General features: G+C 71.5%; 538 protein-coding genes, 6 tRNA genes, 9 pseudogenes and 1 riboswitch. Of the genes and pseudogenes, 332 read left to right on the top strand and 221 right to left on the bottom strand.

Going from position 1 to position 662,420, the window contains the following annotated elements; translation table 11 throughout:
• The first annotated feature begins 15 nt into the window (after positions 1 to 15).
• From H181DRAFT_RS02750 to H181DRAFT_RS02740, 3 genes are all read left to right on the top strand, one after another.
• Positions 16 to 4,650 carry a non-ribosomal peptide synthetase gene (locus tag H181DRAFT_RS02750; protein WP_074467675.1) on the top strand — a complete coding sequence of 1,545 codons (4,635 nt, stop codon included), beginning with the start codon at positions 16 to 18 and terminating at the stop codon, positions 4,648 to 4,650.
• Between the two features lie 109 nt (positions 4,651 to 4,759).
• Entirely contained in the window at positions 4,760 to 5,011 is a 252-nt protein-coding gene (locus H181DRAFT_RS02745) for an MbtH family protein (RefSeq protein ID WP_045862476.1), read from the top strand.
• Positions 5,008 to 6,324 (top strand): enoyl-CoA hydratase/isomerase family protein, encoded by a 1,317-nt coding sequence (locus H181DRAFT_RS02740; protein WP_045862475.1) that lies wholly within the window; start codon positions 5,008 to 5,010, stop codon positions 6,322 to 6,324. The genes H181DRAFT_RS02745 and H181DRAFT_RS02740 overlap by 4 nt, the downstream gene beginning before the upstream one ends.
• Before the next feature lie 75 nt (positions 6,325 to 6,399).
• On the opposite strand, the gene H181DRAFT_RS02735 is transcribed toward H181DRAFT_RS02740, so the two are convergent.
• The 3 genes from H181DRAFT_RS02735 to H181DRAFT_RS02725 are packed head-to-tail and all read right to left on the bottom strand — an operon-like array spanning position 6,400 to position 9,544.
• On the bottom strand, positions 6,400 to 6,585 hold the full coding sequence (locus tag H181DRAFT_RS02735; protein ID WP_045862474.1) for a tautomerase family protein: 186 nt from the start codon (positions 6,583 to 6,585) through the stop codon (positions 6,400 to 6,402).
• A gap of 46 nt (positions 6,586 to 6,631) precedes the next feature.
• Positions 6,632 to 7,918 (bottom strand): DegT/DnrJ/EryC1/StrS aminotransferase family protein, encoded by a 1,287-nt coding sequence (locus H181DRAFT_RS02730; RefSeq protein WP_368073246.1) that lies wholly within the window; start codon positions 7,916 to 7,918, stop codon positions 6,632 to 6,634.
• A 3-nt stretch (positions 7,919 to 7,921) separates the two neighbouring features.
• Entirely contained in the window at positions 7,922 to 9,544 is a 1,623-nt protein-coding gene (locus H181DRAFT_RS02725) for a (2,3-dihydroxybenzoyl)adenylate synthase (RefSeq protein WP_045862473.1), read from the bottom strand.
• Between the two features lie 305 nt (positions 9,545 to 9,849).
• Between H181DRAFT_RS02725 and H181DRAFT_RS02720 the strand changes: the two genes are divergently transcribed.
• Together H181DRAFT_RS02720 and H181DRAFT_RS02715 are read left to right on the top strand one after the other, a co-directional pair.
• A complete protein-coding gene (locus H181DRAFT_RS02720) occupies positions 9,850 to 10,092 on the top strand; it encodes an acyl carrier protein (RefSeq protein ID WP_045862594.1) in 243 nt (80 codons plus the stop codon).
• A 257-nt stretch (positions 10,093 to 10,349) separates the two neighbouring features.
• On the top strand, positions 10,350 to 11,405 hold the full coding sequence (locus tag H181DRAFT_RS02715) for an LLM class flavin-dependent oxidoreductase (protein ID WP_254666669.1): 1,056 nt from the start codon (positions 10,350 to 10,352) through the stop codon (positions 11,403 to 11,405).
• Between the two features lie 274 nt (positions 11,406 to 11,679).
• Here the strand turns inward: H181DRAFT_RS02715 and H181DRAFT_RS02710 are convergent, their stop codons facing one another.
• A complete protein-coding gene (locus H181DRAFT_RS02710) occupies positions 11,680 to 12,477 on the bottom strand; it encodes a thioesterase II family protein (protein ID WP_052708419.1) in 798 nt (265 codons plus the stop codon).
• A 292-nt stretch (positions 12,478 to 12,769) separates the two neighbouring features.
• Here H181DRAFT_RS02710 and H181DRAFT_RS02705 point away from each other — a divergent pair, with 292 nt between their 5' ends.
• The 4 genes from H181DRAFT_RS02705 to H181DRAFT_RS02690 all read left to right on the top strand — a co-directional run bounded on the left by H181DRAFT_RS02705 (position 12,770) and on the right by H181DRAFT_RS02690 (position 24,985).
• The gene (locus H181DRAFT_RS02705; protein ID WP_158715408.1) at positions 12,770 to 20,713 is read left to right on the top strand and encodes a non-ribosomal peptide synthetase; all 7,944 of its coding nucleotides are present in this window, start codon (positions 12,770 to 12,772) and stop codon (positions 20,711 to 20,713) included.
• A gap of 158 nt (positions 20,714 to 20,871) precedes the next feature.
• On the top strand, positions 20,872 to 21,891 hold the full coding sequence (locus H181DRAFT_RS02700) for a methyltransferase (protein WP_045862470.1): 1,020 nt from the start codon (positions 20,872 to 20,874) through the stop codon (positions 21,889 to 21,891).
• Positions 21,891 to 23,108: a branched-chain amino acid aminotransferase gene (locus tag H181DRAFT_RS02695; RefSeq protein ID WP_074467674.1), complete on the top strand. Its 1,218-nt coding sequence runs from the start codon at positions 21,891 to 21,893 to the stop codon at positions 23,106 to 23,108. The genes H181DRAFT_RS02700 and H181DRAFT_RS02695 overlap by 1 nt, the downstream gene beginning before the upstream one ends.
• Positions 23,109 to 23,425: 317 nt before the next feature.
• The gene (locus H181DRAFT_RS02690) at positions 23,426 to 24,985 is read left to right on the top strand and encodes an MFS transporter (protein ID WP_045862469.1); all 1,560 of its coding nucleotides are present in this window, start codon (positions 23,426 to 23,428) and stop codon (positions 24,983 to 24,985) included.
• A 120-nt stretch (positions 24,986 to 25,105) separates the two neighbouring features.
• On the opposite strand, the gene H181DRAFT_RS02685 is transcribed toward H181DRAFT_RS02690, so the two are convergent.
• The gene (locus tag H181DRAFT_RS02685; protein ID WP_052708418.1) at positions 25,106 to 26,275 is read right to left on the bottom strand and encodes an AfsR/SARP family transcriptional regulator; all 1,170 of its coding nucleotides are present in this window, start codon (positions 26,273 to 26,275) and stop codon (positions 25,106 to 25,108) included.
• A gap of 510 nt (positions 26,276 to 26,785) precedes the next feature.
• Between H181DRAFT_RS02685 and H181DRAFT_RS02680 the strand changes: the two genes are divergently transcribed.
• From H181DRAFT_RS02680 to H181DRAFT_RS02665, 4 genes are all read left to right on the top strand, one after another.
• Positions 26,786 to 27,607: an AfsR/SARP family transcriptional regulator gene (locus H181DRAFT_RS02680; RefSeq protein ID WP_045862468.1), complete on the top strand. Its 822-nt coding sequence runs from the start codon at positions 26,786 to 26,788 to the stop codon at positions 27,605 to 27,607.
• Between the two features lie 221 nt (positions 27,608 to 27,828).
• On the top strand, positions 27,829 to 29,217 hold the full coding sequence (gene hflX, locus H181DRAFT_RS02675) for a GTPase HflX (protein ID WP_045862467.1): 1,389 nt from the start codon (positions 27,829 to 27,831) through the stop codon (positions 29,215 to 29,217).
• 558 nt (positions 29,218 to 29,775) lie between these two features.
• Positions 29,776 to 30,579 (top strand): phytanoyl-CoA dioxygenase family protein, encoded by an 804-nt coding sequence (locus tag H181DRAFT_RS02670; protein ID WP_045862466.1) that lies wholly within the window; start codon positions 29,776 to 29,778, stop codon positions 30,577 to 30,579.
• A 528-nt stretch (positions 30,580 to 31,107) separates the two neighbouring features.
• A complete protein-coding gene (locus H181DRAFT_RS02665) occupies positions 31,108 to 31,362 on the top strand; it encodes a hypothetical protein (RefSeq protein ID WP_074467673.1) in 255 nt (84 codons plus the stop codon).
• Positions 31,363 to 31,610: 248 nt separating this feature from the next.
• On the opposite strand, the gene H181DRAFT_RS02660 is transcribed toward H181DRAFT_RS02665, so the two are convergent.
• Positions 31,611 to 32,636, bottom strand: a complete 1,026-nt coding sequence (locus H181DRAFT_RS02660) for an aminoglycoside phosphotransferase family protein (RefSeq protein ID WP_045862589.1) — start codon at positions 32,634 to 32,636, stop codon at positions 31,611 to 31,613.
• Positions 32,637 to 33,381: 745 nt separating this feature from the next.
• On the opposite strand from H181DRAFT_RS02660, the gene H181DRAFT_RS02655 reads away from it, so the two are divergent.
• Positions 33,382 to 34,788: a Glu/Leu/Phe/Val dehydrogenase dimerization domain-containing protein gene (locus H181DRAFT_RS02655; RefSeq protein WP_052708416.1), complete on the top strand. Its 1,407-nt coding sequence runs from the start codon at positions 33,382 to 33,384 to the stop codon at positions 34,786 to 34,788.
• Positions 34,789 to 35,011: 223 nt separating this feature from the next.
• Here H181DRAFT_RS02655 and H181DRAFT_RS29735 read toward each other — a convergent pair whose 3' ends face one another.
• Complete coding sequence (locus tag H181DRAFT_RS29735) at positions 35,012 to 35,797, bottom strand: lysophospholipid acyltransferase family protein (RefSeq protein WP_254666668.1); 786 nt, start codon at positions 35,795 to 35,797, stop codon at positions 35,012 to 35,014.
• A gap of 990 nt (positions 35,798 to 36,787) precedes the next feature.
• On the opposite strand from H181DRAFT_RS29735, the gene H181DRAFT_RS02645 reads away from it, so the two are divergent.
• From H181DRAFT_RS02645 to H181DRAFT_RS02635, 3 genes are all read left to right on the top strand, one after another.
• Complete coding sequence (locus H181DRAFT_RS02645; protein ID WP_139131658.1) at positions 36,788 to 37,582, top strand: hypothetical protein; 795 nt, start codon at positions 36,788 to 36,790, stop codon at positions 37,580 to 37,582.
• A 364-nt stretch (positions 37,583 to 37,946) separates the two neighbouring features.
• A complete protein-coding gene (locus tag H181DRAFT_RS02640) occupies positions 37,947 to 38,915 on the top strand; it encodes an AraC family transcriptional regulator (RefSeq protein WP_158715407.1) in 969 nt (322 codons plus the stop codon).
• Between the two features lie 20 nt (positions 38,916 to 38,935).
• On the top strand, positions 38,936 to 39,934 hold the full coding sequence (locus H181DRAFT_RS02635) for a helix-turn-helix transcriptional regulator (RefSeq protein ID WP_052708414.1): 999 nt from the start codon (positions 38,936 to 38,938) through the stop codon (positions 39,932 to 39,934).
• A 121-nt stretch (positions 39,935 to 40,055) separates the two neighbouring features.
• Here H181DRAFT_RS02635 and H181DRAFT_RS02630 read toward each other — a convergent pair whose 3' ends face one another.
• Entirely contained in the window at positions 40,056 to 40,352 is a 297-nt protein-coding gene (locus H181DRAFT_RS02630; RefSeq protein ID WP_045862464.1) for a hypothetical protein, read from the bottom strand.
• Between the two features lie 287 nt (positions 40,353 to 40,639).
• Here H181DRAFT_RS02630 and H181DRAFT_RS02625 point away from each other — a divergent pair, with 287 nt between their 5' ends.
• Entirely contained in the window at positions 40,640 to 41,146 is a 507-nt protein-coding gene (locus tag H181DRAFT_RS02625; protein WP_107068669.1) for a snapalysin family zinc-dependent metalloprotease, read from the top strand.
• A 292-nt stretch (positions 41,147 to 41,438) separates the two neighbouring features.
• On the top strand, positions 41,439 to 42,485 hold the full coding sequence (locus H181DRAFT_RS28660) for a hypothetical protein (RefSeq protein WP_045862462.1): 1,047 nt from the start codon (positions 41,439 to 41,441) through the stop codon (positions 42,483 to 42,485).
• Positions 42,486 to 42,499: 14 nt separating this feature from the next.
• Here the strand turns inward: H181DRAFT_RS28660 and H181DRAFT_RS02615 are convergent, their stop codons facing one another.
• Positions 42,500 to 43,195, bottom strand: a complete 696-nt coding sequence (locus tag H181DRAFT_RS02615) for a hypothetical protein (protein WP_045862461.1) — start codon at positions 43,193 to 43,195, stop codon at positions 42,500 to 42,502.
• A 224-nt stretch (positions 43,196 to 43,419) separates the two neighbouring features.
• Here H181DRAFT_RS02615 and H181DRAFT_RS02610 point away from each other — a divergent pair, with 224 nt between their 5' ends.
• The 6 genes from H181DRAFT_RS02610 to H181DRAFT_RS02585 all read left to right on the top strand — a co-directional run bounded on the left by H181DRAFT_RS02610 (position 43,420) and on the right by H181DRAFT_RS02585 (position 52,509).
• Entirely contained in the window at positions 43,420 to 45,807 is a 2,388-nt protein-coding gene (locus H181DRAFT_RS02610) for an ATP-binding SpoIIE family protein phosphatase (protein WP_052708413.1), read from the top strand.
• 401 nt (positions 45,808 to 46,208) lie between these two features.
• Complete coding sequence (locus H181DRAFT_RS02605) at positions 46,209 to 46,607, top strand: GntR family transcriptional regulator (RefSeq protein WP_045862460.1); 399 nt, start codon at positions 46,209 to 46,211, stop codon at positions 46,605 to 46,607.
• Positions 46,604 to 47,542 (top strand): ATP-binding cassette domain-containing protein, encoded by a 939-nt coding sequence (locus H181DRAFT_RS02600; RefSeq protein ID WP_045862459.1) that lies wholly within the window; start codon positions 46,604 to 46,606, stop codon positions 47,540 to 47,542. The genes H181DRAFT_RS02605 and H181DRAFT_RS02600 overlap by 4 nt, the downstream gene beginning before the upstream one ends.
• Positions 47,539 to 48,471, top strand: coding sequence for a hypothetical protein (locus H181DRAFT_RS02595; RefSeq protein WP_052708412.1), 933 nt, complete (start codon positions 47,539 to 47,541; stop codon positions 48,469 to 48,471). Before H181DRAFT_RS02600 ends, H181DRAFT_RS02595 begins: the two co-directional genes overlap by 4 nt.
• 179 nt (positions 48,472 to 48,650) lie before the next feature.
• Entirely contained in the window at positions 48,651 to 50,180 is a 1,530-nt protein-coding gene (locus tag H181DRAFT_RS02590) for a glycosyltransferase family 87 protein (RefSeq protein ID WP_074467671.1), read from the top strand.
• Between the two features lie 388 nt (positions 50,181 to 50,568).
• Positions 50,569 to 52,509 carry a LamG domain-containing protein gene (locus H181DRAFT_RS02585; RefSeq protein ID WP_139131657.1) on the top strand — a complete coding sequence of 647 codons (1,941 nt, stop codon included), beginning with the start codon at positions 50,569 to 50,571 and terminating at the stop codon, positions 52,507 to 52,509.
• Between the two features lie 184 nt (positions 52,510 to 52,693).
• Here H181DRAFT_RS02585 and H181DRAFT_RS02580 read toward each other — a convergent pair whose 3' ends face one another.
• From H181DRAFT_RS02580 to H181DRAFT_RS02570, 3 genes are all read right to left on the bottom strand, one after another.
• Complete coding sequence (locus H181DRAFT_RS02580; RefSeq protein ID WP_045862457.1) at positions 52,694 to 54,295, bottom strand: ABC transporter substrate-binding protein; 1,602 nt, start codon at positions 54,293 to 54,295, stop codon at positions 52,694 to 52,696.
• Between the two features lie 910 nt (positions 54,296 to 55,205).
• Positions 55,206 to 55,448, bottom strand: coding sequence for a hypothetical protein (locus H181DRAFT_RS02575; protein ID WP_045862456.1), 243 nt, complete (start codon positions 55,446 to 55,448; stop codon positions 55,206 to 55,208).
• A gap of 1 nt (position 55,449) precedes the next feature.
• Positions 55,450 to 55,896: a DUF1622 domain-containing protein gene (locus H181DRAFT_RS02570; protein WP_045862455.1), complete on the bottom strand. Its 447-nt coding sequence runs from the start codon at positions 55,894 to 55,896 to the stop codon at positions 55,450 to 55,452.
• 198 nt (positions 55,897 to 56,094) lie between these two features.
• Between H181DRAFT_RS02570 and H181DRAFT_RS02565 the strand changes: the two genes are divergently transcribed.
• The 12 genes from H181DRAFT_RS02565 to H181DRAFT_RS02510 all read left to right on the top strand — a co-directional run bounded on the left by H181DRAFT_RS02565 (position 56,095) and on the right by H181DRAFT_RS02510 (position 69,305).
• On the top strand, positions 56,095 to 56,442 hold the full coding sequence (locus H181DRAFT_RS02565) for a DUF1330 domain-containing protein (RefSeq protein WP_045862454.1): 348 nt from the start codon (positions 56,095 to 56,097) through the stop codon (positions 56,440 to 56,442).
• 112 nt (positions 56,443 to 56,554) lie between these two features.
• Entirely contained in the window at positions 56,555 to 57,262 is a 708-nt protein-coding gene (locus tag H181DRAFT_RS02560) for a maleylpyruvate isomerase N-terminal domain-containing protein (RefSeq protein WP_052708411.1), read from the top strand.
• 171 nt (positions 57,263 to 57,433) lie between these two features.
• Positions 57,434 to 57,976: a GNAT family N-acetyltransferase gene (locus H181DRAFT_RS02555; RefSeq protein ID WP_045862453.1), complete on the top strand. Its 543-nt coding sequence runs from the start codon at positions 57,434 to 57,436 to the stop codon at positions 57,974 to 57,976.
• A 176-nt stretch (positions 57,977 to 58,152) separates the two neighbouring features.
• Positions 58,153 to 59,466 (top strand): Trk system potassium transporter TrkA, encoded by a 1,314-nt coding sequence (trkA, locus tag H181DRAFT_RS02550; protein ID WP_045862452.1) that lies wholly within the window; start codon positions 58,153 to 58,155, stop codon positions 59,464 to 59,466.
• Positions 59,463 to 61,013: a TrkH family potassium uptake protein gene (locus H181DRAFT_RS02545; RefSeq protein WP_254666667.1), complete on the top strand. Its 1,551-nt coding sequence runs from the start codon at positions 59,463 to 59,465 to the stop codon at positions 61,011 to 61,013. The genes trkA and H181DRAFT_RS02545 overlap by 4 nt, the downstream gene beginning before the upstream one ends.
• A gap of 137 nt (positions 61,014 to 61,150) precedes the next feature.
• Entirely contained in the window at positions 61,151 to 62,494 is a 1,344-nt protein-coding gene (locus tag H181DRAFT_RS02540) for an MFS transporter (protein WP_045862451.1), read from the top strand.
• A gap of 59 nt (positions 62,495 to 62,553) precedes the next feature.
• Positions 62,554 to 63,477 carry a LysR family transcriptional regulator gene (locus H181DRAFT_RS02535; protein WP_045862450.1) on the top strand — a complete coding sequence of 308 codons (924 nt, stop codon included), beginning with the start codon at positions 62,554 to 62,556 and terminating at the stop codon, positions 63,475 to 63,477.
• A gap of 278 nt (positions 63,478 to 63,755) precedes the next feature.
• Entirely contained in the window at positions 63,756 to 65,021 is a 1,266-nt protein-coding gene (locus tag H181DRAFT_RS02530) for a flavin-containing monooxygenase (protein ID WP_045862449.1), read from the top strand.
• A gap of 55 nt (positions 65,022 to 65,076) precedes the next feature.
• On the top strand, positions 65,077 to 65,493 hold the full coding sequence (locus H181DRAFT_RS02525) for a RidA family protein (RefSeq protein WP_045862448.1): 417 nt from the start codon (positions 65,077 to 65,079) through the stop codon (positions 65,491 to 65,493).
• Positions 65,490 to 66,158 (top strand): DUF1028 domain-containing protein, encoded by a 669-nt coding sequence (locus H181DRAFT_RS02520; RefSeq protein WP_045862447.1) that lies wholly within the window; start codon positions 65,490 to 65,492, stop codon positions 66,156 to 66,158. The genes H181DRAFT_RS02525 and H181DRAFT_RS02520 overlap by 4 nt, the downstream gene beginning before the upstream one ends.
• Entirely contained in the window at positions 66,151 to 67,287 is a 1,137-nt protein-coding gene (locus tag H181DRAFT_RS02515; protein WP_045862446.1) for a M20 family metallopeptidase, read from the top strand. The genes H181DRAFT_RS02520 and H181DRAFT_RS02515 overlap by 8 nt, the downstream gene beginning before the upstream one ends.
• A gap of 713 nt (positions 67,288 to 68,000) precedes the next feature.
• Positions 68,001 to 69,305, top strand: a complete 1,305-nt coding sequence (locus H181DRAFT_RS02510) for a phospholipase D-like domain-containing protein (protein WP_045862445.1) — start codon at positions 68,001 to 68,003, stop codon at positions 69,303 to 69,305.
• 180 nt (positions 69,306 to 69,485) lie between these two features.
• On the opposite strand, the gene H181DRAFT_RS02505 is transcribed toward H181DRAFT_RS02510, so the two are convergent.
• From H181DRAFT_RS02505 to H181DRAFT_RS02485, 5 genes are read right to left on the bottom strand one after another with little or no spacing between them, the layout of a single operon-like run.
• Entirely contained in the window at positions 69,486 to 70,073 is a 588-nt protein-coding gene (locus H181DRAFT_RS02505; RefSeq protein WP_045862444.1) for an NUDIX domain-containing protein, read from the bottom strand.
• A complete protein-coding gene (locus tag H181DRAFT_RS02500; RefSeq protein WP_045862443.1) occupies positions 70,070 to 70,732 on the bottom strand; it encodes a response regulator in 663 nt (220 codons plus the stop codon). The genes H181DRAFT_RS02505 and H181DRAFT_RS02500 overlap by 4 nt, the downstream gene beginning before the upstream one ends.
• A complete protein-coding gene (locus H181DRAFT_RS02495; RefSeq protein ID WP_078895427.1) occupies positions 70,729 to 71,958 on the bottom strand; it encodes a sensor histidine kinase in 1,230 nt (409 codons plus the stop codon). Before H181DRAFT_RS02495 ends, H181DRAFT_RS02500 begins: the two co-directional genes overlap by 4 nt.
• A complete protein-coding gene (locus H181DRAFT_RS02490; RefSeq protein ID WP_045862442.1) occupies positions 71,958 to 72,782 on the bottom strand; it encodes an ABC transporter permease in 825 nt (274 codons plus the stop codon). The genes H181DRAFT_RS02495 and H181DRAFT_RS02490 overlap by 1 nt, the downstream gene beginning before the upstream one ends.
• The gene (locus H181DRAFT_RS02485) at positions 72,779 to 73,735 is read right to left on the bottom strand and encodes an ATP-binding cassette domain-containing protein (RefSeq protein ID WP_045862441.1); all 957 of its coding nucleotides are present in this window, start codon (positions 73,733 to 73,735) and stop codon (positions 72,779 to 72,781) included. Before H181DRAFT_RS02485 ends, H181DRAFT_RS02490 begins: the two co-directional genes overlap by 4 nt.
• A 388-nt stretch (positions 73,736 to 74,123) precedes the next feature.
• Between H181DRAFT_RS02485 and H181DRAFT_RS02480 the strand changes: the two genes are divergently transcribed.
• From H181DRAFT_RS02480 to H181DRAFT_RS02470, 3 genes are read left to right on the top strand one after another with little or no spacing between them, the layout of a single operon-like run.
• A complete protein-coding gene (locus H181DRAFT_RS02480) occupies positions 74,124 to 74,735 on the top strand; it encodes an RNA polymerase sigma factor (RefSeq protein WP_254666666.1) in 612 nt (203 codons plus the stop codon).
• A gap of 1 nt (position 74,736) precedes the next feature.
• On the top strand, positions 74,737 to 75,744 hold the full coding sequence (locus tag H181DRAFT_RS02475) for a CU044_5270 family protein (protein WP_052708410.1): 1,008 nt from the start codon (positions 74,737 to 74,739) through the stop codon (positions 75,742 to 75,744).
• 46 nt (positions 75,745 to 75,790) lie between these two features.
• Positions 75,791 to 76,786: a CU044_5270 family protein gene (locus tag H181DRAFT_RS02470; protein ID WP_302622619.1), complete on the top strand. Its 996-nt coding sequence runs from the start codon at positions 75,791 to 75,793 to the stop codon at positions 76,784 to 76,786.
• A gap of 129 nt (positions 76,787 to 76,915) precedes the next feature.
• Here H181DRAFT_RS02470 and H181DRAFT_RS02465 read toward each other — a convergent pair whose 3' ends face one another.
• The gene (locus H181DRAFT_RS02465; protein WP_045862440.1) at positions 76,916 to 77,965 is read right to left on the bottom strand and encodes a zinc-binding dehydrogenase; all 1,050 of its coding nucleotides are present in this window, start codon (positions 77,963 to 77,965) and stop codon (positions 76,916 to 76,918) included.
• Between the two features lie 88 nt (positions 77,966 to 78,053).
• On the opposite strand from H181DRAFT_RS02465, the gene H181DRAFT_RS02460 reads away from it, so the two are divergent.
• Complete coding sequence (locus tag H181DRAFT_RS02460; RefSeq protein WP_199810799.1) at positions 78,054 to 78,611, top strand: TetR/AcrR family transcriptional regulator; 558 nt, start codon at positions 78,054 to 78,056, stop codon at positions 78,609 to 78,611.
• A 157-nt stretch (positions 78,612 to 78,768) separates the two neighbouring features.
• Here the strand turns inward: H181DRAFT_RS02460 and rpsR are convergent, their stop codons facing one another.
• From rpsR to rpmG, 4 genes are read right to left on the bottom strand one after another with little or no spacing between them, the layout of a single operon-like run.
• Positions 78,769 to 79,005 (bottom strand): 30S ribosomal protein S18, encoded by a 237-nt coding sequence (gene rpsR / locus H181DRAFT_RS02455; RefSeq protein ID WP_045862438.1) that lies wholly within the window; start codon positions 79,003 to 79,005, stop codon positions 78,769 to 78,771.
• A gap of 46 nt (positions 79,006 to 79,051) precedes the next feature.
• Positions 79,052 to 80,203, bottom strand: a complete 1,152-nt coding sequence (locus H181DRAFT_RS02450; protein ID WP_045862437.1) for a CobW family GTP-binding protein — start codon at positions 80,201 to 80,203, stop codon at positions 79,052 to 79,054.
• Complete coding sequence (locus H181DRAFT_RS02445; RefSeq protein WP_045862436.1) at positions 80,203 to 80,457, bottom strand: type B 50S ribosomal protein L31; 255 nt, start codon at positions 80,455 to 80,457, stop codon at positions 80,203 to 80,205. The genes H181DRAFT_RS02450 and H181DRAFT_RS02445 overlap by 1 nt, the downstream gene beginning before the upstream one ends.
• A gap of 23 nt (positions 80,458 to 80,480) precedes the next feature.
• Positions 80,481 to 80,645, bottom strand: a complete 165-nt coding sequence (gene rpmG / locus H181DRAFT_RS02440) for a 50S ribosomal protein L33 (RefSeq protein WP_045862435.1) — start codon at positions 80,643 to 80,645, stop codon at positions 80,481 to 80,483.
• A gap of 68 nt (positions 80,646 to 80,713) precedes the next feature.
• On the opposite strand from rpmG, the gene rpmB reads away from it, so the two are divergent.
• Positions 80,714 to 80,950, top strand: coding sequence for a 50S ribosomal protein L28 (rpmB, locus tag H181DRAFT_RS02435; protein ID WP_045862434.1), 237 nt, complete (start codon positions 80,714 to 80,716; stop codon positions 80,948 to 80,950).
• Positions 80,950 to 81,255, top strand: a complete 306-nt coding sequence (gene rpsN, locus H181DRAFT_RS02430) for a 30S ribosomal protein S14 (RefSeq protein ID WP_045862433.1) — start codon at positions 80,950 to 80,952, stop codon at positions 81,253 to 81,255. Before rpmB ends, rpsN begins: the two co-directional genes overlap by 1 nt.
• 231 nt (positions 81,256 to 81,486) lie before the next feature.
• Here the strand turns inward: rpsN and H181DRAFT_RS02425 are convergent, their stop codons facing one another.
• The 8 genes from H181DRAFT_RS02425 to H181DRAFT_RS02390 all read right to left on the bottom strand — a co-directional run bounded on the left by H181DRAFT_RS02425 (position 81,487) and on the right by H181DRAFT_RS02390 (position 88,454).
• Positions 81,487 to 81,786, bottom strand: coding sequence for a hypothetical protein (locus H181DRAFT_RS02425; protein WP_045862432.1), 300 nt, complete (start codon positions 81,784 to 81,786; stop codon positions 81,487 to 81,489).
• A gap of 235 nt (positions 81,787 to 82,021) precedes the next feature.
• Positions 82,022 to 82,816, bottom strand: a complete 795-nt coding sequence (locus tag H181DRAFT_RS02420) for an ABC transporter ATP-binding protein (RefSeq protein ID WP_045862431.1) — start codon at positions 82,814 to 82,816, stop codon at positions 82,022 to 82,024.
• Complete coding sequence (locus H181DRAFT_RS02415; RefSeq protein WP_078895425.1) at positions 82,813 to 83,985, bottom strand: FecCD family ABC transporter permease; 1,173 nt, start codon at positions 83,983 to 83,985, stop codon at positions 82,813 to 82,815. The genes H181DRAFT_RS02420 and H181DRAFT_RS02415 overlap by 4 nt, the downstream gene beginning before the upstream one ends.
• Positions 83,975 to 84,976 carry an ABC transporter substrate-binding protein gene (locus tag H181DRAFT_RS02410; RefSeq protein ID WP_045862430.1) on the bottom strand — a complete coding sequence of 334 codons (1,002 nt, stop codon included), beginning with the start codon at positions 84,974 to 84,976 and terminating at the stop codon, positions 83,975 to 83,977. The genes H181DRAFT_RS02415 and H181DRAFT_RS02410 overlap by 11 nt, the downstream gene beginning before the upstream one ends.
• A 269-nt stretch (positions 84,977 to 85,245) precedes the next feature.
• Positions 85,246 to 86,073: a class I SAM-dependent methyltransferase gene (locus tag H181DRAFT_RS02405; protein ID WP_045862429.1), complete on the bottom strand. Its 828-nt coding sequence runs from the start codon at positions 86,071 to 86,073 to the stop codon at positions 85,246 to 85,248.
• A gap of 122 nt (positions 86,074 to 86,195) precedes the next feature.
• A complete protein-coding gene (locus H181DRAFT_RS02400; RefSeq protein ID WP_045862428.1) occupies positions 86,196 to 87,374 on the bottom strand; it encodes a GTP-binding protein in 1,179 nt (392 codons plus the stop codon).
• Between the two features lie 15 nt (positions 87,375 to 87,389).
• Complete coding sequence (gene rpmF / locus H181DRAFT_RS02395; RefSeq protein WP_045862427.1) at positions 87,390 to 87,560, bottom strand: 50S ribosomal protein L32; 171 nt, start codon at positions 87,558 to 87,560, stop codon at positions 87,390 to 87,392.
• Between the two features lie 120 nt (positions 87,561 to 87,680).
• A complete protein-coding gene (locus tag H181DRAFT_RS02390; protein WP_045862426.1) occupies positions 87,681 to 88,454 on the bottom strand; it encodes a TauD/TfdA family dioxygenase in 774 nt (257 codons plus the stop codon).
• Positions 88,455 to 88,626: 172 nt separating this feature from the next.
• On the opposite strand from H181DRAFT_RS02390, the gene H181DRAFT_RS02385 reads away from it, so the two are divergent.
• From H181DRAFT_RS02385 to H181DRAFT_RS02360, 6 genes are all read left to right on the top strand, one after another.
• On the top strand, positions 88,627 to 89,562 hold the full coding sequence (locus tag H181DRAFT_RS02385; RefSeq protein ID WP_078895424.1) for a class I SAM-dependent methyltransferase: 936 nt from the start codon (positions 88,627 to 88,629) through the stop codon (positions 89,560 to 89,562).
• Between the two features lie 138 nt (positions 89,563 to 89,700).
• Entirely contained in the window at positions 89,701 to 90,744 is a 1,044-nt protein-coding gene (gene mtnA / locus H181DRAFT_RS29730) for an S-methyl-5-thioribose-1-phosphate isomerase (RefSeq protein WP_045862424.1), read from the top strand.
• Positions 90,741 to 91,412: a methylthioribulose 1-phosphate dehydratase gene (gene mtnB / locus H181DRAFT_RS29725; RefSeq protein ID WP_045862423.1), complete on the top strand. Its 672-nt coding sequence runs from the start codon at positions 90,741 to 90,743 to the stop codon at positions 91,410 to 91,412. Before mtnA ends, mtnB begins: the two co-directional genes overlap by 4 nt.
• Positions 91,409 to 91,993 (top strand): 1,2-dihydroxy-3-keto-5-methylthiopentene dioxygenase, encoded by a 585-nt coding sequence (locus H181DRAFT_RS02370; RefSeq protein ID WP_045862422.1) that lies wholly within the window; start codon positions 91,409 to 91,411, stop codon positions 91,991 to 91,993. The genes mtnB and H181DRAFT_RS02370 overlap by 4 nt, the downstream gene beginning before the upstream one ends.
• Positions 91,990 to 92,775, top strand: a complete 786-nt coding sequence (mtnC, locus tag H181DRAFT_RS02365) for an acireductone synthase (protein WP_045862421.1) — start codon at positions 91,990 to 91,992, stop codon at positions 92,773 to 92,775. Before H181DRAFT_RS02370 ends, mtnC begins: the two co-directional genes overlap by 4 nt.
• A complete protein-coding gene (locus H181DRAFT_RS02360) occupies positions 92,772 to 93,593 on the top strand; it encodes an S-methyl-5'-thioadenosine phosphorylase (RefSeq protein ID WP_045862420.1) in 822 nt (273 codons plus the stop codon). The genes mtnC and H181DRAFT_RS02360 overlap by 4 nt, the downstream gene beginning before the upstream one ends.
• Positions 93,594 to 93,725: 132 nt before the next feature.
• On the opposite strand, the gene H181DRAFT_RS02355 is transcribed toward H181DRAFT_RS02360, so the two are convergent.
• From H181DRAFT_RS02355 to H181DRAFT_RS02345, 3 genes are all read right to left on the bottom strand, one after another.
• On the bottom strand, positions 93,726 to 94,016 hold the full coding sequence (locus H181DRAFT_RS02355; protein WP_045862419.1) for a hypothetical protein: 291 nt from the start codon (positions 94,014 to 94,016) through the stop codon (positions 93,726 to 93,728).
• Between the two features lie 58 nt (positions 94,017 to 94,074).
• Entirely contained in the window at positions 94,075 to 94,395 is a 321-nt protein-coding gene (locus H181DRAFT_RS02350; protein WP_199810798.1) for a hypothetical protein, read from the bottom strand.
• A 639-nt stretch (positions 94,396 to 95,034) separates the two neighbouring features.
• Entirely contained in the window at positions 95,035 to 95,724 is a 690-nt protein-coding gene (locus tag H181DRAFT_RS02345) for a type 1 glutamine amidotransferase domain-containing protein (protein WP_045862417.1), read from the bottom strand.
• A 180-nt stretch (positions 95,725 to 95,904) separates the two neighbouring features.
• Between H181DRAFT_RS02345 and H181DRAFT_RS02340 the strand changes: the two genes are divergently transcribed.
• The gene (locus tag H181DRAFT_RS02340; RefSeq protein ID WP_045862416.1) at positions 95,905 to 96,801 is read left to right on the top strand and encodes a LysR family transcriptional regulator; all 897 of its coding nucleotides are present in this window, start codon (positions 95,905 to 95,907) and stop codon (positions 96,799 to 96,801) included.
• Between the two features lie 421 nt (positions 96,802 to 97,222).
• Here the strand turns inward: H181DRAFT_RS02340 and H181DRAFT_RS02335 are convergent, their stop codons facing one another.
• From H181DRAFT_RS02335 to H181DRAFT_RS02325, 3 genes are all read right to left on the bottom strand, one after another.
• Complete coding sequence (locus tag H181DRAFT_RS02335; protein WP_052708407.1) at positions 97,223 to 97,435, bottom strand: hypothetical protein; 213 nt, start codon at positions 97,433 to 97,435, stop codon at positions 97,223 to 97,225.
• Positions 97,436 to 98,032: 597 nt separating this feature from the next.
• On the bottom strand, positions 98,033 to 98,965 hold the full coding sequence (locus tag H181DRAFT_RS02330) for a M56 family metallopeptidase (RefSeq protein ID WP_045862414.1): 933 nt from the start codon (positions 98,963 to 98,965) through the stop codon (positions 98,033 to 98,035).
• Between the two features lie 4 nt (positions 98,966 to 98,969).
• Positions 98,970 to 99,392, bottom strand: coding sequence for a BlaI/MecI/CopY family transcriptional regulator (locus H181DRAFT_RS02325; protein WP_045862413.1), 423 nt, complete (start codon positions 99,390 to 99,392; stop codon positions 98,970 to 98,972).
• A gap of 87 nt (positions 99,393 to 99,479) precedes the next feature.
• Between H181DRAFT_RS02325 and H181DRAFT_RS28650 the strand changes: the two are divergent.
• A pseudogene (locus H181DRAFT_RS28650) lies at positions 99,480 to 99,578 on the top strand (chemical-damaging agent resistance protein C); the annotation flags it as partial.
• Positions 99,579 to 99,916: 338 nt separating this feature from the next.
• Here the strand turns inward: H181DRAFT_RS28650 and H181DRAFT_RS02320 are convergent.
• The 7 genes from H181DRAFT_RS02320 to H181DRAFT_RS02295 form a co-directional block, all read right to left on the bottom strand.
• Complete coding sequence (locus H181DRAFT_RS02320; protein WP_045862412.1) at positions 99,917 to 100,954, bottom strand: hemolysin family protein; 1,038 nt, start codon at positions 100,952 to 100,954, stop codon at positions 99,917 to 99,919.
• A complete protein-coding gene (locus H181DRAFT_RS02315) occupies positions 100,951 to 102,279 on the bottom strand; it encodes a hemolysin family protein (RefSeq protein WP_045862411.1) in 1,329 nt (442 codons plus the stop codon). Before H181DRAFT_RS02315 ends, H181DRAFT_RS02320 begins: the two co-directional genes overlap by 4 nt.
• A 165-nt stretch (positions 102,280 to 102,444) precedes the next feature.
• A complete protein-coding gene (locus H181DRAFT_RS02310) occupies positions 102,445 to 102,711 on the bottom strand; it encodes a GlsB/YeaQ/YmgE family stress response membrane protein (protein ID WP_045862410.1) in 267 nt (88 codons plus the stop codon).
• Between the two features lie 83 nt (positions 102,712 to 102,794).
• Positions 102,795 to 103,046, bottom strand: coding sequence for a twin-arginine translocase TatA/TatE family subunit (locus H181DRAFT_RS02305; RefSeq protein WP_045862409.1), 252 nt, complete (start codon positions 103,044 to 103,046; stop codon positions 102,795 to 102,797).
• 172 nt (positions 103,047 to 103,218) lie between these two features.
• Positions 103,219 to 103,365 (bottom strand): hypothetical protein, encoded by a 147-nt coding sequence (locus H181DRAFT_RS29280; protein WP_158715405.1) that lies wholly within the window; start codon positions 103,363 to 103,365, stop codon positions 103,219 to 103,221.
• A gap of 68 nt (positions 103,366 to 103,433) precedes the next feature.
• Positions 103,434 to 103,889 (bottom strand): tellurite resistance TerB family protein, encoded by a 456-nt coding sequence (locus H181DRAFT_RS02300; protein ID WP_045862408.1) that lies wholly within the window; start codon positions 103,887 to 103,889, stop codon positions 103,434 to 103,436.
• Between the two features lie 103 nt (positions 103,890 to 103,992).
• Entirely contained in the window at positions 103,993 to 104,997 is a 1,005-nt protein-coding gene (locus tag H181DRAFT_RS02295) for a sporulation protein (protein ID WP_045862407.1), read from the bottom strand.
• A gap of 390 nt (positions 104,998 to 105,387) precedes the next feature.
• Between H181DRAFT_RS02295 and H181DRAFT_RS02290 the strand changes: the two genes are divergently transcribed.
• Together H181DRAFT_RS02290 and H181DRAFT_RS28220 are read left to right on the top strand one after the other, a co-directional pair.
• Positions 105,388 to 106,416 (top strand): sodium:calcium antiporter, encoded by a 1,029-nt coding sequence (locus H181DRAFT_RS02290; RefSeq protein WP_045862574.1) that lies wholly within the window; start codon positions 105,388 to 105,390, stop codon positions 106,414 to 106,416.
• Positions 106,417 to 106,452: 36 nt separating this feature from the next.
• Positions 106,453 to 107,083 (top strand): annotated as a pseudogene (locus H181DRAFT_RS28220) (helix-turn-helix domain-containing protein); the annotation flags it as partial.
• 560 nt (positions 107,084 to 107,643) lie between these two features.
• On the opposite strand, the gene H181DRAFT_RS02280 reads toward H181DRAFT_RS28220, so the two are convergent.
• A complete protein-coding gene (locus tag H181DRAFT_RS02280) occupies positions 107,644 to 108,153 on the bottom strand; it encodes a hypothetical protein (RefSeq protein ID WP_139131655.1) in 510 nt (169 codons plus the stop codon).
• Positions 108,154 to 108,389: 236 nt separating this feature from the next.
• Between H181DRAFT_RS02280 and H181DRAFT_RS02275 the strand changes: the two genes are divergently transcribed.
• Positions 108,390 to 109,382 (top strand): DUF4238 domain-containing protein, encoded by a 993-nt coding sequence (locus H181DRAFT_RS02275; RefSeq protein WP_045862405.1) that lies wholly within the window; start codon positions 108,390 to 108,392, stop codon positions 109,380 to 109,382.
• 102 nt (positions 109,383 to 109,484) lie between these two features.
• Here the strand turns inward: H181DRAFT_RS02275 and H181DRAFT_RS02270 are convergent, their stop codons facing one another.
• The 3 genes from H181DRAFT_RS02270 to H181DRAFT_RS02260 all read right to left on the bottom strand — a co-directional run bounded on the left by H181DRAFT_RS02270 (position 109,485) and on the right by H181DRAFT_RS02260 (position 111,948).
• Positions 109,485 to 110,030, bottom strand: coding sequence for a GNAT family N-acetyltransferase (locus tag H181DRAFT_RS02270; RefSeq protein ID WP_199810797.1), 546 nt, complete (start codon positions 110,028 to 110,030; stop codon positions 109,485 to 109,487).
• 11 nt (positions 110,031 to 110,041) lie between these two features.
• The gene (locus H181DRAFT_RS02265) at positions 110,042 to 111,376 is read right to left on the bottom strand and encodes an NsdA family TPR-like regulatory protein (RefSeq protein WP_217627982.1); all 1,335 of its coding nucleotides are present in this window, start codon (positions 111,374 to 111,376) and stop codon (positions 110,042 to 110,044) included.
• A gap of 215 nt (positions 111,377 to 111,591) precedes the next feature.
• The gene (locus tag H181DRAFT_RS02260; RefSeq protein ID WP_045862404.1) at positions 111,592 to 111,948 is read right to left on the bottom strand and encodes a GntR family transcriptional regulator; all 357 of its coding nucleotides are present in this window, start codon (positions 111,946 to 111,948) and stop codon (positions 111,592 to 111,594) included.
• Positions 111,949 to 112,163: 215 nt separating this feature from the next.
• Between H181DRAFT_RS02260 and H181DRAFT_RS02255 the strand changes: the two genes are divergently transcribed.
• The 14 genes and pseudogenes from H181DRAFT_RS02255 to H181DRAFT_RS02195 all read left to right on the top strand — a co-directional run bounded on the left by H181DRAFT_RS02255 (position 112,164) and on the right by H181DRAFT_RS02195 (position 121,372).
• Positions 112,164 to 112,451, top strand: a complete 288-nt coding sequence (locus H181DRAFT_RS02255; protein WP_074467682.1) for a hypothetical protein — start codon at positions 112,164 to 112,166, stop codon at positions 112,449 to 112,451.
• Positions 112,448 to 113,095: a GGDEF domain-containing protein gene (locus tag H181DRAFT_RS02250; RefSeq protein WP_045862403.1), complete on the top strand. Its 648-nt coding sequence runs from the start codon at positions 112,448 to 112,450 to the stop codon at positions 113,093 to 113,095. The genes H181DRAFT_RS02255 and H181DRAFT_RS02250 overlap by 4 nt, the downstream gene beginning before the upstream one ends.
• Entirely contained in the window at positions 113,095 to 114,096 is a 1,002-nt protein-coding gene (locus tag H181DRAFT_RS02245) for a DUF2637 domain-containing protein (protein WP_045862402.1), read from the top strand. Before H181DRAFT_RS02250 ends, H181DRAFT_RS02245 begins: the two co-directional genes overlap by 1 nt.
• The gene (locus H181DRAFT_RS02240) at positions 114,093 to 114,473 is read left to right on the top strand and encodes an RRQRL motif-containing zinc-binding protein (protein ID WP_045862401.1); all 381 of its coding nucleotides are present in this window, start codon (positions 114,093 to 114,095) and stop codon (positions 114,471 to 114,473) included. Before H181DRAFT_RS02245 ends, H181DRAFT_RS02240 begins: the two co-directional genes overlap by 4 nt.
• Positions 114,474 to 114,680: 207 nt before the next feature.
• Positions 114,681 to 116,849: pseudogene (locus tag H181DRAFT_RS02235) on the top strand (cell division protein FtsK).
• A gap of 140 nt (positions 116,850 to 116,989) precedes the next feature.
• Complete coding sequence (locus H181DRAFT_RS02230) at positions 116,990 to 117,271, top strand: hypothetical protein (protein WP_045862400.1); 282 nt, start codon at positions 116,990 to 116,992, stop codon at positions 117,269 to 117,271.
• Complete coding sequence (locus H181DRAFT_RS02225; protein WP_045862399.1) at positions 117,268 to 117,462, top strand: hypothetical protein; 195 nt, start codon at positions 117,268 to 117,270, stop codon at positions 117,460 to 117,462. Before H181DRAFT_RS02230 ends, H181DRAFT_RS02225 begins: the two co-directional genes overlap by 4 nt.
• Before the next feature lie 17 nt (positions 117,463 to 117,479).
• On the top strand, positions 117,480 to 117,701 hold the full coding sequence (locus H181DRAFT_RS02220; protein ID WP_045862398.1) for a hypothetical protein: 222 nt from the start codon (positions 117,480 to 117,482) through the stop codon (positions 117,699 to 117,701).
• On the top strand, positions 117,691 to 117,924 hold the full coding sequence (locus H181DRAFT_RS02215) for a hypothetical protein (protein WP_045862397.1): 234 nt from the start codon (positions 117,691 to 117,693) through the stop codon (positions 117,922 to 117,924). The genes H181DRAFT_RS02220 and H181DRAFT_RS02215 overlap by 11 nt, the downstream gene beginning before the upstream one ends.
• Before the next feature lie 88 nt (positions 117,925 to 118,012).
• Positions 118,013 to 118,735, top strand: a complete 723-nt coding sequence (locus H181DRAFT_RS02210; RefSeq protein WP_254666665.1) for a bifunctional DNA primase/polymerase — start codon at positions 118,013 to 118,015, stop codon at positions 118,733 to 118,735.
• A 127-nt stretch (positions 118,736 to 118,862) separates the two neighbouring features.
• A complete protein-coding gene (locus H181DRAFT_RS02205) occupies positions 118,863 to 119,936 on the top strand; it encodes an AAA family ATPase (protein WP_078895421.1) in 1,074 nt (357 codons plus the stop codon).
• A 78-nt stretch (positions 119,937 to 120,014) separates the two neighbouring features.
• A complete protein-coding gene (locus tag H181DRAFT_RS02200; RefSeq protein WP_254666664.1) occupies positions 120,015 to 120,209 on the top strand; it encodes a helix-turn-helix domain-containing protein in 195 nt (64 codons plus the stop codon).
• On the top strand, positions 120,206 to 120,367 hold the full coding sequence (locus H181DRAFT_RS29720; protein ID WP_254666663.1) for a hypothetical protein: 162 nt from the start codon (positions 120,206 to 120,208) through the stop codon (positions 120,365 to 120,367). The genes H181DRAFT_RS02200 and H181DRAFT_RS29720 overlap by 4 nt, the downstream gene beginning before the upstream one ends.
• Positions 120,368 to 121,372 (top strand): site-specific integrase, encoded by a 1,005-nt coding sequence (locus H181DRAFT_RS02195; RefSeq protein WP_045862396.1) that lies wholly within the window; start codon positions 120,368 to 120,370, stop codon positions 121,370 to 121,372.
• Positions 121,373 to 121,441: 69 nt separating this feature from the next.
• On the opposite strand, the gene H181DRAFT_RS29115 is transcribed toward H181DRAFT_RS02195, so the two are convergent.
• Both H181DRAFT_RS29115 and H181DRAFT_RS02190 read right to left on the bottom strand, forming a co-directional pair.
• Complete coding sequence (locus H181DRAFT_RS29115) at positions 121,442 to 122,020, bottom strand: hypothetical protein (RefSeq protein ID WP_139131654.1); 579 nt, start codon at positions 122,018 to 122,020, stop codon at positions 121,442 to 121,444.
• A gap of 212 nt (positions 122,021 to 122,232) precedes the next feature.
• Positions 122,233 to 122,306: transfer RNA gene (locus tag H181DRAFT_RS02190), tRNA-Pro, on the bottom strand.
• Positions 122,307 to 122,492: 186 nt separating this feature from the next.
• On the opposite strand from H181DRAFT_RS02190, the gene H181DRAFT_RS02185 reads away from it, so the two are divergent.
• Together H181DRAFT_RS02185 and H181DRAFT_RS02180 are read left to right on the top strand one after the other, a co-directional pair.
• The gene (locus H181DRAFT_RS02185) at positions 122,493 to 123,851 is read left to right on the top strand and encodes an NAD(P)/FAD-dependent oxidoreductase (RefSeq protein ID WP_045862395.1); all 1,359 of its coding nucleotides are present in this window, start codon (positions 122,493 to 122,495) and stop codon (positions 123,849 to 123,851) included.
• A 349-nt stretch (positions 123,852 to 124,200) separates the two neighbouring features.
• The gene (locus tag H181DRAFT_RS02180) at positions 124,201 to 125,301 is read left to right on the top strand and encodes a glycosyltransferase family 2 protein (RefSeq protein ID WP_045862394.1); all 1,101 of its coding nucleotides are present in this window, start codon (positions 124,201 to 124,203) and stop codon (positions 125,299 to 125,301) included.
• Here the strand turns inward: H181DRAFT_RS02180 and H181DRAFT_RS02175 are convergent.
• Positions 125,235 to 126,569 (bottom strand): 4-hydroxybenzoate 3-monooxygenase, encoded by a 1,335-nt coding sequence (locus H181DRAFT_RS02175; RefSeq protein WP_045862393.1) that lies wholly within the window; start codon positions 126,567 to 126,569, stop codon positions 125,235 to 125,237. The two genes, H181DRAFT_RS02180 and H181DRAFT_RS02175, sit on opposite strands and share 67 nt — an antisense overlap.
• Positions 126,570 to 126,733: 164 nt before the next feature.
• Between H181DRAFT_RS02175 and H181DRAFT_RS02170 the strand changes: the two genes are divergently transcribed.
• Positions 126,734 to 127,774, top strand: coding sequence for an NAD-dependent epimerase/dehydratase family protein (locus tag H181DRAFT_RS02170; RefSeq protein ID WP_045862392.1), 1,041 nt, complete (start codon positions 126,734 to 126,736; stop codon positions 127,772 to 127,774).
• A gap of 77 nt (positions 127,775 to 127,851) precedes the next feature.
• Here the strand turns inward: H181DRAFT_RS02170 and H181DRAFT_RS02165 are convergent, their stop codons facing one another.
• Positions 127,852 to 129,036, bottom strand: a complete 1,185-nt coding sequence (locus H181DRAFT_RS02165; RefSeq protein ID WP_045862569.1) for a sensor histidine kinase — start codon at positions 129,034 to 129,036, stop codon at positions 127,852 to 127,854.
• Positions 129,029 to 129,793, bottom strand: coding sequence for a response regulator transcription factor (locus tag H181DRAFT_RS02160; protein WP_045862391.1), 765 nt, complete (start codon positions 129,791 to 129,793; stop codon positions 129,029 to 129,031). Before H181DRAFT_RS02160 ends, H181DRAFT_RS02165 begins: the two co-directional genes overlap by 8 nt.
• Positions 129,794 to 129,918: 125 nt before the next feature.
• Between H181DRAFT_RS02160 and H181DRAFT_RS02155 the strand changes: the two genes are divergently transcribed.
• The 3 genes from H181DRAFT_RS02155 to H181DRAFT_RS02145 are packed head-to-tail and all read left to right on the top strand — an operon-like array spanning position 129,919 to position 132,067.
• Entirely contained in the window at positions 129,919 to 130,584 is a 666-nt protein-coding gene (locus tag H181DRAFT_RS02155) for a glycosyltransferase family 2 protein (protein WP_045862390.1), read from the top strand.
• 32 nt (positions 130,585 to 130,616) lie between these two features.
• On the top strand, positions 130,617 to 131,330 hold the full coding sequence (locus H181DRAFT_RS02150; RefSeq protein ID WP_254666662.1) for a TIGR04282 family arsenosugar biosynthesis glycosyltransferase: 714 nt from the start codon (positions 130,617 to 130,619) through the stop codon (positions 131,328 to 131,330).
• Positions 131,327 to 132,067, top strand: coding sequence for a methyltransferase domain-containing protein (locus tag H181DRAFT_RS02145; RefSeq protein ID WP_045862389.1), 741 nt, complete (start codon positions 131,327 to 131,329; stop codon positions 132,065 to 132,067). The genes H181DRAFT_RS02150 and H181DRAFT_RS02145 overlap by 4 nt, the downstream gene beginning before the upstream one ends.
• A 61-nt stretch (positions 132,068 to 132,128) precedes the next feature.
• Here H181DRAFT_RS02145 and H181DRAFT_RS02140 read toward each other — a convergent pair whose 3' ends face one another.
• Both H181DRAFT_RS02140 and H181DRAFT_RS02135 read right to left on the bottom strand, forming a co-directional pair.
• On the bottom strand, positions 132,129 to 133,445 hold the full coding sequence (locus tag H181DRAFT_RS02140) for a hypothetical protein (RefSeq protein ID WP_052708425.1): 1,317 nt from the start codon (positions 133,443 to 133,445) through the stop codon (positions 132,129 to 132,131).
• A 261-nt stretch (positions 133,446 to 133,706) separates the two neighbouring features.
• Positions 133,707 to 135,131 carry a lipase maturation factor family protein gene (locus H181DRAFT_RS02135; RefSeq protein WP_045862387.1) on the bottom strand — a complete coding sequence of 475 codons (1,425 nt, stop codon included), beginning with the start codon at positions 135,129 to 135,131 and terminating at the stop codon, positions 133,707 to 133,709.
• A gap of 115 nt (positions 135,132 to 135,246) precedes the next feature.
• On the opposite strand from H181DRAFT_RS02135, the gene H181DRAFT_RS02130 reads away from it, so the two are divergent.
• The gene (locus tag H181DRAFT_RS02130) at positions 135,247 to 136,257 is read left to right on the top strand and encodes an acetylxylan esterase (RefSeq protein WP_045862386.1); all 1,011 of its coding nucleotides are present in this window, start codon (positions 135,247 to 135,249) and stop codon (positions 136,255 to 136,257) included.
• A 26-nt stretch (positions 136,258 to 136,283) separates the two neighbouring features.
• On the opposite strand, the gene H181DRAFT_RS02125 is transcribed toward H181DRAFT_RS02130, so the two are convergent.
• The 6 genes from H181DRAFT_RS02125 to xylB form a co-directional block, all read right to left on the bottom strand.
• Positions 136,284 to 136,484 (bottom strand): hypothetical protein, encoded by a 201-nt coding sequence (locus H181DRAFT_RS02125; protein WP_045862385.1) that lies wholly within the window; start codon positions 136,482 to 136,484, stop codon positions 136,284 to 136,286.
• Positions 136,485 to 136,599: 115 nt separating this feature from the next.
• Positions 136,600 to 138,084, bottom strand: a complete 1,485-nt coding sequence (locus tag H181DRAFT_RS02120) for an acyl-CoA synthetase (RefSeq protein ID WP_254666661.1) — start codon at positions 138,082 to 138,084, stop codon at positions 136,600 to 136,602.
• Positions 138,085 to 138,181: 97 nt separating this feature from the next.
• A complete protein-coding gene (locus H181DRAFT_RS02115) occupies positions 138,182 to 138,946 on the bottom strand; it encodes a bestrophin-like domain (RefSeq protein WP_045862384.1) in 765 nt (254 codons plus the stop codon).
• Positions 138,947 to 139,041: 95 nt separating this feature from the next.
• Positions 139,042 to 139,221, bottom strand: coding sequence for a hypothetical protein (locus H181DRAFT_RS29275; protein ID WP_045862383.1), 180 nt, complete (start codon positions 139,219 to 139,221; stop codon positions 139,042 to 139,044).
• Positions 139,222 to 139,944: 723 nt separating this feature from the next.
• Positions 139,945 to 141,144, bottom strand: a complete 1,200-nt coding sequence (locus H181DRAFT_RS02105) for an ROK family transcriptional regulator (RefSeq protein ID WP_045862381.1) — start codon at positions 141,142 to 141,144, stop codon at positions 139,945 to 139,947.
• Positions 141,145 to 141,193: 49 nt separating this feature from the next.
• Positions 141,194 to 142,621, bottom strand: a complete 1,428-nt coding sequence (xylB, locus tag H181DRAFT_RS02100; RefSeq protein ID WP_045862380.1) for a xylulokinase — start codon at positions 142,619 to 142,621, stop codon at positions 141,194 to 141,196.
• Between the two features lie 134 nt (positions 142,622 to 142,755).
• Between xylB and xylA the strand changes: the two genes are divergently transcribed.
• Positions 142,756 to 143,922 (top strand): xylose isomerase, encoded by a 1,167-nt coding sequence (gene xylA, locus H181DRAFT_RS02095; protein WP_045862379.1) that lies wholly within the window; start codon positions 142,756 to 142,758, stop codon positions 143,920 to 143,922.
• 60 nt (positions 143,923 to 143,982) lie between these two features.
• On the opposite strand, the gene H181DRAFT_RS02090 is transcribed toward xylA, so the two are convergent.
• Complete coding sequence (locus H181DRAFT_RS02090; RefSeq protein ID WP_045862378.1) at positions 143,983 to 145,020, bottom strand: sigma-70 family RNA polymerase sigma factor; 1,038 nt, start codon at positions 145,018 to 145,020, stop codon at positions 143,983 to 143,985.
• 524 nt (positions 145,021 to 145,544) lie between these two features.
• Positions 145,545 to 145,805 (bottom strand): SGM_3592 family protein, encoded by a 261-nt coding sequence (locus H181DRAFT_RS02085; RefSeq protein WP_045862377.1) that lies wholly within the window; start codon positions 145,803 to 145,805, stop codon positions 145,545 to 145,547.
• 427 nt (positions 145,806 to 146,232) lie between these two features.
• Here H181DRAFT_RS02085 and H181DRAFT_RS02080 point away from each other — a divergent pair, with 427 nt between their 5' ends.
• Entirely contained in the window at positions 146,233 to 147,717 is a 1,485-nt protein-coding gene (locus H181DRAFT_RS02080; protein WP_045862376.1) for an amino acid permease, read from the top strand.
• A 142-nt stretch (positions 147,718 to 147,859) separates the two neighbouring features.
• Here the strand turns inward: H181DRAFT_RS02080 and H181DRAFT_RS02075 are convergent, their stop codons facing one another.
• The gene (locus H181DRAFT_RS02075; protein WP_229711422.1) at positions 147,860 to 148,300 is read right to left on the bottom strand and encodes an ATP-binding protein; all 441 of its coding nucleotides are present in this window, start codon (positions 148,298 to 148,300) and stop codon (positions 147,860 to 147,862) included.
• Positions 148,301 to 148,485: 185 nt separating this feature from the next.
• Between H181DRAFT_RS02075 and H181DRAFT_RS02070 the strand changes: the two genes are divergently transcribed.
• The 3 genes from H181DRAFT_RS02070 to H181DRAFT_RS02060 are packed head-to-tail and all read left to right on the top strand — an operon-like array spanning position 148,486 to position 150,440.
• On the top strand, positions 148,486 to 149,355 hold the full coding sequence (locus H181DRAFT_RS02070) for a helix-turn-helix domain-containing protein (RefSeq protein WP_045862375.1): 870 nt from the start codon (positions 148,486 to 148,488) through the stop codon (positions 149,353 to 149,355).
• 3 nt (positions 149,356 to 149,358) lie between these two features.
• Positions 149,359 to 149,595 carry a DUF397 domain-containing protein gene (locus H181DRAFT_RS02065; RefSeq protein WP_045862374.1) on the top strand — a complete coding sequence of 79 codons (237 nt, stop codon included), beginning with the start codon at positions 149,359 to 149,361 and terminating at the stop codon, positions 149,593 to 149,595.
• A gap of 29 nt (positions 149,596 to 149,624) precedes the next feature.
• Positions 149,625 to 150,440 (top strand): SAM-dependent methyltransferase, encoded by an 816-nt coding sequence (locus H181DRAFT_RS02060; RefSeq protein ID WP_045862373.1) that lies wholly within the window; start codon positions 149,625 to 149,627, stop codon positions 150,438 to 150,440.
• A gap of 100 nt (positions 150,441 to 150,540) precedes the next feature.
• Here H181DRAFT_RS02060 and H181DRAFT_RS02055 read toward each other — a convergent pair whose 3' ends face one another.
• On the bottom strand, positions 150,541 to 153,567 hold the full coding sequence (locus tag H181DRAFT_RS02055; RefSeq protein WP_045862372.1) for a glycoside hydrolase family 2 TIM barrel-domain containing protein: 3,027 nt from the start codon (positions 153,565 to 153,567) through the stop codon (positions 150,541 to 150,543).
• Positions 153,568 to 153,913: 346 nt separating this feature from the next.
• On the opposite strand from H181DRAFT_RS02055, the gene H181DRAFT_RS02050 reads away from it, so the two are divergent.
• Positions 153,914 to 154,711 carry an SGNH/GDSL hydrolase family protein gene (locus H181DRAFT_RS02050; protein WP_045862371.1) on the top strand — a complete coding sequence of 266 codons (798 nt, stop codon included), beginning with the start codon at positions 153,914 to 153,916 and terminating at the stop codon, positions 154,709 to 154,711.
• Between the two features lie 81 nt (positions 154,712 to 154,792).
• Here the strand turns inward: H181DRAFT_RS02050 and H181DRAFT_RS02045 are convergent, their stop codons facing one another.
• Positions 154,793 to 156,169: an SWF or SNF family helicase gene (locus H181DRAFT_RS02045; RefSeq protein WP_045862370.1), complete on the bottom strand. Its 1,377-nt coding sequence runs from the start codon at positions 156,167 to 156,169 to the stop codon at positions 154,793 to 154,795.
• On the bottom strand, positions 156,166 to 159,153 hold the full coding sequence (locus tag H181DRAFT_RS02040) for a DEAD/DEAH box helicase (protein WP_254666660.1): 2,988 nt from the start codon (positions 159,151 to 159,153) through the stop codon (positions 156,166 to 156,168). The genes H181DRAFT_RS02045 and H181DRAFT_RS02040 overlap by 4 nt, the downstream gene beginning before the upstream one ends.
• 158 nt (positions 159,154 to 159,311) lie before the next feature.
• On the opposite strand from H181DRAFT_RS02040, the gene H181DRAFT_RS02035 reads away from it, so the two are divergent.
• Both H181DRAFT_RS02035 and H181DRAFT_RS02030 read left to right on the top strand, forming a co-directional pair.
• Positions 159,312 to 159,494 (top strand): hypothetical protein, encoded by a 183-nt coding sequence (locus tag H181DRAFT_RS02035; protein ID WP_045862368.1) that lies wholly within the window; start codon positions 159,312 to 159,314, stop codon positions 159,492 to 159,494.
• A gap of 199 nt (positions 159,495 to 159,693) precedes the next feature.
• Positions 159,694 to 160,551: a hypothetical protein gene (locus tag H181DRAFT_RS02030; RefSeq protein WP_045862367.1), complete on the top strand. Its 858-nt coding sequence runs from the start codon at positions 159,694 to 159,696 to the stop codon at positions 160,549 to 160,551.
• 18 nt (positions 160,552 to 160,569) lie between these two features.
• On the opposite strand, the gene H181DRAFT_RS02025 is transcribed toward H181DRAFT_RS02030, so the two are convergent.
• Entirely contained in the window at positions 160,570 to 161,352 is a 783-nt protein-coding gene (locus H181DRAFT_RS02025; RefSeq protein WP_045862366.1) for a hypothetical protein, read from the bottom strand.
• Positions 161,353 to 161,439: 87 nt separating this feature from the next.
• On the opposite strand from H181DRAFT_RS02025, the gene H181DRAFT_RS02020 reads away from it, so the two are divergent.
• A complete protein-coding gene (locus H181DRAFT_RS02020; protein WP_045862365.1) occupies positions 161,440 to 162,351 on the top strand; it encodes an oxygenase MpaB family protein in 912 nt (303 codons plus the stop codon).
• Between the two features lie 29 nt (positions 162,352 to 162,380).
• Here H181DRAFT_RS02020 and H181DRAFT_RS02015 read toward each other — a convergent pair whose 3' ends face one another.
• Together H181DRAFT_RS02015 and H181DRAFT_RS02010 are read right to left on the bottom strand one after the other, a co-directional pair.
• Positions 162,381 to 162,992: a class I SAM-dependent methyltransferase gene (locus tag H181DRAFT_RS02015; protein WP_045862565.1), complete on the bottom strand. Its 612-nt coding sequence runs from the start codon at positions 162,990 to 162,992 to the stop codon at positions 162,381 to 162,383.
• Between the two features lie 63 nt (positions 162,993 to 163,055).
• Entirely contained in the window at positions 163,056 to 163,484 is a 429-nt protein-coding gene (locus H181DRAFT_RS02010) for a PPOX class F420-dependent oxidoreductase (protein WP_045862364.1), read from the bottom strand.
• A gap of 128 nt (positions 163,485 to 163,612) precedes the next feature.
• On the opposite strand from H181DRAFT_RS02010, the gene H181DRAFT_RS02005 reads away from it, so the two are divergent.
• A complete protein-coding gene (locus tag H181DRAFT_RS02005; protein ID WP_045862363.1) occupies positions 163,613 to 164,005 on the top strand; it encodes a roadblock/LC7 domain-containing protein in 393 nt (130 codons plus the stop codon).
• 113 nt (positions 164,006 to 164,118) lie between these two features.
• Entirely contained in the window at positions 164,119 to 165,237 is a 1,119-nt protein-coding gene (locus H181DRAFT_RS02000) for a DUF6397 family protein (protein WP_052708405.1), read from the top strand.
• A gap of 29 nt (positions 165,238 to 165,266) precedes the next feature.
• Here the strand turns inward: H181DRAFT_RS02000 and tesB are convergent, their stop codons facing one another.
• Together tesB and H181DRAFT_RS01990 are read right to left on the bottom strand one after the other, a co-directional pair.
• Entirely contained in the window at positions 165,267 to 166,127 is an 861-nt protein-coding gene (gene tesB, locus H181DRAFT_RS01995; RefSeq protein WP_045862362.1) for an acyl-CoA thioesterase II, read from the bottom strand.
• Between the two features lie 34 nt (positions 166,128 to 166,161).
• Positions 166,162 to 168,690: a DEAD/DEAH box helicase gene (locus tag H181DRAFT_RS01990; RefSeq protein ID WP_045862361.1), complete on the bottom strand. Its 2,529-nt coding sequence runs from the start codon at positions 168,688 to 168,690 to the stop codon at positions 166,162 to 166,164.
• A 184-nt stretch (positions 168,691 to 168,874) separates the two neighbouring features.
• On the opposite strand from H181DRAFT_RS01990, the gene H181DRAFT_RS01985 reads away from it, so the two are divergent.
• Both H181DRAFT_RS01985 and H181DRAFT_RS01980 read left to right on the top strand, forming a co-directional pair.
• Positions 168,875 to 169,669, top strand: a complete 795-nt coding sequence (locus tag H181DRAFT_RS01985; protein ID WP_045862360.1) for a metal-dependent hydrolase — start codon at positions 168,875 to 168,877, stop codon at positions 169,667 to 169,669.
• Between the two features lie 73 nt (positions 169,670 to 169,742).
• The gene (locus H181DRAFT_RS01980) at positions 169,743 to 170,354 is read left to right on the top strand and encodes a YdcF family protein (RefSeq protein ID WP_045862359.1); all 612 of its coding nucleotides are present in this window, start codon (positions 169,743 to 169,745) and stop codon (positions 170,352 to 170,354) included.
• Between the two features lie 319 nt (positions 170,355 to 170,673).
• On the opposite strand, the gene H181DRAFT_RS01975 is transcribed toward H181DRAFT_RS01980, so the two are convergent.
• Both H181DRAFT_RS01975 and H181DRAFT_RS01970 read right to left on the bottom strand, forming a co-directional pair.
• The gene (locus tag H181DRAFT_RS01975) at positions 170,674 to 172,464 is read right to left on the bottom strand and encodes an ABC transporter ATP-binding protein (protein ID WP_045862358.1); all 1,791 of its coding nucleotides are present in this window, start codon (positions 172,462 to 172,464) and stop codon (positions 170,674 to 170,676) included.
• The gene (locus H181DRAFT_RS01970) at positions 172,461 to 174,563 is read right to left on the bottom strand and encodes an ABC transporter transmembrane domain-containing protein (protein WP_074467666.1); all 2,103 of its coding nucleotides are present in this window, start codon (positions 174,561 to 174,563) and stop codon (positions 172,461 to 172,463) included. Before H181DRAFT_RS01970 ends, H181DRAFT_RS01975 begins: the two co-directional genes overlap by 4 nt.
• A 433-nt stretch (positions 174,564 to 174,996) precedes the next feature.
• Between H181DRAFT_RS01970 and H181DRAFT_RS01965 the strand changes: the two genes are divergently transcribed.
• Both H181DRAFT_RS01965 and H181DRAFT_RS01960 read left to right on the top strand, forming a co-directional pair.
• On the top strand, positions 174,997 to 175,794 hold the full coding sequence (locus H181DRAFT_RS01965) for a L,D-transpeptidase family protein (protein WP_107068660.1): 798 nt from the start codon (positions 174,997 to 174,999) through the stop codon (positions 175,792 to 175,794).
• A gap of 206 nt (positions 175,795 to 176,000) precedes the next feature.
• Positions 176,001 to 177,368: an alpha-amylase gene (locus tag H181DRAFT_RS01960; protein ID WP_045862357.1), complete on the top strand. Its 1,368-nt coding sequence runs from the start codon at positions 176,001 to 176,003 to the stop codon at positions 177,366 to 177,368.
• 150 nt (positions 177,369 to 177,518) lie between these two features.
• Here H181DRAFT_RS01960 and H181DRAFT_RS01955 read toward each other — a convergent pair whose 3' ends face one another.
• Positions 177,519 to 180,482, bottom strand: a complete 2,964-nt coding sequence (locus H181DRAFT_RS01955) for an FAD-binding and (Fe-S)-binding domain-containing protein (RefSeq protein ID WP_045862356.1) — start codon at positions 180,480 to 180,482, stop codon at positions 177,519 to 177,521.
• A 224-nt stretch (positions 180,483 to 180,706) separates the two neighbouring features.
• Here H181DRAFT_RS01955 and H181DRAFT_RS01950 point away from each other — a divergent pair, with 224 nt between their 5' ends.
• Complete coding sequence (locus H181DRAFT_RS01950; RefSeq protein ID WP_078895417.1) at positions 180,707 to 182,662, top strand: ABC transporter ATP-binding protein; 1,956 nt, start codon at positions 180,707 to 180,709, stop codon at positions 182,660 to 182,662.
• A gap of 128 nt (positions 182,663 to 182,790) precedes the next feature.
• Positions 182,791 to 184,095, top strand: coding sequence for an MFS transporter (locus H181DRAFT_RS01945; RefSeq protein ID WP_045862355.1), 1,305 nt, complete (start codon positions 182,791 to 182,793; stop codon positions 184,093 to 184,095).
• 69 nt (positions 184,096 to 184,164) lie between these two features.
• Here the strand turns inward: H181DRAFT_RS01945 and H181DRAFT_RS01940 are convergent, their stop codons facing one another.
• Positions 184,165 to 185,448: an exo-beta-N-acetylmuramidase NamZ family protein gene (locus H181DRAFT_RS01940; protein ID WP_045862354.1), complete on the bottom strand. Its 1,284-nt coding sequence runs from the start codon at positions 185,446 to 185,448 to the stop codon at positions 184,165 to 184,167.
• Positions 185,449 to 185,587: 139 nt separating this feature from the next.
• Here H181DRAFT_RS01940 and H181DRAFT_RS01935 point away from each other — a divergent pair, with 139 nt between their 5' ends.
• On the top strand, positions 185,588 to 186,100 hold the full coding sequence (locus tag H181DRAFT_RS01935; protein WP_045862353.1) for an O-acetyl-ADP-ribose deacetylase: 513 nt from the start codon (positions 185,588 to 185,590) through the stop codon (positions 186,098 to 186,100).
• An 18-nt stretch (positions 186,101 to 186,118) separates the two neighbouring features.
• Here the strand turns inward: H181DRAFT_RS01935 and H181DRAFT_RS01930 are convergent, their stop codons facing one another.
• On the bottom strand, positions 186,119 to 187,267 hold the full coding sequence (locus H181DRAFT_RS01930; protein ID WP_045862352.1) for a questin oxidase family protein: 1,149 nt from the start codon (positions 187,265 to 187,267) through the stop codon (positions 186,119 to 186,121).
• 226 nt (positions 187,268 to 187,493) lie between these two features.
• Between H181DRAFT_RS01930 and H181DRAFT_RS01925 the strand changes: the two genes are divergently transcribed.
• Entirely contained in the window at positions 187,494 to 188,534 is a 1,041-nt protein-coding gene (locus tag H181DRAFT_RS01925) for an AAA family ATPase (RefSeq protein ID WP_107068659.1), read from the top strand.
• A gap of 151 nt (positions 188,535 to 188,685) precedes the next feature.
• Here the strand turns inward: H181DRAFT_RS01925 and H181DRAFT_RS01920 are convergent, their stop codons facing one another.
• The 4 genes from H181DRAFT_RS01920 to H181DRAFT_RS01905 form a co-directional block, all read right to left on the bottom strand.
• The gene (locus H181DRAFT_RS01920) at positions 188,686 to 189,342 is read right to left on the bottom strand and encodes a LutC/YkgG family protein (protein WP_045862351.1); all 657 of its coding nucleotides are present in this window, start codon (positions 189,340 to 189,342) and stop codon (positions 188,686 to 188,688) included.
• Positions 189,339 to 190,853 carry a lactate utilization protein B gene (locus H181DRAFT_RS01915; protein WP_045862350.1) on the bottom strand — a complete coding sequence of 505 codons (1,515 nt, stop codon included), beginning with the start codon at positions 190,851 to 190,853 and terminating at the stop codon, positions 189,339 to 189,341. Before H181DRAFT_RS01915 ends, H181DRAFT_RS01920 begins: the two co-directional genes overlap by 4 nt.
• The gene (locus tag H181DRAFT_RS01910; RefSeq protein ID WP_045862349.1) at positions 190,850 to 191,566 is read right to left on the bottom strand and encodes a (Fe-S)-binding protein; all 717 of its coding nucleotides are present in this window, start codon (positions 191,564 to 191,566) and stop codon (positions 190,850 to 190,852) included. Before H181DRAFT_RS01910 ends, H181DRAFT_RS01915 begins: the two co-directional genes overlap by 4 nt.
• Before the next feature lie 494 nt (positions 191,567 to 192,060).
• A complete protein-coding gene (locus tag H181DRAFT_RS01905; RefSeq protein WP_078895446.1) occupies positions 192,061 to 193,242 on the bottom strand; it encodes an NAD(P)-binding domain-containing protein in 1,182 nt (393 codons plus the stop codon).
• 46 nt (positions 193,243 to 193,288) lie between these two features.
• Here H181DRAFT_RS01905 and H181DRAFT_RS01900 point away from each other — a divergent pair, with 46 nt between their 5' ends.
• A complete protein-coding gene (locus tag H181DRAFT_RS01900; protein ID WP_045862347.1) occupies positions 193,289 to 193,723 on the top strand; it encodes a YjbQ family protein in 435 nt (144 codons plus the stop codon).
• A 153-nt stretch (positions 193,724 to 193,876) separates the two neighbouring features.
• Here H181DRAFT_RS01900 and H181DRAFT_RS01895 read toward each other — a convergent pair whose 3' ends face one another.
• Positions 193,877 to 194,644, bottom strand: a complete 768-nt coding sequence (locus H181DRAFT_RS01895) for an IclR family transcriptional regulator (RefSeq protein WP_078895416.1) — start codon at positions 194,642 to 194,644, stop codon at positions 193,877 to 193,879.
• Positions 194,645 to 194,784: 140 nt separating this feature from the next.
• Between H181DRAFT_RS01895 and H181DRAFT_RS01890 the strand changes: the two genes are divergently transcribed.
• Genes H181DRAFT_RS01890 through H181DRAFT_RS01850 form a run of 9 tightly spaced genes read left to right on the top strand, consistent with a single transcriptional unit; the run spans position 194,785 to position 203,741 of the window.
• On the top strand, positions 194,785 to 195,723 hold the full coding sequence (locus H181DRAFT_RS01890; RefSeq protein WP_052708404.1) for an HpcH/HpaI aldolase/citrate lyase family protein: 939 nt from the start codon (positions 194,785 to 194,787) through the stop codon (positions 195,721 to 195,723).
• Positions 195,720 to 196,886, top strand: a complete 1,167-nt coding sequence (locus tag H181DRAFT_RS01885) for a CaiB/BaiF CoA transferase family protein (protein WP_045862344.1) — start codon at positions 195,720 to 195,722, stop codon at positions 196,884 to 196,886. Before H181DRAFT_RS01890 ends, H181DRAFT_RS01885 begins: the two co-directional genes overlap by 4 nt.
• On the top strand, positions 196,883 to 197,386 hold the full coding sequence (locus H181DRAFT_RS01880) for a MaoC family dehydratase (protein WP_045862343.1): 504 nt from the start codon (positions 196,883 to 196,885) through the stop codon (positions 197,384 to 197,386). The genes H181DRAFT_RS01885 and H181DRAFT_RS01880 overlap by 4 nt, the downstream gene beginning before the upstream one ends.
• Entirely contained in the window at positions 197,383 to 198,531 is a 1,149-nt protein-coding gene (locus H181DRAFT_RS01875) for an acyl-CoA dehydrogenase family protein (RefSeq protein WP_045862342.1), read from the top strand. The genes H181DRAFT_RS01880 and H181DRAFT_RS01875 overlap by 4 nt, the downstream gene beginning before the upstream one ends.
• 40 nt (positions 198,532 to 198,571) lie before the next feature.
• Positions 198,572 to 199,579 (top strand): LLM class flavin-dependent oxidoreductase, encoded by a 1,008-nt coding sequence (locus H181DRAFT_RS01870; protein WP_045862341.1) that lies wholly within the window; start codon positions 198,572 to 198,574, stop codon positions 199,577 to 199,579.
• Positions 199,576 to 200,622, top strand: a complete 1,047-nt coding sequence (locus H181DRAFT_RS01865) for a TRAP transporter substrate-binding protein (protein WP_045862340.1) — start codon at positions 199,576 to 199,578, stop codon at positions 200,620 to 200,622. Before H181DRAFT_RS01870 ends, H181DRAFT_RS01865 begins: the two co-directional genes overlap by 4 nt.
• Before the next feature lie 10 nt (positions 200,623 to 200,632).
• Entirely contained in the window at positions 200,633 to 201,247 is a 615-nt protein-coding gene (locus H181DRAFT_RS01860; protein ID WP_045862339.1) for a TRAP transporter small permease, read from the top strand.
• Complete coding sequence (locus tag H181DRAFT_RS01855; protein WP_199810795.1) at positions 201,244 to 202,551, top strand: TRAP transporter large permease; 1,308 nt, start codon at positions 201,244 to 201,246, stop codon at positions 202,549 to 202,551. The genes H181DRAFT_RS01860 and H181DRAFT_RS01855 overlap by 4 nt, the downstream gene beginning before the upstream one ends.
• Positions 202,527 to 203,741, top strand: coding sequence for an MmgE/PrpD family protein (locus tag H181DRAFT_RS01850; protein ID WP_045862338.1), 1,215 nt, complete (start codon positions 202,527 to 202,529; stop codon positions 203,739 to 203,741). Before H181DRAFT_RS01855 ends, H181DRAFT_RS01850 begins: the two co-directional genes overlap by 25 nt.
• Positions 203,742 to 203,749: 8 nt before the next feature.
• Here the strand turns inward: H181DRAFT_RS01850 and H181DRAFT_RS01845 are convergent, their stop codons facing one another.
• On the bottom strand, positions 203,750 to 204,472 hold the full coding sequence (locus H181DRAFT_RS01845) for an HAD family hydrolase (protein WP_045862337.1): 723 nt from the start codon (positions 204,470 to 204,472) through the stop codon (positions 203,750 to 203,752).
• 256 nt (positions 204,473 to 204,728) lie between these two features.
• On the opposite strand from H181DRAFT_RS01845, the gene H181DRAFT_RS01840 reads away from it, so the two are divergent.
• Positions 204,729 to 205,775: a lactonase family protein gene (locus tag H181DRAFT_RS01840; RefSeq protein ID WP_045862558.1), complete on the top strand. Its 1,047-nt coding sequence runs from the start codon at positions 204,729 to 204,731 to the stop codon at positions 205,773 to 205,775.
• Positions 205,776 to 206,014: 239 nt separating this feature from the next.
• On the opposite strand, the gene H181DRAFT_RS01835 is transcribed toward H181DRAFT_RS01840, so the two are convergent.
• The 7 genes from H181DRAFT_RS01835 to H181DRAFT_RS01805 form a co-directional block, all read right to left on the bottom strand.
• Positions 206,015 to 207,016 carry a sirohydrochlorin chelatase family protein gene (locus H181DRAFT_RS01835; protein WP_175439694.1) on the bottom strand — a complete coding sequence of 334 codons (1,002 nt, stop codon included), beginning with the start codon at positions 207,014 to 207,016 and terminating at the stop codon, positions 206,015 to 206,017.
• Between the two features lie 106 nt (positions 207,017 to 207,122).
• On the bottom strand, positions 207,123 to 208,169 hold the full coding sequence (locus H181DRAFT_RS01830) for an N-acetylglucosamine kinase (RefSeq protein ID WP_045862335.1): 1,047 nt from the start codon (positions 208,167 to 208,169) through the stop codon (positions 207,123 to 207,125).
• Positions 208,166 to 208,843, bottom strand: a complete 678-nt coding sequence (locus H181DRAFT_RS01825) for a uracil-DNA glycosylase (RefSeq protein WP_045862334.1) — start codon at positions 208,841 to 208,843, stop codon at positions 208,166 to 208,168. The genes H181DRAFT_RS01830 and H181DRAFT_RS01825 overlap by 4 nt, the downstream gene beginning before the upstream one ends.
• 51 nt (positions 208,844 to 208,894) lie before the next feature.
• Positions 208,895 to 210,004, bottom strand: coding sequence for a WD40/YVTN/BNR-like repeat-containing protein (locus tag H181DRAFT_RS01820; RefSeq protein ID WP_045862333.1), 1,110 nt, complete (start codon positions 210,002 to 210,004; stop codon positions 208,895 to 208,897).
• A 151-nt stretch (positions 210,005 to 210,155) separates the two neighbouring features.
• A complete protein-coding gene (locus H181DRAFT_RS01815; protein WP_078895413.1) occupies positions 210,156 to 210,923 on the bottom strand; it encodes a TetR/AcrR family transcriptional regulator in 768 nt (255 codons plus the stop codon).
• Positions 210,924 to 211,350: 427 nt separating this feature from the next.
• A complete protein-coding gene (locus H181DRAFT_RS01810) occupies positions 211,351 to 211,992 on the bottom strand; it encodes a hypothetical protein (protein ID WP_045862332.1) in 642 nt (213 codons plus the stop codon).
• A 285-nt stretch (positions 211,993 to 212,277) separates the two neighbouring features.
• A complete protein-coding gene (locus H181DRAFT_RS01805) occupies positions 212,278 to 212,583 on the bottom strand; it encodes a hypothetical protein (protein ID WP_045862331.1) in 306 nt (101 codons plus the stop codon).
• 532 nt (positions 212,584 to 213,115) lie between these two features.
• On the opposite strand from H181DRAFT_RS01805, the gene H181DRAFT_RS01800 reads away from it, so the two are divergent.
• Positions 213,116 to 213,934, top strand: a complete 819-nt coding sequence (locus H181DRAFT_RS01800; protein ID WP_045862330.1) for a Rossmann-fold NAD(P)-binding domain-containing protein — start codon at positions 213,116 to 213,118, stop codon at positions 213,932 to 213,934.
• Positions 213,935 to 214,200: 266 nt separating this feature from the next.
• Positions 214,201 to 214,707, top strand: a complete 507-nt coding sequence (locus tag H181DRAFT_RS01795; protein WP_045862329.1) for a hypothetical protein — start codon at positions 214,201 to 214,203, stop codon at positions 214,705 to 214,707.
• Positions 214,708 to 214,725: 18 nt separating this feature from the next.
• Here H181DRAFT_RS01795 and H181DRAFT_RS01790 read toward each other — a convergent pair whose 3' ends face one another.
• The 4 genes from H181DRAFT_RS01790 to H181DRAFT_RS01775 form a co-directional block, all read right to left on the bottom strand.
• Positions 214,726 to 215,484 carry a phosphatase PAP2 family protein gene (locus tag H181DRAFT_RS01790; protein WP_052708403.1) on the bottom strand — a complete coding sequence of 253 codons (759 nt, stop codon included), beginning with the start codon at positions 215,482 to 215,484 and terminating at the stop codon, positions 214,726 to 214,728.
• A gap of 33 nt (positions 215,485 to 215,517) precedes the next feature.
• The gene (locus H181DRAFT_RS01785) at positions 215,518 to 216,456 is read right to left on the bottom strand and encodes a M56 family metallopeptidase (RefSeq protein WP_045862328.1); all 939 of its coding nucleotides are present in this window, start codon (positions 216,454 to 216,456) and stop codon (positions 215,518 to 215,520) included.
• A gap of 86 nt (positions 216,457 to 216,542) precedes the next feature.
• Entirely contained in the window at positions 216,543 to 217,175 is a 633-nt protein-coding gene (locus H181DRAFT_RS01780) for a DUF5134 domain-containing protein (RefSeq protein ID WP_045862327.1), read from the bottom strand.
• Positions 217,176 to 217,350: 175 nt separating this feature from the next.
• A complete protein-coding gene (locus H181DRAFT_RS01775) occupies positions 217,351 to 217,743 on the bottom strand; it encodes a VOC family protein (RefSeq protein ID WP_045862326.1) in 393 nt (130 codons plus the stop codon).
• A gap of 46 nt (positions 217,744 to 217,789) precedes the next feature.
• On the opposite strand from H181DRAFT_RS01775, the gene H181DRAFT_RS01770 reads away from it, so the two are divergent.
• Positions 217,790 to 218,359, top strand: a complete 570-nt coding sequence (locus tag H181DRAFT_RS01770; RefSeq protein WP_045862325.1) for a GNAT family N-acetyltransferase — start codon at positions 217,790 to 217,792, stop codon at positions 218,357 to 218,359.
• Here H181DRAFT_RS01770 and H181DRAFT_RS01765 read toward each other — a convergent pair.
• Positions 218,331 to 219,014, bottom strand: coding sequence for a glycerophosphodiester phosphodiesterase (locus H181DRAFT_RS01765; protein ID WP_045862324.1), 684 nt, complete (start codon positions 219,012 to 219,014; stop codon positions 218,331 to 218,333). The genes H181DRAFT_RS01770 and H181DRAFT_RS01765 overlap by 29 nt on opposite strands.
• Positions 219,015 to 219,190: 176 nt before the next feature.
• Between H181DRAFT_RS01765 and H181DRAFT_RS01760 the strand changes: the two genes are divergently transcribed.
• From H181DRAFT_RS01760 to H181DRAFT_RS01745, 4 genes are all read left to right on the top strand, one after another.
• Positions 219,191 to 220,207 carry an alpha/beta hydrolase gene (locus H181DRAFT_RS01760; RefSeq protein ID WP_254666659.1) on the top strand — a complete coding sequence of 339 codons (1,017 nt, stop codon included), beginning with the start codon at positions 219,191 to 219,193 and terminating at the stop codon, positions 220,205 to 220,207.
• Positions 220,208 to 220,287: 80 nt separating this feature from the next.
• Positions 220,288 to 221,685 carry a DUF6421 family protein gene (locus tag H181DRAFT_RS01755; RefSeq protein ID WP_045862323.1) on the top strand — a complete coding sequence of 466 codons (1,398 nt, stop codon included), beginning with the start codon at positions 220,288 to 220,290 and terminating at the stop codon, positions 221,683 to 221,685.
• A 116-nt stretch (positions 221,686 to 221,801) separates the two neighbouring features.
• On the top strand, positions 221,802 to 222,581 hold the full coding sequence (locus H181DRAFT_RS01750) for an SDR family NAD(P)-dependent oxidoreductase (protein WP_045862322.1): 780 nt from the start codon (positions 221,802 to 221,804) through the stop codon (positions 222,579 to 222,581).
• A complete protein-coding gene (locus H181DRAFT_RS01745) occupies positions 222,578 to 223,639 on the top strand; it encodes a threonine aldolase family protein (RefSeq protein ID WP_045862554.1) in 1,062 nt (353 codons plus the stop codon). Before H181DRAFT_RS01750 ends, H181DRAFT_RS01745 begins: the two co-directional genes overlap by 4 nt.
• 70 nt (positions 223,640 to 223,709) lie before the next feature.
• On the opposite strand, the gene H181DRAFT_RS01740 is transcribed toward H181DRAFT_RS01745, so the two are convergent.
• Positions 223,710 to 224,429, bottom strand: coding sequence for a lysophospholipid acyltransferase family protein (locus tag H181DRAFT_RS01740; RefSeq protein WP_045862321.1), 720 nt, complete (start codon positions 224,427 to 224,429; stop codon positions 223,710 to 223,712).
• Between the two features lie 344 nt (positions 224,430 to 224,773).
• On the opposite strand from H181DRAFT_RS01740, the gene H181DRAFT_RS01735 reads away from it, so the two are divergent.
• The 6 genes from H181DRAFT_RS01735 to H181DRAFT_RS01710 all read left to right on the top strand — a co-directional run bounded on the left by H181DRAFT_RS01735 (position 224,774) and on the right by H181DRAFT_RS01710 (position 231,732).
• Positions 224,774 to 225,142 carry a thioredoxin family protein gene (locus H181DRAFT_RS01735; protein WP_074467665.1) on the top strand — a complete coding sequence of 123 codons (369 nt, stop codon included), beginning with the start codon at positions 224,774 to 224,776 and terminating at the stop codon, positions 225,140 to 225,142.
• Between the two features lie 308 nt (positions 225,143 to 225,450).
• Entirely contained in the window at positions 225,451 to 226,239 is a 789-nt protein-coding gene (locus tag H181DRAFT_RS01730) for an electron transfer flavoprotein subunit beta/FixA family protein (RefSeq protein ID WP_045862320.1), read from the top strand.
• Positions 226,240 to 226,303: 64 nt separating this feature from the next.
• Entirely contained in the window at positions 226,304 to 227,266 is a 963-nt protein-coding gene (locus tag H181DRAFT_RS01725) for an electron transfer flavoprotein subunit alpha/FixB family protein (protein WP_045862319.1), read from the top strand.
• 166 nt (positions 227,267 to 227,432) lie between these two features.
• Positions 227,433 to 228,443 carry an NAD-dependent epimerase/dehydratase family protein gene (locus H181DRAFT_RS01720; protein ID WP_074467664.1) on the top strand — a complete coding sequence of 337 codons (1,011 nt, stop codon included), beginning with the start codon at positions 227,433 to 227,435 and terminating at the stop codon, positions 228,441 to 228,443.
• 97 nt (positions 228,444 to 228,540) lie between these two features.
• Positions 228,541 to 229,845 carry a DUF6986 family protein gene (locus H181DRAFT_RS01715; RefSeq protein ID WP_045862317.1) on the top strand — a complete coding sequence of 435 codons (1,305 nt, stop codon included), beginning with the start codon at positions 228,541 to 228,543 and terminating at the stop codon, positions 229,843 to 229,845.
• A gap of 183 nt (positions 229,846 to 230,028) precedes the next feature.
• Positions 230,029 to 231,732: a serine/threonine-protein kinase gene (locus tag H181DRAFT_RS01710; RefSeq protein ID WP_045862552.1), complete on the top strand. Its 1,704-nt coding sequence runs from the start codon at positions 230,029 to 230,031 to the stop codon at positions 231,730 to 231,732.
• 37 nt (positions 231,733 to 231,769) lie between these two features.
• On the opposite strand, the gene H181DRAFT_RS01705 is transcribed toward H181DRAFT_RS01710, so the two are convergent.
• Positions 231,770 to 232,756, bottom strand: a complete 987-nt coding sequence (locus tag H181DRAFT_RS01705) for a LacI family DNA-binding transcriptional regulator (protein ID WP_254666658.1) — start codon at positions 232,754 to 232,756, stop codon at positions 231,770 to 231,772.
• A 228-nt stretch (positions 232,757 to 232,984) separates the two neighbouring features.
• On the opposite strand from H181DRAFT_RS01705, the gene H181DRAFT_RS01700 reads away from it, so the two are divergent.
• Positions 232,985 to 233,920 carry an ROK family protein gene (locus H181DRAFT_RS01700; RefSeq protein ID WP_045862315.1) on the top strand — a complete coding sequence of 312 codons (936 nt, stop codon included), beginning with the start codon at positions 232,985 to 232,987 and terminating at the stop codon, positions 233,918 to 233,920.
• A gap of 89 nt (positions 233,921 to 234,009) precedes the next feature.
• On the opposite strand, the gene H181DRAFT_RS01695 is transcribed toward H181DRAFT_RS01700, so the two are convergent.
• Positions 234,010 to 234,936, bottom strand: coding sequence for a helix-turn-helix domain-containing protein (locus H181DRAFT_RS01695; RefSeq protein WP_078895411.1), 927 nt, complete (start codon positions 234,934 to 234,936; stop codon positions 234,010 to 234,012).
• Between the two features lie 74 nt (positions 234,937 to 235,010).
• On the opposite strand from H181DRAFT_RS01695, the gene H181DRAFT_RS01690 reads away from it, so the two are divergent.
• Both H181DRAFT_RS01690 and H181DRAFT_RS01685 read left to right on the top strand, forming a co-directional pair.
• Entirely contained in the window at positions 235,011 to 235,598 is a 588-nt protein-coding gene (locus tag H181DRAFT_RS01690; protein ID WP_045862313.1) for a TIGR03086 family metal-binding protein, read from the top strand.
• A gap of 289 nt (positions 235,599 to 235,887) precedes the next feature.
• On the top strand, positions 235,888 to 236,931 hold the full coding sequence (locus H181DRAFT_RS01685) for an NUDIX hydrolase (protein ID WP_045862312.1): 1,044 nt from the start codon (positions 235,888 to 235,890) through the stop codon (positions 236,929 to 236,931).
• 120 nt (positions 236,932 to 237,051) lie between these two features.
• Here the strand turns inward: H181DRAFT_RS01685 and H181DRAFT_RS01680 are convergent, their stop codons facing one another.
• Complete coding sequence (locus H181DRAFT_RS01680) at positions 237,052 to 238,449, bottom strand: dipeptidase (protein ID WP_045862311.1); 1,398 nt, start codon at positions 238,447 to 238,449, stop codon at positions 237,052 to 237,054.
• Between the two features lie 120 nt (positions 238,450 to 238,569).
• Here H181DRAFT_RS01680 and H181DRAFT_RS01675 point away from each other — a divergent pair, with 120 nt between their 5' ends.
• A complete protein-coding gene (locus tag H181DRAFT_RS01675; protein ID WP_078895410.1) occupies positions 238,570 to 239,952 on the top strand; it encodes a geranylgeranyl reductase family protein in 1,383 nt (460 codons plus the stop codon).
• A gap of 504 nt (positions 239,953 to 240,456) precedes the next feature.
• Here the strand turns inward: H181DRAFT_RS01675 and H181DRAFT_RS01670 are convergent.
• Positions 240,457 to 240,906 carry a nitroreductase family deazaflavin-dependent oxidoreductase gene (locus tag H181DRAFT_RS01670; RefSeq protein ID WP_045862310.1) on the bottom strand — a complete coding sequence of 150 codons (450 nt, stop codon included), beginning with the start codon at positions 240,904 to 240,906 and terminating at the stop codon, positions 240,457 to 240,459.
• 204 nt (positions 240,907 to 241,110) lie between these two features.
• On the opposite strand from H181DRAFT_RS01670, the gene H181DRAFT_RS01665 reads away from it, so the two are divergent.
• The 3 genes and pseudogenes from H181DRAFT_RS01665 (at position 241,111) to H181DRAFT_RS01655 (ending at position 244,752) form a co-directional block, all read left to right on the top strand.
• A complete protein-coding gene (locus H181DRAFT_RS01665; protein WP_045862309.1) occupies positions 241,111 to 241,893 on the top strand; it encodes a TetR/AcrR family transcriptional regulator in 783 nt (260 codons plus the stop codon).
• A 149-nt stretch (positions 241,894 to 242,042) separates the two neighbouring features.
• Positions 242,043 to 242,183 (top strand): annotated as a pseudogene (locus H181DRAFT_RS01660) (DNA-binding response regulator); the annotation flags it as partial.
• A 445-nt stretch (positions 242,184 to 242,628) separates the two neighbouring features.
• Positions 242,629 to 244,752, top strand: a complete 2,124-nt coding sequence (locus H181DRAFT_RS01655; protein WP_254666673.1) for a glycoside hydrolase family 3 N-terminal domain-containing protein — start codon at positions 242,629 to 242,631, stop codon at positions 244,750 to 244,752.
• Between the two features lie 108 nt (positions 244,753 to 244,860).
• On the opposite strand, the gene H181DRAFT_RS01650 is transcribed toward H181DRAFT_RS01655, so the two are convergent.
• The gene (locus tag H181DRAFT_RS01650) at positions 244,861 to 245,334 is read right to left on the bottom strand and encodes a DUF4442 domain-containing protein (protein ID WP_045862308.1); all 474 of its coding nucleotides are present in this window, start codon (positions 245,332 to 245,334) and stop codon (positions 244,861 to 244,863) included.
• A 36-nt stretch (positions 245,335 to 245,370) separates the two neighbouring features.
• A complete protein-coding gene (locus tag H181DRAFT_RS01645; RefSeq protein WP_074467663.1) occupies positions 245,371 to 246,663 on the bottom strand; it encodes an MFS transporter in 1,293 nt (430 codons plus the stop codon).
• 17 nt (positions 246,664 to 246,680) lie between these two features.
• On the opposite strand from H181DRAFT_RS01645, the gene H181DRAFT_RS01640 reads away from it, so the two are divergent.
• The 4 genes from H181DRAFT_RS01640 to H181DRAFT_RS01625 all read left to right on the top strand — a co-directional run bounded on the left by H181DRAFT_RS01640 (position 246,681) and on the right by H181DRAFT_RS01625 (position 249,962).
• Complete coding sequence (locus H181DRAFT_RS01640) at positions 246,681 to 247,913, top strand: ROK family protein (protein WP_045862307.1); 1,233 nt, start codon at positions 246,681 to 246,683, stop codon at positions 247,911 to 247,913.
• Positions 247,910 to 248,440, top strand: coding sequence for a GNAT family N-acetyltransferase (locus H181DRAFT_RS01635; RefSeq protein WP_045862306.1), 531 nt, complete (start codon positions 247,910 to 247,912; stop codon positions 248,438 to 248,440). Before H181DRAFT_RS01640 ends, H181DRAFT_RS01635 begins: the two co-directional genes overlap by 4 nt.
• A gap of 133 nt (positions 248,441 to 248,573) precedes the next feature.
• Entirely contained in the window at positions 248,574 to 249,590 is a 1,017-nt protein-coding gene (locus H181DRAFT_RS01630; RefSeq protein WP_045862548.1) for a phosphotransferase, read from the top strand.
• A 54-nt stretch (positions 249,591 to 249,644) separates the two neighbouring features.
• Positions 249,645 to 249,962 carry a TFIIB-type zinc ribbon-containing protein gene (locus tag H181DRAFT_RS01625; protein ID WP_045862305.1) on the top strand — a complete coding sequence of 106 codons (318 nt, stop codon included), beginning with the start codon at positions 249,645 to 249,647 and terminating at the stop codon, positions 249,960 to 249,962.
• Between the two features lie 142 nt (positions 249,963 to 250,104).
• Here H181DRAFT_RS01625 and H181DRAFT_RS01620 read toward each other — a convergent pair.
• The 3 genes from H181DRAFT_RS01620 to H181DRAFT_RS01610 all read right to left on the bottom strand — a co-directional run bounded on the left by H181DRAFT_RS01620 (position 250,105) and on the right by H181DRAFT_RS01610 (position 250,353).
• A tRNA-Val gene (locus tag H181DRAFT_RS01620) sits at positions 250,105 to 250,176 on the bottom strand.
• 1 nt (position 250,177) lies between these two features.
• Positions 250,178 to 250,251: transfer RNA gene (locus H181DRAFT_RS01615), tRNA-Cys, on the bottom strand.
• Positions 250,252 to 250,280: 29 nt separating this feature from the next.
• Positions 250,281 to 250,353: transfer RNA gene (locus tag H181DRAFT_RS01610), tRNA-Gly, on the bottom strand.
• 361 nt (positions 250,354 to 250,714) lie between these two features.
• Between H181DRAFT_RS01610 and H181DRAFT_RS01605 the strand changes: the two genes are divergently transcribed.
• Entirely contained in the window at positions 250,715 to 251,533 is an 819-nt protein-coding gene (locus H181DRAFT_RS01605; RefSeq protein WP_045862304.1) for an aminotransferase class IV, read from the top strand.
• Between the two features lie 70 nt (positions 251,534 to 251,603).
• Entirely contained in the window at positions 251,604 to 252,440 is an 837-nt protein-coding gene (locus H181DRAFT_RS01600; RefSeq protein WP_045862303.1) for a GNAT family N-acetyltransferase, read from the top strand.
• Between the two features lie 4 nt (positions 252,441 to 252,444).
• Here the strand turns inward: H181DRAFT_RS01600 and H181DRAFT_RS01595 are convergent, their stop codons facing one another.
• On the bottom strand, positions 252,445 to 252,957 hold the full coding sequence (locus H181DRAFT_RS01595; RefSeq protein WP_045862302.1) for a DsbA family protein: 513 nt from the start codon (positions 252,955 to 252,957) through the stop codon (positions 252,445 to 252,447).
• 103 nt (positions 252,958 to 253,060) lie between these two features.
• Between H181DRAFT_RS01595 and H181DRAFT_RS01590 the strand changes: the two genes are divergently transcribed.
• Both H181DRAFT_RS01590 and H181DRAFT_RS01585 read left to right on the top strand, forming a co-directional pair.
• Complete coding sequence (locus tag H181DRAFT_RS01590) at positions 253,061 to 253,576, top strand: hypothetical protein (RefSeq protein WP_045862301.1); 516 nt, start codon at positions 253,061 to 253,063, stop codon at positions 253,574 to 253,576.
• A gap of 722 nt (positions 253,577 to 254,298) precedes the next feature.
• Positions 254,299 to 254,535 carry a hypothetical protein gene (locus H181DRAFT_RS01585; RefSeq protein WP_045862300.1) on the top strand — a complete coding sequence of 79 codons (237 nt, stop codon included), beginning with the start codon at positions 254,299 to 254,301 and terminating at the stop codon, positions 254,533 to 254,535.
• Positions 254,536 to 254,564: 29 nt separating this feature from the next.
• Here H181DRAFT_RS01585 and H181DRAFT_RS01580 read toward each other — a convergent pair whose 3' ends face one another.
• Entirely contained in the window at positions 254,565 to 255,134 is a 570-nt protein-coding gene (locus H181DRAFT_RS01580) for a CGNR zinc finger domain-containing protein (protein WP_045862299.1), read from the bottom strand.
• A gap of 198 nt (positions 255,135 to 255,332) precedes the next feature.
• A complete protein-coding gene (locus H181DRAFT_RS01575; protein ID WP_003959770.1) occupies positions 255,333 to 255,746 on the bottom strand; it encodes an SsgA family sporulation/cell division regulator in 414 nt (137 codons plus the stop codon).
• Positions 255,747 to 255,936: 190 nt separating this feature from the next.
• On the opposite strand from H181DRAFT_RS01575, the gene H181DRAFT_RS01570 reads away from it, so the two are divergent.
• The 4 genes from H181DRAFT_RS01570 to H181DRAFT_RS01555 all read left to right on the top strand — a co-directional run bounded on the left by H181DRAFT_RS01570 (position 255,937) and on the right by H181DRAFT_RS01555 (position 257,274).
• Positions 255,937 to 256,257: a TIGR02611 family protein gene (locus tag H181DRAFT_RS01570; protein WP_045862298.1), complete on the top strand. Its 321-nt coding sequence runs from the start codon at positions 255,937 to 255,939 to the stop codon at positions 256,255 to 256,257.
• Positions 256,258 to 256,321: 64 nt separating this feature from the next.
• Positions 256,322 to 256,393, top strand: a tRNA-Val gene (locus tag H181DRAFT_RS01565).
• A gap of 293 nt (positions 256,394 to 256,686) precedes the next feature.
• Positions 256,687 to 257,169, top strand: a complete 483-nt coding sequence (locus H181DRAFT_RS01560; RefSeq protein ID WP_045862297.1) for an SRPBCC family protein — start codon at positions 256,687 to 256,689, stop codon at positions 257,167 to 257,169.
• Between the two features lie 33 nt (positions 257,170 to 257,202).
• Positions 257,203 to 257,274 (top strand) — tRNA-Val (locus H181DRAFT_RS01555).
• An 85-nt stretch (positions 257,275 to 257,359) separates the two neighbouring features.
• Here H181DRAFT_RS01555 and H181DRAFT_RS01550 read toward each other — a convergent pair.
• Positions 257,360 to 258,064 (bottom strand): 3'-5' exonuclease family protein, encoded by a 705-nt coding sequence (locus tag H181DRAFT_RS01550; protein WP_074467661.1) that lies wholly within the window; start codon positions 258,062 to 258,064, stop codon positions 257,360 to 257,362.
• A 233-nt stretch (positions 258,065 to 258,297) separates the two neighbouring features.
• Between H181DRAFT_RS01550 and thrS the strand changes: the two genes are divergently transcribed.
• Both thrS and H181DRAFT_RS01540 read left to right on the top strand, forming a co-directional pair.
• A complete protein-coding gene (thrS, locus tag H181DRAFT_RS01545) occupies positions 258,298 to 260,274 on the top strand; it encodes a threonine--tRNA ligase (RefSeq protein WP_045862296.1) in 1,977 nt (658 codons plus the stop codon).
• 117 nt (positions 260,275 to 260,391) lie between these two features.
• A complete protein-coding gene (locus tag H181DRAFT_RS01540) occupies positions 260,392 to 260,955 on the top strand; it encodes an HIT family protein (RefSeq protein WP_045862295.1) in 564 nt (187 codons plus the stop codon).
• Positions 260,956 to 261,036: 81 nt separating this feature from the next.
• Here the strand turns inward: H181DRAFT_RS01540 and H181DRAFT_RS01535 are convergent, their stop codons facing one another.
• Both H181DRAFT_RS01535 and H181DRAFT_RS01530 read right to left on the bottom strand, forming a co-directional pair.
• A complete protein-coding gene (locus tag H181DRAFT_RS01535; RefSeq protein WP_045862294.1) occupies positions 261,037 to 262,707 on the bottom strand; it encodes a hypothetical protein in 1,671 nt (556 codons plus the stop codon).
• Between the two features lie 153 nt (positions 262,708 to 262,860).
• The gene (locus H181DRAFT_RS01530; RefSeq protein WP_045862546.1) at positions 262,861 to 265,068 is read right to left on the bottom strand and encodes an elongation factor G-like protein EF-G2; all 2,208 of its coding nucleotides are present in this window, start codon (positions 265,066 to 265,068) and stop codon (positions 262,861 to 262,863) included.
• 432 nt (positions 265,069 to 265,500) lie between these two features.
• On the opposite strand from H181DRAFT_RS01530, the gene pgsA reads away from it, so the two are divergent.
• The 15 genes from pgsA to H181DRAFT_RS01455 all read left to right on the top strand — a co-directional run bounded on the left by pgsA (position 265,501) and on the right by H181DRAFT_RS01455 (position 281,689).
• On the top strand, positions 265,501 to 266,154 hold the full coding sequence (gene pgsA, locus H181DRAFT_RS01525; protein ID WP_045862293.1) for a phosphatidylinositol phosphate synthase: 654 nt from the start codon (positions 265,501 to 265,503) through the stop codon (positions 266,152 to 266,154).
• On the top strand, positions 266,151 to 267,146 hold the full coding sequence (locus tag H181DRAFT_RS01520) for a phosphatidylinositol mannoside acyltransferase (RefSeq protein ID WP_045862292.1): 996 nt from the start codon (positions 266,151 to 266,153) through the stop codon (positions 267,144 to 267,146). Before pgsA ends, H181DRAFT_RS01520 begins: the two co-directional genes overlap by 4 nt.
• Positions 267,143 to 268,306 (top strand): glycosyltransferase family 4 protein, encoded by a 1,164-nt coding sequence (locus H181DRAFT_RS01515; protein ID WP_045862291.1) that lies wholly within the window; start codon positions 267,143 to 267,145, stop codon positions 268,304 to 268,306. Before H181DRAFT_RS01520 ends, H181DRAFT_RS01515 begins: the two co-directional genes overlap by 4 nt.
• Positions 268,307 to 268,618: 312 nt before the next feature.
• Positions 268,619 to 269,176 carry a membrane protein gene (locus H181DRAFT_RS01510; RefSeq protein WP_045862290.1) on the top strand — a complete coding sequence of 186 codons (558 nt, stop codon included), beginning with the start codon at positions 268,619 to 268,621 and terminating at the stop codon, positions 269,174 to 269,176.
• A 201-nt stretch (positions 269,177 to 269,377) separates the two neighbouring features.
• On the top strand, positions 269,378 to 270,304 hold the full coding sequence (pdxS, locus tag H181DRAFT_RS01505; protein ID WP_045862289.1) for a pyridoxal 5'-phosphate synthase lyase subunit PdxS: 927 nt from the start codon (positions 269,378 to 269,380) through the stop codon (positions 270,302 to 270,304).
• 117 nt (positions 270,305 to 270,421) lie between these two features.
• Positions 270,422 to 271,015, top strand: coding sequence for a pyridoxal 5'-phosphate synthase glutaminase subunit PdxT (pdxT, locus tag H181DRAFT_RS01500; RefSeq protein ID WP_045862288.1), 594 nt, complete (start codon positions 270,422 to 270,424; stop codon positions 271,013 to 271,015).
• A gap of 154 nt (positions 271,016 to 271,169) precedes the next feature.
• A complete protein-coding gene (locus tag H181DRAFT_RS01495; RefSeq protein WP_045862287.1) occupies positions 271,170 to 271,928 on the top strand; it encodes a YebC/PmpR family DNA-binding transcriptional regulator in 759 nt (252 codons plus the stop codon).
• 239 nt (positions 271,929 to 272,167) lie between these two features.
• Positions 272,168 to 272,806, top strand: a complete 639-nt coding sequence (ruvC, locus tag H181DRAFT_RS01490; RefSeq protein WP_078895406.1) for a crossover junction endodeoxyribonuclease RuvC — start codon at positions 272,168 to 272,170, stop codon at positions 272,804 to 272,806.
• On the top strand, positions 272,803 to 273,438 hold the full coding sequence (ruvA, locus tag H181DRAFT_RS01485) for a Holliday junction branch migration protein RuvA (protein WP_045862286.1): 636 nt from the start codon (positions 272,803 to 272,805) through the stop codon (positions 273,436 to 273,438). Before ruvC ends, ruvA begins: the two co-directional genes overlap by 4 nt.
• Before the next feature lie 70 nt (positions 273,439 to 273,508).
• Positions 273,509 to 274,618 carry a Holliday junction branch migration DNA helicase RuvB gene (gene ruvB / locus H181DRAFT_RS01480; RefSeq protein WP_045862285.1) on the top strand — a complete coding sequence of 370 codons (1,110 nt, stop codon included), beginning with the start codon at positions 273,509 to 273,511 and terminating at the stop codon, positions 274,616 to 274,618.
• Between the two features lie 165 nt (positions 274,619 to 274,783).
• Positions 274,784 to 275,284 carry a preprotein translocase subunit YajC gene (gene yajC, locus H181DRAFT_RS01475; protein ID WP_045862284.1) on the top strand — a complete coding sequence of 167 codons (501 nt, stop codon included), beginning with the start codon at positions 274,784 to 274,786 and terminating at the stop codon, positions 275,282 to 275,284.
• A gap of 128 nt (positions 275,285 to 275,412) precedes the next feature.
• Positions 275,413 to 277,137, top strand: a complete 1,725-nt coding sequence (secD, locus tag H181DRAFT_RS01470) for a protein translocase subunit SecD (protein WP_045862283.1) — start codon at positions 275,413 to 275,415, stop codon at positions 277,135 to 277,137.
• Between the two features lies 1 nt (position 277,138).
• Positions 277,139 to 278,323, top strand: coding sequence for a protein translocase subunit SecF (secF, locus tag H181DRAFT_RS01465; RefSeq protein WP_045862282.1), 1,185 nt, complete (start codon positions 277,139 to 277,141; stop codon positions 278,321 to 278,323).
• 14 nt (positions 278,324 to 278,337) lie between these two features.
• Complete coding sequence (locus tag H181DRAFT_RS01460; protein WP_045862544.1) at positions 278,338 to 278,901, top strand: adenine phosphoribosyltransferase; 564 nt, start codon at positions 278,338 to 278,340, stop codon at positions 278,899 to 278,901.
• Positions 278,902 to 279,055: 154 nt separating this feature from the next.
• Complete coding sequence (locus H181DRAFT_RS01455) at positions 279,056 to 281,689, top strand: RelA/SpoT family protein (protein WP_045862281.1); 2,634 nt, start codon at positions 279,056 to 279,058, stop codon at positions 281,687 to 281,689.
• Between the two features lie 147 nt (positions 281,690 to 281,836).
• On the opposite strand, the gene H181DRAFT_RS01450 is transcribed toward H181DRAFT_RS01455, so the two are convergent.
• Together H181DRAFT_RS01450 and H181DRAFT_RS01445 are read right to left on the bottom strand one after the other, a co-directional pair.
• Positions 281,837 to 283,069, bottom strand: coding sequence for a DUF349 domain-containing protein (locus H181DRAFT_RS01450; RefSeq protein ID WP_045862280.1), 1,233 nt, complete (start codon positions 283,067 to 283,069; stop codon positions 281,837 to 281,839).
• A gap of 198 nt (positions 283,070 to 283,267) precedes the next feature.
• Positions 283,268 to 284,107: a peptidylprolyl isomerase gene (locus H181DRAFT_RS01445; protein ID WP_045862279.1), complete on the bottom strand. Its 840-nt coding sequence runs from the start codon at positions 284,105 to 284,107 to the stop codon at positions 283,268 to 283,270.
• A gap of 169 nt (positions 284,108 to 284,276) precedes the next feature.
• Here H181DRAFT_RS01445 and H181DRAFT_RS01440 point away from each other — a divergent pair, with 169 nt between their 5' ends.
• From H181DRAFT_RS01440 to H181DRAFT_RS01425, 4 genes are all read left to right on the top strand, one after another.
• A complete protein-coding gene (locus H181DRAFT_RS01440) occupies positions 284,277 to 284,993 on the top strand; it encodes an MBL fold metallo-hydrolase (RefSeq protein WP_045862278.1) in 717 nt (238 codons plus the stop codon).
• Positions 284,994 to 285,004: 11 nt separating this feature from the next.
• Positions 285,005 to 286,267, top strand: a complete 1,263-nt coding sequence (gene hisS, locus H181DRAFT_RS01435; RefSeq protein WP_045862277.1) for a histidine--tRNA ligase — start codon at positions 285,005 to 285,007, stop codon at positions 286,265 to 286,267.
• A gap of 77 nt (positions 286,268 to 286,344) precedes the next feature.
• Positions 286,345 to 286,974: a vitamin K epoxide reductase family protein gene (locus H181DRAFT_RS01430; protein WP_254666671.1), complete on the top strand. Its 630-nt coding sequence runs from the start codon at positions 286,345 to 286,347 to the stop codon at positions 286,972 to 286,974.
• 81 nt (positions 286,975 to 287,055) lie between these two features.
• Positions 287,056 to 288,426, top strand: coding sequence for a replication-associated recombination protein A (locus H181DRAFT_RS01425; RefSeq protein ID WP_045862275.1), 1,371 nt, complete (start codon positions 287,056 to 287,058; stop codon positions 288,424 to 288,426).
• Between the two features lie 85 nt (positions 288,427 to 288,511).
• On the opposite strand, the gene H181DRAFT_RS01420 is transcribed toward H181DRAFT_RS01425, so the two are convergent.
• On the bottom strand, positions 288,512 to 289,378 hold the full coding sequence (locus tag H181DRAFT_RS01420) for a DUF2470 domain-containing protein (protein ID WP_074467660.1): 867 nt from the start codon (positions 289,376 to 289,378) through the stop codon (positions 288,512 to 288,514).
• Between the two features lie 53 nt (positions 289,379 to 289,431).
• Between H181DRAFT_RS01420 and rpsD the strand changes: the two genes are divergently transcribed.
• The 15 genes from rpsD (at position 289,432) to nusB (ending at position 304,076) form a co-directional block, all read left to right on the top strand.
• On the top strand, positions 289,432 to 290,043 hold the full coding sequence (gene rpsD / locus H181DRAFT_RS01415) for a 30S ribosomal protein S4 (RefSeq protein ID WP_368073245.1): 612 nt from the start codon (positions 289,432 to 289,434) through the stop codon (positions 290,041 to 290,043).
• A 415-nt stretch (positions 290,044 to 290,458) separates the two neighbouring features.
• The gene (locus tag H181DRAFT_RS01410) at positions 290,459 to 290,923 is read left to right on the top strand and encodes a DUF948 domain-containing protein (protein WP_074467659.1); all 465 of its coding nucleotides are present in this window, start codon (positions 290,459 to 290,461) and stop codon (positions 290,921 to 290,923) included.
• Between the two features lie 6 nt (positions 290,924 to 290,929).
• Positions 290,930 to 291,268, top strand: a complete 339-nt coding sequence (locus H181DRAFT_RS01405) for a DUF6167 family protein (RefSeq protein ID WP_045862272.1) — start codon at positions 290,930 to 290,932, stop codon at positions 291,266 to 291,268.
• Complete coding sequence (gene alaS, locus H181DRAFT_RS01400) at positions 291,268 to 293,940, top strand: alanine--tRNA ligase (protein WP_045862271.1); 2,673 nt, start codon at positions 291,268 to 291,270, stop codon at positions 293,938 to 293,940. The genes H181DRAFT_RS01405 and alaS overlap by 1 nt, the downstream gene beginning before the upstream one ends.
• Positions 293,940 to 294,404, top strand: a complete 465-nt coding sequence (gene ruvX / locus H181DRAFT_RS01395) for a Holliday junction resolvase RuvX (protein WP_045862270.1) — start codon at positions 293,940 to 293,942, stop codon at positions 294,402 to 294,404. Before alaS ends, ruvX begins: the two co-directional genes overlap by 1 nt.
• 123 nt (positions 294,405 to 294,527) lie before the next feature.
• Positions 294,528 to 296,231, top strand: coding sequence for an endolytic transglycosylase MltG (mltG, locus tag H181DRAFT_RS01385; RefSeq protein ID WP_045862269.1), 1,704 nt, complete (start codon positions 294,528 to 294,530; stop codon positions 296,229 to 296,231).
• On the top strand, positions 296,231 to 297,103 hold the full coding sequence (locus H181DRAFT_RS01380; protein WP_045862268.1) for a shikimate dehydrogenase: 873 nt from the start codon (positions 296,231 to 296,233) through the stop codon (positions 297,101 to 297,103). The genes mltG and H181DRAFT_RS01380 overlap by 1 nt, the downstream gene beginning before the upstream one ends.
• Before the next feature lie 199 nt (positions 297,104 to 297,302).
• Positions 297,303 to 298,487, top strand: coding sequence for a chorismate synthase (aroC, locus tag H181DRAFT_RS01375; protein WP_045862267.1), 1,185 nt, complete (start codon positions 297,303 to 297,305; stop codon positions 298,485 to 298,487).
• A complete protein-coding gene (locus H181DRAFT_RS01370; RefSeq protein WP_045862266.1) occupies positions 298,484 to 298,999 on the top strand; it encodes a shikimate kinase in 516 nt (171 codons plus the stop codon). Before aroC ends, H181DRAFT_RS01370 begins: the two co-directional genes overlap by 4 nt.
• Entirely contained in the window at positions 298,996 to 300,096 is a 1,101-nt protein-coding gene (aroB, locus tag H181DRAFT_RS01365) for a 3-dehydroquinate synthase (RefSeq protein ID WP_045862265.1), read from the top strand. Before H181DRAFT_RS01370 ends, aroB begins: the two co-directional genes overlap by 4 nt.
• Positions 300,093 to 300,527, top strand: a complete 435-nt coding sequence (gene aroQ / locus H181DRAFT_RS01360) for a type II 3-dehydroquinate dehydratase (protein ID WP_045862264.1) — start codon at positions 300,093 to 300,095, stop codon at positions 300,525 to 300,527. The genes aroB and aroQ overlap by 4 nt, the downstream gene beginning before the upstream one ends.
• 140 nt (positions 300,528 to 300,667) lie before the next feature.
• Positions 300,668 to 301,675, top strand: coding sequence for an AAA family ATPase (locus tag H181DRAFT_RS01355; RefSeq protein ID WP_078895405.1), 1,008 nt, complete (start codon positions 300,668 to 300,670; stop codon positions 301,673 to 301,675).
• A 207-nt stretch (positions 301,676 to 301,882) separates the two neighbouring features.
• Positions 301,883 to 303,010, top strand: coding sequence for an aminopeptidase P family protein (locus tag H181DRAFT_RS01350; protein ID WP_045862263.1), 1,128 nt, complete (start codon positions 301,883 to 301,885; stop codon positions 303,008 to 303,010).
• 71 nt (positions 303,011 to 303,081) lie between these two features.
• Positions 303,082 to 303,648, top strand: coding sequence for an elongation factor P (efp, locus tag H181DRAFT_RS01345; protein WP_045862262.1), 567 nt, complete (start codon positions 303,082 to 303,084; stop codon positions 303,646 to 303,648).
• Between the two features lie 2 nt (positions 303,649 to 303,650).
• Positions 303,651 to 304,076, top strand: a complete 426-nt coding sequence (gene nusB / locus H181DRAFT_RS01340; RefSeq protein WP_045862261.1) for a transcription antitermination factor NusB — start codon at positions 303,651 to 303,653, stop codon at positions 304,074 to 304,076.
• A 165-nt stretch (positions 304,077 to 304,241) separates the two neighbouring features.
• Here nusB and bldD read toward each other — a convergent pair whose 3' ends face one another.
• The gene (gene bldD, locus H181DRAFT_RS01335) at positions 304,242 to 304,742 is read right to left on the bottom strand and encodes a transcriptional regulator BldD (RefSeq protein ID WP_028431622.1); all 501 of its coding nucleotides are present in this window, start codon (positions 304,740 to 304,742) and stop codon (positions 304,242 to 304,244) included.
• A gap of 228 nt (positions 304,743 to 304,970) precedes the next feature.
• Here bldD and pyrR point away from each other — a divergent pair, with 228 nt between their 5' ends.
• From pyrR to H181DRAFT_RS01265, 14 genes and pseudogenes are all read left to right on the top strand, one after another.
• On the top strand, positions 304,971 to 305,609 hold the full coding sequence (pyrR, locus tag H181DRAFT_RS01330) for a bifunctional pyr operon transcriptional regulator/uracil phosphoribosyltransferase PyrR (protein ID WP_045862260.1): 639 nt from the start codon (positions 304,971 to 304,973) through the stop codon (positions 305,607 to 305,609).
• A gap of 189 nt (positions 305,610 to 305,798) precedes the next feature.
• A complete protein-coding gene (locus H181DRAFT_RS01325; protein WP_045862259.1) occupies positions 305,799 to 306,809 on the top strand; it encodes an aspartate carbamoyltransferase catalytic subunit in 1,011 nt (336 codons plus the stop codon).
• Positions 306,810 to 306,811: 2 nt separating this feature from the next.
• Positions 306,812 to 308,119 carry a dihydroorotase gene (locus tag H181DRAFT_RS01320; RefSeq protein WP_045862258.1) on the top strand — a complete coding sequence of 436 codons (1,308 nt, stop codon included), beginning with the start codon at positions 306,812 to 306,814 and terminating at the stop codon, positions 308,117 to 308,119.
• Positions 308,116 to 308,787, top strand: a complete 672-nt coding sequence (locus tag H181DRAFT_RS01315) for a PH-like domain-containing protein (RefSeq protein WP_254666657.1) — start codon at positions 308,116 to 308,118, stop codon at positions 308,785 to 308,787. The genes H181DRAFT_RS01320 and H181DRAFT_RS01315 overlap by 4 nt, the downstream gene beginning before the upstream one ends.
• Positions 308,787 to 309,944, top strand: a pseudogene (carA, locus tag H181DRAFT_RS01310) (glutamine-hydrolyzing carbamoyl-phosphate synthase small subunit); the annotation flags it as partial. The gene H181DRAFT_RS01315 and the pseudogene carA, both read left to right, overlap by 1 nt.
• Positions 309,945 to 310,017: 73 nt before the next feature.
• Entirely contained in the window at positions 310,018 to 313,332 is a 3,315-nt protein-coding gene (gene carB, locus H181DRAFT_RS01305) for a carbamoyl-phosphate synthase large subunit (RefSeq protein WP_045862257.1), read from the top strand.
• A 112-nt stretch (positions 313,333 to 313,444) separates the two neighbouring features.
• Complete coding sequence (locus H181DRAFT_RS01300) at positions 313,445 to 314,587, top strand: quinone-dependent dihydroorotate dehydrogenase (RefSeq protein ID WP_045862256.1); 1,143 nt, start codon at positions 313,445 to 313,447, stop codon at positions 314,585 to 314,587.
• Positions 314,584 to 315,444, top strand: a complete 861-nt coding sequence (gene pyrF, locus H181DRAFT_RS01295; RefSeq protein WP_045862255.1) for an orotidine-5'-phosphate decarboxylase — start codon at positions 314,584 to 314,586, stop codon at positions 315,442 to 315,444. The genes H181DRAFT_RS01300 and pyrF overlap by 4 nt, the downstream gene beginning before the upstream one ends.
• 341 nt (positions 315,445 to 315,785) lie before the next feature.
• A complete protein-coding gene (mihF, locus tag H181DRAFT_RS01290) occupies positions 315,786 to 316,109 on the top strand; it encodes an integration host factor, actinobacterial type (RefSeq protein WP_028431629.1) in 324 nt (107 codons plus the stop codon).
• Positions 316,110 to 316,192: 83 nt separating this feature from the next.
• Complete coding sequence (gmk, locus tag H181DRAFT_RS01285; RefSeq protein ID WP_045862254.1) at positions 316,193 to 316,789, top strand: guanylate kinase; 597 nt, start codon at positions 316,193 to 316,195, stop codon at positions 316,787 to 316,789.
• Between the two features lie 48 nt (positions 316,790 to 316,837).
• On the top strand, positions 316,838 to 317,113 hold the full coding sequence (rpoZ, locus tag H181DRAFT_RS01280; protein WP_028431631.1) for a DNA-directed RNA polymerase subunit omega: 276 nt from the start codon (positions 316,838 to 316,840) through the stop codon (positions 317,111 to 317,113).
• Positions 317,114 to 317,245: 132 nt separating this feature from the next.
• The gene (coaBC, locus tag H181DRAFT_RS01275; protein WP_045862253.1) at positions 317,246 to 318,484 is read left to right on the top strand and encodes a bifunctional phosphopantothenoylcysteine decarboxylase/phosphopantothenate--cysteine ligase CoaBC; all 1,239 of its coding nucleotides are present in this window, start codon (positions 317,246 to 317,248) and stop codon (positions 318,482 to 318,484) included.
• A 285-nt stretch (positions 318,485 to 318,769) separates the two neighbouring features.
• On the top strand, positions 318,770 to 319,978 hold the full coding sequence (gene metK, locus H181DRAFT_RS01270) for a methionine adenosyltransferase (RefSeq protein WP_045862252.1): 1,209 nt from the start codon (positions 318,770 to 318,772) through the stop codon (positions 319,976 to 319,978).
• A gap of 181 nt (positions 319,979 to 320,159) precedes the next feature.
• A complete protein-coding gene (locus H181DRAFT_RS01265) occupies positions 320,160 to 322,298 on the top strand; it encodes a primosomal protein N' (RefSeq protein WP_045862251.1) in 2,139 nt (712 codons plus the stop codon).
• A gap of 213 nt (positions 322,299 to 322,511) precedes the next feature.
• Here H181DRAFT_RS01265 and H181DRAFT_RS01260 read toward each other — a convergent pair whose 3' ends face one another.
• A complete protein-coding gene (locus H181DRAFT_RS01260) occupies positions 322,512 to 323,102 on the bottom strand; it encodes a hypothetical protein (RefSeq protein WP_045862250.1) in 591 nt (196 codons plus the stop codon).
• A gap of 264 nt (positions 323,103 to 323,366) precedes the next feature.
• On the opposite strand from H181DRAFT_RS01260, the gene fmt reads away from it, so the two are divergent.
• On the top strand, positions 323,367 to 324,311 hold the full coding sequence (fmt, locus tag H181DRAFT_RS01255) for a methionyl-tRNA formyltransferase (RefSeq protein ID WP_045862249.1): 945 nt from the start codon (positions 323,367 to 323,369) through the stop codon (positions 324,309 to 324,311).
• 155 nt (positions 324,312 to 324,466) lie between these two features.
• Complete coding sequence (locus H181DRAFT_RS01250; protein ID WP_045862248.1) at positions 324,467 to 325,924, top strand: RsmB/NOP family class I SAM-dependent RNA methyltransferase; 1,458 nt, start codon at positions 324,467 to 324,469, stop codon at positions 325,922 to 325,924.
• A 46-nt stretch (positions 325,925 to 325,970) separates the two neighbouring features.
• Here the strand turns inward: H181DRAFT_RS01250 and H181DRAFT_RS01245 are convergent, their stop codons facing one another.
• From H181DRAFT_RS01245 to H181DRAFT_RS01230, 4 genes are all read right to left on the bottom strand, one after another.
• Positions 325,971 to 326,780, bottom strand: coding sequence for an enoyl-CoA hydratase (locus tag H181DRAFT_RS01245; RefSeq protein ID WP_078895404.1), 810 nt, complete (start codon positions 326,778 to 326,780; stop codon positions 325,971 to 325,973).
• Positions 326,777 to 327,940, bottom strand: a complete 1,164-nt coding sequence (locus H181DRAFT_RS01240; RefSeq protein WP_045862247.1) for a CaiB/BaiF CoA transferase family protein — start codon at positions 327,938 to 327,940, stop codon at positions 326,777 to 326,779. The genes H181DRAFT_RS01245 and H181DRAFT_RS01240 overlap by 4 nt, the downstream gene beginning before the upstream one ends.
• A complete protein-coding gene (locus tag H181DRAFT_RS01235) occupies positions 327,937 to 330,963 on the bottom strand; it encodes an FAD-binding and (Fe-S)-binding domain-containing protein (RefSeq protein WP_045862246.1) in 3,027 nt (1,008 codons plus the stop codon). Before H181DRAFT_RS01235 ends, H181DRAFT_RS01240 begins: the two co-directional genes overlap by 4 nt.
• 73 nt (positions 330,964 to 331,036) lie before the next feature.
• The gene (locus tag H181DRAFT_RS01230) at positions 331,037 to 332,209 is read right to left on the bottom strand and encodes a pyridoxal-phosphate-dependent aminotransferase family protein (protein ID WP_045862245.1); all 1,173 of its coding nucleotides are present in this window, start codon (positions 332,207 to 332,209) and stop codon (positions 331,037 to 331,039) included.
• A 98-nt stretch (positions 332,210 to 332,307) separates the two neighbouring features.
• Between H181DRAFT_RS01230 and H181DRAFT_RS01225 the strand changes: the two genes are divergently transcribed.
• The 6 genes from H181DRAFT_RS01225 (at position 332,308) to H181DRAFT_RS01200 (ending at position 338,816) form a co-directional block, all read left to right on the top strand.
• The gene (locus tag H181DRAFT_RS01225; protein ID WP_045862244.1) at positions 332,308 to 333,072 is read left to right on the top strand and encodes an IclR family transcriptional regulator; all 765 of its coding nucleotides are present in this window, start codon (positions 332,308 to 332,310) and stop codon (positions 333,070 to 333,072) included.
• A 233-nt stretch (positions 333,073 to 333,305) separates the two neighbouring features.
• Entirely contained in the window at positions 333,306 to 334,751 is a 1,446-nt protein-coding gene (locus H181DRAFT_RS01220) for an SLC13 family permease (protein WP_045862243.1), read from the top strand.
• 123 nt (positions 334,752 to 334,874) lie between these two features.
• Positions 334,875 to 335,567, top strand: a complete 693-nt coding sequence (gene rpe, locus H181DRAFT_RS01215; protein ID WP_045862242.1) for a ribulose-phosphate 3-epimerase — start codon at positions 334,875 to 334,877, stop codon at positions 335,565 to 335,567.
• A 250-nt stretch (positions 335,568 to 335,817) separates the two neighbouring features.
• Positions 335,818 to 336,807: a sugar-binding transcriptional regulator gene (locus tag H181DRAFT_RS01210; protein WP_045862241.1), complete on the top strand. Its 990-nt coding sequence runs from the start codon at positions 335,818 to 335,820 to the stop codon at positions 336,805 to 336,807.
• A 233-nt stretch (positions 336,808 to 337,040) separates the two neighbouring features.
• Complete coding sequence (locus H181DRAFT_RS01205) at positions 337,041 to 337,517, top strand: cation:proton antiporter regulatory subunit (protein ID WP_045862240.1); 477 nt, start codon at positions 337,041 to 337,043, stop codon at positions 337,515 to 337,517.
• A 60-nt stretch (positions 337,518 to 337,577) separates the two neighbouring features.
• Positions 337,578 to 338,816 (top strand): cation:proton antiporter, encoded by a 1,239-nt coding sequence (locus H181DRAFT_RS01200; protein ID WP_045862239.1) that lies wholly within the window; start codon positions 337,578 to 337,580, stop codon positions 338,814 to 338,816.
• Between the two features lie 63 nt (positions 338,817 to 338,879).
• Here H181DRAFT_RS01200 and H181DRAFT_RS01195 read toward each other — a convergent pair whose 3' ends face one another.
• Positions 338,880 to 339,674 (bottom strand): S1 family peptidase, encoded by a 795-nt coding sequence (locus tag H181DRAFT_RS01195; RefSeq protein WP_052708401.1) that lies wholly within the window; start codon positions 339,672 to 339,674, stop codon positions 338,880 to 338,882.
• Positions 339,675 to 340,175: 501 nt separating this feature from the next.
• On the opposite strand from H181DRAFT_RS01195, the gene H181DRAFT_RS01190 reads away from it, so the two are divergent.
• The 10 genes from H181DRAFT_RS01190 to H181DRAFT_RS01145 all read left to right on the top strand — a co-directional run bounded on the left by H181DRAFT_RS01190 (position 340,176) and on the right by H181DRAFT_RS01145 (position 357,316).
• Positions 340,176 to 342,167, top strand: a complete 1,992-nt coding sequence (locus tag H181DRAFT_RS01190; protein ID WP_045862238.1) for an AfsR/SARP family transcriptional regulator — start codon at positions 340,176 to 340,178, stop codon at positions 342,165 to 342,167.
• Between the two features lie 75 nt (positions 342,168 to 342,242).
• Positions 342,243 to 344,579: a TOMM precursor leader peptide-binding protein gene (locus H181DRAFT_RS01185; RefSeq protein ID WP_045862237.1), complete on the top strand. Its 2,337-nt coding sequence runs from the start codon at positions 342,243 to 342,245 to the stop codon at positions 344,577 to 344,579.
• Positions 344,569 to 346,587 (top strand): TOMM precursor leader peptide-binding protein, encoded by a 2,019-nt coding sequence (locus H181DRAFT_RS01180; RefSeq protein ID WP_078895403.1) that lies wholly within the window; start codon positions 344,569 to 344,571, stop codon positions 346,585 to 346,587. Before H181DRAFT_RS01185 ends, H181DRAFT_RS01180 begins: the two co-directional genes overlap by 11 nt.
• Before the next feature lie 57 nt (positions 346,588 to 346,644).
• Positions 346,645 to 348,282 (top strand): nitroreductase family protein, encoded by a 1,638-nt coding sequence (locus H181DRAFT_RS01175; protein WP_045862236.1) that lies wholly within the window; start codon positions 346,645 to 346,647, stop codon positions 348,280 to 348,282.
• Between the two features lie 20 nt (positions 348,283 to 348,302).
• Positions 348,303 to 351,083: a lantibiotic dehydratase gene (locus tag H181DRAFT_RS01170; RefSeq protein ID WP_254666656.1), complete on the top strand. Its 2,781-nt coding sequence runs from the start codon at positions 348,303 to 348,305 to the stop codon at positions 351,081 to 351,083.
• Positions 351,083 to 352,255 (top strand): lantibiotic dehydratase C-terminal domain-containing protein, encoded by a 1,173-nt coding sequence (locus tag H181DRAFT_RS01165; RefSeq protein ID WP_045862234.1) that lies wholly within the window; start codon positions 351,083 to 351,085, stop codon positions 352,253 to 352,255. The genes H181DRAFT_RS01170 and H181DRAFT_RS01165 overlap by 1 nt, the downstream gene beginning before the upstream one ends.
• Positions 352,252 to 353,406, top strand: coding sequence for a M50 family metallopeptidase (locus H181DRAFT_RS01160; RefSeq protein WP_045862233.1), 1,155 nt, complete (start codon positions 352,252 to 352,254; stop codon positions 353,404 to 353,406). The genes H181DRAFT_RS01165 and H181DRAFT_RS01160 overlap by 4 nt, the downstream gene beginning before the upstream one ends.
• 171 nt (positions 353,407 to 353,577) lie before the next feature.
• Positions 353,578 to 354,561 (top strand): ABC transporter ATP-binding protein, encoded by a 984-nt coding sequence (locus tag H181DRAFT_RS01155; RefSeq protein ID WP_045862232.1) that lies wholly within the window; start codon positions 353,578 to 353,580, stop codon positions 354,559 to 354,561.
• Complete coding sequence (locus H181DRAFT_RS01150; protein WP_045862231.1) at positions 354,558 to 355,313, top strand: ABC transporter permease; 756 nt, start codon at positions 354,558 to 354,560, stop codon at positions 355,311 to 355,313. The genes H181DRAFT_RS01155 and H181DRAFT_RS01150 overlap by 4 nt, the downstream gene beginning before the upstream one ends.
• Positions 355,310 to 357,316 (top strand): TOMM precursor leader peptide-binding protein, encoded by a 2,007-nt coding sequence (locus H181DRAFT_RS01145; protein WP_107068656.1) that lies wholly within the window; start codon positions 355,310 to 355,312, stop codon positions 357,314 to 357,316. The genes H181DRAFT_RS01150 and H181DRAFT_RS01145 overlap by 4 nt, the downstream gene beginning before the upstream one ends.
• A 187-nt stretch (positions 357,317 to 357,503) precedes the next feature.
• On the opposite strand, the gene H181DRAFT_RS01140 is transcribed toward H181DRAFT_RS01145, so the two are convergent.
• A complete protein-coding gene (locus H181DRAFT_RS01140; RefSeq protein WP_045862230.1) occupies positions 357,504 to 357,680 on the bottom strand; it encodes a thiazolylpeptide-type bacteriocin in 177 nt (58 codons plus the stop codon).
• A 164-nt stretch (positions 357,681 to 357,844) separates the two neighbouring features.
• On the opposite strand from H181DRAFT_RS01140, the gene H181DRAFT_RS01135 reads away from it, so the two are divergent.
• Positions 357,845 to 359,155, top strand: coding sequence for an amidohydrolase (locus tag H181DRAFT_RS01135; RefSeq protein WP_199810794.1), 1,311 nt, complete (start codon positions 357,845 to 357,847; stop codon positions 359,153 to 359,155).
• Positions 359,156 to 359,486: 331 nt separating this feature from the next.
• On the opposite strand, the gene H181DRAFT_RS01130 is transcribed toward H181DRAFT_RS01135, so the two are convergent.
• From H181DRAFT_RS01130 to H181DRAFT_RS01120, 3 genes are all read right to left on the bottom strand, one after another.
• Positions 359,487 to 360,389, bottom strand: a complete 903-nt coding sequence (locus H181DRAFT_RS01130; RefSeq protein ID WP_045862229.1) for an SCO0930 family lipoprotein — start codon at positions 360,387 to 360,389, stop codon at positions 359,487 to 359,489.
• A 189-nt stretch (positions 360,390 to 360,578) separates the two neighbouring features.
• Positions 360,579 to 362,150, bottom strand: a complete 1,572-nt coding sequence (locus H181DRAFT_RS01125; RefSeq protein WP_045862228.1) for an NADH-quinone oxidoreductase subunit NuoF family protein — start codon at positions 362,148 to 362,150, stop codon at positions 360,579 to 360,581.
• Positions 362,147 to 362,752, bottom strand: a complete 606-nt coding sequence (locus H181DRAFT_RS01120; protein ID WP_045862227.1) for a hypothetical protein — start codon at positions 362,750 to 362,752, stop codon at positions 362,147 to 362,149. The genes H181DRAFT_RS01125 and H181DRAFT_RS01120 overlap by 4 nt, the downstream gene beginning before the upstream one ends.
• A gap of 894 nt (positions 362,753 to 363,646) precedes the next feature.
• On the opposite strand from H181DRAFT_RS01120, the gene H181DRAFT_RS01115 reads away from it, so the two are divergent.
• Entirely contained in the window at positions 363,647 to 364,429 is a 783-nt protein-coding gene (locus H181DRAFT_RS01115; RefSeq protein ID WP_254666655.1) for a PucR family transcriptional regulator, read from the top strand.
• A gap of 343 nt (positions 364,430 to 364,772) precedes the next feature.
• Here the strand turns inward: H181DRAFT_RS01115 and H181DRAFT_RS01110 are convergent, their stop codons facing one another.
• The 3 genes from H181DRAFT_RS01110 to H181DRAFT_RS01100 all read right to left on the bottom strand — a co-directional run bounded on the left by H181DRAFT_RS01110 (position 364,773) and on the right by H181DRAFT_RS01100 (position 369,230).
• Positions 364,773 to 366,452 (bottom strand): DUF1996 domain-containing protein, encoded by a 1,680-nt coding sequence (locus H181DRAFT_RS01110; protein ID WP_045862225.1) that lies wholly within the window; start codon positions 366,450 to 366,452, stop codon positions 364,773 to 364,775.
• Positions 366,453 to 366,471: 19 nt separating this feature from the next.
• Positions 366,472 to 367,107, bottom strand: coding sequence for a DUF4142 domain-containing protein (locus H181DRAFT_RS01105; RefSeq protein ID WP_045862224.1), 636 nt, complete (start codon positions 367,105 to 367,107; stop codon positions 366,472 to 366,474).
• A 173-nt stretch (positions 367,108 to 367,280) separates the two neighbouring features.
• Positions 367,281 to 369,230 carry an AMP-dependent synthetase/ligase gene (locus H181DRAFT_RS01100; protein ID WP_045862223.1) on the bottom strand — a complete coding sequence of 650 codons (1,950 nt, stop codon included), beginning with the start codon at positions 369,228 to 369,230 and terminating at the stop codon, positions 367,281 to 367,283.
• Between the two features lie 487 nt (positions 369,231 to 369,717).
• On the opposite strand from H181DRAFT_RS01100, the gene H181DRAFT_RS01095 reads away from it, so the two are divergent.
• Both H181DRAFT_RS01095 and H181DRAFT_RS30210 read left to right on the top strand, forming a co-directional pair.
• Positions 369,718 to 371,289 carry a GMC family oxidoreductase gene (locus tag H181DRAFT_RS01095; RefSeq protein WP_045862222.1) on the top strand — a complete coding sequence of 524 codons (1,572 nt, stop codon included), beginning with the start codon at positions 369,718 to 369,720 and terminating at the stop codon, positions 371,287 to 371,289.
• A gap of 86 nt (positions 371,290 to 371,375) precedes the next feature.
• Complete coding sequence (locus H181DRAFT_RS30210) at positions 371,376 to 371,525, top strand: hypothetical protein (protein WP_368073244.1); 150 nt, start codon at positions 371,376 to 371,378, stop codon at positions 371,523 to 371,525.
• Here H181DRAFT_RS30210 and H181DRAFT_RS29710 read toward each other — a convergent pair.
• The 3 genes from H181DRAFT_RS29710 to H181DRAFT_RS01075 form a co-directional block, all read right to left on the bottom strand.
• Positions 371,497 to 371,715: a DUF397 domain-containing protein gene (locus H181DRAFT_RS29710; RefSeq protein WP_074467658.1), complete on the bottom strand. Its 219-nt coding sequence runs from the start codon at positions 371,713 to 371,715 to the stop codon at positions 371,497 to 371,499. The two genes, H181DRAFT_RS30210 and H181DRAFT_RS29710, sit on opposite strands and share 29 nt — an antisense overlap.
• Positions 371,691 to 372,539 (bottom strand): helix-turn-helix domain-containing protein, encoded by an 849-nt coding sequence (locus H181DRAFT_RS01080; RefSeq protein ID WP_074467657.1) that lies wholly within the window; start codon positions 372,537 to 372,539, stop codon positions 371,691 to 371,693. Before H181DRAFT_RS01080 ends, H181DRAFT_RS29710 begins: the two co-directional genes overlap by 25 nt.
• A 122-nt stretch (positions 372,540 to 372,661) precedes the next feature.
• On the bottom strand, positions 372,662 to 373,573 hold the full coding sequence (locus H181DRAFT_RS01075; RefSeq protein ID WP_045862221.1) for an aminoglycoside phosphotransferase family protein: 912 nt from the start codon (positions 373,571 to 373,573) through the stop codon (positions 372,662 to 372,664).
• A gap of 267 nt (positions 373,574 to 373,840) precedes the next feature.
• Here H181DRAFT_RS01075 and H181DRAFT_RS01070 point away from each other — a divergent pair, with 267 nt between their 5' ends.
• From H181DRAFT_RS01070 to H181DRAFT_RS01055, 4 genes are all read left to right on the top strand, one after another.
• Positions 373,841 to 375,292, top strand: coding sequence for an FAD-linked oxidase C-terminal domain-containing protein (locus H181DRAFT_RS01070; RefSeq protein WP_045862220.1), 1,452 nt, complete (start codon positions 373,841 to 373,843; stop codon positions 375,290 to 375,292).
• Between the two features lie 6 nt (positions 375,293 to 375,298).
• On the top strand, positions 375,299 to 376,549 hold the full coding sequence (locus H181DRAFT_RS01065) for an FAD-binding oxidoreductase (protein WP_052708399.1): 1,251 nt from the start codon (positions 375,299 to 375,301) through the stop codon (positions 376,547 to 376,549).
• Between the two features lie 170 nt (positions 376,550 to 376,719).
• On the top strand, positions 376,720 to 378,078 hold the full coding sequence (locus H181DRAFT_RS01060) for a (Fe-S)-binding protein (protein ID WP_045862219.1): 1,359 nt from the start codon (positions 376,720 to 376,722) through the stop codon (positions 378,076 to 378,078).
• Positions 378,079 to 378,115: 37 nt separating this feature from the next.
• Entirely contained in the window at positions 378,116 to 379,843 is a 1,728-nt protein-coding gene (locus H181DRAFT_RS01055) for an L-lactate permease (RefSeq protein WP_045862218.1), read from the top strand.
• Here H181DRAFT_RS01055 and H181DRAFT_RS01050 read toward each other — a convergent pair.
• Positions 379,804 to 380,511 (bottom strand): GntR family transcriptional regulator, encoded by a 708-nt coding sequence (locus H181DRAFT_RS01050; protein WP_074467677.1) that lies wholly within the window; start codon positions 380,509 to 380,511, stop codon positions 379,804 to 379,806. The two genes, H181DRAFT_RS01055 and H181DRAFT_RS01050, sit on opposite strands and share 40 nt — an antisense overlap.
• Positions 380,512 to 380,849: 338 nt before the next feature.
• Between H181DRAFT_RS01050 and H181DRAFT_RS01045 the strand changes: the two genes are divergently transcribed.
• The 10 genes from H181DRAFT_RS01045 (at position 380,850) to H181DRAFT_RS01000 (ending at position 391,036) form a co-directional block, all read left to right on the top strand.
• Complete coding sequence (locus tag H181DRAFT_RS01045; RefSeq protein WP_045862216.1) at positions 380,850 to 382,286, top strand: GuaB1 family IMP dehydrogenase-related protein; 1,437 nt, start codon at positions 380,850 to 380,852, stop codon at positions 382,284 to 382,286.
• An 80-nt stretch (positions 382,287 to 382,366) separates the two neighbouring features.
• Positions 382,367 to 383,065, top strand: coding sequence for a class I SAM-dependent methyltransferase (locus H181DRAFT_RS01040; protein ID WP_045862215.1), 699 nt, complete (start codon positions 382,367 to 382,369; stop codon positions 383,063 to 383,065).
• An 87-nt stretch (positions 383,066 to 383,152) separates the two neighbouring features.
• Positions 383,153 to 383,563, top strand: a complete 411-nt coding sequence (locus H181DRAFT_RS01035; protein ID WP_045862533.1) for a VOC family protein — start codon at positions 383,153 to 383,155, stop codon at positions 383,561 to 383,563.
• A gap of 206 nt (positions 383,564 to 383,769) precedes the next feature.
• On the top strand, positions 383,770 to 386,181 hold the full coding sequence (locus H181DRAFT_RS01030) for an ATP-binding cassette domain-containing protein (protein WP_045862214.1): 2,412 nt from the start codon (positions 383,770 to 383,772) through the stop codon (positions 386,179 to 386,181).
• Positions 386,182 to 386,300: 119 nt separating this feature from the next.
• Positions 386,301 to 386,759 carry a helix-turn-helix transcriptional regulator gene (locus H181DRAFT_RS01025; RefSeq protein ID WP_045862213.1) on the top strand — a complete coding sequence of 153 codons (459 nt, stop codon included), beginning with the start codon at positions 386,301 to 386,303 and terminating at the stop codon, positions 386,757 to 386,759.
• Between the two features lie 18 nt (positions 386,760 to 386,777).
• Positions 386,778 to 387,023 (top strand): hypothetical protein, encoded by a 246-nt coding sequence (locus H181DRAFT_RS01020; protein ID WP_045862212.1) that lies wholly within the window; start codon positions 386,778 to 386,780, stop codon positions 387,021 to 387,023.
• 10 nt (positions 387,024 to 387,033) lie between these two features.
• Complete coding sequence (locus H181DRAFT_RS01015; RefSeq protein WP_045862211.1) at positions 387,034 to 387,489, top strand: Lrp/AsnC family transcriptional regulator; 456 nt, start codon at positions 387,034 to 387,036, stop codon at positions 387,487 to 387,489.
• Between the two features lie 258 nt (positions 387,490 to 387,747).
• Positions 387,748 to 388,542, top strand: a complete 795-nt coding sequence (locus H181DRAFT_RS01010; RefSeq protein ID WP_045862210.1) for a carbon-nitrogen hydrolase family protein — start codon at positions 387,748 to 387,750, stop codon at positions 388,540 to 388,542.
• Positions 388,543 to 388,678: 136 nt separating this feature from the next.
• On the top strand, positions 388,679 to 390,403 hold the full coding sequence (locus tag H181DRAFT_RS01005; protein WP_045862209.1) for a flavin monoamine oxidase family protein: 1,725 nt from the start codon (positions 388,679 to 388,681) through the stop codon (positions 390,401 to 390,403).
• A gap of 93 nt (positions 390,404 to 390,496) precedes the next feature.
• A complete protein-coding gene (locus H181DRAFT_RS01000) occupies positions 390,497 to 391,036 on the top strand; it encodes a DinB family protein (protein WP_045862208.1) in 540 nt (179 codons plus the stop codon).
• Between the two features lie 54 nt (positions 391,037 to 391,090).
• Here the strand turns inward: H181DRAFT_RS01000 and H181DRAFT_RS00995 are convergent, their stop codons facing one another.
• From H181DRAFT_RS00995 to H181DRAFT_RS00985, 3 genes are all read right to left on the bottom strand, one after another.
• On the bottom strand, positions 391,091 to 392,020 hold the full coding sequence (locus tag H181DRAFT_RS00995) for an LLM class F420-dependent oxidoreductase (RefSeq protein WP_045862207.1): 930 nt from the start codon (positions 392,018 to 392,020) through the stop codon (positions 391,091 to 391,093).
• A gap of 106 nt (positions 392,021 to 392,126) precedes the next feature.
• The gene (locus H181DRAFT_RS00990; protein WP_302622620.1) at positions 392,127 to 392,813 is read right to left on the bottom strand and encodes a DUF5995 family protein; all 687 of its coding nucleotides are present in this window, start codon (positions 392,811 to 392,813) and stop codon (positions 392,127 to 392,129) included.
• Between the two features lie 571 nt (positions 392,814 to 393,384).
• A complete protein-coding gene (locus H181DRAFT_RS00985; RefSeq protein WP_078895402.1) occupies positions 393,385 to 394,680 on the bottom strand; it encodes an MFS transporter in 1,296 nt (431 codons plus the stop codon).
• Between the two features lie 324 nt (positions 394,681 to 395,004).
• Positions 395,005 to 395,135, top strand: a riboswitch (FMN riboswitch).
• 212 nt (positions 395,136 to 395,347) lie between these two features.
• On the opposite strand from H181DRAFT_RS00985, the gene ribD reads away from it, so the two are divergent.
• The 10 genes from ribD (at position 395,348) to H181DRAFT_RS00935 (ending at position 404,475) form a co-directional block, all read left to right on the top strand.
• Positions 395,348 to 396,472 (top strand): bifunctional diaminohydroxyphosphoribosylaminopyrimidine deaminase/5-amino-6-(5-phosphoribosylamino)uracil reductase RibD, encoded by a 1,125-nt coding sequence (gene ribD / locus H181DRAFT_RS00980; protein WP_045862530.1) that lies wholly within the window; start codon positions 395,348 to 395,350, stop codon positions 396,470 to 396,472.
• A complete protein-coding gene (locus tag H181DRAFT_RS00975) occupies positions 396,473 to 397,138 on the top strand; it encodes a riboflavin synthase (protein WP_045862206.1) in 666 nt (221 codons plus the stop codon).
• Positions 397,135 to 397,824, top strand: a complete 690-nt coding sequence (locus H181DRAFT_RS00970) for a nicotinamide mononucleotide transporter family protein (protein ID WP_045862205.1) — start codon at positions 397,135 to 397,137, stop codon at positions 397,822 to 397,824. The genes H181DRAFT_RS00975 and H181DRAFT_RS00970 overlap by 4 nt, the downstream gene beginning before the upstream one ends.
• A 65-nt stretch (positions 397,825 to 397,889) precedes the next feature.
• A complete protein-coding gene (locus H181DRAFT_RS00965) occupies positions 397,890 to 399,212 on the top strand; it encodes a bifunctional 3,4-dihydroxy-2-butanone-4-phosphate synthase/GTP cyclohydrolase II (RefSeq protein WP_045862204.1) in 1,323 nt (440 codons plus the stop codon).
• 116 nt (positions 399,213 to 399,328) lie between these two features.
• Positions 399,329 to 399,814, top strand: a complete 486-nt coding sequence (gene ribH, locus H181DRAFT_RS00960) for a 6,7-dimethyl-8-ribityllumazine synthase (RefSeq protein WP_045862203.1) — start codon at positions 399,329 to 399,331, stop codon at positions 399,812 to 399,814.
• A gap of 35 nt (positions 399,815 to 399,849) precedes the next feature.
• The gene (locus H181DRAFT_RS00955) at positions 399,850 to 400,122 is read left to right on the top strand and encodes a phosphoribosyl-ATP diphosphatase (RefSeq protein WP_045862202.1); all 273 of its coding nucleotides are present in this window, start codon (positions 399,850 to 399,852) and stop codon (positions 400,120 to 400,122) included.
• A 151-nt stretch (positions 400,123 to 400,273) separates the two neighbouring features.
• Positions 400,274 to 401,122, top strand: a complete 849-nt coding sequence (gene hisG, locus H181DRAFT_RS00950; protein ID WP_045862201.1) for an ATP phosphoribosyltransferase — start codon at positions 400,274 to 400,276, stop codon at positions 401,120 to 401,122.
• 29 nt (positions 401,123 to 401,151) lie between these two features.
• Complete coding sequence (locus tag H181DRAFT_RS00945; RefSeq protein WP_045862200.1) at positions 401,152 to 401,604, top strand: PH domain-containing protein; 453 nt, start codon at positions 401,152 to 401,154, stop codon at positions 401,602 to 401,604.
• A gap of 307 nt (positions 401,605 to 401,911) precedes the next feature.
• Positions 401,912 to 403,327 carry a hemolysin family protein gene (locus H181DRAFT_RS00940; RefSeq protein ID WP_045862199.1) on the top strand — a complete coding sequence of 472 codons (1,416 nt, stop codon included), beginning with the start codon at positions 401,912 to 401,914 and terminating at the stop codon, positions 403,325 to 403,327.
• Positions 403,324 to 404,475: a hemolysin family protein gene (locus H181DRAFT_RS00935; RefSeq protein ID WP_045862198.1), complete on the top strand. Its 1,152-nt coding sequence runs from the start codon at positions 403,324 to 403,326 to the stop codon at positions 404,473 to 404,475. The genes H181DRAFT_RS00940 and H181DRAFT_RS00935 overlap by 4 nt, the downstream gene beginning before the upstream one ends.
• A gap of 23 nt (positions 404,476 to 404,498) precedes the next feature.
• On the opposite strand, the gene H181DRAFT_RS00930 is transcribed toward H181DRAFT_RS00935, so the two are convergent.
• Together H181DRAFT_RS00930 and H181DRAFT_RS00925 are read right to left on the bottom strand one after the other, a co-directional pair.
• Positions 404,499 to 406,517 (bottom strand): AAA family ATPase, encoded by a 2,019-nt coding sequence (locus tag H181DRAFT_RS00930; RefSeq protein ID WP_045862529.1) that lies wholly within the window; start codon positions 406,515 to 406,517, stop codon positions 404,499 to 404,501.
• A gap of 503 nt (positions 406,518 to 407,020) precedes the next feature.
• Positions 407,021 to 407,641 carry a uridine kinase family protein gene (locus H181DRAFT_RS00925; RefSeq protein WP_045862197.1) on the bottom strand — a complete coding sequence of 207 codons (621 nt, stop codon included), beginning with the start codon at positions 407,639 to 407,641 and terminating at the stop codon, positions 407,021 to 407,023.
• A 180-nt stretch (positions 407,642 to 407,821) separates the two neighbouring features.
• On the opposite strand from H181DRAFT_RS00925, the gene H181DRAFT_RS00920 reads away from it, so the two are divergent.
• Together H181DRAFT_RS00920 and H181DRAFT_RS00915 are read left to right on the top strand one after the other, a co-directional pair.
• A complete protein-coding gene (locus H181DRAFT_RS00920; RefSeq protein ID WP_045862528.1) occupies positions 407,822 to 409,204 on the top strand; it encodes a peptidase C39 family protein in 1,383 nt (460 codons plus the stop codon).
• Between the two features lie 393 nt (positions 409,205 to 409,597).
• Positions 409,598 to 409,936: a histone-like nucleoid-structuring protein Lsr2 gene (locus H181DRAFT_RS00915; protein WP_045862196.1), complete on the top strand. Its 339-nt coding sequence runs from the start codon at positions 409,598 to 409,600 to the stop codon at positions 409,934 to 409,936.
• 154 nt (positions 409,937 to 410,090) lie between these two features.
• Here H181DRAFT_RS00915 and H181DRAFT_RS00910 read toward each other — a convergent pair whose 3' ends face one another.
• Positions 410,091 to 411,152: a class I SAM-dependent methyltransferase gene (locus tag H181DRAFT_RS00910; protein ID WP_045862195.1), complete on the bottom strand. Its 1,062-nt coding sequence runs from the start codon at positions 411,150 to 411,152 to the stop codon at positions 410,091 to 410,093.
• Between the two features lie 387 nt (positions 411,153 to 411,539).
• Here H181DRAFT_RS00910 and H181DRAFT_RS00905 point away from each other — a divergent pair, with 387 nt between their 5' ends.
• Both H181DRAFT_RS00905 and H181DRAFT_RS00900 read left to right on the top strand, forming a co-directional pair.
• Positions 411,540 to 414,230: an alpha/beta fold hydrolase gene (locus tag H181DRAFT_RS00905; protein WP_045862194.1), complete on the top strand. Its 2,691-nt coding sequence runs from the start codon at positions 411,540 to 411,542 to the stop codon at positions 414,228 to 414,230.
• Positions 414,227 to 415,096: an ABC transporter permease gene (locus tag H181DRAFT_RS00900; RefSeq protein WP_045862193.1), complete on the top strand. Its 870-nt coding sequence runs from the start codon at positions 414,227 to 414,229 to the stop codon at positions 415,094 to 415,096. Before H181DRAFT_RS00905 ends, H181DRAFT_RS00900 begins: the two co-directional genes overlap by 4 nt.
• Before the next feature lie 70 nt (positions 415,097 to 415,166).
• Here H181DRAFT_RS00900 and H181DRAFT_RS00895 read toward each other — a convergent pair whose 3' ends face one another.
• The gene (locus H181DRAFT_RS00895; RefSeq protein ID WP_045862192.1) at positions 415,167 to 416,114 is read right to left on the bottom strand and encodes an alpha/beta hydrolase family protein; all 948 of its coding nucleotides are present in this window, start codon (positions 416,112 to 416,114) and stop codon (positions 415,167 to 415,169) included.
• Between the two features lie 163 nt (positions 416,115 to 416,277).
• Here H181DRAFT_RS00895 and H181DRAFT_RS00890 point away from each other — a divergent pair, with 163 nt between their 5' ends.
• Entirely contained in the window at positions 416,278 to 416,649 is a 372-nt protein-coding gene (locus H181DRAFT_RS00890; protein WP_045862191.1) for a MerR family transcriptional regulator, read from the top strand.
• A 68-nt stretch (positions 416,650 to 416,717) separates the two neighbouring features.
• On the opposite strand, the gene H181DRAFT_RS00885 is transcribed toward H181DRAFT_RS00890, so the two are convergent.
• Complete coding sequence (locus tag H181DRAFT_RS00885; protein ID WP_045862190.1) at positions 416,718 to 417,944, bottom strand: epoxide hydrolase family protein; 1,227 nt, start codon at positions 417,942 to 417,944, stop codon at positions 416,718 to 416,720.
• Positions 417,945 to 418,120: 176 nt separating this feature from the next.
• On the opposite strand from H181DRAFT_RS00885, the gene H181DRAFT_RS00880 reads away from it, so the two are divergent.
• Positions 418,121 to 418,555, top strand: a complete 435-nt coding sequence (locus tag H181DRAFT_RS00880; protein WP_045862189.1) for a VOC family protein — start codon at positions 418,121 to 418,123, stop codon at positions 418,553 to 418,555.
• Positions 418,556 to 418,588: 33 nt separating this feature from the next.
• Here the strand turns inward: H181DRAFT_RS00880 and H181DRAFT_RS00875 are convergent.
• The 4 genes and pseudogenes from H181DRAFT_RS00875 to H181DRAFT_RS00860 all read right to left on the bottom strand — a co-directional run.
• Positions 418,589 to 420,295 (bottom strand): annotated as a pseudogene (locus H181DRAFT_RS00875) (SpoIIE family protein phosphatase); the annotation flags it as partial.
• Between the two features lie 1,927 nt (positions 420,296 to 422,222).
• Positions 422,223 to 422,429, bottom strand: a complete 207-nt coding sequence (locus tag H181DRAFT_RS00870; protein WP_045862188.1) for a hypothetical protein — start codon at positions 422,427 to 422,429, stop codon at positions 422,223 to 422,225.
• A gap of 275 nt (positions 422,430 to 422,704) precedes the next feature.
• A complete protein-coding gene (locus tag H181DRAFT_RS00865; protein ID WP_045862187.1) occupies positions 422,705 to 423,121 on the bottom strand; it encodes an SLOG family protein in 417 nt (138 codons plus the stop codon).
• A 218-nt stretch (positions 423,122 to 423,339) separates the two neighbouring features.
• Positions 423,340 to 423,900, bottom strand: a complete 561-nt coding sequence (locus H181DRAFT_RS00860; protein ID WP_045862186.1) for a GNAT family N-acetyltransferase — start codon at positions 423,898 to 423,900, stop codon at positions 423,340 to 423,342.
• 141 nt (positions 423,901 to 424,041) lie between these two features.
• Between H181DRAFT_RS00860 and H181DRAFT_RS00855 the strand changes: the two genes are divergently transcribed.
• Entirely contained in the window at positions 424,042 to 424,911 is an 870-nt protein-coding gene (locus H181DRAFT_RS00855) for an alpha/beta fold hydrolase (RefSeq protein ID WP_045862185.1), read from the top strand.
• 6 nt (positions 424,912 to 424,917) lie between these two features.
• On the opposite strand, the gene H181DRAFT_RS00850 is transcribed toward H181DRAFT_RS00855, so the two are convergent.
• Together H181DRAFT_RS00850 and H181DRAFT_RS00845 are read right to left on the bottom strand one after the other, a co-directional pair.
• On the bottom strand, positions 424,918 to 425,466 hold the full coding sequence (locus H181DRAFT_RS00850) for a hypothetical protein (RefSeq protein WP_045862184.1): 549 nt from the start codon (positions 425,464 to 425,466) through the stop codon (positions 424,918 to 424,920).
• Positions 425,467 to 425,570: 104 nt separating this feature from the next.
• Complete coding sequence (locus tag H181DRAFT_RS00845) at positions 425,571 to 426,365, bottom strand: SDR family NAD(P)-dependent oxidoreductase (protein ID WP_045862183.1); 795 nt, start codon at positions 426,363 to 426,365, stop codon at positions 425,571 to 425,573.
• 284 nt (positions 426,366 to 426,649) lie between these two features.
• Between H181DRAFT_RS00845 and H181DRAFT_RS00840 the strand changes: the two genes are divergently transcribed.
• Positions 426,650 to 427,066: a nuclear transport factor 2 family protein gene (locus H181DRAFT_RS00840; protein WP_045862182.1), complete on the top strand. Its 417-nt coding sequence runs from the start codon at positions 426,650 to 426,652 to the stop codon at positions 427,064 to 427,066.
• Between the two features lie 99 nt (positions 427,067 to 427,165).
• Here the strand turns inward: H181DRAFT_RS00840 and H181DRAFT_RS00835 are convergent, their stop codons facing one another.
• Entirely contained in the window at positions 427,166 to 429,517 is a 2,352-nt protein-coding gene (locus H181DRAFT_RS00835; protein WP_078895439.1) for a transketolase-like TK C-terminal-containing protein, read from the bottom strand.
• Between the two features lie 137 nt (positions 429,518 to 429,654).
• Here H181DRAFT_RS00835 and H181DRAFT_RS00830 point away from each other — a divergent pair, with 137 nt between their 5' ends.
• Positions 429,655 to 430,149: an Lrp/AsnC family transcriptional regulator gene (locus tag H181DRAFT_RS00830; protein ID WP_045862181.1), complete on the top strand. Its 495-nt coding sequence runs from the start codon at positions 429,655 to 429,657 to the stop codon at positions 430,147 to 430,149.
• Positions 430,150 to 430,461: 312 nt separating this feature from the next.
• On the top strand, positions 430,462 to 431,082 hold the full coding sequence (locus tag H181DRAFT_RS00825; protein ID WP_045862180.1) for an L-threonylcarbamoyladenylate synthase: 621 nt from the start codon (positions 430,462 to 430,464) through the stop codon (positions 431,080 to 431,082).
• Between the two features lie 59 nt (positions 431,083 to 431,141).
• Here H181DRAFT_RS00825 and H181DRAFT_RS00820 read toward each other — a convergent pair whose 3' ends face one another.
• Positions 431,142 to 431,864 carry a GNAT family N-acetyltransferase gene (locus H181DRAFT_RS00820; RefSeq protein ID WP_078895398.1) on the bottom strand — a complete coding sequence of 241 codons (723 nt, stop codon included), beginning with the start codon at positions 431,862 to 431,864 and terminating at the stop codon, positions 431,142 to 431,144.
• 183 nt (positions 431,865 to 432,047) lie between these two features.
• Between H181DRAFT_RS00820 and H181DRAFT_RS00815 the strand changes: the two genes are divergently transcribed.
• The 3 genes from H181DRAFT_RS00815 (at position 432,048) to H181DRAFT_RS00805 (ending at position 435,354) form a co-directional block, all read left to right on the top strand.
• Positions 432,048 to 432,899: an endonuclease/exonuclease/phosphatase family protein gene (locus H181DRAFT_RS00815; protein WP_052708396.1), complete on the top strand. Its 852-nt coding sequence runs from the start codon at positions 432,048 to 432,050 to the stop codon at positions 432,897 to 432,899.
• Between the two features lie 142 nt (positions 432,900 to 433,041).
• Positions 433,042 to 433,545 (top strand): hypothetical protein, encoded by a 504-nt coding sequence (locus H181DRAFT_RS00810; protein WP_045862179.1) that lies wholly within the window; start codon positions 433,042 to 433,044, stop codon positions 433,543 to 433,545.
• A 288-nt stretch (positions 433,546 to 433,833) separates the two neighbouring features.
• Positions 433,834 to 435,354 (top strand): glycosyltransferase, encoded by a 1,521-nt coding sequence (locus tag H181DRAFT_RS00805; RefSeq protein WP_052708395.1) that lies wholly within the window; start codon positions 433,834 to 433,836, stop codon positions 435,352 to 435,354.
• Positions 435,355 to 435,414: 60 nt separating this feature from the next.
• On the opposite strand, the gene H181DRAFT_RS00800 is transcribed toward H181DRAFT_RS00805, so the two are convergent.
• Together H181DRAFT_RS00800 and H181DRAFT_RS00795 are read right to left on the bottom strand one after the other, a co-directional pair.
• Positions 435,415 to 437,304, bottom strand: a complete 1,890-nt coding sequence (locus H181DRAFT_RS00800) for a propionyl-CoA synthetase (protein ID WP_045862178.1) — start codon at positions 437,302 to 437,304, stop codon at positions 435,415 to 435,417.
• Positions 437,305 to 437,541: 237 nt separating this feature from the next.
• Positions 437,542 to 437,877, bottom strand: coding sequence for a hypothetical protein (locus H181DRAFT_RS00795; RefSeq protein WP_045862177.1), 336 nt, complete (start codon positions 437,875 to 437,877; stop codon positions 437,542 to 437,544).
• Between the two features lie 261 nt (positions 437,878 to 438,138).
• Here H181DRAFT_RS00795 and H181DRAFT_RS00790 point away from each other — a divergent pair.
• Positions 438,139 to 438,888 (top strand): annotated as a pseudogene (locus H181DRAFT_RS00790) (DUF817 domain-containing protein); the annotation flags it as partial.
• A gap of 110 nt (positions 438,889 to 438,998) precedes the next feature.
• Positions 438,999 to 439,901 (top strand): TIGR03619 family F420-dependent LLM class oxidoreductase, encoded by a 903-nt coding sequence (locus tag H181DRAFT_RS00785; protein ID WP_045862176.1) that lies wholly within the window; start codon positions 438,999 to 439,001, stop codon positions 439,899 to 439,901.
• A gap of 64 nt (positions 439,902 to 439,965) precedes the next feature.
• Here the strand turns inward: H181DRAFT_RS00785 and H181DRAFT_RS00780 are convergent, their stop codons facing one another.
• Positions 439,966 to 440,757: an SDR family NAD(P)-dependent oxidoreductase gene (locus H181DRAFT_RS00780; protein ID WP_045862175.1), complete on the bottom strand. Its 792-nt coding sequence runs from the start codon at positions 440,755 to 440,757 to the stop codon at positions 439,966 to 439,968.
• A 185-nt stretch (positions 440,758 to 440,942) separates the two neighbouring features.
• Between H181DRAFT_RS00780 and H181DRAFT_RS00775 the strand changes: the two genes are divergently transcribed.
• Positions 440,943 to 441,770 (top strand): aldo/keto reductase, encoded by an 828-nt coding sequence (locus H181DRAFT_RS00775; protein WP_045862174.1) that lies wholly within the window; start codon positions 440,943 to 440,945, stop codon positions 441,768 to 441,770.
• Positions 441,771 to 441,843: 73 nt separating this feature from the next.
• Here H181DRAFT_RS00775 and H181DRAFT_RS00770 read toward each other — a convergent pair whose 3' ends face one another.
• Together H181DRAFT_RS00770 and H181DRAFT_RS00765 are read right to left on the bottom strand one after the other, a co-directional pair.
• Positions 441,844 to 442,848 carry an aldo/keto reductase gene (locus tag H181DRAFT_RS00770; protein ID WP_045862173.1) on the bottom strand — a complete coding sequence of 335 codons (1,005 nt, stop codon included), beginning with the start codon at positions 442,846 to 442,848 and terminating at the stop codon, positions 441,844 to 441,846.
• A 91-nt stretch (positions 442,849 to 442,939) separates the two neighbouring features.
• Positions 442,940 to 443,914: an aldo/keto reductase gene (locus H181DRAFT_RS00765; RefSeq protein WP_045862172.1), complete on the bottom strand. Its 975-nt coding sequence runs from the start codon at positions 443,912 to 443,914 to the stop codon at positions 442,940 to 442,942.
• A 107-nt stretch (positions 443,915 to 444,021) separates the two neighbouring features.
• On the opposite strand from H181DRAFT_RS00765, the gene H181DRAFT_RS00760 reads away from it, so the two are divergent.
• The 3 genes from H181DRAFT_RS00760 (at position 444,022) to H181DRAFT_RS00750 (ending at position 449,060) form a co-directional block, all read left to right on the top strand.
• Entirely contained in the window at positions 444,022 to 444,927 is a 906-nt protein-coding gene (locus H181DRAFT_RS00760) for a LysR family transcriptional regulator (RefSeq protein WP_045862171.1), read from the top strand.
• Between the two features lie 221 nt (positions 444,928 to 445,148).
• Positions 445,149 to 448,484: an amidohydrolase family protein gene (locus H181DRAFT_RS00755; RefSeq protein ID WP_078895396.1), complete on the top strand. Its 3,336-nt coding sequence runs from the start codon at positions 445,149 to 445,151 to the stop codon at positions 448,482 to 448,484.
• Positions 448,485 to 448,646: 162 nt separating this feature from the next.
• On the top strand, positions 448,647 to 449,060 hold the full coding sequence (locus H181DRAFT_RS00750) for an HIT family protein (RefSeq protein ID WP_045862170.1): 414 nt from the start codon (positions 448,647 to 448,649) through the stop codon (positions 449,058 to 449,060).
• 78 nt (positions 449,061 to 449,138) lie between these two features.
• Here H181DRAFT_RS00750 and H181DRAFT_RS00745 read toward each other — a convergent pair whose 3' ends face one another.
• From H181DRAFT_RS00745 to H181DRAFT_RS00735, 3 genes are all read right to left on the bottom strand, one after another.
• Positions 449,139 to 449,612: a GNAT family N-acetyltransferase gene (locus tag H181DRAFT_RS00745; protein WP_045862169.1), complete on the bottom strand. Its 474-nt coding sequence runs from the start codon at positions 449,610 to 449,612 to the stop codon at positions 449,139 to 449,141.
• 112 nt (positions 449,613 to 449,724) lie between these two features.
• Complete coding sequence (locus H181DRAFT_RS00740) at positions 449,725 to 451,497, bottom strand: bifunctional 3'-5' exonuclease/DNA polymerase (RefSeq protein ID WP_074467655.1); 1,773 nt, start codon at positions 451,495 to 451,497, stop codon at positions 449,725 to 449,727.
• Positions 451,498 to 451,633: 136 nt separating this feature from the next.
• Positions 451,634 to 452,926 (bottom strand): glycoside hydrolase family 18 protein, encoded by a 1,293-nt coding sequence (locus tag H181DRAFT_RS00735; RefSeq protein ID WP_078895395.1) that lies wholly within the window; start codon positions 452,924 to 452,926, stop codon positions 451,634 to 451,636.
• A 436-nt stretch (positions 452,927 to 453,362) separates the two neighbouring features.
• On the opposite strand from H181DRAFT_RS00735, the gene H181DRAFT_RS00730 reads away from it, so the two are divergent.
• Positions 453,363 to 454,538 carry an acyl-CoA dehydrogenase family protein gene (locus H181DRAFT_RS00730; RefSeq protein WP_045862168.1) on the top strand — a complete coding sequence of 392 codons (1,176 nt, stop codon included), beginning with the start codon at positions 453,363 to 453,365 and terminating at the stop codon, positions 454,536 to 454,538.
• 67 nt (positions 454,539 to 454,605) lie between these two features.
• On the opposite strand, the gene H181DRAFT_RS00725 is transcribed toward H181DRAFT_RS00730, so the two are convergent.
• Together H181DRAFT_RS00725 and H181DRAFT_RS00720 are read right to left on the bottom strand one after the other, a co-directional pair.
• Positions 454,606 to 455,271 carry a hypothetical protein gene (locus H181DRAFT_RS00725; protein WP_045862167.1) on the bottom strand — a complete coding sequence of 222 codons (666 nt, stop codon included), beginning with the start codon at positions 455,269 to 455,271 and terminating at the stop codon, positions 454,606 to 454,608.
• 335 nt (positions 455,272 to 455,606) lie between these two features.
• Entirely contained in the window at positions 455,607 to 455,978 is a 372-nt protein-coding gene (locus tag H181DRAFT_RS00720; protein ID WP_052708394.1) for a hypothetical protein, read from the bottom strand.
• Positions 455,979 to 456,178: 200 nt separating this feature from the next.
• Between H181DRAFT_RS00720 and H181DRAFT_RS00715 the strand changes: the two genes are divergently transcribed.
• The 5 genes from H181DRAFT_RS00715 (at position 456,179) to fxsA (ending at position 462,307) form a co-directional block, all read left to right on the top strand.
• A complete protein-coding gene (locus H181DRAFT_RS00715) occupies positions 456,179 to 456,619 on the top strand; it encodes an Lrp/AsnC family transcriptional regulator (RefSeq protein WP_045862166.1) in 441 nt (146 codons plus the stop codon).
• 86 nt (positions 456,620 to 456,705) lie between these two features.
• Positions 456,706 to 458,349: an amidohydrolase gene (locus H181DRAFT_RS00710; RefSeq protein WP_045862165.1), complete on the top strand. Its 1,644-nt coding sequence runs from the start codon at positions 456,706 to 456,708 to the stop codon at positions 458,347 to 458,349.
• An 830-nt stretch (positions 458,350 to 459,179) separates the two neighbouring features.
• Positions 459,180 to 460,886 (top strand): apolipoprotein N-acyltransferase, encoded by a 1,707-nt coding sequence (gene lnt, locus H181DRAFT_RS00705; RefSeq protein WP_074467676.1) that lies wholly within the window; start codon positions 459,180 to 459,182, stop codon positions 460,884 to 460,886.
• Positions 460,883 to 461,653: a polyprenol monophosphomannose synthase gene (locus tag H181DRAFT_RS00700; RefSeq protein WP_045862163.1), complete on the top strand. Its 771-nt coding sequence runs from the start codon at positions 460,883 to 460,885 to the stop codon at positions 461,651 to 461,653. The genes lnt and H181DRAFT_RS00700 overlap by 4 nt, the downstream gene beginning before the upstream one ends.
• Positions 461,654 to 461,656: 3 nt before the next feature.
• Entirely contained in the window at positions 461,657 to 462,307 is a 651-nt protein-coding gene (gene fxsA, locus H181DRAFT_RS00695) for an FxsA family membrane protein (RefSeq protein ID WP_045862162.1), read from the top strand.
• 142 nt (positions 462,308 to 462,449) lie between these two features.
• On the opposite strand, the gene H181DRAFT_RS00690 is transcribed toward fxsA, so the two are convergent.
• The 4 genes from H181DRAFT_RS00690 to H181DRAFT_RS00675 form a co-directional block, all read right to left on the bottom strand.
• Positions 462,450 to 462,833 (bottom strand): RNA polymerase-binding protein RbpA, encoded by a 384-nt coding sequence (locus H181DRAFT_RS00690; RefSeq protein WP_028434437.1) that lies wholly within the window; start codon positions 462,831 to 462,833, stop codon positions 462,450 to 462,452.
• Between the two features lie 256 nt (positions 462,834 to 463,089).
• Positions 463,090 to 464,445 (bottom strand): MFS transporter, encoded by a 1,356-nt coding sequence (locus H181DRAFT_RS00685; protein ID WP_045862161.1) that lies wholly within the window; start codon positions 464,443 to 464,445, stop codon positions 463,090 to 463,092.
• 94 nt (positions 464,446 to 464,539) lie between these two features.
• Positions 464,540 to 465,382, bottom strand: a complete 843-nt coding sequence (locus H181DRAFT_RS00680; RefSeq protein WP_078895394.1) for a glycerophosphodiester phosphodiesterase family protein — start codon at positions 465,380 to 465,382, stop codon at positions 464,540 to 464,542.
• Between the two features lie 82 nt (positions 465,383 to 465,464).
• Positions 465,465 to 466,193: a membrane protein YczE gene (locus H181DRAFT_RS00675; RefSeq protein ID WP_045862160.1), complete on the bottom strand. Its 729-nt coding sequence runs from the start codon at positions 466,191 to 466,193 to the stop codon at positions 465,465 to 465,467.
• Between the two features lie 257 nt (positions 466,194 to 466,450).
• Between H181DRAFT_RS00675 and H181DRAFT_RS00670 the strand changes: the two genes are divergently transcribed.
• Positions 466,451 to 467,950 carry a MocR-like transcription factor YczR gene (locus H181DRAFT_RS00670; RefSeq protein WP_045862159.1) on the top strand — a complete coding sequence of 500 codons (1,500 nt, stop codon included), beginning with the start codon at positions 466,451 to 466,453 and terminating at the stop codon, positions 467,948 to 467,950.
• On the opposite strand, the gene H181DRAFT_RS00665 is transcribed toward H181DRAFT_RS00670, so the two are convergent.
• The 3 genes from H181DRAFT_RS00665 to H181DRAFT_RS00655 all read right to left on the bottom strand — a co-directional run bounded on the left by H181DRAFT_RS00665 (position 467,938) and on the right by H181DRAFT_RS00655 (position 470,647).
• Entirely contained in the window at positions 467,938 to 469,608 is a 1,671-nt protein-coding gene (locus H181DRAFT_RS00665) for a hypothetical protein (protein ID WP_074467654.1), read from the bottom strand. The two genes, H181DRAFT_RS00670 and H181DRAFT_RS00665, sit on opposite strands and share 13 nt — an antisense overlap.
• Positions 469,609 to 469,720: 112 nt before the next feature.
• Positions 469,721 to 469,915 carry a hypothetical protein gene (locus H181DRAFT_RS00660; RefSeq protein ID WP_045862158.1) on the bottom strand — a complete coding sequence of 65 codons (195 nt, stop codon included), beginning with the start codon at positions 469,913 to 469,915 and terminating at the stop codon, positions 469,721 to 469,723.
• A gap of 120 nt (positions 469,916 to 470,035) precedes the next feature.
• The gene (locus H181DRAFT_RS00655; protein ID WP_052708393.1) at positions 470,036 to 470,647 is read right to left on the bottom strand and encodes a hypothetical protein; all 612 of its coding nucleotides are present in this window, start codon (positions 470,645 to 470,647) and stop codon (positions 470,036 to 470,038) included.
• A gap of 279 nt (positions 470,648 to 470,926) precedes the next feature.
• On the opposite strand from H181DRAFT_RS00655, the gene H181DRAFT_RS00650 reads away from it, so the two are divergent.
• From H181DRAFT_RS00650 to H181DRAFT_RS00620, 7 genes are all read left to right on the top strand, one after another.
• Complete coding sequence (locus tag H181DRAFT_RS00650) at positions 470,927 to 474,016, top strand: Na+/H+ antiporter subunit A (protein ID WP_074467653.1); 3,090 nt, start codon at positions 470,927 to 470,929, stop codon at positions 474,014 to 474,016.
• Positions 474,013 to 474,627: a Na(+)/H(+) antiporter subunit C gene (locus tag H181DRAFT_RS00645; protein WP_045862157.1), complete on the top strand. Its 615-nt coding sequence runs from the start codon at positions 474,013 to 474,015 to the stop codon at positions 474,625 to 474,627. Before H181DRAFT_RS00650 ends, H181DRAFT_RS00645 begins: the two co-directional genes overlap by 4 nt.
• The gene (locus H181DRAFT_RS00640) at positions 474,624 to 476,354 is read left to right on the top strand and encodes a Na+/H+ antiporter subunit D (protein ID WP_045862156.1); all 1,731 of its coding nucleotides are present in this window, start codon (positions 474,624 to 474,626) and stop codon (positions 476,352 to 476,354) included. The genes H181DRAFT_RS00645 and H181DRAFT_RS00640 overlap by 4 nt, the downstream gene beginning before the upstream one ends.
• A complete protein-coding gene (locus H181DRAFT_RS00635) occupies positions 476,351 to 476,992 on the top strand; it encodes a Na+/H+ antiporter subunit E (RefSeq protein ID WP_074467652.1) in 642 nt (213 codons plus the stop codon). The genes H181DRAFT_RS00640 and H181DRAFT_RS00635 overlap by 4 nt, the downstream gene beginning before the upstream one ends.
• Positions 476,980 to 477,345 carry an MrpF/PhaF family protein gene (locus tag H181DRAFT_RS00630; RefSeq protein ID WP_254666654.1) on the top strand — a complete coding sequence of 122 codons (366 nt, stop codon included), beginning with the start codon at positions 476,980 to 476,982 and terminating at the stop codon, positions 477,343 to 477,345. Before H181DRAFT_RS00635 ends, H181DRAFT_RS00630 begins: the two co-directional genes overlap by 13 nt.
• Complete coding sequence (gene mnhG / locus H181DRAFT_RS00625; RefSeq protein WP_045862155.1) at positions 477,342 to 477,689, top strand: monovalent cation/H(+) antiporter subunit G; 348 nt, start codon at positions 477,342 to 477,344, stop codon at positions 477,687 to 477,689. Before H181DRAFT_RS00630 ends, mnhG begins: the two co-directional genes overlap by 4 nt.
• Positions 477,690 to 477,949: 260 nt before the next feature.
• The gene (locus H181DRAFT_RS00620) at positions 477,950 to 478,354 is read left to right on the top strand and encodes an ATP-binding protein (protein ID WP_045862154.1); all 405 of its coding nucleotides are present in this window, start codon (positions 477,950 to 477,952) and stop codon (positions 478,352 to 478,354) included.
• Between the two features lie 93 nt (positions 478,355 to 478,447).
• On the opposite strand, the gene H181DRAFT_RS00615 is transcribed toward H181DRAFT_RS00620, so the two are convergent.
• The gene (locus H181DRAFT_RS00615) at positions 478,448 to 478,933 is read right to left on the bottom strand and encodes a peroxiredoxin (RefSeq protein ID WP_045862153.1); all 486 of its coding nucleotides are present in this window, start codon (positions 478,931 to 478,933) and stop codon (positions 478,448 to 478,450) included.
• 148 nt (positions 478,934 to 479,081) lie between these two features.
• Positions 479,082 to 479,534: a hypothetical protein gene (locus tag H181DRAFT_RS00610; protein ID WP_139131652.1), complete on the bottom strand. Its 453-nt coding sequence runs from the start codon at positions 479,532 to 479,534 to the stop codon at positions 479,082 to 479,084.
• A 205-nt stretch (positions 479,535 to 479,739) separates the two neighbouring features.
• Between H181DRAFT_RS00610 and H181DRAFT_RS00605 the strand changes: the two are divergent.
• A pseudogene (locus H181DRAFT_RS00605) lies at positions 479,740 to 480,006 on the top strand (helix-turn-helix domain-containing protein); the annotation flags it as partial.
• A 117-nt stretch (positions 480,007 to 480,123) separates the two neighbouring features.
• Here H181DRAFT_RS00605 and H181DRAFT_RS00600 read toward each other — a convergent pair.
• From H181DRAFT_RS00600 to H181DRAFT_RS00580, 5 genes are all read right to left on the bottom strand, one after another.
• Positions 480,124 to 480,789, bottom strand: a complete 666-nt coding sequence (locus tag H181DRAFT_RS00600; RefSeq protein ID WP_052708391.1) for a 3'-5' exonuclease — start codon at positions 480,787 to 480,789, stop codon at positions 480,124 to 480,126.
• A gap of 215 nt (positions 480,790 to 481,004) precedes the next feature.
• The gene (locus H181DRAFT_RS00595) at positions 481,005 to 481,289 is read right to left on the bottom strand and encodes a hypothetical protein (protein ID WP_139131651.1); all 285 of its coding nucleotides are present in this window, start codon (positions 481,287 to 481,289) and stop codon (positions 481,005 to 481,007) included.
• 47 nt (positions 481,290 to 481,336) lie between these two features.
• On the bottom strand, positions 481,337 to 482,704 hold the full coding sequence (locus tag H181DRAFT_RS00590; protein ID WP_045862509.1) for a hypothetical protein: 1,368 nt from the start codon (positions 482,702 to 482,704) through the stop codon (positions 481,337 to 481,339).
• 5 nt (positions 482,705 to 482,709) lie between these two features.
• Positions 482,710 to 483,042: a hypothetical protein gene (locus tag H181DRAFT_RS00585; RefSeq protein ID WP_045862150.1), complete on the bottom strand. Its 333-nt coding sequence runs from the start codon at positions 483,040 to 483,042 to the stop codon at positions 482,710 to 482,712.
• A 301-nt stretch (positions 483,043 to 483,343) separates the two neighbouring features.
• Positions 483,344 to 483,706, bottom strand: a complete 363-nt coding sequence (locus tag H181DRAFT_RS00580; RefSeq protein WP_139131650.1) for a hypothetical protein — start codon at positions 483,704 to 483,706, stop codon at positions 483,344 to 483,346.
• 569 nt (positions 483,707 to 484,275) lie between these two features.
• On the opposite strand from H181DRAFT_RS00580, the gene katG reads away from it, so the two are divergent.
• The gene (gene katG, locus H181DRAFT_RS00575; RefSeq protein ID WP_045862149.1) at positions 484,276 to 486,507 is read left to right on the top strand and encodes a catalase/peroxidase HPI; all 2,232 of its coding nucleotides are present in this window, start codon (positions 484,276 to 484,278) and stop codon (positions 486,505 to 486,507) included.
• A 296-nt stretch (positions 486,508 to 486,803) separates the two neighbouring features.
• Positions 486,804 to 487,019: pseudogene (locus H181DRAFT_RS29705) on the top strand (MFS transporter); the annotation flags it as partial.
• 68 nt (positions 487,020 to 487,087) lie between these two features.
• Here the strand turns inward: H181DRAFT_RS29705 and H181DRAFT_RS00565 are convergent.
• A complete protein-coding gene (locus H181DRAFT_RS00565; protein WP_045862148.1) occupies positions 487,088 to 487,981 on the bottom strand; it encodes an oxygenase MpaB family protein in 894 nt (297 codons plus the stop codon).
• Positions 487,982 to 488,392: 411 nt separating this feature from the next.
• On the opposite strand from H181DRAFT_RS00565, the gene H181DRAFT_RS28210 reads away from it, so the two are divergent.
• The 3 genes from H181DRAFT_RS28210 to H181DRAFT_RS00545 all read left to right on the top strand — a co-directional run bounded on the left by H181DRAFT_RS28210 (position 488,393) and on the right by H181DRAFT_RS00545 (position 493,451).
• Positions 488,393 to 491,023 carry an SAM-dependent methyltransferase gene (locus H181DRAFT_RS28210; RefSeq protein WP_078895393.1) on the top strand — a complete coding sequence of 877 codons (2,631 nt, stop codon included), beginning with the start codon at positions 488,393 to 488,395 and terminating at the stop codon, positions 491,021 to 491,023.
• A 168-nt stretch (positions 491,024 to 491,191) separates the two neighbouring features.
• Positions 491,192 to 491,761: a hypothetical protein gene (locus H181DRAFT_RS00550; RefSeq protein ID WP_045862147.1), complete on the top strand. Its 570-nt coding sequence runs from the start codon at positions 491,192 to 491,194 to the stop codon at positions 491,759 to 491,761.
• Positions 491,762 to 491,954: 193 nt separating this feature from the next.
• Complete coding sequence (locus H181DRAFT_RS00545) at positions 491,955 to 493,451, top strand: purine-cytosine permease family protein (protein ID WP_078895437.1); 1,497 nt, start codon at positions 491,955 to 491,957, stop codon at positions 493,449 to 493,451.
• Positions 493,452 to 493,581: 130 nt separating this feature from the next.
• Here H181DRAFT_RS00545 and H181DRAFT_RS00540 read toward each other — a convergent pair whose 3' ends face one another.
• Positions 493,582 to 494,421 (bottom strand): putative protein N(5)-glutamine methyltransferase, encoded by an 840-nt coding sequence (locus H181DRAFT_RS00540; RefSeq protein WP_045862145.1) that lies wholly within the window; start codon positions 494,419 to 494,421, stop codon positions 493,582 to 493,584.
• 206 nt (positions 494,422 to 494,627) lie between these two features.
• Positions 494,628 to 495,611 (bottom strand): ScbA/BarX family gamma-butyrolactone biosynthesis protein, encoded by a 984-nt coding sequence (locus H181DRAFT_RS00535; protein ID WP_052708389.1) that lies wholly within the window; start codon positions 495,609 to 495,611, stop codon positions 494,628 to 494,630.
• A 102-nt stretch (positions 495,612 to 495,713) separates the two neighbouring features.
• Here H181DRAFT_RS00535 and H181DRAFT_RS00530 point away from each other — a divergent pair, with 102 nt between their 5' ends.
• From H181DRAFT_RS00530 to H181DRAFT_RS00500, 7 genes are all read left to right on the top strand, one after another.
• Positions 495,714 to 496,331, top strand: a complete 618-nt coding sequence (locus H181DRAFT_RS00530) for a ScbR family autoregulator-binding transcription factor (protein ID WP_045862144.1) — start codon at positions 495,714 to 495,716, stop codon at positions 496,329 to 496,331.
• 11 nt (positions 496,332 to 496,342) lie between these two features.
• Positions 496,343 to 497,305, top strand: coding sequence for an NAD-dependent epimerase/dehydratase family protein (locus tag H181DRAFT_RS00525; protein ID WP_254666653.1), 963 nt, complete (start codon positions 496,343 to 496,345; stop codon positions 497,303 to 497,305).
• A 231-nt stretch (positions 497,306 to 497,536) separates the two neighbouring features.
• Positions 497,537 to 498,154 (top strand): TetR/AcrR family transcriptional regulator, encoded by a 618-nt coding sequence (locus tag H181DRAFT_RS00520; protein ID WP_158715404.1) that lies wholly within the window; start codon positions 497,537 to 497,539, stop codon positions 498,152 to 498,154.
• A gap of 337 nt (positions 498,155 to 498,491) precedes the next feature.
• Positions 498,492 to 499,310 (top strand): MmyB family transcriptional regulator, encoded by an 819-nt coding sequence (locus tag H181DRAFT_RS00515; protein WP_052708387.1) that lies wholly within the window; start codon positions 498,492 to 498,494, stop codon positions 499,308 to 499,310.
• A 324-nt stretch (positions 499,311 to 499,634) separates the two neighbouring features.
• Complete coding sequence (locus tag H181DRAFT_RS00510) at positions 499,635 to 500,120, top strand: hypothetical protein (RefSeq protein WP_045862142.1); 486 nt, start codon at positions 499,635 to 499,637, stop codon at positions 500,118 to 500,120.
• A 344-nt stretch (positions 500,121 to 500,464) separates the two neighbouring features.
• The gene (locus tag H181DRAFT_RS00505) at positions 500,465 to 500,929 is read left to right on the top strand and encodes a DoxX family protein (RefSeq protein ID WP_052708386.1); all 465 of its coding nucleotides are present in this window, start codon (positions 500,465 to 500,467) and stop codon (positions 500,927 to 500,929) included.
• Between the two features lie 127 nt (positions 500,930 to 501,056).
• Complete coding sequence (locus tag H181DRAFT_RS00500) at positions 501,057 to 501,500, top strand: DoxX family protein (protein WP_045862141.1); 444 nt, start codon at positions 501,057 to 501,059, stop codon at positions 501,498 to 501,500.
• 4 nt (positions 501,501 to 501,504) lie between these two features.
• On the opposite strand, the gene H181DRAFT_RS00495 is transcribed toward H181DRAFT_RS00500, so the two are convergent.
• The gene (locus H181DRAFT_RS00495; protein WP_074467650.1) at positions 501,505 to 502,866 is read right to left on the bottom strand and encodes a helix-turn-helix domain-containing protein; all 1,362 of its coding nucleotides are present in this window, start codon (positions 502,864 to 502,866) and stop codon (positions 501,505 to 501,507) included.
• Between the two features lie 81 nt (positions 502,867 to 502,947).
• On the opposite strand from H181DRAFT_RS00495, the gene H181DRAFT_RS00490 reads away from it, so the two are divergent.
• A complete protein-coding gene (locus H181DRAFT_RS00490; protein WP_199810792.1) occupies positions 502,948 to 503,883 on the top strand; it encodes a hypothetical protein in 936 nt (311 codons plus the stop codon).
• A 41-nt stretch (positions 503,884 to 503,924) separates the two neighbouring features.
• Here the strand turns inward: H181DRAFT_RS00490 and H181DRAFT_RS00485 are convergent, their stop codons facing one another.
• A complete protein-coding gene (locus H181DRAFT_RS00485; RefSeq protein WP_254666652.1) occupies positions 503,925 to 504,929 on the bottom strand; it encodes a LacI family DNA-binding transcriptional regulator in 1,005 nt (334 codons plus the stop codon).
• Positions 504,930 to 505,142: 213 nt separating this feature from the next.
• Between H181DRAFT_RS00485 and H181DRAFT_RS00480 the strand changes: the two genes are divergently transcribed.
• From H181DRAFT_RS00480 to H181DRAFT_RS00460, 5 genes are read left to right on the top strand one after another with little or no spacing between them, the layout of a single operon-like run.
• Entirely contained in the window at positions 505,143 to 507,959 is a 2,817-nt protein-coding gene (locus H181DRAFT_RS00480; RefSeq protein ID WP_045862139.1) for an alpha-mannosidase, read from the top strand.
• Positions 507,960 to 507,963: 4 nt separating this feature from the next.
• On the top strand, positions 507,964 to 509,265 hold the full coding sequence (locus H181DRAFT_RS00475; RefSeq protein ID WP_045862138.1) for an extracellular solute-binding protein: 1,302 nt from the start codon (positions 507,964 to 507,966) through the stop codon (positions 509,263 to 509,265).
• A 23-nt stretch (positions 509,266 to 509,288) separates the two neighbouring features.
• Positions 509,289 to 510,254 carry a carbohydrate ABC transporter permease gene (locus H181DRAFT_RS00470; protein WP_078895391.1) on the top strand — a complete coding sequence of 322 codons (966 nt, stop codon included), beginning with the start codon at positions 509,289 to 509,291 and terminating at the stop codon, positions 510,252 to 510,254.
• Positions 510,251 to 511,153: a carbohydrate ABC transporter permease gene (locus H181DRAFT_RS00465; protein WP_078895390.1), complete on the top strand. Its 903-nt coding sequence runs from the start codon at positions 510,251 to 510,253 to the stop codon at positions 511,151 to 511,153. The genes H181DRAFT_RS00470 and H181DRAFT_RS00465 overlap by 4 nt, the downstream gene beginning before the upstream one ends.
• Positions 511,154 to 511,195: 42 nt before the next feature.
• Positions 511,196 to 511,627 (top strand): protein-tyrosine phosphatase family protein, encoded by a 432-nt coding sequence (locus tag H181DRAFT_RS00460; protein ID WP_045862137.1) that lies wholly within the window; start codon positions 511,196 to 511,198, stop codon positions 511,625 to 511,627.
• 57 nt (positions 511,628 to 511,684) lie between these two features.
• On the opposite strand, the gene H181DRAFT_RS00455 is transcribed toward H181DRAFT_RS00460, so the two are convergent.
• From H181DRAFT_RS00455 to H181DRAFT_RS00445, 3 genes are all read right to left on the bottom strand, one after another.
• Positions 511,685 to 512,455: an SDR family NAD(P)-dependent oxidoreductase gene (locus H181DRAFT_RS00455; protein ID WP_045862136.1), complete on the bottom strand. Its 771-nt coding sequence runs from the start codon at positions 512,453 to 512,455 to the stop codon at positions 511,685 to 511,687.
• Between the two features lie 175 nt (positions 512,456 to 512,630).
• The gene (locus H181DRAFT_RS00450; protein ID WP_052708385.1) at positions 512,631 to 513,635 is read right to left on the bottom strand and encodes a LacI family DNA-binding transcriptional regulator; all 1,005 of its coding nucleotides are present in this window, start codon (positions 513,633 to 513,635) and stop codon (positions 512,631 to 512,633) included.
• A 119-nt stretch (positions 513,636 to 513,754) separates the two neighbouring features.
• Positions 513,755 to 514,204 (bottom strand): VOC family protein, encoded by a 450-nt coding sequence (locus H181DRAFT_RS00445; protein ID WP_045862134.1) that lies wholly within the window; start codon positions 514,202 to 514,204, stop codon positions 513,755 to 513,757.
• Positions 514,205 to 514,328: 124 nt separating this feature from the next.
• Here H181DRAFT_RS00445 and H181DRAFT_RS29695 point away from each other — a divergent pair, with 124 nt between their 5' ends.
• On the top strand, positions 514,329 to 514,970 hold the full coding sequence (locus tag H181DRAFT_RS29695) for a CGNR zinc finger domain-containing protein (protein WP_045862133.1): 642 nt from the start codon (positions 514,329 to 514,331) through the stop codon (positions 514,968 to 514,970).
• Positions 514,967 to 515,380: an SRPBCC family protein gene (locus H181DRAFT_RS29690; protein WP_045862132.1), complete on the top strand. Its 414-nt coding sequence runs from the start codon at positions 514,967 to 514,969 to the stop codon at positions 515,378 to 515,380. The genes H181DRAFT_RS29695 and H181DRAFT_RS29690 overlap by 4 nt, the downstream gene beginning before the upstream one ends.
• A 56-nt stretch (positions 515,381 to 515,436) precedes the next feature.
• Here the strand turns inward: H181DRAFT_RS29690 and H181DRAFT_RS00430 are convergent, their stop codons facing one another.
• Both H181DRAFT_RS00430 and H181DRAFT_RS00425 read right to left on the bottom strand, forming a co-directional pair.
• A complete protein-coding gene (locus H181DRAFT_RS00430; RefSeq protein WP_045862131.1) occupies positions 515,437 to 516,099 on the bottom strand; it encodes a dienelactone hydrolase family protein in 663 nt (220 codons plus the stop codon).
• Positions 516,100 to 516,237: 138 nt separating this feature from the next.
• Positions 516,238 to 518,058, bottom strand: coding sequence for a glycoside hydrolase family 43 protein (locus tag H181DRAFT_RS00425; RefSeq protein WP_052708384.1), 1,821 nt, complete (start codon positions 518,056 to 518,058; stop codon positions 516,238 to 516,240).
• 640 nt (positions 518,059 to 518,698) lie between these two features.
• Here H181DRAFT_RS00425 and H181DRAFT_RS00420 point away from each other — a divergent pair.
• Positions 518,699 to 520,177, top strand: coding sequence for an MFS transporter (locus H181DRAFT_RS00420; protein ID WP_045862130.1), 1,479 nt, complete (start codon positions 518,699 to 518,701; stop codon positions 520,175 to 520,177).
• A gap of 23 nt (positions 520,178 to 520,200) precedes the next feature.
• Here H181DRAFT_RS00420 and H181DRAFT_RS00415 read toward each other — a convergent pair whose 3' ends face one another.
• Both H181DRAFT_RS00415 and H181DRAFT_RS00410 read right to left on the bottom strand, forming a co-directional pair.
• The gene (locus tag H181DRAFT_RS00415; RefSeq protein ID WP_045862129.1) at positions 520,201 to 521,811 is read right to left on the bottom strand and encodes an FAD-dependent oxidoreductase; all 1,611 of its coding nucleotides are present in this window, start codon (positions 521,809 to 521,811) and stop codon (positions 520,201 to 520,203) included.
• Positions 521,812 to 522,019: 208 nt separating this feature from the next.
• Positions 522,020 to 523,636: a phosphodiester glycosidase family protein gene (locus tag H181DRAFT_RS00410; RefSeq protein ID WP_107068652.1), complete on the bottom strand. Its 1,617-nt coding sequence runs from the start codon at positions 523,634 to 523,636 to the stop codon at positions 522,020 to 522,022.
• A gap of 179 nt (positions 523,637 to 523,815) precedes the next feature.
• Here H181DRAFT_RS00410 and H181DRAFT_RS00405 point away from each other — a divergent pair, with 179 nt between their 5' ends.
• Entirely contained in the window at positions 523,816 to 525,348 is a 1,533-nt protein-coding gene (locus tag H181DRAFT_RS00405) for an alpha-amylase family glycosyl hydrolase (RefSeq protein ID WP_052708383.1), read from the top strand.
• A 200-nt stretch (positions 525,349 to 525,548) separates the two neighbouring features.
• On the opposite strand, the gene H181DRAFT_RS00400 is transcribed toward H181DRAFT_RS00405, so the two are convergent.
• From H181DRAFT_RS00400 to H181DRAFT_RS00380, 5 genes are all read right to left on the bottom strand, one after another.
• A complete protein-coding gene (locus H181DRAFT_RS00400; protein ID WP_074467649.1) occupies positions 525,549 to 527,519 on the bottom strand; it encodes an ABC transporter ATP-binding protein in 1,971 nt (656 codons plus the stop codon).
• Position 527,520: 1 nt separating this feature from the next.
• Positions 527,521 to 528,462 carry an ABC transporter permease gene (locus H181DRAFT_RS00395; RefSeq protein WP_078895387.1) on the bottom strand — a complete coding sequence of 314 codons (942 nt, stop codon included), beginning with the start codon at positions 528,460 to 528,462 and terminating at the stop codon, positions 527,521 to 527,523.
• Positions 528,459 to 529,454 carry an ABC transporter permease gene (locus tag H181DRAFT_RS00390; protein WP_045862127.1) on the bottom strand — a complete coding sequence of 332 codons (996 nt, stop codon included), beginning with the start codon at positions 529,452 to 529,454 and terminating at the stop codon, positions 528,459 to 528,461. Before H181DRAFT_RS00390 ends, H181DRAFT_RS00395 begins: the two co-directional genes overlap by 4 nt.
• Positions 529,455 to 529,459: 5 nt before the next feature.
• Positions 529,460 to 531,130 carry an ABC transporter substrate-binding protein gene (locus H181DRAFT_RS00385; RefSeq protein ID WP_045862126.1) on the bottom strand — a complete coding sequence of 557 codons (1,671 nt, stop codon included), beginning with the start codon at positions 531,128 to 531,130 and terminating at the stop codon, positions 529,460 to 529,462.
• Between the two features lie 126 nt (positions 531,131 to 531,256).
• Positions 531,257 to 532,297 (bottom strand): LacI family DNA-binding transcriptional regulator, encoded by a 1,041-nt coding sequence (locus H181DRAFT_RS00380; protein ID WP_045862125.1) that lies wholly within the window; start codon positions 532,295 to 532,297, stop codon positions 531,257 to 531,259.
• A gap of 147 nt (positions 532,298 to 532,444) precedes the next feature.
• Between H181DRAFT_RS00380 and H181DRAFT_RS00375 the strand changes: the two genes are divergently transcribed.
• Positions 532,445 to 534,967: a beta-galactosidase gene (locus tag H181DRAFT_RS00375; RefSeq protein ID WP_199810790.1), complete on the top strand. Its 2,523-nt coding sequence runs from the start codon at positions 532,445 to 532,447 to the stop codon at positions 534,965 to 534,967.
• A gap of 13 nt (positions 534,968 to 534,980) precedes the next feature.
• On the opposite strand, the gene H181DRAFT_RS00370 is transcribed toward H181DRAFT_RS00375, so the two are convergent.
• Together H181DRAFT_RS00370 and H181DRAFT_RS00365 are read right to left on the bottom strand one after the other, a co-directional pair.
• Entirely contained in the window at positions 534,981 to 535,787 is an 807-nt protein-coding gene (locus H181DRAFT_RS00370) for a thioesterase family protein (protein WP_045862124.1), read from the bottom strand.
• 105 nt (positions 535,788 to 535,892) lie between these two features.
• Positions 535,893 to 538,430 (bottom strand): ATP-binding protein, encoded by a 2,538-nt coding sequence (locus H181DRAFT_RS00365; protein WP_045862123.1) that lies wholly within the window; start codon positions 538,428 to 538,430, stop codon positions 535,893 to 535,895.
• Positions 538,431 to 539,123: 693 nt separating this feature from the next.
• Here H181DRAFT_RS00365 and H181DRAFT_RS00360 point away from each other — a divergent pair.
• The gene (locus H181DRAFT_RS00360; RefSeq protein WP_045862122.1) at positions 539,124 to 539,345 is read left to right on the top strand and encodes a hypervirulence associated TUDOR domain-containing protein; all 222 of its coding nucleotides are present in this window, start codon (positions 539,124 to 539,126) and stop codon (positions 539,343 to 539,345) included.
• The gene (locus H181DRAFT_RS00355; RefSeq protein ID WP_045862121.1) at positions 539,342 to 539,686 is read left to right on the top strand and encodes a DUF3140 domain-containing protein; all 345 of its coding nucleotides are present in this window, start codon (positions 539,342 to 539,344) and stop codon (positions 539,684 to 539,686) included. Before H181DRAFT_RS00360 ends, H181DRAFT_RS00355 begins: the two co-directional genes overlap by 4 nt.
• A 43-nt stretch (positions 539,687 to 539,729) precedes the next feature.
• On the opposite strand, the gene H181DRAFT_RS00350 is transcribed toward H181DRAFT_RS00355, so the two are convergent.
• From H181DRAFT_RS00350 to H181DRAFT_RS00325, 6 genes are all read right to left on the bottom strand, one after another.
• Entirely contained in the window at positions 539,730 to 541,346 is a 1,617-nt protein-coding gene (locus tag H181DRAFT_RS00350) for an amidohydrolase (RefSeq protein ID WP_052708382.1), read from the bottom strand.
• On the bottom strand, positions 541,346 to 542,869 hold the full coding sequence (locus H181DRAFT_RS00345) for a sodium:solute symporter family protein (protein ID WP_045862120.1): 1,524 nt from the start codon (positions 542,867 to 542,869) through the stop codon (positions 541,346 to 541,348). The genes H181DRAFT_RS00350 and H181DRAFT_RS00345 overlap by 1 nt, the downstream gene beginning before the upstream one ends.
• Positions 542,866 to 543,240, bottom strand: a complete 375-nt coding sequence (locus H181DRAFT_RS00340; protein ID WP_078895386.1) for a DUF3311 domain-containing protein — start codon at positions 543,238 to 543,240, stop codon at positions 542,866 to 542,868. The genes H181DRAFT_RS00345 and H181DRAFT_RS00340 overlap by 4 nt, the downstream gene beginning before the upstream one ends.
• A gap of 155 nt (positions 543,241 to 543,395) precedes the next feature.
• Positions 543,396 to 544,220, bottom strand: a complete 825-nt coding sequence (locus tag H181DRAFT_RS00335) for an SDR family NAD(P)-dependent oxidoreductase (RefSeq protein WP_045862491.1) — start codon at positions 544,218 to 544,220, stop codon at positions 543,396 to 543,398.
• 14 nt (positions 544,221 to 544,234) lie between these two features.
• Positions 544,235 to 545,731 (bottom strand): aldehyde dehydrogenase family protein, encoded by a 1,497-nt coding sequence (locus H181DRAFT_RS00330; RefSeq protein WP_254666651.1) that lies wholly within the window; start codon positions 545,729 to 545,731, stop codon positions 544,235 to 544,237.
• Positions 545,728 to 546,948, bottom strand: a complete 1,221-nt coding sequence (locus H181DRAFT_RS00325) for a M20 family metallopeptidase (protein WP_045862119.1) — start codon at positions 546,946 to 546,948, stop codon at positions 545,728 to 545,730. Before H181DRAFT_RS00325 ends, H181DRAFT_RS00330 begins: the two co-directional genes overlap by 4 nt.
• 223 nt (positions 546,949 to 547,171) lie before the next feature.
• Between H181DRAFT_RS00325 and H181DRAFT_RS00320 the strand changes: the two genes are divergently transcribed.
• Positions 547,172 to 547,930, top strand: coding sequence for a FadR/GntR family transcriptional regulator (locus tag H181DRAFT_RS00320; RefSeq protein WP_254666650.1), 759 nt, complete (start codon positions 547,172 to 547,174; stop codon positions 547,928 to 547,930).
• Between the two features lie 255 nt (positions 547,931 to 548,185).
• Here the strand turns inward: H181DRAFT_RS00320 and H181DRAFT_RS30205 are convergent, their stop codons facing one another.
• The 4 genes from H181DRAFT_RS30205 to H181DRAFT_RS00305 all read right to left on the bottom strand — a co-directional run bounded on the left by H181DRAFT_RS30205 (position 548,186) and on the right by H181DRAFT_RS00305 (position 551,093).
• Entirely contained in the window at positions 548,186 to 548,389 is a 204-nt protein-coding gene (locus H181DRAFT_RS30205) for a hypothetical protein (protein ID WP_368073243.1), read from the bottom strand.
• Between the two features lie 5 nt (positions 548,390 to 548,394).
• A complete protein-coding gene (locus tag H181DRAFT_RS30200; RefSeq protein ID WP_368073242.1) occupies positions 548,395 to 548,691 on the bottom strand; it encodes a hypothetical protein in 297 nt (98 codons plus the stop codon).
• A 298-nt stretch (positions 548,692 to 548,989) separates the two neighbouring features.
• Positions 548,990 to 550,381 carry an FAD-binding oxidoreductase gene (locus H181DRAFT_RS00310; protein WP_045862117.1) on the bottom strand — a complete coding sequence of 464 codons (1,392 nt, stop codon included), beginning with the start codon at positions 550,379 to 550,381 and terminating at the stop codon, positions 548,990 to 548,992.
• Positions 550,382 to 550,577: 196 nt separating this feature from the next.
• A complete protein-coding gene (locus tag H181DRAFT_RS00305) occupies positions 550,578 to 551,093 on the bottom strand; it encodes a putative immunity protein (RefSeq protein ID WP_045862116.1) in 516 nt (171 codons plus the stop codon).
• A 181-nt stretch (positions 551,094 to 551,274) separates the two neighbouring features.
• Between H181DRAFT_RS00305 and H181DRAFT_RS00300 the strand changes: the two genes are divergently transcribed.
• A complete protein-coding gene (locus H181DRAFT_RS00300; protein ID WP_045862115.1) occupies positions 551,275 to 551,703 on the top strand; it encodes a VOC family protein in 429 nt (142 codons plus the stop codon).
• Positions 551,704 to 551,787: 84 nt separating this feature from the next.
• Here H181DRAFT_RS00300 and H181DRAFT_RS00295 read toward each other — a convergent pair whose 3' ends face one another.
• On the bottom strand, positions 551,788 to 551,982 hold the full coding sequence (locus H181DRAFT_RS00295) for a hypothetical protein (RefSeq protein ID WP_045862114.1): 195 nt from the start codon (positions 551,980 to 551,982) through the stop codon (positions 551,788 to 551,790).
• A gap of 100 nt (positions 551,983 to 552,082) precedes the next feature.
• Between H181DRAFT_RS00295 and H181DRAFT_RS00290 the strand changes: the two genes are divergently transcribed.
• Together H181DRAFT_RS00290 and H181DRAFT_RS00285 are read left to right on the top strand one after the other, a co-directional pair.
• The gene (locus tag H181DRAFT_RS00290) at positions 552,083 to 552,658 is read left to right on the top strand and encodes a dihydrofolate reductase family protein (RefSeq protein ID WP_045862113.1); all 576 of its coding nucleotides are present in this window, start codon (positions 552,083 to 552,085) and stop codon (positions 552,656 to 552,658) included.
• Between the two features lie 331 nt (positions 552,659 to 552,989).
• Positions 552,990 to 555,107, top strand: coding sequence for a BTAD domain-containing putative transcriptional regulator (locus H181DRAFT_RS00285; protein ID WP_052708381.1), 2,118 nt, complete (start codon positions 552,990 to 552,992; stop codon positions 555,105 to 555,107).
• Between the two features lie 22 nt (positions 555,108 to 555,129).
• Here H181DRAFT_RS00285 and H181DRAFT_RS00280 read toward each other — a convergent pair whose 3' ends face one another.
• The 3 genes from H181DRAFT_RS00280 to H181DRAFT_RS00270 all read right to left on the bottom strand — a co-directional run bounded on the left by H181DRAFT_RS00280 (position 555,130) and on the right by H181DRAFT_RS00270 (position 562,348).
• The gene (locus tag H181DRAFT_RS00280) at positions 555,130 to 556,716 is read right to left on the bottom strand and encodes an ABC transporter substrate-binding protein (RefSeq protein ID WP_052708380.1); all 1,587 of its coding nucleotides are present in this window, start codon (positions 556,714 to 556,716) and stop codon (positions 555,130 to 555,132) included.
• A 21-nt stretch (positions 556,717 to 556,737) separates the two neighbouring features.
• On the bottom strand, positions 556,738 to 558,921 hold the full coding sequence (locus H181DRAFT_RS00275) for an ATP-binding protein (protein ID WP_254666649.1): 2,184 nt from the start codon (positions 558,919 to 558,921) through the stop codon (positions 556,738 to 556,740).
• A gap of 196 nt (positions 558,922 to 559,117) precedes the next feature.
• The gene (locus tag H181DRAFT_RS00270) at positions 559,118 to 562,348 is read right to left on the bottom strand and encodes an NACHT domain-containing protein (protein ID WP_045862112.1); all 3,231 of its coding nucleotides are present in this window, start codon (positions 562,346 to 562,348) and stop codon (positions 559,118 to 559,120) included.
• Positions 562,349 to 562,772: 424 nt separating this feature from the next.
• Here H181DRAFT_RS00270 and H181DRAFT_RS00265 point away from each other — a divergent pair, with 424 nt between their 5' ends.
• Positions 562,773 to 563,072: a hypothetical protein gene (locus H181DRAFT_RS00265; RefSeq protein ID WP_045862111.1), complete on the top strand. Its 300-nt coding sequence runs from the start codon at positions 562,773 to 562,775 to the stop codon at positions 563,070 to 563,072.
• Positions 563,073 to 563,197: 125 nt separating this feature from the next.
• Here H181DRAFT_RS00265 and H181DRAFT_RS00260 read toward each other — a convergent pair whose 3' ends face one another.
• Positions 563,198 to 564,880 carry a protein kinase domain-containing protein gene (locus H181DRAFT_RS00260; RefSeq protein WP_045862486.1) on the bottom strand — a complete coding sequence of 561 codons (1,683 nt, stop codon included), beginning with the start codon at positions 564,878 to 564,880 and terminating at the stop codon, positions 563,198 to 563,200.
• Positions 564,881 to 565,018: 138 nt separating this feature from the next.
• Positions 565,019 to 566,059: an NAD(P)-dependent alcohol dehydrogenase gene (locus H181DRAFT_RS00255; RefSeq protein WP_045862110.1), complete on the bottom strand. Its 1,041-nt coding sequence runs from the start codon at positions 566,057 to 566,059 to the stop codon at positions 565,019 to 565,021.
• 82 nt (positions 566,060 to 566,141) lie between these two features.
• On the opposite strand from H181DRAFT_RS00255, the gene H181DRAFT_RS00250 reads away from it, so the two are divergent.
• Complete coding sequence (locus tag H181DRAFT_RS00250; protein ID WP_045862109.1) at positions 566,142 to 566,738, top strand: TetR/AcrR family transcriptional regulator; 597 nt, start codon at positions 566,142 to 566,144, stop codon at positions 566,736 to 566,738.
• A 187-nt stretch (positions 566,739 to 566,925) separates the two neighbouring features.
• On the opposite strand, the gene H181DRAFT_RS00245 is transcribed toward H181DRAFT_RS00250, so the two are convergent.
• Positions 566,926 to 567,990, bottom strand: a complete 1,065-nt coding sequence (locus H181DRAFT_RS00245) for a hypothetical protein (RefSeq protein WP_045862108.1) — start codon at positions 567,988 to 567,990, stop codon at positions 566,926 to 566,928.
• Positions 567,991 to 568,701: 711 nt separating this feature from the next.
• Here H181DRAFT_RS00245 and H181DRAFT_RS00240 point away from each other — a divergent pair.
• The 13 genes from H181DRAFT_RS00240 (at position 568,702) to H181DRAFT_RS00180 (ending at position 582,193) form a co-directional block, all read left to right on the top strand.
• Positions 568,702 to 569,994: an MFS transporter gene (locus H181DRAFT_RS00240; protein ID WP_052708378.1), complete on the top strand. Its 1,293-nt coding sequence runs from the start codon at positions 568,702 to 568,704 to the stop codon at positions 569,992 to 569,994.
• Positions 569,995 to 570,421: 427 nt separating this feature from the next.
• A complete protein-coding gene (locus H181DRAFT_RS00235) occupies positions 570,422 to 571,027 on the top strand; it encodes a response regulator transcription factor (RefSeq protein ID WP_045862107.1) in 606 nt (201 codons plus the stop codon).
• 927 nt (positions 571,028 to 571,954) lie between these two features.
• The gene (locus H181DRAFT_RS00230) at positions 571,955 to 572,776 is read left to right on the top strand and encodes a hypothetical protein (RefSeq protein WP_139131646.1); all 822 of its coding nucleotides are present in this window, start codon (positions 571,955 to 571,957) and stop codon (positions 572,774 to 572,776) included.
• 65 nt (positions 572,777 to 572,841) lie between these two features.
• On the top strand, positions 572,842 to 573,696 hold the full coding sequence (locus H181DRAFT_RS00225) for a diiron oxygenase (RefSeq protein WP_254666648.1): 855 nt from the start codon (positions 572,842 to 572,844) through the stop codon (positions 573,694 to 573,696).
• Positions 573,693 to 573,938: an acetylxylan esterase gene (locus H181DRAFT_RS00220; protein ID WP_045862104.1), complete on the top strand. Its 246-nt coding sequence runs from the start codon at positions 573,693 to 573,695 to the stop codon at positions 573,936 to 573,938. Before H181DRAFT_RS00225 ends, H181DRAFT_RS00220 begins: the two co-directional genes overlap by 4 nt.
• Positions 573,935 to 574,765 (top strand): aminoacyl--tRNA ligase-related protein, encoded by an 831-nt coding sequence (locus tag H181DRAFT_RS00215; protein WP_045862103.1) that lies wholly within the window; start codon positions 573,935 to 573,937, stop codon positions 574,763 to 574,765. The genes H181DRAFT_RS00220 and H181DRAFT_RS00215 overlap by 4 nt, the downstream gene beginning before the upstream one ends.
• A complete protein-coding gene (locus tag H181DRAFT_RS00210; protein ID WP_045862102.1) occupies positions 574,765 to 575,745 on the top strand; it encodes an NAD(P)H-dependent flavin oxidoreductase in 981 nt (326 codons plus the stop codon). The genes H181DRAFT_RS00215 and H181DRAFT_RS00210 overlap by 1 nt, the downstream gene beginning before the upstream one ends.
• A 14-nt stretch (positions 575,746 to 575,759) precedes the next feature.
• Positions 575,760 to 576,623: an alpha/beta fold hydrolase gene (locus tag H181DRAFT_RS00205; RefSeq protein WP_045862101.1), complete on the top strand. Its 864-nt coding sequence runs from the start codon at positions 575,760 to 575,762 to the stop codon at positions 576,621 to 576,623.
• Entirely contained in the window at positions 576,616 to 576,870 is a 255-nt protein-coding gene (locus H181DRAFT_RS00200; protein WP_045862100.1) for a phosphopantetheine-binding protein, read from the top strand. The genes H181DRAFT_RS00205 and H181DRAFT_RS00200 overlap by 8 nt, the downstream gene beginning before the upstream one ends.
• Positions 576,867 to 577,442, top strand: a complete 576-nt coding sequence (locus H181DRAFT_RS00195) for a 4'-phosphopantetheinyl transferase family protein (RefSeq protein ID WP_074467648.1) — start codon at positions 576,867 to 576,869, stop codon at positions 577,440 to 577,442. The genes H181DRAFT_RS00200 and H181DRAFT_RS00195 overlap by 4 nt, the downstream gene beginning before the upstream one ends.
• 73 nt (positions 577,443 to 577,515) lie before the next feature.
• A complete protein-coding gene (locus H181DRAFT_RS00190) occupies positions 577,516 to 577,776 on the top strand; it encodes an acyl carrier protein (RefSeq protein WP_045862099.1) in 261 nt (86 codons plus the stop codon).
• Positions 577,773 to 580,499, top strand: a complete 2,727-nt coding sequence (locus H181DRAFT_RS00185; RefSeq protein WP_045862098.1) for an aminotransferase class III-fold pyridoxal phosphate-dependent enzyme — start codon at positions 577,773 to 577,775, stop codon at positions 580,497 to 580,499. The genes H181DRAFT_RS00190 and H181DRAFT_RS00185 overlap by 4 nt, the downstream gene beginning before the upstream one ends.
• Positions 580,496 to 582,193, top strand: coding sequence for a fatty acyl-AMP ligase (locus tag H181DRAFT_RS00180; RefSeq protein ID WP_052708376.1), 1,698 nt, complete (start codon positions 580,496 to 580,498; stop codon positions 582,191 to 582,193). Before H181DRAFT_RS00185 ends, H181DRAFT_RS00180 begins: the two co-directional genes overlap by 4 nt.
• A 232-nt stretch (positions 582,194 to 582,425) precedes the next feature.
• Here the strand turns inward: H181DRAFT_RS00180 and H181DRAFT_RS00175 are convergent, their stop codons facing one another.
• Positions 582,426 to 583,448, bottom strand: coding sequence for an alpha/beta hydrolase (locus H181DRAFT_RS00175; RefSeq protein WP_078895381.1), 1,023 nt, complete (start codon positions 583,446 to 583,448; stop codon positions 582,426 to 582,428).
• Between the two features lie 560 nt (positions 583,449 to 584,008).
• Here H181DRAFT_RS00175 and H181DRAFT_RS00170 point away from each other — a divergent pair.
• From H181DRAFT_RS00170 to H181DRAFT_RS00125, 10 genes are all read left to right on the top strand, one after another.
• A complete protein-coding gene (locus H181DRAFT_RS00170; protein ID WP_045862097.1) occupies positions 584,009 to 585,805 on the top strand; it encodes a carbamoyltransferase family protein in 1,797 nt (598 codons plus the stop codon).
• Positions 585,806 to 585,875: 70 nt separating this feature from the next.
• Positions 585,876 to 586,226 (top strand): hypothetical protein, encoded by a 351-nt coding sequence (locus H181DRAFT_RS00165; RefSeq protein ID WP_045862096.1) that lies wholly within the window; start codon positions 585,876 to 585,878, stop codon positions 586,224 to 586,226.
• A 388-nt stretch (positions 586,227 to 586,614) separates the two neighbouring features.
• A complete protein-coding gene (locus H181DRAFT_RS00160; protein WP_368073241.1) occupies positions 586,615 to 587,703 on the top strand; it encodes a cytochrome P450 in 1,089 nt (362 codons plus the stop codon).
• An 817-nt stretch (positions 587,704 to 588,520) separates the two neighbouring features.
• A complete protein-coding gene (locus H181DRAFT_RS00155) occupies positions 588,521 to 590,107 on the top strand; it encodes a (2,3-dihydroxybenzoyl)adenylate synthase (protein WP_078895380.1) in 1,587 nt (528 codons plus the stop codon).
• Between the two features lie 396 nt (positions 590,108 to 590,503).
• Positions 590,504 to 595,048, top strand: a complete 4,545-nt coding sequence (locus H181DRAFT_RS00150) for a non-ribosomal peptide synthetase (RefSeq protein ID WP_045862093.1) — start codon at positions 590,504 to 590,506, stop codon at positions 595,046 to 595,048.
• Positions 595,045 to 600,558 (top strand): non-ribosomal peptide synthetase, encoded by a 5,514-nt coding sequence (locus tag H181DRAFT_RS00145; protein WP_045862092.1) that lies wholly within the window; start codon positions 595,045 to 595,047, stop codon positions 600,556 to 600,558. The genes H181DRAFT_RS00150 and H181DRAFT_RS00145 overlap by 4 nt, the downstream gene beginning before the upstream one ends.
• Positions 600,555 to 601,625 (top strand): Gfo/Idh/MocA family oxidoreductase, encoded by a 1,071-nt coding sequence (locus H181DRAFT_RS00140; protein ID WP_045862091.1) that lies wholly within the window; start codon positions 600,555 to 600,557, stop codon positions 601,623 to 601,625. The genes H181DRAFT_RS00145 and H181DRAFT_RS00140 overlap by 4 nt, the downstream gene beginning before the upstream one ends.
• Before the next feature lie 357 nt (positions 601,626 to 601,982).
• Positions 601,983 to 603,812 (top strand): ABC transporter ATP-binding protein, encoded by a 1,830-nt coding sequence (locus tag H181DRAFT_RS00135; protein ID WP_254666646.1) that lies wholly within the window; start codon positions 601,983 to 601,985, stop codon positions 603,810 to 603,812.
• A complete protein-coding gene (locus H181DRAFT_RS00130) occupies positions 603,809 to 605,530 on the top strand; it encodes an ABC transporter ATP-binding protein (protein ID WP_368073240.1) in 1,722 nt (573 codons plus the stop codon). The genes H181DRAFT_RS00135 and H181DRAFT_RS00130 overlap by 4 nt, the downstream gene beginning before the upstream one ends.
• Before the next feature lie 68 nt (positions 605,531 to 605,598).
• Entirely contained in the window at positions 605,599 to 606,345 is a 747-nt protein-coding gene (locus H181DRAFT_RS00125; protein ID WP_107068650.1) for a thioesterase II family protein, read from the top strand.
• An 83-nt stretch (positions 606,346 to 606,428) separates the two neighbouring features.
• Here H181DRAFT_RS00125 and H181DRAFT_RS00120 read toward each other — a convergent pair whose 3' ends face one another.
• A complete protein-coding gene (locus tag H181DRAFT_RS00120) occupies positions 606,429 to 607,094 on the bottom strand; it encodes a TetR/AcrR family transcriptional regulator (protein WP_045862088.1) in 666 nt (221 codons plus the stop codon).
• Positions 607,095 to 608,270: 1,176 nt separating this feature from the next.
• On the opposite strand from H181DRAFT_RS00120, the gene H181DRAFT_RS00115 reads away from it, so the two are divergent.
• Both H181DRAFT_RS00115 and H181DRAFT_RS00110 read left to right on the top strand, forming a co-directional pair.
• A complete protein-coding gene (locus tag H181DRAFT_RS00115; protein ID WP_045862087.1) occupies positions 608,271 to 609,665 on the top strand; it encodes a salicylate synthase in 1,395 nt (464 codons plus the stop codon).
• Between the two features lie 55 nt (positions 609,666 to 609,720).
• Positions 609,721 to 611,733, top strand: coding sequence for an AfsR/SARP family transcriptional regulator (locus H181DRAFT_RS00110; RefSeq protein ID WP_052708374.1), 2,013 nt, complete (start codon positions 609,721 to 609,723; stop codon positions 611,731 to 611,733).
• Between the two features lie 63 nt (positions 611,734 to 611,796).
• Here H181DRAFT_RS00110 and H181DRAFT_RS00105 read toward each other — a convergent pair whose 3' ends face one another.
• The 10 genes from H181DRAFT_RS00105 to ccrA all read right to left on the bottom strand — a co-directional run bounded on the left by H181DRAFT_RS00105 (position 611,797) and on the right by ccrA (position 639,058).
• Positions 611,797 to 612,786 carry a beta-ketoacyl-ACP synthase III gene (locus H181DRAFT_RS00105; RefSeq protein WP_254666645.1) on the bottom strand — a complete coding sequence of 330 codons (990 nt, stop codon included), beginning with the start codon at positions 612,784 to 612,786 and terminating at the stop codon, positions 611,797 to 611,799.
• 82 nt (positions 612,787 to 612,868) lie between these two features.
• Entirely contained in the window at positions 612,869 to 613,648 is a 780-nt protein-coding gene (locus tag H181DRAFT_RS00100; RefSeq protein ID WP_045862086.1) for a thioesterase II family protein, read from the bottom strand.
• A 119-nt stretch (positions 613,649 to 613,767) separates the two neighbouring features.
• Positions 613,768 to 613,965: a ferredoxin gene (locus H181DRAFT_RS00095; RefSeq protein WP_045862085.1), complete on the bottom strand. Its 198-nt coding sequence runs from the start codon at positions 613,963 to 613,965 to the stop codon at positions 613,768 to 613,770.
• 65 nt (positions 613,966 to 614,030) lie between these two features.
• Positions 614,031 to 615,239: a cytochrome P450 gene (locus H181DRAFT_RS00090; protein ID WP_045862084.1), complete on the bottom strand. Its 1,209-nt coding sequence runs from the start codon at positions 615,237 to 615,239 to the stop codon at positions 614,031 to 614,033.
• A gap of 64 nt (positions 615,240 to 615,303) precedes the next feature.
• Positions 615,304 to 616,047, bottom strand: a complete 744-nt coding sequence (fabG, locus tag H181DRAFT_RS00085; protein WP_045862083.1) for a 3-oxoacyl-ACP reductase FabG — start codon at positions 616,045 to 616,047, stop codon at positions 615,304 to 615,306.
• The gene (locus H181DRAFT_RS00080) at positions 616,044 to 621,809 is read right to left on the bottom strand and encodes a type I polyketide synthase (RefSeq protein ID WP_254666644.1); all 5,766 of its coding nucleotides are present in this window, start codon (positions 621,807 to 621,809) and stop codon (positions 616,044 to 616,046) included. The genes fabG and H181DRAFT_RS00080 overlap by 4 nt, the downstream gene beginning before the upstream one ends.
• 5 nt (positions 621,810 to 621,814) lie before the next feature.
• On the bottom strand, positions 621,815 to 625,138 hold the full coding sequence (locus tag H181DRAFT_RS00075; RefSeq protein ID WP_045862082.1) for a non-ribosomal peptide synthetase: 3,324 nt from the start codon (positions 625,136 to 625,138) through the stop codon (positions 621,815 to 621,817).
• The gene (locus H181DRAFT_RS00070; protein WP_045862081.1) at positions 625,135 to 628,449 is read right to left on the bottom strand and encodes a type I polyketide synthase; all 3,315 of its coding nucleotides are present in this window, start codon (positions 628,447 to 628,449) and stop codon (positions 625,135 to 625,137) included. Before H181DRAFT_RS00070 ends, H181DRAFT_RS00075 begins: the two co-directional genes overlap by 4 nt.
• Positions 628,446 to 637,130, bottom strand: a complete 8,685-nt coding sequence (locus H181DRAFT_RS00065) for a type I polyketide synthase (RefSeq protein ID WP_045862080.1) — start codon at positions 637,128 to 637,130, stop codon at positions 628,446 to 628,448. Before H181DRAFT_RS00065 ends, H181DRAFT_RS00070 begins: the two co-directional genes overlap by 4 nt.
• Before the next feature lie 584 nt (positions 637,131 to 637,714).
• Positions 637,715 to 639,058, bottom strand: a complete 1,344-nt coding sequence (gene ccrA / locus H181DRAFT_RS00060; protein ID WP_045862079.1) for a crotonyl-CoA carboxylase/reductase — start codon at positions 639,056 to 639,058, stop codon at positions 637,715 to 637,717.
• Positions 639,059 to 639,623: 565 nt separating this feature from the next.
• Here ccrA and H181DRAFT_RS00055 point away from each other — a divergent pair.
• The 6 genes from H181DRAFT_RS00055 to H181DRAFT_RS00030 all read left to right on the top strand — a co-directional run bounded on the left by H181DRAFT_RS00055 (position 639,624) and on the right by H181DRAFT_RS00030 (position 654,396).
• Entirely contained in the window at positions 639,624 to 640,346 is a 723-nt protein-coding gene (locus tag H181DRAFT_RS00055; RefSeq protein ID WP_045862078.1) for a hypothetical protein, read from the top strand.
• 818 nt (positions 640,347 to 641,164) lie between these two features.
• The gene (locus H181DRAFT_RS00050; RefSeq protein ID WP_045862077.1) at positions 641,165 to 650,491 is read left to right on the top strand and encodes a non-ribosomal peptide synthetase; all 9,327 of its coding nucleotides are present in this window, start codon (positions 641,165 to 641,167) and stop codon (positions 650,489 to 650,491) included.
• 158 nt (positions 650,492 to 650,649) lie between these two features.
• Positions 650,650 to 650,853 carry an MbtH family protein gene (locus H181DRAFT_RS00045; protein WP_045862076.1) on the top strand — a complete coding sequence of 68 codons (204 nt, stop codon included), beginning with the start codon at positions 650,650 to 650,652 and terminating at the stop codon, positions 650,851 to 650,853.
• Entirely contained in the window at positions 650,850 to 652,067 is a 1,218-nt protein-coding gene (locus tag H181DRAFT_RS00040; RefSeq protein WP_045862075.1) for an MFS transporter, read from the top strand. The genes H181DRAFT_RS00045 and H181DRAFT_RS00040 overlap by 4 nt, the downstream gene beginning before the upstream one ends.
• Before the next feature lie 543 nt (positions 652,068 to 652,610).
• Positions 652,611 to 653,723 carry a ParB/RepB/Spo0J family partition protein gene (locus H181DRAFT_RS00035; protein ID WP_078895378.1) on the top strand — a complete coding sequence of 371 codons (1,113 nt, stop codon included), beginning with the start codon at positions 652,611 to 652,613 and terminating at the stop codon, positions 653,721 to 653,723.
• 241 nt (positions 653,724 to 653,964) lie between these two features.
• A complete protein-coding gene (locus H181DRAFT_RS00030; protein ID WP_139131645.1) occupies positions 653,965 to 654,396 on the top strand; it encodes a hypothetical protein in 432 nt (143 codons plus the stop codon).
• A 289-nt stretch (positions 654,397 to 654,685) separates the two neighbouring features.
• On the opposite strand, the gene H181DRAFT_RS00025 is transcribed toward H181DRAFT_RS00030, so the two are convergent.
• Positions 654,686 to 657,406 (bottom strand): DEAD/DEAH box helicase, encoded by a 2,721-nt coding sequence (locus tag H181DRAFT_RS00025; RefSeq protein WP_045862477.1) that lies wholly within the window; start codon positions 657,404 to 657,406, stop codon positions 654,686 to 654,688.
• 695 nt (positions 657,407 to 658,101) lie between these two features.
• Here H181DRAFT_RS00025 and H181DRAFT_RS00020 point away from each other — a divergent pair.
• The 3 genes from H181DRAFT_RS00020 to H181DRAFT_RS00010 are packed head-to-tail and all read left to right on the top strand — an operon-like array spanning position 658,102 to position 660,585.
• Positions 658,102 to 658,407 carry a hypothetical protein gene (locus tag H181DRAFT_RS00020; RefSeq protein ID WP_139131644.1) on the top strand — a complete coding sequence of 102 codons (306 nt, stop codon included), beginning with the start codon at positions 658,102 to 658,104 and terminating at the stop codon, positions 658,405 to 658,407.
• Positions 658,407 to 659,750 carry a hypothetical protein gene (locus H181DRAFT_RS00015; protein WP_045862071.1) on the top strand — a complete coding sequence of 448 codons (1,344 nt, stop codon included), beginning with the start codon at positions 658,407 to 658,409 and terminating at the stop codon, positions 659,748 to 659,750. Before H181DRAFT_RS00020 ends, H181DRAFT_RS00015 begins: the two co-directional genes overlap by 1 nt.
• Before the next feature lie 16 nt (positions 659,751 to 659,766).
• The gene (locus tag H181DRAFT_RS00010; RefSeq protein ID WP_175439691.1) at positions 659,767 to 660,585 is read left to right on the top strand and encodes a hypothetical protein; all 819 of its coding nucleotides are present in this window, start codon (positions 659,767 to 659,769) and stop codon (positions 660,583 to 660,585) included.
• 795 nt (positions 660,586 to 661,380) lie between these two features.
• Here H181DRAFT_RS00010 and H181DRAFT_RS00005 read toward each other — a convergent pair.
• A complete protein-coding gene (locus H181DRAFT_RS00005) occupies positions 661,381 to 661,593 on the bottom strand; it encodes a hypothetical protein (RefSeq protein ID WP_045862069.1) in 213 nt (70 codons plus the stop codon).
• Between the last annotated feature and the right edge of the window lie 827 nt (positions 661,594 to 662,420).

Genomic DNA, 662,420 nt, shown 5'->3' with positions numbered 1-662,420 from the left:
GACGGCGGTAGTGAGATGGCGCGTCAGTTGGGTTTTTGGCGTGGGTGTCTTGCGGGGTTGCCGGATCAGTTGGAGATTCCGGCGGATCGTCCGCGTCCTGCGGTGTTCACGCATCGTGGGGGGAGTGTGGGTTTCCGGTTGGAGCCGGGGTTGCATCGTGGGTTGGTGGAGTTGGCGCGTGAGTCGTCGGCGACGTTGTTCATGGTGGTGCAGGCGGGTCTGGTCGCGTTGTTGTCGCGGTTGGGTGCGGGTTCGGATGTTGCTGTGGGTTCGCCTGTGGCGGGTCGTACTGATGAGGCGTTGGATGATCTTGTCGGTTTCTTTGTGAACACGTTGGTGTTGCGTACTGATGTGTCGGGTGATCCGTCGTTCCGTGAGTTGTTGGGGCGGGTGCGTGAGGGTGATCTGGCGGCGTATGCGCATCAGGATGTGCCGTTCGAGCGTTTGGTGGAGGTGCTGAATCCGCAGCGTTCGTTGTCGCGGAATCCGCTGGTGCAGGTGATGCTCGCTCTGCAGAACACCCCCGACGCCGACTTCCGGCTGCCCGACGTGCGCGCCGAGTACCTGCAGCAGACGGCGGGCGCCGCCCGCTTCGACCTGTCGCTGTTCTGCTTCGAGCGGCCGGGCGACGAAGCCCAGGGACTCGACATCCTGGCCGAGTTCAGCACCGACCTGTTCGACGAGGGGACCGTCGTCACCCTCCTCGAACGCCTGGCCAGGCTGCTTCAGTCGGCGGTCGACAGCCCCGGCACGCGGGTCTCCGCGCTGGAGATCCTCGACGCGGAGGAGCACCACCGGCTCGTCGCCGGCTGGAACGACACCGGCCTCCCGCGCGGCGCCGTCCCGGACAACCTCCAGGACGCCTTCCGCGCCCAGGCCGAGGCCACACCGGAGGCGATCGCCGTACGGGCGGACGGGCAGGGGCTCACCTACCGCGAACTCGACGAGCGCGCCAACCGCCTGGCGCACCGGCTGATCGCGCTCGGCGCGCACCGGCAGCACGCGGTCGCCGTACTGCAGGAGCGCTCGGCCGACCTGGTCGTGTCCCTGCTCGCGATCGTCAAGGCAGGCTGCGTCTACGTCCCGCTGCACACCGGCTATCCCGCGTCGTGGATGCGGATGGCGCTCGAACGCACCGGGGCGCGGATCCTGCTGACCGACCGCGCCATGCGGGAGCGCGACTTCCGGCACGAGGGGCCGACGGTCGTCGTCGACGACGACCCGGAGCTCGCCGCCCAGCCGGCCGGCGACCCAGGAGTCCCCGGCGACCCCGACGACCTGGCGTACACCATGTTCACCTCGGGCTCCACCGGCGAGCCCAAGGGCGTCGAGATCACTCACCAGGACGTCCTCGACCTCGCGCACGACCCAGTCTGGCACGGGCCGCGGGAGGAGTCGGCCCGCGCCTGCACCAACCCGGAGTGCGCGGCGGAGCGTGTCCTCATGCACGCCCCGTACGCCTTCGACCCGGCGACCTTCGAACTGTGGGCGCCCCTGCTGAACGGCCACAGGGTGGTCGTGGCGCCCGCGGGCGAGCTCGACCTCGGCGCTCTGGAGCGCGTCACGACCGAGGAGCAGGTCACCGGCGTGCTTTACACGGCTGGGCTGTTCCGTCTCATCGCCGAGGAGCGCCCGGAGAGCTTCGCAGGGGTGCGCGAGGTGTGGACCGGCGGCGACGTCGTCTCCCCGGCCGCTGTCCAGCGCGTCCTCGACACTTGTCCCGGGACCACGGTCACCGCCATCTACGGCCCGACCGAGATCACCCTGTGCACGACCAAGTACCCCATGCGGCACCCGCATCGCGTCGAGACCACCGTCCCCCTGGGCCGCCCCATGGCGAATACGCGGGTGTATGTGCTGGATGGTGGTCTGCGTCCGGTGCCGGTGGGTGTGCGGGGTGATCTGTATGTGGGGGGTGCGGGTCTGGCGCGTGGTTATGCGGGTCGTGCGGGTTTGACGGGTGAGCGTTTTGTGGCTGATCCGTTCGGTGGTCCGGGGGAGCGGATGTATCGGACGGGGGATGTGGCTGCGTGGCGTGGTGACGGGGTGCTGGAGTTCGCGGGGCGTACGGACGGGCAGGTGAAGATCCGTGGTTTCCGGGTGGAGACCGCCGAGATCGAAGCCGCCCTGGCCCGCCATCCGGAACTCGCGGAGGCGACCGTCACGGTGCGCGAGGAGCGCCCCGGCGACAGGGAGCTCGTCGCCTACGTCGTCCCCGCCGACGGATCGGGGCCCTCCGCCCGCGACCTGCCCACCGAGACGGAACAGGTCCAGGAATGGCACGGCATCTACGAGGACCTCTACCGGGAGCGTAGCGAGGACCCCTACGCCGGCTGGAACAGCAGCTTCGACGGTGTGGCGATTCCGTTCGGGGAGATGGAGGAGTGGCGGGCGGGCGCGGTGGAGCGGATCGCGGCGCTGGGTCCGGGGCGGGTGCTGGAGCTCGGTGTGGGTAACGGGTTGTTGCTGCGTGAGCTGGCGGGGCGTTCGGAGTGTTATTGGGGTACGGACTTGTCGGCGGCGGCTGTTGAGGGGCTGCGTGAGGCGGTCAAGGGTCAACCGTGGGCTGATCGTGTGGAGTTGAGGGTGGGTTCGGCTCTGGAGACGGAGTCGTTGCCGGAGGGGTATTTCGACACGGTTGTTCTGAACTCGGTGGTGCAGTACTTCCCCGGTGCCCGGTACGCGGTGGAGGTGCTGCGCAACGCCGCGCGGCTGCTCGCCCCCGGTGGGCGCATCTTCGTCGGCGACGTACGCGACCTGCGCCACCACCGCACGTTCGCCGCGGCAGTCGCCCTGCACGGCGCGGGCCCGGCGGCGAACCTGGCCGGGCTGCGCACCGCCGTGGAGCGCGAGGTCATGCTGGAGAACGAACTCCTGCTGTCCCCGGACTTCTTCGCGGCGCTGTCCGCCGAGATCCCCGGGCTGACCGGCGTCGACGTCGGCCTCAAGCGGGCCGTGCACCACAACGAGCTCAGCCGCTACCGCTACGACGTCGTCCTGCGCACCGACCCGCCGGCCGCGGAGGCGCAGCCCGAGCCGCGCACTCTGCGCTGGGGCCGCGACATCACCGGCCTGGACGTCCTCGAGGAGTACCTCGCCGCGGACGACGGGCCTCTGAGGCTGACGCGCGTACCCGACGCCCGCGTCGCGGCGCATCTGGCCGCCGCCACCGCGCTCGACAACGGCAGCGACCCCGAAGTGGTCCTCGCCCGCCTGCGGGGCCCCGTCCCCGAAGGCGTCCCCGACCCGGAGGACGTCCACCGTGCGGCGGAGCGGTACGGACGCACGGCCGCCCTGGTCCCCACCCCCGGCGAGCCGGGCGAGTACGACGCGCTGCTGCTGCCGGGCACGGCCGGCCAGGCCCCGCTGGGCCGCTACACCGCCTCCGCGGAGGCGGCCGCGCTGCCCCTCACGGCGCACGCCGGCGACCCGCGGAGGGCCGACGACCACGCCGCGCTGATCGCCCGGGTCCGCGCGGACCTGGGGGAGCGGCTGCCCGAGTACATGGTCCCCGGCTTCTTCGCCGTCCTGGACCGTCTGCCGCTCACCCCCAACGGCAAGGTCGACCACCGCTCCCTGCCCGACGTGGGCAGGCGGGTGACGGCCGCCGGCCGTCCGCCGCGGTCACCCCAGGAAGAGGTGCTGTGCTCGCTCTTCGCGGAAGTGCTCGGCGTGCCCTCCGTGGGCGTCGACGAGGACTTCTTCGACCTGGGCGGACACTCGCTGCTCGCCGCCCGGCTCATCAACCGCGTCGACGCCGCCCTGGGCACCGAACTGGCCGTCCGCGCCCTGTTCGAGACGCCGACGCCGGCGGGACTCGCCGAGAAGCTCGGCGTGTCCGACGGCACCGGCGCCTTCGAAGTGGTCCTCCCGCTGCGCCGCGGCGGGGACGGGGCGCCCCTGTTCTGCCTGCACCCCGCGGGAGGCATCAGCTGGGTGTACTCGGGGCTGCTGCGGTGGCTCCCCGACCGGCCCGTCTACGGCATCCAGGCCCGCGGTCTCAGCGACCCGGAAGCGGCGCCCGGGACGATCGCCGAACTGGCCGCCGACTACGTACGCGAGATCCGGGCGGTGCAGCCCTCCGGGCCCTACCACCTGCTGGGCTGGTCCCTGGGCGGGCTGATCGCGCACGCGGTCGCCGCCACCCTGGAGGCCCAGGGCGAGAAGGTCGGAACGCTCGCCCTGATGGACGCCTACCCGGACATCGAGGAGCCCGAGGGCGGGCAGACGCAGCCGGAACTCGTCCGCGGCATCCACCAGGTGCTGCTCGCCGAGGCGGGAGTCGACCCGTCCCGGGCCGAAGGGCGCGACCTGGACCGTGCCGAGGTCGTGGCGCTGCTGAAGGAGGGCGGCACCGCGCTCGCGGGGTTGATGGACGAGGAGAGGGTCGAGACGTTCACGGACGTCTTCGTGCGGTGCAGCCGCATGATGTTCGACGAACCCCTCGGAACCGTCGGCAGCGACGTGCTGTTCTTCGCCGCCACCCGTGGCTCCGTCGACGGCGCCCCCGGCGCGGACCGCTGGCGGCGGTACACCGCCGGCCGGCTCGCGGTGCACGAAGTGGCCTGCTCCCACGCCGAGATGGTCGAGCCCGACCACATCCGGGAGATCGGAAAGGTGCTCTCCGAGCACCTCGGCACGGCTCCCTGACCGACCCGTCAGTCCGCGGCGGCCTCCGGGGCGCCGCGGACCGGGTCCCCCCAGTTTTCCCACCCAGCCCACGCACGGCCTTCTGCCGACGTACCGGAGGAGAGTAATCATGAGCAACCCGTTCGAAGACCCCGAGGGGCGCTTCCTCGTCCTCGTCAACGACGAGGGCCAGCACTCCCTCTGGCCCGTGTTCGCCGACGTGCCCGACGGCTGGACCGTGGCCCACGGCGAGGACAGCCGGGAGGCCTGCCTCCAGTGGATCGAGGACTCGTGGACCGACATGCGGCCCAAGAGCCTCATCGCGCGCATGGCCGACCGGCAGAACGAGGCCGCCCCGACGGCGGGAACGACGGCGTCATGACCACGCCGCACACCGCGGTGCGGCCGTCCCTCGACCAGGACGCCCGCAGCCTCGCCGCCCACGCCGACGGCGTCCGCCGCCGGCTGGAGGCGCTGCCGCGCAAGGCGGGCCGCTCACCGGCCGAGGAGCAGGAGGCCCAGCGGCTCCTCGCGGACGGCCGTTCCGCCCGCGAGGAGTTCCTCGCCCAGCACGTGGGCGAGGTGTACGCGAACCTGACCGACGGACTGCGGCGCCCGCTGCGCGTCGCGGAGCTGCTCGCCGCCGCAGCCGTGCGCTACCCGGGCCTGGTGCCCGGCGAGGCCGAACTGGCCATGGACCGGGGGCTGGCACAGCGTGAGAAGGAGGGCTGGGAGCTGGACCAGGGGATCTTCGCCGCCCGGGTCCTCGACGATCCCGTCAGCGGACGCCATCTGGTGCACGCCATGACCAGGCCGCGGCGGAAGGCGCTGGACCTGCTGGAGGAGTTCCGCCAGCAGGACGCCGTCGACCTCGGCCCGATAGCCGTGCACCACAAGAACGGTGTGGGCCACGTCGTCTTCCAGAACCACCGCTACCTCAACGCCGAGGACGACGCGTCGAACCAGGCGCTGGAACTCGCCGTCGACCTCGTGCTCCTCGACGACCGCATCGACTGCGGCGTGCTGCGCGGCGGCACCGCCACCCACCCCAAGTGGGCGGGGCGCCGGGTGTTCGGCGCCGGGATCAACCTGACGCACCTCAGGCAGGGCCGCATCTCCCTGGTCGAGTTCTTCCTCGACCGGGAGCTGGGCGCGGTCAACAAGATGTACCGCGGCCACTCCGGCGCCTTCACCGGCGAGGTCGAACCGCACAGCCGGCGGGAGAAGCCGTGGATCGCGGCGGTGGACTCCTTCGCCATCGGCGGGGGCTGCCAGTTCCTGCTGGTCGTCGACCACGTCGTCGCGGAGGAGGGCTCCTACGTCAACCTCCCCGCCGGCCGTGAGGGGATCATTCCCGGCTGCGGCGTGATGCGCCTGTCCCGATTCGTGGGAGAGGGCATCGCCCGGCAGGCCGTGCTCTTCAGCCGGGACATCCCTGTCGGGAGCCCGGAGGGCCGGATGATCGTCTCGGAGGCGGTGCCCGCGGAGGAGATGGACGAGGCGGTGGACCGGGCCGTCGAGGGTCTGCGCGCCACCGGCGTCTCCAGCGTCCTGGCGAACCGGCGGGCCATGCGCATCGCGGGGGAGCCTTCCGAGACCTTCCGCACCTACATGGCCAACTACGCCCGGGCGCAGGCGTACTGCTCCTACAGCCAGGCCGTCTTCGACAACCTGGAACGCAACTGGGGCGGCTGACAGCGCGGCCCCCTCCGTTGCACGCGACGGCGGGCCGGTGCGACGCACCGGCCCGCCGTTTCCGCGTCCGCCCGGTCAGGCGCCGGGCTTTCCGGCGATGCCCCAGCGCGCCGGCGGCACCTCCTGAAGCACCACCCAGGTCTGCTCCCTGGCGGCGTCGCCGAGCACCCGGCCCACGGCGTCGGTGAGTTCGGCGATGAGCTTCTCCTCGTTCCCGTCCTTGAGGCGGCCCTCGTAGAGTTTGACGTCGATCAGCGGCATGGGTCTTCCTTTCCCGACTCGTCGGATTACAGCGGCCGGCCGGGGCTCACGAGGCCACGACCGACCCGAGCACGTCGTTCAGCGCCCACACGAGGTGGTCCACCTGCCCGTCGGTCAGCCCGGGGTGGCAGGGCAGGTTGACGTGCTCCCCGAACCACCTCCGCTCCGCGACCGGGCACTCGCCCGCGCGGTGGCCGCGGGCCTTCCACTCGGGCAGCAGATGCATGGGGAAGTAGCGCAGCGCGATCTGCACGCCGCGCTCGTCGAGACCGCGCACCACCTTCTCGCGCACACCCGGGTCGCCGGAGACGAAGAACGTGTACAGGTGGTACGCGTGCTCGACTCCGGTGCCCGGCCGCTGCACCGTGCACTGCGGGAAGCGCCGGAGGACCTCGTCCAGCCGCGCGGCGACGGCCCGCCTGCGGGCGACGAGTCCGTCCATGCGGTCCAGCTGGACGAGGCCCACTGCGCACGCGGCCTCCGACAGCGTCGCGTTGGTGCCGTGCCGCAGCACTCCGGAGCACGCGGTGCCGTACACCGACGACGAGTACTTCATCCAGGGCAGCAACTCGGGCGTCTCGGCGGCCTCCTGGGGTACGAAGCGGCCGTCGACCTCGTTGTTGCGCAGCCGGTCGAGGCGGGTGGCCCAGTCGTCCCGCTCCAGTGTGACGACGCCTCCCTCGCCGAGCGTCGTGATGTTCTTCGACGCGTGCAGGCTGAAGCAGCCGATGTCGGCGAGAGCGCCGGGCCGGCGTCCCCGGTAGCCGCTGCCGAGAGCGTGGGCGCAGTCCTCGACGACGGTGATGCCCCGCGGCCGGGCCAGCGCCATGACGCGGTCCATGTCGGCGGGCCAACCGCCGTAGTGGACCAGGACGATGGCCCGGGTCCGGTCGGTGACCAGCTCCTCCAGGCGGTCGGGATCGACGTTCAGCGACACCGGGTCGACGTCGCAGAACCGCACGTCGGCGGGCGTGCCGAGCAAGGGCTGCACGGTCGCCTGGAACGTCTGCGGCGTCGCGATGACCTCGTCGCCCTCCTTCAGGTCCAGCAGGTGCACGGCCAGTTCGAGCGCCACCGTCCCGCTGGTCACCGACAGGGCGTGCCTGGCGCCGACGTGCCGGGCGAAGCGCTTCTCGAACTCGGCGCGCCGGCTGCCGGACGACAACGGCTCGGCGGAGTTGACCAGTTCGGCCAGGGCGGCCGCCTCCGGACCGCCGAGGACGCTGCCCCGGTCCGCCGCCGGCACCGCGTAACCGCCCCGGGCGGGCGTCTTCGGCGCCAGCGGCCCCGGCTCGGCGGCCGGGCCGGCGGAGACGGATCCTTGAGGGGACACAGGTCACCCCTCCGACGTGCCGGTCAGGGTGCGCAACTGCTTCTTGTCGACCTTCCCCAGCCCCGTCAGCGGGAAGGAGTCGAGCAGTACGAGCCGCTCGGGGAGCTTGAAGGCGGCGACTCCGCGCGCGTTGAGGAAGGCCTTCAGCTCCGCCAGCGTCGGGGGTTCCCCGGCGGGGATGACGCAGACGCAGACCCGCTCCCCGAGCACGGGGTCGGGCACCGGCACGACAGCCGCCTGCTGGACCCGGTCGTGGGCGCTCACGTGCTGCTCCACCTCGGTGGCCGACACCTTGTCGCCGCCGCGGATGATGACGTCCTTGACCCGCCCTTCCACGACGACGTCGCCGCGGTCGGTGAGGCGGACGAGGTCGCCGGTGCGGTAGAAGCCGTCCTCGTCGAAGGCCGTCGCGTTGTGCTCCTCGGCACGGTAGTAGCCGCGCAGCGTGTAGGGGCCGCGCGTGAGCAGCTCGCCCGGCTGCCCCGGGGGCACCGGCAGGCCGTCCGTGCCGACCACTCGCAGCTCGTCCTCGGGGGAGATGGGGCGCCCCTGGACCGTCATGACGGTCTCGTGGTCGTCGTCGTCGCGCGTGAGGCACAGCAGCCCCTCCGCCATGCCGAAGACCTGCTGCAACCGGCAGCCGAGGGCCGGTTCGACGCGGCGCGCCACCTCGGGGTGGAGCTTCGCGCTGCCGATCTGCAGGGTGCGCAGCGACGACAGGTCCCGCTCGATCCACTCCGCGCCGTCCAGCCACAGGTGGGCGATCGTCGGCACGACCGAGGTGAGCGTGACACCCTCCCGCTCGATCAGTTCGAAGCACTCCTCCGGGCCGGTGCCGGAGGCCAGCACGACCGTCCCGCCGGCGGAGAGGACGCCGACGACGCCGGGACAGCCCCAGGTGAAGTTGAACGGAAGGGGCAGCACCGCGAGGTAGACGCACTCCTGGCCCAGGGAGCAGATCTCCGAGGTGGCACGGGCCTGGTACAGGTAGTCGTCGTGCGTCCTCGGTATGAGCTTCGGCAGCGCCGTCGTACCGCCGGACAGCAGGAAGAACGCCACGTCCCCGGCCCCGGGCGCGTCCGCCTCCGCGGGGGCGGACGTCTCGCCGGACCCCTCGGACAGCACCTCGAAGGGGGTGTACGGGCCGGCCTCGCCGACCACGAACACCTCGCGCAGCGACGGCACCTTCTCCTGGACCTCGGCGGCGAGCGGCAGGTAGTCGAAGCCGTGGAAGCGGTCCGGGACGAAGTAGGCGACGGCCTCCGCGTGCCCGCACAGATGGGAGATCTCGCTGCCCCGGTGCGCGGGCAGCGCGTGCACCGGCAGGGCACCCAGCCGGTACAGGGCGAAGCTGAGCGCCACGAACTCGGCCACGTTGGGCAGTTGGACGACGACGCGGTCGTCCCGGCCGATGCCGCGCGAGCGCAGGCCCAGCACGAGCCGGTCGACCCAGGCGTCGAGTTCCCGGTAGGTCAGCCGGCGCTCCCCGCAGACCAGTGCCACCCGGTCCGCGTAGGCGCCGGCCCACCGGCGCAGTTCGTCGCCCAGCGTCCTTCCCTGCCAGAAGCCGAGCTTCTGGTACTTCTTGGCCGTCTCCTGCGGCCAGTCGACGCATCCCTCAAGCACTTCGGCTCCTTCGACGACGGATCAGGTGGTGCTTTCGCTGTGCGGTTGCTCGCCCGCTCGACCCGGGTTCAGGGGTGCCGGCGGAGCGGGAGCAGGGGCTGGAAGAGAACGGACGGTGCGCGGACGGCGGACGGGAAATCACCGGACAGGCTCGGCAGAGAATGCACGCGGAAGTGTCCCGGAACGGCGGCGGAGTACGGCTGGAATTTCACTTGAGCATCGCTTGAGAGATCCGTCGAATAAGATCGCTGGACGCCCATGAATTCCGCCTCTCCGTGTTCCTGGAGTTCTGCTACGGTCTCGATATGGCAACTTCCGGTATTCCGCAGACAATTGACGAACTCCGCAGCACGCTCGCAGGGCGCATCGGTCTGAGCCCTGACGAAGTGGCGGAGGACAGCAGCCTGTTCGAGCTCGGCTTCGACTCGGTCACGGCGTTCGCCCTGATCGGCTCCTGGCGCAGGGCCGGACTGTCCTGCCCCGCTCAGGAGTTCGTCGACGCGCCGACGCTCGGCGACTGGTGGAGACTGATCCAGCGGGCGGCCTGAGCCGCCGCGTGACCGCTCCCGGAGCAGTGGCCGCCGAGAACGGTGGCTGACACTACCGGGCCGCTGAATGCTCTGGCAATTGTTCTGGTACCGCGCTGACGCACCGCTGACGCGCTGACGGCTGAATTCCCTTCGAGGAAAGGAGGGGGTGCCGTCCGATTGCGGTGCGTCCGCCGGGTCTTCTAGACCTGGGGGAGGTGCCGTATTGCGCGTGAGCGCTCGACTGAAAGGCTGGAGACGCGGCTATGGATTTCGGTGTGAACTTCTTTCCCGTGGTCGACCCCGAGCAGCGGAGCGCCACCGAGTGCTACGACATGATCGGTGAACTCTCGGAGCTCGCCGAGGAGCTCGGGTACGAGCACGTGCAGACCGTGGAGCACTACTTCTCGCCGTACGGGGGCTACTGCCCCGATCCGGTCACCCTTCTGACGGCGCTGGCGGCCCGTACCAGCCGCATCCGCATCGTCACCGGTGCGGTGATCCCGGCCTTCACCCACCCCGTGAAGCTCGCGGGCAAGCTGGCGATGCTCGACCACATCTCGCACGGCCGCCTCGACGTCGGCTTCGGACGAGGCTTCCTGCCCACGGAGTTCACCGCCTTCGACGTGCCGATGGAGGAGAGCCGGGCGCGCTTCGCCGAGGGCGTGGAGGCCTGCCGGCGGCTGTGGTCGGAGGAGGAGCTGGTCTGGGAGGGCGAGTTCCACAGCTTCGGCCCGGTCACCCTGCTGCCCCGCCCGTACCAGCGCCCGCACCCGCCGATCTTCATCGCCTCCGCAACGAGCCCCGAGTCCTGCGCCGCGGCGGGCCGTGCCGGCCACAACCTGCAGGTCGTGCCCTCGGTGACGAGCACCGAGCAGCTGCAGGGGATGCTCGCCGCCTACCGGGAGGCGTGGGCCGAGGCGGGGCACGCCCCGGGCGTGTACCGCATCCAGGTCAAGTACACGTGCTACGTGGCGGAGCGGCACAGCGAGGCGCTCGAGTCGGGCGAGCGATGGGAGCGCAACTACGTCGAGCACATGGCCCGGTCCGTGGCACCCCTCGCGAGCGGCGCCGGCGCCGACTACCCGGGCTACGAGAAGTTCGCGGAGAAGGCGGCCGCATACGACTTCCCGACCTCCCTGAAGGCGAACAAGGTCCTCGCCGGCGACTCCGCCGCCGTCACCGACCAGATCTCCGCGATCCGCGACGCCCTCGGTACCGACATCGACCTCAGCCTGCAGTTCAGCCCCGGTGCGCTCGAACAGGACCGCGCCGTGACCGCGATGCGGCTGTTCGCTCAGGACGTCATGCCGAAGTTCCGGCAGGACCGCTGACGCGCCCGGCGGCGCGGTCCGCTCCCGCTGGGGCGATCACCCGCCGGCGGTGAGACGGCCGGGCCATGGCGAGGATGAGCGCTCCGGGCCGCCGTCCTCGCGCCACAGGCCCCGCACGGCAGGGCGCCCGCCCGGTGCAGCACGAGGTCGGGCGCCAAGGAGGCCGCGAGCAGGCCGAACGCCGAACGGAGCCCTGCCGCACCACCCCCGGGGATCGGACATCGTGCTGCGGCACGGCCGGTGCTCTCCCGGCCCGCCCCGTTCCGGCCGGGGTTCACCCTCGGGCGCGTGCCGGCAGGCCCGCGAGCGCGGCCCGTACCTCCTGCGCCACCAGCGCCGGGATCTCCGGCCCCCGGGAGGCGAAGTAGAAGTGCTCGCCCTCGAAGAGGCGGCAGCCGCGGAAGTGCTCGCCGTACTCCGCCCAGCCCGCCAGTTCGGCCGGGGTGGCCCACGGGTCGCGGGTCGCACCGAGGACGGTGAACGGCACGGGCATGGCGAGATCGCGCCGCATCCCGGGCCGCCAGCGTTCCACCAGGCCGAAGTCCGCACGGATCACCGGTTCCAGCAGACCCCACAACTCCGGGTCGTCCAGGACGTGTTGGGGAGTACCGCCCATCCCGGCCAACTCGACGCGGAGCCGGTCCGCGGGCAACTGGTGCAGCGCGGTGGGCCGTTCCGTCACGGAGCGCGGGCAGCCTCGGGCCGAGAGCCCCACCCAGACCGGGACCGGAAGGCGCGCTTCGGCGAGTGCCAGCGTCAGCTCGTGTGCGACCAGCGCGCCCATGCTGTGCCCGAAGAAGGCGAACGGCCGGTCGAGCCAGAGCAGCAGCTCGTCCAGGAACCGCCGCACCAGGGTCTCCACGTCCTGCAACGGCTCGGAGTCCGCCAGCATGCCCCGCCCCGGCGCGTCCGTGAGACACACCTCCCACTCCGGCGGGAGGTAGCGCGCCCAGTCCCGGAAGACCTGGTGCGACCCGCCGGCGTGGTGGAACAGGAAGAGCCGGGCCTGGGGGCGCGGGACGGGCCGGGCCGGGAAGACAGCTCCGCTGCCTGCGTCCGCACGCGTCGACACTGCGTCATCTCCTCACCGGCCCTGACCGGCCGTCATCGGGGGCTGCGCGGTGCGGACGCCCGTCGGGGACGGTCCGCTCCGCGCCGTCCCGCCAGTGTGCGCGGCCCCCTCTGACGGCAGGCTGACGAAGCCCTGACGCGGGAGGGTGCACTTCCTCCGCTCCGCCCCGTGTCAGACCGCCGTCAACGCCCCGTCAGGACGGCCCGCGACGATACGTGCGGGCCGCCGCCCGGTTCCCCCGCGGCCGGTGCGGCGCCCGATCCTGTTGCCGGCGATCCAGGGGGCTTTCCCGGTGTCCGAAGAGTCAGTGCGCACCACCGGCCGGAGCCCGCTCGGAGCCGCCCAGCGCGGCATCTGGTACGCCCAGCGCCTCGACCCGGGGAACCCGCTGCACAGCGGCGCGGCCTACCTCGACATCCGCGGCCCGCTCGACACCGGCCTGCTGGCGGCCGCGGTGCGCAGGGCCGTCGAGGACACCGAGGCGCTGCGGCTCGCCTTCGCCGACGACGGCCCGGACGGCGACGCCGCCGAGGGCCCCGTGCAGTACGCCGACGCCGGCGCCCGCCCGGAACTCCTGACGCCCGCGGGCGCGGACGACGAGGAGGGGGCGCTGCGGTGGATGCGCGGCGACCTGGCGGCCGGGAGCGATCCGCTGCACGGTCCGCTGTCCGCGCAGGCCCTCTTCCGGGTCGGCCCGGAACGCCACCTCTGGTACTACCGGGCGCACCATCTGCTGCTGGACGGCATGGGCCTGTGGCTCTTCCAGCGCCGGGCCGGGGCCGTGCTCTCCTCCCTCCTGGAGGGGCGGCCCGTGCCGGAGGACACGGCGGCCCCGCTGGAGACGCTGTGGCAGGAGGAGGAGGCGTACCGCGCCTCGGAGCGGTTCGCGTCCGACCGTGCGTACTGGCGGGAGCTGATGCGGGACCGGCCGACACCGCCGCTGTCCCTGGCCGGGCCCGCCGCCGTCGCCTCCCACTCCTTCCTGCGGTCGGCCGGGACGCTGCCCGCCGCTCCGGCCGACGCCCTCGACGAGCTCGCCGCCCGGCACGGCAGCGGACGGCCCGCCGCGCTCGTCGCCGCCGTCGCGGCGCTCGTGCACCGGGTGACCGGCGCCCGCGACATCGTGCTCGGCCTCGCCGTCAGCGCCCGCCTGACCGCCGCGTCCCGGCGCACCCCCTCCATGCACGCGAACGTCGTGCCGCTGCGGCTTCCGGTCCACCCCGGCCTGACGGTGGACGAGCTCGTCGCGCGGGCCGCCGCCGCGCTGCGGGACGCCCTGCGCCACCAGCGGTACCCGCAGGAGGAGTTGCGCCGCGACCTGGGCGCCGTCGGCACCCGCCGCCCCCTGTTCGGGCCCACCGTCAACCTGATGCGCGCCCCCGGCCCGACGTTCGGCGGCCTCCCGGCCACACTGAACTTCCTGTCCAACGGCGCCGTCGACGACCTCAAGTTCACCTGCTACGACGCCGGTTCGGGCGCCCTGCCGGTCGACCTCGACGCCAACCCCGACCGCTACTCCCCGGACGAACTCGACGGCCACCGCACCCGGTTCCTGCAACTGCTCACCGAGTTCGCGGACGACCCCGGGCGGCGGCTGGCCCGTATCGACGTGCGCACGCCCGCCGAACGCCGCACCCGCCGCCCCGAACCGCCCGCCCGGACGGACGCCGCGCCCCCCGCGACGCTCACGGCCCTGTTCGAGCAGCAGGCGGCACGCACTCCCGACCGCACCGCCGTCACCGCCGACGGCGGGAGCCTGACGTACGGCGAACTCGACCAGCGGGCGAACCGGCTGGCCCGGCTGCTCGCCGCACGAGGGGCGCGCCCCGGCCGCCTCGTCGCCCTCGCCCTGCCCCGGGCCGCGGCGCTCCCCGTCGCCCTGCTGGCCGTACTCAAGACCGGCGCCGCATACCTGCCCCTCGACCCCGGCTACCCGGCGGAGCGCCTCGCCCTGATGGTGGACGACGCCGGGCCCGCGGTGCTCGTCACCGACGCCGCCACGGCGGACGGGCCGCTCCCCGGCGGACCGGAGCGGATCGTCCTCGACTCACCCGCCGTGCGCGACGCCCTGGCAGCCCTCCCCGGGAGCCCTCTCACCCCGTCCGACCGTACGGCTCCGCGGCCAGGGGACACGGCGTACGTCATCTACACCTCGGGTTCCACGGGCAGGCCGAAGGGCGTGCTGATCCCGCACGGCAACGTCGTACGGCTCTTCAGCGCCGCCCGTCCCCTCGTCGGCTTCGGAGCGGACGACGTCTGGACGCTGCTGCACTCCTACGCCTTCGACTTCTCCGTCTGGGAGATCTGGGGCCCGCTGCTGCACGGCGGGCGCCTCGTCGTCGTCCCGCAGGAGACGGTGCGCACCCCGGCGCTGCTGCTTCGGACGCTGGTCCGCGAGGGCGTGACGGTCCTCAGCCAGACGCCCAGCGCGTTGCAGCAGCTCATCCGCACGGACGCCGAACTCCCCGAAGAGGGGACCGGACTGGCGCTGCGCCGCATCGTCCTCGGCGGCGAGGCCCTGGACCCGGCCGTCCTCCGCGACTGGTACGAGCGCCATCGCGACGACAGCCCGGTCGTCGTGAACATGTACGGCATCACCGAGACCACCGTGCACGTCACCCACCGGCCGATGGACCGTGCGACGGCCCGCGACGCGACCGGCAGCCCCATCGGGCGGCCCCTGCCCGACCTCGGCCTGTACCTGCTGGACTCGGCCCTGCGTCCGTGCGTGCCGGGGGCCACCGGCGAGCTGTACGTCTCCGGGGCGGGGCTCGCACACGGATACCTGGGCAGGGCCGCGCTGACGGCCGAACGGTTCGTCGCCGACCCCTTCGGGCCGCCCGGCAGCCGCATGTACCGGACCGGCGACCTCGCGCGGTACAACGCCGAGGGCGAGCTGGAGCATCTGGGGCGCGCCGACGGCCAGGTCCAGCTGCGCGGCTTCCGCATCGAGACGGCGGAGATCGACGCCGAACTGACCAGGCTGCCCGAGGTGTCCGCGGCCGCCACAGTGCTGCGAGGGTCCGGCGACGACGGCGGGCGCCTCGTCGGCTACGTCGTGCCCGCCGCCGGGGCGCGGCCCGAACCGGCGGCGCTGCGCGCCCGCCTCGCCGACCGGCTGCCGCCGCAGTCCGTTCCGTCGGCCCTCGTCCTGGTGCCCGAACTCCCGCTCACACCCAACGGAAAGCTCGACCGCGACGCGCTGCCCGAACCGTCCCTGAGGGGAGCCGGACGCCGCTCCCGGGGGCCCGTGGAGGAGCGGTTGTGCGCGCTCTTCGAGGAGGTGCTCGGGTGCGGCGAGGTCGGGGCCGGCGACGACTTCTTCGAGCTGGGCGGCCACTCGCTGACCGCCACGCGCCTCGTGAGCCGCATCCGCGCCGCCTTCGGAGCCGAACTCGGCGTCGGCGCCGTCTTCGACGCACCGACCCCCGCGGACCTCGCCGTCCGGCTGGGGCGCGGTGAGCCCGGGCCGCCGGCCCCCTCGCCCGGTACGCCCGGAGCCGGAGACCTCCCGGAGGCCGGGGAGCGGCACCTCCCGGCGGGCGCCTCCGGAACGGACGGCGCGTCGCCGCAGCGCGGCCCGCTCTCGGCGGCGCAGCGCCGGATGTGGACGATGCACCGCTTCCAGGAGCCGTCCGCCACGTACAACCTGCCGTGCGCGGTACGCCTCACCGGGGAGCTGGACCACAGCGCTCTGCGGGAGGCGGTACGCGATCTGGCGCGGCGTCACGACGTCCTGCGCACCCGCTACCCCGAGGCCGGCGGCGAACCCGTCCAGGAGGTGCTGCCCCCCGGCGCGGCCGGCCAGATGGAGCTGCTCACCGGCGCGACCACCGACGACCGGCTCGCGTCCGACCTGACCCGCGCGGCCCGCCTCCCCTTCGCGATCGAGACCGAACTACCCCTCCGCGCCCACCTGTTCACGCTCCCGGACGAGCTCCCGGACGGAGAGGACGGCCGGGCCCGGCACGCCCTGCTGCTCGTCCTGCACCACATCGCCGGTGACGGGTGGTCCCTCGGCCCGCTGCTGCGCGACCTCGGCGAGGCGTACGCGGCCCGCACCGAGGGCCGGGCCCCGCGGTGGGCCGCCCCCGCGCCGCGCCACTTCGAGCACGCGGCGCGCGACCACGCCGCCGAACCCGGCCCCGCCCTGCTGGAGTTCTGGCGGCACACCCTGGAGGGCGCCCCCGAGCAGCTTCCGCTGCCCGCCGACAGGCCGCGCCCCGCCGTGGCCGGCACCCGGGGCGGCAGCGTCCCGCTGTCGATCGACGCCGAACTGCACGCCCGCATGCACGAGTTGGCCCGCCGCCGCCATGCCTCCGTCTTCATGGTGCTGCACGCGGCCCTGGCCGCCCTGCTCACCGCTTCCGGCGCCGGGACCGACGTCGTCGTGGGCACCCCGACCTCCGGCCGCGGCGACCGGGAACTCGACGACGCCGTCGGCTTCTTCGTCAACCCGGTCGCCCTGCGCGTGGACACCGGCGGCCGGCCCTCGTTCGACGAGCTCCTCGACCGCGTACGCCGGGCCGACCTCGACGCCTACGACCACCAGGACGTCCCCTTCGACCGGGTGGTCGACGCCGTCGGACAGCAGCGGTCGCTGGCACGCCACCCGATCTTCCAAGTGGTGCTCTCCTTCCAGGACTTCGAGCCCGTGCTCGCCCTGCCCGGCCTGGACTCCCGCACCGAACCCGTCCACCTCGGCGCCGCCAAGTTCGACCTGACCCTCAACCTGGTCGAGCGGCGCGACGGCGCCGGCGGGCCCGCCGGCATCGCGGGCGACGTCGAATACGCCGAGGACCTGTTCGACGAGGCGACGGCGGCGGCGCTGGCCGACCGGCTGCGGCGCGTGCTGCGGGCCGTGTGCGACGCCCCGGAGCGCCCCGTCGCCGACGTGGACCTCCTCTCCGGGCAGGAGCGGCGTGCCGCGCTCACCACCTGGAACCCGCCGTCCGAACCGCCGGCCCACCCCCATCTGCCGGCCCTGTTCGAGGCAGTGGCCCGCTCGCGTCCGGACGCCCCCGCGCTGGAAGCGGACGGCCAGGTCCTCGACTACGCCGCTCTCGACGCGCGCACCAGCCGGCTCGCCCGCCTCCTCCTCGCCCGCGGAGTCCGCCCCGGCACCGTCCTGCCGCTGGCGCTGCCCCGCTCGGGCGCCATGGCGACCGCATGGCTCGCGGTGCTCAAGGCCGGTGCCGCCGCCATGCCCGTGGACCCCGGATACCCGGCGGAACGCATCCGCCGGCTGCTGGAGACCGCCCCCGCGGACGCCCCGGTGCTGACCCTCGCCGCGCACACCGCGTCCCTCGCCCAGGAGGCGCCCCGCTGCCTGGTGCTCGACGCCCCGGACGTCGCCCGCGAACTGGCCGGGCTGGCCGCCACCCCCGTCACGGACGAGGAACGCGGCGGCCCCATCGATCCGGGCGACCCCGCGTACGTGATCCACACCTCCGGCTCCACGGGCCGCCCCAAGGGAGTGGCGGTGCCGCACGCCGGGCTGCCCGCCCTCGCCGCGGCCCAGGCCGAGCGCTTCGCCCTCGACGGGCACGCCCGGGTGCTGCAGTTCGCCTCACCCAGCTTCGACGCCTCGGTGATGGAGTACCTCATGGCGTACGGCACCGGTGCGGCGCTCGTCGTCCCGCCGCCCGGGCCGCTGGCGGGCGAGGAACTCGCCGAAGTCCTCGCCCGGGACAGGATCAGCCATGCGCTGATCCCGCCCACCGCGCTGACCGGCGTACCGCCGCAGTCGCTTCCCGGGCTGCGCACCCTCGTCGTCGGGGGAGAGGCGTGCCCGCCCGGCCTCGCCGCGCAGTGGTCGCCGGGCCGCCGCCTGGTCAACGCCTACGGGCCCACCGAGACCACCTGCTGCGCCACCACCAGCGCGCCCCTCCAGGCCGACGGGCTCGTGCCCATCGGAACACCCCTCGCCGGCCTGCGTGTTCACGTCCTCGACGACGCGCTGCGGCCGGCTCCCACCGGTGTGCCGGGCGAGCTGTACATCGCCGGCCCCGGCGTCGGACACGGCTACGCGGGCCGTCCCGCCGCCACGGCAGAACGGTTCGTCGCCGACCCGTACGGCCCGCCCGGCAGCCGCGCCTTCCGCACCGGCGACAGGGCACGCCGCCGCTTCGACGGCACCCTGGAGTACCTGGGGCGCGCGGACGACCAGGTGAAGATACGGGGCTTCCGCATCGAACCCGGAGAGATCGCCGCGGCGCTCGCCACCCACCCGGCCGTGCGGCGGTGCGCCGTCGTCGTCCGCGAGGACCGGCCCGGCGACCGGAGGCTGGTGGCGTACGTCGTACCCGAGGAAGCCGCGGGCGAGCCCGCACCGGCCGTGCTGCGCCGTCACCTCGCCGCGCTGCTCCCGGCGCACATGGTGCCGGCCGCGTTCGTCGCTCTCCGCGAACTGCCCACCACCCGGCAGGGGAAGCTGGACCGCGCGGCTCTTCCGGCGCCGGAACGGCCCGAGGCCGGCGGGTCCGCCGCCCGCGCACCCCGCTCCGGCACCGAGGAGACCGTCTGCGGCGTGTTCGCGGACGCTCTGGGGCTCGCGGCCGCCGGACCCGACGACGACTTCTTCGAGCTCGGCGGCGACAGCATCATCGCCATCCAGCTCGTCAGCAGGCTGCGCGGGCACGGCCTCGCCGTCACCACCCGCGACGTCTTCGAGTGCCGCACCGCCGCCGCCCTCGCCGAACGCGCCGCGGCCGCGGGGGAGTCCGCACCGCGGGCCGCCCGCCCCACCGCGGGCGGCGGCCCGTTCCCCGCACCGCCCATGGCGCACTGGCTGAGCGAACTCGGCCCGTCCGCCGACGCCTTCAGCCAGACCATGACCGTGCGGACACCCCCCGTACCGCGTCCCGGCGCGCTGCGGCAGGCGCTCCAGCACCTCGTCGACAGCCACGCCGCGCTGCGCACCACCCTGCTGCGGGGCGACCCCGACGCCCCCGCCGTCGAGCGGCTGCGGCTGAGCACGGCCCCGCCCGGAACCCCCGGCGCGGCGGAACTGCTCCACCGCGTCGACGTGGACGGCGCCCTGTCCGCCGAGACGTACGGCGCGGAACTCTCCCGCGCCCGTGCCTCACTCGCCCCGGAAGAGGGCCGGATGGTGCGCGCCGTCTGGTTCGACGCGGGGGAACGGGACGGCAGGCTCGCCCTCGTCGTCCACCACCTCGCCGTCGACGCCGTCTCATGGGGCGTGCTCCTGCCGGACCTTCGCGCCGCCTACGAAGCCGCCGCGGCCGGAACCCCGCTCGCGGCACCGGCTCCCGCGCACCCCTGCGCGGAATGGGCCACCGGCCTCGCGGAGGAGGCGACCCGGCCCGAGCGGGTACGCGAACTGCCCCTGTGGTCGGCGATGCTGGCCGACGAGCACGTGACCTTCGGTGACCGGCGGCCCGACCCGCTGAGGGACACGCACGGCTCCCTCAGCCATCTGACGACGGAGCTGTCCGCCGCCCACAGCCGCGCGCTGCTGACCGAGGTGCCCGCCGCGTTCCACTGCCGCGTCCTCGAACCCCTGCTGACCGCCTTCGGCCTCGCGCTCGCGCACTGGGGCGCGGAGCACGGACGAGGAGCGGGTGACGTCCTCCTCAACCTGGAAGGGCACGGCCGCGACGGCGCGGACCCGGAGCTCGGACTGGAGTCCGCGGTCGGCTGGTTCACCACCGTGCACCCCCTGCGCCTGCCCCTCGGAGGCATCGGCACCGCGGAGGCGCTCTCCGGCGGGCCCGCGCTGGGCCACGCGGTGAAGCAGGTGAAGGAGGCGCTCCGCGCCGTCCCGGGCCACGGCCGCGGATACGGGCTGCTGCGCTACCTCAACGACCGCACCGCGCCGGTGCTGGCGGACCTCGGCACCCCGCCCGTCGCCTTCAACTACCTCGGGCGCTTCCGCCGCGACGGCCAACTGTGGAGCGCCGCGCCCGACGACCGCGACCTGGCCGGTGCGGGCGCCGCTCGCGGCATGCCCGTCGGGCACGCCCTGGAGGTCAACGCCGTGATGCTGGACGGTGCGGACGGCCCGACGCTGCGCGCCGTGTGGAGCTGGCCGCGCGAACTCGCGGACACCGCTGCCGCCACCGCCCTCACGGAGCTGTGGACACGGGCGCTGACCGCGCTCGTCGACCACGTCCAGCACGCCGACGCCGGCGGCTGGACACCGTCCGACCTTCCCCTGGTCGACCTCGGCCAGGACGACATCGAGGCCCTGGAGGCCGCCTGGCGCGACCGCTGACGTTCCGGCGCGGCGGCGGCCGGGGCCCGCCGGGTCGTCAGATCACTGTCAGTCCGGCGTCAAGGGCCCCTCCTACAGTCCACACAGCCACACCAGCCCACGAGAAGCACGCGCCGCCGTCCGGCGGCGCGGCACCCGCAAGGGAATTGGAGACGCGCATGGCATCCCACGACATCGCGGAGAAGCACCTGGCAGCCGGTATCGCCGCCAGCGGCCCTGCCCCGGACCTCGCCGCGGCCGCCGCCCTTCTGGAGATGGGCGACAGACTCGGCGTGGTCGCCCACCTCGACTCCGACACCCCGCTCGAGACCGCCGCCGTCGCGTCGGAGCTCGAACTGCCGGAAGCGGCCCTGGTGCGCTACCTCGACGCTCTGGAGTCGGCCGGCATCGCGATCCGCGAGAGCGAGGGCCGCTACCGCGCCTGCGCGGACTTCGCGACCGTCTGCCACCAGGCCGGCTACATCTCCTGGACGATGAACGCCAACCGGCCCTTCATCGAGCACGCCCGCGAGTTCTTCACCGACTGGGAGAGGGCGTCCCGCACCTACCTGCGCGACTTCCGCGAAGTGGCCGTCAGCTCCGAGTGGATGGGCTCGCACGCCTTCTACCCCGCCGCTCTCGACACCATCATCGACGCCAAGCCCCGCAAGGTCGTCGACCTGGGCGCGGGCACCTGCCGCCTGCTGATCGAGGTGCTCGAAGCGGTGCCCGGCTCCACCGGTGTGGGGCTCGACTTCGCCGCCGACGCCTGCCGCGCCGCCGAACTGGCCGTGGCGCAGGCAGGGATGAGCGAGCGGCTCACCGTGCTGGAACGCCCCATCCAGTCCGTGGCCACCGACCCGGAGATGCTCAAGGACGCCGACGTCATCCACGCGGGCTTCGTCTTCCACGACATGCTTCCCGAGGAGGAGGACGTCTGCGACGAGGTGCTGGCCAAGTGCCGCGAGTCCCTCGCGCCCGGCGGCTTCCTCGCGATCACCGACGCCGTGCCGTACCTGCGCAACGAGCGTGAGCGGCGCTTCAGCGCGGCCGTGTCCTACTACCACGGCGAGTTCATGCGCCGCCGGCTGCAGTCCGAGGAGCAGTGGGTCGAGCGGCTGCGCTCGGCGGGATTCTCCGACGTACGCGCCGTCACGCTCGCCTTCCCCACCGGCCGCCTCTTCCTCGCGCACCGCTGATGGCGGGAGCGAACAGCCCCGAGACCGGGCGCACGGCCACCGTGGGCGGGGGCGCCCCCACGGTGGCCGTGCGCCCGCACCCGGGGCCCGTACCGGACGCCCGCCGCCGCGAACTGCTCGCCGCGCCGCCCTTCGGTGAGGTCTTCACCGACCACATGGTCACGGCGCGCTGGAACCCCGGGGAGGGCTGGCACGACACCGTTCTCGGCCCCTTCGGTCCCCTCGAACTCAGCCCCGCCGCCGTCGGGATGCACTACGGGCAGAGCGTCTTCGAGGGCTTCAAGGCCCACCGCAGGTCCGCGGAGCGAGCGGCTGTCTTCCGCCCCTGGGACCACGCGCGGCGGCTCAACGCGTCCGCGCGGAGGATGGCCGCGCCGCCGATGCCGCCGGAGCTGTTCGTCGCCGCCGTCGAAGCCCTCGTCCGCCAGGACATGGACTGGCTTCCCGAGGGCGACGACCGGAGCCTGTACCTGCGTCCCGTGGTGTTCGCCGACGAGCCCCACCTCGCTCTGCGCCGCGCGCGCTCCTACCTGTTCCTGCTGCTCGCCTTCCCGACGGGCAACTTCTTCGGCAGCGAGCCGCGGGCCGTCACCGTCGCCGTGAGCGAGGAGTACGTACGTGCCACCCCCGGCGGCACCGGCGCCGCCAAGTGCGGCGGAAACTACGCGGGCAGCTACCTCGCGCAGGAGGAGGCGGCCGGCCGGGGCGCCGACCAGGTCGTGTGGCTGGACGCCGTCGAACGCCGCTGGGTCGAGGAACTGGGCGGCATGAACCTGTTCTTCGTGCACGGCGAGGGGGAGCGGGCCGAGCTGGTCACCCCGCCGCTCACCGGCACCATCCTCCCCGGCGTCACCCGCGACACGCTCATCACGCTCGCCGGCGACCTGGGCATGCGCGTCACCGAGGCGCCCGTCTCGCTGGACGACTGGCGCGACGGCTGCGCGGGGGGACGGATCAGCGAGGTGTTCGCCTGCGGCACCGCGGCACGCGTCACCTCCGTCGGACGGGTCCTGGGCAGGGGAGGCGAGGAGTGGACCGTGGGCGACGGCGGGCCGGGCCCCGTCGCCGGGCGCCTCTCGGCGCTGCTCGCGTCCGTGCACCGCGGCGGGACGGCCGACCGGCACGGCTGGTGCCACCTCGTGGACCGGGATCCGCACGGTGTCGCGGCGCCGCTGAAGCCCGGACCGGAGAACTCCCTGACCGAAACGCCGAGTTGACGACCGGCCAGGACGGATGGAAGGCTTGATCGCATGATCTATTGAGTCTGCGGGCGCTGCCCTCACCACTCCACGGCCACGCCGCCGCGCCTGACAGGCTCGCACCTCCCGGTGCCGGGCCCGCCCAGTGACATCCGCCGGTGAGCCGCTTCCCCTCCGCCGCTCCGTTCCGGAGCCGCGCACTGCTGCCATGAGCGTCCCGGCATGAACGCGCCCGGACGCGCGGTCGCGCTGTGCGCCGCAGGAGACCCGAGGTGACGGGCAGTCAGGTCGTGAGCAGCAACGCAACGTCCCAGACCCCGCTCAGGAGATCATCCATGTCAGAACAGTCGTCAGCGGCAACCGCGCAGCAGCGGGATCCCCGCCGCTGGTGGATCCTCGCCGTACTGTGCTCGTCCCTGTTCGTGATCGTGCTCGACAACACGATCCTGAACGTCGCCATCCCCTCCATCACCGAGCAGCTCGGCGCGAGCACCGCCCAGATCCAGTGGACGCTCAACGCCTACACCCTCGTCCTGTCCGGTCTGCTCATCACCGCGGGCGGGCTCTCCGACCGGCTGGGACGCAAGCGTGCCCTGCTGCTGGGCCTGCTGGTCTTCGGCGGGGGCTCCCTGATGGGGGCTCTGGCGACGTCGCCCGAAGTGCTCATCGCCGCCCGCGTGCTGATGGGCGTCGGCGCCGCCTTCCTGATGCCCGGCACACTCGCGGTGCTCGTGCGCACCTTCGACGACGAGGAGCGTCCCCGCGCCATCGGTATCTGGGCGGCGGTCTCGTCGGTCGGCATGGCGCTCGGGCCCGTCGTCGGCGGATTCCTCCTCGACCACTTCTGGTGGGGGTCGACGTTCCTGATCAACGTGCCGGTCGCCGCCGTGGGCCTGGTCGCCATGGCCCTGCTGCTGCGCGAGTCCAAGGACCCCGGCCATTCCCGGCCGGACCTGCTCGGCGCCCTGCTGAGCACCGTGGCCGTGGTCTCCCTGGTGTGGGCGGTCATCACGATCCCGCGCGAGGGCTGGCTCTCCCCGAAGACGCTGACGGCGGGGCTGCTGGGCATCGCCGTCGGCGTGACGTTCGTCTGGTGGGAGCGCCGGGTCCAGGACCCGATGCTGGACATGGCGATGTTCAAGAACCCCAAGTTCCGCGGCGCCGTCTTCGGCGGAATCCTCACGGCGTTCGGCATGGCCGGATCGCTGTTCCTGCTCACGCAGGACCTGCAGTTCCTCCGCGGATACGACCCGCTGGAAGCGGGCGCGCAGCTCATCCCCATGGCCGTGGGCGTGCTGTTCAGCAGCGTCGTGGTCAGCCCCCGCGTGCTGAAGAAGCTCGGCATCGGCAAGGGCGTGGCGCTCGGCGTCAGCGCCTCGGCGGCCGGACTGACGGTCGTCGCCCTCGCACCCGACAGCAACGGCTACCTCGTCCTCGTGGCGGGACTGCTGCTGCTCGGAGGCGGTGCGGGCATCTCCGGGCCGCTCGTCGCCAACGCGCTGATGAGCTCCATCCCGCCGGAGCGCGCCAGCACGGGCTCGGGCGTCAACAACACCCTGCAGGAGCTGGGCAGCGGCCTCGGCGTCGGCGTGCTCGGTGCCGTCCTCGTGGCCGTCTTCTCCCAGACCGTGCCGGACCGGCTCGGGGCGGCCGCCGGCGAGTCCTACCCGCAGGCCGTGAAGGCGGCGGGCGACTCGCAGGCGCTGCTCGCCGACGTACGGGACGCCTTCACCAGCGCCCTGACCGCCAGCCAGCTCATCGGTGCGGCGGCGGTGCTGCTCGGCGGCTGGATCGCCGGGATGCTGCTGCTGCGGGCGGACCGCGCGGCGGCCGCCGCGGCCGCGGCAGCCGCCGAGGCGCCGGCGGAGAACGCCACCGAGAACAGCCCGGCATGACGATCGCCTCCGCCCGGCACGTGCCGGGCGGAGGCGACCGTCCGGGGCCGAGTCCGTCCCGCGGGCACAAGTGCCCGCGCAGGAGCGGGCGTTATGCAAGCGCCGGTACGGAAGCGCCTGTCACGGGAGCGCCTGGTGCCCGGGACGCACGGCGCGGATGTGGGCACGGCCCTGGGGCACCGCCGAGGCGTGCAGCGGAGTGCGCACCTCGTTCGGCTTGATGGCCTTCTCCAGCTGGCTGGAGAGGTGGCGCACCGTCGAGACGAGCGCCTGCTGCTGGGCCGTGAGCTTCTGGACCAGGGAGCGCAGCTGCCGCAGTTCGCCGTCCAGCGAAGCCGGCTCCGGACGCGCCTGGTTGGCGGCCGGCGCAGTGGCCGGCTGGGCCCGGGCGGGACGCTGCGGCGCCGGTACGGTCTTCCGCCGCACCTGCTGCGCCGCGGGCGGCGTGCCGGTCGTCTGCGTCCCGGAGCGCAGGGCGACCTGCTGCGGCCCCCGTTCCTCCCCCGCCGTGGCGGTGAGCGGGTCGAGCAACTCCGGTGCGTGCGCCAGTATCTGACGCATCCGCTTGCTCAGCGCCGGTACGGGGTTGATGCCGAGGGTGTCCGCGAGGTGCCGGCGGGCCCGCTCGTACACCCCGAGGGCCTGTGCCTGATGGCCGGAGCGGTACAGGGCCACCATGAGCTGCTCGTAGTAGCGCTCGCGCAGGGGGTGGCTGATGGTCAGCTCCTCCAGCTCAGCGATGACGTTCTGGTGCATCTGCGCCCGCAGCGACACGTCGTAGAGCAGTTCGAGCGCGCTGAACCGGGACTCCTCCAGCATGGCCGCCCCGGCCGAGCAGATGGGCCCCTGGCTGCCCTGCAGCGCGGGGCCGCGCCACAGGCGCAGCGCGCCGCGGATCGTCTTCTCGGCGAGGACGAGGTCCTTGTCCGCCATGCGGCGTGCACGGTCCACGGTCTGGATGAACAGCTCGCTGTCGATCTGGTCGGGCTCGGCGCGCAGCCCGTATCCGGACTCGCGGGTGATGAGGCGCTGCTGGCCGTGCCCGCCCTCCTGGTCGATCTGCTCCATCAGGCGGCGCAGCCGGTACACCTGCGCCTGCAGGGCGTTGGCCGATTTCCGCGGGCTGAGTTCGCCCCAGATCTCCTCGCCCAGTTTCTCGGTCGAGACGACGGAGCCGTACTTCACGACCAGCGCCCCGAGGAGCGTGCGCTGCTTCTGGCTGTTGAGGGGGACACGGCGTTGATTGACGGTGTCGTACAACTCGGTGGGACCCAGGACTCTGAACTTCACAGCCTTCTCCAGGCGAAACTCGATCGGCGTTCCAGTGAGACTCGTGAGGTGTGGTGACCGGGCCTCTCCGAGGGATTTCCAGGTGCGCGGCGGTAGGTGCGGCCCCACGGGCGGACGGTCGTCCCGCCCGGGGGCGGGCCCGGCGTACTCGCCCGGCGTTCGGCGGGACCGGCGAAATCCAACGTGGCTCCGTCCGGAAGGCGGGGGCCAGGTGTCCGGCGCCGTCCGGACGAATTCCTGGCATGGCGCCTCGAACGGTAGTCCGCGTCATCCGCAAGTACAGGGCCGTCAGCCCGGGCGCGAGTGTTCTTCTAGCATTCGTCAGCACGTCGTCAGGGGGCGGTTCTTCCGGCTTTCCGGCGGGGTCGAGAGTTGCTTCAGCTTTCCTCGAGCACATGGAGAATCCGCCGGGGCGTTCAGTAGCGTGCGAGGCGGCGACGGACCGGTCACCGGCGGCTGTCCGACCGGGTACGGACGAGCTTCGCAGCACGGACAGGTACGGAGGAGACCGTGAGGGTTCAGGTTCTGGGTCCGCTGAGTGCCGAGGTCGACGGGGAGTCGGTCGTTCCGACGGCGGGGAAGCCGCGGCAGGTCCTGTCGCTCCTCGCGCTCTACCCGGGCCGGGTGGTGCCCGTCCCCGTGCTCATGGAGGAACTCTGGGGCACCCGGCCGCCGCAGAGCGCGCTGACCACCCTTCAGACCTACATCCTCCAGCTGCGCAGGCGCCTCGGCGCCGCACTGGGCGGGGACGCCGCCCGCCGTCCCAAGGACGTGCTGGCCACACGGCACGGCGGCTACCTGCTCCAGACCGACGAGGCGTGCGTCGACGTGCACCAGTACGAGCGGACGGCAGCGCAGGGGCAGGCCGCCTACGCCGAGGGCGACAGCGGACTCGCGGCCCGCAGGTTCCGCGAGGCCCTCGACCTGTGGCGCGGCCCCGCCCTCGTGGACGTACGCGTGGGCCCCGTCCTGGAGATCGAGGTGATGCGCCTCGAGGAGAGCCGCCTCGTCACCGTGGAGCGGCGGATCGACGCGGACCTGCGCCTGGGCCGGCACAGCGAACTCATCGCGGAACTCACCGAGTTGACCGCCCGCCATCCTCAGCACGAGGGGGTGCACTCCCAGGCGATGGTGGCGCTGTACCGCTCCGGCCGGCAGGCGTCCGCGCTGGAGACGTACCGGAGACTGCGCACGCGCCTCATCGAGGAGCTGGGGGTGGAGCCCTCGCCTCAGCTGCAACGGCTCCACCAGGCCATGCTCGCCGTCGACCCGGCCCTCGACGTCTTCGCCGGACCCAAGCCCATCTCGACGTTCGACCTCTACGCTGCCTGAGGCGGCCGCCGCGCGATCGGCGCCCTGCGGGACCCTCCCGGCAGCCTGAACGGACCCGCGTCCCCGCCCCTCCGGCCCGGCCACCCCTGGACATGTGCCTCGCCCGACGGCTCAAGCCTCTTCCGAGGGCTTCTCGAGGAGGGGCTGTCAAGCTTGAAGGTCACGCCAGACCGCCTTGTGCCGCAGGCCCGGGGCACCCGCACTTTCACGGAAGGAAGCGCATGACATCGGCTCAGCGCCCGCTCGGTACCGCAGACGCGATCGACCCCACGCAGGAGACGGGCCTGCACCATGTCGCCGCGCTCTCCACCGAGTTGCAGGACGTCTCCGAGGTCGAGCAGCGCCAGGTCCGGCTCGAGCGCGTCGTCCTCGTCGGTGCGTGGACGTCCGGCACCCTCGAGGACGCGGAGAGCTCCATGGCGGAACTGGCCGCACTCGCGGAGTCGGCGGGGGCCCTCGTGCTCGACGGCGTCATCCAGCGCCGGGACAAGCCCGACCCGGCCACCTACATCGGCTCCGGCAAGGCGCAGGAGCTGCGGGACCTCGTCCTGGACCACGCGGCCGACACGGTCGTGTGCGACGGCGAGTTGAGCCCCTCGCAGCTCGTCCGCCTCGAAGAGGTCGTCAAGGTGAAGATCGTCGACCGGACGGCGCTGATCCTGGACATCTTCGCCCAGCGCGCCACGTCCAGGGAGGGCAAGGCCCAGGTCGAACTGGCGCAGATGCAGTACATGCTGCCGCGCCTGCGCGGCTGGGGCCAGTCACTGTCCCGGCAGTCCGGTGGCAGCGGTGGCGGCGGCGGGATGGCCACCCGCGGACCGGGCGAGACGAAGATCGAGACCGACCGCAGGCGCCTCCGCGAGAAGGTGTCCAAGCTGCGCCGCGAGCTGGACGGGATGAAGGCGGGACGCGACCTGAAGCGGCAGGAGCGCAAGCGGAACAAGGTGCCCGCCGTCGCGCTGGCCGGCTACACCAACGCCGGCAAGTCCTCCCTCCTGAACCGTCTCACCGGCTCCGAAGCCCTCGTCCAGAACGCCCTGTTCGCCACCCTCGACCCGACGGTGCGCCGCACGCAGACCCAGAGCGGCCGCTCCTACACGCTCGCCGACACGGTGGGCTTCGTACGCCACCTGCCCCACCAGCTCGTGGACGCCTTCCGCTCCACGCTGGAGGAGGTGGCCGAGGCCGACCTGATCCTCCACGTCGTGGACGGCACGCACCCCGACCCGGAGGCGCAGATCGAGGCGGTGCGCACGGTGATCGAAGAGATCGGAGGCGCGGGCGTCCCGGAACTGGTCGTGGTCAACAAGGCCGACTCCGCTCCGAGGGACGTGCTGGACCGTCTGGCGGAGTCCGAGCCGGCCGCCGTCGCCGTCTCCGCGCGCACCGGGGAGGGCGTCGAGGAACTGCTGGCCCGGGTGGAGGAGGCGCTGCCGCACCCCGACATCGACGTGGAGGCGCTGATCCCCTACACCCACGGCCATCTGGTGGCCCGGGTCCACGAGGAGGCCGAGCTGATCAGCGAGACCCACGAGGAGGCGGGCACGCGCATCCGGGCCAAGGTGGAGGAGGACCTGGCGGCGGAGCTGGCGCCGTACGCGGTGAACTGACGCCGCGGCAGACCCGATCGGGGGCCGTCCCGCGTTGCGGGGCGGCCCCCGGCCGTGCGTTCCGGCGCCGTGGTCCGCGACCGCCGCGCGGCGGTCTCCGATTTCCGCGCCGCAGCCGGGAATTCGCGGTTCCGTGGAAATTCGAGTCGGGGTCTAGCGCGTGTCGACCCGGCAGGTTGCGGCGGTTTCGCCGCGCCCTCTAGCGTGATCCCCGCAGATCCGTCGGTACGCAACTCCGGCTCGCCGGACGGAAATCCGGAGGGCGAACCGAAAGTCCGGGGAATTCCCTCCCAGCCGGTTTCCGGAGCCGTTGCCGCCGGCGCGGCACCGGAATCCTTCGTCCGCCGGCAGGGGAGCGTGCGATGCCCTATCCGCCCGCGATTCCAGCGGTTCCGGCCTCGTTCCCGCGGGCTGTGCCGGACAGGCGCGGCGGACCGCGCCACGGGCCTGTCCGCGGCAACTCGAGGAGAACCGGCGGGACGTGCGGCAGCGCGGTCGCGGAGCCCGCCTCGAAGGAACGGCCTGACCGTCCGATCACTCGCGAGGAATGAGCCCACCATGTCTGTTTCCGTACCCCCGCTCGGCACCAAAGTGCGTTACGGCAGGGACGGTTGGCTGCCGTTGCCGCACATCCTGAGCGACACCGACCTGAAGAAGCTGGTCGACCGCATCGACGGCATCAGCGCGCAGCGCCGCCCCGAAGTCGTGCACGAGGAGGGCTCGTCGGCGGTGCGGGCACTGCACGGCTGCCACGATTTCGACGAGGTGTGCGCCCGCCTCGTGCGCCTGCCCGCGCTGGTGGGTTTCGCCGAAGAGCTGCTGGGCGGCCCCGTCTACGTCTACCAGTTCAAGGTCAACATGAAGCAGGCGCACGAGGGAGCCGCTTGGCCCTGGCACCAGGACTTCGCGTTCTGGCACCACGAGGACGGCATGGCCGCCCCGGACGCCGTGAACATCGCGATCTTCCTCAACGACGTCACCGACGAGAACGGGCCGCTCGAAGTGATCCCCGGCAGCCAGCACGGCGGGATCTTCGAGGACGGGACGCGTGCCGGTCAGCACAGCCACGACTGGCACGACCATGTGTCGGCGAAGCTGGAGTACACGGTGCCGGACGACATCGCGGACGAACTGGCGGGCGCGCTCGGGGTGAAGCGACTGACGGGCAGCGCCGGCACGGCGGTCGCCTTCCACCCGAGCATCGTCCACTCCTCGTCCAACAACCTCTCCGCCGAGCGCCGCTGCCTGCTCCTCATCACCTACAACAGGATCGGGAACGCCCCCGCCAACCCCACCCGGCCGGCCTTCCTCGTCGGTCGGGACAGCACCCCGCTCGTCGCCGCGGACGGCAACTCCCTCTGACGGCGTACCAGTCGGCAAGCTCCCTCCTCGTGGGCCCCTCGCCTGCCGGGCCCGCGGTCCGCAGGCAGGCAGGGGCCGCGCCGGCCGGCCCCTGACCGCAGGCGCGGCTGCGCCTCTCCCGTACAGCGGTCCCACGGTCCCAGACCGATGAGGAGCACAGCCCCCGCGCCCAGGCCGCCTTCCGCCCTGCCGCACCCGCGCGGCCCCGGACCGGTGGGCGGGGGCGACCGCGCGGACCGTGATTCCGAACGCGTGTGAAACAGAACCATTTTGGCGCCCCCGCGAGGGAAAAGCCATTGCCACCAAGGGCAATCGATATGCGGTCCACGGCCCCGTGATTGCCCGGGACGGCAAACTTCCGTGCCCGCAACGGCGTTGCGCAGCGTAGAACTTGTGAAGGCCTCCGCGCTCTGCTCGGATTGCGTCGCGGGCGGCGAGGCCGCCCTGAAAAAAGGAGAGAGAATGCGCAAGCTTCGAAGATCGATATCCGCTGCCTCTTTGACGGCAGTTCTCGCGGGGGGTTTGACGATGCTGAGTGCGACGCCGGCCCAGGCGGCCTGGCAGTGCACCGTCCCGCCCGGAATGACCTACACCTGGGTCACCTACGATCCCGGATGCGGCGTGCCGAACGGCATGAGCTACGACGTCGTCGCACCAGCGGAGGGCCAGTGGGCGTGCATGGCCCCGGTGGGCTGGAACTGGACCGAGACCCGCAGCAGCACCCATTGCAGTGCCAACACGGGGTTCCCCACCACTGAGTACCGCCTCACCAAGGCGAGCTGACCGGAACGGGCCAGGCCCTCGTGATCCGCGGCGAGCCGGGGTGACTCCACGCCGGCACGGGGCGGGAGGCACCCGCGCTCGCAGAGCGGCCGGGGCCGTCGCCGGGGACGGGGGACCGACCCGGCGGGCCGGCTCGGGGGCGGTCCGGTCAGGGACCGCCCCCGGCGTCCCCGAGCGGGGCGGGCCGGGCGCCGGAGCGGCGCCACGGGCCGCGGGACCCGGAGAACCGTGCGTGCGCCTGAGGCCGCCTACAGAGGCGGCTCCGTGAGGAGTTCGAGCAGCCACCGGGTGCTCTCCGCGACTCCCGTCGCCGGGACGGCGGACGGTGCCGGGAACAGGCGCCCCCAGGAGCAGGCACGGCCGAGAGCGGCCAGCCGCCACGCGAGCCCCGCCGCCCTGCGCAGCTCCACCGCCGTTCTGCCCGCGCCCGTCCAGGGCTCCAGATAGGCGTCGCGGAGGCGTGGCAGCACCTGCGGGCCGTACCGGTCGCAGGCCCTGCCGACGGGGACCGGCAGGCTGCAGAAGGGGTGGGAGACGGAGGCGTCGCCCCAGTCGAAGAAGACGAACCGGCCGGCTCGCGGGCGGAAGACCTGCCGGTCGTGCAGATCGGCGTGGTCCAGGGAGTCGGCGATGCCCACCGCCGCGAGCTCCGCGCACCACTCCACGAGCCGGGGGCGGAGAGCGGTGAGCTTCCCTCGCTCCGTGGGCGGCAGCGCGGGGTTCTCCGCGAGGAGCCGGTCGAAGACGCCGGGCAGCGCCGCCGTCCGCGCGCCGGGAACCCCCAGCAGTTCCATGTCGCGGGCGTACGGGATCAAGTCCCGCTGAACGGCGGCGTACTGCCGGAGGAGCTCCTCCCACGCGCCGGGGCCTGCCGCGTCCCTGTCGAGCAGGTTCCTGAAGGGCTCCCCTCCGTGGGGCAGCAGGGACCAGCCCCGCTCCGCGTCGACGGCGATCGGCTCCAGCACGTGCCGCGGCACCCAGCGCGCCAGCGCCGCGCCGAGCGGAGCCTCGAACGCGCCGGCGGGCGGATTCGCCTTGAACCAGACGGTGCCGCCTCCGCCGACGGACACCCGGATCAGGACCGACCACGGCCGGAGCCTGACCGTCCGGATCCCTGCCGTCCTCAGACCGCGGCCGGCGAGCCGGTCCTCGATCCAGCCGAGGGCGGCGGTCCGCCAGGCGGCGTCCGCCCAGGGGGTCGACGCGTCCTCGTAGGCGCCCCGGTCGACCTCGAAAGAGCCTGGTCCGGCGGCCTCGGACGTCTCGTGCTGCATCGCGCCATCCCAGCAGCGCGCCGGATCGGTCTGCCACTGCTTTTCATGGCCGGTGGGCCCCTCGGTCACCAGCGACGACGACCGGAGCTTCCTCTTCTCGCTGGCGTACGCCTTGAGCCGCGCGGCGTGGGTGCCGTTCGTCGGCAAGCCGTGGGCGCCGGGGCGCTCGGGGGCGCGGGACCGGCGCACGTCTCCGCCGGGGAGGCCCGACGGGGCCGCGTCCTCGAACAGAGGATCTCCGGGGCCGCGGCCGGGGCGCCGTGGCGGTGACCTGCCCCGGGCTGACTGCCCGTCAGCTTCCGGGGAGGCCGTTCGGCCGACCCTTCTGAGCTGCGTTTTCCTTGTGTTCGAATTTGCAGGAAGGGGCCGCGAAAACCGGTGCGGGAACCGACCCAAGAGATGCCTTGACAAGGGATGAAGCGCGACCTCACAGTAGGCGCTACGCACAACGCAACCGGACGCGTTCTCTGCGTAATTTCCGAAAGACCTCTCCTCGTCGCCCTTCTCTGGGGCCCACCACAAGTGTGCCCAGGGGGCGAATTCGTCCTGCCCGTATTGCCGCCGGCCGCCCGCCTGCGCGCAGCCGACAGAAATCAGCGGCGAAAACCCGCCGGCAAACCTGGGATTCCGGCCTGCCATGGCCGGTACCCGGGCCTGGGCGCGTGCGTAAGCACGCGAGAGCAAGTGCCTATCAGTGAGTGGAAAGGGTGAGTGCCAAGTGACGCAAACTGCTGTCGAAACACCATTGCAGGTTCTTGAGCATGAACCTTTCCTGCAGGTCACGTGGCGCGACTCCGTCACGCCCGCCCGGGGCTTCGTCGTGATCGACCAGCTGGTGACGGGCATCGCCACGGGCGGCCTGCGTATGCGTCCTGGATGCACGATCGGTGAGGTCTCCGAACTCGCCCGCGAAATGACGCTGAAGATGGGCGCATTCGGAATTCACGTCGGAGGCGCCAAGGGCGGCATCGACTTCGACTCCGCGGACCCGCGGGCCGAAGAGGTGCGGGAGCGCTTCCTCGAAGCCGTCCGCCCCCTGCTGGAGCGGTTCTGGGTGACGGCGGGCGACCTCGGCACGCAGCAGGAGCAACTCGACCGCGCATTCGCCAAGGTGGGTATCGGCGAGACCTCCTTCCACGCCGCCGTCGTCCGCTCGCCGGACGAGGCCGAGGTCCGGGCGCGCATCCACCAGGCGTTCACGACACGGACGGACGGTCTGCTGCTGTCGGAGCTGATCGGCGGCTTCGGCGTCGCGGAGTCGGCGCTGGCGGCCTTGGAGCACGAGCGCATCCCCGCGGGCACCGCCCGCGCGGTCGTGCAGGGTTTCGGGGCCATGGGCGGCTCCACGGCGCTCTACCTGGCGCGTGCCGGAGTCACGATCGTCGGCGTCACGGACGCCCAGGGCCTGATCCTCAACACCTCGCGGGGCCTGGACGTCGAGAGCCTGCTGGCCGCGCGGAGCACGAGCGGCGTGATCGACCGCTCCGTACTGCGCGAGGACGACGTGGAACGCCCCGGCGACGCCTGGCTCGACCAGGAGGTGGACGTGCTGGTGCCCGCGGCCGTCTCCTACTCGATCACGGCGGACAACTGCGACCGGATCCGCGGCAGGCTCGTGGTGGAGGCCGCCAACGTCCCCACCACGCCCGAGGCGGAGCAGCGTCTCCTGGAGCGCGGGGTGACCGTGGTCCCGGACTTCATCGCCAACACCGGTGCCGCGGCCGGGGCATGGTGGGTCATCCTCGGCGAGGTCGTCAGCCCCGCCGGGGCGTGCACTCGGCTGTCGGCGCAGATGCGCCCGCTCGTCCGCGACCTGATGACCAGGGCGGCGGCGGCCGGGACGTCCATGCGGGAGGCGGGCGTGCAGTTCGCCAAGGAGAACTCGCAGCGGATGATCGGCGAGTACGGCGCGGCGGTCGCCTTCCGCGACCTCTTCCCCGCTGTCCCGCAGGGGCAGACGACCGTCGGGGAGGACGCGGGCGCGGAGATCGCGGCGCCGGGCCCGGCGGAGCTCGTCGCGGCACCGCCGAGCGGCACCTTCCCCGTCGCCGGAGACCTGGTCGACGCACCGATGGAGACGGGCCGTCAGCCCGCAGGGGCCTTCCCCGCCTACTGGCCCGGGACGGCCGACGAGAACGCCGGCCAGGCCTGAACGGCCCTTCCCGGAGGCACCATCGGCGCCCCGCCGGACCTGCTCAGGCAGGTCCGGCGGGGCGCCGGCCGTTCCGGGACCGCCCTCCGGAGCGGGCGCGTCGACGGCGGCCCGTTCCCGGGGTCCCTTGCGCCTGAAGCGGGGGTTCTCGCGTCACCGGGCAGGCACCCGCGCAGCCGCGGCGGCGGGTGCCCGGTACCGGACGTCACCGGACGTCTGTCGGCTACCGGCCCGCCGCGCGGACGGACGGACCGGACCCGGGGTCCCGGCCGGAGGGGCCCCGGCCGTGGGCGGGGTCCGCCGCACGCCCCACGGCCTCGCACACCGCGGCGTGCGCTGCGGCCGCCAGCGAGCGGCGGTCGTGGTCGCCGGGCCACAGTGGGGGACAGGGCCGCACGAGAGCGGTGAGTCCCTCGGCGGCGGCGACGCGCCGCAGCGAGCCGAGGAGGGTGTCGTCGCCGACGTACGAGGCGGCGGTGCTGCACTCGCCTCCGAGCGTGAAGTCGATGCCGAGGGGCCGGACCGGTGCCCCGGCGTCGAGGGCGGCCTGGAACGTGGCGCGCCGGAACGGCCCGCCCGGGGCGGTGCACCAGGTGGCGCCCTGCGGGAAGACCATCATCGACTCGCCGTCCCGCAGATGGGCGGCCAGGGCCGCCACGGTCTCCGGGAGCCGGCGCACGGCCCCGCGGTCGATGAACCGGCTGCCGGTCCTGCGGGTCAGCGTCCCGATGACGGGCCACGCGGCGACCTCGCGCTTGGCGATCAGAGGAACCGGCTCGACGGCCAGCGCCGCGACCACATCCAGCCAGGAGACGTGGTTCGCGACGATCAGCGTGCCGGTGGACGCTCCCGGCACGCGCAGCGGCCCCTCCGCCGCGTCGAGGCCGACACCGAGCGCGTCCAGTACGGACTGCGCGTGCCGCCGCAGGACAGGCGGATCCGCGAGCCCCTTCCCCGCGGCGAACGCACGGCTGACGGCGGCGCCGAGCCCGGCGTACCGGCGAAGCACCGCACCCGGAGACGGCCGGGTTCCGGCCTGGCCGCCGTGCGGCGCGGGCGTGACGCAGCGAGGCGTGCAGGGGGACAGCAGCCCCCAGGTGTCCGCTCCCGCCTCCGGGCGGGCGCCGGATCTCACCGCCGCGTGCCGGGGGAGCAACGCCGGCGGCAGCCGTCCCCGGGCAGGGGCGGACGCGGACGCATGCCCGCCCCGGCGGTGCGGGCACGGACGCGGAGTCGCTGGCTGGGAGGCATCCACCCCTTCGTAGCAGTGAAAGGGGCCGCGCACACCGCAGTTGTGGTGGACGCGACACCCCGGCCCGGGCGCTCCGTCCCCACGCAGGCGACCGGTGCGGAGGACCGGCTCGCCACCGGAGACGTCGCGAGGTTGCGGGGACGAGCCGTCCGGACTCGGACGGTGGCAGGGACTGATCCATTGCCGGAGCCGCCCGGATTTCCCTCTTCCTTTACGGGAAATCGAATTTGTCACGGCGCAATTCCGGCCAGTGCGGGACATCGGTGAGACGCGCCCGCTGGCCGGAATGCAGTCATGAAGATCGGGTAGCGCCGTCGGGAACGGACGTGACCGCTCCCCTTCCGCGGGTCCCGGGAGGGCGCGGAGAGGTGAGCGGGGGGACGGGGATCAACGATCTTTCCCTGGCCGACCGGCCGTCGGGGCCCCGGACGATGCCCGGCTGCGCCGACCGTGCCGGCTGTGCCGGCTTCGGATGATCGACTGGATCCCCTTCAGGCGTGAGCACCGGCCGAATTCTGCTAATGCAGCTGCACAATTTCGCCGAGAATCTCCTTCCGGCCGCTGAAATTGCCCTGCATACAATCGAAAACCGCTACGGTCGGGCCCGGACGACCGTGCGTCGACGGGGGCGTGCGGACGGCACTCGGGGGAATGCCGCGACGGCTGCGACAGCGTCCGCATGAGCCCGTCCTGACCAGATGGCTCTCGCCGAGCGGCGCGACGCCTCTCCACCGAGGAGGACGGCCCGTGGCTATTCAGGAGTGCTCCGGGTGCGGGGCGCAGGTACAGCCCGACGGAACGTCACCCTGCTCGTGCGTGCTCGCCGCGGCGGACGAGGTCGACGCGGCTTTCAAGGGACACCGGCCGCAGGGCAGGACCAGATCGTCCTGGCGGATCGTGGGCAGGCCGCCGCAGCCCGTACTGGTGCAGAGCGGCGAGGAGCGCGGACTCCGAGGGTCCGGCCGCGTCAGGGGAGCCGCGCTCGGCCTCGTGATGGCCACGATGGTGGGAACCCTGGCCTTCGTCGTCGGGGCGGCGAATTCGGGCCAGCCGCAGCACGGCGAGTCGCCCTTCCCCTCCTCGACCGGCGTCGGCGTCCTGCCGCGGCCGGTGGAGGGCAACGCCGCCTTCCCCGGCGGTGAGTTCGGCAAGGGCGCCTCACCCGGCCCCTCGCGGAGCGACGCGCAGGACGACCGGGCGGCAGCGGACGGGGACGCGGAGGAGCCGGCGGGGACGCCCCCGTCCTCCTCCGAGCCGTCCTCCGAGGTCCCCTCATCGCCCTCGGACGGCGCGGCGGGCGGCGGTTCGGACGGAGGGACGTCCGACGGCGGCACCTCGGACGGTGGCTCCTCCGACGGCGGCTCCTCCGACGGGGGTTCGTCCGAAGGCGGTTCGCAGTCCCCCTCTCCCAGCCCGAGCGGCGACGAGGGAGGCGCGTCCGACGGCGGAAGCACCGAGGGCGACGGCGGTGCGGACGGCGGCGGTGGCGAGGAGGACTCGGGCGGGCTGCTGGGCGGGCTGCTCGGCGGCATCCTCGGCTGACGGCTGACGGCTGACGGCTGACGGCTGACGGCTGACCCGGCTGCCGGCCGGTGCGCAGGCCACCGTGGCCCGCCGGGCACACGCCGACTCACCGGTAAGGCTCGGCCGGGCCCTGCGCGCGTCATGGCTGCGCACCGCGGCCCGGTGTCCTCCGCCCCGGCAGCGCACGGCGCCGGCGATCTTCCGGTACGCCCCACCCGGCCTCGGCCGTCGCCTGCCGCGGCCCCTGCCACACGCAGGCCCGGGCCGGACCGCGGTCTCCCCGGAGACGGCGATGACGGCGGGTCGGCCTCGCCCGGCCGAGGAGTTACGGTCGGAAAGGAGGACGGGGGGAGATCCGAGCCACCACTCGGTGGAGGCACTGATGACGGACGGCACCGAGCAGCCCCTCGAGGTGGAGCACTTCGAGTTCGGTACTTCGGATCCGGAGACCGCGGAATCCGTGACGAAGAGCGTGTACGGCGACTGCCGGCAGAGCGGCAGCGGCGCGGAGGACTTCACCTTCAGTTTCCGGCGTACGAGCGCCGGCGGGATAAGCCTCGACCATGTGGTCCACACGATGGACATGAGCGTCGACTACGCCGGCACCGACGGCCTGATGTTCATCTTCGTCACCGGCGGGACCTTCGGCGTCGCGTCGAGCGACCAGGAGGCCCGGCTGAGGATCGGTGACACGGCCCTCTATCCGACGGGCGTCCCCGTCCGTCTCGGCTGGGACCGCCTCCGCGCGGAGATCCTGTCCGTGCCCATGGAGGCGGTGGAGAGGGCGGCCGGCCCCGGCGGCGGAGCGGTGCGCTTCCTCGGCACCACACCCGTCTCACCGGCGATGGACAGGTACTGGCGGTCCACGGTCGGATTCGTCAGCCACCAGCTGGAGACGCCCCACAGCCCCCTCTCCTCGCCGCTGGTCCGCGCCCAGACGCTCGACCTGCTCGGTTCCGCGGCCGTCAGGGCGTTCCCCAACACGACGATGACGGCGGACTACCAGCCCGGCCCCGGCCATGCCTCCGCGGCCGCTGTCCGCAAGGCGGTCGAGTTCATCGACGCGAACGCCGACCGGCCCGTCAGGCTGTCCGACATCGCGGCAGCGGCGGCGACGTCCCCCGCGGCGCTCGAAGCCGCCTTCCCGCTGCATCACGGCACGTCGCCGCTCGGCTACCTGCGCCGCGTGCGTCTCGAACGTGCCCACCGCGACCTGGAGTCGACCGACCCCGCCAGCGGCGCGAGCGTCCCCCGCATCGCGACACGCTGGGGATTCCCGCAGTCCGGCGCGTTCGCCGCCCACTACCACGACGTGTACGGCCGGCCGCCCGGCAACACCCTGCACACCTGAACTCCCGCCGCGAGAAGCCGATGGACGACGCCATGGAAGAGGCCACGGCACGGGAGCGAGCGCCGGTGCGGCGCGTGTTCGAGACCACCGACCTCGACGTCGCGCGCGACTTCATGAACGCCGCCTACGGCACCAGCCTGCGGATGAAGGGCAGGGAACGCAGCCAGCTCGTCCGGCACGCGCGTTTCGACCACGGCTCGTTCTGCGTGGACGACGTCACGCTCTCCATGGAGACCGGCTACGACGCCGAGCCGCTGGGGTGCCTCGCGGTGGTCGAGCCGAGGACGGGCTGGGTGGAGCACCGGTGGCCGGACGGCGGCGAGCGTGTCGGGCCGGGGGAGATCGCCGCGATCTCGCCCCCGGACAGGCCCTTCACCGCGCTGGCGCACCAGCTGGAGTTCGACTCGGTCGTCCTCGGGCAGCCGGCTCTGGACCGCAACGCACCGCTCCCCGAGGGCAGGCGGTCCGAGCCCCTGCGCTTCACCGGCATGCGGCCGGCGTCGCCCGGTCTGGCGGACCGCTGGCGGGGCACCGTCGCCCACGTGCGGGACGTGCTGGCCGTGAATCCGCAGGCGATGAGCGAACCCCTCGTCATCGGGAACATGGCACGTGCCCTGGCTGAGAGTGCGCTCGCGGTGTTCCCCAACTCGGGGCCTGCGGAGGCCACTTCGAGAGACGGCAGCGACGCGGCACCGGGCGCCGTCCGCCGGGCCGTCGCGTTCATCGAGGAACGGGCGGACACCGACATCACGTTGCTCGACATCGCCCGCGCGGCCCGCGTGAGCCCCCACGCGCTGCGCATCGCCTTCGCCCGGCACCACAACTCCCGCAGCCCGTTCGGCTGCGTGACGCAAGTCCGGCTGGACCGCGCGCACTTCGACCTCCTGGCGGCCGACGGCGAGAACGGCGCCACCGTCCCGGCCGTGGCCGCGAGGTGGGGGTTCCCCAAGCCGTCACGGTTCGCCGCCCTCTACCGCGACGTGTACGGGGTCAGCCCGCACGACACCCTGTCGCTCTGAGCGGGGCGGCGGACCTGCGCACGCAAGCCCGCCGAAGGCACGGCACGCCACCGCACGACACTGCACGGCCCGCGAACCGCGTCCGCCCGCCGGCGGATCGGGCCCCGCGGTCTCCGTCGCGTCAGTCGGTCGCTGTGCCGTGGCCGTCCTGCTCGGGGAGCGTCGCCGCGTCACCGTGGAACTGCGCGTCGAGCGCGTTCGCCGCTCCGAGGGCGGTCAGGACCCAGGCGTCGTCCCGGGGCCGCCGCCGGGCGGCTTCACGGTGCGCGAGCGCCGCTTCCAGTTCGTCGAGGGCGGTCTCCAGCAGGGCGCCGTCGGTTCCGGCCGCTGCCTCGCGGACGCGCTGCCGGGCTTCCTGCACCCCCTGGTCCGCGTCCGCGTACAGGGCGTCGGGTTCTGACTTCTCCGGGTCAACCATGGCTCCGAGCCTACGGTTTCCGAGTGGCCGGCCGCCGCCGGGTTCCCGGGCCGAAGGCGGAGTGCTCGCGAGCACGGGGGAGCAGGGGGCTCGGGTGGCGCGAGAGGGCGGGGGGTACTGGGCGTCAACTGCCGTAAATACGCCGGAGATCGGGGTTCGAGGTATCCGCCGGGCGCGGCGGGGCATGAACACGCCAACACTAGAGCTCTGTCCCCCACCAGGAGGCTGATGTGTTGGTCCGCAACCTCGTAAGAACGGCCCTCGCCGGGTCGTTGACGGCCGTGGTCATGCTGAGCGGCCAGGCCGTCGCCGCCCCGGCAGCAGCACCGGACGAAGCCGCCGCGCCGGTGGTCCTCACCTACGACGCCAGCGGGTCGGAGGAGTTCGCCGACGCGGTGGCGAGCGGCGTGCAGGTGTGGAACGAAAGCGTCACCGGCGTCCGTCTCGAAGCGGCCGGCGCCGGCGAGCAGGCCAATGTGCGCATCGTCGCCGACGACGGCTGGCCCCGTGCCGTCACCACGAGCCTCGGCAACGGCACCGTCTACATGGGCCGCGAGGCGGTGCAGCAGGGGTACCACACGACGCGCATCGCCTCCCACGAGCTGGGGCACATCCTCGGCCTGCCCGACATGAAGCCGGGCCCGTGCTCCAGCCTGATGTCGGGCTCGTCCGCAGGGCCGGAGTGCACCAACCCCGACCCCGACGCCGCGGAGAAGGCGGAGGTCGAGGACAACTTCGCCGGCGGCCTCGCGGAGACGCGGGGCAGTGAGAGGGCGAAGGTCTTCGCGGACTGACCGTCCGGGCGGAGACGCGCAGTCGCCGCGGTGGCCCCGGGTGCGCCCGAGGTCACCGCGGCAAGCTGTGCGTACGTCAACACAGAATCTTCGTACATACGGCCGAGAACCAGTTACCTTCGTGGAACACTCTTGCGCCGGTGCCGGCGTACGGCACGTCACCACCGAGAACGGCACCGGCTGGGAGCGGCACCGCTGAGAGACGTCGCGACGACAGACGAGCGGATGCGGCGATCCTGCGGGCCACGGCCCCTGCAGGACGCGGCTCCGTGGCCATTGAGGAGGACCGCCCGTGGCAGCACAGAAGTGCTCCGGGTGCGGGGCACGCGTCCGGGAGGACGAGCCCTCGCGATGCTCGTGCGCGCGCACGGCCGTGGAGGAAGTCGACGCGATATTCGACTCCTACCGGCCGCATGAGAGCGGCGCCCAGTCCGACGACCCGGCAGACGCCGCCGCAGGCGGGACCGGGGAGGGCGGCGACGCCGGAGCGGCCGGGGACACAGGCCGGGACGGGGATGCCGGGGACGCCGGGGATTCCTCGGACCACGGGGATTCCGCGGACGACCGGGACGCCTCGTCGCGGCACTGCGGGGGAGAGGACGCGGCATCCGGGGACGGCGCTGAGCCCGCGTCGGAGAGCGGCGGCGAACCCGCCTCCGAGGCGGCAGGGGAGACTCCGGCCGGACGCGGCGGCGAGGCCGCGTCCCCGCACACCGACGCGGCCGCGGGGCCGGTCCCGGGCGATCCTGGGGGGCCCGCGGGAGACGAGGACGGGACGCGGGGCGCGCCGCGCGGCGGACGCCGCGGGAGGCGGGTCGCCCTCGGACTCGGTGCCGCGGCGACGCTGGGCACCGTCGTCTTCACGGTCGGCGCGATGAACTCGGGCCCGGTGCCGCAGGACGGCGACCCGTCGGTGCCGTCGTCGACCGACAGGGACCAGGGCCCGGAACCGATGGAGGGCTCCGACGTCGCCCCTCCCGGGAAACCGCCCCTGACGGGCACCCCCTCGAAGCCCGGCGAGGACCGCGGCACCGGAGGCGTCCGCGAGGGCGGAGGCGGCGCGGAGCACCCCGGCTCGCGTCCTCCCGCGCAGGGCGGTGCCACCTCACACCCCTCGGGCGGGGCGACCGGCGGCACCTCGCACGGCGGCGGGTCCTCCGAACCCGGTCCGTCCGGCGGTCAGTCCTCGGGGTCGCCCAGCGGCACGGCCGGGGGCGGGGACGGTTCGTCCTCGGACTCCGGCGGCTCCGGCGATTCCGAGGGGAGCGGCGGCTCGGACGGCGGCGGCGAGCACGACGGCGGGTTCCTGGGCGGTCTCCTCGGCGGCATCCTGGGCTAGGCGCTAGGGCGTCGCTACACCGGGTCCGCGTCCGGCTCGAACGCCGTCAGCAGCTCTGCCACGGCTTCGGCCGACCAGTGCCCGGCGGCTCCCGGGCGCGACGTCAGGTAGGCGGCGATGCGCCCGGGGGACCACGCGTGCGCCTCCGCCAGCCCGGAGGCGAGCTGCCACAGGTACGCGGCGGCCGGAGGGTTCCAGGCGACGTCGTCGCGGCCCCAGGGGGCCGTGAACGTCAGTACGGGAAGACCGTCGAGCATGCCCGCGCAGATCAGCGTCTCGTAGCGCCCCGGCCCCAGCTCGGCCCGGCCCGTGGCGAGCACCTCGCCGAGGTCCAGGTCGGTGCCGGGTTCCCTGCGCATCTCCTGGGCGGCGATGTCGGAGAACTGCCCCGCGGTGAGGAGGTACGCCCGCGCCGCCGTCTCACCGGCGCATTCGGGGTCGTAGAAGGCGAGACCTCCCGTCCACGTCGGCGACTCCAGCGCGAAGTACAGCTGGCCCGGCAGCATGACCGGCACCGTGCGCTCGGGCCGGCGGGTGTCGCGGCAGCCGGGGCAGGTGTGGCGCGCCCCGGGCGGCCTTCCTCCCGTCAGGTAGTAGCCGAGCCGCGCGAGATGCAGGTTGGATCCGAACGCCGCGTACCACACGCGGTCCACCTGCGCCGTGGCCTCGAACCGCTGCTCCGCGGGCGCGAGTTGCCGGGGGATCGTCATGCACACCGTTCCGCGGGGCTCGTGGGGGCGACTGCGGGGCCGGGCGGCACGGACACCGCCGGCGGGGCAACAGCATGCCAGCCGCTGCTCGCGGCGGTCGGGGCGGCTGCCGGCACGGGCCCGTCACCCGGCCCGGTGCGCGTGCCTCACCGTCCCCGGAACGGTGAGGCCGCCGGGTCTCGCGCGGCCCGAGGGACAATGGGTGTGTGGATGGGAGAAAAACCATGGGAAGCACCTCTCACCGACCCGGAAGAGGGCTGGGCTTCTGTCTCCCCTACACGGTCACCGTCGTGCTCGATCACACCGGCACTGTGACCGGCTGGTCGCAGGAAGCGAGCGAGCTGCTGGGGCACGGCGGCCCGGACGTGATCGGGAAGCCCTTCACCGACCTGGTGACCGACCCTCCGCCCAGGGGGGCGGTTCCCGAGGACGGCTTCACGCTGCTGCGGCACAGCGACGGCACCGGCCGCGAGGTGGCCCTGCGGGTCACCCCGCTCGACAGCGACGGCTACGGCAGCGGCGAGACCGGCTGGATGGTGCTCGCCACGCCAGCCGAGACCGCCGCGCAGTGCGAGCAGGGCGTCGCGATCCGCCGGGCTCTCGCCGCGCAGCCCGAGCAGCGGGGGATGGCCGTCCACGACACGGACCTGAACGTGCTGAGCACCAACGTCCCCCCTGGGGCGCCGGAGCTCGGCGGAGTGCTCTACGGGCCGGACGCCGAGGCATTCCGTGCCGTGCTGCGTGAGGCGACCGCCACCGGCCGCCCCGTCTTCGACCGGGAGGGGGCGCTGCTCAACGACGGGCGGCGCCGCACCGTCTCCCAGAGCGTGCTGCCGCTCGCCGACGTCCACGGCGACCGCAGCGGCGTGCTGTCCTTCTGGCGGGACACCACCGACCAGACGCGCATGCGCAAGCACCTCGAACTGCTGCGGGAGTCCGCGGTGCGTATCAGCGCCACCCTGGACGTCCGCCGTGTCGCCCAGGACCTCGCGGACATCCTCGTACCGGGCCTCGGCGACCTCGCCACGGTGGAACTCGCGGAGTCCGTCCTCATCGGCGACGACCCTCCCGACGCCGGCGGCTGGGACCGCCAGCGCCTCGTCCGCGTCGCCGGAGCCACCACGGGGCCGTGGCCGGAGGGCCTGCTCGCGCCCGGCACGCCGTGTCCCCCGTTCCCCGACGGCCAGGCCCTGCGGACCGTGCGGCACGGGGAGGCGGTCGTCACCGACCGCCGGGGCGCCGTCGCCGCCGTGGGCGAGGCGCAGCAGCGGCTGTTCGTGCCGCCCGGCGGCCACTCGCTCGCCGTCGCCCCCATCAGCGCCCGGGGCCTCGCCCTCGGCTTCGTCTCCGTGTGGCGCACCGACCAGGCCGACGCCATCACCGAGGACGAGCGGGTGCTCCTCACGGAGATCTGCTCCCGCGCGTCGATCTCCCTCGACAACGCCCGCCGCTACACCCGGGAGCACCGCTCGGCAGGCGCCCTGCAGCAGCGGCTCCTTCCGCGGCCCGCGACCAGCACCATGGCGGCCGAGACGGCCGGCAGCTACCGCCCGGCGGGCGGCGGCAACAGGGTCGGCGGCGACTGGTTCGACGCGATCCCCCTTCCCGGCCTGAGGACCGCCCTCGTGGTCGGGGACGTCACGGGTCACGGCCTGTACGCGGCGGCGGCCATGGGGCGGCTGAGGACGGCCATCCAGACGCTCGCCGCTCTCGAACTCGACCCCGACGACCTCCTGCACCACGTGGACGACCTCGTCCACGACCTGGCCGCCGAAGCGGACCCGGAGCAGGGGGACACGGGCGGAGCCACGTGCCTGGTCGCGGTCTGGGACCCCATCCACCAGCAGTGCACCATGGCCAGCGCCGGGCACCCTCCGCCCGTCCTCGTCACCCCCGACGGGAACGTGCGCCTGCTCGACCTTCCGCCGGGGCCGCCGCTCGGCGTGGGCGGCATGCCCTTCGAGAGCCACGTCGTGCGCCTGGAGCCCGGCAGCGTCCTCGCCCTCTACACGGACGGCCTCGTCTGCGACGACGGCGACCTGGAACGCGGCATGCGGCGGCTCTGCGACGCCCTCCAGGAGCGCTGCCGCAACGTCGAACCCCTGCAGGAGATCGGCCCCGCCCTCCTGCGCGACCTCCTCGAGGGCCACCAGCGCAACGACGACGTCGCGCTGCTGCTCGCCCGGACCCGCGCCATCTCCCCGTGGCACACCATGAGCTGGACGCTGCCCGCCGAAGCCGAGTCGGTCGGCGAGGCGCGTTCGGCGGCGGTGCGCCAGCTCGCCGCCTGGGGGCTGGGGGAGATCGCCTTCAGCGTCGAACTCGTCGTGAGCGAACTGGTCACGAACGCCGTCCGCTACGCCGGCGGCCCCGTCGGGCTGCGCCTCATCCGCTCTCCGGACGCCCTCATCGTCGAGGTCACCGACCCCAGCAGCACGGCGCCCCGCCTGCGCCGGGCGCGGGAGACCGATGAGGGCGGGCGCGGGCTGTGGCTCGTCGCGCAGATGACCACCCGGTGGGGGAGCCGGTACAGCCGGGAGGGCAACAAGACGATCTGGACGGAACAGCCCCTCACCCCCGAGCCACTGGTCGCGCCTCTCGGGACGGAGTGACCGCACGGGCCGGCCGGGTACCGCCCGGCGCGAGCCCGGCCCTCACGGGGTGTCCGATTCCGGCGCCGGCCCGGCGGCGGACGACGCCTCGTCGCGGGACGTCGCACCGTCCGTGATCCACCAGCGGGTCGCCCTTCCCGTACAGGCCGAACAGCCCGAAGTGCGCCCAGCCCAGGATCAGCTCGCCTTGCCGTCCGCGACCGTTGCCCATCCGCCGAACACCCGGCCGGGCGGGCTCCGTTCACCACCTTCGTGCCGCGTTCTCCGAGGCGCGGCGCCGGTGAGAGCGCGCGTGACCCGGAGCCGTGCCCGGCCCGAGCACGGGATCGACGATGCCGCTTGACATCCGCATCCACGCTCGTCCACCCTTTCACTACTCAATTAGTGAAAGGGTTGAGTGTGTGAGCACCGGGGGAACCGTCGAGTTCCGGATCGACCGCCGCAGCGGGGTCGCGACCTACTGGCAGATCGTCCAGCAGGCGAAGCAGGCGCTGCGGCTCGGACTGCTGCGGCCCGGTGACAAGCTGCCCACCGCCCGCGAGGTCGTCGAGGCCGCCGCGATCAACCCGAACACCGTCCTGAAGGCATACCGCGAACTCGAGCGCGAGGGCCTCGTCGAGGCCCGCCGTGGGCTGGGCACCTTCGTCCGGGCCTCGCTCGGTGCCGCCGGCGACTCGCGCTACAGGGCCGACCTGGAGCACTGGGTCGCCCGCGCCCACGAGGACGGTCTGGGCCGGGAGGACATCACGGCCCTCTTCGACTCCGTCCTCGACGGACATTTCCCGCAGGAGACCCCATGAGCAACGCCGTGGCCGCGCTGGAAGCGGCCGGAGTGGGCATGGCCTACTCGCGCCGGAAGGAAGCCGTCGTCGAAGACTGCTCCTTCCGGCTTCCCCAGGGCCGGATCTGTGCCCTCGTCGGGCCCAACGGCGCCGGGAAGTCCACGCTCCTCCGGCTCGCCGCCGGGCTGCTCCGGCCCACGTACGGCACCCTGTCGGTGCTCGGCCGAACCCCGGCCGGTGCACGCGAACGCGTCGCCTACGTCGCCCAGTCCAAACCGCTCCACCCCCACCTGTCCGTCGCCGACACGCTCCGCTTCGGCGCGGAGCTCAACCGGGACACGGGGCGATGGGACCAGCCGGCCGCCGAGCGGATCGCGTACGGGGACGAGACCCTCGACCCGTTCACGAAGATCCGCACCCTCTCCGGAGGGCAGCGCACGCGGGTGGCGCTCGCCCTGGCCATCGGCAAGCAGGCCGAGCTGATGCTGCTCGACGAGCCCATGGGCGACCTGGATCCGCTGGCCCGCGAGCAGCTGACCGGGGCCCTGATGGCCGCCGCCGAGAGCGGCACCACCATCGTGATGTCCTCGCACGTCATCGCCGAACTGGAGAGCTCGTGCGACTTCCTGCTCCTGGTGGCGGGCGGCCGGCTGCGTCTCGCCGGCGGGCTCGAAGAAGTGGTCTCCGCGCACACGCTGCTCACCGGCACGTCCGCTCTCGACACGTCCCGGCAGACAGTGATCGAGCAGCGCTCCGTGGGCCGCGGCCGCACCGCCCTGGTGAGGTCGGACGGCGCACCGGTCGGTGAGTGGCTGGCCGAGCGCCCCAGCGTCGAGGAAGTCGTACTGGCCCACCTCCGCAACACCCAGGCACCACCCCTCCTCGCCGAGGAGGCCGCACCCGAATCCGTCCGGCGCGCACAGCACGCCCGATCACAGGAGAACGCCGCATGACCGCCAGCACCGAGCGCGGCACCGACGCCCCCGACCGCATATCCAGCGACCGCCGCGGCCTCTGGACGGTGATCCGGCTCCACCGGCCCGCCATGTGGGTGTGGATCGCCTTCGTGGTGCTCACGACGGCGGCCATGCTCTGGCTGCGCTACGGCCCGTACGGAACGGGCGCCGTGGAGATCCAGGAAGGGTGCGGCACCGCCGGCGTGCGGGACTGCAGCACGATCCCGAACGACGCGGAGGCCCTCTTCCAGTTCTGGGGATTGCTCGACGAGATCGCCTCGGTGCTGCGGAACATCGCCCCCGTCGTCGCGGCCTGGGCCGGCGGGGCGGTCATCGCACGCGAACTGGAGAACGGGACGGCCGAGTTGGCGTGGACCCAGGCCGTCACTCCCACCAGCTGGCTGAAGGAGAAGCTCGCGGTTCCCGCGCTCTTCCTCACGGTCGGGGCCGGCGCGCTCGTGCTGCACTTCCGCACGCTGCTGCACTGGGCCGACGCCCACGACCTGCTCGGGGCGGGCTACGACATCCAGGACTTCTACTTCGCGTTCGGGCCGTCCACGGTCGCCCTCGTCCTGTTCGGCCTGGCGATCGGCGTCCTCACCGGCTTCCTGGCACGGGGCACCCTGCCGGCCCTCGCCGTCGCGGGTCTCGTCACCTGGGTCTCCACGTGGCTGATGAACCCGTGGCGCACCCAGATCTGGCCGGCCGTCACCCACCCCCGGAAGGGCGAGGGCCCCTTCGGGTTCGCGGCGATGCCCTGCCAGTGGAAGCAGTCCGACCACAAGTACTCCGTGGACGCCTGCCTCGGCGCGAAACCGGCCTCCCTGTACTGGCCCGTGCAGCTCGTGGAGACGGGTTTCCTCCTCCTGATCGCCGGGCTCGCCGTCGCTGCCTCCTTCTGGCTGCTGCGCCGCCGCACCCCCTGAACCGAACGCCGCGTCGCCGCCGTCGGCCCGCCGAGGGGACGGTGGCGCCGTCCGGCGTGCCCGAAAACAGTCGCACGCGCCCCGCCGGGCGCCGCAGCCCGGCCCTCGATGCGCGAGGCGGGTCCGCCCGCGCCCGAGTACCAGCCGGACCGCACACACCACGACCGAACGAGGGAACCATGACCGCGACCAAGCCGATGGAGCGAGCCGCGCCGGCACCCGGCGCACCCCGCCGGAAGCGGGACAGCCGACTGTGGGAGCCGGCGGGCCTGGCGCTGTGCGCGGCGCTCGCGCTCGCGCTCGCCGCATCGTCCCCGCCGTGGGTGCCGCAGCAGATCTGGGGCATGTGCGCGGCGCCCGCCTACGCGGCCGCCGCCGTGACTGCCGTGAGACGCCCCGGGCGGTGGGCGCCCCCCACCCGGGCGGTCGCCGTCGCCGGAGCCGTCGTGCTGCCGCTCGTGCTGCTGGCCGTGCTCGGCAAGGCGCAGATGGAGGTCGGCGTCGTCGAGCGGGCGGGGGAGCTCCTGCTGTCCACCGGCAACCCCTACGCGGACGATCCGCGCCAGGTCAGCGACTTCAACCCCTACCTTCCCGGCATGGCGCTGTTCGGCCTGCCCGCAGCGGTGTTCGGCGACGTCCCCGGCCTCGGCGTCCTCGCCGGGCCGCGCCTGTGGTTCGCCGTCTGCTTCCTCGCGGCGATGGCCGCCGCCGCGCGCGTGGCGGGGGCGGGCTCCCGGGCCCGGCCGGCGCTGACGCTGGTGGCCGCCTGCCCTGCTGTCGCGCTGCCGCTGGCGATCGGCGGCGTGGACCCGCCGGTCGTGGGGCTGATGTGCCTGGGACTCGCCTTCGCGGGCAGGGGGGACGGCGGCCGGGCCGGCGTCGCACTGGGGCTGGCCGCCGCACTGAAGTGGACGGCCTGGCCGGCCCTGCCGGTCGTCTTCGTCCTGCTGGCGGTGCGTCACCGCAAGGCCGTCCTGCGGTGCGCGGCGTCCGCGGCGGGCGTGCTCGCGCTGGTGTCCGCTCCGGTGCTCATGACCGGTCCGCGGGCGTGCGTGCAGCACGTCGTCCTCTACCCGCTGGGTCTCGCCGAGGTGCCGTCGTCCGCCGCGAGCCCGCTCCCGGGGCACCTGCTGGCGACCCATGTCCCGCACGGGAATGCCATCGCCGTCGGCGCGCTGGCCGTCTGCGCCGCCCTGATGGCCGCGTCGCTCCTCGTCCGCCCGCCGCGCAGCGGCTCCGCCGCGGCCGAGCGGATCGCGCTGGGCCTGGCGCTGGCGATGCTGCTCGCGCCGGCCACCAGGAGCGGCTACGTCATCTACCCGCTCGTCCTCTTCTGCTGGTTCCGCCTCACACGTCCCAGCGCCGAGGGTGCGAACTCCGCGCCCGTACGGACCGGAACGGCCTGCCGCTACGGCCGTCTGCTCGCCGCCCGGGCACCGCGGACGCCCGTCCGTCCGCACTGCAGCGGTGACTTGCACCGCGCGGGCCGTCACCCCCGTCGCGGAGGCACCGGAGACGCCGCCGGACGCCGGTGCGCCCTCCGCCGGCAGCCGGGGCGGCGCGAGGCCCGCGACACCGCCCGGCCCGAAGGGCGGCCGGGCCGCACGAGGTTCGCCGCGCTGGCGCGCTGGTCCAGTCTCCTGCCGGGATCGCGGTCGGGATCGCGGTCCGGGTCGCCGTCGGGGGCGCGGTCGCGGTCGCGGTCGTGACGAGCGGGGGCTGCCGCGGGGGCGGAACGACGGGTCCGCCACAGGGTGTGCGGCTTCGCCGGATTCGCCTCCGCAGCAGTCGGCAGGGGGCGTATCGCCCGGGCGGAGTCCGCGGTGGAGACGGGCCGGTGGGACGAACCGGCACCACTCGCCACCAACTCACTCACCGGCAGGAACAGCTTTGGCCCAAGGCTGCTAAGACTATGGCGCTCGGGGCCCGAGTGCGCTGGACTTGACGTCGACCACCCATGACATCGACGCGGATCCCGGCGTCGAATCCGCACGCGAAGCATCGCCTTGTGACCACGTCACCCCCGCGACCCCCATGCCTCGCGACGGAGACGCCGTGAACCGCCGGGAATCGACCCGGGGGAACCGGATGGACTGCGTGAACCTCTCAGATGCGGAGCTGCTCCGTCTCGTACGGGCGGGCGGGGAACGCTCCGCCTCCGCGCTCCAGGAGCTCGAGCAGCGCCACTTCCCCGCCGTGCGGACCTTCGCAGCCGTCAGCGCCGTCCACATGCAGGCCGCCGCCGAACTGGCCTACCAGGCCTGGCAGGGCGCGCTGCGGCAGCAGCTCGACGGCGGAGCGGACGGCGCCGTGCGCGCGTGCGTGCTCTCCTCCGTGCTGCGGACGGCGTCAGCGTGGGCGCAGGGCCACCAACGCTCCGTGCTGCACCCGCAGTTGGCGGCCTGGGTCGACGCGACCGGCGCGATGATGCTGAACGGCACGACCCCGGGGGACCCCTACTCGCTCGCCGCCCGCGCCTTCGCCGCCCTGCCGCCCCACAGCCAGACGGTCCTGTGGCACCGGACGGTCGAGGGCGACGACAGCGCGTTCACCGGCCGGCTGGCAGGCGCCGGACCGGGCGAGGTGCCGATGCTGCTGAGCCGGGCGACGGAGGAGCTCTACAACTCGTACGTCCACGCCCTGGGCGACGCCCCGCACGAGGAATGCGGCCGCTACCACCGGCTCGTACTGGCCTACGCGGACACGCGGGCCGCCAACATCGCCACCGAGGTCGCACCCCACCTCCAGCGGTGCGCCCGCTGCTCCGGGATCGTCACCGACCTCGGCAGCGTGCGCCACGACTGCGGTGCGCTGCTGGCGCGGGCGCTGCTGCCGTGGGGCGGCCTGGAGCACGCCACCCGTGGCACGCACGGGGACGCGATCTACAGCCTCATGCCCGGGGTGGGCGGGACGGGCACGGCGCCCACCGCCGCCCCGCCGGCGGACGACTGGACGTCCGAGGGCCCGGCGCCCGCCCCCGCCGGCGACGGGGGCACGCGGTCCGGAACCCAGCCGGCCGGCAGGGGGAGGCACGCGGCCCTCGCGCCCGCGCAGGGCAGGAGGCGGCACGCGGCCCCCGCGGCGGAGGGAAGGGGCCACGCGCGTCCGAGCGCCAGGCGCCGCGTCGACCTGGTGGTGCGGTGCACCGCTCTCGCCGGTGTCTGCACCGTCGGCGCCGTCTTCGCCTTCGGCCTCGTCGGGAACGACGGCGCGGGCAGCGGTCCGCAGGTCAAGGAGCCGGCGCTGTCGGCCAAGGAGGCGCCGGCCGCCATCGACACGCCCAGCCCCGCCCGTGCGACGGCCAAGGCGAAGTCCACCTCGCGGCCCTCCACGAAGCCGCCGAGGACCAGCGCTCCGGCACCCCGGCCGAGCGATCCGCGGCCTTCCGCGCCGTCCGTCGGCAGCGCCTCGGTGGCGTGGCTGTTCGAGAAGGCCGACGGCAGGAACGTGACGTCCGACAGCTCGGGCAACGGCAAGGACGGCTCGCTGTTCGGCGCGTCCCGTCCGATACCCGTCAACGGCGTTCTGCCTCTCGACGGCAGCCAGTTCGTGGCCGCGCCGGGCCCCGTCGTGGACACCAGCAGCAGCTTCTCCGTGTCGGTTCAGGTCAGGCTGGACCGCACGGACCTCTCGCAGACCGTCGTGAGCCAGGACTCCTCCGAGGCCAGCGCGTTCATGCTGCGGTACGACGCGGACGAGGCCCAGTGGGAGATGCGGATACCGAGGCAGGACTCGGGCGACGCCGAGGGTGCCGCGGACGTGGCCGTCTCACGGACCCCGGTCAGGCCCGGCGTGCCGACCCACCTGACCGGTGTCTACGACGACGCCGCCGACCAGGTCCGCTTGTACGTGGACGGCCGCCTGGCCCAGACCGTGGAGCGCACCGACGACTTCGCGTCGTCGGAGAGGTTCATCGTGGGCCGCGGACTGTCGGGCAACGAGTTCTTCCAGGGACTCGTCGGGGCAGTCGACGACGTCCAGGCGTTCGGGAGGGCCGTCTCCTCGGCCGAGGCGAAGGCGCTGGCGCAGAAGTCCTGACGGGTCCCGTCCCGCCCGCGCCTCCCCGCGGCGCGGGCGGCGTGCGTCATGTCCGGCTCCCCGGCTCGCACGCTCCGCGAGCCGGGGATTCCGCTGCCTCAGCGGCGGAAGGCCGCTGCACCGGCGCACGCCCGTGCAGCGACCACCGCTCGGCTGTCGTTCCGCGGCCGGACTCCGGCACGCCTCAGCTGCTCACCCCGCGGTCGAGCTCCCAGAGCTGCAGCAGCGACGAGGAGTTGAGCGCCCACTCCACACCGGTGATGTCGTCGTGCGCCGCGACGTACTGCTTGCCCTGCCACAGCGGCAGCACGGGGACGTCGTCGGCCACGATGTCCTGGGCGCGGGCGAAACTCTTCGAGGCGTCGGCGCGCTCCGGCTCCCGCCGGGTGTCCGGGATGAGCTCCTCGCGGATCTCCTTGCTGGAGTACGGGGAGTTGAGGACGTTGTCCTTCGCGAAGAAGGGCGCGATGAAGTTGTCCGCGTCGGGGAAGTCCGGCAGCCAGGCGAAGCCGTAGACCTGGTACTCCCCCCTGAGCGACGCGGTGCTGTACGACGTCGGGGGCTCGATCTCCACGCTCGCGTCGAAGAGCCCGGAGTCGTTCAGCTGCTTCTCCAGCAGCGCGAACTCCTTGGCGCCGGAGCCGCCCTTGCCGACCTGGGGGTAGTGGAGCGAGAGCCGCACCGGGGTCTTCACGTCGGCCTTGCGCAGGGTGCGCTTCGCGGCCTTCTCGTCCGGCTCCCCGTACTCGTTGAAGAAGGAGTTGGTGTGCCCCACCAGTCCGCCGGGCACGACGGAGAACAGGGGCTCGGCGGTACGCGGATACACCGTACTGACGAGCTGCTTGCGGTCGATGACCTGGGCGAACGCCTGACGGACGGCGCGCCGGCCCACCGTCTCGTCCTCCGTGTCGAAGACGAGGTAGCGGACGGCCTGCCCGGGCTGCTCGACGAGCTTGATCTGGTCGTCGCGGTCCGCCTCCAGCTGCTCGATGTAGCGCGACGAGACGCCGCCGTTCATCAGGTCGACGTCGCCCGAGTCGAGCGCCTTCTGAAGGCTCTTGGAGGAGTTGAAGAAGCGCAGCTCGATCTTTTCGCTCTTCGCCCGTGAGGCTCCCCGGTAGTCGGGGTTGCCGGAGAGGAGCACCTTGCGCCGCTTGGCGTCGAAGTCGTCGAGTACGTACGGTCCCGAGCCCGTTCCCTTGAAGCCCTTGGCGAGGCGGTCCGCGGGATAGGTCTGGCTGTCGACGATCGAGGCGGCGGGCGTGGCCAGCTTGTAGGGGAAGGTGGCGTCCGGCTTCTTCAGATGGAAGACGACCTTGTTGCCGGCCTCCGCCTCGACCTCGTCGACGTTGCTGAACAGCGAGGCCGGCCCGCCCTTGAAGTCGATGAGGAGCAGGCGCTCGAGCGAGAACTCCACGTCCTCGGCGTTCAGTTTGTTCCCGTTGGAGAAGGTCAGCCCTTCCCGCAGCGTGCAGCTGTACTGCTCGTTCCGCTTGTCGGTGAAGCCGCACTTCTCGGCGGCGTCGGTCACCGGTTCGGTGCCCGTACGGGGCGGCCGCAGCAGCGTCTGGAACGTGTTGCGCATGATGTTCCAGGAGCTGTCGTCGTACGAGGCAGCCGGGTCGAAGGGTGCCGGGGTGTCCTCGGTGACCGCGACTCTCGCGGTCGTCCCCACCACGATGGTCCCGCCACTGCCCTCTTTCCCGCTCATCCCGCCGCTGCAGGCGGCGAGAGTGGAGGCGAGCAGCCCGGCCAGGGCAAGTGGCGTAAGAGTCCTGCGGTTCATGAACGGCGCCCTCCTTGGTCTGTCCCACAGGCGAATGGCGCGGAGAGACGCCAATACTTTCCGCAGTGACAGTCCGGTGCAGGATGGCGCGGAACGCCACCCTGCACCGGACAAAAGATCACCGGGTCCGCAAGACGGATGCAGGAACGTATCGCACGTCAACGAACCAATGCGGGCACAGTGGTTCGTGGATCGCCCGTCTGACTCGATATCCACCACATGAGTACGGAATTTTCGATGCCTTGCTCGATTATAAGCGCGAGAGCAGCAACTCCGGTGGCGTGCGGGCGAGTTCGCTCATCATTGAGCGCCCGTCAAGAACTGGAAAACGCCAATGTCCCGTGCCCCTTGGGGAATTCGTTCCTGATTTCCGGATCGCAGCGTCATTGTCCGGGTATGGCAAGCCGGGCGGAAGGCGCCGGAGTGAACCACGGGCGATGAAATGTCTTCCGGTCCGGGGTGGCGCGAGAAGTCGCCTCGTGTATCCGGCCGGCGGTAAAGGCACCGGGCAGCCGGGCACGACCGTATTCAGGTCCACGCAGGCCGATGAGCACTTCCCGCCGATCCGCGAAGTGGCTGGAATGACAGGGGTCGAAACGCGGACTTTAGCACCGTCCGCGGTCCGTGAATGCCGGTCCGGACGGGTCCTCCGGGAATCGCCTCCCGGGGCCCGGTGCGCGTCGACGGCTGAGGGCGGGAAGGGGGCCGTACGCGATGCCCCCGGGGGCGCAGGGCCGGCGCTGCCCTTTCGCGGACGCATTCCGCTTCGGCCGGAGCGTACGTCTGTCCGGGCTGTCGTCGCCCTGCGAATGACGAGGACCAGCATGGCTGAAATGCGCGCCCCACGCCTGAAGAGGAGTGCTCCTCGTGCTCCTCGTCCGTCGCGACGGCCGGGTTCAGCCGCGTCCGGTCATGTGTTCTTCTCCTCGACGCCGTAGGCGGCGACCTTGCGGACGGCGATGATCGCCACCGTCAGCAGGATGCCGCCCCACGACAGGTCCCCGGCGAGGCGCATCAGCCCGGCCGCCATGAGGAAGTCCAGGAGCAGCGGCAGTGCCGTGCGGATCCGTCGCGTGGCCGCGTAGGCCGTCAGGAAGGACACCACGCCGGCCGCGGTGACGAGCAGCGCCGCCGCCTCGATCGCGGTGGCCACCTCACGGCGCCTTCCGCCGGCCGGTGCCGGTGCCCGTCCCCGCCTCTGTTCCCGCGGGCGGGCCCGGTTCCGCTTCCGTCTCGCGCTCGATCTCGGCACGTTCCTGGGCGATCTCGCGGCTCAGGAAGTAGTTGAGCGCGGTCCGGATGGCGGCGATCGCGGCGAGCTGCCCGATCTCGGTGAAGCTGGGCGCCACCGCGGTCCGCAGCACGTCGCCCGCGAGCTGGAACTCGAGGCCCAGCACGAGGAACCGGCCCAGCGTCAGCCGGATGCGGTTGAAGCCCTCCGCGCGCCCCCGGCCGCGTACGACGGCCGCGATGAAGCGCCCGAACGCCCAGCAGGCCCCCACGAAGATGATCAACGCGCCCGCGGTCTCCACCACCCGTACGAGGACGCCGATGGCCTCACGCAGGTCCGGTTCCGGCAGTAGCTCCCACGAAAGGATCATGCCTGGGCGTTACCCGTCGGCCTGAGCCCCTCTCACCGGCCGTGTCCCAGGCCCTTCCAATGGCAGACACGCCAGGCACCGCGGACTGGAACCCGGTCGGCTGCGGCCCTGGAGTCCGGTTACCCGTCAGGTAATCGACCCCTGTGCCCGCCGATGGGACGCTTCGGGCGACCGAGCCGGAACCGCCGGAAGGACGCCATGCCCGCCTACGTCATCGCGCATCTGCGAGAGGCACCCCCGCACCCGGACATCGCCGAGTACATCGAGCGACTGCCCGCCACCTTCGAGCGGTACGGCGGGAGTTACCTCGTGCACGCCGCACAGCACGAGGTGAAGGAAGGGAGCTGGCCCGGGCACGTCGTGATGATCGGCTTCCCGGGAGCGGCCGAGGCGCGGGCCTGGTGGGACTCGCCCGCGTACCGGGAGATCGCGCCGCTTCGCCGCCGGCACATCGAGGGCGACATCATCCTGGTCGACGGCGTTCCCGAGGGCTACGACCCGGCCGGGGCCGTGCGGGCGATGCGCGACGCCCTGCCTGCCGGATAGCGCCCGCCCCGGCGGGGCCCGCGACGGCCCGCCACGTGGGACGGCGTCGGTGTCCGTGTGCGCGGGCCGCCTTCGTTGCCGGCCTGTCGGCCGCCGCCGTACGGTTGCCGGCATGCCGCACGACCAGCAACCGCCGCGGCCGGCCGAAACGCTGCGCGCGGCCTACCTCGCCTTCGACGCCGTGGTCTCGACGGTCACGGACGAACAGTCGTGGCTGCCGAGCGGATGCGCGGGCTGGTCGGTGCGCGACCTCGTCTTCCACTGCCTGGGCGACGCGCGCCGCGGCCTGGTCGCGCTGCACACCCCCGCCGAAGGGCGACCGGACCGGGACGCCGTCACGTACTGGGAGGACTGGCGCCCCGGGACGGCCCGCGCGCACGCCGGCCGGAGGCAGGTGCGGGCCGTGGCCGGCCTGTTCCCGCACATGGACGAACTCCGCGAGGAGTATGCGGAGACGGTCGCCGCGGTCGTGCACGCAGCGGAGGCGACCGCGGCGGACAAGGGGGGAAGCGCGGCGGCCGAGAAGCCGGTGGCGACTCAGGGCCACGCCCTGACCGCCGGCGACCTGATGTGCACGCTCGCTGTCGAGGCGACGGTCCACCATCTCGACCTCGTCGTCTCGTTGCCCGACGCTCCCGGGCCCTCGGCGGAGGGCCTCCGGCTGGTGCGGCGCACGCTCGACGGGCTCCTCGGGTGGTCGGCCCCGGCCACGTGGGACGACGTGCGGTACGCGCGAGTGGGGACCGGGCGTGCGCCCCTGACCGGTGCCGAGCGGGAGGCTCTGGGGGCGGACGCCGACCGCTTCCCGCTGTTCGGATGAGCACCCCGGCCGGGCCCGGCCCCTGCGGTCCGCCCGGCAGCGGGGCCGGAAGCAGCCGCACCGGAACGCCCGCCCCAGTACGGGTGCCCGGGGCGAGCGCCATCCCCGATCCCCTTCGGTGCCCGGCTAATTGGTTTGCCGCTGTTCGGCCCGTTCGGATAGGAAGCCTCCATGCTGAGGGGCGAGAAGGTCGGGCTCAGGGCCCGGCACGACGAGGACATTCCGGTACTGCGGTCCGAGCTCCACGGCGACGTGGTCAACTCCTCGCGGGCCGAGGGCGGCCCCTGGCGGCCGATCACGCCCGGCTCGAAGGACGCGCCGTTCGTCGTGGACGACAAGGAGCAGAAGATCGTCCCGTTCTCCGTGGTGGAGCTGGAAGGCGGCTCGCTGATCGGCAGCGCGAACCTGTGGGGCATCGACACCCACAACCGGTTCGCGCACCTCGGGCTGGGGCTGCTGCCGTCCTCCCGCGGCAAGGGCTACGGCACCGACGTGGTCGAGGTGCTGTGTCACTACGGATTCGTCGTGCGCGGCATGCAGCGGCTGCAGATCGAGACGCTCTCCGACAACGCCGGGATGCTGCGGGCCGCCGAGCGCAACGGCTTCGTCCGGGAGGGCGTCATGCGCTCCTCGGCCTGGGTGCTGGGCGAGTTCATGGACGAGGTGGTGCTGGGGCTGCTCGCCCACGAGTGGAAGCCGGCGTCGAAGAGCTGATCCGTCCGCAACGGCGCGGGACATGACGCTCCGTGAGCGTCGCACCCCGTGCCCGGGCCCCGGCCTCCGGTCCACGCCCAGGCACACCGCCGCGTCGAACTGCCCGCCCGCCGTCCGGCGGCCGGCCGCGGGCGATGCGGCGGTCGTGCGGCATCCGTGCGTGCCACGATGCTGCCATGCAGGTCATCGTGGTGGGTGCGGGCCAGGTCGGCCACACCGTGGTCAAGTCGCTCGCCGAGACGCACGAGTGCACGGTGATCGACCTCGACGAGGAGCGCCTGCAGGCGCTCTCGCACGTCTACGACGTGCGGATCACGCACGGTAGCGGCGTGCGCCGCGAGACGCTGCTCGAAGCGGGCGTGGCCGACGCCGACCTCGTCCTGGCGTGCACATCGCGCGACGAGGTCAATCTGGTGATCGCCATGCTCGCCCGCAGGCTGTCGTCGGCGCGGACGGTGGTGCGTGCCACCGACATGGACTACCTGGCGGCCTGGCGTGCGGGCGACCTGGACGTGGACCTCCTCGTCTCGACGGCGTTCGAGACCGCGAGCGCGGTGGCGCGCGTCCTCGAGGTTCCGGGCGCCCGCCACGTCGACTTCTTCGCCGGCGGAGAGGTGGTCGTACTCGGGATCGACGTGCGCGAGGAGAAGCCTCCGGAGTTCACCGGCCGCCTCCGGGGGGAGGCGGAGCGGCCCGCGGCGTCGCGGCTCGTCGCCGTCGTACGGGACGGGAGCTGGGTCAAGCCCGGCTCCCACGCGGACGTCCGGCCCGGTGACTGGGTGATCGTGATGGCGTCACTGCCGGCCGCACGTGCGTGGAGCCGGCTGGTCGCGGGCGCCGCCCCCGTCGACGACGTGGCCCTCTTCGGCGGCGGGCGCGTCGGGACTGCCATCGCCCGGGTGCTGCTCGACAAGGGGATCTCCGTGCGGCTGATCGAACCGGACCCGGCGCGGGCGCACGCGGCCGCCGACTCGCTCGCCGGGGCACGCGTGTTCCAGGGGACGGGCCTCGACCCGGAGTTCATCCGCCGGGAGCGCATCGGCACGGCCAGGGCGGCCGTGTTCGCCGGCGGCGACGACTCCCGCAACCTCCACGCCGCGGTGCTGGCGAAGGTTCACGGGGTGGAGCTCACGATGTCGGTCCTCGAAGACCCCGCCGCGGCCGAGGTGTTCGAGGCCGCGGGTGTCGATGTCGCGATCGCCCCCGGTGACGAGACCGCGGAGAAGATGGCCCGCTTCACGTTCCACGAACGCACGCACCAGATGGCGATGCTGGAGGACGGCCGTTTCGAGGTCCTCGACATCACCGTCCGGCCGGAGAGCCGGTTCGCGCACCGCCCCGTCGACGCGCTCCGCGGGGCCGGTGTGGGCGCCCTCGTCCGCGACGGCACGGTGCTCTTCCCCGACGGGGACGACCTGCTGCGCCCGGGAGACCGCGCGATCGTCCTCACCGAGCCCGAAAGCGCTCCCGCGATCGAGCGCGACCTGTGACGCTCCCGCGCCTCACGCCGGTTCGCCGGTGGCGCCCGTACCGGCGGATCGGCGTCGACGTGCGGACGGCACTGGGCGTCGTCGGCGCCCTGCTGACGTGGTTCGCCGTCGCGTTCGCCGCCCCGGCTGCCGTTGCGCTCGCGTCGGGCGGACCGCCGTGGCCCTTCCTCGCCGCGGGACTCGGAGCGGCGGCGGCAGGCCTCGCGCTGAAGCGCCTGACGGGCAGGCGTCCCCCGCTGGGTGTCCGGGAGGGGTTCCTGGTGGTCGTCGCCGTCTGGCTGCTCGTGCCCGCTTTCGGTGCGCTGCCGTTCGTCCTGGGCCGCGTCCCCCAGCTCCGCCACCCCGTGGACGCGTACTTCGAGGCGATGTCGGGCTTCACCGCCACCGGCGCGACCGTCCTGACCGACGTGAGCGCACTCGAACCCGCCATGCTCTTCTGGCGACAGTCCACCCAGGTGCTGGGCGGCCTGGGGGTCATCGTCCTCGCGCTGGCGGTGCTGCCGCGACTGCGCATCGGCGGCCGTGAACTCCTCAGCTACGAACTGCCGGGAGGCTCCGTCGAGGTCGAGTCGCTCGGCACGACCATCCGCGACACCGCCCAGCGGCTCTGGAAGGTCTACGTCGCGGTGACGGTGCTCGGCGTCCTGGCCCTCGCCTGCCTCGGGTGGAGCGGGCTGGACCGGCGCATGGACCTCGCCGGCGCGTTCTCCTACGGGACGTCGGCCGTGGCCCTCGGCGGATTCGCCCCCGACGCCGGCTCGGCCCGGGGCCTCGCCCCCGTGACGCAGTGGGTGCTGTGCGGGCTGATGGCGGTCGCGGGAGTGAACCTGCTGCGGCTGTACCGGCTCGCCGCGCTGCGCCAGTACCGGGGCGTGGCCCGCGACGACGAGCTGCGCCTGTATCTCTGCCTGCTCGTCGTGGGCACGTCGGTCCTGGCTGCCGAACTGGTCCCGGGCGGCCCCGCGGAGGACGCGCCGGGGGACGTCCGGCACGCGGCCTTCCAGGCGGTCTCCACCATGACCACCACCGGTCTGGCGACGGTGGACTGGTCGACCTGGGGAACGCTCGCGACGGTCACCCTGCTGGGGCTGATGTTCGTCGGGGCCTGCGCCGGATCGGCGAGCGGCTCCATCAAGGTCGTCCGGCACCTCACCCTCTTCCGCTTCGCCCGCCGCGAGCTGGAACAGGCCGTCCACCCCGACGCCGTCATCCCGGTACGGGTCAGCGGGCGGGTCGTCGAGGCCCCTGCGCTCCGCTCCGTGCTGCTGTTCGTCGTCCTCTACGTGGTCACGCTCGCACTCGGGACCCTCTGCGTCGCCGTCGACGCCGCGACGGGCACGGGCGGCACGGACGCGTTCACGGCGCTGGGCGCCGCGGCGGCCTGCCTCGGGAACGTGGGCCCGGCGTTCGGCGAGGTGGGCCCGTTCGGTTCCTACGCGCCGCTCGGTCCGGTGTCGAAGACGGCCCTGACGGCCCTCATGCTGCTCGGCAGAATCGAGATCGTCCCCCTGGCGGTGCTGCTCCACCGGAACTACTGGCGCGCGTAACCGCCGCGGCCGGAAGCGGAGGGCATCGAAAAGACCGTGGGCACCATCGATTTTTTCCTCTGGTTGAGGACGGACAGCGCGACCTACGCTGCTGCGCACTCCCGGGTACCGGGGTCCCCACTCGTGTAGGAGCACCGATGGCAGCCACGCCTGCGGATGACCGGACCACGCAAAAAGGGCTACGACGCAGTGTCATCGCCGGGTCGATCGGCGTACTCGTCCACTGGTTCGACTGGGCCGTCTACGCCTATATGGCCACGACGATGGCGGACATCTTCTTCCCCGACCAGGACGGCACGGCCAGTCTCCTTTCCGTATTCGCCGTTTTCGCCGTCGCGTTCTTCGTGCGTCCTCTCGGGTCGGTCGTCTTCGGGCACCTCGGTGACCGCTTCGGCCGCAAGAAGACCCTTTCGATGGTCATCATCTCGATGGCTGCCGGGACCCTGCTGCTCGGTCTCATTCCGAGCTACGACACGATCGGTGTGGCGGCGCCGGTGCTCCTCGTCGTCGCCCGGATCATCCAGGGCCTCGCCGCCGGCGGCGAGTTCGGGTCGGCCGCCGCCTTCCTCGCGGAGTACTCGCCGGCGAAGCGCCGCGGCCTGGGGACCTCCTCCATCGAGGTCGGCTCCGTCCTCGGCTTCCTGCTGGCGTCCTTCGTGGTGTGGGCGCTGCACACGACGATGAGCGAGGAGACGATCCTCGCCAACGGCTGGCGCCTGCCCTTCCTGCTGACGGTGCCTCTCGCCCTCGTCGGCCTGTACATCCGCCTCAAGGTCGAGGACACCCCGGAGTACCGCGCGCTGGAGGAGCTCGACACCGTCCCGGCGTCGCCCGTCACCGAGGTCTTCAAGAGCAACCGCAGGCAGTTCCTGCAGACCATCGGCGTCGAGACCTTCATGAACTGCACGTTCTACGTGGTGCTCGTCTACCTCCTCACGTACCAGGAGGAGATAGTGGGGCTGCACCCGGATCAGGCGGCCCTGCTGTCGACGGTCGCTTCCCTGGTCGCCATCGCCCTCATCCCCCTCTCGGGCCTGGCCTCCGACCGGGTCGGGCGCAAGCCGGTCCTGCTGACCGCCGCCGGACTGCTCATCGCGGGCGCCGTGCCCCTGTTCGCCCTCATGCGGCAGGGCTCCGGGACGGCCGCCTTCGCGGCCACCGCCGGGCTCGCGGCCATCCTGGCGGTCATCCTCGGCACGCACTCCGCGACCGTCGCCGAGCTCTTCCCGACCCGCACCCGCCAGAGCGGGCTGTCCATGGCGTACGCCATCGCCGGCGCCTTCTTCGCCGGCACGCTGCCGTACCTCAACACGTGGCTCATCTCGGTCACGGACGACCCGATGGTCCCGGCCTACACCCTCGTCGCCGTCGGCGCCGTGGGGCTGCTGACGGTGCTGACGATCCCGGAGACCAAGGGCACCGACCTCCTCCACGAGGCGGACAAACCAGCAGGTGAACGAGTTTCCGCGCCCGTAGACTGAGCGGGCGGCGAAGGCATGGACGGTGTGCCTTCCGCGGCCCGTGACGGACGGGAGTGCCGATGCTCAACGTGACCCTGCGGCAGCTCGACTACCTGGTCGCGGTCGCCGAACACGGAACGGTCACCGCCGCGGCGCAGGCCCTGCACCTCTCCCAGTCGACGGTGTCGACGGCGATCGCCGACCTAGAGCACATCCTCAGGATCAGCCTGTTCGTGCGGCACGCCCGCGGGCTCTCGCTCACCCGCGACGGCGAGATGGTCCTCGCCGAGGCGAGGCACCTGCTGCGGGACGCCGCGAACCTCGAACGGCGTGCGGCCGGGCTCAGCGGCGAGCTGGCGGGGGAGCTGCACATCGGGTGCTACTCGACGATCGCGCCGCTGCTGCTGCCCGCCGTCGTCACCGAGTTCATGCACCGCTACCCGGCCGTCGACGTGAACTTCTCCGAGGGGTCGCAGAACGCGCTGCTGGAGGAGATGGACCAAGGGAAGAGCGACGTGGCCGTCATGTACGCGTACCGCTTCCGGGACCGCCTGACGGACCTGGGCCACACGGCCACCAAGCTCACCGCCGTGCCGCCGCACGTCCTGCTGCATCCGGAGCACCCTCTCGCGCAGTCCGACGCCGTCTCCCTGCGCGATCTGGCCGGGGAGCCCTACATTCTCTTCGACCTCGAACCGGGAGGGCAGTACTTCCTCTCCCTCTTCGACGCGGAGGGCGTCAGACCCGACATCCGCTTCCGCACGCCCAATTCGGAACTCGTGCGCTGCCTCGTCGCCCGGGGTGCGGGATATTCGCTGCTGAGTCAACGGCCGCGGACGACCGTCAGCTATGAGGGACTTCCGTATGTGACAAGAGAACTCACGGCGGGGCATGAAGGGCTCGACGTCGTCGCCGTCACGCCGGGCGACCGCATGCGCAGCCAGCGGGTCGTGACGTTCATCGAGATGGCGGTGGAGCTCCTCGGACCCGAGGTATTGAATTAACCGAACGGACCTACGGAAATCCGTTCTGGCTGGCGGCACTTCCTCTCCGTACGGTGATGAACGAAATCCCCGGGCAACGCCGCCGTGACGGATTGGCCGCGTGCCGCGCCGCCGCATGCGGAACCCGTCGCATTCCGGAACGGGGGCGCCTGCGCCGAAGCCGGACCGGGCCGGGGCGCCCGCCGATCCGTTCCGCCCGGGCGCCGTTCGCCGGAATGCGAAGCCACGCGGACGAATCCCGTTCGCGGGCACAGCAGACGAAGTCAGTGGAGGTACGGATGTCGAGCACAGCGACGGAGGTTCTCGTCGTCGGTGGCGGCCAGGCCGGGATCGCGATGAGTGAGCACCTCGGCGCCCACGGCGTCCCGCACATCGTCCTGGAGCGTGAACGCGTCGCGGAGCGGTGGCGTACGGCGCGGTGGGACTCCCTCGTGGCGAACGGCCCGGCGTGGCACGACCGTTTCCCGAACCTGGAGTTCCGGTGCGATCCCGACGACTTCCCCACGAAGGACGAGGTGGCCGCCTACCTGGCCGAGTACGCGGAGAGGATCGGCGCTCCGATCCGCAGCGGGGTCGAGGTCACCGCCGTCACCAAGAACATCGGCGAGCCCGGATTCCGCGCGACGACGTCGGAGGGCACCGTCGAAGCGCGCTACGTGGTGGCCGCGACGGGGCCCTTCCAGAAGCCGGTGATCCCGCCCGTCGTGCCGGGCTCGGCGGGTGTCCACCAGATCCACTCCCACGACTACCACCACCCGGGCCAACTCCCGGACGGCGGCGTCCTCGTGGTCGGATCGGGGTCCTCCGGGGTGCAGATAGCCGACGAGCTGCGGCGGGCGGGCCGGGAGGTCCACCTCGCCGTCAGTCCGCACGACAGGCCGCCGCGCCGCTACCGCGGCCGCGACTTCGTCTGGTGGCTCGGCGTCCTCAACAAGTGGGAGGCCGCGACCCCGCCCCAGGGCGCCCAGCACGTGACGATCGCGGTCAGCGGCGCACGCGGCGGTCACACCGTCGACTTCCGCGACCTCGCCGAAGAGGGCATCACGCTGGTCGGCAGCGCCGAGTCGTGGGAGGACGGGAAGATCCGCTTCGCCCCGGACCTCGAGCACAACATCGCCCAGGGCGACCTGAACCACCTGTCGCTGCTGCGGGAAGCCGACGCCTACGTCGAGCGCAACGGGCTCGGCCTGCCCGCCGAGCCGGAAGCCCACCGCCTCCGTCCCGCCCCGGAATGCGTGACGAACCCGCTGCGCGAACTCGACCTCGCGGAGGCGGACGTCACCTCGATCGTCTGGGCCACCGGCTACACGCAGGACTTCGGCTGGCTGAAGGTCGACGCGTTCGACGAGCAGGGGCGGCCCCAACACCGGCGGGGCATCTCCTCCGAGCCCGGTGTCTTCTTCCTCGGCCTGCCCTGGCAGTCACGACGGGGGTCGAGCTTCATCTGGGGCGTCTGGCACGACGCGAAGTTCCTCGCCGACCACATCATGATCCGCCGCTCCTACCGCGCCTACGGCTCGGTGGAGGAGCCCGCGTCCCTGTGAGCGGGGAAGCGGTTCCGCGTACCGTCCGGCAGCCCCGCGAGACTGGAGAACTCCCGTGAAGCACACCAGAATCCGCACCTTCAACACCAAGGACACCTACCCCGAGCAGAACCTCGACAACGACCTGTGCCAGGCCGTCGTCGCGGGCGGCGTCGTGTATCTGCGGGGCCAGATCGGGCAGGACCTCGAAACCGGGGAGAGCGTCGGCATCGGCGACGTCGAGGCCCAGGCGGAGAAGGCGATGTCGAACATCGCCACGCTGCTGGAGGAGGCGGGCGGCGAACTCGAGGACGTCGTCAAGGTCGTCGTCTACCTCACCGACATCCGCTACCGCGAGACCGTCTACCGCGTGATGGGGCGCTGGCTCAAGGGCGTGTTCCCCGTCTCGACCGGCATCGTGGTCGAGGCGCTCGCCCGCCCGGAATGGCTCGTGGAGATCGACGCGACAGCTGTCCCCGGGGGGCGCGCATGACCTTCTCGATCCTGGCCAGGGACGGCTCCGGCGCCTTCGGCATGGCCGTGACCTCCTCCTCCCCGTGTGTGGCGGCGCGATGCCTCCATCTGCGGTGCGGCGTGGGGGCGGTGGCCTCCCAGAACATCACCGACCCCCGCTTCGGTGACTGGCTCCTCGACAGGCTCGCCCAGGGTGACCCGGCCGGCGAAGCCCTGGCGAGGCTCCGCGAGCACGACGGCACGATGGACTACCGCCAGGTGGCCGTCGTCGCGGCGCAGGGCGCCCCGGCCGTGCACAGCGGCGGGCGGACCCTGGGCGTCCACTACGCGCGGACGTCGGACCACGCGGCGGCCGCCGGCAACCTGCTCGACAACACAGGAGTCGTCGACGCGGTCCTGGAGGGATTCGAGTCCGCCGGCGGGGAGTTCGAGCGGAAGCTGCTCGCAGCGCTGGACGCGGGTCTCGCGGCGGGCGGCGAAGCCGGCGGTCTCCACTCGGCCGGCCTGGCGGTCGTACGCGACGCCGGCTGGCGCGAGACGGACCTCCGCGTCGACTGGAGCGGGACGCCCCTCGCGGATCTGGGCGCCCTGCTGGACGTGTGGCTGCCGCAGCGGCAGGACTACGTGACGCGGGGCATCGACCCCAGCACGGCCCCGGCGTACGGGGTGCCCGGCGATGAGTGACGTCAAGAGGCACATCCAGGACGGCGTCGAAGCCGTCCACGACGAACTGACCGCACTGTCGGAGGACCTGCACCGCCACCCGGAGACGGCGTGGAAGGAGGTCGAGTCCGCCGGGAAGGTGGCCGAGGTCCTCGGCCGCAACGGCTTCGAGGTCACACGGAACTTCGTCGGTCTGCCCACTGCCTTCCACGCCCGCTTCGGAACGGGGAGGCGGCGCATCGGCTTCATGGCCGAGTACGACGCCCTGCCGGGCATCGGGCACGCCTGCGGCCACAACCTGATCTCGGCGATGTCGGCGGGCGCGGCCGTCGCCCTGGCCCGGCGAGCAGGCGAACTGGACCTCACCGTCGAAGTGTTCGGCACCCCTGCCGAGGAGGGCGGCGGCGGAAAGATCGAGATGCTCGACCGCGGCGCGTTCGAGGGGCTCGACTTCGCGATGATGGCCCACCCGGCCCCTGTGGACGTCGCCCGCGCCGTCCCCTTCGCGGTGTCGCACTCGGCCGTCCGCTACACGGGCAAGGCGGCGCACGCGGCGGCGTACCCCACCCATGGCCGGAACGCCGCGGACGCGTTCACGATCGCGCAGGTCGCCATCGGGCTGCTGCGCCAGCAACTGCCCCCGAGCGTCCGCGTGCACGGCATCGTCACCTCGGGCGGGGAGGCCCCGAACGCCATCCCGCAGACGACTCTGGGCCGTTGGTACGTAAGGGCGAAGGACATGGCCGAACTCGCCGAGACCGAGGAGAAGGTGCGTCGCTGCTTCGAGGCCGGTGCCCTCGCCACCGGGTGCGAGCTGGAGATCGAGCCGGAGTCCCAGCCGTACTCCGACTTCCGCACCCATGAGGCCGCGTTGGAGCTGTACGAGCGGAACGCCGAGCGGCTGGGGCGCCGACTCGTCACCGAGGGGGCCGAGACGGAGATGAGCCGCGCGTCGACCGACATGGGCAACGTCTCGCACGTCGTCCCCGCCATCCACCCCTACGTGGGGCTCGGCTGCTTCCCGGTCCTCAACCACCAGAAGGAGTTCGCCGACCACTGCGTCGGCGAGGCCGCCGAACGCGCCATCGCCGACGGCGCGACGGCGCTCGCCTGGACGGCGGCCGACCTGGCACAGCGGTGGATGCGCTGACCCCGACGGACCGGTGAGGACGGGGGACAGGGCCTGGGGCCGCCTGCGGGTCTGGAGGCTCGACTGCCGTGCCGCGCCGTCACGTTGGCGGCCGCTGTCCGGTCCCGGTGCGGTGAGCGTGGAGGAAGGTCCGCACCCCTCGACGACTGCCTGGAGCAGCGTCCGCTTGTCGCCGAAGTAGTCGCGGCGGCGCCCTCCGCGCAGGGACGCCCGGCCGCCCGTGGCCGGTGACCCCGGTGCGCAGACCGCGCAGACCGACAGCCCCGCCGGACCACACGGACCGGCTGAGCACCTGGGCCGCCGGTGCTCCTCCCACACACGGCGCGCTGCCCTGTCCGGCCGCCGGGAAGCCCCTCGGCACCCGGCTCCTCCCGACGCCGGTCGCCGCGTCCGCCGACCGACCGCCCCTCGACCTGGGTGGCGGTCCGGGCCGGCTGCGGAACCGGCCAAGTCGAAGTACGCGATAACGGGACTTTCCCACGCATGACGGGGCAACTGCTATGTCACGTTTCGGACTGCCCTGCAACCATTCCAAGTTCCCACATGTCGCAAGTCGGTACATGGGTCAACCAAACTGAAGTCGTGGGAGTTTCCTTGTCTTTCAGCACCAACAGCTCCAACCGGTCACCGTCCCGGTCCCAGCCACCGCAACCCGGCGGTCCTCTCGCGACGACCCGTCCGATCACCCTCGACAGCCCGGCGAAAGGCCGCCCATGAAGCGAACGATCACCTTGATCATCGCGTTGGTCGTCACCATGCTGCCGGTGACGACGGCGCACGCCGCCGTCAAGAAGGCCAGGCCGCCGCTCAGTTGCGAGTCGCGGACGTTCACCTCGAGCCCGGGGCCGCGCTTCAACGATCCGGAGGACCCCGGCGCCCAGATGAAGATCATGGGTCCGATCATCGAGTCCATCGACAGCGCCGGCTGCGGGCAGACGATCCGCGTCGCCATGTACTCGATCAGCAACGCACAGCCGGGCCCGGACTTCGCCAACGCCCTGATAGCCGCACATCAGCGCGGCGTCATCGTCAAAGCGCTGATGGACGTTCACAGCGACAACGCGATCTGGCAGTCGCTGGTCGACGAGCTGGGCAACGATCCGCGGGCCTCCAGCTTCGCCGCGATGTGCCCGGGCGGCTGCCTGACCCACTTCCGCGGCTCGTCCCTGCACGCGAAGTACTACATGCTCAGCGGCGGGAGCGACGCGAACAGGACCGTGACGGTCAGCAGCGCCAACCCCACCTCCGCGCAGGCCAGCACGGCGTGGAACAGCAGCGCCACCGTCAAGGGCAACGTCGCCCTGTACAACTCCTACGTCCGGCACTTCGCCGCCATGGCCAAGGGAGCCCTGAACGGCCCGGGCCCGCTGTCGCCCGACTACTACAACTCCAGCAGCGGCAAGGCCGCCAGGAAGCTGTCGCCGCCCTCCTACCAGTGGCCCAAGTTGCGTGCCAAGAGCGACACCTGGGTCGACTTCCTCGGCAACATCAAAGCGCCCGCCGCCGTCAACATCGCCATGTTCCAGTGGACTTCGCACGGAAAGCCGGGCGACCGCAACTACCTGGAGCTGCCGAAGAAGCTGGTGAGCCTGGCCCGTACCGGCGTGAAGATCCACATCCTGATCACCGCCGGCCAGGTCGACGACAGCGTGCAGGACCACCTGAAGAACCGGTCGAACATCTACGTCCACGACACCACACGCGGCACCGACGCGAACGGCTACGCCCGGCACTACACGCACGACAAGTACATGATGGTCAGCGGCACTTACGCGGGAACGCCCAACTCCAGGCTCGTGTTCGTGGGTTCCGCGAACTGGACGAGCAACGGCGTCTGGCACAACGACGAGTCGGACCTGAAGCTCGTCGGCAGGACCGACTACGACACGTTCATGACGGACTGGCAGAACCAGTACGAGCGCTGCTGCGGGACAGCGGGACGGCAGATGAAGGCCGAGGAGCGCGCTGAGAACGCGGCGCGGGAGATCCCCGTCGATCCGCGGCAGGCCCGGGAGTAGGCACCGCAGGCGCCCTCGGGGCCGAGTCGCGGCAGGACCGCCGTCTCGGCGCCGGGGGTCTCGAGCGGGTTCGGCCTGGCGGCGTTGCGGCACGTGACTCCCGGGAGCGCCCCGGGCCGGTCGAGTCGGGACGCCGTCCGCTCTCCGGGCGTGACCGGCTGTTCCGGTCCGACGGGCCGGTCACCGCGCGGACGTTCCGTCAGCACGGTCCGCGAAATACCGGGCCAGGATCTCCGGACTGTCAGGGGTGAAAGTCCGGTCCTGAAGAATCCGCGGCAGGTCGGACTCGTCCAGCCAGCCGTGCCAGGCGACCTCGTTCGAGTTCGGAGTGACGGCCCGCGGAACGACGGCATCGCACACCCCGAGCCAGTGAGGGCTCAGCCCGCCCCGGTTGAGGAACTTGAACCGGAAGCGAACCGCCGCCGACACCCCCAACTCCTCCTCCAGCTCACGGGCGGCCGCCTGCTCATAAGACTCCCCGACCGCCGCGGCTCCACCCACTCCGACCTCGAAGTGCCCCGGGAACCGGGGCACTTGCTCAGCGCGCCGATGGACGAGGATCCGGCCCCGCCGGTCGTGGCACACGACGACAGCGATCCGGTGCAGCCAGCCCTCACGGACGGCGTCCCTCCGACTCACCGGCCCCAGCACACGGTCCTGCGCGTCGACACGTTGCACGACTTCATCCACGACGCACACGATCGCAGAGCCCACCGACAGCCCGGGTTGCCGCGCGCCGGCAGGGACGGTGGCCGCCGCAGCCCTCATTCGGGCCGGATCAGCCGGGTCTCGTAGGCGAAGACCACGGCCTGCACGCGGTCGCGCAGCTCCAGCTTCGTGAGGACGCGGTTCAGATGGGTCTTGACGGTCGCCTCGGCGAGACTGAGCCGTCCGGCGATCTCGGCGTTCGACAGGCCGCGCGCCACCTCGACGAGCACCTCGCGCTCGCGTGCCGTCAGCCTCTCCAGCCGGCCGTCCTCCAAAGTGCCGCTCCCGTCCGGGAGTTGCTGGGCGAAGTTCTCCAGCAGGCGGCGGGTGATCCGCGGGGAGACCACCGCGTCGCCCGCGGCGACGCTGCGGATCGCCGAGAGCAGCTCCTCCGGCAGCGCGTTCTTCAGGAGGAATCCCGACGCCCCGGATCTGAGCCCCGCGAAAGCGTGTTCGTCGACGTCGAAGGTCGTGAGGATGAGCACGCGGGTCTGCGGGCAGTCACGCAAGATCTCGGCTGTCGCCTCGATCCCGTCGGTGCCGGGCATGCGCACGTCCATCAGCACGACGTCAGGCCGCAACTGCCGTGCCAGGCGTGCCGCTTCGGCGCCGTCACCGGCCTCGCCGACGGGTGCCATGTCCCGCTGCGCCTCCAGCACCATGGTGAAGGCCATGCGCAGCAGCGGCTCGTCGTCGGCGAGCAGGATGCGGATCGTCACGCGGCACCGTCTTCCGCCGTGCCGAGTTCGAGTCGGGCCGCCACCTGCCAGCCACGGCCGTGCGGGGAAGGGCCCGCCTCCAGCGTCGCCCCGTACACCGCCGCGCGCTCCCGCATGCCCGCGATGCCGTGTCCTGGCGGTGCGCCGCGAGCCCCATCGGTGCGGTCGGTGGATGCGCCGTCGTCGATGATCTCGACGGCTACCGCCTCGGTGGAGCACCGCACCCGGACTTCGGCGCGAGTGCCTGCGGGCGTGTGCTTGAGGGTGTTGGTCAGCGACTCCTGCACCAGGCGGTAGACGGTCAGTTGCGCGGCGGCCGGGACGGGCGACGGATCACCCGTCTGACGGAGGCGCGTCGGCAGTCCGGCCGCCCGCACCTGATCGACGAGGGGCTCCAACTGGTCGATGCCGGGCACCGGATGGCGCAGCGCGTCCGGTTCGTCGGCGCGCAGGACTCCGAGGAACCGGCGCATGTCCGTGAGCGCCTGCCGTCCCGTTCCGGAGATCTGCCGCACGGCGGCGGTCGTCGTGCCGGGGGAGCGGAACTGGGCGAAGACGGCGCCGTCGGCGAGCGCGACCATCACGGAGAGGTTGTGGCTGACGATGTCGTGCATCTCGCGGGCGATGCGGGCCCGTTCACCGGCGACCGCGAGCCGGTCCCGCTGATCGCGTTCACGCTCCAGACGGACGGCCCGGTCCTCCACGGACGCGAGGTGGGAACGCCTGGTCCGGACGTTCGTGCCGATGACAGCGGCGGCGACGGCCATGGCGCTGAGGCTGACGAAGTTTCCGGCGGCCCCTCCCTCGGGCGCCCAGCTCAGGGAGTCCAGAACGATGCCCGCTTCCAGGACGGCGCCGGCCAGCACGGTGCGGCGCGGGCCGGAGTACGCGGCCACCGTGTACAGCGCGACCAGCAGCGCCGCATCGGCCGAGAGCCGGACGCCGGCGAGCCACTGGACGAACGCCGTGGCGGCCACCGCCCCGAACACGGCCAGCGGCGCCCGCCGCCGCCACACCAGGGGAACGAGCAGCCCCGCCTGGAGGGCCAGGGACGAGGGGCGGCCGCTGGTGCCGTCGCTGACGAGGAGGACCACCGGGACGGAGACCACGGCGACCAGAAGTGCGTCCGCAGCCGTCGGGGACAGCCGGCCGCGCGCCGCCCGCAGCAGCCGCGGGTACCCGGCCGGCAGGCCCCGCGACCGGGCGGGCGGTGCCGCGGCCGTCATCACGCGTCCCGCTGCTTCAGCGTCAGGGCGGCAGCGCCGAGCGCCACGGCCGCGTACAGGCACAGGACCGCGAAGCCGGTCCAGGGCGCCGGCGCGGAGGGCCCCGGGTCGAGGACGGCGACGGAGCGTCCCGCGGTGTTCGGCAGGTACTTGCCGATGGTGTCGGCCCAGTTGGCCGGGAGGATCTTGACGATCTCCGGCACGACCAGCAGCACGCCGAAGATGATCGTCGTGCCGCCCGCAGTGTTGCGCACGAGCGCGCCGACGCCGACGCTCAGCAACCCCAGGACCGTCAGATACAGAGCGTTGCCGAGGACGACACGGGTCACACCGGCCTCGCCGAGCGATGTCGCGATGCCCGTGGGCTCCAGCAGGTTCTGGCTGATCAGGAAGGCCGTCACGGACGAGGCGGCCATCAGGGAGAAGACCACCGCTCCGTATACGGCGGCCTTGGCCCACAGCACCGGGAGGCGGCGCGGCACCGCGGAGAGCGTGGCACGGATCATGCCGGTCGAGTACTCGCCCGTGATCACGAGAACTCCCAGTACGCAGACCGCGAGTTGGGCCAGGTAGTAGCCGACCAGGCTCAGCGCGACCGGTTCGTGGGCCGCCCGCTCGGCCGCGGTCAGGTCCGGCCAGCGGTCGGCGGTGATCTCCGAGAAGAGGGGCCCCAGTCCGGTCATCGCGATCGCCGCCGCCACCAGCGTGAAGAACGTCGAGCGCACGGTGCGGAGTTTGACCCATTCCGAGACGAGGACCCGGACCTGGGTGACGTGCCCGTGTGCGGCGCGTGGACGCGAAACGTCAGCGGTGCCCGCACTCATGCCGCACGTCCTTCGGAGCCGGTCCGGCCTGCCGCGCCGGACGCCGCCGGCCGGGCAGTCGTGTACTCGACGGCATCGCGGGTGAGTTCCATGAACGCTTCCTCCAACGAAGCCTGCCGCGGGGCCAGTTCGCACAGCGCGATCCCGTTGTCTGCCGCGATCCGGCCGATCTGCCCGCCGTCCAGGCCGGTCACCTCCAGGGCACCGCGGACGTGCGAGGTCACGGTCACCCCCGGGCCCGACAGCAGCGTGCGCAGCCGGTCCGTCTCGGCGGTGCGCACGTGCACCGAGCTGTGGGCGGCGGCCCGTGTGAACTCCTCGACGGAGGTGTCCGCGATCAGCCGCCCGCGCCCGATCACGATGAGGTGCTCGGCGGTCAGCGCCATCTCGCTCATCAGATGCGAGGAGACCAGCACGGTACGGCCCTCGGCGGCCAGCTTCTTCAGGAGGTTGCGGATCCAGAGGATGCCTTCGGGATCGAGGCCGTTCACCGGCTCGTCCAGGACGAGGGTGGCCGGGTCCCCGAGCAGGGCGCTCGCGATGCCGAGCCGCTGGCCCATGCCCAGCGAGAAGCCGCCGGCCCGTCTGCGCGCCACGTCCCGCAGACCGACGATGCCGATCACTTCCTCCACCCGGCTGCGGGGTATGCCCGTCGTGGCCGCCAGGGAGAGCAGGTGGTGGTACGCGGAACGGCCGGTGTGCACCGAGCGTGCCTCCAGCGTCGCGCCCACCTCGTGCAGCGGTGCGCGGTGCGCGGCGTACCGCTTTCCGTTGACGGTGACGTGGCCGGAGGTCGGGGCGTCCAGACCGAGGATCATCCGCATCGTCGTGGACTTCCCGGCGCCGTTCGGCCCGAGGAATCCGGTGACGGCACCGGGCCGCACCGTGAAGCTGAGATCGGCGACGGCGGTCTTGTCTCCGTAACGTTTGGTCAGCACGTGAGCTTCGATCATCGGGCGTCCTCATCGGGGGGAGGGGCTGGATGACTTCCACGCTAGGTTTCGCTCCCGGCCGGCGCGTGAGCCTCCAGGCCGGACTCTTCACGCGCCGGCTGCATCCACAGGTGGAGCCCGCTACACCTCGAGGCGCATGCACGGACGCGGCCCGCCCGCCGCCGGCTGCCCGCCGGTCCTCGTCTGCCGACGCAGCCCCGCCGGTTGAGCTGCGGCCATTCCTCGCCGGCTCATGCCCCGGACGGCGCCGGGGGCCGTTCGCCGGACGCCGAGAGGGCTCCTCGGCGAAAGTGTCCGGCGAAAGCGTGAACTCGATCCGTGCCTCGTGCGGAGTGGGAGTGACCGGGCTCGGTATTCGCCCGGCGAGGCGAGACGAACGGAGCCCGATGTGACAGCGCCCTCCCAGGTGGAGCGCCGGCCGGATCCCACGGAGGACTCGGTCCTGGTGCAGGCGTCACAGACCGATCCGCAGCGGTTCGCCGAACTGTACGACCGGCACGCGCCGGACATTCACAGATACGTGGCACGGCGCCTCGGGGAGAGCGCCGCGGACGACGTCGTGGCGGAGACCTTCCTGGTGGCGTTCCGCCGCCGGGACCGTTTCGACCCGTCCCGCGGTGCGGCCCGGCCGTGGCTGTACGGGATAGCCAGCAACTTGATCGCCGGACACCGCCGTTCGGAGGTCATGCAGTACCGCCTGCTGGCGAAGACCGCGGTCGACCCGGTGGTCGAGGGCCACCACGACCGCGCGGACAGCCGGGTGGCCGCGGCCGCCGTGACCCGCCAGCTGGGTGCGGCGCTGGCCCGTCTCACCAAAGGCGACCGCGACGTACTGCTGCTGGTCGCGTGGGAGTCGCTGACCTACGACGAAGTGGCACAGGCGCTCCGCATTCCCATCGGGACAGTGCGCTCCCGACTGAACCGGGCTCGCAAGAAGGTCCGGAAAGCGCTCGGTGGAGTCGATCCCACCGCGGCAAGCGAGGAGTTCACACGTGGATGAGATGACACCGCTGCGGCGTATGCGGGCCGAGATCCCGCGCCCCGGCGCGGATCGGCTGGCCACGGGCCGGAAGCGGCTCCAGACCGCGATCGACGACGAAGCTGCCGCAGCCGGCACGGAGCTGCGACGGCCGATCATCACAGGGGGATTCATGACCGACACGAAGGACAGCTCTCGCAATCCCGTACGCAGACGGCGAGTGCTGAGCGTCGCGGTGGCCGCCGCGGCGGCGGTCGCCGTAGCCGCTACCGCGGTGGTCGCCGACAACATCGGCGACAAGCAGGACGGTTCGGCGGACGTGGCGCGTCCGAAGAGCTCGTACGCGCAGAAGGTGCTCCTCAGCGCCGCGGAAGAGGCGCGCAAGGGTCCGGAGCCCGACATCCCCCGGGACGACCAGTTCATCTACACCAAGGACGTCACCAAGGAGACCGAACGCAGGACCGGCAAGAGCAAGACCTACACGGACGAGAGCTGGAACTCGGTGGACGGCTCGAAGCACTCGTGGAACGTGCATCTCGGGGAGGGCAACTGGACCAACCCGAACGAGGACAGCAGCCGGCCGCCGATCTACGACTGGAGCGAACTGAGGAAACTCCCCACGGATCCGGTCAAGCTCGTCCTCGAACTGTGCAGCCCGGTCGACCCGCCGCTGAAGCCGAAGTCGCTGAAGGGCGTGAGCAAGGAGGAGTGGAGGGACCTCCACATGCAGCTGGAGGGCATCGTGCTGCGGGCGCCGGTGATCCCCAGGGAGCTGCGGGCCACCGCCTTCGAAGCGCTCGCCATGGTCCCCGGGATCAAGGCGAAGCCGATGAAGGACGCCGAGGGACGCCCCGCGGTCGGGATCTGGGCCGAGAACGCGCTCTTCGAGGACAGCCTGCTCGTCCTCGACAAGGACAGTCACAAGGTCGTCGGGCACACGGGCGTCCGTACTCCCCCCAAGAAGACCTACGACCAGTTCTCGCACATGGAGGAGTACGCGATCGTCGACAAGCTCAAGCAGCGGCCGTGAGGCCGGCAGCGGCCCGGTCAGCGGGCACCCACGGCGCACGGGGGCCGTGGGTGCCGGGAAGTCCTCGGCGCCCCGGGCCGATTCGGATCGATCAGCGACAGAGGGAATCATGGATGACATCAGGATCTCGGACGGCACCGCGCACGACTCCCGGAGTTCCCGCCACCGCAGTCCGCTGCTGACCGTCGTGCTCGCCGCCGCGGCGGCGGTCGCCGTCACTGCCACCGTCGCCGTCGCCGTCGACTACGGCGACAGGAAAGGCAGTTCGGCGCCGGCCCCCTCGAACGTCTCCGATGCGCGGGACGGCGGCGCGGGCAAGCGGGAGGTCGACGCGGCGAAGATACTTCGCGCCGCCGCGGACCGCCTCCGGGAGGAGGAGAAGGACGCCAAGACCGACGTTCCCCGCGACGACCAGTTCATCTACACCAGGAACATCGTCAAGGAGACCGACCGCAAGACCGGCGAGACCGATGTCCGGCCGGCCGAGAACTGGGAATCGGTGGACCGCCGTAAGCGCGGGTGGGTGAACGAGATCGGCGGCAAGGGCTGGTGGGTCCCGCCGCTGGGAAGGCAGGAGTCCACGTGGCCGCCTCCCGGCTGGGAGGCGAAGGAGAATCTCCCCCAGGATCCGGTGGAACTGATCCGCTACCTGGCGAAGGGCCACCCCGGGGCGGCGGAGAAGCCGAAGTCCCTCGCGGAGATCGAGAAGGCGGAGTGGATGCAACTCCAGTTCCTGCTGAAGGGATTGGCCACGAGTTCGGTGGAGCCCGAGGGGCTGCGGCCCGCCGCTTTCGACGCCCTCGCGAAGGTCCCCGGGATGAGGGCCACAGCAGGCGTGAAGGACGGAGAGGGAGATCCGGCGGTGGGGGTCTGGTTCGACCACAGGTTCCACAAGGACCAGATGCTCGTCATCGACGAGGACAGCCACGAATACCTCGGGGACAGGGCGGTTCGCACCACGCTGAACAAGAAGAAGAGCTACGACCAGTTCATCCACGTCGACGACTTCGGCGTCGTCGACAAGGTCAAGCAGAGGCCCTGAGCTCCACTGCCGGCCGGCACCGATGACGGAGGCGGCGCCACCGGGCCCACCGGCGGCGCCGCCGCACAGCTCTGCCACGTCCTCGACGATGAGGCCGAAGGACTGCCGGCGACCCTCTGAACCGCGGCCTCAGGGGTTCATGACGATCTTTCCCACGTGCCCCCTGCGGGCGAGCTCCTCCTGTGCTCGCGCCGCCTGCTCCAGCGGGAACGTCGCGGCGATGACGGGCTGGACCTCCGCCCGGCGGGCCAGGTCCATGAGGAGGCCGAAGTGGGTGGGCGTGTGCATCGCGGAGCCGATCACCTGCCCGTTGTGCAGGTAGAGGCGGCGCACGTCGAACGCCACCCGGTACCCGCCGAGTGCCCCGGCGACGACCCACCGGCCGCCTTCCCGCAGCAGCGGCAGCGCTTCGCCCACCAGGTCGCCGGCGACGACGTCGAGCGCTGCGTCGATGCCCTCAGGGGCGGCGTCGTGGATCTGCCCGGCGATGTCCCGTGCGCGGTCGAGGACTTCGTGTGCACCTGCCTCGCGCACCGAATCGATCTTCGATCCGCTGCTGATGGCGAGTACCTTCGCGCCGCGCGCGCGGGCGATCTGCACGAGGGCGATGCCCACACCGCCGGACGCTCCCGAGACCAGGACGGTCTCCCCTTCCGTCAGCCGGCCCCGCTCGATCATGCCGAGCGCCGTGCCGTAGGCGGTCGGCAGCGTCGCGAGCTGGTCGTCCGTGAGCGGGGACTCGGTGACGTCGTGCACGCGTTCGGCCGGTGCGGTCACGTACTCGGCGTAGCCGCCGTCGCGTTCGCTCCCCATCAGGCCCACCGGGTTCGCATGCGGTCCCTGACCGTCGTAGATCGCCGGGTCGACCACCACCCGGCGACCGACGAGGCCCTTGTGCGTGCCGGGGCCGACGGCCACGATCCGGCCGGCCACGTCGGCGCCCTGGATCCGCGGGAAATCGATGGGGCCTCGCCATCCCGACAGCGCCGCCGGGTCTCCCGGGCGGCCGTACGCGCCCTCGCGGGTCCACAGGTCGGTGTTGTTCAGCGCGACCGCGCTGACCCGGATCAGCACTTCACCCGCCTGCGGCGCGGGCACCGCCACCTCCGCCGGCTCGAGGACCTCCGGTCCGCCGTGCTCTGCGATCCGTACCGCTCGCATGGTCTTGGGCACGCGCATCGTCTGAACCTCCTCGTAGGTATACTGATCTGTGAATGCGACGGTACACCGATCTGTGAAGGGCGTTCGAATGCAGGATGCACCGCCCATGACACCGGCCGGTCGACGCATCGTGACGGCTGCCGAGGAGCTTTTCTACGACCGCGGAATCACGTCGGTCGGTGTGGACCTGATCGCTGAACACTCAGGGGTGACCAAGCGGACCCTCTACAACCAGTTCGGCTCGAAAGACCATCTCGTGGCGATCTACCTCGCGGAGCGCGACAAGCGATGGCGGTCGCGAGTCCGCGAGACCGTCGACGGCTGCGACGACCCCGTCGAGGCCGTCACCGCCCCCTTCGAAGCGCTGCGGACCTGGAGCGAGACCAGCACCCGCGGATGCGCGTTCATCAACGCGCTCGCCGAACTCCCGGACCCCTCGCACCCCGCGCACCGCATCGCCGCGGACCAGAAGCGCTGGCTGCTGAACCTGTTCAAGGAGCTCGCCACGGCTGCGGGATGCGCGGGCCCCGACGCCCTCGCCACCCAGCTCCTCGTACTGCACGAGGGCGCCCTCGCCACGCAGCCGCTCCCACTCGACACACTGCCGGTGAGCACCGGCCTGGCACGAGCCCTGGTCCGAGCGAGCGCGGCGCCCGGCCGGTAGGCCCGAGTCGGCGACCTGACGCTCAGGGGGCCGCACTTGTGACGCGGGCGCTGCGCCTCCGCACGGGCCGCCCCCGCTGGAACGGATCACTGGAAGCCGCATGACCGAGGTCCGGCGCATGCGGCGGGACCGATCTACGGGCGCGGTGACGTTTCGCTCACCGGGTGCTGTAGGGCAGGAGTGCCATCTCACGGGCGTTCTTGATCGCCCGTGCCAGCTGCCTCTGCTGCTGGGCGGATACTCGTGTGACGCGGCGGCTGCGGATCTTGCCCCTGTCGGAGATGAACTTCCGCAGGAGATCGGTGTCCTTGTAGTCGATGTAGGTGATGCCGGCCTGGTCCAGGGGGTTGCGGCGGGGCTTGGCGGGCTTGCGGGGAGCGTTGTGAGGTGGCACGGGATCTCCAGGCTGCGGTGTGCTGATGTCGGGTGGTTCCGGTGCGTCAGGTCGCGTGGTCGAGAAGCGGAGCGAACGCGGATGACAGGTGCCGCCATGCATCGGGGCCTTCGGCGTATTCGGCGTCGGTCAGCAGGCAGGACTCGAGGAGCTGCTTGATGCCGTCGCGGTCGAGGCCCGGTGAGGTGAACACCAGGTGCTGGCAGCGGTCGCCGTGCACCGGGTGCCATCCCATCGCGGCTGCGGCTCTGCGTTCCGGTGGGACCATCTCCCAGGCGGCGTCCGGGAGTGCGGCCATCCAGGGCCCGGCGCTCTCGACGCCGAGCGCTCCGCCGGCGGCGTCCCAGGCCAGCAGAGTGTCGGGGCGGTCGGCGAGCCAGAACCGCCCCCGGCTGCGGGCAGCCGCGCAGGCCAGGTCCTCCAGCGCTTGGTAGAGCCGTTCCGGGTGGAAGGGGCGGTCGCGGTGCCAGACGTAGGTGCTCACCCCGGAGTCCTCCGCGTCCTGCGGCAGCAGCGCACAGGCGGGATCCTGAGCCGCTGCGGCGGCCGCTGCGTCGAATCCGGCAAAGGCCGCTTGTGCCAGCTCGCCGGATGCCGCGTGTACGAAACGAGCTGTGGGGTGGAGCTGGTTCAGCAGGGCCGCGTCCTCCTCGTCCGCGTCATCGCTGTCGACGAGGGCCAGCACCGGGGCGTATTCCAGCTGCCGCGCGAAGGTGTCCGCGACGGTCCGCTGGTCGGTGGGGGCAGCGGCGAGTCCTGCGTCGGTCAGGTCGTCGCCGTTGCCGAGGCACGGCAGGACGAGCGCCGGGTCGATCGCCGTGAACACACCGGTGAGGACGACCTCCTCGCCGTGTACTGCGACGACTTCGGCCATCGCCTTGGGCTCGACCGAGTCCCACAGCTCCACGACGGCGAGCCGGGTCATGCCGTCCGAGGCCAGCCGATCCAACTCGGGGACGAGGTCTTCGCGCAGGGCGCAGCAGGCGCAGTCGTTGACCAACGGTACTTCTGCTGCGTCCAGTTCGCCGGATGCGCTGCGTATGGTCCGCCGCACTGTTCCTCGTGCGGCTGTGGAGTGGTCGTGGTGCAGTGCGACGCTGCCGGGCACGGCCCCCAGCAGGCGCTGTACAACCTCGGTGCGTGCCTCGGAGTGCAGCCCGCCGACGATGACGACGGAAAGCTTCGGCTGCTTCTCCATCAGCGGGCCTCACGGCGGCCGTAGCGGCGCTCGAAGCGCTCCACCCGCCCGGCTGTGTCCAGAACGCGAGCGGTGCCGGTGTAGAAGGGGTGGCTCTTGGAGGAGATCTCGACGTCGATGACGGGGTAGCTGTTGCCGTCCTCCCAGTCGATCGTCGTGTCGCTGGTGGTGGTCGAGCGGGTGAGGAAGGCGAAACCTGCGGCCTTGTCCCGGAAGACGACGGGACCGTAGACGGGGTGTATGCCCTGCTTCATGGTGGTTGTCCTTTGCGTGGGAGTCAGCGGGTTTCGCGGAAGTCGACGTGGCGGCGGGCGACGGGGTCGTACTTGCGCAGAGTCATGCGGTCGGGGTTGTTACGGCGGTTCTTGCGGGTCACGTAGGTGTAGCCGGTGCCGGCCGTGGACCGCAGCTTCACGATCGGGCGGAGGTCGTTGTGAGCCATGGCTGCTACTATATGGAAATGATTTCCATTAACAAAACGATCCCAGTGCTACGAGAGGTAGGTCACCCGTGTCCGCCCGCTGCCAACTGACCGGCGCCGAGCCCGGCTTCGGTAACGCCATCTCCCACTCCCACCGGCGTACGCGCCGGCGCTTCGACCCCAACGTCCAGCGCAAGCGCTACTGGCTGCCGAGTGAGGGCCGCCACGTACGGCTCACCCTCAGCGCCAAGGGGATCAAGACGGTGGACGCAATCGGCATCGAGAAGGCCGTGGCAAGGATCCGCGCCCGGGGAGGGAAGGTCTGATGGCGAAGAAGAGCAAGATCGCCAAGAACGACAAGCGGAAGGCCGTGGTCGAGCGGTACGCGGCCCGACGGGCCGAATTGAAGGAGATTCTCCGCCGTCCCTCCTCGACGGGGCCGGAAAGGGAGGCCGCCCGGCGCGAGTTGGCCCGTCAACCCCGCGATGCCAGTGCCACGCGGGTGCGTAACCGCGACGCCGTCGACGGGCGCCCGCGCGGTCATCTGCGAGCTTTCGGACTGTCGCGTGTGCGCATGCGCCAATTCGCGCACGAGGGTTACCTGCCGGGGGTGACCAAGTCCTCCTGGTGACCCGTGGCCGGGACTCACCTTCGCTGCGCCGGCGTATCACCACAGGCGCCACAGGCGGTGCAGCCCAGACGGACAGCGGGGCGCACGAGGTTCGAATGCCACAAGCCTCGTGCGCCCCGCTCCGAGGTTCTGGTCGTGTTCTGGGCGTGAGCGCGGTTGAGCGGATCAGTGGCTCTCAGCGGCTGCTTCGCAGGACGGGATCCCGGCAGCCCCGGGGCACGAACCCCCAGATCAGTGGTCGTCCCAGTGCCCCTGATGTGCGGCGTGCCGGTGGCCGTCGTGTACGTAGTCCACGTGGTCGCCGTGCGGTACGGCCACGTGTCCGCACCCTTCACCGTGCATGTGCTCGTGGCCTTGGTGCTCCTGGTGCCCCTGTGGGTCGCACTCGTCGGTGTGGTCTTCGTGAGGACGGTGCAAGTGGCCGTCGTGTGCGTAGTCCACGTGGTCGCCGTGCGGTACGGCCACGTGTCCGCATCCTTCGCCGTGCGTGTGGCTGTGACCGTCATGGGTGCGATGCTGCACTGTTGTCACGGTGCTCAACTCCAGTCAGTTTTCTCGCTGTTGCAAAGAGAGCCAGCTCTCACCAGCCAGGCAAAAAGGGCGAAGCCCTACAAGGTGGTACCGCGGAAGCGTGTCACGCGTATCACGCGGAAACAAGAATTGGCATTCGTGTCGGCTGTTCGACAGTGAGTGTCGGATTCGTTATTGCTGAGCAGTCCAGAGCCGACGTGGCCCTTTGTCGCGAATGAGGCCTGCGAGGCGGCCGTCAGTCGGAGGCGTAGGAAGCAGCGTGCCCGGGAGCGACGCGCAGGTGGCTGATGGTGAGTCTTCCTCGGTCGTCTCGGGTGACTTGCGTCTCGGTTCCGAAAACGTTCCTCAAATTCTCAGGGGTGAGTACCTCGTGCGGCATTCCCACCGCAGTGGCTCTGCCCTGGTCCAGCAGGACGAGCCGGTCACAGAACCGAGCGGCCACAGCCAGGTCGTGGACGGCGACCAGAACGGTCTGGTCGGTGGCGGCAAGCATCTCCATGAGTTCCAGCTGATATCGGATATCCAGGTGGTTGAGCGGTTCGTCCAGCAGAATTCCCCACGGCTGCTGGGCGAGCGCACGCGCCACATGGGTCCGTTGTTGTTCTCCGCCGGAGAGCGTCCGCCATGTACGGGCGGCGAGACCGGTCAGGCCCATGCGGGCGAGGGCGGCATCGATGATGAGGCGGTCCCTGGCGTTCAGACCGTGCCACCGGTCGCGGAAGGGTGTGCGCCCCAGAGCGACCACGTCGGCGACCCGCAGTTCGCCCGCGGTGTGGGAGGTCTGCCCGACGAAGGCGACGTTCTGGGCGATCCGGCGCGGGCTGAACGCCCGGATGTCTTGCCCGTCGTACCGGACGGCGCCGTACGTCGGCCTGAGGAGTCCGGCGACGCACCGCAGCAGCGAGGATTTTCCGGAGCCGTTGGGGCCGATGAGCCCGACCGTCTGACCGGACGCGACCGTGACGTCGATCCCCTCGATGACGGTCTTGCTGCCGACTGTCCAGCCGACCTGTGCGACGTCGATTCTCATAGTCCTCCCCGCTTCCGCAGGATGACGGCGAAGACCGGGGCGCCGATGAGTGCGGTGAAGACGCCGACCGGTACTTCCTGGGGGGCGAACGCGACCCTTGCCACCGCGTCCGTGCCCACCAGGAACACGGCCCCGCCGAGTGCCGAGAACGGCAGGAGAGAGCGGTGCAGGGGTCCGATCAGAAACCGGATGCAGTGCGGGACGATGAGCCCCACGAACCCGATCGCACCGACGAACGCCACGGCCACTGCGGTGAGCAGCGCGGTCACCACGAGCAGGACGTTCTGCACAGCCCGTACGTTGATCCCGAGTGACGCCGCAGTGTCCTGGCCGAAGGCGAAACCGTCCAGTGCGGTGGAGCATGACCATAGGACGAACAGCCCGGCCGTCGTGACGGCCGCGCTGATCGCCACGCCGTCCCACCGTGCGGAGGCCATCGAGCCGAGCAGCCAGTGGGCAACCGCCCGCGTCGTCTCCGCATCACCGGACGCCATGACGATCAGCGAGGTGAGCGCCATGAACAACTGCCCCACGGCGACACCCGTGAGCAGAATCCGCACGGAGTCCAGGCCGCTGCGGCGCAGCAGAATCATCAGCAGCCCGAAGGAGACGAGCGCGCCCCCGAAGGCCCCGCCCGTCACACCGAGCGAACCGGCGCCGATGCCCAGGACGACGACCGAAACCGCGCCGCTGGAGGCGCCCGAGGAGACCCCCAGCAGATAGGGGTCGGCCAGGGCGTTGCCGGTCACGGCTTGGAGGACCGCTCCGCAGGACGCCAGAGTCGCGCCGACGAACGCCGCCAGAAGGACTCGGGGTATGCGCAGATCCCAGATGAGGGAGTCGACGAGCCCGGGCAGCGGTTCGACAGACAGACCGAGGCGGCTGCCCAGCACCCGTCCGAGGTCGGTGTATCCGATGTCGCTGATGCCGATGCGTACGGAGACGGCCATCGAGATCACGAGGAGCGCGATGCCGCCGAGGAAGAGCGCCGGCCGGAGCAACCCGAGGCCCCGCTCCGCCCGTTGGGGCCGATGGCCGTGGTACGGCCCGTCCAGGACCGGGACGTCGCGGTGGGCCGGGTGGAGCAGCGATGCCGTGATGTGTGCGGTCTCCGGTGCGGCTGCGAGGCGGGGTGCGACTGCCTCCTGGTCGACACGGTCAGCGGGCATACCCACGGTCCTTCATCTCGTCCGCGAGCAGGCTGAGGGTGTGGGTGCTGCGCACCGACGGATCCATCTCGATGCCCGGCACGGTGAGAACCCGCTTGTTCCGCACTGCCGACAGCTTCGACGTCAAAGGGTCCTCGCGCAGCATGCGCAGCTTGTCGACGGCGCTGTCGCCCGCCTGCCCCAGTTCGGAGAGGTCGCCGAGCACGATCAGGTCGGGGTCGCGGTCGGCCACCGCTTCCCACGACACCTCGGGCCACTGCTCGTCGACGTCGTCGAAGGCGTTCTCGGCGCCCACGAGCCTGCTCATCTCGCTCGGCAGTCCCCCCTTGCCCGCGACGTACGGAGCGCCTTCGAACACCGAGTAGATCCATACGACAGTTGGCTTGCCCTTCACGTCCTCCCGGACGGACGCCGCCCGTCGAACTTGCTTCTTCTGCCTGTCGATCAGCTTCCGAGCGCGGTTCTCCGTCCGGAACATGCGCCCGAGGTTCTCGTAGTCCTTGAAGAGGAGATCGAAGGGAGTCATGCCCGGCTCGTTGTGCCGGGGACAGTCGACGGCACTGACGTACGAGGGCAGGCCCGCGTCCTTCAACTCCTTGCGCGTGCCGACCCGGTCCTTGCTGTAGAGCCCGGTGAAGGAAGCGACCGCCAGGTCGGGGTTGGCTGCTCGGAGCTGCTCACCGGTGAGGGCCTTGGGGCTGAGCACCGGCACCTTCTTGTAGTCGGCCCGGTAGCGGGGCGCGATGCTCGTCTTCAGGTACGAGGTCCCTGCCATGCGGTCGGCCAGGCCGAGCGCGAGCAACGTCTCGGTCGAGGACTGGTCGAGGGTGACGGCCCGACGGGGCGCCTGGGGCACGGCAAGGGACTGCCCGCAGCTGTGTACGACCGTACCCGCCTTCTGCTTGCCGCCTGAGGGGTGAGACGCGCCCGAACACCCCGTCACCCCCAGGGCAAGTGCGAGCACGATCGTGATGCCTATGCCCTTGGACATGGTCCTCCATCTATTGCACATCTGATGCAACTGAGTCGTGACCGCAACTGTATCTGGTAACGATTGTCGTTACACGTGGCGGAGTTCCTCTGGGCAACGGTCCGTTGCCGTGCGACTCAACGAGCTGGTCGAGGTGAGCGGCCAGTGTTCGACGACGTCCGTTTCGACGGCTTCGCTGCGTCCACATCGGCGGCAGATCACATAGCGCTGGTGCTCGTTGGCGGACCACTTCGATCGATCCCACCTGACCCGCACCCCCACGGGCTGGGCTACGGCAGCCGGACCAGGCTGAGCCGGTACTCCTCGACCTGGGGGAGGCGCTGTTCAGCGAGACGGTCGATCATGTCCTGGTAGGCGGCAGGCAATTGCTCGTACATCCGGCCCGGCAGGCTGCTGAGTGTGTGCGAGGCGCGCACGGTCGTCCCCGGCAGCCACGTCGCGAGCTCGGCGGGATCGCCGCAGGACCACTGCATGCGCGCCTCGACCTTGCTCAGAGCGTCGTGCGTAGCCTGCGTGGCGACGATCTCTGGGCCGGCGGTGTCCAGGGCCAGCAGGGAGCCCGGGAACCGCTCCGCGATCATGCCGAGGACGTGGTGGACCTCCGTTCCTTCCAGGAACGGCAGCACGGCTTCGGCGCAGAAGATGTAAGGACCGTCCGTGTCCTCTTCCACCGTGGCCGGCCAGGACGTGTCCGTCACGGATGCTGAGATTGTCGTCCGCTGCGCGGTGTCGGTGAAGAACTTCCGCCGCAGAGCGATCACATCGGGCAGGTCGAGGTCGAACCAGCGTGCCTGCGTGCTGTCGACACGTTCGTGACGCGTGTTGAGACCTGCGCCGAGTTCCACCACCGTGCCTGAGGGGTGATCGGCGAGGAAGTCGGCCACCCACCGGTCGAACAAGGCGGTGCGCAGTACCGTTCCAGCGAGGCTCGGCAAGCCGTCGAAGCGTGAGAAGTCGTATTCGATCGCCGCGACGATCTCCTCCGCTCGCGGATCCCGCAGGACCGCCTCCGCTTTGAGGTTCTCCACCGCCCGCCCGTACAGGGGAATCAGCAGCGTCTCCTGAATTGTCCCCAGCTCCACCGTGTGCTTTGTCATTGGATCCTCCTCCTGCGCCCGGATCGGCGTCGGGTGACGGAGATCCCGCCGGAACCCATTGGGAAGGACGGGGACCGGGCTGGACAGGAGGGCCCCCACGGCCACTGCCCAGCCCGGCGACTTCACCTGTGCGCGGCAGGCACTTGCTCCGGGTGTCGGTGTTCGCAGTCCTCAGCGATGCCGTACGTGTCCCACTCCGGGAAGGGGTCGGCGGGCGGGACGCTCTCGCCGCTCGCCATGAGGCAGTCGGACAAGGCCGCCTGCAGTGCCGCAGGGCGCAATCCGGTGCCGATGAACACCAGTTCCTGCCCCTGAGGGGCGTCGGGGTTGTGGGCACCGGAGGGTTCGAACCGGGCCACGGTGCCGGCCTGCGACCACAGGCCCGTCACGCGGGGGCGACTTGCCAGGCGGAAAAACCCCTTCGACCGCAGCACCTGTCCGAGGGAGCCGCTGTCGAGCTGCTCCGTCACGAACCTCCACAACCTGCCCGGGTGGAACAGAGCTTCGGAACGGAAGACGGTTGAGGAGATGCCGTACTCCTCGGTCTCGGGGACATGGTCGCCGTTGAGCTCCATGACCCAGCCGGGAGCTTGCTGGGCACGTTCCAGATCGAACAGACCCGTGCCGAGCACGTTGTCCAGTTTCACGCGCCCATGAGTGACGGGCACGATCCGGGCGGCAGGGTTGAGCCGCGCGAGGGTTGCCCGGAGACGGGCGGCCGAGCTGGCGTCCACCAAGTCAAGTTTGTTGAGCACGATGACGTCGGCGAACTCGACTTGGTCCATCAACAGGTCGGCGACGGTGCGCTCATCGTTCTCGTACTGGTCGAGCCCGCGCTCGGCCAGACCGTCACCGTCCGTCAGCTCCGGCAGGAAACTGGCGGCGTCGACGACGGTGACCATGGTGTCGAGTCGTGCGAGATCTGCGAGTACGGCACCGTCGTCGCGGGGGACGGCGAACGTGGCGGCCACCGGCATCGGTTCGGAGATTCCGCTGGACTCGATGAGGAGATGGTCGAACCGTCCCTCGCGAGCCAATCGGTCGACCTCTTCGAGGAGGTCGTCGCGCAGTGTGCAGCAGATGCAGCCGTTGGTCATCTCGACCAGACGCTCCTCGGTGCGCGACAAGGCGGCCTCACCGCCGCGTACGAGCGCGGCATCGATGTTGACCTCGCTCATGTCGTTGACGATGACCGCGACGCGCAGCCCTTCGCGGTTGCTGAGGACATGGTTGAGCAGCGTGGTCTTGCCGGCGCCGAGGAACCCGGAGAGCACGGTGACCGGCAGTCGGTCATGTGCCATGCCTGCCACGCCGGTTCAGTCCTTGGGCCGCAGCAGTCCGCGCTGGTACGCGCGCACCAGTCGCTGCGGCACCTGGTATGTGGTTCCGTCGAGCGTGACCGGCACGAGCTGCGGGGTGGTGGCCTTCCACTGGGCGCGGCGGTGACGGGTGTTGCTGCGGGACATCTTCCGCTTGGGAACGGCCATGGGGCACCTCCGTGACGTGTGGGTGTCCCCGCAGACTAGATGAAAATGGGTTCCATTAGCAATGTTCCTTCCCGGGGTGCCTACCGCAGCTCGTGGGGGAGGAGCGTGGGGTGTCGCGGATCAGCGTGCGTCGGCGCTGAGCAGGGTGAGGATGCGGGTCGTGCGCTCGCCGGTGTGTGCGTCCCTGCCGTGCCAGCAGCGGTAGTTGTCGAGGATCAGGATGTCCCCCTCGTCGAGTGAGAACCGGGGGAGGGTGCTTTCCAGCTCGCGGACCTTCTCCCCGAAACGGGCCAGCATGACCTTGACGTGCTCCTCCTCCGGGTCCCGGTGCAGGGGAGCGGCGCCGTCGGAGCGGCGCACGATCCGCCGGCCGGAGCGCGTGTACTCGACGTGCCTGCCCGCGCGAGGAGTCGACGGCAGACCTCGCAGGCCGGCCCAGGCACCGTAGAAGTCGACGTCGGCACACGTGAGGAACTCCCACAGCTTCGGATCCCCGGTCCGCAGGGTGTCCACGAAGCGGTACGCGTCGGCCACGAAGGACTGCCCACCCGATGTCGGCGGCCGGGTCAACTGCACAAGTGCATAGTCCTCATCGGGATGACGCCGCCTCGTGGGCACTCCGGCCACATCCACCACCACATCGAAGCTGTCCGCATGCAGGTGCACCGGCGACCCGTCGGACGAGGAGCGCTGACGCTGCGGGAACAGCTGCCGCAGCTGCTCGCCCAAGGCGAAGGCCGCGGCGACGGTCAGGGCCCGCGGTGAGGATTCCTGACCCGTGAGCACCACGGCGCCGTCTCGCGCGAGGCTGCGCGCGACGGTGTCGGCGCATCCCGTGTCGAGCCGTTGCGGGACCAGGCCGGCGCCTGCCGTTGCGGTGAGCGTCTCCTGCATTGCTGTTCATATCCCTTCGGGCGCTTCGGTCGTTCACGAGCGCGGTGTGCCATCCGTGAACGTCGAGGGTGCAGCCGCTCGCCGCATCCGTGACCTGGAGCGGGACGGCCCGTCACCGTCGCCAACCCTACTCAGAAAACCCACTAGGTTGGAGTGATTTTCATTTTCATATATGCTGCCGAGTCATCACGCGAATGGAGAACGGTGTATGGAGGCGCACGGACGGACGGCTGAGCATGTAGCTGGTGAGGCAGCAGGTGACGGGTTGCACGACATCCTCTGGACGCCGATTGGCACGGCCACCGTGGACGCAGCGCGACTGCGGATGGGAGCGCACGTACTCAACGCGTGCTGCGGCTCGGGAGCCACAGCGCTGGCCGCCGCGGAACGGACGAGCCCGGTGGGCACAGTCGACGCGGTAGGCCCCTCAGCCCCCCTCATCACCCGGGCACGCGGCGAAGCCGCCGCCCGCAGGCTGAGCAATGTGCACTTCGTGCAGGGCGATGTCCTCAAATGCCCCCCGCGCAGAGGCGGTTACGACTCCGTCCTGTGCTCGGGCGGCACCAACGCCTTCAGCGATCCCGCCTCCACGACGGAGTGGCTCCTCCAACTGCTGCGTCCGGGGGGCCGGTTGACGGTGAGCGTCTGGGCTGAGGCTTCGCTCGAGCCGCTCGCGGAAACGCTTCTGCAGGCCCTGGCCCTGGCGGAGGCAGTGCCGGAGTCGACCCTGTGGTCGGGCGCGGAGCACAACCCCACGGGAACACACGCCCTGTTGAGGGAGTGGCTCACCGCGCGTTCGCTCTCCTTCCCCGACATTCGCACTCATCGCCTGACCCTTCCCGCCGACCCGAAGCTGCTCTGGCCGCTGGTGCTCGGGACGCCCCTGAAGGGGCTGCTCGACGGGCTGACTCCCGCGGCGACAGCGTGCGTGCGGCGGCGGTTCGCTCAGGTGCTGCTCGCTGGACGGAGGGAAACCCTCGACGTCGCCACCCTCATCGGCACAGGCACGCTGTGCCGCGTCATGCCCGCCGTACGCGCTGGTGACGCCCGCCCGTGGCGCGACAAGACACACCCCGTTCGTGACGCCGGACCGCCGACTCCTCCCTGACACCTACCAGCCGACAGGAGATCCATGTTCCGCCTTCTTCCCGTCTGCGCCTACGCGGACGGCCCGTCCCGCCCCTTGACCACTGCCGCGGTCCCGGCGCTCCGGCCGGCCGTGGCGGCATGACGGGAGGTGGCTCTGGTGCAAGCACCCCGCCTTCAGCCCTCCCTCCGCTGGGAGGGTGGCAGTGTCGTCGCCGTCGACCAACGGGCGCTGCCGCGTGACCACCGCCTGCTCCGCCTGACGTCCGTCGACCAACTGCTGGAAGCCATCAGGACATTGGCGATCCGCGGTGCCCCGGCCATCGGGCTGGCGGCGGCGTTCGGCGTCGCGCTGTCCGCCCACCGGAACTCCACGGGCGGCAGGGTCGACGAAGCGGCGGTCCGTGCCGACGCCGCCCGCCTGATCGCGGTCCGCCCCACGGCGGTCAACCTGACCTGGGGGGTACGGAGGGCGGCCGCACGTCTCGACGGCGGACCGGATGCCGTGCTGGCCGAGGCCCTCGCCATGCTCGACGAGGACGCGGCGGTCAACGCGGCAACGGCTCAACGGGGAGCCGACCTTGTGGAGTCGCTGACTCCCGGCTCCTCTCTCCGTCTGCTCACGCACTGCAATACCGGTCGTCTGGCGACGGCCGCCGTTGGCACCGCTCTCGGAGTGATGGTGACCCTGCACGGACGGGGCCGGGTCGCTGAGGTGCTCGTGGGGGAGACCAGGCCGCTGCTGCAGGGCGCGCGTCTCACCGCTTGGGAGCTCGGTGAAGCCGGTGTTCCCTACCGGCTGTGTGTCGACTCCGCCGCCGCCGCGGCCATGGCGCGAGGAATGGTGGACTGCGTAGTTGTGGGTGCGGACCGCATCGCGGCCAACGGCGACGTCGCCAACAAGATCGGCACCTACTCCCTGGCCGTGTGCGCTGCGTACCACGGCATCCCGTTCGTGGTCGCCGCGCCGCGGTCCACGTGGGACGAGGAACTGGCCGACGGCTCGCGGATCGTGATCGAAGAACGTGACGCCACCGAGGTGGCGACTCTCGCGGGCAACCGCGTCGCGCCCGCCGGGGCAGAGGTCTACAACCCGGCCTTCGACGTCACCCCCGCCCGATTGGTCACGGCCGTCGTCTCCGAACACCGCGTCTTCCGGCCCCATCCCCGGGAAGCCGACCTGACGAGCCCGGTGACGCCGTGAACGGCGACTCCGGCTACGGGCGGCAGACTGACGCCGCAGACGAACTCGCCGCGTTCTCCCGTGAGTTGTACAAGCGCGGATGGATGCCGGGTACCGCCGGGAATCTCTCCGTACGCCTACCGGATGGTCATGCCATGATCACCGGCAGCGGCCGGGACAAGGGCACGCTCACACGGCAGGACATGGCCCTCGTGGACGCCGGTACCGGCGAGCAACTGAGCGGAAGCCCGCCGCGCGCCTCCGCGGAGACCACTATCCACGCGGCGGTCTACCGCACCACGGATGCACGCGCCGTCGTCCACGTCCACTCTCCCTACGCCACCGCCGTCGCATGCCGCGCGGGGGAGAGGACACGGACGCGGATGCTGCCCCTCGCCGGCTTCGAACTGCTCAAAGGCCTCGGCCTCAACAGCCCCGCCGCCACGGACCTCCCCGTCTTCCCCAACTGGAAGGACGTGCCCCGGATCGCGGCGGACGTCGCCGCACACCTCCACGGCACCGCCGACGCGCCGCCCGGCTTCCTCATCGCCGACCACGGCATCACCACATGGGGGGACGACCTCCGGCAGGCCCGGAACCGCCTCGAGTGCCTGGAGTCGATCTGCCAACTGCTGCTCCTCACCGGAACCGATCCCGCACACCAACGGAGGAAAGGGGAAGACTCATGACGCTGCTGCAGGTCATGCCCGAAGACGAACCCGGGAGCGTGCTGCTGCGCACCGAAGACCGCGAGACGATCACCGCAGCGCTGGACGAGTGCTCGGTGACGCTGCGCGGGTGGCCCCTGCGCGGCACCATCACCCCGGGCACCAGCCAGGAGGAAGTCCTCTCCCGCTACCGGGCCGAGGTGGGCGAGCTGTGCGCCAGGGAAGGGCTCGGCCTCGTCGACGTCGCGCAAATGCACCCCGAGGACAGCGAGGAGTGGAAGGCACAGGCCGCCAAGGCCCGCTCGGCCTTCCTGGAGGAGCACAGGCACGACGAGGACGAGGTGCGCTTCTTCGCGCACGGAACCGGCTGCTTCTACCTCCACATCGGCGCACGCGTCTACGCGACGGTGTGCACGGCGGGCGACCTGCTCTCCGTACCAGCCGGCACACGCCACTGGTTCGACATGGGCCCGCGCCCCGAGTTCACCGCGATCCGCTTCTTCGAGAAGGACGACGGATGGGTGGGCGACTTCACCGGCGATCCGATCGGACAGCGCTTCCCCCGCCTCGACGCCCTCCTCCAGACCCGGGCGGCACGGTGAAGGAGGAGACGACGCCGGTCCGGGCTGTGGTCCTCGACATCGAAGGGACCACCGGCTCGGCCTCCCACGTCCACGACGTGCTCTTCCCGTACGCCAGGGAACGCTTCGCCGGATGGCTCGCCGGACATCGCGGCGAGCGGGCCCATGCGGAACTCCTGCGGGAGATACGGGACTTCACCGGCGACCCCGCACTCAGCGAGGAGCACGCCGTGGCGGCATTGGAGCGCTGGTCCGACCAGGACATCAAAGCTCCGCCGCTGAAGCGGGCCCAGGGCCTGATCTGGGCAGACGGTTACGCACGCGGCGAACTGACGGGCCACGTCTACGACGACGTACCCGCCGCGCTCGCCTGCTGGCGACAGGCGGGCATCGACTGCTTCGTCTACTCCTCGGGCTCGCGCGCGGCCCAGCGCGACTGGTTCGCGCACAGCAGCCACGGCGACCTCAGCGGTCTCTTGTGCGGCCACTTCGACCTGCTCGACGCCGGAAGCAAGCACAGCGCCGAGTCCTACCGCACCATCGCCGAGGCCGTGCGCACCCCGCCGGCCGGGATCCTCTTCCTCAGCGACGAGCTCCGTGAGTTGGACGCCGCGGCGACGGCCGGCTGGCAGACCGTGGCCGTACGGCGCCCCGCCGACCCCCGCGGCGGCGCCCAGGTCGAGGGCCACCGGGTCATCGCCTCCCTGGACGAGCTCCGGCTGAGCCGACCCACCAGCACCACCACGGAAACCATCCGCCGGGCGGCGGACCTCCCGAACTCCCCTTCAGAGAGGCTGCGATGACTGACGACACCCGAGTCCCGGCGGCCGACATAGGAGTGATCGGCGGCAGCGGGTTCTACGAGCTGCTCTCCGAAGCCGAAGAGGTGCGGGTCGACACCCCGTTCGGCGAACCGAGCGACGCCCTCACCCTGGGGACTGCGGAAGGGCGTCGCGTGGCGTTCCTGCCCCGCCACGGCCGAGGCCACCGCTTCCCCGCCCACAAGATCAACTATCGGGCGAACATCTGGGCGCTGCGCTCCGTGGGCGTCCGCCAGATACTCGCCCCCTGCGCCGCCGGATCGCTCCGGCGCGACCTGCGGCCGGGCTCCGTCGTGGTACCGGACCAACTGGTGGACCGCACCGGCGGCCGTGTCCAGACGTTCTACAACGAGGGCGCCGTGCACGTCTCGTTCGCAGACCCCTATTACGAGCAGGGACGCTCCGCGCTGCTCAAGGCCTCTGCCGTCACGGGCAGCGAAGCCGTCGACGGTGGAACGATGGTCGTCGTCGAGGGCCCGAGGTTCTCAACCCGCGCCGAGTCCCGGTGGTTCGCCTCGCATGGCTGGTCGCTGGTGAACATGACCGGTCACCCGGAAGCTGTGCTCGCCCGTGAACTGGGCTTGTGCTACGCCTCCGTGGCCCTGGTGACCGACCTGGACGCCGGCATAGGCCCCGAGGACGGCGTCGCCCAGGAGGACGTCTTCGCGCTGTTCGCACAGAACGTGGAACGACTGCGCCGCATCGTCCTCCAAGCCGTACGGTTCCTGCCCGAAGGTGCCCAGGGACTCCCGTGCGCGGAGGCGGTGCAGGGGATGGCGCTGCCCTTCGAGTTGCCCTGACGCGACGTGATGCTCCTGCTCCGACGCCTCGCTCAGGCCGTGAGCAGGGGTTCGGGTCCGCCCGGTCGGGTCAGGCCCCGGCGCCGCCTGCGTCCGCAGGCGGCGCCATCTTGGTCTTGGGGAACCGTCGGATCAGCAGAACCAGCCGTTCTGGACCCAGCCGCGGCGGTTGATGTCGCCGTAGGCGAAGCCGTAGACCCAGTTGCCGCCCGCTTCCTCGACGAGGAAGGTCTGGCCCTTGGTCAGGTCGCCCATCCAGGCACCGTGCGGCGCGGTGACGCGGACGGCCAGCGTGTCGGCGCAGACGGTCTCCCGCTTGCCGGTGTGGCCGTCGGCGGCGGTGGCCGGGCCGGTGAGGGTGGCGCCGAGCGCGAGGGCGAGACTCAGGGCGCCGGTTGCTCTCAGTGCGGCTTTTCGCTTCATCGGGGACTCCTTGGGTGAAGTGGGGCCGGGATGGCGTGGGCGGAGGTGGTACGCCGGGTCACCAGGATCCGTAGCCGCCGAGGCATTCGGCACGTACATAGCCCCAGTCGTTGGGGCCGAAGTCGAACGTGGCGGCCCAGCCGTTGTAGACGGGGTGGGCGCCGCGGGTGTGACCGACCTTGTCGCCACGCTCCAGCGTCCGCTTGAGGTTCACGGGGCCCTTCGCGCTGTCGTAGTTGGCGTACAGGCTGGCGCTGTCGCACACGATGACGGCGTGGTCCGGCGTAGTGGGGTCCGCCTGCGCGCTGGGGGCGGCCAGTATCAGCGAGCCGGCGGTCAGCAGGCAGGCGGGGATGATGCGGTGCATTGTCATGGACATGAGTCCAGATCGTAGAAGCGCCCGGTCCCGGGCACAACGCTGGGTGCCGCAGTCGCAGCGTTCTTTGCCGTACCCGTAGTGGGGGCGAGGCCGCAGTGGGGCGATGCCGCGTCAACTTTCCGCTCACTGCAGTTGGTTGAACCTCCGACATGCGCCGTGGCGCAGGTGCTCGGCGTCGCACTGAGTTCGAAGTACCAGCTGGAAGTGGAAAGTTGCGGAGAGGAGGAGTCCCTGTGGCGGTACCTCGAAGCGCTGGACGCAGCTGCGACGGCGTCCGCCGCAAGCACCGCAGGTCCTGAAGCCCCGAGCAACGCAACGCCCCGTCGAAGCTGGCGCTGAGTGGTGGAACGAGATGGAGAAGGCTACCGGGAACGTTCCTCGTTCCGAGCGCTGTTCACCGACTTCTGCCGCCTGGCCGAGAGCTGCGGCCAGCACACGAAGGAGGAGCCGTGTGCGCCAAGTAGGGCCCGGGGGCGGGCTTTTCGGCTGGCCAGCGCGCCCCGTTCCGGAGTAGCAGTACGTGACTCTCGACGACCAGAACGAGAACGCGCCCCGCGGCGCGACTGGCACAGCTCCATGATCGCCCCGACGAACTCGCTGGGAGCCGACGGACAGAACACCCAGCGGTGACCGTACCACTCAGCTCCGTGAAGCTCTGAGGACCGTGACCAGCGCCTCTCCGACACCGGTGGCCGAGGCCGGATTCTGTCCGGTCACCAGGCGACCGTCGGTGACCACGTGCGCTTCGAAGTCCGGCGCGGAGGTGTGCTTGGCTCCCCTCTCCTCCAGCTTGCTCTGCAGCGCGAAGGGCACCTGGTCCGTCAGCCCTGCCGCCTCCTCCTCGGAGTTGGTGAACGCGGCGACGTTCCTGCCCGCCACCAGGTAAGTGCCGTCGGAGAGCGTCAAGTCGACCAGGGCTGCCGGGCCGTGGCAGACCGCAGCCACCACGCCGCCCGACTCGTAGATGTCCCTGGCGAGGCCGACCAGCCCGACATTGCGGGGGAAGTCCCACATCGTGCCGTGGCCGCCGACGAAGAGGATCGCCTCGTAGTCGCCCGGAGCGATCTCCTGCGGGCGCGGCGTGTCGTCCAACTGACCTGCCATGCGAGCGTCCAGGAGGAAAGCGTTCTGCACGGCGTCGGAGGTGTCGCCGCCGTCCATCGGGGGGCGCCCTCCCTTGACCGACACCAGGTCCACCTGGAAGCCCGCGTCGGTGAGCGCCTTCCACGGGTGTGCGGCCTCGGGAAGGTAGAAGCCGGTCTTTCGGCCAGTCTCCCCCAGCGTGTCATGACTGGTGAGAGCGAACAGGACCTTGCGAGTAGCAGACACGTGAGCTCCAAGTGGTAGATGAGAACTGGCTGTTCGGACATCAGCGAAAGGCCCGGACCAGGAGGGCCGTCTTCCGGTGTCGTCAACGTAGACTGCTGCACCCATCGGAAGCCAATAGGGAAGCGGCTACCCAGGCATAGGAAACCCGATGGGTCCAGATCGCTGCCGATTGGAGTGCGGATGGACCTTTCCCTGCTCAGGACCTTCCTGGCCGCGTACAGGTCCGGGTCCTTGACTGCGGCCGCCCGTCAGAGCGGCCTCTCCCAGCCCACCGTGACGGCTCAGATCAGGTCGCTGGAGAAGCAGCTGGACCAGCAGCTCTTCAGACGCATGGCCCGCGGTGTCGTGGCGACCGCTGTCGCCGACGAACTCGCAGCCCAGGTGGCACCCCACGTGGACGCGCTCACGCTCATCGCCGAGCGAGGCCTGGCACAAGGGGCCCCGTACACCAAACCCGTGCATCTGGGCGGCCCCGCGGAGCTGACCAGTGCCCGTGTCATTCCCGCGCTTTCGGACCTGATCGCCCGAGGGCTGAGACTCAGGGTGACTCTCGGACTGGCGGAGGACCTGCTGACCGGTCTGCGCGACGGACGCTTCGACCTGGTCGTCTCCACTGTGCGACCCCGGCGCAAGGGCCTCACCGTCACGACCCTTGCCGATGAGGAGTTCGTTCTGGTCGCTGCACCCCGCTGGGCTGCCGCCCTCGATCAGGAACGGCTCGCACGCGAGGGTGCGGCCGCTCTCGACGACATCCCCCTCGTCAGCTACGCGGAGGACCTGCCCATCATCCGCCGCTACTGGAAGACCGTGTTCGGAGCTCGCACCACGCGCAGCCCCGCGGTGGTCGTCCCCGACCTGAGAGCCGTACTCAATGCAGTCGCATCCGGAGCCGGTGTCAGTGTCCTTCCCCAGTACCTGTGCACCGAAGAACTCGCCGCCGGCGTCGTGGTCCCCCTGCACGCTCCGGAGGTCCCACCGATCAACACCTTCTACCTCGCGTGTCGTTCGGGCACCGAAGACACCCCCCATCTCGCCACGACCCGCACTCACCTGCTCCAACAGGCACGGACCTGGTGACCGGATGTCCAAGCAGCAACGTGGATTTGATCTGCAGTTTGAACATTTCCCAGGTTGCGTTGCCATGGCTGGCCCCCGAGGACGTGAGGTAGTCAGCCGCCGTGGTAATGGTCGGCAATCGCGGCTTGGGCCCCCAGGGCAGATTGGGGTGCACCGCAGCCAGGGCGCAACCCGGCCATGATCACGGAGAGATTGGCGGAGCCCCCCGTTCACCGTCAGGACTCCTCTGACAGAGGATCAGGCGAAGAGGGGGGGACGACCCCCTCCACTCCCGCTATTCAATTCGCACATTCTGGGACGACCGGACGGACACGCGATTCGACCGTGCGGACGTAGCTCTCCACTCCACCTCTTCGTGCAGCGGATCACGTGCCGCTTCAACGTCTCGCTGCCTGTAGAAGCCGCGCTCCGTCCCGGGCTCTCAGCGAGCAACTGCGAACATCAGCGCAACGACCATGATCGCCAAGGCTCCGAGCGTGGCGCCTACGAGGGACGGGCCGAAGTTCGTTGCCACGCCTTGTTCACTGCGCCTGACGCCTATCGCGCCGAGGACGAGAGCGAGCGGACCGGCCACTGCGGCCACCACGTCGCCGATGATCGGGACCAACGAGAACAGGCACGCGATGATGCCCATAGAAAGGGATATCTCCCCTGGGCGATTCGGCCCCGGCGTTTCTTCAGGCGACATGAGGTCCTCTGCCCAGTCTCCGGCATGTTCCTGCCAGGGAGCGTCGGGATGGCGAAGCAAGGGATCCGAGTGTAGGGGGCTACCCGCGATCTCGGGCATCGGCTGCGGATACGTGTACAGGTGACGCTTCCCTGCGAGTTAGCTGCACTCGAAGCTGCTGAACACGAGGTCAGGGTGGGTGTAGGTGCGCCAAGCCGCCTTCGGCAGATTCCGCAGTGCCTCGGCGAGGCCTGGGAACCGGTCAGCGATCGCCGGTTGCGGTGCCACGGAAACGGTCCACGTGACGCTTCCTGAGGGCGTCCCGAGCTGGTGATCAAAGCCCGTCGGCCGGCTTCGTAGACGCTGCGTCATGCCGAAAGCTCCTCGAGTTCCCTCCTCGGGGTGGAGGGCAGGCCAACGCTGCAGCCGGTCAGGATTTTCGTCCCGGTGCCAGCGGGAGTGGGCATTCGGCGCGGAGCCTCCACGTCTGTAGTAGTGGGGTCCCCCTTACGGCTGAGCTGGATCCGCATGACAACGGCCGAGGTGGGCTGTGCCTTCGTCAGCTCACAGAGGTGTGGCCGCATGGAGGACGGAGACAAGAGCGACGGTCGCGTTGGCCGAGGAGAGGGCGGAGGCGGCCGTACCGGCGGCGGCCATCCACAGAGCCAGGCCCACGGCCGTGTATGCGGGAGGCCATGTGCGCGTGTCCGGAGCTGGGTCCAGCAGAGCTTGAACTCGCCGTGGCACGGGGCCGGGTGCCGCGAAGCCGGCGAAGGATCGTGTGACGGCCGGCCGCGAGACCAGAGCGGCCTTACCGACCGTGCGGGCCATCAGTCGCCGGTCTCCGACCGTGTGCGCGGCGGCCTCGTCCGCCCAGCGTTCTGCGCTGAAGGCGATGGCGGTCTTGAGTGGACGGAGGAACGGGTTCGCCCTAGCGGCCAGTTGCGCCGCCAGCAGGAAACGGTGGTGGTGTGCCGTGAGGTGGGTGCGTTCATGGGCGAAGAGGGCTTCGCGCTCCTGGGAATCCAAACACGCCAGCATCCCCGTGGAGACGACGATGCGGCCCCGATCACGGCTTGGGAGTGCGTAGGCGTAGGGGGTCTCGTCGGGCAGTACGGCGATCTGCGAGGACGGCAGTCCGGTGAGTGCGCGCTCGGCCTGACGCCGTATCCGGGAATGGCGCCAGAGCGTCCGCGCCCACGCCACCGTCACCACGATGAGCGCGGGGATGGCGACCTTGCCGGCCACCTCGTCGTAGGGCACGGCCTCCCGTACCTCTGGATCGGACCAGCCGTCCGGGAGGGGGTTCCCGGGCAGCTGGGCGGTGCCGACCACCATGATCAGCGCGAGGCACAGTGTGCTGGACACTGCGAGCACGATGCCTACCGCGGTCAGCAGGCGGGTTGCGGTGCGCGGGTGGAGGCGCCGCTGGGCGAGCCGGGCGATGGGCCATGCCGACAGGGGCAGGACGAGTGGCAGAAAGACGAAGACGCCCATCTCTCTACTCCTCTGCCTCCGGCTCGGCTTCTGCGAGCAGCTCGCGCAGGAGCTGTTCGTCTCCGGGTGGGAGGGCCGTCACGAAACTGGTGAGCACCGCTTCGCGGTCCGACTCGCTGTCCAGGACCCGCTGCATCCGCAGTGCGGCCAGCCCGGCTGCGTCGACTGACGGCTGCCAGTCGAAGGAGCGGCCTGCCCGCTCGCGAGTGACGGCTCCTTTGGCAAGCAGCCGGGACAGGATTGTCACCACTGTGGTGTAGGCGAGCTCGCTGTCCAACCGTTCCTGGACCCAAGCAGCGCTGACGGGCCCGCGGGCGGTATGGAGCACGGTGAGAACCTGGGCTTCCAGTTCGCCCTGGCCGCGGCGAGGGGCAGGGGATCCACTGGCCGGCTTGCTGTTCCGCTTCGGCAAGGCCCCCCCGTACATCGACTCGGTTCAGACTGGGTGGTGGCCATCGTAGCGAAAGGTCGGTCCGCGATCATGGCTACTACAGTGTTGTAGATTTACGGCCCGGTGCGTCGATACAGGAGGCTCAGGGGCGTTTCGCTGTCCAACGGTGGCAACGTCTCACTCGGCAGGGAGGCTCCGGGCCTCACGGCGGTGCTGGTCGGGTCGGCGGTACCGGACTTGCCCGCCTGACCGGGGATGCCGCGACGGAGGCCGAATTCGCCATGCCGGCGCGGGTGCCGGAATTCACGTACGACGATTTCCCAGGCGTGCGACCGCTTACCCGCCTTCTCCTACAGTGCTGTTTGCCTCGGTGAGCGTGCTGCTGCGAGCTGGATGATTTCGTGGAGAGGAGCATCGTGGCTCACGACACGTCCACTCGTGCAACGTCGTTCCCTGCGGCGGCCGCGCCTCTCGCGTCCTCGAGTGAAGTGGCGTTCCACGCGATCGCGCGTCAGATCAGGCGGGCAGCGTCACGGAATCAGCCGCGGCACACTGAACATCTACGCTTCTGCAGAGATCGTGCCGTCGCTGCGATCCGGCCCGATCAGTTCCCCGAGGACGTCGTCCAGGGTGACGAAGCCCAGCACGGTGCCCTTCTCCCCGGTGATGGCGGTCATGTGACTTCCCGCCGCACGCATCAGGGTCAGTGCGTCGTCCAACGCGGTGTCGATCCTTACCGTGGGGACGGGGTGCAGCGCCGCGGGAGGGAAGGGCTCGTCGCGTTCAGTGACGCCAAGGACATCCTTGATGTGGAGGTATCCCGACGCGCCAGCTGGCCCCGTGACGGGAAACCGCGAGTACCCGGCGGATGAGGCTGCGTGCTCCAGCTGCCTCGGGGTTGTCCGTTCGCCGACGGTGACCATCTTCTTCAGAGGCACCATGATGCTTCCGACGGGACGTGTGCCCAGTGCCAGAGCGTCTCGCAGGCGTTCGATGTCGGAGGGCTCCAGCAGCCCCGCGGCACTGGAGGCCTTGATCAAGTGGACGAGGTCGTCGTCCGTGAAGACGGAGGCCACCTCGTCCTTGGGCTCGACCTTGATCAGGCGAAGCAGGGAGTTGGCGAAGGCGTTGATCCCGAAGGTGACCGGGCGAAGTGCCCGGGTGAGGCCGACCAGGGCCGGGCCGAGGGCGAGCGCGGTCGCGGCCGGCGCTGCAAGTGCGATGTTCTTCGGCACCATCTCGCCGATGAGCATGTGAAGATACGTCGCCAGCGTCAGCGCGATGACGAAGGCGATGGGATGAACCATGGCCCCGGACACTCCGAGCGCTTCGAACGGCGCCTCCAGCAGGTGCGCGATGGCGGGTTCGGCGACGGCTCCGAGTACCAGTGACGAGACGGTGATGCCCAGCTGCGCGGTGGCCATCGCGGCGGAGAGGTGCTTCAGGCCCCACAGCACGGTCTTCGCCCTGTTCTCGCCTCGCTGGGCGAGAGGTTCGATCTGGCTGCGTCGCACGGATATGAGCGCGAATTCCGCGCCGACGAAGAAGGCGTTGGTGAAGAGGGTGAGGACGCCGATGGTCAGCTGCAGGCCGGTCATATGGTTTCCTCGGCAGTCTTCGGGTCAGGCGCGGTGATGCGGATCCGCTCGGCGCGGTGATGTTCGACGTGGAGCACGGTCAGTTGCCAACCACGGAAATCGAGCTGATCGCCGATGGCGGGGATGCGTCCCAGGCGGGTGGCGATCAAGCCGGCCGATGTCTCGTAGGGGCCGTCCGGGGCGGTGAAGCCGATGTCCTGCAGCTGGTCGAGGCGGATACTGCCGTCCATGTCCCATGTCGGTCGCCCGTCCGGGGATGGGTCGACGACTGCGAGCTCGGGAGCATCTTCAGGGTCGTGTTCGTCGCGTACGTCGCCGACGACTTCTTCGACGATGTCCTCGACGGTGGCGATGCCGGCAGTGCCGCCGTACTCGTCGATGACGATCCCCATGGTCCCTGCTCGGCGGAGCGGGGCGAGCAGCCGGTCGACCGGGAGCGAGTCGGGTACGCGCAGCGGCTCTGTCGCCAGTTCGCTCACACGGACCTGAGGCCGGGCGTCTTCCGTGAGCGCCAGCACGTCCCGGATGTGGACGGTGCCGATGATCTCGTCCAAACTGCCGCGGTAGACGGGGAATCGGGACAGCCCTGTGGCGAGTGCGAGGTCGGCGGCGTCGGCAGCCGTGGCGTGCGTTTCGAGACCCTGGACGTCCACGCGCGGGGTCATCACGTTCTGGGCGGTCAGCTCGCTGAGGTGGAGAGTCCGTACGAACAGTTCGGCCGAGTCCTGCTCGATCGCTCCTTCGTGTGCTGAGTGGCGTACGAGAGCGACGAGTTCTTCGGGTGTACGCGCGGAGGCGAGTTCCTCGGCAGGTTCCAGGCCGAAGCGGCACACCATGCGGTTGGCCGTGTTGTTCAGGTGCCGGATCAGGGGAGCGAAGGCCGCGGTGAAGCCGAGCTGGGGCAGGGCGACGATGCGGGCCACGGCCATGGGACTGGAGATGGCCCAGTTCTTCGGCACGAGTTCACCGATCACCATCAGGAAGACGGTGGAGAGGGTGACGCCGAGTAGCGTCGCGACCGTGGCGACGACCCCGCTCGGCAGACCGAGAGCTGTGAGGGGCCCACGCAGCAGCGCGACCAGAGACGGTTCGGCGAGCATGCCGATGACCAGGGACGTCACCGTGATGCCCAGCTGAGCACCCGAAAGCTGGACGGTAAGTTGCCGGACGGCTTGCAGCGCGCTCGCTGCGCCGCGTTCACCGGCCTGCGCGGCACGCTCCAGTTCACTGCGCTCGACGGTGGTCAGGGCGAATTCGGCCGCGACGAACACGGCGCAGGCGAGCGTGAGCGCGACAGCGGCGAAGAGCAGAAGCACTTCCGTCACCGTGCCACCCCCGCCCCGCGAAACGTCAGAACGGGCATGGCACGGCTGGGACTGGGAGGCTCACCCATTACGGGACCGCGGCTCCTTCTCGGGTCAAGAGGTCAATGGCAGTCGGACGGACAGCAAGATTGCCTCACCCAGCTGTCCGTGACATGTGGGTTGTGCTCAGCGCCGGGAACTGCCGGCGATCACGCGATAGCCGATCAACAGAACCAGGGATCCGGCGATGGCGGCGATCCACGTGGCCAGGTCGAAGAACTGCTTGTCCACCGGCCGGTCAAGGACGGTGACCGAGAGCCAGCCGCCCAGGAAGGCGCCGACGATGCCTATGAGTGTGGTGACGATCAGCCCACCCGGGTCCCGCCCGGGAAGGAGCACCTTGGCTATCGCTCCCGCGATCAGTCCCAGGATGATCCAGCTGATGAAGCCCATGAGCCCCTCCGTGCTTGATGAGATCGTGCGTATGAGTCCCCTGCCGGCGAGGACGAGGCGGCAGCAGCGGTGGTTGCCTGGGGTCAGGACTGGCCTTGATCGCGTGGGCCTCTGTAGCCGTCCGCTCCCGCCGCTCCGTTGTCCCGCGTAGGTCGGGCGACGTAGGAGGCAGCGCCGGTCTCGGCAGCACCGTGATCCGCTTTCAATGCCTTGGCCTCACTCTTGAGGATGCGTGCGGACTTGCCCAGCGAGCGGGCCAGTTCTGGCAGCTTCCTGGCGCCGAAGATCACAACGGCGACGATGATGAGCAGGGCAACTTCGCTGATGCCGAACATCGCTTCCCTCCATGGCTGATCAAGGCAGTGGCACTACAGGTGGGCGACGACGGCCGGCATCAGCTCCTGGAAGGTGCCCCGCTGACGGGTGCTCAGATCGCAGCCGTCTGCCGGCTCGTGCCGGAGCGCTGGGCCCTGGCCAGGACCTGGGCCGTGGAGTCGCCTCCGCCGGTCAGGGTGTAGCGGGCCGGCTTTCTTGCTCGGTGGTCTCGTCGACCAGGCGGCAGAAGGCCTTCTGCCGCATCCGCACGGCGGTGAGCGAGCCGCCGTCGCCCTTGGTGTGGCCGACTTGCTGCCCCTTGGAGAGACTGGCACTCACTAAGGCGCCTTTCAGCGAAGTCGAGGCAACCGCAGACCATTGGCAGCCCGGCCCCCGCGTCGGTGTCATCAAAGATCGAACTCCGTGGGAGGCACGTCGAGGGAGAAGCAGGCCTCGCGGACGATGGCGCGCTCTGTCGCGTCGAAGTCTCCGTCGGCGCCTCCGATCACGATGCCGATCTGGATCACGGCGCGTGCTTCGGTGGGCTTCTTCTTCACCTTCGCGATCTCCTGAAGGACGGTGACCTTGCCGAAGTCGAAGTCCGAGGTGAGCTTGCCCAGGTACTCCTCGAAGCGCTGACGGAGATCATCGGCTGGGAAGTTCTGCAGGACGTCATTGCTGGTGATCAACTGAGCGACCCGCTGGCGTTCCGCGGGATCGATCGAACCGTCCGCCGCGGCGACGAGAGCACACATGGCCATGCTCGCGTCGCGGAAGGCTCCGCTCTTCAGATCGTTCTTCTTCGCCTCCAGCTGGGCCTGCATCGTCTGAGCGGACTCCTTGATGCGATCCCACAGGGCCATGACGTCTCCAGGTGAAACGGGGCCCGGGCCGCTCACGACGGCCCAGGCGCAACGAGTGTTTCTACAACAGTGTAGAAACTATCAGGTGTTGCATCGGTGCCTGTCAGTCTTCGGCGTCCTCCTCGTCCTCTTCCTCGAAGGCATCGCCGATCTCGTCGACGACCTCAGCTGCAACGAATCCGCCGGCCACGCCCACGGCCAAGCCGGCCGCGCCGGCGGCGATCGCGGTGCCCATGCCCGGGCCGGAGGAGCCGTGGTGGCCGCTGTGTCCGTGACCATCTCCGTAGTGGCTGCCACCGTGGTGCCGGCTTCCGTGCGCGTACGAACCGTGGGCGCCATGGTGTTCCATGAGCGGTCGTCCCCAGCCTTCAACAACGCTGATCCAGTCGTCGGCGGCGATGTGCGCTTCGCTCACGTGGTGCCGGTTGACCACATCGTGGCCGCCGGAGAAGGGGCCACCACGTTTGTCGGCCTCGAGGACGACCTCCACGCCTGACGGGGAAGCAAGAAAGGTCACTTCGACCTCGTTCACGGCATACGTGTATTCGCTGGGCGGAGTGAGTTCAATCTCCTGGTAGAAGGGCAACTGCTGTCCCGTTCCGTGGATGTGGCCAAGTTCCAGGTCGGCAGAGCGGAAGTCGTAGCCCAGCTGACCCAGGGCCTCCAGAACGGCCTCCTGTACGGGCAACGGGCGCACCCTCAGCGGGTCCAGATCGCCCTTGTCGCGGGCGCCTGCGACCTGCAGTTCTGTCCGCACGCCCAGCACGACGCCGAGGGGCTGGCCGTGCAGTTCGGTGATCGGTGTCTCCCAGGGCAACGTCAGGGAGAAGGGGATGGACTGACGCTCGCCTTCGGCCAAGCGGAAACCGCCGCCGACGGTCACGCGCTCGAAGACGACCGTCCCTTCGTGCTCCCCGTCCTGGCTCTCGGCTTCGACGCGGGCCACGAGTTCGAGAGCGATCTGCTCGATGTCCGCCTTTGATGAGCCGCCTTCCAGATGCACCTGGCCGGTTAGTGCGCCGCCGGGAAGAGCGGGGCCGTCGGACAGAACCGTGTCCACCGCGGGGCCACCGACTCCGATCGCCCCGAGTAACTTCTTGAACACCATCGTGGCGTTCTCTCCTTCAGTCATTCTGTGTGCTTCCGGGTCACCTACTGCATCCGCAGACGCCCAAGGCGACCTGGCGCCGGGGGATCCGGGTGTACGTGCCGAGGGCACAGCACGCCCGGGTCTTGAACGCGTAAACGCGCGGACGACTCCATGATCACCAGTTGTTTCTACAGCGGTGTAGGTTTCGGACCAATCATGCACTGTGCGCAGGGCGCAGAAACGCTCTGCTGGTGTCGCCGTCGGATCAGCGGCTCAGCGGCCCGAGCCCGCGGGGCGACTGATGACAGCGCGTCAAGAGGGCGCTGTGCGGGTGCACATGTTCTGCTGGCGTGTGAATCACAGGCGAACGCCGTGCCGCCACGACCAAGGAGCAATGTGCCCACGCTGCTGTTGAACGGCCAGTGGTCAGTGGCCTTGAGCGTGGTGGTGCTCCTGTCAGCCGGCTTGCTCACCGTCGTCTGCAGCATCCGCCTCGCCACGCTCGGGGACCTCTTGGCTGACCGGACCGGCTGGGGTGAGGCCGTATTCGGTGCCGTCCTGTTCGGACTGGTCACCTCTCTGTCCGGGATCGTCATGACGGGCGTCAGCGCGGCTGATGACCAGCCGCAACTCGCATACAGCAATGCCGTGGGAGGCATTGCAGCGCAGACGCTCGCTGTGGTGGTCGCGGACGCTTTTCACCGTCAGGCGAACCTGGAGCATGCGGCAGCCTCTCTGCAGAACATCCTTTTCGGCTGTCTGCTGACAGGGCTGCTGGGCATCGCCTTGATGGCCACGTTCAGCCCCCGCGTCACAGTGCTCGGCGTCCACCCTGCGTCGGTCGTACTCGTCCTCTTCTACGCGGGAGGTCTGCGGCTCATTCACAGCCGTGAAGTGCCCATGTGGAGAGCTGTGCCCACGCTGGAGACGGTGGCCGACACACCAGACCATCAAGGAAACGCTGTTGAGCGTGACGGCAGGCTCCTGTGGGCGGAGTTCCTCTGTATCGCCCTGATCGTCGTTGCCGGGGGCTGGGCCGTCACTCACGCAGCCGAAGAGATCCTGTCAGGCAGTGACTTGAAACCCGGCCTGGTCGGCGCCGGCATCATGGGCACCATCAACGCCCTCCCGGAAGCAGTGACCGCTATCGCCGCAGTACGCCGCGGCGCAGTCACCCTCGCCATCGCTGCGATCATCGGCGGAAACTGCCTCGACGTTCTGAACCTCGCCGTCGGCGATCTCGCATACACCAAAGGATCGCTGTTCCACTCGGCAAATCGGGACGAGCTCTTCCTCACCAGCAGTGCGATGGTGATGACCACGATCGTCCTGGGAGGGCTGCTCATGCGCCAGAGAAGGGGCTGGTTCAGACTCGGCTTCGACGGCACCCTCCTCATTGCCATCTACGCGATGACGCTGGTCACTCTTGCCTTCTGACCACCGATCCGTCGGCATGGTGGGTGCGCCTCCAGGCTGCCCCAGGACACCTCAACCGTCGGCCTCGGGACGGCTACGGTCGTGGACGGCTGGCCCCTGCGGCGAGCGGCTGAGCGGTTCCAGGTCTCCCCGGCAACGGCTCAACGGTGGGAGACCGATACCGGACCTTGGGCGAGGCCGGACTGGCCGACTGCTCCAGCCGCCCGCGCACCAGTCCGTGCCGGACCCCCGGCCCGCACGGAACGGCGGATCATCAAGGTGCGGCTGCTGCGTCGTTGGGGCCCGGCCCGCATCGCGGGTCTGCTGCGGCTGGTGCCTTCGACCGTGCACCGCGTGACAACCCGCTACGTCCTGGCGCAACTCGCGCACGTGGACCGCGCCACCGGTCGACCCGTCCGCCGCTACCGATGGACCCCTGCGCGACGCCATGACCGAGGCCGGCATCAACCACAAACGCACCCGCCCCTACTGGCCACAGACCAACGGCAAAGTCGAACGCCTCAACCGCGCCCTGCTGGAGGAATGGGCCTGCGCCCGCCCCCTACACCTCAGAATCTGAACGACGCCACGCCTTCCCGCCCGGCTGCACACCTGCAATCACCGCCGTGGCCACAACGCGCTGGAAGGCAAGCCACCGATCAGCCGCGTGAACAACCCACCAGGGCAATGCAGGGTGCAGGCGGCGTTCCACGAGCTCATATGGTCCGCCGGGCACGGTTCTCCGGGCACCACACGGCGCCATACGGCGGCACATGAGAAAGCCCGCTGACCTGGAGATTTTCTCTCCGTCAGCGGGCTTTACCGTGTTGTCGGGACGGCGGGATTTGAACCCACGACCCCTTGACCCCCAGGCACCCAAGATCACCCGTTGAGCTGCGCTGAGCACGCTCATGACCTGGGACTGGAGTCCCTGAGCGTCCGTGCTTGTCCGGGAGGGTGCGGAGCGGTTGTCACGCAGTTAGACACTCAGCGGAGAGCTGACAGATCAGCGGAAGTCGCCTTTGGCTCCTACGACCTTCGCGTGTCGGCTTCGCCGACGGGCTGCAACACCCCGGGTGTTGCAGCCGTACGTACCCAGACATCGGAGCGGGACACTAGGACACAGAGAGAGGGAAGAGACCCGCGGAATCGGACAGTCGGACAGTGGTTGTCTGGTGCTGTCCGGGTCGTTTTTGCTGGTTGGAAGCTCAACCGGACAGTCGGACACCTGGGACACCACTGCGTCAGTCAGTCGGCGAACGTCCTCAGTGCCTTCTGAGCTGTCTCCACGTAGCGCTCCAGCGCCTCCCTGATTCCACCCGTGAAATCACCGCTGAAGCCGACGGGGCGCCCGTCGTCATGCACGTCCCCGGCTGCTCTCGTTATGAAGGCATCCGCGAGCAGCTTGGTGAAGGCTAGTCTCGCCGCGCGAGCTGCGTCGCTCACTTCCTTCGGGCCTTCCAAGTCCACGGCTCCGAGGGCGCGCTGCATTGCGCATCGGTGCTGCTCAATCACGTCTGCAATGCGTGACGGATCGGCCTCTCGCGTGTCCTCGTCGACCAGATTCCCCAGGGTGTCCCTGGCCTCCCGGCACACCGTCAGGAAGTCGTTGTACGTGCGCTTCCGCGGCTCCCGGAGCTGAAGCTGAGCCTCGGACACAGTCTGGCGTTTGGTCTGCCTGTAGACGAAGTAGTTGCCGCCGAGGCCTGCCAACGCCGTGATGCCGCCGGCGAGTACAGCTGAGGTTCCCGCATCCATTCGACCAATGATGCCCAGCCACGGGCATGTTGTCGCATGACCGGGACGTGCCGCCCGTGGGGAGCGACCCCATCCTCGTCTGGGCTTGGGTCATAGAACGAGCTTGTCGCCGTCCCGGACGTCCTGTTTTGAGGAAGAACGATACGATTGTGATGCCAGCTCACAGCGGCTTGTCGTTGCTTCGCGCAACTGCCGTTGGGGGGTTGGCCCTAAGATCCAGAAACCCAGGGGGCTTGATGGCAGTGGCCAAGAGGCATCACACGGTGCCTCAGTTCTACTTGCGGGGTTTCGCTGACGATCAGCAGATCGCCACCGTGCGTCTTCCGGGAGATTCTCGCTTCCTTCAGTCGGTCCGCAAGGCCGCGAGCGAGACCAACTTCTATACCGTGGAAGGACACGAGGACGGGCCGGATGCCTTTGAAAAACTGCTGGCTTCATTCGAGGGGAACGCGGCGAGGGTCTTCGAGATCATTCTTGGTGGAGGATGGCCGTTGTCCCCTGAAGATAGACTCATCCTCGCCCACTTCATTGCTCTCCAAGCCGTCCGTGGTCCTGAACAGCGTCGCAACATGGAAAGCATGGCGGGCCAAATCGCTCGACTTGAAATCGGCTACGGGGGTCGGGCCGGAGTTAAGGGGTGGTTTGAAAGGAACCGAGGCGTCTCCGTCACAGACGAGCAAGCAGAACAGTTGTGGCAGGAGGCGACACAGCCCGGAGGTCCTCCAGTACGGATAGCTCCGATCGCTCATATTCGGCAGATGGCCGAACGCACCGAAACTTTGTTGCCGTATATTGCGGGTCGGCCGTGGAGCCTTGTGCGATTCGAGAAGCGGTCACTCATCACGTGCGACACTCCGGTTGGTCTAGTGCCTCGTGTGGATCACGAACCGTGGGAGGGCGTTGGCTTCATGACTGCATGGGGCATCACCTATCCCCTCACACGCAAGCTCGGGCTGCTGCTGAGCGATCCGATGGTGTTTGCCGACGCTATTCCCGTGGAGGCGGTCAGAGCAGGCAAGTGCGACCTCGTGAAGAGCGGTACTACCGCTCTGGAGAAGTTCTTCAACAGGATCACCGTGGCCTCAGCGAGTCAATGGCTCTACCACCATCCTGAGGACCGGGGCTTCATGCCCGAAGAGCTGCCGGCCCCGAAGCCTGTGACGCTGCACATGTCGGGAGGACCGGAAGAGTTCTCCGGGGAACCGATCTTCAATCCGACGGAGACTTGAGGCAGGGCCGTCGGAGCCACGGAACCGTGGACTGCGCTTCTATGTGGGACAAGACAGGCGCCGCCTCCTTTGGAGGCGCCGCCTTGGAGAAGCACGCAGGGCTTACCTTGCCTGCCATTCTTGTTCGAGTAGGGAGAACAGGACGCTGTCCCGCCATGCTCCATTGGTGAAGACGTGGTCGCGCAAGACGCCCTCGCGTGTGAAGCCGAGGGCTTCAACGAGCTTGATTGAGGGCGCGTTGTCGGGACCGATTGCAGCGCTGATGCGATGTAGACCGAGGTCCTGAAAGCCGAACTGGATCAGGGTCTTGGCCGCGTCTGTGGCATACCCCTTGCCCCACTCCGTTGGCGCGAGGGCGTATCCGAGCTTGCCCGCCTGGACGCCGCTGAGTCCGATCCGGCAGAAGCCGATCACGTTGTCACTCGGAGGAGCTGCGACCGCTAGGTAGTACTCATTGCGCGGGATCTCCTTGGCGCGGGTCGCTGCACCTTCCAGCATGGCACGTACTCCGTCACGGTCTCGACTGTCGTACGAGAGCCATCGTGTTACCCGGTCATCGCCCGCAATTTTCAGGACGTCGTCGGTGTCTTCGAGGGTGAAGTCTCGGAGAGTGACGCTCTCTCCTTCGAGGCAGATGGCGTTGTTCACGCTGAACTCCGTTATCGAGGAAGGGACTTGAGAGGAGTACGGGTGAACATCTCGATGCGCTCCTGGAGTTCGCCACCCGGGACAGCTAGTGGGGAGCTGCTGAGTGCCTTGTGCACGCGCATGGTGCTGTTCACGATGCCGTTGATTCGATTCTCCGGCTCAAGGTCGAGGATCGGGTTCACAGCCTCTTCTGCACCTTCCAGCTCGCCAAGGTGGATGCGCGCAATGGCTAGGCCCGTATGGCTTCCAGCCTGGTCCCCAAAGGCCCATTCGGAGTCTGACGTGTCAGCGTACGCGTCGACCGCGCGGGCAGCGTAGTCCTGCGCGTCTTGCGCTTCGGAAGGAAGCCAGGCCATTGCGTCCGCTGCGAAGTAGCTCTGACGCACCGGGCCGAATGTGCAGAGCCCTCCCAGCTCGTCGACTTCATCACTACGCACGCTGTCCCAGGCGTCATCAGCACGGCGGATGGCTGAGCGCGTCTTATCGGCGTTGCCGAGAGCCGCCCAAGCGCGAGCCTCACACATGGGCAGCCAAACGGCGGTCGTGTTTTGGGCGTGCGAGGCGAATTCGCCACCCGCCTGAGCGAACTTCACTGACTCGTGGAGGCGCCCGGCCCAATAGGCAATGAGTGACTGCTGTCCGCGAATCCAGGCGCGTAGTCCGTTGTGGTCTGCGTTCTCCGCGCACAGGTACGCGGTCCGGGCCTGGGCCATTGCTGCGTGTGGGTCCGCGAGATCGTGGCTTGCCTTGGCGAGCAGCCCGCTCGTGACTCCCGTCAGGAAGTAGAGCTGTCGGGCTTGTTCGGGACGCTGACGGCTTTCCAGGAGCTTGTACAGGAGTTCCTGCGCCTGCACTAAGTCTCCAAGGAGTTCGGGCAGTGGCCGCTGCGGATAGTCCGTCGCCAGGCGGCGGACGTCGTCGTGGACCTGTTCCATGGCCTCGTTGGTGATGTTGCCTTGATTCGCTGCGAGGGCGAATGCCTTTGCCCGCTGCGCTGCCAAAGCGATCAGCTCCCTGTCGATGTCAGGCTGGCCCTTCGCAACGACCAGTCCCGAGGACGAATGCTCTCCCGAGGGAGTAGCGGCTTCCCACGGTCGGAGAAGCTCGTTCAGCGGTTTGCCGAACATGGTCTGCAGGACGCGACGGGTCACAGGTGTGGTGTTGGAGCGCTCGCCGCTGGCAAGTCGCCGAAGATGCCGAGGACTTAACGTGGCGTCTTCGTTCAACTGAGCCGCGAGGCGGTCGAACTCGGCCGTGATCTCCTCGTAGGTTCGGTCTTGCTGCCAGAGAAGTTGCTCCAGCATCGTTCGTGGCTCTCGGCTCCCCTTGCTCGCGCTGCCGGCCACGGCGCCTCCCTGTGTCGCTTGCCCTACAGCCTCAGTGTCCGTCCGCGACGGGAACGTGTCCGCTGCTGGTCCGGTTGCGGTCCGCCACAGGTCCGTCGGCGGTCCGCTGTGGGACCTCGTGTGGTCATACTGACTGATCAGAGAGTCATCGTCAGGAGGAAACGACGATGACTCAGGCCCCAGTAGCCACAGCCAAGTTGGCCGCGCAGCACTGCTCAGGTCCGGTGGGGTCGCTCTTCGAGAGCGGCTACCCGCTCTTCGAGTTGTTCCACCCGACGATGAAGAGCGCTGACGCTATCCGGCTCAACTCCCTTGTCCGTGGTCGCTTGCTGATGCTTCGAAGTGTCAGCAACGAAGGTGCCCCTCTGGCCCGCGGATTCAATGAGCCCTTCATCGCGGAGGATGCGCAGTCCGTTCTGCACGGTCTGCGAGGCCACGCCGAACCGCTCCGCCAGCTTCGTATGCGCGGGCAGCTTCTGGCCTGGCTTGAGCACCTTGTTGTCGATCTCGGTGCGGAGCGCGTCAGCGATCTGAACGGACGGCAAGCGTGGGTCGTCAGCGTCGATGGTCATTCTCCTGAGCTTATACATCAGCACGAACTAGAGCGAGATGCCCCGTGGGGCTTGTCAGCTATAGCGAACTAGTTCAAACTAAGTGGAATGCCCGCCCTCCGCTCATTCCATCCGCATCCACTGATCGTCAGGGGCGGCAGCCAACCGACCAAGTATCTGCCTGCCGCCCCTGGCTCTCCCGTCCCGACCAAGATTCAGGAGCAGCCCATATGTCCATGAAAGCCTTCATCGGCTCCCACCAGGTCATCACCGATGGCGACGCCCTCGAACTCGCCCTGGGCACACCGCTGGAACTCTGGCTCGGCGTCGACGGCGAGAGCGAAGCCGAGCGAGCCGCCCGTCAGGACGCGGCCCGCGACATCCTCGCCGACGACCCGGAGCTGTTCGACCGCGCGGTACGCGTCGTCGCCGACGCCCTCCCGCCGCTGCGACGGCCCGCGACCGCCACGTTCATCCCGCTGACCCCCCGCTGCCTGTGCGGCGCTGAGGAGGTGGCGGCATGAACGAGATGCTTCCCCTCGCCTCCGCTGTTCTGCCGGCGGCCGGTTGGGGTCTGCACGCGCTGCGACTGCGGCGGCAGTTGGACCGCGCCCACCGCGACCCGCTGACCGGCCTGCTCGGTCGGGAAGTCTTCGAGGCCCGTGCGGCTCGGCTGCTGCGCGGGGGTCCCGCCGTCGTCGTCATGGCCGACCTGGATGGCTTCAAGGCCCTGAACGACACCCACGGGCACGCGGCCGGAGACGAGGCCATCCGCGCGGCCGGAGCAAGCTTCCACGACGTCGTGAGCGGCCCTGCCGGCGGGATCGCGGCGCGCCTGGGCGGGGACGAGTTCGCCGCCGTGGTGCCGACGCCCCACGCGGAGGCCATGTCGTGGCTGCTGCGCGGTCTGCACGACGAACTGACCGCGCCCACCTGGATCGGCGGCCGGGTGTTGACCGTCGGCGCGTCGGTGGGCGGCTGTTGGACCGGCGACCTGCCCGCCCCGGACCTGTCCACGGCGCTGCGGCGCGCGGACGAGGTCATGTACCTGGTCAAGCGCGGTGGGGGTGGCTGGCTGCCCGCCGCACCCGGAGCGCCTGCCCTGCCGAGCGTCCACGGACGCCGCATCGGCCGCGACGGCGCCCACCGCGAAGGGAGGGCCGCGTGATGAGCGTCGACCTCACCAAGAACATGGGCGGGACGGTGCCGCCGCTGAGCAAGAACGAACGCGCACTGCTCGGCACCGCCGCGCTCGGAGGCGTCGGAGTCGGAGGACTCGGACTCATCGCCTCCTTCAACTCCGTCTCCGACGCCGCTCAGCGCTGGGGATTCGGCGAGCCGTGGATGCTGCCCGTCGGGATCGACATCGCGATCCCGGTCTTCACCGTGGTCAACCTGCTACTCATCCGCATGGACATGCGTCTGGCGTGGGTGCGGTTCGTGCCCTGGGCGCTGACCCTGATCACCTGCTACCTGAACGTCTCGGCAGGCAAGGACGTGGCAGCCAAGGCCGCGCACGGCACCATGCCGCTGCTGTGGGTCGTCCTCTCCGAAGTCGCCGCGCACGTCTACGCCGTGCGTATCGGGGCAGTGACCGGCACCCGCATGGAGAAGATCCGCCGCTCCCGCTGGCTGCTGGCCTTCCCCTCCACCTTCGCGCTGTGGCGCCGGATGACGCTCTGGGAGATCACCAGCTACCGCGACGCGCTCCAGATGGAGAAGCAGCGGCAGTTGGCCCGTGCGGACCTGGAAGAGCGGCACGGGAAGGGCTGGCGCCGACAGGCTCCCCGCCGTACCCGCGTACTGCTCAAGCTCGGAGAGCTGGCCCCGCAGGACGCCATGCCGGCACCCGGCGACCAGGACAAGTCCGAACCGCCGGAGCAGGACAAGGCGCCGGGGTCGCCGCGCGCACCGCGTCAGCGCCGCGCCTCGAAGGCGAAGGGTAAGGCGGGGAAGTCCCTGCGGCTGCCGTTCGAGGAGCAGCTGGTCAAGGCCCGTGAGCTGACCGCAAGTTGGTCAGAGCAGGAGCTGAAAGCCGAGCCGATCCGGCAGACGCTCGGATGCGGAGAGGAGCGCTCCCGGCAGCTGCGCGACGCGCTGAAGAACGAGCGCGCGGAGGGCCGGAGCCTGCACTCGGTACCGGCTGAGCCGGAAGCTGCCGCGTCATGAGCGCCGCATTCGGCGAGTGCTACGACCCCGACGGGAAGCGCTGGGGCATCCCGACCTACCTGTGGCGCTGGGCACCCGAAGGACTCGCCACCAAGCGGCAGTTACGGGCACAGGGTCTGCGACCCGGCGGTCAGGAACCCGTCGGCCAAGTGATGCGGCAGCGTCGCCACCGGCCGCCGCTGATCGGCTACCTCTACCGCATCGACCGCGCGAAGCCCGTACGGCCCATGACGCCGGCCAAACGCGCCGCGCTCGCCAAGGCTATGGCTGCCCGGCGGACGTGCCCCGGATGCGGTGGGGTGCTGCCCTACTGCATCCCCCTCTCACTCGGGGTCTGCGTCGGGTGCGCGTACCCCGACGTTGCAAAAGCCGCATAACGGATGAGTAGACGTCACGTCAAAACTGCTACACGTTGTAGCACTTGTGCCCGCTTCGAGGGTGCAGAGTTCCACCTCAGGGCCCGACCGCCCACCTCCTACAGCGACGGCCGGGCCCCTACCTCCCAACCAAGGAAGGAAGTTTCAGTGAACCACTCCGATGACCACGACAAGAACCACGACCTGTTCGCCCGGCTCGAAGCCGAGATGGCCGACGGCCCCGATGGCAGCGTGCTCGACTTGAGCAAGGCTCGGTCGGCCCGCAGCAACCCGACCGACGCCCCCGACGCGTCGACCGACCCCGGAACCGACTCCGCGCCGACCGAGTCGGGCGATCCGTCGGCCCGTCGGTTGGTCGACTCTCCCGGCGGTCCGTCGGGCGCCGGATTCATGGACCGGGTGCGCGGAGCGAAGCGGCGGGATGTGCTGCCCGGTTGGGCGAAGTCCCAGCCGGAGTTCGTCAGCGCCGCCGGCTGGGTCGCCGGGCACACCGGCCACACTGTCGCCTACCACGGCGTGCGCGTGCCCTGGTACACCCTGCGCCTTGCAGTGCAGGCGCCGCGCGGTGCCGCGAAGTTCCTCGGTGGCTCGCTGCGTTGGGTGGCCGACGCGGAGGGCGAGCCGCTGCGTCAGGCGACCGCCAGTCTCGGCAACTCGGCTGTGGGGGAGTACCTGAAGCTTTCCCGGCAGCGGGACCGTCGTGTGCGTTGGCGCACCCTGGTGGCCGTCGTCGCCTCCATCGTCGGCTTCTCGACGGCGCTGGCGATGTACGTGCTGGCCCCGACGTGGATTCTTGCCCTGTCGGGTACGGCCGTCACGCTCGCCCTCGGGTGGCTTGGTCAGCCGGCCGACGCACCGGTCATTTACCGTGCGGTGGAGACCAGTTCGGCACCGAAGCTGACCAGTGACATCGTGCTCCGCGCGCTGGGGGCGCTGGGTATCCCGGCGATCAACCAGCAGCAGGCCAAGGCCGGTGAGGGCTTCAAGCTCACCGCCCCAATCGCCCGGGACGGGCGCGGCTGGCGAGCCGAGGGCGACCTGTCCTACGGGGTCACGGCCACCGAAGTGATCGACCGCCGGGACAAGCTCGCGTCCGGTCTGCGCCGCCCGCTGGGCTGTGTGTGGCCGGAGTCGGTTCCGGAGGAGCACACGGGGCATCTGGTGCTGTGGGTCGGCGACCAGGACATGTCCAAGGCCAAGCAGCCCACGTGGCCGCTGCTGAAGTCCGGGAGCGTGGACCTGTTCAAGCCCGTGCCGTTCGGCACCGACCCGCGCGGCCGGTGGGTGGAGATCACGCTCATGTACATCGCGGCCGTCATCGGCGCGATCCCGCGCATGGGCAAGACGTTCCTGCTCCGGCTCCTGCTGCTCATCGCCTCGCTCGATCCGCGCGCTGAGCTGCACACCTACGACCTGAAGGGCATCGGCGACCTTGACCCTGTCGGCAACGCCGTCGGGTACCGGCACCGCGCCGGCGACGAGGAAGAGGACATCGAGTAGGCCCTCGCGGACTTGCGGGAACTGCGCAGTGAGCTGCGCCGGCGTACGAAGGTGATTCGCTCCCTGCCGCGGGATGTGTGCCCGGAGTCGAAGGTGACCAGCGAACTGGCTTCCAAGCGGTCGCTGGGTCTGCACCCGATCGTGATCGGGGTGGATGAGTGCCAGGTCTGGTTCGAGCACGAGAAGCACGGCAAGGAGTTCGAAGAGATCTGCACTGACCTGGTCAAACGCGGCCCGGCAACCGGCATCGTGCTCGCCCTCGCGACACAGCGGCCGGACGCCAAGGCACTGCCGACGGGCATCTCCGCGAACGCCTCAGCGCGGTTCTGCCTGAAGGTCATGGGCCAACTGGAGAACGACATGGTGCTGGGCACCTCCGCCTACAAGCGCGGTGTGCGCGCGACCATGTTCAGCTGGGCCGACAAGGGCATCCACTACTTCGTCGGCGAAGGCGCGGACGCCCGGATCGTACGCAGCGTTTTCGCCGACGCGTTAGCCGCCGACGCGATCGCCTCACGTGCGCGGAAGCTGCGCGAGGACGCCGGCACCCTGGCCGGTCACGCCCTCGGCGAGCAGCCGGAGACGGAGGCGGCAGCATCGTTCGACCTGCTCAAGGATCTGCTCGCCGTCATCGGCGCCGACGAGGCGAAGGTGTGGAACGAGATCGCTGCCGCCCGGCTCGCCGAGCTGCGGCCGGAGGTCTACGGCGAGTGGACCGGTGAGCAGCTGACCGCCGCGCTCAAGCCCTACGGCGTCAAGACCGGCCAGGTCTGGGGCACCACCGACGACGGCAAGGGCGCCAACCGGCGTGGCATCAAGCGCGCCGACAATCTCACTGCTGTCGCGGAGCGTGACGGAAACAGCGACGCAGCCTGACCGCGAAGCGCCGCTAGACCTAGCGGGAGACCCTGCTAGGTCTAGCGACCCCGCTAGCGCCCCACATCCCACCTGATCAGGTCACTAGTTCCTAGTGGCCTTCCCCGAGTACGCCCTGAAACCCGCCCTGGGAGGGCTCCATGACCCCTGTCCTGACCGCTATACCCGGACTCCTGTTCATCACCCTCGGTTACGCCGCTGTGTGTGCGCTCTCGCCGTTCGGCGACTGCCGCAAGTGCCGCGGCTTCGGCTACAAGCTCACCACCAACCGGCACGGCAAGCTCAAGCGCGGCAAGCACTGCCGCCGCTGCGACGGCCACGGCAAGCGCCTCCGCGCCGGCCGCTGGATCTACAACCACGCCGCCCGACTCCACCGCGAGAGCAGCCCGCGCACCAACTCCAAGGAAGGCGCCGCCCGATGACCGTGACCCTGCCGCTCGTGCTCATCCTCGCCGCGATCGTGGCCGCGCTGCTGAAGTTCCGCGCCGTCGGCTTCGGCGCCGCCGTCCTCGTCATGCTCTTCGGTTTCTACCTCGCCGGCACCGACGCGGCACCGTCCATCACCCAGTTCGTGACAGCCGTCGGCGACGCCTTCGGTGACACCCACAACTAGCCCGGAAGGAGCCTCACATGGACCCGTACGCGTCCGGCAGCGAGCGCATCACGCTCATGGCTGTCGGTGAATTCCGCGCCGCTCTCGACGCGTTCGAGCGCGGCGAGATGGCCGCTGCGGTCTCCGGCCTGATGGCCATCGACACCGCTTCGTGGCAGGCGATCGAATCCCGGCTCGCCGCCCTGGGCGGCAGCATGCCCGAACTCCTCACGCTCGTCAGGAGCAGCCGTGAACGCTGAATTCACCGCCGTCGTTCTGCTCGCCGCACCCGGCACGGTCTGCCTCGCCGGGCACCTGTGGAGCCGCCGCCAGGACACCGCGATCGCAGCGGCCTTCCGTACGGCACCACCGAATCCGCCGACGGGCGACGGTGAGCCGCTGCCTACACCGGAAGCGCTGGCAGATGTCATCGCCTTCCCCGCTCGCCGGTGCGGCGAGCCGGAGCAGGAACAGAGCGCCTAGCTACGCCCGGAGGCGGCAGCCAACCGACCAAGGAATGCCTGCCGCCTCCGGTTCTCCCATCCCAACCAAGAAACAGGAGGACTCCAGGATGCCCTATCCGTCCCCTTCCCCGCTGCCCCATGCTGCCCTGGCAGCTGCCGAACGCGGCTGGCACGTCTTCCCGCTCGCACGCGGCGGCAAGCGCCCCGCGGTTCGAGCCTGGGAGCAGCGCGCCACCCTCGACACCGCCCGGATCGAACGGTGCTGGGCTGCCGGTGACTACAACCTCGGCATCGCCACTGGACCGTCGGACCTGGTCGTCATCGACTTGGACGTGCCCAAGGATGACAACACTGCACCGACTGAGACTCCTGCCGGCATCACGTGCGGTGAGGACGCGCTGGCCGCTCTCTCCGACGAGCACGGGCAGCCGTACCCGTCGGAGACCTACACCGTCCGCACGGGCACAACGCCGGGGGGAATCGAGCTTCGGAACACGGCGGGCACGCTCGCGTGGAAGGTCGACACCCGCGCCGGAGGCGGGTACGTCGTCGGTGCCCACAGCACCGTCAACGGCAGCACGTACAGGGTCGTCCATGACGCGCCCGTGGCGCCGTTGCCGGTCTGGCTCGCGGTGCTGCTGACTCCGGCTCCGCTGCCGCCGCAGAAACCCGTCACGGTCCCGCTCACGGCCACAGACCGCCGCAGCTCCTACCTAAATTCCGCCGTCAACGCGGAGCTGGAGCGCGTCACCAGCTCCGGCGAGAGCCAGCACAACAACGCGCTCTACCTCGCCTCGCGCTGGGGCAGCTGGTCGCCGGAGGAGAGCTGAACGAAGCCGAGATCACCGGCTACCTCGCTGCTGCTGCCGCACAGGTCGGACAGGGAGCGCGCGAGGCACAGCGCACCATCGCCTCCGGCTTCCGCGCCGCCCGGCAGCGTCCGAGGACGGTGGCCGCATGAGCGCCGCACCCCTGATCCCCAATCACCTCTCCTCGGTACCTCCAACACCCGTCGGCGGTAAGGGGGATGCCCAGCCGGTGCGGGAGCGCACCCGTACGGCGTGGACCGCCGACGAACTCATGGCAGCGGACTTCCCCGAGCCGAAGTGGGCGGTGCCCGGCGTCATCTCCGAGGGCGTGAACCTGCTTGCCGGACCGCCCAAGGTCGGCAAGTCCTGGCTCTCGCTGGGACTTGGCCTCTCCGTCGCGGCCGGCGGCAAGGCGATGGACACCGTCCCGGTCGAAGGCGGACCGGTGCTCTACCTCGCGCTGGAGGACACCCCGCGGCGTCTCCAGTCCCGCATGGGCAAGATCCTGGGAGGCCAACCGGCGCCCTCCGGGCTCACGTTGGCAACCACGTGCCCGCCGCTGCCGCAGGACGGCAACGAAGCCATCTGCCAATGGCTGGAGCGGCACCCGGTCGCGCGCATGGTTGTCATCGACGTGTTCGCCAAGATGCGCGGCAACTCTGCACCCGGAGCCTCCGCGTACGACGCTGACTATGCCGCTGTCGGCCACGCCAAGCGCATTGCCGACCACTACGGCATCGCTGTGGTGCTCGTACACCACGTGCGCAAGGCAGGTTCGGACGACTTCCTCACCGAAGTCTCCGGCACCAACGGCCTCGCTGGCGCGGCAGACGCCACGCTCGTACTAAAGCGCTCACGTGGACAGGCCGACGGCGTTCTGCACGTCACCGGCCGCGATGTGGACGAAGCCGAATACGCGCTCCAGTTCCACGCCGCCGCTGGCGCTTGGCAGATGCTCGAAGGTCCCGCCACGGACCACACTATCGGCGACACCCGCGCCGCGATCCTCCGGCACCTGCGCACCAACCCGGGCGCAAAGCCGAAGGACATTGCCGCCGCCCTGCCGGAGGTGAGTGAGGACACCGTCCGCCGGAACTGCTCCCGCATGGCCACAGACGGCCAGCTCAGCAAGGACAGCTCCGGCCGCTACTACCCGCCCGGCAACACCGGACAGCCGCAAGACACCTCGGAGGTGCCCCAGCTGTCCGACTACCCCACCTGACCAGCAAGAACTACCCGGACAGCTCCAGACCCCCACTGTCCGATTGTCCGATTCCGACGACCCGCACGGGAGGGACCAGTGAGTGCCGCGCCTGTTCTCTACCGGATACCGGATGCCATGCGCGTTCTGGGCATGAGCCGGACCGTCATCTACGAACTCATCCGCACCGGTCGCCTTCGCACCGTCAAGAAAGGACGCACCCGGCTCGTTCCGGCGTCCGCAATCAACGAATATGTCGTGCTTTTGGAGCGCGAGGCAGGAGAGGCAGCATGACCGCACGTCGCAGCAGGGGAGACGGCGGGCTCCATTGGGATGTCAAGCGTCAGCGGTGGATTGCTACGGCGAGCCTGGGATTCGACGGGCGCGGAAAGCGAATCATCAAACGCGGCAGTGGCCGCACCAAGACCGAAGCCAAGGTGAAACTCAAGTAGGTGCTGCGGGACTTCGAAGACGGCTTGGCGATTGCACCCACCAACTACACCGTGCGGGGCGCCGTGAACGACTGGCTGCAATATGGGCTCGCGGGGAAAGACTCTGGAACCGTCGACAACTACAAGTCCCTGTGCGAGAACCACGTCCTCTCCGAACTCGGTGAAACGAAGCTGAGGGACCTCAGCGCTGAGGACGTGGACAAATGGCTCGCCGCCAAAGCCGAAGTCCTGAGCACGCGGACTCTTCGACTTATCCGCTCATGCCTCAATCGATCGGTGAAAAGGGCCATGGCGCGCGACAAGGTGAAGCGCAACGTCGTAGAGCTGTGCTCCATCCTCGTGGGACAACCAGGGCGCCCGTCCAAGTCGTTGACCCTCGCCCAAGGCGAGGCAGTGCTTGCGGCGGCCGTCGACACTCCCATGTACGCCTACATCGTGGCCTCCCTGCTCACCGGTGGCCGTACGGAAGAGTTGCGGGAACTGACGTGGGACCATGTCGACTTGGAGGGCGACCCCTCGGCTACGCCGGCCGTGCCTCCGTACGTCGCTGTGTGGCGCTCTGTCCGCGCGACAGGAGACACCAAGACACGCAAGTCCCGCCGCACGCTCGCGCTTCCCGGACGCTGCGTAGAGGCCCTGCGCGTGCAGTGGGAACGTCAGGGGTGGCAGCGAGTCGCGGCGGGGGAGAGGTGGCAGGAACAGGGGCTCGTGTTCACGTCCGAAGTAGGCACTCCGCTGGACGCCGCGAACGTCCGCAGAGCCTTTCGTCAGGCGCTCTCGAAGGCCGAGGGCGTCGATCCTGCGGACTGGACGCCACGCGAGCTGCGGCACAGCTTCGTGTCGCTGCTCTCTGATAGCGGCGTGCCGCTGGAGGAGATATCACGGCTGGTGGGTCACTCCAGCACCGCCGTGACAGAGGAGGTCTACCGAAAGCAGATCCGCCCCGTGATCCAGTCTGGAGCAGTCGTGATGGACAGCATCTTCGGGACCGATCCGGAATCGTAGACGCACATTGAGTGGAGGAGGGTCCACTTTCGGAATGGGAAGTGGACCCTTGTGCGTTCGAGGGAGACCTTAACTGGTTTCGCCGTCAATTCCATCTTCACCTATTGCATCGGAGCTGCGATAGAGGAATTTGAGATACGCCCTATAAGCGGTGTCTCGTGCGGCCTTAATTTTCTCAGAAGTGTCGTCAACTTCTCCGGTTTGCAACTCGGGGTGGATGACGTCCAGTAGTCGGTGTTTGAAGTCCCCCAGTTTGCCAGACAAGTCAATTGCTGCATTGATCACCGAGCGTGGTCCTTCAATGTGTACCTGGGCTTGAAGGTGCTTGAGGCTTCCTTGTGCCGCCGTAGAGGCGTCGTATAGTGCGACAGCGGATTCGCGTCGCTCTGCTCGTTCGTCCTCGGAGTCTCTGGATTGCAGAATTTCCAAGTGCTGTCCAATCTTAGAGAGTCGGTCAAATTCAGTCTGGCAGGCCTCGGCGTACGCCACGTATGCCTGCTTGCGTGGTTCCCGTATGAGCCGCACGTGCTCGGCTCGGAGTTGTAGGCGCGCTTGAGCGCGGCTGGACAGCGCGGCGATCGCGCCGGCTGCAGCCGTGCCAGCTGCACCTACCGCCGCACCTACGATTCCTGCTAATGCTGCGTCCATGAGCACAGTGTGCCTCCCAGGCTGGGTAGCAGCGGCAGGCGGGGAACTGGCCGCCGGAGACCTCGGAGGCACATGTCAACGCGGTCTGGCTCAGGGTGAAGCTGGAAGGGCTGTCGGGAGTGAGCGATGACAGTCACGCACTTAGTCACGCAAGCGCGACTGAGGGGCTGTTCTCTATGACGAGAACAGCCCCTCACCTGCTACTTCACCTGTCGGGACGGCGGGATTTGAACCCACGACCCCTTGACCCCCAGTCAAGTGCGCTACCAAGCTGCGCCACGTCCCGGTGCTCGTCGGTTCGGGGCTTTGCCCCTCGCCGTTCGCGCACAAAGAACAATACATGACGTCCGAGGGTGCTCGCGCACCCCTTCCGTGGCCGGTGGGGGCGCCGCCCGGCGGCGGGTTTGGTGGTCGGGGCGGCGGGAACTGCGGGCAGGGTCCGCGTAGGTCCCCGAGGTCTGGAGTACCGACCGTGAGCCGGTCCCGCATAGTCATCGTCGGAGCTGGATTCGCCGGCTATCAGGCAGCACGGACGCTCTCCCGCAGGTATCGCGGAGTGGCAGAGGTCGTACTGGTGAATCCGAACGACTACTTTCTGTATCTGCCGCTGCTGCCCGAGGTCTCCGCCGGTGTGCTGGAGCCGCGCCGGGTGTCCGTGTCGCTGGCGGGGACGCTGCGGGGTGTGCGCCTGGTGCTGGGCGAGGTCGACGGTGTCGACCTCTCGTCGAGGAAGATCACCTACGTCGATCCGGAGGGCGAGGCGCGCGAGCTGGGCTACGACCGTCTCGTGCTGACCGTCGGCAGCGTCAACAAGCTGCTCCCCATTCCGGGTGTGGCCGAGCATGCGCACGGTTTCCGGGGCATGCCGGAGGCGCTGTACCTGCGTGACCACATCTCGCGGCAGATCGCGATGGCCGCGTCGGCCGACGACCCCGCCGAGCGTGACGCCCGCTGCACCTTCGTGGTGGTCGGTGCGGGGTACACGGGCACCGAAGTCGCGGCGCACGGCAAGCTGTTCACCGATTCGCTCGCGAGGCAGTATCGGCGGGCCGGTAACGGGCTGCCCGGAGACAAGCAGCCGCGGTGGATGCTGCTCGATATCGCGCCGCGCGTGCTCCCGGAGCTCGACGAGCGGCTGTCGAAGACCGCGCACCGGGTGCTGACGAAGCGCGGCGTCGACGTCCGTACGGGAATGTCGGTGAAGGAGGCCACGAGTGAGGGGGTGCTCCTGGACGACGGTGAGTTCGTCAGGACCGAGTCCCTGATCTGGTGTGTGGGTGTGCGGCCGGACCCGCTTGTCGAGGAGATGGGCCTGCCTTCCGAGAAGGGGCGGCTCTGCGTCGACGAGTATCTCCAGGTGCCGGACCACCCCGAGGTGTTCGCGTGCGGTGACGCCGCCGCGGTTCCGGACCTCACGAAGCCCGGTGAGTACACGCCGATGACGGCGCAGCATGCTGTGCGGCAGGGCAAGGTCGTGGCGCGCAACGTGGCCGCGTCGCTGGGTACGGGGGAGCGGCGCCCGTACAAGCACCACGACATGGGGTTCACGGTCGATCTCGGTGGCCTTCAGGCGGCGGCCAATCCCATGGGGGTGCCTTTGTCGGGGCCTCTGGCCAACGCGGTGATGCGCGGCTATCACCTGGCGTCGCTGCCGGGCAACAGGGTGCGGGTCGCGGCGGATTGGCTGCTGGATGCGGTACTGCCGAGGCAGGCGGTGCAGCTGGGGCTGGTGAGGTCCTGGTCCGTGCCTCTGGAGTCGGCGTCGCCTGAAGTGGCATCGCACCCCTACGAACCGCGGGCCGGGTCTGCGGGGACTGCCGGTTCCGCTTGAGGTCTCGGAGCATCTCGAAGCCAGGCCTGCGGCCCGCTTTCGCCGAATCGGGGGAGGCGGGCCGCGGCCTGAGGGTGAGGGCTGTGTCCACAGATGGCGCTCTGTCCACAGAAAGTAACTCGTCGCGACGGAAAGTGACGGGTGTCGGCTAGCTTCTCCGTACCGCTGGCGAACGTCGCCGGGAGGAACGGAGAAGGGGGATGCCCATGCACGGGGGACTGCCCGTCATCGGGGTCAGTGTGCTGGTGTACGGGGTCGTCGGCGCCCTGGTCATAGGGCGGGACGCCCTGAACCGGTGCTTCCGCGGGCAGGGGCGCCGGAGGCGCGGGGGAGGACGGGAGGTGACGCCATGCGCCGCAGCGTCACAGTGATCGTCCCCGCTCATGACGAGGAAGAGGGGCTGCCGGCCACCCTTGAATCGGTTCTCGGGCAGACAGTGCCTCCGGAGCAGGTGATCGTCGTCGACGACGCCTCCAGTGACGGCACGGGCGACGTGGCCCGCAGCTACGGCGTGCAGGTTCTGCGCCCGCCCCAGAACCTCGGCAGCAAGGCGCGAGCGCAGAACTACGCACTGCCGCACTGCACTTCGGAGCTCGTGCTCGCGGTGGACGCCGACACGGTCCTGGCCGAGGACTACATCGAGCGGATCGTCCCGGCATTTGACGATCCGGCCGTCGTGGTCGCTGCCGGAAACGTCCAGACGCGCTTCGCCAGGACGGTGTGGGAGCGGGGCCGCTCAGTGGAATACCTCTTCGGGTTCCACTGGCACCGCCCGATCCAGCAGCGGGCGAACAGCCCCATGGTGTGTTCGGGTTGCTGCTCGGTCTTCCGCAGGGAGGTGCTGGTCGGATTCGGCGGTTTCCCGGAGCGGACCATCGTGGAGGACATGGACTTCACCTGGTCACAGCAGATCGCGGGGCGGCGTGCGCGGTACGTCGGTGAGGCCGTCGCATGGGCGGCGGACCCGGAGACCCTGCTGTATCTGCGCAAGCAGGTATGGCGCTGGATGGCGGGGTTCTGCCAGAACGTGCGCCTGCACACAGGGCAGTTGATCAGGCGGAAACCGATACTCGCCGTCTGGGTGCTGCTGGCGATGCTGGAGATCCTGACCGCACCGCTGTGGTGGAGCGCGCCGGTCGTGCTGACGGTCTGGCTGGGGCACGGCGTGGTGCCCACTCTGCTGTGGTGGCTGAGTGCGGAGCTGGTATTCACGCTGCCACCACTGGTCTACGCGGCTCGAAAACGCAGGCTCAAGTTGCGAGAAGTGCTGCTCAACATCCCCTGCGTCTACCCCGCCAAGCTCGTGAACCTCTGGTACGCGTGGAAGGCCGTCGCCGTGGAGCTCGTCCTCGTACCGCTGCGCATCTCCAAGGGGTTGACCGTCTACGAGAAGGGACGCGGGCCGGCATCACCGTCGCCGGTGCTGTCGAGCAGAGCGAGCCCGGCGTAGTTCTCCGCCAGTTCGGCGGCCGCGGTGCGGGAGGAGGCGATGCGCTCCAGTTGTGCGAGCTGAAGGCGAGTGTCGAAGGGGGACTGGTCCGGCACGGTGTGGAGGGTCGTGGTCATGAAGTAGGAGAAGTGCTCAGCCCGCCAGACGCGCCGCAGCCTGCGGGCTGAGTAGGTTTCGAGAGCGGCGGTGTCGCCGGAGGCGTGGTGGCGTGCGAAGGCGTCGGCCAGCACGGCGACGTCGGCGACTGCGAGGTTGAGGCCCTTGGCGCCGGTGGGCGGCACGATGTGCGCCGCGTCCCCCGCGAGGAAGAGCCTTCCGTACTGCATGGGTTCGGTGACGCTGCTGCGCATGGGCAGCACCGCCTTGGAGGTGATGGCCCCGCGGTTGAGCCGCCAGTCCGGGTCGCTCGCGAGGGCGAACCGGGTGTCGAGCTCGTCCCAGATCCGCCCGTCCGGCCACTCGTCCGGATCCGTCCCGTTCGGCACCTGGAGGTAGAGGCGGCTGACGGTCGGGGACCGCATGCTGTGCAGCGCGAATCCGCGGGGCGAGTGCGCGTAGATCAGCTCATCGCAGGAAGGCGGTGCGTCGGCGAGGACGCCGAGCCAGGAATGGGGGTATTCGCGCTCGTAGGTACGGGCGACCGAGGCGGGCAGCGCCGAGCGCGAAACGCCGTGGAAGCCGTCGCAGCCGACGACGAAGTCGCAGTGCAGGACGCGCTCTTCGCCTCCGTAGGTGTATCGCACGGTGGGCCGCGTGCTGTTGCTGGAGAAGACCGTCCCGCGCTCGGGATCGGCGGAGTCCGCATCTGTGCCCGCGGTGATGCCGTCGACGGTGTGTACCTCTGCGTCGAAAAGCAGGGGCGAGGTGTTCTGCAGTTTGGCGAGATGGAGGGAGATGAGGTCTTTGACGATCTCGGTCTGCGCGTAAATGGTCACGCGGCGACCGTCGGCGAGTGAGGGGAAGTCGATGTGGTGTGCGCGGCCGGCGAAGCGCAGTTCGATGCCGTCGTGCACGAGCCCTTCCCGGTCCATTCGTTCGCCAGCTCCGCACCCGCGAAGAACGTCGACCGTGGTCTGCTCCAGCATTCCCGCCCGCTGCCGATGCTCCGCGTACGCGCGGTCGCGGCTCTCCAGTACGACGCTGTCGATGCCGGCCTGGTGCAGCAACCGGGCGAGCAGCAGACCGGCTGGTCCGGCGCCGATGATGGCGACGGTGGTCTCGTGCGGTACGTGCGCGGGCGCGGCCTGCGTTCGCCTTCCGTCCGTCATCAGCGAACGGCTCCGCCTGTCGTGCGCTTGTCTGTCCCGCTCAGGTGTTCGTGGTGCATGCGGTGATCGTCTCAACCGGGCGGCGGTCTGACCAGACCTTACGGAACGCTGACACACGGGGCGGAACGGGCGGTTGCACCAGGGCGCGACCGTAGCGTTGCCTCATGCGCGTATTGATCACAGGTGGAGCGGGGTTCATCGGTTCGCACGTCGTGTGCGCACTGGAGGCGGCGGGTCACGAATCGGTGGTACTCGACACGGCACCGTCAGACCGGGGGCTTGTCGGAGACGTGCGGGACCGGCACGCGGTGTTCCGGGCGCTGGAGGGCGTCGACGCGGTCTGCCACCAGGCCGCCATGGTCGGCCTGGGCAAGGGCTTCAGCGACGCCGCCGAGTACGTCAGCCGCAACGACTTCGGCACGGCCGTGCTCCTCGAGGAGATGGCCGAGGCCGGCGTTCGCGGACTCGTGCTGGCCGGTTCGATGGTGGTGTACGGGGAGGGGCGTTACAGCTGTCCGCTCCACGGGCCGGTGCGTCCCGGACCGCGATCCGTACGGGATCTGGACGGCGGCCGGTTCGAGCCGCCGTGCCCACGCTGCGGCGCGGCGCTCGAGCCCGGCCTCGTCGGTGAGGACGCACCCGTCGACCCGCGGAACGTCTACGCGACGACCAAGCTGGCGCAGGAGCACCTCGCGGCCGCATGGGCGCGCGCGACGGACGGCCGGGTGCTGAGCCTGAGGTACCACAACGTCTACGGCGACGGCATGCCCCGGGACACACCTTACGCGGGCGTGGCCTCCTTCTTCCGGTCGGCGCTGGAGCGTGGCGAAGCTCCGCGCGTGTTCGAAGACGGTGCGCAGCGGCGGGACTTCGTCCACGTCGACGACGTCGCCGCAGCCAATCTCAGGGCGCTGGAGGCGCTGGGCGAGCGGCCGGCGGGGCAGCTGCACGCGTACAACACGGGGAGCGGCACGCCGCATACCGTCGGGGAGATGGCCCACGCGCTGGCCAAGGCGTTCGGGGGGCCGGAGCCGGTGGTGACGGGCGAGTACCGCCTGGGGGACGTCCGCCACATCACTGCTTCCTCCGAGCGGTTCCTGAATGACCTGGGCTGGCGTGCTCAGGTGGATTTCACGGAGGGGATGACGCGCTTCGCCCACGCGCAACTCGCCCCCTCTGCGGCGGTGCCGGTCCTCGCTCGCTGAGCGGTCCCTGTCGTGCGCCGACCGCCTGGGCAAGGGGGACCGTCACCACCCCGGCGGTCGGCGCACGACAGGGGTGTTCACTGCGCTGCGGGGAGGGTGACCTCGAAGCAGCAGCCTCCCGGCACGTTGCGCACCGCCGCCCGCCCCCGGTGTGCTTCGACGATGCCGCGCACGATCGCCAACCCCAGTCCGGCGCCTTCGGTGGGGGTGCGGGCGTCGGTCCCGCGCCAGCCGGTGTCGAACACCCGGGGGAGGTCACCTGCCGGTATGCCGCCGCACTGATCGGTGACCGACAGCACCACGGTGCGGGCTTCCCGCCGCGCGGCGACAGCGACTGTGCCGTCAGCGGGTGTGCGGTGGATCGCGTTGACGAGGAGGTTGGCGAGGACCCGTGTCATCTCCCGGCCGTCCACTTCGACCGGGACCTGTTCGACGCCTTCCTCGGCCAGGCGCACCCCGCGTTCCACCGCGAGGGCGTCGGCTCCGGCGATGGCGTCACACACGAGGTCGTACACGGATACGCGGGTGGGGGAGAGGGTGAGGGAACCGGCCTGGATGCGCGAGAGTTCGAAGAGGTCGCCGACCATTCCCGTCATGCGTTCCACCTCTCCGCGGATCTGACGGTGGTAGCGGGCGGGGTCCTCCGCGATGCCGTCCTCGAGGGCTTCGGCCATGGCCCGCAGGCCTGCGAGCGGCGAACGCAGGTCGTGCGAGATCCAGGCGACCAGTTCGCGGCGTGAGGCCTCCAGGGCTCGTTCGCGTTTCCGGGACGCCGCAAGCCTCGTGCTGGTGTCTTCCAACTGTCTCGCGAGAGCTGTGAGTTCGGCTGGCATGGGGGTGGCGGGCGCCACGAAACCCCCGTCGCGGGGCCGTGGAAGCACGCTCGAAAAGCGGCTTCCGCTCCCGTCGCTGTCGCTGTCGCCGTTGCCGAAGCCGTCTTCGCCCAGCGTGCGCGCCGCCTGCTCCAGGGCCCGGTGACCGCTGATCACCCAGCGGCCGAGGAGCAGCGCCGTCACCGTGGCCGTCACGGCGGCGACGGCGCAGACCGTCGTCACCACACCGAGATCGTGCTTGTTGAGCAGCATCGCCCATGCCACGGACAGCGTGCCCGCCAGCATCGAGCCGACCGCCACGGCGGTCAGCACGGCGAGCGAGACAGCGACCGATCTGCGGCGCAGGGCCCGGAGCGCCAACAGGCCGGCGAGGCCCACGGCGGCCGCGCCGAGAGCCGCGTGCAGTGCGATGAGCAGAAGGTCACGCACCTGCGCCTCCGCGGTCCGCACCGGCCTCCGGGTCTTCCGCTGCACCTCTCGCGCCAGGATCGTCGAAGCGGTAACCGACGCCCCACACCGTGGTGATCAGACGCGGATGTGCGGGATCGGCTTCGACCTTGTGCCGCAGACGCCGCACGTGCACCGTTACCGTCGACAAGTCGCCGAAGTCCCAGCCCCACACATGGGTCATCAACTCCTCGCGGCTGAAGGCCCGTCCCGGATTCCGCAGGAAGTGCGCCAGAAGGTCGAACTCGCGCAGCGTCAGCGCCAGAGGGCCGCGCGCGTCGGAGACCGTACGGGCGGCAGGGTCGAGCGTGATGCCGCCTCCGCCCAGCAGCGGCCCCTGGACGGGCTGCGCGGCCGCGCGGCGCAGCACCGACTCGACGCGCAGCACCAGTTCGCGGGGGCTGAAGGGCTTGGTGACGTAGTCGTCGGCGCCTACCTCGAGACCGAGGATGCGGTCCTCCTCGTCGCCGCGCGCGGTCAGCATCACCACGGGGACAGGGCGTTCCTCGCGGAGCTTCCGGCACACTTTCAGACCGTCCAGGCCGGGCAGCATCAGGTCCAGCACGACGAGGTCGGGCGGAGCGGCCTGTGCGCGGTCGAGGGCCGCGGGCCCGTCGGCGGCGCGGTCGACCGTGAAGCCGGACCTGTCGAGGTAACCGGCCACCACTTCCGTCACGGTCGGGTCGTCGTCGACGACCAGTACCCGGCGGCGGGGCGGCGGCATGGGCATCGTTCGCATGCCGGCGAGTCTGGCACCGGCGACGGCTCCTGGGGATGTGCGGAACCCGCTCAGGGCGCTGACGTCAGGCTTCCGTAAGGTGCGTCGGTCCCTTATGTCCGTTCTGGGTTCGTAGGGTGAGGCAGATGACCAACTCCCAGCCATGGCAGGGCGACCTCGTCCTCCCCTGCCTCAACGAGGCCGAGGCGCTGCCCTGGGTCCTGAAGCGGATTCCGGCGGGATGGCGGGCTGTCGTCGTCGACAACGGCTCGACGGACGGGTCCGCCGCGATCGCCCGCGAGCACGGGGCGCACGTCGTGCACGAGACGCGCCGCGGCTTCGGAGCCGCCTGCCACGCCGGACTGCTCGCCACGCAGGCCGAGTTCATCGCCTTCTGCGACTGCGACGCCACCCTGGACCCCGGCGCGCTGCCACGTGTCTCCGCACCCGTCCGGGCGGGCGAGGCGGATCTCGTACTGGCGCGACGGCGTCCGGTACGGCGCAACGCCTGGCCGCTGCACGCGCGTGTCGGCAACCGGGTCCTGTCACGGATGGTGCGACGGCGCACCGGAGTACGCCTGAACGACCTCGGGCCGATGCGTGTGGCACGGCGCGAGGCGCTGCTGGATCTCGGACTGAGTGACAGGCGCAGCGGCTACCCCCTGCAGATGGTGGTGCGCGCAGCCGATTCGGGCTGGCGGATCACCGAGACCGAGGTCGACTACCTGCCGCGGGCGGGGAAGTCGAAGGTGACCGGGACCTGGAGGGGCACCTGGCACGCGGTCCGGGACATGCGGGCGGTGCTGCGATGACCGGAGTTCCCCGCGCCGGAAGGAACGCCGCCGTGCCCTGTCCGGACGGCACGGCTCAGGAACCGCTGCCCCGGACGGCCGTGGCCCCCTCGCAGCTACGCGCCTCCTCGCCCTCCGGGACGACGGTCCTCGTCATCGCGAAGGAACCCGTACCCGGCCGCGTGAAGACACGGCTGACCCCGCCGTACAGCCCGTCGGAAGCGGCCCGGCTGGCAGAGGCCGCACTCCACGACACGCTGTGCACGGTTGCCCGCACACCTGCGCGCAGGCGCGTGCTGGTACTGGACGGACGTCCCGGACCGTGGCTGCCTGACGGATTCGAGGTCGTACCGCAGAGCAAGGGAGGCCTCGACGAGAGGATCGCCTCCGCTTTCGGGCAGTGCGACGGTCCCGCTCTGCTGATCGGCATGGACACCCCGCAGATCACGCCGGGACTGCTGGCGCAGTCGACCGGCCCGCACGCGTGGGATGAACGCGACGCGTGCTTCGGACCTGCCGCGGACGGCGGTTTCTGGGCGCTCGGGTTCCGCCGTCCCCGGCCCGACCTCGTCCGTGGAGTGCCCATGTCCACCTCCCGTACCGGTGAGGTGCAGCGGCGCCGCCTCATCGAGGCGGGGTTGACTGTGCGGGAATTGCCCGTGCTGCGCGACGTGGACACCGCCGACGACGCAGAGCAGATCGCGGCGCACTGTGCCGGAAGCTTCGCTGCGGTGCACGCCGGCCTCAGCCGGGCGGTCGCCCCGTGAGCGCACCGGCACTTCCCTGGTGTGCGGACGCGGACCCGTACGCCGAGGCACTGCGTGCGGGCCGCGGCCCCCTGTTCCTCCGCCGCGCGGACGGTTGGCTGCTGCCGCTGGAGGTGGAGCGGTGGTGCCGGGGCGCCGACTCCGGTGACATGAGCGTTCTGCGGCTGTGCGCGGGCGCCGTTCTCGACATCGGCTGCGGGCCGGGGCGCCTGGTGGCGGCGCTGTCCCGCATGGGGCTGCCCGTCCTGGGTGTGGACACGTCCCCGGTCGCCGTCAGCCGCACGAGGCGGATGGGCGGCGCGGCGCTGAAGCGGTCCGTGTTCGCTCCGCTGCCCGGGGAGGGCCGGTGGCAGTGCGCGCTTCTGCTCGACGGCAACATCGGTATCGGCGGCGACCCGGTGGCGTTGCTGGACCGGGTCCGCGAACTCCTCGCACCTGAGGGACGGTTGTACGTCGAAGCGGCATCCGTCGAGGTGGAGGAGCGGATAGAGGTCCGCCTCGACGACGGCACCGGCGGCTACGGTTCCGCCTTCCCCTGGGCCCGTCTGGGACGCAGTGCGCTGCGCGAGGCGGCCGTCGGAGCCGGCTGGAGCGTCGTGTGTGAATGGCGGTACCAGGAGCGCCCGTTCCTCTGCCTACGGCCTGTCGCCGTGAAGCGCGCAGGGCTGGGAGAGCAGTCCGGTGGCAGGCGGATCACCGCCTCATCGGGACGAGCCGGTCTCCACACGGACGGCTGAAAGGGCGGTCCCGGCCGCGGTATCCGGCTGCCCTCCGGAGCGCTGCGGCGGCGTCCCGCGGTCACCACCCGGTGACGAGCAGATGGTTGACCGTCAGAGCCAGCCCCGCCTGCGCCCCGAGCCACCACCGCGTCGAAGGCGACGGCAGCAGCGCAGTCGCGGGCAGCAGCCACAGTGTGAACGGAAGCCAGATGCGTTCCGTCTCGCCCTTGCTCATCCCCGACAGGTCCGCGGCCAGCAGGCAGCACGCTCCCGCTGCCGTCAGCAGCCTGAGCGCGCCCAGCCGCCGCTCCGGCCCGGCTCCCGTGTCCGGCACGCACGCCCGCCGCAGCGCAGCCACCACAGCGGGACCGACGACCGCCACCTGGGCAGCGAGGTTGCCCCACACGAAGTAGCTGTACGGACGGACGCGTGCCGCGCCCTGGTAGTAGCGCTCGACGAGAGTGAAGTACCCCTCGAACCACCAGAATCCGGCAGCGGTGAAGACGGCGAACCAGGGGGCGATCCCCAGCAGGACGAAGGGCACCGGTCGCACCGTGCGTGCCGCGGCCAGCACACCCAGAGCGACGGCTGCCATCAGGACGAGGCCGTACGACAGGTAGCACGTAAGGCCGAACAGCAAGCCGGAGCAGAGCGCCGCAGTCCGCGGCGCACGCGTCTTCCGTGTCGCCGACAGCGCGAGCAGAGCCACCGCCCAGGCGCTGACCGCCGTGAAGTACCCATCGGCGGACACCCCCATCCACACCGCCGCGGGCGCGAGCACCACGAACGGTGCGCACCGGCGGGCGGCGTCCTCCGTGACCAGCGCGCGGACCGTCACCAGCACCGCCGCAGCAGCGGAGGCGCCCGCTGTGATGGCGAAGGCCGCTGCCCAGCCCCCGCCGCTCAGGCCCAGCCGGTCGAGGCCGACGAAGGTCAGCAGCGCGGCGGGGGGATGGCCGGCGACGTGGGGAGGCCAGTTGTCGGGTGCGTCCATGAGGATGCGGCCGGTGAACTCGCGCAGCGTCGCTCCGACGTCGTGCACCTCGTCGACCGACTGGAGGTACTCGTATCTGGCGGCGAGCCGGTGGGCGACGCCCCTGTGCCATCCGTCAACGAGAGCGAGCGACCAGCTCCACGCCATCGCTCCCGCCCAGCAGACGACGGGAAGAGCGCGCCAGGGCAGAGTCCGGGCAAGGGACGGACCGTAGGCGACGGCCAGTACGGCGACAGTGAGGGCGGCGAAGGTGCCCGGCCCCCAGTGCGGAAGCCAGTACGCCGACATCGGGGGCCAGCGCAGCCGGAGTGTCCCCGCGCTGTCCGGATACGAGCGGCCCACGACAGCGGCGGCGGTGAACAGCAGCGCGGCTGCGGCAACCGCACACAAGTCGAACGGCAGTCCGCGGGAGGGGCGGCGGCTGCCGCACGGGGCTCCGGTGCGACGGCCGTCGCACCGTGAGTCCTGCGGAGTCTGCGCGCCGTCGGCGGGGCCGCCGGCTCCGCGGGCCTTGCCGGTCTTCCCGTCAGCAGAGGGAGGGGGAGTGGTCACCGTTCCACCGTAGGGCGCTGACCAGCGCACTTCGCGTCTCAGGCGGCAGGCGTAAGGCACATGTCATATCCGGCACGTGACGCTGTGCCAGTCGATCCGCCGGCAGCGCGTTCAGTCCGGGTCAGCGGCCTGGAGGGCGGTCACCGGCGGAAGGAACTCGCGGACCAGCGTGCGGTGCCACCAGTCACCGGACTCCCCCCTCTCCTGCCAGGTCGTGAACCGGTAGCGGTAGAGCAGCGCCCGTACGTGGCGCGGCGGCGACTGCGGAAAGGGGTTGTGGCGCAGCAGGCGCAGCGTGTCCCGGTCGCCTTCGAGCAGGCGGGCGACGAAGGGCTCGAACCACCCGTGCGCGTAGCCCGGTGAGAGGGCGGCGAACCACATCTGCCAGTCCAGCCGCAGATGGTACGGAGCGAACTGGCGCGGTGCGCGGCTCACGTCCCCCGGCTTGCCCTTGAACTCGTACTCCCGCCAGCGGGTGTTCTCCGTCAGCCGCTCCTCGTCGGTGCCTTCGATCACGATCTCGTGGCGCAGCCTGGTGACGCTGCCGAACGCCCCGTAAGTGTTGGCCAGATGGAGCGTGTTGAACGAGGCGTTCATCTGCTGGCGGCGGCTGACCATGTTGCGCACGGGCCAGTAACTGAGCACCACCATCACCGCGGTGACGGCGCAGACCAGCACCGTGAACCACAGCGGCGTCTCTCCGAAAGAGGGCGGAGCCGCGAGGGAGGAGCTGTCCACGGCCGAGACGGCGAGGACGATCGTCAGCCAGTTCAGCCACGAGAAGTTCCCCGACAGCACCAGCCACAACTGCGTGACGATGACGGCGACCGCGGCGACAGTGGCAACGGGCTGCGGCAGCAGCAGCCCGAAGGGCACGACGAGTTGCGCCACATGGTTCGCCGCCACCTCCACACGGTGCAGCGGCTTCGGCAGCCGGTGGAAGAACCAGCTGAGCGGCCCCGGCATGGGCTGCGTCTCGTGGTGGTAGTCCAGGCACGTCAGCTCCCGCCAGCACCTGTCGCCGCGCCACTTGATGAGGCCGGCTCCGAACTCGACGCGGAAGAGCAGCCAGCGCAGCAGCCACAGGACCAGTACGGGCGGCGCTGTTCGCGCGTTGCCCAGGAAGATCGCCAGAAAGCCGGCCTCCAGCAGAAGCGACTCCCAGCCGAAGCCGTACCAGAGCTGCCCGACGTTGACGATCGAGAGGTACAGCAGCCACAGCGCCGCCCACATCAGCATCGACAGCCACAGCGGAACGGCGTCGGCGGCCCCCGCCGCGACCGCCGCGGCGAGACCCGCCCCCGCCCAGGAGCAGCCCGCGAACAACCGGTCCGAGTAGCGCCAGTGGAAGAGGCTGGGCGAAGCGCGGAACGGTACGCGCCGCACGAACACGGGTACGGGCGTGAGCCCCCGCGAACCGATGAGCGCGCGGAACTGCAGTGCAGTGGAGACGAACGCGACCAGATAGATCCCCGCCAGCGCACGCTGCAGTACGAGCCGGCTCAGCCAGTAGTCGGATGCCGCAAACCAGTCCATGGAGCACGGATACCACCCGCGGGCGTTCTCACGAGCGCCAAGTGGGGCGAGCCGCCGCTGCGCGGCCCCGTGCGATGCTGTGGCCTGCAAGTCGTGTACGCGTGAGGGGAATGCCGTGCCGTTGACCGACATGCCGCTGGAGGCGCTCCGCGCGTACCGGCCCTCAGTCCCGGAGCCGGAGGACTTCGACGACTTCTGGACGGGCACCCTCGCAGCCGCGCGCGAGGCCGCGACGGCGGCCGCCCCCGCGGAGTTCCGGCGCCTGACGGAGTCCCCGTTGCGCACGGTCGAGGTCTACGACGTGCGGTTCCCCGGCTGGGGCGGTCAACCGGTCGCAGCCTGGCTGCTGCTCCCGGCAGGTGCCGACCGTCCGCTGCCCGCGGTCGTCAGCTACATCGGCTACAGCGGCGGCAGGGGACTGCACACCGACCATCTGCTGTGGAGCGCGGCGGGCTACGCCCACCTGGTGGTCGACAGCCGTGGCCAAGGACACGACACTCCGGACCCGGATCCCCTGCCGGGCCCGCAGTACGTGGGCGGATTCATGACGCGCGGCATCGACGGCCCCGAGCACCACTACTACCGTCGTCTGATCACCGACGCCGTACGGGCTGTCGACGCCTTGCGGGCGCACCCGGCCGTCGACCCCGCCCGTATCGCCGTGACGGGCCACAGTCAGGGCGGGGGAATGGCGCTCGCGGTGGCCGGACTCCTCGGCGCGGAAGTGGCCGCCTGCCTGCCGGACGTGCCGTTCCTGTCCCACATCCGTCGCGGCGTCGAACTCGCGGCCGCGGGGCCGTATCCGGAGGTCGCCCACTACCTGGGCGTGCACATGCGCATCGCCCCGGAAAGGGTCTTCACCACGCTCAACTACTTCGACGGGCTGCACTTCGCGAGGCGGGCCACGGTCCCCGCGCTCTTCAGCGTGGCGCTGATGGACCCCGTCTGCCCTCCGTCGACAGTATTCGCCGCCTTCAACGCCTATGAGAGCGGCGACAAGGAGGTCGTCGTCTGGGAGTTCGGCGACCACGGGGGCGGCCGCGGCTCGCAGACGCCCGAGGCGCTGCGCTGGCTCCGCTCCCACGGCCTGTCGCCCGACCCCGTCGACGGTTCGGGCAGCCGCTGAGCCCATCAGCGCCCGCCGCCCGGCCGCTAGCCCACCTTGTCGGAGGCCGCGCCCACCGCCACACCGAGTACCACGAGGGCGCAGGCTGCGAAGATCTCGTAGCCCTCGAGGAATCCGACGCGGTGGATGAGACCCCAGCCGTCGAACCAGCCGGAGAAGTGGTGGACGGCACCGCCCACTCCCTGCACGATCAGGACGAAACTGATGAAGCCCAGAATCTTGTTCATGACGGCACGCTAGGAGGGGCCGCCTCCGGAGCGCTGTCCGCCGAAGGCAGCCGCCGCCGCGACTTAAGTCGCCGCCACGGCCTTTTACTGCGACCCCGCCCGCCGGGAGCGGGCCTCACTCCGTTCCGGCCTCGCCCGGCCCGGGCAGCACCAGGTCCCGCTTGAGGACCTTCCCCATGTCGTTGCGTGGCAGAGCCTTCAGACAGTGCACCGTGCGCGGCCGCTTGTACGGGGCGAGCTGCCCGGACACGAACTCCGTCAACTCTTCCGAGGACGGCGGCTGCGCGGGGTCGGTGGCCACGATCCACGCCACGACGTGCTCGCCGAGGTCCGGGTCGGGCGCGCCCGTCACCGCGACCTCGGCGACCTTCGGGTGCTCCAGCAGGACGTTCTCGATCTCCCCCGCCCCGATCTTGTAGCCGCCGCTCTTGATGAGGTCGGTGCCCTTGCGGCCCACTAGGCGCACGTTGCCCTCACCGTCCAGCGTCGCCATGTCCCCGGTGCGGAACCAGCCGCCGTCGAATGCGTCGGCTGTCGCGTCCGGACGGTTGAGGTACTCGGTGAAGAGGTTCGGCCCCCGCACCTGCACCTCCCCGACGACGTCCGCGCCGGTCCCGCCGCCGGAGCCGACGCGCTGCCCCGACTCGTCCACGAGACGCAGGTCGACGTCGGACAGCGGCACCCCCACCGTTGCCGGCCGGGGTTCGCCGCCGGCGCGCACGCTGGTGTTGATCAGCGTCTCGGACATGCCGTACCGCTCGATGACGTGACGTCCCGTCGCGGCGGTGATGCGCTCGTGGTCCGAGAGCGGCAGGGGAGCGGAACCGGAGACCAGCAGCCTCGCTCCGGACAGCGCCGTCACCAGCCCCGGTTCGCTCTCCAGCGCCTCCGCGAGCCGGTGGTACATCGTCGGCACACCGAAGAGCATCGTGCCCCCGGCCGAAAGGGCGGCCGCGACGCCCTCGGGTGAGAACCGGCCGAGGTGGTGCAGCGTCCCGGCGCGGCGCAGGGGTCCGAGCACTCCGAGGATCAGGCCGTGCACGTGGAAGAGGGGCAGGCCGTGGACCAGTACGTCGTCCTCGGTCCACTCCCACGCGTCGGCCAGTGCGTCCAGGTTGCTGGCGACGGCGCGCCGGGAGAGGACGACTCCCTTCGGCGGCCCCGTCGTGCCCGAGGTGTACACGATCAGACCGGCCGACTCCGGATCCGGATCGGGAGCCGAGGCCCAGTGCGCTGAGGCACCGTCGACGTGCGTCGCGACGTCCGCCCGGGGCAGCCCGGCCAGGGTCTCCGGCAGCGTGGTCTCCGCTGCGGCGAGCACCAGGGAAGGCGAACTGTCGGCGACGATGTGCGCGAGCTCCCGCTCCCCGCTGCGGGGATTGACCGGCACCGCGGGCACCCCCGCCAGCAACGCGGCCACGACCGCGACGCCCGTCTCCAGGGTCGGGGTGGCCCACACCAGGATTCGGTTCGCGTCCCCCAGGCGGACCGCCGTCTCCCCGGCTGCGGCGGCGAGTTGGCTGTAGCTGAGCGTGCGGTCGCCGAAACGCAGCGCCGTGCGGTCGGGCACGGCGTTCAGCGCGGGGAAGAGCGAGGACACCCGGCTTCCTCCTTCGTGATCCGGATCGGGAACCGTCAGCATCTCATCCGCCCGCACCGCGGTGACCAGGCGTGCGCCGGGAGTCCCGGCGCGGCGGTCATCCACCTGTCGCGTGCGGGAAGAGCGAGGTGAACGCGTCCATGGGATCCGTCAGGCCGCGCGAGAAGGGCGAGTCGAACCGCCAGACGAGGAAGAGCAGGAACGCAATGAGTGCAGTGAACAGTCCCGCCAGCAGCAGCTCCCTGGCGGACCGCTGGATCTGCAGGGCGAAGAGCATCCCGACCGACACCACCGCGCCCGCGAAGAGGCCGAGCCACACCACCCCCGGCAGGGTCGGTTCGGCGCTTCCCTCCCGCTCCGTGCGGGCGGCGTCGACGGCGGCGACCTTCTCCGCCATCGCCACGTACGCCTGCTCCTCGCGTGTCGTGCGAGGCGCGAACTCGAGGACGTCCTCGCGGAGTTCCGCGAGCAACTGTTCCCCACGCTGCGTCAGTTCGCCGTTCTCCTTCATGTGCGGCCATTCGGTCGCGACCGTGTGGCGCACGTACGCGCGGACGTCCGACCTGATGCGGTCGCGCTCAGCAGAGGGAAGGACCTGCGCGCGCTCGTACACCTCGTGCAGGGCCTGGGCCTCGTCCCCGACCACCTCGTCGGCGACGTTGCGGGCCTCCCAGACACCGGCGATCGCCAGCCCCAGCACGATCGCGTACACCACGCCGATCATCATCGTCATGTACTCGATCACGTCCGGTGTCTCGGACGGGTCGGTCTCCGTGGTGCGCCGCTGCCGCAGTACCACGACGCTCACCACGAGGGCGCAGGCCATGAGGATGCCGAGGACCAGGACGAGCCAATCGGGCATGGGTTTCTCCCGTGAGGTCGGATGCGGTGGTGTGCGCAAGCGCGCGGCCGGTTGAACGGCCGCCGGCAGTACGGCGGCCCTTCAGCGGGGCAGGGTCAGCCGGAGAACGGGGACGAGCCGGACGTGCCGGTGCGGGACGACGACGTGCCGCGGCTGCTGCGGGAGCGCAGAGCGGCCGCCGCCAGTACGGCCGGGGCCACGATCAGCAGGGTGCGGGTGACCAGTGGCAGCTCGCCCTCGGAGTCCCGTTCGACGGGGGTGAGCTGCGCGGGCACCGGCCGCCGGGACGCGGCCGGTGCGGGCGGGGAAGGGGCCTTCGCCACCGGCTCGCGGGCGGCAGGCGAGGACGGCGCCGGCGCCGGACGGGAGGGCGCCGCCGGCCGGTGCACGGCCGGAGACGGGGGCGTCGAGCTGCGGGAGGGCGTCGGCTCGGGCTCCGGCGGTGGGGGCTCCGCGGGCGGAGGAGGGGAGGGTTCGGGCGGCGGCGGGGGAGTGGGCCGCGGCGTTTCAGGCACGCACGCGCAACCGGCCTCCACCCGCACCCGTACGCCTCCGGCCACGACGACGAGCTCCGCGCCGGGGCAGCGCCCGTGCCGCGTCGTCAACTCGGCCCCCGCATCGCCCGCTTGGACCGAGAGATGTGAACCACCGGCCGTGGCGTGCCCGTTCACGTCCGCCGGGGGAGGAGGCTGACGCGTCTCCGGCGGACGGGCATCGCCGCCGCCGGTCTGCGCGGAGGGTATGCCGGTGCGGTGGGATCCGGGTGGCCCGGGCGGGGACCAGGCCGCTGCGGGAGCGACACAGCCCAGGGCAAGGGCCGTACCGCACAGGACTGTTGCCGCTGCGCCATGCCATCTCAGCAAGAGGTGCCGTCGGTTCACACGGTCGAGAATGTGCCGGGACGGGGATGCTTCGTGGTGGCATCCCGTCAGCTTTCCCCCGAAGTGCTGAATTCTCCGCTGATGCCGGTTGGCGGACGGTTGCGCCGGTCCACGCGCTCAGCGTGCGGCGGCGTACGGCAGCGGGTCGCTCAGCACCGTGCGCACCACCGAGTGCGCCGCCCCGAGCGACGGGCCGGCGCTTCCGATCGCGGAGACGGCCAGCTCCGGCACGGCGCCCGGCGCCGCGGTGCGCCGCCGCAGCTCCGCTTCGAGAGAGGGCAGCAGCCAGGGCGCCAGCCCGGCGAGCGTTCCGCCCAGCACCACCGCCCGCGGGTCGAGAAGGTTGACGGCCGCCGCGAGCGCGATGCCGAGCGCTCCGCCCGCCCGGCGCAAGGCCGCCAGCGCATCCGGGTCGCCGCGCTCGGCCCGGGCCTGCAGCTCGGCGAGCGCCGCGCTGCGGCCGCCCGCTCCCGACGCCTCGACGCCCGCGGCGCCGAGCATCGCGGCCTCTCCCGCGTACTGCTCCAGGCAGCCCGATCCTCCGCAGGCGCAATCGGGGCCGTCGGGCTCCACGGGTACGTGGCCCAGCTCGCCTGCGAATCCCCGCCTGCCGCGCAGGAGTTCCCCGTCCAGCACGACGGCCGCCCCGATGCCGACCTCGGCGGAGACGTGGACGAAGTCGGCCGGTGCGTCCTCCGGCTCCCGCTGCCACAGCTCGGCGAGCGCGCCGAAGTTGGCCTCGTTGTCGACGGTCAGCCGGAGGGGGCCGGGCAGGTGTTCGGCGATGTCGGTGTCGTGCCAGCCGAGGTTCGGGGCGTGCACCACGGTCGTGGAGGAGCGGGTGACCAGACCCGGTACGGCCACGGCCAGACCTGCGGGCCGCAGACCGGCCGCGCCGGCGTCGGCCGAGACGCGTTCGGTGAGCGACCCCAGCCGCCGCAGCACGGACGCCGGGCCCTCTCCGCGGTTCGGCGCCTCGTCCGTCCGGCGGGCCCGTACCTGACCGCGCAGGTCGACGGCGCACACGGTGAGGTGGTCCACTCCGATCTCGGCGCCGAGACCGCACGGCCCGAGGTCGGTCAGCGCGAGCGCGTTGCCCGGTCTGCCGACGCCTCCGGAGCGCCCGGGCCCCAGCTCCACGAGGAACCCCGCACGCAGCAGCTCCTCGACGAGAGTGGAGACCGACGCCCTCGTCAGTCCGATCCGCGCGGCGACGGCAGCGCGTGAGACCTGGTCCGCCTCGGCGACCGCGTACAGCACCCGGGACAGGTTGCGCCGCCGCATCTCCCGCTGCGAGCTGGGCGCGGGGATCGCCATCAAGGTCCCATCCTCCGGGGGTGTTTCGGGAAAGAGCGAGTGCCGCGGCTCAGGGCCGCCGCAGCAGCGTATCCGCACCTGAGAGGGCGTCCGCGATCCGGGTCAGGGCGGCATCGTCGCGGGAGACGGCTTCGTAGGCGGGCCCCTCGGCGGTGCCCCACCGGCGCGCCACCGCGGCCGGATCCTCCTCCAGCAGCAGCCCCGCCGCCTGCGCCGCCGCGCCGAGCGCCACCAGCTCCTCGGCGCGCGGCACCTGCACCGGCCTGCCCGACAGGCGCCGCACCGTCTCGCGCCACGCCGTGCCCTTCGCGCCGCCGCCGATCAGCAGCAGCGGTGCGTCCGGGCGGCCGCCGTCCCCGAGTACCTGGTCGAGGGCGCGCAGCAGGGAGAAGACGGCGCCGTCGTAGGCGGCCTGCAGGACCTGGCCCGCGGTCGTGCTGTGCCGCAGGCCGCTCAGCAGCCCTGAGGCGTAGGGCAAGTTGGGGGTGCGCTCACCGTCGAGGAAGGGCAGGAGCGCGAGATCTCCGCCGCTCTCCACCGCTTCCCTGTCGAGGGAGAGCAGCGTCGCGACGCGGTCCACGGCGAGCGTGCAGTTGAGGGTGCACGCCAGGGGCAGCCAGTCTCCGCGCGCGTCCGCGAAACCGGCGACGGTGCCCGTGGGGTCGGCGGGCCTGCGCTCGGAGACGGCGTAGACGGTGCCCGAGGTGCCCAGGCTCAGCACCGGCAGGCCGGGCGTCAGGCCGAGCCCGAGAGCGGCGGCCATGTTGTCGCCCGTACCGGCGGCGACGAGCGCGCCGGCGGGCAGCGGCAGCCCCGGCCGCACGGTGCCCGCGGCCTCACCCGGTTCGAGGACGCGCGGCAGCAACTCGCGGGAGAGTCCGACGAGTTCCAGCATCTCCTCGTCGTAGGACCCGTCGGCGCCCGCCCACCATCCGGTACCGGAGGCGTCGCCGCGGTCGGTGGTGCCCGCACCGGTGAGGCGTCCCGTCAGGTAGTCGTGCGGAAGCCGGACGGCAGCGGTCGCCGCCGCTGCGTCCGGTTCGTTCTCGCACAGCCACGCCCACTTGGTGACGGTGAAGGCGGGCGCGGGGACGCTCCCGATGCGGTCGGCCCACGCCTGCGGCCCGCCCAGTTGTTCGACGAGCCGGTCGCTCTGCGGCGCGGACCGTACGTCGTTCCACAGCAGGGCCGGCCGCACGGGCCGTCCCGCGGCGTCCAGGGTGACGAGTCCGTGCTGCTGGCCGCCCACCGAGACGGCCGACACCTCCCGGACGGCCGGACCGCACTGTTCGAGAGCCCCCTCCAGAGCGCTCCACCACTCCTCCGGGTCGCTCTCGTGACCCGGTCCCGGGGTGACGGTGTGCGGCGCCTGGCCCCGTGCGACGACCTGGCCCGTGGCGGCGTCGACGACGAGCGCCTTGGTCGACTGCGTCGAGCTGTCCACGCCGACGACGAGCGGTCCCTCTGGTGCGGACATGAACCCCTCAGCTCCCTCTTCGACGTCTTCCCACGGTGCGTCCCTGCGCGCATACTAATTTGTCAACAGTCATGACGAATAGGGGTCGCGCGCCGCGCCGCCCCGCTCGGACACATGGGGAGAGAGGCGGCAGGATGAACTATCGGCCGACACCCGACGACAAGTTCAGCTTCGGCCTGTGGACCGTGGGCTGGCTGGGGCGCGACCCCTTCGGCGAGGCGACCCGCACACCGCTCGACCCGGTGGAGGCCGTGGGACGGCTGTCCGAACTCGGGGCGTACGGGATCACGTTCCACGACGACGACCTCATCCCCTTCGGCACCTCGCCGTTCGAACGCCACGCCCACGTCAAGCGGTTCCGGCAGGCGCTGGAGTCCACCGGGATGACCGTCCCGATGGCGACGACGAACCTCTTCTCGCACCCCGTCTTCAAGGACGGCGCCTTCACGGCCAACGACCGCGACGTACGCCGCTACGCCCTGCGCAAGACGATGCGCAACATCGACCTCGCGGCCGAACTGGGCGCACGGACCTACGTGGCCTGGGGCGGCCGCGAGGGGGCGGAATCGGGTGCCGCGAAGGACGTGCGGGCGGCGCTGGACCGCATGAAGGAAGCCTTCGACTTCCTCGCCCAGTACGTCACCGAGCAGGGATACGGCCTGCGCTTCGCCATCGAGCCGAAGCCGAACGAACCGCGCGGCGACATCCTGCTCCCGACGGTCGGGCACGCCCTGGCGTTCATCGACCGCCTGGAGCGGCCCGAACTCTTCGGCGTCAACCCCGAAGTGGGCCACGAGCAGATGGCCGGTCTGAACTTCCCGCACGGCATCGCCCAGGCCATGTGGTCTGGCAAGCTCATCCACCTCGACCTCAACGGGCAGTCGGGCATCAAATACGACCAGGACCTGCGCTTCGGGGCGGGCGACCTGCGCTCCGCCTTCTGGACGGTCGACCTGCTGGAGAGCGGAGGGTACGAAGGCCCCCGGCACTTCGACTTCAAGCCCCCGCGCACCGAGGACTACGACGGCGTATGGGCGTCCGCCGCGGCCTGCATGCGCAACTACCTGATCCTCCGCGAACGGGCCGCCGCCTTCCGCGCCGATCCCGCCGTACAGGAGGCGCTGCGCGCCTCACGGCTCGACCAGCTCGCCCGGCCCACCCTGGGAGAGGGGGAGACGCCGGCCCAACTGCTCGCGGACACCGCGTCCTTCGAGGAGTTCGACGTGGAGGCCGCAGCCGAGCGGGGCATGGCCTTCGAACGCCTGGACCAGCTGGCGGTGGACCATCTCCTCGGCGTGTGAGACGCGGCCCCGTACTCCTTCGCGGTACTCCTTCGCGCCGGCCTCCGGAGCGGCTTCCGATCAGCGCCGGTCCGCGTCCCGGGGAACGGACTCGGGGAGGCCGAACTTGCGGAAGAGGTCGTCGCCGAAGAAGGCGGTCACCCGCTCGACGCTGTCCCGGCCCAGAGTGAGGACGTGCAGCTGGAACGGGAGGTAGTCCCCGCCCTCGTGCCGGCTGTACAGCGCGAAGGCGGGCTGCCCGTTCGCCGCGGTGGGCAGCATCAACCCTTCGCCGGGGCCTATAGGGCACTGTGCGCCGATCAGCCGCGCTATGGCGTCCCGGCCGCGGAACCACTCCGGGAACGGAGGCATCTCCCAGACGGCGTCCTCCTTGAACAGCTGCACGATCGCCGACACGTCGCTGTTCTCGAACGCCTTGGCGTAGCGGTCGAGCAGCTCGCGCTGCGCCGGGTCGGTGGGTTCGGAGAGATCCTCCTCGGTGAGCTCGGCCTCCTGCAGCTGCGCCCGCGCGCGCTGCAGGGCGCTGTTGACGCTCGCCGTGGTGGTGTCCAGCAGCTCCGCGACCTCGGCCGCACGCCACTTGAGCACCTCCCGCAGCAGCAGTACGGCCCGCTGGCGGGGCGGAAGGTGCTGAAGCGCGGCGACGAGGGCGAGCCGCATGCTGGAGCGCGTGACGACGACCGCGGCCGGGTCGGACGGCTGCTCGCCCCGGAACATCGCGTCGGGCACCGGCTCCAGCCACGGCACGTCCGGCGCCTCGACCACCGGGCGCTCGGGGTCGTCGCTCGGCGCGCCCAGACCTGAGGGCAGCGGACGCCGGCCCCGGCTCTCGATGGCGGTCAGGCAGGCGTTCGTGGCGATCCGGTACAGCCAGGTGCGCAGGGAGGAACGCCCTTCGAAGCGGTCGGCGGCGCGCCAGGCCCGCAGGTAGGTGTCCTGGACCAGGTCCTCCGCGTCGTGCACCGAACCCATCATCCGGTAGCAGTGCGCCAGCAGTTCCCGCCGGTACGGCTGTGCCCGGTCGAGCAGGTCGTCACGGCCCGGCGGGGCGTCGGTAGCAGGCGCAGTGAGGGAGTCGCCGCGGGTGCCGTCTGTCATCGTTTCGCCTTTCGCCTTGTCCGACGCTGCGGAGAGCCTGCCAGGTGCAGCACGAGTTTGTCGCAAGAATGTGCGAATAACTTGAGGAGGCTCCGCGTATAGAGCTACCGATATGGACATTCTCCGCCCATATGGTGCCCGATCGGAATGGGGCGGGAGGTAAAGAAGCGCGAGGACCTGTCTTCGGATCTCCGCGCATCCGCGACGGCAACCACAGCAGTTCTCCCGCTCCGCGGGAGGTGTCCCAGCGTTGCCGGAGTCATCCGAGCACGCCCGCTACGAGGACGGTCGTGCGCCTTGCGATGCGCTGCATCCGACGCCGCGGCCCGATCCACGGCGATCCGAACGGCAGACCCTGGTTGAGTCCTTCTCGGCGGACCCGGCGAGAGTGGCGGGCGGGAGAAGCGGTGCGAGGGGGTCGGGTGCGCGACCGCGACCCGGGGCGCCATTTTGGGCACAGTGCAACGGCGGTGCGACGTGGCCGGAGTGGGTTCGGCCGTCGCGCCGCCGGTGCGCGGCGGTTCTCAGCTGTTCTTGCCGCGGCGCCGCTTGCGCTCCCGGCGGCGGCTCTTGCTGAAGAACCAGCCCGCCGGGGGTTCGTCCGCGCGCCAGGGCTGCGGCTCCGGCGGCCGGTCCCGCCAGCGCTCCTGCAGCATCCTCGTCCTCGCGGCGGGCTCCTTCGACTCGGCGCCTCGTATGAACTCCTCGTCCAGTACGAGGTCCTCTTCCCAGTCGCCCTTCCCGGCGCCCTCGTCCGCGCTGCCGCCCCCCGGCCTGTCGTCCATCAAGCTGCCTCCGTCCGGTCTGCGGCCGGCCGGTCCGGCCCGCCGGGATCTCTTTGTGGAACGCCTTCCCCGTCGCACGCGTTCCGCGCGCATCACGGCGGCGGGAGAGGGCAAGCGGGGCGAGTGGTGAAAGCGGGTGCGGATGCGAACGCGGAGAAGGGGTGCGAAGAAGGGGTGGAGAGAAGGTGCGGGTGTCCGGGAAGGCCGACGGGTCCTATGCCTGCTTTCCTGCGCGGCGCCCGGGATGTCCGACCTCGCTGGGCAGGCGTCTGTTCACTGTCCGCTATGAGACTCAGGTCACCTTGACCGGCTGCTCGATGCGGGTTTCTAGTGGCCCATTGACTCTGACTGCGGAGTGATTTCTCGCAGAAGCCTTCGAATGGAGCGCAGAACGAGATTTCGCCCAGGGAACTGAAGGAACGTAGAGATGGGCGTGCGACAGTCGAATGTGACAGAGGGTGCTGAGGGCGAGCACTCAGGGCACCCGCCTTCCCCGGAAGGGCCCGCGGAGCAGGATTCCCTGAAGGCCGGACTGAAGAACCGGCACCTGTCGATGATCGCGATCGGCGGAGTCATCGGAGCCGGGCTCTTCGTCGGCTCGGGAGCGGGCATCGCCAAGGCCGGGCCGGGAATCCTCGTGTCCTATCTGCTGGCCGGGCTGCTGGTGGTGCTCGTCATGCGGATGCTCGGCGAGATGGCCGCGGCGAACCCCTCGTCGGGTTCCTTCTCCACCTACGCCGACCGCGCACTCGGGCGGTGGGCGGGCTTCACCATCGGCTGGCTCTACTGGTTCTTCTGGGTCGTCGTCCTCGCCGTCGAGGCGACGGCGGCCGCCACCATCCTCACCGGATGGCTCCCGTCCGTCCCCCAGTGGGCCTGGGCGCTGATCGTGATGGTGCTGCTGACCGCCACCAACCTCGCCTCCGTCGGCTCCTACGGCGAGTTCGAGTTCTGGTTCGCCGGGATCAAGGTCGTCGCGATCACCGCCTTCATCGTGATCGCGGGGCTCGCCGTCTTCGGGCTGCTGCCCGGCTCCGAGGCCACCGGCACCTCGAACCTGACCGACCACGGAGGATTCCTGCCGAACGGGCCGGGAGCGATCCTCTCCGGCATGCTGCTCGTCGTCTTCTCCTTCATGGGCAGCGAGATCGTCACCCTCGCCGCCGGCGAGTCCGCCCATCCGGAGAAGATGGTGCGCCGCGCCACGAACAGCGTGATCTGGCGCATCGGCAGCTTCTACCTGGGTTCGATCCTCCTTGTCGTCATGCTGCTCCCGTGGAACTCCAAGGCAGTGGTCGACGAGGGCCCGTACGTCGCCGCGCTGAACGAGATCGGCATCCCGCACGCGGGCACGATCATGGACGTGATCGTGGTGACCGCGGTCCTCTCCTGTCTCAACTCCGGCCTCTACACCGCTTCGCGCATGGCCTTCTCGCTGGGCAGGCGCGGCGACGCGCCCAAGTCCTTCTCGCAGGTGGACAAGCGGGGCGTGCCGGCGGTGGCGATCTGGTCCTCGGTGGCCTTCGGGTTCGTCGCGGTGATCTTCAACTACACCTCGCCGGACACCGTCTTCCAGTTCCTCCTCAACTCCTCCGGAGCCGTCGCGCTCTTCGTGTGGCTCGTCATCTGCCTCTCGCAGCTGCGGATGAGGCCGATGATCGAACGGGAGACCCCGGAGCGGCACACGGTGCGCATGTGGCTGTACCCCTACCTGACGTACGCCACCATCGGGCTGATCCTCTTCGTCATCGGCTACATGTTCTACGACAAGGAGGGCCGGGAGCAGATGGTGATGTCCGTCGCCGTCGGCGTGGTCGTCCTGGCACTCGGCGTCTGGCTGCAGCGCAAGCACGGGAACAGGGAGGCCGCGGAGAAGGCTTCGGCGGAGGCGTACCCCGCGGGGAAGGGCTGACCTTGCGGAGTGCGTAGACCCATGGCCGGGGTGGCGGCGGTGCCGCCCCGGCCGGGCGCCGAGGCCGTGACGTCGATGCCGGAGCGCTCGCCGCGGCGGCGTGCGTGTCCCGTGTTTCCAGAACGGGGGCGGGGTTCGGTGCTCAGTAGTGCGTGGTGCAGCGCGAGCAGGTCAGTTCCGCCCACACGGCGTGGCCCCGTGACGGTCCGCTGCACAGCGTGCCGGGGCGGATGCCCCAGTCGTCGGCGAGGACGCTGACGAGGAGCAGACCGCGTCCGCTCTCGCCGTCCGCGTCCACCACCTTGTTCGCACGCGGCTCCTTGGGATGCGGCCCGCCGCCCTGGTCCGTGACTTCGAGGCACAGGCGCCGTCCCACCAGCCACAGTTCGCAGCTGACCTTCTGGCTCGCGGTGTGCCGCACGGCGTTCGTGAACAGCTCCGAGACCAGCAACTGCGCGTCATCGCATGTCTCTTCGTCGACATGCCAATCGTGCAGGCGGTCGAGTACTCGTCTGCGCGCTTGAGCGACGGAGGTGTCCAGCGCGGGCAGACGGAACGCGTCGCGCAGTGGTCGAGCCGACACAGCGGGGGGCCGATCTTCTAAAGAGAGGGCGTCATGGGGGGAAGCCACAGCTCCACTATGGTCTGTGCGCTCACACCTGGCAAGGATCAGTATGCAAATTACAGAATCGTTCGAGCCAGGCTGTCTTCGCACGCGACGTCCGTGCCAAACTGCTTGCCCATGACAGGAGTTGGAGGCGAGGGATAGTGGTGGACTCTCGTGCGGGCGGTGGAGCACCCACCGTTCTACGGGTTGTTCTGGGCAGGCGTCTGCAGCATCTGCGTGAGAGCAGCGGGCTGTCGTACGAAGCGGCCGGCCGCGCACTCGACGTCACCCATGCCACCGTCCGGCGGATGGAGAAGGCCGAAGTCGGCCTGAAAGTCCCGTACGTCGAGAAGCTGCTGCAGACCTACGGGGTCACCGACCAGTCCGAGATCGACACCTTCCTGGCACTGGCGCGGCAGGCGAACCAGCCCGGTTGGTGGCACCGCTACCGGGACGTGCTGCCGGAATGGTTCAGCGCCTTCGTCAGTCTGGAGAGCGAGTCCCACGTCATCCGGGCCTACGAGCCCCACTACGTACCCGGGCTGCTGCAGACGGAGGGCTACGCACGCGCGGTGCTGCGGGCGGGGATGCCGCAGGCGCCGGAGGAGGAGATCCAGCGTCAGGTGGCGCTCCGTCTGGAACGGCAGGCCGTCCTGGAACGCGACGAGCCGCCGATGCTGTGGGTGGTGATGGACGAAACGGTGCTGCGGCGTTCCCTCGGCGGTTCCGAGGTGATGCGTGAGCAGCTGGACCACCTCGTCGAAGCCTCACGGAAACCTCATGTCCGGCTGCAGGTCATGCCGTTCAGCGTCGGGCCGCATCCGGCGATGTACGGGCCGTTCCATCTCTTCCGCTTCCCCCTGGAGGAGCTGCCGGACGTCGCCTGTTCGGAGAGCCTGGTCGGCGCCGTCTACTTCGACCACCGTGACGACGTGACGACCTTCCTGGAGGCACTCGACCGGATGTGCGCCCAGGCCGCACCGGTGTCGCGGACGGAGGCGATCCTCAGTGCAATGCGCAAGGAGATCTGAACCATGGGTCGTATCTACAACGGCATGCCCGCCAAACATCTAGGCACCGAGGGCTGGCACAAGCCCTGGAGCGGAGGCAACGGCGGCAGCTGTGTGGAGGCGCTGAAGCTCGCTGACGGGCGGGTGGCCCTGCGCCAGTCCGCGGACCCGGACGGGCCCGCCCTCATCTACACCCCCCACGCGATCGAGAAGTTCATCCAGGGCGCGAAGGACGGCGAAGCCGACTTCCTGCTTGCTTGACCTGCGACGACAGAGAGAAGGAGAGTGACGTGTCGGACAGTGGCTTCAGCACCGACCAGATCGACACCACCATCCCGCACCCGGCTCGGATGTACGACTACTACCTGGGCGGGATGGACAACTACGAGGTCGATCGGGAAGCCGCTGAGCGTGCACTGGGCCACGCCCCGTTCCTCCGTCCGACCGCACAGGGCAACAGAGGATTCCACCACCGGGCCGTGCGCACCGTGGTGCAACGCGGGATCAGGCAGATCATCGATATCGGCACCGGTATCCCCACCTCGCCCAACACCCACGAAGTCGCACGCGACATCGCGCCGGACACACGCGTCGCGTACGTCGACAACGACCCGATCGTGGCGACCTACGCCGGTGCGAAGCTCACCAACTCCGGTAACGCGGGCTTCGTGCTGGCCGATCTGCGCGAGCCGGAAGCGATCATGGACCATGCGACGTCGCGCCAGCTGATCGACTTCGACCAGCCGGTCGCACTGATGCTCGTGGCGGTGCTCCACTTCGTCCGGGACGACGAAGGACCGCTGGAGATCGTCCGGACGCTGACCGACCGTCTCCCCAAGGGGAGCTGTTTGATCTTCTCCCACCTCACCGCGGACTTCGACAGGGAGAATGCGCTCCAGGGAGCGGCGGAGATCTACAAGAACTCGACGGCGCAGCTCATCACGCGGAGCCGTGAGGAGCTGATGCCGTACTTCGACGGGTTCGAGCTGCTGGAACCGGGTTTCGTACGGCCGCCCCTGTGGCGTCCCGACGGCCCTGTCCCGGAGGGCGACGCACTGCTCGTGCACCACGGCTACGCGGGTGTGGGGGTCAAGGGCGGCGCGTAGCCCCCGGATCCCGCGGTGGCCGGAAACCGCGGCCGGGCGGAAGTAGGGAGGCCGGTGCCACACGGCCCTGGAGCGGGCGGTGGCGCCGGATGCTCCGCCCTCAGGCGTCCGGAATGCTGAAGACGAAGGTGAACTCGGCGGGTGCCGCCGTCAGTCGGTGCCGGGGCAGAACTCCCGGGCCGCACGACTGAGAGCCGATCCCGTGCTGGGCGTGGTCGAGGTTCACCCAGACCGTCTCTCCCGCGACGAGGTCCGTGGTGTGCTCCGCCGCGTCCAGTTCCTCACTCGTCCAGCGTCGAGCGGTGAGCCAGAAGCGGTCCGTCTCCGCCTCGACGCGCAGCCCCGGGCCGTGGGGCAGCGACGGGTCAGGCTCGCCCGACGCGCCTGATCGCCCCGAGGAGTCGCGCAGTTCGGCCCACCGCACGTCGGGGCGGGCGCCGTTCTCCTGGGGGCGTACGTACGGCGTCTGCATGCCGTCGACGGTGCTGTGCCACAGTCCCGTCCTGGAGGCCGCGCGCGTGTCCGGGTAGCCCTCTCCAGGCCCGCCCCCGTACCACGTGACGTCCCCCAGGGAGGCCGGGACGCCCAGGCGCAGGCCCAGGCGCGGCAGCGGGAAGTCCCAGGCGCCCTCGGGCTCGACGGCCACGGCGAGCCGCACCTTCCCGGCGGTGGCGCTCCAGCGGTAGGTGGTGCGCAGTCCGAGGCTGGTGGCCACGGGCGCCACCCGGGTCCGTACCACCAGTCCTTCCGGGCCGGTTTCCACGCAGTCGGTGCGGTGCCGCATCCGGTGCAGTCCGTACTGGCGCCAGGTGGGGCCGTTGCGGGCCTCCGGCTGCCAGGGCGCGCCCTCGTCGTTGTCCGTCGGCGCACGCCACACGTCGAGCCGCGGACCGACCAGTGCCAGCCGCCCCAGCCGTGTGAGGACGCCGGCCGCGTCGAAGACGGCGGGACCGAGGGTGATCGTCTCGCCGGCGTGACGGGCCGGCTCGGTCCCTGTGCGCGCTTCCGGCGGGGCACTCCCGGCCGGCGGGAAGACGGCCGACTGCCCCCAGGCGACGGTGTGCCCCTGCTCCGCCCACGAGGTGTTCCGAGCGAGGACGGCTCGCACTGTCCAGAGGATCTCGCCGCTGCCGGACGGTTCGCCGGCCGCGCTGACCGCCTCCGCCGGAAGGGGCCGAAGGGGCCGAAGGGGCACTGTGGCCGATTCGCCCGGGCCGAGCGGCGGCACGGCAAGCGGTCCGCTGCCCGCCTGTTCACCCCGCACCTGGCAGGACCACTCGAAGTCGAGGTGCCCGAGACCGGCGAAATCGTGCAGGTTGCGCACCCGTACGGCCACGTCACCCGCCGTGCCGGACGTTCCGCCGGCTGCTTCGTCGGGCTCGCCGCGGGTGACCTCGATGCGGACGGGTTCGATCACCTTGGCGAACTCGGTCAGGCCGGGGGAGGGGGTGCGGTCGGGGAACAGGAGCCCGTCGCACACGAAGTTGCCGTCGTGCACCTCCTCCCCGAAGTCCCCTCCGTAGGCGAAGTAGGCCCGCCCGTCGTCGGTACGGCGCAGAAGTCCGTGGTCGATCCACTCCCAGACGAACCCTCCCTGGCAGCGCTCGTAGGTCTCGAACAGCCGCTGGTAGTCGCTGAGGCCGCCGGGACCGTTGCCCATCGCGTGCGCGTACTCGCACAGGACGAACGGGAGAGCACGCCGGCGCGCGTCCGCGGCCGCGTCCTCGAGCGGGGGCTCCTTCCGCTGCCCGATCAGCTCGACCTCGTCGTGCGTCGCGTACATGCGCGAGTAGAGGTCGGAGTCCGGGCACTCGGGGTCGTTCTCGTAGTGCACCGGGCGGGAGGGGTCCCTTTCGCGGATCCAGCGGGACATCGCGCCCAGTCCCGCTCCGCTGCCGCATTCGTTGCCCAGCGACCAGACGACGACCGACGGATGGTTCTTGTCGCGTTCGACCATGCGCTCGGCACGGTCCAGCAGCGCGGCGGTCCACCGTTCGTCGTCGACGGGGTTGCCCTCCCAGCCGGTCTCGCTGAAGCCGTGGGTCTCCAGATCGCATTCGTCGACCACCCAGAGGCCGTACTCGTCGCACAGATCGAGGAACGCCGGATGGGGAGGACAGTGGCTGGTGCGGACGGCGTTGATGTTGTGACGCTTCATCAGCTGAACGTCGAGGCGCATCGTGGCTTCGTCCAGCGCACGCCCGCGTTCGGGGTGGAACTCGTGCCGGTTGACGCCCCGGAAGAGGACGCGCTTGCCGTTCACCTTCAACTGCCCGTCCTCGATGCGGACGGTGCGGAAGCCGATCCGGAAGTGCACGGTTTCGCCTGCGGTGGTCAGTTGGGCGTCGTACAGGCGGGGCGTCTCCGCGGTCCACGGTTCGACGGGCAGGACGACCTCCTCGCCCGTGGCGGCGTCGATGCCCAGCTCGGGTACGGTCACCCGACCACGGGGCCGGCAGTCCACGCGCAAGGTGCCCTCACCCGATGTGTGGTCGTACGAGGAGTGCACTGTGTAGTCGTCCACGGCGCCTTCGGGCCGGTGGTGCAGCGCGACGTCGCGGAAGACGCCCGGCAGCCACCACATGTCCTGGTCCTCCAGGTAGCTTCCCGCCGACCACTGGTGCACCCGTACGGCCAGCACGTTCCCGCCGGGCCGCAGTACGCCGGTGACGCCGAACTCGTGCGGAAGGCGTGAGCCCTGGAAGGTGCCGAGCTCGTGCCCGTTGAGCCAGACGCGGGCACAGGACTCCACACCGTCGAACCGCAGGAGAGTCTCCCCGCCGTCGGGCCAGTCGGCGGGGAGGTCGAACAGGCAGCGGTGGTCGCCTGTCGGGTTCTCGTCGGGCACGCGCGGCGGGTCGACGGGGAAGGGATAGCGGACGTTGGTGTACGCCGGGGCGCCGTGCCCCTGAAGCACCCAGTGGCCGGGGACCTCGATCTTGTCCCAGCCGGAGCTGTCATAGCCGTCCTCGGTGAACTGGGTGCCGAACCCGCCGGCGGTGGGGGAGAGTCGGAAGTCCCAGGTTCCGTTCAGCAGCAGTCTCTTCGCGTCGGAGGCCGCGTACCAGGCGCGCGGTGCGAGGGTGCTGGCCGAGGGGGAGACGTCCTCGTAGTACTCGGGGCTCACTGCTCTCCTTGGGCGACCGTGCGGGGGCAGTTCGCTCCTGTCGCGTTTCGCGCACCGCGCTTCCCGTTCCCCGCACCGCGTTCGCCGATCGCGCCTGCGTGCTTCGACTTGCGGTTGTCAGGCTTCTACAGATCCCGGCGGGCCGGAAGACGTATGCGCATACGGTGAGGGCGGAATCTGCTGCGGCTTCGCTGGTCATGCGCCGGAAACGGCCAACTCCCGTGGCTCTGACGGGCGTTCGCCTCTGTGACAACTTTGGCATGAACACTTCCAGTCAGGGCTGGGACCTGATACTCCTGCATGACAAAAGCACCCTCCATGTCGACCCCCCACCATGAGAGGTTCCATGAAGCTCAACAGATGGACGGCCACGGCCACGGTCGTGGCGTGCGTCGGAGTCACCACCCTCGGTGCCGCCGCCGCGTCCGCGCAGGAGGCCGCAACCGGGTACGTCGCCCTCGGCGACTCCTACTCTTCCGGCCTCGGCGCCGGTGACTACGACTCCGACAGCGGCGACTGCAAGCGCAGTGCGAACGCCTACGCGAAGCAGTGGGCAGCGGCCAACGCCCCCTCGTCGTTCGACTTCACCGCCTGCTCCGGCGCCCGTACCGGAGACGTGCTGAACGACCAGCTGGGCCCGCTCAGCGACTCGACCGGTCTGGTGAGCATCAGCATCGGAGGCAACGACGCGAGCTTCGCCGACACCATGCAGGCGTGCGTCCTGCAGGGCGAGGGCGTGTGCCTCGAGAAGATCGAGGAGGCCAAGGGGTACATCAGCGGCACCCTCCCCGGCCAGCTCGACTCCGTCTACAACGCGATCACCGAGCGGGCGCCCTCCGCCAAGGTCGTGGTGATGGGCTACCCCCGGATGTACAAGCTGGACGGCGAGTGCTCCGTGGGCCTCAGCGAGAAGTCGCGTGCGGCGATCAACTCCGCGTCCGACGTACTCAACGACACCATCGCCAAGCGGGCCGCTGACCACGGCTTCACCTTCGGCGACGTGCGTGACTCCTTCACCGGACACGAGATCTGCTCCGGCGACTCGTGGCTGCACAGCGTCACCGTGCCGGTCGGGGAGTCGTACCACCCGACGAACACCGGGCAGACCAGCGGCTACCTCCCGGTGCTGGAGGCCAACGCGTAGAACTGGCGGGCCGCGACGCGTCGCACTGTCGCGTCGTCGACAGGCCCGGACAGCGCTTCACCCCGGCCGGGGCGAGAGGCTTCAGCCCCTCTCGCCCCGGCCGGGTTCTTTCTGCCGCAGCGCGACGGCCAGTGCCGCCGCCGGGTCCGTCTCCGCGCCGCCCGCGGGCCACCACACGCCGCGCTCCGCGACGTAGGGCCACCAGCTTCCGTCCGGCCCGATCCGCAATTGGGCGCTCCCGTCGAGGGTGTTCCAGCTGCTGCCGGAGAGGTTCAGTTCGGGCGGAGAGACGTCCTCCTCCGCCCATGCGCCGGCGAGCTGGTCACGGGCCCGGGCCATCGTCTCCGGCTCCGGAGTCCACGACTCCTCCCACACGGTGAGGCCGAGCGCTCCGCCGACTTCCCAGGCGCGTACCGCGGCGCCGAACGACGCGGGAGGGATGCCGCAGTGCGCCGAGAGGCGTTCGGCGATGGGCCCTTCGGGAGCCGCCGCGGCCAGCCGCACCGCATCCTGGAACGGCGTGAGCGGCTCAGGCGGGTCACTGAGCGCGTGAGCGGGGGAGAGGGCGGCGCGGAGCAACTGGTGCGCTCGGGACGCGGTGTCCGCGATCAGGAACTCGAGGGCCGCCGCGTCCACTCCGCTCGCCGGCGGTGTACCCGCACCCGTCAGTGACGGCGCGCCACCAGGGGCACTCACGGGCGGCGGCTCGGCGGGCAGCGGACGGAGGTCCGCGGCGCGCGCGAAGGCTTCCTCCGCGAGGACCCCCCGGGGCTCCACGCTGTGCCCAGTGCCGCCGAGATCACTGGCCGGATCCTGTTCGCCCACCGGTCCTGCCGCCGCGGACGCCGCACCCGCCGGTGTGTGCGCCCCGAGCTCCTCCAGCAACTCCCGCTCGGTGCGGCCGCGCAGCAACAGCAGCACGAAGGGATCCTCGTCCAGCAGCCGGGCCAACTGGTAGGACAGCGCTGCTGTGTGCGGACAGTGGTCCCACGCCCCGCATCCGCACGAGGGGTCCAGGTCGCCGATGCCCGGCAGCAGTTCGACGCCCACGCTCAGGGCGTCCTCCACGAGGTGCGGCGGCATTTCGCCGTCCAGCAGCGCCGCCAGATGGCCGGACTCGCGTGCTGTCACCTCCAGCACGCGCTGCCAGTCGGTATCCGGAAGCTCCTGCAGCAGTACGTCGGAACGGTGAGCGGTCCCGTCGCGGTCGCGCACCACGGCGGTGATGCGTCCGGGCCGTACGGTGACGGCGCCGACGGCCCCCTGGCGCGCGAACCTGCGTCCCTGGCGGAGCTGTTCGCCGTCGAGCGCGGTGTCCTCGAGGGCACGCAGCCAGCGCGTCCCCCACCACGTCCGCGCGAAGGCGCGCCCCCGGGCCGGCGGGAGGGCCGCGAAAGTACGCTCGCGCTCACCGGCTCCGTCGCTCCGCCCGTGCGGTTCCCCGTTGTGCTGTGTCATGCTCCGCTCCTTCGCAGCGCGACCAGGTCGGACAGTTCGCTGTCCGACAGTTCGGTGAGTGCCGCCTCGCCGGAGCCGAGGACCGCGTCCGCGAGTTTCCTCTTGCGCCGCAGCATCGCGTCGATGCGGTCCTCCACGGTTCCCTCGGCGATCAGACGGTGCACCTGCACGGGACGGTCCTGTCCGATGCGGTACGCGCGGTCGGTGGCCTGGTCCTCCACGGCGGGGTTCCACCAGCGGTCGTAGTGCACGACGTGGGTCGCGCGCGTCAGATTCAGGCCCGTGCCCGCCGCCTTGAGCGAGAGCAGGAAGACGGGGACGGCGCCGTCCTGGAAGTCGCGCACCATGTCCTCGCGCCGCTTCACCGGCGTCCCTCCGTGCAGGAGCCGCGTGGCCACGCCCCGCGACGTGAGACGACGCTCGAGCAGTTGCGCCATCCGGACGTACTGGGTGAAGACGAGGACGCCGCCGGGTTCCTCCTCGGCGAGGATCGCGCCCAGGAGTTCGTCGAAGAGCTCCAGCTTCCCCGACCGGCCCGCGAGCTCCGGGGCGTCCTCCTTGAGGTACTGGGCGGGGTGGTTGCAGATCTGCTTGAGCGACGTCAGCAGTTTCACGACGAGTCCGCGCCGTGCGAAGCCGCCGTCACTGCCGGAGATCTCCGCCAGCCCCTCGCGTACGACCGCCTCGTACAACCCGGCCTGTTCGGACGTGAGCGGGACGGCGCGGTCGGTCTCCGTCTTGGGCGGCAGCTCGGGTGCGATCCCTGGATCGCTCTTGTGGCGCCGGAGGAGGAAGGGGCGCACCAGCCGGGCGAGCCGCTCCGCGCTCGCGGGGTCGCCTCCCTCCGCGGCGTCCGCGTAGCGCCTGCGGAAGGTCCCGAGCCGCCCCAGCAGTCCGGGCGTCGTCCAGTCCAGCACCGACCACAGCTCGGAGAGGTTGTTCTCCACCGGAGTGCCGGTCAGTGCGACGCGGGAGCGGCCCGGGATCGTGCGCAGGGCGCGGGCCGTGGCGGAGAAGGGGTTCTTCACGTGCTGCGCCTCGTCGGCGACGACCAAGCCCCAGCCGGGCGACGGGAGTCCGGCCAGGGGGACGGCGTCGAGACGCATGGTCCCGTAGGTCGTCAGGACGACTTCCCCGTCGCCCAGGCCGCCCAGGTGCCGCCCCGTCCCGTGGTATCTGCGCACCGGTGTGCCCGGTGCGAAGCGTTCGATCTCCCGCTCCCAGTTGCCCAGCAGGGACGCGGGGCAGACCACCAGCGTCGGACCGGACGTGGCGGACTGCTCCTGCCGGCGCAGATGGAGTGCGATGAGTGTGATGGTCTTGCCGAGCCCCATGTCGTCCGCGAGGCATCCGCCCAGCCCCATCGACGTCATCCGCTCCAGCCAGGCGAGCCCCCGCAGCTGGTAGTCGCGCAGCGTCGCTGCCAGCGCCTCCGGCTGCGGGGCCGGGCCGGCGTCCGGCTCCGCGGGGTCGGAGAGGTATCTGCGCAGCGATTCCAGCCAGCCCGACGCGCGTACCTCTACGGGCTCTCCGTCCTCTTCCGACGAGCCCGACAGCACCGCGCCGAGCGCGTCGGCAGTCGTGAGCTTGCGGCTCTTGCGGTCCCGCACGCGTTGCACTGCGGCGGGGTCCACCAGCACCCACTGCCCGCGGAGCCGAGCCAGGGGGCGTCCCGCCTCGGCCAGCGCGTCGAGTTCGGCTCCGGTCAGCTCGGTGTCGCCGACGGCGAGGCGCCAGTCGAAGTGGAACAGCGCGTCGGCCGGCAGTTCGCGGGGCGGGGAACCCGCCGGCCCCTGCCTGGCCGCGTCTCGCGGTGCGGCCGGGCTGACGACGGCTCGCGAGGTGAGACGCCGCTGGAGCTGCCGGGGCCAGTGCACGCGCAGCCCCGCGGTCTCCAGAGCTGCGGAGACGGATGCGGTGAGAAGTTCGGCGATCTCTTCCTCCACCAGCGGCACGCGGTCCGGTACGGGCGAAGACAGCAGAGGCGTGAGCGGATCCCAGGCGGCGGCCGCCCGGCGCAGCGTGAGCAAGGTGTCCCTCTGCACCCGCGGACCGAACGCCGCCGCACCCGGGAAGGTGCCCGCCCAGATCTCTGCCGCGTCGCAGAGCACGGCGGGGTCGGTGACACTGTGCACCTGCAGCACCGCCGAGAAGCGCGTCTGTCCGGTGAGACCGTCACTGACGACGTCTACGCCGTCGGCCCCCTCGGCAGTGCCATGGGTGCCCGTGGCACTGTCCGCGTCGTCGTCGCCCGGGAGGCCGTCGACCTCGATACGTAGCGACAGCCGCACGCCCGCGTCGTGGCCTGCCGCGACGTCGGCGGCCCAGTCGCGCTGCTGGGGGATGTGCTGCACCGGCATGGCGGCGAACGCGGCGCCACCGGCCGCGACCTCGGCCGCCGCAGTACGGGGCAGCGTGTCCGCGACGGCATTGAGGAAGGCCCGGAGCTCATTCTCCGGCTCCGGCAGCCGCGGGCAGTCCGCCGTCCCGGGCAGCGGAACGGCGTGCGCATGCGGCGGCATGGCCGCGGCGAGGCCCCTCAACTGCTCCGCGTCCGCCGCATCGAGGGGCCCGAACCGCCAGGCGTCGTTGCCGTCGCCGCTCAGCCCCGGTAGCAGCAGGCCGCGTGCTGCCAGCCGCAGAGCGAGGAGGCAGGCCGCGCCCCAGAAGACGGCTCCGAGGGGCCGCCGGGCGCCTGCTTCTCCCGCGGCCGCCCTCACCCGGGTGAGTACGGGCAGAGCCGCCCCCACGGGCAGTGCCAGCGCGGGCACAGTGCGGGCAGTGATCACGGTGTCCGCAGCCCCCTCCGGGACAGGCAGCGCGACAGTCAGCTCTTCGAGACCGTCCCGCCCCGGGAGGGGCGGCGCACCGTCGGGGCGCCAGAAGGCGATACGTGTCAGCCGGGGTGGATCGGCGTGCAGGAGCACGGCGGAGGTCTGGGCGAGACGGGAGATTTCGGAGGGCGTCGTCACGGTCTGAGTCACAGAGCCCACGCATTCCTCAAATTTGACTAGTGGTGGCGAGTGGCCGACCGTACATCAGCTCCGAGCGGAACCGGAAACGACGAGGGAACCCCGGGGCCCGAAGCGGCGTTTTACTGGACAGTGGAGGCGGGTGAACGCCGCCACGGAGGAGGCTGGAGATGACCAACAGAGGAAAGATCGCCGTCGGCGGTGTGGCCGTGGGGCTGCTCCTGTGGTGGCTGACGTCGTTCTGGATCGCCCTGGCGGTGATCGTCGGCGTTCCGGTCGTCGCCTATCTGACGCTCGACCCCTCGCAGCGCCGGCGTCTGCGCCGAGTGAGCCGCAGAGAACTGCGGCGCTGACAGCGGGCACCGCCCGCTCAGGCGGCACCCGGTACCGGAGGACAGCGGGAGTCCCGGCCGTCGCGGTCGCCGGTCCGGTGCCGGACGGCCGGGCCGGCGTCGGCGCATGGCTGTCATGCCCGATGCCCCGGGGCCCGGCACCGTAGCCGCCCGCCCGGTCAGCATGCGCAACTCCCCTCCGGCTACGTAGAGTTGCCTCATGAGGTTGATCGCGATGGAGGCCGGTGACGCCGCGACCTGGGGCAGTACCGTCGTCGCGTTCGGCACGGCCTGCTTCGCGGTCGCCCAGGGCATCGCGCAGAGACGCGACCTGCGCCGCCAGAACGAACTGCAGGCCGAGGTTTCCCAATTGCAGCGCCGCCAGATCGAGACCGCTGAGCGCCGCACGCTGGTCATGGAGCAGTTGCTGGCCCAGGTGACCGCCCCGTCTCCGTACGTTCCGCCGGTGCCGTATCCGCCCCGGCAACGCCCGGAGGGCGCTCCCGCTGACCTGGCCCCTTACGGCCAGGGGGCCGAAGTCCCAGCCCAGTGGGCCGGGACCGGGGAGCCGGACGCGATGGCGGACGAGGATGCGCCGACCTTCGACTCGGAGCCGGTGGGCGGGACCCCGGACGGAGCAGGCAATCCGCCCATGGCCGACGCCGTTGAGCCGGTGGGCGACACCGCGGAGCCGATGGCTCGCACCTTCGAGCCGGTCGCCGAACCGGTGAACGGCCACCCGCAGTCGATTCCACAGCCTTCTCAGCAGCAGTGGCCCCCGCCGCAGCAGCAGTGGCCCTTTCCGCAGCAGGGCGTCGGTCCCTGGTACTTGGAGCGCTTCGGGAAGCACGGCTACGCCCTGCGCAACACCGGGCCCGTCACCCTCACCGGTGTCCGGGTCGACCCGGCGAACCTGCCTTCCTCGGCTCGCGGCGTTCCCGAGTACGCCGTCGTCCGGGCCGGTGAGGCCGCTGAGTTCCTCATGGCGCCGATGCGCGGAGAGCCTCTGCCCGCGCAGGTTCTGGTGACCTGGGACGACCAGCCGCAGGGGGTGCCTGTTCCCGTCCCGCCCGGGTGAGGTCGCCGGGCAACCGCGTCAGGCAGCCGGGCGCAGCGCGACCTCGTCGAGTGCCTTGAGAAGCTGCGGGAGTTCGCTGCCGCGCCCGACCGGAAGCACCTCGCCCGGCTCGTCGTCCAGCAGCAGGAACGCGATGTCGTCGGTGCGCGCCACCATGCTCCAGCCAGGACCGTCGGCACGCAGCGTGCGCGCGTCGCCGGACGCGAACGCGGAGCGAATCCGGCCGGGCGGCGGCGGCTCGTCGAGGTAGGACCGCACCTCGTCGAGGACGCGCCTCACCGACTCGTTGGGCTGCTCCCCGGCCTCGACGAACTCCACCTCGTCGTCGACCTGTTCGCGCCAGGCGGCCCACTGCAGCGCGATCTCGTCAGCACCGAGCCGCCGCTGTGCGGGCCCCCACTGCTCCGTGTCCGGCGGCACGAGCACGTCGTGGCCGCCGTCCTGCTGCGGGTCGGGCTCGGGATCGTGCGGCGCCGGCACGCCCGGTGCCGCGACCGCCAGAGCCAGCGGCCAGCCGGGAAGCACAGCCGCCACCGAACTCTCGGAGGGGGAGAGGTCGTACTCCATGCCGCAGTCCCAGGCCGCGACCGCGCAGGCGACGAGCGTCACGTCTTCCGTGGCGACCGTCCACCGGGCGCCCTCGCCGTCCTGCCCCAGCACGAGTCCGTAGCCCTCCGCGTACGGCTCCAGGCCGAGTCGCGCGCAGGCTTCGGGGTAGTCATCACCGAGAACGCTGGGGAACTGGGCGGGAGTCAGCAGTACAGCCGTCAGCACGTACAGCGCATCGTCGTCGTCGGCCACCTGTCTCCCCTTCCGTCAGATGCCGGGAACCTTAACCCTAGAGTCAGTTCGCCGACAGGGCAGGGCCGCAGATGAGAGGGACGCAGCGTGCAGAGATACGACCGCCTCAAGCACATCCTGCAACTCGACCCCGAGGCCGACTTCTTGGAGATCTACCGGCTCAGTGCCACCTACGAGTTCCCCTGGGACTACGCACGCGCCCTCGAACTCGCCCTCTACCGCACCTACGCGGTGCCCAGCATCGGACGTCTGCTCGCCCGTACGGCTGAACTGACCCAGCGGGCGCAGAAGCGCTACGACGACACAGCTCTGCTCCTCGACGCCGTCGTCGAACACGGCTTCTCCTCCGACGAGGGACGTACCGCGATCCGCCGGATCAACCAGATGCACCGTAGCTACGACATCTCGAACGACGACATGCGGTACGTGCTGTGCACCTTCGTCGTGATGCCCAAGCGGTGGCTCGACGCCTACGGCTGGCGGCGCCTGTCCTCGCACGAGCAGCACGCGTCCGCGGTCTACTACCGCACTCTCGGCAGGCACATGGGCATCTGCGGCATCCCGTCCGGCTACGCGGAGTTCGAGAAGTGCCTCGACGAGTACGAAGAGGCCCACTTCGCCTGGGACCCGCAGGCACGCACGGTCTCGGACTCGACGCTGGACCTCATGGCCTCCTGGTACCCCTCAGCCCTCGCCCCCGCAGTACGTGGCGCCAGCAAGGCACTGCTGGACGACTCGCTGCTGCGGACGTTCCGCTACTCCCCGCCGCACCCCGCTGCGCGGCGGGCCGTGCAGGGAGCGCTGCGGCTGCGGGCACGCGCGGTCCGGCTGCTGCCTCCGCGCCGCTCGCCCCACTACGCCCGGCAGAACCCGGAGATCAAGGGCTATCCGGGCTACCCGGCCGGCTACCGCATCGAGGACCTCGGGACGTTCCCGGAACCTGGCGGGCGGACGTCCCCGGGAACCCCGGGATGTCCCGTGCCGCACGGCACGGAGTAGCCCCGCGGGCGGGGGCCCGGACCGGGCGCTCAGGGCGTCCTGGACGCCAAGGCGAGATAGCGGTCGTCCTCGTCCGCGCAGGACGTCAGTTCCCATCCCGAAGCGGCCAGCAGCGTACGGATGTTGGGCAGGGCGCGTACGTCGTCCGCTGTCAGTGTGCGCCCCTTGCGCGCCGCGAGCGCTGCGCGGCCCACCGGGTGGAAGAGCGCGAGCCTGCCGTACGGGCGCACCACGCGGGCCAGTTCGGACAGTCCCGGTCCCGCGGCGGGGAGGTGGGAGATGAGGCCGGCGGCGAAGACGGCGTCGAGGCAGCCTTCGGCCAGCGGCAGCCGCGCCACGTCGGCGACGAGCAGCTGCCCCAGGTTCCGCCGGCCGGCTTCGACCGCCGCAGCGAGCATCTCCGGTGTCAGGTCCGCCGCGAGCACCGTGCCGCTACGCCCGACCGCGGCACGCAGCGCAGGCAGTGCTCTCCCCGTTCCGCAGCCCGCGTCGAGCACGGCGTCGCCCTCGCGGAGGCCCAGTTCGTCCACCGCCATGGCGTATGCGGGCCCGTCGTCCGGGAAGCGCGCGTCCCATCCGGCGGCGCGGACGGCGAAGAACTCACGTACGCGGGCTGACTCGTCACTCGGCTGGTGCGGCATGCAGGCCATCATGGCGCACTGCCCGGAGCGCAGGGTGACTGTCGCACCGGGCAGCGCGCGTGGTCAGTCGGCGATGCCGGACAGCGCCACGACCTTCTCGATCCGCAGCCGCACGAGCAGTTCGCCGGGGACGGCGTTGCGCGCCCCGAACCGCTCCGCGACGTCCTCGCCCATGTAGCGCCCGCCGATGCGCGTCGCCCAGCGCTTCATCGTCTCCAGATCGTCGCTCAGCTCGGCCCGGCCCTGGATGACGACGAACGCGTAGGGCGGCCGCTCGTCGTCGACGCACAGGGCGGCACGTCCGTCCCGTGCCAGGTTGCGTCCCTTGACGGTCCCCTCGCCGGTGGTGAAGACGATCTCGTCGCCGTCGAGTACGAACCAGACAGGGGCGGTGTGCGGGCTGCCGTCCGCACGCACTGTCGAGAGTTTCGCGGTGCGGGTGCCCTCGGAGAGGAAGCTGCGCCAGCCGTCTTCCGTCATCTTCTCAGCCATGCGTACATACTGCGCCCGTCGTACGTGGACCGCGGAGGCGAATGCCGCATGTGAGCGTGTGGTTGCTCACCGCTTCGTGGTGGGTAGGGGTGGCACGGCAGCTGATGAGAAGAAGGGGGAACGCCGCAATGGCGCTGAATACAGGGCTCGACTGGCTGCTCGACGACCTCACCGAGCGGATACCGTCCGTGAAGCACGCAATGGTGCTCTCGACCGACGGTCTGGTCACCGCGAACAGCCAGAGCCTGGAGAAGACGGACGCCGAGCATCTCGCGGCCGTCGCGTCCGGCCTGCAGTCGCTTGCGAAGGGGTCGGGAGCACACTTCGGGGCGGGGCCCGTACGGCAGACGATGATCGAGTTCGAGGAGGGGCTGCTCTTCGTGACGGCGGCGGGCGAGGGCAGCTGCCTGTGCGTCCTCACGGAGGAGGAAGTGGACGTCGGCGTCGTCGCGTACGAGATGACCCTGCTGGTCAACCGCGTCGGCGAGCACCTCGGCCTGCCCGCGCGGAACGGGACGTAACAGCCCGGCCGGGGAGTTATCCACAGGGGAGGCGCGAAGTCCCGCAGACGTCTAATGTCGTCACTGTCAGTAGTCGCCGTACGGCGGCGGCACGAATGACGACGGGGAGAGTCATGCAGGACGATGTCGCGATGAGCACGGCCGCGCGGGAGCTGGGGCTGCGGCCCAAGATGCTGGAACTGGCCGTACAGATCGGGGAGATCCGCAGCGAAGGCGGCGCCAAGGACCAGCGCCGCGTTCCGCGGGAGGAACTTGCCCGGTTGAAGGAGTCGGCCGGGTTCCCGCAGAGCTTCGAGGAGCGGCTGCGTGTGGTGGACGCCGGTGAGGGCGCCGAACTGCTGGGTATCTGCACCGCCCGATTCGCGCGGCTGGCGAGGGGCGGTTGCTTCAGCCCGGTGCGCTTCTACGTCAACCGCTACAGGGCCGTGGTCTGGCTGTACCTGGCCAGGGAGCTGGAGGCGTTCGCGGGGCGGCGCCCCGAACTGCTCACCGGCGCGGTTCCGCGGGGGCTGCGGATGCTGCTGAGTGAGGGAGTGGACTACCGCCCGCGGCACTGGCGCGGGCGCAGGGTCGGCCAGCTCTGCCGTCAGGCGTCGGGGCGGCCGTGGGAAGTGGCAGCGGCACGGTCGGCGGTGCTGACGCCCGAAGTGCTGCGCGTAGCCGTACCGGACGTAGGGGAGCGTGCCCTGCTGCAGTCTCTCCGGCCTGAGTTGATGGTGGTGCGCGGTGAGTCGTCGGCTACGAGAGAGGTAGCCGAAGGGCTCTGCGTGGCGGAGGCGGAGGACGAGATCCTCTGGCACCGGCTGATGCTGGAGGCGGAGCTGCAGGACGCCCGCGCGGCACAGCACCAGGACGGCGAGGCCGGAGCCGTTCCGGAGGCCGCCGGTCCTCCCGTGCGGTGCCCGGCGCCACGCGGGGCAGGAGAGGCACACAGCGGGGGAGGAGCCGAATCCGGCTCTCCGCTCCCCCTGCCCGGCTCCGGGACGGTTATGGGGAGCCGGCCGGGGGCGACCCCCGGGGCGTACTCCAGCGGTACGGGAAGTGGCGTGCCCGGCAATGACCGGCCGGAGGCCGCCGGATGCAAGGGGCGGGCAGCCGGGCAGGATTCCGCCAGGGCAGCAGACCCGTCCGTGCTGCGGCGCAGAGCGCACCTGCTCAACCGGATGCGCGGACCACGTCGGGGAGCCGCTTGGTGGCGCCGTGAGGGAGAGCTGAGACGTCCGGCCTTCTGAAGGGCGACTCCCGTGAGGGCTTGTCCGCCCTACAGCGGGCGGAAAAGCCCTTCCTGCATCACCGACACGATCAACTTGCCCTCGCGGTCGAAGATCTGGCCTCTGGCCAGACCGCGGCCGCCGGTCGCGATGGGTGACTCCTGCTGGTAGAGGAACCACTCGTCGGCGCGGAACGGCCTGTGGAACCACATCGCGTGGTCGAGGGAGGCCATGTCGAACCCGCGCGGCCCCCACAGCGGTTCGACGGGGATACGCACGGCGTCCAGGAGGGTCATGTCGCTGGCGTAGGTCAACGCGCAGGTGTGGACGAGGGGATCGTCGCCGAGGGAGCCGATCGCCCGCATCCACACTCCGCTGCGAGGTTCGGCGTTCTTCAGGTCCTCCGCGTCCCAGCGCAGCCGTTCGACGTAGCGGATGTCGAACGCGACCCTGCGCTCCATGCGCTCCAGCGATTCGGGGAGTTCGCCCAGGTAGTCCCGGAGCTCACCGGCGAGTTTCGGAAGGGCCTCCGGATCCGGGACCTCGGGCATGGAGACCTGATGCTCGATGCCCGGTTCGGGCTGATGGAAGGAGGCGGTGAGATTGAAGATGGTCCGGCCCTGCTGGACGGCGACGACGCGGCGGGTCGTGAAGGACCGCCCGTCCCGCACCCGTTCGACCTGGTACACGATGGGCACGCCCGGCGTCCCCGGACGCAGGAAGTACGCGTGCAGCGAATGCACCGGCCGCTGCAAGTCGGTGGTGCGGCCCGCGGCGACGAGCGCCTGCCCGGCGACCTGGCCGCCGAAGACGCGCTGGAGGTTCTCCTGGGGGCTGCGCCCCCTGAAGATGTTGATCTCGATCTGTTCCAGGTCGAGGAGCCCGGCGAGCTGTTCTGCGGGGCTGGTCATCGTGCTTGCTCCCTGGTCGCGGCGTACGGAGTGCTCACAGCTGGCCCACGGACGTCACCTTGATCACGGCGCGCCCTTCGTCGTCCGAAGCAGTGAGGTCCACCTCCGCGGAGATGCCCCAGTCGTGATCGCCGGCGGGGTCGGCGAAGGTCTGCCGGACCCGCCACAGCGCCTCCTCGGGAACCTCTTCGATCTGGAGGAGGCGCGGACCCCGGGCATCGGGTCCGGTGCCGAGGTCGTCGTACTCGTCCCAGTAGGCGTCCATGGCCTCTCCCCAGGCGTCCTCGTCCCAGCCGGCGTCGGCGTCGAGTTCGCCCAGCTCGGCCACCTTGTCGAGGGCGGCGAGCTCGACCCGGCGGAACATGGCGTTCCGTACGAGGACGCGGAACGCGCGTGCGTTCGCGGTGACCGGCTTGACCTGGTCGGCCCGCTCCTGCGCCTCCTCGGCGCTCTCGTCCTCGGGATTGGCCAGCTGCTCCCACTCGTCGAGCAGGCTGGAGTCGACCTGGCGGACCATCTCGCCGAGCCACTCGATGATGTCCTGGAAGTCCTCGGACTTCTTCTCGTCGGGGACGGTGTGCTCCAGCGCCTTGTAGGCGCTGGCGAGATAGCGCAGCACGATGCCCTCCGTACGCGCGAGTTCGTAGAAGGAGACGAACTCGGAGAAGGTCATCGCCTTCTCGTACATGTCGCGGACGACGGACTTGGGCGCGAGAGGGTGGTCGCCCACCCAGGGGTGCGACTTGCGGTAGAGGCCGTAGGCGTGGAAGAGCAACTCCTCCAGCGGACGGGGGTGGCTGATGTCCATCAGCCGTTCCATGCGCTCCTCGTACTCGATGCCCTCCGCCTTCATCTCGGCGACGGCCTCGCCCTTGGCCTTGTTGGTCTGTGCGGCGAGGATCTGCCGGGGGTCGTCGAGGGTCGACTCGACGACGGACACCATGTCCAGCGCGTAGGACGGCGATTCGGGGTCCAGCAGCTCGAACGCCGCCAGCGCGAAGGTCGAGAGGGGCTGGTTGAGCGCGAAGTCCTGCTGAAGGTCCACGGTGAGGCGGATGGTCCGGCCCTGCGCGTCCGGCTCGTCCAGCTGCTCGACGACTCCGCCGTCCAGCAGCGACCGGTAGATGGCGATGGCCCGGCGGATGTGGCGGAGCTGCGAGCGGCGGTCCTCGTGGTTGTCCTCCAGCAGCTTCCGCATCTGGCTGAAGGCGTCGCCCGGCCGGGCGATCACCGAGAGCAGCATCGCGTGAGTCACGCGGAAGCGGGAGTTGAGCGGTTCCGGATCGGAGGCGATCAGCTTCTCGAAGGTCTGCCGGCCCCAGTTGACGAAGCCCTCCGGTGCCTTCTTCCGGACGACCTTGCGGCGCTTCTTCGGATCGTCCCCGGCCTTGGCGAGTGCCTTCTCGTTCTCGACGACGTGCTCGGGAGCCTGGGCGACGACGAAGCCGGAGGTGTCGAACCCGGCGCGGCCGGCGCGGCCGGCGATCTGATGGAACTCCCTGGCCCGGAGGGTGCGGACGCGCGTCCCGTCGTACTTGGTGAGGGCGGTGAACAGCACAGTGCGGATGGGCACGTTGACCCCGACGCCCAGCGTGTCCGTCCCGCAGATGACCTTCAACAGCCCCGCCTGGGCGAGGCGTTCGACCAGCCGGCGGTACTTGGGCAGCATGCCCGCGTGGTGCACGCCGATGCCGTGGCGCACGTAGCGGGAGAGATTGCGACCGAAGCGGGTGGTGAAGCGGAAATTGCCGATGATCTTGGCGATCTCGTCCTTCTCGGCGCGGGTGCACATGTTGATGCTCATCAGCGCCTGCGCACGCTCCACGGCCTGAGCCTGCGTGAAGTGCACGATGTAGACGGGCGCTTGACGGGTCTCCAGCAGTTCGGTGACCGTCTCGGTGAGGGAGGTGGTCCGGTACTCGTAGGAGAGGGGGACGGGCCGGCTCGCCGACTTCACGACCGCCGTGTCGCGCCCTGTACGCCGTGTCAGGTCCTCCTCGAACCGTGTGACGTCTCCGAGGGTCGCCGACATCAGCACGAACTGCGCGTTCGGCAGTTCCAGGAGCGGAATCTGCCAGGCCCAGCCGCGGTCGGGCTCCGCGTAGAAATGGAACTCGTCCATCACCACCTGGCCGACGTCCGCGTCGGCCCCGTCGCGCAGAGCGATGGACGCGAGCACCTCGGCCGTACAGCAGATGACGGGGGCGTCGGCGTTGACGGACGCGTCGCCCGTGAGCATGCCGACGTTGTCGGTGCCGAAGATCTTGCACAGGTCGAAGAACTTCTCCGAGACCAGCGCCTTGATCGGCGCGGTGTAGAAGGTCACCTCGTCCCGGGCGAGAGCCGTGAAATGAGCGCCGGCGGCGACCAGGCTCTTCCCGGAGCCGGTCGGGGTCGAAAGGATCACGTTCGCGCCGGAGACAACCTCGATCAGCGCCTCCTCCTGTGCCGGATAGAGGGAGATCCCCCTCTCCTCGGCCCAGCCCGCGAAGGCTTCGTAGAGCGCGTCGGGCTCGGCGTCGTCCGGCATCTGATCGATAAGGGTGGCTGTCACGCCCCCCATACTGCCTCCCTCGGTCCCGGATACGGGAACCGGTGCTCCCGTGCTGATCATCTGCCGATACGCTGTGACGCCGGTCAGGCGTCAGAGGAACGGCCCATCACGGCGCCTGCGGTGGTCAGTTGGCGGCCGGAGCCGGATGCGGAGCACGGCACCGGTGACAGAGAGAAGGCGGGGGAGACAGAGCATGATGGGACCGGCGCATTCGCTGTCAGGAGCGGCGGCCTGGCTCGGAGCTGGAGCAGCCGCGGCGGCTCTGGACCACCCCATGCCCTGGCCCGTCCTTCTCGCGGGAGCGCTGATCTGCTCCGGCGCCGCGCTGGCCCCCGACCTCGACCACAGGTCGGCGACGATATCCCGTGCTTTCGGTCCGCTCTCCAGAGCGTTGTGCGGTGTGATCGACAAGATCTCGGAGAGCGTCTACAACGCGACGCGCAGCGGCGGGGAGCGCCGCCGCTCCGGCGGCCACCGCACGCTCACCCACACCTGGCCCTGGGCACTCTTCCTCGGCGTCGGATTCTCCGCCGCGGCGGTCTTCGGCGGGCGCTGGGCAGTGCTGGTGATCCTCTTCATCCACATGGTGCTCGCCGTGGAAGGCCTCCTGTGGCGGGCGGCCCGTGTCTCCTCCGATGTGCTGGTCTGGCTGCTCGGGGCGACGAGCGCCTGGTCGCTCGCGGGCGTCCTCGACCAGCCCGGCAACGGATCCGACTGGCTGTTCTCGGGCCCGGGGCAGGAATACCTGTGGCTGGGGCTGCCCATCGTGCTGGGCGCGCTGGTCCACAACATCGGGGATGCGATCACGATCTCCGGGTGCCCCATCCTCTGGCCCGTGCCGATAAAGGGGAAGCGCTGGTACCCGCTGGGCACACCGAAGTTCATGCGGTTCCGGGCGGGAGCATGGGTGGAGACGCGGGTGCTGATGCCGCTCTTCATGGTGCTCGGCGGGGCGGGCTGCCTGGTCGCTCTCGGAGTGCTCGGCTGAGCGTGCCCGCTCGCCTCACCGGTCACCAGCCGGTCTTCTCGCGAACCGGCGCCGAGGTGCTTGGAGTCGCCGCATGCGGCCATGGACTGCACTGGCGATAGGCGGGGCTGCTGCCCTGGTCTGGGGCGAGTGGCTGAACCGGAGCTGGTCCCGAGCCCTCGTAGGGAACAGCACGGGCGGTCCGGTCGCCGTGGTGGTGCTGGGATACCGCAACCCCCGGGCAACAGCGAACTTGATCAACCGGTGGCGCGTCCGTGCTGGAGTCCGCTCCATCGCCGCCGACGATGCGCAGCGGGCTTGCGTGATCTTCAGTGGCGGCGCGACCGGAACCGGCACCACGGAGGCCCGGCTGATGGCTGACTACGCGAAGTCGGTGCTCGGGTTCGACGGCACGGTGCTCCTCGAAGACCAGAGCGCGACGACGTGGGAGAACATCACCAACGTCATCCCACTCCTCGAACGCGCGGACCGCATCAAGATCGTCTCGCAGCCGGCTCATGCGCTCAAAGCCCGCGTCTACTTGCGGCGGCAGCGCCCTGATCTTGCAGAGAGACTGACGCGTGCGGACGACTACCGCCCCGGCGAGTGGATCCTCGTCAAACCGTTGCTGGCCCTGTACGGACTGTGGACACTCCGCGGTCTCAAGGCGGACGAACGGACGGTCTCCCCCGTGGGAAGCCGCTGACCGTCACCGATCATGGCTCATCGTCAACCTCCGCACGGCTTCAGCCGTGCGGCCCCACGCGCACGCATCGCCGGTCCTGCGTCTTCCAACTGCCCCGAAACTGCTGCCCGTCAGAAGTTGGGAGTTCTCGGAAGGAACGTCCAGTGGCCGTACGGCTCTTGAGCGGACGTCACCCGGACTACCGCGCAGATGAACCCTGCCGTGACGTCCGCGACGCCAGGACCGCGACGGCCAGAGGGATGACGCCGGGCCTGCGGACGACAGGTGGCCGACTGATCTCGAACCCCCGGCCGTCCACGCGCTGATCCGCCGGCCGGACTCAGCCGTGCCAGGAGCGCCAGAGGGCCGCGTAGGCGCCGTTCGCCTCCACGAGCGCTTCATGGCCGCCCAGTTCGCTGATCCTGCCGTCCTCCACGACGGCGATCACATCGGCGTCGTGCGCGGTGTGCAGCCGGTGGGCGATCGCGACGACGGTACGTCCGTGGAGGACACGTGCCAGTGACCGCTCCAGGTGCCGGGCGGCACGCGGGTCCAGCAGAGACGTCGCCTCGTCCAGCACGAGAGTGTGCGGGTCGGCGAGGACGAGACGTGCGAGCGCGATCTGCTGCGCCTGCGCCGGGGTCACCGACAACCCGCCCGAGCCGACCTCGCTGTCCAGCCCGTCCGGCAGGGCGCGCGCCCAGGCGCCGGCGTCCACCGCGCCGAGCGCGGCCCACAGCTCGGCGTCGTCCGCGCCGGTCCTCGCCAGCAGGAGGTTGTCCCGCAGCGTCCCCACGAAGACGTGGTGCTCCTGGTTCACCAGCGCCACGTGCTGCCGCACCCGCTCCGCGGGCATCCGGGACAACTCGGCGTTTCCCAGGGCGACTTGTCCGGTCCGCGGGCCGTAGATCCCCGCCAGCAGCCGGCCGAGTGTGGACTTGCCCGCCCCCGACGGTCCGACGAGTGCCACTCGTGTCCCGCGGGGCACGCTCAGCGTCACCCCGTGCAGTACGTCCGTCCCCTCGCGGTAGCCGAACCGGACGTCCTGAGCGACGAGTTCCCGTCCGGCAGGAGTGAGACTCTCCTCCCCGGAGTCGGGTTCGATCTCGCGTACACCCACCAGGCGTCCCAGGGACACCTGAGCGACCTGGAGTTCGTCGTACCAGCGCAGGATCATTCCGATGGGTTCGAAGAGCATCTGCGACAGCAGCGCCCCGGTCGTCAGCTGGCCCACATTCATCCAGCCCTGCAGGACGAAGACGCCGCCCAGCAGCAGGACCGCCGACGTGAGCAGCACGTTGCTGACGTTCACGACGGGGAAGATGACCGAACGCAGCCACAGTGTGTAGCGCTCCCACGCCGTCCACTCGGCGATTCGCCTCTCGGACAGCGCGATTCGCCTCGCGCCGAGCTGGTGCGCCTCGACGGTGCGACCCGCGTCCACCGTCTCCGCCAGTGCGCCGGCGACGGCCGCGTAACCGGCGGCCTCGGAACGGTAGGCGGCGGGAGCCCTGCGGTAGTACCAGCGGCTTCCGATCAGCAGGACGGGAAGGGCGACGAGTACGGCGAGGGCCAACGGCGGCGCGGTCGCGGTGAGGGCCCCCACCAGCAGCGCGGTCCACACGACGCCGATCGACAGCTGCGGTACGGCTTCGCGCATCGCGTTGGCCAGTCGGTCGATGTCCGTGGTGATCCGGGAGAGGAGGTCGCCCGTGCCGGCCCGTTCGAGGACGCCGGGCGGCAGGGCCACCGACCTGACGAGGAAGTCCTCCCGCAGATCGGCGAGCATCTCCTCGCCCAGCATGGCCCCGCGCAGCCGCACCTCCCGCACGAAGAACGTCTGGACGGCGAGCGCGAACACGAACAGGCCGACGACCCTGCCCAGTTGCAGGTCTCTCGACCCTGCGGACAGGTCCTCGACGAGGCCGCCCAGCAGGTACGGGCCCACCATGGAGGCGAGCACCGCGACGGAGTTGACGGCGATGAGTGTGAGGAAGGGGCGCCTGTGACGCCGGAGCAGCTCGGCAACGTACGCCCGCACTGTGGCGGGCCCGCCGACCGGGAGGGTCGTGGCGTTCTCCGTGTCCGCCGGATCGTAGGAGGGCAGTGGGGCACCGATGGCCGCTGTCATGCCCGCTCAGCTCCTTCCGCCGGGGCAAGCTCCCCGCGTTCGCCTGTTGCTGCGCTACCGTCCGCTGCGTCCGTCCCGCCCGGCGCTCCGGGCCCGTCCGCTGCGCTGTCGAGTACGTCGACCACTTGAACGACCTCTCCCGCAGCCAGTCCGCTGACCGCACCCGTCACTTCGCCGGATCGGGCCGCGGTCGCCCCGGCCGCCGCCTCGCCGGCGGCCCTGGCGGTGCCCGCCGCGATGGCCCGGCCGGCGAACTCTCCGCCCTCGGGGCTGTCTCCGTCCGCGCCGAGCGCCTCGTCCTCCTCCTGCTCGCGGGTGACGATGGAGCGGTACGCGGCGTGACCGCGCAGCAGTTCGCGGTGCGAGCCGGTCGCCACGACCTGTCCGCCCTGGACGAGAACGACCGAGTCCGCCCGGTCCAGCATCAGCGGGCTGGAGGAGAAGACGACTGTCGTACGTCCCGCCCGGATCTCCCGCAGACCGTCCGCGATGCGTGCCTCTGTGTGCGCGTCGACTGCCGAAGTCGGCTCGTCGAGCACCAGCACCCGGGGGCACGCCACGAGCGAGCGGGCCAGCGCCAGCCGCTGCCGCTGCCCGCCGGAGAGCGAGCGCCCGCGTTCCGTGACGGAAGCGCTCAGGGCGTCGCCGTCCGCGTCGGGGCTGCCCTGGACCAGCGCGTCGAGTACGTCGCCGCACTGGGCCGCTCGGAGCGCGTGCCGCGCGGACACCTCTCCGGACGAGGGCACGTCGAGCAGTTCGCGCACCGTCCCGGACAGCAGCACGGGGTCCTTGTCCTGCACCAGCACCGCGGCCCGCACCGCTGCCAGCGGCTGCTCGTCCAACGGCACGCCGCCGAGGCGCACCGAAGCGGCGCCGGTGCTGTCAGGCGGGTGCCCGCCGAGCCGGTCCGCCAGCTTCCCCGCCGCGTCCGGGTCGCCGCACACGACGGCAGTGAGCTTCCCTTCCGGTGTCCGCAACCCGGTGACGGGGTCGTAGAGGTCGCCGTCGAGCGTGCCGCCCTCCGGAGGCCCTCCGCGGCCGTCTGCGCCCGGTCCGCCGGCCGGTGAGCCGCCGTCCGCCTCCGCGTCTCCGGCGTCCTCGGTGCCGCGCCGCAGCGACAGCACTCGCGTAGCGCGCTGGGCAGAGGGACGTGAGAAGGAGTAGGCCATGGCGAACTCCTGGAAGAGCCGCAACGGGAAGAGCAGGAAGGTCACCGCCCCGTAGACGGTGACGAGTTCGCCCACACCGATGCGCCCGTCGAGAGCGAGCCGCGCACCGTGCCAGACCACTGCCAGAAGCAGCAGACCGGGCAGGGCGATCTGGATCGCCTCGATCAGCGCCCACATGCGTGCCGTGCGCACCGCCGCGCGGCGCACCTCCTGTGAGGCGCTGCGGTAGCGCGTCAGGAACAGCTCCTCACCGCCGATGCCTCGCAGCACGCGCAGTCCGGCGACGGTGTCGGCGGCCAGCTCCGTGGCGCGCCCGGCCTTCTCCCGTTGCAGGTCGGCGCGGCGCGTCGCCCGGGGGAGCAGTGGCAGCACGGTCACCGCGAGCACCGCCATCCCGCACGTGACGAGCAGCCCCAACTGCGGTTCGTAGACGACCAGTCCGGCGCACACTCCGGTCGCGCCCAGCAGAGCGGCGCTGAACCGGGACGCCGACTCCACGCACCAGCCGATCTTCTCGATGTCGCCGGTCGAGACGGCCACCACCTCACCGGCGGCGACCCGTTGGGTGAGGGTGGCCCCCAGGGCCGCCGTCCTGCGGGCCAGGAGCTGCTGGACCCTGGCGGCGGCGGTCACCCAGTTGGTGATGGCCGTGCGGTGGAGCATGGTGTCGCCCAGGGTGACTGTGAGCGCGAGGACCGCCATCAGGGCCCCTGCCCGCAGCAGTCCCGCCCCGGACCTCTCGACGACCGCCTCGACGGCGAGGCCCACCACGGCCGGTACGGAGGCGACCGACGCCATGTGGAGGGTTCCCCAGCCCAGGGACTTGGCCTGCCCTCCGAGTTGCATGCGGCCCAGCCACAGCAGGAAGCGGGGGCCGGTCCGTACATCGGGGACGCCGGGGTCGGTATACGGAAGGTCGCGAATCTGCATGACGTCCCATGCTGGTCGAGGGTGGGGTGGAGCGGTCGGGCTGGCGCAGGGCGTGCACGACGGGAGGTCGGCGCGCGCCGGAGCCGGGTCGGCTGGGTCGGGTCTCGGAGGGCCAGGTCGCGGGGGCCGGGGGGAGGACGGCCAGGTCACGGCGGGAGGGGAGGTGTTCCGGCCGCCTGCCCAGACTTGCTGTGCCGGGTCCGTGACGCAACGGGTTTTTCCCGGTGCCTCCGCCGTCTGCCGCGCCTCTGCGTCCGCCGTCCGTCCCCCGCCTCTGCGTCCGCAGTCCGTGCGCCGCCCCATGTCCGGTGCTGCCCTCGGTGCCGTCCGTGCCGTCCGCCGCAAGTGGCGCCGCCGGCAAGGGACCTGGAGTTCGCTGCCTGCGGGCAGCCCGTCCGGTACGCCGGTCCTGGGGGAGTGCGAGCATGGAGGCATGCGCGGTGGTGAAGTCGGACGGAAGCGCCGGAAGGGTGGCACTCCACCGGAGCGTGCGGCCGGACGCCGGGGCGCGGCAGCCGCCGCCACGACGACGGCCGCCGTGCTCGCCCTGGCAGTGGCCGGGTGCGGTGCGGGCTCCGGTCCGGGCGGTGAAGACGGCGGCGGTAAGCGGAACGGGGACGGGGACGGCGGCTCCGGCGCCCACCGGGACCCGACCCGGGTGCCGGGCGTGGGCGATGTGCTGCAGCGCCGGATCCCGGAGGACGCCCGGCAGGTGGTGGCGGTCTACGGGAAGGGCGAGGACTCGGCCGAGGCGACCGTACGTCTCTACGTCCGCGAGGGCCGGACCTGGCGCGAGGACCGCGACTGGCCCGCGCACAACGGCCGCAAGGGCTGGACCGGCGACCACCGCGAGGGCGACAAGCGCAGCCCCGTGGGGGTCTTCACGCTCACGGACGCCGGCGGTGTACTGCCCGCGCCGGATGCGAAGCTGCCGTACACCGAGAGCTCCGCCTTCACCCCGCCTTCGTACTGGCCGAAGAAGACGCGACACGACTTCGACCACGTCATCGCCGTGGACTACAACCGGGTGAGGGGCACGTCGCCGCTCGATCCCACCCGTCCGCAGGGACAGTCCAAGGGCGGCGGCATCTGGTTGCACATGGACCACGGCAGTGGCACGTCCGGCTGCGTCAGCATCTCGAAGTCCGGTATGAAGTACCTGCTGCGCACCCTGGATCCGGACAAGAACCCGGCGGTGGTCATGGGCGACAAGGCGTCTCTTGCCCGCTGAGCGGCAGCCCGAACAGCCTTGAGGCGCCCCGGCGTTGGGGAGCGCCGGTCGGCAAGATGTTGCTGAAATCTCCTGGAAATTCTTGCGCCTCGCCTTGACGCGTGCACGGCGCGGCGGCAGGCTCCGTCGCGTACCCCCCACGGCGGCCTGGCGCGTGGCTGCCTTCAACGGCACGGCTGTGCCGGACGACGAAGGAGCCGCACACGATGAACAAGCGTCTTACCGGTGCGACCATGGCCGGCCTTCTGGTGGCCGGAGGCGTCACCGCTCTTGCCCCCTGGTCCTCGCAGGCCACTCCTCCTGGCGAGAAGACCGTCACCGCGACCCTCTTCGAGAGGCCGTTCTCGGAGGTGGGCAAGGCGTGCAAGGACTCCCTCGGCCCGGCGGGCTACGGCTATGTGGAGGTCTCGCCCGCCACCGAGCACATCGAGGGCAGCCAGTGGTGGACCTCCTACCAGCCCGTCAGCTACAAGATCGCCGGAAGGCTCGGGGACGAGGCCGCGTTCAAGAGCATGATCAGCACCTGCCACGAGGCGGGCGTGAAGGTCATCGCCGACGCCGTCATCAATCACATGGCCGCCGGCTCGGGCAAGGGCACGGGCGGGACGGAGTACAGCAAGTACGAGTACCCGGGCACCTACGGGGACGCCGACTTCCACGGCTGCCGCAAGGACATCAGCGACTACACCAACCGTGAGAACGTCCAGACCTGCGAACTCGTCGGACTCTCCGACCTCGACACCGGCAGCGACAACGTGCGCTCCACCATCGCCGCCTACCTCGACAGCCTGCGCGGGATGGGCGTCGACGGCTTCCGCATCGACGCCGCAAAGCACATGGCGGCCGACGACGTGGCGGCCATCAAGGGCAAGATGGCCGACCCCGGCTTCTGGGTGTCCGAAGTCATTCACGGCGGCGGAGAGGCCGTGCAGCCCGAGGAGTACTCCGGGCTGGGCGACGTGGACGAGTTCCGCTACGGCGGCCACCTCAAGAGCGCTTTCCAGGGCGGCGACGTCGGCGGCCTGAAGAACATCGCCGAAGGCAAGCTGCCGAGCGACAAGGCCCGTTCGTTCGTCGACAACTGGGACACCGAGCGCAACGGCTCGACCCTCACCTACAAGGACGGCGACCTCTACAAGCTCGCCAACGCCTTCATGCTGGCGCACCCCTACGGCTCCCCGAACGTCTACTCCGGTTACGAGTGGTCGGAGAAGGACGCCGGTCCGCCCAGCGGCGGCGAGGGGTGGACCGACATGCACGCGCAGCAGGCCGTCACCGGCATGGTCGGTTTCCGCAACTCCGTCGGTGACGCCGAGCTGACCGACTGGTGGTCGGAGGGCAGCGCACTCGCCTTCGCACGCGCGGGCAAGGGCTTCGTCGCGCTCAACGCCGGGGACGGCGAAGTGAAGCGGACGTTCACCACCGCGCTGCCGGCCGGCACGTACTGCAACGTCGCGAAGGCCGCGCCGGGGGACTGCGAGGGCAGCACCGTCACCGTCGGAGAGGACGGCAAGGCCGAGGCGACCGTGCCGGCCAAGGGCGTCGTGGCCCTGCACACCGGCGCGAAGTCCTGACCGTACGGCCGCAGTCGACGTAGCCCCAGCCGGCCGGGGCCTCACGACCCGGCCGGCGCACAGGGGGCGACCCCTCCCGCACCACGCCGGCGCAGCGCTCCCGGTCCGGCACCCCGCGCCCGGTCCGGGAGCGCACGCGTGCGCGGTGCCTTACGCGGGCCGGGTCGCCCGCTCCAGTTCGAGCAGTACGGAGCGGTAGCCGCGGCCGTTTGTCGCGTGGTCCATGCCGACCTCGCACATCCGGTTCGCCGAGAGGTGGGCGTCGAACTCGCGTGAGAGGACCTCGGCGGCCTCGCGCTCGGTCGCGGAGGCGGTCAGCTCCTTGTGCAGCATGCCCCGGTCGCCCGCGAAGCCGCAGCACCGGGCGTCGACGGGCACCACGACCTCCTCCGCGCACGCCTCCGCCACCGCGCGCAACTGGCCGGTGTCGCCGAGGTGCTGCTGCGAGCAGGTGGGGTGCAGCACGGCCGAGCCGGAACGGCGTTCGACGGTCAGGTGCGGCAGCAGCTCCTCCGCCGCCCACACGACCGAGTCGACGACGCGCAGCCGTTCGTGGAGCTTGCGGTTGGCCGGGGTGAGGTACGGCACGACTTCCTCGCCGAGGCCGAGGGTGCAGGAGGACGCGTCCACGACGAGGGGCAGTTCACCGCCGTCCGTCCACCGCCACGCCGCCTCCACGATGCGGTTGGCCATCAGCGTGTTGCCGTCTTCGTAGCCCTTCGAGTGCCAGATCGTCGCGCAGCAGGTCCCCACCACGTCGTCGGGAATCCACACCGGCCGTCCCGCACGGGCGGAGACGATCACCATCGACTGCGGCAGCGACGGGCCGTCGTAGCCTTCCGGTTCGCCGAAGATGCGGTTGACGCACGCCGGGTAGTAGACGGCCGCGGCGCCGGCGCGGTCCGTGGCGGGCAGCCGCTTGGCCGCCGGCCCCGGAAGCTGCGGCAGCCACTCGGGTACGAGGTCGGGGCGGACGGCCTTGCGGGCGGCGCCCGTCAGCGACTGCAGAAGCCTGTCGCCATGCCGCGGCAGCATCTTGCGGCGGATCCTGCCGGCGGCGGAGAGCGCCAGCCTCGCGGACCGCTCCACCTTACCGAAGTGGCGTGCGGCCCGTGCAGCGTTGCGCTCCTCGCGGGGGGAGTGGCGCTGCTGCCGGAAGTCCTTCATCATGGCGCCGGTGTCGATGCCGACGGGGCAGGCCAGCGCGCACGTCGAGTCGCCCGCGCAGGTGTCGACGGCGTCGTACCCGTAGGACTCCAGCAGGCTCTCGTTGACGGGGGACGCGGGCGCCTGGCGCATCATCTCGCGGCGCAGCACGATGCGCTGGCGCGGCGTGGTCGTCAAGTCGCCGCTGGGGCAGGCGGGTTCGCAGAAGCCGCACTCGATGCACGGGTCCGCGACCTCCTCCACCCGCGGGATGGCCTTCAGCCCGCGCAGGTGGGCCTTCGGATCGCGGTCCAGCAGCACGCGGGGGGCGAGCACCCCTTCCGGGTCGACGGTCTGCTTGATGCGCCACATCAGCGCCGTGGCCCGCTCTCCCCACTCCAGCTCCAGGAACGGCGCGATGTTGCGGCCGGTGGCGTGCTCGGCCTTCAGGGAGCCGTCGAACCGCTCCACCGTCAACGCGCAGAACTCGTCCATGAAGGCGGCGTAGCGCTCCACGTCCGACTCCAGGGAGGCGTCGAAGGCCAGCAGGAAGTGCAGGTTCCCGTGCGCCGCGTGCCCGGCGACCGCGGCGTCGAAGCCGTGCCGCTGCTGCAGCTCCAGCAGCGCCTCGCAGGCCTCGGCGAGCCGGGAGGGCGGTACGGCGAAGTCCTCGGTGATCAAGGTCGTACCGGCGGGACGTGAACCGCCCACCGCCGAGACGAACGCCTTCCGCGCCTTCCAGTAGAAGCCGATCGTGCCCGGATCGCGGGTGAGGGCGTTGGTCACCGACGGTACGGGAGCGACGAGCCGGAGGTCCTCCATCACCTCGGCGGCAGCGGTCTCCATCGCGTCCTGCGCGGCCTCGTCGGGCGCACGGAACTCGACGAGCAGCGCCGCCGTCTCCTTGGGCAGCTCCGCCCAGTCGTCGGGCACGCCCGCCACGCTGACCGACGCGCGCAGAGTGTTGCCGTCCATCAGCTCGACCGACATCGCTCCCGCGTCGTTGAAGCGCGGCACGGCCGTTGCGGCGGCCGAGAGCGAGGGGAAGAAGAGCAGCGCCGTCGAGGTGCGCCTGTGCAGCGGGAGCGTGTCGAAGACGATGTCGGAGATGAAGCCGAGCGTCCCCTCCGAGCCCACGGCGAGCCCGCGGAGGATGCCCGCAGGGGAGTCGCTGTCGAGGAAGGCGTCCAGGCGGTACCCGTTGGTGTTCTTCAGCTCGTACTTGGCGCGGATGCGGGCGACCAGCTCCGGGTCCGACTCGATGTCCGCCTTGAGCGCCATCAGGCCCTCGCACAGGGCGGGTTCGGCTTCGGCCAGCTTCGCGTCCGCCTCCGGGTCACCGGTGTCGACGACCGTGCCCGACGGCAGGACGAGGGTCAGGGACGCCACCGTCCGGTAGGAGTTGCGCGTCGTACCGGCGGTCATGCCCGAGGCGTTGTTGGCGACGACACCGCCGACGGTGCACGCGATGGCGCTCGCGGGGTCGGGCCCGATGAGCCGCCCGTACGGTGCCAGCGCGGCGTTCGCCCGCACGACGGTCGTGCCCGGCCGGATGCGGGCCCGTGCGCCGTCCTCGCTCAGCACCTCGACACCCGACCAGTGGCGGCGGACGTCGACGAGGATGTCCTCGCCCTGCGCCTGCCCGTTCAGGGACGTGCCGGCGGCGCGGAAGACGACGTGCCGGCCGTTGCGCCGGGCGTAGGCGAGCACCGCGGAGACGTCGTCGACCGTCTCGGCCTGCACGACGACCTGCGGCACGAAGCGGTACGGACTGGCGTCCGAGGCGTAGCGCACCAGGTCCGAGACCTTCCACAGCACCTTATCCTCGCCCAGCAGCCGCGCGAGTTCACCGCGCAGCGGCTGCGGAGTGCCGCCCGCGAGGGAGTCCGGGACGCGGTCGGACGCGGGCCGGTGCCCGGCTCGGGCCTTCGGACGCAGCGCACCGGATCCGGGATCGAGCAGCGGCATGGCATCTCCTGGGGCGCGTGCGGACGGATGTGCGACCCATGCTAGGCGCAGGTCACGGGTGCCCGTCCGGACGGTTTGCGCAGGTGCGACGAGCCGGGTACGCGGTGCCGCGTAACCTCGGAAGACCGCCCGGGCGCCCTGCCGCCCGGCCGAACCGCCAGGCGGCAGCGGGCGCGACCGCCGCCGCGCACCGGCCCCGGCCTGCCCGACCCCAGAGGAGCCCGTTGCCCCGCGACACGATCGAGTGGACGCCGTCGCCCCAGGAGGACGGCACCGCTGCCCCGCAGCCCCGCCAACTGAGGCGCATCCTGCGGATCTTCCGCCCCTACCGCGGGCGTCTCGCCGTCGTCGGGCTGCTCGTCGGGGCGTCCTCGCTGGTCTCCGTCGCGTCCCCGTTCCTGCTGCGCGAGATCCTCGACGTGGCGATCCCGGAGCGGCGGACGGTGCTGCTCAGCCTCCTGGCTCTCGGGCTGATGGGCACCGCCGTCGTCAGCAGCGTCTTCAACGTCCTCCAGACCTACCTCTCCACCACCGTCGGGCAGCGCGTCATGCACGACCTGCGCACCGACGTCTACGCCAAGCTGCAGCGGATGCCGCTCGCGTTCTTCACGCGGACCCGCACCGGCGAGGTGCAGTCCCGCATCGCCAACGACATCGGCGGCATGCAGGCCACGGTCACCTCCACCGCGACCTCGCTGGTCTCGAACCTCACCGGGGTGGTGGCCACGGTCGCCGCCATGCTGGCGCTCGACTGGCGGCTGACGGTCGCCTCGCTCCTGCTGCTGCCGGTGTTCGTGTGGATCAGCCGCCGCGTCGGCAGGGAACGCAAGCGGATCACCAGCCGGCGGCAGGCGCAGATGGCCGCCATGTCCGCACTCGTCACCGAGTCCCTGTCCGTGAGCGGCATCCTCCTGGGACGCACCATGGGCCGGGCCGACTCGCTGACCCGCGACTTCGCCGCCGAGTCCGAGCGCCTGGTCGGCCTGGAGATCCGCTCCCACATGGCGGGCCGCTGGCGGATGTCCACCATCGGCATCGTGATGGGTGCGATCCCCGCGCTGCTGTACTGGACGGCGGGCATGCTCGTCCACTTCGGCGGGCCGGGCTTCTCCATCGGTACCCTCGTCGCTTTCGTCACGCTTCAGCAGGGGCTCCTCCGCCCGACCGTCTCGCTGCTGTCGACCGGCGTGGAGATGCAGGCGTCGCTGGCGCTCTTCCAGCGCATCTTCGAGTACCTGGACCTGCCGGTGGACATCACCGAACCGTCCGCCCCCGTCAGGCTGGAACGCGTGAAGGGCAGGGTCTGCTTCGAGAACGTGGACTTCTCCTACGGCGGCGAGGGCGCCCCGCTCACGCTGCGGGGCATCGACCTCACCGTCCCCGAAGGCGCCTCGCTCGCCGTGGTCGGTGCGACGGGCTCCGGCAAGAGCACGCTCAGCTACCTGGTGCCCAGGCTGTACGACGTGACCGGCGGCCGGGTCACCCTCGACGGCGTCGACGTGCGCGACCTGGACTTCGCCACCCTCAGCAGGGCCGTAGGCGTCGTCTCGCAGGAGACGTACCTCTTCCACGCCTCCGTCGCGGACAACCTGCGCTTCGCCGAACCCGGCGCGACCGCCGCACAGTTGCGCGCCGCGGCCGAGGCCGCCCGGATCCACGAGCACATCGCCGCGCTCCCCGACGGCTACGACACCCTCGTCGGCGAACGCGGCTACCGCTTCTCGGGCGGTGAGAAGCAGCGCCTCGCCCTGGCCCGTACGATCCTGCGCGACCCTCCGGTCCTCATCCTCGACGAGGCGACCAGCGCCCTGGACACCCGCACCGAACGGGAAGTGCAGCAGGCCATCGACGCGCTGTCCGCGGGCCGCACCACCCTCACCATCGCCCACCGCCTCTCCACGGTCCGCGACGCCGACCAGATCATCGTGCTGGAGCAGGGACGCATCGCCGAACGCGGCACCCACGAGGAGCTCCTCGCCGCCGACGGCAGGTACGCGGCACTGGTGCGGCGGGATGCGCTCACCGGCGGCGGAGCGGACTCCGGCAGGGTCATCGGCTCCGGCCCCGGGTCCGAGTCCGGCCCGGGCGACGGCCGCGGCACGCCCGCCGTCGGCGGAGCCCGCTCCGCACCGCCCGCCGAGAGCGAGAGCGGTTCCCCCGCCGACGCCCCCGCACGGTGACCGCGCCGGGGCGTTCCCGGCAGCGGCGTTACGCGTCCCGGAGGCGGCGGGACCGCGCGCCGCGCCGCCCCGGACGGCCTCTCCACCGGACACGTATGCGCTCGTGAATTCTGGGGAGATGAGGGCACATGAAGCAGCCCACCGATGCCGGGTCCCCGCACACGGCCCGCCAGGCTCCGCCCTCCCGCCCCGGACGCCAACTGCTCGCCGCCTCCATAGGCAACGCCGTCGAGTGGTACGACTGGCTCGCCTACACCTTCCTCGCGACGTACATCGCCGCGGAGATCTTCCCCAAGAGCGCCGGCAACTCCCTCGTCCCGCTGCTCTCCACGTTCGCCGTCTTCGCCGTCGGCTTCTTCATGCGCCCCGTCGGCGGGCTCCTGATGGGTGTCGTGGCCGACCGCAGCGGACGCCGGGCCGCGCTCACGGTCACGATCCTGCTCATGGGCGGCAGCAGCCTGCTGCTGGCCCTGACCCCGACCTACGCGGCGGCCGGACTGGTCGGCCCCGTCGTGCTGGTGATCGCCAGGCTGCTCCAGGGGCTCTCCGTCGGGGGCGAGTTCGCGGCCGCCACGACCTTCCTCGTCGAGTCGGCACCCCACGGCCGGCGGGGGCTCTTCTCGAGCTTCCAGTACGTCTCGACGACCGTCGGCCAGCTCATCGCCTCCGGCGTCACGGCGCTGCTCGTCGCCCGGATCGACGACGGGCAGATGCACCAGTGGGGCTGGCGCGCCGCGTTCCTCCTCGGCGCCGTGCTCAGCCTCGTCGGCTTCTGGATCCGCCGCGGCGCGGAGGAGACCCGGAGCCCCGAGCAGCAGGCGGCGTCCCGGCCGGGCCTCTTCGAGGCTCTGCGCACCCACCCGCGCGAGTCCCTGCTGATCTGCGGCATCACCACGGGCGCCACGATCGCCTACTACACGTGGACCTCCTACCTGCCGACGTACGCCCAGGTCAACGTGGGCTTCGACAAGGGCGATTCGCTGCTGATCGGCACGATCTCGCTGGCGTTCTTCGCGCTGCTGCAGCCGCTGGGCGGCATGCTTTCCGACCGGGTCGGGCGCAAGCCGCTGCTGCTGACGTTCTCCGTGGGCTTCGCCGTGCTGTGCGTGCCGATGCTGAACGCGATCGACAAGTCCTTCGCGTCCCTGCTGATCGTCCAGTGCGCCGGCATGGTGCTGCTGACCTGCTACACCTCCATCGCCGCCGCCGTGAACGCGGAGGTCTTCCCGGCCCGCGTGCGGGCGGCCGGCATCGGCTTCCCCTACTCCCTGACGGTGGCACTCTTCGGCGGGACCGCTCCGTACATGGGCACCCTCTTCAAGGACCTGGGCCGCCCCGACGCGTTCCCCTGGTACGTGGCGGCACTGTGCCTCGTCTCCGCGCTGGTCTACCTGCGGCTGCCGGAGGGTGCGAAGAAGCCCCTGGAGCGCTGAGCCTGCCGGCCCTGGCTCCAGGGGTCTCGCGCGCGGTGCTCGCCGGCGACGCGCGAACCGCGCCGGGCTTCAGCGGTAGAGGAAGTACCGGCGGCGGGTGCGGTCGAAGTCGCGGACCTCGGACTCCCACGCCGCGACGACCGCGTCCACCGTCTCGCCCGCGTCCAGCATCTTCCGCAGGCGGGTGGAGCCGGACAGCTTGTCGATCCAGTACGGGCGGGGGTCGTCGTCCTTGCGCCAGGCGAACTCGTCGTACTTCATGGCCTCCGCCAGCATCGCCACAGCCGTGGGAATGGCCCGGTAGCGGCGCGGGTCCGTGATGTGCAGCTGCACCCCGGCGCACGTCTCGCCCTCGTGCTTGCTGAACGTCGGCACGAAGTAGCCCTCGCGGAAGCGGACCCCGGGCAGGCCGCGGGCGTTGAGCCGGTCGCTGTACTTGTAGTCGAGGTAGGGGGCGCCGATCAGCTCGAAGGGCCGTGTGGTCCCGCGGCCCTCCGAGAGGTTGGTGCCCTCGAAGTAGCCGGTTCCGGCGTAGGCGGTGGCGGTGTCGGGGAACGGCATGTTCGGCGACGGCGGCACCCAGGGGAGGCCCGACTCCTGGCCGGTGGCCTCCGGATCCAGGCCGCGGGCGCGTACGACCTCCAGCTCGACCTTGCCGCCCTTGCCTTCCTTCGGCAGCAGTTCCCCGTTGAAGTATCCGGCCAGCTCGCCGACCGTCAGGCCGTGCTGCTGGATGATGGGCTTCAGGCCCACGCCGGAGGTGAACTCCTTCGTCATCATCGGCCCGTCCACCCGCCGTCCGCAGGGGTTCGGCCGGTCGAGGACGACGAAGGACGCACCGATGTCGCGGGCGGCGACCATCGCCTGGTACATCGTCCAGATGTAGGTGTAGAAGCGCACGCCGACGTCCTGGATGTCGAAGACGACGGTGTCCGCTCCCGCCTTGCGGAAGAGCTTCGCCATCTTCGCGGCGTCCGCGCCGTACGCGTCGTACACGGTCAGCCCCGTACGCGGGTCCTCGAACTCGGGCTCGGACTCGCCTGCCTGGGCGCTTCCGCGGAAGCCGTGCTCGGGGCCGAAGACCCCGACGATGTCGAGGCCCTCCGTGGCGGCCATGGAGTCCACGACGTGACCGGTGTCCCGCAGAACGCCCGTGGGGTTGCTGACGACGCCCACCTTGCGGTCGCGCAGCATCTTCCAGCCGGCGGCCGCCGCGACGTCCGCGCCCGGCGTGACGCGTCCGCCGCCGTGCGTGGGGGCGGCGGAGGCCGAGCTGGCGGTGAGCAGCGGGGCGCCGAGGGCGGCAGCCGTGCCGCCGAGGACGAGCGAACGGCGGGAGGGAGCGCTGGACATCGTGGACGTCCTTCCGGAGACGGTCATGGGAGGGCACGGCTGAAGGGGCAAGCTATCCCACCGCCATGGTCGCTGCCAGTGTGTGCGCGCGCTGTCAGAGGTACGCGCAATGGCAGCCGCTGCTGCGAGGATGACCCGTATGCCGAACGTCAATCTCACGCTCGTGCAGGGCGACATCACGGAACAGGCCGTGGACGCGGTGGTCAATGCCGCCAACTCCTCGCTGCTCGGCGGCGGGGGAGTGGACGGGGCCATCCACCGCAAGGGCGGCCCCGAGATCCTGGCCGAGTGCCGCCGCCTGCGCGAGAGCCGGTACACCGAGGGGCTTCCCACCGGCGAGGCCGTCGCCACGACGGCCGGCCGGCTTCCGGCCCGCTGGGTGATCCACACCGTCGGTCCCGTCTGGGCGAAGAGTGAGGACCGCTCGGAGCTGCTGGCCTCCTGCTACCGCCGGTCCCTGCGCACGGCTCGGGAGCTGGGCGCCCGTACGGTCGCGTTCCCGGCGGTCTCGACCGGGATCTACGGCTGGCCGCTCGACGACGGCGCCCGGATCGCGGTGGCCACGGCCCGCAGCGAGGGGGAGGGCTTCGAGGAGGTGCGGTTCGTGCTCTTCGACGAGCGCTCCTACGGCGTCTTCGCGGCGGAGGTCTGAGCGAGCCGGCCGGCTCGCTCACCCGAGCGGGTCGATGAGGTCCATCGAGCGCAGGACGGCAGCGAGGGCGAGCCCTTCACCGGAAGCCTCCCCGCCCTTCTGCCCGTCCCCTTGCACGTCTGCCTGACCCTCCCGGCCACGCTCCCAGGACGCGACGTCGACGGCGGTGTCGGTGAGTTTGACGGAGTGTTCGTCGCCGTGAACGGCCGCCTGTTCGAAGACCTCTTCGGGTGTGAGGCCGCGCGGCACCGGCATCGGCGCTGTCCCGGCCGGCGGGGCGTAGGCGGCGGTCACGGCGGTGGTGGCCGACCACGCGGCGTGCAGGCTCGGCAGCCACAGCTCGCGCGGCAGCGCGGGCAGCGTGCGCAGCACGGCGTTGGGTGCGGTCGCGGCGTGGACGAGCATCACAGCCGAGCCGTGGGCGTGGGTCGCGTAGCGGAACGTCGCTGCCCGCACCGTGTCCTGGAGCAGCGCCCGGGCGTGCTCCGGGTCCTGGCCCTCCGGGACGGGCGCGGCCGGGAGCCGGGTGATCTGCGCGAGGCGCTCCCGGATCCCGCCCTCCTGGTCGCCGATGCGGGGCACCGCCGCCAGCCCGTCGGCGGGGGAGCCCGCGGCGGGGAGCGCCGTGACCCCCGGCAGCGGCTGGTGCCGGGCAGCCCAGTAGCCGAGTGCGTGGGCGAGTTCCGTGCGGAGCGGCTCCTGCCCGGACGCGTCCGCCGCCGCACCGGCGCCACCGCCGGCCGTACCGTCCTCTCCGCCGAGGAGGGTGCGGACGGCGTGGCCGACCCGGATCACGCCGTGCGTCGCCGCGGCGGGAATTCCGGGCAGCAGGCGGGGCCACCACTGGGCAAGCACGTCCCGCCACGGACGTTCCCGCAGGGCGTGCGTGAAGTAGAGCGTCCAGTCGGCCAGGCGGCGCGGGTCCCCGAGGGCGTCCGGCCAGTCGGCGTCCGTGACGGGGGAGGACGGCGAGGGCATGTCCTCCAGCTTGTCGCGGTAGCGGTCGATCCACCGGTGGACAGAGGGCGCCTGACCGTGCCGCACCAGTGCCTCCACCGCCATCGGCGCGTGGTTGCTGAGCCAGCCGTCGCGTTCCGGGCCGCTCAAGTGCAGGCGCTGGAGGGCCTCATCGAGTGTTCCGCTGGTGTCGCCTCTCCGGATGTCCATGCGACTGACGCTAGGCCGGGCCCGTGTGCGTCGAAACCGTCCGTGGTCCGAGACGGGGCCTAGAACCACGGCGCTCGCCGCTACGGCTCCGGGACCAGTTCCGGTGAGCGAAGGGCCCAGGCCCGCACCGCGGGCCCGCGAGCCGTCCCGCCGCCCCCGTTGCCGATCGCCGTACCGCATCGGGTGACGCGCTGCCAAGATCAGCGGCCGCGGCTACCGTGAGCACATGTCGCCTGAAGACCTCACGGATGCAGTCAACTCCATGCCGCCCATGGAGACTTCGGACTACCACAAGGCCGCGGCGCACATCTGCTCGCAGCTGGACCCCGACGGTGTGCGGGTGCTCGAGAACCTGATAGGCGACGAAGATCAGGCGACGCGCGGCTTCAACGCCTTCTACGTGCTGCTGGCCCGCCACCGCCGGTCCCTTGACGCCAGCCGGTACCGCAACCTCTACCAGCGGCACGCGAGTCGCTTCGCCGCGGTGCCCATGCGGGCGGTGCTCGAATCCGACCTGGCGATGCTGGACCCCACGGGACCGAATCTGAGCGCTGCGCTCCGGCACGCCACGGCCGCTCTGGACGCGTACCCCGGCAACCTCGCCCTGGTCGCCCACCGCGCCCGGATGCTCGCCGAGTCGGGGTGGAGCGGCGTGGAGGTGGACCCGCGGGAGCTGCGCGACTCCCTCGCCCAGGTGGGCAGAGCCGTGGAGGCCAGCCCCGAGAACGCGCGCTTCCGCGCGGTCAGCGCTCAACTCTCCGCGCTGCTGGGCGACTTCGACACCGCGGCGGCCTCGATCCAGCGCGCGCTCGATCTGGAGGACTCGGAGCAGGCGGGTTACGCGGTGCGTGTCGTGGAGTACCACCGCATCAGGGCCGACATCGCCCTGCGCCGCGAGACCCGGGCAGTCCGCGAAAGCCTGGCCGAGAGCACCGAGCAGCTGGACGCCTCGATGAAGGAGCAGCTGGCAAGAGTCTCGGAGGAGATCCGCGATCGTGAGCAGAAGGAGATCGCCAGACTCCGCTCGGAGACGCTCGGCAGTCTCGGCCTGCTGGCGGCGGTCATCGCGTTCATCGTCACCAGCACTCAGGTAGCCGGCGACATGCCCCTGCGCGAAGCATTACGGCTCCTCGCGGGGGTCGCCGGAATGCTGGCCCTGGTCTTCGCGGCCTTCGGCGCCGCGTTCGGGGTCGGCCGCCCCAGGCGCCTGCTCATGCCGTCGGTCCTCGGGATGATCCTGTTCGCGCTCGCCTATCTGCCCGACTGAGGGCGGCGGCGAGGCGTCCGCACCGCCTCGCCCGCGTCAGCGGTCCGGTCCTCGCCAGGCCGTCAGGCCCGTCAGGCCGCCAGGTCGTCTCCTCGCCGGGAGCGGCGGAAGGCTGCCGCTGAGTGCCGGAGCCCCGGTCCGCCCCGGTGACTCACGTCCGCGGGGCGCCCGGCGAGCTGATCACCACGTCGAGGCGGCGCGGCCCGTGCACGCCCTCCACCCGGTCGAGTTCGATGTCGCTGGTGGCGGAGGGCCCCGAGATCCAGGTCTGGGGGCGGGCGGGGTCGAGCCTGCCCAGTGCCTGCGGCACCGAATCGACGACCTGGGAGGGCGCGTGGACGACGCAGATGTGGTGGTCCGGCACGAGCGAGATACGGCGCCTGCCCTGGTCCTCGCCGGCGTCGAGCACGATGGTCCCGGTCTCGGCGACGGCGACCGCGCAGCCCGTCACGACGCTGTCCACGGCGTCGAGGTCGCGCGGCGACTGGCCTGCCGAGTCGGCGACGCGTTCGACATCGCCGGGCAGCCAGCCGTCGGGCACCGCCCACGGGGCGACGACCCTGCGGGCACCGCGGTCCCGCAGCAGGCGTCCGATCACCACCGGCAGCTCGGTGGACGTGCAGCGGTGCACCACGGCGCGGTAGTCGCTCAGGTTCCCGGCGAGGAGGTCGATGCGCTGGGCGTCGTTGCGGACGGCGTGGCGCTGCCAGTAGTCGCGTGGGACGTGCGTCTCCTCCGGACCCCCGTCGCGCGGAACGTCGGCGAGTGCGCGCCGGATCCGGGAGAGGACGATGTCGCGGCTGTTCACTCCGCGCTCTCCTTCCCCGTGCCCCGGGCGCCGCTTCCGCCGCCGTCCCGATGGGTGTGCCGCCACCAGTCCCGGAAGGACTGCGGGGCGGGTCGGGGCAGGTCGCGGCTGGCGGACCAGGCCTTGCCCGCGGCGGTGACGGGCAGGCGCCGGGGTGTGAACCGGCGGCCGCGGGCGGCGAGCCGCTGCCCGGCCCGCATGGCACGCGGGTGGTCGAACGCCCAGCGCGCGGCGCGCATCAGGGCCCTTTCGGCGGCGTGCCCCTTCGCGGGCTTGATGGTGGTCTTCTGGCCGCGGACGACGGCGGTGCCGCCCTCCACGACCCGTTCACGCAGGTGCACCAGGACCTCGGGGATGTCGATCGCGACGGGGCAGACGTCGTAGCAGGCGCCGCACAGCGACGACGCGTACGGCAGGGAGGCGTCCAAGTCGCTCTGCACACCGCGCAGTTGCGGGGTCAGGATCGCGCCGATGGGGCCGGGGTAGGGGGAGCCGTAGGCGTGGCCGCCCGCGCGCTCGTACACGGGGCAGACGTTGAGGCAGGCCGAGCAGCGGATGCAGCGCAGCGCCTGCCGTCCGACGGTGTCGGCGAGGGCGTCGGTGCGGCCGTTGTCGAGCAGCACGAGGTGGAAGGCGGACGGGCCGTCGTCGTCCGTGGTGCCCGTCCACGTCGAGGTGTAGGGGTTCATCCGCTCCGCGGTCGAGGAGCGGGGCAGGGTCTGCAGGAAGACCTCCAGGTCCTGCCAGGTGGGCACCGTCTTCTCGATGCCCACGACCGAGATCAGCGTCTCCGGGAGGGTCAGGCACATCCGGCCGTTCCCCTCGGACTCCACGACGACGAGGGTGCCCGTCTCGGCGACCATGAAGTTCGCGCCGGAGATGCCGACCTTGGCGTTCAGGAACTTCTCCCGCAGGTGAAGCCGTGCCGCCTCGGCCAGTTCCGCGGGGTCGTCGCTCAGGCCCTCGGGAGCGGCACGGCCCCAACTTCCCATCTGCTTGCGGAAGATGTCGCGGATCTGGTCGCGGTTGCGGTGGATGGCGGGTACCAGGATGTGCGAGGGAAGGTCGTCGCCGAGCTGGACGATCAGCTCGGCGAGATCGGTCTCGTAGGCGGAGATGCCCGCCTTCGCGAGTGCCTCGTTGAGGCCGATCTCCTGCGTGGCCATGGACTTGACCTTGACGACCTCGCTCTCGCCCGTCTCACGGACGAGTCCCGTCACGATCCGGTTGGCGTCGTCCGCGTCGGCCGCCCAGTGGACGACGCCTCCCGCGGCGGTCACCGCCGCCTCCAACTGCTCCAGGTAGTGGTCGAGATGGCGCAGCGTACGTTCCTTCAGCGCCGCTCCCGCCTCCCTCAACTCCGCCCAGTCGCCCAGCTCTTCGACGGCCTGGGCGCGTTTGGCCCGGATGGTGTGCGTCGCGTGCCGCAGGTTCCCGCGCAGCCGCATGTCGCGCGTGGAGTCCGCGGCCGCCTGCGGGAAGGACGGCATGCCCAGGTACGTGCCGCTCACCGCGCTGCCTCCTCGGTGCTCGCCAGGATCTCCGCGAGGTGCACGGGCCGCACAGCCGAGCCGCGGCGTGAGAGGACCCCGCCGATGTGCATCAGGCAGGAGTTGTCGACGGTGCAGACGGCCTCGGCGTCGGTCTCCTCGATGTGCCGCGCCTTGTCCGCGCCCATCGCGGCGGAGACGTCGGGGTTCTTCACGGCGAATGTGCCGCCGAAGCCGCAGCACTCCTCGGCGCCCGCCAACTCCCGCAGCCGCAGCCCCTCCACGGCCTCCAGCAGGCGCCTGGGCCGGTCGCCGAGGCCGAGCATCCGCAGCCCGTGGCAGGTGGGGTGGTAGGTCACGGTGTGCGGGTAGTACGCGCCGACGTCCGTCACGCCGAGCACGTCCACCAGGAACTCCGTCAGCTCGTACGTGGCCGCCACCGGGCCCTCGACGTCCTCGGCGCCCAGGCGGGGGTAGTTCTCCCGCACCATCGCGGCGCAGGAACCGGACGGGACGACGATGTAGTCGTACCCCTCGAAGACCCGTGCGTAGCGGCGGGCCAGGGGTTCGGCCTCCCGGCGGTAGCCGGTGTTGAACTGCGGCTGCCCGCAGCAGCTCTGGTCCTGCGGGAAGTCCACCTCCACGCCCAGACGCTCGAGGAGGGCGACGACGGCCTGCCCGGTGCCGGGATAGAGCGTGTCGTTGATGCAAGTGATGAAGAGTGCGACCCGCACGGCTCTCCTCGCTCCGCTCGGCTGTGTCCGCGATTGCCGCGCCGGTCTTCTCCAGCGCGGACGCGGACGGCCGAGTGCCCGGGTCCGGCGTTCGGCAGCCGCGCCACGGGAGGGTTCGTACGTCCGCAGGGGCAGGGTGTCATACAGCAGCCGTGCGACCTCCCCCCTCGTCACGTCCCGTCACGCTCCGTCGGCAGGCCCTCCCCGCAGCGTCACGCGCCCCGGTCACGGGCCGACGCCCCCCGGCCGCCGGCCGCACACACGACGGCGCCGCCCGCCGGGGGACCGGGGGCGGCGCCGCTGGGGACGTACGTCAGACGAGCCAGCCGACATAGTGGGCGAGACAGGCCAGCGCGTTGGTGATGACGTTCATGAAGTGCGTTCTCCTTGTATTCCTGATGGGACAACTCACCGGCCAGCGTGGGACGTTGAGCCGGGCGCCGCGTGGTCTGCAGCCCGCCGCCTGCGCCACGCAAGCATCTCCGAGCGCAGCGTCACCTCGGCCGGAATTCCGTCGCTGCCACACCTTCGGACGAACGGCCGCTCCCGTGTTCGGGCTCCCCCGGCGTCCCCTCAACTGCCCTGAGGGGGCGGGCCGTTGGCGTCCCGTCGAGGAGCCGCAGCACCTCGCGGGCGGCTGCCCGGCCGGCCCGTCCGGCGCCGACTGTGCTCGCGGAAGGGCCGTAACCGACCAGGTGGACGCGGGGATCGGCGGCCACCCGCGTGCCGTCCAGGCGGATGCCCCCGCCCGGCTCGCGCAGCCGCAGCGGGGCCAGGTGGCCGACGGCGGGCCGGAATCCCGTCGCCCAGAGCAGGGTGTCGGCCCGCATGCGGCGCCCGTCGCTCCACTCGACGCCGTCCGGCAGGATGCGCTCGAACATCGGCTGCCGTGCCAGTACGCCGCGCTCGCGGGCCTCGCGCATCGCCTCGGTCATGGGCAGACCCGTCACGGACACCACGCTCCGCGGCGGCAGCCCATGCCGCACGCGTTCCGCGACGAGAGCGACCGCCGCGCGGCCCTGGTCCTCGGTGAACGGGCCCTCGCGGAAGACGGGTTCGCGCCGCGTGACCCACGCCGTCCCGGCCGCCACCTCCGCGATCTCCAGCAGATGCTGCACGGCGGACGTGCCGCCCCCGATCACGACGACGTGCTTGTCCGTGAACGCGTCGGAGTGCGGCCCGGGATAGTCGGCGGTGTGCAGCTGGCGTCCGAGGAAGTCCTCGCCGCCCGGGTAGCGGGGGCGGAAGGGGCGGTCCCAGGTGCCCGTCGCGTTGATCAGCGCACGGGTCGTCCAGGCGCCCCGGGACGTCTCCACGCGCAGCCTGCCGTCCCCGGCCTCCTGCACGGAGCGCACGTGCACGGGGCGCCGCACCTGGAGGCCGAAGGCGCGCTCGTAGTCCGCGAAGTACCCGCCGATGACCTCGGACGACGGGCGGCCGGGGTCGGCGCCGGTCAGCTCCATGCCGGGCAGGGAGTGCATTCCGTGGACCCTTCCGTAGGTCAGGGTCGGCCAGCGGAACTGCCAGGCGCCCCCGGGCCGGGGCGCGTGGTCGAGCACCACGAAGTCCCGCCCCGGAACGAGACCGAGGCGCCGCAGATGGAAGGCGCTCGACAGCCCCGCCTGCCCCGCGCCCGCCACTACCACCGAGACGTCGTCCATACCTGTGCGAACCATGCGGGGGCCCCGGGCCTTCCCGGCGTCCGCGAGGCAGGATGGAGGCATGACCGACGCCGACGCCAGCACCCTCCGCACCCGCCTGCTGGACATCACCACCGGCTCACGGGAGACGGTGACCGACCTCACCGGCGAGTGCGAGTCCTTCCTGCGCGAAGCCGCTGCGGGCCGCGACGGCCTGCTGAACGTCTTCGTGCCGCACGCCACCGCCGGCATCGCGATCCTGGAGACGGGGGCGGGCAGCGACGACGACCTGCTCGCCGCGCTCGGGGACCTGCTGCCCGCCGACGACCGCTGGCGCCACCGGCACGGCAGTCCGGGGCACGGACGGGACCACGTGCTGCCCGCCCTCGTGCCGCCGCACGCCACGCTGCCGGTGATCGGCGGCGAGCTCGAACTCGGCACGTGGCAGTCCGTCTGCCTCGTCGACACCAACCGCGACAACCCGCAGCGGAAGGTGCGCCTCTCCTTCCTCGGCTGACCGGGCACTGGGCAGGCGGCGGGCCGGTCCGGCGTCACGAGCCGCGCGGACGCCGGGCCCGCCCAGCGCACTTTGCATTCAACTCCCGTGCTCCGGAGCGCTGTTCGGGCGCGGAGCGCCCCTCTGCGGGCGCGCCGCCTCCCGTGCGCACCCTCACGCGCTCCGCAGGTTCGCCCCGATACGCCGTGCCGCGTCGACCGCGAGCGCGCCCAGCTCCACGGCGCGGGCCTCGTCGTAGCGCTGGATCGGCACGGAGACGGCGAGGGCACCCAGCGGGCGCCCGTCCTTGTCCAGTAAGGCGGCGCCGACCGCGCCCACGCCCGGCCGCCAGGCGCGGTCGTTCGTGGCGTATCCCGACTCCCGCACCCTCACGAGGTCCTCGACGACGGACTGCCTGTCCGCGGGCGTGTTCTCCGAGAAGCGTTCGAGGTTCCCGCTCAGCAGCCGGTCCACCTCGTCGTCGGGAAGGTGGGCGAGGACCGCGCGGCCGCTGCAGCTGGCGTGCATCGGCACGCGGGCGCCCAGGTGCACCCAGGTGCGTACGGGCTCGTCGCTGTCGAGCCGGTCCACGACCACGAGGCCCTGGTCCCCGCTGTAGCTGAGCAGGTGGATCGTCTCGTGAGTGGCGTCCCGCAGCCGGTGCATGGTGGGCAGCGCGGCCTCGCGCAGGCCGCCCTCCACCGAGGCGTGTATGCCGACGGAGAGGGCGCGGCCCGTGAGCACCCACTGCGTCCGGTCCGTACTGGAGGACGTCAGCCAGTCCGCTTCGCGCAGGGTGACGAGGCAGCGGTGCACGGAGCTCTTGGGAATCCCGGTCGCTCTCGCGATCGCCGAGACGCCCACCGGCTGCAGCTCCGCCACGGTCTCCAGGACGCGCAGCGTCGTGATGACGGCGCGCATCGCATGACCGCTCGAAGTCATGGAGGTTCCGGTCCCTTCACGTCAGTGGTCGGTGAACGGCGTATGCACACCCCTTGACAGCGCGGCAGCGCTGTCACCAGGGTGAACGCGCAACGTACCGCATGGCGGTACATGTTCCATCTTACGGAACGGGAGCGCTCATGTACGTCGGACGGGCAATGCTGTTCGTCCCCGGTGACCGGCCGGACCGCATCGTCAAGGCATTCGGCACCGCCGCGGACGCCGTGGCCGTCGACTTCGAGGACGCCGTCGCCGACGCGCACAAGGAGACCGCCCGCACCCGCACCGCCGAGGTGCTCGAAGGGCTCTCCGAGCGCCCCGGACCCGCCGTGTACGTCCGCGTCAACGCGCTCGGGCACCCGGAGTCGCAGGCCGATCTGGACACCGTCTCCCGGCTCTGCGGCCGCGGCCGCGTGGACGGGGTGATTCTCCCCAAGGCCGAGTCCGCGGCGCAGATCGAGGAGGCCGACCGGGCGCTGTCCGCCGCCGGAGGTGCCGCGGAGGCCGAAGGCGGACCGGCCCTGGTGCCGATCGTGGAGACCGCCCGCGGTGTGCTCGCCGTCGCTGCCCTCGCCTCGGCGGCACCCCGCGTGCGGGCCCTGATGTTCGGCACCCTCGACCTCGCGCACGAACTGGGCGTAGAGCCCTCCGTCGAGGGGCACGAACTGCTGCACGCCCGTTCGCAGGTCGTGCTCGCCTCGCGGGCGGCCGGTCTCGCGGGCCCGCTCGACGGCCCGTACCAGGCGCTCGACGACGAGGAAGGACTCGTACGCTCCAGCGCCGCCGCCCGCCGGCTCGGGTTCACCGGCCGCGTCGTGCTCCACCCCCGCCAGGTGGGCCCCGTGCGGGAGGCCTTCGCACCCGCACCGCACGAACTCGACCGCGCCCGCGAAGTGCTCGCCGCGTACGAGGCGGCGCAGGATCGGGGCGCCGGAGCGCTGCGGCTGGCCGACGGGACGTTCGTCGACAGGCCGGTGGTCGCCCGGGCCGTCGCGCTGCTCGGCGCCGCCCAGAGCGGCACCGGCGCCGAGGACGGCCCGCCGGAGGGCGGCGCCCACGGTGCGGGGGCGGCGCGATGACCGCCCCGGCACGGCTGCCGCTGGAGGACGTGACCGTCGTCGCCCTCGAACAGGCCGTCGCCGCGCCCCTGGCCACGCGGCAGCTCGCCGACCTCGGGGCACGGGTCATCAAGGTGGAGCGGCCCGGCGGCGGGGACTTCGCCCGCGGCTACGACCGCGCCGTGCACGGCGGCTCCAGCGCGTTCGTCTGGCTCAACCGCGGCAAGGAGTCCGTCGAGCTCGACCTGAAGGACCCCGGCCGGATGGCCGCTCTGCACCGGATGCTGGCGCGCGCGGACGTCCTCGTGGCCAACCTCGCCCCGGCCGCGCTCGAACGCCTCGGGCTCGGCGCGGACGCGCTCCGCAGCCGCCACCCCCGTCTCGTCGTCTGCCGGATATCGGGATACGACCCGGAAGGGCCCCAGCCGGACAAGAAGGCCTACGACGCGCTGATCCAGGCCGAGGCCGGCGTCATGTCGCTGACGGGCACTCCCGGGGCGCCCGCGAAGACCGGGATCTCCATCGCCGACATCGCGGCTGGCTCCTACGCCTTCAGCGGCGTCCTCGCGGCGCTGCGGCACCGCGACGCCACGGGCGAGGTGCTTCCCGTGCGGGTATCCCTCTTCGACTGCCTCACCGAATGGATGGCGCACCCGCTCTACCAGACCCTCTACGGCGGCACCGCTCCCGTCCCGATGGGCACCTCGCACCCGGCCATCGCGCCGTACGGGGCGTACGCCACGGCGGACGGCGCGTCGGTGATGATCGCGGTGCAGAACGAGCGGGAGTGGGCGCGGCTGTGCACCGACGTCCTCGAAGAGCCGGCGCTCGCCTCCGACCCGCGCTTCCGCTCCAACTCGGAGCGGGTGGCCGCCCGTTCGGAGCTGGAAGCGCAACTCGTGCCCCGCATGGGCGCGTTCACCGCGGCCGGCCTGACCGCCCGGCTCGACGCGGCGGACATCGCGTGGGGCCGGCTGACGGAGCTCGCCGACCTCGCCTCCCACCCCGAACTGGGCCGTGCCGGAAGGTGGCTGGAGACCCCGACCGAGCACGGAACGGTACGCACCCTCTTCCCGCCCGGAGCTCCGGGCGGACGAGTCGCCGCGGGCGGTGCCGTGCCCGCTCCCGGCCAGCACACCGAATCCGTACTCGCGGAACTGGACATCGCGGAGGAGAACCGATGACGACGCACACCGGCTGGCAGGGGCGGTACTACGAGGACTTCGTCGTGGGCGACGTCTTCGAGCACCCCCTGGGCCGCACGGTGACCACGACGGACAACATCTGGTTCACCATGCTCACGCAGAACACCGCGCCCCTGCACTTCGACCACGAGTACGCGCGGCGCACCGAGTTCGGCAAGCCGCTGGTCAACTCCACGTTCACGCTGTCGCTCGTCGCGGGCCAGAGCGTCACGGACGTCTCCCAGAACGTCTTCGCCAACCTGGGCTGGGAGGACATCACCCTCCCCAGCCCAGTCTTCGAGGGCGACACCATCCACTCCCGCTCCACGGTGCTGCGGACCAGGGAGTCGGCGTCGCGGCCCACGCTGGGCGTCGTCACCGTCCGCACGACCGGCGTCAAGCAGACAGGTGAGGCCGTCATCGAGTTCACCAGGACGCTGCTGGTCTACAAGCGCGGCCACGGCCCGCGCCGCACCACCGGGACGGAGGAGACCGCATGACGTCCGAACTCCGCAAGGACTTGCGGCAGTTGACCGAGCGCATCTGCGCGGACCACCCGGACGAGTACTGGCGGGAGGTGGATGCCGCACGCCGCTACCCGGAGGAGTTCGTCGACGCTCTGACCGCGACGGGCTGCCTCGGCGCCCTCGTACCCGAGGAGTACGGCGGCCTGGGTCTGGGACTGGGCGACGCGTCGGTGATCCTCGAGGCCATCAACGGGGCGGGCGGCAACGCCGGGCCCGTACACGCGCAGCTCTACACCATGGGGTCGCTGCTGCGGCACGGCAGCGAGGAGCAGAAGCAGCGCTACCTGCCCGGCATCGCCTCCGGCGAGGTACGGCTCCAGGCGTTCGGCGTGACGGAACCGACCGCCGGTACCGACACGACAGCCATACGCACGACGGCGACGCGCACCGCGGACGGGTACGTCGTCAACGGGCAGAAGGTCTTCATCTCCCGCGTGCAGCACTCCGACCTGATGCTGCTGCTCGCCCGGACGACACCGCGGGAGGAAGCCGCGAAGAAGTCCGAGGGCCTGTCCCTGTTCCTCGTCGACCTGCGCGAGGTCGACGGCGTCGAACTGCGGCCCCTGCGGACGATGGTGAACCACGAGACGAACGAGGTCTTCTTCGACGACGTCCACATTCCCGCGGACAGCCTCATCGGGGAAGAGGGGAAAGGTTTCCGCTACGTCCTGGACGGCATGAACGCGGAACGCATCCTCATCGCCTCCGAATGCATCGGCGACGGCCGCTGGTTCGTGGAGCGAGCGGCCCGCTACAGCAGCGAACGCGTCGTCTTCGGCCGCCCCATCGGCCAGAACCAGGGCGTGCAGTTCCCCATCGCCCGGGCCCACGTCAACGTCGAGGCCGCCGACCTGATGCGCTGGCGCGCCTGCGACCTGTTCGACGCGGGCGAACCCTGCGGCGCCGAAGCCAACATGGCCAAGCTCCTCGCCGCGGACGCCTCCTGGGAGGCGGCCAACGCGGCGCTGCAGACCCACGGCGGCTACGGCTTCACCGCCGACTACGACATCGAACGGAAGTTCCGCGAGACGCGGCTGTACCAGGTCGCCCCCGTCTCGACGAACCTCATCCTCTCCTACATCGGCCAGCACGTACTGAAGATGCCCAGGTCGTTCTGAGCCCATGGAAGCACCGCACGGAAGGGAAACAGCAGCGCAGATGGACGGATCCCCCGAGTACGGCCTCGTGCTGTGCAGCCAGTTCCTGCCCGGCGAGGACACGGTGGCGCGCTTCGACGAGCAGCTGGAGCAGGTGCGCTACGCACGGGACGCGGGCTTCTCCTCGGTATGGGCGACGCAGCACTACCTCGCCGACCCCTTCCAGTACCTGCACCCTCTCGCTGTGCTCTCCCGCATCGTCCCCGAGTCCGGCGACATGCGGATCGGCACCGCCATCACGCTCATGGCGCTCGGCAACCCCGTCGACATGGCGGAGGAACTGGCGACCATCGACATAGTCAGCGGCGGCCGCCTGACGGTCGGCGCCGGACTCGGCTACCGCGACGTGGAGTTCGACGCGTTCGGCGTGCCCGGAACGGGGCGGCTGCGCCGCTTCCTCGACAACCTCGACGTCGTACGCCGCCTGTGGACCGAGGACGAGGTGACCTTCAGCAACGACGCCGTGCGGCTCGACGGCGTGCGGCCCGTCCTGCGCCCCGTGCAGCGGCCCCACCCGCCGATCTGGCTCGCCGGCCACACCGACCGGGCGCTGCGGCGTACCGCCCGCATGGGACACCCCTGGCTGGCCGCGGCGGCACACGTGGAGAAGGAGTACCTGTACCAGCAGGTGGCCACCTACCGGAACGCCTGCGCCGAGGCCGGCCGCGACGACGCCGAGGTGCACGTGCTCCAGGAGATCTACGTCGGGGAGACCGACGAGTCGGCCGTCGAAGACGTACGCGCCGCCCTGACGGTCAAGTACGACGCCTACCGCGCCTGGGGCCAGGACCAGGTGCTGCCGCCCTCCCAGAGTTTCGACGTGGAGTTCGACAAGCTGCGCAAGGGGCGCTTCATCCTCGGCGGTGCCGAGTCGTGCCGCGCGCAGCTCGCCGAACTCGTCGACCGCGTGGGTCCAGGGCACATCCTGCTCCGCCCGCAGTGGCCGGGGATGCCGCAGGAGCAGGTCATGGCCAGCTTGGAACGCCTTACGGACGAGGTACTGCGATGAACAGAGACGGAATCGGGCGGCGGGGCTTCCTCGCGGCGGCGGGACTGGGCGGACTGGGCCTGGCGAGCGCCGGGCTGACCGGCTGCGGCGCTCCCGCGAGAGCGGGCGGCGGCGGGGAGTCCACGGTGGCCACCTACATCCCCTCCTCCTACGACGACCTCTACCCCGGCATCCAGAAGTTCGTCGACGTGGCGACGGAGCGCAGCAAGGGCCGGCTGTCGCTGGACCTGTTCGACTCCGGCAGCCTGCTCGGCGCCGAGCAGCTCCTCCCGGGCCTGCTGGGAGGCGTCGCCGACGTGATCTTCCAGACCAGTTCCTACGTCTCCTCCACCTACCCGGTCCTGGGCGCCATGGAGCTGCCGTTCGTCACCGAGGACTACGGCAAGCTCCGCCGCGCCATCGCTCCGGGCGAGGAGCCGCACGAACTGATCAACCGGAAGCTGGCTCCGAAGGGCGCCCGCAACCTCGGCGGAATGCCGACGACCTTCGAGTACCTCTGGACCGTCGACAAGCCGATCCGCAGGCCCGAGGACGTGCGCGGGATGCGTCTGCGCGTGGCCGGCGAGATCGAGGGTGAGACCGTCAAGGCCCTCGGCGGCGCGCCGGTCACCATGGGGTCCGCGGAGGTCTACGAAGCCATCGAACGCGGCACCATCGACGGGCTCGTCAGCTACATCGGCACGGTGGTCTCCCGCGACCTGCAGACGATCGTCAAGTACGGCACCGCCGGCCACTTCGGCGCCTACACGGTCGACGCGTACTGCCGCTCCGACTGGTACGAGCAGCAGGACCCCGTGGTGCGCGGGGCTCTCGACGCGGCGGGCGAGGCCCTCTACCGGGACGGCACCGAGACCATGGTGAAGGTCCACACGGAGAAGTACCTTCCCCAGGTCGAGAAGGCCGGCGTGGAGCTCGTCGAGCCCGACGAGGCCGGAATGGCGGCGTTCCGCAAGGCAGTTCAGCCGGTGTACGCCCGGTGGGAGCGCCGCCTCGGCGACGCCCGGACCGCGAGCCGCGCCGTCGAGACCATCCGGAAGGCGTGAGGGCCCCGACATGAAAGCACTCGACCACATCCGCAAGTACGTGCTGGCGTGCTCCCTCGGGCTGGCCGTCGTCTCGATGAGCGTCGTCGCGCTGATGATGCTCACCATCACCTACGACGTCGTCGTCCGCTTCACCTTCTCCGCCCCGACGGACTGGGCCTTCCCCGTGAACGCCGCCGGGGTCCTGCTGGTCACGGCGCTCTCGGTGCCGTACCTCTACGCCAAGGGCCAGCACATCTCCATGGACCTGCTGTACCGGGCGCTGCCGCAGGGGACGCGCCGCCTCGCGGACGGTGTCACTGCCGCCGCGACGGCCTTCCTCGGCCTGGTCCTCGCCATCACCGCCTACCGGGCGATGGCCGTCGCGATCGAGGGGGGCCTGACCGGGTCCGGCACCTTCAGCATCCCCCTGTGGATCCCCGACGCCGCGCTGCTGGTCACCGGGGTGCTGCTGACCCTCGTCGCGGTGCTCTTCCCGCCGGGCGGCCAGGCGGAGCCCCCCGTCCAGACCGAACCCGAACCGTCGCCGGCGGAGGCCGCGGCCTCCGGAACGGCCGGACGGGACAGTGCCGAAGACGGTGGCGCGGAATCCGCCTCGTCCGGTGAAGGAGAGGCCAAAGCATGATGTCCGACGCCGGTATCGCGATCCTCGCGGTCGTCCTCCTGCTCTTCCTCATCGCGCTCCGCACCCCGATCTTCGTCGCGCTCGCCGTGTCGGGCATCGCCGGCCTGATCGGGCTGCAGGGGCTCCAGGGAGTCGAACTGGTCCCCCTGTCCCTGGTCGCCCAGCTGCAGAACTACGCACTCGTCGCCGCGCCCCTGTACATCCTGCTCGGCGAAGTGCTCGCCGTCAGCGGCCTCGGGCGCGACCTGTTCGCCGCCGCGCACCGCTGGTTCAACCGGATACCCGGCGGGCTCGGGGCGTCGGCCATCGGCTCCTCGACCGTCTTCGGGGCGATGTCCGGAGTGAGCATCTCCTCGGTGGCCGTCATCGGGCGGATGGCCGTACCCGAGATGCTCAGCCGGGGCTACCGGCCCGCGTTCGCCAGCGGAACGGTCACGGCCTCCGGCGCGCTGGCCATGCTCATCCCGCCCAGCCTGATGTTCATCCTGTACTCGTCCGTGACGGGTGTGAGCATCGCGGAACTCTTCGCGGGCGGCCTGGTGCCGGGCCTGCTGCTGGCCGCAGCGATGATCCTGTACGTGGTCCTGCGGGCGAAGTCCGCGCCGGCCAACGCGCCCGTCGTCCAGGAGGCGTTCACCTGGGGGGAGCGCCTCAAGGCACTCGGGAAGATCTCCCCGGCGCTGCTGCTCATCCTCCTGGTGCTCGGCTCGATCTACACCGGCTTCGCGACCCCCACCGAAGCGGCGGCCGTCGGCGCGCTCGCGGCCTTCGGGGTCACGGGAGGGATCTACCGGAAGCTCGGCTGGAAGAACCTCCGGCTGATCTTCGTCTCGACGGCGACGGTGACCGCCTCCGTACTCGCCATCGTCGGTGCGGCGTTCGTCTTCACGCAGATGCTGGTGGCCGCACGGATCCCCGACGCGGTGACCGGGTTCGTCGTGGGTCTCGACATCTCGCCCTACCTCGTCATCGCCGCGATCATGGTGGTCCTCGTCCTGCTGGGCTGCCTCGTCGACGCCGCCTCGCTCCTGCTCGTCGTCACGCCGATCCTCGTGCCGGCGATCGAGGAACTCGGCTTCGACCCGCTGTGGTTCGGCGTGCTGCTGGTCATCAACCTGGAGATGGCGGTCATCACGCCGCCTGTCGGGCTGAACCTCTACACGATGAAGTCCGTGGTGCCGGAACTCGACCTCGCCGACATCTTCCGCGGCATCCTCCCGTATCTCGTGATCGAGGCGGGAATGCTCGCGCTGGTGACGGCCGTTCCGGAGATCGCGACGTGGCTGCCGGGGCTGATCCTGTGATCGCGGACCTGGCGGACTGGGCCGCCGCACTCGAAGTGGACGCCGCGGACGGCGAAGTCGCGCGCACCGCACTGGTGGACACCGTGGCGGTGACCCTCGCAGCGGCGGACGATCCCGTCGTCCAGCTCACCAAGGAGCTTCCGGAAGCGCTGCGTTGGGCCGCGGTGGGGCACGTGCTCGACTTCGACGACGTCCACCTGCCCTCCACCTCGCACATCAGCGTCGTGTGCGTCAGCGCGACGCTGGCGGCCGGGGGCGGCGCCCGCGCGTACCTGGCCGGAGCCGGCGTCATGGCACGTCTCGGGGCGGCCCTGGGCTGGAACCACTACAGCAGCGGCTGGCACGCCACCTGCACCGCGGGCGCACCGGCCGCGGCCGTCGCCGCGGGCGTCGCCCTGGGCCTCGGCGCGGACGGACTCAAGCGGGCCATGGCGCTCGCGGTGCCCGCCGCGGGCGGCGTGCAGCGCGCGTTCGGCACATCCGGCAAGTGCCTCCAGGTCGGCTTCGCCACGGACGCCGGCGTACGGGCGGCGCGCCTGGCCGCGGCGGGCGCGTCCGCGGATCCGGCCGCGCTCGACCAGTGGTTCGCGCTGGTCGGCGGCAGCACGGAACCCGACCCGTCGGGCCCGGCCCTGCCCGAGAAGCCTGCGGTGAAGCTGCACCCGTGCTGCTACGCGATGCAGCGGCCCATCAGCGCCGCCCGGGTGCTGCGGGACGACGGCCTCGACCCGGCGGACGTGGAGCGGATCGTGGTGACCACGCCCGAAGCCGGCATGCAGCCGCTGATCCACAGCTTCCCCCGCACCGGGCTGGAGGCGAAGTTCAGCATGGAGTACGCGGTCGCCACCGCCCTGCTCGACGGCTTCCCCGGCCGCGCCCACTTCACCGACGCCGCTGCCGCCCGCCCCGCCGTGCGGCGGCTGCTGGAGCGTACGGAGGTGCGGACGTCGCCCGGCGGCGGGGACGACCTGATGGCGGGGGAGACCGGCGTCCGCGTGGAGCTGGCGGACGGCGGGGCGGCCGAAACGTCACTGGACCTCCCGCGAGGCCACCCCGGCCGCCCCGCCTCCGAGCAGGAACTCACCGCCAAGGTGACCTCGTGCGTCGGAGAGGAACGCGCCGGAGAGATCGCCGGCATCACCTGGGAGGAGGCCCCAGGAGTCCTGCGCTCCGCATTTCCCGTTCCCTGACCGGGAGTTCAGTGGGCACCGTCCGGGAAGCCGCCCCGGCCGGTGCCCGCGCCGCGCGTGATCCACTCGTACGCCCGGCCCGCGTCGAACTCCTCCTGGCCGCCCGCGAAGAGCAACCCCGCCGCGGCGAAGCCCTCATCCCCCTTCTCCGGCCGGACGTACGGGACCGCGACGCACCGCATGCCCGCCCGCCGGGCGGCCTCGACCCCGGGCGCCGCGTCCTCGACCACCACGCAGCAGGCCGGGACGGCCCCCACCAGCCGCGCGGCCTCCAGGAATACGTCCGGCTCGGGCTTGCCCCGCGCCACCTCCTCCGCCGAGACGCGCACGGGCAGCAGGGCGTCCAGCCCCGTAGCCCCCAGCACCGCCCCGACGGCCTTCTTCGACGAGCCCGAGGCGACAGCCAACGGGTGCCCCGCCGTGTGCAGCCTCTCGACCAGACTCAGCATCGCGGGGAACACACGCGCGGAGCGGGCCGCCAGCCGCAGGTAGGCGCGGTCCTTCTCCGCCACGAGCTGCTCGGCAGGTGCGTCGAGGCCGTACTCGCGGCGCAGCGCCTCCATCGTCTCCACAGTGCTGATGCCGATGAAGCGGGCATGCTCCTCCCACGTGAACTCGCCCGCGCCGTGCGCGGCGAGCACGTGCCGTGCCGCTTCCCAGTACAGGGGCTCACTGTCCACGAGAGTGCCGTCGAGGTCGAAGATCACAGGCGTGGCCGCGCAGTTGTCCATGCGGGCCAGCGTGACAGCACGAGCCGGATCGTTTGTGCTCCAGGGGGAGGTACGGGCGGAGCGCCCGCGCTGCCGTATCCCCGCTGCTACCGTCGGCCAAGATCGCGAAGAGTCCACGGCCGGGTCACCGGCCCCGGCGAAAGGGCGCAGGGCAGTGAGCGGTTATGCAAGCGGCGGTGCGAACAGCGGCTCGGAGGACGGCCGGAGGGACGGCCGGTCCGGGGACGCGGCCGAACAGCGGGCGGACCGGGCCTACATCGGATCGTTCACCTCGGCGGGGGGCCGCGGCATCACGACCGCCGCGATCGACTGGTCCGACGGGGCTCTCACCGAACTGCACCACACCGAGAGTGCCGTACCCGACCCGTCCTACCTCGTCCTCGCCGAAGGACCCCGTGGGACGGGAGCCCCCGGAGGGCACCTCTACGCGGTCAGCGAGCGGGACACGGGCGGTGCCGCGGCTCTCTCCCTCGACGACCGGGACAGACCCGCGCTGCTCGGCGAACCCACACCGGTCGGAGGCGGCGGGCCCACCCATCTCACGCTCGCCCGGGGCCACCTCGTCACCGCCAACTACGGCTCGGGCAGCATCAGCGCGCTGCCCGTACGCGCCGACGGCACCCTCGGCAGCCGCGCCTCGGTGCACGTGCACACCGGCAGCGGCCCGGAGACGGCCCGTCAGGAAGGCCCGCACGCGCACGCAGTCGTCCCGGACCCCTCGGGCCGCTGGCTGCTGGCCGTCGACCTCGGCACCGACTCGGTGTGGGTCTACGACCTGAGCGGCGGCTGCGACGACGGTGAGCTGCCGCGCTCGGAGGTGAAACTGCGGCCGGGCACCGGGCCGAGGCACCTCGCCTTCCACCCCGGCGGCGGCCTCGCCTACGTCGTCAACGAGCTGGAATCGTCCGTGACGGTGTGCCGCTGGGACCAGGAGACGGGCAACCTGGAGCGGCTGACGGAAGCGCCGACCCTCCCGGGGAACGCCACCCAGGAGCGCAACTACCCGTCCGGGCTGGCGGTCTCCGCCGACGGACGGTTCCTCTGGGCGGCGAACCGGGGCCACGACAGCATCGCTGTCCTCGCGCTGTCGGCCGCCGGCGACTCGATGGAGCTGACGGGCACCGTCCCCTGCGGCGGGCACTGGCCCCGGGACCTGGCGCTGCACCCGTCGGGCCGCTGGCTCTACGCCGCCAACGAGCGGTCGGGGGACGTCACCTGGTTCGACATCGACCAGGCCTCGGGCACCCCGCACCGCGCGGGCTGCCTCGGAGCTCCCGCCGCCAGCTGCGTCATCTTCGGCTGAGCGGCCTCCGCCCCCGCCGCGCGGAGTCCGCCGCGGCGGGGCGCCGTACCGCGGCGCGGGCGCCGGACGCACGGCCCGGCGTGAGCTGAACGGCGTGGGCGGCTGTGCGGAAGCACCCGCCCCCACCCTGCCCGGGCGGCGTTCCCGCGCTCTCCCAGAACCGCCGCCCACCGCGTACCGGACGTCGAACGCCGCGACTTCAGCAGAGGGGCCCTACGCCGTGCGCGGGCCGCTCTCCGTCAGCGTGCCGCCATGCCCTGCGGCGCGTTCTGCTGCCCGATGCCCAGCTTGGCGGCGTACGTGGACGCCACGAGCTTGCCGACGGCCGGGTAGGCGCCCAGCGGCTCCGCGACCGAGCAGCCCGCCTCCTCCGCGGCGGCGTCCAGCAGGCCCTCGGGAACCTCGGGGCCGATGAGGCAGGGCGCCACGGCCAGCTGCGAGGAACCGGCCTCGCGCAGCTGCTCGGCGATACGCGCGACGGCGCCCGCCTCGTCCAGCCCCGCCGCCAGCACCGGGACGGCGAGACGCGCGGCGAGCAGCATGCCCGTGATCCCGGCCGCCTGCACCGCCTCCTCGCCGCCCACGGTGGCGAGCACGATGCCGTCCGCGGCCGTCGCGACCGTGAACAGCCGGGCACGGTCGGCCCTGGCCAGCCCGGCCTCCGAGAGCTTCACGTGGACGCCCTCGGCGAGGAGCGGGTGCGGTCCCAGCACGTCGGTGAGTTCCGCGCCCGTACCGCTGGAGAGCACCGCCTGCCGTATCTGCCGCATCTGCGCCGCGTCCGGCCCTGCCAGCAGGGGGACCACGACAGCGACGAGGCGCTCCTCGGAGTTCTGCGGCGGGGGCGAGGCGGCGGCCGCGGGGGCCTCACCGCCCGATTCGTCGTCGTCGGCCTTCGCCTCCGCTGCCTCGAGCTCGGCGAGCTCGGCAGCGCGAGCGGCGGCGGCGTCCTGTTCGGCGGCGGCCTGTGCGAGGACCCCGTCGAGGGTCGGGTACTCCTCGCCGTCGCCCTCCACGAAACCGATCCGCGCATCCATGCCCGGCAACTCCGAACGGGCGATGCTCAGCACCTCTTCGGAGAGGTTGCGGACGGCGCTCGACGGGGTTCCGGGAACGGCGAGTACCAGGGCAGGGGCGTTCTCAGGCGCGACGACGGGCTCCGGCCGGCGGTGCCGACCGGGCCTGCGTGGACGCGGCATTCGTACAGGCAGGCCGTTGTCCGGGTCAGTGGGGGAGCTCATGCGCCCGCATGTTAACGCCTTGCGGTGCCTCGCTGTTCAGGCGGGGGAGAGTGGCCCGGTATGCCCCTTTCCTTGAGGTGCCGCCTATGGGTTTTTGTCCGTTATCTCAGGTCAGCGACAGGAGAGCGGGATCCTGCGGCAGACGCAGCGCATCCGCCGAGAGCCGCGCCGCGATGAGCAGCGCGCCGTCCAGCGGGTCCCCGGCCGGCTCGGTGAGGTGCGCCTGGGGCGCGCGGCGGTGCAACTGCTCCCGCAGCGGGGCGAGCAGCGGCTCGCCGATACGGAAGAGCCCACCCGTGACGGCGACCGAAACCCCCTCGTCGGCGGGGCAGACCGCGGCCGCCGCCGTGGCGATCTCCTGCGCCGCCGCCCACAGGATCTCCCTCGCCACCGTGTCGCGGTCCGCGCAGGCCGCGACCTCGGGCGCGAACGAGGCGAGCACGGCAGGTCTGTCCGTGCGGGGATACAGCCGGCCGGGCAGTCCGCTGAGCGGCGCACCGAAAACGGCCTCCGCACGCTCCCTCAACGCCGCCGAACCGCCCTCCCGGCCGTCGTAGGAACGCATCGCCGCCTGCAGCCCGGCCTGGCCGATCCAGGCTCCGCTTCCGCAGTCGCCCAGCAGATGGCCCCAGCCGTCGGCGCGGCGCCAGCCCCGCAGATCCGTCCCCATGGCGATGAGGCCCGTGCCACCGGCGACGACGGCGCCCGGCAGCTGCCCCAGCGCCCCCGCATAGGCGGTCACCGCGTCGGCTGCCAGTGCGATCCGGCGGGCGCCGAACTCACGCGTCAGCGCGGCGGGCAGCTCGGCACGCAGCTGCCCGCCGAGAGTCGCCATGCCCGCCGCTCCCACGCACACCGACCGCAGGCCCGCCGCCTGGGCCTGCTCGCCCGCCCTTTCCAGCAACTCCCGCGCCGCGGGTACCAGTTGGGCCAGCATGTGCTCCGCGTCGATGCCCTGCGTCCCGGTCCGCACGGGCTCCGTGGACGTCATCGTGCCGACGGCCTGCGGGGCTCCGCCCTCCGGCACCGCGGCCAGCGTGATCCGCAGGCCCGAACCGCCGGAGTCGGCACCCAGCACCCACGCGGATACCGGGGCGCCTGCCGGCTCGCCGTGCCCGCCGGCTCCGTGCGCCGCCGTGACGCCGTCCGTCATGGGAGCCGCCAGTCCACGGGTTCCGCACCCTGCTGGGCGAGGAGCGCGTTGACGCGGCTGAAGGGACGCGAGCCGAAGAACCCCCGGTCCGCCGACATGGGCGACGGGTGCGAGGACTCCACGACGGGACGGCTGGAGAGCAACGGGCGCAGATTCCGCGCGTCGCGCCCCCACAGCACCGAGACCATCGGGCGGTCACGCTCCACGAGAGCCCTGATCGCCTGCTCGGTGACCTCTTCCCAGCCCTTGCCCCTGTGGGCCCCGGGCTTTCGCGGCGCCGTGGTGAGCGCCCTGTTCAGCAACAGGACGCCCTGCCTCGTCCACGGCGTGAGGTCGCCGCTGGAAGGCCGGGGCAGGCCGAGGTCGTTGTGCAGCTCGCGGAAGATGTTCTCCAGGCTGCCCGGCAGCGGAATGACGTCCGGTGCGACCGAGAACGAGAGACCCACCGCGTGGCCGGGCGTGGGATACGGATCCTGCCCGACGATGAGGACACGCACCTCGTCGAAGGGCTGCTGGAACGCCCGCAGTACGTTCGGGCCCGCCGGCAGGTAGGTTCTCCCCGCCGCGATCTCCGCGCGCAGGAACTCGCCCATGGAGGCGACGTTCTCGGTCACGGGCTCCAGCGCCTTGGCCCAGCCCGGTTCGACGATCTCGTTCAACGGTCGTGCAGCCACGGGCCGTTACTCTACTGGCTCCGCAGCACCGCCCCGGGTGTCCCGCTCACATCAGTCGATCACCGTCGCCCTCACGCACAGCACGTCCGGGAAGTGGCCTGCCAGCTGCTGCCAGGTCTCGCCCTCGTCCGCGCTGGCGAAGACCTCGCCGTTGCGGTTGCCGAAGTAGATCCCCGCCGGATCGGCGTCGTCCGCGCACATCGCGTCCCGCAGGACCGGCCCGTAGTGCGCGGTCTCCGGCAGTCCGGAGCCGAGCTCCTGCCAGGTCTGCCCGGCGTCCTCCGTGCGGTGGACGCGGCAGCGGCGCTGGGCCGGCACCCTGTCGGAGTCGGCGTTGAGGGGGAAGACGTAGGCGACGCCGGTGCGGTGCGGGTGGCTGACCACGGGAAAGCCGAAGTCCGACGGCAGACTCCCGCCGATCGGCTGCCAGCTGGTTCCGGCGTCGTCACTGCGGTAGACGCCCCAGTGGTTCTGGAGGTAGAGCCGGTCGGGGTCGACCGCGTCCCGCGAGACCTTGTGCACGCACTGCCCGTACTCCGGGAACTGCTGGTTCTCCGGCAGGAAGACTGCCTGCACACCGCGGTTGCAGGGCTCCCAGCTCTTGCCCGCGTCGGCTGTGCGGTACGCCCCGCCGGTGGAGACCGCCACCGTCACCCTGCGGGCGTCCCTCGGGTCCACCAGGACGGTGTGCAGGCCGAGGCCGCCGCCTCCCGGGACCCACTCCTCGCGTGTGGGGTGCTCCCACAGGCCGCGCACCAGCTCGAAGCTGCTTCCGCCGTCCTCCGAGCGGAAGAGGGCGCCCGGCTCGGTGCCCGCGTACACGACGTCCGGCTCGTCCGCCCCGCCCGGCTCCAGCTGCCAGACGCGTTCCAGGGAAGTGCCCGTGTCCTGCGGGAACCTGACGGCGGGCTCGGGCGGCTCCGTCCACGTCGAGCCCAGATCGTCGGAGTGGAACACCGACGGGCCCCAGTGCGCGCTGTCGCCGCCGACGAGGATGCGGGGCCCGGAGGGCCGCCTGGTGTCGATCGCGACGGAGTACACCGCCTGGGCGTTGAAGTGCGGGCCGTCGAACTCCCAGCCCGACGCCCGCCGTTCGCCCACCGCACGCCTGGCGAGGAAGAGCCCCTTTCTCGTCCCCACCGCAAGAATCACGTCTGCCATGCCGGATTTCGCCTCCCTTGACGTCGTTGTCCGAGGTGGGCATCAGTCTGCACCCGGCCACTGACAATGGCGCCGTGCCGCCGGCGGCGACGGTGAAAAAGGTGCTGGAGGGCGACGGGAGCGCACCCGGCCGCGCCGGGGCCGCCGCACGTCAGGCCTCCGCCGCCTCCGTGCCTTCGCGCGTCTCGAACGGCAGCCCTCGGCCCGTCGCGCCGTCGACGCCGCACCCGGCTTCGTGCTGCGGCGGGGGAGCGGGCGACCGCAGGGTGACCGACGGCTGCTGGACAGGCATCTGGCGCGCCCCGGCGGGCGGCGCCTTCTGCGGGGGGCGGCCCAGCCGCCACTCCAGTTCGTAGCGCGCGAACAGCTCGGCGCGCAGCCTCGCCACGGGCATCGGCGCGCCGGGCAGCAGCACGGCGACCACGGCGCCCATCAGCAGCGCCCGGAGCAGCGGATAGTCGGTGTCCGGATCGGCGGATCCGTACCGTTCGATGGTCTCCCGCAGCAGCACCGCCAGGCGCTGCTGCTCGGGGCACTGGACGAAACCCTCCTGCTGCAGGATCCCCGCCATGTGCGCCCGCATCAGCACGGGCCTGTCGACCGCCAGGCCGAGGATCGCGTCGATGGCGCGCGCGAGCCGCTCGTCCCCGGCCTCGGCGCCGGCCGGCTCGGGCGCACGTTCCAGCGCCTCCTCCAGCGTCAGGTGCATGAGCCGGTGCACGGCGGACTGGAAGAGCTGCCGCTTCCCCGCGAAGTAGTACGAGACGAGCCCGCGGGCGGAGCCGGCCCGGTCGGCGATGTCGCCGAGGGTCGTCGCTTCGAAGCCGCGCTCGCCCACCAGCTCCACAGTCGCCTGAAGCAAGCGTTCGCGTGAGCGCCGGCGCAACTCTTCATTGACCGAAGCGCTCCGAGGGGACATCCTGTAGCTCCTGTTGTTGACTGGCCCACAGCCAATATACTCAGGACGACTTCGGACGCACGCCCCGACCAGGCTGCGCCCGGCTGGCCACCGGTATTGGGCGACACGGGGGATCGCCCAATACCGGTTGCTCTGCCGCCCCTCGCGGCTCCGCCCCGGAGTGCGGGGGGCTTACCTGATGGTTGATTCAGGGCCCCTGATCGGCTCTTCGGGCTCGCTCCAGGGCTTCGGAGACCGCGGTCCCGGCACGCGACGGGCGGTTCCCGGGGGCCGGCTCTCAGGCAGCCTGCCCCGCAACCGAGCCGGTCCGCCGCCCCCTTGCCGGTCGTCGGCGTACTGCTGCCGCACCGGAGCCTCCCGCCCGGAATCGGGCCCGCCGCCGACCGGGGCCGGACGGCGGCGGGCACAGCTTGCGGGGGCCGTTGGACTATCGGATGGGATCCGTCCAGTTGGGTTCGGCTGCGAACGCGTCGACGTCGCCGTCCGTCGGCATGTAGGCGAGGGTGACGAGGGCCTGGGTGCCGTACTTCTTGTCGAGGACGCCGTCTTCGGTCTTGTCCGCGGTCACCCCGGGGGCGATCCTGCCGCCGAGCAGCTCGGAGGCCCCGTTCTCCCAGGTGGTGAACTCGGCGTCGCCGCCCTCGGCGGCGCCGCTGACGAGGACACTCATGTCGTCGAGGCTGACGGGCTTCTTGCTCCCGTTCGTGATCTTCAGGTGGACGCGGAACGCGTTCTGCCCGGCGGTGGGCCTCGAGTCGTACTCGTGGAAGTCGGAGAACTTCTCCACGCGCGTGACGGTGACCTTCACGCCGTCGTGGAAGCGGAACCCGTCGCCGAACTTCAGCTCCGTGTCGGGGGCCTCCTCATCGCCGGCGTCCTCGGCGCAGTGCTTCATCCAGTCGGCCTGGGAGGTCTCCTGGGACGTGCAGTCGACTTCGCTCTCGTCCGCCTTCTTCGCGGTGGCGGGCTTGTCCGCTGCGCGTTCGGCGGTGCCCTGGCTGCCGCAGGCCGCCGCCAGTGGCAACGTGACGGCTATCGCCGCGGTGACCGCAATGCTAAGGATCTTCATGAGATCCCCCCTTTACGGATGGTCCGGAGCGGATCCGGCGGAATGGTGACCATCGAGATCGCGTAAAGGTTGTGGTGGTTTCGTGTTCAACAGTCGTGTGTGGGGCGCGGGTTGGGGCGGCGAGCCCCGAACGCGGCCGCCCCGCCGGCAGGATCTCGGCTGGACGGCGGCAGGGACGGGCGGCGCCCAGCCGTGGGAGCCCCGGCGTGAACAGGGGCGGCCGGTCAGTCCGTTCGTCTGCCCCTCAGGTGGGTGCCAGCGGGACTTGTGTGCCCTGGGTTCTCCTCAGACGGGCAGACTCTGGTTGTGCAGGAGGAAGTTGCACAGGCCGCCGCCCGCCAGGACGGCGAGCCCGATGGGCGCGGCGGGCAGGTCCGGTTTTCTCCCGGACTTGAGGCACCGCAATCCCATCAGGACGGGTGGAGCCCAGCCGGCGAAATAGACGGCCCAGGCCGTCATATTCCCTCCATGATCGTGCGGCGAGAGGAAGAGGGAAAGCGAGACGAAGACGAACAGGACCGGAGAGGCCCATATGTTGTCGTAGACGGCTTGGGCGCACGACGCATCGCTCTGCTTGTTCTGCTCCTGCACGTATCCTCCGCAAGGACCTCCGCCTTCGCCGGCAAAGCCGGTCGCCTCACCGCTCTGTGCGCTGCGCCGCTTCCCCGGGCCGCGATTTGACCGCAGGAGTGCATCACGCGGGCGCCCGTCGGGCTTGAGTAGGAATTACTCAACCGTGAATGATCCAAGCCGCGTGTTCTGATGGCGCGAATTCCGGCAGGGCTCGACGGAGATCGAGCGATTTCTGATACGCAGTGGACTTCCGCAATTGTCGCCGTCGGTCCGGAGACGGCGCGGCTGTTGCGGTGTGCGGCGCTCCTCGCCGCCTTCGGGGCGGCGAACTTCGTGGTGAGCACGGTGACCGACCGGGACGCTCGCGGCACCTTCTGCTTCGGGGGCGCACGTCGCGTGGAGGGTCGGCTCCATGCCGCCGGGGACAGACCAGGCCGGGCGCTGGGGTCCGGCCCGCTCCCGGCCTGTCGCAGCGGGGCTCCGCCGCGCTGCGCCTCGCCGCCGGGCCGCAAGTCACGGCGTTGTCAGTGCCGGGTGGTTGGGTGGTGCCATGGCTGATGACACGACGCTTGTTCTCGGGGCCACTGGCACGGTCGGCCGGCGGGTGGCGGACGGACTGCGCGCTGCGGGCGTGCCCGTACGGGCCGCCTCCCGGAGCGGGGAGGTCCCCTTCGACTGGGCGGTGCGCGACACATGGGAGGGCGCGATCGGTCCGGCCTCCCGGATGTGGCTCATGGCGCCCGAAGACACGGCGGTGGACCCGGAGTTCGTGGAGTGCGCGGTGCGGCGGGGTGTCCGGCGGATCGTGCTGCTCTCCAGCAGAGGGATCGAGACGATGGGCGACGAACGTCTGCTGGCGGCGGAGCGTACGGTTCGCGCGTCGGGGGCCGAGTGGACGATCGTCCGGCCGGACTGGTTCAACCAGAACTTCGACGAGGGCTTCTGCCTGCCGCAGGTCCTCGCGGGCGAAGTGGTCCTGCCGCTGGGCGGTATGCGCCAGGTGTTCGTCGACGCGGAAGACATCGCCGCTTCGGCCGTCGCCGTCCTGACAGGCGGCGGGCACGAGGGGTGGACCTACGAACTCACCGGTCCTGAGGCGCTCTCCTTCGGCGACGCGGCGGCCGTCATCGGCGAGGCGTGCGGCCGCGCCGTGCGCTACCGAGGCGGTGACGAGGAGTTCGCCGCGGCCCTGGAGGCCGCGGGCACGCCCCGCGAGGTCACCGACGGCATGCTCTCGGCGTTCGCCGCGCTGCGCGCCCAGGGCGATTCCCAACCCAACGGCACCGTGGCCGCGTTGACGGGGCGCGAACCGAAGAGCTTCGCCCGGTACGCCGCGGAGGCAGCCGCTCGCGGCGTCTGGAACCCCTGACGGAGGGCCCCGGCGGCGCCGGGGTGGTGGCCGTCGCGTACTTCCGGTAAGCGCTGACAGGCCGGTGCGCCGTACCGAGAAGCGGGCCCGGTGCGCGGTTCCGCACGTCCAGCTCCCCGTCAAATACCGCTTCGTTCCACGGTGTTGCCTGCCGACGACATCCGTAGAATGCTGAACAAAGACGGTGAGACGGGCATGGCCGAAAGCAAGGGCTTGTCCGGACTCGTCGGACAGCGATCCCCATCCGCAGCTCACAGGGAGAGCTCATGTCGTTAGCGGTGGTCTCGCTCATCTGGGACGCGAAGTCCTCCCCTTCCCAGCGTGTGTCGTACGACGACGACGGTTACCACCTGGTCCGCTTCCCGTTCGGCGGGGAGTCCTACGACCCCTGGAAGATGCACGACCCCGCCAACGGCGGCGGTGACTCCGAGGACTTCCCGCACGCCCGTTCCGGCCTGATCTATCCCAGCCACGAGGGGTGGGGCATCGTCTCCGCGATGGTCCACTGGGAGAAGGACGGTGATCCGCACGAGTACCGCGCCCGCTTCGTGCGCGACCCGCTCGGCGACGAATACGACTCGACGGCGACGACGGACGCGGCCGAGACGGGCGGCGGCCAGTACAAGTCCTACATGTGGCAGTTCTTCGTCCACCCGGGAACGCCGCTGGGGCTGAAGGTCTCGGCCCGCGGCAGGGGCGACAAGAAGATCGCCACCCCTCTGAGGCACGCCCAGTTCAAACTCGCCATCCACACGGACGTGATGAAGCCTTAGAGCCTGTCTTGGCAGGTCCTAGCCGTGGGCGTCTCCCGCCGCGGCAGCGCCATCGTTGTGCCCGTGGGGCTTCCACGGGCGCTGCAGGAGCGTGTACCACGCCCCGATCGCCGCGGCGGCGAGCGCGATGCCCAGCATCGCCCCGACGAGCGTGTCGGTGAGCCAGTGCACGCCCAGCGCGATCCGTGTCACGCACACCCCGAGTACCGACACGGCGGCCAGCACCGCGACGGTCCGCCGCGCGTTCGCCGGAGCGGCGAACTCCCGCGCCAGCCACAGCATCAGCGTGCAGGTGACCGCCGCGGTCATGGCGTGCCCGGAGGGCATGGCCGAGTAGTGGGCGACGTCGACGGGCTGCTCCCACTGGGGGCGCTCCCGGTCCAGCGCTGCCTTGAGGCCCTGCTGAACTCCCGTACCGGCAGCGGACGTCGCCACGCACCACACCGCGAGCAGCTTCTCCCCTCGCCGCAGCCACAGCCACAGCGCGGCGGCGAGGACCAGCAGCCGCATCGTGACCGTGTCCCATACCCAGTCGGTGAGGACGCGGTTGGTCTCCGTCCAGGCGGGGTGGGCGAGGGCCTGGGCGTGCGTCCATCCCGCGACGTCCTCGTCGAGGTCGAGCAGCGGCTGCCACCCCAGCGCGACGAGCGTGGCGAGAGCCGCCGAGGCTGCCGTCAGTCCGAGGGCGCTCCACAGCCACGGCGCCCGGGAGGGACCGGAGTCCGACGGACCCGGGTCGGACGGGGAGCTGGACGGGGGGAGGTGGGACGGTCGCATGCCTCGATCTTCACCTGCCGAAGGCCCGTTGGGCTATCGAAGCGCGGAGAGTCCCGGCACGAAGGCCACCAGCAACGGCACCGCCGGAACCACCGCCGCCGCCGCGGTCATCCGCAGCCGGCGCGCCACGGGCAGCCTGGGCGGCGCCGTGAGCAGGCGGTGCACCCGGTGCGGCACCTGGGCCAGCGGCGTGGGGCACGGGCCGAACACGCCCCGCTCCTCGTTGAGTTCGATGAGCGCGAGGGCGATCGTGAGCCGTCCGAAACGGCGCGACGCGGTGTCGTCGGCCGCCATCTCCACCAGGGTGTGCACCTGGTCGCGGAAAGCGGCGAATACCGGGACGCGCGGGAATCCCGCCGCCAGCGCCGACGAGCAGTGCAGCAGCCAGTCGTGCCGTGCCCGGGCGTGCCCCTGCTCGTGCTCCAAGACCGCATCGAGCTGCCGCCCCTTCAGGCGGCGCAGCGCGGCCGTCGTCACCACCAGCTGGGGCGCGCTGCCCGGCAGCCACCACGCGTCGGGCTTGGCGCCCTCCAGTACGACGAGACGGTCGCCCTCGGAGGGCTCCTCGCCGGGCAGGCGGGGTGCGCGCTCGCGCAGTTCGGCACGGCGCCGGCGGCGGCGCACCCGGGCCTCGTGCACCTCGCGCAGGAGCATCGCCCCCGTCCAGGCGCCGCCGCAGGCGAGCAGCACCGCCAGCAGCCCGGCCCACGGCCCGGACGAGCCCAGGGCGTACGCCTCTTCGACACCGCTCGGCGCGGGTGCGAAGACGTGTGAGCGCACGGCCTGCCAGGCGGCCGCGGCGGAGAAGGCCATCGCCAGCGCGCAGCACAGCAGCACGGCCGCGACGACGCACTGCCACATCCACAGCCCGAGCACGGGTTCCCTCTCGGGCCAGGAGGAGCGCGCCAGTACGCGGGGCGCCATGGCGGCGGCGAGACCGGCCAGTACGAGCAGCGCCAACGGGAGCGTCATGAGTCTCACACTATGAGCCGACCGCTACGGAGCGGTACGTCTGCCTGCGGGAAGTGACGGACGCCTCATGTCTGAAGCCGGACGCCTCACATCAGAAGCAGCATGGCCAGCATGCCCGTGCCCATCGCCACTCGGCATGCGCCGGCCAGTTCCCCGGCGCCGTGCGCGGCACAGGACGGCGGGTGCTGCCCCCGGCCGGCCGCCGTGCCGGCGGGGAGGGCGAGACCGGGCGGGCCCGGCAGCAGACGGAGTCCGGTGCGCAGCACGTACGCGGCGAAGTACGCGAGGAGCACACCGCTCAGCAGGGGCGTCGCGGCGAGGTTCGCTCCGGACGCCGCGTGGGCGTGGCCGCCTCCCGCCTGCGCCCCCGGCGCCGCGAGCGCCATGTAGATCATGGCCAGGGCGCCGGTCATGTGGTGCAGGTGGTGCGCGCTGCCGCGGGCGGGGCGCTCCCCGCGCTCCCGCAGCCGTGTCCTCAGCAGCCGCAGCTCCCAGACCGCGACCACCCCGAATAGCGACGCGAGGACGAACGGGGGGACGGCTGCCGCGGGCAGGCTGCCGGCCAGCGCCATCACTGCCATCCCCCACCCCATCAGGGCCTCGCTCCAGGCAGTGCTCCGCTGCATCCCCCCGGCCCCCCGCGCCCGCAGCAGACACGCGCCCCCCGTCACGGCGCAGAGCGCCGCCAGCAGCAGGCCGACCGCCGCCGAGCTGTGCATCGCCGACCTCCCCGTTCGTCCACGGGGAGGCTGCCCGGCTCGTCTCTCCCGTACGGGAGCGCACGGTCGCACGGGGGAGCGCCCGGCTGCGCCCATGAGGGACGCCGGGGGTGGCCCCGGGCCCTCGCCGGGGCGAGGGCGCGCGCGGTCGCACGCCCTCTGCGGGGGAGGGCTGTCAGATGCCCGGCCGGTAGCGCATCGGGTGGTCCTCGGGGACCTCGACGACGCAGATGCGGACTCCGTCCGGATCGGCGATCCACATCTCGATGAGACCCCACGGCTCCCGCACCGGCGGTCTCAGCACCTCCGCGCCCGCCGCGGCGAGTTCGCGGTGCGCGGCCCCGGCGTCCTCCACCTGGAGCCACAGCTGGAGACCCGGCGCCGGCGGGGCGTCGGAGCGGCCGGAGACCTCCAGGAAACCTCCGCCGAGGAAGTAGACTGTGCCGCGTTCCGTGCCGGTCCCGAACTCGCGGTGGACGGCGAGGCCCAGCGTCCGCCCGTAGAAGGCCCGCGTGCGTTCGGGATCGGTGGGCCGCAGGAGGACCCGGCTGCTCAGTACGTGCACCATGCCTGCCGACTCTATTGCCGCCGGCGCCGTACTAAAGTCGCTCACCATGGAGAACGTCAAGGAGTCCGCGTCCGCGGCCGGCGAGCTGGCCTTCCGCGCCGCCACCGAAGAGGACGTCCCCGCCCTCGTGGCGCTCGTGGAGTCCGCCTACCGGGGCGAGGCGAGCCGCGCCGGATGGACGACGGAGGCGGACCTGCTGGGGGGCCAACGCACCGACCCGGAGGGCGTGGCCGCCGTCGTCGCCGATCCGGGCAGCATCGTGCTGACGGCGGAGCGCGCCGGCCGTCTGGTGGCGTGCTGCCATCTCGAACGGCGAGGCGGGGAGGCCTACTTCGGCATGTTCGCGGTGAGCCCCGGTCTGCAGGGCGCCGGTCTGGGGAAGGCCGTGCTCGCCGAGGCGGAGCGCACGGCGCGGGCCGAGTGGGGCGCCCGTCAAATGCAGATGACGGTGATCCGTCAGCGGGACGACCTGATCGCCTGGTACGAGCGCCGCGGCTACTCCCGGACGGGCGAACTCAGCCCTTTCCCTTACGGCGACGAGCGGTTCGGCATCCCGCGCCGCTCCGACCTGGCCTTCGAGCTGCTGGTCAAGCCTCTCGCGCCGCAGCCCTCTTGATCTCCGGCATATCGGTCACCACTCCGTCGAGGCCCAGTTCGCGGACGCGGGCGAGGTCGTCATCGGTGTTGACCGTCCAGCTGATGACCTTGATCCCGTGTGCGTGGCACCGGTCGACCGTCTCCTGCTCCAGCCACCGCAGTTCGCAGGAGACCATCTCCGCGCCGAGTTCGAGTGCCCGCTCGGGCGCCGTGGGCGTGGAGCGGCCGGTGACCAGGACGAGCGGCATCTCCGGCAGCAGGGCGCGCACTTCGCGCAGCGCCTCGTCGTGGAAGGAGATGACGGTCACCCGGTCGTGCAGCCCGAGTTCCCCGATCACTCCGACGAGGACGCGTGCGGCGGCCTTGTCCTTGATCTCCGCTTGCAGCGGCGACCGCACCGCCTCCACGACCTCCTGGAAGACGGGGATGCGCTCGCCCTGCCCCGCGTCGAGCTGGCGGAGCTCGGCGAGCGTGAAGTCGCCGATGGCACCCGAACCGTCCGTGGTGCGCGCGACGTCGGCGTCGTGCATCACCACCAGCTCCCCGTCCTTGCTCAGATGCAGGTCGAGTTCGATGACGTCGAGACCTTCGTGCTCGGCGCGGACGAAGGACCGCAGGGTGTTCTCGGGCTCCACGCCCATCACCCCGCGGTGGCCGACGGTGAGCAGTGACACGGCGCGCTCTCGCTTTCCTGTGGTGACGGCGCACGGGGCACGTGCGCGCCGCACAGACTAACGGCCCCGCCGCGGCTCCCAGGGGGCGCGTCCGCGCGCGGGAGGCGCACGTCCGGGGACCGCCCTGGCGCGAGCGGCAGCCGGGCGGTCCGTACCCGAGGAGAAGGGGCAGACACGTGACCGCAGTCGCGTCGCCCGGCCCGTCCGGGCCCGAGCGTCTCGCGCCCAAAGCCCGCGCGTTGATGGAGGCGATGGCCGCCGTCTTCCCGGACGTGGGGGTGACGGTGACCGATGCCGCGGAGGCACGGCGGATGCTCGCCCGCATGATGCCGCCGCCGACGGGCAACCCCGCCGTGGGGCAGGTGGAGGACCGCACGATCCCCGGCCCCGAGGGCGCACCGGAACTGCCTGTGCGGATCTACCGTCCGCCCGGGGAGAGCGCCGCGGCGGTGCCGACGGCCGTCTTCTTCCACGGCGGCGGCTGGGTCCTCGGCGGACTCGACAGCCACGACACGACGGCGAGGAGCCTGTGCCTCGCGTCGGGCGCCGTCGTGGTCGCCGTCGACTACCGGCTCGCTCCGGAGGCCCGCTTCCCCGAGCCGGCCGAGGACGCGTACGCGGCCGTGTGCTGGGCCTGGGAGCACGTCGGAGAGCTGGGCGGGGACCCGCGGGCCCTGGTGGTCGCCGGGGACAGCGCGGGCGGCAACCTCGCGACGGTCTGCACGCTGATGTCGCGGGAGCGCGGCGGCCCGCGAATAGCCCATCAGTCCCTGATCTACCCGTCCACCGACCCCGGTGCGCGCACCCCCTCGCGCGCGGCCAACGCGCGCGGCTACTTCCTCACCGAGGAAGCCATGCGCTGGTTCGGCATCCAGTACTTCGGACCGGACGCGGACCTCTCCCACCCCTACGCGGCTCCGCTGCGGACGGACCTCCGGGGGCTGCCGCCCGCGCACATCGTCACGGCCGGCTGCGATCCGCTGTGCGACGAGGGCCGGCTGTACGCCGCCAGGCTCTCGGAGGCCGGGGTGCCCGTGACCGAGGCGCACTTCCCGGGGATGTTCCACGGCTTCCTGGGGGTGGGCCGCCTGCTTCCGGACGCTCTGGAGGCCATGGCAGGACTGGGCAAAGTCATCGCTGCGACAGCTTCTGACAGGAAGATCGACGGCGATGAGGGGGGTTCGGAAGGATAATTTGCGGCGCCTCCACTTGAGAGGGGGGCCCGGCCCGGCTACCGTTTAGTCACGCCAGGTTCTTTCGTGGAGGGGTAGTCATGACGGAAATTCTTTCGTCCGAGACCGAGACCGGCGGGGGTACGTCCGACGAGCGCGTGGTCGAACACCCGGCGTGGGCCGTACTCAAGGACGCGGTGGAGGCGATCCGTCCGGCCCAGTCCAAGGACGGCTCGATCGACTTCGACGCCGAAGACGCGCCCTCGCGCACCGCGATGGAGGGCGAGGTCGCGCAGATCTGCAACGCGGTACGCGACCTCTCCGCGCTCCTCCCGCACGACGCCGAATACCACGAAGCGCTCGTCACCGACCTGCGCCGCTGGGCCGAGGACGGCTTCGGCGTACCCGACTTCCTCGACTCCCTGCTCGCCTTCCAGCCCGCGCAGGACCGCCGTGACGGGCTGCAGCACCTGGTCGTCTTCCCCATGTACACCCAGAACGGCAACCCCGATCGCAACCTGGAAGCGGTCGTGCTGCGCATGGTCTGGCCCGACTGGCTCGCCGAGCTGGAGCGCACGCGCTACGACAACCCCCTCTTCTGCGGCATCACCTTCGAGGACTTCACCGCCGGCTACGACACCAACTCCGCGGTGCTCTTCCCCGAGACGGTGGCCGTCCGCCAGGCGCCCGAGCGCTTCTCCTGGGGCGGCATCTTCTGCGACCGCGAGGCCGCCCGGTTCCGCCGCGTCATCGACGCCGCCTGCGACGTGACCAGCCTCCGCCTCCCCGACGACGCCAGGGGGCTGGTGTCCGACCAGGCGCGCTGCCAGCAGACCTTCGTGCTCTGGGACATGATCCACGACCGCACCCACAGCCACGGCGACCTGCCGTTCGACCCCTTCATGATCAAGCAGCGCCAGCCGTTCTGGATGTACGGGCTGGAGGAGCTGCGCTGCGACCTGACGGCCTTCCACGAGGGCGTGCGCCTGGAGGCGGACGGCTACGCGCAGGGCCGCGACGTGCAGTACGCGGTCCTCCTCGACCGGCTCTTCCGCTTCCCCGTCACCGGCGAGCGCAACCGCAACTACGACGGGCTGGGCGGCCAGCTCCTCTTCGCCTACCTCCACCAGCACGACGCGCTGCGCTGGAGGGACAACAAGCTCTCCATGGACTGGGACCGCGCCCGGGAGGTGACGGTGCGCCTGCGGGAAGAGATCGAGACGCTCTACCGCGCGGGCATCGACCGCCCGAAGATCGTCCACTGGTTCAAGGCGTACGAGCTCGTCTCCACCTACCTGGCCCCGCACCCCGGCTCGAAGTGGGCCCGCGGCCCGGAGGCGCTCGACCTCGGCCTGCCGCCCCGCAAGCTCGTGGACGATGTGCTTCCGGATGAGTTTCCGCTAAGCATGTTCTACGAGGCCCTCGCGAAGAAGCTCCGTTCCGTGATCGCATCGACCAAGGGCATCACGGCGGAGGCCCCCGCCCTCGCCGCCGCCTGACCGGCGGCCCGGTGCCCCGCCCGGACCCGGGTGGCGCGCCGGGGTCCGCAGGCGCACACGACAGCACAACGCACGCGGCACCACGGCGGCGCGTCCATGACCAGGAGGCAGCAGGCATGACCAGCACGACGGCACGTGGATACCAGGGCAACGGGAAGGGCGAGCTCGAGGGCTCCGTCGTCGCCGTCGCCGGGGCGGCGGGCCCCGCGGGAGCGGCCGCGGTCCTGCGTCTCGCCGAAGAGGGAGCCACGGTGGTCGCCGCCGACGCGGATGCCGAACGCCTCGCGCAGGCCGTCGACGCCGCCCGGTTCGCCCACGGCGGCGCGAGCGTCACCGGCGACACCGTCGACCTGCTGGACCCGGGTGCCGCCCAGGAGTGGGCGGCGCGAACGGAGAAGGAGTTCGGACGCGTCGACGGCCTCGTGCACCTCGTCGGCGGCTGGCGCGGCTCCCGCACGTTCGCGGAGACGGACCTCGCCGACTGGGACGCGCTGCACAGCCTGCTGATCCGCACCGTCCAGCACACCTCCCTCGCCTTCGAGGGAGCCCTCAAGCGCAGCGGGAACGGCCGCTTCCTCCTGGTCAGCGCGGCCGGCGCGAGCAAGCCGACCGCCGGCAACGCCGCCTACTGCGCCGCCAAGGCCGCCGCCGAGGCCTGGACCCTGGCCCTCGCCGACTCCTTCCGCAAGGCCGGGGGCGACGCGGGCCCGTCGGCGGCTGCTGCCATCCTGGTGGTGAAGGCGCTGGTGAGCGATCAGATGCGCGCCGACCGCCCGAACGCGAAGTTCGCGGGCTTCACCGACGTCACGGAGCTGGCGGAGGCCATCGCCGGGACATGGAGCACGCCCACCGAGGAAGTGAACGGAAATCGCCTGTGGTTGACTCCGAAGCCGTGACCACCGACGCCAAGCGCCGCCACGACCCCGGGGTCCGCGGTTTCGCCAGCGACAACTACGCGGGCGTCCACCCAGAGGTCCTGGCGGCCCTGGCGCTGGCCAACGGCGGCCACCAGTCCGCGTACGGGGACGACGACTACACCGCCCACCTGCAGCAGACCGTCCGCAGCCATTTCGGCGCGCGCGCCGAAGCCTTCCCCGTCTTCAACGGGACCGGCGCGAACGTCGTCGCGCTGCAGGCGCTCACCGACCGCTGGGGTGCGGTGATCTGCGCCGAGAGCGCCCACATCAACGTCGACGAGTGCGGGGCGCCCGAACGCGTCGGCGGCCTCAAGCTGCTGACGGTCCCCACCGAGGACGGCAAGCTCACCCCGGAGCTCATCGAACGCGAGGCGCACGGCTGGGACGACGAGCACCGGGCGATGCCGCAGGTCGTCTCGATCACCCAGAACACCGAACTCGGCACCTGCTACACGGTCGAGGAGGTGCGGGCCATCTGCGAGCACGCCCACGAGCGCGGCATGAAGGTCCACCTCGACGGCGCCCGCATCGCCAACGCGGCGGCGTCCCTCGACGTGCCCATGCGGGCCTTCACCAACGCGGCGGGCGTCGACGTGCTCTCCCTGGGCGGCACCAAGAACGGGATGCTCTTCGGCGAGGCCGTGATCGTCCTCGATCCCGGATCGGTCGGCGCCATGAAGCATCTGCGCAAGCTGTCGATGCAGCTCGCCTCCAAGATGCGCTTCATATCCGTGCAGTGGGACGCCCTGCTCTCCGGTGACCTGTGGCTGCGCAACGCCCGCCACGCCAACGCGATGGCGCAGCGCCTCGCCGAGGGCGTGAAGAGCGTCGACGGGGTCGAGATCCTCTACCCCGTACAGGCCAACGCCGTCTTCGCGCGCCTCCCGAACGAGGTCAGCGAACGCCTGCAGAAGCGCTTCCGCTTCTACTTCTGGGACGAGGCGGCCGGCGACGTGCGCTGGATGTGCTCCTTCGACACCACGGAGGAGGACGTCGACGGTTTCGTCGCGGCGCTGCGCGAGGAGATGGGCCGCTGAGCGAGCGGGCCGGCGAACGGATCCACAGCGGCGGCGCACCGGGTTACCCGGTGCGCCGCCGCTCGTCGCACTACATGGACTGCGCCTCCGAGGGCGTCGGCGCCGTTCCGCCCATGTGCGCCGGCAGCCACCACCTGTCGCTGTCGTCCTTCGGCACCGCGGGATAGGCGCGCTGCGCCGCCTCCAGCAGCTCCTGGACGCGCTCGCGCAGCCTGGCCGTCAGCCCCGCGACGGGCTCGTCCGCGGGGGCGTCCATCGGCTCGCCGACGCGGATGCCCACGGGGAAGTGGTTGCGTCCGAAGTCCCGCTTGCGGCCCTTGGTCCACAGCCGCTGCGTGCCCCACAGGGCCATGGGCACCAGCGGCACACCCGCTTCCTGCGCGAGCCGGACGGCGCCCGATTTGAAGTCCTTCAGCGTGAAGGAGCGGGAGATCGTCGCCTCGGGGAAGACACCGATGATCTCTCCGGACCGCAGCGAGTCCAGCGCGTGGCTGTAGGCGCCTTCGCCCTTCGAGCGGTCCACCGGTATGTGCTTCATCGCACGCATCAGAGGGCCGGAGACCTTGTGCCGGAAGACGGAGTCCTTTGCCATGAAGCGCACCAGCCGCTTCGAGGGCAGGGCCGCCAGGCCGGAGAAGATGAAGTCGAGATAGCTGATGTGGTTGCTGACCAGGACGGCTCCGCCCCGCTGCGGCACATGCTCGGTCCCGTCGATGTCGAAGCGCAGGTCCAGTGCCTTGAACCAGGCCCGCGCCGTGGCGATCACCGGCGGGTAGACGAGTTCTGCCATGTCGGGAGACCTTCCTGTCGCTGCCTGGGGAGGGAGTCTCCGGCCAGGGGGTGCCCATTACCTACGGACGCGTAACTTCGGTCCGCGCCAGATGGTTCCCGAAGGGCAGGCGCCTGGCTACCCCGCAGCGCGGTCCGGGGGCGGCCCGCGGGGAGATCCTCGTCACCGGGGGCCGGGAAGGGACGGGAATGCCCGTGCGTACCGTGCATGCTGCACACTTCGGACGGCCCGTACCGCGAGGACCCCGAGCGGCGGCGGCCCGGACGACCGGCAACAGCGACTGCAACTGGAACTACGCGGCCGCGGCCCCGGCTGCGGCACGAACGCGCGACGGGAGAGAGCAAGTGGACGAGGGTGGGAGCGACGGCGGACGGCCCGCGGGCGAGGACGTGGTGCTCGGAGCGGCGGTCCTCGGTCTTCCGCGCCTGGGGGAGCGTGCCACGCTCGTGCACTTCTCCAGCGCCTTCTGCCAGCCGTGCCGCGCCACCCGGCGAGTCCTGGCCGAAGTCGGCGACATGGTCGAGGGCGTGGCCCACGTCGAGATCGACGCGGAGGAGCACCTCGAACTCGTGCGCCGGCTGGGCATCCAGGGGACGCCGGCCGTTCTCGTCCTCTCCGCCGGAGGGCGCGTGGTGCGCCGTGCCTACGGGCAGCCCCGCAGGGCGGACGTCATCGCCGCGATCGGCGCGGCGGCGGAGGCCGTGGAGCGGTGAGGGGCAGGGGCGGGGCGGCGTTCGCGCCGGTGGGGCGGGTGCCGTGATTGATCTCGCATAGCCTGAGCGCTTGCTTGACGCTCGGAGCGCCGTATCGGCACCGTGACGGTACGCGCTCGCCCGTTCCGGCGCCGCGCCGCGGCCGTGATTGAGTTGGCCGTGTGCCCCGGGTGCGACATGCGTTGGCAAGGTCACAGTTCCCGGCCTTGAGTACGGGGTACGCGCTGTGTGTACTGACGAGTAATATTTGAACGGGGTCCGGACCAGTGACGGACCGGAACCGTAGGACAAGCAGTAGGAGAGCCGGCGTGAGCTTGAGGATCGTTGTCTGTGTGAAGTACGTGCCCGACGCCACCGGCGACCGGCAGTTCGCCGATGACCTGACCACCGACCGCGAGTCGGTGGACGGTCTCCTCTCGGAGCTGGACGAGTACGCCGTGGAGCAGGCGCTCCAGATCGGCGAGAACTCCGACGACGACGCCGAGATCACCGTGCTCACCGTCGGTCCCGAGGACGCGAAGGACGCCCTGCGCAAGGCGCTCTCCATGGGGGCGGACAAGGCCGTCCACGTGGAGGACGACGACCTGCACGGCACCGACGCCCTCGGCACCTCCGCGGTCCTGGCCAAGGCCATCGAGAAGACCGGTTACGACCTCGTCATGTGCGGCATGGCCTCCACCGACGGCACGATGGGTGTCCTTCCGGCCCTCCTGTCCGAGCGTCTCGGCGTGCCGCAGGTGACGCTGCTGTCCGAGGTCTCGGTGACCGACGGCAAGGTCAACGGCCGCCGCGACGGCGACGCCGCGACCGAGCAGCTCGAGGCGTCGCTGCCCGCCGTCGTCTCCGTCACCGACCTCTCCGGCGAGGCGCGTTACCCCTCCTTCAAGGGGATCATGGCCGCCAAGAAGAAGCCGGTGGAGTCCCTGGACCTGGACGACCTGGACATCGAGGCGGACGAGGTCGGGCTCGAGGGCGCCTGGACGAAGGTCGAGGAGGCCACGCCGCGTCCGGCACGCACCGCGGGCACGGTCGTGACGGACGAGGGCGAGGGTGCCAAGCAGCTCGCCGAGTACCTCGCGGGCCAGAAGTTCATCTGAGCCGCCGCCCGAGCCCACGTCCTCCCGCCCGCAGAACCGTCACGATTCCCGCAGGAGCAACCCCATGGCTGAAGTCCTTGTCTACGTCGACCACGTGGACGGCGCCGTCCGCAAGCCGACCCTCGAACTGCTCACCCTGGCCCGCCGCATCGGCGACCCGGTCGCCCTGCACCTCGGTGCCGGCGCCGAGGAGGCCGCCAAGATCCTCGGCGAGTACGGCGCGGTGAAGGTACTGGCCGCCGACGCGCCCGAGTTCGCCGACTACCTCGTCGTGCCGAAGGTGGACGCGCTGCAGGCCGCCTACGAGGCCGTCTCCCCGGCCGCGGTGCTGGTGCCCTCCTCCTCCGAGGGCAAGGAGATCGCCGCCCGCCTCGCGGTGCGCGTCGGCTCCGGCCTGATCACCGACGCCGTCGACCTGGAGGCGGGGGACGAGGGGCCGGTGGCCTCCCAGTCCGTCTTCGCCGCCGGTTTCACCACCAAGTCCCGCGTCACCAAGGGCACTCCGGTCATCACCGTCAAGCCCAACTCGGCCGCGCCCGAGGCTGCTCCGGCCGCCGGCGGAGTGGAGCAGCTGCAGGTGACCTTCGGTGAGAAGTCGACCGGGACGAAGGTCGTCTCCCGCACGCCGCGCGAGTCGACCGGACGTCCGGAGCTGACCGAGGCCGCGATCGTCGTCTCGGGCGGCCGCGGCGTCAACGGCGCGGAGAACTTCCACATCATCGAGGGCCTCGCCGACTCGCTCGGTGCGGCCGTGGGCGCCTCCCGCGCCGCGGTGGACGCCGGCTGGTACCCGCACTCCAACCAGGTCGGCCAGACCGGTAAGACGGTCTCCCCGCAGCTGTACGTCGCGACGGGTATCTCCGGCGCGATCCAGCACCGGGCCGGGATGCAGACGTCCAAGACCATCGTCGCGATCAACAAGGACGCGGAGGCGCCGATCTTCGACCTCGTCGACTACGGCGTCGTCGGCGACCTCTTCGACGTCGTCCCCGCGCTGACGGAAGAGATCAACTCCCGCAAGGGCTGAGGCACTTCCGCTGGACGCCGAGCACCGCACAGCCCCCGCCCCCGCACACCGCCCGGTGTGCGGGGGTGAGCGGTTCCACGGGGCCGGCGGGTCCGCCGCGCGGGCACGATTCTGCTGACAGCAGGACGCGGCCGCGAACCGGCCGGCGGCCGGGCATTGTTGGGGCATGAGACTGCTGATGCTGGGAGGGACCGGGTTCGTCGGGCGGGCGGTCGCGCAGGCCGCCGCGCGGCGTGGCTGGCAGGTCACCGTCTTCCACCGGGGACGGCACGAGCCGCCGCCCGGCGTGGCGCACGTACTGAACGGGGACCGGACGGCCGACGGCGGCCTGGCGGCCCTCGAAGGCGGTGATTGGGACGCCGTCGTGGACACCTGGTCGGGGGCCGCGGACGCCGTACGCGCCTCGGCCCGCCGCCTCGCCGAGGGCGGGCGCGTGGAGAAGTACGTCTACATCTCCAGCCGCTCGGTCTACGCCGGACCGGTCGCCGCCGGGCTGGACGAGACCGGCCCGGTCGTCGCCGCGTCCGCGGCGGACACCGCCGAGGAGACCGGGGGTGACTACGCGCGGGACAAGCGCGGTGGCGAACTCGCCGCGTGCGAGTCCTTCGGCGACCGCGCCCTGCTCGTACGCGCCGGGCTGATCCTCGGGCCGGGCGAGGATGTCGGACGGCTGCCGTGGTGGCTGCTGCGCATGGCGCGCGGCGGGGCGGTACCGGCGCCGGGCCCGCGTGAGCTGCCGATCCAGTACATCGACGTCCGGGATCTGGCGGAGTGGGTTCTGGACGCCCTGCCCGCCGGCCTCTCAGGCCCGTACAACCTGGTGTCCCCACCGGGGCACACCACGATGGGCGAGTTCCTGGAGACGTGTGCGCGTGTCACGGGCGGCGGGGCCGAACTGCACTGGAGGAGCCCGGAGTCGGTCCTCGCCTCGGGGGCCGAGCCGTGGGTCGGCCTGCCCGTGTGGCTGCCGCCGGGCGCCGACTACGACCACATGCACCGGGGCGATGTCTCGAAGGCCCTCGCCGCGGGACTGCGCTGCCGCCCGGTGGGGGAGACGGTGGAAGACACCTGGGAGTGGCTCCGGCGGCTGGGAGGCGAGGCACCGCTGCGGCCGGACCGTTCGCCGAAGGGCCTGGACGCGGAGACGGAGGCGAGGCTGCTGGCGATGCCCGGCTGACCGGACCGGGACGCACGGTTGACCTGCTCCGGTAGCCCTGGATAGCTTCGTTCTACGAATTGTTGATTCCGTCATGTGGAAAGTTGGGAGTCAGGGCTTGAGCGAGGAAGCGGCCGCAGCCACGAGCCTGCCGGGCAGGGTGACGGAGGACCTTGCCGCCCGGCTGGCCCCCGTCGACGCGGAACTCGCACGCCGCTACCCGGGGGAGCCCGGCACACGCCAGCCCGTCCACACCGTCTATGTGCCCGCGGACGCCTACTCGGCGAGCACCGTCGCCGACTGGGGAGGGCAGGCCCTGGAGCTGCTGCGCCGGCACGCCCCGAGTGCAGGGGAGTTCGCGGACGTCCTGGGTCTGCCCGGCGAGCTCGCCGGGCCCGTGCACGAACGGGTACTGGCCAAGCTGGAGCACGAGCCCGTCGAGGACCTGCGCATCGACTTCGAGGACGGCTACGGCGTGCGTCCCGACGCGGAGGAGGACGCCGACGCCGCCAAGGTCGCGCGCCTCCTGGCCGGCTCCTGGGAGGAGGGGGGCGCGCCGCCGTACGCGGGCATCCGCATGAAGTGCATGGAGGCCGCCGTCCGCGACCGCGGCGTCCGTACCCTCGACATCTTCCTCACCGGACTGCTGGAGGCGGGGGACCTGCCCGAGGGGCTGGTGCTCACGCTGCCGAAGGTCAGCTTCCCCGAGCAGGTCGAGGCCATGGCCGGGCTCTGCGGGGAGTTCGAGGAAGCGCGCGGACTTCCCACGGGCCGCATCGGCTTCGAGATCCAGATCGAGACCACCCAGTCCATCCTCGGCCCCGACGGCCGCGCCACCGTGGCCCGCATGATCGAGGCAGCCGGGGGGAGGGCCACGTCCCTGCACTACGGGACCTTCGACTACAGCGCCGCGTGCGGCGTGAGCGCCGCCTACCAGGCCATGGACCATCCCGCCGCGGACCACGCCAAGGCGGTCATGCAGGTGGCCGCCGCGGGCACGGGGGTACGCCTGTCGGACGGTTCGACGAACGTCGTCCCGAGCGGGCCGCGGCAGCAGGTCCACGAGGCGTGGAAGCTCCACCACGGCCTCGTACGGCGCTCGTTGGCCCGCGCCTACTACCAGGGCTGGGACATGCACCCCGGCCACCTGCCCACCCGCTACGCCGCCACCTACGCCTTCTACCGCGAGGGCATGGAGCGTGCGGCGGCCCGACTCGCCGCCTACGCGGGCCACTTCGGCGGTGAGAGCGCCGTGATGGACGAGCCGGCGACGGCCCGCGCCCTGAGCAACTACCTGCTGCGCGGCCTGGACTGCGGCGCTCTGACGAGCGGCGAGGTCGCCCGCTACTCCGGCATGACCCGGGCCGACCTCGACCGGCTGGCGGGCCGGAGCGCACCCACCGGGCAGGCCGCCGCAACCTGACGGGAGCCGTAGGCTGTCCTCCTCGGCACGCGGAAAAGGGGACGGCCTGTGCACACACCGGGGGAGCAGCCGGAGGGCAACGGCAGCGCGGCGCACGGCAGTTCGGGCGGTGCGCCGTCCGGGCCGGAGGGTGCCGGCACCGCCGGCGACGTTGTAGGCCGCGTACTCGCCGGCCGCTACCGGGTGACCGGCCGGCTCGGCCGCGGCGGCATGGGCGTCGTCTGGCGGGCCACCGACGAGCGGCTGGGCCGGGAGGTCGCGGTCAAGGAGCTGCGCACCTGGACCGATGCCGCGAGCAGCGAACTCGGCGATCTCCGCACCCGGATGGAGCGCGAAGCACGTGCGGCGGCACGCGTCCGGCACTCCGGCGTGATCGCCGTGCACGACGTCGCCCAGCACGAGGGCCGCCCCGTCATCGTCATGGAACTCGTCGAGGGACCGTCGCTGGACGACGTGCTGCGTGAACGCGGCTCCCTGGAGCCACGCGAGGCCGCGGCCATCGGTGCCAAGGTCATGAAGGCGCTCGACGCGGCGCACCGCGCCGGCGTGCTGCACCGTGACGTCAAACCGGGAAACGTGCTGCTGGAGGGCGACGGCGAGCGCGTCGTCCTGACGGACTTCGGGATCGCGACGATGGAGGACCCGGACGACGGGGCCGGCACGCGACTGACCGGCAGCGGCGAACTCGTCGGCTCCCTGGACTACTTGGCGCCGGAGCGGGCGCGCGGCGAGCAGCCGCGTGAGGCGTCCGACGTGTGGGCGCTCGGGGCGATGCTCTACGCCGCCGTCGAGGGCGCCGCGCCCTTCCGCCGCACGTCCACGTGGTCGACGCTCAACGCGATCGTGGTCGAGCCGCTCCCCGAACCCCGTCGTGCGGGCCCCCTCGCCCCCGTCCTCGCCGAGCTCATGGCCAAGGACCCCGGACAACGGCCGGACGCGGCACGGGCGACGGCGCTGCTGAACGCCGTGGCGGAGGGGACCGACGTGCCTTCCGCCTCGCAGACGGTGCGGCTGCGCACCGCCGGCGCCCCTTCAGCCGGGCAGGCCCGACCTCCGGGCGGGCAGGGCGTGTTCCCGGCCCGGCAGCCCGGCGGTCCGCAACCTCCGTACGGCTCCGCGCAGCCGCCGGGCGCGGCGGACGGGCCGCAGCCGGAGCGAGACACCGTCCGTACCGGGCCGGGCCGCTCCCGCAGGCGCGCCCTGGTGGCCGCGGCCGCGGCGGCAGTGGTGCTGGCCGGTTCCGGAGTGACGTACGTGCTCGTGGGCGCCGGCGAGGACGACGGCGCCCGGGCGGCGGGCAGGCAGCAGGAACGTGCGGGAGCCTCCGGCGGCACCGGCGCCAGGAGCGAAGGCTCCTCCAAGGGCGACGGGCGCACCGACGGAGGCGGCGACAGGTCCGACTCCCGCCCGGAAGGGGGCGGTTCGGCGGGCGACGCCGAAGGCGGCAGCCGTCCCGGGGACGGCGGCGGCGAGGACCGCAAGCCGGGCGGCTCAGGAGGCGGTTCCACGACGGGCGGCCTCCCCGGGGACGGCGGCGGGGACGCCGGGAGCGGCGGCAGCGGGGGAGGAGCCGCCGTTTCGGGTGGCGGCGGGCAGGGGCCCGGTCCCGCCTGCGCGCCCAGAGGCGGTGGCAAGTTCGACTGCTCCGTGTGGAAGAAGGCGACGTCCTTCAACTCGGCGCACGAGCCCGTGGGCGAACTCAACGCGGGCACCAACTACTTCTTCTGCCAGAAGAAGCTCGGCCACCGTGAGACCTCCGGCCGCTGGACCAACGTCTGGTGGGCGAAGACGGACGACGACAGCGGCAACAGGAAGGTGTGGGTGAGCGTCGTCTACATCCGGGGCGGGGGCAACGACGAGCCCGTGCCGGGCCTGCCCACCTGCTGAGCCCCGGCGTCCCGCCGCGACTGACGCCCGTCAAGTGCTAGGTGGCGGGCGGGAGTTCGCCCGAACCGCGGGCTATCAGGCGCGTCGGGTGGGTCATCCGGCGGGGCGGGTCGTGCGCCCCTTCCAGGCGCCTGAAGAGCAACCCGGCAGCGGTGCGGCCCAGTTGGGCGGGGTCCTGTGCGACGACCGTCACCGGCGGTACGAGCAGATCGGCCAGTTCGAAGTCGTCGAAGCCCACAAGGGCGACGGGGCGGTCGAGTTCGGCGAGCACCCGGACGAGGGTGACGGTCACCCGGTTGTTCCCGGCGAAGAACGCGGTGACTCCGTCCGGTCCGGAGAGCATCCGCTCGGCGTCGGCCCGTACGCGCTCCGGGTCGGTGGTCCCCGCGGCCACCCATCCGTCGTGGACCGGCAGCCGGGCCGCCTCCATCGCCGCGAGGTAGCCCCGTTGCCGCTCGTGGGCGGTGTGGATGCCGGGGCGGTCGCCGATGAACCCGATACGCCTGTGCCCGTGGGCGATGAGGTGGGCGACGCCGTCGCGGGCGCCGGCGAAGCTGTCGGCGAGGACCTGATCGGCTTCGATGTGCCCCGGGGGGCGGTCGACGAAGACGGTGGCGACGCCGGCCGCCATCTCCGGTTCGAGGTAGCGGTGGTCGCCGCTGGCGGGGACGATGACCAGGCCGTCCACCCGCCTCGCGCACAGAGCCAGGACCAACTCCTGCTCGCGGGCCGGGTCCTCGGCGCTCGAACCGTTGATCAGCAGCGCTCCGTGGGCGCGTGCGACCTCTTCGACTGCGCGGCTCAGCGGAGCGTAGAAGGGGTCGGCGAGGTCCTCCAGCACGAGCCCGATGCTCGCGGTGCGTCCCTTGCGGAGGATGCGGGCGCTGTCGTTGCGCCGGAACCCCAGTGCGGTGATCGACTCCTGTACGCGGCGCTCGGTGTCGGGGGAGACGCCCGCCTCGCCGTTGACCACCCGGGAGACCGTCTTCAGTCCGACCCCCGCCCGGGCCGCGACGTCCTTCATGGTGGGACGGTTCCCGTAGCGGCGTCCGGGGGTAGGGCCTGCGGCAGGGTGTGCGGTGTCGGGCACTGGGGCGGCTTCCCTCTCCGGGTCTCTTGCAGTGGCAGCGAGCAGCATAGCTCTACGCCGCACATCAGTCTGGACAACGTTGTCAAGTAGCGCCAGACTGGACACGCTGACCGTTCCCGGCCGGGGGCGGATCGCCGCACCGTCCTCAGGAGAACATCACCCATGCACCAGGACCTCGTCGCCGCCCTCGACATCGGCGGCACCAAGATCGCGGGCGCCCTGGTGGACAGTACCGGCGGGCTGCTCGTGCGGGCCCAGCGCCCCACCCCGTCGCGGGCGCCCGCGGAACAGGTGATGGGGGCGCTCGCGGAGGTGCTCGCGCAGCTCGCCGCGTCCCCTGAGTGGCCCGGTGTGCGCGCGGTGGGAATCGGCAGCGCCGGGCCCGTGGACGCCAAGGCGGGAACCGTCTCACCGGTCAACATCCCCGGCTGGCGCGACTTTCCGCTCGTGGGCCACGTGCGGGAGTGCACGGGCGGGCTGCCCGTCACCCTCGTCGGCGACGGCGTCGCGATGGCCGCCGCGGAGCACTGGCAGGGCGCCGCACGCGGACGGGCGGGCGCCCTGTGCATGGTCGTCTCGACGGGCGTGGGCGGCGGCCTCGTCCTCGGCGGGGAGCTGCACCCCGGCCCCAGCGGAAACGCCGGACACATCGGGCACATCAGCGTCGACCTCGACGGCGACAGCTGCCCCTGCGGGGGGCGCGGCTGCGTCGAACGCATAGCGAGCGGCCCCAACATCGCCCGCCGGGCGCTGGAAGGGGGCTGGCGACCCGGCCCGGACGGTGACGGCAGCGCGGCCGGAGTGGCCGCCGCGGCCGCCGCGGGCGACCCCGTCGCCCTCGCCTCCTTCGAGCGCGCGGCGCGGGCGCTGGCAGCCGGCATCGCCGCCACCGCCACGCTCGTCGAGATCGAGATCGCGGTGGTGGGAGGCGGAGTGGCGAAGGCGGGCGAGGTCCTCTTCACGCCGCTGAGGCGGGCGTTGGCGGAGTTCGCGACGCTGTCCTTCGTGCAGGGCCTCGAGGTGGCCCCGGCCCAGACGGGCACCGACGCGGGCCTCGTCGGGGCTGCCGCCGCCTGCTGGAACCTGGAGGGCCGCTGAGGGCTGCTGAGGGCCGTCGCGCCGGTGCTCCGAAGGGGCTTACGCGGGGCTGCGACTCGCGCGGGGCTCATGGCGACCTGGCCGCGCCGTCACCCGGCGGGCGGCCCCGGTGACCCGGCCGCGGCACGGGCGACCGCCCGGGCGTAGTCCGTCGGCGGCAGGCCCACGGTGCGTGTGAAGTCCCGTACGAGATGGGCCTGATCGCTGTAGCCCAGTTCGGCCGCCAGCCGTGCCCAGTCGGTGGCCCGCTGCGAACCCGCGGCCTCCAGCGCCTCGTGGATCCGGTAGCGCAGGATCACCCACTTCGGGCTGACGCCGACGCACGAGGCGAACAGCCGCTGCAGCGCCCGCACCGACAGGCCGCCCTCGCGGGCGAGTTGCTCGACGCGGGTGATGCCGCGGTCGGTGCGTACGCGGTGGGCCAGCGCCATGGCACGCTCGGCGGCCGGGTCGGGTGACGGGCCGAAGCGCAGCAGCAGGGAGTCCAGGGCCGCGACCCTCTCGTCCTCCTCCTCCGGCGGGACGACCCGGGCCGCCGCCCCCTCCCCGGCGTCGGGGAAGACCTCCGGAAAGGGCAGGCTCCGGCCCGTCAGCGCGGCGACGTCACCCTGGCCGGGAGTCCCGCCCCGCGCGGGCAGGAAGGGCCGGAACCCGCCGGGGCGGAACTGCACGCCGCACACGCGGCCCGTCTCCCGCAGTGTGATGGAGAAGAGCCCGAGCCCCACCCCGGCCACCTCCGCGGCGGGCGGCTCGCCGCCGTAGCGGTGGAAGACGAGGTTCACCGACGGATGCGGCACGAGCTGGGAGACGTAGGGCTCCTCCAGCTCCCAGTCGATCAGCCAGTAGTGCTCGACATAGGGGCGCAGCGCGTCGGCGGCCGGGCGGCGCCGGAAGCGGACGCGGGAGAAGAGCTCCGCGGCGTCGAGGATGCCCCTGGTGTCGGCGCGCGGCCCGTCCGGCCCGTACCGCCCCGGTCCCGGCGGCACCGGGCCTCCCCGGCCGTTCCCACCTGCCATGACAGCGATCCTATGCCCGGCGGTGTCGCATTTCTTCAAGCCCGCGGCGGGCGGACCGCCGTAGCGTTCCGGGCATGACGAACACGTACGACCTCACCGATCTGCTGCGGGGCGCCGCCGAGCGTGCGGAGCCCGTGGTGCGCGGCGTGAAGGAGTCCGACCTCGGCTCCGCCACGCCCTGCTCCGAGTACGACGTGCGGGATCTGCTCAACCACCTCTTCCACGTCGTGATCAGCTTCCAGGCACTCGCCGCGAAGGGCACAGCCGACTTCTCCACGACCCCCGACCACCTCTGGGACGAGGCCTGGAGGGAGCGGTTCGGGCGGGAGACCGGACTTCTCGTGACGGCCTGGTCGCAGCCGGGAACGCTGGAGGGGACCTCGCAGGGCATGGGCCTGCCGCAGCGCACCGTGGGAGAGATGGTGCTGGGCGACCTGACGTTGCATGCCTGGGACCTGGCGTGCGCGACGGGGCAGGACTTCGTGCCGTACGAGCCGAGCCTGCCCGTGCTGCGGGAGGGCCTGGCGGCGCTGGCGCCCACGGGGCGGAAGATGAACGTGTTCGCGGAGCCCGTACCGGTCGGCGCGGACGCTCCCGCCTTCGACAAGCTGCTCGCCCTCACCGGGCGCGATCCCGCATGGCGGGCGCCTGCCGCTCAGTGAGCCCGGTGGCTCCGGCCGGCTCTCACGGTCCTGCCCTGCCGGCCGCCCACCGCCGACGCCACGTTCCAGGCGCCACGTTTCAGGCGTCACGTTTCCGGCGTCACATTCCCGACGATCGTCCTCACATCATTCCCAAAGGCTCCCCGTGCGGCCCCGGTTCTCCGCACGCACCGTAGGGGAATCCGCCGCGTGCGCCCGCCTTTTGCGACGGCGCCGCCCCCGCGCGTTTCCGTGGCAGGGTGGAACGGGCAGCGTGAAACGGGGGGCGACGGATGAGGGGGAACCGATCGTGATCGTGTGGCTCAACGGCGCCTATGGCGCGGGCAAGACCACCGTGGCGCACGAACTGGCGGACCTGCTTCCGGGAAGCATGCTCTGCGAACCGGAGCTCATCGGTGCCGGACTGAGATGCATGCTCCCCAAGGAGCGCCTCGCCCAGATCGACGACTACCAGCAACTCCCGTCCTGGCGGCGGCTGGTGGCCGACACTGCTGCCGCGCTCCTCACGGAGGTCCCGGGCCCTCTGATCGTTCCGATGACCCTGCTGCGGCAGGACTACCGGGACGAGATATTCGGCGCGCTCGCCGCCCGCCGCATTCCGGTCCAGCACGTGCTGCTCCATGCGGACGAAACGATCCTTCGGGCCCGCCTGGAGCAACGCACGTACACGGACGGCCAGTCGGACACGGTCTGGTGCAGGGAGCAACTCCCCGCTTACCGGGCCGCACTCGGCTGGCTCGGCGAGGACGCCCACACCGTGGAGACCTCCGGCCTCACGCCCCGCCAGACCGCCGAACGCGTCGCCGGCGCGCTGGGCGAAGGCGCCGGCAGCCTGGACATCGTCCAGACGCCGGAGCCGACGGCCGAGACCGTCGCGGCGGGTGTCCTCCTCTTCGACGAGCAGGGGCGGGTGCTGCTCGTCGACCCCACCTACAAGCCGTGCTGGGAGTTCCCCGGCGGCGTCGTCGAGCCCGGAGAGGCGCCCGCGGGGGCCGGAGTCCGCGAGGTGGCCGAGGAGTTGGGCCTTCAGCTGCGCCCCGATCCCAGTCTGCTCGTCGCCGACTGGGAACCTCCGAAGCCGCCTGCCTACGGCGGACTGCGACTCCTCTTCGACGGCGGGTCGCTCTCCGCCGACCAGATACGTCAACTGCTGCTGCCCAGCGCCGAGTTGAGGGCGTGGCGGTTCGTCACCGAGGAGCAGGCGGCCGAACTCCTCCCGCCCGCGCACCTGGAGCGCCTCAAGGGGGCGCTGCGTGCCCGCGAGAGGGGGCATCCGCTCTACCTGGAGGCCGGAATCCCGGTCGGCGGCGCGGCAAGCCGGGCCGCCGGGTAACGGCCGCCGCACGCAGGCGCCCTTCGGGGCGGTGCGCAGCCGTTGCCCGCACCGCCCCGAAGGGCCCTCGCCTCGCGGAGCGCCGCCCCGCCCGCAGCGCCGCCTTCAGCGGCGGGCTGCTCAGACGCGCTGCGCGTACCTCAGCAGGAACAGCGCCTCCGCGACGGACAGCCGCTCCAGCTCCTCGGGGGAGACGCTCTCGTTGACCGCGTGGATCTGCGCCTCCGGCTCGCTCAGGCCGATGAGCAGGATCTCCGCCCGCGGATACAGCGAGGCGAGCGTGTCGCACAGCGGGATGGAGCCGCCCTGTCCCGCGATCTGCATCTCCTCGCCGTCGTAGGCGGCCCGCATCGCCTCGGCCATCGCCCGGTACGCCGGGCTCGACGTGTCGGCGCTGAACGGCTGTCCCTGGCCCGCCACTTCGATGGAGACCCGGGCGCCCCACGGCACGTGCGCCTCCAGATGGGAGACGAGAAGCGACGTCGCCTTCACGGTGTCCATACCCGGCGGCACCCGCAGGCTCACCGCCGCCCGTGCGCTCGCCTGCACGGAGGCGGTGGCCGTGGCCACCGAGGGGCAGTCGATTCCCAGCACCGTCACGGACGGGCGTGCCCAGATGCTCTCGGCGACGCTCCCCGAACCCGTCAGCCGCACCCCGTCCAGGACACGGGCGTCCCTGCGGAAGTCGTCGGCCGGGTACTCCAGGCCGTCCCATCCGGCATCCACGTCCATGCCGTCGATGACGGTGTTGCCCTCGGCGTCCCGGACGGAGTCGAGCATGCGGACCAGAGCGGCCAGCGCGTCGGGTGCCGCACCTCCGAACTGGCCGGAGTGCAGGTTGCCTTCGAGTGTGTCCACCCGGACGTGCAGCATCGCCATGCCGCGCAGCGACGCGGTGACGGTCGGAAGGCCCACGCGGAAGTTGCCCGTGTCCCCGATGACGATCGTGTCGGCCGCCAGCAACTCCGGGTGCGCCTCCGCGTATTGCTGCAGACCCCCGGTGCCCTGCTCCTCGGAGCCCTCCGCGATGAACTTCACGGTGACGGGCAACTCGCCCTGGGCGCGCAGCGCACGCAGCGCCAGCAGATGCATGACGACGCCGCCCTTGCAGTCCGCGGCGCCTCGCCCGTACCAGCGTCCGTTCCGTTCCGTGAGCTCGAACGGCGGTGTCTCCCAAGCGGATTCGTCCAGCGGCGGCTGCACGTCGTAGTGCGCGTAGAGCAGCACCGTGGGGGCGCCCTTCGGGCCCGGGACCATCCCGTAGACGCTCTGCGTGCCGTCGGGGGTGTCGAGGAGGGCGACGTCCTGGAAGCCTTCCCGACGCAGCGTGGCGGCGACCCAGCTCGCGGCGCCCTCGCACTCGCTGACCGGGAACTGCGCCGCGTCGGCCACCGAGCGGAACGCCACCAGCTCGGCCAGCTCCGCCCTGGCCTGCGGCATGAGAGAGGCGACGGTGGCGGCGACAGCGTCGGTGTACGCGGCGTGTTCGTCGGCACCGGGGGCCGGCGTGAGTGTCATGGAAGGCTCCTTGTGGGGGCGGCGTCGGACTCCCGGATGCGCCGTCCGTGTGGGGCGCACGCGCACCGGAAGTCACAGCCGATCCTCCCACAGGGGGACGCGCCGGGGCCGAGCCGTAGGATGCGGTCGGCAACGCAAAGACGAGGTCGAGCGGAGCGGAAGGACATCGTGAGCAGCGAGGACGCAGCCGGGGCAGAGGGCCGGGGCGGGGACGGGCGCGCGGAGGAGGTCCCGGGCTCCGGGGAGACCGCACCGGAAGGCGGCCTGGACGCGCGGAGCACGGACGCGGCAACCGGTCCGGACGGCGGCGACGAACCCTTCCGGGATGAACCCGTCTGGGACGTGGTCGTCGTCGGTGCGGGGCCCGCCGGTGCCTCGGCCGCGTACGCGGCGGCGGTCGCGGGACGCCGGGTGCTGCTGCTGGAGAAGGCAGAGCTGCCCCGCTACAAGACGTGCGGCGGCGGCATCATCGGCCCCTCGCGCGACGCGCTGCCACCCGGCTTCGAACTCCCCCTGCGGGACCGCGTGCACGCGGTCACCTTCTCGCTCAACGGCCGCATGGCCCGCACCCGTCGTTCCCGGCACATGCTCTTCGGGCTGGTCAACCGCTCGGACCTGGACCACAGGCTGGTGGAGCACGCCGTCAAGGCCGGCGCCACCGTGCGCACGGGCGTGAGCGTCTCGCGCGTCGAGCAGCACGGGCCGGCGGTGCCGGACCGCCGCACGGTGGCCGTCGTCCTGTCCGGTGAGGAGCGGCCGGTACTGGCCCGCGCGGTGGTCGGAGCGGACGGAAGTGCCAGCCGGATAGGGGCACATGTCGGCGTGAAGATGGAGCAGGTCGACCTCGGCCTGGAGGCGGAGGTACCGGTCCCCGAGAGCGTCGCGGAGGACTGGGCGGGCCGGGTGCTGATCGACTGGGGCCCCCTGCCCGGCAGTTACGGCTGGGTCTTCCCCAAGGGCGACACCCTCACCGTCGGCGTCATCTCGGCACGCGGTGAAGGAGCCGCGACCAAGCGGTACTTGGAGGACTTCGTGGGACGGCTCGGGCTCGCCGGCTTCGAACCCCACATCTCCTCGGGCCACTTGACCCGTTGCCGTGCCGAGGACTCTCCGCTCTCCCGCGGCCGGGTGCTGGTCTGCGGGGACGCGGCCGGGCTGCTCGAACCGTGGACCCGGGAAGGCATCTCCTTCGCCCTGCGTTCCGGACGGCTGGCCGGGGAGTGGGCGGTGCGCGTCGCCGAGGCGCACGACGCGGTGGAGGCCCGGCGGCAGGCGCTGAACTACGCGTTCGCCATCAAGGCGGGACTGGGTGTGGAGATGGGCGTGGGACGGCGGATGCTCAACGTCTTCGCCCGCCGCCCCGGAATGCTCCACGCGGCGCTCACGGGGTTCCGTCCGGCGTGGAACGTCTTCGCACGGTTCGCGCGAGGAGCGACGTCGCTGGCCGAGGTGGTACGGACGAACACGGTGGCACGGCGGGCCCTGGAGACGCTGGACCGGTAGTCGGAGGTCCTTCAGCCCGGGGCTCGGTGGCCCGGTAGCCCGGTAGGCGGAGGTTCTTCAGCCCGGGGCTCGGCACCCCGGTAGCCCGGCACCCCGGCGCACCGGGTGCGGGGCGCCGTCTCGCGGTGCCCCGGGGTAGGCGCCCGAGGGCGCTGCGCCTTCTGTTGACGCACCGTCGGGGATCTCGCCCCCCGCCGCGCCGAGCCTGCGGGGACGGCCTCCGCCCGCAGGGTGGGCCGGCGTACGGTTCCGCGCGTCGCCGGGCCGGGCCTGCCGCTGGGCCGCCTTTCGTTCCGGTGCCGGCGTCCCCGGATGCCTTGGGGCCTCTCGTCTGGATCTCCGCAGGTCCGAGGCGTCAGCTGCGGCACCTCCCTGAATTGCCGGGTCGTCCGAGTACGCCCCTGGCCTTCGGCATGGGGAACCCCAGTACGAGGACGATCCTCCGCCTTGCGATGTGCCGCGTCTGACGCCGCGGCCCGATCCACGGAGATCCGAGGGGAGACGCTAGTCCGCGGTGATGCGGAAGACGGGGTACTTCGGGGCCGCGGCGAGGAGTTCGGCGTCCGACGACTCGGCGCTGAGCCCCTTGAAGAACGCGCCGACCTCCCAGCTCCACTTCTTGATGTAGGCGCGCAGCACCGCGGGCTTCTCCTCGTCGGGGAGCTCGACGGCCCGGAAGGTCTCGACGCTCTTGCCCTTGCGTAGCTCGCCCCCGCCCGCGGCACGCATGTTGTGCGTCCACTGCACGTGGCCGCGGGGAGCGACCAGGTACCGCTCGCCGTCGAGAGGGAGCGGGTTGACGGGGGTGGTGCGCCACTCGCCGGTCTTGCGGCCGCGGACGGCGAGGACGCGGGAGCCCGCGAGGCTCACGTTCCGCCGGGCCAGCCAGGCGACGGTGGGGTTGAGGACCTTGCGCGTGAAGCCGTCCGGCTTGACGAAGTGGGCGGTGGTCATGGCGGTTTCCTTCGTGCGTGGCTGCCGGTGGCGGCGGCTGACGTCTGAGTGGAGTGGGCCGAGCCGGCCCGGGCCGGCGAAGCACTGAACCGATTCGAGAGCAGCGCTCTCATTCAAGAGCAGTGTTGCACGGGCGGTGCACTAAAACAAGAGCAGTGCTCTCGTTCTTGGTCAGTGCTCCGTCGAGCTGGCACACTGACCCCCATGACCAAGATCCAGGGCGCGCGGGAGCGGGCACGCGGTGAGATCACCACAGCCATCAAGGACGAGGCGCGCCGGCAGCTCGCGGCACACGGCGCGGCCAAGCTCTCCCTGCGCGCCGTGGCGCGCGAGTTGGGCATGGTCTCCTCGGCGCTCTACCGCTACTTCCCGAACCGGGACGACCTGCTCACCGCACTGATCACCGATTCCTACGACGCGCTGGGCGCCGCCGCGGAGTCGGCCCTCGCTCACTCGGCCGAGCAGGGCGACGCCCACCTCGCCCGCTGGCAGGCGGTATGCCGCGCCGTCCGCGGATGGGCTCTCGACCACCCGCACGAGTACGCCCTCATCTACGGCTCGCCCGTGCCGGGCTACGCGGCGCCCGAGACCACCACAGGTCCCGCGGCACGGGCGGCCCTGGCCCTCATCACCATCGCGGCGGACGCTCATGCGGCCGGCGCGCTGCGCGTCCCCGGCGAAACGGAAGACCTCGGTGCAGGCCCAGGCGCAGGCATCCCCGCCGCACACGTCGGCCCGGAGCCTGACGCGTCCGTGCCCCTTCCCGCTGCGCCCGCGCCCGTCCTGGCCGACACCCACGACTTGACGGAGCGGCTCGACGTGGCTCTCCCTGCCGCGGCCATGGCCCAACTGGCAGCCGTCTGGGCCCAGTTGTTCGGTCTGCTGAGCTTTGAGCTGTTCGGCCAGTTCGAGGGCGTCATCGCGGCGAGAGACGAGTTCTTCGATCACGCGGTGGTGGGCCTGGCCAGGGTGGCGGGCCTCGTCTGAGCGGCGTCCGGTCCAGCCCTCCCGCCCGGACGCCACCGCCCGGGTCGATGCTTCTGCCCGGACCGGGCTCGACCGGACCGGACCGGACCGGGCTGGACCGGGCCGGGTTCCCCACGCACTGACCGCGCCGCAGCCCCGCCCACCTGTGCCGCCTCGTGGTCTCGCCGCTGACCGCCGGAACCCATGCCGGCCGCGCCATGGTCAAGAGCCGGGTGTCCGCGACCGACCGCGCCCAACTGGTCGTCCCCGCCTGCGAATCGGGGCTGGTCCGTCCCGGCCGACTCGGCTGACGCGGCTCGCGCCCGGCCCTTCGGGCGTCGCCGGGGCGGGAGGGGGTGCACTCGGCCCCTGTGCGCGGCGCTGACATCGGCGGGAAAGAAATGTATGCGCTTCCAATTTTCTGGGCACGTTGCTCTCGATGCATCCGCCGTCAGTGTGGCCGGGGCCCCGCGCCCCGTACGGCCAGGCGGCCGGTGCACCGGTCGTCACGTCCGTCGAAGGAGCCATCGAGTGGCCGAAAACCTCAGCCGTCGCAGTGTGTCCAGGGCATCCGCGGGTGCCGCAGCTCTCGCGACGTCCGCGTCCGTCCCACCGCTCACGGCCACTCCCGCGGCGGACGCTCCCGCCACCGGAGAGGTTGCCGCCGGCGGAGGCCCCGCGCCCCGGGCGGCCGCCGCCCTGAGCGCCGAGAGCCACGAGCGGACCGAGCAGCGCGTCCGCGAGCTGCTGGCACGGATGACCGTCGAGGAGAAGTTCGGGCAGCTCCAGCAGCTGACCTGGAATCCCGACACCGGTCCCGGCGAAGGACAGAACGAGCAGGCCACCGAGGCCGCGGCCGAAGGACGGCTGGGCTCCGTCCTCAACATCACCGGCGCCAAGGAGTGCAACGCCCTCCAGCGGCACGCCGTCGAGGAGTCCCGCCTGGGCATTCCGCTGATCTTCGGCCTCGACGTCATCCACGGTTACCTGACGACGTTCCCCGTGCCGCTCGCCCAGGGCGCCAGCTTCGACCCCGAGGTCGTCATGCGCGACGCCGAGGTGAGCGCACGGGAGGCCGCCTCCTGGGGCGTGCACTGGACCTTCGCACCGATGGCGGACGTCAGCCACGAGCCGCGCTGGGGCAGGGTCGCCGAGGGCAACGGCGAAGACCCGTACCTGACCGCGCAGTTGGCCGCGGCCAAGGTGCGGGGCTACCAGGGCGAGGACTACGCGGCGGACGGACGGCTGGCCGCGTGCGTCAAGCACTTCGTGGGCTACGGCTTCCCCGAGGGCGGCCGGGACTACAACACCGTCGACATCTCCGAACGGCGCCTCAGGGACGTGGCTTTGCCGCCGTTCAAGGCCGCGGTGGACGCCGGTGTCGCCACCGTGATGGCGGCCTTCAACACGGTCAACGGTGTGCCCGCGCACGCCAATCCGCACACGCTCACCCGCATCCTCCACGAGGAGCTGGGCTTCGACGGCTTCGTCGTCGGCGACTACAACGGCGTCCAGGAGCTGATCCCGCACGGCGTCGCCGCGGACGGCGCCGACGCGGCACGCCTCGCGCTGGGCGCCGGAGTCGACATGGAGATGGTCAGCACGACCTACGCCGAGCACGGCAAGGAGCTCCTCGAAGCGGGCAAGATCGACCAGCGGCGCCTGGACGACGCCGTCGCCCGCATCCTCCGCGTCAAGGTGCGGCTCGGGCTCTTCGAGAACCCCTACACCGACGAGGACGGGCAGATCGCCGAACCCACCGCGGCGGCCCGCCGTCACGCACGGGAGACGGCGGCGTCCTGCGCCGTCCTGCTCAAGAACGACGACCGCACCCTGCCCTTGAGCAAGGACACGCCCTCCCTGGCCGTCGTCGGCCCCCTGGGCGACGACACCAAGGAACTGCACGGCACTTGGGCGGGTCCGGGATCCAGGATGTTCCCCGCCGTCTCCGTACTGGAGGGGATCGAGAAGGCGGCTCCCGGCGCGAAGGTGACGTTCTCGCGCGGCTGCGACGTCACCGGCAGCGGCACGGGCGGGCTCGCCGAAGCGGTGGCTGCGGTGGAGGCGTCGGACGCCGCGGTCGTCGTCGTGGGGGAGAAGGCAGGTCACAGCGGTGAGGCGGCGGTTCGCAGCGACATCGGGCTGCCCGGCGTGCAGGAGGAGCTGATCCGCCGGGTCGCGGAGACCGGCAAGCCGTTCGCCGTCGTGGTGCTCGCGGGGCGGCCCCTGGCGCTCTCCGGCGTCGCCGAGGAGGCCCCGGCGCTCCTCTACGCCTGGCATCCCGGCATCGAGGGGGGCAACGCGGTGGCGGACCTGCTCTTCGGCGACGTGGCTCCCGGCGGCAAGCTCCCCGCCACGCTGCCCCGGGCAGTGGGCCAGACCGCCGTGTACTACGGGCACGAGAACACCGGACGCCCCTACGCCCCGGACGACCCCTACACCTCCAAGTACCTCGACCTGCCCCACGGCCCGCTGTTCCCGTTCGGGTACGGCCTGAGCTACACCACTTTCCGCTTCTCCGGCCTGGAGTTGAGCGAGAAGAGCGTGAGCGCCCAGGCGATACGGGAAGGACGTGCCACGGTCACGGTCTCCGTGACGGTCGAGAACACCGGTGACCGTAAGGGCGACGAAACGGCCCAGCTGTACGTCCGTGACAAGGTCGCCAGCCTCGCCCAACCCGTAAGGCGCCTGCGGGGATTCGAGCGGATGACGCTCGAACGGGGCGAGCGCCGGACCGTCACCTTCGAACTCGGAGCAGCGGACCTCGGCTTCCACACCAACGACCCGCGAGGCGAACTGCTCGTCGAGCCGGGCGAGTTCGAGATCTACGCGGGCGGCAGCTCGGAGGCGGAACTGCGCACGACGCTGACGCTCACCTGAGACGGTGGGCCGCGCTGTTCACCCCCGACCGGACCGGGGCGTGAACAGCGCGGCGCCGCCACCGCGTTCCCGGCGCCCGGCCCAGGCCCCTCCGTCCGCCCCTGCCCGCTAACGGCCCGGCTTCCGGCGCACGTACAGCTGCTTGCGTACGCGTGCCACGACCGTGCCGTCGGCCGCGGTCACGGTCGACTCGAACCAGGGAAGGGCCTTGGAGCCGTCCGCCGTCGCCTGCCGTATCTCCGCGACTCTGGCCTCGCTCAGCCGGAACTCGCTGTAGACGGTGCCGCGGCCCGGGGAGACGAATTCGATCTCGCCGGTCTTGTCCCACACGACGTAGTCGCGTCCCAGCCGGTTGACGGCCAGCAGCACCCAGAAGGGGTCGCTCATGGAGTACAGCGAACCGCCGAAGTGGGTGCCGAAGTAGTTGCGGTTGAGCGTTCCGAGCCGCAAGCGGATGCGGGCGCTGCTCCAGTCGTCCGCGATGTGCACGACCTTGATCCCCGCGCAGCGGTAGGGCGGCCACCAGGCCAGTGCGCGGCGCAGACCGCGGGGTGTGGAGATCAGCTTGGCGAGCTTGGGCATACGGGGAAGCTACCACGGTGCGTACTGGCGGGTAACTCAGTGCCCGGCGGCGCCCCGAACCCCCCAGGCGACCGCTCCGGCCACTGCCGCGAGCAGGGCGACCGTCGTGAGCGCCACCGGCAGGGAGATCCACTCGGCGAGGAATCCGATGGCGACGGGGCCGACGAGCATGCCGCCGTACCCCAGGGTCGAGGCGGCGGCCACGCCGCGGGGCCCCGCGAGCGCCCCGGCGTGCGCGACCGCCACGGGGAAGAGGTTGGCCAGGCCCAGTCCCGTGATCACGAATCCGGCCAGTGCCGCCCACGTCCACGGCGCCAGGGCGCCGAGCGTCATCCCCGCTCCCGCGCTGAGCCCTCCCGCCGTCAACAGGCGGCGCTGGCCCAGTCGTTCGAGCAGAGCCGTCCCCGTCAGCCGTCCGACGGTCATCGCCAGCGCGAAGACGGAGTACCCGGCCGCTGCGAGAGCCGCGCCCGCTCCGAGGTCCTCGGCCAGGTGCAGGGCGCTCCAGTCGGCCAGTGCCCCCTCGCCGTACGCGGTGCACAGCGCGATCAGGCCCATGACCAGCACCAGGCGCCGGGTGCTCGCGGAACGCTTCCCTGCCGGTCCCGGCGCCTCGGCCGGACCGGCGCCGCCGGGGCCCGCCGATGCCGCCGCCCGGGTCCTCCCGTCGCCGGGCGGTGCCGCGGGGCTCGGCTGCCTCAGCAGGGCCCGTCCGGCCGCGGCGGTCACGCACAGACCCAGCGCGGTGAGCGCCAGCAGATGGCGGGCGGGACCCCAGTGGCCCGCCACGAGGCCGCCCATGCCCGCGCCGAGCATGCCGCCGAGGCTGAACGCCGCGTGGAAACCGGGCATGACGGGACGACCCAGTGCGGCGATCAGGTCGACCGCCGCGGCGTTCATCGCGACGTTCAACGCCCCGTAGGCTGCCCCGAACACGGCGAGGACGAGACCGAGGGCGAGGACGGAGTGGGTGAGCGGGGGGAGCGCCACACCGGCCGACAGCAGCACTGCCGCCGCGACGGTCACGGTGCGGCTCCCGAAGCGGTCGCAGAGCCGTCCGGTGAGCATCATGGTGATCACGCCCCCGGCGGAGACGCCGAGCAGCGCGAGCCCCAGCGCGCTGGGGGAGGCGCCGGTCTGCTCCTTGATCGCCGGGATGCGCACCACCCAGCCGGCGAAGAGGAATCCGTCGACGGCGAAGAAGGCGGTGAGCGCTGCGCGGAGGCGAGGCAGGGCTGCCGGGGTCCCGGACGCCGAAGCATCCCGGGAACCGGTTTGGCGCCCCTTCGCGCCGGCGAGCGCCGACCGTATTTTGTTCAGTGTCGGCACAAAGCGAGAATAGAGGGGTGACCCCGACGCGTACAAGCAAACTGGAGAGAGGCCGCAGCGCCCTCGGCCCGGCACTGGAACTCGTCCACACGGGAAGGGCGCCCACACGCGCCGTTCTGACCGCCGAACTCGGCGTCACCAGGGCGACAGCGGGAGCGGTCGCGGCCGAACTGGAGACGCTGGGCCTGATCACGGTCGACTCCAGCCCGGGCGCCGCGTCCGGCACCCAGGGACGCCCCTCGCACCGCCTCTCCGTCAACGGCGACGGGCCCGTCGTACTCGCCGCACAGGTGCACGCCGACGGCTTCCGCGCGGCACTCGTCGGACTCGGCGGACGGCTCATCGCCACGGCCCCCGGGGCGGGAACGGCGTCCGCCGATCCCGCGCACGTCCTGCGCGAGGTCGTCGAAGCGGGCGCCGGCCTGCTGAAGGAGACCGGGCGCCGGTGCCTGGGAGCGGGCCTGGCGGTGCCCTCCGCCGTCGCCGAGCCCGAGGGGACGGCCCTCAACCCGCTGCACCTGGCGTGGGAGGCGGGCGCCCCGGTACGGGAGATCTTCACGCGCAGCCTGGCGCGGGCACGCATCCCCGGCATCGCAGGCGAGACGGCGGCACGGGGCTACGCGGCCAACGACATCAACCTCGCCGCCCTCGCGGAACACCGCCACGGCGCCGGCCGGGGAGCCGAGCACCTTCTCGTCGTCGGCACCGGCCACCGCGGTGTCGGCGGCGCCCTGGTGCTCGACGGCCGCCTCCACACCGGGAGTTCGGGCCTGGCTCTGGAGGTCGGGCACCTCACCGTCGATCCCGGTGGACGGCCGTGCCACTGCGGCAGCCGGGGATGCCTGGACGTGGAGACCGACCCGCTCGCGCTCCTGGAAGCGGCCGGAAGGGAACCCGGCCCCGAGGTCTCCCTGCTGAAGCAGGCCAAGGAGCTGATCCGCACCGACTACGAGTCGGACCCCGCCGTGCGTACCGCCGTGCACACGCTCAACGAGCGACTGGGTCTGGGTATCGCGGGGCTGGTGAACATCCTCAACCCCGACCGCGTCATCCTCGGCGGTCTGCACCGTGCCCTCCTTGAAGCCGAGGGCGAGCATCTGCGTGCCGTGATCGCCGACCGCAGCCTGTGGGGGAGGAGCGGGAGCGTCCCGGTGCTTCCCAGCTCGCTGCAGCACAACAGCCTCGTCGGAGCCGCGGAACTGGCCTGGCAGCCCGTGCTCGACGACCCGCTCGGAGCTCTGGCGTCATGACGGCGGCGATCTCGATCAGGCCCGGCCGCGAGGAGGACCTGCGGGACCTTCAGGAGATCGAACGCGCCGCCGGCCGCCCTTTCCGGGAACTGGGCATGGACCTCGTCGCCGACGACGCCCCGCCTGCTCTCGCCGTGCTGCGCCGCTTCCGCCGCGGCGGCGGGCTGTGGGTCGCGGCCGCCGTCCCGGACGACCGTCCCGTCGCCTACGCCCTTGTCGAACCCGTGGACGGCAACGCGCACATCGAGCAGATCTCCGTCCATCCCGACCACGCGCGGCAGCGCATCGGGCAGGCACTCATCGAGCATGTGGCGAAGTGTGCGGAAGCGGCCGGGATCCCCGCCGTCACGCTCTCCACCTTCACCCGGGTCCCCTGGAACGCCCCCTACTACGAGCGCCTCGGCTTCCGCGCGCTGGAACAACGGGAGCTGACGCCCGGCCTGCTGCGGATCCGGGAGGAGGAAGCCCTCGCCGGCCTGGACCGCTGGCCGCGTGTCTGCATGCGCCGTCCCCTGACGGCGCACTGAACCGTGCGGCCGCATCGACGGCAGACGAGGGGGAGAAGCCGTGGCGGCGACGCTCATCGACCAACTCCGCGCTTTCGCCCGCGCGGCGGGTGAGGCCGGGGATCCGGAGGGGACGGCCGCTGAGGAAGCGGACGTGCTGGCCGACCGTTCCGACGGCACCGTGGTCGGCGTGGGCACAGTCGTCGCCAAGGCCCATCCGCCGCCACCAGCGGGCCCTGGCGCCCCGGCACACCAGGACGATCAAGAAAGTGGCGAACACCCCGGGAGCGACGGGGAGTTGACCGTACGCTTGGGTATCGCGTCCCACCCGCGCCTGACCGGCATACTGCTCCCGCCGATCGGCGCCGGTCGAGGCGTCCCGCGTCCACGGCGTCTGCCCGGCGGACGGCTCGCCACGCTCTGGCCGCGCGGCACGCCCGTCAGCCCGGACGCGCCCGACGCCGTCCCCTGGGAGGCGGCCGGAGTCCTCCTCGCCAGGCTGCACGCCGTACGGCCCGAAGACCTGGCGGGAGATCTGCCCGCCCCCGTACCGGCGATGCGAGGCCCCGCGAAGGCGACCCGGGCGATGCGGCGTCTGCGCGCGGCACGCGCCACCGGCGAGGGCGGCGCCACCGGCACGGCCTCCGCCGCCGGACTCGCGCCGGAGCTCGCCGCGGCCGCCGACGCCGTCGAGGCCGCCTGGGCGCTGCTGCCGCCCTGGTGCCGGTGCGAAGCCCCGCCCCCGGCCTCACGGGCCGGATCGCTCTGCCACGGCGACTTCCACCTCGGCCAGCTGGTCAGCCACCCACGATGCGGGGGCAGTTGGCTGCTCATCGACGTCGACGACCTCGGGCTGGGCGATCCGGCGTGGGATCTCGCCCGCCCGGCGGCCTGGTACGCCTCAGGGCTGCTGGACCCGGCCGACTGGGAGCTCTTCCTCGGCGCCTACCGGCACACCGCCGGCGGGCAGTGCCAGGACCCCTGGCCCCTGCTGGACGCACCCGCCCGGACGCTCACCGCGCAGACGGCCGCGCTCGGCATCGTCAAGGCCCATGCCGCCGGGCGGCCGCTGGACGAGGCGGAGTCGGCATGCGTCGAGGCATGCGTGCGGATGGCCCACGTCGGCAGCACCAGCACCACGTCCACCGTGGGACGCGGGGCGAACACCTAGTCTGTAGACGCAGAGCAGACTGGTGAATCCACCTTCGTGGAGAGGGAGTTGGCCATGCAGTGTCCCAAGTGCGGTGCCCTGATGCAGACGTTCAACCGCAACGGCGTCCAGATCGAGCAATGCGGAGGGTGCCGGGGCATCTTCCTCGACTACGGGGAGCTGGAGGCCCTCACCCGCCTGGAATCGCAGTGGTCGCAGCCCGCCGGACCGCCTCCGGCCGCTCCGTACGGTCAAGGGGGCGGCCCCGTGCCCCAGTCGCCGCCGCAGTCGTATCCCACGGGACCGGCCTGGGGTGCGCCGCACCACGGTCACCACGGCCATCACCGGCACGGGCACAAGCGGGGGTTCGGGCACATGCTCTTCTCGTCATGAGCCGCTTCCCGGTTCGTGTAACGGCGGTGCGCGAGCCGCGCGGGGCCGGGAGCGACGGAGGCCGGAGCTCCCGCGGCACCGCGTGAACGCCCCTGACACGAGTGCCCCGGTCGTCGCCGACCGGGGCACTCGGATCTCGCTGTGGACGATACTGGGATTGAACCAGTGACCTCTTCCGTGTCAGGGAAGCGCTCTCCCGCTGAGCTAATCGTCCTTGGAGGTGGAGACGGGATTTGAACCCGTGTAGACGGCTTTGCAGGCCGTTGCCTCGCCTCTCGGCCACTCCACCGAGGCGGGGGTCGGTGAACCCCCACTCAGAGCGGACGACGAGATTCGAACTCGCGACCCTCACCTTGGCAAGGTGATGCTCTACCAACTGAGCCACGTCCGCAGGTTGTCGTCCGTTCTGCTTCCGCGTCCCGGCGACGTGGTGAACTCTAGCGGATATCGGTGCCAGCTCAAATTCTGTTTGCCCTCCGTGCACGCTCGTACGCACCGCAGAACTGCGACGGCGGCCTCCCGGAACACGGCCCGTGCACCCCGTCGCAGCCGCGCGGGACGGACCCCGGACTGCTTGTCCGAACAACTGGAGCGCGCGGAGGCAGCGCCGGCGCCCGGCCGACGGCCCACCGCTGGGATCACGCCATGATCGACCCGGTCGGGGTGACCGCGGGGGCGCAGCCGAAGGCTTTCGCCTGCTCAAGGTAGCGTCGGAGGCGCGGCACAAGACGGGGCGAACGGAGGAGAGGCCCATGAGGATCTGGCTCGACGGCGGGCTCCAGGACGTCGACGGCGCGCGCGTCTCCGTGCTCGACCACGGACTGACGGTCGGCGACGGCGTCTTCGAGACGATCAAGGTCACTGACGGGCGGCCCTTCGCGCTGACCAGGCATATCGACCGGCTCATGGTCTCCGCCCGCGGCCTCGGCCTGCCGGAGCCCGATCGTGACGAGGTGCGCCGCGGGTGCGAGGCCGTCACCGAGGCGGAGCCCCTGGCGCTCGGCCGGCTGCGGGTCACCTACACCGGAGGGACGTCCCCACTGGGGTCGGAGCGGAGCGGGGCCAGGCCGACCCTCGTCGTCGCCCTCGCGGAAGCCGCACGGCGCCCCGACTCCACCGCGGCGATCACGGTCCCCTGGACGCGCAACGAACGCGGAGCGCTCGCCGGCCTGAAGACGACGTCCTACGGCGAGAACGTGGTCGCCCTCTCCCGCGCCCACCAACACGGCGCCAGCGAGGCGCTGTTCGGCAACACGCGCGGCAGGCTGTGCGAAGGCACCGGCACCAACGTCTTCGTCGTCCTCGACGGCCAACTCCACACCCCGCCGCTGGAGTCGGGGTGCCTCGCGGGCATCACCCGTGCGCTCGTGGCGGAGTGGGCCGGAGCACGCGAGACCGACCTGCCCCTGGACGCCCTCGAGCAGGCCGAGGAGATCTTCCTGACCTCCTCGCTCCGCGACGTCCAGGCCGTGCACCGCGTCGACGGCCGCGAACTGCCCGGCCCGGGGCCTGTGACGGCCAAGGCGATGCGCCTCTTCGCAGAGGGCTCCGCCGCCGACATCGACCCGTGAGCCCGCGAACGCCCCGGAACCCGCGGCCGATACGGTGACGCCGGGCGCCGTGCGCGGGTAGAACTCGACCGTGACCACCACGCTGCGCCCCACGGGCCCCGAGCAGTTCGACGCCGAAGGCGTCCGCTCCCGCTGCTACGACATCTGCGTCAACAGCCGTCCTGTCGGCTCCCTGAAGCTGAGCACAGACCCGCAGAAGGGGCCCACCACGGGCCGCGTCGTCCGCCTCGCGGTCGACGACGCGGAGCGGCGGCGTGGACGCGGCGCGGTGGCCGCGCTCTCCGCCGAGGAAGTGCTCCGCCGATGGGGCTGCAACCGCGTGGAGACGAGCATCCCCGCCGATGCGCACGCCGCTCTCGGCCTGGCCGGGAGCCTCGGCTACCAGGAGCGCGGCCGCAGCTTGCTGAAGGAGCTCGGCGACAGGCCGCGGCTGCCGCCCGGCAGCGAGGACCGCGCGATGACGCAGGCGGAGTTCCCGGCCTGGCGCGAGCGCGGGCAGCCGCTGCAGCAGCGGCTCCTGGCCGAGCGGGGCGTACCCCCGCACGAGGTGGTACGCAGAGCGGCGGATGCCTTCGACGGTCTGCTCCCCCAGGGCGCCGACACCCCGACCGCCGCCCTCCGCGTGCTCGTCCACGACGGCGAGGAGGTCGGCGTCGTGTGGGTCGAGCTCGAACGCAGCCCCCGGAGGGACGCCGGCGCCTACGTGTACGAGGTCGAGGTCGACGAGGCGTACCGGGGGCGGGGGCACGGCCGTTCGCTCATGCTGGTCGCCGAGCGGGAAGCCCTCGACTCCGGAGCCGGAATCCTCGGCCTGCACGTCTACGCGTACAACACCCCGGCGCTGAACCTGTACTCCTCACTCGGCTACCGCCCGGTGGAGCTCCACTTCTTCAAGCCGCTGCTGTGAGCGTTCAGTTCCGTCCGCCCTCCAGCAGACCGTCCGCGATCTCCTCGATCTGCTCCCGCAGCCCTTCCTGGCTCTTCCCGCCGTCCAGCCGACGGCCCGCGATGACGTACGTGGGCGTGCCCGTCACGCCGATCGCCTTCCCCTCGGCCTGGTCGGCGTCGACCATCAGCAGGTGGCGCCCGTCGATGAGTGCGGTCTCGAACTCCTCAGCGTCCAGGCCGAGTTCGCGGGCAACGTCGAGCAGCAGGGCCTCGCCCCGCGAGGCCAGCTCGGAATGGCGCTCCAGCACGGCGGCGGCGAACTCGTCGCCCTTGCCCTGCTCGTAGGCCTCCTCGGCGGCCTGGGCAGCGGCGTAGGCGTGCTTGTGCTTCTCCAGAGGGAAGTGCCGCAGCCGGATCTCCAGCCGCTCTCCGTACCGCTCGCGCAGCACGTCCAGGTCGTGCTGCGCCTTGTGGCAGTCGGGGCACTGCAGCTCGCACCAGTAGTCGAGCACGGGGCGGGAGGCGGCGTCGTCCATGCGGACAGTCTCTCAGCCGCGCGGACCGCTCCGGACCCCGAGATCTCCCTGAATCGAGCTGCAGGCATGGCTTCCCACCTGCTGCTCGTAGCAGACTGGAGGCATGCTCACCACGACCGTCTGCGCCGCCCTCTCCGCGGCCGGCCTGGCCGTCGCCTTCCTGACGGCCTTCCGTCGGCGTTTCGCCGCCGCCACCCGCATCGCCGCGATCGCGCTCGTGCCCATCGGACTGGCGATGGCCGGCCTCGTCGGCCTGGGCGGGAAGATCGTCAAGGCGGTCGGAGGCTGGGCGGCGGACCTCGTGCTGGATCCCACGGTCTGGGCCGGCTTCGCGGTGCTGGCGGTCGCCTTCGTGCTGTACGTCATCGGGCGCCTGGCGGGGCGCAACAGCCCCGGCCGCAAGGAGCGCCGGGCCGCGGCCCGCGCGGAGAGGTCCCAGGCGGCCGCCTCCGGCACCGCGGGCGCGCCCGCCCTCGGCGGCCCGCCGGCGTCCACGGCCGGCAGGACTGGCACAGGCAGCGGCCCTGAGCCCGCCGCCCGGGGGAAGAAGCCCGCCTCCGACGCCGGAGGGGACGACTTCTCCGACATCGAGGCGATCCTCAAGAAGCACGGAATCTGACGCTCTCGACTCCTTCACGAGCCGGGCTTCTGCCCCGACCGGTGGGGCCGCGACCCCTCGACGACGGGGGTGACGGAGGTCGACCGGCGTTGCTCGGCCGGGTCACCGATCACGCGGTCGGTCTCGAATCCGGCCACGGCGGAACGACCGCTCGGAGCCCGTCGCATCAGCGGTTCGGGCGGCCAAGGGCCCGTATCTGCCGTCAAGTTGGCCGAGGCAACGGAACGACCACGAGACCACACCTCCGGCAGTCGTGATCAAAGCCCAGTCGCGGGCACCGTCGGCGGTTCGCGGCGGCGGCCGGGGATGCGCACGGAAAGCGTCTTAGATGAGACACTGGTGCGGCCCCCGAGTGAGGCCGCGGCAGCTACCCACGCCGCAGGCTCTCCCGGGGCGAGTTCGTGGGAGCCGCCTGGAAGACGAGGCCCTCCCATCAACCGGAGATACCCCTGGTAACACCCGACGCCAGGGACGCGGGTTCCCGGCGTGGGTGAAACGGCCCGCAGAAACTTCAGGTCGACGCCCTGACGTCAGGCTTCTCCGACATCGAGGCGATCCTCAAGAAGCACGGAATCCGACACCCGCCGCCACGCTGCACACACGCAAGACCGGCCGCCTGTACCACGTCTGCCGCACGAGTATCGGAAGTCTCGGCAACTCCACCGTCGCGTGGGCGTGTTGACCTTCTTCAGGGGTGCCGGCTGCGTCATCATCACCGCGAGATGGACATGACGCCGAATTTTCCGGCCGAGCTCGAAGAGCCGACCTCCGCGCCTGCCGCGACCGCCCCTGCCGTCCCCGTCCTGCACGACTTCCAGGACCACCAGCGCGAACTGACGCAGCTGGCCGAGGCGAAAGGCTGCCTCTACGCGATCTCCCAGCCGCCGCTGATGCTGTTCCTGGCGGTGATCGCTCTGCTCCTGGCCGTGACCGGGGTCTACGACCTCTTCCTGCTGTGAGCCTGCCGCGCGGACCGCGGCGCCATGCCTCAGCCGCGAGCGGTGTGCGCGGACTCCCTCTGCCGTGCCCGGTAGGCGGCCACGTGCAGCCGGTTCCCGCATGTACGGCTGTCGCAGTAACGCCGCGAGCGGTTGCGGGAGAGGTCGATGAAGGCGCGCCCGCAGCCCGGCGCGGCGCACCTGCGCAGCCGGTCGCGCTCCCCGGAGACGATGATGAAGGCGAGGGCCATCCCGCCGTCGGCGGCGAGGTGGTCCGCGGCCGAGGCACCCGGCGCGAAGTAGTGCACGTGCCAGTCGTATCCGTCGTGGTCGGTCAGTTGCGGAGTGGTGCCCGCCTCGGCCACCAGCGCGTTGACCAGCTCCGCCGCCGTACGGGCCTCCTCGGCGGCGAAGACCTTCACGAACCGCTCCCGCACGGAGCGCACCGCCTCCAGGTCGCGCTCCGTGAGCGTTCCCAGTCCGCTGAGGCTGTGACTCTCGACGTAGGCCGCGAGATCGCCGACGGAGACGAGCTGATCGGGCCGGTCGCCTTCAGCGGCGGTGTTGATCAGATCGACCACGTCGTCGAGGGCGCACCGGGTGTCGTGGTTGATCTGCACGGGTCGCTCCTCGGGTTCTGCCCTGCGGTTCCGGTGGGCAGAGACTAGCGTCTGCACGGCACGACGACGCCGCCATCGCCGAGGCCTCCCGGTTGTGCTGGGAGGTCCCGGCGGTGACGGCGTCGTACGTGCCGGTCACGGCCGAGGGAGGCGCAGCCGTCGCCCCGAGTCGGACGGCTGCGCGGACAGGTGGGCGGCTCAGCTCTCCGCGAGGATGTGGGAGAGCTCTGTGTCGAGGTCGAAGTGGCGGTGCTCGGTGCCGGGCGGCACGGCCGCGTCGGTTCGCTTGAGGAAGGACTCCAGGGCCCGCGCCGGGGCCTCGAGCAGAGCCTCGCCCTCAGGGCTGCTGAGAGCGATGCAGACCACGCCCTGGCCGTGACTCCTCGACGGCCATACACGGACGTCACCGGTGCCTGTGGGGCGGTGCAGCCCCTCGGCGAGGAGATCGCGGGCGAAGACCCACTCGACGGTCTCCTCGGCGCCGGTGTGGAAGGTGGCGTGGACGGCGTAGGGATCGGCCGTGTCGTACCGCAGCCCCGCGGGTACCGGCAGTGATGACTCGCTCGAAACAACGAGGCGCAGGTGCAGCTCGCAGCTGACCGTGGTGTTCATAAGCGCCAGGGCCTTTCGCTCAGTGTGCGCTCGGGGGTTCGCACGTCGGCGAAATCGACATGCCACGTACTCGTCGGTTGTAAACCCCTCTGACCGTTTTGCCAGTAATGCAGCCCTTGATATGGCCTGTCGCCTTTCTGGGGCGTACGGCTATTCCGGTGACCCCCGGCGCGTCGGTTAGGTTGGCAGCATGTGCGCAGAGCGTGACGAGAAGCCTTTGGGGTCTCGCGCCCCGAGGTTCATCAAGGCATCGCGACCCCTCCACCTCAGCTGGCGTGTGGTGATCTTCGTGCTCGGGCTGGCGGTCGTGGGCGGCGGCATCGTGCTGCTCCCGCTGCCGGGTCCGGGCTGGCTGATCATCTTCGCGGGCATCGGCCTGTGGGCGACCGAGTTCCCCTGGGCGCAGCGTGTGCTGCGCTGGACGAAGCGCCAGGTGAGGGAGTGGTCGCACTGGTGGAAGGTCCGCAGGGAGGAGCGGAGGCAGCTCAAGCGGGAGGCCGGGCGGCGGTGACGGCCAGGCTCCGCCGACCGGGTCATCAGCACCCGCTGACATGCGGTAATCTTGTGCGCGCAGCGGGCGATTAGCTCAGCGGAAGAGCGCTTCGTTCACACCGAAGAGGTCACTGGTTCGAACCCAGTATCGCCCACTTCCCGCGGATCACTCCGGGGTGCGAGCCGAAAGGCAGCACCCCGGTTTTCGTATGCGCATACCTTCGGCCGTGCCGCATTCCGCCGGCCGGTCCTCTTCCGTTTTCCCGAGGTCTCCCCATGGACGGAATTCGCCCCGGGCGGCGAGAACTTGGGAATGGTCTTCGTGCCGAATGGGCGAACTGGCGGTGTGCGGCGGAAATTCGGGGCGGGGCTCGGTGAGGGCGAGGCGGGTCGGCCGCCGCGAAGGGGAGTGGGTTGCGGACCCGGGATGCGGGGGACTGGAGCGCCCATGGACTCGAAGCTGTACAGGTTCCGGTTCCGGAGCGTGTGGCGCCTTTCCGCGCCGCCGGAGCGGGTCTTCGCCGTGCTCGAACGGGGCGAGGAGTACCCCGCGTGGTGGCCGCAGGTGAAGGAGGTCCGCGACGCGGAGGGCGGGCCGGAGGCGGAGGGGAGAGCGCGTATCCGCTCGTTCCTTCCGTACGACCTGTGGATCACGGGGCGGGGGACGCGGCGCGATCCGGCTGCCGGGGTCCTGGAGATGGAGATCGGCGGCGACCTGGCGGGCTGGGCGCGCTGGACGGTCGGGCGCTCCGCCGCCGGACCGGGCGGGAGCACCGCCGTCTACGAGCAGCAAGTGGAGGTGCGGAGCCCGCTGCTGAGGCTGCTGACGCCACTGGGGCGTCCCCTCCTCCGGGCCAACCACGCGTGGATGATGCGGGCAGGCCGGCGGGGCCTGCAGCGGCGGCTGGGAAGGGGTTTGGATGATGACTGAGCGGCACTGTATGGTTCTGCCCGTGCCGCGAGCGGGCGATTAGCTCAGCGGAAGAGCGCTTCGTTCACACCGAAGAGGTCACTGGTTCGAACCCAGTATCGCCCACATGATGCGTAAGGCCGGTCCGTCAACCGACGGGCCGGCCTTCGCCGTTGTCGGGCGTGCCGCCTTCGCGGTCCGCCCGGGCCGCTCATTCGGTGATCACGGGCCGCAGCGGCCACGCGGGGTAGCTCTTCGACTGCGTGCACGGCGCGAACCAGGCGGCGGAACCGCGGGCCTCACCGGCGTACCAGACGGCCTGAAGCGCGTGCAGTACCGGAGGCGTGAGCCGTCCCAGCTGGGGCGCGTAGTGGCGGCCGAGCGCCCGTACGAGCGCCAACGTTGCGACGGCGGCGGGCCCGGGATCGGTGAGGGGCTCCGCAAGAGGTTCGGTCTCCGGGCCGCACCGCAGAGGGACGCCGTAGTCCACGCACAGGTCGGAAAGGCGTCGGCGGCCAGCGGTGCGGTTGAGCCGCCTGTCGAGGAGCACGGGATCGACGACGCACAGGCTGCGGTGGCCGAGGTAGGCGGTCAGGGGGCGGTTCCGGTGGCGTCTCAACTCGCGGTCGAGCAGCGTCAGATCGTAGGGAGCGTGCGCGACGGCGAGCGGCCCCGCGGCGGCTCCGGCCAGGCTCCTGGCTACAGCCTCCACGACGGGCCCCGCCGGTGCGCCGGGCGTGGACGGCCAGCTGTGCACCTCGGTGGGGGCGTGCGGTGACTGCTGCACGGCGAGCGCGGCGGCCGTCAGCGCGTCGTGTTCGGGGTCGGGGCCGCTCTCCGCGTCCGCCCCGGGCCGGTCCGGCGGCCGGGCGCGTACGGTCAGTGCGACGAGCGGCCCTTCGTACCACGGCGTCATGGCACCACTTCCCGTCCGTGGGAGCGTCCCCGCAGCTGATACCGCAGAGCGGCCCCGGTCAACCCCTGCTTCCGGTACCGGATCACCGGCGTGCTCCGGAGAGCGGGGAAACGCGCGGCGGGAGCGTGCGGGAGCGCGCGCAAACCGTTTCGCGGAGCGGGGTGCGGGCTCGGTACGATTCGAGCGTGCCCGGCATTCGCCGGCGCACCCCAGTTGAGAGTCAGGAGAGACCGGTGACCGACGTCCGTGTGATCATCCATCGCGATTCCGAGCGGGAAGAGCGCGTGGTGACTACGGGCACGACGGCCGCCGCTCTCTTCGAGGGCGAGCGCTCCGTCATCGCCGCCCGCGTCGCCGGGCAGCTCAAGGACCTGGCGTACGAGGTCGCCGAGGGCGACGAGGTCGAGCCGGTCGAGATCTCCAGCCCGGACGGGCTCGACATCCTGCGGCACTCCACCGCGCACGTCATGGCGCAGGCCGTGCAGGAGCTGTTCCCCGAGGCGAAGCTCGGCATCGGCCCGCCCGTCCGCGACGGGTTCTACTACGACTTCGACGTGGCCGAGCCCTTCACCCCGGACGATCTGAAGCTCATCGAGAAGAAGATGCAGCAGATCCAGAAGCAGGGGCAGCGCTTCTCCCGTCGCGTCACGAACGACGAGGACGCCCGCGAGGAGCTGGCGGACGAGCCGTACAAGCTGGAGCTGATCGGACTGAAGGGCTCCGCCGCCGAGGCCGCCGAGGGTGCCTCCGCGGAGGTCGGCGCCGGCGAGCTGACCATCTACGACAACCTGGACGCCAAGTCCGGCGAGCTGTGCTGGAAGGACCTGTGCCGCGGTCCGCACCTGCCGACGACCAGGGCCATCCCCGCGTTCAAGCTGATGCGCAGCGCCGCCGCGTACTGGCGCGGCAGCGAGAAGAACAAGCAGCTCCAGCGCATCTACGGCACCGCGTGGCCGACCAAGGACGAGCTGAAGGCGTACCTGGAGTTCCTCGCCGAGGCCGAGAAGCGCGACCACCGCAAGCTGGGCGCCGAGCTCGACCTCTTCTCCATCCCGGAGGAGCTGGGTTCGGGGCTGGCCGTCTTCCACCCCAAGGGCGGCGTCGTACGCAAGGTGATGGAGGACTACGCGCGGCGACGGCACGAGGAGTCCGGCTACGAGTTCGTCAACACCCCGCACATCTCGAAGGAGCAGCTCTTCGAGACCTCGGGGCACCTGCCGAACTACGCGGAGTCGATGTTCCCGCCCCTGGAGTTCGACGGGCAGAACTACCGGCTGAAGGCCATGAACTGCCCGATGCACAACCTGATCTTCAAGGCGCGGGGGCGTTCGTACCGCGAACTGCCGCTGCGGCTCTTCGAGTTCGGGACGGTCTACCGCTACGAGAAGTCAGGCGTCGTGCACGGCCTGACCCGTGCGCGGGGGTTCACGCAGGACGACTCGCACATCTACTGCACCAAGGAGCAGATGGCGGACGAGCTCGACAGCCTGCTGACCTTCGTGCTGAACCTGCTGCGCGACTACGGCCTCAGCGACTTCTACCTGGAGCTGTCCACCCGCGAGGAGGGCAACCCCAAGTTCATCGGTGAGCCGGAGGAGTGGGAGGAGGCCACCCGGACGCTGCGGGAGGCCGCCGGCAAGCAGGGCCTGGAACTGGTGATGGACCCGGGCGGTGCCGCCTACTACGGGCCGAAGATCTCCGTGCAGGTCAAGGACGCCATCGGCCGGACCTGGCAGATGTCCACCCTCCAGGTCGACTTCCAGCAGCCCAAGCGGTTCGGCCTGGAGTACACCGCGGCCGACGGCTCCCGGCAGCAGCCGGTGATGCTGCACCGCGCGCTCTTCGGCTCCATCGAGCGCTTCTTCGCCGTCCTGCTGGAGCACTACGCGGGGGCGTTCCCGGCGTGGCTCGCCCCCGTGCAGGCAGTGGGCATCCCGATCGGCGACACGCACGTGCCGTATCTGGAGGAGTTCGCCGCCGAGGCGAAGAAGAAGGGCCTCCGCATCGAGGTCGACTCCTCCTCGGACCGGATGCAGAAGAAGATCCGCAACGCCCAGAAGGCCAAGGTCCCCTTCATGATCATCGCGGGGGACGAGGACGTCTCGGCCGGCGCGGTCTCCTTCCGCTACCGGGACGGCTCCCAGAAGAACGGCGTGCCGCAGAACGAGGCGGTCGCGGAGCTGCTGGACGCCGTCGAGCGCCGCGCATAGGGTCCGCGGCGGCCCCGGGGACGCCGCCCGGACGCCTGCGTTCCTTCACGTTCCCGAGCTGCGCTGCGCGGGCCCCCAGGGTCACCCTGGGGCCCCGCGCCGTACCGCGGAAGTTCTATGCTGGCCCGCATGACGAGCGAGCCGGAACAGCAGATCGGGGTCGGAACGCCGGACGCGTTCCAGCGCCTGTGGACACCGCACCGCATGGCCTACATCCAGGGCGAGAACAAGCCCACCGGTCCCAACGCTGAAGACGGCTGCCCCTTCTGCGCCATCCCCGCCAAGAGCGACGAGGACGGCCTCGTCCTGGCCCGCGGCGAGCACGTCTACGCGGTGCTGAACCTCTACCCGTACAACGGCGGGCACCTCATGGTCGTCCCGTTCCGTCACGTCGCCGACTACCCGGACCTGACGGCGGAGGAGACCGGCGAGCTCGCGGAGTTCACGAAGGACGCCATGAGGACGCTGCGTTCCGTGTCCGGCGCGCAGGGCTTCAACATCGGCATGAACCAGGGCTCCGTCGCGGGCGCCGGCATCGCCGCCCACCTGCACCAGCACATCGTCCCGCGGTGGGGCGGCGACACCAACTTCATGCCGGTCGTGGGGCACACCCGGGTGCTGCCCCAGCTTCTCGGCGAGACGCGCAGGATGCTCGCCGACGCGTGGCTCGGGAAGAGCTGACCGACTACCCGCGCCGGGAGGCTGCCGGCACGTACGCGTGTGCCCCGGACCTACGGGTCCGGGGCACACGCGTCGCGGGCGTCAGGCGTCGTAGGCGTCGGCCTTCCTCGGCTCCGCGTCCTGGACCAGGCCGCTGAGGGCGAGCGAACGGGCGCCGAAGCGCTCGGTGTTGCAGCCGTTCTCCTCCAGTACGCGCATCGCTGCGGAGTGCACGACGCGCAGTACGGGAGTCGCCGCGCGCAGCGCGTCGTCCGCCATGAAGCGGTGCCGCCAGGGCTTGTCCGCCCAGGCGTGCCGCAGCCCGAACGGTTCGGGGAGCGTCAGCTTGCCGCCGAGGAAGTCCAGCACCGGAGGGAACCACGTGAAGGGGGCGCGGGCCGCCAGCCGGACCACCTCCGGGGCCTCCACCAGGGGCTGTGAGATCTCCTTGGTCTCCCAGAACTTGACGCTCTTGGAGACCTCCTTGGTCTTCGCCTTCGGCTTCGTGGTGAAGAGCGGGTGGACGGGGCCGAGCGCGTGTCCGGTGACTTCGATGCGCAGCGTGTGGTGCAGCACCGTCACCGTGATCAGCAGGGTGATCACCAACTGGCCGTCCCAGAGCACGAACTGGACACCCAGGTAGTGGCGGTTGCCGCTGCCGAACTGCTGCTCGTTGCAGATGCGCTGTATCTCGAAGTCCTTGATGCGGTAACCCTCGACCTCCTGGCCTTCGGGCCGCTTGACCTCCTTGGCGCCCTCACCGATGGGGGAGACGATCCAGTGGCGTATGGAGGGCCGGGGGAAGCCGCCGGTGTGCAGGGGGCCCCGCTCCAGCATGCGCAGCTGGTCGGAGATCGCGCGGATCACGTCCCAGCTGCGGAAGGGGTTGATGTCGGAGCCGGGTTTGGCGGGAACGAGCTCCTCGGCGAGCTGCCAGCTTCCCCACCGGGTGCCCATGCCCAGTATCCCCTTGGGGCCCGCGTAGTAGACGAGGTTGCTGGCCTGCTCGGCGCTGAGCTTCGCCAGGCCGAGGCGGATGCGCTCCGCGCCCGCGTCGCCCGGGTCCTGCGGCACTGCCTCGGGGATCTTGGCGCCGACGCCGCCGCCTCCCAGCAGCTGCTCCCACTGGCCGCGCAGCAGCTTCGCGGAGCGCTCGCACACCTGCTTCGCCCACAGCCAGCCGACGATGGGCGCGATCAGCATCCCCCGCAGGTAGAGGGCGAGCACCCCGGTGAAGGGCAGCTTGAGCACGAAGAGCACGGCGAGCCCGCCCAGCGCGACCATCGCCGCGACGCCGAAGGCGCCCACGCGTTTGTTCTGCGAGCCCGCGAGGGCGCGGCGCAACTGGAAGGCCAGTAGCCAGAGAAGGGTGCCGGGGAGGAAGAGCACCCCGAAGATCGACATGATGACGGTCAGCCGGGTGTCGCGGTCCTTGCGGATCCTGGTGGCCGCGAGGCAGTGCTCGACGACCGTCTGCGGCTCGATGCCGAAGGACTGGATGAGCGCCTTGCGGGCGCCGCCGAGCAGCCGCACCTGCACGGCACGGGAGAACGCCTCGCCCAGGTTCGGCTCGAAGAGCGACAGGCGGGGCGCCTTGACCTTGGCTTCGCTGTTCGCCTCGATGAGGCCCTTCATCTCGGTGTCGCGGTAGGCGGCCGACGCGAGTGCCTGAGTCGCGGCCGTCTGGCCGCCCGAGCCCGAGAGCGGTACCTGGGCTCCGGGACTGAAGTCCGACGCGGCCTCGATCCCTTCGAAGTCCTCGAATCCGGCCACTGAGCCCCCACTTCGCTATGCCTCGCCTTGCGCGTGCCCCCACGGCCGCACGTCCGCGACGCTGCCGTGCCCACGTACGCGCCGACCACGGCACATTCCCAACTGCCGTGGCCGGCACACTTATTCACGCGTCTTTTCCCAGCGTAGCGGTGATCAGCCGCCGTTCTGGGCCGCTTCCAGGATCTTGCTCGCCAGTTGCTGCGGCATCGGTTCGTGGCAGGCGTAGGAGCGCGTGAAACGGCCCGTCCCGTGGGAGAGCGAGCGCAGCTCCACGGCGTAGCGGCTGATCTCGATCTCGGGGACCAACGCCCGTACGAGCGTGTGGCCTTCGGACGCCTGCTCCGTGCCGGAGACCTTTCCGCGCCGTCCGGACAGGTCGCTCATCACCGATCCGACGTACTCGTCCGCCACCGTCACGCCCAGCTCCGCGACGGGTTCCAGCAGGTGGATGCGGGCCTTTGACGCGCACTCGCGCAGCGCCAGCGCGCCGGCCATCTGGAAGGCGGCGTCGGAGGAGTCCACCGAGTGCGCCTTGCCGTCGTGCAGCGTCGCGCGGAAGTCGACCAGGGGATGTCCGGCGGCGACGCCCTTGGCGGCCTGCGCCCTGATGCCCTTCTCGACGGAGGGTATGAACTGCCGCGGCACCGCGCCTCCGACCACCTTGTCGACGAACTCGATGCCCGAACCGCCGGGCAGCGGTTCCACGGTGATCTCGCAGATCGCGAACTGGCCGTGCCCGCCCGACTGTTTGACGTGCCGTCCCCGCCCCGCGGCCTCCTCGGCGAAGGTCTCCCGCAGGGACACCTTGTGCGGCACGGAGTCGACGTTCACGCCGTACCGGCTGCGCAACCGCTCCAGGGCGACGCCCATGTGGGCCTCGCCGAGGCACCACAGGACGAGCTGTCCGGTGCCGGAGTCGTGTTCCAGCCGCATCGTGGGGTCCTCGGCGACGAGCCGCGCCAGGCCCTGCGAGAGCTTGTCCTCGTCCGCCTTGCTGTGCGCCTGGATGGCGACAGGCAGCAGCGGATCGGGCATGGCCCACGGCTCCATCAGCAGCGGATCGTCCTTGCCGGACAGGGTGTCGCCGGTCTCCGCGCGCGACAGCTTCGCCACGCAGGCGAGATCCCCGGCGACCGCCTTCGGCAGCGGCCGCTGCTGCTTGCCGAAGGGCGCGGACAGGGCGCCCACGCGCTCGTCCGCTTCATGGAGTTCCCGGCCCTCGAGGCCGCGGTCCTCCAGCCCGTGGCCGGAGACGTGGACCGTCTGATCGGGGCGCAGCGTGCCGGAGAAGACCCGGACGAGCGATACGCGTCCCACGTACGGGTCCGAGCTGGTCTTGACGACCTCCGCCGCCAGCGGCCCCTCCGGGTCGCAGGTGAGCGCCGGCCGGGGCTTGCCCTCCGGCGTGGTGACGGCGGGGATCTCGCGCTCCAGCGGCGTCGGGAAGCCGCCGGTGATCAGCTCCAGCAGCTCGACGGTGCCGAGCCCCTGCGTGCTGCCGCCGGCGGCCGGTGCGGCGGCGAGCACGGGGTGGAAGACGCCCCGGGCCACGGCCTTCTCCAGGTCCGCGATGAGGGTCTTGATGTCGCAGTCGCCGCCTTCGAGGTACCGGTCCATCAGGGACTCGTCCTCGCTCTCGGCGATGATCCCCTCGATGAGGCGGCTCCTGGCGTCCTCGATCAGCGGCAGCTGGGCGGGGTCGGGGTCGCGCTCGGTGCGCTTTCCCGACGAGTAGTCGAAGATCCGCTGGGAGAGCAGCCCGATGAGGCCCTGGACGGGCGCGTGGCCGTCGGCCCCCTGCTCGCCGCGCAGCGGGAGGTAGAGCGGCAGGACGGCGTCGGGGTCGTCGCCGCCGAAGACCCGCCGGCAGGTGTCGACCATCTCCTCGAAGTCGGCGCGTGAGGCGTCGAGATGGGTGACCACGATGGCGCGCGGCATCCCGACGGCGGCGCACTCGTCCCAGACGAGGCGGGTGGCGCCGTCCACGCCGTCCGCGGCCGAGACGACGAAGAGGGCCGCGTCCGCTGCCCGCAGACCGGCCCTCAACTCCCCGACGAAGTCGGCGTATCCAGGAGTGTCCAGTACGTTGATCCGGATGCCGTTCCACTCGACCGGCACCAGGGAGAGCTGCACCGAACGATGTTGACGGTGCTCTATCTCGTCGTAGTCCGAGAGCGAGGCGCCGTCCTCGACCCTGCCCGCTCTCTTCACCGCCCCGGAAGCCAGGGCCAGCGCCTCCACGAGGGTGGTCTTGCCCGATCCGCTGTGGCCGACCAGTACCACGTTGCGCAGTTCGGACGGATGGCCGGCCGCCACCGCCCTGCCGGCGGCTCCGGGGTGTGCACTCGCCTTGTCGCCCATGTGTCCCGCCTTCCGGTCGACACTTCCGGGTCCGTCGCGGTGACCGCGGTACTTCGAGCTTTCCACCGCTGCCAGCATGCGTCCATACGTGACGCAGGGGGCGATTCGGACCAGGACGGGAGCGGGGGAGCGGGGGCCGGAACGGCCTTCCGGCAGCGGCGGAGAAGGCCCGCGGCGCGTCACCGTCCGCCACCCTGCCGCTCACGAGGCGCAGCCGGCAGCGCAGGCAGCGAGGGCGGTGCGACTCAGCGTCACCGGTGACGGGCCGGCCATGCGGCTTCCGGTCTCCCGGGGCCGCCGGCCCGCAGAGCGCCCGTGCGCGCCGCTCCAAGGTGCTGCGGGTCCGTGGACTTGAGCCCTCGCGAGGCTGACTACGATGGGCTCCCCGGTGGCCCGCATCCGTCACCGGAGCCGTCGAACTTCGGGACAACCATGCTGAACAAGTACGCGCGTGCGTTCTTCACGCGTGTCCTCACTCCGTTCGCCGCCCTGCTGCTGCGCCTGGGAGTGAGCCCCGACACGGTCACCCTGATCGGCACGGGCGGGGTGGTGGCGGGCGCGCTGGTCTTCTACCCGCTGGGCGAGTTCTTCTGGGGCACCGTCGTCATCACGCTCTTCGTCTTCTCCGACCTCGTCGACGGCAACATGGCACGGCAGCTTGGCCGTTCGAGCCGCTGGGGCGCCTTCCTCGACTCCACGCTCGACCGCGTCGCGGACGCGGCCGTCTTCGGCGGCATCGCCCTGTGGTACGCGGGCGGAGGCGACGACGTGCTGATGTGCGCCGTCGCCATCTTCTGCCTGGCCAGCGGGCAGGTCGTCTCCTACACCAAGGCGCGCGGCGAGAGCATCGGACTGCCGGTCGCCGTGAACGGGCTGGTGGAACGGGCGGAACGGCTCGTCATCACGCTCGTGCTGACCGGGTTCTCCGGACTCGCCAAGTTCGGCGTGCCGCACATCGAGATCCTTCTGCCCGTCTCGCTGTGGATCGTCGCGCTCGGCAGCCTCGTGACGCTGGGGCAGCGGGTCGTGACCGTCCGCCGGGAGGCCGCGGAAGCCGCCGAGGCAGAAGGGACGGGCACGGCGTGAGCACCGCCCGCGAACAGCTGACGGACTCCCTGTACGGCTTGGGCTGGGCCTCCGTGCGCAGGCTTCCCGAGCCCGCCGCGGCGGCCCTGGGGCAGCGCATCGCGGACATCGCTTGGAAGCGGCGCGGCCGGGGCGTACGCCAGCTCGAGGCGAACCTCGCCCGCGTGGTACCCGACGCGACTCCCGAGCGGCTGCACGAGCTGTCCCGCGCGGGCATGCGCTCCTACCTGCGGTACTGGATGGAGGCCTTCCGCCTGCCCTCGTGGAGCGGGGAGCGCATAAGGGAAAGCGTGCGGATCACCGACCTGCACCGGCTGACGGACGGCATCGCGTCCGACAGGGGCGTCATCCTCGCCCTGCCGCACCTGGCGAACTGGGATCTGGCCGGCGCGTACGTCACCGCGGGCCTCAAGACGCCCTTCAGCACCGTCGTGGAGCGCCTGAAGCCCGCCTCGCTCTTCGACCGCTTCGTCGCCTACCGCGAGAGCCTGGGCATGGAGGTGCTGCCGCACTCCGGCGGCGCCGCCTTCGGGACGCTCGCACGGCGGCTGCGGGACGGCGGCCTGGTGTGCCTGGTGGCGGACCGCGACCTGTCCGCGTCCGGCGTCGGGGTCACGTTCTTCGGTGAACGTACGCGCATGCCCGCCGGGCCCGCCCTGCTCGCGCAGCAGACCGGTGCGCTGCTGCTCCCCGTCACCCTCTGGTACGAGGGGCCGCCGGTCCTGCGGGGACGCGTGTACCCGCCCGTCGAGGTGCCCGCGGAGGGCACGCGCGAGGAGAAGACGGCGGTGATGACGCAGGCCGTGGCGCGCTGCTTCGAGGAGGGCATCGCCGAACACCCGGAGGACTGGCACATGTTGCAGCGTCTGTGGCTCTCCGACTTCCCGGAACCCGACGGTTCCGGACGCGAGGGAGAGACCCGTGCGGCGGGCGCGGCCGGTACGGGGGGCGACGGCGTCGCGGCGCCGCCGAAGGAGGACCGGGAGGCATGAGGATCGGGATCGTCTGCCCGTACTCCTGGGACGTGCCCGGCGGCGTCCAGTTCCACGTCCGCGACCTCGCGGAGCATCTGACGGGCCTCGGCCACGAGGTGTCCGTGCTGGCGCCCTCGGACGACGAGACCCCGCTGCCGCCGTACGTCGTCTCGGCGGGACGGGCCGTGCCCGTGCCGTACAACGGCTCCGTCGCCCGGCTCAACTTCGGCTTCCTGTCCGCGGCGAGGGTGCGGCGCTGGGTGCACGACGGCCGTTTCGACGTGCTGCACATCCACGAACCCGCCACGCCCTCCCTCGCGTTGCTCGCCTGCTGGGCGGCGGAGGGCCCCATCGTCGCGACGTTCCACACCTCGAACCCCCGCTCCAGGGCGATGATCGCGGCGTACCCGATCCTGCAGCCCGCGCTGGAGAAGATCAGCGCTCGCATCGCGGTGAGCGAGTACGCACGGCGGACCCTGGTCGAACACCTCGGCGGGGACGCGGTGGTGATCCCCAACGGCGTGGACGTCGACTTCTTCGCCCGCGCCGAACCCAAAGCCGAGTGGCAGGGCGGCACGATCGGCTTCATCGGCCGTATCGACGAGCCGCGCAAGGGACTCCCCGTCCTGATGGACGCCTTCCCGCGCATCCTGGAGGCGCTGCCGGAGACCAGGCTCCTCGTCGCCGGACGCGGCGACGAGAAGGAAGCGGTCGAGGGGCTGCCCGCACCCATGCGTGAGCGCGTGGAGTTCCTCGGCATGATCAGCGACGAGGACAAGGCGCGGCTGCTGCGCAGCGTCGACCTGTACGTGGCGCCGAACACGGGAGGGGAGTCCTTCGGGATCATCCTCGTCGAGGCGATGTCCGCGGGGGCGCCGGTGCTGGCCAGCGACCTGGACGCCTTCACGCAGGTCCTCGACGGGGGAGAGGCCGGGGAGCTCTTCGTGACGGAGGACGCCGGGGGCCTCGCCGAGGCCGCGGTGCGGCTGCTGGGCGACGCGGCGCGGCGCGAGGAGCTGCGCGCCTACGGCAGCAGGCACGTACGCCGGTTCGACTGGGACACCGTCGGCGCCGACGTCCTCGCCGTCTACGAGACGGTCGCCGACGGCGCCGCCGCCGTCGCCCCCGACGAGCGCATCGGACTGCGCGCCCGCTTCGGGCTGGCCGCGCGGGACTGACACCGGACGGGGCAGAGGTGCGCGGGAAGAGCGGCAGGCGGGCAGGCCGCCGGCCGGCACGGCTGCTCCAGCAGGGGCCGGAAGCAGCTCCGACGGACGGCACGAGCCGGCTGAGGACCTAAGCTCTGTCCGGCAACTCCCGTCCGGGCGGCGGCACCTGGCACGCGCCCACGCTGCGCCGGTCGATCGTCGGCGCGGCCCGCCGCGCTCTCCTGCTCCGCCTCGCGATCGCACGCATCGGACACCGCAACCCACGTCCCGACGGACGTACGAGGCCATTCGTCAGACAGAACCTGGAAGAACACCGGAGCGATGCCCACCACGACCACCCTGATCCTCCTCGCCGTCGCCGTGCTCCTGATCGGCGTCTACCTCAGCTGGACGGCGGGCCGCCTGGACCGGCTGCACGCCCGTATCGACGCCGCCAAGGCCGCCCTCGACGCGCAGCTGCTGCGCCGCGCCTCCATCGCGCAGGAGCTGGCGACCGCCGGCGTGCTGGACCCGGCGGCCTCGATGGTCCTCTACCAGGCCGCGCACGACGCCAGGCAGGCCGAGGAGGACCAGCGGGAGGTCGCCGAGAGCGAGCTGAGCCAGGCGCTGCGTGCCGTCTTCGACGAGAGCGCCCAGGTCGACGCCGTGCGCGCGGCGCCCGGCGGGGAGGACGCGGCCGGCGAGCTGGCAGCCGCGGTGCGGCGGGTGCCGATGGCGCGGCGGTTCCACAACGACGCGGTACGGGCCGCGCGTGCGCTGCGCCGCCACCGCACGGTCCGGTGGTTGCGGCTGGCGGGCTACGCGCCCTTCCCGCTGGCCTTCGAGATGGACGACGAGCCGCCGCCCGCACTCGCGGACCGGGGCAACGGGGCTCCCTGACAGCCGACTTGGGCCGGGAAGGCGGCCGCGGCGCCGGTGCGGCGGGCCGGCGTGTGCGAGGCGGCATCGGGTGCGGCGGCTGCGTCGTGCAGGCCACTGCACCGGAATTGGCCCTTTTCCAAGGCCACCCCTTTCGGTGACCGTGTATTCAGCGGACCTACCATGGTCCTGTCGTACTTTCGCGTCGAGTGAGGTCATAGCGTGTCCACCCCGTCTTCCGAGTCCCCCGCCACCCCCGCCCCGGGGCCCGAGACCGGCACCGCGCGCGTCAAGCGCGGTATGGCCGAGCAGCTCAAGGGCGGCGTGATCATGGACGTCGTGACGCCCGAGCAGGCGAAGATCGCCGAGGACGCGGGCGCCGTCGCGGTCATGGCCCTCGAGCGGGTCCCCGCCGACATCCGCCAGCACGGCGGCGTCGCGCGGATGTCCGACCCCGACATGATCGAGGGGATCATCGAGGCCGTCTCGATCCCCGTGATGGCCAAGTCGCGCATCGGCCACTTCGTCGAGGCGCAGATCCTGCAGGCCCTCGGCGTCGACTACATCGACGAGTCCGAGGTCCTCACCCCGGCCGACGAGGTCAACCACAGCGACAAGTTCGACTTCACGACCCCGTTCGTCTGCGGCGCCACGAACCTCGGAGAGGCGCTGCGCCGGATCGCCGAGGGTGCGGCCATGATCCGCTCCAAGGGCGAGGCGGGCACCGGCAACATCGTCGAGGCCGTCCGCCACATGCGGCAGATCAGGGGCGAGATCGGCAAGCTCAAGGCGCTCGACAACCACGAGCTGTACGCCGCGGCGAAGGAGCTGCGCGCGCCGTACGAGCTGGTGAAGGAGGTCGCCGAGCTGGGCAAGCTGCCCGTCGTGCTCTTCTCCGCCGGCGGCGTCGCCACCCCCGCCGACGCGGCGCTCATGCGTCAACTGGGCGCCGAGGGCGTCTTCGTGGGCTCCGGCATCTTCAAGTCGGGCGACCCGGCGAAGCGCGCCGCGTCCATCGTGAAGGCCACCACCTTCTACGACGACCCGAAGATCATCGCCGACGCGTCCCGCGGACTCGGCGAGGCGATGGTCGGCATCAACTGCGACACGCTGCCCGAGGGCGAGCGCTACGCCTCGCGCGGCTGGTAACAGCACCGCGGGCCCTCCCGCCGTCGAGTCAGCACCCGGTCCCGTGCGCCGCAGCGTCTTCGGCCGGGGCCGGGTGCCGGCCTCACCGCAGCAGCACCGTACGAGAGGCATCAAGCCGTGAGCACTCCCAAGGTCGGCGTCCTCGCCCTCCAGGGCGACGTACGCGAACACTTCGCCGCGCTCTCCGCAGCCGGCGCCGAGGTGAGTGCCGTGCGGCGTCCCGAGGAGCTGGCGGACGCCGACGCACTGGTCCTCCCCGGCGGCGAATCGACCACGATGTCCAAACTGGCCATCGCCTTCGGCCTGATGGAGCCGCTGCGCGAGCGCGTGCACGCGGGCATGCCCGCCTACGGCTCGTGCGCAGGGATGATCATGCTCGCCGACAAGATCCTCGACCCGCGCTCGGGCCAGGAGACCGTCGGCGGCATCGACATGATCGTGCGGCGCAACGCGTTCGGGCGGCAGAACGAGTCGTTCGAGGCTCCGCTGGAGGTGCGCGGCGTCAAGGGCGGCCCGGTCGAGGGCGTCTTCATCAGGGCGCCGTGGGTGGAGTCGACCGGCGCGCGGGCCGAGACGCTGGCCGTCTATGACGGGCACCCCGTCGCCGTACGCCAGGGCCGCCTGCTGGCGACCTCCTTCCACCCCGAACTCACCGGAGACCACAGGGTCCACGCCCTCTTCGTGGACATGGTGCGCGACGCCCTCGCCTGATCCCGTCGCCGGGGCGCCGTACGGGGAGTCCGCGCGAGTCCATGCCGCGGAAGCGGGGACGAACGGTGCGGAACGCGGGGCGGTCGGCGCGCTGAGCCGCTGACGGTAGGATCTCCGCGTTGGTTCATGTCGGTGACGTCGAAGGAGCGAGGCTGTGTCCGGCCACTCTAAGTGGGCAACCACCAAGCACAAGAAGGCCGTGATCGATGCCAAGCGCGGCAAACTCTTCGCCAAGCTGATCAAGAACATCGAGGTCGCGTCCCGCACGGGCGGAGCCGACCCCGAGGGGAACCCGACTCTCTACGACGCCATCCAGAAGGCCAAGAAGAGCTCGGTGCCCAACAAGAACATCGACAGCGCGGTGAAGCGGGGCGCCGGCCTGGAGGCGGGCGGCGCCGACTACGAGACGATCATGTACGAGGGCTACGGCCCGAACGGTGTGGCCGTGCTCATCGAATGCCTCACCGACAACCGCAACCGCGCGGCGTCGGACGTGCGTGTCGCCATGACGCGCAACGGCGGCTCCATGGCCGACCCCGGCTCCGTCTCCTACCTCTTCAACCGCAAGGGCGTCGTGATCGTCCCGAAGGGGGAGGACGGGCTCTCCGAGGACGACGTGCTCGGCGCGGTGCTCGAGGCCGGGGCCGAGGAAGTCAACGACCTGGGCGAGAACTTCGAGGTCATCAGCGAGGCGACCGACCTCGTCGCCGTCCGCACGGCACTCGTGGACGCCGGCATCGACTACGAGTCGGCCGACAACAGCTTCCTGCCCAGCGTGCAGGTGCCGCTGGAGGAGGAAGGCGCCCGCAAGATCTTCAAGTTGATCGACGCGCTGGAGGACAGCGACGACGTACAGAACGTCTTCGCCAACTTCGATGTGGCGGACGACGTCATGGCCAAGGTCGACGCCTGACGGCGCACTTGGGCCCTTCCGGCGCCCGGGGCTCCGGCCGCCCGTGCGGGGAGGCCGGAGCCGCAGCACGATCCCCTCGTCAGCCCGCCGCGCGTGCGCCCGCTGCCCCGGCCTCCCGCCGAGGGGGTTTCACCTGCCCGCTCCGCTGCGGCCCCCGCGTCGTTGTCGGTACCTGCCGATAGCCTGCGGGGACTGCTGGGAGAAGCCTGAAGACCCGAAGGCGAACGAGGAGGACCTGGGTGCGTGTGCTCGGTGTCGACCCGGGACTGACCCGCTGCGGGATCGGCGTCGTCGAGGGCGTCGCCGGACGGCCGCTGACGATGCACGCGGCCGGGGTCGTACGCACGGGAGCGGACCTGGAGATCCCCGAACGCCTCGTCCTCATCGAGCGGGGCGTGGAGGAATGGCTTGACGCGCACAGTCCGGAAGCGGTCGCCGTGGAGCGGGTGTTCAGCCAGCACAACGTGCGTACGGTGATGGGCACAGCCCAGGCCAGCGCCGTCGCCATGCTCTGCGCGGCGCGCCGGGGCCTGCCCGTCGCGCTGCACACGCCGAGCGAGGTGAAGGCGGCGGTCACCGGCTCGGGAAGCGCGGAGAAGGCGCAGGTCGGCGCCATGGTCACCAGGCTGCTCCGGCTGGACGCCCCGCCGAAGCCCGCCGACGCGGCCGACGCGCTCGCGCTCGCCATCTGCCACATCTGGCGCGCACCGGTGCAGCAGCGGCTCAACCGCCTCCAGCAGGCCCACGCGCAGCACGCCGCGGGCCGGGCGCCCGCTTCCGGTGCGCCGGGCGGTACCCGGCAGGCCGCCGCACGTTCGACTGCCGCCGCAGCGGCGGCGGACGCCTCCACCCGAGCTCCGAAAGGCACCAGCCGATGATCGCCTTCGTCTCCGGACCTGTCGCCGCCCTGGGGCCGGACACCGCGGTGATAGAGGTCGGCGGCGTCGGCATGTCGGTCCAGTGCGCGCCGGACGTGCTGGCGCAGTTGCGCGTCGGCAAGCACGCCAGACTGGCCACGTCCCTCGTCGTCCGCGAGGACTCGCTGACGCTGTACGGCTTCGCGGACGACGACGCGCGCCAGACCTTCGAGTTGCTGCAAACCGCCAGCGGCGTCGGCCCCCGGCTCGCGCAGGCCATGCTCGCCGTGCATTCACCGGACGCCCTGCGCCTGGCCGTCGCCGAAGGGGACGAGAAGGCGCTGACCGCCGTGCCGGGCATCGGCAAGAAGGGCGCACAGAAGCTGCTCCTGGAGCTGAAGGGCCGTCTGGGCGAGCCCGTTCCGGGCGCCGGCGGCCAACTCGCCGCCCGGGGCGGGACCTCAGCTCCCGGCGGGGGCTGGCGAAGCCAACTCCACGCGGCGCTCGTCGGGTTGGGGTATGCCACGCGGGAGGCCGACGAGGCGGTCGCCGCCGTCGCGCCGCAGGCGGAGGCCGCGGCTGCTTCCGGGACGGAGCCGCCCGTACCGCAGTTGCTGCGCGCGGCCCTGCAGACGCTGAACCGGGCGCGGTGAACCGGGCGGTGCGCCCTTCGCAGGGCGGACGGATCAGGTACGTGCACACGCGGATGCGGCAGAGGCGGTCATGAGCAGGGACGGGAACGAGGAATTCGCGGCGGGTCCGGGCGCCGGGTCGGAGGCCGGAGCGGACCGTCTCGTCGGCCCCGAGGCGGACAGCGAGGAGAGCGCCGTCGAGGCGGCCCTGCGCCCGAAGGAACTGGGCGAGTTCATCGGTCAGCCCAAGGTGCGCGAGCAGCTCGACCTCGTGCTGAAGGCCGCGCGGCAGCGCAACGGTACGGCCGACCACGTACTGCTCTCGGGCGCACCGGGGCTGGGCAAGACGACCCTGTCCATGATCATCGCGGCGGAGATGGCCGCGCCGATCCGCATCACCTCCGGCCCGGCCATCCAGCACGCGGGCGACCTGGCCGCGATCCTCTCCTCGCTCCAGGAGGGAGAGGTGCTCTTCCTCGACGAGATCCACCGGATGTCCCGTCCCGCCGAGGAGATGCTCTACATGGCGATGGAGGACTTCCGCGTCGACGTGATCGTCGGAAAGGGCCCCGGAGCAACGGCGATCCCCCTGGAACTGCCGCCGTTCACCCTCGTCGGCGCCACCACCCGCGCCGGCCTGCTGCCGCCGCCGCTGCGCGACAGGTTCGGCTTCACCGCGCACATGGAGTTCTACGAACCGCACGAGCTGGAGCAGGTCGTGCACCGCTCGGCCCGGCTGCTCGACGTCGAGATCGACGCCGAAGGTGCCGCCGAGATCGCCGGGCGCTCCCGGGGCACGCCCCGCATCGCCAACCGCCTGCTGCGCCGCGTCCGGGACTACGCCCAGGTCAAGGCCGACGGCTCCGTCGACCGGGACATCGCCTCCCGGGCCCTGGGCGTGTACGAGGTCGACGAGCGGGGCCTGGACCGGCTCGACCGGGCCGTGCTGACCGCTCTGCTGAAGCTGTTCGGCGGCGGGCCTGTCGGTCTCTCGACGCTCTCCGTCGCGGTCGGCGAGGAGCGTGAGACTGTTGAGGAAGTGGCCGAGCCGTTCCTCGTACGCGAGGGCCTGCTCGCCCGTACTCCGCGGGGCCGCATCGCCACACCGGCGGCATGGGACCACCTGGACATGCCGCGGCCCCCGCAGAATCCGCCGCAGTCACCGGGCGGAACGGGACAACAGGGGTTGTTCGGAGCGTGACCGGGCAGATACTCGCGCGCTCAGGAACCCCAGTGCCATGCTTGACGTTGTTCCATCGGCGAGGGCTCGCTTAGACTCCGCCGACGTCGTTCCTCGTAGGTGCGGCGCGCCCACCCCGAAATCTTGGCCGCTGAAACGCGGTCGTGTGAAGGACATTCTTCCGCCGTGAATATCGTTACTCTCCTCCCCTTCATCGTGCTCATCGGGGCCATGTTCCTGATGACCCGGTCCGCAAAGAACAAGCAGCGTCAGGCCGCCCAGATGCGGGACTCGATGCAGCCCGGCACCGGCGTCCGGACCATCGGGGGCATGTACGCCACCGTCAAGGAGATCCGCGATGACACGGTCCTCCTTGAGATTGCTCCCGGTACGCACGCGCTCTTCGCGAAGAACGCCGTGGGCGCCGTCCTGGAGGCCGACGAGTTCGACCGGATCGTGAACGCCACTCCGGACGACCTCGAGATCGGAAAGTCGGTCGTTCCGGACGACGCCTCCTCCCTGACCTCGGACGATTCCTCCTCCGACGACTCGAAGGTGGATTTCGCCAAGTCCGAGGCCGACGACGACGCCGACGACACCGCCGAGAGCGGTTCGAAGGACGCCGCGGCCACGACTGACGAGAAGTCCGGTGACGTCAAGCGCAAGGGCGAGTCCGGCTCGGAGTAAGGTCGGCGCCGCCGGGCCGGTGACCGGGCCCGGCGGCGGAGCATGTCCGAAGACCATTTGTGCGCCGCGTGGCGGCCCGACTCGACTCCTGGGCCGGCACCGGCGGTTGGGACAGGAGAGACGAGAAGGTGGCAGCACCGAAGAAGGGCCGCAGGAGCCCGGGCGCCCACGGGAAGCCGGGGCGCTCGCTGATTCTGATCCTGCTGGTCTTGGGGGGTCTGACCGGGGGCATGTTCCTCTCCGGGCACACCACTCCCCGGCTCGGCATCGACCTAGCCGGGGGCACGAGCATCACGCTCGAAGCCAAGAACCAGCCCGGCAAGGCCGACGCGATCAACCCGACCAACATGAAGACCGCCGTGGGCATCATCGAGCGGCGCGTGAACGGTCTGGGTGTCTCCGAGGCCGAGGTCCAGACCCAGGGCGACCGGCACATCATCGCCAACATCCCCCGGGGGACGAACGAGAAGCAGGCCCGTGAGCAGGTCGGCACGACCGCCAAGCTGGCCTTCCGTCCCGTTCTGACCTACGCGCCGTCCACGCCGCAGCCCAAGCCCTCGCCCTCAGAGTCGGGCGGCAAGAAGGACGGGAAGGGCGACAAGGCCGAGCAGGGCGACAAGGGCGAGCAGGGCCGTGCGGTGACGGACGACCTGCGGGCCGCGCCGGCGGACGACGACAAGCCCTCTCCCAAGCCCGACCAGACGAAGCCTCCCACGACCCCGCCGCAGCAGCAGCCTCCGGGCGTCACCCCGGAGTTGGCCAAGAAGCTCGCGAAGGCCCAGTGCAACACCAAGGAGCAGCGGGCCAGGACGAGTGAGCAGGCCGCGGCGACGGAGCAGGACAAGCCGATCATCGCCTGCGACGCCAAGCAGAGGCTCAAGTACGTGCTGGGCCCCGTCGGGGTCGACGGCAAGAACGTCACCGACGCAAAGGCCCAGTTCGACCAGAAGCGCGGCCAGTGGATCGTCACCATGTCGTTCGACGACAAGGGGTCGAAGAACTTCGGCGACACCACCGGCGAGCTGAGCAAGAAGCAGCAGCCGCAGAACCAGTTCGCGATCGCGCTGGACGGCGAAGTGGTCTCCGCCCCGTCCGTGGACCAGCGGCTGACGGCGAACGCCGAGATCTCCGGCAGCTTCACCCAGGAGTCCGCCGAGGAGCTCGGCAACATCCTCAGCTACGGCGCCCTTCCCCTGACCTTCGAGGAGTCCGACGTCACGACGGTGACCGCGGCCCTCGGCAGCGATCAGCTCAAGGCCGGTCTCATCGCGGGTGCCATCGGCCTCGCGCTGGTGATCATCTACCTCGTGGCGTACTACCGCGGGCTGTCGCTCATCGCGATCCTCAGCCTCCTCGTCTCTGCGGTGCTCACCTACACGCTCATGTCGCTGCTCGGTCCGGCCATCGGCTTCGCGCTGAACCTGCCCGCGGTCTGCGGTGCGATCGTCGCGATCGGTATCACCGCGGACTCGTTCATCGTGTACTTCGAACGCATCCGGGACGAGATCCGCGAGGGCCGCACGCTCCGGCCCGCCGTCGAACGGGGCTGGCCCCGCGCCAGGCGCACGATCCTGGTCTCCGACTTCGTCTCGTTCCTCGCGGCGGCGGTGCTCTTCATCGTCACCGTCGGAAAGGTGCAGGGCTTCGCGTTCACGCTCGGCCTCACCACGCTTCTCGACGTCGTCGTGGTCTTCTTCTTCACCAAGCCCCTGATGACGGTGCTGGCCCGAGGAAAGTTCTTCTCCAGCGGCCATCCCTGGTCCGGCCTTGACCCGACGAGGCTCGGCGCCAAGCCCCCGCTGCGCCGCGGCCGCCGCTCGTACGCCGTCAGCACCGACCCGAAGGAGGCATGAGATGTCGCGACTCGGCAGCCTCGGTGCCCGGCTCTACCGCGGCGAAGTCGGCTACGACTTCGTCGGCAAGCGGATGTTCTGGTACGGCGTCTCGATCCTCATCACGATCACCGCGATCGTCGGCCTCGGTGTCCGCGGGCTGAACATGGGCATCGAGTTCGAGGGCGGCGCCGTCCTCACCACGCCGAAGACCTCGGCGTCGGTGGCGCACACCACCGAACTCGCGGAGAAGACCTCCGGACACACCGCCATCGTCCAGCAGCTGGGCAACGGCGGCATGCGCATCCAGATCGCCGGTCTGGACACGGCCAAGTCCACGCAGGTCAAGGAGGAGATCTCCGGTGAGCTGAAGGTCGACCCGAACAAGATCGACACTCAGCTCGTCGGGCCGAGCTGGGGCGAGCAGATCGCGAACAAGGCCTGGCTGGGCCTGGGGATCTTCATGGTCCTGGTGGTGATCTATCTCGCCATCGCCTTCGAGTGGCGGATGGCGCTGTCCGCCCTGATCGCGCTGATCCACGACATCACCATCACCGTCGGCGTCTACTCCCTCGTGGGGTTCGAAGTCACGCCGGGCACGGTGATCGGTCTACTCACCATCCTCGGCTACTCGCTCTACGACACCGTCGTCGTCTTCGACGGCCTGAGAGAGGGCAGCCGGAACGTCACCAAGCAGACCCGCTACACCTACAGCGAGATCGCCAACCGCAGCATCAACTCGACTCTGGTGCGCTCGATCAACACCACCGTCGTGGCGCTGCTGCCGGTCGCCGGCCTGCTCTTCATCGGCGGCGGTCTGCTCGGCGGCGGCATGCTCAACGACATCGCGCTCTCGCTCTTCGTGGGCCTGGCGGCCGGTGCGTACTCCTCGATCTTCATCGCGACCCCCCTCGTCGCCGACTTCAAGGAGCGCGAGCCGCAGATGAAGGCCCTCGCCAAGCGCGTGCGGGCCAAGCGCCTCAAGGCCGAGGAGCGCGGCGGAGCGGAAGCGCAGGAGGACGCCGAGGAGCACGACCACGAAGGCGGTGCCCCGCAGGACGGCGGCGACCCCGCCCCGCAGGGCGCGGCCGCCGGCGTCGTCGGCCCCCGCGGCGGACGCGAGACCCCCGGCCCGCGCCCCCAGCGCCGTCAGCCCGCGTCCCGCGGCCGCGGCGGCCGTAACCGGCCCTCCGGAAAGCGCAGGTGAGCGAAGTGACGGGAATGAGCGAGGCTGCCTCCCCGGTCTCGGCCGAGGAGCGGGAGCTGCTCCTGAGCCGTATCCGGGACGTGGCGGACTACCCGGTGCCGGGTGTGATGTTCAAGGACATCACCCCGCTGCTGGCCGATCACCAGGCGTTCTCGGTGCTCACCGACTCCCTGGCGCGTATCTGCACCGAGCGCGGAGCCACGAAGGTCGTCGGCCTGGAGGCGCGCGGCTTCATCCTGGGCGCCCCCGTAGCGGTGCGGGCGGGCGTCGGGTTCGTCCCCGTGCGCAAGGCGGGCAAGCTCCCCGGGGCCACTCTCGCGCAGTCCTACGAGCTGGAGTACGGGACCGCGGAGATCGAGGTCCACGCTGAAGACCTGGACGCCGGGGACCGCGTGCTGATCGTCGACGACGTGCTGGCCACGGGCGGCACCGCGGAGGCGTCCCTGCAGCTGGTGCGCCGGGCCGGCGCGCAGGTCGCCGGGTTCGCGGTGCTGCTGGAGCTGGGCTTCCTCGGGGGCAGGGAGCGTCTCACCCCGGCCCTGGAGGACGTCCCGCTGGAGGCGTTGGTCACGGTCTGACCACGAGAGACCGGTACAAGGCGGTCACCCGGTACGTTGCTCGCACGAGCGCCGGGTGGCCGCCTCCGTCATGCCCGCCCATGCGGCCGTGGGCGAGGGGACGGCGGGGGTCGATACCATGGCAGTCCGACCTGGGGTCCACCGAGGAGTGCATTTGCCAGACGAGGCCCAGCCGCTGAAGTCGGCACAGCCGCGAGACGCCGAGCCCGGCGGGCCCGGCGCGGCTGCCGCGGCCACGCACGAGGCGGCCCGGGACGGCGCGGAGGGCGGCGCGGGCGGCGCCGGCCGCCCGGACGGCGCCCCGGCCGGGGGAGCGACCCCGCAGGGCACCGCTCTCGACGACCGTGGCAGCCGGTCCGAGGCCGAGCACTCGGAGCGTACGCAGCGCGACGTCCGCGCCGAGCGGGCCGAGGCCGCCCAGAGGGCGCAGAGCGAGCGAGTGGCGCCCGCCCGTGCCGTCTCGGGGGTCTCGGGCCGTTCCGGTTCCTCGAACCGCGTACGGGCGCGTCTGGCGCGCCTCGGAGTGCAGCGCTCCAGCCCCTTCAACCCCGTCCTCGAGCCGCTGCTGCGGATAGTGCGCGGCAACGACCCCAAGATCGAGTCGGCGACGCTGCGCCAGATCGAGCACGCCTACCAGGTCGCGGAGCGCTGGCACCGCGGCCAGAAGCGCAAGAGCGGCGACCCGTACATCACGCACCCCCTCGCGGTGACCACGATCCTCGCCGAGCTGGGCATGGATCCGGCGACGCTCATGGCCGGCCTGCTGCACGACACCGTCGAGGACACCGAGTACGGCCTGGACACGCTGCGCCGCGACTTCGGCGAGCAGGTGGCCCTCCTCGTCGACGGCGTCACGAAGCTCGACAAGGTCAAGTTCGGGGAGGCGGCCCAGGCCGAGACGGTGCGCAAGATGGTCGTCGCCATGGCCAAGGACCCCAGGGTGCTGGTCATCAAGCTCGCCGACCGGCTGCACAACATGCGCACCATGCGCTATCTGAAGCGCGCCAAGCAGGAGCAGAAGGCCAGGGAGACGCTGGAGATCTTCGCTCCGCTCGCGCACCGGCTCGGCATGAACACCATCAAGTGGGAGCTGGAGGACCTCGCCTTCGCGATCCTCTACCCGAAGATGTACGACGAGATCGTGCGGCTCGTCGCCGAGCGGGCCCCGAAGCGGGACGAGTACCTGGCCGTCGTCACCGACGAGGTGCAGGCCGACCTGCGGGCCGCGCGCATCAAGGCCACCGTCACCGGCCGGCCGAAGCACTACTACAGCGTGTACCAGAAGATGATCGTCCGCGGCCGGGACTTCGCGGAGATCTACGACCTGGTGGGCATCCGGGTCCTGGTGGACACCGTCCGCGACTGCTACGCCGCGCTGGGCACCGTGCACGCCCGCTGGAACCCGGTCCCCGGCCGGTTCAAGGACTACATCGCGATGCCCAAGTTCAACATGTACCAGTCGCTGCACACGACGGTCATAGGGCCCGGTGGCAAGCCGGTCGAGCTGCAGATCCGCACGTTCGACATGCACCGCCGCGCCGAGTACGGCATCGCCGCGCACTGGAAGTACAAGCAGCAGGCCGTCGCCGGCGCCTCCAAGGTCCGTACGGACATCCCGAAGGGCACGGGCAAGAACGACGAGCACGTCAACGACATGTCCTGGCTGCGGCAGCTGCTGGACTGGCAGAAGGAGACCGAGGACCCGGGGGAGTTCCTCGAGTCGCTGCGCTTCGACCTGTCGCGCAACGAGGTCTTCGTCTTCACGCCCAAGGGCGACGTGATCGCCCTCCCCGCCGAGGCGACTCCCGTCGACTTCGCGTACGCCGTCCACACCGAGGTCGGGCACCGCACCATCGGCGCCCGCGTCAACGGCCGTCTCGTGCCGCTGGAGTCGACGCTCGACAACGGCGACACCGTCGAGGTCTTCACCTCGAAGGCCTCGGGCGCCGGGCCGTCGCGTGACTGGCTGAGCTTCGTCAAGTCACCGAGGGCGCGGAACAAGATCCGGGCCTGGTTCACCAAGGAACGCCGCGACGAGGCCATCGAGCAGGGCAAGGACGCCATCGCACGCGCGATGCGCAAGCAGAACCTGCCGATCCAGCGCATCCTCACGGGCGACTCGCTCGTCACGCTCGCACACGAGATGCGCTACCCGGACATCTCCGCCCTCTACGCCGCCATCGGCGAGGGCCACGTCTCCGCCCAGAGCGTGGTGCAGAAGCTCGTCCAGTCGCTCGGCGGTGAGGACGCCGCCAACGAGGACCTGGCCGAGACCGCTCCGCCCATGCCGGCGGCGACGCGCCGCGCCAAGCGCAGGGCGAACTCCGACCCGGGTGTCGTCGTCAAGGGAGTCGACGACGTGTGGGTCAAACTCGCGCGATGCTGCACGCCTGTGCCCGGCGATCCCATCATCGGCTTCGTCACCCGCGGCAACGGCGTCTCCGTGCACCGCACGGACTGCGTCAACGTCGACTCGCTGACCAAGGAGCCCGAGCGGATCATCGACGTGGAGTGGGCGCCGAGCCAGTCGTCGGTCTTCCTCGTCGCCATCCAGGTGGAGGCGCTCGACCGCTCCCGGCTGCTCTCGGACGTCACGCGCATCCTCTCCGACCAGCACGTCAACATCCTCTCGGCCGCCGTCCAGACGTCCCGCGACAGGGTCGCCACCTCCCGCTTCACCTTCGAGATGGGCGACCCCAAGCACCTGGGGCACGTGCTGAAGGCGGTGCGGAGCGTCGAGGGCGTCTACGACGTCTACCGCGTCACGTCGGCCCGCCGGCCGTCCTGACGAGCACTCGCCCGGTTTCGCCGTAACCTTCGGCGCCGGCCGGCGTCGGCAGGGACGGGGCGTGACAGCAGTGTGCCGCCCGCACATGCCGTGCGGGCGGCACATCGCCCGTCCGGTGACGGGCCCCGCCCGGGGCCCGTCCTGGCGTCAGCCCCCGAACTCCTGGAGGCCCTTGAGCGCCTGGTCCAGGAGCTCCTGGCGGCCCGCCAGCTCCTTCTCCAGCTTCTCCGCCTTGGCGGTGTTGCCCGCAGCCCGCGCCTGCTCGGCCTGGCGCCGCAGCTTGTCGACCGCGTCCTGCAGCTGGCCGGTCAGCCCGGCCGCACGCGCCCGGGCCTCAGGGTTCGTACGACGCCACTCGGCCTCCTCGGCCTCCTGGATCGCCCGCTCCACCGCGTGCATCCGGCCCTCGATCTTCGGCCTCGCGTCCCGCGGTACGTGGCCCACGGCGTCGAAGCGCTCGTTGATCGCCCGGAACGCGCCGCGCGCGGACTTCAGGTCAGTGACGGGCAGCAGTTTCTCCGCCTCGGCGGCCAGCTCCTCCTTGCGTGCCAGGTTCTCCCGCTGCTCGCTGTCACGTTCGGCGAAGACCTCGCTGCGGGCCTGGAAGAAGACGTCCTGGGCGCCTCGGAAGCGCTGCCACAGATCGTCCTCGTGCTCCCGCTGGGCGCGCCCCGCGGCCTTCCACTCCTGCATGAGGTCCCGGTACTTGGCTGCTGTCGGCCCCCAGTCGCGGGAACCGGAGAGCGCCTGCGCCTCGGCGACCAGCTTCTCCTTGCGCTGCCGCGCCTCCTCGCGCTGCGCGTCCAGCTGCGCGAAGTGAGCCTTGCGGCGCTTGGAGAACGCCGAGCGGGCATGCGAGAAGCGGCGCCACAGCTCGTCGTCCGTCTTGCGGTCCAGCCGGGGGAGGCCCTTCCACGTCTCGACCAGGGCACGCAGCCGTTCACCGGCCGCACGCCACTGCTCGCTCTGCGCGAGCTCCTCGGCCTCCGCGACCAGCTCTTCCTTCGAACGGCGCGCCTGCTCGCTCTGCCTGGCCTTCTCCGCCTTGCGCTGCTCGCGACGCTCCTCGACCACCCCCGCGAGCGTGTCGAGCCGCTTGCGCAGCGCGTCCAGGTCGCCCACCGCGTGATGGGCGTCCACCTGCTCCCGCAGGTGCTCGATGGCGGTGCCGGCGTCCTTGGCGGACAGGTCGGTGGTCTTCACACGGCGCTCGAGGAGGCCGATCTCCACCACCAGGCCGTCGTACTTGCGCGTGAAGTAGGCGAGTGCTTCCTCGGGAGAGCCTGCCTGCCACGATCCGACGACCTTCTCGCCGTCGGCTGTACGCACGTACACGGTCCCCGCCTCATCGACGCGGCCCCACGACGGGTCGCTGCTCACAGCGCCTCCTCCACATGATGCCCGGACTGGTTGTGAAAGCCGCCCCCGGCATCGTCCACAGATCTCGTCACTTGCCAACATAGGCGAACCCCTGCCGCGCTGTCCGCATGCGGACGGAGCGAAATTCAGCAGCCCGCGAAGCGCGGCGGAGCCCCCGCCGGGGACACCGCGTGCTGCCGGTGTCCCGGATCCAGCCGATCAGTTCTTGCTCACCGTCGCCTTCTCGATCACGACCGTCGCGTTGGGCGGGGTGTTCTGCGTCTTGGGGTCGGGCGTGGAACCGGCCTTGGCGACCTTCTTCAGCACGTCCATACCCTTGGTGATCTTGCCGAAGGGCGTGTAGTCCGGTGGCAGCGTGCTGTCCTCGAAGACGAGGAAGAACTGGCTGCCGCCGGTGTCCCGGCCCTTCTTCGTCTGCGGGTTGTACCTGTTCGCCATCGCGACGGTCCCCGCCGGGTAGGTGCCGCCCTTGAGCCGGGAGTCCTTCAGGTTCTCGTCGGGGAGGGTGTACCCGGGGCCGGACTTGCCCGTGGCCGTGGGGTCGCCGCACTGCAGGACGTGGATGCCCTCGTCGACGAGGCGGTGGCACTCCGTGTGGTCGAAGAACTTCTCACGGGCGAGGAAGTCGAAGCTGTTCACGGTGCGCGGTGTCTTGGCCGCGTCCATCTCGAAGGCGATGTCCCCGCACGTCGTGGCCAGCTCCATCGAGTACTTCGCGGACTCGTCGACGGCCGGCTCCGGCTCCTTCTTCCACTTCTTCCCGTTCGGCTCGCCCTTGGACGGCTTCTCGCACGGGTCGTAGGACTTGCTGGGAGAAGGGGACGGCGTGGTCTGCTTGCCGGCGTCCTCGTCCTTCTTGTCCCGGTTCAGGCCGCCGGTCGCCGCGTAGGCGGCCGCCGCCGCGACGACGAGCACCCCCACGACGGCGAGGGCGATGTTCCGCAGGCGGGCTCTGCGGCGCCGGGCAGCCCGGCGTTCCTGCTGGCGCAGGTACTTCTCACGGGCGAGCTGCCTTCTTCGCTGATCACTGCTGACCACCGGGTCGTCTCCTTCAGGGTGCGTGCGATGAGTGCGTACGTACCAGAGTCCGGCCGTACCGTATACGGGTTCGCGGCGCCCGCGCCGCCGCCGGTAGGCTGTGACCAGCTTGATCGGCGAAGAACGGCCTTTTCGCCGTGACCGATTGCCGGACGACTGAAGGACGATCGTGCTCGTTGCGGGGTTCCCCGCCGGGGCCTGGGGGACCAACTGCTATCTGGTCGCCCCCGCCGCCGGTGAGGAGTGCTTGATCATCGACCCTGGCCACCAGGCCGCGGAAGGCGTCGAGGAGGCCGTCGCCAAACACCGGCTGAAGCCTGTCGCCGTCGTGCTCACACACGGCCACATCGACCACGTCGCCTCCGTGGTGCCGGTCTGCGGAGCACACGACGTTCCCGCCTGGATCCACCCCGCCGACCGCTACATGATGAGCGACCCCGAGAAGGCGCTCGGCCGCAGCATCGGGCAGCAGCTGATGGGAGAGCTGACCGTCGGCGAACCGGACGACGTCCAGGAGCTGACCGACGGAGCGACGCTGCGCCTGGCCGGGCTGGAGCTGACCGTCTCGCACGCCCCGGGCCATACCAAGGGGTCGGTGACCTTCAGGATGCCCGAACAGGCCGACGTTCCGCCGGTGTTCTTCTCGGGCGACCTGCTCTTCGCCGGCTCCGTCGGAAGAACCGATCTGCCCGGGGGCGACCACGAGGAGATCCTGCAGTCGCTGGCACGCGTGTGCCTGCCGCTGGAGGACGAGACCGTGGTGCTCTCGGGGCACGGCCCCCAGACCACCATCGGCCAGGAGCGCGCCACCAACCCGTTCATGAGGCAGGTGGCCGCCGGGCCGGGAGGCGCCGCGACGGGCGCCTCCCCCCGACGAGGATTGTGACGAGACCTTCCGTGAGCACCTTCAAGGCCCCCAAGGGCACCTACGACCTGATCCCGCCGGAGTCGGCGGACTTCCTCGCCGTGCGCGAGGCGCTCTCCGCGCCGCTGCGGCGCGCGGGCTACGGCTACACCGAGACCCCCGGCTTCGAGCAGGTCGAGCTCTTCGCGCGCGGCGTCGGCGAGTCCACCGACATCGTGACCAAGGAGATGTACACCCTCACCACCAAGGGCGGCGACGAACTCGCCCTCCGCCCCGAGGGCACCGCATCCGTCCTGCGCGCGGCTCTGGAAGCCAGTCTCCACAAGAGCGGCAACCTCCCCGTGAAGCTCTGGTACTCGGGCTCGTACTACCGCTACGAGCGCCCGCAGAAGGGCCGCTACCGGCACTTCTCGCAGGTCGGCGCCGAAGCGATCGGCGCAGAGGACCCGGCGCTCGACGCCGAGTTGATCATCCTCGCGCACGACGCGTACCGGTCGCTCGGGCTGCGCGGGTTCCGCATCCTGCTCAACTCCCTGGGCGACAAGGAGTGCAGGCCGGTCTACCGCGCGGCGCTCCAGGAGTTCCTCCGCCGTCTCGATCTGGACGAGGACACCCGCCGGCGCATCGAGATCAACCCGCTGCGCGTCCTGGACGACAAACGGGAGAGCGTGCAGCGCCAGTTGACGGACGCGCCGATGATGCGCGACCACCTCTGCGAGGGCTGCAAGTCGTACCACGAGCAGGTGCGCGAGCAGCTGACGGCGGCGGACGTCCAGTACGAGGACGACCCTCGCCTCGTCCGCGGCCTCGACTACTACACGCGCACCACCTTCGAGTTCGTGCACGACGGCCTCGGCTCCCAGTCGGCCGTCGGCGGCGGAGGACGCTACGACGGCCTGTCGGAGATGCTCGGCGGGCCGCCGCTGCCCTCGGTGGGCTGGGCCCTCGGCGTGGACCGCACGGTCCTGGCGCTGCGGGCGGAGGGCGTCGAACTGCAACTTCCCTCCTCCACGGACGTGTTCGCGGTGCCGATCGGCGAGGAGGCGCGGCGTGCACTCTTTCGGGTGGTCACCGCGCTGCGCCGGGAGGGGGTCGCCGCCGACTTCGCGTACGGCGGCAAGGGCATGAAGAACGCCATGAAATCGGCCAACCGCTCCGGCGCCCGCTACGCGCTGCTGGTCGGCGAACGGGACTTGGCCGAATCGGTGGCGCAGCTCAAGGACTTGCAGAGCGGCGAGCAGACCGCAGTGCCGCTCGATCGAGTGGTCTCCGAGGTGAGCGCGAAACTCGCCTGAGCGCAAGAGCCTTGGTGCACAATGAGCGGCACACGGGGCAGACCAGGACCGGACGACGGGATACAAGGGCTATGACCATGACGGCACCCCTCGACGAAGCTCGCACGGACGCGGACGAGCCCTCCGGGGGTGCCGTCGGCGCGAGCCGCGCCTTCGCCGTGATGCTGGTGATCACGGGGCTGGCGGGCATCCTCGCGTCCTGGGTCATCACGCTGGACAAGTTCTCCTTGCTGAAGGACCCGGACTTCGATCCCGCGTGCAGCCTCAACCCGATCGTCTCCTGCGGCAGCGTCATGAAGAGCGAGCAGGCGGAGGCCTTCGGCGCACCGAACCCGATGATCGGGCTCGTCGCCTACGCCGTCGTCGTCTGCGTCGGCATGAGCCTGCTCTCCCGTGCGCGGTTCCCCCGCTGGTACTGGCTGACGTTCAACGCCGGCACGCTCTTCGGCGTCGGCTTCGTCACCTGGCTCATGTACCAGTCGCTGTACAACATCAACGCCCTGTGCCTGTGGTGCTGCCTGGCGTGGGTCGCCACGATCGTCATGTTCTGGTACGTCACGGCGCACAACGTCCGCAACGACTTCCTGCCGGCGCCGGCGGTGGTCCGGGGTTTCGTCGAGGAGTTCCCCTGGGTCCTGCCGGTGCTGCACATCGGGGTCATCGGCATGCTGATCCTGACCCGCTGGTGGGACTTCTGGACCAGCTGACGGTCCGCGGTCCGGGCCGGGGCAGGAGGCCTGCCCGGGCGCCCGGCCCGGCTGTCACACCCGTGACTTAGGGTTTCGGGCGTGGAACCCGACCTGTTCACCGCAGCCGCCGAGGAACGCCAGGCCAAGGACCCGACGGCCAGTCCGCTGGCCGTGCGCATGCGGCCCCGCACCCTGGACGAGATCGTCGGCCAGCAGCATCTGCTGCGCCCCGGCTCCCCGCTGCGCCGCCTCGTGGGCGAGGGCGTCGGGGGCCCGGCGGGGCCTTCCTCCGTCATGCTGTGGGGCCCTCCGGGCACGGGCAAGACCACGCTCGCGCACGTCGTCAGCAGGGCCACCGACAAGCGCTTCGTGGAGCTGTCGGCCATCACGGCCGGAGTGAAGGAGGTGCGGTCCGTCATCGAGAGCGCCCGGCGCTCCTCGGGCGCGTACAGCAAGGACACGGTCCTCTTCCTCGACGAGATCCACCGCTTCAGCAAGGCGCAGCAGGACTCGCTGCTGCCCGCGGTGGAGAACCGCTGGGTCACCCTGATCGCGGCGACGACGGAGAACCCGTACTTCTCGGTGATCTCCCCGCTGCTCTCCCGGTCGCTCCTGCTGACCCTCGAAGGCCTCACCGACGACGACGTGCGGGCACTGCTGCGCCGTGCCGTGGCCGAGGAGCGCGGCCTGGGCGGCGCGGTGACGCTTCCCGGCGAGTCGGAGGACCACCTGCTCCGTATCGCGGGCGGCGACGCGAGGCGCGCGCTGACCGCTCTGGAGGCGGGAGCGGGCGCCGCCCTCGCCAAGGGCGAGAGCGAGGTCGGTCTGGCGACGCTGGAGGAGGCCGTCGACCGCGCCGCGGTGACGTACGACCGCGACGGCGACCAGCACTACGACGTGGCGAGCGCGCTCATCAAGTCCATCCGCGGCTCGGACGTGGACGCCGCGCTGCACTACCTGGCACGGATGATCGAGGCGGGGGAGGACCCGCGGTTCATCGCGCGCCGCCTGATGATCTCCGCCAGCGAGGACATCGGCATGGCGGATCCGCAGGCCCTGCAGACGGCCGTCGCGGCGGCCCAGGCCGTCGCCATGATCGGTTTCCCGGAGGCCCGCATCGCGTTGGGTCAGACGGTCGTCGCCCTCGCGCTGGCCCCCAAGTCGAACGCCGCCTATCTGGCGATCGACGCCGCGCTGGCGGACGTACGGGCGGGTCTGGCGGGGCCGGTGCCCGCTCACCTGCGCGACAGCCACTACAAGGGCTCCGCGAAACTGGGCCACGGCGAGGGGTACCAGTATCCGCACGACCTGCCGGGCGGGATCGCCGCCCAGCAGTACGCCCCGGACGCCGTCCACGGCAAGCGCTACTACGAGCCGACGCGGTACGGCGCCGAGGCCCGCTACGCCGAAGTCGCCGAGCGGGTACGGGAGCGGCTGCGCGGTGCGGGCACGTCAGCGGGCGAGCACTGAGCCCGCCTGCCTTTCGCCTACCGGCCTTCCCGTCTGCCTGCTTCCCGCGCCGCACGACCCCTCGTAGGGCACGCACCGCCCTGCCCTACTGGCTGCCGGGCCGTTCCGCGGCGGTCTCGAAGAGCAGCCGCATCGCCTGCCGCAGCTGCGCTACGCCGCCCACGGGATCGGGGAACTCGAACCGGGCGTCGAAGTAGGCGTCGTTCCTGAATCCCTCCAGCCCGCAGAAGCGCACCCGCATCCCGAAGCGGTCCACTGACAGCGGCACCGCGCATCCGCCGGCGGCCGCACAGGCCGCCTCGCGGTCGCCGAGGAGAGCGCACAGCCCGCGCATCTGCTCGGAGTGGGAGGCGGCCAGATGCTGCAGCAACTCCGCCTCGTGCGGCGCGAGCGGGTCTGGCGCGGCGGCGGCGAAGTCGTCCGGCTCGACCTGCTCCGCGCCCCACAGGTCGTCGACGAAGGCCTCCCCGACCTCGAGGCGAAGCAGCGTCCAGGCGGGGTCGGAGGGCGTCGGCCCGGCGGGGTGGCGGTCGGCGACGAGCCGCTCGCAGGCGGCCCGCTGCTTGCTCCGTACGGGCGTGAGCCAGCCGGCGATCCAGGCCCGGCCGCGGACGCGGTGCGGGACCGCCACCGGTGCGATGTCCGTGATCTCCATCACCGCGGTCACCTCGTCGCCCGCCGCGTGCTCGACGAGCTGGGCGGCCGGAGAGGCCGCGGGGACCAGCAGGACCACGTCGCCGTCGGGGGTGACGGCGCGGGCCTCCGGGCTCCCGGACCCGGGCGGAGCGTCCTGTTGCGACCGGATCGAGGGAATGTCCAGCGCAGCCGATACGCTGGATTCCACGAGGGTTCGTACACGCTCTGCGGCAGTTGGAGCCGCGGCGTCTTCCACGGGACGCGGCTGTTCCCGTCCGGCGTCGGAGCCGGGCAGGGGAATCCCAGGTCGAAACATGCGTTCTCCTCCGCTAAGGTAAGCCTCACCTAACGTACATGGAGGTCCGTTCAGTGAACCAGTCGCGTCCCAAGGTCAAGAAGTCGCGTGCCCTCGGCATCGCGCTGACCCCGAAGGCCGTCAAGTACTTCGAGCAGCGCCCCTACCCGCCGGGCGAGCACGGCCGGGGCCGCAAGCAGAACAGCGACTACAAGGTGCGGCTGCTGGAGAAGCAGCGGCTGCGCGCGCAGTACGACATCAGCGAGCGGCAGATGGTCCGCGCCTACGACCGCGCCCGCAAGAGCGGCGGCAAGACCGGTGACGCGCTCGTCATCGAGCTGGAGCGCCGCCTCGACGCGCTGGTTCTGCGGTCGGGCATCGCCCGCACCATCTACCAGGCCCGGCAGATGGTCGTGCACGGCCACATCTCGGTGAACGACCGGAAGGTCGACAAGCCCTCGTTCCGCGTCCGTCCGGACGACGTGGTGAAGGTCCGCGAGCGCAGCCGCGGCAAGCACCCGTTCCTGGTCGCGCGTGAGGGCGGCTACGCCCCGGACGGCGAGACCCCGCGTTACCTGGAGGTCAACCTCGAGGCGCTGGCCTTCCGTCTGGACAGGGAGCCCAACCGCAAGGAGATCCCGGTCGTGTGCGACGAGCAGATGGTCATCGAGTACTACGCACGCTGAACCCCGGAGTCCGCCGGGCCGCGCCGTGCCCTCCGCCCCTCGTGGCGCGCTGCCCCTGACTCGCCGGCACAGCCCGCCTGCCTCCCGCCGAACTTCCCGTCCGGCGGTGGCACGGCGGGCTGCCGCGTTCCCGGCGGCCCTCCCGCGGGCTCGCGACGGCCTCGACTGCTCGTCGCGGCACGCCAGTTGACGGCTGAAGCGGCGGACCCGGCAGCCGCCGTAGGTCAGTTGACCGTCACGGGCGGGGGCGGCACGGCACGGTGCCCGGCCGCGGCGGCCGGCCCGCGGGCGCCCCTCCGTGCTGCGGGAATGCGGTACGGGCGACGCCTCCCGTCGCGATAAGGTCGGAGTATCCGCCGCCGCGCGGGCCCGGCTTCCACGGCGTGGAGCGGTCAGGGCGGCGGCCGACCCCGAAATGACCCGAGGGAAGCGGTGCAGCGTGTCCGGTGGAGAAGTGGCCGGTCTCCTGGTGGCCGTCTTCTGGGCGATTCTGGTCTCGTTCCTCGCCGTTGTGCTGGTGAGGCTCGCGCAGACGCTCAAGGCGGCGACCAAGCTGGTGACGGGCGTGACAGAGCAGGCAGTTCCTCTGCTCGGCGAGGCGTCGGCGACGGTGCGTTCGGCTCAGACCCAGCTCGACCGCGTGGACGCGATCGCGACGGACGTGCAGGAGGTCACCTCCAACGCTTCGGCGCTCTCCTCCACCGTCTCCACCACCTTCGGAGGGCCGCTCGTGAAGGTCGCGGCCTTCGGCTACGGCGTGCGGCGCGCGCTCGGCCGCAAGAAGGACCTGTCCGCCCGGCCGCCCGCCCCGCGCAAGGTGGTCCTCGGCCGCACGCTCCCCGCGGCGCGGCGGGGCGGCCGCAAGCGCGGAAGGAGCTGATCGCCCGTGTTCCGCCGTGCTTTCTGGTTCACCACCGGCGCAGCCGCGGGTGTCTGGGCGACCACCAAGGTCCAGCGCAAGCTCCGTTCGCTCGCGCCGGACGCGCTCGCCGTCAGGGCGGCCGACAAGGCCGTCGACACCGGCCACCGCCTCAAGGAGTTCGCACTCGACGTCCGTGCCGGAATGGCCCAGCGCGAGAGCGAGTTGAACGACGCCCTGGGGCTCGACGTCCCGCCGGACGGTGAGTCCGCGGGCCGGCTTCCCGGCCGGCCCCCCGGCCACCAACTGGGCCCCGCGCAGCAGCCGGGGCGCACACGACCGTACGACCGAAACGAGGACCACTGATGGAGTCGGCTGAAATCCGCCGCCGCTGGCTGCGCTTCTTCGAGGAGCGGGGGCACACCGTCGTGCCGTCGGCGTCACTGATCGCGGACGACCCGACGCTGCTGCTGGTCCCCGCCGGCATGGTGCCCTTCAAGCCGTACTTCCTCGGTGAGGTCAAGCCGCCCTTCGCGCGCGCCACCAGCGTCCAGAAGTGCGTGCGCACGCCGGACATCGAAGAGGTCGGCAAGACCACCCGCCACGGCACGTTCTTCCAGATGTGCGGCAACTTCTCCTTCGGCGACTACTTCAAGGAGGGCGCAGCCCAGTTCGCGTGGGAGCTGCTGACCACCCCGCAGGACAAGGGCGGTTACGGCCTGGACGCGGAGCGGCTGTGGATCACGGTCTACGAGGACGACGACGAGGCGGAGCGCATCTGGCGTGACGTCGTCGGCGTCCCCGCCGAGCGGATCCAGCGCCTGGGCAAGGACGAGAACTACTGGGACATGGGCGTCCCGGGCCCCTGCGGTCCCTGCTCGGAGATCAGCTACGACCGCGGCCCGGAGTTCGGCCCCGAGGGCGGCCCCGCCGTCAACGACGAGCGCTACGTCGAGCTGTGGAACCTGGTGTTCATGCAGTACGAGCGCGGTCCCGGCGAGGGCAAGGACTACCCGATCGTGGGTGATCTGCCCAGCCAGAACATCGACACCGGCCTCGGCTTCGAGCGCCTGGCGATGGTCCTGCAGGGCGTGCGCAACATGTACGAGATCGACACCTCGCGCATGGTGCTGGACAAGGCGACGGAGCTGACGGGCGTCCGCTACGGGGACGCCGAGCAGACCGACGTCTCGCTGCGCGTCGTGGCCGACCACATCCGCACCGCCATCATGCTCATCGGCGACGGCGTCACCCCCGGCAACGAGGGCCGCGGCTACGTGCTCCGCCGCATCATGCGCCGTGCCATCCGCAACATGCGCATCCTCGGCGCGAGCGGCCCCACCGTCGCCGAACTGACGGACACCGTCATCAAGGCCATGTCGCCGCAGTACCCGGAGCTGGAGACCGACCGCAAGCGCATCGAGACGGTCGCGCTCGCCGAGGAGGCGGCCTTCCTCAAGACGCTGCGCTCGGGCACCAACATCCTCGAGGCCGCCGTCAGCGACACCCAGGCCGCCGGAAGCGACGTGCTGCCGGGCGAGAAGGCCTTCCTGCTGCACGACACCTGGGGCTTCCCGATCGACCTCACCCTGGAGATGGCCGCCGAGCAGGGCCTCTCCGTCGACGAGGCCGGCTTCCGGCGCCTCATGCAGGAGCAGCGGGAGCGCGCCAAGGCCGACGCGAAGGCCAAGAAGCAGGGGCACGCCGACCTGTCGGCCTACCGGCAGATCGCCGACGCCAGCGGCACGACGGACTTCACGGGCTACCAGCACACCTTCAACGAGGCGTCTGTCGTCGGGCTGCTCGTCGACGGTGTCTCCTCGCCCGCCGCCCACGAGGGCGACGAGGTCGAAGTCGTCCTGGACCGCACGCCGTTCTACGCCGAGGGCGGCGGCCAGCTCGCCGACACCGGGCGCATCCGGCTGGAGAGCGGCGCGGTCGTCGAGGTCCGCGACGTGCAGCAGCCGGTCACGGGCGTCCACGTGCACAAGGGCGTCGTCCAGGTCGGCGAGGTCACCGTCGGCTCCGGCGCGTACGCGGAGATCGACGCGGACCGCAGGCGCTCCATCGCCCGCGCCCACAGCGCGACCCACCTCACGCACCAGGCGCTGCGGGACGCCCTGGGGCCGACCGCCGCCCAGGCCGGTTCGGAGAACTCTCCGGGGCGCTTCCGGTTCGACTTCGGCTCCCCGGCGGCCGTTCCGGGGACCGTCCTCACGGATGTCGAGCAGAAGATCAACGAAGTTCTCGCGCGCGAACTGGACGTCAGCGCCGAGTACATGGGCATCGACGAGGCCAAGAAGCAGGGAGCCCTTGCCGAGTTCGGCGAGAAGTACGGCGAGCGCGTGCGCGTCGTGACCATCGGCGACTTCTCCAAGGAGCTGTGCGGCGGCACCCACGTGCACAACACCGCCCAGCTGGGCCTGGTGAAGCTGCTCGGGGAGTCCTCCATCGGTTCCGGCGTGCGCCGCGTCGAGGCCCTCGTGGGCGTGGACGCCTACAAGTTCCTCGCCCGCGAGCACACGGTGGTCTCGCAGCTCACGGACCTGCTGAAGGGCCGCCCCGAGGAGCTGCCCGAGCGGATCTCCTCGATGGTCACGCGTCTGAAGGACGCCGAGAAGGAGATCGAGCGGTTCCGCGCCGAGAAGGTGCTCCAGGCCGCGGCGGGCATCGCGGAGGGCGCCGCGGACGTCCGGGGGGTGGCCCTGGCCGCCGCCCAGGTCCCCGACGGCACGGCCGCCGACGACCTGCGCACGCTCGTGCTGGACGTCCGCCAGCGCATCACCGGCGGCCGGCCCGCCGTCGTCGCGCTGTTCGCCGTGACGAACGGCCGTCCGCTCACCGTGATCGCCACCAACGACGCGGCCCGCGAGCGCGGGCTCAAGGCGGGCGACCTGGTGCGCGGCGCGGCCAAGGCGCTCGGCGGCGGAGGCGGCGGCAAGCCCGACGTGGCGCAGGGCGGCGGCCAGAACCCCGACGCCGTGGGTGAGGCCATCGCGACCGTGGAGCGGCTGGTGGCAGAGAGCGGCCCGGCCTGATGAGGAGGGGCCGCCGCCTCGCCGTCGACGTCGGTGACGCACGCATCGGCGTGGCCTCCAGCGACCCCGACGGGCTGCTGGCGACACCGGTGGAGACGGTGCCCGGGCGTGATCTCCCTGGTGCGCACCGCCGGTTGGCTGCGCTGGTGTCGGAGTACGAGCCGATCGAGGTGGTCGTCGGGCTTCCGCGTTCCCTGAAGGGGGGCGAGGGCCCGGCGGCAGCCAAGGTCCGTGGCTTCGCGGAGGAGTTGGCGAGGAAGATCACACCGGTGCCGGTGCGGCTCGTCGACGAGCGCTTGAGTACAGTCACGGCGGCACAGGGCATGCGCGCGTCCGGCGTGAGCTCCAAGAAGGGCCGCTCCCGCATCGATCAGGCTGCGGCGGTGGTCATTCTGCAAAGCGCCCTGGAGACTGAACGGATGTCAGGCAGTCCGCCCGGACAATGCGTCGAAGTGGTTGTCTGATCGCGATACGGTAACGTTCCCGCGACACGGCAGCCGCCGGGAGGCTCGCGCACCGCCTGGTGCGCGGGCATCCTGCCTCATCTGTGTTCGGAGCGGCTGCCGTCCGGCAGATCTAGGGGATCGATGACTGAGTATGGCCGGGGGCAAGACGTCCCACCGTGGCATCCCGACGACCCGCTGTTCGGGGACCCGGGGTGGGAGGGGCGCCGCCGCACGTACCAGGGCGACGGGGACACCTACCCGGGCCAGTACACAGGCCAGCACCCCGACCCGTACGGCACGGGCCAGCATCAGGTACCCCACCAGCAGGGCTACTACCAGCAGCAGCCGCAGAACTTCCAGGGCCAGGGACACGGCCAGGGGCAGCACCAGCACTACGGTGACGGCGCGGGTGGGTACGACAGCGGCCGGCACGGCGGTCCCTACGACCCCGGTTACGGCATGGGCGCGACCGACCCTCACGGCATGCAGCCCGTGGCCGACCCGTACGGCACGGGCGCCCAGCCCGGTTACTACGCGGCTCCGGGCGGTTACCCTCCCGGCCACCCGGACCAGCAGGGCGGCCCCGGGCAGTTCACGGCCCCTGGGCGGCAGCCGGGCCCCGGCGAGTTCCACGGCGGCACGGGCGGTCAGCCCCCCGGGCCGGAAGCCGATCCCGAGACCGGCTGGGACCCCGGACCCGACCAGGGCGAGCACGCCTTCTTCTCCGACCAGGACGGCGACGGCGACGACTCCGACCGCAAGGAGAGCCGCGGCGGCCGCAAGGGCAGCGGAGAGAAGAAGAAGCGCAACGGCTGCGCGTGCCTGGCCGTCTCGCTCGTCCTCGCGGGCGGCGTCGGGGCGGTCGCCTACTACGGGTACGACTTCTACCAGACCCATTTCGCCCCGGCGCCGGACTTCTCCGGGAGCGGCTCCGGCCAGGCGCAGGTCAAGATCCCGGACGGCGCCTCCGTCGCGGACATGGGCGACGCCCTGCAGAAGGCGGGCGTGACGAAGAGCGCCGGCGCCTTCGTCGAGGCGGTCGAGGCCGACCCCAAGGGCAACGGGATCCAGCCGGGCACGTACAGCCTGCGCAAGAAGATGTCGGGCGAGGCGGCGTTGAAGCTGATGCTCGACCCCGCGAGCCAGAACGCCCTGATCATCTCCGAGGGCCTTCGCGCGAAGAAGATCTACGAGCTCGTGGACAAGAAGCTCGGCGAGCCGGCGGGGACGACGCAGAAAGCCGCGAAGAAGGGCGATCTGGGACTTCCCAGGTTCGCGGAGAACAACCCGGAAGGATTCCTCTTCCCCTCGCGCTACAGCGTGGGTGAGGAGAGCGACCCGGCGGACGTGCTGCGCGAGATGGTCCAGCGGGCGAAGGCCGAACACAAGAAGGTGAACCTGGCGGCCGAGGCCAAGAAGGTGGGCAAGACGCCCGAGGAGATCATCGTCATCGCGTCCCTCATCCAGGCGGAGGCGCAGCAGGACGACGAGTTCGGCAGGGTCTCGCGTGTGATCTACAACCGGCTGGAGAAGAACATACTTCTTCAGTTCGACTCCACGATCAACTACGCCAAGGGCCGCTCCTCACTGGAGACTTCGGTCGAGGACACCAGGTTCGACTCGCCGTACAACACCTACCTGAACCGGGGCTTGCCGCCCGGTCCCATCGACAACCCCGGGCATCAGGCCATCGAGGCGGCGCTCAACCCGACGAAGGGCAACTGGATCTACTTCGTCACCGTCAAGCCGGGCGACACCCGCTTCACCGACAGCAAGGCCGAACACGACCGCAACGTGCGGGACTTCAACAGGGAACAGCGCAAGAAGAAGGAGAGCGGCGGCTGATGGAGCGGCACCACCCCGCACGGCCGGCCCCCGCGGCGCCGACGGCCGTGCGGCGCGCGGCGGTTCTCGGAAAGCCCGTCGCGCACTCGCTCTCCCCGGTGCTGCACCGCGCCGCGTACGAAGCGCTGGGCCTGGAGGGCTGGGCGTACGAGCGTCACGAAGTGGACGAGGACGGCCTGGCGTCCTTCTTCGAGGGGCTGGGCGCGGAGTGGGCCGGCCTGTCGCTGACGATGCCGCTGAAGAGGGCCGTCCTGCCCCTGCTGGACGAGGTCAGCGCGACGGCGGCGTCCGTCGAGGCCGTGAACACGGTCTGCTTCCCCGGCGACGGCAGGCGCGTCGGGGACAACACCGATATTCCGGGCATTCTGGCCGCCCTGCGGGAGCGGGGCATCGAGCATGCGGAGGACGCCGCGATCCTCGGCGCCGGGGCCACCGCGTCGTCCGCGCTGGCGGCGCTCGCCCGCATCTGCACGGGCGAGATCACGGCGTACGTGCGCAGCGAGCAGCGCGGCGCCGAGATGCGGGCCTGGGGCGAGCGCCTCGGCGTGCCCGTGCGCGTCGCCGGGTGGGCGGATGCCGCGAAGGCGCTGACGGCCCCGCTGGTCGTGGCCACCACTCCGGCGGGCGCCACGGACGCGCTCGCGGCCGCCGTCCCGTCCCGTCCGGGCGCTCTCTTCGACGTGCTCTACGCGCCGTGGCCGACGCCGCTGGCCGCCGCGTGGTCGCGTCATGGCGGGACGGTGCTCTCCGGTCTCGACCTGCTCGTCCACCAGGCGGTGCTGCAGGTCGAGCTGATGACGGGCCGCTCGCCCGCGCCGCTGGCCGCCATGCGCGCGGCGGGGGAAGAGGCGCTGCACGCGCGTACGACGTAGCGGGAGGGCGCCGGCACGTCCCGAGCGGCGCCCCTGGCTGCCGGTGACCGTGTGCGCCGTCCACGGCACACGCCGTCCGGCCAGTGGACGGGCGGCGGCCGCGCTTCGCGCACGTGGCAAGATCGGGGTCAGAGCCGGAGAGGACGGCGAGGCCGCAAGGGCCGCCCAGAGCGCCGAGGCGCGAGATCGAGGAGCACCGTTGAGCAGGTTGCGCTGGCTGACGGCGGGGGAGTCGCACGGCCCCGCACTGGTGGCGACGCTGGAAGGACTCCCTTCCGGTGTGCCGGTCACCACCGACATGGTGGCGGACGCGCTGGCACGGCGGCGGCTGGGGTACGGACGCGGCGCCCGGATGAAGTTCGAGCGCGACGAGGTCACCTTCATCGGCGGCGTCCGGCACGGGCTCACTCTCGGGTCACCGGTCGCGATCATGGTGGGCAACACCGAGTGGCCGAAGTGGGAGCAGGTCATGGCGGCCGATCCCGTCGATCCCGAGACGCTCGCCGGCCTGGCCCGCAACGCACCGCTGACGCGCCCGCGCCCCGGGCACGCCGATCTCGCCGGCATGCAGAAGTACGGCTTCGACGAGGCCCGTCCCGTACTGGAGCGGGCGTCCGCGAGGGAGACGGCGGCGCGGGTCGCGCTGGGCACGGTCGCGCAGTCGTACCTCAAGGAGACGACGGGGATCGAGATCGTCTCCCACGTGGTCGAACTCGGCGCGGCCAAGGCCCCCTACGGGCTCGTGCCGCAGCCCGGCGACGTGGAGCGGCTGGACGCCGACCCCGTGCGCTGCCTCGACGCCGACGCGAGCAAGGCGATGGTCGCGGAGATCGATCAGGCACACCAGGACGGCGACACGCTCGGCGGCGTGGTCGAAGTGGCGGCGCACGGCGTCCCGGTGGGGCTCGGCTCCCACGTGCACTGGGACCGCCGCCTCGACTCGCGTCTGGCCGGGGCGCTCATGGGCATCCAGGCCATCAAGGGCGTGGAGCTGGGCGACGGTTTCGGCCTGGCGCGCGTCCCCGGCTCGAAGGCGCACGACGAGATCGTGCCCGGCGAAGGCGGTCTGCGGCGCAGCTCGGGGCGTTCCGGCGGCACCGAGGGAGGTCTGTCCACCGGTGAACTCCTGCGCGTACGGGCCGCGATGAAGCCGATCGCGACGGTGCCGCGCGCGCTCGCCACAGTCGACGTGGCGACGGGTGAGGAGACCCGCGCGCACCACCAGCGCTCCGACGTGTGCGCCGTGCCCGCGGCCGGGATCGTGGCCGAGGCGATGGTCGCGCTGGTGCTGGCCGACGCGGTGGCGGAGAAGTTCGGGGGCGACAGCGTCCGCGAGACGCGACGGAACGTGAACGGCTTCCTCGACGGGCTGGAGATCAAGTGACCGGGCCCGCGGTGATCCTCGTCGGCCCGATGGGCGTGGGCAAGACGACCGTCGGCGAGTTGCTGGCGAAGCGGCTGGGCGTGGCCTGCCGCGACACCGACCAGGACATCGTCGAGTCGGCCGGCAAGCCGATCTCGGAGATCTTCCTCGACGACGGCGAGGAGCACTTCCGAGAGTTGGAACGCACCGCCGTACGGAAGGCGCTGGGCGAGCACTCCGGCGTGCTGGCGCTGGGCGGCGGAGCCGTACTGGCCGCCGAGACCAGGGAGTTGCTGGCCGGAGGCCCCGTCGTCTTCCTGGAGATGGACGTGGCGGAGGCGGTGAAGCGCGTGGGCCTCGACGCGCCGCGGCCGCTGCTGATGATGAACCCCCGCAAGCAGTGGCGTGAGCTGATGGACGCGCGCCGTCCCCTCTACACGGAGGTCGCCCGCGCCGTCGTCGGCACCGGGGACCGCACCCCGGACGAGGTCGCCGACGAGATCCTCGACGCCCTGGAGCTGAAGCACTCATGACCAGCACGACCCCGGCGCCCACCCGCATCACCGTGGGCGGCTCCGCCGGTACACAGCCCTACGACGTGCTCATCGGCCACCGGCTGCTCGGCGAACTGCCCGGTCTGATCGGCACGTCGGCGAAGCGCGTCGCCGTCCTGCACCCCGAGGCGCTGGCCGAGACCGGCGGAGTGCTGCGTGAGGACCTGGAATCGCAGGGCTACCAGGCCATCGCCGTGCAGCTCCCCAACGCCGAGGAGTCCAAGACGGCCGAGGTCGCGGCGTACTGCTGGAAGGTCCTCGGCCAGACGGGCTTCACGCGCAGCGATGTGATCGTCGGAGTCGGCGGCGGTGCGACGACGGACGTCGCGGGGTTCGTCGCCGCGACCTGGCTGCGCGGGGTGAGCTGGGTCGCTGTGCCGACGACGGTCCTGGGCATGGTGGATGCCGCTGTCGGCGGCAAGACCGGCATCAACACCGCAGAGGGCAAGAACCTGGTGGGCGCCTTCCACCCGCCGGCCGGTGTCCTCTGCGACCTCGCGGCTCTGGAGTCGCTGGGCGTGCACGACTACGTCGGCGGCCTCGCGGAGGTCGTCAAGGCGGGGTTCATCGCCGACCCGGTCATCCTCGACCTCGTCGAGGCGGACCCGGAGGCCGCCCGTTCACCCGAGGGGCCCCACACCGCGGAGCTGATCGAACGGTCCGTCAAGGTCAAGGCGGAGGTGGTCTCGGCGGACCTGAAGGAGTCCGGCCTGCGCGAGATCCTCAACTACGGTCACACGCTGGCCCACGCGATCGAGAAAAACGAGCGGTACGAGTGGCGGCACGGCGCCGCGGTCTCCGTCGGCATGGTCTTCGCGGCCGAACTGGGCCGCATCGCGGGCCGGCTGGACAACGCCACCGCCGAACGGCACCGCACCGTCCTGAAGTCGCTCGGCCTGCCCGTCACCTACCGCGGCGACCAGTGGCCCAAGCTGCTGGAGACGATGCGGGTCGACAAGAAGTCCAGGGGGGACATGCTCCGCTTCATCGTCCTCGACGGGCTGGCCAAGCCGTCCGTCCTGGAGGCCCCGGACCCGGCGATGCTGCTCGCGGCGCACGCGGAGATCGCCGCATGAGCCGCCCCGTACTCGTCCTCAACGGCCCGAACCTCGGCCGTCTCGGCTCCCGCGAACCCGACGTCTACGGATCGACGTCCTACACGGGGCTGGTGGAGCGGTGCACGGCTCTCGGCGGGGAGCTGGGCTTCGCCGTGGAGGTGCGCGAGACCAACGACGAGGGTGAACTGATCCGCTGGCTGCACGAGGCGGCCGACGGGAAGATCCCCGTCGTCATCAACCCCGGCGCGTTCACGCACTATTCGTACGGAATGCGGGACGCCGCCTCGCAGCGGACCGCACCGCTCATCGAGGTGCACATCTCCAACCCGCACGCGCGGGAGGAGTTCCGGCACACGTCGGTCATCTCCGCCGTCGCGAGCGGCACGATCGCGGGGTTCGGCCTCGGCAGCTACGAACTTGCGCTGAGGGCGCTCTCGGACGAACTCTGAGCGCTGCGGGGCCCGTGGGCACCGTACGCACCCCTCGACCGTTCCACCGGAAACGGAACCGACGGTACGGTCCGGTACTGTCACACCATCATGGCGCTGCGGGGGCAGCGCCGCCGGAGCGAGATGGAGTTGGGGAGCGGATGCAGCAGTACGGGGCGCACCAGCCCGGCCCCGCGCCGGACTCCCACCTGGGGTTCCACAACGGTCAGCGCCCCCCGCACGCCGGACAGGCACCGCCGCCCCCGCCGCAGCAGCCGGGCTGGCCCGGTGGCCACTCCCAGCAGCCGCCCACGCAGCGGCCCACGCAGCAGCCGCCGCCACCGCCGCCACACGCGCAGCCCCCGGTGCCGGGGCAGCCGGCCGCCCCCGTACCGCCGCCGCACGCTCCCGGCGGGCCGCCACCCGGGCAGCCGCCCGTCCCTGGTGCGCCCCCGCCCGTGCCCACGGCCCCCGCGCGGCACCCGGACGGACGGCGCGCGAGCGACATGGACGTGCCCCCGTCGGAGACCACCGGGCACATCACGCTCTCCCGCGGCGCTCCCGTCGAGATCCCCGCACCCCACGCCGATCCCGCCCAACTCGACGCGACGCGTGCCGCGGTGGCCGTACTGCTGATCGGCCCGGCCGGTGCGGGGAAGTCGACGGTGGCGCGCTACTGGGCGGACCGCCGTGCGGTTCCGACCGCGCACATCAGCCTCGACGACGTCCGCGAATGGGTCCGCTCCGGTTTCGCCGACCCGCAGAGCGGGTGGAACGACCACTCCGAGGCGCAGTACCGGCTCGCCCGCCGGACATGCGGCTTCGCGGCCCGCAACTTCCTGGCCAACGGGATCTCCTGCATCCTCGACGACGCCGTCTTCCCCGACCGCCCGGTGGTGGGCCTCGGCGGCTGGAAGAGGCACGTCGGGCCCGGCATGATCCCGGTGGTGCTGCTGCCCGGGCTGGAGATCGTCCTGGAGCGCAACGCCGCACGCAGCGGCAACCGGCGTCTGAGCGACGAAGAGGTGGCCAACATCCACGGGCGCATGGCCGGCTGGTACGGCTCCGGTCTGCCGATCATCGACAACTCCCGGCAGGACGTCGCCACCACCGCCCGGATGCTGGACGACGTCGTCGCCCGCAGCCTGGCGAGCCCGCCGCGCTGGTGAGGCCCGCCCGGAGAGGGTGACCGGTCAGGGCGCCGGTCAGCGGCCCTGTCCCCGGTTTCTGTCCCGTCCCCGGTACTCCGCTTCTCGTCCGGACCTGCTCCGTTCCGGACGCGCTTTCTCCGTTCCCGGGGCGCTCCTTCCGGGCCGGTCGCCCGCACGGACCCGCAGGAACTGCTCCCTCGGCGCGGGCTCCGTACGCTCGGCTGTATGTCCGAGGTCCACGTGGCTCGACGCGCCCTGCTCCGCGAGCGTTGCGCCGCCAACTCAGCGCAGGCGGGTCACGCCGACGCGCTGCTGGTCACGCGACCCGCCAACATCCGCTACCTCACCGGCCGCCCGCCCGAAGGGGCAGCGCTCCTGCTGGGAGCCGACGGCACGGACACCCTGCTCGGTCCGGCCGCCGCCGACCCCTCGCACCGCCATACGGGCAGCGGGCCCGCCGACGAGCTGCGCACCGTCGCCATCCAGTCCCCGGACGGCGACACGGCAGTGGCCGCTGCCGACCTCGCCGCTTCGGCCGGGGCCCGCAGCCTGGCCGTCGAGGAACACCACCTGACCGTCACCCGCTACCGGGCCGTCGACTCGGTGGCCGGGCTCCACCTGACGCGGCTGGCCTGCCCCGTCGAGGCACAGCGGGTCGTGAAGGACCAGGAGGAGATCGCCGCACTGCGCACCGCCGCCGAGATCACCGATCAGGCGCTCGGCGAGTTGCTGGAGTCGATCCTCGTGGGACGCACGGAACGGCACCTCGCGCTCGAACTGGAGCGCCGGCTCATCGACCACGGTGCCGAGGGCTCCGCCTTTCCGACCTCCGTCGCCACCGGACGCAACTCCGGTCTCGCCCACCACCGGCCCACCGACAGGCGCGTGGAGGAGGGCGACTTCCTCTCGGTGCGGCTGGGCGCGCGATACCACGGCTACTGCTGCCAGATCGGCCGGACGTTCGTCATCGGGACAGCCCCGGACGACTGGCAAGTCGAGCTGTACGACCTCGTCTTCGCCGCCCAGCGGGCGGGCCGTGAGGCGCTCACACCGGGTGCGGCCTGCAGTGACGTCGACCGCGCCACCCGGCAGGTCCTGGACGGAGCGGGCCATGCCGAAGCGCTGGGTTCCGCGACGGGGCACGGGGTGGGTCTGGAAATCGGTGAGGACCCTCGGCTGTCACCTGGGGCCATGGGTAAACTCGACGCTTGTGTGCCGGTCACCATCGAGCCCGGGGTCCACCTACCGGGCCAGGGCGGTGTCCGGATCGACGACACGCTCGTCGTCCGCCCAGCGGCGGACGGCGGACCCGAGCTACTCACCATCACGACCAAAGAGCTGCTCGCCCTCTAGCCCCTGACGGGCGGGAGTGCCGCGGCAGCCCTCTGGTTTCCGCAGCAGCAGTCTCAGGAGATTCCGCAACCGTGGCATCCACGAACGACCTCAAGAACGGCATGGTGCTCAAGCTCGACGGCGGCCAGCTCTGGTCCGTCGTCGAGTTCCAGCACGTCAAGCCCGGCAAGGGGCCCGCCTTTGTCCGTACGAAACTGAAGAACGTCATGTCCGGCAAGATCGTCGACAAGACGTTCAACGCGGGCACCAAGGTCGAGACGGCGACCGTGGACCGACGCGGAATGCAGTTCTCGTACAAGGACGGCGAGTACTTCGTCTTCATGGACATGGAGACCTACGACCAGATCCACATCACCCCGGAGATCGTCGGCGACACCGCCAACTACCTCCTGGAGGGGTTCGAGGCCACGGTCGCCATGTACCAGGGCGAAGCGCTCTTCGTCGAACTGCCCGCGGCGGTCGAGCTGACGATCGAGCACACCGAGCCGGGAGTCCAGGGCGACCGCTCCACCGGCGGCTCCAAGCCCGCGCGTCTGGAGACGGGCTACGAGGTCGGTGTGCCCTTGTTCATCACCACGGGTGAAAAGATCAAGGTCGACACCCGCTCCGGCGAGTACCTCGGCCGGGTGAACAGCTAACCGTGGCTGCCCGTAACAAGGCCCGAAAGCGTGCCTTCCAGATCATCTTCGAGGCGGACCAGCGCGGGGTCGCCGCGACGGACGTCCTCGCCGACTGGATCCGGCACGCCCGGACCGACGACCGGCAACCGCCCGTCGGCGAGTACACGATGGACCTCATCGAGGGGTACGCGCAGAACGCCCCGAGGATCGACGAGCTCATCTCGACCTACTCGGTGGGCTGGACGCTGGACCGGATGCCGGTGGCAGACCGGTGCATCCTGCGTCTGGCGGCCTACGAGCTGATCTGGTCCGAAGAGGTGCCCGAGGCCGTCGTCATCGACGAAGCCCTGGCCATCGCCAGGGAGTTCTCGACGGACGACTCGCCTCCGTTCATCAATGGCCTCCTCGGCCGCCTGCAGGACCTCAAGCCGACGCTGAAGCGCTGACCGAGTCGACGGCCTCCGCACGGACACCACCGGAGCGGAGGCCCATGAGGACGCAGAAAGCCGCCGCCTGTGACCGGCCCTGGAAGGGGCCGGTCACAGGCGGCGGCACGTTTCTTCGGCCCCGAGGGCCGGATCAGGCTCGCACGCCGGGCGGAGGCAGAAAGCTCACGCGTCCTCGTGGGCCACGGCGCGGCGCGCGTCGGCGTCCAGCACGCCCCAGCTGATGAGCTGCTCGGTCAGCACCGAGGGGGACTGGTCGTAGATGACGGCGAGCGTGCGCAGGTCGTCCTGACGGATGGAGAGGACCTTGCCGTTGTAGTCGCCGCGCTGCGACTGGATCGTGGCTGCGTACCGCTGGAGCGGGCCGGCCTTCTCGGCCGGGACGTGAGCGAGCCGCTCCAGGTCCAGCACGAGCTTCGGCGGGGGCTCCGCGGCGCCGCCCGGAGTGGTCCCCGGAAGCAGTTCCTGGACGGGCACACCGTAGAAGTCGGCCAGCTCGGCGAGGCGCTGAACTGTGACGGCGCGGTCTCCGCGCTCGTACGAACCGACCACGACCGCCTTCCAGCGGCCCTGGGACTTCTCCTCGACACCGTGTAGGGAGAGGCCCTGCTGGGTGCGGATGGCCCGGAGCTTCGCTCCGAGCTGCTTGGCGTATTCGCTGGACATATCGCTCCCCGCGTACGAGAAAGTGGTAACTCACTGTGAGGTTACGCAGCGTAATGTCCGCCGTCAAGCCGAACGCCGAGTAGCTTTGCCGAGGTGAGCGGAACGCGGCCTTCCAGGGAGCGGCTGGGCGGGGTCCGAAGTTCGTACGGCCCCCTGCTACCGTTTGGGTGACAGCTCAGACGTCCTTTAAGGCCCGTCCCGTGAGGCGGGGAAGGAGGTCCTTTCCGCATGGACTCAGGCAACAGGGGTGCCGCCGCAGGCCGCCCCGTACTCGAGGCGCCCGACATCGCGCGCGTCCTCACCCGCATCGCCCACGAGATCGTCGAACGCGCCAAAGGCGCCGATGACGTGGTGCTTCTCGGAATCCCCACCCGGGGTGTCTTCCTCGCCGAGCGCCTCGCCGCGAAGCTCGCGGAGATCACCGGCCGTCCGGTCCCGCACGGCTCGCTGGACATCACGATGTACCGCGACGACCTCAGGCTCGGCCCCGCCCGGACCCTCGGGCACACCGAGATCCCCGGCGACGGGGTCGACGGACGGCTCGTCGTCCTCGTCGACGACGTCCTCTTCTCCGGGCGCACGATCCGTGCCGCGCTGGATGCGCTGGGTGACATCGGACGCCCCCGCGCCGTCCAGCTCGCCGTGCTCGTCGACCGCGGTCACCGCGAACTCCCGATCCGCGCCGACTACGTCGGCAAGAACCTGCCCACCTCGCTGCGCGAGACGGTCAAGGTCCGGCTCACCGAGGAGGACGGCCGCGACGGCGTGCTGCTCGGTGCCGCCGCGACCGCCGGCGACCCGTCCGCAGCCGAGGACGCCGCGACCGTCCGCTCCGCGCCGGCCGCCCCGGGGCGCGCGGAACGCTGAGGCGGTCCGGCACGGCTCCGGGGCGCCCGTCCGTCCGGCCGCCCCTCCGGCCTGCCCTGCCCTCGATGTCCCGGCCCGCTCGCCGGCCCCCTTCCGGCGAGTCCGTGCGCGGCCACACACCGCCCACACCGTCCGCACCGCCCACACGCCTGACCGCCGCCCACGGGCGACCACCCACGGAAGGCAACGATGAAGCGCCACCTCATCTCGGCCGCCGACCTCACCCGCGACGACGCCGTCCTCATCCTCGACACCGCCGAGGAGATGGCCCGGGTCGCGGACCGGCCGATCAAGAAGCTGCCGACCCTGCGCGGCCGCACCGTCGTCAATCTCTTCTTCGAGGACTCGACGCGCACCCGCATCTCCTTCGAGGCCGCGGCAAAGCGCCTCTCGGCGGACGTCATCAACTTCTCGGCCAAGGGGTCGTCCGTCTCGAAGGGGGAGTCGCTGAAGGACACGGCGCTGACCCTGGAGGCCATGGGCGCGGACGCGGTCGTCATCCGCCACCCCGGCTCGGGCGCACCGCACCGGCTCGCCACCTCCGGCTGGATCGGCGGCTCCGTAGTCAACGCGGGCGACGGCACCCACGAGCACCCCACGCAGGCGCTGCTCGACGCCTTCACCATCCGCCGCCGCCTCTCGGGCGGCGAGGGCGACCTGGCGGGGCGGCGGATCACGATCGTCGGCGACGTGCTGCACAGCCGAGTCGCCCGCTCCAACGTGTACCTGCTGAGCACGCTCGGAGCGGACGTCACCCTCGTCGCGCCTCCCACGCTGGTGCCCGTCGGCGTCGGGGCGTGGCCCTGCGAGGTGAGTTACGACCTCGACTCCGTCGTCGCCAAGTCCGACGCCGTGATGATGCTGCGCGTGCAGCGCGAGAGGATGAACGCCGCGTTCTTCCCGACGGAGCGCGAGTACTCCCGCCGCTACGGCCTGGACGGGCAGCGCATGGCGCGGATGCCCGAGCACGCCGTCGTGATGCACCCCGGCCCGATGAACAGGGGCATGGAGATCACGGCGGAGGTCGCCGACTCGCCGCGCTGCACCGCCGTCGAGCAGGTCGCCAACGGCGTCAGCATCCGCATGGCCGTGCTGTACCTGCTGCTGGGCGGCTCCGAACCCGCCGTATCAGGCTCCCTTCCCCCGGAGGCGGCGACGTCCGTCCCCGGGGCCGCCGCCCGTACCGAGGAGAACGAGTGACGATGACAGGCAACACCGGCAACACCGGCAGGACGCTCCTCCGCGGCGCACGCGTCCTGGGCGGCGAGCCCCGGGACGTACTGATCGACGGCGAGAGGATCGCCGAGGTGGGCAGCGGCCTCGACGCCGCCGGCGCCGAGGTGGTCGAGGCGGAGGGACGGGTCCTGCTGCCCGGCCTCGTCGATCTGCACACGCATCTGCGCGAGCCCGGCCGCGAGGACTCCGAGACGGTGCTGACGGGTACCAGGGCCGCCGCGAAGGGCGGCTTCACCGCGGTGCACGCGATGGCCAACACCTTCCCCGTCGCCGACACGGCCGGCGTCGTCGAGCAGGTGTGGCGGCTGGGCCGCGAGTCCGGCTACTGCGACGTGCAGCCCGTGGGGGCGGTCACCGTCGGCCTGGAGGGGAAGCAGCTCGCCGAGCTCGGAGCCATGCACGACTCCGCCGCGGACGTGCGCGTCTTCTCCGACGACGGCAAGTGCGTCGACGACGCCGTGATCATGCGCAGGGCGCTGGAGTACGTGAAGGCATTCGACGGCGTCGTCGCGCAGCACGCCCAGGAGCCGCGCCTGACCGAAGGCGCGCAGATGAACGAGGGCGTCGTCTCGGCCGAACTCGGGCTGGGCGGCTGGCCGGCCGTCGCCGAGGAGTCGATCATCGCGCGGGACGTCCTGCTGGCCGCGCACGTCGGATCGCGGGTGCACATCTGCCACCTGTCCACGGCGGGCTCCGTCGAGCTGGTGCGCTGGGCCAAGTCCAAGGGCTGGCAGGTCACGGCCGAGGTCACCCCGCACCACCTGCTGCTGACGGACGAGTTCGTCCGCTCCTACGACCCGGTCTACAAGGTGAACCCCCCGCTGCGTACCGAAGCGGACGTCCGCGCCCTCCGCGAGGCGCTCGCGGACGGGACCATCGACTGCGTGGCCACCGACCACGCCCCTCACCCGCACGAGGACAAGGACTGCGAGTGGGGCGCGGCGGCCATGGGGATGGTGGGCCTGGAGACCGCGCTGTCGGTCGTGCAGCACACCATGGTCGAGACGGGCCTGCTGGACTGGGCCGGGGTGGCCGAGCGGATGTCCCGCCGCCCCGCCGCGATCAGCCGGCTCGAGGGACAGGGACGCCCCGTCGCCGCAGGTGAACCCGCGAACCTGGTACTCCTGGACCCGGACTACCGTGGAAGCGTGGATTCCGCATGCTTCGCCTCCCGCAGCCGCAACACCCCCTACCAGGGCCGTGACCTGCCGGGACGCGTCACTCACACCTGGCTGCGGGGACGCGCGACAGTCGTGGACGGGAAGCTGGCGTGAACGTACGACCCGGACCCGCGCTCCTGACCGCCCTGCCGGCCGCCGAACCCCGGTCGCAGGAGGTCACCGACTGGGCCGCCCGCATCGGCTGGGTCGTCGGGCTGCTCCTGTTCGTCGCCCTCCTCTACTGGCTGATGCGCCAGGGCTGGAAGTGGCGGGGGACGCTCCAGGGCGACCTGCCCGAACCGGCCGAGCCGCTCCCCGCCGGTACGTCCGGCGGGACGCTGCTCGCCGCGGCCGGCCGCTACCACGGCTCCACCAGTGCGGGGCAGTGGCTCGACCGGATCGTCGCCCACGGCCTCGGCACGCGCAGCCGCGCTGCCCTGACGCTCACGGCGGCGGGGCTCACGGTCGAACGGCCGGGCGCGAGGGACTTCTTCGTGCCCGTGGAGAAGCTCCGCGGTGCGCGCCTCGAGAAGGGCATCGCGGGCAAGGTGCTCACCGAGGGGGGCCTGCTGGCCGTCACCTGGGAACTCGGGGACCGGCTCCTCGACTCCGGGTTCCGCCTCGACCACCCGTCCGAGCAGGCCGCCTGGGTGGAGCGGATCGCCGGCCTCGCGGCGGACGGATCCGCCACCCCGGGTGCGGAGCCCGGGACGGCCCCCGCCGGTGACAGCGCGGTCACCGGCCCGTACCACCACGCTGTAACCCCGGAGAGGGACACATGATGACGACCGCCACCGGACCAGCCGCCTCACCTGCTCCCGCAGTGCTCGTCCTCGAGGACGGCCGCAGCTTCCGCGGACGCGCCTACGGCGCCGTGGGGGAGACCGTCGGCGAGGCCGTCTTCAACACCGGCATGACGGGGTACCAGGAGACGCTCACCGACCCCTCGTACCACCGGCAGGTGGTCGTCATGACGGCGCCGCACATCGGCAACACCGGCGTCAACGACGAGGACCCGGAGTCCGCCCGCATCTGGGTGGCCGGATACGTCGTACGCGACCCCGCGCGCACCCCCTCCAACTGGCGTTCCGTACGCACCCTCGACGAGGAGCTGACCGCGCAGGGCGTCGTGGGCATCAGCGGGGTCGACACCCGCGCGCTCACCCGCCATCTGCGGGAGCGCGGTGCGATGCGCGCCGGGATCTTCTCCGGCGAGGCCGCCGCGGCGAGCGAGGGCGAGCTGCTGGAGCGGGTGCGGTCCGCCCCCGCGATGGCGGGCGCCGACCTGTGCGGCGAGGTCGCCACCAAGGAGGCGTACGTCGTACCGGCGAAGGGCACCAAGCGCTTCACGGTCGCCGCCGTCGACCTCGGCATCAAGGGCATGACGCCGCACCGCATGGCGGAGCGCGGCGTCGAGGTCCACGTGCTGCCCGCCGACGCGAGCGTCGAGGACGTCTACGCGGTGCAGCCCGACGGCGTCTTCTTCTCCAACGGTCCCGGCGACCCCGCCGCGGCGGAGCACCCCGTCGCGCTGATGCGCGCCGTGCTCGACCGCGGCACGCCCCTGTTCGGCATCTGCTTCGGCAACCAGATACTGGGCCGTGCGCTGGGCTTCGGGACCTTCAAGCTCAAGTACGGCCACCGCGGCGTCAACCAGCCCGTGCAGGAACGCACCCCTTCGGGGGAGTGGACGGGCGGCAAGGTCGAAGTCACCGCGCACAACCACGGTTTCGCCGTCGACGCCCCGCTGGACGGACCGAGCCCGACCCCGTACGGCCCGGCCGAGGTGACCCACGTCTGCCTCAACGACAACGTCGTGGAGGGGCTGCGGCTGCTGGAGCGGCCGGCGTTCAGCGTCCAGTACCACCCCGAGGCGGCGGCCGGACCGCACGACGCCGCCTACCTCTTCGACCGCTTCGTCGCGCTCATGGGCGGCGAGGGCCCCGGGGACGGCGCCGGCCGCCGGAGCGGCGGCGCCCCGCACAGCACCACCCAGCACTTGGAGGGCCAGAGTGCCTAAGCGCACCGACATCCAGTCCGTCCTGGTCATCGGGTCCGGCCCGATCGTCATCGGCCAGGCCGCGGAGTTCGACTACTCGGGTACGCAGGCATGCCGGGTCCTCAAGGCCGAGGGCCTGCGCGTCATCCTGGTGAACTCCAACCCCGCCACGATCATGACCGACCCGGAGATCGCCGACGCCACCTACGTCGAGCCGATCACGCCCGAGTTCGTCGAGAAGATCATCGCCAAGGAGCGTCCGGACTCGCTGCTGCCCACGCTCGGCGGCCAGACCGCGCTGAACACGGCGATCTCCCTGCACGAGTCGGGGACGCTCGCGGAGTACGGCGTGGAGCTGATCGGCGCCAACGTCGAGGCGATCAACAAAGGTGAGGACCGCGACCAGTTCAAGAACGTCGTGGCGGCCGTACGGGAGCGGACGGGCCACGGCGAGTCAGCCCGCTCCGTCATCTGCCACTCCATGGAAGAGGTGCTGGACGGAGTCGAGGGCCTCGGCGGCTACCCCGTCGTCGTGCGGCCGTCCTTCACCATGGGCGGCGCGGGCTCCGGGTTCGCACACGACGAGGAGGAGCTCCGCCGCATCGCGGGCCAGGGGCTGACCCTCTCGCCGACGAGCGAGGTGCTGCTGGAGGAGTCCATCCTCGGGTGGAAGGAGTACGAGCTGGAGCTGATGCGCGACAAGCACGACAACGTCGTGGTCGTCTGCTCCATCGAGAACTTCGACCCGATGGGCGTCCACACGGGCGACTCCATCACCGTGGCGCCGGCGATGACGCTCACCGACCGCGAGTACCAGGTGCTCCGGGACGTCGGGATCGCCGTCATCCGCGAGGTCGGCGTCGACACCGGCGGCTGCAACATCCAGTTCGCCGTGAACCCCGCCGACGGACGCGTCGTCGTCATCGAGATGAATCCGCGCGTCTCCCGCTCCTCCGCGCTCGCGTCGAAGGCCACCGGCTTCCCCATCGCGAAGATCGCGGCGAAGCTGGCCGTGGGGTACACGCTCGACGAGATCCCCAACGACATCACCGAGAAGACGCCCGCGTCCTTCGAACCCACCCTCGACTACGTGGTGGTGAAGGTCCCGCGGTTCGCCTTCGAGAAGTTCCCCGCCGCCGACGACACCCTCACCACCACGATGAAGTCGGTGGGCGAGGCGATGGCGATCGGACGCAACTTCCCCGAGGCGCTGAACAAGGCGCTGCGCTCGCTGGAGAAGAAGGGCAGCCAGTTCGACTTCGCCACCCCTCCCGGGGACAAGGCGGAGCTGCTGGCGAAGGCCGCACGTCCCACCGACGGCCGCGTCAACACCGTCATGGAGGCCATCCGCGCCGGGGCCGCCCCCCAGGAGGTCTTCGACGCCACGAAGATCGACCCGTGGTTCACCGACCAGCTCTTCCTGATCGGCGAGATCGCCGAAAAGCTCGCCGCCGCCCCGGAGTTGAGCGCGCCCCTGCTGGCCGAGGCCAAGCGTTACGGCTTCTCCGACGCCCAGATCGCGAGCCTGCGCTCGCTGCGCGAGGACGTGGTCCGCGAGGTGCGCCACGCGCTGGGTGTGCGCCCCGTCTACAAGACGGTCGACACCTGCGCGGCCGAATTCGCCGCGAGCACGCCCTACTTCTACTCCTCGTACGACGAGGAGACCGAGGTCGCCCCCCGCGAGAAGCCGGCCGTGATCATCCTGGGGTCGGGCCCCAACCGCATCGGTCAGGGCATCGAGTTCGACTACTCCTGCGTCCACGCCTCCTTCGCTCTCGGCGAGGCCGGCTACGAGACCGTGATGGTCAACTGCAACCCGGAGACCGTGTCCACCGACTACGACACCTCGGACCGGCTCTACTTCGAGCCCCTCACCCTCGAGGACGTCCTGGAGATCGTCCACGCCGAGCAGGCGGCCGGCCCGGTCACGGGGGTGGTCGTCCAGCTCGGCGGGCAGACGCCGCTGGGCCTCGCCCAGTCGCTGAAGGACAACGGCGTGCCCATCGTGGGCACTTCGCCCGAGGCGATCAACCTCGCCGAGGAGCGGGGCGCGTTCGGGCGCGTACTGGAGGAGGCCGGCCTGCCGGCTCCCAAGTACGGCACGGCCTACTCCTTCGAGCAGGCCAAGGGCATCGCCGCGGAGATCAACTACCCCGTGATGGTGCGCCCTTCGTACGTGCTCGGCGGACGGGGCATGGAGATCGTCTACGACGAGGCCTCGCTCGCCGTGTACCTGGAGCGCCACGCCGGCCTCATCTCCGAACACCCCGTCCTCATCGACCGGTTCCTCGACGACGCGATCGAGATCGACGTCGACGCCCTCTACGACGGCGAAGAGCTCTACCTCGGCGGCGTGATGGAGCACATCGAGGAGGCCGGCATCCACTCCGGCGATTCGGCGTGCGCGCTGCCGCCCATCACCCTGGGCGGCCACGACATCAAGCGGCTGCGCGCGTCGACGGCGGCCATCGCGCGGGGAGTCGGCGTACGCGGACTGATCAACATCCAGTTCGCCATGGCCGGCGACATCCTCTACGTGCTGGAGGCCAACCCGCGTGCCTCCCGCACCGTCCCCTTCACCTCCAAGGCCACCGCCGTCCCGCTGGCGAAGGCCGCGGCGCGCATCTCCCTGGGCGCCACGGTCGCGGAGCTGCGTCAGGAGGGGATGCTTCCGGCGGAGGGCGACGGCGGCGACCTGCCGCTGGACGCCCCCATCTCGGTGAAGGAGGCCGTGCTGCCCTGGACCCGCTTCCGCGACGTCCAGGGGCGGGGCGTGGACACCGTCCTCGGCCCCGAGATGCGCTCGACCGGTGAAGTCATGGGAATCGACTCGGTGTTCGGCACCGCCTACGCCAAGTCCCAGACGGCGGTCTACGGCGCACTGCCCACGAAGGGACGCGCGTTCGTCTCCGTGGCCAACCGCGACAAGCGTTCGCTGATCTTCCCGGCTCGTGAACTGGTCGCCATGGGCTTCGAGTTGCTGGCGACGTCCGGCACCGCGGAGGTCCTCAAGCGCAACGGCATAAACGCCACCGTCGTACGCAAGCACAGCCAGGGACCGGGACCCGACGGCGAGCCGACGATCGTCCAGCTCATCCACGCCGGGCGGGTCGACCTGATCGTCAACACCCCCTGGGGCACCGGGGGCCGCCTCGACGGGTACGACATCCGCACCGCCGCGGTCGCCCGCGCCGTCCCCTGCCTCACCACCGTCCAGGCCCTCGCCGCGGCGGTCCAGGGCATCGAGGCGCTCACGCGCGGCGAGGTGGGCGTCCGTTCGCTGCAGGAGCACGCGGAGCATCTCATCGCGGCGCGCAGCTCCGGCTGACGCCCGGCGGGGCGGGGGAGACGCGGCCCGCGCAGGCGCGACCGCTTCCCCGCCCCGCGGCCCCCCAGCACCAACCGCCCCCGACACCGCCCGTACTCACGCGAAGGCCGCCATGTACCACCTGCTGTTCGAGACCGTCCTGAGGCGGCTGGACCCCGAGAGGGCCCACCGTCTGGCCTTCGCGCTGATCCGCGGGGTCTCGCGGCTGCCGCTGCTGCGGACGTGCGTCGCGGCGAGGTTCGGCGCCCGGGCCGGCGAACTGCGGACCGAGGCTCTGGGGTGCAGCATGCCGGGCCCGTTCGGACTCGCCGCCGGGTTCGACAAGAACGCCGAAGGCATCGACGGACTGGCGATGCTGGGCTTCGGCCACGTCGAGGTCGGCACCGTCACCGGCCGGGCCCAGCCGGGCAACCCCCGGCCGCGTCTCTTCCGCCTCCCCGCGGACCGCGCCCTGATCAACCGGATGGGCTTCAACAACGAGGGCTCGGCCGCCGTCGCCGCCCGGCTCGCTGCCCGCTCCCGGCGCCGCGGAGCGGAGGGCGCACGGGGAGCCGCCGCGTCCCCGGTGGTCGGGGTCAACATCGGCAAGACGAAGGCCGTCCCCGAGGAGGAGGCCGTCGAGGACTACGTCACCTCCACCGAGCGCCTCGCCGTCCACGCCGACTACCTCGTCGTGAACGTCTCCTCGCCCAACACCCCCGGCCTGCGCGCCTTCCAGGCCACCGACGCGCTGCGCCCGCTGCTGAGCGCCGTGCGCGAGGCGGCCGACCGCGCCGTCGTGGGACGCCGCGTACCGCTGCTGGTGAAGATCGCGCCCGACCTCGCCGACGAGGACGTCGACGCCGTCGCCGACCTCGCGGTGGAACTCGGCCTGGACGGCATCATCGCCACCAACACCACCATCGCCCGCGACGGCCTCGGCCTCACCGCACCGCCGTCGCTCACGGCGGAGACCGGCGGCCTGTCCGGTGCGCCGCTGCACGACCGGTCCCTCCAGGTGCTGCGGCGGCTGTACGCCCGGGTCGGCGGACGCGTCACCCTCGTCGGCGTCGGCGGCGTCACGACCGCGGACGACGTGTGGGAGCGCATCCTCGCCGGCGCCACCCTCGTACAGGGCTACAGCGCCTTCGTCTACGAGGGCCCCGGCTGGGCCCGGGCCGTCCACAGGGGGCTGGCCGCGCGCCTCGCCGCCAGCCCGTACGCGTCACTCGCCGACGCCGTCGGCGCCGAACACCGGAAGGCCGAGGCAGCATGAACCAGCCGGCTCCCCACCAGGAACCCTTCGGCGCGCGGCTGCGTTGCGCCATGGACACCCGCGGTCCCCTGTGCGTCGGCATCGACCCGCACCCCGGGCTCCTCGCCGACTGGGGCCTGACCGAGGACGTCGCGGGCCTGGAGCGATTCACCCTCGGCGTCGTCGAGGCGCTCGCCGGCCAAGTCGCCGTGCTCAAGCCGCAGTCGGCGTTCTTCGAACGGTTCGGTTCCCGCGGCGTCGCCGTGCTGGAGCGCGGGGTCGCCGAAGCGCGTGCCGCCGGTGCGCTGGTGCTGACGGACGCCAAGCGGGGCGACATCGGCTCCACCATGTCCGCCTACGCGGACGCCTACCTCGACCCCGCCTCTCCGCTCTTCTCCGACGCGCTGACGGTGAGCCCGTACCTGGGGTTCGGTTCCCTGCGCCCGGCGGCCGAGCGTGCCCGCGCGAGCGGCTGCGGCCTGTTCGTCCTCGCGCTCACCTCCAACCCGGAGGGCGCCGAAGTGCAGCACGCGGTACGGGAGAACGGGCGGAGCGTGGCCGCCACCGTCCTCGCGCACCTCGCGCAGGAGAACGCGGGCGCGGAACCCCTCGGCTCGATGGGCGCGGTGGTCGGAGCGACCCTCGGCGGCACGCTCCACACCGCGGGCGTGGACCTGTCCGTCAACGGGCCGCTGCTCGCACCGGGGATCGGTGCGCAGGGGGCCACGGCGGCCGACCTCCCGCGCGTCTTCGGGGCCGCGAAGGGCAACGTCCTGCCCAGCATCAGCAGAGGCGTGCTCCGGCACGGACCCTCGCCGAAGGCGCTGCGCGAGGCGGCCCTCGCGGAGGCGGCCGCCCTCGCGGAGGCCCTCGGCTGACGGGTGCGAGGTCCCGGACCGGACGTATGAGGGCGGTACGTCCCTTCCTGTACGGCTCCGTACCTGCTTCGTACCTGCGGCGATGCGCGACCGGAACCCCGACAGCCGCAAATTGAGGCGGAGTTGAGACGGGAACTGGGTGTATTTGTCCACTAATGCACCGATCGACTTGAGTCTGACCAGGACTTTTCCGCAGTTCTCGCTGACTCAGGCGCCACAGGCCGCTAGTCTCCGTCGGGAGCAGCGCGAACAGGCGCGTTGCTCGTTGCCCCGTGCTGGCGGGGCTATGAGAAAGCTCCTCACGAATCCATTCCGACAGTTCTAACTGAGGTGACGTAGGCGTGGCTCTTCCGCCCCTTACCCCTGAACAGCGCGCAGCCGCGCTCGAAAAGGCCGCCGCGGCTCGCCGGGAGCGCGCCGAGGTCAAGAACCGGCTGAAGCACTCCGGCGCGACCCTGCACGACGTGATCAAGCAGGGCCAGGAGAACGACGTCATCGGCAAGATGAAGGTCAGTGCTCTCCTGGAAAGCCTCCCGGGCGTCGGCAAGGTCCGCGCCAAGCAGATCATGGAGCGTCTCGGGATCTCCGAGAGCCGCCGGGTGCGCGGCCTGGGCTCCAACCAGATCGCCGCTCTGGAGCGGGAGTTCGGCGGAGCCTCCGCCTGATCGCCCCGTGACGAGGACGCCGTGGGCCACGGCCTGCGGCGTCCTGGTGGCAAGGCACTGCTTCGAACCGGGATAATCACTGCATGAGTTCTGCAGTTCCCCGGGGGGACACCCCGGAACCTCCCGCCGGCAAGCCTCGGCTGACCGTGCTCTCCGGCCCTTCAGGGGTCGGGAAGAGCACGGTCGTCGCACATCTGCGCAAGGCGCATCCGGATGTCTGGCTGTCCGTGTCCGCGACGACGCGCAGGCCGCGCCCCGGGGAGAAGCACGGCGTGCAGTACTTCTTCGTCAGCGACGACGAGTTCGACAAACTCGTCGCGAACGGGGAACTGCTGGAGTGGGCCGAATTCGCGGGAAACCGGTACGGCACCCCCCGCGCGGCCGTTCTCGAGCATCTGGAACGGGGCGAACCCGTCCTTCTGGAGATCGACCTCCAGGGCGCCAGGCTCGTACGGAAGGCCATGCACTCCGCCCGGCTCGTATTCCTCGCTCCGCCCAGCTGGGAGGAGCTCGTCCGCCGTCTGACCGGCAGGGGGACGGAGCCCCCCGAGGTCATCGAGCGGCGGCTGGCGGCGGCCCGTACCGAGCTGGCGGCCGAAGAGGAATTCGACACCACCCTCGTCAATACCTCGGTCGAGGACGTCAGTGCCGAGCTGCTAGCCTTGATGCGGATCGCTTGATTCTCGATCTCTTTCTGAACTTCACCACACCCCTCCGGAAGGCAGAGCGTGTCCTCTTCCATCTCCACGCCCGAGGGCATCATCAATCCGCCCATTGATGAGCTGCTCGAAGCCACCGACTCGAAGTACAGCCTCGTGATCTACGCCGCCAAGCGTGCGCGCCAGATCAACGCGTACTACTCGCAGCTCGGTGAGGGTCTCCTCGAGTACGTGGGCCCCCTCGTGGACACCCACGTCCACGAGAAGCCGCTCTCGATCGCGCTCCGCGAGATCAACGCCGGCCTGCTGACCTCCGAGGCCGTCGACGTCCCGGTGACGCAGTAGGCACCGGCAGGAACCACCGCCACGGGCCCGGCAGCGCGGCTGCCGGGCCCGTGGTGTGTCATGTGTAGGTGGTAGGCAGCCCGCCTGACGCCCGTCAGGCACCGTCGGGCACCGCATGGGGAGAGGTCGGCGATGGAGCAGCGCCAGCACGGCAGCCCGCAGGAGAGCAGGCCGCGGGTCGTACTCGGAGTCAGCGGCGGTATCGCCGCCTACAAGGCGTGCGAGCTGCTGCGGCGGCTGACGGAGAGCGGGCACGATACGCGGGTCGTGCCGACGGCCTCCGCGCTGCGCTTCGTCGGGGAGGCCACGTTCTCGGCGCTCTCAGGCCACCCCGTGAGCACCGACGTGTGGGAGTCGGTGCACGAGGTGCCCCACGTGCGCATCGGGCAGAGCGCCGACCTGGTCGTGGTCGCGCCCGCGACGGCCGACATCCTCGCGAAGGCCGCCCACGGCCTCGCCGACGACCTGCTGACGAACACCCTGCTCACCGCGCGGTGTCCGGTCGTCTTCGCCCCCGCCATGCATACCGAGATGTGGGAGCACCCGGCCACGCAGGAGAACGTCGCCACGCTGCGCCGCCGCGGCTGCCTCGTGATCGAGCCCGCGGTGGGACGGCTGACGGGAGCGGACACGGGCAAGGGGCGCTTCCCGGAGCCGGAGGCCGTCTTCGAGTTCTGCCGCGGGGTGCTCGCGCGGGGTACGGCCGCGGAGCGGACGGACCTCACGGGCCGGCACGTGGTCGTCAGCGCGGGCGGCACGCGCGAACCCCTCGATCCGGTGCGTTTCCTGGGCAACCGCTCGTCGGGGAAGCAGGGCTTCGCCCTGGCTCGTACCGCCGCCGCGCGCGGCGCCCGCGTCACCCTGGTCGCGGCGAACAGCGAGCTTCCCGGCCCGGCCGGTGTCGACGTGGTCCGGGTGGGGACGGCCGCACAGCTTCGGGAGGCGGTCCTGGGGGCGGCCGCCGACGCGGACGCCGTCGTGATGGCGGCAGCCGTCGCGGACTTCCGTCCGGCGGCCTACGCCGAAGGCAAGATCAAGAAGCGGAAGGACGCGGAGCCCGAGCCCCTGGAGCTGGTGCGCAATCCGGACATCCTCGCCGAGCTGTCCACCGACAGGGCCCGCGCCGGCCAGATCGTCGTCGGCTTCGCGGCCGAGACCGACGACGTCCTCGCCAACGGCCGGGCCAAGCTGGCCCGCAAGCGCTGCGACCTGCTCGTCGTCAACGAGGTGGGGGAGGGCAAGACGTTCGGCGCGGAGGAGAACGAGGCCGTCGTCCTGGGTGCGGACGGAAGCGAGACGGCGGTCCCGTACGGGCCGAAGGACGTCCTCTCCGACAAGGTCTGGGACCTGGTGGCCCTGCGCTTCCCCTGACCGTTTCCGCCCGCTTCGCCCGCCTGTCGCAAGCCGGCGGAATCAGTCCGTCCGCAGGATCCGTTATGTCTGTGATGGCGTGATATGACGCACACTCCGCGGGCCCGTCAAGAGCGCACCGCATCTCCTGGCGGATGAGCTTGCGCAGGTCATGGCCTGTATCGAAGTTCGGGACTACGTGATTGGATACGGCTCCAGATGGATAAACTGGCGGCGGACCGTGCTTGGGCCCCCGACCGGTCCGCCCATTGATAGCCAGCAGCCGCTGCAACCCCAGGGAGCGATGTGTCCCGCCGTCTGTTCACCTCGGAATCCGTGACCGAGGGTCACCCTGACAAGATTGCTGACCAGATCAGCGACACCATCCTCGACGCGCTGCTCAAGGAAGACCCGCACTCGCGGGTCGCCGTCGAGACTCTGATCACCACCGGCCTCGTGCACGTCGCCGGTGAAGTGACCACCAAGGCCTACGCGCCCATCTCGTCGCTCGTGCGCAACAAGATCCTCGAGATCGGCTACGACTCCTCGAAGAAGGGCTTCGACGGCGCCTCCTGCGGCGTCTCGGAGTCGATCGGCGCGCAGTCCCCGGACATCGCGCAGGGCGTCGACACCGCGTACGAGAACCGCGTCGAGGGCGACGACGACGAGCTGGACAAGCAGGGCGCCGGCGACCAGGGCCTGATGTTCGGCTACGCCTGCGACGAGACCGCCGAGTACATGCCGCTCCCCGTCCAGCTGGCCCACCGGCTCTCGGAGCGCCTCTCCGACGTCCGGAAGAACGGCACGATCCCCTACCTGCGCCCGGACGGCAAGACACAGGTGACGATCGAGTACGACGGCGACAAGGCCGTCCGCCTCGACACCGTCGTGGTCTCCTCGCAGCACGCCGCGGACATCGACCTGGACTCGCTGCTCGCCCCCGACATCCGTGAGTACGTCGTCGAGCCGGAGCTCAAGCGCCTCGTCGAGGACGGCGTCAAGCTGGACACCGCCGGCTACCGGCTCCTGGTCAACCCCACCGGCCGCTTCGAGATCGGCGGTCCGATGGGCGACGCGGGTCTGACCGGCCGGAAGATCATCGTCGACACCTACGGCGGCATGGCCCGCCACGGCGGCGGCGCCTTCTCCGGCAAGGACCCGTCCAAGGTCGACCGGTCGGCGGCGTACGCGATGCGCTGGGTCGCCAAGAACGTCGTCGCGGCAGAGCTGGCCACGCGCTGCGAGGTCCAGGTCGCCTACGCGATCGGCAAGGCCGAACCGGTGGGTGTCTTCGTGGAGACCTTCGGCACCGCCACCGTCGACGTCGAGAAGATCGAGCAGGCGATCAGCGAGGTCTTCGACCTCCGCCCCGCCGCGATCATCCGCGACCTCGACCTGCTCCGCCCGATCTACGCCCAGACCGCGGCATACGGCCACTTCGGCCGTGAACTCCCCGACTTCACCTGGGAGCGCACGGACAGGGTGGACGCGCTGCGCAAGGCCGCGGGGCTGTAACTTCCGCTCGTCGCCGGGCGCTTGAGGCGTCTCCGGCCGGCAGGGCCCGGCCGCTCCCCATCGCGCGGGGCGGCCGGGCCCTGCCGCGTGCAAGGACGTTCCCCGTGAGGCGGGTGTGGCGTCCCTGCCGGGCAGGTACGGGCCCCGCCGGTGTCCGTCCCGTCTGCTAAGACTGAAAGCTGTGAGCAGCGATGACGAGCAGCGGGGGACCTCCGGGGAGGCGCCGGAGCAGCTTGCGCTGCTGCGCGAGACCGTGCGGAAGAGCAAGCCGCCGAAGGCGAAGCCGAGGACGTGGCGCGGGGCGGCGCTCGCCGAGGAGCTGCCCGTGGCCCGCGTCCTGGTGGACAAGGGGCTGCTCCACCTGGACCGGTACTTCGACTACGCCGTTCCCGCCGCCATGGACGCGGAGGCCCAGCCGGGGGTGCGGGTGCGGGTGCGGTTCGGCGCCGGGGAGCGCGAGGGCCGGCGCGAGGGCGGCCGGCTGATCAACGGGTTCATCGTCGAACGCGTCGCGCAGAGCGACTATCCGGGCGCGCTGGCACCGATCGCGCAGGTGCTCTCCCCGGAGCCCGTGCTCTCGCCGCAGCTGCTGCGGCTGTGCCGGGCGGTGGCCGACCGGTACGCGGGGTCGCTCGCCGACGTGGTGCAGCTTGCCGTGCCGCCGCGGATGGCCAGGGCCGAGAAGCGGGTCCCGCCCGAGGCCCAGCCGCCGCCGTCCGCGCCTCAGCCCGGCGGCTGGGAGCGGTACGTCGACGGGCCCGTCTACCTGGAGAGCCTCGCCGAGGGCGGCAGCCCCCGCGCCGTATGGACGGCGCTGCCCGGCCCGGAATGGCCGCAGGAGCTGGCCCGTGCTCTCGCCGCCGCCCTCGCCTCCGGCCGCGGCGCCCTGGCGGTCCTGCCGGACGGCCGTGCGGCGGGACGGGTCGATGCCGCGCTCACGGAGCTGATCGGTGACGGGCGGCATGTCTTGCTGACCGCCGAGTCCGGTCCGGAGCAGCGCTATGCGCGCTGGCTGGCGGTGAGCCGCGGCACCGTGCGGGCGGTGGTCGGGACTCGGGCGGCGATGTTCGCTCCGGTGCGCGACCTCGGCCTGGCGGCCCTGTGGGACGACGGCGACGCCGCGCACAGCGACGACCACGCGCCGCAGCCGCACGCCCGGGAGGTGCTGCTTCAGCGCGCCGTCACCGAGCAGGCCGGCTTCCTGGCGGGCGGCCACGGGTGCACCGTCGAGGCGGCGCAGTTGGTGGAGACCGGCTGGGCGCGGCCGCTGACGGCGTCCCGCGAGACCGTGCGGGAGGCGGCGCCCCTGGTCCGTACGGTCGGTGACCTCGACGAGGCCCGCGATGCGGCGGCCCGCACCGCCCGGCTGCCGACGCTCGCCTGGAACACGGCCCGCGACGCCCTGCGCAGGGGACCTGTGCTGGTGCAGGTGCCGCGGCGCGGCTACGTTCCGCGGCTCGCGTGCGCGCAGTGCCGGGCGCCCGCGCGCTGCGCCCGGTGCTCCGGTCCGCTGGAGGCCACCGACGACCGGGGGAGTCTCCGGTGCGGCTGGTGCGCGCTGGAGGTGCCGGACTGGCACTGCGCCGACTGCGGCGGGACGCGGCTGCGCGGTCAGGTCTTCGGCGCCCGGCGGACCGCGGAGGAGCTGGGGCGCGCCTTCCCGTCCGTCCCGGTGCGCACCTCGGGCCGCGATCATGTCCTGGAGAGCGTGCCGGACGCGCCCGCCCTCATCGTCTCCACTCCCGGCGCCGAGCCTCCCGCGGACGGCCCCGGCTACGCGGCGGCGCTGCTGCTCGACGGCTGGGCGCTGCTGGGCCGGCCCGATCTGCGGGCGGGGGAGGAGGCGCTGCGCCGCTGGCTGTCGGCTTCCGCGCTGGTACGGCCCCAGGGGGAGGACGGCACTGTCCTCGTCGTCGCCGAGCCGACTCTGCGCCCGGTGCAGGCGCTCGTGCGCTGGGACCCGTCCGGGTTCGCGCTGCGGGAGCTGGCGGAGCGGGCGGAGCTGGGGTTTCCGCCGGTCTCGCGGATGGCCGCCGTCAGCGGACGGGCAGAGGCCGTCGCCGAGCTGCTGGGCCAGGCCGGGCTGCCGGCGGACGCGGAGGTGCTGGGGCCTGTGGGGCTTCCCGTCGTCGAACCCGGGCGGCCCCGGCGTCCCGGCGATCCGCCGGTGGGGGAGCGCTGGGTGAGGGCGCTGGTGCGGGTGCCGCCGGGGTCGGGCGCGGCGATGGCGGCGGCGCTGAAGACGGCGCACGCTGCCCGCCTTGCGCGGCGCGAGGGGAGCCCTGTTCAGATCCGCGTCGATCCGCCCGACATCGGCTGACGAGCACGGTCCTGCTGCTGCTGCCGACTGCCCCGCGCGGACCGGCAGTTGACGGGCAGCGCCGGTCAAGTGCGTCGGGAGCGGGGCCGGGTGGGAGCGACTCCGTTCGTGCCGGCCGGTGTGATGAGCGGGAGAGCCGTTCCGGCTCCGGACGTCGCACCGCCCGGTGCGTGCGGCGCGCACCGGGCGGTGGGGGCAACGGCCGAGGAGGAGTCAGCCGTTGCGAGGGCCGGGGAATGCCCCCGGTCTGTGGTCACGTGAGGGCTGCCCGGGAACGGGCGGCCGTGGGGTGAGCGCGGCGCCCTGGACGGTGCCGGTCTGGGTGGACGTGGCAGGTGCGGCGGCCGCCGGCAGGGCCGGACCTGACGGGCTGTTCCCCGCCGCTGCGGGGAGGGCGGGCGCCGTCTCGGACGTGAAGTCCGACTGCCCGCCGCCGTCCGCCAGTTCGCGGGAGGCGTTGCGCCGCGAACCGTAACGCCGGTGCACAGCCTGCTTGGTGACGCCGAGCGCGGAGCCGACCGCGTCCCAGGAGAAGCCCAGCGACCTGTCGAAGTCCACCGCGGCGGTGACCAGGGTCTCCACGCTGTCCCGCAGTTCCTGTGCCAGTCGCACGGTGGGTGCGGGCGCCCGTCCGTAGACGACGAAGCCCGCTGACGGGGCCGAGCGTCGCGGGCGGTAGACGTTGCCGAGCTGGGCGGTGAGGGTGCGCAGCGCGTCCACCTGGCGGCGGACCCGCTCGATGTCCCGCACCAGCAGGTGCAGGCTCGCCCTGGCCTGGGCGTCGTGGGTTGCGTGGTCGGCCATTGAAGAAGCCTCTCGAAACCGTCGTGCAGCGGATAGGGAGCCGCGAACGGCTCGTTTCGGTCAATCTGGTTTGACCAACGCGGTAGTGGGCGTTCGGGTCACGCCCGGAGGCGTGCCGACGGGCGGCGCGGGTGTGCGCGCCGCCACGTACGCCCCCTCGGGTGGCGCAACGGACGGCCGACTGCGGCCCGTAGACTGGCGCGTCGTCCGTGACCGCGGGTTCCGCGGTGCCGCCGCCGTTCCGTGAGAGGTGGACCCCAACCGATGAAGCTCGTCTTCGCCGGCACCCCCGAGGTCGCCGTGCCCGCGCTCGACGCCCTGATCGCCTCGGAGCGGCACGAGGTGGCGGCCGTGGTGACGCGGCCCGACGCCCGTGCCGGACGCGGACGGCGGCTGGTGCCGAGCCCGGTGGCGCAACGGGCCGAGGAGGAGGGCATCGAGGTGCTCAAGCCGGCGCGGCCCCGGGACGAGGACTTCCTCGCACGCCTCCGCGAGATCGGACCCGACTGCGCTCCCGTCGTCGCCTACGGCGCACTGCTGCCCCGGGTCGCCCTGGACGTACCGGCGCGCGGCTGGGTCAATCTGCACTTCTCCCTGCTGCCTGCCTGGCGCGGTGCGGCACCCGTCCAGCACGCCCTGCTGGCGGGGGACGAGATGACGGGCGCGAGCACGTTCCTCATCGAGGAGGGCCTGGACTCCGGGCCGGTCTACGGCGTGATCACGGAGAAGGTGCAGCCCGCCGACACCAGCGGCGACCTGCTGACCCGGCTCGCGTTCGCGGGCGCCGGGCTGCTCGCCGCCACGATGGACGGCATCGAGGACGGCACCCTCCGCGCCGTGCCGCAGCCCGAGGAGGGCGTCTCGCTCGCCCCGAAGATCGGCGTCGAGGACGCGCGGATCGACTGGGAAGCCCCTGCCCTGCGGGTCGACCGGCTCGTGCGGGCGTGCACGCCCGCTCCCGGAGCGTGGACGGTCTTCCGGGGCGAGCGGCTGAAGGTGCGGTCCCTGACTCCCGAGACCGGACAGCCGTCCGAAGGCGGCGGCCCCGGCCCGGGGGAGCTGGTGGCCGGGAAGAACTCCGTTCTGGTGGGCACCGGTTCGCATCCGGTGCAGCTGCAGTGGGTGCAGCCGCAGGGCAAGAAGCCGATGCCCGCGGCTGACTGGGCACGCGGCGTACGCGTGTCCGAAGGCGAGCGGCTGGGCGTGTAGGGAGGCGGCTGCCCGAGCCCTGCCCCCCCCCGCCTGCCCGGTTCTGCCCCCGCTGCCGGCCCCTGCTCGTGTGCTGCCGCCCGTGACGCGGCGTCCGGCCCCGGGCGTAGGCTGAACGGGCACCTCGTCATCGCAGATCCGGAGCACCTTTCCCCGTGAGCAACAGGCCGCGCCGCCCGTCGAAGCCCTACCGCCGTCCCCGCAAGGACCCGGTCCGCATCCTCGCCTTCGAGGCGCTGCGAGCCGTCGACGAGCGCGACGCGTACGCGAACCTCGTTCTGCCTCCGCTGCTGAGGAAGGCCCGCGAGAAGGGCGACTTCGACTCCCGGGACGCGGCTCTGGCCACCGAGCTGGTCTACGGCACGCTGCGCTGGCAGGGCACTTACGACGCAATCGTTGCCGAGTGCGTCGACCGTCCGCTGCGCGAGGTCGATCCGCCCGTGCTCGACGTGCTCTCTCTCGGCGTGCACCAGCTGCTGAACACCCGCATCCCCACCCACGCGGGTGTGAGCGCCACCGTCGAACTGGCCCGTGTGGTGCTGGGGGACGGACGCGCGAAGTTCGTCAACGCGGTGCTCCGGAAGGTCGCCGCGGACGACCTGGAGGGCTGGCTCGAGAGGGTGACGCCGTCCTACGACGAGGACCCGGAGGAGCACCTGGGGATCCGCCACGCGCATCCGCGCTGGGTGGTCTCCGCGCTGTGGGACTCCCTCGGCGGCGGCAGCAACGGCATGGAGGACCTGCTGGCCGCGGACAACGACAGGCCGGAGGTGACCCTGGTGGCCCGTCCTGGTCGGGCCACCACGGAGGAGCTGCTCACCGGCGACGCCGTCCCCGGCCGGTGGTCGCCCTACGCGGTGCGGCTCGCGGAGGGCGGCGAACCCGGTGCGATCGACGCCGTGCGCGAGGGGCGCGCCGGGGTGCAGGACGAGGGGAGCCAGCTCGTCGCGCTGGCGCTCGCCGGCGCACCGCTGGAGCCCCCCGCCGAGGACGGCGCGGGCGCGTCCGGCGAGGAGCGGGACGGAGGCGGCCGGGCCGAGCGGTGGCTGGACGGCTGCGCCGGGCCGGGGGGCAAGGCCGCGCTGCTCGGGGCTCTCGCCGCGCAGCGCGGCGCCGTGCTCCTCGCCGCCGAGAAGCAGCAGCACCGTGCGGGCCTCGTCGCCCGCGCCCTGGACGGCAACCCGGGCCCGTACGCGGTGGTCACCGCAGACGCGACGCGTCCCGCGTGGCGGCCGGGCTCCTTCGACCGCGTCCTGGTCGACGTGCCCTGCACGGGGCTGGGTGCGCTGCGCCGGCGCCCCGAGGCGCGCTGGCGCCGCAGCCCCGAGGACGTGGCCGGCTTCGCGCCTCTCCAGCGCGATCTGCTGCGGCAGGCCCTGAACTCGGTGCGCGTGGGCGGTGTCGTCTGCTACGCCACCTGCTCACCGCACCTCGCGGAGACCCGGGCGGTCGTCGGGGACCTGGTGAAGGAGACGGGTGCTGAAATGCTCGATGTCAGGCCGCTGTTGCCGGAGATGCCCGGCTTGGGCGACGGTCCGGACGTGCAGCTGTGGCCCCATCTGCACGGGACCGACGCGATGTACATGGCGCTGCTGCGGCGTACCCCTGCCTGAGCGGAACGAGGGCCTGACGAAGACCCTCCACGACCGCGTCCCCGGTTCAGCGCCCCTGCCAGTCGGGGGTGCGCTTGTCGAGGAACGCGGTCACGCCCTCGCGGAAGTCGCGGCTCCCGTAGCAGAGTTCGTACAGGTCGTCGGCTGGGCCGGGGGCCGAGGCGGCCAGCACCCGCCTGTCGGCCTCCTTCAGCGCGGCGAGCGTGAGGGGCGCTCCGCGGGCGATGCCGGCGCACGTCGCGGCGATGCGCTCGTCGAAGTCCTCACGTTCCACGACCTCCTGGACGAAGCCGGCCGCCAGTGCCTCCTGCGCGCCGATCAGTTCGGCTGTGAGCAGCGCACGCAGCGTGCGGGCCCTGCCGAGCGAGGCGTAGAGGCGCGCGACGACTGCCGGTGCGAGGCAGTTGCCGAGCGTGCGGGCGATGGGTGCGCCGAACACCGCGTCAGGCGTGCACAGTACGAGGTCGCAGCAGACGGACAGGGCGATGCCGGCGCCCACCGCCGGCCCTTCGACGGCGCCGACCACGGGCATGCGCACCGCGGCGAGACGTTCGACGGCCCGCCCCACGCGCTTCTCGTACGCGACGCCGTCGGCGCCCGACGTGAACCCCCGGAACTCCCGGATGTCGGTGCCGGCGGCGAAGGCGCGGCCTCCGGCACCGCGCAGCACGGTCACCCGGATCTCCGGGTCGGCGTCGATCTCCTCGCAGGCGAGCTCGAGTTGGTCGTACATGCCCATCGTCAGGGCGTTGCGCTGACGCGGGTTGGAGAGCGTCAGATGCGCCGCGGAGGCGCCGGCCCCGGGGACCTCCTGCTTCGTCCAGCGGACGGACGGCGGCTGAACGTCGGTGGTCATGCGTCCCCCAGCAGTTCCTCGTTGTGCTCTCCGAGCAGCGGCGGATGGCGGCGCACGCGGGCCGGGGTGCGGCCCAGCTTGACCGGGAAGCCGAGGACCTGCGCCGTGCCCTCGACGGGGTGCTCGTACTCCTCGACCATGCCGCGTGCCTCGGCGTGCGGGTCGCCTCCGAGGATCTGCCCGTAGTCGAGGATGGGGCCGGCGGGGATGCCCGCGTCCAGGAGCAGCCGCACGCACTCCTCGGTGGTCTCCGTCGCCAGCCGCCCCTCCAGCAGGGCGATCAGCTCGGCCCGGTGCTCCATGCGGTCGGTGTTGGAGGCGAAGCGCTCGTCGCCGGCGAGGTGCTCCAGGCCGAGGGCGTCGCACAGGCGGTGCCACAGGCGCTGGTTGTTGGCGGCGATGGTGACGTGGCCGTCCGCGGTGCGCACCGCCTGGTAAGGGGCCGCCATGCGGTGGGCCGAGCCGACGGGCCGGGGAGTCCGCCCCGAGGCGAAGTACTCCGTCGACTCCCACACCGACATCGCGAGCACCGCCTCGTACAGGGAGGTCTCCAGGTACTGGCCCTCGCCGGTGCGCAACCGGTGGTGGTACGCGCCGAGTATGCCGATGGCGCAGAGCATCCCCGCTCCCAGATCGCCCACGGGCAGCCCGCACTTGACCGGGGCGCCGCCTGGCTCGCCGGTGACGCTGAGGGAGCCGCCCATGGCCTGCGCGATCAGGTCGTAGCCGGGCCGGTCCGCGTAGGGGCCGTACTGGCCGAAGCCGGAGATCGAGGCGTAGACGACGTCCGGCTTGATCCGGCGTGCCGCTTCGTAGCCGGCGCCGAGGCGGTCGGCGACTCCGGGACGGAAGTTCTCCACGACGACGTCGGCACCGGAGACGAGCCTGCGGAAGCCTTCCTGCCCGTCGTCCGAGCGCAGATCGAGGGTGACGCTGCGCTTGTTGCGGTTCAGCGCGTGGAAGGCGGGGCTGTCGCGCCCGGGAAGGGGGGCGTCCCAGGACCGCCGGATCTGGTCGCCCGTGCCGGCGGGCTCGACCTTCACCACGTCCGCGCCGAGGTCGGCGAGGAGCATCGTGCAATAGGGGCCCGCCATGACCTGGGTGAGGTCCACGACGCGTACGCCTTCGAGCGCCCCGGGCGGGAGGGGGGTGGAGGTCACGTGCGGGCTGCTCCCTCGTCGTCGGCTTCGGCTTCCGCGGCGGGACCGGTCAGCAGCGCTTCCCGCACGAGTTCCACGGGATGCCAGGCGCTGCGCTCAGTGCCGTGGAAGATCTGCTGGCGGCAGGAGACTCCGGTGGCGGCGAGGACGGTGGTGCCGGACTCGGCGGCGATGGCGGGGAAGAGGCGGTCGCCGCCGACCGTCATCGACAGCCCGTAGTGCTCGGACTCGAAGCCGAACGAGCCGGCCATGCCGCAGCAGCCGGCGTCCAGTTCGACGACCTCCGCGCCCGGTATCCGCTTCAGCAGCTCCACGGTGGCGGCCGTTCCGACCTCCGCCTTCTGGTGGCAGTGGCCGTGGTAGAGGATTCTGCGTCCCGCGGGCCAGCTCGTCCCGTCCAGGCGCAGCCTCCCGTCGTCGATGGCCTCGGCGAGCAGCTCCTCGACCTGCCGCACCCGTCCGGCCACGTCCTGGACGGCGGGGTCGTCCGGGAGCAGGGCGCGGTGTTCGTCCCGCAGCGTCATCAGGCACGACGGCTCGCAGCCCACGACGGGGGAGCCCGGCTCCCCCGACTCGGTCAGCAGCGACGCCAGGTGCCGTGCCTCGTCCTTGGCCTGCTCGACGAGCCCCTTGGAGAAGGCGGCACGGCCGCAGCAGCCGCGGGTCTCCAACGAGACGTTCCAGCCCGCGAGTTCGAGCAGTTCGATGGCCGCACGCCCGATACCGGGTTCGGTGTAGGTGGTGAAGGAGTCGGCGAGGTAGGTGAGCGTGCCGGGTCCGGACGGGTCCGCACCGGCGGCCGCCGTCGCTGCGCCCCTGGGCGGGGCGTGCCGCTCGCGGAACCAGCGCACCAGGTTCCGGCGCGTGTAGCGCGGCAGCGGACGGTCCGGGGTGATGCCGAGCAGGCGGTCCATCAGCAGCCGCACGGGACGGATGCGCCCCGGGAGGTTGGACAGGGGAGCGGTGGCGGAGCCGAGCCTGTTGAGGCGGCGGATGGAGCCGAAGACCTTCGACCTTCGGGGTATGCCGTGCTGCTCGTGGCGGTGGGAGAGCGCCTCCGCCTTCAGCGTCGCCATGTCGACACCGAGGGGGCACTCGCTCTTGCACGCCTTGCACATCAGGCACAGGTCGAGGACCTCGTGCAGCCGCTCGCCGCCCAGCGCCCTGTGCGGATCGGGCTCGGAGAGCGCCTTGACGAGGGCGTTGGCCCGTCCGCGGGTGGAGTCCTCCTCCTTCAGCGTGGCCATGTACGAGGGGCACATGGTGCCGCTCTCGCTCTTGCGGCACAGCCCGATGTTCATGCACCGGTCGGCGGCGCCGCGCATCCCGCCGACGACCTCGAACTCCAGCTGGGTGCGCAGCGGCCCGGCGGGCGGCAGCGCGGGGTCGCGGAGGTTGTCGGTCATGGCGGGGGCGTCCACGATCTTGCCGGGGTTGAGGCGTCCGTGGGGGTCGAAGAGGCCCTTGACCTGGCGCATCGCCTCGTACAGCTCGTCGCCGAAGATCTCGCGGTTGAACTCGCTGCGGGCCAGCCCGTCGCCGTGCTCGCTGGAGTTGACGCCGCCGTACTCCCGCACCAGGTCCTTGATCTCCTCGGCGACCGCCCGCATCGTGGCGACCTGCCCCGGGTCGGCGGCGTCGACGAACGGACGGATGTGCAGGCATCCGACCGAGCAGTGCCCGTAGAAGCCGGCGGAGAGCCCGTGCCGGTCGAGCACTTCCTTGAACCGCCCTGTGTACTCGGCGAGATGGACCGGGTCGACGGCGGTGTCCTCGACGAAGGCCAGCGGGCGGCGCGTCCCCTCACCCGCCGCCATCAGCAGCCCGAGGCTGGACTTGCGGACCTTCAGCAGCGAGCCCTGCTGCGCGGGGGTGACGGCCTTGAGGGTGTGGTAGCCGTGGCCGTGGCGCGACCAGAGGGAGGTGAGCCTGTCCAGCGCGCCGGTCAGCGCCGCGTCGTCGTCGCCGGTGAAGGAGACGAAGAGCAGCGCCTCGGGGTCGCCTTCGAGGATGCCGCTGAGCGAGGCGTACTCGATCTTGCCGCGGGCCAGGTCGAGGATCTGCCTGTCCATGAGTTCCACGGCGGCCGGGTCGCAGGCCAGAGCGTCCTCGGTGGCCTCGATGGCGCCTGCGACGGACGTGAAGTGCCCTACGGCGATGACGGTACGGGCGGGTTTGGGCACCAGGTCGACGAGCGCGCGCGTGGCCAGCACGAGGGTGCCCTCCGAGCCGACGACGAACTTGGCCAGGTCGAACTGCCGCTCCGGGGAGCCTGCTTGACCGGGGAGGGGCAGCCGGTCGAGGCGGTAACCGCAGGCGCGGCGCCAGAACTGGGGGAAGCCGGAGGCGATGGCGTCCGCGTTCTCCGCCGCGATCCGGGGGAGTTCGCGGTAGAGCCGCCCCTCCAGCGTCAGTTGTCCCGCGCGCCGCTTGCGCTCGTCCTCGTCCACGGGTGCCAGGTGCGCTTCGCGGGCGTCCGCGAGCACGACGTCGAGCTCCCGTACGTGGTCGATGGTCATGCCGTAGCGGATCGAGCCGCTGCCCGCGGAGTTGTTGCCGATCATCCCGCCGACGGTGGCCCGGTTGCTGGTGGAGGTGTCGGGCCCGAACATCAGGCCGTGCGGGGCAGCCGCCCGGTTGAGCTGGTCCTGGACGACGCCCGCCTCCACGAGCGCCGTCCGGCCCCCGGGGTCCAGCTCGACGATGCGGTTCATGTGGCGGGAGAGGTCCAGGACGAGTCCGGGGCCGACGGTCTGCCCGGCGAGGCTCGTCCCCGCGCCCCGCGGTACGACCGGAACGCCGTACTGGCCGGCGATCTCCACCGCTGCCCGTACGTCCCCGGAGTGCCTGGGGAAGAGGACGCCCAGCGGCTTGATCGCGTACATGCTCGCGTCGCGGGAGAACAGGTGGCGCGTGTAGTCGTCGAACTGCACCTCGCCTTCGCACTCCCGGCGGAGCCTGGACTCCACCTCACGTGCCGGTACGGCCTCCGTCGCTGGGGCGTCGCCGCTGATCGCTGTCATGTGCCGGTGACTCCATGGGGTCGGGGAGGGGCGGTGCGGGCGTAGGCGGGTACGGGGCGCGGGTGCGGGGCGCTCACCCGGAGCGCAGCACGTCCAGGGCCGCGCTCAGTCCGTCCTGCTCGAGGGGCACGCCCGCGAGCTCCAGCCCCATCTGCACCCCGGCGAGGGTGCCGGCGAGCGTGAGGTCGTTGAAGTGGCCGAGGTGGCCGATGCGGAAGACCTTGCCGGCGAGCTTGCCGAGGCCGGCCCCGAGGGACATGTCGAACCGTTCCAGCACAGTGCCCCGGAACTTGTCGGCGTCGTGCCCCTCGGGCATGAGCACCGCGGTGACCACGCCGGATGCCTCGCGTTCGTCCGCGCAGAAGACCTCGAGTCCCCAGCCCCGCACGGCCGCCCTGGTGGCGGCGCCGTGCCGGGCGTGCCGGGCGTAGACCTCCGGCAGGCCCTCGGCGTCCAGCATGCGCAGGGCCTCCTCCAGCCCGTAGAGCAGGTTGGTGGCGGGGGTGTAGGAGAAGGATCCGCGGCGGTTCGCTTCGAGGACCGGCCCCCAGTCCCAGTACGACTTGGGCAGCCGGGCGTGCTCGGCCGCCCGGAGTGCTTTGCCGCTGACGGCGTTGAAGCTCAGCCCCGGCGGCAGCATCAGCCCCTTCTGCGAGGCCGAGACGGTGACGTCGACGCCCCACTCGTCGTGGCGGTAGTCGAGGGAGCCGAGCGAGGAGACGGTGTCGACGAGAAGCAGCGCCGGGTGGCCGGCCGCGTCCATGGCCCGGCGGATGTCGGCGACGCGGCTGGTGACGCCCGTCGACGTCTCGTTGTGCACGACGCACACCGCCTTGACGGCGTGGTCGGTGTCGGCGGAGAGCCGCTCGGCCAGCGCGTCGGGGTCGGCGCCGTACCGCCAGTCGCCCGGCACGTGGTCGGTGTCGACGTCCAGGCCGAGGGACCGGGCGAGGTCACGCCAGAGCGTGGCGAAGTGGCCCGTGTCGAAGGACAGGACGCGGTCGCCCGGGCTGAGCGTGTTGACGAGGGCCGCCTCCCAGGCGCCCGTTCCGGAAGCCGGGTAGATCACGACGGGTCCCGTGGTCCCGAACACCGGCTTGACGGCTTCGAGGAGACGGCGCGTCAACGCGGAGAACTCCGGACCGCGGTGGTCGATGGTCGGCGCGGACATGGCCCGCAGGACCTGGTCCGGGACGTTGCTGGGGCCTGGGATCTGCAGGAAGTGACGACCGGTGCGGGGTGTCATGGGCCCGACTCCTCGAAAGGGTTGTGCCGTCTAACGGCACGCTGTATCGTCTCGCGGCACAGCGGAGCATAGGGTTCCCCTTCGGAACGAGTCAATGGATGCAGAACGTCGTCAACGCCCTCAGGGCCCTGGAGGAAGTCGCCGTCCGGCAGCCGGTCGGCGTCGCCGACCTGGCCAGGGCCCTGGAGCTGCCCAAGAGTTCGGTGCAGCGCACCCTCGTGACCCTGCACGGCGCCGGGTGGATCCGCCCTGCCGGCGGCACCCCGACGCGGTGGCTCGTGACCACCAAGGCGCTGCACGTGGGACGTCACGCCACGGGTGAACTGGGCCTGCGGGACGTGGCGTTGCCGGTGATGGAGGAGCTGCGCCGCAGGACGGACGAGACGATCCACCTGGCCGTCCGTGAGGGCGGCAACGTGGTGCTGGTCGAGCGGCTCGAGACGAGCCAGCCCGTGCGCATCATCCTCCCGCTGGGCCAGAACCTGTCCATGCACGCCTCCGCCAACGGCAAGGCGGTCCTCGCCGCGGATCCGCCCGAGTCCGCCGAGCGCTACATCGCCGAAGGGCTGCGGTCGTTCACCGGAACGACGATCACCGATCCGCAGAAGCTGCGCGAGGAGCTGGAGGAGACGCGGGCGAGGGGCTACGCGACCAACAGCGGCGAGTGGCGCGCCGACGTCTCCGCGGTCGCCTGCGCCGTGGTGGGGGAGAGCGGCCTGCCCTTCGCGAGTATCAGCGTCAACGTGCCCACTTCCCGGATGACGCCCGGTGTCCTGCCCGAGTTCGGTGCTCTGGTGAACGAGGCGGCGAAGCGTGTGAGTGCCGCATTGGGACGCGCGCACGAGGGAGGCGGTGCCCGCTGAGGGATCCTGCCGAGAACTCTTGACTCGCCTCCACCCCCCTCCCATACTCGCCCAAGGCGAAAACCGGATTCCGTATCGCGGAATTGCCTTGCCATGCACTCTTGGCCCCGACTGGGCCCGCACAAGGCGGAGTTGCCCGAGACGGACGGAGCTTCCGAGTGCCTCTGGTCTCCATTCAGAAAGGTGCCGGCACGCCTGTGAAGTGACCGTTCGACCGAAGGCGAGGAAGCCTCGTGTCAGATCAAGTCATATCCATCATCGGATTGGTGCTGGTATTCGCCGTCGCCACATTCTCCTCCGTCCATATGGGCGCCCTCGCGATCGTCGCCGCATTCGTGGTCGGCACCGCATTCGTCGGTGAATCCGCGGACGATATATTCGGGGGCTTTCCGGGTGATCTGTTCGTGGTGCTCGTCGGGGTGACATTCCTCTTCGCCATCGCCAAGAACAACGGCACGGTCGACTGGCTGGTGCACCGGGCGACGGGAGCGGTCGGCGGCAGGATCGCTCTGATTCCCTGGGTGATGTTCCTGGTCACGGCGGTGCTGACGGCCACGGGCGCGGTCGTTCCGGCGGCGGTCGGAATCATCGCGCCCATCGGCATGGGATTCTGCGTGCGCTACCGGATCAACCCGGTGCTCATGGGCCTGCTCATCATCAACGGGGCCAGTGCGGGCGGCTTCTCGCCGATCAGCATCTTCGGGAGCATCACGAACGGCGTGGTCTCCAGGAACGACCTCGCGGGGAACCCGACGCTGCTCTTCGTCAGCTCGTTCGTCTTCAACGTCGTCCTCAGCGTCGGTGTGTTCTTCCTCTTCGGCGGCCGCGGCCTGATCGGGCGGCGCGCGGAGGACGGAGCGGAGACCGGAGTGGAGAAAGGCAGCGAGGAAGGGGAAGGCGGCACGCTCGTACCGGCAGGCGTCTCCGGCGGCAACACGCCTGACGGCAGCGGGAATTCGGCGGAGAGCACCGGAGGTACCGGAACCTCCGCGGGCGCCGGCACCGGCACGGCGACCCGGACCGCCGCCCCCGCACCGTCCGGCCCGGCGGCGACGGAGGAGATCCCCCCGGAGGACCTGCGCCTCGACGGGCCGCGCGTCCTGACCCTCCTGGGCCTGGTGGCCCTCGTCGTCGGATCGCTCTTCTTCGACCTGGACGTCGGCCTGATGGCCCTGACGGTGAGCGTCGTGCTGACCCTGGTCTCACCGGCGTCCGCGAAGGGCGCTGTGGACCGCTGCGCCTGGTCCACGGTGCTGCTCGTCTGCGGGATCGTGACCTTCGTCAGCATGATGGAGCGCATCGGGACCATCGACTACCTCGGCGACAGCGTCGCCTCCATCAACGCCCCGCTGCTCGCGGCGCTCCTCATCTGCCTCATCGGTGCCGTGGTCTCGGCGTTCGCCTCCACGACGGGCATCCTCGGCGCCCTCATCCCGCTTGCCGTCCCGTTCCTGCAGGACGGTCACGTGGGCGCCGTCGGCATGATCATCGCCCTGGCGATCTCCTCGTCGGTGGTCGACTCCTCGCCCTTCTCCACCAGCGGAGCCCTGGTGACCGCCAACGCGCCGGAAGCGGACCGGGAGCGGGTCTTCAAGCGGCTGATGGCCTGGGGGCTGAGCATGTGCGCCGTGGCACCGGCCGCGACGTGGGTGCTGTTCGTGGTGCCCGGCTGGCTGTGACGGGCCGCCCGCGGCCTGCGGCGCCAGGGCCCGCGGCGGGCCGTCCCTCCGGGCGCGCCCGCTGCGGGCCCTGGCGCCGAACCCGCCGGACAGTACGAACGTACGTACCGGGATACTGGAGCCATGGTTCAGATCAACCCCAGCATCCTCTCCGCCGACTTCGCCCGACTCGCCGACGAGGCCGAGGCGGTGCGAGGTGCCGACTGGCTCCATGTCGACGTCATGGACAGCCATTTCGTACCCAACCTCACCCTGGGGACCCCCGTCGTGGAGGCGCTGAGCAAGGCGACCAGCACGCCCCTGGACTGCCATCTGATGATCGACGAGCCGGACCGCTGGGCCCCGCAGTACGTGGAGGCGGGGGCCGGCTCCGTCACGTTCCACGCCGAGGCCGCGGCGGCGCCCGTCCGGCTCGCACGCGAGATCAAGGCGCTGGGCGCCCGCGCCTCGATGGCGCTGAAGCCCGCGACCCCCGTGGAGCAGTACGAGGACCTCCTCCCCGAACTGGACATGCTGCTGGTCATGACCGTGGAACCGGGCTTCGGCGGCCAGGCCTTCCTCGACATCATGCTTCCCAAGATCCGCCGGGCGCGGCGGCTGATGGACAAGCACGGACTGCAGATGTGGCTCCAGGTGGACGGCGGGGTCTCCGCCTCCACCATCGAGCAGTGCGCCGAGGCCGGGGCGGACGTCTTCGTCGCCGGATCTTCCGTCTACGGGACGGACGACCCGGCAGCGGCGGTGCAGGCGCTGCGCGAGCAGGCAGAGGAGGCGGCGCGCCGGGCGGCGGACGCCCCTTCCACGCCCTCGGCGTAGGGCTCTCGCCGGTCCGCGTGCGGCGGCCGCTCCGCGGCGCCTTCGGAGGAGCGGCGCCGTGCGAGCACACTGGAATCGGACGCTGCCGCTCGCTCCGGCAGTGCGTGGTCCTTGCACGAGTGGGATCAAGGCCACGTGAGATCTGCAAGGATGAACGCCCCGCGCGGATGCGCACGCAAGGCAACGGCCCTGCGGCGAGACGGGGCAAGACAGTGAGGTGAGTACGGTGTCGTCGGGTCGGACCACACGTATGGGGCCCGCCGAGCTCATGCAGGCGGCAGCCATGGCACGCCGCTTCTACCTTGAGGGCAAGTCCAAGATCCAGATCGCGGACGAGTTCGGAGTGAGCCGCTTCAAGGTGGCGAGGGTGCTGGAGACGGCGCTGGAGAGGGACCTGATCCGCATCGAGATCTCCGTCCCGGCGGAGCTCGACGCCGACCGGTCCGACGCGCTCCGGGCACGGTACGGACTGCGGCACGTCGTCGTCGTCGAGTCGCCCTCCGAGGCCGCGGACGACGGCGCCGACCCGGAGAACCTGGGCGAGGTGGCCGCCGACCTCCTCGGCGAACTCGTGACCGACGGCGACGTCCTCGGACTGGCCTGGGGGCGCTCCACCATCCACATGGCCGCCGCCCTCCGCCAGCTCCCCCCGTGCACCGTCGTGCAGCTCACCGGCGTCTACGACGCGGGCACCGCCGATCGCGGCTCGGTCGAGGCGGTCCGGCGGGCCGCGGAGGTCGCGGGCGGCGAGGCGCACCCGATCTACGCCCCGATGCTGCTGCCCGACTCGGCCACCGCGGCCGCCCTGCGGAGCCAGACCGGCATCTCCCGGGCCTTCGAGTACTTCGACAAGGTGACGGTGGCGGCCGTGTCCATCGGCTCCTGGGAGCCGGGCATCTCGACAGTCCACGACATGCTCAGCGACACCGAGCGTGAGCACTACTCATCGCTGGGTGTGGCCGCCGAGATGTCCGCCCACCTCTTCGACACCGGCGGGCGGCGCATCGGCCGCGACCTGGGGGAGCGCTGCATCACCGTCGAGGCGGAGCGGCTGCGGCGCATCCCCGAGGTGGTCGCCATCGCCGGAGGCCAGCGCAAGGCCGCGGCCGTCGGCGCGGTGCTGCGTTCCGGCCTCGTCACCAGCCTGGTCACGGACACCGCCGCCGCCGACTACCTGCTGACGGAGACGCAGCCCGGCCCCAGGCCCGCCCTGGAGCGCGCCGACCCGGACGGCTCCTGACGCGCAGCAGTTCCCGACCCGCCGCGGCTCCCGGCCGCGCGCGGCCCACGGCCCGCACCCGGCGGCCCGCCCCACCCGTCGTGCCCTCTCCGGTTACGGGTAGCGGGGCAGCCGGGTGAGGTCCGCCCCGACGGGGGAGTTAGTCTCGTGACGGCCGTGAGCCGCGGCCCTCCCCCTGGGCCTCCGGCCCGGGCGGTACCCGAAGTGCACTCTCCGAGGAGGCAGAGGCAGCCATGACCACGCAGCGCACCAAGCTGCCGGGAGTCGGCACGCAGTACGACATCGAGACCCGGGCCGGCCGCCACATCTCCGTCGTAGCGCATCAGGACGGACGGCGCTTCCTCGGCTTCTACGAGCCGGACGACCCCGACGCCTGCCAGGCCACCGTCCCCCTGGACGCCGACGAGGCGTCGTCGCTGGCCGAGTTGCTGGCGCCGCAGGACACGCCCCGCCTGGGCGCCAGCGAGATGGACATCGACCTGGTGACGGAGCGGATCCCGGTGACGACGCAGTCCCCGTACCGCAGCCGCCCGCTGGGCGAGACACGCGCACGCACCCGGACCGGCGCGTACATCGTCGCGGTGCTCCGGCGCACCGGGCCGCACCCCTCGCCCGGTCCCGAGTTCCGGCTGGAGGCTGGGGACGCCGTCGTCGCCGTCGGCACCCGCGAAGGCGTCGACGAACTGGCCCGCATCATCAGCGGCACCTGACAGGCGGCAGCGGCGGAGCGTCGCGGCCGGCGCTGAGACAGAGAGGGACAGGTCGGGCTCATGCACGACAGCACCGTTCTGCTGATCGAACTGGGCGCCGTGATCCTCGGCCTGGGCCTCGTCGGACGCTTCGCCGGCCGCATCGGCATGTCGCCGATCCCGCTCTACCTCCTCGGCGGCCTCGCCTTCGGGCACGGCGGCCTCTTCCCGCTCAGCGCGACCGAGGGGTTCATCGAGGTCGGCGCGGAGATCGGGGTGCTGCTGCTCCTGCTGCTGCTCGGGCTGGAGTACACCGCCTCGGAACTGGTCACGAGCCTGCGGACGCAGTACCCGTCGGGCATCGTCGACTTCGCGCTCAACGCCACGCCGGGCGCCCTCGCGGGGCTCCTCCTCGGATGGGGCCCGGCGGGCGTGCTGGCGCTGGCGGGCGTCACCTGGATCTCCTCCTCGGGCGTCATCGCGAAGGTCCTCACCGATCTGGGGAGGCTCGGCAACCGTGAGACGCCGGTCGTGCTGGGCGTCCTCGTCATGGAGGACCTCTCCATGGCGGTGTACCTGCCGCTGCTGACCGCGCTGCTCGCGGGCGTCGGCCTGGCGGGCGGCAGCGTCACCCTGCTCATCGCGCTCGGGACGGTCGGGAGCGTGCTGTATTTCGCGCTGCGGCACGGGCGGCTCATCAGCCGCGCCGTCAGCTCCAAGACGCCCGAGATGCTGCTGCTCGTCGTCCTCGGCCTCACGCTGCTGGTGGCAGGCGTGGCGCAGAAGCTCCAAGTCTCCGCCGCCGTCGGCGCGTTCCTCGTGGGCATCGCGCTGTCGGGGGAGACGGCGGAGAACGCGCGCGCCCTGCTGACGCCGCTGCGCGACCTGTTCGCCGCGGTCTTCTTCGTCTTCTTCGGGCTCTCGACGAGACCGGGCGAGATCCCGCCCGTGCTCCTCCCGGCGCTGCTGCTCGCCGCCGTCACCGTCGTCACCAAGATCCTCACCGGCTGGTACGCGGCCAGGCGGGCCGGAGTGAGCAGGCGGGGGCAGCTGCGGGCGGGCGGTGCCCTGGTGGCGCGCGGCGAGTTCTCGGTCGTCATCGCCGGACTCGCCGTCAGCGCCGAGCCGCGGATCGGCCCGCTCGCCACGGCGTACGTCCTGCTGATGGTCATCATCGGCCCGCTGGCCGCCCGCTGGACGGAGCCCGCCGTGAGCGGGCTGCGCCGCCGTCTCGGGCGCGAGCGGGCCGGTACGGACCGGGCGGCGCCGCCCGCACCGAGCCCGGACACGCAGACCGGGACGGAGAGCCTCAAGAGCTGAGGCCCGCACGCCTCCGCCAGGGCGGGAACGCCCTCGCGGAGGCGCCGGAACCGGCGACGCGGGTCAGAGCAGGGTCAGTCCGTAGGCGGCGAGCACTTCCGCGACGGGCTGGTAGTACGTGGCTCCCGCGGAGGAGCCGACGACGATCCCGAGCCCGGTGTTCCCCGAGAAGGCGGGTGTGCCGCCCTCGCGCGGTTCGGTCTGGATGTTCGAGCTGAAGAGGCCGGACACGACACCCTCGGGATAGCTGATCGTGATGTTCAGGGCCGTCACGGTCCCGCAGTGCATGCCCGTGACCTGCCCCGATTGGCACACGGACGATCCCACGGTCGGGGAACCGCTGCCCGTGATGTCGACGGGGCCGCCGGCGGTGTCGATCTCACCGGGGGTGGCGACGTCGGGATTGGTGTAGCGGATCAGGCCGTAGTCGTTGCCCGGGAAGGAGGCGCCGGCGGTCGTGCCGGCGGGGATCGTCAGGGCGGCATCGGCGTACCAGGTCTCGGCGCCGCCCAGGCAGTGGCCGGCGGCGATGCCGTAGTCGTCCGAGCCGTCGGTGGCGTTGAAGCCGATGGTGCAGACAAGGCCGCCGGGGGCGTACACGGGGTCGCCGCCGCGGATCACCGACTGCCGTGCGTCGGCGGGTCGTTGGGAGCTCGGTCGATCGGAGTCCGCGCGTCCGGAGGCGTCCGGGCCCGCGGTGGAAGCGGTGGGGGGCGGTGCGGGGGAGGAGGGCTCGGCCGCGCCCGCGGCGGGTGCGGAGGCGAGCAGTAAGACGGCCAGTGCGGCGCAGGCGGCGGCCGCGCGCCCGTACGCCGCGGCGCGCGGGGCGGCGGCGGAGGCGGATCTTCGGAAATCCAAGGTCGGTCCTTCGACAGTGATGGACGGCCCCGGGGGATTGTCCGCAGCGGGACGGCGGGACCGTTTTGACCCGCACATTGTGTGATGACGCGGATACACAGCACCAGACGTCCGAATTCTGGCTGTTGGTCGTGTACTGCGAGGAATAGCACCACACCGGACAGCTTGTTGTTTGCGCGCACGTGACAGAAGTCTCGACCAGCAATCCTCTGCTCCTTAGAATGCGTTCGGGACTTCCCACATGTCGGACTCGCGGGCAATGCCCTATTTCGCGTGTCCGGAACGGAGTCGGCAACGCGGAACCGATCTGCTTTCCGTGGTGGCGGAGTCCCGGGGAGATTTCCACGGCATCGTGACCACAGGCGCGCTGTGCTGCCTGCTGACGGAGGCGGCGCATGAAAGCGGACGGAAAGAACCACTCGGCCAGGAGCGGTGATTCCGGCTTGGAGTCGGCAACGGCCTCGGACGGCCTGGGCAGAACGGAAAACAGGGGGCAGGCCGATGCGTTTTCAGCTGTTGGGGCCGTTGAGCATCGCAGACGGACACAACGTCGTCGTCCTCCAGCCCTCCAAGCCCACCAGCCTGCTCGCCGCGCTGCTCGCTCACCCCAACACGGTCGTCGCCACCGGCTATCTGCTCAGGGCCCTCTGGGACGATGAGCCGCCGGCCACGGCAAGGGCCGCCCTGCAGACCTGCGTTCTGCGGCTGCGCAAGATCTTCTCCAAGTACGGCATCGCCGACAGCGCCATCGAGGCCGTCCCGGGCGGCTACCGCATGCCCGCCGACGCCGCGACGCTCGACCTGGTCCGCTTCCGCGAACTGGTCCGGGAATCCCGGGAGTCGGAGGACGGCGAGACCGAGCTGTACAAGCTCAAGGAGGCACTCTCCCTGTGGCAGGGGCCGCTGCTCGCGAACGTCTCCTCGCAGATGCTCCACCGCGACGAGGTGCCCCGCCTCACCGAGGAGCGGCTGCGCGCCCTGGAGCGTGCCTGCGACATCGAGCTGGCGATGGGCCGCTGCCGGCAGGTCCTGGTGGAGCTGTGGGAGGCGGCACGTACGCACCCCGGCCATGAACGCTTCTCGGAACAGCTCATCGAGGCGCTGTACCGGACGGGCCGTCAGGGCGAGGCATTCGCCGAGTACCGCAGGGTCAAGACGCGGCTGAAGGAGGAGCTCGGCGTCGACCCCGGGCCGTCGCTCCAGCGCCTGGAGCTGTCGATCCTGCGCGGCGAGGACCTGGGGCGTACGGTCACCGACCGCAGGCCGGCGCTGCCCGCCGGCGCCGCCACGGGCGGAGAGGCGTCCTCCGGGGAGGCCCCCTCGGGGGAGGACGCCGCCGGCGTCGCCGGCAGCCGCGCGGCCGTGCTCGCGGACACGGGCCCGGTGGAGACCGTGAGCCGCCGCGTACCGGCCGCCCGGACCGCGACATCCCCCACCACGACGGCCCCCGCTCCGCCCGCGCCCGTACGCGCCGTGCGGCCCGCCCCTGTCTCCTGCTTCACCGGCCGCGTCGCCGACGGTGAGGCCATCGGGCAGTGGCTGACCGCGAAGCGGGACGCCGCCCCGGCCCTCGTGGTCGTCTCCGGCGCTCCCGGCGTGGGCAAGAGCGCCCTCGCGGCGCACACGGCGCACCGGATCAGGGGAGCGTTCCCCGGCGGCTGCCTCGTCCTGCCCCTCGTGGGTCCCGACGGCACGGGCGTCACCACGGAGGAGGCGCTGACGGCGCTTCAGGCACAGCGGCAGGAGGCCGGCGCCGGGCAGGGCCCCTCCGGCGAGGGCCGGGGCCGTTCGCTGCTGGTGCTCGACGACGCGCTCAGCGCCGACCAGGTGCGGCCGCTGCTGCCCGCCTCGGAGGGCAGCGCCGTCCTCGTGACCAGCAGGCGCGGGCTGGCGGGGCTGGTGGCGACCCACGGCGGGCTCGTGCACCGGTTGGGCACGCTCCTCCCTGAGGAATCGCGGCAGTTGCTGGTCAGCACCCTCGGCGAGGAGCGCGTCGCCGCGGAGCCCGAGGCCGCGGACCGGCTGGCGTCGCTGTGCGGCCACTTCCCGCTCGCCCTGCGCATCGCCGCCGCCCGCCTCCTGACACGGCCGGGTCTGCGCATCGCGGACTGCGCCGAGTGGATCGCCGCGGACGTGCCGGGCCGCCTGGCTCTCACCGACGACCCCCGCATGTCCGTGCCCAACGTCCTCGACGGCGCCCTCCGGCGTCTGGAGCCGCGGCTCGCCGAGGCGTTCCTGCACGTCGCCGCCGGGCGGAACGAGCCGGGCCGCGATCACGGGCACCACGGAACCGAAGGCCTCTCCGGGCTCAGGCCGGTCGCCGCGCGACCCCCCGAGGCCACCGAGGAGATGCTCGAACAGCTCGCGGACGCGGGCCTGTTGGAGGACGGCCCGCCCGGCCCGTACCGCATGCACGAGCTGCTGCGCCGCTACGCGCGTCGATCGGCCGGCGAGCCCGACGACGGGGATCTGCCGGAAGGCCATCCGGGCTGAGGCCCTTCCGCCACCGCACCGCACCGACCGCGCAGCCGCCTCGACCGCGCCCGACCACGCAGGGGTGTCACACACATGGCAACAGCCGCCTACGAAGCCGTAGCCGCGACCCGTCCGCGCATCCGCCGCGACGTGCTCTACACCGAGACGCCGGAAGGGGTCCTCTTCCACAACGCCGACGGCGGGTTCCAGCTCACCGCCAAGTCGGCCTACAGGTTCGCCACTCTGATCGTCCCCCACCTCGACGGGTCGCACTCGGTGAGCGAGATCAGCGAGGGCTTCGGGGACAGACAGCGCGCCATGCTCGGCGAACTCGTCAAAACGCTCTACGCCCGCGGCTTCGCCCGCGACGTGCCCGAGCCGGACGGCGCCCCCGGGGACGAGGGCTTCCCCACACCGGAGGCGGCCCGCCGGTTCGCGCCGCAGATCGCGTACGTCGACCACTACGCCGACGACGCCGAGCGGCGCTTCGAGCGCTACCGCAGCGCCCGCGTGGCCGTCCTGGGAGAGGACGAGGTCGCGCGCTGGTGCGTGCTGAGCCTGATACGCAACGGCAGTTCGGCCATCGGCGTGCTGCCGGGCCTCGACCGCGCCGGGATCGACGAGGAGGCCGCCGAGGCCGCCGCCGACGGCTGCCCGGTCCAGCTGACTGCGCTGCCCGGCGGCCGGGACGCGGAAGGCCCGGCGGGCGGGGACGGCTGGGCGGGCCTGGACTCCTACGACGTCGTCCTCGTCACCGGCGGGCCGCTCGCCGCGCAGCGGCTCTTCCCCCTGCTCAAGGCCGGGATCCCGAAGGGCCCCGCCGTCATAGCCGCCTGGTCCTACGGGCAGCAGGCCGTCGTGGGACCGCTGATGGCGCAGGGGCGCAGCGGCTGCTTCTCGTGCGCCGTGCTGCGCCTGGGGGCGGGGGACGGTGCCGCCGCCGCGGCCGACGTGTGGAGCGCCCTGGCGATGCCGGGCGCCGTCCCGGCGGGCGGGAGTCCGGGCGGGCCGCTCGCGGCGATGACCGGCAACATGCTGGGCTACGAGGTCTTCCGGTTCACCACGGGGGCGCTGCGGGCGGAGACCGACGGCCAGTTGATCGTCCAGGACACGGCCTCGCTCGACGTCACCTCGGAGCCTCTGCTGCCGCACCCCCGCTGCACCATGTGCTCCCCCGCCGCCTCGCCTTCTGCCGAAATCTCCGCCTCCGCATCCGCCTCCGTCGCCGCCGCGGCGCACCCGGCGGGCGAGGCCGTCACCTTCGACCTGGACGAGGCCGGTTCCGGGGGCGTGCCCATGCCGACCGTGGAGACGGCGCGGGACGCCGACGGCCTCGTCGAGGAGCTGAACCGGCGCTCCGTCCTGGTACGCGAGCACGCCGGGGTCTTCAAGCGGTTCGGCGACGAGGCGCTCACACAGCTCCCGCTCAAGGCCGGGATCGTCGAACTCGGCGTGGGGCACGGCCGGTCGAGGGCGATCGCGGCGTTCGACACCCACCACGTCGCCGGCGCGCGCATGCGGGCGCTGAACGCGGCCGCGGCCGTCTACGCGGAGCACGTCGTGCCCTGCGGGCCGCTGGTCCCGGGCGGCCGGCTGGAGACCGCGCGCGAGTCCATGGGCTTCGTGGCTCCCGGGCAGCTGACCACCGCCAGCGGCACGGGGGCGGCATCGCCCGACGTGGCGGCGTGGACGGTGGCGACGTCGCTCGTCGGCAAGGAGCAGATCCTCGTACCCGAGGCCGCGGTCCGCACGTTCACACCGGCCAACTCCGCCCGGCTCTTCGAGGCCACGAGCGCGGGCACCGGTGCCGGCGCGTCACCGGCCGAGGCGGCGGCCCGCGGCCTGCTCTCCGCGCTGGGCCACGACGCCCTGCTGCGGACGGTGCGGGGTGCGCCCGCGCGGCGCGTCGAACCGGCACCGGCCGCCGCGGACGGCACCCAAGCCGCGGACGGAACGGCCGGCGCGGACGCCGAACTCACCTTCCTCGCCCGCTCGCTGGACCAGCTGGGCCTCGACTGGGAGCTGCTGGACCTCCGTGAGGAGAGCCGCACCGGAGTGCATGTGTTCCTCGCCCGCGCCGGACAGGAGTGGGCGCTGGGCAGCGAGACCGGCCGGACGGCCGCTGCCTCGGCGGCCCTGCGGGACCTGCTCGGACGGATACAGCTGAGCCGTGAGGAGCACGCCGCGCCGGTCGACACCGGCGACCCGCTGCTGCGGGACCTCGCCCCGGGCGTGCTGCCCGTCGAGGACGCCGCGGGGACGTTCGTGCCCGGCGCCGACGGACCCGCCGTGTGGAGCGACGTGCTGGAGCGGCTGCGCGCGGCAGGCCGGGACGCCCTCGTGGTGCCCACCGGCTCGGCCGACCTGCAGAGCGCCGGCATCAGCACCGTCCGCGTGCTGCTCACCCGGGGCGCGGACCATGCCGGCTAGCGCGGCCGAGGTCTCCCGGACCGGGCCGGAGCAGGCCGGGGCGCCGGGAGGGCCGGTCGCCCTGCTGGAGCGGACCCTGTCCCGGCTGGACGGGGCCGGGGTCTCCCTCGCCGTCCTCGGCCGCCGGGACGAGTTCGCCGCCGGGGAGGAAGGCTCGCCGCCCCGGGACCCCGCCGCGGTGCCGGTGCACGTCTACGGGCAGCACGTCCTCGTCGGCCCTGTGCCGTCCGAGGGGGAGGACGGCCGTGCCGCCCCGGGGTGCCGCCGCTGCCTCGCCCGCCGATGGCAGTCCGTCCGCTCGGTGTCCCTGCGTGACGCGCTGGAGACCGGCGGCGCTACCCATGCGGCGGGGGAGTGGCCGTACGCCGTCCCCTTCGCGGCGGACGCCGTCGCCGCGCTCGTCGCGGCGGTAGCGGACCGTGCCGCGCGCCGCGGCACGGGCGACGCGGGCGGCGGCCCGTTCCCCGAGGTGCACCTGCTGGATCTGCGGGCCCTGACCGTCCGTCACTACCCCCTCGTCCCGGACCCGCAGTGCCCGGAGTGCGGGGCGCCGGCCGACGACAGCGAGGACGCGGCGCGCATGCCGCTCAAGCCCGCGCCCGAGCACAAGGCCGGTTCGTTCAGGGTGCGTTCGCTGGAGGACTACGCCATCGACGTGGCGGCCTTCGCCAACCCGGTGTGCGGGGCGCTGGGACCGTCCGTCGTGCACGACGTCTCCTCGACGTCGACGTCCGCGACCATCGGCTGCTTCTCGATGCGCTCCGGCGACTATCTCCGCGAGACGTTCTGGGGCGGCCACGCCGACTCGTTCCGCGCGAGCGCCCGCATCGGCGTGCTGGAGGGACTGGAGCGCTACGCGGGCATGCGTGCCCGTGCCAAGACCACCCGGGTCAGGGGCGCGCTGCGGGAGTTCGGCGACCTCGCCGTGGACCCGCGTGCCGTCGGGCTGTACTCCGAGGAGTTCTACCGCGCCAACCCCCGGGTGGTGCCCTTCACTCCGGACCGCGAGATCCCCTGGGTGTGGGGCTACTCCCTGCGTGACGGCGTCCCGCGCCTCGTGCCGGAGGTGCTGACGTACTACCACGCGCCGGGGCTGGAGAACCGGTTCGTGCAGGAGAGCTCCAACGGCTGCGCGTCGGGCGGGTCGTTGGAGGAGGCCGTCTACTTCGGCCTGATGGAGGTCCTGGAGCGCGACGCGTTCCTGCTCGCCTGGTACGGGATGCAGCCGCTGCCGGAGATCGACCCCTCGACCAGCGAGCGCCGCTCGACCCGGCACATGGTCGACCGGCTCGCGATGTACGGCTACCGCGCCCGCTTCTTCGACACCCGCATCACCTTCCCGGTCCCCGTGATCACCGGTGTCGCCGAGCGGTTCGACGGAGGCCCGGGCCGCATGTGCTTCGGGGCGGGGGCGGGACTCGACCCCGAGGCGGCGCTCGACGGCGCGCTGTGCGAGATCGCGACCGACGCCGTCAACCTGCCGGGCCGCACGGAGAAGGACGAGGAGCGGCTGCGCGCCATGGCGGAGGACTTCGGCCGCGTCACCGCCCTCCACGACCACCCCCTGCTGTACGGCATCCCGGAGATGGGCCGGTACGCCGACTTCCTGCTGCGTCCCCGGCCCGCGGCCCCCGCCGGGTGCCGGGTCGCGGACCTGCGCTGGGACGCCGCCGGCGGACAGGACGCCGACGCCGACGGCGGGCCGGGCGGCGGGCCGGGCCGTGACGGGCCGGCGGACATCCGCGAGGAACTGCGGCGCTGCGTGGGGTCGGTGACGGCCGCGGGCTTCGACGTGGTCGCCGTCGACCAGACCCTGCCGGAGCAGCGCACGCTCGGGCTGCACACCGTCAGCGTCCTCGTACCCGGCCTGCTGCCCATCGACTTCGGCTGGTCGAGGCAGCGGGCGCGCACCATGCCGAGGATGCGCACCGCGCTGCGGGAAGCCGGGCTCCGCGAGGAGGACGTGGGCCCGGCGGACCTCAATCCGGCGCCCCATCCCTTCCCCTGACAACCCGTCCGGCCGCTCCCCAGCAGACCGACCGCCCAGCAGAGAGGAGTGTTTCCCGTGGGATACGCCCGTGACTACGCGGACGCCATCAAGCACCGGGCCAGAGTGCCGATGGAACCCGCCGACTTCGTCCCCGACTGGGCCGACCGCCCGAGGAAGGGCAAGCACTACCCGGGAACCGAGTCCTTCCCGCTGCCCGAGTCGGACTACCCGTCCGGGGCCACCGCTGAGGCGGGCTGCCTCCCCGGCCGCCAGCCGCTCCCCGAGTGCTCCTTCACGCTGCCGCTGCTGTCGGGGATGCTGCGGGACTCCTACGGGCTGGTCGGGCGGCGGCTGGGCGTACAGGCCAACAGCGACCTCGCCGCGCTGCCGCACTACACGCAGACCAACTGGTCGCGCGGGACGGCCTCCGGGGGCGGGCTGTACCCCGTCAGCGTCTACTGGGCCTGCGGCCCCAGCGGGCCCCTGGCACCGGGCGTCTACCACTATTCCAACCAACAGCACGCCATGCAGCGGCTGTTGACCGGTGACGTGACGGGCCACGTGCGGAAGGCCGCCGGCTGCGGCGGAACCGGCCCGGACACCGACCAGTTCCTGATCCTGGGCGTCAAGTACTGGCAGAACTCCTTCAAGTACAACAGCTTCTCCTTCCACGTCGTCAGCATGGACATCGGCACCGTCCTGCAGAGCTGGCGCATGTGGGCGCGGGCCCGCGGCCTGCGGATCGAGCCGGCGATGTGGTTCGACGAGCCCCGGCTGAACAGGCTGCTGGGAACGGCGGAGGAGGAAGAGGGCGTCTTCGCCGTCGTGCCGCTGACATGGGACTCCGGCGGCTCGCGCGAGCCCGCCGGGGACGGCGGCGGGGTCCCCGGGCGTCCCGCCGCCGGCGGCACCGGTGCGGGAGAGCCGCCGTCCGTGCGCCACAGGGACGTCGAACTCTCCCGCAGGGTCCTCTCCTTCGGCATCCTGGAGCGGGTACGCGAGGCGACTGCCGCGGACCCGGAGGCCCGTCCCGCCCCCGCCGCCCTCGCCGGCGCCGAAGCGGTTCCGCTGCCGGGCACGGGGGACCCCCTGCCGCTGCCCCCTCCGCGGACGGGGCCGATGACCGTGCGGGAGGCTCTGCGCGGCCGCCGCAGCAGCTTCGGCCGCTTCGACGCCCGACGCCCCGTCAGCGCCGAGCAGCTGGGCACCGCCCTGGCGGCCTCCGCCGGGGTCACGCTGGAGACGGACGCCGAACCACCCGGCGGCAGGCGCCTGGTCAAGCTGTACGCCTTCCTCAACCACGTCGAGGGCTTCGAACCGGGCGCCTACGAGTACGACGCGGACGCCCACGCGCTGCGCCCCGTCGTACCGGGCCCGCACGGCGAGTTCCTCCAGCGCAACTACTTCCTCGCCAACTACAACCTCGAACAGAGCGGCGCGGTACTCGTCCCCACGGTCCGCACGGAGGCGGTCCTCGACGCCGTCGGCGACCGCGGATACCGCCTGTACGGAGCCACCACCGGGGCCGTCTCCCAGGCCTTCTACACCGTCTGCACGGCGCTCGGCCTCGGCTGCGGTGTCGCGCTGGGCTTCGACAACGTCTCCTACGCCGAGCGGCTGGGCCTGGAGCGCACCGGGGAGACACCGCTGCTGATCATGCTGCTCGGCCATGAGCGGTCCCGGCCCGCCGACTTCCGCCACGAGATCGCCTGACGTCGATGAGGGAGAACGCCATGACCTCCGTGATGACGGCCTGGGAACCCGGCCGGCGCTTCATGCTCCGGGTCGCGGGGCTGCCGGCCGAGTCCGTCCACGCGCTGCGCTGCCCCGGCAGCGTCGGCTGGGCCGAGCGGGTGCTGGCCGAGGAGGACCGGCTGCGCGAACGGGCGTCCGAGCTGTCCGACGTCCTGTACGCGCTGGTCACCACCACGGACACCGCCGTGCGCGGCGAAGGGGACCAGCGGCGCCGTCGCCTGCTCTCCCTGCGCCGCGAGATCTTCAACAACCGCCTGCCCGCCGACCCGGACGCCGCAGCCCGGTTCATCGCCGAGCTCGACGGGGACGCAGGCCGGCAGGTCGCCGACTGGCTCGACGAACGCCGCCGGTTCGAACAGCTGCGAGCGGAGGGGGAGGAGCTGCTCCTCTCGGACGTCGACCGCAGCCGCGCCGCCCTGCGGGAGCTGGTGGGCGAGGAGCGCCTGAGGCGGGGTCTGCTGCTCGCCTCGCCGACCCTGGCCGGGCAACTGGAGGGCTACCTGCGCAAACCGGTCACCGGCGCACGCCCCGACAAGCGGACGCGCAAGGTCGAACGCTCCCTGCTGTCCTACCTGTACCGGACGGCCTGCAAGACCAGCCCCTTCAGCACGTTCACCGGAGTGGCCACGGGGCTCTTCAGCGGCGATTCCGCGACCGGCGCGGAGCACGCGGACGGCGATGCGGCCGTGCGGCTGCCCGACGTGTGGGAGAGCCGCGCCCGGCTCAACGTGCTCGTACTCGGACGCCTCGCCGAACTCGTCCTCGCCGACCCCGCCCGCCGCGCCGACCTGCCCGTCCGCCTCGCCTCCGGCTGGGGCCGGGACGAGGACCGCGTCCGCTACGTACGCCGCTGGGTCACGGCGGGCGACGACGAGGCGACCGTCACCTTCGACGCCGTGAAGGACCGGCTCTTCTTCCTGCGCCGCAGCGGCATCCTCGACCGGCTGCTCGCCCTCTTCGAAGGCCGCGCCGAACTGCGCTACCGGGAACTCGCCGAGTGGCTCAGCAGCGAGCACGACGCACCGCCCGAGCAGTGCGAGACGTACCTGGGAGCGCTGCTGCAGCTCGGCATGATCCGCGTGCCGTGCCTGGAGACCGACGTGCACAGCCCGGACCCGCTCCGCTCCTTCCAGGAGGCACTGCGGACGCTGGGCCGCCCCTGGGCCGAGCGGATCGCGGACGGACTCGACGCCACCGCGGACGCGGTCGCCGCCTTCCCCGCGGCGGACGTCTCCCGGCGGCCCGCAATCATCCGCGAACTGCGCGAGGGACTGCACGGACTGCAGAAGCAGCTCGGCGCCGGGGAACCGAGCCTGCCGCAGACCGTCCTCTACGAGGACACGGCCGCCGGCGAGGACCTGGAGTGCCGGTGGCCGGTATGGGAAGGGCAGGTGGCCGACGACCTGCGGGCGCTGGAGGGCGCCCTGCCGGCCTTCGACCTGACGCTTCCCCAGCGGATCACCTTCAAGGGCTTCTTCCTCGCCCGGTACGGCCGCGGCGGACGGTGCGAGGACCTGCTCGGCCTGGTGCACGACTTCCACGAGGACTTCTTCGACCAGTACCTGTCCTTCACCGCGAAACGCCGCGCCTTCGACGACCGCGGCGAATACGTGCCGGAGGAGAACTGGCTGGGCCTGCCCGGAATCAAGGCCGTCGACTCCGCACGCCGCGTGTTCGTCGACCGTATGCGCAAGCTGTGGGCCGAGAGCGGCAGCGCGTCCGAACTCGTGCTGCAGCGTGCCCACCTGGAGGAGACCGCGGCCGAACTGGCCCCGGTGGCAGCCGACTTCGCACCGCAGAGCCACCATCTGCAGATCGCCGCCGGCGGCGGGGCCGGACCGCTGGCCGTGGTCAACCGCTCCTACGGCGGGCTGGCGTTCCCCTTCAGCCGGTTCACGCACCTCTACGACGCGCCCCGCGGCGGCCGCGCTCCCGCGGACTCCGCGCCCGGCCTGTCGGAGGCGCTGCGGGAGACCGCCGCGCGGGTCACCCCGCCCGGTGCGGTGCTGGCCGAGGTCACCGGCGGTCCCGTGACCAGCAACCTCAACCTGCACGGCAGGCTCACGGACTACGAGATCGTGTGCCCGGGTGAGACCTCGACCGTCCCGGAGGAGGCCCGTCTGCACCTCGACGACCTCTACGTCGAGCACGACGAGGACGCCGACCGGCTGCTGCTGCGCTCCCGCCGCCTGGACCGCGAAGTCGTCCCCGTGTACCTGGGATACCTGGTGCCGCTGGCGCTGCCCGAGATCTCGCGCACCCTGCTCCTGCTCTCCCCGTCCTCCATGTCCCGCACGGACGTGTGGGGCGGCGTGCCCGAGGCCGAGCCCCACGAGGGCGTCACGACGCGCCCCCGGGTGCGCTACGGGAGTCTCGTGCTGAGCCGGCGCAGCTGGACCACGTCCGCCGGGCGCCTCCCCGTACGCCAGCAGCCCGGCGTCTCCGACGCGGAGTGGTTCCTGGGCTGGCAGCGCTGGCGCCGCCTGCACTCCCTGCCCGCCCGGGTGTTCGCGACCGTCAGCGGCTCGGCGGACGGCCGGGGAGGCGCCGGAGCCAAGCCGAGCTGCGTCGACTTCGACAGCCCGCTCTCCCTGACCGCCTTCGAGGCGCTGGTCAGGGACGGGACCGACCGGATCGTCCTGCGGGAGATGCTCCCCACCGAGGACGGCCTGCACGTGCGTTCCTCCCGGGGCGGGCACGTCGCCGAACTCGCCGTCGAGACCTTCACCTTGAGAAGACCCGCGAAGGAAGTGCCCTGATGCCGCAGCCCCACCCCGCCACACACGAAGCGGCCGCCCCCGCGACCGCCGGCGCCCCCGCGGCCGGCCAGGGCGCCACGCCCCCCGGCGAATGGCAGCCGCTCCACGTCTTCTACGCCGCCAACCCGCAGCCCCTGCTGGTCAACTGCGTACGCCCGCTGATCGCCTCCCTGCAGGAGGACGGGCTGCTCGCCGGGCACTTCTTCCTCAACTACTGGCTGGAGGGACCGCATGTGCGCCTCCGGCTGAGGCCCGCCAGCGCGGAGGCCACGGCCGAGGTGCGCCGCCGCGCCGAGGAGGCGGTCGACGCCTTCCTGCGGTCCCGCCCGGCGCTGTACGAGGTGGACACCGGCTTCCTGAACGAGTTCTACAACGCGCTGTTCGAGATCGAGTTCCCGCAGGGCGACCGCGGCGATTTCATGGGCGAGGACGGCCGCATGAACCTGCGGCCCAACAACTCCCGCTCCTGGGAGCCCTATTCGCCGGAGTACGCCAAGTACGGCGGCCCCGCCGGTGTCGAGCTCGCCGAGTGGCACTTCGCGCACTCCAGCGACCTGGTGATCAACGCCTTCAGCACCATGAACCTCCATCTGCGCACCGTCCTGCTGGGCACCTCGGCCCAGCTCATGATGGTGATGCTCAGCTGCTTCCTCCCCGACGCCCGCAAGCAGGCCGACTACCTCGACCAGTACTACGAGTTCTGGCACCGGGCGTTCCCCGGCACGGGGTTCATCGGCTCCAAGGAGTACGACCGCAACTACGCCGAGACCGCCCCCGGCCTCCGCCGCCGCTACCGGGAGATCCGCGGGGCGGTCGCGGCGATGCGGGACGCCCGCCGGGGGGCGGCAGACGGCGCGGCAGGCGCACCGGTACGGCTTCCCGCGTTCCTCCAGGGCTGGTCGCAGCACTGCCTCGAACTGCGCAGCCGCGTGGTGTCGCTGGCGGAGAGCGGGCGGCTGGTCTTCGCCGCGCCCGAGGACGGGACGGCCCGGCCCACCACCGACCTGGCCCACGTCCTGCCGACGCTCCTCTCCCCGTACATGCATATGACCAACAACCGCCTGCACGTGACGATCAGGGACGAGGCGTACCTCGCCCACGTCCTCGGCCGGGTCCTGCGTGAGGACCTCGACGCGGAGGCGGAACCCCCCGGCCCGGCGGTGTCGCCATGACCGTCGAATCCTCCGGAACGGCCGGGCCGTCGGCGCTCCTCGCGCAGCGGCCCGCGCTCAGGCGGGACGTGCTCGTCAGCCCGCCGCTGCTGCGCGCCGCGGCAACCGTCCACCTGGTCAAGAACCCGCACACGGGGCGGTCGTTCGAGGTCGGCGAGAAGGAGCACTTCCTGATCTCCCGCCTGGACGGCGCGCACACCCTCGAACAGGTCGGGGCGGAGTACGCGCAGCACTTCGGGAAGCGGCTAGGCGAGGCCAACTGGCGGCAGCTGCTGGGACTTCTCGGCAGCCGCGGTCTCCTCGCCGGCGCTCCGGAGCCCGGCCCGGATGCCCGGCAGCCGTCACCCGCCCCGGCGGAGGCGGGCGGCATGGTCTCCGGCGGGGTGCTGCGCGGACGGGTGCGCATGGTGGCCGACGCGGAGGCGGCCACCGCCGTACTGCACCGCGGACTGCGTCCGCTGCTGCGGCCCGCCGTGCTGCTCCCGCTGCTCGCCCTCACCGTGGCCATGGAGGTTCATCTCGCGCTGCGGGTGGGCGAGTTGGGCCGCGATACCTGGTGGCTCGTGCAGCGTCCCGTGGCCCTGCTGGCGGTGTGCGTGACCATCTGGTTCAGCATCGCCCTGCACGAGCTCGCACACGGCGTGGCGGCGCGTCACCACGGCGCCGCCGTCAAGGAGATCGGCCTGCGCTGGCGCCTCCCGGTGGCGATCATGTACTGCACCGTCGGGGACTACGTGTTCCTGCGGCGCCGACGGCAGCAGCTCGCGATCGCCGGCGCGGGCGCCTTCGTCAACCTGGTCGTCCTGCTGCCGGCCGCCGCATGGTGGTTCGCGCTGCCGCCGGACGACTCTACCCGGAAGGTTCTTTCCGGACTGCTGCTGCTCGGCAGCTTCCAGGCGCTGGTGAATCTCGTTCCGCTGCCGCCTCTGGACGGCTACGCCATGCTCAGCCATGCTCTGCGGATCTCCGGCTATGCCCCGGAGAGCGGCCGGTACCTCAGGCTGCGGATGCGTGACCGAGCTGCCGCTGCCGCCTACCCGCGCCGGGCCCGCACTCTCTACACCGCTTACGCGGCCGGTTCCGCCGTCCTCGTCTGCTGCGCGCTGGCAGGGGCGGCAGCCGCCGTGCACGCCCTTCTGACCTCGTACTAGCCGCCCGACCGCCTCCGACGCCCACCGCCTCCGACCTCACGGCCTCCGACACCCACCACCTCCGAGACCCCCCGACCCCCGAGACACCGACCAGCCGCCCGACCAGCCGCCGACGACCACCTGAGAGCACCGACCCATGAGCACTGTCAGCACCGAGGGGCACGAACAGACATGACCGACGCAACGGCCGTGCCGGCCGAACGGCACGAAGCAGCAGCGCAGACCACGATCGTCATCGAGGAGATCCGCAAACGCTACGGCGACCGCGACGCCGTGGCAGGGGTCTCCCTGCAGGTGCGCCGGGGCGAGTTCTTCGGGCTGCTCGGACCCAACGGGGCGGGCAAGACCACCCTGGTGGAGATCATGGAGGGGCTGCGGGAGGCGGACTCCGGGAAGGTCACCGTCCTCGGGCAGCAGCCCTGGCCCCGGAACGTCGAACTGCTGCCGCGCATGGGCGTGCAGACCCAGTCGTCGGCGTTCTTCGTGCGGCAGACCGCTCGCGAGCATCTGACCACCGTCGCCGCCCTGTTCGGAGTGGGCCACGACGCCGCGGACAGCGCCCTGGCGGACGTCGGGCTGACGGGGCAGCGCGACGTGATGGTCGAGAACCTCTCCGGAGGCCAGCGTCAGCGGCTGGCCATCGCCTCGGCCCTCGTCCACGGGCCGGAACTGATCTTCCTGGACGAGCCCACGGCCGCCCTCGACCCGCAGGCCCGCCGGGATCTGTGGGAGGTGCTGCGCGGCCTCAAGCGCCAGGGGCGCACGATCGTCTACACCACCCACCACCTCGACGAGGCCGAAGCGCTGTGCGACCGCGTGGCCATCCTCGTCGACGGCCGCATCGCCGCGCTGGACACGCCGCACAACCTCGTCTCCTCGGCCGGCGTCCCCACCCGTCTGATGATCCCCGCCGGCCGGCTGAGCCCCGAGGAGGCGCTGGCCATCGAGGGAGTCGACAGCGCGGAACTGCAGGGCGGTTCGCTCGTCCTGGAGACACGGGTGTCGGGGCAGGTCCTCACGGCGGTCGACAAGCTCGCGGGCCTCAACGACGTACAGACGCGCACCGCGACCCTCGAGGACGTCTACCTCGAACTCACCGGCTCCCTCGCGGGCACCGGCCAGGACGGCGACAACGACACGGAGCAGCAGGCATGAGCGCGTACGCAGCACTTACGGGAGCCGGATTCCGGGCCCAGGTGAGGGACAAGGCCACTCTCTTCTTCACCTTCGCCTTCCCGCTCATCTTCCTCGTCGTCTTCGGGCTGATCTTCAGCGGTCAGGACGTGAAGGCGTCCGGGCGGCCCTACATCTCCTACATCGCCCCCGGCGTGATGTCGTGGGGCGTGGCCAACGCCGCCGTCTTCAGCGTGGCGTTCACCCTCATGCAGTGGCGCCGCGACGACCTGCTGCGGTTCATCAGGATGACGCCGACGAGGCTCCCGGCCGTCCTGGGGTCCCGCTACGTACTGGCGCTGGGCGTCGGGGTGGTGCAGGCGGTGCTCTTCGTCGGCATCGCGCTGCTGCCGCCCTTCGGGCTCGAACTCAAGAGCAGCTGGCCGCTGGCGCTTCCCGTCCTGGTCTTCGGGATCACCGCGTTCCTGACGATCGGCGTGGTGATCGGCTCGCTCGCGGACACCCCGGAGGCCGTCGCCGCCATCGCCAACTGCCTGATGGTGCCCATGGCGTTCCTCTCGGGCTCCTTCATGCCGATGGACATGCTGCCCGACTGGCTGCAGACCGGCTCCCGGATACTGCCGCTGCGCTACCTCAACGACGCGGTGTCCGCGGCCCTTTCGGGACGCGGCGACATGGGAGACATCGTGCTCGGATGCGGCGGTCTGGTCGTCTTCACCGTCATCTTCGGCGCCGTCTCACTGAAGACCTTCCGCTGGAGCAACCGGGCATGACCGCGACGGCCGCCCCCGGCGGCACCACAGCGGACGCACCGGCGGCCGGAGCCCCCGGCCCCCTGCGGGCCGCACGAGACCGGCTCCAGCGCGCCCTGGAGCAGCGCCGCGACGGCACGCCGGCGCCCCTCGTGGTGCCGCTGGGGGCGGCCGACGCCCTCAGCGGCGGCCCCGCAGCGGCCACGGGCCGCGGCGGGGCGCCCGCGGATCCCTTCGCGGATCAGCGCTCCGCCGCCACCGTCCACCTCACCGCGCAGGCGGTCCTGGTGGGCCCCTGGGGCGGCGACGGCACCGCACCCGCCTGCGGGCGCTGCCTCGCCATGCGCTGGCAGCGGCTGCGCACCCGGACCGAACGGGACGCCCTGGAGACGGGCGGCGCCGTGCGGGCCGCGGGGGAGTGGCCCGTGCTGCCGGCCCACGTCCTGGACGCCGTCCGCGCCCTCCACGAGGCCGCCGCCGGCGGCGAGTTGCGGCCCGGCGGGCAGCACTCACCCGCCGACCGCGCCCTGCCGCAGGTCTCCCGGCTCGACCTGGAGACGCTGGCGGTGCGCACCTTCCCGCTGCTCGCGGAACCCCTCTGCCCGCACTGCGGCCCGAGCGGAGCCGACAGCCCCGAAGCGGCCGCCCGGCTGCGTCCCGTCGCGCGTCCCAAACCGGACGCCGACTCCTACCGGCTGCGCCCCGCGTCCTCCTACCCGATGCCGCTCCAAGCCCTGGCCAACCCGGTGACCGGAGTGCTGGGCGCCGGCACGTGGATCAACGTCACCTCGCCGACGACGGCACCCGTGGCCGGCAGCGTCTTCATGCGCGGCTACGCGGGACTGACGGACGTCACCTGGAGCGGACAGGGCAACGGCTTCGACAGCAGCCGCGAACTCGCCTTCCTGGAAGGCCTGGAGCGGTACGCGGGCACCCACCGGCGCCGCCGCGGAGCCCTGTTGACGGCGGCCTACAGCGACATCCGCGAACAGGCTCTGGACCCGGCCGAATGCGGCCTGTACGCGCCGGAGACCTACCGCGACGACCCGATGGTCGCCCCTTTCGACCCGGACCGGGAGATCCCCTGGGTGTGGGGCTTCTCGCTGCGCGACGAGCGCCCCCTCCTGGTGCCAGCGCGCCTCGCCTACTACAGCGCGGGCCTGGCCGCCGACAACTTCGTCTTCGAGTGCTCCAATGGTTGCGCCATCGGCAGCTGCCTGGAGGAGGCCGTGCTCGGCGGACTGCTCGAACTCATCGAACGGGACGCGTTCCTGCTCGCCTGGTACGGCGGCATGCCGCTCACCGAGATCGACCTCCGCCCGGCCGGCGGCGCGGTCGCCGCGATGGCGGCACGGGCGGCGATGCAGGGCTACGACGTGCACGCCTTCGACAACCGCGTCGACCTGGCCGTCCCCGTGGTGACCGCTCTCGCCGTGCGCAGGGACGGCGGTCCCGGAAGTTTCTCCTTCGGAGCGGGGGCGAGCCTCGACCCGTGGGCCGCGCTGGAGGGCGCGCTGTCCGAAGTCCTCACCTACATCCCGCACCTGCCCCGCCAGGTGGCCGAGCGCCGGCCCGAACTGGAAGCGATGGCCGACGACTTCACGAAGGTGCTGCACCTGAAGGACCACGCGCAGCTCTACGGCCTGCCGAGGATGACCCCGCACGTGCGCACGTACCTGGAGCCTCCCCGCAAGGAGCCGGCGGAGTCGCTGTGGGAGGAGTGGGAGCGGCGGCAGCGGCCCCGCACCGGGGACCTGGCCGACGACCTCGCGCTGTGCCGGGACGAGCTCGTACGGGCGGGCCACGACGTGATCGTCGTGGACCAGACGACGCCCGAGCAGGAACGCATCGGGCTGTGCACCGTCGCCACCCTCGTCCCCGGGCTGCTGCCCATCGACTTCGGCTGGAGGCGCCAGCGGGCCCCGCTGATGCCGCGGTTGCGCACGGCGGCACGGCGGGCGGGTCTGCGCTCGGCGGACCTCACGGACGGGGAGATCCGGATGGTCCCGCATCCGTTCCCGTAACTGCCGGGTGCGCGGCGGGAGTCGGGACACCGGTGGTGTTGGGGGCAGGAGGAGCACGAGGGGCGGGAAGGGGGCTGTGCGCGCCGCTGAGCGCCTCGCACGCGCCGTGCGGCCCCCGGACGGCGAACGGCTCTCTCCGCGCGGGAGAGAGCCGTTCAAGGGCTCGGTGTTGCTCAGTCCGAGACCGTCAGGCGCTGCACGAGGTGGTGCTGGTGGTCGACGAGCAGGTCGAGGTGGACGAGCAGCTCGTCGAACCGGCGAGGACGACCTCGCTCGCGTCCGAGTAGTCGGAGATCTCGAAGGTCTCCGACTCGAGTTCCAGGATCTCGTCGGCGAGCGAGGCGAGGGAGGACTTCTCAGTCATGGGGGCTCCTTCAGTCGGCCACAGGTACCACCGGTGGCGAGGTGTGCCGCCATTCCATCCGAGGCCGCTGGCAGATGGCTCGATGTTCCGCTCACACCTCGCTGACACCTGGTGTCAGTGGACTGAGAGCACCCCGCCGCGGGGAGTGCTGAAAGGATGAACGCGTGAGCCGAACCGGCGCCTTCACCGGCGAGAGAGCCCCCGTCCTGCAGGGACTCCAGGACATCCTCAGGCCGCTGGTGGCCTTCTACCTCGACCTGCACAGGAACCCCGAACTCTCCGGCCGCGAGAGCCGCACCGCCTCCCGCTTCGCGGAGTGGCTGGAGCAGGAGCCGTACCGGGTGACGAGGGGCGTGGGCGGCCACGGCGTCGTCGGCGTCCTGCACAACGGCACGGGGCCCTGCGTGATGCTGCGGGCCGAACTGGACGCGCTGCCGGTGACGGAGCGCACCGGCCTGGCGTACGCCGCCGAAGGGCCCGTCATGCACGCCTGCGGCCACGATCTGCACCTGGCGGCCCTGGCCGGGGCCGCGACCCTGCTCGCCCGGTCCGCGGACAGCTGGCGCGGCACGGTGCTGATCGTGGCGCAGCCCGCGGAGGAGACCCTGGAAGGGGCGCGGGCGATGCTGGAGGACGGGCTGTACCGGCGTTTCCCGATGCCGGGCACCGTGCTCGCGCAGCACTGCGCTCCTCTGCCGGCCGGGATGGTCGCCCACGCGGACCCGGCCGGGCACGCGCCGGTCCTGGGCGGCAGCGTGACGATGGAGGTGACCGTCCGGGGGCGGGGCGGTCACGCCGGAGCCCCCCACATGGCCGTCGACCCCCTGCTGACCGCGGCGTCGGCCGTGCTGAGGCTGCAGGGCGTCGTGGCGCGCGAGACGGCGCCGGGGGAGCAGGCCGTGCTCAACGTCGGTTCGCTGCACGCCGGTTCGGGAAGCAACGTGATCCCCGACCAGGCCGTCCTCGGCGTCACGGTCCGGGCCCTCTCGGAGGCCTCCCTCGACCGGCTGGCGGAGGCGGTCGAGCGGATCGTACGGGCCGAGAGCGCGGCGTCCGGCTGCCCGGAGGAGCCGCGGATCGACGTCGTCTCCCGCTCGCCCGTCACGCTCACGGACCGCGCGGCGACGGAGGCGGTGCGCGAGGCCCACCGGGAGCTGTACGGGCCGGAGCGCGTCTCCGGCTGGCTGCCCACCCTCGCCACCGAGGACTTCCCCCTCTACGGGGACGCGGGCTCCTCGCTCCACGGGGAGGAGGGCATCGCGACGGTCTACTGGATGCTCGGCGCAGTGGGGGCGGGACAGTACGCCCGCGCCCCCGGTGAGACCGCCGCCGAGAAGCTCGCCGCCCTGCCCGCGAACCACGCGCCGGACTTCGCGCCGGACGTGCGGGCGAGCCTCCCGGCCGGGGTGACGGCCATGACCAGCGCGGCCCTGGCCCGGCTGGGGGAGCCCCCGCGCGCGGGCCGGAGCCGGTGACGCGGCCGCGCACACGGGAATCGGGGCCCCGACTGCGACGAGGCGTCGCGGGAGGCCCGTCGAGGGCGGTGGCCGGCTGCGCTCCGCACGGAACCGGTGCACGTGATCCCGTGCAGGACCGGCGCGCACGTAGCCCCGCACGGGACCGGCGCACGTAGCCCCGCACGGGACACGCGACCGGAACCGGCACACGAAACCCTCCAGGGCCCGCCTCCTGCCGGCTCACCCCGCGGTGCGGAACGGGGAGGGACGGGCGCGGAAGGGCGGGCCCTGGAGGGGGGTGCGTCCGATCCCGGCCGGACAGCGACACGGCCGGGACCGGGCCGGGGGCTCAGCGAGCCGCGCCGGCCCTCTTGCCCTTGTCGGTGACGGCGTGCCAGTCGCCGTCCTTGCCCTGGCCGTTGATGTCGCCCGGCTCCTTGTCGCCGGTGAACCAGTACAGCGGCCAGCAGTCGATGGTGAGCTGCTGGACTCCGTCGGGGCGCTTGTACGTGGTCAGGAGCTTCGGGTCGACACCGGAGATCTTGTTCTTGTCCACCGGCTTGGCGGGCTTCCAGCTCTTGAGGCACTCGCCCTTGCAGTTGGACTTCATCGGCCAGGCCGAGTCCTTGTCGAACCGGTAGAGCGTGCGGCCCTCGCCGTCGGCCAGGATCTCGCCCAGCTCGGCGTTCTTGACGGTCTTGAGCTGGTCGGCGTTCGCGCCGCTCGCCTTGTTGCCGTCGGGGGCGAGGGCGTTCCACGTCTCGCCGACGCCGTGGCCCTTCACGTCACCCGGCTTGGTGTCCTTCGCGTAGCGGTACACCGGCCAGCCGCCGAGCGTCAGCTGGAGGGAGCCGTCGGTGCGCTTGACCTTGCCGATCTGGCTCTTCTCGATGCCCTTCGTCGCCTGGGCGTCCTCGGCGGGCACGGCGGGCCAGGCCTTCGCGCAGTCACCGTCACAGTTGGACTGGGAGGGGGAGGCGGTGTCGTCGTCGAACCGGTACAGCGTCCAGCCCTTGGAGTCGGTGACGATGTCACCGAGCTTCGAATCGGCCTTCACCTTCAGCGTCTTGGCCGGGGCGTCCTTCTTGCCGGAGGCGCCGCCCTTGCCGCCGCCGTAGCCGTCGCCCACGGCCTGGTCGGCCGGCTTGATCTTCTGAGGAGGAGCGCCGCCACTGTCGGAGCCACACCCTGTCGCGAACAGAGCTACGGCGACCGCGGTCCCCACCAGAGCCACGTGACGCTGCTTCTTCATGACCGCTCCTTCAGCACTCGACTGTGACTGGCATGTGAGTGTGGTGCAGGAGCGATGCAGGCGGCGAAAAGTTGTCATGTCGCGCCAAAGCAGAAGGTTTGCGGGAGCCATCCCGCCGGGACCAGCGAAAGTGCCCCGTACGGCGGCCAGTTCGACCGAGTGCAAACGCCGCCGCACACGGCTGGGACCCTACTTCTCCACGATGCGGAGGGCGAGCGCCGGGCAGCGGCGCACGGCCCGTTGGGCCTGCTTGTGCATGTAGTCGGGGATGGCGGCGGACGCCCCGGTCGGGTAACCGTCGACGTCGAGCTCGACCATGTCGGGGACGACTCCCGCGCACAGCCCGTGTCCCTGGCACAGGGTCCAGTCGACGACGAGCCGCCTGGACTTCTGCGGGACGCCGGGCGCCGTGCGGCCGCGGTCCGAGCGGATGCCACGGATACCGCGGGCCTGCGAGACCTGCCCCTCGCCGGGGACCGAGAGCGAACTGAGGACGGGCCTGCCGCATCCCTGCCCGAGGGCGTGCAGCTCGAACTCCTCGGGGAACGCGTCGAGCGTCGACTCGACGAGGCGCGACGTGCCGTCCGGGTGGCTGCACGCGCCGCGCCCCTTCACGGCCTTGGCGCGCGCCCAGAGCGCGTCGAGAGCTTCCCGGCCGCCGCCGTCGGCGGCCCAGGCGATGGTGTCCGCGAGAGCGGGCAGCCCCAGCACGCACGGGCCGCACTGCCCGGCGGACTCCTTGGCCATCCAGCGGGCCACCAGCTCCAACTCGCCCGCCGGGCAGGTCCCTTCGGGCAGCGGGAGGACCGCGCCCGCGCCGAGGGTCGAGCCGTAGGAGTCCAGCGACTCCCGGGAGATGCGCGCCGACCAGGCGAGATCGCGCTGCAGCCACTTGCCGTGGTACCCGCCGATGAGCACGCCCTGGCCCGGGTCCATCCCGCACAGGCCCAGGATGTACGGCAGCGGCGCGCCGAACGGCGTCTCCACCACCCGCTCACCGGCCACCGTCAGCAGGACCGTGCCGGGCTCCGTCGGCAGGCCCACGTTGCGGAAGTCGAGCGCCCCGAGGCGGGCGGCGATCGCGAGCTGCGCGTACGTCTCGGTGTTCGACAGCATCGTCGGCAGGCCCGCGACACCGCTCTCGCTGGCGCGTACGCCCGTCCCGGACGGCACCACCGGCAACTGGTTGAGACCGTTGACGAGGGAGGAGGACTCACCGGTGACGAACGCCTCCGGCATCCGTGCCACACGGACGCGCGGCGCGCCCGGCCCGCGTTCGGCCACGGCGTCGCGTACGGAGCGCTCGACGTCCGGCCGCGCGACGCAGATGCTCACCTCCTCCGCCTTCAGCGCGCGTGCCACCAGCAGCGCCCCGTCGATGACGAGGTGCGGCGTGTACAGCAGCAGCGCCGTGTCCTTGAGGCAACTCGGCTCGCCCTCGCTGCCGTTCACCACGACCACCGTGCGGGCGTCCTGCCGACGGCGGGCGCTCTCGATCACGGACTGGAGCTTGCGGGCGAAGGGGAAACCCGCGCCGCCGCGGCCGCGCAGGTCGATGTTCTCGGCGAGGTCGACGACTTCCTGGAGCCGCAGTTCGGGCATCTGGCCGTGCACCGTCAGATGCCCCACGCGGTCGAGACGCCTGTGCCACGCCCCGCCGGTGCCCAGGCCGGCCAGCAGCCGCGGCGGCCCGAAGGAGGCGAGGGACGGAACCGCGTCGGCGTTGGAAGCGGACACGGGACTCGGCACGACAGAGGTCACCGTTTCTCCTTCTTGCTCGATCCCGGACGCTTGGTACGGCCCTGAGCGAGTCGCATCATCAGCACAACTGTGACTGCCGTCAAGCACAGGCCGTACCCGAGGTCCACGTAGTCGGCGACGGGACGGCCCGCGCGCAGACCGTGGATCAGTGCGGCCCCCCAGGCCAGATAAGCGCTCATGTGCAGGGCCCGCCACAGCCGCGACTGGCCCTTGCGGGCGAAGGCGCCGCGCACCGCACCGGTCACGGTGACCGCGACGAACAGGTAGCCCGCGACCGATCCCAGCCCGACGAGCACCGGCTGCGCCCCGTCGGTGAAGGGAATCGCCGCCGCCTGCACGCTCGTCGAGCCGAGTGAGATCTTCGACCAGACGTGTAGACCGAGGAAACCGAGACCGCCGACGGCCGTACCGCGGTGGATCGCCTGCGCGATCAGACGGTGATTGGGATCCAGCACGAACTGGTCCGCCGCGGCGAGACCCCACAGGACCGTGAAGGTGAGCAGCAGCAGGGACACGACTCCGGAGCCGAAGTCGATGAAAGCCCACACCCTCGCCAGCGACTGATTGCTGATCGCGAATACGAGAGCGAGTGTGGCGACCATCACAAAAGCCGTTATGCGAGGAACATAACGGGCTCCGCTGCTCTTTCGTGAAATGTCTGCTTCGAGTCGTCGCTCGGGTGCGAAGCCCTGGGGAGGGCGGGCGTCGCCTCTGCGGGCCGCTACGGGCGGCGGGGACCGGCGCTCCGTAGGCGGTACACGAACTTTTTCTCGGGGCATCGGATCTTCCGATCGCACAGTCGCCTGGTCCGACCTGACCCTCGGTCCCGCATCTGCCGTAAGTCGCAAAGCAGTTGAACGGGAAATCACCAGTGACGTTCTGGTGTGTTGCTCTCTACTTTGCGCGACCAAAATGCGGTGGTCGGGATGCAGCAGCATCTCGAAACTCCCCAACCCCTTCACAGGATTTATCGCTCTGTGACAAATTCTGGCAGTGGGATCGCCGCCGCACCTCGCTGTGTCGATGATGCCCACTCAGGGGAAGCAGGGGGACCCTCAACTCCGCAACCGGGGCGGGATACCGGTTTCGGAGGCAACCTCCGCGGGCCTGCCAGTCCCGTGCTCGGGCAGGCCCAACCCGGCAGGAACGAGGTAAAGATGAGCGACGTTCTAAACCGCATCCGATCTCGCCCTCGTGGTGAGTGGACGCGTGTTCAGAGGAAGGAGCTGCCCGCCATCGCTGACCAGGTGGTGGATGCTCTGCAGCGCAGCATACCGGCAATGTCCGCTTTTCTGCGTGAAATTGACCGCGAAGATGCGCAGTGGGCCGTCGAGCAGGCATTGCTCGCGGCTCTCGGGCAGCATGCTCAGGAAAACGAAGATTCAGGAAATTCAGGAGATACGGGAAATACGGACACGGGAACCAATGCGCAGGGCGAGAACGTCACAGCTGCGGTTCCCATCGACCGTGCCCGCCGACAGCTGTTCACAGCCCTCATGGGAGAGGAGGAGTACCCGGAAGCCCGCCTGACCGAACTGGCCCGATCCGCCAGGTGGCCGCTGCCCGAGACCGTCCGAGCCATAGCACTCGCATCCCCGAGCGAGGTGCCCCAGCTCGCGGCTGCTCTCGGCAATGCCCTGGTCAGTCCGGTCGAGAGCGAACTCTGCCTGCTGATACCCGATCCGGAGGACGACCGCGAAGCACTGGAGAACGTGCTGCGCGGTCGCACTGCTGCGATCGGTCACACCGTCCCCCTCAACGACGCGGGGTCCTCGGTGCGCTGGGCGAGGCGGCTGCTGGAACTGACACCGGCGGGCAACCCCCCGGCCGCCGGCATCGGTGCCAACAGCCAGGACGCGAAAGTCCTGTTCGTCGACGACCATCTGTCCATGCTCATGCTGCTGCAGGACGAATCGCTGGCATGTGCGCTCTCTTCCCGCTGGCTCGGCCCGCTGGCGGAACTCACGCCGAGGCAGAGCGAGCGGCTTGAGGTCACGCTGCTGGCGTGGCTGGAGAGCGGGGGAGCGCCGGAAGCAGCGAAGACGCTGCAGGTGCACCCCCAGACGGTGCGGTACAGGCTCCGCCAGATCGAGAAGCTCTTCGGTTCGGCGCTGCGTGATCCCCGCACGCGCTTCGAACTGGAGATGACCCTGCGCGGCCGGCGGCTGCTGGGGCAGATCCGGCGGCAGCGTACCCGGGCCGGTCGCAGGGCTCGTGCCGCCACCCCGGGCGTCCGCCCGCTGGGCGTCGCGCGCGAGGCCAGGGTGAACGGTCTCTGACTTCCCCCCTCGTCCGATGCCCCCTCGCATCGGAACGGACCGTCCCCCCACGTGACGACCTGAAGAACTGAAGACCACGGAGGCCCGGACACAGAATCTGTGTCCGGGCCTCCGTGGTCGTGTGCCCGGTTCTTCCGCCCCGTGCCCGGGCCCGTGAGCTGCGCCTCCGCCCGGACCCGCGCTCCCGGGCCGCCGCGTGCTCATGCCGGGTCGCGCTCACGGGCCGCCAGCCGGAGGAGCCGACCGGCAGCCCGTACGGTCCGGGCCCGGAGAGGCGTCAGCCGCGGGGCCGATTGCTCGGTGGCCCCGCGGCTGACTGGTGCTGCAGCCGGTCGCTAGTGCGTCAGCACTCGCGGCCTTCGTTGATGCAGCTGACCGCCTCGTTCATCAGGTCCTCGGGCATGACGTTGATGAAGTCGCTGTGGTCGGTGATCGGCTTGTGCAGCTGCTCCGGGAAACTGTCGACCGCGAACGGGGTGTCCGCGTTCACCAGGTTCTCGGCGGGGATGTCGTACTTGATCTTCTGCTGCAGCTGCGGGATGGCCTGGAAGCCGTCCGGGCAGGAGCCGTCCTCCTCGGCGAACGCCATGTGGTCGCGGTGGTTGCCGCTGTCGGTGTTCTGTCCGTCCCAGCAGTTCTGGAAGTTGAAGGTACGGATCATCTGGGCGCCGTCAGGGCAGATCGGGTACTTGTCCGTCAGCTGACGGTCCTCGAAGCCCTCGCAGCTCCACGACGCGTTGGCGTTCGCGTCGCCGTTCGTGAAGGACTTGGCGTCACCGGTGATGATGCGCAGGAACTTCGGCATCGCGACGACGTCGTCGTTCGTGCCCTTGATGAACTTCAGCGTGGCGCTGGCCGGCTGCAGGATCGAGCCGACGTTGAGGTCGTTCGCCCCACCGTCACCAGGCTGGGCCTCGGCACCTTCACCGCCGCCGACCTGGTCCTCTTCACCTTCACCCTGTCCGGCGTCCTGACCTTGGTCCTGGCCCTGGTCCTGTCCGGCGTCCTGACCTTGGTCCTGGCCCTGGTCCTGTCCGGCGTCCTGACCTTGGTCCTGGCCCTGGTCCTGTCCCGCGTCCTGGCCCTGGTCCTGGCCCTGGTCCTGTCCCGCGTCCTGGCCCTGGTCCTGACCCTGGTCCTGTCCGGCGTCCTGGCCCTGGTTGCCGTTGTGGACGCTGTTGGTGCTGGCCTCGTTGGCGTCGCCCTGGTTCTGCTCGCTGCCGACGGCGCCCCGCTGGTCCTCCTGCCCGTCCAGCGAACGGATCACGGGCCAGTAGTGCGTCGACTGGTCGTTCTGCTCACAGGTCGTACCTGCCGCAGCGAGAGACTCGTCGGAGGAGGCAGCGCTCGTGTCCTCGTTGCCGACGTAGTCGTGGACGTGGTGCGCGCCGTTGAGGACGCCCGGAGCGGCGATGACGTTGTCCGAGTTGAAGTGCTCGTTCTCGTTGACGCCGCACTTCGTCTCGAAGCTGCCGCCCTGGCCCGCCGCTTCCTCCTCGTTGGCGTTGGGCTCGACGGTGGTGATGTCGACGAAGTCCTCGGCGGCCGGGCCGCTGGCCTGCTGCTCGCCGCCTTCACCTCCGCCCTGCTCCTGACCGGCCTGCTCCTGCTTCATCTGGCACTGCGACATGCCGGCCATGTCTTCAGGCTGCTCGGCGCCGGCCGCCTGGAGGTCCTCGCCGATGCTGGCGATGGTCTCGGACCGCTGCTTGTTGAGCTGGCCGAGCGCCTCATTGGCGTCGGCCTCCTGGGAGTTCCACTGGCCGTACGCCTGCGCGACCTGCTGGTCCAGGGCGGCGAGCTTCTGGCCGACGGGCTCCTTGGCCTTCGCGGGCACGTCTCCGAGCGCGAGACTCACGTCAGGGCAGTCGATCGTGCTTGCCGCCAACTGGGGCTCGTCGTCCCCGCCGGCGAAGGCGCTGGCGCCGATCGCCGCCGCGCCGCCGCCACCGATCACCAGCGCTGCGACGATCGCTATGGTTTTGTTCTTCGTGCGCGAGCGTTTGTGGCTCAGTTTTCTCACAGTGAATTCACTCCACTCATTACTCGTCGTTCAGCGCCTCGTAGTCCACCAGGCCGGTCTCTTCCAAGACCTCAAGGTGATCGAGGACGGCGGCGTTGGCCCGGGTCGCCAACGACCGCACCATCGAGTTGCGGGTCTGATCGCGTACGAGACCGATGAGGCCGATGTTCTTGCCCGACGCCCGCCGGAGCCGTTCGACGAAGATGCGGTCGAACTCGGCACCGTCGGCCTGTTCCATCTCCTTCAGCCACTCTTGCTGGGGGCCGGTCGGCTGATTGGACAGAGGAAGCTTCAGCGTCTTGGCGGCCTCAATGGTCCGCTTGTCCAACTCTGTGTATCCGTCGACGAGGTGGTTGCCGGCGATCCGGACAGATTTGCGCCCGCCGCGCTCCTTGGCGGAACGTCCGGCGGGCAGCTCCCACAGTCCCGAACTTCGTACGGTGCGTATGAAGTCCCGGTCGAGTGGGGTAAGCGGCCCATATTCCGTCTTCCAGGTTCCGTCGCCGTCGTCCTGCCAGCCCGAACGGGCAAGCGCAAAGGAGCGGTTGCCGTCGAACCACTGGACAGGAAGCAGCAACGCGGCAAGCGTTGCCACAAGCGCGAGCATGATCAGCACCGTGCCGGCAGCTCGCCCCGACGCCATGGCGGAACGCATCCGCCCTCCTCTCCACATACATCTTCGAAGTGCGACGGACGTTAATGGCGTGTGTGACGATGTGGTCGAGGCTTCGTCTCGACCTGACAAGAACCGGTTGTACAGCGCTCAACACTGCTACATTGCCGACTCGGATCTGCCGCGTCCGCTTCGCCTGAGCAGAGGACGGCAGCTCAGCGTGCGTAGAGTTCTTCGATCTCCGCCGCGTATTTGCGGGTGATGGCGCCCCGCCGCAGTTTCAGTGACGGCGTGACGAGTCCGTCCTCCATGCTGAACTCGCCGGACATGATGCGGAATGCGCGGATGGACTCCGCTTTCGAGACGACCGTGTTCGCCGCCGCCACGGCCCTCTGCACCTCCCGCTCCAGTTCCTCCGCCATGTTGTAGGAGCCCGGCCTGCTGGGGCCGTACTGCTCCATCGCCGACCGCCAGTGCTGGAGCACTTCGGGGTCGAGAGTCAGCAGCGCCGCCACGTAGGGGCGGTCGTCGCCCACCACCAGCGCCTGGGAGATGAGCGGATGGGCGCGAAGCCTCGTCTCCAGCACCATGGGTGCGACGCTGCGCCCGCCGCTGGTGATGATGACGTCCTTCTTGCGGCCGGTGATGACGAGGTAACCGTCGTCGAGGTAGCCGACGTCGCCCGTGCCCAGCCAGCCGTCCTTCAGCATCTCCTCGTTGTGCGGCCGCTGCAGCGAGCCGAGGCGGCCCGTTTCCGCGTGCGCGGCCGCCGGGGCCGGTTCCCCGCCCCACGCCGCCCGTTCGGCCTGTGCGGCTTGCTCCGACTCGGCGCGGGCCTCCGCGAGGCCGGTGTAACCGGGGAAGACCATGGGGCCCCGCACCCAGACCTCCCCGTCCTCCGCGATGTGCACGGCCGCACCCGGCATGGGACGGCCCACGGTGCCGAACCGCGGCCGCCCCGGGGGCTGCGCGGTGACGGCGGCGGTGGTCTCGGTGAGCCCGTAGCCGTCGTAGACGGTGATGCCGGCGCCTGCCAGCGCAAGTCCCAGATCGCGGCTGAGCGTCGATCCGCCGGAGACGACGTTGCCCGTACGGCCCCCGAGGACGCTGCGCAACTGGCGGTAGACCAGGCGTTCGTAGACCGCGTGCCGTGTCCTCAGGCCGGTACTGGGCCCCGTCCCCTTCCCCAGCGACTGGGCCTCCACGGCCTCGGCGTAGCGGGTGGCGATGTCCATGGCCCTCTCGAAGAGGTCCCCCCTCCCCGACTGCACGGCCAGCATCCGCGCACGCGCGTAGACCTTCTCGAAGATGAGAGGGACGGCGAACAGGCAGGTGGGCCGGAACGACTGGAGCGCGGGCACCAGGTCGCGGACGGCCATCTCCGGCTGATGACCCAGCAGGAAGCCCCCGCGCACGCACAGCACCGTCACCATCAGCCCGTACACGTGCCCCACGGGCAGGAAGGCCAGGACGGCGGGCTGCTGGCCGGGCTCACCCATGAGGCCGCCCCAGCCCGCGATGAGGGTGTCGCACTCGACGCCCAGGTTCGCGTGGGTGATGGCGCAGCCCCGGGGGCGTCCCGTGGTGCCGGAGGTGTAGATGACGGCGGCCGTCATGTCCGGTCTGACGGCGACGCGGTGCCGGTGCACCTCGCTCTCGTCGACGAGGCGCCCCGCCTCGGTGAGCCATTCCACGCACCCCGCGTCCAACTGCCATATGTGACGCAGCGATTGCAGCCCCCCGCACACCGAACCCACCGTCATGGCGTGGTCCTCGTGCTCGACGACGACGGCGCACGACTCGGAGTCCGCCAGCACCCACCGCAGTTGCTCGGGGGAGGAGGTCGGGTAGATCGGCACGGCCTGCGCTCCGACGGACCACAGGGCGTAGCTGAAGACCGTCCACTCGTAGCGGGTGCGGGTCATCACGGCGACCTTGTCGCCGAACCCGACGCCCTCCGCCAGAAGCCCCTTCGCCAGGCCCATCACCTTCTCCGCGAAGGCCGCGGAGGTCATCTCGCGCCACGGGCCGGTGCTGCCGTCGGGGCTGTCACGACGGGCGAGCTGGGGCAGCCCCGGCTCACGCGCGGCCGTCTCGTAGACGGAGTCGGCCAGACCGCCGGAGCGCATGGGCTCCACGAGCGGCGGACAGCTGTAGTCACGCAACAGCGCACCGCCCCTTACCCGGTCTGCGATTCGATCACGACAGTCAGTGACTGAAGGTGAAATTACCTCGCGCCGCACCCGGCTGACTAGGGGTTTCCGAACTGGTCCTGGGCGGAATCGGGGGAGGGTGTGTGAGAGAAAATCGCCGTCCCACCTGAGGTGATGCTTCCGGATACCTGCCGGGACGGGTGCGCACACCTCGGCGGGCCGGCCCGGCGACGGCGAGTGACCGCCACGCCGCCGGGCGCCCGTCGGACACGCGGCGCGCCCCCGCCGATCGAGAAGGCCGACCGGTTCGGTGCACTCCGTCCGAACAGGGGGTAGGGAGCGGGACATCGGGAAGCGGGCGGCATGTTCGCGATCGCCGGGGTTCGAAGTCCCGCGGGCGGTTGCGTCGTCGTTCCCTGCCGGTCAGGGCGTCCGCATCGGCCGCACGAAGACGGGGCGGCACGGCTGGGCCCGGTTCACCGCGATCGAGGGGAAGCCAATGCATGACCTGCACGACTACATCGTCGTCGGCGCCGGATCGGCCGGCTGCGTCCTGGCCGCCAGGCTCTCGGAAGACCCCGGCGTCCGCGTACTGCTGGTGGAGGCAGGCCCGGCCGACGACGCCAAGGAAATCCATGTGCCCGCCGCTTTCGGGAAGTTGTTCCGCACCAAGTACGACTGGGACTACGCGACGGAGCCCGAGCCGGGGTTGGACGGGCGCCGGTGCTACCTCCCGCGGGGGCGGATGTTCGGCGGCTCGTCGTCGATGAACGCGATGATCTACATCCGGGGCAACCGGCTGGACTACGACGCCTGGGCCGCTGCCGGGGCCGAGGGATGGAGCTGGGGCGACGTCTTCCCCTACTTCTTACGGGCGGAGGACCACCACGCCGGCTCGTCGGACTGGCACGCGGCGGGCGGGCCGCTCACGGTCAGCGAGGGACGCTCGCGCAGCCCGCTCATGACCGCGTACGTGGAGGCGGCGCAGGAGGCGGGACATCCGTTCAACCCCGACTTCAACGGCCCCCGGCAGGACGGCGTCGGCTACTACGACCTCACTCAGCGGAACGGGCTGCGGTGCAGCACCGCCGACGCCTACCTGCGCCCCGCCATGGAACGGCCCAACCTCCGTGTGCTGAGCGGTGCCCTGTGCACCAGGTTGCTGTTCTCCGGGGACCGTGTCGTCGGCGTCGAGACCGACCGGGGCGGAGTCGTGGAAGAGATGCGTGCCGAGCGGGAGGTCGTCCTCACTGCGGGCGCCTACAACTCCCCTCAGCTGCTGATGCTTTCCGGTATCGGCGTCGCTTCCGAACTCGCAGCGCTCGGCATCGAGCCCCGCGTGGATCTGCCGGTCGGGGAGAACCTTCAGGACCACGCACACCTCCCCCTCATCCACCTCACCGACACCGAATCGCTGTGGACGGCGGAGACCCCGGAGAACCTGGCGCTGCTGGAGTCGGAGGGCCGCGGCCCGCTCACCTCGAACGTGGGGGAGGTCGGCGGTTTCCTGCACTCGGCTGACGGGCTGGACGCCCCGGACATCCAACTCCACGCGGTCCCGGCCCTGTTCCACGAGGAGGGCCTCGGTGTGCCCTTCGCGCACGGCTTCCACCACGGCGCGGTGCTGCTCGACGCGACCAGCCGCGGCAAGGTCTCCCTCCGGTCGACGCTTCCCAGCGCCAAGCCGCGCATCACGCACAACTACCTCGCCACGGAGGAGGACCGTGCGGCGGCGGTGCGGGCCCTGCGGCTGCTGCTCGACATCGCCGACCAGCCCAGCCTGCGGGCACACCGGCGCGGTGACTACAGCGTGCCGCGCTCGGACAGCGACGCCGACCTCCTCGACTTCGCCCGCCGCGAGTTGCACACGCTCTACCATCCGGCGGGCACCTGCTCCATGGGGCGGGTCGTGGACCACGAGTTGAACGTGCACGGCGTGGCCGGGCTGCGGGTGGCCGACGCCTCGGTCATGCCGGAACTGGTGCGTGGCAACACCAACGCACCCACGATCATGATCGCGGAGAAGGCAGCCGACCTGATCCGCGGTACCACCCCGGCGGCTCCCGCCTGATCCGCACCCGGACCGAGCCACGGCCTGACGCGCCCCAACTCCGTGCCGGGTCACAAGAGTTCGAAGCGCGGGCGGAACACGATGTCGTGGTCCGCCGTCCGTCGCCGAAGCGGTTCCCGCACCCGGTGGTCGGCGTCGTCGACCTCGACTGCGAGGTACTGCTCGGCGACGGTCACGGCCGGGCAGCTCGTCGGGCGCGCCGGCCCCTCAGAGGCGGGGGAGCGCGGGGGACTTGAGGGATGCGACGAAGACCGTCCACGCCGCCGGGCGGAAACGCAGGGCAGGACGGGCTGGGTCTTTGCTGTCGCGGACGGGGACGGCGCCGGGGATTCCATCGGCGACTTCGACGCAGTCGCCGCCACCCCCGTCGCTGTAGGTGCTCTTGCGCCATCGGGCACAGTTCACGTGACTGCCTGCGTCGCGCATGTTCCGAAATCCTCCATCGCCTCGTGGAGCAAGGCTGTTGATGCTTCGGGCGGCAGTGCTCTGGCGTGCACGAGATCGTATCGGTACGAATGCCTGGCGACCATCGCTCGTTCCTCCACCAACTGGCCCGAGTGGCCCGCCTCCAGGTAGGCCACGTCGGGTGAGTTGTCGAACGACAGCAGAGTGAGCGACCCGCCCATCGCCGAGTGGCCCCCGGCGTCGAAGGGAAGTACCTGGATTTCCACTCCCGGCGCCTCGGACACGCCGATCAGGCGGTCCAGTTGCTCGCGCATCACCGCGCCGCCTCCGACGGGCCTGCGGATGACGGCCTCGTCCAGGACGACCCAGAGCAGCGGCGGTTGAGCTCGGCGAAGAAGGCTCTGGCGGCTGATGCGCGCGGCGACCTTCTCGTCGATCTCTCTTCCCGTGCACCAGGGCTGGCCCAGCCGGAGCACTTCACGGGCGTACGCCTCCGTCTGGAGCAGGCCCGGCACGCTGTGCGCCATGTACTTGTGCATCGCAGTCGCTCTGGCCTCGTACTCCATGAACATCCGCGCCCAGTCGGGGAACGGCGTCCGGCGGACGTGGCCCCAGAGGTCGATCAAGTCACCGTCCGCGCCGAGGAGTTCGTCGAGTCTGCGGCAGACGTCCTCCGGCGGCGTCTCGTTGCCCAGCTCGAACTGCGCGATGCGGCTGTGGGCGACGGGGATCTTCTCGCCCAGCTCGCGCTGGGTCCAGCCGGCCCGGCCGCGCAGCTTGCGCAACTTCGCGCCGTACAGGGCTGCCAGGGAGGCGGACGGGTCAAGGTTCTTCGGTGCGGGCACAGTTGCTCCCCGTCTGCGTTCCGGCGGCGATCGTCACTCACGGTGATCGTAGTCTCACGCCGGGCGTCCCGTCAGGCGAACGTGAGCGGCACCCGGCCGACCCCGGATGCGGGGAGCCGTCGTCAGCGGGCCCGGCGCGACGCGAGGAGACGGGCCAGTGCCCGCAGGCCCGCGGGCTCCCACGTCGGCTGACCGCCGGGCAGACCCTCGCGTCCCGCCCTGCCGATGTCGACGAGGGACAGCGCGTGCAGCGCGGCCCAGCCCTTCGCGCGGCGAACCGTCGACTCGTCGGCGCTGCCGTAGGAGTCGAGGAAGCGCGCGGCCGAACCGTCCGGCAGGACGAGCCACGCCCCCGCGAGATCGGCGGCGGGGTCCCCGGCGCAGAGCTCCCCGAAGTCGATGACTCCGGAGAGCGTTCCTGCGGAGACGACGACGTTCGCGGGGTGCAGATCGGCGTGCAGCCACATCGGCGGACCGTCCCATTCGGCTGCCGCGACGGCTTCCTCCCACACGTCGTGCAACTCGCTGGCGCGGCCGTCGGGAACGGCGGTCGGCGCCACCTTGGCGAACCGCTCCTCGAACTGCCGGGTGAGCTTCCGGAGGGAGATGCCCCGGCCCGGGTTGGACGGTGCCTCGGCGGGGGCGGGCCGGTGGAGGGCCTTGAGGAATCCGGCCATCGCGAGGGCCGCGTCGGCGCCGCGGTGCATGGCGGCACCATCGCCCGGTTCGCCGGGGACCCACCTCGTGACGGCCCAGGACCGCGGGAACACCTCCGACGGCTCGCCCGCCCGTACAGGGGCAGGCACCGGAAGCGGCAGTCGATGCGCCAGTTCGGGCAGCCACCGCTGCTCGTGGCGGAGGCGGGAGGGCCCCGTGGTCGTGCGGGGCAGGCGGAGGGCCAGCTCGTCCCCGAGCCGCCACATCCGGTTCGCCCAGCCGCCTGCCACCAGCCGGAGCGGGAGCTGCGCGAGGTCCGGGTGCTGGGCGCGCAGAAGCGAACGCACCGACTCCTCGTCGGTGTCGGCTCCGTCCATGCGGCACGCCTCCGATCGTCGTCGCCGCCTCCGTGCTGCCGGGCGTCTCCCGTCCGCAGCCGCCGAGCACGGCGTTCCTCGGGCGTTACCCGTGGTCATCCCTGCACGAATCCTCGACGATCCCGTTGCGAAACATAGATGCAACGAAGGGTTGACCCATAGATGCAAGGCCCCTAGGTTCCGTGGCGCGGTCTTTGAATACCGGACTTCGGAATTCGCTGAACTGCCGTTCTGCCGGGAGGACTACGGGTCAGGAGGCACGGCGTCATGATCGACACCGCCCTGCGCAAGAGGTTCGAGGCCGCGCTCGGACGGGACGCCGTACTGACCGATCCGCTCCAGCTGCGGACCTACGAGTGTGACGGCCTTACCGGCTTCCGTGAAGTCCCCGCCCTGGTGCTCCTGCCCCGCACCACGGAACAGGTCGCGGCGGCGGTCACCCTCTGCGGGGAGGCGGAACTGCCCTTCGTCGCACGGGGCGCGGGAACGGGCCTCTCCGGGGGAGCGGTGCCCGTCGCGCAAGGGGTGGTCATCTCCCTCGCCCGCATGCGGCAAGTCCTGGACTTCGATCCCGACGACCGCACGATGGTCCTCCAGCCCGGCGTCACCAACGCCGAGATCTCCAAGGTGGCTGCCCCGCACGGCCTCTACTACGCGCCCGACCCGTCCAGCCAGGTGGTGTGCACGATCGGCGGCAACGTCGCGGAGAACTCCGGCGGCGCCCACTGCGTGAAGTACGGCTTCACGGTCCACCACGTCACCGCGCTGACGGTCGTGCTGCCGGACGGCTCGGTGGTGCGGCTCGGCGGGGACGGGCCGGAGACCGCCGGCCCCGATCTGCGCGGGCTGTTCATCGGCTCCGAGGGCACCCTCGGGATCGCGACGGAGATCACGGTGCGGCTGCTGCGCACGCCGCAGAGCGTGCGGACGCTCGTCGCCGACTTCCCGACCGTGGAGGCGGCGGGCGAGGCCGTGAGCGGGATCATGGCGTCCGGCATCGTGCCCGCGGCCGTGGAGATGCTCGACGCGCTCGCCATCGAGGCGAGCGAGGCCGCCGTGCACGCCGGGTACAGCCTCGACGCGACGGCCGCTCTGGTCGTCGAGCTCGACGGCATGGAGGACGAGTGCGACGAGCAGTTCGAGAGAGTCGTCGCCCTGTGCCGTCAGAAGGGCACCACGCACATCCGCATCGCCACGGACGCCGAGGAGCGGGCACGCATCTGGAAGGGCCGCAAGGCCGCCTTCGCCGCCGTGGGACGCATCAGCCCCGACTACTTCGTCCAGGACGGCGTCGTCCCGCGTACGCGGCTCGCCGAAGCGCTCAGCCGCATCGCCGCGATGTCGCGCGCCGAGGGACTGCGCGTGGCCAACGTCTTCCACGCGGGGGACGGCAACCTGCACCCACTGGTCCTCTTCGACGAGCAGGCGGGCGAGGCCGAACGGGCCGAGCGGCTGTCGAGCGAGATCGCCGAGATGTGCGTCGAGTTGGGCGGGTCGCTCAGCGGCGAGCACGGCATCGGCCTCGACAAGGCGTGCTCCATGCCGAAGATGTTCGGCGAGGAGGACCTCGAGGTGATGCGGCGGCTGCGCAGCTCCTTCGACCCCGCCGGGCTGGCCAACCCGGGGAAGGTGCTGCCCACTCCGCGGTTGTGCGGGGAGAGTCCGGGACGCTACCGGCCGCATCCGCTGGAGACGGCCGGCGTGATCGAAAGGTGGTGAGGTGAGATGGCGGACGAACCACCCGCAGCCGTACGCGAGCCGGGCGTCCCCCGGCCCTCCGGCGAGTCCGGCGGGGCGCCGGGCGCAGGTGCCCCGCGCGTACGTCCCACGAGCCTCGCCGAGGCGGCCGAAGCGCTCGGGACGGCGGCGCGTGAGAAGCAGTCGCTGCTGTTCACCGGCGCCGGGAGCGCCCTCGACTGGGGCGCGCCGGTCGGCAGGACCGACCTCGTGGTGGAGACCGGCTCGCTGGACGGGCTCGTCAGCCACGCGCCGGAGGACTGGACGGTCGGCGTGGAGGCGGGGATGCCCCTCTCCCGCCTCCAGGAGCTGCTGGCACCCGCCGGCCAGTGGCTGCCGCTCGACGCCCCGACCGAGCGCGCGGGTGCGACGCTCGGCGGCCTCCTCGCCGGAGGCGACACGGGGCCCCGGCGCCTGAAGTACGGCGGGCTCAGCGACCTCGTGATCGGCGCGACGCTCGTGCTCTCCGACGGCTCCGTGGTGCGGACGGGCGGCGACGTCATCAAGAACGTCGCCGGTTACGACCTGGCGAAGCTCATGGCGGGGTCGCTCGGCGCGTTCGGCCTGGTGGCCCGGCTCAACCTGCGGGTGCATCCGCTGCCCGAGTCGACGGCCACGGTCGCGCTGGAGACCGGCGACCCCGGGCAGGCCCTGCGGGCCGCACGTGCCGTGATGCGCTCGCCGCTCGAACCGGTCGCCGTCGAGTGGGAGGGGGAGCGTCTGCTGATCCGCTTCCACGGCACCCGGGAGAGCACGTCCGCCCGGGGCAGGCTCGCGGCCGGCCTCCCCGAGCTGGCCGGCGCCCGCGTGCTCGGCGAGGAGGACGAGCACGCCGCGTGGCAGGCACTCGCCCGTCTCGTCGCCGGCGAGGACGGCCGGACGGTGCTGCGGGCCGGAACACGCCCGTCCCGACTGCCCGCCCTGCACGCCGAGTTGACGGCCCTGACGCGGGACACGGACATGACGGCGAGGCTCGTGAGCGGCATCGCGCAGGGCGTCCACACCGTCGTGCTGAGCGGGGGAGAGGCGGCGGATCACGCCGCCTGCGTCACCGCCTGGCGAGAGGCCGTGCACGCCGCCGGCGGCTCCGTGACGCTGCGGCGCCGCCGCGCAGGCGTCGACGCGCTGGCCGCCTCCTGGGGCCCGGCCCCCTCGACGGCGCCCGTGATGCGGGCGATCAAGCGGCAGTTCGATCCCGGCGGGCTGTGCGCACCGGGCCGTTTCCATCCCTGGTTCTGAACCCTCCCTTCCCGTTTTCCTCCGACACCCCTATCTCCTCCGACCCCCGTTTCAGCTCCGACATCCGTACGCCTCCCGGCTCCGAACCGTCCCGACAAGCACCCGTACACGCCCCGGCACCCGTACACGCCCCGGCACTCGTACACCGGCCCACCCCCAGGGAGCGCCGCATGATCTCGCCGCACGGCGGAACGCCCGATCCGCAGTCCCCTCAGGGCCCGGCACAGGGCCAGGGCTTCGACGCCCACGACCCGCCCTCGCCGGACCTCATCTCGGACTGCGTGCACTGCGGCTTCTGCCTGCCCGCATGCCCCACGTACGCCCTCACCGGCGAGGAGATGAACTCGCCGCGCGGCCGGATCTACCAGATGAAGCTCATCGGCGAGGGCGAGGCGCCTCTCGACGCCGCCGCGGTGGGCCACTTCGACAACTGCCTCGGATGCATGGCCTGCGTCACGGCGTGCCCGTCCGGCGTCCAGTACGACCGGCTCATCCAGAGCGTCCGGCCGCAGATCGAGCGCAACTGGGCGCGCACGAGAGCCGACCGGGCCTTCCGCGGGCTGATCTTCCGCCTCTTCCCCTATCCGCGGCGGCTCCGCCCGGCCGCGGTGCTGGGGGCCCTCTACCAGCGGCTCGGCGTCCGGCGCCTGCTGAAGAGGACCGGTGTAACGGGCCGGCTGCCCGCCCGGCTGCGGGCCCTGGAGGCCCTCATGCCGGATGTGCCGCTGCGCTCCGCCCTCCGCCGCACCCCCGAGCGCAGCCCCGCGAGGGGACCGGCCTCCGCACCGGCCGCGCGCCGCACGGTGGGCATGGTGACCGGCTGCGTGCAGCAGGTTTTCTTCGCGCACGTCAACGAGGCGACGGTGCGGGTGCTCACGGCCGAGGGCTGCGACGTCGTGGCGCCCCGCGAGCAGGGCTGCTGCGGTGCGCTCAGCGAGCACGCCGGACGGGAGGAGGAGGCCGTCGTACGGGCCAAGCGGCTCATCGAGACCTTCGAGGACCTCGAGGTCGACGCCGTCGTCGTCAACGTGGCGGGCTGCGGTTCGGCCCTCAAGGAGTACGGGCGCCTGCTCGCGGGCGATCCCGAATTCGCGGAGCGGGCCGAGTGGTTCGCGGCCAAGGTCCGCGACATCTCCGAACTCCTCGCCGAGCTGCCGCCCCTCGCCCCGCGCCACCCCGTACCCGCCCGGCTCGCCCACCACGAGGCATGCCACCTCGCACACGCTCAGGGCGTCCGCCGGGCGCCCCGCGAAGTCCTGAGCGCCGTACCCGAGTTGGAGGTCGTCGACATCCCGGAGTCGGACATGTGCTGCGGCTCGGCGGGCGTCTACAACCTCGTGCAACCCGAATCCGCCGAAGAGCTCGGCCGCCGCAAGGCCGCCAACGTCCGCTCGACGGCGCCCGAAGCCGTGGTGACCGCCAACCCCGGCTGCCTGCTGCAGATCTCGCGGCACCTCGACTCGGAGCTGCCCGTGCTGCACCCCGTCCAGGTCGTCGACGCCTCCATACGCGGCGTCAAGCCCTGGTGAGTCGTCCCCCGAGTCCCAACTCGCCACCGGAGGCACCGTGTTCCAACCCGTACTCGACCCGCTCGGCGGCTCATTGGGGTGGTCGTCCCTCGTCGCGGCGCTGCCGCTTGCCGTCTTCTTCGTCATGCTCGGCGTCCTGCGCATCCAGGCGTGGCTCTCCGCGCTCGCCGCCCTGGCCACCTCGATAGTCGTAGCCGTCGCCGTCTACGGGATGCCCGTCGGGCAGAGCCTCAACTCCGCGGTGCTGGGTGCCCTGTTCGGCCTGTTCCCGATCATGTGGATCGTGGTCAACGCCCTGTGGGTCTACCAGATGACCGTCGACACCGGGCACTTCGAAGTGCTCCGGCGCTCCTTCGGCAAGCTGTCGGACGACCAGCGTCTGCAGGCCGTGATCGTCGCCTTCTGCTTCGGGGCGCTGCTGGAAGCCCTGGCCGGGTTCGGGGCTCCCGTGGCGATCAGCTCGGTGATGCTCATCGCGCTCGGCTTCAAACCGTTCAAGGCCGCGACGGTGGCGCTCGTGGCGAACACAGCACCCGTGGCCTTCGGCGCCATGGGCACTCCCGTCATCACCCTCTCCGAACTGACGGGCCTGCCCCTCGCGGACGTCTCCTCCACGGTCGGACGGCAGACCCCGCTGCTCGCGGCGATCGTCCCCGTGCTGCTGGTCTACCTGGTCGACGGGCGGCGCGGCGTCCGGCAGACGTGGATCCCCGCCTTCGCGTGCGGACTCGCGTTCGCGGCGGCCCAGTTCGTCACGTCCAACTACCTCTCCGTCGAACTCACCGACGTGGTCGCCGCGTTGTTCTCCGTGGGCGTGCTGGTGCTCGTCATGCGCGTGGGCCGCACGTACACGCCCGGAGGGCCCGCACCGGCGGCAGCGGACGACGGCGACGGCGGGGCCACGGCTCCCGGGGCCGGAGGCGAAGGCGGTGCCGGTGCCCCGTCGCCGGCAGCGGGCGGCGCCCGCACGGACAAGGGTGGCGGCACCACCACGGGAACCCACACCGAGGCTCAGGACAGCACCGCAGCCGCGGTGAAGGCCTACCTCCCGTACGCCGTGATCATCATCGTCTTCGCGGTCACCCAGATCCCCTCGGTGAAGACGCTCCTGGAGAAGGGCTCCGTGCTCTTCGACTGGCCGGGACTGGACGTCGCCGACCCTGTCAGCGGCGAACCGGCGGCCTCCACGGTCTTCAACTTCAACTGGCTGCCCGCGACCGGCACGATGCTGCTCCTCAGCGGAGTGCTCACCGCCCTCCTGCTGTCGATCGCGCCGGGCGTCGCCGTACGGGCCTACGGCCGGACGCTCCATCAGCTGCGCTGGGCCATCCTGACGGTCGCCACCGTGCTGGCGCTGGCCTACGTGATGAACCTGTCCGGACAGACGTCCACGATCGGCCACTTCATCGCGGGCGCGGGCGCCGCACTGGCCTTCCTCTCGCCGGTCCTGGGATGGCTGGGCGTCGCGGTCACCGGCTCCGACACCTCGGCCAACGCGCTCTTCGGCATCCTCCAGGTGACGGCCGCCAAGAACTCCGGCTACCAGCCCGAACTGCTGGCCGCCGCCAACAGTTCGGGCGGTGTCCTCGGCAAGATGCTCTCCCCGCAGAACCTCGCCATCGCCGCCGCCGCGACGGGCCTGGGCGGACGGGAGCCGGAACTGCTCCGCAAGGTCGTGGGCTGGAGCCTGGCACTGCTGCTGGTGATGTGCGTGCTGGTCTACCTTCAGTCCACGCCCGTGCTGGGGTGGATGCTGCTGTCCTGAACGGCGCCGTCCCGGCCGTCCTGCCGGCCGAGAGCCGCTGCGCGGGTGCCTCGCAGGTGCCCGCGCAGCGCCGTCCGGTAGCCGGCGACGTCACCGCGCTCCAGCAGGTCGACGAGTTCGACGTGCTGGTGGTTCGTGGCGCGCAGCCTGTCGCCGTCGTGGAAGACCGCGAAGAGCCCCATGCGCTGCTGGCGGTCCCGCAGGCCCGCGTACAGGTCGAGCAGGATCGGGTTGTCCGCGGCGGCGACGATCATCTGGTGGAAGAGCTGGTCGGCCGCCACGAACGCCTTGCCCTCGCCGGCCTCACGCAGCTTCCGCTGCTCCCGGAGCTGGTCCCGCAGCTCGCCCACCAGCTTCCCGAGCGCTGCCGCGCCCAGGGCCGCCACCTTCTCCGCCGCGAAGGACTCGATCAGCTCCCGCGTCTCCAGGACCGACTCGACCTCCTTCGCGGAGACGGGCACCACGACCGCGCCGCGCTTGGGATAGAGGCGCAGCAGCCCCTCGGCCTCCAGACGCAGGAACGCCTCGCGCACCGGTGTACGGCTGATGCCCAGGGCGTCGGCGACGGTGCCCTCGCTGATGAGCTCGCCTCCGGCGAGGATGCCCTCGAGTATCCGTTCCTTCGCGTAGTCGTAAGCGCGCTGGGACGTGGGGAGAGCCCTTCCCACCTGCGGCCTCCCGAGCATGGATGGATTCATGTGTCCAAGCGGGACATTAGATGCGGCTCCGGCGGCCTGGCAACCGGATCGGGGAGGGTGCTCGCCCGCCGCGAGGCCGCTCGTCCCGGCCGGTGTGCGCCCGCCTTCCCTGCCGCCCGTGCGGGCCCCGCGTGCGTCCGTGTACGGGCCTGCCGTCCCGCCGGACCTCCGGCTCCCGCGCCGCCGGCGCACCCGCCTGGCCGGTCCCGTCCGCGATCGGCGATGATGGACAAAGGAGCCGCAGCCGGACGCCGGCCGCTCGGACTCCCCACCCGCCCGGAAGTGCCAACGCAGGTGAGAGAGTCGGTATGCGATTTCTGAACGATCAGCGGCCCCCGTACGACCTGACGTACGACGACGTCTTCATGGTGCCCGGCCGCTCTGCCGTCGGCTCGCGGCAGGCCGTGGACCTGGCCTCCCCCGACGGCAGCGGCACGACGATCCCGCTGGTCGTCGCGAACATGACGGCCATCGCGGGGCGGCGGATGGCGGAGACAGTCGCCCGCCGCGGCGGGCTCGTCGTCATCCCCCAGGACATTCCCATCGACGTCGTCGCCGAGGTCACGGCGTGGGTCAAGCGCCGTCATCTGGTGCTGGACACCCCCATCACGCTCGCGCCCACGCAGACGGCCGCCGACGCGCTGTCCCTGCTGCCCAAGCGCGCACACGGCGCGGGGGTCGTGATCTCGGAGGGGCGGCCGGTGGGGGTCGTCACGGAGGGCGACCTGACGGGCGTGGACCGGTTCACGCAGCTGTCGGAGGTGATGTCCCGCGACCTGCTGGTCCTCAAGGCCGACGTCGACCCGAGTGAGGCCTTCGCCCAACTGGACGCCGCCCACCGCAAGCTGGCCCCCGCCGTCGACGCCGACGGCCGCCTCGCCGGCATCCTCACCAGGAAGGGCGCCCTGCGGGCCACGCTCTACACACCGGCCACCGACGCGGCCGGGCGGCTGCGCGTCGCCGCCGCCGTCGGCATCAACGGCGACGTGGCGGGCAAGGCCCGCGCGCTGCTGGACGCGGGCGTCGACACCCTCGTCGTGGACACGGCGCACGGACACCAGGAGAGCATGATCGAAGCGCTCCGGGCCGTACGGGCGCTCAAGCCCCAAGTCCCCGTCGTGGCAGGCAACATCGTCGCCGCCGACGGCGTGCGCGACCTCGTCGAGGCCGGTGCCGACATCGTCAAGGTGGGCGTCGGCCCCGGCGCGATGTGCACCACGCGGATGATGACGGGCGTGGGCCGCCCCCAGTTCTCCGCCGTGCTGGAGTGCGCCGCCGAGGCACGCAGGTTCGGCAAGTACGTCTGGGCGGACGGCGGCATCCGGCATCCGCGGGACGTCGCGATGGCGCTGGCCGCCGGAGCGTCGAACGTGATGATCGGCTCCTGGTTCGCCGGGACGTACGAGTCGCCGGGCGACCTCCAGCAGACCGCGGACGGCCGTGCGTACAAGGAGTCCTACGGGATGGCCTCCGCCCGCGCCGTACGCAACCGCACCAGCGAGGAGTCCGCGTACGACCGTGCCCGCAAGGCGCTGTTCGAGGAGGGCATCTCCACGTCGCGGATGTTCGTCGACCCCGCACGCCCGGGAGTCGAGGACGTGATCGACGCCATCGTCGCGGGACTGCGCTCCTCCTGCACCTACGCGGGAGCCGCGTCGCTCGAGGAGTTCGCGGAGAAGGCGGTCGTGGGCGTGCAGAGCGCCGCGGGATACGCGGAAGGCAAGCCGCTCCACGCCAGTTGGTGAACACCGGTCTCCGGCCCGGGCGGCTTTCGTCCTGACGCGAATCACTACTGGAGAGGACCGCACGGTGCTGCGATGGGAGCATGACGACCTACTCCCGTGACGGGCACAGAGGCAGCGGCAGCGGCGAATTCACCCCCGACGGCTGCTCGGTGGAGATGTACGCCAGGCTCCCCGAGAACGGCGAGACGGCGGTGATCGCCGCCGCCGCACCGCCCGGCGCCACCCTCCTCGAACTCGGCGCCGGAGCGGGCCGGATGACACGGCCGCTGCTGGAGCGCGGCTTCGCGGTCACCGCCGTCGACGAGTCCGAGGCGATGCTCGCGAAGATCGACGGAGCGCCGGTGGTGCACGCCGCGATCGAGGACCTCGACCTCGGCCGGCGCTTCGACGTGGTGACGCTCGCCTCCTTCCTCGTCAATACCGCCGACGCGGCCCACCGGGGGCGGCTGCTGCGGACCTGCGCCCGCCACGTCGCGCCCGGCGGGTGCGTCCTCGTCCAGCGCGAACCCGACGGCCTGCACCAGACGCTGAAAGCGGGAAGCACCTGGAGCAGAGGGGAGATGGCCGTCACCGTCCTCTCGCTGGAGCCGGTGGAGGAGAACGTCTCCAGGACGTGCATCCGCTACGACTTCGAGGACCTGCACTGGACCCAGACCTTCTTCTCGCACAACCTGAGCACGTCGCGCTTCGAGGCCGCCCTCGCCGAGGCGGGCCTCACGCTGGACGCCTACCTCACCGCGGACCGCTCGTGGGCGAAGGCCCTACCGCACTGCCCGTGAATCCGTCGCCCAGGGCCCGCGCGGGTCCGTCCCGACCGATCAGGAATCGAGAAGCCCGCCGAGCCGGCCGCGGCTAGCGTGACGGCCATGGACATCACCATTCACGCGAGCTTCCTCCCGCACGACGATCCGGACGCCTCCCTGGCCTTCTACCGCGACACCCTCGGCTTCGAGGTCCGCAACGACGTGGGATACGAGGGGATGCGCTGGATCACCGTCGGCCCCTCCGGCCAGCCCGGCACGTCCATCGTGCTGTATCCGCCGGCCGCCGACCCCGGCGTCACCGAGGACGAGCGCCGCACCATCACCGAGATGATGGCCAAGGGCACCTACGCCTCGCTCGTCCTGGCCACCCCCGACCTCGACGGAACCTTCGAGCGGGTGCAGGCCGGCAGCGCCGAAGTCGTCCAGGAGCCGACCGAGCAGCCCTACGGCGTGCGCGACTGCGCGGTCCGCGACCCCGCGGGCAACCTGCTCCGCATCCAGCAGCTGCACTGACCCCGACGGCGACGGCGGCCTTCCGCGGTGGCGGCCGCCGCCACGGCCCCGGGATCCGCCGATCCGGTCGACGGCGGACCGTTGCCGGGGCCGCGCAGGCGAAGTAGAACCAGACCTACTGCTCGAAACGGTCAGATCGCGTCAGGCGACACCGGCCACACCACAGACCGCGGGGGCGGCCCTCCCGCCTCCCGGATGGAGACACGATGAGCAAGGCCACGAGGACGGACGCACAGCCGCCGGCGGGACACGACGCCGACAGCCACGACATGATCCGCGTGCACGGCGCGCGCGAGAACAACCTCAAGGACGTCAGCATCGAGATCCCGAAACGCCGGCTGACGGTCTTCACCGGCGTCTCCGGCTCGGGCAAGAGCTCGCTGGTGTTCGGCACGATCGCCGCGGAGTCGCAGCGGCTGATCAACGAGACGTACAGCGCCTTCCTGCAGGGCTTCATGCCGACGCTGGCCCGGCCCGAGGTCGACGTACTCGACGGCCTGACGACCGCGATCATCGTCGACCAGCAGCGCATGGGAGGCGACATCCGCTCCACCGTCGGCACCGCCACCGACGCCAACGCCATGCTGCGCATCCTCTTCAGCCGCCTCGGCAAGCCGTACATCGGCTCGCCCAACGCCTTCTCCTTCAACGTCGCCTCCGTCAAGGCGAGCGGTGCCATCACCGTCGACCGCGGCGCCGACAAGTCCAAAGCCGAGAAGGTCACCTTCAGCCGCACCGGCGGCATGTGCACGCGGTGCGAAGGCCGGGGCACGGTCTCCGACATCGACCTCACCCAGCTCTACGACGACTCCAAGTCCATCGCCGAGGGAGCGTTCACGATCCCGGGCTGGAAGTCGGACAACGTCTGGACGGTCGGCCTCTACGCGCAGTCCGGTTTCCTCGACCCGGACAAGCCGATCCGCGAGTTCACCAAGAAGGAGATGCACGACTTCCTCCACCGGGGGCCGAGCAAGGTGAAGGTCAACGGCGTGAACCTCACCTACGAGGGGCTGATCCCCAAGATCCAGAAGTCCTTCCTCTCCAAGGACAAGGAGTCCCTGCAGCCGCACATCCGGGCCTTCGTGGAACGGGCCGTCACCTTCGCGGCCTGCCCGGAGTGCGGCGGCAGCCGGCTCAGCGAGGCGGCCCGCTCGTCGAAGATCAAGGGCATCAGCATCGCCGACGCCTGCGCCATGCAGATCAGCGACCTGACCGAATGGGTCCGGGGCCTCGACGAGCCCTCCATCGCGCCGCTGCTGACCACGCTGCAGCGCACGCTCGACTCGTTCGTGGAGATCGGCCTCGGCTACCTCTCCCTCGACCGGCCCTCGGGCACGCTCTCCGGCGGCGAGGCGCAGCGCGTCAAGATGATCCGCCACCTCGGCTCGTCGCTCACCGACGTCACCTACGTCTTCGACGAGCCCACCATCGGCCTGCACCCCCACGACATCCAGCGCATGAACGATCTGCTGCTGCGACTGCGCGACAAGGGCAACACCGTGCTCGTGGTGGAGCACAAGCCGGAGACGATCGCGATCGCCGACCACGTCGTCGACCTCGGCCCCGGGGCCGGTACGGAGGGCGGCACCGTCTGCTTCGAGGGCACCGTCGGGGGGCTGCGCGCGGCCGGCACCGTCACGGGCCGCCACCTCGACGACCGGGCCGTGCTGAAGCGGAACGTGCGGAAGCCCGCCGGCGCGCTGGAGATCCGCGGTGCGACGACGCACAACCTGCGCGGCGTGGACGTCGACATCCCGCTGGGGGCGCTCGTCGTGATCACCGGCGTCGCCGGCTCCGGCAAGAGTTCGCTCGTGCACGGCTCGCTGATGAAGAGGCCCGGGACGGCCGACGAGGGCGTCGTGGCGATCGACCAAGGCGCGATCCGCGGCTCGCGGCGGAGCAACCCGGCCACCTACACGGGCCTCCTCGACCCCGTCCGCAAGGCGTTCGCGAAAGCCAACGGCGTGAAGCCCGGACTCTTCAGCGCCAACTCCGAGGGTGCGTGCCCCACCTGCAACGGCGCGGGCGTCATCTACACCGACCTGGCGATGATGGCCGGCGTCGCCACCACCTGCGACGAGTGCGAGGGCAAGCGCTTCGAGGCGTCGGTCCTCACCCACCACCTCGGAGGACGCGACATCAGCGAGGTACTGGCGATGTCGGTGGCCGAGGCAGGGGAGTTCTTCGGCTCCGGCGAGGCGCGCACACCCGCGGCGCACCGCATCCTCGACCGCCTCGCCGACGTCGGGCTGGGCTACCTGCGGCTCGGACAGCCGCTCACCACGCTCTCCGGCGGCGAACGGCAGCGGCTCAAGCTGGCCACCCACATGGGAGAGAAGGGCGGCGTCTACATCCTCGACGAGCCGACGACCGGCCTCCACCTCGCCGATGTCGAGCAGCTCCTGGGGCTGCTCGACCGGCTGGTGGACTCCGGCAAGTCCGTCGTCGTCATCGAGCACCACCAGGCCGTCATGGCGCACGCCGACTGGATCATCGACCTGGGGCCCGGTGCCGGACACGACGGCGGCCGGATCGTCTTCGAGGGGACGCCCGCCGATCTGGTCGCCGCGCGCTCCACCCTCACCGGCGAACACCTCGCCGCGTACGTCGGCGGCTGAACGGAGCCGACCTCCGGCGCCACGACGGGACGGGTCCGGGCACGACGCGGGCCCGTCCACCGCCGCCCGAGCCCGCGCGGAAGTGGACGATCCGGGAGCCCGCCCGGGAGAATACGGACATGCCGCCGAACCGCCCGACACCCGAGGCCCAGCGCCTGCGCGACCTCGCGGTGCTGCGCCGCGTACGGGACCGCATCGACAGGGAGTACGCCCAGCCGCTGGACGTCGAGGCGCTCGCACGCGGCGCGCACATGTCGGCCGGCCACCTCAGCCGCCAGTTCCGGCTCGCGTACGGCGAGTCCCCGTACGGCTACCTGATGACGAGGCGGATCGAGCGCGCGATGGCGCTCCTGCGCAGGGGCGACCTCAGCGTCACCGAGGTGTGCTTCGCGGTGGGCTGCTCCTCGCTGGGCACGTTCAGCACCCGCTTCACCGAGCTCGTCGGCATGCCGCCCAGCACCTACCGGCGGGAAGCGGCGCTCGCGACGTCCGGGATGCCGTCGTGCGTGGCCAGGCAGGTGACAAGGCCGGTAAGGAACCGCCCCGCCGCGGCGGCCACCGTGACGCAGCCGGCGTGACGCGGGGCGCCCCGCCCTGTGCGAGGACGGCATAGCGGCGTCGACGGCACCGCGGCGATCCCCGAACGCGTCCGGGGATCGCCGGACGACCGTACGACCGGCACCCGCCGCCCCGGCATGCGGGGGAACGACGCCGTCACCCGGGCGGTGTTCGGCGTGTGGACGGCGGCGGGCGCTGTGGTCTACTTCGGCTACGGAATGCGCCGCTCCCGGCTGGGGAACGCCCCCGGGCCCGAGGCGCCCACAGCCAGCACGGAAGAGTGAGACGCGCACAGTGCCTCTCAGCGAACTCGACGAAGCGATCGTCCACGTCCTCGCCGAGGACGCCCGCCGCTCCTACGCGGACATCGGCGCGGCGGTCGGCCTCTCCGCTCCCGCCGTCAAACGCCGTGTGGACCGGCTGCGCGAGGAAGGCGCCATCACCGGCTTCACGGTGCGCGTGGACCCCGCGGCGCTCGGCTGGGAGACGGAGGGCTACATCGAGATGTACTGCCGCTCGAAGACTGCCCCCGAGGACATCCGGCGAGCGCTGTCCCGCTACCCGGAGGTCGCCTCCGCCTCCACCGTCACCGGTGACGCCGACGCGATGGTCCAGGTGTTCGCCGCCGACATGCGCCACTTCGAGCAGGTGCTGGAGCGCATCGCGGGGGAGGCGTTCGTGGAGCGCACGAAGTCGGTGCTGGTTCTCTCCCCCCTCCTCCGCCGCTACACGGCGGGCGCCCCACGCTGAACGCCGTCGGGGGCCTCACGCCTTCGGCACCCGTCGCACGAGCGGCGCCACCGCCGCCCGGACCCGAGGGCGTGTCCGCGTCGCATCCGTGCAACGAATCGTCGTGTGAGCGCCGATGGGCGCAACGAACAGCGTCCATATGCGCAACAGATGCGTGTTGTCCGCCGCCGGGCGGCCCCGTACCGTCGAAACGTACCCCCGCACGTCTGTACGCGCCCGGCTCCGGCCCGCGTACGCACCACCCGAGGCAGAGGTTCCATGACGTCGCTGCGCGTTGCGCTGCTCCAGGGTCCCGCCGGCGGGCCCCGGCCCGTCGACGGCAACCTTGCCGCACTCGACGACGCCGCCCGGCGCTCCGCCGCCGCGGGAGCACGGCTGCTGGTCACGCCCGAACTGTCGCTGACAGGCTACGCGTTGGGTGACGGCGTGGCCGGCGCGGCCGAGACCGCCGACGGCCCTTCGGCGCGGGCGGTCGCCGGCATCGCCTCCCGTCACGGCGTCGCGATCGTCTACGGCCACCCGGAGCGCGACGCGGACGCCGTCTACAACTCCGTCGCCCTCGTCGGCAGGGACGGCAGGACGCTCGCCCGCTACCGCAAGACCCACCTGTACGGCGGCTACGAGCGGGCCCACTACACACCCGGCGGCCGGCTCCTCGTCCAGGCGGACCTGGAGGGGGTCCGGGTGGGGCTGCTCGTCTGCTACGACGTGGAGTTCCCCGAGACGGTGCGGGCCCACGCGCTGGCCGGCACGGAACTGCTGGCCGTCCCGACCGCCCTGATGAGGCCCTACGACATCGTCCCACGGACACTCGTACCGGCACGCTCCTTTGAGAACCAGCTCTACGTCGCGTACGCCAACCGCGCGGGCCGCGAAGGGGAGTTCGACTTCGCCGGCCTGAGCTGTCTCGCCGCCCCGGACGGCTCGGTGCCCGCGCGGGCGGGCCGTGGCGAGGAACTGCTGGTCGCCGAGGTGGACACGGGCCGGCTGGCTGCCTCCCGCGAGCAGAACCCGTACCTGACCGACCGCCGTCCCGGCCTCTACGCGGCCTGACGCGCCTGCCTCCCCGCGTCCGCCCGGACCGCGCGCTCCGCCCCGCCGACCGCACCACCGCAACCCCGGCATGCCCGAACTCCCCGCCCCCTGCGCGGAGTCGGGTTGCCGTGACCCGACAGGAGAAGCACGCACGATGACGTCCACAGTGCCCACGGCCGTCCACGAGGAGCAGCAGACCGAGGCGGCCCCGGCCCGTCCGCTGACCATGTTCGGGCCCGACTTCCCCTTCGCCTACGACGACTTCCTCGCCCATCCCGCGGGCATCGGCTCCGTCCCGGCCACGGAGCTCGGCACCGAGGTGGCCGTCATCGGCGGCGGACTGTCGGGCATCGTCGCCGCCTACGAGCTGATGAAGGCCGGCCTCAAGCCCGTCGTCTACGAGGCCGACCAGATCGGCGGGCGCCTGCGCACCGCCTCGTTCGAGGGGTGCGAGGGCGAACTGACGGCGGAGATGGGCGCGATGCGCTTCCCGCCGTCCTCCACCGCCTTCCGCCACTACGTGGAGCTGACCGGCCTGGAGACGGCGCCGTTCCCCAACCCGCTGGCCCCGGACACCCCTTCGACGGTGATCGACCTCAAGGGGCAGACGCACTACGCCCGCACGCTGGAAGACCTGCCGCCCGTCTTCCACCAGGTCATGGACGCCTGGAACACCTGCCTGGAGGACGGCGCGCGCTTCTCCGAGATGCAGCGCGCGGTGAGGGAACGTGACGTGCCGCGCATCAGGGAGATCTGGTCCGGCCTCGTGGAGAAACTGGACAACCAGACCTTCTACGGGTTCCTGTGCGACTCGCCGTCCTTCTCCTCCTTCCGGCACCGCGAGATCTTCGGCCAGGTGGGCTTCGGCACGGGAGGCTGGGACACCGACTTCCCCAACTCCATCCTGGAGATCCTGCGCGTCGTCTACACCGGAGCCGACGACGACCACCGCGGCATCGTCGGCGGCAGCCAGCAACTCCCGCTCCGGCTCTGGGAGTTCGAGCCCGCCAAGCTCACCCACTGGCCGCGCGGCACATCTCTCGCCGCGCTGCACGAGGGCCGGACCCACCGGCCCGCCGTGACCCGGCTGCACCGCACCGCGGGCAACCGCGTCACCGTCACGGACGCCGACGGGGACATCCGCACCTACCGCGCGGCGATCTTCACCGCCCAGTCGTGGATGCTCCTCAGCAAGATCGACTGTGACGAGGCGCTGCTCCCCATCGACCACTGGACGGCAGTCGAACGCACCCACTACATGGAGTCCTCGAAGCTCTTCGTCCCCGTCGACCGGCCGTTCTGGCTGGACCCGGAGACCGACGGGAAGGGTGAGCCGACCGGACGCGACACCATGAGCATGACGCTCACCGACCGCATGACGCGCGGCACCTACCTGCTCGACGACGGCCCGGACCGTCCCGCCGTCATCTGCCTCTCCTACACCTGGTGCGACGACAGCCTCAAATGGCTGCCGCTGGACGCCAACCAGCGCATGGAGGTGATGCTGAAGTCGCTGGGCGAGATCTATCCGAGGACCGACATCCGCAAGCACATCACCGGCAGCCCCCTGACGATCTCCTGGGAGAACGAGCCGTACTTCATGGGCGCGTTCAAGGCCAACCTCCCCGGCCACTACCGCTACCAGCGCCGGCTGTTCACCCACTTCATGCAGGACCGCCTCCCCGCCGACAAGCGCGGCCTCTTCCTCGCGGGGGACGACATCTCCTGGACGGCCGGATGGGCCGAGGGCGCTGTGCAGACGGCGCTCAACGCGGTCTGGGGCGTCCTGCACCACCTCGGCGGCGGCACGGACCCGTCCAACCCGGGGCCGGGCGACGTCTACGACGAGATCGCGCCGGTGGAGCTGCCGGAGGACTGAGCGGCCGCTCCCCGCAGCGCACGCCCCCGCCGGTACGCAGCCCCGCCGGAAATCCGATTCCCGGCGGGGAGGCGCGCGTGCGAGGGTCTCCCCGTGACCGCTTCCCGACGTGACCTGCTGCGCTTCCAGTTCGACCTGACGTGGTCGCTCTTCGAATACCACCTGGAGCGCCTGACTCCCGCCGACTTCCTGTGGGAGCCGGCTGCCCACTGCTGGACGGTGCGCTGCGACGACGCGGGCGCCTGGGTGCCGGACTGGGCGGACAGCGAACCGGACCCCGTCCCCGTTCCCACCGTCGCCTGGCTCTCCTGGCACATCGGCTGGTGGTGGGGCGTGACCGCCGACCATGCGCGCGGCCGGACACCCCGGGAGCGCACGGAGATCGTCTGGCCGGGCGCGGGGGAGCCGGCCGTCGAATGGCTGCGCGGCATGCACGCGGAATGGCTGTCCGTGCTGGAGGGGTTCACCGAGGCCGACCTTGACGCCCCGGCCCCCTTCCCCTGGCCCGGGGGCTCCGGCCGCACCATGGCGGACACGGCGGGCTGGGTGAACGCCGAGCTGATGAAGAACGTCGCGGAGATCGGCCAGTTGCGGCTGCTGCGGATCGCGTCCGCCGGAGCCCGGCAGGAGTGAGAGGCAGGCAGAGCGGGCCCGGGCCCCGCTTCCGTCAGGCCCGGGCCCGCTCCGTCACATCCCCGCTGCGCGGACCGCCTCGTACAACTCCCGTCCCGACGCCAGGAGTTCGTCCACGTCCCGTGACGAGCCCTGCAGGTCCAGGATCGCCTCGTCCACCCCGGCCGCGACGCCCTCGGCGAGATCCTCCACGATCTGCTCGACGCTGCCCTGATGCCGTCGCCGGTCCCCGCCGAGCGGCTGCGGCGTCACCTGGAGACTGCACCGCTGGACGACCGTCAGCGAATCCGGGTCCCGCCCGTGGCGCTCGGCCCGTTCGCGCAGCTCGGCCCTGGTGCGGGCCACCACGTCGAGGGGCGTCAGCGAAGGCAGCCATCCGTCCGCGCGGCGCGCGATCCGGTCCAGTGTGCGGGAGTTGCTCGCGGCCAGCAGTACGGGGACGCGGCCCCGCGGCGGCTTCGGCCCCACGTCGGACGGGGCGAGCCGGGTGCGGACGCCCTCGTACGCGGAGGTGCCCTCGCTCCACACCGTTTCGCACACGTCCAGCAGCTCGTCCAGAAGGGCGCCCCGCCGGGCGAAGTCAGCTCCCGCCGCGGCGTACTCGTCCCGCGACCAGCCCGTACCCAGCCCGGCGGTCAGACGGCCGCCGCTCGCGGCGTCCAGCGAGCCGAGCGCGCGGGCCAGGTCGAACGGCTGGTGCAGCGGCCCCACCAGGACGGACGTGCCCAGACGGACCCGTTCGGTCACGGCCGCGGCGAGCGTGAGGGTGACCACCGCGTCCGCGACGTGCCGGAAGCCCTCCGGCCACGGACGGCCGGCCACCCCGTACATGCCGTCGACGGGATCCTCGGGCACCAGAGTGCGTTCGAAGACCCACACGCTGTCGTATCCGCACTCCTCGGCGGCCCGTGCCGCGGCGGTCACGTCACAGCTCGGGTCGAACTTCTTCATCTGCGGCAGACCAAGCCCCAGGCGCAGTGTCATGATTCCTCCCACGCCCCTTCTGCCCCGCAAGCGGTCCCGGGCAACTCGCCTGACCGGACCAGTACGCGGAGCGCGCCGTCACAGGCGGGCACGCCGGCGCGCAGCGTCACCGCGCGCGCTCCGCCCGGTCGCGGCGTCCGCAGCGGGGGAGAGGCGGCAGCGGCGTCAGGAGGCACCGGCCGGCCATGCCGACGCTCTCGTCCAGCCGCTGCGCGAAGTCGGCGGCCAGCTCCGGCAGTCCGCGCAGACCCCACAGGGCCCGGAACGCCGCCCATGCTCCGCTCCTCGCCATCTCCAGACTCCACGAACCCACCAGGTGGGTGAGGGGATCGGCCACGTCCAGCAGGTCGGGGCCCGGCATCAGCTCCTCCCGGATCCGCTCCTCCAGCCCTGTCAGCAGGTCGCCGATCCGCTCGAAGTCGCTCTCCAGGGCGTCCGGTTCGCAGCCCCGCGCCTCGCAGGTCTCCAGCAGCGCGAGCGGCAGGTCGTGGCCGATGTGGGCGTTGATGCCGGCGGTGGCGAATTGCAGCGCGTGCACGGACGGATGGCGGCGGAAGTGGAAGAGCGGACGCCAGCAGGACGGTGTGCGGCTGCCGCGGCGGGACGCCTCGACGGCGTCGAGGTAGCGTCCCGCGAAGCGTGCGCCGAGCTCCTCTGCGCCGGCAGGGTCCGTGAACCAGCCCGTCGCCAGGCGCCGTTGCAGCTCCCGGGTGACCGACAGGTAGACGCGGTTGAAGACGGCCACCCCGTCCCCGGCGGGAAGGCCGGACCCGATGCGGTGCATGCGGCGCAGGACGGATGCGACCGAACGGCCCGCGGGCTCAAGCTGTTCGGCGGGGAAGGACCCGGCATTTCCCGGTCGCGGCGCGCGCCCCGACGCCCGGGCCGGGCCCGCTCCGGAAGGCCACCGCAGCTCCCCGCCGGAGGCCGGCCCCGGTGGCTGCTGATCGGTTGAGGTCATGGACGGCAGCGTGGCAGCCATCGGGGCGTGCCGTGGCGGACCAGCCCGCACAGCGCCCGTATGGGGGACACGCGTCTGCCGAAGTCGACCCGCCAGGTGGAGATTCCCTCCCGGAAGACGGTCCGCCCGCGCGGGAGCCGAAGGGGAACGTGACCTCCACACACGGGGTTCGGGGCGCCACCGCAGACCGATGTCGTCCCGGTGCGGAGGGCGGGCGGGATGGACGGTGTTCCACGTGACGGAGAGGTCGTCCGGCTTCTGGTGGTTGATCTCGACCTGCTCGCCGTCGAAGCCGAACAGCACCGGGCAGTCGCGGAACCACGCGGAGCGCACGTGCTGCTCGTAGGCTCCCTGCCTGCCTGCCCGCAGCGCTTGCGCCACGCGTGGGAGCGGAACCCCTGGGTCAGGAGGACGCGGCCCCCGGACCGGCGGGAGTGCTGCTCCCCGAGTCGGCCGGCTGCGCTTCCGCCTCCCGCGCCGCGTCATGTTCGGCCGGCTTCCCCGCCGGGCCCGCCGCCGCGGGCTTCGCGTCGCTGCGCAGCACGCCCGCCCCGAAGACCAGCCCCAGCAGCAGCACCGTGACCATCCCGAACGACACCGTCAGCGACGTGGCTTCGGCGATCCAGCCGACGGCAGCCGGAGCCGCCAGGCCCGACGCGTACGCCAAGGTGGCCACCCCCGCGATCGCCTGCCCCTGCGATCCGGTGCCCGAGTGGCCCGCGGCGGCGAAGCACAGCGGCACAACGACCGCGATGCCGACGCCGATCAGGGCGAAGCCCGCGACGGCCGGTCCGGGGGACCCCGCGGCGACGACCAGCGCGCTGCCGAGCGCGGCCACCAGCCCGCCGGCCCGTACGGTGCGGACCGGCCCCAGACGCCTGACCACGGCGTCGCCTGCGAGCCGTGCCACCGCCATCGTGGAGGCGAACGCGGTGAACGCCCCCGCCGCGAGCGCGGGATCGGCCTGAGTGACGTCCCGCAGGTAGATGCCCGACCAGTCCATGGAGGCTCCCTCGGCGAAGATCGCGCAGAAGCCGATGACGCCGATCGGCAGGACCGCACGCGGAGGGAGCGCGAAACGCGGCGGCTCCTCGCCGGCCTCCCCGCCGGGCGCGGACCCCTCCGCCGGTACGTCCAGCGCCCAGCGGCTCGCGACGACCGCCGCGGCCGCCGCGACCGGTGCGACCAGAGCCAGATGGACCCTGCCGTCGAGGCCCGTGTGCGCGGCCAGCGCGCCGCCGGCACCGCCGATCAGCGTGCCCACGCTCCACACCCCGTGCAGTCCGGACATCACCGACCTGCCGTACCGCTCCTCGATCCGCACCCCGTGCTCGTTCATGGCGACGTCCATCAGGCCGAGCCCGCACCCGTAGACGAAGAGGGCCAGGCAGAGCCACACCAGGGCCGGGGAGAGCGCCGGCAGCGCGAGGCCCGCGCAGCACATCAGCGACAGCCAGCCCAGCAGCGGACGGGGGCTGTAGCGGTGGGCGAGACGGGCCGAGAGCGACATCGCGGCCGAGGCGCCGACGGTCAGGAAGACCAGCGCTATGCCCAGCCAGCCGGGGGTGAGGTGCAGATGCTCCCGGATCCAGGGGATGGCCGTGGCGAAGCTGCCGCTGGCCACTCCGTGCGAGGCGAAGACGACGGAGATCGCGAGCCGGGCCCGGCGGGTGGCTGCGTCGGGGGTGGTCTGCTGCATGTGCGGCGTCCTCCGGCCTGGGTTCCCTTGTCCGCGCGAGCGCCATGACGTGCACTTTCCGCAGCGTCGCGCGTGCGGCACGCCCGTTCGCCCCGGCCGTGGCCCACGCGATCCGGGCCACTGTACGGGGGAGCGCGGCGAGCTCGGCAAGGGGATTCCACGCCTCTTCGGGACGGGCCGCGAGCGCCGGCGGACGTGGCCCGTCCCGCCGGACTGACGGCGCACGCGCCCGGCTCATGCGGACACCGTCTGTGAGTGAGCCCACAGCGGGCGGGAGCGTGCGCCACCTCGGTCCGTGGCAGACTGGACGCGTACCAGTGACGTCAGCGCACTCCGGGGTCGGTGAAAGTCCGAACCGGCGGTTACAGTCCGCGACCCGGTCGCAGCCAGCGACCGGTTGACCAGGTGAAACTCCTGGACCGACGGTTAAAGTCCGGATGGGAGGCAGTGCGCGGCGGGCCGAGACGGTACACCGCCGAATCCGGTCCTTCCCCGCGTTCCGCTTCGCGGAGAGGCCGGCTCCACGGGAGGCCGGCGGTGCAGCCGGCTCACAGGTCCGCAGACATCCCACATGCCCCGGAGTCCGTGCCCTAGAGGCAGGAGAGACCCGGTGGCCACCGACGCCGCAGGCTCAGCACCGTCCGCCGAACCGGCCGAGCGAGCCGCCATGCGCCGCGCAGTCGCACTCGCCTCCCGCGGCCTGGGATCGACCAGCCCGAATCCCGTCGTCGGCTGCGTCGTGCTGAACTCCGCGGGCCACCCCGTCGGCGAAGGCTGGCACCAGCGGGCCGGAGGTCCGCACGCCGAGGTGCACGCGCTGGCCGAGGCAGGGGACGACGCCAGGGGCGGCACCGCCGTCGTCACCCTCGAACCGTGCGACCACACCGGACGCACGGGTCCCTGTTCCCGGGCCCTCATCGACGCCGGGATCGCCCGCGTCCTCTACGCCGTCGCCGACCCCGGCACCAACGGAGGCGAACGCACCCTGGCCGCGGCGGGCGTCGACGTCGAACGCGGCCTGCTCGCCGACGAGGCGGCGGCCGTCAACGCCGCCTGGCTCACCGCGGTGCGGCTCCAACGCCCGTACGTCGTCTGGAAGTACGCCGCCACTCTCGACGGCCGCGCCGCCGCCGCCGACGGCTCCAGCCGCTGGATCACCTCCGACGCGGCACGCGCCGACGTCCACCGCCTCCGGGCCCGTACCGACGCCGTGATCGTCGGCTCCGGGACCGCCCGCGCCGACGATCCGCACCTGGCCGTGCGCGGCGTCCCCGGCGCCGTGCAGCCGCTGCGCGTCGTGATCGACACCGCCGGCACCGCCGTACGGCCCGGCGCCCGCGTCCTCGACGGGACGGCGCCCACGCTGATCGCCGTCGCGCAGGACGCGGCGGCCCCCGAACTCGGCGGCGCCGCCGAGGTGTTGCGGCTGCCCCGGTCGAAGGGCCGCCGTCCCGGCGTGGACTTGCCGGCGCTGCTGAACGAGCTCTACGGGCGGGGGGTGCGCTCGGTGCTGCTGGAGGGCGGCCCGACGCTCGCGGGCGCGTTCGTCGGAGAGGGGCTCGTCGACGAGGTCATCGGCTACGTCGCCCCCGTGCTGCTGGGTTCCGGGCCCGCCGTGCTCGGCGACGCCGGAATCGCTGCCATCGCGCAGGCGTTGCGGCTGCAGATGACCGAATCCGTGCGCGTCGGCCCGGACCTGCGCATCACAGCGGTCGCCGCCGGGTCCGCCCGCGCCAGGGCCTCCGCCGCATCACCCGTCACCGCTTCCACCGCTGCCACCGAGGAGTCCTGAGTGTTCACCGGAATCGTCGAAGAACTGGGCGAGGTCGTCGCCGTCGAGGAGCTGCCGGGCGCGGCGCGCATCCGTCTGCGCGGTCCCCTCGTGACCGAGGGCGTACGGCACGGAGAGTCGATCGCCGTCAACGGCGTCTGCCTCACCGTCGTCGAGACCGCCGACGGCGAGTTCACCGCGGACGTCATCGGCGAGACGCTGGAACGCTCCTGCCTGGGGGCGCTGCGGGCCGGGTCCCGCGTCAACCTGGAGCGCCCCATGGCGCTGGGCGGACGTCTCGACGGCCACCTCGTCCAGGGGCACGTCGACGGCACCGGGACGATCACCGAGCGCACGGAGCAGGGCGACGTGGCCGTCCGGATCCCCCCGGAGCTGGCCAGGTACGTCGTGGAGAAGGGCTCCATCACCGTCGACGGCGTCAGCCTCACCGTCGTCGAGGCGGGCGACGAGCACTTCACCGTCAGCCTGATCCCCACGACGCTCGAGGCCACGACGCTGGGCGTGAAACAGGCGGGGGACCCGGTCAACCTCGAGGTCGACGTCCTCGCGAAGTACGTCGAGCGGCTGATGAGCCACGGCGGGGGCGCGCACACCGCGCGCGGCGGCGCGGGCGGAGCCGGGGAGGCCGGGCAGGACGCCACGCGCCCGAGGGAGACCGTCCGATGAGCGCTCTCGGCTGGCTCAACGACGAGGCGTTCACGGCGTTCGGGCAGCACGTCATCTACTCCGACGTCATCGGCAACTCCATAGGTCTCGCCGCGCTCGCCCTGGGCTGGCGTCGCTCCATCCTCACCTGGCCCGTGCAGGTGCTCTCCGGAGTGGTGCTCGTCGGCGCCTACTACTCGGCGCAGCTCGCGGGAGGAGTCGGCAAGCAGCTCCTGGTCGTGCTGGTGGCGCTGTGGGGCTGGCGGCAGTGGCGGAGCGGCAAGCGGGACACGCAGGACGGAGCGGTGGCGGTGCGCTTCGCGACCGCACGGGAGCGCGCCGTGCTCCTCGCCGGCACCGTCCTGGGCACTCTCGCGCTCGGCGGGCTCTTCACCCTCGTCCCGTCGCTGTCGTGGAGCCCGTGGCCGGACGCGTACATCTTCGTCGGCACCCTCGCCGCGATGACCGCGCAGGCGCGGGGCCTGGTGGAGTTCTGGTTCGCCTGGCTGCTGGTCGACATCGTCGGCGTGCCCCTGGCGTTCAGCAGCGGTCTCGCCTTCTCCGGCCTCGTGTACGTCGTCTACCTCGTCCTCGTGCTGTGGGGCCTGCGCAGCTGGTGGCTGCGGACGCGCCGCGCGGACGGGGCGGGAAGCGCCGGGGGCCGGGGGCCGGACCGCCGGACGGCCCCGGAGGGAGCACTGCCGTGAGCCGCACAGCAACCGCACCGAACGGCACCACCGGCCCGAACGGGTCCCATCGAGGAGTCGCAGCCATGAGCGTGAGCACCACCCCCGGCCTGCCCGCTGCCCACCCCGCCGGCGACGGCGAGCGCGGCGGTGAGGAGTTCGGACTGGACCCCGTCGAACGCGCGATAGCGGACATCGCCCTCGGGCGTCCCGTGGTGGTCGTCGACGACGCGGACCGCGAGAACGAGGGCGACCTCGTCGTCGCGGCCGAGCGGATCACCCCCGAGATCGTCGCCTTCATGATGAGCGAGTGCAGGGGCCTGATCTGCACCCCCATGGAGGCCGCCGACGTCGGCCGTCTGGAGCTGCCGCAGATGGTCGAGGAGAACTCCGAGGCCATGGGCACCGCCTTCACCGTCTCCGTCGACGCGTCCGCGCACCACGGCGTCACCACCGGCATCTCGGCCGCCGACCGCGCGACCACGATCCGCCTCCTCGCGGAGGCGGGGTCCGCGCCGGGCGACTTCGTACGTCCCGGGCACGTGTTCCCGCTGCGCGCCAAGCCCGGCGGCGTGCTGGCGCGGCCCGGCCACACCGAAGCCGGCGTGGACCTGGCCCGGCTCGCCGGGCTGCGGCCCGCCGCCGCGATCGTCGAGATCGCGGGCGAGGACGGCGCCATGCTGCGGCTGCCCGAGCTGATCCCGTTCGCGCGCAAGCACGGTCTCGCGATCATCTCCATCGAGGATCTCGCCGCCTACCGCAGGACGTCCGAACCGACCGTCCGGCGGGAGGCCGTCACACGGCTCCCCACGCGGTTCGGCGAGTTCCAGGCGTACGGCTACCGCTCCGCCCTCGACGGTGTCGAGCACATCGCCCTCGTCGCCGGGGACCTGGCGGAGCAGGACGGCCAGGACGTACTCGCACGCGTCCACTCCGAGTGCCTGACCGGCGACGTCTTCGGATCGCTGCGCTGCGACTGCGGCACGCAGCTGCAGGAGTCGCTGCGGCGCGTGCAGGAGGAGGGCAGGGGAGTCGTGGTCTACCTGCGCGGACACGAGGGCCGGGGGATCGGGCTGCTGTCCAAGCTGCGCGCCTACGAACTCCAGGAGCACGGCCGCGACACCCTCGACGCCAACCTCGAACTGGGACTGCCCGCGGACGCACGTGACTACGCCGCGGCCGCCCAGATCCTCGGCGACCTCGGCGTGCGGTCCCTGCGGCTGATGACCAACAACCCGGAGAAGGCCGAGGCGCTCACGCGGTACGGGCTGCGGGTCGCCGAGCGGGTCGCCATGCCCGTCGAGGCCGGCGAGCACAACCTGCGGTACCTGCGCACCAAGCGCGACCGCATGGGGCACGATCTGCCGTGGCTCGAGGCGGACCCCGCCTCGCCCTGCGGCAGCCAGTGACCTCCCCACGCGCCGCGCGCCACGAGGACCGTTTCCACCCACCTACACCGACACCCACCGACACCGACACCCACCGGCCGGACCCGCCGGCCCGGGACACCGATGCGAGGAGCAACGTGAGCGGCAAGGGAGCCCCCGAACTGTCCGTGAAGAACTGCGGCGACCTGCGCGTGGCGGTCATCGCCGCGCAGTGGCACCAGCAGGTCATGGACGGGCTCGTCGACGGATCGCTGCGCGCCCTGCGCGAGCTGGGCATCGACGAGCCGACGCTGCTGCGCGTCCCCGGCAGCTGGGAGCTGCCCGTCGTGGCCAAGGTCCTCGCGGGCCGCGGCTACGACGCGATCGTGGCCCTCGGCGTCGTCGTCCGCGGCGGGACACCGCACTTCGAGTACGTCTGCCAGGGCGTGACCCAGGGCCTGACGCAGGTGTCCGCCGACACCGGCGTCCCCGTCGGCTTCGGCGTCCTGACCTGCGACACCGAGGAGCAGGCCCTGGACCGGGCGGGCCTCGAAGGGTCGTCGGAGGACAAGGGACACGAGGCCGTCACGGCCGCCGTCGCCACGGCGGCCGTGCTGCGCACCGTGTCCGAACCCTGGCGTTAGGAGCGCCGGGGCCTGCACGTAGAGTTGAGGACACCATGGCGAACAAGACCTTCGAGGAGCTCTTCGCCGAGCTCCGGCACAAAGCCGCCACCGGCGACCCCATCACCTCCCGTACCGCGGAACTGACCGCCCAGGGCGTGCACAGCATCGGCAAGAAGATCGTCGAGGAGGCCGCCGAGGTGTGGATGGCGGCCGAGTACGAGGGGGAGGAGCGAACCGCTGAGGAGATCTCGCAGCTGCTCTACCACGTGCAGGTGATGATGATCGCCCGGAACGTCTCCCTCGAGGACGTATACGCTCATCTCTGAGCGCCGGCGCGTACGCCCGTCGCCGCACTCCGCCGGCCGCGCCCGCACAGCCCGACGCCGGCCCGGCCCACCGGAGGCCCGTCTCCTCCCTCCGGCACCGAACCCACGACCTCGCTCGCACACAGCACCTCACGCAAAGGAACCTCGCACCATGCTGCGCATCGCCGTCCCCAACAAGGGTTCACTGTCGGAGCCTGCGTCGGAGATGCTCCAGGAGGCCGGGTACAAGCAGCGCAAGGACCGCCGTGAACTGGTGCTCGCCGACACGGAGAACGACGTCGAGTTCTTCTTCCTGCGGCCCCGGGACATCGCGGTCTACGTCGGCTCGGGCAAGCTCGACATCGGCATCACCGGACGCGACCTGCTCCTGGACTCCGGCGCCCGGGCCGAGGAGATCCTCCAACTCGGCTTCGCGGGCTCCACCTTCCGCTACGCGACGCGTCCGGGGACGGCGAAGAGCGTGACCGACTTCGGCGGCATGACGGTCGCCACGTCCTTCTCCGGCCTGGTCACCAAGCACCTCGCCGACCACGGCGTCGACGCCTCCGTCGTCCACCTCGACGGCGCCGTGGAGACGGCCATCCAGCTCGGAGTGGCGGAGGTCATCGCCGACGTCGTGGAGACCGGAACGACCTTGCGCAACGCGGGTCTTGAGATCATCAGCGAGCCGATCCTGCGCTCCGAGGCCGTCGTCGTGCGGGGGACCGGGGCGCCTGACGACGACCCGAAGGTGCGGCAGTTCCTCCGCCGCATGCAGGGCGTCCTCGTCGCCCGCCGCTACGTGATGATGGACTACGACATCCGCGCCGAGCACCTGGAGCAGGCCGTCGCCCTGACCCCGGGCCTGGAGTCGCCCACCGTCTCGCCGCTGCACGACCAGGGCTGGGTCGCCGTGCGGTCCATGGTCCGCACGAATGAGGCGCAGCGCATCATGGACGACCTGTACGACCTGGGCGCCCGGGCGATCCTCACCACCGGCATCCACGCCTGCCGCCTGTAGTGCGTGCGAACCAGCCAGGAGCCCCGCGCATGACCGAACTGCCCGAGCTGCCCGTCACGTTCCGCCCCACGCGCACACGCGCCGTCCTCCTCGCCGTGGGCGTCGTGCAGTGCTCCGTGCTCGTCGCGATCGCCCTCCTCCTGCCGTCGGCGACGACGGCGCCGGGGGAGCGGGTCAGCTTCATCGCGACCGGACTCCTCTTCCTGGGCGTGCTCCTGCTTCTCGCGCGCCCCCGCGTCACCGCGGACGACAAGGGAGTGACCGTCGTCAACCTGACGACCACGAGGCGTCTCGAATGGGCGGAAGTGCTGGCCGTGCGGCTCCGTGCCGGCGACCCGTGGGTCGCCCTCGACCTCGCCGACGGCACCAGCCTTCCCGCGATGGGGATCCAGCCGGGCATCGCGAAGCAGCAGGCGATCAGCGACGCCGCCGCACTGCGCGCCCTGGCGCTCGAGCACGGCTCAGGAGACCCCGTGCGCTGACCCCGGGCCGGGCCGGGCGCTCCGCTCCGGGCCGGACGCCCGGTGGACGGGGAGCGGCCCCGTGCACCCGTCAGCGCCTCGTGCCGTCCTCTCCGTTCCCCCGGGCAGAACCGATTCGCCCGGTCGTCGCCCCTGCCGCGGCCCGCACGAAGGTGATTACTCTGGTCGGGGCGGCGATCCGAGAAGTGACCCACTCGGCCGCGGCCCGCTCTGACCCCCTACCCGAGGAGTGACCACCGTCAGCGATGGACGGATCGTCCTGTAGTACCTGCGCTGTGCCTGCCCTGCCCATCAGGGGAGCCACAGCATGACCCTCCCGCTCGTACTTCTCGCCGCAGCCTTCCTGCTGATCCTGGCCAACGGCTTCTTCGTCGCTGCCGAGTTCGGCCTCGTCACCGTGGAACGCCCGGAAGCCGAACGTGCCGCCGCCGAAGGCGACCGCAGGGCCCGCGCCGTGACCGCCGCCCTGCGTGAGCTGTCCTTCCAGCTCTCCGGGACCCAACTCGGCATCACCCTCACGTCGCTGGTCGTCGGCATGCTCTCCGAACCCGCCCTCGCACGCCTCCTGGGCCCTCCGCTGGCGGCCTCCGGGCTTCCCGCCGGGCTGGTCCCCGGAATCGCCGTCATGATCGGCATGCTGCTCGCCTCCGCGCTGCAGATGGTGGTCGGCGAACTGGTCCCCAAGAACTGGGCCGTCTCCCGTCCGATGCAGGTCGCACGCTTCGTCGCACGCCCCCAGCGGCTCTTCTCCGCCGCGTTCCGGCCGCTGATCACCCTGCTCAACGCCGTCGCCAACCGCATCGTCCGGGTGTTCGGCGTGCAGCCCGCCGAGGAGCTGGCGTCGGCCCGTACACCCGGCGAACTGGTCTCCCTCGCACGGCACTCCGCACGCGCGGGCGCCATCGAGCAGGACACCGCCGACCTCTTCGTGCGGACCCTCTCCCTGGCCGGCCTGACCGCGCAGCACGTGATGACGCCGCGCGTGCGGGTCTGCGCCCTGCAGACCGGCGCGACGGCGGAGGACGTCCTCAACCTCACCCGCGCCACAGGACACTCCCGCTTCCCCGTCTACCGCGAGCGGCTCGACGAGATCACGGGAATCGCCCACCTGAAGGACGCCCTCGCCGTCCCCGCCGGGGAACGGCTGCGCACCCCCGTCACGCGGATCACGGCACCGGTGCTGCAGGTCCCGGAGTCGCTGCCCGTGCAGCCGCTGCTGGAGCGGCTGCGCCGCGAGGCGCCCATCGCCGTCGTCGTCGACGAGTACGGCGGCACGGCGGGAGTGGTCACTCTCGAGGACATCGTGGAGGAACTGGTCGGCGAAGTGCGCGACGAGCACGACGGGGACGACGTGCCGGCCCTCGCTCCCGCCCCGCCCGACCCGGAGGGCCGGCCCGCCTGGGAGGCGGACGGCGGCTGCCGCGTGGACATGCTGCGCCGGATCGGCCTCCAGGCGCCGGAGGGCCCGTACGAGACCGTCGCCGGGCTCGTCGCCGACCGGCTCGGCCGCATTCCCGCCCCCGGGGACGTCGCCGTCCTCGGCGGCGGGCCGGACGCCCCCGGCTGGCAGCTGCGGGTACGGCACGTCAGCCACCACCGGGCCGAACGCGTCCGGATCGTCAAGGCGGACGACGGCGCACGCCCCGCGGGGCCGTCCGTACGCGAAGCGGCTCCCGCCGAGCCGCACCGACCGCACCGGCAGGCCGAGGGGAGCACCCGGTGAGCACCCTGCAACTCCTCTTCGCGGCCCTTCTGGTGCTGGGCAACGGCTTCTTCGTGGGCGCCGAGTTCGCGCTGGTCTCCGTGCGCCGCAGCCAGATCGAACCACTGGCCGCCGGCGGATCGGCGCGAGCCCGCAAGGTGCTGACCGGCCTGGAGAACCTGCCGCAGATGATGGCCGCGGCGCAGTTCGGCATCACGATCTGCTCGCTGACGCTCGGCGCGGTCGCCGAACCCACCATCGCGCACCTGCTGGAGCCCCTCTTCCACGCGGTGCGGCTGCCCGAGGCGCTCGTCCACCCCGTCGGGTACGTCGTCGCGCTGGCCGTTGTCGTCTCCGCGCACCTCGTGATCGGCGAGATGGTCCCGAAGAACCTGGCGATGGCCGCCCCGGAGCGCACCGCGCTGTGGCTGAGCCCCGGGCTCGTCGGCTTCGCGCGGCTGTGCCGTCCCGTGACCGCGTCCCTCGGCAGCTGCTCCAAGTGGATCCTGCTGCTCTTCCACGTCGAGCCGCGGGACGAGGTCGAAGCCGTCTACACCAGCGAGCAGCTCACCGATCTGCTCGCCGACTCCCGGCAGGCCGGACTCCTGGACCACGAGGAGCACGAACGGCTCTCCGACGCCCTGGAGCTGGGCTCACGTCCGGTCACGGACGTGCTGCTCGACCGGACGTCCCTGGTGACCGTCCCGCCGGACGTCACGCCGCGCCAGGTCGAGGAACTGACGGTGCGCACCGGATACTCGCGCTTTCCGATCTGCGCGCCCGACGGGGCCTTCATGGGGTACCTGCACGTGAAGGACGTACTGGACCTCACGGAGCACGACCGTGCCGTGCCGCAGCATCTGTGGCGGTCCATGGCCACGCTCCGGGCCGAACTGCCCCTGGACGACGCGCTGGCCGCGATGCGCGGTGCCGCCTCCCACCTTGCTGCGGTCGCCGACGCCTCGGGGCGGGTGCTGGGCCTCGCGGCGCTGGAGGACGTGCTGGAGATGCTGGTCGGAGAGGTGCACGACCCGGCTCACGAACCGGCGGGGGCGCCGCCGAAGCAGCGCACGTCCGGCTCGGCTGCGGCAGCGGCCGATTCCCGTACGGGCGGCGGGAGTTCACCGGGTGCGGCGGAGAAGGCCGCGTCGGAGGTCCCGGCCGGCTGAGCCCCGCGGGGCGCTCTCTCCGCTCAGCCCAGCGGGGAGGGCGGGTCGGGGCGCGGCCCGTCGGGACCGCGCCCGGAGAGCACCTCCCCGTAGGCCTGCATCAGGTCGGGAAGCCGCAGCGTGGACAGGTCCTCGCGCGTGGGCGTGCCCGGATACCCGGAGAGCCGCAGATCGCGGTACGCGCAGCTCTTCTCGTAAAGGGTGCGCAGGAAACGGCCGTTGCCCAGTTCGTCGACCCAGCCCTGGTCGACGACGTGGCCGCTGATGCTGCGCATCTCCTCGAGGCTCTCCTCGTCCCACACGTCGCCGTTCTCCGCCGCCAGGACTTCGCCGATCGCGGTCAGCTCCAGCGGGCGGTAGCTGGGGAAGTCGACACGCGTAGTGAAGCGCGACGACAGGCCCGGATTGGCCGCCAGGAGGCGGTCCATGCCCTCCCGGTAACCGGCGAGGATGACGACGAGCTGGTCGCGGTTGTCCTCCGCGCGCTTCAGCAGCACCTGCAGGGCCTCGTCGCCGTACGCGTCGCCCTTGCTGTAGCCGGAGTTGGCGAGCGCGTACGCCTCGTCGACGAACAGCACGCCGCCCAGCGCCGAGTCGATGAGCTCGTTCGCCTTCACGGCCGTCTGACCGAGGAACTCCCCGACCAGATCGGCCCGTTGGGCCTCCACCAGATGGTCGCCGCCCAGGAGTCCCAGCGCGTAGAACGCGCGGCCGAGGATGCGTGCCACCGTCGTCTTGCCCGTCCCCGACGGGCCGGAGAAGACGAAGTGCCGCTTCGGCGGCTGGACCGGCAGGCCCTGGGCGGCGCGCAGCCGTGCCATGTGGAGCTGGGCCGAGAGGGCCCGCACCTGGCGCTTGACGGGCTCCAGCCCGACCATCCGCTCCAGTTCGTCCAGCGCCTGGGCGAGCAGGACCGGGTCGGAGGGGCCCGCCAGCACGCGGTCCGTGCCGGAGTCCGCAGCGTGGGCGGCGATACGGTTCCGCACCGCGTCGGAATCCACCCGTACGGGCTCCGCCGGGTCGCCGGAGTCCTCCAGGTTCAGCGCGTCCGCCAGCGGGTCCAGATCGGGGTCCGCGCTCTCGGCGGGATCCGGGGCGTCGAAGCCGGGCGGCCCGGCGAGCGGACCGTCCGCGGACGGGAGGTCGCCGGCGTCCTGGCCGGGCTCCAGCCCGCCGGGCGGCGCGTCCGCCCCGTCGAGGCCGCCGCGCCCGCCGCCCGTTCCCGCGAGGGCGATCGTGGCGGCCACGTCGCCGGAGTCGCCGAGACCGTCGCTCTCGGCGATGGCCGTCAGCCGCGCGGCGGTGTCCATGAACGCCGGGTCGATCCGGTGCACGGCGCGGTAGAGCGGCAGCGCGGCGGCGCTGCGCCCGGTCCCCTCCCGGGCCCGTGCCAGCCAGTACCGCAGCTCCTTGCGCTGGGGCTGCTCGCTGCGGCAGCGCATCAGGGCGGAGGCGAGCAGCGGCTCGGCCTGCCCGTACATCTCCAGCCGCACGCGGGCCATCCCGGCGAACAGGCCGGCCTCGATGCCCAGGAGCGGATCCTCGACGAGGGGTTCGGTGTGGGCGACGAGCCGCTCCCAGTCCTTGGCGAGGTAGGCGCGGCAGGCGTGCAGGAAGCGCACCTGCGGATCGGTCTCCACTGGCGGGCAGTCGGCGAGCGCCCGGTCCAGCTCCGCGACGTGCCGTCCGTCGAGCCAGTGCGAGGCGTGCGCGAGGAGCAGGTCGCGCTCGCTCTCGAGCACCGGCTGTACCCACCAGCCGAGCCAGTACCAGGAGTTGAGGTTGCGGGCGTAGCGTTCGCGCTGCTCGCCGAAGCGGCGGCGGTGCTGGTACATGTGGAGAAGGGCCGTCGGGGTGTCGGCGCGCAGGGCGTGAAGTCCCAGCCAGCCGTCGGCCATTCCGGGGTCGAGCCGTACGGCGGTGTGGAACTCCTCCTCGGCCTGGGTGTACTGGCCCACTGTGTAGGCGTCCACCCCGCGCAGCCAGGCGAGATCGGCGGGGGCGTGGATGTGCGGGCCGCCGCTCTGCCTGCCGTAGTCCATCACGTCCCCCACGAAACGTCCCCCCGTCATCCGCCGACGGCCGCCCGCCTGCGTCCGGGGAGCGGGCCCCGGGCGCCCCATCACCGGACGACCGGACGAGGTGCCGGACGAACGTCCGTACTCCGGGCGGGATTTGGGGTCGGCTGACCCTGGTTTGCCCGATGTCCGCCGCCTCCAAGCATCGTACCTGCGGGGTCGTCGCGTCCGAAGGCCGTCGCGGGAGCCCTGGAGCATCGAAGCGGAAGGCTGCGCTCCGGACTGGTGTGGTGACATACGGTGAGCGCGGGGCCGGAGAATCCGTCGACGGCCCGGGTGCGGACAGGACGAAGCCCCCGATCACGGGGGAACAACCGGGGGCTTCGCGTCTGCGGGCGACCTGTACGGATCGCCTTCTGGAAAAGTAATTCCTGTGGGGTCCCCGGGTCAAGCGGCTCTGCGCGACTGTCCGCGAGACAGGCCGTACGAACGCCCAACGCGTAACGGTGCGTGACGAGTTGGAGCCGTCAGCGCTGTCCCGCGGGCCCCCTGCGCACCTCGTATCCCTGCGCTCCCCGACACACCACGTAATTCGCATACGAATACGAGGGGTCCTCGGCGAAATGCGTAGTCTCGGCACGCGTCCACTCGTCCCAGAATCCGGACAGATCCGTACCGTCCCGCCGCCTTCCGCGACCCCACGCCTCCTCCGGGGCGACGTCCATCCACAGCAGCCCCGCGAGGTGCGGGCGCAGCTCGCACCGTCCCGCCCCCACGCCCTCGATGAGCACCACTGGGGCGGCGGGAGCGGCCCCGGCTGCGTCCGGTGACGACGGGAAGCGGCCCTGCGCCCAGTCGTAGCGGACGTAGCGCGCGGGGCGGCCCTCGGCGAAGGGGGTGAGGACCTGCTCCGCGAACCGTGCGGCCCATCCGAAGAAGGACGCGTGGGTGGCGAAGTCGTCCAGATGCAGCACCGGTGCAGCGCCCAGACGGGCGGACAGCACACCGGCGAACGTCGTCTTGCCCGACCCGGCGTGCCCGTCCACCGCCACGAGCCGCACAGGCCCGCACGAGGGGGGTGCGGCGGACAGCTCCGCGGCGAGGGAGACGGGGTCCAGGACGGTGTGAGGGTCCGCTTGCCGGGGCATCGCATTCAGCGTACGGCCCGCGCGGGACCGCCCCCTCCGGGGCTGCGCAGTGGTCCAAACCAATATTGGTGGGTGCGTTCGGCGGGCCGATCCCTGGCACGGGGGGCGCCGCAGCGGAGATAGTGGCAGTCTGACGCGCACCTGACGCCGCATGGGAACCGAGTTGAGGGATCTATGGCCATGAACAGCAGACCCGCCACGCGCCGAACCGTCCTGGCTGCCGCCGTAGCCACCGCAGCCGGGGTAGCAGCCGGACAGCCCGCGTCCGCCGCCGGGCTGAGCACGGGCGCCGGGGCGGGCACACGGGCGGGCGGCGGTGCGTCGCACGTCTCGCTGCGCAGCTGGCACCGCTACCGCGACTGGGCGGAGGGCAAGGCCGAGGGCGTACGCGCCGTCAACTCGGGCCGTCCCCGCATCGTCTTCGAGAGGCCGCAGGGCACCACCAAGTACAAGGACCCCCACACCGACAAGACGGAGACGTGGGAGTACGCCACGTGGACCTCTCCGCTGCGCGAGGCGGGCGTGGACGCGGGCGAGATCATCACGTCCTGGAACGCGCACACCCCCGCCGGCACCTGGCTCCGCATCGAGCTCAAGGGCCTCTACTCCGACGGCACGAAGTCGCCCTGGTTCACGATGGGCATCTGGACCGCCGGCGACGGCGAGGACGTGCCGCGCCGCACCTCCGTCGACGACCAGAGCGACGACAAGGCCAGCGTCTGGACGGACACGCTCGCCGTCGACGACCTGGCGAGCGGCCTGCGGGTGATCGCCTACCAGGTGCGTCTGACGCTGTACCGCGCGCTCGCCAGCGGCGCCGAGCCGGCCGTGTGGCGGCTGAGCGCCATGTGCTCCGACGTCCCCGACCGGTTCGAGGTCCCCGCCTCCGAGCCGAGCCTGCCGCGCGGTGTCGAGCTGGACGTGCCGCCCTACTCGCAGGAGATCCACAAGGGCCAGTACCCCGAGTACGACGGCGGCGGCGAGGCCTGGTGCAGCCCGACGTCCTCGCAGATGATCATCGAGTACTGGGGGCGCAAGCCGTCGGCGAAGGACCTGGAGTGGGTCGACCCGTCGTACGAGGACCCCCAGGTGTGCCACGCCGCACGCCATGCCTTCGACTACCAGTACGAGGGGTGCGGGAACTGGCCGTTCAACGCGGCCTACGCGGCGACCTACCGGGACATGGAGGGTGTCGTCACCCGCCTGGAGAGCCTGACGGACGCGGAGCGCCTCGTCGCGGCCGGCATCCCCCTCATCACGTCGCAGTCCTTCATCGAGTCCGAACTCGACGGCGCGGGCTACGGAACGGCAGGGCACCTCATGACGGTCGTCGGCTTCACCGACGACGGCGACGTCATCGCCAACGACCCGGCCTCCGAGGACAACGACGCGGTCCGCAACGTCTACAAGCGGCGCCAGTGGGAGAACATCTGGCTGCGCACCAAGCGCAAGGACGCGGACGGCAAGGTCAAGTCCGGTACGGGCGGCGTGTGTTACCTCTACTTCCCCCGTGAGATCACGGCGCGCCAGAAGGCCGTGCTGAGGTCCGTGGGAGTGCGCTGAGGTCACACCGGCACGCGCGCGGAACAGGGCCCCTCCCGGCGTTCGGGAGGGGCCCTTCCGGTCTCCCGAAGGGAGACGCGGGAAGTCTCCCGCGAACTCCGGGAATTGGTTCCCGACCCCGATTTCCGCCGCCGCGAACGGCCCGGCCGCCCGCTCCGCAACACGGGCGCGTACCCATGCGCAGGCCCGGAAGGAATGCGGCCCGGCGTGAGGATGCTCCCCGTCGACGAGAACTCCCCCTCCACGGCGGGAGGAATTTCGGTGCCGCCGCCGACCGGCCAGCATATTACGTCTGGGTGCTACAAGTAGCCTCGACGCAACAGGAATTGACGGGAAGTTCCGCAGCGGTCAATATGTAGCTTCTTCTTCAGATGATCCCGGAAGGAACCCATCATGGCGCAGCGGGTCGTGACTCTCCTCATCGATGACATTACGGGTGAGGAGTCCGAAGACGTCACGAACGTGCAGTTCTCCGTCGCCGGCACGGATTTCGAGATCGACCTCAACGACAAGAACCACGCCGAGTTCATGAACGCCCTGGCGCCCTACATGGAAAAGGGCCGGCGCATCAAGCGGAGCCGAAAGGGCGGTGGGGCGGCCCCTCGGTCCTCCTCCGCGGGGGCGAAGGACACGGCGAAGATTCGCGAATGGGCGAAGAGCCAGGGCCACAACGTCAACGAGAGGGGACGGGTGCCGGCTCACATCCGCCAGGCCTACGAAGAGGCCCACTGACCCCTCTCGGCACCCTGGAATGCGGTGCCGCACCGGCCCTGCCCGGCCGCTCGTGACGGTCGGGCAGCCCCGCCCGGCGGGAGCACTTCCGGAAGCGGCGTGACGGCTGGAGACTCCGCGGCTGCGGGCTTCGACTGCCCGGGCAGTCCTGTCGTCAGGACGTCCGGCGGGCCAGCACCCGGTAGGTGTTGGACATGCCGCGTTTGCGTCCGATCGGCGCGACGAGGCGGTCGACCAGCAGTGCGGCCACCACGACGGGCAGGCTCACCAGGAACGCCGCCTTGCGCAGCGCCTTGCGGAGACGTGACGGCGGAGCCGCGCGCCAGGCCAGGTCCTCTCCGGAGATCGTGGCGGCGTTCACGAGGAGGAGCGCCGCGTTCACCGCGTCCGTGGCGATGTGCGGTTCGGCCCGCTGCTCGGCGACCACGGTGAACCCCAGATCCGTCAGCCGGGCGCGCAGGTTCGCGATCGGCATCATGTGGAGGTGCTGCGGCTGCAGCCAGGGCGTCCACCAGCGGCCGAGCAGCCGGTTCCAGGCGCATTCGGGGTCCGGCAGCTCGATGGAGAGGTACCCGCCCGCGGGGAGCGCCCTGCGGGCCGCTGCTATCTCCGCTCCCGGATCAAGGGTGTGTTCGAGGTAGTGGTACATGCTGATCACGTCGTACTGGCCGGCGATCCCGTCGGCGAGTTCGACGAAGTTGCCGTGGTAGGACTTGCGGATGCGCCCCTCCTGCTGGGCGAGCAGGACGCCGTCGGTCATGTCGAGGCCGTCGAACTCGGTTTCCGGCAGCACCCTCTTGGCGTCCTGCGGGAAGTGGCCGTGCCCGGTGCCGACGTCGAGCCACTGCCGGGGCGTGCCTGCTGAGGCGAGGACCATGCGGGCCCGCCCCTCGTGCCCCGCGCGGTTGAACTGGAGCGTGGAGTTCATGTCCTGTTCGCCGAGTCCGTCGTAGAAGTCCCGGTAGTAGAATTCGAGACCTTCGGCGTTCAGGCGCGGATTCTGGAACACGTGCCCGCAGTCCGTGCAGGATTCCAGGACGAATCGGCCCGGCTTGTGCTGTATGACGTCCGAGGTGCGCAGCACTACTTCGAACGGCTTCGCCGACGCGCACCAAGGACAGGTCTCCCGCCGGGCTTCGAAGAACCGCTCGGTTCCGTCGGCGAGGTCGGACAGGTACGCCGGTCTGCGCGCGGCAATCATTTCGCTCTTCGTCATGGGCGCGGATGCTATACGTTCCCGCCCGCCCCGAGCCGCGAGTTGTCCGCGCCCTATGGAGTTCACGGTCGCCGATCCTGCTCCAACTCGCCTGTTTCCGGCTCAATTCGCTGATCCGGGAAGGGGGAAGCGAGGGGAGCGGCCTCCTGCCGCGGAGAGCCGCGCGGCCCGCACCGCAATGGCCGCCTCCGGCGCGTACCGGCGAACAATCCGTCCTCGCCGGATCGTTCCGAGTTCCGGCGTGCGAACGTTGTACCGGGTCCCGCTGCCGGCCGGGATCCGTACTGCGGTGGTTGTAGGGCGGCGCGTGCGCGTACGCCCGGGAGCCGAGCCGGAATCCACCTGGAGACCCCGCCAATCCGCCGTCCGTCCTTCTAGGGTTCGACCATGGATCTGCGAAAGAGCCGGGGAGACCGGCCGGTCACCTGGCCGGACCGGCTGCGCGGCACGACGCGCCGCACCCGCAGGACGCTGCTCGCCGGCGTCGCCGCCGTGGCCGTGCTCGCCGGCGCGGGCACATGGAGCGCGACGGCGTCCGGGGATGAGCCGCCCGTCGAACGGGTCGACCGGACCTTCGCCATGCCGGGCGCGAAGATCGACGCCTCGTACTTCACCTCGGGCCCCCGCTCCGCGAAGCGGCCGGTCGTCCTGCTCGGCCACGGATTCGGCGGCGACAAGGACGACATGCGCGCGCAGGCGCAGAGCCTTGCCCGGCAGGGCTACGCCGCACTGACGTGGTCGGCGCGCGGCTTCGGGGACTCGACCGGAGAGATCGGCCTGAACGACCCCGAGCACGAGGTCGCGGACGTCTCCCGGCTGATCGACTGGCTCGCCCGGCGCCCCGAGGTACGGCTCGACGGCGGCGGCGACCCGCGGGTCGGCATCACCGGAGCCTCGTACGGCGGTGCGATCGCCCTGCTCGCGGCGGGACACGACGACAGGGTCGACGCCATCGCGCCGCGGATGACGTACTGGAACCTCGCCGACTCGCTGTTCCCGGACGGGGTCTTCAAGAAGCTCTGGGCGGGGGTCTTCTTCGGCTCCGGCTCCCCGCAGGGCGGCTGCGGCCGCTTCGAGGCGGAAGTGTGCGAGATGTACGAGCGGGTGGCGGTGAGCGGCGAGCCGGACCGCGCCGCGCGCCGGCTCCTCGAGGCACGCAGCCCCTCCGCGGTCGGGGACCGGATCAAGGTGCCCGCACTGATCGCCCAGGGCCAGGCCGACTCCCTCTTCCCGCTCGGCCAGGCGGACGCCATGGCCAAGGCGATAAGGGCCAACGGTGCGCCCGTCTCCGTCGACTGGTTCGCGGGCGGCCACGACGGCGGCGACCCGGAGACCGCACGCCTCGACGCCCGCACGGCAGCGTGGTTCGACCGCCACCTGAAGGGCGACAAGGGCGTCGACGCCGGACCGGCCTTCCGCATCACGGAATCCGGAGGTGTGGACTCCACCGACGGCACCGTCCGGACGCGGGGGGCGACCGGCGCCTCCTACCCCGGGCTGCGCAGCGGGGCCCGCGAAGTCGCCCTCGACGCGGGGGAGAAGCGCTTCGAGAACCCGGCCGGCGCGGGACCGCCCTCGATCTCGTCCGTTCCCAGCCTCGGCGGCGGACTCTCGCAGCTGTCCTCCCTCGGCGTCGGCGGCCTGAACGTCGACTTCCCCGGCCAGCACGCACGGTTCGACTCCCGGCCGCTGACGAGTCCGCTGCGCGTCACCGGCTCCCCCACCGCCAAGGTGCGGGTCAAGTCCGAGGGTGACGCCGACGCCGTGCTCTTCGCGAAGGTGTACGACGTCGGGCCCGACGGCAGAGCGACCCTGCCCTCCCAGCTCGTCTCCTCCGTCCGCGTCAGCGGCGCCCAGCGGGGCAGGACCGTGGAGATCCGGCTTCCCGCCGTGGACCACGAGGTCGAGGCGGGCCACCGGCTCCGGCTGGTCCTCGCCACCACCGACCTCGGCTACGCCTCCCCGGCCGAACCCGGCTCGTACACGGCTTCCCTGGCCGGCGGCCTGAGCGTCCCCACCGCCGACGGCGTCAGCACCGAGGCCGCGCCGCTGCCCGCCTGGGTCTGGGGGCTGCCGCTCGCCGGCGCCGCCGCCGCGGTCCTGCTGGTGACCGTCCGGCGCCGCGCACCGGCTCCCGCTCCCGAACCGGAGCTCGCCGAAGTGCCCCTGCAGATCACCGGGTTGACGAAGCGCTACGCGAAGTCCGAGGGCAGGTACGCCGTACGCGACCTGTCCTTCCGCGTCGAGAAGGGCCAGGTGCTCGGACTGCTCGGCCCGAACGGCGCGGGCAAGACCACGGCCCTGCGCATGCTGATGGGTCTGGTCACGCCCGACGCGGGCGAGATCCGCCTCTACGGGCACGCCGTGCGGCCCGGCGCCCCGGTGCTCTCCCGGGTCGGCTCCTTCGTCGAGGGCGCCGGCTTCCTCCCGCACCTGTCGGGCCGGGCCAACCTGGGGCTGTACTGGGCCGCCACAGGGCGCCCCGCCGAAGACGCCCGCATGGACGACGCGCTGGAGATCGCGGGGCTCGGGGACGCCGTACAGCGCGCGGTGCGCACGTACTCCCAGGGCATGCGGCAGCGGCTCGCCATCGCCCAGGCCATGCTGGGCATGCCGGACCTGCTGATCCTCGACGAGCCCACCAACGGGCTCGACCCGCCGCAGATCCGCGAGATGCGCGAGGTCATGATCCGCTACGCCGCCCAGGGCCGCACCGTGATCGTCTCCTCGCACCTGCTGGCAGAGGTCGAGCAGTCCTGCACCCATCTCGTCGTCATGGACCGCGGACGGCTCGTGCAGGCAGGCGCGGTCAAGGAGATCACCGGCTCCGGCGAGACGCTGCTCGTCGGCGTCGACGGCCCGCCCCTCGGGGACGCAGAGCTGGGCAAGGTGGCCGGACTGCCCGGCGTGCTGTCCGCCGTACGGGCCGACGACGGACTGCTGGTGCGGCTGAGCGGCGCGAGCCCGTCCCAGCTGCTCGCGGAACTCGTGGGGATGGGGATCCCGGTGAACGGCTTCGCGCCGCACCGCCGCCTGGAGGACGCCTTCCTCACCCTCATCGAAGGAGAGACCTCGTGACCGCCCAGTCGGGGACCGCATCGGGCTACCGGCCGGGCCGCACGCTGCCCTTCCGGGTGGAGGCCGTACGGCAGTTGCGCCGCCGCCGCACCGCGGTGGTGGCGGTGATCCTGGCCGTCCTCCCCTTCGTCCTCGTCCTGGCCTTCGCGATCGGCGGCGACGGCGAGGGCGGTGACGGGGCGGGCAGCGAGCGGCGGATCAACCTGATGGACACCGCCACCGCCTCCGGGCTCAACTTCGCCACGTCGGCGCTGTTCCTCTCGGCCGGGTTCCTGCTGGTCGTCCCCGTGGCGCTGTTCTTCGGGGACACCGTGGCCTCGGAGGCCGGATGGTCGTCGCTGCGCTACCTGCTGGCGGCACCCGTGCCGCGCGCGCGGCTGCTGTGGAGCAAGCTGAGGGTCGCGCTGACCTTCAGCCTGGCCGCGATCGTGCTGCTGCCCCTGCTGTCCCTGGCCGTGGGCACGGTCGCCTACGGGTGGCAGCCGCTCCGGAGCCCGGCCGGCGGCGCGATCCCCGAGGACGCCGCCCTGCTGAGGCTCGCGCTGGCCGTCGCGTTCGTCTTCGTCTCCCAACTGGTCACGGCGGGCCTGGCGTTCTGGCTCTCCACGGTCACCGACGCGCCGCTGGGCGCGGTGGGCGGAGCCGTGGGCCTGACCATCGTCGGCAACCTGCTCGACGCCGTCGAAGCCCTCGGTTCCTGGCGGGAGTTCCTGCCGGCCCACTGGCAGTACGCCTGGGCGGACGCGCTGCAGCCCCAACTGGAGTGGGCGGGGATGCTGAAGGGGAGCTCGGTCTCGGTGACCTACGCCCTGGTGCTGTTCGCCTTCGCGTTCCGCGGGTTCGCCAGGAAGGACGTCGTCTCCTGAACCCGGCGCTCCGGTGCGGGAGACGGGCCGACCGCTCGCCCGGGGTGTCGACGGCGTCGCGGTGCGCGGCTCATCCGGATTCGATCCGGCCCAGGGGCGCGGCGCTGTCCACGAGGCTCTTCTGCACCGCCGTCCAGCTGCCGTCCTCGACGCCGAGCGCGTGACGGAGATAGGCCCACGTAGCGCGCTGGACCAGGGCGACCCGCTCGGGGTTCTCGTCCGTCGTCTCCCGGGCGTCGTAGCCGGCGATCCCGCCGAGGGAGTGCTCGGCCCCGAACAGGGTGAGCAGGCTCTTGCCGCCCGGGCTCAGGACGTAGGGGTCGGTCGTCCACTCCGGCCCACGGACCGACAGCGGGGAGTCGTCCCGGTCCCCGGCGACGACGAGGGCCGGGGTCCTCATGCCGTCGAAGAGGGGGTTCATGAAGGGGAAGTGCTCGGCCGCGAAGGGTGTGAGCGCGGCTCCGCCCTCCCCGGCGGTGGCGAGCAGCACGCCTGCCGTGATCCTCGGGTCGGACAGGTCCTCCGCCATCCCGCTCACGGGGTCGACGACGCGCAGCCCCAGCAGGTTGCCCGCCGTCTGACCGCCGAAGGAGTGGCCGGCCGCCGCGATGCGGCTCCGGTCCGTGCGGCCGCTCAGGCCGGGGACGGCCGCCTCCAGCCGGTCGAACTGGTCGAGGACGCGCTTGAGGTCCTCGACGCGGAACCGCCAGAGCCGGGCGGTGCGGGCGTCGTCCTGCGCGAGGCCCACCGTCCTGGAGTCGAGGTGGGTGGGCTGGACCACCACGAAGCCGTGCGCGGCCCAGAAGTCGGTCAGAGGCCCGTAGCCGTCCAGCGAGGAGCCGAAGCCGTGCGAGAAGACGACGGCCGGCAGTTCCGTGCCCGTCACTGGTGCGGAGACCTTCACGCGCAGGTCCTCGCCCCGTCCCGGTGCCTCCAGCACCACCGGCTTCACCGAGACGACGGGGGCGGGGGAGAGGGGTGCGGCCACGTCCGCGGCCGCCGGGGCCTGCTGTCTCATGGAGGTCCTCCTTTCCGCGTTCCGCTGCGAAAGATGTGGAGACTCGCTGGTCACGGGCTCGTCCCTCGCCTCGTACGGAGGGGCGGGCCGTTGCGGGATACGCTAGAACCTGACGTTGACGTCAGAGGCAAGAAGCGTGGCCGGCCCACAGCGGGGAGAGATCATGCGCATCGGCGAGCTCGCGGCCAGGACGGGCGTCAGCGTTCGCGCGCTGCGGTACTACGGGGAGCAGAACCTGCTCGCACCGGAACGCAGCGCCAGCGGCCAGCGGCACTACCCGGACAGCGCGGTCGAGCGCGTCCGGCTCATCCAGCAGCTGTACGCGGCGGGGCTGCCGAGCAAGTCGATCTCGGACCTGCTGCCGTGCGTCGTGGACGGCCGGGCCACGCCGGAGCTGCTGGAGCGGCTGTCGGCCGAACGGGACCGCATCGACAGCCGGATCGGCGATCTGGTGGGCGCCCGGGACAGGCTGGACGCCGTCATCGGCGCGGCCGGCGCCAACCTGCGAACGGGCAGGAGCTGCCGCCCCGGGTAGCCGCCCGCCGCGCTCCGGGGGTGCGGCCCCGTCCTCGCTCGCGCGAGCACGCCGGTGCCGCACGTTCCTCAGCGGCGGCCGCGGAAGGTGCGGCGCAGGTCCCCGACCCAGGCGTCGGGGACCTCCCAGGGGATGAAGTGGCCGCCGTCGTCATGGGCGGTGAGGTTGACGGGGTCGAACCAGCCCTCGCGCATCCGGGACCAGAAGCCGGCGCGCTGCTCGGTGGTGACGCCGGGCGGGTTCTCGTAGCCGACGAAGGTGATCCCGACGGGGGCCTCGATGACGGGGCGGCGGTCGTGGACGGGCGTCCAGGGACAGCGGTTGGCGTTGGCGTAGTAGCGGACCGACGTGCCGATCGCGTTGTTCACCCAGTAGATCATCGCGTGGGTGAGCAGGTCGTCCTTGGTGAAGACCGTCTCGACGTCGCCCCCGCAGTCGCTCCAGCTCCACCAGCGCTCCAGCAGCCAGGCCAGCATGCCCACCGGGGAGTCGGTCAGGCCGTAGGAGAGGGTGCTGGGGTCGAGGGTGTGGGCGCACAGATGGACGGCGTTGCGGCGCTCCATGGCGACGAACTGCCGGTGGACGTCCTCGGGCAGGCCCTCGGGAAGCGGCTTGCCGCGGCTGAGGTCCCAGGCGCGGTCCCCGGTGAAGAAGTCGAGGTTCAGGCCGGAGCCGATGTGGATCGCGTGCAGCTCGCCGGGGTACTTGTGGCCGAGCTGGCTGGTGATCAGGCCGCCGATGTCGCAGCCGCCGGCGGCGTACTTCCCGTATCCGAGGGTGCGGGTCATGAGGGTGTGCCAGAGGTCGGCGGCCTTCCAGAAGTTCATGTCCGGGTGGTCCGGCAGCGGCGTCGAGAAGCCGAAGCCCGGCAGGGAGGGCACGATCACGTCGAACGCGTCGGCCGGATCGCCGCCGTACGCGGCCGGGTCGGCGAGAGGCCCGATCACCTTGGACCAGTGCCAGAACGTCCAGGGCCAGCCGTGGCTGAGAATCAGCGGCACCGGGTCCGGCCCCACGCCGGGCTTGCGCATGAAGTGCACGGGGACGCCGTCGACTTCGGTGCGGTAGTGCTCGTAGGCGTTGAGGCCGGCCTCGGCCTTCCGCCAGTCGTACTCGTCGCGCCAGTACTCGGCCAGCTCCTGGAGGAAGGCGCGTCCCACGCCGTAGGACCAGTCGTCGTTGCCGACGTCGTCCGGCCAGCGGGTCAGCCGCAGCCGGGTGCGGAGGTCCTCCAGGACCTCCTCGGGGACGTGGATCGGACTGGGCTCCAGCGGGAAGGGCACGGAACCTGGCACGGAGGGGTCACCGCCTCGGGTGGGTGTTCGACGTCGGAGTCGCGGGGCGAGGTCGCTTGGAATTCGCGCTTGGGCAGGGGCGGTCGGACAGGTCCGGAGCCTCGGCGACATGTCTGAAAATGCCGTATCTGCAAATACCGGAGAAAGCGCAGGTGCCTCCTTGCTACCGTGCGCCGATGTCATCGATCAAGCAGTTCCAAGTCACTTTCGACTGCGCGGAACCTCGGCGCGTCGCCCGTTTCTGGTGCGAAGTGCTGGGATACGTCGTGCCGCCGCCACCGGAGGGGTTCGCCACGTGGGACGAGGCCGAGAGTGCGATGCCCCCGGAGCGCCGGGGCGCGTGGGCCGCGTGCACCGATCCCTCAGGTGTGGGTCCGCGGCTGTTCTTCCAGCGCGTTCCCGAAGGGAAGGCCGTCAAGAACCGGGTGCATCTGGACGTACGGGTCGGCACGGGACTCGTGGGTGAGGAGCGCGTGGCGGCGCTCGAGGCCGAGTGCGAGCGGCTGGTCGCGCTCGGCGCGGTACGCGTACGGCTGCTGCCCGCCGACGGCGTCGACGAGTCGTGCCTGGTGATGCAGGACGTCGAGGGCAACGAGTTCTGCCTCGACTGACGCCGCGGGCCGGTGGCCGCATCCGAGGGGTCGTCAGCTGTCGGGCGGCCGGGGCACCGCCTGCTCGGCCCAGATGATCTTTCCGTCCTCCGTGTAGCGCGTACCCCAGCGTTCGGCGAGCTGGGCCACGAGGAACAGGCCCCTTCCGCCCTCGTCCATGGTGGCCGCGTAGCGCAGGTGCGGCGAGGTGCTGCTGTGGTCGAAGACCTCGCAGAAAAGCGTGCGGTCGCGCAGCAACCGCACGTTGATGGGTCCCGCGCCGTGCCGCATGGCATTGGTGGTCAGTTCGCTGAGGATCAGCTCCGTGGTGTCCACGAGCTCCTCCAGTCCCCACTCCGAGAGGAGTTCGGCGACGGCGGCGCGTACGCGGCGCACCGCGGCGGGGTCCGACTCGACGTCCCACTCGGCCACCTGCCCGGCGTCGAGCACGCGCGTACGGGCCACCAGGAGCGCGATGTCGTCGCTCTGCGACTCCGGGAGCAGGGCGTCGAGGACGGCGTCGCACGTCTCCTCCGGCGACTGGTCCACGCGCGCCAGGGTCTCGCGGAGCAGCCTCAGCCCGGTGTCGATGTCCTGGTCGCGGCGCTCGACGAGCCCGTCCGTGTACAGGACCAGCCTGCTGCCCTCGGGGAGCCGCAACTCGGCCGTCTCGAAGGGCTGTCCGCCGATGCCGAGCGGAAGGCCGGCCGGCACGTCCGGGAACTGCACAGTGCCGTCGGGGTGGGTGAGCGCGGGCGTCGGATGGCCGGCCCTGGCCAAGGCGCACACGTGGGAGACGGAGTCGTAGATCGCGTACAGGCAGGTGACGCCCGCGACGGTGGTCTCGTCCCCGGCGGCGACGGCGTCCTGGTCGATACGGGTGACCAGCTCGTCGAGGTGGCCGAGGATCTCGTCGGGCGGCAGGTCCAGAGCGGAGAAGTTGTGCACCGCCGTGCGGAGGCGGCCCATGGTGGCGGCGGCGTGCAGTCCGTGCCCGACGACGTCGCCCATGACGAGGGCCACCCTCGCCCCGGGCAGCGGGATGACGTCGAACCAGTCGCCGCCGACCCCTTCCTGCGCGGGAAGGTACCGGGAGGCGACCTCGACGGCGTTCTGCTCCGGCAGCGCGCGAGGCAGCAGGCTCCGCTGCAGGGCGACCGCCGTGGCGTGCTCGCGCGTGTACCGGCGGGCGTTGTCGAGCGAGACCGCGGCGCGGGCCGCCAGTTCGGCTGCGAGGAACAGGTCGTCCTGCTCGAAGGGCTCCGGCTTCTCGGCCCGCCAGAAGTTGACGACGCCCAGCAGCATGCCGCGGGCGGGCAGCGGAGCCGTGATGAGCGAGTGGATCCCGTATTCGAGGATGCGGGAGGCCCGGTCGTGGCCCATCGACTGCCACCCCCGCGACTCGCTGAGCCGGGGCACCAGGATCGCCTGCCCGCTCTCGATGCTGCGGGCAGGAGGGGACGACGGCACGAAGGTGATCAGTTCGCCGACCGGGAAGAGCGGCGCGTCCTCGCGGATGCCGCTGTAGGCGAGGCGCCGCATCCGGGTGCCGCCGTCGGCGGAGCCGACCCTGATGCCGGTCACTTCCGGCTCGTCACCGCGCAGCACGGACTCGGCCAGCTCGACGGTGACGAAGTCGGCGAAGCGCGGCACCGCGACCTGCGCCAGTTCCTCGGCCGTGTGGATCACATCGAGGGTCGTGCCGATGCCGCCCGTCGCGTCATAGAGCAACTTCAGCCGGCGCCGGACCAGTTCGACCCGCTGGGATGCCTCACCGATCATCTCCATGACGTCGTCGGTGCCGATGTGCTCCTCGCCGGCGACCGCGTCGACCGCGAGACGCGCCGACGCCGCGCCGACCGAGCCGGCGAGCTGGGCTTCCGCGTGGTGGGCCAGCTCCGGCGCCGCCTCGGCCGCCGGCGACTCGGGCTTCCTCCCCGGATAGGAGCTCATCGCACGGCGGGCTCCCTCCCGTCCGAGGAAGCGCTCCAGCAGCGCCTGCAGCTCGCCGACGGTGGCACGCGTCTGCCAGCGCCGCCGCTCCCTGACGGGCTCCGCGAGGACTTCGACGAACTGCAGGGCTTGCGTCCGCTCGGCGGGATCAGGCCTGCCCGCGAGCGAGACGCCGATGTACGCGCCGATGTTCAGCAGCGCGCTCCAGAACATGGCGTGGCTGATGTGGTCCATTCCCGTCAGGCCGAACAGGTGCTCCGGCCGGAGTACCTCGATGCCCAGCGGGCCGTTGCGTACGAAGGACGAGGGCAGCAGTCCGGCGTCGGCGAAGATCGGCAGCAGCAGGGTGTACGTCCACACCGCGAACCCCGCCAACAGGCCGGCGAGCGCTCCGTGGCGCGTGCCGCCCTTCCAGAAGAGTCCGCCCAGGATCGCGGGCGCGAACTGTGCCACCGCCGCGAACGACACGGTGCCGATGGAGCCCAGCGCCGGGCCCTCCCCGGCGAGCCGGAAGTAGGAGTAGCCGAGCAGCAGCACCAGGACGATCGTCGCCCGGCGGATGCCGAGCACCAGTCCGGCGACGTCGGCACGGTGCGTCAGCCGGGGCCTGACCCGCAGCAGGAACGGCATGACGAGCGAGTTCGACACCATGGTGCTGAGCGCGATCGTCTCGACGATGATCATGCTGGTGCCGGCGCTGATGCCGCCGATGAAGACGAGCAGCGCGAGCACCTGCGGGCCCTCGGCCATCGGCAGCGCCAGCACGAACGTGTCGGCGTCCACGGAACTCCCGAACTTCAGCAGCCCGCCGGCCGCGATCGGCAGCACGAAGAAGGTGATCGCGAGCAGGTACAGCGGGAAGAGCCACATCGCCCGCTTGAGGTGGCCCTCGTCGACGTTCTCCACGACGATCATCTGCCACTGCCGCGGCAACAGGACGATCGCCAGCATGGACAGCACGTTGAGCCAGACCCACTCCCCGTACCCGGTCTCCTCCCGCACGGTGAACAGCCCGCTGTGTCCGGCGTCCGCGGCCTGGGAGAACAGGTCGCCGAACCCTCCGAACACCCAGAAGGTCACGAAGATCCCCGCCGTGAGGAACATCAGCAGCTTGACCACGGACTCGAACGCGACGGCCGCGACGATGCCCTCGTGGCGCTCGGTGGTGTCCAGGTGCCGCGTGCCGAAGAGGATCGTGAACGCCGCGAGCAGCAGAGCCACGTAGAACCCGGTGTCCTGGAACAGCGGGACGTAGCTCAGCTCGGAGGTGGAGGTGATCTCGGGGTGCCTGCGGAGGATCTCGAAGGTGTTGGAGATCGCTTTGAGTTGCAACGAGATGTAGGGGACGATCCCCACGACGGCGATGACCGTCACCAGTCCGCCCAGCGCGGCGCTCTTCCCGTAGCGGGCGGAGACGAAGTCGGCCAGCGAGGTGATCCGCAGCCGGCGGCTGACCCGGATGATCCTCCGCAGCACCAGCCAGCCCAGCGCGAACATGACCATCGGCCCGAGATAGACCGACAGGAAGCCCACACCGGCCGTGGCCGCCGTGCCCACGTTGCCGTAGAAGCCCCACGCGGTCTCGTACACCGCGAGGGAGAGCGCGTAGACGGTGGCGTTGTTGATCACGCTCCGGCCGGCGTCTGCCCGCCGGTCGGCGTGGAAGGCCACGGCGAAGAGCAGACCGAGGTACCCCACCGAGACAGCGACGATGACCCAGGTCTGAAGCACGGCGCTACTTCGATCTGCCGCCGATGACGGCGACGAGCCCGATCACGACCGCCCAGACGGTGTACAGGTAGGCCCAGAGGAGCGGGACGCCGAACGCGAGTTCCTCACGGTCGAACTGCGCGAGCAGCGGAGGAACGATCAGCACCAGCCCGAGCGCCGCCACGGCCACCAGCCGCCCGGCGAGCTGTTCGTCGTCTCGCGAGTCCGCCACGGGCCGCCGCCTCCGAATCCTCGATGTTCCGCCGTGGACCGTCCAGGACGTCCAGTGCTGCGACGCCGCTCGGCACCGCCATGACCAGCACTCGGACCAGTCCAACACGGCACCGGGACGCGTCGCGGACCGCCACGCCGCCTCACTGCCTGCCGCCCGGCGGTACGGCGGGAGCGGGCACGGCGCCGGCTACCCGTCCGGGGCGGGGACCTGCGTGCGTGCCGGGGTGGAGTCCGGCCGGAGGGCGGCGCGGCACCGCCTCACCGGTCACGCCGTCATGCCGTCCACCGTCTGACCGGGATACCGGCTTCGGAGGCGAGGGCGGCGCACGCGTTGGCGTCGTGGGAGGTGTGCGGCTTGGGGCGGCGGCACCTGACGGAGGTGCAGGGACCGGCGAAGACCAGGCACAGATCGGCTCCGGCGCTGACCATGCGCTGGTCGCGTACGTGTTCGGCCTCGTGGCCGAACGTCTCCCGGTCGGCCGGATGCGCCTCGACGGGGACGCCGTTGGCGGCACACCAGCCGGACGCCTGCGCGTCCGGGCCCTCAGGGCGGGCGCCGTGGACGACGACGATGCCGCCTGCCCCGTCGCGGAGAGCGTCGTCCCGGACTTCGAGGAGGGCGCCGGCGACCCGCTCCTCGTCGTCCCACGTCCGGGACCCGGTGACGAGTACGCGCCGGAAGTCGCTCATGCTGCGGTCTCTCCTCGTGCGGTCGGGGCGGGCCAGTCGATTGTGACGGACGCGGAGGAGCCGCGGGCCGGTACTCCCTGCTCCCTGTGGCTGTTCCCTGTGGTCCGCCGCTCACCGGCGGCAGTCTGGTGCAGGTGGCCGCGGGCAGCTCCGTCCGGCGTCAACACAACTGCCCCGACGGCGAATTGGAGATGAACCGCGTCCCGTCAGCTCGGACGCTACGGCCGCCGCTCCCACTCGGCCCGGGTGAGGACGTACTCGACCTCGCCGTGCTCGGAGCCCTCGATGGCCTCCGGCCAGTCGCCGGTGAAGCTCCGCAGGAACGACAGGCCCGACTTCTCCATGACACGCCGGGAACCGGCGTTGACCGCCATGGTGTTCGCGGTGACCCGCACCACGCCGAGCTCCTCGAATCCCTTGCGGATCAGGGCCCTTGAGCCCTCCGTGGCGTAACCGCGGCCCCAGGCGCTCCTGTTGAGCCGGTATCCGAGTTCGACCACGGAGGCGTCGTGCGCGTCCAGGGGCCTGAACTCGAACCAGCCGAGGAAGACATGGGTGTCCTTCTCCTGCGCCGCCCAGTAACCCCGTCCGCCGATGCACGGGTACTCCCGCATCAGCCCCGGCAGGGTGCGCTCCCGGATGCCCTCGCGGTCGGCCGGTCTGCCGCCGTTGATGTAGCGCATGACGTCCGGGTCGCTGTGCAGCGCGAGCAGGTTGCCGGCGTCCGCTGCCGTGAACGGACGCAGCACGAGCCGTTCGGTCTCCAGGAAGGCGTCCACGGCGTCATCCTCACCGCCGGACACCCGGGCCCGCCACCGATATTCGCGGCGCCGCCGCCCGCCACGGAAGTCCTCGTCTCCGCCCTTGCGCGTGGGCCGCGAGCGCGGTGAGTTCTGCGCCCCGAGCGAGTCGGTATCCGTATGGACACCGAGAAGCTCGAGACTCCCGGGGCGGACCTCGTCCACGACGTACGCGGCCCGCTTCCGCCCGACGGCGGGCGCCCGCCGCTGATGATGATCGGCCAGCCGATGGACGCCTCCGGCTTCACGGCGCTGGCCTCGCACTTCCCCGACCGCACCGTCGTCACCTACGACCCCCGCGGCCTCGGCCGGAGCACCCGCAAGGACGGCCGGTCCGACCACGAGCCGCTGACGCAGGCCGGCGACGTGCACGCCCTCATCTCGGCACTCGCCGCGGGCCCCGTCGAGATGTTCGCGAGCAGCGGCGGCGCCGTCACCGCCCTCGCCCTCGTGGCGGAGTACCCCGGCGACGTGACGGTCCTGGTGGCGCACGAGCCCCCGCTGCTCACGGTGCTGCCCGACGCCCGGGCGGCCGAGCGGGCCCGCGCAGAGGTGCGGGACGCCTACGAGAGCAAGGGCTGGGGAGCGGGGATGGCCGCCTTCGTCGCGATGGCGTCCTGGCAGGGCGAGTTCACCGACGACTACTTCGCCCGGCCCGCCCCGGATCCCGCATCGATGGGCATGCCAGACGGCGACGACGGGTCCCGTGACGACCCGCTGCTCTCCGACAGGTCCTGGGCCGTCAGCGGCTACCGGCCGGACGTCCATGCGCTCGGGTCGTCAGCTACCCGGATCGTGATCGCGGTGGGGGAGGAGTCCCGGGGAACGCTCACCGGACGCACCTCCGAGGCCACGGCCGGTCTGCTCGGCCGGCGGGCGGCCGTCTTCCCCAGCCACCACGGGGGCTTCCTCGGTCCCGAGTCCGGCCACGCGGGCCGGCCGGAGGACTTCGCACGCCGCTTGCGCGCGGTCCTCGACGAGACCGGCTGAGCGGTGTCACGCGGTGGGTGCCCCCTCGTCCCGGCACACGGAGCACCGGTCCGAGCCGTCCCACCCGTCCCAGCCGAACGCCCGCGGCGACAGCGAGCGCCCTTCGAGTTCCTCGCGCACCGCGACCCTGTACGCCCACACCGCGCCGATGTAGGGGTGGTACACGTCGTGGAAGGCCGCGGACGTGAGGGACGCTCCCTCCGCGACCGCGCGCTGAAGGGCCCGGAGGTGCTCGAACATCTCCTGGCCGGCGGCGGCGACGGCGGCCGTCGCGTCGATGAACAGCCGCTCCCTGGCCTCGTACAGGCCCGCGTCGCTCAGCGCCGCGCGGGCGGCGGCCCTCCGTTCGGTGCCGCCACGGCCGGACTGGGCGAGCTCCCGCAGGCCCGAGTGGCAGACACCCGCGGCGGAGATGAAGTCGATGTAGACCTCTCGCCTGCGGGCCCCGACGCCCCTGCCGTCCTCCCGGCGATTGCGCAGATAGTCCGCCAGAACCGTGCCGGAGACGGCCAGCGTGCCTCCGCTCACCGTCGCGACGAGAGTCCCCCAGTCCACGTCTGCCCCCGCAGCGAATCGAAGATCGACGCCACGAACCTACCTGTACGCGTGGCGGGCGCGGACGCGGGCCCGGCCCGGCGAGGGCGCGCGGTGCCCGGCGGTCACGGGATGAGAGTCGGAGCGACGCCGCCGTCGACGCGCAGGGCCGCTCCCGTGGTGGCCGACGCCTGCTCCGAGGCGGCGTAGAGGACCAGCGCGGCGACCTCGTGCGGACGGATCAGCCGGCCCAGCAGCGAGGTCGGGCGCTCCTGTTCGATGAAGGCGCGCTCGGCCTCGGCGAACGAAGTGCCCGGTCCGACGCGGTCGTTGATGAACTCCTCGACGCCGGGAGTCAGCGTCGGCCCCGGGAGGACGGAGTTGACCGTGACGCCGGTGCCCGCCACCTCCTGGGCCATGCCGCGCGAGAGGGCGAGCTGCGCCGTCTTCGTCATGCCGTAGTGGACCATCTCCGTCGGCGTCATGACGGCGGACTCACTGCTGATGAAGAGCACGCGCCCCCAGCCGCGGCCGGCCATGCGGGGAGTGTGATGGCGCGCCAGCCGGACGCCGCTGAGGACGTTGACGTCGAAGAAACGCTGCCACTCCGCGTCGGGGATCTCGAAGACCGGCGCGGCCGAGAAGATGCCTGTGTTGTTCACGAGGACGTCGCAGTCCGGCACCGCCTGGATCAGCCGCCGGGTCCCCTCGGCCGTGGACACGTCCGCCGCCACGGGGCGCACCGCTTCCGAGCCCGCCTCCGCGGCGACCGCGCGGGCGGCTTCCGCGGTGCGCTCCTCGTCGCGTCCGTTGACCACGACGTCGGCCCCGGCCGCGGCCATCGCGACCGCTATGGCCTTCCCGATGCCGGCGGTGGATCCGGTGACGAGGGCGGTCCGGCCGGAGAGGTCGATCTGCATGAGGGCCTTCCTTCACGGCGTCCGGGCGTGAACGGCGGACGCGGGTCGGTGCGGTGCGTTCTGGGTCGCAGAAGGGGACGGTCCGGACCGTACTTGCGTGCGCATGTAATTGCAAACGCGCTATAAATCTGTGCGCGGGTTACCTGTGCCCGGTGAGAATCGTGTCGTGCCCTGTCCGGCTGCCTGTCCTGACCGGTTGTCCTGGTGGGGCGTCCTGGCGGGTCGTGCATCCGGGCCGGCCGTCCGGCCGCACGCCCCACTGCCCGCCGGTGTACGGTCCGGGGATGACTGAGGCGGACGGCGCGGCCGCGGAGCGGCGAGACCCCGGAGCCGAGGCCGCCGTCGAGCGGATCGCCGCCGTCGCGGCGGACTGGGCGGCGGCGATCGTCTCCAACGACCCGGAGTGCATCGCCGAGTTCATGGCCGACGAGTGGGTGATGGTCTCCGAGACGGGCATCTCGCCCAGAGCCGAGTTCCTCTCGCACGTCGCGTCGGGCGATCTGACGCACTCCGCCATGGAACTCACCGGCCGCCCCAGGATCCACGTGTACGGCGAGACCGCGGTCCTCACCGGACGGGTGACGAACACGGCTCACTACCGGGGCCGCCGCTTCGAGGCCGACGAGTGGACCACCGATGTCTTCGTACGGCGGGGCGGCCGCTGGCTGTGCGTCCTGAGCCAGATCACCGCGGCACGCTGACACCGCCGGGCCTGCCCGGCCCGCCGTGCTTCACGGGCTGCCGGCTCGCATGCGCCCTGCCGTACGGCGTCCGCGTGCCGTCGAGGCGGCGCCCGGGGGTCAGTCCGTCAGGTCCAGGGAGGCCCCGACGATCCCGTCGGCGTCGATGCCGTGGTGGCGGTGGACGTCGGTGAGGGTGCCGCTCTGGCCGAATCCGGTCACTCCCAGGGTGCGGCTGGGCACCTGGTTGACCCCGGCCAGGAACGCCAGCGTGTGGGGGTGCCCGTCGAGGACGGTGACCATGGGCCTGGCGCGCTCCGGCGGGAAGATCTGCCCGAGGATCCAGTCGGAGCCCTCCTGCAGCCCCTGCCGTGCCCGCACCGCCCGGAAGAGGAGGTCCGCGCTGGTGACGCACACGACGTCCGCGCCCACGCCGAGTTCGGCGAGCCGGTCCGCGGCGGCGAGCGCTTCGGGGACCATCGCGCCGGCCGCGGCGATGGTCAGCGACGGCTCGGCGTGGCGGCGCAGCATGTATCCGCCCGCGACGGTCTGCCTGCGGCGGCGCTCCCTCGCGGCGGGGTCGGCCGGCACCCCGGCCAGCGACTGGTCCACCGAACGGGTCGACAGCCGCAGGTACGTCGACCCGCCGTCGGGCTTCCCCAGACGGGAGAGCCCCGCGAGGAGGCACCACTCCAGGTCGAGGGCGAAGGCCGGTTCGTAGGCGGTGCAGCCCGGCTGCTCCAGGCCGATCGAGGGGGTGATGACCGACTGGTGGGCGCCGCCCTCGGGTGCGAGGCTGACGCCGGACGGGGTGCCCACGAGGATGGACTGGCCGCCCGCGTACATCCCGAAGGACCACGGCTCCAGCGCGCGGCCCACGAACGGGTCGTAGACCACGCCGATCGGCATCAGCGGCCTGCCCCACCTGCTCCACGTGGCGCCCAGCTCCCCGAGCAGGCCCACCAGGTTGGTCTCCGCGATGCCCAGTTCGATGTGCTGCCCGCCGGGCTGCTCCCGCCAGTGCAGGATCGTCTCCGCGTCGTCGGCGAACCAGTCCCGGCGCTCGGTGGGGGACCAGGTGCCGACCTTGTTGAGCCAGCCTCCGAGGTTGGTCGTCGAGGCGACGTCCGGGCTGACGGTCACCACGTGCCGTGCCGTCGCGGGGGCCTGCCGCGTCAGGTCCAGCAGGGCCCGGCCGAGGGCCTGCTGGGTCGAGCCGCTGCCCGAGGGGGTGCGCTTGAAATCCGTGGGGACCTGCGGCGGAGGCCGCAGCGGGGCCGGGTCACGCCGGAGGCGCGCGGCCGTGCGTTCACACAGGCCGGCCTCGGCGCTGCCCTGCGGGAACCGTTCCCAGGGCCGTTCCGGATCCGCGCCGACGTCCCGTGCGAGCTCCGCCATCTGATCGCCGGTCAGGAGGGCCGAGTGGTTCTGGGGGTGCCCGGCCGTCGCGAGGCCGTGGCCCTTGACGGTGTAGGCGAACACGACGGTGGGACGGGTGTCGTCGATGGCCGCGTACGCGTCCGTCAGCGCGCCCAGGTCGTGGCCTCCGAGGTTGCGGATGACGGCGTCGACGGAGGCGTCGTCCAGCCCGTCGAGCAGCGCGGCGATCTTGTCGCTGCCGGGGCCCGACCCCGGCAGCCGCTCGCGCAGCTGCGTGGCCGAGCAGCGCAGCAGCCGCTGGTACTCGGGGTTGGTCATCTCGTCGATGCGTGTGCGCAGGGCGTCGCCGCCGGGTTCGGCGAACAGCTTCTCCAGCAGGCGGCCGTACTTGACGGTGATGACCTGCCAGCCGGCGGCGGCGAACATGCCCTGGAGCCGCGTGGCCGAGATGTTGGGCACGACCCTGTCCAGGGACTGCCGGTTGAAGTCCACGATCCAGACGACCTCGCCGAGTTCGGCCACGCCCGGGTCGAGGATCGCCTCCCAGCAGGCTCCCTCGTCGAGTTCGGCGTCCCCGATCAGGGAGTACTGGCGTCCCGAACCGCCGTCCTGGAAGCGGGCGTTGACGTACCGGCGGGCGACGGCCCCCCAGACGGGCGCCGTCGCGCCGATGCCCACCGAGCCGGTGGAGTAGTCGACGGGGTCCGGGTCCTTCTCACGGCTCGGGTAGCTCTGCAATCCGCCGAAGCTGCGCAGCGTCGTCAGGTAGGACTCGTCCAGCTCGTCCAGGAGGTAGTTCACGGCGTGCAGCACGGGAGAGGCGTGCGGCTTGACGGACACACGGTCCTCGGGGCCCAGTTCGTGGAACCAGAGCGACGTCATGATCGACGTCATGGAGGCGCTGGACGCCTGGTGGCCGCCGACCTTCAGGCCCGTCGGGTTCGGGCGGACACGGTTGGCGTGGTCGATGATCGCCGTGGACAGCCACAGGACTCGCTGCTCGACGGCCCGCAGCACGTCGAGGTCCCTGTCGGCGGGCCCCGCCGCCACTGAGCCGGACCGGTCCGCTGCCGCCTGGGTTTCCGTGGTCATGGCGTCCATCCGAAGCAGAGAAGTCAGCAGATTGCATCTGAATGACAGCAGGGCGATGATGACCGCACAAGTTGCGCGTCATCCACTGAGCAATATGCCCAGTCAAACCACCCCCCGACACGGCGAGGTTGAGCAGAGTGACAGGCGAGGAGCCCCTCGACGGCGTCGACGCGCGGCTGCTGCTCGCCCTCGCGGACGAGCCGCGCGCTCCGGTGATGGCGCTCGCCCAACGGCTCGGCCTGTCCCGCAACACCGTCCAGGCACGGCTTTCGAAGCTGGACCGCAGGGGGGTGCTGCACTCGTTCGAGCGCCGCATCGACCCGGCGGCGCTGGGCTACCCCATGTCGGCGGTCATCACCACACGGGTGACGCAGCGGCGGCTGGAGGAGGTCGCGGACGTGCTGAGGCAGATCCCCGAGGTGGTGGAGGTCGACGGCCTCAGCGGCGAGACCGACGTGCTGGTGCGCGTGGTGGCCGTCGACGCGGACGACCTGTACCGGATCGCCGGGCAGGTCCTCGCCAGCCCGGGCGTTGAGCGTACGAGCACCGCCCTCGTCATGCAGAAGCTGGTCGGGCACCGCCTCGCCCCGCTGCTCCGGCGGGCGGCGGGCGAGTCGCCGGAAGGCGTGTGACGGCCGCCGTCCCGCCGCACCCCCCCGCCCGCACTGCCGCACCTGCCGCGCCCTCTCGGTGAGCCCGGTCCGCCGCCGCAGCAGCCTGCGCAGCGTGTCGGCGTGCTCGCGTCCCACCGTCCGCACGACCGCCGCCGCGCAGTGCCGCGCGTACCTCCCCGGACGCCCGGCCTCCCCGGACGGCGCGCATGTACGGCACGCACCGGCCGCCGGCGGGCACGGCGGCTGCCTCACCCGGCCAACGGCGCGACCACGGCGTCCAGTTGGGCCGGGCGTGGGGGATGAGCCGCCGTGGTCACGTAGGCTCGGTGGATGGCCAAGTACTACGACGTGCACCCCGAGAACCCGCAACGCCGCACGATCAGCACGGTGGCCGACAGCATCCGCTCCGGCGCGCTCGTCGCCTACCCCACGGACTCCTGCTTCGCGCTGGGGTGCCAGCTGGGAAGCCGCGACGGCATCAACCGGATCCGGTCGATCCGCAACCTCGACGACCGCCACCACTTCACGCTCGTCTGCCAGAACTTCGCGCAGCTCGGCCAGTTCGTTCACGTCGACAACGATGTGTTCCGGGCCGTCAAGGCCGCTACGCCCGGGAGTTTCACCTTCATCCTCCCGGCGACCAAGGAGGTGCCGCGGCAGCTCCTGCACCCGAAGAAGAAGACGGTGGGGGTCCGGATCCCCGACCACGCCGTGACACAGGCCCTGCTCGCGGAGCTCGGGGAGCCGGTGCTCTCCAGCACGCTGCTGCTGCCCGACGAGGAAGAACCCATGACGCAGGGCTGGGAGATCAAGGAGCGGCTCGACCACGTGCTGGACGCGGTGGTCGACTCCGGCGACTGCGGCACCGAGCCGACCACGGTGATCGACTTCTCGGGTGGCGGCGTCGAGATCGTACGGCGCGGAGCGGGCGACACCTCACGCTTCGAGTGACACCCCGGGCCGCGCCCCGCCACCGGGGGTCGCCCCCTCGCTGAGGCCGGCAGCAGGGGTCACTGCGGGCGTCGGACTCCGGCCGGACCCAGCCCCGCGCGGGGGCGGCCCATGCCCGTCGCCCCTGCCGCGGGCCAGCGGACGGGAGCGGGAGCGGCCGCCTGGACCTGCCTCGGCGGAGGCGGTGCGGGCAGGGCCGGCGGCGCGAAAGCGCCCGGTGGCAGGGACCGCTTCGGGGCGAGTACCGAGTAGACGACGGTGTCGCGCCACGAGCCGTCGGGACGTCGCACGTGCCGGCGCAGCAGCCCCTCACGGACGGCGTTGATCTGCGCCATCGTGCTGTGGCTCGTCCGGTCCAGGTCGTCGAACTGCCACTGCACCCGCGTGAAGCCCAGGTGGAAGGCGTGCTGCATCAGCAGCAGGTGGATCTCGACGGCGGCGAAGGTGCCGGAGAGCGAGGCGCCCAGCCAGTACCAGCCGATGTCGAGGCGCTGGTCGAGCACGCAGATGTCGAGATAGGCGATCCAGCCGACCGGCCGCCGCGTACCGGCCTGCAGCACCGTGAAGAGGAAGGCGCCCCCGGCGGCCTGCTGGGCGAGGCGCTGCTCCACGATGAGGCGCATCTCGGCTTCCGAGCGTGGCGCGAGCACCGGCAGCCAGCCCCAGTCGGTCTCGAGGCCGCGCTGCGCCATGTAGAGATCCGGGACGTGGTCGAGCCTGAGCGGCTCCAGCACGACGTACCGTCCTGCCAGTGCCACGGGAGCGGGGGACCGCGCTGTCATGGGTCGCACGCTAGCGCGAACACCGTTCACGTGTAAGAGGAATGCGTTACGCGATCTTCACCCCGGCTGCGGAAGTGGTGCACCCCGTTCCCCGTCGCGCGTCCGCGGCGCGGCGCGTGAACAGGGGGAAGTCATCCGGAACGCGTCCGGCAGGCGCCTGCCGGGCGGTGGTACGGATGTGCCATGGAACTTCACGTGATGACCTTCAACCTCCGCTACGCCGACTACGACAGCGCTTCCCCGCACGCGTGGCCCCTGCGCCGCCCGGCCGTGGCGGAGCTCCTGACGCGGGAGGCCCCCGACCTCATCGGCACCCAGGAGGGGGTCCACGGGCAGCTGCGGGACGTCCACGCGGACCTCCGGCGGTCCGGGAAGAGCTACGAGTGGATAGGCATGGGCCGGGAGGGCGGCAGCCGTGGCGAGTTCATGGCCGTCTTCTACGACAGCGGCCGCCTCGTGCCCGTCGAGTACGAGCACTTCTGGATCTTCGACGATCCCCACAGGATCGGCGGGAAGTGGCCGCGGTCGGGCTCTCCGCGCATGGTGACCTGGGTGCGCTTCCGCGATCTCGACGGGGGAGGCGAGTTCTACGCGCTCAACACGCACCTCGACAACGCCAGCCACGAGGCCCGCGTCGCCGGCGCCCGGCTGCTCGTCGACCAGATGCGCCGGCCGGCCGCACCCCTCGCGCCCTTCGAGCCGGGGCTGCCGCGCGTCCTGACCGGCGACTTCAACGTTCCGGCGGACGCGGGGGAGGGCGGTGTCCACGACATCCTGCTGCGGGAGGGCGAGATGACCGACTCCTGGACGGCCGCACCGGCGGAGCGCCGCAGCGCCGAGTACCGCACCTGGCACGACTACGAAGGGCCGGCGCCGGGCCCCCGCATCGACTGGATCCTCACTTCGCACGGGGTCCGCACGGTCTCGACGAAGATCAACACTTTCGCTCCGGGGGACCGGTACCCCAGCGACCACTTTCCCGTACAGGCCGTACTGGAGCTGGAGCCCTCCACCCGGGGCCCGGGGCAGGTCTGAGGGGCTGCACGGCGGGCCCGTATTGCCGGAGCCGACCGGGGGTACCCGCAGCCACGTACGACGGCCGGCCGTCCCCGGGCGGGCCCGGCGCCGGGAGCGGGAGCCGTGCCGGAGCGCACGCTCAGGACGGGAGGTGACTCCGATGGTGCGGAAGAAGAAGGAGGGGAACGAGGTGCAGCGGCGCGCGGCCGCGCTCAGGGCGCGCCGTGCCGGAGAGACGCCCAGCGAGGAGCACACCACGACGGGTGCGTCGAAGCAGCGGACGCGCGTCCCCCGGCGCTCGCACAGCCACGAGGAGAGGACCGCTCACATCCACGAGGGCAAGCAGGGCAGCGTGGGCAGGGCGGCGGCGGGAGAGGGCAGCGGGCGCGGCGCCGGTGAGCAGTGGCCCACGTTCCGCGGGCGCGGCCACCCCGGCTACACCGAGGAGCACGAGCAGGTCTATCAGGCCCTCGCCGACGCCCAGGCGGCCAACGGCGGAGCCGCCGTGATGCTGGGGGAGGTCGCACGTGCGGCGGCACGGCCTCTGGAGGAGACGCGTGTCCTGATGCACGATCTGACGGCTGTCCAGGGGCTGGCCACCGAACTGCAGCACCCCGACGACCCCGACCTCGGGCCGCGCTACGAGACGAGGCCCGGCTTCTGACGCCCGTCCGCCGTCCGCGCGCGGTGTCGTGCCCCGTACGGGCCGGGCGGCCCCGGATCGCGGTCCTCCGCGTCACTTGTGACGGAGTGGTGCGGAGGGCCGCCGCGGGTGCGCCCGGCGTGGCTCTCCTGGTGAACCTGCCTGTGTCTTGGGGTACTTGGCGCGTGTCCTCGACGAGAAGGCGGCCACGATGCATCCGGGCGGTGCGGACGGCGGGAGCCCGTGCGGATATCGCAACGGAGGGCCTGGCCGGGCCAGGGGAGCATCCCGGGCCGCTAGGCTGAGGGCATGGCCGATTTGTTCCCCGGTGTACGGAAACGTCTCCCGAAAGGGCGCCAGTTCGCGCTGACTTGGGGGATCCGCGACGACTTCGGCGGCATGACCAGCGCGATGCTCCACCGCAGCCGCGCCCTCGTACGCCTCGGGAGACGGCCGGTCGACGTCCTCACCTTCGACGCCCGCCCCGACTACCCGTCCCTCGCGCACCGGCTCCGCGAGGACGGCGAACTGACCGCGGGCATGCGGCTGTTCAACCTCTACGACTGGTTCCGTGAGCATCCGTCTCCGCCGCGGCCCGACGGCACGCCCGTCCCCGGCGAGTTCGCCTTCACGCCGCTGGGGAGCGGACCCGTCCACGAGAGCGGCCTGCGCGAGGGAACGGTGATGCACCGGACACGGCGGGCGGCGGACGGCACCGTGCTGCAGACCGACCACTACCGCGAGGACGGCTCGCTGCTGCTGAGCGACCGCCGCGACACACATACCGAGGGCCGGCTCGGCGGACGCTCCGTGGTGCTGTGCGACACCGCCGGGCGCCCGGTCCGGGCCTGGGGCGCGATCTGGCCGTTCTACCGGCTGTGGCTCGACCTCGTGCGCGACGGTGAACCCTCGTTCCTCGTCGTCGACAGCAAACCGGTCGCGCGGTTCATGCTCACCTACCGCCGTCGGCGCGCCGTGACGCTCCACGTGGTGCACAACTCCCATCTGGACGGGGAGGGGCGGCAGTCGGGCCGGATCAAGGAGTCCCGGCGCCCCGTCTTCGAGCAACTCGGCAGGTTCGACGCGGTCGTTCTCCTCACGCCGCGGCAGAAGGCCGACGTCGAGGCGATGCTCGGTCCGTCACCCAACCTCTGCACGGTTCCCAACAGCAGGAACGTCGTACCGCCGAGGCGGCCGCGCCCCGAACGCCCTCCCGGGCGCGGCGTCGTCATCGCCTCCCTCACCCGCCGCAAACGTGTCGGTCACGCTGTCCGCGCCGTGGCGGCCGCTTCGGCACGCGCGGGCGGCGGTATCACGCTGGACGTGTACGGAAGCGGCGCGGAGCGGCGGGCGCTGCGGAAGCTGGTGGACAGGCTCGAAGTGCGCGACCGCGTAAGGCTGCTGGGGCACCGCCCCGATGCGCGCGACCAGTTGGCCGAGGCGTCCTTCGTCCTCCTCACCGGCAGCACGGAGGGGTTGCCCCTGGTGCTGATCGAGGCCATGGCCGCGGGCTGCCTTCCGGTCGCCTACGACGTGCCCTACGGGCCTGCCGACGTCATCACCCACGGCCGGAACGGTTTCCTCGTCGAGCAGGGGAACGTCGCGGAGCTGACGGAGGCCGTCGTGCGGCTGGCCGGCCTGCCCGCGAAGGAGATCGCCAGGATGCGCGGTCAGGCACGCCGCACCGCGAAGCGGTACTCGGACGCCGCCGTGACGCGGCAGTGGGCACGCGAGATGCGCAGAGCGCGGCAGCGCCACCGGGCGGCCTTCGAAGCCGCCGCGCCGGCCGCCCCCGTCCCGCAGGGGACCTCGGTCGCGGCGTCCACGTGACGGCGGCACGCGCCGGCGGTGCGGCCCGCAGCCCGCCGCCGGCCAACTGCCGTGCGTTCTCTACTCCTTGCGCAGCACCGGGCGCAGCGCGTCCAGCACTGCAGGGTCCTCGATGGTGCTGGGCACCGGCTCCTCGGTTCCCTCGGCGATGTTCCGCATCGCCTTGCGCAGGATCTTCCCCGACCGGGTCTTGGGGAGCGCCGTGACCACCGCGACGTCCTTGAGGGAGGCCACCGCTCCCACCTGGTCGCGCACCAACTGGACCAGTTCCGCCTGGAGTCGGGACGCATAGCCCTCGGCCGCCCCGTCCACGCCGGACTTGAGGACGACGAACCCGCGGGGAACCTGTCCCTTGAGCTGGTCCGCCACTCCGATGACCGCGCACTCCGCGACGTCGGGATGGCTTGCGAGGACCTCCTCCATCCCGCCCGTCGAGAGCCTGTGCCCGGCCACGTTGATGACGTCGTCCGTGCGGCCCATCACGTACAGGTAGCCGTCCTCGTCGAGGTACCCGCCGTCCCCGGTGAGGTAGTAGCCCTCGAACGCCGACATGTACGAGGACAGGAACCGTTCGTCGTCGTTCCACAGCGTGGGCAGCGCCCCCGGGGGCATCGGGAGCTTCGCCACGATCGCGCCGTTGGTGCCCGGCGGCACGGGCTTCCCGTCGCCGTCGAGGACCTGGATGTCCCAGCCGGGCAGCGGCCTCGTGGGCGACCCCGGCTTGAGCGGCAGCAGCTCGATCCCCGCCGGGTTGGCCACGATGGGCCAGCCCGTCTCCGTCTGCCACCAGTGGTCGATGACGGGGATGCCGAGCAACTCCGAGGCCCAGCGGTACGTTTCGGGGTCGAGCCGCTCACCGGCGAGGAACAGGTACTTCAGCTCCGACAAGTCGTACCCGCGCGTGAAGGCCCCCTCCGGGTCCTCCTTCTTCAGCGCCCGGAAGGCGGTGGGGGCGGTGAACATGGAGCGCACCCCGTACTCGCTCGCCACTCGCCAGAACTGCCCGGCGTCGGGGGTGCCCACGGGCTTGCCCTCGTACAGCACGGTCGTCGCCCCGGCCAGCAACGGCGCGTAGACGATGTAGGAATGGCCGACGACCCAGCCGACGTCGGACGCGGTGAAGAGCGTCTGCCCCGGCCCCACGTCGTAGACGTTGGCCATGCTCCACGTGAGCGCGGTGGCGTAGCCGCCGCTGTCGCGCACGACGCCCTTCGGCTTCCCCGTGGTGCCGGAGGTGTAGAGGACGTAGAGGGGATCCGTCGACTTGACTGGCACCGGCGCCGCGGGCGAGGCGGCAGAGCACGCGCTCGCCCAGTCGACGTCCCGCTCGCTCAACTCGGCCCGCGCCTGCGGGCGTTGCAGGATCACGTTCTTCTCGGGCTTGTGCGAGGCCATGCCGACGGCCGCGTCCAGCAGCGGCTTGTACTCGATGACGCGGGAGCCCTCGATCCCGCACGACGCCGAGACGACGACCACGGGCTCGGCGTCGTCGATCCGCACGGCGAGCTCTCTCGCGGCGAAGCCGCCGAAGACCACCGAATGCACCGCGCCCAGGCGCGCGCAGGCGAGCATCGCGACCGCGGCCTCCGGCACCATCGGCATGTAGATCACCACGCGGTCGCCGGTGCCGACGCCGAGGCCGCGCAGGACTCCGGCGAACGCGGCGACCTCGTCGCGGAGCCGCCGGTAGGAGTAGACGGACTTCGTGCCGGTGACGGGGGAGTCGTGGACCAGGGCCGCCTCGTCCCCGCGTCCGGCCTCGACGTGGCGGTCGAGGGCGTTGTGGCAGACGTTCAGCTCCCCGTCGGGGAACCAGCGGTAGAAGGGGGGCCGGGAGTCGTCCAGAACTCGGGCGGGCGCCTTGTGCCAGTCCAGGGCGCCGGCCGCCTCCAGCCAGAACCGCTCACGGTCCGACACGCTCGCTGAGAAGATCTCCTCGTAGCCGCCCACCGGGTCCTCCTTCCGGGCGACCGTCCGTCCGGCCGCCCTGGCTGTTCGTCGTCCGCTGTCGAGCGTGCCCGGTCCGCGCGGGGCCAAGGCCCGGGCGCGGGCGGGGTGCGGACATCCGCGCCGGCCCGGGCCCGTCCGCCCGGCCGGTACGGCGACCATACGACCGTCCCGCCCCCCCGGTCAGCAGGCCGTCAGGCGCGAACCGCGCACCGGACGGGCCGTTCGGGACGCGTCGCGTCAGACCAGCTCGCAGCCGCAGCGGACCAGCGACCGCGCGAAGGGTTCTCCCGTGGCGCGCGCGTACGCCATCCGTTCGCGCACCTCCCTGAGCGTGCGGGGCCGGTAACCAGGCCCTCCGCAGCACGACTTGTGGAAACGCACACCCGCGTTCAGCAGCACGGAGAGCGTCCGCCAGGCCCGCCTGTCCCTGCGGGGCGGAGCCGCGAAGGCGGATCCGACGTGGACGAGGGGCCGGGCGCACCCGGGGCAGAGCCTCCGGTGGGTGCCGGCGTGCGGCTGCTTGTACGAGGCCCGGCAGGGCAGGCAGACGTACGAGGTCTTGGAGTGCGACATGCGGGCAGCGTAGGAGCGTTCCGTGCGGGGTTCGACGGCTTTTCGGGGCGAGGGGCCCTTCTCCCGCCCCTCGCCCCTGCGGCCCGCCGCCCCGGAACCCGCGCCCCGGACCCGCGCCCCGGAACCCGCGTGCCGAAGCCGCCGCCCCGGTCCCGTTCCCCGGTCTCCACTGGCGCGGCGACTCTCCGCGTCCTTCCGTCACCCGCGGTGCGCACCGGCCGGGCGGCGAACCGCACGGGTACGACAGGCGTCCCTGCCTGCATGGACGGGATCTCGCGCGCGATCGGACAGCTGCTGCACTTCGCCTGGCTGCAGGCGCGCTGCTGCGCGTTCGCCGTGGCGCTGATCGGGGGCATCGCCGTCTCGGCGCTGCTGCCGGAACTCCCCGTCGCCCGCTACGACCTCGTCCTCGTCTACGGCGTGGTGCTCGCCGCGCTCGCCCGGAAGCTCGGCTGGGACGGCTCGCGGGACACGATGGTGATAGCCGCGTGCCATGTCATCGGCCTGCTCTTCGAGTTGGTGAAGGTGCGGCTCGGCTCCTGGAGTTACCCGGAGGCCGCGCTGACGAAGGTCGCGGGCGTGCCGCTCTACGGAGGCTTCCTTTATGCCGCCGTGGGCAGTTACGTGTGCCGGGCATGGCGGCTGATGGACCTGCACCTCACGGGATACCGCCCGCGGGTCATGGCGGTGCTCGCCGCGGCGGTCTACGTCAACTTCTTCACCCACCACTGGCTTCCCGACCTCCGCTGGCCCCTGGCCGCCGCCCTTGTGTGGGCGACGGCGGGCTCCCGGGTCTGCTACCGCGTCGGCGCGAGCCGCCACCACATGCCGCTGTGCGTGTCGTTCGTCCTCATCGGCTTCTTCCTCTGGGTCGCGGAGAACGCGGCGACCTTCGTCGGCGCGTGGAGTTACCCTGACCAACTCGACGGCTGGCAGCCCGTCACCATCTCCAAGGCCGCCGCGTGGGCGTTGCTGATCAGCGTCACCTTCGTCCTCGCGGCCTCCTCGCGGAGGGCGGTGACGGCGCTGCCCCCGGGAGGGGCGGGGGCGGGGGAATCCGGGGAGGACGCCGGGGTCCCCGGACGCGCGGAAGCCGGCGGGACGCAGATCGGAGACACTGGGTGCGCTACGGGGTCAACATCCTCAACTTCGGCCGCGGAACCGGCCCTTCGAGCCTGCTGCGGTGGGCGCGGTACGCGGAGCAGCGCGGCTTCGACTTCGCCATGATCTCCGACCACGTCGCCGTCACCGAGCAGGTGGCGCAGCAGTACGAGGCACCCTTCTACGACCCCTTCACCACCCTCGCCTGGCTGGCCGGAAGCACCGAGAGGATCGAACTCGGCACCACCGTCACGGTGTTGCCCTTCCGGCACCCGCTGCTGACGGCGAGGGCGGTCGCGAACATCGACAACTTCAGCGGCGGGCGCTTCATCCTCGGCGTCGGCGTGAGCTGGAGCGAGACGGAATACGCGGCGCTGGGCGTGCCGTTCGGGCGGCGCGGAGCCGTCACGGACGAATACCTGGACGTCGTCACCCGCGCCTGGCGGCACGAGAAGATCTCCCACCACGGGGAGTTCGTCTCCTTCGACGACGTGTCGACCGGCCCGCTTCCGGTGCGCACCCCTCCCGTGTGGATCGGCGGAGGCAGCAAGGCCGCCCTGCGCCGCGCCGTGAAGTACGGCGACGCGTGGCACCCCCTCAACCAGCGCATCGCCTGGTTCCGCGACGAAGCGCTTCCGGCGCTCCGCCGCCTCGCGGACGAAGCGGGTCGTCCCGTACCGCAGTTCGCGCCCCGGCTGCCGCTGCTGCTGACCGACGCGCCGCTCCCCGAGGAGACCAGGCTCGCCGGGCAGGGCACCCTCGACCAGGTCAGGCGCGACCTGGACGAGCTGGCCGAACTCGGCGCCTCCCACGTCCTGTTCGACACCTACCGGGGCGAACCGCGGTCGATGCGTCCGCAGGCCGACGACGAGCGCGTCCTGGAGACCCTCGCGCAGTACGTGCTCGGCCCGTCGGACCGTTAGGCGGACGGCTGGCCCGGGGGAGGCCCTGGGCCAGCGCGGTGGCAGGCCGGCGGCCCAGGGGCGTTCAGCGGGAGGCGCGCTGCGCCTCGACGATCCGGCGGATGGTGTCCTGCGAGTTGCTGCGGCGCTGGATCCTCGCCGCGAAGGAGGGGAACTGACCGGCGATCGCCGCGCCCAGCCGCAGCTTCAGCGGAGCGACGTTGACCTCGCACAGATCCCGCTCCACAGCCCGGACGAGCCCTGCGGCCACCTGCTCCGGCGTCACGGTCCCCAGCCCGCCGGGAGGCTCGGCTCCGGTGGCGGCGAACATGCCCGCGTCGCGTACGAAGCCCGGCTGGACGACGGAGACGCCGACCCCGGTCCCGTGCAGATCCTGCCGGAAGCCCAGTGCGAAGCCCCGCAGCCCGAACTTGGACGCCGAGTAGAGGGACGCGGCGGGCGTGGCCGCCTTGCCCGACATCGAGCCGACGAACGCGAGATGACCGCGGCCCCTCTCCACCATGTGCGGGGCCAGCAGACGCGCCAGCATGACCGGCGCGCGCAGGTTCACGTCGAGGGAGCGGTCGATCTGCCCGGGCGTGTAGTCGAGAAGGTCGCCGCTGGCGGGGAGCGCCGCGTTCGCGACCAGGATGTCGGCGCCGGACGCCTCCTCCGCGAGCCGGGTGACCTGCCCGGGGTCGGCCAGGTCCGCGACGACGCCGCGGGCGCCCAGCTCGTCCGCGAGCGGCTCCAGCACCTCCGCGCGTCGCCCCGTCAGTATCAACGTCGCACCGGCGTCCGCGAGGTGGTGTGCGATGGTGCGCCCTATGCCGCCGGTGACCCCGGTGAGCAGGACGGTGGATCCAGCGATGCGCATCGGCTCGGCTCCTCTGGTCGTGGACGCCGGGATCCCGGCCGACTGGACGATACCTGGGAGTAACACAGCGGGGTTCACCCGACCGCCGGTACGGCCCCCGCCGGGGCGTGCCGGTGAGGTTTGAGCAGGGGGCGACCGAGGGACCAGCACCGGAAGCCATCCCGAGAGACCGAGGAAGCCAAGACGTGAGCACAGTTCCCGCTGTCACCCTCAACAACGGTTCGTCCATGCCTCAGTTGGGCTTCGGCGTGTACCAGGTGCCCGAGGACGAGACCCAGGGCGTGGTGTCCACCGCGCTGGAGCTGGGGTACCGCAGCATCGACACCGCTTCCCTCTACCGCAACGAGGAGGGCACCGGCCGCGCCATCGCCGCCTCCGGCATCCCGCGCGAAGAGCTCTTCGTGACGACGAAGCTGTGGAACACCGACCAGGGTTACGACGCCGCCCGGCACGCTTTCGAGGTGTCGCTGGCCAAGCTCGGCCTCGAATACGTGGATCTCTACCTCATCCACTGGCCCCTGCCCGCCCGGGATCTGTACGTCGAGACCTGGCGGGCGCTGGAGAAGATCTACGAACTCGGCCGTGCGAAGGCCGTCGGTGTCTCCAACTTCCATACGCCGCACTTGCGCAGGCTCATCGCGGAGACCGACGTGGTGCCCGCCGTCAACCAGATCGAACTCCATCCGAAGCTGCAGCAGGAGCAGTTGCGCACCTTCCACGCCGACGCCGGCATCGCCACGGAGGCGTGGTCGCCGCTGGGCAGGAACAACGGGGTCCTCGACGACGACGCCGTGACCGGCGTCGCCCGCAAGCACGGCCGGACTCCGGCGCAGGTCGTCCTGCGGTGGCACCTGCAGCTCGGCGACGTCGTCATCCCCAAGTCCGTCACGCCTGCCCGCATGCGCGAGAACCTCGACGTCTTCGGCTTCGAGCTCGACGGCGAGGACATGGCCGCGATCGGCGGGATGGAGACGGGGGAGCGCGTCGGCCCCGACCCGGACACGCTCAACTGAGGCGCAGGCCGCTTGCACGGCCGGCGTGCCCGGTACCGGGGCTCTCCGGTACCGGACACGCCGGCGCGGACGGTCAGGTGAGGGCGGGCAGCCGCTCCAGCAAGCCGTCGATACGGGCCAGTTCGGCGTCGGTGAAGTCGAGCCGCTCCGTGGCCGCCACGCTGTCCGCGAGCTGCTCCGGGCTGCTCGCACCGACCAGCGCCGAGGTGACCCGTCCGCCGCGCAGCACCCACGCCAGCGCCATCTGGGCCAGGCTCTGCCCGCGCTCCCGCGCCAGGCCGTTCAGCTCCCGGAGCCCGGAGACCGTCTCCTCGGTGATCTGGCCCGTGCTGAGGAAGGGGCTCGACCCCGCGGCCCGGGAGTCGGCCGGCACCCCGTCGAGGTAGCGCCCGGTGAGCAGGCCCTGGGCGAGCGGGGAGTAGACGATCGAGCCCGCGCCGACGTCGTCGAGCGTCCCCAGCAGCTCCTCCTCGGGCCTGCGGTCCAGCATCGAGTACCGCGGCTGGTGGATGAGCAGCGGCGTACCCAGCTCCCGCAGGATCCGTGCGGCCTGCCGCGTCTGCTCCGCCGTGTAGTTGGAGATGCCGGCGTAGAGGGCCTTGCCCTGCTGCACGGCCGTGTGGAGGGCCCCCATCGTCTCCTCGAGCGGGGTGTCGGGGTCCGGCCGGTGCGAGTAGAAGACGTCGACATGGTCGAGGCCCAGACGCCCCAGGCTCTGGTCCAGGGAGGCCAGCAGGCTCTTGCGCGAACCCCATTCCCCGTACGGTCCGGGCCACATCAGGTGCCCCGCCTTCGTGGAGACGAGGATCTCGTCGCGGTAGGGCCGCAGATCCTCGTGGAAGATGCGGCCGAACGCGGTCTCGGCGGCGCCGGGCGGCGGACCGTAGTTGTTGGCGAGGTCGAAGTGGGTGACCCCCAGGTCGAACGCCCGGCGCACGATGGCGCGTTGGCGCTCCAGCGGCCGGTCGGTACCGAAGTTGTGCCACAGGCCCAGCGATATCGCGGGCAGACGCAGGCCGCTGCGCCCGGTGCGGCGGTAGGGCATGGCGTCGTAGCGGCCTTCGTGTGCTCGGTACAAGGTCGATTCTCCTCGGATGTTCCGGTGTCCTGTCGGGTTCGTCTGCGTTCCGGTGCGCGTGCCCGGGAGCCCTGCGGCAGGGGTCTGCCGCTCAGGCGATTCCTTCGGGGCTGGCGCCCTCGACCTGCACGCCGTCGGCGGCGATGCGCTCGATCTCCGCCAGCTCCTCACCGCTCAGCGCGATGTCGGCGGCAGCCGCGCTCGCCTCGATGTTGGCGCTGCTGCGCGCGCCCACCAGCGCCACGTCCGCACGGGCGAGGACCCATGCGATCGCGATCTGGCTGACGGTGTGGCCGCGCGCCTCCGCGAAAGCAGCGAGCCGGCGCACCACGGCCACGTTCCGGCGCAGCGCCTCGCCGGTGAAGGCCGTCGCCCGGCTGCGCCAGTCGCTCTCCTCGAAGCGCGTGGTCTCGTCGAAACGCCCGGTCAGCAGTCCGCTGGCGAGCGGGCTGTAGGCGAGTACGCCGATGCCGTGCTCCTTGGCGTACGGGAGGATCCCGTCCTCGATGCCCCTGCGGAAGAGGTGGTAAGGCGGCTGGAGCGTCTCCACAGGCCGCACGGCGGAGAACTCCTCCATCTGCGCGACGTCGTAGTTGGACACTCCGACGTGGCGCAGCTTGCCCTCGTCGGCCATCTCCTGCAGCGCGCCCGCGGTCTCCGCGGCGGGAACCTCGGGGTCGGGCCAGTGGACCTGGTACAGGTCGATCGTCTCCACGCCCAGCGCCCGCAGGCTCTGCTCGACGCCCTCGCGGAGGAAGGCGGGCGAGGCGTCGCGGACCACACCGGACGTCGGCAGGGGGCGGATGCCGCCCTTGGTGGCGATCACGACGCTCTCCCGGTCCCGGGCCAGGTCCTCGCGCAGCGCCTCGCCGAGCAGCCGCTCCGAGGCGCCGAAGCCGTAGGCCTGGGCCGTGTCGAAGAAGTTGACGCCCAGCTCGCGGGCGTGCCGGACGGCGCGCTTCGCGGCGTCCTCGTCGAAGGAGCCCCATTCGCCGCCCAGCTGCCAGGTGCCGTACGCCACGCGGGAGACAGTCGGGCCGGTCGCTCCGAGTCGGGTGGTCTGCATGCGTGCGCTCCTCACGTGGCGGCAGTGGACTCCTCAAGCCTCACGTGCCCGCTGCCATCCGTCCAATAGAAGAAAGTGAACGAATTCAGCGAGTAGGCTTCTCAATCGTGGAACTACGGCACCTCGAGTACTTCGTCACCGTCGCGGAGGAGCGGCACTTCACCCGGGCCGCCGAGCTGCTGATGGTCTCCCAGTCGGGCCTCTCCGCCTCCGTGCGGGCACTGGAGCGCGAACTGGGGGCGAAGCTCTTCGTACGCACCACGCGCAGCGTCGAGTTGACCGAAGCGGGCCGGGCCCTGCTGGGCGAGGCCACCCGGACGCTCGCGGGCGTCCGGGCCGCCAGGGAAGCCGTCGCCGCAGTGCAGGGGCTGCTGCGGGGCACCCTCAGTGTGGGTACCGAGCAGTGCATCGCCGGGGTGCACGTGCCCGAGCTGCTGGCGCGCTTCCGGAAGGAGCACCCAGGGGTGGAGATCCGGCTGCGGCAGACGGGTTCGGTCCAGCTCGCGGAGGCAGTCGCCGCCGGGCGGCTCGACCTGGCGTTCGTGGCCCTGTGCGAGCCGCCCCCGCAGGGGGTACGGCTGCTCCCGCTGACCGAGGAGCCGCTGATCCTGCTCTGCCATCCGGGGCACGCACTGGCGTCCGGCGCGCGGGCGCGATGGGCGGACCTCAAGGGCGAAGCCCTCGTCGACTTCCAACTCGACTGGGGGATACGTCAGTTGACGGAAAGGGCGTTCGCGGCCGCAGGGCTGGAGCGGCAGGTGGCGCTGGAGGTCAACGACGTCCACAGCATGATCGAACTGGTGGAGCAGGGGCTCGGCGTGGCCGTCGTCCCGCGGCACTTCGCCCACAAGCCCCCGGCGTCCGGACTGCGCGCGGTGCGGCTGACGGGCGGTCCGGCGCCGTCATGGAAGGTCTCGGTCGCCCTGCCCGCCGGGGACGCGGCCGGCCCGGCGGCCCGCAAGCTCTGCGCCTACCTGGGCCTGACGCCCGGAGCGGAGGACCGAAGCCGCTGAGGTCGCGGCCGCCCGTGGGACGAGGCACGTTCGCGTACGGGAACGGGTCGCTCGCGTTGCGCAGGTCGGCCCGCCGGCCGCGCAACGCCCCGTTCCCGCACGGGCGTTGCCTTGTTGACCGGCTGACGTCCGGGCCGTGAGGATCGATGGATTCGGCAGCGCCGGGGCTCCGCGCCCGCCCGGCGCACCGCGTCCGCGCTACACCGGTGCCGGGAGGACCGATGACCCCAGCAGACCCCGCCCCCGCTTCCAGAACGGACGCCGTGACACCGGTCGTTCCCGTGCCCGGCGCAGAGCGGCACCCCCTTTCCCGTACGGCCAGGCTCTCCCGGCGGCGCTTCCTGCAGGGCACCGCGGGAGCCGCCGCCACGGGCGCCGTCATGGCGGGCGGAGCCGGTACGGCGGCCGCCGCCGCTCCCGGCGCTCCCGCGTCCGCCGCGGCCGCCCCCTCCTCCAGGGTCACGCTCTCCTTCACAGCGGCGACCAACGGGGCCGCCACGCTCTCGCCGGGCGGGGACAGGCTCGTCGCCGAGGTCCAGAACGTCCTGTGGTCCGTGCCCCGGCGGGGCGGCGGCCGCGCCGTCCCCCTCACGGAGCCCGAACTCGAGCCGACGCGCCCCCAGTTCTCCCCGGACGGCCGGCAACTCGTCGTCTGTGCCTACCAGGGCGGCGGCTTCCACCTGTGGACCATGAGGCCCGACGGCTCCGGGCTGCGCCGGCGCACCGACGGCCCGTGGGACGACCGCGGACCCGCGTGGTCTCCCGACGGCACCCGGATCGCCTTCTCCTCCGAGCGCGGCGGCGACACGGTCACCGGAAGTCCCTACCGCATCTGGGTGATCGACGTCCGCACCGGCGAACTGACCCGCCTGACAGGGCTGCCGGGGCAGGACGGCCCTGAACAGGACGGAGCCTGGGAGGACTTCGACCCCACCTGGTCCCCGGACGGCAGGCGGGTGCTGTTCGTACGGGCGACCCCGGTCGAGGGCGAGGAGGGCCCCGTGCTGCAGGCCCGCACGATCGCCTCCGTACAGGCCGACGGCGAGAGCGCGGTGCGCACCGAGTACAGGGAGAAGAGCGAAGCGGAGGTCATGACCCCGGCCGTCTCCCCGGAGGGACGCCTCGCCCACCTGCGCACCACCGCGGCTCCCTCGGGATCGTGCACCCTCGTCGTGGACGGTGAACCGCTGGACGCCGGCGGCGAGGTGCTGCCCGTGCCCCCGCGCTGGGCGGGCTCCGGCGCGCTGCTGCTCACCGTCGACGGGCAGTTCAGCATCGTGCGGACCGAGGACCCCGGCGAAGCCGAACGCATCCCCTTCACCGCCTCGGCCTCCATGGACCGGCCCCGGTACCGCGTCAAGGACTACGACTTCGACGCCGGAGGAGGCAGCCGCCCCGTACGGTCGCTGCACCTGCCCGCCCTCTCGCCCGACGGTCGCCGGGTGGCCTTCGCGGCCCTCAACGCCCTGTGGGTCGCGGAGACTTCGGGCGGCGGACGGCCCCGCAAGATCCTTCAGGCCACCGCCACGCGCTACCCGCTCGCCCCCACCTGGACGCCCGACGGCCGCGGCCTCGTCTACTCCGACGACCGGGACGGGCTGTTCGCCGTGTACAGGCGCGACCTGCGCTCCGGGAAGGACGAACTCCTCTCCCGCGGCGGACGCGTCTTCCCCGTCCTCTCGCCGGACGGCACGAAACTCGCCTGCCTGGACATGGTGGGCAACCTGATCGTCCGGGACCTGTCCGCCGGGACCGAGAAGGTCCTCGCCGAACCGCTCGGAGCCGCCGGGCTGCCCGGCAGGCCGAGCTGGGCGCCGGACGGCCGCCACATCGCGCTCTGCGACCGCAACCGCCTCAACCAGCGCTTCCGCGAGGGCTACAACCTCATCCGCGTGGTGTCCTCCGGCAGCGGGGACGACCGGCTGTACCCCGTCGCGCCGCACACCTCGATCTCCGACCGCTACGACAGCGGCCCCGTCTGGTCGCCCGACGGCCGCCACCTCGCGCTCGTCAGCGAGTCCGCGCTGTGGCTGCTGCCGGTACGCCCCGACGGCACACCCGACGGGAAACCCCGGCGCCTGACCGGCGAGAGTGCCGACCACCCGTCCTGGTCGGGGGATTCGCGCACCGTCCTCTACCTCTCCGCGGGCAGGCTGCGCAGCGTCGACGTGCGTACGGGCGAGGCACGCACCGTCCCGGTGCGACTGCACCACCGGCGCCCGCAGGCCCGCGACACGGTCGTCCACGCCGGGCGGCTCTGGGACGGCACGGGAGAGACCGTGCGCGAGGACGTCGACATCCTGGTGCGGGGCGGCCGCGTCCGCGCCGTGGTCCCGCACCGGGCCGGCCGCGCGGCGGCACGCCGCATCGACGCCGCCGAGTACACCGTCCTGCCGGGCCTGTGGGACTCCCACACGCACCCCTGGCAGAGCACGTACGGCGGGCGGCAGACCGCCACGCAGCTCGCCTACGGCATCACGACCGCCGTCGCCCTCGGCGGCTTCGCCTACGAACAGGCCCGCATCCGCGAGGCGGTGGCCCACGGCAGCCTCGCCGGGCCGCGGCTGCTGGCCACCGGGGAGCTGCTCGACGGCCCCCGCGTCGCCTACAGCATGGGACGCGCGCACCGCACCCGGGAGGGTCTGCGCCGTTCGCTGGAGCGGGCCGAAGGTCTCGACTGGGACTTCGTGAAGACCTACGTACGGGCACCGGGCTGGATCATGGCGCAGGCAGCGCAGTTCGCACACGAGCGGCTGGGAGTGCGCGCGGGCAGCCATCTGTGCACTCCCGGGGTGCAGCTGGGCGGGGACGTGACCACGCATCTGCAGGCCACGCAGCGCCTGGAGTTCGGCCGCGCGACCACCGCGACGGGACGGGCGTTCGGCGACGTCGAGGAGATCTACACCGCCGACGGCGCCCGCTTCCACCTCATCGCCACACCCTTCGCGGCCATTCCCCTGGTGGGCGCGGACCCGGCGCTCGCGGACGACCCGCGGGTGACCCGGATGATGCCTCCGTGGGACACCGCCGCCGTCGAGGACCTCGCCGCGCAGCCGCCCTCGGACGCCCAACTGGCCACTCTGCGGCGGGAGACGGACATCTACCGGCGGGTGCTGGACGCCGGCGGGCTCATCGCCCTCGGCACCGACCAGCCGCTCGTGCCCGTCGGTCTGCACCTCCACATCGCGCTGCGCGCACTCCACGAGGGAGGCCTGTCGCCGGCCGCGGCGCTGCGCACGGCGACGGTGATGCCCGCGCGTGTCTTCGGCGCCGAGGACGACCTGGGAACCGTCGAGGAGGGCAAGCTGGCCGACCTCACCCTCGTCGACGGCGACCCCTTCACGGACTTCGACGAACTGGTGCGGACGGCCGCCGTGGTCCGGGGCGGCGAACTGTTCGAGCAGACCGCCCTTCTCGACGCCTTTCCCGAACCGGCCGGCGGGGGAGAGGCGGCCGCACGTGAGGGCTCGGACGGTGACAGCGGCCCCGCGACGTTCGACTGGCGGAAGGTCAGCAGGCAACTGCGCAGGGAAGGGTGCTGCGACGCGGGCGTGTGACGGCAGGTGTCTGCGACACGGGCGTGTGACGGCAGGGACTCCGGGAGGGGGTGCGCGGCTCGGCGCTCCCGGGCACCGGCGCGGATGCCGTGCCGCGCGCACTGTGGCGCTGCCGGTGCGCGCGGACCGTCCTGCCCGCCGCCGGGCTGATTGACTGGGCGGGTGGACTGCATCTTCTGCGAGATCGCCGACGGCCGGCGCCCGGCCCACCGCGTCTTCGAGGACGGGGACGTGGTGGCCTTCCTCGATGCCAGGCCCCTCTTCCCGGGGCACACACTCGTGGTGCCGCGGCGCCACCACGAGACGCTGACGGACCTCCCTGCCGAGACGGTGGGCGGCTTCTTCGCACGGGTGCAGCGGATCGCCGGTGCCGTGGAGTCCGGCATGGAGGCGGCGGGCTCCTTCGTCGCCGCGAACAACAAGGTCAGCCAGTCCGTGCCGCACTTCCACGTGCACGTCGTGCCCCGCAACCGCAAGGACGGCCTGCGCGGCTTCTTCTGGCCGCGCGGCCGCTACGCCGACGAGTCCGAGGCCGAAGCGGTCGCCGCCCGGCTGCGCTCCGAGCTGGAGCGCTGACCGCGGACGCCGGAACGGGCCCCGTCCTGCTCCCGCGGCCCGGGCGGGCCTGCCGCGCGCACGCCGGAGGCGAAGCGCTCACATCCGCAGGCACAGCGACGGATCCCGGTGCGCGGTGAAGCCGAGCGAGCGGTAGAGCGGTTCGCCGTCGCGTGACGCGTACAGATCCACCCGGCCGGTCTCGCACTCCCGGAACCAGTCGAGCAGGCCGCACATGACGGCGCGGCTGTGACCGCGTCGCCGGTACGCGGGGTCCGTCACGACGCCCAGCACCTGCCCCGCCAGGCCGTTGGGCAGATGGGGGCCGGGCAGCCGCTGCTGGACGGTTCCGATACCGCAGGCGGCCAGGCCCCGCTCGCCGTCCACGACGAGGATCCGCACGGACTCGGCTGCCAGCTGCTCCTTCAGCACCGCCGTCAGGGCGTCCCGCCAGCCGGCGTCCCCGGGCACGTGTCCGGTGCCGTCCTGGTCCAGCTCCGCGAACAACAGCGCGCGCAGGCGTACGAGTTCGGGGATGTCGTCGTGGGCCGCTCGCCGCACCTGTGAGGTCATGTAATGACTCTAATGCGCAAGAGACGCTTACATCAATCATGCCGGCCGTGAACGCACACCCCGCACAGGGGCCGAAGACGCCGCCGAAGGCCGACGAACCGGGCGGCTGCGTTCACTTCGCGTCCGCATAGCACTCCACGACGGCGGTGGTGAAGGGGAAACGGACGGGCGTCTCTCCGAAGGCGGCGCTTCCGGCACGCTCCGCAGCCGTCGCGATCGCCTTCCGGACCTCCTCCGCCTCCGCCGCCGGGCAGTGCACGATCACCTCGTCGTGCTGGAAGAAGACCAACTCGGCTTCGAAATTGGTCAGTTCCTGACGCAGTGCGGCCAGCATGAGCACCGCCCAGTCCGCCGCGCTGCCCTGCACGACGAAGTTCCGCGTGAACCGCCCCCGCGCGCGGGCCGCCGCCGTCCCCGCCCCCGGAGGCCGGGACTCGGCCTCCCCGTCCTCTCCCGCCTCCGTGCCCGCACCGTCCTCGGCGGCCGCCGATCCGGCCGGAGGGCAGGTGCGGCCCAGGTACGTGCGCACCAGCCGGCCCTCCTCGCCCGCGCGTGCCGCGTCGTCGACGTACGCGACCGCACGGGGGAAGCGCCGCCGCAGCGCGGCGAGGTTCCTCAGCCCGTCCCCGCTGGTCTGGCCGTACACCGCGCCGAGCAGCGCCAGTTTGGCCTGGGCGCGCTCCCCGGAGAAGCCGTGCCGCGAGAGCGTCGTGTACAGGTCCTGGCTGCTGCCGGCCGCCGCCATGAGCCCAGGATCGCGTGAGACGGCGGCGAGCACGCGCGGCTCCATCTGGTCGGCGTCGGCGACGACGAGGCGCCGGCCGGGGTCGGCGACCACCGCCCGCCGCACCACTTTCGGGATCTGAAGCGCGCCGCCCCCGTTGGTCGTCCAGCGGCCGGAGGCGGCGCCGCTCGGGACGTACTCGGCGTGGAAACGCCCGTCGCGCACCCACGAGCGCAGCCACGACCAGCCGTGCGCGGTGTAGAGCCGGTAGAGCTTCTTGTAGAGCAACAGCGGCTCCACCGCGGGGTGTTCGACGTCGCGCAGCTCCCACGCCCTGGTCGAGGAGAGTTCGACCCCCGCACGCGCGAACGCGCGCAGCACATCGGCGGGCAGGTCGGGCCGCACCCGCACGCCCGGCCCGAACGCCCGCGAGACCTCTTCCTCCAGCTCCGCCAGCCGCCGGGGGAGGCCGCGGCCCCCGTAGCGCTCGCCGAGCAACTCCTCCAGCAGTTCGCGGTGCACGTCCGCGCGCCAGGGGACCCCGGCCCGGCCCATCTCGGCCGCGACCAGCGTCCCCGCCGACTCGCCCGCCAGCAACAGCCGCATCCGTTCGGGGTGTTCAGCCGCCGACGTACGTTCCTGCTGCCCGGCGTACACCTCCAGGAGCGCCGTCATCGCGTCGACGCCCTCCGGCAGCGGAAGGACTCCCGCCTCGAACAGCGACGGCTCAGGGTCCGCCTCCCGCGAAGCGGACGGAAGGTCCGGAGGCACGGGACGTCCGTGCAGCCGGGCCCACGCGGCAGGCAGTGAACGAGGCGCTCCCGCATGTCCTTCGTGCCCGAGCAGCAGCGCCTCCGCCGACTCCACGTCGTAGCACCGCTCGACGCGCACACCGGCGTCCAGCAGCCGCGGGTAGAGCGAGGCCGAGGACCGCCACACCCACCGGACCACGCCGGGCACGGACCGTACGGCCGCGGCCGGCGAAGCCTCCGGGCGCACGGGGCCGGCCGCCCGGCCGGCCCTGTCGAGCGGGCAGACCAGGACGCGGCCGCCGGCGCACTCGGCGAGCGCCCAGCGGGACGGCCCGTCCGGGGCGGCGCCGCCCTCGTGCGGGACCGGCCGCGGACGCGCTGTGGCCGCGCTCTCCTGGTCGGCAGTCATGCCGGGGAGTCTCGCAGCCGCCACTGACACTCCCGTTCTCCACGAGTCCGTGGACGCGCCCGTGCGCCCCGCCGCGGGGCGGGGTGCACGGGCGCGGAGGAGTCGCGGCGGCCGGCCCGCGGCCACCGCACCGCGGTCAGCGCACGGCCTTGATCAGCTCTCCTTCCGCCGTGTCCCCGCTCAGCTCCCATACGAAGGAGCCGCCGAGCCCCTTCTCCCGGGCCCAGTCCGTCTTGCTCCCGACGGTCTCCGGGGTGTCGTAGCTCCACCACTGGTCGCCGCAGTGCGCGTACGCGGTGCCGGCGACCGTGCCGGTCGACGGGCAGCGGTCCTTGAGCACCTTGTAGTCCTCGATGCCCTGCTCGTAGGTCCCGGGCGCCGCACCGGTGGCGCTGCCGCCCGGCTCGGCCTGGCTCACGCCGCTCCAGCCGCGTCCGTAGAAGCCGAGCCCGAGCAGGAGCTTCCCGGCGGGCACGCCCATGCCGGTCAGCTTCTCGACGGTCGAGGCGGCGTCGAAGCCGTCCTTGGGGATGCCCTCGTACGCGGTCAGCGGCGAATGCGGGGCGGTGGGGCCCTGGGCGTCCCAGGCGCCGAAGTAGTCGTAGGTCATGGGCAGATACCAGTCGACGTGCTGGGCGGCTCCCGCATAGTCGGCGGCCTCCAGCTTGCCGCCGTCGGACGCGTCCGCCGTGATCGCAGCCGTGACGAGCCTGTCGCCGCCGAACTCCTGGCGCAGCGCGCCCATCAGGTCGGTGAAGGCTTCCGGCCCGCTCTCGTCACACGTCAGACCGCACGCGTTGGGGTACTCCCAGTCGATGTCGATGCCGTCGAACAGCCCTTCCCAGCGCGGATCGTCGAGCAGCTGACGGCAGGAGTCGGCGAACGCCCCGGGGTTCTTCGCGGCTTCGGCGAAGCCGCCGGACCAGGTCCAGCCGCCGAAGGACCACAGCACCTTCAAGTGCGGGTGCTTGGCCTTGAGTTTGAGCAGCTGGTTGAAGTTGCCGCGCAGCGGCTGGTCCCAGGCGTCGGCCTTGCCGTCGACGCTCTGCTCGGCGGTGTAGGCCTTCTCGTAGTCGGCGAACGCGTCGCCCACGGTGCACTTCCCGCCCTGGACGTTGCCGAACGCGTAGTTGATGTGGGTCAGTTCGGCGGCGGAGCCGGACGTGTCGATGTTCTTGACGTGGTAGTTCCGCTGGTAGACGTCCCAGTTGGCGAAGTAGCCCACCAACGTTCCCTCGGCCGTGGGGTGTTGGGCCTCCTGGCCGGCAGCCGGGGAGGACGGTGCCGGTGCGGCGGCGGCCGCGCCGGCACCGCCGGCGGAGAGCGTGGCCGCCATGAGGAGCGCGCAGCATCCGGCGAGCAGCCCGCCGAGGCTGCGCCGGACCGGGCGTGTGCGTCTGCGACGGGTCGGTGCGAAGAGGCCTGTCATGTTTCTCCCTCGCGGAGGTCGGGCCGGTTCCGCTGCGTGCCGCGGCGGTGGAACGGAACGGGCGGAACGGCACGGAGGCGGAGCCGGAACGGGAAACGGAGCACGGAGCGGCAAGTGCGGAGAAGCTTCGCGCCGGAATCTAGAAGGACTAGACCAGTCAGTCAATGGTGTGAACCAATTCGGCTGAGATCGATGACGGCGGATACCCCCCGAATCCCGCCGCACCCCCGCGTTCCGCCCGGGCGCGCCCGTGACGGCCTGCCGCGGATCGGGCATACTTTTTCCGCCGCAGCCGCTGGTCAGCCGACGTCGCAACCCGGCACGGCACCTCGCGGCAAGCGGTCCACCGGTCCCGGCTCCAGCAGCGGACCGGCCGGCGGCGTTCCACCACACCCCGGTCCGTCGCCGCAGCCCCCGACAGGAGGAGAGCTTCGTGATGCCCGAGTACGGACCGCAGCCGGTGGAACGGCAACTGCCGACGCAGGAGGCCCGCGATCTGCTGGCCCTCGTACGTGAACTCGTCCACCGTGAGATCCGCCCGCGCGCAGCCGAGGAAGAGGCCTCCGGACGCTTCCCCCGCGAAGTCTTCGCACTGCTCTCCCGGTCCGGGCTCCTCGGCCTCCCGTATTCGGAGGAGTTCGGCGGCGGGAACCAGCCCTACGAGGTGTACCTCCAGGTCGTCGAGGAGCTTGCCGCCGCCCGTCTGACCGTCGGACTGGGCACGAGCGTGCACACGCTCGCCTGCCACGGCCTCGCCGTCTTCGGCAGCAAGCAGCAGCGCGCCGACCTGCTCCCGGCCATGCTCGGCGGCGGAACGCTCGGTGCGTACTGCCTCTCGGAGCCCGCGTCGGGCTCGGACGCCGCCTCCCTTCGTACGCGGGCCCGGCAGGACGGAGACGACTGGGTCCTCGACGGCACCAAGGCGTGGATCACCCACGGCGGAGTCGCCGACTTCTACACGGTCCTCGCCCGCACGGGAGAAGAGGGCCCCCGTGGCATCTCGGCCTTCCTCGTGCCGGGGGACGCGGAGGGCCTCAGCGCCGCCGCCCCCGAGCGCAAGATGGGCATGAACGGTTCACCAACCGCGCAGCTCCACTTCGACGGGGTACGCGTCAGCGACGCCCGCCGGCTCGGCGAGGAAGGCCAGGGGCTCACCGTCGCGCTGTCCGCGCTGGAGTCGGGACGGCTCGGGATCGCCGCCTGCGCCGTGGGCCTCGCGCAGGCCGCCCTCGACGAATCCCTCGCGTACATGCAGCGCCGCGAGCAGTTCGGCCGCCCCCTCACCGACTTCCAGGGGCTGCGCTTCATGCTCGCCGACATGGCCACCCAGATCGAGGCCGGACGGGCGCTCTACCTCAGCGCCGCACGGCTGCGGGACGCCGGCAGGCCCTTCTCCCGTGAAGCGGCGATGGCCAAGCTCTTCTGCACGGACGCGGCGATGCGCGTCACCACGGACGCCGTTCAGCTGCTGGGCGGCTATGGCTACACCACCGACTTCCCGGTGGAGCGGTACATGCGGGAGGCGAAGGTCCTCCAGATCGTCGAGGGCACCAACCAGATCCAGCGGCTGGTCATCGCCCGGCAGCTCGCAGGCCCCGAGAACAAGCGGTAGCCCGGGGCGGGGCGGCGGCCGGGGCTACCGGGCCGCCGCCCTCGCACGGCGGGCGCGGGGAGCGGCGTCACTCCCCGCCGAGCACGTCGTCGACCACCTTCTTGTCGAGCGCGGCCCGAACCAGCGCCGCTGCCAGACGGGCGCTGTCGCGCTGGGCGATCAGCGCGCTCAGCTTCTCCGGCGAACGGGGCAGCCCCAGCCGCTCCGCGCCGTCCTGCGCCTTCTTGTCGAAGTAGGGCCTGAACTCGGGCCACACCTCCTGCACTTCGCGCAGGAAGATGTCCACCCCGGTGGGGCCGACGCCCGGCACCTCCCGGAGCCGTTCCGCGGGACGCGGATCGTCCCGCAGCCGGCGCAGGTCCCCCCGGTACTCCCTCAGCAGCAGCTCCGCGCCCTCCCCGAGCTGGGTGGCGGTCCGCTCGTCGTAGCGCCGGTATCCGCCGACGCCGAGGGCGTCGACGCGCTGCTGCCAGGTCGCGTCGGCCATCCGGCGCGCGTCCTTCATGCCCGCGTCGGAGAGCGCTCGCGCGGCCGCGGCCGCGATGTCCGCCCGGATCCGCGCGGATAGCAGATGCGAGAGCACCAGGAGCCGGTAGAGGGGGGAGGGGGTGTCGCGCAGCGTGATGCCCGCCTGCTCGGCGTAGGTCTGGCCGTGCCGCTCCAGGAGGGTGCGCACGGTCGCCCGCTCGCGCGCCTGCCGTGACGTCTCGGGCCGTGTCTTCGTCTGTGCCATGAGGGGCCTCACTCGACTGTGCTCGGCTACGTCCGGGAGCCCGGGTGCCCAGCACCGCGCGGAGGTCACCCCGCGAGCCGCAGTCCGTCACGCGCGCACGGCGCGGAGCCGTCCGGACCGGGCGGCGGGAGCAGGGTCCCTGGCAGGACGAGGAGGCCCCTCGACGGGATCGCCTCGCGGTGACGTCGCCCGGCGTGCCGACCCGATGTGGCGGCGCCCGCCTCGCGCGAGATGGGCGCCGGTACGTCAGCAGCTCATAGGGGCGGAAAGGTGATCCGGCGGACGCCGGTGAATCAGTCGCGCGTCCGCGCTCGGCGGTTCACGCGACGGGCGGGTCAGCGGACCGGTTCGGGGCGGCCCGCGTGGGAGAAGGGCTGCATCCGCCAGTCCAGACCCTCCGGAAGGGTCAACAGGGCCGTCACATCGTGTTCCTGGCCTCCGTCCTGGCCCAGGGACGCGGCCTCGGAGGCCGCCCGGCCGGAGCCCTGGCACACCGTGAGCCCGAACGGGTCCCACGGCGAGGCGCACAGTCCGTGCCGGGGGAGTCTGTCCTCCTCCGCGAGCAGCGCGATCGCCTGCCCGCAGTCCGGGCAGGCCACCCGGAAGATGTCGTACGTCTCGCTCTCGTATGCCTCGGGTACCGCGGCTTCCCGTACAGCCGCCTCGGCGGCGGACACGGACGTGCGGACCCGCTTCACAGTGCGCATGCAAATCCCCCTCGGGTGGACCTGCCGGGCATCTCGCCCCCGGCCACACAAGCACTTCCCGTGGCGTCACACGGGTAATCTCCGCGCGCCCGGGGACACGGGTGCACGTGTGTGGCCTTGGTCACACCGTGTGCTCCCCCTGCGCTTCCGCCATGCGCCCGCTGTGCCTGAGCGTGCGCGGCACAGTAGGTTGACCTGCTGTGGAGGAAGTGGACAGGCGAATCGTCGAGCTGCTCGTCAAGGACGGGCGGATGAGCTACACCGATCTGGGCAAGGCCACGGGCCTGTCCACCTCGGCGGTGCATCAGCGCGTGCGCCGGCTCGAACAGCGCGGTGTGATCCGCGGCTACACCGCGCTCGTCGACTCCGAGGCGGTCGGGCTTCCGCTGACGGCGTTCATCTCGGTCAAGCCGTTCGACCCCAGCGCCCCCGACGACATCGCCGAACGTCTCGCCGAGGTACCGGAGATCGAGGCCTGCCACAGCGTCGCGGGCGACGAGAACTACATCCTCAAGGTGCGCGTCGGCACCCCCATCGAACTCGAGCACCTGCTCGCCCGCATCCGCTCCCTGTCCGGGGTGTCCACCCGTACGACGGTCGTGCTCTCCACGCCGTACGAGGCGCGCCCTCCCCGTATCTGACCCCCCCGGACGCGGCATCGCCCCGGAGCGGTGCGGGACGCCGACCCGCCCTGCCTCCGCGCGGGGACGGGCGGGAGACTGTCGCCATGAGCGACAGCACGAGGCCCGGCGAGCGCGAGAACCACACCGTCCTGCTGCGGGGCGGTGAGATCCACAGCCCCGCGGACCCCTTCGCCACGGCGATGGTCACCGAGGGCGGGCGCATCGCCTGGATCGGCTCCGAGGGAGCGGCCGACTCCTTCGCCGACGGCGTCGACGAGACGGTGCGGCTCGAAGGCGCTCTCGTCACCCCGGCCTTCACGGATGCACATGTGCACACCACCGCGACGGGACTCGCTCTGACGGGACTCGACCTGAGCGGCGTGCCCACCCTGGGCGAGGCCCTCGCCCGTATCGCCGCCTACGCGTCGTCCCGTCCGCACGACACCGTCCTGCTGGGCCACGGCTGGGACAGCACGGCCTGGCCGGAGCGCCGTCACCCCACGCGCGGCGAACTCGACGAGGCCACGGGCGGGCGGCCGTGCTACCTCACCCGCACCGACGCCCACTCCGCGCTGGTGACGACCGCGCTCCTCGACCTCGTCCCCGGCATCCGGGACATGACGGGCTTCGACGACGGCGAGCCGCTGACCCGCGACGCCCACCACGCCGCGCGGCGGCGGGCCCACGGCACCCTGACGCCCGCCCGCCGGGCGGAAGCCCAGCGGGCGGCGCTGGAACACGCCGCCTCCCTCGGCATCGGCGCCCTGCACGAGTGCGCGGGCCCTGACATCTCCTCCGAGGACGACCTCACCGCGCTCCTCGCCCTGGCGGCCGAGATCGACGGGCCACACGTGCGCGGCTACTGGGCTGAACCCGTCACCTCGCCCGCCGACGCCGCCCGCGTGCGTGCCCTCGGCGCCGTCGGTGCAGCGGGCGATCTGTTCGTCGACGGCTCGCTCGGCTCGCACACCGCACACCTGTCCGCCCCTTACGCCGACGCCGAGCACACCGGGGCCGGCTACCTCGACACCGCCGCGGTGGCCGCACACGTGGCGGCCTGCACCCGTGCGGGTCTCCAGGCGGGCTTCCACGCCATCGGCGACGCGGCCGTCGCCACCGTCACCGCGGGAGTGCGCGCGGCCGCCGAGGAGGTAGGCACCGACCGCGTACGGGCCGCCAGGCACCGCGTGGAGCACGCCGAGATGCTCACCGGTCAGACCATCGCCGACTTCGCCGAGTTCGCCCTCACCGCGTCCGTCCAGCCCGCCTTCGACGCGGCGTGGGGAGGCGAGGACCGCATGTACGCGACCCGCCTCGGCCCGGCGCGCGCCGCGACCCTCAACCCCTTTGCTGCGCTTCTGCGTTCGGGCGTCCCCCTGGCGCTCGGCTCCGACAGTCCGGTCACTCCGCTCGACCCGTGGGGCACGATCCGCGCCGCCGCCTTCCACCGCACACCGGAGCACCGCATCTCCGTACGCGGCGCCTTCACGGCACACACCCGCGGCGGCCGGCGTGCGGCCGGCGAGGACGAGGCGGGCGTCCTCGTCCCCGGCGCACCGGCGGACTACGCGCTCTGGCGCACCGGCGCACTGATCGTGCAGGCCCCCGATACGCGGGTCGCCAACTGGTCGACCGACCCCCGCTCCGGCACCCCCGGCCTGCCCGACCTCACCCCCGGCGCCCAACTGCCCGTCTGCCTGCGGACGGTGGTGGGGGGACGTACCGTCTTCAGGCGCCCGAACGAGTGATGTATGCGCGTCATGTGCGGGTGCCTGACGGCCCTTCAGCCGCCGGGCGCCGCCCGGGCCGCACAGCACTGACCTGCTGTTACGACGAAACGCCGCAGGTAGCGTCGCTGTTGACAGGCGACGCCCGCAGCCGGGTAGGTTCGGCCAGGTCCACCACAGGACGTCCGGCTTGCCACTCCCTCGCGCAGTCGTCGAACGCCGCTGGGCCAGAGGGTGGTGTACCGCACCGGGACACCACCACTGGGAGCCAGGTCCAGCGCCCACGGCACGGGGGCGGAAGGTTCAGGCTGGCCGGCAGGTGCGACCCGGGTGGGGCCCGGATGCTCAGTAGACAACGGCTCTCGGTCGACTCGCAGCCAGCGGGTCCCAGGTCGGCCCGAAGGGCACCGGGCCCCGACCCGTCGCCCGCGCCCTCGCGGCAGCCGGCGGTAGGCCCCGGCAGCCGCACCCCTCGTCAGAGCCTCGTCTCCGACGGGTTCCGCGCCTCCGCAGCGCCGCGGCGCTGAGCCGGGCAAGATCCTGGAGCCCCGCCGATCCGCCTCCCGCCGGACGTGCCGTGCGAGCGTGTCAGGCCCCTCATTTCCTCCCCGGCATTGCCGACCCACGCCCCGTCGGGGCGCCCGCGCGTTATACGGTCACATCACGACCTCACGACCTGCAGGAAGGGCGCGATCGTGCCATCGGGTTCCGACACCACAGCCGCATCCGCCGCGGGCGGCCGGCCCGCCGAGCGGCCGGGCACCCCCGACGGGACGCAGCCGCCCCGCAGCCTGCAGAAGGAGGAGGAAGGCGGAACCGGCACCGGCGCCGCGGACGCCGGACCGGCCACCGTGCAGCACCCCTCGGAGCCCGCCGAAGACGGGGCGCCCGCATCCCGGCAGGGGCGGCTGCGCCGCCTCAACGGCCTCATACGGCGCGAGACGCCGCGCACCGCTGCCGCCGCGGCGGCCGGCGTGGCCCTCGCTCTCGCGTTCCCTCCCTACGGGCTGTGGCCGCTGTCGATCCTCGCCGTGACCGCGCTCAGCCTGCTCACCCGTGGGCGCACCGTCCGGCAGGGGGCCTGGACGGGCTTCGCCTTCGGCTGGCCCTTCTTCACCGTCCTGCTCAAGTGGCTCCATGTGGTGGGCTGGGACGCCGTGTTGGGCCTCGCCTTCCTCGAGAGCCTCTTCGTCCTGCTCCTCGGTGCCGCGCTCGCCGTCACGTCACGTCTGCCGCTGTGGCCCCTGTGGGGCGCGTGCCTGTGGGTCGCGGAGGAGTGGGCGCGCGACCGTACGCCCTTCGGCGGCTTTCCGTGGGGGCGCATCGCCTTCGCCAACACCGGCTCGCCCTACACGCCGCTCGCCGCACTCGGGGGCGCGCCGCTTGTCACCTTCGCCGCCGCACTCACCGGGACCGCTCTCGCGGGTGCCGCGCTGGCGCTGTGGGGACTGCGCCGCAAAGTGCAGTCGGAGCGCGTCACCGACCCCGACTCCAGCACCCCCGTACCGGCGGGCGTCCGCAGCTACGCGGACCTCGTGCCGCTCCTGGGCTCGCTGACGCTCGCGGTCGCCGTCACCGGGGCCGGATACGCCGTGCCCGTCCCGACCGCCGCCGACGACACCGCCGACATCGCCGTCGTGCAGGGGGACGTGCAGCAGCCCGGCATGGAGTTCCTCGGGCGTCCCATGAAGATCCTCAACAACCACGTCGACGCGACGCTCGACCTCGCCCGCAAGGTGAAGGCCGGGAAGGTGAAGCAGCCCGAACTCGTCATCTGGCCGGAGAACTCCTCCGATCTGGACCCGTACAGGTGGCCCGAGGCGGGAGACCGCATCGACCAGGCGGCGAAGGCGATCGGCGTCCCCATCCTGGTCGGTGCTCTCGTCGACCACCCCAGCCGTGAGGGCTACGTCAAGAACCAGGGGATCGTCTGGGACCCGAAGAAGGGACCGGGCGCCTCCTACACAAAGCAGCACCCCGTGCCCTTCGGCGAGTACGTGCCCTTCCGCGACGAGCTCAGCAAGGTCATCACCCGGCTTCAGCGCATCCCGCGGGACTTCTGGCCCGGCGACCGCACGGGCGTGCTGCAGACCGGCCCCGCCCGCCTGGGCGACGTGATCTGCTTCGAGGTCGCCTACGACGAGATCCCCAGGGACACCGTCAACGCCGGCGCGCGCGCCCTCGTCGTGCAGACCAACAACGCCACGTACGGCAGGACGGGCCAGCCGGAGCAGCAGCTGGTGATGTCGAAACTGCGCGCGGTCGAGCACGGCCGGGCGGTCGTCACCGCGGCGCCCAGCGGCATCAGCGCCGTGGTCGCCCCCGACGGCACCATCCAGCAGCGCACGCAGGAGTTCGAGCGGGACGTGCTGACCGCGACGCTGCCCCTGCGCGACGACACCACGCTGGCCGACCGCGTCGGCGCCGCCCCGGAGTGGCTGCTCGCTATGGTGGGCGTCCTCTCCTGCGCCGCAGCCTGGTTCGCCGGGCGCAGCCGGTCCGTCCGGCAGGCGCAGCAGACGCGGCACGTACGGCAGAAGCAAGAGGGGCAGCAGTGACGGACGGCGGACAGCGGCGGCGGTACGGTCCGCTCGGCAGTGTTCTGGTGATCATCCCGACGTACAACGAGGCCGACAACATCGAGCTCGTCACCGCGCGCGTCCGCGAGTCCGTCCCCGAGGCGCACATCCTCGTCGCCGACGACAACAGCCCCGACGGGACAGGCAAGATCGCCGACGAGCTGGCCGCCCAGGACGACCGGATCAAGGTCCTCCACCGCAAGGGCAAGGAGGGCCTCGGCGCCGCCTACCTCGCGGGCTTCCGCTGGGGCATCGAGCACGGATACGGCGTGCTGGTCGAGATGGACGCCGACGGCTCGCACCAGCCGGAGGAGCTGCCGCGGCTGCTCACCGCTCTGAAGGGGGCCGATCTGGTGCTCGGTTCCCGCTGGGTGCCGGGCGGCCGGGTCGTCAACTGGCCGCGGTCGCGCGAGATCCTCTCCCGGGGCGGCAGCCTCTACTCGAGGGTGCTCCTCGACCTCCCGCTGCGGGACGTCACCGGCGGCTACCGGGCCTTCCGCAGCGAGACGCTGCAGGGCCTGGGCATCGACGCCGTGGCCTCACAGGGGTACTGCTTTCAGGTGGATCTCGCCCACCGGGCCGTCCGGGCGGGCTTCCACGTCGTGGAGGTGCCGATCACCTTCGTCGAGCGTGAGCGCGGCGACTCGAAGATGAGCCGCAGCATCGCGACGGAGGCGCTGTGGCGGGTCGCCGTCTGGGGTGTGCAGGGCCGGGTGAAGCGGCTGCTCGGCCACAGGCACACTTGAACCATGACGAGCCGTGCACCGTTTCCCTACGGGCCCTCCGGCGAGCAGCCGGGCGGCGAGACCCCCGGCGCCGCGAAGGGCCGTGACCCCGTCCCGCGTTCCCGCGTCCGTCGGTTCCTCCCGCTCGCGGTGGCCGCATGGGCGCTGCTGGAGATCTGGCTTCTGACTCTCGTGGCCGACGCGGCCGGCGGTCTGGCCGTGCTCGGGCTGCTGGTGGCGGGGTTCGTGGTGGGGGCCGTCGTCATCAAGCGCGCCGGGCGGAGAGCCTGGCGCAGGCTCTCCGAGCAGGTGCAGCAGGCGCAGTCCCAGGCCGCCGGGGGAGCGGGCGGCGAAGCGCCGCGACGCGACGATCGCGCGGGCGGCGGGAACGCGCTGCTGATGCTCGGCGGGCTGCTGCTGATGGTGCCCGGCCTCCTCTCCGACGCCGCCGGGCTGCTGTGCCTCTTCCCACCGACCGCCGCGCTGATGCGCCGCAGTACGCGGCGCCACCTGGAGCGCCGCTCGGGCTTCGCGCCCGGCAGCCTCGGGGACGCCTACCAGCAGGCCCGCAAGGCGGAGGAGCAGATGCGCATCCACCGCCCCGACGGCAAGATCGTCGAGGGCGAGGTCATCGAGGGCGAGGTCGTACGGGACGACGACCCGCCCACGCGCTGAGCGGCCCGGCGCCCCGGCGCCCCGGCCGGAGTCCGCACAGCGAAGCGCGGCCCGGTGACCATGCGAGATGGTCACCGGGCCGCGTTCGTGTTCACGAAGCCGCTGTGCGCCCGACGCGGTGCTGACCGCGCCGTTCAGGCCCTCAGGCGGACTTGCGCTTGTTGTTGCCGTCCCGCGGGTGGACCGCGAGATTCATCGTGCCGGACCGGAGCACGGCCAGCCGCTCCGCGAGAACCTCTTCGAGCTCCTCACGGGTGCGCCGTTCCATGAGCATGTCCCAGTGCGTACGCGCCGGCTTGCCCTTCTTCTCCTCCGGTCCTTCGCCGTCCACGAGGAGTGCCTGTGCACCGCACACCTTGCACTCCCACTCGGGCGGGATCTCGGCCTCTACAGAGAACGGCATCTCAAAGCGATGGCCGCTCTCACATGCGTACTCCACGGCCTGGCGCGGTGCCAGGTCGATACCGCGGTCGGTCTCGTAGCTGGTCACCACGAGTCGCGTGCCGCGAAGAGCTCGCTCACTCATGAATTCGTGCCTCCCGGGCTTGTCGCCCACAGGACAGGTATGTCGCTGTCGTCGTCATCTGGTCAACGTCCGGTCGGCGGTGAAGATTCCCGAAACGGGAGATGCGTCGTCCGTCGTGCCGCCCTTCTGATACCCACCAATGACCGGTTTGTCACAACTGGCAGGAGATGTCACCCAGCGATCTCATCTCCCGCCGTGCAGTAACGCTCCATCCGGCGAGTCGGGGGCGTACACTACCGGGCCGCCGCCGCATGTCCTAAATCCGCTCCGGCAACGGGTTCCCCGCGGCCTTCGCCGCCCGCTCCACCGGTACCCGCAGAAGCAGGACGAAACCGAGGACGAAGAAGACGAGAAGCGAGATGATCGCGGCGCGGTAGCTCTCCGTCAGCTGGTAGGCCAGCCCGAACACAAGAGGTCCCAGCCAGCTCGTCCCGCGGTCGCTCACCTCGTACAGGGAGAAGAACTCCCCCTCCTTGCCGGGCGGTACGAGCTGGGAGAACAGCGAACGGGACAGCGCCTGGCTGCCTCCCATCACCAGCCCGATCCCCGCGGCCAGCACGAAGAAGTACCCCGGGGCGCCGGCCGGCAGGAAGTATCCGGCGGCGACCGTCGCCGTCCAGGCCGCAAGGGACCCGAGGATCGTGCGCTTGGCGCCGTAGTGCTGTGCGAGGCGCCCCATCAGCAGCGCCCCGGCCACGGCCAGCACCTGGACGAGCAGGATCGCGGAGATGAGGGTCGTCTGGTCCAGGCCCAGTTCCTCCGAGCCGAAGACGGACGCCTGCGTGATGACGGTCTGCACCCCGTCGTTGTAGACGAGGTACGCCAGCAGGAAGAGCATCGTGAGCCTGTAGCGCCGCAGTTCACGCGCCGTCTCGGCGAGCTGCCGCCAGCCGCTGAGCAGCGATACGCGTTCACCCGCGGCCGTCCCCGGGCGCTCCCGCAGCCGCCGCAGCGGCACGATCGTGAAGACGGCCCACCACACTCCGGCCGAGGCGATGCAGATGCGGGCGGCCGAACCCTCGGTGACTCCGAGGGAGTCGTGGCCGAGGAAGAGGGCGAGGTTGCCGACGAGGACGATCGAGCCCGCCGCGTAGCCGAAGGCCCAGCCGCGTGAGGAGACGGCGTCCCGCTCCTCCGGCCCCGCGATCTGCGGCAGGAACGCGTTGTAGATCACCGCCGCCACCGCGAAGCCCACGTTCGCGACGACGAGCAGCACCCCGCCCAGCAGGTAGCGCTCGCCCTCCAGGAAGAACATCCCGGATGTGGCCCCGGCGCCCACGTAGGCGGCCACTCCGAGGATCGGCTTCTTACGGCCGGTCCGGTCGGCTATCGCGCCGGCGAGCGGCATCACCAGCACGGACAGCAGGACGGAGGCGGAGACCGCGTAGGCGAAGAACGAACCGGCCCGCACCGGGACGCCCAGCGGATGGACGAAACCCTCGGCGTCGGCGGCGGCCTTGGCAATCCCCGTCAGGTACGGCCCGAGGAAGACGGTGAGCACCGAGGTGGAGAAGACCGAGTTGGCCCAGTCGTAGAAGTACCAGCCGCGCTGCTCACGGCGGCGCTCGGCCGTGCCGTCCCCGGCTCCGGCGTCGGTCACGACTGCACTCACAGCTGTCCCCCTGCCTCCGCGGCACCTCGTGGTGCCTGCACGCGCTGCCCGTCCCGTCCGCGTCCGCGGCGGGCGCGCGCGTGCTGCGGTCCGGCTAGTGGGAAGGGCCGGGCAGCCACGCGTGCCGCTCGGTGAGGACTTCGCGCAGTGTCTCGATGTGATCGGTCACAATGCCGTCAACTCCCAGGTCGAGCAACTCCTCCATCCGATCCCGTTCGTTGACGGTCCAGACGTGCACCTGCATCCGGCGGGCGTGGGCGGCCCGAACGAAGGCCCGGTCGACCACCGGAATCCCCGAACGATGACGCTCGGGGACCTGCACGCACACCGCGCCGCGCCGCACCGCCCACGCCGGGAGCAGGCCGTACGAGCGCAGCCGGAGGCGTATCACCCCGCGGGTCCCGAGGGACGTGGCGAGCCGGGGACCGGCGAGGTCCTGGGCCCGCGCCACTCTGGCCTCGTCGAAGGAGCCCACGCACACCCGTGCCCACGCCTCCTGCTCGGCGAGCAGTTCGAGCAGGGGCAGGAGCGCGGCGTCGGCCTTGACGTCGATGTTCCAGCGGGCCCAGGGGAAGGCCCGCAGCAGGTCCCGCATGAGGGGCAGCGGCTCGCTGCCGCCGATGCGGGCCTGCCGCACCTCGGACCAGGTCAGCTCGCCGATCACGCCCCGGGCGTCCGTCACGCGCTCCAGCGTGGCGTCGTGGAAGGCGACGAGCTGCCCGTCGGCCGTGGCGTGCACGTCGGTCTCCAGGTAGCGGTAGCCGAGCCGCACGGCGTGCTCGAAGGCGCTGAAGGTGTTCTCCAGGCCCTCGGCGGCGCCGCCCCGGTGGGCGAAGGCCAGGGGTGCCGGATGGTCGAGGAAGGGATGCCGCGGCGCCCGGCGTGCGGGGCGGGCGCGGTGCGGGGGCCCGGGGGAGGCGGGATGCTCGGCGCTCATCACCGCCGCAGTATCGCGCGGGGCCGTCCCGCGGCGGGAGCGGGGTGCGCCAGGCGCCGCGGTCTTGGCCGTGCGCGGCGCGCTATGCGCGGGGTTCGTGCGGCGGCGCGGGTGAGGGCGGCCGTACGTCCTCGCCGTCCGCCGGGCCGCCCCCGCGGACGGGTGCCGCGGGAGGCCCCGGGACCGCGAACACCCGCAGGAAGAGCTGCGAGAGAGGGCCGATCGCCAGCGCGTACAGGACGGTGCCGACCCCGGCCGTGCCGCCCAGCAGCAAGCCGGAGACCAGGACGGTCGCTTCGATTCCCGTGCGTACGAGCCGGATCGAACGGCCCGTCACGCGGTGCAGCCCCGTCATCAGTCCGTCGCGGGGGCCGGGGCCGAAGCGCGCCGAGATGTAGAGGCCGGTGGCAACGCCGTTGAGGACGACGGCCGCCACCATCAGCGGGATCTGCGCCGCGAGCGCGTCAGGGGTGGGTACGAGGGAGATCGTGCCGTCCATGGCGAGCCCGACCAGCAGGGCGTTGGAGACCGTGCCGAGGCCGGGGCGCTGGCGCAGCGGCACCCACAGCAGCAGCACCACGCCGCTCGCGATGATCGCGACGACGCCGATCGACAGGTCCGTGCGCTCGGCGACGCCCTGGTGGAGGACGTCCCACGGGTCGAGCCCCAGGCCGGCCTGGACCATCAGGCCGGCGCTCGCCCCGTACAGCAGCAGTCCCGCGTACAGCTGCGTCAGACGGCGGCCGAGGTACTTGCGCGGCCCGCCGGGTGCTGCCCGGCCGGTACCGCGCGCTGCCTTGAAGACGGGCAAGACCGGCCCCTTTCCTCGACGTCCCCCGACGTCCCCCGACATTCCGCGACGTTCCTCGGTATCCCTCGGCATCTCTGGCCTCGTGGCTTCCGTCGAGCCCTCGGGCCCCCTTCGGCGCTCCGCAGCGCGTCGGCGCTACGCCGCGCTGCGTTGCGTGCCGCGTCAGGACTCCTGGCGCCGGCGAGTGCATGCGTGGCAGTCTGGAACCGTCGATCAGGCCACATCCATGGCCAATCCGGGGAAGGTGGACCGCAATCATGGCGCAGTGGACCTCTGCTGTCGGAGCGCCGCAGCTCGCGCGGCTGCTGGCCTCCCAGCGTGCCGCCACCGCGGCGGAGGCCGGACACCGCGTGCCCGCGTACCGGTCGCTGGCCGACGGCGTACGCCTGCTCGTGCTGGAAGGCCGCCTGCCGGTCGCCACCCGCCTCCCGGCCGAGCGCGAACTCGCCTCGGCCCTGCGCGTCAGCCGGACGACGGTGGCCGCCGCCTTCGAGGCCCTCCGCAACGACGGCTTCCTCGCGTCGCGTCGCGGCTCCGGCAGCTGGACCGCGGTCCCCGCCGGGAAGCCGCTGCCCACCCGTGGACTGGAACCGCTGCCGCCCGAGTCCGCCGGTTCGGTCATCGACCTCGCCTGCGCCTCGTTCCTGGCCCCCGAACCGCATCTCACCGACGCCTTCCGGGGCGCGGTGGGCGATCTCGCGCCCTACACCCACACGCACGGCAACTACCCCGCCGGACTCCCCGCGCTGCGGGAGGCGCTCGCCCAGCGCTACACGGCGCGCGGTGTGCCCACCATGCCCGAGCAGATCATGGTCACGACCGGTGCCATGGGGGCCGTCGCCGCCCTCGCGCGTCTCCTCACCCCGCGCGGTGAGCGGGTCGCCGTCGAGCACCCTTCGTACGCCAACGTGCTGCACCTGCTGCGGGACGCCGGCGCTCGGCTGGTGCCCGTGCCGATGGCGGCGGAACTGGCGGGCTGGGACCTGCCCGCCTGGCAGCAGGCGTTCCGGGACACGGCTCCCCGCATGGCCTACGTCATCGCCGATTACCACAACCCCACGGGAGCGCTCGCGACGGACGACCAGCGGCGTGACCTGGTGGCGGCCGCGCGGGCGGCCGGGACGGTCCTCGTCGCGGACGAGTCGATGACCGATCTGACTCTCGACGAGGAGGCCGAACTCCCGCGTCCCGTCGCCGCGTTCGACCCGGGCGGCTCGGCCGTCATCACCGTCGGCTCCGTCAGCAAGGCCATCTGGGCGGGTCTGCGCATCGGCTGGGTGCGTGCCGCGCCGGAGGTGATCCGCAGCCTCGTCGCGGCCCGGGTCTACGCGGACCTCGGCAGCCCCGTACTCGAACAGCTCGCCGTCGCCCGCCTGATGACGGGCGACGGCTGGGACGCGGCGGTGGCGGTGCGGCGCGCCCGGGCCCGGGAGAACCGCGACGCGCTCGTCACCGCCCTGCGGGACCGGCTGCCCGACTGGGAGTTCACCGTTCCACGGGGCGGCCTGACCCTCTGGACGCGTACGGGCGGGCTGTCCGGCTCGCGCATCGCGGACGCCGGTGAGCGCATCGGGGTACGGGTGCCCGCAGGGACCCGCTTCGGGGTGGACGGTGCCTTCGAGGGCTACGTGCGGCTGCTCTTCACCGTCGCCGATCCGCTCGTCGACGAGGCGGTCGCCCGCCTCGCGAAAGCCGCCGACATGGTGCGTACGGGCGCGGTCCCCGAGGGGGACGTCCCCCGCACCTACGTGGCCTGAGCGCCTGCCTGCTGCTCCGAGACCGCCAGGGGCGCCGCTGCGGCCGAGGCCGCTGCCGTACCGGTGACGCTCTTCTCCGGCGCGGAGGCCGTCGGCACGGCGGGGTGCGCTCCCTGCTGAGCGGACGGCTCCGGCGGCACCGGCATGCCCGGTTCCCGCGTCCGGACACCCGTGCCGCCCGCTGTGCGCCCGCTCGCCGGAGGCGGCAACAGCCGCAGTACGGCCCGCCGTTCGCCCTCGTTCGCGGCGTCGTCGAGCGGGTCGGGGGTCGCCGGAACCTGGAGCCGGAGCACGGGGCCCGCGCCCAGCCGTGCGAACCCGCGGCCCGGAGGCGTGAGCGGCCCGGGCGGGGAGACGGCGTCCACGCCGAGCACCGACCAGGCCTCCTCAGGAGACGCCGTGCCGAGCACGACGCGGGCCCTGCAGTAGGAGCGCACGGCGCGGTTCAGCTCGTCCGCGCATTCGAAGTGCTCGGCCACGACGACCGTCACGTTCGCCGCCCGCCCGTGCCGCAGCGGGACCTGGAGCAGCTCCTGGGGGTCGCGTCTGCCCTCCGTACGGGCCAGATGGCTCAGCGCGGCGGGCCTGTCGAGGACGATCCACAGCGGCCGCCGGGCGTCGTCGGGGACGAGATTTCCCGCCTGCCGGGCGCGGCTCGCCACGGACAGGCGCCGTTCCGTCTCGTGCACCGCCCACTCCGCGCACGCCACCGCCCCCGTCAGCGACGTCTCCACGGCGAGGACGCCGGCCCGCCCCGCGAGGCACGCGTACTCCCCGGAGCCGCTGCCGTCGACGACCAGGACGTCGCCGTGTTCGAGAGCCTGCAGGACCACCGAGCGGAGCAGCGTGGTCGAGCCCGCACCGGGCGCACCGACGACGAGGAGGTGCGACTCCGTCGCCCGCGCGCCCGTACGCCACACGACCGGGGGGACGTCGCGCGCCTGGCCCGCATCGGTGACGGGCACCCGGCGGTGCACCGAGTCCGCGTCGGTGAAGCCGAGGACGACCTCGCCCGGGCCCGTCACGAACCGCTGGGCGCGGATGCCCTCGGGCAGCGGCTCGGGGACGGTCATCTCCAACTCGTTGCGTTCCTCGTCCCACACGAAGCGGTACTCGCGGTCGCGCCCCGACTTGGCGCCGAGCAGCCGCTCGACGAGGAAGCGGAGCTTCGCGTCGCTGTCACGGAAGTGGGCGGGATAGCGCAGCAGCAGACGGCCGATGCGTCCGTCGTCGGCGAACTCGATCTCCTCGAAAGCCCGTTCCCAGCTGCCGTCGTGGGCGAACAGCGGCTGCGGGTTCGGATCGTCCGGCAGCGCGAAGAGGGGGACCAGCGCCTCGTAGACCGCCTGCAGCCGCGCACTCTCCTCCTCGCTGGGATCGGCGCCCACGCCTGCGCCCTCCCGGCCCTGCCAGGCGGCGGCGCCCACCACCAGGACCACGGCGAACGCCGGACCCCACGGCATCAGCGCCACCACCAGCACGCCCACTCCCAGCAGGAAGAGCACCGGGCCGCGGCGCTCCTTCGGCGTCCGGCACCACCAGCGCACGGCGAGCACGACCAGACGGCCGAGCCCCCGGACGAGCGTGATCACGGGATGCAGTACGTCGAGGGCACCGTCGGTGCCGGAGCGTACGAGGCTGTGCGCCCGCCCGGTCATCGCCGGGCCCGGACCCCGTCGCGGCCGGGGGAGCGGCCAACGCGCCACGGAACCTCCTGAGAGAAGCGGACCTCTGCGGCCGGATGGCGGCGAGGCGTCCGCCGTCGCCGTTTCAGAACTTGATGCCGCCGAGCAGCCCGGCCAGGCTCGCGCCGCCCGCCTTGATGCTCGGTGCGATGGCGGTGCCCGCCAGGTAGAAGCCGAACAGCGCGCAGACCAGCGCGTGCGAGAACTTCAGGCCGTCCTTGCGGGTGAAGAGGAAAATGATGAAGCCGAGCAGGAGGACGCCGGAGATGCTGAGAATCATGGGGACTCCTGATGTAGGGGACATCACCCTGAGTTCCTTCAGGTTCACAGAAAGTGCACAGGCTGGGAAACGGGCAACCGGGTGATTCACCGCGGGCCCGTCGGCGTCCGGCGGCGAGTGTCAGTGCGCGGACCCGGTGCCGCTGTCCTCGCGCCGGCCCAGCAGCCTCTCGGAGGCCCGGTCCTGCAGCCTCGTCAGGAACCCGGCGGCGAGCAGGCATACGAGCTGGATCCCGAACGCGGCCAGCGCGTGGACGGCCCACGCCCCGGCGAGCGTCGGACCACCCCACGCGCGGTCGAAGGCGTGGTCGGGGGTGAAGGGGTGCCCGAAGGCGCCGTAGGAGGCGTCGGGGCGGAAGCCGTACAGGTAGCCGGAGAAGACGACCACCGCCGACAGTGCGACGAGTCCGAAGCAGGCAGCCGAGGGCAGCGCCACCGCGGCGCTGTGACGGAGTGTCCGCGCAGCTCCCGTCCCGCCGCGCGGTGCGGGCAGCTCACCCGGTCCCCAGCGGCGCAGCACCGTCCGCTGGGCGCTCGCCGCCCGCTCGCTGCTGCCGAGCAGCGCCATCGGCACGGCGGCGAGCGCGAGGGGGAATCCGAGCGCGGAACGTACGGCGAGACGACCGGCGCGGGTGAGGCGGCCGTGCCGGACGGGGCGGGACGCGCCCTGAGCGCCCCGCTCCGTGCCGTGACCGGTGCGGGGTGAGGTCTGAGCGGTGCCGCGCTCGCGCATCCGACTGTCCCCCTGTCGTGGTCGTCGCCCCTCGCGGATGTTCCGCGAACCGGTGCCGGTCGCCGCCGCACCCCCGCGGCGCCCGGACCGTCAGTGTCGTGCGGGACGGGCGGCGGGGTCGATGGGGGCAGCGGGAGGCGGACGGTGGTGCTGGCCCCACCGCCCGCGGCGGCGGGCCTCCGGACCGGCCGGTGACAGGGTTCCGGTGCAGCGCGCCGTCCCGCCGGGAGAGCTTCCCTTTTGCGAGGAATGCCGGATTCGGCGTGCGATCATCGCGCTGTGCTGTCGCTGATCCTCCTCCACTTCGCCGGGGCGTGCTGTGCGCCGCTGCTCGTGCGGTGGCTGGGGTCGCGCGCGTTCTTCGTCCTGGCCCTCGTTCCGGCCGCGGCGGCAGGCTGGGCGTTCGCGCACTACGCGGAGGTCGCGGACGGCGGCGTACTCGTGCAGCGATGGCGGTGGATGGAGGAGCTGGGGGTCGAACTCGCCTTCCGCTGCGATGCGCTGGCGCTGCTCATGGTGCTCGTCGTCGGGGCCGTCGGGGCGCTCGTACTGGTCTACTGCGCCGGCTACTTCAGCTGGGCGGAGTTCGGGCTGGGACAGTTCGCCGGGACGCTCACGGCGTTCGCGGGGGCGATGCTCGGCCTGGTGCTCGCCGACGACCTGATCGTGCTCTACGTCCTGTGGGAGCTGACGACGGTCTTCTCCTTCCTGCTGATCGGCCACGTCCCCGAGCGCCGCCCCAACCGGCTCGCCGCGCTGCAGTCGCTGATGGTCACCACCCTCGGCGGTCTTGCGATGCTTCTGGGGTTCCTGATCCTGGGCAGGGAAGCGGGCACGTTCAGCGTCTCCGGCCTGCTGGAGCGCCCCCCGGAGGCGTCGGGAAGCGTCGTGGCGGCGCTGCTGCTGGTCCTCGCCGGCGCGCTGTCGAAGTCGGCGGTGTGGCCCTTCACCTTCTGGCTCCCCGGGGCGATGGCCGCACCGACGCCCGTCTCGGCGTACCTGCACGCCGCCGCCATGGTCAAGGCCGGCGTCTACCTGGTGGGAAGGTTCGCCCCGGCGTACGCCGACGCCGCGCCGTGGCGCGTGACCGTCCTGGTCCTCGGGGCGTCGACGATGCTGCTCGGCGGCTGGCGCGCGCTGCGCGAGACCGACCTCAAACGGCTCCTGGCCTACGGGACGGTCAGCCAACTCGGCCTGCTCATGCTCCTGTTCGGCAGGGGGACCCGGGACGCCGCACTGGCCGGGGCCGCACTGCTGCTCGCGCACGCCCTGTTCAAGGCGCCGCTCTTCCTCGTCGTCGGCATCATCGACCACGCCACCGGCACACGCCACCTCGACCGGCTCTCCGGACTGGGGCGCTCCATGCCCGGAGTGTGCGCGGTCGCCGTGCTCGCGGGGGCGTCCATGGCCGGGATCCCGCCGCTGATCGGCTTCGCCGCGAAGGAGGCCGCCTTCACCTCGCTCCTGGAGGGCGGCGGCGCCGCGCCGTGGCTGAGCGGGGCGGTGGCGGCCGGGTCCGCGCTGACGGCCGCCTACACCCTGCGGTTCCTGTGGGGCGCCTTCGCCACGAAGCCCGCACCGGCCCTTCCCGGCGCCGAGGAGAAGGCGGGCGTGGCGAAGCAGGCCTCGCCCATCGCCACGCCGCTGCGCGGTGCGAGCGGACCGTTCCTCCTCCTGCCGCCCGCGCTGTGCTCCCTCGCGGGACTCGTCCTCGGCCCAGGGGTCTCCCTGCTGGACCGGCTGCTCTCCCTGTACGCCGACGAACTCCCCGCGGACGACGGTGAGTTCACCCTCTCCCTGTGGCACGGGTTCGGGGCGGCGCTATGGCTCTCGCTGCTGACCTGGGCCGTCGGCGCGCTGCTCTTCCTCACCATGAACCCCCTCGGGCGGTTCGCGGAACGCATGGCCATCGTGGAAGGGGCGCAGGTCTTCGCCCGGTCCCTGTGGTCCCTGGAGCGCGGGTCCCTGGAGGTCACCGGCGCCGTGCAGCGCGGGTCGCTGCCCGTCTACCTCGGCACCGCCCTCGCCTTCCTGATCGCGGCCCAGAGCACCGCCATGATCGTCGATCCGCCGTGGAGGCACGTGGGGACGATCCGCTGGTACGACTCCGTGCCCCAGCTCGGGGTCGTGCTGATCATCTGCGTGGTCGCCGTGCTGTGCCTGATCTCCCGCCACCGCATGAAGGCCGTCGTGCTGGCGGGGGTCACCGGCTACGGCACCGCCGTGCTGTACGTACTGCACGGCGCCCCGGACGTGGCCCTCACCCAGTTCGCGGTGGAGACGGTCTCCCTCGTGGTGTTCGTGCTGGTGCTCAGGCGCCTTCCGGCCCGCTTCCCCAGCCAGCGGCGCACCAGCACCCCGCGGCGCATCACCCAGGTGGTGACGGGTCTCGCCGCGGGGGGCTTCGCCGCCGTGCTGACGTACGTCGCCGGAGCAGCCCGCGTGGACCCTCCCGCGGGGCCCGGCCTGACAGTGGCCACCGCGGAGCACGGCCTGAAGAACATCGTCCCCAACACCCTTGTCGACCTGCGCTCCTGGGACACCCTGGGGGAGTCCGCGGTCCTCGCGGTCGCCGTCGTCGGTGTCACGAGCCTCGTCTATCTGCGGCGCCGTCCGGGCAGCGCCGTCCCCGCCGAGACCGCCGCGGCCGCGGTCCGGCCCCCCGGCGGGCCGGGCCGCCCCGCCGCCGGGTCGCCCGCGCAGCGCGGCGGAGGGGAGACCGGCCGCAGACGTGCCGGGTCCGTGCTGGGGCCCGAGGGCGTCGCCTATCCGTCGGCGGTCGGCGCCATCCCTCGCCGCACGTGGCTCACCGCCTCCGGCACACTCGACCCGGAGCGGCGCTCCGTGATCTTCGAGGTGGTGGCCCGCCTCGTCTTCCACCCCATCGTGGTGCTCTCGCTCTACCTGCTGTTCTGCGCCGAGAACCTGCCGGGGGGAGGGTTCACCGCCGGACTCGTGGCCGGCCTGGCGCTCGCGGTGCGCTACCTCGCGGGCGGACGGCACGAACTCGCGGCGGCCGCGCCCGTGGACGCCGGTTTCCTGCTGGGTCTCGGCCTGCTGACGATGACGCTCACCGGGCTGGCGGGGCTCATCGCGAAGGGGTCGGTCCTGAAGTCGGCGGTGTACCACGGCAGTCTGCCGGTCATCGGCGACTACCACGCCGCGAGCCCGGTGCTCTTCGACGCTGGCGTCTACCTGCTCGTGCTCGGCGTGGTCCTGGACGTACTGCGGAGTCTGGGCTCCGGCATCGACCGGCGGGTGGAGAGGGACCTGCGGAACGAGTCCCGGAGCGGGCTGCGTACCGGCGGCGGGGAAGCCGCGGGCGGCGGGGAGGGCGGCCCCCGCCCGGCAGGGGAGGGCGGGGCATGAACGAGACGCTGGCACTGGTCGTCGCGGGCGGCGGGCTCGTCGCCGTGGGCACGATCCTGCTGCTGAGCCGGCCGCTCACCCGGATCGTCCTCGGCGCGGTCGTCCTCGGCAACGGCGTCAACCTCCTGCTGCTGGCCACCTCGGGAGCGGCCGGACGCTCGCCGCTGCTCTACCCCGGCATCGAACCGAGCAGGATGGCGGACCCGTTGCCGCAGGCGTTCGTCCTCACGGCCATCGTCATCAGCCTGGCGCTGACGGCGTTCCTCTCCACGGTCGCCTACCGGGCGTGGCAGCTGTCCGGAACCGACGACGTCCAGGACGACGTGGAGGACCTCCGCGTCGCGCAGCGTGCCGACTACGCGGAGGAGCGGGAGCGTCTGCGCACGGTCTACCGCGCTCAGCGCGCCAGGAGCCGCGAGGAGGCCCGCGCCGCCGAAGTGCCGCCGGGCGGCGGTCTCCTCCAGCACCTGCGGCGCGACCGCGCCCAGTACCGGGAGGCGCGCCGCAGAGCGCGCGCCGAGTTGCGCGCCGACCGGGTACGCGGCGCGCAGGCCGAGGCGGGCACCGACGAGGACGACGAGTGGGAGACGATCCTGGGGGCCGACCGGTGATCGCCGCGACGGCCGAAGCGGCGTCCACGTCGTCCGCGCTGGTCCCCCTCCCGGTGATCCTCCCGCTGCTCGCCGCCGGACTGAAACTCGCCATCGGCGTACGCCTCCAGCGCACCCAGCGTGTGATCAGCTCCGTCGTGCTCGCCGCCGTCCTCGCGGTCGCGCTGGTGCTGCTCATCGACGCCGACCGCCACGGGCCGCAGGTGATGTACGCCGGGGGCTGGAAGCCGCCCGTCGGCATCGTGCTCGTCGCCGACAGGCTCTCCGCGCTGATGCTGGTGATCTCCTCGGCCGTGACGCTGTGCGTGCTGCTCTACTCCATCGGGCAGGGCATGGCCGACAACGACGAAGCCACTCCGCTGTCCATCTACCACCCCTCCTACCTCGTCCTGGTCGCCGGCGTCTCCGACACCTTTCTCGCCGGCGACCTCTTCAACCTCTACGTCGGCTTCGAGATCATGCTGACCGCCAGCTACGTGCTGCTGACCCTCGGCGGGACCGTCACCCGCATCCGGGCGGGGGCGACGTACGCGATCGTCTCGCTGCTGTCGTCCGTGCTCTTCCTCGCCGCCATCGCCGTCGTCTACGCGGCGACGGGGACCGTCACCATGGCCCAGCTCGCCGGACGGCTCGACCGGCTGCCCGACGGCGTCAGCCTGATGGCGCAGATCTCGCTGCTGACCGTCTTCTGCATCAAGGCCGCGGTCTTTCCGCTCGCCGCCTGGCTGCCCGACTCGTACCCCACCGCTCCCGCTCCGGTCACGGCCGTGTTCGCCGGGCTGCTGACCAAGGTCGGCATCTACGCGATGCTGCGCACCCAGACCCTGCTCTTCCCCGACGGCCGGCTGGACGACGCGCTGCTCGTCCTCGCCCTGCTGTCGCTCGTCGTGGGCATCCTCGGCGCGGTCGCCCAGACCGACCTGAAGCGGCTGCTGTCGTTCACGCTCATCAGCCACATCGGCTTCATGGTCTTCGGTATCGCGCTGGCGTCCCGGCCGGGGTTCGCCGGAGCCGTCTTCTACGTGGCGCACCACATCACCGTCCAGACCACGCTCTTCCTCGTCGTCGGCCTCGTCGAACGCCGGGGCGTGACCACCGACATGCAGCGGCTGGGCGGGATCGCGAAGCTCTCCCCGGTGCTCGGCCTGGTCTTCTTCATCCCGGCCATGAACCTGGCGGGCGTCCCGCCGCTCTCCGGGTTCCTCGGCAAACTGGCGCTTCTGCGCGCGGGCTTCCTGCACGGCGGCGCTCTCGTCACCGTAGTGATCGCGGCCGCCACGGCCACCAGCCTGCTCACGCTGTACGCGCTCGCCAAGGCGTGGAACCTGGCCTTCTGGAGGGCCGCGCCACCGGAGCTGTACGTACTGGGCGTCGTCCTCGACATCGTGGAGAGCGACGAGAGCGACGACACCGAAGAGCGGGAGGGGACCGGCACGGCCGGCGCCGCGGCGGCGGGCGCCTACGGCACGTCCGCTGAACCGGGCAGCGCCCCGGGCGGGCCCGTGGACGTCCAGGTCCTCTCCGGCAGGACCGAGGCCGCCACGTTCGGCGGGCGGGCCATCACCACCGGCGAGCCGCCGGCGACGATGCTCGGGCCGACGATCGCGATGGTCTCCTTCGGCCTGGCCTTCACGGTGCTGGCCGGGCCGCTCACGAGCCTGACCGAACGCGTGGCCGACGAGCTGACGGCCCGCACGCCCTACGTCGAGGCGGTGACCGGCAGATGAGCGAACCCCGGCCCGGCGGCGAAGGCCACACGGGACGTGTGAGCCCGCAGGGCGGCACGAGGCGCCGGCACCGCGGCCGTCTGCGGGCCGCGCAGTGGCCCATGGTGCTCGGCCTGACGCTGATGTGGATGCTGCTGTGGGGGACGCCGACCGCCGCGAACGCCCTCACGGGCGCCCTCGTCGGCGTCGTCGTGTGCGTCGTCTTCCCCCTGCCGCCCATCGAGACCCAGGTACGGCTGCGCCCGGCGGGCATCCTCCGCTTCAGCCTCCGCTTCCTGCTGGACATGGTCGTCTCCAGCTGGCGGCTCAACAGGTACATCCTCGGGCTCCGCCCTCCGCTGTGCGCGGTGCTGGCCGTACGTCTGCGCTGCCCGAGCGACCTGATGCTGACGGCGACGTCCATCGCGGTCTCCGCGGTCCCCGGCAGCAACGTCCTGGACGTGCACCGTGCTTCGGGGACGCTGTTCGTGCATGTGGTGGGTGCGGGCGAGAAGTCCGAGCGGGAGCGGGCGCGTTACGAGGTGCTGCGGCTGGAGGCCCGCGTCGTCGGGGCGTTCGGCACCCGCGCGGACGTCGAGGCCCTCGGGGCGGGCGGACCGGGCAACTTCCGGAAGGGAGGCGGGCCTTGGAGACGCTGATGAGCCTGGTGGTGGGCCTGCTGCTGGCGTCCGGCGTGCTGGTGACGATCCGCCTCGTCCGGGGCCCCTCGATGCTGGACCGCGCTGTCGCCCTCGACGCGCTGGTCGCTGTGGTGATGGCCGGGATCGGCGTGCTGACGGCGGTACGGCAGATCCCCTTCTACCTGCCCGCGCTGCTCGTGCTCTCCTTCCTCGGCTTCACGGGCTCGGTGAGCATCGCCCGCTTCCTCGCGCTGCGGGACGAGGCGGGCACCGACGACGCGGACGAGGGCGAGAGCCCCCACGCCGAAGGACGGAACGAGAACGGACGCCGGCCGGAGCCGGGCGGCGACGAACAGGGGAGTGCCGGATGAAGTGGTCGGACGCCGCCGATGCGGCATCTGCCGTGTGCATGCTGCTCGGTGCGGTGCTGTGCCTGCTGGCCGGCATCGGACTGCTGCGGCTCCCGGACGTGCTGTCGCGCATGCACGCAGGCACCAAGCCCCAGACGTTCGGGCTGCTGCTGGTGCTGCTCGGCGCGGGACTGCGCCTGCGCAGCGGTGCCGACATGGGGACGATCGTCCTCGTCGGTCTGTTCCAGCTCGTGACCGTCCCGGTGGCGGCGCACATGGTGGGCCGGGCCGCCTACCGCTCCGAGAAGCTCGACCGCGAGCGTCTCGTCGTGGACGAGTTCGGACAGGTCTCCAGGAGACTCTGACGCACTTCCGGCGCCCCGTCCGCGGTCCGACGCAACGCTCCCCGGCCCGCCCCGCCCGCACAGCTGATTCGCAGGGAATACGACCGGTTTGTGGAGTTCCCGTGGCGGGTGCGTCTCGGGGCAGTTCGGGCGAATGCCGGAAGAGGGCCTGGGAAGAAGACTCCCGGGATCGCATTCCGTACGACAAGCCGGCGGCCGGCGGGACACCAGTCATGGAGCCCGGGAGCCTCCCCGGTGCCGGTACGAGAGGAGTGGACGACATGCGGGCCAGCAGGCGCACCGCACGCGTCGAGTACACCCTGCCGCGCAAGGCGGTGTCCGCCCGGTGGGCGAGGCGGCTGACGACGGGCTTCCTGAACGGCTCCCGCACGCCCCCCGAGGCCGCGAGGCACGTGGACGAGGCGAACCTCGTCGTCTCCGAGCTCGTCACCAACGCGACACGGCACGGCCGCGGCCGGTGCAGGCTGCGGCTCAGCAGCGCGGACGGCCAGGTGACCGTCGAGGTACGCGACGAGGGCTCCCGGATTCCCAAGGTCCGTCCGCCGGCCGCCGACGGGGAGAGCGGGCGCGGCGTCGCCCTGGTGCAGTGCCTGGCACGGCAGTTGAAGGTGAGCGCCGCGCCGGGCGGAGGCAAGACGGTGTGCGCCGTGCTGGACGCGGCCTGACACGCCCTTTGGCCTCCGGCCGGCGGCGGCCCGGACGCCGCGTCCGACGAGAGCCGGGCCGTAAACTCAGCGGTCTCAGCGGTCTCAGCGGTCTCAGCGGTCGCGCAGCTGCGCGAGATGCCGCGTGAGCGTCTCCACCGGCTGGTACGTCGCACCGAGCAGCGCGACATGCTTCCAGCGCACCGTCCCGTCCGGTCCGATGAGGAAGACCGCACGGCGCAGGCCGATTCCGGGCGCCGCGACCCCGAACGCCCGCGCCACCTCCCGCCCGGTGTCCGCCAGAAGCGGCATGCGCAGCCCGTGCTTCGCGGCGAACGAGGCGTGACTCGCCAGGTCCTGCGGGCTGATGGCCCACACCTCGGCGTCCCACCCCTCGAACTGCTCCAGCCCCGAGGAGTACGAGCAGAGCTGCTTGGTGCACACGGTGGTGTCGTCGCCGGGGTAGAAGGCGAGGACCACCGGCACTCCGCGCCGGGAGGAGAGCGCGTACTCGCCGTGCTCGAACTCTCCGTCCTTCAGGACGCCGCCCGGGAGGGCGAAGTCAGGGGCGGGCTGACCGGTTCGAGGGCTCGCGGCCACAGGGCGGCTCCAGGATCGTCGGTACGGAACGGCAGCCCGGGACAGGGCGCCGTGGCGGTGGTCGGTCTCGCGTGCCCACGACGCCGTGGCGGCCGTGGGGATCGGCGTCGCGCGTCCGGGGCGCCCGCCGGTAGGGACGGTACGGGGCTCACGGCTGCCGTGACCAGTTCTCCCACGCGGAGGCGACGTCCGGGTAGGCGCGGCACCGGGGGTCGGTCTTGAGCGCGGCCGCGGTGGCGGGCTCGGCTCCGACGATGTGGAAGCGCAGCCGTCCGCCGGCGGGAAGCAGCCGCGGCAGTTCGGCGGGGGAGAGGGCGTCCTCACGGCGCACCTGGTTCAAGTCCAGGTAGAACTGCGTCCGTTCGTCCACGATGCGTGCGCACAGGCTGTAGTGCATCGTCCGCAGCGTCGGGACGCACAGGGTGCCGCTGGCCGCCACCCACACGCGCGTTCCCGCAACGGCGAGCACGCGTACCTGAATCGTCGCCGTCCCCATGAGAGCCCTTGTCCGGCCGTACGGGCCGACGCGCGGAGCCGAACTCCCCACGCCCCCCTGCCCGTACAGCCATTCGCCGTCGCGGCCGTGTTGACTGTTACGCACGAGTATCCCGCTGACACCGCTGTCAGGGCAGGTGGACGACGGAGACGGCACGTACCCCGCGCATTTTCTGACCGGAACGGACGTGCTCTGCGCACCGGTTGACCAGCTCGTTCGCCGAGGATCGTTGCCCGTACGTATCAAGTACGCTCGGTGTACGTTCCGGATCACGCTGCGTGTGGTCTCGCGGGTGGAGGAGGTCGAAAGGGTGGCCGGTCAAGAGGAGTTGTTCGCGGCCGTCGACGCGCTGCTGGAGCAGGCGGGCGCCGAGCTGCCCCCTCCCGCCGAACGTGCGCGGCTGCGCCGCGCGGCAGGTCTGAGCCAGCAACAGGTCGCGGCGGCCCTGCAGTTGAAGCGCAGGGAGACCGTCGCCGACTGGGAGAGCGGCCGCAGCGAGCCGCGGCCGCCCCAACGCGCCGCGTACCTGCGGCTCCTGGAGGGGCTGGCCGCCCGCTACCCGGCGCCGGAAGCGGCGGAGCCGACGGCCCCGCCGCCGTCCCAGCCGTCGCGGGCGACCACGAACTCGGCGACGCGCGGCGGTACGTGAGAACGCGCGCGGCCGGAGCCGCCCGTGGCGGTGCCGGGCGTCTCGCTACTCGTCCAGGGTGAGCTGCCGGGGGCGGGCCGCCTCGGCCGGGAGCGCGAACCGGGCGACCAGTTCGGTGAGGCTGCGCACCTTCCCCGCACGGGCCAGTTCCGCCAGCAGCAACTGGAAGAGCCGCGCGGTGGCTTCGACGTCGGGCATGGCCCGGTGCCTCCGGGAGGGACGCGGCAGCGCGGTGTGATCGAGGAGCGCGTCCAGCCCGTACGAGGGCAGGCCGGGAAGCGCGCCCTTCGCCATCCGGATCGTGTCGAGCACGGGCAGGCGCGCAAGGCGCGGACAGGAAGCGCGGTAGCGGTGGACGATGCCCGCCTCCACCGGCGCGCTGTGCGCCACCAGCACCGCCCGGCCGGACGGGAGTTCGTCGTCGAGGCGGCGCAGCACGACCTCTGCGGGCGGCTCTCCGGCGAGCTGCTCGGGACGGATGCCGGTGTGTGCGGTGACGCGCGGGGTGAGCGGTGCGCGGGAGGGCGGCCGCATCAGCGCCTCCCACCGGAATCCGCTCGGCTGCGGCCCGGACCGTTCGCGGTGGCGGAGGCCCAGCGCGGCCACCTCCACGGGTTCGGGCGGGTGGCCGGTGGGAGTGGTGGCTTCGAAGTCGACGACGAGGAAGTGCACTTCGCGGAAGTCGGGGTCGTCAGCGATCGGCGGCGGCACTCCTGGCTCCCCTCATCGGTCGGCAGGCCGGGGCGAGTTGGCGGCCGACGGTGTCCCCCTATGGGACACGATCCGTGCCGCACCGCCCGGCAGGCGCACCAGTCTCGCGCGGTGCCAGTCGCCGAAGTGCGCCGTGCGCAGGCGGTGTACGGCGTCGTCCGGACGGTGCCGACGGCAGTGGAAGCCGAGTCACCGGCCCGGTCGGCCGGGAGCCGTCACCAGGGGTCGTAGACGTGGACGAGATACCCGTAGCGGACGGCCGCGAGCGCCACCATGACGGCAGGCGGCGCGAACCAGAGCCGCCGCAGCCACCCCAGCTTGACGGGCACGATCGTCAGCAGCAGCGCCGGAACCGCGAAGCCCATGGTGAACAGCGCGCCGAGGCCCGCGCCGTCCAGCGCCTCCCGGTCGTGTTCGTCCCGCGGCGACATCCAGAACGCCACGAAGAGCCAGAACGCGGCAGCGAGTTCGGACGCGACCAGCACGAGCGTGCAGAGCACGGACCCGACTCTGCGGCCCCGTCCCGGCCGGGCTTCCTCCCGCACGGTCACCTCAGCGCCCGACCGACCTGTTCGCGGTTCTGCTCGAACCTTTCGGCGTAGCCCTGGGCGTCGCCGCTCTCCCAGTACGGGCCGCCGTTGTAGCGGGCGGCCAGCTCGCGGTACTGGGCGGGTGTCATCTCGTCGGCCGGTACGTCGGCGAAGGAGCTCTGCGCCTTGAGGTCCGCCATGTACTTCGCGGAGATCAGCATGTTCTGGCTGGGGTCCTTCAGCGAGGCCGTCAACTCGTCCCGCTGGTCCTCGGTGAGGTTCGCCGGGTCGTACCCCAGTACCTCGGCGGCACGGCGGACCTGTACGGCCATCGGCCCGAACGAGGTGTTGTCGCGGTCCCCTCCGAGAGGCCCGGGGAGGTTTTCGGGAGTGAGCGGGCTCCACTCCGACTCGGCGGCGTGCCGGGCCCATTCGGTCAAGTCGTCGGCGACGTAGGGCTTTCCGCCGACCTCCATCCAGGCGATGCCCGCCATCATGTCCGGCGGCAGGCCGTACGCCCGCGCCGCTTCCTCGATGGCGTCCTTGTTCGTGGCGATCCACTCCTCCTTGCCGCCGGAGGCGTCGGTCAGCCACATGCTGTCGACGTCGGGTATGCCCTTGCGGTTGTCCCGGAGGTCCTGCAGCAGCGGCGAGACCTTCTCGTCGCCGACCGTGGGCAGGCTCCCCTTCTCCCCGGTGCTGCCGGGCAGGCGCGTCAGCGGGTCGCCCGCGGACTCCGCCTTCTCCGACGACAGTGCCCGGACCCTGGAGAGGAGGTCCGCCGCGTCCTTGTTCGCGGTGCGGAAGTCGGGTATCAGCCCCTTGGCGCGCTTGAGGGCGGCGACGCACTCCGCGCGCGGGCCCCGTTCGGCGCGCAGGGCGGCGCTGAACGCGTCGTCGGCCTGGCCGTAGTAGCGGTCGGCGTCCTCCCTGACGGCGTCGGCGTCCACGCCCAGTTCGGCGAACCAGTCGAGCACGCCGGTCGTGGACCGCAGGTCCTCCCAGCGGCGCATCGGCTCGGCGTCCTGCGCCGTACGCGTGATCGGCGTGGCCTCGCGGGTGATCACCTCCGCGAGGCGGTCCTGTGCGTCGCCGCCCTGCCGGAGCTTCTTCCGGGCCTCCTCGACGGCGTCGGCGTACTTCAGCAGCGCCTTCCACGCGGCCTCGTAGCCGTCCATGAGCCCCTTGGCGAGGCCCCGGACGTCCTTGAGCCGCTCCTCGTAGGAGGCGCGCGCGTCGCTCGTCCACTCCACGGACTGCGCCCGCCCGACGGAGGGTTCGAGGGAGTCCAGCAGGTCGCGCATGCGCTTGTACTCGGCCGCGTTGCGCTCGATCAGCTTCGGATCGCAGTTCTCGAGGAACTCGACGTCGGCGTAGTAGGTCACCGCGATCACTTCCCCTCGGGCGCGACGTACACGGACGAGTCGACGAAGTCCTTCAGCGCGGCGGCGGTGCTGCTCTCCACGGCCGTGTAGTTGTGGCCCGTGGCCTTGAGCAGCGTGGAGAGGGCGGTGAGCAGCGCGGCGAGGTCCTGGCCCTGGTCGTCGGCGAAGCGGGCGAAGTCCAGTACGGCGGCGGACACGTCCTCGTGCGAGCGCGGCACACGAGCCATGGTGCCGACGTCCCCGTCGAGGCTGCCCTGTTCGAGAAGACCGGCGATCTCCAGCAGCAGATGCGCGCTGCCGTCGATCGACTCCGGTACCGCACTGAAGCCCTCACCCATGTGCCAACTCCCCCGTCGGTTCAGGTAGACGGCAAGAGTAGGCAACGCGTGCGGCGGTGGCGACGGCGGGCCCGGGGAGGGGGCGGTGCCCGCCTGGCGCAGGGCCTTCGACGGCCCTCGGTGGCGGACCGCCGTCGGGCTCCAGCGTCAACGCCCAGTATCGGCACGGGAGTTGATGCCGGTCCGCCTCGGCCGCACCATGCCGGTGCCCCGCTCCCGAGGGGACCGGGAGCCGGATCGTGACGACCACGTCCACGCCATGTCACCAGGGGGAGCGGGGGCTTCCGGGAGGCGGGACCGCTCAGAAGCAGGGGCGGACGAAGAAGACGATGTCCAGGTCCACGGTGCCCGTCGAGCCCGCGGGGATCATCCAGCGGGTGGTGCCGGTCCCGTCGTAGAACTTCGCCGTCGTGCCGGCCGCCATGTTGTTCTCGACCGTTCCGGTGCCCTGCCCGTGGAAGTCGAACAGCCCGCACTCGGAGAACTCGTGCAGCACGCTGCCCTCCCACACGCACAGGTGGCCGGCGGCACACGCCGCCCGCTCGGTGGAGGCGGCGTTCGCGGACATCGGCGCGGCCGAGGCGGGCCCGGCCAGCGCCGTTCCGGCGAGCAGCGCCGCAACCGAGGCCGTAACCGCCAGAACCCGTCGCAGTAACTTGGTCACTGTCATCCCTTTTCGTCTCAAGGAGAATGGAGAGGGTGCAACCTGAACGAGGCCGCCCTCGCTCGGCGGGGCGGCCGCGCTCAGTCTCGCAGCGGGGCGGTGCGGGATGAAGTACGCCTCGGTCTCCCGTCAGCGCTCCGTCAGCCGAGCAGTCAGCTCCCGTGCGGGCAGGCGACCGATCCGTACCGCTCGTGTGCGGAGCCGGCGGGGGCGGGAGGGCTGCCTGAGAGCTCAGGAGTCTCCGGCGGTTTGTCTGACTCGTCGGTTTTCACCGGGAATCACCGCTTTCTTGCTGCCACTTGGGCCGCGCCCCGGCAACGCGGGGCGGCGGAGGCGTGACGGGGGGACCGGAACGCTTGCGGGTCCTCGCGCGTCTGTGGAGCAGTGAGGCCGAGCCGGATCCGGGGCGGGCCGGCGGCCGCTGCCGCGGGCCTGCCGCGGCCGTCCCGGTTCGTCCGGCGGCCGCATCCCGCCTGCGACGAGCTTGTGATCGTCTGTGGGGGGCTTGTGCCCGGTGCTTCGCCCTAATTAGCTTTGCGATCAACCCCTGATCTGTGTGGAGGATTTCCGTGTCTGAGAACCATGATGCCGTCGTCGGAGAGGCGAGCACGGAGAGTGGAGGTGGCTGCCCGGTCGCGCACGGTCGCGCTCCTCACCCGACCCAGGGGGGCGGGAACCGCGGCTGGTGGCCGAACCGGCTCAACCTGAAGATCCTCGCCAAGAACACCCCCGTCGCCAACCCGATGAGCGAGGACTTCGACTACGCGAAGGCGTTCAAGAGCCTCGACCTGCCCGCCGTGAAGCGGGACATCGCGGAGCTGCTCACCGACTCCAAGGACTGGTGGCCCGCCGACTTCGGCCACTACGGCCCGTTCATGATCCGTATGGCCTGGCACAGCGCGGGCACCTACCGCATCAGCGACGGCCGCGGTGGCGCGGGCGCCGGGCAGCAGCGGTTCGCGCCGCTGAACAGCTGGCCGGACAACGGGAACCTGGACAAGGCCCGCCGGCTGCTGTGGCCCGTGAAGAAGAAGTACGGCCAGCAGCTCTCCTGGGCGGACCTGATGATCCTCGCCGGGAACGTCGCCCTGGAGTCGATGGGCCTGAAGACGTTCGGCTTCGCCGGCGGCCGCGAGGACGTCTGGGAGCCCGACGAGGACGTCTACTGGGGCCCCGAGTCCACGTGGCTCGGCGACGAGCGCTACAGCGGCAACCGTGAGCTGGAGGCTCCCCTCGCCGCTGTCCAGATGGGCCTCATCTACGTCAACCCGGAGGGCCCCAACGGCAATCCCGACCCGATCGCCGCGGCCCGCGACATCCGTGAGACGTTCCGCCGCATGGCGATGAACGACGAGGAGACCGTCGCGCTGATCGCCGGCGGCCACACCTTCGGCAAGACCCACGGCGCCGCCCCCGACAGCCACCTCGGCCCCGAGCCCGAGGCCGCCCCGCTGGAGTTGCAGGGCCTGGGCTGGAAGGGCTCGCACGGCACCGGCAGCGCCGGTGACGCGATCACCAGCGGTCTCGAGGGCATCTGGACCAACACGCCGATCACGTGGGACAACAGCTTCTTCGAGATCCTCTTCGGCTACGAGTGGGAGCTGACGACGAGCCCCGCCGGTGCCAACCAGTGGCAGCCGAAGAACGGCGCGGGAGCGGGAACCGTCCCGGACGCCCACGACTCGTCGAAGAGCCACGCCCCGACGATGCTCACGACCGACCTCGCTCTGCGCATGGACCCGGTCTACGAGCCGATCTCGCGCCGCTTCCTCGAGAACCCCGACGAGTTCGCGGACGCGTTCGCCCGTGCGTGGTTCAAGCTGACCCACCGCGACATGGGGCCGATCAACCGCTACCTGGGCCCCGAGGTGCCGAGCGAGACGTTGATCTGGCAGGACCCCCTCCCCGCCGTGGACCACGAACTCGTCGGCCCGGCGGACGTGACCGCGCTCAAGGAGCGCATCCTCGCCTCCGGACTGTCGGTCGCCGAACTGGTCTCCACCGCCTGGGCCGCGGCCTCCTCGTTCCGTGGCAGCGACATGCGGGGCGGCGCCAACGGCGCACGCATCCGCCTGGAGCCGCAGAACCGCTGGGAGGCCAACAACCCCGACCAGCTCGCATCGGTCCTGGCGAAGCTGGAGGCCGTGCAGGAGGCATTCAACTCCTCCCAGAGCGGCGGCAAGCGGGTGTCGCTCGCCGACGTCGTCGTGCTGGGTGGCTGCGCCGGCGTCGAGAAGGCCGCCAAGGAGGCCGGCTACGACGTCGAGGTGCCCTTCACGCCCGGACGCACGGACGCTTCTGCCGAGCAGACGGACGTCGAGTCCTTCGAAGCGCTCGAACCGACCGCGGAGGGCTTCCGCAACTACCTGGGCAAGGGCAACCGGCTCCCGGCCGAGTACCTGCTCATAGACAGGGCGAACCTGCTCACCCTGAGCGCGCCCGAGATGACGGTGCTCGTCGGCGGCCTGCGCGTCCTCGGCGCGAACTACGACAAGTCGTCGCTCGGCGTGCTGACGGAGACGCCCGGCAGGCTGACCAACGACTTCTTCGTCAACCTGCTCGACATGGGCACGCAGTGGGCGCCGACGTCCGAGACGGCGGAGACCTACGAGGGCCGTGACACCGCCACCGGCGAGGTCAAGTGGACCGGGAGCCGCGTCGACCTGCTCTTCGGCTCGAACTCCGAACTCCGCGCGCTCGCCGAGGTCTACGCGTGCGACGACGCGGGCGGGAAGTTCGTCCAGGACTTCGTCGCCGCCTGGGACAAGGTCATGAACCTCGACCGGTTCGACCTGGCCTGACGCACGGAGCGTCCGGGGCCGGCCCCGGACGCTCCTGGACGGCTCCGGCCGCACAGTCCGACGTCGCCCCCGGCGGCCCGAGAGGCGCCGCCGGGGGCGACGCCGTTCTCCGGCACCGCCGGCCTCACGCCTCGGTGCGCCGGTCCGTCGACGCGAGCCGGGCGGTGGGGAGTTGTCCCGCGCCGGTTCGCCGGGTCGCCGGTTTGCTCGCGCCGACGCCGGACGCTTTGACGCCCGGGGATCGGGATCCGGACCCAGACCCGGACCCGGATCCCGATCCGGAACGCGGCCGTCGAGTCGTCTGCGCCGCGGCGGGCATCGCCTTCAACGCCGCGGGCGGCGCGTATCTCAAGGCGCTCCTGCCGCCGCAGGACCTGCTCACCGCCAACGGACGGTTCGAGGCCACGAGTTGGAGCGCGACGATGCTGGGGCCGCCCCTCGGCGGCGCGGCGGTCGGATGGTTCGGCCCCGTGGTGACCGTGACAGCCGACGCCGTCAGCCACCTGCTCTCGGGCTCGCCGGTGACCGAGCCGGGCAGGCACCGCGTCACCGGGAAGTCCGCCGTCAGCAGCGGCCCGGGTCAGGCGGCACCGCGCTCGCTGGACGCGGCGGCCGGACGGTGGGCCATCGCCCACCGGATCGTGGACGTCAGCCCGGACCCGGCCCAGCGCACACCCGTCCTCTCCAGCACCGGCAGACGGGGCAGGTGCAGAGGCTCCCGGGCCCACGGGGGCAGCAGGGCGACGGCGTTGGCGGCGAGCACGGCGTAGGGCAGGCGCGCCGCTAGGGGCAGCGGCGGGCGCAGCAGCAGGAACCGGGCGGCGTCGGCGGCCTCCGGCGTGGCACGCAGCTCGGGCCGGTACGCGGCGATCCGCTCGGCCAGCTCCCGGCGGTCGCGCGGCGGATCGAGGACGCCCAGCGCGCTGCCGACGCGTGCGGTGTCGGCCACGTAGCCGTCGTACCCGGCAGGCGTCAGCGGCTCCGCCCCGTAGCGCTGGTGGGCCCGCATGAAGCTGTCGACCTCGGCGACGTGCACCCAGGCGAGCAGATGCGGGTCGGCGGCATGGTACGCCTCACCTGCTGCCGTACGCCCCCGCACGCGTTGGTGCACGCCCCTGACGTGATCGACGGCGCGCTGGGCGTCGTCCGCGGCGCCGTACGTCGTCATCGCCAGGAAGGTGCTGGTCCGCTGGAGCCGGCCCCACGGGTCGCCCTTGTATCCCGAGTGCGCGGCGACCGCGCTCATGGCCAGCGGATGGAGCGACTGGAGCAGGAGGGCGCTCAGCCCTCCGATGAACATCGAGGCGTCACCGTGCACCGTGCGGACAGGCCGGTCCTCGCCGAACCACCGGGGTCCGGGCGTCCCGTGGATCCTGGACCGGTTCTCGATCCCGGCCGGGCCCGCGACCCGCTCGAACAGACTGCTGCCCAGGCGCTCCCGCGCCGTCGCCACTCCTGGTATCCGCCACCCCATCCCTCCATTGTCCGCGCCTCGGTGCCGTACGGACGGGGCATACGCCGGGCGGCCCGGTCCTCCGCAGGCGCATGCCCGCGCCCCGGCCGGGCGTAGGGCGCCCCGGCGACGGCCGGGCCACGTTCCGGGCGGGAGGCGAGAAGCATCCTTCGATAGACTTGACCAGGTGAAACGCGCACGTCGCGGGGGCTTCCGGGGGGCCTTGACGAGGGGTGCCCCCACATCCGCCACCGCCGCGCCGGACAGCCGCATGGCCAGGCCGCCCGCCCGCGGCAGCCTCCCCGTACCCGGCGGCCGTCGCCGCCCGCCCCTTCCAGACGCGGCCCCCCGCTCCCCGTCCCGCCGTGATGCCGCACCCGTGCGGTGCCGGAGCCGCCGCGGCAGGCGTCCCTCCCGCACCGGGGACACGCGATGAGACTCGGCGACCTCGCGGCACCCCTCCTGCGCCCGGCGGGCCCACCGGCCGGCGGGGCGCGGCCGGTCGAGCGCGTCGAGCTGGCCGAGTGCGCGGAGACGGTACGGGCCGCCGGCGGTGACGTGCTGCTGGTGGCCCCTGCGGCGCAGTGGCTGCCGGACGCGGTGGAGGCCGCGGCGGACGGTTTCGCGGGGCTCGTCGTGGTCGGCGACGGAGAGGCGGCCGAGCGCAGCGTCGAGGCGGCAGCGGTGCCGGTGCTCCTCCCGCGGCCGGAAGCCGGTGGCACGGCCCGGGACGTGTGGGGCCGCCTGCTGGAGCGGCTCGCCGCCGCCCACGCCGCCGAGGCCCGGGAGGCGCGGCGGCGGTCGCAGCAGACCGGTGACCTGATGTCCCTCCTCCAGCGGATGCTGGAGGACCCCGGCGGCGTGGACGCGCTCGCGGGCTGGTGCGCGCGGCGCCTGTCGGCGCGGGTCAGGCTGCTGCGGCCGGGAGCGGACGCGAGCATCGACGACGAGGGAGCACGCCGGGCGGTGCGCGAGCTCGTGGCGGGCGCCTCGGGCGGGCCGTCGCGGATGCGGGTCGCCGGCGAGGACGCCCTCGCCTTCCGGATCGGGGCCCGGGCACCGCACGCCGTGCTGCTCGCCTACCGGGCCCGGCCGTGGGAACCGGAGGAGCTGCAGCTTCTGGAACAGGCGGCCGGGGCCGCGGGCGCCGCCCTGTGGGGCGAGGACGTCCGCGAACGGGAGCGGCGGTCCGTGGCCGCCGCGGAGGCGGCGCGGTCCGTGGGGATGCAGTACCTGATGGCGGGCGACCTCCCCAGCGCCGAGCCGCTGCTGGACGCGGCGGTGCCCGCCCTGGTCGCGGCGGGCACCGGCCGCATCGCGCTCCTGGAGGCCGCGGAGGGCGAGGACCGCCGGAGCCTGGCGGCGGACGTCGAGCGGACGCTGGCCGGGCAGGCCGTCGCCGTGCCGTCACCGGGGGACGAGCGGCAGGTCGTCGCCCTCCACACCGGCAACGGCCCGCTGGAGGAGTGGCTGCTGCCGCTCGTCGACCGCACGCCGCGCCGGGCCGCCGGGGTCTGCCGCACCACGCCGTGGCTCCGGGCGGCGGCCGGCTACCAGGAGGCGGCCGCCGCGCTCGCCCTCGCCCGGGACGGGCCGCCGCGGCTGCGGGTCCACGACGGGAGAGCACCCCTGGAGGAGCGGCTGGGACTGGACGCGCGCATCTGGGCGGCGCTGGTGATGCAGCCGTTGCGGGACCTGCCCGACCAGGAGCGGGAGGACCTGCTGCACCTCGCCGGGGAGACGCTGTGGTGGGGGCCCACCGAGGCCGCGCGGCTCGTCGGCTGGCACCGGCAGACCCTCGCACAGCGGCTGGACCGCCTCGCCGCGCTCACGGGCCTGGACCCGCGGCAGCGCTGGCAGCAGAGCGCGCTGTATCTCGCGGTGCGCCTGGCCGCCCTGCCGCCCCCGCCGGTGCTCGACCGCACTGTCACCCTCCGCCAGGTCCTGGACCACCCGGGGGCCCGCGCCTGGGCGGACGAACGCCTGGACGGCCTGACGCCGGGCCTCCGGGAGACGCTCGCCGCCTGGGTCGCCGCCGACATGGACAAGGACGCGGCAGCCGCCGCGCTGGGCATCACTCCCCGCGCCGCGTACCGGCGGCTGGGCCGGGCGGTCACCGCGACGCAGCAGGAGCTGACGCGGTACCCGGGGCCCGCGTCCGAGACGGCGCTGGCGCTCTGCATCACCGGAGACGTCATGATGGGAGATGTCCCGGCGATGGAGGACCGGCATGTGAGCGGGCCGGCCGGGGGAGGGGAGCGCACGGTGGACGTATCCGAGGTGGACACCGGCCGACCGCATGTCGCCCGGGTCTACGACTACCTCCTCGGCGGGAACTGCAACTGGCCCGCCGACCGGGAGGCCGCCGAGCGGATCCTCGCGATCAACCCGCACACCACCACGGCGGTACGGGAGAACCGGCTCTTCATGCAGCGGTCCATCCGCACCCTCACCGCCGAGATGGGCATCCGCCAGTTCCTCGACCTGGGGTCGGGCATCCCCACCTCCCCGAATCTCCACGAGATCGCGCAGGGGGCCGCGCCCGGCGCCCGCGTCGTCTACGTCGACCACGACCCGATCGTCCTCGCCCACGCCGCGGCCCTGCTGCGCAGCACCGCCCGTGGCCGGACCGCGTACATCGAGGCCGACGTCCTCGACACGCGCGCTCTGTTCTCCTCGCCCGGGCTGCGCGACGTCCTCGACCTGGACGAGCCCGTCGCCGTCAGCGTCAACGCCCTCGTCCACTTCCTGGACGACGACGAGGCCGGAAAGCTCATCCGCGACGTGCGGCGGTTCGTCGCCCCCGGCAGCTACGTCACCCTCACCTCGATGACCGCCGACTACGCCTGGAACCTCATCGGCAGCGTGCAGGCGTACTACAGCTCCACGGTCAGTCCGCTGGTCATCCGCACGCACGAGGAGATCGAGGCGCTGTTCGCGGGCATGGAGCTGCTGGACCCCGGGGTCGTCTCCCTCCCGGACTGGCGTCCGCTGCCCGGCGCGGGCGTGCCGCCGCCGGCCGACGAGGTCAACTGCTACGGGGGCGTCGCCCGCGTGAAGTAGCGGCTCGCAGCGCGCTCCGCCCCGGGCCGGCCCGGATATCGACCGGTGTACCGGCCCCGGATCGACCGATCCTCCCTTCTGCGGCCTCCGACGGGTGCCTACGGTCGTAGGAGATCCCGATTGCCCGAGATGCCTTTTCCCCGACACCTGGAGCGGAGGGACGAGACCATGCCGGCTGCAGACCCCGTCGCCGCCACCGCCACCCGCGCCGCGGCGCCCGCACCGGTGCGGACGCGGGACGTGCTCGTGCTGGGGACCGCGGAGGTCGCCTACTGCGTCACCGACGCGCTGCGTCAGGCCGGGCTCAGCGTCGGCAGCTGGCTCGCCCCCGCCGACGCGTGCCACTACCGGGCCCGTGATCACATCCGGCGTGACCTGGCGGATCCCGCAACCTTGCGCTCGTGGTCCTCTGCCGCGGTCGTCGTCAGCGTCTGGCACGGCTCCGCGCGGCACTCCCACCCGGGCGAGGTCGTGGAGCCGCTCGTCGACGCCGCTCTGGCGCGGTCGGCTCCCCACTGGCTGCGGCTCACGCGCGGTGTCACCGACGGCGGGCCGCAGGAGGCACAGGCCGCCGTCGACCACGATCCGTACCGGTCGACCTGCTACCTGCCGCCCGAGGCCCGGACGCACCTGACGAGGCTGCGCGACCAGGCCGATCCGGACGGCGTCTACGCGAGGACCCTGACCGCGCTGCTGAGCGTCCTGCCGCTGACCCCGGGGTGCAGCCCGCGCTTCTGAGCCCGGCCCCGCCGCCGGCCCGGCCCGCACCCCGTCCCCGAACTGCCCGGCGCGAACGCCCACTTGACGCCGTGCGCAGCGCACGCAACGCTCCCACTGGCTTTTTGATCCGGCGATACGGGGGACCACTGTGCCTGGGGCAGGAACGGACGTACCGGGCGCGGCGGCGGACGGTGACCGTCCCGCGAGGAAGATCACCGTGGAGGCCAACGGCCTCAACGTCATCGAGGACGCCGAGCGCAAGGGCCGCCCCGCGCAGCTGTTCTGGCCCTGGTTCGGATCGAACGTGTCGGTGCTGGGCCTGAGTTACGGCTCGTTCGCGCTGGGGTTCGGGATCGACTTCTGGCAGGCACTGGCCGCCGGGGTCGCGGGGATCGTCTTCTCGTTCCTGCTGTGCGGCTTCATCGCCGTGGCGGGCAAGCGCGGCTCCGCGCCGACGATGGTGCTCAGCCGGGCGGCGTTCGGAGTGCGGGGCAACAGGCTGCCGTCCGCGGTCTCCTGGGTGCTGACCGTCGGCTGGGAGACCGTGCTGGTGATCCTCGCGACGCTCGCCACGTCCACCGTCTTCGACAGGCTGGGCTGGGGCGGCGGCACGTCGACGAAGATCGCCGCGCTGGTCGTCGTCTCGGCGCTGACGGTCCTGACAGGAGTCGTCGGCTTCGACCTCATCATGCGGATGCAGTCGGCGATCACGGTCGTGACGGCTGCCCTGACCGTCGTCTACATCGCCCTGGTCGCCGGGGAGATCCGCTGGGAGACGGCCGGGAGCCTGCCCGCCGGCTCGGCGCAGGAGGTCGTCGGAGCGCTGGTGTTCCTGATGACGGGCTTCGGGCTCGGCTGGGTCAACGCCGCCGCGGACTACGCCCGTTACCTGCCGCGCCGGACGCGAGGCGCTGCCGTGGCGGGCTGGACCACTTTCGGGGCGTCCCTCGCGCCGCTCGTCCTGCTGGTCTTCGGGCTGCTGCTCGCTGGTTCCTCCCCGCGGCTGAGCGAGGCGATCGCCGCCGACCCCGTCGGCGCCCTGACGACGCTGCTGCCGACGTGGTTCCTCGTGCCGTTCGCGCTGGTGGCCGTGTTGGGCCTGGTCGGCGGCGCGGTGCTGGACATCTACTCCTCGGGGCTCGCCCTGCTCGCCCTGGGGGTGCGGGTGCCGCGCTACGCGGCCGCGGCGCTGGACGGGCTGCTCATGATCCTCGGAACCGTCTACGTCGTGTTCTTCTCCGAGGACTTCCTCGGCTCCTTCATGGGTTTCCTCACCACGCTCGGCGTCCCCGTGGCCGCCTGGTGCGGCATCATGCTGGCCGACGTGGCGCTGCGCTCCCGTCCCTACGACGACGCGGACCTCTTCTCGCCCTCCGGCCGCTACGGCGACGTGCGGTGGCTTCCGGCCGCGGTGCTGTGCGCGGCCACGGCCGCCGGGTGGGGCCTGGTGACCAACACCGCCGCCGGCTGGCTGTCCTGGCAGGGCTACCTGCTGGGGCCGCTGGGCCTCGGCGGCACCTCGGGGGCGTGGGCGTCCGCCAACCTCGGGGTGCTCGCGGCTCTCGTCTCGGCGTTCGCGGTGACTCTCGTCTGCCACCGCGCCCGGGTCAAGGAGCAGGAGGCCGCGCCCCCTTCGCCGTCCGGGCCGCACGGCAACGCCCGCACCGCCGAGGACGGGGCGCCCGGTTCGGCCCCGACCAGCGCCTGACGAGGCCGCGTTCGGGACTCCATGAAGGAACGCGCCCCTTGACGGTCACCGGGGACGGCGCCGTCGCCGCGTAGGGCGGAGGGTGCGGACGACCCTCAAGTCACCGTCCGAGAAGGCGAGTCGGACATGTTCAGGCCCGGCCGGCGTCCGGCCGTGCCGCGGTGATGACGGTCGCGTCGAACTCCTCGCACGTCACCGCCCGGGCCACCAGCCCGCAGTCCGCGACCGCCTCCAGAGCGCGGGGCGCCTGCCGTTCGCTCGTCTCCACCAGAAGGGAACCGCCCGGGGCCAGCCAGCCGGGAGCACCCGCGGCGACCCGGCGCAGCACGTCGAGCCCGTCCGGGCCGCCGTCCAGCGCCACCCGGGGTTCGTGGAGGCGGGCTTCCGGCGGAAGGAGGGGGACCTCGTCCGCCGGGACGTAGGGCACGTTGGCCACCAGCACGTCCACACGTCCCCGCAGCCCGGCGGGCAGTGGCTCGTACAGGTCGCCGTGGTGGACGTGCCCGCCGTAGGCGGCGAGGTTGTGCCGGGCGCACCGTACGGCGGCCGGATCGACATCGCCCGCGTGCAGCTCGACGCGCCCGTCCGCCTGGGAGGCGAGCGCCGCCCCGACCGCGCCCGAACCGCAGCACAGGTCGACGAGCACGGGGGCGGCCGCCTCTTCCCGGCACCGGCCGGCGACCGCGCGGAGCGCCTCGGCGGCCTGACGTACCAGGAACTCCGTGCGCCGCCGAGGGACGAACACGCCCGCCTCGACCGCCGTGCGCATCCCGCAGAACCCGGCCCAGCCCAGGACGTGTTCGAGGGGCTCGCCCGCTGTCCGGCGGCCGGCCATCGTGGCCAGCTCGTGCGGCGAACCGGCGGTGGAGATCAGGAGGTCCGCCTCGTCCTCGGCGAACACGCAGCCAGCGGCGCGGAGGCGGGCGACGAGAGCGGAACGGGGGAGGGGAGAGGGGAGCGGCGAGGTCATGCGGGCCTTTCGAGTGGTGCCACGGGGGCTCCCGGCCGCCTACGCCAGTCCCGGGCCGGCGACGGCGGGGGAGTGCAGCCCCTCTGGTGCTGCGGTGATCGGTCCCACCTCCTCTTTCGCGCCGTACCGAAAGCACGGACGATACCCGAGCGTGCGGCTGTGCGCCCGGGTGGGCCCGGACGCCTCCGCCCGTCCCGGAGGCGTCGTCACCCGGCGCCGGGAAGGACCGCTGCGGCAGCGAAGCCCACCACGGCGGTGAAGGCGCGCACGCCTCGCTGGGTGATCGCGACGGTCATCGTCTCCTCGCCGTCCTCCGAGGGGGAGTCCGGGCGGGAGGAGGGCTGCGACCAGTCGACCCACGCGGGTTCGTCCAGGTCGACGTAGCGCTTGAACTCGGCCTCCATGCGCACCAGATGGAGCAGACGGGACCGCCTGCCCTGCAGCACGAGATGAGCGCACTGGCGGGCCGCCTCCATCAGCAGCATCCCGGGTACGTGATCGACCGGATGGTCGAAGAGCCACGGACTGGAGGTGACGACGCGCAGCCGCCGGCGCGCCGCGTCCTCGGCGGGGGCGAGAACCACCTCCCGTTCGCTCTCCCTCGCCACGAGCGCGGGGACCACCGGCGCCGGCGGCGGCAGCGCGGCCGACATCGCCTCGGCCGGGTCGGTGCGGGGCTCGCGCAGCCGCGCGTACACCTCGGGGGAGTGGGCGCTGAAGACGGTCGAGGCCGTGCCCAGGGTGCGTCCCTCGCATGCGGCGGTCATCGTCACCGCCAGTCTCCGCAGCCGGCCGCCGGGCAGCGGCGGCCGGGACACGGACAGGCGCAGGACGACCTCGGCGGGCCGGTCCGTCACACGCAACAAGGGCGCGGCGAACGCGCAGTGGTGGTGGCTCCAGATCAACTGGTGCCCCGGAGGTACGCGGTAGACCGCATGGGACAGCAGCGGCAGCACCTGCCGGGTCGTCTCCACCAGCAGCATCGGATCCTGCACCCCGCCGCGGCCCGTACGCCAGTAGCCGTGGTCCCGCGGCCACTGGGCGCCCACCTCGAACTCTCTCTCGCCGAGCCGCCGCCAGCCGGTCAGAAGCACCTCCGTATGCGCCGACTTGTGCACGAACTCGCGGGGGACGGGCGACGAGTAGGCTGTGCTTTCCGGCAGGTCCGGCACTGCGGGGGTGACGGTCATCGGCGGCCCTCCGGGTGGGATGGTGTCCAGAGTGAGTGACCTGTGCCGGAAACCATAGAACTTTGGTGGCGAGGCCGGATGGTGGCAGCGAGAACGAAACCGATGCAGCAACGCGCCGTCGAAACACGGCAGTTGATCTTGGAGAAGGCGGCGGAGGTCTTCGACGAGGGGGGCTACAGGGCGGCGAGGATCGCCGACATCATGCACCGCGCCGGCATCACCCAGGGTGCCCTGTACTTCCACTTCTCCTCGAAGCTCGACCTCGCCCGCACGGTGATGCTCGCCCAGCGCGACGCCGTGGTGCTCCCCCCGGGGCCGGACGGTCTCCAGAGGCTCATCGACACCACGCTCCTGCTCGCCTTCGAACTGCAGACCAACAAGCTGCTCCGCGCCGGGGTGCGGCTCGCCGTGGAGCAGGAGGAGATCGGCTTCGTCGACGACGCGCCGTACCGCGAATGGGCACAGGTCTTCCGCGGCCAGCTCGAAGCGGCCGCGAAACGCGGGGAGTTGCGCAGCCACGTCGAAGTGGACCGACTCGCCGTGCTGCTGGTGGGCTGCTACACGGGCGTGCAGCACTTCTCGAAGCTCGCCAACGCCCGCGCCGACCTTCCCGACCGCATCGCCGACCTGTGGCACTACATGCTGCTGGGCATCGCCCCACCGCAGGTCGCCGCGGAGATGGTCGTCAATCCGGAGCATCCGATGCTCGCGGCGGGCTGATCGTGCGCGTCGTGCTGAGCGGTGCCACGGGGTTCCTCGGCTCCGCCGTCCTCGCACGGCTCGGCGCACACGGAGCGCCCGGAGCGCCCCGCACCCGCGAACGCCCTGGCACGGCTCAGGAGTTGACCGTACGTGCCTTCACTCGCAGGCACGTCGCGCTGCCCGCCGGTGTGGAGCAGGTCCACGCGGACCTGGCCCGGCCCGAGACCCTGGCCGGCGTCTGCGAGGGAGCGGACGTACTCGTGAACGCCGCCTCCCACGTCGGCTCCGACGAGCAACAGTGCAACCTGGTCAACGACTTGGGTACGGCAGCGCTCATGGAGGAGGCGCGGAGGGCCGGTGTCCGGCGGGTCGTGCACCTGTCGACGACGGCCGTCTACGGCCGGGGTCCCCACCGCGGCGCGTCCGTCACCGACCTGGGGCCCGCTCCCGGGTCCGCCGCCAGTCGGAGCCGGCTCGCCGGGGAGACGCACGCGTTGCGTCAGGGCGCCCTCGTACTGCGCGCCGGACTCGTGACCGGTGAAGGCGACCGCTGGGTCGTGCCGGCGCTGGCCGAACTCGCCCGCCGCGTACCGGGGTTGTGGCTGGGCGGAACGGGGCGCCTCTCACTCGTGGCGGTGGAGGACCTGGCACGGCTCGTCACGGCCGCAGCGCTCCGTCTTCCGGCGGCGGGCGGAGCCGTCCACCACGCGGTCCATCCCCAGCCCGTGCGCCTGCGCGACCTTCTCCGGACCCTGGCCGCCCTGGGGCTGCTGCCGCCGCTGAGCGGGGAGTTGACCTGGCAGCAGTGCCTCTCCCTGATGCGCGCGAACCCCGGACGGATCCGTGAGCGGCAGCTCGAACTGCTCGCGCAGGACCACTTCTACAGCGGGGAATCGCTCTGGGACGCGTGCCGATGCGACCCGGGGCCCGGCCCGTTGGCGAGGCTGCCCGGTGCCGCTGCCTGGTACCGCCGCCAACTCGGCCTCGTCTGAAGCATGTTGCGGAAGCCCGTTGGCGGGGCATCACTCTTCCACTCCTTCTCCTGCGGCTCTGTAGTCCCTTCCAGCGCATGAAAACAGAACACTTTGTATGTTTGTCTGGGGCGGCAGTGCTCCCCGTCAGCTGCTGCCCCTGACGGTCCGTTTCCCCGCGGACCCGTACGCACGAAGGGAACAGGCTCCATGAGGCAAGAGCGCGCAGAACTCACGCGGCACGCACTGACGATGGCCGCAGCGAGATCCTTCGACCGCTCCGGTTACCAGCGCACCACACTCTTCGAGGTCAGCCGTGCCGCGGCGATGAGCAAGGGCGCCCTGTCCTTCCACTTCGGCAGCAAGGAGGAACTGGCCGACACCGTCCGGCGCGAGGCGTGCACCCGCACCTTCCAGGCGACGGAGCTGCTGCGGGCCAAGGCCCAGCCGGCGCTGCAGACGCTCATCGACCTCACGCACCTCGTGGCCGAGCAGCTGGCCAACGACCATCTGGCCCGGGCCGCGGTGAAGTTGTCCCGCGAGCTGGAGACACCGCCGGACCCCGAGGTCAACCCGCTCGCCTGCTGGCGGCAGGTCTTCACCGAAGTGGCCCGGGAGGCCGAGAAGGACGGGACGCTGCGCCCCGAGACGACGGCGGAGACGGTGGCGGAAGTGGCCTTCGGCCTCGCCTCGGCGGCCCCTACGGACCAGGCGGAAGGCGGAGCCGATCCGCATGAACGCCTCTCGGCGCACTGGCAGTTGCTGCTGTACGGACTGGTCTCCCAGCCCGGCCCCGAGCATCTGTGGATCGCGGGCACCGAGTCGGACTGGCTGCGCGTCTCCGGGTGCGAGCTGCAGAAGGCCGAGTGAGCCGGCCCGAGTCGGGCGGAGGCGACGTCCGGCGGGGGACGGGACCGGCTCCGGTCGGCCGTGGTCCGGGACCCCGGAGAAGACGCGTCAGCCGGGCAGGCCGCCCGCGGCGGATGGGAGACCTGCCGACCTCACGTGCAGGCGTTCCCCTGACTCCTCGTCGCCCTGATGAGCCGAGGAGTCCCGCCATGCATCACGTCTCGCGCCACGCTGTCCCCCGACGGCAGCGTGGTGCCCCCCGATCATGCCGTGCGCGGCTGGCACCTTTCCAGGCGCGACCTTTTACGTGTAAGAACGGGGTACTCAAAAACGCCCGCACAGTCCGAGGAGCGTCAGAATGCCCCGGCTCGACGGCCCGCCGCACCGCCGGCACGACTTGCAGAACTTCCTCAGGGAGGCTCGAGCACGGGTCGATCCCGCCGAGCACGGGCTGGAGCGGCCGAGCGACCGCCGGGGACGCCAGGTCCCCGGCCTCACCCAGCCGCAGATGGACGTGCTCCTGCACAGCCGGACGGGCACCTACGGCAGCTTCGAACGCGGCGCGAAGACGAACCCGTCGACCGACTACCTCGACCGTCTGGCGCGCTATCTGAAGCTGAACCCGCAGGAGTGGGAGTCGCTGTGGCGGCACACCTACGGGCACAACCCTCCTTACGCGCTGGACCCCGGCGCCGGTCTGGACGTCGCGCCCGTGTGGCGCCGCGTCGTCCACGAGATGACGACGATGGCCTTCATAAGCAACGTCTGCTGGGACCTGCTGGAATGCAACTCGGCCTTCGCGGAGATGTTCCCGGACGGGAAACCGCCCGAGAACGTCATGCGGTGGATGCTGCTGGACGACGGGGCGCGCGACGAGGTCCTCCTGGACTGGGAGAACGAGTGGGCGCCGGTGATCATCCCGCAGCTCGTGGCCGCCCGGCACGCCTACCCGGCCGACCCGACGCTGCAGGAACTGGAGAAGGACCTGCACAGCGACCCGCGCGCCGCACGCGTCCGGCGCAGGATCGCCGCTGCCTTCACCCGGCCCGACAGCGACGACCGCCCGCTGCGCCACCCCGTTCTGGGGCCGGGCAGGGCACGGCTCGGTGCGGCCGAGCCGCTCGTCAACCCCGGGGCGCGGCTCATGGTCGTCGAGTTCGAGCCGGACCGCCCCTGACCTGCCCGCAGGCCGGACCCGGGCCGCCCTGGGCCGCCGGAGCGAGAGCGTCCGCTTGATGGTGGCGGCGGTGGGTAGCATGTCCGCCATGAGGAGAAGGGGGAGGTTCGCGGCCCCGGCCGGCCCGGACCGTGGTCCAGCGGGGCCCCTGTGAGAACGCGTACACGGTGCAAGGCGGCTGGAGCCAGCTGCGGTGAGCCGAGGGGCCTGCGCCCCGGTGAGCCCGGGGGATGGCACCGGGGCGGACGCTGCCCCAGGTGCCGCGCCGCGCGCTGGGCGGAGCTGGAGCGTGAGACCCGCCTCGGTCCGGAGAGGCGTGAGGCCGTGCTGGCGGCGCTCCGCGCAGGCGCCGCCCTCGACGCGCCGGCCGGGGCGCTGGGAGTTCCCGTCGAGCACCTCGCCGCGTTCGTCCTCCGTGACAGCGAGGTCCGGTCCGCTCTCGCGGGGCACTCGCCCGAAGAGCAACTCCGGGCCAGGCGGCACGACTTCCTGACGGCGCTGAGGGGGACCGACGGAGACAGGGAACTCGCCGCCTGGGCCGTCGTCCTGGACGTGCTGGACACCGTCGAGTGGCTGGCCGATCCGGTGTACGCGGCCGAAGAGGCGCTGCTGCTGACCGCGGTCGCCGAGCGGGCGAGCCGGCCCCGGCGCCGGATCGCGGACGAACTGCTGGACAGAGCAGCCGAGTTGCTCGAGACAGGCGCCACCATCACCGAGGCGGCACGCAGAGTGGGCGTCGCCACGGGGACGCTGCGCAGCCGCAGCGGGGGGCATCCCCGCCTGGCGGCCGCCCTCCCGCCGAAACGCTGAGCACCCGCGGCCCGCAGCACCCGGGAACCGGGCGCCGCAGGGCGGCACGATGATGCCCGCCCAGGACGCCGGTGGCCGCGTGCCTGCGCCGCCGTCCGTCCGAAGGACCAGGTCGCGGCGGGCCCGTACGCAATGTGTTCGTTGAACAGGATGCGCAACTGTCTGCGGTGCGCGCTGCGCACGTGATACGCACATGGTGGAACCCACGGCACACGTGTTCGCAGGGCGTCGCCGCCTCGCTGCCGCTGCGGCCGGGGATCCGCCGCGGGTCTCTGGCGGCAGAAGGCCGGCCGCCGGGTCCGTCATGAAAAGTGCATGCGCACCGTCTGCAGAAGGAGACCACCATGGCGCACGCGAGCGGCACGCCGCCGACCTCTCACGCCAACCCCTCAGCCAGGCGTTCACGCCGCAAGAGCCCCGCCCGGATCGCCCTCGAAGTGGCCCTGTGGGCGGTGCAGCTGTACCTCGCCTACTTCTTCGTGACCGTCGGCGCCATCCCGGCGCTGACCGCGGAGGCCGGTGCACAGGACACCTTCGAGAAGATCGGCATCGGCCTGTGGTTCATGTACCTCACGGGCACCCTCGAACTGCTGGGCGCCATCGCCCTGCTCACCCCCTGGTTCTCCGGCCTGGGCGCGCTCGGTCTGATGGGCGTCATGACGGGCGCCTGCGTCACGCACCTGACGCTGATGGACGGCAAGGGCATGTCGACGCCCGCGATGATGCTCGTCCCGCTGCTCGTCATCGTCGTCGGGCGCTGGGGAACGATCACGCAGCTGCTCAACCGCCTCCGCGGCGGTGGCCGGTAGCCACGACCGTGAGCGGGGCCGGAACGGCCTGAAGACCTCCGGCCGCCCGGCCCGATGAGAAGCGGGCGGCCGCGCGGTCTCCTCTCCGGTGGGTACGTCCGTACCCCTCCCGGAGAGGAGACCCGCGATGAACCAGTCAGCCGGCACACCGTCGGAACCCCGGGGCGCCGTTCCCGCCGTCAGGGCGGCACGGGGCAGGGAACTGGCCCTGCGCTCCCTTCAGGCGCTCCTGGCGCTCTTCTACGTGTTCGCGAGCGCGCTGCCCAAGCTCATCGCCCATGCCTCCGCCACCGAGGGCTTCGAGCAGATCGGCTTCGGCATGTGGTTCATGTACGCGATAGGCGTGCTGGAACTCGCCGGCGGCATCGCACTTGTGGTCCCGCGGCTCTCGGGGCTGTCCGCGCTGGCGCTCATCGCCCTGATGGCAGGGGCCTTCATCACCCAGGTCACCGTCTTCGACGGCCGCAACGCCTACACGCCTCTGCTGCTGATGGTGCCGCTCGGCGTGATCGCGTGGGTTCGCCGGGGGACCGTCACGGCTCTCGCCGCACGGCTGCGCGGAACCGCCTGAGACGTCAGGAGCCGAGGACGGACCGCACCGCCTCGGGGGTGCGGCCGACGACAGCGCTCCCGTCGTCGGCGGTGATGATGGGCCGCTGGATCAACTCCGGGCGGGTGGCGAGGGCTTCGAGCCAGCGGGCACGGTGCTCCTCGTCGCGCGGCCAGTCCCCGACACCCAGCTCGGCGGCGGCCGGTTCCCCGGTGCGGGTGATGTCCCACGGTTCCAGCGAGAGCCGTCCCAGTACGGCTTCGAGCTCCTGCACGGTCGGCGGCTGCTCCAGGTAGCGCCTGACCGTGTAGGAGGCCCCCTCGGCGTCCATCAGCGAGATCGCTGAACGGCACTTGGAACAGGCGGGGTTGATCCAGATCTCCATGCTCCGGCGGTCCTTTCGGTGGGGTTGCGGTGCCCGGCCCAGGGCGGGCTCCTCGTTGCGGAACGTGCGGCGGTGAGCCGAGGGCCCCACCCCGCGGCGGGCGGCGAAGTGGTGCCGCAGGGTGTCTCCGCTGCCGAATCCGGCGCGCGCCGCCACGGTGTCCACCGGCAGTGCGGTGCTCTCCAGCAACTCCTCGGCGAGCTGCAGCCGTTGATCCAGCAGCCAGCGGTGGGGCGTCGTGCCGGTCGCCGCCTTGAAGTGCCGGGCGAAGGTACGCGGCGACATGGCCGCACGGGCGGCCAGGGCCTCCACCGTCAGCGGCTCGTCGAGGTGCTCCTGCATCCAGTCGAGCAGCCCGGTGAGGCCGTGTCCGGTCCTCGCCGCGGGCACGGGCATCTCGATGAACTGCGCCTGCCCGCCCGAGCGGTGCGCAGGCACGACCATGCGGCGGGCCAGCGCGTTGGCGGTGGCCGCGCCGTGTTCGAGACGGACGAGGTGGAGGCAGGCGTCGATGCCGGCGGCGGCGCCGGCGCTGGTGAGGACCGGGCCGTCCTCCACGTACAGCACGTCCCGGTCCACCCGTACGCGCGGATGGCGGCGCGCGAGGCGGTCGGCGAACTGCCAGTGCGTGGCGGCCCGCCGCCCGTCCAGGAGCCCGGCCGCCGCCAGCAGGAAGGCGCCCGTGCACACGGACAGCACGCGGGCACCGCGGGCGACCGCCTCCCGCAGCGCCTCCACCAGCTCCTCGGGCGGGTCCGCTTCGAGCTGCGGCCAGGCAGGCACGGTGACGAGGTCGGCGTCCGCGACGCGTTCCGGGCCGTGCCCGGCGTGCAGCGTGAAGCCCGAGGTCGTCCGGACGGGGCCGGGCGTCGCGGCGCACACGGCGAAATCGTGCACGGGAAGGCCGTCGTCGGAGCGGTCCAGCCCGAAGACCTGGGCGACGACGCCCAGTTCGAAAGCGGCTGCCTGCTCGCCCACCAGCGCGACGACGTTGCGGAGCATGCACCCATCATGGCAGAAAGTTCCGGGACCATGTCAGTCCTGCCAGTATCGCTCTCAGCGGGAGCCGAGGAGGCTTCCGGCATGGACATCTGCACAGGCCCGGCCGGGCAGTCCGGCCACACCGCTCCCGGCAGCGGCTCCGGCACCGGCGCCTTCCCCCTGCCCGGCACCGCCGCCGCCATCGTGGCCGCCCCCGCACCGGGGAGCGGCCCCCAGCGCTGGGCCGGCGCGCCCAGCGCCCTGTACGACACGGACGGATCGCTCCTGCTCGCCTACCGCGTGCGGGACGAGGGGGAGGACCGCAACGTCGTCGCCCGCTCCCTCGACGGCCGCACCTTCACCGCCATCGCGGTCGTCGAGAGCGGTCGCCTGGACGCGATGATGGTCGAACGTCCCGCTCTCGTCCGGACGCCCGCTGGCACCCTGCGCCTCTACGTCAGCTGCGCCACGCCGGGCACGAAGCACTGGTGGGTCGGTGTGCTGGAGGCGCCCACGGCGGAGGAGCTGCCCGGCGCGGTGCTGCGGCCCGTCTTCCGCGGCGACCACGCCACCGCCGTGAAGGACCCGGTGATCCGGTGCCGGGACGGGCGCTGGGAGGCGTGGCTGTGCTGCCACCCCCTGGACCGGCCGGGCCACGAGGACCGCATGTTCACCGTCTACGCGACCAGCGAGGACGGTCTGGAATGGCGCCGGCGGGGCCCGGTGCTCCGAGGGCGCCCCGGCGCCTGGGACGCGAGGGCCGCCAGGCTGACGTCCGTCCTCCCCGACGGCCGTGCGAGCTACGACGGGCGGGCCGCCGCCGAGGAGAACTGGTTCGAGCGGACCGGTCTCGCCGCCGGGGAAGTCGTGGACGGCGTCATGCGGTTCAGCGCCCTGGGGCGGGAGCCGGTCGCCGACGTCCGCTACCTCGAGGTGCTGCCGCTTCCCGGCGCGGCGGGGCACCGCATCTTCTACGAGGCCCGGCTGCCGGACGGAAGCCACGAGCTGCGCACGGAGCTGATCCTCCAGGAGGGATGACCACCCGCCGCCCCGGACGCCCTGCCGCACGCGAGCGCCCGCTACGTGACCGGAAGCGGGATCTCGCCGGAGCCCCGGACGATCAGCCGTGTCGGCAGTACCGATCTGCCCGGGGCGGGGGAATGGCCGGCCATGCGCTCGAACATCAGGCGGGCCGCCGTCCGTCCGATCTCCTCGGCGTCCTGGGCGATGACCGTGACGGGGGGATCGATCAGATCGGCCGTCTCGAAGTCGTCGAAGCCGACGAGCGCCACCTCGTCGCTCCGGCCGAGACCGCGCAGCGCCCGCGCCGCGCCGATGGTGCACTGGTTGTTCAGGGTGAACAGCGCCGTGGGCGGCTCCGGGAGCCGGAACAGGTCAAGGCATGCCTCCAGTGCCTCCGGTGCCGACTCCGCCCCCAGCCGCATCAGTTCTCGGTGGGCGGGCGCTTCGCGGGCGCGCAGCGCGGAGAGCGCGGAGAGATGGCCCTCGATGCGCTCGGCGACGCTGAAGATCCGCGCGTCCGCACCGATGACCCCGATCCGGGTGTGCCCCTGCCGCAGCAGGTGCTCCGTGGCGTCGCGTGCGCCGCCCGCGTGGTCGGTGAGGACGGTGTCGGCCTCGATGCCGTGCGGCGGGCGGTCGACGAAGACGACCGGCACCCCGGCGTGCTGTTCGGGCCGCAGGAACGCGTGGTCCTCTCCGGCGGGGACGACGATCAGCCCGTCCACGCGCCGCGAGCACAGGGCCACGAGTGTCTCGCGTTCGCGGGCCGCCGTGCGGGACGAGGCCGTGAGGACGAGGCTGCCGTGCGCCGCGGCGATCTCGTCGATGCCGTGCACCAGGCTGTCGTGGAAGCGGGTGCCCGCCTGGGGGAGGGCGAGCCCGACGGTGCGTGTGCGGTCGCTCTGGCGAAGGCCGCGTGCCAAGTCGTTGCGGCGGAAGCCGAGTTCGGCCATCGCCTGCAGGATGCGCTCCTTCGTGGCCGCCGAGACGCCCTCCTCGCCGTTCAGGACGCGCGAGACGCTCTTGATGCTGGTGCCGACGTGAGCGGCGACGTCCTTCATTGTCGGGCGTCCCGGACGCCCTGCGCCTCTGCTGGTCTCTGCCACCCCTGGCCGCCCTCTCGTCGTTGCGGCTGCCTGCCCCTCGCGGCCGCCCGTCTTCCGCACACCTCTTGACGCCGGCAGGTGACCAAGTGTGCACTGCTCTCCACAAGTACGTCAACGTTGTCGGTCAACGTTGACTCCAGGCTTCGTGTCCACAGGAACAGGAGAAACGTGCACGTCCCGGACGCCCCGCCCGCCCATCCCGAGCCGGGCCCCCTCGCCGTCGTCGTCCCCCACACGCACTGGGACCGCGAGTGGTACAGCCCGTTCGAGACGATGCGCTTCGCGCTCGTCCAGTTCTTCGACGAGCTGATCGACGTGCTGGAACGGGAGCCCGGGCTGCCGGCCTTCCTGCTCGACGGGCAGGCGGTGATCCTCGAGGACTACACGGAGATCCGCCCCGACCAGCGCGCACGGCTCTCGGCGCTCGTCGGGGCGGGGCGGCTGCGGCCGGGCCCGTTCTACGTCCAGCCCGACGAGTTCCACGTCTCCGGCGAGGCGCTGGTGCGCAACCTGCTCATCGGTTGCCGCGTCAGCCGCGAGTACGGGCACGTGATGCGGGAGGGCTACCTGCCCGACACCTTCGGGCACGTGCACCAACTCCCGCAGATACTCCGCGGGTTCGGCATCGACACGTTCTACGCGATGCGCGGTTTCGGCGACGAGACGGAAACCCTGGGAAGCGAGTTCCTCTGGCGGGCCCCGGACGGCTCGCGGGTGAGAGCGCACTGGCTCGCCGAGAGCTACTCCAACGCCGCGGTGCTGACCGGCGATCCCGAGACCCTCTCGCTGCACCACGGAATCCTCGTCGGCTACGACCGGCTCCCGGAGCTGCTGGAGAGGCTGGGAGGACGCTCGTCCACGGGAGTCCTGCTGCTGCTCAACGGCGGCGACCACCTGCGGGTGCAGCAGGGCGTGCCGGAGATGGTCGCCTCGCTGAACGAGGAGCAGTCGAGGAACGGCGGCACGGCGCTCCGGCTCGGCGGACTCGAGGAGTTCCGGCAGCTCACCGACGGGCGTCCGGCCCCCGAGGCCGAGTTCACGGGCGAACTGCGCCACGGCCGCAAGCACGACGTCTTCGACGGCATCGGCTCCACCCGCACGCCGCTGAAGCGCCTCAACGAGGCCACCGAGTCCAAGCTCTCGGGCATCGCCGAGCGGCTCGACGCACTGGCGACGCTCACCGACGGGCGCTCCAGCCTCGACTCCCTGCGGTACGCCTGGCGGGAGCTGGTGAAGAACTACGCGCACGACTCCATCTGCGGCTGCTCCGTCGACGAGGTGCACGAGGAGATGAACGTCCGCTTCGCGCGCATCTCGCAGGTCGCCGAAGCCGTCACACGTGACGCGCTGGCGCGTGTCGCACACGCGGCCGCGGACCGGGACCGTGCCGGCCGGGCCACCGCCGCGGCAGGGCGGACGGCGGGCGAAGAGCGAGGCATCCCCGTCGCCGTGGTCAACCCCAGCGCCTTCCCGCGCTCCGGCCGGGTGAGCGTCGACGTCGTGCCCGATCCCGAAGCGCCCCTCGGGGAACGGCGGTTCGGCTGGACGCAGGGGGTCGGCAGCGGCGGCGACTGGAAGACGCACGTGCTCGTCGGCCCCGACGGGCAGCGGGTGCCCTTCACCGCCGCTCCCGCGCCCGGCGTCACGGTTGAGGACACGCTGGACCGCCGCAAGGAGCTGCACCGCGACCGCCTGACCTTCCACGCCGCCGACGTCCCCGCGCTGGCTCCCAAGCTCTACCGCCTCCTCCCCGCCGGCGAAGCCCCTCCGGCCGCAGCCCCGCCCGCACCTGCTCCGCGCACCGTCCGCGACGGGCGCAGCCTCACCAACGACGCCCTGAGCGTGACGATCGAGGACGACGGCACGCTGACCCTCGCCGACCGGACAACCGGCAGCCGCCGCAGCGGACTGCTGGAGATCCTCGACGACGGCGACGCGGGCGACGAGTACGGGTTCGGCCCGCTGCCCGGGGACCGTCCCCTCACCAGCCGCCACGCCCGGTGGGAGATCTCGGACGGCCCCGGCGAGGACGCCCTGACCGCGCGAGCCGTGCTCACCGTCCCCTCCCGGCTGCTGCCCGACCGGTCCGGCCGCGACCATGAGTCCACGGTGGCTCTCCCGCTGACGCTGACCGTCCGGCTGCCGGCGGAGGCCGACCGCGTCGAGGCCGAGGTGAGCGTCGACAACGCCGCCGAGGACCACCGGCTGCGCCTGCGCGTCCCGACGGGCGTGCACGCCGCGCACTCCGTCGCCGAATCGGCCTTCGGCGTCATCCGCCGCGACGCCGCGACCCCGGCGGGCGAGGGCTGGCGCGACCGCCCCACGGGAGCCTTCGCCATGCGGCGCTTCGCGGCGCTGGAGGACGACACGACCGGTCTCGCCGTCTTCACCGAGGGCCTCCACGAGTACACGCACAGCGAAGGCCACGTCCTGGAGGTGACGCTGCTGCGCTCCGTCGGCTGGATGGCCCGCACGGACCATCCGCTGCGCCCCCACAAGGTGGGCCCGGAACTGCCCACCCCCGCCGCGCAGTGCCCGGGACCGCGGACCTTCCGCATCGCGCTGCGGCCCTACGGCGGCAGCGGCCGGTCCGGCGATCTGTACCGCACGGCCGAGGAGTTCGCCCTGCCGCTCCTCGCGCACGCGGTGCACAGCCGCCCCGTGCCAGCATCCGAGGCGCCCCCGCTGGGGCTGGCCGTGACGCCCGCGGAGGCCGTTGTCAGCGCGGTGAAGACCGCGGAGGACCGCGACGGGCTGGTGGTACGCGTCTTCAACAGCTCCGACTCCCCCGTCACTGCCGCCCTCACCTGCCGCACTCCGCTCTCCGGCGCGGAGGCGAGCGACATGGAGGAGCAGCGCCTGCACGGCCTCGACGTCCGCCAGGACGGCCGAAGCGGGCACAGCACCGTGCAACTCCCTCTGGAAGGCGGCCGGATCGCGACGCTGCGGCTGCGCCCCGAGGCCACCACCCCCAGGAGGCGATGAAACGATGCGACACCCGCCGTCCGTCACCGTCAGCCGCCGCGGCCTGCTGCGAGCAGGCGGGGCCGCAGCAGCGCTGGCGCTGGCGCCCGCCTGCGCCCCGTCGGGAAGCGGCCCGCGCACGGTGGCCTGGCAGGCCATACCGCCCTACTCCCTGCAGGCCCCCGACCCCCGCCGCGCCGCCTACCTCGAACGGCGGCTCGCCGCCCACCGCGGGCGATCGCCGTACGGCGTCGACCCGCTGGTCAGCAGCAACGACACGTCGGCGGCCATGGCCAAGCTCCTGCTGCAGGCATCACAGGGCCGGGCGCCCGACATCGCCCAGGTCGACTCCTACATCTTCGGCCGCGTCGCCCGCTACGCCCGGCCGATCGGGCCGCACCTGAAGCGGCTCGGGCTGGAGACGGCGGACTGGTTCCCCACCATGCGCAGGGAGATGGAACCCCGGCCGGGCGACGTGCGCGGTCTGCAGTTCACCTCCGACGTGCGCGTGCTGTACTACCGCCGCGACCTGGTGAAGTCCCCTCCCGCGGACTGGGAGGAGATGACCCGGAGCGCCAAGTCCCTGGCGCGGCGCGGCTATTCGGTCCTCTACCCGGCGGGGCGCAGCGAGGGAGCGGTCACCACGACGCTGTGGCCCGCGTACTGGAGCCGGGGCGCCGAGCTCTTCGACCGGCGGGGCGAGCCCGCGTTCACCTCCGGCAAGGGCTACGACGCGATGCTCGCCTGCCTGCGGGCGGTGCAGCGCACCGTCGAGGAGGGCGTCACGCCGAGGCGGGTCGCGGGATACGACCAGGAGGACGACGAGAACCCCGACATCGTGGCGGGACGGGTCGCCATGTTCCTGGGCGGCAGCTGGCAGGCGGCAGCGCTGGACGGGCTGATGAAGGACGAGGACTTCTTCCGCCGCTGGGGCGTCGCGCCCATGCCGACCCTCGGCGGAGACCGCCACGTCAGCGCCACCGGCGGCTGGATGTGGGCCGCGTTCACCGACGACGAGAAGAAGATCGCCGCCGGCCTCGACTGGGTGAACTCCGCCTACGTCGGCGACCGCGGCATGGCCGCCTGGTGCTCGCTGGGCGGCTACCTCCCGCCGCGCCGGAGCACCTACCGGCGCGCGGAGTACGAGCAGGACCCGTTCACGCCCGTCTTCCGCGACCACATCATCCGCTACGGCCGGGCCCGGCCCTCGGACCGCAAGTACCAGGACGTCTCCCACACCATGCAGATCGCCCTGTCCAGCGTCGCTTCGGGCACCACGGGTGCCGCGGAGGCCCTCGACCAGGCTCTCGGACGGCTCGTGGGATGAGCCGCACAAGGGAGGAAGAAGCGATGACCGCCACCACCGACGCGGTTCCCCGTAAGAGGCCGGATCCGGGGCGCGGGACCTTCCGGCGGCCGGGTGCGTCCCGAGGAGCCGTCTCCGGTTCGCCCTGGCCGTGGCTGCTGCCCCTGGGCACGGTGCTGCTGCTCGTGCTCGTCTACCCCGTCTTCGAGGTCGTCCGCCTCAGCTTCACCGACGCCAGTCTCGTCTCCGGTGAGCCCTACGAGATCACCGCGGACACCTACGCCTCGCTGCTCCGGGGCACCGACTTCCGGCACACCCTGCAGATCACCTTTCTCTTCGTCCTGGCCAGCGTCGTCTTCCAGCTGCTCCTGGGCCTGGCCGTGGCGCTGCTGATCGACAGCGCGGAGAAGCGCGGCCTGCGCGGCGTCGTCGCCACCCGTGCCGTCGTCCTGACGGCATGGGCCATCCCCGGGGTGATCATCGGCGTGATCTGGAGCCTCCTCTACCAGGAGACCAGCTCCGGGGTGCTCAACCACGGGCTGTCCCTGCTGGGCCTCTCCGGCGACACCCCGTTCCTGTCCGACCCGGACAACGCCCTGATCTCGGTCACCGTCGCCAACATCTGGCGCGGCACGGCCCTTTCGATGATCCTCTGCTACGCGGGGATCAAGACCGTCCCGCAGCAGGTCCACGAGGCGGCCCGCATCGACGGCGCCTCGCCGGTGCAGACGCTCTTCCGGGTCACGCTGCCGATGATCCTGCCGATCCTCACCATGAACCTGGTCCTGGCCACCGTGGAGACCTTCAACAGCTTCGACATGGTCCTCTCGCTGACCGGCGGCGGGCCGGGCACGGCCACGCAGGTCCTCGCCCTGGACGTCTACGACCAGATCTTCCGCCAGCTGAACCTGGGCAGGGGCGCGGCCATGGCCGTCGTCCTCATGGCCGTCAACATCGTCGTGATCGGCCTGTACGTGCGGCTGATCGAGCGTCAGGAGAGGGAGATATGACTCCGCGTCCCGAGCCCCGTCCCGCTCCGGCGGCGGCCCGTCCCGGGGCCGCCCGCGCCCGCGCGCGCCGCCGGTTCGGCGACGCCGCGCACTACGCGGCCATGTCCGTGCTGGTGTGCCTCTTCGCCTTCCCTCTGGTGTGGGTGGCGTCGCTGTCGCTGAAGACCGGTCCGGAGGTGCTGGAGTCCCCGCCCTCGCTGCTGCCGGGCACCCCGCAGTGGGGCAACTACGCCCACGTGCTGGAGACCACGCCGATCGGGCGCTACCTCGTCAACTCCCTGATCCTGGTGGCCGCGAGCGTGAGCGGGGCCCTACTGCTGGGCGTCCCCGCGGCCTACGCGCTCTCCCGCTTCCGGGCACGCACCCGCGGCCGCCGCGCGTACTCGCGCGCGGTGCTCGCGGCGCAGCTGCTCTCCCCGCTGATCATCGCGGTGCCGGTCTACCGGGTCTTCGTCACGCTCGGGCTGGTCAACGACTACGTGGGTCTCGTACTGGTCTACATCGCGATCTCGGCGCCGTTCCTGACGTGGTTCCTGAAGAACTACTTCGACACCGTCCCCACCGAACTCGACGAGGCCGGCCGCGTCGACGGCTGCTCCCGCCTGCGGGCGCTGGTGCTGCTCGTGCTGCCGGCGGCCAAGCCGGGCATCGCCTCGGCCGCCATCCTCGCCGGGGTGACGACCTGGTCGCAGTTCGTGCTGCCGTTCATCCTCGTGGACGCGCCGGAACTGGCCCCCGTCTCGGTCGGCGTGGTCAACCTCCAGTCCACGAGCGGCGAGACCACCACCCAGTACCTGGCAGCGGGAAGCATGCTGGCGGTAGCGCCGGTGGTGGTGCTCTTCGTCGTGCTCCAGCGGCACATCGTCGGAGCGCTCACGGCGGGTGCCGTCAAGACGTGACGGCCGTGGCGGCGGCGTGAGAGCCGCCGGTAGTCTGCGCGGATGACCGAGACCTGGGAGACGGACGCCCCCGGCGTGCTCCGGCTGCCTTCCGGGCGCTCCGTGCGCGGGCGCGGACTGCGCAGGCCGCTGCCGTCCGGCCCGCAGCCCGCCTTCTCCGTGTTCCTGCTCGGCAAGCAGCCGCCCGAAGTCCCCTGGGACTCACGGTGGTTGCGCTGGCCGGACTTCCGCGTGCCCAGTTCCCGCACCCAGGCCCAGGCGCTGCTCTGCGAGGCCTGGTCGCGGGCCGCGTACGAGCGCGTCGAGGTCGCATGCGGCGGCGGACGGGGGCGTACCGGCACGGCGCTGGCCGCCCTCGCCGTCCTGGACGGTGTGCCGCCCGCCGAAGCGGTCGCGTTCGTACGCCGGCACTACGACCCGCGAGCGGTGGAGACCCCCTGGCAGCGCCGCTGGGTGCTGCGCTTCACCGACTGAGGGAGCGGCCGCCGCCAGCAGGGCAGGCTCCCGCGGGCGACGGGACGCTCAGGCCGGTCACCAGTCCGGGTCGCGCCCCAGGACGGTCCGTCCCCCGTCGACCGGCACCGTCGCGCCGGTGATGAACCCGGCGTCGGGGGAGAGCAGATGCGCGATGGCCGCTGCCGTCTCCTCGGGACGCCCCACCCGGCCCAGCGGGTGCAGCGCGCGCATCTCGTCCTCGATGCGCGCCGCCACGGCCGGGTCGGCCTCGGCGAGCAGTTCGGTGTAGCGCTCCGTGGCGACGGAGCCGGGAGCGACCGCGTTGACGCGAATCCCGTACGGCCCGTACTCGACGGCCAGCGCCCGCGTCAGCCCCTCCACGGCTGCCTTGGCGGTGACGTAGGGCGTGCAGCCGGGGACGGCCCGAGTGGCCTGGTGCGAGGTGACGTTGACGATGCTGCCGGGTGTGCCGTCGGCGAGGAACCGGCGGAGGGCCGTCGCGCATCCGGCGACTGCCGGGTCGAGGCTGCCCGCGATCAGGCCGAGGACGGCGGACGCCGGGGTGTCGTGGAGCGAGGCGTCCCGGAAGACGGCGGCGTTGTTCACCCAGCCCTTCAGCGTTCCGGCGCTCTGCGCGAGGTCCGCGGCCCGCTCGGTCACCGCGGGGTCGTCAGCGCTGCCGGCCACCGCGACGGCGCGGTCCGCGGAGGGGTGCTCCCGGACCCACTGGAGGGCTGCCGCGTCCACGTCGACCGCGATCACCGAGTGGGAATCGGAGAGCAGCCGCTCGGTGAGGGCCCGGCCGATGCCGCGGCCCGCGCCGGTCACCACGTAGACGTCGCGCATGGATCCGCCCTCCTCGCTTCGCGTCCTCCCGGTGCGACCACCCTTCCCTCCGCCCGCGAGCAATGTCAACGGCATCTGTCGAAGCACTTCGACAGATGCTCACCTGTTCGGGAAACGGAGAGGGGCACGTCCCCGCGCTGCGTGGGGACTCCGCATGCCGCCCTGGACGGGAGCCTCAGGCCGAGCCGCGCTGCACCAGCTCCAGCCGGAGCGCGACCTCCCGCACCGCTGCCGCGCCCTCGCCGGACATCCGCTTGCGCAGCAGTTCCAGCGCGGCCCTGCCGGACTCCTCGAGAGGCTGGCGGACCGTCGTCAGGTCCAGGGCTTCGGCGAGTTCGCTGTCGTCGAACCCGGCCACGGCCACGTCACCGGGCACCGCCAAGCCGAGGCGCTGTGCCGCCCTGACGACGCCCGCGGCAAGGGTGTCGTCAGCGGCGAAGATCGCCGTGGGGCGCTGCCCGCCGGACAGCAGCGAGGCAGCCGCGGCGGCGGAAGCCTCCAGGCTGTGCTCCGCGAACCGCAGGTGGGTGTCGTCGAGCGGGCATCCGGCCTCGGTCAGGGCCGCGCGGAACCCGGACAGCCGTTGGCGGGTGGGGGAGAGGCGGTCGTCGGACTGCTGCCTCTCGCCGACGAACCCGAAGTCCCTGTGGCCCCGCCCGGCCAGGTGCTCCGCCACCAGGCGGCCACCGGAGGAGTCGTCCGTGTGGACGGAGTCGAAGCCAGGGTGGCGCACGTCGACCAGGACGGCCGGCAATCCCTGCGTCCGCAGCCGCCCGGCCGCGGACTCCTCCAGCGGCAGGCTGACCACGAGGAGCCCGTCCAGCTGTCCGGTCAGCGGCAGGCTCGCGAGCAGAGGGGAGGCGCTGCGTGCGGCCGACTCCTGGTCGAAGACGACGACTTCCAGCGGCCGCCCGGCTGCCTCGTGCAGCACGCCGTTCAGCCGCCGGGCCGCGGACGGATAGGAGGTGAAGGGCGCGAGCACCCCGATGCGGCCGACGCCCTTGCGTGCCTTGACCACGGCCTCGGTCTTGGGCGTGTAGCCGAGGGCGTCCGCGGCGGTCAGGACGCGCTCGCGGGTCCTGGCGCTCACGCGGGCAGGGTTGTTGAGCGCCAGCGAGACCGTGGAGATGCTCACGCCCGCTTCCGCTGCGACGTCGTAGATGGTGGCGCGGCTCGGCAACAGCCCTCAGCCTTCCTGGACTTGATCCATGCCGGGCGAATCGTGGACCGGCGGGCCCGCGGGACGCCCGAGCCCGGCGGCGCGTCCGCGGTGCGGGGAGAGGCCGGGCCGGGGGCCGCTCACTGGACGTCGAACTCGTTGCCTTCGGGGTCGGCCATGGTCACGTGGCTGCCGCCCTGCGCCTCGACCCTGTGCAGCACCTTCGCCCCGATCTCGGTCAGGCGGCGCACCTCCGCGTCGCGCTGTCCGGGGCCGACGTGCAGATCGACGTGGAGGCGGTTCTTGCCCTGCTTCGCCTCCGGGACGGCCTGGAAGAGGAGGCGCCTGCCCAGGCCCGTACCGCTGGCGGCGTCGACCGGATCGTCCGGGTGGCGCACGGCGGCCAGCAGACGCCAGACCTTCCGCCCGTCGACCACGGTGTAGTCGCTCTCGCCGACGGCGCCGGCTTCGAGGAGCCGGTCGATGAGCGCGCTGTTGTCCTCCACCTCGTAGCCCAGGGCGAGGGCCCAGAACCGGGCGAGCTGCAGCGGGTCGGAGCAGTCGACGACGAGTTTCCAGTCCACGGCCATGGGGTCCTCCAGGGGTGGGGAGAGCTTCGCGCGGCGGGGGTGAAGGGCAGGTCAGGGGTGATGACGTGCGGCCGGGTGGCTTCCCTGCGGCCTCCGTCCCGCCGAAACCACTTATAGTGGTTACATGAATGCCGAGGCAACAGGGCTGGTCATGCGCTCGCCCGACGGCACCCGATACGTCTTCGACCCGGGAGCGCTGTGCCTTGAGTTCCTCACCACGGGCGGCCCGGGCGACCTCGCCGCCTTCGAGGTACTCCACACCCCCGGCGACCTGGCCGGATGGCTGGCGAGGTCACGTCTCGGCCTGGCCCGGGAGGACGTCCGGGTGACCGGCAGCGAACTGGCGGCCGCGCACCGGCTCCGCGACGCCCTCTGGGGACTGGCACGGGCCGCCGCGCACGGGCAGAGGCGAGAGGCCCGCCACACGGCGGAGGTGAACCGCGCCGCGTCCCACCCTCCGCCCGTCCCGCGGATGGAGGAGGACGGAGCGGTCCGCGGCTGGCAGCCGCCCGTCGCCGGCAGGCAGGCCCTCTCGGCCGTCGCCCGCGATGCGGTGGAGCTGTTCACGGGCCCGTTCGCCTCCCGGGTGCGCGAGTGCGGAGCGCCCGACTGCCGTCTCGTCTTCGTGGACGTCTCGCGCCCCGGCCGCCGGCGCTGGTGCGCGATGGAGCGCTGCGGGAACCGCCACAAGGTCCGGGCCCTGCGCGCCCGGCGCGAGAGGGACGACGCACGCGAGAGCGACGACAGGAAGGAGCCAGGGCGATGACCCGACCCACGGGGCTCACGAAGGACGCCGGCTACGAGATCGGCGTCTCCAGGACCTTGCCCGTGCCGCCCGAAGCGGTGTGGGACTACCTGACCGGCCCGGAAGGGCAGGCGGCCTGGCTCGGCGAGGGCCCCGCCGTCGAGCTGCGCAGAGGCGCCCGGTACACCCTCGCCGACGGCACCGCCGGCGAGGTGCGCGGCTGCCGGCCGGGCGTCCGCCTCCGCCTGACGCACCGTCCGCCGGAGGGCGGCGAGAGCACCGTCCAGTTCACCATCCAGGCGCGGGGGAGCAGGTCCGTGCTCCAGTTCCACCAGGAGCGGCTCGCCGACGCGCGGGAGCGCGAACGGCAGCGGCACCACTGGAGAGCGGTGATGGAGCGCGTCACGGACGCGCTCACCCCCGCGGCCTGACCACGGGGCACCCGGCCCGCGCCGCACCCGGCGCCGGAGGAGAACGTGAGGACGGTTCACCCCGGGCCGGCGTCGGCGGCCCGGAGGAACCAGTCCCGCGCGGCCGCCGCGACCTGCTCCAACGCGCCCGGCTCCTCGAACAGATGGGTCGCCCCGGGCACGACCTGGACGCGGTGCGTCTCCGGGAGCTCCTCCGCGGCCTTTCGGTTCAGCTCCAGTACGTGCTCGTCCCGGCCGCCCACCAGCAGCAGCACCGGCACGCGGACCCGTCCGAGGGCGTCCCCCGCCAGGTCCGGGCGCCCGCCGCGCGAGACGACGGAGACCACGCGGTCCGGGCGCTCCGCCGCGGCCACGAGAGCGGCCGCGGCGCCCGTGCTGGCACCGAAGAGGTGCACCGGCAGCGCGTCTGTCGCCGGGTACTTCGCGAGCCAGTCGACTGCGGTGGCGGTGCGCTCGCCCAGCAGGGCGACATCGAAACGGAACTCACCGCTCACCGCATCGGACTGCTCCTCGCCCTCGGTGAGGAGGTCCATCAGCAGCGTGGCCCATCCGTTCCGGCGCAGCGCCTCGGCGACCGCCCTGTTCCTGGGGCTGTGCCGCGAGCTGCCGCTGCCGTGCGCGAAGAGGACGACACCGCGGGCCGACGGCGGTACCTCCAGGTCGCCCGCGAGTTCCACGCTGCCCGGCGCGGAGACCGAGACTGCTTCCGAGACCGTCACAGGTTCCCCTTCCGGCTGGCTGTCCGTCCTCCTCCCAGGTAGCCGTGGTCCCGGGGTCGTATGCATGGGGCGGGACCCGCGCCGAGGGCTCCTCGCGGAAGCGGGCTCCGCGCCCGGTGCGGGCGGAGGCGCCGGGGCTCAGTGCCGGTAGACGCGGAAGTAGTCGAACTCCGCGGTGGCGCCCTCGCCGCCCATGGAGACCAGGCCCGTCCGCAGCTCGCTGCCGCCGGGCAGCGTCCACGTTCCGCCCGCGATCCACGTCCGGCCGTCGCGGCTGGTGAACGCCTGTACGCGCCGTTCGCCGCCGCGACGGTCCCTGGTGTGCCTCAGCCGCAGCCACGTGGTCGCGGCGGGCGGCCCCACGGACGTCGAGCCGTAGGAGATGTCGCCCTCGTAGGGCTGCTCCTTGCCGTACTCGGTCTGCCGGGTGTTCCAGATGGCCGCGTGGGACAGGCGCAGGTACCTGTCGTCGCCGACGTACGCGATCAGCCCGCCCTGCTGGAAGTTGCGCTCCTTCTCCTCGCCCAGGTCGATGCCGAGCTTCGTCTCGACCGTGAAGTCCCCCTCGGGGGCCTTTCGCAGCATGACGGAGGCCGTGTTGTCGTCCTTGTGCAGGTCGGCGTCCTGCGTGGGCCAGACGTACTGCCCCTTCTCCACCCGCCCCGCGGGATCACGCACCCACTGCCAGCCCGGGCGGGGCCGCTCGCCGTCGAACTCGTCGCTGCGGGACGCGTCGAGCCTGCCCGGCGTTGCCGGTGCGTGCCGCTCCGCCCCGGGCCGGGTGCCGGCCGCGTGGCCCGGGGGACCGGTGACGGGGGCGAGCTGCCGTCCCTCGGAGGCGCCCTTGCCTCCGCGCACGGCGGGCCAGCCGTCCACCCAGTCCAGCCGGTCGATGAGCATGGGGCGGCGGTTGATGCCGTACGGCTCGTCGAGGTACGGGTCGGACCGGTCGATGGCGTGGTAGAGCATCCAGTCCTGTCCGGCCAGGTCCTTCACGACGGCGTTGTGCCCCGTGCCCACCCAGCGGTTGCCGTTGGGGGTGAGGGCGATGCTCCCGCCCGTACGGGAGGCCGTCAGGGCGACGCCTTCGCGGTCCTTGAACGGCCCGCGCACGGACTTGGACCGCCCGACGAAGACCGAGTACCCGGTCGTCGGCCCGGCGCAGCAGTCACCGGAGGAGGCGAACAGGAACCACCAGCCGCCGCGCCGGACGACGTAGCCGCCCTCGAACCTGTTGTCGGTGGCGACCTTCGTCGGCTTCCCCACCGCCCGCCTGCCGTCGGCCGACAGCTCGGTCACCTCGATGCCGCCGTAGTACGAGCCGTAGTAGAGGTAGCGGCGGCCGTCCGTGTCGACGATGTGGGCGGGGTCGAACGTCCACAGGAAGTCGTCCTCGTCCCCGTCGCCGCGCCTGGGTTCGACGACGGGCTCGTCGTGCGACTTCCACGGGCCCGCCGGGTGGGACGCGGTGGCGACGCCGATGGCGCTGTCGTCCTTCTCGCCGGTGGCGTCGGTCTGGGTGACGACGTAGTAGAGCCAGTAGCGGCCGTCGTGGTAGCTGATGTCCGGCGCCCAGTAGGCGGCGTCGTTCTTCTCGTCGGCCCAGTCGGGGGCGTTGTCCTCGTCGAGGGCGTCGCCGACGTAGGACCAGTCGACGAGGTCGGCCGAGCGGGCGACGGGCAGCGAGTGCGGCTCGCCCTCGCCGCTGCGGAGCGGATCGGTGGTGCCGAACGCGTACCAGTAGCCGTCCTTGCCGCGTACGACCGCGGGGTCGGCGAAGGTGTCCGCGAAACCGCTCGAGACCGGGTTGCGGTAGGTGAGTGACCGCGCTCCGGGGCCGTCTGACCTGGCGTCGGCGGAAGCGGCCGAACCGTACGGGGGCGGCACGAACGCGAGCGGGATCAGCAGAGCCGATCCTGCGAGTGTGCGGCGGATGCGTGCACCGGCACTGCTTGACATCACTGGCCCTCCCCGGGTCCTCACAGCGGCACGCTCGTTCTATAGCCGTGAGTACAACGTTGTAAAGGCAGGTGCGGGGACTGCTCGCCACCGTGACAAAGACCGTGGAATCCCGTCCGTTCCGCACACCCGGGCGGAACCGCGCCGGGGCCCCGCGCGGGTACGGAGGGGTGGAGAAACACCGCAGCCGTCCACCGCTGCGGAAGCGGTGGACGGCTGCGGGAGGCGGCCGGGCACTCAGGCCGCCGGGCCGGGGCCCGTCCTCAGGACTGGGGCCGCCTGCCGTGGTTGGCCGCGTTCTTGCGACGTGCCTTCTTCTTGCGGCGCCGCTTCGATGACATGCCGGCTCCTTTCTGTGGTGCTTGCCGGGTGCCCCGTGAGGCGGCTGTACGTGTGTACGCCCGCCGGCGGGCCACCAACGGTTCGTGAGCAGCACCCCACCATGCGCGCCCCGTCATCTCCAAACGGGCCCGGCGCCGGGGCTCGGCCACCGGTTGAGCTCCGGTGTGAGAGGAAGCCCGCGCGCCGGGGGAGGAGATGCCCGGTTCGCCCGCCCTCCGAAGGCATATTTGGCTCCCCGTCACCCGCGGCGGCCACGGGCTCCACGAGCCGCAGTGCCGTCCGCTGTCTGGAGAGTGCGATGTCGGAGCGTGAGAGCGCAGACGGAACGTCCCCCACCGGCACGGTCACCACCGCGGTCCCGGCCCGTCTGGACCGGCTGCCCTGGTCGGAGTGGCACTGGATGATCGTCGTGGGGCTGGGCACCGTCTGGATCCTGGACGGGATGGAAGTCACCGTCGTGGGCAGCATCGCCAGCAGGCTGTCGGAGACGGGCAGCGGGCTGGCCGTCACCGCCGCCGAGGTGACCGGCATCGCCGCAGCCCTCTACGTCGCGGGCGCCTGCTCGGGCGCTCTGTTCTTCGGATGGCTGACCGACCGCTACGGGCGCAAGAACCTCTTCCTGATCACCCTGGGCGTCTACCTCACGGCCACCGCGCTGACCGGACTGGCCTTCTCCAGCTGGTGGTTCTTCGCCTTCCGCTTCCTGACGGGCTTCGGGATCGGAGGGGAGTACGCGGCGATCAACTCGGCGATCGACGAGCTGATCCCCTCCCGCTACCGCGGACGCGTCGACCTCGTCATCAACGGCAGCTACTGGTTCGGGGCCTCCGCGGGAGCACTGCTGTCCATCTTCATGCTGGACACCGACATCTTCCCCAAGGACCTGGGCTGGCGCCTGACCTTCGCCGTCGGCGTCGTCCTCGGCCTCGTCATCCTGCTGGTGAGACGGCACGTGCCGGAGAGCCCCCGGTGGCTGTTCATCCACGGCCGCGGCGACGAGGCCGAGCACATCGTCCGCGACGCCGAGGAACGCACCGTCGCCTCGCATCACGGCCGCCGGCTGCCGCCCCCGGCGGGCGAGATCACGATCCGGCAGCGCAAGAGCACCGGCTTCGGCGTCATCGCGCGGACCGTCCTCACCCGCTACCGCAAGCGCTCCGTGCTCGGCTTCTCGCTCTTCATCGGCCAGGCGTTCCTCTACAACGCCATCACCTTCGGGTTCGCCACGATCCTCACCACGTTCTTCAAGGTGCCCACGGGCTCCACCGGCTACTACTTCGCCGTCATCGCCGTCGGCAACTTCCTCGGCCCGCTGCTGCTCGGCACGCTCTTCGACACCGTGGGGCGGCGCATCATGATCTCCGGTACGTATCTGCTCTCCGGGATCCTGCTGTTCGGCACGGCATGGCTCTTCGACGGGGGCCATCTGACGGCCTACACCCTCACGGCGTGCTGGACGGTCGTGCTCTTCTTCGCCTCGGCAGGGGCCAGTTCGGCGTATCTGACGGTCAGCGAGGTCTTCCCCCTGGAGACGCGCGCCATGGCGATCGCGTTCTTCTACGCGGTGGGGACGGCCGCCGGAGGCATCAGCGGCCCCCTCCTCTTCGCGGAACTCACCGAGGGCGGCGTGCTGTCGGAGACGGCGCTGGCCTTCCGGATCGGCGCGGCACTCATGTGCCTGGCGGGACTGGTGGCGGCGTTCCTCGCTGTACCCGCCGAACGCCGCTCCCTGGAGGACATCGCCAGCCCGCTGTCCGCGCAGAGCGCGAAAGGCTGAGAGCCCGCCCGTCCCCCGGCCGGTCAGTAACCCCGCACTTCGGGCCAGGCGCGCTCGATCCCCTGCCGCTCCAGCAGCCGGCAGAACTCCGCACCCAGCACCTCGTCCGCGTGCACCTGCTGGGGCTCGGCGCCGCGCTCCAGGCAGAAGACGGCGAGCAGCGAGGCGGCCTCCCCGATGTTCCACTCCACCGGATGGAGCCGCAGGCAGCCGTTGGAGATGTGCGTGGCGCCCAGGTTCTTGCAGGCGGGCAGCAGATTGCGTACGCGGACGGGGACGAGGGACCCCAGCGGGATCTGGAACGGCACGCTCGGGATGTCGATGTAGTTGTCGCCACCCGTGGACGGGTGCAGGTCGATGCGGTACGAGCCGATGCCCACCGAGTCGGCGTGGCGCGTGCTGCCGTGCGGACCGGCCACGTCGAGGGAGACGTCGTTCTCCGTGACGGTGTGCAGCGCCCTGATCCGCCGCGACTCCCGTACGTACGGCGCCTTGGCCAGGCCGTCCGGCGTCCCCGTCACGTCCGGACGCAGCCGCAGGCCGGGGAAGCCGGTGCCGCCGTCGGCCCGCGGGGCCTCGGTCTGCAGCCAGTGGAGGAGCGACAGGCTCAACTGGCGGGCCTGGCGCAGGTGTTCCGCGGCGGTCTCCTCGTCGACGTCGACGATCGGTCCCAGCCAGTAGTCGTTCATCGGCCAGTTGACCAGCGTGATGTCGGAGGGGACGGCGCCCGGCGTGTGCAGGCCGCGGGCGAGGATGCGGCGGAACATCCACAGTTCGCTGTCGCCGTGGTCGCGAGCCGGGTCGGCGAGCTGCGCGATCGGCTCGTCCGGCGGGTTGGGCTCCAGCCACCGCTCCCGCGGCTCGAGGGTGCTCGGCACAGGGGCGGTGAAGCTCAGCAGCGGCCCCGTCCAGAAGTCCGGCTCGTACGCGCGCCAGGCGGCGTAGCCGTCCGGACGGTCGATGGTGTGGTCCTCCCCCTCGTGGTGGGAGAGGGCGAAGGTGACGGTGAAGCTCTGGACGTTGCCGGGGGCGGCGGTGGCGGGGGCGTGCGCCTCACCGTGCTCGTCCGCGCTCTCGGCTCCGACGACGTACTCGGCTCCCGCCGCGGGGAGCATGTCGCCGTGGTCGGTGGCGTCGAGGAAGAACGGGGCGGTCAGGACGGCGGTCTCACCGCCGGGCCCGCGCACCTCCAGGGAGCGGACGCGGTCCCCGTCCGTCTCGGCGCCGCTGACGCGGTGGCGGAGCAGCACCGTCAGCCGTCCCGCGGCGACATGCGGCGCGAGACGCGCCTCGATCACCGACAGCGCGGCCCTGGGCTCGTGGCAGAGCCTGCTGACGCGGCCCGCTCCGGGGTTGAGCGCCTTCCAGCCCCTGGCCTGCTCCGTGAGCGGATACCACGTGCGGTAGTACGCGCGGATGTCCTCGCGCAGCTGCCGGTAGGACGCCGTGCAGCCGAACTTCTCGATCCAGGGGTGCTCGTCCGGCGGCACCGCCTGGGAGGTGAGCTGGCCGCCCAGCCAGTCGGTCTCCTCCGTCAGGACGACGCGCCGTCCGAGGCGGCATGCGGCGAGCGCCGCGGCGACCCCGCCGAGGCTTCCGCCGGCGACGACGAGGTCCGCTCGAATCTCAGGCATGGCTTGCGTGTTCTCTTTCCGTGGCTGTGCCCGCGCGCCGTCCCCGCGGGGTGCGGCGCGCGGATCGTGCTGGTCACCGCCGGACCTGAAGGGGCCGGCCGGGTGCATCCCTGCCCTGGCAACGCCGCCTCAAGGGTGCCGATCTCAGGGGCGGGGGAGCGGGCGCCGGCAGTCCTGCGCGGGCCGTGCCGCGCGGAGCGGCGTGTGCTCACCGCTCCAGCAGCAGCGCGTCGCCGATGGCGCGTTCACCCGCCGGGTCCGAGGGCCGCGTGATCAGCGCACCGTCGAGGGTCATGCCCGTCGAGCCACCGCCGTCCAGGTTCATCGCCTGCACCGCCCCGAGCGAGGCCATCAGCCGCGCCGTCTCCGTCACCGAGAGACCGTCGCTGTAGCCGGGCTGCCTGCCCTCCGCGGTGACGAGGAGGATCCTCCCCCGGCGGTCCACGCCCAGGGCGGTACGCGGATTGCGCTGGAGGCCCCACGCGTAGGCGGCCGAGGGCTCTCCCGGCCGGTCGATGCCGTCGGCGCCGAAGTCGACGGAGACCCTGCCGTCGCGCACGAGCCCCGGGCCGCCGTTGACGATGTCGTCGCCGTCGCCGAGACGTACCCTGCGCCCGTCCTCGTCGAGGATGCGCTCACGCACCTTCAAGGCCGTCCCGGGGGTCGCGTGCGCGCGGAGCCAGCGCGCGCCCGCTCCCGTTCCCGCGAGCACCTCGCCGCCCGCGGGCACCTTCCCGCCGCGCGCCCGCAGTTCCAGCACGCGGCCGGTACGGTCCAGCACCGCCTCGACGCCCTTCCCCGCAGGGGTTGACGTCCCCAACTGCGCGGTGAAGAGGACCAGTTCGTGCGCGTCGGTGCACGTCACATCGTGCCGGGGGAGTTCGGTCGGGCGGTCCCCTCCCACGCCGCCGCAGTTGCGGATCAGGCCGGGCCGCCGGTTGACGCCGTCGACCGTCCTGACCGCACCGTCCCCTCGGGCGTCCTCCGCTCCGACGCTCAACTCCGTGCGCAGACGGTGCAGTTCGGGCCGCAGCCCGTCGCCGCGGAGCACCGCAGCGATCCGGCCGTTCGTCGCCGCGCTCCGCAGCCGGCCGTCCTGTGCCGCCACTCCGGCGGCGGCTCCGGGCACGCCGTCCTCGTCCTCCATCACGAAGAAGCCGGCGTTCACGCCGAGCAGCGCACCCGCACGCGAGGAGAGCGCGGTGAGCTTCTCCCTGCCCGAGACGGCGCCGCCGTCGTCGCTGCCGAGGGAGCCCCGGAAGCGGCGGGGATCGATCACGGCCGCGTTGACGCGGGTCCGGCCGCCGCGCCCCGCGCCGTCACCGCCCGTCCACTCCGCCGCCGCCGCGAAGCCCGCCTCGCCGAGCTCGGCGCGCTGCTCGTCCGCCTCCTCCTTCGAGGCGTGGCTCCCGACGCGCACCCGCATCCCGAGGGTTCCGTGCCGGTCGGCGGAACCGCGGGGCCAGTCGACGAGTTCCGTGCGGGGCGTGAATCCCGCTTCGCGGAGGCCCCGCGATGTGTCCCGGGCCTGTCCGGCGCTGAGGATCTGGGCGCCGTCCCGGCTGACGGTCACGGTCCAGCGTGCGCTCCCGCCGTCCCGGAGGAGACCGGAGTACAGGTCGGCGCCGGGTGCGATCCGCTGGCGGTCCCAGCCCGACAGCGCTTCGGGCACCCGTGTGCCGGGCCCGTCCATGCCTCCCGCGTCCGCCGGCGGCGCCGTGAGGAGCGCGAGGCTCACCGCTGCCAGCGCGCCCGCCGAGAAGGCCGTGCGCATGCGGAAGGGGCGGACGGTGCGGCGGGTGCGGACCCGTGAACTGGCGGCCATGGACTCTCCACTGAGAAAGGTCGGTCGGGCGGCGGAACGGCGGTGCCGCGCAGAACATACTGTCCGTGACGGCGCCGCGGGCAGCCCGCGTTCCGGATGCCGGGCGGCGGCGCTGCCCGCCGGGGCGGTGTGCTGTGATGTGGTGCGCAGCCGTCCCCGCACGTCGCAGGAGCCACAAGATGAGCGCCCGAGAAGCACCGTGGTGGCGTGACGCCGTCGTGTACCAGGTCTATCTGCGCAGCTTCGCGGACTCGGACGGCGACGGCACCGGCGATCTGCGGGGCCTGCTGGGGCACTTGGACCATCTGGCCGAGCTGGGCGTGGACGCGCTCTGGCTCAACCCCTTCTACGTCAGTGGCGAGGCCGACGCCGGATACGACGTCATCGACCACCGGGCCGTCGATCCCGCGATGGGCACCCTGGCCGACGTGGACGAACTGATCGAGCAGGCGCACGCACGCGGGCTGCGCGTCGTCGGCGACATCGTCGCCAACCACACCTCCGCGCAGCATCCCTGGTTCCGCCAGGCCCGGTCGGGCGGCCCCGGCGACCCCATGCGCGCCCGCTACCACATCGCGCCCGGCCGCGACGGCGCGCCGCCCTCCCAGTGGCAGTCGCTCTTCGGCGGGCCCGCATGGGAGCCGCTCGGGGACGGCGAGTGGTATCTGCACCTCTTCGACGTCGAACAGCCCGACCTCAACTGGGACCATCCCGAGGTCCGCGCCGACGTCGAGGCCACGGTGCGCTTCTGGCTCGACCGCGGCTTCGACGGGTTGCGCTTCGACGCCGCGGGGGCCCTGGCGAAAGCACCCGGCTACCCTCCCGCGCCCGAGGGAGAGCGACGCCCCGGAGACGGCCATCCCTTCAGCGACCGCCCCGAAGTGCACCGCATCCACCGCCGGTTCGCGGAGATCCTCGCGGAGCGTCCCGCCCGGTACGGGGTGGCGGAGACCTGGGGGCCCGCCTGGCTCGGGGAGCCGTACATCCGCCCCGGCGAACTGCAGCAGGCGTTCGCCATGGACGTCGTCTTCACACCCCTCGACGCCGGAGCGCTGGGCTGCACCGTGCGTTCGTACCTGGAGGCGGCCGCACGGCAGGGCAGGCGTCCGGCCTGGCCGCACGGCAACCACGACGTCACACGGGCGGCGTCCCGCTGGGGGAGCGAGGGCGCACTGGCCGTGCTGTGGCTGCTGCTCGCCCTGCCCGGCGCGACGTACCTCTACGCCGGTGACGAGCTGGCCCTGCCCGAAGTGGAGCTCGCCGACGAGGACTTGAGGGACCCTTCGTGGGTGCGCTCCGGCGGCACCGACCGCGGCAGGGACGGCGCACGCGTGCCGCTGCCCTGGACCCGCGAGAGCGAGGGCCACCACGGCTTCTCCCCGCCGGGGGCCCTGCACAGCCCGTGGCTGCCGCAGCCGCCCGGCTGGGGCGAACGGAGCGTGCGGGCCCAGCACGGGGACGCCGGCTCGGCGTTGAACAGGGTCCGCGGTGCGCTGCGTGCACGATCGGGCCTGCGGGAGGCCCCCTGGCCGGAGTGGCCGCCCGCTCCGGACGGGGTGCTCGCCTTCCGGCGCGGCCAGGTCACCTGCGTGCTCAACTCATCGGAAGAACCGCTGCCGTTGGAGACATGGGGTGGTGAACTGCTGTCCTCCAGCCGCCCGTTGGACTCACAAGGCAGGCTGCCCTCACCCGGAACGGCCTGGCTGCGCTGACACGCGGGCGGCGCAGCCGGACCGTTCGGCCGTTCGGCGGAGAAGTCCGCGGCCAGGGGCGGCAGTCGGGTCCGCGTGCCGGGACGGGCGCCCCGCGGCCGGCCGTGCCCTGACGACGCGGAGCCGGGTGACGCACCGCCCCATCGAGTGCGCCACCCGGGGAATCACCGCGGCAACCCCGCCTGTCAGCTGATATCCCGTCAGCTCCCGAGCGGTCGCTGCTGCTCCGTTCCGCCGGGGCCACTCGTCGCGGTGCCGGTGGGGGGCCCGGCCATCACGTGAACGCGTGACGTGCCCGGCCGGGGAATCGCGGCCAGCAGCCGGCGCGTGTACGGGTCCTTGGCGTCGCCGATCACCTCGAGCGTGGGGCCGTGCTCCACCATCGATCCCTGGTTGAGCACCATGACCTCGTCGGCGAGGAGCCTGGCACTGAGCAGATCGTGGGTGATGTAGAGCATGGCGATGCCCCGGTCGCGCACCAACGTGTCGAGGAGCTCCAGGATTTCGGCGCGGATGGAGACGTCCAGCATCGAGATGGGCTCGTCCGCGATCAGCACCTCCGGCTCCGGCGCCAGCGCCCTCGCGATGACGACGCGCTGCCGCTGCCCGCCGGAGAGCTGGCTGGGCAGCTTGTCCAAGTACTGCTCCGCCGGGCTCAGTCCGACGGTCTCCAGCAGCTCCGCCGCCCGCGCCCGCGCCTGCTTGCCGTCCATGCCCAGGTGGTTGCGGAGCGGCCGGCCCAGTGCGTACGCGAGGGTCCGCGTCGGATTGAGCGCGGAGAACGGGTCCTGGAAGACGAGCTGGACGTGCCGGCGGTAGCGGCGCAGCGCACTGCGCCGCAGCCGGTCCACGCGGGTGCCCTTGAAGTGGACGCTGCCACGGCTGGGCCGCTCCACCCCGGTGAGCAGGCGGGCGATCGTCGACTTCCCCGACCCGCTCTGGCCGACCAGCGCGCTGACCCGCCCGGGGCGCAGCGTGAACGACACGTTCCGCACGGCGCGGGTCGAGGTGAAGCCGAGGCCGCGCTTGGTGCGGTAGGTCTTGCTGACGGCCTTCACGGTCATGACGGGCTCGCCGCCCTCCCGTCCCCGGGGATCGGCCGTCGTGGAGAAGGCGGCCACGTTCCGCACAGGCGGCGGGACCGGGGCCGAGGCGGTCCCCACCGCTGCCCCGGCTTCCGGCCCGCCGCCGTGTGCGGCCCGCTCCGCCGGCCCCTCCAGCAGCAGGCACCTGGCCTCGCCCCGCCCCACGGGCAGGAGCGACGGATGGCGCGTCCGGCAGGCATCGACCGCGACGGGGCAGCGGGGCTGGAAGAGGCAGCCGTCGTGCCTGCGCGACAGGTCCGGAGGCCGTCCCGGGGTGTAGGCGACCTCGACGTCCGCGTCGCGCGGGTCCGCGTACGAACCGAGCAGCCCGGCGCTGTAGGGGTGCAGCTGCCGCGCCACCATGTCCGCCGCGGGCCGGGTCTCGACGATCTCACCGGCGTACATGACCATCACGCGGTCCGCCATCTCCATGACGGTGCCCAGGTCGTGGCTGATGAAGAGCACGGCGAAGCCGAGTCTGCGCTGCAACTCCCGCAGCCGGTCCAGGATGTCGCGCTGCACCACCACGTCCAGGCCGGTCGTCGGCTCGTCGAGCAGCACGAAGCGCGGCCGCAGCACCAACGCGAGGGCCAGGGCGACGCGTTGCTTCATGCCGCCGGACAGCTCGTGCGGGTAGCGCCGCAGCACTCCGCGGTCGAGGGAGACCATCTCCAGCAGCTCGCCCGCCCGTTCGTCGACGTCGACCTTGCCGCCGGTCACTTCGGGGTGGGCGGCGATGGCGTCGGCGAACTGCTCGCGCACGGTGATGACCGGGTTGAGCGAGTTCATGCTCGACTGGAACACCGTGGACAGGTCGGCCCAGCGCATCGGCCGGAGCTCGTCCTCGTCGAGACGCGTCACGTCGAGGCCGTCGAAGCTGATCCGTCCGCCGGTGATCGACGCGGGCTTCTCCAGCAGGCGCAGCACCGCGTGCCCGAGCGTGGACTTGCCGCAGCCCGACTCCCCGAGCAGGCCGACGAACTCGCCTTCGCCTACGGTGAAGCTGACGTGGTCCACGGCCCGTACGGCTGCCGAGTCGCGGGGACTGTAGGTGACCTGGAGGTCCTCCACCTGAAGCAGGGGCATCTCAGTCCTCCCTCAGATGGGGGTTGCTCAGCGCGTCGACGCCGAAGTTGACGAGCGTGAAGGAGGTGACCAGCAGCGCCAGCACGAGACCCGGCGCGACCACCCACGCCCACTGCCCGGTCGTCATCGCACCGCCGAGGCTGGCCTGGTTGAGCATCGTGCCCCAGCTGACGGTCTGCGGGTCGCCCAGACCGAGGAACGCCAGCCCCGCCTCCGCGCCGATCGCTCCGAGCGCGGAGCCCATGAACCCGACGACGATCAGCGACATCATGTTGGGCACGATCTCGTACGCGATGATGCGCGCGGTGCTGTCGCCCGCGAACTTGGCGGCCGTGACGTAGTCCCGCGTCCGCAGGGTGATGATCTGGGCGCGCTTGATGCGCGCGCCGTGCGCCCAGCCGGTCACCGTGATCACGGCGATGATCAGCCAGAGCCCCTTCACCGGGGCGTACGCCGCCAGCGTGATCATCAGGGGCAGCACCGGCACGACGAGACCGAGGTTGATGAAGAACGACAGGACCTCGTCCACCACTCCCTGCAGGTAGCCGGCCGTGAGACCGACCGCCACGGCGATCAGCGTGCTCAGCACACCCGCGACCACGCCCACCAGCAGCGAGGTGCGGGCCCCGTGGACGAGCTGGGAGAACACGTCCTCGCCCTGAGCTGTCGTGCCCAGCCAGTGGGCGCCGGAGGGCGCCTCCGACGTCGCGAAGTCCTCCAACCGCGGGTCGTACGGGGCGATGAGCGGAGCGAAGACCGCGACCAGCGTGAACGCCGCGAGCATCAGCAGCCCCACGCGGCACTTTCCGTTGCGCCACAGGATGACGAACCAGCCGGGCATGCGGCGCGACTTGCCGGCGTCGAGCGCCGCGATCCCCACGCTCTCGGTGTCGGCGCCCGGAGCGGGCGCCGCCGCGGTCGCGTTGCCGGGGGCGGTGGTCATGCTGCCTCCTTCCGCCTGACGCGCGGGTCGAGGAATCCGTACGCGACGTCCGCGAGGAAGTTCGCCAGCAGCACGCCGACAGTGGTGAACAGGAACAGGGTCTGCATCAGCGGGAAGTCCTTGTTGGAGACCGCTTCCAGCAACAGCCGCCCCATTCCGGGGTAGTTGAAGATGCTCTCGACGAGCACCGTGCCGCCGAGGATGCTGCCCAGGGCGATCGCGAACCCCGTGACGTTGGGGAGGATGGCGATGCGCGCCCCGTAGGTGAGGGCGATGCGACGCCGCGGGAGGCCCTTCGCGCGGGCCAGCCGCGCGTAGTCCTCGCCGAGGTTCTGCACCATGTTGTTGCGCATCCCGAGGATCCAGCCGATGGGCCCGGTGACGAGCAGCGACACGGCGGGCAGCACGCTGTGCTGGAAGGCGTCGGAGAAGAACAGCCAGGTCCAGCCCGGCTTACTGCCGCCCCCGTAACCGCCGCCCTCCGGGAACCAGTTGAGGGTGATGGCGAAGACGAAGATCAGCAGCAGGCCGATCCAGAAGAACGGCAGCGTGCCGATGAACGTCGACCCGAGGGTGATCAGCGAGTCGGTCCTGCTGTTGCGGCGGTAGGCCGCCCACGCCCCGAGCGCCGTGCCCACGGCGAACGAGATGACCTGGGTGACGCCGACGAGGACCAGGGTCCACGGCATCGCCTCGCTGATCACGTCCGTCACCGAGTACGGGTAGTAGGTGTACGAGACGCCGAAGTGGCCCTGGGCGAGCGCACCGAGGTACTCCCAGTACTGCTGGAGGAGGTTCCCGTCCGGCGTGCCGAGCAACTTCCGTACAGCTGCGAGCTGGGCGGGGTCGACCGCCTCGGTCCTGCTGCTCAGCCGGGCCAGGAGCGCCTCGGCCGGGTCCCCGGGCTCCAGCCGGGGGATGAGGAAGTTGAGCGTGACCGCCGCCCACAGGGTCGCCAGGAAGAAGCCGGCACGCCGGACGAAGAACGCCATGCCACTCAGTCCTTGGCGGGCTTGAGGTGGGTCAGCCAGACGAGGTTGTCGCCGGCGGCCGCGTACGGGTCGTTCTCGTCGGGCCAGCCCTCGGCCTTCGTCGTCTTGTACTGGAACCACTTCGCGCCGTACCAGATCGGGATCACCGGCACGTCGGTCATCATGACGTCGACGAGCCCGGCCACGGCCTGCTTCTGCTTGTCGCGGTCCACCGTGAGGCGCAGCCGGTCCAGCAGCTCGTCCGTCCGCGCGTCCTTCCAGCGCACCGTGTTGCTGGGAGCCTTCTCACCGATGGGGGCGGTCTTCTCGCTGCTCAGCGGATCCGCGAAGTTGGTGTAGTTGTTGCAGGTGCCGGGCAGCACGCCGAACGTCATGTCGTAGTTGCCCGTCGCGCGGTCCTCCTCCTGCGACGTGGGCGTCGGCGTCTCCATGTCCACCTGGAGGCCCAGGGCCTTCATGTTGTCCGTCAGGATCTCGGCGGAGGCCACCCAGTCGTTGTACGAACCGGGGACCTTGAAGCTGAACGAGATGGGCTTGCCGTCCTTGCCCAGCCGCCGTCCCTGCGAGTCGCGCTTGTAGCCGGCCTTGGTGAGGGCGGCGCCCGCCGCCTTCGGGTCGTAGCCGATGCGGCCTTCGTCCGGGAGGCTCCTGGGCAGGAAGTCCTTCTGGCCGGGGACGATGAGGCCGCTCTGGCTGGCGTGCGTGACGTAGCCCAGCTGCGCCTTGCTCACGACCTTCTGGTGGTCGAATGCCTTGGTCAGCGCGCGGCGGAAGCGGACGTCCTTGAAGGGCGCCTTGGTGAGGTTCATGTAGATGCTCACGGCGCCGCCCGGCGCGTACCAGTACTTGTGGTGCTCCGGGTCCCGCTTGACGTACGTCTTCTCGATGTCCGGCACGTACAGGCCCTGCTGGTCGTACTCGCCGCGGCTGAGCTTCAGCTGCTCCACCTGCCCGCCGGCGTCGGTCTTGTTGAAGCGCAGCTCGTTGACCTTGACCTTGTCGGCCTGCCAGTATCGGGGGTTGCGCTCGGTCACCAGCTGCTTCGGGCTGAAGGACTTCATCTTCATCGGGCCCGTGCCGACGGGGTCCTTCGCGTTGGTGAAGGTCGTGGGGTCCTTCACCTTGGACCAGATGTGCTCGGGGACGATGGGTACTTCGTTGATGGCGGTGAAGGAGGAGGCGCCCGGCTCCTTGAAGGTGAAGACGACCTTCTGGCCCTGGGCGTCGACCGACTTCAGGTTCGCCCAGGCGCCCTTGGTGTCCAGGGCCGGGTGCTTCTTGATCATGTCGAAGGTGAAGGCGACGTCCTCAGCGGAGAAAGGCCTGCCGTCGTTCCACTTCACCTTCGGGCGGATGTCGAAGACCAGCGTCTCGGGGTTCTCCCACTCGTAGGCGCTGGCGAGCCACGGCTTCTCCTTGCAGCTGTTGCCCTCGACTATGTAGAGGCGCTCGAAGATGTAGCCGGTCGAGCTGAGCTTCACCGCGTCGAGGAACGGGTTGTAGTTCGGTTTCGGTGCGGCGCCGCCGCCGAAGTCGCCGAAGTTGAGGTAGTCGATCCTGCCGCCGGCGCCGGTCGATTCCCCCGTTCCCTCGGTGCCCGTACAGCCTGAGAGCAGCAGGCTGACAACTGCGGTGCCCGTCACGAGGACGGTGGACGTGCTCCGTGGTCGACTCATCGTCGAGTACCTCCATCGGTGCCACCGGCGGGTTGGGATGCGCCGGCTGTTGTGATCGGTCACGTGCGTGCCGGGGGCCCGCCCGTCGGCGGCGGCGCCCGGTCCCCCCTTCGTGGCAGAGGCAGTTCAGCTGTCACCGCCGGTGATGGCGTCCCGGCCGGTCTCGCCGGAAGGCCCGTCCGGGCAGCCGCACGATCCGCGCAGCACCACGTCCGTCTTCAGGAGGGTGTCGCCGTCCCGCTGCGTGAGCGGAGCGTGCAGCAACCGGGCGGTGGCCGTTGCCAGTTCGCGCACCGGTTGCCGCACCGTCGTCAGGCCCGGCTGGACGAGCGCCGCCATGGGCATGTCGTCGAAGCCGGTGACGGCGATGTCCTCCGGTACGCGCAGGCCGCGGCCGAGCGCGCCGAGGATCAGGCCGAGGGCCGTCTCGTCGTTGGCGCAGACCACGGCGTCCGGAGGTTCCTCCTCCGAGTCGAGGAGCTTCTGCGCGGCGATGGCGCCGTCGGCCTGCGCGAGACCGACGAGCGTGGGCCCGGCCGGCGGCTGCGCGCCCGTCTCGGCGTGGGCGGCGAGGAACGCCTCCCAGCGCGCCGTCACGTCGGGCGACCCCTCGGGGGTGCCGACGAACGCGAGCCTGCGGTAGCCGTGTTCGACGAGGAGGTGCCGGGTCAGGGTGCCCACGGTGCCGCTGTCCGTGCTCACGGACGCGTGGGCCGGGCCCGCCTTGTGGGCCATCACCACCACGCGGATCGTCTGGGAGACGCGTTCGATCATCGCCTCGGAGACCGTCCCTGCGTGGATGGCCATGCCGTCGACCCTGCCCGCGAGGTCGAGGACCTTCGCGTCGGTGTCGGAGCGGTAGTGCGAGGAGAGCAGCAGCACCTGGTCTCCGGTCTCCAGAGCCTCCGACTCGAAGCCCTGGATCAGCTCCGAGAAGTACGGGCCCGACAGCCCGGGGAAGACGAGGCCCAGCGAGCCGTGCCGCTTCTCGGCCAGCGCCCGTCCGAAGTGGTTGGGCCGGTAACCGTGTTCCTCGATGACCCGCATGACCCGCTCGCGGAGCTCGGGCGAGACTTGGGCCGATCCGCGCGAGACGCGCGAGACGGTGGCGGGTGACACGCCGGCCTGCTCGGCCACCCAACGAACGTTCACGCGGCTGTTGCTCATCAGAGAAGCTCCGGATAGGTTCCTGAAACCGGTTTCTTGAGACCGGTTTCAGGAACCTAAGCAGATCCCTTCCGCAGTGGCAAGACCCGAGTACACGCCCCCGGCGCGACCACCCGTTTCGAACCGGACCACGGTGAGGACCCTTTCGTGACCACACCACAGACCGCAGGCCGCCGCACCGCCCGCCCCGAGCAGGCCGAAAGGCCGCCGGCCGGGGAGGTGCGGCTGGAGAGCCGCCGGCTCCTCGTCGACGGGGTGCCGAGAATCCTGATGGCGGGGGAGGTCCACTACTTCCGCCTGCGACGCAGCGACTGGGCCGACCGGCTGGAGAAGCTGGCCGCCGCCGGATGCACCGCGGTGGCAACCTACATCCCGTGGCTGGTGCACGAGACGCCAACCGGCGAAATCGATCTGGACGGCAGCACCAGCGAGTACCGGGACCTCGTCGGGTTCCTCGAACTCGCCGCCGCGAAGGGCCTGTCGGTGATCGCGCGGCCCGGGCCGTTCATCATGGCGGAGCTGAAGAACGAGGGGATCCCCTTCCGCGTCTACCGCGAGCATCCCGGGGCCCGCCCGCTCGGCTGGGACGGCGAACGGGGCCCCACCGAGACCCTCGACTACCTCGATCCGGGCTACCTCGGCCATGTCGAGCGCTGGTACGCCGCCGTCATGCCCGTCCTCGCCGGACACCTCACCACCAGGGGCGGCCCCGTCGCCGCGGTGCAGCTGGACAACGAGGTGGGCATGCTCTCCTGGGTCACCAACACCCCGGAGCTGACGGACAGTTCACTCGCCGCCCTCGCCTCGCGCGCCGAACGGCGCCTCGGCAGGCAGGGCGCCCTGGCCCGGTACGGCGCCGACCCCGGCGACGCGGCGGCGTGGGCGTCGTGGTGGCGCGGCGGCGGAACGCCCGGCGGAACCGAGGCGCAGCAACTCGCCCTCCACCACGAACTCGGCCTCCACCACCGCGAGCGCTACGCGGAGTACGTCCACCGGCTCGGCGACCTCGCCCGCGGACACGGCATCGACGGCGTGCCGTTCCTGGTCAACCTGCACGGAACGGCCGAAGGGCGCGGCCGCACCTTCCCCATCGCGATCAGCCAGCTCTCGGCCGCGTACGCGGGCCGCCCCCAGACCACGTCCGGCTCGGACCACTACATCGGCGAACTGACCGTCGAGAACGTGCCCGACCTGTACGTGATGAACGCCTTCATGGCGGCCGTCCACGACGCCGAACAACCGCTGACCTCACTGGAGTTCGAGGCGGGCACCGGCGACTACGGAGAGGACCTCAGCAGGCTGGTCTCCCCGGAGGCCACGGAGCTCAAGACACGGCTGTGCGTCGCACAGGGCAACCGGCTGATCAACTACTACCTCTTCGCCGGCGGCCACAACCCGCCCCTGGACGAACCCGCCGGCGACGGCAACGACCGCATCGCCTTCACCGGCGAACGCCACGGCTTCGCCGCCCCGCTCGACCCGGAAGGCCGCCCCAGCAGCACCTATGAGGCGACGCGCAGCGCCGTACGGGCCGTCGCCGGCGCCGAGCACCTCCTCGCCGCCATGGACGAGGAACACGACGACGTCGTCCTCGGCTACGTACCCGACCACTACCTCACCGAGTACGCGCACCCGGAGGCACAGGCGCGGCGCCGGCAGGTCGGCGAACTGGAGCGCTTCCGCGGCATGGGCGCCCGGGACGTGCTGGCCCGTGCGCTGCTGCTCGGCGGCCACTCCTTCCGTGCCGTCGACCTCTCCGCCGCGCCCCACTCGGCGGGGGCGCGCCTCGACCCGGAAGGCCCGGCCGTCGCCCTGGCCAGCCCGCCCGTCCTCGGCCGCGAAGTCCAGGAGCGGCTGGCCGCTTTCGTACGGGGCGGCGGACGGCTCCTGCTGCACGGGCTCCTCCCCACGCACGAGGAGGACGGCACGCCCTGCACCACCCTCGCCGACGCGCTGGGGCTCACCGCCGGCGCCATGCTCGACGGCAGCGTCGGCTACTTCCCCTCCGTCCGCGCGACCGGCTGGCTCCCGGAACAGCCGGAGGTGCGGGCCGGGTTCGTGCAGCGGCTGCGGACGGCCCCGGGCCGCACGTCGCAGCCGCTGGCCCTCGACGTCGCCGACGGCTCCCCGGCCGCCGTCGAGGTCACTCTCGACGGCGGCGGCCGGGCGATCGTGGTGGCCTGCGACTACCCCTGCCATCTGACGTTCTGGCGGGGGCTGACGGCCCGCCTCGGCGTGGGCCGCCGCATCACCCTCGACGGGGCGTCACCGGGGCTGGTCGCCACCACCACCGCCGACGGCAGCGGTCAGCGGCTGCTGCACCTCGTCAACGTCGCGCCGTCCGCCCAGACCTTCACGGCCGCGCTCGGGCAGGCGCCGGTGGCAGGCGGCTTCCGCTTCCAGCTGGCGGCCCGCAGCGGCCTGATGCTGCCGCTGGACGTACGGCTGGACGGGGCGGTGCTGCGCTGGTCCACAGCCGAACTGGACGGCGCGGGCGACGGCTCCACCGTGGTGCTGCGGCGCGGAGAAGGCCCGGGCCAGGCGCTGTTGGAGACCGCCAGGGGCGTCACCGCGGACGCCGGCGCCGAAGTGTCGTCCACCGCGGAGGGGCAGCTGGTCAGCTGGCCCGGCGGCAGCCCGGACAGCGCGCTGCGCATCCGGCTCGTGTGACCCGAGGGGCGGTTCAGGGGCGTGCCGAGACGAACAGGCTCTGCACGCCCCGCCCCATGGGGCCGCGCTCGTCGTGGAGCGCGGACTCCGCCATGCCCACCCCGGCTCCGTCGACGCTGGTCGCGGCGTCGACGCACACCCACTCGCCGCACGGATAGCGGTGCAGATGGACCGTCAGGTCCGGGTTGACGAACACGTGCCGCGAGAAGTCCAGCACGTTGCTCACCCCGTTCCCCGAATCCGCGGCGATCAGCACCCTGTCCAGGGGAGCGGCCTCCTCGCCGGCCACCAGCGGCACCCCCATCCGCAGCCAGCACGCCGCCGCCCCCTGCTCGCGGAACGAGCCCGAAGCGAAGCGGAACTCCATGCCCGTGTGGTAGCCCTTCTCCCACGGCACGTCGAAGAACGGCTGTGCTGCACAACTCTCCGGCGGCGCGACCACGGGCCCGCCGACCACCTCGGGCACCGAGTCCGGCTCGGTCCGGATGCGCAACGCCCTCGCCCGCATGACTTCCTGCCCGCCCTCCGGCGTCAGGGTCGCCTCGACCAGCTCCACGCTGCGCCCCTCCCGCAGGACCCGGGTGGCCACCTCCAGCGGCTTCAGGGGGACGGGTCTGGTGATCTCGAACGTGATCCGGGCCAGAAGCATGTCCTCGCGGGCGCCCTCACGCCGCAGCACGGCCCGTCCGAGCAGCGCCGCGGGGGGACCGGCGTGCTGGCTGTCCGCGGCCCAGGGACCGCGGGTGTAACCGCTGGGCACGTACCGCGCCCGCCCGTCCTGCTCGAAGAAGGCCTCGGCGCTGCTCTCCCGCACATCCACTGCTGCTCTCCCGCTCCCGGCGACGCGAATCACCCTACGGGGGCGGGGCGTTCGGCGCCGCACCGCATCCGCACCGCCGCCCGGCGGGCTCCGGGCCGGGCCCGCTCAGGTGCGCTGGAGAGTGGCCCACACGACGGTCACGAGGATGGCCAGCGGCACGGTGATCATGACGAACAGCGCCGGGATGCTGGGGTCCCGCAGACTCCTGCGGCGCCGCCGTCGCGGGGCCTGCCCGGAGGGGGCCGGCGGCGGACCGGTCGTCCCCTGCGGCGTGGGAGCCGGCTGCGCGGGGGCGGAAGGCCGCCCCGGCGTGCCGTTCGAGACGACCCGCTCCCGCACGGCGGACTGGCCCTGCCCGCCGCCGTTCACGGCAGCGGCGGGAGCGGGGGCCGAGGGGCGCACCGTGCCGTCCGCCCGCACGGCCGTCCGGCTGAGCACGAGCGGCTCGCCCGGCGTGGCGACGATCGTCCGGACCCGTGCGGCAGCCGCCTCGCGCGCGGCCCGCTGCTGCGCCTCGGCCTGCCTGCGGGCTTCGGCCTCACGCTGCCGCTCCTGGACCTCCCGCTGCCGCTGCGCTGCGGCGGCGTGCAGCGTCTTCAGCCACTTCTCCCGCGTGTTCTCTGGGAGGTGCTCGGCGATGTGGGTGGCGGGGACGGCAAGGAGCCCGGAGTTGACGGCGATGGTGTGCGCGACGTGGGGGGCGAGACCGGTGTGGGTAGTGAGGGCGTGGGCGATCGCGGTGAGGCTGCGCTGGCGCTGTCCGGCGGTGATGTGCGAGGACGTCAGAGCGTGGTGGAGGAAGGTGCCGGTGTCCTTCTCCAGGCGCTCGATGAGCGCGCTGGTCAGCGCGTGCGGCCCGGTGCCGCCGCAACTGCCTCCGTCCAGCGGGGGGTGGCACTCGCGCAGGGTCCGGTGCAGCTTGTGGAGAGTGTGCTCGTCCAGCGGCGCGGGGTGGGGGCGGTGGTGGAACTGCCACGCGGTCTGGATCAGCGCCGTGGTCTCCTCCTCGGTGCCGGCGCCCGCCATCGCCTGCAGCGCGATCAGCGCCTGGAGAAGGTGGGGGTGGGCGTGGGGGAGGCCCTGCTTGGCGGCGCCGCGCTTGAGGTAGGTGGTCTCGTGTTCGAGGAGGGTCAGCGTCGCGGGCAGCGAATCGGTCAGCTCGCCGGGGGAGTTGAGCAGGACGCTGGTGAGCGCGTCCATGTGCAGCGTGAGGATGTGCGGGGGTGCGCTCTTGGTGACGGTCGCCGTCTGCGCCGGAGGAGTGTGCGCGGCGGCCGACGCGCGCTGGTCGGCTGCCTGGTACGCGTCCCAGTCGTCGGGCGTGCCCGCCCGGTGCAGGGTGAGGATCCGTTTGCTGAAGTCGATCTCGGCGAGTTCCTGGATCTGCGCGGCGGTGTGGTGCCGGTAGAGGGCGTCGGAGCCGAGACGTACCGGCGGGTCCAGTACGAGCCCGCGGTAGTGGTCCTGCAGCTTGTGCCACCAGCTGCGCGTCGAACGGGTCAGGAGCAGAACGCGGATGCGGTGCTGCGGACGCTCGTGCGCGGCGAGGACGGAGAGGAGCTCGTCGACCTGCTTGAGCCGTGTCTCCGCCTCGTCGACGATGATCAGCGCCGGTCTCGTCAGCTGCCGGAACATGCCGTAGGGCGGCGGCTGCTGGGCCGGTGTCCCGGACAGGAACCCCGCGGTCCACGGGATGTCCGCGCTTCCCGGCTGGTGCTCGGCCTCGGGCCGGCGCTCGCTCAGGCGGCGCGCCAGCTCCGCGCCCAGGCGGCTCTTCCCGACACCGGCAGGGCCTTCGACGGCGGCGACGCTCACGCCCTCACGCGTGTGGCACCAGTCGGTGAGCGTGTTGATCTCGGTGTCGAGCCCGATGAAGTCGACGACTTCGGAACGCGGGTCCAGCAAGTAGGAGGCCGCGGCGGCCGGTTGGGGGAGGCTGTCGAAGAGTCCGTCGAGGTCCGCCGCCTCCAGGCGCGGCCGGCTTCCGCAGGCCTCCTCGATGATGTCGCAGAAGCCTCGGTCCTCCAGCAACTGCCGTGCGGGCACGGCCTCGACGCGGCTGTGCAGGCCCGCGCCCGGAGCGTGGGCCACCATGCCCATCAGCAGGTCGGCGCAGAAGACGGCGGCCCCGGACATCCCCTGCCACGGCGAGTACGCCTGGCTGTCCAGGTGCTGGGAGGGCCGCAGCGCGAGGTGCAGCCCGTAGGCGGGGGAGGCGTTGGCCACGGTGTCCATGTCGACGTGGACCGGCGCCTTCAGCGGCTCGGGCCCGCCCGCGTCCGGCCATCCGGCCTGCTCGTCCCGGCGCGCGCCCGACTCGATGGAGCGCATGCCGTTCGGCGCCAGCCCCAGGGCCGAACACTGCGGCGGCGCGACGGGATCGGTGCAGGTCATCTCACCCCACCGCACGGGTGTGAACTCCTGGCCCAGGTCTCTGGGGCGGCAGCGCAGCAGAGCCGCCTCACCGCGCCGCCAGGCCACTTCGGCCTCGGCGCGCGGGCCGGGGCCGCCGGTGCTGAGGACGCGGACGATCCGCGGTTCACCCACTGATTCCGTCGAGGCGGGCTCCACCATGCGGCGGGCGGTGAGGATGACTCCGGGTGCGACGACACAGCCCACGCCCACCCGTCCCGCGTACTCCACCGAAGCTGCGCGATTCCACACCGGTACTGCCCCCTACGCCTCGGGCTGAGCGCTGCGGGCCTCGCGGCCCCGGCGCTGGTCAGCGGCCATGCTCACGGTCGATTCCGGCGGAGCGGCCCCCGTCGGAGGGGGAGCACGCTCCGGCGCACACCAGCGATGCCCTCGCCCTGGCAGTCTTCCGGCTGGTCCTGTCCGTCTTCCTGTTCAGTCGAGGTCATCCGAGTCCGCGGCGCCCGGTCACGCGCGCCCGCCCGCGCGGAGGCTCCCGGACCGCTGGGGCCCGGACGCCGCGGTGAGAGCCCGGTGCACACCGAAGCCGCAGATCACAGACACAGCACTACCACCGCGCGGTCACGCGATGGCCACTTCGTGCGAACTTCGACAAGTCCCCTCCACACATCTTGACGTGGCGCTTCCGCTCTTCCCCGGGCGTGCGCGGGGCCTCGCGCCGCGCCGTCTCCGGACGGGCGGCACCCGCCTTCCCGCCCGTCCGGCTCCGCGACGCTCACCTTCCGGCACGTCCGCTCACCGCCCGCTGTCACGGCGAGCGGCACACGCCCTTACGAAGGGCCCCACCTGGAACGGGACGCCGCACCGCCTGCGGCTTGGCGGTTCGAAGGTGCCGGGCATACGCGGCTGCCGCGAGGACACCCGGGCGGCGCACCGTCCGCACCGCAGAAGGGGGCGACCGCCATGGCGAAGAAGCTCCGCAAGGGCGACCGTGTCAGCTGGAGGAGCCACGGCAGCACAGCCGTCGGAACGGTGAGGAGAAGGCTGACACGGCGCACCCGGGCAGGCGGCAGGACCGTCGACGCCTCCCCGGAGGAACCGCAGTACGAAGTGGAGAGCGAGAAGTCCGGGAACACCGCGGTCCACAAACCGGAATCGCTCGGGAGGAAGGGCCGCTCCTCATGAGCGCGCACCGGACCGGCACCGAACGGGACGAGGTCCTGGCCGACTTCGACGACGCGGTCAACATGAGCGCCGGCGAACTCGAGGGGTGGCTGGCGACGGACGAGTCGTGGAGCGTCGGGCAGCACAAGGAAGGGGAGGAGAGCACCGGCCACGCCTCCGGGCGGCGCATCGTCGAGCTGCTGCGCACCGACCGGAGCTCGCTCAGCGACGACGACCTCGCCCATATGCGGAAGGTCGTCGGCTATGTGCGCAGGCACCTGGGCCAGCCGCCCGCGGGAGACGCCGGCGGCTCGCGGTGGCGCTACTCGCTGATGAACTGGGGCCACGACCCTCAGCGTTGACGGCCGGGCCCCTTCGCTGTCTGTCTACGCCTCCGCTGTCTGTCTACGCCTCCGCTTCGTAGACGCTTTCGCCGCCGACGTAGGTCGCCCGGACGGGGATCGAGGCGATGCTGTGCGGGTCCGCCGTGAGCGGGTCCTCTCCCAGCACGGTGAAGTCGGCGAGGTATCCCGGGACCAGCCTCCCCTTGCGGTCGTCGGTGCCTTCGGCTTCGGCCGAGCCGAGCGTGAAGACGCTCAACGCCTCGCCCGGCGTGACCCGTTGGGAGGGACCGACCGGGACGCCGTCGTCCATGCCCTCCCGGGTGACCATCGACTGGATGCCGCGGAGCGGCTGATACGGGCCGCACGGATAGTCGGAGGAGCCCGCGACGCAGACCCCCGCGTCCAGGAAGGCCCGGTGCGCGAACATGCGTTCCGTACGCTCCGGGCCGTACCAGCGGTTCAGCGAGCCTCCGTGGTAGCCGACGTACCCGGCGAAGGGCACGGCGATGGCCCGCAGGGCGCGCATCCGCTCGACGATGTCCGCGTCGATCACGCTGCAGTGCTCGATCCTGTGCCGCAACTCCGGGCGGGGGGTGCGGCGTTGGGCGTCCTCCATGGCGTCGAGGACGAGACGGATCGCGGCGTCGCCGTTGGCGTGCACGCCGATGCGGTTGCCGTCGGCGTGCACGGTGTGGACCTGCCGCGCCAACTCCTCGGTGGGGGTGGTCTGCAGCCCGTACCCGCCGGAGTCCGCGAACGGCTCGTCGAGCAGGCAGGTGCGTCCCCCGATCGCCCCGTCGACGAACGCCTTGACGCCGACCAGCCGCAGCATGTCGTCGCCGAAGCCGCTGCCGAGACCGAGCGCGCGGGCGGCGCCGTAGTGGTCGATGGACAGCAGCATCCCCACGCGGAGGGTCAGTTGGCCGCTCCGACGGGCCTGGTGCAGCAGATCGGTGTCCTGCGGCGCGATCAGCGCGTCGCACACGGAAGTGAGTCCGGCCGCGTGCCACGACCGCTGCGCGCGCGCCAGGCCCCTCAGCTTGTCCTGGGGCGAACTGGGCTGCAGGGGCGAGGGGTTGCCCCGCGCGGTCGCCGGATACACGACGTTCATCAAGGCGCGCTCGATGAGCCGCCCGTCGAGCCGTCCGTCGGACGAGCGCCCGAACTCGCCGCCCTCGGGGGGAGCCGAGTCCTCGTCGATGTGCAGGGCCCTCAGCGCGGCGGAGTTGGCGACGCCCCAGTGCCCGGCGACCTGCACCACGAGGACGGGATGGTCCGGAGCGGCCGCGTCGAGCTCCCGGCGGGAGAGCGGGCCTGTCTTGGTGTCGTCGTAGCGGCTGCCCCGTATCCACTCGCCGGGCGCCGCCTGCGTGGCTTCGCGGCGGATCTGGGCCAGCAGGTCCGGCACGTCCGCCACCGCGTCGGCGGACAGGTCCAGATGCAGCATGTCCTCGGCGGCTATGGCGAGATGGATGTGGGCGTCGTTGAGGCCCGGCACGATGCACGCGTCGCCGAAGTCGACTTCCCGCGCGCCGGGGAAGCGGTCACGCAGGGCGGACACGGACCCGGTGGCCCGTATCCGCCCGTCCGCGACGGCCAGGGCCTCCGGCTCGCTTCCCGCGTGCCCCTGAGCGACGATGCGGGCGGCCCGGTAGAGCACGGGCGTGGTCTCGTCCATCACGAAGTCTCCCCGGATGTCGAGGCGGTGGCCCCGCCCTTGGCCGGCGCCGCCGCGGCCGGGCGGCCGGTCCCGGGCCGCAGCCGCGAGACAGCGCAGGCGACCGCGAGGTTGGCGCCGAGAGCGATGATGCCGCCGTTGACGCCGTTCCACGGGTCGTTGCCCGAAGCCCACAGCGCGGTCATGACCGCGAGGCCGACGAGGGTTCCGGCACCCGCGGCGAGAGTGGTCATCCGTCGCCAGTACAGCCCCAGCAGGACCGCGGGCACCAGCTGGGCGAGGCCCTCGTAGGACAGGACCGACAGCTCCACGAGGGTGTTGGGGAAGAACAGCGCCCCCGCGAGGGCCACCAGGCCGGCCAGGAGGCAGACGAGCTGCGAGAGCCGCTTCGTCCGCACGTCGTCGGCGGGGGCTCGGCCCGTGCGGCGGCTGCGGGGGTCCGCGCCGTTTCCGCCGCCCAGCAGCGTCCGGCCCCACAGCGTGCCGATGGACAGCATGAACACACTCATCGGCACGATCGCCGAGAGCGCCCCGGCCACGCCGATCACGGCCACGAGCGGTGCCGGCAGCGACTCGGTGACGAGGGAGAACAGCGCCAGGTCGGGATTGTCGAGGTTCGGGATCACGAACAGCGCCGTCGCCCCGACCATCATCGGGATGAACAGCAGCAGCTGGTACCACGGCAGCAGAAGCGCGTTGCGGCGCAGCGCGTTCGGTGACTTGGCGCTGAGGTATCCGGCCACCGTCGTCGGGAAGATCGTGATGGTCACCGCGTTCAGCAGCAGGGTGCTGATGAACCACGTGCCGTCCAGGCCGCCCGAGTCGTGGCCCGGGAAGGTCAGCCACTCCGGCTTCTCGGAGACCATCCGCTGCATGAAGTCGCCGACGCCGTCCACGTAATGCATGGGCACGTACACCGCGAGGAACGCCACGGCCGCGATCACCAGGACGTCTTTGAGCGCGCTCACCCACGCCGAACCGCGCAGCCCCGAGACCAGGATGAAGACCTCCGCGACCACGAAGGAGATCACCGCGGCGACCCGCAGGTCGACGCTCCCGTACGTCATGGCGTTGACCACGAGGCCCATGCCCTGAATCTGCACCTGGATGTAGGGGACGATGAAGACGGTCGCCACGACGGCGACGAGAATCCCCAACGGCCGGGAACGGAAGCGGTGTTCGGCCATGTCCGCGATGGAGATCAGGCGGTGCCGGCTCGCGTACGTCCACAGCGCGGGCCCCACCACGTACGCCACGGCGAAGCCGGTGGTCAGATACGCCACCAGATAGAGGATCGGAACCCCGAAGGAGAACGACCACCCCGCGGTCCCCAGGAACGAGAAGCTGGTGTAGGTCTCGCCCGCCATCAGCAGCCAGATGAACAGCACGCCCAGGCCGCGGCTGGAGACCGACCACTCGGCGAGCCCCTTGTCCCGGCCGCGGGCACTCAGCAGCCCCACGGCGATGGTGGCGATCATCGCCACCGCGAATATCGACGTCGCGATCGTCGCGGAGGAGCTCATCGCGCACCCCCTTCGCCCTCGGCGCCGTCCTGGCCGCCCGCGTCCCCGCCGAGCGGGTGGTCGTCGACCGGGACCGGCTCGATCGCCCCCGTCCGGTAGGCAGGATCGAGCCGCGCGACGGCCCAGATGACGAGCGGGGAGATCACCGTCGCGGCGATGATCCACGCCAGCAGGAACGGCACGCCCAGGATGCGCGGCTCGATGCTGTTGGCCACCAGGGGCGCCGCGCAGTACAGCACGGCGGGCACCAGCAGCAGCCACAGCATCCGCCGGCGCGGCGCCACCGTGGGCAGCGCGTCGAAGGAGGACGAACCTGGCTCCTGCGGGAGCGGCGGGGACTCCTGCCCGCCCTGAGAGGGGCTCTCGGACATGTGGCTCCTTGATGTGCTCGGTGCTCGGTGCTCGGTGCTCGTGCGCTGTGCTTCCGTGCTGGGTCGCTCCGCTCGCGGCCAGGTGCTCGCCGCGGCTCTCGCCGTGGAGCTCGGCGCCGGTCGCCGGGCGTCCGCCGCCGGGGCGTCCGCTCAGCTCACACGGACGGGTCGTAGCGGCCGTCGACCGCGGTCCACCCTCCGTCCACGGTCAGTACGCTGCCGGTGACGTACGTGGAGGCGTCGGAGACGAGGTAGGTCACGGCACCCGCGATCTCGTCGGCGCCGGCCCAACGCCGCAACGCGGAGGCCCGGGCGTACGCGTCGTACCACTGCGGGTCGTCCGCGATCTGATCGGTCAGCGGTGTACGGACGACCCCGGGCGCCACCGCGTTGAACCGCACGCCGCTGGGCCCCCACTCCGCGGCGGCCGTGCGCAGCAGCTGCACCAGCCCGGCCTTCGACGCGGCGTACACGCTCTGCCCGGCCTCCACCTGGAAGGCGCGCATCGACGACATCCCCACGACGCTGCCGCGCCCGCGCTCGGCCATGCCGGGCGCCGCCGCCTGCACGAGAGTCAGGTACGCACGCAGGTTCAGCGCGAGGACCTTGTCGAAGTCGGAGGCCGTGTAGTCGCTGATCCGCTTGCGCACGTTCGCGCCCACGGTCACCACGAGACCGTCCAGCTCCCCCCACTCCCGTACGGCCTCGCGCACCGCCTCCCCGTCCAGGACGTCGAGGTGGTGCGTGCTCACCCGGCCGGTGGACGCACCCGGGGCCGGCGCCTCGAGCGAAGCGAGCCGCGCTGTCTCGGCCGCCCCTTCCTCGTCCCGGTCCGCGACGAGCACCTCGGCGCCGTGCGCCGCGAGGGCCCGCGCCGACTCCCGGCCGATGCCGCTCCCTCCGCCGACCACCGCGACCCGGCGGCCGTCCAGCCGGAACAGGCCCGCGTAGCCCGCAGGCGTCCGCTGTTCCTCCGGCATGCGCTGTCCCGCCGTCATCGCCGGATCACCGCCATGCGTGTCACCGTCATCTCCTCGATGGCGAACCGCGGGCCTTCGCGGCCCGTTCCCGAGTCCTTCACTCCGCCGTAGGGCGCGATGTCGCAGCGGTAGCCCGGGACGTCGTTGACGACGACGCCGCCGACCTCCAGCTCCTCCACGGCGTCGAAGGCCGTGCCCAGGTCCCGGGTGAAGACCGCGGCGTGCAGCCCGTAGCGGCTGGCGTTGACCGTCGCGTACGCCGCCGCGAGGTCCGGCACCGCGCGCAGGCACACCACCGGCCCGAAGATCTCCTCGTCCCACGCCGGCTGGCCGTCGGGCACCCCCGTCAGCAGTGCCGGAGTGAGACAGCGCCCCTCGCGCGTCCCGCCGTGCACCAGGCGCGCACCCGCCGCGCGGGCCTCCTCGATCCACCGCCCTACCCGCTCCGTCGCCGCCTCGTCGATCAGGGCGGACACGCGGGTCTCCTCGGCCCGCGGATCACCGACGAGGACCTGCGGCAGCCGCTCCGTGATCTTCCGCTCCAGCTCCGCCGCGACGTCCTCGACGGCGATCACGCGCTGGACGGCGATGCACGCCTGCCCGGACGCGTAGTACCCGCCGCGCACGACGGCGTCGGCCGCCGCGTCCAGGTCGGCGTCCGCCGCCACCACCAGCGCGGCGTTGGAGCCCAGTTCGAGGACGACCTTCCGCGGCGCCGCCTCCCGGGCGATGAGGTGCCCGATCCCGGCCGACCCCGTGAAGGAGACCGCCGCGACGTGCGGATGCGTCGTCAGGGTCCGGCCCACCCCGGCGTCGCCGGTGACCATCTGCACCGCACCGGCCGGCGCCCCCGCCGCCTCCAGCTGCTCCCGCACGAGCCGCACCAGCCACAGCGTGGCCAGCGGCGTCGCGGGGGCCGGCTTGACGATGACGGGGCAGCCCGCCGCCAGGGCCGGAGCGATCTTGTGGGACGCGAGCATCATCGGGTAGTTGAACCCGGTCACGCCCACGACCACTCCGACCGGCCGCCGCGTCCAGAACCCCGTCATCCCGTCGCCGGAGGGCAGCAGGTCCAAGGGGACCGTCTCCCCGCGCGTGCGCGAGACCTCGTCGGCAGTGGCCTCCCACGTCGCCACCGCCCGCAGCACCTCGGTACGGCAGTCCGTCCGCGGCTTGCCCGTCTCCAGGACGAGCAGATCCTCCATGGGACCGGCCGCTTCCCGCAGGGCGTCGGCGACTCCGAGCAGCACCCGGCGCCGTACCCGGGAGGGCAGCGCCCCGACCTGCTTGCGCAGCGCCGCGGCATGCTCGGCGGCCCGGTGCGCTGCCGCCTCGTCGCCCAGGGGGGAGCGGGCGATCTCGGTGCCGTCGTAGGGGAAGTGGACGGGCTGCGAGCCGTCGGTGGCCACCAGGGCCTCTCCGACGGGCAGTCCCGCCGTGAGATCCGCGGGGACCCCGGGCAGAGCGGAGACGGTGCCCGCTTCCGAGGGGGAGTGTGCCGCGGCGGTCACCGGGCCGCCCCGCCGGTCAGGAACTGACGGGCGGCGTTCGCGTAGACCCTTGCGTACGCCCCGATCTCGGCCACCTCCACGAACTCGTCCTTCTGGTGCGCGATCCACTTCCCGCCCGGGCCGTAGACCACGGTCGGCAGGCCCGCGTCGCGGGTGAGGATCGTCCCGTCGGTGGTTCCGGGAACGGCGCCGTACGCCGGCGGTACGCCGTGCTCGCCGAGGTGCGCGGCGACGAGGGCCGTGACGACGGGGTGGTCCTGTGCCACCTCCACGGCAGGCCGGTCGTCGACGACGGTCGTTTCCACGGTGACGCCGGCAGTGGCCGCGGCCTCCTCGGCGGCCTCCCGGATACGGCCCGTCAGCTCCGCGTGGTCGGTGCCGGGGATCGTGCGGACGTCGACGCCCACCAGGCCGTGCGCCGGGATGACGTTGAGCTGCGCCGCGTCCCCGGCCTGCAGCACCGTCGGCGTGACGGTCACCGCACCGGCGTGCGGGTGCGTGCCCCAGCGCCCGACGGCCCATTCCTCCACGCCGGCGAGGGCCTCGATGATCCGCGCGCCCGCCAGCAGAGGGGACTTGGCCTCCTGCGGCATCGCTCCGTGCGCCATCACCCCCGTCAGCTCCAGCCGCAGCCGGATGCCGCCGCGTGCGGAGGTGCACACCTCGTACCCCTCGGGTTCGCAGACGATGACCCCGTCCACGCCGGCCGCCGCCGGGGAGGCCGAGAACGCCTTGGCGCCGAGCATCATCCCTTCCTCGTCGCACAGGACGCCCAGGACGACCCGTCCGGGGAAGGGCCCGGCCAGCTGGAGCGCGCGCACGCCGTGGACCATCGCCGCCAGACCGGACTTCATGTCCGCCGAGCCGCGGCCCCACAGCTTCCCATCGCGGATCTCCCCGCCGTAGGGGTCGGTGCTCCAGTCCGCGCTGTCGCCCTCGGTGACGACGTCCGTGTGCCCCTCGAACATCAGCGTCGGCCCGTCGCCGCCACCGCCCTCGACGACGGCGACGAGGTTCTGCCTGCCGGGGGCCACCTCGACCACTTCGTGCTGCCAGCCGAACTCGGTGAACAGCCGGGCGAGCAGCCGGACGGCCGGGCCCTCGACCTCCTCCGCGTCGGCGACGGTGCGCAGCCGCACCAGGTCGCGGGTGAGCTCCACGGCCGCGTCCGCGTCGACCACGAGGTCGCGCGGCGGGGCACCCGATTCGGAATGCATAGACAAGCCTCTCCCACAGCCCTTTGCCGGCCTTCTCCACCAGGCCAGGTGACTGGTCAGACCAGTTGATTTCCCGTACTCTCCTAGCGCGCTGACGCGTTGGTCAAGGGGGAGGGCGCCGCAGGCACCGGAATCTGCTTCCGGCATGGTGTCCGCAGACCACGGGCGAGGCGGAAGAGCCGAGCCGGAGCGACGACATGGGCGACGACAAGAGGGGCGTGCGGTGGCTGCTGGGGGAGTGCCGTTCCAGCCGGTGAGAGCGGTGCGCGCTTACGAGCGCGTCGCGGAGGAGATCGAGAACAGGATCGTCAGCGGAGTGCTGCCTCCCGGCTCGCGCCTGCCGGGGGAACGGGAACTCGTCTCGCAGTTCGGCGTCGGTCGCTCCACCGTGCGCGAGGCGCTGCGGGTCCTGGAATCGGGCGGCCTCGTACGCTCCCGGCCCGGCGACCCGCTCGGCGTGGAAGTCCTCGGCGTCTCCTCGGAGGGCCTCACCCGCGCCATGGGCAGGCTGACGCGCTCCCGAGTGGCGTCGGTGGGGGAGCTGATCCAGTTCCGGATGGTGCTGGACGGCGAGAGCAACCGGCTCGCGGCCTGCCTGCGGCAGGAAAGCGACCTGGAACGGATGGCCGAGCAGATCGCCCGCATGGAAGAGCTGAGCTCGGTGGGACTGCGCGCCTTCAGCGAGGCGGACGCCCTCTTCCACCAGGCCGTCGCCGAAGCGAGCGGCAACGCGCTGCTGGGATTGTGCGCACGTGCCGTGCACGAGGCGGTGGTGGGCGTGATCGAGCAGAAGATCGCCGCGGTCTCGGACGCGGGCGCGTGGATGGAGCGTTCCGTGGCCCACCACCGACGCGTACTGGAAGCGATCCGGGCCGGAGACGGCGAGGGCGCCGCGCGCCTGGGACGAGAGGCGCTGTTCGACTACTACGCGGACCTCGTGGGGGAGGGCGACCGGCGGCTGCTGAAGGCGGCGCTGGGCTAGGGCGTGTCTCAAAGTCCCGTCTGGGACGCGGTGTCTGGCACGCACGCTGGCTGCGTTGTCGGTCGTCGGCGCAGCCCGCTGCGCTCTCCTCCCTCCGCCTTGCGATCGCACGCACCAGACGCCGCGTCCCCCGGCCTACGGCCGGACGACGCTACTTTGAGACACGCCCTAGGTGTATTGGTCACGAGCGTTGTTGACGCTCGTGACCAATACACCTAGCCGGACCGGCCGTCCACCGGCGGAGGCCCCGTCCGGTCAGAGCCTGCCGAAGAGGACGCCGCGCCAGGTCCATCCCGCCGAGAGGACCGTGTCCCGGAGAACTCCCCGCAGTTCCGCGCGGTCGAAGCGGAAGGTCTCCGTGGCTTCGCCGCCGCCGTCGGCTCTTCGAACTGTCAGTTGGCGTGAGACCGACCGTGCGGGACCGCGGGTGTACGTGGCGGACACCTGCGTCCCGCCCACCCGTTTCACCTCCGACTGCTCTTCCAGGGCGCGGACTTCGCGCCGCGCCGCAACGAGACGCATCCGTATGCGCACCGTGTGGCGGACCTCGCCGCGGGCGGAGAACAGCCCCAGGGGCAGACGTGATCGCAGACCTGCCACTCCGCGATCACGTCTGCCCCCTCCGGGGTGCCGTCTTTGACGGCATAAGCGGGGTGGGTGGCGTCGAGATCGAGCAGCATCGCCCGCACGTCCTCGGCCGAGCGGGGCGCGACGCCGCTGCTGGGGCGTCTGGTGCCGGTCAGTTTGTCGAGGAGGCTCATCGTGCCAGGCTATCCGCGGCTGTTGGGCACCAGCTTCGCCGCTGGAAAGCGGTGTGGACGCGAGTACGCGTACGGCCTCCAGGACCGGCGTGCGTGCGCGAACTCGCAGAGGGCGACGCCGTGTTGCATCCGAGTGTGGTCAACGCCGGTCCGGGGGACGCAAGTCCGGCACGTCCCGCGACCGGCGCCCGGGAGCCGGAGCGACGCGCAACGTTGGCGTCCCGAAAGACGTCCCGAAAGACGTCCCGAAAGACGTCCCGAAAGACGTCGCGCCAAAACGGACTTGCTGCCGCTGCTCTCAACTACCGCTCGCGGGCGGGATGTTGTGGTTGAGGTGGAAGGTGTTGTCCGGGTCGTACCGGGCTTTGATGCGCGTGAGACGTTCGTAGTCGCGGGGACCGTAGGCGTTGACGAGCCGGTCGTGGCCTTCCTGGCCGATGAAGTTGAGGTAGACGCTTCCGGTGGTCCAGGGGCGCAGCTCCCTGAGGAGGGTGCGGGCCCAGGCGATGGCGCGGTCGTCGTCGGCCGGGTCGCTCCACAGCCCGAACGGGTGGACGGTCCAGGGCGCGTGGCGCCAGGGGACGGGGTAGCCGTGCGGGTCGTCGTCGACGGCGCCGCCCTGGGGGAAGAGCACGTGCTGGGAGGGCGAGGGGACGATCATCTCGTGCGCCTTGCCGCAGAAGACGTCCACGGCCTCGTCGGGCAGGGACTGCAGGTGCTCGGCTGACCAGTAGTTGCGGTAGCCGGGCGGGTCGTCGAGCATGCTCTGCAGTTCGGCGTAGGGCATCTCGGCGATCATCTCCCCGGCGGGAGCGAGGCGCAGCAGCGGTTCGAGGACCTCTCGGGCTTCCTCCTCGGGACCGGCGTAGGTGACCAGGACGAGGCAGGCCAGGGAGCCGGTCATGTCCTCCGGGACGAACGGCTCGTCGGGGGCGGTGACGTAGATGAGGCCGCCGCCCACCGCGTCGGGGGCGCCGGCGATGAAGTCGCGGTAGGCGCGGGTGACTCCCGGCCCCTCTTCGGGCCGCCAGATCAGCAGCGCCGCCGTGAGCGCGGCCAGAGGGTGCAGGCGCAGGGTGAAGGAGGTGACGGCGCCGAAGTTGCCGCCCCCTCCGTGCAGGGCCCAGAACAGGTCCGGTTCGGTGGCGGCGTCGGTGTGCACCTTGCTGCCGTCGGCGGTGATCAGGTCGGCGGCGACGAGGTTGTCGCAGGCCAGTCCGAACGTCCGGTCCAGCCAGCCGGAGCCGCCGCCGAGGAGGAAGCCGCCGACTCCGGTGGTCGAGACGCGCCCTCCGGTGGTGGCGAGGCGGTACGGCTGGGTCGCCGCGTCGAGGTCGGCCATGGTGGCGCCGCCGCCGACCGTCGCGGTGCGGGCGTCGGGGTCGACGGTGACGGCGTCCAGGTGCCGCAGGTCCACGACCAGGCCGCCCTCGGTACTGCAGGTTCCGGCTACGCCGTGGCCGCCTCCGCGGACGGCGATCTCCCGGCCCGACTGCCTGCCGAAGCGGACGGCGGTGGCGACGTCGTCCTCGGTGCGGCACTGGGCGATCAGGGAGGGGTGCCGGTCGATCATGGCGTTGAACAGGGTGCGGCAGCCCTCGTAGCCGGGATCGCCCGGCGTCAGCAAGGCACCGGTGAAGTTCCTCCGCAGCGTCTCCAGGGCAGTGCGGTCCAGAGTCCGGGTTGACATATTCGTCCCCATTTCTCCCCTTTCGACCGTAACTCTCCTGGTGGCGGCAGTGACGGGAGCCGGACGTGAGGCGGGGCGCGGCTCCCGTACCGCGTACGGAAGCCGGGATCGGCCCGTCCCTCCAGGAGGGGAGCGACGAGGCGCGGACAGCGGCCCGGGCACGCTGCGGGCCCGGCGCCGGAGGCATCACGCACTCTCAGCAGTCGAAGACCGACCAGCAGATGTCGTTGCGCAAGCGCTGGTCGTCGAGGACGAGTTCGCGGATCGCCTCGGGGAGCTGGTCCCGCTGCCACCGGCACTCCAGGCGACCCGCGGCCTCCTCCTCGCCTTTCGGCGCGGCGGCGCGTACGGCCTTGATCGCGTAGGCGGCGGCGCCGAGTTCGTGGGCGGCGACATGTGCGACCGCCCCGGCCTGCCCCGCCGCGTACGCGGCGTGACGCGGTGCCCCGCGCAGGTCTCTCGCCGCACCCATCGCGTGGCCGCCCGCCGCGCGGGCCCGCATCATCGCGACCTCCCCGCGCACCCAGGCACGGGCGTGCTCGATGGCCTCGCGCGGCCGCGGGTCGTCGGGCCGCGCGGACTCGAAGAGGCCGAGGACGTGCTCCGCGCAAGCTGCCGCCCAGAGCGCGAGGAGATGATGATCCTCGTCTGTGAGGGTGCCGCCTCGGCGAATCGTGATGAAGCGCGGATCCCGGATCTTCGGAAGAATCATGTCTGCCGGCGCTCCTTCTGCCGCACCTGATCGCACCGTTCCCGTGGCTGGACGGTCTGACCCTGTGACCCCCTGACGTCCTGCGGAGCACTGGCCGTCGGGAGCCGCAGCCCAGTATCCCTCGTCCGCGTGCCGACTTATTCAGGAGTACGGGGAGCAGGCACCGCGGTAAGGTACGCCGATGTCCCGGATCAGGCAGTTCCAAGTCACCTTCGACTGCGCGGAACCCGAGCGCCTCGCCCGCTTCTGGTGCGAGGTGCTGGGGTACGTGGTGCCGCCGGCACCGGAGGGGTTCGCCACGTGGAGCGATTTCCAGAGCTCCCTGCCCTCCGAGGAGCGGGACGCGTGGTGCGCCTGCGTCGATCCTTCGGGCGTGGGCCCGCGCCTGTACTTCCAGCGCGTTCCTGAAGGGAAGGCCGCCAAGAACCGGCTCCATCTCGACGTGCGGGTGGGCACCGGCCTCGTGGGCGAGGAGCGCCTTGCGGCACTGGAGGCCGAGTGCGCGCGGCTGGTCCCGCTCGGCGCGGTACACGTGCGAACGCTGTACGACGGCAGTGACGCGTGCATCCCCATGCTGGACATCGAGGGCAACGAGTTCTGCGTCGACTGAGCGTCCTCGGCGCCGTCGAGGACCTCCCGTTCGAGGCAGGCCCCGCGGTACGGCGCGCTCCCCGTACGCACTTCCGTACGTGCTTCACCGGAAGTCGCGCACGGCTTCCGCGATCTCCTCGTCCGCCAGGGCGATGGCCGCGTCCGCCCGTTGGTACCAGACCTCCCGACGGGCCGGTGCCAGCGTCGTCCAGGGGTGGCGCTCGGCGCTGAAACCGAGCGTCGCGTAGAGCGCCCTGGCGTACTTCTCACGGCGGTCGGTGCTGCCGTCGGCGGTCACGTGTTCTCCTCCGCGCTGGTGGTCGGCCGGAGCGATGAGTCTCGCAGCATCCCCGAGTCTGCAGTCACAGGCCCGGACAACTGCATCTGAGGGGATCGACATGACCGCCACCTACACCTTCGACGTCTTCTCCAGCCTCGACGGCTACGGCGCCGGCGGCGGCGACTGGAAGGGCTACTGGGGCAAGCAGGGTCCCGAACTGCTCGACCACCGCCTCGCGTTGTACCGGCCGGAGCAGCGAATGGTGCTCGGGGCCAACACCTTCCGGGCATTCGCGGAGATGCTCGCATCGAGCACCGAGAACCCCGACGTGCGCGACCCGTGGGTCACCCGGCTGCGAGGCATGCCGACGACGGTGGTCTCGACGACGCTGGACGATCCCCTCGCCTGGTCGAACGCGACCGTCGCGCGAGGTGACGCCGTCGACGTCGTCGCACGGCTCAAGGAGGAGTCCGACGTGCCGTTGCGCTCACACGGAAGCCTGTCGATGAACCGGGCGCTGATGGCCGCCGGCCTGGTCGACCGCGTGCAGGTGACGATCTTCCCCGTCATCACCGGACGGACCGGGCTGGACCCGATCTTCAGGGGCGCGGCCGATTTCGACTTGGAACTCGTCGGGAACCGGACGCTGGACGGTCACATCCAGGAACTCGTCTACCGGCCCACCCTCCACTGACCTGTACGGGAAGTGCGCCCCTGCCACATCCCCGGGCCTGCGTTGCTCCGGCCGCTCCCGAAGCAACGCAGGCCCGGTGCCGCCCCGGTCCCAACTCCTGCTGCTCCCCCGGGAGTTGCTGAGGGTTGCCCCGATGGGGACGCGTCCCTCAGCCTCAGCAGCAGCCCCGGTCAGGAACCGGGCGGCTCCCCCCTGTGCATGACTACTGTGGTCGGCCGGATTAGGCGTATCGCTGGCAGAGACTCTTGGCGACGCGCTGGTGCTGTTGCCGAACGTGTCCGGCGCGCGGAGCACCCGGACCGGGCTGGCAAGGACGAGGGGGCTGGAAGGCGTGGGTCCGCAGAACGTCGAAGGGGCCGAGGGCCCGTTACGGTTCACGGTGTTCGGCCCGGTCGCGGCCTGGCGGGGGAGCGGTCGGCTGGACCTGGGGCCGGCGAGGCAGCGTGCGGTGCTGGCGGTCCTGCTGCTGAACGCGAACCGGTCCGTGGGGCGGGAGCGGTTGGTCGAGGCGGTGTGGGGCGACCCGGCACCGGCATACGCGGTGAACCAGCTGCAGAAGTACGTCTCCGCGCTGCGGCGGGCCCTGGAGCCCGGCCGGGCGGCACGCTCGCCGTCCGCGGTCCTCGCGTGGTCGGAGAGTGGCTACGTCCTCCGGGTGGAGGAGGACGGGCTGGACCTTGCGGTCTTCGAGCGCCGGGCCGCCAGGGGCCGGAAGGCGCTCGCTCAGGGGGACGCCCGGCTGGCGGCAGCGGAGCTGGAGGAAGCGCTGGCCCTCTGGCACGGTCCGGCGCTGACGAACGTCTCCAGTACCGCTCTGGACGGGGAACGAGATCGGCTCGCGGAGTTGCGGACCGCTGCTCTGGAAGATCGGATCGAGGCCGACCTGGACCTGGGGCGTCATGGCCGGTTGATCCCTGAACTGACCCGGCTCGTCGGCGAGTTCCCGCTCAACGAGCGTTTCGCTGCACGGCTGATGCTGGCCCTCTTCCGGTCCGGCCGGCAGGCCGAGGCGCTCGCGGTGTACGAAACGACGCGCGGCATGCTCGCGGAGGAGCTGGGCATCGACCCGGGATCCGAGCTGCAGCAGCGGCACCAGCAGATCCTCACCAACGACGCAGCGCTGGCCGTGGATGCCGCTCGTACAGACGCGCAACACGGGCAGAGTCGGAGGCCGGCCCCGTCACGACCGGACACAGCGGGAGAGCTGGCGTTGCGGCTCGACGACGCGCGCAAGATGCACATCAAGGCCGCGGACGAGGCGCGCACTGCCTATGCACTGGTCTTCTGGCTGCTGGAGATGGTGAAGTCCCTGCAGGGTCGGGTGAAACGCCTGGAAGCCGAGAAGCGCAGCCATGCGTCCACCCCCGAACTCCAGAAGGAACTGGCCGCGTCCCACGAACGGTTGGAGACGGCGAGAAGGCAACTCGCGCAGGCACGCCGTGAACGGGAGAAGGCCGAAGAGATCCAGCTCGCGACGGAACGGCTCGTCGAAGACCGCCTTCGTGAACGGGAAGACGACCGGCAGCTACCGTCCGGGGAAACGGCAACCCACGAGGACCGATTCCCTGCCGCAGAGGACTTCGGACTGGCCCCGCTGTACGAGGTCGACCACTTCCTGGAGGCATCCGGGAAGAAGCTCGTCGAGCAAGCGGCTCAACTGGACGAGCTGAGCGGAGAGCTCGACCTCACCACGTCGTCCGCCGAAGCCGGCGACACCGAAGACGGGCAGAAGGTCGTCCGCGAGCAGCTCTTGGACGATCGAACCAGGAGCGCTTCCGGCTCGCCGGACCACCACGACGCCGCAGGGACCTCCCCGGCTCGGGAAGTCGCTCCGGCTGAAAGCGATGCCGGACCTGACGGCCCGGCTTCCGCAACGAGATCTTCAACTGGCCGACGGGGCGCCAGGAGGAGCCGGTGGCGGCGCCCGACGAGTCTTCTCGTAGGAGCCGCCGCCCTGGCGCTGCTCCCTTTGCCGTTCTACGGGAGCCGCACGGCTGGGATCGGCTACGACATGGGGAACCTCCCCGTGACGAAGTCCGCGAAGTCGGCGAAGCCGTCGTACTCCTGGCACGGGCTGAGCCTCAAGCACTCGCAGGTGGGCGCCGAGGACCTCTGGGTGACGTTCATCCCGCCTGCCCGGAAGCCCGTCATCGTGATGGAACGCCGCATCAAGGCCAAGCTCACCCTCTCGGTTCCCGCGGATTTCGACACGGATCCGAATTGCTCGTCAGATCTGGCCCAGGGGGTCTCCTGGACGCTCGTCATCGATGGTCGGGAAGAGGTCGCGTCCGGCACCTTCGTCCGGGAGGACGGAGAATCGGCGGTCATCGAGAAGGACCTTCCCTTCGATCCTGAGACGATCCTTCTCACCGCGACCGCCAGCGAGCAGTGCGAGTACGAGCTTCGGTTGACGGACCCTTCCCTCCAGTACGAGGGCTGGTGGAGATGAAGGCGACCCCGCCGAGGGGGGCTCAGTCACTCGGGCAGACGTCCGGGTCCGTTCCCCTGTACGTGCGGTACAGCGGGTCGACGGATTTCGGGTCGGGCCCCGTGCCCGAACCGAACTCGAGGACCGGTACCGGTTTGCACACCGCCCACTGCTCGTTCTGGCCGCTGCGCTCGAAACCGAAGCCGTACCTGCCGCCGGCACCGCGAAGGCATTCGTCGCACCTGTCCTCGTCGATGCTCGGGTCGAGGAGAGTGTCGTAGACGACGTCCTTGTCCGGAACCTTCGGGGAGCCCTCGTGCCCCTTGTTGATGTCGTCGAAGCTGTAGTCGACGGCGTCGGCGAGGATCTGGACGGAGTCGTAGTACATGGCCGAGTAGCCGTCGTCCAGCGAGCGCGACCCCAGCTCGTAGGTGTCCTCGAGGCCGCGGAACTCGCGGAGGAAGCGCGTCACCCCGGAAGGCGCCTCACCGCCACGCCACCAGGAGGTGTCGACGGAGGAGGCGTTGACGAGCCTGGCGTGGGCGTCCAGCAGGTCCAGCCGGGTGTCCCTGGAGGTCAGGGTGGGGTCGAGTCCGATACCCACTTTGAGGATGCGGAGTTCGCGGCCGTCGCCGCACGGCTCGTCCGCGAGCTTCTCGACGAACGCGGGCAGGTCCTGGTCGCGCCCCGCGAAGAAGATGGTGTCGTAGTCGGGGCCCTTGCAGATCTTGTCGACAGCGTCCGTGAAGCGCTGGGGTATGCCCTTCTTGTTGCCGGTGACGCCGAGGTACGGGGCCCGGCTGTCCTTCAGGCCCCAGGTCTTGCCGAACTCCTCACCGATGACCTTGCGCAGGTTCTTCGAGTAGACGTCCGTGCCTTGCCGGTCGTAGAGCAGGAACCCGCGCTCGGGACGCCGCTCCTCCGCGCCGTGCGCGTCACGCTCCAGATACTGCTTCAGGGCCTCGGCGAACTCTTCGTTGTTCGGTGAAGTCTTGAAGAAGTACCGGGAGTTCATGTCGGCCGAGGTCGTGGTGGGACCGACGGTGGGGATCTCCCTCTCGCTCAGGTCGTCGATGGCCTCGCGCGTCTCCGAGGTGCTGCTCGGTATGCCCGCGACGCCCACCAGCGGGTTCTGCTTCTCCCCGGCCAGCACGGACAGCTGCTCATGCACCGTGGGCCACTTGTCGAGGTCCTTGCCGTCCGGGGCGAGCAGCAACTGGAGGTGCGGCGCTGCCTTCTCGTTGACTTCTCGCTGCGCGGCGAGCGCCCCCGCCACTGCGCGCCGGATCATGTCGCGCGTCATGGCGCTGGTGTCGTCGTAGGTGAACGGCATCTTCAGCGCGACCCGTACGTACGGAGAGCGCGAGGGGGACTCGTACTCGGCCCGGACCCGGTCGTTCTGCTTCTCGATCTCCCGCAGCAGCTTTCCGGTCTCCGGGTCCTCCACCTCGAAGGCACGGTCCGTCACCCCGACGCACTCGCCGTCCACGGCCTCCAGGCCGTCCTGGCATTCGTCGGGCCAGAGCCAGGTGACCAGCAGGGCGACGGCGACGATGACGGCCCCGGCCGTGACCGCCGCCAAGGCCCCCGTGACGGGGCCCCACTCCCTGTGGTGAATCTCTAAGCGCAATGTTCCTCGCAATCAGAGCTGTCAGGTCGGGCCGCGGAAGGACTGGCGCGTGCCGGGCTTGCCGGCGGTGGCCGGGGGGACGGTGAACGGGCGCTTCTTCTCCGCGGCCACGGGCCACGTGCGCGCCACATGCCGCAACTCGGTGCGCCATGTGGGGTGGAGCCGGGAGAGGCAGCCGAACTCCTCGCGAACGGCGGCACGCAGGTCGCGGTCGGGTTCGGTGTGCGGCTCGGACAGGCACCACAGCGCGTGCAGAAGGCTGTTGATGGAGAGCAGTGCCTCGTCGCGTGCCCCCGCCTCGTCGTAGGGGCCCGGGTCCCGGAGCGGACCCGCCTGCTCGCGGAGCGCCGTACCCGTACGGTCGTCCTCCCCGTCGTCGCACGGCGGTACGGGGGCCGTCGCGCAGTACGCCAGCAGCGTCAGCCACTCCCCGGCCCCTCCGCGCTGGCCCTTCCCCAGCTCGAACAGCTCCTCCAGCACACCGGCGACCGTCTGTGCTCTTCCCGCTGCCATGGAGTGCCACTGTGCGTGCTCGACGCCGCCGTTGCCCGGGTCGCGGTGGTGCTGGACGAGGAAGTCGTGTACGTCCTGCCAGTGCTCACCGCCCTTGCCGCTCATGGTGCGGCGCGCTTCGGCCATCAGGAGCCGCTGGAGGAGCGGGTGGGCGACCAGCGGGCCGTCAGAGGTGGGATAGCGCTGCCACTGGTGCGTCTCCAGGTAGTCCTCCGCGGCGTTGGCCTGGAGCTGTTCCGGCCCACGTATCCCGAGGTGGCCGGCGAGCGCCTCGGCCGCAGTGCGGTCGCGGGCAAGGCAGAGCTGTACGAGACGGTGGCGCTGACGTGGCTCCGGCACGAGGCGCTCCAGTACCGCCGTCGTGACGGGCCGTCCGTCCGGGTCCTGCAGCTTCAGCAGGGACTCGGGGACGACGTCCTTCCCTCCGCGGACAGCGGCCAGAACGGCGTCGCAGAACATCTCGCTCGCCGCGGGGTGGCCGTCCGTCACCGCGTAGACGGCGGAGGCCAGGTAGTGGTGGAGCGTGGTGTCCGCCCGGTCCAGCAGGGAGAGGATCTCTCCCGGGCCGAGCGGCGTGAGCGGGACGACGAGGAGCCCCGCGGACGCCGAGCGGCCCCGCCTCGGCGCCGGCGTGTTCAACGCCTCGGCCAGCAGGGGGAGTTCGCACCGCACCGCGTCGGGTGCGTCGTCGGGCACGCCGCCGAGATGCGTCGCGGCGACGATGAGGTGGTCGTCCGACTGCCGCTCGGGCTTCGCTCTTTCGTCGAGCAGCAGATCGATGAAGCGCTTCCCCGACGGGTGGTGGGCGTCGTCCAGCAGGATCAGGGGCCAGCGCTCGCGGTTGGCGCGCTGGAGCGGTCCGTAGGCGGAGGCGATGTCGTGGAGCAGGGCGGCCACGAGGGTGCGCGCGCTGGCGTGCCCCGGGTCGCCGCCCTGGTGCAGCCGCAGGCCGAGACGGACCAGCGGAGCCGGGCTGTCCGCCGAAGCGGCGGCGACCTCGCCGTGCTGCTGCCCGTACCAGGTCTGAGCCGGGGTGACCGGGCAGAACTCCTCGAGCTTCCCGACCAGGCGCTGCGTCAGCTGCCGGCGGTGCGTGTCCTCCCGGTTGCCGCCGTCCTTCTGCTTGCCGCCGTTCTCGTGTTCGCGGCGCTCGTCGCCGGCGCCGAGGCCGCCCTCCTCACCGGCCCCTCCCGCCGGCAGGTCGACGGCGTCGGCCAGCGAGTGGGCGAGATCGCCGGGCTCCTCGCTGCTGAGGCCGCACGCGATCAGCATCCGGGCGATGCGCAGGCAGGTCCCGTCGCGTTCGGCGACGGCGCCGGGCTCCCACGAGGAGACGGCCACGAGGCCGGGGAGCAGAACGCGGAAGGGATGCCGTGCGCTGGGGCGGCGCAGCGGATACCGGGAGGGAAGGCCGGGGGCGAGGCCGCACACCAGTTCCTGGAGGAGCTGCACCAGGGTCGCGGCGGTACTCGGAGCTCCGTCGCGTCCCGGTGGGGTGGGACGCTGGTCGGGCGGCACGGCCCGTATGTACGCGAAGGGCAGCCGGCCCGCGTACCGCGAGGCGAGCGCGTCCAGTACGGCGGTGCGCCCCATGCCGTGCTGTCCGGTGATCAGCACGACGGGAGGGTCGGGACGGGGCTCCCAGCGCACTCGCGCGCGTTCGCCGTACGCGAGGCCGGTGAGCTGTGGCATCAGGGAACGCAGGAGGGGATCGCGCCCGTAGAGCGGCCGCGCTCTGTCCGCCATGCACATGCCCCCGATGCGTCATCCGTCCGACGCCTTACGCACCGGCCGACTCGCCAACTACCGCTGAAAGAACAGAACTTACATCTGCGTCACCGCGTGGGGCCAGCGCGTGACAGTGTGGAGGACGGTACGGGTGAGGTCGTCACGAGTGCGGGTAGATGTCGATGTCCACCTCCTCCGGGAGCAGATCGCTGCCGTGTACCACTCCGGGATACTCGAGCCGTACGTGCTGGAGGTCCCGCAGCCTCACGAGTTGGGACAGATCGATCTCGGCGGCCTGGAACACGTCAAGCTCCCTCAGTCCCGGCAGCCGCAGGGCGAGGGTGTCCAGGTCCAGTCGGGCCCCCGCGCGCGCACGCACCTCCAGACGCGTCACCTGCGGTATCTCGACGCGGGGAGCCGCGAAGAGCAGCGTGCTGAGCTGCGAGGGGGAGAGCGAGAGCGTCCTCAGACGCGGCAGGCCGCCCAGCAGCGAGCCCCACATCTCCGGCAGCAGCCGTCCGCCCGCCTCCCGCAGATGCAGCTCCTCCAGGGAGCTGAAGCTCTCTATGCCCTCCAGCTCGGAGGCCGCCGGCGGGAGCGCCAGCACCCGAAGGTCCCCGATGCGCGGCAGGTCGCTCAGCCCCCGCCACGGTACGTCGCTGCCCACCTGCAACTCCTCCAGCGAGACGCACTCTTCGAGTGTGCTCATCGGCTCGAAGCCCGGAAGGTTGCGCAGCGTCAGCCGTTTCAGGTTCCGGAGGCGGGTGAGGGGCGCGGGGTCGGTCAGGTCGCGGCAGCCCTCCAGCACGAGCGTCTCCAGGCGGCTGAACCGCTCCAGCTCGCCGAGACGGTCGTTGAGCCCGTGGGTGCCGCGCAGTCGCAACTCCCGCAGGCTGCCCGGGTCGAGGGCGGCCAGGACGTCCTCGAGGGCGAAGTCGCCGTGGCAGCCCACCCGTTCGCGGCCGTGTATTCGGCTCAGCGCTGCGAGTTCGCCCTGCGACCGTACGGTCACCACGCCGCCGGGCGTCGTCTCCAGCAGCGGGCGGATGATCTCCGCGGCGTAGGTCTCCGTGTCGAACCGGTCCCAGTGGCCCAGGAGTTGGGCCCGGACGGAGGCCTGGCGCGTACCGAGGAACTCCTTGAGCCGCGTGATGGCGGCGTCGCCGCCGATCTGGCAGATGGCGTGCACGGTGGCGAGTTCCTCGTCTCCCGTCAGCTCCGCCGCATCGGGTAAGAGGTTGAGCAGCAGCGGCCCCGTGCGGGCCAGCGCTCTCGCCTCGCGCAGGCTCTTGGGCGGCAGCATGCTGGACGCGTGCTCCCTGACGGTCTGCCGTACCTCCGGCGCGAGTCGGGTCGCCAGCTCCAGCGACGCCAGGGCGAGCAGCTGCAGGCGTGCCTGCACGGAAGGCTCCGGCGTGCGCAGAGCGCGCTCGGTGAGACCGTTGAGGATGTCGGCGCGCTGCGAGTGGTCACCTTGGGCGACCGCCATCTGCACCACGTCCTCCCACTCGTCCAGGTGCGCGTTGTTAATCAGCATGCCCATGTCCCGTTCCTCAAGCAGCGCCTTGGCGCCGAGAAAATCCTGGAAGGTGCGGTGGATGAAGGCGACCGTCGATTCCGTGGGTTCCCGCAGCAGGCCGGAGCGCTCCAGCAGGAACTGGAGCGCCTCGTCGGCGGAGCCCAGATCCGCCAGCAGCGGCACGGACAGCTGCAGCCGGCGTACGAGCTCCGCCGCGTCGTCACGGTCCAGCTGCGTACGCTCGTTGCGGATCAGCCAGTGCGCCAGCCACTTCAGCGGCTCCGTGGCCGACTCCCGGTTGAGCTTCGTGTAGACCTTGCGTTCGGGATCGCGGCGTCGCAGCAGCATGTCGAGCGCCGCCTCGTACAGGGTGACCCGGTCGCGGGGCAGGACGCCGCGCCGTTCCCGGTTCAGCGCGCAGATCAGGCCGCACATCAGGGGGTTGGTGGCCAGCCTGCTCAACTCGGGGGTGGAGCGCAGCACATCGGTGAGGTCCCTGCCGGAAGCCTCGTCGGCGCCCGCGGCCACGTGCCAGCGCTCCACGAACCGCCGCGTGTCCGCGGGGCGCATGGCGTCGAGCCTGTACTCGCGGAAGAGTTCACCCGCGAGCCAGCCCTTCTCCAGAGCGGCGGGACGGGTCGTGACCAGCCACAGGTTGCCCGGGAAGGACGCGAGCAGGTCGCGCAGCCACTCGCGCACGCCGTCGCGCAGGTCCAGCGGAATCTCGTCGACGCCGTCGATCAGCATCAGGGCACGCCCGCTCTTCATCACGCGCTGGGCCCAGCCGTCAGGGGCGTCCATGACGCCACCGGCCCAGCCCAGGAAATCCCTGGGGGAGGGCAACTCGGCGTTCCTGCGGGTCAGGTTGCGCAGCGGCAGGACGAAGGGGACGCGGCCGGTCAACTGCGGTGGCAGGGCACCCCCGTCCGCACCCTTCTGCCGCGCGGTGATGAACGCAAGCCACTGCACCAGCGTCGTCTTGCCGGTCCCGGCGACGCCGCGCAGGATCAGACGCTCGTGATCGGCGAACGCCGCCTCGAGCGGCCTGCCCGCCCGCTCGGCCTCCGGCTCTTCACCGTCCTCGCCCTCCTCCCCGGGGCCGTCGGACCCCACCGGTCCGGGGCCTGCGTTGGCCGGGACGGTGTCGAGGGTGAGATACGCGCTCTCCAGAGGCCAGTTGGCATCACCCGGGCCATCGAGGTCCACTCCGTGAATGGCGAGGCGATTCTGCCGGCGGGCGACGAACGCCGCGTAGTCCGCCTCGAACTCCGCGTCGCCCTCGGCCTCTTCACGCGAGATACGGCCGAGCTGCTCCAGCACGCGGCCGACCCTCTCGTTGATCTCCCGGACTTCCTGGCGCGTTTCCATGTCCGCCCGCGCCGCGAAACCGGGCCGTTCGCTGAAGAAGCAGAGAATGTGCACGCACGCCGTGACCAGCAGCCGGTCGTGGAACCGCCCGGCGTCGTCACCGAGGAGCCGCCGTGTCTGCGTCCCCGCCGCCTCCGCGAGCTTGGCGGCAAGGGCCTCCGGGCCGAGCGCGACCGCCTGCACGTCGTCCATGTCCAGATCCCCGAGCGCGTGGAGCGTACGGGTCAGGGCCTGCCCGACGGCGTCGCGCTGCTCCGGGACGACGGGCGGATCGTGCGGCCCCGCTGCGAGCACCGCACGCCGAACCAACTCCCGTGCGAGCTTGTGCAGATCGTCCTCGGTGAGCGTACGGTGCTCTCGGACGAACGCCAGCAGCCGACGGACGGGGACCGCTCGTGCTCCGTACTCCGCGGCCGGCACGCGGGACGCGGGCAGCAGGAGCCGCTTCAGCAGCGGTACGACGGTCTTCGCGGCGATCTGAAGCCCCGTGGTGCCGCCTTCCACAGCTGTTCCCCCTTCTTGCGCCCCGCTGGACGCGCTTCAGCCTAGCGGCGTCCGGGCCGCCCACGAGACCCCAAGTATCCGAATCACACTGCCCGTTGAGGCGTTCTCCTTCGTGTCGCGCCCGCCTGGTCCCGGAGCAGGGGGAGGCACGTGGTCCGACTCTCTGCGCGATGCCTGGAAGCCCCCTCGCGGTCTGCCTCGACGAGACCAACCGGGGTCCACTTGAACTTGATTCGGTGGCCGGCGGCAGAGGACCCGTTCAGGGGGTGCGGCGTCGCCTTTCGTCGCGGAGTCGTCCTTGCGGTGGTCATGAAGCGGCTGACGGCGTGTTGGGGCGCCTGAAGCTCCCGCTTTCGTGCATAGCTACTCCCATGTCCACCGCGATCGCCTCGATCGTGTGTTCACCTCAGGAACTGGAGAAGTCATGCGCAAGCTTCACAAAGCCGCCGTCGTGGCCGCCACGCTCGGAAGTGTCAGCATGTTCGGCGCCGGCGTCGCGACCGCCCACGAGCCCCCGGTCGTCGTGGCCTGCACCCAGGCGAACGGCGACACCGTCGAGGGCGCCGACGTCGACCTCCCCGCACTGCTCGCGCTGACCGGTGGCGGTGGCGACGCCGACTCCCGTGCGCAGCAGAACAACTGCGGCATCGACGCCGAGGGCAACACCAACACCAGCGGCGACGCCACCGGCGGCAGCAGCACCGGACTCGTCGAGGCAGTCTGATCGAAGTCAGCTGTAGCTGGGGGCCGAGCTTCGCGAAGCTCGGCCCCCAGCAGCGTGCCGGGACAGGGAAACCGTGCGGCGAACTGTGAATGCCGCCGGGGCCCGAGAGCGAGGGCGCCAGGCGGTCACTCGGCCTTCGGCTCCGCAAGGCTCTCGATCTGCTCCGGCGACAGCCCCACATCGAATACCCGGACGTCCCGGATGCTGCCGAGAAACCAGCCGGTCGCTCTGCCGTCGGCACCGTTCGCCCGCCCGATGAACAACTTGTCGCCCGGGGCCCGTGCCGCCGGGCTCGCCGCCGTGTGGGACTGCTGCTCGACCCCGTCGACGTAGAGGTGCAGCGCGTGCTTCCTGCGCACGCCGACGAGGTGGGTCCACTTCTTCGGTTCGGCCGGATCACGTGATGTCGCGCCGCCCTCCCTGTCCGCGAAGGCCCAGCGGCCCTCCGCGGGCGTGTATCGCAGGAAGAAGTCGCTGCTGTTCCCGGCGGACTGGCTGACGGCGGTCGCCATGCCTCGGGGCTGCTCGTTGAGATACACCCACGCGGAGACGCTGAAGGCCTTGCCCGGAGCGGTGTCCACCACCTTCTCGTGGACGACGACGTCGCTCCGGCCGGCGAACAGCGCCGCCCCGTCCGCCCCTTCGCCCCAGCCCATCCGGTACTGCTTCGCAGTCCGGTCGCCGATGCTGTCGGCGGCTTCGGACCGCGTGTCGAGAGGCCATGCCGCGATCGGGGCGGGCACCTCCTCGCGAGTGAGGTAGAAGCCGGTCGGTATGGCAGCGGCCGTGACGATTCCGGCGCCGGCGGCCAGTGCGGTGCGTCGGGTGAGACCGCGTCGCGGCTTGGGCTCCCGGGGCGCCGCAGGCGTGGTTTCGGGCGGGGCCTCGTGGAGGTCGACGGTGTTCCTGGTGGCCGTCTCCGCTTCGGCGACCGCCCGGTCGGAGCTGTGGACGCGGTCGGCGGCGGGCTGCCAGGCGTCGTTGCCGAGGAGGGTGGTGAGCTCCCCGTCGTAACCCGTGCGCGAGAGGACGTCCCGAGGAGTGGGCCGGTGTTCGGGGGACTTGGCCAGGCAGTCGGCGACGAGGCTGCGCAGGGCCGGCGGCCCGAGGGCCTCGAGGTCGGGTTCCTCGTGGACGGCTCGGTAGCCCATCGCATGGGCCGGTCCCTCACCGAACGGATTGGTGCCGGTCGCCGCGTAGGCGAGGACCGCGCCGAGGGAGAAGACATCGCTGGCCGGGGTGATGTCCGCGCCGTTGATCTGCTCGGGGGACATGAACCCCGGGGAGCCGATCATCATGCCCGTTCTGGTGATCCTGCTCGCGTCGTCGATACGCGCGATCCCGAAGTCGATGACCCGCGGCCCGTCCTCGGCGAGCAGCACGTTGGAGGGCTTGAGGTCGCGGTGCACGAGCCCCGCGTCGTGGATCGAGATCAGGCCTTCGGCCAGCGCCGCCGCGAGGGCGGACACCGTTGCCGGAGGGAAGGGTCCCTGATCGGTGACGGCCTGCCGCAGCGACGGGCCGGGCACATAGCTGGTCGCCAGCCAGGGAGCGGGCGCGTCGGGATCCGCGTCCAGCACCGGTGCGGTGTACGCACCGCTCACCAGTCGATTGGCCAGGACCTCCCGGCGGAACCGGGAACGGAACTCCGGCTGCCGCACCAGCTCGGCATGTACCAGCTTGACCGCGACCCGCCGTCCGCCCGGGGAGATCCCGAGGAACACCTCGCCCATTCCGCCCGCACCGAGGCGGCACGATAAGCGGTAGTCCCCGACAGATCGCGGATCCCCCGGCTCCAGGGCCCTCACCACACAAAACCCCCTGCGTCACGCGGCGTTGATCCGGCTCCCGGACCTGGCCGCCTGCCTCAGCGTAACGCCGTCTGACGGTCCGTCGGGTCCGGGCGGAGAGCTTCACGCTTTCGTGCCGGCACGGAGGTGGAACGGTCAGTCCAGGTCGGACATGTCGAGAACGAAGCGGTAGCGGACGTCGTTGCGCCGCAGGCGGTCCAGGGCCTCGTTCACGTGCGCCGAGGGCAGCAGTTCGATGTCGGCGGTGACGGCGTGACGTGCGCAGAAGTCGAGCATCGAAGCGGTCGAGGGGAGGCCGCCGCTGCCCGCGGACGTGAGAGATTTCCGTCCCACGAGCAGATCGATGGTCTCCACGGTCACGGCTCCGAGGTGCCCGAGGTGGCAGAGGGTGCCGTCCATGGCGACCATGCGCAGGTAGGGGCTGAGGTCGTGCGGGGCGGAGACGGTGTCGATGACGACGTCGAAGCGGTCGCGGGCGGCGGCCGTCTGCTCCGGGTCAGTTGAGACGACGAGGCCGTGGGCGCCGAGGCGCCGGGCGTCGTCGGCCTTGTCCGGTGAGCGGCTGAGGACCGTGGTCTCGGCGCCGAGTGCGACGGCCATCTTGACGGCGAGATGGCCCAGTCCGCCCAGCCCCGCCACTGCGACGCGGGTCTCCGGTCCCACGCCGAGGGCGTGCAACGGCTCCCAGACGGTGATTCCGGCGCAGAGCAGGGGAGCGGCGGCCGCCGGATCCAGGCCCGCGGGCAGAGGGTGGGCGAAGCGGTCGCGGACGACGTACTCGCGGGAGAAGGCGCCCAGGGTCGTCGATCCGTCGTGCCGGTCGACGCCGCCGTAGGTCAGGGTCGGGAAGGCGTGACAGAAGTTCTCCTGCCCCGCCCGGCACATGGCGCACTCGCCGCACGAGTCGACGATGTTCCCGACCGCGACCTGGTCGCCGACGGCGAAGCGGGTGACCGCGGAACCGGTCCCGGTCACCACGCCCGTGAACTCGTGGCCCGGCACCAAGGGCGGATCCCCGGTGGTCCGGGCGTTGAGGGCGTGCACGTCGGTGTGACAGACGCCGCAGTAGTCGACGCGGACCGCGAGGTCGTCGGGGCGCGGGTCGCGCCGTTCAAGTGGCGCCCTCCGCAGTGCAGTTGACGGCCCGTCCGCCCGCCAGCCGATGGTGCTCCTCATAAGGCCTCCCCATTGCAGACAGACTGGTTGGTCTATTCTAGGCCAACAATAGACCAACCAGTCTGTCTGCTAACGTCGGCGCATGGCCGATCAGCCCCTGACCGCGCGCGGAGCCGCGACGTACCAGCGCATCCTCGACGCGGCGACCCAAGAGTTCGCCGAGCACGGGATCGCGGGCGCGCGCGTGGAGCGGATCGTCACTGCGGCACGGACCAACAAGGCGCAGCTCTACGGCTACTTCGGAAGCAAGGAAGGGCTCTTCGACACCATCTTCCTCGGCTCACTGGAGCGGATCATGGACGTCGTCCCTGTCGACGCCGTCGACCTCGCGGACTGGGCCGTGCGCCTCTACGACGAGTATCTCCGCCGCCCCGACCTCATCCGTCTGGCCACCTGGGCACGTCTGGAGCGGCGCCCGGCAGGCCACCTCGTCGAGGAATCCGGCCGCCTCGACACCCCCAAGCTGCGCGCCATCGCCGAAGCCCAGGCCGCCGGTCTGGTGCGCGACGGAGATCCTTTCGACGTGATGGCCATGGTGATCGCCATGTCGATGGCATGGTCACCGGTCAGCAACGTCTACGCGGCGACCGCACAGGAGCCGGCCGAAGTGCACGAGCAGCGCCGGACCCTGCTCCGCGAGTGCGTCCGACGCGCGATGACGCCGGCCTCCGGTTCCTAGTTCTGCCGTCGTCCAGGACGATGCGCTCATCACGCAGTGCCGAGTCCCGCAAGTGCTCACACCTTGACAGCAACTCCGGTGCAGTCGTGCACCTGTGGAGATGGATCGGTGCGGATTCTTGCCGGGAAGAGCGCCGATACCGACGCGCCGTCGGCCTGCGGCTATGTGACGCTCGCGGGTGCACGTCTCACGAGCTTTCCGGCAACTGCAACTTCGTGCAGTTGCCGCGGCGCACCTGGTCCTTCGCGAACGCGGAAACGTACGCGCTCAGCCGCTTGCGCTGCCTCTTCCGTGTGGTCTCCGTCTCTGACGTCGCCTCCGCTCGGTATGGGGAGTTGTAGCTCCAGTGGGCGCCGAAGCCGACATTCTCGCCGCCGCATTCGGCGACGGCCCATGCCAGGGTCTCGGTCAGCGCGGGCTTCCAGGCCGCGTGCTCACCCATCGGAAGCGACTGCGTCTCCGCCCCCAGTTCGTACATGTTCCCGGCCCAGTTGCCGCGCCAGCTGGTGAGTTCGACGAGCGGATCGATGTGATCACGGTCCTTGGGGTCCACCGGTGGCGAGTACAGGGTGCAACGCCCCATCACCCCGCCTTCAGCAATGGCGATGCGGATCTTCCATTCCGGGGCCTCCCAGGGGCGGGCAACGGACAGAGCGTTGCAGGCGGTGCCTTTCGCTTGTGCTCGAGTCACGTACTTGCCCCTGTCCGGCACGGCGCCGTGCTTCGGCATGGGGAGCGGCTTGCCACCGCAGTCGAGCTTCTCGGTCATCTCATTCGTCATCCGCACAGCGAGCCGTAGCATGGCCGACTTCTCCTCACGGCTCTTGGCCGAGTACGTCCAAGTGCTGACCAGGAGCCTGTGATGTCCACCCAACGCATTCCCGGCGCGTCGTGGGCACTCCGGCATGAGATACACGAGGCTGTATTCCACCTCGAACCCGGGTAGTCCGCCCGGCAGCACGGCGTATGGAGCATAGAAGTCGGCGATGTGCGACATCTCCTCAGCTCGGTCCACCCCGGCGAGATAGGCGTCCACGGCGACCACGACCGTGCGGTCGTCGTCCCTCAGCACGCAGCTGTACCGACCCTGCTCCTCGTCGAAGGACTCCTCCTCCGATCCGAGCCGCGCATCCGTCCGTACCGTCTGCACATCGCCATGCGGCAGCTTGCCTCCGCACGCCTTGTGTGTCAGCCATAGGTCCTTCAACGGCGCCCGAGCCGAGAACCCGACGACGGCCAGCACGACCAGCACGCACGTCGAAACCCGCAGCCACTTTCGATGCCGTCGCACCCAATTCCTCACCCGTTCCCCCCAGTTCCTGTTGACGCGTCGCTACTCGCCACCTCTGTTCCGAGCGGAATTCGCGCTGCGGACGTCGATGGTCGGGCTCAGTGAGGCACAGTACGCCGAGGTGTGGGCCGGGTGATCTCTAGGCCGTTCCGCCGCCGGGCGCGGGGAACTGACGGCCAATCGGATGGGGCCGGGTCGTCCGTACACCAACGAGGCCGTCGGCAACCGCCACGGGTGCCGACGCGTCGAGCGGCGTCGACGATGCGCCGAGAGGGTTCGTCAGCGGGCAGCTTCGCCACTACTCGACTGCCCTGCCGGGGCGGGCAGGGCAGGGTGGAGCGGACTTCACGGGGCCGTCGCGAAGCACCCCTGGTTCCCTGGCGCGGGTCCGACGTCCTGGTCACCGTCCGGGGCCGGCTGTTGGACTGCGCCCGCTGCCCAGGGTCCGGCCGGACTCAACTCACGGTGCGATCAGTGCAGTTGACGCGGTTGTGGCGGGGGAGGGGAGCTATTTAATGTACGCGTAGACAAAGTCGCACCGGGTCTATACGCTCGTTCCGGTCCCGGACGCTTGCCCGTCGGTCGTGCCGAGCGCGGCCGTGTGTGTGGTGGGTCTCGGACGTCTCGTGGTGGCTGGACCGCGGGTGAGCGGTTCGCAGAACGGAGCCTTGCGTGAGCGCCGATTCAACGGCTGCCGGGGAGCAGCCGAAGCTGGTCAACCGGCGACCGATTCTGCTGGTCTGTCTGGCGGTCTTCGGTTTGATGACCGGGCAGCAGATGGTGAACCCCATCCTCGCCCCGCTCGCGCGTGAACTCGATTTCAGTGAGCTGGCGCTGGGTTTCGTGATGTTCGTGGGTGCCTCCGGGGTGGTGCTTGCGGGCACGTTCTGGGGGCGCCGGGCGGCCGTCTGGGGGCACCGTACGGTGCTGCTGATTTCGCTGGTGGGGGCGACGGTCAGCCTTCTGGCGTTCGCGGTCGTCGCTCAGAGCGGGTTGGCCGGTGTGCTTCCGAAGCCGGTGACCTACGTGTTGATCATCGTCACCCGTGGTGTGCTGTTCGGTCTTGCGTGGGCTGCGACCCCGGTCACGGCGCAGTCATACGTGGCGCGCATGACGTCGGGCGAAGCCGAGCGGGTGCGGGGGATGTCCGTCTTCAGCGCGGCACAGGGCCTGGGTCTGGCTGTGGGGCCGGCGGTCGGCGGACTGCTGAGCATCGCCGGTCTGCTCCCCCCGATGTATGTGGCTCCGGCGATCCTGGTCGTCATCGCAGTGGTGGTGGCGATCAGCGTGCCCAAGCCGGAGAAGGGCGAGGAGCGTTCGGAGTCGGTCAAGGTCAGTCCGTTCGACCGTCGTCTGTGGCCCTTCCTGACGATCGGGTTCGGGTTGTACCTGGCCATGACCATCGTGCTGATGACGGCCGGCTTCCTGCTGCAGGACAGGCTTCATCTGAACGCGCAGCAGACCGGCACCGCGACCGGCATGGTGACGCTGGCCGGGGCGGCGATGATCGTCATCGTGCAGGTCGTGGCGGTTCCGCGGTTGAACTGGTCGCCCGTTCACTTCATGCGGGTGGGTTCCGTACTGATGACCGTCGGCATGGTCGTTGTGGCCGTGTCCGCGAGTGGGCTTCTGATCGGCGTCGGTGTCGCTCTTCTCGGGGCCGGTCTCGGATTCGGAATGCCGGGAGTCATGTCCGCGCCGACGCTTCTTGCGGAGAAGAGGGAGCAGGCGAGTGTGGCGGGGCTTTTCAACGCCTCCGTCGCTGTGACCTTCATGATCGGTCCGCTCCTGGGCAACGGCCTGTATGAACTGGGCATTCCCGTTCCGTACGTCTTCGGCACGATCATGCTGGCGGCCTTGGTCGTCTTCACCCACGTCCATCACGGCGTGCGGCAGACCGCACGGAAATCCCCCGCGGCTCCCGCGGTCCCCAGTGCGGAAACCGGGCAGTCCGAGGTCCCGTAATACCTCGGTCCATGGCGCGAGGCCGGTCAACTGTTCCCCCGACAGTCGACCGGCCTCGTTTCTCTGTGCGGGCAACCCCCGGGTGTCGTCGAGGGGGCACCGTACTGGGGGACGGGCCTGCTCGGACGGGTTCCGGGTGCCGTCGAGTGCGCACGATGACACACTTCGCGGTGCTCACAGCCGCAAACCTTGATTCTCGATCAATCCCATTCGGATAGCCCCTGCCGGGGCGCGCGCCTACCGCGGCGGAGTTGCGAAAGAGAAACCGCGCCGATACGGAAACCGCGCACGAACCATGAGCTGTGCAATCCAGGCAAAACAGCCAAAACTGACCGCGGCCTTGGGGCGTGTTCAAGTGTTCACGGAAGAACGGATTTTTCGTACACGTATGTTATGGTCCTGAGGTCTCAATCGTTGGAGGACTCGAGTGGGCATCGATGTAGCGATTTTCGACGATCTGCACTTGTCCAGGCTTGCACTCACGACACTTATAGAGCAGTGCGATGACGTCACGGTCGTCGGTTCGCTGGAAAGCAAACCCGCTGCTCTCGAATTCGCCGAGCTTCGCCGACCGGATGTCATGGTCATCAGTTTCGACGGCCGGGAAAACGAAACGATCGAATTCGCCGAGAAGATCGCGACTCTCCCGGCGTGCCGAACGCTGCTGCTCGCCACCGAGTGTCCCCGACCGGTTGTCCGCAGAGCCTTCACCGGTGGTATCGACGGAATACTGCGGCGCAATGACTCCACTCAGCGCCTTTTCGAGGCCATTCACGCTGTGCATAAAGGTGAGCGGGTCTTCGATGCCGAATTGACGGTGGCGGCGCTGGTCAACGAGGGATGCCCGCTCACGCTCCGGCAATTATCGATACTCGAGCAGCTTTCCTGCGGTGACACGGTGGGGGAGATCGCGGCGCGGTTGTGCCTGTCCGAAGGAACTGTGCGCAACTACATCTCCTCCATGGTGGCGAAGCTTGGTGCGCGTAACCGCATCGACGCCCTGCGTATCGCGCGGGATGCGTACTGGATCTGAAGCGGAGGCTGCCCCGCACCGCGGGTGAGTAATGTCGCCGTACGTCTTGACGAACATGACGCGGCGGTGCACTTCTTCCTGGCTCCGGCGATGCGCCACCCGTCAACTACCCGCGCCTTCTCGCCTGCCGGCATGGATTTCTGAGTCTTTCGCGGTGCAGCGGCGTTCGTTTTTTCGTGCGGGTCCTTTCCGAAAGGCCGGCGGTTGCTTACCGGCTCGGTGACGGACGACCGTTTCGGCTGTGCCGAGCTGCCCGGCCTGGGCTTCGGCGAGATGTGCGGCTGTGATGTGCCGCCCTGAGCGTTTTCGGACACCCCCCTTGCGCTGTGACCATCGCGGTCCATGTGATCGTAGGGGCTCGTGTGAGTGATGGGACGCATCCATTCCGGGGGGCTGCTCTCCCTCTTACTGTCGCTCGTCCGGACTGATGCCGCCCAGTCGGCCCCGCAATCGAGCGGTGCCGGTACCGGTCACGACGAACACACAGGTAAAGGCGGGTGCCGGCAGGCGACCGGCCGGCCGTGCCGACGCGAGCGGCGCCCTTCTGTGTTCTTGGGCCTCCGAGTGCACCTGTTAATTCGTCAGAAGCGATCGTGAAAAACTCACGAAGAAGAATGTCAAGTAAACCTGTCGAGCGTGACCCCCTGGCTGATAATGTCGGCCCTGCCTTCGCGGAATAATGCCGAATAAGGCTGGTAGTAGCAAGATATCCCGGCGAAAGATGCATTGAGATGCATGGCAAATTGCGCCCGGGTGTCCAGTATCGGGGGAGAGACTGTGCCGCACCAAACCGAAGTCGTGCATACGCCGTGGGCGGAAGTAGCAAAGTCTATTGAGTTCGTCCCCGACGAGTACTCACACAGGACGCATCCGGAGTTCACGGCGCAGGAAATGCTCGCATGTTCTCCAGAGGATATAGATAGGCTGGTGGACGCAGGTCTGCCCTGCGAGCGCCGTCCTGAAGGGCGCTTTTTCGACGCAAATGACCTGTATAACCTCGGAATGTATTCCGGAAAGTCGAGGACGCAGCCCGAGCTTGCCTTCCGGATGCTTTTCCGGTTCGCAGGCCGACCGGTCGACGGCCTTTTGCAACCGAAGTCCTGGAACTTTCGTGTCGCTCTGGAGTGCCCGGAGTGCCCCGAAGCCGCCCCGTGGCATTTCGAGGGGCCGGACGTCTCCCGGTTCGGCGGTGACGTCGCCGGCGTGACCGTTCCCGAGCCCAGTCAGGGTTCGGCAGAGTATGCGGCGACGGTCACCGTGACCGGAGCGCGCACCCCCTTGGAATCGGCGGAGCTGCGGAAGACGGTAAGCGACTACCTGGACGCGGGCTACCGCTGGCAGATGATTCCCGTGGCCATGCAGTTCGATTACGAACTGGTGCATTCCATGGGTTCCACGAGCTGTATCGCGGCGAGCCTCTTCCTGGCTGAGCGCTTCCGTGCCGCCGGATATCAGGCGGACGTAAGAAGAGGTTGGTTCTGCGGGGTCCTCGGCGGTGCTCTGGACCTGCCGCACGCGTGCGTCGAGGTAACGGACGACGACGGCCGCGTCAAGACAGTCGACATAGCCAAGGCGCAACTGGCCGCGCGGCTGGCCAAGAACACCGGAGAATTCCAGGAACTGTGCATCGGGTCGATCTACAACAAGGTGATCCTTTCCACCGCTTCCGGTGACGCGCCGCTCGGTTACCACGGATGTGGTTCGCAGTCGCCGGTCCAGGTGCGCGCGGATATTCAACCTGCACGGTGAACTGGTGTTTCTGAACTATTCCGTCGGAAGGACGAGCTGAAATGGCGGTACGCGGAATCGAGCCCGTGGTGCTCGAACTGGATCGCTTGGAGAATCTGGCCGAGTCGGGCTACTACAACCCGTATACGATGTTCGACTGGCCCGATGCCATCGAGCCGGACCTGCCGTGGATGAGCGAGAGTCTGGTGACGCTGGCCGGAACGCCGATGTGGGACGAGCTGAGCCGCGAACAGCAGATCGCGCTCACCCGGTACGAGGCCATCAACTTCTTCAGCCTCAACATCCACGGCATACGCGAGCTGATGAGCGAAGTCGTGATGCGTATCCACGAGCGGACCTACGCCGATGTCTCGGAGTTCCTGCACCACTTCATCGGCGAAGAGAACGAGCACATGTGGTTCTTCGCGCAGTTCTGTCTCCGCTACGGCGGCAAGCTGTACCCGGCGCAGCCCACGCTGAAGGCCGGTTCGGTGGACCATCTCTCGCCGGTGGCCCGCGAGTTGATCGTGTTCGCGCGCATTCTGATCTTCGAGGAGATCGTCGACTTTTACAACGCGCGCATGGCGACCGACCAGTCCCTGCCGCACATCGCCCGGGAGATCAACCGAGTGCACCACCAGGACGAAAGCCGGCACGTGGCTTTCGGGCGGATGATCTTCACCAGCCTCCTGGAGCAGGTGGCCAGGCGGGACCCGGCAGAGGTGCCGGTGGTCGCCGATTACCTGGAGAAGTACCTGCAGTACAGCATCGGCACCCTGTACAACCCCGCCGCTTACCGTGACGCGGGGATTCCGGACGCGTTGGCACTGCGCCGCCAGGCACTTGAGCACCCTGCCCGGATAAAGGCGCACGACGAGATCCTGAAGCGGACCAGGAGGTTCTTGGCCAAGTCGGGTCTGGAGACGGAGGCGAGCAAATGACGAGCGAGCCGATGCAGGAGGTCGAGAAGTTCATCCTCGGCCGGAATCCGGAACTTGACCACATCACGCGCGACCTCGATCTGATCGACAGCCGGGCCATCAATTCGCTGGCTTTCGTCGAGTTCATCTTCCTGCTGGAGGAGTTGACGCAGGAAATGATCGATCCGGAAGAAGTGGATCTGGACGACTTCCGCACACTCGACGCACTGGAAGCGCGTTTCTTCAAGAAGGAATCAGCATGACGACCCTGGGGACTGACAACGGTCTGGAGATCCTCGACGGCGGCCAGCTGCGGCTCCTGCGGGCGATCGATGCGCTTTTCCTGCGCTGGGCGGAGGACTGGGAAGCACCGGAGTTCCGGTACCCGTTCCTGATGCGCTGCGATGATCTCGACAGCCTGGACTACTACGACAACTTCCCGCATCTGGGTCTCGCGGCGACCCGGCTCGATCCCGAGCGTCTGGGCAAGATGCTGGCGGAGGCGTCCCGGCCGATCGACCGGATTCCGGCCGAAGCCATGGAGTCGACCTCGTTCGCGTTGCCCTCGGCCGCCTGCTACCCGCTCTACGTGCATCTCGCGCATTCGGAGCTGCCGGCCGAAGGGGCGATGCGTTCCACGGTGGGCACCTGCTTCCGCAACGAGGACCACTACCAGGGGCTGCAGCGGCTTCTCGGCTTCTCGATGCGGGAGATCGTCTGCGTCGGACCCGAGGAGAAGGCGAAGAGCCATCTGCTGCGCGCCAAGGACACGGTGAAGGAACTGTGCGCCCAACTCGGCCTTGACGTGCGGCTGGAGGTGGCCACCGACCCGTTCTTCGACAAGAAGAGCGCGAAGGCGACCATGCAGCGGCTGTTCCCGGTCAAGGAGGAGTTCGTCGTCGGCGGACTGGCGATCGGCTCGGTCAACTACCACAGGAACTTCTTCGGTGAACGGTTCGACATCCGTACGGGGTCGGAGACGGCGCACACCAGTTGCCTCGCGTTCGGCCTGGAGCGGTGGGTGCACACCCTGACCGAGCGGTTCGGCGGTGCCGACGCCGCGTTGCGCGCAGTCGAAGGTCTCCGCTGATGCGTGCTTCGGTTGCGGAGGTGCTCGGCGTCCCGGTGAGCCTGCTGCAGTCCGGTATGGGAGGCGTGGCGGGCGCGGAGTTGGCGTGCGCGGTCTCCAACGCCGGCGCGGCAGGCTGCGTGGGCGGGTACAAGCTGTCGGGCGAGGCGCTGTCGGCCATTCTCGGCCGGCTCGCCGCCGGTACGGACCGGCCTGTCGGAGTGAACCTGATCCCGGAAGTGGTCGGGCCGGAGCTGCTCGGACGCCAGGTGCAGCAGGTGCTGGACGAGACACCGGACCATGTGTACCTGTCCCTGTTCGGCGTGCCCGACGACGACGCGGTCCTGGAACGGATCACGGGCGCGGGCCGGCACCTGGTGGTGCAGGTCGGTACCCCCGAGGACGGGGAGCGGGTGGCCGGGCACGGCGCTGTGGTGGTGGCGCAGGGTACAGAAGCGGGCGGCCATCTGCTGGGAACGTCCGCGCGTGACGAGCTTGTCGGCGTGCTGCGTGCACGGTTGCCGGGGACCTGTCTGGTCGCGGCGGGCGGGATCGGCTCGCCCGATGCGGCCCGCCGGGCCCTGGCCGCCGGAGCCGACGGCGTGCTGCTCGGCACCGCTTTCGTGGTCGCGCACGAATCACGTGCGCACGCCCACTTCAAGTCGGCTGTGGCCGGCGGGAAGGGGAGCGAGACCGTGATCACCGATGTCTATGAGATCGGCTGGCCTGGCCGGCGGCACCGTGTGCTGGCCACGTCCGTCACCGAAACCCCGGCGCAGGCCAAGAAGTTCATCGGCCGGACCGTGGTCGAGGGCAAGCCGTACCTGGTGCCGCGCTTCAGTGCGGCGGTGCCGACCGAGGCGACCACCGGCCGGATCGAGGAAATGGCGATGTACTGCGGCCTTTCCTGCAGCGACATCTCCGAGGAGACCTCCGCTGCCGATGTCGTCGCCGCGTTCGCACACGTCCTTCCCACGGTCCCGAGCGTCGAGAACAGCTGAGGAGAGGAACAGCAATGTCAGACGGTGAAGCACAAGAGGGACAGGACCTGTCCTACCGCGACACACCCCGGATCCCCACCCGGGAGGGTGTCGAGCTCTACTACGAGTCCAACGGCGAGGGCACCGCCATCACGTGCCTCAACAACTTCTTCCTCACCAGCCCGTTCTGGCGGGAGTACACCGGGGAACTCGTCCAGAACTACCGCGTCGTGACGTACGACTTGTGCAACCACGGCGCGTCCACGCACCTGGAGGAGGAGCCGACCTGGGCCGAGCATGCCGCCGATGTGATCGGGCTGCTCGACGCGCTGCAGATCGAGTCCACCTACCTGATCGGCACCTCGGCCTCCACGCAGCTCGCCAGGGACGTGGCGCTGGAGTACCCGGACCGCGTCAAGGGACTGATCCTGGCCGGACCGGTGATGGGCCTGCGGGGCATGCGGCGCCACCGCCAGCTCAACCGCTCGTGGCTGCTGACGCTGGAGACCCACGGGCTCGCGACCTTGTACAACCAGATCTATCCCGAGGTCATCAGCGGGGAGATGAACGAGGAGGGCGGCACCCCCGGATTCCTGGGGCTGCGGGAAGCCTTCACCGCGATGAACACCCCCGAGGAGCTCGCGGGCGGTCTGCGCCTGGCGCAGCAGGGCGACACCAGCCCCGAGTTGCTGTCCCGCGTCCAGGCGCCGTCGCTGATAGTCCTCGGCGACGACGACATCCTTCTGAGCCCCTCGCGCGGCCACGACGTGGCAGCACTGTTCCCGAAGGGCCGTTGCGAGATCATGCCGAACGCCGGGCATGTGCCGTTCCTCGACGATCCGGACGGCTTCCAGGCGATCGTGCGGAAGTTCGTGGAGGAAGTCGAAGCGGATGTCTGAAGGAATCGCCGCCGTCAGGCAGCGCATCCGCGAACTTCTCGCGGAGCTGTTCGGCGGCAACCGGCGGTTCGAGGGCGTGCCGGACACGATGTCGCTTCGGGAGGCCGGAGTGTCCTCCACCGGACTGGTCAGTCTGCTGGTCGCGATGGAGGAGACGTTCGGTTTCGAATGGGAGGACGATGTCGAACCCGAGGTGTTGCGGTCGATCGATTCGCTGGCCGGACATGTCGTGGCGCTGCGCGGGTGAAGGAGACGGTGGCCGGGCTGCGGCTTCCCGCGGGCATCCCGCCGAAGACGCCGCTCGGCTGCTGCCGGGTGCCGCCGCCCTACGGGCCGGCCCAGCAGACCGCTGCGGGCCGCTGTGCGGCGGCCGCGGCTCTGGCATCAGCCGGGTCCGGCGTCCGGCACGTACCGCGTGAAGCCGACGGCCGCCCCCGCTTCCCGCCGGGGTTCGCCGGTTCGATCTCTCACACCGCACGCGTGGCGGCCGCGGTGGTCGTCCCCGGCGCCGCAGCAGTCGGTATCGACATCGAGGACGCAGACATCAGTCCTCGGGTAACCGCTTTCGTCCTCAGCGAGGAGGAGCGGCGGACGTTGCTCCCTCCGGTCGGCGAGTACACCCCGCGTGAGTTGTTCGCCTCCAAGGAGGCCGCTTTCAAAGCCCTGAGCGGCTTCGGCGCACTGGGCGCCTTTCCGTTCTGGCGGCTCGGGCTTGCCCCCTGCGGTGAGCGGCTGACCGCGTCCTACCGCGGCGAATCGGTGGCGGTGTGGGTCAGCCCGCGGACAGGCCTCTCGTTCGCCGTAGCCATACGGCGATGAGCTCGTTCGCCTCACCTTTCGGGCTCGCGCAGGAACAGAGGAAGAGTGCACCGCAGGGAGGAAGGAAGAAGGCATGAACCGAGAGATTCTCGGAGTCGTCGATGAACTGTTCCGCCGCCAGCTGCAGGTACCCGAACTCAACCCGGACGCTCCGCTGGTTGACTACGGCCTGGATTCCGTCCGCTCCATCGAAGCGGTCATCGAGCTCGAGTCGGCTTTCGACGTGCACATTTCTGATGACCAGGCGGCGTCGATGCAGACGCTGCGTGACGTGGTGGAGCAGATCACCGCGTCTCTGACGGTGCATGCCGGGCAGGGAGACGGTGACGCATGAACGCCAAGTCCGCTTTCGCGCGCTACACCAGGCCCGAGTTCGCCCGGCTCTTCCGCGCCCTCCACCTGGATGTGACGTACCGGGCCGGCCGGGGCGACCACCTCACACAGGAGACGCCGAGCGCCGGGAACGGCGGGACGACCCGGGACGTGCTGGACCTGGTCGGCGGCGCCGGCGCGTCGCTGTTCGGCCACAACCACCCGGCGCTGCTGGAGGTAGCGCGGCAGTGCCTGGAGGAGGAGACCCCCTTCAACGCCCAGGCCAGCATCCGCCCGGGAGCGGCCGAGCTGGCCGAGAGGCTGTCCTCGCTCGTCGGGGCGAGCACCGGTGCCCGCTACGTGACCACGCTCGGCAACACCGGCGCGGAGGCCGTGGAAGCCGCGGTGAAGCACGCGACCGTCGAGCACAGGCGCCGCCTCGGAGCGCTGCAGGAAGAGCACGAGGTCCAACTGCGGCGCGTACGGCGGGACGGGATGGCGGACATCCCCTGTGCGAGCGGTCCCGCGGCCGGCCGCCCTTGCGAGGAGCTGCTGACCCAGGCTCTCGAACGGATCGTCGAACTGCGCGGACAGGACCCGGTCTTCGTCTCGCTGGTGAACGCCTTCCACGGCAAGTCGACCGGCGCCGGCACCCTCACCCACGGCACCAACGTGCCGGCGGACCTGCACGTGCCCGGGCCGCGGCACCAGCGGCTGAGCGACTGGACGCCCCAGGCGGTCGTGACCGCTCTCGACTCCCAGCGCGTCGAAGTGCCTTCGGTCACCGTCGACTCCGCCGGGGTACCGCACTCGACGGTGCGCCACCTCTCGCCCGTCGCCGCGTGCTTCGTCGAACCTGTCCAGGGAGAGGCCGGAGTCCACGAGGTCCCGGCCGAGACGCTGGCCGCCCTGCGGGAACTGGCCGATCTGCACGACGCGGCGCTGGTCTTCGACGAGATCCAGTGCGGCATGGGGCGTACCGGCACCTTCCTCGCCTCGGAGAACTCCGGTGTGGCGGCCGACTACTACCTGTTCTCCAAATCGCTCGGCGGCGGCCTGGCCAAGATCTCGGCGCTCCTGGTCCGCGAGGACCGGTACGTGCCGGAGTTCGGCCGCCATCACACCTCCACCTTCGCCGACGACGAGTTCTCCTCACGCATCGCCACGGCCTCGCTGGACCTCGCCTGCGAGTACCTGGACCGGATCACCGAGACGGGCACACTGCTGCGTGACCGGCTGGACGAGGTGGCGGCACGCTGGCCGGACGCGGTGGTGGCGGTACGGGGCCGCGGACTGCTCCTGGGCGTGGAGTTCGCCCTGCCCCGGCCCGCATCGGGTCTCCTGCGAGAGCTCTTCGACTCCGAGTCCCTCGGCTACCTGATCGCGGGACGCCTGCTGCACACACACGGCATCAGGGTCATCCCCACGCTCTCCGCTCCCACGACCGTCCGCATCCAGCCGTCGGCGCTGCTCGAGCCTGCGGACGTGGACCGCGTCGCCACCGCGTTCGACGAGATCGCGGGCCTGTTCTCCCGCGGTGAGTACGCGACGCTGCTCGAGCATCTGACCGTGCCGGCGGACGGAGCGTGGCAGCCCAGACAGCACGTTCCCTCGCCCCGGCGTGACCGTGTGGCGGCCGGCGGCGGCACGGAGACAGACGTGTCACGCGTCGCGTTCCTCGCCAACATGGATGTCCCGGGCAAGCTGCGGTCGTTGGCGCCGGAGCTCGCCGAATGGTCGGACGGGCAGTGTGCGGCGGTGTTCGACCGCATGTGGGGAGAGGCCGACCCCTTCGAGGTCGCGCGGAACCGCATCACCTCGGCGACGGGGGAGACGGCCGAAGTCATCATGGTGGCCGTCCCCTTCACCGCTGCTCAGGCCGTCTCCGCTCTCCAGGCCGGTCACGGGGCGTGGCTGCGCCGGACGGTACTGGACGCGGTGGAGTTCAGCGTCTCGCTGGGTGCCGGCGTCATCGGCCTGGGGGGACACACCTCGATCGTCACCAGCGCCGCGCGGGACGTGGTGGAGGACGACGTCAAGGTGACCTCCGGCAACTCACTGACAGCGGCCTGTGCGTACGACCTGCTGCTGACGAAACTCGCCGAGTCCGGCACGGGCGAACGCCGCGTCGGCCTCGTCGGCGGAATCGGCAACATCGGCGCCGTGATGGCCGAACTCATCGCCCCGCACTGCGATTCGATCGTGCTGGTCGGCAGGCCCGGCTCGGCGCGGCGACTCAAGCGGCTGGCCGACCGGCTCGCCGACCAGACGAAGATCTCCATCGCCGAGGACCTCGACGCGCTACGGGACTGTCCGATCGTGGTCAGCGCCACCAATTCGGCCGACCCCGTGATCGCGCCCGGCCATCTGGCCCGAGACCGCGAGGTGCTGATCTGCGACCTCGCCGTTCCCGGCGATGTGCACCCGGACGTGGCCGGCATGCCCAACGTCACGCTCGTCTCGGGCGGCCGTATCCAGCTCCCGGATCTGCAGACGCCCCACTACCCGGGGATAACGCTGCCGCCGGGGATCGTCTATTCCTGCATGGCCGAGGCAACGCTGCTCGGCCTGGAGCCGAAGACGCCCAGCCCCTCCTACGGAGGGCTGTCCCTGACCGGTGCGCTGGCATCCCGGGACCTGGCGATCCGGCACGGGTTCCACCCCGCTCGCATCGTCCATGACGACGTCTCCGTAGAGCCGTGGATCGAGGACCAGCTCAGCAGCCCCCTTAAGGAGTACCGATGACCGGACTGCGTCCGCAATTCCCCAGCGTCGTGCATGCCTTAGTGGCACAGGCCGAACGCGGCCCTGACGGGGCGTCGATCACGCTGATCCCGGAACCGGGCAAGGAGGAGGCACTGCGCCACGACGTGCTCCTGTCCCGGGCGGCGCGGTGCGCCGCCGCTCTCGCGGAGCACGGTGTCGGCCATGGCGACAGGGTGGTGCTGTGTCTGCCGACCGGACCGGAGTTCGTCACCGCCTTCTTCGGCGCGCAACTGCTGGGAGCCGTGCCGACGGCTGTGGCTGTCCCGCTGCGGTTCGGGGGAGCGGCGGGTGCCGAAGGGCAGATGAAGGACATCGTGAGCTATCTGCGGCCGGCCGCGGTGGTCACGACGGCCACGGTGATCGAGGCACTGCCCGATCTGGACGGCGCTGCCTTGCTCGACGGCGGGGAGCTCTACGTCCGCGCCACCGCCGAAGACGCCCCCGCGCACCCGGTGCGGCGGCCCAGCGGCGACGATCTGGCGCTGATCCAGTGCACGTCCGGGTCGACGGGCACGCCCAAGGGCGTCATGATCTCCCACGCCAATCTGGCGGCCAACTGCGAGCAGTTCACGACGGCGGTCGACTGGACACGTACGGACACGAACGTCAGCTGGATACCGCTCTACCACGACATGGGCCTGATCACCGGACTCATGTGCCCCGTCTACGCGGGTTCGGACGCGGTGCTCATGCCCCCTTCCCGGTTCCTGCGCGAACCGGTGGAGTGGCTGCGGCACATCAGCACCTACCGCGGCACCCTCGGGGCAGCGCCGAACTTCGGCTACGGGTATGTCACTTCACGAGTGCGTGACGAGGCTCTGGAGGGAGTGGACCTCTCCAGCTGGCGGGCCGCGCTGTGCGGCGCGGAACCGATCCAGCCCGAGACCGTCCGGCGCTTCGTCGAGCGCTTCGTCGACCGGGGCCTGCCCCGCAACGCCTTCACCCCCGGTTACGGCATGGCTGAAGCCTCACTGGTGATCACCACCGGCAAGCCGGAAGACGCCATGAGCTTCGACTCCATCGACAGGCGGGCCGCCGTCGCTCACGGCCAGGTCACCGATGTCGACCCGGAGAGCGCCGACGCCCTGCACGTGGTCGACTGCGGCCCGCCGATCGACGGTACGGAGATCCGCGTCGTGGACGGCGACGGCCACCCGCTGGGCGAGGACCACATCGGCCACCTCCAGTTCCGCAGCCCCTCGCGCACGGTCGGGTACTTCGAACTCCCCCAGGAGACCGCTGCCTCGCTCGACGAGGGGGGCTGGTGGAAGACGGGCGACATCGGCTACTTGCGGGACGGCAGTCTGCGCATCACCGGCAGGGCCAAGGATCTGGTGATCATCCGCGGTTCCAACTACTTCCCCTCCGATTTCGAGCAGGCCGCCGAGACCGTGCCCGGTGTCCGCCTGGGGGCCGTGATCGCGGTAGGACACCGTGCCGCCGACAGCGACTCCGAGGACCTCCACGTGATCGCCGAGACGGAGGTCGAGGGTGAGGAGAGGGAAGCCCTGCGCCTGGCGATCCGCGGTGCTGTCAGCTCGCGCACCGGCGTGACCCCTGCGCAGGTCCACCTGGTCCCCCGGCGGAGCATTCCGAAGACGACCAGTGGGAAGCTGCAGCGCTCCAAGGCACGGGAGCTGTTCGTCGAACCGGCGGCCGACGCAGACAAGTGAGCCGGGAAGTCCGCAGCCCTGCGGCAGTCCGTCGGGCTGTCTGGCCGGACGGACCTCGGGCTCGACGGGGGCGCCCGCCCGTGCCCCCGGGCTAATACGCGGTGAGTCCGCCGGGCCAGGCAGGACCGGCGGACTGCCGGCGCTCTGGAGCTGATCCCAGGGCGCCGGCCCCGGCCCTGCCTGCCTCCCAAGGTACGGGGCGGCCAGTCCCTCCCGCTCTCGGCGCCCTCGGTCAGCAGGACGTTCCGCGGGCGGCAGCCGCCGCCTCGGCCCCGCTCTTGCCTGCGGGTTGCTCCGCTGCGGCCTCCGGCTCCGCTTCGCACACCGGACCGAGCACGGCGTCCAGCTCCTGAAGTACCCGCTGCGCACGCTTGGCTGCCGCCGGCACCAGTTCGTGCATGAGGAAGTAGCCGTGTACCAGGCCCGGCCCCGGCACATGACGGACGTCGACCTCGCAGACAGCCAGCTTGTCGGCCAACTCCACTCCTTCGTCGCGGAGCGGGTCGAACTCCGCGGTGCCGACCACGGCGGGCGGCAGGTTCCGCAGGTCCGCATGGAGCAGATCGACGGCCGGGTCACGGCGTCGTCGCTCGTCGGGCACGTACAGGTCGTAGAACCAGGCCATGTCGTCGACCGACAGCAGATACCCCTCGGCGTACTCACTGCTCGCGGCGAACAGCAGTGACGGATCCGCCGGCGGGTACAGGAGGAGTTGGGCGGCGAACTCGGGACCACCGGCCTCGCGTGCCTCCATGGCCACTCCCAATGCCAGGCTCGCGCCGGCGCTGTCGCCACCGATCACATGGGCGCGGCCGGGGAAGGACCGGCTCGTCCAGCGCGCCGCGGCGAACGCGTCGACCAGCGCTGCCGGATAGGGGAACTCCGGCGCCCGCCGGTAGCCGACCGAGACGACCACCGAGCCCAGCGACTCCGCCACCAGACGGCAGGCCCTGTCGTGACTGTCGAGGTCCCCGGCCACCCAGCCTCCCCCGTGCAGAAACGTCATCACCCGGCCCCGGTCCGTGCCGGCGGGGGAGTAGACCCGGCACGGCACAACGGCCCCGTCCGCGCCTTGGACCGTGTGGTCCTCCGCGCTGACGCTGTCGAGAGGAGAGCCGCCCTGTCCGTCGGGACGCACCGAATTCGCCAGATACCTCTCGCGCACCTGCTCGGCGGTCAGTGCACGGGCGGGAACCGGAGGGCCGTCGGCGCTTTGCCAGGCGATCAGACTACGGAATATGCGGTCTAATGGCATACCAAGCCACTCCTCGGACGGTCCGGTGTATGAATACGGCAAGCACACATGGATGCCGTCGATTCTTTTGGGGGGCCGGGGAAGGTGTTGTTCGGCTTCTCCCCGCCGACGACAATGTACTCGACCTGCCACGTTGTTGCGTGCTTCATCATCACTGAGTTCCGCACGGTATGGATGCTTCCGCTTACTGCATATTGTGAGGAACTCACATATGGCGGTGTGAGACGCATGTTGCCGCGTTCTGGTCGACGCCGGTAACCTAACGGAAAACTTGTCGCTGGTAAACGCTGTGCGCAGTTTTCGGCGTTCGGGAAACGGGTCCGGAGTTCACGTCGGTGCGGGCAGCCGGGTCGGGAGGGAGGCGTGGGTTCGCACGACTACAGCACCTCCGGGAGTGCGACGCTGCTGCCGTAATCGGCAGGCGGCACCACGTCACTCAGAACCGTTCTGCACGAAAACACCGACGTCGTGCTGGTCCGGCACCGCCGGTGAACTTGCCCAGGAGCCTGACGCAGGTGGACGTGCACCTGAGACGGCACAACAGATAAGGAATTAGGGTCATGATTGTTCTGGGGTGCAACGGGTTCACCCGGGGCGCGGAGGTATTCGCCGACGAGTTCGGTGCGGTCGGTATCGAGAAGCACTACGTGCTCGGACACGACTCGGGAGCGGCGCTGCTGGTGGACGGCGAGCTGGTCGCCGCCGTGGAGGAAGAACGCCTCAACCGGGAGAAGAAAACGTCCGACTTCCCGTTCCAGGCAGTCAACTGGTGCCTGGAGCAGGCCGGTGTCAAATTCTCCGACGTCGACCTCATCGCAATCCCCTGGAACTTCACCGACGAGATATTCAACGTGATGATGGGCGAGCTCGCGGCCGCCCCGCTGAAGCCCGCCGAGAAGGCGGAACGCCTCAGCCACCTGAGTGCCCTGTTCGACAAGGTGCTCGGACGCGAAGCGATTCTCGCCGACTTCGCCGAACGTACCGGATTCACTCCGGACCCGGACCGGGTCGTGTTCGTGCAGCACCACCTGGCCCATGCGATGACCGGCTACTACATGGCCGGCAAGAAGGACTCCGCCTTCCTCATCAGCGACGGCCGCGCTGAGCTGTTCTCGTCCGTTCTCGGCGAAATACGCGACGGCCGCACCCGCGTGTTCGAAGAATCCACCATCAGCGCCAACGACTCGATCGGCAACCTGTACGCGTCGGTCACGCGGTACCTGGGGTTCGTGCCCAACAACGACGAGTACAAGGTCATGGGCCTCTCCGGGTTCGCCGGGCCTCCGTCACCGAACCCGTTCCTCGAACACATCGTCCAGCTGCACGACGACGGGCGTTACACCCTGTGCCGGCCGCACGACGTGGAGAACCCCCGCTGCTTCGACGACCTGTTCGAGGAGCACTTCGGTCCCTTCCAGGACACCGTCGAGTACAAGGCCACAGTGGCCGCCGCGGCCCAGGAGATGGTCACCGCCGTCACCAGTCACCAGCTCCGTGCCCTGGAGACCAAGACCGATCTGAAGCACCTGCTCTTCGAGGGCGGCCTGGCCCTGAACTGCGTGAACAACACCCACCTCCTCGAAGGCTCCGGCTTCGAGGACATGTCGGTCAGCTTCGGTGCCAGTGACACCGGAGTCGTGATCGGTGCGGCGGTCCACGCCTGGGCCAACCATCCGGACACCACCCGGACGCCTCTCGCCGAGACGGTCACCCCCTATCTGGGGCCCTCCTACGACAACGCCGCCATCGAAGAGGCTCTGCGCGACTTCGGCGACCGAGTGCAGTGGAACAAGCTGGCCGGGGACGAGGTCATCGAGCGGGTGACCGAACTGCTCACCGAGAAGGTCGTCATCGGCTGGTTCCAGGGCCGCCTTGAACACGGTCCCCGCGCACTGGGCCACCGCAGCATCCTCGCCAACCCGCGGTTCCCGGACATCAAGGACGTCATCAACATGCGGGTCAAGCATCGGGAGCCGTTCCGCCCGTTCGCGCCGATCGTGCTCGAGCAGGACGCACCGAAGATCTTCGAGATGGGCCGCAAGAAGCGCTCGCCCTATATGACGTTCGTCTTCCCCGTCCGGCCCGAATACCACGACATCATCCCCGGTGCGACGCATGTGGACGGCACATCCCGGGTGCAGACACTCACCGACGAGGACACACCGCAACTCGCCACGCTGCTGCGCCGTTTCACAGAACGGACCGACGTGCCCTGCCTGATCAACACGTCCTTCAATGTCGCGGGCGAGCCCATCGTGAACTCCCCCTCGGACGCGCTCAACTGTTTCCTGGGCACCGAGATCGACTATCTGGTCCTCGGTGACTACCTCGTCACCAAGACCGGTCAGCCTGCGTGACATCCCACCCCGCACGCCGGGACGGCCTGGTGCGGCGTCCCGGCGTGCGGAATGGTGAAAGGTGCCCTCGATGTCCACCATCCACGAACAGCCCGCGGGGCTGCCGACGGTCACTGAGCACCTGGCGACGCTGGCCGGCCGCCTGCGCCACTCGGATCTGCGCGTCCCCGAGGTCAGTGCCGCCCACGACGCCATCACGTGCGCAGCCTTCCTGCTGCGCACCCAGCAGGACCGCGACGACGCGACCGACCACATGGACTTGCTGCACGAAGCGATCGGCCTTGCCAGGAGCGTCGTCGAAACAACGAAATACGCCTGCCGTGCACGCGCCGGGGGACAGTCGACGAGTAACTCCGCGCCCAGATCCGCGCCCTCTTTGCGAACCGGTCAGGGAACGCAGGAAGCGGAAAAGCGGGACTGAGACCTCGGTATGGAGGGCAGCACCGCGCAGAACTTCCCGCTCCACCCTGCGAGCCGCGCAGTCTCGTCGGCGGCCCTTTCCGGGTGGACGCGGCCTGTCGGCCCGGTTCATTGTGAGTCAGATTTCCGAGCAGCTGCCGTGCACCGTGAAAATCCGGCAAAACCGGATACACCCGCGGCGGCTACTGGTGGCGCGATGGTGAAACCACATCCGGTGTACGGAGTGGATCTCTCCCGCCAGCAGAGTAGTTGCATGAAATCAACCAGGTTAGGAAACTATGACGGTCTCTTCCTGCCCCATCACGAACGGACTGCCGACATTCCGTGAGCGCCCCTTCGACCCGCCCGACATGGTTAGGAACCTGCAGGACGAACAGCCGATAAGCAGGATGACCTTTCCTGACGGAGTGAAAGGCTGGCTGGTAACCGGGTACAACCAGGGCCGTGAGATCCTGGCGGATCACCGGCGTTTCTCGTCGGACATCAAGTACAAGCACATGGCGTTCCCCTCCGACCGCCCCGCAGATCTCGAGGCGGGTATTCCGGGTCTGATGGAGCACATGGATCCGCCCGAGCACACCCGGATCCGGCGGCGCCTCACCGGTCAGTTCACTCTGCGCAGAATGCGGCAGCTCACGCCCCGGATCGAACAGATCACGGCGGACTACGCCGACGCGATGACGCGCAAGGGGCCCCCGGCCGACCTGGTGCACGACTACGCGTTGCCGGTCTCCTCCCAGGTGATCTGCGAACTGCTCGGAGTCCCTTTCGGTCACCGGGACCGGTTCGAAGGAAACTCGGAGAAGCTGCTCCGTCTGGAGATCGCACCCGATGAGGCGAGAGCGGCGTTGGGGGACATCACCGAACTCGTCGGTACCCTCCTCCAGATCAAGAAGAAGGACCCGGCCGACGACGTCTTCAGCGTGCTGGCCACCGCCGACGACATCAGCGAGCCGGAGATGATCGGCGCCACCTTGATGCTGCTGGTGGCCGGGCACGTCACGACCGCGAACACGCTCGCGCTCGGCACCTACGCACTGCTCAGCAACCCCGAACAGCTGGCCATGCTCCGTGCCGACGCGTCACTCACGGAGGGCACTGTCGAGGAGCTGCTGCGCTACCTCACGGTCGTGCACATCGGCGTCCAGCGCACCCCCACCGAGGACGTCGAGATCGACGGTGTGACCCTGCCCGCCGGGGAACCGGTCCTGATCCACCTCCCGAGCATGAACCGCGACCCGGACCAGTACGCGGACCCCGACCAGTTCGACATCACCCGGAAGAAGGCGCACCTGACCTTCAGCCACGGCATCCATCAGTGCCTCGGACAGCAACTGGCACGGCTGGAGCTGCGCATCGGCTTCTCCACGCTGCTTCGGCGCTTCCCCGAACTGCGCCTCGCCGAGCCGCCGGAGAACATTCCGATGCGCTCGGACATGGCCGTCTACGGAGTGCACCATCTGCCCGTGACGTGGTGAACGGGCCGGTGAAGGCTGAGCCCCGAGCAGACGCCTTCAGAGTGCCCTGACAGCGGAAGACTCGCTTCCACACCACGGTGCGGGAGCGAGCTTTCACGGATGTATCGGCCCGGCCCGACAGGCGTCCTTGCATGCAGGTTGCATGCAGGAGGCCGTGCCCCGGCGAGCGCCGCGCCCGTGCTCGTCGAAGACGGACAAGACCACCCTGACGGTGTGGCACCTGGAGGGTGGGCGGGCCCTGAGAACGCCGAACTGGCGCCCCTTCCACCGGAAGTTCGAGCGGAGGAACCTCCTGTCGGCATGAGGACGTCCGCCTTCCGCACCTCAGAAGGACGGGCCGGCACGCTTCCCTGCCGGAGCCCAAGTCGCCCTCGCCTTCGGCCTCCCGCGGTCTCCGCACCCGCGACCGATGCACAGGCTTTGCGCATATCTCCTTCATAGCTTGTACAGAAAGTAGCCAGATTCCCTGTGCGAGCCTGCCTCTCCGCAGGGCGCTGCGTCGCTGCGTCATAAGGAGGCTGGGCGGTATATGCGCAACAGCGCAGGGCCGGGCCTGCCGTGCACGGTGTCCCGGGTGAGCCGCACGGCGGGCGGTGGCGACGCACCGCACACTGCCGCCTCCGGAGCCGTCTTGCGCACCGAAGAGCAGCGGGCCAGGCCGCATCCGTCGATGTCCACAAGGCCTGGCCCGCCCCCTGCTCGGCGACCGGGCTCCACGCCGGACCGGCTGACGGGGATCCGCCCTGTTTCTGATCAGTGCTCAGACGACAACTCTTCCGGACTCCGAGAGTGGGGATGACCCGTGCTTGAAGGTTGTGTGCCGTGGCCTGAGTCCTTCGTCCGCGACTACAGGACCAGGGGCTACTGGACCGACGAGGTTCTCGGGGGGCTGCCCATGTGGCTCCCCGGCGCGGAGGCCAGGGAGGCCGTGGTCACGCCGGACCGCACCATGACCTATGGTCAGCTCGACCGGGCGGCAGACCGGCTCGCGGCCGGTCTGCGTGCTCTCGGCATCGGCGCCGGTGATCGTGTGGTGGTGCATCTCCCGAACGACGTGGAGATGGTCGTCCTGTGTTACGCCCTCTTCCGGTCGGGGGCGCTGCCGGTGTTCGCGCTGCCCGCGCACCGCTCGTCGGAGATCACGCACCTGGTCAACACCTCCCAGGCCGTCGCCTACGTGTGCGCGGACCAGGTGCTCGACTGCGACTACCGTCTCATCGCGAAGGAAGTCCTGGCGAGTACGGACGGCTCCCTGGAACACGTACTGGTGGCCGGGGACCCGGGGCCGTTCACCGCCTTGTCGGACGTGGACGCAGATCCGGTGAGCCTGCCGGCACCCGACGCCCAGGACGTGGCCTTGTTCCTGCTGTCCGGGGGCACTTCGGGGCCGCCCAAGCTGATTCCGCGCACCCACGCCGACTACACCTGCCAACTGCGACTGACCTCGCGGCTGTGCGCGTTCGAGGCCGACACCCGCTATCTGTGCGCGCTGCCCCTGGGACACAACTTCCCGTTGGCCTGTCCCGGCGTACTGGGCGTCCTGCGCCTGGGCGGTACGGCCGTCATGGCGTCCGAACCGACCCCGGAGTCGTGCTTCCCCCTGATCGAGAGCGCCCGGGTGACGGTCACTTCCCTGGTGCCCTCCCTGGTCCCGCTCTGGCTCGAGGCCGCCGAATGGGCCCAGGACGACCTGACGTCGCTCCAGCTTCTCCAGGTGGGCGGAGCCCGGCTCGGTCCCGGGGCGGCCGGCCAGGTGCCCGGGAAACTCGGCTGCACCCTGCAGCAGGTGTACGGAATGGCCGAGGGCCTGCTCAACTTCACGCGGCTGGATGATCCGGACAGCGTCGTCTTCCACACACAGGGCTCCCCGCTGGCGTCCGCCGACGAGATACGGGTGGTCCGCGAGGACGGCCGGGAGGCACAACCGGGCGAGGAGGGCGAGCTGTACACCCGGGGCCCCTACACGGTGCGCGGCTACTACCAGGCCGCGGAACGCAACCGGACCCAGTTCACCGAGGACGGCTACTTCCGCACCGGGGACGTGGTACGGCGGACGGCCACCGGCTACTTCGAGGTCGTGGGACGCAGCAACGACGTGATCAACCGGGGCGGGGAGAAGATTCCCACGCAGGAGGTCGAGGAGCATCTCCGCGCCGATCGGCGTATCGCCGCCGTCGCGTTGATCGGCCTGCCGGACGAGGACCTGGGCGAACTGTCCTGCGCCTGCGTCGTGCCGAAGGATCCCCAGCAGCCGCCCACTCTCCGCGAGGTGCGGACCGGGCTCAACGAGCGTGGCATCGCCTCCTACAAGCTGCCCGACCGGCTGGTCGTCCTCCCCGAACTGCCGCTGACCCCCGTCGGCAAGATCGACAAGAGGACGCTGAAGAACCAGGTCCACAACTGAAGAGACCCTCCGCGGGCCGGGAGCCGGGCAGTGTGGCAGGCCGTCGTGGGCAGGCGCCTGCCACCGCGTCCGCCGGCGGGGGCGTGACCCCGCGTCACCAGACGCGCTCCGGCTGAGGGCCTCTCGCACCTCGGACCCGAGGACGCCGATCGCGTGCCGGAGGCGGGTGCGGCACCCGCACCCGCCTCCGGCAACAGGACGCCCGAAGGGTGGACCCGGTACGTCGGCTTCCCCGTGACGCACCCAGGGAGGGTCCCAGAAAGCGTTCAGATTCTCGCCAGTCGTCTCTGTGAGGCTGAGCCGGGCTTCCGGCCGCATCGCATCAAAGAAGAGTTCGACAGCCGGCGTTGCAGCACGTCGCGGCTTGTACTGGCACCGATGAACCGGAGTTAACGGATGTCTCAGCAGATCGTGTCGCCGGGAACTTCCCCATGGGAACCGCAGAACCTGCGGCAGGAGGTCTCCCGGCTGGTGGGCCGGGAGTTGGGCCCGGCGGACGACGACGTCAACCTCTTCGAACTCGGCCTGCAGTCGTTGCAGCTGATGCGCCTTGCGAGCCGGCTCAACCGCGCCGGCGTCCGCGCCGACTTCAAACGTCTGGCCACGGACGCCCGTCTTTCGGCCTGGTACGAGCTGCTGCAGAGCCCTGACGGGGCCGCCCCGGGCCCTGCTCCCCGCCCGGCTTCCCCGGCGCCGGCCGACAAGGGGGAGCCCTTCCCCCTCACCGCCGTGCAGCAGGCCTACTGGATCGGTAGGGGCGACGACCAGTCCCTGGGCGGCGTCGGATGTCACGCCTACCTGGAGATCGACGCGAAGGACGTCGACCCCCGCCGCCTCGAGGCGGCCGTCCACGCTCTCCTGGAACGGCACCCCATGCTGCGGAGCCGATTCGAGTCCGACGCGACTCAGCGTGTTCTGCCCCGCTCGCCCTGGCCCGGACTGACCGTGCACGACCTACGGGACCAGTCCGCACAGGCGGCGTCCCGGACACTGGAAGATCTGCGTGACCGGCTCTCGCACCGCCGCCTGGACGTCGGCTCCGGCGAGGTGCTGGACCTCCGGCTGACCCGGCTGCCCGGGGACCGTGACCGGCTGCACCTCAACGTCGACCTGCTCGTCGCCGACGTCCACAGCATCCGGCTGCTCCTCGCGGACCTCGCCGCCCTGTACGAAGACGCCTCGTCCCTGCCGGAGACGACCCCCTACACCTTCGGGCAGTACCTGGCCGAGCAGAGCGAGACAAGGCGTACCGAACGGGAGAACGCCCGAACCTACTGGCAGCAGCGGTTGCCTCGACTGCCGGGCGGTCCTCCGCTGCCGCTCGCGGTCGAGCCCGAGCAGGTGCGCGCTACCCGCTTCGTACGCCGCACCCACGAACTGACCCCCGCACGCTGGAAAGCCCTCCAGGAGCAAGCCGCGAAGGCCGGTGTCACTCCCGCCGTCTTCCTGGCCACCGCCTTCAGCGAAGTCCTCGCCCGCTGGAGCGGACAGGACCGGTTTCTCCTCAACCTGCCGCTGTTCGACCGCGACCTGGAAGCACACCCGCAGATCGAGCACACCATCGCCGACTTCACGAGCCTGGTCCTGCTGGAGTGCGACCTGAACCGCGGGCGTGACACAGCCGAGCGGGCAAGGGCCGTCCAGAAGCAGCTGCACCAGGACGTGGGGCACGCCGCCTACACGGGTGTCGACGTACTGCGGGACATGGTCCGCGCGGACGGGGACGCGCCGCGCGCCGCGCCCGTCGTCTTCGCCTGCAACCTCGACGCGCCACTCGTACCCGACTCCTGCGCCGAGACATTCGGGGAGTTGTCCTGGATGGTCTCCCAGACCCCGCAGGTCTGGCTCGACCACCAGGTCTACCGCACCCGCGAGGGCGGACTGCTCCTCGCCTGGGACGCGGTGGAGGAGCTCTTCCCCGACGGGGTGCTGGACGCGATGCTGGCCGCGTACGGAACGTTCCTCGAAGACCTCGCCGCAGGCGACGGTCCCGCGACGCCGGAGATCCCCCTGCCGGCCGGGCAGCGAAGCCGCCGCGAAACGGTCAACTCCACCACCGGCGCCGTCACTCGTGCCCTGCTGCACACCGCGTTCTTCGAGAACGCCCCCAGCCGCGCCGCAGACCCCGCGGTGCTCTGGGACATCGACGGCCGGCTCACCCACGCCGAACTCGCCGGAAGAGCCCTGCGCATCGCAGCCGCGCTGGCCCGGCGCGGTATCGGTCCCGGCTCGTCGGTGGCCGTCACCGCATCCAAGGGCCCGGACCAGATCGCCGCCGTGCTCGGCGTCCTGGCCGCCGGTGCCACCTACATACCCGTCGGGGTGGACCAGCCCGCCGCCCGCCGCTCCCGCATCCTGCAACTCAGCGGTGCCGGCCTCGTCCTGCACGGCACCGGCGACGCGACGCCGCCCGGCCCGGAAGCCGAGGTGCTGACCGTCGGCGAGGCCCTGCGTGAAGAGCCGCTCGACGCGCCGGTCCACGTCGACCCGGACCAGGCCGCCTACGTGATCTTCACGTCCGGGTCCACCGGGATGCCCAAGGGCGTCGAGGTGACCCACCGGGCCGCGGCCAACACCGTCGAGGACGTGAACCAGCGGTTCGGCGTCGGCGCGCAGGACCGCGTACTGGCCGTCTCCGCGCTCGACTTCGACTTGTCGGTGTGGGACATCTTCGGCCCGCTGGCGGAAGGCGGCGCTCTGGTCCTGGTGGACGAGTCCGACCGGCGGGACGCGAAGCGGTGGCTGGCCCTGTGCACCCGGCACGAAGTGACGGTGTGGAACAGCGTGCCGGCCCTGATGGACATGCTGCTGACCGCCGCGGACCGGGCCGCACTGCCGCCTTCGCTGCGGCTGGCCTTGCTCTCAGGCGACTGGATCGGTCTCGACCTGCCCGCACGGCTGTCGGCCGCGTCAGGCAGGCGGTGCCGGCTCGTGGGCCTCGGCGGCGCCACCGAGGCGGCCATCTGGTCCAACTGCCACGAGGTCGACGAAGTGCCCGCGCAGTGGCGGTCCATCCCGTACGGGAAACCCCTGCGCAACCAGAAGTTCCGCGTCGTGGACGGCCGCGGCAGGGACTGTCCCGACTGGGTTCCCGGAGAGCTGTGGATCGGCGGCGCCGGTGTCGCCCGGGGCTACCGCGGCGACGAGGAGCTGACGGCGGAGCGCTTCCCCGAGGTGGACGGTGAACGCTGGTACCGCACCGGGGATCTCGGCCGCTACTGGCCCGACGGGAACCTGGAATTCCTGGGCCGCGCCGACCATCAGGTGAAGATCAACGGCTTCCGTGTGGAACTCGGCGAGATCGAAGCCGCCCTTCAGGCCTGTCCCGAAGTCGCCGCCGCCGTAGCCGTCACCGTGGGAGAACGCCGCCGCGAGGTGGTCGCCGCCGTCGTCGAGCGCGCCCCCCAGCAGGAGGGCCCCGGCATCCGGGCGGCGGACGAACGCTCCGCACCCGGCACTTCGTCACCCGCCGCCGAGCCCGGGCCGCATGAGGACGACCTCGAACTCCACCTCGTCGAGACCCTCCTGACCGACCTGGTCGCCCCTGCCGTGGCCTCCGGCACGGACCCCGCCCTGGGCCTCTCCGTCGTCGGGGAGCAACGCCCCGTCCTGGACGCCTGGCTGGACCACCTCACGCGGCACGAAGTGGTGCGGCGCGACGGCCGGGCCGTCCTGCCGGGGCGCCGCTGGTCACAAGTGCGTGCCCCGGGACGGGCGGAGCGGCTGCGGGAAGAAGCACACGGCACACATCTGGAGCAGGTGGCTTCCGCGCTACGGGGAGCGGGCCCCCTCTTCGCGGCGGTGCTCTCCGGTGAGGCCCGCGCCTCCGTGCTGCTGGAGGACCCGGTCCTCTCCCCGGAGGGCCTCAGCGACGCGATGCCGGGAAGCAGGGAGTGTCTGACCGCCATCGCAGAGGACCTGGGAGTCCTCGCGGCGGGTGGTCCCCCCGCCGTCGCCGACTGGGACGGGGGCAGCGGGCTGGGCGCCGTCCGGCTCCTCGCCGCACTCGACCCCGGCACCGTCGACTACACGCTGTTCAGCTCGTCGGGCGCGCTGCAGTCCGCGGCCGACGCGAGACTTGCGGGTTCCGGGCACCGGGTGCGCACCGTCCAGCAGGGTGTTTCGGCCGTGCCCGCCGACTACCTGCACGCGTTCGACGCGGTGGTGGCCAACAACGTGCTCCACCGGATGCCCTCTCCCGAGGAAGCCGCGGCGACCATGGCGTTGCTGCTGAAGCCGGGCGGCCGCCTCCACATGCTGGAGAACACCAGGCTCTCTCCCCTCGCCGTGCTCGTAGCCCTTCCCCTCGACGCGCAGGCCGGCCGGCTCCGCACCGGGCCGAGCGGCTCCTGGCTCCAGGACGGCCCGCGGTGGACTCGGGCATGCGCCGCGGCCGGGCTCGTCGACGCCCACGTGACGCATACCGGAGCCGGCGGAGAAGTCCTCGTGACAGCGCGACGGCAGTCCGACGCCCGCGGCATCGACCAGGAGGAACTCCTGCGCCGGGCCGCGGACCGGCTGCCCGGCCACATGATTCCCACGAGCGTCGCGGCTCTGCCGGCTCTGCCGCTGAGCAGCAACGGCAAGGTCGACCGGCAGCGCGTCCAGAGCGTGCTCGCCTCGATGGCGTCCCGTCACCGCGAGGAGGCGGAGCCGCCCCGCGGCGCCGTGGAGAAGGCCGTCGCCGAGCTGTGGGTCCGTCTGATGAGCCTGACCACGGTCGGCCGTGACGAGAACTTCTTCACCTTGGGCGGCGACAGCCTCCTCGCCACCCGCCTGGTGACGGAGATCCACACGACTCTCGGCGTCGAGTTGCCCATGCGCGACGTGATGCGGTCGCCGACGGTCGCCGGCATGAGCGCGTTGATCGAGGAACGGCAGACAGTGGACGAAGGGACAGCCGGGGCCGCGGCCGGCGACTTCGAGGAAGGTGTCCTGTGAACGCCAGCGAGCTGATCAAGGAGTTCGAGAGCGCCGGAATCCGGCTGTGGCGTGAGGGGGAGGGACTGCGCTTCCGTGCGCCCCGCGGCGTCATGACCGACGAACGCCTCGCGGTCCTGCGCAGCCGCAAGCAGGAGCTGCTGGCCCACGTACCCGACGGCCCGTCACCTGACGGGACGTCTTCCCACGCACCGGCCGGCCGGGAGGCACTCTGGCAGCCTGAACCGCAGGCCAGGCACGAGCCCTTCCCGCTGACGGACATCCAGTCCGCGTACCTGCTCGGCCGTGACGAGGCATTCGACTACGGCGGTGTCTCCTGCCACATCTATCTCGAGTTCGAGCGCCCCGCCGAGCTCGATCCCGAACGCCTGCAACAGGCTTGGGACGGTCTGGTGGAACGCCACGACATGCTGCGTTCCGTCATCTGCCAGGACGGCACCCAGCGCATCGCACCGGCGCTGCCCGACACCCGCATCCCCGTGACCGACCTGCGGCACGAGACCGCCGAGGCCGCGGCCGGGGCCCTGGCCGCCGTCCGCGAGGAACTGTCCCACCGGGTGCACCCCGCCGGCGAACGCCCCATGTACGAGCTGAGGCTGACGCGCGCACCGGACCACAGCCGGCTGCATCTGTCCATGGATTTCATGGTGCTGGACTGGATCAGCATCCAGCTGCTGCTGACGGAACTCGACCTCCGCTACGCCCAGCCCGGCTGGCCGCTGCCGCCGGTGGACGCCACCTTCCGGGACTACGTCGCCGCCGAACAGCGACTGCGTGAGACCGAGCGCTACGAGCGCGACCGCGCCTACTGGTGGAGCCGGGTCGACGACCTGCCCGCCGCTCCGGCACTGCCGCTGGCCGACGGCCACGACCCGTCCCGGGCGGCGCCCCGCTTCCGCCGTCTGGGCACCTCCTTGAGCAGGGAGGATTGGCAGACGCTGCGGGCCCGGGCGGCCGACCACGGAGTCACCCCGGCCAACGCCGTACTGGCCGCGTACGCGGAGACCATCGGCAGGTGGAGCGCCAATGAGCGGTTCTGCCTGGGGCTGACCGTCCTCAACCGCATGCCGCTGCACCCGCATGTCGCCCGGATGCTGGGCGACTTCACGTCCGTCAGCCTGCTCTCCGTCGACCACTCTGCCCGGGCGGCCTTCGCCGAGCGGGCTCGGGGCATGGGCGAACAGCTCTTCGAGGACCTGGACCACCGGCTGTGCAGCGGTGTGCAGGTGCTGCGCGAGCTCGCCCGGCGCCGCGGACGGGAGGCCGCTCTGATGCCGGTGGTCTTCACCGGTGGAATCGGTGTCGTGGGCGAGGCGCTGAAGGACGCCGCCCCGCAGCTGCGACCGGTGTACGGCATCAGCCAGACACCGCAGGTGTGGATCGACTGCCAGGCCACCGACCAGTTCGGCGGCCTGGAGGTCAACTGGGACGTACGGGAAGGGGTCTTCCCCGAGGGCATGGTGGAGGACATGTTCGCCGCCTTCACGCGGCTCCTGCACCGCCTGGCCGAGGGGAACGCCCCCTGGCGTGAGGCCGATCCGGTGGGCCTGCCGGAGCGGCAGGCAACCCTCAGGGAGACCGTCAACGCCACCGTCGCCGCGGAGCCGGGCGGGCTGCTGCACGCGCCACTGGTCGAGTACGCGCGCGGATGTCCCGACCGGACCGCGGTGGTCGACGCCGGCGGGTCGATGACCTACGGGGAGTGGCTGGGGCGCGCCGCCTGGGTTGCCGGGGAGCTGCGTGACGCGGGATGCCGCCCCGGAGACCTCGTCGCCGTCCTCATGGACAAGAGCCGGGACCAGACCGTCGGCGTACTGGGCGTCCTGCTCGCGGGAGCCGTGTACGTCCCCGTCGACACAGGCCAGCCGCACGTCCGCAGGGACCGCATCCTCACCGGCTGCGGTGCGCGTTACGCGGTCTACTCGGACCCCGGTCCGGTGGAGGAACTGCCTGCCGGGATACGGCCGGTGAACGTGACCGGCGGCGAGGTACTCGCACCGGAGGAGTGGCCCGTGCCGGCGTCGGCGCCGGACGACCTCGCCTACGTGATCCACACTTCCGGATCGACAGGTGAGCCCAAGGGCGTGATGATCAGCCACCGTGCCGCCGCGAACACCGTGCACGACATCAACCAGCGCTTCGCGGTCTCGTCCGCGGACCGGGTCTTCGGCCTTGCCTCTCTCGCCTTCGACCTGTCCGTCTACGACCTGTTCGGGCCGCCCTCCCTCGGTGCCGTTCTGGTACTGCCCGACCCCGCGCGCCGCGGCGACCCCTCACACTGGGCGGACCTGATGGAGCGCCACTCCGTCACGCTGTGGAACTCCGTCCCGGCCCAGCTGCAGATGCTCCTCCACTACCTGGACACCGAGCCCCGTCCGCTGACCCGGTTGCGGCTCGCCCTGCTGTCGGGCGACTGGATCCCGCTGGCGCTGCCCGGCCACGCGCAGCGGCAGCTGCCCGGGGCCGAACTGGTCAGCCTGGGCGGGGCGACCGAGGCGGCGATCTGGTCGATCCACCACCCCATCCGTGGCGTCGAGCCGCAGTGGCGCAGCATTCCCTACGGCGTTCCACTCGCCAACCAGCGCTTCCACGTGCTGGACGGCGCCCTGCGAGACCGCCCCGACTTGGTCGCCGGCGAGCTCTACATCGCGGGCACCGGCCTGGCCGACGGGTATCTGGGCGATCCCGAGCGCACCGCTGAACGGTTCCTGCGGCACCCCGTCACCGGAGAACGCCTCTACCGCACCGGTGATCTCGGACGCTATCTGCCGGACGGCGAGATCGAGTTCCTCGGCCGCACCGACCAGCAGGTCAAGATCCGTGGACACCGCGTCGAACTCGGCGAGATCGACGCGGTCCTCGGCGAGCATCCCGCGGTCGGCTGCAGCGCCGTGCTCGTGGACGGCACCGACGCGGTCGAGCGCTCCCTCGTCGCCTTCGTGGAACCGGCGGCATGTACGGAACCGTCGCGGCCTGCGGTGGCCGAGGCCGTGCGGGAGTGCGTCCCGCCGCCCCCGGCCCACGCACCCGACGCCGACTCCGTCGCCGCCTACGTCCGCCACCTGGACCGCGCGTTCCTGCTGTCGATGGCCGAGACCGTCGCCGCGTCGGGAATCTTCGCGGGAGAGGGCACGGGCTGCACCGAGGAGGAGCTGGCCGACCGGCTCGGCGTCGACGCAAGGTACCGCGGACTGCTGCACCGCTGGCTGGTCGCCCTGGAGAGGGCCGGTCACGTCCGGCACGAGTCCGCGGCAGGCACCTGGCACGGAACCGAGCGGCCCGGGAAGCCCGAGACCGACCGGGCATGGGACGAGCTCGCCGCGCACACGCCTGACGAGGTCTGCCCGCCCGCGCTGCGCACGTACTTCCGGGCCCACGCCGATGCACTTCCCGCCCTGCTGCGCGGGGAGCGGGAGGAGGTGGAGCTGTTCTTCCCCGGCGGCAGCCAGGAGATCGCCCGTTCCTGGTACGTGGACAACCTGCCCGCCCAGCACCTGCTCACCACCCTCGCTGCCGCCGTACGAAGCGCGGCAGGCGCAGTGCGGGGGCGGCCGTTGCGGGTGCTCGAGGTAGGAGCCGGCATCGGGGCGGCCACAGGACCGGTCCTCGACGCTCTGGCGGATCAGCCGGTGCACTACCTGTTCACTGATGTGTCGGAATACTTCCTCACCGACGCAAGGGAGCGTTTCGGAGCGCGGCCCGGTATGCGCTTCGGCCTGCTCGACATGAACCGGGATCCGCGTGACCAGGGCATGCTGCCGAACTCCTTCGACATCGTGCTGAGCGCGGGAGCACTCAACAACGCCCGCGACACCCCGCTCGTACTCGACCGGCTGCGCGGCCTGCTCGCTCCCCAGGGGTGGCTCTGCCTGCTGGAGATGACCCGGGAACACCCGGAGATCACCGCGACCCAGGCGTTCATGATGGAGGAGCCCGAAGACCTCCGGAGCGGGTCGGGAAACCTCTTCGTCGACGAGGACGGCTGGTGCGAACTGCTCACCCGGGCGGGAGCCGGTGAAGTGCTGACCCTCCCGGGGCCGGACGACCCGTTCGCGGCGCTCGGGCAGCGAGTGATCGCCGCCTCCTTCAAGCAGGACCGTGCCGTGGTCGAGGCCGAGGAGGTCGTCGGATGGGCCGCCCAGCGGCTGCCGGCCCACATGGTCCCCGCACACGTCCAGGTCATCGACGAGATGCCGTTGACCTCCAACGGCAAGGTCGACCGCAAACAGCTCCTCGACTGGGTGCCCCGGCGCGGCGACCGTGCCGCGGCGGAGGAGACCGAACCGCCGCGCCCCGGCGTGGAGCAGCGAGTGGCCCGGCTCTGGGCGGGACTGCTCGGCGGCGACCTCCCCTCCCGGGAGCTGGGGTTCTTCGACGCCGGCGGCGACTCGCTGCTGGCGGCACGGCTGGTGGGGCAGCTGCGCGAACACCTGCCCGAGGCGGCGGACGTCACGTTCGACGTCCTGCTCCGCGCGCTCCTGCACACCCCGACCGTGGCCGGGCTTGCGGCTCTGCTGGCAGCCCCGCACGAGCCCGCAGCCCCCGGAGAGGAGCGTCGCAGCGCCTCGGTCCGCGGGCGGGGCGCGGTGGTCGACCTCGGCGGTAGCGGGACGGGGCCGGTACGGCTGCTGGTGCACGAAGGTCTGGGCACCCTGGCGCCGTACCGTCCGCTGATCGAGGAACTGACAGCCGCCGGGCCCGTGGTGGGACTCGCCGTGGAGGACAGCGACCGCTACCTCGAACTCCCCGCGCCACGGCTCGTGGAGGATCTGGCCGCGCGCTATGCCCGCGAGGTACTCGCTGCCGGGCACCGCGAGGTGGAAGTAGTGGGCTACTGCTCCGGCGGTCTGGTCGCGGCCGAACTGGCCCGCGCACTCGACGAGGGCGGAGCGGAGGTCCACGGGCTGGCCGTCGTCTCCAGCTACCGCATCCCCTACCGGCTGCACGACGAGCTCGTGATCGACTACGCCTTCGCCCGTGTGATGGGCGCGGAACTGCGGTCCCTGGGCTGGCCCGCCGACGAAGGAGACATGGGCCACGCCCTGGCTACGGCTCTCGAACGGTCCCCCGAGGCGCTGGAGCCCGGCGCCTTCGCTCTGCTGGACGGGGACGACCGGCTGCGAGCCGTCGCCGAGCGCTTCCGCCTGCTGGGGGAGCAACCCTCCGAGAAGCGCCGGGACGCACTGCGGCAGGCGCTGGCGCACACCGCGTCGGGACTGGACAGCGCCGAGCAAGTGACCGCACTGCACCGGGTCTTCGAACATACGGTCCAGGCGGTCACGCACTACGACCCCGTGCCTTACGCGGGCGACATCACCTTCCTGCGCCCCCTGGAGCCCACGCACTTCATCCCCGGCTTCCAGGACGACATGACCCGCTTCTGGCGCGAACTGTGCCTCGGCGAGCTCACGGTCCGCGACGTCCCCGGCGACCACTTCACCTGCATCCAGCCCCCGCACGTACAGCGGACCGCCGCGATGATCACGGCGAACACGGGAGCAGGGCGATGAGCGGGTCCGAACGTGCCCCGGTCGACGTGGTGGTCTGCGGCACCCGCTTCGGGCAGGTCTACCTCTCGGCGCTGGCCGGCTGCCCGCAGCGGTACCGCCTCGCGGGCATCGTCGCCCGCGGCAGCGCCCGGTCCGTCGCCCTCGCCGCGGAGTACGGCGTTCCGCTGTACCACTCCGTGGACGAGTTGCCGGAGGACGTGGACGCCGCTGTCGTGGCGGTCTCCAGCTCCGTCGGCGGCGGCCAGGGAGCCGAACTGGCGCGGTCGCTGATGGAACGCGGAGTGCACGTGCTGCAGGAACACCCGATGCACCAGAAGGAACTGGCGGACTGCCTGCGCACGGCCCGCGGTACCGGGACGCAGTTCCTGCTCAACACCTTCTACCCGCACTTGGCACCCGTGCGGCGCTTCATCGATTCCGCACGGCGGCTGACAGCGCTTCGAACCCCCGTGTTCGTGGACGCGATGTGCGCCGTCCAGGTCTCCTTCGACCTCCTGGACATCCTCGCGGAGATCTTCGACGGACTGCGTCCCTGGTCGCTGACCGAGTCCGCCGCGGCGACGGGCCGCCCGCTCACCAGCGTGGACGCGACAGTGGCGGGCGTTCCGCTGACCCTGCGGGTGGAGAACCGCATGGAGCCCGGGGACGACAGCTCCAGCCTCTTCCTCCACCGCATCACCGTCGGAACCGACGCGGGAAACCTGACGCTGGTCAACACCCACGGGCCGGTGGTCTGGAGCCCGGTGCTGCGCCTTGAACAGGACGCCGACGGACGCTTCGTCACCGGCTCCGACGACAGCGGCACGGAGGTGCTCGGACCAGCGGAGGGGCCGTCGTGGGCGGAGGTGCTCACCTCCGTGTGGCCACAAGGCGTTCTGCGTGCCCTGGACGAGCTGTGCGCCCGCGTCGAGGCGGGCGGTGACCCGCTGCGCGGCGCTCAGCGGCATCTGGCGGTGGCGCACACCTGGCAGCAACTCACCGAGACGCTCGGCTACCCCCAGGCGGCAGGCCCTCGGCCCGGCCCCCCGATCACGGCTGCCGATCTCCTTCCGGATACCGGGCGGTGAGCCGCGCCGCCACGTAGTCATGGCCCCCGCCCGCTCGGGCCCCCGCAAGCGGGTGACATGGGTGCCTACTTTCTGTAAAGTTACTGTACGCGTACAGTAACTCCCGACGGTTGGAGGAGCGGTGAAGCAGGCGCGACCGAACAGAGGACGAGGGCTCCTCGCGCGGCCCCCGGCGCTCACGGTCCCGACGGTCGTGCCGCGCCTGACCGGGACGCCGCTCGGCCTCCGCTCCGGCAGAGACGCAGCCCCTCTCCGCTCTTCTCCGGTCGGGGCCGATCACCCACCGGCAGCCGGCACTTCGCCGCCCGGCTGCCCGGCAGCCGACGGCCTCGGAGCGTCGGCGAAGGAGGGGCGGCAGTGACCACCGAAGCGGACTCCATACAGCGGGGCGGAGCGGCCGCCGCGATCGCCGGAACCGCCGGACGGAACCCGCTCGTCGAGATGTTATGGCCCTACCGGCTCCGCCTGAGCGCCGTCCTTCTCCTGCAGATCGTCAGCGCCCTCGGCGGTCTCGCTCCCTTCATCGCCGTCGTGGAGCTGGGCCGGGTCCTGTTTTCGCCCGAACCGGTGGACGAGAGCCATGTGTGGACCGTCGTCGCCGTCGGAGCCGGCGGCCTGCTCGTCCGAGTGCTCTTCGCGGGCCTCTCCTCGGTTGTCGGGCATCTCCTCGACGGCGAACTCCAGCTCTCACTGCGGCGCTCGCTCGGCGAGCGCCTGGGCCGAGTCCCGCTCGGCTGGTACGCGCGGCGCGGCTCCGGCGAACTCGGCCAGGTCGTACGTGACGACGTGGCTGCACTGCACCCGCTGACCGCGCACACCCCGGGGGAGATCACCTCCGCGGTCGTCGTACCGCTGGTCTCCCTGATCTACCTCTTCGCCGTCAACGTGTGGCTCACCCTGATCGCGCTGATCCCGGTTCTGCTGGGCCTCGTGCTGAACCTCAAGCTCATGTCGGCCAGCCGGCGACGTGACCGACTGGCCCTGGACGAGGCCATGGGCCGGATCGCCCGATCCGCCGTCGAGTTCGTCCAGGGCATCTCCGTGGTGAAGACCTTCGGCGCATCGGGTCGAGCGCACCGCGCCTTCATCAAGGCAGCGGACGACTTCGCCGACTACTTCCTGGGCTGGGTGCTGGGTGTGTCGGGCCTGGGTGCCCTGGCCTCCCTGGTGCTCTCCCCGCCCTTCGTGCTGGTCCTGGTCCTCACCGGCGGCACCGCCCTGATCACCTTCGGCACTGCGCCGGCGTCGGACCTGCTGCCCTTCCTGCTGCTGGCTCTCGCGCTGACCGCTCCCATCGCCGCCCTGGGACACGGCCTCGACGACGTGCAGGTGGCCCGGAGGGCCGCCGGCCGCATCCGCGCTCTCCTCGAAGCGCCCCCGCTGCCCGAGCCGGCCCGGCCCCTGCCCCCGCTCGGCGCCCAAGTCGAGCTGCGCGACGTCCACTTCTCGTACGAGCCCGGACACGAGGTCCTGCGCGGCATCGACCTCGTACTCGCGCCAGGCACCGTCACGGCGCTGGTGGGCCCGTCGGGAAGCGGCAAATCCACCCTCGCCCAGCTGCTGCCGCGGTTCTGCGACCCGACACACGGCAGTGTCCTGCTCGGCGGGGTCGACCTGCGGGACATCGCCACCCGAGACCTCTACCGCCGGGTCTCCTTCGTCTTCCAGGACGTCAGACTCCTCCGCGCCAGCGTCGCCGAGAACATCTCTCTGGCGGTCCCCCACGCCGACCGGGACGACATCGTCCGCGCCGCCCGTCTCGCCCGCATCCATGACCGAATCCTCGAACTGCCCCGTGGCTACGACTCCGTCATCGGTGAGGACGTCACCCTCTCCGAAGGCGAGGCACAGCGCGTCTCCATCGCCCGTGCACTGCTGATCGAGGCGCCGGTGCTGGTGCTCGACGAAGCCGTCGCCTTCGCCGACCCCCGCAGGGAGCACGAGATGCGGCGGGCTCTGGACACACTCCGGGAGAACCGGACCCAGTTGGTCGTCGCCCACCGCCTGGAGACCATCGCGGAGGCCGACACCGTCGTCGTCCTCGAAGACGGAGCCGTGTCGGAGTCCGGCTCGCCCGCCGAACTCCTGGCGGCGGACGGACGGTTCGCTGCGATCTGGGAATCCCGGCTGGGCTTGCCCGACGCCGCCTCGCACGATCGCGACACGATCACACAAGGAGGCGAGTGACGTTGATCCGTCTGCTACTGCGCGTCCTCGGCCGCGAGCACGCCGCCCAACTGCGGCGCACGCTCGTTCTGATGACTGCGACCGCAGCGGCGGAGGGCCTCTCCTACGCGCTGTTGGTCCCCATGCTCACCACCCTTTTCGGCGGCGAACCCGTCGATGCCTGGCCCTGGTTGGGTGCCTTCGCGGCAGCCGCGGCCGTCGCAGCCGTCCTGCGCTACTACGCGGACGTGTCCGGCTACCGGGCCGGACCCGTGCTCTCCCGCGGCCTCCACCACCGGCTCGGCGACCATCTGGCCCGACTGCCCCTGGGCTGGTACACCCCCCGCCGTATCGGGGAGGTGTCGGCACTCGCCAGCCGCACTGTCCTCCAGGCCATGACAGTCCCGGCCCGCCGCTTCCAGCCGTTCATCGGCGCCTGCGTCACCCCGCTCACGGTGGTCGCCGTGCTGCTCTTCTACGACTGGCGGATGGGCCTCGCGGCCCTGGCGGCCGTACCGGTCGTCGCGGCCACGCTGGCCTGGACCGGCCGGGCCACCGCGGCGCAGGACGCCGAGCGCGCACGGCGCGACGAGAAGGCGGCCGGACGGGTTCTCGAGTACTTGCGCGCCCAGCCTGTGCTGCGGATAGGGGGCCTGACGACAGACGGACTCCGGCAAATGGAGAACGCGCTGGAGGGGCAGCGGCTCAGCCTGCGGCGTTCCGCCCTGTCGGCACTGCCCGGAGTCCTGGGCCTGTCGTTCAGCGTGCAGGCCGTCTTCACCGCCCTGCTGGTGCTCGGGACCGTCACGGCGCTGGGCGGACGGACCGGGCCGGCCGAGGTGCTGGCGCTGCTGGTCCTCGCCGCCCGCTGTGTGGACCCGCTGTTGTCGCTGTCCGACCTCAGCGGTCAGATGCGGGCCTCCCGGGGCGAGTTGCAGCGCCTGGAGGCCGTACTGCGCGAGAACGCGCTGCCCGAAACCGACGAACCGGTCGAGCCCCGCGGCAACGATCTCGCCCTGAACGCGGTCACCTTCCGCAGAGGCGGCGTTACCGTCCTCGACCAGCTCTCCCTGATCGTCCCCGAAGCCACACGCCTCGCCGTCGTAGGGCCCCCGGGCTCGGGCAAGACCACCCTGCTCCAGCTGATGGCGAGGTTCCACGACGTGGATGCCGGGGCCGTGCGCGTCGGCGGCGTGGACGTACGGGACATCGGCACGGGGGAGTTGATGAGCCGCATCTCCGCCGTCCTCCAGGACATCTATCTCTTCGACGGCACCATCGAGGAGAACATACGCCTCGGCAGGCCCGACGCCGACGACGCCGACGTCCGGGCCGCCGCGGCAGCAGCACAACTGGAGGAGACCATCGCCTGCCTCCCGGACGGCTGGTCGACCAGGGTGGGGGAGGGCGGCGCGGTGCTCTCCGGCGGTGAGCGCCAACGCGTCTCCATCGCACGGGCACTTCTGAAGGACGCTCCCATCGTCCTGCTGGACGAGGCGACCGCCTGCCTGGACGCGGAGAGCGAACGCGCCGTCCAGAACGCCCTCAACCGCCTGCTGCGGGGACGGACCGTGGTCGTGGTCGCACACCGGCTGCGCACCGTCCAACAGGCGGACTCCATCGTCTTCCTGGACGGCGGCCACGTCGTCGAACAGGGAACGCACGAGGAACTACTGCACCGGAAGGGGCGCTACGCCCAGTTCTGGCAGGCCTCCCTGGCATCCGTACCGAGTGAGTGAGCGAGATGTCCCCTGAACCTCTGACACGGCCTCAGCCGGGGAGCGCGATCCGCCGTCCGGCGCCCCGCATGTACGCACGCGCCCGGGTCCTGTGCTTCCCGCACGCCGGCGGCACCGCGGGCCACTACCGCAAGTGGGCCGTGGAAGCGCCCTGGAACGTGGAGTTCGCAGTGGTCCAGTATCCGGGCCGCGAGGACCGGTACCACGAGCCGGCCCACACCGACATGGCCGAACTGTCCGGAACGATCACCGACGACATCCTGGCCGGACGGCAGGACGCCGCACCGCTGCCGACCGTGCTGTTCGGCCACAGCATGGGCGCGGCCGTGGCCTGGGAAGTCGCCCGCGGTCTGACCGCCGCCGGCCGGGAGCCCGCAGCCCTGGTCGTCTCCGGCCGCCCCGCACCCGCACTGTCACGCCCGGGCACCTTGCATCTCGGAAGCGACGACGAGCTCGTGGCCGACATGCGCCGTCTCGGCGGCACGAGCAGCGGCATCCTGGGCGACGAGTCGCTGATGGCGGCCGTATTGCCCACCATCCGTCGCGACTATCAGCTGATCGAGACCTACCGGCCGCTCCCCGGTGCGCCGTTGCGCTGCCCGGTCACCGTCCTCTACGGGGACCAGGACCCGGAGGTCGACGAGCGGGAGGCCGCGGCATGGGACGAGGCCACGGAGGGCCCCTGCCGGTGGCACGTCCTGCCGGGAGACCACTTCTATCTCGAGGAGCACCGCCGGGAGGTCCTCGGTCTCGTCATGGCCGAGGGGCGCCGGGCCGCGGGCGCCACGGCAGAGGCATGGCCCTCCATGCCGTGAATCCGTCCGGTCACGCCCCGGAGCGTCGCGGCCAGCCGCACCGGGGTGCTCCCGGACCGTGGCTTCCGCTCGTCCGCACCCCGTCAGCTCCGGGCCAACAGCCCGTCGACAAGGGCTTCGAGGCTCTGACGGTGCGTATCGCGACAGGTCAGTTCCGGCCACTGGCCGGCCAGGGACGACAGCCGGGGGTAGCTGTCCGGCGACAGGCTGGCGAAAGTCTGGTCGCGGTGCGAGGGCCGCGAGGCTTCGGCAGCCCGGCGTTCCCGGCTCACTCGTATCATCAACTCGCCCGCGGTGTAGTACCAGACGGCGCGGTAGGCGTCGACGGCCCGTTCGGGGCTGAGGCCGCTTTCGACGGCGGCATCGACGATGGCCTCGACGATCCACAGCGCGGACTTGGCCATGAGGTCGTCCGAGGCGAGGACTTCGACGATCCAGGGGCAGCCGGCGAGTACATCGTGCAGCAACTGGCCCGCAGCGATCATCCGGTCGCGCGGGTCCTCGGGCAACGTGGGGCGGGAGATCGTCCTGGCGTGCTCCTCCAGCAGGAGCAGCAGCAAGTCGTCCTTGTCACGCACGTGGTGATAGAGCGCCATCGGCGTGCTGTCGAGCTCTCGGGCCAGACGTCTCATCGACAGACCACGGGCACCTTCGGCCGCAAGCAGAGCCTGGGCAGCGGAGATGATCGTCTCCTGCGAGAGCCGGGGCGGGCGGCCGGTTCGCCCAGCGTGCTTCGGTTGAGAGTGCATCGGTCCATCTTCCTCCACGAATCGGCGACCGCTTCCGCGGCCCAGCACGGCGTGGGGACCGTGGCGCTGTGAACGTCCCCTGCCCTGGGAATGCTTCGGAAGTCCGCCCGTCTGCCGCCCGCGGGGCTGAGACCAAAGTGACGGTGGGGGTGACAACCAACTCAAACACCGCTACTTTATCGTACGTGTATAACGCGTGTGTACGAAAACCTCGGGTCAGATGGCCGGAAGGTGTTGCAGCGAGCGGGTTCCGGCGTTCATTCCGCCGGCCCGCCCAGGCCTTCCGTCCAATTGGCGACCCCCGTTGCGGCGGTCGGGAGGGGCGTCGGTGTCGTCCTTCCGGTGCGTCGGCCGGCTCTCGCTCTGCTCCGACAGTTCCGGCGCGCAGTCATGCGCCCCGGTGCCGGCGGCTGCATCCCCGGCAGCTCCTGCCGCCGCCTTCTCGGCGCGCGGACCTGCCTCGCCTCCGGGGTAATCCGCCCGCGGTCGGCGGACGAGGTGTGCGACGCGCATAAAAGGGGGCCCTCCGGTTCCCTGAACGGGGATGAGAGCGGTACTCCGAAGCCGCCCGGCACTTGGAAAACGCCCGGGGTGGGGCGTTGCGACGTATTTGGCATGCTCGAACTGCTGCCGAAAACATTCGCTTCCGTCGACCCTGCTCGGGGTGCTGGTAAACAAGAAGCCTTTTCAACGGCCGGTTGATCTGCGGAAGTCAGATCAGTACAGTCGCTGGCCAGTTCGATCGATGTGCCGTCTGTATGCCGTGGCTTGTGGGGTGCCGAGGTGGCGAGATTGCATTTTCATCCGCTGGTGGGTGCGCATGGCGCACGGGGCGAGAATAGAGAACGATCAGTCCAGGGTAGAGTTCTTCCCGGAGTGATCAGCCTTAATTGCTTCCCCGGGGGAGCACGGGGGAAACCTGTCGACTCGGACGATCTTCATTGAGTGTGCCTTCGCGCTGATGTGGCGTGAATCACACTCATTCCGTATGTGCACATGGTGTATTTGCCCTTCGAAGTCCCTGCCTTATCGGTTGCGTGACGCGGATTTAGCTGATTGATGTGTCATGTCCCTGGCGAAGAACCCCTTAAACCAATAGGAGGTAAAAGACTGTCGACGGCGGGTTTGGTGCAACTCCCCTAAGAGCGGGCACGCCCTTCACTCGGAGGAAGTGAAATGAAGGCTCACTATCGCACTGCCGTGGTAGAAACTGCACGTGAACCGCTGGAGATCGCCGTCGGTCTCGCCGAATCGGAACTTTCCGATACTTACGTGATCTACGAGGCGCCGGACGGTTTGTCCATAGCGAACGGCGTGGCCGCCGAGGTGATCGTGGACGCCGGGACCGTGCGGACCAGAGCACTCGGCGAGAGCCATGAGGAACCGTGGTCGGGGGACCCCTTGGTCGCGGTGCGGGAGTTCCTCTCCGACCTGCCGATAGCCGACTGGACCGCGTACGGCTGGAGCGCCTTCGAACTCTCCCACGCCATCGCGGGTTTGGACGTGGGCGCGCAGACCCTGCTGCACCTGGTGATCCCGGAGACCGAGATCCGGCTGTCCGGCAGCCAGGCCATCCTGCGCAGCCTCAACGCCGCCGCGCTGCCCGGCATGGAGAGAGCGCTGTGCCGCATCGAGGCGGAGGCGGCAGCCGGTGACGCGGAAGCCCGGCGGGCCGGACTGACGCCCCTTCAGGTAAACCTGGAGACCGGTGCCGAGGACTACCGGCGCAGCGTGGCATCCGTGGTCGCAGAGATCCGTGCCGGCGGGCTGCAGAAAGCCATCCTCTCTCGTGAAGTACCCGTTGAGACCGAGATCGACTTTCCGGCGGGGTACCGGCTGGGGCGCCGGAACAACACCCCGGCCCGGTCCTTCCTTCTGGACATGGGCGGATTGCGCTGCTTCGGGTTCAGCCCCGAAACGGTCCTCGAAGTCTCCGACGACCGCCGCGTGTCCAGCCAGCCGCTCGCCGGCACTCGCGCCCTCACGGGCGATGCCGACCTCGACCGCAAGCTCCAGGAGGACCTCCTCTCGGACCCCAAAGAGGTGCACGAGCACGCCATCTCCGTGAAGCTCGCGGTCGACGAACTGGCCGGGCTGTGCGAACCGGAGACGGCCGTCGTCGAGGAGTTCATGTCCATCAAGGAGCGGGGTTCCGTCCAGCACCTGGCCTCGAGAGTCAGCGGCCGCTTGCCCGAAGGCACGAGCGCATGGGACGCGTTCGCCGCGGTCTTCCCGGCCATCACGGCCTCCGGAGTGCCCAAGCTTGCGGCCTACCAGGCCATTCGCAGACATGAGCGCAGCCATCGCGGGCCGTACGCCGGGTCCGTCCTCAAAGTCACCGAGCGCGGCACCATGGACGCCGCGCTGGTTCTGCGCAGCGTCTACGCGCATGGAGGCCGGACCTGGCTGCGGGCCGGCGCGGGCATCGTCGAGGACTCGCGGCCCGACCGCGAGCTCGAAGAGACGCGGGAGAAGCTCAGATCCGTGGCCACGTCTGTGCTGGTGCGGACCGAGGCCGCGGGAACCACATCGTCCAGTGCACGGCCCCCTCGCGCTGCGTTACGCAGCTGACCGGGGCACGGGCATCGATGGCCACTAAGCACCCACTTCTGGAGGCGACGAGGGCATGCTGACCACGGGGGAAGGCATATCAATTCAGCTACTGGGTCCCATCCGCGCTTGGCGGAACGGGAAGGAGATCGCCCTGGGCCCGCCGAAGCAGCGCGCTGTCCTCGCGCTGCTGGCGAGCCGTCCCGGCGATGTCGTAGGGATCGACCGCATCATCGACGCCGTGTGGGGGAGTGAGATCCCGCGCACTGCCACCAACGGTGTCCACACCTACGTGGCCGGGCTGCGCTGCGCGCTGGACCCGGGCCGCAGCCGGCGAGGCAGCAGCTCGGCGATCGACTCGTCGGCGGGCGGTTACTGCCTGCGGGTGAGCCCCGAAGCCGTGGACGTCATCCGGTTCCAGCAGCGCCACGCGCAGGCACGTCAATCACGTGCCGACTCCGGCAGCGCCCTCGCGATGTACGAGGACGCCCTGTCGCTGTGGCACGGCGAGGCGTTCGCAGGCATCCCGGGCCCGTTCGCGGCGATGGAGCGGACCCGGCTGCAGGACCTGAGGATGACGGCCCTCGAGGAATGGGCGTCGGACATGCTGCAGGCGGAGCGGCACGCGGAGGTCGTGGCCGACCTGTCAGCGGCGGCGGCACAGGAGCCGCTGCGCGAGAAGCTGCGGTGGTTGCTGATGCTCGCGCTCTACCGCTGCGACAGGCAGGCTCACGCGCTTGCCGTGTACACCGAGACCCGGCATCTGCTGAACCAGGAACTGGGCATCGATCCGGGCGCGGAACTGCGCAACCTGCACCAGGAGATACTTGCGGGGCGCGAGGTCACCGCCTGCCGTGACCAGTCGGCCGCAACGCAGCCGACGGCAACACAGTCGGCCGCGACGCGGCCGGCCACCCCGCAGCCGGCCGGCGAACCCGGCAGGGACGTACTCCCGCTCCATACGCCGCTACCCGTCCAGCTTCCGCCTCTGGCCAGGGGCTTCGTCGGCCGTACGGCGGAACTCTCCCGTCTGGAGCAGGCCCTCGCCGACGAGGGGGCCCGACCCGGTGAGAACACACCCGTGGCCGTGCTCGACGGCCTGGCCGGAGTGGGCAAGACAGCGGTCGTACTGGAGGCGGCACGCAGGCTCAAGGACCGCTTCCCGGACGGACAGCTGTTCGTCGACCTCGGAGGCACCGGTCTGCAGGGCAGCTTTCTCTCGGCGGCGGAAGCCCTCGCCCAACTGCTGCGCAGCCTCGGTGTGGACGACTCGCGGATGCCCTACGACCTCGCCGGACGCGTCAGTCTCTACCGCAGCCTGCTGTACGGACGGCGCATGCTGGTGGTCCTCGACGACGCGCTCAGCGCCGACCAGCTACGGCCGCTGATCCCACGGGGCGCTTCGTGCGTGCTGGCCACCAGCCGGCGGCGGCTCAGCGGACTGGCGGTCCGTGACGGGGCCCACCTGATCGGGGTCGGCCCGCTGTCCGAGCTGGAGTCGGCGCAGCTGCTCACTGATCTGGGCGGAGACCGGCTTCGAGGTGAGAAGGCGGCCATCATGCGCCTCACACGCATCTGCGGGGGGCTGCCGCTGGCACTGCGCTGCGCCGTCGAAAGACTGAGCCAGATCCAGCACGTGCCGCTGTGCACTGCGGTCGAGAACTACACCGATCCGCGCGGGCTGTTAGACAACCTCACTGTGGAGGGTGATGCGGCCGCCAACCTCCGTACGGTCTTCGGAGCTTCGTACCAGGCGCTGCCGGCAGAGGCCGCGCGGATGTTCCGGTACCTGGGCTTGCACGCCGACAGCCCGGTCACCGTGAACCTGGCCGCCACCCTGGCGGACACGAGCCTCGACACGGCCCGGCGGCTGCTCGTCCTGCTGGCCGACAACCACCTTCTGGAGCGGGTGTCCGACGGCCGCTACCAGTTCCACGGCCTGGTCGGGCTCTACGCGGCAGAGTGCGCACAGCAGGAGTCCAAGACGGACCGGGACCTGGCGCTGATCCGACTGCTCGGGGAGCAGGAGGACTTCGTCACCCACCACACCGCACCAGCGGAAGAGGACAGGCTCTCGCACGTCACGTGACCGGCACGGACGGTCAGAGGCGGGGACCGCCGGTCCCCGCCTCGTGCCGTGCCCGTGGCGGTGCTACGGACAGCGGACCGTCTGCGCCGCGTACGACAGCCCGGCACCGAACCCGAAGAGCAGCACAGGGTCACCGCTGGAGATCTGGCCGCTCTCGATGAGTTTCGAGAACGCGAGAGGGATGCTGGCCGCGGACGTGTTGCCGGAATCGACGACATCGCGCGCGACGACGGCACGGGTGGCACCGAGCTTCTCGGTCACGGCGTCGATGATCCGCACATTGGCCTGGTGGGTGACGACAGCGGCCAGGTCGGAGACCATGATGCCGGCCCGTTCGCATGCCTTGCGGGCGAGCGGGGCGAGCGTGGTCAGCGCCCATCGGTAGACGACGTGTCCGTCCTGCCGGAAGAGGGCCCGCGGCCCGTCCGGGCCGGAGGTTCCCAGGGTGATGGCCGAACCGCGCTCCGGCTGCGAGCCCCACACCACGGGCCCGATGTGGTCTGCTCCCGCGCCGACGACCGCGGCACCGGCTGCGTCCCCGAAGATCACGCACGTGGAGCGGTCCTGCCAGTCCAGGAAGTCGCTCATCTTGTCCGCACCGACGACGAGCGCGGTCCGGCTGTCGCCGCCGCGTACGGCCATGCTCGCGGTGGCCAGAGCGTAAGTGAAGCCGGCACAGGCGGCGTTGACGTCGAAGACGCCTGCTGCCGGGATCTCCAGGCGACGGGCTACACGGGCGGCGACGCTCGGCATACGGTCCACCGCGGTGCTGGTCGCCACGACCACCAGGTCGATGTCGGCGGCGTCCACACCTGCCAGGGCGATGGCCTTGGCCGCGGCGTCCGCCGCCATGTCGACGACGCTTTCGTCCGCCGCGGCGATATGGCGGGTGGAGATGCCGATACGGGATCTGATCCACTCGTCCGACGTGTCGACCATCGTGGACAGATCGTCGTTCGTCAGCACGCGCGTCGGCTGGTGATGGGCGACCGAGAGTATCCGGGAGCCGGTGAGGGGGGCGGGCACGAGTCCTCCGAGGATGTTGTTCGGCAAACGGGAAGTGAGCGTCAGGGGTCACAGTTCCGGGGAAAGCGAACGAGGAGCCGCGCGAGCCAGGACCAGGAGGCCGGGCAGGTCACGCCATGCTTCCCCGCGGGCCTGGAAGGGCCTCCGGCACCACCTGGCGCAGGACGTCGGTGATCGCTCTCATCACCTCCGCCGTCGCCGAGTGCAGGAAGAAGTGGTCGCCGGGGAGGACGATCAGCCGCGAACGGGCGCGGGTGTGCCGCTGCCACCGCTGCATTCTCGTGCTCGCCACCACCGGGTCCGCGTCGCCGCCGAAGACGGTCATGGGGACGCTCAGCGGTGGCCGGGCGCGGTACTGGTAGGTCTCCAGCACGGAGAAGTCGGCGCGCAGGACGGGCAGCAGCATTTCCACCAGCTCGGGATCGTCGAGGATCTCGGGCGGCGTACCGCCGATGAAGCGCAACTCCTCGAGGACATCGGTGTCCGGCGCGGCATGCACCGGCAGCCGGGGACGCGGCAACTCCGGAGGGGCTGCTCCGGAGACGAACAGATGCGCCGGCTGGGGCAGGCCACGGTCGTTGAGAACCCGGCAGAGTTCGAAGGCGAGCAGCCCGCCCATGCTGTGGCCGAACAGCGCGTAAGGGCGGTCCAGATATCCGGCCAGGGCGTCCGCAACCATGTCGACCAGCAGCGGCAGCCTGCTGACCGGAGGCTCCCCCGACCGCCCGCCCCGGCCGGGAAGCTCCAGAGGACACACCTGTCCGAAACCGGAAGCACGTTCGTTCCACTCCCGGTAGGACGCGGCACTGCCGCCGGCGTACGGGAGGCAGAAGAGACGGACACCGGGGAGGTCCTGTGGCTCTCCCTGAGCAAACCATGGGTTGCGCACCGGGCGGAATCTCCTTCGTTCGAGGGTGGTTCGCCGTCACCGCCGGTGCCGTCCGACCGAACCGGCACCGGCAGCGTGCGGAGGCCAGGTATGCGGCCGTCCGCACACGAGCGGCGCGGTCAGTCGGCCAGTCTCAGCGCGCCCGAGGGACAGCGCTCCACCGCTTCCCGTACGTCGTCCTCGGCGCCCTCGTAGGGCAGGTCGTCCCGCAGCAGCACGACGGTCCCGTCCTCCTCGGACTGGTCGAACATGTCGGGTGCGGTCAGGGCGCACATGCCCGCGCCGACGCAGATTTCCGGGTCAGTCTGGATCTGCAAGGTGTTTCGCCTCCGTGTCCTCGTGGTTCTCCCGGCGCCGACTCCGGTTCGGCGCAGTCCGGCCTTCACCAGGCGACTGGCAGTTCGTGCACGCCGTAGACCGTCATGTTTTCGCGCATGGGGACTTCCTCCGCCGGCACCGCGAGGCGCAGGTCGGGAAACTCGCGCAGCAGCGTGGCGTAGCCGACCCGCAGCTCGAGACGGGCGAGCTGCTGGCCCAGGCACTGGTGGATGCCGTGACTGAAGGTCAGATGGCCGACCGCGCGCCGGGTGACGTCGAGCTGGTCGGGATCGGGGAAGCGCACGGGGTCGCGGTTGGTGCTGGGCAGATGGATCAGCACGGTCTGGCCGGCCTTGACCGGGACCCCGCGGATCTCCATGTCCTCCGTCGGACTGCGCTGTACCCCGATGTGCACGATCGTCAGGAGGCGCAGCAGCTCCTCCACCGCCCCCTCGAGGAGGCTGTCGTCGGCGCGCAGCCTGGCAAGCTGGTCCGGCTCGCGCAGCAGCGTGTAGATGCCGAGGGAGAGCATGTTCGCCGTGGTCTCGTGCCCGGCGACCAGCAGCAGCAGTGACATGCCGATCAGCTCGGCCTCGTCGACCTCCCCGCTCGTGACCAGCTTCGTGAGCAGGTCGTCGCCGGGTTCGGCCGACTTCTGCGCGGCGACCTTGCCGAGCAGCCCGGTGATGTTGTGCAGGGCGCCGAGCACTTCCTCGGGCGCGGTGTCGAGGTTGAGCAGCTTGGACGAGTCCGCTTCGAAGCTGTCCCGGCTCTCCACGGGGATGCCCAGCAGCTCACAGATGACCTGTGACGACATGGGGAAGGCGAAGTCGTGCACCAGATCCGCCGGGGGGCCCTTCCGGCGCATCGCCGCCACCCGGTCGGCGGCGATCGCCTCGATGCGGGGAACGAGCCTCCGCATGCGGCGCAGGGTGAAGTCCGAGGTGAGCAGCTTGCGGTAGCGGGTGTGCTCCGGCGGGTCCATGTGCTCGAACTGGCCGGGCGGGAGGTCCTTCTCGAAGTCGAAGTCCATCGCCCGGTCGGACGGGAACGCCAGGTGCTTCAAGGAGCCCTTCGAACTGAGCCGCGGATCGACCAGCAGCTCCCGGGCCAGGGCGTAGTCGGTGACCACCCAGCCCTCGTGGCCGTCGGGGAAGACCATCGGCGCAATGGGCTGCTCGGAGCGCAGCTCGCCGAAGATCTCCGGCGGGTCGAGGGGGTTCTCCCGGTGGGTGGGCAGGCCGTTGGACAAGGGGCAGCTTGTGTGGGTCATCGTGAGCCTTCGGCGTCGGTACGGGTTCGGGTGGGGGAGCAGGACGGAGCCTGTCCGCGCGGAGTCATACGGCCATGCCGCCGTCGATCTGGAAGGTGGAACCGGTGATGTACGCCGCTCGCTCCGAGATCAGGAAGGAGACGAGTTCGGCGACCTCCTGCGGTGTTCCGAACCGGCCCAGAGGGACACGTTCCTCGAACCGCTTGCGCATGTCGGCCGGCAGGTCCATCACCGGGTCGGTGGCCACGAAACCGGGCACGACCACATTCGCGCGGATGCCGTACCTGCCGACCTCACGGGCCAGGGACTTGGTGAAACCGATGATCCCGGCTTTGGAGGCGGCGTAGTTGGTCTGTCCGGAGTTGCCGTGCAGGCCGGCGATGGAGGACATCGTCACGATGGCTCCCCGCCGGCGCTCGATCATGCTGTTGATGACGGTCCGGCAGACGTAGTACACCCCGTCGAGGTTGACGCGCAGGACGTCCGCCCAGTCCTCGTCCTCCATCGCCGACAGCGGACCGTCCCGGAGCACTGCCGCTGAGGTGACCACCGCCTCGACGGGCCCGAGAGCGTCCTCGATCCCGTCCACCAGGTCCTCCACCGCGCAACTGTCGCTGACATCGGTCCGGCGGATGTAGCAACGCCGTCCCAGCGCGGCTATCTCCTTCTCCAGGCTCTGCGCCGCCGTCGTGTCGGACGCGTAGCACACCGCCACGTCGAAGCCGTCGCCGGCGAGTTGCAGCGCCACGGCACGGCCGATCCCGCGCGAGCCGCCCGCTACGAGAGCCACCGGACTGTCCTGGTTCATCGCTCGCCTCCGTTCTGCTGACCGTCGGTGTCTTCGTCCAGCAGCGCCCGGAGCTGCGCCTCGACCTCGTCGTCCGAGAGGCCGGCGATCTCGTCCAGGCCGGTGTCCGGCTCGTCCTCGTGGCGGCTGAGGACCTCGATGACCTCCTCCGAACGGTTCCCGGCCTCCAGCAGTTCGGCGGTGTGCGCCACAGTGGGGTTCTCGAAGAAGGCCCGCAGATCGACCTCCACGCCCACTCGGCTCTTGACGCGTGTGCCGATCTGCACGGCGGTCAGCGAGTGGCCGCCCAGAGCGAAGAAGTCGTCGTCGACACCGACCGGCTCGACCCCGAGGATCTCCTGCCACACTTCGGCGACTTCGCGCTCGAGGTCGGTGCGCGGGGCGACGTAGGGCGTGTCGAGGTCCGGCCGCGGGTGGGAGGTGCCGGGCGGAGCGAACTGGCCCATCTCCTCCTCGAGCAGCGCGGGCGTCAAAGAGCCCGCCAGTTCCCGTACGGCGGTGAAGTCGCGGTGGGAGACGACCACGTGCCCGGGGAGGTCGCCGACGGAGAGGAGACGGGCGAAGACCTCCTTGCCCTGCTGCTCGGTGATGCCCTCAGCGAGGGTACGGAGTACCCCGGCCCCAGCTGCCGCCCCGAGGCCCTCCTCCTGCGCGTCCGAGTCCTGGTCGTGCTCGGGCGGTTCGGCAGCGCGCGCGATCTGCTCGCGCAGGCCCTCCAGATCGTTGATCCGCTTGATGGTGAAGTCGCCGATCCGTACCAGGAGCCGGCCGCCGGGGTCGAGGATCTCGAGGTCGCAGGTGCTGGTCTCACCGGCGGCGTCCTCGGCCTCCTTCAACTCGACGCTGACGTGGACGGTGCTGGTCAGGCCGTGGAAGACCCGCAGGCTGCGGTAGCTGAAGGGCAGGTAGTAGGTGTCCGGGGCGTGGACGCGGGCAGTGCCGCCGGCGGCGTCGAGCAGCGCCGGATGCAGCAGGTAGCGGTCGAGGTCGCCGTGGTGCTCCTCGTCCAGGCTCAGAGTGGCCATCACCCGCTTCGGACCGACCTGGATCTCCCGCATGCACTTCCAGCGCGGCCCGAAGGAGAACTCCAGGGGGCCGCCCTTCTCGAACCGGTCCAGGCGGAGACCCGTCTTGATCGTCTCTTCGGTGTCGAGGACCTCTTCCACCTCGCAGCGGGCGAGGACCTCCGCCAGGTCCCGTACGGTCTCCGGCTCCCGCTCCTGGAACGTGACGGTGCCCCGCGCATGCTCGGCCCAGGAGACGGCCCCCGGCGCGCCGGTGCGGCTCTGCACGACGAAGTTCCACCGGCCGTCGTGCTCCTCGACGGTGGTGAAGACCTCGCGGGTCTGCCCGTCGGGAACCACGACCGGGGTCAGATACTGCACGTCGTTGATCTCGATGTCCCGCCCGGCCTCCGCCGCGGGCTCCGCGAGGGCGGCCCGGACCAGTTCCAGGTAGGTGGTGCCCGGCACGAGGCCGTGTTCCTGGATGCGGTGATCGTCGACGATCCAGCTGTCGGCGGTGCTGAAGACCGTGCTGTACGTCCGGGAGGCGGCCGTCGAACGCACAAGGCGATGCAGCAGCGGATGGTCGTCGAGCGGGGTGCCGGAGTCGAGGCTGAAGCGGGAGCCGAGGCCGGCCGCCATGCCGACGTCCTGCCACGTGTCCCAGCCGACGGCGGTGACCGGCAGCGAGGTCTCGCGGCGCATGTACTGCGCCCACGCGTCGAGGAAGGCGTTGGCGGCGGCGTAATCGCTCTGCCCGGGCCCGCCCAGGACGGCGGTGACCGAGGAGCACAGCAGCACGAAGTCCACCTCGTCCTCGCGGCAGACCCGGTCCAGTACGAGCAGACCGTGCGTCTTCGCGGCCAGGACCTGGCCCGCGTCCTCCGCGGACTTGGTGACGATCATGCCCTGGGAGGGCAGGCCGGCGGCGTGGACGACGCCGTCGAGCGGCCCCGCCTGCGCACGCAGCTCTCCGACGGCCCGCCGCATCTGCTCCTCGTCGGTGACGTCGGCCCGCAGCAGGACGACGCGGGCACCGCCGGACTCCAGACGGCGCAGCCGCCGGATCACGGCGCTCGTCGGGTCGGAGTCCTCGAGGGCGGCGAGGTGGCCGTCCCAGTCGGCGGGGGCCGGGAAGGCCGAACGGCCCAGCAGCCCGAGGACGGGGCTGTCGGCGGTCTCCGCGATCTGCTCGGCCATGGCCAGCCCCATGCCGCCGAGTCCCCCGGTGAGGAGGTAGACACCGCCGTCGCGCAGCTTGGTGCGTTCCCCTTCGTCCGCGGTCCCGCCGAGCCGTCCCGCCCGGTCGAAGCCGCGTACCCACCAGTGGCGTCCGCGCAGGGCGAGTTCGCTCTCCGTGCCGGGAGAGGCGAGTGCGGCGAGCAGGGCGCCGACGGCGCTCTCGGACGGGCCGGACGGGTCCGTGCCGGTGACGTCCAGGACGCGGCAGCTCGTGTCGGCGGTCTCCTGGGGGATGACGGTGGCCGCACCGAGCAGGGTCGCGTGCTCGGGCCGCAGCACCTCCTCACCGGTGACCTCGTACACGCCGCGGCAGAGCACGTCGACAGCGGCCGGGGCGGGCAGACGTTCGGAGCCGAGAGCCTGGGCGAGGGCGAGGAGGCTGTCGAAGCCCTTGCGGCGTGCGGAGTCCAGACGCTCGGAGGTGGGAGGCGCGCCATCCGCCGCGCCGTCCGCGGCCCACAGGTGGAGGAAGCGGTAGCGCCGCCCTTCCCCGGTCGGAGCGGAGGACCCGGCCAGTGACGACACCAGGGCGGCCAGGTGTTCGCGGTCGGTGGGGTCGACGGTCCAGGTGAGCTTCTCGTCGTCGTGCGCCATGGTGCTGCCGGCGGTGGCACGCACGACGCGGTCTCCGCTCGCCGCGAGGCGGTCGGCGAGCGCGTCACCGAGAGCGAGCCCGCTGCCGAGCACCACCCACACGTCGCCACTGGCGGCCGCCTGGTCCCGCTGGGGAAGGCTCAGGCGCTGCCATCCGGGGGTGTAGAACCAGTCGCGCGCGGAGGTCACGGCGGGTTCCGTGCCGCGCCGGCGCTCGGCGGGCTCGACCCAGTAGCGCCGCCGCTGGAACGCGTAGCCGGGCAGCCGCACGGTGCCGCGCCGGCCGGAGCCCTGGACGGCGTCCCAGTCGAGGGAGGCGCCCGCGCTCCAGACGGCACCCAGGCCCTCCAGCAGGTACGCGTCCTCGGGAGTGCGGTCCCCGGGGTGCGGCAGCGAACCGGCACCCGTCCGCTGCGGCGTCCACGCCGCATGGGCACGGGCGAAGTTGGTGAGGTTCTGGCCGGGGCCGACCTCCAGCGTGACGAGGTTCGGGTCGGCGAGCAGCTCGTCGAGGGCATCGCGGAACCGCACCGGCAGGCGCAGGTGGCGTCCCCAGTACTCGGGGCTGGTCGCCTCCTCCTCGGTGATCCAGGTGCCGGTGACGTTCGACAGGAACGGTGTCGCCGGGGGGTGCAGAGCGACCGCACGGACCTCGGAGGTGAAGGGCTCGACGGCGGCGTCCATGGAGCAGGAGTGGAAGGCGTGCGAGGTGTGCAGCCTGCGGCAGCCCACGCCGTCGTCCTTCAGCCGCTGCTCGAAGGCTGCGACGGCTTCCGGGCTGCCCGAGACCACGGTCAGCGCACTGGAGTTGACGGCTGCGAGTTCCAGGCCGCTGTCCCCGAGGCGCGCGAGCGTCTCCTCCTCCGGGAGGAAGACGCTGAGCATGGCACCGCGCGGCATCTCCTGGACCAGACGTCCGCGTGCGGCGACGAGCCGTACGGCGTCCTCCAGGCTGAACACCCCGGCCAGGCAGGCCGCGACGTACTCACCGATGCTGTGACCGGCCATGGCGCGCGGCTCGATGCCCCAGGACTGCCACAGCCTCGCCAGTGCGTACTCCACGCTGAACAGCGCGGGCTGGGCGAGACGGGTCTCACGCAGCTGCTCGGCGGCCTCCTGGACGGCCTGCGGCTCGTCCGGGCCGAGTACCAGATCGCGCAGGTCCTGGCCCAGCAGCGGGGAGAACAGGTCCGCACAGCGGTCGAACTCGGCGGCGAAGACGGCCTCGCGGGCGTGGACGCGTCGGGCCATGCCCGGGTACTGGGCGCCCTGGCCGGGGAAGAGGAACGCGACCGGGGCGCTCTCGGGCGCAACGGCCGGGGTCGCGCCCTGCGCGAGCCGCCGGAGTGCGGCGACTGCTTCACCGGTGGTCCGGGCGACGGTGGTGCCGCGGTAGGGCAACTGGGCGCGCCGGCAGGCCAGGGTGTGGGCGGCGGCGTCGAGCGAGGTGGCCGGCTCGGACTCGAGGTGGTCGGCCAGGCGCCCGGCGGCCTCCGCCAGTGCGGGCGCGGACTTCGCGGACAGCGGCAGCAGCCGGGCCGGGGGCTCGGCCGTGGTCCCGCCGGTCTCCCGGCCCTCGGCCTCGTCCACGTCCTGGAGAGGGGCTTCCTCCAGCACGACGTGGACGTTCGTGCCTCCGATGCCGAAGGAGCTGACGCCCGCGCGGCGCGGCGCGTCCCCGCGGGGCCATGCGCGCAGTTCGCCGTTGACGAAGAACGGGCTGCTGTCCAGCTCCAGATCGGGGTTGGGCTTCTCGCAGTGCAGCGTCGGCGGGATGGCCTCGTGCTTGAGGGCGAGGGCCGCCTTGATCAGGCCGGTCACGCCGGCCGCGGCGTCGAGGTGGCCGACGTTGCTCTTGACGGAGCCGATGGCGCAGTAGCCCAGGTCGTCCGTGCCGGTGCGGAAAGCGCGGGTGAGGGCGGCGATCTCGATGGGGTCGCCCAGTGAGGTGCCGGTGCCGTGGGTCTCCACGTATCCCACCGTCTCGGGGCTGACGCCGGCCAGTTCGAGGGCCTCGGTGACGACCTCGGCCTGTCCGTCGACGCTCGGCGCGGTGTAACCGGCCTTGAGGGAGCCGTCGTTGTTGACGGCCGTGGCGAGGATGACGGCGTCGATGTCGTCGCCGGCCTCCTGTGCGTCGTCGAGGCGGCGCAGCGCCACGACGCCGACGCCGTTGCCCGGCACCGTGCCGGCGGCGTCGGCGTCGAAGGCACGGCACTTGCCGTCGGGGGAGAGGATGCCGCCGAGCTCGTACTGGTAGCCCTCGCGCAGCGGGGACGTCACGGACACGCCACCGGCGAGAGCGATGTCGCACTCGCCGTTGAGGAGGCTCTGGGAGGCCATGTGCACGGCCGTCAGAGAGGTCGAGCACGCGGTCTGGACGGTCACGGCCGGGCCCTTCAGCCCGAGCTTGTATGCGGTTCGGGTGGCCAGGAAGTCCTTGTCCGAGGCGAGTTGCACCTGGTACATGCCCACCGAGTCCAGGACCCGCTGGTTGTTCATCAGGTTGAACAGCAGGTACGTGTTGAGACCGGCGCCGGCGAAGACGCCGATGCGCCCCTCGAAGCGTTCCGGATCGACGCCGGCGGACTCCAGGGCGTGCCAGGCGCATTCGAGGAAGACCCGGTGCTGCGGATCGAGAAGCTCCGCCTCGCGGGGGCTGTAGCCGAAGAAGCTCTCGTCGAACCGGTCGCCGTCCTCCAGCACCCCCTTGGCCTTGACGTAGCCGTCGCGGGTCGACAAGGCCGGATCGACGCCGGAGTCGGCCAGTTCCTCGTCGGTCAGGGTGCTGATGCCCTCATGACCCTCTTCGAGACGGGTCCAGAAGGTCTCGACATCGCCTGCACCGGGGAACCGGCCGGCCATGCCGATGAGGGCGACGCCGTCGAGATCCCGGTTCTGGTCCTGGTGTGCTTGTGACACTTCGATCACCTGTCTCCGCGAGAGGAAGCCCGGCGTCCTGCCGCCTGTCGCCGCCGGTCGCGGGACTGACGGCGGGTCTGTGCGCGTCGGCTGGCGTTCTGGACGGCGGTACTGGAGGGGCCGGGGGCGCCGCCGAGGTGGGCGGCGAGCGTTTCGAGAGTGGGGTGCTGGAACAGCTCGACCATGGCTACTTCGTGGCCGAGGGCTGCCAGCCGGGTACGGAACTCGGCCATGAGCAGGGAATGGCCGCCGAGGTCGAAGAAGTTGTCGCGCATCCCGACACGTTCGACGCCCAGCAGGCTGCTCCAGATTTCGGCGAGCTGCTGCTGCAGGCCGTCCTCGGGCGCGACGAACCGGGTACCGGTTCCGGAGCGGTCGGCGCGCGGTTCGGGCAGGGCCTTGCGGTCGGTCTTGCCGCTCGGGGTCAGCGGCAGGGCCTCCAGCACGGTGAAGGAGGCCGGAACCATGTACTCGGGAAGCTGTTCGCGCAGATGCGCGGCCAGGTCGTCACCACCGGGGTCGGCCGTGCCGTCGGTGGTGACGTACGCAGCGAGACGGACGTCACCCGGCGCGTGCTCGCGGGCGACCACGACCGCCTCCCGCACCGCCTGGTGCCTGCTCAGGACGGCCTCGATCTCCCCGAGTTCGAGGCGCTGTCCGCGGAGCTTGACCTGGTGGTCGAGACGGCCGAGGAACTCGAGCGTGCCGTCGGCGCGACAGCGCGCCAGGTCACCGGTGCGGTACAGGCGCTGCCCCGGAACGAACGGGTCGGCCGTGAAGCGCTGGGCTGTCAGGCGCGGCCGGTTCAGATAGCCGCGTGCGACGTTCCTGCCGCCGATGCACAGTTCGCCCGGCACGCCGATCGGCTGAGGACGGCCGCGGTGGTCCAGCACGTACATGCGGGTGTTGGCGATGGGGCGGCCGATGGGCACCGGACCGTGGTCGTCGGAGGGCCGGCAGTGCCATGCGGTGACGTCGATGGCCGCTTCCGTGGGCCCGTACAGGTTGTGCAACTCGGCCTGGTGGGACTCGAGGAACCGGTCGTGCAGGGTGCGGGTCAGCTCCTCCCCGCTGCACAGGACGCGGCGCAGAGTGGCGGACTTCTCCGGCGGTTCGGAGAGATAGAGCTGGAGCATGGACGGCACGAAGTGGACTGTGGTGATCCGCTCGGCGGCGACGGTCGTGGCGAGGTAGGTGCTGTCGCGGTGCCCGCCGGGCCGGGCCACGACGAGAGTGGCCCCCGCCATCAGCGGCCAGAAGAACTCCCACACCGACACGTCGAAGGAGAACGGCGTCTTCTGAAGCACCCGGTCCGTGGCGTCCAGGCCGTAGGCGTCCTGCATCCACAGCAGCCGGTTGCGCAGGCCCGCGTGGACGTTCATGACGCCCTTGGGCCGTCCCGTCGATCCGGAGGTGAAGATGACGTACGCGAGGTCCTCGCCGTCCACCGCCACCCCGGGGTTCTCCGAGGGCTGCGCGGCCAGTTGCGCAGCGAGGTCCTCCATCGCCAGCACGGGGCAGTCCAGCGCGGGCAGGCTTCCGGCCGGACCGCGGTGGGTCAGCACCACGGAGGGCCGGGCGTCCTCCGCGATGCCGGTGAGCCGGGCGGGCGGCAGGCCCGAGTCGAGCGGGACGTAGGCCCCGCCGGCCTTGAGGACGGCGACGAGGGCGACGACAAGGTCGAGGGAACGGTCCATGGCGACGCCGACGAGGACGTCGCGGCCGACCCCGCGGCCGCGCAGCAGGTGCGCGAGGCGGTTGGCACGCTCGTTGAGTTCGCGGTAGGTGAGGGAGGTGCCCTCGTACCGGACGGCCTCCGCGCCGGGGGAGCGGCGCGCCTGCTCCTCCACGCACTCGTGCACCAGCCCGTCGGGCCACTCCTCGGCGGTGTCGTTCCACTCGTGCACGAGCCGGCGGTGTTCCGTCCCGTCGAGGAGGTCCAGTTCGTCGATGGGCACGCCGGGGTGGGCGGTGACCTGTTCGACGAGGCGGCGGAAGTGGCCGGCCAGGCGGACGATGGTGGCCTTGTCGAACAGGTCCCGGTCGTACTCGAACCAGCCGGTGACGCCGCCCTCGGAGTCGAACGCCTGCAGTTCCAGGTCGAAACGGGCGCCCTCGCTCCTGACCGGGAGCCGCGTGAGACGGGCGCCCGCCATGGCGAAGTCCGGGACCGGTTCCCGGCCGTAGCTGAAACTGACCTGGTAGACCGGGGAACGGCTCAGGTCCCGGGGAGCGTTGAGGTCGGCGACGATCTTGTCGAAGGGGAGGTCCTGGTGGGCGTAGGCGCCCAGGCAGGCGTCCCGGACACGGCCGAGGACCGAGGCGAAGTCGGGATTGCCGGACAGGTCTGTCCTGATCGGCAGGGTGTTGACGAAGTAGCCGATGAGCGGCTCGACTTCGGCGTGCGAACGGAGGGCGGCGGGCCCGCCGACCAGGATGTCGTCCTGGCCGGTGTAGCGCTGCAGCAGAATCCGGAACACGGACAGCAGCGCCATGTACGGCGTCGCGCCGTGCCGGGCGGCCAGCGCGGCGAGCCCCTCGGACACGTCGGACGGCAGGTCCAGCTGGACGGAGCCGCCGTTGAAGCCCTGGACGGCCGGGCGGGGCCGGTCGGTGGGCAGGTCGAGGACGAGCGGCGCTCCGGCGAGGTGGTTACGCCAGTACGCCAGGTCCTCCTGCCAGCCGCCGTTGTCGAGCTGCTGGTTCTGCCAGGCGGAGAAGTCGCCGTACTGGATGGAGAGTTCCGGCAGCGAAGGAGGCCGGCCCTCGCTGAACGCTTCGTACAGCTCGGACAGTTCGCTCAGGAACACCCCGGTCGACCACCGGTCGGAGATCAGGTGGTGCATCGCGACGACGAGCACGGACTGCTCGGGCCCGGTGCGCAGCAGCCGAACCCGCAGCAGCGGCCCGGTGCCTATGTCGAAGGGCTCCGACAGGACGTCGTCGATCCACTTCTGGTGGTCGGCCTCGCTGTATGCCTGGCCGCTGAGGTCCGTTTCCGGGACTTCGACGGTCAGACGGGGGTCGACGACCTGTACGGGTGCGCCGTCGCGTAGCTGGAAGGAGGTGCGCAGGGCCTCGTGGCGCCGGACGACCTCGGCGACGGCGGCGCGCAGCAGACCGGTGTCGATGGGGCCCTCGACACGGACCGCGCCGGGCACGATGTAGCCCGGGTTGCGGGGCCGTATCTGCTCGAGGAACCAGGTGCCGCGCTGCAGGACCGCCAGAGGAAAGGTGTCCTCCGTGGCCTGCTCCGCGAGCAACTGCTCGAAACGGGCGCGCTCTTCGGGCGTGAGGGCGGCGAGCCGCCGGGTGAGGTCATCGGTCACGAGCGTGTCTCCGGGCGGGACTCGGGGGCGGCCTGGCCGGTGACCTCGTCCAGAAGCGCCGCGGCGGCGTCAGCTGCGCGGGGGACCCGCTGGATCGCAGCGGGCCCCCCGGAGCTGCCGTGCTCGGTACCCGTCGAGGAGGCGCCGCCGGTCGCGGCCAGCTCCTTGACGATGCGCCCCGCGACGCTGCTGATGGTCGCGTCGCCGAGGAAATCGGTGATCTTCAGGGTGAGGCTGAGCCTGCTCTGGATCTCGTTCCGCAGCTCGACGGCCATGAGGGAGTCCAGGCCGAAGCTGGTCAGAGTCTGGTTCACGCCGACGTCGGTGGTGCTGGAGCCGAGGATGTCCTTGACGCTGAGGACGAACTGGGCCGAGAGAGTCTCCAGCCGTTCGGACTCGGGCAGTTCCATCAGCTCGGCGGCGGTCGGGATCCGGCTGGCGCGGCGCCGCGTGCGGGAGGAGCGGCGGCGGCTGCGGGACCCCTCCCGGGCGCCGCTGCGGGCACGCTCGCTCTCCGCGTCCCCTTCGCCCCCTTCGTCGCCTGCGGAGGCTGAAGCGGCGCCCTCCCAGGAGCGCGGCGGCTGCCAGCAGTCGACCGGGTCGAAGGCGTACGTGGGAAGCGGCGCCTTGGCCCGCGTGTAGTCGCGGTCGAAGCCCGCCCAGTCGACGGACGCCCCCGACGCGTACAGCTCGGCGACGGTGGGCAGCAGGATCTCCCACTCGTCCTGCTGGGGCCGCAGGCTGGGCAGCAGCAGGACATCGTGCTCGGGAGGCAGGGAGTCGCTGATGACGCCCAGCAGGGTCGGGGCGGGGCCGACCTCGACGAAGGTGCGGTAGCCCATCTCCTGCAGAGTCCGGACACCGTCGGAGAACCGCACGGTGCTGCGCACGTGCCGGCACCAGTAGTCCGGGCCCGGCGCCTCGTCCCACGGCCACAGGTCGCCGGTGACGTTGGAGACCAGGGGGATACGCGGCGCCGTGAAGGTGATCTTCTCGGCGGCGATGCGCAACGGTTCCAGGACCGGATCCATCATCGGGGAGTGTCCGGCCGAGGCGATGTGCAGGCGCTTGGTCTTCACCCCCCGGGACTCGAAGGCGGTGCACACCGCGTCGACGAGGTCGCGGTCGCCGGAGACCGCGATGTTCGAGGGGCCGTTGACCGCGGCGACACCGATGCGGCCGGGATGCGCGGCGAGTTCGGCGGCGACTTCCTCCTCGGAGGCGAACACCGCGGCCATGGTGCCGGGCAGCGAGAACTCCTGAATGACGCGGGCTCGTTCCACAGCGAAGGCCAGGCCGTCCTCGAGGGACATCGCCCCCGCCACGCACGCGGCCACGCACTCGCCGAAGCTGTGTCCGAGGACGGCCGCGGGGGTGATGCCCCACGACTGCCACAACTGCGCCATGGCGTACTCGATGACGAAGGTGACGGGCTGGGCGTAGGCGGTGTCGTTGATCAGCTGGTCGTCCGGGTCGTCGGGGAAGAGGACGGACAGCAGCGGCCGGTCCAGCAGCGGGCGGAGGATCTCGGCGCATTCGTCGACGGCCGCACGGAAGCCGGGCTGGGTGTCGTACAGGCCACGGGCCATGCCGGGGCGCTGGGCGCCCTGCCCGGTGAAGAGGAACACCACCTCATCAGGGCCGTCCGCTTCGCCCTGTACCAGGCCGGGGGCCATCTCGCCGCGGCTGAACGCGGTGAGCTGGTCGGCGATCTCCTCACGGGTGGATCCGACGGCGGCGAGACGGTGCCGGAAGTGGGAGCGCCCGGTCCCCGCCGAGTAGCACAGGTCGGCCAGCGGGGTCCCGTCGCCGTCGGCCATGCGGTCGGCGTAGCGGCCGGCGAGGGCGGTCAGCGCCGTCTCGCTGCGGGCGGACAGCGGCAGGACGGAAGCCGGCCGGCGGTCGTCGGGAGCCGGCGGCGCAGGAGGCGGCGCCTGCTCCAGGACCATGTGGACGTTGGTGCCGCTCAGACCGAAACTGCTCACCGCAGCGGCCCGGCGCTCGTCGGTCTGCGGCCACGGGGTGAGGCCGGTGGGCACCTGGAAGGTGGTGCCGTCGAAGGAGATGTTGGAGTTCAGACGCGTGAAGTGCAGGTTCGGGGGGATCTCGCCGTGGTCGAGGCACAGTGCGGCCTTGATGAGCCCGGCGATGCCGGCCGCGGCCTCCAGGTGCCCGATGTTGGTCTTGACGGCACCGAGGTAGACCGGCGCGCCGGTCTCGCGGCCGTACACGTCGGCGAGGGCCTCGGCTTCGATGGGGTCGCCGAGACGGGTCCCGGTTCCGTGGGTCTCGATGTAGCCGACCTGCTCGGGGGAGACCCCGGCGGCGTCCAGGGCACGTCGGAAGACGTCCCGCTGTGCGGCTCCGTTGGGGGCGGTGATCCCGGCACTGCGGCCGTCCTGGTTGACGGCGCCGCCCCGTACGACTGCGAGGACGCGGTCGGAGTCGCGCAGCGCGTCGGAAAGGCGCTTGAGGACGACGACGCCGCAGCCTTCGCCGCGTACGTATCCGTCGGCGCTGTCGGAGAAGGACATGGCCCGGCCCTGCCGCGAGACTGAGCCGAACTGGGACTGGGAGATCATCAGCAGCGGCGACAGCACCACGTTGACGCCGCCGGCCATGGCCATGTCGCACTCTCCCAGCCGCAGGCTCTGGCACGCCTGATGGACGGCCACCAGCGAGGAGGAGCAGGCAGTGTCGACAGTGATGTTCGGACCGCGCAGGTCCAGCAGATAGGCGATGCGGGCCGGCACGAAGGACAGAGCCGCACCGGAACTCGTATAGGCGCTGACGTCGTCGGGGTGCTGGATCTGCGAGGTGATGTAGTCCCAGGACGCGGCGCCCATGAACACGCCGGTGCGGCTGCCGGCGAGACCTGCCGGGTCCTGGCCCGCGTTCTCCAGAGCCTCCCAGCACACCTGGAGGCTCAGGCGCTGGTGCGGGTCCATCGCCATGGCCTCACGCTTGGAGATCCCGAAGAAGTCGTGGTCGAACAGCTCGACGCCGTCGGTGAACGCGCCCGAGCGGGTGTAGACCTTTCCGGGCTTGCCGGCCTCTTCGTCGTAGAACGCCTCGTGGTCCCACCGCTTGGTGGGGATCTCGCCCACGGCGTCGGTGCCGTCGGTCAGCAGCCGCCAGTAGTCGGCGGCGTCCGAGACGCCGCCGGGGAAGCGGCAGCCGGTGCCCACGATGGCGATGGGTTCGCTTCGCGCCCGCTCGTGCTCGTCGACCTGCCGCTGGAGACGTTCCATCGTCAGGTAGACACGCTTCAGCGTGTCGGCCGATACCAGGTCCGGTCCCTGCGGCGTCATCGCTGACCCCCTTCGTCGATCTGCTTGGTCTTGGCCATCAGGAGTGCTTCGAGTTCCGTCGCGGACATCGAGTCCAGATCCGGCCTCGCCTCCGCGGGGGGTGTCCCCTCGGTGTCCCGTCGCGGCGCAGGCGGTGGGGACGCGGACGGCTGGTCCGCCGCCTCGCTCCCGCCCGGCTCCAGCTGGATCTCCATCCGCTCGGCCAGGTACGGCACCAGGGCGTCGATGGTCGGGAAGCGCCAGGTGACCGTCGAGGGCAACTTGACGTGCAGGGAGTTCTCCAGGGACTTGCGCAGCTCGAGCGAGAGCAGCGAGTCGAATCCCATGCTGGTGATCGGTGCGCTGGTGTCGATCCTGGCGGTGTCCGCGCCGAGGAGGCGGGCGGCGGTGTCCCGGCAGTGCTCCGTCAGCACGGCCTTGCGCCGGCGGCCGGGTTCGACGGCGAGCATCCGGCGGCGGATCTCACCCACCGGTCCTCCCGACGCGGCGGAGCCACCACCGGACTCGGCGAGGAGCGTACGCAGCAGGCCGCCGCCGGGTGCGTCGCGGAGCTTGTCGCGGTCCAGCGGCAGAACGCAGACCTGGGTGGGGGAGCTGCTCAGCAGCCGGTCCAGGGCGGCGATGCCCTGGTCGGGGCTGATGCTCTCGATACCTCGGGCCGCCAGGGCTCCGCCGCGGTCGGGGCGGGCGGCGAGGCCGATCTGCGACCAGGGGCCCCAGTCGATGCTCAGCGCCGGCAGGCCACGGGCGCGCCGGTGATGAGCCAGGGTGTCGAGGAACGCGCTGGCGGCGGCGTAGTTGCCCTGGCTGGCCGAGCCGAGCACGGCGGCGGCCGACGAATACAGGACGAAGAAGTCCAGTTCGCGTTCGAGGGTGGCCTGGTGCAGGTGCCAGGCCGCGTACGACTTCGGGCCCGCTACGAACTGGAACCGTTCCTGGTTCAGGCCGGTGAGCAGTCCGTCGTCGAGGACGCCGGCCGCGTGGACGATCCCCGCGAGCGGCGGCATGGAGGCGTCGATGCGGGCCAGGAGGCTGTCCACGGGGCCGCGCTCGGAGACGTCGACGCTGGCGACGGCGACCTCCGCGCTGGCCCGCAGCTTCTCGACGGCCTGTTCGGCGTCGGCGCCGGGAGCGCTGCGCCCGACGAGGACCAGATGGCGGGCGCCCTGCTCCACGAGATAGCGGGCTGTCGCCAGGCCGAGCGCGCCGAGACCGCCGGTGATGAGGTAAGTGCCCGAGGCGCGCACCGGTGCGGCACCGGGGGCGGCGGTGATCTGCTCGTCGGCGGCGGGGCGCAGCACGAGTTTGCCGGTGTGGCGGGCCTTCGCCATGGCGGTGAAGGCGGCAGGCGCGTCCGCGAACGGGTGGACGGTCACGGGGAGGGCGGTGAGTTCACCCTGGTCGAAGCCCTCCGCGATCCCGGTGAACAGCTCCGCGATCTCCTCGGGTTCGTTCCGGATGGTGCCTTCCAGGTCGACGGTGAGGAAGGCCCGGTTGTCCTTGAAGAGCTCCAGGCCGATGTGGCTGTTGTCGTAGATGTCCCGCTTGCCGATCTCCACGAACCGTCCGCCGGGCGCGAGCAGTTGCAGTGACCGTACGAAGGCCTCTCCGGAGGTGGAGTTCAGCACGACGTCGACGCCGCGGCCGTTCGTGAGTGCGGCGATCTCATCGGCGAAGTCGAGGGTGCGGGAGTCCATGACGTGGGCGATGCCGAGGCTGCGCAGAAGCTCGCGCTTCTCGGGGGTGCCGGCAGTGGCGTAGACGTGGGCGCCGCGTCCCTGCGCGATCTGCAGCGCGGCGAGGCCGACGCCGCCGGTGGCGGAGTGGATCAGGACGCTCTCGCCCGCACGGAGACGGGCCAGGCGGTCGAGACTGTGGACGGCGGTGAGGAACGCGATGGGCACGGCGGCGGCCTCGTCGTCGCTCAGCGACGCCGGGGCGGCACTCACCAGATGCTCGTCGAGGGTGGTGAACGCGGCCATGCTGCTGGGGCCGGCGGCGATGACCCGGTCGCCGACGCGATGGCGGGTGACGCCCTCGCCCACGGCGGTGATCCGTCCGCAGCACTCCGCACCGAGCGGCACCACGCCTTCGGCGTCGGCGTAGGTCTCCAGAGCCTTGAGGACGTCGCTGAAGTTCAGGCCCGCTGCGGTGACTTCGATCTCGACCTGTCCGGGCCCCGGCGGGGTGCGGTGCCACGCGGTGGAGCGGAGGCTGGCAAGGCTGCCGGGGCGGGTCGCGAGCAGGCGGTGGTTGCCGTCGCGGGAGGCGTCGAAGGACCAGGAGGGACGCTCGTCCGGCGCGACCTGGCCGTCAGGTGTCCAGGGGGTGAGCGCGGGAGTGAGGCGCTGTCCCGCGCGCAGGGCCACCTGGTCGTCGTCGCCGTCCCGCAGAATCTCGGCGACCAGCTCGGCCGGCTCGCTCTGCGAACGGCCCGGGTCCAGGTCGACGACGGTGGTCTGCAGCTCACTGTGCTCGATGCCGACCACCCGGGCCAGGCCCCACAGCGGGGCCTGCCCGACGGCCAGTTCGTCGCCGTCGGCGGCGCATTGGGCCCCGCGGGTGAGCAGGACGAGTCGGGGCGCCGGGTCCTGGCTGCCGGCGGCGAGCTCCTGCACCAGGTGCAGCACGGGCATGCAGGCGGCGTTCTGGGCTGCCGTGAGTTGCTCGGGGGTGCTGTCGTCCGCGAGGTCCACGTCGAGGGCCCAGGCGTGGACGATCCCGTCCGCCCGGACACCCTCGGAGGCGAGGTCGGCCAGGAGCGCGGCGACGTCCTCACGGCGTCCGGGGTCGAGTTCGTAGCTGCCCGTGCCGACCTTGCGGTAGGCGGTTCCGGCGGTGACGGTCAGGCAGCCGGCGCCGCGGGACCGCAACGCCGTGTCGAGCGCCGCCGCCGTGCCGCCGCTGTCGGCGAACAGCAGCCAGGTGCCCGGCTGTTGCTGCGGGGTGTCGTCGTCGGCGGGGGAGTGGCGCCAGTCGATGCCGAGCAGGGACTCGCCGAGCGGATCGGCGGCTTCGGTGCCGTCCAGCCGGCGGAGGGTGATGCCGGTGACCTCGCCGACGGGTGTGCCCTCGTCGTCGTAGAGGACGACGGCGGCACCGGCGATCTCGTCGGCCCCGGGCTCCGGTGCCGGGACGGCGGCGTGCGCCCAGCGGGGTTCGGCGCGGTCGGTGTGGAGGGTGAAGCCGCCGACGCTCACCGGCACGTACGAGCCGTCAAGGGGCTTCTCCTGCGCTTCGAGAGCGGCGCTGACAACCTGCAGCGCGCTGTCGAGCACGGCGGGGTGCACGGGGTGCTCGCCGCCGTCGCCGGTCAGGGCGGTCCGCTCCCGCAGCCGGGCCACGGCCTCGGCCCGGCCCCGCCACAACAGCTCCACGCCCTGGAACGCGGGGCCGTAGGCGAGCCCGGCGCGCTTCAGCGCGGCGTAGTGGTCGGCGGCTTCGGCAGGACTGGTGCAGCGCGCCCGCACCTCGGCGAGCGGTGCGGCGATCGCGCCGGGCGCGGCGCGGCGGAAGGAGGCCCGCGCGGCCTCGGCCCAGCCGTCGTCGGCGCCGGTACGGGTGAACAGCCGCAGCGTGCCGGTGTCGGCGGTGCCGGGGAGAAGGACGAGCTGCAGCGTGGTGTCGTCGGCCTGCTCGGGCACCACGGTGAGCCGGGTCAGCGCGATGTCCGTCAGCACGGCGCTGTCGCCGAGGTGCGCACGGGCCGCGGCCAGCCCGGCGTCCAGTACGAGCGCCGCGGGCAGGACCGGGGTACCGCCGACCTCGTGATCCTTCAGGTAGGGGAATTCCGCGAAGTCGACGGGGGCCGACCAGTGGACGGCGTGCGGGGGCAGAGCGGAGGCGACACGGTCCCGCAGCACCGGGTGGCCGCGGTGCGCCGCCCGGTGACGGGTGCGCGGCTCGAACCAGCTCCTGGTGCGCTGCCACGGGTACGTGGGCAGGTCGGCCATGGGCCCGGTGGGTCCGTAGACGCGGGCCCAGTCGACCTGGTGTCCGGCGGTGTAGAGGCTGCCGAGTTCGCCCAGTACCGTCGCGCGGCCCGGCTGGTCGCGCCGCAGCGAGGACACGGCGCAACCGCCCTCGTAGGACGAGAGGCGTTCGGTGACGGCGTCGGTGAGCATCGGATGCGGCGACATCTCGACGAACACGTTGTGCCCCGTCTCGGCGAGCGCCGTGACCGCCGTGTCGAACAGGACGGGCTGGGTGAGGTTGGACGCCCAGTACTCGGCGTCGAGCCGGTCGCCGGCGATGGCCTCACCGGTGACCGAGGAGATCATCGGGATGGCCGTGGCGCGGGGCCGCAGGGAGGACTGGAGCCTCCACAGTTCGGCGGCGACGGGCTCCATCAGGGGGCAGTGGGAGGCGAACTCGACGGACTCCAGCACCTTGCAGTAAAGGCCGTCGGCCTCCAGGGACTTGGCGAAGGCCTCCAGAGCACTGCCCTCGCCGGAGAAGACCGTGGAGTTCGGGCTGTTGGCGGAGGCGATCCACACCTGTTCCGGGGAGCGTTCCGCGAGCAGCTCGCGTGCCCGCTCCAGGGTGACGCCGGCGACGGCCATCCGGCCCTTGCCGGTCGCGGCGTGCAGGACCGTGCCGCGGTGCAGGGCGATCAGCAGGGCGTCCTCCAGAGAGATCGCGCCCGCGACGTGGGCGGCGGCGATCTCGCCGACGCTGTGTCCGACCACGGCCGCTGGCTCGACTCCCCAGGAGCGCCACAGGGAGGCCAGCGCGACCTGCACGGCGACCAGCGAGGGCTGACCGACGGCGGTGTCCATCAGCCGGGAGCCGGACGGATCGGCGGCGATCTGGTCGAGCAGCGACCAGTCGGTGTGGCGGCGCAGCAGGGCGTCGGCACGTTCGAGGACCGCGCGGAAGGCCTTCTCGCCGGCGAGTTCGCCGGTGAACAGATCGGCGGCCAGCGGCCACCACCGGGGCCCCTGTCCGGAGAAGACGAACACGGGCTTGGGCTGCCAGCCGATCCGGCGTATGCCGGAGCTGAGTCCTGTGACGTCCTCGCCGCGGCCGAACGCGGCCAGCGCGGCGCGCAGTTCGCCGCCGGAGCTGCCCACGCAGGCCAGCCGGTGCTCGTGGTGGGTGCGGCGCCCGGCGGCAGCGGCGGCGAGAGCACCCACGGGTGCCGCGTCGCTGAGCTGGTTCTCCCAGCGGGCGGCGAGGTCGCGCAGGGCCTGCTCGTCCCGGGCGGACACGGGCAGCACCACGGCGCCCTCGGTCGCCGGGGCGGCGGGGGAGGGGACCGGCGGCGCTTCCTCCACCACCAGGTGGGCGTTGGTGCCGCCGAAACCGAAGGAGCTGACGCCCGCGAGCGCCGGCGCGCCGCTGACGGGCCAGGGCTGGAGGGCATCGGCCACGCGGACGGGAAGGTCGTCGAAGGAGATGTGCGGATTGGCCTCGCGGTAGTGCACAGTCGGCGGCACCACGCGGCGCTCGACCATGAGGACGGTCTTTATCAGGCCGCCGATACCCGCGGCGGCCTCCATGTGGCCGACGTTGGACTTCACCGAGCCGATCAGGCAGGGCCGGTCCGAGGCGCGGCCGTCACCGAGGACGGCGCCCAGAGCCTTCGCCTCGATCGGGTCGCCGAGGATCGTGCCGGTGCCGTGCGCCTCCACGTACGCGATGTCCGCGGCCCGCACCCCCGCCTTGGCGTGGGCGGAGCGGATGACCGCTTCCTGGGACTTGGGGTTGGGCGCCATGAGGCCGTTGCTCGCGCCGTCCTGGTTGACCGCCCCGCCGCGGATCACGGCGTGGACCGGGTCGCCGTCGGCAAGGGCCCGGCTGAGCGGCTTGAGGACCACCATTCCGGCACCCTCGGAGCGCACGTAGCCGTTGGCGCCGGAGTCGAACGGCTTGCAGCGGCCGTCGGCGGACATCACGCCGGCCTTGCTGAAGTTGATCGCGAGTGCGGGGGACAGCACGAGGTTGACACCGCCGGCGAGGGCCACGTCGCACTCGCCGCGGGCCAGGCTCGAACACGCCTGGATGACCGAGACGAGCGAGGAGGAGCAGGCGGTGTCCACGGCCAGGCTCGGCCCCCGCAGATCCAGCAGGTACGAGAGGCGGTTCGCGGCGATGCTCAGGGCGCTGCCCGTGCCCGTGTAGGCGTCGATGTCCGCGAGTTCACGCAGCTGGCCGGTGGCGTAGTCGAACGACGAGATGCCCACGAACACGCCGGTGGGCGAGCCGGACAGCCCGTCGGTGGGCACGCCCGCGTTCTCCAGGGCCTCGATGGTGACCTCGGCGAGCAGCCGCTGCTGCGGGTCCATCCGGTTCGCCTCTTGCCGCGAGATGCCGAAGAAGCCCGAGTCGAACAGGTCGACGTCGTCGACGAATCCGCCCCAGCGGCTGTTGGTGCGGCCGGAGGCTGCCGGGTCCTCGGAGGTGTACTCCTCGATGTCCCAGCGCTCGGCGGGCACTTCGGTGATCGCGTCGCGGCCTTCCTCGAGCAGCCGCCAGAAGCTCTCCGGACTGTTCACTCCGCCGGGGAAGCGGCATCCCATGCCGATGACGGCGATCGCCTCGTCCTCGCCGAGGGGTTCGGCCGCCGCCCGGGGGGAGCCGGCCGGCGCAGCGGTGGAGGCGGCGGAGGTCCCGCCGGCGGTCACGGGTTCCTGCGAGGGGGCGGTCTCTCCCGACAGGTGCCGGGCGAGCTTGGCTGCGGTGGGGAACTCCCAGACGATGCCGGGTTCCAGCGGTACGCCGAGGCGGCGCTCCAGGTCGCCGACCATCGCGACCATGTGTACGGACTGCAGCCCGTACATGGCGAACGGCAGTTCCGGGTCGATGCGTTCGACCTTCTCGCCGGCCGCGGCGGCCAGGGCTTCGCGCAGCCACAGTTCGATCTCCGCCGAGCTCGGCGCGGAGTCCCGGCCGCCGGGGGATCCGGGAACGTTCGGCTGCTCCCGGTCCGCCTGGGCGTCGGCTGCGCCGTCCGCCCGCCACACCGCCAGCGACTCCATGTCGCCACGGAGCAACGAGTCGAGGCAGGCCGAGCGCTGCAGCTTGCCGCTCGAGGTCTTCGGCACCGTTCCGGCGCGGGCGAGGGCGACGATGTGGGCCTGCAGGCCGTGCTCGCGGGCGACTTCGGCGCGGACCGCGGCGATGACCCGGGCGTGGTCCTCCGGGTCACGGCTGCCGCGGTACTCCTGGACGATGATGAGGCGTTCCTCGCCGTCGATGTCGCGGCTGCCCGCGACACCGCAGCCCTGCCGCATGCCCGGGGCGACGGCCTCGACGGTGCGTTCGATGTCCTGGGGGTAGTGGTTGCGGCCGGCGATGATGATGACGTCCTTCATGCGGCCGGTGACGTAGATCTGGCCGTCCTCGGTGAAGCCGAGGTCGCCGGTGCGCAGGAACTCCTCCCCGCCGTCGTTCAGCCGGGCACGGAAGGTCTCTTCGGTGGCCTCCGGGCGGCGCCAGTAGCCGTGCGCGATGCTCGGTCCGGCCACCCACAGTTCGCCGACGCGGCCGTCTTCCAGCGCGGTGCCGGTCTCCGGGTCGACCGCGACGACCTTCTGGTCGTGCGGTGAGAAGCCGCAGCTGAGCAGCGTGCGCACCGTTTCGCCGGGGGCGGCGTCCTCGGCGGTTCCCGCCAGGAGCCCTTCGGCCCGCAGATCGCGGAGAGTCGGCCGGGTCGCCGGGTCCGCGGTGGAGACCATCAGGGTCCCCTCGGCCAGCCCGTAGGCGGGAGTGTGCGCGCTCGGCTTGAAGCCGCACTCGGCGAAGGTGCTGGAGAAGCGCTCCAGCGTCTCCCTCCGCACCGGTTCCGCGCCGTTGACGGCGGCGTGCCAGGTGCTCAGGTCCAGAGTCGCCCGGTCGCGCTCGGTGGTCTTCGCCACGGCGAGGTCGTAGGCGAAGTTGGGGGCGGGACTGGCGGTGCCGCCCACGTCCGAGATCGTGCGCAGCCAGCGCAGCGGCCTCTTGAGGAAGGAGAACGGCGACATGAAGGTGACGGGGAACCCGACGTAGGCGGGGGTGAGCAGACCGAGGATCAGCCCCATGTCGTGGAAGGGCGGCAGCCAGCTCACCATGTGCTGGTCGGGTCCGGTGAGGCGGAACTGCCGGGCCATGGCCGTGATGTTGTGCATGAGGTTGCCGTGGCTGACCATGACGCCCTTGGGCCGGCTCGTCGAGCCGGACGTGTACTGAAGGAACGCGACGTCGTCGCGACCCGTTCCGGGCTCCCGCCAGCCGTCCGCGGCAGCGGTGTCGAGCTCGTCGACGGCGACCCAGGCGAGGTCCCGCAGCAGCGGGGCTTGTTCGGCGAAGCTCTCGGCGAGAGCGACCGTCGAGGCGGGCGCGAGGACCGCTACGGGTTCGGCGTCGTCGACGATGCTGGTCAGCCGCGGCAGGGTGCGCATCAGGAACGCCGGGTCGGGCGGATAGACCGGGACCGCGATGATGCCCGCGTACAGGCAGGCGAAGTAGGAGGTGACGTAGTCCAGTCCGGCCGGGCACATGATCAGTGCCCGCTCACCGGAGGGGAAGCGCTCCTGCAGGGTCGCGGCGATCGTCCGGGCCCTCAGGTCCAACTCGGAGTCGGTGATGGCCTGCGGGCTGCCCTCGCCGTCCACGAGGTACCGGAAGGTCTGCTCCTGCGGGTGTTCGCCGAAGACCGTGCGGAAATGCTCGACAAGCGACTGTGCCTCCGGGCCCGACATCCGATCGTCCTCTCCGTGATCGACACATTGCACGAACGCGCGGAAGTACGGCGGATCGCTCCGCATATTCCCGCTGAAAATTAGCTGAGTACTCCCATCCGTGGGAAACGGATGAGCGCACGAAAGTTGCCATGCTGCTCGGATGATTCCACCCGGTAATCTACTGGAATTTCACCCGAGGGGAATCTCGGAGGGTGGGCCGGATGGATAGCGAGAAGACTGTGAAAGCGGATCGAATGGATGCCCCAGTGAATTCCCGCCATTCGCAGGTCAGCATGCAGTAAGCGCGTGGGCGCGTCAAGAAATGTCTGAGGTGCGGAAGTCGCAGACCTTGGAGCGGCCCCGTTCCGGTACTTCGGCAGCATCCCGCGCGGGCTGCCGGGAGCGCTCCGCCGGCGGGCGTGGACACGTTCCGGCCGGCGGCAAACCGTCTCAGGCCGGCGGGGGTTTCCTCCCGCGCGGAGTGTCCGGTGTGCCGGTCACGACTGCCGGCACCGCTCGTGACCCGCACACCAGGCCACCCCCGATGCCGACGACGCGGCCGTCGCCGGCGGGGGAGCCGACTCGCACACCGGGCTCTGCCGTCAGACGGGCTCAGTCCCGGTGCGGAACCGGTTGATCGCCGCGTCGTGCCGGGCCCGCAGCTCCGGATCGCTGACCCCGAGCCCCTCCTCGGGGGCCAGGCCCAGCACACCCACCTTTCCCTGGTGCAGGTTGTGGTGCACGTCGTGGACGGCCTGCGCCGTCCGCTCCAGCGGAACCACCTGCGACAGCGTGGGATGGATCTGGCCCTTGGCGATGAGGCGGTTCGCCTCCCACGCCTCGCGGTAGTTCGCGAAGTGGGTACCCACGATCCGTTTGAGGTGCATCCACAGGTACCGGTTGTCGTAGCTGTGCTCGAAGCCCGAGGTGGACGCGCAGGTCACGATGGTGCCGCCGCGTCGGGCCACGTACACACTCGCGCCGAACGTCTCCCTGCCCGGGTGCTCGAAGACGATGTCCGGGTCGTCGCCCCCGGTCAGCTCCCTGATCCGGGCGCCGAACCGCTTCCATTCGCGCGGGTCCTGGGTCTGCTCGTCCTTCCAGAACCGGTAGCCCTCCGCCTTCCTGTCGATCACCAGCTCCGCGCCCATCTGCCTGCACGCCTCAGCCTTCTGCGGGCTGGAGACCACGCACACCGGGGTCGCTCCGCCGTTGAGCGCGAGCTGCGTCGCGTACGAGCCGAGACCGCCGGAAGCGCCCCATATCAGTACGGTGTCGCCCTGCTTGAGGCGGGCGCCGTTGTCGGAGACCAGCTGCCGGTAGGCGGTGGAGTTCACGAGTCCCGAGGCGGCGGACTCCTCCCACGTGAGGTGGCCCGGCTTGGGCATCAGCTGGTTGGCCTTGACCAGCGCCAACTCGGCCAGCCCGCCGAAGTTCGTCTCGAAGCCCCAGATCCGCTGCTCGGGATCGAGCATGGTGTCGGCGTGCCCGTCAGGATGATCCAGCTCCACCGACAGGCAGTGTGCGACCACTTCGTCTCCGGGATTCCAGGACGTCACCCCCTCTCCGCAGCGCAGGACCACGCCGGCCATGTCCGAGCCCAGTACGTGGTACGGCTGGTCGTGCCGGGCGGCCTGCTGCGAGGTCCGGCCGTAGCGCGACAGGAAGCCGAACGTCGGCATCGGCTCGAAGATCGATGACCACACCGTGTTGTGGTTGATCCCGCTCGCCATCACCGCCACCAGCACTTCGCCGGCGGCGGGGTGCGGGGTAGGCACGTCCTCCAGGTGCAGTGACCGGCGGGGGTCCTTGTCCCGGGACGGCAGCCCTTCGAACAACTCGGTCTCGTCGGCGTGCAGAGTCACACCGCGGTAGAACTCGGGCACCGGCAGGTCGCCCACCTCTGCGAGTTCGCCCGCGAGGATCGCGTCGAGGATCTTCTGCATATTCTCCGGCCCTCATTCCGGCTCGGTCCACGGAAAGGACGCGAGCAGCTCGGTTTCGCTCATACGAGAAAGATGGTGAGAAATCCCGGGATGTTCGCTTTGCCCTGTTCTTTCCGAATTGCGAGGGCAAGAGCGTGATGCATGCTGGCATCAGGCCGTCAGCCGAGTCCAGCGGTCACCGGTTGAGGCCCGCCGGCCCCGGAGGCCGCCCAAGGGTGGACCGGGGATGTTCAAGTGTCCTGCGCGGCCACTTGAACACCGTTCGGGGGCCTGCCCGTCGGCAGTGCTGCTTCCGCCGCGGCACCCGCGCTGAACAGCGGATACTCCGGGTGCCGCGTCGGGCGCGAAGGGGAAACGCGACCCGTTCCGGCTCTCCTGTCAGGGTCGGTCGGGCCCGTGCGTCAGGGCACCCCCGAGGCGTCTTGGGGGATTCCCCTGATGTCAGAGCGTTTCCCCGTGGCTACTGTGAGCGAAATCGACTGAAGCGGGCATCTCGTATCGCGCCCGCCGTCTGAGCACACCGCATCCGGAGCCGACCCCCGGGTGGCAAGCCGAGGAGGAATTCGTGACCGACAAGGACGCCGGCCTTTCGACGAGGGCAGCCGACACAGACACCACGTCCGGCGGATGGACGGCTGGGCGCATCTCTGCCGTCGTGATCGGCGGGGTCCTTTCACTGGTGGCCCTGACGCTCGCCGGACTGGGGGCAACGGCCCTGGCCATGGGCGCACAGAACGACGGGTACATCGACCTGGGCACGGACCGGTACGCACACCAGACCGACACCTACGCCATGACCAGCGACGCATGGCATGCCGACAAGGACATGGGAGGTCTCTTCGAGGACCTCCGGATCACCTTCACGCCGAAGGACAAGTCCACTCCGGTGTTCGTCGGTGTCGCCGAGAAGGCCGACGCGAGCCGGTACCTGAAGAGCGTCGAGCACGTCACCATCCACGACTCCAAGCCCCAGGGCGACACCGCCAGCAAGCACTCCGGCGGCAAGCCTTCGACGATGCCGGAGCAGTCCGACGCGTGGGTCGCCCAGGCCGCCGGGAAGGGCGCCCAGACCGTGGACTGGACCGTGAAGTCCGGCGAAGTCCAGGCGGTCGCCATGAGGAGCGATGGCGCCTCCGGCCTGTCCGGCCATGTGAACGTGGCGGCGAAGGTCGCGGGGCTGACCTGGATGGGCACCGTGCTCCTGGCCGCCGGCCTGGTCCTCCTTGCCGGATCCGTGATCTGGCTGATCAGGAAGCCGGTCCGCCGCGCCCGAGGACGCGCCGCCTGACCCTCCGCCACAACGCACGCAGCGGCAAGACGCAGCCGGTTCAACGGCTGCGTCTTGTGCTGTGTCCGGCAGGTGTGGACACTCTGAGGCGCGCAGCACACCGCCGCGCCGTGGTTCGCGCGCTCCGCACCGCCGGTAGCGTCGCCTCCCGTGCGCCACGTACGGGAGGACGCACGGCGTGCGGCCGGCCGTCGGCATACGGTCGGTTCCGGGGCACGGGCCACAGCGCGGCGTTCTCGGCCCGGATATCGACCTGTGACGCGGAAATCCGGAGGCTCTCGCAGCCCCGGGACATTCCCCGCCGTGTATTCCAGGAGACTTCGAGTCTGCCGGGAAATCGAATGCACGCGCTCACCCTTCAGTCACGGCAAGTGCCCTGTCCGGCATTCTTCCGTCCGCTGCCCGGGCGCCCGTACGTGCCGGCGCCGGGACCGGATGAAAACTTGTGCCTATGGCGGCAGCGGACCCGTTGTCCTATGGTTCAGCACTGCTGGAAGTGAAAAAGTCCTCGCCGACGCTCCGCAGACCGCAGCGCCCCCGACCGGAGAAAGCCGTCCCGCTTCGGGTGACGAATGCCGCGTTACTCGAGGACTTCACTTCCCTCAGGGAATACCGCTGCCCAGCCGGCCTGCTCCCGGGTCGCAGCGAGCGGTTCGCGACAACAGCCGGTCCGCCGCCTGCGAGTGAGGACGGGGTCGAACGAGCAGGGCAGTCGCAGCCACTGGGCCGGGGACCGAAGACGTTGTCCGACGCGCATGGCTGAAGCACAGGCGCGGATGCTCCTCGTCGGCCGAGATCAACGAGCAGGAGAAGGGCGAATGACCGACATCGATCTGTCCAGCCTCACACCGGAGCAGAAGCGCGAGCTGCTCGCAGAGCGGCTGCGGCGCAAGGCCGTCGACCGGACGGCACCCGAGCGCCGGTTTCCCGCGTCCTTCCCCCAGCAGCGCATGTGGTTCCTGGACCAGCTCACCCCGGGCAGCGCCACCTACAACATTCCGGCGGCCGTGCGTGTGCACGGCCCGCTCGACGTGGAGCTGTGGGACCGCAGCCTCCGCGAGATCGTCCGCCGGCACGAGTCACTGCGCACCACGTTCGACGAGGTCGACGGGGAGCCCGTACAGGTCGTGCACGACTCCGGCGAGGTGGAACTGACCGTCGAGGACTGCGGCCACCTGCGCGGCTCCGACGGCGAGGCCGCCATCGAGAGGCTGGCCCGCCAGGAGTTCTCCCGCCCGTTCGACCTGGGCACCGGCCCGCTCATGCGGATGAAGTTCCTGCGCCTGGCCGCCGACGAGCACATCCTGCTGCTGACGATGCACCACATCGTCGCCGACCTGTGGTCCACCTCGGTGCTCTTCGGCGAGCTCGTCCCCCTGTACCAGGGCTATCTGACGGGTACCCCGGCCGAGTTGCCGGAACTGCCCGTCCAGTACGCCGACTACTCGGCATGGCAGCGCAAGAAGCTGACCGGCCCCGACTTCGCCGCCCAGCTCGAACACTGGAAGGAGACGCTCGAAGGCGCCCCGCCCCTCCTGGAGCTGCCCACCGACCGTCCGCGGCCCGCCGTGCTCAGCGATGCCGGCGGCTCCCGCCGGTTCCACCTGCCCGCCTCGGTCATGAACGGCCTGCGCGATCTGAGCAAGAGTTCCGGTGCCACCCCGTTCATGACCCTGCTCACGGCCTACGTCGTACTGCTGCACCGGTACAGCCGGCAGGACGACGTCGTCGTCGGGGTGCCGGTGGCCAACCGCGGGCATTCGCAGGTCGAGCGGCTGATCGGCTACTTCGTCAACACCCTGGCCATCCGCAACGACGTGTCCGGCAACCCCACGTTCACCGAGCTCCTCAACCGGGTGCGCAACGCGGCTCTCGACGCCTTCGCCCACCAGGAAGTGCCGTTCGAGCGGCTGGTCGAAGAGCTGTCCCCGGAACGGGACCTGTCCCGGTCTCCGGTCTTCCAGGTCTCGTTCGTCTACCAGAACATCCCCGTCCCGGAGTTCGACGTCGCCGGACTGCGCTTCGAACTGATGGAGGTGCCCAGCTCCACCGCACGCTTCGACCTCGAACTGCAGGTCTTCGAGCAGGGCGACGAACTCAGCGGCTGGTTCGAGTACAACACCGAACTGTTCGACGCCGCGACGATCGACGTCATGGGCGGCCACCTGAAGGTTCTGCTGGACAACCTGCTCGCCGACCCGGAGCAGCGCGTCCTGGACGTCGCCATGCTCACCGACGCCGAGCAGCGCGAGCAGCGCCAGGAGCGGGAGGACACCCGCCACGAGTGGCCCGACGACCTCCTCACCCACCAGCGCATCGAGCAGCAGGCGGCGCTGCGGCCCGACGCCGAGGCGGTGTACTGCCAAGGGGAGACCCTCACCTACGCCCAGCTCGACATGGCCACGAACCAGCTCGCCCACAGGCTCAGGAGCCTCGGCGTCGGACGTGACGTGATGGTCGGAGTCTGCCTCGAGCGCTCACCCGACATGATCGTCACGGTGCTGGCGGTGTTGAAGGCGGGCGGCGCGTACGTGCCCATCGACCCCGGACTGCCCCAGGAGCGCATCGCGTTCATGGTCGAGGACGCCGAACTGCCCGTCCTGGTCACCCAGAGCTCCGTGGCCGACAACCTGCCGGACACCAGGGCCGTCACGCTCCGCGTGGACGAGCTGCGCGCCGAACTGGCCGACGAGCCCGCCGAATCGCTCGGCGCCCCCGTCCAGGCCGCGGACCTCGCCTACGTGATCTACACGTCCGGCTCCACCGGACGCCCCAAAGGCGTCCAGCTGCCGCACCGGGCCCTCCGCAACCTCTTCTGGGCCATGAAGCAGTGGCCCGGCATCGACGCCGACGACAGCCTGATCGCCGTCACGACCCTCTCCTTCGACATCGCGACGCTGGAACTGCTGCTGCCGCTGGTCGAAGGCGCCCGCGTGGTGCTCGCCACCCGCGAGGTCGCCACCGACGGGAAGCGTCTCGCCGAGGAGATGGCCGCCACCGGAGCGACCATGCTGCAGGCCACCCCGTCCACGTGGCGGATGCTCGTCGACGCCGGCTGGCCGGGCAGCGAAGGGCTGCGCGGTCTGATCTGCGGTGAGGCACTGCCGCCCGACTTGGCGCGGCGCCTGCGCGGCCTGGGCGTCGACCTGTGGAACATGTACGGCCCGAGCGAGGCCACGATCTACGCCCTTGGCACCCGGATCGTCGACGACACGATCACCATCGGCAGGCCGATCGCCAACACCGAAGTGCACATCCTCGACCCCGAGGGCCGCCCGGTCCCGCCCGGCGTACCCGGCGAACTGTGCATCGGCGGGGACAACTTGGCACGGGGCTACGTCAACCGGCCGGAACTGACAGCGAAGCAGTTCATCCCCAACCCCTTCCCGTCCGACCTCGCCGACCGCCTGTACCGGACCGGCGACCTCGTTCGGCGTCGCGTGGACGGAAACATCGACTACCTGGGCAGGCTCGACCACCAGGTCAAGCTCCGCGGCTACCGCATCGAACTCGGTGAGATCGAGACGGTGCTGATGCGTCAGGAACAGGTGGCGGACTCCGTCGTCGTGGTCCGCGAAGACCATGCGGGCGACCAGCGACTGGTCGCCTACCTGGTGCCTGATCCGGCGGCGGGCGCAGCCGACGAACTGCGCCGCACTCTGCGCGACGCACTGGGCGACAAGCTCCCCGACTACATGGTCCCGTCCGCCTTCGTCCTCCTCGACGAACTGCCGCGCACCCCCAGCGGCAAGACCGACCGCAACGCCCTGCCCGCCCCCGACAGCCAGCACACTCGCGCCACCGCGGCGTACGTCGCACCCCGCACCCCTGAGGAAGAGACGCTGTGCGCCCTCTTCGCAGAGGTACTGAACGTGCCCGAAGTAGGCATCGACGACAGCTTCTTCGCGCTCGGCGGGCACTCCCTGCTGGCGACCCGGCTGGTGGCCCGGATCCGCGGCGCGTTCGGCACCGAGATACCCGTGCGCGCGCTGTTCGAGAAGCAGACCCCTGCCGGGCTCGCGCAACTGCTGGGGGACAGCGACGGCGACGCACGGCCCGCCCTCGCCCCGATGACCCGCCCCGACCCCCTGCCCCTGTCCTTCGCCCAGCAGCGGCTGTGGTTCCTGCACCAGCTTGAGGGGCCGTCACCCACCTACAACCTTCCGATCGTGCTGCGCCTGACCGGCTCGCTCGACGTCGACTGCCTGCGGGCAGCCCTCGCAGACGTCGTGACCCGCCACGAGGCGCTGCGGACCGTCTTCCCCGACACCGGACCGGTGGCCGCCCAGCACATCCTTCCCCCCGAGCAGGCACAGCCCGAGCTGCCTGTCAGGCAGATCGACCAGGCCGACCTCGACGACGCGGTCGCCGCGGCCGTCCGCCACACCTTCGACCTGACCACGCAGATCCCGCTGCACGCCGAGCTGTTCACCCTCGATCCCGACACCTGCGTCCTGGTCGTCGTCGTACACCACATCGCGGCGGACGGCTGGTCACTGGCGCCCCTGCGGGCCGACCTGGCGGAGGCATACGCGGCACGCCTCGCAGGACACGCACCCGAGCGCGAACCGCTGCCCGTCCAGTACGCCGACTACGCGCTGTGGCAGCGCGAGTACCTCGGTTCGCAGGACGACCCGGACAGCACCTACTCACGGCAGCTGGACTACTGGCGCGACGCGCTCAGAGGCCTGCCCGAGCGGATAGCCCTCCCCGCCGACCGGCCCCACCCGGCGGAGTCCACCCACAACGGAGACACCCTCACCTTCCACTGGGACACGGACCTGCACGAAGGGCTGAGCCGCCTGGCCCACACCTGCGACGTCAGCATGTTCGTGGTGCTCGACGCGGCACTCGCGGTCCTGCTCAGCCGCCACGGTGCCGGCACCGACATTCCCATCGGAGTGGCGAACGCGGGCCGCGGCGACCAGGCCACCGAGAACCTCATCGGCTTCTTCACCAACACGCTCGTCCTGCGGACGGAGATCAGCGACAGCGCGAGCTTCCGCGACCTGCTCGGCGCGGTACGGGAACGCACCCTGGACGCGCTCGAACACCAGGACATCCCCTTCGAGTCGCTCGTGGACACCCTGCGGCCCACCCGCTCGATGTCCCACCACCCTCTCGTCCAGGTCATGCTGTCCTGGCAGACGGTGACGGACCGGTCCCTCGGCCTGCCGGGCGTCGAGGCCACGCCGATGGCGGTGGGCACCGGCACCGCCAGGATGGACTTCGTCCTCCTGCTCCACGAGTACCTCGCCGACGACGGCACCCCGAGCGGCATCGACGGCGGCATCGAGTACAACAGCGACATCTTCGAAGCGGACACCATCCGCACGATGCTCCGCCGGCTCCGCCAGATACTGCTGGCGATGATCGCCGACCCGGACCAGCCGGTCGGCGGCATCGATCTGCTCACCCCCGCGGAGCGGCACCGGGTCCTCGAGGAATGGAACGGAGCGTCCGGCAGCACCGCCACAGCAGGTCTGCCCGAACTGTTCGCACAGCAGGTGGCCCGCACCCCGGACGCCGTCGCCGTCAGCTGCGGAGACGAACGCCTCACCTACCAGGAACTCTCCACGGCAGCGGACCGGCTCGCCGCCCGCCTGCGCACCCTGGGGATCGCGGCAGACGGCACCGAGGACGCAGTCTGCCTGCTGATGGAACGCTCCGTATGGCTGCCCGCGGCGATCCTGGCCGTCATCAAGGCAGGCGGTGTGTACGTGCCGCTGGACCCACGCTATCCCGAGTCCCGGATGCGGCTGATCATGGAGGAGACCCGGGCATGCGTCCTCCTCGTCGGCAGCGACGAGACGTCGAAGGGACAGCACCCCGTCACCGACGGCATGCACGTGATCGACGCGGCCGCCGAGCTGTCCGCCACGGACGGCGCCGCAGGCGACCCCGTATCCCCGGGCGCCGGCGACCCGGACCGTGCGGCCTACGTCATGTACACCTCCGGCTCCACCGGGCAGCCCAAGGGCGTGGCCGTCACCCACCGCAACGTGGCGAACCTCGCCGCAGACCACGTGTGGCGCAGCGGAAACCACACCCGTGTGCTCATGCACGCCCCGACCGCCTTCGACGCCTCCACCTACGAGATGTGGGTACCGCTCCTCTCCGGCGGCGAGGTGGTCGTCGCCCCCGCAGGGGAACTCGACCCGGACGTACTGCTGCAGACCGTCAGCGAACGCCGCGTCACCTCCGCGTTCTTCACCGCGGCCCTGTTCAACCTGCTCGTCGAACGCGACGCTACAGCCCTGGCCGGGATGCGCGAAGTGATGGCGGGCGGCGAGGCGTTGTCGGCCCCCGTGGTCGCCAAAGCACTCGCCGCATGGCCGGACACGGTGCTCACCAACGGATACGGGCCGACCGAGACGACGACGTTCGCCGTACTGCACACCACGCGCGAGACGCCCTACGGCACCGTGCCGATCGGCACCCCCATGGACGACACCCGCACCTACATCCTCGACGAACGGCTCCGCCCCGTGCCCGCCGGCATCCCCGGCGAGCTCTACCTCGCCGGCGGCGGTCTCGCCCGCGGGTACCTCGGCAAGCCCGGCCTGACCGCGCAGCGATTCGTCGCCTGCCCGTACGGCGCACCGGGCGAACGGATGTACCGCACGGGCGACCTGGTCCGCTGGCGAGCCGACGGCCGCATCGAGTACCTCGGACGCACCGACGACCAGGTCAAGATCCGCGGCTTCCGCATCGAACCGGGCGAGATCGAGAACGTCCTGGGCACACACCCGGCCGTCGCGGACAGCGCGGTGACCGTGCGCGAGAAGCCGTCCGGCGGCAAGGACCTCCTGGGCTACGCCGTACTCGCCCAAGGCACGCACGCCGACCCCGACGAACTGCGGTCGTTCGTGGCCGAACGCCTGCCCCAGTACATGGTCCCCACCGTCGTGACCGTCCTCGAAGCGTTCCCGATGACTGCCAACGGCAAGCTCGACCGCCGCGCCCTGCCCGTCCCCGACATCGGCGCCCACACCCCTTCCCGGGCGGCGGAAACGCCGATCGAGCACACGCTGTGCACCGTCCTCGCGGACGTGCTCCACCTCGCCGAAGTCGGCGTCGACGACGGCTTCTTCGACCTCGGCGGAGACAGCATCCAGGCGACCCAGCTGGTCGCCCAGGCCCGCACGGCCGGACTGGTCTTCACCGTCCGCGACGTCTTCGCCCACCAGACCGTCGCGGGCATCGCCCGAGTGGCCAGGCCGGCCGACGAGTACAACCCGACCCACGTCACGGACGTCGGCACCGGCGACATCCCACTGCTGCCCGTCATGGAACGGCAGCGCCAACTGGGAGGCTCCCCGGTCGGCTTCGACCTCTCCACCACGATCGGCCTGCCCTCCGGCATCGACGAGGCCCAGCTGACCGAAGTCCTGCAGGCAGTCATCGACCAGCACGACGCGCTGCGTACGCGGCTCGTCGTCGAGGCCGGCGGACAGTGGACCCTGCACGCCGACGAGCCCGGCACAGTGAACGCCGGCGACGTCCTGCGCCGCGTCGACACCGCGGGACTCGCCGACGCTGACCTCGACGACCGGATCAACGAGGAGACCGCCGCCGCCAAACAGCGACTCGACCCGGCCGAAGGCCCCATGATCCAGCCGGTGTGGTTCGACGGCGGAGACGTCCGCCCGGGCAGACTGCTGCTCGCCGTCCACCACTTCGCCGTCGACGGCGTGTCATGGCGCATCCTGCTCGCCGACCTCGCCGCCGCCTGGGACGCCGTCGCCGCAGGCCGGAAACCCACCCTCGCACCGGTCACCACGTCCCTGCGCGGCTGGGCGGAACGGCTCACCTCCAGCGAGAACATCTCGCGGCATCGGGCCGAACTACCCGTGTGGCAGGACATGTTGCGCGACGCCACGCCCCTCGTCGACGGAACGCTGAACGCCGACCGCGACGTCACCGGCTCCGAGGGCCGTCTGACGGTGACTCTGCCGGTCGCCGACACCACCCCGCTGACCAGCCGGGCCCCCGCGGCCTTCCGCAGCAGCCTGCAGGACGTCCTGCTGACAGCCTTCGGCCTGGCCCTCGGACGGTGGCGCTCCCAGCGGCCCGGCGAGCCCGCCGACACCGCGCCGGTGGTCGTCGACACCGAGAGCCACGGCAGGCACGAACACCTCCTCGACGGCGTCGACCTCTCCCGCACCGTGGGCTGGTTCACCAGCATCCACCCGGTCCGTCTCGACTCCGCCACGCTGCCCTGGGACAAGGCCGCACAAGCAGACAGCGAACTGGCGGCCTCCGTCGCACGCACCCGCAAGCAGCAGCAGTCCCTCCCCAGGCACGGCCTCGGCTACGGACTCCTGCGCTACCTCACCCCCGAGACCGAGCCGCTCCTGGCCGCCTCGCCCGCACCGCAGGTGCTGTTCAACTACCTCGGCCGCGTACCTGTCACCGACGAAGAGACGCCGTGGCTGCCGCTGCGGAACGACACCGCACCCACCACCCCCGGCGCCGCCCGGCCACTGTCCCACCCCGTCGAAGTCAACGCCGTCGTCCAGGACGGACCCGGCGGTCCCCAACTGGTCGCGAACTGGAGCTGGGCGCCCTCGCTGCTCACCGAGGAAGAGGTCCACGACCTCGCCGACGCCTGGTTCGACGCCTTGCGCGCCGTCGTCCGCTGCGCCCACGCCGTCGACAACGGCACCGTCGAACTGGCTCCCGAAGACGAGCACGCCGCGGCAGTCGACGCCGCAGACCTGCTGAACGCGCCGATACCCAAGGCCGACCGCAGCGACGGCGTCGGACTCTCCTTCGGACAACTGGAGTTCCTGCTCCAGCCGGTGGGACCCAACCACGCCCACCACGGCGTCATCACCGCATGGCGCCTGCGTGGAGAGCTCGACACGACCGCGCTACGCCACGGCCTGCACGACCTCGTGGCGCGGCACGACATCCTGCGCACCCGCTACATCCAGCGGGGCTCGCAAACCGTCCAGTTCGCGGACTGCAAGCCTGAATGGCCCGTTCAGTCCGTCGATCTGCGCCCGTACGACGAGCCGACTCAGCGCGAGAAGCTGCGCGAACTGCTCACGGAGGAGACCGAACGGCCCTTCAGCATCGAGGAGGGAAACCTCGTCCGGGGACTGCTCGTGCAGCTCTCCGAGACCGAGCACGCCCTGGTACTGGTCGCCCATCACATCCTGGTCGACCACTGGGGATTCCTCGTCATCATCAACGAGCTGTCGGAGCTGTACGCCGCCCACACGGCCGAGCGGCAGCCGAAGCTGCCCGAGGTGATGGTCGACCACCTGGACTACGCGGCGTGGGAGCAGCACCTGCTGGCACGAGGCGCCCTCGACGAACACATCGCCTACTGGCGTGAACAGCTCGACGGCGCGGCGCACACACTCGATTTCGACGCGCCGGCGCATCAGCGCAAGGACACGGCCCAGGGCTACAGCCACAGCATCACCGTCAGCGCCGACATCCTCTCGGAGGTGAAGGACGCGGCCCGACGCGAAGGCGTCACGCTCTTCATGATGCTGATGGCGGGCTTCCACGTGCTGCTGCACAGCTACTCCGGTGCGACGGACATCGCGGTCAGCCACCCGCTGGCCGGCCGTGAACGGCCCGAGAGCAAGTCCATGGTCGGCCCGTTCATCAACATCATCCTGAACCGGTCCAGGATGAGGGGAGACCTGACCTTCCAGGAACTGCTCCAGGACGTCCTTCAGGCCGAGCTCGACGCGTACTCCCACCAGAACGTGCCGGTGCGGGCACTCGTCCACGACGGCGTCATAGGAGACGGCAACCAGCTGCCTCTGCGCGTGATGCTCAACCTCCTCGGTGTGCCGAGCAACACCCTCGCCCTCGAGGGACTCGAGGTGAGCTCGCTGGACGTGCAGGTCGGCGATGAGAGCCCGCTCCCCGAGCTGATCACCGCGATCGAACCGCACAACCTCGACCTGTACCTCGTCGCCCGCGAAGTCGAGGGCGAGCTGCGCGGTCTGTGGGTGTACTCGCCGCAGTACATAGCCCCGCCCGTCATGGGAGCGATGATGCGCCAGTGGCCGCAGGTCCTGCGGCTCGTCGCGCAGCACCCGGAACTCACCGTGTCCCAGCTGCGCGACCGCATCCGGAGCGCACAGGACGAGGAAACAGACGGCAGCGCCGATAAGTGAGCGTCATGGCCGGGAACGGGCACGAACGTGCCCGTTCCCGGCCGGCTCTGGCCACGCGGGCCGGCCCCGGAGCCCCCAAGCCGGCCCGCCGCTTGTTGCCGCCGCGCTCACCAGGCCGAGACCGAGCAGCTCTCAGCTACAGGAACAAGGAGAACACGATGGCAAACCCGTTCGATGACCCCGACGGCGTGTACCAGGTCCTCGTCAACGAGAACCTCCAGCACAGTCTGTGGCCGGGCGACATATCCGTGCCTGCCGGCTGGTCATCCGTGTTCGGTCCCGACACCCAGCACGCCTGCCTCGAGTACGTCGAGAGCCACTGGACGGACATGCGCCCGAACCCGGCCCGGGCGGCTCAGTGACCACCGCCGAAGTACAGCGTTCCCCACTGCGAAGCTGGCAGTTCCGCAGGGTCGTCGGTTCGGAGTTCATCTCCTCGGTCGGCAACCAGATGACAGTGCTCGCGCTGCCGTGGTTCGTCCTGATGACCACGGACTCACCGAGCAGGACAGGTCTGGTGTTCCTCATCCAGATCCTGCCGGTGCCGTTGCTGGGCATGCCCGCCGGTCTGCTCGTGGCCCGCTGGGGCCCCCGCCGCGTCACGATCCTCGCGGACATCGGCGCGGCGGTACTCATAGCAGCCGTGCCCACGCTGCACCAAGCAGGCTTGCTGTCCTTCGGGTTACTGCTGACGCTCGTGGCCCTTCTCGGCAGCTGCTCCGCGTGCTACCTCTCCGCACAGCGTGTCCTCGTCGTCGACGTCGTCGGCTCGCACGAGGGCACGGTGACCGAGGCCAACGCACTGTTCGAGACGGCCACATCCACCGCGCGCCTGATCGGCCCCGCTGTCGCCGGCGTCCTGATCTCCCAGGTCGGCGCACTCAACGTGCTGTGGCTCGACGCCGCCACCTTCGCGGTCTCCGCCGTACTCCTGACCGGACTGCCGCGCCGGGAAGCACCCCCGAAACCGGTCTCCGCGAACAACATGATCGAGGGTGTGCGCTTCCTCTTCCGCGACCGGGTGCTGCGCACGATATCCCTCGCCGCCCTCGGCTACGGCTCCCTCATGCCTGTCGTGATGCTGTCGCTGCCGGTCATGGCCAAAAGCCGCTACGACGCCGACCCCCACGTCGCCGGCTGGCTCCTGGCCGCGTGGGGCGGCGGCACGGCGCTGGGCACCTTGGTGGTAGCGCGGCTTGCCCGCCGGATAGCACCGACCCGGATGGCGGCGGGGGGCGCTGCGGGTGCTGCCGCGGTGCTGTGGCTCCTTCCCCTTGACCAGCCGGCCCTCACCGCGGCGTTGACGGTGGGCGCCAGCTGCATGTTCCTCCCCGCCGTGACCGCACCTGCCACAACCTTGATCACCCTCCGGCCGCCGGAGGAACTGCGCGCCAACGTCGTGCCGGTGTTCGGGGTCGCGGTGTTCATCGCCAGCCCGCTCGCCTACGGGGCAGCAGGTCTGCTGTTCGAACACATCGCGGTGGGCAAGGTGCTTGCGGGGGTCGCTGCCGGAGCGAGCCTGTGCGCACTGGTGTTGGTGAACCTGGCACGCCGCTCGCCCCGCTCGTCCTCGTAGACGCCTGCCGGTGCATCCAGATCCCGCGCGATGAGGCTCCGCCCGTCCCCGTGTGTGCACGAGGGACGGGCGGAGCCTTCTTCACCAGCAGCCCGGCAGCTCTCCATGGGGCGACCCGGGCACTCGCGAAGTCTTCAGCGTCACCCGGGAGACAGCCGCGCCACGACGCGCTTCCTGTCACATCAGGACGCTCCCAGAATGCGTTCAGATTCTCGCCAGTCGCACGTGTGAGGCTGAGTCGGTGTTCGGCCACGCCCGGTCGCGATCCGACGGAAGCGTGTCGCACCGCTCGCACTGGACGAGGAAGCGGAGTTGACGGGATGTCACAAGAGGCGGTTCTGCGCCACGCCATGGCGGTGACGACGTCAGCTGTCCCGTGGAACCGACGCACCGCACCTGTCTCCCGCAGCCGCCGACGCAGCAACAGCCGCAACAGCACCGGACTGCCCGGAGAGACCGCGCTCCGCCTTCTGGATAGTGCCTGGACCCGGTGCCACAAGCCCCAGCAACTGAGGGGCGGCACCGACGGGCCGATAGCTGCGCGTGCAGCAAACGTACAGGCGCCTGAAGAAGAACCTACTTCGAGATGACGATACCTGCATTGGGGTGATGCATGTGCGCAGTGACCGACTTGCTCCGGCAACAAAAACAAGTGGTTCGGACTACTTGATCGCTATGCGAGACGGCGGGCTGAATGACTCGCCAGTCGAACTCGTCTCGACGGAGAAACTCACCGCATCATACTCCCCCAGAACGGAGAAGAAGGACACCGAATACGCCCGAAAACTGGCTGATTTGGCAGTCCCTCTGCCCCCCATCGTCGTACACCGGCAGACGATGAAGGTGATCGACGGCTTCCACCGTCTGCTGGCCGCGCGCCTTATCGGAGTCGAACGCATCGCTGTGCGTTTCTTCGACGGTTCCGAAGAGAACGCCTCCCTGCTGGCCGTGGCGCTGAACACCACACACGGCCGACCGCTCACTCTCGCCGAGCGCACAGCGGCCGCCGAGCGGATCCTCGCGCGCCACCCTCAGTGGTCGGACCGGGCCGTCGCGACAGTTGCAGGACTGTCGCCGGGCAAGGTCTCGCAAGTGCGCCGGAACGAACAGCAAGAGACGGAACGGGCTGAGAGCCGAGTCGGGCGGGACGGCCGCGTCCGGCCGCTCAACACCTCACAGGGCCGCAAGCGAGCCAGTGAACTCCTGAAGGCCAACCCGCAGGCAACCCTCCGGCAGGTCGCCAGCATGACCGGGATCTCTGCGGCCACCGTTGCGGACGTTCGCAACCGTATGCGCCGTGGGCTTCCCCCTGTGCCGCCCCGGCAGCAGGAGAAGGGCACCAGGAAACTGGCTGTGTCACCTGCCGCGGCAGCGCAGAGCGCAGTTGCTGACCGTACGCCGTCCCCTGCGCTGGCGTCTCTTTCGCAGGTGCTGCGCAAAGACCCGTCTCTGCGGTTCAACGATGCCGGGAGGACTGTGCTGCGCATGCTTGAGGCCTGCACCGTGGTCGAGCGGGAACGCAAGCAGATCATGGCCTGTATGCCGGCCCACTGCAGAGAATTGATATCTGAATTGATGTACGGCTATGCAGAGATTTGCCGTTCCATCGCTCAGGAACTGCAGGAAGGCGCCGACACCTCCCGCCAGACCGGCTGACGTCCAGGGCCCTGTGAGTAACCCATCTCATCTCGGTGGTTGGTGGTCGTCGTTGGGTTGGTTGGTGGTGGGGGGTGGGGGTTTGTGTGTGGGTGGGTTTTACGGTGCTGTGATGGGTGGGGAGATGATGTCTGGTGCTCGTGCGGGAGTGGGGGATGGGCAGGTCAGGAACGGCAGGTCTGGGGGTGCGGTGTCGGGGGGTGGTATGGCGTCGGGATCGAGGGCTGCGTTTGGGTGGCGTGTGTTGGGGCTGGTGTTGGGGCTGGTGCTGACATTGACCGGTGCTGGGGCGGTGCTCGTCAACTCCGTTCATACGGTGCTGGCGATGGGGCTTGTCGGCTCGACGGGGACGTTCACTGTGGATTACTGCACGGATCACAACCCCCTTCGGAAGAAGTCCGACTACTCCTGTCACGGGGAGTTCCTCCCTGAGGGGGCAGCCAAGGGTGGTTGGCTTCCCGCCGAACTGGATGATGCGGGTGGCGACTACGGCAAGGGTGAGCAGGTGGGGGCCTACGAGACGGTGCTGGGCGATGATTTTCATGCGCGGGAGACCGGGGTCGGGGCTGCGCTGGGGTCCTTCGTGTGGTGGTGTTTCGGCGCCGTCCTGCTCCTGATGGGCTTCTTCACCAGCCGCACATGGGTACGTAGCTTCCGGCGCAGCGAGAGCTGAAACGCTTTGGGCGCCGGCCAGAGCGCGTCTTCCAGGAGCCTTCCTGGAGCCGCCCCCGACACTTGCGTGAGCGGCCTCTGCAGCACGGTGAGACCGCCGCGTTCCTGCTCCCGACTCAGGCCACAGCGGCCCGCTTCATGGAACTCACCCGCCCTCTGTGGCAGGGCTCGTGGGTGGATGGTGCGGCAGTCATGCATGCGCCGGCATTACCCGAGGCGGACGGAGAATGGACAGTTTCGAGGTCTGCGGAGAACGTGGAAAGCCGTCCTTTTCCGCGCCTCTGGCTGGCTTAGTTGAACAGGCCGAGATCCGCGAGTTGTTGCTCGAGTTCGGCGGGGAGTGAGGTGCGTCTGCTGCGGGTGTTGCTGCGCCATACTCCGAGTCGTACCTGGTGTTCGACGTAACCGCCGGTGCCGGTTCCGTCGTCCACCATGACGGGTTCGCGGTGCTGGCGAGGAACCCGGCTGTGTCCTTCCCGCTGGTGGAACTGCCGCAGGGCGGTGAGGTTCTTCTCCCATGTCGAGGCCTCTGCGGGAAGCAGTGTCCTCCCCGCTGCGCGTTCTGGCTTCCCGGCCGTGTCCTCCGGGGCCTGGATGCCGAGTTCGGTGAGTTTCTCCCGCTGCCCCGGGCTCAACTGGTGCCAGGCGGTGGCCTGTTCGGTCAGCCAGGTGCCGATGTCCTCGCCGCCGACGTGGACGCCGGGTCGGATCTCTTCCAAGGCGGCGCCACCGTCCAGGCACTGTCGCACCTTGGCCCAGTGCCGCTGCCAGGGGATGGGCCAGGTGGGGTTCCAGTCCGGATCGATCGCCTCCAGCTCGGCCCGCCGCTGCGCCGCCCGCACAGGGTCCTTCCCCAACCCGCCGGGCTTGCGGAAGTTGGCCAGGGCCTGACCGATCGCGACATCGTCCATGATCGCGTTCTTCGGGGCCGCCAATGTCCCGGCGACGGCGTAGTAGTCGCGGGCCGCGGTCAGCTTCCGCCAGAAGGCGATGTCGTGCACGGACCAGACCATCCCCAGCTCGTCCAGCAGCTCACCCCGCCAGGGCCGCAACACACCCTCCCGCTGCTGCCGCCGCTGCTCACTGACCCAGCTCCCCAGCGCGAACGCCGACTCCTCCCTCCCACCGTCGGCCTTCTCACGCTCGGCTTTCTCAGTCTCGGCGTCTTCTCCTTCGTGCACGCCTTCGTGTTCGGTGAGGTCGATGGTGGCGTGGAGCGGGACTTGGGCGTGGCCGTGTTCGGCGACCCAGCGGCGCAAGGCGTTGTATCCGGTCAGCCAGACCTCCGATTCAGGCCGCAGGACGCGGGTGCGGAGGAAGGAGGCGATGACGTCTGGATCGCGCGGGGTGGAGAACTGCAGCAGTGCCGCTCCGGCCTCCGGCGCACCGTCACGGCTCCCGGGCTCCGAACCTGCTGCGTCCCCCTCGCTCCCGTCCCTCTCGTCCTCGTCTGGTTCGGTGCCGCCATGGTCGGCGGGCTGGTGGGGGTCGAGGGCGCGTACGTCGTCCGGGGTGCCGCTGCGGGTCGGGCGCGAGTGCAGGACCAGGCGCTCGATGATGGCTTCTTCGTGGCTGCGTAGGCCTTGGAGGACGGCGACGAGGGGCCGGTAGCTGGGGGAGGCGGTCATGTTCTGCGGGTTCTCGCCGGGTGCGAGGAAGATGGGCACGATGATCCGTGCGACTTTGCCCTCGCCGGGGTCTTGCCGCAGGGCCCGCCCGATGTTCTGGACGATGTCCACGGCCGAGCTGCGGGTGTCGGCGAAGACGACACCGCCTACGCCGCGCTCGCCGCGGATGTCGACGCCTTCACCGAGGACGCGGCAGCTGGCGAGGAAGGACACTGCCGTCTTCCACCCCTCCGCATCCCACCCGTTCGCGAAACGGTCCAGCACCGCGCGCCGCTCGCCGGCGGTGTGCTGGCCGCTCAGCCAGTCCGAGCCGACCCGCTCGGGATAGGTGAGCGGGTCGGACCCGTGGAGCTCGGCGGCGGTCTCCGGCAGCGCCCGCGCGAAGGCCATGGCCTCGAGGGTGCGGTGATGGAAGGTCATCAGCGACCGCACACCCGTGGTGTCCGTGTGCTTCAGCAGCGCAGCCTGCAAAGCGGCCAGACGCCGGCCCCGCACCTCCTCCAAGCCCGCCGCTCTCCCCTCCGCCGGGCCCGCCTCGGGGTCGCGGATCTCCAGCACGTCCACCACGAACGGCGCGAGCGTGCCCCGCTCCTGCGCCTCCATCAGCCCGTAGGTGAACACCTGCGGCCCGTACAGCGCCTCATCGTCCATGGAAGCGACCACACGCCCCTGAAACCCGCCAGAAGCCCCCTCACGGACTTCTGCGACCTCCGCACCGTCCTGACGACCGGGGGACGCGGGCACTTCCCACACTCGCGCCGTGGCGGTCATGTAGAGCCTGCGGACCGCCGGAACCCGAGCGTTGTCGTGGATCGCCGCCCACGCCTTCACCGCGTCCCCACTCGTACGGTGCGCCTCGTCCACGACGGCCAGGTCGAAGCCCTCCAGCTTCTGCCCGTAGACGCCCTGCAGGGCCCGCTCCAGCACACCCGGAACCGGCTCACCCCCCTCCAACGTCCGCCCGTCCTCGACCTCCTGAGGAGCCAGCGACGCATACGTGGCGAACACCACCACAGGGCCGCTCCCAGCCCACAAGGCCAGCTGCGGGGCACTCGTGGTGGCCCGGACACCGAGGGCACCCAGCATGGTGTCTCCGCTCAGGGAGCACACCGCGATCATCTTTCCGCGGTGGCCGGCGGCCTGCCAGGCTTCGACGGTCTGCGTGAGAAGATCCAGCGTCGGCACAAGAACCAGGACGCGCCCTCCTGGCACGAGCCTGCGGGCCGCCTCGGCCGCGATCAGGGTCTTCCCCGACCCTGGTGCGGCAATCACCGTCGCCCGCAGGCCGCCTGAGGGAACGTCACCATGAACAGGCAACTCCAGAGCGGAGATGATCGCGTCCAGCGCTTCCCGCTGATGCTTCCGAAGCTGAACCCTGGCCATCCTCTTCACCGCTTTCAATTGAATCGCATCACTCACCCTGTGCTTCGCTGCGGGCGGTAGAACGCACTGAAGATGAAACGCTGAATGGGGGCTGAAATCTGCCGCCGAAAGTCGATGAGGTTGAAAGCCGAGCCTGTAGCCCCCTCTAGCAGTGCCGGGTGATGCTGCGCTGCACCTTCGCTGGCGTCGGGCCCGCCCCTTTTGAACCTACGCGGTGGGCTGGGTGAGCACGAAGCTGCGCTGAAGGTTCGCCGCAGTCCGGGCCGAGCACGCCAAGCTCAAGCGACTCGACGGCAGAGGCCCGTACGTGATCGTTGACGTCGGCCCCCGCGCCGCAGGGGAGACACTCCACCATTGACGCCTGCAACCGCCGAGGGTTCGGCCTCACAGGGACTCCGTAGGGGAGCAAATCCCCAGGAAGCTTGAGCACTCCGCCGCCCGGTGGAGTGCGGAACGTGGTCGCCTCACCGGACCGCCGAGCAGCCACCGCGCCGGTGACGGGCCCGTTCGCTTGCTGCCCGTCGCCGGTTGGCTGCCCTCCCGGAAGGTCTGCTGCAGGACCGCTCCGTTTGATGGCCTGCAAACGGCGCCCTCACCCCGGCCTCACGGCCCTCCTGACGGAGCTCGTAGACTGGCGCCGCTGTGATGTGAGGTCAATTCACATTCAGGTTGGGGGGGGATGTTCCATGGGGGAGATGTTTCTTGAGGACGGCCCGATTCGGCGCAAGTCCGAGGACATACGCAAAGCCAACAGCGCGGGTCGCACCAAGCGGGAGTTAGCTGATGCTGCTGCCGCCGGCAGAGCGCACGGTGGGTGGGAGTCGGGGCCGGCAAGCGACGCCTGCGTGCGCGCGTGGCAGGGACGCCTGCGTGCTCTCGGGGATTTTGTCGAGGACGCGGCTGAGGGGCTCAACAAGGCTATGGACCGCGAGATCAGCACGGATCACTCCATCGCCGACGAGATGCGCAGGGCGGCCAACCGCATGGAAGGGGGCGCCTGATGGCCGTCACAGTCGAAGAACTCAAGACCACCCGCCCACAGAAGTGGAGGGACGCCGCCGACGACGCGCTCCGGTCGTCGAAGGAGTGCCAGGACATGGCCTCATACGCCCGTGATGATGTTGCCTCGACCCTGCAGAAGTGCTGGGTCAGCGATAGTGGCGAAGCCGCCCGCCGACGCTTTGTCAAACACGCCGAGGACTTCGAAGCAGCCGCGAAGGCACTCAAAGGCCTCATGCGCACCTACGACACGCTCGCCGATGTGATCGGGGACGCCAAGCGCGAACTGGAGAGTGCGCTCGACTACGCCGACCGGTACGGCATCAAGATCGACCCGAGCGGTCGGGCCACATGGAAGGAAGGCCGTGACGAGGGCGACGGCGGCTCCCTGCAGCACGCAGCGGATCTGGTCGGCGACGCCCTGCGCAAGGCCGAGAAGGCAGACGCCGAGGCTGCTACGGAACTGCGCACCATACGGGCCCTGACCGAGATCGAGGACCCAAAACTGGTGTCCCAGGCTCTCGATGAGAACAGCCCACTGGCCATCGCGCTACGTATGCAGTATCTCGACGGTGTGCACAAGATCAACGTCTCGTCGGACCAGATAGCCGCGGTGAACAAGGCAGCAGCGGAGACAGGCATGAGTAAGAAGCTGCTGCTCGCCATCCTGTGGCAGGAACAGCAGTGGTGGCAGAACCATGACCGGGACCTCGAAGGTCCGTTGCCATGGTTCGGCGGGTTCTTCGACTCGACGCTCCAGGACACGCTAAAGCCCGACAAGTCGCTTGGTATCACGCATATGAAACTGGAGACGATTCGAGAAACGCTCCACAACAACGATGACTCGTTCAAGACCGCGGACGGTGGCCGGGTATCGGACCTGAGTGACCGCCAGCTCACCAAATACGTCGAGCAGAACCCGAATGAAGCCATCCGCTTGAGCGCGCACCACCTCAAGGATCTGCGCGAAAACGACGAGTACGGAGCCGGCACCGACAAGCAGCTGTTCACGTTGTATGCGGCCGATACACCGGACGTGCGGGAGAAGAACGAGACCTCCGGGGACGACTCCGCACACCGTGGCGGCGCCATCAAGGAGCGAGGCGAGGCCTGGGATCGCGTCGTACCGCACATCGACGACACGTTGGCATGGGACGCATTGGGCGACAAGGAACGCGCCCAGGCCATCGATCAGATCGAGAGCCAGACCCCCGCGGGACACAACGTGAGCCTCGACCCGATCTACGACACGACCGGCACTGGGGGCGGCACGGGCACCGGCCGACCGGAACCCGGAACGCCGTCACCGAGCCCCAACCCGCCCCCAACTCCGCCCAGGGACTGATTTGTTGAAGAGTGGAATGCGATCAGTCGCCCTGATCTGTCTGAGTGCCGCGTTCCTGGCCGGCTGCATGGGATCGAACGAGGGGGCAGGGGCGCCGCCACGAAAGCCCCTCCCCAGCAACGTTCCCAAGGGCCCCAACTTCAAGACGACGGACAACCTGGCATCGGCGCTAGAGAAGGCGGGAATTGCCTGCCCTGTCCTTGGCAGGACGCCGAGCGGGGACGCCACGAGGTGCGGCGCCCGACTTGGCACGGGCAAGCCGGTGGAGCTCGAACTCCATGTGGACGACCGCGACCACATCGGCACTGCCATCTCCTCGCGCCGCAATCCTCCTTACCAGCACACCCTGGTAGCCGCCGGCAACTGGTACATCCGCGTCCTCGAGCCGGACACCGCCCCCCGCGTGGCCAAGGCCCTGCACGCCGTCGTCCTCAAACCCCACGGCAAAACCGGCGCCCCTGACGACCCTCCCTACAAGGAGCAGCTCCCTGACATTCCTGATAAGCCCGCCTACAAGAACCTCAAGGCGTTGGCCGACAAGGTGGATGCGGCCGTGGGTTGTACGGATCGGGACGATGACGACAACCACCCGGCATTGAGCTGGCAATTCCTGAAGTGCACCACAGGTAGAGGCGAACAGGAGCAACAAGAGCGCTGCGCCGACCTCACCGTTTACGAGGACGCGGAATCCCGTGACGAGAGCGTCTGGTCGAAAATCACCGATGGTCGAACTCCCAAAGGCCTTGTTGCGGGCGCCAATTGGTCGGTAGCCCTGTGTGACGACGGACTGGTAGACGACGTGTTGAAGCGAGTAGGCGGAGCCAAGATCCGGTAGTAGGCCAGCGAGTGCGAAACGACGTCCTTGCTTGCGCGTGAACGCCGGAGGGGAGGTCGCCCGGTCACCGCTCCCGATACGGGCTCTCCTGGCGCCGGCCGTAGACGGGGATCGCGCAATTACCCGAGGAGTCCAGTCAGCTGCTCAGCGCCTGATCCTGAGATTCGTCCCACCCCGCAACGAGATGGCCCTCGCCGACCTGTTGCTGGTCAGCGAGGGCCGCTCGCCCCCTCTTGGCCCGGACCGCGGACCCTCCCTCCTGTTAGCCCGTCAGCCCGTGGCGATGGTCAGGTCTTGTCCGTGCGCCAGTCGGAGCAGATGTCCTCGTCGTCCTGACGTTCCTTGCAGACCTTCCAGAAGATGACGGGCCGTCCGTTCACCGTCACGCCGTAGTCCTTCGCCTTGGGGACGTCCTGCGGGTGCGACCTCCTGCTGGTCGGCTTGTGTTCAGAGGACAGGAGAAGTCGACGTAGCAGTAGTCGTCGTCAGTCAGGTCACGGTCGTCGATCCGAAACTGGTTCTGCGATGGCAGCCATCGAGCCGCGCACTGCCTGTCGGAGGACTCGTAGATCCACGGAGTGGCCGCTGTCGCCAGCGACGGAGTGGCCGCCCGTCGTATCCAGTACCTCACGCGCGCGTGTGACCGCGTAGATCAGCCGAGCCTCCGCCGGATGCACGCCCCGCGTACTGCGCTGCTCATCAGCTTCCGGGGTGAAGCCGGCGCCGATCCCCAGAGCGGGCACGATAGCGTCCAGCGCTTACTGCTGATGCTTTCGAAGCTGAAACCCTGGCCATCTACTCCATCGCTTTCAGCAGAAAATGCGAACCCATGATGCGGCGCTGAAATTCCAATAGGAAATGCTGCCGCCGAATCCCGATGAAGGTTGAGAACCGAGCCTCGGGGTCGTCACGTCTTCGGTGCTCCAGCTCGCAGCTCCAGTCGGGGAACTGCTCATCCACCAACTTGCGCACTGTCTGCACAGACACATTCAGCTGGTTGTCGTGCATGTCCACACTCGCCCGAGCTTGCGTGCATCGCCCTTCGAACGCAACCGCTTCGCGGACACCGGGGAGCCCCACGCTGGCAGGAAGGACCTGGCGAGCGAGACGAGCGGACGACGACGTGACGGCTGATGGGCGTCATTGATTTGACAGTGGTGTGGCGTCATGGATTGTGGACGGTTGAGCTGCGGTTTTTGCGTGGTGCATGTCGTTTGTATGGTGACAGTTGATGTCGTCATGCCTTGTCACGCGGTGTCGTCCCCCTCGCCCAGCGCTGGATGATGCTGCGCCGGGTCCTCGCCGGCGCTGGCTCGCCGCTATCGCGTGCAGGGAGTAGACCGCCACTGCCGGCCCTGTGTGGCCGGCCTCCCGCCATGCCTTCAGGGTCTGGGTGAGCAGGTTCAGCGTCGGCACCAGCACCAGATGTTCGGCGTCGCGTTCAGCGAAGGACTCACATCACTTCACGTTGTGCTTTGGTGCTGGAGGAAGAAAACACTGAAGGTGACATCCCATCATCCATGCCCCCGCCCTACACGCGCTCGGCTCTTAAACCTTCACCGCGATTCGGCGGCAGGCTTCAGCACAAATTCGGTGGCGCCCCAGGGAGGTCTTCCATTTCCCATACCGTACCCCTGATGCATCATCCTGGTAGGCCTGTTTAGAACAGAGAGTCAACCCACCAGCTCAACCACCATCACCGCAGTCTGCCTCACCCCTTCGAGCGATGCGAAGAAGGGAGCAGCTCCGCCGGAGGCGAAGCTGCTAGCCTGTCAGCGCGGAGCGTTGACAGGCAGTCACCCCGTTAGGGGTGACTAAGGAATTCCGGAGGAATT

Source organism: Streptomyces sp. WMMB 714 (genome assembly GCF_900090125.1).
In the GTDB taxonomy this organism is placed as follows: domain Bacteria; phylum Actinomycetota; class Actinomycetes; order Streptomycetales; family Streptomycetaceae; genus Streptomyces; species Streptomyces daqingensis.
The sequence above is the reverse complement of the archived record's forward strand: the minus strand, read 5'-3'. Positions and strand labels throughout refer to the sequence as shown.

Coding starts and splice junctions, on each gene's coding strand:
- H181DRAFT_RS02325 (WP_045862413.1), bottom strand. CDS start 99,392: ATGTACGGGGGGGCCTTGCCGAAGCGGAACAGCAAGCCGGCCAGTGGA.
- H181DRAFT_RS00925 (WP_045862197.1), bottom strand. CDS start 407,641: ATGCCCCGGCAAGCGGACCCTCACACCGTCCTGGACCCCGTCTCCCTC.
- H181DRAFT_RS02625 (WP_107068669.1), top strand. CDS start 40,640: ATGCTGAGCGGCCAGGCCGTCGCCGCCCCGGCAGCAGCACCGGACGAA.
- H181DRAFT_RS00845 (WP_045862183.1), bottom strand. CDS start 426,365: ATGCAGATCGACCTCTCCGGCCGGACCGCCCTCGTCACCGGATCCACC.
- H181DRAFT_RS00970 (WP_045862205.1), top strand. CDS start 397,135: ATGAGCGCTCTCGGCTGGCTCAACGACGAGGCGTTCACGGCGTTCGGG.
- H181DRAFT_RS01890 (WP_052708404.1), top strand. CDS start 194,785: ATGTACGTCGGACGGGCAATGCTGTTCGTCCCCGGTGACCGGCCGGAC.
- H181DRAFT_RS00690 (WP_028434437.1), bottom strand. CDS start 462,833: ATGAGTGAGCGAGCTCTTCGCGGCACGCGACTCGTGGTGACCAGCTAC.
- H181DRAFT_RS01245 (WP_078895404.1), bottom strand. CDS start 326,780: ATGACCACCGACGTTCAGCCGCCGTCCGTCCGCTGGACGAAGCAGGAG.
- H181DRAFT_RS02330 (WP_045862414.1), bottom strand. CDS start 98,965: ATGGGCGTCTTCGTCTTTCTGCCACTCGTCCTGCCCCTGTCGGCATGG.
- H181DRAFT_RS01665 (WP_045862309.1), top strand. CDS start 241,111: ATGACCAAGATCCAGGGCGCGCGGGAGCGGGCACGCGGTGAGATCACC.
- H181DRAFT_RS01035 (WP_045862533.1), top strand. CDS start 383,153: ATGGACATCACCATTCACGCGAGCTTCCTCCCGCACGACGATCCGGAC.
- H181DRAFT_RS00585 (WP_045862150.1), bottom strand. CDS start 483,042: ATGGGTGAGGGCTTCAGTGCGGTACCGGAGTCGATCGACGGCAGCGCG.
- H181DRAFT_RS01570 (WP_045862298.1), top strand. CDS start 255,937: ATGTGCGCAGAGCGTGACGAGAAGCCTTTGGGGTCTCGCGCCCCGAGG.
- H181DRAFT_RS01860 (WP_045862339.1), top strand. CDS start 200,633: ATGAAAGCACTCGACCACATCCGCAAGTACGTGCTGGCGTGCTCCCTC.
- H181DRAFT_RS01185 (WP_045862237.1), top strand. CDS start 342,243: ATGGCAACAGCCGCCTACGAAGCCGTAGCCGCGACCCGTCCGCGCATC.
- H181DRAFT_RS01095 (WP_045862222.1), top strand. CDS start 369,718: ATGCATGACCTGCACGACTACATCGTCGTCGGCGCCGGATCGGCCGGC.
- H181DRAFT_RS00465 (WP_078895390.1), top strand. CDS start 510,251: ATGACTCCGCGTCCCGAGCCCCGTCCCGCTCCGGCGGCGGCCCGTCCC.
- mltG (WP_045862269.1), top strand. CDS start 294,528: ATGACTGAGTATGGCCGGGGGCAAGACGTCCCACCGTGGCATCCCGAC.
- H181DRAFT_RS00165 (WP_045862096.1), top strand. CDS start 585,876: ATGTCCACCATCCACGAACAGCCCGCGGGGCTGCCGACGGTCACTGAG.
- H181DRAFT_RS01325 (WP_045862259.1), top strand. CDS start 305,799: ATGAAGCGCCACCTCATCTCGGCCGCCGACCTCACCCGCGACGACGCC.
- H181DRAFT_RS01300 (WP_045862256.1), top strand. CDS start 313,445: ATGTACCACCTGCTGTTCGAGACCGTCCTGAGGCGGCTGGACCCCGAG.
- H181DRAFT_RS00215 (WP_045862103.1), top strand. CDS start 573,935: ATGACGACCCTGGGGACTGACAACGGTCTGGAGATCCTCGACGGCGGC.
- H181DRAFT_RS00335 (WP_045862491.1), bottom strand. CDS start 544,220: ATGCCGGAGGAACAGCGGACGCCTGCGGGCTACGCGGGCCTGTTCCGG.
- ruvX (WP_045862270.1), top strand. CDS start 293,940: ATGAGGAGGGGCCGCCGCCTCGCCGTCGACGTCGGTGACGCACGCATC.
- H181DRAFT_RS00550 (WP_045862147.1), top strand. CDS start 491,192: ATGCCGGCTGCAGACCCCGTCGCCGCCACCGCCACCCGCGCCGCGGCG.
- H181DRAFT_RS00400 (WP_074467649.1), bottom strand. CDS start 527,519: ATGCCCCTGCTTCAGGTGGAGGACCTCCAGGTCACCTACAGTCCCCGC.
- H181DRAFT_RS00405 (WP_052708383.1), top strand. CDS start 523,816: ATGAGCGCCCGAGAAGCACCGTGGTGGCGTGACGCCGTCGTGTACCAG.
- H181DRAFT_RS01380 (WP_045862268.1), top strand. CDS start 296,231: ATGGAGCGGCACCACCCCGCACGGCCGGCCCCCGCGGCGCCGACGGCC.
- H181DRAFT_RS02700 (WP_045862470.1), top strand. CDS start 20,872: ATGGCATCCCACGACATCGCGGAGAAGCACCTGGCAGCCGGTATCGCC.
- H181DRAFT_RS00655 (WP_052708393.1), bottom strand. CDS start 470,647: ATGCGCGAGCGCGGCACCGCTCAGACCTCACCCCGCACCGGTCACGGC.
- H181DRAFT_RS02225 (WP_045862399.1), top strand. CDS start 117,268: ATGACCGTGACCCTGCCGCTCGTGCTCATCCTCGCCGCGATCGTGGCC.
- H181DRAFT_RS00905 (WP_045862194.1), top strand. CDS start 411,540: ATGGATCTGCGAAAGAGCCGGGGAGACCGGCCGGTCACCTGGCCGGAC.
- H181DRAFT_RS02520 (WP_045862447.1), top strand. CDS start 65,490: ATGACCTTCTCGATCCTGGCCAGGGACGGCTCCGGCGCCTTCGGCATG.
- H181DRAFT_RS01540 (WP_045862295.1), top strand. CDS start 260,392: ATGCTGGCCCGCATGACGAGCGAGCCGGAACAGCAGATCGGGGTCGGA.
- H181DRAFT_RS00160 (WP_368073241.1), top strand. CDS start 586,615: ATGACCTTTCCTGACGGAGTGAAAGGCTGGCTGGTAACCGGGTACAAC.
- H181DRAFT_RS00340 (WP_078895386.1), bottom strand. CDS start 543,240: ATGTCCGAGAGCCCCTCTCAGGGCGGGCAGGAGTCCCCGCCGCTCCCG.
- H181DRAFT_RS02740 (WP_045862475.1), top strand. CDS start 5,008: ATGACCACGCCGCACACCGCGGTGCGGCCGTCCCTCGACCAGGACGCC.
- H181DRAFT_RS01120 (WP_045862227.1), bottom strand. CDS start 362,752: ATGGTCGCCACACTCGCTCTCGTATTCGCGATCAGCAATCAGTCGCTG.
- H181DRAFT_RS02635 (WP_052708414.1), top strand. CDS start 38,936: ATGGACGACGCCATGGAAGAGGCCACGGCACGGGAGCGAGCGCCGGTG.
- fxsA (WP_045862162.1), top strand. CDS start 461,657: ATGACGAGCCGTGCACCGTTTCCCTACGGGCCCTCCGGCGAGCAGCCG.
- H181DRAFT_RS00350 (WP_052708382.1), bottom strand. CDS start 541,346: ATGGACGAGACCACGCCCGTGCTCTACCGGGCCGCCCGCATCGTCGCT.
- ccrA (WP_045862079.1), bottom strand. CDS start 639,058: ATGCAGAAGATCCTCGACGCGATCCTCGCGGGCGAACTCGCAGAGGTG.
- H181DRAFT_RS00495 (WP_074467650.1), bottom strand. CDS start 502,866: ATGCTCCGCAACGTCGTCGCGCTGGTGGGCGAGCAGGCAGCCGCTTTC.
- H181DRAFT_RS02475 (WP_052708410.1), top strand. CDS start 74,737: ATGACACCGCTGCGGCGTATGCGGGCCGAGATCCCGCGCCCCGGCGCG.
- H181DRAFT_RS01530 (WP_045862546.1), bottom strand. CDS start 265,068: ATGGGCGACAAGGCGAGTGCACACCCCGGAGCCGCCGGCAGGGCGGTG.
- H181DRAFT_RS02530 (WP_045862449.1), top strand. CDS start 63,756: ATGTCGAGCACAGCGACGGAGGTTCTCGTCGTCGGTGGCGGCCAGGCC.
- H181DRAFT_RS01855 (WP_199810795.1), top strand. CDS start 201,244: ATGATGTCCGACGCCGGTATCGCGATCCTCGCGGTCGTCCTCCTGCTC.
- H181DRAFT_RS01940 (WP_045862354.1), bottom strand. CDS start 185,448: ATGTCCAGCGCTCCCTCCCGCCGTTCGCTCGTCCTCGGCGGCACGGCT.
- H181DRAFT_RS02695 (WP_074467674.1), top strand. CDS start 21,891: ATGGCGGGAGCGAACAGCCCCGAGACCGGGCGCACGGCCACCGTGGGC.
- H181DRAFT_RS00025 (WP_045862477.1), bottom strand. CDS start 657,406: ATGGCCAGGGTTCAGCTTCGGAAGCATCAGCGGGAAGCGCTGGACGCG.
- H181DRAFT_RS28210 (WP_078895393.1), top strand. CDS start 488,393: ATGAGACTCGGCGACCTCGCGGCACCCCTCCTGCGCCCGGCGGGCCCA.
- H181DRAFT_RS02035 (WP_045862368.1), top strand. CDS start 159,312: ATGACCAACAGAGGAAAGATCGCCGTCGGCGGTGTGGCCGTGGGGCTG.
- H181DRAFT_RS02400 (WP_045862428.1), bottom strand. CDS start 87,374: ATGGCACATGACCGACTGCCGGTCACCGTGCTCTCCGGGTTCCTCGGC.
- H181DRAFT_RS00810 (WP_045862179.1), top strand. CDS start 433,042: ATGGTGCGGAAGAAGAAGGAGGGGAACGAGGTGCAGCGGCGCGCGGCC.
- H181DRAFT_RS01180 (WP_078895403.1), top strand. CDS start 344,569: ATGCCGGCTAGCGCGGCCGAGGTCTCCCGGACCGGGCCGGAGCAGGCC.
- H181DRAFT_RS00425 (WP_052708384.1), bottom strand. CDS start 518,058: ATGTCAAGCAGTGCCGGTGCACGCATCCGCCGCACACTCGCAGGATCG.
- H181DRAFT_RS00805 (WP_052708395.1), top strand. CDS start 433,834: ATGGCCGATTTGTTCCCCGGTGTACGGAAACGTCTCCCGAAAGGGCGC.
- H181DRAFT_RS01875 (WP_045862342.1), top strand. CDS start 197,383: ATGACGTCCGAACTCCGCAAGGACTTGCGGCAGTTGACCGAGCGCATC.
- H181DRAFT_RS01820 (WP_045862333.1), bottom strand. CDS start 210,004: ATGGCAGACGTGATTCTTGCGGTGGGGACGAGAAAGGGGCTCTTCCTC.
- H181DRAFT_RS00395 (WP_078895387.1), bottom strand. CDS start 528,462: ATGACCACCGCCCCCGGCAACGCGACCGCGGCGGCGCCCGCTCCGGGC.
- H181DRAFT_RS00565 (WP_045862148.1), bottom strand. CDS start 487,981: ATGGGGTGGCGGATACCAGGAGTGGCGACGGCGCGGGAGCGCCTGGGC.
- H181DRAFT_RS02105 (WP_045862381.1), bottom strand. CDS start 141,144: ATGGCGATCCCCGCGCCCAGCTCGCAGCGGGAGATGCGGCGGCGCAAC.
- H181DRAFT_RS00795 (WP_045862177.1), bottom strand. CDS start 437,877: ATGTCGCACTCCAAGACCTCGTACGTCTGCCTGCCCTGCCGGGCCTCG.
- H181DRAFT_RS01815 (WP_078895413.1), bottom strand. CDS start 210,923: ATGTCCCCTCGGAGCGCTTCGGTCAATGAAGAGTTGCGCCGGCGCTCA.
- H181DRAFT_RS01165 (WP_045862234.1), top strand. CDS start 351,083: ATGCCGCAGCCCCACCCCGCCACACACGAAGCGGCCGCCCCCGCGACC.
- H181DRAFT_RS01460 (WP_045862544.1), top strand. CDS start 278,338: ATGAGCGAGGCTGCCTCCCCGGTCTCGGCCGAGGAGCGGGAGCTGCTC.
- H181DRAFT_RS00665 (WP_074467654.1), bottom strand. CDS start 469,608: ATGACCGGGCGGGCGCACAGCCTCGTACGCTCCGGCACCGACGGTGCC.
- H181DRAFT_RS01865 (WP_045862340.1), top strand. CDS start 199,576: ATGAACAGAGACGGAATCGGGCGGCGGGGCTTCCTCGCGGCGGCGGGA.
- H181DRAFT_RS00815 (WP_052708396.1), top strand. CDS start 432,048: ATGGAACTTCACGTGATGACCTTCAACCTCCGCTACGCCGACTACGAC.
- H181DRAFT_RS02250 (WP_045862403.1), top strand. CDS start 112,448: ATGAACGAGATGCTTCCCCTCGCCTCCGCTGTTCTGCCGGCGGCCGGT.
- H181DRAFT_RS01720 (WP_074467664.1), top strand. CDS start 227,433: ATGAGACTGCTGATGCTGGGAGGGACCGGGTTCGTCGGGCGGGCGGTC.
- H181DRAFT_RS00680 (WP_078895394.1), bottom strand. CDS start 465,382: ATGAGCGCCGAGCATCCCGCCTCCCCCGGGCCCCCGCACCGCGCCCGC.
- H181DRAFT_RS00020 (WP_139131644.1), top strand. CDS start 658,102: ATGTTTCTTGAGGACGGCCCGATTCGGCGCAAGTCCGAGGACATACGC.
- H181DRAFT_RS00380 (WP_045862125.1), bottom strand. CDS start 532,297: ATGAGCAACAGCCGCGTGAACGTTCGTTGGGTGGCCGAGCAGGCCGGC.
- H181DRAFT_RS01420 (WP_074467660.1), bottom strand. CDS start 289,378: ATGTTTCGACCTGGGATTCCCCTGCCCGGCTCCGACGCCGGACGGGAA.
- H181DRAFT_RS02390 (WP_045862426.1), bottom strand. CDS start 88,454: ATGCAGGAGACGCTCACCGCAACGGCAGGCGCCGGCCTGGTCCCGCAA.
- H181DRAFT_RS00500 (WP_045862141.1), top strand. CDS start 501,057: ATGAACCAGTCAGCCGGCACACCGTCGGAACCCCGGGGCGCCGTTCCC.
- H181DRAFT_RS01145 (WP_107068656.1), top strand. CDS start 355,310: ATGACCGCGACGGCCGCCCCCGGCGGCACCACAGCGGACGCACCGGCG.
- H181DRAFT_RS02510 (WP_045862445.1), top strand. CDS start 68,001: ATGAAGCGAACGATCACCTTGATCATCGCGTTGGTCGTCACCATGCTG.
- H181DRAFT_RS00915 (WP_045862196.1), top strand. CDS start 409,598: ATGGCGCAGCGGGTCGTGACTCTCCTCATCGATGACATTACGGGTGAG.
- xylB (WP_045862380.1), bottom strand. CDS start 142,621: ATGTCCGCACCAGAGGGACCGCTCGTCGTCGGCGTGGACAGCTCGACG.
- H181DRAFT_RS02570 (WP_045862455.1), bottom strand. CDS start 55,896: ATGATCCTTTCGTGGGAGCTACTGCCGGAACCGGACCTGCGTGAGGCC.
- H181DRAFT_RS00355 (WP_045862121.1), top strand. CDS start 539,342: ATGAGCGCGCACCGGACCGGCACCGAACGGGACGAGGTCCTGGCCGAC.
- H181DRAFT_RS02580 (WP_045862457.1), bottom strand. CDS start 54,295: ATGAACCGCAGGACTCTTACGCCACTTGCCCTGGCCGGGCTGCTCGCC.
- H181DRAFT_RS01585 (WP_045862300.1), top strand. CDS start 254,299: ATGGACATGACGCCGAATTTTCCGGCCGAGCTCGAAGAGCCGACCTCC.
- H181DRAFT_RS02260 (WP_045862404.1), bottom strand. CDS start 111,948: ATGACCATCGACGCTGACGACCCACGCTTGCCGTCCGTTCAGATCGCT.
- H181DRAFT_RS00255 (WP_045862110.1), bottom strand. CDS start 566,059: ATGAGGAGCACCATCGGCTGGCGGGCGGACGGGCCGTCAACTGCACTG.
- H181DRAFT_RS00170 (WP_045862097.1), top strand. CDS start 584,009: ATGATTGTTCTGGGGTGCAACGGGTTCACCCGGGGCGCGGAGGTATTC.
- H181DRAFT_RS01670 (WP_045862310.1), bottom strand. CDS start 240,906: ATGACCACCGCCCACTTCGTCAAGCCGGACGGCTTCACGCGCAAGGTC.
- H181DRAFT_RS00840 (WP_045862182.1), top strand. CDS start 426,650: ATGACTGAGGCGGACGGCGCGGCCGCGGAGCGGCGAGACCCCGGAGCC.
- H181DRAFT_RS00360 (WP_045862122.1), top strand. CDS start 539,124: ATGGCGAAGAAGCTCCGCAAGGGCGACCGTGTCAGCTGGAGGAGCCAC.
- ribD (WP_045862530.1), top strand. CDS start 395,348: ATGCGCCGCGCAGTCGCACTCGCCTCCCGCGGCCTGGGATCGACCAGC.
- H181DRAFT_RS00385 (WP_045862126.1), bottom strand. CDS start 531,130: ATGAGTCGACCACGGAGCACGTCCACCGTCCTCGTGACGGGCACCGCA.
- H181DRAFT_RS00125 (WP_107068650.1), top strand. CDS start 605,599: ATGTACGCACGCGCCCGGGTCCTGTGCTTCCCGCACGCCGGCGGCACC.
- H181DRAFT_RS00310 (WP_045862117.1), bottom strand. CDS start 550,381: ATGTCAACCCGGACTCTGGACCGCACTGCCCTGGAGACGCTGCGGAGG.
- H181DRAFT_RS01225 (WP_045862244.1), top strand. CDS start 332,308: ATGCAGAACGTCGTCAACGCCCTCAGGGCCCTGGAGGAAGTCGCCGTC.
- H181DRAFT_RS00490 (WP_199810792.1), top strand. CDS start 502,948: ATGGACATCTGCACAGGCCCGGCCGGGCAGTCCGGCCACACCGCTCCC.
- H181DRAFT_RS01260 (WP_045862250.1), bottom strand. CDS start 323,102: ATGGCCGACCACGCAACCCACGACGCCCAGGCCAGGGCGAGCCTGCAC.
- H181DRAFT_RS00735 (WP_078895395.1), bottom strand. CDS start 452,926: ATGACAGGCCTCTTCGCACCGACCCGTCGCAGACGCACACGCCCGGTC.
- H181DRAFT_RS01200 (WP_045862239.1), top strand. CDS start 337,578: ATGCACGACAGCACCGTTCTGCTGATCGAACTGGGCGCCGTGATCCTC.
- ruvB (WP_045862285.1), top strand. CDS start 273,509: ATGAGCAGGGACGGGAACGAGGAATTCGCGGCGGGTCCGGGCGCCGGG.
- H181DRAFT_RS02220 (WP_045862398.1), top strand. CDS start 117,480: ATGGACCCGTACGCGTCCGGCAGCGAGCGCATCACGCTCATGGCTGTC.
- H181DRAFT_RS00660 (WP_045862158.1), bottom strand. CDS start 469,915: ATGATTCTCAGCATCTCCGGCGTCCTCCTGCTCGGCTTCATCATTTTC.
- H181DRAFT_RS01025 (WP_045862213.1), top strand. CDS start 386,301: ATGCCGCCGAACCGCCCGACACCCGAGGCCCAGCGCCTGCGCGACCTC.
- rpmG (WP_045862435.1), bottom strand. CDS start 80,645: ATGGCTCACAACGACCTCCGCCCGATCGTGAAGCTGCGGTCCACGGCC.
- H181DRAFT_RS00200 (WP_045862100.1), top strand. CDS start 576,616: ATGTCTGAAGGAATCGCCGCCGTCAGGCAGCGCATCCGCGAACTTCTC.
- H181DRAFT_RS01695 (WP_078895411.1), bottom strand. CDS start 234,936: ATGGCAGGTGGGAACGGCCGGGGAGGCCCGGTGCCGCCGGGACCGGGG.
- H181DRAFT_RS01210 (WP_045862241.1), top strand. CDS start 335,818: ATGGGGCCCGCCGAGCTCATGCAGGCGGCAGCCATGGCACGCCGCTTC.
- H181DRAFT_RS01935 (WP_045862353.1), top strand. CDS start 185,588: ATGCCGAACGTCAATCTCACGCTCGTGCAGGGCGACATCACGGAACAG.
- H181DRAFT_RS01880 (WP_045862343.1), top strand. CDS start 196,883: ATGACGACGCACACCGGCTGGCAGGGGCGGTACTACGAGGACTTCGTC.
- H181DRAFT_RS02240 (WP_045862401.1), top strand. CDS start 114,093: ATGAGCGCCGCATTCGGCGAGTGCTACGACCCCGACGGGAAGCGCTGG.
- H181DRAFT_RS00745 (WP_045862169.1), bottom strand. CDS start 449,612: ATGACCTCACAGGTGCGGCGAGCGGCCCACGACGACATCCCCGAACTC.
- H181DRAFT_RS00515 (WP_052708387.1), top strand. CDS start 498,492: ATGCCCCGGCTCGACGGCCCGCCGCACCGCCGGCACGACTTGCAGAAC.
- H181DRAFT_RS02465 (WP_045862440.1), bottom strand. CDS start 77,965: ATGCGCGTGCCCAAGACCATGCGAGCGGTACGGATCGCAGAGCACGGC.
- H181DRAFT_RS01790 (WP_052708403.1), bottom strand. CDS start 215,484: ATGCGACCGTCCCACCTCCCCCCGTCCAGCTCCCCGTCCGACCCGGGT.
- H181DRAFT_RS00475 (WP_045862138.1), top strand. CDS start 507,964: ATGCGACACCCGCCGTCCGTCACCGTCAGCCGCCGCGGCCTGCTGCGA.
- H181DRAFT_RS00535 (WP_052708389.1), bottom strand. CDS start 495,611: ATGACCGTCACCCCCGCAGTGCCGGACCTGCCGGAAAGCACAGCCTAC.
- H181DRAFT_RS02505 (WP_045862444.1), bottom strand. CDS start 70,073: ATGAGGGCTGCGGCGGCCACCGTCCCTGCCGGCGCGCGGCAACCCGGG.
- H181DRAFT_RS01960 (WP_045862357.1), top strand. CDS start 176,001: ATGAACAAGCGTCTTACCGGTGCGACCATGGCCGGCCTTCTGGTGGCC.
- H181DRAFT_RS00250 (WP_045862109.1), top strand. CDS start 566,142: ATGGCCGATCAGCCCCTGACCGCGCGCGGAGCCGCGACGTACCAGCGC.
- H181DRAFT_RS01845 (WP_045862337.1), bottom strand. CDS start 204,472: ATGGACAACTGCGCGGCCACGCCTGTGATCTTCGACCTCGACGGCACT.
- alaS (WP_045862271.1), top strand. CDS start 291,268: ATGGAGTCGGCTGAAATCCGCCGCCGCTGGCTGCGCTTCTTCGAGGAG.
- H181DRAFT_RS01930 (WP_045862352.1), bottom strand. CDS start 187,267: ATGGACATCCGGAGAGGCGACACCAGCGGAACACTCGATGAGGCCCTC.
- secF (WP_045862282.1), top strand. CDS start 277,139: ATGTCGCGACTCGGCAGCCTCGGTGCCCGGCTCTACCGCGGCGAAGTC.
- pyrR (WP_045862260.1), top strand. CDS start 304,971: ATGGACTCAGGCAACAGGGGTGCCGCCGCAGGCCGCCCCGTACTCGAG.
- H181DRAFT_RS02535 (WP_045862450.1), top strand. CDS start 62,554: ATGCTCAACGTGACCCTGCGGCAGCTCGACTACCTGGTCGCGGTCGCC.
- gmk (WP_045862254.1), top strand. CDS start 316,193: ATGAGTTCTGCAGTTCCCCGGGGGGACACCCCGGAACCTCCCGCCGGC.
- H181DRAFT_RS01895 (WP_078895416.1), bottom strand. CDS start 194,644: ATGACTTCGAGCGGTCATGCGATGCGCGCCGTCATCACGACGCTGCGC.
- H181DRAFT_RS02370 (WP_045862422.1), top strand. CDS start 91,409: ATGACGCTGCTGCAGGTCATGCCCGAAGACGAACCCGGGAGCGTGCTG.
- H181DRAFT_RS02720 (WP_045862594.1), top strand. CDS start 9,850: ATGGCAACTTCCGGTATTCCGCAGACAATTGACGAACTCCGCAGCACG.
- H181DRAFT_RS02415 (WP_078895425.1), bottom strand. CDS start 83,985: ATGCCCGCTGACCGTGTCGACCAGGAGGCAGTCGCACCCCGCCTCGCA.
- H181DRAFT_RS01230 (WP_045862245.1), bottom strand. CDS start 332,209: ATGACACCCCGCACCGGTCGTCACTTCCTGCAGATCCCAGGCCCCAGC.
- H181DRAFT_RS02300 (WP_045862408.1), bottom strand. CDS start 103,889: ATGGCCCTGTGGGATCGCATCAAGGAGTCCGCTCAGACGATGCAGGCC.
- H181DRAFT_RS00140 (WP_045862091.1), top strand. CDS start 600,555: ATGAGCGGGTCCGAACGTGCCCCGGTCGACGTGGTGGTCTGCGGCACC.
- H181DRAFT_RS02540 (WP_045862451.1), top strand. CDS start 61,151: ATGGCAGCCACGCCTGCGGATGACCGGACCACGCAAAAAGGGCTACGA.
- H181DRAFT_RS01510 (WP_045862290.1), top strand. CDS start 268,619: ATGCCCACCACGACCACCCTGATCCTCCTCGCCGTCGCCGTGCTCCTG.
- H181DRAFT_RS02085 (WP_045862377.1), bottom strand. CDS start 145,805: ATGGACGACAGGCCGGGGGGCGGCAGCGCGGACGAGGGCGCCGGGAAG.
- H181DRAFT_RS01725 (WP_045862319.1), top strand. CDS start 226,304: ATGGCTGAAGTCCTTGTCTACGTCGACCACGTGGACGGCGCCGTCCGC.
- H181DRAFT_RS01680 (WP_045862311.1), bottom strand. CDS start 238,449: ATGACACTCACGCCGGCCCCCGGTGCCGACGAACACGCCGCGTACACC.
- H181DRAFT_RS00740 (WP_074467655.1), bottom strand. CDS start 451,497: ATGACTGCCGACCAGGAGAGCGCGGCCACAGCGCGTCCGCGGCCGGTC.
- H181DRAFT_RS01675 (WP_078895410.1), top strand. CDS start 238,570: ATGCGGTCGGCAACGCAAAGACGAGGTCGAGCGGAGCGGAAGGACATC.
- H181DRAFT_RS01900 (WP_045862347.1), top strand. CDS start 193,289: ATGACCGACGCCGACGCCAGCACCCTCCGCACCCGCCTGCTGGACATC.
- hflX (WP_045862467.1), top strand. CDS start 27,829: ATGACATCGGCTCAGCGCCCGCTCGGTACCGCAGACGCGATCGACCCC.
- H181DRAFT_RS02450 (WP_045862437.1), bottom strand. CDS start 80,203: ATGGAGAAGCAGCCGAAGCTTTCCGTCGTCATCGTCGGCGGGCTGCAC.
- H181DRAFT_RS00015 (WP_045862071.1), top strand. CDS start 658,407: ATGGCCGTCACAGTCGAAGAACTCAAGACCACCCGCCCACAGAAGTGG.
- H181DRAFT_RS00825 (WP_045862180.1), top strand. CDS start 430,462: ATGGCCAAGTACTACGACGTGCACCCCGAGAACCCGCAACGCCGCACG.
- H181DRAFT_RS01005 (WP_045862209.1), top strand. CDS start 388,679: ATGACGTCCACAGTGCCCACGGCCGTCCACGAGGAGCAGCAGACCGAG.
- H181DRAFT_RS00470 (WP_078895391.1), top strand. CDS start 509,289: ATGACCGCCACCACCGACGCGGTTCCCCGTAAGAGGCCGGATCCGGGG.
- H181DRAFT_RS00635 (WP_074467652.1), top strand. CDS start 476,351: ATGAGCGAACCCCGGCCCGGCGGCGAAGGCCACACGGGACGTGTGAGC.
- H181DRAFT_RS01235 (WP_045862246.1), bottom strand. CDS start 330,963: ATGACAGCGATCAGCGGCGACGCCCCAGCGACGGAGGCCGTACCGGCA.
- H181DRAFT_RS01205 (WP_045862240.1), top strand. CDS start 337,041: ATGACCACGCAGCGCACCAAGCTGCCGGGAGTCGGCACGCAGTACGAC.
- rpmF (WP_045862427.1), bottom strand. CDS start 87,560: ATGGCCGTTCCCAAGCGGAAGATGTCCCGCAGCAACACCCGTCACCGC.
- H181DRAFT_RS02050 (WP_045862371.1), top strand. CDS start 153,914: ATGAAGCTCAACAGATGGACGGCCACGGCCACGGTCGTGGCGTGCGTC.
- H181DRAFT_RS01190 (WP_045862238.1), top strand. CDS start 340,176: ATGCGTTTTCAGCTGTTGGGGCCGTTGAGCATCGCAGACGGACACAAC.
- H181DRAFT_RS02045 (WP_045862370.1), bottom strand. CDS start 156,169: ATGACACAGCACAACGGGGAACCGCACGGGCGGAGCGACGGAGCCGGT.
- bldD (WP_028431622.1), bottom strand. CDS start 304,742: ATGTCCAGCGAATACGCCAAGCAGCTCGGAGCGAAGCTCCGGGCCATC.
- H181DRAFT_RS02615 (WP_045862461.1), bottom strand. CDS start 43,195: ATGACGATCCCCCGGCAACTCGCGCCCGCGGAGCAGCGGTTCGAGGCC.
- aroQ (WP_045862264.1), top strand. CDS start 300,093: ATGAGCCGCCCCGTACTCGTCCTCAACGGCCCGAACCTCGGCCGTCTC.
- H181DRAFT_RS00265 (WP_045862111.1), top strand. CDS start 562,773: ATGCGCAAGCTTCACAAAGCCGCCGTCGTGGCCGCCACGCTCGGAAGT.
- H181DRAFT_RS01105 (WP_045862224.1), bottom strand. CDS start 367,107: ATGCGTTCCGCCATGGCGTCGGGGCGAGCTGCCGGCACGGTGCTGATC.
- H181DRAFT_RS02015 (WP_045862565.1), bottom strand. CDS start 162,992: ATGCCGCACCAGCCGAGTGACGAGTCAGCCCGCGTACGTGAGTTCTTC.
- H181DRAFT_RS01905 (WP_078895446.1), bottom strand. CDS start 193,242: ATGGTTCGCACAGGTATGGACGACGTCTCGGTGGTAGTGGCGGGCGCG.
- H181DRAFT_RS00670 (WP_045862159.1), top strand. CDS start 466,451: ATGGCGCAGTGGACCTCTGCTGTCGGAGCGCCGCAGCTCGCGCGGCTG.
- H181DRAFT_RS00120 (WP_045862088.1), bottom strand. CDS start 607,094: ATGCACTCTCAACCGAAGCACGCTGGGCGAACCGGCCGCCCGCCCCGG.
- hisG (WP_045862201.1), top strand. CDS start 400,274: ATGCTGCGCATCGCCGTCCCCAACAAGGGTTCACTGTCGGAGCCTGCG.
- H181DRAFT_RS01980 (WP_045862359.1), top strand. CDS start 169,743: ATGCGGCCATGGACTGCACTGGCGATAGGCGGGGCTGCTGCCCTGGTC.
- H181DRAFT_RS01040 (WP_045862215.1), top strand. CDS start 382,367: ATGACGACCTACTCCCGTGACGGGCACAGAGGCAGCGGCAGCGGCGAA.
- H181DRAFT_RS01965 (WP_107068660.1), top strand. CDS start 174,997: ATGCGCGGTGGTGAAGTCGGACGGAAGCGCCGGAAGGGTGGCACTCCA.
- H181DRAFT_RS02495 (WP_078895427.1), bottom strand. CDS start 71,958: ATGACGGCCGCGGCACCGCCCGCCCGGTCGCGGGGCCTGCCGGCCGGG.
- H181DRAFT_RS00940 (WP_045862199.1), top strand. CDS start 401,912: ATGACCCTCCCGCTCGTACTTCTCGCCGCAGCCTTCCTGCTGATCCTG.
- H181DRAFT_RS00620 (WP_045862154.1), top strand. CDS start 477,950: ATGCGGGCCAGCAGGCGCACCGCACGCGTCGAGTACACCCTGCCGCGC.
- H181DRAFT_RS30200 (WP_368073242.1), bottom strand. CDS start 548,691: ATGAGCCTCCTCGACAAACTGACCGGCACCAGACGCCCCAGCAGCGGC.
- H181DRAFT_RS02405 (WP_045862429.1), bottom strand. CDS start 86,073: ATGACAAAGCACACGGTGGAGCTGGGGACAATTCAGGAGACGCTGCTG.
- H181DRAFT_RS01150 (WP_045862231.1), top strand. CDS start 354,558: ATGAGCGCGTACGCAGCACTTACGGGAGCCGGATTCCGGGCCCAGGTG.
- H181DRAFT_RS01810 (WP_045862332.1), bottom strand. CDS start 211,992: ATGAAGATCCTTAGCATTGCGGTCACCGCGGCGATAGCCGTCACGTTG.
- H181DRAFT_RS02490 (WP_045862442.1), bottom strand. CDS start 72,782: ATGAGTGCGGGCACCGCTGACGTTTCGCGTCCACGCGCCGCACACGGG.
- H181DRAFT_RS01870 (WP_045862341.1), top strand. CDS start 198,572: ATGGACGGATCCCCCGAGTACGGCCTCGTGCTGTGCAGCCAGTTCCTG.
- H181DRAFT_RS02205 (WP_078895421.1), top strand. CDS start 118,863: ATGAGCGCCGCACCCCTGATCCCCAATCACCTCTCCTCGGTACCTCCA.
- H181DRAFT_RS01800 (WP_045862330.1), top strand. CDS start 213,116: ATGGCTGATGACACGACGCTTGTTCTCGGGGCCACTGGCACGGTCGGC.
- H181DRAFT_RS01830 (WP_045862335.1), bottom strand. CDS start 208,169: ATGACGGACGGCGTCACGGCGGCGCACGGAGCCGGCGGGCACGGCGAG.
- H181DRAFT_RS01410 (WP_074467659.1), top strand. CDS start 290,459: ATGACCCGAGGGAAGCGGTGCAGCGTGTCCGGTGGAGAAGTGGCCGGT.
- H181DRAFT_RS02310 (WP_045862410.1), bottom strand. CDS start 102,711: ATGGGCTTCATCAGCTGGATCATCCTGGGACTGATCGCGGGAGCGATA.
- H181DRAFT_RS02555 (WP_045862453.1), top strand. CDS start 57,434: ATGCTGAGGGGCGAGAAGGTCGGGCTCAGGGCCCGGCACGACGAGGAC.
- H181DRAFT_RS00390 (WP_045862127.1), bottom strand. CDS start 529,454: ATGGCGTTCTTCGTCCGGCGTGCCGGCTTCTTCCTGGCGACCCTGTGG.
- H181DRAFT_RS02600 (WP_045862459.1), top strand. CDS start 46,604: ATGAGCAACGCCGTGGCCGCGCTGGAAGCGGCCGGAGTGGGCATGGCC.
- fmt (WP_045862249.1), top strand. CDS start 323,367: ATGAAGCTCGTCTTCGCCGGCACCCCCGAGGTCGCCGTGCCCGCGCTC.
- H181DRAFT_RS02640 (WP_158715407.1), top strand. CDS start 37,947: ATGACGGACGGCACCGAGCAGCCCCTCGAGGTGGAGCACTTCGAGTTC.
- H181DRAFT_RS01115 (WP_254666655.1), top strand. CDS start 363,647: ATGGGAGAGGAGGAGTACCCGGAAGCCCGCCTGACCGAACTGGCCCGA.
- H181DRAFT_RS02065 (WP_045862374.1), top strand. CDS start 149,359: ATGGGTCGTATCTACAACGGCATGCCCGCCAAACATCTAGGCACCGAG.
- H181DRAFT_RS01130 (WP_045862229.1), bottom strand. CDS start 360,389: ATGAAGAAGCAGCGTCACGTGGCTCTGGTGGGGACCGCGGTCGCCGTA.
- H181DRAFT_RS00725 (WP_045862167.1), bottom strand. CDS start 455,271: ATGGCACAGACGAAGACACGGCCCGAGACGTCACGGCAGGCGCGCGAG.
- H181DRAFT_RS02445 (WP_045862436.1), bottom strand. CDS start 80,457: ATGAAGCAGGGCATACACCCCGTCTACGGTCCCGTCGTCTTCCGGGAC.
- H181DRAFT_RS02135 (WP_045862387.1), bottom strand. CDS start 135,131: ATGGACTGGTTTGCGGCATCCGACTACTGGCTGAGCCGGCTCGTACTG.
- H181DRAFT_RS01700 (WP_045862315.1), top strand. CDS start 232,985: ATGCACCAGGACCTCGTCGCCGCCCTCGACATCGGCGGCACCAAGATC.
- H181DRAFT_RS00730 (WP_045862168.1), top strand. CDS start 453,363: ATGCCCGAGTACGGACCGCAGCCGGTGGAACGGCAACTGCCGACGCAG.
- H181DRAFT_RS02515 (WP_045862446.1), top strand. CDS start 66,151: ATGAGTGACGTCAAGAGGCACATCCAGGACGGCGTCGAAGCCGTCCAC.
- H181DRAFT_RS00175 (WP_078895381.1), bottom strand. CDS start 583,448: ATGCCATTAGACCGCATATTCCGTAGTCTGATCGCCTGGCAAAGCGCC.
- H181DRAFT_RS01590 (WP_045862301.1), top strand. CDS start 253,061: ATGCTCACCACGACCGTCTGCGCCGCCCTCTCCGCGGCCGGCCTGGCC.
- H181DRAFT_RS00855 (WP_045862185.1), top strand. CDS start 424,042: ATGGACACCGAGAAGCTCGAGACTCCCGGGGCGGACCTCGTCCACGAC.
- H181DRAFT_RS02350 (WP_199810798.1), bottom strand. CDS start 94,395: ATGTCCATGACAATGCACCGCATCATCCCCGCCTGCCTGCTGACCGCC.
- H181DRAFT_RS01975 (WP_045862358.1), bottom strand. CDS start 172,464: ATGACAGCGGCCATCGGTGCCCCACTGCCCTCCTACGATCCGGCGGAC.
- H181DRAFT_RS02245 (WP_045862402.1), top strand. CDS start 113,095: ATGAGCGTCGACCTCACCAAGAACATGGGCGGGACGGTGCCGCCGCTG.
- H181DRAFT_RS02335 (WP_052708407.1), bottom strand. CDS start 97,435: ATGGGCATCATCGCGTGCCTGTTCTCGTTGGTCCCGATCATCGGCGAC.
- H181DRAFT_RS00920 (WP_045862528.1), top strand. CDS start 407,822: ATGAACAGCAGACCCGCCACGCGCCGAACCGTCCTGGCTGCCGCCGTA.
- H181DRAFT_RS02660 (WP_045862589.1), bottom strand. CDS start 32,636: ATGCAGCACGAGACGTCCGAGGCCGCCGGACCAGGCTCTTTCGAGGTC.
- H181DRAFT_RS00220 (WP_045862104.1), top strand. CDS start 573,693: ATGACGAGCGAGCCGATGCAGGAGGTCGAGAAGTTCATCCTCGGCCGG.
- H181DRAFT_RS01030 (WP_045862214.1), top strand. CDS start 383,770: ATGAGCAAGGCCACGAGGACGGACGCACAGCCGCCGGCGGGACACGAC.
- mnhG (WP_045862155.1), top strand. CDS start 477,342: ATGAAGTGGTCGGACGCCGCCGATGCGGCATCTGCCGTGTGCATGCTG.
- H181DRAFT_RS00485 (WP_254666652.1), bottom strand. CDS start 504,929: ATGAAGGACGTCGCCGCTCACGTCGGCACCAGCATCAAGAGCGTCTCG.
- H181DRAFT_RS01985 (WP_045862360.1), top strand. CDS start 168,875: ATGATGGGACCGGCGCATTCGCTGTCAGGAGCGGCGGCCTGGCTCGGA.
- H181DRAFT_RS01780 (WP_045862327.1), bottom strand. CDS start 217,175: ATGCACAGCTCGGCGGCGGTCGGCCTGCTGCTGGCGGCGCTCTGCGCC.
- H181DRAFT_RS01155 (WP_045862232.1), top strand. CDS start 353,578: ATGACCGACGCAACGGCCGTGCCGGCCGAACGGCACGAAGCAGCAGCG.
- H181DRAFT_RS01650 (WP_045862308.1), bottom strand. CDS start 245,334: ATGCCCAAGCTCGCCAAGCTGATCTCCACACCCCGCGGTCTGCGCCGC.
- H181DRAFT_RS00045 (WP_045862076.1), top strand. CDS start 650,650: ATGGCAAACCCGTTCGATGACCCCGACGGCGTGTACCAGGTCCTCGTC.
- H181DRAFT_RS02690 (WP_045862469.1), top strand. CDS start 23,426: ATGTCAGAACAGTCGTCAGCGGCAACCGCGCAGCAGCGGGATCCCCGC.
- tesB (WP_045862362.1), bottom strand. CDS start 166,127: ATGACCAGCCCCGCAGAACAGCTCGCCGGGCTCCTCGACCTGGAACAG.
- H181DRAFT_RS02565 (WP_045862454.1), top strand. CDS start 56,095: ATGCCCGCCTACGTCATCGCGCATCTGCGAGAGGCACCCCCGCACCCG.
- H181DRAFT_RS02210 (WP_254666665.1), top strand. CDS start 118,013: ATGCCCTATCCGTCCCCTTCCCCGCTGCCCCATGCTGCCCTGGCAGCT.
- H181DRAFT_RS00890 (WP_045862191.1), top strand. CDS start 416,278: ATGCGCATCGGCGAGCTCGCGGCCAGGACGGGCGTCAGCGTTCGCGCG.
- H181DRAFT_RS00415 (WP_045862129.1), bottom strand. CDS start 521,811: ATGCCTGAGATTCGAGCGGACCTCGTCGTCGCCGGCGGAAGCCTCGGC.
- H181DRAFT_RS00210 (WP_045862102.1), top strand. CDS start 574,765: ATGCGTGCTTCGGTTGCGGAGGTGCTCGGCGTCCCGGTGAGCCTGCTG.
- H181DRAFT_RS00205 (WP_045862101.1), top strand. CDS start 575,760: ATGTCAGACGGTGAAGCACAAGAGGGACAGGACCTGTCCTACCGCGAC.
- H181DRAFT_RS02080 (WP_045862376.1), top strand. CDS start 146,233: ATGGGCGTGCGACAGTCGAATGTGACAGAGGGTGCTGAGGGCGAGCAC.
- H181DRAFT_RS01605 (WP_045862304.1), top strand. CDS start 250,715: ATGAGGATCTGGCTCGACGGCGGGCTCCAGGACGTCGACGGCGCGCGC.
- H181DRAFT_RS02670 (WP_045862466.1), top strand. CDS start 29,776: ATGTCTGTTTCCGTACCCCCGCTCGGCACCAAAGTGCGTTACGGCAGG.
- H181DRAFT_RS02590 (WP_074467671.1), top strand. CDS start 48,651: ATGACCGCGACCAAGCCGATGGAGCGAGCCGCGCCGGCACCCGGCGCA.
- H181DRAFT_RS01075 (WP_045862221.1), bottom strand. CDS start 373,573: ATGGACGGAGCCGACACCGACGAGGAGTCGGTGCGTTCGCTTCTGCGC.
- H181DRAFT_RS00185 (WP_045862098.1), top strand. CDS start 577,773: ATGAACGCCAAGTCCGCTTTCGCGCGCTACACCAGGCCCGAGTTCGCC.
- xylA (WP_045862379.1), top strand. CDS start 142,756: ATGAACTATCGGCCGACACCCGACGACAAGTTCAGCTTCGGCCTGTGG.
- H181DRAFT_RS00865 (WP_045862187.1), bottom strand. CDS start 423,121: ATGAGCGACTTCCGGCGCGTACTCGTCACCGGGTCCCGGACGTGGGAC.
- H181DRAFT_RS00965 (WP_045862204.1), top strand. CDS start 397,890: ATGAGCGTGAGCACCACCCCCGGCCTGCCCGCTGCCCACCCCGCCGGC.
- H181DRAFT_RS29695 (WP_045862133.1), top strand. CDS start 514,329: ATGAATGCCGAGGCAACAGGGCTGGTCATGCGCTCGCCCGACGGCACC.
- H181DRAFT_RS00530 (WP_045862144.1), top strand. CDS start 495,714: ATGCAGCAACGCGCCGTCGAAACACGGCAGTTGATCTTGGAGAAGGCG.
- H181DRAFT_RS00305 (WP_045862116.1), bottom strand. CDS start 551,093: ATGATTCTTCCGAAGATCCGGGATCCGCGCTTCATCACGATTCGCCGA.
- H181DRAFT_RS02410 (WP_045862430.1), bottom strand. CDS start 84,976: ATGTCCAAGGGCATAGGCATCACGATCGTGCTCGCACTTGCCCTGGGG.
- H181DRAFT_RS01705 (WP_254666658.1), bottom strand. CDS start 232,756: ATGAAGGACGTCGCGGCCCGGGCGGGGGTCGGACTGAAGACGGTCTCC.
- H181DRAFT_RS00005 (WP_045862069.1), bottom strand. CDS start 661,593: ATGCACGACAACCAGCTGAATGTGTCTGTGCAGACAGTGCGCAAGTTG.
- H181DRAFT_RS01010 (WP_045862210.1), top strand. CDS start 387,748: ATGACGTCGCTGCGCGTTGCGCTGCTCCAGGGTCCCGCCGGCGGGCCC.
- H181DRAFT_RS01160 (WP_045862233.1), top strand. CDS start 352,252: ATGACCGTCGAATCCTCCGGAACGGCCGGGCCGTCGGCGCTCCTCGCG.
- H181DRAFT_RS00820 (WP_078895398.1), bottom strand. CDS start 431,864: ATGACAGCGCGGTCCCCCGCTCCCGTGGCACTGGCAGGACGGTACGTC.
- H181DRAFT_RS01785 (WP_045862328.1), bottom strand. CDS start 216,456: ATGACGCTCCCGTTGGCGCTGCTCGTACTGGCCGGTCTCGCCGCCGCC.
- H181DRAFT_RS02630 (WP_045862464.1), bottom strand. CDS start 40,352: ATGGTTGACCCGGAGAAGTCAGAACCCGACGCCCTGTACGCGGACGCG.
- H181DRAFT_RS02460 (WP_199810799.1), top strand. CDS start 78,054: ATGACACCGGCCGGTCGACGCATCGTGACGGCTGCCGAGGAGCTTTTC.
- H181DRAFT_RS01045 (WP_045862216.1), top strand. CDS start 380,850: ATGCGATTTCTGAACGATCAGCGGCCCCCGTACGACCTGACGTACGAC.
- H181DRAFT_RS29720 (WP_254666663.1), top strand. CDS start 120,206: ATGACCGCACGTCGCAGCAGGGGAGACGGCGGGCTCCATTGGGATGTC.
- H181DRAFT_RS01835 (WP_175439694.1), bottom strand. CDS start 207,016: ATGAGCTCCCCCACTGACCCGGACAACGGCCTGCCTGTACGAATGCCG.
- H181DRAFT_RS01595 (WP_045862302.1), bottom strand. CDS start 252,957: ATGGACGACGCCGCCTCCCGCCCCGTGCTCGACTACTGGTGCGAGCTG.
- H181DRAFT_RS02360 (WP_045862420.1), top strand. CDS start 92,772: ATGACTGACGACACCCGAGTCCCGGCGGCCGACATAGGAGTGATCGGC.
- H181DRAFT_RS00995 (WP_045862207.1), bottom strand. CDS start 392,020: ATGACACTGCGCCTGGGGCTTGGTCTGCCGCAGATGAAGAAGTTCGAC.
- H181DRAFT_RS01750 (WP_045862322.1), top strand. CDS start 221,802: ATGACCAGCACGACGGCACGTGGATACCAGGGCAACGGGAAGGGCGAG.
- H181DRAFT_RS00115 (WP_045862087.1), top strand. CDS start 608,271: ATGAAGGCTCACTATCGCACTGCCGTGGTAGAAACTGCACGTGAACCG.
- H181DRAFT_RS01690 (WP_045862313.1), top strand. CDS start 235,011: ATGACGAACACGTACGACCTCACCGATCTGCTGCGGGGCGCCGCCGAG.
- H181DRAFT_RS02090 (WP_045862378.1), bottom strand. CDS start 145,020: ATGACAGACGGCACCCGCGGCGACTCCCTCACTGCGCCTGCTACCGAC.
- H181DRAFT_RS02175 (WP_045862393.1), bottom strand. CDS start 126,569: ATGACGGACGGAAGGCGAACGCAGGCCGCGCCCGCGCACGTACCGCAC.
- H181DRAFT_RS02385 (WP_078895424.1), top strand. CDS start 88,627: ATGCTGCCGAGTCATCACGCGAATGGAGAACGGTGTATGGAGGCGCAC.
- rpsN (WP_045862433.1), top strand. CDS start 80,950: ATGGCGAAGAAGAGCAAGATCGCCAAGAACGACAAGCGGAAGGCCGTG.
- H181DRAFT_RS00645 (WP_045862157.1), top strand. CDS start 474,013: ATGAACGAGACGCTGGCACTGGTCGTCGCGGGCGGCGGGCTCGTCGCC.
- H181DRAFT_RS01070 (WP_045862220.1), top strand. CDS start 373,841: ATGATCGACACCGCCCTGCGCAAGAGGTTCGAGGCCGCGCTCGGACGG.
- H181DRAFT_RS00520 (WP_158715404.1), top strand. CDS start 497,537: ATGGCCGCAGCGAGATCCTTCGACCGCTCCGGTTACCAGCGCACCACA.
- H181DRAFT_RS01945 (WP_045862355.1), top strand. CDS start 182,791: ATGAAGCAGCCCACCGATGCCGGGTCCCCGCACACGGCCCGCCAGGCT.
- ruvA (WP_045862286.1), top strand. CDS start 272,803: ATGATCGCCTTCGTCTCCGGACCTGTCGCCGCCCTGGGGCCGGACACC.
- H181DRAFT_RS00180 (WP_052708376.1), top strand. CDS start 580,496: ATGACCGGACTGCGTCCGCAATTCCCCAGCGTCGTGCATGCCTTAGTG.
- H181DRAFT_RS00010 (WP_175439691.1), top strand. CDS start 659,767: ATGCGATCAGTCGCCCTGATCTGTCTGAGTGCCGCGTTCCTGGCCGGC.
- pgsA (WP_045862293.1), top strand. CDS start 265,501: ATGCTGAACAAGTACGCGCGTGCGTTCTTCACGCGTGTCCTCACTCCG.
- H181DRAFT_RS00710 (WP_045862165.1), top strand. CDS start 456,706: ATGAGCGACAGCACGAGGCCCGGCGAGCGCGAGAACCACACCGTCCTG.
- H181DRAFT_RS01740 (WP_045862321.1), bottom strand. CDS start 224,429: ATGGCAGAACTCGTCTACCCGCCGGTGATCGCCACGGCGCGGGCCTGG.
- H181DRAFT_RS01655 (WP_254666673.1), top strand. CDS start 242,629: ATGACCGTCGAGGAGAAGTTCGGGCAGCTCCAGCAGCTGACCTGGAAT.
- H181DRAFT_RS00945 (WP_045862200.1), top strand. CDS start 401,152: ATGACCGAACTGCCCGAGCTGCCCGTCACGTTCCGCCCCACGCGCACA.
- H181DRAFT_RS01560 (WP_045862297.1), top strand. CDS start 256,687: ATGGACTCGAAGCTGTACAGGTTCCGGTTCCGGAGCGTGTGGCGCCTT.
- H181DRAFT_RS00190 (WP_045862099.1), top strand. CDS start 577,516: ATGAACCGAGAGATTCTCGGAGTCGTCGATGAACTGTTCCGCCGCCAG.
- H181DRAFT_RS00540 (WP_045862145.1), bottom strand. CDS start 494,421: ATGACCTCGCCGCTCCCCTCTCCCCTCCCCCGTTCCGCTCTCGTCGCC.
- H181DRAFT_RS00070 (WP_045862081.1), bottom strand. CDS start 628,449: ATGACGCCGCAGGGACCGGACCTGGTATCGGCCGACACGCTGAAGCGT.
- H181DRAFT_RS00755 (WP_078895396.1), top strand. CDS start 445,149: ATGACCCCAGCAGACCCCGCCCCCGCTTCCAGAACGGACGCCGTGACA.
- H181DRAFT_RS02125 (WP_045862385.1), bottom strand. CDS start 136,484: ATGAACAAGATTCTGGGCTTCATCAGTTTCGTCCTGATCGTGCAGGGA.
- H181DRAFT_RS01060 (WP_045862219.1), top strand. CDS start 376,720: ATGATCTCGCCGCACGGCGGAACGCCCGATCCGCAGTCCCCTCAGGGC.
- H181DRAFT_RS02255 (WP_074467682.1), top strand. CDS start 112,164: ATGAAAGCCTTCATCGGCTCCCACCAGGTCATCACCGATGGCGACGCC.
- H181DRAFT_RS02180 (WP_045862394.1), top strand. CDS start 124,201: ATGCGCCGCAGCGTCACAGTGATCGTCCCCGCTCATGACGAGGAAGAG.
- H181DRAFT_RS00835 (WP_078895439.1), bottom strand. CDS start 429,517: ATGACCACGGAAACCCAGGCGGCAGCGGACCGGTCCGGCTCAGTGGCG.
- H181DRAFT_RS00325 (WP_045862119.1), bottom strand. CDS start 546,948: ATGCATTCCGAATCGGGTGCCCCGCCGCGCGACCTCGTGGTCGACGCG.
- H181DRAFT_RS01970 (WP_074467666.1), bottom strand. CDS start 174,563: ATGCAGATTCGCGACCTTCCGTATACCGACCCCGGCGTCCCCGATGTA.
- H181DRAFT_RS00110 (WP_052708374.1), top strand. CDS start 609,721: ATGCTGACCACGGGGGAAGGCATATCAATTCAGCTACTGGGTCCCATC.
- H181DRAFT_RS02340 (WP_045862416.1), top strand. CDS start 95,905: ATGGACCTTTCCCTGCTCAGGACCTTCCTGGCCGCGTACAGGTCCGGG.
- H181DRAFT_RS00460 (WP_045862137.1), top strand. CDS start 511,196: ATGACCGAGACCTGGGAGACGGACGCCCCCGGCGTGCTCCGGCTGCCT.
- H181DRAFT_RS01065 (WP_052708399.1), top strand. CDS start 375,299: ATGGCGGACGAACCACCCGCAGCCGTACGCGAGCCGGGCGTCCCCCGG.
- H181DRAFT_RS00895 (WP_045862192.1), bottom strand. CDS start 416,114: ATGAGACAGCAGGCCCCGGCGGCCGCGGACGTGGCCGCACCCCTCTCC.
- H181DRAFT_RS01795 (WP_045862329.1), top strand. CDS start 214,201: ATGTCGTTAGCGGTGGTCTCGCTCATCTGGGACGCGAAGTCCTCCCCT.
- aroB (WP_045862265.1), top strand. CDS start 298,996: ATGACCAGCACGACCCCGGCGCCCACCCGCATCACCGTGGGCGGCTCC.
- H181DRAFT_RS00050 (WP_045862077.1), top strand. CDS start 641,165: ATGACCGACATCGATCTGTCCAGCCTCACACCGGAGCAGAAGCGCGAG.
- H181DRAFT_RS02595 (WP_052708412.1), top strand. CDS start 47,539: ATGACCGCCAGCACCGAGCGCGGCACCGACGCCCCCGACCGCATATCC.
- H181DRAFT_RS00065 (WP_045862080.1), bottom strand. CDS start 637,130: ATGTCGGGCCCGGAGGCACAGTCGCTTGTCGAGCATTTCCGCACGGTC.
- H181DRAFT_RS00765 (WP_045862172.1), bottom strand. CDS start 443,914: ATGCAGACCACCCGACTCGGAGCGACCGGCCCGACTGTCTCCCGCGTG.
- H181DRAFT_RS02000 (WP_052708405.1), top strand. CDS start 164,119: ATGCAGGACGATGTCGCGATGAGCACGGCCGCGCGGGAGCTGGGGCTG.
- H181DRAFT_RS00455 (WP_045862136.1), bottom strand. CDS start 512,455: ATGCGCGACGTCTACGTGGTGACCGGCGCGGGCCGCGGCATCGGCCGG.
- H181DRAFT_RS00910 (WP_045862195.1), bottom strand. CDS start 411,152: ATGACGAAGAGCGAAATGATTGCCGCGCGCAGACCGGCGTACCTGTCC.
- H181DRAFT_RS01350 (WP_045862263.1), top strand. CDS start 301,883: ATGTCCGAGGTCCACGTGGCTCGACGCGCCCTGCTCCGCGAGCGTTGC.
- H181DRAFT_RS01140 (WP_045862230.1), bottom strand. CDS start 357,680: ATGACTGAGAAGTCCTCCCTCGCCTCGCTCGCCGACGAGATCCTGGAA.
- H181DRAFT_RS00275 (WP_254666649.1), bottom strand. CDS start 558,921: ATGCCACAGCTCACCGGCCTCGCGTACGGCGAACGCGCGCGAGTGCGC.
- H181DRAFT_RS02275 (WP_045862405.1), top strand. CDS start 108,390: ATGGCAGTGGCCAAGAGGCATCACACGGTGCCTCAGTTCTACTTGCGG.
- H181DRAFT_RS02155 (WP_045862390.1), top strand. CDS start 129,919: ATGACCAACTCCCAGCCATGGCAGGGCGACCTCGTCCTCCCCTGCCTC.
- H181DRAFT_RS02355 (WP_045862419.1), bottom strand. CDS start 94,016: ATGAAGCGAAAAGCCGCACTGAGAGCAACCGGCGCCCTGAGTCTCGCC.
- H181DRAFT_RS01320 (WP_045862258.1), top strand. CDS start 306,812: ATGACAGGCAACACCGGCAACACCGGCAGGACGCTCCTCCGCGGCGCA.
- rpe (WP_045862242.1), top strand. CDS start 334,875: ATGGTTCAGATCAACCCCAGCATCCTCTCCGCCGACTTCGCCCGACTC.
- H181DRAFT_RS02665 (WP_074467673.1), top strand. CDS start 31,108: ATGCTGAGTGCGACGCCGGCCCAGGCGGCCTGGCAGTGCACCGTCCCG.
- H181DRAFT_RS00345 (WP_045862120.1), bottom strand. CDS start 542,869: ATGAGCTCCTCCGCGACGATCGCGACGTCGATATTCGCGGTGGCGATG.
- pyrF (WP_045862255.1), top strand. CDS start 314,584: ATGAACCAGCCGGCTCCCCACCAGGAACCCTTCGGCGCGCGGCTGCGT.
- H181DRAFT_RS01515 (WP_045862291.1), top strand. CDS start 267,143: ATGAGGATCGGGATCGTCTGCCCGTACTCCTGGGACGTGCCCGGCGGC.
- H181DRAFT_RS00410 (WP_107068652.1), bottom strand. CDS start 523,636: ATGGCCGCCAGTTCACGGGTCCGCACCCGCCGCACCGTCCGCCCCTTC.
- H181DRAFT_RS00720 (WP_052708394.1), bottom strand. CDS start 455,978: ATGCGCACTGTGAAGCGGGTCCGCACGTCCGTGTCCGCCGCCGAGGCG.
- H181DRAFT_RS02030 (WP_045862367.1), top strand. CDS start 159,694: ATGAGGTTGATCGCGATGGAGGCCGGTGACGCCGCGACCTGGGGCAGT.
- H181DRAFT_RS02745 (WP_045862476.1), top strand. CDS start 4,760: ATGAGCAACCCGTTCGAAGACCCCGAGGGGCGCTTCCTCGTCCTCGTC.
- H181DRAFT_RS01990 (WP_045862361.1), bottom strand. CDS start 168,690: ATGGGGGGCGTGACAGCCACCCTTATCGATCAGATGCCGGACGACGCC.
- H181DRAFT_RS02305 (WP_045862409.1), bottom strand. CDS start 103,046: ATGTTCGGCATCAGCGAAGTTGCCCTGCTCATCATCGTCGCCGTTGTG.
- H181DRAFT_RS02295 (WP_045862407.1), bottom strand. CDS start 104,997: ATGGTGTTCAAGAAGTTACTCGGGGCGATCGGAGTCGGTGGCCCCGCG.
- H181DRAFT_RS00445 (WP_045862134.1), bottom strand. CDS start 514,204: ATGGCCGTGGACTGGAAACTCGTCGTCGACTGCTCCGACCCGCTGCAG.
- H181DRAFT_RS02420 (WP_045862431.1), bottom strand. CDS start 82,816: ATGAGAATCGACGTCGCACAGGTCGGCTGGACAGTCGGCAGCAAGACC.
- H181DRAFT_RS01770 (WP_045862325.1), top strand. CDS start 217,790: ATGGAGAACGTCAAGGAGTCCGCGTCCGCGGCCGGCGAGCTGGCCTTC.
- H181DRAFT_RS01635 (WP_045862306.1), top strand. CDS start 247,910: ATGACGGCGGCGATCTCGATCAGGCCCGGCCGCGAGGAGGACCTGCGG.
- H181DRAFT_RS02485 (WP_045862441.1), bottom strand. CDS start 73,735: ATGATCGAAGCTCACGTGCTGACCAAACGTTACGGAGACAAGACCGCC.
- H181DRAFT_RS00985 (WP_078895402.1), bottom strand. CDS start 394,680: ATGCAGCAGACCACCCCCGACGCAGCCACCCGCCGGGCCCGGCTCGCG.
- H181DRAFT_RS01955 (WP_045862356.1), bottom strand. CDS start 180,482: ATGCCGCTGCTCGATCCCGGATCCGGTGCGCTGCGTCCGAAGGCCCGA.
- H181DRAFT_RS00930 (WP_045862529.1), bottom strand. CDS start 406,517: ATGGACTACGGCAGGCAGAGCGGCGGCCCGCACATCCACGCCCCCGCC.
- H181DRAFT_RS02280 (WP_139131655.1), bottom strand. CDS start 108,153: ATGGATGCGGGAACCTCAGCTGTACTCGCCGGCGGCATCACGGCGTTG.
- H181DRAFT_RS01885 (WP_045862344.1), top strand. CDS start 195,720: ATGACCGCCCCGGCACGGCTGCCGCTGGAGGACGTGACCGTCGTCGCC.
- H181DRAFT_RS01925 (WP_107068659.1), top strand. CDS start 187,494: ATGTCGCCTGAAGACCTCACGGATGCAGTCAACTCCATGCCGCCCATG.
- H181DRAFT_RS02750 (WP_074467675.1), top strand. CDS start 16: ATGGCGCGTCAGTTGGGTTTTTGGCGTGGGTGTCTTGCGGGGTTGCCG.
- H181DRAFT_RS29690 (WP_045862132.1), top strand. CDS start 514,967: ATGACCCGACCCACGGGGCTCACGAAGGACGCCGGCTACGAGATCGGC.
- H181DRAFT_RS02560 (WP_052708411.1), top strand. CDS start 56,555: ATGCCGCACGACCAGCAACCGCCGCGGCCGGCCGAAACGCTGCGCGCG.
- H181DRAFT_RS02115 (WP_045862384.1), bottom strand. CDS start 138,946: ATGCCCGATTGGCTCGTCCTGGTCCTCGGCATCCTCATGGCCTGCGCC.
- H181DRAFT_RS00420 (WP_045862130.1), top strand. CDS start 518,699: ATGTCGGAGCGTGAGAGCGCAGACGGAACGTCCCCCACCGGCACGGTC.
- H181DRAFT_RS02170 (WP_045862392.1), top strand. CDS start 126,734: ATGCGCGTATTGATCACAGGTGGAGCGGGGTTCATCGGTTCGCACGTC.
- H181DRAFT_RS02320 (WP_045862412.1), bottom strand. CDS start 100,954: ATGACCGGCCTGCAGCTGACCATCGGCGTCCTCACCCTCTTCACCAAC.
- coaBC (WP_045862253.1), top strand. CDS start 317,246: ATGGAGCAGCGCCAGCACGGCAGCCCGCAGGAGAGCAGGCCGCGGGTC.
- H181DRAFT_RS01355 (WP_078895405.1), top strand. CDS start 300,668: ATGCAGCAGTACGGGGCGCACCAGCCCGGCCCCGCGCCGGACTCCCAC.
- H181DRAFT_RS01755 (WP_045862323.1), top strand. CDS start 220,288: ATGACGGAAATTCTTTCGTCCGAGACCGAGACCGGCGGGGGTACGTCC.
- H181DRAFT_RS29710 (WP_074467658.1), bottom strand. CDS start 371,715: ATGCGCGACGCAGGCAGTCACGTGAACTGTGCCCGATGGCGCAAGAGC.
- H181DRAFT_RS02230 (WP_045862400.1), top strand. CDS start 116,990: ATGACCCCTGTCCTGACCGCTATACCCGGACTCCTGTTCATCACCCTC.
- H181DRAFT_RS00300 (WP_045862115.1), top strand. CDS start 551,275: ATGTCCCGGATCAGGCAGTTCCAAGTCACCTTCGACTGCGCGGAACCC.
- H181DRAFT_RS02160 (WP_045862391.1), bottom strand. CDS start 129,793: ATGCGAACGATGCCCATGCCGCCGCCCCGCCGCCGGGTACTGGTCGTC.
- H181DRAFT_RS00090 (WP_045862084.1), bottom strand. CDS start 615,239: ATGACCCACACAAGCTGCCCCTTGTCCAACGGCCTGCCCACCCACCGG.
- H181DRAFT_RS29115 (WP_139131654.1), bottom strand. CDS start 122,020: ATGGACGCAGCATTAGCAGGAATCGTAGGTGCGGCGGTAGGTGCAGCT.
- H181DRAFT_RS00505 (WP_052708386.1), top strand. CDS start 500,465: ATGGCGCACGCGAGCGGCACGCCGCCGACCTCTCACGCCAACCCCTCA.
- H181DRAFT_RS00955 (WP_045862202.1), top strand. CDS start 399,850: ATGGCGAACAAGACCTTCGAGGAGCTCTTCGCCGAGCTCCGGCACAAA.
- H181DRAFT_RS00290 (WP_045862113.1), top strand. CDS start 552,083: ATGACCGCCACCTACACCTTCGACGTCTTCTCCAGCCTCGACGGCTAC.
- H181DRAFT_RS02735 (WP_045862474.1), bottom strand. CDS start 6,585: ATGCCGCTGATCGACGTCAAACTCTACGAGGGCCGCCTCAAGGACGGG.
- fabG (WP_045862083.1), bottom strand. CDS start 616,047: ATGAACCAGGACAGTCCGGTGGCTCTCGTAGCGGGCGGCTCGCGCGGG.
- H181DRAFT_RS00780 (WP_045862175.1), bottom strand. CDS start 440,757: ATGCGCATCGCTGGATCCACCGTCCTGCTCACCGGGGTCACCGGCGGC.
- H181DRAFT_RS01625 (WP_045862305.1), top strand. CDS start 249,645: ATGCAGTGTCCCAAGTGCGGTGCCCTGATGCAGACGTTCAACCGCAAC.
- H181DRAFT_RS01170 (WP_254666656.1), top strand. CDS start 348,303: ATGACCTCCGTGATGACGGCCTGGGAACCCGGCCGGCGCTTCATGCTC.
- H181DRAFT_RS02005 (WP_045862363.1), top strand. CDS start 163,613: ATGGCGCTGAATACAGGGCTCGACTGGCTGCTCGACGACCTCACCGAG.
- H181DRAFT_RS02610 (WP_052708413.1), top strand. CDS start 43,420: ATGGGAAGCACCTCTCACCGACCCGGAAGAGGGCTGGGCTTCTGTCTC.
- H181DRAFT_RS01775 (WP_045862326.1), bottom strand. CDS start 217,743: ATGGTGCACGTACTGAGCAGCCGGGTCCTCCTGCGGCCCACCGATCCC.
- H181DRAFT_RS02010 (WP_045862364.1), bottom strand. CDS start 163,484: ATGGCTGAGAAGATGACGGAAGACGGCTGGCGCAGCTTCCTCTCCGAG.
- H181DRAFT_RS01575 (WP_003959770.1), bottom strand. CDS start 255,746: ATGAACACCACGGTCAGCTGCGAGCTGCACCTGCGCCTCGTTGTTTCG.
- H181DRAFT_RS00150 (WP_045862093.1), top strand. CDS start 590,504: ATGTCTCAGCAGATCGTGTCGCCGGGAACTTCCCCATGGGAACCGCAG.
- H181DRAFT_RS00880 (WP_045862189.1), top strand. CDS start 418,121: ATGTCATCGATCAAGCAGTTCCAAGTCACTTTCGACTGCGCGGAACCT.
- H181DRAFT_RS01430 (WP_254666671.1), top strand. CDS start 286,345: ATGACGGCACCCCTCGACGAAGCTCGCACGGACGCGGACGAGCCCTCC.
- H181DRAFT_RS01550 (WP_074467661.1), bottom strand. CDS start 258,064: ATGACGCCGTGGTACGAAGGGCCGCTCGTCGCACTGACCGTACGCGCC.
- trkA (WP_045862452.1), top strand. CDS start 58,153: ATGCAGGTCATCGTGGTGGGTGCGGGCCAGGTCGGCCACACCGTGGTC.